Origin of the sequence: Streptomyces nidicola (genome assembly GCF_050106155.1) — a bacterium.
Taxonomy (GTDB): Bacteria; Actinomycetota; Actinomycetes; order Streptomycetales; family Streptomycetaceae; genus Streptomyces.
Genome location: NZ_JBNBPI010000001.1, coordinates 1,621,653 through 2,544,398, shown reverse-complemented (window position 1 = coordinate 2,544,398; position 922,746 = coordinate 1,621,653). Strand labels below are relative to the sequence as shown.

At 70.5% G+C, this 922,746-nt stretch carries 770 protein-coding genes, 4 tRNA genes, 11 pseudogenes and 1 riboswitch (1 of these 786 cut by a window edge); of the genes and pseudogenes, 440 read left to right on the top strand and 345 right to left on the bottom strand.

Going from position 1 to position 922,746, the window contains the following annotated elements; all coding sequences use genetic code 11:
- Positions 1–924, bottom strand: partial view of an alanine--tRNA ligase-related protein gene (locus tag ACOKM3_RS11620; RefSeq protein WP_426899599.1) — the 5' portion only. 246 nt of this gene lie to the left of the window's left edge; 924 of the gene's 1,170 nt are visible here — the first part of the coding sequence; it begins with the start codon at positions 922–924; its stop codon lies off the left edge, out of view.
- 254 nt (positions 925–1,178) lie between these two features.
- Positions 1,179–1,700, bottom strand: a complete 522-nt coding sequence (locus ACOKM3_RS11615) for a DUF6069 family protein (protein WP_426899597.1) — start codon at positions 1,698–1,700, stop codon at positions 1,179–1,181.
- A gap of 210 nt (positions 1,701–1,910) precedes the next feature.
- Between ACOKM3_RS11615 and ACOKM3_RS11610 the strand changes: the two genes are divergently transcribed.
- Entirely contained in the window at positions 1,911–3,254 is a 1,344-nt protein-coding gene (locus ACOKM3_RS11610; protein WP_426899595.1) for a hypothetical protein, read from the top strand.
- A gap of 72 nt (positions 3,255–3,326) precedes the next feature.
- Positions 3,327–4,340: a TIGR00341 family protein gene (locus ACOKM3_RS11605; protein WP_426899593.1), complete on the top strand. Its 1,014-nt coding sequence runs from the start codon at positions 3,327–3,329 to the stop codon at positions 4,338–4,340.
- A gap of 1,890 nt (positions 4,341–6,230) precedes the next feature.
- Here the strand turns inward: ACOKM3_RS11605 and ACOKM3_RS11600 are convergent.
- Together ACOKM3_RS11600 and ACOKM3_RS11595 are read right to left on the bottom strand one after the other, a co-directional pair.
- Positions 6,231–7,850 (bottom strand): acyl-CoA dehydrogenase family protein, encoded by a 1,620-nt coding sequence (locus tag ACOKM3_RS11600; RefSeq protein ID WP_426899591.1) that lies wholly within the window; start codon positions 7,848–7,850, stop codon positions 6,231–6,233.
- An 80-nt stretch (positions 7,851–7,930) separates the two neighbouring features.
- The gene (locus tag ACOKM3_RS11595; RefSeq protein WP_426899589.1) at positions 7,931–8,542 is read right to left on the bottom strand and encodes a TetR/AcrR family transcriptional regulator; all 612 of its coding nucleotides are present in this window, start codon (positions 8,540–8,542) and stop codon (positions 7,931–7,933) included.
- A gap of 99 nt (positions 8,543–8,641) precedes the next feature.
- Here ACOKM3_RS11595 and ACOKM3_RS11590 point away from each other — a divergent pair, with 99 nt between their 5' ends.
- The 5 genes from ACOKM3_RS11590 (at position 8,642) to ACOKM3_RS11570 (ending at position 15,028) form a co-directional block, all read left to right on the top strand.
- Positions 8,642–10,159, top strand: coding sequence for a class I adenylate-forming enzyme family protein (locus tag ACOKM3_RS11590; RefSeq protein WP_426899587.1), 1,518 nt, complete (start codon positions 8,642–8,644; stop codon positions 10,157–10,159).
- Positions 10,160–10,183: 24 nt separating this feature from the next.
- Positions 10,184–10,783, top strand: coding sequence for a TetR/AcrR family transcriptional regulator (locus tag ACOKM3_RS11585; protein ID WP_426899585.1), 600 nt, complete (start codon positions 10,184–10,186; stop codon positions 10,781–10,783).
- Between the two features lie 209 nt (positions 10,784–10,992).
- Entirely contained in the window at positions 10,993–11,928 is a 936-nt protein-coding gene (locus ACOKM3_RS11580) for a TauD/TfdA dioxygenase family protein (protein ID WP_426899583.1), read from the top strand.
- Positions 11,925–13,214, top strand: a complete 1,290-nt coding sequence (locus tag ACOKM3_RS11575; RefSeq protein WP_426899581.1) for an MFS transporter — start codon at positions 11,925–11,927, stop codon at positions 13,212–13,214. Before ACOKM3_RS11580 ends, ACOKM3_RS11575 begins: the two co-directional genes overlap by 4 nt.
- 98 nt (positions 13,215–13,312) lie before the next feature.
- Positions 13,313–15,028, top strand: coding sequence for an aldehyde dehydrogenase family protein (locus ACOKM3_RS11570; protein ID WP_426899579.1), 1,716 nt, complete (start codon positions 13,313–13,315; stop codon positions 15,026–15,028).
- A gap of 192 nt (positions 15,029–15,220) precedes the next feature.
- On the opposite strand, the gene ACOKM3_RS11565 is transcribed toward ACOKM3_RS11570, so the two are convergent.
- The 3 genes from ACOKM3_RS11565 to ACOKM3_RS11555 all read right to left on the bottom strand — a co-directional run bounded on the left by ACOKM3_RS11565 (position 15,221) and on the right by ACOKM3_RS11555 (position 18,122).
- A complete protein-coding gene (locus tag ACOKM3_RS11565; protein WP_426899577.1) occupies positions 15,221–15,547 on the bottom strand; it encodes an SHOCT domain-containing protein in 327 nt (108 codons plus the stop codon).
- A gap of 35 nt (positions 15,548–15,582) precedes the next feature.
- Positions 15,583–16,023 (bottom strand): DUF6325 family protein, encoded by a 441-nt coding sequence (locus ACOKM3_RS11560; RefSeq protein ID WP_426899575.1) that lies wholly within the window; start codon positions 16,021–16,023, stop codon positions 15,583–15,585.
- 182 nt (positions 16,024–16,205) lie between these two features.
- Positions 16,206–18,122 (bottom strand): potassium channel family protein, encoded by a 1,917-nt coding sequence (locus tag ACOKM3_RS11555; RefSeq protein ID WP_426906768.1) that lies wholly within the window; start codon positions 18,120–18,122, stop codon positions 16,206–16,208.
- 389 nt (positions 18,123–18,511) lie between these two features.
- Between ACOKM3_RS11555 and rsgA the strand changes: the two genes are divergently transcribed.
- The 3 genes from rsgA (at position 18,512) to ACOKM3_RS11540 (ending at position 21,761) form a co-directional block, all read left to right on the top strand.
- Positions 18,512–19,657 (top strand): ribosome small subunit-dependent GTPase A, encoded by a 1,146-nt coding sequence (gene rsgA, locus ACOKM3_RS11550; RefSeq protein ID WP_426899573.1) that lies wholly within the window; start codon positions 18,512–18,514, stop codon positions 19,655–19,657.
- A gap of 194 nt (positions 19,658–19,851) precedes the next feature.
- Entirely contained in the window at positions 19,852–21,240 is a 1,389-nt protein-coding gene (locus tag ACOKM3_RS11545; RefSeq protein WP_426906767.1) for a bifunctional transcriptional activator/DNA repair enzyme AdaA, read from the top strand.
- Positions 21,237–21,761 carry a methylated-DNA--[protein]-cysteine S-methyltransferase gene (locus tag ACOKM3_RS11540; RefSeq protein WP_426899571.1) on the top strand — a complete coding sequence of 175 codons (525 nt, stop codon included), beginning with the start codon at positions 21,237–21,239 and terminating at the stop codon, positions 21,759–21,761. Before ACOKM3_RS11545 ends, ACOKM3_RS11540 begins: the two co-directional genes overlap by 4 nt.
- 22 nt (positions 21,762–21,783) lie before the next feature.
- On the opposite strand, the gene ACOKM3_RS11535 is transcribed toward ACOKM3_RS11540, so the two are convergent.
- From ACOKM3_RS11535 to ACOKM3_RS11505, 7 genes are all read right to left on the bottom strand, one after another.
- The gene (locus ACOKM3_RS11535) at positions 21,784–22,161 is read right to left on the bottom strand and encodes a PPOX class F420-dependent oxidoreductase (protein WP_426899569.1); all 378 of its coding nucleotides are present in this window, start codon (positions 22,159–22,161) and stop codon (positions 21,784–21,786) included.
- 47 nt (positions 22,162–22,208) lie between these two features.
- On the bottom strand, positions 22,209–22,880 hold the full coding sequence (locus ACOKM3_RS11530) for a 4'-phosphopantetheinyl transferase family protein (RefSeq protein WP_426899567.1): 672 nt from the start codon (positions 22,878–22,880) through the stop codon (positions 22,209–22,211).
- 3 nt (positions 22,881–22,883) lie between these two features.
- Complete coding sequence (locus ACOKM3_RS11525; RefSeq protein WP_426899565.1) at positions 22,884–23,528, bottom strand: response regulator; 645 nt, start codon at positions 23,526–23,528, stop codon at positions 22,884–22,886.
- Positions 23,519–24,658 (bottom strand): sensor histidine kinase, encoded by a 1,140-nt coding sequence (locus ACOKM3_RS11520; protein WP_426899563.1) that lies wholly within the window; start codon positions 24,656–24,658, stop codon positions 23,519–23,521. The genes ACOKM3_RS11525 and ACOKM3_RS11520 overlap by 10 nt, the downstream gene beginning before the upstream one ends.
- 11 nt (positions 24,659–24,669) lie before the next feature.
- Positions 24,670–25,347: a DedA family protein gene (locus ACOKM3_RS11515; protein ID WP_426899561.1), complete on the bottom strand. Its 678-nt coding sequence runs from the start codon at positions 25,345–25,347 to the stop codon at positions 24,670–24,672.
- 189 nt (positions 25,348–25,536) lie between these two features.
- Complete coding sequence (locus ACOKM3_RS11510; RefSeq protein WP_426899559.1) at positions 25,537–26,019, bottom strand: DUF456 domain-containing protein; 483 nt, start codon at positions 26,017–26,019, stop codon at positions 25,537–25,539.
- A 76-nt stretch (positions 26,020–26,095) separates the two neighbouring features.
- Positions 26,096–27,076 (bottom strand): helix-turn-helix transcriptional regulator, encoded by a 981-nt coding sequence (locus ACOKM3_RS11505; protein ID WP_426899557.1) that lies wholly within the window; start codon positions 27,074–27,076, stop codon positions 26,096–26,098.
- 192 nt (positions 27,077–27,268) lie between these two features.
- Between ACOKM3_RS11505 and ACOKM3_RS11500 the strand changes: the two genes are divergently transcribed.
- The 3 genes from ACOKM3_RS11500 (at position 27,269) to ACOKM3_RS11490 (ending at position 34,702) form a co-directional block, all read left to right on the top strand.
- Positions 27,269–31,039, top strand: a complete 3,771-nt coding sequence (locus ACOKM3_RS11500; protein ID WP_426899555.1) for a S8 family peptidase — start codon at positions 27,269–27,271, stop codon at positions 31,037–31,039.
- A gap of 139 nt (positions 31,040–31,178) precedes the next feature.
- Complete coding sequence (locus ACOKM3_RS11495; protein ID WP_426899553.1) at positions 31,179–32,867, top strand: protein phosphatase 2C domain-containing protein; 1,689 nt, start codon at positions 31,179–31,181, stop codon at positions 32,865–32,867.
- 89 nt (positions 32,868–32,956) lie between these two features.
- The gene (locus ACOKM3_RS11490; RefSeq protein ID WP_426899551.1) at positions 32,957–34,702 is read left to right on the top strand and encodes a pyruvate dehydrogenase; all 1,746 of its coding nucleotides are present in this window, start codon (positions 32,957–32,959) and stop codon (positions 34,700–34,702) included.
- A gap of 15 nt (positions 34,703–34,717) precedes the next feature.
- Here the strand turns inward: ACOKM3_RS11490 and ACOKM3_RS11485 are convergent, their stop codons facing one another.
- Entirely contained in the window at positions 34,718–37,780 is a 3,063-nt protein-coding gene (locus tag ACOKM3_RS11485) for an alpha-mannosidase (protein ID WP_426899549.1), read from the bottom strand.
- Between the two features lie 293 nt (positions 37,781–38,073).
- Here ACOKM3_RS11485 and ACOKM3_RS11480 point away from each other — a divergent pair, with 293 nt between their 5' ends.
- Positions 38,074–38,529 (top strand): ATP-binding protein, encoded by a 456-nt coding sequence (locus ACOKM3_RS11480; protein ID WP_426899547.1) that lies wholly within the window; start codon positions 38,074–38,076, stop codon positions 38,527–38,529.
- A 30-nt stretch (positions 38,530–38,559) separates the two neighbouring features.
- Here ACOKM3_RS11480 and ACOKM3_RS11475 read toward each other — a convergent pair whose 3' ends face one another.
- On the bottom strand, positions 38,560–39,648 hold the full coding sequence (locus ACOKM3_RS11475) for a DUF2637 domain-containing protein (protein ID WP_426899545.1): 1,089 nt from the start codon (positions 39,646–39,648) through the stop codon (positions 38,560–38,562).
- A gap of 186 nt (positions 39,649–39,834) precedes the next feature.
- Positions 39,835–40,689, bottom strand: coding sequence for a (2Fe-2S)-binding protein (locus ACOKM3_RS11470; RefSeq protein WP_426899543.1), 855 nt, complete (start codon positions 40,687–40,689; stop codon positions 39,835–39,837).
- A 137-nt stretch (positions 40,690–40,826) separates the two neighbouring features.
- On the opposite strand from ACOKM3_RS11470, the gene ACOKM3_RS11465 reads away from it, so the two are divergent.
- A complete protein-coding gene (locus ACOKM3_RS11465; RefSeq protein ID WP_426899541.1) occupies positions 40,827–41,609 on the top strand; it encodes a GntR family transcriptional regulator in 783 nt (260 codons plus the stop codon).
- A gap of 6 nt (positions 41,610–41,615) precedes the next feature.
- On the opposite strand, the gene ACOKM3_RS11460 is transcribed toward ACOKM3_RS11465, so the two are convergent.
- Positions 41,616–42,440, bottom strand: a complete 825-nt coding sequence (locus ACOKM3_RS11460; protein ID WP_426899539.1) for a hypothetical protein — start codon at positions 42,438–42,440, stop codon at positions 41,616–41,618.
- Between the two features lie 115 nt (positions 42,441–42,555).
- On the bottom strand, positions 42,556–44,259 hold the full coding sequence (locus ACOKM3_RS11455; RefSeq protein WP_426899537.1) for a PucR family transcriptional regulator: 1,704 nt from the start codon (positions 44,257–44,259) through the stop codon (positions 42,556–42,558).
- A gap of 367 nt (positions 44,260–44,626) precedes the next feature.
- Here ACOKM3_RS11455 and ACOKM3_RS11450 point away from each other — a divergent pair, with 367 nt between their 5' ends.
- The 6 genes from ACOKM3_RS11450 (at position 44,627) to ACOKM3_RS11425 (ending at position 54,355) form a co-directional block, all read left to right on the top strand.
- Positions 44,627–45,529: an FAD binding domain-containing protein gene (locus tag ACOKM3_RS11450; RefSeq protein WP_426899535.1), complete on the top strand. Its 903-nt coding sequence runs from the start codon at positions 44,627–44,629 to the stop codon at positions 45,527–45,529.
- On the top strand, positions 45,529–46,107 hold the full coding sequence (locus ACOKM3_RS11445; protein WP_426899533.1) for a (2Fe-2S)-binding protein: 579 nt from the start codon (positions 45,529–45,531) through the stop codon (positions 46,105–46,107). The genes ACOKM3_RS11450 and ACOKM3_RS11445 overlap by 1 nt, the downstream gene beginning before the upstream one ends.
- Positions 46,108–46,112: 5 nt before the next feature.
- The gene (locus tag ACOKM3_RS11440) at positions 46,113–48,506 is read left to right on the top strand and encodes a xanthine dehydrogenase family protein molybdopterin-binding subunit (RefSeq protein ID WP_426899531.1); all 2,394 of its coding nucleotides are present in this window, start codon (positions 46,113–46,115) and stop codon (positions 48,504–48,506) included.
- Positions 48,507–48,669: 163 nt separating this feature from the next.
- Positions 48,670–50,121 carry an NCS2 family permease gene (locus ACOKM3_RS11435; RefSeq protein ID WP_426899529.1) on the top strand — a complete coding sequence of 484 codons (1,452 nt, stop codon included), beginning with the start codon at positions 48,670–48,672 and terminating at the stop codon, positions 50,119–50,121.
- Between the two features lie 34 nt (positions 50,122–50,155).
- Complete coding sequence (locus tag ACOKM3_RS11430; RefSeq protein WP_426899527.1) at positions 50,156–51,319, top strand: XdhC family protein; 1,164 nt, start codon at positions 50,156–50,158, stop codon at positions 51,317–51,319.
- Positions 51,320–53,104: 1,785 nt separating this feature from the next.
- Positions 53,105–54,355: a glycoside hydrolase family 6 protein gene (locus tag ACOKM3_RS11425; RefSeq protein ID WP_426899525.1), complete on the top strand. Its 1,251-nt coding sequence runs from the start codon at positions 53,105–53,107 to the stop codon at positions 54,353–54,355.
- Positions 54,356–54,372: 17 nt separating this feature from the next.
- Here the strand turns inward: ACOKM3_RS11425 and ACOKM3_RS11420 are convergent, their stop codons facing one another.
- Entirely contained in the window at positions 54,373–54,873 is a 501-nt protein-coding gene (locus ACOKM3_RS11420; RefSeq protein ID WP_426899523.1) for an SRPBCC family protein, read from the bottom strand.
- Between the two features lie 192 nt (positions 54,874–55,065).
- The gene (locus ACOKM3_RS11415) at positions 55,066–58,071 is read right to left on the bottom strand and encodes a glycoside hydrolase family 3 protein (RefSeq protein ID WP_426899521.1); all 3,006 of its coding nucleotides are present in this window, start codon (positions 58,069–58,071) and stop codon (positions 55,066–55,068) included.
- Positions 58,072–58,648: 577 nt separating this feature from the next.
- Between ACOKM3_RS11415 and ACOKM3_RS11410 the strand changes: the two genes are divergently transcribed.
- The 6 genes from ACOKM3_RS11410 to ACOKM3_RS11385 all read left to right on the top strand — a co-directional run bounded on the left by ACOKM3_RS11410 (position 58,649) and on the right by ACOKM3_RS11385 (position 71,081).
- Entirely contained in the window at positions 58,649–60,325 is a 1,677-nt protein-coding gene (locus ACOKM3_RS11410; RefSeq protein ID WP_426899519.1) for a hypothetical protein, read from the top strand.
- A 210-nt stretch (positions 60,326–60,535) separates the two neighbouring features.
- On the top strand, positions 60,536–61,087 hold the full coding sequence (locus ACOKM3_RS11405) for a MarR family winged helix-turn-helix transcriptional regulator (protein ID WP_426899517.1): 552 nt from the start codon (positions 60,536–60,538) through the stop codon (positions 61,085–61,087).
- An 80-nt stretch (positions 61,088–61,167) separates the two neighbouring features.
- Positions 61,168–63,639 (top strand): MFS transporter, encoded by a 2,472-nt coding sequence (locus ACOKM3_RS11400; RefSeq protein ID WP_426899515.1) that lies wholly within the window; start codon positions 61,168–61,170, stop codon positions 63,637–63,639.
- Positions 63,640–63,842: 203 nt separating this feature from the next.
- Positions 63,843–66,110 (top strand): bifunctional glycosyltransferase/CDP-glycerol:glycerophosphate glycerophosphotransferase, encoded by a 2,268-nt coding sequence (locus tag ACOKM3_RS11395; RefSeq protein WP_426899513.1) that lies wholly within the window; start codon positions 63,843–63,845, stop codon positions 66,108–66,110.
- Positions 66,107–69,670 carry a bifunctional glycosyltransferase/CDP-glycerol:glycerophosphate glycerophosphotransferase gene (locus tag ACOKM3_RS11390; RefSeq protein ID WP_426899511.1) on the top strand — a complete coding sequence of 1,188 codons (3,564 nt, stop codon included), beginning with the start codon at positions 66,107–66,109 and terminating at the stop codon, positions 69,668–69,670. Before ACOKM3_RS11395 ends, ACOKM3_RS11390 begins: the two co-directional genes overlap by 4 nt.
- Positions 69,671–69,965: 295 nt before the next feature.
- The gene (locus ACOKM3_RS11385) at positions 69,966–71,081 is read left to right on the top strand and encodes a capsule biosynthesis protein CapZ (protein ID WP_426899509.1); all 1,116 of its coding nucleotides are present in this window, start codon (positions 69,966–69,968) and stop codon (positions 71,079–71,081) included.
- A 107-nt stretch (positions 71,082–71,188) separates the two neighbouring features.
- Here the strand turns inward: ACOKM3_RS11385 and ACOKM3_RS11380 are convergent, their stop codons facing one another.
- The 4 genes from ACOKM3_RS11380 to ACOKM3_RS11365 all read right to left on the bottom strand — a co-directional run bounded on the left by ACOKM3_RS11380 (position 71,189) and on the right by ACOKM3_RS11365 (position 76,730).
- Entirely contained in the window at positions 71,189–71,998 is an 810-nt protein-coding gene (locus ACOKM3_RS11380; RefSeq protein WP_426899507.1) for a class I SAM-dependent methyltransferase, read from the bottom strand.
- Positions 71,999–72,089: 91 nt separating this feature from the next.
- Positions 72,090–74,363, bottom strand: a complete 2,274-nt coding sequence (locus ACOKM3_RS11375) for a bifunctional glycosyltransferase/CDP-glycerol:glycerophosphate glycerophosphotransferase (protein WP_426899505.1) — start codon at positions 74,361–74,363, stop codon at positions 72,090–72,092.
- Between the two features lie 173 nt (positions 74,364–74,536).
- Positions 74,537–75,661 (bottom strand): fatty acid desaturase family protein, encoded by a 1,125-nt coding sequence (locus ACOKM3_RS11370; RefSeq protein ID WP_426899503.1) that lies wholly within the window; start codon positions 75,659–75,661, stop codon positions 74,537–74,539.
- Between the two features lie 7 nt (positions 75,662–75,668).
- Positions 75,669–76,730 carry a ferredoxin reductase gene (locus ACOKM3_RS11365; protein WP_426899501.1) on the bottom strand — a complete coding sequence of 354 codons (1,062 nt, stop codon included), beginning with the start codon at positions 76,728–76,730 and terminating at the stop codon, positions 75,669–75,671.
- Positions 76,731–76,817: 87 nt separating this feature from the next.
- Here ACOKM3_RS11365 and ACOKM3_RS11360 point away from each other — a divergent pair, with 87 nt between their 5' ends.
- Positions 76,818–77,969, top strand: coding sequence for a PucR family transcriptional regulator (locus ACOKM3_RS11360; protein WP_426899499.1), 1,152 nt, complete (start codon positions 76,818–76,820; stop codon positions 77,967–77,969).
- Positions 77,970–78,007: 38 nt separating this feature from the next.
- Positions 78,008–78,346: a thioredoxin family protein gene (locus ACOKM3_RS11355; RefSeq protein WP_426899497.1), complete on the top strand. Its 339-nt coding sequence runs from the start codon at positions 78,008–78,010 to the stop codon at positions 78,344–78,346.
- A 16-nt stretch (positions 78,347–78,362) separates the two neighbouring features.
- On the opposite strand, the gene cutA is transcribed toward ACOKM3_RS11355, so the two are convergent.
- Complete coding sequence (gene cutA / locus ACOKM3_RS11350; protein WP_426899495.1) at positions 78,363–78,689, bottom strand: divalent-cation tolerance protein CutA; 327 nt, start codon at positions 78,687–78,689, stop codon at positions 78,363–78,365.
- 28 nt (positions 78,690–78,717) lie between these two features.
- Entirely contained in the window at positions 78,718–79,980 is a 1,263-nt protein-coding gene (locus ACOKM3_RS11345) for a PucR family transcriptional regulator (protein WP_426899493.1), read from the bottom strand.
- A 191-nt stretch (positions 79,981–80,171) separates the two neighbouring features.
- Between ACOKM3_RS11345 and ACOKM3_RS11340 the strand changes: the two genes are divergently transcribed.
- Entirely contained in the window at positions 80,172–81,038 is an 867-nt protein-coding gene (locus tag ACOKM3_RS11340) for an SGNH/GDSL hydrolase family protein (RefSeq protein WP_426899491.1), read from the top strand.
- Between the two features lie 11 nt (positions 81,039–81,049).
- On the opposite strand, the gene ACOKM3_RS11335 is transcribed toward ACOKM3_RS11340, so the two are convergent.
- A complete protein-coding gene (locus ACOKM3_RS11335; RefSeq protein ID WP_426899489.1) occupies positions 81,050–81,349 on the bottom strand; it encodes a helix-turn-helix domain-containing protein in 300 nt (99 codons plus the stop codon).
- 251 nt (positions 81,350–81,600) lie between these two features.
- Between ACOKM3_RS11335 and ACOKM3_RS11330 the strand changes: the two are divergent.
- Positions 81,601–82,305 (top strand): annotated as a pseudogene (locus ACOKM3_RS11330) (L,D-transpeptidase); the annotation flags it as partial.
- Positions 82,306–82,537: 232 nt separating this feature from the next.
- Here ACOKM3_RS11330 and ACOKM3_RS11325 read toward each other — a convergent pair.
- Together ACOKM3_RS11325 and ACOKM3_RS11320 are read right to left on the bottom strand one after the other, a co-directional pair.
- Positions 82,538–83,476 (bottom strand): choice-of-anchor P family protein, encoded by a 939-nt coding sequence (locus ACOKM3_RS11325; RefSeq protein ID WP_426899487.1) that lies wholly within the window; start codon positions 83,474–83,476, stop codon positions 82,538–82,540.
- 299 nt (positions 83,477–83,775) lie between these two features.
- Positions 83,776–84,936: a magnesium and cobalt transport protein CorA gene (locus ACOKM3_RS11320; protein WP_426899485.1), complete on the bottom strand. Its 1,161-nt coding sequence runs from the start codon at positions 84,934–84,936 to the stop codon at positions 83,776–83,778.
- Positions 84,937–85,055: 119 nt separating this feature from the next.
- On the opposite strand from ACOKM3_RS11320, the gene ACOKM3_RS11315 reads away from it, so the two are divergent.
- Complete coding sequence (locus ACOKM3_RS11315; protein ID WP_426899483.1) at positions 85,056–86,159, top strand: winged helix DNA-binding domain-containing protein; 1,104 nt, start codon at positions 85,056–85,058, stop codon at positions 86,157–86,159.
- A gap of 9 nt (positions 86,160–86,168) precedes the next feature.
- Here ACOKM3_RS11315 and ACOKM3_RS11310 read toward each other — a convergent pair whose 3' ends face one another.
- Both ACOKM3_RS11310 and ACOKM3_RS11305 read right to left on the bottom strand, forming a co-directional pair.
- A complete protein-coding gene (locus tag ACOKM3_RS11310; RefSeq protein WP_426906766.1) occupies positions 86,169–86,813 on the bottom strand; it encodes a LysE family translocator in 645 nt (214 codons plus the stop codon).
- Positions 86,814–86,969: 156 nt separating this feature from the next.
- Complete coding sequence (locus tag ACOKM3_RS11305; RefSeq protein ID WP_426906765.1) at positions 86,970–87,776, bottom strand: helix-turn-helix transcriptional regulator; 807 nt, start codon at positions 87,774–87,776, stop codon at positions 86,970–86,972.
- Between the two features lie 147 nt (positions 87,777–87,923).
- Between ACOKM3_RS11305 and ACOKM3_RS11300 the strand changes: the two genes are divergently transcribed.
- Positions 87,924–89,465, top strand: a complete 1,542-nt coding sequence (locus ACOKM3_RS11300) for an AMP-binding protein (RefSeq protein WP_426899481.1) — start codon at positions 87,924–87,926, stop codon at positions 89,463–89,465.
- 41 nt (positions 89,466–89,506) lie between these two features.
- Here the strand turns inward: ACOKM3_RS11300 and ACOKM3_RS11295 are convergent, their stop codons facing one another.
- A complete protein-coding gene (locus ACOKM3_RS11295) occupies positions 89,507–90,184 on the bottom strand; it encodes a ScbR family autoregulator-binding transcription factor (RefSeq protein WP_426899479.1) in 678 nt (225 codons plus the stop codon).
- 231 nt (positions 90,185–90,415) lie between these two features.
- Here ACOKM3_RS11295 and ACOKM3_RS11290 point away from each other — a divergent pair, with 231 nt between their 5' ends.
- Positions 90,416–91,246 carry an AfsR/SARP family transcriptional regulator gene (locus ACOKM3_RS11290; RefSeq protein ID WP_426899477.1) on the top strand — a complete coding sequence of 277 codons (831 nt, stop codon included), beginning with the start codon at positions 90,416–90,418 and terminating at the stop codon, positions 91,244–91,246.
- A gap of 54 nt (positions 91,247–91,300) precedes the next feature.
- Here ACOKM3_RS11290 and ACOKM3_RS11285 read toward each other — a convergent pair whose 3' ends face one another.
- Positions 91,301–91,744 (bottom strand): iron chaperone, encoded by a 444-nt coding sequence (locus ACOKM3_RS11285; RefSeq protein ID WP_426899475.1) that lies wholly within the window; start codon positions 91,742–91,744, stop codon positions 91,301–91,303.
- A gap of 55 nt (positions 91,745–91,799) precedes the next feature.
- Entirely contained in the window at positions 91,800–92,414 is a 615-nt protein-coding gene (locus ACOKM3_RS11280) for a VOC family protein (RefSeq protein WP_426899473.1), read from the bottom strand.
- Between the two features lie 251 nt (positions 92,415–92,665).
- Between ACOKM3_RS11280 and ACOKM3_RS11275 the strand changes: the two genes are divergently transcribed.
- Positions 92,666–94,276 carry an AMP-binding protein gene (locus ACOKM3_RS11275; protein ID WP_426899471.1) on the top strand — a complete coding sequence of 537 codons (1,611 nt, stop codon included), beginning with the start codon at positions 92,666–92,668 and terminating at the stop codon, positions 94,274–94,276.
- A 24-nt stretch (positions 94,277–94,300) separates the two neighbouring features.
- Here ACOKM3_RS11275 and ACOKM3_RS11270 read toward each other — a convergent pair whose 3' ends face one another.
- The gene (locus ACOKM3_RS11270; RefSeq protein ID WP_426899469.1) at positions 94,301–94,807 is read right to left on the bottom strand and encodes a GNAT family N-acetyltransferase; all 507 of its coding nucleotides are present in this window, start codon (positions 94,805–94,807) and stop codon (positions 94,301–94,303) included.
- 100 nt (positions 94,808–94,907) lie between these two features.
- Entirely contained in the window at positions 94,908–95,600 is a 693-nt protein-coding gene (locus tag ACOKM3_RS11265; RefSeq protein WP_426899467.1) for a hypothetical protein, read from the bottom strand.
- A gap of 289 nt (positions 95,601–95,889) precedes the next feature.
- Between ACOKM3_RS11265 and gcl the strand changes: the two genes are divergently transcribed.
- On the top strand, positions 95,890–97,677 hold the full coding sequence (gene gcl, locus ACOKM3_RS11260) for a glyoxylate carboligase (protein ID WP_426899465.1): 1,788 nt from the start codon (positions 95,890–95,892) through the stop codon (positions 97,675–97,677).
- A gap of 1,226 nt (positions 97,678–98,903) precedes the next feature.
- Positions 98,904–99,506: an erythromycin esterase family protein gene (locus ACOKM3_RS11255; RefSeq protein ID WP_426899463.1), complete on the top strand. Its 603-nt coding sequence runs from the start codon at positions 98,904–98,906 to the stop codon at positions 99,504–99,506.
- Between the two features lie 640 nt (positions 99,507–100,146).
- On the opposite strand, the gene ACOKM3_RS11250 is transcribed toward ACOKM3_RS11255, so the two are convergent.
- The 3 genes from ACOKM3_RS11250 to ACOKM3_RS11240 all read right to left on the bottom strand — a co-directional run bounded on the left by ACOKM3_RS11250 (position 100,147) and on the right by ACOKM3_RS11240 (position 103,619).
- Positions 100,147–101,604, bottom strand: coding sequence for a catalase (locus tag ACOKM3_RS11250; protein ID WP_426899461.1), 1,458 nt, complete (start codon positions 101,602–101,604; stop codon positions 100,147–100,149).
- A gap of 183 nt (positions 101,605–101,787) precedes the next feature.
- Complete coding sequence (locus ACOKM3_RS11245) at positions 101,788–102,684, bottom strand: 2-hydroxy-3-oxopropionate reductase (RefSeq protein WP_426899459.1); 897 nt, start codon at positions 102,682–102,684, stop codon at positions 101,788–101,790.
- 98 nt (positions 102,685–102,782) lie between these two features.
- Positions 102,783–103,619, bottom strand: a complete 837-nt coding sequence (locus ACOKM3_RS11240) for a TIM barrel protein (RefSeq protein ID WP_426899457.1) — start codon at positions 103,617–103,619, stop codon at positions 102,783–102,785.
- Between the two features lie 285 nt (positions 103,620–103,904).
- On the opposite strand from ACOKM3_RS11240, the gene ACOKM3_RS11235 reads away from it, so the two are divergent.
- The 11 genes from ACOKM3_RS11235 (at position 103,905) to ACOKM3_RS11185 (ending at position 115,955) form a co-directional block, all read left to right on the top strand.
- Positions 103,905–104,687: a hypothetical protein gene (locus ACOKM3_RS11235; RefSeq protein WP_426899455.1), complete on the top strand. Its 783-nt coding sequence runs from the start codon at positions 103,905–103,907 to the stop codon at positions 104,685–104,687.
- On the top strand, positions 104,684–106,936 hold the full coding sequence (locus tag ACOKM3_RS11230) for a hypothetical protein (protein WP_426899454.1): 2,253 nt from the start codon (positions 104,684–104,686) through the stop codon (positions 106,934–106,936). The genes ACOKM3_RS11235 and ACOKM3_RS11230 overlap by 4 nt, the downstream gene beginning before the upstream one ends.
- Entirely contained in the window at positions 106,933–108,558 is a 1,626-nt protein-coding gene (locus ACOKM3_RS11225) for an ABC transporter substrate-binding protein (RefSeq protein ID WP_426899452.1), read from the top strand. The genes ACOKM3_RS11230 and ACOKM3_RS11225 overlap by 4 nt, the downstream gene beginning before the upstream one ends.
- A gap of 82 nt (positions 108,559–108,640) precedes the next feature.
- Positions 108,641–108,907: a hypothetical protein gene (locus ACOKM3_RS11220; protein WP_327660871.1), complete on the top strand. Its 267-nt coding sequence runs from the start codon at positions 108,641–108,643 to the stop codon at positions 108,905–108,907.
- Between the two features lie 50 nt (positions 108,908–108,957).
- On the top strand, positions 108,958–109,269 hold the full coding sequence (locus ACOKM3_RS11215; protein WP_426906764.1) for a helix-turn-helix domain-containing protein: 312 nt from the start codon (positions 108,958–108,960) through the stop codon (positions 109,267–109,269).
- 160 nt (positions 109,270–109,429) lie between these two features.
- The gene (uraD, locus tag ACOKM3_RS11210) at positions 109,430–109,936 is read left to right on the top strand and encodes a 2-oxo-4-hydroxy-4-carboxy-5-ureidoimidazoline decarboxylase (protein WP_426899449.1); all 507 of its coding nucleotides are present in this window, start codon (positions 109,430–109,432) and stop codon (positions 109,934–109,936) included.
- 20 nt (positions 109,937–109,956) lie between these two features.
- Positions 109,957–110,367 (top strand): hydroxyisourate hydrolase, encoded by a 411-nt coding sequence (uraH, locus tag ACOKM3_RS11205; protein WP_426899447.1) that lies wholly within the window; start codon positions 109,957–109,959, stop codon positions 110,365–110,367.
- A gap of 5 nt (positions 110,368–110,372) precedes the next feature.
- Complete coding sequence (pucL, locus tag ACOKM3_RS11200; protein WP_426899445.1) at positions 110,373–111,308, top strand: factor-independent urate hydroxylase; 936 nt, start codon at positions 110,373–110,375, stop codon at positions 111,306–111,308.
- 86 nt (positions 111,309–111,394) lie between these two features.
- A complete protein-coding gene (locus ACOKM3_RS11195; protein WP_426899443.1) occupies positions 111,395–112,810 on the top strand; it encodes a nucleobase:cation symporter-2 family protein in 1,416 nt (471 codons plus the stop codon).
- 46 nt (positions 112,811–112,856) lie between these two features.
- Complete coding sequence (locus ACOKM3_RS11190; protein ID WP_426899441.1) at positions 112,857–114,242, top strand: 8-oxoguanine deaminase; 1,386 nt, start codon at positions 112,857–112,859, stop codon at positions 114,240–114,242.
- Positions 114,243–114,602: 360 nt separating this feature from the next.
- A complete protein-coding gene (locus ACOKM3_RS11185) occupies positions 114,603–115,955 on the top strand; it encodes a nucleobase:cation symporter-2 family protein (protein WP_426906763.1) in 1,353 nt (450 codons plus the stop codon).
- Positions 115,956–116,030: 75 nt separating this feature from the next.
- Here the strand turns inward: ACOKM3_RS11185 and ACOKM3_RS11180 are convergent, their stop codons facing one another.
- The 5 genes from ACOKM3_RS11180 to ACOKM3_RS11160 all read right to left on the bottom strand — a co-directional run bounded on the left by ACOKM3_RS11180 (position 116,031) and on the right by ACOKM3_RS11160 (position 119,541).
- Positions 116,031–116,987, bottom strand: a complete 957-nt coding sequence (locus tag ACOKM3_RS11180) for a hypothetical protein (protein ID WP_426899439.1) — start codon at positions 116,985–116,987, stop codon at positions 116,031–116,033.
- A gap of 146 nt (positions 116,988–117,133) precedes the next feature.
- Positions 117,134–117,619: a GNAT family N-acetyltransferase gene (locus tag ACOKM3_RS11175; RefSeq protein WP_426899437.1), complete on the bottom strand. Its 486-nt coding sequence runs from the start codon at positions 117,617–117,619 to the stop codon at positions 117,134–117,136.
- 25 nt (positions 117,620–117,644) lie between these two features.
- Positions 117,645–118,067 (bottom strand): acyl-CoA thioesterase, encoded by a 423-nt coding sequence (locus tag ACOKM3_RS11170; RefSeq protein WP_426899435.1) that lies wholly within the window; start codon positions 118,065–118,067, stop codon positions 117,645–117,647.
- A gap of 105 nt (positions 118,068–118,172) precedes the next feature.
- On the bottom strand, positions 118,173–118,805 hold the full coding sequence (locus tag ACOKM3_RS11165; protein ID WP_426899433.1) for a hypothetical protein: 633 nt from the start codon (positions 118,803–118,805) through the stop codon (positions 118,173–118,175).
- A gap of 142 nt (positions 118,806–118,947) precedes the next feature.
- Positions 118,948–119,541 carry a histidine phosphatase family protein gene (locus ACOKM3_RS11160; protein WP_426899431.1) on the bottom strand — a complete coding sequence of 198 codons (594 nt, stop codon included), beginning with the start codon at positions 119,539–119,541 and terminating at the stop codon, positions 118,948–118,950.
- Positions 119,542–119,764: 223 nt separating this feature from the next.
- On the opposite strand from ACOKM3_RS11160, the gene ACOKM3_RS11155 reads away from it, so the two are divergent.
- Both ACOKM3_RS11155 and ACOKM3_RS11150 read left to right on the top strand, forming a co-directional pair.
- Positions 119,765–122,698, top strand: a complete 2,934-nt coding sequence (locus ACOKM3_RS11155) for a DEAD/DEAH box helicase (RefSeq protein WP_426899429.1) — start codon at positions 119,765–119,767, stop codon at positions 122,696–122,698.
- On the top strand, positions 122,695–124,017 hold the full coding sequence (locus ACOKM3_RS11150; RefSeq protein ID WP_426899427.1) for an SWIM zinc finger family protein: 1,323 nt from the start codon (positions 122,695–122,697) through the stop codon (positions 124,015–124,017). Before ACOKM3_RS11155 ends, ACOKM3_RS11150 begins: the two co-directional genes overlap by 4 nt.
- Positions 124,018–124,126: 109 nt before the next feature.
- Here the strand turns inward: ACOKM3_RS11150 and ACOKM3_RS11145 are convergent, their stop codons facing one another.
- Complete coding sequence (locus ACOKM3_RS11145; RefSeq protein WP_426899425.1) at positions 124,127–124,768, bottom strand: peptidase; 642 nt, start codon at positions 124,766–124,768, stop codon at positions 124,127–124,129.
- Position 124,769: 1 nt separating this feature from the next.
- Positions 124,770–125,978 (bottom strand): pyridoxal phosphate-dependent aminotransferase, encoded by a 1,209-nt coding sequence (locus tag ACOKM3_RS11140; RefSeq protein ID WP_426899423.1) that lies wholly within the window; start codon positions 125,976–125,978, stop codon positions 124,770–124,772.
- Between the two features lie 106 nt (positions 125,979–126,084).
- On the opposite strand from ACOKM3_RS11140, the gene ACOKM3_RS11135 reads away from it, so the two are divergent.
- From ACOKM3_RS11135 to ACOKM3_RS11110, 6 genes are all read left to right on the top strand, one after another.
- On the top strand, positions 126,085–126,729 hold the full coding sequence (locus tag ACOKM3_RS11135) for a winged helix-turn-helix transcriptional regulator (RefSeq protein ID WP_426899421.1): 645 nt from the start codon (positions 126,085–126,087) through the stop codon (positions 126,727–126,729).
- 257 nt (positions 126,730–126,986) lie between these two features.
- On the top strand, positions 126,987–127,769 hold the full coding sequence (locus ACOKM3_RS11130) for an MHYT domain-containing protein (protein ID WP_426899419.1): 783 nt from the start codon (positions 126,987–126,989) through the stop codon (positions 127,767–127,769).
- Positions 127,770–127,877: 108 nt separating this feature from the next.
- Positions 127,878–130,274: a sensor histidine kinase gene (locus ACOKM3_RS11125; protein ID WP_426899417.1), complete on the top strand. Its 2,397-nt coding sequence runs from the start codon at positions 127,878–127,880 to the stop codon at positions 130,272–130,274.
- Entirely contained in the window at positions 130,271–130,708 is a 438-nt protein-coding gene (locus tag ACOKM3_RS11120) for a roadblock/LC7 domain-containing protein (RefSeq protein WP_426899415.1), read from the top strand. Before ACOKM3_RS11125 ends, ACOKM3_RS11120 begins: the two co-directional genes overlap by 4 nt.
- A 62-nt stretch (positions 130,709–130,770) precedes the next feature.
- Entirely contained in the window at positions 130,771–131,118 is a 348-nt protein-coding gene (locus ACOKM3_RS11115; protein WP_426906762.1) for a DUF742 domain-containing protein, read from the top strand.
- Positions 131,099–131,686, top strand: a complete 588-nt coding sequence (locus ACOKM3_RS11110) for a GTP-binding protein (RefSeq protein WP_426899413.1) — start codon at positions 131,099–131,101, stop codon at positions 131,684–131,686. The genes ACOKM3_RS11115 and ACOKM3_RS11110 overlap by 20 nt, the downstream gene beginning before the upstream one ends.
- A gap of 54 nt (positions 131,687–131,740) precedes the next feature.
- Here the strand turns inward: ACOKM3_RS11110 and ACOKM3_RS11105 are convergent, their stop codons facing one another.
- The gene (locus tag ACOKM3_RS11105; protein ID WP_426899411.1) at positions 131,741–132,346 is read right to left on the bottom strand and encodes a dihydrofolate reductase family protein; all 606 of its coding nucleotides are present in this window, start codon (positions 132,344–132,346) and stop codon (positions 131,741–131,743) included.
- A gap of 246 nt (positions 132,347–132,592) precedes the next feature.
- Between ACOKM3_RS11105 and ACOKM3_RS11100 the strand changes: the two genes are divergently transcribed.
- The 4 genes from ACOKM3_RS11100 to ACOKM3_RS11085 all read left to right on the top strand — a co-directional run bounded on the left by ACOKM3_RS11100 (position 132,593) and on the right by ACOKM3_RS11085 (position 135,199).
- Positions 132,593–133,498, top strand: coding sequence for a HipA family kinase (locus ACOKM3_RS11100; RefSeq protein ID WP_426899409.1), 906 nt, complete (start codon positions 132,593–132,595; stop codon positions 133,496–133,498).
- Between the two features lie 122 nt (positions 133,499–133,620).
- Positions 133,621–134,103, top strand: coding sequence for an SRPBCC family protein (locus ACOKM3_RS11095; RefSeq protein WP_426899407.1), 483 nt, complete (start codon positions 133,621–133,623; stop codon positions 134,101–134,103).
- A complete protein-coding gene (locus ACOKM3_RS11090) occupies positions 134,100–134,438 on the top strand; it encodes an ArsR/SmtB family transcription factor (RefSeq protein ID WP_426899405.1) in 339 nt (112 codons plus the stop codon). Before ACOKM3_RS11095 ends, ACOKM3_RS11090 begins: the two co-directional genes overlap by 4 nt.
- Positions 134,435–135,199, top strand: coding sequence for a DUF899 family protein (locus tag ACOKM3_RS11085; protein ID WP_426899403.1), 765 nt, complete (start codon positions 134,435–134,437; stop codon positions 135,197–135,199). The genes ACOKM3_RS11090 and ACOKM3_RS11085 overlap by 4 nt, the downstream gene beginning before the upstream one ends.
- Positions 135,200–135,259: 60 nt before the next feature.
- Here ACOKM3_RS11085 and aceB read toward each other — a convergent pair whose 3' ends face one another.
- Complete coding sequence (gene aceB / locus ACOKM3_RS11080; RefSeq protein WP_426899401.1) at positions 135,260–136,882, bottom strand: malate synthase A; 1,623 nt, start codon at positions 136,880–136,882, stop codon at positions 135,260–135,262.
- A gap of 201 nt (positions 136,883–137,083) precedes the next feature.
- A complete protein-coding gene (locus ACOKM3_RS11075) occupies positions 137,084–137,686 on the bottom strand; it encodes a nucleotidyltransferase family protein (protein ID WP_426899399.1) in 603 nt (200 codons plus the stop codon).
- 230 nt (positions 137,687–137,916) lie between these two features.
- On the opposite strand from ACOKM3_RS11075, the gene ACOKM3_RS11070 reads away from it, so the two are divergent.
- Positions 137,917–138,234, top strand: a complete 318-nt coding sequence (locus ACOKM3_RS11070; RefSeq protein ID WP_426899397.1) for a DUF5955 family protein — start codon at positions 137,917–137,919, stop codon at positions 138,232–138,234.
- 21 nt (positions 138,235–138,255) lie between these two features.
- Here ACOKM3_RS11070 and yczR read toward each other — a convergent pair whose 3' ends face one another.
- Positions 138,256–139,734 carry a MocR-like transcription factor YczR gene (yczR, locus tag ACOKM3_RS11065; RefSeq protein ID WP_426899395.1) on the bottom strand — a complete coding sequence of 493 codons (1,479 nt, stop codon included), beginning with the start codon at positions 139,732–139,734 and terminating at the stop codon, positions 138,256–138,258.
- A gap of 113 nt (positions 139,735–139,847) precedes the next feature.
- On the opposite strand from yczR, the gene ACOKM3_RS11060 reads away from it, so the two are divergent.
- Entirely contained in the window at positions 139,848–140,351 is a 504-nt protein-coding gene (locus ACOKM3_RS11060) for a universal stress protein (protein WP_426899393.1), read from the top strand.
- A 6-nt stretch (positions 140,352–140,357) separates the two neighbouring features.
- Here the strand turns inward: ACOKM3_RS11060 and ACOKM3_RS11055 are convergent, their stop codons facing one another.
- Together ACOKM3_RS11055 and ACOKM3_RS11050 are read right to left on the bottom strand one after the other, a co-directional pair.
- Positions 140,358–140,981 (bottom strand): response regulator, encoded by a 624-nt coding sequence (locus ACOKM3_RS11055; protein WP_266715307.1) that lies wholly within the window; start codon positions 140,979–140,981, stop codon positions 140,358–140,360.
- Positions 140,978–142,183, bottom strand: coding sequence for a sensor histidine kinase (locus tag ACOKM3_RS11050; RefSeq protein WP_426899390.1), 1,206 nt, complete (start codon positions 142,181–142,183; stop codon positions 140,978–140,980). The genes ACOKM3_RS11055 and ACOKM3_RS11050 overlap by 4 nt, the downstream gene beginning before the upstream one ends.
- Before the next feature lie 136 nt (positions 142,184–142,319).
- On the opposite strand from ACOKM3_RS11050, the gene ACOKM3_RS11045 reads away from it, so the two are divergent.
- Both ACOKM3_RS11045 and ACOKM3_RS11040 read left to right on the top strand, forming a co-directional pair.
- Positions 142,320–143,396: an ABC transporter permease gene (locus ACOKM3_RS11045; protein ID WP_426899388.1), complete on the top strand. Its 1,077-nt coding sequence runs from the start codon at positions 142,320–142,322 to the stop codon at positions 143,394–143,396.
- Positions 143,393–144,094 carry an ABC transporter ATP-binding protein gene (locus ACOKM3_RS11040; protein ID WP_426899386.1) on the top strand — a complete coding sequence of 234 codons (702 nt, stop codon included), beginning with the start codon at positions 143,393–143,395 and terminating at the stop codon, positions 144,092–144,094. Before ACOKM3_RS11045 ends, ACOKM3_RS11040 begins: the two co-directional genes overlap by 4 nt.
- A 31-nt stretch (positions 144,095–144,125) precedes the next feature.
- On the opposite strand, the gene ACOKM3_RS11035 is transcribed toward ACOKM3_RS11040, so the two are convergent.
- Positions 144,126–144,926: an IclR family transcriptional regulator gene (locus ACOKM3_RS11035; protein WP_426899384.1), complete on the bottom strand. Its 801-nt coding sequence runs from the start codon at positions 144,924–144,926 to the stop codon at positions 144,126–144,128.
- Between the two features lie 225 nt (positions 144,927–145,151).
- On the opposite strand from ACOKM3_RS11035, the gene allB reads away from it, so the two are divergent.
- Positions 145,152–146,504: an allantoinase AllB gene (gene allB, locus ACOKM3_RS11030; protein WP_426899382.1), complete on the top strand. Its 1,353-nt coding sequence runs from the start codon at positions 145,152–145,154 to the stop codon at positions 146,502–146,504.
- 4 nt (positions 146,505–146,508) lie between these two features.
- Positions 146,509–147,642 carry an allantoicase gene (gene alc, locus ACOKM3_RS11025; protein WP_426899380.1) on the top strand — a complete coding sequence of 378 codons (1,134 nt, stop codon included), beginning with the start codon at positions 146,509–146,511 and terminating at the stop codon, positions 147,640–147,642.
- Between the two features lie 73 nt (positions 147,643–147,715).
- Here alc and ACOKM3_RS11020 read toward each other — a convergent pair whose 3' ends face one another.
- Positions 147,716–148,447, bottom strand: coding sequence for a 3-oxoacyl-ACP reductase family protein (locus ACOKM3_RS11020; RefSeq protein WP_426899378.1), 732 nt, complete (start codon positions 148,445–148,447; stop codon positions 147,716–147,718).
- Positions 148,448–148,614: 167 nt separating this feature from the next.
- Here ACOKM3_RS11020 and ACOKM3_RS11015 point away from each other — a divergent pair, with 167 nt between their 5' ends.
- Complete coding sequence (locus ACOKM3_RS11015; protein ID WP_426899376.1) at positions 148,615–149,040, top strand: guanyl-specific ribonuclease; 426 nt, start codon at positions 148,615–148,617, stop codon at positions 149,038–149,040.
- Here ACOKM3_RS11015 and ACOKM3_RS11010 read toward each other — a convergent pair whose 3' ends face one another.
- Positions 149,041–149,259: a hypothetical protein gene (locus ACOKM3_RS11010; RefSeq protein WP_426899374.1), complete on the bottom strand. Its 219-nt coding sequence runs from the start codon at positions 149,257–149,259 to the stop codon at positions 149,041–149,043. It lies immediately after the preceding gene.
- Between the two features lie 179 nt (positions 149,260–149,438).
- Between ACOKM3_RS11010 and ACOKM3_RS11005 the strand changes: the two genes are divergently transcribed.
- The 5 genes from ACOKM3_RS11005 to ACOKM3_RS10985 all read left to right on the top strand — a co-directional run bounded on the left by ACOKM3_RS11005 (position 149,439) and on the right by ACOKM3_RS10985 (position 154,627).
- Positions 149,439–150,710, top strand: coding sequence for a sensor histidine kinase (locus ACOKM3_RS11005; RefSeq protein ID WP_426899372.1), 1,272 nt, complete (start codon positions 149,439–149,441; stop codon positions 150,708–150,710).
- Between the two features lie 61 nt (positions 150,711–150,771).
- Complete coding sequence (locus ACOKM3_RS11000; protein WP_426899370.1) at positions 150,772–151,440, top strand: response regulator; 669 nt, start codon at positions 150,772–150,774, stop codon at positions 151,438–151,440.
- A gap of 64 nt (positions 151,441–151,504) precedes the next feature.
- Positions 151,505–152,740 (top strand): ROK family protein, encoded by a 1,236-nt coding sequence (locus tag ACOKM3_RS10995; RefSeq protein ID WP_426899368.1) that lies wholly within the window; start codon positions 151,505–151,507, stop codon positions 152,738–152,740.
- 231 nt (positions 152,741–152,971) lie between these two features.
- Positions 152,972–154,162 carry a cytochrome P450 family protein gene (locus ACOKM3_RS10990; RefSeq protein ID WP_426899366.1) on the top strand — a complete coding sequence of 397 codons (1,191 nt, stop codon included), beginning with the start codon at positions 152,972–152,974 and terminating at the stop codon, positions 154,160–154,162.
- A gap of 36 nt (positions 154,163–154,198) precedes the next feature.
- Positions 154,199–154,627 (top strand): PaaI family thioesterase, encoded by a 429-nt coding sequence (locus ACOKM3_RS10985; RefSeq protein ID WP_426899364.1) that lies wholly within the window; start codon positions 154,199–154,201, stop codon positions 154,625–154,627.
- A 12-nt stretch (positions 154,628–154,639) separates the two neighbouring features.
- Here the strand turns inward: ACOKM3_RS10985 and ACOKM3_RS10980 are convergent, their stop codons facing one another.
- Positions 154,640–155,653, bottom strand: a complete 1,014-nt coding sequence (locus ACOKM3_RS10980; protein WP_426899362.1) for a Gfo/Idh/MocA family protein — start codon at positions 155,651–155,653, stop codon at positions 154,640–154,642.
- 148 nt (positions 155,654–155,801) lie between these two features.
- Between ACOKM3_RS10980 and ACOKM3_RS10975 the strand changes: the two genes are divergently transcribed.
- From ACOKM3_RS10975 to ACOKM3_RS10935, 9 genes are all read left to right on the top strand, one after another.
- Positions 155,802–156,566, top strand: coding sequence for a GntR family transcriptional regulator (locus ACOKM3_RS10975; protein ID WP_426899360.1), 765 nt, complete (start codon positions 155,802–155,804; stop codon positions 156,564–156,566).
- Between the two features lie 128 nt (positions 156,567–156,694).
- Positions 156,695–157,702, top strand: coding sequence for a sugar ABC transporter substrate-binding protein (locus ACOKM3_RS10970; RefSeq protein ID WP_426899358.1), 1,008 nt, complete (start codon positions 156,695–156,697; stop codon positions 157,700–157,702).
- A 137-nt stretch (positions 157,703–157,839) separates the two neighbouring features.
- Positions 157,840–158,844 (top strand): sugar ABC transporter substrate-binding protein, encoded by a 1,005-nt coding sequence (locus ACOKM3_RS10965; protein ID WP_426899356.1) that lies wholly within the window; start codon positions 157,840–157,842, stop codon positions 158,842–158,844.
- Positions 158,841–159,890, top strand: coding sequence for an ABC transporter permease (locus tag ACOKM3_RS10960; protein WP_426899354.1), 1,050 nt, complete (start codon positions 158,841–158,843; stop codon positions 159,888–159,890). Before ACOKM3_RS10965 ends, ACOKM3_RS10960 begins: the two co-directional genes overlap by 4 nt.
- Entirely contained in the window at positions 159,887–160,747 is an 861-nt protein-coding gene (locus tag ACOKM3_RS10955) for an ATP-binding cassette domain-containing protein (RefSeq protein WP_426899352.1), read from the top strand. The genes ACOKM3_RS10960 and ACOKM3_RS10955 overlap by 4 nt, the downstream gene beginning before the upstream one ends.
- Before the next feature lie 220 nt (positions 160,748–160,967).
- Entirely contained in the window at positions 160,968–162,131 is a 1,164-nt protein-coding gene (locus ACOKM3_RS10950) for an ROK family glucokinase (protein ID WP_327656907.1), read from the top strand.
- Between the two features lie 71 nt (positions 162,132–162,202).
- Entirely contained in the window at positions 162,203–162,784 is a 582-nt protein-coding gene (locus ACOKM3_RS10945; RefSeq protein WP_426899349.1) for a sugar kinase, read from the top strand.
- A 145-nt stretch (positions 162,785–162,929) separates the two neighbouring features.
- A complete protein-coding gene (gene pcaDC / locus ACOKM3_RS10940) occupies positions 162,930–164,225 on the top strand; it encodes a bifunctional 3-oxoadipate enol-lactonase/4-carboxymuconolactone decarboxylase PcaDC (protein WP_426899347.1) in 1,296 nt (431 codons plus the stop codon).
- Positions 164,226–164,281: 56 nt separating this feature from the next.
- Positions 164,282–164,917 carry an MBL fold metallo-hydrolase gene (locus tag ACOKM3_RS10935; RefSeq protein WP_426899345.1) on the top strand — a complete coding sequence of 212 codons (636 nt, stop codon included), beginning with the start codon at positions 164,282–164,284 and terminating at the stop codon, positions 164,915–164,917.
- A gap of 39 nt (positions 164,918–164,956) precedes the next feature.
- Here the strand turns inward: ACOKM3_RS10935 and ACOKM3_RS10930 are convergent, their stop codons facing one another.
- Positions 164,957–165,532, bottom strand: coding sequence for a hydrolase (locus tag ACOKM3_RS10930; protein WP_266715331.1), 576 nt, complete (start codon positions 165,530–165,532; stop codon positions 164,957–164,959).
- A 145-nt stretch (positions 165,533–165,677) separates the two neighbouring features.
- Between ACOKM3_RS10930 and ACOKM3_RS10925 the strand changes: the two genes are divergently transcribed.
- Both ACOKM3_RS10925 and ACOKM3_RS10920 read left to right on the top strand, forming a co-directional pair.
- The gene (locus ACOKM3_RS10925; RefSeq protein ID WP_426899343.1) at positions 165,678–166,457 is read left to right on the top strand and encodes an exodeoxyribonuclease III; all 780 of its coding nucleotides are present in this window, start codon (positions 165,678–165,680) and stop codon (positions 166,455–166,457) included.
- 52 nt (positions 166,458–166,509) lie between these two features.
- On the top strand, positions 166,510–167,178 hold the full coding sequence (locus ACOKM3_RS10920; RefSeq protein WP_426899341.1) for a class I SAM-dependent methyltransferase: 669 nt from the start codon (positions 166,510–166,512) through the stop codon (positions 167,176–167,178).
- Positions 167,179–167,181: 3 nt separating this feature from the next.
- Here the strand turns inward: ACOKM3_RS10920 and ACOKM3_RS10915 are convergent, their stop codons facing one another.
- Positions 167,182–169,005, bottom strand: coding sequence for an SGNH/GDSL hydrolase family protein (locus ACOKM3_RS10915; RefSeq protein WP_426899339.1), 1,824 nt, complete (start codon positions 169,003–169,005; stop codon positions 167,182–167,184).
- A gap of 144 nt (positions 169,006–169,149) precedes the next feature.
- On the opposite strand from ACOKM3_RS10915, the gene ACOKM3_RS10910 reads away from it, so the two are divergent.
- The 5 genes from ACOKM3_RS10910 (at position 169,150) to ACOKM3_RS10890 (ending at position 172,939) form a co-directional block, all read left to right on the top strand.
- Positions 169,150–169,599, top strand: a complete 450-nt coding sequence (locus ACOKM3_RS10910) for a DUF6278 family protein (RefSeq protein WP_426899337.1) — start codon at positions 169,150–169,152, stop codon at positions 169,597–169,599.
- A gap of 142 nt (positions 169,600–169,741) precedes the next feature.
- Positions 169,742–170,485 (top strand): amino acid ABC transporter ATP-binding protein, encoded by a 744-nt coding sequence (locus ACOKM3_RS10905; protein WP_426899335.1) that lies wholly within the window; start codon positions 169,742–169,744, stop codon positions 170,483–170,485.
- Positions 170,486–170,505: 20 nt separating this feature from the next.
- Positions 170,506–171,417 (top strand): glutamate ABC transporter substrate-binding protein, encoded by a 912-nt coding sequence (locus ACOKM3_RS10900; protein WP_426899333.1) that lies wholly within the window; start codon positions 170,506–170,508, stop codon positions 171,415–171,417.
- An 11-nt stretch (positions 171,418–171,428) separates the two neighbouring features.
- Entirely contained in the window at positions 171,429–172,073 is a 645-nt protein-coding gene (locus tag ACOKM3_RS10895; RefSeq protein WP_327660813.1) for an amino acid ABC transporter permease, read from the top strand.
- Positions 172,070–172,939 carry an amino acid ABC transporter permease gene (locus tag ACOKM3_RS10890; RefSeq protein ID WP_426899331.1) on the top strand — a complete coding sequence of 290 codons (870 nt, stop codon included), beginning with the start codon at positions 172,070–172,072 and terminating at the stop codon, positions 172,937–172,939. The genes ACOKM3_RS10895 and ACOKM3_RS10890 overlap by 4 nt, the downstream gene beginning before the upstream one ends.
- 191 nt (positions 172,940–173,130) lie before the next feature.
- Here ACOKM3_RS10890 and ACOKM3_RS10885 read toward each other — a convergent pair whose 3' ends face one another.
- Positions 173,131–173,898: a hypothetical protein gene (locus tag ACOKM3_RS10885; RefSeq protein WP_426899329.1), complete on the bottom strand. Its 768-nt coding sequence runs from the start codon at positions 173,896–173,898 to the stop codon at positions 173,131–173,133.
- Between the two features lie 103 nt (positions 173,899–174,001).
- Here ACOKM3_RS10885 and ggt point away from each other — a divergent pair, with 103 nt between their 5' ends.
- Positions 174,002–175,849 carry a gamma-glutamyltransferase gene (gene ggt, locus ACOKM3_RS10880; RefSeq protein ID WP_426899327.1) on the top strand — a complete coding sequence of 616 codons (1,848 nt, stop codon included), beginning with the start codon at positions 174,002–174,004 and terminating at the stop codon, positions 175,847–175,849.
- A 183-nt stretch (positions 175,850–176,032) separates the two neighbouring features.
- Here the strand turns inward: ggt and map are convergent, their stop codons facing one another.
- Positions 176,033–176,800, bottom strand: coding sequence for a type I methionyl aminopeptidase (gene map, locus ACOKM3_RS10875; protein ID WP_426899325.1), 768 nt, complete (start codon positions 176,798–176,800; stop codon positions 176,033–176,035).
- Positions 176,801–176,862: 62 nt separating this feature from the next.
- Between map and ACOKM3_RS10870 the strand changes: the two genes are divergently transcribed.
- The 6 genes from ACOKM3_RS10870 (at position 176,863) to hydA (ending at position 184,096) form a co-directional block, all read left to right on the top strand.
- On the top strand, positions 176,863–177,114 hold the full coding sequence (locus ACOKM3_RS10870; RefSeq protein WP_426899323.1) for a helix-turn-helix domain-containing protein: 252 nt from the start codon (positions 176,863–176,865) through the stop codon (positions 177,112–177,114).
- Positions 177,115–177,229: 115 nt separating this feature from the next.
- Positions 177,230–178,561, top strand: coding sequence for a hypothetical protein (locus ACOKM3_RS10865; RefSeq protein WP_426906761.1), 1,332 nt, complete (start codon positions 177,230–177,232; stop codon positions 178,559–178,561).
- 216 nt (positions 178,562–178,777) lie between these two features.
- On the top strand, positions 178,778–180,067 hold the full coding sequence (locus ACOKM3_RS10860; RefSeq protein WP_426899321.1) for an aspartate aminotransferase family protein: 1,290 nt from the start codon (positions 178,778–178,780) through the stop codon (positions 180,065–180,067).
- Positions 180,068–180,160: 93 nt separating this feature from the next.
- Positions 180,161–181,711: a PucR family transcriptional regulator gene (locus ACOKM3_RS10855; protein ID WP_426899319.1), complete on the top strand. Its 1,551-nt coding sequence runs from the start codon at positions 180,161–180,163 to the stop codon at positions 181,709–181,711.
- 110 nt (positions 181,712–181,821) lie between these two features.
- The gene (locus tag ACOKM3_RS10850) at positions 181,822–182,664 is read left to right on the top strand and encodes a nitrilase-related carbon-nitrogen hydrolase (protein WP_266715346.1); all 843 of its coding nucleotides are present in this window, start codon (positions 181,822–181,824) and stop codon (positions 182,662–182,664) included.
- Between the two features lie 25 nt (positions 182,665–182,689).
- Positions 182,690–184,096 carry a dihydropyrimidinase gene (hydA, locus tag ACOKM3_RS10845; protein ID WP_426899317.1) on the top strand — a complete coding sequence of 469 codons (1,407 nt, stop codon included), beginning with the start codon at positions 182,690–182,692 and terminating at the stop codon, positions 184,094–184,096.
- A 19-nt stretch (positions 184,097–184,115) separates the two neighbouring features.
- Here hydA and ACOKM3_RS10840 read toward each other — a convergent pair whose 3' ends face one another.
- On the bottom strand, positions 184,116–185,336 hold the full coding sequence (locus ACOKM3_RS10840) for an MFS transporter (RefSeq protein WP_426899315.1): 1,221 nt from the start codon (positions 185,334–185,336) through the stop codon (positions 184,116–184,118).
- Positions 185,337–185,626: 290 nt separating this feature from the next.
- Between ACOKM3_RS10840 and ACOKM3_RS10835 the strand changes: the two genes are divergently transcribed.
- The 5 genes from ACOKM3_RS10835 to ACOKM3_RS10815 all read left to right on the top strand — a co-directional run bounded on the left by ACOKM3_RS10835 (position 185,627) and on the right by ACOKM3_RS10815 (position 191,866).
- Positions 185,627–186,508, top strand: coding sequence for an oxygenase MpaB family protein (locus tag ACOKM3_RS10835; protein ID WP_426899313.1), 882 nt, complete (start codon positions 185,627–185,629; stop codon positions 186,506–186,508).
- Between the two features lie 153 nt (positions 186,509–186,661).
- Positions 186,662–187,684, top strand: a complete 1,023-nt coding sequence (locus ACOKM3_RS10830) for a TIGR03842 family LLM class F420-dependent oxidoreductase (RefSeq protein ID WP_426899311.1) — start codon at positions 186,662–186,664, stop codon at positions 187,682–187,684.
- A gap of 136 nt (positions 187,685–187,820) precedes the next feature.
- On the top strand, positions 187,821–189,332 hold the full coding sequence (locus ACOKM3_RS10825) for an NCS1 family nucleobase:cation symporter-1 (RefSeq protein ID WP_426899309.1): 1,512 nt from the start codon (positions 187,821–187,823) through the stop codon (positions 189,330–189,332).
- Positions 189,333–189,589: 257 nt separating this feature from the next.
- Positions 189,590–191,080, top strand: coding sequence for an NCS1 family nucleobase:cation symporter-1 (locus ACOKM3_RS10820; RefSeq protein ID WP_426899307.1), 1,491 nt, complete (start codon positions 189,590–189,592; stop codon positions 191,078–191,080).
- A gap of 60 nt (positions 191,081–191,140) precedes the next feature.
- Positions 191,141–191,866, top strand: a complete 726-nt coding sequence (locus ACOKM3_RS10815) for an aspartate/glutamate racemase family protein (protein WP_426899305.1) — start codon at positions 191,141–191,143, stop codon at positions 191,864–191,866.
- Between the two features lie 26 nt (positions 191,867–191,892).
- Here ACOKM3_RS10815 and ACOKM3_RS10810 read toward each other — a convergent pair whose 3' ends face one another.
- On the bottom strand, positions 191,893–192,558 hold the full coding sequence (locus tag ACOKM3_RS10810; protein WP_426899303.1) for a hypothetical protein: 666 nt from the start codon (positions 192,556–192,558) through the stop codon (positions 191,893–191,895).
- A 208-nt stretch (positions 192,559–192,766) separates the two neighbouring features.
- Between ACOKM3_RS10810 and ACOKM3_RS10805 the strand changes: the two genes are divergently transcribed.
- Positions 192,767–193,168, top strand: coding sequence for a cold-shock protein (locus ACOKM3_RS10805; RefSeq protein ID WP_426899301.1), 402 nt, complete (start codon positions 192,767–192,769; stop codon positions 193,166–193,168).
- An 18-nt stretch (positions 193,169–193,186) separates the two neighbouring features.
- On the opposite strand, the gene ACOKM3_RS10800 is transcribed toward ACOKM3_RS10805, so the two are convergent.
- The gene (locus ACOKM3_RS10800; protein ID WP_426899299.1) at positions 193,187–193,834 is read right to left on the bottom strand and encodes a TetR/AcrR family transcriptional regulator; all 648 of its coding nucleotides are present in this window, start codon (positions 193,832–193,834) and stop codon (positions 193,187–193,189) included.
- A gap of 55 nt (positions 193,835–193,889) precedes the next feature.
- Here ACOKM3_RS10800 and ACOKM3_RS10795 point away from each other — a divergent pair, with 55 nt between their 5' ends.
- The 13 genes from ACOKM3_RS10795 to ACOKM3_RS10735 all read left to right on the top strand — a co-directional run bounded on the left by ACOKM3_RS10795 (position 193,890) and on the right by ACOKM3_RS10735 (position 209,839).
- On the top strand, positions 193,890–195,377 hold the full coding sequence (locus ACOKM3_RS10795; protein ID WP_426899297.1) for an MFS transporter: 1,488 nt from the start codon (positions 193,890–193,892) through the stop codon (positions 195,375–195,377).
- A gap of 1 nt (position 195,378) precedes the next feature.
- The gene (locus ACOKM3_RS10790; protein WP_426899295.1) at positions 195,379–196,875 is read left to right on the top strand and encodes a sulfatase-like hydrolase/transferase; all 1,497 of its coding nucleotides are present in this window, start codon (positions 195,379–195,381) and stop codon (positions 196,873–196,875) included.
- Between the two features lie 216 nt (positions 196,876–197,091).
- Entirely contained in the window at positions 197,092–198,669 is a 1,578-nt protein-coding gene (locus ACOKM3_RS10785) for an ABC transporter substrate-binding protein (protein WP_426899293.1), read from the top strand.
- Positions 198,670–198,734: 65 nt separating this feature from the next.
- Positions 198,735–199,688: an ABC transporter permease gene (locus tag ACOKM3_RS10780; protein WP_327666065.1), complete on the top strand. Its 954-nt coding sequence runs from the start codon at positions 198,735–198,737 to the stop codon at positions 199,686–199,688.
- Positions 199,689–199,738: 50 nt separating this feature from the next.
- Positions 199,739–200,560 carry an ABC transporter permease gene (locus tag ACOKM3_RS10775; protein WP_426906760.1) on the top strand — a complete coding sequence of 274 codons (822 nt, stop codon included), beginning with the start codon at positions 199,739–199,741 and terminating at the stop codon, positions 200,558–200,560.
- On the top strand, positions 200,557–201,582 hold the full coding sequence (locus tag ACOKM3_RS10770) for an ABC transporter ATP-binding protein (protein WP_426899291.1): 1,026 nt from the start codon (positions 200,557–200,559) through the stop codon (positions 201,580–201,582). Before ACOKM3_RS10775 ends, ACOKM3_RS10770 begins: the two co-directional genes overlap by 4 nt.
- Positions 201,579–202,655, top strand: a complete 1,077-nt coding sequence (locus ACOKM3_RS10765; protein ID WP_426899289.1) for an ABC transporter ATP-binding protein — start codon at positions 201,579–201,581, stop codon at positions 202,653–202,655. Before ACOKM3_RS10770 ends, ACOKM3_RS10765 begins: the two co-directional genes overlap by 4 nt.
- Positions 202,656–202,663: 8 nt before the next feature.
- Positions 202,664–204,493: a gamma-glutamyltransferase family protein gene (locus ACOKM3_RS10760; protein WP_426899287.1), complete on the top strand. Its 1,830-nt coding sequence runs from the start codon at positions 202,664–202,666 to the stop codon at positions 204,491–204,493.
- A gap of 100 nt (positions 204,494–204,593) precedes the next feature.
- On the top strand, positions 204,594–205,469 hold the full coding sequence (locus ACOKM3_RS10755; protein ID WP_426899285.1) for an inositol monophosphatase family protein: 876 nt from the start codon (positions 204,594–204,596) through the stop codon (positions 205,467–205,469).
- Between the two features lie 299 nt (positions 205,470–205,768).
- On the top strand, positions 205,769–207,187 hold the full coding sequence (locus ACOKM3_RS10750; protein WP_426899283.1) for a phytoene desaturase family protein: 1,419 nt from the start codon (positions 205,769–205,771) through the stop codon (positions 207,185–207,187).
- Positions 207,184–207,714, top strand: a complete 531-nt coding sequence (locus tag ACOKM3_RS10745) for an O-acetyl-ADP-ribose deacetylase (protein WP_426899281.1) — start codon at positions 207,184–207,186, stop codon at positions 207,712–207,714. The genes ACOKM3_RS10750 and ACOKM3_RS10745 overlap by 4 nt, the downstream gene beginning before the upstream one ends.
- Positions 207,715–207,841: 127 nt before the next feature.
- Positions 207,842–209,323: an AlkA N-terminal domain-containing protein gene (locus ACOKM3_RS10740; protein ID WP_426899279.1), complete on the top strand. Its 1,482-nt coding sequence runs from the start codon at positions 207,842–207,844 to the stop codon at positions 209,321–209,323.
- 3 nt (positions 209,324–209,326) lie between these two features.
- Entirely contained in the window at positions 209,327–209,839 is a 513-nt protein-coding gene (locus tag ACOKM3_RS10735) for a methylated-DNA--[protein]-cysteine S-methyltransferase (protein ID WP_426899277.1), read from the top strand.
- A 34-nt stretch (positions 209,840–209,873) separates the two neighbouring features.
- Here the strand turns inward: ACOKM3_RS10735 and ACOKM3_RS10730 are convergent, their stop codons facing one another.
- From ACOKM3_RS10730 to ACOKM3_RS10695, 8 genes are all read right to left on the bottom strand, one after another.
- Positions 209,874–210,479 carry a dihydrofolate reductase family protein gene (locus ACOKM3_RS10730; protein ID WP_426899275.1) on the bottom strand — a complete coding sequence of 202 codons (606 nt, stop codon included), beginning with the start codon at positions 210,477–210,479 and terminating at the stop codon, positions 209,874–209,876.
- A 66-nt stretch (positions 210,480–210,545) separates the two neighbouring features.
- On the bottom strand, positions 210,546–211,271 hold the full coding sequence (locus ACOKM3_RS10725; RefSeq protein WP_426899273.1) for an SIR2 family NAD-dependent protein deacylase: 726 nt from the start codon (positions 211,269–211,271) through the stop codon (positions 210,546–210,548).
- A gap of 15 nt (positions 211,272–211,286) precedes the next feature.
- Positions 211,287–212,729 carry a uridine transporter UriT gene (uriT, locus tag ACOKM3_RS10720; RefSeq protein WP_426899271.1) on the bottom strand — a complete coding sequence of 481 codons (1,443 nt, stop codon included), beginning with the start codon at positions 212,727–212,729 and terminating at the stop codon, positions 211,287–211,289.
- Positions 212,726–213,730 carry a uridine-preferring nucleoside hydrolase UriH gene (uriH, locus tag ACOKM3_RS10715; RefSeq protein ID WP_426899269.1) on the bottom strand — a complete coding sequence of 335 codons (1,005 nt, stop codon included), beginning with the start codon at positions 213,728–213,730 and terminating at the stop codon, positions 212,726–212,728. Before uriH ends, uriT begins: the two co-directional genes overlap by 4 nt.
- Positions 213,731–213,878: 148 nt before the next feature.
- A complete protein-coding gene (locus ACOKM3_RS10710) occupies positions 213,879–214,373 on the bottom strand; it encodes an NUDIX domain-containing protein (RefSeq protein ID WP_426899267.1) in 495 nt (164 codons plus the stop codon).
- Positions 214,374–214,417: 44 nt separating this feature from the next.
- On the bottom strand, positions 214,418–215,308 hold the full coding sequence (locus tag ACOKM3_RS10705; RefSeq protein ID WP_426899265.1) for an AraC family transcriptional regulator: 891 nt from the start codon (positions 215,306–215,308) through the stop codon (positions 214,418–214,420).
- A 9-nt stretch (positions 215,309–215,317) separates the two neighbouring features.
- Entirely contained in the window at positions 215,318–216,139 is an 822-nt protein-coding gene (locus ACOKM3_RS10700; protein ID WP_426899263.1) for an alpha/beta fold hydrolase, read from the bottom strand.
- A 78-nt stretch (positions 216,140–216,217) separates the two neighbouring features.
- Positions 216,218–217,306 carry an ADP-ribosylglycohydrolase family protein gene (locus ACOKM3_RS10695; RefSeq protein ID WP_426899261.1) on the bottom strand — a complete coding sequence of 363 codons (1,089 nt, stop codon included), beginning with the start codon at positions 217,304–217,306 and terminating at the stop codon, positions 216,218–216,220.
- 188 nt (positions 217,307–217,494) lie between these two features.
- Here ACOKM3_RS10695 and ACOKM3_RS10690 point away from each other — a divergent pair, with 188 nt between their 5' ends.
- The 3 genes from ACOKM3_RS10690 (at position 217,495) to ACOKM3_RS10680 (ending at position 220,627) form a co-directional block, all read left to right on the top strand.
- A complete protein-coding gene (locus ACOKM3_RS10690; RefSeq protein WP_426899259.1) occupies positions 217,495–218,646 on the top strand; it encodes a glycerate kinase in 1,152 nt (383 codons plus the stop codon).
- Between the two features lie 583 nt (positions 218,647–219,229).
- Positions 219,230–219,667, top strand: coding sequence for a glutaredoxin domain-containing protein (locus tag ACOKM3_RS10685; RefSeq protein WP_426899257.1), 438 nt, complete (start codon positions 219,230–219,232; stop codon positions 219,665–219,667).
- A gap of 231 nt (positions 219,668–219,898) precedes the next feature.
- On the top strand, positions 219,899–220,627 hold the full coding sequence (locus ACOKM3_RS10680) for a class I SAM-dependent methyltransferase (RefSeq protein WP_426899255.1): 729 nt from the start codon (positions 219,899–219,901) through the stop codon (positions 220,625–220,627).
- On the opposite strand, the gene ACOKM3_RS10675 is transcribed toward ACOKM3_RS10680, so the two are convergent.
- Positions 220,616–221,812, bottom strand: a complete 1,197-nt coding sequence (locus tag ACOKM3_RS10675) for a helix-turn-helix domain-containing protein (protein WP_426899253.1) — start codon at positions 221,810–221,812, stop codon at positions 220,616–220,618. The genes ACOKM3_RS10680 and ACOKM3_RS10675 overlap by 12 nt on opposite strands.
- A 246-nt stretch (positions 221,813–222,058) precedes the next feature.
- On the opposite strand from ACOKM3_RS10675, the gene ACOKM3_RS10670 reads away from it, so the two are divergent.
- The 6 genes from ACOKM3_RS10670 to ACOKM3_RS10645 all read left to right on the top strand — a co-directional run bounded on the left by ACOKM3_RS10670 (position 222,059) and on the right by ACOKM3_RS10645 (position 229,020).
- Complete coding sequence (locus tag ACOKM3_RS10670) at positions 222,059–222,937, top strand: ABC transporter ATP-binding protein (protein WP_426899251.1); 879 nt, start codon at positions 222,059–222,061, stop codon at positions 222,935–222,937.
- On the top strand, positions 222,934–223,767 hold the full coding sequence (locus ACOKM3_RS10665) for an ABC transporter ATP-binding protein (protein WP_426899249.1): 834 nt from the start codon (positions 222,934–222,936) through the stop codon (positions 223,765–223,767). The genes ACOKM3_RS10670 and ACOKM3_RS10665 overlap by 4 nt, the downstream gene beginning before the upstream one ends.
- Positions 223,764–224,663, top strand: coding sequence for a branched-chain amino acid ABC transporter permease (locus ACOKM3_RS10660; RefSeq protein WP_426899247.1), 900 nt, complete (start codon positions 223,764–223,766; stop codon positions 224,661–224,663). The genes ACOKM3_RS10665 and ACOKM3_RS10660 overlap by 4 nt, the downstream gene beginning before the upstream one ends.
- Positions 224,656–225,780: a branched-chain amino acid ABC transporter permease gene (locus ACOKM3_RS10655; RefSeq protein ID WP_426899245.1), complete on the top strand. Its 1,125-nt coding sequence runs from the start codon at positions 224,656–224,658 to the stop codon at positions 225,778–225,780. The genes ACOKM3_RS10660 and ACOKM3_RS10655 overlap by 8 nt, the downstream gene beginning before the upstream one ends.
- Positions 225,777–227,054, top strand: coding sequence for an ABC transporter substrate-binding protein (locus ACOKM3_RS10650; protein ID WP_426899243.1), 1,278 nt, complete (start codon positions 225,777–225,779; stop codon positions 227,052–227,054). Before ACOKM3_RS10655 ends, ACOKM3_RS10650 begins: the two co-directional genes overlap by 4 nt.
- 166 nt (positions 227,055–227,220) lie before the next feature.
- Positions 227,221–229,020, top strand: coding sequence for an ABC transporter ATP-binding protein (locus ACOKM3_RS10645; protein WP_426906759.1), 1,800 nt, complete (start codon positions 227,221–227,223; stop codon positions 229,018–229,020).
- Positions 229,021–229,180: 160 nt separating this feature from the next.
- Here ACOKM3_RS10645 and pssA read toward each other — a convergent pair whose 3' ends face one another.
- From pssA to ACOKM3_RS10600, 9 genes are all read right to left on the bottom strand, one after another.
- Positions 229,181–229,984, bottom strand: a complete 804-nt coding sequence (gene pssA, locus ACOKM3_RS10640) for a CDP-diacylglycerol--serine O-phosphatidyltransferase (RefSeq protein ID WP_266715411.1) — start codon at positions 229,982–229,984, stop codon at positions 229,181–229,183.
- 31 nt (positions 229,985–230,015) lie between these two features.
- Complete coding sequence (locus ACOKM3_RS10635; RefSeq protein WP_426899241.1) at positions 230,016–230,672, bottom strand: phosphatidylserine decarboxylase; 657 nt, start codon at positions 230,670–230,672, stop codon at positions 230,016–230,018.
- Positions 230,673–230,866: 194 nt separating this feature from the next.
- Positions 230,867–232,072 (bottom strand): acyl-CoA dehydrogenase family protein, encoded by a 1,206-nt coding sequence (locus tag ACOKM3_RS10630; RefSeq protein ID WP_267068643.1) that lies wholly within the window; start codon positions 232,070–232,072, stop codon positions 230,867–230,869.
- A gap of 2 nt (positions 232,073–232,074) precedes the next feature.
- Positions 232,075–232,587 carry a MaoC family dehydratase gene (locus tag ACOKM3_RS10625; RefSeq protein WP_426899238.1) on the bottom strand — a complete coding sequence of 171 codons (513 nt, stop codon included), beginning with the start codon at positions 232,585–232,587 and terminating at the stop codon, positions 232,075–232,077.
- A gap of 5 nt (positions 232,588–232,592) precedes the next feature.
- Positions 232,593–233,555 (bottom strand): HpcH/HpaI aldolase/citrate lyase family protein, encoded by a 963-nt coding sequence (locus ACOKM3_RS10620; protein ID WP_327660763.1) that lies wholly within the window; start codon positions 233,553–233,555, stop codon positions 232,593–232,595.
- On the bottom strand, positions 233,552–235,600 hold the full coding sequence (locus tag ACOKM3_RS10615; RefSeq protein WP_426899236.1) for a protein meaA: 2,049 nt from the start codon (positions 235,598–235,600) through the stop codon (positions 233,552–233,554). Before ACOKM3_RS10615 ends, ACOKM3_RS10620 begins: the two co-directional genes overlap by 4 nt.
- A 32-nt stretch (positions 235,601–235,632) precedes the next feature.
- Positions 235,633–236,970: a crotonyl-CoA carboxylase/reductase gene (gene ccrA / locus ACOKM3_RS10610; protein WP_426899234.1), complete on the bottom strand. Its 1,338-nt coding sequence runs from the start codon at positions 236,968–236,970 to the stop codon at positions 235,633–235,635.
- Positions 236,971–237,449: 479 nt separating this feature from the next.
- Complete coding sequence (locus tag ACOKM3_RS10605) at positions 237,450–238,274, bottom strand: TetR family transcriptional regulator (protein WP_426906758.1); 825 nt, start codon at positions 238,272–238,274, stop codon at positions 237,450–237,452.
- A 278-nt stretch (positions 238,275–238,552) separates the two neighbouring features.
- Positions 238,553–240,337, bottom strand: a complete 1,785-nt coding sequence (locus ACOKM3_RS10600; RefSeq protein ID WP_426899232.1) for a 3-hydroxyacyl-CoA dehydrogenase family protein — start codon at positions 240,335–240,337, stop codon at positions 238,553–238,555.
- 366 nt (positions 240,338–240,703) lie between these two features.
- Here ACOKM3_RS10600 and ACOKM3_RS10595 point away from each other — a divergent pair, with 366 nt between their 5' ends.
- Positions 240,704–241,276, top strand: a complete 573-nt coding sequence (locus ACOKM3_RS10595; RefSeq protein ID WP_426899230.1) for a HEAT repeat domain-containing protein — start codon at positions 240,704–240,706, stop codon at positions 241,274–241,276.
- A gap of 35 nt (positions 241,277–241,311) precedes the next feature.
- On the opposite strand, the gene ACOKM3_RS10590 is transcribed toward ACOKM3_RS10595, so the two are convergent.
- Together ACOKM3_RS10590 and ACOKM3_RS10585 are read right to left on the bottom strand one after the other, a co-directional pair.
- Positions 241,312–241,710, bottom strand: coding sequence for a RidA family protein (locus tag ACOKM3_RS10590; protein ID WP_426899228.1), 399 nt, complete (start codon positions 241,708–241,710; stop codon positions 241,312–241,314).
- Between the two features lie 11 nt (positions 241,711–241,721).
- The gene (locus tag ACOKM3_RS10585) at positions 241,722–242,765 is read right to left on the bottom strand and encodes an Rv2578c family radical SAM protein (protein WP_426899227.1); all 1,044 of its coding nucleotides are present in this window, start codon (positions 242,763–242,765) and stop codon (positions 241,722–241,724) included.
- Positions 242,766–242,966: 201 nt separating this feature from the next.
- Between ACOKM3_RS10585 and ACOKM3_RS10580 the strand changes: the two genes are divergently transcribed.
- From ACOKM3_RS10580 to ACOKM3_RS10530, 11 genes are all read left to right on the top strand, one after another.
- Positions 242,967–243,410 (top strand): SRPBCC family protein, encoded by a 444-nt coding sequence (locus tag ACOKM3_RS10580; protein ID WP_426899225.1) that lies wholly within the window; start codon positions 242,967–242,969, stop codon positions 243,408–243,410.
- Between the two features lie 222 nt (positions 243,411–243,632).
- Entirely contained in the window at positions 243,633–246,038 is a 2,406-nt protein-coding gene (locus ACOKM3_RS10575; protein WP_426899223.1) for an MFS transporter, read from the top strand.
- 1,266 nt (positions 246,039–247,304) lie between these two features.
- Entirely contained in the window at positions 247,305–249,686 is a 2,382-nt protein-coding gene (locus ACOKM3_RS10570) for an ATP-binding SpoIIE family protein phosphatase (protein ID WP_426899221.1), read from the top strand.
- Positions 249,687–249,772: 86 nt separating this feature from the next.
- Entirely contained in the window at positions 249,773–250,498 is a 726-nt protein-coding gene (locus tag ACOKM3_RS10565) for a class I SAM-dependent methyltransferase (RefSeq protein WP_426899219.1), read from the top strand.
- 127 nt (positions 250,499–250,625) lie between these two features.
- Positions 250,626–251,459 carry a M55 family metallopeptidase gene (locus ACOKM3_RS10560; protein WP_426899217.1) on the top strand — a complete coding sequence of 278 codons (834 nt, stop codon included), beginning with the start codon at positions 250,626–250,628 and terminating at the stop codon, positions 251,457–251,459.
- Positions 251,452–252,798 carry a M20/M25/M40 family metallo-hydrolase gene (locus tag ACOKM3_RS10555; RefSeq protein ID WP_426899216.1) on the top strand — a complete coding sequence of 449 codons (1,347 nt, stop codon included), beginning with the start codon at positions 251,452–251,454 and terminating at the stop codon, positions 252,796–252,798. Before ACOKM3_RS10560 ends, ACOKM3_RS10555 begins: the two co-directional genes overlap by 8 nt.
- 108 nt (positions 252,799–252,906) lie before the next feature.
- Entirely contained in the window at positions 252,907–254,949 is a 2,043-nt protein-coding gene (locus tag ACOKM3_RS10550; protein ID WP_426899214.1) for a prolyl oligopeptidase family serine peptidase, read from the top strand.
- The gene (locus ACOKM3_RS10545) at positions 254,946–255,866 is read left to right on the top strand and encodes a S66 peptidase family protein (protein ID WP_426899213.1); all 921 of its coding nucleotides are present in this window, start codon (positions 254,946–254,948) and stop codon (positions 255,864–255,866) included. The genes ACOKM3_RS10550 and ACOKM3_RS10545 overlap by 4 nt, the downstream gene beginning before the upstream one ends.
- Before the next feature lie 337 nt (positions 255,867–256,203).
- Positions 256,204–257,994 carry a CocE/NonD family hydrolase gene (locus ACOKM3_RS10540; protein WP_426899211.1) on the top strand — a complete coding sequence of 597 codons (1,791 nt, stop codon included), beginning with the start codon at positions 256,204–256,206 and terminating at the stop codon, positions 257,992–257,994.
- A gap of 110 nt (positions 257,995–258,104) precedes the next feature.
- Positions 258,105–258,347, top strand: coding sequence for a LapA family protein (locus ACOKM3_RS10535; protein ID WP_426899209.1), 243 nt, complete (start codon positions 258,105–258,107; stop codon positions 258,345–258,347).
- Between the two features lie 90 nt (positions 258,348–258,437).
- Complete coding sequence (locus ACOKM3_RS10530; protein WP_426899207.1) at positions 258,438–258,992, top strand: GNAT family N-acetyltransferase; 555 nt, start codon at positions 258,438–258,440, stop codon at positions 258,990–258,992.
- Between the two features lie 9 nt (positions 258,993–259,001).
- Here the strand turns inward: ACOKM3_RS10530 and ACOKM3_RS10525 are convergent, their stop codons facing one another.
- Positions 259,002–259,343, bottom strand: coding sequence for a DUF6204 family protein (locus ACOKM3_RS10525; RefSeq protein WP_426899205.1), 342 nt, complete (start codon positions 259,341–259,343; stop codon positions 259,002–259,004).
- Positions 259,344–259,609: 266 nt separating this feature from the next.
- Here ACOKM3_RS10525 and ACOKM3_RS10520 point away from each other — a divergent pair, with 266 nt between their 5' ends.
- On the top strand, positions 259,610–261,589 hold the full coding sequence (locus tag ACOKM3_RS10520; RefSeq protein WP_426899203.1) for a DUF5107 domain-containing protein: 1,980 nt from the start codon (positions 259,610–259,612) through the stop codon (positions 261,587–261,589).
- A gap of 61 nt (positions 261,590–261,650) precedes the next feature.
- Here the strand turns inward: ACOKM3_RS10520 and ACOKM3_RS10515 are convergent, their stop codons facing one another.
- From ACOKM3_RS10515 to ACOKM3_RS10500, 4 genes are all read right to left on the bottom strand, one after another.
- Positions 261,651–262,958 carry an amidohydrolase gene (locus ACOKM3_RS10515; RefSeq protein ID WP_426899201.1) on the bottom strand — a complete coding sequence of 436 codons (1,308 nt, stop codon included), beginning with the start codon at positions 262,956–262,958 and terminating at the stop codon, positions 261,651–261,653.
- A gap of 79 nt (positions 262,959–263,037) precedes the next feature.
- Entirely contained in the window at positions 263,038–264,318 is a 1,281-nt protein-coding gene (locus ACOKM3_RS10510; protein ID WP_426899199.1) for an amidohydrolase family protein, read from the bottom strand.
- 140 nt (positions 264,319–264,458) lie between these two features.
- Positions 264,459–265,151 carry a GntR family transcriptional regulator gene (locus ACOKM3_RS10505; RefSeq protein WP_403720195.1) on the bottom strand — a complete coding sequence of 231 codons (693 nt, stop codon included), beginning with the start codon at positions 265,149–265,151 and terminating at the stop codon, positions 264,459–264,461.
- A 55-nt stretch (positions 265,152–265,206) separates the two neighbouring features.
- Positions 265,207–265,581 carry a VOC family protein gene (locus ACOKM3_RS10500; protein WP_426899197.1) on the bottom strand — a complete coding sequence of 125 codons (375 nt, stop codon included), beginning with the start codon at positions 265,579–265,581 and terminating at the stop codon, positions 265,207–265,209.
- Positions 265,582–265,683: 102 nt separating this feature from the next.
- Here ACOKM3_RS10500 and ACOKM3_RS10495 point away from each other — a divergent pair, with 102 nt between their 5' ends.
- The 14 genes from ACOKM3_RS10495 (at position 265,684) to ACOKM3_RS10430 (ending at position 275,836) form a co-directional block, all read left to right on the top strand.
- Entirely contained in the window at positions 265,684–266,040 is a 357-nt protein-coding gene (locus ACOKM3_RS10495) for a phage holin family protein (RefSeq protein ID WP_426899195.1), read from the top strand.
- A gap of 5 nt (positions 266,041–266,045) precedes the next feature.
- Positions 266,046–267,488 (top strand): NAD(P)/FAD-dependent oxidoreductase, encoded by a 1,443-nt coding sequence (locus ACOKM3_RS10490; protein ID WP_426899193.1) that lies wholly within the window; start codon positions 266,046–266,048, stop codon positions 267,486–267,488.
- Complete coding sequence (locus ACOKM3_RS10485; RefSeq protein ID WP_426899191.1) at positions 267,485–269,344, top strand: transketolase; 1,860 nt, start codon at positions 267,485–267,487, stop codon at positions 269,342–269,344. Before ACOKM3_RS10490 ends, ACOKM3_RS10485 begins: the two co-directional genes overlap by 4 nt.
- Positions 269,345–269,438: 94 nt before the next feature.
- Positions 269,439–270,332, top strand: coding sequence for a non-homologous end-joining DNA ligase (gene ligD / locus ACOKM3_RS10480; RefSeq protein ID WP_426899189.1), 894 nt, complete (start codon positions 269,439–269,441; stop codon positions 270,330–270,332).
- Positions 270,333–270,376: 44 nt separating this feature from the next.
- Positions 270,377–270,718, top strand: coding sequence for a gas vesicle protein GvpO (locus tag ACOKM3_RS10475; protein ID WP_426899187.1), 342 nt, complete (start codon positions 270,377–270,379; stop codon positions 270,716–270,718).
- Between the two features lie 83 nt (positions 270,719–270,801).
- Positions 270,802–271,236, top strand: coding sequence for a gas vesicle structural protein GvpA (locus ACOKM3_RS10470; RefSeq protein WP_426899185.1), 435 nt, complete (start codon positions 270,802–270,804; stop codon positions 271,234–271,236).
- The gene (locus tag ACOKM3_RS10465; RefSeq protein ID WP_426899183.1) at positions 271,233–271,982 is read left to right on the top strand and encodes a GvpL/GvpF family gas vesicle protein; all 750 of its coding nucleotides are present in this window, start codon (positions 271,233–271,235) and stop codon (positions 271,980–271,982) included. The genes ACOKM3_RS10470 and ACOKM3_RS10465 overlap by 4 nt, the downstream gene beginning before the upstream one ends.
- 4 nt (positions 271,983–271,986) lie before the next feature.
- Entirely contained in the window at positions 271,987–272,211 is a 225-nt protein-coding gene (locus ACOKM3_RS10460; protein ID WP_426899181.1) for a gas vesicle protein GvpG, read from the top strand.
- Positions 272,208–272,969 carry a DNA primase gene (locus ACOKM3_RS10455; protein ID WP_426899179.1) on the top strand — a complete coding sequence of 254 codons (762 nt, stop codon included), beginning with the start codon at positions 272,208–272,210 and terminating at the stop codon, positions 272,967–272,969. The genes ACOKM3_RS10460 and ACOKM3_RS10455 overlap by 4 nt, the downstream gene beginning before the upstream one ends.
- Complete coding sequence (locus ACOKM3_RS10450) at positions 272,962–274,110, top strand: SRPBCC family protein (RefSeq protein ID WP_426899177.1); 1,149 nt, start codon at positions 272,962–272,964, stop codon at positions 274,108–274,110. Before ACOKM3_RS10455 ends, ACOKM3_RS10450 begins: the two co-directional genes overlap by 8 nt.
- On the top strand, positions 274,107–274,589 hold the full coding sequence (locus ACOKM3_RS10445; RefSeq protein WP_426899175.1) for a gas vesicle protein: 483 nt from the start codon (positions 274,107–274,109) through the stop codon (positions 274,587–274,589). The genes ACOKM3_RS10450 and ACOKM3_RS10445 overlap by 4 nt, the downstream gene beginning before the upstream one ends.
- Positions 274,586–275,368, top strand: a complete 783-nt coding sequence (locus ACOKM3_RS10440) for a GvpL/GvpF family gas vesicle protein (RefSeq protein ID WP_426899173.1) — start codon at positions 274,586–274,588, stop codon at positions 275,366–275,368. Before ACOKM3_RS10445 ends, ACOKM3_RS10440 begins: the two co-directional genes overlap by 4 nt.
- Complete coding sequence (locus ACOKM3_RS10435; protein ID WP_327672422.1) at positions 275,365–275,562, top strand: gas vesicle protein; 198 nt, start codon at positions 275,365–275,367, stop codon at positions 275,560–275,562. The genes ACOKM3_RS10440 and ACOKM3_RS10435 overlap by 4 nt, the downstream gene beginning before the upstream one ends.
- Positions 275,555–275,836: a gas vesicle protein K gene (locus tag ACOKM3_RS10430; protein ID WP_266715453.1), complete on the top strand. Its 282-nt coding sequence runs from the start codon at positions 275,555–275,557 to the stop codon at positions 275,834–275,836. The genes ACOKM3_RS10435 and ACOKM3_RS10430 overlap by 8 nt, the downstream gene beginning before the upstream one ends.
- 30 nt (positions 275,837–275,866) lie before the next feature.
- Here the strand turns inward: ACOKM3_RS10430 and ACOKM3_RS10425 are convergent, their stop codons facing one another.
- Entirely contained in the window at positions 275,867–276,688 is an 822-nt protein-coding gene (locus tag ACOKM3_RS10425; RefSeq protein ID WP_426899171.1) for a class I SAM-dependent methyltransferase, read from the bottom strand.
- Between the two features lie 131 nt (positions 276,689–276,819).
- Positions 276,820–278,331: a bifunctional phosphatase PAP2/diacylglycerol kinase family protein gene (locus tag ACOKM3_RS10420; RefSeq protein ID WP_426899169.1), complete on the bottom strand. Its 1,512-nt coding sequence runs from the start codon at positions 278,329–278,331 to the stop codon at positions 276,820–276,822.
- A 153-nt stretch (positions 278,332–278,484) separates the two neighbouring features.
- Between ACOKM3_RS10420 and ACOKM3_RS10415 the strand changes: the two genes are divergently transcribed.
- Positions 278,485–280,107, top strand: coding sequence for an ABC-F family ATP-binding cassette domain-containing protein (locus tag ACOKM3_RS10415; protein ID WP_426899167.1), 1,623 nt, complete (start codon positions 278,485–278,487; stop codon positions 280,105–280,107).
- A gap of 43 nt (positions 280,108–280,150) precedes the next feature.
- Here ACOKM3_RS10415 and ACOKM3_RS10410 read toward each other — a convergent pair whose 3' ends face one another.
- From ACOKM3_RS10410 to ACOKM3_RS10395, 4 genes are all read right to left on the bottom strand, one after another.
- Positions 280,151–281,248, bottom strand: coding sequence for a baeRF2 domain-containing protein (locus ACOKM3_RS10410; RefSeq protein ID WP_426899165.1), 1,098 nt, complete (start codon positions 281,246–281,248; stop codon positions 280,151–280,153).
- Positions 281,249–281,289: 41 nt separating this feature from the next.
- Entirely contained in the window at positions 281,290–281,832 is a 543-nt protein-coding gene (locus ACOKM3_RS10405) for a type 1 glutamine amidotransferase domain-containing protein (protein WP_426899163.1), read from the bottom strand.
- Between the two features lie 52 nt (positions 281,833–281,884).
- On the bottom strand, positions 281,885–282,325 hold the full coding sequence (locus ACOKM3_RS10400; protein ID WP_426899161.1) for a CBS domain-containing protein: 441 nt from the start codon (positions 282,323–282,325) through the stop codon (positions 281,885–281,887).
- A 67-nt stretch (positions 282,326–282,392) separates the two neighbouring features.
- Positions 282,393–282,773 (bottom strand): DUF2795 domain-containing protein, encoded by a 381-nt coding sequence (locus ACOKM3_RS10395; RefSeq protein ID WP_426899159.1) that lies wholly within the window; start codon positions 282,771–282,773, stop codon positions 282,393–282,395.
- Positions 282,774–282,864: 91 nt separating this feature from the next.
- On the opposite strand from ACOKM3_RS10395, the gene ACOKM3_RS10390 reads away from it, so the two are divergent.
- Positions 282,865–283,041, top strand: coding sequence for a hypothetical protein (locus ACOKM3_RS10390; protein ID WP_426899157.1), 177 nt, complete (start codon positions 282,865–282,867; stop codon positions 283,039–283,041).
- Between the two features lie 212 nt (positions 283,042–283,253).
- The gene (locus tag ACOKM3_RS10385) at positions 283,254–284,072 is read left to right on the top strand and encodes an RNA polymerase sigma factor SigF (RefSeq protein ID WP_426899155.1); all 819 of its coding nucleotides are present in this window, start codon (positions 283,254–283,256) and stop codon (positions 284,070–284,072) included.
- A gap of 22 nt (positions 284,073–284,094) precedes the next feature.
- Here the strand turns inward: ACOKM3_RS10385 and ACOKM3_RS10380 are convergent, their stop codons facing one another.
- Entirely contained in the window at positions 284,095–285,213 is a 1,119-nt protein-coding gene (locus ACOKM3_RS10380) for a PAS domain-containing protein (RefSeq protein ID WP_426899153.1), read from the bottom strand.
- Positions 285,214–285,287: 74 nt separating this feature from the next.
- Between ACOKM3_RS10380 and ACOKM3_RS10375 the strand changes: the two genes are divergently transcribed.
- From ACOKM3_RS10375 to ACOKM3_RS10365, 3 genes are all read left to right on the top strand, one after another.
- Positions 285,288–286,052: an ANTAR domain-containing response regulator gene (locus ACOKM3_RS10375; protein ID WP_426899151.1), complete on the top strand. Its 765-nt coding sequence runs from the start codon at positions 285,288–285,290 to the stop codon at positions 286,050–286,052.
- Between the two features lie 271 nt (positions 286,053–286,323).
- On the top strand, positions 286,324–287,622 hold the full coding sequence (locus ACOKM3_RS10370; RefSeq protein ID WP_426899149.1) for an aminotransferase class I/II-fold pyridoxal phosphate-dependent enzyme: 1,299 nt from the start codon (positions 286,324–286,326) through the stop codon (positions 287,620–287,622).
- Positions 287,619–288,674 (top strand): MBL fold metallo-hydrolase, encoded by a 1,056-nt coding sequence (locus ACOKM3_RS10365; RefSeq protein WP_426899147.1) that lies wholly within the window; start codon positions 287,619–287,621, stop codon positions 288,672–288,674. Before ACOKM3_RS10370 ends, ACOKM3_RS10365 begins: the two co-directional genes overlap by 4 nt.
- On the opposite strand, the gene ACOKM3_RS10360 is transcribed toward ACOKM3_RS10365, so the two are convergent.
- Positions 288,654–289,283 carry a DedA family protein gene (locus tag ACOKM3_RS10360; RefSeq protein WP_426899145.1) on the bottom strand — a complete coding sequence of 210 codons (630 nt, stop codon included), beginning with the start codon at positions 289,281–289,283 and terminating at the stop codon, positions 288,654–288,656. The genes ACOKM3_RS10365 and ACOKM3_RS10360 overlap by 21 nt on opposite strands.
- 82 nt (positions 289,284–289,365) lie before the next feature.
- A complete protein-coding gene (locus tag ACOKM3_RS10355) occupies positions 289,366–290,139 on the bottom strand; it encodes an MBL fold metallo-hydrolase (RefSeq protein ID WP_426899144.1) in 774 nt (257 codons plus the stop codon).
- Positions 290,140–290,229: 90 nt separating this feature from the next.
- Here ACOKM3_RS10355 and ACOKM3_RS10350 point away from each other — a divergent pair, with 90 nt between their 5' ends.
- The 3 genes from ACOKM3_RS10350 to ACOKM3_RS10340 all read left to right on the top strand — a co-directional run bounded on the left by ACOKM3_RS10350 (position 290,230) and on the right by ACOKM3_RS10340 (position 294,433).
- Complete coding sequence (locus ACOKM3_RS10350; RefSeq protein ID WP_426899142.1) at positions 290,230–290,655, top strand: hypothetical protein; 426 nt, start codon at positions 290,230–290,232, stop codon at positions 290,653–290,655.
- Positions 290,656–290,860: 205 nt separating this feature from the next.
- Positions 290,861–292,948 carry an alkaline phosphatase family protein gene (locus ACOKM3_RS10345; protein WP_426906756.1) on the top strand — a complete coding sequence of 696 codons (2,088 nt, stop codon included), beginning with the start codon at positions 290,861–290,863 and terminating at the stop codon, positions 292,946–292,948.
- Between the two features lie 90 nt (positions 292,949–293,038).
- Entirely contained in the window at positions 293,039–294,433 is a 1,395-nt protein-coding gene (locus ACOKM3_RS10340; RefSeq protein ID WP_426899140.1) for an amino acid permease, read from the top strand.
- A gap of 80 nt (positions 294,434–294,513) precedes the next feature.
- Here ACOKM3_RS10340 and ACOKM3_RS10335 read toward each other — a convergent pair whose 3' ends face one another.
- The gene (locus ACOKM3_RS10335; protein WP_426899138.1) at positions 294,514–296,142 is read right to left on the bottom strand and encodes a DUF6345 domain-containing protein; all 1,629 of its coding nucleotides are present in this window, start codon (positions 296,140–296,142) and stop codon (positions 294,514–294,516) included.
- A gap of 169 nt (positions 296,143–296,311) precedes the next feature.
- Here ACOKM3_RS10335 and ACOKM3_RS10330 point away from each other — a divergent pair, with 169 nt between their 5' ends.
- Both ACOKM3_RS10330 and dnaK read left to right on the top strand, forming a co-directional pair.
- Positions 296,312–296,740, top strand: coding sequence for an OsmC family protein (locus ACOKM3_RS10330; protein ID WP_399239590.1), 429 nt, complete (start codon positions 296,312–296,314; stop codon positions 296,738–296,740).
- Between the two features lie 86 nt (positions 296,741–296,826).
- Entirely contained in the window at positions 296,827–298,710 is a 1,884-nt protein-coding gene (gene dnaK, locus ACOKM3_RS10325) for a molecular chaperone DnaK (protein ID WP_426899136.1), read from the top strand.
- Positions 298,711–298,748: 38 nt separating this feature from the next.
- Here the strand turns inward: dnaK and ACOKM3_RS10320 are convergent, their stop codons facing one another.
- Genes ACOKM3_RS10320 through ACOKM3_RS10300 form a run of 5 tightly spaced genes read right to left on the bottom strand, consistent with a single transcriptional unit; the run spans position 298,749 to position 306,252 of the window.
- On the bottom strand, positions 298,749–299,612 hold the full coding sequence (locus ACOKM3_RS10320; RefSeq protein ID WP_426899134.1) for a helix-turn-helix domain-containing protein: 864 nt from the start codon (positions 299,610–299,612) through the stop codon (positions 298,749–298,751).
- 21 nt (positions 299,613–299,633) lie between these two features.
- On the bottom strand, positions 299,634–300,356 hold the full coding sequence (narI, locus tag ACOKM3_RS10315) for a respiratory nitrate reductase subunit gamma (RefSeq protein ID WP_426899132.1): 723 nt from the start codon (positions 300,354–300,356) through the stop codon (positions 299,634–299,636).
- A complete protein-coding gene (gene narJ, locus ACOKM3_RS10310; RefSeq protein WP_327660716.1) occupies positions 300,353–300,940 on the bottom strand; it encodes a nitrate reductase molybdenum cofactor assembly chaperone in 588 nt (195 codons plus the stop codon). The genes narI and narJ overlap by 4 nt, the downstream gene beginning before the upstream one ends.
- Positions 300,937–302,562 (bottom strand): nitrate reductase subunit beta, encoded by a 1,626-nt coding sequence (gene narH / locus ACOKM3_RS10305; protein WP_426899130.1) that lies wholly within the window; start codon positions 302,560–302,562, stop codon positions 300,937–300,939. Before narH ends, narJ begins: the two co-directional genes overlap by 4 nt.
- Before the next feature lie 3 nt (positions 302,563–302,565).
- Positions 302,566–306,252: a nitrate reductase subunit alpha gene (locus ACOKM3_RS10300; protein WP_426899128.1), complete on the bottom strand. Its 3,687-nt coding sequence runs from the start codon at positions 306,250–306,252 to the stop codon at positions 302,566–302,568.
- A gap of 192 nt (positions 306,253–306,444) precedes the next feature.
- Between ACOKM3_RS10300 and ACOKM3_RS10295 the strand changes: the two genes are divergently transcribed.
- Entirely contained in the window at positions 306,445–306,864 is a 420-nt protein-coding gene (locus tag ACOKM3_RS10295; protein ID WP_426899127.1) for a hypothetical protein, read from the top strand.
- Here the strand turns inward: ACOKM3_RS10295 and ACOKM3_RS10290 are convergent.
- Positions 306,846–307,655, bottom strand: a complete 810-nt coding sequence (locus ACOKM3_RS10290; protein ID WP_426899125.1) for a helix-turn-helix domain-containing protein — start codon at positions 307,653–307,655, stop codon at positions 306,846–306,848. The genes ACOKM3_RS10295 and ACOKM3_RS10290 overlap by 19 nt on opposite strands.
- Before the next feature lie 39 nt (positions 307,656–307,694).
- On the opposite strand from ACOKM3_RS10290, the gene ACOKM3_RS10285 reads away from it, so the two are divergent.
- From ACOKM3_RS10285 to ACOKM3_RS10270, 4 genes are all read left to right on the top strand, one after another.
- Positions 307,695–307,994, top strand: a complete 300-nt coding sequence (locus ACOKM3_RS10285) for a 4a-hydroxytetrahydrobiopterin dehydratase (RefSeq protein ID WP_426899123.1) — start codon at positions 307,695–307,697, stop codon at positions 307,992–307,994.
- Between the two features lie 132 nt (positions 307,995–308,126).
- Positions 308,127–308,834: a class I SAM-dependent methyltransferase gene (locus ACOKM3_RS10280; RefSeq protein WP_426899121.1), complete on the top strand. Its 708-nt coding sequence runs from the start codon at positions 308,127–308,129 to the stop codon at positions 308,832–308,834.
- Between the two features lie 98 nt (positions 308,835–308,932).
- Complete coding sequence (locus ACOKM3_RS10275) at positions 308,933–309,472, top strand: hypothetical protein (protein WP_426899120.1); 540 nt, start codon at positions 308,933–308,935, stop codon at positions 309,470–309,472.
- Between the two features lie 78 nt (positions 309,473–309,550).
- Positions 309,551–311,428: a rhamnogalacturonan lyase gene (locus tag ACOKM3_RS10270; protein ID WP_426899118.1), complete on the top strand. Its 1,878-nt coding sequence runs from the start codon at positions 309,551–309,553 to the stop codon at positions 311,426–311,428.
- Between the two features lie 31 nt (positions 311,429–311,459).
- Here ACOKM3_RS10270 and ACOKM3_RS10265 read toward each other — a convergent pair whose 3' ends face one another.
- From ACOKM3_RS10265 to ACOKM3_RS10255, 3 genes are all read right to left on the bottom strand, one after another.
- Positions 311,460–311,840, bottom strand: a complete 381-nt coding sequence (locus ACOKM3_RS10265; protein WP_426899116.1) for a DUF2568 domain-containing protein — start codon at positions 311,838–311,840, stop codon at positions 311,460–311,462.
- Positions 311,841–311,952: 112 nt separating this feature from the next.
- Positions 311,953–314,598, bottom strand: coding sequence for a cellulose binding domain-containing protein (locus ACOKM3_RS10260; RefSeq protein ID WP_426899114.1), 2,646 nt, complete (start codon positions 314,596–314,598; stop codon positions 311,953–311,955).
- A 108-nt stretch (positions 314,599–314,706) separates the two neighbouring features.
- Complete coding sequence (locus tag ACOKM3_RS10255; protein WP_426899112.1) at positions 314,707–317,619, bottom strand: glycoside hydrolase family 48 protein; 2,913 nt, start codon at positions 317,617–317,619, stop codon at positions 314,707–314,709.
- A 274-nt stretch (positions 317,620–317,893) separates the two neighbouring features.
- Between ACOKM3_RS10255 and ACOKM3_RS10250 the strand changes: the two genes are divergently transcribed.
- The 3 genes from ACOKM3_RS10250 to ACOKM3_RS10240 all read left to right on the top strand — a co-directional run bounded on the left by ACOKM3_RS10250 (position 317,894) and on the right by ACOKM3_RS10240 (position 322,238).
- Positions 317,894–319,363, top strand: a complete 1,470-nt coding sequence (locus ACOKM3_RS10250) for a cellulose binding domain-containing protein (protein WP_426899110.1) — start codon at positions 317,894–317,896, stop codon at positions 319,361–319,363.
- An 80-nt stretch (positions 319,364–319,443) separates the two neighbouring features.
- Complete coding sequence (locus ACOKM3_RS10245) at positions 319,444–321,189, top strand: glycoside hydrolase family 6 protein (RefSeq protein ID WP_426899108.1); 1,746 nt, start codon at positions 319,444–319,446, stop codon at positions 321,187–321,189.
- A gap of 119 nt (positions 321,190–321,308) precedes the next feature.
- Positions 321,309–322,238, top strand: a complete 930-nt coding sequence (locus ACOKM3_RS10240; RefSeq protein WP_426899106.1) for a class I SAM-dependent methyltransferase — start codon at positions 321,309–321,311, stop codon at positions 322,236–322,238.
- Between the two features lie 55 nt (positions 322,239–322,293).
- Here the strand turns inward: ACOKM3_RS10240 and ACOKM3_RS10235 are convergent, their stop codons facing one another.
- The 6 genes from ACOKM3_RS10235 to ACOKM3_RS10210 form a co-directional block, all read right to left on the bottom strand.
- The gene (locus ACOKM3_RS10235) at positions 322,294–323,085 is read right to left on the bottom strand and encodes an aldo/keto reductase (protein WP_426906755.1); all 792 of its coding nucleotides are present in this window, start codon (positions 323,083–323,085) and stop codon (positions 322,294–322,296) included.
- Positions 323,086–323,239: 154 nt separating this feature from the next.
- Positions 323,240–323,974: an ABC transporter ATP-binding protein gene (locus ACOKM3_RS10230; RefSeq protein WP_426899105.1), complete on the bottom strand. Its 735-nt coding sequence runs from the start codon at positions 323,972–323,974 to the stop codon at positions 323,240–323,242.
- The gene (locus ACOKM3_RS10225) at positions 323,971–326,637 is read right to left on the bottom strand and encodes an ABC transporter permease subunit (RefSeq protein WP_426899103.1); all 2,667 of its coding nucleotides are present in this window, start codon (positions 326,635–326,637) and stop codon (positions 323,971–323,973) included. Before ACOKM3_RS10225 ends, ACOKM3_RS10230 begins: the two co-directional genes overlap by 4 nt.
- A 22-nt stretch (positions 326,638–326,659) precedes the next feature.
- On the bottom strand, positions 326,660–327,922 hold the full coding sequence (locus ACOKM3_RS10220; protein WP_426899101.1) for an ABC transporter substrate-binding protein: 1,263 nt from the start codon (positions 327,920–327,922) through the stop codon (positions 326,660–326,662).
- Positions 327,923–328,042: 120 nt separating this feature from the next.
- Positions 328,043–329,872 (bottom strand): AMP-dependent synthetase/ligase, encoded by a 1,830-nt coding sequence (locus ACOKM3_RS10215; protein ID WP_426899099.1) that lies wholly within the window; start codon positions 329,870–329,872, stop codon positions 328,043–328,045.
- A 293-nt stretch (positions 329,873–330,165) separates the two neighbouring features.
- Positions 330,166–331,029, bottom strand: coding sequence for a LysR substrate-binding domain-containing protein (locus ACOKM3_RS10210; protein ID WP_426899098.1), 864 nt, complete (start codon positions 331,027–331,029; stop codon positions 330,166–330,168).
- A gap of 125 nt (positions 331,030–331,154) precedes the next feature.
- Between ACOKM3_RS10210 and ACOKM3_RS10205 the strand changes: the two genes are divergently transcribed.
- The gene (locus tag ACOKM3_RS10205) at positions 331,155–332,216 is read left to right on the top strand and encodes a bile acid:sodium symporter family protein (protein WP_426899096.1); all 1,062 of its coding nucleotides are present in this window, start codon (positions 331,155–331,157) and stop codon (positions 332,214–332,216) included.
- Here the strand turns inward: ACOKM3_RS10205 and ACOKM3_RS10200 are convergent.
- From ACOKM3_RS10200 to ACOKM3_RS10190, 3 genes are all read right to left on the bottom strand, one after another.
- Entirely contained in the window at positions 332,149–333,399 is a 1,251-nt protein-coding gene (locus ACOKM3_RS10200; RefSeq protein WP_426899094.1) for a DUF4185 domain-containing protein, read from the bottom strand. The genes ACOKM3_RS10205 and ACOKM3_RS10200 overlap by 68 nt on opposite strands.
- Positions 333,400–333,510: 111 nt before the next feature.
- On the bottom strand, positions 333,511–334,998 hold the full coding sequence (locus ACOKM3_RS10195) for an APC family permease (protein ID WP_426899092.1): 1,488 nt from the start codon (positions 334,996–334,998) through the stop codon (positions 333,511–333,513).
- Positions 334,999–335,037: 39 nt separating this feature from the next.
- Positions 335,038–336,519, bottom strand: coding sequence for an aminotransferase class I/II-fold pyridoxal phosphate-dependent enzyme (locus ACOKM3_RS10190; RefSeq protein ID WP_426899090.1), 1,482 nt, complete (start codon positions 336,517–336,519; stop codon positions 335,038–335,040).
- Between the two features lie 84 nt (positions 336,520–336,603).
- On the opposite strand from ACOKM3_RS10190, the gene ACOKM3_RS10185 reads away from it, so the two are divergent.
- Complete coding sequence (locus tag ACOKM3_RS10185) at positions 336,604–337,524, top strand: LysR family transcriptional regulator (RefSeq protein ID WP_426899089.1); 921 nt, start codon at positions 336,604–336,606, stop codon at positions 337,522–337,524.
- Positions 337,525–337,526: 2 nt separating this feature from the next.
- Here the strand turns inward: ACOKM3_RS10185 and ACOKM3_RS10180 are convergent, their stop codons facing one another.
- Both ACOKM3_RS10180 and ACOKM3_RS10175 read right to left on the bottom strand, forming a co-directional pair.
- Positions 337,527–339,359, bottom strand: coding sequence for an exo-alpha-sialidase (locus ACOKM3_RS10180; protein ID WP_426899087.1), 1,833 nt, complete (start codon positions 339,357–339,359; stop codon positions 337,527–337,529).
- Positions 339,360–339,481: 122 nt separating this feature from the next.
- Positions 339,482–340,405 carry a quinone oxidoreductase family protein gene (locus tag ACOKM3_RS10175; protein WP_426899085.1) on the bottom strand — a complete coding sequence of 308 codons (924 nt, stop codon included), beginning with the start codon at positions 340,403–340,405 and terminating at the stop codon, positions 339,482–339,484.
- 117 nt (positions 340,406–340,522) lie between these two features.
- Between ACOKM3_RS10175 and ACOKM3_RS10170 the strand changes: the two genes are divergently transcribed.
- Entirely contained in the window at positions 340,523–340,999 is a 477-nt protein-coding gene (locus tag ACOKM3_RS10170) for a MarR family winged helix-turn-helix transcriptional regulator (RefSeq protein WP_426899083.1), read from the top strand.
- Between the two features lie 26 nt (positions 341,000–341,025).
- On the opposite strand, the gene fdhD is transcribed toward ACOKM3_RS10170, so the two are convergent.
- The gene (gene fdhD, locus ACOKM3_RS10165) at positions 341,026–341,874 is read right to left on the bottom strand and encodes a formate dehydrogenase accessory sulfurtransferase FdhD (protein ID WP_426899081.1); all 849 of its coding nucleotides are present in this window, start codon (positions 341,872–341,874) and stop codon (positions 341,026–341,028) included.
- Positions 341,875–342,045: 171 nt separating this feature from the next.
- On the opposite strand from fdhD, the gene ACOKM3_RS10160 reads away from it, so the two are divergent.
- The 20 genes from ACOKM3_RS10160 (at position 342,046) to ACOKM3_RS10065 (ending at position 365,799) form a co-directional block, all read left to right on the top strand.
- Positions 342,046–343,422 (top strand): L-lactate MFS transporter, encoded by a 1,377-nt coding sequence (locus tag ACOKM3_RS10160; RefSeq protein ID WP_426899079.1) that lies wholly within the window; start codon positions 342,046–342,048, stop codon positions 343,420–343,422.
- The gene (locus ACOKM3_RS10155; RefSeq protein ID WP_327660694.1) at positions 343,379–343,525 is read left to right on the top strand and encodes an MFS transporter small subunit; all 147 of its coding nucleotides are present in this window, start codon (positions 343,379–343,381) and stop codon (positions 343,523–343,525) included. Before ACOKM3_RS10160 ends, ACOKM3_RS10155 begins: the two co-directional genes overlap by 44 nt.
- Positions 343,526–343,678: 153 nt before the next feature.
- Positions 343,679–344,626 (top strand): beta-ketoacyl-ACP synthase III, encoded by a 948-nt coding sequence (locus ACOKM3_RS10150; protein ID WP_426899077.1) that lies wholly within the window; start codon positions 343,679–343,681, stop codon positions 344,624–344,626.
- A 149-nt stretch (positions 344,627–344,775) separates the two neighbouring features.
- Positions 344,776–345,453, top strand: a complete 678-nt coding sequence (locus ACOKM3_RS10145; RefSeq protein WP_426899075.1) for a GntR family transcriptional regulator — start codon at positions 344,776–344,778, stop codon at positions 345,451–345,453.
- A gap of 187 nt (positions 345,454–345,640) precedes the next feature.
- The gene (locus ACOKM3_RS10140; RefSeq protein WP_426899073.1) at positions 345,641–346,822 is read left to right on the top strand and encodes an ROK family transcriptional regulator; all 1,182 of its coding nucleotides are present in this window, start codon (positions 345,641–345,643) and stop codon (positions 346,820–346,822) included.
- 171 nt (positions 346,823–346,993) lie between these two features.
- Positions 346,994–348,505: a sugar ABC transporter ATP-binding protein gene (locus ACOKM3_RS10135; protein ID WP_426899071.1), complete on the top strand. Its 1,512-nt coding sequence runs from the start codon at positions 346,994–346,996 to the stop codon at positions 348,503–348,505.
- 65 nt (positions 348,506–348,570) lie between these two features.
- Entirely contained in the window at positions 348,571–349,581 is a 1,011-nt protein-coding gene (locus ACOKM3_RS10130) for an ABC transporter permease (RefSeq protein ID WP_426899069.1), read from the top strand.
- A 20-nt stretch (positions 349,582–349,601) separates the two neighbouring features.
- Positions 349,602–350,651 (top strand): substrate-binding domain-containing protein, encoded by a 1,050-nt coding sequence (locus ACOKM3_RS10125; protein WP_426899067.1) that lies wholly within the window; start codon positions 349,602–349,604, stop codon positions 350,649–350,651.
- Positions 350,652–350,705: 54 nt separating this feature from the next.
- On the top strand, positions 350,706–351,911 hold the full coding sequence (locus ACOKM3_RS10120; protein WP_426899065.1) for a Gfo/Idh/MocA family protein: 1,206 nt from the start codon (positions 350,706–350,708) through the stop codon (positions 351,909–351,911).
- A gap of 27 nt (positions 351,912–351,938) precedes the next feature.
- Entirely contained in the window at positions 351,939–352,937 is a 999-nt protein-coding gene (locus ACOKM3_RS10115) for a sugar phosphate isomerase/epimerase family protein (RefSeq protein WP_426899063.1), read from the top strand.
- A gap of 255 nt (positions 352,938–353,192) precedes the next feature.
- Positions 353,193–355,637 carry a PQQ-dependent sugar dehydrogenase gene (locus tag ACOKM3_RS10110; protein WP_426899061.1) on the top strand — a complete coding sequence of 815 codons (2,445 nt, stop codon included), beginning with the start codon at positions 353,193–353,195 and terminating at the stop codon, positions 355,635–355,637.
- A gap of 15 nt (positions 355,638–355,652) precedes the next feature.
- A complete protein-coding gene (locus ACOKM3_RS10105) occupies positions 355,653–357,038 on the top strand; it encodes a ThuA domain-containing protein (protein ID WP_426899060.1) in 1,386 nt (461 codons plus the stop codon).
- A gap of 181 nt (positions 357,039–357,219) precedes the next feature.
- Positions 357,220–358,401, top strand: coding sequence for an inositol-3-phosphate synthase (locus ACOKM3_RS10100; protein WP_426899058.1), 1,182 nt, complete (start codon positions 357,220–357,222; stop codon positions 358,399–358,401).
- Between the two features lie 95 nt (positions 358,402–358,496).
- Positions 358,497–359,375, top strand: coding sequence for an SCO3242 family prenyltransferase (locus tag ACOKM3_RS10095; RefSeq protein WP_426899056.1), 879 nt, complete (start codon positions 358,497–358,499; stop codon positions 359,373–359,375).
- A complete protein-coding gene (locus tag ACOKM3_RS10090; RefSeq protein ID WP_426899054.1) occupies positions 359,372–360,259 on the top strand; it encodes a sugar phosphate isomerase/epimerase family protein in 888 nt (295 codons plus the stop codon). Before ACOKM3_RS10095 ends, ACOKM3_RS10090 begins: the two co-directional genes overlap by 4 nt.
- The gene (locus tag ACOKM3_RS10085; RefSeq protein ID WP_426899053.1) at positions 360,256–360,957 is read left to right on the top strand and encodes an EboA domain-containing protein; all 702 of its coding nucleotides are present in this window, start codon (positions 360,256–360,258) and stop codon (positions 360,955–360,957) included. Before ACOKM3_RS10090 ends, ACOKM3_RS10085 begins: the two co-directional genes overlap by 4 nt.
- A complete protein-coding gene (locus ACOKM3_RS10080; RefSeq protein ID WP_426899051.1) occupies positions 360,957–361,808 on the top strand; it encodes a TatD family hydrolase in 852 nt (283 codons plus the stop codon). The genes ACOKM3_RS10085 and ACOKM3_RS10080 overlap by 1 nt, the downstream gene beginning before the upstream one ends.
- 3 nt (positions 361,809–361,811) lie before the next feature.
- Positions 361,812–362,990, top strand: a complete 1,179-nt coding sequence (gene eboE, locus ACOKM3_RS10075; RefSeq protein ID WP_426899050.1) for a metabolite traffic protein EboE — start codon at positions 361,812–361,814, stop codon at positions 362,988–362,990.
- 230 nt (positions 362,991–363,220) lie between these two features.
- On the top strand, positions 363,221–364,624 hold the full coding sequence (locus tag ACOKM3_RS10070; protein WP_426906754.1) for a nucleotide pyrophosphatase/phosphodiesterase family protein: 1,404 nt from the start codon (positions 363,221–363,223) through the stop codon (positions 364,622–364,624).
- A gap of 11 nt (positions 364,625–364,635) precedes the next feature.
- Complete coding sequence (locus tag ACOKM3_RS10065; RefSeq protein WP_426906753.1) at positions 364,636–365,799, top strand: sugar phosphate isomerase/epimerase family protein; 1,164 nt, start codon at positions 364,636–364,638, stop codon at positions 365,797–365,799.
- 117 nt (positions 365,800–365,916) lie between these two features.
- On the opposite strand, the gene ACOKM3_RS10060 is transcribed toward ACOKM3_RS10065, so the two are convergent.
- The 4 genes from ACOKM3_RS10060 to frc (ACOKM3_RS10045) all read right to left on the bottom strand — a co-directional run bounded on the left by ACOKM3_RS10060 (position 365,917) and on the right by frc (ACOKM3_RS10045) (position 372,193).
- Positions 365,917–367,296: an OFA family MFS transporter gene (locus ACOKM3_RS10060; RefSeq protein ID WP_426899049.1), complete on the bottom strand. Its 1,380-nt coding sequence runs from the start codon at positions 367,294–367,296 to the stop codon at positions 365,917–365,919.
- A gap of 1 nt (position 367,297) precedes the next feature.
- Complete coding sequence (locus ACOKM3_RS10055) at positions 367,298–368,683, bottom strand: OFA family MFS transporter (protein ID WP_426899047.1); 1,386 nt, start codon at positions 368,681–368,683, stop codon at positions 367,298–367,300.
- A gap of 123 nt (positions 368,684–368,806) precedes the next feature.
- Positions 368,807–370,960, bottom strand: a complete 2,154-nt coding sequence (locus tag ACOKM3_RS10050; RefSeq protein ID WP_426899045.1) for an acetate--CoA ligase family protein — start codon at positions 370,958–370,960, stop codon at positions 368,807–368,809.
- A gap of 3 nt (positions 370,961–370,963) precedes the next feature.
- A complete protein-coding gene (gene frc / locus ACOKM3_RS10045) occupies positions 370,964–372,193 on the bottom strand; it encodes a formyl-CoA transferase (protein ID WP_426899043.1) in 1,230 nt (409 codons plus the stop codon).
- 198 nt (positions 372,194–372,391) lie between these two features.
- On the opposite strand from frc (ACOKM3_RS10045), the gene sucC reads away from it, so the two are divergent.
- The 13 genes from sucC to ACOKM3_RS09980 all read left to right on the top strand — a co-directional run bounded on the left by sucC (position 372,392) and on the right by ACOKM3_RS09980 (position 387,108).
- Entirely contained in the window at positions 372,392–373,531 is a 1,140-nt protein-coding gene (gene sucC / locus ACOKM3_RS10040; RefSeq protein WP_426899041.1) for an ADP-forming succinate--CoA ligase subunit beta, read from the top strand.
- Between the two features lie 11 nt (positions 373,532–373,542).
- Positions 373,543–374,427 (top strand): succinate--CoA ligase subunit alpha, encoded by an 885-nt coding sequence (sucD, locus tag ACOKM3_RS10035; protein WP_426899039.1) that lies wholly within the window; start codon positions 373,543–373,545, stop codon positions 374,425–374,427.
- A gap of 138 nt (positions 374,428–374,565) precedes the next feature.
- Positions 374,566–376,107 carry an aldehyde dehydrogenase family protein gene (locus tag ACOKM3_RS10030; RefSeq protein ID WP_426899037.1) on the top strand — a complete coding sequence of 514 codons (1,542 nt, stop codon included), beginning with the start codon at positions 374,566–374,568 and terminating at the stop codon, positions 376,105–376,107.
- A gap of 221 nt (positions 376,108–376,328) precedes the next feature.
- A complete protein-coding gene (locus tag ACOKM3_RS10025; protein WP_426906752.1) occupies positions 376,329–377,003 on the top strand; it encodes a GntR family transcriptional regulator in 675 nt (224 codons plus the stop codon).
- A 144-nt stretch (positions 377,004–377,147) separates the two neighbouring features.
- Positions 377,148–378,377: a formyl-CoA transferase gene (gene frc / locus ACOKM3_RS10020; RefSeq protein WP_426899035.1), complete on the top strand. Its 1,230-nt coding sequence runs from the start codon at positions 377,148–377,150 to the stop codon at positions 378,375–378,377.
- 1 nt (position 378,378) lies between these two features.
- Entirely contained in the window at positions 378,379–378,876 is a 498-nt protein-coding gene (locus ACOKM3_RS10015) for a beta-class carbonic anhydrase (RefSeq protein WP_426899033.1), read from the top strand.
- 104 nt (positions 378,877–378,980) lie between these two features.
- On the top strand, positions 378,981–379,703 hold the full coding sequence (locus tag ACOKM3_RS10010) for an acyl-CoA dehydrogenase family protein (RefSeq protein ID WP_426899032.1): 723 nt from the start codon (positions 378,981–378,983) through the stop codon (positions 379,701–379,703).
- A gap of 134 nt (positions 379,704–379,837) precedes the next feature.
- Positions 379,838–380,332 (top strand): NAD(P)H-dependent oxidoreductase subunit E, encoded by a 495-nt coding sequence (locus ACOKM3_RS10005; RefSeq protein WP_426899030.1) that lies wholly within the window; start codon positions 379,838–379,840, stop codon positions 380,330–380,332.
- Between the two features lie 3 nt (positions 380,333–380,335).
- Entirely contained in the window at positions 380,336–381,961 is a 1,626-nt protein-coding gene (locus ACOKM3_RS10000) for a formate dehydrogenase beta subunit (RefSeq protein WP_426899028.1), read from the top strand.
- Positions 381,958–384,768: a formate dehydrogenase subunit alpha gene (gene fdhF, locus ACOKM3_RS09995; RefSeq protein WP_426899026.1), complete on the top strand. Its 2,811-nt coding sequence runs from the start codon at positions 381,958–381,960 to the stop codon at positions 384,766–384,768. Before ACOKM3_RS10000 ends, fdhF begins: the two co-directional genes overlap by 4 nt.
- Before the next feature lies 1 nt (position 384,769).
- On the top strand, positions 384,770–384,982 hold the full coding sequence (locus ACOKM3_RS09990) for a formate dehydrogenase subunit delta (protein WP_266715524.1): 213 nt from the start codon (positions 384,770–384,772) through the stop codon (positions 384,980–384,982).
- Between the two features lie 182 nt (positions 384,983–385,164).
- Complete coding sequence (locus ACOKM3_RS09985; protein ID WP_426899024.1) at positions 385,165–386,136, top strand: 2-dehydropantoate 2-reductase; 972 nt, start codon at positions 385,165–385,167, stop codon at positions 386,134–386,136.
- Positions 386,137–386,175: 39 nt separating this feature from the next.
- Positions 386,176–387,108, top strand: coding sequence for a LysR family transcriptional regulator (locus ACOKM3_RS09980; protein WP_426906751.1), 933 nt, complete (start codon positions 386,176–386,178; stop codon positions 387,106–387,108).
- Positions 387,109–387,178: 70 nt separating this feature from the next.
- Here the strand turns inward: ACOKM3_RS09980 and ACOKM3_RS09975 are convergent, their stop codons facing one another.
- Positions 387,179–388,579 carry an AMP-binding protein gene (locus tag ACOKM3_RS09975; RefSeq protein ID WP_426899022.1) on the bottom strand — a complete coding sequence of 467 codons (1,401 nt, stop codon included), beginning with the start codon at positions 388,577–388,579 and terminating at the stop codon, positions 387,179–387,181.
- Between the two features lie 280 nt (positions 388,580–388,859).
- On the opposite strand from ACOKM3_RS09975, the gene oxc reads away from it, so the two are divergent.
- The 5 genes from oxc (at position 388,860) to ACOKM3_RS09950 (ending at position 394,838) form a co-directional block, all read left to right on the top strand.
- Positions 388,860–390,599 carry an oxalyl-CoA decarboxylase gene (gene oxc, locus ACOKM3_RS09970; RefSeq protein ID WP_426899020.1) on the top strand — a complete coding sequence of 580 codons (1,740 nt, stop codon included), beginning with the start codon at positions 388,860–388,862 and terminating at the stop codon, positions 390,597–390,599.
- A gap of 109 nt (positions 390,600–390,708) precedes the next feature.
- A tRNA-Leu gene (locus ACOKM3_RS09965) sits at positions 390,709–390,793 on the top strand.
- Between the two features lie 91 nt (positions 390,794–390,884).
- Positions 390,885–392,039 (top strand): quaternary amine ABC transporter ATP-binding protein, encoded by a 1,155-nt coding sequence (locus ACOKM3_RS09960; RefSeq protein ID WP_426899018.1) that lies wholly within the window; start codon positions 390,885–390,887, stop codon positions 392,037–392,039.
- The gene (locus ACOKM3_RS09955) at positions 392,032–394,644 is read left to right on the top strand and encodes an ABC transporter permease/substrate binding protein (RefSeq protein ID WP_426899016.1); all 2,613 of its coding nucleotides are present in this window, start codon (positions 392,032–392,034) and stop codon (positions 394,642–394,644) included. Before ACOKM3_RS09960 ends, ACOKM3_RS09955 begins: the two co-directional genes overlap by 8 nt.
- A 109-nt stretch (positions 394,645–394,753) precedes the next feature.
- Positions 394,754–394,838: transfer RNA gene (locus ACOKM3_RS09950), tRNA-Leu, on the top strand.
- Positions 394,839–394,949: 111 nt separating this feature from the next.
- Here the strand turns inward: ACOKM3_RS09950 and ACOKM3_RS09945 are convergent.
- Positions 394,950–395,396 (bottom strand): anthrone oxygenase family protein, encoded by a 447-nt coding sequence (locus tag ACOKM3_RS09945; protein WP_426899014.1) that lies wholly within the window; start codon positions 395,394–395,396, stop codon positions 394,950–394,952.
- Between the two features lie 124 nt (positions 395,397–395,520).
- On the opposite strand from ACOKM3_RS09945, the pseudogene ACOKM3_RS09940 reads away from it, so the two are divergent.
- The 8 genes and pseudogenes from ACOKM3_RS09940 to ACOKM3_RS09905 form a co-directional block, all read left to right on the top strand.
- Positions 395,521–395,654, top strand: a pseudogene (locus tag ACOKM3_RS09940) (TetR family transcriptional regulator); the annotation flags it as partial.
- Between the two features lie 105 nt (positions 395,655–395,759).
- Positions 395,760–396,251, top strand: coding sequence for a hypothetical protein (locus ACOKM3_RS09935; protein ID WP_426899012.1), 492 nt, complete (start codon positions 395,760–395,762; stop codon positions 396,249–396,251).
- Entirely contained in the window at positions 396,248–396,829 is a 582-nt protein-coding gene (locus tag ACOKM3_RS09930; protein WP_426899010.1) for a hypothetical protein, read from the top strand. The genes ACOKM3_RS09935 and ACOKM3_RS09930 overlap by 4 nt, the downstream gene beginning before the upstream one ends.
- Positions 396,829–399,066 (top strand): putative T7SS-secreted protein, encoded by a 2,238-nt coding sequence (locus tag ACOKM3_RS09925; RefSeq protein ID WP_426899008.1) that lies wholly within the window; start codon positions 396,829–396,831, stop codon positions 399,064–399,066. The genes ACOKM3_RS09930 and ACOKM3_RS09925 overlap by 1 nt, the downstream gene beginning before the upstream one ends.
- The gene (locus tag ACOKM3_RS09920; protein WP_426899007.1) at positions 399,063–400,127 is read left to right on the top strand and encodes a hypothetical protein; all 1,065 of its coding nucleotides are present in this window, start codon (positions 399,063–399,065) and stop codon (positions 400,125–400,127) included. Before ACOKM3_RS09925 ends, ACOKM3_RS09920 begins: the two co-directional genes overlap by 4 nt.
- Positions 400,128–400,143: 16 nt before the next feature.
- Positions 400,144–400,557, top strand: a pseudogene (locus tag ACOKM3_RS09915) (DUF6508 domain-containing protein); the annotation flags it as partial.
- Between the two features lie 69 nt (positions 400,558–400,626).
- Positions 400,627–401,652, top strand: coding sequence for an ADP-ribosylglycohydrolase family protein (locus tag ACOKM3_RS09910; protein WP_426906750.1), 1,026 nt, complete (start codon positions 400,627–400,629; stop codon positions 401,650–401,652).
- On the top strand, positions 401,639–402,148 hold the full coding sequence (locus ACOKM3_RS09905) for a hypothetical protein (protein ID WP_426899005.1): 510 nt from the start codon (positions 401,639–401,641) through the stop codon (positions 402,146–402,148). Before ACOKM3_RS09910 ends, ACOKM3_RS09905 begins: the two co-directional genes overlap by 14 nt.
- A 9-nt stretch (positions 402,149–402,157) precedes the next feature.
- Here the strand turns inward: ACOKM3_RS09905 and ACOKM3_RS09900 are convergent, their stop codons facing one another.
- The 17 genes and pseudogenes from ACOKM3_RS09900 to ACOKM3_RS09820 all read right to left on the bottom strand — a co-directional run bounded on the left by ACOKM3_RS09900 (position 402,158) and on the right by ACOKM3_RS09820 (position 419,978).
- Positions 402,158–402,928, bottom strand: a complete 771-nt coding sequence (locus tag ACOKM3_RS09900; RefSeq protein ID WP_426899003.1) for a FadR/GntR family transcriptional regulator — start codon at positions 402,926–402,928, stop codon at positions 402,158–402,160.
- 4 nt (positions 402,929–402,932) lie between these two features.
- On the bottom strand, positions 402,933–403,967 hold the full coding sequence (denD, locus tag ACOKM3_RS09895) for a D-erythronate dehydrogenase (RefSeq protein WP_426899001.1): 1,035 nt from the start codon (positions 403,965–403,967) through the stop codon (positions 402,933–402,935).
- The gene (gene otnI, locus ACOKM3_RS09890) at positions 403,964–404,761 is read right to left on the bottom strand and encodes a 2-oxo-tetronate isomerase (RefSeq protein WP_426898999.1); all 798 of its coding nucleotides are present in this window, start codon (positions 404,759–404,761) and stop codon (positions 403,964–403,966) included. Before otnI ends, denD begins: the two co-directional genes overlap by 4 nt.
- Positions 404,762–404,790: 29 nt before the next feature.
- Positions 404,791–406,098, bottom strand: coding sequence for an MFS transporter (locus ACOKM3_RS09885; protein WP_426898997.1), 1,308 nt, complete (start codon positions 406,096–406,098; stop codon positions 404,791–404,793).
- Between the two features lie 51 nt (positions 406,099–406,149).
- Positions 406,150–406,812 (bottom strand): class II aldolase/adducin family protein, encoded by a 663-nt coding sequence (locus tag ACOKM3_RS09880; RefSeq protein ID WP_426898995.1) that lies wholly within the window; start codon positions 406,810–406,812, stop codon positions 406,150–406,152.
- Positions 406,809–408,092 (bottom strand): 3-oxo-tetronate kinase, encoded by a 1,284-nt coding sequence (gene otnK / locus ACOKM3_RS09875; RefSeq protein WP_426898994.1) that lies wholly within the window; start codon positions 408,090–408,092, stop codon positions 406,809–406,811. The genes ACOKM3_RS09880 and otnK overlap by 4 nt, the downstream gene beginning before the upstream one ends.
- Before the next feature lies 1 nt (position 408,093).
- Positions 408,094–409,053 (bottom strand): annotated as a pseudogene (ltnD, locus tag ACOKM3_RS09870) (L-threonate dehydrogenase); the annotation flags it as partial.
- 161 nt (positions 409,054–409,214) lie between these two features.
- Positions 409,215–410,387 (bottom strand): sialidase family protein, encoded by a 1,173-nt coding sequence (locus ACOKM3_RS09865; RefSeq protein WP_426898992.1) that lies wholly within the window; start codon positions 410,385–410,387, stop codon positions 409,215–409,217.
- A 34-nt stretch (positions 410,388–410,421) separates the two neighbouring features.
- On the bottom strand, positions 410,422–411,273 hold the full coding sequence (locus ACOKM3_RS09860; RefSeq protein ID WP_426898990.1) for an ABC transporter ATP-binding protein: 852 nt from the start codon (positions 411,271–411,273) through the stop codon (positions 410,422–410,424).
- Positions 411,274–411,328: 55 nt separating this feature from the next.
- A complete protein-coding gene (locus tag ACOKM3_RS09855) occupies positions 411,329–412,153 on the bottom strand; it encodes an ABC transporter ATP-binding protein (RefSeq protein WP_426898988.1) in 825 nt (274 codons plus the stop codon).
- On the bottom strand, positions 412,150–413,055 hold the full coding sequence (locus ACOKM3_RS09850) for an ABC transporter permease (protein WP_426898986.1): 906 nt from the start codon (positions 413,053–413,055) through the stop codon (positions 412,150–412,152). Before ACOKM3_RS09850 ends, ACOKM3_RS09855 begins: the two co-directional genes overlap by 4 nt.
- A gap of 3 nt (positions 413,056–413,058) precedes the next feature.
- Complete coding sequence (locus tag ACOKM3_RS09845; RefSeq protein ID WP_426898984.1) at positions 413,059–413,994, bottom strand: ABC transporter permease; 936 nt, start codon at positions 413,992–413,994, stop codon at positions 413,059–413,061.
- 3 nt (positions 413,995–413,997) lie between these two features.
- Complete coding sequence (locus ACOKM3_RS09840) at positions 413,998–415,569, bottom strand: ABC transporter substrate-binding protein (RefSeq protein ID WP_426898982.1); 1,572 nt, start codon at positions 415,567–415,569, stop codon at positions 413,998–414,000.
- 56 nt (positions 415,570–415,625) lie between these two features.
- Positions 415,626–417,050, bottom strand: coding sequence for an Nramp family divalent metal transporter (locus tag ACOKM3_RS09835; protein ID WP_426898980.1), 1,425 nt, complete (start codon positions 417,048–417,050; stop codon positions 415,626–415,628).
- 175 nt (positions 417,051–417,225) lie between these two features.
- Positions 417,226–418,179, bottom strand: a complete 954-nt coding sequence (locus ACOKM3_RS09830) for a phosphoglycerate dehydrogenase (RefSeq protein ID WP_426898978.1) — start codon at positions 418,177–418,179, stop codon at positions 417,226–417,228.
- Entirely contained in the window at positions 418,179–418,964 is a 786-nt protein-coding gene (locus ACOKM3_RS09825) for an HpcH/HpaI aldolase family protein (RefSeq protein WP_426898976.1), read from the bottom strand. Before ACOKM3_RS09825 ends, ACOKM3_RS09830 begins: the two co-directional genes overlap by 1 nt.
- A gap of 33 nt (positions 418,965–418,997) precedes the next feature.
- Positions 418,998–419,978, bottom strand: coding sequence for an aldo/keto reductase (locus tag ACOKM3_RS09820; RefSeq protein WP_426898974.1), 981 nt, complete (start codon positions 419,976–419,978; stop codon positions 418,998–419,000).
- Between the two features lie 318 nt (positions 419,979–420,296).
- On the opposite strand from ACOKM3_RS09820, the gene ACOKM3_RS09815 reads away from it, so the two are divergent.
- From ACOKM3_RS09815 to ACOKM3_RS09800, 4 genes are all read left to right on the top strand, one after another.
- Positions 420,297–421,529 carry a four-carbon acid sugar kinase family protein gene (locus tag ACOKM3_RS09815; RefSeq protein WP_426898972.1) on the top strand — a complete coding sequence of 411 codons (1,233 nt, stop codon included), beginning with the start codon at positions 420,297–420,299 and terminating at the stop codon, positions 421,527–421,529.
- 44 nt (positions 421,530–421,573) lie between these two features.
- Positions 421,574–422,581, top strand: coding sequence for a 4-hydroxythreonine-4-phosphate dehydrogenase PdxA (pdxA, locus tag ACOKM3_RS09810; RefSeq protein WP_426898970.1), 1,008 nt, complete (start codon positions 421,574–421,576; stop codon positions 422,579–422,581).
- Positions 422,582–422,735: 154 nt separating this feature from the next.
- On the top strand, positions 422,736–423,557 hold the full coding sequence (locus ACOKM3_RS09805) for a DeoR/GlpR family DNA-binding transcription regulator (RefSeq protein ID WP_426898968.1): 822 nt from the start codon (positions 422,736–422,738) through the stop codon (positions 423,555–423,557).
- A 282-nt stretch (positions 423,558–423,839) separates the two neighbouring features.
- Positions 423,840–425,393, top strand: a complete 1,554-nt coding sequence (locus ACOKM3_RS09800; protein WP_426898966.1) for a pectate lyase family protein — start codon at positions 423,840–423,842, stop codon at positions 425,391–425,393.
- A 75-nt stretch (positions 425,394–425,468) separates the two neighbouring features.
- On the opposite strand, the gene ACOKM3_RS09795 is transcribed toward ACOKM3_RS09800, so the two are convergent.
- The 3 genes from ACOKM3_RS09795 to ACOKM3_RS09785 form a co-directional block, all read right to left on the bottom strand.
- Positions 425,469–425,960 (bottom strand): lamin tail domain-containing protein, encoded by a 492-nt coding sequence (locus ACOKM3_RS09795; protein ID WP_426898964.1) that lies wholly within the window; start codon positions 425,958–425,960, stop codon positions 425,469–425,471.
- A gap of 114 nt (positions 425,961–426,074) precedes the next feature.
- Positions 426,075–427,649 carry an AbgT family transporter gene (locus tag ACOKM3_RS09790; protein WP_426898962.1) on the bottom strand — a complete coding sequence of 525 codons (1,575 nt, stop codon included), beginning with the start codon at positions 427,647–427,649 and terminating at the stop codon, positions 426,075–426,077.
- Entirely contained in the window at positions 427,646–428,899 is a 1,254-nt protein-coding gene (locus ACOKM3_RS09785; protein ID WP_426898961.1) for a metal-dependent hydrolase family protein, read from the bottom strand. The genes ACOKM3_RS09790 and ACOKM3_RS09785 overlap by 4 nt, the downstream gene beginning before the upstream one ends.
- Positions 428,900–428,989: 90 nt before the next feature.
- On the opposite strand from ACOKM3_RS09785, the gene ACOKM3_RS09780 reads away from it, so the two are divergent.
- Positions 428,990–430,054, top strand: a complete 1,065-nt coding sequence (locus tag ACOKM3_RS09780; protein ID WP_426898959.1) for an Lrp/AsnC family transcriptional regulator — start codon at positions 428,990–428,992, stop codon at positions 430,052–430,054.
- An 8-nt stretch (positions 430,055–430,062) separates the two neighbouring features.
- Here ACOKM3_RS09780 and ACOKM3_RS09775 read toward each other — a convergent pair whose 3' ends face one another.
- The 6 genes from ACOKM3_RS09775 to ACOKM3_RS09750 all read right to left on the bottom strand — a co-directional run bounded on the left by ACOKM3_RS09775 (position 430,063) and on the right by ACOKM3_RS09750 (position 438,121).
- Entirely contained in the window at positions 430,063–431,538 is a 1,476-nt protein-coding gene (locus tag ACOKM3_RS09775; protein WP_426898957.1) for an MFS transporter, read from the bottom strand.
- Between the two features lie 171 nt (positions 431,539–431,709).
- Positions 431,710–432,858 (bottom strand): galactonate dehydratase, encoded by a 1,149-nt coding sequence (dgoD, locus tag ACOKM3_RS09770; RefSeq protein ID WP_426898955.1) that lies wholly within the window; start codon positions 432,856–432,858, stop codon positions 431,710–431,712.
- 37 nt (positions 432,859–432,895) lie between these two features.
- Complete coding sequence (locus ACOKM3_RS09765) at positions 432,896–433,795, bottom strand: carbohydrate ABC transporter permease (RefSeq protein ID WP_426898953.1); 900 nt, start codon at positions 433,793–433,795, stop codon at positions 432,896–432,898.
- On the bottom strand, positions 433,792–434,778 hold the full coding sequence (locus ACOKM3_RS09760; RefSeq protein ID WP_426898951.1) for a carbohydrate ABC transporter permease: 987 nt from the start codon (positions 434,776–434,778) through the stop codon (positions 433,792–433,794). Before ACOKM3_RS09760 ends, ACOKM3_RS09765 begins: the two co-directional genes overlap by 4 nt.
- A gap of 10 nt (positions 434,779–434,788) precedes the next feature.
- A complete protein-coding gene (locus tag ACOKM3_RS09755; protein ID WP_426898949.1) occupies positions 434,789–436,120 on the bottom strand; it encodes an ABC transporter substrate-binding protein in 1,332 nt (443 codons plus the stop codon).
- Between the two features lie 12 nt (positions 436,121–436,132).
- Positions 436,133–438,121: a beta-galactosidase gene (locus ACOKM3_RS09750; RefSeq protein ID WP_426898947.1), complete on the bottom strand. Its 1,989-nt coding sequence runs from the start codon at positions 438,119–438,121 to the stop codon at positions 436,133–436,135.
- Between the two features lie 161 nt (positions 438,122–438,282).
- Between ACOKM3_RS09750 and ACOKM3_RS09745 the strand changes: the two genes are divergently transcribed.
- Together ACOKM3_RS09745 and ACOKM3_RS09740 are read left to right on the top strand one after the other, a co-directional pair.
- Positions 438,283–439,050, top strand: coding sequence for an SDR family NAD(P)-dependent oxidoreductase (locus tag ACOKM3_RS09745; protein ID WP_426898945.1), 768 nt, complete (start codon positions 438,283–438,285; stop codon positions 439,048–439,050).
- Positions 439,051–439,132: 82 nt separating this feature from the next.
- The gene (locus ACOKM3_RS09740) at positions 439,133–439,864 is read left to right on the top strand and encodes a FadR/GntR family transcriptional regulator (RefSeq protein ID WP_426898943.1); all 732 of its coding nucleotides are present in this window, start codon (positions 439,133–439,135) and stop codon (positions 439,862–439,864) included.
- 93 nt (positions 439,865–439,957) lie between these two features.
- Here ACOKM3_RS09740 and kdgD read toward each other — a convergent pair whose 3' ends face one another.
- Positions 439,958–440,875 carry a 5-dehydro-4-deoxyglucarate dehydratase gene (kdgD, locus tag ACOKM3_RS09735; RefSeq protein ID WP_426898941.1) on the bottom strand — a complete coding sequence of 306 codons (918 nt, stop codon included), beginning with the start codon at positions 440,873–440,875 and terminating at the stop codon, positions 439,958–439,960.
- Between the two features lie 207 nt (positions 440,876–441,082).
- Positions 441,083–442,261 carry an L-talarate/galactarate dehydratase gene (locus ACOKM3_RS09730; protein WP_426898939.1) on the bottom strand — a complete coding sequence of 393 codons (1,179 nt, stop codon included), beginning with the start codon at positions 442,259–442,261 and terminating at the stop codon, positions 441,083–441,085.
- 109 nt (positions 442,262–442,370) lie between these two features.
- Here ACOKM3_RS09730 and ACOKM3_RS09725 point away from each other — a divergent pair, with 109 nt between their 5' ends.
- Together ACOKM3_RS09725 and ACOKM3_RS09720 are read left to right on the top strand one after the other, a co-directional pair.
- Positions 442,371–443,246, top strand: a complete 876-nt coding sequence (locus ACOKM3_RS09725) for a LysR substrate-binding domain-containing protein (RefSeq protein ID WP_426898937.1) — start codon at positions 442,371–442,373, stop codon at positions 443,244–443,246.
- Positions 443,247–443,373: 127 nt separating this feature from the next.
- Complete coding sequence (locus ACOKM3_RS09720; RefSeq protein ID WP_426898935.1) at positions 443,374–443,796, top strand: PPOX class F420-dependent oxidoreductase; 423 nt, start codon at positions 443,374–443,376, stop codon at positions 443,794–443,796.
- A 29-nt stretch (positions 443,797–443,825) separates the two neighbouring features.
- Here the strand turns inward: ACOKM3_RS09720 and ACOKM3_RS09715 are convergent, their stop codons facing one another.
- Positions 443,826–444,881, bottom strand: coding sequence for a lipoate--protein ligase family protein (locus ACOKM3_RS09715; RefSeq protein ID WP_426898933.1), 1,056 nt, complete (start codon positions 444,879–444,881; stop codon positions 443,826–443,828).
- A gap of 187 nt (positions 444,882–445,068) precedes the next feature.
- Here ACOKM3_RS09715 and ACOKM3_RS09710 point away from each other — a divergent pair, with 187 nt between their 5' ends.
- The 8 genes from ACOKM3_RS09710 (at position 445,069) to ACOKM3_RS09675 (ending at position 457,209) form a co-directional block, all read left to right on the top strand.
- Entirely contained in the window at positions 445,069–445,869 is an 801-nt protein-coding gene (locus ACOKM3_RS09710) for an SDR family NAD(P)-dependent oxidoreductase (RefSeq protein WP_426898931.1), read from the top strand.
- Between the two features lie 170 nt (positions 445,870–446,039).
- Entirely contained in the window at positions 446,040–449,189 is a 3,150-nt protein-coding gene (locus tag ACOKM3_RS09705; RefSeq protein WP_426898929.1) for a sugar-binding domain-containing protein, read from the top strand.
- 301 nt (positions 449,190–449,490) lie between these two features.
- Positions 449,491–450,489, top strand: a complete 999-nt coding sequence (locus ACOKM3_RS09700) for a LacI family DNA-binding transcriptional regulator (RefSeq protein WP_426898927.1) — start codon at positions 449,491–449,493, stop codon at positions 450,487–450,489.
- 129 nt (positions 450,490–450,618) lie between these two features.
- Positions 450,619–451,917 carry an extracellular solute-binding protein gene (locus ACOKM3_RS09695; protein WP_426898925.1) on the top strand — a complete coding sequence of 433 codons (1,299 nt, stop codon included), beginning with the start codon at positions 450,619–450,621 and terminating at the stop codon, positions 451,915–451,917.
- A gap of 6 nt (positions 451,918–451,923) precedes the next feature.
- The gene (locus ACOKM3_RS09690) at positions 451,924–452,913 is read left to right on the top strand and encodes a carbohydrate ABC transporter permease (RefSeq protein WP_426898923.1); all 990 of its coding nucleotides are present in this window, start codon (positions 451,924–451,926) and stop codon (positions 452,911–452,913) included.
- A complete protein-coding gene (locus ACOKM3_RS09685) occupies positions 452,910–453,755 on the top strand; it encodes a carbohydrate ABC transporter permease (RefSeq protein ID WP_426898921.1) in 846 nt (281 codons plus the stop codon). Before ACOKM3_RS09690 ends, ACOKM3_RS09685 begins: the two co-directional genes overlap by 4 nt.
- A gap of 64 nt (positions 453,756–453,819) precedes the next feature.
- On the top strand, positions 453,820–456,060 hold the full coding sequence (locus ACOKM3_RS09680) for a glycoside hydrolase family 3 N-terminal domain-containing protein (protein WP_426898919.1): 2,241 nt from the start codon (positions 453,820–453,822) through the stop codon (positions 456,058–456,060).
- 78 nt (positions 456,061–456,138) lie between these two features.
- Complete coding sequence (locus ACOKM3_RS09675) at positions 456,139–457,209, top strand: endo-1,4-beta-xylanase (RefSeq protein WP_426898917.1); 1,071 nt, start codon at positions 456,139–456,141, stop codon at positions 457,207–457,209.
- Between the two features lie 4 nt (positions 457,210–457,213).
- Here the strand turns inward: ACOKM3_RS09675 and ACOKM3_RS09670 are convergent, their stop codons facing one another.
- Positions 457,214–459,376: a DEAD/DEAH box helicase gene (locus tag ACOKM3_RS09670; protein WP_426898915.1), complete on the bottom strand. Its 2,163-nt coding sequence runs from the start codon at positions 459,374–459,376 to the stop codon at positions 457,214–457,216.
- 343 nt (positions 459,377–459,719) lie between these two features.
- Here ACOKM3_RS09670 and ACOKM3_RS09665 point away from each other — a divergent pair, with 343 nt between their 5' ends.
- Positions 459,720–461,777 carry a pectinesterase family protein gene (locus ACOKM3_RS09665; protein WP_426898913.1) on the top strand — a complete coding sequence of 686 codons (2,058 nt, stop codon included), beginning with the start codon at positions 459,720–459,722 and terminating at the stop codon, positions 461,775–461,777.
- 26 nt (positions 461,778–461,803) lie between these two features.
- On the opposite strand, the gene ACOKM3_RS09660 is transcribed toward ACOKM3_RS09665, so the two are convergent.
- Positions 461,804–463,630, bottom strand: a complete 1,827-nt coding sequence (locus ACOKM3_RS09660; RefSeq protein WP_426898911.1) for an AMP-dependent synthetase/ligase — start codon at positions 463,628–463,630, stop codon at positions 461,804–461,806.
- Positions 463,631–463,818: 188 nt separating this feature from the next.
- Here ACOKM3_RS09660 and ACOKM3_RS09655 point away from each other — a divergent pair, with 188 nt between their 5' ends.
- Positions 463,819–464,334 carry a hypothetical protein gene (locus ACOKM3_RS09655; protein WP_426898909.1) on the top strand — a complete coding sequence of 172 codons (516 nt, stop codon included), beginning with the start codon at positions 463,819–463,821 and terminating at the stop codon, positions 464,332–464,334.
- Positions 464,335–464,428: 94 nt separating this feature from the next.
- Here ACOKM3_RS09655 and ACOKM3_RS09650 read toward each other — a convergent pair whose 3' ends face one another.
- Both ACOKM3_RS09650 and ACOKM3_RS09645 read right to left on the bottom strand, forming a co-directional pair.
- A complete protein-coding gene (locus ACOKM3_RS09650; protein ID WP_426898907.1) occupies positions 464,429–465,895 on the bottom strand; it encodes an MFS transporter in 1,467 nt (488 codons plus the stop codon).
- A 114-nt stretch (positions 465,896–466,009) separates the two neighbouring features.
- Positions 466,010–467,197 (bottom strand): epoxide hydrolase family protein, encoded by a 1,188-nt coding sequence (locus tag ACOKM3_RS09645; RefSeq protein WP_426898905.1) that lies wholly within the window; start codon positions 467,195–467,197, stop codon positions 466,010–466,012.
- Between the two features lie 84 nt (positions 467,198–467,281).
- On the opposite strand from ACOKM3_RS09645, the gene ACOKM3_RS09640 reads away from it, so the two are divergent.
- Positions 467,282–467,857, top strand: a complete 576-nt coding sequence (locus ACOKM3_RS09640) for a CGNR zinc finger domain-containing protein (RefSeq protein ID WP_426898903.1) — start codon at positions 467,282–467,284, stop codon at positions 467,855–467,857.
- 9 nt (positions 467,858–467,866) lie between these two features.
- Here the strand turns inward: ACOKM3_RS09640 and ACOKM3_RS09635 are convergent, their stop codons facing one another.
- Positions 467,867–469,096, bottom strand: coding sequence for a CynX/NimT family MFS transporter (locus ACOKM3_RS09635; RefSeq protein ID WP_426898901.1), 1,230 nt, complete (start codon positions 469,094–469,096; stop codon positions 467,867–467,869).
- Positions 469,097–469,245: 149 nt separating this feature from the next.
- Between ACOKM3_RS09635 and ACOKM3_RS09630 the strand changes: the two genes are divergently transcribed.
- Positions 469,246–469,965 carry a FadR/GntR family transcriptional regulator gene (locus ACOKM3_RS09630; protein ID WP_426898899.1) on the top strand — a complete coding sequence of 240 codons (720 nt, stop codon included), beginning with the start codon at positions 469,246–469,248 and terminating at the stop codon, positions 469,963–469,965.
- A gap of 106 nt (positions 469,966–470,071) precedes the next feature.
- A complete protein-coding gene (gene qcrB, locus ACOKM3_RS09625; RefSeq protein ID WP_426898897.1) occupies positions 470,072–471,730 on the top strand; it encodes a cytochrome bc1 complex cytochrome b subunit in 1,659 nt (552 codons plus the stop codon).
- Between the two features lie 43 nt (positions 471,731–471,773).
- Here the strand turns inward: qcrB and ACOKM3_RS09620 are convergent, their stop codons facing one another.
- Positions 471,774–474,434 (bottom strand): glycoside hydrolase family 31 protein, encoded by a 2,661-nt coding sequence (locus ACOKM3_RS09620; protein ID WP_426898895.1) that lies wholly within the window; start codon positions 474,432–474,434, stop codon positions 471,774–471,776.
- A gap of 137 nt (positions 474,435–474,571) precedes the next feature.
- On the opposite strand from ACOKM3_RS09620, the gene ACOKM3_RS09615 reads away from it, so the two are divergent.
- Positions 474,572–476,764, top strand: coding sequence for an MGH1-like glycoside hydrolase domain-containing protein (locus ACOKM3_RS09615; protein WP_426898893.1), 2,193 nt, complete (start codon positions 474,572–474,574; stop codon positions 476,762–476,764).
- Between the two features lie 4 nt (positions 476,765–476,768).
- On the opposite strand, the gene ACOKM3_RS09610 is transcribed toward ACOKM3_RS09615, so the two are convergent.
- From ACOKM3_RS09610 to ACOKM3_RS09600, 3 genes are all read right to left on the bottom strand, one after another.
- On the bottom strand, positions 476,769–477,905 hold the full coding sequence (locus ACOKM3_RS09610) for a serine hydrolase domain-containing protein (RefSeq protein ID WP_426898891.1): 1,137 nt from the start codon (positions 477,903–477,905) through the stop codon (positions 476,769–476,771).
- A gap of 75 nt (positions 477,906–477,980) precedes the next feature.
- Entirely contained in the window at positions 477,981–479,393 is a 1,413-nt protein-coding gene (locus tag ACOKM3_RS09605; protein ID WP_426898889.1) for a hypothetical protein, read from the bottom strand.
- The gene (locus ACOKM3_RS09600; protein WP_426898887.1) at positions 479,386–482,271 is read right to left on the bottom strand and encodes a peroxidase family protein; all 2,886 of its coding nucleotides are present in this window, start codon (positions 482,269–482,271) and stop codon (positions 479,386–479,388) included. The genes ACOKM3_RS09605 and ACOKM3_RS09600 overlap by 8 nt, the downstream gene beginning before the upstream one ends.
- 321 nt (positions 482,272–482,592) lie before the next feature.
- Between ACOKM3_RS09600 and ACOKM3_RS09595 the strand changes: the two genes are divergently transcribed.
- A complete protein-coding gene (locus tag ACOKM3_RS09595) occupies positions 482,593–483,849 on the top strand; it encodes a lipase family protein (protein ID WP_426898885.1) in 1,257 nt (418 codons plus the stop codon).
- Between the two features lie 9 nt (positions 483,850–483,858).
- Here ACOKM3_RS09595 and ACOKM3_RS09590 read toward each other — a convergent pair whose 3' ends face one another.
- The 5 genes from ACOKM3_RS09590 to ACOKM3_RS09570 all read right to left on the bottom strand — a co-directional run bounded on the left by ACOKM3_RS09590 (position 483,859) and on the right by ACOKM3_RS09570 (position 490,212).
- Positions 483,859–485,298 (bottom strand): amidase, encoded by a 1,440-nt coding sequence (locus tag ACOKM3_RS09590; protein WP_426898883.1) that lies wholly within the window; start codon positions 485,296–485,298, stop codon positions 483,859–483,861.
- Between the two features lie 24 nt (positions 485,299–485,322).
- Complete coding sequence (locus ACOKM3_RS09585) at positions 485,323–486,621, bottom strand: purine-cytosine permease family protein (protein WP_426898881.1); 1,299 nt, start codon at positions 486,619–486,621, stop codon at positions 485,323–485,325.
- A 130-nt stretch (positions 486,622–486,751) separates the two neighbouring features.
- Positions 486,752–487,657 carry a polysaccharide deacetylase family protein gene (locus ACOKM3_RS09580; RefSeq protein ID WP_426898879.1) on the bottom strand — a complete coding sequence of 302 codons (906 nt, stop codon included), beginning with the start codon at positions 487,655–487,657 and terminating at the stop codon, positions 486,752–486,754.
- 18 nt (positions 487,658–487,675) lie between these two features.
- Complete coding sequence (locus tag ACOKM3_RS09575; RefSeq protein ID WP_426898877.1) at positions 487,676–488,845, bottom strand: maleate cis-trans isomerase family protein; 1,170 nt, start codon at positions 488,843–488,845, stop codon at positions 487,676–487,678.
- Positions 488,846–488,877: 32 nt separating this feature from the next.
- Entirely contained in the window at positions 488,878–490,212 is a 1,335-nt protein-coding gene (locus tag ACOKM3_RS09570; protein ID WP_426898875.1) for an MFS transporter, read from the bottom strand.
- A 174-nt stretch (positions 490,213–490,386) separates the two neighbouring features.
- Between ACOKM3_RS09570 and ACOKM3_RS09565 the strand changes: the two genes are divergently transcribed.
- Positions 490,387–491,061, top strand: a complete 675-nt coding sequence (locus ACOKM3_RS09565) for a GntR family transcriptional regulator (protein ID WP_426898873.1) — start codon at positions 490,387–490,389, stop codon at positions 491,059–491,061.
- A gap of 19 nt (positions 491,062–491,080) precedes the next feature.
- On the opposite strand, the gene ACOKM3_RS09560 is transcribed toward ACOKM3_RS09565, so the two are convergent.
- From ACOKM3_RS09560 to ACOKM3_RS09535, 6 genes are all read right to left on the bottom strand, one after another.
- Positions 491,081–493,912 carry an NHLP bacteriocin export ABC transporter permease/ATPase subunit gene (locus ACOKM3_RS09560; RefSeq protein WP_426898871.1) on the bottom strand — a complete coding sequence of 944 codons (2,832 nt, stop codon included), beginning with the start codon at positions 493,910–493,912 and terminating at the stop codon, positions 491,081–491,083.
- A gap of 1 nt (position 493,913) precedes the next feature.
- Positions 493,914–496,145, bottom strand: a complete 2,232-nt coding sequence (locus ACOKM3_RS09555; protein WP_426898869.1) for an NHLP family bacteriocin export ABC transporter peptidase/permease/ATPase subunit — start codon at positions 496,143–496,145, stop codon at positions 493,914–493,916.
- Positions 496,142–496,939 carry a DUF2118 domain-containing protein gene (locus ACOKM3_RS09550; protein ID WP_426898867.1) on the bottom strand — a complete coding sequence of 266 codons (798 nt, stop codon included), beginning with the start codon at positions 496,937–496,939 and terminating at the stop codon, positions 496,142–496,144. The genes ACOKM3_RS09555 and ACOKM3_RS09550 overlap by 4 nt, the downstream gene beginning before the upstream one ends.
- Before the next feature lie 152 nt (positions 496,940–497,091).
- Complete coding sequence (locus ACOKM3_RS09545) at positions 497,092–497,313, bottom strand: type A2 lantipeptide (RefSeq protein WP_356373765.1); 222 nt, start codon at positions 497,311–497,313, stop codon at positions 497,092–497,094.
- 286 nt (positions 497,314–497,599) lie between these two features.
- Positions 497,600–498,325: a YoaK family protein gene (locus ACOKM3_RS09540; RefSeq protein ID WP_426898865.1), complete on the bottom strand. Its 726-nt coding sequence runs from the start codon at positions 498,323–498,325 to the stop codon at positions 497,600–497,602.
- Positions 498,326–498,362: 37 nt separating this feature from the next.
- On the bottom strand, positions 498,363–499,910 hold the full coding sequence (locus ACOKM3_RS09535; protein WP_426898863.1) for a carboxylesterase/lipase family protein: 1,548 nt from the start codon (positions 499,908–499,910) through the stop codon (positions 498,363–498,365).
- Between the two features lie 195 nt (positions 499,911–500,105).
- Here ACOKM3_RS09535 and ACOKM3_RS09530 point away from each other — a divergent pair, with 195 nt between their 5' ends.
- Both ACOKM3_RS09530 and ACOKM3_RS09525 read left to right on the top strand, forming a co-directional pair.
- Positions 500,106–501,122, top strand: a complete 1,017-nt coding sequence (locus tag ACOKM3_RS09530; RefSeq protein ID WP_426898861.1) for a LacI family DNA-binding transcriptional regulator — start codon at positions 500,106–500,108, stop codon at positions 501,120–501,122.
- 99 nt (positions 501,123–501,221) lie between these two features.
- On the top strand, positions 501,222–502,073 hold the full coding sequence (locus tag ACOKM3_RS09525) for an alpha/beta fold hydrolase (RefSeq protein ID WP_426906749.1): 852 nt from the start codon (positions 501,222–501,224) through the stop codon (positions 502,071–502,073).
- Between the two features lie 208 nt (positions 502,074–502,281).
- Here ACOKM3_RS09525 and ACOKM3_RS09520 read toward each other — a convergent pair whose 3' ends face one another.
- Genes ACOKM3_RS09520 through ACOKM3_RS09500 form a run of 5 tightly spaced genes read right to left on the bottom strand, consistent with a single transcriptional unit; the run spans position 502,282 to position 510,280 of the window.
- Positions 502,282–504,555, bottom strand: a complete 2,274-nt coding sequence (locus ACOKM3_RS09520; protein ID WP_426898859.1) for a glycosyl hydrolase family 95 catalytic domain-containing protein — start codon at positions 504,553–504,555, stop codon at positions 502,282–502,284.
- A complete protein-coding gene (locus ACOKM3_RS09515; RefSeq protein ID WP_426898857.1) occupies positions 504,552–506,570 on the bottom strand; it encodes a beta-galactosidase in 2,019 nt (672 codons plus the stop codon). The genes ACOKM3_RS09520 and ACOKM3_RS09515 overlap by 4 nt, the downstream gene beginning before the upstream one ends.
- Positions 506,567–507,532 (bottom strand): carbohydrate ABC transporter permease, encoded by a 966-nt coding sequence (locus ACOKM3_RS09510; protein ID WP_426898855.1) that lies wholly within the window; start codon positions 507,530–507,532, stop codon positions 506,567–506,569. The genes ACOKM3_RS09515 and ACOKM3_RS09510 overlap by 4 nt, the downstream gene beginning before the upstream one ends.
- Positions 507,533–507,545: 13 nt before the next feature.
- The gene (locus ACOKM3_RS09505) at positions 507,546–508,592 is read right to left on the bottom strand and encodes an ABC transporter permease (protein ID WP_426898853.1); all 1,047 of its coding nucleotides are present in this window, start codon (positions 508,590–508,592) and stop codon (positions 507,546–507,548) included.
- A complete protein-coding gene (locus ACOKM3_RS09500; RefSeq protein WP_426898851.1) occupies positions 508,592–510,280 on the bottom strand; it encodes an extracellular solute-binding protein in 1,689 nt (562 codons plus the stop codon). Before ACOKM3_RS09500 ends, ACOKM3_RS09505 begins: the two co-directional genes overlap by 1 nt.
- Positions 510,281–510,516: 236 nt before the next feature.
- Between ACOKM3_RS09500 and ACOKM3_RS09495 the strand changes: the two genes are divergently transcribed.
- From ACOKM3_RS09495 to ACOKM3_RS09480, 4 genes are all read left to right on the top strand, one after another.
- On the top strand, positions 510,517–513,438 hold the full coding sequence (locus tag ACOKM3_RS09495) for a glycoside hydrolase family 3 C-terminal domain-containing protein (RefSeq protein WP_426898849.1): 2,922 nt from the start codon (positions 510,517–510,519) through the stop codon (positions 513,436–513,438).
- Between the two features lie 72 nt (positions 513,439–513,510).
- A complete protein-coding gene (locus ACOKM3_RS09490; protein ID WP_426898847.1) occupies positions 513,511–514,227 on the top strand; it encodes a DUF2470 domain-containing protein in 717 nt (238 codons plus the stop codon).
- An 11-nt stretch (positions 514,228–514,238) separates the two neighbouring features.
- Positions 514,239–515,078, top strand: coding sequence for a siderophore-interacting protein (locus ACOKM3_RS09485; protein WP_426898845.1), 840 nt, complete (start codon positions 514,239–514,241; stop codon positions 515,076–515,078).
- Between the two features lie 95 nt (positions 515,079–515,173).
- On the top strand, positions 515,174–516,061 hold the full coding sequence (locus ACOKM3_RS09480) for an FkbM family methyltransferase (RefSeq protein ID WP_426898843.1): 888 nt from the start codon (positions 515,174–515,176) through the stop codon (positions 516,059–516,061).
- A 21-nt stretch (positions 516,062–516,082) separates the two neighbouring features.
- On the opposite strand, the gene ACOKM3_RS09475 is transcribed toward ACOKM3_RS09480, so the two are convergent.
- Positions 516,083–517,357, bottom strand: a complete 1,275-nt coding sequence (locus ACOKM3_RS09475) for an MFS transporter (RefSeq protein ID WP_426898841.1) — start codon at positions 517,355–517,357, stop codon at positions 516,083–516,085.
- A gap of 165 nt (positions 517,358–517,522) precedes the next feature.
- Here ACOKM3_RS09475 and ACOKM3_RS09470 point away from each other — a divergent pair, with 165 nt between their 5' ends.
- Together ACOKM3_RS09470 and ACOKM3_RS09465 are read left to right on the top strand one after the other, a co-directional pair.
- Positions 517,523–517,987, top strand: a complete 465-nt coding sequence (locus tag ACOKM3_RS09470; RefSeq protein WP_426906748.1) for a VOC family protein — start codon at positions 517,523–517,525, stop codon at positions 517,985–517,987.
- 157 nt (positions 517,988–518,144) lie between these two features.
- On the top strand, positions 518,145–518,483 hold the full coding sequence (locus ACOKM3_RS09465; RefSeq protein WP_426898839.1) for a YciI family protein: 339 nt from the start codon (positions 518,145–518,147) through the stop codon (positions 518,481–518,483).
- A gap of 30 nt (positions 518,484–518,513) precedes the next feature.
- On the opposite strand, the gene ACOKM3_RS09460 is transcribed toward ACOKM3_RS09465, so the two are convergent.
- From ACOKM3_RS09460 to ACOKM3_RS09450, 3 genes are all read right to left on the bottom strand, one after another.
- Positions 518,514–519,086 (bottom strand): DUF1648 domain-containing protein, encoded by a 573-nt coding sequence (locus ACOKM3_RS09460; RefSeq protein WP_426898837.1) that lies wholly within the window; start codon positions 519,084–519,086, stop codon positions 518,514–518,516.
- Between the two features lie 150 nt (positions 519,087–519,236).
- On the bottom strand, positions 519,237–520,619 hold the full coding sequence (locus ACOKM3_RS09455; RefSeq protein ID WP_426898835.1) for a COG1361 family protein: 1,383 nt from the start codon (positions 520,617–520,619) through the stop codon (positions 519,237–519,239).
- Between the two features lie 233 nt (positions 520,620–520,852).
- Positions 520,853–521,692, bottom strand: a complete 840-nt coding sequence (locus ACOKM3_RS09450) for a hypothetical protein (protein WP_426898833.1) — start codon at positions 521,690–521,692, stop codon at positions 520,853–520,855.
- A gap of 308 nt (positions 521,693–522,000) precedes the next feature.
- Here ACOKM3_RS09450 and tgmA point away from each other — a divergent pair, with 308 nt between their 5' ends.
- From tgmA to ACOKM3_RS09430, 4 genes are all read left to right on the top strand, one after another.
- Positions 522,001–522,192 carry a putative ATP-grasp-modified RiPP gene (gene tgmA, locus ACOKM3_RS09445; RefSeq protein ID WP_266715696.1) on the top strand — a complete coding sequence of 64 codons (192 nt, stop codon included), beginning with the start codon at positions 522,001–522,003 and terminating at the stop codon, positions 522,190–522,192.
- Positions 522,193–522,206: 14 nt separating this feature from the next.
- Complete coding sequence (tgmB, locus tag ACOKM3_RS09440; RefSeq protein WP_426898831.1) at positions 522,207–523,229, top strand: ATP-grasp ribosomal peptide maturase; 1,023 nt, start codon at positions 522,207–522,209, stop codon at positions 523,227–523,229.
- Between the two features lie 132 nt (positions 523,230–523,361).
- Complete coding sequence (locus tag ACOKM3_RS09435; protein WP_426898829.1) at positions 523,362–524,810, top strand: carboxylesterase/lipase family protein; 1,449 nt, start codon at positions 523,362–523,364, stop codon at positions 524,808–524,810.
- A 41-nt stretch (positions 524,811–524,851) separates the two neighbouring features.
- Positions 524,852–525,706: a phospholipid scramblase-related protein gene (locus tag ACOKM3_RS09430; RefSeq protein WP_426898827.1), complete on the top strand. Its 855-nt coding sequence runs from the start codon at positions 524,852–524,854 to the stop codon at positions 525,704–525,706.
- 18 nt (positions 525,707–525,724) lie between these two features.
- Here the strand turns inward: ACOKM3_RS09430 and ACOKM3_RS09425 are convergent, their stop codons facing one another.
- A complete protein-coding gene (locus ACOKM3_RS09425; RefSeq protein ID WP_426898825.1) occupies positions 525,725–526,600 on the bottom strand; it encodes a DMT family protein in 876 nt (291 codons plus the stop codon).
- Between the two features lie 272 nt (positions 526,601–526,872).
- Positions 526,873–527,586, bottom strand: a pseudogene (locus ACOKM3_RS09420) (phosphatase PAP2 family protein); the annotation flags it as partial.
- A gap of 105 nt (positions 527,587–527,691) precedes the next feature.
- Here ACOKM3_RS09420 and ACOKM3_RS09415 point away from each other — a divergent pair.
- A complete protein-coding gene (locus ACOKM3_RS09415) occupies positions 527,692–528,345 on the top strand; it encodes a TetR/AcrR family transcriptional regulator (protein ID WP_426898823.1) in 654 nt (217 codons plus the stop codon).
- A gap of 209 nt (positions 528,346–528,554) precedes the next feature.
- Here the strand turns inward: ACOKM3_RS09415 and ACOKM3_RS09410 are convergent, their stop codons facing one another.
- A complete protein-coding gene (locus ACOKM3_RS09410; RefSeq protein WP_426898821.1) occupies positions 528,555–529,598 on the bottom strand; it encodes a DUF2510 domain-containing protein in 1,044 nt (347 codons plus the stop codon).
- 274 nt (positions 529,599–529,872) lie between these two features.
- Here ACOKM3_RS09410 and ACOKM3_RS09405 point away from each other — a divergent pair, with 274 nt between their 5' ends.
- Positions 529,873–532,581: an ATP-binding protein gene (locus ACOKM3_RS09405; protein WP_426898819.1), complete on the top strand. Its 2,709-nt coding sequence runs from the start codon at positions 529,873–529,875 to the stop codon at positions 532,579–532,581.
- Here ACOKM3_RS09405 and ACOKM3_RS09400 read toward each other — a convergent pair.
- On the bottom strand, positions 532,578–532,997 hold the full coding sequence (locus ACOKM3_RS09400; RefSeq protein ID WP_426906747.1) for a VOC family protein: 420 nt from the start codon (positions 532,995–532,997) through the stop codon (positions 532,578–532,580). The two genes, ACOKM3_RS09405 and ACOKM3_RS09400, sit on opposite strands and share 4 nt — an antisense overlap.
- A 111-nt stretch (positions 532,998–533,108) precedes the next feature.
- On the opposite strand from ACOKM3_RS09400, the gene ACOKM3_RS09395 reads away from it, so the two are divergent.
- Positions 533,109–534,107, top strand: coding sequence for a helix-turn-helix transcriptional regulator (locus tag ACOKM3_RS09395; protein ID WP_426898817.1), 999 nt, complete (start codon positions 533,109–533,111; stop codon positions 534,105–534,107).
- 14 nt (positions 534,108–534,121) lie between these two features.
- Here ACOKM3_RS09395 and ACOKM3_RS09390 read toward each other — a convergent pair whose 3' ends face one another.
- The 8 genes from ACOKM3_RS09390 to ACOKM3_RS09355 form a co-directional block, all read right to left on the bottom strand.
- On the bottom strand, positions 534,122–534,934 hold the full coding sequence (locus ACOKM3_RS09390; RefSeq protein WP_426898815.1) for an SDR family NAD(P)-dependent oxidoreductase: 813 nt from the start codon (positions 534,932–534,934) through the stop codon (positions 534,122–534,124).
- 64 nt (positions 534,935–534,998) lie between these two features.
- Positions 534,999–536,120, bottom strand: coding sequence for a bifunctional 3-oxoadipate enol-lactonase/4-carboxymuconolactone decarboxylase PcaDC (pcaDC, locus tag ACOKM3_RS09385; protein WP_426898813.1), 1,122 nt, complete (start codon positions 536,118–536,120; stop codon positions 534,999–535,001).
- Positions 536,121–536,335: 215 nt separating this feature from the next.
- Complete coding sequence (pcaB, locus tag ACOKM3_RS09380) at positions 536,336–537,661, bottom strand: 3-carboxy-cis,cis-muconate cycloisomerase (protein ID WP_426898811.1); 1,326 nt, start codon at positions 537,659–537,661, stop codon at positions 536,336–536,338.
- Positions 537,658–538,260 (bottom strand): protocatechuate 3,4-dioxygenase subunit alpha, encoded by a 603-nt coding sequence (gene pcaG / locus ACOKM3_RS09375; RefSeq protein ID WP_426898809.1) that lies wholly within the window; start codon positions 538,258–538,260, stop codon positions 537,658–537,660. The genes pcaB and pcaG overlap by 4 nt, the downstream gene beginning before the upstream one ends.
- 6 nt (positions 538,261–538,266) lie before the next feature.
- Positions 538,267–539,040 carry a protocatechuate 3,4-dioxygenase subunit beta gene (gene pcaH, locus ACOKM3_RS09370; RefSeq protein WP_426898807.1) on the bottom strand — a complete coding sequence of 258 codons (774 nt, stop codon included), beginning with the start codon at positions 539,038–539,040 and terminating at the stop codon, positions 538,267–538,269.
- Positions 539,041–539,060: 20 nt separating this feature from the next.
- On the bottom strand, positions 539,061–540,275 hold the full coding sequence (locus ACOKM3_RS09365) for a thiolase family protein (protein ID WP_426898805.1): 1,215 nt from the start codon (positions 540,273–540,275) through the stop codon (positions 539,061–539,063).
- Positions 540,272–540,919 carry a CoA transferase subunit B gene (locus ACOKM3_RS09360; protein WP_426898803.1) on the bottom strand — a complete coding sequence of 216 codons (648 nt, stop codon included), beginning with the start codon at positions 540,917–540,919 and terminating at the stop codon, positions 540,272–540,274. The genes ACOKM3_RS09365 and ACOKM3_RS09360 overlap by 4 nt, the downstream gene beginning before the upstream one ends.
- A gap of 2 nt (positions 540,920–540,921) precedes the next feature.
- On the bottom strand, positions 540,922–541,677 hold the full coding sequence (locus ACOKM3_RS09355) for a CoA transferase subunit A (RefSeq protein ID WP_426898801.1): 756 nt from the start codon (positions 541,675–541,677) through the stop codon (positions 540,922–540,924).
- A gap of 224 nt (positions 541,678–541,901) precedes the next feature.
- Here ACOKM3_RS09355 and ACOKM3_RS09350 point away from each other — a divergent pair, with 224 nt between their 5' ends.
- Entirely contained in the window at positions 541,902–542,369 is a 468-nt protein-coding gene (locus tag ACOKM3_RS09350) for a MarR family winged helix-turn-helix transcriptional regulator (RefSeq protein ID WP_426898799.1), read from the top strand.
- Positions 542,370–542,478: 109 nt separating this feature from the next.
- On the opposite strand, the gene ACOKM3_RS09345 is transcribed toward ACOKM3_RS09350, so the two are convergent.
- Entirely contained in the window at positions 542,479–543,396 is a 918-nt protein-coding gene (locus ACOKM3_RS09345) for a DUF3048 domain-containing protein (protein WP_426906746.1), read from the bottom strand.
- Positions 543,397–543,460: 64 nt separating this feature from the next.
- Positions 543,461–544,522 carry an ATP-dependent DNA ligase gene (locus ACOKM3_RS09340; protein ID WP_426898797.1) on the bottom strand — a complete coding sequence of 354 codons (1,062 nt, stop codon included), beginning with the start codon at positions 544,520–544,522 and terminating at the stop codon, positions 543,461–543,463.
- Positions 544,523–544,595: 73 nt separating this feature from the next.
- Between ACOKM3_RS09340 and ligD (ACOKM3_RS09335) the strand changes: the two genes are divergently transcribed.
- Complete coding sequence (ligD, locus tag ACOKM3_RS09335; protein WP_426898796.1) at positions 544,596–545,639, top strand: non-homologous end-joining DNA ligase; 1,044 nt, start codon at positions 544,596–544,598, stop codon at positions 545,637–545,639.
- A gap of 6 nt (positions 545,640–545,645) precedes the next feature.
- Here the strand turns inward: ligD (ACOKM3_RS09335) and ACOKM3_RS09330 are convergent, their stop codons facing one another.
- Together ACOKM3_RS09330 and ACOKM3_RS09325 are read right to left on the bottom strand one after the other, a co-directional pair.
- Complete coding sequence (locus ACOKM3_RS09330; RefSeq protein WP_426898794.1) at positions 545,646–547,271, bottom strand: amidohydrolase; 1,626 nt, start codon at positions 547,269–547,271, stop codon at positions 545,646–545,648.
- A 226-nt stretch (positions 547,272–547,497) separates the two neighbouring features.
- Positions 547,498–547,968, bottom strand: a complete 471-nt coding sequence (locus ACOKM3_RS09325) for a TetR family transcriptional regulator C-terminal domain-containing protein (RefSeq protein ID WP_426898793.1) — start codon at positions 547,966–547,968, stop codon at positions 547,498–547,500.
- A 227-nt stretch (positions 547,969–548,195) separates the two neighbouring features.
- Between ACOKM3_RS09325 and ACOKM3_RS09320 the strand changes: the two genes are divergently transcribed.
- Together ACOKM3_RS09320 and ACOKM3_RS09315 are read left to right on the top strand one after the other, a co-directional pair.
- Complete coding sequence (locus tag ACOKM3_RS09320; RefSeq protein ID WP_426898791.1) at positions 548,196–549,668, top strand: purine-cytosine permease family protein; 1,473 nt, start codon at positions 548,196–548,198, stop codon at positions 549,666–549,668.
- Positions 549,669–549,744: 76 nt separating this feature from the next.
- Positions 549,745–551,358: a GMC family oxidoreductase gene (locus tag ACOKM3_RS09315; protein ID WP_426898789.1), complete on the top strand. Its 1,614-nt coding sequence runs from the start codon at positions 549,745–549,747 to the stop codon at positions 551,356–551,358.
- Positions 551,359–551,392: 34 nt separating this feature from the next.
- Here the strand turns inward: ACOKM3_RS09315 and ACOKM3_RS09310 are convergent, their stop codons facing one another.
- Positions 551,393–552,613 (bottom strand): glycoside hydrolase family 64 protein, encoded by a 1,221-nt coding sequence (locus ACOKM3_RS09310; protein ID WP_426898787.1) that lies wholly within the window; start codon positions 552,611–552,613, stop codon positions 551,393–551,395.
- A 247-nt stretch (positions 552,614–552,860) separates the two neighbouring features.
- Between ACOKM3_RS09310 and ACOKM3_RS09305 the strand changes: the two genes are divergently transcribed.
- Both ACOKM3_RS09305 and ACOKM3_RS09300 read left to right on the top strand, forming a co-directional pair.
- A complete protein-coding gene (locus ACOKM3_RS09305) occupies positions 552,861–553,652 on the top strand; it encodes a VOC family protein (protein ID WP_426898785.1) in 792 nt (263 codons plus the stop codon).
- A gap of 94 nt (positions 553,653–553,746) precedes the next feature.
- On the top strand, positions 553,747–553,989 hold the full coding sequence (locus ACOKM3_RS09300; RefSeq protein ID WP_426898783.1) for a WhiB family transcriptional regulator: 243 nt from the start codon (positions 553,747–553,749) through the stop codon (positions 553,987–553,989).
- A 27-nt stretch (positions 553,990–554,016) separates the two neighbouring features.
- On the opposite strand, the gene ACOKM3_RS09295 is transcribed toward ACOKM3_RS09300, so the two are convergent.
- The 6 genes from ACOKM3_RS09295 to ssgD all read right to left on the bottom strand — a co-directional run bounded on the left by ACOKM3_RS09295 (position 554,017) and on the right by ssgD (position 562,270).
- Positions 554,017–555,399: a S41 family peptidase gene (locus ACOKM3_RS09295; protein ID WP_426898781.1), complete on the bottom strand. Its 1,383-nt coding sequence runs from the start codon at positions 555,397–555,399 to the stop codon at positions 554,017–554,019.
- 301 nt (positions 555,400–555,700) lie between these two features.
- On the bottom strand, positions 555,701–556,678 hold the full coding sequence (locus ACOKM3_RS09290; RefSeq protein ID WP_426898780.1) for an acyl-ACP desaturase: 978 nt from the start codon (positions 556,676–556,678) through the stop codon (positions 555,701–555,703).
- A gap of 96 nt (positions 556,679–556,774) precedes the next feature.
- Complete coding sequence (gene ddaH / locus ACOKM3_RS09285; RefSeq protein ID WP_426898778.1) at positions 556,775–557,551, bottom strand: dimethylargininase; 777 nt, start codon at positions 557,549–557,551, stop codon at positions 556,775–556,777.
- Positions 557,552–557,634: 83 nt separating this feature from the next.
- Positions 557,635–559,935 (bottom strand): ATP-binding cassette domain-containing protein, encoded by a 2,301-nt coding sequence (locus ACOKM3_RS09280; protein ID WP_426898777.1) that lies wholly within the window; start codon positions 559,933–559,935, stop codon positions 557,635–557,637.
- Positions 559,936–559,994: 59 nt separating this feature from the next.
- The gene (locus tag ACOKM3_RS09275; RefSeq protein ID WP_426898775.1) at positions 559,995–561,644 is read right to left on the bottom strand and encodes an ABC-F family ATP-binding cassette domain-containing protein; all 1,650 of its coding nucleotides are present in this window, start codon (positions 561,642–561,644) and stop codon (positions 559,995–559,997) included.
- Between the two features lie 266 nt (positions 561,645–561,910).
- Entirely contained in the window at positions 561,911–562,270 is a 360-nt protein-coding gene (gene ssgD, locus ACOKM3_RS09270; protein WP_426906745.1) for a spore wall synthesis regulator SsgD, read from the bottom strand.
- Between the two features lie 296 nt (positions 562,271–562,566).
- Here ssgD and ACOKM3_RS09265 point away from each other — a divergent pair, with 296 nt between their 5' ends.
- The 8 genes from ACOKM3_RS09265 (at position 562,567) to mgtA (ending at position 570,874) form a co-directional block, all read left to right on the top strand.
- Positions 562,567–563,673 (top strand): ABC transporter ATP-binding protein, encoded by a 1,107-nt coding sequence (locus tag ACOKM3_RS09265; protein ID WP_426898773.1) that lies wholly within the window; start codon positions 562,567–562,569, stop codon positions 563,671–563,673.
- A gap of 28 nt (positions 563,674–563,701) precedes the next feature.
- Positions 563,702–564,916, top strand: coding sequence for an ABC transporter substrate-binding protein (locus tag ACOKM3_RS09260; protein ID WP_426898771.1), 1,215 nt, complete (start codon positions 563,702–563,704; stop codon positions 564,914–564,916).
- A 1-nt stretch (position 564,917) separates the two neighbouring features.
- Positions 564,918–565,784: an ABC transporter permease gene (locus ACOKM3_RS09255; protein WP_426898769.1), complete on the top strand. Its 867-nt coding sequence runs from the start codon at positions 564,918–564,920 to the stop codon at positions 565,782–565,784.
- 12 nt (positions 565,785–565,796) lie between these two features.
- A complete protein-coding gene (locus ACOKM3_RS09250) occupies positions 565,797–566,612 on the top strand; it encodes an ABC transporter permease (protein WP_426898767.1) in 816 nt (271 codons plus the stop codon).
- Positions 566,613–566,703: 91 nt separating this feature from the next.
- Positions 566,704–567,246: an MSMEG_1061 family FMN-dependent PPOX-type flavoprotein gene (locus ACOKM3_RS09245; protein ID WP_426898765.1), complete on the top strand. Its 543-nt coding sequence runs from the start codon at positions 566,704–566,706 to the stop codon at positions 567,244–567,246.
- Positions 567,247–567,296: 50 nt separating this feature from the next.
- On the top strand, positions 567,297–567,863 hold the full coding sequence (locus ACOKM3_RS09240) for a Uma2 family endonuclease (protein WP_426898763.1): 567 nt from the start codon (positions 567,297–567,299) through the stop codon (positions 567,861–567,863).
- A gap of 64 nt (positions 567,864–567,927) precedes the next feature.
- Positions 567,928–568,287 (top strand): ArsR/SmtB family transcription factor, encoded by a 360-nt coding sequence (locus ACOKM3_RS09235; RefSeq protein WP_403991729.1) that lies wholly within the window; start codon positions 567,928–567,930, stop codon positions 568,285–568,287.
- A gap of 10 nt (positions 568,288–568,297) precedes the next feature.
- A complete protein-coding gene (mgtA, locus tag ACOKM3_RS09230; protein ID WP_426898761.1) occupies positions 568,298–570,874 on the top strand; it encodes a magnesium-translocating P-type ATPase in 2,577 nt (858 codons plus the stop codon).
- 48 nt (positions 570,875–570,922) lie between these two features.
- Here mgtA and ACOKM3_RS09225 read toward each other — a convergent pair whose 3' ends face one another.
- On the bottom strand, positions 570,923–572,416 hold the full coding sequence (locus ACOKM3_RS09225; RefSeq protein WP_426898759.1) for an LCP family protein: 1,494 nt from the start codon (positions 572,414–572,416) through the stop codon (positions 570,923–570,925).
- A gap of 114 nt (positions 572,417–572,530) precedes the next feature.
- Between ACOKM3_RS09225 and tatA the strand changes: the two are divergent.
- The 5 genes and pseudogenes from tatA to ACOKM3_RS09200 form a co-directional block, all read left to right on the top strand.
- Positions 572,531–572,692: pseudogene (gene tatA, locus ACOKM3_RS09220) on the top strand (Sec-independent protein translocase subunit TatA); the annotation flags it as partial.
- Between the two features lie 69 nt (positions 572,693–572,761).
- Entirely contained in the window at positions 572,762–573,337 is a 576-nt protein-coding gene (locus ACOKM3_RS09215) for a TerD family protein (RefSeq protein ID WP_426898757.1), read from the top strand.
- 95 nt (positions 573,338–573,432) lie between these two features.
- Positions 573,433–574,014 (top strand): TerD family protein, encoded by a 582-nt coding sequence (locus tag ACOKM3_RS09210; protein WP_327657226.1) that lies wholly within the window; start codon positions 573,433–573,435, stop codon positions 574,012–574,014.
- A complete protein-coding gene (locus ACOKM3_RS09205) occupies positions 574,011–575,063 on the top strand; it encodes an acyltransferase family protein (RefSeq protein ID WP_426898755.1) in 1,053 nt (350 codons plus the stop codon). The genes ACOKM3_RS09210 and ACOKM3_RS09205 overlap by 4 nt, the downstream gene beginning before the upstream one ends.
- A 20-nt stretch (positions 575,064–575,083) precedes the next feature.
- Positions 575,084–575,794: an endonuclease V gene (locus ACOKM3_RS09200; protein WP_426898753.1), complete on the top strand. Its 711-nt coding sequence runs from the start codon at positions 575,084–575,086 to the stop codon at positions 575,792–575,794.
- Here the strand turns inward: ACOKM3_RS09200 and ACOKM3_RS09195 are convergent.
- Positions 575,766–576,956, bottom strand: a complete 1,191-nt coding sequence (locus tag ACOKM3_RS09195) for a saccharopine dehydrogenase family protein (protein WP_426898751.1) — start codon at positions 576,954–576,956, stop codon at positions 575,766–575,768. The two genes, ACOKM3_RS09200 and ACOKM3_RS09195, sit on opposite strands and share 29 nt — an antisense overlap.
- A 96-nt stretch (positions 576,957–577,052) precedes the next feature.
- Positions 577,053–577,805, bottom strand: a complete 753-nt coding sequence (locus tag ACOKM3_RS09190; RefSeq protein ID WP_426898749.1) for a hypothetical protein — start codon at positions 577,803–577,805, stop codon at positions 577,053–577,055.
- 246 nt (positions 577,806–578,051) lie between these two features.
- On the opposite strand from ACOKM3_RS09190, the gene ACOKM3_RS09185 reads away from it, so the two are divergent.
- From ACOKM3_RS09185 to ACOKM3_RS09170, 4 genes are all read left to right on the top strand, one after another.
- Positions 578,052–579,227 (top strand): CaiB/BaiF CoA transferase family protein, encoded by a 1,176-nt coding sequence (locus tag ACOKM3_RS09185; protein ID WP_426898747.1) that lies wholly within the window; start codon positions 578,052–578,054, stop codon positions 579,225–579,227.
- 8 nt (positions 579,228–579,235) lie between these two features.
- Complete coding sequence (locus ACOKM3_RS09180; RefSeq protein WP_426898745.1) at positions 579,236–580,378, top strand: acyl-CoA dehydrogenase family protein; 1,143 nt, start codon at positions 579,236–579,238, stop codon at positions 580,376–580,378.
- A 49-nt stretch (positions 580,379–580,427) separates the two neighbouring features.
- Positions 580,428–581,648, top strand: coding sequence for an acetyl-CoA C-acetyltransferase (locus tag ACOKM3_RS09175; protein WP_426898743.1), 1,221 nt, complete (start codon positions 580,428–580,430; stop codon positions 581,646–581,648).
- Between the two features lie 68 nt (positions 581,649–581,716).
- Positions 581,717–583,915 carry a 3-hydroxyacyl-CoA dehydrogenase NAD-binding domain-containing protein gene (locus ACOKM3_RS09170; protein ID WP_426898741.1) on the top strand — a complete coding sequence of 733 codons (2,199 nt, stop codon included), beginning with the start codon at positions 581,717–581,719 and terminating at the stop codon, positions 583,913–583,915.
- Between the two features lie 15 nt (positions 583,916–583,930).
- On the opposite strand, the gene ACOKM3_RS09165 is transcribed toward ACOKM3_RS09170, so the two are convergent.
- Entirely contained in the window at positions 583,931–584,641 is a 711-nt protein-coding gene (locus tag ACOKM3_RS09165; protein WP_426898740.1) for a MerR family transcriptional regulator, read from the bottom strand.
- A gap of 319 nt (positions 584,642–584,960) precedes the next feature.
- On the opposite strand from ACOKM3_RS09165, the gene ACOKM3_RS09160 reads away from it, so the two are divergent.
- The 3 genes from ACOKM3_RS09160 (at position 584,961) to ACOKM3_RS09150 (ending at position 587,729) form a co-directional block, all read left to right on the top strand.
- Entirely contained in the window at positions 584,961–586,433 is a 1,473-nt protein-coding gene (locus ACOKM3_RS09160) for an amino acid permease (protein ID WP_426898738.1), read from the top strand.
- 81 nt (positions 586,434–586,514) lie between these two features.
- Entirely contained in the window at positions 586,515–586,814 is a 300-nt protein-coding gene (locus ACOKM3_RS09155; RefSeq protein ID WP_426898736.1) for a hypothetical protein, read from the top strand.
- 51 nt (positions 586,815–586,865) lie between these two features.
- Entirely contained in the window at positions 586,866–587,729 is an 864-nt protein-coding gene (locus tag ACOKM3_RS09150; protein WP_426898734.1) for an oxygenase MpaB family protein, read from the top strand.
- A 79-nt stretch (positions 587,730–587,808) separates the two neighbouring features.
- Here ACOKM3_RS09150 and ACOKM3_RS09145 read toward each other — a convergent pair whose 3' ends face one another.
- Positions 587,809–589,284 (bottom strand): M1 family metallopeptidase, encoded by a 1,476-nt coding sequence (locus ACOKM3_RS09145; protein ID WP_426898733.1) that lies wholly within the window; start codon positions 589,282–589,284, stop codon positions 587,809–587,811.
- Between the two features lie 227 nt (positions 589,285–589,511).
- Here ACOKM3_RS09145 and ACOKM3_RS09140 point away from each other — a divergent pair, with 227 nt between their 5' ends.
- The 3 genes from ACOKM3_RS09140 to ACOKM3_RS09130 all read left to right on the top strand — a co-directional run bounded on the left by ACOKM3_RS09140 (position 589,512) and on the right by ACOKM3_RS09130 (position 594,538).
- Positions 589,512–591,497: a Xaa-Pro dipeptidyl-peptidase gene (locus ACOKM3_RS09140; RefSeq protein WP_426898731.1), complete on the top strand. Its 1,986-nt coding sequence runs from the start codon at positions 589,512–589,514 to the stop codon at positions 591,495–591,497.
- Positions 591,494–592,783 (top strand): M14 family metallopeptidase, encoded by a 1,290-nt coding sequence (locus ACOKM3_RS09135; protein WP_426898729.1) that lies wholly within the window; start codon positions 591,494–591,496, stop codon positions 592,781–592,783. Before ACOKM3_RS09140 ends, ACOKM3_RS09135 begins: the two co-directional genes overlap by 4 nt.
- A gap of 126 nt (positions 592,784–592,909) precedes the next feature.
- The gene (locus ACOKM3_RS09130; RefSeq protein WP_426906744.1) at positions 592,910–594,538 is read left to right on the top strand and encodes a BCCT family transporter; all 1,629 of its coding nucleotides are present in this window, start codon (positions 592,910–592,912) and stop codon (positions 594,536–594,538) included.
- Between the two features lie 95 nt (positions 594,539–594,633).
- Here ACOKM3_RS09130 and ACOKM3_RS09125 read toward each other — a convergent pair whose 3' ends face one another.
- Positions 594,634–595,578: an NAD(P)/FAD-dependent oxidoreductase gene (locus ACOKM3_RS09125; RefSeq protein WP_426898727.1), complete on the bottom strand. Its 945-nt coding sequence runs from the start codon at positions 595,576–595,578 to the stop codon at positions 594,634–594,636.
- Between the two features lie 82 nt (positions 595,579–595,660).
- On the opposite strand from ACOKM3_RS09125, the gene ACOKM3_RS09120 reads away from it, so the two are divergent.
- Both ACOKM3_RS09120 and abc-f read left to right on the top strand, forming a co-directional pair.
- Positions 595,661–596,731, top strand: a complete 1,071-nt coding sequence (locus ACOKM3_RS09120; RefSeq protein ID WP_426898725.1) for an oxidoreductase — start codon at positions 595,661–595,663, stop codon at positions 596,729–596,731.
- A gap of 549 nt (positions 596,732–597,280) precedes the next feature.
- On the top strand, positions 597,281–598,918 hold the full coding sequence (gene abc-f, locus ACOKM3_RS09115) for a ribosomal protection-like ABC-F family protein (RefSeq protein WP_426898724.1): 1,638 nt from the start codon (positions 597,281–597,283) through the stop codon (positions 598,916–598,918).
- A 99-nt stretch (positions 598,919–599,017) separates the two neighbouring features.
- Here abc-f and ACOKM3_RS09110 read toward each other — a convergent pair whose 3' ends face one another.
- The 3 genes from ACOKM3_RS09110 to ACOKM3_RS09100 all read right to left on the bottom strand — a co-directional run bounded on the left by ACOKM3_RS09110 (position 599,018) and on the right by ACOKM3_RS09100 (position 602,624).
- Positions 599,018–601,462 carry a Tex family protein gene (locus ACOKM3_RS09110; RefSeq protein ID WP_426898722.1) on the bottom strand — a complete coding sequence of 815 codons (2,445 nt, stop codon included), beginning with the start codon at positions 601,460–601,462 and terminating at the stop codon, positions 599,018–599,020.
- 77 nt (positions 601,463–601,539) lie between these two features.
- Entirely contained in the window at positions 601,540–601,671 is a 132-nt protein-coding gene (locus ACOKM3_RS09105) for an LPFR motif small protein (RefSeq protein ID WP_426898720.1), read from the bottom strand.
- A gap of 77 nt (positions 601,672–601,748) precedes the next feature.
- Positions 601,749–602,624, bottom strand: coding sequence for an SCO6745 family protein (locus ACOKM3_RS09100; protein ID WP_426898719.1), 876 nt, complete (start codon positions 602,622–602,624; stop codon positions 601,749–601,751).
- 115 nt (positions 602,625–602,739) lie between these two features.
- Between ACOKM3_RS09100 and ACOKM3_RS09095 the strand changes: the two genes are divergently transcribed.
- Positions 602,740–603,687, top strand: coding sequence for a GlxA family transcriptional regulator (locus tag ACOKM3_RS09095; protein ID WP_426898717.1), 948 nt, complete (start codon positions 602,740–602,742; stop codon positions 603,685–603,687).
- A gap of 34 nt (positions 603,688–603,721) precedes the next feature.
- On the top strand, positions 603,722–604,342 hold the full coding sequence (locus ACOKM3_RS09090) for a DJ-1/PfpI family protein (RefSeq protein ID WP_426898715.1): 621 nt from the start codon (positions 603,722–603,724) through the stop codon (positions 604,340–604,342).
- A gap of 4 nt (positions 604,343–604,346) precedes the next feature.
- Here the strand turns inward: ACOKM3_RS09090 and ACOKM3_RS09085 are convergent, their stop codons facing one another.
- Positions 604,347–605,102 carry an enoyl-CoA hydratase/isomerase family protein gene (locus ACOKM3_RS09085; RefSeq protein WP_426898713.1) on the bottom strand — a complete coding sequence of 252 codons (756 nt, stop codon included), beginning with the start codon at positions 605,100–605,102 and terminating at the stop codon, positions 604,347–604,349.
- Positions 605,103–605,344: 242 nt separating this feature from the next.
- On the opposite strand from ACOKM3_RS09085, the gene ACOKM3_RS09080 reads away from it, so the two are divergent.
- The gene (locus ACOKM3_RS09080; protein WP_426906743.1) at positions 605,345–605,881 is read left to right on the top strand and encodes an ATP-binding protein; all 537 of its coding nucleotides are present in this window, start codon (positions 605,345–605,347) and stop codon (positions 605,879–605,881) included.
- Here the strand turns inward: ACOKM3_RS09080 and idi are convergent.
- From idi to galE, 4 genes are all read right to left on the bottom strand, one after another.
- Positions 605,847–606,440: an isopentenyl-diphosphate Delta-isomerase gene (idi, locus tag ACOKM3_RS09075; RefSeq protein ID WP_426898711.1), complete on the bottom strand. Its 594-nt coding sequence runs from the start codon at positions 606,438–606,440 to the stop codon at positions 605,847–605,849. The two genes, ACOKM3_RS09080 and idi, sit on opposite strands and share 35 nt — an antisense overlap.
- A 122-nt stretch (positions 606,441–606,562) precedes the next feature.
- Entirely contained in the window at positions 606,563–607,096 is a 534-nt protein-coding gene (locus ACOKM3_RS09070) for a GNAT family N-acetyltransferase (RefSeq protein WP_426898710.1), read from the bottom strand.
- Positions 607,097–607,126: 30 nt separating this feature from the next.
- Positions 607,127–608,068 (bottom strand): cation diffusion facilitator family transporter, encoded by a 942-nt coding sequence (locus tag ACOKM3_RS09065; RefSeq protein ID WP_426898708.1) that lies wholly within the window; start codon positions 608,066–608,068, stop codon positions 607,127–607,129.
- A 168-nt stretch (positions 608,069–608,236) separates the two neighbouring features.
- Positions 608,237–609,220, bottom strand: a complete 984-nt coding sequence (gene galE / locus ACOKM3_RS09060) for a UDP-glucose 4-epimerase GalE (RefSeq protein ID WP_426898706.1) — start codon at positions 609,218–609,220, stop codon at positions 608,237–608,239.
- A gap of 306 nt (positions 609,221–609,526) precedes the next feature.
- Between galE and ACOKM3_RS09055 the strand changes: the two genes are divergently transcribed.
- The 21 genes from ACOKM3_RS09055 (at position 609,527) to ACOKM3_RS08955 (ending at position 634,400) form a co-directional block, all read left to right on the top strand.
- Positions 609,527–611,293, top strand: coding sequence for a DUF5941 domain-containing protein (locus ACOKM3_RS09055; RefSeq protein WP_426906742.1), 1,767 nt, complete (start codon positions 609,527–609,529; stop codon positions 611,291–611,293).
- Positions 611,290–612,042 (top strand): phosphocholine cytidylyltransferase family protein, encoded by a 753-nt coding sequence (locus tag ACOKM3_RS09050; protein WP_426898704.1) that lies wholly within the window; start codon positions 611,290–611,292, stop codon positions 612,040–612,042. Before ACOKM3_RS09055 ends, ACOKM3_RS09050 begins: the two co-directional genes overlap by 4 nt.
- Complete coding sequence (locus tag ACOKM3_RS09045; protein WP_426898702.1) at positions 612,030–613,097, top strand: iron-containing alcohol dehydrogenase family protein; 1,068 nt, start codon at positions 612,030–612,032, stop codon at positions 613,095–613,097. The genes ACOKM3_RS09050 and ACOKM3_RS09045 overlap by 13 nt, the downstream gene beginning before the upstream one ends.
- Positions 613,075–613,854, top strand: coding sequence for a CDP-alcohol phosphatidyltransferase family protein (locus ACOKM3_RS09040; RefSeq protein WP_426898700.1), 780 nt, complete (start codon positions 613,075–613,077; stop codon positions 613,852–613,854). Before ACOKM3_RS09045 ends, ACOKM3_RS09040 begins: the two co-directional genes overlap by 23 nt.
- Positions 613,855–613,880: 26 nt before the next feature.
- A complete protein-coding gene (locus ACOKM3_RS09035) occupies positions 613,881–614,762 on the top strand; it encodes a glycosyltransferase family 2 protein (protein ID WP_426906741.1) in 882 nt (293 codons plus the stop codon).
- Positions 614,763–614,813: 51 nt separating this feature from the next.
- Positions 614,814–615,755, top strand: coding sequence for an ABC transporter permease (locus tag ACOKM3_RS09030; protein WP_426898698.1), 942 nt, complete (start codon positions 614,814–614,816; stop codon positions 615,753–615,755).
- Positions 615,748–616,533 carry an ABC transporter ATP-binding protein gene (locus ACOKM3_RS09025; RefSeq protein WP_426898697.1) on the top strand — a complete coding sequence of 262 codons (786 nt, stop codon included), beginning with the start codon at positions 615,748–615,750 and terminating at the stop codon, positions 616,531–616,533. The genes ACOKM3_RS09030 and ACOKM3_RS09025 overlap by 8 nt, the downstream gene beginning before the upstream one ends.
- A 416-nt stretch (positions 616,534–616,949) precedes the next feature.
- Positions 616,950–617,870, top strand: coding sequence for a squalene synthase HpnC (gene hpnC, locus ACOKM3_RS09020; RefSeq protein WP_426898695.1), 921 nt, complete (start codon positions 616,950–616,952; stop codon positions 617,868–617,870).
- Positions 617,867–618,829 (top strand): presqualene diphosphate synthase HpnD, encoded by a 963-nt coding sequence (gene hpnD, locus ACOKM3_RS09015; RefSeq protein ID WP_426898693.1) that lies wholly within the window; start codon positions 617,867–617,869, stop codon positions 618,827–618,829. The genes hpnC and hpnD overlap by 4 nt, the downstream gene beginning before the upstream one ends.
- A gap of 169 nt (positions 618,830–618,998) precedes the next feature.
- Positions 618,999–620,444, top strand: coding sequence for a hydroxysqualene dehydroxylase HpnE (hpnE, locus tag ACOKM3_RS09010; RefSeq protein WP_426898692.1), 1,446 nt, complete (start codon positions 618,999–619,001; stop codon positions 620,442–620,444).
- A gap of 89 nt (positions 620,445–620,533) precedes the next feature.
- Entirely contained in the window at positions 620,534–621,601 is a 1,068-nt protein-coding gene (locus tag ACOKM3_RS09005) for a polyprenyl synthetase family protein (RefSeq protein WP_351334777.1), read from the top strand.
- Between the two features lie 103 nt (positions 621,602–621,704).
- Positions 621,705–623,711, top strand: a complete 2,007-nt coding sequence (shc, locus tag ACOKM3_RS09000) for a squalene--hopene cyclase (protein WP_426898690.1) — start codon at positions 621,705–621,707, stop codon at positions 623,709–623,711.
- Positions 623,711–624,367, top strand: a complete 657-nt coding sequence (locus tag ACOKM3_RS08995; protein WP_426898688.1) for a phosphorylase family protein — start codon at positions 623,711–623,713, stop codon at positions 624,365–624,367. The genes shc and ACOKM3_RS08995 overlap by 1 nt, the downstream gene beginning before the upstream one ends.
- Positions 624,368–624,373: 6 nt before the next feature.
- A complete protein-coding gene (hpnH, locus tag ACOKM3_RS08990) occupies positions 624,374–625,396 on the top strand; it encodes an adenosyl-hopene transferase HpnH (protein ID WP_426898686.1) in 1,023 nt (340 codons plus the stop codon).
- A 7-nt stretch (positions 625,397–625,403) separates the two neighbouring features.
- Entirely contained in the window at positions 625,404–626,570 is a 1,167-nt protein-coding gene (gene ispG, locus ACOKM3_RS08985) for a flavodoxin-dependent (E)-4-hydroxy-3-methylbut-2-enyl-diphosphate synthase (protein WP_426898684.1), read from the top strand.
- 48 nt (positions 626,571–626,618) lie between these two features.
- Positions 626,619–628,538 carry a 1-deoxy-D-xylulose-5-phosphate synthase gene (dxs, locus tag ACOKM3_RS08980; RefSeq protein WP_426898682.1) on the top strand — a complete coding sequence of 640 codons (1,920 nt, stop codon included), beginning with the start codon at positions 626,619–626,621 and terminating at the stop codon, positions 628,536–628,538.
- Positions 628,535–629,920 (top strand): aspartate aminotransferase family protein, encoded by a 1,386-nt coding sequence (locus tag ACOKM3_RS08975; RefSeq protein WP_426898680.1) that lies wholly within the window; start codon positions 628,535–628,537, stop codon positions 629,918–629,920. The genes dxs and ACOKM3_RS08975 overlap by 4 nt, the downstream gene beginning before the upstream one ends.
- A gap of 108 nt (positions 629,921–630,028) precedes the next feature.
- The gene (locus tag ACOKM3_RS08970) at positions 630,029–630,700 is read left to right on the top strand and encodes a helix-turn-helix domain-containing protein (RefSeq protein ID WP_426898678.1); all 672 of its coding nucleotides are present in this window, start codon (positions 630,029–630,031) and stop codon (positions 630,698–630,700) included.
- A complete protein-coding gene (locus tag ACOKM3_RS08965; RefSeq protein ID WP_426898676.1) occupies positions 630,693–630,878 on the top strand; it encodes a DUF6126 family protein in 186 nt (61 codons plus the stop codon). The genes ACOKM3_RS08970 and ACOKM3_RS08965 overlap by 8 nt, the downstream gene beginning before the upstream one ends.
- A gap of 169 nt (positions 630,879–631,047) precedes the next feature.
- Positions 631,048–631,878 (top strand): ABC transporter ATP-binding protein, encoded by an 831-nt coding sequence (locus ACOKM3_RS08960; protein WP_426898674.1) that lies wholly within the window; start codon positions 631,048–631,050, stop codon positions 631,876–631,878.
- Positions 631,875–634,400, top strand: coding sequence for an FtsX-like permease family protein (locus tag ACOKM3_RS08955; protein ID WP_426898672.1), 2,526 nt, complete (start codon positions 631,875–631,877; stop codon positions 634,398–634,400). The genes ACOKM3_RS08960 and ACOKM3_RS08955 overlap by 4 nt, the downstream gene beginning before the upstream one ends.
- A 123-nt stretch (positions 634,401–634,523) precedes the next feature.
- On the opposite strand, the gene ACOKM3_RS08950 is transcribed toward ACOKM3_RS08955, so the two are convergent.
- A complete protein-coding gene (locus tag ACOKM3_RS08950) occupies positions 634,524–635,321 on the bottom strand; it encodes a tyrosine-protein phosphatase (RefSeq protein WP_426898670.1) in 798 nt (265 codons plus the stop codon).
- Positions 635,322–635,704: 383 nt separating this feature from the next.
- Positions 635,705–635,876: riboswitch (cyclic di-AMP (ydaO/yuaA leader) on the top strand.
- A 3-nt stretch (positions 635,877–635,879) separates the two neighbouring features.
- Between ACOKM3_RS08950 and ACOKM3_RS08945 the strand changes: the two genes are divergently transcribed.
- Both ACOKM3_RS08945 and ACOKM3_RS08940 read left to right on the top strand, forming a co-directional pair.
- Entirely contained in the window at positions 635,880–636,662 is a 783-nt protein-coding gene (locus ACOKM3_RS08945) for a M23 family metallopeptidase (RefSeq protein ID WP_426898669.1), read from the top strand.
- A gap of 218 nt (positions 636,663–636,880) precedes the next feature.
- Entirely contained in the window at positions 636,881–637,663 is a 783-nt protein-coding gene (locus ACOKM3_RS08940) for an SGNH/GDSL hydrolase family protein (RefSeq protein ID WP_426906740.1), read from the top strand.
- Between the two features lie 42 nt (positions 637,664–637,705).
- Here the strand turns inward: ACOKM3_RS08940 and ACOKM3_RS08935 are convergent, their stop codons facing one another.
- Entirely contained in the window at positions 637,706–638,344 is a 639-nt protein-coding gene (locus ACOKM3_RS08935; RefSeq protein ID WP_426898667.1) for a TetR family transcriptional regulator C-terminal domain-containing protein, read from the bottom strand.
- Positions 638,345–638,588: 244 nt separating this feature from the next.
- On the opposite strand from ACOKM3_RS08935, the gene ACOKM3_RS08930 reads away from it, so the two are divergent.
- Complete coding sequence (locus tag ACOKM3_RS08930) at positions 638,589–640,163, top strand: APC family permease (protein ID WP_426898665.1); 1,575 nt, start codon at positions 638,589–638,591, stop codon at positions 640,161–640,163.
- Between the two features lie 96 nt (positions 640,164–640,259).
- Here ACOKM3_RS08930 and ACOKM3_RS08925 read toward each other — a convergent pair whose 3' ends face one another.
- The 4 genes from ACOKM3_RS08925 to ACOKM3_RS08910 are packed head-to-tail and all read right to left on the bottom strand — an operon-like array spanning position 640,260 to position 646,478.
- Positions 640,260–642,419, bottom strand: a complete 2,160-nt coding sequence (locus ACOKM3_RS08925; protein WP_426898663.1) for an acetate--CoA ligase family protein — start codon at positions 642,417–642,419, stop codon at positions 640,260–640,262.
- Positions 642,416–643,657 carry a glutamate dehydrogenase gene (locus tag ACOKM3_RS08920; protein ID WP_426898661.1) on the bottom strand — a complete coding sequence of 414 codons (1,242 nt, stop codon included), beginning with the start codon at positions 643,655–643,657 and terminating at the stop codon, positions 642,416–642,418. Before ACOKM3_RS08920 ends, ACOKM3_RS08925 begins: the two co-directional genes overlap by 4 nt.
- Positions 643,654–645,324 (bottom strand): 5-guanidino-2-oxopentanoate decarboxylase, encoded by a 1,671-nt coding sequence (locus ACOKM3_RS08915; RefSeq protein WP_426898660.1) that lies wholly within the window; start codon positions 645,322–645,324, stop codon positions 643,654–643,656. The genes ACOKM3_RS08920 and ACOKM3_RS08915 overlap by 4 nt, the downstream gene beginning before the upstream one ends.
- Positions 645,321–646,478 (bottom strand): acyl-CoA dehydrogenase family protein, encoded by a 1,158-nt coding sequence (locus ACOKM3_RS08910; RefSeq protein ID WP_426898658.1) that lies wholly within the window; start codon positions 646,476–646,478, stop codon positions 645,321–645,323. Before ACOKM3_RS08910 ends, ACOKM3_RS08915 begins: the two co-directional genes overlap by 4 nt.
- 280 nt (positions 646,479–646,758) lie before the next feature.
- Between ACOKM3_RS08910 and ACOKM3_RS08905 the strand changes: the two genes are divergently transcribed.
- Entirely contained in the window at positions 646,759–647,946 is a 1,188-nt protein-coding gene (locus ACOKM3_RS08905; RefSeq protein WP_426898656.1) for an MBL fold metallo-hydrolase, read from the top strand.
- An 85-nt stretch (positions 647,947–648,031) separates the two neighbouring features.
- Here ACOKM3_RS08905 and ACOKM3_RS08900 read toward each other — a convergent pair whose 3' ends face one another.
- Positions 648,032–648,832: a class I SAM-dependent methyltransferase gene (locus ACOKM3_RS08900; RefSeq protein WP_426898654.1), complete on the bottom strand. Its 801-nt coding sequence runs from the start codon at positions 648,830–648,832 to the stop codon at positions 648,032–648,034.
- A 119-nt stretch (positions 648,833–648,951) separates the two neighbouring features.
- On the opposite strand from ACOKM3_RS08900, the gene ACOKM3_RS08895 reads away from it, so the two are divergent.
- The 8 genes from ACOKM3_RS08895 to ACOKM3_RS08860 all read left to right on the top strand — a co-directional run bounded on the left by ACOKM3_RS08895 (position 648,952) and on the right by ACOKM3_RS08860 (position 655,344).
- Positions 648,952–649,545: a helix-turn-helix domain-containing protein gene (locus ACOKM3_RS08895; RefSeq protein ID WP_426898652.1), complete on the top strand. Its 594-nt coding sequence runs from the start codon at positions 648,952–648,954 to the stop codon at positions 649,543–649,545.
- Positions 649,546–649,684: 139 nt separating this feature from the next.
- Positions 649,685–649,954 carry a DUF1905 domain-containing protein gene (locus ACOKM3_RS08890; RefSeq protein ID WP_426898650.1) on the top strand — a complete coding sequence of 90 codons (270 nt, stop codon included), beginning with the start codon at positions 649,685–649,687 and terminating at the stop codon, positions 649,952–649,954.
- Positions 649,955–650,039: 85 nt separating this feature from the next.
- A protein-coding gene (locus ACOKM3_RS08885; protein WP_426906739.1) for an IS5 family transposase occupies positions 650,040–650,836 on the top strand; the annotation gives its coding sequence in 2 pieces (ribosomal slippage) (positions 650,040–650,372 and positions 650,375–650,836; 795 coding nt in all).
- A gap of 250 nt (positions 650,837–651,086) precedes the next feature.
- Positions 651,087–653,195, top strand: coding sequence for a sensor histidine kinase (locus ACOKM3_RS08880; protein WP_426898648.1), 2,109 nt, complete (start codon positions 651,087–651,089; stop codon positions 653,193–653,195).
- A 170-nt stretch (positions 653,196–653,365) separates the two neighbouring features.
- Positions 653,366–653,800: a roadblock/LC7 domain-containing protein gene (locus ACOKM3_RS08875; RefSeq protein WP_266722430.1), complete on the top strand. Its 435-nt coding sequence runs from the start codon at positions 653,366–653,368 to the stop codon at positions 653,798–653,800.
- 2 nt (positions 653,801–653,802) lie between these two features.
- Positions 653,803–654,174, top strand: a complete 372-nt coding sequence (locus tag ACOKM3_RS08870) for a DUF742 domain-containing protein (RefSeq protein ID WP_266722432.1) — start codon at positions 653,803–653,805, stop codon at positions 654,172–654,174.
- On the top strand, positions 654,152–654,751 hold the full coding sequence (locus ACOKM3_RS08865) for a GTP-binding protein (RefSeq protein WP_266722434.1): 600 nt from the start codon (positions 654,152–654,154) through the stop codon (positions 654,749–654,751). Before ACOKM3_RS08870 ends, ACOKM3_RS08865 begins: the two co-directional genes overlap by 23 nt.
- Positions 654,748–655,344 carry a GAF domain-containing protein gene (locus ACOKM3_RS08860; RefSeq protein WP_426898646.1) on the top strand — a complete coding sequence of 199 codons (597 nt, stop codon included), beginning with the start codon at positions 654,748–654,750 and terminating at the stop codon, positions 655,342–655,344. The genes ACOKM3_RS08865 and ACOKM3_RS08860 overlap by 4 nt, the downstream gene beginning before the upstream one ends.
- Before the next feature lie 83 nt (positions 655,345–655,427).
- On the opposite strand, the gene ACOKM3_RS08855 is transcribed toward ACOKM3_RS08860, so the two are convergent.
- Complete coding sequence (locus tag ACOKM3_RS08855; protein ID WP_426898644.1) at positions 655,428–656,870, bottom strand: amino acid permease; 1,443 nt, start codon at positions 656,868–656,870, stop codon at positions 655,428–655,430.
- A gap of 679 nt (positions 656,871–657,549) precedes the next feature.
- On the opposite strand from ACOKM3_RS08855, the gene tdh reads away from it, so the two are divergent.
- From tdh to ACOKM3_RS08815, 8 genes are all read left to right on the top strand, one after another.
- Complete coding sequence (gene tdh, locus ACOKM3_RS08850; protein ID WP_426898642.1) at positions 657,550–658,578, top strand: L-threonine 3-dehydrogenase; 1,029 nt, start codon at positions 657,550–657,552, stop codon at positions 658,576–658,578.
- A gap of 182 nt (positions 658,579–658,760) precedes the next feature.
- Positions 658,761–659,951, top strand: a complete 1,191-nt coding sequence (locus ACOKM3_RS08845) for a glycine C-acetyltransferase (protein ID WP_426906738.1) — start codon at positions 658,761–658,763, stop codon at positions 659,949–659,951.
- A 46-nt stretch (positions 659,952–659,997) separates the two neighbouring features.
- On the top strand, positions 659,998–660,900 hold the full coding sequence (locus ACOKM3_RS08840; RefSeq protein WP_426898640.1) for a LysR family transcriptional regulator: 903 nt from the start codon (positions 659,998–660,000) through the stop codon (positions 660,898–660,900).
- A 76-nt stretch (positions 660,901–660,976) separates the two neighbouring features.
- A complete protein-coding gene (locus tag ACOKM3_RS08835; protein ID WP_426898638.1) occupies positions 660,977–661,600 on the top strand; it encodes a helix-turn-helix domain-containing protein in 624 nt (207 codons plus the stop codon).
- Positions 661,597–662,145 carry a GNAT family N-acetyltransferase gene (locus ACOKM3_RS08830; RefSeq protein ID WP_426898637.1) on the top strand — a complete coding sequence of 183 codons (549 nt, stop codon included), beginning with the start codon at positions 661,597–661,599 and terminating at the stop codon, positions 662,143–662,145. Before ACOKM3_RS08835 ends, ACOKM3_RS08830 begins: the two co-directional genes overlap by 4 nt.
- Before the next feature lie 177 nt (positions 662,146–662,322).
- Complete coding sequence (locus ACOKM3_RS08825) at positions 662,323–663,279, top strand: alpha/beta fold hydrolase (RefSeq protein ID WP_426898635.1); 957 nt, start codon at positions 662,323–662,325, stop codon at positions 663,277–663,279.
- Between the two features lie 121 nt (positions 663,280–663,400).
- The gene (locus tag ACOKM3_RS08820; RefSeq protein WP_426898633.1) at positions 663,401–663,760 is read left to right on the top strand and encodes an MmcQ/YjbR family DNA-binding protein; all 360 of its coding nucleotides are present in this window, start codon (positions 663,401–663,403) and stop codon (positions 663,758–663,760) included.
- Positions 663,761–663,859: 99 nt separating this feature from the next.
- Positions 663,860–665,221, top strand: a complete 1,362-nt coding sequence (locus ACOKM3_RS08815) for an MFS transporter (RefSeq protein ID WP_426898632.1) — start codon at positions 663,860–663,862, stop codon at positions 665,219–665,221.
- Here the strand turns inward: ACOKM3_RS08815 and ACOKM3_RS08810 are convergent.
- Together ACOKM3_RS08810 and ACOKM3_RS08805 are read right to left on the bottom strand one after the other, a co-directional pair.
- Positions 665,166–666,227: a transketolase family protein gene (locus ACOKM3_RS08810; RefSeq protein WP_426898630.1), complete on the bottom strand. Its 1,062-nt coding sequence runs from the start codon at positions 666,225–666,227 to the stop codon at positions 665,166–665,168. The genes ACOKM3_RS08815 and ACOKM3_RS08810 overlap by 56 nt on opposite strands.
- 93 nt (positions 666,228–666,320) lie before the next feature.
- On the bottom strand, positions 666,321–666,971 hold the full coding sequence (locus ACOKM3_RS08805; protein WP_426906737.1) for a transketolase: 651 nt from the start codon (positions 666,969–666,971) through the stop codon (positions 666,321–666,323).
- 275 nt (positions 666,972–667,246) lie between these two features.
- Here ACOKM3_RS08805 and ACOKM3_RS08800 point away from each other — a divergent pair.
- Positions 667,247–667,320: transfer RNA gene (locus ACOKM3_RS08800), tRNA-Pro, on the top strand.
- 738 nt (positions 667,321–668,058) lie between these two features.
- Positions 668,059–668,981: pseudogene (locus tag ACOKM3_RS08795) on the top strand (transposase).
- 19 nt (positions 668,982–669,000) lie between these two features.
- Here ACOKM3_RS08795 and ACOKM3_RS08790 read toward each other — a convergent pair.
- Genes ACOKM3_RS08790 through ACOKM3_RS08780 form a run of 3 tightly spaced genes read right to left on the bottom strand, consistent with a single transcriptional unit; the run spans position 669,001 to position 671,810 of the window.
- Entirely contained in the window at positions 669,001–669,717 is a 717-nt protein-coding gene (locus tag ACOKM3_RS08790; protein WP_426898628.1) for a DUF4097 family beta strand repeat-containing protein, read from the bottom strand.
- A gap of 54 nt (positions 669,718–669,771) precedes the next feature.
- Complete coding sequence (locus ACOKM3_RS08785) at positions 669,772–671,112, bottom strand: FtsX-like permease family protein (RefSeq protein WP_426906736.1); 1,341 nt, start codon at positions 671,110–671,112, stop codon at positions 669,772–669,774.
- Between the two features lie 5 nt (positions 671,113–671,117).
- Entirely contained in the window at positions 671,118–671,810 is a 693-nt protein-coding gene (locus tag ACOKM3_RS08780; RefSeq protein ID WP_426898626.1) for an ABC transporter ATP-binding protein, read from the bottom strand.
- 195 nt (positions 671,811–672,005) lie between these two features.
- Between ACOKM3_RS08780 and ACOKM3_RS08775 the strand changes: the two genes are divergently transcribed.
- Both ACOKM3_RS08775 and ACOKM3_RS08770 read left to right on the top strand, forming a co-directional pair.
- Complete coding sequence (locus ACOKM3_RS08775; RefSeq protein WP_426898624.1) at positions 672,006–673,178, top strand: sensor histidine kinase; 1,173 nt, start codon at positions 672,006–672,008, stop codon at positions 673,176–673,178.
- A 33-nt stretch (positions 673,179–673,211) separates the two neighbouring features.
- Positions 673,212–673,880 carry a response regulator gene (locus ACOKM3_RS08770; protein ID WP_388261000.1) on the top strand — a complete coding sequence of 223 codons (669 nt, stop codon included), beginning with the start codon at positions 673,212–673,214 and terminating at the stop codon, positions 673,878–673,880.
- A 154-nt stretch (positions 673,881–674,034) separates the two neighbouring features.
- Here the strand turns inward: ACOKM3_RS08770 and ACOKM3_RS08765 are convergent, their stop codons facing one another.
- From ACOKM3_RS08765 to ACOKM3_RS08720, 10 genes are all read right to left on the bottom strand, one after another.
- Positions 674,035–674,622, bottom strand: a complete 588-nt coding sequence (locus tag ACOKM3_RS08765; RefSeq protein WP_426898622.1) for an HD domain-containing protein — start codon at positions 674,620–674,622, stop codon at positions 674,035–674,037.
- Between the two features lie 135 nt (positions 674,623–674,757).
- A complete protein-coding gene (locus ACOKM3_RS08760; protein ID WP_426898620.1) occupies positions 674,758–675,186 on the bottom strand; it encodes an NUDIX hydrolase in 429 nt (142 codons plus the stop codon).
- Between the two features lie 18 nt (positions 675,187–675,204).
- Positions 675,205–676,002, bottom strand: a complete 798-nt coding sequence (locus tag ACOKM3_RS08755) for an STM4013/SEN3800 family hydrolase (RefSeq protein WP_426898618.1) — start codon at positions 676,000–676,002, stop codon at positions 675,205–675,207.
- A gap of 5 nt (positions 676,003–676,007) precedes the next feature.
- Positions 676,008–676,622, bottom strand: a complete 615-nt coding sequence (locus ACOKM3_RS08750; RefSeq protein ID WP_426898616.1) for a hypothetical protein — start codon at positions 676,620–676,622, stop codon at positions 676,008–676,010.
- Positions 676,622–677,449: an alpha/beta fold hydrolase gene (locus ACOKM3_RS08745; protein WP_426898614.1), complete on the bottom strand. Its 828-nt coding sequence runs from the start codon at positions 677,447–677,449 to the stop codon at positions 676,622–676,624. Before ACOKM3_RS08745 ends, ACOKM3_RS08750 begins: the two co-directional genes overlap by 1 nt.
- Before the next feature lie 151 nt (positions 677,450–677,600).
- Positions 677,601–678,836: a PucR family transcriptional regulator gene (locus tag ACOKM3_RS08740; RefSeq protein WP_426898612.1), complete on the bottom strand. Its 1,236-nt coding sequence runs from the start codon at positions 678,834–678,836 to the stop codon at positions 677,601–677,603.
- 332 nt (positions 678,837–679,168) lie between these two features.
- Positions 679,169–680,842 carry a CocE/NonD family hydrolase gene (locus tag ACOKM3_RS08735; RefSeq protein WP_426898611.1) on the bottom strand — a complete coding sequence of 558 codons (1,674 nt, stop codon included), beginning with the start codon at positions 680,840–680,842 and terminating at the stop codon, positions 679,169–679,171.
- Between the two features lie 75 nt (positions 680,843–680,917).
- Positions 680,918–681,664: an SDR family oxidoreductase gene (locus tag ACOKM3_RS08730; RefSeq protein WP_426898609.1), complete on the bottom strand. Its 747-nt coding sequence runs from the start codon at positions 681,662–681,664 to the stop codon at positions 680,918–680,920.
- Positions 681,661–682,446 (bottom strand): enoyl-CoA hydratase/isomerase family protein, encoded by a 786-nt coding sequence (locus ACOKM3_RS08725; RefSeq protein ID WP_426898607.1) that lies wholly within the window; start codon positions 682,444–682,446, stop codon positions 681,661–681,663. The genes ACOKM3_RS08730 and ACOKM3_RS08725 overlap by 4 nt, the downstream gene beginning before the upstream one ends.
- Positions 682,443–684,122, bottom strand: coding sequence for an AMP-binding protein (locus tag ACOKM3_RS08720; RefSeq protein WP_426898605.1), 1,680 nt, complete (start codon positions 684,120–684,122; stop codon positions 682,443–682,445). Before ACOKM3_RS08720 ends, ACOKM3_RS08725 begins: the two co-directional genes overlap by 4 nt.
- Positions 684,123–684,270: 148 nt before the next feature.
- Here ACOKM3_RS08720 and ACOKM3_RS08715 point away from each other — a divergent pair, with 148 nt between their 5' ends.
- From ACOKM3_RS08715 to ACOKM3_RS08690, 6 genes are all read left to right on the top strand, one after another.
- Positions 684,271–684,894 (top strand): TetR/AcrR family transcriptional regulator, encoded by a 624-nt coding sequence (locus ACOKM3_RS08715; RefSeq protein ID WP_426898603.1) that lies wholly within the window; start codon positions 684,271–684,273, stop codon positions 684,892–684,894.
- 755 nt (positions 684,895–685,649) lie between these two features.
- Positions 685,650–686,006: a protocatechuate 3,4-dioxygenase gene (locus ACOKM3_RS08710; protein ID WP_426898601.1), complete on the top strand. Its 357-nt coding sequence runs from the start codon at positions 685,650–685,652 to the stop codon at positions 686,004–686,006.
- Positions 685,999–686,862: a class III extradiol dioxygenase subunit beta gene (locus tag ACOKM3_RS08705; RefSeq protein WP_426898599.1), complete on the top strand. Its 864-nt coding sequence runs from the start codon at positions 685,999–686,001 to the stop codon at positions 686,860–686,862. Before ACOKM3_RS08710 ends, ACOKM3_RS08705 begins: the two co-directional genes overlap by 8 nt.
- Positions 686,863–686,922: 60 nt before the next feature.
- Complete coding sequence (locus ACOKM3_RS08700) at positions 686,923–687,906, top strand: bifunctional 5,10-methylenetetrahydrofolate dehydrogenase/5,10-methenyltetrahydrofolate cyclohydrolase (RefSeq protein WP_426898597.1); 984 nt, start codon at positions 686,923–686,925, stop codon at positions 687,904–687,906.
- Positions 687,903–688,775, top strand: coding sequence for a formyltetrahydrofolate deformylase (gene purU, locus ACOKM3_RS08695; protein ID WP_426898595.1), 873 nt, complete (start codon positions 687,903–687,905; stop codon positions 688,773–688,775). Before ACOKM3_RS08700 ends, purU begins: the two co-directional genes overlap by 4 nt.
- Entirely contained in the window at positions 688,772–689,410 is a 639-nt protein-coding gene (locus ACOKM3_RS08690; protein ID WP_426898593.1) for a cyclodeaminase/cyclohydrolase family protein, read from the top strand. The genes purU and ACOKM3_RS08690 overlap by 4 nt, the downstream gene beginning before the upstream one ends.
- Positions 689,411–689,457: 47 nt before the next feature.
- Here the strand turns inward: ACOKM3_RS08690 and ACOKM3_RS08685 are convergent, their stop codons facing one another.
- From ACOKM3_RS08685 to ACOKM3_RS08670, 4 genes are all read right to left on the bottom strand, one after another.
- A complete protein-coding gene (locus tag ACOKM3_RS08685) occupies positions 689,458–690,456 on the bottom strand; it encodes a helix-turn-helix domain-containing protein (RefSeq protein WP_426898591.1) in 999 nt (332 codons plus the stop codon).
- A gap of 106 nt (positions 690,457–690,562) precedes the next feature.
- Entirely contained in the window at positions 690,563–691,138 is a 576-nt protein-coding gene (locus ACOKM3_RS08680) for a VOC family protein (RefSeq protein WP_426898589.1), read from the bottom strand.
- Positions 691,135–691,920, bottom strand: a complete 786-nt coding sequence (locus ACOKM3_RS08675) for an SDR family NAD(P)-dependent oxidoreductase (protein ID WP_426898587.1) — start codon at positions 691,918–691,920, stop codon at positions 691,135–691,137. The genes ACOKM3_RS08680 and ACOKM3_RS08675 overlap by 4 nt, the downstream gene beginning before the upstream one ends.
- 47 nt (positions 691,921–691,967) lie before the next feature.
- Positions 691,968–693,605: a flavin-containing monooxygenase gene (locus ACOKM3_RS08670; RefSeq protein ID WP_426898585.1), complete on the bottom strand. Its 1,638-nt coding sequence runs from the start codon at positions 693,603–693,605 to the stop codon at positions 691,968–691,970.
- A gap of 272 nt (positions 693,606–693,877) precedes the next feature.
- On the opposite strand from ACOKM3_RS08670, the gene ACOKM3_RS08665 reads away from it, so the two are divergent.
- Positions 693,878–695,341 (top strand): aldehyde dehydrogenase family protein, encoded by a 1,464-nt coding sequence (locus ACOKM3_RS08665; protein ID WP_426898583.1) that lies wholly within the window; start codon positions 693,878–693,880, stop codon positions 695,339–695,341.
- 134 nt (positions 695,342–695,475) lie between these two features.
- Here the strand turns inward: ACOKM3_RS08665 and ACOKM3_RS08660 are convergent, their stop codons facing one another.
- Genes ACOKM3_RS08660 through ACOKM3_RS08645 form a run of 4 tightly spaced genes read right to left on the bottom strand, consistent with a single transcriptional unit; the run spans position 695,476 to position 697,915 of the window.
- Complete coding sequence (locus ACOKM3_RS08660; RefSeq protein WP_426898581.1) at positions 695,476–695,751, bottom strand: muconolactone Delta-isomerase family protein; 276 nt, start codon at positions 695,749–695,751, stop codon at positions 695,476–695,478.
- A 30-nt stretch (positions 695,752–695,781) separates the two neighbouring features.
- Positions 695,782–696,489 carry an alpha/beta fold hydrolase gene (locus ACOKM3_RS08655; protein ID WP_426898579.1) on the bottom strand — a complete coding sequence of 236 codons (708 nt, stop codon included), beginning with the start codon at positions 696,487–696,489 and terminating at the stop codon, positions 695,782–695,784.
- Entirely contained in the window at positions 696,486–697,190 is a 705-nt protein-coding gene (locus ACOKM3_RS08650; protein WP_426898577.1) for a 4-carboxy-4-hydroxy-2-oxoadipate aldolase/oxaloacetate decarboxylase, read from the bottom strand. Before ACOKM3_RS08650 ends, ACOKM3_RS08655 begins: the two co-directional genes overlap by 4 nt.
- Positions 697,187–697,915: a PIG-L deacetylase family protein gene (locus tag ACOKM3_RS08645; protein ID WP_426898575.1), complete on the bottom strand. Its 729-nt coding sequence runs from the start codon at positions 697,913–697,915 to the stop codon at positions 697,187–697,189. Before ACOKM3_RS08645 ends, ACOKM3_RS08650 begins: the two co-directional genes overlap by 4 nt.
- 342 nt (positions 697,916–698,257) lie before the next feature.
- On the opposite strand from ACOKM3_RS08645, the gene ACOKM3_RS08640 reads away from it, so the two are divergent.
- Genes ACOKM3_RS08640 through ACOKM3_RS08630 form a run of 3 tightly spaced genes read left to right on the top strand, consistent with a single transcriptional unit; the run spans position 698,258 to position 701,755 of the window.
- Entirely contained in the window at positions 698,258–699,517 is a 1,260-nt protein-coding gene (locus ACOKM3_RS08640; RefSeq protein ID WP_426898573.1) for an aminomethyl transferase family protein, read from the top strand.
- Positions 699,518–699,566: 49 nt separating this feature from the next.
- Positions 699,567–701,087 carry a GAF domain-containing sensor histidine kinase gene (locus ACOKM3_RS08635; protein ID WP_426898571.1) on the top strand — a complete coding sequence of 507 codons (1,521 nt, stop codon included), beginning with the start codon at positions 699,567–699,569 and terminating at the stop codon, positions 701,085–701,087.
- The gene (locus ACOKM3_RS08630) at positions 701,084–701,755 is read left to right on the top strand and encodes a response regulator (protein WP_426898570.1); all 672 of its coding nucleotides are present in this window, start codon (positions 701,084–701,086) and stop codon (positions 701,753–701,755) included. The genes ACOKM3_RS08635 and ACOKM3_RS08630 overlap by 4 nt, the downstream gene beginning before the upstream one ends.
- A gap of 268 nt (positions 701,756–702,023) precedes the next feature.
- Here the strand turns inward: ACOKM3_RS08630 and ACOKM3_RS08625 are convergent, their stop codons facing one another.
- Both ACOKM3_RS08625 and ACOKM3_RS08620 read right to left on the bottom strand, forming a co-directional pair.
- Positions 702,024–703,367: an SLC13 family permease gene (locus ACOKM3_RS08625; RefSeq protein ID WP_426898568.1), complete on the bottom strand. Its 1,344-nt coding sequence runs from the start codon at positions 703,365–703,367 to the stop codon at positions 702,024–702,026.
- A 124-nt stretch (positions 703,368–703,491) separates the two neighbouring features.
- Positions 703,492–704,262, bottom strand: a complete 771-nt coding sequence (locus ACOKM3_RS08620; RefSeq protein ID WP_426898566.1) for a GntR family transcriptional regulator — start codon at positions 704,260–704,262, stop codon at positions 703,492–703,494.
- A 70-nt stretch (positions 704,263–704,332) separates the two neighbouring features.
- Here ACOKM3_RS08620 and ACOKM3_RS08615 point away from each other — a divergent pair, with 70 nt between their 5' ends.
- From ACOKM3_RS08615 to ACOKM3_RS08590, 6 genes are all read left to right on the top strand, one after another.
- Complete coding sequence (locus ACOKM3_RS08615) at positions 704,333–705,124, top strand: amidohydrolase family protein (RefSeq protein ID WP_426898565.1); 792 nt, start codon at positions 704,333–704,335, stop codon at positions 705,122–705,124.
- A gap of 236 nt (positions 705,125–705,360) precedes the next feature.
- Positions 705,361–705,939 (top strand): TetR/AcrR family transcriptional regulator, encoded by a 579-nt coding sequence (locus ACOKM3_RS08610; RefSeq protein WP_426898563.1) that lies wholly within the window; start codon positions 705,361–705,363, stop codon positions 705,937–705,939.
- 37 nt (positions 705,940–705,976) lie between these two features.
- Positions 705,977–707,647 carry a CocE/NonD family hydrolase gene (locus tag ACOKM3_RS08605; RefSeq protein WP_426898561.1) on the top strand — a complete coding sequence of 557 codons (1,671 nt, stop codon included), beginning with the start codon at positions 705,977–705,979 and terminating at the stop codon, positions 707,645–707,647.
- Positions 707,648–707,976: 329 nt separating this feature from the next.
- On the top strand, positions 707,977–708,903 hold the full coding sequence (locus ACOKM3_RS08600; RefSeq protein WP_426898560.1) for an alpha/beta hydrolase: 927 nt from the start codon (positions 707,977–707,979) through the stop codon (positions 708,901–708,903).
- 75 nt (positions 708,904–708,978) lie between these two features.
- Positions 708,979–709,992, top strand: a complete 1,014-nt coding sequence (locus ACOKM3_RS08595) for a helix-turn-helix domain-containing protein (protein WP_426898558.1) — start codon at positions 708,979–708,981, stop codon at positions 709,990–709,992.
- Positions 709,993–710,170: 178 nt separating this feature from the next.
- A protein-coding gene (locus ACOKM3_RS08590) for an IS5 family transposase (RefSeq protein WP_426906669.1) occupies positions 710,171–710,988 on the top strand; the annotation gives its coding sequence in 2 pieces (ribosomal slippage) (positions 710,171–710,516 and positions 710,516–710,988; 819 coding nt in all).
- 568 nt (positions 710,989–711,556) lie between these two features.
- Here ACOKM3_RS08590 and ACOKM3_RS08585 read toward each other — a convergent pair.
- The 3 genes from ACOKM3_RS08585 to ACOKM3_RS08575 form a co-directional block, all read right to left on the bottom strand.
- Positions 711,557–712,465: an SDR family NAD(P)-dependent oxidoreductase gene (locus ACOKM3_RS08585; RefSeq protein ID WP_426898556.1), complete on the bottom strand. Its 909-nt coding sequence runs from the start codon at positions 712,463–712,465 to the stop codon at positions 711,557–711,559.
- Positions 712,466–712,615: 150 nt separating this feature from the next.
- Complete coding sequence (locus ACOKM3_RS08580; protein WP_426898554.1) at positions 712,616–713,272, bottom strand: FMN-dependent NADH-azoreductase; 657 nt, start codon at positions 713,270–713,272, stop codon at positions 712,616–712,618.
- A gap of 68 nt (positions 713,273–713,340) precedes the next feature.
- Positions 713,341–714,642, bottom strand: coding sequence for an FAD-dependent monooxygenase (locus ACOKM3_RS08575; RefSeq protein WP_426898552.1), 1,302 nt, complete (start codon positions 714,640–714,642; stop codon positions 713,341–713,343).
- A 118-nt stretch (positions 714,643–714,760) separates the two neighbouring features.
- Here ACOKM3_RS08575 and ACOKM3_RS08570 point away from each other — a divergent pair, with 118 nt between their 5' ends.
- Positions 714,761–715,351: a TetR/AcrR family transcriptional regulator gene (locus tag ACOKM3_RS08570; protein WP_426898550.1), complete on the top strand. Its 591-nt coding sequence runs from the start codon at positions 714,761–714,763 to the stop codon at positions 715,349–715,351.
- A 414-nt stretch (positions 715,352–715,765) separates the two neighbouring features.
- Here ACOKM3_RS08570 and ACOKM3_RS08565 read toward each other — a convergent pair whose 3' ends face one another.
- Together ACOKM3_RS08565 and ACOKM3_RS08560 are read right to left on the bottom strand one after the other, a co-directional pair.
- A complete protein-coding gene (locus ACOKM3_RS08565) occupies positions 715,766–717,160 on the bottom strand; it encodes an NAD-dependent succinate-semialdehyde dehydrogenase (RefSeq protein WP_426898548.1) in 1,395 nt (464 codons plus the stop codon).
- Positions 717,161–717,450: 290 nt separating this feature from the next.
- Entirely contained in the window at positions 717,451–718,638 is a 1,188-nt protein-coding gene (locus ACOKM3_RS08560; RefSeq protein ID WP_426898547.1) for an oxygenase MpaB family protein, read from the bottom strand.
- A 416-nt stretch (positions 718,639–719,054) separates the two neighbouring features.
- On the opposite strand from ACOKM3_RS08560, the gene ACOKM3_RS08555 reads away from it, so the two are divergent.
- The 3 genes from ACOKM3_RS08555 to ACOKM3_RS08545 all read left to right on the top strand — a co-directional run bounded on the left by ACOKM3_RS08555 (position 719,055) and on the right by ACOKM3_RS08545 (position 721,156).
- Positions 719,055–719,723, top strand: a complete 669-nt coding sequence (locus tag ACOKM3_RS08555) for a TetR/AcrR family transcriptional regulator (protein ID WP_426898545.1) — start codon at positions 719,055–719,057, stop codon at positions 719,721–719,723.
- Positions 719,724–719,727: 4 nt separating this feature from the next.
- Entirely contained in the window at positions 719,728–720,096 is a 369-nt protein-coding gene (locus ACOKM3_RS08550) for a hypothetical protein (protein ID WP_426898543.1), read from the top strand.
- 244 nt (positions 720,097–720,340) lie between these two features.
- Positions 720,341–721,156 carry an IS5 family transposase gene (locus ACOKM3_RS08545; RefSeq protein ID WP_426906735.1) on the top strand — a complete coding sequence of 272 codons (816 nt, stop codon included), beginning with the start codon at positions 720,341–720,343 and terminating at the stop codon, positions 721,154–721,156.
- Here the strand turns inward: ACOKM3_RS08545 and ACOKM3_RS08540 are convergent.
- The 5 genes from ACOKM3_RS08540 to ACOKM3_RS08520 form a co-directional block, all read right to left on the bottom strand.
- Complete coding sequence (locus ACOKM3_RS08540) at positions 721,104–721,643, bottom strand: hypothetical protein (protein ID WP_426906733.1); 540 nt, start codon at positions 721,641–721,643, stop codon at positions 721,104–721,106. The two genes, ACOKM3_RS08545 and ACOKM3_RS08540, sit on opposite strands and share 53 nt — an antisense overlap.
- A gap of 176 nt (positions 721,644–721,819) precedes the next feature.
- A complete protein-coding gene (locus ACOKM3_RS08535; protein WP_426898541.1) occupies positions 721,820–723,457 on the bottom strand; it encodes a WD40 repeat domain-containing protein in 1,638 nt (545 codons plus the stop codon).
- A gap of 40 nt (positions 723,458–723,497) precedes the next feature.
- A complete protein-coding gene (locus ACOKM3_RS08530; RefSeq protein WP_426898540.1) occupies positions 723,498–724,310 on the bottom strand; it encodes a nucleic acid/nucleotide deaminase domain-containing protein in 813 nt (270 codons plus the stop codon).
- A 69-nt stretch (positions 724,311–724,379) separates the two neighbouring features.
- On the bottom strand, positions 724,380–724,964 hold the full coding sequence (locus tag ACOKM3_RS08525; RefSeq protein WP_426898538.1) for an SUKH-4 family immunity protein: 585 nt from the start codon (positions 724,962–724,964) through the stop codon (positions 724,380–724,382).
- Positions 724,965–724,996: 32 nt separating this feature from the next.
- Positions 724,997–726,718, bottom strand: a complete 1,722-nt coding sequence (locus tag ACOKM3_RS08520) for a nucleic acid/nucleotide deaminase domain-containing protein (protein WP_426898537.1) — start codon at positions 726,716–726,718, stop codon at positions 724,997–724,999.
- A 113-nt stretch (positions 726,719–726,831) separates the two neighbouring features.
- Between ACOKM3_RS08520 and ACOKM3_RS08515 the strand changes: the two genes are divergently transcribed.
- Positions 726,832–727,230, top strand: coding sequence for a hypothetical protein (locus ACOKM3_RS08515; RefSeq protein ID WP_426898535.1), 399 nt, complete (start codon positions 726,832–726,834; stop codon positions 727,228–727,230).
- A 339-nt stretch (positions 727,231–727,569) separates the two neighbouring features.
- On the top strand, positions 727,570–727,719 hold the full coding sequence (locus ACOKM3_RS08510; RefSeq protein ID WP_426898533.1) for a hypothetical protein: 150 nt from the start codon (positions 727,570–727,572) through the stop codon (positions 727,717–727,719).
- 146 nt (positions 727,720–727,865) lie between these two features.
- Here ACOKM3_RS08510 and ACOKM3_RS08505 read toward each other — a convergent pair whose 3' ends face one another.
- The 3 genes from ACOKM3_RS08505 to ACOKM3_RS08495 form a co-directional block, all read right to left on the bottom strand.
- Complete coding sequence (locus tag ACOKM3_RS08505) at positions 727,866–729,692, bottom strand: TerD family protein (protein ID WP_426898531.1); 1,827 nt, start codon at positions 729,690–729,692, stop codon at positions 727,866–727,868.
- Positions 729,693–729,724: 32 nt separating this feature from the next.
- Positions 729,725–730,072, bottom strand: coding sequence for a hypothetical protein (locus tag ACOKM3_RS08500; RefSeq protein ID WP_426898528.1), 348 nt, complete (start codon positions 730,070–730,072; stop codon positions 729,725–729,727).
- Positions 730,073–730,640: 568 nt separating this feature from the next.
- Positions 730,641–731,861, bottom strand: a complete 1,221-nt coding sequence (locus ACOKM3_RS08495) for a hypothetical protein (protein WP_426898526.1) — start codon at positions 731,859–731,861, stop codon at positions 730,641–730,643.
- 534 nt (positions 731,862–732,395) lie between these two features.
- On the opposite strand from ACOKM3_RS08495, the gene ACOKM3_RS08490 reads away from it, so the two are divergent.
- Positions 732,396–735,677, top strand: a complete 3,282-nt coding sequence (locus ACOKM3_RS08490; protein ID WP_426898524.1) for a hypothetical protein — start codon at positions 732,396–732,398, stop codon at positions 735,675–735,677.
- 27 nt (positions 735,678–735,704) lie between these two features.
- On the opposite strand, the pseudogene ACOKM3_RS08485 reads toward ACOKM3_RS08490, so the two are convergent.
- Positions 735,705–735,800, bottom strand: a pseudogene (locus ACOKM3_RS08485) (IS5/IS1182 family transposase); the annotation flags it as partial.
- A 328-nt stretch (positions 735,801–736,128) separates the two neighbouring features.
- On the opposite strand from ACOKM3_RS08485, the gene ACOKM3_RS08480 reads away from it, so the two are divergent.
- Positions 736,129–736,210 (top strand) — tRNA-Pro (locus ACOKM3_RS08480).
- A gap of 694 nt (positions 736,211–736,904) precedes the next feature.
- Entirely contained in the window at positions 736,905–737,333 is a 429-nt protein-coding gene (locus ACOKM3_RS08475) for a DUF6281 family protein (RefSeq protein ID WP_426898522.1), read from the top strand.
- Between the two features lie 392 nt (positions 737,334–737,725).
- On the opposite strand, the gene ACOKM3_RS08470 is transcribed toward ACOKM3_RS08475, so the two are convergent.
- Entirely contained in the window at positions 737,726–739,045 is a 1,320-nt protein-coding gene (locus ACOKM3_RS08470) for an MFS transporter (protein ID WP_426898520.1), read from the bottom strand.
- 87 nt (positions 739,046–739,132) lie between these two features.
- Complete coding sequence (locus ACOKM3_RS08465; RefSeq protein WP_426898519.1) at positions 739,133–740,617, bottom strand: argininosuccinate lyase; 1,485 nt, start codon at positions 740,615–740,617, stop codon at positions 739,133–739,135.
- Between the two features lie 179 nt (positions 740,618–740,796).
- Here ACOKM3_RS08465 and ACOKM3_RS08460 point away from each other — a divergent pair, with 179 nt between their 5' ends.
- Positions 740,797–741,849, top strand: a complete 1,053-nt coding sequence (locus ACOKM3_RS08460) for a LacI family DNA-binding transcriptional regulator (RefSeq protein WP_426898517.1) — start codon at positions 740,797–740,799, stop codon at positions 741,847–741,849.
- 60 nt (positions 741,850–741,909) lie between these two features.
- Here the strand turns inward: ACOKM3_RS08460 and ACOKM3_RS08455 are convergent, their stop codons facing one another.
- Genes ACOKM3_RS08455 through ACOKM3_RS08445 form a run of 3 tightly spaced genes read right to left on the bottom strand, consistent with a single transcriptional unit; the run spans position 741,910 to position 744,071 of the window.
- Positions 741,910–742,359 (bottom strand): NUDIX hydrolase, encoded by a 450-nt coding sequence (locus ACOKM3_RS08455; protein ID WP_426898515.1) that lies wholly within the window; start codon positions 742,357–742,359, stop codon positions 741,910–741,912.
- Entirely contained in the window at positions 742,356–742,943 is a 588-nt protein-coding gene (locus ACOKM3_RS08450) for an HD domain-containing protein (RefSeq protein ID WP_426898513.1), read from the bottom strand. Before ACOKM3_RS08450 ends, ACOKM3_RS08455 begins: the two co-directional genes overlap by 4 nt.
- 12 nt (positions 742,944–742,955) lie before the next feature.
- Entirely contained in the window at positions 742,956–744,071 is a 1,116-nt protein-coding gene (locus ACOKM3_RS08445; RefSeq protein WP_426898512.1) for a helix-turn-helix domain-containing protein, read from the bottom strand.
- A 487-nt stretch (positions 744,072–744,558) separates the two neighbouring features.
- Between ACOKM3_RS08445 and ACOKM3_RS08440 the strand changes: the two genes are divergently transcribed.
- The 4 genes from ACOKM3_RS08440 to ACOKM3_RS08425 all read left to right on the top strand — a co-directional run bounded on the left by ACOKM3_RS08440 (position 744,559) and on the right by ACOKM3_RS08425 (position 747,514).
- Positions 744,559–745,086, top strand: coding sequence for an ATP-binding protein (locus ACOKM3_RS08440; RefSeq protein WP_426898510.1), 528 nt, complete (start codon positions 744,559–744,561; stop codon positions 745,084–745,086).
- A gap of 132 nt (positions 745,087–745,218) precedes the next feature.
- Positions 745,219–746,346 carry a radical SAM protein gene (locus tag ACOKM3_RS08435; RefSeq protein WP_426898508.1) on the top strand — a complete coding sequence of 376 codons (1,128 nt, stop codon included), beginning with the start codon at positions 745,219–745,221 and terminating at the stop codon, positions 746,344–746,346.
- Complete coding sequence (locus tag ACOKM3_RS08430; RefSeq protein ID WP_426898506.1) at positions 746,343–746,546, top strand: hypothetical protein; 204 nt, start codon at positions 746,343–746,345, stop codon at positions 746,544–746,546. The genes ACOKM3_RS08435 and ACOKM3_RS08430 overlap by 4 nt, the downstream gene beginning before the upstream one ends.
- 95 nt (positions 746,547–746,641) lie before the next feature.
- Positions 746,642–747,514 carry a GNAT family N-acetyltransferase gene (locus tag ACOKM3_RS08425; protein ID WP_426898504.1) on the top strand — a complete coding sequence of 291 codons (873 nt, stop codon included), beginning with the start codon at positions 746,642–746,644 and terminating at the stop codon, positions 747,512–747,514.
- 376 nt (positions 747,515–747,890) lie between these two features.
- Here the strand turns inward: ACOKM3_RS08425 and ACOKM3_RS08420 are convergent, their stop codons facing one another.
- Genes ACOKM3_RS08420 through ACOKM3_RS08395 form a run of 6 tightly spaced genes read right to left on the bottom strand, consistent with a single transcriptional unit; the run spans position 747,891 to position 753,548 of the window.
- Entirely contained in the window at positions 747,891–748,862 is a 972-nt protein-coding gene (locus ACOKM3_RS08420; protein ID WP_426898502.1) for a PDR/VanB family oxidoreductase, read from the bottom strand.
- 27 nt (positions 748,863–748,889) lie between these two features.
- Positions 748,890–749,090 carry a hypothetical protein gene (locus ACOKM3_RS08415; RefSeq protein WP_426898500.1) on the bottom strand — a complete coding sequence of 67 codons (201 nt, stop codon included), beginning with the start codon at positions 749,088–749,090 and terminating at the stop codon, positions 748,890–748,892.
- Positions 749,091–749,125: 35 nt separating this feature from the next.
- Positions 749,126–750,211, bottom strand: coding sequence for a Rieske 2Fe-2S domain-containing protein (locus ACOKM3_RS08410; protein WP_426898499.1), 1,086 nt, complete (start codon positions 750,209–750,211; stop codon positions 749,126–749,128).
- A 3-nt stretch (positions 750,212–750,214) separates the two neighbouring features.
- The gene (locus tag ACOKM3_RS08405) at positions 750,215–751,501 is read right to left on the bottom strand and encodes a cytochrome P450 (protein WP_426898497.1); all 1,287 of its coding nucleotides are present in this window, start codon (positions 751,499–751,501) and stop codon (positions 750,215–750,217) included.
- A gap of 15 nt (positions 751,502–751,516) precedes the next feature.
- Positions 751,517–752,686 carry a serine hydrolase domain-containing protein gene (locus ACOKM3_RS08400; RefSeq protein ID WP_426898495.1) on the bottom strand — a complete coding sequence of 390 codons (1,170 nt, stop codon included), beginning with the start codon at positions 752,684–752,686 and terminating at the stop codon, positions 751,517–751,519.
- Positions 752,687–752,738: 52 nt separating this feature from the next.
- Positions 752,739–753,548, bottom strand: a complete 810-nt coding sequence (locus ACOKM3_RS08395; RefSeq protein WP_426898493.1) for an SDR family NAD(P)-dependent oxidoreductase — start codon at positions 753,546–753,548, stop codon at positions 752,739–752,741.
- 218 nt (positions 753,549–753,766) lie between these two features.
- On the opposite strand from ACOKM3_RS08395, the gene ACOKM3_RS08390 reads away from it, so the two are divergent.
- Positions 753,767–754,408 (top strand): TetR/AcrR family transcriptional regulator, encoded by a 642-nt coding sequence (locus tag ACOKM3_RS08390; protein WP_426898491.1) that lies wholly within the window; start codon positions 753,767–753,769, stop codon positions 754,406–754,408.
- 49 nt (positions 754,409–754,457) lie between these two features.
- On the opposite strand, the gene ACOKM3_RS08385 is transcribed toward ACOKM3_RS08390, so the two are convergent.
- The 14 genes from ACOKM3_RS08385 to ACOKM3_RS08320 form a co-directional block, all read right to left on the bottom strand.
- A complete protein-coding gene (locus ACOKM3_RS08385; protein ID WP_426898490.1) occupies positions 754,458–755,525 on the bottom strand; it encodes an isocitrate/isopropylmalate family dehydrogenase in 1,068 nt (355 codons plus the stop codon).
- Positions 755,522–759,034 carry an indolepyruvate ferredoxin oxidoreductase family protein gene (locus ACOKM3_RS08380; RefSeq protein WP_426898488.1) on the bottom strand — a complete coding sequence of 1,171 codons (3,513 nt, stop codon included), beginning with the start codon at positions 759,032–759,034 and terminating at the stop codon, positions 755,522–755,524. The genes ACOKM3_RS08385 and ACOKM3_RS08380 overlap by 4 nt, the downstream gene beginning before the upstream one ends.
- Before the next feature lie 45 nt (positions 759,035–759,079).
- Positions 759,080–760,180 (bottom strand): SMP-30/gluconolactonase/LRE family protein, encoded by a 1,101-nt coding sequence (locus ACOKM3_RS08375; RefSeq protein WP_426898486.1) that lies wholly within the window; start codon positions 760,178–760,180, stop codon positions 759,080–759,082.
- 50 nt (positions 760,181–760,230) lie between these two features.
- Positions 760,231–760,983: an SDR family oxidoreductase gene (locus ACOKM3_RS08370; protein WP_426898484.1), complete on the bottom strand. Its 753-nt coding sequence runs from the start codon at positions 760,981–760,983 to the stop codon at positions 760,231–760,233.
- A 32-nt stretch (positions 760,984–761,015) separates the two neighbouring features.
- Positions 761,016–762,413: an aldehyde dehydrogenase family protein gene (locus ACOKM3_RS08365; protein WP_426898483.1), complete on the bottom strand. Its 1,398-nt coding sequence runs from the start codon at positions 762,411–762,413 to the stop codon at positions 761,016–761,018.
- Positions 762,410–764,356 carry a hydantoinase B/oxoprolinase family protein gene (locus ACOKM3_RS08360; protein WP_426898481.1) on the bottom strand — a complete coding sequence of 649 codons (1,947 nt, stop codon included), beginning with the start codon at positions 764,354–764,356 and terminating at the stop codon, positions 762,410–762,412. The genes ACOKM3_RS08365 and ACOKM3_RS08360 overlap by 4 nt, the downstream gene beginning before the upstream one ends.
- Complete coding sequence (locus ACOKM3_RS08355) at positions 764,353–766,383, bottom strand: hydantoinase/oxoprolinase family protein (RefSeq protein WP_426898480.1); 2,031 nt, start codon at positions 766,381–766,383, stop codon at positions 764,353–764,355. The genes ACOKM3_RS08360 and ACOKM3_RS08355 overlap by 4 nt, the downstream gene beginning before the upstream one ends.
- Positions 766,384–766,407: 24 nt before the next feature.
- Complete coding sequence (locus ACOKM3_RS08350; RefSeq protein ID WP_426898478.1) at positions 766,408–766,641, bottom strand: hypothetical protein; 234 nt, start codon at positions 766,639–766,641, stop codon at positions 766,408–766,410.
- Between the two features lie 68 nt (positions 766,642–766,709).
- Positions 766,710–767,966 (bottom strand): acyl-CoA dehydrogenase family protein, encoded by a 1,257-nt coding sequence (locus ACOKM3_RS08345; RefSeq protein WP_426898477.1) that lies wholly within the window; start codon positions 767,964–767,966, stop codon positions 766,710–766,712.
- A complete protein-coding gene (locus ACOKM3_RS08340; RefSeq protein WP_426898475.1) occupies positions 767,963–769,315 on the bottom strand; it encodes an MFS transporter in 1,353 nt (450 codons plus the stop codon). Before ACOKM3_RS08340 ends, ACOKM3_RS08345 begins: the two co-directional genes overlap by 4 nt.
- A 126-nt stretch (positions 769,316–769,441) precedes the next feature.
- The gene (locus tag ACOKM3_RS08335) at positions 769,442–770,341 is read right to left on the bottom strand and encodes an HpcH/HpaI aldolase/citrate lyase family protein (protein ID WP_426898473.1); all 900 of its coding nucleotides are present in this window, start codon (positions 770,339–770,341) and stop codon (positions 769,442–769,444) included.
- Between the two features lie 35 nt (positions 770,342–770,376).
- Positions 770,377–771,591, bottom strand: coding sequence for a CaiB/BaiF CoA transferase family protein (locus ACOKM3_RS08330; RefSeq protein ID WP_426898471.1), 1,215 nt, complete (start codon positions 771,589–771,591; stop codon positions 770,377–770,379).
- Positions 771,588–772,535: a MaoC family dehydratase gene (locus tag ACOKM3_RS08325; RefSeq protein WP_426898470.1), complete on the bottom strand. Its 948-nt coding sequence runs from the start codon at positions 772,533–772,535 to the stop codon at positions 771,588–771,590. Before ACOKM3_RS08325 ends, ACOKM3_RS08330 begins: the two co-directional genes overlap by 4 nt.
- The gene (locus ACOKM3_RS08320) at positions 772,532–773,887 is read right to left on the bottom strand and encodes an MmgE/PrpD family protein (RefSeq protein WP_426898468.1); all 1,356 of its coding nucleotides are present in this window, start codon (positions 773,885–773,887) and stop codon (positions 772,532–772,534) included. Before ACOKM3_RS08320 ends, ACOKM3_RS08325 begins: the two co-directional genes overlap by 4 nt.
- 241 nt (positions 773,888–774,128) lie before the next feature.
- On the opposite strand from ACOKM3_RS08320, the gene ACOKM3_RS08315 reads away from it, so the two are divergent.
- Positions 774,129–775,277 (top strand): acyl-CoA dehydrogenase family protein, encoded by a 1,149-nt coding sequence (locus tag ACOKM3_RS08315; RefSeq protein WP_426898466.1) that lies wholly within the window; start codon positions 774,129–774,131, stop codon positions 775,275–775,277.
- A 32-nt stretch (positions 775,278–775,309) separates the two neighbouring features.
- Positions 775,310–776,521, top strand: coding sequence for a cytochrome P450 (locus ACOKM3_RS08310; protein ID WP_426898464.1), 1,212 nt, complete (start codon positions 775,310–775,312; stop codon positions 776,519–776,521).
- Positions 776,522–776,537: 16 nt separating this feature from the next.
- On the opposite strand, the gene ACOKM3_RS08305 is transcribed toward ACOKM3_RS08310, so the two are convergent.
- Positions 776,538–777,413, bottom strand: coding sequence for a PaaX family transcriptional regulator (locus ACOKM3_RS08305; protein WP_426898462.1), 876 nt, complete (start codon positions 777,411–777,413; stop codon positions 776,538–776,540).
- A 234-nt stretch (positions 777,414–777,647) separates the two neighbouring features.
- On the opposite strand from ACOKM3_RS08305, the gene ACOKM3_RS08300 reads away from it, so the two are divergent.
- Entirely contained in the window at positions 777,648–779,198 is a 1,551-nt protein-coding gene (locus ACOKM3_RS08300) for an AMP-binding protein (protein WP_426898460.1), read from the top strand.
- Positions 779,199–779,312: 114 nt separating this feature from the next.
- A complete protein-coding gene (locus tag ACOKM3_RS08295) occupies positions 779,313–780,104 on the top strand; it encodes an IclR family transcriptional regulator (protein WP_426898458.1) in 792 nt (263 codons plus the stop codon).
- A gap of 19 nt (positions 780,105–780,123) precedes the next feature.
- Here ACOKM3_RS08295 and ACOKM3_RS08290 read toward each other — a convergent pair whose 3' ends face one another.
- Positions 780,124–781,215 carry an Lrp/AsnC family transcriptional regulator gene (locus ACOKM3_RS08290; protein ID WP_426898457.1) on the bottom strand — a complete coding sequence of 364 codons (1,092 nt, stop codon included), beginning with the start codon at positions 781,213–781,215 and terminating at the stop codon, positions 780,124–780,126.
- Between the two features lie 181 nt (positions 781,216–781,396).
- Here ACOKM3_RS08290 and ACOKM3_RS08285 point away from each other — a divergent pair, with 181 nt between their 5' ends.
- Together ACOKM3_RS08285 and fdhA are read left to right on the top strand one after the other, a co-directional pair.
- Positions 781,397–782,482 carry an S-(hydroxymethyl)mycothiol dehydrogenase gene (locus tag ACOKM3_RS08285; protein ID WP_426898455.1) on the top strand — a complete coding sequence of 362 codons (1,086 nt, stop codon included), beginning with the start codon at positions 781,397–781,399 and terminating at the stop codon, positions 782,480–782,482.
- 72 nt (positions 782,483–782,554) lie between these two features.
- Complete coding sequence (gene fdhA, locus ACOKM3_RS08280) at positions 782,555–783,775, top strand: formaldehyde dehydrogenase, glutathione-independent (RefSeq protein WP_426898453.1); 1,221 nt, start codon at positions 782,555–782,557, stop codon at positions 783,773–783,775.
- 401 nt (positions 783,776–784,176) lie between these two features.
- Here the strand turns inward: fdhA and ACOKM3_RS08275 are convergent.
- The 6 genes from ACOKM3_RS08275 to ACOKM3_RS08250 form a co-directional block, all read right to left on the bottom strand.
- A protein-coding gene (locus tag ACOKM3_RS08275; RefSeq protein ID WP_426898452.1) for an IS5 family transposase occupies positions 784,177–784,985 on the bottom strand; the annotation gives its coding sequence in 2 pieces (ribosomal slippage) (positions 784,177–784,635 and positions 784,638–784,985; 807 coding nt in all).
- 41 nt (positions 784,986–785,026) lie between these two features.
- Positions 785,027–785,431, bottom strand: coding sequence for an FAD-dependent oxidoreductase (locus ACOKM3_RS08270; protein WP_426898450.1), 405 nt, complete (start codon positions 785,429–785,431; stop codon positions 785,027–785,029).
- Positions 785,432–785,571: 140 nt separating this feature from the next.
- A complete protein-coding gene (locus ACOKM3_RS08265; RefSeq protein WP_426898448.1) occupies positions 785,572–787,566 on the bottom strand; it encodes an oxidoreductase in 1,995 nt (664 codons plus the stop codon).
- Between the two features lie 46 nt (positions 787,567–787,612).
- Positions 787,613–788,527 carry a polysaccharide deacetylase family protein gene (locus ACOKM3_RS08260; RefSeq protein ID WP_426898447.1) on the bottom strand — a complete coding sequence of 305 codons (915 nt, stop codon included), beginning with the start codon at positions 788,525–788,527 and terminating at the stop codon, positions 787,613–787,615.
- 32 nt (positions 788,528–788,559) lie between these two features.
- Entirely contained in the window at positions 788,560–788,901 is a 342-nt protein-coding gene (locus tag ACOKM3_RS08255) for a non-heme iron oxygenase ferredoxin subunit (protein ID WP_426898445.1), read from the bottom strand.
- A gap of 59 nt (positions 788,902–788,960) precedes the next feature.
- Positions 788,961–790,202: an NAD(P)/FAD-dependent oxidoreductase gene (locus tag ACOKM3_RS08250; RefSeq protein WP_426898443.1), complete on the bottom strand. Its 1,242-nt coding sequence runs from the start codon at positions 790,200–790,202 to the stop codon at positions 788,961–788,963.
- Between the two features lie 312 nt (positions 790,203–790,514).
- On the opposite strand from ACOKM3_RS08250, the gene ACOKM3_RS08245 reads away from it, so the two are divergent.
- From ACOKM3_RS08245 to ACOKM3_RS08210, 8 genes are all read left to right on the top strand, one after another.
- Positions 790,515–791,663 carry a nitronate monooxygenase gene (locus ACOKM3_RS08245; protein WP_426898441.1) on the top strand — a complete coding sequence of 383 codons (1,149 nt, stop codon included), beginning with the start codon at positions 790,515–790,517 and terminating at the stop codon, positions 791,661–791,663.
- A gap of 58 nt (positions 791,664–791,721) precedes the next feature.
- A complete protein-coding gene (locus ACOKM3_RS08240; protein WP_426898440.1) occupies positions 791,722–792,921 on the top strand; it encodes an aromatic ring-hydroxylating oxygenase subunit alpha in 1,200 nt (399 codons plus the stop codon).
- Entirely contained in the window at positions 792,918–793,694 is a 777-nt protein-coding gene (locus ACOKM3_RS08235) for an SDR family NAD(P)-dependent oxidoreductase (protein WP_426898438.1), read from the top strand. Before ACOKM3_RS08240 ends, ACOKM3_RS08235 begins: the two co-directional genes overlap by 4 nt.
- A gap of 167 nt (positions 793,695–793,861) precedes the next feature.
- Entirely contained in the window at positions 793,862–794,842 is a 981-nt protein-coding gene (locus tag ACOKM3_RS08230) for a serine hydrolase domain-containing protein (protein WP_426898436.1), read from the top strand.
- 37 nt (positions 794,843–794,879) lie between these two features.
- On the top strand, positions 794,880–795,251 hold the full coding sequence (locus ACOKM3_RS08225; protein ID WP_426898434.1) for a cupin domain-containing protein: 372 nt from the start codon (positions 794,880–794,882) through the stop codon (positions 795,249–795,251).
- Between the two features lie 57 nt (positions 795,252–795,308).
- The gene (locus ACOKM3_RS08220) at positions 795,309–796,526 is read left to right on the top strand and encodes an MFS transporter (protein WP_426898432.1); all 1,218 of its coding nucleotides are present in this window, start codon (positions 795,309–795,311) and stop codon (positions 796,524–796,526) included.
- 49 nt (positions 796,527–796,575) lie between these two features.
- Positions 796,576–797,547, top strand: a complete 972-nt coding sequence (locus ACOKM3_RS08215) for an aldo/keto reductase (protein WP_426898430.1) — start codon at positions 796,576–796,578, stop codon at positions 797,545–797,547.
- A 22-nt stretch (positions 797,548–797,569) separates the two neighbouring features.
- On the top strand, positions 797,570–798,409 hold the full coding sequence (locus tag ACOKM3_RS08210) for an SDR family NAD(P)-dependent oxidoreductase (RefSeq protein WP_426898428.1): 840 nt from the start codon (positions 797,570–797,572) through the stop codon (positions 798,407–798,409).
- Positions 798,410–798,439: 30 nt separating this feature from the next.
- Here ACOKM3_RS08210 and ACOKM3_RS08205 read toward each other — a convergent pair whose 3' ends face one another.
- The 3 genes from ACOKM3_RS08205 to ACOKM3_RS08195 are packed head-to-tail and all read right to left on the bottom strand — an operon-like array spanning position 798,440 to position 801,262.
- Positions 798,440–799,018: a carboxymuconolactone decarboxylase family protein gene (locus tag ACOKM3_RS08205; protein WP_426898426.1), complete on the bottom strand. Its 579-nt coding sequence runs from the start codon at positions 799,016–799,018 to the stop codon at positions 798,440–798,442.
- 50 nt (positions 799,019–799,068) lie between these two features.
- Entirely contained in the window at positions 799,069–799,809 is a 741-nt protein-coding gene (locus ACOKM3_RS08200; protein ID WP_426898424.1) for an SDR family NAD(P)-dependent oxidoreductase, read from the bottom strand.
- 55 nt (positions 799,810–799,864) lie between these two features.
- Positions 799,865–801,262, bottom strand: coding sequence for an APC family permease (locus tag ACOKM3_RS08195; RefSeq protein WP_426898422.1), 1,398 nt, complete (start codon positions 801,260–801,262; stop codon positions 799,865–799,867).
- Positions 801,263–801,696: 434 nt separating this feature from the next.
- Between ACOKM3_RS08195 and ACOKM3_RS08190 the strand changes: the two genes are divergently transcribed.
- The 6 genes from ACOKM3_RS08190 (at position 801,697) to ACOKM3_RS08165 (ending at position 810,921) form a co-directional block, all read left to right on the top strand.
- A complete protein-coding gene (locus ACOKM3_RS08190) occupies positions 801,697–803,841 on the top strand; it encodes a (Fe-S)-binding protein (protein WP_426898420.1) in 2,145 nt (714 codons plus the stop codon).
- Entirely contained in the window at positions 803,838–804,833 is a 996-nt protein-coding gene (locus ACOKM3_RS08185; RefSeq protein WP_426898418.1) for an electron transfer flavoprotein subunit alpha/FixB family protein, read from the top strand. The genes ACOKM3_RS08190 and ACOKM3_RS08185 overlap by 4 nt, the downstream gene beginning before the upstream one ends.
- Positions 804,830–805,696, top strand: coding sequence for an electron transfer flavoprotein subunit beta/FixA family protein (locus tag ACOKM3_RS08180; RefSeq protein WP_426898417.1), 867 nt, complete (start codon positions 804,830–804,832; stop codon positions 805,694–805,696). Before ACOKM3_RS08185 ends, ACOKM3_RS08180 begins: the two co-directional genes overlap by 4 nt.
- Positions 805,697–805,835: 139 nt before the next feature.
- The gene (locus ACOKM3_RS08175) at positions 805,836–807,329 is read left to right on the top strand and encodes an APC family permease (protein ID WP_426898415.1); all 1,494 of its coding nucleotides are present in this window, start codon (positions 805,836–805,838) and stop codon (positions 807,327–807,329) included.
- 227 nt (positions 807,330–807,556) lie between these two features.
- Positions 807,557–809,050, top strand: coding sequence for an aldehyde dehydrogenase family protein (locus tag ACOKM3_RS08170; protein ID WP_426898413.1), 1,494 nt, complete (start codon positions 807,557–807,559; stop codon positions 809,048–809,050).
- A gap of 263 nt (positions 809,051–809,313) precedes the next feature.
- Positions 809,314–810,921 (top strand): PucR family transcriptional regulator, encoded by a 1,608-nt coding sequence (locus ACOKM3_RS08165; RefSeq protein ID WP_426898411.1) that lies wholly within the window; start codon positions 809,314–809,316, stop codon positions 810,919–810,921.
- 165 nt (positions 810,922–811,086) lie between these two features.
- Here the strand turns inward: ACOKM3_RS08165 and ACOKM3_RS08160 are convergent, their stop codons facing one another.
- The 4 genes from ACOKM3_RS08160 to ACOKM3_RS08145 form a co-directional block, all read right to left on the bottom strand.
- Positions 811,087–812,685 carry a class I adenylate-forming enzyme family protein gene (locus tag ACOKM3_RS08160; RefSeq protein ID WP_426898409.1) on the bottom strand — a complete coding sequence of 533 codons (1,599 nt, stop codon included), beginning with the start codon at positions 812,683–812,685 and terminating at the stop codon, positions 811,087–811,089.
- Between the two features lie 209 nt (positions 812,686–812,894).
- The gene (locus ACOKM3_RS08155; protein ID WP_426898408.1) at positions 812,895–813,833 is read right to left on the bottom strand and encodes an amidohydrolase family protein; all 939 of its coding nucleotides are present in this window, start codon (positions 813,831–813,833) and stop codon (positions 812,895–812,897) included.
- Entirely contained in the window at positions 813,830–814,258 is a 429-nt protein-coding gene (locus ACOKM3_RS08150) for a Zn-ribbon domain-containing OB-fold protein (protein ID WP_426898406.1), read from the bottom strand. The genes ACOKM3_RS08155 and ACOKM3_RS08150 overlap by 4 nt, the downstream gene beginning before the upstream one ends.
- A gap of 2 nt (positions 814,259–814,260) precedes the next feature.
- Complete coding sequence (locus ACOKM3_RS08145) at positions 814,261–815,463, bottom strand: thiolase C-terminal domain-containing protein (RefSeq protein ID WP_426898404.1); 1,203 nt, start codon at positions 815,461–815,463, stop codon at positions 814,261–814,263.
- Positions 815,464–815,769: 306 nt separating this feature from the next.
- Here ACOKM3_RS08145 and gabT point away from each other — a divergent pair, with 306 nt between their 5' ends.
- From gabT to ACOKM3_RS08115, 6 genes are all read left to right on the top strand, one after another.
- The gene (gabT, locus tag ACOKM3_RS08140; protein ID WP_426898402.1) at positions 815,770–817,104 is read left to right on the top strand and encodes a 4-aminobutyrate--2-oxoglutarate transaminase; all 1,335 of its coding nucleotides are present in this window, start codon (positions 815,770–815,772) and stop codon (positions 817,102–817,104) included.
- Positions 817,101–818,603, top strand: a complete 1,503-nt coding sequence (locus ACOKM3_RS08135; protein WP_426898401.1) for an aldehyde dehydrogenase family protein — start codon at positions 817,101–817,103, stop codon at positions 818,601–818,603. Before gabT ends, ACOKM3_RS08135 begins: the two co-directional genes overlap by 4 nt.
- Positions 818,604–818,765: 162 nt before the next feature.
- Positions 818,766–820,244 (top strand): APC family permease, encoded by a 1,479-nt coding sequence (locus tag ACOKM3_RS08130; RefSeq protein WP_426898399.1) that lies wholly within the window; start codon positions 818,766–818,768, stop codon positions 820,242–820,244.
- Positions 820,241–822,235, top strand: a complete 1,995-nt coding sequence (locus ACOKM3_RS08125) for a primary-amine oxidase (protein ID WP_426898397.1) — start codon at positions 820,241–820,243, stop codon at positions 822,233–822,235. The genes ACOKM3_RS08130 and ACOKM3_RS08125 overlap by 4 nt, the downstream gene beginning before the upstream one ends.
- Before the next feature lie 11 nt (positions 822,236–822,246).
- A complete protein-coding gene (locus tag ACOKM3_RS08120; RefSeq protein ID WP_426898395.1) occupies positions 822,247–822,777 on the top strand; it encodes a hypothetical protein in 531 nt (176 codons plus the stop codon).
- Between the two features lie 61 nt (positions 822,778–822,838).
- Positions 822,839–824,158 (top strand): MFS transporter, encoded by a 1,320-nt coding sequence (locus ACOKM3_RS08115; RefSeq protein WP_426898393.1) that lies wholly within the window; start codon positions 822,839–822,841, stop codon positions 824,156–824,158.
- A gap of 74 nt (positions 824,159–824,232) precedes the next feature.
- Here ACOKM3_RS08115 and ACOKM3_RS08110 read toward each other — a convergent pair whose 3' ends face one another.
- From ACOKM3_RS08110 to ACOKM3_RS08095, 4 genes are read right to left on the bottom strand one after another with little or no spacing between them, the layout of a single operon-like run.
- On the bottom strand, positions 824,233–825,201 hold the full coding sequence (locus tag ACOKM3_RS08110; protein ID WP_426898391.1) for an electron transfer flavoprotein subunit alpha/FixB family protein: 969 nt from the start codon (positions 825,199–825,201) through the stop codon (positions 824,233–824,235).
- Between the two features lie 54 nt (positions 825,202–825,255).
- Positions 825,256–826,041 carry an electron transfer flavoprotein subunit beta/FixA family protein gene (locus ACOKM3_RS08105; RefSeq protein ID WP_426898389.1) on the bottom strand — a complete coding sequence of 262 codons (786 nt, stop codon included), beginning with the start codon at positions 826,039–826,041 and terminating at the stop codon, positions 825,256–825,258.
- Positions 826,038–826,925: a 3-hydroxybutyryl-CoA dehydrogenase gene (locus tag ACOKM3_RS08100; RefSeq protein WP_426898387.1), complete on the bottom strand. Its 888-nt coding sequence runs from the start codon at positions 826,923–826,925 to the stop codon at positions 826,038–826,040. The genes ACOKM3_RS08105 and ACOKM3_RS08100 overlap by 4 nt, the downstream gene beginning before the upstream one ends.
- Before the next feature lie 20 nt (positions 826,926–826,945).
- The gene (locus ACOKM3_RS08095; RefSeq protein WP_426898385.1) at positions 826,946–828,121 is read right to left on the bottom strand and encodes an acyl-CoA dehydrogenase family protein; all 1,176 of its coding nucleotides are present in this window, start codon (positions 828,119–828,121) and stop codon (positions 826,946–826,948) included.
- 142 nt (positions 828,122–828,263) lie between these two features.
- On the opposite strand from ACOKM3_RS08095, the gene ACOKM3_RS08090 reads away from it, so the two are divergent.
- From ACOKM3_RS08090 to ACOKM3_RS08080, 3 genes and pseudogenes are all read left to right on the top strand, one after another.
- A complete protein-coding gene (locus ACOKM3_RS08090) occupies positions 828,264–829,454 on the top strand; it encodes a CaiB/BaiF CoA transferase family protein (protein ID WP_426898383.1) in 1,191 nt (396 codons plus the stop codon).
- Between the two features lie 53 nt (positions 829,455–829,507).
- Complete coding sequence (locus ACOKM3_RS08085) at positions 829,508–830,179, top strand: GntR family transcriptional regulator (RefSeq protein WP_426898381.1); 672 nt, start codon at positions 829,508–829,510, stop codon at positions 830,177–830,179.
- Between the two features lie 187 nt (positions 830,180–830,366).
- A pseudogene (locus ACOKM3_RS08080) lies at positions 830,367–832,520 on the top strand ((Fe-S)-binding protein); the annotation flags it as partial.
- 5 nt (positions 832,521–832,525) lie between these two features.
- Here ACOKM3_RS08080 and ACOKM3_RS08075 read toward each other — a convergent pair.
- From ACOKM3_RS08075 to ACOKM3_RS08060, 4 genes are all read right to left on the bottom strand, one after another.
- Positions 832,526–834,007 carry an APC family permease gene (locus ACOKM3_RS08075; protein ID WP_426898379.1) on the bottom strand — a complete coding sequence of 494 codons (1,482 nt, stop codon included), beginning with the start codon at positions 834,005–834,007 and terminating at the stop codon, positions 832,526–832,528.
- A gap of 260 nt (positions 834,008–834,267) precedes the next feature.
- The gene (locus ACOKM3_RS08070) at positions 834,268–835,782 is read right to left on the bottom strand and encodes a class I adenylate-forming enzyme family protein (RefSeq protein ID WP_426898377.1); all 1,515 of its coding nucleotides are present in this window, start codon (positions 835,780–835,782) and stop codon (positions 834,268–834,270) included.
- A complete protein-coding gene (locus ACOKM3_RS08065) occupies positions 835,779–836,918 on the bottom strand; it encodes a nitronate monooxygenase (protein ID WP_426898376.1) in 1,140 nt (379 codons plus the stop codon). The genes ACOKM3_RS08070 and ACOKM3_RS08065 overlap by 4 nt, the downstream gene beginning before the upstream one ends.
- A gap of 91 nt (positions 836,919–837,009) precedes the next feature.
- The gene (locus ACOKM3_RS08060; protein WP_426898374.1) at positions 837,010–837,351 is read right to left on the bottom strand and encodes a non-heme iron oxygenase ferredoxin subunit; all 342 of its coding nucleotides are present in this window, start codon (positions 837,349–837,351) and stop codon (positions 837,010–837,012) included.
- A 399-nt stretch (positions 837,352–837,750) separates the two neighbouring features.
- Between ACOKM3_RS08060 and ACOKM3_RS08055 the strand changes: the two genes are divergently transcribed.
- The 10 genes from ACOKM3_RS08055 (at position 837,751) to ACOKM3_RS08010 (ending at position 848,604) form a co-directional block, all read left to right on the top strand.
- Positions 837,751–839,028: a cytochrome P450 gene (locus tag ACOKM3_RS08055; RefSeq protein WP_426898372.1), complete on the top strand. Its 1,278-nt coding sequence runs from the start codon at positions 837,751–837,753 to the stop codon at positions 839,026–839,028.
- Positions 839,025–839,429 (top strand): cupin domain-containing protein, encoded by a 405-nt coding sequence (locus ACOKM3_RS08050; protein ID WP_426898370.1) that lies wholly within the window; start codon positions 839,025–839,027, stop codon positions 839,427–839,429. Before ACOKM3_RS08055 ends, ACOKM3_RS08050 begins: the two co-directional genes overlap by 4 nt.
- 1 nt (position 839,430) lies before the next feature.
- Positions 839,431–840,234 carry an SDR family NAD(P)-dependent oxidoreductase gene (locus ACOKM3_RS08045; RefSeq protein ID WP_426898368.1) on the top strand — a complete coding sequence of 268 codons (804 nt, stop codon included), beginning with the start codon at positions 839,431–839,433 and terminating at the stop codon, positions 840,232–840,234.
- Between the two features lie 82 nt (positions 840,235–840,316).
- Entirely contained in the window at positions 840,317–842,305 is a 1,989-nt protein-coding gene (locus ACOKM3_RS08040) for an oxidoreductase (RefSeq protein WP_426898367.1), read from the top strand.
- Positions 842,306–842,382: 77 nt separating this feature from the next.
- Complete coding sequence (locus tag ACOKM3_RS08035) at positions 842,383–842,808, top strand: ester cyclase (protein WP_426898365.1); 426 nt, start codon at positions 842,383–842,385, stop codon at positions 842,806–842,808.
- A gap of 53 nt (positions 842,809–842,861) precedes the next feature.
- The gene (locus ACOKM3_RS08030; protein ID WP_426898363.1) at positions 842,862–844,046 is read left to right on the top strand and encodes an aromatic ring-hydroxylating oxygenase subunit alpha; all 1,185 of its coding nucleotides are present in this window, start codon (positions 842,862–842,864) and stop codon (positions 844,044–844,046) included.
- A 23-nt stretch (positions 844,047–844,069) separates the two neighbouring features.
- Entirely contained in the window at positions 844,070–844,903 is an 834-nt protein-coding gene (locus ACOKM3_RS08025) for a polysaccharide deacetylase family protein (protein WP_426898361.1), read from the top strand.
- 23 nt (positions 844,904–844,926) lie between these two features.
- A complete protein-coding gene (locus ACOKM3_RS08020; protein ID WP_426898359.1) occupies positions 844,927–846,297 on the top strand; it encodes an amidase in 1,371 nt (456 codons plus the stop codon).
- A gap of 66 nt (positions 846,298–846,363) precedes the next feature.
- A complete protein-coding gene (locus ACOKM3_RS08015; protein WP_426898357.1) occupies positions 846,364–847,143 on the top strand; it encodes an SDR family NAD(P)-dependent oxidoreductase in 780 nt (259 codons plus the stop codon).
- 156 nt (positions 847,144–847,299) lie between these two features.
- A complete protein-coding gene (locus ACOKM3_RS08010; RefSeq protein WP_426898355.1) occupies positions 847,300–848,604 on the top strand; it encodes an MFS transporter in 1,305 nt (434 codons plus the stop codon).
- 464 nt (positions 848,605–849,068) lie between these two features.
- On the opposite strand, the gene ACOKM3_RS08005 is transcribed toward ACOKM3_RS08010, so the two are convergent.
- From ACOKM3_RS08005 to ACOKM3_RS07985, 5 genes are all read right to left on the bottom strand, one after another.
- On the bottom strand, positions 849,069–851,582 hold the full coding sequence (locus ACOKM3_RS08005) for a beta-glucosidase (protein WP_426898353.1): 2,514 nt from the start codon (positions 851,580–851,582) through the stop codon (positions 849,069–849,071).
- Between the two features lie 44 nt (positions 851,583–851,626).
- Positions 851,627–852,226 (bottom strand): NADPH-dependent FMN reductase, encoded by a 600-nt coding sequence (locus ACOKM3_RS08000; RefSeq protein ID WP_426898351.1) that lies wholly within the window; start codon positions 852,224–852,226, stop codon positions 851,627–851,629.
- The gene (locus tag ACOKM3_RS07995) at positions 852,223–853,335 is read right to left on the bottom strand and encodes an LLM class flavin-dependent oxidoreductase (protein ID WP_426898349.1); all 1,113 of its coding nucleotides are present in this window, start codon (positions 853,333–853,335) and stop codon (positions 852,223–852,225) included. The genes ACOKM3_RS08000 and ACOKM3_RS07995 overlap by 4 nt, the downstream gene beginning before the upstream one ends.
- Before the next feature lie 177 nt (positions 853,336–853,512).
- On the bottom strand, positions 853,513–854,937 hold the full coding sequence (locus ACOKM3_RS07990) for an MFS transporter (protein ID WP_426898347.1): 1,425 nt from the start codon (positions 854,935–854,937) through the stop codon (positions 853,513–853,515).
- A 156-nt stretch (positions 854,938–855,093) separates the two neighbouring features.
- The gene (locus ACOKM3_RS07985) at positions 855,094–856,545 is read right to left on the bottom strand and encodes an MFS transporter (RefSeq protein WP_426898345.1); all 1,452 of its coding nucleotides are present in this window, start codon (positions 856,543–856,545) and stop codon (positions 855,094–855,096) included.
- Between the two features lie 237 nt (positions 856,546–856,782).
- Between ACOKM3_RS07985 and ACOKM3_RS07980 the strand changes: the two genes are divergently transcribed.
- From ACOKM3_RS07980 to ACOKM3_RS07970, 3 genes are read left to right on the top strand one after another with little or no spacing between them, the layout of a single operon-like run.
- Complete coding sequence (locus tag ACOKM3_RS07980; protein ID WP_426898343.1) at positions 856,783–857,805, top strand: sugar phosphate isomerase/epimerase family protein; 1,023 nt, start codon at positions 856,783–856,785, stop codon at positions 857,803–857,805.
- Between the two features lie 44 nt (positions 857,806–857,849).
- A complete protein-coding gene (locus ACOKM3_RS07975) occupies positions 857,850–858,239 on the top strand; it encodes a C-glycoside deglycosidase beta subunit domain-containing protein (RefSeq protein ID WP_426898341.1) in 390 nt (129 codons plus the stop codon).
- Positions 858,240–858,255: 16 nt separating this feature from the next.
- Positions 858,256–859,722 (top strand): GMC oxidoreductase, encoded by a 1,467-nt coding sequence (locus ACOKM3_RS07970; RefSeq protein ID WP_426898339.1) that lies wholly within the window; start codon positions 858,256–858,258, stop codon positions 859,720–859,722.
- Between the two features lie 47 nt (positions 859,723–859,769).
- Here the strand turns inward: ACOKM3_RS07970 and ACOKM3_RS07965 are convergent, their stop codons facing one another.
- Positions 859,770–860,435, bottom strand: a complete 666-nt coding sequence (locus ACOKM3_RS07965) for a TetR/AcrR family transcriptional regulator (RefSeq protein ID WP_426898337.1) — start codon at positions 860,433–860,435, stop codon at positions 859,770–859,772.
- 119 nt (positions 860,436–860,554) lie between these two features.
- Positions 860,555–861,739: an FAD-dependent monooxygenase gene (locus tag ACOKM3_RS07960; protein WP_426898335.1), complete on the bottom strand. Its 1,185-nt coding sequence runs from the start codon at positions 861,737–861,739 to the stop codon at positions 860,555–860,557.
- A gap of 81 nt (positions 861,740–861,820) precedes the next feature.
- Between ACOKM3_RS07960 and ACOKM3_RS07955 the strand changes: the two genes are divergently transcribed.
- Positions 861,821–862,534 carry a TetR/AcrR family transcriptional regulator gene (locus ACOKM3_RS07955; RefSeq protein WP_426898333.1) on the top strand — a complete coding sequence of 238 codons (714 nt, stop codon included), beginning with the start codon at positions 861,821–861,823 and terminating at the stop codon, positions 862,532–862,534.
- 95 nt (positions 862,535–862,629) lie between these two features.
- On the opposite strand, the gene ACOKM3_RS07950 is transcribed toward ACOKM3_RS07955, so the two are convergent.
- Both ACOKM3_RS07950 and ACOKM3_RS07945 read right to left on the bottom strand, forming a co-directional pair.
- On the bottom strand, positions 862,630–864,696 hold the full coding sequence (locus ACOKM3_RS07950; RefSeq protein ID WP_426898332.1) for a beta-galactosidase: 2,067 nt from the start codon (positions 864,694–864,696) through the stop codon (positions 862,630–862,632).
- Positions 864,697–864,755: 59 nt separating this feature from the next.
- On the bottom strand, positions 864,756–865,763 hold the full coding sequence (locus tag ACOKM3_RS07945; RefSeq protein WP_426898330.1) for a LacI family DNA-binding transcriptional regulator: 1,008 nt from the start codon (positions 865,761–865,763) through the stop codon (positions 864,756–864,758).
- A gap of 296 nt (positions 865,764–866,059) precedes the next feature.
- Here ACOKM3_RS07945 and ACOKM3_RS07940 point away from each other — a divergent pair, with 296 nt between their 5' ends.
- Genes ACOKM3_RS07940 through ACOKM3_RS07920 form a run of 5 tightly spaced genes read left to right on the top strand, consistent with a single transcriptional unit; the run spans position 866,060 to position 873,919 of the window.
- Positions 866,060–867,400, top strand: a complete 1,341-nt coding sequence (locus tag ACOKM3_RS07940; RefSeq protein WP_426898328.1) for an ABC transporter substrate-binding protein — start codon at positions 866,060–866,062, stop codon at positions 867,398–867,400.
- Complete coding sequence (locus ACOKM3_RS07935) at positions 867,400–868,353, top strand: carbohydrate ABC transporter permease (RefSeq protein WP_426898326.1); 954 nt, start codon at positions 867,400–867,402, stop codon at positions 868,351–868,353. Before ACOKM3_RS07940 ends, ACOKM3_RS07935 begins: the two co-directional genes overlap by 1 nt.
- A gap of 2 nt (positions 868,354–868,355) precedes the next feature.
- Complete coding sequence (locus ACOKM3_RS07930; protein ID WP_426898324.1) at positions 868,356–869,255, top strand: carbohydrate ABC transporter permease; 900 nt, start codon at positions 868,356–868,358, stop codon at positions 869,253–869,255.
- A 36-nt stretch (positions 869,256–869,291) separates the two neighbouring features.
- Entirely contained in the window at positions 869,292–871,196 is a 1,905-nt protein-coding gene (locus tag ACOKM3_RS07925) for a TolB-like translocation protein (protein WP_426898323.1), read from the top strand.
- 47 nt (positions 871,197–871,243) lie between these two features.
- Positions 871,244–873,919, top strand: coding sequence for a family 78 glycoside hydrolase catalytic domain (locus tag ACOKM3_RS07920; protein ID WP_426898321.1), 2,676 nt, complete (start codon positions 871,244–871,246; stop codon positions 873,917–873,919).
- 166 nt (positions 873,920–874,085) lie between these two features.
- Here the strand turns inward: ACOKM3_RS07920 and ACOKM3_RS07915 are convergent, their stop codons facing one another.
- Genes ACOKM3_RS07915 through leuC form a run of 5 tightly spaced genes read right to left on the bottom strand, consistent with a single transcriptional unit; the run spans position 874,086 to position 881,817 of the window.
- Entirely contained in the window at positions 874,086–875,474 is a 1,389-nt protein-coding gene (locus ACOKM3_RS07915; RefSeq protein WP_426898319.1) for a 2-hydroxycarboxylate transporter family protein, read from the bottom strand.
- A gap of 46 nt (positions 875,475–875,520) precedes the next feature.
- Positions 875,521–879,003, bottom strand: coding sequence for an indolepyruvate ferredoxin oxidoreductase family protein (locus ACOKM3_RS07910; protein WP_426898317.1), 3,483 nt, complete (start codon positions 879,001–879,003; stop codon positions 875,521–875,523).
- Between the two features lie 14 nt (positions 879,004–879,017).
- Positions 879,018–879,800, bottom strand: a complete 783-nt coding sequence (locus ACOKM3_RS07905) for an RraA family protein (protein ID WP_426898315.1) — start codon at positions 879,798–879,800, stop codon at positions 879,018–879,020.
- Positions 879,797–880,405: a 3-isopropylmalate dehydratase small subunit gene (leuD, locus tag ACOKM3_RS07900; protein ID WP_426898313.1), complete on the bottom strand. Its 609-nt coding sequence runs from the start codon at positions 880,403–880,405 to the stop codon at positions 879,797–879,799. Before leuD ends, ACOKM3_RS07905 begins: the two co-directional genes overlap by 4 nt.
- Before the next feature lie 2 nt (positions 880,406–880,407).
- The gene (gene leuC / locus ACOKM3_RS07895) at positions 880,408–881,817 is read right to left on the bottom strand and encodes a 3-isopropylmalate dehydratase large subunit (protein WP_426898311.1); all 1,410 of its coding nucleotides are present in this window, start codon (positions 881,815–881,817) and stop codon (positions 880,408–880,410) included.
- A gap of 221 nt (positions 881,818–882,038) precedes the next feature.
- Between leuC and ACOKM3_RS07890 the strand changes: the two genes are divergently transcribed.
- Complete coding sequence (locus ACOKM3_RS07890) at positions 882,039–882,665, top strand: GntR family transcriptional regulator (RefSeq protein WP_426898309.1); 627 nt, start codon at positions 882,039–882,041, stop codon at positions 882,663–882,665.
- A gap of 51 nt (positions 882,666–882,716) precedes the next feature.
- Here ACOKM3_RS07890 and ACOKM3_RS07885 read toward each other — a convergent pair whose 3' ends face one another.
- The 5 genes from ACOKM3_RS07885 to ACOKM3_RS07865 all read right to left on the bottom strand — a co-directional run bounded on the left by ACOKM3_RS07885 (position 882,717) and on the right by ACOKM3_RS07865 (position 888,629).
- Positions 882,717–884,039: an SLC13 family permease gene (locus ACOKM3_RS07885; protein WP_426898307.1), complete on the bottom strand. Its 1,323-nt coding sequence runs from the start codon at positions 884,037–884,039 to the stop codon at positions 882,717–882,719.
- Positions 884,040–884,090: 51 nt separating this feature from the next.
- Positions 884,091–884,978, bottom strand: a complete 888-nt coding sequence (locus tag ACOKM3_RS07880; protein ID WP_426898305.1) for a hydroxymethylglutaryl-CoA lyase — start codon at positions 884,976–884,978, stop codon at positions 884,091–884,093.
- A gap of 1 nt (position 884,979) precedes the next feature.
- Entirely contained in the window at positions 884,980–886,236 is a 1,257-nt protein-coding gene (locus ACOKM3_RS07875; RefSeq protein WP_426898303.1) for a CaiB/BaiF CoA transferase family protein, read from the bottom strand.
- A gap of 160 nt (positions 886,237–886,396) precedes the next feature.
- Positions 886,397–887,050, bottom strand: coding sequence for an IclR family transcriptional regulator (locus ACOKM3_RS07870; protein WP_426898301.1), 654 nt, complete (start codon positions 887,048–887,050; stop codon positions 886,397–886,399).
- 586 nt (positions 887,051–887,636) lie between these two features.
- Positions 887,637–888,629, bottom strand: a complete 993-nt coding sequence (locus tag ACOKM3_RS07865; RefSeq protein ID WP_426906732.1) for a LacI family DNA-binding transcriptional regulator — start codon at positions 888,627–888,629, stop codon at positions 887,637–887,639.
- A 211-nt stretch (positions 888,630–888,840) separates the two neighbouring features.
- On the opposite strand from ACOKM3_RS07865, the gene iolC reads away from it, so the two are divergent.
- The 10 genes from iolC to ACOKM3_RS07815 all read left to right on the top strand — a co-directional run bounded on the left by iolC (position 888,841) and on the right by ACOKM3_RS07815 (position 900,368).
- Entirely contained in the window at positions 888,841–889,797 is a 957-nt protein-coding gene (iolC, locus tag ACOKM3_RS07860) for a 5-dehydro-2-deoxygluconokinase (protein ID WP_426898299.1), read from the top strand.
- Positions 889,784–890,671, top strand: a complete 888-nt coding sequence (locus tag ACOKM3_RS07855; RefSeq protein WP_426898297.1) for a Cgl0159 family (beta/alpha)8-fold protein — start codon at positions 889,784–889,786, stop codon at positions 890,669–890,671. The genes iolC and ACOKM3_RS07855 overlap by 14 nt, the downstream gene beginning before the upstream one ends.
- Positions 890,668–891,555: a 5-deoxy-glucuronate isomerase gene (iolB, locus tag ACOKM3_RS07850; protein ID WP_426898295.1), complete on the top strand. Its 888-nt coding sequence runs from the start codon at positions 890,668–890,670 to the stop codon at positions 891,553–891,555. Before ACOKM3_RS07855 ends, iolB begins: the two co-directional genes overlap by 4 nt.
- A complete protein-coding gene (gene iolD, locus ACOKM3_RS07845; protein WP_426898293.1) occupies positions 891,555–893,432 on the top strand; it encodes a 3D-(3,5/4)-trihydroxycyclohexane-1,2-dione acylhydrolase (decyclizing) in 1,878 nt (625 codons plus the stop codon). Before iolB ends, iolD begins: the two co-directional genes overlap by 1 nt.
- A 26-nt stretch (positions 893,433–893,458) precedes the next feature.
- On the top strand, positions 893,459–894,952 hold the full coding sequence (locus ACOKM3_RS07840; RefSeq protein ID WP_426898291.1) for a CoA-acylating methylmalonate-semialdehyde dehydrogenase: 1,494 nt from the start codon (positions 893,459–893,461) through the stop codon (positions 894,950–894,952).
- A 76-nt stretch (positions 894,953–895,028) separates the two neighbouring features.
- Positions 895,029–895,979 carry a TIM barrel protein gene (locus ACOKM3_RS07835; protein ID WP_426898290.1) on the top strand — a complete coding sequence of 317 codons (951 nt, stop codon included), beginning with the start codon at positions 895,029–895,031 and terminating at the stop codon, positions 895,977–895,979.
- 9 nt (positions 895,980–895,988) lie between these two features.
- On the top strand, positions 895,989–897,416 hold the full coding sequence (locus ACOKM3_RS07830) for a sugar porter family MFS transporter (RefSeq protein ID WP_426898288.1): 1,428 nt from the start codon (positions 895,989–895,991) through the stop codon (positions 897,414–897,416).
- 95 nt (positions 897,417–897,511) lie between these two features.
- Complete coding sequence (locus ACOKM3_RS07825; protein ID WP_426898286.1) at positions 897,512–898,528, top strand: Gfo/Idh/MocA family protein; 1,017 nt, start codon at positions 897,512–897,514, stop codon at positions 898,526–898,528.
- Positions 898,525–899,391 carry a sugar phosphate isomerase/epimerase family protein gene (locus ACOKM3_RS07820; RefSeq protein ID WP_426898284.1) on the top strand — a complete coding sequence of 289 codons (867 nt, stop codon included), beginning with the start codon at positions 898,525–898,527 and terminating at the stop codon, positions 899,389–899,391. Before ACOKM3_RS07825 ends, ACOKM3_RS07820 begins: the two co-directional genes overlap by 4 nt.
- Positions 899,388–900,368, top strand: coding sequence for a sugar phosphate isomerase/epimerase family protein (locus ACOKM3_RS07815; protein WP_426898282.1), 981 nt, complete (start codon positions 899,388–899,390; stop codon positions 900,366–900,368). Before ACOKM3_RS07820 ends, ACOKM3_RS07815 begins: the two co-directional genes overlap by 4 nt.
- A gap of 22 nt (positions 900,369–900,390) precedes the next feature.
- On the opposite strand, the gene ACOKM3_RS07810 is transcribed toward ACOKM3_RS07815, so the two are convergent.
- A complete protein-coding gene (locus tag ACOKM3_RS07810) occupies positions 900,391–900,642 on the bottom strand; it encodes a DUF3500 domain-containing protein (protein WP_426898280.1) in 252 nt (83 codons plus the stop codon).
- A gap of 121 nt (positions 900,643–900,763) precedes the next feature.
- On the opposite strand from ACOKM3_RS07810, the gene ACOKM3_RS07805 reads away from it, so the two are divergent.
- Both ACOKM3_RS07805 and ACOKM3_RS07800 read left to right on the top strand, forming a co-directional pair.
- Positions 900,764–901,666 (top strand): DUF3626 domain-containing protein, encoded by a 903-nt coding sequence (locus tag ACOKM3_RS07805; RefSeq protein WP_426898278.1) that lies wholly within the window; start codon positions 900,764–900,766, stop codon positions 901,664–901,666.
- A pseudogene (locus ACOKM3_RS07800) lies at positions 901,653–901,805 on the top strand (IS5/IS1182 family transposase); the annotation flags it as partial. The gene ACOKM3_RS07805 and the pseudogene ACOKM3_RS07800, both read left to right, overlap by 14 nt.
- On the opposite strand, the gene ACOKM3_RS07795 reads toward ACOKM3_RS07800, so the two are convergent.
- Entirely contained in the window at positions 901,783–902,190 is a 408-nt protein-coding gene (locus tag ACOKM3_RS07795) for a site-specific integrase (RefSeq protein ID WP_426907036.1), read from the bottom strand. The pseudogene ACOKM3_RS07800 and the gene ACOKM3_RS07795 sit on opposite strands and share 23 nt — an antisense overlap.
- Complete coding sequence (locus tag ACOKM3_RS07790; protein WP_426898276.1) at positions 902,183–902,614, bottom strand: hypothetical protein; 432 nt, start codon at positions 902,612–902,614, stop codon at positions 902,183–902,185. The genes ACOKM3_RS07795 and ACOKM3_RS07790 overlap by 8 nt, the downstream gene beginning before the upstream one ends.
- A 264-nt stretch (positions 902,615–902,878) precedes the next feature.
- Here ACOKM3_RS07790 and ACOKM3_RS07785 point away from each other — a divergent pair, with 264 nt between their 5' ends.
- From ACOKM3_RS07785 to ACOKM3_RS07770, 4 genes and pseudogenes are all read left to right on the top strand, one after another.
- Positions 902,879–903,403: an integrase core domain-containing protein gene (locus ACOKM3_RS07785; RefSeq protein ID WP_426898274.1), complete on the top strand. Its 525-nt coding sequence runs from the start codon at positions 902,879–902,881 to the stop codon at positions 903,401–903,403.
- Between the two features lie 86 nt (positions 903,404–903,489).
- Positions 903,490–903,915, top strand: coding sequence for a DUF5753 domain-containing protein (locus tag ACOKM3_RS07780; protein WP_426906731.1), 426 nt, complete (start codon positions 903,490–903,492; stop codon positions 903,913–903,915).
- A pseudogene (locus ACOKM3_RS07775) lies at positions 903,893–903,940 on the top strand (hypothetical protein); the annotation flags it as partial. The gene ACOKM3_RS07780 and the pseudogene ACOKM3_RS07775, both read left to right, overlap by 23 nt.
- A 5-nt stretch (positions 903,941–903,945) precedes the next feature.
- The gene (locus ACOKM3_RS07770; protein WP_426906730.1) at positions 903,946–904,080 is read left to right on the top strand and encodes a DUF397 domain-containing protein; all 135 of its coding nucleotides are present in this window, start codon (positions 903,946–903,948) and stop codon (positions 904,078–904,080) included.
- On the opposite strand, the gene ACOKM3_RS07765 is transcribed toward ACOKM3_RS07770, so the two are convergent.
- The gene (locus ACOKM3_RS07765) at positions 904,067–904,684 is read right to left on the bottom strand and encodes a TetR/AcrR family transcriptional regulator (RefSeq protein ID WP_426898272.1); all 618 of its coding nucleotides are present in this window, start codon (positions 904,682–904,684) and stop codon (positions 904,067–904,069) included. The genes ACOKM3_RS07770 and ACOKM3_RS07765 overlap by 14 nt on opposite strands.
- Positions 904,685–904,815: 131 nt before the next feature.
- Here ACOKM3_RS07765 and ACOKM3_RS07760 point away from each other — a divergent pair, with 131 nt between their 5' ends.
- Complete coding sequence (locus ACOKM3_RS07760; protein WP_426898270.1) at positions 904,816–906,030, top strand: cytochrome P450; 1,215 nt, start codon at positions 904,816–904,818, stop codon at positions 906,028–906,030.
- A gap of 65 nt (positions 906,031–906,095) precedes the next feature.
- Positions 906,096–907,697 (top strand): APC family permease, encoded by a 1,602-nt coding sequence (locus ACOKM3_RS07755; protein WP_426898268.1) that lies wholly within the window; start codon positions 906,096–906,098, stop codon positions 907,695–907,697.
- A 24-nt stretch (positions 907,698–907,721) separates the two neighbouring features.
- On the opposite strand, the gene ACOKM3_RS07750 is transcribed toward ACOKM3_RS07755, so the two are convergent.
- From ACOKM3_RS07750 to ACOKM3_RS07740, 3 genes are all read right to left on the bottom strand, one after another.
- Positions 907,722–909,440, bottom strand: coding sequence for an amidohydrolase (locus tag ACOKM3_RS07750; RefSeq protein ID WP_426898267.1), 1,719 nt, complete (start codon positions 909,438–909,440; stop codon positions 907,722–907,724).
- The gene (locus ACOKM3_RS07745; RefSeq protein WP_426898265.1) at positions 909,437–910,744 is read right to left on the bottom strand and encodes an MFS transporter; all 1,308 of its coding nucleotides are present in this window, start codon (positions 910,742–910,744) and stop codon (positions 909,437–909,439) included. Before ACOKM3_RS07745 ends, ACOKM3_RS07750 begins: the two co-directional genes overlap by 4 nt.
- Positions 910,745–910,869: 125 nt before the next feature.
- The gene (locus tag ACOKM3_RS07740; protein WP_426898264.1) at positions 910,870–913,467 is read right to left on the bottom strand and encodes a LuxR C-terminal-related transcriptional regulator; all 2,598 of its coding nucleotides are present in this window, start codon (positions 913,465–913,467) and stop codon (positions 910,870–910,872) included.
- An 83-nt stretch (positions 913,468–913,550) separates the two neighbouring features.
- Here ACOKM3_RS07740 and ACOKM3_RS07735 point away from each other — a divergent pair, with 83 nt between their 5' ends.
- The gene (locus tag ACOKM3_RS07735; protein WP_426898262.1) at positions 913,551–915,161 is read left to right on the top strand and encodes a sulfatase family protein; all 1,611 of its coding nucleotides are present in this window, start codon (positions 913,551–913,553) and stop codon (positions 915,159–915,161) included.
- Positions 915,162–915,200: 39 nt separating this feature from the next.
- Positions 915,201–916,499, top strand: a complete 1,299-nt coding sequence (locus ACOKM3_RS07730; protein WP_426898260.1) for an MFS transporter — start codon at positions 915,201–915,203, stop codon at positions 916,497–916,499.
- A gap of 59 nt (positions 916,500–916,558) precedes the next feature.
- Here the strand turns inward: ACOKM3_RS07730 and ACOKM3_RS07725 are convergent, their stop codons facing one another.
- The 3 genes from ACOKM3_RS07725 to ACOKM3_RS07715 are packed head-to-tail and all read right to left on the bottom strand — an operon-like array spanning position 916,559 to position 920,140.
- Positions 916,559–917,452 carry a TIGR03619 family F420-dependent LLM class oxidoreductase gene (locus ACOKM3_RS07725; protein WP_426906729.1) on the bottom strand — a complete coding sequence of 298 codons (894 nt, stop codon included), beginning with the start codon at positions 917,450–917,452 and terminating at the stop codon, positions 916,559–916,561.
- 55 nt (positions 917,453–917,507) lie between these two features.
- A complete protein-coding gene (locus ACOKM3_RS07720; protein ID WP_426898258.1) occupies positions 917,508–918,800 on the bottom strand; it encodes a cytochrome P450 in 1,293 nt (430 codons plus the stop codon).
- Positions 918,801–918,820: 20 nt separating this feature from the next.
- A complete protein-coding gene (locus ACOKM3_RS07715; protein ID WP_426906728.1) occupies positions 918,821–920,140 on the bottom strand; it encodes a glutamine synthetase family protein in 1,320 nt (439 codons plus the stop codon).
- 305 nt (positions 920,141–920,445) lie between these two features.
- Here ACOKM3_RS07715 and ACOKM3_RS07710 point away from each other — a divergent pair, with 305 nt between their 5' ends.
- From ACOKM3_RS07710 to ACOKM3_RS07700, 3 genes are read left to right on the top strand one after another with little or no spacing between them, the layout of a single operon-like run.
- On the top strand, positions 920,446–920,634 hold the full coding sequence (locus tag ACOKM3_RS07710) for a ferredoxin (protein ID WP_426898256.1): 189 nt from the start codon (positions 920,446–920,448) through the stop codon (positions 920,632–920,634).
- Between the two features lie 13 nt (positions 920,635–920,647).
- Positions 920,648–921,856, top strand: coding sequence for an NAD(P)/FAD-dependent oxidoreductase (locus tag ACOKM3_RS07705; RefSeq protein ID WP_426906727.1), 1,209 nt, complete (start codon positions 920,648–920,650; stop codon positions 921,854–921,856).
- An 11-nt stretch (positions 921,857–921,867) separates the two neighbouring features.
- Complete coding sequence (locus ACOKM3_RS07700; protein WP_426898254.1) at positions 921,868–922,674, top strand: acetoacetate decarboxylase family protein; 807 nt, start codon at positions 921,868–921,870, stop codon at positions 922,672–922,674.
- Positions 922,675–922,746 lie beyond the last annotated feature (72 nt).

Here is a 922,746-nt window from a genome sequence, read left to right as displayed (position 1 = left end):
CGTGGAGCTCGGATCCTCGCGGCGCAGCACGGTCAGCACCCTGCGGATCAGCCGGCGCAGCACGTACCCGCGCCCGGTGTTCGACGGCCGCACCCCGTCGCCCACGACCACGAACGACGAGCGCAGATGGTCGGAGACCAGCCGCAGCGACGGCTCGTCGAGCGACGGCCACAGGACCGGCAGCAGCCGCCGCCACGGATCGAAGACATCGCACTCGAAGACGGACGTCCTGCCCTGCAACAGCGTGGAAAGCCGCTCCACGCCGAGTCCGGTGTCGACGTTGCGCTGGGGGAGAGGCACCAACTCCCCGCTGTCCAGGCGCCGGTAACGCATCGTCACGTGGTTCCACACCTCCACCCAGCGCTCGTCCTTGGTCGGCGTCGACTCCGGAGGGGTGTCCCCGGTCCACAGGAAGATCTCCGAGTCGGGGCCGCACGGCCCGGTCGGCCCGTTGTCCCACCAGTTGTCCTCGACGGTCTCCTCGACCGGCACCCCGCGCCGCTCCCACACCTCCCGCGATTCGACATCGGGCCCTGTCTGCCCGTCGCCGCCGAACACGGTCACGTACAGCATCCGCGGATCGATGCCGAAGCCCTCGGTGAGCAGCTCGTACCCCCACTCCAGGCTCCGCGGCCCCTCGTAGTCGCCGAGCGACCACGTGCCGAGCATCTCGAAGACCGTCAGATGCGTGGGGTCGCCGACCTCCTCCAGGTCCGTGGTCCGCAGACACCGCTGTACGTTGACGAGCCGCCGGCCCAGCGGATGGGGGCGGCCCTCCAGGTACGGGGTGAGCGGGTGCATCCCGGAGGTGGTGAACAGGACCGGGTCGCCGGGCGGCGGCAGCAGCGTCGAGCCGGTGATCCGGCGGTGGCCGCGGTCCTCGTAGAACTCGGTGAACGTGCGGATGACGTCGTCGGTGCGCATGGGGTGACTCCTTCGCGTGATGCGTGATGCGGACGGGAGGCACCGGAAGCGGCCGGACGGAGCGCGCTGGGGCAAAGAAGAACCGGCGGCCGTTTCCGGTCGCCGGTGGATGAGGTGGGTACGTCAGGCGGCGGCAACCGGCGAGCTGGTCGCTCGCGCGGTCGCGGTGGTGAGGCTTCGGCCCATGACGTTCATGGGGCCGAGGATAACGCGGTCCGCCGATCCGGGCCCAGGCGTTTTTTGCGGGGCCCGGATCAGTAGCGCCGGACCGCGCCCCGCGCCACCGAGGACAGCAGGGAACCGATGGCGATACCGATGACGAGGTACACCCCGGCGGTGCCCAGCTTCGCCTGCCACGTCAGGCCCGTGGTGAACGGCAGGAGCACCATCACCGCGGTCGCGAGGCCGATGATCCAGGCGAAGAAGCGCTCGGGCCGCGGGGTCGCCACGATCAGCAGGTGGAGCAGGACGGTCGCGGCGAGCGCCGCCACCGCGGCGCCGCCCGCGAGCGCTCCCGTGGTCGCGTTGCCCATCAGGCCGTCGCCCTCCGGCGCGAACACCGGAACGTCCAGCACGCCCCGTACGAGGAGGAGCGCGACCACCGCCGTGAGGGCGGCGATCACGGCGGTCATCAGCCCGCCCGCCCACAGCTTTCCGGCGTCGAGGCGGGGCTGCGGCTGTGGCTCGGGTGCGTAGACGGGTTCGGCCTGGCCGTACGACTGGCCGTAGGACTGGCCATAGGACTGGTGCCCGTAGGGCGAGTTCTGTGGATCCACGATGAGGCTTTCCGGTCGAGTTCCGGGTGCGGCGGATGTCCGGTGCAGTATTACCCGCCGTATTCGCCCCCGCATTTCGGCCGAATCAACCGGGGTACCCCGGTGACCTCGCCGTTCACCCGCCTGGCGCCGTCCGCTCGCCCGTCGGCGGCGCAGCGGTTCCCCTGGCATTCACAAGCGTGCCGGGGGCGCGCCGACAAGGAGGCAACGGTGGCGGAGGATACGGCGCCCATGGGGCCTGCCGAGCAGGCCGAACTGGCGCGGCTGCGGGGCCGGGTGGCCGAGTTGGAGGCCGAGCGCGGGAGTGTGCGAGGCAGCGGTCGGCGTCACCGGGGGCGGTCGTTCCTCGCCGTCGTGCTCATCGTGATCGGCTGCGTCCTCGCGCCGCTCGGCATCGTCGCCTCGTGGGCGGCCGACCAGGTGGGCGACACCGACCGCTACGTCGACACCGTCGGCCCGCTGGCCTCGAATCCCGACATCCAGAAGGCCGTCGCGAACCGCGCCGCGAACGCGATCATGCAGCGGATCGATCTTCAGTCCCTGCTCTCCGAGGTACCCACCGACGACCGGCCGCTCGTGGACAAGTCCCTCGGCAAGCTGGGCGACTCCCTCGAAGGCGCGGTCCGCAGCTTCGTCCAGGACAAGGCGCAGGCGGTCGTCGCTTCCGACGCCTTCGAGAACATCTGGAAGCAGACCAACCGCAAGGCCCACAGCGCCCTCGACAAGGCGCTGACCGGCAGCGGCGGCGGCGCGGTCAAGCTGGAGGGCGGCGACACCGTCACCCTCGACCTCGGCCCGGTCGTCGAGCAGGTCAAGCAACGGCTCGTCGACTCCGGCCTCACCGTCGCGGGGAAGATCCCCGAGGTCCACACCGACTTCACGCTCGTCACCAACGACAACATCGGCAAGGTCAAGACGTACATGCGGCTGCTCCAGGTGATGGGCAACTGGCTGCCGGTCCTGGCCCTCGTCCTCGTCGCCGGTGGCGTGCTGCTCTCCGTACGTCGCCGCAGGGCGGTCGTCGCCACCGCGCTCGCGGTCGCGGTGAGTTGCGGTCTGCTCGGCATCGGGCTGCGCGTCTTCCGCGTGCTCTACCTCGACCGGCTGCCCGCAGCTGTGTCGCAGGACGCGGCGGCCGCGGTCTACGACACCATGACGCACTTCCTGTTCACCATGGTCCGGATGGTCGTCGCGCTCGGCGTCGTCGTCGCGCTCGCCGCGTGGCTCACCGGGCGCGGCGAACGGGCGCGCCTGGTGCGCGGGTTGTGGACCTCCGGCATCGACGGCGCGCGGCTCACCGCGGACCGGGCCGGGTTCCGTACGGGGCCGGTGGGCCCGTTCGTACGGGACCACCGGAAGTGGATCGTCTGGATCCTGATCGCGGGCGCGCTCCTCGTCTATCTGCTGTGGTCGTACCCGACCGGGTGGGTGGTCGTCGGGATCGCCCTGTGCCTGCTGTTCCTGCTGGCGGTTGTCGAGTTCCTGGCGGCGGAGGGGACCGGCGAAGGGCCGGATACGACGGTGGACACCCCGCCCACGCCGACCGCAGTCTGAGGCGGGGGACGAGGTCGGGGTCGGGTTCGGTTCGGGTTCGGTTCGGGGACGGGTTCGAGGACGGTGAGGGCGATGGGGAAGGTCGACGCGGACACGGTCCGGCGCATGACGGACACGCTGTTCATCGAGCGCGGGTGGAAGAGCCCCGGCTCGACCCGGTTCTGGGGCCTGCTCGTGCTGGCGTCGGTGATCGCGGCCGCGGGTGTGGTGGGCGACTCGACGGCCACGGTCATCGGCGCGATGATCGTCGCCCCGCTGATGACGCCGATCCTCGGCAGCGCGCTCGCCCTGGTCCTCGCGGACCGCTCCCAGGTCGTACGGTGCGTGCTGCTTGTGCTCGGCGGGGCGCTCGCGGTGGTGGCGATCGGGATGCTGCTGGGGTGGATCGCGGCGCCGCCCGACGACTTCGCGTCGAACTCGCAGGTGTCGTCGCGGATCAGCCCCCGCCTCATCGACCTGCTGGCCGCGCTCGCCACGGGCACGGTCGGCGCGTTCGCGCTGGTCCGCGCGGACATCTCCGACACGCTGCCGGGCGTCGCGATCGCCATCTCGCTGGTGCCGCCGCTGGCCGTGACGGGGCTGCTGATCACGGTGGGCCGGTTCCACGACGCGTTCGAGTCGGGGCTGCTGTTCGCCACGAACGTCGCCGCGATCGTGGCGACCGGGACCGTGGTGTTCCTCGTGTACGGGATCCGGGGCGCGGCCCTGGAGTCCGAGCGGTACGTGGGGGAATTTCACGGTCGTACGTTGGTGGCGGTGGTCGGGGTGCTGCTGCTGATCGCGGTGCCGCTCACCACGGGGACGGTGTCGGTGTGGCGGGACCGGAACCTCGCGGCGGACGCGCGGCCGGTCGCGGAGGAGTGGGCGGCCGGCCGGAACTGGGACATCTCCTCCGTGGAGGTGCGGCAGGGCGTGGTGGTGGTCGGCGTCCTCGGGCTCCCGCCCCAGCCGGCCCCCACGGCCCTGCGCGCCGCACTCGACCGCCACGGCATGTCCGACGCGGACCTGGAACTCCACCTCGTGGGCGGACGTACGCATTGGTGTGCGGCGGGTGGGGTGACGTGTGAGGTGAAGGGGGCGGGGTGAGGGGGCGGGGGTGTGGTTGAGGTTGTGGTGGTGGTGCGCGGGGCCGGGGGTTTGGGGCGGTGTCGTGGTTGGGGTTGTGGTGCTGGTGCGTGGCGCCGGGGTTTTCGGGGTCTGCCGGGGTGGCGCTGTGGTTTCGGTGCGGGGCATCGGTGCCTCTCCGGTTGAGCCGGTGCCCGGTCATCTCCCACCGCCCGCCCCCTCCGGGGGCTTTGGCCTCCGGGGGCTCGGTGGCTGCACCATGGGCGGCGTTGTGGTGGTGTGCGGGGCCGGGGCCGGGGCCGGGGTCGGGGTCTCGGGTCCTGCCGTGACCGGCGCTGTCGTATCGGTGCGGGGCACCGGTGGCCCTCCGGTTGTGCCGGTGCCCGGTCATCTCCCACCGCCCGCCCCCTCCGGGGCCTGGTTGCTGTGTTGGGGGTGGCGTCGCCGTGAGGGTGTGGGGTGTGTGGGGCGGTGCGTGTCCCGGGGGTTGGGGTGGTTGTGTGCTTGTGGCGTGGTGGGTTGGGGTTCGGTCGGGGTTGGCGTGCCACGTGATCGGTGCGCGGGACCGGTGTCCCTCCGGCTGTGCCGGTGCCCGGCCATGTCCCACCGCCCGCCCCCTCCGGGGGCTTTGGCCCGTCCGGGGCCCGGTTGCTGTGCCGGGGCGGGGCCTGGCGTGAGGGGTGCGCTGCACCGGGGCCTTGCCGTGGTCGGCCCTCTCGTCCGGGTTGCGCGGCCCCGTTCTGTTCAGGCTGCGCCGCCGGCCTGTCTCCCACCGCCCGCCCCCTCCGGGGGCTTTGGCCCGTCCGGGGCCCGGTTGCTGTGCCGAGGCTGGGCCCGTCGTGAGGGGTGCGCTGCACCGGGGTTCCGCCTTGCCCACCCTGCCGCCCAAGGCGGCAGATTGCCCAAGGCGGGTGCGGCTCTTGCCGTCTCGGGTGGGAAGCCGTAGTGGGCGTTACCCAAGGGGCGTGCGGCCGACCGTGACGGGTGGGGAGCCGCGGCCGGCGGAGTTGCCCAAGGTGGTGGCAACGTTGACCGCACGGGGTGGGGAGTCGTCTTGGTGGTGGATCGGCCGAGGCGGCCGTAGTGGGTGGGGAGCCGTGGTGGGCGTTGCCCGAGGCGGAGGTGGCGTCGACCGCACTGGGCGGGGAGCCGCTTTGGTGGCGGATTGGCCGAGGCGGTGGCGGCGTCGACCCCAAGGGGTCGGGGGCTGGCCTGGCGGCGGATTACCCAGAGTGGGATGGCGGCACCCCGTCGGGCCGACGCCCCCGGAGGGGGCGGGTGGGTGGGAGATAGGCGGGAGGGGAGTAGGGGGGGCGCCCCAGGGCGGAAGTAATGGCCTGGGCGGGCGGGCGTCGACCGATTCCCGGGCGGGCGTCGACCGATTCCGGTGGGCGACGAAGTCCGTAGTGCCGGGGTGCGGTGCGGTGTTGGTGGGGCCTTGGTGGTTGAGGGTCTTCGTAGGCCCGCGGGTGCGGTTCCGTGTCGACCGCTTCCCGGGTGGGTGAGGGACTTCGCAGGCCGGGGCCTCGGGGCGTTCGTCGGCCGTTCCCGGGTGGGTGGCGGGTGCCGCGGGGCGGGGGATGTGAGGGCCCCGGTGGGCGGCGGATACCGCAGGGCCGGGACGCCAGGGTCTCCGGTGGGTGACGAACTCCGTGGTGCCGGGGCGTGGTGCCGTGTAGGTCGTTCCCCGGTGGGCGGTGGGTGCCGCAAGGTCGGGGACGTGAGGACCCCCGGTGGGGGGGGGGCGGGCGCGGTGCCGTGTCGGTGGAGCCCGTCCTCCGCCGGGCCCCGCCACCCGCCGGGACCCAGGACCCGCCGCCACCCGCAACCCGCCGAGCCTCGGCACCCATCACCCGCCGAACCCCGGCACCCGCCACCCGGTACCCGCCGAGCCCCACCACGCCCCGCCCCCTACGCCGGCAACCGCCCCAGGATCCCCCCGAAGTCCGACGCAGGCGGCAGCGTGCCGAAGGCGAGGCCGTGGTCGCCGGCCAGGCGGGTCGCGCAGAAGGTGTCGGCGACCGCGGGCGGTGCGTGGCGGACCAGGAGGGAAGCCTGGAGGACGAGGGCCGCTCGTTCGATCACCCGGCGGGCGCGGAGTTGCGCGTCCTCGGGCGAGGCCAGTTCGGCCTGGAGTTCGCGCCACGCCGTGTCCAGGCGGACATCCGCTCCGGACGCCGCCTCGACCTCCGCCCGGAACGCCTCCAGGGACTCCGGCTCGCGGGTCAACGCCCGCAGCATGTCGAGTGCGTTGACGTTTCCGGAACCCTCCCAGATACCGTTGAGCGGGGCCTCGCGGTAGAGGCGCGGCATGCCTGACGCCTCGTCATACCCGTTGCCGCCCAGGCATTCCAGCGCCTCCGCCACAGCGGCCGGCTGCCGCTTGCACACCCAGTACTTGCCCACCGCCGTGGCCAGGCGGAGGAACGCCCGCTCACCCCGGTCCGCCGCGCCCGCGAGCCGCAGCCCGAGCGTCGTCGCCGCCTCCGACTCCAGGGCCAGGTCCGCGAGGACGTTCCGCATCAACGGCTGGTCGATCAGCTTCGCGCCGAACACCGAACGGTGACGGCTGTGGTGGGCCGCCTGTGCCAGGGACTCGCGGACGTGGGCCGCCGAACCCAGGACGCAGTCGAGCCGCGTCATCGTCACCATGTCGATGATGGTCCGCACCCCCTTGCCCTCGTCCCCGACGAGCCAGGCCACCGTGTCGTCGAACTCCGGCTCGCTGGACGCGTTCGACCGGTTGCCGAGCTTGTCCTTCAGGCGCTGGATGCGGAACGTGTTGCGGCTGCCGTCGGGCAGGACGCGGGGGACCAGGAAGCAGGACAGGCCACCGGGGGCTTGTGCAAGGACCAGGAAGACGTCGTTCATCGGGGCCGACGTGAACCACTTGTGGCCCCGCAGCCGCCACGTACCGTCCGGCTGCTCGACCGCCGACGTCGTGTTCGCGCGCACATCCGTGCCGCCCTGCTTCTCCGTCATGCCCATCCCGGCGAGCAGGCCGCGCTTTTCGGCGGGGGCCCGGAGGCCGGGCTCGTAGACGGTGCTCGTGAGCAACGGCTCGTAGACCTTGGCGAGTTCGGGCGCACGGCGCAGCGCGGGCACCACCGCGTACGTCATGGAGACCGGGCACATGTGGCCCTGCTCCAGCATCGTGGCGAGCATGAAGGTGCCCGCGCGGGCCACGTGCGCGCCCGGTCGCTCGTCCGCCCACGCGGAACCCGCCGCGCCCGCGGCCACCGTCGCGCGCATCAGGGAGTGGTACGAGGGGTGGAAGTCGACCTCGTCGACGCGGTTGCCGTAGCGGTCGTGCGTGCGCAGCTCGGGCTCGTGCCGGTTGGCCTGGTCGGCCCAGAGGCGGGCCTCCTCGCTGCCCACGTAGCGGCCGAAGCGGTGCAGCTCCTCGATGTGCCACTCGGCGCCCTCGCGACGTATGCCCTCCAGGAGGACCGCGTCGTCGGCGGCATCGTGTCCGGTCAACGGCGGGGCCTGGTTGGTCACTTCGTGCGTCTGCGACGGGTTCGACTGCATGAGGGGCTCCTTCGACGTGAGCGAAACAGGGGAGCGAAACAGGGGGGGGGCGGGTCAGGGGAGCGAAACAAGGGAGCGGGTCAGGGCGCGGGCGGTGCGCCCGCGCAGCGCAGCGCCATCGCGGTGAGTTCGGCGATCAACTCGCCGCCCGCGGCCTCGTCGTGGGCGGCGAGCGGGTCGGCGAGCACCTCGCCGATCGCGCCGGTGAGCGCGGCCGCCGTGATCTCGCCGTTCTGCTTCGGCAGCAGACCCGCCGCCATGCCCTCGTGCACGACCGCGGCGAACAGCGTGTGGTAGCGGCGCCGGTAGTCGATGCGCTCAGCCCCGACCTTGGGGTCGGCGGGGGCGACGAGCAGGGCGTGGGCGAGGCCGCGGTTCTCCAGCGCGCGCCGGGCGAACACCTCCACCCCGCGCCGCAGCCGCAGCACCGGGTCGCCGTCCCCCTGGAGCACCCCGCCGACCACGGTCACCTCCCGCGCCGCGGCCCGCCGGAACACCTCGACCGCGAGCGCCGCCTTCGACGGAAAGTGCTGGTAGACCGAGCCCGCCGCGATCCCGGCGGCGTCGGCGACCGCCGTCACGGACGCCTGCGCCCAGCCCACCTCGGCGACGACGGAGGTGGCGCAGGCGACGAGGTGCTCGCGCGCTGCTTCGAGCCGACGAATTTCGGCGGGGGTCTTGCGGTAGGCCATGCAAGCAGTGAACCATCATTCAGAGTTTCCCGCCATGGTCGGTCGGTTCCGCCGGTGGGGCAACACGACACAGGCCTCAAGGCCCGTCAGGAGAACGTGATGCACCTCAGTGCCCTGCTGGACAGCGCTGTTCGCTCGGGCAGTACGAAGGAAGCCGTCGTCTACCGCGAACAGCGGTGGAACTACCGGGAGTTCGGTGCCGCCGCGCGCCGTGCCGCCGCCGTGCTGCGCGACGCGGGCCTCGGTCCCGGCGACCGCCTCGCCGTGATGACGTACAACACCCCGGCCTTCCTTTTCGCCGCCTTCGGCGCCTGGTCGCTCGGCGCGACCCTCGTGCCCGTCAACCACAAGCTCCAGACGGCCGAGGTGGCGCGCCAGCTGAAGCACTGCGGGGCGCGCGTCGCTCTCGTCGACGCGGAGATCGGCGAGCGCGCGACCGCCGCGGACCCGGGCGTGCGCTGGCTGCTCAGCCATCCGGACACCCCGGCCGACCAGCTCCCCGCGGACGCCTTCGAGGCGCTCGTCGCCGCCGCCGAACCATGGACCGGTGAGGAGCGCCCGGACACCGACGTGGCGGAGATCCTCTACACCTCCGGCACCTCGGGCACGCCCAAGGGCTGCGTCCACTCGCACCGTACGGCCGCCCTGACCGCCGCGTACTCCGCGGCGACGATGTCGCTGCGCGGCGACGAACGCTTCCTGATCTGCATGCCGATCTGGCACGCGGCGCCGCTCAACAACATGACCCTCGGCACCCTGTTCGCGGGCGGCACCGTCGTGTTGCAACGCGAGTACGAGCCCCGCGGCATGCTGGAGGCCATCCAGCGCGAGCGGATCACCGCGCTGTTCGGCGCGCCCATCGCGCTCATCGCCCCGACCCAGACGGTCCCGGACCACGCCGACTACGACGTGTCGTCCGTCCGCGTCTGGCTCTACGGCGCGGGCCCCCTCGACGCGGACACCGTGCGCCGCCTGATGAAGGCGTACGGCACCGAGAACTTCCAGCAGGTGTACGGGATGAGCGAGACCGGGCCGGCGGGCGCCTCGCTCCTCCCGGCCGAGCACGCGGACAAGGCGGGCGCGATCGGGCGCGGCGGCATGCCGGGCGTGGACCTGCGCGTCGTACGCCCCGACGGGAGCGACGCGGAGGCCGGCGGGAGCGGCGAGATCTGGCTGCGCACCGACACCCGCATGCTCGGCTACCTGGACGACGACGCGGCCACCGCCGAGGCGTTCGCCGGTGACTGGTACCGCAGCGGTGACCTGGGACGGATCGACGAGGACGGCTATGTCACGCTCGTCGACCGGATGAAGGACGTGATCATCACCGGCGGCGAGAACGTCGCGTCGCAGGAGGTCGAGGGCGCGCTGCGGGGCCACCCGGACGTGCTCGACGTCGCCGTCGTCGGCCGGCCGCACCCGCAGTGGGGCGAGACCGTGGTGGCCTTCGTCGTGCCGCGCGAGGGCGCGGGCCTCGATCTGGCCGGGGTGCGCGGCTGGCTGGAGACGCGGATCGCCCGCTACAAGGTGCCGCGCGAACTGATCCTGCGCGACGCCCTTCCGCGTACGCCGTCGGGGAAGATCACCAAGCATGTGCTGCGGGCCGAACTGGCCTGAGCTGCGCGGCTGTAGGGTCTCGGCATGGCCGATGAGCAGGTACAGCAAGCGCGCAGGGGGCCGGGGCGGCCGCGTCAGGAGCACGTCACCAGGGCCGTGCTCGAGGCCGTCGTCGAGCTGGTGGCGGAGCAGGGCATGGGCGCGCTGACCATGGATGCCGTCGCGACCCGCGCGGGGGTGAGCAAGCCGGCCATGTACCGGCGCTGGCCCACCAAGCAGGACCTGATCATCGCCGCGGCCGAGTCCCGCGTCGGGACGCTGACGGTGCCCGACATGGGGGACTTCAGGGCCGAACTGCGCGCGGTCCTCATGGAACGTGTGCGTGCCTACCGGCAGCCCGGTGTCGACCGGCTGCTCGCCGGTGTGATCAGCGCGGCGGCGGAGGCGGGCGCGGGGCGCGAGGCGTTCCGGGCGTACGTGACGCGGGTGACGAGCGAGACGCGGCATCTGCTGGAGCGCGGCATCGCGCGCGGTGACGTACGGGCCGACGCCCCGATCACCGACGTGACGACCCTCATCGCCTCGTCCCTCGTCTTCCGGCTCGTCGCCGAGCAGCGGACGCCGGAGAAGGAGCTGGTGGATTCCGTGGTGGACCTGATCGGCAGGGCGGTCGAGGTCCGGTAGCGAGGGCGTAGCCGTCCGCTGATCCATCATCACATCCCTTACGTACCAGGTGAGTTGTCGCCGGGTGCGGCTTTTGTGCTGCCCGCGGGGCGTCGCGCGCGTACCCCGGGACATTCCTGAAATCCATCGGCCCGGACCCCTTGCCCTGCCGCGATCCAATATCGATACTGCCGGTTACGTAATAACGTTCGCTGTTGGGAGGACCCCCCATGCACGACGTCGCGACGGCCCCCGTCGAGAACCCCAGGCCCGTACTGGACAAGCCCCTGATGCGTTACGGGAGCCGTGTCCTGGACCGGCTCGCGCCGGGCGCGGAGCAGGTGACCTACAAGCTGTTCGAGGTCGAACCGCTCACCCCGCACTTCGGGGCCGTGCTCCGCGGTGTCGACCTGACGAAGCCGATCACCGAGGAGCTCGCCGACGAGCTGCGCGCGGCGCTCCTCGAATGGAAGGTGATCTTCTTCCGGGGGCAGACCGGCTTCGACTCCGAGAACCACATGGCGCTTTCGAGCCTCTGGGGCCCGCCGGAGCCCAACCCGTTCTTCGGGAAGACCGACACCGTCGGCATCTCCCGGCTCGCCAAGGACGCCAAGGCGGCCGGCAACAAGAACATCTGGCACAGCGACCACTCGTTCATGGTCAACCCCTCGCTCGGCGCCGTGCTGCGCGCCGTCGAGGTGCCCGCCGCGGGCGGCGACACCATGTGGTGCGACATGGGCGCCGCGTACGACAACCTCCCCGACGACCTGAAGGAGCGGATCGAGAACCTCGTCGCGGTCCACGACTGGGAGGCCAGCTGGGGCGCGCTCATGAACGACGAGCAGAAGGCGGAGTTCCGCAAGAGCTGGCCGCAGGTCGAGCACCCCGTCGTGGTGCGCCACCCGCGCAGCGGCCGCAGGACCCTGTACGTGAACGAGCCGTTCACCCGGTACATCAAGGGCCTGTCCGAGGAGGAGAACCGCGAGCTCCTCGACATCCTCGTGCTCCAGGCGCGCATCCCCGAGTTCCAGATCCGCTTCCACTGGGAGCCCGACTCGATCGCGATCTGGGACAACATCGCCGTCCAGCACTACGCGGTCAACGACTACTTCCCGGCCAAGCGTGTGATGGAGCGCATCGCGATCGCCGGAGTGCCGCTCTCGTGACCACCGCATCCGCCGTGCCGGGCGCGGCAGTTGAGACGGCTGTGCCCAGCGGGCGGCGGGCCTGGACCGTGACCGCGCTCCTCGTGGTCTTCATGATGGTCAACTTCGCGGACAAGTCCGTGCTCGGCCTCGCCGCCGACGAGATCCGCGCCGATCTGCACCTGAGCGCGACCCAGTTCGGGCTCGCCAACAGCGCGTTCTTCCTGCTCTTCTCCGTCGCCGCGATCGTGGTGGGGATGGCGGCGGACCGGGTGTCGCCGAAGCTGCTGCTCCTGGCGATGGCCGTGCTCTGGTCCGTGGCGCAGGTGCCCGCGGCTGTCGGCGGGGGTCTTGCCGTGCTGATCGGCTCGCGGGTGTTCCTGGGCGCCGCGGAGGGCCCGGCGTTCCCCGTCGCGCAGCAGGCCACGCTGTCCTGGTTCCCCAACGACAAGCGGAACCTGCCGAGTGCGCTGCTCACCATCGGCATCACGCTCGGCGTGATCATCTCCTCGCCGGGCCTGTCCTGGGTGATCCAGCACCACGGCTGGCGCTCGGCCCTGTGGGTGCTCGCCGGGATCGGCGTGGTGTGGGCCGCGCTGTGGGCGCTGTTCGGCGCGGACAGCCCGCGGGCCCGCGTGGTCAAGGCCACGCAGGTCCCGGACGAGCACGCGCCCACGGTCCCGTACCGGAGGATCTTCGCCAGCCGTACGTGGATCGGCAGCACCCTCGCGTACTTCATGAGCTACTGGTCCGTGGCGCTGATGCTGGTGTGGATGCCCTCGTATCTGCGCAACGCGCTGGACTACTCGGCGGCCACCGCGGGCAAGCTGGTCGTCCTGCCCTGGGCCGTCGGCGCCGTCGTCCTGCTCGGGCAGGCCGCGCTCACCGGCCGGCTCATGCGGCGCGGCGTCGTCAGCAGGAAGGCCCGCGGCTGGGTCGGCGGATGCATGCTCGCGATCGGCGCCGGCTGCTGCCTCCTGACGCCGTTCGTCGGCTCGGTGCCCGCGCAGACCGTGCTCGTCGCCCTCGGCTTCGGCTTCAGCGGCTCGTACGCCACCGTGGCCGCGACCACCGTCGCCGAACTCGCCCCGGCCGCCCGCAGCGGCGGCGCCCTCGGCCTGATGAACGCCCTCGTCACGGTCTCCGGGCTGCTCGCGCCCGCCGTCGTCGGCGCCCTCGTCGACGCGCAGGGCGACGCCGGGTACCAGCACGCCGTGTTCGTCACCGGAGTGCTCGTCGCGGTCGGCGCCGTGCTCGCCTTCGCCCTGATCGACCCGGAGCGCGACCGCGCACGGTTGACCGGCTGACCCTCCGTCACGCAGCCTGCCCTTACCGGGGGTTACCCCCGGATGACATGATCGACGGAACGACCCCCCATTTCCCCCGCGTTTCCAAGGAGTTGCCCGTGAGCGCCGCAGCAGCACTCGACACCTCACCGCTGGACCAGGCCGTCCGCGACCTGCGCGAGCACGCACCGTCCTGGACCGCGACGCCGCTGGACGAGCGCATCGCGCTCCTGGAGCGGACGCTCCCGCGGATCGCCGACGGGGCCGCCGCGATGGTCTCCGACGCGGCCGCCGCCAAGGGCTACGCCGAGACCTCGGAGTGGGCCGCCGAGGACTGGATCACCGCGCCCTGGGCCCTCGCCCAGACGATCACCGCCTACCTGCACGTCCTGCGCCGCCTCGCCGCAGGCAAGGAGCCGGTCGACCCCAAGTCCGTGCGCAGCCACGAGGGCCGCACCGTCGTCGACGTCTTCCCGACCCTCGCCTCCGACCGGCTGCTGCTCAACGGCTTCACCGCGCAGGTGTGGACGCTGCCCGGCACCACCCGCGAGCAGGTCCTGGCCCGCGCGGCGGGGGAGTACCGCGGACGTCCCGGCGAGTCGGCGGTCTCCCTCGTCCTCGGCGCGGGGAACGTCGCCTCGATCACGCCGCTCGACATCCTCCAGAAGCTGTACGCGGAGGGCGAGGTCGTCATCGCCAAGATGAACCCCGTCAACGCCTATCTGCGCCCGCACTTCGAGAAGGTCTTCGCCGAGTACGTGGACCGCGGCTGGGTCCGCTTCGTCGACGGCGGTGCCGCCGAGGGCGCGTACCTCACCGGGCACGAGGACATCGACACCATCCACGTCACCGGCAGCGAGCGCACCCACGACGCCATCGTGTGGGGCACCGACGAGCAGGCCGACCAGCGCCGCGCCGAGGACGCCCCGCTCACCACCAAGCCGTTCACCAGCGAGCTCGGCGGCGTCAGCCCCTGCATCGTGACGCCGGGCCCGTGGAGCGACGCGGACTTCCGCTTCCAGGCCGAGCACATCGTCACCAGCAAGCTCAACAACTCGGGCCACAACTGCATCGCCACGCAGGTCCTCGTCGTGCCCCGCGAGTGGGACGGCACGGAGAAGCTGCTCGCCGAGGTCCGCAAGGTCCTCGCCGAGCTGTCGCCGCGGCCCGACTACTACCCGGGCGCGGCCGACCGCGTCGCCAAGGTCACGGACGCCCACCCGGGCGCCGAGAAGCTCGGCATCGACGACTCGTGCCGCGTCCTCGTCCCGGAGATCGAGGGCATGGACGACGTCATGATCACGGACGAGGTGTTCGCCAGCGCCCTCGGCGTGGTCCGTCTCCCGGGCGCCGACGCGCCCCACTTCCTCGCGGCGGCAACGGAGTTCGCCAACGACAAGCTCCCCGGCACCCTCGGCGCCACGCTGCTCGTGCACCCGAAGACGGAGCGCGCCCACTCCGGCGCGGTCGCCGACGCGATCGCCGCGCTGCGCTACGGCACGCTGGGCGTCAACGTCTGGTCGGCCTTCGGCTTCCTGCTCGGCTACACGCCGTGGGGCGCCTTCCCCGGCAACACCCGGGGGGACATCGGCAGCGGCATCGGCTTCGTGCACAACGCGTTCATGCTGGAGGACATCGAGAAGACGGTGGTGCGCGCCCCGTTCGCCCCGTCGCCGCGCGGCCTGTTCACCGGCTCCCCGTCGCTGTCCCCGCGCCCCCCGTTCTACGTCACGAACCGCACGGGCCTGACGACCATGAAGCGCCTCACGGCGTACACGACGGCTCCTTCGGCGGCGAAGCTCCCGGGAATCTTCGCGTCGGCGCTGCGCGGCTGAGCACTTTGAGCCCCTGCGGCGGCTGGGCATTTCAAGTCTCTCCGGCGGCCCAAGGCGGTGGCCGGGCAAATCCAGCCCGGCCGGCGATTGAGGCGCGGGGTCCGGGGCAGAGCCCCGCGGCGTAAGCACGGACCGCCGCAACAAAAACTCCGGCCGGTCCACCGTGTGGGGCGGTGGGCCGGCCGGTGACACTCAACCGTTGAGAATCCGCGCCTTCTCCGCCGCGAACTCCTGCTCCGTGAGCAACCCCTGCGCCTTCAGCTCGGCAAGCGCCTGAAGCTGCGACACCCGGTCCGTACCACCGGGCGCGGCAGCCGGCGGCGCCATCTGCGCCTGCGCCTGATGCGCCGCCTGGTCGACCATGGCCTGTTGCTGCGCCTGCGCGTCCATCTGCTGGCGCATGTCACGGTCGGCCATCCTGCGGTTCACCCGGCCGGAGACCGCGGAGGCCGTGCCGGAGATGACCGCGGTGCGCGCGATCGTGCCAAGGAGCCCGGGCCGTCCGAATCGTTGCGGCATGCTGACCGTCCTTATACGTGTACGTAGGTGTGTCGTCAGGCCGTGGCGAGCGCTTCGATGGCCTCGTCGACGGACTCGCGCGGGATGCGCTCGAGCATCAGCACCTGCCCGTTCGAGTCCCGCACGGCCGTGCCGAGACGTGCGGCCCAGGTGTTCTCCCAGGCCAGGACGAGCGCGGAGGACGAGGCCGGAAGGTTGTCGGAGACCGTCTTCAGGTCCTCGTCGCTGAGCAGGTCGAACCGTACGTCGGCCACCTGCTGGAACAGCTCGGTGACCTCGGGGTCGCCGAGCTCGACGACATCGACGGACCCGTCGGCCGCCTTACGGATGAAGCACAGGTCCAGGATCCGTACGGTCCCGTCCTTCTGCAGGTCACGCAACGCGGGCGCGACGTCGCCGCTGAAGCGGTTGCCGTCGAAAGCGATCACGGCGACATCCACCGGACCGACGGTGTCGGCGTTGAGGCCACTGGCCACGGGCGAGCACCTTCCCTAGATTGCCGTATCGGGTAAACCGATCAAACCGATCAAATCGGATGAAACGGATACTAGGGCGAGGGTACAGCGGGAGCGAGCCCGGCGGGACCCGCAATACCGGCCATCCGGACGGGGCCGGCCCGGCCCGTCACCGTGACGGGCCGGGCCGGAACGGGGGCGGCTTACTGATGCGACGCGTGCGCCGGCTGCGACGACTGCGAGTCCAGGAGCTCGGCGAGGCCCCTGCGGGTGGCGGCGAGGACGACACGGTCGGTGGGCCGCAGCACATACTCAGGGTCCATCTCCCAGACCGGCCCGGGCCCCGGGGTCGACCCGTCCTCCTCGGGATCCGTCCCGACGTCGGTCCGCCGTTCGCCGGGCGCGGTGGAGTCGACGGCGAGCACGCGCCAGGCACCGGCCCGGAACGACGTGGCGACCGTACGCCCCTCCAGGTGCGGATGGCCCGCCACGTCCAGCGCGGCGAACAGCAGCACGCGGCGCTCGACCGGAATCGCGCCGAGGACCTGCCGGCCCATCATCGCCCCGGCGAAGGCGGGCGCCGCGAGGGTCGTGACGCTGCGGCTGCGGGTGAGGGCGCGCGGGTGTGCGGCGCGCAGCGTGCGGTAGACGGCGGTGGCGAAGGCGTCGTCGTACAGGCGCAGGCTCACCTGGAGGTTCGGCTTGACCGAGCGGGCGTAGAGCGCGGCCTCCAGGTTGGTGGTGTCGAGGCTGGTGAGGGCGAGGAAGGCGTGCGACCTCGACACCTTGGCGGCTTCCAGGACGCCCTCGTCGCGTACGTCGCCGATGACCGTCGGCACGCGCAGCCTGCGGGCGAGCGGGATGCCGCGGGCCTCCGGGTTCTCCTCCACGCACACGACGGGGACGCCGAGTTCGTGCAGCCGGGCCAGGACGCGGGTGCCGATCTTGCCGAGGCCGAGCAGGACGATGTGCCCGGAAAGGCCGCGCGGCGGGCGGCGCAGTGCGGAGGCGGTGCGGAAGGTGCCCATCGCCTCCAGGACCGCGGCCATGAGCACGGGCAGCAGCAGCAACCCGGCGAATCCGGTGAGGAGTTGGATGATCTGCCGGGCCGCGGGCTCGCCGATCGCCGGTTCGTCGATGGCGAACAGGTCGAGCATGGTGAGATAGCCGGCCCGCCACGGGTTCGACTCGGTCGTCGCCCAGGTGGCGAGCGCGAGACCGAGCACGCACACCACGAGCACGGCCAGGGACCAGCGCACCCGGCGCGAGAACAGCGAGCCGAGCGGCAGCGCCCGCGCGGCGAGGCGCCGCGGCGGCAGCGCGGGCTCCGACGGCGTGACCGTGTCGAGGACGACGCTGCCGCGCCCGACCGCCGCCGCGATCTCCTCGTCGCCCGGCAGCAGCAGCGGCTCCTCCTGGCCCGAGGTGTCCGAACCCTCCGTGTCCGACGGGTCGTTGTTCGACGAGGAGAGGATCGCGAGCGTGCACAGGCCGGGGGCGGCGGCCAGGCCCCGGCCGCGCGGTGCGCGCTCGACCGCACGCAGCAGCAGCCCGTCGGCCTGCACGACCTTGCCGGTGCCCGCCACGGCCGTCGCGGCGAGCGCGGGCGCCGCCGTGTCGGCGTCGGACAGGATGGTGGTGGAGGTGTCGAGGCCCTCCGCGGCGAGGTCCGGCTGCGCCAGCACGGCCGCCTGGTCGAGGAGTTGGGCCAGATGCTGGCCGAGCTTGCGGTCGAAGAGCCGGATGACGAGGCGCAGCCGGGGGTTGAGGCGGCGGGCCGCAAGGGCGGCGCGGATATTGGTCTCGTCGTCGTCGTGCACCAGGGCCAGCGCGTCCGCCCGCGCCACGCCCGCCTCCGTCAACGCGTCCTCGCTGAGCACCGCGGCCTCCATGACGCGCGGCGCCTGACCGGCGAGCGAGTCGTCGTCGGACGGCGCGAGCCGGCCCATCGCGGCCTGCACCCGGCTCAGCAGCGCGGCGGCCCGCATCCGGCCGGCGCCCTGCGCGGGTTCGCCCGCGGTGCGCGTCGACGGTACGACGATGGTGACCTGGGCGCGGTACAGCTCGCGCAGTTCGGTGCCGAGCCGTTCGGCCAACGCGTCGTCGCCGCACACGACCATGTGCCGGGGCAGGGGCGTCTGTTGGGACTGCTCGGGGTCTTCGGACGGGTGGGGCTGCTGGGGCTGGTGGGGAAGTGACACCGTGTCATGGTGCGTGTTCGATGTGTGTGACGTCCACCTGACCCGGGGTCGACCACGTGAAAAACCGGTGGCGGGTGGATGGGGGCCGTGGCTATCGTCGTCGGCGTCGGGGTGGCCGCTGCCACCGTGGAGTGCGTGCCGAGTGCGCGCCGAGTGCGTGATCGAGGAGGTGTCGACCGATGGCTGTCGTTGCGAAGGGCGCTGCCCGCATCCGGAAGCTCATCAAGTCCACCTCTGTGGCCACCGGCTGACCTCACCCTTTTTCTCTGCATGACCTGCGCCGGGGCCACCCTTTGAAGGGTCACCCCTTGTCTTCCACCGGTTCCACTTCTTCTGGATCCACTCCTTCTGGTTCCACTTCTTCGGATTCCACCGGCACCGCCGCTCTCGGCGCGTACGGCTGGGACGCCGACTGGGCGGACATGTTCGCCTCCTACGCCGAGCGCGGTCTCGTGCCCGGCCGGGTGCTGCGCGTCGACCGCGGGCGGTGCGATCTCGTCACGCCGGAAGGGATCGTGCACGCCGACACCGAGTACGTCGTGCCCCGCGACCCCATGAAGGTGATCTGCACCGGCGACTGGGCCGCCGTCGACCCGGCCGGCGCCGACCCCCGCTACGTACAGGCGTATCTGCCGCGCAGGACCGCCTTCGTGCGCTCCACGTCCTCCAAGCGGTCCGAGGGGCAGATCCTCGCCGCGAACGTCGACCACGCGATCATCGCGGTCTCCCTCGCGGCCGAGCTCGACCTCGGGCGGATCGAACGGTTCCTCGCCCTGGCCTGGGAATCGGGCGCGCAGCCCCTGGTCGTCCTCACCAAGGCCGACCTCGTGCCGGACCCGGTCGGCCTGTCGTACCTCGTGTCCGACGTCGAGACGGCCGCGCCCGGCGTGCAGGTGCTGCCCGTCAGCGCGCACGACGGGAACGGTACGGAGGTGCTGCGGGCGGTCGTCGCCGACGGTACGTCCGTGCTGCTCGGCCAGTCCGGGGCCGGGAAGTCGACGCTGGCCAACGCGCTGATGGGCGAGGATGTGATGGACGTCCGGGCCGTCCGCGACATGGACGGCAAGGGCCGCCACACCACGACCACCCGGAACCTGTTCGCCCTGCCGGGCGGCGGCGTGCTCATCGATACGCCGGGGCTGCGCGGGGTCGGTCTGTACGACGCGGAAGGCGGCGTCGGGCAGGTCTTCGCAGAGATCGCGGAGCTGGCGGAGGACTGCCGGTTCCACGACTGCGCGCACACGGTCGAGCCCGGGTGTGCGGTGCTGGCGGCGCTGGAGGACGGTTCGCTGCACCAGCGCCGCCTCGACAGCTATCGCAAGCTGCTGCGGGAGAACGAGCGGCTGGCGGCGCGGACGGATGCGAGGTTGCGGGCGGACATGCGGAAGGTGTGGAAGCAGCGGGGAGCGGAGGGCCGTGCGGCGCTGGAGGCGAAACGGGGGCGTGTCCGCTAACCATTCGGCCTGCACCGGGGGCGCGGTCTCGGGGCTCCGCCCCGGACCCCGCTGCTCAATCGCCGCAGGGGCTTGATTTGGGCACCCGCCGCCGGGTGCTTGATTTGCTCGCCGACCGCGGAGGCTTGATGGGCAGTGCCGCGTCCGAATTCCGCCAGCCGCGGGGTTCGGGGGCGCGGCACACTTGAAGCGTGATGACCGACGAAGACACGCGCTACGAAGCCGTCCGCAGCCGCGACGCGCGGTTCGACGGGGAGTTCTTCTTCGCCGTCGAGACCACCGGGATCTACTGCCGGCCGAGCTGCCCCGCGGTCACCCCGAAGCGGCACAACGTCCGGTACTACGCCACCGCCGCCGCGGCCCAGGGCTCGGGCTTCCGGGCCTGCCGCCGCTGCCGCCCCGACGCGGTGCCGGGCTCGGCCGACTGGAACGTGCGGGCCGACGTCGTGGGCCGCGCGATGCGGCTCATCGGCGACGGCATCGTCGACCGCGAGGGCGTCGGAGGGCTCGCCACCCGGCTCGGCTACAGCGCCCGCCAGGTGCAGCGCCAGCTCACCGCCGAGCTGGGCGCGGGCCCGGTCGCACTCGCCCGCGCCCAGCGCGCCCACACCGCGCGCGTCCTGCTGCAGACGACCCCGCTGCCGGTCACCGAGATCGCGTTCGCGGCCGGGTTCGCGAGCGTCAGGCAGTTCAACGACACGATCCGCGAGGTGTACGCCCGCACCCCCACGCAGCTGCGCGCCGAGGCGCCCGACAAGCGCCGCGCGTTGGCACCCGCCGCCGGAATCCCGCTGCGCCTCGCCCATCGCGGCGCCTATCAGGCCGGTCCCGTCTTCGACCTGCTGGGTTCCGAACTCCTCGACGGAGTCGAGGAGTTGACCGGCCGTCCCGGCGCGCGCACCTTCCGGCGGGCGCTTCGGCTCCCGTACGGCACCGGTGTCGTACGCGTCGACGAGACCACGCACGACCAGCCCGGCGCGCAGGCCGAGAACCGGGGCGGCTGGCTGGACGCACGCCTCCAGCTGACCGATCTGCGCGATCTGACCACCGCCGTCGGCCGCCTACGCCGCCTCTTCGACCTCGACGCCGACCCGTACGCGATCGACGAGCGGCTCGCCCTCGACCCGCGGCTCGCCCCGCTGGTCGCCGCCCGGCCGGGACTGCGCTCGCCGGGCGCCGCCGACCCCGACGAACTGGCGCTGCGCCTGGTCGCGGGGCCGGTGGAGGCCGCGCGGCTCGTCGAGCGGTACGGCAAGCGGCTCGACGCGCCCAGTGGCGGCGTCGAGCGGCTGTTCCCCGAGCCGGGCGAGCTGGCCGACGAGCCGGGCACGCTCGGCGCGCTCGCCCGCGCCCTGCACATCGGCGCGCTCCGCCTCGACCCGGGAGCCGACCGCGACGGCGCCGAAGCGACGCTGCGGGCGCTGCCCGGCATGTCCCCGCGCACGGCCGCCCTGATCCGCCTGCGAGCTCTGGGCGACCCGGACGTGGGTGTGCCCGAGGACGACGGCTCCATGACCGATGACGCGTGGCGCCCCTGGCGCTCGTACGCGCGCCAACACCTCATCGCAGAAGGACAGTTGTGAAATCCAGCACCAGCGTCAGCACCGAACTCCCCACGACCTACTACACGACCCTGGCCAGCCCGCTCGGCGAGCTGCTGCTCACCGCCGACTCCTCCGGTGCCCTCACCTCCCTCTCCGTACCCGGGCAGAAGGGCGGCCGTGTCGTCGGCGAGGGAGGTGAGGGATGGGTGCGCGACCCCGCGCGGTTCGCCGAGGCCGAGCGGCAGCTCGCCGCCTACTTCGCCGGTGAACTCAAGGAATTCGAGCTGGAGTTGAAGCCCGAGGGCACCGAGTTCCGGCGGCGGGTGTGGGACGCGCTCGACGCCGTGCCGTACGGGGCCACCACCACGTACGGCGAGGTGGCCGCCCGCATCGGCGCCTCGCGCGCCGCCGTCCGGGCCGTCGGGGGCGCGGTCGGCGCCAACCCGCTGCTGATCGTGCGGCCCTGCCACCGGGTGATCGGCGCGGACGGCTCGCTGACCGGGTACGCGGGCGGCCTGGAACGCAAGGTCGAACTCCTCACGCTGGAGGGCTCCCTCTGACCGGTGGACGCGCCGCGACGGCTCAGCCCACCTCCTCCTCCAACCCCCAACTGTGCACCTTCCGCGGGTGGATCCGGATGACCTCCTCGCTCATGTGGGGCCCCAACTGGTGGGGCCCCACGAGGAGTTCGGCCTCGCCGCGGATGTCCACGCCGCGCACCCGCCACGGCTTGACGCTCGCGATGTCGTCGACCACGAGCGAGACGTTCGGGTTGGCCTCCAGGTTGCGCCACTTCTTGGTCGTGCCCATCGAGTAACCGCCGATCAGGATCGTCCCGTCGTCCTGCGGGAAGAAACCGACGGGGTTGGCCTGCGGCCGCCCCTGCGGGTCGACGGTGGCCATCCGGCCCAGGCGCTGCGACTTCAGGTAGGCGCGTTCGGCATCGCTGAATTCGGTCATGCGGCCAGCCAAGCACTCCGACGGCCGTCACACATCGGGACCCCGTCCTAGGTCTGTGGACCGAGCGCGACCGCCGCCGTGTACCCCCCGGGCACTGGCACATCCCACAGCGACCAGCCGTCCGGGGCGCCGGGGGAGTCGGCCCGGGCGCCCACGTAATCAAGGTCGGTACCGCGTGAAAGCCCCGTGCCGAGCCCCTTCAGATAGGCCTCCTTGCGGACCCAGGCGAGGGCCACGGCGAGCCGGCGCTCCTCGGGTCCCGCGAGCGCCGCCAGCTCCGCGCGCTCACGCGGATGCAGCACCGCCGTGAGCTCCTCGGCCACCTCGGCGGAAGGCAGCTCCTCCACATCGGCGCCGACCGGCGCGGGAGCCAGCGCCACGAGGGCGAGGTCACCACTGTGCGAGAGGGAGAAGTGCACATCCGGCGCGTCCACGAGAGCCGGCCGCCCGTGCGGCCCGCCACAGCCGGGACAGGCCAGACGCGTGAACCGCACGTCACCGGGAGCACACCCCAGCCGCTCACCCAGAATGCCGCGGAGCGCGAGATGCGCGGCAACGTACCGCACCCGATGCCGGTCGAACCGAAATGCGGCAGCCCGCCGCGCCTCCTCGACGTCGAGAACACCGACGCCGTCCCCCGGCGGAGCGCTCCCCGGCCCCGCCGTGACAAGCCACAGCCGAACCGGCCCAGCAGCGGGCAACTCCCGTACGTCGTCCACGCGTCAGGCCTCCAGGTAGCGCAGAACCGCGAGGATCCGCCGGTTGTAGCCGGTGGCACGCGGCAGGTCCAGCTTGTCGAAGACCGCGTTCAGATGCTTCTCCACCGCACTCAGGGACAGATGCAGGCGCTCGGCGATGCCCGTGTTGCTGTGGCCCTGCGCAAGCACCTCCAGGACGTCGCGCTCACGCGGCGTGAGCCCTGACAGGGAGTCGCTGCGCGTGCTGCGCCCCACCAACTGCCGTACGACTTCAGGGTCGATGACCGCGCTGCCCGCCCGGATCCGGTCCAGCGCGTCCAGGAACTCCCCGACCCGCGCGACCCGGTCCTTGAGCAGATAACCGATGCCCTCGGCGCCGCCCGCGAGCAGCTGCGCCGCGTAGGTGCGTTCCACGTGCTGGGAGAGGACCAGCACGCCCGTCGACGGGCGTCGCTCGCGGATCTCCAGGGCTGCCCGCAGCCCCTCGTCGGTGTGCGTCGGGGGCATCCGGATGTCGACGACCACGACGTCGGGGGCGAGTTCGTCGACGGTGTCGGGCAGCGCGGTGGCGTCCCCGAGCGCGGCGACGACCTCGTGCCCCTCCTCCGCGAGCAGCCGCACCAGGCCCTCGCGGAGCAGGGTCGAGTCCTCGGCGATGATCAGGCGCACGGCAGCTCCGCGGTCACGGTGGTGGGTCCCCCCGAGGGGCTGTCGACGCGCAGCCGGCCGTCGAGCGCCTCGACGCGTCCGCGCAGGCCGCTGAGCCCGGCACCGGCCGGATCGGCGCCGCCCATTCCGTCGTCCCGCACCCTGACGGTCAACACGCCTGCCTTGAGGGCGAGTCGGGCCTCGACGTCCGTGGCACAGGCGTGCTTGGCCGCGTTCGTCACCGCCTCGGACACGACGAAGTAGGCGGCGGTCTCCACGAGTTGGGGGAGCGGCCCGGATACGTCGTAGTCGAGCCGCAGCGGCACCGGGCTGCGCTCCGCGACGCCGCCCAGCGCCTCGCGCAGGCCCGGCCCGTCGAGCGCCGACGGATACACCCGCCAGGCCACCTCGCGCAGCTCCGCCAGCACCGCCTCGGACTCCTCGTGGGCCTGGCGCAGCAGTGCCTCGGCTTGCTCCGGGGTGCGGCCCGGGCGGCGGGCCCGGCCGAGCAGCATCGCGAGCGCGACGAGCCGCTGCTGGAGGCCGTCGTGCAGATCGCGCTCGATGCGGCGGCGCTCCGCGTCGACGGCGTGCACGACGGCGGCGCGGCTGGTGGCGAGTTCGTCGATGCGGCGGCGCAGCAGCTCGCGCTCGGAGGGACCGAAGGTGTCGCGGGCCAGCCGGGCGTCCAGCGCGTACAGGGAACGCAGACCCTGTACGCCCAGGAAGAGCAGGACGCCGCCGAGCAGGACCTGCCAGAGCAGTTCGGCGGGCCCGACCCGGCCGCCCACCAGGGCGGTGGCGAACACGGCGGCGAGGACGACGCCGAACCCGACCAGGGCGAGCGTGACGGCGGTGACCGTTCCGGCGTAGGCGCGGGTGGCGACGTAGCGCAGGACCTCGCCGTCGCCGGGCTCGTAGTGCAGCGGGAAGCGGTCGCCGAAGCAGCCGGTGCGGCGGCGCCGGTCGAGGGCGGCGATCCGGCGGGCGCCCGCCGCCAGCGCGGCCCGTGCCCGGGGACGGCTGGGCGGCCGGAGAAGGAAGGGGCCGAGCGCGGCCCCGGCGACGGCGAGGTACAGCAGGCCGGTGATCGCGGTGCCGCACCCGAGGAGTACGCCCGTCCCCCTGCGCCCCGCCTGCGTCCACCCCACGGGAGCCGAGCCTACCGGGGGACCTTCGGCCGACGCTCCCGGTCCCGGTGGCGGCCCCGGCCGCGCAGCCGTACGACCAGGTACGCCACCAGCGCGACGAGTGCCGCACCGAGCACCACCTTGGAGATCACGCCCACGTACGTCTCCACCAGGTCCCACTGGTCGCCCAGCCAGTAGCCGGCGAGGATCAGCACCGAGTTCCAGACCAGCGAGCCGACCGCCGTCAGTGACAGGAACACCGGCAGCGGCATGCGTTCGACGCCGGCCGGGATCGAGATCAGGCTGCGGAAGATCGGGACCATCCGGCCCAGCAGCACCGCCTTCGTGCCGTGCCGCTGGAACCAGGCCTCCGTCTTCTCCAGGTCGGACACCTTCACCAGCGGAATCCGGCCCCACAGCGCGTACATCCGCTCACGGCCGATGACCCGGCCGATCCAGTAGAGGACCGCCGCCCCGACGACGGAGCCGAGCGTTGTCCAGAACAGGGCCGAGGCGAGGGATATCGCGCCCTGGCCCGCGGCGAAGCCGGTCAGCGGCAGGATGACCTCGCTCGGCAGCGGCGGGAAGAGGTTCTCCAGGGCGATCGCGAGCCCCGCTCCGGGGCCGCCGAGCACATCGACGAGATGGGCCGCCCAGCCCGCGATGCCGGTGGTCGGCTCCGCGGCGGCGGCCGAGGTCACGAGGTGCATACGAGGTCTCCTGGCAGGGCGTCCCGGCACCGACGTCGCGGCACCGGAGATCCGGTACGTCCGAGGCGGCTGCCTCGACTCCTGTCCAGGCTAGGAACCGCAGCTCATGGCCACTACGAGGGTAACCGTTTGGCAAAGTGCGGTGATCCGCACTCCATGGCCCCGCGGTTTTCCGCGGGGTGCCGGGGCTCACCCCCAGATGACCGCGCCCAGCCACGCCCCCACGATCAACAAGCACGCGAACAGCTCCGCCAGCACGCTGGAGCCGCCCGCGCGCATGGCTGTGCGTGTCGATGCGAGGGCGTCGCCGTGGCCGCCGAGTCGCAGCCGTTCCGATACGTAGATCCCGCCCATGAAACCCGGTACCGCTCCGACGACCGGGACCACGCAGAAGCCGATCACCGCGCCCGCGCCCGCCCAGAATTCCAGGCGGCGGGTCGCGCCCGCCTGGCGGAGGCGGCGTGGGGGCAGCTGCCAGCGCAGCACCTGGGAGGCCAGCAGGACGGCGGTGGCGCCGACGAGGACGCCCCAGGCCAGGCCGTTCGGGTCCCGCAGCGCCCATACGGCGACCGCGGCCCACACGAGCCACGATCCGGGTACGCCCGGCACCAGCACCCCGCACAGGCCCAGCACCATCACGGCGCCGACCAGGAGGAGTTCCCACGCTCCCATGTGCACAGGGTCCCCCACGTGCGGCGAAAGCGCAGGTCAACCGAGTCTGAGTGAGGACTCATCGGGCCCGACGGGCTCAACGTGACACCCAGCCCCGTTCGTACGCGTGCCATCCCAGTTGGAGCCGCGTCGTCACGCCCGCCAGCTCCATCAGCCGTTTCACCCGTCGCTGCACCGTCCTGAGGCCCAGGTCCAGCTGCTTGGCCACGCTCGCGTCGGTCAGGCCGGCGAGCAGCAGCGAGAGGATCTCCAGGTCGAGGCCGTCGGGGCCCTCCGCGGCGACCTCCGTCACCTCGCCCGCCGCCCCGAGCCGCAGCGGCAGCGCCTGCCGCCACACCGCCTCGAAGAGTCCGCTCAGCGTTTCGAGCAGGCCGCTCGCGTGCACCACGAGCGCGGCGGGCTCGGCGGCGTGCCGGGTCAGCGGCACCATGGCGAGCGCCCCGTCGGCGATCACCAGCTTCGTCGGCACCCGGTCCACCACCCGCACCTGCTCGTCCCTGCCGATCGCCGCCGACAGCTCGGTCAGGCCGGCCGGCATCGAGAGCACCTCGCGCTCGATGACGACGCGGTAGCCGACGCCGCGACTGACGGCCTGTTCCTCCGCGTCGTTGTCGGTGGCGGCGACCGCGATCGGGTTGCCGGTGACCAGTGCGCACACCTCCTCGGTCGCGCCGAGCTGGATCTGCAGGAACCGCTGGGCCGCGGCCGCCGCCCCGGTCACCACCTCGACCAGGTCGTGCGCGGCGGGCTCCGTGGCCTGCGCCCGGAACTCCGCGGCGAGCCGGGCGGCCGCCAGCTCCGCCTCGTCCAGCTCGTGCCGCCGCTGGGTGAGCAGCGCGCCGAGCGCGACCCCGGGCGGCGCCGCGACCCAGCGCCCGGGGCGCGCCGAGGACTGGGCGGCGAGCCCGTGCTGCTCCAGGCGGCGCAGCGCGTGCTCGGTCTCGTGCTCGGCGCGGGTGAGGCGCCGTGCCAGGTCGGGGACGTCGGCCGCGCCCACCGCGACGAGCGCCCGGTAGGCCGCCTCGTGCCCCTCGTCCAGACCTATCGCGTGCAGCATGCGGCGATCCCCTCCCCGGTGAACCGTTCCAACACCCCCCCGTGGCGGGAAACGGCCACGGCACATTCCCGCCGCACCCATCTTCCCTGTACCGGCCATCACTCTGCCAATGTGGCGCCACCGCAGCACCAACACCCGCCGGGAATACGGCCTTTGGCCCGTATTGACCCGCGCTTCTACTTGGGGAGAGCGATGCGCCCGATATCGCGTGCGGCCCTGGGCACGGCGACCGCCGTCGTCCTGGGCATCACCGTGGCCGTCCCGTCCGGGGCCCTGGAGGGGAGGGCCCCGGACGGCGGCCGGCCGCTCGTCGGCAGCCCCGCCGCCGCTGCCAAGAGCACCGCTGCCAAGAGCTCCGCGGTCACGGTCACGCTGGTCACAGGCGACCGCGTCGCCGTCACCACCGACGTCGAAGGACGCGCCACGGCGGCGGCCCTGCCCGCCGCCGACGGCAGCACCCCGCTGCTCCAGACCCGGCAGTCGGGCAAGGATCTGTACGTCTACCCGGACGGCGCCGCGAAGGCGCTCGCCGCGGGCCGTGTCGACGAGGAACTCTTCAACGTCACCGGCCTGATCCGGCAGGGCTACGACGACCAGCACAGCGCGACGCTGCCGCTCATCGCCACCTACGACAAGTCCGTCGACGTGGCCCGCGGCGCTCCCGCCGCACCGCGCGGCGCGCGGCGCGGCCTCGTCCTCGACCCGGTCGACGGCGTCGCGTTGAAGGCCGACAAGAAGAAGGCCGCCGACTTCTGGGACGACGTCTCAAGTCCCCGCTCCCGCGCGGCCGGTGACCTGAAGAAGCTCTGGCTCGACGCCAAGGTGAAGTCGCTGCTCGCCGACTCCACGAAGCAGGTGCGCGCCGACGAGGCGTGGGCCGCCGGCTACGACGGCAAGGGCACCAAGGTCGCCGTCCTTGACACCGGCGTCGACACCGAACACCCCGACCTCAAGGGCCGCGTCGCCGAGTCGAAGAACTTCACCGACTCCGCCGACGCCGACGACCACCAGGGCCACGGCACCCACACCACGTCCACGGTCGGCGGCTCCGGCGCGGCGAGCGGCGGCAAGGAAAAGGGCGTCGCCCCGGGCACCACCCTGCTCAACGGCAAGGTCCTCAACGACGGTGGTTCCGGCGCCACTTCGTGGATCATCGCCGGTATGCAGTGGGCCGTCGACCAGAAGGCCGACGTGGTGTCCATGTCGCTGGGCAACCCGGACGAACTCGACTGCTCCGACCCCATGTCGCAGGCCACGCAGGAACTCGCGCGGTCCTCGAAGGACACGCTCTTCGTCATCGCGGCGGGCAACTCCGGGCCGAGCCTCAACACGGTCTCCTCACCGGGCTGCGTGCCCGAGGTGCTCACCGTCGGCGCCGTCGACAGCGACGACGGGACCGCGAGCTTCTCCAGCCGCAGCCCTGTGCGGCGCACGCACACCCTCAAGCCCGAGATCGCCGCACCGGGCGTCGCCATCAAGGCGGCCGCGGCGGGCGGCCGGGGCGTGTACGCGTACCAGTCCATGAGCGGTACGTCGATGGCGACACCGCACGTCGCGGGCGCCGCCGCCCTCGTCAAGCAGCGCCACCCCGACTGGAGCGCGCAGCAGATCAAGCAGGCGCTCGTCGCGTCCGCCGACGCCGACATCCCCGGTGACGTCCGGGAGACCGGCGGCGGCCGGCTCGACGTGAAGGCCGCCGTCGACCAGAAGGTCCTCGGCGCGGGCGCCGTGCAGGGCGGCACCTTCAACTGGCCGCAGGACAGCAGCGATCGCACCACCGTCCAGGTGCCGTACACCAACACCACTGACAAGCCAGTGAAGTTCAGCCTCGACGTCGACGGTGTCACCGGAAACGACGGCTCCGCCGTGAAGTCGTCCGTGGCCGCTCTCGGCGCGCGGACGGTCACCGTGCCCGCGGGTGGCACCGCCCAGGTGCCGCTGACCGTCGACCCGACCGCACACCTCAAGAAGGCCCAGTACGGCGACGTCACCGGCCGGGTCCTCGCCACGGGCCCCGGCGGCGTACACCTCAGCACCCCGTTCTCCCTGTACGTCCAGCCGGAGACCGTCACCCTGCGCGTCAAGGTCGTCGACCGCCAGGGGAATCCGGCCACCGCCGGTTCCTCGCTCGACCTCGTCGGCACCGACGATGCGTCCGGCGAGCGGCGCGTCAACGACGGCGCCGCCGACCAGACGTACCAGGTCAGACCCGGTGCGTACGCCCTGACGGCGTTCGTCGCGACACCGGAGACCGAGGGCACGCTGATCGGCTCCGCCACGTTCCTGGGGCGTCCGCAGCTGAACCTCACCAAGGACACCACCGTCGTCCTCGACGCCCGCAAGGCGCACAGGCTGAGCGTCAAGACGGACCGGGAGAGCGAGGTGCGCGGCGCCACCCTCGGCTTCGCCCGCACCTTCGGCGAGGACAGCTGGCTGCACGCGGCGAGCATTCAGGGATCGCGGACAGTGCGCGGCTACTACGCCGACGTCCAGGGCGAAGTCCGCGACGGCGACTTCGAGTTCGACAGCTTCTGGCGCGCCGCCGCCCCGCAGATCAGCGAGTTCGGTGTGGTCGACGGGCCCGCGCTGCACCCGCTGACCGGCTCCACGAACTCCTCCAACCTCGACGGCACGGGGACGTCCGAGATCGTCTCGGCGGGGGCCGGGACGGCAGATGAACTGGCCGCCGCCAAGGGCAAGTTGGCGTTGGTGAAGCTGTCCGAGGGCGGCTCCGCGAGTACGGTCGCGCAGGCCGCGATCGCGGCGGGCGTCAAGGGGGTCGTCCTGTACCGGGAGGCCGTGGGCCGCTGGTACCCGGCCGTCGGCTTCGTCGGCGCGGCGATCCCGATGCTCGGCCTCGAGAAGGCGGAGGGCGTGGCGCTCGCGGAGCGGATCGCGGCCGGAACCACGTCGCTGCGCTGGAAGGCGACGGCCAAGAGCCCGTACGTCTACACGCTCGCGTTCCCCGAGACCAAGCAGATCCGTGACGACCGCGGCTACCGGGTGTCGGACCGGAACCTCGCCACGAACAAGGCCACGTACAAGGCGATGGGTGCGGCCACGGACTACGTCGACCTGCCGTCGGTCGCCCGGCCCGCCGGACTGACCGCCTCCTTCGGGGACTTCGCCCTGGTCGCGGCGCCGTCCACCCGCACCGAGCTGTACTCGCCCGGTACGACCGGCTACGGCCACCAGGTGTCCAGCAGCTTCCCGTGGGGCGAGTTCATGATCGACCCGGTGCGGACGTACGAGAAGGGCGAGAAGCGAGCCGAGGAGTGGTACGGCGGCGCGATGGCTCCCACCACGCCGCTCGACAACTCCGGCAAGCAGGCGCTCGCCGCGGAACGCCAGGGCAATCTGATCGGTGTCGCGCCCGGATTCTGGGGCGACGGTGAACACCTGGGCGTCCAGGGCTCGTTCGGCGACATCGGCAACGTCGAGCTGAAGCGGAACGGTGTGGAGGTCGGCTCCACCGGCTGGCCGTACGGCGTCTTCACGGTTCCTTCGGAGGACGCGGCGTACGAACTCACCCTGAACACGATGAAGTTGAACGGCGGCAAGGTCTGGCTCCGTTCCCCGCGGACCACGACGACGTGGTCGTTCCGCTCGCACGAGGAGGAGAACACGTACTCGCAGGGCATCCCGCTGCTCTTCCCGCGGACGACGTTCCCCGAGGACGGCATGAAGACGCTGGCGGCGCGGGACGGCCAGCAGGTCGCCCTCACCGCGACGGGGCACGCGGGCTACGAGCCGGGCGCCCTGACGAAGGCCGCGCTCTCGTACTCGTACGACGACGGGGAGACCTGGACCGAGGCGAAGACCTCGAAGCGGGACGGCAAGTGGACCGCGACGGTCGACCACGCGGGGGCCTCCGGCAAGCAGGTCACCCTCAAGGTCCAATTGACGGACGCGAAGGGCAATTCCGTCACGCAGACGGTGAACAGAGCGTACGACGTGCGTTAGTGCCTTGGTTCGAACGCTCACCCGATCCGGTTCGCCGGGTGGTCCTCCCGTGGGGGGTGGGGCCGCCCGGCGGGCCCATTTCGGTGGGCTTTTCCCGATGCCCCGTTTTCGTACGGCCCGTGCCGTGGACAATGAGGGCATGAGCCAGCAGGGGGAGAGGCCCACCGGTCACCCGGCCCAAGGGGACGACTGGTGGGGGAAGTTGTACGACAACGAGGCCGCCGCCGAGGACACCGGGTCGACCCCGACCCCGGACACCTTGGACGACCGCTTCACCTCGGCCGGAGCAGTCGCGTCCCCGCACTCCCCACCGTCCGCCGACGACCCACCCGTGCCGGGGCCCCGCCACGCCCCGTACCCGGAGACCCACCACGTCTGGACGACCCCACCCACGCCGCGCACCGACGAGCCCCAAGCGGAACCTCCGCCTCCGTCGGGGGAGAACGCGGCGCCCCCGTCGCACATCGCGGGTGTGCCGGAGGCGCCCCGGCCCGGCGGCGTGCCGCGCCCGCCGGGGGAGCCGCGAGCCGACGCCGATGCGCCCCAGCACGGGGCCGTGCCCCCTACGCCGGACGAGCCGCCGCCGCTGCCTGCGATGCCCGGCGAAGACGCCGCCCCACCGTGGTCGGCGGGGTCCCCGCCCGAAGCCGAGCCACCCCTGCCGGAGACGCCCCGGTCAGCAGCCGTCCCGCCCCTGCCCGAAGCGCCTCCCTCTCCGCCGGAAGCGCCTCGCGCAGAAGCCCCGCCGGCTCCGCCGGAAGCCCCCTTCGCAGCAGCCCCACCGGACCCGCCGGAGACGCCTCCGCCCCCGTCGGACGCGCCTCGCGTCGGAGAAGCCGTCCCGCCCCCGCCACAAGCGGACCCCGTCATCTACGTAGGTGACGGTCCGCCCACCTACGAACCCGAGCCCACCGCGCTTCCCCTCGCCGATCCGGAGGATCTGGACGATCTCGTCGCGGACACCGTGCTCGACGGGGCGCGGTGCGGGGTGTCGACCTTGCGGGCCGTGTCCGTGCGCGGGGATTCCGCGCGGTATCGGGGCGAGCCCCGGCGGGACAGCCTGCTCACCGCGCGGTTCGGGACGGGGCCGACCGCGCTGATCCTCGTCGCGATGGCCACCGGCGCCCGCGCCACGCCCGGCGCGCACCGCGCCGCCGCCGAGGTCTGCGAGTGGATCGGGCGGGCCGTCGGGCTCAGCCACACGCGGCTCGCGGAGGACGTGCGGGCGGGCCGCAGGGGCGACCTGAAGTCCGGCCTGCACCGGCTCACCGACCGCAGCCTCGGCAAACTCCGGGCCGGAGCCACCGAACAGGGCCTCGACCCGGAGGAGTACGCCGCGACGCTGCGCTGCCTGCTGCTGCCCGCAGACCCGGCGTGCCGCACCCGCGTGTTCTTCGGCGTCGGCGGCGGCGGACTCTTCCGGCTGCGGGACGGGGAGTGGCGGGACATAGAGCCGAGCGTCGCCGAACAGAGCGGCGAACCCGTCGTCGGCTTCGGTTCGACGCCGCCTGCCGAGACTCCGGACGGCGACCGGCTCACGATGGACCTCAACATCACGACACCCCCGAGCCCCTACGAACCCGCGCCCCCACCACCCCGCGACGCCTTCCGGTTCCGCGCCTCCGTCGCCCGACCGGGGGACACGCTGCTGCTCTGCTCGCCGGGCCTCGCCGAACCGCTCCGCGGCGAGCCGGACCTCGCCCGCCACCTGGCGAACAGGTGGGCGGACGCCGATCCTCCGGGCCTCGCCGCGTTCCTCGCGGACACCCAGGTCCGGGTGAAGGGATACGCCGACGACAGAACGGCCGCGGCCGTTTGGGAGGCGTGAGCACGCCCCGTATGAATTCATGGACCCCGGAAGCAATCGCCGAAAGCAGCCGCAACACAGGCACCGGGTTCCGAAAGGGCGCGTGAGTCATGGCCAAGCAGAACGTCGCCGAGCAGTTCGTCGACATCCTCGTCCGCGCGGGCGTCGAGCGCATGTACGGAGTCGTGGGCGACAGCCTCAACCCGGTCGTCGACGCGATCCGGCGCAACGACGCGATCGACTGGGTCCACGTACGGCACGAGGAGACCGCCGCCTTCGCCGCCGGCGCGGAAGCACAGGTCACGGGGAAGCTGACGGCGTGCGCCGGATCCTGCGGGCCCGGCAACCTGCACCTCATCAACGGCCTCTACGACGCCCACCGCTCGATGGCCCCGGTCCTCGCCCTCGCCTCGCACATCCCGTCCAGCGAGATCGGCCTCGGCTTCTTCCAGGAGACCCACCCCGACCGGCTGTTCTCCGAGTGCTCGCACTACAGCGAGATGATCTCCAGTCCGAAGCAGATGCCGCGCGTCCTGCAGACCGCCATCCAGAACGCCGTCGGCCAGTCCGGCGTCAGCGTCGTGACCCTCCCCGGCGACGTCGCCGACGAAGCCGCGCCCGAGAAGTCCATCGAGACCGCGATCGTCACCTCCCGGCCGAGCATCCGCCCCGGCGACGCCGAGATCGACAAGCTCGTCGAGCTGATCGACGAGGCCGGCAAGGTCACCCTGTTCTGCGGCAGCGGCACCGCGGGCGCGCACGCCGAGGTCATGGAGTTCGCCGAGAAGATCAAGTCTCCGGTCGGCCACGCGCTGCGCGGCAAGGAGTGGATCCAGTACGACAACCCTTACGACGTCGGCATGAGCGGGCTGCTCGGGTACGGCGCCGCGTACGAGGCCACCCACGAGTGCGATCTGCTGATCCTCCTCGGCACCGACTTCCCGTACAACGCCTTCCTGCCGCAGAAGGACGTCAAGATCGTCCAGGTCGACGTGCGGCCCGAGCACCTCGGCAGGCGCTCGAAGCTGGACCTCGCGGTCTGGGGCGACGTACGCGAGACGCTGCGCTGCCTCACGCCGCGCGTGAAGCCCAAGTCGAACCGCAAGTTCCTCGACCGGATGCTGAAGAAGCACGCCGACGCGCTCGAAGGCGTCGTGAAGGCGTACACCCGCAAGGTCGAGAAGCACACCCCCATCCACCCCGAGTACGTCGCCTCGGTCGTCGACGAACTCGCCGCCGAGGACGCCGTGTTCACGGTCGACACCGGCATGTGCAACGTCTGGGCCGCCCGCTACATCTCGCCGAACGGGCGCCGCCGCGTCATCGGTTCGTTCTCGCACGGCTCGATGGCGAACGCGCTGCCGATGGCGATCGGCGCCCAGTTCACCGACCGGAACCGGCAGGTCGTCTCGATGTCGGGCGACGGCGGGTTCTCGATGCTGATGGGCGACTTCCTCACCCTCGTCCAGTACGACCTGCCGGTGAAGGTCGTCCTCTTCAACAACTCCTCTCTGGGAATGGTCGAGTTGGAGATGCTGGTGGCCGGGCTCCCCTCGTACGGGACGACCAACAAGAACCCCGACTTCGCCGCGATCGCCCGCGCAGCCGGTGCCTACGGCGTCCGCGTCGAGAAGCCGAAGCAGCTCGCGGGCGCGCTCAAGGACGCGTTCAAGCACAAGGGGCCCGCGCTGGTCGATGTCGTCACCGATCCCAACGCGCTGTCCATCCCGCCGAAGATCAGCGCCGAGATGGTCACGGGCTTCGCCCTCTCCGCCTCGAAGATCGTCCTCGACGGCGGAGTGGGCCGGATGGTGCAGATGGCCCGCTCCAACCTCCGCAACATGCCGCGTCCGTAGGGGGCTTCAGACCAATCACACCGGGCGCAGCCGCAGCGTCAGGATCTGGAAGGGGCGCAGGGACAGGGCGAGACCGGCGTCCGAGGTGTCGGCCGCGCGCAGCGGCCTCTCCAGGAGGTCCGTCTCGTCCGCGCCCGCCACCGGGAACGCCGCCGTGAGCATCGCGTTCGCGCGCCCGCCCCGCGACTCGTAGAGCCGCACCACGACGTCCCCGCTGCGGTCCTCCGCGAGCTTCACGGACTCCACCGTGACCGCCGGGTTGTCGACCGCGACCAGCGGCGTCACGGCGGGCGCGGGCGCGATCCGCAGCGGCAGGTTCAGGGCGAGCCCCTCCGCCACCGCGTCGCCGGTGCTCGCGCCCGGCAGCAGCGCGTACGTGAAGCGGTGCGTGCCCAGGTCCGTCTCCGGGTCGGGGGAGTGCGGGGCGCGCAGGAGCGTGAGGCGGACCGTGGTGCCGAGGCCCTCGTCGTGCGCGGCGCGCGTCACGTCGTGGCCGTACGTGGAGTCGTTGAGCAGCGCGACCCCGTAGCCCTCCTCCGCGACACGCAGCCAGCGGTGCGCGCAGATCTCGTAACGGGCCGCGTCCCAACCGGTGTTGGCGTGCGTGGGCCGGTTGACGTGGCCGAACTGGATCTCGGCCGACGACCGCTCCGCGTGCACGTCCAGCGGGAACGCCGCCTTGAGGACCTTCTCCGACTCCTGCCAGTCGATGTCCGTGACGACGTCGAGGCGCCGGCTGTCCGCCGCGAGCCGGTACTCCTGCGTGATCCGGGACTTGCCGAAGTGGCGGGTGACGCGCACGGAGACCCGCAGCGGCCCCTCCTCGACCAGCTCCACCGACTCGGCGCGGGTGAGGTCGGTGCGGGTGTGCCGGTAGTGGGCGTCCAGGTCCCAGGCGTCGTACTGCGTGGGGTGGTCGGGGTGCAGTTGCAGCAGGTTGCCGCGGCTGCCGGGGGCGAGCGTTTCGCGGCCGCCGTCCCTCAAGTCCCGTACGGATGTGAGGAGTCCGTCGCTGTCGATCGTCACGGTGAGGTGTTCATTGGCGAGGACGATCGAGTCCGTCTCCCGCGTCGCCGCCGCGTGCGCGCCCGGTCCGCGCGTCTGTCCGGCGGCCTCGGTGAGGGAGCGGGCGCCGAGCCCGTCGACGTTCACATGCGTCAACTGTCCGTCGTGGTCGACGACTTCACTGCGCGGGTACGGCGAGGCGTTCAGTGCCGAAGGCGCGGACCCGCCGAGGCGGTGTACGGCTCCGGTCGTGATGTCGTCCAGTTCCGCGAGCACCTGGGCGTAGGTCTCCCGGGCCTCCCGGTGGACCCAGGCGATCGACGATCCCGGCAGGATGTCGTGGAACTGGTGCAGCAGCACCGTCTTCCAGATCCGGTCGAGTGCGTCGTACGGATAGGCGTAGTCCGCGTCGTGCAGGGCAGCGGCCGCGCACCACAACTCGGCCTCGCGCAGAGCGTGTTCGGAGCGGCGGTTGCCCTGCTTCGTCTTGGCCTGCGTGGTGTACGTGGCGCGGTGCATCTCCAGGTACAGCTCGCCTGACCAGACGGGTGCCCGCTCCCCGTACTCCTCGTGCGCGGCCTCGAAGAACGCGCCGGGCTTCTCGATGTCGACGCGCGGCGATCCCTCCAGTGAGCGCAGCCGGCGCGCCTTCTCCAGCATCTCGCGGGTCGGGCCGCCCCCGCCGTCGCCCCAGCCGAACGGGACGAGGGAACGGGACGCGCCGCCCTTCTCCGCGAAGTTCCGCTCCGCGCGCGCCAGTTCGTTCGCGTGGAACTGCGCGTTGTAGGTGTCCACCGGCGGGAAGTGGGTGAACACCCGCGTTCCGTCGATGCCCTCCCACCAGAACGTGTGGTGCGGCATCTTGTTCGTCTGGTTCCAGCTCAGCTTCTGCGTCAGGAACCACTTGGCGCCCGCGAGCTTCGCCAACTGCGGGAAGGCGGCCGTGTATCCGAAGGAGTCCGGCAGCCAGATCTCCTCCGTCTCCACGCCAAGCTCCTCCTGGAAGAACCGCTTGCCGTGCACCAGTTGACGCGCCAGGGCTTCCCCGCCGGGCATGTTGGCGTCCGACTCCACCCACATCGAGCCGACCGGGGACCAGTTCCCGTCCGCGACCGCCTTCTTGATGCGCTCCCAGATGTGCGGCTGGTGCTCCTTCACCCACGCGTACTGCTGCGCCTGTGAGCAGGCGAAGACCAGCTCCGGGTAGTCGCGGGCCAGCGCCGTGACGTTCGCGAACGTGCGCGAGGCCTTGCGGACCGTCTCGCGCAGCGGCCACAGCCACGCCGAGTCGATGTGCGCGTGCCCGGTCGCCGAGACCCGGTGCGCGCTCGCGTGCGCGGGACGGGACAGCACCTCGGCCAGCTCGGCGCGGGCCGCCGCCGCGGTGCCGGGGACGTCGTGCAGATCGAGGGCGTCCAGCATCCGCTCCAGGGCGCGCAGGATGTAGTGGCGCCTGGCCCGGTCCGCGTCCAGCTCGTGCATCAGCTCCGAGAGCACCTCGACGTCCAGGACGAGATGCCAGACCTCCTCGTCGAGTACGGCCAGATCGGCAGAGCGGAATCGGTAGTTGGGGCGATCCCCTGCGGTCAGTACGTCGCCGAGGAAGGTGGGTTCGAAGTCCCGCAGCACCGTCGGATTGGCGGCCGCCTCGAGGAGCAGATGCACCGGCTCCCCGCCGGCCGCGCGCGCCGCGATCGTCAGATGCCGGTTGCGCGGGTGGATGCCCTTGAGGGGTACACCCGACGCGTCGTACAGGAGTCCCTCCGCCTGGAAGCCGGGCCCCTGCCCGGAGAATCCGGGGTCGACGACGGCCTCGACGCGGCGCCCCTCCCACTCCTCCGGCACCCGCCCTTGAAGGCGGAACCAACTCGTCGACCACGGCTTTCCCCACGCGGTGCCGGTCTCGAAGGGCTCGTACGTTCCGTCCAGGGCCTCGGCCACCGGAACCGGTTCCCCCGGTGCGTGCCAGACGCTCATGCTCAGCGGTACCCGCGCCCCGTACTGCGCGGGCCGTACGAATTGGCGCATCGCGCGGTCGAGTCGGCCTTCCACGAGGTGTCGGTCGTCGTGCACGGCGTCTCCTTCGGTGCTCCTGCGGTGCTGTGCTGTTCGGTGCTCGCACTGTGCCGGTCCCGGCGGCGTCCCCACGCTTCCTTCCCCGGCGCGGCGCTGGACACCCGGCAGGTGGTGCACCAATCAACAAGCGTGCCGATCAGGCAGTGGGGCATTCATCCCCGTGTACGCGTTCGAGGGCAGGCCGAGCGGCAGGAGGCCGGAGCGAGGAAGGCATCGAGAGCCGCGCGTGGGCGGGGGCCATGGAACGGCAGATACGAGGAGGGGGCGCCCCAGTGGGTGACAGGGGCTCCATGACGTACGAGAAGGGGGCCGCCGTGAGTACGGCGGATCGGGGGGACGGGCCGCCGAGGCAGCTCAAGCGCAAGCTCGGCAAGGCGGACCTGCGGGCCGTCCCGGAGGTGAGGCGCGCACTGCGCGAACTCCTCCTGCACTGGGGAAGGCCCGGAAGATCGGAGGTGGCGGAGCTGTTGACCAGCGAACTCGTGACGAACGCGCTGGTGCACACGGACTGTGAGGCGGAACTCACGGCGACCGTGGGCTCGCGCTCCCTGCGGGTCGAGGTCCGCGACTTCGTCTCGCGGAGGCCCAAGCCACGCGTACCGCACGCCGACGACGGTACGCACGGCACCAATGGGCGAGGCCTCATCCTGGTGCAGTCGCTCGCGGACGCCTGGGGCGTCGCGGCGCTCGGTCCGGATGCCACGGGCAAGGTGGTCTGGTTCGAACTGGACGGCGGCGTCGCGTGATTCCACGACGCCGCCGTACCACGGACGGGCTCAACCGAGCTGCTGCTCAAGGTCCTTGAGCTTCTGCTCCAGAGAGTCGAGCCGGGGCAGCGCCTGCGTATCGTCCTCCGCCGTCAGATCGACGGTGACGGGCGCCTTCTGGTCACGGGACCTGCGGATCCCTTTGACGGCCTGAAGGGAGGGGCGGGCGCGCAGCGGAAGCTGTTCCGGTGCGGGCGCCGCCTGCGGTAGTTCCGACTGCGGGGACCCCGCCGATATGGCGGACTCCGGGCCGCTCTGCCCGGAGCCGCCGGCCTCCACCTGCCGGGGGTCACGAGTGCCGAAACCCCGGCTCAGCGCCTTCAGTTGGGCACGCTCCAGCTTCTGGTGCTCGCGCTGGCGCATCCGGTTCTGCGTCTTCTCCCGCTTGTCCTCGCGCACCTCGTCCACGGCCTCGTCGAGGGTGCGCACATTCTCCAGGAGCATCAACGACCAGGCGCTGTACGTCTCCAGGGGGGCGCGCAGCCAGCGCACGATCCGGATCTGCGGCAACGGCCTCGGCACCAGGCCCTGTTCGCGCAGCGCCGCGCGGCGCGTCTGCTTCAGGGCGCGGTCGAAGAGGACGGCGGCCGAGAGGGACATCCCCGCGAAGAAGTGCGGGGCGCCCGCGTGGCCGAGGCCCCTCGGCGCGTGCACCCAGTTGAACCAGGCGGCGGCGCCGGCGAACGTCCACACGAGTATCCGGGAGCCGAGCGCGGCGTCGCCGTGGCTGGCCTCGCGCACCGCGAGCACCGAGCAGAACATCGCGGCGCCGTCGAGCCCGAAGGGGACGAGGTACTCCCAGCCCCCGGACAGGTTCAGGTTCTGCTTGCCGAATCCGACCAGGCCGTGGAAGGAGAGGGCGGCGGCGACGGCCGCGCAGCAGAACAGCAGCACGTACGAGGCGGTGCCGTAGACGGCCTCCTTGCGCCTGCGACGCTCCTCGCTGCGTTCCCACGAATCGTCGGAGAACATCCCCGCGTCCTTCTTGGCGCCCCCGGCGCGCCTGCCGCGCGCGAGCACTGCGACCGCCGCCAGCATGCCCAGGAGCAGTACGGCGCCCGGAAGCAGCCAGTCCAGCGATATGTCGGTCAGTCTCATCAAGGGTCCCTTGCATCGCGATAGGGCGGAACGGCGCCATATTGGCCCAGCCGCCCGACCCCGCAGGGGGTTTCGGGGCAAGAGAACGCCATTGGTGTGCAAGGGGGCGCGTAAAGCGGTCGTACGCTCGAACTCCCGCCGGGAAAACGGAAGTTGAGTTCGAATTACGTCACTCGAACGGGTGGTTCAGGCGGCCGCGGCTGCGGTGAGCCTGCCGACCCGGTCCGCGTCACAGGTGCGCGGGCACGTCACACAGGTGTCCTGCGGGCGCAGTGTGTAGAACATGCAGCAGCTCGCCCGGTCGCGCGTGGGCAGCAACTCCCCGTCGGGGCCCGTCAGTTCACGGAACGCGGCCTTCCCGACGTACGGCTTCGTGGCGCCGGGCAGCAGCGCCTCCAGGTCGGCCATGGCGCGCCGCTCCTCGCCGAGGAGGTGGCCGAGGTACCAGAGGGACTCGACGATCTCGTCCGTCGCCATGCCCCACAGGGCGCGCGGGCCGCGCCGCATCCGCGGTCCGAAGCCGGCGAGCACGGGCTGCAGGTGCTCGGCGACGGCCGCGCGGACCTCGGCGCGCAGCGCCTCCTCGTCGGGGACGACGCGGGCGCCGGGCAGCGCCGCCGCCGGGTCGTCGGGGAGACAGGCGAACTCGGTCACATGGACGGCGAGCCGGCCGAGCGTGCGCTGGAAGGCGACCTCGGAGGCCGGAAAGCGGGGCACGCGCCGGTGCAGGAACCAGGGGATCGTGATGAGCAGGCAGGCGGGCCAGGCGTAACGGTGCAGGCCGAAGCTCGCGATCACGTCGGGGCGGGCGCTGGTGCCGTAGTCCTTGAGCACCTGTGCGTTGTCCCATGCGAGGAAGGCGTCGAGCGCGGCGCCGCCCTCGGCGAGCCGCTCGGTGTGCACCCAGCCCGCACCCTCGGGCAGCGCCTGACCGGCGGGTACCTCGGTGACGCCCAGGCCCGGGAACACCTCGGTGAGGCGGGCGTACGCGGCCGAGACCGCGCTGGGCGGCGTGCCGAGCGCCGACGTGGTGAGAGGCATGAGGGGGCCACCGATTCCTGATCGTTTACAGGTAAGCCTTACCTTACCCGACCGGGGTGGGGTTTGAACTGTCGGCAAGGCCCTCTATCGTTCGTCGTTGAGCTTCGGACAAACGGCAAGGAACGGCGGCGAAGGGGATGACCGGGGTGGAGCGGACGAGACCACGCGCGGCACGCGACTCCTCCATGGGAGTGCCGGAGCAGCGGTCGACGCCGGCCCGGGTGCCGCGGCCCTCCGCGCCCGTGCCCGCACCGGCCTCCGTCCCCGAGCAGAGCCGCGGTGAGCACACCCACAGCGAGCCGCCCGCGCCCGGACTCGCGGCGCGCGGGGCGGTCGAGCGGACCTCCGTGCGCGGCCAGGTGCTCGACGCGCTGCGGGCCGCGCTGGTCTCCGGCGACCTCGCGCCCGGAGAGGTCTACTCGGGCCCGGCCCTGGGGGAGCGCTTCGGGGTCTCGGCGACGCCGGTGCGCGAGGCGATGCAGCAGCTGGCCCGGGAGGGCGCGGTCGAGGTCGTGCCCAACCGGGGGTTCCGGGTGACCCGGCGCTCGGACCGCGAGCTGGCCGAGCTCGCGGAGGTGCGGGCGCTCGTCGAGGTGCCGGTGGTGACGCGGCTCGCGCGCACGGTGGCGCCCGCGCGGTGGGCCGAGCTGCGGCCGCTGGTCCGTGCGACGACGGCGGCCGCGGCCATGGGGGACCGGGCGGGGTACGCGGAGGCCGACCGCGCCTTCCACCGGGCGGTTCTCGCGTTCGCGGGCAACGATCAGGTGGTCCGGGTCGCGGACGATCTGCATCGGCAGGTGGGGTGGGCCGCGGCCGACCTCGCGGTGGATGCGAGGCAGCATGGCGCGCTGCTGGACGCGTTGGAGGCGCAGGACTGTGCGGCGGTGCGTGTGCTGGTGGAGCGACACGTCGGCGGTTGACGGTTCCTACGCCGCGGGGCTCTGCCCCGGACCCCGCTGCTCAATCGCCGCAGGGGCTTCATTGGCCGACAGCTCCGCCGCCAGCCACGTCGGCACACCGTCCAGCAGCCGGAACAGGCGGCCCGCCTCCGCGCGCAGTCGCGCCTTCGTCTCCGGTTCCGGTTCCGCTTCCGCCAGGGACGCCAGCGCGGGCGCCGTGCCCACCAGGAAGCCGAGCTCCTCGCGGATGCGCAGGGACTCCGCGAAACCCCGCCGCGCCTCCGCCAACTCGCCCTCCCGCAGGGCGAGTCCGGCGAGGTGGCGCCAGGTGAAGGAGAGCAGGAGCGCGTCGCCGTGGGCCGTCGCGCCCGCGTGGGCCCTGCGGTACGCCGCGCGGGCCGCCTGTGGCGAGTCCGCCAAATTCTCCGACATCAGGCCGCGCCGGAAGTCGAGCAGGGCGCGGCCCGGCGCACCGGGAGCGATCAGCGCCGCCGCCCTGCCGAAGGCCGAGCGCGCCTCGTCGGAGCGGTCCCGCGTCTTCAACAACGTGGCCTCGTAAGCGAGTTGGCCCCGCTCGCACGCCGCCGCGCCCCGCTCCTCGTCCGTGTGGGCCAGCGCCTCCGCCGCGCGCAGCGCGTCCTCCGCCTCGGCCCACCCCTGCTCCGTGTACAGGCACCGCTCCACAAGGAGCGCCGCCCGTTGCAGGGCCGCCCCCGCGTCCGCCGTCGCATGATGGTCGAGGAGTGCCGCGGCGTCGGCCCAGCAGCCGCGCGAACGCAACCGCCATACCGCGGTCTGGAGTGGATCGTCCGCTGTGTTCGTTCCGGTACCAGACATGGCGGTAGACGCCACATTGCCCTCCCCGAGCACGCCATCGAGCCGAGTTGCCGTGGGGCATCTCAGCACGGATCACGGCACCCGGCCAAGGGGGTGGGTGAAAGATTTCACAAACCCATGGGCTTGTGCGTCAGCTCATGCGCAGCGCGAGGAAGAAGTCCAACTTGTCCTCCAGGCGCGACAGATCACGACCCGTCAGCTGCTCGATGCGGCCCACCCGGTACCGCAGCGTGTTCACGTGCAGGTGCAGCCGGGACGCGCAGCGGGTCCACGAGCCGTCGCAGTCGAGGAACGCCTCCAGCGTCGCGATCAGCTCGGCGCGGTGCTTGTGGTCGTAGTCACGAAGCGGGTCGAGCAGCCGGGCCGTGAACGCGCGGCGTACGTCGTCCGGGACGAAGGGCAGCAGCAGGACGTGGGACGCCAGCTCCTGGTGGCCAGCCGCGCAGACCACGCCCGTGCGGGCGGCCGCCACGCGCCGTGCGTGCCGCGCCTCCTCCAGCGCGCCGCGCAGCCCCTCCGCGGAGTGCACCGCGGCGCTCACGCCGATCGACAGGCGCCCCTGGTCGGCGAGCCCGGCCGCGAGGGGTTCGCGCACGGCGGTCAGCAGCGTGTCCGCGAGCAGGCCCTGCTCCGAGCCGTCGTGCTCCGCGGCCACGGCGGGCAGCGGCACCAGGGCGATCGCCTCGTCCCCGCTGTGCGCCACGGCGATCCGGTCGGACGGCTCGGCGGCGTCGGGGCGCGCCCCGGCCTCCGGGGCGATGAGGATCTCCTCCAGGAGCGACTGGGCCACGGCCCCGCCCTCGGCCTTCTCGCCCTGCTGGTCCGCCCACTCCACGCGCGCCACGACGACCTGCCAGTGCGGGGCCGCGCCGAGCCCCGGCAGCAGCACGGGCGCCGCGACGCGCAGGCGCGCCGCGATCTCCGCGGGGGCCGCGCCCGCCTGCACCAGCTCCAGGACCTCCTGCGCGAGCCTGCGCCGCACCGTGCGCGCTGCGTCCCGCCGCTCGCGCTCCACCGAGATCAGCTGCGTGACGCCCTGGAGCAGGTCGAGCCGCTCCTCCGGCCAGTCGCCCGCGTCCGCCTCGACGGCGAGCAGCCAGTCCGCGAGGACGCTCGCCCGCGCGTCGGGGGAGGGCGCGGCGGCCGGCCCGTCCTTCTGTGCCGAGCCGATCGGGAACAGCGAGTACGTGACCCCCTCGACCGTCACCCGGTGCGGGCTGCGCCGCCCGGTGCGCAGGGCCGCCAGGTGCTCGGCCGCGAGCCGGGTGCGGATCTCCGCGGGCAGCGCGGGGCCGGCCGCCGACGAGCCCGCTATCGCGCGCCCCGTCGGGGAGAGCACCCAGGCCCGCAGGTCCAGGTCGCTGCCGAGCAGGTCGAGGACGACATCGGGGCCGCCGCCCGCGGGCCCCGAGGTCATCAGGCGCCGGTGCCGGTCGACGACCGCCGCGAGGTCCCCGGCGCGCTCGCCCGAGACCTGGCGTACGACGTGCTCGGTGATCGTCCCGAACGCCACGGACTGGGCCACCGAGAACAGCGGCACGCGGTGCCGGGCGCAGGCCTCGACGAAGTCCTCGGGTACGTAGCCGAACTCGGCGGTGCCCGCCGCGACGGCCGCGACGCCCGCCGCGGCCATCAGCCGGGCGAAGGGCTCGGAATCGGCCGGCTCCCGGTGCCAGGCCAGGCCCGTGAGGACCAGCTCGCCGCCGGACAGGTAGCGGCTGGGGTCCCGCAGGTCCGTGGTCATCACGCCGCGGACCGTGCGGTCGAGCTCGTCCTCGCCGCCGAGGAGGCTGAGGCCCAGCGCGTCCGTGTCCAGCAATGCGCGCAGCCGCATGTGTTCGTCGCCGCCGATCTGTCTTGAAGTCGTACCGGAGTGGAACCCACGGACCCGTGCCCAGGGTGTCCCCGGGAGCTGTGTTCGTAGTTTCCAGAAGAAAACGGTGAGGTTACTGATGCCACCCGTTCATACGAATCTACAAGACACCCCCGCGGGCCAGCCAACGCGTTCATGTTTTCCGTGACTGACACTGCCGGAGCGCAGGCGGTGTACTGGCCTCACTCCGCGTGAACAGCACCTGGAACCAAACTGAACGAGCCCCTGTGATCCGCACGTCCCGTGGCTCGATCGCATCGCCCCCACGACGCACGAACCACGCACGATCCCTGCCCGATCCACGAACCTCACGGAGAAGAGAGCCGTTATGGACTTCCTTCGCCCCGGCAGCTGGGAGGAGGCGCTCGCCGCGAAGGCCGAGCACCCCACAGCCGTGCCGATCGCAGGCGGCACCGATGTCATGGTCGAGATCAACTTCGACCACCGCCGCCCCGAGTACCTCCTCGACCTCAACCGCATCGGTGAGCTGAACGAGTGGGAGGTGGGCGGGGGGCCTCAGGGCGACACCGTCCGGCTCGGCGCCTCCGTCCCGTACACCAAGATCATGGAGCACCTGCGCAGCGAGCTGCCGGGTCTCGCCCTCGCCTCGCACACCGTCGCGTCCCCGCAGATCCGCAACCGCGGCGGCGTCGGCGGCAACCTCGGCACCGCGTCGCCGGCCGGTGACGCCCATCCGGCGCTGCTCGCCTCCGGCGCCGAGGTCGAGGTGGAGTCGGTGCGCGGTTCGCGGCGCATCCCGATCGACGAGTTCTACACGGGGGTCAAGCGCAACGCCCTCGCCGAGGACGAGCTGATCCGCGCGGTGCACATCAAGAAGGCCGAAGGGCCCCAGCAGTTCTCCAAGGTCGGCACGCGCAACGCGATGGTGATCGCGGTGTGCGCCTTCGGTCTCGCCCTGCACCCGGAGACCCGGACCGTGCGCACCGGCATCGGCTCGGCGGCGCCCACTCCGGTCCGCGCCAAGTCGGCCGAGGAATTCCTCAACTCCGCTTTGGAGGAAGGCGGGTTCTGGGAGAGCGGCAAGATCATCACCCCGTCGGTCGCCAAGCAGTTCGCCGCGCTGTGCTCCGGCGCCTGCAACCCGATCGACGACGTGCGGGGCACCGCCTCGTACCGCCGTCACGCGGTCGGCGTCATGGCACGCCGCACGCTGACCTGGGCCTGGGAGTCGTACCGCGGCTCGGGCGTTCGCACGGAGGGAGCCGCGTAATGCGCGTCAATTTCACGGTCAACGGCCGTAAGCAGGAAGCCGACGACGTCTGGGAGGGCGAGTCCCTTCTGTACGTGCTGCGCGAGCGGATGGGGCTTCCGGGCTCCAAGAACGCGTGCGAGCAGGGGGAGTGCGGATCCTGCACCGTCCGGCTCGACGGGGTGCCCGTGTGTTCGTGTCTGGTGGCCGCGGGACAGGTCGAGGGCCGCGAGGTCGTCACCGTCGAGGGGCTCGCCGAGCACGCCAAGTCCCGTACGTGCGCGTCCCATGAGGGCGGTACGACGCTTCAGGACGCGCAGAGCTGGTCCGCGAAGGGCACCGACTCGCAGACCGGCGAGGGCGCCGAACTCGCCCCGATCCAGCAGGCGTTCATCGACGCGGGCGCCGTCCAGTGCGGCTTCTGCACGCCCGGCCTGCTGGTCGCGGCCGACGAGATGCTGGAGCAGAACCCGAGCCCGTCCGACGCGGACATCCGCGAGGCGCTCTCCGGGAACCTCTGCCGCTGCACCGGCTACGAGAAGATCATGGACGCGGTCCGGCTCGCCGCCGCGCGCCAGACGCAGCCGGAAGGGGTCTGAGCAGCATGGGTACGACAGGAATCCCCGGCAAGGTCACCCAGGGGTCGCAGACCAAGGGCGGCATCGGCGAGTCCACGCTCCGCCCGGACGGCACCCTCAAGGTCACCGGCGAGTTCGCGTACTCGTCCGACATGTGGCACGAGGACATGCTGTGGGGCCACATTCTGCGCTCCACCACAGCGCACGCCGAGATCGTGTCGATCGACACGGGCGAGGCCCTCGCGACTCCCGGTGTCTACGCGGTACTTACGTACGACGACCTCCCCACCGCCGTGAAGAACTACGGCCTGGAGATCAAGGACACCCCGGTCCTCGCACACGGCAAGGTCCGCCACCACGGCGAGCCGGTCGCCTGCATCGCGGCCGACCACCCGGAGACCGCGCGGCGCGCCGCCGCCAAGATCAAGGTCGAGTACCGCGAGCTGCCCGTCATCACCGACGAGGCCTCCGCGACGGCGCCCGACGCGGTGCTCGTGCACGAGGGTCGCACCGACCACCACGCGGGCCACGTCCCGCACCCGAACATCGTGCACCGCCAGCCGATCGTCCGCGGCGACGCCGAAGAGGCCGCCAAGAAGGCCGACTTCGTCGTCAAGGGCGAGTACACCTTCGGCATGCAGGACCAGGCCTTCCTCGGCCCCGAGTCCGGCCTCGCCGTGCCGGCCGAGGACGGCGGCGTCGACCTCTACGTCGCCACGCAGTGGCTGCACTCGGACCTCGGCCAGATCGCCCCCGTCCTCGGCCTGCCCGAGGACAAGGTGCGGATGACGCTGTCCGGCGTCGGCGGCGCGTTCGGCGGCCGCGAGGACCTGTCGATGCAGATCCACGTGTGCCTGCTCGCGCTGCGCACCGGCAAGCCCGTCAAGATCGTCTACAACCGGTTCGAGTCCTTCTTCGGGCACGTCCACCGGCACCCCGCGAAGCTCTACTACGAGCACGGGGCCACGCGCGACGGCAAGTTGACGCACATGAAGTGCCGCATCGTGCTCGACGGCGGCGCCTACGCCTCCGCCTCCCCGGCCGTCGTCGGCAACGCCTCGTCCCTCGCGGTCGGCCCGTACGTGCTCGACGACGTCGACATCGAGGCCATCGCGCTCTACTCCAACAACCCGCCCTGCGGTGCCATGCGCGGCTTCGGCGCGGTCCAGGCGTGCTTCGCGTACGAGGCACAGATGGACAAGCTCGCCGACAAGCTGGGCATGGACCGGGTCGAGTTCCGCCAGCTCAACGCCATGGAGCAGGGCACCATCATGCCGACGGGGCAGCCCGTCGACTCGCCCGCACCGGTCGCCGAACTCCTGCGCCGCGTCAAGGCGATGCCGCTGCCGCCCGAGCGCCAGTGGGAGTCCAGCGAGGGCGCCGACGTGCGCCAGCTGCCCGGCGGCCTGTCCAACACCTCGCACGGCGAAGGCGTCGTACGCGGGATCGGCTACGCCGTCGGCATCAAGAACGTCGGCTTCTCCGAGGGCTTCGACGACTACTCAACCGCCCGTGTCCGTATGGAGGTTGTCGGCGGCGAGCCGGTGGCCACCGTGCACACCGCGATGGCCGAGGTCGGTCAGGGCGGCGTCACCGTGCACGCGCAGATCGCCCGCACCGAGCTGGGTGTCACGCAGGTGACCATCCACCCGGCCAACACCCAGGTGGGGTCCGCCGGTTCGACGTCCGCGTCGCGCCAGACGTACGTCACCGGGGGCGCCGTCAAGAACGCCTGCGAGCTGGTCCGCGAGAAGGTCCTGGACCTCGGCCGCCGCAAGCTCGGCACCTACCACCCGGCGTGGGCGACGGCCGAACTCCTCCTGGAGGGCGGCAAGGTCGTCACCGACGGCGGCGAGGTCCTCGCCGATCTCGTCGACGTACTGGAGGGCGAGTCCGTCGAGGTCGAGGAGGAGTGGCGGCACCGCCCCACCGAGGCCTTCGACCTGCGCACCGGCCAGGGCAACGGGCACGTGCAGTACTCCTTCGCCGCGCACCGCGCCGTCGTCGAGGTCGACACCGAACTCGGCCTCGTCAAGGTCGTCGAACTGGCCTGCGCCCAGGACGTCGGCAAGGCGCTCAATCCGCTGTCCGTGATCGGCCAGATCCAGGGCGGCACCACACAGGGCCTCGGCGTCGCGGTGATGGAGGAGATCGTCGTCGACCCGAAGACCGCCAAGGTCAGGAACCCGTCCTTCACGGACTACCTGATCCCCACGATTCTCGACACGCCGACCATCCCGGTCGACGTGCTCGAACTTGCCGACGACCACGCCCCGTACGGGCTGCGCGGTATCGGTGAGGCCCCGACCCTGTCGTCGACCCCGGCCGTCCTCGCGGCGATCCGGAACGCGACGGGTCTGGAGCTCGACCGCACTCCGGTGCGGCCCGAGCACCTGACGGGTACGGGCCCACAGGCCTAGTCCCGCCTCCCCGCGGGGTGACGGACCCACCCTTGTGATGCCGTCACCCCGCCGCACCTCCTCTGCGTCTCGGGCCGTCCCCCGGGTCGTGCAGCCATCCCAAAACCCGTGCGCCGCGAGGCAGTTCACGGGAGCCCCTTTGAACCTTGGGAAACGAGGCACCATGACCCAGCAGTCCGTGGAGCCGAAGACCACCGCCGACGACGCGGGCGCGGGCTCGCGTCAGCCGGCCGGCAGGTCTTGGCTCGACCGCTACTTCCACATATCCGACAGAGGATCGACGTTCGCGCGCGAAGTGCGCGGCGGCATCACCACCTTCATGGCGATGTGTTACATCCTCCTGCTCAACCCGCTGCTGCTCGGCGGCCCCGACGCGGCGGGCAACAGGCTCAGCCACGCGGGCCTCATCACGGCCACCGCGCTCGCCGCCGCCGTCTGCACCCTCCTCATGGGCTTCCTCGGCAAGGTGCCGCTGGCGCTCGCCGCGGGCCTGTCCGTCTCGGGCGTGCTCGCCACCCAGGTGGCACCCAACATGACGTGGCCGCAGGCCATGGGCATGTGCGTGATGTACGGCGTCGTGATCGTGCTGCTCGTCGTCACCGGCCTGCGCGAGATCATCATGAACGCGATCCCGCTCGCCCTGAAGCACGGCATCACCATCGGCATCGGCATGTTCATCGCGCTGATCGGCCTGGTCAACGCCGGGTTCGTCGGCAAGGGCAACCCGGTCACCCTGGGGACGGGCGGACAGCTCAAGGGCTGGCCCGTGCTGCTCTTCGCGGTCACCCTGCTGCTCATCTTCATGCTCCAGGCGCGCAACATCCCGGGCGCGATCCTGATCGGCATCGTCGCCGGCACCGTCCTCGCCGTCATCGTCAACGCGGTCTTCGACCTCAGCCCGAAGGTCTGGGGCGGCAGCCCGCCCGAGCTGACCGGCAGCGCCGTCTCCATGCCCGACTTCTCACTCTTCGGCCATGTCGAGTTCGGCGGCTGGGACTCCATCGGCGGCATGACCGTCGGCATGATCGTGTTCACGCTCGTGCTCGCCGGCTTCTTCGACGCGATGGCCACCATCATCGGCGTCGGCACCGAGGCAGGGCTCGCCGACGACAAGGGCCGCATGCCGGGCCTGTCCAAGGCGCTGTTCATCGACGGCGCGGGCGGCGCGATCGGCGGTGTGGCGGGGGCCTCCGGGCAGACCGTCTTCGTCGAGTCCGCCACGGGCGTCGGGGAAGGCGCCCGCACGGGTCTGTCCTCGGTGGTCACCGGCTTCCTCTTCGCGCTCGGCCTGTTCTTCACGCCGCTCGCGCAGATCGTGCCCGGCCAGGTCGCCGCGGCCGCGCTCGTCGTCATCGGCGCGATGATGATGCAGAACGCCCGGCACGTGGACTGGTCCGACAGGTCCGTGGCGGTGCCGGTGTTCCTCACCGTCGCGCTCATGCCCTTCACGTACTCCATCACGGCAGGCGTCGGCGCCGGCGTGATCGCGTACACGGCGATCAAGTCGGCGCAGGGGAAGTTCCGCGAGATCGGCGCCTTCATGTGGGTGCTGACGCTCGTCTTCCTCGTGTACTTCGGCCTGCACCCGATCGAGAGCTGGCTGGGCGTCAAGTAGCCGCTCTCTTCCCGCACTTGTAAGGAGACAAGACATGCTGGACATCGCCGATGAACTGCACCGGTGGGTCGAGCAGGGGCGTGACTTCGCCGTGGCCACCGTGGTGGCCGTCGGCGGCAGCGCGCCCCGGCAGCCGGGCGCGGCGCTCGCCGTCGACAGCGAGGGCGCCGCGATCGGCTCGGTCTCCGGCGGGTGCGTGGAAGGCGCGGTGTACGAGCTGTGCCGGCAGGCCCTGGAGGACGGGGAACCGGTCCTCGAACGGTTCGGTTACAGCGACGACGACGCCTTCGCCGTGGGACTGACCTGCGGGGGCGTCATCGACATCCTCGTCACGCCTGTACGTGCGTCCGATACGGCCGTACGTGGCGTGCTCGCGGGCGCGCTCGGCGCCGCCGCCACGGGGGAGGCGGCGGCGCTCGCGCGCGTCGTGTCGGGGCCGGGGGAGCTGATGGGGCGGGCGCTTCTCGTCCGTCCCGGGGGCTCGTACGAGGGCGGGTACGAGGGCGGGTTCGGGGGCCACCCGGAGCTCGACCGGACCGTGGCGGGGGAGGCGGCGGCCTTCCTCGACGCGGGGCGCACCGGCACGCTGGAGATCGGCGAACAGGGCTCGCGGTGCGGGTCCCCGCTCACGGTCCTGATCGAGTCGTCCGTTCCGGCGCCCCGGATGATCGTGTTCGGGGCGATCGACTTCGCGTCGGCGCTGGTGCGGATGGGGAAGTTCCTCGGCTACCGCGTCACCGTGTGCGACGCGCGCCCCGTGTTCGCGACGGCGGCGCGCTTCCCCGACGCGGACGAGATCGTCGTCGAGTGGCCGCACGAGTACCTGGGCCGGACGGAGGTCGACGGCCGCACGGTGCTGTGTGTGCTCACGCACGACGCCAAGTTCGATGTGCCGCTGCTGCGGCTCGCGCTGCGGTTGCCGGTGGCGTACGTGGGGGCGATGGGGTCGCGGCGCACGCACCTGGACCGCAATGAGCGGTTGCGTGAAGTGGGCGTCACCGAGCTGGAGTTGGCGCGGTTGCGGTCCCCGATCGGCCTCGACCTCGGCGCCCGTACGCCGGAGGAGGTGGCGGTGTCCATCGCCTCGCAGATCGTCGCGGACCGCCGTGGCGGCACCGGGGTGTCCCTGACCGGTGCGCACACCCCGATCCACCACGAGGCGGGGGCGGCGGCGCGCCGCATCGACTCGGTGGCGTGAGCGGGGGGTTCGGGGCGGTGCCGGGTTCGGTGCCGGTGGTGTTGGGCGTGCGGCGCCGGGGTGGTGCTTGCGGTGCGGGCGCGCGGCACCGGGGTTGCGGGTCGGCACCTGCGGTGCGGGTAGCGCGGCACTGGCCCCCACCCGGCTGCGCCAGTGCCCGGTCATCTCCCACCCGCCCGCCCCCTCCGGGGGCTTCGGCCCCCGTCGTCCGGGTGTGACAGGGACGCGGCATCGGGCGCTTGCCGTGGTGGGCCCTCCCCTTCCCGCTGTACGGCCCTGTCCCGTTCAGGCCGTGCCGCCGACCCATCGCCACCCCACCGGGCCCTTGCCGTGGTCAGCCCTCCCGTCCCCGCTGCGCGGCGCCGTCCGGTTCCGGCTGTGGGGCTGGCTCGTCTGCCACGGTCCGCCTCTTCCGGCGGCCTCGGCTCGTCCGGGGGCCGGGTTGCTGTGCCGGGGTGGGGCCTGCTGTGAGGGGCCTGCGGCACGGGGGTCTTGCCGTGGTCGGCTCTCTTGGCCCGGTTGCGCGGCGCCGTCCCGTTCAGGCGATGCGGCCGGCTCGTCTCCCACCGCCCGCCCCCTCCGGGGGCTTCGGCCCGTCCGGGGCCGGGGCGCTGCTCCGGGGGAGGGCCCCACGTCATGGGTGCGCTGCACCGGGGTGCCGCCTTGCCCACCCTGCCGCCCCAGGCGGCAGATTGCCCAAGGCGGTGGCGGGGTCGGCCGTCAGGGTGGGGGAGTTGTGGTGGGCGGCAGTCCGCCCAAGGCGAGGGGGCGACCGTCATGGGTGGGGGCCGGCGTGGGCGGCGCATTGCTGAAGGTGGTGGTGGTTGACCGTCGCGGGTGGGGAGTCGGGTGGGCGGTAGGTTGCCCAAGGCGGGGGCTATGTCGGTCGCCGGGGTGGGGGCCGGCGTGGGCGGCGCATTGCTGAAGGTGGTGGTGGTTGATCGTCGCGGGTGGGGAGTCGGGTGGGCGGCAGGTTGCCCAAGGCGGGGGCCACGTCGGCCGTCAGGGTGGGCAGCCGTGGTGGGCGGCAGACCGCCCAAGGCGCGTGTGGTTGGCCGTCACAGGTGGGGAGCCGTCCTTGCGGTCGCTCACTCGTGGCGGGGCGGCGGCCGCCCGCATCCCGTCGGGCCGACGCCTCCGGAGGGGGCGGGCGGTGGGAGATGGGCGGGCCAACGGCGTCATTTCAAGCGCCACGGCGGTGGTTGCCCCGCAAGCACCACGAAGTGGACGTCCTCAAGCCCCATGGCGGCGGCGCCGCAAGTACCGCGACGTGGACGTCCTCAAGCCCCAAGGCGGCGGCGCCGCACGTATCGCGACGTGGATGTCCTCAAGCCCCATGGCGGTGACGGCATCCTCAGTCCCGGTGACGGCATCCTCAGCCCCAAGGCGGTGGCGGCCTTCGAGCCCCAGGTGGGGCCGCACCTCAAGCCCCGCGCCGGGTGGGCCAATCGCCCCCTCTCGCGACGGTGGGGCAATCAAGCCCCCCTCTGGGACGAAACTTGCGGGTCCGGGGCAGAGCCCCGAACCTTTGACCCCGCGCCGGGGCAGGGCCCCGACCTTCCAAGCCCCGCAACGGGGGCAAGGCAGACCGTGAGCCACATGGAGCCGGCGCGGAGCCCGCGGCGTAGGCCGGATCGGGCTACATCAACGTGCCGCCCGCCCCGCGTACTTGACGTCCGGGGTACGGCGCCCGACTCTGTGGGAGCGCTCCCGCAGTGACGACCGGGAGCCTCCCGCAAGGCCGAACCGTCGCCCGAGCCCGCCCGACCGGCCCCAGGAGTCACCGTGCGAAGACCCTTCAGACGCGCCGCGATCACGACCCTCGCCCTCTCCGCCCTGCTGATCACCGCCCCGCAGGCAACCGGCGCCGAGCCGCAGTCGCAGTCGCAGTCGCAGACGCAGCCCCAGGCGCAGTCCCAGTCCCCGACCTCGACCGGCGGACGCGCTCCCAAGCTCTACACGCCCGACCCCAACCCCGACGCCACACGGCAGATCGCGGGGCTTTTCAAGGCGGGCCAGTACCGCGACGCCGCCCGCGTCACCGCGATGATCGCCACACCCCAGGCCGTCTGGTTCGGTGACCAGAGTCCGGCCGAGGTCGAGAAGCTCACGCGTGACGTCGTCAGGGACGCCGACCGGCGCGACGCCCTCCCGGTCTTCGCGCTCTACAACGTTCCGGGCCGCGACTGCTCCAACTACTCCGCCGGCGGCGCCGCCACCACCGCCGAGTACCAGGCCTGGATCGACGCCGTCGCCCGCGGCATCGGCTCCCGCGACGCCATGGTCGTCCTCGAACCCGACTCGCTCGCCCTGCTCCCCGCCGACTGCGGCCAGGACGACGCCCAGGGCACCAAGACCGCCGCCCGGTACGCCGAAGTGAACTACGCCGTCCACGAGTTGGAACCGCTGCGCGGCACCCGCGTCTACCTCGACACCGGCCACCCGGGCTGGCACAGCGTCAACTCCATCGTGCCCCGCCTGATCAAGGGCGGTGTGGAGAAGGCGGCCGGCTTCTACACCAACGCCTCGAACTACTTCACCGACGACGCCAACTCCTGGTACGGCAAGCTGATTTCGTCCTGCATCGCGTACGTCGAGAAGTCCTCAGGAAGCGCCGCAGGGAGCGCCGCCGACTGCCCGAATCAGTGGACCCCGCGCGCCGAGGCGCAGGCGTGGATCGACGAGCACGTGCACGTTCCGGCCTCCCGGATGCCGCACTTCGTGACCGACTCCAGCCGCAACGGCCAGGGCCCGTGGACCCCGCCCGCCGGCAAGTACACCGACGCACAGGACTGGTGCAACCCGCCGGACCGCGGCCTCGGCGCCCGCCCGACCCTGCGCACCGGCGACCCCTTGCAGGACGCCCGCCTGTGGATCAAGACGCCGGGGGAGTCGGACGGCCTGTGCCTGCGCGGCACCGAGGGCCCCGAGGACCCGGAGCGGGGGATGGTCGACCCGAAGGCGGGCGACTGGTTCCCGCAGCAGGCGCTCGAACTGGCGCGGTACGCCAAGCCGCCGCTGATTCCCGTGAAGTGACGCCCACCTGGTCCCGGTCACTGCCCGTGCGGTGACGTTTCTCCAGCGGCGCCAGTGACGTCTCCGGTGGTGCCCTCACCGGTACCGTCGAGCGCGTCGTCGAGCAACCCGTCCACCGCCCGCCCGAACACCCACCGCCCCGCCGCCGCGACCACCCGGTCCGCGGCGCGGGGCACTCCGCGTACCCGCAGCTCCTCACGCCACTCGACGCGCGAGCCCCCGTCGCCGAGCGCCCGCACCTCGAACTCGGCCCAGCCGGTGACGACCCGGCCGCGCTTCTCCATCCGGCAGCGGCGCGGTGGCTGCCAGGCGACGACCTCCATCGGGTCGTCGAAGCCCCACCGGCCGGCACCGGTGCGTGCCACGAACACCGTGCCCGCCGCGTCCGGCGGCGGGGTCGTCACCGTGACACGGGTGAGCGGCACGGAGTCCCCGTGCCGCTCCCAGTCGGTCAGCCGCCGCCACGCCTCGGAGGCGCGCAGTGACGTGTCACGGACGATGCGGATATGGGCCGTCATGTCGCGATGGTAGGCACACGTCCGGGTGTGGTGTCCGTGCCGAAGGTCGGGCGGCGTGTCGCGCGGGACCCGAATTCGAAGACCCAACTCGGAGCCCCGCGCACCCAGTTGCCTCGCCCCGGCCAGTCAGTTGTCCGGGCCCGGCCGGTCAGTTGTCCGGGCCCGGCCGGTCAGTTGTCCGGGCCCGGCCGGTCAGGCCGCCTTGTACGCGGCGGCCAGTTTCCTCAGCGCCCCCTTGTAGTCGCCGGTGAGGGTGAGGTGCTCGGCCTCGGCGAACGGCTTGGCCCACGCCTCCGTCACCTTGCCGCCCGCCTTCTCCTGGACCTTGAGCCGCGCCTTGTCCACCAGGCCCCGCTCACCGCCCCCGCCGCCGGTCGCCCGCGTCGTGAGGCCGTACCCGTACGGGAACTGCGGATCGTACGAGGCATCCCCTACGTTGATGGGGAGCTGGGCCTCCGACTTCGGCCAGGTGACCGGGAGTTGGCCGGTGAAGGACCGCTTGCCGTAGAGGACGTCGGCGACGCCGTCGCCCTCCGTGCCCGGCAGCCAGGACGCGACGAGCCCGTCGACGTCCCCGAGCCGGTCGCCGAGCAGTTGCGGCCGCCCCGACACCACGAGCACGACGCACTTCATGGCGCCGCAGACCTTGTCCACCGCCGCCTTGTCGGCCGCGGAGAGCTCCAGGTCGTGCCCGTTGCCGACGTCGCCGACGCCCTCCGCGTACGGGGTCTCGCCGACGACCACCACACCGACGTCGTGCCCTGCGGTGGGCGCCGAGGCGTCCTTCGAGTAGTCCACCGTCGCGCCGGGCGCGGCCTTCTTCATCGCCTTGAGGATCGTGGTGCCGTCCGTGATCTTCCCGGACGAGCCCTGCCAGGAGATGGTCCAGCCACCGGTCTGGTTGCCGATGTCATCGGCGTTGGACCCGGCGACGTAGACCTTCTGGGACTTCTTCAGCGGCAGCACGTTCCCGTCGTTCTTCAGGAGGACCTGCGACTTCGCCGCCGCCTCCCGTGCCACGGCGCGGTGCGCGGCGCCGCCGATCTGGTCGCTGTTGCTCGTGTCGGCGTACGGCTTCTCGAAGAGGCCGAGCTTGAACTTCTGCGTGAGGATGCGGGAGACCGCGTCGTTCACGCGCGCCTCGCTGATCCGGCCCGAGGTGGTCTCGGCGAGCAGGGTCTTCTCGAAGTCGGCGTAGGCGTTCGGCACCATGATCATGTCGAGGCCCGCGTTGATCGACGTACGGACGTCCGAGGCGTAGTCGCCGGGGATCTGGTCGATGCCCGCGTAGTCGCTGATCACGAAGCCATCGAAGCCGAGCTTCTTCTTCAACTCCCCATTGATCATTGCCGCGTTGGCGTGCATCTTCACGGGGCCCTGGTCGTCGCCGATGATGTCGAGCGAGGAGTACGAGGGCATGACCGTGCCGACTCCGCGCTTCACGGCGTCGCCGAAGGGGGCGAGGTGCACGGCCTCCAGCTCCTGCTTCGTCACCTTCGTGACGCCCTGGTCGATGGTGTACGAGCCGGTGGTCGAGGAGCCGTACTCGGTGCCGCCGTCGCCGACGAAGTGTTTCGCCGTGGCGAGCACCTTGTCGTCGCGGTCCAGGTCGGCGCCGTTCGCGCGGCCCTGGAAGCCCTTGATCACGGTCTCCATGGACTCGACGAGGGCCGGGTCCTCACCGAAGGACTCGTACGAGCGGCCCCAGCGTTCGTCGCGGCTCACGCACAGGCAGGGCGCGAAGTCCCACGGGACGCCGGTCGCGCGCACCTCGGAGGCGGTAACTGCCCCGGTTTTCTCGGCCAGTTGGGGATCGCGGCTCGCGCCGATGCCGATGTTGTGCGGCATGATCGTGGCGCCGACGACGTTGTTGTGCCCGTGCACCGCGTCCACGCCGTAGATCAGCGGGATCTGGAACCTCGTTGCCTGCGCCCGCAGTTGGTATCCGTCGATCATCTTGGCCCAGGCCTCGGGCGTGTTCGGCGTCGGCACGGAGCCGCCACCGGAGAGCAGCGAGCCGAGGTGGTGGCTCGCGATGTCGCCCGGCGACTTGAGGGCGGCGCGCTCGGCCTGCGTCATCTGGCCGACCTTCTCCTCCAGGGACATCCGGGAGACGAGGTCGGCGACCCGCTTCTTGATCGGTGCCTTCGCGTCGAGGTACGTCAGTCCGTGCGCGTCGATGACGACCTGCGGTGACTCGGCGGGCGGCTTGGCGCCCGTGACGGTCAGCTTCAGCGGGATCGTCTCGGCGGTCTCGGACCTGGCGGAGTCCTTGTCGGTGGCGACCGTGACCGTCTTCGCCGCGCCGGAGGCCGTGCCCGCCGGGAAGGTGACCTTGCCGGTGACCGGGGTGTAGTCCTTGCCCGCTTCGGCGGTGCCGCCCGCGGTGGCGTACTCGATGGTGACGGGGTCCTCGATCGGTACGTTCCCGGTGGTGGTGACCGACAGCTTGACCGCCGCCGAACCGCCCTCCTTCACCGGGTACACGGCCGCGTCCGTCGCCACCTGCGCGCGCAGCGACTGGTCGGCCTTGCCGTACAACTCCACGCCGTCCATGGCGAATTGGCTCTTCGCTCCGGTCGGCAGTGTGACCGCGTAGCCCCACATCTTGTCGAGCCCGAGGACGTGGTCGATGCCGCCGACGGGCTGGTAGTCGGTGCGGTACTCGAACTGTGTGAAGGGCAGCTCGACCTGCTTCCAGCCGGTGAAGTCGTCGGTGAACGACGTCGTCCACAGCTCGGACGCCTCGCCGTGCGCGCCGCCGTCCTTGAGCTCGAAGGTCAGCTTGCGGCCCGAGCCGTCGCCGTACCACCACAGGCGGATGCCCTTGTGCGCCGACCAGTCGTGGGCCGGCTTGTCGGCGGCGTAGTCGTGGCTGAAGCCGCCGTAGCCGCTGATGTCGTAGGCGCCTTCGAGAACCTTGGCGCCCTCGGGCGCGTCCGCGCGGTCCTTGAGTTCGAGCTTCGGATGGTCGTCGGTGTCGCCGCCCCAGGTGAAGATGCCCTCGGCGGGCTGCGCGGCGAAGGGAACCTCGCCCTCGAAGCGGTCGACGGGGGTGGGTGCGGGGTCGTCGGCGGCGGCCGACGCGGTGCCGGTGAGCGGCAGCAGGCCCGCCGCGAGCGCCGAGACGGCGAGTAAGGCGGCGCGTCTCCCGCGCCTTCTGCGGCCGGATCTGGTGGTGGTTTCGGTGTGACGCAAGGTGCCCTCCCGGTGGTCCCGTTGCGGGTGCTGGTGGTGCGTCGTGCCGTTTCTAAATTCAAGGCTTGAGTTAAAGGGGGCGTGCTGGGGGCGTCAAGGGTTCGGAACGTAAAGGGAGTTGGCGGCCCGATGGCGTCGGGTTGGCTACTTGTGGCCGATTGACAGCCGGGGCGCCGCCCCCGATCGTTTGCTTCGGGGTGTGACACCTGACGGTTGGGGGACCGCGATGAGGTGGCAGGGGGGCGCGTCGTCCGGCGACGCGGAGCGGCAGGGGAGCGGCGGGTTCGGCCCGCCCCCGCGAATGCCGGCGGGACCGCCGCCATCGGGACCACCGAAGCCATCGGGACCGCCGAAGTCACCGGGGCCACCGGAGTCGCCGAAGTCACCGAAGCAGCCGGTGCCGCCGGAGCCATCGGTTCCGCCGAAGTCACCGGCGCCACCGGTTCCGCCGAAGCCGCCGAAGTCACCGGGGCCACCGGTTCCGCCGAAGTCACCGGAGTCACCGGAGTCACCGGAGTCACCGGCGCCGCCGGAGCCACCGGAGCCGCCGAAGTCGCCGGAGTCGCCGGTTCCGCCGATGCCACCGGGGCCGCCCGCTGCCGGGCCGCCCGGCTTCGGCCCGCCCGCCGCCTACCCGCCCACAGGCGCCCCGTCCGCCGCCGGCGGCCCACCCGCCTTCGGTCCCGCGCAGGAAGTCGCGTTCGGGCCGCCCGACCGGCCTCCCGCCCAGCCGTCCGACCGTCCCCCTGCCCGGCCGCCCGCCGGGCCCGCCGACCCGGCGCGCGCCGTCGCGGCGGGACTGCTCAACCTCAGCGGGCTCGGCCTCGGATACGTCCTCGTACGCCGCCGCCTGCTCGCGCTGCTGTGCGTCGCCGCCACGGCCGCCCTGCTCACCCTCGCGCTGCCCGCCGACCCGGACGGGGTGCCCGGATGGGCGCTGATCGGGTACGGGGTGCTGCTGCTCGCCGCGGTGGCGGACGGCGCGCGGACCGGGCTGCGGGCGTCCGCAACTGCCGTACAGATCAGGCCTGTTGTGGCGATCGTGCTCGGTCTGGCGCTGCTCGCCGTGCCCGCCGGAGGCGCCGTCGCGTACGGCGGTCTGCGCGACGACGCCGTCGAGGAGCGGCTGCTCGACCGGCTCGACAGCGCCGACGCCCTCGTCGAGAAGGCCTCGGGCCGCGACTTCGCCGAGGCGCGCGCCGACTACCGCACCGCGCTCGGCCGGTACCGCGACCTCGCGGAGAACCACCCGGACTCCAGGGCGGCGCACCGCGTCCACGACAGCCTCGACGCCTACTACAAGGCGGTGGCCGCGCCGTACGCCGACGGCGAGCACTGCGCGGCCGTCGCACCCCTCGAACACCTGAGGTCGGTGCCGGGCACCGTCGACCGCGCCGTCCTCGGCTCCCTCGCGAGCTGGCCCGACAAGCCGCTCGCCGCCTCGCTCCTGAAGTGCGGTACGGGAAAGCTCGGCGCCGCGGAGTCCGACGGCAAGGGCGGCGAGCTCGGCCAACTCCTGCGTACGTTCCCCGAGTCGGCGCAGGCCGGCCAGGTGGAGCCCGCCGTGCGCGCGGCCGTCGAGCGGCGCGCGGGCGAGGTGAAGGGCGCGGACCCGTGCGCCGCCACCCGGGCGCTGCGCCGCATCGGCGACACCGCGAAGCACCTGCCCGCGCCCGCACCCGCGCACCTGCGCGGCGGAGTCGCGACGGCCGTGGAGGACGGGGTGTACGCCTGCGGCATCGACCAGTTCAAGGACAAGAAGTTCAGCGCGGCGCGCACGTCGCTGACCGACTTCGCGGGCACGTACAAGCACGACGAGCGGCGGGCCCGCGCCCAGCAGGTCGCCATCGCCGCCGAGATCGCGCGGCTGCGCCCCGCCGCGGGCGACCGGCTGCCGCCGAAGGGCGCGCCGGGCGGCTCCCGCATGGAGATGGTGATCAGCAACGACGGGCCCGACCCGGTCGAGGTCCTCTACACGGGACCGGTCACAGGCCGGATCACCATCGCCGCCTGCGGGTCCTGCAAGACGTATCCGACCGAGACGGCGGGCCGCGGCAAGGCGTGCAAGGCGAGCGGCAAGAGCTACCCGAAGAGGACGCTGCGGCTGCCCGCGGGCACGTACCACTTCCTGCACAAGCCGGGCGGCCCCGACGCGACGGCGAGCGGGCGCGCGGCGGGCGGCCGGGTCGAGTCCGGGTACTCGTACACACAGTGCAGTTATGTGGTGAGGAGCGAGCTGGGCGCGGATCTGTAGCGGCTCGTCGAGCCCTGTGACGCCGTCGGAGCACCCCCTGTAGCGTCCTGTAGCACCGTCGGCGCGACCCGCCGCGGGCCTCTTGACCCGGGCTTGACCCCCCTTTGACCTGCGCAAATACTCTCGTACCCCCTGGGTCGGGGAGCCGCGAATGGGGGCTACACTCACTTGCTCGATACAAGCAATTGAATGTGAACGGGAAGGCGGGACATGGACAAGGGGACGGTCCATGGCCGTGAAGCAGACGGCGACCCGGTGACGGGAAGCACGAGTGCCGAGGACGCCGCGGCGGGCCTCGGCACGCAACTGGTGCGGTTCTCGAGACTGCTGACTGCCTACCGGCAGAAGGCCAGGCTCGAGAGCCGGTCCGGCGAACGGGTACTGCTGGCAAAGCTGGTGCGCGACGGCGAACGCCGTGCCACCGACCTGGCCGCCGCGACCTTTCTCGACCTGTCGACGGTCAGTCGCCAGGTGCGGGCCATGGTCGACAAGGGACTCGTCGAACGGCGTCCCGACCCGGAGGACCGGCGGGGTGCGCTGCTGCGCGCCACCGCCGCCGGGAGGGACACGTTCGAGGAGTACCGGCGCCAGCGCGACGCGAGACTCGCGGAGCTGCTGGAGCCCTGGCCCGCCGAGGACCGGTACCAGCTGAACCGGCTGCTCTCCCGCCTCAATGACGATCTGGAAGAGTTTGAATACGCGCGTCCCGAGTCCGGGAAAGTCCCCGGGCCCGGTGGCGAGCAGGGAGCAACGCAAGAATGACTGAGGCCGTGTCCGCGTCCCGCGGAGGCACCGCTACCCAAGCCATATCCACCCCTCAACAGACCCCCACCTCAGGTGGCATGAGCCACCGTCAGATCCTGACCATCCTCAGCGGCCTGATGCTGGGGATGTTCCTGGCCGCGCTCGACCAGACCATCGTCTCCACCTCGATCCGCACCATCGCGGACGACCTCGACGGCCTGAGCCAGCAGGCCTGGGCGACGACGGCGTACCTGATCACGTCGACGATCTGTACGCCGCTCTACGGCAAGCTGTCCGACCTGCACGGCCGCAAGCCGTACTTCCTGGCGGCCATCAGCATCTTCATCGTCGGCTCGGCGCTGTGCACCTTCTCGACGTCGATGCCCGAACTCGCCGCGTTCCGCGCGGTGCAGGGCATCGGCGCCGGTGGTCTGATGTCGCTCGCGCTCGCGATCATCGGCGACATCGTGCCGCCGCGCGAACGAGCCCGGTATCAGGGCTACATGCTCGCCACGTTCGCCACGTCCAGTGTCGCGGGACCGCTCATCGGCGGCGCCCTCGCAGGCCAGGACAGCATCCTCGGTGTCACCGGCTGGCGCTGGGTGTTCCTGGTGAACGTGCCGATCGCGATCGTCGCGCTGTTCGTCGTCGCCAAGGTGCTCAACATCCCGCACGTCCGCCGCGACCGGAAGATCGACTGGTGGGGCGCGTTCACCATCGCGCTCGGCGTCGTCCCGCTGCTGCTCGTCGCCGAACAGGGCCGCGAGTGGGGCTGGGGCTCGACCGGCTCGATCGTCTGCTACGTCCTCGGCGGCATCGGCATCGTCGCGTGGATCTTCGTGGAGCGGGCGGTCGGCGACGACGCGCTCATCCCGATGCGGCTGTTCCGCAACGCCATCTTCAGCAAGACCAGCTTCCTGTCCGTGCTGATCGGCGCGGGCATGTTCGGCGGCATGCTGATGATCCCGCAGTACCTCCAGATCGTGAAGGGCGCGAGCCCCACCAAGTCCGGTCTCGAGATGCTGCCGCTGATGGCCGGCATGATGATCGCGTCCATCATCTCCGGCCAGATCACCGGGAAGACGGGCCGCTACAAGATCTTCCCGACCCTCGGCACCCTCTTCATGGTGGCGGCGCTGCTGCTCTTCCACTTCGAGGTCCAGTGGGACACGCCGCTGTGGGAGACCATGCTCTACATGGGCCTCTTCGGGCTCGGCCTGGGCTGCTGCATGCAGACACTGGTGCTCGCGGTGCAGAACGCGGTGCCGCCGCAGGACATGGGTGTGGCGACCGCGTCGTCCACGTTCTTCCGGCAGATGGGCGCCACCGCCGGTACGGCGATCTTCCTCTCCGTCCTCTTCTCGAACGTCGGCGACAAGATCTCCGAGGCCTTCAGGTCGGCCGCGAAGACGCATGACTTCCAGGCCGCGCTGCACGACCCGTCGGTCGTATCGGACCCGGCCAACAAGCCGGTCGTCGACATGCTCAAGGGCTCCGGCGGGGGAGGCGGCGACGTACTGTCCGACTCCTCGTTCATCCAGCACCTCGACCCGCGCCTCGCGGAGCCGTTCAAGCAGGGCTTCGCGGACGCCATGCACGTGGTGTTCCTGATCGCGGCGGGCGTCATCGTCCTCGCGTTCCTGATGGTCCTGTGGACCAAGGAGGTCCCGCTGCGCAAGATGTCGGGTCTCCAGGCGCGCGAAGCGGCGGAGAAGGGCGAGGCGACCTCGGACGCCGCGGAGTCCCCGTCCCCCGCTCCGGCGGCCGCGGCCGCGCAGACGGCGCCCGTCCCCGCGCAGGCCGAGCCGGCCGACGCGACCGCGGGCATCAAGGGCCACGCCCGCGAACGCGACGGCTCGCCGCTCGTGGGCGCGGTCGTCACGCTGATCGACCTCAGGGGCGGTCAACTGGGCCGTACGACCACGGATTCCGACGGCGCGTACCTGCTCCCGGCTCCCGCCGGTGGCACGTACGTCCTGATCGGTTCCGCGGGCTCCCGGCAGCCGCAGGCCACGACGCTGACGGTCGGCGAGGGCTTCCTCGACTTCGACCTGATGCTGGCCGGGGCCGCGGGCCTGACCGGCACCGTCGTCGCGGCGGCGGGCGAACTCCCGGTGCCCGGCGCGCTGGTGATCGCCACCGACGTACGCGGTGAGGTGATCGCCTCCGGCGCCGCCGACGCCGCGGGCAACTTCGCCTTCGGCGACCTGGCCCCCGGCAGCTACACCCTCGCCGTCAGCGCGGAGGGCCACCGGCCCACGGCCCTCCCGGTCGAGGTCGCTTCCGGCGGCCCGAACCGCTGCGAGGTCCGTCTGGTCCCCGGCGCCCGCGTCCACGGCGTGGTCCGCGGCGCCACCGGTGACCCGCTGAACGACGCCCGCGTCACCCTGCTGGACGCCGCGGGCAACACGGTCGGCACGGCCGTCACGGGAATCGACGGCGCCTACGCCTTCGACGACCTCGACGCCGGCCAGTACACGGTCGTGGCCAGCGGCTACGCCCCCCAGGCCGTCCCGCTGAGCATCAACGGGAACGGCAGGAACGACGCGGACGTGGAGCTGAGCCACTGACGCGCTGAGGCGGTTCGCGGCGGAGGCCGTGGTGCGACACCCGGGTGACCGGGGTCGGGCCACGGCCTCCGTCTTTGCCATGGACCTAATGGACGCATGAATGCGTGGAGAGAATTACGCACGAATATATGGGTTAATGTGTCTGTTTGTTACGGAAGGTGCTATTCAGTCGCCCGACAGCAGACAGGCAGGAGTCGTTGCCCATGCCGCGTTTCAGCATTGTGGTCCCGGTCCATCGCGTGCAGGGGTATCTGCGTGAGTGCCTGGACTCGGTGCTGGCGCAGGACCACGGCGACTTCGAGCTGATCGCCGTCGACGACTGCTCGCCCGACGGCTGTGGCGCATTGCTCGACGAATTCGCGGCAACCGATCGGCGCGTGCGTGCCGTACACCTCGAACAGAACGTGGGCCTGGGCCGGGCCCGCAATGCCGGTCTCGAACGCGCCGCCGGCGATTACGTCGTCTTTCTCGACGGCGACGACACCCTCGCGCCCGGCGCCCTTTCCGCGATGGCCGCCCGTCTCGACGCCACCGCCGACCCCGACCTCCTCGTCTTCGACTACACGCGCACCTACTGGGACGACAGCCGGCGGCCCAACGGCGTCGCCCACCTGCTGGCCGAGCAGGGCCCCGACGTCTTCGCGCTCGTGGACCGCCCCAGCCTGCTCGGTCTGTTGCAGGTCGTCTGGAACAAGGCCTACCGGCGCGCATTCCTCGCCCGGCACGGCTTCACCTTCCCCGCCGGGTACTACGAGGACGTCCCGTGGACGTTCACCGCGCTGATCACGGCCGAGCGGATCGCCGTGCTCGACCGGGTGTGCATCGAGTACCGCCAGCGCCGCCAAGGCGGCAACATCCTGCGCGTCACCAGCCGAAAGCACTTCGACGCCTTCGGCCAGTACGACTTGGTCTTCGCGCACCTCGACGCCCACCCGGAGCTCGAGCCCTGGCGGGAGCAGCTGTTCGAGAAGATGGTCGACCACTACCTCACCATCTACACGAAGCCCGGCCGGCTGCCCGAGCAGGACAAGGCCGAGTTCTTCCACGAGGCCGCCCGCCACTACCGGACGCGCCGGCCCGAGGGCTACCGGCGGCCCGGCGGCCGACGCGGCCACCGCTACGCGCTCCTCGAACGGGACGCCCACCTCGCCATGCGCGGACTGCACGGGACGGTGCGCGGCACCCGCGCCGCGCAGCGCCGGGCCGCGGACGCGGTCAGGGGTGCCAAGCGGGCCGCGATGGCCGCCCACTACCGGGCCGAACTGCGCCGGCCCATCGAGCACGACCTCGCCGTCTTCTCCTCGTACTGGAGCCGCGGCGTCACCGGGAACCCGGCCGCGATCGCCGACCGGCTCGCCGAACTCGCCCCGCACATCCGCCCCGTCTGGCTCATCCGGCCGGACCGTGTGGACCGGGTCCCGGACGGCACCGACCACGTACTGGTCGGCTCGCGCGCGTACTGGTCGGTGATGGCCCGTGCCAGGTACTTCGTCAACGACGTCAACTTCGCCGACTCCGTGGTCAAACGGCCCGGCCAGATCCACGTCCAGACGCACCACGGCACCCCGCTGAAGACGATGGGCACGGACCAGCGGCGGTACCCGGCCTCCACCGACATGGACTTCGACCGGATGCTCAGGCGCTGCGACCGCTGGGACTACGGCCTCTCCTCCAACACCCACTCCACGGCCGTCTGGGAGCGGGTCTACCCCTCGCCCCACACCACGCTGGAGACCGGCTACCCGCGCAACGACGTGCTGGCCCGCGCGGGCGCCACCGAAGTGGACTGGGCGCGGCGGGAGTTGGGCCTCGCCGAGGGCGTGACCGCGTTCCTCTACATGCCGACGCACCGCGAGTACGAGAGCGCCTTCGCGCCCCGCCTCGATCTCGCCCGGCTCGCCGAGACCCTCGGCCCCGACACCGTCCTGCTCGTGCGCGGCCACTACTTCTACAACTCCGCTCCGGACCAAGGCGAGTTGGGGCGCTGCGGCCGGATCAGGGACGTCAGCGGGCACCCCAGGGTCGAGACCCTCTACCTGGCCGCCGACGGCCTGATCACCGACTACTCCTCCGCGATGTTCGACTACGCGGTCCTCGACCGGCCGATCGTGATCTACGCGGACGACTGGGAGATCTACTCCGCCGTCCGCGGCACCTACTTCGACCTGCTGAACGAGCCGCCGGGCGTCGTCGCCCGCACCCAGGACGACCTGGAGGCGCTGCTCACCGAAGGGGTCTGGAACAGCCCCGAGGCCGCGGCCCTGCGGGCCCAGTTCCGGCGCCGCTTCTGCCAGTTCGACGACGGACGCGCCGCGGAACGCGTCGTGCGCCGGGTGTTCCTCGACGACCACACCCCGGTGCCGGTGACGCCGCTCGAACTGCGCCCCGTCGCCCCCGCTCCCACCCGGCCCGCAGGTGTGGGCACGGAGATCCCACGCACCCCGGCAGCGAAGGAAGAACGAGCCCGATGAGCACCCGCCTCAGTGTCATCGTCCCCATCTACGACGTGGAGCAGTACCTGCCCGCCTGCCTGGACTCGCTCGCGGGGCAGAGCATGAAGGACCTCGAGGTCGTCATGGTCGACGACGGTTCACCGGACGGCTCGGCCGCCATCGCCGCCGAATACGCGGCCCGCGACGGTCGGTTCCGGCTGGTGCGCAAGGAGAACGCGGGCCTTGGGGCGGCCCGCAACACCGGTCTCGCCAACGTCTCCCCGTCGAGCGAGTACGTCACCTTCGTCGACAGCGACGACGTCGTACCGCCCGACGCGTACCGGACGATGGTCGGGAGCCTCGACGAGTCCGGCTCCGACTTCGCGACCGGGAACGTGCATCATCTGCGCGGGGAGAAGACCTGGCAGGTGCCGCTCCTCGGGATGCTGTCCGGTGATCTCCGCCGCCGGGTGCACATCGCCGACGACTCGCGCCTCATCGCCGACCGGATCGCCTGCAACAAGGTCTTCCGCCGCAGCTTCTGGGACGGATGCGGCTTCTCCTTTCCGGAGGGCGTGCTGCACGAGGACATCTCCGTCGTCCTGACCGCCTACTACCGGGCAGAGGCCGTCGACATCGTCGGCGAACCCGTCTACTACTGGCGGCTGCGCGAGGGCGAGTCCGCGCCCTCGATCACCCAGCGCCGCACCGAACCGCAGGCCGTCCGCGACCGGGTCGACGCCGTCCTCACCGTCTCCTCCTTCCTCGGCGCGCTGCCCGACCCGCGCGCCGCGAGGTTCAAGCGGGAGTACGACGAGCGGGTGCTCCGCGACGACCTCCGGCTCTTCCTGCGCGTCCTGCCCGACGGCGACGCGGAGTTCCGCACGGCCTTCCTGCGCGAGGCCAACCGGTTCCTCGACCAGATCGACCCCAAGCTGGTCCTCGGCCTGCCCGCCGTGCTGCGGGTGCAGTGGATCCTGGTGCGCAAGCACGCCATGGCGGAACTCCTGGCGCTGCTCGCCTCCCGGCGCCGCAAGGACCCGGTGACCGTCACCGGACTGCGCCAGAAGTACGCCGAGTTCGCCCCGCTCACCGACCGCGGCCTCACGCTCCCCAAGGCGGCGCTGCGCATCGACAAGGAGCTGGAACTGCGCTCCCCGCTGCGCGCCGCCGAGTGGCAGGGCGGCAAGCTCGTCCTGGAGGGCGACGCCTGGATCAGCCGCATCGACGTGCCCACCCGCCGCCGCAGCGTCAAGGCGATCCAGCTCAAGCGGGACGGCAGCCGCCGCCGCACGCTGCTGCCCGCCACGAACGTCCATCATCCGCAGGCCACCACCGACTCCGGCCAGAAGTCCCACAATTACGACTGGGCCGGCTGGCGCGTGGAGATCGACCCCGAGAAGTTCCGCAGGCGCGGCCGCTGGCAGGAGGGGCTGTGGCACGTCGGCATCCACGTGTACGCGGCGGGCCTGTTCCGCGCCGGCGCGGTGTGGACGCGCGGCGCCGCCGCAGCCAACTACCCGCCCGTGCACTGGGTGGACGCCGACCACCGGATCGTGCCCCACGGCGTCCGGGGCGCCCTGAAGGTCCGCGTCGAGCGGGTCCGCGCACTGATCACGGACCGCCGGTTCGACGGCGACGTCCTGCGCGTGGAGGGCGAACTCCGCACCGGGCTGCGCCCGGACGAGCGGATGTCGCTGCGGCTGCGGAACCGCGCCACCGGGGACCGGATGGACTATCCGGTGGAGGTGACCGGCCGCGACCGGGGCGGGAAGCTCGCCGTCACCGTCCCGCTGGCCCAGGTCGCGCTGTTCATCGACCCGGACGGCGGCAACACCCGCCCCGGCAAGCGTCGTTGGAGCTCCGAGTGGGTCGCCACGGATGAGCAGGGTGCGGAGCGCCGCTTCTCCACCGTGGTCCGCGAAGGTCTCGCGGACCTGACCACCGACCTGTCCGAGGAGTTCGGCGCGGCCGGCGAGGGCGCCGAGATCGCCGTGACGGCCGGAGCCAACGGCTATCTGAAGATCTCCAGCAGGAACCGGCGCGCGATCATCGACCGGGTCGCCGAACTCGACGGAGAGATCGTCTTCTCCGGGCGGGCGGGCCGGCGGGACATCGGCAGGGAGCTGGTGCTGCGCGCCCGCAACCGCGCCGACGAACGCCCCGGCCGTATCGACTGGCGCCCCGACGGCACCTACACCGCCTCCTTCGACCCGTCCGTCATGGGCGGGACGGGCGGTGGCCTCCCGCTGAAGGCAGGACGCTGGAACCTCTTCCTCGTGGGCGAGCCCGGCGAGCCGCGGACGCCCTTCGTCATCGACCGCCTCGCCCTGCCGCAGTTCCCCCTGCACACCGAACTGAAGGGCCGCCGCTACTGGCTGGAGAACCGGTGGGAGGACTTCCCGCAGCTCAACTGCCGCTCCGAGCTGGGCGACGACGAGCGCGGCCCGTACCGCCAACTCCAGTTGCACCGCGAGGTCTACGTGCCGATGCGCACGAACGAGCCCCTGCGCGACCAGGTCTTCTACCTCAGCTACAACGGCAAGCAGTTCTCCGACAGCCCGCGCGCCATGTACGAGGAACTGGTCCGGCGCGATACGGGGTTGCGGCACCTGTGGGCGGTCCGGGACGGCCAGGTCGAACTGCCCGACGAGGCGGAGAAGGTCCGGATGTGGGGCCGCGAGTGGTTCGAGGCGCTGGCGACCAGCCGCTACATCGTGACCAACGGGCACCTGCCCGAATGGATCGAGCGCCGGGCCGGCCAGGTCATCGTCCAGACCTGGCACGGCACGATGCTGAAGAAGATCGGCCACGACATCGAGACCCTGCACTTCGACCGCGAGTACCAGAACCGGCTCGCGCTCGAGGCCGGCAACTGGAGCCTCCTGGTCTCCTCCAACCGCTTCTCCACCCCGATCCTGCGCCGCGCCTTCTCCTACGAGGGCGAGATCCTGGAGGCCGGATACCCCCGCAACGACCGCCTCTACGCCCCCGACCGGGAGGAGGCCGCCGCTCGGGTCCGCCGCGAACTCGGCCTGCCGGAGGGCAAGAAGGCCGTCCTCTACGCGCCGACGTGGCGTGACGACAAGGCGCACAGCGCCGGCCAGTTCAGGTTCGACCTCCGGATCGATCTGGCCGAGGCCCGCGAACGGCTCGGCGAGGACCACGTCCTGCTGATCCGCCGCCACTCCAACATCGTCGACGTCGTCCCGGGGTCCGGCGACGGCTTCGTGTGGGACGTCTCGGAGTACCCGGACATCGCCGACCTCTACCTGGCCGCCGATCTCCTGGTCACCGACTACTCCTCGGTGATGTTCGACTACGCGCACCTCGAGCGGCCGATGCTGTTCTTCACGTACGACCTGGACCACTACCGGGACACCCTGCGCGGCTTCTACTTCGACTTCGAGGCCGACTCCCCGGGCCCGCTGCTGCGGACCTCGCGGGAACTGATCGAGGCGATCCGTGACATCGAGAAGGTCCACATCGCACACCAGGACCGCTTCGCCCGCTTCCAACACCTGTTCTGCGACCTCGACGACGGCAGGGCCGCCGCCCGGGTCGTCGACCGGATGCTGGAACAGGCCGAGGAAGTCTGACCGGACCGGCAACTGCTATCCGACCTTCAGCTAAAGCGAGTGTCCGTTTCGTGAACGGGAGTGAGAAATGGTAAATGGGGCCGTCGAACATGCCGATGTATCTCGCGCAGCAGATCGTGTCGACACATTGCGATCGGAGATCGCGGGGCTGAAGCACCGGGTCGCCCAACTCGAGTCGGAGAGTGGCCGACCGTCCCGAGGGCCGGGGCCGTTCACTCTTGAGGAGTTCCTCCAGCCGATCCGCAGGGCCCGCCAGGAGTGGGACCTGCGGCGTACTACAGGACGGCCGGAGGGGATGACCGTCAAGGTCGTAACGCCGACCGGCATGACGTTGCCGGCCGACGGCGCGCTCCGCCGTGAGCCACCGCGCAAACCCGAGGACCGGCAACCCGACTACCTGGAGAAGTTCGACAGTCGGACCTTGTTCTACGACGCGTTCCGGCAGGGGGACGACGTATGGCTTTCGGGGCCACCGATGCACAATCTGCGGACCGAACTCGAGAACGCCGACTGGCACGTGGACGGCAGCGATGTCGCCGGAAAGCTCTCCCTGAGCGACTGGGGCCGCACCCAACGATCGCGGATCGTCGACGCCCCTCCTGGTCGGCATCTGACGCTCGACATGGGGGGAACGAAGTTCAGTACGGTGATTGCGCCCGACGAGTCCGACCTGTTCGCCGGCCAGCGGACGATCATTACGAAATCCAAGGACAACGATCTCGTCTGGATCAGGGATTTCCTGCAGTATTACCACATCGTGCATGGTGTGACCGGAGTTGTTTTCTACGACAACAACTCCACCAAGTATTCGCCCCGCGACGTGGCCGACGTGATCGCCTCAGTGGACGGGATCACTACCGCGGTCGTCGTCGACTGGAAGTACCCATGGGGCCCCGAGTGTGGTTCGAGCAAGATCTGGGATTCAGACTACTGCCAGTACGGCCTGATGGAGCACGGCAGGTTCCGCTACCTGTCCAGGGCGGCGGGCGTGATCAACGCAGACATCGATGAGTTGGTGCTCACGCGCGACGCCAGGTCTGTATTCGACCACGCGGCGGAGTCGGAGCTCGGTGTGGTGGCCTACAAGGGGTATTGGATCGCCAAAGCGACGTCGGAGGTCATGAATCCGATGCGGCAGCGGCGTTTCGTCGACTATCGGCATCGATCCGGGCGCATGACGACAGTGAAGTGGACTGCTCTGCCGAACATGCTGGATTGGCAGACCACGCAATGGCGGGTACACAGTGTCGTCGGTGCAGGAGTTGAGTGCAACGACCAGATCCACCATCGCCACTACCAGGGCGTGAACAATGGTTGGAGGTTTGACCGTGTCGAAGACGTAGTCAAGCCGGGGGTCCACACCCACGACGTCCGGATGGGGCACGTCCTGGACATTGTCTTCGAACCCTGACCGTTTCGGTGGCGCGCTTCTGACGCGCCATCGTTCATCACGCCGCGCATACGAAGCTGCGGTTCCTTCTGATCGAAACGTTCAGAACCGCCTTTCGCTCCGCTGAGTCAGTCGAGCCGGAGAATGGTGGAACGGGATACTTCCTTCACGAACGTGACACGTCGGTCGAAGACCTGCTCCGACGTCCACATCTTGGAGATGTTGTTCTCGGCCTCTTGGTCCGTGTCGTCGAGGACGACCAGGGCGCCCTTGGCCAGGCGCGGCAGCAGTTGCGGCATCGCGGGGTAGCGGGCGAGCGGTGCCGTCGGGCGCGGCGGTCCGTCGATGAAGAGCAGGTCGACGTCGGTGATGTCACCGAGTCCCGACAGGTCGTACCACGGCTGGGTGCCGAGGCCGGGGACCTCGGTGTCGACCAGGGGAGCGTCGACGACCGTCGCCCACGACTCCAGGCCGTGGTCGGCGAGCCGTTGCCGGGTCACCTCGGCGAACTCCCGGTCGTGCTCGATGGAGGTCACGTGCCCCTCGCCGCACTTGCGCAGCGCCGCCGCCGTCCACAGGGTCGACGCGCCGGAGCCGCACTCCAGCATGGTGCGCCGGGCGGGCCGGCCCATCACCTCGTCGACGATGAACAGGATCGTCGGGGCGATCGCGGCCCAGTTGGCGCCGAGCACCGGCATCGGCATGTCGCCGTCGATGAGGTGGTCGTAGCGGCGCATCAACTCGGCGACCACGTAGGGCTGGTGCTCGAGCTGCTTGCGGATGCCCGTGAGCGCGGCGGTCAGCGTCTTGGTCTGCTGCTGGAGCGCACGCAGGACCTGTTCGGTGTCGGCGGCGCTGATCGCGGGCTCCGCCGGCTTGGCGACGGCTGCCTGCGGCTTTGCGGCCTGCGGCTTTGCGAGGGCTTTGAAGAGCTTCACGTGTACTTCCCGAGTGGACGTCAGTGGCATCACTGAGCGGGTGACTGAGCGGGTGGAGGAGCGCTCGACGGCGTGGCTATGTGCGTGGGCATCAGGGCTCCAGGGACAGGGAGCGGTCGGAACGCACGTCGGCAGGGGTGTCGTGCTGCTGGTCGCGCCGTACGGGATCCGGCGCCGGCGGCTCGGGGGGCTCCCACGGCTCCGGCGGTCGCGTCGGCTCTCCCAGGAACACCCTGCGCACCACCCGCTCCGTGGCGTGCCCGTCGTCGTACGGGCAGAAGCGCGCGCGGAAGGCGGTGCGGAGCTGGGTGGAGCGGGAGCCGTTCCAGTGACCGGTGACGAGGATGTCGATCAGCTCGTCCTGGGTCCGGGCGAACGGGCCCGGCGGGAAGGCATGGATGTCGAAGTAGGTGCCGCGGGCCGCCTCGTAGGCCGTGTGGTCGTCGGTGAGCAGGACGATCGGACGGTCCAGGGCCGCGTAGTCGAACATCAGGGACGAGTAGTCGGTGACCAGCGCGTCGGAGGCCAGGCAGAGCTCTTCGACCGAGTGGTGGTCCGAGACGTCGAGCACGCGCGGGTGGGATTCCGTGGCGCTGTCGTCCGTGACCGCCAGATAGTGGGCGCGGGTCAGGACGACGTGCGAAGGTCCCAGGTTGCGCGCCAGGCGGGCGAGGTCCAGGCGGGGCGTCTGGGTGCGCTGGTAGTCGCGGTGGGTGGGGGCGTACAGGAAGACGGTCGCGTCCCGCGGGATGCCGAGGAGTTCGCGGGTGCGGTCACGGTCGGCCTCGCTCGCCCTCGCGAAGATGTCGTTGCGCGGGTTGCCGTACTCCAGCGTGGTGTAACCGGCCGGGTAGACGCGTTCCCAGGTGAGCGTGGAATGCCGGTTCGCCGAGAGGCTGTAGTCCCATTTGTCGGCGTTCTTCAGGAGGGTCGCGAAGTCCATTCCGCCGGCCGCCGCCGGGTGCTCCTGGAGGTCGAGGCCCATCTTCTTCAGCGGCGTGCCGTGGTGGGTCTGCAACAGGATCTGACCGGGGCGCTTGCGCAGCCTGCGGTCGAAGTTGACGTTGTTGACCAGGTACTTCGCGCGCGCGAGAGCCGTCCAGTACGAGAACGTGCCGGGGGTCAGACGGCGGGTTCCGGGCGGCACGGTGTGGAGGTGGTCGGGGCGTGCGATCCAGGCCGTACGCATCGAGGGGACCAGGTCGCGCACCATGGACTCGATCGCCGCGGGGCTGCAGGAGTAGCCGCGGTTCCAGTAGGCGGAGAAGACCGCGAGATCGTCCTTGACGGGCAGCAGGCACTGGATGCGGTAGTGGGTCTGCAGGGCCGCGCCGCGGGCCGCGTGGGCCGCGCGTCTGAGGTGGCGCAGCGCGTGGGCGCGTACGTTACGGGTCCCCATGACGGTGCGATAGGAGCGGTGCGCGCCGAGCCGGACCAGGCCGTGCCGCATCCGGGTGGGGGGCTTCACACGGGTGCCCGGCGTGCTCGGCGTGCGGTACAGCGCGTAGTGCCGTCGTGCGCGCCGCAGGAAGGCCGCACGGCTGCCGCGGGGCAGGCGGCCGCGGGTGGTGAAGATCGTGCAGAAGTGGTCGATCATCCGCCGGAAGATCAACGGCCGCCATTGCGCGGGGAGTTCGGGGTGCGCGTCGAGGAACGCGAAGACCCGGTCGTACTGGTCGAAGATGTCGAAGTGCTTCGGGCTGACCGTGGACAGGATGTTGCCCTGGCGGCGCTGGCGGTAGTGGACACAGACCCGGTCGAGCGTGGCCATCGACTCGGCGGCCATCAGCGCCGGATACGTCCAGGGGGTGTCCTCGTAGTACCCGGGCGGGAAGGTCAGCCCGGTGTCGGCGAGGAACTCGCGGCGGTACGCCTTGTTCCACACGACCATCAACAGGCGGAGCAGCGAAGGGCGTTCGGCCAGGGTGAAGGGGGCCGGGCCGGATTCCTCGACCAGGTGCGCGTACTGGTTGCGGGCGAGTGAGCCGTCCCAGTGGGCGCGCGCGTAGTCGTAGACCAGGATGTCCGGGTCGCCGGTCTCCTTGATCCGAGCGTCGATGGCGGCGAGCGAGCCGGGTGCGAGGGTGTCGTCGCTGTCGAGGAAGACGACGTACTCGCCGCTCGCCCGTTCCAGGCCGGCGTTGCGGGCGGGGCCGAGACCGGAGTTCTCCGGGAGATGCACGGCCCGCACGCGCGCGTCGCGCGCCGCGTAAGCGTCGATGATCTCGCCGCAGGCGTCCGGCGAGGCGTCGTCGACCGCGATCAGCTCGAAGTCCGTACAGGACTGGCTGAGCACGGAGTCGAGGCAGGCATGCAGATACGCCTGAACCAGATGTGCGGGGACGATCACACTGAAGCGTGGCAAGGGCGTGTCCATCGGTCGGTCGGCTGTGAACAGACAGGGGTCTGCTCACAGTCAACGCCGATTTGCACTATTTCGTTGTATTTTGAGCGGCAATCAGGGTGATTAGTGATGTAAGTACCCGTATGGAGGTAGAGGTACTTAGAGGTGTTGTTTGTCCGTATGTGTACCGGTAGTCAGGCCGCGACGAGCTCGCGCTCCCGCTCGCGGTCCGGCGTTTCGACCTCGGTCCTCTTGTTCGGCAGCGAGAGCCGGAAGACCTTGTGCCACGCGGAGAACACCTGCTTGGGCAGCGGTCCTGTGACGTACTCCAGCCCGTACTTCTCGAACAGTGCGCGCACCTTCACCGAGACCTCGGCGTACCGGTTGCTCGGCAGGTCGGGGAAGAGGTGGTGCTCGATCTGGTGCGACAGGTTGCCGGTCATGAAGTGCATGGCCCTGCTGCCGCTGATGTTCGCCGAGCCCATCATCTGGCGCAGGTACCACTGGCCGCGCGTCTCGCCCTTGATCGACCGGCGCTCGAAGGTCTGTACGCCCTCGGGGAAGTGCCCGCACATGATCACCGAGTGGGACCAGATGTTGCGGACCAGGTTCGCGGTGAACGTGGCGCCGAGCGTGGGCAGGAACGACGGGCCGGACAGGAGCGGGTGGATCACGTAGTCCTTGAGCACCTGCTTGCGGATCTTGCGGCCCACGGCCTTCGCCCGCTCGCGGAACTCCGGGTTCTTGCGGCGGCGCTTGTGCAGGTTCTTGCCGAGCTCCAGGTCGTACGCCGCGATTCCGTATTCAAAGAAGCAGGCGTTGAGGAAGTTCCACAGCGGCTGGCCGAGGTGGAACGGGTGCCACTTCTGGTCCTCGTCCACGCGCATGATGCCGTAGCCGAGGTCGTTGTCCTTGCCGATCACGTTGGTGTACGTGTGGTGCAGCTCGTTGTGCGAGTGCTTCCACTGGTCGGACGGCGAGACGTGGTCCCACTCCCAGGTGGTGGAGTGGATCTTCGGGTCCCGCATCCAGTCCCACTGGCCGTGCAGGATGTTGTGGCCGATCTCCATGTTGTCCATGATCTTCGCGACGGACAGACCGGCGGTGCCGAGCAGCCACGCGGGCGGGAAGATCGAGAACAACAGCACGCCCCTGCTGACCAGTTCGAGCGTGCGCTGTGCCGAGATGACCTTGCGGATGTACGCGGCGTCCTGCTCTCCGCGTCCCGCGATCACCTCGTCGCGGATCGCGTCCAGCTCGCGGCCGAGCTCCTCGATCTGCTCCGCGGTCAGGTGGGCGGTGGGGTCGATGGCGGTCACGGTGCTCCTACCGTTCGATGTCGCAGGGGCCCGCCGCGGCGGACACGCAGGTCTGGATGAGGACGCCGGTGTCGGCCTCGGTGATCTCGCCGGTGCGCAGGTCGCGGACGGCGCCCGCCTTGAGCGGAGTGACGCAGCCGAAGCAGATGCCCATGCGGCACCCGGAGGGCATGAGCACGCCGGCCTCCTCGCCGACGTCCAGCAACGGCGTGGCGCCGTCCGCGTCGACGGCCTTGCCGGTGGCGCTGAACGTGACCTCGCCGCCGTCGCCGGCGTGGACGACGGTGGGGCGGAAGCGTTCGGTGTGCAGGCGCTCGGGGACGCCGTGCTCGCTCCAGTGCTTCTCGGCGGCGTCGAGCAGGCCCGCGGGTCCGCAGGCCCAGGTCTCGCGCTCGGCCCAGTCGGGCACGAGTTCGTCGAGGCGGGCGATGTCGAGCATGCCGTCCGTTTCGGTGTGCACCTCGGTGAGCCGCAGCTTCTTCTCCGCGACCAGGTCGTGCAGTTCGTCGCGGAAGATCACGTCCTGCGGCCGTGGCGCGCAGTGGACCATGACGACGTCGTCGAACCCGGTGTCGCGCAGCATGCCCATCACGGGCGTGATGCCGCTGCCGGCCGTCAGGTAGAGAACCTTGGCGGGCTTGGCCGCCGGCAGCACGAAGTCACCGGTCGGCTGGTCGAGCTGGATCAGCGTGCCCGGTTTCGCCCTGCGGACCAGGTGGTTGCTGACCCTGCCGTCCGGGATCGCCTTCACGGTGATCGTGACGCGGCCGTCCCGGCGGTGGCGGTCGGTCGGCGAGGTGAGGGAGTAGGCACGCCACAGGCGCACCCCGTCGACGTCGACCCCTACCCGCACGTACTGGCCGGCTCTGTGGCCGCGCCAGCCCCGTCCCGGCCTGATCACGATCGTCGCGGCGTCATCCGTCTCGGGGCGCACGGCCTCGATGCGCCCACGCAGGTCGGCGCCCGCACGCAGCGGGCTGACCAGGTCCAGGTAGTCCGACGGCAGCAGCGGCGTCGTGACCATCTCCAGCAGCTTCCAAGCCCTGCTACGGAGGGCTGTACTCGTCATGGCTCCAGCCTGCTGTGCCTCAAGGCGTAAAGTCCTGACCGCAGGACGTAAATCTGGCCGACCGAATTGTTCGCAGGGAACAAAAGCGTGAACCATGCAACCAGGAGGGCCAGCGAACTGGCCCTGGACGAGACGACGGTCACCGCACTTCGGGCCGCGCTCAGGACCACCGCCGACGAGATCGTCCAGGCGATCATCGACGAGGTCCCCTCCTACGCCAACGCCCTCTCGGGCAGCATGGGCGGCACCATCCGCCGGGCCGTCCGCACCGCCCTGGGGCACTACCTGGACCTCGCGAGCGGGAACGTCACGGGCGGCGACGGAGGTGACGCGGCCTACGAGTTGGGCCGCGGCGAGGTGCGCGACGGCCGTTCGATGGACGCGCTGCTCAGCGCCTACCGCGTCGGCGCCCGCGTGGCCTGGCGATGCCTGGCGGCGGGTGCCGTCCCCGCGGGGCTGCCCGCCGCCGAGGTCGCCAAGTTCGCCGAGCTGACCTTCGCCTACATCGACGAGCTCTCCGCCGCGAGCGCCGCGGGTCACGCCGACGAACTGGCCGCCCGGGGCAGGGCCCACGAGCGCCACCTGGAACATCTGGCCCGCGACCTCCTCGCCGGCGCGAGCCCGGACGTGCTGCTCGCCTCCGTGCAACGGGCCGGGTGGCAGCCCCCGGATTCGCTGACCGCGGTCCTGCTGCCCGCCGCCCAGGCCAGGCCCGCCTACCGCACGCTCGACCCGAGCACCCTCGTCCTCGACGATCTGCCGGACTCCACCGGTGTGTTGCTCGTTCCCGATGCCGACCGGCCACATCTCCTGCGGCAGCTGACCGACCGCACCGCCGTGGTCGGCCCGGCCCGGCCATGGGCCCGAGCGTCCGCCTCGTACGAACGAGCCGTACGCGCGCGCTCCCTCTCCCCGGACATCCACGACACCGAGGACCACCTGCCGGAGCTGGTGCTGAGCGCCGACGCGGACGCGTTCGCCGACCTGCGTGCCCGGGCCCTCGCACCGCTCGCGACCCTGCCCGTGGCGACCGCGCGGCGCCTTGAGGAGACGCTGCGGGAGTGGCTGCTGCACCAGGGCAGGCGGGACGAGGTGGCGGCCGCGTTGTTCGTCCATCCACAGACGGTCCGGTACCGGATGTCGCAACTGCGGCAGCTGTTTCCGGATCTCGCGTCGCCGCAGCGGGTCCTCGAACTGACGCTGGCGGTCGGTCTGCGCGAGGGACGGCGCGGGGGATGATGGGGACGGAACGACGGGACGTGAGGCTAGGGGCTTCCATGACGAAGCGGGTGCACCGACCCCGTGAGGACGCGGAGTTCGATTTCATCCTCGGGATGAGCGGAGTTCCTGTCCTCGCGTACTTCACCGGGACGTGGCCCAAGGCGATCGAGCCCTGCCGCGTGATGGACCTCGTCGTGGGTGGCATCGCCGACGAATACGAGGACCGCCTGACGGTCGTCCGCGCCGACATCACGCGTTGTCCGGCCGCGACCGAGCGATACGGGATCACCGGGGCCCCGTCGTTCGTCCTCCTGAAGGAGGGGGAGGCGGTGGCGCACGGCACGGGGCCCATGAGCACCGCCGAGGTACGGAAGTTGCTGGACGGCCACCTCTGAGCGCCGCCGGCTCCCGCTACTGCGGGCGAGTCTCCTCGACCACCCAGGAGAGGTACGCGTCGGACCCTCCGGTGACGGGCAGGGTGATCCACTCGGGAACGTCGTACGTGTGCTCGTCCGCCACCCAGGCTTCCAGCTCCGGGAGCCGGTCACGGGTGGTCTTGTAGGAGATCCGCCACTCCTGGTCGGTCTCGATCGCATCCTTCCAGCGGTAGACCGCGCTGATGGGCGCGTCGATGTGGGCGCACGCCGCCAGCCGCCTCTCGACGGCACCTCGCGCCAGGCCCTTCGCCCGCTCCTCGTCGTCGATGGTGGTCTGCGCGATCACGAACTCGCCGGTCATACGGATACCTCTCGGGTGCGGGGCAGCCTCAGTGCTGCCCGGTGTCGGGGGCCTGCCGGAGCGTACGGCAGGTGAGTGCGGCGTGGAGGGTGGGTACGTCGGCGGGGCGGGTGGCGTCCAGGCCCGTCAGGTCGGTGATCCTGCGCAGCCGGTAGAGCACGGTGTTGGGGTGCACGTTGAGGTTCTGGGCCGTGCGGCGTCGGTCCGCGTCGTGCCGCAGGTAGGTGCTGAGGGTGAGCAGCAGGTCGGTGTGGCCGTGCAGGGGGTCGAGGAGCCGGGCCATGTGGTCGCGGGCCGGGCCCGGCCGGGAGAGCTGGTACTCGATGGCCAGGTCCTCCAGCCGGTAGAGGCCGGGCGGCCGGGCCGAGGCGGTGGCGATGTGGGTCAGTTCGGCGGCGACGGGGCACGCCTCGGGGATGTCGCGGGGGAGCGCGGGGACGACCGCGGCGTGGACGGGACTGCCCGCGGCCCGTTCGAGGTGGGCCGTCAGCTGTGCGGTGTGGTCCCAGTGGGCCGGGGTGAGGCCGTCGGGATCGGTCTCGCAGGGCAGCAGGGCGATTCCGCCGTCGGTGGTGAGTGAGGTGAGCGCGGCACCTCGGGTGTGCAGGTCGAGTTCGGTGCGTACGCGGCGGAGCTTGCGCTGAGCGGCGACGGCCGGGTCGACGTCGGGGGCCCGCTCGTCCGGGTGCGGGGCGAGGGCCAGGGAGAGGACCAGGTAGCCGGGCGGCAGGGTGAGGCCGGTCCCGCCCGCGGTCGCCGCGTCGGCCCGGCCCTCCAACAGGGCGTTGAACAACAGCTGTTGGGCGCTGTGCCGCTCACCGGCCGTGGACCGCATCTCCTGGAGATAGCCGGCCGTGACGGCGGTGGTGACGAGTTGCAGGTACTCCAGGATCAGCCGGTGCAGCGTGGTGAGAGCCGCCACGTCCTCGCCGCGCGCCCTGGCCGCGACCTCGTCCACGCACAGGCGGGCACCGAGGAAGTAGGCGGCCACCACCGCCTCGGCGGGCAGCCCTTCCTCGGCGCGCCGCGCGGCCGAACTGCTCAGCTCGGCGAGCTGCTCGGGGCCGGGCATCGTGCCGTCGGCCAGTACCCGGGCGAAGTCATTGATCCCGCGCCGGACCATGCGCGTGACATCGCCCGTGAGCTGTTCGGCGGGAAGTGTGCCGTAGACGGGGAGCCGCACCCGCAGCCGTTCCACGACCTCCCCTTGGAGCCGGTGCAGGGAGCTCAGGAGGTAGTGCTGGAGGTCTTCGCCGCCGACGGTGATGCCGTCGGGTTTGTACGCAGCCACAAAACACCTCGCGAAACGCTGTTCTCCCGACCGGAAGCGGGGAGCCGGGGCGCCGACATGATGTATCCCACCACAAACTTACCGGCCGGTAAACGGCAGGTCCGCCTGGCTGTCCGCCTGTCTGCCCGCCGGGCGAGAGCCGCGTCCACCGGTGCGTTCGCGCGCACCGCCGACCCCCTCGAAGGAGCCCCGTGTTCTCCCGTTCGCGCGCCGTGCTGACAGCCGTCATCGCCGCATCCGCCCTGGCGACTCCCGCCGCCGTCCCCACGGCCACGGCCGCGGACGCCGACCCCCTCGACTACGTGGCGATGGGGGACTCGTACGCCGCCGCCCCGCTGGTGCTCCCGACCGACACCTCCAACCTGCTGTGCCTGCGCTCGCTGGCCGACTACCCGCACATCGCGGCCAAGGCGCTCGGGGCGAAGCTGACCGACGTCAGCTGCTCGGGCGCCACCGCCGAGCACTTCAGCACGCCCCAACACCCGGGCACCGCACCCCAATTCGACGCCCTCGACGAGGACACGGACGTCGTCAGCATCACCGTCGGCGGCAACGACACCAACCTGGTCGCGGCGACCCTCCGCTGCGTCAACGTCGCGGCCAAGCCACTCGGCAGCAGCTGCGCCGCCGCGTACACCAAGGGCGGCGTCGACACACTGAAGGCCGACATCGACGCCTGGGCGCCGAAGTTCGCGGCAACTCTGGACCGCGTCGACGAACTGGCCCCCAACGCCGACGTGTTCGTCATCGGATACGGCAACTACATCCGCCCCGGCGGCTGTTTCCCCACGCAGCCGATCTGGGACGTCGACGCCACCTACATCCAGAACACGGTCAACCACCTCGGCGCCACGTTGAAGAAGACGGCTCAGGCACACGGAGCGACCTTCGTCGACACCTACCCCCTCGGCGTCGGCCACGACAGCTGCGCGGCACCCGCCGACCGGTACCTCGAAGGCCTGGTCCCGACACACGTCGCCGCTCCGCTGCACCCCAACGCCGCCGGCTCGAAGGCCATCGGTGGAGCCGTTGCCGCGGCGGTGCGCGCCTCCTCCTAGGTCCAGGCGCATCAGCGTTCCGTGCGAGTTCTCCGAAGCCTCGGCTGCTGCGGCATCGCGGACAACTTCGCCGGGGACGCCACACCGCTCTCGTACTCCACGGTGACGGTGATCCGGGCCCCCAGCGCGCTCGCGTACAGCTGCATCGTCTCGAGGTCGAGTATTTCGCCGGCTTCTATCTGCGCCGCCCACAGCCGGGAGATTCCCGCGGCGGCGGCCACCTGCCCCAGTGGTGCTCCTTGTTCCTGGCGGATCTGTCGCAGGCGTCGCCCCAGGATGTCGGACGAGGCGTAGCGGAGGGTGACGTACATGATCTGGCTCCGATGGGGGTGTCTGGAGGTACAGGGGCGTGTGGCCCTTGTGGCGTGAGACCACCTGAGTGGCGCTGCATTACGCCTATCCAGCCATTCATTTCATGTGATCTGAGTCACCCCACCCTGCGCCGTGCAGCTCGGCCATGTGGAGCAGTTGTCCGGCGCCTCTGTCCGGCCCCGATTACAACCGAGGAGGTATCTCGTTTCTCAACCCCCCTTCGCAGGGAGGAAGGTTGGTGTGCGTCGTGGTGTCGCGTCGTCTGTCCACCGCCGCCGGGCTGGTCGTCACTTCCGCGGTCCTGACCGGTCAGTTACTGGCCTCCACGGCCGCTCACGCTCAGCCGCTCCGGCCGGTGTCCGCGCCGGAGAAGTCCTGCACGGCGCCTTCCGGGGCGTATCAGTGGCAGTTGGAGAAGAAGCTGGGGCTGCCGCGGGACGGTGTGCAGTCGACCGCGGACTGTGTCGCCATCCGTAAGCTCCAGCAACGCTTGGGCATCAAGCCGGCCGACGGCCGGGCCAACCTCAAGACGTACCGGATGCTCCTCGTCCACGAGGTCAGGAAGAACCCCAACGCCCAGGGGAAGTGCCCGGTCCGCTCGTACCGGGTGACGTGTGTCGACCTCGACCGGCAGATCCTGTGGGTGCAGAAGGGGCGCAAGGTGGTGTTCGCGCCGGTGCCGATCCGCAGCGGCAAGCAGGGGTACGAGACCCGGCGTGGCTGGCACAAGATCTATCTGAAGCACGCCCGGCACTTCTCGACCCTCTACAACAACGCGCCCATGCCGCACTCGCAGTTCTTCGACGGCGGGCAGGCCCTCCACGGCACGTACTCCGACCTGTTCAAGTCGGGTTCGCACGGCTGCGTGAACATGTACGCGGCGGACGCCAAGCGGCTGTTCAACCTGCTGAAGATCGGTGACCGGGTGTACGTCTGGGGCACCAAGCCGGGCACCGGCAAGCGCGTCGGCGGCGTGCTCCCGGACGACGTCCTGATCGCGCAGGGCTTCGGCTCGGACCGGATCGCCGAGGACCCGACGGCGGACGAGCCGCCGACGGAGGCGCAACTCAGGGCGGCGCTCGGGTAGTTCGACCGTCGCCCTCCGGCCCACCGGGGCGACGCACATGGAAGCGGGCGGGTGGGGCGGCTTCGCGGCCGCCCCACCCGCCCGCTCTACGGGCCGGGTGTCAGGCCTTCTTGCCGGACTCCTCCGGGATCACGAAGCGCACGTAGCGGTGGTTGCCGTCGACCACGATGCCGGCCTTGCAGCGCTGGCCGGGCGTGCGGTATCCGTCGGGCACGTCCGTGACGCACACCTGGTAGGTGGCGGCCGGCAGGGACGGGAAGGTGCAGCTGCCCGTCGAGTTGCCCGTGCAGGACGGGGCGGCGGCGCGCGGCTTGCCCTTCTTCAGCTCGAAGGCGACACCGGGAACCTTGTCGCCGCTCTTGTCGACAGCGGTGCCGGTGATGGCGCCCCTCTTCTCGGCCTTGCCGGCCTTGCAGGTGGCCGAGGCGATGACCAGGTCACCGGCGAGCGGCGTCGACGACGCGACCTTGACGTGCACGGCGTTGACGGTCAGCGAGCCGTCGCTGTTCTTGATCTGCTCGTTGAGGACGACGGACCCGAGGCCGGCCGGCAGCGTCAGCGAGGTGTTCGGAGCCGGGTTGGCGGGGAACTCCACGTCGCCGATGCCCGCCGGGGTCTTCGCGGCGCCGTTGACGACGCTGACCTTGCCCATGGGGGCGGCGCCGGGCGCGGCCGCACAGGTGGTGGTGATCGCGTCGGCGCCGACAGAGGCGGCGGTGAGGTCCACGGCGGCCTCGGCCGTCCGGGCCGTGGACTTGGTGGTGCCGTCCGTGGCGTTGCCGGTCGAGGTGGTCTTGACGGCGTTGACGGAGCCGATCGACCCCAGAGCCACCTTGGCCAGGTTGCTCTCCGGCGGTCCGCCCGGGTAGGCGGACTTGACGGTCTCGGGGACGCTGACGACGGAGCCCAGCGTCGCCTTCACGCCGTAGGCGGAGCTCTCACCCGCCGCGGCGTGGGCCGTACCGGCGGTCGTCGCGACGAGCGTCGCGGCGAAGACGGCACCGAGTGCGGTACGACCTGCCATCTTGACTGAGGCCATGAGGTTCCCTTCGTGAGGAGCAAGGACGCGCTGCACCACTGGGCGACGGCCGCCCGGTACACGCGCGCACTGCCTGGCTGCCGGGCACATCACCCGACGTCGCCCACTGGTACCCGGTTGTTCCGGCAGTTCCTCCGATACGCCATCGAATGGTGTGTTTATTCACTCCGGCGGCGAAATCGGGCGCGACGCGGCCGGGTTTCGGGGTTAGGGAGCCGGCACGCGCATCGCCGAGGGGGCCGTTCGCCGTCGTGCGCGGCCCAGCAGCCATTTCGGGGCGCATAGTTGTTCAGAGTTGTTCAGAGCCAGTCGCGCCGCTTGAAGATGAAGTACAGACTGACGCAGACCGTGGCCATCAGGGCGATCGAGAGCGGGTAGCCGAGCACCCAGTGCAACTCCGGCATGTGGTCGAAGTTCATGCCGTAGACCGTGCCGACGAGGGTGGGGGCGAAGAGGATGGCGGCCCAGGAGGAGATCTTCTTGATCTCCTCGTTCTGTTCGAAGCCGGCCTCCGCGAGGGCCCGCATCTCCGCGTTCTGCTGCTGGGTGACCAGGGTCGCGTTCACCGTGAGGATGTCGGCGAGGGCCTGGCGGAAGGAGTCGACGCGTTCGCTGGTGTGCGTGACGTGGTCGGCCACGTCCCGGAGGTAGCGCTGCAGCTCCTCGTCCGTGCCGTACTTCGCGAAGCCCGCCATCAGGGCGTGCAGCATGCCGACCAGGGGGCGGGTCGCGCGCTGGAACTCGACCATTTCCCGGGACAGTTCGTAGATGCGGCGAGAGACGGCGGGGGCGCCGGAGAAGACCTCCGTCTCGATCTCGTCGACGTCGTTCTGGACGCCGGACACCACCGGCGCGTAGCCGTCGACGACCGCGTCCAGGATGGCGTAGAGGACCGCCTCCGGACCGAGCCGGAGCAACTCGGGGGTCGCCTCCATGCGGCGGCGGACCGCCGAGAGGTCGGGGGCCGCGCCGTGCCGGACGGTGATGACGAAGTCGGGGCCCACGAACACGTGCAGCTCGCCGAAGTCGACCTCCTCCTGCGCGTCCAGGTAGCGGGCCGCGCGCAGGACGACGAAGAGGGTCTCGCCGTAGCGCTCCAGCTTCGGGCGCTGATGTGCCTCCAGTGCGTCCTCGACCGCGAGGCCGTGCAGGTCGAACTCGGCTGCCAGCGACTTGAGTTCCGAGTCGGAGGGGCGGGCCAGGCCGATCCACGCCATCGTGCGCGGCTTCTCGCGCAGCTGCCGGTAGGTGTCCGTGAGGGTCTCCGGTGTCGCGACCCGCACCCCGTCCCGGTACAGCGCCGCGTTCACCACGCTGTCCTGGTCCTGCGGCGCCGGGGCGGTCGCGGGCGCGGTCGGCGGATCGGCGGGTGGGGGTGCCTGGTCGGTCGACCGGCGCCAGGAGTAGCGGCGCGCCCCACCGTGCCCGTTCCGGTCGGCTCGTCCCTGCCGTCGTGGCATCGCTGCCTCCCTCCATGGTTACGCTGCCGGGGTCCCCGGCAGCGTAACCAGCGAAGGTGACGCCACGGTGCAGCGCATCGCGGACCACATCTGACCTGGTTTCCCGTTACCTTCCCCGTATGACGACGAAGCCGATGACCGCCCGCGCCCTGGGACGCGCCACCCTGGAGCGCCAACTCCTGCTCACTCGATGCTCGTTGAGCGCAGAAGGTGCCATCGACCGGCTGGTCGGGCTGCAGGCGCAGGAGGTCAGGCCGCCGTATCTCGCGCTCGCCGCGCGCCTCGCCGGCTTCACCCCCGCCGCCCTCTCCACCGCCCTGGAAGAGCGCCGCGTGGCCCGGCTCGTCACCATGCGCTCCACCATCCATATGCACACCGCCGACGACTGCATGACGCTGCGCCCCCTCGTGCAGCCCGCCCGCGACCGGGAGCTGCGGATGTTCCGGGGCGGCCTCGTCGGCGTCGACCTGGACCGGCTCACCGACCTGACCCGGCGCTACGTCGAGGAGGAGCCGCGCACCCCGAAGGAGATCCGGGAACTGCTCCTCGGGCACTGGCCCGATGCCGACCCGCAGGCCCTCACCATCGCGGCCCGCGGCCGCCTCCCCCTCGTCCAGGTCACACCGCGCGGCCTGTGGCGGCGCAGCGGCGGGGTACGGCTGACCACCGCCGAGCACTGGTTCGGCAGGACCACCGAGCCGACGCCCGCCCCGGACGACACGATCCTGCGCTACCTCGGCGCCTTCGGTCCCGCCTCGGTGAAGGACTTCCAGCAGTGGGCCGGCATCACCCGGACCAAGGAGGCCTTCGAGCGGCTGCGGCCCCGGCTCGTGACCCTCCACGACGAGCACGGCGTCGAGCTGTTCGACCTGCCCGACGCGCCCCGCCCCGACGAGGACACACCCGCGCCGCCGCGGCTGCTCGCCGAGTTCGACAACCTCCTCCTGTCGCACGCCGACCGCACCCGCGTCATCCACGAGGCCGACCGGGGCCGCAACTGGCAGGTGAACACCGCCTACCTGACGTTCCTCGTCGACGGATTCCTGGCCGGTCTTTGGACCCTGAAGGAGAACGGGGACGCGGGCAGCGCGCTCACCCTCGAACCCTTCCGGACCCTCACGCGCATCCAGCGGGACGAACTCGTCGCCGAAGCGGAGCGCACCGCCGCCGTCCTGGAGGCCCCGGGACCGGCCACCGTGGACTTCGGCACCGTCCGAAGGTGAAGGTGAACGTCAGTCCGCGCGGCCCGTCGCCGCCACCGTCACGCCGAGGCCTATCAGCGCGAAGCCGCCCGTCCCGCCGATCATCGAGAGCCGCCGGTCCGAGCGCGCGAACCAGGTGCGCGCCGCCGACGCCGTGAGCCCCCACAGCGTGTCGGTGACCAGGCCTATGGAGATCGGGATCAGGCCCAACAGGAGCATCTGCGTGGTGACATGACCCACGTCGTGGTTCACGAACTGGGGGAGTACCGCCGCGAAGAACACGATGCCCTTCGGGTTCGTGACGCCCACGATCACTCCGTCGGCCACCGTGCGCAGATCGCCGCGCGGTGGTCCCGCCGGGCCGCGGATGTCCGAGGCCTTCAGGTCGCGCCGGTGCCGGAACGCCTGCACGCCCAGGTACACGAGGTATGCCGCGCCCGCCAGCTTCACCGCCAGGAACAGCGTCGCCGACCGCTCCACGAGCGCGCCGATCCCGAGTGCCACCGCCACCACCAGCAGGTACGAGCCGACGACATTGCCGAGCGCCGTCGCCACCGCCGTACGCCGCCCGTGCGCCAGCGCCCGCCCGATCACGAACAGCACGCTCGGCCCCGGAACCACGATCACCAGCAGCGACATCGCCGCGAACGCCAGGTACCGGTCCATCGACACCATGTCCGCCATGGTCCTCGCCCCCTCCCGCCTCGTCCCTCAATGCACACAGAACCCCACGCGGAACCGCACGCAGAGCCGCACGCCGAACCCCACGCAGACCATTGAAGCCCGCGCCACTGACAATCGCCGGACCCCACCATCCGCCCGCCGCCACCCCTACGGCAACAGCCCCGCCCGTCGAGCCGCCACCACGGCCTCTCCCCGCGTGTGCGCGCCCAACTTCCGCATGGCGGAGCGGAGATACCCCTTCACGGTCTCCGGGCGCAGGCCGAGCCGCTCGCCCGCCCCCGCGTTCGTCGCGCCCGCCGCCACGCACGCGAGCACGTCCACCTCGCGCGGCGTGAGCCGCACCGGCGCCTCCGCGGGCCGCACCGGATCCGACGCCAGGGCCAACTTGCCGCACACCGCGAGCAGCTCGCTCCGCAGCCCGGGGTCGACGAGCTTCGGCGCGAGCGCCCGCAGCGCGCCGTGCGCCTCCCGGACCTCCTCCCACGCCCCGGCGTCCTCGGCGGCCGGGGTCCGCGTGACGGCCAGCAGGGACTGGACCTCGTCGCGCACCACCAGCGCCTGCTCCACGTCCCGCGCCGCCGCCATCGCCGCGTCGAGCGCCCGGTCGCCGAGCGGCCGGGCCGCGCGCAGCGCCCCGTACAGGACACCCCGCACCCGGCGCCGTACGACGACGGGCACCGCGAGGACCGAGTGCAGGCCCTCCGCCGCGACCGGGGCGTCGTACTCGTGGCTGATGTGCCGCGAGCCCTGGTAGTCGGTGACGGCGCACGCCCTGGCGAGGCCGAGCGCCTTGCCGCCCAGACCGTTGCCCGCCACCACGCCGAGCCCGCGCAGCGAATCGGTCGCCGCCCCGCTGAGTTCGGCGATCCGCACCTGCGACGCGCCGGTGGTCAGCCCGCCGAACGCCACGGGAAGCCCCGTGCCCCGCCGCAGCCGCACCAGAGCAGCCCGCATCTCGACCGCCTCGGCCGTTCCTGCGCCCACCGTCCATCACCTCGCCGCGCACCGTTCACCCCCGTATGGGGGTGGTGAGACCTGCGTCACTCCCTACACGATGGCAGACACGGCCCGCGACGGTACGACTGTGGAGAGGCGACGACGATGCGTGTACCCATGACCATCACGGATTTCCTGGAGCGGGCGGAGCTCGGCTTCCGGGACAGCGTCGGCGTGGTGGACGAGCCGGACCAGCCCGCGCCCGCCGTCCCCACGGCGACGTACGGGACGTTCGCCGAACGGGTCCGGGCCTGGCAGGCCGGGTTCGACGCGCTGGGCGTGGGGGAGGGGGAGCGGGTGGCGGTGGCGAGCCACAACTCGGCCCGTCTCCTTGAGCTGTTGTTCGCGCTCCCGATGAGCGGGCGGATCTGCGTGCCGCTCAACTTCCGTCTGAAGCCGGACGAGGTCGAGTACATGACGCGGCAGAGCGGCGCGTCCGTCTTCCTGGTCGATCCGGAGCTGGACGGTGCGCTGTCGGGCGTCAAGGCGCGGCACCGTTTCGTACTCGGTGAGCAGACGGAGACGGAGCTGATGCGCTTCGGCGTCGAGCCCCGCCCGTGGTCCGCGCCGGACGAGGACGCGACGGCGACGATCAACTACACGTCCGGCACGACCGCCCGCCCGAAAGGCGTGCAGCTGACCCACCGCAACATCTGGGTCAACGGCCTGACGTTCGGCCTGCACACGCGGGTGTGGGAGCGGGACGTCTACATGCACACGCTGCCGATGTTCCACTGCAACGGCTGGGGCATGCCGTACGTGATGGCCGGCCTCGGCGTGAAGCAGGTGGTGCTGCGGAAGGTGGACGGCGCGGAGATCCTGCGCCGGGTGGACGAGCACGGGGTCACGCTGATGTGCGGGGCGCCGGCGGTGTGGAAGGCGGTCCTGGACGCGGCGGTGGACTGGCAGGGGCCGGTTCCCGGCCGGGACCGGGTGCGGGTCGTGTGCGCGGGCGCACCGCCGCCGAGCAGGCTCATCCAGCGCGTGGAGGAGGAGTTGGGCTGGGAGTTCACGCAGATCTACGGCCTGACGGAGACGTCCCCGCTGCTGACGTTCAACCGCACCCGCCCGGACGACGCGCACCTGCCCGGTGAGGAACGGGCGCGGAAGCTGGCGCGGGCGGGACTGCCCGCGCTCGGGGTGAAGCTCGATGTCTCCGGCACGGGCGAGGTGCTGGCCCGGTCGAACACGGTCCTGGACGGCTACTGGGACAAGCCCGAGGAGAGCGAAGTCGCCCTGGAGAACGGCTGGTTCCACACGGGCGACGGCGGGGCGGTCGACGAGGAGGACGGCCACCTGACGATCTCGGACCGCAAGAAGGACGTGATCATCACCGGTGGCGAGAACGTCTCGTCGATCGAGGTGGAGGACGTGGTCTTCCGGCACCCGGCGGTGGCCGAGGTGGCCGTGATCGGGGTGCCGAGCGAGAAGTGGGGCGAGACGATCAAGGCCCTGGTGGTCCTGGCGGAGGGCGAGTCGGTCTCGGAGGCGGAGATCATCGCGCACTGCAAGGAGCGGATGGCCGGATACAAGGCGCCGACCAGCGTGGAGTTCCGGGACTCGATCCCGCGGACGGCCACCGGGAAGATCCAGAAGTTCAAGCTGCGCGAGCCGTACTGGGACGGGTTGGAGCGGGGCGTGAACTAGCACGTGAACCAGCACTGCGGCGGCCGGCCCGGCGGGGACGCTCAGCCGGCCGCCGAGGGGGCGGACTCCCGCTGACTCCGCTCCCGCAGTTCCCCCAGCTCCGTGAAGACCTTCTCCCCGCGCCCGTCCGCGAGGTCGACGGAGGCGAGTACGGAGGACAGCGCCACGCTGGGCAGCAGATGGCGCAGCAGGACGGAGATGCGGTGCTGAAGATCCCGGTAGTCGCACAGTGCCTGGGACATCGCCTGGACGCCGGCGAACGAGCCCACCATCACACCGGCGGTCTCCTTCGGCTGCACGTGGGGGAGGAGCTCACCCTGCGCGTGGGCGGCGTCGAGGGTCTGCGTGATCGACTCGGCCCAGCGCTCGAAGGCGACGCCGCGGTCGAGGCCGAGCGCCTGCTGGTCGAGCGAGAGCCGCACCCCGGCCCGGACGATCGGATCGGTCTGCAGCCGGTATGCGTGCAGCATGCCGATGTCGACCAGTTGCTGCACCTTGCAGGCGCGGGGGACGGACATGTCACCGTCCTGCGCCGACAGCACGCCCTGGGCGAGATGCTCCTTCGACTGGAAGTGGAAGTAGAGGGCGCCCTTGGTCACGTCGGCCGCCGCGAGGATCTCGTTGATGGTGGCCGCCTGGTAGCCCCGTTCCTCGAACACGACGGCGGCCGCGGAGAGGATCGCCTGTCGGGTGCGGATCGCGCGGTCCTGCATCGCCATGTCCGCTCTCCTTACGTGCCCCTGAGGCACCACTAAAAAAACCGTCCAGTTTGTATTCTGAGAGCGTACGTCATCGATCGGTCGCCCACATCCCTGAGGTGTGACGGCGGCCCGGCCGGGATCGGGCCGCTCCAGCGCGCGCTGCGCCAATTGACAAACCGTCCGCGCTGTTTTTTTATCGAGGCAGGTTCAGCTGCGGGTTCGGATGTCACAGTCCACAGGGGAGACACGATGGACATTGAAGTGCTGGGTTCGCTGTCGGTGCGGGAGAACGGCATCCCGATCGTCCCCACCGCGCCGAAACCCCGGCAGGTGCTGGCGCTGCTCGCACTCAACGCCGACCGCGTCGTCCCCGTCTCGACGCTGATCGAGGAACTGTGGGACGACAACCCTCCCCGCAGTGCCCGCACGACCCTCCAGACCTACATCCTCCAGCTGCGCGAGCTCATCGCTGGCGCCCTGCTGCGCGGCGGTGACGCGGACACCGGCGCCAAGGGCATCCTGGCCACCCTCCCCGGCGGCTACCGCCTGCAGACGCGCGGCGGCACCATCGACCACCAGGAATTCGAGCGCCGCGCGGGCGCCGGGTACCGCGCCATGGACGCCGAGGACCACCCGGCGGCGGCCCGCAAGCTGAGCGACGCGCTCGCTCTGTGGACCGGCCCCGCACTCGCCGACGTACAGGCGGGCAGCCGGATCGCCCTGGAGGTCAGCCGGCTGGAGGAGAGCCGCCTGTGCGCCCTCGACCAGCGCATCGAGGCCGATCTGCGCCTGAGCCACCACCGCGGTCTGCTGTCCGAACTGACCGTGCTGGTCCAGCAGTTCCCCATGCACGAGAGCCTGCACGGGCAGTTCATGCTCGCCCTCTACCGCTCGGGCCGCCGCGGTGAGGCCCTCAACGTCTACCAGCGCCTGCGCACCACCCTCGTGCGCGAACTGGGTCTCGAACCCTCCGCGGCTCTCGGCAGGCTCCAGCGCGGCATCCTCATGGCGCACCCCGAAGCCGGCGCCCTGGCCGTCCCCGGGGCCGGTTCCGGCCGTCGCCCCGTGCGCACCGGCTGACCGCGGGCGGGCGACGGTCCCCGTCGGGTGGCCCGGCTCGTCGTACGGCCGTCGTCAGCTCACGGCCTGCTCGACCAGGGCCGCGATGCGCTTCTCGTCGGCCTCCGTCAGCTTCGTGAGGGCGAACGACGTCGCCCACACATTGCCGTCGTCGAGCGCCGCCTGGTCGCTGAAGCCGAGCGTGGCGTACTTCGACTTGAACTTGGCCGCGCTCTGGAAGTGGCACAGCACCTTGCCGTTCTTGGCGTAGGCGGGCATCCCGTACCAGAGCTTGGGGGTGAGTTCGGGGGCTGCGCTCGTGACGATGGCGTGGATGCGTTCGGCGAGCAGCCGGTCGTCCTCCGCCATGTCGGCGATCTTCGCGAGCACCTCGGACTCCGTGTCCGCCTTGGAGGCGCGCGAGCCGCGCTTCGTCTCCTTGGCGCGGTCCTTCATCGCCTCGCGTTCCTCGGCGGTGAAACCCTCGTGCTTCTCGGCTGCCTTCTTCGTGGTCGCCATGTCACATGTCCTTTCGTGGTGGGGGAACGGTGTCGCGAGCGGCTGGAGCCGGGGGTCAGGCGGCTTCCCAGACGAAGCCGTCGGGGTCGGTGAAGGCGGCGCCCGTACTGCCCAGGGCGATGCCGTGGGAGCCGGAGCCCTCGGGGTCGACGCCGAGGTCCTTGGCCAGGCCCCGGCGCTTGTAGAGGGCCAGCTTGACGGGGCTGGAGTCGGCGGCCTTGAACTCCGCGTACTTGCCGCCGAAGCTCTTGCCTGCGGTCAGGCCGTGCTCGACGTAGAACTGCTTGCTCGCCTTGACGTCCTCGACGCCGAGCAGCAGGACGGTCTCGTCGATGTTCCGGGTCGCCGGACCGCTGTTCTTCTTCGCGGAGGTCGCGACCTTCCAGATGGTTCCGTCCGGCGCCCGCAGCACCCCGCCGTAGCCCCACAGGGACTTCTCGGCGGGCTTCAGGGCCGTGGCACCGGCGGCGAGGGCGGATCCGATGAGGCTGTCCACATCGGCCGGCTGGGAGACGGTCAGCGCCAGCGTGAACCCGCGAAAGCCCTCCGACGGCGACTGGGCGGCCCGCAGCCGCAACGTCGAGGAGTCCAGGCCGAACGCTTCCTTGTAGAACTGGGCGGCGGCCGCGGGGTCGGCCGCCTCGAGGGTGACGGATGCGATGGAAGTCATGCCGTTCAAGCTAGGTCCGAGGTGCCCGCCACGGCTTCTTCATTCGTGCTCGATGCGAGGGGCCGTGGACGGGGGCTGTGGTCGTCCTCGAGCGATCCTCGAGCGGGCCACGACGCGATCACGGCGGTCCGGTGTGGCAGGCATGTGCGGAAGGGGCGACGGCCGAGCGGTGCTCGGTGCATGCTGGAGCCGATGCCGCGAGAGGCCACCGCCGAGGAGGCGGCCGCCACGTACCACGAGGAGGATTTCCGGTGACCGCACTCTCCTACGCGCACGGGACCAGCGAGGTGCCGCTCCTCGGCGACACGGTCGGCGCCAACCTGCGCAAGGTCGTCGAGGCCTGGCCCGGGCGCGAGGCACTCGTCGATGTGCCGAGCGGGCGCCGCTGGACCTACGCCGAATTCGGAGCCGACGTCGACGAGTTGGCGCGCGGGCTGATGGCCCGGGGGATCGCCAAGGGTGACCGCGTCGGCATCTGGGCGGTCAACTGTGCCGAGTGGGTGCTCGTGCAGTACGCGACCGCGCGGATCGGCGCCATCATGGTGAACATCAACCCCGCCTACCGGGCACACGAGTTGGCGTTCGTGCTCAAGCAGTCGGGTGTCTCGCTCCTCGTCTCGTCGACCGAGCACAAGGGCACGGACTACCGCGAGCTGGTACGGCAAGTGGCGCCCGAATGCCCGCGGTTGCGCGACCAGGTCTTCATCGGCACGGACAGCTGGGACGCCCTGGTGGCGGCAGCGGACGGTGTCACGGACGGTCAACTGGCGGCGCGGGAGGCCGAGTTGTCGTGCGACGACCCGGTCAACCTCCAGTACACCTCCGGCACGACCGGCTTCCCGAAGGGCGCCACGCTCTCCCACCACAACATCCTCAACAACGGGTACTGGGTGGGGGAGACGGTCGGCTACACCGAGCAGGACCGGGTGTGTCTGCCCGTGCCCTTCTACCACTGCTTCGGCATGGTGATGGGGAACCTCGGCGCCACCTCGCACGGCGCGTGCGTCGTCATCCCCGGCCCGTCCTTCGAACCGGCCGCCACCCTGCGCGCCGTGCAGCAGGAGCGGTGCACCTCGCTGTACGGCGTACCGACCATGTTCATCGCGGAGTTGAACCTGCCAGACTTCGCGACGTACGACCTGAGCAGTTTGCGTACGGGGATCATGGCGGGGTCCCCGTGCCCGGTCGAGGTGATGAAGCGGGTCGTCGCCGAGATGCACATGGCCGAGGTCTCCATCTGTTACGGCATGACCGAGACGTCCCCCGTCTCCTTGCAGACGCGCCGCGACGACGACCTGGAGCGCCGCACCGGAACCGTCGGCCGCGTCCTGCCGCACATCGAGGTCAAGGTGATCGACCCGGTCACCGGTGTCACGCTGCCGCGCGGCGAACCCGGTGAGCTGTGCACGCGCGGGTACAGCGTGATGCTCGGCTACTGGGACGAGCCGGAGAAGACCGCCGAGGTCATCGACGCCGGCCGGTGGATGCACACGGGCGACCTCGCGGTGATCCGCGAGGACGGCTACGGCCAGATCGTCGGGCGCATCAAGGACATGATCATCCGCGGCGGCGAGAACATCTCCCCGCGCGAGATCGAGGAGTTCCTCTACGGGCACCCGAAGATCGCCGACGTACAGGTCGTGGGCGTGCCGCACGAGAAGTACGGCGAAGAGGTGCTCGCCTGTGTGATCCTGCGCGACCCCGCGGACACGCTGACCCTCGACGAGGTGCGCGCCTTCTGTCGCGACCGGCTCGCGCACTACAAGATCCCGAGCCGGCTGCGCCTTCTCGAACGGTTCCCGATGACCGTCAGTGGGAAGGTCCGGAAGGTGGAACTCCGAGAGGGGTACGGGGAGTTGTAGAACCAGCAACCGCAGTGAGGGGGCTCACGGCTCCCTTCGCATGCACACCCTGGGCCACCGGTCCAGGCCGTGCTCGGCCTCGGCCGCGCGGATGGCGCGCAGCCCCGGTGTGAGCTCGGCCCCGGAGAGCCGGCGGAAACCGAGGCGCTCGTAGTACGGGGCGTTCCACGGGACGTCGGCGAACGTGGTGAGGGTGAGGCCGGTCAGGCCTTGGTCGCGCGCGCAGTCGGCGGCGCGCGCGATCAGGGTCTGGCCCACGCCGCGGCGGGCGGCGTCCGGGTGCACGGTGACCTGCTCGATGTGGAAGGCGTCGTCGACGGGCTCGGCGACCAGGTAGGCGACCACGGTCCCGATGTCCTCGGCCGCGACCCAGGCGTGTCCCGCCCGCCGGAACCGGTCCAGTTCGGCGACCGTGGGCGGCGCGTCGTCGGCGATCGCGGCCATGCCGACCGTACGGAAGATCTCGCCCGCGGCCGTCTCGATCGCCTGGAGGCGGGGGAGGTCGGCGGGTTCGGCGCTGCGAATGATCACCCGGGAAGTATGCCGAGGTGGGTGCGCCGGGTCACCGGAATTACGTGCCGGGTGCCTATGTGGCGCGCGTCCATGTGCCGTACGGCTATGTGTCGCGTGCCTACGTGCCGCCCGCGATCAGCTCGTCCGCCGGGCTGTTCACCGGCTGCGGCACCCCGGCGAGGTCGAGGACGAACAGCGGGACGCCGAGGGCGTCGGCGCGGGAGCCTGCCTCGTCCGCGTAACCGGCCAGCGAGAAATAGGCGCAGGCCGCGGACTCCGTCATCGACTGCAACCACAGGCACTCCACATCGCGCAGCGTCGCGGGCCGCACCGACGGCTCGACCTGGACGACGACCCCGCGCGCCGCCAGCCCGATGCCGGAGGGCGGTCGCTGATCGGCCCTGCGTACGTCGTCGTAGCCGAGCCAGCGCAGATACAGCGCCACGGCCGTCACGGCGTCGCGTGCGGTGCGGATGGCGACGGGCTGGAACGCGGGGCGCGGCGGAGCGGCCGTGCGCGGCAGCGGGATGTGGGCGGGCGCGGGCGCCTGGTCGTCGTGGACGGGGACGCGCAGCACCGAGCCGCAGGCGCAGCCGAGCTCCGGCCGGGGCCACCGGTCGTGCCGCCCGCACATGGGGCAGCGCAGCGTCACCCAGTCGTCGTCCCACGTGCGCTCGGAGACGGGGACGGGGGCGGCGCCGCGCACCATCGGCGGCGCGACGGGCGCGCCACAGGCGCAGGGCAGGGCCTGGGGTGCGTACAGATGCTCGCGCCGGCAGGTGGGGCAGCGCAGATGGGTGGGCTCGGCCATGGCAACTCCCCCTCGGTCCTGCCCCGGACACGGATCGACGTCCGTCTCATCATCCACCTTGACGGCCTCCGAAGCGCCCCTCTACATTGCTTCCATATAGCAGAACCTAGTTTCCGCATCGTGAAAGTGGTCGGGAGGTCGATCGGGAAGCGAGCGCGGGACTAGGCGACGGAATTCAGAGCTCGCCGCGGGGCGCGACGGGAGCGCGAATCCGACAGCCACAGCCGTAGCCGTAGTCGTGCAGCTGCACAGCAGCCGTACACAGTCACAGCAGGAGTCGGGAGCACTCATGGCTCGAATGACCGCCGCCCGCGCGGCCGTTGAGATCCTCAAGCGCGAGGGCGTCAGCAACGCGTTCGGCGTGCCCGGTGCCGCCATCAACCCCTTCTACAAGGAGCTCAAGGAGAGCGGTGGCATCGACCACACGCTCGCCCGCCACGTCGAGGGTGCCTCGCACATGGCCGAGGGCTACACCCGGGCCAACCCGGGCAACATCGGTGTCTGCATCGGCACTTCGGGTCCCGCCGGGACCGACATGATCACCGGCCTGTACTCCGCCACGGGCGACTCGATCCCGATCCTGTGCATCACGGGTCAGGCGCCGAGTCACCTGCTGCACAAGGAGGACTTCCAGGCCGTCGACATCGCCTCGATCGCCAAGCCGGTCGCGAAGATGGCGGTGACGGTCCTCGAGGCCGCGCAGGTCCCGGGCATCTTCCAGCAGGCCTTCCACCTGATGCGCTCGGGCCGTCCGGGCCCCGTCCTCATCGACCTGCCGATCGACGTCCAGCAGACGGAGATCGAGTTCGACCCGGAGACGTACGAGCCGCTGCCGGTCTACAAGCCGGCCGCGAGCCGCGCGCAGATCGAGAAGGCGGTCAAGCTCCTCGTCGAGTCCGAGCGGCCGCTGATCGTCGCGGGCGGCGGCATCATCAACGCGGACGCGTCCGACCTGCTCGTCGAGTTCGCCGAGGTCACCAACACGCCTGTCATTCCTACGCTGATGGGCTGGGGCACGATCCCCGACGACCACGAGCTGAACGCGGGCATGGTGGGGCAGCAGACCGGTCACCGGTACGGCAACGCCACGTTCCTGGAGTCGGACTTCGTCCTCGGTATCGGCAACCGGTGGGCCAACCGGCACACCGGGTACAAGCTCGATGTCTACCAGGGCGAGCGGAAGTTCGTGCACGTTGACATCGAGCCGACGCAGATCGGCAAGATCTTCGCGCCGGACTACGGGATCGCGTCCGACGCGAAGGTCGCGCTCGAGCTCTTCGTCGAGGTCGCGAAGGAGCTGAAGGCCGCCGGCGAGCTGCCGGACCGCTCCGCGTGGGTCGCCTCGCATCTGGAGCGCAAGGAGACGCTGCAGCGGCGTACGCACTTCGACGACATCCCCATGAAGCCGCAGCGCGTCTACGAGGAGATGAACAAGGCGTTCGGCAAGGACACGCGGTACGTGACGACCATCGGTCTGTCGCAGATCGCGGGTGCGCAGATGCTGCACGTCTACAAGCCGCGGCACTGGATCAACTGCGGCCAGGCGGGGCCGCTCGGCTGGACCATCCCGGCCGCGCTCGGCGTCTCCAAGGCCGACCCGGACACGCAGGTCGTGGCACTCTCCGGCGACTACGACTTCCAGTTCATGATCGAGGAACTGGCGGTCGGGGCGCAGCACCGCATCCCGTACGTCCATGTCCTCGTGAACAACGCCTACTTGGGCCTGATCCGCCAGGCCCAGATCGGCCTCGACATCAACTTCCAGGTCAACCTGGAGTTCGAGAACCAGAACAGCCCCGAGCTGGGTGTCTACGGTGTCGACCACGTCAAGGTCGCCGAGGGGCTCGGCTGCAAGGCGATCCGCGTGACGGATCCGAACGAGCTGGGTACGGCTTTCGAGCAGGCCAAGAAGATGGCCCAGGAGTTCCAGGTCCCGGTCGTCGTCGAGGCGATCCTGGAGCGGATCACGAACATCTCCATGAGCCCGACGGCCGACATCAGCGCGGTCAAGGAGTTCGAGGAGCTGGCCACGGAGCCGGGCCACGCGCCGACGGCCATCCGGCCGCTGAAGGTCTGACGCGGAGCCCTGCGGCTCACTGCGGGGCTTGCGGTGGGGCGGGCCCCCGGTTCCAGGTGAACCGGGGGCCCGCGCTTGGTTGTACGGGTGGTTCGTTGCGCGGCACCGCCCTTGCCCGGCCACACCGGCGCCCGCCCGCCGCCTCCGGGGGTTTCGGCACTCCGGGGCCCGGGATGGAGCCGGGGTCGGCGCCTGTGGCGTTGGGTGCGCGGCACCGGGGTTCTGGTCCTGTGCCGGGGTTGGCGTCTGCGTCGCCGGTGCGCTGCGCCGGCCCACGCTCCGGCTGCGCCGACACCCGCTCATCTCCCACCCGCCCGCCCCCCTCCCGGGGCTTCGGCATCCCGGGGCCCGGGGCGGCGGTCGGGGGTGGCGGCAGCGTGATGGCTGTGCGGCACCGGCCCCTCTCCGGGGGATCCGGCGCGGTCCTGCCTTCCGGCTGTGCCGGCCCCGTGCGTGGCGCCATGGCAGGGTCGGGGCCTCACGTGCGTCGTGCGCGGCACCGCTCTTGCCCGCCTGCACCGGCGCCCGCTCGTCTCCCACCCGCCCGCCCCCTCCGGGGGCTTCGGCCTCCCGGGCCCCCGGCGCGGTGTCGCGGGTGGCGGCAGCGCGATGGCTGTGCGGCACCGCCCCCTTTCCGGGGCCCAGTGCGGCCCCCATCCCTTCCGGCTGCGCCGGTCCCGTGCGTATCGCCATGGCAGGGCCGGGCCTCACTGGTGTCGTGCACGGCACCGTCCTTGTCCGGCTGCGTTGACCCCGTGCGTAGCGCCATGGCAGCGCCGGGTCTCACGTGTGTCGTGCGCGGCGCCGCCCCCTGGTCCGGCCCCACGGGCCCGCGCGAATCGTCATGGCAGGGCCGGGGGCTCACGGGTGTGGGGTGCAGGGCCGCCCGTTCCGCTGCGCTGACGCGTGCTCATCTCTACCCGCCCGCCCGCCCCTCCGGGGAGGCCCCTGCTCCGTGTCGAGGCCGGCGCGGTTCGGTTGTGGTGCCCGGCACCGTGTGCGGCCTTGCCTGCCACCCCCTGTCCGCTCAAGGCGAGACGCCAGCACGGCGCTTGACCTCAAGCGTTCTTGAGGTCGGACGATCTCCTCAAGTGGTCCGCAAGAGGCGGAGCTTGGAGGGGAAGGGCGGGCCCATGGAGACGGCTGCGGCTACGGCGATGGCGACGGCTGGCGAGTGGATCGAGAGGTACTCCCACTCACTCACGTCCAGGAAGCCCCACGAACCGTTGGACGAACTGCGACCGCTCGCCCCGCTGGTGCGTGACGCCAAGATCGTGGCGTTGGGGGCCGCCGCCCGGCAGACGCGTGAACTGTCCGACGTGGCACACCGCATCGTGCGGCTGCTGGTGGAAGAGGAGGGCTTTCGGAGTCTGGCCCTGGAGGGCGACGACCCGGGTCGGCTCGGCCTGGACGTCTACGTTGCCACCGGTGAGGGGGACCCGCGTGCTCTGCTGGCCGGGGCGCGGTCGTTCTGGCGGACCGCCGAGATCCTCGAACTCGTCCGCTGGATGCGGTCCTACAACCAGCGTCACGCGGGCGACCCGGTACGTTTCGCGCGGCCCCTCGCCGAACCGGTGCGCCACCCCACGCGGCTCGACGGCCTGGCCGGACTGGAACGCGAACTCGCCGACAACGCGGCCTGGTGGCAGCGGCACAGCGGCGACAAAGTCGTCTACTGGGGCGGCATCGCCCACACGGCCGTCGGTGACCCGCGCACCGTTTCTTCCTCCGAGCCCCCGCAGACGCACCGGAAGATGGGTGCGTACCTGCGTGAACTGCTGGGACAGGACTACCGGTCCGTCGGCCTGACCCTGGCGCACGGTTCCTAGGCGCAGGGGCCACTTCCGCACGGTTCCCTTGCGCACGGTTCCGTTGGGCGGCTCCCGGCCGCTCCGCCCCCGGACTTCGTCGACAGTCTGCTCGGCGTCGCCGCCGGGGACAGGGCTGGTACCTCCTGGACCTGGGTGTCCCGCGTCCCGCCCACGTCCGCCGCTTCCTGGACGATCCGGCCCGCACCCGGTTGATCGTGCCCGGCTCCTGCCGTAAGCCCCTGCCGTAGGCAGCCGAAGAGCCCCGGATACGGACCGTCGTATCCGGGGCTCTGGTTCGGGATGTGGTGGGAGGTGGGGGTGTTGCCGTCCGACGGCGCGCGACTGGCGGAACATGCATGCGCGCCACCGGACGGAGATCGGGGAAAACGGGACCCCAACAGGCAGGCTCCGTAAGGGAATTGGCTGGGACCGCGGCGGCCGGCGTACGACGGTTCGTCCGTTCCCCTCCCTCAGGTCGAGAGGAGAGCGGAGGAACCATTACCACCGCACTGGCTCGTACGCTGCACAAGCCGCCGCGGTCCTCGTCCGCCCGCGTCCGTCCGTCCACGACCACCCCTCATCCGGGTCGCGGCGGACGGCGCGGGTCAGTGCGTACGGGGGCAGACCTCCCGCCGCCCCACGTACGCAGTCAGGGGGCTCAGTCCTCGCGCAGGGCGCGGACCGCCTCCTCCACGCGCTTGCCGTAGTCGGCGTCGGCGGCGTGGAAGTGGGCCAGGTTCTTCTCGACGATGTCGTCGCGCGAGACCTGGGAGAGGCCGCCCGCGATGTTCGCGACCAGGCGTCCCTTCTCGTCCTCCGACATCAGGCGGTAGAGCTCGCCCGCCTGGAAGAAGTCGTCGTCCTTCGTGTGGGCCGGCGCCTCGTGCGTGCCGGTGTGGCCGTTGATCGCGAGCGGCGCGGCCAGCGGGCGGCCGGTCTCGACGGGGCCGTCGAAGGAGTTCGGCTCGTAGTTCTTGTGGGCGCGGGCGTAGGCGTTGGTGGCCATGGCGCCGTCGCGGCCGTAGTTGTTCGCCGCGGTCGCCTTGGGGGCGTTGACCGCGAGCTGGGTGTGGTTGACGCCCAGGCGGTAGCGGTGCGCGTCCGCGTAGGCGAACAGGCGGCCCTGCAGCATCTTGTCGGGGGAGGGGCCGATGCCCGGAACGAAGTTGTTCGGGGAGAAGGCGGCCTGCTCGACCTCGGCGAAGACGTTGTCGGGGTTGCGGTCCAGGACCAGGCGGCCCACGCGCTGCAGCGGGTAGTCCTTGTGTGGCCACACCTTGGTGAGGTCGAACGGGTTGAAGCGGTAGTCCGCCGCCTCGGCCGCCGGCATCAGCTGGACGTACAGGGTCCAGGACGGGTTGACGCCGCGCTCGATGGCCTGGAGGAGGTCCGTCTGGTGCGAGTTCGGGTCCTTGCCCGCGAGCTCGGCGCCCTGCTCGGCCGACAGGCTGCGGATGCCCTGGTTCGTCTTGAAGTGGTACTTCACGAAGAAGGCTTCGCCCTGCTCGTTCGTCCACTGGTACGTGTGCGAGCCGTAGCCGTTCATGTGGCGGTAGGACGCCGGGATGCCGCGGTCGCCCATCAGCCAGGTGATCTGGTGCGTGGCCTCGGGGGCGTGCGCCCAGAAGTCCCAGACGTTCTCCGGCTCCTGCTTGCCCGTGAACGGGTCGCGCTTCTGGGAGTGGATGAAGTCGGGGAACTTCAGCGGGTCCTTGATGAAGAAGACCGGGGTGTTGTTGCCGACGAGGTCGTAATTGCCCTCTTCGGTATAGAACTTGAGCGCGAAGCCGCGCGGGTCACGGACGGCGTCCGCGCCACCGAGGTTGTCCGCCACGGTCGAGAAGCGCAGGAAGACCTCGGTGCGCTTGCCGACCGACTTCAGGAAGTCGGCGTACGTGTAGTCGGTGACGTCGTCCGTCACCTCGAAGTAGCCATAGGCGCCGGAGCCACGGGCGTGCACCACGCGCTCCGGGATGCGCTCGCGGTTGAAGCGGGCGAGCTTCTCCAGGAGGTGCTGGTCCTGGAGCAGGAGCGGGCCACCGACGCCGGCGGTGGCGGAGTTCTGGTTGTCGGCGACGGGGGCGCCGGACTCGGTCGTAAGCACGCGCTTCGACATCGTGACCTTCCGTGCTGTGACTGCTGAGGTGTTCGGAGCGTAAGGACCTCTGAACAGCTACGTCAACAGTTTGTTGAAGTTATGGGTGGGCGAATGTGGTTCCGGGCCGCGGCGGCGCCTGGGCGCGACAGGACAGGTGTCAGCGCCGCCACGGCCCGGAAGTCTGGGGTGTTGCCCGGGTCGTTACTTGGGCTGGTCGCCGGAGAGACGCTCCACCGCGCGCAGCAGCGCCGAGTGGTCGAGGCCGCCGTCGCCCTGGGCGCGCAGCGAGGCGACCAGCTGGGCGACCGTGGCGCCGACGGGCAGCGCGGCACCGACATTGCGGGCGGCGTCGGTGACGATGCCCATGTCCTTGTGGTGCAGGTCGATGCGGAAGCCCGGCTTGAAGTCCCGGTTCAGGAAGTTGTCCTTCTTGCGGGTCAGCACGGTGGAGCCGGCGAGGCCGCCGTTCAGGACGTCCAGGGCGGCCTTGAGGTCGACGCCGGACTTCTCCAGGAAGACCACGGCCTCGGCGCACGCCTGGATGTTCACGGCGACGATCAGCTGGTTGGCGGCCTTCACGGTCTGGCCCGAGCCGTGCGGACCGCACAGGACGATGGTCTTGCCGAGCGCGTCGAGCAGCGGCTTGGCCTCGTCGAACTCGGCCTGCTCACCGCCGACCATGATGGAAAGGACGGCCTCGATCGCGCCGGCCTCGCCGCCGGAGACGGGGGCGTCCAGGACGCGAATTCCCTTGTCCTTGGCGGCCTTTGCCAGGTCGACCGAGGTCTGCGGGGTGATCGAGGACATGTCGATCAGCAGGGCGCCCGACTTCGCGTTCTCCAGGATGCCGTCGGGGCCGTACGCGATGGCCTCGACCTGCGGGGAGGCCGGAACCATCGTCACGACGACGTCGGCGTCCTTGACGGCCTCGGCGATCGACTTCGCGGCGGTGCCGCCGGCGGCCGTGAGGCGGTCGAGCTTGTCCTGCTCCAGGGTGAAGCCCGTGACGTCGTAGCCGGCCTTGATCAGGTTCTCCGACATGGGGGAGCCCATGATGCCGAGACCGATCCACGCGACCTTGGGGAGGTTGTTGCTCATGAGGGTTGCTCCTAAGGCTTTAACTGCAACGCTGTAGCCGTAACAGCGTTGATACGTCTATGAGTTGGCGTCCGCCGCGCGTCCGCCGGAGGCTCGGCTCAGGCCGCGCGGTGCTCGCGCGGCAGCCAGTCGAAGGCCTCGGCGCTCGGGGCGTCGCCCGGCTTGTACTCCAGGCCCACGTAGCCCTCGTAGCCGGCCTTCTTCAGCTGGTCGAGCAGGTCTTCCAGCGGCAGCGAACCGGTGCCCGGAGCGCCGCGGCCCGGGTTGTCGGCGATCTGCACGTGCGCCGTCTTGTCGGTGTAGGAGCTGATGACCGCCGTCAGGTCCTCGCCGTTCATGGACAGGTGGTACAGGTCCATCAGGAACTTGGCGTTGCCGAGGCCGGTCGCCGCGTTCACCTTGTCCACGATCTCGATCGCCTTCGGGGCGCTCACGATCGGGCACTTCGGCGACTCGGGCGCGTTCAGCGCCTCGATCAGCAGCACGGCGCCGACACGGTCGGCCGCGCGGGCCGCCAACACCAGGTTCTCCAGGGCGAGTTCGTCCTGCTCCTGCTCCGAGGCGCCGTCGACACGGTTGCCGTACAGCGCGTTGAGCGCCGTGCAGCCGAGGGAGTGCGCGAAGTCGGCCGCGACGTCGATGTTCGCGCGGAACTTCTCGCTCTCCTCGCCGGGGATCGACAGGGCGCCGCGGTCCGGGCCCGGCAGCTGCCCCGCGTAGAAGTTCAGGCCGGTGAGCCGGACGCCCGCGTCGTTGATCGCGGCGCGCAGCGCGTCGAGCTCGGACTGCTCGGGGGTGGGGGCATCGACCCAGGGCCACCAGAGCTCGACCGCGGTGAAGCCCGCCGCGGCGGCGGCCGCGGGGCGCTCCAGGAGCGGGAGCTCCGTGAAGAGGATCGACAGGTTGACGTTGAAGCGCTGGTCAGCGAAGCCCATCAGGGTCGGCGCTCCCTTCCGGTTCGTGTCCGGTACGGCCGCCGAGTGCGATCGCTGTGTGATCCACCCGGTGATTCCGTATTGCGGAAGTTCGTTTCTACTTGATGGAAGATTGCCTGCAAGGGCTCCAGGCTGTCAAGGGGGGTCGTCGAATTTCGCCCAGCCCGCGCATCCGTCCGGGCATCGAGAAACCGGTGCATGACACGTGTTTGGCCTTGAAGTTCTGGGAAGGTGAACGCCCGTTGCCGGTCACGGGAGTTGGGGGAGATGGGCGGATCCCGGTCAGTGCCGACGAACGGCCTTTCGCCGGTCTACGACGAGACGGGGGCCGCGTCCGCGCGGTTCTTGCGCTGGCTCGTCGAGCAGACCGGCACGGGCGGGGCGAGCCGCGTGGCCAGCGCCGATTTCGCGGCGCACGAGCGGTGCAACCTGGACCAGGTCGCCGACATCGTGGACCGCCTCGGCGCGCTCGGCTGGCTCACCGAGCACAACGACTCGGGCGCCGACCCGCCGCTCGTCACGCCCACCGCCGCCGGCCTCGCCGAGGTTGCCGTCTGGGACGAGGCGTACGCCGACCGGGAGGTCAGGCGCCGCTACGCGAAGGCGGCCCTGTTCGCGTACTGGGACCGGGCCGGACAGCACCGCAGCGGCGAGGAGTCCCACCCCGAGAACTTCCTGTGGGCCAGCGAGGCCTTCTACTGCGGCCGCCAACTCCCGGTGGAGGACCTGGAGTACGCCAGGAACCACCTGGAACTGCCCGCGCCCGTCCACGTCAGCCCGGCGGAAGCGGGCGAGGGCGTGGTGATCTCGTACGAGCAGCTGGCCCAGCTCGTCCAGGCCTCCCTGCCCGAAGCGACCGAGAGCGACAGTGAACTGCGGCAGGTGCGCGCGCTCGCCGACGAGCTGACCGACACCATCGACCGCGGCGACCGGCCCGACGAGGGCCTGGTGCGGCGCTTCATGGAGCGCGTCCCCGGCGTACTGCAGAGCGAGAGCGTGTCGGTCGGCAAGGAGGTGGTGGTCGGCTTCCTCGCCGACTTCGTCCGGCAGACGCTGAGGCTGCCATGACGGATCACGGGGGCCCCACAACCGAATCGGACGACCAGATACCCGAGGTGTACGCGCGCCAGCCGCTCCTGAGCCAGCTGGTGCCGCGCCTCATCGGCCTGGAGCGCGACCGCCATCGCAGGCGCGGGCACCGGGAGTTCGCCGACGACCTGCCCGTCGTGCTGCTCAGCGGGCGGCACGGCACCGGCAAGAGCGCCATGCTGAACGACCTCCAGCGTGCCTACGCCCCCGACACCGGCCCCTGGCCGGGACCGCGCGTCCCCTTCGCCCGGATCAACTGCACGGACCTGGAGGAGCGGGCCAGGGTCGGTCCCGAGATCGCCAACAACTCGTACGTGGTCGAGATGCTGGTCGAGCTCGTCCGCCAACTCTCGCTCCCCGTGGCCGGGTTCGGGCGTCTTCGCTTCCCCAGGACCACCGCGGGGCTGCTCGCCGTGATCTCCGCCCGGCGCCCCGGCATCGACGACGAGCTCGACGTCGCCGACCGGCACGCCGCCGCCCTGATGGGCCCCTGGCCGCCGGGCGAACCCCCGCCCACCTGGGACGCGCTGTTCCGCGCCGCGCTGCCGACACCCGCAGACGGCGGCTCGCCCGACCCGTCCGAGTTCCCCGAGGCGGCCGTGCGCACCTACCTCGGCAGGCCCCACCGCCGCCGCGCCCGCGGGCTCGGCCCCCGCGGACTGGTCAGCTGGTACGAGAACCACCGCAGCGAGAGCGACAACCGGCTGCGCGGGATGCCGCCCGACGCGGCCGTCGAGCCGCCCCGGGTGCCGGCCGCGCAGCGCCCGCGGGCCGTGGCCAGGCTCTGCCAGGAGTTCCACCAGGGCCGGGGCTTCCGGCGCGGCGTCGAGCGCATGCTGATGGCCGCGTTCCTCAGGGACGTGCGCTACGGCAGGCTGCGGCGCGGGAACCGGGCACCCAGGCCGCTGGTCCTGCTCGACAACGTGCACACCGACCCCGGCCGCGACTTCCTCGAACTCCTCCTGGAACAGCGCGCGTTGCAGGAGCGCGGCGCCCGCGACCCGCTCGTCGTCCTCGCCACGGAGCTGCGCGGCGACGCCGACGACGATGACGAAACCCCGGAGGCCGAGCAGGAGACCGCCCCGTACCACCAGGCCACCCGCCAGCCCCTTCAGGAGGTGGGCGCGCGGACCCGCTGGAGCCGCGACAGCGAGGAACCGTCCGAGGGCGTGCTGATGCTGCCGCTGCCGCCGCTCGACACGGAGCACCTGGAACGCATGCTCCGCAGCGACGAGCGGGTCACCTTCGACCCGTACATCGCGACGGCGCTGCACGATCTGACCCGCGGCCACCCCATGGGGGCCCGCCGGATGTGCGACGCCGTCGTGCACAAGGCGCGCGGCGAGGAGTGGGTGGCGGCCGAGGAACTGCTCGACCTCGACCATCCCGGCGGCGCCGGGGAGTCGGTCATCTGGCGGCTGCTCAACACCCTCGTCGGCAGCGAGAACCACGACGAGCTGTGCCTGCTCTCGCTGGCCTGGGACCGGGAGGCGGCCGAGCAGCTGGCCGAGCGATGGGTGCCGCGCCGGATCGACGACCTGGCCGCGGCCGACGGCGTCGCCGCCCAGCTGGAGCGGGAGCGCTGGTCGCGGGGGCCCGGCAGCCGGCCGTTCATCACGGACCGCTTCCTGCGGGCGCTGCTCGTGCACCAGATGCGCAGCGGGCGCGGCGCGGGCGGCGTGGGCTGGGGCGACGCGCACGGGCTGCTCGCGCAGCACCACAGGCGCAGGGCCGAGGGCCGTACTGGGCGGGCGGGGCGCGAGGAGTGGGCCCGCTTCCTGTGGCACCGGCTGGCCGGGGGAGAGACCCAGGAGGTCGTCGACCGGCTGCACGCGGAGTTCGTACGGTCCGACGGCGACGCCCTGGAGTGGCTGCGGGCGCTGCGGACGGTGGCGCACGCGCCGCGTCCGCCGGGCGACCTCTGGTTCGAGCAGTGCCAGGAGGTCGGCAAGGGGCGCATGGACCGGTTGCAGGTGCGGGCGGACCCGGAGGCGGGCCTGGAGAAGCAGGCGATCCACCGGCTCCTGCACGCGCTGTGGTACTCCGCCGACGAGCTCGCCGAGGCGGACCGGCCGCTGGCCACCAGGATCGGCCAGGAGCTGTCGTTCCTGTCCGCCCAGCACCTGACCGGGCGCGCGGTCCTCGCCCAGGCCGCGGTGCGCTGGCCGCGGGCGGTGCGGGACGGCGAGGACTGGCCGCTGGAGCGCAGCTGGGGAGGGGTGGCATGAGGGGCCGCTGGACGGACCGCAGGAACTGGCGCTGGCTGCCGCGGCGGGTCCGGTTCCGGGTGTTCGGCCTGATCGACGTGATCGCGCTGTGGGTGCTCGTCGGGGCGCTGGTCGGGGGCGGGGCGTGGTGGGGCGTCGACACGTATCTGGACCAGCGGAACTACTGCTCGGCGGACCATGACCTGCGGCGCGTGGGGGCGGGCGACGGCGAGTGCATCGGCGTCACCGCGCGGTCGTACGGGTTCGAGCCCGAGCTGAAGGGCGTCCTGGGCAGCATCGCGCGAGAGAACGGGCGGGCGCGGGCGAGCGCGCCGCAGAAGCAGGTGGTGAGCGTGGCCGTCGTCATGCCGTACACCGCGAAGGCGCCGGGCGCGGCCATGTCCAAGGAGCTGATCCTGCACGCGCTGCAGGGCGCGTACGTCGCGCAGTACGAGCACAACCACGGTTCGACGACCAAGAACAGCGCGGTCCAGCTCCTCTTCGCCAACGTGGGCGAGTACCTCAACCACTGGTCCGGCGTGACCAAGGAGCTGAGCGCCCGGAGGAACGACGAGGACGCGCCCGTCGTCGCCGCCATCGGCTTCCCCAACAGCGACACCCAAACCCTGAAGTCCGTGCAGAGCCTGGAGAAGAGCCGGATCCCGGCGGTCAGCGCCGCGCTGAGCGCCACCGACATGGAGAACCCGTACCTGTTCAAGGTGTCGCCCTCCAACGCCCAGCTGGTGGACGCGCTGAAGGAGTACGCGAAGCGGAACGACGTCAACCGCGGGAAAACGTTCATGATCGCGGACGACCGGGACGACAAGTACGTCTCGGACCTGCGCGAAGTCCTCCGGAAGAAGTTCGGAGCGGACTACGGCATCACCGATGACCCGGTGCGGCGGACGGTCGAGATGTACCAGGGCAGAAAGGGGCCTGCCCGGGGCGACACACAGGACTTCAAGAAGTCGGTGGAAGCGATGTGCGGGGCCGGCACCAGGACAGTGTTCCTCGCCGGCCGCGACGCGGACCTGCAGCCCTTCGTGGAAGCCATCGACGAGACGGGCTCCTGCCGGTACCGGTCCGACGACCCGCTGCGCATCCTGCGCGTCAGCACGGCCCGTGACCCGGACACCGAGTCCGCCACCATCGGCGAGGTGACCAGGCGGCTGCACATCCGGATCGTGACGGCGGCCGCCGTGGACGCGCCCCGCTGGGAGCGCGGCGAAGGGGAGACGCCCCGGCACTTCGGGCGGTTCGCGAGCGCCTACGAACGCTCCTTCACGGGCGAGGGGCGGCGGGCCCTCGACGACGGGTACGCCGTGATGTACCACGACGCCCTCGCCGCGGTGAGCAACGCGGTGAAGCAGGCCGGTTCGAGCGGCGACGGCGAGGTGACCAGCGACGACGTCCAGGACCAGCTGCGCAAGGGCAGCCCGCAGGACGACTGCGCACAGTGCGTGCAGGCGGCGAGCGGGGACTTCACGTTCGTCGACGCCGACGAGAACGACGCCAGGGCCGGAGCCGGGCAGTGGCCCGTGTGCAAACCGGTACCCATCGTGACGTTCCCGGAGCAGAACCGGAGCGCGACGCCGCTCTACCGGACGTACGAGAGCGCGAGCAGCAAGTGCCCCGCACCTTGATCCCCGGCCTGATCCCCGCCATCCCCGCCCTGATCCTCGCGGTGGCTCCCGGTGACCGCCCCACGCACGTTAGGTTGAACGCGTGCGATTGAGAGTGGAGTTCACGACGGAGCCCTTCGACCTGGAAGAGGCCCCCGAGCACGCGCTCGCGGCGCGCCGGGTCATCGAGGCGGCCGATCTCGACGAGGTCGACGTGGGGCCGTTCGGCAATACGGCGGAGGGGGGCGCGGACGAGGTCCTGACCGCGGTCGACGCCCTGCTGCGCAGCAGCCTCGAAAGCGGGGCGACGCGCATCTCGCTGCAGGTCAACGTGGTGGGGGACCCCCAGGGGAAGGGTGACGACGAGTGAACGACACCGGGGACGCCTTCATCACGGCGGTGAAGCCACTGGTCGACGCCATGGGCGGGGAGATGGTGCCGCCGGACGGCGCGGGCCCCGACGACGTCGTGCTGGCGTGGCAGGGAGCCGATGTCGTGGCCGTGCGCCTGCCCCAGCTGGCGGATTCGCTCGACCACATCCTGGCCGCCATGGAGCGCAGCAAGGGGATGCCGCTGTCCGCGCTCGACCGCAAGCAGAAGCAGGAGGCCGTACGGCTCCTGGAGGCGCGCGGAGCGTTCTCCGTACGGCACGGTGTGGAGACCGTGGCCGGCGCCCTCGGCGTTTCCCGCTTCACCGTCTACAACTATCTCAACCGGGACAAGACCCCCTGACCTGGGGCGATACCGAGCCAGTCGCGTGCCTCCACACCGCCGTCCGATATCCGGACGGCGGTTTTTTGTAACTCCGAGTTTTCAACAAAGTGTTGACGTGATGTTTCCGGGGGCGTTAGCTATCTGCAGCCCGTCCAGCACAAGGCCACGGAGGCACCCCGTGACTTCAGGTTCCACGCCGGGTCTGACCCGGTTCAACACCTCGGACGAGAGCACGGCCCAGGCCGAGCTCCACGAGGTGTGTGCTTCATCGGCGTGGGGGAGCAAGCTTCTCGCCCAGCGCCCCTTCGCTTCCGCAGAGACCCTCTTCACCGCCAGTGACGCCGCGATGGCCGAGCTGACCGCGGACGACCTCGCGGAGGCGATGGCGGGGCACCCGCCGATCGGCCGCCCGAAGCCCGGCGACCCGACGTCCTCGCGCGAGCAGCGCGGCATGGCGGGGGCCTCCGAGGAGCTCAAGAAGGAGATGCTCGAGCTCAACCTGGCGTACCAGGACAGGTTCGGTCATGTCTTCCTCATCTGCGCCACCGGCGCGACCGCGGAGCAGATGCTCGATGCGCTCAAGACGCGGATCGGTCACACGGCCGAGGAGGAGCGGGAGATCGTCCGCACCGAACTGGGAAAGATCAACCGCATCCGCCTGGCCCGCATCGTAGAAGCACCGTAAGAACAGGAAGCGAACGCCTGATGAGCACCGAGACCACGGCATCGGTGTCCACGCACATTCTGGACACCAGCATCGGACGCCCCGCCGAGGGCGTCGCCATCTCCCTTGCCGCGCGCGCCGGTTCGGGCGCCGAGTGGCAGGCGCTCGGCGGCAGTGCCACCGACGCGGACGGGCGCTGCAAGGACCTGCCGGCGCTGCCGGAGGGCACCACCCACGTACGCCTCGACTTCGAGACCGAGGCGTACTTCGACAAGAAGTCCGCCAACCAGCAAGCCGATGCGCAGCAGGACGCCCCCGCGAATCGGGACAGCGACACGACCGGAGCGTTCTTCCCGGAGGTGGCGATCACGTTCGCCGTCGAGCCGGGCGAGCACTACCACGTGCCGCTGCTGCTCAACCCGTTCGGCTACTCCGTTTACCGAGGGAGCTAGCAGACATGCCCACGATCCTGGGACACAACCAGTACGGCAAGGCCGAGAACCGAGTCGTAAAGATCACGCGGGACGGCGACACCCACCACATCAAGGACCTGAACGTCTCGGTCGCCCTCAGCGGTGACCTCGACGACGTGCACCTCACCGGGTCGAACGCCAACTGCCTGCCGACGGACACCACCAAGAACACCTGCTTCGCCTTCGCCAAGGAACACGGCATCGAGTCGGCGGAGCAGTACGGGATCGAGCTGGCCCGGCACTTCGTCGACAGCCAGCCGTCCATCCACCGCGCGCGCATCCGCATCGAGGAGTACTCGTGGGAGCGCATCGCAGGATCCGACGCGGGCTCCAAGTTCATCGGTGCCGACGAGGTCAAGCACTCCTTCGTCCGCAAGGGCCAGGAGACGCGCCTCGTACAGGTCACCTACGACGGTGAGAAGTTCGAAGTCCTGTCCGGGCTCAAGGACTTGACCGTGATGAACACCACGAACTCCGAGTTCTGGGGCTACATCAAGGACAAGTACACGACGCTCAAGGAGGACTACGACCGCATCCTCGCGACGTCGCTGTCGACCTGGTGGCGGCACAGCTGGACGGGTGTCGACGACGAGCGCACGCCCAACTGGAACAAGTCGTACGAGCAGTCGAAGAAGCACATCCTGCAGGCCTTCGTCGAGACGTACTCGCTGTCGCTGCAGCAGACCCTCTTCCAGATGGGTTCGCGCGTCATCAACAACCGCAGCGAGATCGACGAGATCCGTTTCTCCGCGCCGAACAAGCACCACTTCCGGCAGGACCTCTCGGCCTTCGGCCTGGAGAACGAGGCGAAGGACGGCGCCGTGTACTGGGCCGCCGACCGCCCCTACGGCCTGATCGAGGCCACCATCCTGAGGGACGGCGCGGACCAGCGCATCCCGGTCGACATGACCAACCTCTGACGCTCTGTGCGTAGTTGACGCGGCAGCGCGCCCCCGCCCACCCGCAGTAGGCGGGGGCGCGCAGCACCCGGAGGGAACATAAAGCAATGGCAGTGCCAGCAAAGGGGCCGGCTGAAGCCGAGGGCCCGTGTTCCACCCCATCGGAAAGCACCACGAGCACCGCATCGCAGGTGCATCCGGTGGACGAGAAGCTCCACCCGTCGCGGCTCGCGCCCGCCGCACTCCAGCACATCGCCGCCATGTACGCCGGCGTCGTCACCCCGCCGCTCATCATCGGCCAGGCCGTCGGTCTCGACACCGCGGGCCAGACCCGGCTGATCGCCGCGTCGCTGCTCATCGCGGGTGTGGCCACCCTGCTCCAGACGCTCGGCGTCAAGGGCTTCGTCGGCAACCGGCTGCCCTTCGTCAACGCCGCGTCCTCCGCGGGCATCGCACCGATGCTCGCCATCGCCGAGACCAACGCCAAAGGCGACCAACTCCCCGCGATCTACGGGGCAGTCATGGTCGCGGGCGTCTTCTGTCTCGCGGTCGGGCCGTTCTTCGGCCGGCTGCTGAGGTTCTTCCCGCCGCTCGTCACCGGCGTCGTCATCACCCTCATCGGTGTGACGCTGATGCCCGTGCCCGTCGGCTGGGCCCAGGGCGGCGACAAGACCGCCGCCGACTACGGCGACATGCGCTACCTCGCCCTCGCCGCCTTCACCCTCGTCGTCATCCTGCTGATCCAGCGCTTCGCCACCGGCTTCGTCAAGCAAGTCGCCCTGCTCTTCGGCATGTTGATCGGCACGCTCGCCGCGATCCCGTTCGGCATGGCGGACTTCTCCTCGCTGAAGTCGGCGCCCGTGGCCGCGCTCCCGACGCCGTTCGCCTTCGGTGCCCCCGAGTTCCAGCCCGCCGCGATCATCTCGCTCTGCCTCGTCATGCTCGTCCTGATGACCGAGTCGAGCGCCGGCATGCTGGCCATCGGCGAGATCTGCGAGCGCGAGTGCGACGGGAGGACCATCACCCGGGGCCTGCGCACCGACGGCATCGCCACCTTCCTCGGGCCGATCTTCGGCGGCCTGCCGACCTCGGCGTTCGCCCAGAACGTCGGAGTCGTCTCGCTGACCAAGGTGCGCAGCCGCTACGTCGTCGCCGTCGCGGGCGGCACCCTCCTGATCCTCGGCATCTTCCCGATGCTCGGCGCGGTCGTCTCCCTGGTCCCCATGCCGGTCCTGGGCGGCGCGGGCATCGTGCTGTTCGGCTCGATCGCCGTCAGCGGCATCCGTACGCTCTCCGAAGCGGGCCTCGACGACAGCTCCAACATCATCCTGGTGGCGGTCTCGCTCGGCGCGGGCATCATCCCGCTCGCCGCGCCCAGCTTCTACGCGGACTTCCCGGCCTGGGCGCAGACCGTGCTCGGCTCCGGAATCAGCGCAGGCGCGCTCGTCGCCGTCTCGCTGAACCTTTTCTTCCACCATCTCGGCACCCGTGGCGCACCTGCCGCGGCACTCAAATCTTCCTAGGGTCCTGCCGTGCCCACACGTCACACCGACTGAAGGAAGCAGCACCATGGCTCCTGCCACGGCAAACCGCATCGTCATCGAGAACGTCGCCATCGCGACGGTCGACGCGCACGACACCGAGCACGCCTCGGGCCACATCGTCGTGGCGGACAACAGGATCGAGTCCCTCGGCGCGGGCCCCGCGCCCGAGGGCCTCGAGAACGTCGTCCGCCGGATCGACGGCACCGGCCACCTGGCCACGCCCGGACTCGTCAACACGCACCACCACTTCTACCAGTGGATCACCCGTGGCCTGGCGACGGACCACAACCTGTTCAACTGGCTGGTGGCGCTGTACCCGACGTGGGCGCGCATCGACGAGCAGATGACATACGCGGCGGCGCAGGGCTCCCTCGCGATGATGGCCCGCGGCGGTGTCACCACCGCCATGGACCACCACTACGTGTTCCCGCAGGGCTCGGGCGACCTCTCCGGATCGATCATCCGGGCCGCCGCCGAGACCGGCGTGCGCTTCACCCTGGCGCGCGGCTCCATGGACCGCAGCGAGAAGGACGGCGGCCTGCCGCCCGACTTCGCCGTCGAGACCCTCGACGGCGCGCTCGCCGCGACCGAGGAGACCGTCAAGAAGCACCACGACGACTCCTTCGACGCGATGACGCAGGTGGCCGTGGCCCCCTGCTCACCGTTCTCCGTCTCCACCGAACTCCTCAAGCAAGGCGCCGAGTTGGCGCGCCGCCTCGGAGTGCGGCTGCACACCCACGGCAGCGAGACGGTCGAGGAGGAGAAGTTCTGCCACGAGCTGTTCGGCATGGGCCCGACCGACTACTTCGAGTCGACCGGCTGGCTCGGCGAGGACGTGTGGATGGCGCACAGCGTCCACATGAACGACTCCGACATCGCCGCGTTCGGGCGTACGAAGACGGGTGTGGCGCACTGCCCGTCCTCAAATGCCCGACTGGCGGCGGGAATCGCCCGCGTACCCGACATGCTGGCGGCCGGCGTCCCGGTCGGCCTCGGCGTCGACGGCACCGCCTCCAACGAGTCGGGCGAACTGCACACCGAACTGCGCAACGCCCTCCTCATCAACCGCCTCGGCGCGCACCGCGAGGCGGCCCTGAACGCCCGTCAGGCGCTGCGCCTCGGGACGTACGGAGGCGCCCAAGTCCTCGGCAGGGCAACCCAGATCGGGTCGCTCGAAGCCGGCAAGCTGGCCGACCTGGTGCTGTGGAGGATGGACACCCTCGCCCACGCATCGATCGCCGACCCGGTGACCGCGCTCGTCTTCGGCGCGGCCGCACCGGTCACCCTCTCCCTCGTGAACGGCAAGCCGGTGGTCGAGGACAGCCGCCTGCTCAACGTCGACGAGGACGCCATCGCACGCTCCACGCGTGCGGAGGCGCAGCGCCTCGCGCGGATCACTGCCGGGAGCTGATGCACGACCTGAGACTCCGGTCAGGGGGGACGGCCCCTGGCCGGGGACTCGAGCTGCCGAGCGGGCTGCTCGAGTGCCGCCCCGAGAACGTGGCCCAAAGCCTCACGTTCCGGGGCGGCCAGTAATACCTGGGCGCACAACAACCGAATACCGCAGCACCACCAGTACGACCTTGCACCTTGCACCACCTCCCAGAAGCGAAAAGCGCCGGCGGCCTGCCGGGGCTGGAAAACAACCGGAGGAGCCGCAGTGGCGACGAAGCCCAGGTTCACCAAGCAAGGCACCACCCCCGACGAGCCCGAAGAGGCCCGTGCGGGGCATACCAAACATCCGGTCGACGAGAAGTTGCCACCGCTGAAGATGGCGACGACCGGCCTCCAGCACGTGGCGGCGATGTACGCGGGCGTGGTCGCGCCCCCGCTCATCGTCGGCGCGGCGATCGGCCTCAGCCCGAAGGAACTGACGTTCCTGACCGGCGCCTGTCTGTTCACGGCGGGACTCGCGACCTTCCTCCAGACGCTCGGCATCTGGAAGATCGGCGCCCGGCTGCCGTTCGTGAACGGCGTGACCTTCGCGGGCGTCGCCCCGATGCTCGCCGTCGTCGGCTCGACGAAGGACAAGGACGACGCGCTGCCGATCATCTTCGGCGCGGTGATCGTCGCCGGTGTGCTCGGCTTCATAGCCGCACCCTTCTTCTCGAAGCTGGTGCGGTTCTTCCCACCGGTCGTCACCGGCACGGTCATCACGCTCATCGGTGTCTCGCTGATGCCGGTCGCGTTCGGCTGGGCTCAGGGGCCCGACGCCAAGGCGCCGGACTACGGCTCGATGAAGAACCTGGCGCTCGCCGGCATCACGCTCGTGATCGTGCTGATCATCCGCCGCTTCACGGCGGGCTTCGTCAAGCAGATCGCGGTCCTGCTCGGTCTCGTGATCGGCACGGTGATCGCGATCCCGTTCGGCGTCACGGACTTCTCACCGGTCGGCGAGGCGGACATCGTCGGCTTCCCGACCCCGTTCCACTTCGGCGCCCCGCAGTTCGCGGGCGCGGCCATCGTCTCGATGATCGTCGTCATGGTCGTCTCGATGACCGAGTCGACCGCCGACATGCTCGCGCTCGGTGAGATCGTCGAGCGCCCGGCCGACGAGAAGACGATCGCGGCGGGCCTGCGCGCCGACACCCTCGGCACCGCCATCAGCCCGCTGTTCAACGGCTTCATGTGCAGCGCGTTCGCGCAGAACATCGGCCTGGTCGCGATGACGAAGATCCGCAGCCGGTTCGTGGTCGCGGTCGGCGGTGGCTTCCTCGTCCTGATGGGGCTGTGCCCGATGGCGGCCTCGCTGATCGCCGTCGTGCCGCGCCCGGTGCTCGGCGGCGCCGGCGTCGTGCTGTTCGGCTCGGTCGCGGCCAGTGGCATCCAGACCCTGGTCAAGGCCAACCTGGACAAGGACAACAACGTCCTCATCGTCGCCGTCTCGCTCGCCGTGGGCCTGATCCCCATCGCGGTGCCGGAGTTCTACCACGCGTTCCCGGAGAACGCGAAGATCATCCTCGACTCGGGCATCTCGACCGGCTGTGTCGCAGCGGTCGTGCTCAACCTGCTGTTCAACCACATCGGCAAGGGGCGCGACGCCGACGACGTCACGCATCCGATGGAGTCGGGCAGCGACATCGCGGGCCAGCGCACCGAGCCGACAGCGGCGGGGGCGCACTGAGCGACGCGGCGGGGGTGGCTCGGTGAGCTACGCGGCGGGGGTGGCGCGGCCGACGGTGCCACCCCCGCTCGCGCCTCAACCGCCGCACACGGACGCCGACTTGACGAATCCGCCCAGATTCTCGTCGTCCGTGCCGAGCAGCGCCCGGCCGTCCGCGCCCGGCAGGCACTCCACCGCCTCGATCTTGCGGCCGTCGAACCTGTCCGGCGCGCTCCGCTGCGCGGCGATCCGCAGCGTCGCCGCGCTGCCCTTGGCGTTCAGCGACACCCGCCCCGCCTCGCTCACCGCAGAGGCGAACGGCCCGTCGTCCCCGGCGTCCGAGGCCGAACTCACCATGATCCGGCCGGACTTGGTAACGGAGATGTCGGAGACGTGCCGCATGTCGCCCTTCGGATAGGCCGCGCGGAACTCCGCCTTGCGTACGTTCCCGAACTCGGCCTCCCCGTACTCGTTGAAGGAGAACGGCGCCGCGAACACCGTCGCCGGGCGGCCCGTGCCCGCGCCCCGGTCCGCCCACACCGCGACCGTCTTCCCGTGGGCCGAGGTGCCGAGCGCGAAGCTCTCGAAGTCCGCGCCCTCGGGGATCGCGGGCAGCGGCGTCAGGTCGAGCACCCGAGCGGTGTCCCCGTCGACGTGCAGCCGGTACACCAGGCCCCTGCTCGCCAGCGCCATGAACTCGCCGTCCGTGCCCGGCACCGCCTCGATCGCCTCCAGGTCCTTGGGCTCCATGCCGTCCCACGCGAACGGGGTGACCTTCGTGTCCTTCGGCGCGGACGGGCGGAAGGTGACGCGGCTGATCCGCTGCTGGCCGGGCTTCTTGTTGTCGTGGACGACGAGGGCCTCAACGGCGCCGTCGCCCGCGGCCCTGCCGGAGAGCGCCAGCCCGCTGACCCCGGACGTGGCGTCGTCGCCGACCTGCTGCCAACCGCCGGTCCGCGGCGCGGATTCCGCCGGGGCGCCCGCGCGGGCGGGTGCGGCGAGGGCCAGGGTCACCAAGGCGGCGGAGAGCAGGGACTTGTGGCGCAACTGCATGGGCGGGGGCCTCTCGCGTAGGGGACGTTCGGCCGGTGCTGAGCACGAGGTTGACGCGCGTAGAAAACCGGGTCGACGGGGACCGTAGCGATCTTCGGAGTACGGGGCAAGGGGGTGGCGCCGTCCCACTGTCGGGGCAGGCCGCCTCAACGTCCGGGCAGCGCGAGCGACTTGGCGTAGAAGCGGCTGTCGTCGTACGCGCGGAACGGGCCGAACGGCGGCGTCGGGCGGTAGCCATCGGCCTCGTACAAGCCGATGGCCTCCGGCAGATGCACGCCCGTCTCCAGGACCATCCGCGTACGGCCCGCGTCCCGCGCGCTCTCCTCGAGCGCGGCCAGGATCCGGCGCGCCAGACCGCGGCCGCGCGCCCGCTCCACGACGAACATCCGCTTCAGCTCGGCGTCACCGTCCGCATAACCCTCGTCGTCGCGGTCCTGCGCGCGCCAGCCTCCGCAGGCGACCGGGTCCCCGGCGTCGTACGCGACGAGGAACAGGCCCTGCGGCGGGTCGAAGTGGGCGGGATGCAGAGCGGTGAAGTCGTCGTAGCCGAAGCGCTTTCGGTACTCGGCCTGCACCTGGTCGCTGAGCGAGACCGCGTCGGGGTGTCCGTAGGAACGGCTGCGGATGTCCATGGGCGGGGGAGCGGCGGTGCGCCGGTCAGAGGCCGAGGACGGCCGGGGCGGAAGCCAGCTCCTTGAAGATCTCCCCCGGATTCTTCACCAGCTTGCGCTCGGAGAGGTCCATGACGCCGCTCACCGCGGACACCTCGGCCGCCACCGTGCCGTCCGCCTTGCGGATCGACTGGTGGACGCGGAACACCTTGCCGTCGCCGAACTCGAAGGCGCAGCTCACGTCGACGACCTCGCCCGCGCGCAGTTCCCGCAGATAGCGGATGTTCGTCTCCAGGACGACCGGACCGACCCCGCGGCCGAGCAGCGCCCTGTCGTCGAGGCCGGCGCGCTGCAGGAACGACCAGCGCGCGTGCTCCGCGTACTGCAGATAGACGGCCTGGTTGAGGTGTCCGTTGACGTCGATCTCGTACCCGCGCACCTCGACCGGCACGGAAAACTGCTCTGCCACGACGTTCCTCTCGATGGGGGCGTTGTGCCGATCATGCCAACAGACGGGCGGGGGAGGGGATTCCGGCCGCCGTGAGGTGCGTTACGCACGTCTGGGCGACGCCGGTCACGCACGTCTGGGCGACGCCAGGAGATAGCGGGCCCCGGCGCGCGCCTGCGCGTGCTCGCTCACCTGCCAGCCCGCTTCCCGCAGCGCCGCCGCGCACGCCGCGAGCCCGTCCGGCTCCGGATGCTGTACGGCGACGGCCTCCGGCTGCGGGGTGTCCACCACGCGATAACCGGGCGAGGTCTCGGCGGCCGGCGGGCAGCCCGCCGCTTCCAGTGCGAGCGCGGCGGAGGGCGCGAGCCGGCCCCGCTCCCAGGCGCACGGCCGGTCCGTCGCGCCGTCCGGGTTGGTCATCCGGCGTATCTCCAGCAGGCCCTGCCACGCCGTCCGCACCTCGCGCGCCCGCGCGGGGCCCGTGTCGGCCTCCGGCTCCCCGCCGAGCCGGGCGGCGAACAGACCGCCTGTCTCGGCCGGTTCACCGGGTGGCTCGGTGGTCGGTGGCCCGTCCCCGGCCTCGCGCACCCGGTGCCCCGCCGGCGTCAGGAAGTGGTCGTGCGGGGGACGCGGGTGCCGGAACGCCAGCTTCAGCACGACGAGCCGGGCCAGCAGGGCCGGGCTGCCGGAGACCCGGCCGGTCTCCGGATCGGCGGCCTCGATGACGCGGCGCTGCGCGGCAGTCGGCGGTCTGGTCACGGCGTGCCTCCCGTCCGGTGCTCCCTCGACCTGGCCACCGGCCGGGCTCCCCGACCGGTGGTTCTCCCTCTCCAGTCGATGGTGCCCGACGGGTCTGACAACGGGCCGGGGCGAGCGGGGCGGATGAGCGGGGCGGCCGGGCTCAGGGCCGCAGGTTCCAGCCGGAGATCACCGGTCTGCCGTGCTCGAAGGTGAGGCGGCTGACCGTGCCCGTCGACAGCAGGAAGTGCGAGCCGCCCGACGGCGGCAGGCCGAGGCGCCGCGCGGTCAGGACGCGCAGGAAGTGGCTGTGCGACACGAGGACGACGCTGCCTTCGTAGTTGGAGAGCGCCGCGTCGACCTTGGAGAGCATCCGGTCGGCCCGCTCGCCCACCTGCTCCGGTGTCTCACCGGGATGCTCGGGCGGGCCCGGCGGCACCCCGTCGTCGAAGAGATACCAGTCGGGCCGGGTGCGCTGGATCTCCCGGGTGGTGACGCCCTCGTACGCGCCGTAGTCCCACTCGTGCAGGTCCGAGTCGACGGTGTAGCGCGTGAGTCCTGCGAGCTCGGCGGTCTCGCGGGTGCGCTGGAGGGGGCTCACGAAGACCGCCCCGATGTGGTAGCTGCCGACGAGGGGCGCGACGCGGCGCGCCTCCTCCCGGCCGTTGTCGGTGAGCGGGATGTCCGTGAGGCCGGTGTGCTGCCCGGTCAGGGCCCATTCGGTCTCGCCGTGGCGGACGAGAAGCAGATCACCCAAGGTTCGCGCCTGTTCGCTTGGAGGTGGGCAGAGGCACGGCCATTGTCCCCGGCCGGGGGCGTGCGGGCCCGGCGGGAGGGTCGGACCGGGCGGGTCCGGGTACCGGGGGCCGGGCGCCGGGGGCCGGGCCCGGGCATGGGATCAAGGATTGTCAGACCCGCCCCGTAAGGTCTTAGGGGTCATCGAGACGTGAGCGGAGAGTGGGAAGGGAGGTGGCGCGTCCGTGCTGGAGCTGTCGGGTGTCCCGCTGAGCGCCGCCGCCGTCTTCCTGCCCGATCCGCTGCCGCGCGCGGGGCGGATCGCCTTCTGGTCCCCGGACGCGCCGGACACTGCGGAGGGGCAGGACGGGCCGGGCGGGCAGGGCTGGGCGGGCTGGTCGGGCCTTCCGGGGGCCGACGGCGAGCTGACCCTCGTGCGCTCGCACGGCTCCACCGTGCGCAGCCACAAGGTTCCCGCCCTCGTAGTGCCGGTCCTCGACGCGCTGCCGCTGCTGCTGCGGGCCCGCCGCACCCGGGGCGCCCACCCGGCGGCCGCCGCCTGGGGCGCGGCCGCGGCGCACGCGCTGCACCTGGTGGCGCGGGGTCGCCTGCTGCCGGGCCTCACGGCCTCCGACCACGACGCGTGGCGCGCGGGCCCGCTCGACGAGGACGACGTGGCGCAGGTGCGGGGCATCGCCGCCGCCCTGCCGCCCGAGGGGTACGCGACGCCGGTGCCGGGGAGCAGGCCGCTGCGGGTCCCGCAGCCGGAGGCACTGGTGCGGGCGCTGCTCGACGCGGTGGCGGACGCGCTGCCGCGCACCCCGGCCGCGGCGCACGCGGCGGGCGCACCGTTCGCGGCGGTGGCGGCCCAGCACATTCCGCGGGCCCGCCCCTGGGCGGTCGAGGCGGCGGCCGGTCTCGACGCGGGCGTGAAGGTGTCGCTGCGGCTCGACCTGTCGCAGTACGCACTGTTCGACGGGGACGGATTCGACGGGGAGGAAGAGGCGGAGTCGGGGTCCGAAGAAGGCGCGGGCGCGCGCCGCGCGGGCGCCGCCATCGTCCAGGTGCACAGCCTCGCCGACCCCACGCGCGTGGTCGACGCCGCAGGACTGTGGGCCGGCGAGGCCGGTGAGCACTTCGGGCCGCGCGCCCGGATCGACGCCGTCCTCGCGGTGCGGCGGGCCGCGCTCGCCTGGCCGCCGCTCGGCCGCCTCCTGGAGCAGGACGTGCCGGACGTGCTGGCCCTGTCCGACAGCGAGCTGACGGACCTGCTCGGGCCCGGCGCCGCGCGCCTCGCCAAGGCCGGTGTCATCCTGCACTGGCCGCGCGACATCGCCCGTTCCCTCACCGCGACCGCCGTGGTCCGCGCGCAGGCCGCGCCCGGCTCGGCGACCGACGGGACACCGTTCTTCGACAGCGAGGAACTGCTGAAGTTCAACTGGCAGGTGGCGCTCGACGGGGACCCGCTGACCGAGCGCGAGATGGACCTGCTCGCCGAGTCGCACCGCGCGGTGGTTCGGCTGCGCGACCAGTGGGTGGTCGTCGACCCCGACCTCGTCCGCAAGGCCCGCAAGCGGGAGTTGGGCCTGCTGGAGCCCGTCGACGCGCTGGCCGTCGCGCTGACCGGCGAGACCGAGATCGACGGGGAGCGGGTCGCGGCCGTGCCCGCGGGCCGCCTCGCCGAGCTGCGCGACCGGCTCACCCGGGGCATCGAGACGGTCGAGCCGCCCGAGGGCCTGCACGCGACGCTGCGCGACTACCAACTGCGCGGCCTGGCCTGGCTCGACCTCATGACCTCGCTCGGCCTCGGCGGCTGCCTCGCCGACGACATGGGCCTCGGCAAGACCGTCACGCTCATCGCGCTGCACCTGCGCCGCGCCAGGCCCGCGCCCACGCTCGTCGTCTGCCCCGCGTCGCTGCTCGGCAACTGGCAGCGGGAGATCGAGCGGTTCGCCCCCGGCGTCCCGGTGCGCCGCTTCCACGGCGTGGACCGCGCGCTGACCGGCGTCGAGGGCGGCTTCGTCCTCACCACGTACGGCACCCTGCGCACCCGCGCCGCCGAACTCGCGGGACACACCTGGGGCATGGTCGTGGCCGACGAGGCGCAGCACGTGAAGAACCCCAACTCGGCGACGGCGAAGGCGCTGCGCACGATCGAGACCCCCGCGCGCGTGGCGCTCACCGGCACTCCGGTGGAGAACGACCTGTCCGAGCTGTGGGCCCTGCTCGACTGGACGACCCCCGGGCTGCTCGGTCCGCTCAAGGCGTTCCGCGCCCGGCACGCGCGCGTGGTCGAGGGCGAGGTCCCGTTGCAGGGCCAGGGCGGGACGAACCCGGAGGCGATCGAGCGCCTCGCCCGGCTGGTGCGCCCGTTCATCCTGCGCCGCAAGAAGTCCGACCCCGGCATCGTCCCCGAACTGCCCCCGAAGACCGAGTCCGACCATCCCGCGCCGCTCACCCGCGAGCAGGTGTCGCTCTACGAAGCCGTGGTGCGCGAGTCGATGGCGCAGATCGAGGAGGCGGAGGGCATCGGCAGGCGCGGCCTCATCATGAAGCTGCTCACGTCGCTGAAGCAGATCTGCAACCACCCGGCGCAGTACCTCAAGGAGGGCCAGGGCGACGGTTCCCGGCCGCGCCTGGCGGGCCGCTCCGGCAAACTCGCCCTCCTGGACGAGCTGTTGGACACGATCGTGGCCGAGGACGGAGCGGTACTCGTCTTCACCCAGTACGTGTCCATGGCCAAGCTGCTCGCCACGCACCTGACCACCCGCGGCATCCCCAGCCAGCTGCTGCACGGCGGGAGCACGATCGTCGAGCGGGAGCGCATGGTCGACCGTTTCCAGTCCGGCGAGGTGCCCGTCTTCCTGCTCTCCCTGAAGGCGGCCGGTACCGGACTCAACCTCACGCGCGCGGGGCACGTGATCCACTTCGACCGGTGGTGGAACCCGGCCGTGGAGGAGCAGGCCACCGACCGTGCTTACCGCATCGGGCAGACGCAGCCGGTGCAGGTCCACCGGCTCATCACCGAGGGCACGGTGGAGGACCGGATCGCCGAACTGCTCGCCACCAAGCGGGCGTTGGCGGACGCGGTGCTCGGCACCGGCGAGGCGGCGCTCACCGAGCTGACCGACCGGGAGCTCACGGACCTCGTGACGCTGCGCAGGGAGGCGACGCGATGAGCCCGACGCGCAGGCCCACCAGGACGCACCGGCCGCACGTGCCGGGTCGCGCGGGCGCGGACGAGCAGGCGCGGGCCCGGCACCTGGACGCGCGCCGCACGTTCCCGCCGCTGCCTCCGCGCGCCGAGCCGGGCGGCGGCTTCGCCCTGACGTGGTGGGGCAACGCGTGGGTGGACGCCCTGGAGGACTCGGCCCTCGACCAGGGCCGCCTGGCCCGTGGCCGCGCCTACGCGGACCGGGGGCATGTCGACGCGATCACGGTCACGCCGGGCCGCGTCGTCGCCTACGTGCACGGCTCGCGCCCCCGCCCCTACCGGGCCGAACTGCGCCTGCGCACCCTGCCGGACGAGGCGTGGGACCGCTTCCTGGGCACGGCCGCGGCCCGCCCCGAGCACCTGGCGTCGCTCCTGGACAAGGACGTGCCGCACGCGCTGGCGGCGGCCGCCGATCTGCTGCCCACGGTCGACGACCTCGTCCCCGAGTGCACCTGCCCGGACCGGGGCCACCCCTGCAAGCACGCGGCGGCGCTCTGCTACCAGACGGCCCGGATCCTCGACGAGGACCCGTTCGTGCTGTTCCTGTTGCGCGGCCGCGGCGAGCAGGAGCTGCTGCGGGCGCTGACCCGGCGCAGCTCGGTGCACGAGGCGGAGGAGCGGTCCAAGGCGCGGGCCCCCGAGCTCGACTCGCTCCCGGCGAAGGACGCGTACGCGGGCGTCCGGGACGGTCAACTGCCGCCGCTTCCACCGGAGTTCCCGGCGCCGCGGTACCCCGAGCGCCCGCCCTCCTACCCGCAGGCGCCGGACGCCCCCGACCCGCTCGCGCTCGACCTCCTCGCCACGGAGGCGGGTGTCCGCGCCCACGCGCTGCTCACCACCGGCACGGACCCGATCGCGCCGCTCTCCCCGTGGCAGGACGCGGTCCGCCTCGCCGCGGCCCACCCCGGTTCGGGGCTCACGGCGGCGACCCGCGCGCTGTACGCGTCGCTGTCCCGTGGCACCGGGCGTACGCCCACCGATCTGGCGCGTGCGGTCGCCGCCTGGCGCCAGGGCGGGCCGGAAGGCCTCTCGGTCCTGGAGGAGGAGTGGGACCCGCCGGCGGGCCCCTTCGACCGCGCCCGCCCCGCGCTCCTGGCCATGGGCCACCCGGACTTCCGGCCCCACCGCAACCATCTGTCGACGCCGTCCGTCCAGCTGCGGCTGGGCCGCGACGGCTGGTGGTACGGGTATGAGTCCGAGCCGGACCGCGACGACTGGTGGCCCCGAGGCGAGCCGGGCCGCGACCCGGTGTCGGCGCTGGAATCCCTACTGGGCGGCGGCTGACCCAGGGGCCCGGCCCCCGTTCCCCCGGCCACGGGACTCCGCCCCGGCCCCCGCGCCTCAAATGTCGGCGGGTCTGGAAAGGTCGGGGCTCCGCCCCAGCCCCCGCGCCTCATTCACCGGCGGGACTGGATTGGGCCAGTGACATGCCGCGCCCGGCGAAGAACTTCCCGAAGTGTTCCGCCGGGAGGTCCGCCGTGCGGGTCGAGGCGTCTGTGCCCGAGGGGTTGTGGAAGTGGTAGCCGGAGCCGTCCGGGGTGCGGGACGTGACGAGGACCAGGTGGCCGCCGCGGCCGGGAGCCGGCTCGTGCGGGCGGCGGATGGCGTAGTGCACGGAGGCGATGACCAGGCGGCCCGCGTCGAGCAGTTCGCCGATCTCGTCCGTGCGCAGCGCCCGGTGCACCGCCGCGTCGACGCCGTGCACCTCCCGTACGTACTCCACCGCGGGCGCGTAGATCATGCCGCGGATCTCACCCTCGGCGTCCACCCGGTACGCGCCGAACTTCAGCGCCCCGTCTCGCAGTTCGAAGAGCGAAGGGGCGCCGGGGCCGAGCGCCATGCGCAGGCACGTCGCCCCGCACAGGTGCCCGCACCAGCGCGCGTAGTCCTCGACCGTCGCCGCGCCCGACTGCCGCCACGCGGGATCCCGCGCCCGGTCGAAGCGTCCGGACACGATGGGCCCGACCAGGTCGGGGGAGGCGAACTGGGTGTGGCTGGAGTGCCCACAGGTGCTGCACGTTGTCGAAGTGATCACGTCACTGACGGTATCCGCTCAGGAAGCGCCCGATCCGGCTGATCGCGGCATCGAGATCGTCGGCGTACGGCAGGGTGAGGATGCGGAAGTGGTCCGGGGTCGGCCAGTTGAAGCCGGTGCCCTGGACCACCTGGATCTTCTCGCGGAGCAGCAGGTCGAGGACGAACTTCTCGTCGTCCACGATCTTGTGCACCGCCGGGTCGATGCGCGGGAAGGCGTACAGCGCGCCCTTGGGCTTCACGCAGCTGACGCCGGGGATCTCGTTCAGCTTCTCCCACGCCTTGTCGCGCTGCTCCAGCAGCCGCCCGCCGGGCGCGGTGAGTTCACGGATCGACTGGCGGCCGCCGAGCGCGGCCTGGATGGCGTACTGGGCGGGCGCGTTCGGGCACAGGCGCATGGAGGCGAGCATGTTCAGGCCCTCCAGGTAGTTGCGCGCGTGCTGCTGCGGGCCCGTGACCACCATCCAGCCGGAGCGGAACCCGGCGACCCGGTAGGTCTTCGACAAGCCGGAGAAGGTCAGGACGACGAGGTCGGGGGCGAGGGTCGCGGCGGTGTGGTGCACCGCGTCGTCGTAGAGGATCTGGTCGTAGATCTCGTCGGCGAAGACCATGAGGCCGTGGCGGCGGGCCAGGTCTAGGATGCCCTCGATGATTTCCTTCGGATACACCGCGCCCGTCGGGTTGTTCGGGTTGATGATGACGACCGCCTTCGTGCGGTCGGTGATCTTCGACTCCATGTCGGCGAGGTCCGGGTACCAGTCCGACTGCTCGTCGCAGAGATAGTGGACGGCCCTGCCGCCGGAGAGCGTGGTGACGGCGGTCCAGAGGGGGAAGTCCGGGGCGGGGATGAGGACTTCGTCGCCGTCCTCCAGGAGCGCCTGGATCGCCATCGAGACCAGTTCGGACACGCCGTTGCCGAGAAAGACGTCATCCACGCCGACGTCCAGGCCGAGCGCCTGGTAGCGCTGGGCGACGGCGCGGCGCGCGGAGAGGATGCCGCGCGAGTCCGTGTAGCCGTGCGCCTGCGGGAGCATCCGGATCATGTCCTGGACGATCTCCTCCGGCGCCTCGAAGCCGAACAGGGCCGGGTTGCCGGTGTTCAGGCGCAGCACGCTGTGGCCCGCCTCCTCAAGCGCGTTGGCGTGCTCGATCACCGGGCCGCGGATCTCGTAACAGACCTCGCTCAGCTTGCTCGACTGCCGGAACTCCATGCGCTTGCCCTCCAGGCGGACCAGGTGCCACTGTGCTGAACCGTTGTTGCTTGGTTTTACCAAGTGGGTGCTTGGAAAGTCCAACAAGTTGCATAGACTGCGCGTCATGCCACGCCGAAGTTACGACCAGTACTGCGCCGCAGCCCGTGCCCTCGACGTCGTCGGAGACCGCTGGACCCTGCTGATCGTGCGCGAACTCCTCGCCGGGGCGCGCCGCTACACGGACCTGCACGCCGATCTGCCGGGCGTGAGTACGGACATGCTGGCCACGCGTCTGAAGGGCATGGAGCGGGACGGGATCGCCGTGCGCCGCCGGCTGCCCGCGCCCGCTTCTGTGTATGTGTACGAACTCACGCCGCGCGGACGGCAGTTGCTGCCCGTGCTGCAGGCGCTGGGGGAGTGGGGTGCGCCGGCTCTCGCCGAGCGGCGGCCCACCGACGCGGTGCGGGCGCACTGGCTGGCGGTGCCCTTGTCCCGGCAGTTGGAGGGGCTGGGGGAGTCGGGCGCGGTGGAGGTCCGGGTCGACGAGGGCGTGTTCCATGTGCGGTTGGGCGGGGAGCCCGTATGTCCCGTATATGGGGACGGGGCGTACCCGGACGGGGAGCCGGACGCGCGGCTGACCCTGGAGGCCGAGGCGTGCGGCGAGGTCGCCCGCGGCGCGGTCGGCCTGGTCGAGGCGGTGCGCGACGGGCGCGTGGCCGTGACCGGTGAGGGCGCGCTGGCGAAGGCGCTGCGCGGCGGCACCTCCTGAAACCTCTCCACATAGGCGTCCCGCGAGGAACGGCGGCAATGTCCGGACCGTCCCGAGGCGCGGCGTGACAAGAGTCGCAACATCATCCGCGGTCACAGGAAGCGCCACTTTGTGAAGGCCCCATGAACTCGGGCTCTACTGCTTGGTAACCCCTCTCATCCAGGCCAATTACCGCTCTGATCAAGCCGTGACATGCGTGTTAGCGTCCCGGTCGACCGGGGGGCCGATGTGAAGACTGAGAGGGACCCGTAGCGAATATGGGGCACATGCACCACATGACGGGCGGCTGGATCACTCCGCTCCTGTCGTACGTGATGGCCGTCGTGGGATCCGCTCTGGGTCTGCGCTGCACCGCACGCGCCCAGGCGGCCGGACGGAGATCCAAGCGGAACTGGCTGCTCACCGCGTCCGTCGCGATCGGCGCCGGTATCTGGACGATGCACTTCATCGCGATGCTCGGCTACGCCGTCGACGGCACCGCGATCCGCTACGACATCCCCCTCACCCTGCTGAGCCTTCTCGTGGCGATCCTGGTGGTCGGCGCGGGCATGTTCGTCGCCGGGTACGGCAGGTCGCGCGCCCTCTCCGTCCTGCTCGGCGGACTCGGCACCGGTCTCGGCGTCGCCGCGATGCACTACATCGGCATGTCGGCGGTGCGGCTCAACGGGTCCCTCTCCTACGACCCGGTGCTCGTGGCCGTCTCCGTGGTGATCGCCGTCGTCGCCGCGTCCGCCGCGCTGTGGGCCGCGCTGTCCGTGCGCGGACCCGTGGTCGCCGCCGTCGCCGCCCTCGTGATGGGCCTCGCGGTGAGCAGCATGCACTACACCGGAATGGCCGCCGTGAAGGTCGGCGTGCACCCCGGAACCGCGCCGCTGCCCGGCGCCACCGCGACCGCGTTCATCCTGCCGCTGGCCGTCGTGCTCGGCTCGTTCCTCTTCCTCACCTGCGCCTTCGTCGCCCTGTCGCCGACGGCCGACGAGCGCGCGCGGAGCGAGGCCGCGGCCCGCCCGCTGCATGAGGTCGAACTGCCCGCCACGTAGGGCGTGCCCGCTACGTAGGGCGTGCCCGCTACGTAGGCGTGCCCGTCACGTAGGCGCGTTCCCCACCCCCACCACACCACTCAGGTCCGGCCGAGGAGCTGTCCCCCCATGCCCGCGCGCTTTCCGCTGCCCGAACGGCTGCGCTCCAAATCGATCAGAGCCAAGGTCGTCACCCTGCTCACGGTCCCCGTCGTCTCCGTGATGGCGCTGTGGGGCCACGCCGCGGTGACCACGGCGTCCCAGATATCCGACAAGGAACAGCTGAAAGAGGTGAACTCGGCGCTCGTCACGCCGATTTCACGGTTCACCGTCGCCGTGCAGGACGAGCGCGCGGCCGCGATGAAGTACCGCGCCGCACACGACGCCGCCACGCGGCGGCAGTTCACCGGCTCAACGGCCCGTACGGACAAGGCAGTTGCCGCCCTCAACGCGGGCCTGCGCTCCATCAGCACCGACCTCGCCGACCTCGACGCGTCGCTGCCCGACCGCATCCAGAAGCTGAAGTTCAGCGCCGACTCGCTGTCCGGACCGCGCCAGAAGGCCGGGGCGCGGGGCGGCACGGAGGCCATCGGCGGATACGACACCGCGGTCCAGCGGGCCCTGTCCGTACGGGCGGGACTCGCAGCGGCCGACAGCGACACCGCTCGTACGCTGCTCCAACTCGCCCGCGCACGCGATGCGTTGAGCCGCCAGGACGCACTGCTCGGCGCCGCGCACGCGGCCGACGGGGAGATGACGGCCGGCCAGTACCGCGACTTCGTGGGCGACGTGGCGGTGCAGCGCAGCCTCACCGAGGCCGCGCTGCCCGAGCTGTCGGGCCGGGACGCCGACGCGTTCCGTGCCGCGCTCGGCACCGCGGGCGCCGAGGACCTGAGCCACGTGCAGGACATGGTCCTCGCCGCGGGCGCGCGGAACGCCGCCGACGCGGTGCCCGCCGGGCGCTGGCAGTCGGACGTGCGGTCCACACTGACCGCCCTGGACAAGGCCGAGTCGCGCGCGATCGACGAGGCCGCGGGCGCCGAGCCGTACTCCCTTTCCTCCCTCGGCAGTTCGGGCATCGCCGTGCTCCTCGGTCTGCTCGGTGTGATCGTGTCGCTGCTGCTCTCCGTACGCATCGGGCGCGGCCTCGTCGCCGACCTCACGGGGCTGCGCGACGCGGCGCTCGACATGGCGGCGACGCGGCTGCCCGCCTCCATGCGGCGGATCCACAACGGCGAGGATGTCGACCTCGACAAGGAGGCGCCGCTCGACGAGACGCCGCACAGCGACGAGGTCGGGCAGGTCGGCGCGGCCCTCACCACCGTGCAGCGCGCGGCGCTGCGGGCGGTCGCGGACCGGGCGGCGGTCCTCACGGGTGTCTCCGGTGTGTACGTGTCGTTGGCCCGGCGCAGCCAGGTGCTGCTGCACCGTCAGCTCGACCTTCTCGACGCGATGGAGCGTCGTACGGAGGACCCCACGGACCTCGAAGACCTGTTCCGCATCGACCACTTGACCACGCGCATGCGGCGGCACGCCGAGTCGCTGCTGATCCTCTCCGGGTCGGCTCCGGGGCGTGCCTGGCGCAATCCGGTGCCGCTGATCGACGCGATCCGGGCGGGGCTCGCGGAGACGCCCGACTTCGACCGGGTCCAGCTCCAGGACATCCCCGACCTTCTCCTCGCGGGGTCGGCCGTGGCCGACGTGGTCCATCTCGTCGCCGAACTCGCCGAGAACGCCTCGGCGTTCTCGCCGCCGCACACGCCTGTGGTGGTGCGTGGCGAGCCGGTAGGCGCGGGTGCCTGTCTGGAGATCGAGGACCGGGGCCTCGGCATGAGCGACGAGGCGCTCGCCGACGCCAACGCGCGTATCAACGCCAGCGACATCGACCTGCTCGACTCCCGCAAGCTCGGGCTCTTCGTGGTCAACCGGCTCTCCGAGCGCCAGCACCTGGACGTCACGCTTCGGCGCTCCATCTACGGGGGCATCACCGCGGTCGTCTTCATCCCGCAGAACCTTCTGGAGTCGCCCCTCCGGCAGGTCAAGGCCGACCGCCCCCCGCCCCGGGGCTCCGCCCCGGACCCCGCGCCTCAAACGCCGGCGGGGCTGGAATTGCCCACCCGCCGCCGGCAAACGGACGGGCCTGAAGCGCAGCCGCAGCCTTCCCGCCTTGGGCAATCTGCCGCCTTGGGCGGCAGGGTGGGCAAGGCGGCACCCCGGCACGGCGCGCCCCCCACGGAAGGCGCCGACCCCGGCACGGCGGAGACCCCGGCGCAGCACGCGCACACCCCGGACCCCGGCCCGGACGGGCTTCCGCGGCGTGTGCGGCAGACCAATATCGCGCCGGAGCTGCGCGACAACGCCCCCGCGCCGGACGAGCGGCAGGACCCCAACGGGCCCGGAACCACCACCCGTTCGCCGGAGGCCGCCCGCGCCACCATGACGTCACTGAGCTCGGGCCGCAGGCGCGCCCGCGCCGCCCGCGAGGAAGGCGGCCCCGCCGCCCCGAACGACGGAGGACCCCGATGACCCCGACGTACAACGTCACCGGCCTCGGCGACACCGGCGGCGCCATGAGCATCGACTGGCTCCTCGACGAACTGGCCGCCCGCGTCTCCGAGGTCCACCACGTGGTCATGCTCTCCGGCGACGGCCTCTGCGTCGGCGCCTCCACCGGCCTCGGCCGCGACGAGTCGGAGCGCTTCTGCGCGATCGCCTCCGGCTTCCACTCGCTCGCCAAGGGCGCGGGCCGCCACTTCGACGCGGGCGGCGTCGTCCAGACGATGGTCGAACTCGAGGGCGGCTTCCTGTTCGTGGTCGCCGCGGGCGAGGGCTCCTGCCTCGCCGTGTTCACCGACGGACACGCCGACATCGGCCTCGTCGCGTACGAGATGGCGCTGCTCGTGGACCGCGTACGCGAACACCTCGGCGTACCGACCCGCTCGGACGGCGATGCCCCGTGAAGGACGACGCCTGGTCCGACCGCTACGACGAGGACGCGGGGCCCCTGGTCCGGCTCTACGCCATGACCTCGGGCCGCGCCCGCACCGGCAACGGAGCGGAACGCATGGACCTCATGGCCATCGTCCGCCCCACCCACACCAGGCAGGACGGCCCGCTGCCACCCGAACAGCGCGAACTGCTCGCCCTGTGCCTGCGCGGCCCGCGCCCCCTCGCCGACCTGGCCTCCGACTCCGGCCTCCCGCTGGGCGTCGTACGCGTCCTGCTCGGCGACCTGTCGGCGAAATCCCTCGTCACCGTCGCGCCGCCCGAGGCCCCGGCCGCCGACCCCGTCACGGGTGAACCCGCCGGCTACGCCCGCCCCGACGCCCATCTCCTCCGAGAAGTGATCAATGGCCTTCGCGCACTCTGACCCGATGACCACACCTGCCCGCACCGACTTCACGGCCCTGAAGGTGCTGATCGCGGGCGGCTTCGGCGTCGGCAAGACCACGATGGTGGAGTCGGTCAGCGAGATCCGCCCGCTGCGCACCGAGGAGGAGCTCACCGTCGCCTCGCGCGGCGTGGACCACCTCGACGGCGTCACCACCAAGTCGACGACGACCGTGGCCATGGACTTCGGCCGCATCACCCTGCGCGAGGACCTCGCGCTGTATCTGTTCGGCACGCCGGGCCAGGACCGGTTCTGGTTCCTGTGGGACGAGCTGGCGACGGGGTGCCTGGGCGCGGTCGTCCTCGCGGACACCCGCCGCCTCGCCGACTGCTTCCCGGCGGTCGACTACTTCGAGAGCCGCGGCATCCCGTTCATCGTCGCGGTGAACTGCTTCGACGGCGTACGTTCCCACTCCTCGGAAGCGGTCGCCCGCGCGCTCGACCTGGGCCCGGACACCACGGTGCTGCTGTGCGACGCCCGGGACCGGGAGTCCGGCAAGGAGACGCTGATCTCGCTGCTCGAACAGGTGCTGCGCCGGGACACGTGACCGCCCGTAGCAGCCTGGAACCCGCCGCCGTCCGGGCCGGCGGGCGGGGCGAGGTCACGCCGGGTCGTGGAGCGGGGGGTGTTCGAGGACGCGGGGCTTGTACTCGACCAGCTGGATGCGGCCGTCGAAGGTACGGTGCTCGGTCATGTCGAGGGCGACGTCCGGATAGCCGTCGTAGATGCGTTCTTGACCCGTGGCCCCGGTGATCACCGGGAACATCACGACCCGGAAGCGGTCGACGAGGCCGGCGCGCAGCAGGGACCGGCACAGGCTGAGGCTGCCGATCGTACTGAGGAGCCCCGAACCGCTCTCCTTCATGGCCCGGACCGTCTCGACGGCGTCGTCACGCACGAGCGTGGAGTTGGCCCACTCCAGCGGATCCTTGAGCGAGGAGGAGAACACCACCTTCGACGCCTGCGTGAGCTCGTCGACGGACTCCTCTTCCTCGGGCCTGAAATCGTCCTGGCCACTCGGAACCTCGCCTGCGGCGAAGCCCGACATCAGGCGGTAGGTGTTCGCTCCCATCAGGTAGGTGACCTCGGGCTGCTCGCCGAGCCAGGCGAGGTACTCCGGGCCCTCGAGGCCCCAGAATCCGGGCCAGCCCTCTCCCGATGCACAGCCGTCGAGGGAGGTGATGAAGTCGACGAGAAGCTCTGACATGACGGTTCCCTTCCTGAGGTGTCATGAGTGTGGACCGGCCGCGAGCCACAAACTCATCGTGTCGAGCCGGAAGAGGTTCGGGGTTCGGTTACGTCGATCAGTGTCGACCCCGCGCGGCTGGGGCACTCCTCGCCGGCGATCACCCGCGGTTACTATGTTCACTTCATGCCAGTCGAAATTCCCCGGATTCTCCCCAGGGTTGGTGACGGGTGATGTGCGCTGTCGGCCGGTGGGTGAGGTGAGGAAATGCTGAGAGAAATCACCGCGACCCGCTACGTGAACCCGCTGCGCACCGGGGGCTCCGTACCCGGTGTGGTCGAGGCGGACGACCTTGGCACGTACGTGCTGAAGTTCACCGGGTCCGCGCAGGGTGTGAAGGCGCTCGTCGCGGAGATCGTCGTGGGCGAGCTGGCGCGCGCGTTCGGGCTGCGCTTCCCCGAGTTGGTGCTCGCGCACTTCGACCCGGCGCTCGGCGCGGACGAGCCGCACCAGGAGGTCAAGGAACTTCTTGAGGCGAGCGCGGGGCTCAACCTCGGCATGGACTTCCTGCCGGGCGCGGTGGACTTCACACCAGAGATCGCGGAGTCCTTCCCCGTCGACCCGCTGGAGGCGGGCCGCATCGTCTGGCTCGACGCGCTCACCGTCAACGTGGACCGCACGGTGCACAGTTCGAACCTCATGGTCTGGCCCGCCCTCGGCATCGCCGAGCCGAAGCTGTGGCTCATCGACCACGGCGCGGCGCTCGTCTTCCACCACCGCTGGGACGGCGCGGACCCGGCGAAGGCGTACGACTTCCGGCACCACGCGCTGGGCGGGTACGGGCCGGACACGCGCGGCGCCGACGCGGAACTCGCGCCCAAGGTCACCGAGGAACTGCTGCGCGAGATCCTCTCCCTCGTCCCGGACGCCTGGCTCACGGACTTCGCCACACCGGACGAGGCCCGCGACGCCTACGTCACGTACCTCCTCGCCCGCGCCCGCTCCTCCGCCTCCTGGCTGCCCACGGACTTCCCGTCCCGCGACGAGCTGGCGGCGGCCGACGCGAAGCGCGCGGCGGCGACGGAGCGGGGCCGCCCCGCGTGGCTGAAGCGCGTCCCGGACCTCCACGGAAAGCCCCCGGCGGAACAGGACTGGTCCCGCCACGTGGGCTGACACCCTAAGCACGAAACTGCGAAGGGGCAGCCCCCGACGCGCCTCACTTGCAACCGAGGGGTTGCAGCACGACGAAGCAAGTGCAATCCTTGAGTTGCAGGCAACGTCGCTAGGAGGACCCCATGTCCGACGCACACGCCACCCACACCGCCGCCGACCTCGCGGAGCTCGACCGCATCGCCCGCCGGATCGACATCGACGCCCCCGCCGAGCGCGTCTGGGAACTCGTCGTACGACCCGGCTGGTACGTCAACGACGGCACCGTCGAGGCCGAGCCCGACATCCGGTACGAGGGGGACGTGGCGGTCGTGCGGCACGCCTCGCTGGGCGAGTTCCGGTTCCGTACCGTCGAGCTCGACAAGCCGCGCTACGCCGCGTTCCGCTGGATCGGCACCCCGCACCGCGGCGAGACGACGGGCTCGACCCTCGTCGAGTTCTGGATCGACGAACGCGCGGAGGGCGGGGTGACGCTGCGCGTCGTCGAAAGCGGATTCTCCGGTCTCGCCGACGACCCGGCCGTATGGCTCAAGGAGCGCGAGGGCAACGACAACGGCTGGTTCACCGAACTCGCCGCGGCGAAGGCGTTCGTCGAGGCCGGGGCGTGACCGCCGAGGCGCCCGCCGTGTGCGCCGCGCTCGGCGACGCGACCCGCTGGGAGATCCTCACCCGGCTCGGGCAGGGGCCGATGTCGGCGTCCGCGCTGGCCCGCGAGCTGCCGGTGAGCCGGCAGGCGATCGGCAAGCACCTGGACGTGCTGCGCGAGGTCGGGCTCGTCGAGTCCGAACAGCGCGGCCGCGAGGTGGTCCACATCGCCGTCGGCGCCCGGCTCGGCGCGCTCGCCCGGGAACTCGACCGGATAGGCCGCTCCTGGGAGAACCGTCTGCTGCGCATCAAGGAACTGGCCGAAGGGCCAAGCGCACGAGGGGAGAAGGAGTCATGACCGACCACGCCTCGGCACTGCCGCCGGCGACCGACCACGCCCCGGCGCTGCCGCCGGTGACCGACCGGGCCGCCTTCGAGGCCGAGATCGACAAGCTGCGCGTCCGCGAGAAGGCCCACACCCGCGAGGGCGACGCGATCGCCGCCGCCCGGCGACGCCTTCCCATGGTCGAGGTGGACGGCGGCCTCGAACTGACCGGACCCGACGGGCCGACCACGCTGCTCGACGCCTTCGAGGGCCGCCGACAGCTCCTCGCGTACTACTTCATGTGGCACCCCGGCCACCCGGCCGCCGAGCAGTGCGAGGGCTGCACCTGGTGCGCGAGCCAGGTCAGGGAGCTGTCGTATCTGCACTCGCGCGACATCACGTACGCGGTCCTGTGCCAGGGCCCGTACGAACAGAGCAGGCGCTACCGGGACTTCATGGGCTGGGACATGCCCTGGTACTCGGCGCTCCCGTCCCTGGAGCGGCTGCTGGTCGGGCGGCACGTCGGCATGATGCACCTGGTGAGCTATCTGCGGGACGGCGACCGCGTCTTCGAGACGTGGTGGACCACGCTGCGCGGCGTGGAGCAGATGGACAACAGCTACCGGCTGATGGACCTCACGGCCTACGGTCGCCAGGAGCTGTGGGAGGACTCCCCGGAGGGCTGGCCGCAGGGCCAGGGCGAACCGGCCGAGGACATCCGGCTGCGCACCGACGGCCGGCCGATCCCGCACTGGCCGCGCCTCGCGGCAGGCCACAGCGACGATCTCGGCTGACGACGTGAAGGGGCCCGGCGCCATCCCGGCGCCGGGCCCCTTCACACACACCGCGAAACGTCAGCCGAGCTGCTCGTACGCCGGCAGCGTCAGGAAGTCCGCGTAGTCCGCGTCCAGGGAGACCTGGAGCAGCAGGTCGTGGGCCTGCTGCCACTTGCCGGCCGCGAAGGCCTCCTCGCCGACCTCGGCCTTGATGTTCGCCAGTTCCTCGGCTGCGACCTTGCGGGCCAGCTCGGCGGTGACGGTCTCGCCGTTGTCGAGGACGACGCCCGCGTTGATCCACTGCCAGATCTGGGAGCGGGAGATCTCCGCCGTCGCCGCGTCCTCCATGAGGTTGAAGATCGCGACGGCGCCGAGGCCGCGCAGCCACGCCTCGATGTAACGGATGCCGACCTGGACGGCGTTGACCAGACCGTCGTACGTGGGCTTCGCGTCGAGCGAGTCGATGGCGATGAGGTCACCGGCGGCGACGCTCACGTCCTCGCGCAGGCGGTCCTTCTGGTTCGGCTTCTCGCCGAGGACCTTGTCGAAGGACTCCATGGCGATCGGGACGAGGTCCGGGTGCGCGACCCAGGAGCCGTCGAAGCCGTCGCCGGCCTCGCGGTCCTTGTCGTCGCGGACCTTCGCGAAGGCCACCTTGTTGACCTCGGCGTCCTTGCGGGACGGGATGAAGGCCGCCATGCCGCCGATCGCGTGCGCGCCGCGCTTGTGGCAGGTGCGGACGAGGAGTTCGGTGTAGGCGCGCATGAACGGGGCGGTCATCGTCACCGCGTTGCGGTCCGGCAGGACGAACTTCTGGCCGCCGTCACGGAAGTTCTTGACGATGGAGAAGAGGTAGTCCCAGCGCCCGGCGTTCAGGCCGGAGGCGTGGTCGCGGAGCTCGTAGAGGATCTCCTCCATCTCGTACGCGGCCGTGATCGTCTCGATCAGGACGGTGGCGCGCACGGTGCCCTGCGGGATGCCGACGTAGTCCTGCGCGAAGACGAAGATCTCGTTCCAGAGGCGGGCCTCCAGGTGCGACTCCGTCTTCGGGAGGTAGAAGTACGGGCCCTTGCCGAGCTCGATCAGCTTCTTCGCGTTGTGGAAGAAGTAGAGGCCGAAGTCGACGAGCGCGCCGGGGACGGCCTTGCCGCTCTCGTCCACGAGGTGGCGCTCGTTCAGGTGCCAGCCGCGCGGGCGCATGACGACGGTCGCGAGCTCGTCGGCGGACTTCAGCGCGTACGACTTGCCGGTGCGCTCGTCCGTGAAGTCGATGGCGCCGTTGTAGGCGTTGGTGAGGTTGAGCTGGCCGCCGATGACGTTCGCCCAGGTGGGGGCGGAGGCGTCCTCGAAGTCGGCGAGCCAGATCTTCGCGCCGGAGTTGAGCGCGTTGATGGTCATCTTGCGGTCGGTCGGCCCGGTGATCTCGACGCGGCGGTCGTTCAGGGCGGCCGGGGCCTCGGCGACCTTCCAGGTGTCGTCCGCGCGGACGGCGGCGGTCTCCGGGAGGAAGTCGAGCGTGCAGGTGCGGGCGATCTCGGCGCGGCGCTCGGTGCGACGGGCGAGGAGCTCGTCACGCCGGGGCGTGAAAAGGCGGTGCAGCTCGGCCACGAAGGCGAGGGCCGCTTCGGTGAGCACCTCGCCCTGTCCGGGCAGGGTCTCGGCGTCGACGATGGCCAGCGGGGACGGCGCTGGTGCGGACATGTGGCTGTCACTTCCTTCAGCGAGCGAACGGCCCCTGCGGCACTGGGTGCCGGGGCCGCCTGGGTATGGCTGCTGGCCCCGCTTCGGGGGACCGGCCCTTCTCAACAGTGGATATTAGTTTCCTCATTGTGGAAGTTCAATGGTTTGTTGACGTCGAGATTCTCAGAGTCGACAGAACGTGGCTCTGCGTGCCACGCCCCGTTACTCAAGGTGCTCGAGATCCGCTTCCGTGTCGATGTCGTACGCCTCGGCGATGTCCCCGCACTCCACGAGCTCCAGCACCCCCGCGCGCTCCTTGAGATACGCGCGCGCCCCGCGGTCACCGCTCGCGCTCGCCGCGATGCCGGCCCAGTGGTCCCGGCCGAACAGCACCGGATGCCCGCGCTCCCCGCCGTACGCGGCGGCCGCCAGCGAGGCGGGGGAGTCGTATGCCGCGCGCACGCGCGCCACCGCCGCCGCGCCGATCCCCGGCTGGTCCACCAGGAGGACGAGCGCGGCGTCCGCCTCCGTGGCCGCGAGCGCTTCGAGGCCCGCCCGCAGCGAGGACCCCATGCCGTCCTCCCAGTCCGGGTTCTCCGTCACCTGGCATCCCTCCAGCGCGGCCCACTCCCGTACGTCGCCGGCCGCCGCGCCGAGTACCACGTGCACGGGATCGCATCCCCCCGCGCGCAAGATGCGCACCGCGTGCTCCACGAGTGGCCGGCCGCGGTGCTGGAGGAGTGCCTTGGGCCGGCCGCCGAGCCGCCGGCCGCCACCCGCGGCGAGCAGAAGTCCGGCAACCGTGCCGGTGCTCTTTGTCGTCATGCCCCCTGCATATCGCACGCAAGACGCGATCGAAGTCGTTCGGATTTTCACAGTTGCCTTGCGCAACGGACTGGCGAAACGCTTGCGCGTGGCGTTAACTGGGCGGCCACAAACCCGAGTTGGACGCCCGACCGACGCTCCGGCCGGGTTACGCGGTAGTAGCGGAAGTAGCAGTCGAGAAGTACCTGAGCAGGACAACACACGCACAAGGACGTGCGAGGGGGAGAGCCGTGTTGCGGAGCGTGGAGCAGAGGCTTGTGACCGGGAGCGACGTGGACCCGCGGGTGGACGAGCTGCGTACCGCCGTGTCCAGGTTGCGTCGTGAACTCGCCGCGCATCCGGTCGAGTTTCCCGACCGGGGCATCGCCGAGGACGAGCTCGCGGCGCTGGACGCGATGGCCGGCGGGGGCCGGCCCGAAGTACCGAGGCTGCGGCGTTCGCTGCTGCTCGTGGCGGGGGCGATCGGCTCGGTGAGCGCGTTGTCCGGGGCGTTGTCCCAGGTGAGGGGCGCCGTGGAACTGTTCGGAGGGCCGCCTTCGCAGGGCTGACGCCCGCACCGGCGGGGCTACTCAGGCCACCCAGTGCGGCCGCCCCGGCTCCTCGCCCGCCCCGCCGAGCCCGCCGTCGAGCGCCGCCGCGATCCGGCGCACCGCCTCCTCGGCCACCTCGACCGGCTGGACGTACGGGACGCGCAGCCGGTGCTCGAACGTGCCGGGGTCCGCGCCGAACCGTGACCCGCCCTCGATCCGCACCCCGCGGCGCAGCGCGGCCCGCCCGAGCGCGGAGGCGATCGGCCGCCCCAGGTCCACCCAGAGGGAGAGCCCGCCGGGCGGCAGCTGCCAGCGCCAGTCCGGGAATTCGCGGCCGAGCGCCTCGGCGAGCCGGTCGCGGCGCTCGCGCAGCACCGGGATCCGGCCGCGCAGGATGGTCTCCTCGCGGTCGAGGAGCCGTCCCGCCACCAACTGGTCGAGGACCGAGCCCGACATGTCCGCGGTGACCCGCAGCGCCGTCAGCTCGGTGATCAGACGGGTGCCCGCGCGCACCCAGCCGACCCGCAGCCCGCTCCAGTGCCCCTTGCTCAACGAGCCGACGGTGACGATCTGTTCGCCCCCGCCGGACGGGGCGAGCGAGGCGAACGGCGGCTCGCTCCGCCCGTCGAGCGCGATGTCCGCGATCGTCTCGTCGATGACCAGCCAGGTGCCGGTCGCCCGCGCGGCGGCGATGATCTGCCGCCGTTGCTCGCTCGGCATGAGCCGGCCCGTCGGGTTCTGGAAGTCGGGGATCAGATAGGCGAGCCGGGGCGCCGACTGCCGCAGCGTCGCGCCGATCAGCTCCACGTCCCAGCCGTCCTCGGTGACCGGCACCGGAGCCGTCCGCATCCCCAACTGCCGGATCACCGACAGGGCGTTGGCGTACGAGGGGTTCTCCACCACGATCCGGTCGCCGGGCCTGCCGAGCAGCGTGAGCGTGAGCGCCACGGCCTGCTGGGCGCCCGTCGTGACCAGGATCTGCTCGGGCAGCGTGGGCAGACCGCGCCGCGTGTACCGCTCGGCGATCTGCGCGCGCAGCTCCGGCAGGCCGTACGGGTGGTAGCCGTTGGTCACCGCGTGCCGGGCGACGTCCGGGGCCGCGGCGGCGTACGCGGCCGACAGCTCGTCCTCCAGGAACCCGGGCGCGGCGACCGCCAGATCGATCACGTCGTCCCCCGCGGCGGGCGTCGCCACGACCGTCGGGCGCGCGCCCTCCGGCAGCTCGGTCCACGTCCCGGCGCCGCGCCTGCTGCGCGCGTACCCGCTCTCCCGGAGCAGGTCGTACGCGGCCGTGACGGTGGCCCTGCTGACGCCGAGCGAGGCCGCGAACTCGCGCTCCGCGGGCAGCCGCGTGTGCAGCGCGATCCGCCCGTCGAGCAGCAGCGTCCGCACGCCCTGCGCGAGTGCGCGGTAGCCGGGGCGCTCTCCGGCCACCCCGGTCACGAGCGCGCCGAGCCGCCTGCCGCCGAGCCCGCGCCCGCCGCCGTCCACGCTGCGGACCACCGCCGTGTCACCCATGCCACGTCTCCGTAATTGGCCATGCTGTCCAGGCCAATCAGCGTACAGAGTGGGACTCGATCGGTGAGGAGTGGCCTGGAGGCGGCCACGGTACGCGTACGAGGAGGGGTGTCATGGACGGCGAGCGGGTCGGTGGGCGTGTGGTGGTCGGGGTCAGCGGTTCCCCGGCGAGCCTGGCGGCGCTGCGCTCGGCGGTCGCCGAGGCCCGGCGGTCCGGCCGGCCACTGGTGGCGGTGCTCGCCTGGGAGCCGCCGGAGGGCGAGGCCATGTACCGCCGGTGGCCGGACGCGGCGTGGGCCCGGCACTGGTACAGGGAGGCCCGCGCCCGGCTGGCGGCGACGTTCGAGGAGGCGCTCGGCGGACCGCCGCCCGACCTCGACGTGACGCTCCGCGTGGTGCGTTCCCGCCCGGGCCCCGCCCTGGTCGAACTCGCGGCGCGCCCCGACGACCTGCTGGTCGTGGGCGTACGTCCACGGAGCCTGCGCCGCGCCGCCCACCGCCACGTACGACGGCACGCGGTGTGCCCGGTGCTCACGGTGCCGGTGCGACCGCTCCAGCGCGCGGAACTGCGGGCGCTGCGACGGGTGCGGGCGGCGGACTTCGAGGCGATCCGCTAGTAGCCCCTAACGGCGCCGCAGCAGCCCGTCCCGCGTCGCCCGTGCCACCGCCGACGTACGCGAGTCGACGCCCAACTTCGCGTAGATGTGCACCAGGTGGGACTTGACCGTGGCCTGGCTCAGGAACAGCTCGCGGGCGATCTCCGCGTTGGAGAGGCCGTCCCGCACGTGCCGCAGCACCTCCAGCTCGCGCCGGCTCAGCGCCTCCGCGGGGGCCCGCATCCGGTCCATCAGCCGGTCCGCGACGGCGGGCGCGAGCGCGGAGCGCCCGGACGCGGCCGTGCGGACGGCCGCCGCGAGCTCCTCCGGCGGGGCGTCCTTCAGCAGGTAGCCGGAGGCCCCCGCCTCCACGGCCGCGAGGATGTCCGCCTCGGTGTCGTACGTGGTGAGGACGAGGACGCGCGGCCCGCCGTCGAGGGCCGCGATCCGTGCGGTGGCCTCGGCGCCGTGCATCGTCCCCGCGCCGAACTGCAGGTCCATGAGGACGACGTCCACGTCACCTGCCAGCTCCACCGCCCGCTCGGCCGTCGCGGCCTCGGCGACGATCGCGAAGTCCGGCTCCGCGTCGAGCACGGCCCGCAGCCCGGCGCGTACGACGGGGTGGTCGTCGGCGAGCAGCAGCCGGATCACGCGGCACCTCCGGTCGGTACCGACATCGGCAACGGCGTCGGCAGCGGCAGCGTCACCGCGACCGCCGTGCCGCGGCCCGGTTCCGACTCGACCGTGAACGTGCCGCCCAGCTCGGCCACCCGCGAGCGCATCGCGACGAGCCCGAAACCGCCGTCGCCGCCGCCCGGCGCCCGCTCGGGGTCGAAGCCCGCGCCGTCGTCCACCACGTCCAGGGCCACCGAGGTCTCCATGAAGCTGAGGGTGATCTCCGCGCGGCCCGCCCGCGCGTGCCGCACCGTGTTGGCGAGCGCCGACTGGGCGATGCGCAACAGCGCCACCTCGTACGGCGTGGGGAGTTCGAGCGGGGTGCCGCTCACCGAGAAGCGGGCGGTGAGACCGGGCGCCGTGGCGCACAGCCGGTCCAGCGCCCCGGCCAGCGAGCCGACGTCCAGCTCGGGCGGGGCCAGGGCGCGCACGAAGCGGCGGGCCTCCGCGAGGTTGTCCTGCGCCGTGGCCCTGGCCTGCTCGACATGCCCGGCGGCGGGGGAGCCGGCGGGCAGTTCGCGCCCGGCCGCGACCAGCAGCAGCTGGATCGAGGACAGCCCCTGCGCGAGCGTGTCGTGGATCTCGCGGGCCAGCCGCTCACGCTCGGCGAGGGTGCCGCCCGCGCGCTCCGCCGCCGCGAGCTCGGCGCGGGTGGCGACCAGCTCCTCGATCAGCCGCTGCCTGCGCTCGCTCTCCCGGTACAGCGCCTGGTAGCCGAGCACGGTCGCCACGGCGACGGCCGCGCCGAGCAGCGGCCCTATGAACGCCCCCGGATTCACCGCCCCGTCATGACCGACGTACGAGCAGATGGCCGCGCCCGCGGCGATGCCCACCGCGGGGACGCCCCAGCGCACGGGCAGCAGATGCAGCAGCAGGAAGTACAGCGGGAACGCCAGCCACAGCGCGTCGGGCGAGAGTACGAGCAGCGCCGCCCACACGACACTCAGCACGGCCAGCCACCACGCGGCGCCCGCGCGCGTGGACCGTACGACGGGCAGCGCGGCGCCCGCCCCGTAGACGAGGCCCATCGCCCCGGCCACCGTCACCACCGCCGCGACCGGCTCGTCGGAGCGCCCGGTCAGGGCCCGTACGACGACGAGCGCGAGCAGGCCCGCCGTCAGCAGATGCAGACAGAGGCGCAGCGCGCGCAGGACGGGGTTGAGCGTGCGTGGATCCATACCGCTCACCAGCGTACGAAGCCGGGACACGGAACCGGTCAACCGAAAGTTTGAAAGGCGCGTCCCTCCTTCGATTCGGGTGAAGCGTGCTGTGGCGCGATGCCCGGGCGGGCCCCGGAGCCGCAGTCTTGACCGCATGTTCGTCGCATGGAGAGATCTACGGTTCGCCAGGGGCAGGTTCGCCCTGATGGGGACCGTGATCGTACTGATCACGCTGCTCGTGGGACTGCTGTCGGGACTGACGGCGGGGCTCGCGCGGGACAACACGTCGGCGCTCACCGGGCTGCCCGCCGACCACCTCGCCTTCGCCCGGCCCGCCGACGGCCAGTCGGTGTCGTTCACGGCGTCCACGGTCCGCCCCGAGCAGTGGCGCGACCTCGCGGCGCGACCGGGCGTCGAGAGCGCGGAGCCGATCGGCATCGGCACGGTGAACGCCGAGGCGGGCCGGCAGACCGCGGCGGTCTCCGCGTTCGGCGTGCGCCAGGACTCCGGCCTCGCACCCGACGCGACGGAGCCCGGCACGGCGGTCCTGTCCACCAAGGCGGCGAAGGAACTGGGGGCGGCGGCGGGCGACAAGGTCACCCTCGGCGGCACCCGCCTCACGGTCGCGGCGGTCTCCGGCGACGCCTCGTACAGCCACACACCGGTCGTCTGGACGCACCTCGACGACTGGCAGCACATCGCGCCCACGGGAGGCGGGGACGGCGAACGCGCGACGGTGATCGCCCTGCGCACCGGGTCGGGCGCCGACCTGCGGGCGGCCGACAAGATCGCCGGCACGGACACGACCACCATCGACGGGGCGCTCTCCGCCATAGGGTCCTACCAGGCCGAGAACGGTTCGCTCCAGCTGATGCGCGGCTTCCTCTTCGTCATCTCGGCGCTCGTCGTCGGCGCGTTCTTCACGGTGTGGACGATCCAGCGCAGCGCCGACATCGCGGTCCTGAAAGCCCTCGGCTCCTCGACCCGCTACCTGCTGCGGGACGCGCTCGGCCAGGCGGTCCTGATGCTGGTCGCGGGTACGGCGATCGGCACCGGCCTCGCCACCCTCATCGGCGCCTTCGTCCCGGACACCGTGCCCTTCGTCCTCGACCCGCTGACCGCGCTCGGCCCGGCCGCCGTCATGACGGTCCTCGGCCTCGCGGGCGCGGCCCTGTCCATCCGGCGGATCACCGCCGTCGACCCCCTCACCGCACTCGGGAGCGCCCGATGACCCTGCTGCTCGACGACATCACCCTGACCTACGCCGACGGGGACGGCCGCCTCACGGCCCTCGACCGGGTCGGCCTCCGGGTCCCGGCCGGCGGCCTCACCGCGGTTGTGGGCCCCTCCGGCTCCGGCAAGTCCAGCCTCCTGGCGGTGGCGGCGACGCTCGTCACCCCCGACAGCGGCCGCGTGAGCGTCGACGGGACCGAGGCGACGGGCCTGTCCCGCTCCGACGCCGCGGAGCTGCGCCGCCGCGCGATCGGCATCGTCTTCCAGCAGCCGAACCTGCTGCCGTCGCTGACCGCGCTCGAACAACTCCAGGTGATGGCCCACCTGGAGGGCCGCAAACCGCGCGAAGTTCGCGACAGGGCGGGTGAGTTGCTGTCGGCGGTCGGCCTGTCCGCCCAGTCCCACCGCCGCCCCCACCAACTCTCGGGCGGCCAGCGCCAGCGCGTGAACATCGCGCGGGCGCTGATCAACGAGCCCCGCGTCCTCCTGGTCGACGAACCGACCAGCGCCCTCGACCACGAACGCGGCGCGGCAGTCCTGGACTTGCTCCGCAACCTGACGCGAGAACGCGGGACGGCCACGGTCCTGGTCACACACGACCGCAACCACCTGACGGTGGCCGACGAGGTCCACGAAATGCGCGACGGCGCGCTTGTCACTTCAGGGGCGGGTAAATCCAGCCCCGCCGGCGTTTGAGGCGCGGGGTCCGGGGCGGAGCCCCGAGGCGTCAACCACTCTGGCCGGAACTGGCCAACGCCACCGACAACTCCCGCGCCACCTGCTGAAGGACCGGCACGATCTTCTCCGTGGCGGCCTCCGTCACCCGCCCCGCAGGCCCGGAAATCGAAATCGCCGCAGCCGTCGGAGACTCCGGCACGGACACCGCGAGGCACCGCACCCCGATCTCCTGCTCGTTGTCATCGACGGCGTACCCGGCCTGCCGCACGTCCTCGAGCGCGTCGAGGAAACCCTCGGGCGTGGTGAGCGTCTTCTCCGTCGCCGCCGGCATCCCGGTCCGCCCAAGGAGCGCCCGCACCTCGTCCGCGGGCGTGTACGCGAGCAGCGCCTTGCCCACGCCGGTGGAGTGCGGCAGCACCCGCCGCCCGACCTCGGTGAACATCCGCATGGAGTGCTTGGACGGCACCTGGGCGACGTACACGACCTCGTCGCCGTCGAGGAGCGCCATGTTCGCGGTCTCGCCGGTCTCCTCGACGAGGCGCGCGAGGTACGGGCGCGCCCACGTGCCGAGCAGCCGGGACGCGGACTCGCCGAGCCGGATGAGCCGCGGGCCGAGCGCGTAGCGTCGGTTGGGCTGCTGGCGTACGTAGCCGCAGGCGACCAGCGTGCGCATCAGCCGGTGGATCGTCGGCAGCGGAAGCCCGCTGCTGGCGGAGAGCTCGCTCAGGCCGACCTCACCACCGGCGTCGGCCATCCGCTCGAGCAGATCGAAGGCGCGCTCGAGGGACTGGACGCCGCCGGTGGGTGCGGACTTGGCGGCATCAGTGGTGCTGGCGTCGGACGTCGGCACAGCGCGTTCCTTTCGGGTGGCAGGCAGGTTTGCAGCCTACCGGCGGGTTCCCGGCCAGTGATCCCTTGACCTAGAAGTTCGTGGGTAGCTACGTTCTGCGTGACGGAATCTTAATTCCACTTTGTGGAAACGTCCAGAGGTCGGGTGGGTCCCGGTGGGTCTTGACGGTTCCCGAAGTCTGAGTGAAAGTCCTTCAACAGAACGTTGAAGCTTGAGGAGGCCCAGGTGTCGGACGCCGAAGTCCAGATCGAACTCGTGCTGCGCTCGACGCGCGTCGTCACTCCCGAAGGTACGCGCCCCGCCTCGGTCGCCGTCGCCCAGGGGAAGATCGTCGCGGTGCTCGCGCACGACGCCGAGGTCCCGGCCGGGGCCCGCCTCGAGGACTTCGGCGACGACGCGCTGCTGCCCGGCATCGTCGACACGCACGTGCACGTCAACGACCCGGGGCGCACCGAGTGGGAGGGCTTCTGGACCGCCACCCGCGCCGCCGCGGCCGGTGGCATCACGACCCTCGTCGACATGCCGCTCAACTCCCTGCCGCCGACCACGACCGTCGACAACCTTCGTACGAAGAAGGACGTCGCCGCCTCCAAGGCGCACATCGACGTCGGCTTCTGGGGCGGCGCGCTGCCCGACAACGTCAAGGACCTGCGCCCGCTGCACGACGCCGGGGTCTTCGGCTTCAAGTGCTTCCTGTCGCCCTCCGGTGTCGACGAGTTCCCGCACCTGGACACCGACCGGCTCACCGCCTCCATGGCCGAGATCGCCGGCTTCGGCGGCCTGCTCATCGTGCACGCCGAGGACCCGCACGAGCTGGACGTGGCGCCCCACAACTCCGGCCCCAAGTACGACGACTACCTCGCCACCCGCCCCCGGGTCTCCGAGGACGTCGCCATCAAGGGCCTCATCGACACCGCGAAGCGGATCGGCGCCCGCATCCACATCCTGCACCTCTCCTCCTCCGACGCGCTGCCGCTGATCGCCGCCGCGAAGGCCGAGGGTGTCGAGCTGACCGTCGAGACCTGCCCGCACTACCTCACGCTCACCGCCGAGGAAGTCCCGGACGGGGCGAGCGAGTTCAAGTGCTGCCCGCCGATCCGCGAGGCCGCCAACCAGGACCTGCTGTGGCAGGCGCTCGCCGACGGCACCATCGACTGCATCGTCACCGACCACTCGCCGTCCACGGCCGACCTCAAGACCGACGACTTCGCGACCGCCTGGGGCGGCATCTCCGGCCTCCAGCTGAGCCTCTCGGCCATCTGGACCGCCGCCCGCGACCGCGGCCACTCCCTTGAGGACGTGGTCCGTTGGATGTCCGAGCGCACGTCGAAGCTCGTGGGCCTCGACGACCGCAAGGGCGCCATCGCCGTCGGCCGCGACGCCGACTTCGCCGTCCTCGCTCCCGAGGCCACCTTCAACGTCGACCCGGCCGCCCTCCAGCACCGCAACCGCGTCACCGCGTACGCGGGCAAGACGCTGCACGGCGTCGTGAAGTCGACCTGGCTGCGCGGCGAACGCATCGTCGCCGACGGCGAGTTCACCGCCCCGCAGGGGCAGCTGCTCGAAAGGAACAAGTAACACCATGTCCGCGACTTCCGGGTCCTCCGCGATACCCCACTTCACCGGCGACGCCAGCCCCTACGGCGGCGGCGACCCGTACGCCGACTACCGCACCGCGGACTTCCCGTTCACGCAGGACGCGAACCTCGCCGCGCGCCAGCTCGGCGCCGGCGTGATCGCCGCGAACGACGAGTTCTTCGCGCAGCGGGAGAACCTGCTCGTGCCCGAGCGCGCCGAGTTCGACCCGGAGCACTTCGGCCACAAGGGCAAGATCATGGACGGCTGGGAGACCCGCCGTCGCCGCGGCGCCTCCGCCGACCATCCGTGGCCGACGCAGGAGGACCACGACTGGGCCCTCGTCCGGCTCGGCGCGCCCGGCGTGATCAGCGGCATCGTCGTCGACACCGCCCACTTCCGCGGCAACTACCCGCAGGCCGTCTCGGTCGAGGGCACGTTCGTCGAGGGCGCGCCCACGCCCGAGGAGCTGCTCGCCGACGACGTGAAGTGGACAACGCTCGTACCCCGCACGGCCGTCGGCGGCCACGCGGCGAACGGCTTCGTCGTCGACTCCCCGCAGCGCTTCACGCACCTGCGCGTCAACCAGCACCCCGACGGCGGCATCGCCCGCCTGCGCGTCCACGGCGAGGTCCTCCCGGACCCGAAGTGGCTCGCCACGCTCGGCACCTTCGACGTCGTCGCCCTGGAGAACGGCGGCCGCGCCGAGGACGCCTCGAACCTCTTCTACTCGCCGGCCTCGAACACCATCCAGCCGGGCCGCTCCCGCAAGATGGACGACGGCTGGGAGACCCGGCGCCGCCGCGACACCGGCAACGACTGGATCCGCTACCAGCTCGTCGCCCAGTCGCAGATCCGCGCCATCGAGATCGACACGGCGTACCTGAAGGGCAACAGCGCCGGCTGGGCGTCGGTGTCCGTGAAGGACGGAGACGAGGGTGACTGGGTCGAGATCCTGCCCCGCACCCGCCTCCAGCCCGACACGAACCACCGCTTCGTGCTCGACACCCCGGCGGTCGGCACGCACGCGCGCGTCGACATCTACCCGGACGGCGGCATCTCGCGCCTGCGCCTGTTCGGCTCCCTGACGGACCAGGGCACCGCTCAACTGGCGGCCCGCCACGCGGAGTTGGGTGCGTAACCGCTACTCTGCTCGACTTGCGGGGCACACCGGCCTGACAGCACCGGTGTGCCCCGCATTTGCATTGCCCCCGTTACGCCGCGTGCCCGCCGTCCACCGCGAACTCGGCGCCCGTCACGTACGAGGCCCCGTCGCCCGCCAGATACGCGACCGTCGACGCCACCTCGTCCGCGGTGCCGTAGCGGCCGAGCGCCGTCGCCGCGGCCTGGCCCTGCGCGTAAGGCCCGTCGGCCGGGTTCATGTCGGTGTCCGTCGGGCCCGGGTGCACGATGTTCGCCGTGATGCCGCGCCCGCCCAGCTCACGGGCGAGCGCCTTCGTCAGCCCGATCAGGGCCGCCTTGCTCGTGGCGTAGAGCGTGCCGCCGGGGCCCGGCACGTGCTGGGCCATGCAGGAGCCGACGGTGACGATCCGGCCGCCCTCCGGCAGCCGGGCCGCCGCGGCCTGCGAGGTGAGGAAGACGCCGCGCACGTTCACGTCGAGCGCCCGGTCGACGTCCGCGACGGTGAAGCCGTCCAGTGGTCCGAGCGCGCCCACGCCCACGTTGTTGACCAGCACGTCGATCCGGCCGAGCCCGGCCACGGTCCGCTCCACCGCCTCCGCCGCCTCACCCGCGTCCGCCGAGTCGGCCCGCACCGCGAGCCCCCGCCGCCCCAGCGCCTCGATCCGCCGCACCACTTCGTCCGCGGCCTCCTTGCCCTGTACGTAGGTGAGCGCCACGTCGAAGCCGTCGCGGGCGAGCCGCAGCGCCGTCGCCGCGCCGATTCCGCGCGAGCCGCCGGTCACCAGAGCCACCTTGCCGTTCATGTCGCCTCCTGTAGGGAGCGGATGTTGTGGCTTCAAGTACAGCGATCCGCGGAGGCGAGTACTGGCGGCAAACGGACGCCGATGTCGGGTGACGCATGTGAACTGATGGAAAACAGCCGTGAGTTGGTGTTGACATGCCCACCTCTACGCGCGTCACACTGTGGGGCATGAAGACTCCCCCACGCTTCATCAGTGCCATCGCCGTTGCCGCCGCCCTTCTCCTGGGCGGCGTGGGCGGCTCCACCGCGATCGCCGCACCGGCCGCGCAGGCCCCGGCCGTCGCCTCCCACACCGTCTCGGCCGCCGATGTCGGCGACATCTGCGCCTCCGCGCTGCCCGCCGAGGCGCACGACACCCTGGACCTCATCGAGCAGGGCGGACCGTACCCGTACGAGCAGGACGGCACGGTCTTCTCGAACCGGGAGGGCATCCTCCCCGACCAGTCGTCCGGCTACTACCACGAGTACACGGTGATCACCCCGGGCTCGGACGACCGCGGTGCCCGCCGCATCGTCACCGGGAACTCCGACAAGGAGGACTACTACACGGCGGACCACTACGCGTCCTTCGACCTGGTGGACTACACCTGCTAGTCAGTTCTTGCGCTGGGCCTCGACGGCCGCGAACACGGCGAACGCGAACACGATCAGCGCGACGCTGCCGTACACCTCGTGGCCGTCGAGGAACCCGATCCGTTCGATCAGCCCCCAGCCCAGCCAGCCGGTGAACTCGTGCAGGATGCCGACCGCGCCCTGGAGCAGGGCGAAACCGGCGACGACCTCGATGATCTGCAGCCACTCCTTCTTGTTCATGCACAGGACTCTCGCCCCGCGGACCCCCCACCCACATCGGCCGCGGGGCGAGCCCCGCAGGACTCCGGTAGCGGAGCGCGGGCGCCGGCCGCGACCAAAGTCGACGGGGGTACGACTTTGGTCGCGGAAGCGGCGCTCGGGGCGGTGCGGGGCGCCCGGGGTGCGTAGATTTGTCGTCCATGGAAGCAGTGCGGCAGACCGGAACCCCGCAGGCGGCGGACACGCCCGCCGAGCGATGGCGCCGACGGCTGCTGCCCTCGGCCGTCGCCGACGAGCTCGACCTGGACCCCGAGGGCCAGCCGGGCCGCAGGCGGCGCACCGCCCGTGACTGGATCGTCGACTTCAGCTGCTTCGGGATCGCCGTCTTCCTCGGCCTGATCTTCGCCGAGCAGGTCGGGGACGACCCGAACACCCCGCCCGCCGTCGCCCTGCTCGACCAGGTGCTCGGCGCCGCCGCCTGCGCCGGGATCTGGCTGCGCAGACGCTGGCCGCTGGGCCTCGCCCTGGCGATGATCCCGGTCGGCTTCCTGTCCAACACCGCGGGCGGCGCGTCCATGATCGCGGTGTTCACGCTCGCCGTGCACCGCCCGTTCCGCTTCGTCGGCTGGGTGGCGGGCATCTCCATCGCGCTCATCCCGCTGTTCTTCTGGCTGCGGCCCGACCCCGAGTCCTCGTACCTGCTGTCGGTGTCGTTCACCGTCATCATCACGATCACGGTCGTCGGCTGGGGCATGTTCGTCCGCTCCCGGCGCCAGCTCCTGATGTCCCTGCGGGACCGGGCGCGGCGCGCCGAGACCGAGGCCCAGCTCCGCGCCGAGCAGGCACAGCGGCTCGCCCGCGAGGACATCGCGCGCGAGATGCACGACGTGCTCGCCCACCGCCTCACCCTGCTGAGCGTGCACGCGGGCGCCCTGGAGTTCCGCCCCGACGCACCCCAGGGCGAGATCGCCCGGGCCGCGGGCGTGATCCGGGAGAGTGCGCACGAGGCGCTGCAGGACCTGCGCGAGATCATCGGCGTGCTGCGCGCGGCGGACCACGGCGACGAGTCGGGGAGGCCGCAGCCCACGCTCGCTGCGCTCGGCGCCCTGGTCGCCGAGTCCCGCGAGGCGGGCATGAAGGTCGACCTCGACAACCGGGTCCCCGAAGCGGAGTCCGTGCCCGCCTCCACAGGACGCACCGCCTACCGCATCGCCCAGGAGGGCCTGACCAACGCCCGTAAGCACGCCCCCGGCGCCGAGGTCGCGGTCACGGTCGAGGGCAGCGCGGGCGACGGCCTCACGGTCACCGTGCGCAACCCACCGCCGCCCGGCAAGGTGCCGCACGTCCCCGGCTCCGGGCAGGGCCTGATCGGCCTCACCGAACGCGCCACGCTCGCGGGCGGCCGGCTCGACCACGGGCCCGAGCCGGACGGCGGTTTCGCGGTGCGGGCGTGGCTTCCGTGGCCGGAGTGACGTCCGCCGTGAACCGCACGGTGGGGGACCGCGGTGATCGTCGCTCGCTACGGTGGCCCCTATGACCGCGATCCGCCTGCTCATCGTCGACGACGACCCCCTCGTGCGCGCCGGGCTCACCTTCATGTTCGGCGCCGCCGAGGACATCGAGATCGTCGGCGAGGCCGCCGACGGCAGTGAGGTGGACGCACAGGTGGCCCGGCTGCACCCGGACGTCGTCCTCATGGACCTGCGCATGCCGACCCTGGACGGCCTGTCCGCCACCGAGGCGCTGCGGGCCCGCGAGGGCGCACCCGAGGTGATCGTCCTGACCACGTTCCACGCGGACGAACAGGTGCTGCGGGCGCTGCGCGCGGGCGCCGCCGGCTTCGTCCTCAAGGACACCGCGCCGGGCGAGATCGTCGAGTCGGTGCGCCGGGTGGCGGCCGGCACCCCGGTCCTTTCGCCGACCGTGACCCGGCAGCTCATCTCCAAGGTCTCGGGCGACGACCCCGCCGAGGACCGGCGGGCACGCGCGCGTACACGCATGGCAGAACTGGCCGAGCGCGAGCGGGAGGTGGCCGTCGAGGTGGGCCGCGGCAGGTCCAACGCGGAGATCGCCGCGACGCTCTACATGAGCGTCCCCACGGTCAAGACCCACGTCTCCCGCATCATGGCCCGGCTCGACCTCAACAACCGCGTACAGATCGCGCTGCTCGCCCACGACGCGGGGCTGCTGGACGACGCCTGAGCGGTGTCGGTGCCTCGGGGTAGATTCACAGCGTTCAACGAGGCAAGTGCTCGAAGGGGTGGGGATGGCGGCACCACGTCGGCGGACGGTACGTGATCTGCGGCGCGGCAACCGCGCCGTCGTCCTGAGCAAGCTGTACTTCGACGGGCCGCTCAGCAGGCAGGAGTTGGGGCCGCTCACGGCGCTCAGTTCGGGCTCCATCAGCAACGTGGTGGCCGAGCTCGTCGCCGACGGACTCCTGGAGGAGGCGGGCTCGGTCGAGTCCGACGGCGGCCGTCCCCGCACCCTGCTGCGCGTCGCCCCGCGCAGCGGCCACCTCGTGGGCGTGGACGTCGGGGAGACCCGCGTGCGCGTGGAGCTGTTCGACCTCGCGCTCGGTGAACTCGCGCGCGTGGACGAGCCGTTGCCCACGGCGGCGCGCGACGGCCGCTGCGACGCCAAGGACGTCGTACGTCTCATCACCACGGGCCTGACACGGGTGCTGGCCGACGCGGAGGTGGCCCCCGAATCCCTCCTCGGCGTCGGCATCGGCGTGCCCGGCATCGTCGACGCCTCGGGCGGGGGCGGCGCGGTGGTGCACGGCCAGACCATCGGCTGGGACGGGGTCCCCCTGGAGGCCATGCTCCGCGCCCCCGACGGTCTGCCGCCCGAACTCCCGGCGCAGCTCCCCCTGTTCCTCGACAACGGCGCCAAGACCCTCGGCCGCGCCGAGATGTGGTTCGGCGCGGGCCGCGGCGCCCGCAACGCCGTGATCGCGCTCATCGGCTCCGGCGTCGGCGCCTGCGTCATCGCCGACGGCCTGCCCTACCAGGGCGCGTCCAGCAGCGCGGGGGAGTGGGGCCACACCGTCCTTCAGGTCGGCGGCAGGGTCTGCCGGTGCGGCGCCCGCGGCTGCCTGGAGGCGTACGTCGGCGCGGAGGCGCTGCTCGCGCGCTGGCGGGAGGCGGGCGGCAGCTGGGCCGCGGCGGACGAGGAGGGCGCGCTGGCCGAGCTCCTCGAAGACCCCTCCACGGGGGGCCTGTTGGACGAGACGGCGGAGTTCCTCGGCGCGGGCATCGCCGACCTGGTCAACCTGTTCAACCCGGAGCGGATCGTCGTGGGCGGCTGGGCGGGCCTCATGCTCGGCCCCCGCCTGCTCACCCCCGTACGCCGCGCGGCCGCGTCCTACGCCCTGCACCACCCCTTCACCCAAACCACGGTGGAACTGGGCCGCTTGGGCCCCGACGCGGTGACGGTGGGCGCGGCGACGCTGCCGTTGGCGAGATTCCTGGAGACGGGCGGCCGATCAAGTGACGGCTAGCTCGATCCCCTTGCGGCGACTGGGCATTTTCAGCCCCTGCGGCGATTGAGCAGCGGGGTCCGGGGCGGAGCCCCGATCTTTCCAGCCCCGCCGGCGATTGAGGCGCGGGGTCCGGGGCAGAGCCCCGCGACGTGGGCAACGCCCACGGTCACCCCCGGGACGGGAACGCACGGGGAACGCCAGGAGTTGACACGACGAAAGCCAGAACCGGGCAACGGGAGGCGGCACGACATGACCGACAACGGTGAGATCGTCGACCTGGGAGAACTGGCCGGGGGCGCGCCCCGATTCCACGCCGACCCCTACCCGGTCTACGCGCGGCTGCGCACCCGCGGCCCCGTCCACCACGTCCGCACACCCGGCCCCGGCCCCACCGAGGACCTCTACCTGATCGTCGGCCACGAGGCCGCCCGTGCCGCATTCACCGACCCCCGCCTGGTCAAGACCCCACCGTGGGGTCTGGAGGGCGACATGATGGGCCTGCACCTCCTCTTCGCCGACCCGCCGGAGCACGGCCGCCTGCGCTCCCTGGTCACGCGTGAGTTCACCCCGCGCCGGGTCGCGGCGCTCGCCCCGCGCATCCAGAAGCTCACGGACGAGCTGCTCGACGACATGGTGCCGCGCGGCAGCGCCGACCTGATCGGCGCCCTCGCCTTCCCCCTCCCGTTCGCGGTGATCTGCGAACTCCTCGGCGTCCCCGACATCGACCGCGAGCGGTTCCGCCGCATGTCGACGCAGGTCGTGGCGCCGACCAGCGAGGAGGAGGCCTACGCGGCTCACGTCGAACTGGTCGGTTTCCTGGACGAGTTGATCGCGGCCAAACGCGACGCGGCCCCCGCCGACGACCTGCTGAGCGCGCTGATCCGGACCACGGCGGAGGACGGCGACCGCCTCTCGCCCAGCGAACTGCGCGGCATGGCCTTCCTCCTGCTCATCGCCGGCCACGAAACGACGGTCAACCTGATCGGCAACGGCGTCCGCGCCCTGCTCCAGCACCCGGAGCAACTCGCGGCGCTGCGCGCCGACATGACGCTCCTGGACGGCGCGGTGGAGGAGATGCTGCGCTACGACGGCCCGGTCGAGACGGCCACGCACCGCTTCGCGGCGGAGCCGGTGGACATCGACGGCACGGTGATCCCGGCGGGCGCGCCGGTGCTCATCGGCATCGCCACGGCGAGCCACGACCCGCACCGCTTCGCGGACCCCGACCGCTTCGACATCCGCCGCGACGCCCGCGGCCATGTCGCCTTCGGCCACGGCATCCACTTCTGCCTGGGCGCTCCGCTCGCCCGCCTGGAGGGCCGCATCGCCGTCCGTAGCCTCCTGGAACGGTGTCCCGACCTGACCCTCGCCGAGGACCCGGACGGGTGGCTGCCCGGCATGCTCATCAGGGGCACGAGGAGCCTGCCCGTACGCTGGTGATCACTTCACCGGACCGTATATGCAGGAGAGCCGCCCATGACCGCGTCGACGCCACCCGCCTTCGACCTCGGCATGGCCCAAAAGGCCCTGGAATCCCAGCCGTTCAGCCGACTGCTGGGGACCAGGGTCACTGAATTCGGCCACGGAGTGGCCACGCTCGAGCTGGACATACGGCCCGAACTCCAGCAGCAGAACGGGTTCGTGCACGGCGGCGTGCTCTCCTACGCGGCCGACAACGCGCTGACGTTCGCGGCGGGCTCCGCCCTCGGGCCGTCCGTCCTCACGTCGGGCTTCTCCATCCAGTACGTGCGGCCGGCCCAGGGGGCCGTCTTGGTGGCCCGCGCCGAAGTGGTGAACGCGGGGCGCCGCCAAGCAGTGGTGCGCGTCGACCTGACGACGGCGGACGGCGAGGGCGGCGAGCCCACGCTGTGCGCGGTGGCGCAGGGCACGGTGCTCACCGTGTAGCAGGGGTCCGCCCTATTGCGGCTGGCCCCCGGCGATCTCCTCCATCCGTACCACCCGCCGCTCCGCCCGCGACACCTCGCACGCCTCCGCGACCCGCAGCGCGCGCAGGGCCTCGCGGCCGTCGCACGGGTTGGTGCGTTCGCCGCGGACGACGTCGACGAAGGCCTTCAGTTCGGCCTCGTACGCGGGGGCGAAGCGTTCCAGGAAGCCGGGCCACGGCTTCGTGGCGGCCGGTGGGCCCTCCGGTTCCGTGGAGGCGACCGGGGTCCGGTCGTCGAGGCCGACGACGAGGGTGTCCCGCTCCCCGGAGAGCTCCATGCGCACGTCGTAGCCGGCGCCGTTGCACCGCGTCGAGGTGGCGGTGGCCAGGGTGCCGTCGTCGAGGGTCAGGACGGCCGCGGCCGTGTCCACGTCGCCCGCCTCGCGGAACATCCCGGGCCCGGCGTCGGAACCGGTCGCGTACACCTCGACGACCTCGCGCCCGGTCACCCACCGCAGCATGTCGAAGTCGTGGATGAGGCAGTCCCGGTAGAGCCCGCCGGAGAGCGGGAGGTACGCGGCCGGTGGCGGCGCCGGGTCGGAGGTCAGCGCTCGCACCGTGTGCACCCGGCCGAGTTTTCCCTCCTGAACGGCGGCCCGCGCCGCCGTGTACCCGGCGTCGAAGCGGCGCTGGAAGCCGAGTTGGAGCACCGTGCCCGCCGCCTCGACCTCCGCGAGCGCGGCCAGCGTGCCCGGCAGGTCGAGCGCGATCGGCTTCTCGCAGAAGACCGGGAGCCCGGCCCGCGCCGCCCGCCCGATCAGCTCCGCGTGTGCCGAGGTCGCCGCGGTGATCACGAGCGCGTCCACGCCCCACGTGAAGATCTCGTCGACGCTCGGGGCGGCCGTCGCCCCGATGCGGTCGGCGAGCGCGACTGCTCGTGCGGGTTCGGCGTCCGTGACGACCAGGGAGCCGACCTCCCGGTACCGCTCCAGTACGCCCGCGTGAAAGGTGCCGATGCGGCCCGTTCCGATGAGTCCGATGCGCATGGCACCCAACGGTGACGCGCCCCCGGGTGGGTGTCAATCGTTTGTCCTGACAAACACCCGTCCGCGCCGGAGGGTCGCTGGAAGCGCTTGTCCTGACAACCGGACCTCCGGACTTCCCGTCAAGAACTCCCACCGATAGCCTCGCTCCGTGTCCAAACCCCCAGCCGACCCGACCGTCGACCTCGGTCTCAGCGTCGACCGCAGCAGCCCGGTGCCGCTGTACTTCCAGCTGTCCCAGCAGCTGGAGGCGGCGATCGAGCGCGGCGCCCTGACCCCCGGCAGCCTGCTCGGCAACGAGATCGAGCTGGCGGGCCGGCTCGGGCTGTCCCGGCCCACCGTCCGCCAGGCCATCCAGTCGCTCGTCGACAAGGGGCTGCTCGTGCGCCGCCGCGGCGTCGGCACCCAGGTCGTGCACAGCCAGGTCAAGCGCCCCCTCGAACTGTCCAGCCTGTACGACGATCTGGAGGCGGCGGGCCAGCGCCCCGAGACCCGGGTCATCGCCAACACCCTCGTGCCCGCCCCCGCGGAGGCGGCCGCGGCGCTCGGCGTCGCGGAGGGCGAGGAGGTGCACCGCGTCGAGCGGCTGCGGCTCGCGCACGGCGAACCGGTCGCGTACCTCTGCAACCACCTGCCCACAGGGCTGCTCGCGCTCGACGACGAGCGGCTCGTGGCGACCGGCCTGTACCGCCTGATGCGGGCCGCGGGCATCACCCTGCACAGCGCCCGCCAGTCCGTCGGCGCCCGCGCCGCAACCGCCGTCGAGGCCGAGCGGCTCGGCGAGCAGGAGGGCGCGCCGCTGCTCACCATGCAGCGCACGACGTACGACGACACGGGCCGCGCGGTCGAGTTCGGCTCGCACACGTACCGGGCCTCGCGCTACTCCTTCGAGTTCCAACTCCTCGTACGGTCCTGAGAGTTGTGCGCCCGGTCGACGGAGCGCAGGTCGTCAGAATGTTCTGACAAATTCATTGACGCTGCGGTGGGACCCGGCTACAAACACCTCCAGCCGCACCGGGCGGCCGGAGGAGAGGTGGCTCCACCATGCTCAGGACCCGCAAAGCCCGCACGGCCGCAGGCAGCGTCGTCGTCGTGGCCGTGCTCGCGCTCGCCGCAGGATGCAGCGGCTCGGGCGGCAAGGACTCGGAGGACGAGGCCGACGGCAAGGGCGGCGGCAAGGCCGTCAGCACGCCCCGCATGAAGATCGCGATGGTCACGCACTCCGGCGAGGGCGACACCTTCTGGGACATCGTCCGCAAGGGCGCCCAGCAGGCCGCCGACAAGGACAACGTCCAGTTCCTCTACTCCAACGACAAGGAGGCCAAGGGGCAGGCCGAGCTGGTGCAGGCCGCGATCGACAAGAAGGTCGACGGGATCGTCGTGACGCTGGCCAAGCCGGAGGCGATGGAGTCCGTGCTGGCGAAGGCGAAGACCGCGGGCATCCCGGTCGTCTCGATCAACTCCGGCTCGCAGTTCTCGGAGAAGTTCGGCGCGCTCAGCCACATCGGCCAGGAGGAGGGCGTGGCCGGCGAGGCGGTCGGCACCGAGCTGACGAAGCAGGGCAAGAAGAACGTCCTGTGCGTCATCCACGAGCAGGGCAACGTCTCCCTGGAGCAGCGCTGCGACGGCGTCCGCAAGACCTTCAAGGGCGACGTCGAGAACCTCAACGTGGAGGGTACGAACGCCCCCTCCGCCCAGTCGTCCATCGAGGCGAAGCTCCAGGCGGGCAAGGACATCGACGCGGTCGTCGCGCTCGGCGCCCCCATCGCGGCGCTCGCCGTGAAGGCCAAGGACGACGCGGGCAGCAAGGCGGAGATCTCCACGTTCGACCTGAACGCCGAGGTCGTGCGCCGCCTCAAGGCGAAGGAGGTCACCTTCGCCGTCGACCAGCAGCCCTATCTTCAGGGCTATCTGGCGGTGGACGAACTGTGGCTCTACAAGAGCAACGCGAACGTGCTCGGAGGCGGCGAGCCGGTCTTCACCGGCCCGGCGATCGTCACCGAGAAGGACGTGCCGCGCCTGGAGAAGTACACCGCGCGCGGTACCCGGTGAATGGATGCATGATCCCCGTGACCCATACTTGTGCGTTTGGGACCGGAATGGGGTCCTTATGGACCGGCGTACGGTCCGCCGGGGTCGGCCCGCCGATCCCGGTCGATGACGCAGCAGACCAAGAAGGGCACGGCCTCGTGGCACGGTTTCGGACCTGGGTGAGCATCGCGGTTGCGGGGGCTCTCGGCCTCTCGCTCGCAGGGTGCAGCAGCACCGGCGGCAAGCGGGCGGAGGACGCCAGGAAGTCCCAGGCCGCGCAGGGCAGGGCGGCGGTGGACACGCCCCGCTGGACCTTCGCGATGATCACCCATTCGGGCGATGGCGACACCTTCTGGGACATCGTCCAGAACGGTGCCAGGCAGGCGGCCACCAAGGACAACATCAACTTCCTCTACTCGCACAACGAGGAGGCCCAGCAGCAGGCGCAGCTCGTCGACGCCGCCGTCGACAAGAAGGTCGACGGCATCATCGTCACGCTCGCCAAGCCGGACGCGATGAAGTCCGCCCTGGCCCGCGCCGAGAAGGCCGGCATCCCCGTCATCACGGTGAACTCGGGCTCGGAGATCTACAAGAAGTACGGCGCCATCTCGCACATCGGCCAGGACGAGACCATCGCCGGCGAGGCCGTCGGCAAGGAGCTCAACAAGCGCGGCAAGAAGAAGGCGCTCTGCGTCCTGCACGAGCAGGGCAACGTCGGCCACGAGCAGCGCTGCGCGGGTGCCAAGAAGACCTTCGACGGCAAGATGACGAACCTGTACGTCGAGGGCACCAACATGCCCGACGTGCAGTCCTCCATCGAGGCCAAGCTGCAGTCCGACACGTCGATCGACTCGGTCGTCACGCTGGGCGCCCCGTTCGCCGCCACCGCGGTGAAGGCCAAGGAGGACGCGAGCAGCAAGGCCGAGATCGACACCTTCGACCTGAACGACAAGGTCGCCCAGGGCCTCAAGGACGGCGACCTCGGCTTCGCCGTCGACCAGCAGCCCTACCTCCAGGGCTACGAGGCCGTGGACCTGCTGTGGCTCTACCGGTACAACGCCAATGTGCTCGGCGGCGGCCTGCCGGTCCTGACCGGCCCCGAGATCGTCACCAAGGACCAGGCAGCCAAGCTTCAGGAGTACGCGAAGCGGGGGACGCGATGAGTACGACGACTCCACCAAGCACGGAAAAGGTCGACGAGCGGCTGGTCAAGGCCTCGCCGTGGAAGAAACTGCTCGGCCGGCCCGAACTGGGTTCGGTCATCGGCGCCGTCGCCGTCTTCATCTTCTTCATGATCTTCGCGGACAGCTTCCTGCGGCCGACCAGCCTCGCGACGGTCCTGTACGCGTCCTCGACCCTCGGCATCATGGCCGTGCCCGTGGCGCTGCTGATGATCGGCGGCGAGTTCGACCTGTCGGCGGGCGTCATGGTCACGTCCTCGGCGCTGATCTCGTCGATGTTCAGCTACCAGATGACGGCGAACACCTGGGTGGGCGTCGGCGTCTCGCTCCTCGTGACGCTCGCCATCGGCGTCTTCAACGGCGTCATGCTGACCCGCACCAAACTCCCCAGCTTCATCATCACGCTCGGCACGTTCCTGATGCTGACGGGCATGAACCTGGGCTTCACGAAGCTGATCAGCGGCACCGTCTCGACGAAGTCGATCGCGGACATGGAGGGCTTCGATTCGGCCAAGTCCGTCTTCGCCTCCACGTTCAGCATCGGCGGCGTCGACTTCAAGATCACGATCGTCTGGTGGCTCGCCCTCGTCCTGGTGGCCACCTGGATCCTGCTCCGTACCCGCATCGGCAACTGGATCTTCGCGGTCGGCGGTGACCTCGCCTCGGCCCGCGCGGTCGGCGTCCCGGTCAACAAGACGAAGATCGGCCTCTACATGGGCGTCGCGTTCGGCGCCTGGATCTCCGGCCAGCACCTGCTCTTCTCCTACGACGTCGTGCAGTCCGGCGAGGGCGTCGGCAACGAGCTGATCTACATCGTCGCGGCCGTCATCGGCGGCTGTCTGATCACCGGCGGCTACGGCTCGGCGGTCGGCGCGGCCATCGGCGCGCTGATCTTCGGCATGACCAGCAAGGGCATCGTGTTCGCCGAGTGGAACTCGGACTGGTTCAAGTTCTTCCTCGGGGCGATGCTGCTCCTCGCGACCCTGCTCAACGCGTGGGTCCGCAAGCGCGCGGAGGCGAGCAAATGACGACTGGCGAGCAGATGACGACCAAGGACACGGCGCCCGCGCCGCTCGTCGAGCTGGACGGCGTCAGCAAGTTCTACGGCAACATCCGCGCCCTCGACGACGTCTCGCTCGTCGTGCACGCGGGCGAGATCTCCTGCGTCCTCGGCGACAACGGTGCCGGCAAGTCGACCCTCATCAAGATCATCGCGGGTCTGCACCAGCACGACGGCGGCCGGTTCTCGATCGAGGGCGAGGAGACCCGCCTCAGCAACCCGCGCGACGCCCTGAACCGGGGCATCGCCACGGTCTACCAGGACCTCGCCGTGGTGCCGCTGATGCCGGTGTGGCGCAACTTCTTCCTGGGCTCCGAGCCCACGAAGGGGAAGGGCCCCTTCAAGCGCCTCGACGTCGAGCTGATGCGGCGGACGACGCACGAGGAACTGGCCCGCATGGGCATCGACCTGCGCGACGTCGACCAGCCGATCGGCACGCTGTCCGGCGGTGAGCGCCAGTGCGTCGCCATCGCCCGCGCCGTCTACTTCGGCGCGAAGGTCCTCGTCCTCGACGAGCCGACGGCGGCGCTCGGCGTCAAGCAGTCCGGCGTCGTGCTGAAGTACGTGGCGGCGGCACGTGACGCGGGCCTCGGCGTGGTGCTGATCACGCACAACCCGCACCACGCGTACCTCGTGGGGGATCGGTTCGTGCTGCTCAAGCGGGGCGGGATGTTCGGCAGCCACTCCCGCGACGAGATCACGCTGGACGAGCTGACGCGGCAGATGGCGGGCGGCAGCGAGCTGGACGACCTTCAGCATGAGCTGGAGCGGGCGCCGGTGCCGACGCATTTGGGCGGTCATACGGCTGACGGGGCCGGGAAGTAGGGGCCTCCGTTACGCGCGCCTGCGTGTGGGTTTCCGGGTTCCCCGGGCGGCTGCGCGTCGCGTCGTTGGTCACCTTTGCGCAGTTCCCCGCGCCCCTTTAGGGGCGCGGGGAACTGCGCACGCCAACGCCGTGTGGCTGGAGGCAGACGTTCCGGCCCGCCCCGACGCGGCGGAAAACCCGGTATGCGGCGGAGCCGCCCCGTGAGGCAGAATCGCCGCAATGAGCACCTACCGCGACCTCGCACACCGTGGCAGCGCACGGGCCACCGTCCTGCGGACGGTCGGCACCCGCGAGCGCCGCTCGCACACGACGGCCCCGCGCGTACCCACCGTCGGCATCGACATCGGCGGCACGAAGGTGATGGCCGGCGTCGTCGACGCGGACGGCACCATCCTGGAGACGCTCCGTACGGAGACCCCGGACAAGTCCAAGAGCCCCAAGGTCGTCGAGGACACGATCACGGAGCTGGTGCTCGACCTCTCCGACCGGCACGACGTGCACGCCGTCGGCATCGGCGCGGCCGGCTGGGTGGACGCGGACCGCAACCGCGTCCTGTTCGCGCCCCACCTGTCGTGGCGCAACGAACCCCTCCGCGACCGCCTCGCGGGCCGCCTCGCGGTCCCCGTGCTCGTCGACAACGACGCCAATACCGCCGCCTGGGCGGAGTGGCGCTTCGGCGCCGGACGCGGCGAGGACCACCTGGTCATGATCACGCTCGGCACGGGCATCGGCGGCGCGATCCTGGAGGACGGACAGGTCAAGCGCGGCAAGTTCGGCGTCGCCGGCGAGTTCGGCCATATGCAGGTCGTCCCCGGCGGGCACCGCTGCCCGTGCGGCAACCGCGGCTGCTGGGAGCAGTACAGCTCCGGCAACGCCCTGGTCCGCGAGGCCCGCGAGCTCGCCGCGGCCGACTCCCCGGTCGCGTACAACATCATCGAGCGGGTCCAGGGGCACATCCCCGACATCACCGGGCCGCTCATCACGCAGCTGGCCCGCGAGGGCGACGCCATGTGCGTCGAGCTGCTCCAGGACATCGGCCAGTGGCTGGGCGTCGGTATAGCGAACCTGGCGGCGGCGCTCGACCCGTCGTGCTTCGTCATCGGCGGCGGTGTGTCGGCGGCCGACGACCTGCTGATCGTCCCCGCGCGGGACGCCTTCAAGCGGCAGCTCACCGGCCGCGGCTACCGGCCCGAGGCCCGTATCGCCCGCGCCCAGCTCGGCCCCGAGGCCGGCATGGTCGGCGCCGCGGACCTGGCCCGGCTCGTCGCCCGCCGCTTCCGCCGCGCCAAGCGCCGCCGCGTCGAGCGCCACGAGCGGTACGAGAGGTACGCCCGCACGCGCAGCACGACCGGCTCGCCCGTGGACGGCGCGGAGCAGGGCTAGCCCGGGTGCCAGCGCCTCAGACGCCTCAGACGCCGCGGACGACGCCCGAGACAGTGACAGGAAAGCCAGCCATGACCGTGCCCCGCCAGCCCCCGTCCGCGGACGAAGCGCCGCGACCGGCCGAGGACCGCGGCCATGTGATCCGACGCCGCGTCCTCACGCTCCTGACCATCGTGCTGCTCATCGGCATCCCCGCCGGCTATCTGGTGATCTCCGCGGGCCAGAGCCGGGACAGCGGCAAGGACAAGGAGGCGAAGTACTCGATCACCGGGCTCACCGTCGGCTGGCCGTCCAAGGTGCAGCGTCGCCTCTACCAGATCCCGATCCCGGCGCACTCGCGCAACGTCGCCTACTACGAGACGAACAACTACAAGGTGAGCCGCCTGTACGCGCAGTTCCTCACCAGCAACAAGGGACTCGACGAGTTCCTGGAGAACGTCGACGCCGGCTACACGGTCGGTGACCTGGCGACCGACGACATCGCGATCAGCGAGCGCGACCGGAAGATCGCGGGCTGGGACTTCACGGGCCCTGGCCCCTGGTACGGCCTCACCCACGCCCAGAAGGACCCGTCGCCGACCCAGACCATCGTCGTGAACCGCTCCAACCCCGACCACCCCATGGTGTACGTGGTGTCGATGACGCACCCCTGAGCGCACCCATGACCCGTGCCCGGGTCCGGTCTTCTTCACGGCGTCCCCACTCCTGGTCCACACCCCGAACCCGGAGTGAACACGTCACGTCCATTGTGGGGACCCGCCACTAGATCGCTCAGGTGCACTGGCTAGCGTGGCGGGTGTGAGTGACACGAAGACCCCGCGCCTGCAGTACCGATTCGACGGCCGTGACGACGACTCCGCCCCGGTGCTCATCCTCGGCCCGTCGCTCGGCACGACGTGGCACATGTGGGACCGCCAGGTGCCCGAGCTGGCCCAGCACTGGCGGGTGTTCCGCTTCGACCTGCCAGGACACGGCGGTTCCCCCGCGCACCCGGCGGGTTCCGTCGAGGCGCTCGCGGAGCGGCTGCTCGCCACGCTCGACGACCTGGGCATCCAGCGCTTCGGCTACGCGGGCTGCTCGCTGGGCGGCGCGATCGGCGCGGAGCTCGCGCTGCGCCACCCGGAGCGCGTCGCGTCGCTCGCCCTGATCGCCGCCTCGCCGCGGTTCGGCACCGCCGACGAGTTCCGCCAGCGCGGCGTCATCGTGCGCAGCAACGGCCTGGACCCCATCGCCCGTACGGCGCCCGAGCGCTGGTTCACGCACGGCTTCGCCTCCGCGCAGCCCGCGATCACGGACTGGGCGGTGCAGATGGTCCGCACGACGGACCCGGGCTGCTACATCGCCTCCTGCGAGGCGCTCGCCGCCTTCGACGTCCGCGAGGACCTCGCCGACATCGGCGTGCCGACGCTCGTCCTCGTCGGCTCGGAGGACCAGGTCACGGGGCCCGCCGAGGCCCGCACGCTGGTCGCCGGCATACCGGACGCCCGCCTCGCGGTCGTGCCCGGCGCCTCCCACCTGGCCCCGGTCGAGCAGCCGGCCGCCGTCACCGACCTCCTCGTACGGCACTTCACCTCGGCCTGGACCGCCGTCCACGAGACCGGGCAGACCGCCATCCAGGCCGCCCCGGTCAAGCCGGTCCTCGCGCCGCCGCCCCCGTCGGCCCCGCCGCGCGCGGAGATCGCGGCCGCGCAGCAGCCGGAGGCCGCGACCCGGCCCGACCCGCACGACGCGGGCCTCAAGACGCGCCGCGAGGTCCTCGGCGACGCGCACGTCGACCGGGCGCTGTCCACGGCGGACGACTTCTCCGGTGACTTCCAGGAGTTCCTCACCCGCTACGCGTGGGGCGAGATCTGGTCCCGTCCGGGGCTCGACCGCCGCACGCGCTCCTCGGTGACCCTGGCGACCCTGGTCGCGGGCGGCCACCTCGACGAGCTGGTGTTCCACACGCGCGCGGCGCTGCGCAACGGCCTCACGGCCGCGGAGATCAAGGAAATCCTGCTGCAGACCGCCGTCTACTGCGGCGTCCCGGCCGCGAACGCGGCGTTCAAGGTGGCGCAGCAGGTGATCCGCGAGGAGACCACGCCCCAGGAGTGATCCCTGGAGCGACCCGGGGCGTGAAACGGGGCGCGGGCGGGCGCAGGATGGGACGTATGAAGCTGACGAAGAAGACCCACGCCTGCGTCCGGCTCCAGAAGGACGGGCAGACGCTCGTCATCGACCCGGGCGGATTCTCCGAGGAGGACGCGGCCGTCGGTGCCGACGCGATCCTCGTGACGCACGAGCACCCCGACCACTTCAACGAGGACCGGCTGCGCGCCGGGATGGAGGCCAACCCCGGCGCGCACATCTGGACCCTGAGGTCGGTCGCGGAGCAGATCTCCGCCGCGTTCCCCGGCCGCGTCCACACGGTGGGCCACGGCGACACGTTCACGGCCGCCGGGTTCGACGTCCAGGCGCACGGCGAGCTGCACGCCGTGATCCACCCGGACATCCCGCGCATCACGAACGTCGGCTATCTCGTCGACGGCGGCACGGTCTTTCACCCCGGCGACGCCCTCACCGTCCCCGACCATCCGGTCGAGACGCTGATGCTGCCCGTCATGGCGCCCTGGAACAAGATCGCCGAAGTGATCGACTACGTACGGGAGGTCAAGCCGCGCCGCGCGTACGACATCCACGACGCGCTGCTCACGGACCTCGCCCGGCCGATCTACGACAACCAGATCGGCGGACTGGGTGGCACGGAGCACCTGCGCCTCACCCCCGGGGGCTCGGCGCAGGTCTGAGGTGCCCGCGGGCTACCTCTTAAGAAGAGCGTGTGCGGGCTACTTCTTAAGAAGCTCGACGACCTCGTCCGTGGAGCCGATCTCCGCGATGCGCGGGAAGATCTTGCCGAAGCTGTGCTCGTGGGACTCGGCGTCCGTGTCGGTCGTCGCGTCGTCGACCAGCACCAGGTTGTAGCTCAGCTCCCACGCGGAGCGGGCGGAGGACTCGACGCCGATGGACGTCGAGATGCCGCAGAGCACGATCTGCGTGACGCCGCGGCGGCGCAGCTGGAGGTCCAGCTCGGTGCCGGTGAAGGCGCCCCAGTGCCGCTTGGTGATCACGATGTCGTCGCCGAGCGGGCCGAGCTCGTCGGGGAACTCGGAGAACGCGGGCGGCGGCGCCTGCGTCATGGCGCCCGCGGCGGCGCGGCCCGTCGGGAGGTCGCCGCCGTCCTGCGACCAGGCGACCTTCACGCGCACGACCGGCAGGCCCTTGGCGCGGAAGGCCTCGGCGAGCTTGGCGCCGTTCTTGAGGACGTCGGCGGAGGGGTGCACGGTCGGCAGGCCGAGGATGCCGTTCTGGAGGTCGATGAGGACGAGGGCGGGACGCTCGTCGAGGGGGGTGTTGATCGTCATGTTCGACAGGCTAACTGTCTAACAGAAAAACTTGCAAGATTACCTGTCGATCGAGGGTGTGATGCGAGAGTGTGATGGGCGGGTGCGATGTCACGCCACGGCACGGGATCGGCCGCTGTCAGACCCGCCGGGTAGGTTGTGGGACATGCGCATTGCTACCTGGAACGTGAACTCGATCACCGCGCGGCTGCCGCGCCTCCTTGCCTGGCTGGAGAGCAGTGGCACGGACGTGCTGTGCATCCAGGAGACCAAGTGCTCGGCGGAGCAGTTCCCCGTGGACGAGCTGCGGGAGCTGGGCTACGAGTCGGCGGTGAACGCGAACGGCAGGTGGAACGGGGTGGCGCTGCTCTCCCGCGTGGGCCTGGAGGACGTGGTCAAGGGCGTGCCCGGTGATCCCGGCTACGACGGCGTGGAGGAGCCCCGTGCGGTCTCCGCGACCTGCGGCCCGGTCCGCGTCTGGTCGGTGTACGTGCCGAACGGGCGGGAGGTGGACCACGCGCACTACGCGTACAAGCTCCAGTGGTTCGAGGCCCTGAAGGCGGCGGTCGCGGGCGACGCGGCGGGCTCGCGCCCCTTCGCGGTGATGGGCGACTACAACGTGGCGCCGACGGACGACGACGTCTGGGACATCTCCCTCTTCGACGGGGCGACGCATGTGACCCCGGCCGAGCGGGCGGCGCTCACGGCACTGCGCGAGACGGGCCTGAGCGACGTCGTGCCGCGCCCCCTCAAGTACGACCACCCCTTCACGTACTGGGACTACCGCGCGCTCGGCTTCCCGAAGAACAAGGGCATGCGCATCGACCTGGTCTACGGGAACGAGCCGTTCGCCAAGGCCGTCTCCGACGCCTACGTGGACCGCGAGGAGCGCAAGGGCAAGGGCGCCTCCGACCACGCGCCGGTCGTGGTGGACCTCGACGTCTGAGATCGTCCGGGTCCGGCCCCGTTGTCAGTGGCGGGCGCTAGCGTCTGCGCCCGTGACGGATCTGACGACGTACCTGAACTCGACCCAACTGGCCTACGACACCGCCGCCGGCGCCTACGCCGAGATCGTTCCCCCGCTCTTCCCGCAGGACCTGTACGCGCATGCGGTGTTCGGCGTCTTCGCCGAGCGCGTCAAGCGGGCGGGCGGCGGGCCCGTGGCCGACCTCGGCTGCGGGCCCGGACATGTGACGGCCCATCTGAACTCCCTCGGGCTCTCCGCGTTCGGCATCGACCTCTCGCCGAAGACGGTCGCGGAGGCCCGTCGTGCTCACCCCGGACTGCGGTTCGAGGAGGGCACGATGACCGCCCTCGATCTGGCCGACGGCTCGCTGGGCGGCGCCGTCGCCTGGTACTCGACGGTGCACACGCCGCCGGAGCTGCTGCCCACGGTGTTCGCCGAGTTCCACCGCGTCCTCGCCCCCGGCGGCTATCTGCTGCTCGGCTTCAAGGTGGGCGACCTGCTGCGGCACCTGGACCACGCCTACGGCCACGATCTCTCGCTGGATGTCTACTGGCTGGACCCGGAGCACGTCGTCGGGCTCGTGGAGCAGTCCGGCCTCCCGGTGGAGGCCAAGCTGATCCGCGAGCCCGAGGACTACGAGCGGGCGACCCAGGGCAGGCAGGGGATCCTGATCGCCCGGAAGCCGGCCGCCACGGCCTGACCGCTACGGCCTGAGCACGTTCAGGTCGATCGAGTCGGCCAGCGCCTTCAGACCCGGGTCACCGGGGTGCAGATGGTCCCCGCTGTCGTACGCGGGGAGCATCCGCGCCGGGTGGGCCGGGTCCCGCACGACGGCGTCGAAGTCGAGGAAGCCGTCGAAGCCCGAACCGGCGCTGCGGACAAAGGAGTTGATCGCCTCCCGCTGCTCGTCGGCGGCCGGCGTGCACAGGGCCTCGCCCTCGCACGGCGTGATGGTCGCCCCGATCACCTTCAGTCCGCGCGCGTGCGCCCGCTCGACGATCTCCCGCAGCCCCGCCTCGACCTGCTCGGCGCTCGCGCCCCAGCGCACGTCGTTCACACCCTGGAAGACGACGACCGTCCTCGCCGAGGTCTGCGCGAACACATCGCGGTCGAGCCGGTGCAGCGCGCTGACGCCGCCCGTGTCGGTGGAGAGCCCGTCGCCGGGGTAGCGGTCGGCGACGACCCGGTTCGCGGAGATGCCCTCGTTGAGGACGCCGTAGTGCGGCACCTTCGACTGGGCGAGGAGTCGCGTGGCGAGCACGTTGGGCCAGCGGTGGTTCGCGTCGAGTGTCGACTTCACGCCATCCGTGATGGAGTCGCCGAGCAGCACGACGGAGCCGGGGCCGCCGCCCACGTCGACCCCGGTGAGCAGCGGCCAGTACGAGATCGTCGAGCTGTACGAGGAGCCGTCCGCCTCCGCCGCGTGATCGCCCGTCGTGCTCACGTAGCTGCGCTGGATGGCCTGGCTGTGCACGGGCGCCGCGGTGACGGGATCCGGCAGATGGAAGCTCACGAGAAGGTTGGCGCTCTCGGGCACGTCGAAGTCCACCGGGTCGCTGAACGCCTGCCCGCCGGCCGGGAGTTGGGTGCCGGAGGAGCCCCGGAACGTCAGCGGCACCGGCTTCCCGAGCGCCGTGGCCCCCGCCCCCTGCACCGCCACCGACGCGCTCCCGATCCGCACCGGGGTCGCGGCGAAGGTGTTCTCAAGGCGGATGCGGACCTTCGGCCCGCCGGTGCTCGTGTGCACGACGAGCCGGATGGTGCGGTCCGCCCACGGCCCCACCGCGGTGTATCCGGCGGGCGAGGCCGACCAGCTGCCCGTCCACCCGGACGTCGCCGCGCGCACGGACAGGTCGAAGACGTGCAGCGCCCCGCCGCCCGCCTTCGGCGCCCTCGGCAGGTCGACGGAGGAGATCCGGTGGCCCTTGCGCACCGGCACGGTCACCGCGTACAGCCGTGTCTTCTCGGGGACTTGGGCGTAGGGCGTGTTCCGGTGCGGCAGCGCCACCGCCTTCGTGGCGAGCGGCCCGGAGCGCCAGTCCGGCGCGGTGAGCCGGTACGTCGAGCGGGAGCCGTCCGCGTACCGCACGGTGCCGGAACCGGTCGCGTCGCCGCCGGTCCCGGCGACCAGGAAGGCGAGCGCGTCCCCGCGCCCGTTCACCCGTACGGACTGCCCGTTCGCCCGTACGTTGTCGGGTCCCGACCCCGCGGCCCGCGGCCAGGTGAGCCGGGCCCGGTCGAGCTCCATGGTGCGGCCGGGCGTCCAGCCGGCCGCGGTGAGGTCCTGCGCGGACAGGGAGCTGCCCGCGCCGTCGAAGTCCGCTTCGCCGGGCCGCGTGTCGTCGCTGACGGCCCGGTTGTCGAAGAGCCGCTCCAGGGGGAGCGGCCCGGGTCTGGCGGGTGCCGCGTGGGCCGCGGTGACAGGGGTGACCCCCGCACAGACGGCCAGGATGAACGCGGCTCCCCAAATGCGTCGGCGCAAGACCGACTCCCTCCGCTTGTGTGTCCGCCGTGGTGGTTGCGCCATGAAGCTAAGGACGAGGTGATGGCCCGTCAATGTGCCGCGAGGTAAACGGGGGAGAAAGGCCGGTGTCCGGTTCCTGAACTCCGCGCGGCGCCACCTCCGCGCGCCTGTGGTGCGGGCCGGTGCCCGGATGCCAATCTGGGCGATATGAAGATCCCTTTCGCGGCTAATTGGCGCAAGAAGCAGGGTCCGGCCCACGGTGTCGCCGTGTTCCCGGCCGGCGACGAAGGTGACGAGGGTGAGAGCGGACTTGTCGAACTCCTCTCCGAGTGCGAGCTGTTGCGTTCCCAGGCCGACGACGCGGGGGTCGAACTGGACGAGTCGGTGCGGTCGTTGGAGGCCCTCGACCAACTCGTGCCGCGCTGGCGGGAGGACGAGGACACGCTGCACTGGCTGGGCAACGACGCGGGACTCTATCTCGGCTCCGTCATGGTGCGGCACGTCTCGGGCGCCACTTGGGTGATCTGGGACAACGGGCAGCCGGTGGTGCGGCTCGAGTCGGGCCGCGAGATCGACGTCGTGGAGGCCGGGCACGAGTGGGCGGCGAGCGGGGCGCCCGAGCTCTCCCAGTTCTACGCGGAGGCCGCCGAGTCGTAGACCGTGCCCGGAGCGCCGCGTAGTTGAGCCTCAAAGCCGCAAATACGGTTAATGCCCATAAGTGCGTGTCGTCTGTTAAGTCCCATGTAAGCGTGGATAGTTTGCGCGGACCGACACAGCTGAAAGTGGGCAGGGACTGCCGATGGCCGTCGATCCGTTGATCGAGCTGCGAGACGTGAACAAGTACTACGGGGAGCTGCATGTCCTCCAGGACATCGACCTCACCGTCGGCAAGGGGGAAGTGGTGGTGGTCATCGGCCCTTCGGGGTCGGGCAAATCGACGCTCTGCCGGACGATCAACCGTCTGGAGACCATCGAGTCCGGAGCGATCCGGCTCGACGGACAGCCGCTCCCCGAGGAGGGGAAGGCGCTCGCACAACTGCGCGCCGAAGTGGGCATGGTCTTCCAGTCGTTCAACCTCTTCGCGCACAAGACGGTCCTCCAGAACGTCTCGCTGGCCCAGCTGAAGGTCAGGAAGCGCAAGAAGGAGGAGGCCGACAAGCGCTCCCGCGAACTCCTGGATCGCGTCGGACTCGCGGCGCACGCCGAGAAGTTCCCCGCCCAGCTCTCCGGCGGACAGCAGCAGCGCGTGGCCATCGCCCGCGCCCTCGCCATGGACCCCAAGGCCCTCCTCTTCGACGAGCCCACCTCGGCACTCGACCCGGAGATGATCAACGAGGTGCTCGAGGTCATGCAGCAACTCGCGCACGAGGGCATGACGATGGTCGTCGTCACCCACGAGATGGGCTTCGCGCGCACCGCCGCCGACCGCGTCGTCTTCATGGCGGACGGGAAGATCGTGGAGGACCGCAGCCCCGAGGAGTTCTTCACCCACCCGGAGAGCGAGCGCGCCCGTGACTTCCTCTCCAAGATCCTGAAGCACTGACCGGGGGAGCGCACCACCACATGATCGCCAAGTCGCTACGGCTGCTCGCCGCCCTGGCGGTGACTGCCCTGGCCGCCACCGCCTGCGGCAAGGAGGGCGCCCCGCCGGTCAAGGGACCGTCGGCCGCGGAGCTCCCCAAGTACGAGATCGCGCAAGGCTTCTCGCTGCCCGACTCCCCGACGTGGAAGAAGGCGGAGAGGCGCGGCCACTTCATCGTCGGCGCCAAGGAGGACCAGCCCTACCTCGGCGAGAAGAACCCCGCGAACGGCACGTACACGGGCTTCGACATCGAGATCGCCAAGATGGTCTCGGCCTCCCTCGGCCTCGACCCGAAGAAGATCCGCTTCAAGACCATCGCGTCGGCGAACCGCGAGACGGCCCTGCAGAACGGGCAGATCGACTACTACGTCGGCACGTACACCATCAACGACCTCCGCAAGAAGATCGTCGGCTTCGCGGGCCCGTACTACATGGCGGGGCAGTCGCTGCTCGTGCGCACCGACGAGAAGGACATCAAGGGTCCTGACGACCTCGCGGGCAAGCGCGTCTGCTCGGCGGCCGGTTCCACGCCGTACCAGCGCATCAAGGCCGACTACCCGAAGGCCGAGCTCGTCGCGTACGACACGTACTCGATCTGCGTCGACAACCTGCTGACCTACCAGGTCGACGCGGTCACCACCGACGACGCGATCCTGCTCGGCTACGCGGCCAAGGTGCCGGAGGAGATGAAGCTCGTCGGCAAGCCGTTCTCCGAGGAGCCGTACGGCATCGGGGTCCCGAAGAAGGACAACGCGCTGCGGTTCGCCATCAACGACGCCCTCGAGGCCCGCCAGAGATACGGCGACTGGAAGAAGGCGTACGAGGCGACCCTCGGCCTGTCCGGTGAACCGGCCCCGAAACCGCCCGCCATCGACCGCTACCCGGCGAACTGAGGAGGCGTCCCATGAATGTCCTGACCGACAACCTGTCGCTGTACTGGAAAGGCTTCCTCGGCACCGTCGAACTCACCGTCTTCGCGTCGATCCTGGCCCTGGTGCTCGGGTTCCTCATGGCCTCGTTCCGGGTCGCGCCCGTCGGCTCCTTCCGGGCCTTCGGCACCGCGTGGGTCACCGTGCTGCGCAACACCCCGCTGACGCTGCTGTTCTTCGCGGTGCTGCTCGGCCTGCCGCGCTTCGGTCTGGTCCTGCCCTTCACCGTCTTCGCGATCCTCGCGCTCGGCTGCTACACCTCGGCGTTCATCTGCGAGGCCGTCCGCTCCGGCATCAACACGGTGCCCAAGGGCCAGGGCGAGGCGGCCCGCAGCCTCGGCATGACGTTCGGCCAGACCCTGACCCACGTCATCCTGCCGCAGGCCTTCCGGTCCGTGATCCCGCCGATCGGCTCCACGCTCATCGCGCTCGCCAAGAACTCCGCGATCGCGGGCGCCTTCAGCGTCGTCGAGCTGCTCGGCACGTACAAGACGCTCAGCGAGCTCGGCTACAACATCATCTGGACCTTCGTCTGGATCGCGATCGGATACCTGATCATCACGCTCGCCATCAGCGCCCTGTTCAACTTCCTCGAGAAGCGCTGGGGGTTCGCCCGATGAAGGCCCTGCGGCACGACGCCACCGCCCTCTACGACATCCCGGGCCCGAAGACCGAGCGCAGACACAAGCTGTACGGCGCCGTCTCGACGCTCATCGTGCTCGCGCTGGTCGGCTGGATCCTGTACCTGCTCTTCGACACCGACCAGTTCACGTACACGAAGTGGATGCCCTTCGAGTACACGGGCATCCAGGAGCTGCTCCTGCGCGGGCTCGGCAACACGCTCAAGGCCTTCGCCATGGCGGCCGTCCTGTCGCTCGTGCTCGGCACGCTCCTGGCCGTGGGGCGGCTCTCGGACCACAAGCCGGTGCGCTGGATCGCGACGCTGTTCGTCGAGTTCTTCCGCGCCATGCCGGTCCTGGTGATGATCTTCTTCATCTACGTGGCCCTGAAAATGGAGCCGCTGGCCGCGCTCGTCGCCGGCCTGACGCTCTACAACGGCTCCGTGCTCGCCGAGGTGTTCCGTTCGGGCATCAACGCGGTGGAGCGCGGACAGCGCGAGGCGGCGTACGCGCTGGGCATGCGCAAGACGCAGGTCATGACGCATGTGCTCGTCCCTCAGGCGGTGCGGGCCATGCTGCCCGCCATCATCAGCCAGTTGGTGGTGGCCCTGAAGGACACGTCGCTCGGGTATCTCATCACCTACGAGGAGTTCCTCCACGCCGGAAAACTGATCGCTTCCAACCTCGACTACGATTTGCCCTTCATCCCCGTGGTGATGGTGATCTCGCCTATCTACATCGGGATGTGCATGGTGCTGTCCTGGTTCGCCCAGTGGGTGGCCAAGCGCCAGCGGCGCAACCCCAAGACGGAGGCGGCCGATGTCGCCCCGGCGGAGCCAGGGACGCTGCTGCCCGGTACGCAGTAGCCGAAGCCAGGGAAAGCACGGCCCGTCCCGCCCAGCGGCAGCCGGAGATCACTGCCTCACGAAGTTCGTGTGTTCGTGTGGGAGAAGGTCAGCTGCCGCGTGCCGGTCGGGACGCGCCTGCTTGCCGAGGACGAGCGGGCCCTTGTCGCATTCGTACGCGACGAGGGTGCCGCTCCCCTTGGTTTCACGGCCTACTTGGCGCGGTGCGCGGCGCGGCCGCCATTGGCAGGCGCGGCGGGCAGCGGGGCCTCGGCCGCCTTGGTGACATCGGCGACCACCTCGACGACGTCGGGCCCGTACGCCCCGGAGTTCACGACCTTCAGGAGCAGGACGAAGGAGTTGTTGCCGTGCTTGCGGGCGAGCCGCTCGTGGTGGCGGGCGAGATAGCGCGTGGCGGCCTGATTGGTGATCGGCAGCTGCCCGCAGAACAGAAACACCGGCCTCGCCTCGGGTGTGGCGGGGCCGGCGGTCAGACGGGCCAGGAGCACGTACTCGGTTCTGCTGGGCTCCAGGCGGTAGCGCTCGGAGCCGATCTGGAAGGCGCCGCGGTCCGGGCCGGGCTCGGGGTCGGTGTTGATCCGGATGCCGGGCAGCAGGCTGACCATGTGCGCGGCCATGCGTCTGTTGGACGCCGGGCCCCCGACACAGAACTCGGTCCGCTCCCCGAAGCCCTGCTGCGCGGTGTCGTGGGCGACGACCTGCGCGTGCGCGTTGCAGTCCTTGATGAGCGCGGAGAGTTCGAGGAGGGCGAAGACGTCGTGGCGCTTCACCGTCAGCTCGGGGCCGCCCGCGTCGCGGTTCACGACGAGCAGCGACTCGGAGTTGTCGGGCAGCCCGAAGAAGGCCTGCTTCCGGCGGAGCTTGCGCTTCCACAGGTAGGTGCGGGCGAGCCAGCCCAGCGAGGCGCTGATGCCCGCCGCGATCAGGCCGAGGACGATGTTGCGCACGTCTTCAGTCATGGGGGCGCACTCTAGCGGGATGTTCGACCGGGGTTCGAGGGGGTCCTGACGGCGCGGTCCGATCAAGTTACGCTGCGCTGACGCCTGTTGACCGGAGGTACTGATGACACGTTCAGTTGTGCGGAATCTGTCGGTCTTCGCCGCACTTGGCAGCATGGTGGCGGTCGGTGCGGCGGCTCCGCCTTCGTCCGGTTCGAGTACGTCCGGTTCGAGTACGTCCGGTTCGCGTACGTCCGGTTCGCGTACGCCCGTGAAGGAGCCGGTCGCGGTCGGCTCCGGCGGCGCGGTGGCGAGCGTCGACAAGGACGCCTCCGCGGCCGGCATCGAGGTGCTCAAGCACGGGGGCAACGCGGTGGACGCCGCCGTCGCCACCGCGGCCGCCCTCGGGGTGACCGAGCCGTACTCGTCCGGGGTCGGTGGCGGCGGCTACTTCGTCTATTACGACGCCAAGTCCCGCAAGGTCCACACGATCGACGGCCGCGAGACGGCGCCGCTGACGGCCGGCTCCGACCTCTTCCTGGAGAACGGCAAACCACTCGCCTTCAACGACGCGGTCACCAGCGGGCTGAGCGTGGGGACGCCGGGGACGCCGGCCACGTGGCAGTCGGCGCTCGACGCGTGGGGGAGCCGGGGCCTCGGCTCGGTGCTGAAGCCGGCCACGAAGCTGGCGAGCGACGGGTTCACCGTCGACGACACGTTCCGCTCGCAGACCGCGTCCAACGAGGCCCGGTTCCGCAACTTCCCCGACACCGCGAAGCTGTTCCTGCCGGGCGGGAAGCTCCCGGCGGTCGGCTCGACGTTCAAGAACCCCGACCTGGCGCGCACGTACGAGCAGTTGGGCCGGGACGGGATCGGGGCGCTGTACCGCGGCGACATCGGCAAGGACGTCGTGAAGACGGTCAACAAGCCGCCGGTGGACCCGGATTCGGACTACGTGGCACGTCCGGGGAAGCTTTCGGCGAAGGACCTCACGGCCTACGGCGCCAAGTTCCAGGCGCCGACCAGGACCTCGTACCGCGGCCTCGGTGTCTACTCCATGGCGCCGTCCTCGTCCGGTGGCACGAGTGTCGGCGAGGCGCTCAACATCCTTGAGAACACCGACCTGTCGAAGGCGTCGGAGGTCCAGTACCTGCACCGCTTCATCGAGGCGAGCCGGGTGGCCTTCGCCGACCGGGGGCGCTGGGTGGGCGATCCGGCGTTCGAGGACGTGCCGACGAAGGGGTTGCTCTCGCAGAAGTTCGCCAACTCGCGCGCGTGCCTCATCAAGGACGACGCGGTGCTCAAGAGCCCGCTCGCGCCGGGTGACCCGAGGCACCCCGGAAAGTGCGGCGAGGCCGGGGACAAGGCGGCGCCGACGACGTACGAGGGTGAGAACACCACGCACCTCACCGCGGCGGACAAGTGGGGCAACGTCGTCTCCTACACCCTCACCATCGAGTCGACCGGCGGCAGCGGCATCACCGTGCCGGGGCGTGGCTTCCTGCTCAACAACGAGCTGACGGACTTCTCGTTCGCGCCCGCGAGCGCCGATGTCCACGACCCGAACCTGCCGGGTCCCGGCAAGCGGCCGCGCTCGTCGATCTCACCGACGATCGTGCTCGACAAGGCGGGCAAGCCGGTGGTCGCGGTCGGGTCGCCGGGTGGGGCCACCATCATCACCACGGTGCTGCAGACGCTGACGGGGTTCCTCGACCGGGATCTGCCGCTGGTCGACGCGATCGCGGCGCCGCGGGCGAGTCAGCGGAACGCGGCGCAGACGGAGCTCGAGCCGGGGCTGTACGGGAGTGGTGTGCGGGGTGAGCTCGAGGCCATCGGGCACTCCTTCAAGGAGAACCCGGAGATCGGTGCGGCCACCGGTGTGCAGCGGTTGCCCGGCGGCAAGTGGCTCGCGGCGGCGGAGAAGGTGCGCAGGGGTGGCGGCTCGGCGATGGTCGTGTCGCCCGGCAAGTAGCGCGGGGTAGTCCTCCTCCTGGGCCACGGGGCTCCGCCCCGGACCCCGCGCCTCAAACGCCGGCGGGGCTGAATTTGCCCACCCGCCGCCTTGGGCAGTCTGCCGCCTGGGGCGGCAGGGTGGGCAAGGCGGCGCCCCGGTGCCGGGTGCTCCTTGCGGTGGCTCCGGCCCCGGGGCCCCGGCTCAGCGGGCCGTGAGGATCCGGGGGCCCGCCTCCGTGATCGCCACGGAGTGTTCCGCGTGGGCCGCGCGGGAGCCGTCGTTCGTGCGCAGGGTCCAGCCGTCGGACGCCTCGTGGTAGCCGTCACCACCACCCCCGATGACCATGGGCTCGATGGCCAGCGCCATGCCGTGCCGCAGCACCATGCCGCGCCCGGCCCGCCCCTCGTTCGGCACCCCCGGATCCTCGTGCATCCGCCGCCCGATCCCGTGCCCGCCGAAGTCCTGCGGAATCCCGTACCCGGCCTCCCGGCACACCGTCCCGATCGCGTGCGCGATGTCCCCGATCCGGTTGCCGACGACCGCCGCCCCGATCCCCGCCGCGAGCGCCCGCTCGGCCGTCTCCACGAGTCGTACGTCCTCGGGCCGCGCCCTGCCCACCGTAAAGCTGATCGCGGAGTCGCCCGCCCACCCGTCCAGCTCCGCCCCGAAGTCGGCCGAGACCAGGTCCCCGTCCCGCAACCGGTACGTGGTCGGGATGCCGTGCACGATCGCGTCGTTCACGGACACGCAGAGCACCGCGGGGAACGGTGTCGGCGCGAAGCTCGGCCGATAGCCGAGGAAGGGCGAGCCCGCCCCGGCCTTGCGCAGCACCTCGTGCGCCACCTCGTCCAGCTCCAGCAGGCTCACGCCCACGGCCGCGTGCTCCCGTACCGCGGCGAGGGCGTCGGCCGCGACCCGGCCCGCCTCCCGCATCGCGTCGATCTGTGTATCCGTCTTGAGTTCCACCATGCCAATAACTATACCGGTATTTAAATCCGGTACAAAAATGGGGGCTCGGGTAGAGTGGAGGCATGGTCCGAACCCCCTTGACCCCCGAAGAGCACGAACGCGGCGAGCGCCTCGGCCGCCTGCTGCGCGAGGCGCGGCTCGGGCGCAGCATGACGGAGGTGGCCGCGGGCGCGGGTGTCTCCGTCGAGACGCTGCGCAAGATCGAGACCGGTCGGGCGCCGACCCCGGCCTTCTTCACCGTCGCCGCGCTCGCCCGTGAGCTGGGCCTTTCCATGGACGAGCTGATGGCGCACTGCGCCCTGGCGCCCGCCTGACCGGTCCCGGTGTCCGTGCCGAAAAGTGCGCGTAGCACCCCCGTAACACGGGAGGTGTTTGCTTCCGGAGCGTAAGGCTCCAGGAGTGCGACGATCGGCGGGGCGCGTGGCGGAAGTGGGACAACTCCCGGACCGGGTAAGGGACTTCGCGACATATCTGCAAGGCCTCAACGCCCGGCTCGACCAACGCGCCGGCTGGTGCGGAGTCTTCTGGCAGCGGGACCCCGAGGGCATGCGGGCCTGCCTCGACGGCAGCGAGGTGCCGCCGTGGGACGTGGTGGAGGCGCTCCTCAAGGACCTCGCGGCGGCGACGGGCACCGAGCACGCCGAGCGTGAGGCGGCCCGTGCCCGCGCCCTGCACCGCGCGTCCGCGCGCGCCCACGACGCGGGGCCCGGCGCACGCGCGCTGCTCGCCGACCGGATGGACGTGATGGTGCGCGAGCGGCGGTACGCGGAGCAGCGCCTGCGCGAGCTCGGCGCCCGCCTCGAATCCGCCGTCGACGAGGAGACGGCCGACGCCGCCCGTTTCGATCTGGCCTGGGTGCGCGACGACCACGAGCGGGCGACGGCACGGATCGCTGAACTCGGCGCGCGGCTCGCGGAGTTGGGGCCGAACCCTGCGGGTGCGGGTGCGGGTGCGGGTGCGGGTACGGGTGCGGCTGCGAGTGCGGGCCCGGGCGGACCGGTACCCGGTCCCCGCCCGTCCCCGTCGACGCCCCGCCCCGCGCCCGCCAAGGAGCGCAAACGCCGACCCCGGGGCAGCGCGCGCTTCGCCGGAATGCCGGTGGACGAACCGGAGACGGAGGCCGGCCCGACCGCCGCGGCCCCCGCCCCCGCCGCCACTCCCAGGGGCGCCCGGTTCGCCGGCGCCGCGGCCGAGCCGGAGGAGGCGGCCCCCGCCCCGCCCCCGGCCGACACCACCGCCCACGCCGACGTGTCCGCGACGGTCGCCCTCCTCGCCCGTCACCGCGCGGAGGGCCGCAGCGGCGAGGCGCACATGGTCCTCGTGGACGCCGCCGCCGGGCCCGCCGCCCATTTCCCGCTGTTCGCCCGCGAGTTGACGCGCGCCGGGCTCGGCGCCGACTGGGCCACCCTGCTGTGGGAGGCCGGGTCGCTGCCGCTGGACCGTCTCGTCGCCGCCGCCGACGCGCTGGTCGCTGCCGGCCGCACCGGCGACGGGCAGCAGCTGCTGCGCCAGGGCCTGGGCAGCCCGCCCGCCGAGTTCGGCGCCGCGGTGCACCGGCTCGACGAGGCGGGCAGGCACCACGAGGTCCGCACCCTCCTCGACGCGTACGTCCGCGGCCGCACCCCCGAAGAGGCCGCCCACACCGCGAGCGGCGCCCCCGACCGGCTCGTCCCGCTGCTCCTGGACGCGGCGGCGCGGGTCTCCGACGATCGGTACTGGGACGTGGTGCACGCGCTGCGCGTCGCCGGCCTCGCACACTGAACCGTCACCCGCACGGGTGCCGGGGCCGCCCCGATCCAGCGGGTTGCCGACGATGCCCTTGGCAAGCCCTCCGTTGAGGCTTACGTTCGTCCCTCTACGGCCGTTCTACGTGCGTAGAGGCGTACGTGAGGGCGTACGTAGAGGTGCGCGCGGAGGCGTATGCGAAGGCGTACCTGCGCAGAGAAGTAGAGACGTAAGGAAGAAGGAGTGCTGCCGATGACCACCCCCTCCCGAGCCTCTCTGCACGACCGCCACCGCGAAGTCCTGCCGGACTGGCTGGCGCTGTACTACGACGAGCCGATCGAGCTCACGCACGGCGAGGGCCGGCACGTCTGGGACGCCGACGGCAATAAGTACCTGGACTTCTTCGGCGGCATCCTCACGACGATGACGGCGCACGCCCTGCCCGAGGTCACGAAGGCGGTGAGCGAACAGGCCTCCCGGATCATTCACTCCTCGACGCTCTATCTGAACCGGCCGATGGTCGAACTCGCCGAGCGCGTCGCCCAGTTGTCCGGCATCCCGGACGCCCGCGTCTTCTTCACGACGTCCGGCACCGAGGCCAACGACACCGCGCTGATGCTCGCCACCGCGTACCGCCGCTCGAACCAGATCCTGGCGATGCGCAACAGCTATCACGGCCGTTCGTTCTCCACGGTCGGCATCACGGGCAACAAGGGCTGGTCGCCGACGAGCCTGTCCCCGCTCCAGACGCTGTACGTGCACGGAGGCGTGCGCGGCCGCGGCCCCTACGCGCACCTGTCCGACGCCGAGTTCATCGACGCCTGCGTCGCCGACCTGCGGGACATGCTCGGCCAGACCCGGGGCAACGTGGCGGCGCTCATCGCCGAACCCATCCAGGGCGTCGGCGGCTTCACCTCCCCGCCCGACGGCCTGTACGCCGCCTTCCGCGACGTCCTGCGCGAGCACGGCATCCTGTGGATCTCGGACGAGGTGCAGACCGGCTGGGGCCGCACCGGCGAGCACTTCTGGGGCTGGCAGGCGCACGCCCAGTCGGGGCCGCCGGACATCCTGACCTTCGCCAAGGGCATCGGCAACGGCATGTCGATCGGCGGCGTCGTCGCCCGTGGTGACGTCATGAACTGCCTTGACGCCAACTCCATTTCGACGTTCGGCGGCTCCCCGATCACGATGGCGGCGGGCCTCGCCAACCTCTCGTACCTCCTCGAACACGACCTCCAGGGCAACGCCCGACGGGTCGGCGGACTCCTCATCGAGCGGCTGCGCGCGATCGGCGCGAGCGCGCCCGGCGTTCGGGAGGTGCGGGGGCGTGGCCTGATGATCGGCATCGAGCTGGAGAGCCCCGGCCCCGGCCCCGACGCGGCGCAGGTCATCGAGTCCTGCCGGGCGCAGGGGCTGCTGATCGGCAAGGGCGGGGGCCACGATTCGAGCGTCCTGCGGATCGCTCCGCCGATGACCTTGACGGTGGCGGAGGCGGAGGAGGGGGCGGGGATTTTGGAGCGGGCGTTGCACGGCGCGGCGTAGACGTGGTTACGGCCTCGGGGCTCTGCCCCGGACCCCGCGCCTCAAGCGCCGGCGGGGCTTGATTTGGCTACCCGCCCTGGAGGGAGGCCCCCATTGCCCACGCCCGACCACACCTTGTCCATCCGCCAGATACTCGCCCTCGACCGCATCGCCGCCGGTCAACCGGAGGTGGTCGCCGGGGCCGGCCATCTCGACCGCCCCGTCCGCTGGGTGCACGTGGCCGAGGCCGCGGACGTGGGCGTGATGCTGAGCGGCGGCGAGATGATCCTCACCACGGGCGTCCTGCTCGCGGACGACGAGCGGCTGCAGGCCGAGTACATCGACTCCCTGCACCGCGCGGAGGCCGCCGCCCTCGTCCTGGGCCTCGGCCGCGCCTTCCCGTCCTCCCCGGAGGGCATGCGGCGCGCCGCCGAACGGCACGGGCTGCCCATGGTGGTGCTGCACCGCCCGTTCCCCTTCGCCGAGTTGACGGAGGAGGTGCAATCCCGGCTCGTACGAAGGAAGTTCGCCGCCGTCAGCCTCTCCGAGGGCATCCGTACCGCGCTCACCGGCCTCATCACGGCTGGCGCCCCGTTGCAAGCGCTGCTCGACGAGATCGCCGCGCACAGCGGCTGCCCGGTCGTCCTCACCAACCTCGCCCACCGCGTCCTCGCCACGGCCGGCGAACACCCCGCCGTCGACGACGTGTTGCGCGACTGGGACCGCATCGCACGGCAGCCCGGCGGCGTCGACGGGGAGGGCTGGATCCGCGCGGACCTCGGCGGCCGCGGCGAACGCTGGGGCTCCGTCGTGCTGTGCGGGCACCGCGGCGACGGCGCGTCCGGGCGGCTGCTCGCGGACCGTGCGGCGGAGGCCCTGGTCCTGCACCACCTGCTGGCGGGCTCCGGGCCGAGCTGGGAGGAGCAGTCGGCGCGCTGTCTGCTCGCCGATCTGCTCGCTGGCGCCGCGCCGGCCCGCGGCCTGCTCCCTCGCGCCCGCGCGGCGGGCCTCCCGGTGAACCGCCGCACCTTCCTCCCCCTCGTCGTACGCGACACTTCACCGGCCCAACTCGACCGCCTCCTGCGCCTGTTGGGGCTGTCCGGCCTCGTGGCGGAACTCGCCGAGCACTCCACCGCCATCCTCCTCAGCCTCGCCCGCGACCAGGCGCCGGAGGCCCTCGCCGCACACTTCGCCGAGCGCCTGCGCGCGGAGACCGGCGACGCGCGTGCCCTCGTGGCGGCGGGCCCCGCCAGTACCGCCTGGGAGGACGTGCCGGAGGCGCTGCGCGAGGCCCTGCACGTGGCCGACGCCGTCACCGGCGCGCCGCCCGGCCTCCCGCCGGTGGTCCGCATCGGCGACGTACGACTGCGCGGTCTCGTACGGCAGTTGCGCGACGACCCTCGCGTACAGGCCTTCTCGGAAAGGGAGTTGGACGCCATCCTGGCCTCCGAGGACGCCGCGGAACTCCTCCCGGTCCTGCGCGGCTACCTCACCACCGGCCGCAACAAGTCCCGCACCGCCCGGCTCACCCACATGAGCCGCCCCGCCCTCTACCGCCGCCTCCAGTCCATCCAGACACTGCTCGGCGTCGACCTCGACGACTTCGAGCAGGCCGCGTCCGTCCATCTGGCCCTGCTCGCGCACGACGCGCAGTCGGGTCCGTGACACCGTGCAACGCCCACGGCCCCGCGCGTGACACGCTGCGACTCGGCGGTGCCGCTCCCCGCTCCCTATCGTCGACACCACACAGTGCAACCCCCTCTCAGGGAGGTCCGATGAGCCCCGTGATCCGCGCCGCCATCTTCCAGACCGCATGGACCGGCGACAAAGAGTCCATGATCAAGGTGCACGAGCAGGCGGTCCGCGACGCCGCCGCCCAGGGCGCCCAGGTCCTGTGCTTCCAGGAGCTGTTCTACGGCCCGTACTTCTGCCAGGTGCAGGACGCGAAGTTCTACGAGTACGCGGAGTCGGTGCCGGACGGGCCGGTCGTCCAGCGCTTCCAGGCCCTGGCCCGCGAACACGGCATCGTCCTCGTCCTCCCCGTCTACGAGGAGGAGCAGCCGGGCGTCCTCTACAACACGGCCGCCGTGATCGACGCCGACGGCAGCTATCTCGGCAAGTACCGCAAGACGCACATCCCGCAGGTCAAGGGCTTCTGGGAGAAGTTCTACTTCCGCCCCGGCAACAGCGGCTGGCCGGTCTTCGACACGGCTGTGGGCAAGATCGGCGTGTACATCTGCTACGACCGGCACTTCCCGGAGGGCTGGCGCGCACTGGGGTTGGAGGGCGCCCAGATCGTCTTCAACCCCTCGGCCACCTCGCGCGGCCTGTCCCGCTACCTCTGGCAGCTGGAGCAGCCGGCGGCCGCCGTCGCCAACGAGTACTTCGTCGGCGCGATCAACCGGGTCGGCGTCGAGGAGTACGGCGACAACGACTTCTACGGCACGTCGTACTTCGTCGACCCCGAGGGCCGGTTCGTGGGCGAGGTCGCCGACGACAAGGCGCCCGAACTCGTCGTCCGCGAGCTCGACATGGCGAAGCTGCGCGAGGTCCGCGACCGCTGGCAGTTCTACCGCGACCGCAACCCGCAGGCGTACGAGCCCCTGACCCGCCCGTAATCGCAGCAGCCCTCAGGAGGAGCACATGAGCGCCGTCCGTACGGTCATCCGCGGCGGTCTCGTCGTCACCGCCGCCGACGAGATGCACGCCGACGTCCTCATCGAGGACGGCCGCGTCGCGGCCCTCGCGGCCACCGGCAGCGACATCGCCGCGTCCTGGACGGACGCGCGCACGATCGACGCGTCGCAGAAGTACGTCATCCCTGGCGGCGTCGACGGACACACCCACATGGAGATGCCGTTCGGCGGCACCTACGCAGCCGACACCTTCGAGACGGGCACGCGGGCCGCGGCGTGGGGCGGCACGACCACGATCGTCGACTTCGCGATCCAGTCGAAGGGCGGGTCGCTGCGCGAGGGCCTCGACGCCTGGTACGCCAAGGCGGACGGCCAGTGCGCCATCGACTACGGCTTCCACATGATCGTCTCCGACGTGAACGAGGACACGCTCAAGGAGATGGACCTGCTGGTGGGGGAGGGGGTGACCTCCTTCAAGCAGTTCATGGCGTACCCCGGCGTCTTCTACTCGGACGACGGGCAGATCCTGCGGGCGATGCAGCGGGCCGGTGAGAACGGCGGCCTGATCATGATGCACGCGGAGAACGGCATCGCGATCGACGTCCTCGTCGAGCAGGCCCTGGCCCGCGGCGAGACCGACCCGCGCTTCCACGGCGAGGTCCGCAGGTCGCTCCTGGAATCGGAGGCGACGCACCGCGCGATCAAGCTGGCGCAGGTGGCGGGCGCGCCGCTGTATGTGGTGCACGTGTCGGCGCAGGAGGCGCTCGCGGAGCTGGCGCGGGCCCGCGACGAGGGCCTTCCGGTCTTCGGCGAGACCTGCCCGCAGTACCTGTTCCTGTCGACGGACAACCTCGCTGAACCGGACTTCGAGGGCGCGAAGTACGTGTGCAGCACGCCCCTTCGTCCCAAGGAGCACCAGGCGGCGCTCTGGCGGGGCCTGCGCACGAACGACCTCCAGGTCGTCTCCACCGACCACTGCCCCTTCTGTTTCAGCGGGCAGAAGGAGCTGGGCCGCGGCGACTTCTCGAAGATCCCGAACGGCATGCCCGGCGTCGAGAACCGCATGGACCTCCTCCACCAGGCCGTCGTCGACGGACACATCTCGCGCCGCCGCTGGATCGAGATCGCCTGCGCCAGCCCGGCGAGGATGTTCGGCCTGTACCCGAAGAAGGGCACCATCGCGCCGGGCACGGACGCGGACATCGTCATCTACGACCCGACCGCCGAGCAGACCATCTCGGCCGAGACCCACCACATGAACGTCGACTACTCGGCGTACGAGGGCAAGCGCCTCACGGGCCGGGTCGAGACGGTGCTGTCGCGCGGTGAACTCGTCGTGACGGAGCGGCAGTTCACCGGTCGGGCCGGGCACGGGGTGTACATGCCGCGGGGGACGTGTCAGTACCTGGGGTAGCGGGGCACCCGGGCCCCGGTCACGGCTTCGTCAGTGTGACCTCATCGGTCTGCGTCGAGGAATCCGCCCCGGACGAAGCGACCACGTCGGACCGGCGCGTGCCGCGGTCCATGGCGCCGCCCGCGAAGGCCAACGCGAGGCCCGCGAGGGCGAGGGCCGCGCCCACGAGGGTGGGGGAGGTCCAGCCCCAGCCCGCCGAGATGGACAGGCCGCCGAGCCAGGCGCCGCCCGCGTTGGCGAGGTTGAAGGCGGAGTGGTTGGAGGCGGCCGCCATCGTCGGGGCCGCCTCCGCCTTGGCCATCAGGAGCATCTGTACGGGCGTCGTGATGAGGGAGCCCAGTGCTCCGACGAGGGTGATGACGATGAGCGCGGGCACCGTGCTGTGGACCGCGAAGTAGAACGCCACGAGCGCCGCGGCGAGCAGGGCGAGACCCGCGTACAGGGTCGGGCGCAGGGCGCGGTCCGTGAGCGGGCCCGCGACCAGCGTGCCGAGCGTCATGCCGACGCCGTAGAGCGCGAGGACCAGGGTGGTCGAGGAGTCCGAGATGCCCGTGACGTTCGTCAGCATGGGCACCAAGTAGCTGTAGACGGCGAAGAATCCGCCGAATCCGACCACCGCCGTGGCCAGGCCGATCAGCACCTGCCGGTTGCCCATCGCCCGCAGCTCGTGCCGGATCCCGGTCTGCCCGCCGCGCGGCTGGTGCGGGACGAAGAGGGCGAGCGCCGCGAGGGCGGCACCGCCGATGACGGCGACCGCCCAGTAGGCGGAGCGCCACCCCAGGTGCTGGCCGAGGGCCGTGCTCGCCGGGACGCCGACGATGTTCGCGACGGTGAGCCCGAGGAACATCTTCGAGACGGCGCGCGCGGCCCGGTCGGGCGTGACGAGCCGGGACGCGACGACCGCGCCCACGCCGAACAGCGCTCCGTGCGGCAGCCCCGCGAGGAAGCGCGCCGCGAAGAGCAGGCCGAAGTTCGGGGCGAGCGCGGACGCGACGTTGCCGATCACGAACAGGCCGGACAGGAGCAGCAGCAGCCGCTTGTGGGGGATGCGCGCGCCGATGCCCGTCAGGACGGGGGCGCCGACGACGACACCGAGCGCGTACGCGGAGACGAGATTGCCGGCGTGCGGCACCGACACTTCGATGCCGTCGGCGATCTGGGGCAGCAGCCCCATCGTGGCGAACTCGGTGGTGCCGATGCCGAACGCGACAACAGCCAGGGCCAGGAGGGCCAGCGGCATGGTGCAGGAAGCCTTTCGAAGAACGGGGAGGTTCGAAGAACGGGGAGGCCGGTCCCTGGGACAGGGATCGGCCGACAACCCGTGCAGCAGCGGGACGGACCCGCGCATTCCGTGATCGGCTCATGTGTCCCCGTGACCTCGGTCACCCCGCGTCCCGTGTCCGCCCCCTGTCCGCGTCCCGTGTCCGCGCGCCGTCGGTCTTGATCCTTGAAGGCGGCCGTACGAAGGTGGGGCGGCGGGCACGGCGGGGACACGGCCCCGGCGTGTGCCAAGGCCCAGGGAGGACCAGCGTGCGGCGCGACCACTGGATCCGACAGATCCGCCGGCTCGATCCCGACACCGACTACCACGAGATCTATGGCATCAGCTCGTCGTACGAGTTCCCTTGGGACACTATGCAGGCGCTCGGATTCGCCCTCTATCGGACGTATGCCGTCCCGAGTATTGGTCAACTCCTCGGGCGTACAGGGGAGTTCACCGAGCGGGCGCAGAAGCGGTACGACGACACCGTGCTCATCCTCGACGCCGTCGGCGAGCACGGCCCGGAGACGGGGGAGGGGCGCGAGGCCATCCGGCGGATGAACCGGATGCACGGCGCGTACGACATCTCCAACGACGACTACCGCTACGTTCTGTCCACCTTCGTCGTCGTGCCCAAGCGTTGGATGGATGCCTACGCGTGGCGGCCGTACTCGCAGCGCGAGGTGCGCGCGGCGACCAACTACTACCGGGACCTCGGCCGGCGGATGAACATCAAGGACATCCCCGAGACGTACGAGGAGTTCGAGCGCCTCATGGACGACTACGAGCGGCGCCACTTCGCGTACGACCCGGGCGGGCACGCGGTCTCCGAGGCGACGCTCGACCTGATGGCGTCCTGGTACCCGGGCCCGCTCGGCACCGCCGCGCGCCGGGCCTCCGTCTGTCTGATGGACCCTCCGCTGCGCGCCGCGTTCGGCTACAAGGACCCGAACCCGACCGTCGAGCGGGTGGTGCGCGGCGGGCTCAGGATGCGCGGCCGGTTCGTCCGCCTCCTTCCGGCGCGCGGCACACCGCAGCACGGCCGGGACAGCAGCACCGTGCGCGGCTATCCGAACGGGTACCGGATCGCCGACCTCGGCACGTTCCCCGGCCGCAAGCCCGCGGGGGAGGCCCGACACTCGCACGGGTGACGGATGCGGGTGACGGGTGCGGGGACAGATGCTGGACGCGCGTAGAGCTCATCCGGTGGGCCTCTTGCCAAGCCTCCGCGGGAAGTCCAGGATTGTGGCTTTCGATGGCGGCTCGGCACCCGGAACTCGGCACTCGAACACGAGGGGCTCCCCATGGACTTCGGACTCGTCCTGCAGACCGACCCGCCCGCTTCCGCGGTCGTGGACCTGATGAAACGCGCGGAGCGCTCCGGCTTCACGTACGGGTGGACGTTCGACTCGGCCGTGCTGTGGCAGGAGCCGTTCGTCATCTACAGCCGGATCCTCGCGGAGACCGAGCGGCTGACCGTGGGACCGATGGTCACCAACCCGGGCACGCGTACGTGGGAGGTCACCGCCTCGACGTTCGCGACGCTCAACGACATGTACGGCAACCGCACGGTGTGCGGCATCGGGCGCGGCGACTCCGCGATGCGGGTCGCCGGGCGCAAGCCGAACACCCTCGCCCGGATCAGCGACGCGATGAAGGTCATCCGGGCGCTCGGCCGGGGCGACGAGGCGGACCTCGGTGGCGGCTCTGTCGTCCGGTTCCCGTGGGTGCGCGAGGGCGCCGAACTCCCCGTCTGGATGGCCGCGTACGGGCCCAAGGCGCTCAAGATGGCAGGCGAGGAGGCCGACGGGTTCATCCTCCAGCTCGCCGACCCGTTCCTCACCGAGTGGATGGTCAAGGCGGTGCGGGACGCGGCGAAGGCGGCCGGCCGCGACCCCGCCGCGGTCAAGATCTGTGTCGCCGCGCCCGCGTACGTCACCGAGGTCGACACGCCGGCCGCGCTCGACCACGCGCGCGAGCAGTGCCGCTGGTTCGGCGGCATGGTCGGCAACCACGTGGCCGACCTGGTGGCCAGGTACGGCGCACACTCCGGCATGGTCCCGGACGCGCTGACGGAGTACATCAAGGCGCGCGAGGGGTACGACTACGCGCACCACGGCCGCTCCGGGAACCCGGACACGGCGTTCGTGCCCGACGAGATCGTGGACCGCTTCTGCCTGCTCGGCCCGCCCGCCGCTCACGTCGAACGGCTGGAAGCCCTACGGGAGTTGGGCGTCGACCAGTTCGCCGTGTACGCGATGCACGACGCGAAGGAGGCGGTGATCGAGACGTACGGCAGGGATGTGATCCCCGCGCTGAACGGATGACGCTGAACGGATAGCGCTGAACGGACAACACGGCCCACGATCGAGCGTGCGCAACCCCCGTACCAGGCAAGGCAGTTGACGGCATCCGTACCCGCACGGCCGCTGTTCCCGTCTCCCTGAGCAGAACGGACTGCCCATGACCGACACCGCCCCGAGAGCACCCCTGCCCGCGGTGGAGCTCGCCGCCGACGCCTATCCGGCCGACAGCCGCTACGCCAATGAGGACCTGCGCCCCGTCCCGCTCGCCGACCGCCGCTGGACCACGTACAACTTCGTGGCCCTGTGGATCGGGATGGCGCACTGCATCCCGTCGTGGACGCTCGCGTCCGGGCTCGTCGCGCTGGGCATGGACTGGAAGCAGGCGGTCCTCACCATCGCCCTGGCGAACGTCATCGTCCTGCTCCCCATGCTGCTGACCGGGCACGCCGGGCCCAAGTACGGCATCCCCTTCCCGGTCCTGGCGCGGGCCGGCTTCGGTGTGCGCGGAGCCAATCTGCCCGCGATGGTGCGGGCCGCGGTGGCCTGTTGCTGGTTCGGCATCCAGACGTGGATCGGCGGCCAGGGGATCTTCGTACTCCTCGGGAAGATCTTCGGAGGGTGGACGGGCGCGGCCGAGATCGGCGGCTATCCGTGGACCCTCTGGCTCTGCTTCTTCCTCTTCTGGGTCCTCGAACTCGCCATCATCTACCGGGGGATGGAGACGCTGCGCCGCTTCGAGAACTGGGCGGCGCCCTTCGTGCTCGTCGGCGCGGTGGTGCTGCTGGTGTGGATCGCCAACAAGGCGGGCGGCTTCGGCCCGTTGCTGCACGAGCCGTCGAAGGTCGGCTGGGGCCCGGACTTCTGGAAGGTCTTCTTCCCCGGCCTGATGGGCATGATCGGCTTCTGGTCCACGCTGTCGCTGAACATCCCGGACTTCACGCGCTTCGGCAAGGGGCAGCGGGCACAGGTCTGGGGCCAGACCCTGGGCCTGCCGACGACCATGACCCTGTTCGCGCTGATGTCGGTCCTGGTGACGGCGGGCTCGGAGAAGGTCTACGGGGTGCCCATCTGGGACCCGGTGGCGCTGGCGGGAAAGACGGACAACGTGTTCGGGCTGCTCTTCGCGCTGATCACGGTGTTCGTGGCGACGATCTCGGTGAACGTCGCGGCCAACGTGGTCTCACCCGCGTACGACCTGGCGAACCTGGCACCGAAGCTCATCAGCTTCCGCTCGGGCGCGATCATCACGGGCGTGGTGGGCGTCCTCGTCATGCCGTGGAAGCTCACGTCCACGCCCGAGTTGTACATCTTCACGTGGCTCGGTGTGGTCGGCGGGCTGCTCGGTACGGTCGCGGGCATCCTGATCGCCGACTACTGGATCGTGCGGCGGACGGTGCTGCACCTCGCCGATCTGTATGTGCGGGACGGGCGTTACTGGTACCGGGGCGGCTGGAACTGGCGTGCCGTGCTCGCCTTCGCGGTCGGCGGTGTGCTGGCCGTCGGCGGCTCGTACTCGACGGTGAACGCCAAGGGTGAGAAGGCGGGCCCGTTCCCGGTGGACGGCCTGATCCCCTTCCTCAAACCGCTGGCCGACTACGGCTGGGCCGTGGGCCTCACGGCATCGCTCGTGCTGTACACGGTGTTGATGGCGGGGCAGCGGCGGGACTGAGTCCCGATCCGGATTCTGTGACCTGGCTCATTGACGGACCCGCACTTCATCAGGTTTGGTATACCAAACTGGGAGTGCGGGTCCGAGGCATGCGCGGCTCGCCAAATGCCCGAATCGGGCAGTCAGTTCACTCGTGAGGAATCGGTGTTTTCTTCGCGTACACCTCTTGATTACCGCAAAACTGGCCCGTAGCGTCTTCCCGCCAAGAGGAAACGAAGTTCCTCATCGCGGAAAATGTGGACATCCAGGAGCGCGTCATGACTGCCGTGCACGAACAGACCCCCACCGCCGGAGTCGACGGGCCCGCCCGCACCAGTCCCGGTCTCTACAGTCCCGATCTGGCCCCCACCAAGAAGGAGGGGCGCCGCTGGGGCGCGTACAACGTCTTCACGCTGTGGGGCAACGACGTGCACAGCCTGGGCAACTACGCCTTCGCCGTGGGCCTGTTCGCGCTCGGGCTCAGCGTCTGGCAGATCCTGATCGCCTTCGCCGTCGCCTCCTTGCTGCTCTTCGGGCTGCTCACGCTCTCCGGCTACATGGGGCAGAAGACCGGCGTCCCCTTCCCCGTGATGAGCCGGATCGCCTTCGGCATCCGCGGCGCGCAGATCCCCGCCGCCGTGCGCGGGGCCGTCGCCATCGCCTGGTTCGGCATCCAGACGTACCTCGCCGCCGTCGTGCTCGGCGCCGTGATCAAGAAGCTGGCGCCCGGCGCCGCCTCGCTCGATCACAACTCGATCCTGGGCCTGTCCACCCTCGGCTGGATCACCTTCCTGACCCTCTGGGTGATCCAGGTCGTGATCGTCAGCTACGGCATGGAACTCATCCGCAAGTACATGGCGTTCGCCGCGCCCACCATCCTCATCACGATGTGCGCGCTCGCCGCCTGGATCTTCGTCAAGGCGGACATGTCCATCGCGGTCTCCACCGGCTCCGCGCCCACCGGGCTCGACGCCTGGCGGCAGATCCTGGAATCCGCCGCGCTCTGGGTCGTCATCTACGGCACCTTCGTCCTGAACTTCTGCGACTTCACCCGCTCCGCGAAGAGCCGCCGCGCCATCGTCGCGGGCAACCTGGTCGGCATCCCGCTCAACATGCTCTTCTTCGCCGGCATCGTCGTCGTGCTCTCCGGCGGCCAGTTCAAGATCAACGGTGCGGTCATCTCCGGCCCCGAGGACATCGTCGCGACCATCCCGAGCACCCCGCTGATGGTCCTCGCCTCCTTGGCCTTCATCGTCCTGACCGTCGCGGTGAATCTGCTCGCGAACTTCGTCGCGCCCGTCTACACGCTGGTCAACCTGTTCCCGCGCAAGCTGAACTTCCGCAAGGCCGGCATCGTCAGCGCCGTCATCGGGCTCGTCATCCTGCCCTGGAACCTCTACAACAGCCCGACCGTCGTGAACTACTTCCTCGGCGGACTCGGCGCCCTGCTCGGCCCCGCCTTCGGTGTCGTCATGGCCGACTACTGGCTCGTGCGCAAGACGCGGGTCAACGTGCCCGACCTCTACACCGATGCCGCCGACGGCGACTACCACTACCGTTCCGGGTTCCACCTGCGGGCCGTCGGCGCGTTCGCCCCGGCCGCCGCCGTCGCGGTCGTGATCGCCCTCGTACCCGCGTTCAAGTCGCTCTCCGGGTTCTCCTGGTTCATCGGCGCCGGACTCGCCGCGCTGCTCTACGTCGCCGTCGCGGACCGCAGCCGTACCGCGAACGACGTGGACGGCGAGGAGATCGCCGTACCCGCCGCCTGACCCTCGCTCCTACGAATCAGCACAACAAGAAGCACAACAAGAAGAAAGCCGAAGCCCGCCATGCGCATTCTCGTCTGCAACGTCAACACCACCGAGGACATGACCGAGAGCATCGGTGCGCAGGCCAGGGCTGTGGCCTCACCGGGCACCGAGATCGTGCCGCTCACCCCGGCGTTCGGCCCCGATTCCTGCGAGGGCAACTACGAGAGCTACCTGGCCGCGATCGCCGTCATGGAGACGGTCCGCGCCTACCCGGAGCCCTTCGACGCCGTCGTGCAGGCGGGCTACGGCGAGCACGGCCGCGAGGGGCTCCAGGAGCTCCTCGACGTCCCGGTCGTCGACATCACCGAGGCCGCGGCGAGTACGGCGATGTACCTCGGACACAAGTACTCCGTGGTCACCACGCTCGACCGGGCCGTGCCGCTCATCGAGGACCGCCTCAAGCTGGCCGGGCTCACCGACCGCCTCGCCTCCGTACGCGCCAGTGGCCTCGCCGTGCTCGACCTCGAACGCGATCCGGACGCCGCCGTCAAGGCCATCGTCGAGCAGTCCGCGCGGGCCGTGGAGGACGACCGGGCCGAGGTCGTCTGCCTGGGCTGCGGCGGCATGGCGGGCCTCGCGGACGAGGTCAAGGCGCGCACGGGCGTGCCCGTCGTCGACGGTGTCGCCGCGGCCGTGACCGTGGCCGAGTCACTCGTCCGGATGGGCCTGACCACGTCGAAGGTGCGTACGTACGCGCCGCCGCGCCCGAAGCGGTTCAAGAACTGGCCGCCGAGCCAGGGCTGATCCGACCGGCAGGACCTGGGGTCGAGTCAGGAGCCCTTGCCCGAGTCGAGCGAGGCCGCCGCGTCCCCGGCGGCCTTGCGGGCGCCTCTGATCACGGTGTCGTTCGACGGCGCGCCCTTCGACTCGAAGTCGCTGCCGTTGTAGGTGACGGTCAGCAGCATGTTCCCCGTGCGGACCGTCACGACGGACTCGCGGGTGTCCTGTTTGTTCTTCGTCGTGAGCGAGCTCGTCACACGCGCCTCGTCCCCGAGGCCCTTGAGCGGGCTGGTCCGCTTCTCGCCGTCCCCGGCAGCGAACGCCTTCTTCGCCAGGTCGTCGGAGTCCTTCACCTCGAAGGAGACATCGAGCCAGCGGTAGTCGTACCCCTTCAGGGCGCTCCACGAGCAGCCGCGGCGGACCGACTCGTCGGTGGCCGACAGCTCCTTGCCCGCCGTCTTGGCGTCCGGGACCAGGGACTTGACCGTCGAGGCGGGCAGCGCCTCACAGGGGGCCGGGGGCTGCTGATAAGTCTTCGCGGCCACGGACTCACCGGGCTCGTCGGGCGCCGAGGAGGACTGCGGCGCCGACTCGGCGGGGTCCTTGCCGGCGGACTGCTCCGCCATGGGGCCGGAATAGGCCCAGCCCGCGCAGGCGAGCACGGCGACGGGCAGCAGGCGGGCGGCCAGGGTGACCGGGAGCGGGAGAGAACGCACGGCGTACGTCCCTTACGTCAAGGGTGGACGGCGGACGGTCAGTCTCACATGAGTTGCTGTGTGCGGATACCGCCACTTCCGTCACTGTGACATCACGCTGGGGCGTCGCCGGGCAGGGTCCGCGGGAACACAGGGGCGGACGGGTAGGATCCGCAAACGTTGTTGGAGGCTGCGGGCACTGGGCCCGCCGAGGTGGTTGGGGGTCGGCGTGGCCGCTGGTCGTGTGGTGCGCTTCGACGGAGCGCGCGGTTATGGGTTCATCGCGCCGGACGACGGCGGCGAGGACGTCTTCCTGCATGTGAACGATCTCCTGATCCCTGAGTCGTACATCCGAACGGGGCTCAAGGTCTCCTTCGACATCGAGGAGGGCGACCGCGGGCCCAAGGCCTCGTCGGTGCAGCTCGCCGAGGGGGCCTCGGCCCCCGCGCCCGGCCGGCACGCGGCCGACGGCGACGACGTGCTCTGCGATGTGCTGCGCGTCGACGAGTTCACGAACGAGGTCACGGAGTTGCTGCTGCGCTCGGCGCCCTCGCTGACGGGTGAGCAGATCCTGGCGATCCGCCGGGAGTTGGTGCAGAGCGGCCGTAAGCACGGGTGGGTCGACAGCTGATCACCACTGGACGGCTGATCACCACGGGGTGTCCGACACCTCGGCGGTGAGCACCGCCACCCCCGCGTCGACGAGGTCGGCCGCGAGCAGGCGCTGCTCGCCGGGGTCGGCTCCGGCCTGCAGCACCCGCTCCCGCTGGGCGAGCGTGTGCAGCAGCAGGCCGATGAAGAACTCCCACCGGTTCTCCCGTACGCGGTCCGGGAGTTCGGGCATGCAGTGCGTGATCCGGGAGTGCAGCTTCAGCAGGCCGCGCGTCCACGGGTGGGCCCTGAGGTCGTTCGGCGCGATGCCCTCGACGTACATGGCGTTGACGACGAACCGCAGGAACCAGCTGGGCCGCTCGGGATCCTCCAGGCGCTCGACCATCGGGCGCACCAACACCCCTGTGAGCGCCCGCAGCTCCTTGCCCCGGCCCTGCGCGTCGATCGCCTCCAGCAGCTCCAGCTGACGCGCCGTGGTGGCGGTCAGCCGGTCCTCGTAGATCGCCTCGATCAGCTGGTGCTTCGTGCCGAAGTGATAGGCGACCGCGGACGTGTTGCGCTGGTCCGCCGCCGCGGCGATCTCCCGAAGTGACGTGGCGTGTATGCCCTGTTCGGCGAAGAGGCGCTCCGCCACGTCGATGAGGCGGCGCCTTGTTCCGTTCGCGGGGGTCATCGCGGGGTCCATGGCGAAGAGTGTCGGTTGTCTTGCTTGTTTAACGCAAGCGCGTTAAGACGTCACCGTGACCGACACGTCCAGGCTCGAAGGCCGCAGTACCGCCGCGTACGTCCTGCGGTTGGTCCCGTTGATCCTGCTCACCGAGGTCGTCGCGCTCGAACTCGCCCTCGTCTACCCGGCGTTGCAGCACATGGCGGGCGAGTTCCGCACGCCGTCGATCGGCTGGACGCTCACCGTCGTGAGCCTCGTCGGGGTGGTGGCGCAGCCGCTGCTCGGCAAGGTCGCCGACGGGCACGGCAAGAAGCGGGTGATCGTGTGCGCGGCGGGTGCCTTCGCGGTCGGCTCGCTGGTGTGCGCCCTCGCGCCGAACTTCCCCGTGCTGCTCGCGGGGCGGGCCGTGCAGGGCGTCGCGATGGTGATCGCCCCGGCCGCGTACGGGCTGATCCGCGATGTGTTCCCGGTGCGCCTCGTGCCGGTGGCGATGGGCGCGATCACCACCGGCATCGGGCTCAGCGTCATCGTGGGGCCCGTCGTGGGTGGGGTGCTCACGCAGGCCTTCGGCTTCCGGGCGATCTTCTGGTTCTGCCTGCTGTACGCGGTGGTGCTCACGCCGCTCGTCGTCGCCACGTTCCCGGAGTCCGGGGTGCGCCTTCGGCGGCGCGTGGACGTGGCCGGGGGACTGCTCTTCGGCTGCGGCGCCGCGGGAGTGCTGCTCGCGGTGGGGCAGGGGGGCCGCTGGGGGTGGGGCTCGGCCCGGCTGATCGCGGTGGCCGTCGGCGCGTGCGTGCTGCTCGTCCTGTTCGTGGTGTGCGAGCTGCGCGCCGCGTATCCGCTGATCGACCTGCGGCTCCTCGCGGGCTCCGGGCTGCGCTGGACGCTGCTCGCCGCGTTCGGCGGTTCCGTGGCGATCGGCGGGCAGGCGCTCACGCTGCCGCAGCTCGTGCAGACGCCGAAGGACACCGGGTTCGGGCTCGGCATGGCGCCGCTCGGGGTCGCCATCTTCCTTGTGCCACAAGGATTGTTGAGCGCGGTCAGCGGTCCGCTCGGCGGGCTGCTCGCGCGCCGGCACGCGCCGCGCACCGGCCTCGTGATCGCGCTCGGCTGCCTCGCCGCGGGCGCGGCGCTCCTGTCGGTGCTGCACACCGAGGTGTGGCACATCCTGCTCGCGGCCCTGTTCGCGGGCGTCGGGTTCGGCTTCTTCTTCGTGTCCGTGTCGAACCTCGTCGTCGAGGCCGTGCCCGCGACGCACACCGGCGTCGGCGCCGGAATGATGGGCGTCGCCAACAACCTCGGCAACGCCACGGGTGTCACGGTGCTCGGCGCCGTGCTCGCCCAGCACGTCCTCGACGGATCCGTGGCCGGCGACAAGATCCTCTACGCCGAGTCGGGCTACGTCTTTGCGTTCCTGGTGGCGGCGGGCGCCGCCGCCCTGGCCCTGCTCGTCGCCGCCCTCATGCGACACGGGCGGGCCCCGGCGACCGGCGGTGTCGGCGCGGCCCCGCCTGACGCGCCCGTTCGAGACCTCAACTCCCCACTGGAGAAGGACGGTTGACATGCAGCAGCCCGCAGGGAACAAGCGCCCCAACATCCTCCTCGTCGTCTCCGACCAGGAACGGCAGCGCGACTGGCTCCCCGCCACGGTCGAACTCCCGTGGCGCGAGCGGCTGCTCGCGGAAGGCATGGAGTTCACGAACTACTGGACGCACTCCTCGCCCTGCTCGCCCTCGCGGGCCACGATGATGACGGGCCAGTACGTCACCCAGCACCAGGTCGCGGAGAACGTCATCTTCCCCTGGCAGCCCGAGCTCGACCCGTCCGTCACCACGATCGGCGGCGCGCTGCGGCAGGCCGGGTACCGGTCCTCGTACATCGGCAAATGGCATCTGTCCCGCTCGGCGCGGCCCGACATGGAGGCGTACGGCTACGGGGACTGGGACGGCAACGACCACCACTTCATGGGTCTCGCCGGCACCGGAGTGCACTTCGACCCGGTCATCGCGAACAACGCGGCGCACTGGCTGCGCCGCAATGCCCGGGCGGACGAGCCCTGGTTCCTCACCGTCGCGCTCGTCAACCCGCACGACGTGATGTGGTACCCGATCGACCAGCCCGAGTATCAGCGCGCGCACCCCCGGACGATGGAGTTCATCCGCCAGTTCCTCGACGGCGACTGGGGCGGCGGGCAGGCGATCCCGCCGTACGAGCGGCCCTACGACGAGGTGTTCAGCGAGCTGCCCGCGAACTTCGACGACGATCTGCACACCAAGCCGGACACCCAGCGGCAGTGGCGCCACGACCAGCAGCACAGCCTCTACGGCCGCATCGACCCGGCCGACAAGGGCGCGTGGCTGCGCCAGCTCGACTACTACGCCCAGCTGCACCGCCTCGCCGACGAGTCCCTGGGGAAGGTCCTCGGCGCCCTGGAGGAGTCCGGCGGCTGGGACGACACGATCGTCGTCTTCACGTCCGACCACGGCGACATGTGCGGCGGCCACGGCCTGCGCTCCAAGGGGCCCTTCGTCTACGACGAGATCATGCGCGTGCCCTGCTACGTGAAGGTGCCGGGGACGACCCGTCCCGGCACGGTCAGCGACTCCCTCGCCTCGCACGTCGACCTCGCCTCGACGATCTGCGCGCTCGCGGGGGTGCCCGCGCCCGACTCGTTCCGCGGGGTGGACCTCACGCCCGTGCTCCGGGATCCGCGGGCGTCCGTGCGCGACTACGTGCTGTTCGCGCACGAGGCCACGCACACCCGCCGCATCCAGCAGACGCGGTACGCGGTGCGCGGCATGTTCGACGGCCGGTTCAAGTACGCCCGCTACTTCGGCGTCGGCGGCGGGCTCCCCGCCGACCTGGGCGAGAAGCCGGAGCCTTCGACGATGCTCTACGGCCCGGACGCCGACTTCGACGACAACGACCACGAGCTGTACGACCTCCAGGAGGATCCGGGCGAGTTGGTGAATCTCGCCATGGACCGGGCGCGCCGGGCGGAGCTCAGGGAGCGGTTCGGGAAGCTGCGCGAGGTGGAGGGGGTGGAGTTCACGCGCTGAGCGTTTTACGGGCGGGCGCCCCATTTGCCGTTCGTGTTTATCCAATCTTCACCAAGGGTTGTCCGGATCCCGGACAACCCTCTTGTGTGCGGACTGTATGCGAAATACGTTCTGCCGTATTCCTTGATCGCTCACCGATCGCCCACCCCTCATCCCTGGCGGAGGTAAGCCCTCGTGCGCCGAAAAGCGGTTGCCCTGACGGCAATTGTCCTGGCGATGTCTGCGGTGTCGACGTTGTCGGCCTGCGGTTCCCTGCAGTCCTCGGCCACGGAGGTGGGCGGGGAGCGGATGACCGACAACCGCCCGGTCCGTGACGGCGGAACGCTGACCGTGGCCCTCAACGCCGACCCCGACAAGCTCGACCCGACCCTCGCCCAGACCCTCGTGGGCCGCACCGTCTTCGCGGGCATGTGCGAGAAGCTCTACGACGTCGACGAGCAGGGCAAGGTCGTGCCGCAGCTCGCGACCAAGCTGCCCGAGGTCTCCAAGGACGGCCGCACCGTCACCTTCGACGTACGCAAGGACGCCAGGTTCAGCGACGGCACCAGGCTGAACGCCGACGCCGTCGTCACCTCCCTGCTGCGCCACCGCGACCTCGCAGGATCCGCCCGCGCTACCGAGCTCACCCCGCTCAAGTCGGCGAAGGCCACGGGCCCGTACGGCGTGAAGCTCACCCTGAAGCAGCCGTACGTGCCGCTGACCGCGGTGCTCGCCGACCGCTCCGGCATGGTGATGTCGCCGACCGCGCTCAAGAAGTACGGCAAGAACTTCACCAACCACCCCTCCTGCGTCGGGCCGTTCCGGTTCGTGGAGCGGGTCGGCGGTGACCGCATCGTGGTCGCCAAGGACCCGAACTACTACGACGCCAAGGACGTCCACCTGGACAAGGTGATCTACAAGCCGATCCCCGACGGCAGCGTCCGCCTCGCCAACCTGCGCTCCGGCGACGTCCAGATCGGCGACCAGATGGTCCCGGTCGACGTGAAGAGCGCGCTCACCGACAACAAGCTGCGGCTGTTCAACTCGCCCTCGCTCGGCTACCAGGGCATCGGCATCAACGTCGGCAACGTCAAGGGACTCGGCCAGGCGCCCGGCAAGGTCGACACCGCGATGGCGAAGGACGTCCGCGTCCGCGAGGCCTTCGAGCTGGCCATCGACCGCGACCTCATCAACAAGGTCGCGTTCCAGGGCATGTACGAGCCCGCCTGCGGCCCGATGTCCCCGGCGTCCGCGATCGCGCCCGGCGTCAAGGCCTCGCAGTGCCCGAAGCGCGATGTCCCCAAGGCCAAGCGGCTGCTGAAGGCGGCGGGCGTCAAGGGCGCCGTGCACGTCGAACTGAAGATCCCCACGACGCCCGAGTGGAGCCGCATCGGCCAGGTCATCCAGGCCATGGTCAAGGACGCCGGGTTCGCCCTCACGCTGCGTCCCACCGAGTACGCCACCATGCTCGAGGAGACCGACAACGGGCAGTACCAGGCCTTCCAGAGCGGCTGGTCCGGGCGCCTCGACCCGGACGGCAACATCGCGAGCTTCCTCCAGACCAAGGGCGCGATGAACGCCTACGGCCTCGGCAACCCCGAGATCGACGAACTGATCAAGCGCGGCCGCACCGAGTCCGACCCCGCCGAGCGCGACAAGATCTACGCCGAGCTGATCCGCAAGGTGAACGCCGAGCACACCCTGATCTACCTCTACCGCCAGAAGAACTACGTCGTCACCGGGAAGGACGTCGCGGGCCTGCACGTCTACGGAGACGGCCTCGTCCGAGTCAAGGATGCGGGGTACGTCAAGTGACGACCGCTCAAGTGGCCGTGAAGAAGGCCACGTTGAAGAAGTCGGGGCTGCTGGCCGGGCATCCGATGGCCAAGTACGTCCTCACCCGCATCCGGCAGTCCGTCATCACGATGTTCCTCGTGTCGATCGTCGTGTTCGCCGGCATCCGCGCACTGCCCGGCGACCCGGCGCTCGCGCTCGCCGGTGAGGAGCGCAGCCCGAAGGCGCTGGCCGCGATCCGCTCCGCGTACGGGCTCGACGACAACATCGTGGTCCAGTACGGCCGGTTCATCGGGCACGCGCTCCAGGGCGACCTGGGCAACTCCTCCCGCACCGGGCTCCCGGTCTCCGACGCCATCGCGCAGGCGCTGCCCGTCACCCTCGAACTCGCCGCGCTCTCCCTGCTGTTGGCGATCGTCCTGGGAGTCGGCGCCGGTGTCGTCGCCGCCGTGCGGCGCGGCAAGACCGCCGAGTGGATCGCCAACGCCCTCGCGCTGCTCGGCCTTTCGGTGCCGACGTTCTGGCTCGGCATCGTCCTGGTCCTCGCCTTCGCGATCGCCGTACCGGTCTTCGCGGCCTCCGGCTTCGTACCCTTCGGCACCGACCCGATCGACAACCTGCGCCGCATGGTGCTGCCCGCGATCGTCCTCGGCTCCGGGCTCGCCGCCGTCGTCATGCGCCAGACCCGCGCCGCGATGCTCGACTCGCTCTCCGCGGACTACGTGCGCACCGCCCGCGCCAAGGGCCTCTCGCGCCGCGAGGTGGTCGGCGGGCACGCGCTGCGCAACTCGCTCGTCACCGTCGTCACCGTGCTCGGCCTGCAACTCGGCCACCTGATCTCCGGCGCCGTCGTCACCGAGCAGATCTTCGTGCTCCCCGGCTTCGGCAAGCTCACCATCGACGCCGTCTTCACCCGCGACTACGCGACGCTGCAAGGCGTGGTGCTGTGCACGTCGTTCGCGTACATCTTCATCAACCTGCTGGTCGACGTGGCGTACTCGGTCATCGACCCGCGCATCCGGCTCGGAGGTGCCCGGTGACCACCCTCGCCCTGACGGGAATACGGGCCCGCGCCGCCAAGAGCGGCAAGCTGCGCGCCCTGCGCAAGAACAAGCTCGCCATGACCGGCGCCGTCATCGCCGCGATCTTCGTGCTCGCCGCGCTGTTCGCACCGCTCGTCGCGCCCTACGACCCCGCGCGCGCCGACTTCGAGGACGTGCTCGCCGCGCCGAGCTGGGCGCACTGGCTGGGCACCGACGACCTCGGGCGCGACCAGCTGTCCCGCGTCGTGTTCGGGGCCCGCGCCTCGATGCAGGTCGGCGTGCTCGCGGTCGTCCTCGCCTTCGTCGTCGGCGTCCCGCTCGGGCTGCTCGCCGGGTACTACGGCAAGGTCGCCGACAGCGTCGTGTCCCGCGTCACCGACACGATGCTCGCCTTCCCCTTCCTGGTCCTGGCCGTCGGCCTCGCCGCCGTCCTCGGCCCCTCGCTCACCAACGCGACCATCGCGATCGGCATCTCGCAGATCCCGGCCGTCATCCGGATCTCCCGCGCCGAGACGCTCCGCCTCAAGCACGTGGACTACGTGGCCGCGGCCGTCGCCAACGGGGGCGGCGACGGCACCATCCTGTTCCGGCACATCCTGCCCAACGCCACCTCGGCGCTGATCGTGCAGGCCACCGTGGGCATCCCCACCGCCATCATCGGCGAGGCCCTGCTCAGCTTCCTCGGCCTCGGCGTGCAGCCGCCCGAGCCGTCCCTCGGCGTGATGCTGTCCTCCGCCCAGTCCTTCCTCGCGCCCGCGCCCTGGATGGCGGTGTTCCCCGGCCTCGCGGTCGTCGCCGCGACGCTGGCGTTCAACCTGCTCGGCGACGGCCTGCGCGACGTCCTCGACCCCCGTGGAGCGACCCGATGACCTCCGAGACCTCCGAGACCTCCGAACCAGTCCTCAGCGTCCGGGACCTGTCCGTCTCGTTCCGCTCCGACACCCGCACCGTGCACGCCGTCGACCAGGTCTCCTTCGATCTGCGCGCCGGTGAAGTGCTCGCCGTGGTGGGGGAGTCGGGCTGCGGCAAGTCCGTCACCTCCATGGCCGTCATGGGCCTGCTGCCGCCCACCGCGCACATCACCGGCTCCGTCCGGATCGGGGACAAGGAGCTCGCGGGCGCGGACGACAGGGCGTACGGGAAGATCCGCGGCAACGACATCGCGATGATCTTCCAGGAGCCCATGACGTCCCTGAACCCGGTGCTCACCATCGGGCGGCAGATCGGCGAGGTGCTCCGCCGCCACCAGGGCCTGAACAAGAAGCAGGCACGCGCGCGTGCCGTCGAACTCCTCGACCTCGTGGGCATCCCCGCGCCGGCCGAGCGCGTCGACGAGTACCCGCACCAGCTGTCCGGCGGCATGCGCCAGCGCGTCATGATCGCCATCGCGGTGGCCTGCGACCCGGCCGTACTGATCGCCGACGAGCCGACGACCGCGCTCGACGTGACCGTGCAGGCGGGCATCCTGGAGGTGCTCCAGTCGCTGCGCGAGCGGCTCGGCACCGCCATCGTCCTCATCACGCACGACCTCGGCGTGGTGGCCGACACCGCCGACCGGGTCCTCGTCATGTACGCGGGCCGCCCGGTCGAACAGGCGCCGGTGCACGAGCTGTTCGCCGACCCCAAGCACCCGTACACGCGCGGGCTGCTCTCCGCCGTGCTGCGGCCCGGCGGCGAGGGCAAGCGGCGGCTCCCCGAGATCCCCGGACTCGTGCCGAGCCTCGACTCCCAGCCCGAGGCCTGCACGTTCGCGCCGCGCTGCGCCCGCGCCGACGACACCTGTACGTCGAGCCGTCCCGGCCTCAAGGCCGTCGCCGCGGACGCCGGGGCCGACGCCCCGCACCGCGCCGCCTGCTGGCACCCGCACACCCTCCAGGAGACTGCTTCATGAGCCCCGAGCAGAGCACCGGACCCGTGCTTGAACTCCTCGACCTGGAACGCCACTTCGCGGGATCCACCGGCACCGTGCGCGCTGCCGACGGCGTCACCCTGACCGTCGGACGCGGCGAGGTCGTCGGCCTCGTCGGGGAGTCGGGCAGCGGCAAGTCGACCGTCGGGCGCTGCGCCGTCCGCCTCGACGATCCGACCGGCGGCACCGTGCGCATCAACGGCACCGACGTCACGACCATGTCGCGGCGCGCCCTGCGGCCCCTGCGCAAGGACTTCCACCTGGTCTTCCAGGACCCGTCCTCCTCGCTCGACCCGCGGATGACCGTCGGCCAGATCGTCGCCGAGCCGCTCAAGCTGCACGGCATCGCGAAGGGCGAGGCGGCACGCGCGCGTGTGGCCGAACTCCTCGACCAGGTGGGGCTGCGCCCCGAGCACGCCGACCGGCACCCGCACGAACTCTCCGGCGGCCAGCGCCAGCGCATCTCCATCGCCCGCGCGCTGTCCGTCGAACCGGATCTGCTGATCGCCGACGAGCCGACCTCCGCGCTCGACGTGTCCGTGCAGGCCTCGGTCCTCAACCTCCTCGCCGATCTCCAGCGCGACCGGGGATTCGGCTGCCTGTTCATCACGCACGACCTCGCGGCCGTCGAGTACCTCGCCGACCGGATCGCCGTCATGTACCTGGGCCAGATCGTCGAACAGGCGCCCACGCGCGAGCTGTTCGCGGACCCGAAGCACCCCTACACGCAGGCACTGCTCTCGGCCGCGCCCGTCCCCGACCCGACCACGCAGCGCAGCCGCCAACGCATCGTCCTCAGCGGCGAGTTGCCCAGCCCCCTGGCCCCGCCCGCCGGCTGCCGCTTCCACACACGCTGCCCGCTCGCCGTCGACCGCTGCCGCACCGAGATCCCGGCGCTGCGCACGCTGGAGGGCGGCAGGGAAGTCTCCTGCCACCTCGTCGCCGACGACGGCACGGCCCCGGACGCGGCCGCACCGCCGGACGAACTGTCGACAGCGTCTCGTACGATCCCCAACACCCGCACCAGCACCAGCACCCGCACCGCCACCCGCTAGGAGCCTCCTTGTTCACCACCCGCCCGACCCTGCAAGGCACCTTCGGAATGGTGTCCTCCACGCACTACCTCGCCTCCCAGTCCGCGATGGCGGTCCTCGAGGACGGCGGCAACGCCTACGACGCCGCCGTCGCCGCGGGCTTCGTGCTGCACGTCGTGGAGCCGCACCTGAACGGGCCCGCGGGCGAGGTGCCGATCATCCTGGCGCCGACCGGGGGAGAGGTGCGGGTGCTGTGCGGGCAGGGCGGGGCCCCGGCGGGCGCCACCGTCGCGCACTACAAGTCCCTCGGCCTCGACCTCGTCCCCGGCACCGGACCGCTCGCGGCCGCCGTCCCCGGAGCGTTCGACGCCTGGATGCTCCTCCTGAAGGACCACGGCACCAAGACCCTCGCCGACGTCCTCAAGTACGCCATCGGGTACGCCGAGGACGGGCACGCGCCCGTGGAGCGCGTCGGCGAGACCGTCGAGACCGTGCGCGAGCTCTTCGAGACGGAGTGGCCCTCGTCCGCCGAGGTCTACCTCGTCGAGGGCAAGGCCCCCAGGCCCGGTGAGCTGCTGCGCAACCCGAAGCTCGCCGCCACCTGGAAGCGCGTCATAGCCGAGTCCGAGGAGGCCGGGGGCGAGGACCGTGTCGCGCAGATCGAGGCCGCCCGCACGGTGTGGCGCGAGGGCTTCATCGCCGAGGCGCTGGTCCGCCAGTCGCAGCGGCCCACCAAGGACACCAGCGGCGAGCGCCACGTCGGCACGCTGACCGCCGAGGACCTCGCCGGCTGGTCGGCGTCCTACGAGGCCCCGGCGACGTACGAGTGGAACGGCTGGACGCTCTGCAAGGCCGGTGGCTGGAGCCAGGGCCCCGCCTTCCTCCAGCAGCTCGCCCTGCTCCCGCCCGAGCTGCCCGCCTACGGGTCCGCCGACTACGTCCACCTGCTCGTCGAGGGCTGCAAGCTCGCGATGGCGGACCGCGAGGCCTGGTACGGCGACGCCGCCGACGTCCCCGTGGACGCGCTGCTCTCCGACGAGTACAACGCCGCGCGCCGCGCCCTGATCGACCCGGACAAGGCCTCCCACGAGCTGCGTCCCGGCAGCCCGCTGGGCGCCGAGCCGCGGCTGAGCGCGCACGCCCACGCGGTCGCCGCGGGCGAGGAGGGCTTCGACGCCATGGGCGTCGCGGGCGCGGGCGAGCCCACCGTGCAGAAGTCCACCGCGGACGAGGAGGTGTCCGCGAACGGCGCCACCCGCGGTGACACCTGCCACATCGACATCGTCGACCGCTGGGGCAACATGGTCGCCGCCACGCCCTCCGGCGGCTGGCTCCAGGCCAACCCGGTCGTCCCCGAGCTGGGCTTCCCGCTCGGCACCCGCCTCCAGATGGCCTGGCTGGACGAGGGCCTGCCGAACTCGCTCACGCCCGGCAAGCGCCCCCGCACCACGCTCACCCCGTCCCTCGCCCTGAAGGACGGCGTCCCGGTCATGGCCTTCGGCACGCCGGGCGGCGACCAGCAGGACCAGTGGCAGGTGCACTTCTTCCTGGCGGTGGCGCTGCGCGGCGCGGTCCGCGGCGGCCTCGACCTCCAGGGCGCCATCGACGCCCCGAACTGGCACAACGACTCGTTCCCCGGCTCCTTCTTCCCGCGCGGCATGCGGCCGGGCTCGGTCACCGTCGAGTCGCGGATCGGCGAGGAGATCATCGCCGAGCTGCGCCGCCGCGGCCACGACGTGACCGTCGGCGACGCCTGGTCCGAGGGCCGCCTGTGCGCCGTCGCCCGCGACCCGCGCACCGGCGTCCTGTCCGCGGCGGCGAACCCGCGCGGCATGCAGGGCTACGCGGTCGGTCGCTGACCCGTCACGGACGGTGGGCGGCACCCGGATGTCCTCGGGATGTCGCCCGCCGTTCATCTGCCGTGAGGGCGTTGTCAGTGGGCTGTGTTCTCATGGAGGCATGATCGAAACGAAGACGGAAAGCATCGAAGACTTTCCGAACACGGAAGAATTTCTGAACACGTACATCAACCACAAGCTCGTGACCGGCGTCGAGGACATCGTCCGCGCCGCCGCGGCAGCGGAGATCACCCCGCGCTTCCGGCAGCTCGCCGCCGACGAGATCGAGGAGAAGAGCGCGCCGCACGACCTCGTGACGGTCGCCGACAAGCGCGCCGAGGAGTACCTCACCCGCGAGCTCGCCGCCCTGCTGCCCGGCTCCGTCGTCGTCGGCGAGGAAGCGGTCGCCGCGGACCCGGGCTCCTACGAGGCGCTCCAGGGCAGCGCCCCGGTCTGGATCGTCGACCCGGTCGACGGCACCCGCCAGTTCGTGCACGGCGACCCCGGCTTCTGCACGCTCGTCGCCCTCGCGCTCGACGGCGTGGTGCTCGCCTCCTGGACGTACGCGCCCGCGCTCGGCGAGATGGCCGTGGCGGTCCGCGGCCGGGGCGCCCGGCTCAACGGGGAGGTGCTGCACGCCGGACCCCCGGCGCCCGGCGCCGACCTGGAGGTCGCGACCTCGCACCCCGACTTCACGACCGACGAGCAGAAGCGCTCGCTGCTGGGCCTGCGCACGGACGGCGTCGCACCGCGGCCCTGCGGATCGGCGGGCCTGGAGTACCTGGGCATCGCCCGCGGCACCGTCGACGCGATTGCCTTCGGCTGGGAGCTGGCCTGGGACCACGCGGCGGGGATCCTGCTGGTCGAGGAGGCCGGTGGGGCGCACCTCACGCGGGACGGGGTCCCGTTCTCGATCCGCGGCGGGAACGCGTTGCCGTTTGCGGCTGCGCGGGACACCTATGCGGTGCGGCGGGTGGCGGGGTTGTTGGCGGGCTGAGCCGGGGTCTCTTGGCCGGCGCCGTGGTTGCGGTCGCGGGGCTCTGCCCCGGGCCCCGCTGCTCAATCGCCGCAGGGGCTTAAAAGATCGGGGCTCTGCCCCGGACCCCGCGCCTCAAACGCCGGCGGGGCTTGATCAGCCTCAATCGGCGGCGGGGCCTGATCGGTCTCAGTCGACGGTGGGGCTTGATCAGCCTCAGCCGCCGGCGGAGCTTGATCGGAGCCCCGCGGAGCGGGGCTGTCGGTGGGGCGGCATATCCTGGGCGGGCAGTGGCCATCGGCTGACGAAGGAGTCCGAAGGTGCCGTCGATGCTCGATGCCGTCGTGGTGGGTGCGGGGCCGAACGGGCTGACCGCAGCCGTTGAACTGGCCAGGCGCGGCTTCTCCGTTGCCGTGTTCGAGGCCGAGGGGACGGTGGGCGGCGGCGCCCGCACGGAGGAGCTGACGCTCCCCGGCTTCCGTCACGACCCGTGCTCGGCCGCGCACCCCCTGGGCATCAACTCCCCGGCGTTCCGGGACCTGCCCCTGGACCGGTACGGCCTCGACTGGGTCCAGCACGAACTGCCGATGGCGCACCCGTTCCCCGACGGCAGCGCGGCCGTACTGTCCCGGTCCGTCGCCGAGACGGCCGCCTCGTTCGGCCCGCGCGACGCGGGCGCGTACCGGCGTCTGATCGAACCCCTGCTCCCGCACTGGGACACCCTGGTCCGGGACTTCATGTCCCTTCCGCTCAGCGCACTGCCCCGCGACCCGGTCACCCTCGCCCGGTTCGGACTCGTCGGCCTGCCGCCGTCGACGTGGCTGATGCGCCGCTTCCGCGACGAGAAGGCCCCCGCCCTGCTCTCGGGCCTCGTCGCCCACGTCATCGCCCCCCTGTCCGGCTTCGCGACGTCCGCGATCGGCCTGGTCTTCGCGCTCGCCGCGCACGCGCGCGGGTGGCCCGTCGCGCGCGGCGGCTCCCAGGCGATCTCCGACGCGCTCGCCGGGTACCTGAAGGACCTCGGCGGCGCCGTCCACACCGACTACGAGGTGAAGCGGCTCGACGACCTGCCGCCCGCCCGCGCCTACATCTTCGACACGTCACCGACGGCCGTCGCCCGGATCGCCGGGCTCGGCAACTACTACGAGCGCTTCCGGTACGGGGCGAGCGTCTTCAAGGTCGACTACGCGCTCGACGGGCCGGTGCCGTGGACCGCGAAGGAGGCCAGGGCCGCGGGGACGGTGCAGGTCGGCCCGTACCGCTCGGACATCGGCCGCGCGCTCAACGAGGCCTCCCGCGAGGGCCGCGGCCCCGAGGCGCCGTTCCTGATCACGGTGCAGCCGACCGTCGCCGACCCCACGCGCGCACCCGCGGGCAAGCACACCTTCTGGGCGTACGGGCACGTGCCGAACGGCTGGGACGGCGACCTCACGGACGCCATCGAGCGCCAACTGGAGCGCTTCGCACCGGGGTTCAGGGACCTGGTCCTCGCGCGCGCGACGGCGGGCCCGCCCGAGCTCGCGGTCCGCAACGCCAACTACGTGGGCGGAGACATCGCCTCCGGCGCGGCGAGCGGACTCCAGCTCCTCCTGCGCCCGAAGCTCTCCCTTTCCCCGTACACCACCCCGCACCCCGCCGTGTACATCTGCTCGTCGGCCTCCCCACCGGGGCCGGGAGTCCACGGGATGTCGGGGCACAATGCCGCGAAGGCGGTGTGGAGGAGGCTGCGCGCGTCATGACCCCTCGTAACGACCCTCAACTCGTGCTGATCCAGGGCGACATCACCGAGCAGGAAGTGGACGCGATCGTCAACGCGGCCAACTCCTCGCTGCTCGGCGGCGGGGGAGTGGACGGCGCCATCCACCGTCGCGGCGGCCCGGAGATCCTCGCCGAATGCCGAGCGCTCCGCGCCTCCCAGTACGGCAAGGGCCTCCCGACGGGGCAGGCGGTCGCCACAACGGCGGGCCGCCTCCCGGCGCGCTACGTCATCCACACGGTGGGCCCCCGCTGGTCGACGACGGAGGACCGCTCCGACCTCCTAGCGTCCTGCTACCGCGAATCGCTCCACGTGGCGGACGAGCTCCACGCACGCGTGGTCGCCTTCCCGGCGATCTCGACGGGCATCTACGGCTGGCCCCTGGAGGACGGCGCACGGATCGCGGTGGAGACGGTCCGCGCCAAGGCCACCTCGGTGGAGGAGGTCCGCTTCGTGGTGTTCGACGACCGAGCGCACACTGCATTCGAGCAGGCGCTCACAAGTGGCTAGGGCACGATAAGCCCCGCCGGCGATTGAGGCGCAGGGTCCGGGGCAGCGCCCCGAGACCGCAACCACGGCGGACGTACATGTCGAATTTCCGCCAGCCAACCCCTCCACCATGCCCGACGCTAGTCACATGTACACCGACACGGACCGCTGCGTACGCGCGGTACAGGCCAAGGACACCCGTTTCGACGGCGTCTTCTTCACCGCCGTCGTCACCACCCGCATCTACTGCCGCCCCGGCTGCCCGGTCGTCCCGCCCAAGCCCCGCAACATGCGGTTCTACCCCAGCGCCGCCGCCTGCCAGCAGGCCGGATTCCGGGCCTGCAAGCGGTGCCGCCCCGACAGCACTCCCGGCTCCCCGGAGTGGAACGTCCGCGCCGACCTCACCGCCCGCGCCATGCGCCTCATCGGCGACGGCGTGGTGGACCGCGAGGGTGTTCCCGGGCTCGCCCGCCGCCTCGGCTACAGCGCCCGCCAGATCGAGCGGCAGCTCCTCGCCGAGCTGGGCGCGGGCCCGCTCGCCCTGGCCCGCGCGCAGCGCGCCCAGACGGCACGCCTGCTGATCGAGACCACCCGACTGCCGCTCTCCGAGGTGGCGTTCGCGGCCGGCTTCGCCTCGATCCGTACCTTCAACGACACGGTCCGCGAGGTCTACGCCCTCTCTCCGAGCGAACTGCGCGCCCGCAGGCCGCAGCGGGAGGCGGACACCGTGCCCGGCGCGATCACGCTCCGCCTCCCGTTCCGCGCGCCCCTCAACCCCGACAACCTCTTCGGTCACCTCGCCGCGACGGCCGTACCCGGCGTCGAGGAGTGGCGCGACGGCTCCTACCGCCGCACCCTCCGCCTCCCGCACGGCCACGGCATCGCGACGCTCACCCCGCCGACCGCGTCCACGGCCACGTACGTCGCCTGCCGCCTGGTCCTCACCGATCAGCGCGACCTCACCGTGGCCATCAGCCGCTGCCGCCGCATGCTGGACCTGGACGCGGACCCGGTCGCCGTCGACGAGCAGCTGCGCACCGACCCGCTGCTCGCCCCGCTCGTCGACAAGGCGCCAGGGCGCCGCGTGCCGCGCACCGTCGACGAGGCCGAGTTCGCGGTACGCGCGGTCCTCGGTCAGCAGGTCTCGACGGCCGCCGCCCGCACCCACGCCGCCCGCCTGGTCCTCGCCCACGGCGAACCCGTCGATGACCCCGAGGGCGGCCTCACCCACCTCTTCCCGTCCCCGACCGCCCTCGCCTCCCTCGACCCGGAGTCGCTCGCGCTGCCCCGCAGCCGGCGTACGACCCTCACCACCCTCGTACGCCAACTGGCCGACGGAGAGCTGGGGTTGGGCCCAGAGTCCGACTGGGAGGAGGCCCGCGCCCGGCTCGCCGAGCTGCCCGGCTTCGGCCCCTGGACCATCGAGGCGATCGCCATGCGCGCGCTCGGGGACCCGGACGCGTTCCTGCCCACCGACCTCGGAATGCGCCGCGCCGCCCAGGAGCTGGGCCTGCCCCACACCCCGGCGGCGCTCACCGCCCGCGCGGCGGCCTGGCGCCCCTGGCGCGCGTACGCGACCCAGTACCTCTGGGCGACCGACAGCCACCCGATCAACTTCCTTCCCACGTAAGGGATGCACACCATGAACACGCACAAGCAGCACACGGTCATCGACAGCCCCTACGGCCCGCTCACCCTCGTCGCCACCGACGCGACACTCTCCGGCCTCTACATGACGGACCAGCGTCACCGTCCTCCGCAGGAGACCTTCGGCGCCCGCGACGAGCGCCCCTTCGGCCCGGTCATCGACCAGCTGAACGCCTATTTCCAGGGCGAGTTGACCGAGTTCGACCTGCCGCTGGCCTTGGACGGCACCCCGTTCCAGCGCTCCGTCTGGGCAGAGCTCCAGCGGATCCCGTACGGCGACACTCGTACGTACGGGGAGCTGGCCGAGGCGCTCGGAAAGCCGAACGCCTCGCGCGCCGTGGGCCTCGCCAACGGCAAGAACCCCATCGGCGTCATCGTCCCCTGCCACCGCGTCATCGGGGCGAACGGCGACCTCACCGGCTACGGCGGCGGCCTCGACCGCAAGCGCCGCCTGCTGGCCTTCGAGCGCTCCGCAGCCACCGCCGACGCGCTGTTCTAGGGCCCACGACTCAGGCAAGATCCGTCAGAAGGCTCTAGCCCCCGTACACCCCGTACGCCGGCATCCCCGCCGTCTCGAAGACGTGCACGGACAGGCCGCCCGCCGTGGAGCGCTGGCCGACCAGGCGAAGGCCCGCCGGGGTGCCGCCGTCCGGGAACAGGCGGCGGCCCCTGCCCACGACGACCGGGGCGATCGCGAGCCGCAGCTCGTCGACGAGGCCCGCCGCGAGCAGCGACTGGGCGAGCCGCGCGCTGCCGTGGATCTGCAGCTCACGGCCGGGCTGCCGCTTCAGGGCGTCGACCTCGGCGGCGATGTTGCCCGCCAGGATCGTGGTCGGGTTCCAGTCGGCCTCGGCCAGGCTCTGCGTGGCGACGTACTTCGGCAGGCCGTTCATGGTCGGTGCGAAGGGGTGGTCGGTCATCGTCGGCCAGTCCCGCGCGAAGTTCTCGTACGTCCGGCGCCCGAACAGCAGCCCGTCCGCCCGGCCGAGCCAGTCCTCGGCGATCCCCATGAACTCCTCGTCCACGTACGGCACGAACCAGCCGCCGCGCGTGAACCCGTCACTGGTGTCCTCGTCGGGGGAGCCCGGACCCTGCGAAACACCGTCCAGCGTCAGGAACTCCTGCACCACCAGCTTCATCGGGTACCGCCTCTCGTAGGTCGCTGCCCTCAGCCTGCCCGACGGCGGGGGCCCGCGCAGCGCGACCTACGCATCCGCGAGTTCGCCGAGCAGCCGCGGCACCGCCGTCCCGATCGGCTCCCGTACGACCTCGGCGGCCATGTCGTCGTACGGGGTCGGTTCGGCGTTGACCACCACCAGGCGGGCGCCGTGCTCGGCGGCGAGGCCCGCGAGTCCGGCGGCCGGATGGACCTGGAGCGAGGATCCGACCGCGAAGAAGACGTCGCACGCTTTGGTGACCTCGACGGCCTCGCCGAGCACCAGCGGGTCGAGGTTCTCGCCGAACATCACGGTCGTCGACTTGAGGATGCCGCCGCACACGAGGCAGAGCGGATCGTCCTCGCCCGCCTCCAGACGCGCGATCGCGTCCTCCATGGGGCCGCGCGCGTCGCACTGCGTGCACATGAACTGCCGTGCGGAGCCGTGCAGTTCGAGCACCTTGCGGGCGGGTGTGCCGGCGAGCTGGTGCAGCCCGTCGACGTTCTGCGTGATGACCCGGACCGAGGTGCCCGCCCGCTCGGAGAGGTCCGCGATCGCCCGGTGCGCGGGATTCGGCTCGGCGGTCAGCGTGACGGCCCGGCGCCGCACCTGCCAGGCGCGGCGCCGGATCTCCGGGTCGTTCATGTAGTACTCGTACGTGACGAGCTTCTCGGCGTCGGGATCCTTGCGCCACACGCCGTTCGGGCCGCGGTAGTCCGGGATGCCGGAGTCCGTGCTGATGCCCGCGCCGGTGAGAATCGCAACCAGGGTCATGACCTCAACGGTAGGTCAGTCCGTCGCCTCCGCGTGCACCGGCTTCGGGATCAGCAGCGACGCGAACAGGGCCGCCACGATGAGCACGAGACCCGCCACGACACCGGCGCTGTAGCCGCCGACCGAGGTGCCGCCCGAGGGGGCGACCGAGTCCATCGCCGCGTACAGGACCACGAAGCTGAGGCCCGCGCCGAGGTTGAAGCAGCCCGCGTTGAGGCCCGGCAGGAAGCCGGGGTTCTCGGGCGGGGAGAGCACGATGCCGAGGCCGTTCAGCATGATGTTGGCCATGCCCGCGTACGTGACACCCAGCAGGATCGAGACCGCCAGGAGGAGACCCGAGGAGTCCGTCTGGAGCGTCAGCAGCGCCAGGACCGTCGAGACCGCCGTGGCGATCAGGCCGGTGCGCAGGACGCGGCCGTAGCCGAACGTCGCCGCGAGGCGTCCCGAGATCGGGCCCATGGCGAGGCCCGCGAGCGCGTACGGGGTCAGCGTCCACCAGGTCGCGCCCTCGGCGCCGAGGCCGAGCCCCACCGAGGTGTCCTGCGCGAAGCCGGGCAGCAGACCGTTCATGATCGCGAAGACGCCGGTCATGGTCAGCATGGTGGACAGCAGGAGCGACCAGGTCGCGCGGCGCTTCAGCAGGTGCGTGGTGACCAGCGGGTGCGAGGAGCGGTTCTCCATGCGCCAGAACGCCCAGAAGGCGAGCACGGCGACGACCAGCAGGCCGATCGCCAGCGGCCAGTTCGCCGCGGCCAGCTTGCCCGCCTCGTTGAAGGCGATCAGGAGCGCGCCGACGGAGATCACCAGGAGCAGCACGCCCGGCCAGTCCATGGGCGGCCGCTCGGCGGCGCGGGACTCCGGGGCGAAGAGGCGTACGAGCACGGCCGAGAGGGCCGCGAAGGCGGTCATGACCCAGAAGATCGACGCGTAGCCGTAGTGCTCGGCGAGCGAGCCGCCCGCGAACGAGTCGACGCCCGCGATGCCGCCGTTGACGGCGGTGACGACGCCCATGAGCGTGCCGTACCGCTTCGGGTCCGGGACCTCGACGCGCAGCATGATCAGGGCGAGCGGGATCGTCGGGCCCGAGGCGCCCTGGATGACCCGCCCCACGGCGAGCATCCCGACGGAGGTCGCGAGCGCGGAGATCACGCACCCGACGGCCATCAGGACCATCATCCCGGTGAGCACCTTGCGGCGGCCGATCAGATCGCCGAGGCGCGGCAGGAAGAGCGAGAACAGTGCGGCGGCCGTGAAGAACGCGGTCTGCGTGACGCCGATCGCGGACGCGGTGGTGTCCAGCTCGTCCGCCATCGTCGCGAGCGCGGGGCTGAGCATCGAGGCGTTGAGCTGGAAGGCGAAGCTGGCCGCGAGCAGCGCGACCATGAGGGCGCCGATCCGGACCGGGCGCCTCGCGTCCGGGCCGCCGGCCGGGGAGTGGGGGGAGGCGGCGACGTTCATGCGGTGGGCTCTCCGGTGACGGTCTCCGCGGCGACGGCCTCGGTGTCGGGCGCGGCGCCCGTGGGCTCGCCGATCCGCTCCAGGGCGTCGACCACGAGGTTCCAGAACCGCTCGTGGTCCAGGTCGACGGCGACCTGGGTGTGGCAGTCCTCGGGCGCGGGCGCGCGCAGGTCGGTGACGGTCATGCCGAGCGTGAGGGAGCCGCGCAGCTCGATGTCGACGGGCGCCTTGCGGACGGTCATGACGCTCGGGTCGATGACGTACGCGACGGCGCACGGGTCGTGCACGGGCGGGTGCTCGAAGCCCTGGTTCTCGCGGTAGGCCTCGCGGAAGAACTCGAGCAGTTCGAGTACGAACTGCGCGGGCTTCGTGCCGACGGCCTTGATCTTCTGCTCCACGGCCGGGGTGGCGAGCGCCTGGTGGGTGAGGTCGAGGCCGACCATCGTGACCGGCCACTTCTCGTTGAAGACGATGTGGGCGGCCTCGGGGTCGATCACGATGTTGAACTCGGCGACCGGGCTCCAGTTGCCCTCGTGGTAGCCGCCGCCCATCAGGACGACCTCGCGGACGCGCTCGACGATGCGCGGCTCCTTGCGGGCGGCGAGCGCGATGTTCGTGAGGCCCGCGGTCGGCACGATGGTGATCTCACCGGGCTCGTGCGCCATCACCGTGTCGATGATCAGGTCCACCGCGTGCCGCTCGTCGAGCTCGAAGGCGGCGTCCGGGAGATCCGGCCCGTCGAGGCCCGTGTCGCCGTGGATCTCGGGCGCGGTCTCGATCGTACGGATCAGCGGCCGCGGGCAGCCCGCCGCGAACGGCACCCCGGTGATGCCGGCGATCGCGGCCACCGAGAGGGCGTTGCGCGTCACCTTCTCCAGGGTCTGGTTGCCGACGACGGTGGTCACGGCGACCAGGTCGATGTCGGGATTGCCGTGCGCGAGCAGCATCGCGACCGCGTCGTCGTGCCCCGGGTCGCAGTCGAGAATGATCTTCCTGGTCAACGGATCGAGCCCCTTTTGCTCCGGTGTGAGCCCGCGTCCTGCCCCCGGTCGGATCGGCGCGCGCTCTAAAAAACTGTCCACGGAAACATGACCCGGCGCCACACGAGTTGTCAACGCGCGTAGACGTCGGGTGGCCTGCGCGCCGGGCTCAGCCGACGACCGGCTCCCCGTTCTCCAGCTCGACCGTGCCCGAGCCGCTGTCCAGTGCGCCGAGGGCGGCGCCCACCCGCCGGCCCAGCGACCCCGGCAGATACGAGCCGAGCTCCGCGCGCTCCACGAACCGCCACGACAGCAGCTCCTCCTCCTGCAACCGGATGGCCTGCTGCTGCGCCCCGGTCAGGACCCCGCCGTCGTAGAGGTAGGCCACGATCGGCGGCCGCCCCGCCCCCGGCACCCAGTCCACGGCGAGCAGCCGTCCCACGGGCACGTCGAGCCCGATCTCCTCCAGCGTCTCGCGGCGCGCCCCCTGCCGCGGCGACTCCCCGTCGTCCGACTCCACGGTGCCGCCGGGCAGCGCCCAGCCCTCCCGGTAATTGGGCTCGACGAGCAGCACCCGCCCCTCCGCGTCCCGGAACAGTGCGGCGGCGCCGACCAGGACGCGGGGGAGGCCTGCGATGTATGCGGCGTAGTCAAGGGTGGTCATCGGACCAGCCTAATCACGCGATCGGGGCGGGTTTCGGCGCGGGCTCAGGCGCGGGTTCGGCTCGCGGCGGGCCAGGTGTCAGGCCATGCCACGTCGTCGATCGCGAGCCACGGGGCGCGGGCCACGGCCGTGGGGGTGAGGCCGGTGAACTCCCTTACGTCGCGGTGCAGATGGGGCTGGTCGACGTAGCCGCCGGCGATGGCGGCATCGGCGGCCGGGCGCCCCGCGGCCAGCAGATGCGCGGCGTGGTCGAAGCGTACGAGGCGGGCGGCGCGCTTGGGGGTGATGCCCAGTTGGGACCGGAAGCGGGCGCACAGCCTGCCCCGGCTCCAGCCGACCTCGTCCGCGAGGCCCTCGACCCGCACCCGTCCCCGGCGGGCCAGCGTCCGCCGCCAGGCGTGGGTGACCTCCGGATCGACGCGTGGGGAGGTGTCGAGGCGGCGGCCGATGGCCTCTGTCGCGATCGCGAACCGCTCGTGCCACGAACCGGCGGCGCGCAGCCTGCCCTCGAACCCGTCCGCAGGGCGCCCCCAGACATCGGCGAGCGGCACCATGGTCCCGCTGAGCTCCGCCGACGAGCCCAACACCGCTGTCGCCAGGGCCGGTTGGAGACGGATCTGCAGGCACGTGCCGAACCGGCCGGAGGCCCGGAGCTCGCCGGGGAGCAGTCCGATGACGGCACTGCCGCGACCGGTCCTGCCGTGATTGTCGTAGACGAAGCCGTCCCCGTCGCTCAGGTCGATGAGCAGCGTGACGGACGGGTGCGCGACCATGCTGATGCCCATGGGTGCGGGGACGCGCTGACTGAATCCGGCCATGCCGACCCCCGGCAGCCGGAGCGCCGGGGACGGAACCGAGATGTCCATCGCGTCCCAGTCGGGTGGCGCTCCGATGGCTGCCCCGATGGCTGTCCCGATTGTCTCGATCGGCGGCATGTGGCCAGTCTAGGACCGTGGTTGGCGGGCCGTCGCGGCGAAGTCCAGCAGGAGTTCGCCGGTCGCCTCCGGGGCTTCGAGGAGGGGGAGGTGTCCGACGCCGGGCAGCATCTCCACGCGCGCGTTCGGCACCGTGGCGTAGCTCTGCGCCGACGCCGGGTCCCAACGGGGCTCGGCGGCACCGAAGACGACCAGCACCGGGATGCCGAGCGGGGCGAGCCGCTCGGGCACCGTGCGCTCGATGATGTACGCGCCGTTCTCCCGCAGCACCGCCCGGAACGCGCCGTACGGGATGCGCTGCACCCCGGCGATCAGCTCCTCCGGGACGTCCACGGGGCGGGCGGCCGTCGACCTGATGCCCGCGCGGACCCAGGCGTCCGAGCGCAGCGCCCAGATGAGCCGGCCGAGCGGCGGGCCCGTCAGGAAGCGCAGGATGAACGGCTGCGGGAGGAGCGCGTCCATGCGCGGGCCCGAGCTGATCAGCGTGAGCGAGCGCACCAGGTCGGGGCGCCGCTCGGCGAGCGCGGTGGCGATGTAGCCCCCGCTGGAGTGCCCGGCCACGGCGACGTCCCGCAGTCCGAGGTCGTCGAGCAGTTCGGCCAACGCGGCGGCCTGCGCGGGCACTTCGTAGGACGGGGCGGGCGGGGAGTGGCCGCAGCCGGGCAGGTCGACCCGGATGACGTGATGGTGTTCCGCGAGTGCCGGGATCATCGGGATCCAGCAGCCGCCCGCGGCCCCCGACCCGTGGATGAGCAGGAGGGGCGGCGCCTGGGGCGGGCCGTCGTGGACCACGTGCATCCCGTGCGAGATTTCAACGTCGTACGTAGTCATACTGCGAGGGTGCACGGGTGACGGCCCCCCGGTCTTGTAAAAATGTCGCCCCCGGGGCGGGGCCGGGACGGGTGCGGCTTACGCCGGATCCTGGGACGCGGCCAACTCCACGGTGCGCGCGGCCAGTTCACTGATGCGTACGCCGTCGAAGCCGAACACGGCGCTGCGGACCCGGTCCTCCAGGGGCTCGGTCCACTGCGCGGGGATCGCGGCGGCGCCGCACAGCACGCCCGCGAACGAGCCGGCCGTCGCGCCGTTGGAGTCCGTGTCGAGGCCGCCGCGGACGGTCAGGGTCACGGTGCGGGTGAAGTCGCCGTCGCCGTACAGCAGCCCGGCGGTGATCACCGCGGCGTTCGGGACCGTGTGGATCCAGCCGAGGCCCGCCGTCTCCTTCTCGACGGTGGCGAGCGTCTCCTCCCAGCTGAGCCGCGAGTCGTGCAGGGAGGCCGTGCGGCGTACGACGCGGGCCAGGCGGCTGCTCGCGGGGATCACGCAGAGCGCGGCGTCGAGGGCGGCGCGCGGGGTCGGCGCGGTGAAGGCGGCGGAGATCAGGGCGGCGGCCCACATCGCGCCGTAGACGCCGTTGCCTGTGTGCGAGAGGACGGCGTCGCGGCGGGCCAGGGAGGCGGCGCGGCGCGGGGCGCCCGGGTTGGTCCAGCCGAAGACGTCCGCGCGGATCAGGGCGCCGATCCACTCCTGGTGGGGATTGTCGAACGTCGCCGTGAGCGGGGGCTTCAGCCCGTTCGCGAGATTCCGGTAGGCCGCGCGCTCCGCCGTGAACGTCTGGAGGTAGGGGAGCCGGAGCAGCCACAATTCGCCCACCTGCTCCGTGGTGAACGCGAAACCGTGCGTCTCCAGGAGATGCAGGCCGAGCACCGCGTAGTCCACGTCGTCGTCGCGGCAGCTGCCGTGGATGCGGCCGCGCACGCACTGGCGCCACTCGGGGCGCAGCGCCAGGGCCACCTCGTCCGACGGGGGCTCGGGCAGGTAGTCGGTCAGGGGCAGGGCCTCGGCCTGCCGCAGATAGCGGTCGATGCGCTCGCGCGTCCACACCTCGCCCTGCTCGACCGGCTTGCCGAGCATGTTGCCGGCGATCCGGCCGAGCCAGCCGCCGAGCACACGGTCGGCGAGGGTGGGGTCGGCGTGCGGGCTCACGGCGGGCGTCATGAGACCGGTGTACCCGTTTTTGAAGATCAACGGTCGCGCTGGTTTGCGGCTCTTTGTACGCGTATTCCGGCGGCGATCGCCGGTCCGCGGACCGGACGACCATGGGCAGCGGGCCCCTCCTGCGGTTAAGGTCGCAGCGGCGCGACTGCCTTGCCTCGTGCAAGGCGCAACAGCAAGGGGAGAGCAAGGTGGCGGACGCTGCAGGGGCCGCGCGGCACGTGTTGATCGCGGCGGACAAGTTCAAGGGCTCGCTCACCGCGGTGCAGGTCGCACAGCGTGTGACGGCGGGTCTGCACCGGGTCGCGCCCGAGGTCACGGTGGAGTCCGTGCCGGTCGCGGACGGTGGCGACGGGACGGTGGCGGCGGCGGTCGCGGCCGGGTTCGAGCGCCGCGAGGTCCGGGTGACCGGGCCGCTCGGTGAGCCGGTCGTCGCCGCGTACGCGCTGCGCGAGGGCACGGCCGTCGTGGAGATGGCGGAGGCGTCCGGGCTCCAGCTGCTGCCCGAGGGCGAGTTCGCGCCGCTCACCGCGACGACGTACGGGTCCGGTGAGGTGATCGCCGCGGCGCTCGACGCCGGGGCGCGCTCGATCGTGTTCGGTGTGGGCGGCAGTGCCACGACGGACGGCGGCGCGGGGATGCTGGTGGCGCTCGGCGCGCGGCTGCTGGACGCGGAGGGCGCGCCGGTCGGGCCGGGCGGTGGCGCGCTCGCGGGCCTGGCCTCGGCCGATCTGTCCGGGCTCGACGCGCGGCTCGCCGATGTCGAAATCGTCCTGGCGAGCGACGTCGACAATCCGCTGACCGGGCCGAAGGGGGCGCCCGCGATCTACGGTCCGCAGAAGGGCGCCACCGCGCAGGACGTCGCCGAGCTGGACGCGGCGCTGGCCCACTACGCGAAGGTGCTGTCCGAGTCGGTGGGGCCGAAGGCGCTCGAGTACGCGGAGTCGCCGGGGGCGGGAGCCGCGGGTGGCATCGGGTTCGGGGCGCTGGTCGGGCTCGGGGCGGGCTTCCGGCCCGGGATCGAGGTCATGCTCGACGTTCTCGGCTTCGCGCCCGCGTTGGAGCGGGCCGAGCTGGTGATCACCGGTGAGGGTTCGCTGGACGAGCAGACGCTGCACGGGAAGGCGCCGGCGGGTGTCGCGGCGGCGGCGCGGGCGGCGGGCGTCGAGGTCGTCGCCGTGTGCGGGCGGCTTGCGCTGGCGCCGGAGGTGTTGGGGCGGGCCGGGATCCGCCGGGCGTACGCGCTCACGGACGTGGAGCCGGATGTGTCCCGCTGCATCGCGGAGGCGGGCCCGATCCTGGAGGACGTCGCCGCGTCCATCGCGGAGGACTTCTTGCGCTGAGGCGGGGTGGGCGTGCGGTGCCGTGGCCTGGGCCTGACGTTTCCCTCGCGCGGCACCGCGACCCTCGCCCAACCCGAGGCCGGGGCCCTGCGTCTCCGTCGCGCGGCACCGTGAGGGTTGCCCAGCCGTGGCCGGGGCCCCTGCGCCATCATCGCGCGGCACCGGGGGCCGCCTTGCCCACCCTGCCGCCCCAGGCGGCAGATTGCCCAAGGCGGGGGCGGTTGACCGCAGCGGGTGGGGAGCCGTGGCTGGCGCCGGATTGCCCAAGGTGGGTGCGGTTGACCGCAGCGGGTGGGGAGCCGTGGCTGGCGCCGGATTGCCCAAGGCGGGTGCGGTTGACCGCAATGGGTGGGGAGCCGTGGCTGGCGCCGGATTGCCCAAGGTGGGGGCGGTTGACCGCGAGGGGTGGGAGATGGGTGGGCACATCAAGCCCCTGCGGCGTTTGAGCAGCGGGGTCCGGGGCGGAGCCCCGAGCTTTTCAGCCCCGCCGGCGATTGAGGCGCGGGGGCCGGGAGCTTCGGCCACCCCCGCCCCCCCCGGCGCCTGCTGTGACGGTTGAGCCGTGGCGATAACCTGCGTCACCATGATGCGCGCTTGGATTCTGCCGATGGTGCTCGTGCTCAGTGGCTCGGCCGTCGCGACCGGGCAGGTCCTCAACGGGAGCCCAGGTACGGCCATGGCACTCCTGTTGGCGTTCCTCGTGCTCGCCGCCCTCAACTCGCCCCTGATCTTCCCGAGGTCGATCGGCGCGCAGGAGGCGCGGCGTCGCAGCGCGGCCGACGGCCGGCCGGTCGTCTTCTGGCGTCCGGGCTGCAAGTTCTGCATACGACTGCGCCTCCGGCTCGGCCGCAACGCTCGCCGGCTGCACTGGGTCAACATCTGGCACGACCCGGCAGCAGCCGCCGCGGTGAGGGACGCCAACGACGGCAACGAGACCGTGCCGACCGTCGTCGTGGCGGGCCGGCCCCACACCAACCCGGATCCCGCGTGGGTGCGCGAACAGCTCTCCGCTTCCGGGTAACCGCAAGATTGCCCCCTCGCGCTCCCGCCGGAATCGCCCCGTCCCGACGCTCGGCGCCCCCGTGCGGGCCGGTTCCGGCAGGGCGTGGGTGGCAGGGCCACCGCCGGGACCGCACAAGGTCACGTGCGCGTTCCGGGCCGCGTGCGGCGTCGGCTCCCAAGCCGCTCACCTGCCAGGACGCCGTCCTCCGGATAGCCTGACGCAGGCCAACTCGCCTCCGGAGGAGACACGTTGAAGCGGTACATGCGCACCACGGACGACGTCCTGGAGATGCTCGACCGGGCGTTCCCCAGTACCGGCGGAGCCGACTGGTGGGACGGGTTCTACGCCGACCGCGAGCGGGACGTTCCGTTCTTCGTCGAGAAGGCCGACGAGAATCTTGTCGGCCACATCGACAAGGGTCCGATCCGCCCGGAGGGGCGTGCGCTGGACCTCGGCTGCGGCCCCGGCCGCAACGCCCTGCACCTCGCCGCCCGCGGCTTCGACGTGGACGCCGTCGACCTGTCCGCCACCGCCGTGGCCTGGGGCAAGGAGCGGGCCGCCGCCGCGAACTCGGACGTACGGTTCCACGAAGGGGACATCTTCGACGTCCGACTCCCGTACGCGACGTACGACGTGGTGTACGACTCCGGATGCCTGCACCACCTCCCACCGCACCGCCGCGTCAGCTATCTCGCCCTCCTCGACCGCGTGCTCGCACCCGGCGGCTACTTCGGGCTGGTCTGTTTCGCCGCGGGGGCCATGGGCTCGGAAGTGTCCGACGAGGAGCTGTACCGGAGCGGCGACCTCGAAGGTGGACTCGCCTTCGCACCCGATGAACTGCGCCACCTCTTCGGCGAGTTGGAGGAGGTCGAGATCCGTCCCATGGCCGCGCAGGGCGAGGGCTCGGCGACGTACGGCGTGCCCTTCCTCCTCACCGCACTCTTCCGTCGACCCACAGCAGATGCCTCACCCCGGTGACAACCGGTACGCGTCCAGCGCCAACGTCATCTCCATCAGATCCCGCGGCCGCGACAGCGAACGCGACGTCAACTGTTCCAGCCTGCGCAGCCGGTTGAAGACCGTGTTGCGGTGGCAGTACAGGCGGCCCGCCGCCCGCCCCGCCGACCCCTCGCACGCCAGCCACGCGTCCAGCGTCTCCAACAGCACTGCCCGGTCGGCCGGTTCGAGCGCCAGGAGCTCGCCGAAGACGCCCGACACCAGGCGCTGCGCCAGGTCCGGCTGGCTCACCACCAGCGCCGTCGGCATCCGCTCGTCCAGGCGGACCACCCCCGTCGTCTCCGGCGGACAGGTGCGCAACGCGAGTTCGGCGAGGCGGCGGGCGTGGCCGAGCTCGGCGAGCCCCTTGACGACGGGACTGACCCCGCCGGGACCCGGACAGCGCCCGTCGAGCAGCGCCGCCAGATCGTCCAGCGTGCGGCCCGCCCCGAGCGCCGCCACCCCCACCTCGCAGTCCGCCCGCATCCGCCACACGAACCGGAACCGCGGGTCCTGGATCCGCCGGTGGAACGCCTCGCGCCCGCCCTGCCGCTCCACCCGGAGCACGACGACCGCGTACGGGCCGTGCTCGGGCAGGTCGAGGCCCGCCGCCGCGCGCGCCGCGAGGCCCGGCGCAGGACGGCCGTCCAGGAGCGCGTCGAGCAGCGCCTGCGTCTGCTCGTCGGTACGGCGGCGCAGCTCCAACTCCGTTGCCCGGTACGCCTCGGAGGCCGCCTCGGCCTGCGCGTCCACCGCCGCCCACACCATCGTCGCCGAACGCATCAGCGCCTTCAGCCGCGCCGGTTCGCCGCCCGCGCTCTCCATCAGGGCGTCCCAGACGATGTAGCCCGCGTTGCGGTAGGCGTGGATCAGGAGGTCGAGCGGGAGGCCCTGGCCCGCCCGGCGACGGCCCGCGTCCTCGGCGTACTCCAGGTCCTTGCGCGGCGAGTCGCGGGGCGCCGAGATCGTCTCGATGCCGATGCGCATCGCCTGCTCGGCCTCCCGCCACTGGGCGTCGTACGGCAGCACGCGCGCGTAGACGTCCGAGTACGCGAAGAGCTGCCGCAGGTGCTCGTCGACGAGTTCCGGCACCTTCTCCAACAGCGCCGCGCACGCCTCCTTCAGCAGCTTCCAGTCCTGGCCCGTGCGGTGCTTGCGCGTTCCCATCGCCCCTCCCCAACGAGCCGTACGAGTCGTTAAAGCGACGGCAAAGGACTCACCCGCTTGTGCGGAGGATGCCACCCGCCGCCCGTCCCCGGCAGGCCCCTGACACGCGGTCTTGTGCGCGGGCACAACGGGGGCGGTCGGGGGCTGGGCCCGCGCAGCGATTCGCGGGTCGCCCGTGGACGGGCCGTCCGCGCGGTGCTGTCGTGAGCGCCACCGGTCCAGGGAGGGACGCACACAGTGACCGATGTGAGCGATGCAAGAGAACCAGGGCTCCTCGTCGACGACGTATCCGTCGGCTACGGGCCCGTCCGCGCCCTGCGCGGCGTGACGTTGGAGGTGCCTCCGGGCTCCGTCGTCGCCGTGCTCGGCGGCAACGGAGCGGGCAAGACGACGCTGCTGCGCGCCGTGTCGCGCACCCTCGGCTTCCACGGCGGGGCGGTGACGTCCGGCAGGGTGTACTTCGGCGGCAATGGGGCCTCCCCTGCTCGAACGGAGTTGAGAGCTCGGGGAAGGATCGACGGACTGTCCGCCGACCGCGTGGTGGCCGCCGGAATCTGCCAAGTCCCGGAGGGGCGACGGGTGTTCGCGCGGATGACCGTCGCGGACAATCTGCGGGCCGGCGCGCTCGGCTCCCACGGGTCGCGCGCCGCGAAGGCGGCGTCGCTGCGGCGCGTGCACGAACTGTTCCCGGTGCTCGCCGACCGGGCGCACCAACGGGCGGGGCTGCTGTCCGGCGGCGAGCAGCAGATGCTGGCCGTGGGCCGCGCCCTGATGGCCGCGCCGAAACTGCTGCTCCTGGACGAACCGTCACTGGGCCTCGCCCCGTTGATGGCGGCCCGGATCGCCGACACGATCCGCGAGATCAACGCCCAGGGCGACCGCCAGGTCTCCGTACTCCTCGTCGAACAGAACGCGGCGCTCGCGCTGCGGCTCGCCTCGCACGCGTACGTCCTGGAGGTCGGTGAGATCACCCTGCACGGCCGCGCCGACGAACTCGCGGGATCCGACGAGGTGCGCCGCCGCTATCTGGGCGTGGTCGACGAGACGGCCGCGTCGGACGCCGCGGCCGCCACCGGCGGGTCAGCGCACGCGCCGACGCTCAAGCGTTGGGGAGGTGCGCGATGACGGACGTGGCGACCTCGCACGTGGACGTACCGCCGCCGCACGCGGACGTACCACCTCTGTACGTACGGGACTTGACGGTGCGCTTCGCGGGCCTCACCGCCCTCGACGCCATCGGCATGACCGTCGAACCGGGCACGGTGCACGCCGTCATCGGCCCGAACGGCGCGGGCAAGTCCACCACCTTCAACGTCCTCTCCGGCGTCTACCGGGCCACCTCCGGCACCGTCCACCTCGGCGAGCGCGAACTCACGGGCCTGCCCCCGCACCGCATCGCCGAACTCGGCGTCGCCCGCACCTTCCAGAACCTCGCCCTGCCGCCGCACACCACCGTCGCCGACAGCCTGCTGCTCGGCCGGCACCGGCTGACCCGCGCGGGTTTCGTCGCGGCGGGCCTGCGGCTGCCGTCGGCGGTCCGGGAGGAGCGCCTCCACCGCGAACGGGTCGCGGAGATCGCAGAGTTCGTCGGCATCGCCGATCAACTCACCACACCCACCGGCTCGTTGCCGTACGGCGCGCAGAAGCTCGCCGAACTCGCCCGCGCCCTGTGCATGGAGCCCAAGATCCTCCTCCTGGACGAACCCGTCGCCGGTATGACCGCCGACGAACGCCGCCGCACCGCCGCCGTCATCGCGGGCGTCCGCGACAGCCTCGGCATCTCGATCGTCCTGGTCGAACACGACATGGGTGTCGTCATGCGGCTCGCCGACGAGGTGACGGTCCTCGACTTCGGCCGCCGCATCGCGGGCGGCCCCCCGGAGCGGGTGCAGAACGACCCGGCGGTGGTCCAGGCGTACCTGGGCACCCCCGAAGAGCCGGAGGCCTCCGCATGACCGATTTCACGACGTTCCTCGAACTCCTCATCAACGGCATCTCGATGGGCTCCGTCTACGCCCTCATCGCCCTCGGCTTCGTCGTCATCTTCCGGGCCACCGAGGTCGTCAACTTCGCCCACGCGTCGCTGCTGCTCGCCGGCGGGTACGTCATCGCGTCGCTCCACGACGACATCGGGTTCTGGCCCGCGGTCGGCGTCGGCATCGCGGCCGCGGCCGTCGTCGGCGGCGCCGTCGAGTTCTTCGTGATGCGGCGCTACCGGGGGCGCGACCACAGCGTCCTCGCCATCGTCACCATCGGCGTCGACATCCTCCTGACCACCGAACTCACCCGCCGCCTCGGCACGGACGTGCTCGCCATGGGCGACCCGTGGGGCGATGCCGTGCTCACCGTCGGCGGGGTCTCCATCGCGCACACCCGGATCGCCGCGCTCGCCGCGGCGGCCCTGCTCATCACCACCTTCCTGCTCACGTTCCGCTACACCTCGTGGGGCGTCGCGATGCGCGCCGCCGCCGAGAGCAGCGAGACCGCAGCGCTGATGGGCGTACGGCTCGGGCGGGTGTCGCTCGGCGCGTGGGCGGTGGCGGGCGGGCTCGCCGCCGTCGCCGCGCTGTTCCTGACCGTGTTCCCGACGCCGGGCCTCGAACGGGCCACGTCCCTCGCCGCGTTGAAGGCCTTCCCCGCCGCGATCCTCGGCGGACTCGACTCCACCACCGGCGCGCTCGTCGGCGGGCTCATCGTCGGCGTCACCGAGTCCCTCGCCGCCGGCTACCAGAGCGAACTCGCCTTCATGGGCCGCGGCCTCGGCGATCTCGCGCCCTATCTCGTGATGACCGTGATCCTGCTGCTGCGGCCCTCGGGGCTCTTCGGGACGAAGGAGCTGGCCCGTGTCTGACGTACTCGCATCGGATGCCCCACCGACCAAGTCCCATACTGTGAAAGGCACTTCACTGCGCAGGCGCCTCTCGCGCCGCCGTACGTACGTCATCGCGGCCTGCGCCCTGCTGCTGCTCGCCCTGCCGTTCTACCTGGAGCGCTTCTGGCTCCAGGCCGGCCTGTTCGCCATGGCCGCCGCCATCGGCGCCATCGGCCTCAACCTGCTCACCGGCGCGACCGGCCAACTCTCCATGGGGCACGCCTTCTTCCTCGCCATCGGCGCCTACGGGTACTGCGTGTTCGCGGGGGAGCGGGGCCAGACGCTGGACGGGCTCGGCCTGCCGCCGTGGCTCGCCGCCGTGCTCGCGGTGCTCGTCGCGGGCGTCGCGGGCGGCCTGTTCAGCCCCATCGCGGGCCGCCTCAAGGGCGCGTACCTCGGCATCGCGACCCTCGCGCTGATCTTCATCGGGCAGCACGTCCTGTTCAACGCCGAAGACCTGACGGGCGGCGCCAACGGGCGCGACGTACCCGCCATGAGCCTGTTCGGCCTCACCTTCGACGACAGTGAACTCGCCGTCGCGGGCGTGCCGTTCGGTGCGTCCGAGAAGCTCTGGTACCTCGGGCTGCTGCTCACGCTCGGCTGCGGACTCTTCGCGCGCGGCGTGCTGCGCGGACGGCCGGGACGGGCGCTGAACGCGATCCGCGACCACCGGATCGCGGCCGGGGTGCTCGGCGTGCCGGTCGCCCGCTACCGCGGCTTCGTCTTCGTGCTCTCGTCGATGTACGCGGGGCTCGCGGGCGTCCTGCTCGCCCTGGTCTTCCAGCGCACCGTGCCCGACTACTTCGGCATCACGCTCTCCCTCGAATACCTCGCCATGATCGTCATCGGCGGCCTCGGCTCTGTGGCGGGCGCCGTCGTCGGCGCGGCCTTCGTCTCGCTCCTGCCGCAGCTGCTCACCCGGTACAGCGACGCCCTGCCCCTGGTCTCCGCCCCCGGCACCGGCGGCGTGGCACCGGGCGAGGCATCCCGCTATCTGTACGGCGCCGCCGTCGTGGCGGTGGTCCTTTTCCTACCCGGCGGACTTGTGCGGCTGACCGCCCCGCGCGCCAGCAAACACCCTCAGGAGGACGCATGAACCCAAGGAACGGCCGCACCCGCATGCTCACGGTGACCGCCGTGGCCACCCTGCTCGCCCTGACCGCCGCGTGCAGCTCCAAGGCCAAGGACGACGGGGACGGCGACAAGCAGAGCGCCGGCGGCATCAAGACCGGCAAGGGCATCACCGGCAAGACGATCAACCTCGGCGTCCTCACCGACATGACCGGCGTCTACGCGACGCTCGGCAAGAGCGTCACCCAGGCGCAGCAGCTGTACGTGAAGCAGTTCAACGACGCGGGCGGCGCCTGCGGCTACAAGGCCAAGCTGACCGTGCGCGACCACGGCTACGACCCGCAGAAGGCCGTCGCCGGCTACACGGAGCTTGCGCCCGACGTGCTCGGCTTCCCGCAGTTCCTCGGCTCGCCGTTCGTGGCCGCCGTCAAGAAGCGCATCGACGGCCAGGACAAGGCGCTCGTGCTGCCGCAGGCCTGGTCGGCGCATCTGCTCGGCAGCCCGTACGTGCGCGTCATCGGATCGACGTACGACATCGAGACGATCAACGCGATCGACTTCCTGATGAAGGAGAAGGGCCTCAAGAAGGGCGACAAGCTCGGCCACGTCTACTTCGAGGGCGACTACGGCGAGAACGCGCTGCAGGGCTCCGAGTACATGGCGGAGAAGGAGGGTCTTACCCTCGTCAAGCAGAAGATCAAGCCGACCGACAACGATATGACTGCCCAGGTCACCGCCCTGAAGAAGGCAGGCGTGAAGGGCGTCGTGATCAGCGCGGGCCCGCGCCAGGCGGCCTCCCTCGTCGGTGTCGCGGCGGCGGCGAAGCTGAACGCGCCGATCATCGGCAACAACTCGGCGTACTCGCCGCAGCTGCTCGGCACGCAGGCGGCCCCGGCGCTGCTGAAGAACTACTGGGTCGCCTCGCCCTCGCTGCCCATCGGCGCGGACACCCCGGAGGCGAAGAAGCTCGTCGCCGACTACAAGAAGGCGTATCCGAAGGACTCGCTCGACAACGGCGTCGTCGCGGGCTGGACCGCCGCGGCCGTGTTCGGCGAGGCTCTGAAGAAGGCCTGCGAGAGCAAGGACCTCACGCGTGAGGGCGTCGACAAGGCGCTGCTGTCCCTCAGTGACTTCGACAACGGCTTCGGCGTAGCCCAGGACTTCAGCGACCCCAAGGCCCCGTCCTCCCACGAATCGGTGATCCTGCAGCCCGACAAGTCGGCGGTCGGCGGCATGAAGGTCGTGCGTCAGCCGACCGAGTCCGCGGAGGCCAAGGGCTTTACGCCCACGGTGAGTTGACGCCCCCGTGTGTCGGCCGCGCCGGGGCATCCGAACGCTCCCGGCCTGGCCGACACACCCCTCCTCGCCCCGAAAACACGTGGACCGCCCGCACCCCGTCACGGGACACTCCGATGCTCGGCCACATCACGGCCGGCAACCCACACCCCAACACCCAAGGGACGGGATCGGATTGACCTCATTGCGCGAAGTGCCACCGAGCCGCGGCTCGGTACTGCTCGCACTCCGCTACTACGGACGGGAGCTGTCCCGGGCACGCAGGTTCGCGGCTCCCGCGATGCTGCTGCCCGCGCTCGGCAACATCGGCCTCTTCTACCTCGCGCCGCTCGTCGTCGCCAAGCTCGTCGGCCACCTCGCCGACGGTGGTGAGCGCACCGCCGACGCGCTGCTGCCCTACGTCCTCTGCTTCGCCGGTGTACTGCTCGCCGCCGAAGTGCTGTGGCGCATCGGATTCCACTGCATCAACCGGCTCGAGGCGGGCGCCATCTCGCGCCTGTACGTCATCGGCATGGACGAGCTGTACGCGAAGGACGCCACGTTCTTCCACGACAACTTCGCCGGCTCGCTCACCAAGCGCGTCCTGAGCTTCGCCTCCCGCTTCGAGGAGTTCGCGGACGTACTGATCTTCAACGTGATGGCCAGCTTCGTACCGATCGTGTTCGGATCGGTCGTGCTGTGGCGGTACGAGCCGTGGCTCGTCGTCGTGCTCCTGGCCATGATCGCGATCACCGGGCTGTGCGTGCGGCCCCTGATCCGGCGCCGCCAGAAGCTGGTCAACGCGCGCGAGGCGGCGTTCACCCACATGTCGGGGCATGTCGCCGACAGCCTGATGAACATGGAGACGGTCCGCGCCTTCGCAGCCGAGGAGCGCGAGGCCGCCGAGCACCGGGAGCGGGTCGCGGACGCGCGCGGCCACATACTGCGGGCCTGGGACTACGGCAATCTGCGCGTGGACACCCTCGTCGCCCCGCTCTCCGTGCTGACCAACGCCCTCGGACTGCTGCTCGCCGTCGCCCTCGCGGGCAGCGGCCAGGGCGTCGAGGCGATCGTCGTCGCGTTCACGTACTTCACCAACGCGACCCGGATCATGTTCGAGTTCAACCAGATCTACCGGCGTCTGGAGCGCGCCATGACGGAGGCGGCCCAGTTCACCGAGCTGCTGATGGACAAGCCGAAGGTGCTCGACCCGGCGGAGCCCGAGGAGCCGCAGGAGACCTCGGCCGCCGCCGTCCGCTTCGAGCGGGTCGCGTACGCGCACGCCGGCGCGGAGCCGCTGTTCACCGGGCTCGACCTGACCGTGCCCGGTGGTACGCGGCTCGGCCTTGTCGGCCGCTCGGGCGGCGGCAAGACGACCCTGACCAGGCTGCTGCTGCGGATGATGGACATCGACGGCGGCCGGATCCTGATCGACGGCCAGGACATCTCCAAGCTGCGCCAGGCCGACCTGCGGTCCCGGATCGCGTACGTCCCCCAGGAGCCGGCCATGTTCCACCGCAGCCTGCGCGAGAACATCGCCTTCGCCCGGCCGGGGGCGAGCGCGGCGGAGGTCAGGCGGGCGGCGGAGGCGGCGCACGTCACCGAGTTCGCCGACGCGCTGCCCGAAGGGTTCGACACGATGGTGGGAGAGCGCGGCATCAAGCTCTCCGGAGGCCAGCGCCAGCGGGTGGCCCTGGCCCGCGCGATCCTGCGCGACGCCCCCATCCTCCTGCTGGACGAGGCGACCAGCGCCCTCGACTCGGAGAGCGAGATCCTCGTCCAGGAGGCCCTCTGGCGCCTCATGGAGGGCCGCACGGCCCTGGTCGTCGCCCACCGTCTGAGCACGGTGGCCGGCATGGACCACCTGGTCGTCCTGGACCACGGCCGCATCGTGGAGCAGGGCACCCACACCGACCTCCTGGCCGCCCACGGCACGTACGCCAAGCTGTGGCAACACCAGTCGGGCGGTTTCCTGGAGGAGGTGGCGTAAGCCTGGCGGCGCCGCGCAAATCAAGCCCCGCCTTTCGAACGAGAGCCCGCGGGGTCCGGGGCAGAGCCCCGAGTCCGCAACCACGGCACCGGTGACACGCAAAAAGGCGGTGGGCCCGAGCCAAAAAGGCTCGGGCCCACCGCCCACACGTTCCGCCGGGCTACGGCAACTGCGCCGCACGCGCCTCACGCCGATTGCCCCGGAAGTTGTTCACTCGCCGCGCCGTCGCGAACAGCGGGATCACCGCGCCGAGCACGACCTGCAACGTGCAGCCCGTCGCCAGCAGCAGCTGCCCACCGGGCGCGTCGAACGCCCACGCCGCCAGCAGCCCCATGCTCGCCACGATCCACCCCAGCATCGCGACGGCGAGTCGCCCCCGCGGCTTCGGGTACTCGACACGGCTGACCATGAGCCACGCCGTACCGATGATCGCGAGGAGCGTCGCCACGAAGGGCAGCTCGAGCAGCACGATCGAGACGACGGTCAGCGCGCCGAACGGCGACGGCATGCCCTGGAACGTGCCGTCCTTCACGGTCACGCACGAGAACCGCGCAAGCCGCAGCACCACCGCCAACAGCACGACGATCGCGCCCACCGCCGCGACTCTCTGGTGCGCGTCGTCGGCGACCATGCCGTAGACCAGCACGAAGTACGCAGGCGCCAGACCGAAGCTGATCAGGTCCGACAGGTTGTCCAGCTCCGCGCCCATCGGCGAGGACCGCAGCTTGCGCGCCACCAGACCGTCGAACAGGTCGAAGATCGCGGCGGCGAGCATCAGGATCACGGCGGTCGCGGCGGAGTGCCGCGCCATGCCGGAGTCCGAGCTGCCCTGGATGTGCGGGATCAGGATCCCGGTCGTCGTGAAGTAGACGGCCATGAAGCCGCACGTGGCGTTGCCCAGCGTCAGGGTGTCCGCTATCGACAGGCGGAGCGACAGCGGCATCTCTTCCGCGTCGTCCGCCATGTCGTCGTCCGCCCAGGCCGGAGTCTCGGGGTCAGTCACGGTCAATTCGGGTCACCCCAGCCACCGTCTTCTGGCCGACCTCGACGTCGGCCTCGACGCCCTCGGGAAGGTAGATGTCGACACGCGAACCGAAGCGGATCAGGCCGATCCGCTCGCCCTGCTCGACCTTCGTGCCCTGGGGGATGTAGGGCACGATGCGGCGGGCGACGGCGCCGGCGATCTGGATCATCTCGATGTCACCGAGCTCGGTGTCGAAGTGCCAGACGACGCGCTCGTTGTTCTCGCTCTCCTTGTTGAAGGCGGGAACGAAGCCACCGGGGATGTGCTCGACCGACGTGACCGTGCCCGCGAGGGGAGCGCGGTTCACATGCACGTTCAGCGGGCTCATGAAGATCGCGACGCGGGTGCGCCCGTCCTTCCACGGCATGATGCTCTGCACCACACCGTCGGCCGGGGAGATGACCCGGCCCTCGGTGATCTCGCGCTCGGGGTCGCGGAAGAACCACAGCATGCCGGCCGCCAGAGCGGTGGTCGGAACGGCGAGTGCGGCTGCCTTCTTGGAGCGACGCGAGCGCGCCAGGCTGAGAGCAGCCGTGGCGACGGTCGGGAGAAGCCACGGCGAGGCTCCGCGCGCAAGACGTCCCTTGAGGACGCCGTCGCGTGGTGCAGAGATTTGGCTGTGGGGCATGGATGACCTTCGTAGCGGATGAGGCCGCGCAGTTTACGGGGGGACGGCGGCTTTTCCGGGGATGCTATCGGTTGCGAGCCACAACTGGGCAAGCCAGGAAGCCACATCGGACGGTAGGCGTCCCCCGGAGCGCGCCTACGGGGTGTGATCTTCTTCGCGAAGAAACACCCCGTAAACGGACATCTGGCCCAGGATCAGCCTTGGGATCGATACTCCTCGAGGAGCCGACGACCAATGATCATTTTCTGGATCTCGGCGGTACCTTCGCCGATCAGCAACATCGGTGCCTCGCGGTAGAGACGCTCGATCTCGTACTCCTTGGAGAAGCCGTAGCCGCCGTGGATCCGGAAGGCGTCCTCGACGACTTCCTTGCAGTATTCGGAGGCCAGGTACTTGGCCATCCCTGCCTCGAGGTCGTTACGTTCCCCGGAGTCCTTTTTGCGTGCTGCATTGACCATCATCGCATGGGCGGCCTCGACCTTGGTGGCCATCTCGGCCAACTTGAACTGGATCGCCTGGTGCTGCGCGATGGGCTTTCCGAAAGTGTGCCGTTGCTGCGCGTAATCGACACCCAGTTCAAATGCACGCTGTGCGACGCCACAGCCACGCGCGGCGACATTCACCCGCCCGACTTCCACGCCGTCCATCATTTGGTAGAAGCCCCGGCCGGTCTCCCCGCCCAATACGCGATTGGCCGGAATGCGCAGGTCATCCATGATGAGTTCGGTCGTGTCGACGCCCTTGTAACCCATCTTGTCGATCTTTCCGGGGATGGTCAGGCCCGGACGGACCTCACCGAAGCCGGGTTCCTTCTCGACGAGGAACGTCGTCATCGACTTGTGCGGCGCGGAGCCCTCCGGGTGACCTTCATCACTTCGCGTGAGAACCGCCACAAGCGTTGACGAACCGCCGTTCGTCAGCCACATCTTCTGGCCGTTCAGAAGGTAACTGTCGCCGTCCTTAACCGCCTTTGACGTGATGGCCGACACGTCGGAGCCAAGTCCCGGTTCGGACATGGAGAATGCGCCGCGCACCTCCCCGAGTGCCATGCGCGGGAGGAAGTGGTCCTTCTGCTCCTGCGTGCCGTGCTGCTTGAGCATGTAGGCCACGATGAAGTGGGTGTTGATGATGCCGGAGACCGACATCCAGCCGCGCGCTATCTCTTCCACGCACAGCGCGTACGTGAGCAGCGACTCGCCAAGACCCCCGTACTCCTCGGGAATCATGAGTCCGAACAGGCCCAACTCCTTGAGCCCGTCGACGATCTGTTGCGGGTACTCGTCGCGGTGCTCGAGTTCGGTCGCGACCGGGAGGATCTCTTTGTCGACGAAGTCCCTGACGGTGGACAGAATTTCCTGCTGGACGTCGGTGAGACCGGCGGTCTGGGCGAGTCGTGCCATGGCTACTTCTCCTGCTCCTTGAGCTGGGGGCGGCCGGGCTGTTCGCCGCCGCGCTCCTTGATGTACGTCTCGGTGGGCACCATCACCTTGCGGCGGAAGACGCAGACGAGCGTGCCGTCCTGCTTGTAGCCCTTGGTTTCTACGTAGACGATGCCCCGGTCCGATTTCGACTTGGACGGAGTCTTGTCCAGGACCGTGGTCTCGCCGTAGATGGTGTCGCCGTGGAAGGTCGGCGCCACGTGCTTCAGCGACTCGATCTCCAGGTTGGCGATCGCCTTGCCCGACACGTCCGGCACGGACATCCCGAGGAGGAGCGAGTAGATGTAGTTCCCGACGACGACGTTCTTACCGAAGTCCGTCGTCTTCTCCGCATAGTTCGAGTCCATGTGGAGCGGGTGATGGTTCATCGTCAGGAGACAGAAGAGATGGTCGTCGTACTCGGTGACCGTCTTTCCGGGCCAGTGCTTGTAGACGTCCCCGACGGTGAACTCTTCGTAAGTGCGGCCGAACTGCATTGTCGCTACGCCTCCGGGATCTCGAACTTCGACGTGCGCTGCATGCCGGCCGCACGACCCTTCCCGGAGATGACGAGCGCCATCTTCCGGCTGGCCTCGTCGATCATCTCGTCGCCGAGCATCGCGGAGCCCTTCTTGCCGCCGGCCTCGGACGTGCAGTAGTCGTACGCGTCCAGGATCAGCTCGGCGTGGTCGTAGTCCTCCTGGGAGGGCGAGAAGACCTCGTTGGCGGCCTCGACCTGGCCGGGGTGCAGGACCCACTTGCCGTCGAAGCCGAGCGCGGCGGCGCGGCCCGCGACCTCGCGGAAGCCGTCGACGTTCTTGATCTGCAGGTAGGGGCCGTCGATCGCCTGGAGGTCGTTGGCGCGGGCCGCCATCAGGATCTTCATCAGGATGTAGTGGTACGCGTCGGCGCCGTAGCCGGGCGGCTGCTCGCCGACGACCAGGGACTTCATGTTGATGGAGGCCATGAAGTCGGCCGGGCCGAAGATGATGGTCTCGGTGCGCGGCGAGGCCTCGGCGATCGCGTTGACGTTGTTGAGGCCCTGCGCGTTCTCGATCTGCGCCTCGATGCCGATCTTCCCGACCTCGAAGCCCATCGTCTTCTCGATCTGGGTGAGGAGGAGATCGAGGGCGACGATCTGGTCGGCCGTCTGGACCTTCGGCAGCATGATGCAGTCGAGGTTCTGGCCCGCGCCCTCGACGACGGTCACGACGTCGCGGTACGTCCACTCGGTCGTCCAGTCGTTGACCCGCACGACGCGCGTCTTGCCCGTCCAGTCGCCCTCGTTGAGGAACTTGACGATGGTGTGCCGCGCCTCGGGCTTGGCGAGCGGGGCGCAGGCGTCCTCCAGGTCGAGGAAGACCTGGTCGGCGTCGAGGCCCTGGGCCTTCTCCAGGAAGCGCGGGTTCGAGCCGGGGACGGCAAGACACGAACGGCGCGGGCGAAGGCGGTTGACCTGGGTCATGCGGGGACCTCCAGTGGGTCGAGGTGGTTCGCTGTGCGGATCTCGTCGACGATACGGCCGATGATCTCCGTGATGCCGAAGTCCTTGGGGGTGAAGACGGCGGCCACACCCGCCCGCTTCAGGTCTTCGGCATCGGCATTCGGGATGATGCCCCCGACGATCACGGGGATGTCGGTGGCGCCCGCCTCACGCAGGCGGGCGAGCACGTCGGGCACCAGCTCGGCGTGCGAACCGGACAGGATCGACAGGCCGACGCAGTGCACGTCCTCGGCGAGCGCGGCGGACACGATCTGTTCGGGCGTGAGCCGGATGCCCTGGTAGACCACTTCGAACCCGGCGTCGCGGGCCCGTACGGCGATCTGCTCGGCGCCGTTGGAGTGTCCGTCCAGGCCCGGCTTGCCGACCAACAGGCGGAGCTTTCCGCCGAGTTCGTCGCCGGTGCGGCGGACCTTCTCGCGGACCTCGGCCATCGGCGTGCCCTCCTCGGCGGCGACCGCGACCGGAGCCGACGAGACGCCCGTAGGGGCGCGGAACTCGCCGAACACCTCGCGCAGGGCCGCCGCCCACTCGCCGGTCGTGACCCCGGCGCGGGCGCATTCGAGGGTGGCCTCCATGAGGTTCTCCGTGCCGGCCGCGGCCTCCTTGAGGCGGTCGAGGGCCTGCCCGGTGGTCGGGTAGTGGAACGGATCGCCCATGCCCTGCCGGTCGGAGGACTCCTCACGCGTCGTACGCCAGTCACCGATGGCCCGGACGACCCGCGCCTCGACGTCGTGGTCCACCGTCATGATCGCGGTGTCCAGGTCGGCGGTGAGCGGGTTCGGCTCGGTGCCCTCGTAGCAGTTGACGCCGACGATCTTCTCCTCGCCGGCCTCGATCCGCGCGCGGCGCTCCGCGTGCGAGGAGACGAGCTGCGACTTCAGGTAGCCGGACTCGACGGCGGCCATGGCGCCGCCCATCTCCTGGATCCGGTCGATCTCGGCGAAGGACTCGGCGACCAGCTCGTCGACCTTCTTCTCGATGACGTGCGAGCCCGCGAAGATGTCCTCGTACTCCAACAGGTCGCTCTCGTGGGCGAGGACCTGCTGGATGCGCAGGGACCACTGCTGGTCCCAGGGCCGGGGGAGACCCAACGCCTCGTTCCAGGCCGGGAGTTGGACGGCACGGGCGCGCGCGTCCTTGGAGAGCGTCACGGCCAGCATCTCGAGGACGATCCGCTGGACGTTGTTCTCCGGCTGCGCCTCGGTCAGGCCGAGGGAGTTGACCTGAACCCCGTACCGGAAGCGGCGCTGCTTCGCGTTCTCGACGCCGTACCGCTCGCGCGTGATCTGGTCCCAGATCCGCCCGAACGCCCGCATCTTGCACATCTCCTCGATGAACCGGACTCCCGCGTTCACGAAGAAGGAGATGCGGGCCACGACGTCCCCGAACTTCTCCTCGGGGACCTGCCCTGAGTCGCGTACGGCGTCGAGAACCGCGATGGCGGTGGACATCGCGTAGGCGATCTCCTGGACCGGAGTGGCCCCCGCCTCCTGGAGGTGGTAGCTGCAGATGTTGATCGGGTTCCACTTCGGCATGTTGGCGACCGTGTACGTGATCATGTCGGTCGTGAGCCGGAGCGAGGGGCCCGGGGGGAACACGTGCGTGCCCCGCGACAGGTACTCCTTGACGATGTCGTTCTGCGTCGTCCCCTGGAGCGCCGCGATGTCCGCGCCCTGTTCCTCCGCGACGACCTGGTAGAGCGCCAGGGTCCACATGGCGGTGGCGTTGATGGTCATCGAGGTGTTCATCTGCTCCAGCGGGATGTCCTGGAACAGCCGCCGCATGTCACCGAGATGGGACACCGGGACGCCGACCCGGCCGACCTCGCCGCGGGCGAGGATGTGGTCGGGGTCGTAGCCGGTCTGGGTCGGCAGGTCGAAGGCGACCGACAGGCCCGTCTGCCCCTTGGCGAGGTTGTTCCGGTACAGCTCGTTGGACGCCTCCGCCGTGGAGTGACCGGCGTACGTGCGCATGAGCCACGGTCGGTCCTTCTGACGCTCAGTCATCTGCACTGTCTCCTACGAGAGTTCAGAAGGTCTCAGACGTTCCGGAACCGGTTGATGGCGTCGATGTGCTGCGCCCGCTTCTCGTGGTCGCGGACGCCGAGGCCCTCCTCGGGGGCGAGCGCGAGGACGCCGACCTTGCCCTGGTGGAGGTTGCGGTGCACGTCGTAGGCGGCCTGGCCGGTGTCCTCCAGGGAGTAGACCTTCGACAGCGTCGGGTGGATCTTGCCCTTGGCGATCAGGCGGTTGGCCTCCCACGCCTCGCGGTAGTTGGCGAAGTGCGAGCCGATGATCCGCTTCAGCGACATCCACAGGTAGCGGTTGTCGTACTCGTGCATGTAGCCCGAGGTGGAGGCGCAGGTGGTGATGGTGCCGCCCTTGCGCGTGACGTAGACGCTGGCGCCGAAGGTCTCGCGGCCGGGGTGCTCGAAGACGATGTCGATGTCCTCGCCGCCGGTGAACTCGCGGATGCGCTTGCCGAAGCGCTTCCACTCCTTCGGGTCCTGGGTGCGCTCGTCCTTCCAGAACTTGTAGCCCTCGGCGTTGCGGTCGATGACCGCCTCGGCGCCCATGCCCTTGCAGATGGCGGCCTTCTCCGGGCTGGAGACGACGCAGATCGGGTTGGCGCCGCCGGCGAGGGCGAACTGCGTGGCGTACGAGCCGAGTCCGCCGCTCGCGCCCCAGATCAGGACGTTGTCGCCCTGCTTCATACCGGCGCCGTTGCGCGACACCAACTGGCGGTACGCGGTGGAGTTCACGAGGCCGGGAGCGGCGGCCTCCTCCCAGCTGAGGTGGTCCGGCTTCGGCATCAGCTGGTTGGACTTCACGAGCGCGATCTCGGCGAGGCCGCCGAAGTTGGTCTCGAAGCCCCAGATGCGCTGCTCGGGGTCGAGCATCGTGTCGTTGTGCCCGTCGCTCGACTCCAGCTCGACGCTGAGGCAGTGCGCGACGACCTCGTCGCCCGGGTTCCAGGCGTTCACGCCGGGACCGGTGCGCAGCACGACGCCCGCGAGGTCGGAGCCGATGATGTGGTACGGCAGGTCGTGACGCTTCGTCAGTTCGCTCAACCTGCCGTAGCGCTCCAGGAATCCGAAGGTCGCCATCGGCTCGAAGATCGAGGTCCAGACGGAGTTGTAGTTCACGGAGGAGGCCATGACGGCGACGAGGGCCTCGCCCGGGCCGAGCTCGGGAACGGGCACGTCGTCCAGGTGGATGGACTTGCGCGGGTCCTTCTCGCGGGTCTCGAGCCCGGCGAACATCTCCGTCTCGTCCTTGTGCACGGTGATCGCGCGGTACGAGTCGGGGAGCGGCAGGGCGGCGAAGTCGGCAGACGTGGCGGTCTGCGACTGAATCGCGTCCAGGATGTCCTTCACGGTGGTGCCTCCGGCGGTGAGCGTCTGAGGGGAACGCTGAGTCGGGTGTGGCTGATGGCTGCGGTGGTGCGATGAGGGTGTGTGCCGTCGGTTCGGCGGGGTGGTGCTGTGGCAGCGCTTGGTGTGGCGCGGAAGGTTGCCTGTGACGCAGGCGTCCGGGCGCGCGAATCACGGTCGTACGTGCCTCGCGGGGACAGCCCTCGCACGGAAGTTTTCCATGCGCCGGCCGCCCGGACACCTTCAACGTATGGCACGCCGTGACAACACACAAGGCACTGCGTGCCATTAATTTCGCTCAGGTGAATTTTTTGTTGTTCAAGTGAGCGATGATCGATCAGGCGAGGTCAGGGCCGGGTTTCCGGGCGTGGAAAAGATCGATGATCGATCGCCGCGGTCGGTGATGGCGGGGAAGGGGAACACAAAAGGCGCCTCACCTGGCACTGCGTGCCAGGTGAGGCGCCTTGGAAGTGGCGGCCCCGCTACCGGTTCTTGAGCGCCTCTTCGATCGTGCGCATGACCTCCGGAAGCGGCGCGTCCGTGCGTGCCACCGTCACCAGGACCTCGCCGTTCTGCGAGACCTGCGCGGGGGCCGAGGGCGCGGCCGGGGTGCGGCCCGCGCCGATGCCGGTGCCGAACGTGCGGCGCACGATGGCGAAGGCGTGGTCGAGCTGGGTCTCGACGTCGCCCTGGCCGCCGGCCCGCAGCCAGCGGCGCAGCACGTGGTTGTGGGCCGTGACGACGGCGGAGGCGGCCACCTCGGCGAGTAGCGGGTCGTCGTTGCCGTCGTGGTGGGCCTGCTCGTCGAAGTGGCCCAGGAGATAGCGGGTGAACAGGCGCTCGTAGCGGGCCACCGAGGCGATCTCGGCCTCCCGCAGCGTCGGCACCTCGCGGGTCAGCTGGTAGCGGGCCACCGCCACCGTCGGCGACGCCGCGTACATCTTCATGACTTCCTTGATGCCCCGGCAGACCGTGTCCAGCGGGTGCTCCGAGGGCGGCGCCGCGTTGAGCACGGCCTCCGCGCGCACCAGGGTGTCGTCGTGGTCCGGGAAGATCGCCTCTTCCTTGGAGCGGAAGTGGCGGAAGAACGTGCGCCGGGCGACCCCGGCGGTCGCGGCGATCTCGTCGACCGTCGTCGCCTCGTACCCCTTCGTGGCGAAGAGTTCCATCGCCGCGGCCGCCAGCTCGCGGCGCATCTTGAGCCGCTGGGCGGCGGCCCGGTTGCCCGCGGCGCTCTCCGGGGCGTCGGGCGTGGCGGAGGTACGAGTGGACTGGTCGGCCTTGGACATGACCCGAACGTACTGCATGTACGTGCCCGGTGGTGCCCCGGTCAGCGGGCCGCCCGACTCCCCGAGCAGCCCACCCCATCCGGATTCGGCCTCCCCGGACGAATCAGCGGCAGGGCCTGTCCGGCGGATCCGGCTGGAGTCGCGGGGGCTGGCACGCCCATCTGCGGCGTTGTCGTCAATCACCATCGCTCCGCGATGCCTCAATCCTCCGCCTTGCAGCTGGACGCGCCAGCCCCCGCTCGCCCGCACCGATCGTTCGAGGCCATCCGTAACCAGCCCGATCCGCCGGACAGGCCCTACGCATATTCGCGGAAACCACGGCCCGTCTTGCGGCCGAGGCAGCCCGCGGCCACCAGGTGCTCCAGGAGCGGTGCGGGGGCGAGGCCCGGGTCGCGGAACTCGCGGTGCAGCACCTGCTCGATGGCGAGGGAGACGTCCAGGCCGACCACGTCGAGGAGTTCGAACGGGCCCATCGGGTAGCCGCCGCCGAGCTTCATCGCGGCGTCGATGTCGTCGAGCGAGGCGTAGTGCTGCTCGACCATCTTGATCGCGTTGTTCAGGTACGGGAAGAGCAGCGCGTTCACGATGAACCCGGCACGGTCCCCGCAGTCCACGGGGTGCTTGCGGACCTTGCGGGTCAGCTCGCGGACGGTGGCGTGCACCTCGTCGGACGTGAGCACCGTGCGCACGACCTCGACGAGCTTCATGGCCGGCGCCGGGTTGAAGAAGTGCATGCCGATGACGTCCTGCGGGCGCGAGGTCGCGCGGGCGCAGGCGACGACGGGCAGCGAGGAGGTCGTGGTCGCGAGGATCGCACCGGGCTTGCAGACCTTGTCGAACGTCGCGAACAGCTCCCGCTTGACGTCCAGGTCCTCGGCGACGGCCTCCAGCGCCAGATCGACGTCGGCGAACGCGTCGTAGGAACCGGCGGGGGAGATGCGCGCGAGCGCCACCTCGGCGTTCTCCGCGGTCATCCGGCCCTTGTCGACGGAGCGACGAAGCGACTTGCCGATACGGGACTTGGCCGCCTCCGCCTTCTCCTCGCTGCGGGCCGCGAGCACCACGTCGTACCCGGCCTTCGCGAACACTTCGGCGATCCCGGACGCCATCGTCCCCGAGCCCGCGACGCCGACGGAGCGCACGGTGCGGGCGGGTCCTGTGAGCGCGTCGCTCAGCGGTGTCAGTGCGTCGCGCACCACGACGGAGCTGCCCGGCGCCTCGTACGTGTAGAAACCGCGGCCCGCCTTGCGCCCGGTCAGGCCTGCCTCGCTGAGCTGCTTGAGGATCGGGGCGGGGGCGTGCAGCCGGTCGTGCGACTCGGCGTACATGGCGTCGAGGACGGTACGCGCGGTGTCGACGCCGATCAGGTCGAGCAGGGCGAGCGGACCCATCGGCAGCCCGCAGCCCAGCTTCATCGCGGCGTCGATGTCCTCGCGCGAGGCGTACTTGGCCTCGTACATGGCGGCGGCCTGGTTGAGGTAGCCGAACAGCAGCCCGTCGGCGACGAAACCGGGCCGGTCGCCGACCGCCACCGGGTCCTTGCCCAGCTCGATGGCGAGATCGGTGACGGTGGCGACGGCGGCCGGTGCGGTGAGCACGCTGGAGACCACCTCGACGAGCTTCATCGCCGGCGCCGGGTTGAAGAAGTGCAGGCCGAGGACGCGCTCGGGCCGCGCCGAATCGGCGGCGAGCCGGGTCACCGACAGCGCGTTCGTGCCGGTCGCGAGGACCGTGTCGGGGCGCACGATGCCGTCGAGCTCGCGGAAGACCTGCTGCTTGAGCTCGTACGACTCCGGGACGACCTCGATCACCAGGTCGGCCTCTGCCGCGGCCTGGAGATCCGTGAACGTACGGAAGCGGGCGAGCAGGTCCGCCCGCTGCTGCTCGGTGAGGTGCTCGCGGCGCACCGCACGCGCCGTCGAGGCCTCCACGGACGCCACGGCCTGCGCGGTGGCGGACTCGCTGATGTCGATGCCGATGACCTCGCGCCCGGCACGGGCCAGGACCTCGGCGATGCCGGTGCCCATCGTGCCGAGGCCGACGACGGCCACAGTCGAGATACGGGACAGGGGAGCGTCCATCTGGGGACTCCAGAAGATGAGGGTGAGGACTGCTGCGACTGATCCGCCGCACGCGCGCGAACCGGGCAGGAATGAACCGCGCGAGGCTGTGTGAGCCGCGCGTGCTGCCAACAGGTGTGGGCGGTGCGGGAGTTGAATCGAACCGGCGGCCCTGTCCCGGGGCCGAGCCGTACTGCGGTACACACGGGTACCGAACCGACTGACACTCACGACGGCTGCGTCACCAGGCCGCCGCGAGCGGTGCTGCGGGAAGTATGCCCCGCTCACCTGAGCTTAACCAGCGAGTAACGAGCGCGCCAGTCCTCGGTGTTGAAAGGTCGCTGTGATCTACGTCGCCGCAGGCCGTGCGCGTCTACCCTCGACGTCATGGACGAAGAGTCGCGAACGGTAACGGAACGCATCCGGAAGGAATCCGGTGGAACGCCCGCGTTCGAGCAGCTGGCCGACACGCACGACAGGGATGAGCTGGCGGCGGTGCTGACCGCGCCGCAGCAGCCGCTGTGGGCGCGGGAACTGGCGGCGTACCGGCTCGGCATGGCCGGCGACGGCCGCGCCTTCGAATCCCTCGTCCTGCTGCTCAACCACCGTGATCCGCAGCGCTGCGCCGCGGCGGCGCAGGCGCTGGCCGCGCTCGGCGACCCGCGTACGGCGCGGGCGGCCGCGGCCCTCGCGACGAACGAGCTGCGCGTCGCCTACGCCCTGTATCCCATCCGCCTCCTCACCCAGCTCCGCGCCCCGGAGTCGGCCCCGGCCCTGATCGCCACGCTCCGTCGCCGCCTCGTCCCGCACGACCCGTACCGAAAGGTGGCCCTCGCCTGCGTGGAGGGCCTGGGCAGCCTCGCCGACCCACGGGCCCGCGAGGTCCTCAAGGAGGCAGCCACCCACCAGCGCCTCGCGATGGCGGCGGAGGCGGCACTGGCGAGGCTGCCGCGGGGGTAGGCGGGGCGGTTGGTGCCTGCCGTTCGGATCGGGCCCTACTCCGGCGCGACGGCCAGAGCCTCGATCTCCATCAGGAAGTCCGGTGACATCAGGGCGGCGACCTGTACCGCGGAGGCGGCGGGCAGCCGCGCGGGGTCCAGGAACTCGTCGCGGGCCTGCCGTGCAGCGGGCATATGGGCCACGTCCGTCACGAAGTACGTCACCTTCACCACGTCGTCGAAAGACGCACCCGCGGCCGCGAGGCACCGGCGCAGATTCTCGAACACCTGCCGCGCCTGCGCCAACGGGTCGCCCGCGCCGACCAGTTCGCCCTTCTCGTCGAGGGCGAGCTGACCGGACACGGCGATGAGGCGGCCGGCGCCCATGACCACGTGGCTGTAGGCGGCGGCCGGGGCGACGCCGTCGGGGGTGGGGATGTGGGTGAGGTGTGTCATGGGTCCCATCCTCACAGCAGCGTGAGCTGGGTCGGTGCCGCCTCCGGGGCCGGTGCCTCCGCCTGGGCGGGGATGCGACGGGTCGTGGTCGACCGGGACGGGCCGATGCCGTACTCCTCCGCCAGTTCGTGGACCTGGCGGGTCACGCGGCGCTGGTACCACTTCGGGGCGTAGGCGCCCTCCGCGTAGAGGCGTTCGTAGCGGCGTACGAGGTGCGGGTGGTGCTGGGCCAGCCAGCCCATGAACCACTCGCGGGCGCCGGGGCGCAGGTGCAGGACGAGCGGGGTCACGGACGTCGCGCCCGCCTGGGCGATGGCGCGGACCGTCGCCCGCAACTGATCGGGGTGGTCGCCGAGGAAGGGGATCACCGGGGCCATCAGGACCCCGCAGCCGATCCCCGCGTCGGAGAGGGCGCGTACGACATCGAGGCGGCGCTCGGGCGCGGGCGTGCCCGGCTCGACGGTGCGCCACAGCTCCCGGTCCACGAAGCCGACCGAGACCGAGATCCCGACGTCGGTCACCTCCGCCGCCTGGCGGAGCAGCGGCAGGTCGCGCAGGATCAGCGTGCCCTTCGTCAGGATCGAGAACGGGTTCGCGAAGTCGCGCAGCGCCTCGATGATGCCGGGCATCAACTGGTAGCGGCCCTCGGCCCGTTGGTAGCAGTCGACGTTCGTGCCCATCGCGATGTGCTCGCCGTGCCAGCGGCGCGAGGCGAGGTGGTGGCGCAGCAGCTGCGGCGCGTTCACCTTCACCACGATCTGGCTGTCGAAGCCGAGCCCGGTGTCGAGGTCCAGATAGCGGTGCGTGTTGCGGGCGAAACAGTAGACACACGCGTGAGTGCAGCCCCGATACGGGTTGACGGTCCACTCGAACGGCATCCGGGACGCCCCCGGCACCCGGTTCACGATCGACCGGGCCCGGATCTCGTGGAACGTCACACCAGCGAACTCAGGCGTGTCGAAGGTCCTGCTCACAACCGCGTCCGCGCCGAACAGCGCGGCATCCCGGGCTCGCCCATGGTCGGCGGGTTCGTCCGTGAGGTTCTCCCAGCGCATGACGCCTCCTCGGTAGCACTGACCACAGAATAGAACACATGTTCCCTTGATCGTGCGAACCCGGTGCGATCCCCGTGCGAACGCCCTACGTAGCAGGTGTGGCCGGGGTCCGGCCCCGATTTGGGCGGCCGGTACGGACAGTGGTTGTCTTGACACCGCCCATGGGCGGTCCCTGAAGAACCAATTGCTGGAGGAAGTGTCATGGCGCAGGTCGAGGCCACCACGGAACGTGTCGTCGCCGCGAAGCCGGACGACGTCTTCGACGCCCTCGCCGACTACAGCGGCACGCGCGCGAAGATGCTGCCCGAGCACTTCAGCGAGTACGAGGTGCGCGAGGGCGGCGACGGCGAGGGCACGCTCGTGCACTGGAAGCTCCAGGCCACCAGCAAGCGCGTGCGCGACTGCCTGCTCGACGTGACCGAGCCGACCGACGGCGAGCTCGTCGAGACGGACCGCAACTCCTCCATGGTCACGACGTGGCGCGTCACGCCGGCCGGCGAGGGTCAGTCCCGTGTCACCGTCACGACCGTGTGGAACGGCGCGGGCGGCATCGGCGGCTTCTTCGAGAAGACCTTCGCCCCCAAGGGCCTCGGCCGCATCTACGACGCCGTGCTCGCGGGTCTCGCGGCCCAGGTCGAGAAGTAGCCTGCGCGGGCGGGCAGTTGTGAGGCCCGCGTCGTGACCCTCGCGCACTGATCCGCCGCTCACCGTTTCGAGTGGTTTTCGTTTCGCCGCCGTTGTACGCCGTAGGGCTCCTACCGGCGGATACGTCGATCCGACCCACCTGAACAGCGAATCGTCGCGCTTGCCCCCAGTTGTCGCGTAATGCGAGAAATGGCCGGGCAAGGGCGACGAGGGGAGCTGCAGGTGGGCACGGTGACGCTGGTGACCGATCCGGTCGGGGATCCGGTGGCCCCGCCCGACCTCCCGCCGGAGCCGCAACGGCCCGCGGAGCCCGCCGAGTTGCCCGGCCACGGGCTCAGCCCGCGCCGCGTGCGCATGGTCTTCGTCGGCCTGATGCTGGCGCTGCTGCTTGCCGCCCTCGAGCAGATGATCGTCGCCACGGCGCTGCCCCGGATCGTCGGCGAACTGCACGGCCTGGACAAGATGTCCTGGGCGATCACCGCCTACCTGCTGACCTCCACCATCGGCCTGCCCATCTACGGAAAGCTCGGCGACCTCTTCGGCCGCAAGGGCGTCTTCCAGTTCGCGATCGTCGTCTTCATCGTCGGCTCCGCGCTCGCGGGCCGCGCGCAGACGATGGACCAACTCATCGCGTTCCGCGCCCTCCAGGGCGTCGGCGCGGGCGGACTCATGATCGGCGTACAGGCGATCATCGGCGACATCGTGCCGCCGCGCGAACGCGGCCGCTACATGGGTCTGATCGGCGCCGCGTTCGGCCTCGCCTCGGTCGCGGGCCCGTTGCTCGGCGGCTACTTCACCGACCATCTGTCCTGGCGCTGGTGCTTCTACATCAACGTCCCGTTCGGCCTGCTCACCCTCGCGGTCACGGCGGTCGTCCTCAAGCTCCCCAAGCCGACCAAGAAGCCCCGACTCGACGTCATGGGTGCGCTGTTGCTGGCCGCCGCCTCCACCTGCCTTGTGCTGCTGACCAGTTGGGGCGGGACCGAGTACGAGTGGGGCGACCGCGTCATCATCGGGCTCGGCGCGGGCGCCCTCGCCTCGACGCTCCTCTTCCTCCTCGCCGAGAAGTTCGCCGCCGAACCCCTCATCCCACTACGGCTGTTCCGCGACTCGGTGTTCAACGTCAGCGGGCTCGTCGGCATGGTCGTGGGTGTCGCGCTGTTCGGCGCGGCGAGCTATCTGCCGACGTTCCTCCAGATGGTCGACGGCGCGACGGCGACGGAGTCGGGCCTGCTGATGCTGCCGATGATGGGCGGCGTGGTCGTCGCCTCCATCGTCTCCGGCCAACTCATCAGCCACACGGGCCGATACAAGCTCTACCCGATCCTCGGCGGCGCGCTCTCGACGGCCGGCATGTACCTCCTCTCTCGCCTCGAAGTGGACACCCCGCGCCTCGAATACAGCGCCTACATGGCCGTGTTGGGCGCGGGCATCGGCCTGATCATGCCGGTGCTCGTGCTCGCCGTGCAGAACTCCGTACGCGCCTCGGACCTCGGCACCGCCACCAGCGCCAACAACTACTTCCGGCAGATCGGCGGCAGCGTGGGCGCCGCGATCTTCGGCACGCTCTTCGCGGACCGGCTCGCCGACTCCCTCGCCGACCGGGTCACCGGCGGCGGGCGGCTGCCCGACGCCGAGTCCATCACCCCGCAGCTCGTGCACGCGATGCCCGCGGCGCTGCGCACCCCGTACATCGAGGCATACGCCGACGCGATGCCCCGGATCTTCCTCTACCTGGTGCCGGTCCTCGTCCTGGGCCTGCTCCTCGCCTTCTTCCTCAAGGAGACACTCCTGTTGTCCAGTTCCGCCGGCTCCGTCGGCTCCGAGGCCCATGTCATTCCCGCGCAGGAGCGTGCCGCCGGCCACGCCGCCGGGGTCCCGGTCTGCGGGACCGTACGGCACTCCGACGGCACGCCGGTGCCGCGCGCCGCGCTCACCCTCATCGACGTGGGCGGCTCCCAGATCGGCCGTGGCGCGAGCGGCGACGACGGCCGCTACGCGCTCGCGACGCCGGGCACGGGGTCGTACGTCCTGATCGCGGCGGCCGGTGGCCACCAGCCGCAGGCCGTGACGGTCACGGTGGGGGAGCGCCCGGTGGACCTGGACGTGGTCCTCGGCGGCGCGGGCCGCCTGGCGGGTTCGGTGCTGACGGCGGACGGAACTCCCGTACGTGAAGCGATCGTTACGTTGACGAACGTGCACGGTGAAGTGGTGTCGACGACGCGCTCCGGCCGCGAAGGCGGGTACGTCATCACGGAGTTGGTGGCCGGCGAGTACACCCTGGCCGCCAGCGCCCCGGCGTTCCGGCCGGCCGCGCTGCCGGTGACGGTGATGGCCTCCCGTGAGACCCGCCAGGACGTGGAGCTCGCGGGTGGGGCGATGCTGAGGGGGACGGTACGGGCGGGGGGTGGCCGGCCGGTGGAGGACGCGAGGGTCACGCTCCTCGACGTGGCGGGCAACGTGGTGGACACGCTGACGACGGGCCCGGACGGCACGTTCCGCTTCGTGGACCTGGCGTCCGGTGAGTACACGGTGATCGCGGCGGGCTATCCGCCGGTGGCGACGGTCCTCCAGGTGGCGGGCGGCGGCCGCACGGAACGGGACCTTCAGCTGGGCCACGAGGACTGACGTTGGGCCGTGGCCGTGGCCGTGGCCGTGGCTGGGGCGGGGCTGCACGGTGCTCGCTGTACGGCACGGTCGGCCGCGGCCCGTCGCCCGCGCGGGGCGTCGGCCGCTGTGGTCCGGGCGTGGCGGGTGCGCGGTACCGGCCCCTCGCCGTGGTGGGCCCTCTCGGCCCCGTTGTCGTGGTGGGCCTTCCCGTCCCCGTTGTCATGGTGGGGCCTCCCATCTCCGCTGTACGTCCCCGCCCCCTCTTCGGCTGTGCCGGTGCCCGGTCATCTCCCGCCCGCCCGCCCCCTCCGGGGGCTTCGGCCCCCGTTGCCCGGGCGTGACAGGTGCGCGGCACCGGGCTGTTCCCGTGGTCGGCCCTCCCGTCCCCGCTGCGCGGCACGGACCCGTTCAGGCCGCGCCGCCGGCTCATCGCCACCCCACACGGGGCTTAGGCCCTGGTGGTCCGGGTGTGACGGGTGCGCGGCACGGGAGCCTTGCCGTGGTCGGCCCTCTCGGCCCGGTTGCGCGGCCCTGGACCCTCTCCGGCTGTACCGGTGCCCGGTCACCTCCCGCCCGCCCCCTCCGGGGGCCTCGCCCGTGGGGCCCGGTTGCTGCGCGGGGGCGGGGCCAGCCGTGCAGAGTGCGCGGCACCGAGGCTCTGCCGTGGTCGGCTCTCTCGGCTGTGTTGCGCGGCACCGTTTTGTTCAGGCTGCGCCGCCGGCCCATCTCCCACCGCCGGCCCATCTCCCACCGCCCGCCCCCTCCAAGGGCTCTGGCCCGTCCGGGGCCCAGTCGCTGCACCGGGGGTGGGGCCTGCTGTGCAGGGTGCGCGGCACCGGGCCTTGCCGTGGTCGGCCCTCCCGTCCCCGCTGCGCGGCCCGCCCTGGCCCCCACCCGGCTGCGCCCGCCCCGCTCACCTCCCACCGCCCGCCCCGTCCGGGGCCCAGCCGCTGCACCGGGGGTGGGGCCCGTCGTGAGGGTTGCGCGGCACCGGGGTGCCGCCTTGCCCACCCTGCCGCCCCAGGCGGCAGACTGCCCAAGGCGGCGGTGGCGTCGACCGCAACGGGTGGGGTGCCGTGGTTGCGGCGGGTTGCTCCCCGCCGGCGATTGAGGCGCGGGAGGCCGGGGCGGAGCCCAGAGGTGGTGGATCGGTGGGGCGGCAGGGCCCCCGGCGTCAAGGGCCGTGACGTAATTACCGGCAAGAAGCCACCCGCCAACCGGCGGAGCCGTACCGTGGGGAGAGGCGGCGCGCACCCCCGGCGCGCCGGAGGGAGGAGCGCGGCGATGGACGGCACCGGTCAGGCCCCGCAGGGCCGCGTCCCGCTCGCCGTCGTGGTGATCGACCACGCGGGCCGCGTCTCGCACTGGAGCAGCGGCGCCCGCCGCCTCTTCGGCCCGCCCAAGGAGGACGCGGTGGGCCGCCCCGCCGCCGACCTCCTGCCGGTCTCCGGCGCGCTCCCGCAAGAGGGCCCCGCGCCCCACGACTTGGAGGAATCGCTGGGCGGACAGCTGTCCTACCCGGCCGCGGGACGCGCCCGCCTGGACACCAGCGCGGGCCCCCGCGACCGTATCGACGTCCTGTGGTGGGCGTACCCCCTTGTGGGCCCGGGCCCCGAGCGACTGCTCGTACTGGCCGTCGACGCCCGGAAGTTGAGCGGCGACGAGGGGCCGGAGGTCGAGCGGATAGCCCCGGCGTTCGCGCTGCACACGGACTTCCCCGCGGCCGACGAACTCGCCCGCAAGCTGCCCGAGATCCTGCCGAGCATGAGCGTCTCCGAGAGCGCCCGGATCGTGTCGCAGGTGCTCGAACTCGGGTATCCCGTGCTGGAGTTCAGTCAGCATGACCGGGTTCCGGTGACTGCTGACTGGGGTGTCTCCCGGCGCACCGAGCGCAAGGCGCGCCGCGCGCAGGCCGCCCGCGCCACCGCGCTGGGCGTGCCCTCCCCGCGCGCACCGCTCGACGACGCCGACAGCGCGGAAGACCTCGAATACGCGGCCGTACGCGACCGCCTCGAATTCCTCAACGAGGTGAGCGGGCGCATCGGTTCGTCCCTCGACCTGTCCCGCACCATCGTCGAGGTCAGCCGCGCGGTCGTGCCCCGCTTCACCGATGTGGCAGGCACGTATCTGCGTGAGCAGGTCGTCGCGGGCGAGGGCTTCCCCGAGGGCGCGCCCGACGCCACCACGATGTGGCACCGCGTCGCCCTGGAGCACACCGACGAGCCGGGCCGTTGGGACGACGTCGTACCGGTCGGCGAGTCCATGCCGTTCCCGGTGCACACGCCGTTCTTCCAGTGCATGACCAGCGGCGACCCGGTCCTCGTGCCGTACATCTCGGAGGAGATGGGCAATGCGATCGCGTCGCAGTTCGCGAAGCGCGACATCCGACCGCTGATCAATCACCGGTCGATGCTGGTGGTGCCGCTGAAGGCCCGCAATGTGGTGCTCGGTTTCATGATTCTGCTGCGGCATCAGGAGCGGCCCGTCTTCAACGACATGGACCGGGTGACCGTAGCCGAACTCGCCGCGCGGGCGGGCCTCGTACTCGACAACGCGCGCATGTACACGTACCAGGAGGCCGTCGCCGAGACGCTCCAGGACAGCATGCTGCCGCAGATCGAGCCGCACATGCCGGGCTGCGACATCGCCACCCGCTATCTGCCGGGCACGCTGCTCGGGCGGGTGGGAGGCGACTGGTTCGACTCCATCAAGCTGCCGGGCGCGCGCACCGCGCTCGTCGTCGGTGACGTGATGGGGCACGGGCTCAACTCGGCGGCGATGATGGGCCAGTTACGGACCGCCGTGCAGACCATGGCGGCGCTCGACCTGCCGCCCGCTCAACTCCTGCGCAATCTCGACGACTTGGCGCAGCGACTCGGCGACAACTACCTGGCGACGTGCCTGTACGCCGTCTACGACCCCATCGTGGGCGAGCTGAACCTCGCCAACGCCGGGCACATCCCGCCCGTGCTCGTGCGAGCGGCCGACGGCGGTAGTGAGCTGCTCGAACTGCCCACGGGCGCCCCGATCGGCGTCGGAGGCGTGCCGTTCGAGTCCGTACGGGTACCGGTCGCGCCCGGCGACCGTCTGGTGATGTGCACGGACGGCCTGGTCGAGGTGCGCGGCGAGGACATCGGCGTGGGCCTCGCGACGCTCTGCGAGTCCGCCGCCCACCCGGCCGCCTCCATGGACGACGCCTGCGACACCATCATCCGTTCGCTGGCCACGAGGGGTGGCCGCAAGGACGACGTGGCACTGCTGCTCGCGCGGCTCAACGGGTTCGAGGCGGACGACGTCGCCCACTGGACCTTCGCCCCGGAGCCCGCCGAGGTGCCACGCGCGCGTGGTCTCGTACGCGAGCGGCTCGCGCGGTGGCGCCTGTCGGGGATCTCGGACTCCGCGGAACTGATCGTGAGCGAACTCGTCGGCAATGCCGTACGCCATGCGCGCGGCGGCCCCGTGCAGTTGCGCCTGGTGCGCTCGGGGACGCTGCTGTGCGAGGTCGAGGACACCGAGCACGTGCTGCCGACGCTGCTCAGCGCGGGGCCGGGCGACGAGTTCGGGAGGGGCCTGCGCGTGGTGGCGCGGCTCTCGCGCGCGTGGGGCACGAGTCGCACCGCGACGGGAAAGACCGTGTGGTTCGAACTTTCCGCGTCGTCTCGGTGAAGGTGCGCCCGGCGTTCTTGTGGGGGCGTGTCCCGGAGCGGTAGACCGATCTGACACTTCGGCTGCCGCACCCTGGGGAGGGCTCCATGAGCGTGAGCGAGCGCTACAAGGAAGCGTGGGAGAGCTTCTGGGAGGACGCCTCGCCCGAGCCGGGAGGCGTCTTCTGGGACTCCGAGCCCGCTCTCACGGCGGGTCTCCATCTGGCCCTGTTCGAACCGGAGTTGGCGGCGCCGGGCCTGCCGATGCTGGACCTCGGCTGCGGCAACGGTACGCAGACCCGCTTCCTCGCCGACCGCTACCCGAGAGTCGTCGGCGCCGATCTGTCGGCGGCCGCCCTCGGCCGGGCCCGCGAGGCCGATCCGGCGGGACAGGCCGACTACCGCGAGCTCGACGCCACCGACCACGATCAAATGGGCTCCTTGCACGCCGAGTTGGGTGACGTCAACGTCTATATGCGGGGCGTGCTGCATCAGAGCGAGCCCACCGATCGGCAGTTGCTCGTCGACGCGATCGCGGCGCTCGTCGGCGAGCGCGGGCGCGGCTTCGTGGTCGAGCTGTCGGAGCGGGCGCGGCCGATCCTGGAGGAGCTCGCGACGGGCCCTGCCGGGCCGCCGCCCAAGCTGGGCGAGGTGTTCTCGCACGGCATCGCGCCCGGCGAGGTCTCGGACGAGGTGGTGCCGGAGTACGTGGCGGCGGCGGGCCTCTCGGTGCTCGCCGCGGGGGAGCTGCCGCTCGTGACGACGGATTTCTCGGCCGACGGCGGCCGCATCGAGCTGCCGTCGACATGGCTGGTGGTGGGCCGGTCAGACTAATTCCGGGTGCCGCCACAACGCGCTGACGAGCGAGAACTCCTCTCAACGGGTGGGAAATTGGTATACACCACTGGGAGTTATCCACAGGTCTGGTGCGTCCTGGCCGGATCCGCGTACGGTTCTGGCCATGAAGATCCTCATCAGCGCCGACATGGAGGGTGCCACGGGCGTCACGTGGCCCGCGGACGTCCTCCCCGGCACACCGCAGTGGGAGCGCTGCCGTTCCATGTTCACGTCGGATGTGAACGCGGCGGCGCTCGGCTTCTTCGACGGCGGCGCCGACGAGGTGCTGATCAACGAGGCGCACTGGACGATGCGCAATCTGCTGCTCGAACAGCTCGACGAGCGGGTGGAGATGCTCACCGGGCGGCACAAGTCGCTGTCCATGGTGGAGGGCGTCCAGCACGGCGACGTCGACGCCATCGCGTTCATCGGCTACCACGCGGGCGCCGGCATGGAGGGTGTGCTCGCGCACACCTACCTGGCGAACCAGATCACGGGCGTCTGGGTCAACGACGCCCGGGCGAGCGAAGGCCTGCTGAACGCGCATGTGGTGGCCGAGTACGGGGTGCCCGTCGTCCTCGTCACCGGCGACGACCACGCGTGCGACGACGCGCTCGGGTACGCGCCCGAGGCCCGCAAGGTCGCCGTCAAGGACCACGTGTCCCGGTACGCGGCCGTGTGCCGCACCCCCGCGCGGACCGCCGCCGACATCCGGGCCGCCGCCAAGGACGCCGTGTCGATAGCGGTGCGCCACGAGCCGGTGCAGGCGGGCCCGTTCACGATCCAGGTGGAGTTCGACGCCGAGCACCTCGCCATGGCCTCGACCGTCGTGCCGGGCGTCCAGCAGATCGGCGAGCGCAGGATCGCGTACACCCACGAGACCATGTACGAGGGCATCCGCACCTTCAAGGCGGTCACCACGATCGCCTCGGCCGCGGTGGAGGAACAATATGGCTGAGCAGATGGTGGGGTCCCTGGGCGGCGTGGACCAGCAGGCGCTGGACGAGGTCGTCGCGTTCACCTCCGAGCTGATCCGCATCGACACCACGAACCGCGGCGGGGGCGACTGCCAGGAGCGGCCCGCCGCCGAGTACGCGGCCGAGAAGCTGTCCGAGGCGGGCCTGAAGCCGACGATCCTGGAGCGCACCGCCGGCCGCGGCAATGTCGTCGCCCGCATCGAGGGCACCGACCCCACGGCCGACGCCCTGCTCGTCCACGGCCACCTGGACGTCGTGCCCGCCGAGGCGGCCGACTGGAGCGTGGACCCGTTCTCCGGCGAGGTGCGCGACGGCGTCGTGTGGGGCCGCGGCGCGGTCGACATGAAGAACATGGACGCGATGATCCTGGCGACCGTACGCCAGTGGGCCCGCGTCGGGTTCCGGCCGCGGCGCGACATCGTCATCGCCTTCACCGCCGACGAGGAGGCCAGCGCCGAGGACGGTTCGGGCTTCCTCGCCGACCAGCACCCCGACCTCTTCGAGGGTTGCACGGAAGGCATCAGCGAGTCCGGCGCCTTCACCTTCCACGACGGCAGCGGCAGACAGCTGTACCCGATCGCGGCGGGGGAGCGCGGCACCGGCTGGCTGAAGCTCACCGCGCGCGGCAAGGCGGGCCACGGCTCCAAGGTCAACAAGGCCAACGCGGTGGGCCGGCTCGCCGCCGCGGTCGCCCGGATCGACGAGCACGAGTGGCCGGTGCGGCTCACGCCGACGGTGCGTGCCGCGCTCACCGAGATGGCCGCGCTGTACGGCATCCGGGCCGACGTGGACGCGCCGGACTTCGACGTGGACGCGCTGCTCGCGGCGCTCGGCCCGGCCGCCGCCCTGGTCGAGCCGACGGTGCGCAACAGCGCCAACCCGACGATGCTGTCCGCCGGTTACAAGATCAACGTGATTCCGGGGGAGGCCACGGCGCACGTCGACGGGCGCTATCTGCCGGGCGGCGAGGACGAGTTCAAGGCCACCCTCGACCGGCTCACCGGGCCCGACGTCGACTGGGAGTACCACCACCGCGAGGTCGCGCTGCAGGCGCCGGTCGACTCGCCGGCCTACGCCAAGATGCGGGCGGCCGTCGAGGAGTTCGCGCCGGAGGGCCACGTCGTCCCGTACTGCATGTCGGGCGGCACGGACGCCAAGCAGTTCTCCCGGCTCGGCATCACCGGCTACGGCTTCGCGCCGCTCAAGCTGCCCGAGGGCTTCGACTACCAGGCGCTGTTCCACGGCGTGGACGAGCGGGTTCCGGTGGAGGCGCTGCACTTCGGGGTACGCGTGCTCGACAGATTCCTGCGCACGGCCTGAGCCGCCCGCACACGTATCAGTAGAAACACCCGCAGGAACACGGACTAGGAAAAGATGGCGGACGCGAAGAACATGGGGGCCACCGGACAAATGCGGGGCGGGGACGACATGCTGCACACCCGAGAGTACGGATCCTGGCCGTCGCCGATCGACGCCGCACTGGCGGCGGCGCACGACGGGCAGCCCGAGTACGTCGGCTTCGTCGGCGCCGAGGCCTGGTGGACCGAACCCCGGCCCACCGAGGCGGGCCGCCGCGCCCTGGTGCGCCGCCTCGACGACGGCACGGAGCGGTCCGTGCTGCCCGCGCCGTGGAACGTGCGCAGCCGCGTCATCGAGTACGGCGGCCGCCCCTGGACCGGGGCCGAGCGCCCCGCGGGCGGCCCCCTCGTGGTCTTCGTGAACTTCGCCGACCAGCGCCTGTACGCGTACGAACCCGATGCCCCCGGCGCCGGGCCGCGCCCGCTCACCCCCGTCTCGGACATCGGCGGCGGCCTGCGCTGGGTCGACCCGCAGCTGCACGTCGAGCGCGGCGAAGTGTGGTGCGTTCTGGAGGAGTTCACCGGCGAGGGCCCCGGCGACCTGCGCCGCCTGGTCGCGGCCGTGCCGCTCGACGGTTCGGCGGCCGAGGACCGGGCCGCTGTGCGCGAACTCACCGACGACGCGCACCGGTTCGTCACGACCGCCCGGCTCTCGCCCGACGGGCGGCGCGCCGCGTGGATCGCCTGGGACCACCCGCGGATGCCGTGGGACGGCACGGAACTCTTGCTCGCGGAGGTGGCCGACGACGGCTCCTTCGGCCCGGCGCGGACCGTGGCGGGCGGCGCCGAGGAGTCCGTCTGCCAGGTCGAGTGGGCACTCGACGGCGGGCTGCTGTTCGCCGGCGACCGCAGCGGCTGGTGGAACCTGTACCGGCTCGACGTACAGTCGGCGCCCGCGCCGGGCGGGCCGCAGGACCCCGGAGCCCTGCCGGGTCTGCTCACCAGGGAACGGCCGCTGTGCGCCCGTGACGAGGAGTTCGGCGGGCCGATGTGGAAGCTCGGCCTGAGCTGGTTCAAGCCGCTCGAGGCCGGCCTGATCGCCGTCGTGCACGGCGTGGGCGCCACCGCGCTCGGCATCCTCGACCCGGAGACCGGCGAGGTCGTCGACACCGCCGGGCCCTGGACGGCCTGGTCGGCCACGCTCGCCGTGCACGGCAGCCGCGTCGTCGGCGTCGCCGCGAGCCCGCGCACCGCGCCCGAGGTCGTCGAGCTCGACACCGGCACCGGGCACACGCGCGTGATCGGCGCTGCGCACGACGACCCGGTCGACCCCGCGTACTACCCGGAACCGCAGATCCGCACCTTCAGCGGCCCCGACGGGCGGGACGTCCACGCCCACATCTACCCGCCGCACAGCCCCACCCACGTGGCCCCCGACGACGAGCTCCCGCCGTACGTCGTGTGGGCACACGGCGGCCCCACCAGCCACGCACCCCTCGTACTCGACCTGGAGATCGCCTACTTCACCTCGCGCGGCATCGGCGTCGCGGAGGTCAACTACGGCGGGTCCACCGGATACGGGCGGGAGTACCGCAACCGGCTGCGCGAGCAGTGGGGCGTCGTCGACGTCGAGGACTGCGCGGCCGTCGCGCTCGCCCTCGCCGAGGAGGGCACCGCCGACCGCGACCGGCTCGCCATCCGCGGCGGCAGCGCCGGAGGCTGGACCAGCGCGGCATCCCTGACCAGCACGGACGTCTACGCCTGCGGCACGATCATCTACCCCATCCTCGACCTCACCGGCTGGGCCGAGGGGGAGACCCACGACTTCGAGTCCCAGTACCTGGAGTCGCTCGTCGGCCCGCTCGCCGAGGTGCCCGCGCGGTACGCGGAGCGCTCACCGGCCGAGCACGCCGACCGCCTCTCGGCCCCGTTCCTGCTCCTCCAGGGCCTCGACGACGTGATCTGCCCGCCCGTCCAGTGCGAGCGGTTCCTGGAGCGGGTGGAGAGCGAGGGGCGGCGGGTGCCGCACGCGTACATCGCCTTCGAGGGCGAGGGACACGGGTTCCGCCGGGCGGACACGATGATCCGCGCCCTGGAGTCGGAACTCTCCCTGTACGCCCAGGCGTTCGGGCTCCACGCGATCGGCGTACCCACCCTTGAGCTGACCAAGTGAGGCCACTGCGCCGCCCAGGGCGGCTGGCTCCGGGCGCGCGGGTCGCCGTCGTCGCGCCCAGCGGGCCGGTCCCCGAGGAGGCGCTCCAGGCAGGCCTCGACATCCTGCGCGGCTGGGACCTGGAGCCGGTCGTGGCGCCTCATGTCCTGGACACCCACGAGGAGTTCGACTACCTCGCCGGCACGGACGCCGATCGTGCGGCCGACCTCCAGCGGGCCTGGTGCGACCCGGACGTGGACGCCGTCCTCTGCGCCCGCGGCGGCTACGGTGCGCAGCGGATGGTCGACCTCCTCGACTGGGAAGCGATGCGGGCGGCGCCGCCCAAGGTGTTCGTCGGCTACAGCGACATCACCGCGCTGCACGAGGCGTTCGCGGTGCGGCTCGGTGTGAGTACGTTGCACGGGCCGATGGTCGCCACGGCCGACTTCCTCAAGAACGCGCGGGCCCAGGAACATCTGCGGGCGACGCTGTTCGAGCCCGAGACGGTGCGGGTGGTCTCCGCCGGTGAGGGCCGCGGTGTCCTCGTGCCCGGTACGGCGAGGGGTGTCACCCTGGGCGGCTGTCTGTCGCTGCTCGCGGCGGATCTCGGTACGGCGGGTGCGAGGGCCTCGGCGCGGGGTGGGCTGCTGTGTCTGGAGGACGTGGGGGAGGAGGCGTACCGGATCGACCGCTACCTGACGCAACTCCTGCGCGGGGGGCTGCTGGACGGCGTGACCGGGATCCTGCTCGGGTCCTGGGCGGACTGCGACCCGCTGCGCGCGCTGCTCGCGGACCGGTTGGGCGGGCTCGGGGTGCCGGTGGCGGAGGAATTCGGCTTCGGCCACTGCGACGGGGCGTTGACGCTGCCGCTGGGGGTTTCGGGTGAACTGGACGCCGATGCCGGGACCTTGACGCTGGACGTGCCCGCGCTGACCTGACCCGCGGCTGGGGCCCTCGGACCTGTTGCGCGGCACCGGGGTGCCGCCTTGCCCACCCTGCCGCCCAAGGCGGCAGATTGCCCAAGGCGGTGGCGGCCACCCGATGTGCCCAGGCGGCGGGTGGGCAAATCAAGCCCCTGCGGCGTTTGAGCAGCGGGGTCCGGGGCGGAGCCCCGAGGCCGTAACCCACCTCACGGCGATCACCCAGTTCACGGAATCTCCGTCCAAACGCGGAGATTCACCCGGCACGGTCATTGCTCCTTGATGACACGTGCCACACGATGGCTCCGCGCTTACCGTTACCCGCCGGTAAGGCACCCGCACCGTGGAGGTCGCCGTGCTCAGATCCCGCATCACGCTCGCCGCCGCCCTGTCCGTCATCGCCGCAGTCACCCTGGCCACACCCGCCACCGCCGCCCCCGCGGCCCCCGCGGCCCCCGCTCCCGAGGTCACGGTCACACCCCTGAAGCTCACCGTCGACGCAGGCGGCCGCACCTGCACCGTCGACGCCGACCTCTACCGCCCCGCCGGCGTCGACGCCGCGCACCCCGCCCCCGCCGTGCTCACCACGAACGGCTTCGGCGGCAGCAAGGCGGACGGTTCCACCGACGCGAGCGCCAAGGCCTTCGCCCAGCGCGGCTACGTCTCGCTCGCCTACTCCGGCCTCGGCTTCGGCAAGTCCGGCTGCCTCGTCTCGCTCGACGACCCCCGCATCGACGGCAAGGCCGCCTCCGCCCTCATCGACCTCCTCGCCGGCACCCGCGCCGCCGACGACGGCACGAAGATCGACTACGTGACCGCCGACAAGAAGGGCGACCCGCGTGTCGGCATGATCGGCGGCTCGTACGGCGGCGCCATCCAAATGGCCACGGCAGCCGTCGACCACCGCGTCGACGCGCTCGTCCCACTGATCACCTGGAACGACCTCGCGTACTCCCTCGACCCGCAGAACGCGCAGGGCCCCGCGGCCGCCGACGTGCCCGGCGCCTTCAAATGGCAGTGGACGAACGGGTTCTACCTCATCGGCGAGGGCCAGCCGCTGCTCTCCCCGTCCCTCGACCCCTCCCGGATCAACAAGCTCAGCTGCCTGCACTTCGTCGACGACGCCTGCGCCACGATCCGCACCCTCAACTCCGGCCGCTACCCGTCCGCCGAGACCCAGCGGCTCCTCTCCTATGCCCGCAGCGTGTCCCCGGAGTCGTATCTGAAGCAGGTGAAGGCGCCGACGCTGCTCGTGCAGGGGCAGGCGGACACCCTGTTCAATCTGAACGAGGCGCACAAGACCTACGACGCACTCACCGCCCAGGGCACCCCCGCCAAGATGATCTGGCAGTCCTGGGGTCACAGCGGCGGCCTCACCGACCCGGCCGCCGGTGAACTCAACCTCTCCGAGGGGAACTTGGAGACCAGCTACGTAGGGCGGCGGGTGCTCTCCTGGTTCGACCGGTATCTGCACAAGAAGGACGGCACCGACACCGGCCCCGCGTTCGCCTACTACCGCGACTGGATCACCGACCCGAACGGGACGTACGCGACCGCGCCGAGCGTCCCCGCCCTGAACCGCACGCTGTACCTGTCCGGCGACGGAAAGCTCGTCGACAACCGGAAGAAGGTGGCCCGCGGCAGCCGCGAGTACCGCAACTGGCTCGTCCCGACCAGCCACTCCGAATCCTCGCTCGCCGGCCTCATCGGCCTGTCCGACCCCGCCCCGTACGACACGAAGGGCACCCACCTCGACTGGACCACCGAACCGCTGACCGCCGCCACCGATGTCGTCGGCGCCCCGAAGGCGACGCTCAAGGTGATCTCGCCGAAGACGGAGCGCGTGCAGAACTCCGGCGACGCCGCCGACAAGCTGGTGCTCTTCGCGAAGCTGTACGACGTGGCGCCCGACGGCTCGAAGACGCTGGTGCACCGGCTCGTCGCCCCGGTCCGCGTGCCCGACGTCACCCGTCCCTTCACGGTCTCCCTGCCCGGCATCGTGCACCGCTACGAGAAGGGCCACCGGATCCGGTTCGTGATCGCCGCGAGCGACGACGCGTACGGCGGCAACAAGGGGGTCAAGCCGGTCACCGTCACCAGTTCCCCGGACGACACGGGGACGGTGCAGCTGCCGGTCGTACCGTAGCGCCGTCACCCGTACGGGCCCCTGACCTGTGCGTTCGCGCCGCCTCCCCGGACATCCTTGGCAGGGGAGGCGGTCACCGGCCTCCGGGGGAACGACGGAAGGGTCCACCGATGAGCCCCAAGGGCGGTTCGAGCTCCTCGAAGAGCGGCGGTGCCGGCGCGTTCACCCCGGCCAGGATCGGCGTGCTCGTCCTGGCGGTCCTCGGCCTGGTCTTCATCTTCGAGAACACCCGGCACGTGAAGATCCGGCTGCTGATCCCCGAGGTCACCGTGCCGCTGTACCTGGCGCTGCTGATCACGGCGGCCATCGGCGCGATCTGCGGGGGCTACTTCGTGTCGCGCAGACGCAATTAAGCAGATTAAGCAGGTTGAGCAGGTTGTCCAGTGTGGTGTGATCGCCGACCCCGGCGTCGGGGCCGGTCGACCGCTTCTTAAGCTGGCCCGATGGCAGACCTCCGCGCTTCGGGCGCCCGCGTGGGCATCCGTCCCTACTCCCTCGACGCATCAGACGTCGCCGAGTTCACGGCCCGCGCGCGCGAGAGCGTCGACCTGCACCGGCCCTGGCTGTTCCCGCCGACCGGCGCCACGGCCTACGCGGAGTACGCGGGGCGCCTCATCGAGGACCCGACCCGGCACGGATTCCTGGTGTACGAGCGGGACGGCGACGAGAGCGGTGCCCTCGCCGGGTTCATCAACATCAACAACATGGTGCTCGGCGCCTTCCGCTGCGGCGCCCTCGGCTATGGCGCCTTCGCGCACGCGGCCGGGCGCGGCCTGATGTCCGAGGGGCTCGACCTCGTCGTCCGGCAGGCGTTCGGCCCGCTCGGGCTGCACCGTCTGGAGATCAATGTGCAGCCCGGCAACACGGCGTCGATCGCGCTGGCCCGCCGGGCCGGTTTCCGCCTCGAGGGGCTCTCGCCCGACTTCCTCTTCATCGACGGCGCCTGGCGCGACCACGAACGCTGGGCGCTCACGGCCGAGATGACGAAACGGGCCTAGATACGGGGGTCAGCGCCGCGACTTCCGGTTGACCTTCATGGTGTCCATGTCGGTCACGGTCGAGCGCAGCGCCCCGTGCCCGCAGCCGCGCTCCTTCAGGTACGCCTCCGCCTTCTCCTCGGCGAGCGCCGCCGCCATCTCCTCGCCGTCGTCCGGGTCGGACTCGACGACGTAGCGCATGGAGAAGTGCTTGAGCGTGCGGTCGTACGCGAGCGAGCCCTCGGGGCCGAACTTCATGCCGGCGATGCCCTCGTGCTCGGCGACCTCGGCGAGCAGCCGCTCCCGCGCCGCGTCGGTGAGGTCCTCGAAGGCGGCGCGGACGATGACTCGGTAGGTGTGGCTGTCGGCCATGGTGGTGCGTTCTCCTCGGGCGTACGTGCTGCCTGCCGGCCTGTTGGCCTGCCTGCCTGTCGCGGCGAAGGCAGGAAAGGGTCAGCGTACGTCGAGGGGGACGGGACGCCCACGGAATATCGCGGCGCCGCCCGACGTGGCCCCCTTGTCGATCCGGCTTCCCGGCTTTGCGCAATCCTGACCGGAGGACACCCTGGTCAGCTCCCGCGGGACCCTGTTCGATGGTCATCGGGGCGGGCCGCGTCCCCTGGCGACGGGAGGCACACGTGACCGAGATCCGCCGTGCGGTAGTGACCCTGCCGGGCGTGCACCTGGGCCCGGACAATCCGCTGCCGCCGTTGCGGCCACTCGACGAGATGCACGAGGTCGACGAGCGCGCCAAGGAGGACATGCCGCTCGACATGGCCCGGCAGGTCGGCTACCGGCCGCTGCGCAGCGTGCTGCCCGAGCGGATCCGCGACGGGTACGGCCGCGAACGGGAGCCGGTCGACCTCGACACGATCGTCATCGAGAACGACCGGCTGCGGGTGACGGTGCTGCCGGGCCTCGGCGGCCGCATCGCGTCCCTGTTCCACAAGCCGACCGAACGCGAACTCCTTTACCGCAACCCGGTGTTCCAGCCCGCCGACTTCGCGCTCAACGGCGCGTGGTTCTCCGGCGGCATCGAGTGGAACATCGGCGCGACCGGCCACACCGCCCTGTCCTGCGCCCCGCTGCACGCCGCGCGCGTGCCTGCCCCCGACGGCGGCGACATGCTGCGCCTGTGGGAGTGGGAACGGCTGCGCGACCTCCCGTTCCAGGTCGACCTGTGGCTGCCCGACGGCTCCGACTTCCTGTACGTAGGGGTACGCGTCCGCAATCCGCACGAGAAGCCCGCGCCCACCTACTGGTGGTCCAACATCGCGGTGCCCGAGGAGCACCGGGTGCTCGCGCCGGCCGACGAGGCCTGGTACTTCGCGTACGAGCGGACGCTGAGCCGGGTGTCTGTGCCGGAGCACGGGGGAGTGGACCGCACGTACCCGCTCAACAGCGAGTTCCCCGCCGACTACTTCTACGAGGTCGAGGACGGGCGGCGCCGCTGGATCGCCGCGCTCGACGACGCCGGGCGGGGCCTGGTGCAGACGTCGACCGATCTGCTGCGCGGCCGGAAGCTGTTCGTGTGGGGCGCGGGGGCGGGCGGACGGCGCTGGCAGGAGTGGCTGACCGAGCCCGGCACGGGTGGCTACTCGGAGATCCAGGCCGGGCTCCCGCGTACGCAGTTGGAACACGTACGTCTGGAGCCGGAGGGGGAGTTCAGCTGGCTGGAGGCGTACGGGCCGCTGTCGGCGGACGCTGATTCCGTGCACGCGAAGGGGAGTTGGGCTCGCGCGGTCGGCGAGGTGGAGCGGCGCCTCGAGGACGCGCTTCCGCGTGCCGACGTCGACGCCGCGTACGAGGCGTGGCGGGCCTGCGCGGACACGGAGCCGGGGGAGCGGCTCGCGGTCGGCTCCGGATGGGGTGCGCTCGAAGTGCTGCGTGCGGGCTGGAAGTTGACGGGGACGCCGTTCGACGAGTCGACGCTCGGTGAGGCGCAGGCGCCGTGGCGCGAGCTGCTGGAGTCGGGGGCCTTCCCCGAGCAGCGGCGGGTCGGGCCGCCCGGGCCCACCCTGGTCGCCCCGCACTGGCGGGACATGCTGGAGACGGCGCCGGCCCGGCCGCAGTCCGAGTACCACCTGGGGATCGCGCAGTGGCACGCGGGCGATCGGGCGCAGGCCGTACGCAGTTGGGAGCGTGGGCTCGAACTGGCGCCCTCGCAATGGCCGTTCCTGCGCTGCCTCGCCGTGGCCGACGCGGCGGACGGCAACGTGGAGCGCGCCGCGGATCGCTACGCCGAGGCCTTCGACGACCTGTGCGCGGAGCGGCGTGACGAAGGGGAGCCGTGGCTCGCGGCGTGCGGGGCCCTTGGGCGGGAGGCGATCGGGGCGTTGCTCGCGGTGGGGCGGGTCGGGGTGGCCCGGGGTGTGTGGGACCGGCTGCATCCGGCTACGCGGGAGCGGGGGCGCTTCCGCTTGATCGAGGCACAACTCCTGTGTGCGGAGGGTGAGTTGGCTGCGGCCCGTGCCGTCTTCGACGAAGGTTTCGAGGTGGCGGACCTCCGGGAGGGGGCGGAGACGCTCGGCGAGGTATGGGCGGCGGTGGCTCCGCCGGGGGAGCCGTTGCCGCGGCGCTACGAGTTCCGCATGCGGCCGGATTCGACGCCGTCGTAATCGGTGGGCGGCAGAGCCCCGTGGCGCGGTGGGTACGGTGCCCCACCGCGCCACGACGTGGCTACACCAACTCCCCGTTGCGCGCCACCACGTGGCCCCCGTGAACGACCACGTCCCGCTGCGGCATGTCCACCACCACCTGCGGCACGCACTCCCCGCGCACCAGCACAAAGTCCGCCGGATCCCCCGGCTTGAACTCGACCCGGGGCAGCCCCATGACGTCCGCACCGCCATGCGCCCCCGCCGTGAAGCACGCGGCCAGCTCGTCATCGAGGCGTACATCGGTGACCCAACCCAGGAGGTGCGCCCGGTGCAACATGTCCGCGTTGCCGAACGGGCTCCAAGAGTCACGCACCCCGTCGGACCCGAGCCCGACCCGCACCCCGTGCTCCTTCAGCTTGGCGATGGGCAGCACCAGCTCCGCACTCGGCGCGACCGTGGTCAGGGCGATGTCCAGGTCGGACAAGTCCCCGGCCATCGCGGCCAGTTCGGCATCCTTCAGGAGCGGCAGGCAGAAGACGTGGCTCACTGTCACCTTGCCCCGCAGCGACAGCGACCTCGTGCGCTCGATGATGCCGCGCAGCACCTTCGTGCCCTTCTCGTCGCGGTCGTGGAGATGGATGTCGACGCCGACTCCATAGCGGTCCGCGAGGTCGAAGACCAGGTCGAGCTGCTCGTCCATGGCGTTGTCGAAGCTGATCGGGTCGATGCCGCCGACCATGTCGACGAGCCCGTCCCGCGCCGCCGTCCGCAACAGCTCCGCGGTGCCCGGCGTGCGCACCACGCCGTGCTGCGGGAACGCCACGATCTGCACGTCGAGCGCGTCCGCGAGCCGGTCCCGTGCCTGCGCGATGCCCTCGACCCCGGCAAGGCCGTAGGCCGGCGCCACGTCCGCGTGCGCCCGCATCGCGCGGGTGCCGCGGGTCACGGCGTGTGACATCAGGCCGTACGCCCGCTCGCCGACCGGGCGTTTCTGCGTACGGAACACCTCGACGTCCTGCTCGCAGTAGTCGGCGATGCCGTCCGCCGGCCTGCGCGAGATCCAGTCGCTGCCCCAGGTTGTCTTGTCGGGGTGGATGTGCGCGTCCACCAGGGACGGCAGGGCGATCCGGCCGCCACCGTCGACGATCTTCGCGTGGGCGGGGGCGGGCCCGTCCGTGAACTTCCCGTCGACCACGGTCAGATCCACGGACTCCCGGGCGCCGAAGGGCCGGACGTCACGGAACACCATGGCCCGGGCGGGGCGGCGGGCGGCCTCCGAGGCCTCCGAGGCCTGCGCCTGCGCCTGAGACGCCGTAGCCCCAAGGGCCGCACCGCCGATCGATGCCGCACCCGCGAGGACACCGCGCCGGGACAGGGGAGGAGTCATGCCGTTCTCCTTCGTTCGAGGGGGAATGCGAGGGGAAGGTGACCAGGTACGTGACTGAGCAGGTGACCGCGTACGCCGATCAGACCGCGATGCCCGAACGCACCACGCCCACCGGCCTCTTGAGCACCGACACATCCGCCAGCGGGTCGCCGTCGACCAGCAGCACGTCACCCGCGCTGCCGCGCGCGAGGCGGCCCACCGTGCCCTCGAGGCCGAGCAGCTTCGCCGCGCCGGTGGTGGCCGTACGGATCGCGTCGAGCGCGCTCAGCCCCGCCGAGCGCATCAGCTCGACCTCGCCGCCGATCGGGTCGACGGTGCCGCCGGAGGAGTCCGTGCCCGCGGCCAGCGGCACACCCATCTCGTGCGCGGCCAGCGCCGCCTTCTTGAGCAGCGGCAGATAGGTGCGGCCGCGCTCGTCCAGGACCGGGTCGTCGGAGCCGATCATGCCCGCGATGGCGCCGAGGGTCGGGGTGAAGAACGTGCCGCGGCGGCGCATCTCGGCCAGCGTGCGCTCACTGACGAACGCGCCGTGCTCCAGGGAGTGGATGCCCGCGACCACCGCGTCGTGGCAGCCCTTCTCGCTGTAGCTGTGGCAGAGCACGCCCTTGCCGCCGCGCTTGGCCGCCGCGACGATCTCGGACAGCTGCTCGCGCGAGTAGACCTGCTCCAGCGGGTCCTGCTCGGCAAGGCCCGCACGCTCGTTGACCCGCGTCTTGATGACGTCGGCGCCGCGCTTGAGGTTCACCTCGACGACGCGGCGCAGCGCCTCGGCGGACCGCACGCCTTCCTTGAGGCGGGCCAGCGGGGTGAGGTCCGGGTCGCCGAGGACCGTGTCGCCGAGGTCGGGTGTGACGAAGATGCCTGCGGCCTTGAGGCGGGGCGCCAGTTCGGGGGCCTGGCGGGCCAACTCCCGTACGGCGATGTCCTGGTAGAAGTTCGTGGAGCCGCTGCGCGCGCTCGTGGCGCCCTTGCGGACCGCGTCGAGGGCCTCGGTCGCGGTGTTGAGGTGGATGTGCGCGTCGACGAGTCCGGGCAGCACCCAGCGGCCGTGCGCGGCGAGCCGCGGCACGTCCTTGGGCACGTCGACGCGGCCACGGGCGCCGGCCGCGCGCACCACGCCGTCGCGGATCACGACGACCGCGTCCTCGGTGACCTCGCCGGTGGCCGGGTCGAGCAGGGTGCCGCCGTCGACGACCAGGTCACCGGCGCGGGGCGCGGCGGCCGGGCGGCGTGCTGCGGCGGTTGCCGTGGCCGCGCCGGAGCCGAGGGCGGTCGCGGTGCCCGCGAGTACGGCGGACGCCGCGAGGACGCCGCGGCGGGTCAGTCGGCTGGACGGCGGCTCGGCGGGCTCGACGCACATGGGGGCTCCTGGCGGGGGTCTACGAGGATGAGCTGGCCCGCCTTTTTGTATACCAGCGTCGAGCACACGACAAGGCCGCCTCTATCTATGTGGCTTAATTCCCTGTTTGTGCAGCACGGAATCTGGAGCGCCCCGAGGGCTTACTCGCCCTCGGTATACAAAGTGGTGTCGCCGAACAACGACCTCAACGCGACCGCCCGGCTGTCCCGCACGTGCAGCAGCGAGCTCGCCGCCGCCAGCTCCTCGTCGCCCGCCGCGATGTGCCGGAAGATGTCCGCGTGCTGCGCCCGCATGTGCGCGGGCTCCTCGCGCAGCCCGAACAGCAGTTGCAGCTGCCAGCTCAGCTGCTCCATCGTGCGGGCGAGCAGCGGGTTTCCGCCGAGCGCCACGATCTCCTCGTGGAACTCGGTGTGCGCGGCCACCTCGCGCGTGCCCTCGTCGGCCGCGGCCGCCCGCTCGGCCCGGTCGAGGCAGGCGCGCAGCGGCTCCAGGGAAGGCGGGTCCTGTGCCGTGAGCGCCCGGGCCGCGAGCCGCGAGGCCTGTACGGCGAGCGGCTCCCACACCTCGTACAGATGACGCACGTCGGTCCGCTCCAGGCGGCGCACCCGCACGCCACTGCGCGGCAGCAGTTCCAGTAGGCCCTCGGCGACGAGCGCGCGCAGCGCCTCCCGCACCGGGACCCGCGACATCCGCAGCTCCTCGGCGACCTCCCGCTCCACGAGCCGCGCGCCCATCGGGTAGCGGCGGTCCACGATGCGCTGCCGCACCGCCTCCCGCGCCTGTGCGCTCAGGGACGTACGCCCCTCGTCCGATCCCGCCGTGCTGCCCGCCACGTGCACCGTCCTTCGCCCGTCGTGCCCCGGGCGAGGATACGTGCCGCGCCGCCGGTCAGCCCTGGGCGGCGGATCCTTCGGGCTGCACCTGACGGTCCACGTACTCGAAGACCGAGCCGTCGGGGTGCATCGCGATCAGATTGCGGCCCGCCGGGCTCGGCACCGGACCCGCGATGACCTTGGCGCCGGAGGCGGTGAGCAGGGTGCCTGCCTGCTCGACATCGGCGACCGCGATCGTCGCCGCGACCTTGCGCAGCACGTCGATCTCCGCCTTGGGGCCGCTCATCAGGAGGAAGCAGCCGACCGCGGCCACGGAGACCCCGCCGCGCTCGAACCGCAGTGCTTCGCTGCCGGTGAGGTTCTCGTAGAACGCGACCGAGGACTCCAGGTCCTCGACGCAGATGCGCAGCGTGGTTCCCAGGATTTCCATGGGGAGGAGCCTAGTCGGACGGGCCGGGCGCGCGTGATCGTTTCGCGGAAGCGGGCGCGACGGCCGTCGTTACTCGGCGCGGGGCACGGGTACCCGGCGCGCATGGAACGCATGGGCGAACACATCAACGAGCAGCTGGCCGACGAGCTGGCCGGACGGGTCACGCACGCCGTGCGCGAGACGCTGCGCGAGGAGTTCACCGCGAGCGTGCGGGCGCAGCGCCGCCGGGCCATCCTGTACGCGGGAGCAGGCGCCGCCGCGCTGTACGCGGGGGCGGCCGTGGCGCTCGCCCTCGGGCTCGTCCTTGCCCTCGGCATGCCGGACTGGGGTGCGGCCCTGGTGGTCGCCGTGGTGCTCGGCGTCGCGGCGTACGTGCTGCGCGGCGCGGCACGGCCCGGACGGCCCGCGGCGCCCACCGCGCCGCCGGTGCCGACCACACCGCCGACGCCGGGAGAGTGAGCACCGTGAGCCGATCCCGAGTCGTTGTCGTCGGTGCCGGATTCGCCGGATACCGGGCCGCCCGCATGCTGACGCGGGTGGCCCGCGACACGGCCGACGTCACCCTGCTCAACCCCACCGACTACTTTCTCTACCTCCCCCTGCTGCCGCAGGTGGCCGCGGGCGCGCTCGAGCCGCGACGCGTGACCGTGTCGCTGTCCGGGACGCTGCCGCACGCGCGGCTCGTGCTCGGTGAGGCCGACGGCGTGGACCTCGACGAGCACGTCGTCTCGTACACCGACCCGGAGGGCAAGCGCGGCACCCTGGAGTACGACCGCCTCGTCCTGGCCGTCGGCAGCGTGAACAAACTGTTGCCGGTGCCGGGCGTCGCCGAGCACGCGCACGGCTTCCGGGGCATGCCGGAGGCGCTGTACCTGCGGGACCACGTGACCCGGCAGATCGAGCTCGCCGCGGCCGCGGACAGCCCGGAGGAGTGCCGTGCCCGCTGCACCTTCGTCGTGGTCGGCGCCGGCTACACCGGAACCGAAGTCGCCGCGCAGGGACAGCTGTTGACCGACGCGCTGGTGAAGAAGCAGCCGCTGCGCCACGGGATCCGCCCGCGCTGGATGCTGCTCGACATCGCGCCGCGCGTCCTGCCGGAGCTCGATCAGTATCTCTCGCGGACCGCCGACAACGTGCTGCGCCGGCGCGGCGTCGAGATACGGACCAAGACGTCCGTGAAGGAGGCCACGAAGGACGGAGTCCTGCTGGACGACGGCGAGTTCGTCGACACCCGTACGCTCGCGTGGTGCGTCGGCGTCCGCCCCGATCCGCTCGTCGCCGAACTCGGGCGGCCCCTCGAACGCGGGCGGCTGCTCGTCGACCCGTATCTGAACGTGCCGGGCCACCCCGAGGTGTTCGCGTGCGGCGACGCGGCCGCGGTGCCCGACCTGGAGAAGCCGGGCGAGTACACGCCGATGACCGCGCAGCACGCGTGGCGGCAGGGGCGCGTCGCGGGTCTGAACGTCGCCGCGTCCCTCGGCAAGGGGGAGCGCCGCGAGTACCGGCACAAGGACCTCGGCTTCACCGTCGACCTCGGCGGTGTGCAGGCCGCGGCGAACCCGCTCGGCGTCCCGCTGTCCGGTCCGCTCGCGGGCGCCGTCACCCGCGGCTACCACCTGGCCGCGATGCCCGGGAACCGGGTGCGGGTCGCGGCGGACTGGCTGCTCGACTCCGTACTGCCGCGCCAGGCCGTCCAGTTGGGCCTCGTCCGCTCATGGTCCGTGCCGCTCGACACGGCCTCGCCGGAGCTGGCCCGCGTACCCGACGACAGCGGCGACGACGAAAGCAGCGGCGACGACAGCCGCGACGACAGCCGCGACGACAGCCGCGACAAGGAAAAGACCGGCCCGTCCGACCATGTCCGGACGGGCCAGGGAGACAAGCACGACCATGGAGGTGCCTCGTGACCACCACGTACAGCGACGCCGAACTTCGGGCCCTCGGGCAGCAGTTGAGGGTCGACTCGGTCCGCGCGGCCGACGCCGCGGGCTCCGGGCACCCCACTTCATCGATGTCCGCCGCCGACCTGATGGCCGTCCTCCTCGGCCGGCACTTCCGCTACGACTTCGACCGCCCCGCCCACCCCGGCAACGACCGCTTCGTCCTTTCCAAGGGGCATGCCTCGCCGCTCCTCTACTCGGCGTACAAGGCGGCCGGCGCCATCAACGACACCGAGCTGCTCACCTTCCGCAAGCAGGGCAGCCGGCTGGACGGGCATCCGACGCCGCGGAGCCTGCCGTGGGTCGAGACGGCCACCGGATCGCTCGGCCAGGGGCTCCCGGTCGCGGCCGGCATCGCCTGGTCGGGCAAGCGGCTCGACCGGGTCGGCTACCAGGTGTACGTCCTGTGCGGCGACAGCGAGATGGCGGAGGGCTCGGTGTGGGAGGCCGCCGAGTACGCCGGGTTCGAGCAGCTCGACAACCTCACCGCGATCGTCGACGTCAACCGGCTCGGCCAGCGCGGACCCACCCGGCACGGCCACGATCTCGACGCCTACGCCCGCCGCTTCAAGGCCTTCGACTGGCACACCATCGTCATCGACGGGCACGACGTGACGGAGATCGACCGCGCGTACGCGGAGGCCGCGTCGACCATCGGGCGGCCCACGGCGATCCTCGCCCGCACCCTCAAGGGCAAGGGCGTCGCGGCGGTGGAGGACCGCGAGGGCGCGCACGGCAAGCCGCTGCCGGACGCCGCGGAGGCCATCGAGGAGCTCGGCGGCGACCGCGGCGTACGCGTGTCGGTGCAGGCGCCGCCCGCCGCGCGCACCCTGCACGCGGTGCGCAGCGGGCGCCTCGACCTGCCGCGCTTCGACGTCGGCGACGAGGTCGCCACCCGTGACGCCTACGGTCAGGCGCTCACCGCCCTCGGTTCCGCGCGCGGCGACGTCGTCGCGCTCGACGGCGAGGTCGGCGACTCCACGCGGACGGAGATGTTCGCGAAGGAACACCCCGAGCGGTACGGCGAGTGCTACATCGCCGAGCAGCAACTCGTCGCCACGAGCGTGGGGGTGAGCGCCCGTGGGTGGCTGCCGTACGCGGGCACCTTCGCGGCGTTCCTCACCCGCGCGCACGACTTCATCCGCATGGCGTCCATCAGCGGGGCGGACATCAACCTCGTCGGCTCGCACGCGGGCGTCGCGATCGGGCAGGACGGCCCGTCCCAGATGGGTCTCGAGGACCTGGCGATGTTCCGCGCGATCCACGACACGACCGTCCTCTACCCCTGTGACGCCAACCAGACGGCCCAACTGGTCGCCAACATGGCCGACTTGACCGGGATCCGCTACCTGCGTACGTCGCGGGGCGCGGCGCCGGTGATCTATCCGCCGCACGAGGAGTTCCCGGTGGGCGGCAGCAAGGTGCTGCGCTCCGGGGACAGCGACCGGGTGACGGTCGTCGCGGCGGGTGTCACGGTCCATGAGGCGCTGAAGGCGGCGGACGAGCTGGCCGCGGCGGGCATTCCGGTCCGCGTGATCGACCTGTACTCGGTGAAGCCGGTCGACCGGCGCACGTTGCGGGAGGCGGCGCGGGCCACCGGGTGTCTGCTGACGGTGGAGGACCACCGGGAGCAGGGTGGCATCGGGGACGCGGTGGCGGAGGCGTTCTCCGACGGGGAGCCGGCTCCGCGGTTCGTGCGGTTGGGGGTCCGTTCGATGCCGGGGTCTGCGACGCCGGGGGAGGAGTTGGCGGCGGCGGGGATCGATGCGGCGGGGATTGTGGCGGCGGTCGGCTTGTTGGTTGAGCACGCCGTGACGTCATGAACCTCGGGGTTGCGGTCGCGGGGCTCTGCCCCGGACCCCGCGCCTCAAACGCCGGCGGGGCTTGAAGGCTGCGGTTCAGTAAGGAGGCATCCCGATGACGGACCACCGTGACGTGGAAGTTCAGCGGCCCGACAAGGTATTGCTGCCCGAGGGAATCACCAAGAAGGATCTCGCCGAGTACTACCGGGGCGTCGCCCCGTTCATGCTGCCGCACCTGCGCGACCGTCCACTCATGCTCGAACGTCACCCCGACGGCCTCGAGGGCCCCCGGTTCATGCAGAAGGACACCCCGGACCACTACCCGGACTGGATCCACCGCACGGAGGTGCCCAAGGAGGGCGGCACGGTCACGCACACCGTGTGCGACGACACGGCCACCCTGATCTTCCTCGTCGACCAGGCCGCCCTCACCCTGCACCGCTGGCTGTCGCGCGCCGACGACATCGACCACCCCGACCGGCTGGTCTTCGACCTCGACCCGTCCGGGGACGGGGACGACTTCGAGGCGGTGCGCGAGGCGGCCCGCCAACTGCACGCACTGCTTGACGACTTGGGCCTGCCCAGCGCCCCCATGACCACCGGCTCCCGCGGCGTCCACGTCGTCGTACCCCTCGACAGGAGCCAGGACTTCGACGAGGTCCGGGACTTCGCGCGGCAGGTCGCCGACGCACTCGCCGACGAACACCCCGACGCGCTCACCACGGCCCCGCGCAAGAAGGACCGCGGCGACCGCCTCTTCGTCGACGTGCTGCGCAACGGCTACGCGCAGACGGCTGTCGCGCCGTACTCGGTGCGCGCCAGGCCGGGCGCCCCCGTGGCGACACCCCTGACGTGGCGACAGCTCGGCGCGCCCGCGGTCGGGGCCCGGCACTGGACCATCGAGAACGCGGTCGAACAGGCCCGCACCGACCCGTGGAAGGGCCTGCTCGGCAGGGGCCGATCGCTCGGCCCGGCCTGGAGCAAACTCCGCTCACGGCAGGGCAGTTGAGGTTTGCTCCGGGAGGTTGTGGAGACCCGGTGACCGAGGCTGCCATGACAAACACAAAGAAGACGCAAGCGTCGTCGGAGCGTGAGCCCGACGACGACGTGACCACCGAGGCGGACGGCGCCCCGGGCCCCATGGAGGTGCTGCGCGAGGCGCGCGCCCAGCTGGCGGAGCTCACCGGGATGGCGGCCGAGACGGTGTCGTCCTTCGAACGCACCGAGGACGGCTGGGAGTTGGAGATCGAGGTGCTCGAAATGGCCCGGGTCCCCGACACCATGAGCCTGCTGGCGAGCTACCAGGTGAGCCTGGACCCGTACGGCGTCCTGACCGGCTACCGGCGCATCCGCCGCTACGAGCGGGGACGCTCCGAGTCGGCACACGGTCAGTAGGCCGCCGCGCCCCGCCTCGACCGACCGCGCAACTGCACGCTGCGCGCTACACAGACCTACACAGACAAGGAGGACCGGCCTTCATGACCGTTGTCCCCGCACAACAGTCAGGCGGCGGTGGTGGCACCAGCGGCCTGTACGACGTACTCGAACTCGTCCTGGACCGCGGGATCGTCATCGACGCGTTCGTCCGTGTCTCGCTGGTCGGCATCGAGATCCTGAAGATCGACGTCAGGGTCGTCATCGCCAGCGTCGACACCTATCTCCGCTTCGCCGAGGCCTGCAACAGGCTCGACCTGGAGGCCGGCCCGAAGAGCAGTCCCGGACTGCCCGACCTCGTCGGCGAGATCACCGAGTCCGGCGCGCGCGGCAAGTCCAAGGGCGCGCTCTCCGGCGCCGCGCAGACCCTCTCCGACGCCTTCAACCAGGCCCGTGACGAGGGGCAGGCGGAGCCGAGGCGATCCGGTTCCGGCGGTCGCAGGCCGTCGACGAGCCGCCGGAAGGAGGAGCAGGAGTGAGCAGCACATACATCTACGGCATCGCGAGCACCGAACACCCCTCGCTGCCCGCCGGCATGGGCGGCATCGGTGAGCCGGCCCGTGAAGTGCGCGTCGTGAAGGAGGGGCCGCTCGCCGCCCTCGTCAGCGAGTCCCCGGACAATCTGCGGCCCAAGCGCCGCGACCTGCTCGCCCACCAGAGCGTGCTCTCCGAGGCGGGCGCCGGGGGACCGGTGCTGCCGATGCGGTTCGGCTCCCTCGCACCCGACGAGGAGTCGGTGACGGCGGTGCTCGCCGAGCGCGCCGACCACTACCTGGAGCGGCTGCGGGCGCTCGAAGGCAAGGCCGAGTACAACGTCAAGGCACAGCACGACGAGGAAGCCGTGCTGCACCAGGTGATGGTCGACAACCCCGATCTGCGCTCCCTGACCGAGGCCAACAGGAAGGCGGGCGGCGGCAGTTACGAGGACCGGCTGCGGCTCGGCGAGATGGTCGTGTCCGCCGTGCAGGCGCGCGAGGCCGAGGACGCCGTCGAACTCCAGCGGCTGCTGGAACCCGCGGCCGCCGCGGTGTCGACGGGGCCCGAGAGCACGGGCTGGCTGGCCAACATCTCGTTCCTCGTCGACAAGAAGGCGGCCGAGCACTTCCTCGCCGCGGTCGAGGACGTCCGGCGCGGCCACTCCCACCTCGACATCACGGTCCACGGACCGCTGCCCCCGTACAGCTTCGTCGATCCGGGCCCTTCGGAGCCCGCCGCCACGGAGTGAGCCCATGGGCCTGATCTCGGAGGTGCTGCTGCTGCCGCTCGCTCCGGTGCGCGGGTCCCTGTGGGCCATGGAGCAGGTGCTCGCCGAAGCCGAGCGGCAGTACTACGACCCGGCGGCCGTACGGGCCGAACTCGCCCGCCTGGAAGAGCAGTTGGTGGCCGGCGAGATCGACCAGGAAACGTTCGACCGCGTCGAGGACGAGCTCCTCGACCGTCTGGAGGGACCGTGAACCGAACAGCGCTCGGCCTCGCGATAGGGGCCGGTTACGTCTTGGGACGTACGAAGAAGATGAAGCTGGCGATCGCCGTCGGCACGATGGTCGCGGGCAAGCGGATGAACCTGAGCCCGCGTGCGCTCGCCGAGATGGTGACCACGCAGCTGGAGAACAACCCGCAGTTCAAGGAGATCGGCGACCAGCTCCGCGAGGATCTGCGCGGAGTCGGCAAGGCGGCCTCGGGCGCGCTCGTCGAGCGCCAGATCGAGGGCCTCGCGGGACGGCTGCACAGCCGTACGCAGGGTGTCCGCGACCAGATCTCGGGCGTCGCCCCCGACGTGGACGACGTGCGGGACGCCGGCCGGAAGGCCACCGGGATCGTGCCGGGCGCCCGCCGCGGGGACGACGAGGCGGCCGACGACGAGTCGTACGACGACGCGTACCCGGAAGAGTCCTCGTACGACGAGGACAAGGACCGGGACGACGCCTCGTACGACGAGGCCGAGGACAGGGACGAGGCCGGTTCCGAGGACGAGAACCGGAACGACAGCGGTGACGGCCGCCGTCGACGGAGTTCCACCCGGGCCGGCGGTTCGGGCGGCTCCGGCGGTTCCGGCGGGCAGAAGCGGGCCGCCACGGAGCGGGGCTCCGGCAAGGCGCCCGCCAAGAAGAAGAGCGCCGCCGGGAAGGCGACGAGCGGCGCCCGCTCCACCGCCGCCAAGTCCGGGCGCGCCGCGTCCGGCGCCGCGAAGGGAGGCCGGAGCCGTGGCTGACAACAACAAAGCCGGCACGGGGGCGATCGGCGGGCTCGCCCAGAGCCCTGCCGCCGACCACCTCAAGTCCGAACTCCAGGAGTACCTCGCCGCGCAGGCCCAGCGGCTGCTGATGGGCGCGGGCCGCTCACTCGGCGCGACGACGGTCAAGCTCAATGACATCGCCGAGGGGAACAGCCCCGGCTTCGCCAAGCTGGCGCTCGACGGCGGCCGCAAGCTCGCCGAGGGCAAGGGCCCCGTGCGCAGCGCCGTGGAACTCGGCGCCGGACGCCTGAAGGACAACGTGAAGAACGCCTTCAAGGGGCTCGCGGGCGGCAAGGGGAAGAGCAAGGGTGGCGCGGGCAAGAAGCCCACCGTCATCATGGAGTTCATCGACGTGGGCGTCGATCTGCGCACCGCCTACGACCAGTGGACGCAGTACCAGGAGTTCAGCACGTTCGCGAAGGGCGTCAAGAACGCGAACCGGGCCGATGACACCACGTCGGACTGGCAGCTCAAGATCTTCTGGTCCAACCGGAGTTGGAAGGCCACCACCACCGAACAGGTGCCGGACGACCGGATCCAGTGGACGTCGGAGGGCGCCAAGGGCACGTCGAAGGGTGTCGTCACCTTCCACCCGCTGGCCGACCGGCTCACCCGGGTGCTGCTGATCATCGAGTACTACCCGAAGGGCCTGTTCGAGAAGACCGGGAACATCTGGCGCGCCCAGGGCCGCCGGGCCCGCCTCGACCTCAAGCACTTCGCGCGGTTCGTGACGCTGCGCGGCGAGGCGAGCGACGGATGGCGCGGCGAGATCCAGGACGGCGAGGTCGTCGTCACCCATGAGGACGCGCTCGCCCAGGAGGAGGAGCAGGAGGCCGGCAAACCCTCGGACGAGTACGACTCCGAGGACACCGACTCCGAAGGATCGGAACGGACCGAAGAGTACGGCTCCGACGAGTACCGCTCCGACGAGTACGACGACGAGGACTCCGAACCCGAGCCCGAGGACTCCGAGCCCGAGGACTCCGAGCCCGAGTACTCCGAACCCGAGGGGCGCGAGGTCGAGGAGGACGAGGCCGAGGAGTACGACGAGCCCGATGACGAGCCCGAGCCGCCGGCCCGGCAGCGTCAGCGGGCCGGATCCGGGGCCCGCCGATGACGACGGCGAGCCGACATCCGGAGCCGTTCGGGGGTGGCGGCGGGGCCAACCTCGCCGACATCCTCGAACGCGTCCTCGACAAGGGCATCGTGATCGCGGGCGACATCCGCATCAACCTGCTCGACATCGAACTGCTCACCATCAAACTGCGTCTCATCGTCGCCTCGATCGACAAGGCCAAGGAGATGGGCATCGACTGGTGGGAGGACGACCCCGCCCTCTCCTCGGGTGCCCGTCGCAAGGAACTCGCCAGGGAGAACGCCGAGTTGAAGCAACGGCTGGCCGAACTCGACGAGGGGAGCCCGCAGATCGAGGCGCGCGACGAGAGGCGTGACGGCGCGCGCGCCGAGACACGTGACGAAAGGCGTGAGGAGAGGCGCGGCGAGCGGCGCAGGGAGAGCCGCGCGGAGAGCCGCGGCGAGCGGCGTACCGAGAGCCGTACGCGTACCGAGAGGCGCAACGAGAGGGGGACCGCGTGACCACCGACGAACCGCGCGAACTGCGCTACGTGTACGCCGTGTGCGATCCGCTCGGCGCCCCGCTCCAGGCCGAACTCACCGGCGTCGCGGGCGCCCCGCCCCGGCAGCTGGAGCACCAGGGCCTCGTCGCGGTCGTCGGCTCCGTACCCGAGCGGGACTTCGCCGAGGAGCCGCTCCGCGCCCACCTGGAGGACCTGGACTGGCTCACCGAGACGGCCCGCGCCCACCAGAACGTGATCGCCGCGCTCACCACGGTCACCAGCCCGCTCCCGATGCGTCTCGCCACCGTCTTCCACGACGACAGCGGCGTACGCCTCATGCTGGAGCAGGAGGAGGAGCGCTTCCGCGCGGGCCTCGACCGCCTCGCGGGGCGCGTCGAGTGGGGCGTGAAGGTGTACGTCGAGGAGCCCGAGGCCCCCGCGCCCGCCGCTGGGCCGGCCACCTCCGGCCGTGACTACCTGCGCCGCCGCCGCGCCGAGCGCACCGCGCGCGACGACACCTGGCGGCGCGCCGAAGGCTTCGCGCAGGAGCTGCACGACGAGCTGTCCCGGTACGCCGCGCACACCCGTGTGCACCCGCCGCAGAACCCGGAACTCTCCCGCGCCAGCGGCAGGAACGTGCTCAACGCGGCATATCTCGTGGAGCGTTCGGACGCGGAGGAGTTCGTGGAGCGCGTCGACGCGACGAAGGACCGCGAGCCGGATCTGAGGGTCGAGCTGACCGGGCCCTGGGCGGGCTACTCGTTCACGGCCGACGACGAGGAGGAGGGGCGGACGTGACGGTCGTCGAACGGCGCGAGATCGCCCTGGTCGACCTCCTCGACCGGCTGCTCGCGGGCGGCGTCGTCCTCGCGGGCGACGTCACCCTGCGCATCGCCGATGTCGACCTGGTGCGCATCGACCTCAACGCCCTGATCAGCTCGGTGAACGAGCAAGTGCCCTCGCCCTGGCCGGAGGTGATGAACGGTGAGTGAACGCCGCCGCATCGAACTCGAACCCGACACGGTCGAGCGCGACCTGATGAAGCTCGTCCTCACCCTCGTCGAGCTGCTGCGCCAGCTCATGGAGCGGCAGGCGGTCCGCCGCTTCGACCTCGGCGATCTGACGGAGGACCAGGAGGAGCGGGTCGGACTCACCCTGATGCTCCTGGAGGACCGCATGGAGCAGCTGCGGGAGCGCTACGGGCTGCGGCCCGAGGACCTGAACATCGACCTCGGACCGCTGGGCCCGCTGCTGCCCCGCAGCTGAACTGCCTTACGGTCAGCGGGGCTTGCGGCATCAGCGGGGCTTACGGCAGAGGATCTCCCCGTGCAGCACGCCGAACCACGCGTCCTCGTGCGTGCCCCACTCGCGCCACGCCTGCGACACGGCCGTCAGCTGCTCCGGCGTCGCGTGCCCGCCGCCCGTCGCCCGATCGGCGTACGCGGAGGCCAGCGTGCGGTCCGCCCACAGCCCGCTCCACCAGGCGATCTCCTCGGGCGTCGAATAGCACCAGTTGCCGGCGGAACACGTCAGGTCCTCCTGGGCGAAACCGGCCTTCAGGGCCCATGACTTCAGGAACCGCCCGGCGTCCGGCTCGCCGCCGTTGGCGCGCGTGACCCGCTCGTACAGGTCCAGCCAGTCGTCCATGGCGGGCAGCCGCGGGAACCAGGAGAACGCCGCGTAGTCGGACTCCCGTACGGCGATGATCCCGCCCGGCTTCGTCACCCGGCGCATCTCGCGCAGCGCCTGCACCGGGTCGCCCACGTGCTGCAGCACCTGGTGCGCGTGCACGACGCAGAACGTGTCGTCCGGCCAGTCGAGCGCGTGCACGTCCGCCGTCGTGAAGTCGACGTTGGTCAGGCCCCGTTCGGCGGCCGTGGCGCGCGCCTGGTCCAGGATGCCCTCGGCGTGGTCGGCGCCGGTGACATGCCCGTCGGGGACCAGTTCGGCCAGGTCGGCGGTGATGGTGCCGGGGCCGCAGCCGATGTCCAGGATCTTCATGTGCGGCTTGAGCGAGTCGAGCAGGTAGGCCGCCGAGTTGGCGGCGGTGCGCCAGGTGTGCGAGCGGAGCACGGACTCGTGGTGTCCGTGGGTGTATACGGCGGTCTCCTGCGGCATGACTCGGTCCCTTCGCGTACGGCGGACTGCCGGGGACGCCTGCCCCCGACGGTTCGATCACCGTACGCCCGCGAGCCGCATTGTGAGATACCCGTCTTGAATAGTGGACGGTGGTGGATGGTGGGATCGGGTCAGAGCAGCGAGTGCGGGCGGTACACGCGCAGCCCCTCGTGCTCCTTGTCCACCCGCAACTCCCCGCCGCACTCGGTGACTTCACCGTCGAAGGCGAGCGGGGTGCCGGGTGTCACGCCGTCCACCCGCAGCCGCGTCAGGCGGGTCGCCGTGTGGAACGGCGAGCGGGACAGCGGCCCCGAGAGGGCCGCGGCGAGCAGCCGCACGCCGGGCAGCCGGCCGCCGTCCACCGTGCGCACGTCGAGCAGGCCGTCGGCCAGGTTCGCGCGCCGGCCCGCGGTCAGGCCCATCCGCCGGTACGTGCAGTTCCCGGCGAACAGCAGCCACAACGGCCGCTTCCTGCCGTGCAGTTCGACGCTCAGCGGATGGTCGCGGCGCAGCACGTACATGGCCGCCACGACATCCGCGAGCCGCCCGCCGACCCGCCCGGACCAGCGCTCCCGCTCCCGCACCAGCTCCGGATAGGCACCCAGGCTGAGGGTGTTGAGGAAGATCCCGGAGCCGTTCCCGGACTGGAAGCGGCCCACGTCCACGGCGACCGCGTGTCCGCCCTCGACGGCGCCCACCAGATCGCCGGTGTCCTCGATGCCGAGGTCGTACGCGAAGTGGTTGAGGGTGCCGCCGGGCAGCACCGCGAGCGGCAGATCGTGCCGGAGCGCCACGCGCGCGGCCGTGTTCACGGAGCCGTCGCCGCCCGAGATGCCGAGCGCGCGGGCGCGCGGCGCCGCCTTGTCCAGCTGTTGCTCGAGTTCGTCGCCCGCGCACTCGATGTACTCGGCGTGGGGCAGCGCGTCCCGCAGGGCCCGTACGCGCTCCGGGGTGCCCGCCCCGGTGTTCACGATCATCACCAGGCCCTCGCCGCCCGGCAGCGCCGGCACGTCGTCCACCAGGGGACGGCCCGGCGCGGGCATCTGGTCGCGCGTCGGCACCAGGCCGCGTACGGCGAACGCCGCACCCGCGCCGAGGGCCGCGCCCGCGAGGACGTCGGCGGGGAAGTGCGCGCCGGTGTAGATCCGGGAAGCCGCCACAGAGAAGGCCACGGGGGCGACGAGCGCGCCGAGGCCCCGGGACTCCAGGGCCACGCCCGTCGCGAAGGCCGCGGCGGAGGCCGAGTGCCCGGAAGGGAACGAGGTCGTGAACGGCTGCCGCTTCAGCCGGCGCACCAGCGGCACCGGGTCGAGATCCGGGCGCGCCCGGCGCACCGAACGCTTCCCGAGGGTGTTGATGGTGGCCGAGGCGAGCGCGAGAGAGGCCACTCCGCGCACGGCGGCCCGGCGGGCGCGCGGCGATCCGGTCGCGGCGAGGGCCCCGCCGACCGCGAACCACAGCACACCGTGGTTCGCGGACCTGCTCAGGCGCGGCAGGATCCGCTCGGCGCCCGGCCAGTGCGCTCCGGCGGCGAACTCGAAGACGCGCAGATCGAGTGCGGCGAGCCGGGCGCGCAGCGTCGGCGGCGCGGGCGGCGTCGAATCGAGGATCGGACCCGAGGTGAACGACTTCAGCGAATTCATCGACCGCACATTCAGTGACTTCAAGTTCAGCGGCTTCTTCAGTGGCTTCAGGGGCGACATGCGTGACAGGTACCCCGGCGAGGGGCCCGCATCCGGTGCGCTCCGGCCAATTCGTTTGCCCGTCACCCGCACGGGCGTCCAGAATGCGGGATCATGGGACATCTGGAAGCGGCACATCTTGAGTACTACCTCCCCGACGGGAGGGCGCTGCTCGGCGATGTCTCGTTCCGGGTCGGCGAGGGCGCGGTCGTCGCGCTCGTCGGGCCGAACGGAGCGGGCAAGACGACTCTTCTGCGACTGATCTCCGGCGAGCTGCGGCCGCACGGCGGCTCGGTCACCGTCGGCGGCGGCCTCGGCGTGATGCGCCAGTTCGTGGGCTCTGTCCGCGACGAGACGACCGTCCGCGACCTCCTCGTATCGGTGTCCTCGCCGCGCATCCGCGAGGCGGCGAAGGCGGTCGACGAGGCCGAGCACCTGATCATGACCGTCGACGACGAGGCCGCGCAGATGACCTACGCGCAGGCCCTCTCCGACTGGGCCGAGGCGCAGGGCTACGAGGCGGAGACCCTCTGGGACATGTGCACGACGGCGGCGCTGGGCGTGCCGTACGACAAGGCCCAGTTCCGCGAGGTGCGCACACTGTCCGGCGGTGAACAAAAACGCCTCGTACTCGAAGCCCTCCTCCGGGGCACGGACGAGGTCCTTCTCCTCGACGAGCCGGACAACTATCTGGACGTCCCCGGCAAGCGCTGGCTGGAGGAGAAGCTCCGCGAGACCCGCAAGACGGTCCTGTTCGTCTCGCACGACCGGGAGCTGCTCGCCCGCTCGGCGGAGAAGATCGTCAGCGTCGAGCCGAGCCCCGGCGGGGCCGACGCGTGGGTGCACGGCGGCGGTTTCTCGACGTACCACGAGGCGCGCCGCGAGCGGTTCGCGCGCTTCGAGGAGCTGCGCCGCCGCTGGGACGAGAAGCACGCGCAGCTGAAGAAGCTCGTGGTCAACCTGCGGCAGGCCGCTTCCGTCAGCCACGAAATGGCGTCCCGCTACGCGGCGGCGCAGACGCGGCTGCGCAAGTTCGAGGAGGCGGGCCCGCCGCCGGAGCCGCCGCGCGAGCAGGACATCACGATGCGCCTGAAGGGCGGCCGCACCGGAATCCGGGCGGTGACCTGCGAGAACCTTGAGCTGACCGGCCTCATGAAGCCCTTCTCGCTCGAGGTCTTCTACGGCGAGCGGGTCGCGGTCCTCGGTTCGAACGGCTCGGGGAAGTCGCACTTCCTGCGGCTGCTCGCGGGCGACGAGTCCGTGGGGCACGCGGGAGCATGGAAGCTCGGCGCGCGGGTGGTGCCGGGGCACTTCGCCCAGACCCACGCCCACCCCGAGCTCCAGGGGCGGCCGCTCCTCGACATCCTGTGGCGCGACCACGCGAAGGACAAGGGCGCGGCGATGTCCCTGCTGCGTCGCTACGAGCTGACGGCGCAGGCGGAGCAGAAGTTCGAGCGTCTTTCGGGTGGCCAGCAGGCCCGCTTCCAGATCCTGCTGCTCGAGCTGGAGGGCGCGACGGCGCTGCTGCTGGACGAGCCCACGGACAACCTCGACCTGGAGTCGGCGGAGGCGCTTCAGGAGGGCCTGGAGTCCTTCGACGGCACGGTCCTCGCGGTCACCCACGACCGCTGGTTCGCCCGCGCCTTCGACCGCTACCTGGTCTTCGGCTCGGACGGCCACGTGCGGGAGACGCAGGACCCGGTGTGGGACGAACGCCGAGTGGAGCGGACCCGGTAGCTGTTGCGCCCACCCGAGGCCGTGACGCCGGGGCGGCGCAACGTTATACGGACCAGCGCAGGAGCGCGCCGAGCCCACCCGCCGGTCCCGCAGAGGGATCCGCTCCGGCGACGGACAACGCACCCGCCCCACTCGCGGCAGCACACCGCATGAGGGCGTCGTCGGCCCGCGCCGACACCACGTCGCCCGCGCCGAGCGCCTCCGCGTCCGCGCGCCGCACGCCCAGCTGGTCCGGGCTCTCGCCCACCCACACCTCACGGTGCGCGTCGGGCCCGTCCGAGCGGATGAGCAGCTCCGCGATCCGGTGCTCGCGCGCCGCGTCCACCAACGCCGGCACGCCCTCCGCCGCCGCTTCGCCCTGACCGCGCGACTCGGCGAACAGCGCCAGGTCGTGCGCGGCGCGCTGTGCCACCTGCTCGGCCCTGGCCGATTCCAGCTCACTGTCGAGGAGCCGGCTCTCCGCCCCGTGCCGGGCGCGGACGACCGAGTCGCCCAGTTCGGCGGGGAGCCGGTCCCGTACGGCGACGCACTCCCGGTCGTCGCCGACCAGCACGACGAGCTCGGCCCGGGTCTCGGCCTGCCGGTGCGCCAACTCCCCGGCGATCTCAGCGGCGTTGTGCTCCCAGGTGTTCTCCACGCGCAGCTGGAAGTGCCGCTCCGACAGGTCCCCGGACGACGTGCGGTGCACCGGCCACTGCTGCCCGGTCACCTTGCCCGCCTGCGACTCCCCGCGCGCGGAGCGCAGTTCGAAGTCGGCTCCGGTCCTGTCGATGTACGCGACGAGGCACAGCGGGTCCTCACCGGCGAGGTCGAGCAGCGGCGTCGTGTGCGGGAGCGCCGCCCAGCGCGCCGAGGTCTGCCCCGGCGGCGTGCTCAGCGCCGGGTCGAGGACGACCTCGCCGTCGCGCCCGAAGAAGGCCCGGCCGACGGGTTCGCGCGAGTGCCGCAGGTCCTCGACCGCGGCCCGCATCGCGTGACACGTCGCCTCGTCCGCACCGGCCGCGGCGAGCGCGCGCTGCACCCCGAGCGCCTCCAACGACCGCTCGTCGGGGGTGGATTCGCTGTGCCGTGACGTGTCGACGTACACGGATGCCCAGGGGCCGGGACGATTGCACAGGGGATTGAGGAACGCCAGGTCCATGGCTGCCTCCCGGAAATCGTGGGTACGGTGTGCCGCGCGCCTCAGGTTCCGCTGACCTGCTTCAGCAGCGCCGCGTCGAAGGCCTTGAGGTCGTCCGGGCGGCGGCTGGTGACCAGCACGTTCGGTCCGCCCGTGCAGATCTTCACCTGCTCGTCGACCCAGGTGCCGCCCGCGTTGCGGATGTCGGTGGCGAGGCTCGGGTACGAGGTCAGCGTGCGGTCGCGCACCACGTCGGCCTCGATCAGTGTCCACGCCGCGTGGCAGATCGCCGCGACCGGCAGGCCCCGGTCGAAGAAGTCCCGTACGAACGCGACCGCTTCGGGGTCCGTGCGCAGCTGGTCCGGGTTGGCCACACCGCCGGGCAGTACCAGCGCGTCGAAGCCGTCCGCCGATGACCCCAGGGACGCGACCGTCTTGTCGACGGGGAACTTGTCCGCCTTGTCGAGGTGGTCGAAGGCCTGGATCTCACCCTGCTTGGTCGATACGAGCACGGGTTCGCCGCCCGCGTCCCGCACCGCCTGCCAGGGATCGGTCAGCTCAACCTGTTCGGCCCCTTCGGGCGCCACGAGGAACGCGATCCGCATCGTCGGTCAACTCCCTTGCCGCATAGGTCTTTTCAGTGCTCTCAACTCGGGCTCAGGTCGGTGTGTCGCGTGCCCAGCCGTCCGGGTCGGCGCCGCTTATGTCGGCGAGCGCGGACGCCGGGTCCTGGGTCAGCGCCAGATCGCCCAGGCTGACCATCCCGACGGCCTGTCCGTCCTGCACCACCGGCAGGCGGCGCACGGCGTACTCGCGCATCAGCGCCACCGCGGCGGAGACCTCGTCGTCCGGGCCGATCGCCACCGGATGCGGAGTGCACACCGCCTCGGCGCTCACCGTGAGCGGATCGGCCCCGTCGGCGACGGCCCGCAGCGCGATGTCGCGGTCCGTGAGCACGCCCACGACCTGCGCCTCGTCCGCCACCAGTACATCCCCGATGTCCTGCGCCCGCATCAGCTGGGCGGCCTCGACCAACGAGGCGTCGGGGCGTACCGCGACCACTCCGGGTGTCATGACTTCCCTGACTACATCGGCCATCGAATTCGGCCTTTCTGCATCTTCGGGTGCACCGTGATCCCGGCCCATGTACCCGACCGACCCGGAGCTAACCCCCGTCATTTGTAAGGGCTTTGGCCAGGTCCGAGGCCGTATGGAACACGGTCTTCGCGGGCAGTGCCGCCACCGGCTCGACGAGCCGGTCGGGGGCGGACCGCTCGCGCAGCGTTTCCGCGAGCGCCCCGGGCGTGGCCGGAAACGAGGTGCGGCCGAGGAGCCGCCCCAGTTCGAGCCGGACGGCGTCCAGGCGGCCGGGTCCGGGACCCGGTTCCACGGGCCCGCCCGCCACCTCCGGGTCGTCCTCCGCCGCGGGCTCCGGGTCGTTCCACTCCTCGACCCGCGTGGGGTGGCCGGAGCGGAGCAGGCCCTGCAGTTCGTGCTTCATTTCGTCGTCGCGGTGGGCGCTCAGCCGGTCGCTGCCGCGTTGCATTGTTCCCTCCAGTGACTCGGCGGTGCCCGACGCGTACCCGACCGCTTCGCGGTGACACCTGGTGGTTTGCCCGCGCGGGGCGGGGAGACCCGTGAACGGTCGTTCCCACTCGGGCGACCGGCTGGAAGGACAGGCCATGGAGCTGCTGACGGTCCTGATTCCCGCGGGCATGCTGGGGTTCGTACTCGTCCTCGGACGGTACGAGGAGTGGCTGCTGCCCCGGCCCGAGGAGGCGGACCCGCGCGAACATGCGGGCCCGGCCCGTTGAGGGCACCCTGGAGAGGTCGCGGTGTTTGCGGCGATGCGCCAGGGGCAGGCGAAAGACAGTGCTTCGGACAGGAGGCACGTCCGTGGGAGGGATACGACCGCGTCGTATCCAGAGGATCCGCAGGATCGCCCCGGGTGTGTCCGAAGGTCTTGCGGGCGCGACTCCCACGGTGACCACCGAACCCAAGGCACCTTTCAGGGAGTTGCGACCAGATGCGCACGCGTACCAGCTCACCCCAGAACCCGGTGAAGCCCGGTGGACGCCACCCGCACGACGACGCCCCCGACACCGCCGAGGCTTTCGCCAAGCTGTCCGACATGCCCGACGGTCCCGAGCGCGATGAACTGCGCCAGGAGGTCGTCGAGGCCTGGCTACCGATGGCCGACCGGCTCGCGGGACGTTTCCGTAATCGCGGCGAGGCCTATGAGGACCTGCGGCAGGTTGCCGCTCTCGGCCTGGTGAAGGCCGTGGACCGATACGACCCGGAGCGCGGCAACGCCTTCGAGAGCTATGCCGTGCCCACCGTTACCGGCGAGATCAAGCGGCATTTCCGCGACCACATGTGGACACTGCATGTGCCGCGCCGCGTCCAGGACCTGCGCAACAGGGTCCGGTTCGCACAGCACGAACTCTCCGCCACCATCTCGGGGCGAGCCCCGACTCTCGCGGAGATCGCCGAGCACGCCAACATGACCGAGGACGAGGCCCGTACCGGCCTGGAAGCGCTGGAGAGCTTCACCGCACTCTCCCTCGACGCGGAGCTGCCCGGCAGCGAGGACGGATACTCGCTGTCCGACGCGCTCGGCGACGCGGATCCGGCGCTCGACGTCGTCGTCGACCGCGAGGCCGTCAAGCCGCGGATAGCGGCGCTTCCGGAGCGCGAGCGGGAGATCCTCTACATGCGGTTCTTCGGCGACATGACACAGAGCCGGATCGCCGAACGGCTCGGCATCTCGCAGATGCACGTGTCCCGACTCATCAGCCGCTGCTGCGACCGCCTGCGGGACCAGGTCCTGGCGGACGCCGCATAACCCACTGCGTCGGCCGGTGGCCCTATTTCCGCATCGCCAGGGCGATGTGACGGGCCATCATGTCGAGCGTCTTCGCCTCCGCCATCGAGAAGGCGAGGCGGCCCGCGGACCGGAACAGGGTGAGCACACCCTGGACCGGTTCGCCGGGCGCGGGTATCAGCGGCACACACAGAAGCGAGGTGACATCGGCACGGACGAGCACCGGCGCCCCCGACGCGTCGTCGCCCAGGGCCCTCAGGTCCTCCGGGCGCACGAGCAGCGCCGGGGCGCCGCCACGCGCCGCCTCGACGACGAGCGGTCCCGCGGCCGGGTCCTGCGCGGCGATGTCCCGGACGGCCTCGTCGTCCGCGCCGAGCACCTCGATGCGCTCCAGGTGCGCGGCCCCCTTGTCGGCCACCACCCAGTCGGCGAACCGGCCGTGCAGCACGTGGGCGGCGCGCCGCAAAAGTTCGGCCGGGTCGCCCACCGGGCCGCCGAGCAGCTCCCGTGTCATCGCGTCGAGCAGGTCGGTGAGCGCGGCGTGCCGGGTCGTCTCCGCGAGGTCGGGGACCGGCGCGGCGGGCCGGGCCGACGTAGGCCCGAGGCCGGCGTCCGCGGGCTGCAGGACCGCGAGGACCGTGGTGCGCCGCTCGTTGCCCGGACGCAGGCCCGTGAGGACCGTGCGGACGGGGGCCTGCGGGTTCTGCTGCAGATGCACGGTCAGCCCGCGGTCCCCCTCGCCCCGGGCCACCGCCGCGACCTGCGAGCGGAACGCGGCCCGGTCGGCGTGCGCCAGGAACCCGGTCATCGGGCGGCCCGTCGCGTATCCGGCGCGTACGCCCGTGAAGGTCGTCGCCGCGAAGTTGAGGCGGCGCACCACCGCTTCGCGGTCCACGAGCGCCACCGGCAGCGGAAGGCGCTGGAAGACGGCGCGCAGCAGCTGCTGCTCGTGCCGCTCGGCTGCCGCGTTGCGGCTCGTGCCCGGGTCCCCGCCCTGCTGGAGGTACGGCCACAACTTCCCGGCTACGTGGTCGAGTTCGAAGAGTGCCGCGTCGAGGACGGCGGGCAGTTCCGCCGTCGACACCGCGCGTGCTGCTTTCAACTCCGCCACACGGCGCACGAAGTCCGCCCGCTCTTCATCGAATTCCTCCGTCTGCGCCATGCTGAGAACGTATCCCGTCCCGCGTTTTCGGGAGCCCGGTACGGGAAGCGAACCGACAAGGAGGCTTGAACCCGATGCGACAGTACGTGCAGGCCGATCAGAGCGACGACGCGGCCCACGTCGGAAGGTATCCGGTGGCGCTGGGCCAACGCGCCACGGGGGCAGTGGAATCGGGGCTTTCCGCCCGGCGGCTCTCCGAGCTCGCCGAGGGGGCGCTCCGGTGCACCGCCGAGTGCTGCGGCGCCGTCGCCACCGCGAGCGACGGCACCGACGAGCGGCCCACCGCGGTGACCCACCCCGATCTCGCCGCGCTCGTCTCCGTGCAGGACCGCTTCGGCGACGGGCCCATACCGGCGGCCGAGGAGGGCGGCGACCCGGTCGACGCCAGCGACCTGCTGAACGACCGGCGCTGGCCCGACTACCGTGCGCTCGCCCTGGATTCGGGCGTGCGCTCCAGCATCACCCTTCCCTTCCGCAGCGGTGACCTCACGGTCACGCTCAGCCTGTACAGCTTCCGGGCCGGCTCCCTGGAGGCCGCGTCGCACGGGCCGATCCGCGCCCTCGGCGATCTGGCCGCAGACTGCCTGCTGCGCGACCGCTCCTACGAGGCGGCGCTCACCGAGGTCGACCAGCTGGGCTCGGCGCTGCGCACACGGCCCGTCGTGGACCAGGCCTGCGGCATCGTCATGCATGTGCTGGGGTGCGGACCGGACGACGCGTTCACCGTGCTGCGCCGAATCTCGCAGACGACCAACCGGAAACTGGCGGACGTCGCCTCCGCCGTCGTCGAGCGGCGCGGACGCGGCCTGGAACGCGAGTTCAGCGCCGTGGCGGACTGACCGTCCACCCCGCTCCGGTCGGCCGCGGTCACCCGACCGGCCCAGCCGCCTCGTCCCGCCCCGTCTGCCCCGGTGCCCACACGGGTACGTACAGGGGCAGGAGGCCGGCACGCGGGCCACGCCGCGCGCGGACACCCGGTGAGGTGTGACGCTGGAGGCAGGACCCGGCTCCGGTCTCCCGGCTGCCCGGACCCGGTGGCCGCCCTGCCCACGGCGGCCGCCCCGTACAGCGACCCCCACCCGCACGGCGAGCGGACGGCACGGAGGCAGCATGCGGCCATCGGAACCCACGGCCAGGACTTCAGGACCCGGCGCCGCCCGGGCCCGGGCCCCCGAAGGCCGTGGACCCGTGCGGTACGGACCGCCGCTGCCCGAGCCAGGACTCCCGGTGCTGCCCGAACTGACCGCCGTCGCCGCGGGAGCCGCGGGGCGCCCGGCCTCGGAGCCGCCGGGCGGCCCGCCCGCCCTGCTGGAGGCGGCCTGCGGCTACTGGCAGCGCCGCGGCCTCGACACCGAACGCGAGCAGCTCGGCGCGGCGCCCGGCGCGGCCCCGCTGCTGCTCGCCCTCACCGCCGCGCTCGGCGGCGACATGCTGGTGCCGCGCCCCTGCTCGGCCTGGTGGGTGCCGCAGGCCAGGCTCCTGGGCCGCGCCGTCTACCACGTGCCGACGCCCGCCGAGTGCGGCGGCGTCCCCGACTCGACGGCCTTCCTGGAGACCGTCCGCCGGGTCAGAGCCGAGGGCGGCGACCCCCGGCTGCTCGTGCTGTCCGTGGCCGACGACCCGACGGCGACCGTGCCGCCGCCCGAGGTGCTGCACGAGGCCGTGGAGGCCGCCGCGGCCGAGGGACTGCACGTGGTCAGCGACGAGACATGGCGGGACACGCTGCATCCGGGCGCGGACTCCGTCCTGTTCAGCCCCGCCGAGATGTACCCGCTCGACGTCACCGTCCTCAGCGACCTCACCGGCGCGTTCCTGCCGCCGTCGCTGCCCGCGGCCTGCGCCCGGTTCCCGGCCACCGAGCGCGGCGCCAAGCTGCGCGCCCGCGTCCTCGACTTCCTCACCGCCACGGGGGCGCTGCTCGCGGCGCCGGTCGCCGCCGCGGCCACGTACGTCCTGAACGAGAGCGAGGAGATCACCGAGCGCCGCCGCGTCGGTGCCGCGCTGCACGCACAGGTCGCCGGTGCCCTGCACCGCGCCGTGCTCGGCGCGGGCGGCCTCGCGAGACCCCCGCGGGCCGGCCGGCACCTCTACATGGACCTGGAGGAGCTGCGGCCCCGGCTCGCCGCGCTCGACGTCAGCGACTCCCAGGACCTGGAGGACTTCCTCGGCGAGCGGCTCGGCATGCCGGTCCCCGGCGGCCACCGCTTCGGCGACGAACAGGGCGCGCTGCGGGCCCGCCTGTCGACGGGACCGCTGCTCGGGTCAACCCCCGAGGAACGCAGGGCGTCCCTCACCTCACCGGAGCCCTTGGAATTGCCGCACGTCGCAAGGCTGTTGACCATGGTGGAGTCGACGCTCCGCGCCATCGGCGGGGAACCGGCAGGCGAAGGATGGGAGACCGAGCGATGACGCAGGCGTCCGAAGCACCGTCGGCCATGCAGCGGGTCGATGCCGCCGCGGCCCCGCCGCCCCTCGTCGAGCCGCGGCCGCTCGGCGGGGGAGACACCGGAGTGCGGGACGTACCGCGCCGCTGGCCCAAATCGTTCGCCCACCGGCTGACCGCACCGCTGCCGGGCCTGCGGGCCTTCGCCAGATTCGCCCGCGAGGGCGCGCTCCGGCCGCCCGCCGAGAGCCTCGCCGACATCCCGGACCTGCCCTTCGCGCCCGGCCCGCTGCCGCAGGTCGACGCCCGTACGGCGGCCGTCACCTGGGTCGGGCACGCCAGCTGGATCGTCCGCATCGGCGGCCTCACGGTCCTCACCGACCCCGTCTGGTCCCGCAAGATCCTCGGCACCCCTGCCAGGGTCACCCCCGCGGGCGTGGCCTGGAGCGCGCTGCCCCGCGTCGACGCCGTCGTCATCAGCCACAACCACTACGACCACCTGGACTGGCCGACCGTAAAAAGACTCCCGCGCGACACCCCGGTCCTCGTCCCCGCGGGCCTCGCCCGCTGGTTCACGCGGCGCGGCTTCACGCGGGTCACGGAGCTGGACTGGTGGGAGGCGGTGGAGCTGAAGGGGGTCCGCTTCGACTTCGTGCCGGCCCACCACTGGTCCAAGCGCAGCCTCGTCGACACCTGCCGCACCCTGTGGGGCGGCTGGGTGCTCACCGACGCCGACGGGCAGCGGATCTACTTCGCGGGCGACACCGGCTACGGCCACTGGTTCTCGCAGATCGGCCGCCGCTACCCGGGCATCGACCTCGCGCTGCTGCCCATCGGCGCGTACGACCCGCGCTGGTGGCTGAAAGACGTGCACTGCGACCCGGAGGACGCGGTGCGGGCGGTGCAGGACGTGGGCGCGCGGCGGATGGCGCCGATGCACTGGGCGACGTTCCTGCTGTCGGCGGAACCGGTCCTCGAACCGCTGCACCGGCTGCGCGCCGCCTGGGACAAGGCGGGCCTGCCGCGCACGGCCCTGTGGGACGTGCCGGTGGGCGGCTCACGCGTGCTGACTGCCTGACTCCCGCCCCCGCACCTTGCGCCAGGCGCTCGGCACCGCGCTGATCAGCACGGTCAGCGCGATCGCCGCGACGACGCCCTGCCACGGCTTGGGGAACAGCGAGCCGCCGAGGATGCCGATGACCTGGTACGTCACCGCCCACGCGAGGCAGGCGGGGATGTCGCCGCGGGCGAACTGCCGCAGCGGCATCTTCGCCAGCAGACAGGCCAGCATCACGGGGATCCGCCCCGCGGGCACGAGCCGCGACAGCACGAGCACCATCACCCCGTGGTCCGCGAGCTTGTCCTGCGCCTGCGCGAGCCGCTCCTCGGGCGCCCGCGAACGGATCGCCTCCAGCCACTTCGACCCGTTCTTGGAGTGCATGCCGCGCCGCCCCAGCCAGTACAGGGCGATGTCGCCGAGGAACGCGGCGAGCGCCGCCGCCGCGAAGACGAACAGCAGCGAGAGCGGCGAGCTGTGGTGGAACGCGACGACCGCCGCGGAACTCACGAGCGCGCCGGTCGGGATGACCGGGACGAGCGCCCCGAGGAAGACGAGCAGGAACAACGTGGGGTAGCCGACGGCCTGTTGGGTCGTCTCGGGCGGCACCTGGGTCGCTGCGAAGAGCATCACCGGCGCGCTCCCGACCGGGGGGTTTTGGGGCGGAGGGATCTGGCTCGACGGGATCCGGGGCGAACGTTCGTGGGCCGTCTCATCCGGCCACCTCGGGACGTACGCTCTCGCCCTGGTCGAGCCGGTGCACCGCCACGCCGGGCGCGCGCAGCGCCGCCTGCCGGACGAACTCGTCGCCCGGCGCGTGGAACTCGTGCGGCCGCACCGCGTCCATGCCGATCGGCCAGTACGTCCCGTAGTGCACGGGCACCGCGCTGCGCGGCGCGATCCGGGCGAGCGCCTCGGCGGCCCGCCCCGCGTCGAGATGCCCGGAGCCGAGGTACGGGCCCCAGCCGCCCACCGGCAGCAGCGCCACATCGACCTCGCCCACGGCCTCCGCCATGCCGTCGAAGAGCCCGGTGTCGCCCGCGAAGTACGTACGGGCCTCGCCGTTCACGACATAGCCGAGCGCGGGCGCCGTGTGCGGCCCGACCGGGAGCCTGCGCCCGTCGTGCTCGGCGCGGACCGCTTCTATCGTCACGTGTCCGACCTCGACGCGCGCGCCCGCCTCCACCTCGATGATCTTCAGCGTGCGGAGCTTGCGCAGCGCGGGCACGGCGCGCGGGGCGCCCTTCGGCACGAGCACCCGGGTACCGGGCGCGAGCCGGGCGAGCGAGGGCACGTGCAGGTGGTCGGCGTGCAGGTGGGAGACCAGGACGACGTCCGCCTCCGCCGCGCGCGGTGGCGGGGGCGCGCCGCGCCTGCGACGCAGGTGTGCGAGGCGCCGGGCGAAGAGGGGATCCGTGAGGACGCGCGTGCCGGCGTCCTCGACGGTGCAGGTGGCATGACCCCACCAGGTGATCTCCACCGGCACGCGCTCCTCCTTGTGCTCCTCCGGGCGACTCCCTTGAGCCTACGTGCAGGAGTAGGGTCGGGGCCGAAAGGCTGTGGTGAGGGGGGACGCATGGGGGCATCCGACGGGAGCGGCGAAGCGGTGCGGGTCGCGGCGATCGCCAGCCTGATCCCGCTCGAGGAGCTGGACGCCGACCCCTTCCTGGTGGACTCGCGCAGCCAGCACGCCATGTGCGCGCGCTGGGCCGCCGAACGTGGGTACGTGATCACCCGCGAACTCCTGGTGCACGGGGTCCGCCCCGACCACGAGGTGCTGTGGGCGGATGTCGACGCGGGCCTGGTCGATGTGTTCGTCGCCCCCTGCGAGCGCGTGCTGCGCGCTGCGCTCCGCTCGGTCGACGCGTTCTCGGCGGAGTGCGAGCGGCGCGGCGTCCGCCTGGAGACGGCGGGCCTCGCGGAGCCGGCCTACGACGCGCAAATGAAGGCCCGCGTCCACCGCCGCCTCTCGATGCCGACGGCGGGTTACGACGGCTGCTAGCCAATTCAGCCCCGCCGGCGTTTGAGGCGCGGGGTCCGGGGCGGAGCCCCGAGGCCGTCACCACGGGGGACCCCAAAAGGTGTGAAACCCTGACCCCACGTGACCAAATGAGGGGAGCCGTAACGTGGCCGGAGGCCGTTGGTGGAGGCGGGCCGGAAGCACCGCCTGGCGTTCGGTCGCCGTCTGGGCGGCCTGCACGGTCACCATGATGGTCCTCGCCGGACTGCTCCCCGACTTCAAGCTGACGTCCGACGACGGCGACAGCATGACTCGCGTAGCCGTCACCGCCGCCCTCGGCGCCGCCGCCTTCGCCCTCCTCTCGGCCCTCGTCTGGCCGATCCTCGTACGCGCCCTGCTGCTCGTCCCCGCCCTCGTCCTCGGCCTCGTCGTGTTCTTCCTCAACGGGGCCCTGCTGCTCATCGCGCTGCACCTCATCCCCGACGGCAGGGGAGAGGCAGGCCCCGAGACCGCGGTCGTCGTGGCCGCGGTCATGTCGGCCGTGGCGTCGGCCGCCGGTGGTGCCCTGGCCGTCCGGGACGACGACGCGTACCGCAGGCGCCTGTACCGGCTCGCCGACCGCAGGCGCCGCAGGGGCTCCGACGCCGACACCGCCTGCCCGCCCACCCCCGGCACCGTCTTCATCCAGCTCGACGGCGTCGGCCACGAGGTGCTGCGCCGCGCCGCGCGTGACGACGTGATGCCGACGGTCAACGGATGGCTGCGCGACGGCGGCCACCGCCTCACCCCGTGGCGCACCGACTGGTCGAGCCAGACCGGCGCCAGCCAGCTCGGCATCCTGCACGGCTCCAATTACGACGTCCCGGCCTTCCGCTGGTACGAGAAGGACACCGGCGAGACCCAGGTGTCCAACCGGCCCACCAGCGCCGCCGAACTCCAGCGCCGCGCCGTCGCGCACACCGGCGACGGCGGCCTGCTCACCGTCGACGGCGCCAGCCGCGGCAACCTGTTCAGCGGCGGCGCGGAACAGGTCGCACTCGTCCTTTCCGTCGCCGCCCGGCGCGGCAAGGAGAACCGCTCGCGGGCCGGCTACTTCGCCTACTTCTCCGACCCGGCGAACGCCGTACGCACCGCGCTGTCCTTCTTCGCCGAGGTCGGCCGCGAGATCGGACAGTCCACGCGGGCCCGCATGTGCAAGGTGCGGCCGCGGATCGGGCGCGGTGGCCTGTACCCGTTCATCCGCGCCTTCGCGACCGTCGTCGAGCGGGACGTCGTCGTCGCCGCCGTCATCGGCGACATGCTCGCGGGCCGCAGCGCCGTCTACGCCGACCTCGTCGCGTACGACGAGGTGGCGCACCACTCGGGCCCGTTCGGCCGCGACGCGCAGCAGGTGCTCGAACGCCTCGACCGCTCGCTCGCGCTGCTCGTCAAGGTCGCCGAGCACGCGCCGCGCCCGTACCGCATCGTCGTCCTCTCCGACCACGGGCAGAGCCCCGGCGAGACCTTCCGCGGCCGCTACGGGCTCACCCTCCAGGACCTCGTGCGCGCCGGCTGCGGGCTGCCCGTGCCGCGCAAGGCGGGGCGCACCCGCAGCGGCGCCGAGGCCCGCGCCGCCGTCCGGGCCGCGCTGCACCGGCCCGTCGAGGAGGGCGCGGGCAAGGGAAAGCGCAGCGAGCCGATCGTGCTGGCCTCCGGCAACCTCGGCCTCGTCTCGTTCCCGGACGTCCCGCACCGCATGACCAAGGAGGAGATCGACGCCCGCAACCCCGCCCTGCTGCCGACCCTCGCCAACCATCCCGGCATCGGTTTCCTCCTCGTACGCAGCGAGGAGCACGGCGCGGTCGTGCTGGGGGCGCGGGGCGCGGAGGTGCCGCTGGCCGAGCTGGCCGACGGCGAGGGGCCGCTCGCCGACTTCGGTCCGGGCGCCGCAGACGCCGTGCGCCGCACCGACTCCTTCCCGCACACCGCCGACATCATGGTCAACTCCATGTACGACCCGTTGGACGGCGAGGTCCTCGCCTTCGAGGAGCAGATCGGTTCGCACGGCGGGCTCGGCGGCGCCCAGAGCCGGCCGTTCCTGCTCTCGCCCGCGGAGCTGTCCGAGCCGGTGCCGCAGGGCGAGGCCCTGGTCGGCGCCGAGCAGGTGCACCAGGTGCTGCGCCGCTGGCTGACCGAGGGACACGGACCGCAGATCCCGATGCGGGTCACGCCGCTGCCCCTGGACCCACCTGCGACGAAGCCCCTTCGGCGGCCCGTGGAGAATTCCCTCCAACGCGAGCCCGGCAGTGCATCATTTGCGGCCACGCCCCCCGAGCCGCAGGACAATTCCGCCTGATTTGGAGCGCGGCGGGAGCCCACCGGACCATGGGCCCCGCCATCCGGCGATCCCGCGGTGGCCCAGCACAATCGAGAGGCACTTCCCCCCATGCTCGACACCGGGACTGCCCCCGCTCCCGAGACGGCTCCGGCAGCGGACGAGGACCAGAACCAGAGCAGCAAGCACGCCCGCAGGTTCGGTCTTCCCATCGCGACGGCCCTCGTCATGGGCAACATCATCGGCGGCGGCATCTTCCTGCTGCCCGCCTCCGTGGCCCCGTACGGCACGATCTCGCTGGTCGCCTTCGGCGTCCTGACGGTCGGCGCCATCGCCCTCGCGCTCGTCTTCGGGCGGCTCGCGAAGCGGCATCCGCAGACCGGCGGCCCCTACGTGTACGCCCGTGAGGCCTTCGGTGACTTCGCCGGGTTCCTCGCCGCGTGGAGCTACTGGATCACCTCGTGGGTGTCGAACGCGGCGCTCGCCGTCGCGGCCGTCGGCTACCTCGACGTGCTCCTGCCGATCCACGGATCGACGTTCTGGACGATCGTCGCGGCGCTCGCCTGCCAGTGGCTGCCCGCGCTCGCCAACCTCGCCGGCACCCGCTACGTCGGCGCCGTCCAGCTCGTCTCCACCATCCTGAAGTTCGCGCCGCTGGTGCTCGTCGCGGTCGGCGGCCTGTTCTTCTTCGACGCCGACAACCTCGGCCCGTTCCAGGCGGGCGGGGACTCCCCGGTCGGCGCGATCTCGGCGTCCGCCGCGATCCTGCTCTTCAGCTACCTGGGCGTCGAGTCCGCCTCCATGAGCGCGGGCGAGGTCCGCGACCCGGAGCGCAACGTCGGCCGCGCCACCGTCCTCGGCACCGCGCTCGCCGCGCTGGTGTACCTGCTGTGCACGGTCTCCGTCTTCGGCACCGTCGCCCACGACAAGCTGGTGGACTCCACGGCCCCGATGACCGACTCCGTCAACGTCATGTTCGGCGGTACGTGGGGCGGCACGGCGGTCGCGATCGCCGCGGTCGTCTCGATCCTCGGTGCGCTCAACGGCTGGACGCTGCTCTCCGCGCAGGCGCCGTACGCCCCCGCGAAGGACGGCCTGTTCCCGGCCGCGTTCGCCCGCAAGAAGCGCGGCGTGCCGACGTTCGGCGTGCTCGTCGGCGTCGTCCTCGCCTCGCTCCTGACCATCTACAACTACACGGCGGGCTCCGAGGGCGTCTTCGAGAGCCTCGTGCTCATCACGACGTTCACGGCGACGGTCCCGTACCTCCTCGCCACCGCCGCGCAGATCTACTTCCTGCTGTCGGGCCAGGGCCACCGGGTGAGCAAGGGCCGCCTCGCGCGCGACATGACGCTCGCGCTCGCCGCGTTCGGCTTCTCGATGTGGCTGGTCGGCGGCGCCGGCTACGCGGCCGTCTACCAGGGCGTCATCTTCCTGTTCGTGGGCGTCCTCGTCTACGCGTGGATGGCGGCCCGCAAGAGGCGGCAATCAAGCCCCTGCGGCGATTGAGCAGCGGGGTCCGGGGCAGAGCCCCGAGACGTGGGCCCGGCCGACCCGCACAAAGCGAACCGGCCGGACCCTGACGGACGTCACCTGGCGATAGGCGCCACCACCCACCGCTGGGTCTTGAACATGCTGTCCCGTGAGCCGATCTCGATCAGTTTCCGCGCAGCGGGATACGCCTCGTTGCCCTCGATCTCGTAGCCGACCTCGACGGACCCGGGTACGTCCGTGATCTCCAGCTGCGCCTCGATGTCGGCCGCCGACCGTTCACCGTCGGCGGCCATCGCCGTCAGATGGGCGATGCGCCGCTGCTGCGCCTCCTCCAGCGCCTGCCGCGGGTCGCGCGACCCCGGCGAGGGGAGCGCCTGCTGGCCCTTGCCCGACGGGGGCGCGACCGCCGAGGCGGGCGTGCGGGTCTCGCCGGTGGGCGTGCGCGTCGACAGGGTGGCCTGGACGACCGTGCCGTCGTTGTCGAGCGCGACCCGGAACTCGCCGCGGCCCGGCGTGATCACCGGTACGCCGTCGAACGCCTGCCGGAACGTGACGTGCGTCTGCAGGGACACCGGCTCACCGATCTGCGAGCCGTCCTTCTTGCCGCTGTTCTGCATCAGGTCGTGCACGCTGTCCACGACCAGCTCGACGCCCTCCGCGTGCTCCTGCGCGAACCGTTGCGCGATCTCGACCGCGCGCTCGGTCGGCAGCTGCCGCGTGTTGCGGTGGTTGGCCTCGGCGAGCTTCACCCAGCGCACCGCCTGCGGCGCCGTCGACACGAACCGGTCGCCCGAGCTCGCGCTGAGCACGCCCTGCCGCTCGACCTGCACCTCTTGCAGCGCCGCCGCGGGGAAGTGCGCGAGGCGGCCCATCTTGGCGAGTTCCTCGCTCGGGTCGCGCGGCGCGAGCTGCACGATCTGCGGGGTCTGTGGCGCCTGCGTCAGCGGGTCGCGCAGGCCCTGGCGCGCGTAGTACCAGCGCCACACGTACCAGTTGTCCGGAACGTGCTCCCGGTAGAAGTTGCGCTCCGAGTTCAGCCGGTTCTGCGCCTCCGCCTGGGTCGCACCGGTGGCGCACACGGAGGGCGCCTGACCGTGGTAGATGTCCCAGCTGGCGTTGAGCCACGCGTCGCAGTAGGTCTGGCCGGCGCGCCACTTCTCCCAGAACTTCTTGCCGTAGTCGCCGCTGTCGATGCTCGTCGTCTCGAACCCGAAGATCATCCGGGAGCCGAGGTTGGGCCCGGCCCACGTGCGGATGGGGGAGTGCCCGTCGAGGACGCGCAGCGAGCTGCACGTCGACCAGAACACGTAGTTGGCCTTCTCGTTGCCGAACGCCATCCGGTTGGAGATCGCGTCCGAGCGGTTGTCCCACTTGGCGCCGAGCGGCGCGAAGAACACTCCGTTGCCGTCCATGCCGCCGTGCCCCGAGTGGTACACCGCGACGACGGCGTCCACGCCGTACCGGTCCTGCCAGTTGTCGTACGTCTCCTCGTACGCCCACACCTGGGCGCCCGCGTCGGCGAACCAGAAGTTGCGGTCGTAGAACTGCTGAAGGTACGCGAGCCAGCCGGTCGCGTCCTCGTGCGTGTGCGAGAGCGGGTTCTGGTTGACGAACTTCTGGATGCTGAACGCACCCCACCAGCCGAACGTCGAATCCCTGTCGGTCGCGCCCGGTTTCCCGGTCTCCAGTGGTGACGGACCTTGGTCCGCGTAGATCATGCGCATGGTCTGACCCCCTGCGAAGCCCCCTGAGACCCCCCTGAGCGGGAGGCCCCAAACTGTCACCGTCGTGCCGACTTGCCCAGTTCGCTTTCCGGCCATGGTGGCGTGCCACGGGCGCGTCGGATGTGGTCGGATAGGAGTCCGAAGCATCCGGAAACGGAAAGGAACCACCGTGGCAACCACGCGCTCCGCACACACCGTGTGGGAAGGCAACCTGTTCGAGGGCAACGGCACCGTCACCTTCGACTCGTCCGGCATCGGGCAGCAGCCGGTGTCCTGGCCGTCCCGCGCGGAGGAGGCGAACGGCAAGACCAGCCCGGAGGAGCTGATCGCGGCCGCGCACTCCTCCTGCTTCTCGATGGCACTGTCCAACGGCCTGACCGGCGCGGGCACCCCGCCCACCAAGCTCGTCACCTCCGCGGACGTGACGTTCCAGCCGGGCGAGGGCATCACCGGCATCCACCTCACCGTCGAGGGCACCGTGGCAGGCCTCGACGAGCAGGGCTTCCAGGCGGCCGCCGAGGACGCCAAGAAGAACTGCCCCGTGAGCCAGGCGCTCACCGGCACGACGATCACGCTGACCGCCAAGCTGGGCGGCTGAGTATCCCGCGCTCTTGACGTAGGCCCGCTCACGCCCTGTGCTGGATCCGGACGTGAGCGGGCCTTCGCATGGAATGGGGACGCGTCATGGGGCGTGCGGTAGGTATCGATCTCGGTACGACGAACTCGGTGGTTGCCGTGCTCGAGGGCGGTGAACCCACCGTCATCGCCAACGCGGAGGGCGCGCGCACCACGCCCTCGATCGTCGCCTTCGCCAGGTCGTCGAGCGCCGAGGTGCTCGTCGGCGAGGTCGCCAAGCGGCAGGCCGTGACGAACGTCGAGCGCACCGCGCGCTCCGTCAAACGGCATATGGGGGACGGTAGTTGGCGTTTCCCCGACTCCGGTGACATCGACGGTCACCGCTACAGCGCGCAGGAGCTCTCCGCCCGCGTCCTGCAGAAACTCAAGCGCGACGCCGAGTCGTACCTCGGCGAGGACGTCACCGACGCCGTCGTCACCGTGCCCGCCTACTTCGACGACGCGCAGCGCCAGGCCACGAAGGAGGCCGGCGAGATCGCGGGTCTGAAGGTGCTGCGCATCGTCAACGAGCCGACCGCCGCCGCGCTCGCGTACGGGCTCGACAAGGGCGACGAGCAGACGGTCCTCGTCTTCGACCTGGGCGGTGGCACCTTCGACGTCTCGCTCCTGGAGATGGGCGAGGGCGTCATCGAGGTCAAGGCCACCAACGGCGACACCCAACTCGGCGGCGACGACTGGGACCAGCGGATCGTCGACCACCTCGCGCGGCAGTTCAAGAACGCCCACGGCATCGACCTCGCCGACGACAAGATGGCCGTGCAGCGGCTGCGCGAGGGCGCGGAGAAGGCCAAGATCGAGCTGTCCTCGTCCAGCGAGACGACCATCAACCTGCCCTACGTCACCGCCTCCGCCGCCGGCCCCCTGCACCTCGACGAGAAGCTGACGCGCGCTCAACTCCAGGAGCTCACCGGGGACTTGCTCGACCGCTGCAAGAAGCCCTTCCACCAGGCCGTCAAGGACGCGGGCGTCGAGCTGAAGGACATCGACCACGTGATCCTGGTCGGCGGGTCCACGCGTATGCCCGCCGTCACCGGCCTCGTCAAGGAGCTCACGGGTAAGGACCCGCACAAGGGTGTCAACCCGGACGAGGTCGTCGCCGTCGGCGCCACGTACCAGGCCGGTGTGATCCGCGGCGACGTGAAGGACGTGCTGCTGCTCGACGTCACCCCGCTGTCGCTTGGCATCGAGACCAAGGGCGGGGTGATGACCAAGCTCATCGAGCGCAACACCACCATTCCCACCCGCCGTTCGGAGAGTTTCACGACCGCCGCCGACAACCAGCCCTCCGTCGGCATCCAGGTCTTCCAGGGCGAGCGGGAGATCGCCGCCTACAACAAGAAGCTGGGCGTCTTCGACCTCACGGGGCTCCCGCCCGCGCCGCGCGGTGTGCCGCAGATCGAGGTCACCTTCGACATCGACGCCAACGGGATCATGCACGTCGGCGCCAAGGACCTCGCCACGGGGCGCGAGCAGAAGATGACGGTGACCGGCGGCTCGGCGCTGCCCAAGGACGAGATCGACCGGATGATGCGGGAGGCCGAGGCGCACGCGGAGGAGGACCGCACGCGCCGCGAGGCGGCCGAGGTCCGCAACGAGGCGGAGCAGCTCGTCTACCAGACGGAGCGCTTCCTGCGCGAGAACGACGAGAGCTCGGCGCGCATCCCTACCGAGACGCGGACCGAAGTGGAGGATTCCGTACGGGAGTTGAAGACCGTGCTGGAGTCCAAGGAGCCGTCCACACAGGAGTTGCGCGAGGGGGTGCGGGGGCTCGCCGAGGTCAGCCAGCGGATGGGGCAGGCGATGTACCAGGCGGCCTCGTCGGCCCGGGAGGACGCGCCGCCGTCGGGCGAGCAGCCGCCCCAGGACAAGGACCAGGACGCACCCGAGGACGTGGTCGACGCCGAGATCGTGGACGACGACAAGCCCCAGTAGGGCACAGCAGGGGCCCTTAGTTGCTCACCGTCGGCAGGTCAGCCGAGGGCTTCCCGCGCCCGCTCCAGGATCTCCACCGTCCGCGCGGCCCCTGCCGCCTGTGCCACCAGGTGGTCGAGCACCTCCAGGTGCATGCCCACCTCGTCCCGGGCGTCCAGGTACAGGGCCCCGGTCACGTACTCGCTGTAGACCATGTCCGGCAGCTCCCTGACCGGGAACCGGAACAGCGTGAACGGGCCGAACGTGCCGGGGTGCGGACCCGACGCGAACTCGGCGATCTGGAGCGTCACGTTGGGGCGCCGCACCATTTCGAGGAGCCGGTCCAGCTGGCCGCGCAGCACCTCGGGGCCGCCGGGCGGGCGCCGCAGCACCGTCTCGTCCATGACGACCCACAGGTGCGGCGAATCCTCCCGGTCGAGGAGCGACTGGCGGGCCATCCGCAGGTCGATGTGCCGGTCGACCTCCTCGGGCCGGGAGCGGCCCACCGTGCCGGCGTCGAAGACGGCCCGCGCGTACGCCTCCGTCTGCAACAGGCCGGGCACGAAGTGCGGTTCGTAGGCGCGGATCATCGAGGCCGCGCCCTCCAGGCTGACGTACAGGCTGAACCAGTCGGGGAGCACATCGTGGAACCGCTGCCACCAGCCCGGCAGGTTCGCGTCCTCCGCGAGCGCGACGAAGGCCTCGATCTCGCGCTCGGGCACCTCGTACAGCTCCAACAGCATCTGCACGTAGGGGATCTTGAGCGCGACCTCGGCGGTCTCCATCCTGCGGATCGTCGCGCTCGCCACGTGCAGCGGCCGGGCCGCCTCCTCGCGCTTGAGTCCGCGGGCCTCGCGCAGATCGCGCAGGCGGCGACCGAGGACGACCTGGCCCACGGTGGGCGCGGGCCGACGTTCACTCACCTTTGTACGTCCCCCCAGGAGCTAGGAGCCGGTGCGCTCCCACCCCCGACGCTCCGGCCGGGCGCCGAGGCGCCGCGGATCGCGGCTGCGGTAAACGACGTACGGGCGGAACAGGTACTGCACCGGCGCGCTGAACATATGCACGAGCCGGGTGAACGGTACCAGCGCAATCAGTAGCATGCCCACTACTGCGTGGATCTGATACAGCGTAGGCACCCCGTCCATGAGCGCGACATCGGGGCTCAGCGTGAACAGGCTGCGCGACCACGGGGCGATGGTCTGCCGGTAGTCGTAGCCGTTGCCGCCGGAGTGCGTGAGCTTGGCGACCATGCCGAGGACGATCGCGGCGAGCAGGAACACGTACATGGTCTTGTCGTTGCGCGTCGTGGCCAGCAGCACCGGGGCCTTGGTGCGGCGCCGGTAGACCAGCATCGCGATCCCGAGCACCGTGATGACGCCCGCGAAGGTGCCGCCGATCAGCGAGAACATGTGGTACGTGTGCTCGCTGACGCCGACCTTCTCGGTCCACGACTCCGGGATGAACAGGCCGACGATGTGGCCCACGAGCACGAAGAGGATGCCGTAGTGGAACATCGGCGACGCGATGTTGAGCAGCTTCGACTCGTAGACCTGCGACGAGCGCGTCGTCCAGCCGAACTTGTCGTAGCGGTAGCGCCAGATGGTGCCGGCGATCAGCAGGACGAACGCCACGTAGGGCAGGACACCGAAGAGCGCTGTGTTCACCGCGCGTGCTCCTTCTCGAGGAGGGGAAGTGCGAAGGGTTCGAGGCCGACGTCCTCCTGGGGCGGCCCCGACCGGGCGAGCGCCTGCGCCTCGGCCCGGTCCTTGGGGGAGGGGCCGGGCAGGGCGGCACACACCGCGTTGAGGACGGTGGCGTACGGGGTGCCGTGGTCGGTGAGGGCGAACCGCAGCAGTTCGAGGCCCGCACGGTTCTCCTCAAGCAGGAACGTGCCCTCCTGCGCGGAGAATTCGAGGACGGCGGGCAGGAAGTCCGGGAGTTCCTCGCCGGTGAACTCCATGCCGTGCTCCCGGTAGACCTCCTTCATCCGCACCAGGGACATGCCGCGCCTGCGGGTGTCGCCGTCGCGCCACCACGTCAGATACAGGCTGTGCCGGTTCTTGAAGTCGAAGACCTGGACGTAGTGGGCCGCCAGATCCTGCATCGGCGTCGCCTCGGCGTGCTCGACGAAGGGGGCGAGCGGCGGAGCGGCCGCGCGGATCAGCGGAAGCCGCTGGTAGAACTCCTCGTCCGGGTACGTGAGACAGAGCGCGGACGCCTGGAGGAGCAGGGAGGTCCGGTCGGTCATGGCATCTCCACCTCGTCTGTGCTGTCTGCGGTTTGCCGTTCCTTGCTGAGCTGGAAGTTCTCGACGGAGACGACGGGCAGCAGCTTGCGGCCGTCGGCGACGGTCGACCCGGAGTCGCCGCCGAAGGGCCCCTCGCCGCCCATACCGGGCCCGCCCTCGTGGTCGAGCGAGCAGGTGTCCGCCGGCAGCGCGGACTCCTCCAGGCGCTGCGCGTCGCCGACCGCCGCGGTCGGGATCACGTACCGGTCCTCGTACTTGGCGATGGCGAGCAGCCGGTACATCTCCTCGATCTCGTGCGGTGACATGCCGATGGACTCGGCGATCGAACTGTCCGGCAGGTCACCGAGGTTGATGGCCCGCATGTGCGAGCGCATCGCGGCCAGCTTTTCCAGGGAGGCGCGTACGGGCTTGGTGTCGCCCGCCGTGAAGATCTCCGCCAGGTATTCGAGGGGGATGCGCAGCGTGTCGATCGCGCCGAACAGGTTCGCGTGGTCCTCGCCGTCGTGCCCGGTCTCGGTGAGCGCGTCGACGACGGGGGAGAGCGGCGGGATGTACCAGACCATCGGCATCGTCCGGTACTCCGGGTGCAGCGGCAGCGCCACCTTGTACTTGCTGATGAGCGCGTGCACGGGGGAGCGCCGCGCGGCCTCCATCCAGTCGTACGGGATGCCCGCCTCCTCGGCGGCCCGCTGCACCGCGGGGTCCTCGGGGTCGAGGAAGATGCCCAACTGCTCCTCGTACAGGTCGTGTTCGTTCTTCGAGGAGGCGGCCTCCGTCACCCTGTCGGCGTCGTAGAGCATCACGCCGAGATAGCGGAGCCGGCCCACGCAGGTCTCCGAGCACACCGTCGGCAGACCCACCTCAAGACGTGGATAGCAGAGCGTGCACTTCTCGGCCTTGCCGGTGCGGTGGTTGAAGTACACCTTCTTGTACGGGCAGCCGGTGACACACATCCGCCAGCCGCGGCAGGAGTCCTGGTCGACGAGGACGATGCCGTCCTCGACCCGCTTGTACATCGCGCCCGAGGGGCACGACGAGACGCACGACGGGTTGAGGCAGTGCTCGCAGATCCGCGGCAGATAGAACATGAAGGTCTGCTCGAACTGGAACTTGACCTTCTCCGCGGCCTGTTCGCGGGTCTTCTCCACCATCGGGTCGAGATCGCCGTACTGGGCGGAGCCGCCGAGGTTGTCGTCCCAGTTGGAGGACCACTCGATCTTCATCGGCTTGCCGCTGATCAGGGAGCGGGGCTCCGCGACCGGGTAGTCGTCGCCGAGCGGGGCGTTGGTCAGGTTCTTGTAGTCGTACGTCCAGGGCTCGTAGTAGTCCTTGATCTCCGGCAGCTTCGGGTTGGAGAAGATGCCGAGGAGCTTCTTGAACCGGCCGCCGCCCTTGAGCTTCAGGGCGCCCTTCTTGTTGAGCTCCCAGCCGCCGCGCCACTTCTCCTGGTCCTCGTAGCGGCGCGGATAGCCCTGCCCGGGGCGGGTCTCGACGTTGTTGAACCAGACGTACTCCATGCCGTTGCGGTTGGTCCACGCCTGCTTGCAGGTGACCGAGCAGGTGTGGCAGCCGATGCACTTGTCGAGGTTCATGACCATCGCGACCTGAGCCATGATGCGCATACGTCAGTACTCCACCTTCTGCGAGCGGCGGCGGATGACCGTCACCTCGTCGCGCTGGTTGCCCGTCGGGCCGAGGTAGTTGAACGCCCAGCTCAACTGGGCGTAGCCGCCGATGAGATGGGACGGCTTGAGGATCAGCCGGGTGAGCGAGTTGTGGATGCCGCCGCGCTTTCCGCTCGTCTTCGCCTTGGGCACGTTGACGGTGCGTTCCTGCGCGTGGTGCATGTAGACCGTGCCGGCCGGCATGCGGTGGGAGACGACCGCGCGGGCGACGACGACGCCGTTGCGGTTCACCGCCTCGATCCAGTCGTTGTCCTTGACGCCGATCGAGTCGGCGTCCTGCGGGGACATCCAGATGGACTGGCCGCCGCGGGACAACGCCAGCATGAACAGGTTGTCCTGGTACTCGGAGTGGATGGACCACTTGTTGTGCGGGGTGAGGTAACGGACCGTCACCTCCTTCTCCCCGTCGGGCCCGAGCCGTGGCTCGCCGAACAGCCGGTTCATGTCCAGCGGTGGCCGGTAGGTGGGCATGGCCTCGCCCAGCTCGTGCATCCAGTCGTGGTCGATGAAGAAGTGCTGGCGGCCCGTCAGGGTGTGCCAGGGCTTGAGGTGTTCGGTGTTGAGGGTGAACGCGGTGTAGCGGCGCCCGCCGGACTCGCTGCCCGACCACTCGGGGGAGGTGATCACCGGGACGGGCGCGGCCTGCGTGTCCGCGTACGTGATGCGCTTGCCCTCGTGCTCGGCGGAGAGGTGCGCCATCTCCTGGCCCGTACGAGCCTCAAGGGTGTGGAAGCCCTGCGTGGCGAGGCGGCCGTTGGTGGTGCCGGACAGGGCGAGGATGGTGTTCGCCGCCTTGACCGCCGTGTCGAGCGAGGGCCGGCCGTCGGCGGGGCCGCCGCGCACGGTGCCGTTGCGCTCACGCAGCTCCGTGACCTCCTGGTCGGGCTTGAGGGCGATTCCCTTGGCGGGCAGGCCGAGTTGCTCGACGAGCGGGCCGAGCGCGGTGAACTTGGCGCCGATCGCCGTGTAGTCCCGCTCGACGACCGTGAGGTTCGGCATGGTCTTGCCGGGCACCGGCTCGCACTCGCCCTTGCGCCAGTCCAGGACGACGCCGCCGGGCTGCGCGATCTCACCCGGGGTGTCGTGCTGGAGCGGCGTCGCCACCAAGTCCTTGCGTACGCCCAGGTGTTGGGCGGACAGCTCGCTGAGCTTGTGGGCCAGCGCCTTGAACGTGTCGAAGTCGCTGCGCGCCTGCCACGGCGGGTCCACGGCGGGCGTGAAGGAGTGCACGTAGGGGTGCATGTCCGTGGAGGCGATGTCGTGCTTCTCGTACCAGGTGGCGGCAGGAAGTACGACATCGGAGAGGAGTGTCGAGGACGTCTGCCGGAAGTCGAGGGAGGTCAGCAGGTCGATCTTGCCTTCGGGGGCTTCGTCGTGCCAGGTCACCGTCGAGGGGCGCTCGTCGGGGGAGGCCTCCTCTGCCCGCAGCGAGGAGTGCGTGCCCAGCAGGTGCTTGGTGAAGTACTCGGCGCCCTTCGCGGATGAGCCGAGCAGGTTCGCCCGCCACAGGGTCATCACGCGCGGCCAGTTCTCCGGCGCGTCCGGGTCCTCGCACGCGAACTTCAGCGAGCCCGCCTTGAGTTCGGAGACCGTGTCCTCCACGGACTGCTCCCCGAGCGCGAGCGAGCTCCGGTCGAACGTCGGATACGACGGCATCCAGCCCGAACGCGCCGACAGGGACAGCACATCGGCGCCCGTCATGCCCGCGAAGGTGCCCTTGCCGAGCGGGGACGCGAGCACGTCCGCGCTGAACCTGTCGTAGCGCCACTGGTCGGTGTTGAGGAAGAAGAACCCGGTGCCGATCATCTGCCGCGGCGGCCGCGACCAGTCGTTGGCGGAGGCGAGCGAGGCCCAGCCGGTGGCCGGGCGGCACTTCTCCTGGCCGACGTAGTGGGCCCAGCCGCCGCCGTTCCTGCCCTGGCAGCCGGTGAGCTGGAGCAGCGACAGGAAGCCCCGGTAGGTGGTCTCGGAGTGGAACCAGTGGTTGGTGCCCGCGCCCATCAGGATCATGCAGCGCCCGCGCGACTTCTCGGCGGTCTTCGCGAACTCCCGTGCGATCTTTACGCACTTGGCGGCCGGTACCGAGGTGTGCATCTCCTGCCAGGCCGGGGTGCCGGGCGTCTCCGCGTCGTCGTACGAGGCGGGCCACTGGCCCGGGAGGCCGTCGCGCCCGACGCCGTACTGCGCGAGCAGCAGGTCGAACACGGTCGTCACGAGCGGGCCGTCCTGCCCGCCGAGCCGGGTCGCCGGCACACCGCGCCGTACGACCTCGCCGCGGCCCTGACCGTGCGTGCCGCCGTCGGTGTCGAAGCGGGGGAGCAGCACCTCCACGCCGCCGGCGATGTCGGAACCGTGGAGGCTCAACTTCGGCTGGATATTGCCCAGTTCAAGGTTCCACTTGCCCTTGCCGGACTCGGTCCAGCGAAAGCCGAGGGAGCCGTTCGGGACGACCGGCTGGCCCGTCGCCTCGTCGAGCACGGCGGTCTTCCACTCGGCACCCTCGCCGCCCTGCCCGAGATCGGTGGCGCGCAGGAACTTCGACGGGACGAACGCCCCGTCCCGCTCCTCCAGCGTCACCAGGAACGGCAGGTCGGTGAACTTCTTGACGTAGTCCGTGAAGAACGGCGTCTGCTTGTCGACGAAGAACTCCTTGAGGATCACATGCCCCATGGAGAGCGCGAGCGCCCCGTCGGTGCCGGGGTGCGGGTGCAGCCACTCGTCGGCGAACTTGGCGTTGTCCGCGTAGTCGGGCGCGACGACCACGACCTTCTGGCCCCGGTACCTGGCCTCGGCCATCCAGTGCGCGTCCGGCGTCCTGGTCACCGGCACATTGGAGCCCCACATCATCAGGTACGCGGCGTCCCACCAGTCACCCGACTCCGGGACGTCGGTCTGGTCGCCGAACACCTGCGGCGAGGCCACCGGCAGGTCCGCGTACCAGTCGTAGAACGACAGCATCGGGGCGCCGATCAGCGAGTGGAACCGGGCCCCCGCCGCGTGCGACACCATCGACATCGCGGGGATGGGGGAGAAGCCGGCGATCCGGTCGGGCCCGTACGTCTTGATGGTGTGCACATGCGCCGCGGCGACGATCTCCACGGCCTCGTCCCAGGTGGCCCGCACCAGACCGCCCTTGCCGCGGGCCTGCTGGTACCTGCGGCGCCGCTCGGGATCGGCCTGGATGTCGGCCCACGCCAGCACAGGGTCGTGCAGCCGCGCCTTCGCCTCCCGGTACATCTCCACGAGCACGCCCCGGATGTACGGGTAGCGCACACGGGTCGGCGAGTACGTGTACCAGGAGAACGCGGCGCCGCGCGGGCAGCCGCGTGGCTCGTACTCCGGCCGGTCGGCGCCCACGCTCGGGTAGTCCGTCTGCTGGGTCTCCCAGGTGATGATGCCGTCCTTGACGTACACCTTCCACCGGCACGAGCCGGTGCAGTTCACGCCGTGCGTGGAGTTCACGACCTTGTCGTGGCTCCATCGGTCCCGATAGAAGACGTCCCCGTCCCGGCCGCCCTTGATCTGCACGCTGTGCAGGTCCTTGGAGGCCGTCCCCCTCCGGAAGAACCGTCCCGCGCGCAGCAGCGCCGCGTCCGGCTCGGTCGGGGTGCGTGTCGTATCCGTCACCGTTTGCTCCCTCGATGTCCCGTTCTGGGCACGCTAATGGCGGTGCATCGGGGGCACACGTCGGCCGGGGCCGTACGAGTCGGGCGCGGGGTGTCTCGCGTATGGCTTCGGCCATTACCCCGGACGTAATCGACCCGCCACCCGGGCGCGGGCAGGGTGGTGTCACCGAACCGATGACGGAGGGTGATCCCCATGTCCGCCACCACGCTCACCACGACCCCGGCCCAGGCCCGTCGCACCTGGCTGCGCCGCCTGCTCGGCGCCGACGCGCTGGGCACCGGCCTCAACGGTCTCGCCTACGTCGCCGCCTCCGGGCCGATCGGCCGCTTCCTCGGCATCGATCCTGGGCTGCTGCTCGGACTCGGCGCCGGCCTGATCGTCTACGCCGCCGCGGTCGCGGTGCTCGCCGCGCGCAGCAGCCCGCCCGCGCTCGGCGTGCGCACCGTGGTCGAGGTCAACCTCGCCTGGACGGTGCTTAGCTTCGTCGCGCTGTTCGCCTGGCTGGAGCCGAGCACGGCCGGGATGGCGTACGGGTCGCTGCAGGCCGTGGTGGTGGCCGCGTTCGCGGGGCTCCAGTACGCGGCGCTGCGGGGTCAGCCCAGTGCGTCCTGAAGGTATTTCGCCGTCGCCGGGTCGGCGGGGAGCAGGGTCTCCACGGCCAGCTCGGCGACCGTCACGTCCAGCGGCGTATTGAACGTCGAGATCGACGACACGAACGACAGCAGGTGCCCCTCGTGCTCGATCACCATCGGCAGCGCGAAGTAGGGCAGCAGGGGCGCGACAGGACCGTCCCCGTCCGCACCCGGCGGCAGCGGATACGCGGACACCTCCTCGTACAGCTCCCGCAGCGGCTGCGACCCGGTCAACGCGATCTGCTGCTCCATCTGTGCCAGCAGGTGCCCCCGCCACTCGGGCAGGTTCCTGATCCGCGGGGCGAGGCCCTCCGGGTGCAGGGTGAGGCGCATCGCGTTCAGCGGTTCGGTGAGCAGGTGCGCGGGCGCCGAGGTCATCAGCAGCGCGATGGCGCCGTTCGCGGCGATCACGTTGAACGTCGCGTCGACGACGAACGCGGGATACGGCTCGTAGCCGCGCAGCAGCGTTTCGAGCCCCTCGCGCAGCACGCCGAGCGAGGGATCGTCCAGCGGGGTCTCCTTGAACCGCGGCGCGTAACCCGCCGCAAGGAGAAGGGCGTTGCGCTCCCGCATCGGTACGTCGAGATGCTCGGCGAGCCGCAGGACGAGGTCCTGGCTCGGCCGCGAACGCCCCGTCTCCACGAAGCTGATGTGCCGCGCCGACGAATCCGCCCGCAGCGCGAGCTCCAGCTGGCTGACCCGCCGCCGCTCGCGCCAACCGCGCAGCAGGGCGCCCACTTCTGACGTGTTCTTGCGCGCTGCGGCTGTCATGGGAGGACGTTAGCGCGGATCCGGTGGCACGCTGGAGGCATGCCTACTGAACCGCTCTCCCAGAAGGACATCGAGGACCGCCTCACCGAACTGCCGGGCTGGTCCGTCGAGGACGACGCGCTCACGCGCACGTACCGCCTGGACTCGCACTTCGCGGCGGCGGCACTCGTCATGCACATCGCGCAGACCCAGGAGGCCCTGAACCACCACTCGAACCTGACGCTCGGCTACAACACGGTGACCCTCGCCGTGAACACGCACGACGCGGGCGGCGCCCTCACGTCGAAGGACTTCGCGCTGGCGGAGCGGGTGGAGAAACTGGCTGCGGCACACGTTTGAGCCCCGCCCCGGGACGAGAGCCGGCGGGGTCCGGGGCGGAGCCCCGGTTTCGGGAAGGGGTGGGGCGGGGTGGGGAGATCCGCCCACCGCAGGCGCTCCCACCCGCGCCCCGCTCCGGGTTAGAGTCCCCGCGTGCTGGACTACGACCAGGAAGCGCGGCGGTACGACGCGACCCGCGGCGGTGAGCCGCGCGCCGAGGCGGCCGCCGACGGCGTGCTCGAACTCGTACCGCCGGGCGCCCACACCCTCCTCGACCTGGCCTGCGGCACCGGCCTCGTCACCCGCCGCCTGACCCGCCCCGCCCTGCGCCCGATCGGCGTCGACCGCGCCGCCGGCATGTTGCGGGCCGCCGCACCCCGTCTGTCCGGCGCGGCGTTCCAGGCGGACGTCCGCCAACTGCCCTTCGCGACCGGCACGTTCGACGCTGTTACCGCCGTGTGGCTGCTGCACCTCCTGGACGACGCGGCTCCGGTCGTCGCCGAGGCGGCCCGCGTACTCCGCCCGGGCGGGGTGTTCGTGACCACGGTCGACAAGGCCGCGGCTCACCTCGTCGGCAGCGACGTCTGCGCCCTCGTCGAGCCGTACCGCCACCGCCCACCGACCGACGCCACCGCGCGCATCACGTCGATCGCCGCCGAGCACGGACTGCGCCCGCACGGCTCCGCCACCTTCGTCGGACACGGCCAGGGCCGCACTCCGGCGCGGCTCGCGAGCGACGTGCGGGCCGGGCGCATGTACGCGCGCGGGGGCGAGGACTTGGCGTCACGCCTGGAGGCGCTGCCGGACCCGGAGGCACCGCGCCCCGACCCGACGTACACGCTGCTGGCATTCGCGGCTTGACGGGGCGCCGCACTCAGCTTGCCTGCGCGCGGGGTGGGGGTGATCCGCCTACCGTAAGCACCCCACCGCCCGGAGCGCGCCCGCATAAGGTGGCGGTCATGTTCAAGTCAGGGGTGGGGTTTCTCGCGTTGTTCGGGCTCGGTTGGTGGTTACTGGCCACGAGCGCATTCGGGGGTGCGGCGCGGCCGGCCGCGATGGTGGTCGGCTGTGCCGCCGCGATCGCGCTGATGCTCACCGCGCGGCGCCGCCTCCCCGCGTCGGCAGGAGGCCCGTTCCCCGCCGACCGGCGTCGACGGTTCCTCCAGATCAACGGCCTCCAGTGGCTGTTGATCCTGGCCATCGCCCAGGTGTGCGCCCGCACCGGCACGGCCGTGCTCATCCCGCCGCTCGTCGCGGTGGTCGTGGGGCTGCACTTCCTGCCGCTCGCGGCGGTCTTCGAGCAGCCCCGACTGCGGGTGCCTGCCGCCCTGTTGACCGCGGCCGGAGTCGCGGGCCTGGCGGTATGGCTCGGGGACGGGCCGGACACGACCGTCCGTCTTGTCGTGGGCCTCGTCTCCGCGATCTCCCTGTGGGGCACGGCCGTCTGGACGGTCTCGGAGGCGGCGCCGCCCGTCGCCGTTCACATCGTGCGGGAGTGAGGGGCAACCTCGACCGGCCCGGCGGCGACAGATGTACGCACACATCTCACCCGCACGCCTTCACCGAGGAGACCCCCGATGCCCCGCCGCCCCCGCCCCCACCGCAGACGCCGTCGTCTGCTCCTCGCCGCCGCCACGGCCGCCGCCCTCGCCGGTACGGGCCTCACGCTCCTGCCCTCCGACGACGCCTCCGCCGCCACCGCCCGCCAGGCCGAGAAGCTGGACCGTGGCCTGGTCAGCGTGCACACCGACGCCGGCAACCTGGTCAGCTGGCGGTGGCTCGGCACCGACCCGGACGACGTGGCGTTCAACGTCTACCGCGCCGGTACGAAGGTCAACTCCGCCCCGATCACCGGCTCCACGAACTTCTTCCACGACGGCGCGCCCAGCTCCGCCGACTACACGGTCCGCGCCGTCGTGAACGGCACGGAACAGGCCGACTCGGCGCACGCGATCCAGCTCCGCAGCGGCTACACGGACGTACCGATCACGCCACCGGCAGGGGGCACGACCCCCGACGGCGTCGCCTACACCTACGAGGCCAACGACGCCTCCGTCGGTGACCTCGACGGCGACGGCGTCCTCGAGTTCATCCTCAAGTGGCAGCCCACCAACGCCAAGGACAACTCCCAGTCCGGCTACACGGGCAACACCGTCGTCGACGCGGTGAAGCTCGACGGCACGCGCATGTGGCGCGTCGACCTCGGCAAGAACATCCGCTCCGGCGCGCACTACACCCAGTTCCAGGTGTACGACTACGACGGCGACGGCAAGGCCGAGGTCGCCATGAAGACGTCGGACGGGACGAAGGACGGGAAGGGGACCGTCATCGGGAGCTCGTCCGCCGACCACCGGAATTCGAGCGGCTACGTGCTCTCCGGGCCCGAGTACCTGACCATGTTCAACGGGCAGACCGGCGCCGCCATGGGGTCCGTCGACTACGTTCCCGCGCGCGGCACCGTGTCGTCGTGGGGCGACTCGTACGGGAACAGGGTGGACCGCTTCCTCGCCGGTACCGCCTACCTCGACGGCGCCCGGCCGTCGCTCATCATGGCGCGCGGCTACTACACGCGGAGCGTCATCGCGGCGTGGGACTGGCGCGACGGAAAGTTCACGCGCCGCTGGACCTTCGACACCAGCTCCTCCACCAACTCCGGTAAGGGGTACGACGGTCAGGGCAACCACCAGCTGTCCGTCGCGGACGTCGACGGCGACGGCAAGGGCGAGATCGTCTACGGCGCGATGGCCGTCGACGACAACGGCTCCGGGCTGTGGACGACGAAGAACGGCCACGGCGACGCCATGCACGTCGGCGACCTCGACCCGTCGCGGGCCGGACTCGAAGAGTTCAAGGTCGACGAGGACAGCTCCAAGCCGTCGTCCTGGATGGCCGACGCGAAGACCGGCAGTGTCATCTGGAAGACGGGCACGAATGGTGACAACGGCCGTGGTGTGTCGGGTGACATCTGGTCCGGCAGCGCGGGCGCCGAGTCCTGGTCCTCGGCGGAGTCGGGCGTCCGCGATCCCAAGGGCGCGGTCGTGAACTCCCACAAGCCGTCGTCCACCAACTTCCTGTCCTGGTGGGACGGTGACACCACCCGCGAACTCCTCGACGGCACCCACATCGACAAGTACGGCACGTCCGCCGACACCCGCGTCCTGACGGGCTCCGGCGTCCACTCCAACAACGGCACGAAGTCCACCCCGGCGCTGTCCGGTGACATCCTCGGCGACTGGCGCGAGGAGGTCGTCTGGCCGACCACGAACAACACGGCGCTGCGCATCTACTCGACACCGGTCCAGACGTCGACCCGCATCACCACACTCCTCCACGACACCCAGTACCGCACGGCCCTGGCCTGGCAGAACACCGCGTACAACCAGCCGCCGCACCCGAGCTTCTTCATCGGCGACAAGATGCCGACGGCGCCGCGACCGACGATCACGACGCCGTGACACCCGCCGGGTGGCTGGTGCGCCGGGTGGCTCAGTGGCGCAGCAGCCAGACCACCCGGTCCCACGCCAGCAGGTGATAGACGACGAGCACGCCGGCGAGTGTGATCGCCGCCGCGCGTGATCCGGCCGCGTACAAGGCGGCCGCGCCGCCGAAGAAGACGGCCAGTTCCAGCAGGAGACGCAGCGGTCCGGGGGTCGCCACGACGGTGTCCCCGGACCGCGACGCGTCGTCCGGCGTGGCGAACACGCCCCACAGCACCGCCACGAGCGCCGGGACCGCCGCCACGAGGACGAACCTCAGTGCCCCGGACGTGAGCCCCCACGCCCAGATCCCGAAGCACACCAGCGCCAGCAGTTCCAGTACGAACCGCACCGCGAGTGTCGACGCGTGAAAGCCGTAGCCGTGTGTCATGCGCGGCCCCCCCTCCCCAGAAGTAGTCGAGCGCGTACGAGCGAGAGCGTACGGGGCCCGTGCCGGTGGTGGCACGGGCCCCGGTGGTGCGCTCGCGTTGCCGTGGCGCTGTTCAGTTCACCGCGCAGCTCTGCCCGCCCAGCTCGAACGCCGTGGGCCTGGTGTTCGCCGTTCCCTCGCGGGAGCCCGTGAAGCCGAAGGCGGCCGAACTGCCGGGCGCCGCCTTCCCGTTCCAGCCGACGTTCTTCGCCTTCACCGACGTGCCCGACTGGGAGACCTGCGCGTTCCAGGCCTGGGACACCTTCTGGCCGTCCGCGAAGGACCAGCCGAGCGACCAGCCGTTCCAGGCCGACGTGCCCGTGTTCGTCAGTGTCACGTCCGCCTGGAAGCCGCCCGACCACTCGTTGGTCACCTTGTACGTGACCGAGCAGGCGCCCGAGGGCTCAGGGTCCGGGTCGGGACCCGTGGCGCCCGCGGTGTCGCCGTAGATGACACCACGGCCGTTCGTCGACACGTACACGCGGCCGTACACCCGCGGGTCACCGGTGATGGCCGCGCCCGTCCAACCCCACTGGTGGGCGTCGTCGTTGACGCGGGTCCACGACACTCCCGCGTCCGTCGAGCGGAAGATGCCGCGTACGCCGCCGATCTTCGCGCTCGCGTACAGCGCCTGGTACGTCGCGCCGGGCGCCGCCTTGCCGAAGCCGATGGTGTCCGCCTGCTCGACGCCCGACACCTTGGTGAACGTGGCGCCGCCGTCCTTCGAGTGCCACAGGCCGTACGCGCCCTTCGTCGAACCGCCGGCCAGCCAGATGTCACCCTTCGTGCCGGGCACGGCCTTGAAGCGCACGGGGCCGTCGGTCGGGAGGCCGGTCGACGTCTTCGCCGTGAAGGTCGCCCCGCCGTCCGAACTGGCGTAGAAGGTACCGGACTTGAAGGCGTAGAAGACCGAGGGGTCCTTGCGGTCCGACTCGACCGTCGCGCCCGCCGGGACCCCGCTCGACGCCGTCCACGACGAACCCGTCCCCGTCTGCACGCCCGCGCCGTCCGGGCTCCACACATACCGGGACCCGTCCGCGGACACCGCCACCGTGCCGCCGCCCGTGACACCCGACGGATCGGCGCCCGCCGCATGCCAGTTGGCGCCGTTGTCGTTCGAGAGCGCGACGTGTGCGCCCGAGTCGACGTTGCCGGCGCGTACCACCACGTCCGGCTCGGACTCGGCGAAGTCCAGGCTCGTCGACGACGTGAAGTTGGGGGAGGTGAACATCATCGCCGGGACCTTCGTCAGGTCCGTGTGCCGGAAGCCGCCGATGTCACCGAGTGCGCTCAGCAGCGGGGCGCCGGACGGCGGGGACGCGATGTCGTTGACCGCCGTCTCCTCAAGTCCCTTGACCATGGGGGTTATGGAGAACTTGCCGCCCGTGTCCCATTTCCCGAGGTCCTCGGTTCCGTAGATCGTCGCGCCCGTCCCGTACATCATCCGGTCCGAGTCGAACGGGTCGATCTCCAGCGCCTCCGTCATCCAGCCCAGCTTCGGGGACTGCTCGGGAGGGGCGGGGTTCGCGCCCCAGCTCAGCCACGGCACGGACGACACGTCCATGGTGTAGCGGTTCTCGCGGGTGGGGTACGAGGAGTAGTCCCACGCCTTCGTCCAGGTGCCGCCGCTGTCCGTGGAGCGGAAGATCATGGTGTCGGGCCACCAGGAGCTGTAGCCGGACACCATGACCGTGCCGGGGTGCTGCCGGTCGAGCGTCAGGCCGCTGTAGCCGTAGAAGGTGTCCGCCTCCGCCGCCGGGCTGATGTTCTTCCAGTCGCCGGTCTTCGTCGCGTACCGCCACATCTGGCCCTTGCCGCCGTCGTACGGGCCGCCGGTGTCGCTGTACGCCACGTACAGGTAGCCGTTCTCGGCGTCGAGGACGCTCTTGTGCGGGAGGTATCCGGTGGGCTGGTCGGCCACCCGCTCCCAGGTCGCGCCCGCGTCCGTCGACCGGTAGACGGAGTTCTCCTTGTCGGCGACTCCGACGTAGAGCGTCTTCGTACGGCCGGTTCCGGTGCCCGTCGACTCGTCGAACGTCACCCATGCCACGCCCTGGTTGTCGGACGAGTAGCCGGACGTGTCGGACGGGTCCGCCGCGTAGTTGCCGGGGTTCGGGAAGGCCGTGACCTGCGACCATGTGGCGCCCGCGTCCGTGGAGCTCCACAGACCCTTGCCGCTGGGCGCGCCCAGGTAGAGCACCTTGTTGTCGTGCGGGTCGATCGCGAGGCGCTCGCCCATGCCGCGGCCCGGCATGTTGCCGCCGAGCTTGAAGGGGAGGTCGGCCTTCTTCCACGTCGCGCCCCGGTCGGCGGAGCGCAGGATCGCGCCGTTCCCGGGGTCCCAGTCGTTCGTGTACGTCCCGACGGCCGCGTACACCTTGTCCGGGTCGACGGCATCCGTGGCGATCGAGGCGACGCCGATGTGTCCCCAGTCGTCCCAGCCGACCGAATCGAGCAGCGGCGTCCAGGACTTGGTGCCCTGCTCCCAGCGGTAGGCGCCGCCGATGTCGGTGCGGGCGTAGGCGAGATTCTTCTCGCTGCGGTTGAAGACGATGCCGGGGACGAAGCCGCCGCCGTCGATCCGGGCGTTCTTCCAGGTGTACGTGTCGGTGGCGACGGCTGCCTTCGGCTCGGCCGCCTGGGCCGCCGGAGGGGTCAACAGGCCCGCCGTCAGGGCGAGTACGGCCGCCGTGAGCAGCCGGGTGCGTGGTCTTCGCATAGGGGTTCCAGGGGGTGGGTCGGGAAACAGGGGTGCGGGCCGGGCGGCCCTCGGGGAGGAGGAGACCGCCCGGCCCGGTGGTGACACGGAGCCGCTTTCAGCGGGGCGTTACTCCAGCAGCTCCGCATACGAACCCATGGCGAGCGCGATGTCCGCCTGGGCCCAGAACCGGTGGTACGTGAACGTGGGTGCCGCGCCGCCCGCCAAGTAGCCTTCGATCTTGGACCAGTTGGGGTCGTCCTCGTAGAAGGAGCGCAGCGACGCGAACGTCGACGACGAGTCGATCTTGTCGCCGTTCGGCATCGTGCCCGTCCAGCCGCTCGGCACGTACACCGAGTCGTTGAAGCGGCTGTAGTCGGCGCGCGTCTCGGGCACCGCGATGCCGAGCGCGTCCTGGTTGTGCTCCCACATGCCGTCGAGCAGCGCCTTCGCCGTCGACTTCGCCTCCGCGTCGCCGGACTTGTCGGCGTAGTACGTCAGCGTCTTCGCGTACGCCGCCGCCACGCCCACGTCGTTCGTGTAGTCGGCGACCGTGACATGAAGTCCCGTGTTGGCAGGGGGACTTGACGCGTTCCAGGTCTCCGGCTTGCCCGACCACTTGAGGGTGGAGGGGATGCGGAAGGAGCCGTCGGGGTTGACTGTCGTCTCGGACAGGGCCCAGTCGACCCACTTGCCCAGGACGGCCTTCGCGTCGGCGTCACCCGTCTGCTGGTAGTACTCGGCGACCCGCTCCATCGACCACGCCTGGAAGCCGAACCACTGGTTCGACGGCGGGTCGTGGTAGACCGGCGCCTCTTCGTACGCCATGCCGTAGAAGGTGGGTGTGCCGGACGGCGGTGTGCCGTAGCTGCCGCCCCAGCTGTTCGTGGCGCCACCCGCGATGGCTCCCTCGTCGGACTGCAGCCAGCGGTAGAACTCCAGCTGCCGGTCGAGCGATTTGGCCCAATCCGCCTGCCCAGTGGCCGACTTGGGCTTCAGGTCGGCGTAGGAGGAGAGGGCGTACGCCGCGAGCGGGTTCTGGTAGCCGCCGTGCGTGTGGCTGGAGCCGATCCGCCAGGCCCAGCCCGCCGAGGTGTCGACGGCGCCGCCCCACGCGTAGTACCAGGACATCAGGTAGTGCGAGGAGTCCTTGCCGGAGCCGGCCGGGCAGCCCGTCGAGGTGCAGTTGCCCACCTTCTTGAAGTACTTGTCGTACATCGAGTAGCGCAGGTAGTCGCCCATCTTGGCGGCCTTGCCGACCGTGCCGGACACCTCGGAGCCCTTGCCCTGCTCCTTGGCCCAGACGTCGGCCCAGTACGCGGCCTGCACGGCCCGCGCGTCGGCGTCCGGTGCGTTGGTGAACTTCCACTGCTTGGCGTAGGAGGAGTCGCCGGTGAACAGGTCCAAGTACCCGTTCTTTCCGCCGTACTTGAAGGCGTCGCATGTCGGTTGCGGCACCGTCTCCCACACCGACTCCTGGGCACCGCGCTGGAACGTGTTGATGTAGGACGGGCCGGTGGCCGTCGGGCCCGCCTCGCACTTTCCGGGCTCGTTGCCGTACCCGTAGACGTTGTCGACGTCCTGCAGCCAGTGCATGCCGTAGATGTCGTCCGTGCCGTACGCGCTCTTCAGTTCGGCCGCGATCGGGTCGGAGCCGACGGAGACCGACGGGTCCAGCTTGGCCGGGTACTGCGAGGGCAGATCGTGCTCGGGGGCGTACGTGGCCGGCTTCGACGCGTTGTACGCGGAGTTCGTCGGCTGGTCCGCGTGCGTCGGGATCATGTACTTCTCCATGATCTCCCACGCGCCGTTGAACTTGGACCAGTCGCCGCTGACCTTCCCGTACATGGCCTGGAGCCACAGGAGGTACGAGTACGCCTCCGACGTCGTCTCGTGGCCGTGGTCGGGCGCCTCGACGATCAGTGTCTCGACCGAGTGGTACGGGATGCCCTCCGGCGAGAAGTAGCCGTTCGCCGGGTTGGTGATCTTGCCGTAGAGGTCGAGGAAGCGGGCGTCGTACGCCTTGGACGCGGCCAGCTGGGTCACCGTGACCTCGGCCTTGGTGTGTCCCGCCGCGGTGGCCGTGAACGTGGCGGCGCCGGTGCCGGAGGAGTCGGCGGCCACCGTCACCTTCTGTGCCGTGTTCCAGTTCGACGGCGTGAAGGTGAGGCTCGCGCCGGAGGACACCGACAGGCCCGTGTTGCCGCTCGTGCGGGCCACGGAGACGGTGGTGTTCGCAGTCGGCTGCGTCGACAGCTTCACGTCGAACGTGCCCGACTTGCCTTGCTGTACGCCGAGTTGGGACGGGCTCGCGACCACGGCGGCGCCCGCCGCGACCGTGATGCCGACCGGCGTCGACTCGCCGGTGGCGCCCTTGCTGTCGGTCGCCTTCGCGTACAGGGAGTGCGATCCGGCCTTGAGGTCGTCGGTCTCCAGGGCGTACGGCGCGGTGGTGTCGGTGCCGATCAGCGTCGTGTCGTCGTAGAACTCGACCTTCTCGACGCCCGCCCCGTCTGCCGCGGCGGCGGTCGCCGCGAGCGGGACCGCGTCACCGGCCGTGTAGACCGCGCCCGCCTTGGGGCTGGTGAGCACCGTGATCGGCGGCTGATGGGCGCCCACACACGCGGTTCCGTTGATCGCGAAATTGGTGGGGGCTGAATTCGAGCCACTGTAAGAGAATTGCGCGCCGGTGGAAGTGGCGGCCCCTGCCGCAATTCTTCCGTTGTACCCGGCGTCCTTCACGGTGATGTTCTTGCCGGACTGCGACCAGGTGCCGTTCCAGCCGTTCGAGAGCTTCTGGTCACCGGTGTACGCGTACGTCAGGGTCCAGCCGTCGATCGCCGCGGAGCCGCGGTTGGTGATCGTCAGGTCGGCCGTGAAGCCGGCACCCCAGTCGTTCGTCCTGTAGTCGACGCTGCACTCAACTCCCGCTGCCTGAGCGGTCGTTGGGAGTGCGGCGAGGGTGGCCATCGGTAACGCGAGGGCCGCCATGGCGACGGTGCAGCGCCGCCGGGTCGGTCTCTTGCCCGGTCTCTTTCGCATGGGGGTTCCTCCTGGTGCGGCTCGACAAGCTGTGAACCAGTGGGAGCGCTCCCAAGGATGCGGATGGGGCAAATGGCGGTCAAGAGGGTTGAGGAGTCGAATAAATTCGACAGTGGAAATCCGGAACGCGTCTGTTGCTTGACGGCAGTTCCTTCTCTAAAGTCGCCCAGCAACCAGTGGGAGCGAATCCGTCAGTCGACGCGCCGGCCTCGGCCGTACGTGTCCGAGCTGCAAGGACTCGCTCATGCGACACCCCCCGCACAGAGCATTACTCATGGCGTGCGCCGTCTCGGCGGCCACGCTGATCCCCCTGACCGGCGCCGCACCCGCGGTCGCCGCCGCCCCCGCCTGTACGGTCGAGTACTCCGTCACCGGGCAGTGGGGCGACGGCTTCCAGGGAGCCGTCAAGGTCACCAACAACAGCGCGGCGAAGGACAGTTGGAGCCTGTCCTTCGACTTCGCCGACGGTCAGAAGGTCACCCAGGGCTGGAGCGCCAAGTGGGCCCAGTCCGGCAAGGCCGTGACCGCGAGCAATGAGTCATGGAACGGTGCGCTCGCCCCTGGCGCGTCCGTCTCCGCCGGCTTCGTCGGCTCGTGGTCGGGCGCCAACACGGTTCCCACGGCGTTCAAGCTGAACGGTGTCACCTGCAACGAGGACACCACCGGACCGACCGACCCGACCGATCCCACCGATCCGACCGACCCCACGGACCCGCCCGGGTCCGACACCGGCGCCCCCGCCCTGAAGGCCGAAGGCAACAAGCTCGTCGACGCCTCCGGTGCCACCCGCCGGATCCTCGGTGTGAACCGCTCCGGCGCCGAGTTCATGTGCGTACAGGGCTACGGAATCTTCGACGGCCCCGTCGACGACGCGGCGATCAAGGCGATCGCCGACTGGAAGTCCAACGCCGTCCGCATCCCGCTCAACGAGGAGTGCTGGCTCGGCCTCGACAACATCAAACCCGAGTACGGAGGAGCGAACTACCAGTCGGCCATCAAGCAGTTGGTCGAGCGCGTCAAGGCCAACGGCATGACGCCGATCCTGGAGATGCACTGGTCGTACGGCCAGTACACCGGCAACTCGGCGGGCTGCTCCGACGTCCACGCCGGCTGCCAGAAGCCGATGCCGGACGCCAAGTACGCGCCCAGCTTCTGGTCGTCGGTCGCGAGCACCTTCAAGGCGCAACCGGAGGTCGTCCTCGACCTGTTCAACGAGCCGTATCCGGACCGTGCCACCTCCACCCTGTCCGAGGCCTGGGCCTGCTGGAAGGACGGCGGCACCTGCCCCGGCATCGGCTACGAGGTGGCCGGCATGCAGGACCTGGTGGACGCCGTGCGCGCGGCGGGCGCCCCGAACCTGATCCTGGCGGGCGGCCTCGCGTACTCCAACGACCTGCGGCAGTGGCTCGCCCACAAGCCGTCGGACCCGGCCGGCAATCTCGCCGCGGCCTGGCACGTCTACAACTTCAACACCTGTTCCAGTGAGGCCTGTTGGGACGAGCAGCTCGCGCCCGTCGCCGCGCAGGTCCCGCTGGTGGCGGGGGAGATCGGCGAGAACACCTGCTCCCACGCCTTCATCGACCGGGTCATGAAGTGGTTCGACGACCGCAAGCAGTCGTACCTCGGCTGGACCTGGAACACCTGGGACTGCTCCTCCGGTCCCTCGCTGATCAGCGACTACGACGGCACGCCGACCGCGTTCGGGGTCGGCCTGCGCGACCACCTGAAAGCCGTCAACCCCTGACCGAGCCATCAACCCCTGACCGAGCCATCAACCCCCGACCGAGACATCAACAGCTCAAGCCGAAAGGGACACCTCACACCATGAGCCGCATCAGACCCGGATCCCGCTCCCGGGCCGGCACCGCCGCCCTCGCCGCCCTCGTCCTCACCGGCACCGCCTGTGTGGGCGCCGCCGTCACCCTGCCCGCGTCCGCCGCGGCCCCCGCGTGCAGCGTCGACTACAAGGTGCAGAACGACTGGGGCAGTGGCTTCACCACCGCCGTTTCCGTGACCAACAACGGTGCCGCGGTGAGCAGTTGGAACCTCACCTGGTCCTACGCCGGCAACCAGAAGGTCGGTTCCGGCTGGAACGCCGACATCTCCCAGTCCGGTTCCGCCGTCACCGCCAAGAACGTCTCGTACAACGGCGGCCTCGCCTCGGGGGCCTCCGCCTCCTTCGGCTTCAACGCCACGTACAGCGGCAGCAACGCCCTGCCGGCCACGTTCAAGCTGAACGGTGTCACCTGCAACGAGGACACCACGGGCCCGACGGACCCGACCGATCCCACGGACCCGACCGACCCGACCGAGCCCGGTGACCGCGTCGACAACCCGTACGACGGCGCCAAGGTGTACGTGAACCCGGAGTGGTCCGCGAAGGCCAAGGCGGAGCCCGGCGGCGACAAGATCGCCAACCAGCCGACCGGCGTCTGGCTCGACCGGATCGCCGCCATCGAGGGCGTGGGCGACGGCATGGGCCTGCGCGACCACCTCGACGCGGCGCTCGCCCAGAAGGGCAGCGGCGAAGAGGTCGTCCAGCTCGTCGTCTACGACCTGCCGGGCCGCGACTGCGCCGCGCTCGCCTCCAACGGAGAGCTCGGCCCGACGGAGATCGACAAGTACAAGTCGGACTTCATCGACCCGATCGCGAAGATCCTCGCCGACCCGAAGTACGCGGGCCTGCGCATCGCCACCACGATCGAGATCGACTCGCTGCCCAACCTCGTCACCAACGTCTCCGGCCGTCCGACGGCCACGCCCAACTGCGACGTGATGAAGGCGAACGGCAACTACCAGAAGGGCGTCGGCTACGCCCTCGACAAGCTCGGTGACATCGACAACGTCTACAACTACATCGACGCGGGCCACCACGGCTGGCTCGGCTGGGACGACAACTTCGGCGCCTCCGCCGAGCTGTTCAAGTCGACCGCCAGCAGCAACGGCGCGCAGCTCTCCGACGTCACGGGCTTCATCGTGAACACCGCCAACTACAGCGCCCTGAAGGAGGACAACTTCAAGATCGACGACTCGGTCAACGGGACGTCCGTGCGCCAGTCGAAGTGGGTGGACTGGAACCGGTACACCGACGAGCTGTCGTACGCGCAGGCCATGCGCGAGAAGCTGGTCTCGCTCGGCTTCGACCAGAAGCTCGGCATGCTGATCGACACCTCCCGCAACGGCTGGGGCGGCACGGCGCGGCCGACCGGGCCCGGCGCCAAGACCTCCGTGGACACGTACGTGGACGGCGGCCGCTACGACCGCCGCATCCATCTCGGCAACTGGTGCAACCAGAGCGGGGCGGGCCTCGGCGAGCGGCCGCAGGCCAACCCGGCGACCGGGATCGACGCCTACGTGTGGATGAAGCCGCCGGGCGAGTCGGACGGTTCGAGCACCGCCATCGACAACGACGAGGGCAAGGGCTTCGACCGCATGTGCGACCCGACGTACACCGGCAACCCGCGGAACAACAACAACCTGTCCGGGGCGCTGCCGAACGCTCCGGTGTCCGGGCACTGGTTCTCCGCCCAGTTCCAGGAGCTCATGAAGAACGCGTACCCGGCCCTGTAGGCCGACTGCCGTAGCCGGAAAATTGCCGACTCGGCAACGTGGCTTGCCCGCCCGTATGTCGTCCGCGCACCCTGAGGGCGACGGACGACATACGGGCACGAAGGGCGGCGACACCCGACATGGCACACGGCCACCACCAGCACGAAGAGCACGGTCAGCACCAGCACGGGCAGCACGGCGGGCACGGTCAGCACGACCACACGGACATCGACTGGGCCGACATGATCCCCATGCTGGAGCGCAACGCCTCCGTGTACGAGCCGCTCTACACGCAGGCCCTCGACTGGCTGCGTGCCTCCCGCCCCGCCGGCGCCGACACCGGCCTGATCGTCGACGCGGGCGCGGGCCCCGGGGCCGTCTCGCTGCACCTCGCCGAGGCCTTCCCCGAGGCCCGTGTCATCGCGGCCGACCCGGAGGAGAAGCTGCTCGCCCGCGCCACGGAGCGGTTCGCGCAGCACGGGATCGCCGGGCGCACGGGCACGCTGCGCGTCGAACTCCCGGACGCCATCGATGAGTTGCCGCACGCCGACCTCATCTGGGCCGCCCGCTCCCTGCATCACGTGGGCGACCAGCGGGCCGCGGTCGCCGCGCTCGCCGGGAGGCTCGCGCCCGGCGGCACCCTCGCGCTCGTCGAGGGCGGCCTGCCGCAGCGCTGCCTGCCGCGCGACTTCGGCCTCGGCAAGCCCGGCCTCCAGGCGCGGGCCGACGCCATCGAGGAGGAGTGGTTCGGCGACATGCGCGCGAAGCTCCCCGGCGCCAAGCAGGACACGGAGAACTGGACGGAGCTGCTGACCGACGCGGGCCTGACGAACGCCGTCAGCCGCACGTTCCTGCTCGATCTGCCCGCGCCCCTGTCGAGCGAGGCCCGTGAGACCGTCATCGACCTGTGGAAGCGCCGCCTGGAGGTCTTCGCCGAGGCGCTCCCGGCCGAGGACATCGCCACCATGGAGCGGCTGATGGACCCGAAGGACCCGCAGGGCCTGTACCGCCGCGACGACCTCTTCCTGCTCACCGCGCACACTGTGCACACGGCGGTCAAGGAGGCCTGACGCCCGTACGCGAAAGGGGGCCCGGAGCGTACTCCGGGCCCCCTTCAGGCATGTGTCACGCCACGTCGAACGTCGCCGGGTCCGGGCCGAGCCGGCGGTCCTCGTTGAGCGCGGAGATCGCGCCGAGGTCCTCGGTGTCGAGCTCGAAGCCGAACACGTCGATGTTCTCCTTGATCCGCGACGGCGTCACGGACTTCGGGATCACCACGTTGCCCAGCTGCACGTGCCAGCGGAGCACGACCTGCGCGGGCGTACGGCCGTGCTTCTGCGCGATCGCGACGATGGCCGGGACCTCCAGGAGGCCCTTGCCCTGGCCGAGCGGCGACCAGGCCTCGGTCGCGATGCCCAGCTCGGCGTGCTTCTCGCGGGAGGCGCGCTGCTGGAGGTGCGGGTGCAGCTCGATCTGGTTGACGGCCGGGATCACGGAGGTCTCGGCGGTCAGCTCGTCCAGGTGCTCCGGCAGGAAGTTCGAGACGCCGATGGACTTGGCGCGCCCGTCGGCGTGGATCTTCTCGAAGGCCTTGTACGTGTCCACGGCCAGGCCCTTGGACGGCAGCGGCCAGTGGATCAGGTACAGGTCGACGTAGTCGAGACCCAGCTTCTCCAGCGAGGTGTCGAAGGCGCGCAGCGTGGAGTCGTAGCCCTGGTCGGCGTTCCACAGCTTCGTCGTGACGAACAGCTCCTCGCGGGGGACGCCGGACGCGGCGATGGCCTTGCCGGTGCCCTCCTCGTTGCCGTAGATCGCGGCGGTGTCGATGCTGCGGTACCCGGCCTCCAGAGCCGTCGTGACGGCCGTCTCGGCCTCGTCGTCCGGCACCTGCCACACGCCGAAGCCGAGCTGCGGCATCTCGACGCCGTTGTTCAGGATGATCGGGGGAACCTTGCTCACGAGGTGTCGATCCTTTTTCGTCCGGTGAATGGTGGCACTGCACAATGCGGTACCCCCATGGTCAACGATCACGGGCGTACGCGCATTCCTGTGGGTGACACCAGCATGACAGTCAGGTATGAGAGCTTTGCGCCGGGGGCTGTGACCCCAGGTACGCCTCGCGTACCCGTGTGTCCGCCCGAATCACCTCAGGAGTCCCCTCGGCGAGCACGGAGCCCAGGTCGAGCACCACGACCCGTGAGCACAGCTCCATCACGAACGCCACGTTGTGCTCGACGAGAAGCACCGCGCAGCCGTCCCCGGCGAGCCGCCGCACCGTCGCCGCGAGCAGCTCGCGCTCCTGGGCCGTCATGCCGGACGCGGGCTCGTCGAGCAGCAGCACGCGCGGCCGGTCGGCGGCCGCCCGCGCCAGCTCCAGCATCCGGGCCCGGCCGACCGGCAGCGTCCCCGCGTACGTACCGGAGAGGCCGTCGAGGCCGCAGTCGCGCAGCAGGCCGCGGGAGCGGTCCGGATCGGCGCCGCCGCGCCGCCACTCCTGCGCGACCAGCAGGTTGTCGGCGACCGTGAGCTGCCCGAACAGCTGCTGGCGCTGGAACGTGCGGCGCATCCCGTGCCGCGCCCGCCAGACGGGGGAGCGGCGGGTGACGTCCGCGCCGTCGAGCAGCACCCGGCCGGCGTCGGGCCTGCGGATCCCGGAGACGACGTCGAAGAGCGTCGTCTTGCCCGCGCCGTTCGGCCCGATGAGCCCGCACACCTCACCGGGCGCGAGGCGCAGGTCCACCCCGTCGAGGGCCCGTACGCCGCCGAAGCGCACGCCGACGTTCTCGGCCTCCAGTACGTGCCTCATGAGTGCTCGGCCTCCTTGGTCGCCGCGATGCCGAGGTAGGCCTCCGTGAGCCGTTCGGCCTCCACCTTCTCGCGCGGCCCGCACCATGTGACGCGGCCCTGCGCGAGGTACGCCACGGTGTCCGCGACGCCGAGGATCTCCGATGCCTTCTCCTCGACGAGCAGCAACCCGGTTCCCGCGTCGCGGAGTTCGGCGAGCAGCCGGTACACCTCGTCGGCGACGCGCGGCGCGAGGCCGAGCGAGGGCTCGTCGGCGATGAGGACGCGGGGCGGGCGGTGCAGCAGCGCGGCCAGTGCCAGGAGCTGCTGTTCGCCGCCGGAGAGCGAGCCCGCGGTGACGTCGCGCCGCGCGGCGAGCCCGGTGAACCGCTCGTAGACCGCCAACCGGTCGTCGGTGTCGGGGAGTTGGAGCGCGAGGTTCTCGTCGACGGTCAGGGACGGGAAGATGCCGCGTCCCTCCGGCGCGAGCACCACCCCGGCCCGCGCCCGGCGGACCGTGCCCTGGCGGCCGGCCGCTGCCCCGGCGACGTACACCTCGCCCTGGAGCGGTGTCATGAGGCCGGCCGCGACCTTGCAGGTCGTCGACTTTCCGGCGCCGTTGGGCCCGAGGAGCGCGACGATCTCGCCGGGGCGGACGGTGAGGTCGACGCCCTGGAGGACGCGGGCGCCGTCGTATCCGGCCTGTACGCCCGCGAGTTGGAGCGCGGCATCAGGGTCGGGGGCCGACACCGGCGCCTCGTCTACGACCTGCGTCGTCGCGGTCCTCCTGCGGTGGCGGCGGGCCGGGATCGCCGCACAGTAGCCGTCCGGGTCATTGGCGAGCGCGAGGCCCGCGAGGCCGAAGAGGATCACCGGGAGCTGCACCGACTCCGTCAGATAGTCGCTGATCAGATGCGGTACGACGGCGAACGTCAGACCCGCGATCACCGCGAACTGCGGCCGCCGCACACCCGCCGCGACCACCACGGCGAGCCAGATCAGACCGGTCATCGCCGTGAAGTCGGTCGCGGTGATGCGGGTGTTGTACGACGCGTACATCACGCCGCCGAACCCGGCGAGGCCCGCCGAGATCGTGAAGAGCAGCAGCTTCGTGCGGATCACGGAGACGCCGGACGCCATCGCGGCGGCCGGTGCCGAGCGCACGGCGAGCATGGCGCGTCCGGCCCGCGAGTTCCGGAGCGCGCTCAGCCCTGCCACGGCCGCCGTGCACAGGACGACCATGGCCACGCCCATCGCCCGGTCGTCGCCGAGGTCGATGGGGCCCGCGACGGCGCGCGGGATCTCCCAGCCGGTGTCGCCGTTCCTCAACCAGCCGAGCTGGAACAGGACTTGGTCCGCGAGAAAGGCGAGCGCGAGCGTGGCGAGGGCGAGCGAGCGGCCGCCGAGCCGCAGCGCGGGCAGCGCCACGAGCGCGCCCAGCAGCGCGGCCGCGCACGTCCCGGCCAGCGCCGCCCAGATGAACGGCACACCGTGGCTCATCAGCAGTCCGGCGACGAGCGCCGCGCCCGTCACGAACGCGGCCTGCGCCAGCGACACCATCGCGCCGAGCCCGGTGACGACGGTGAACGACAGGAACACCAGGGAGATCGCGAGCCCCTGGGCGAGGATCCCGCTCCAGAACGGCGTCGTCACCGTGTAGAAGGCGACCGCCATCAGCACGGCGGCTGTTGCCCACGGCCCCCAGCGCCGCGCCCACGACCGCCCCGCCGACAAGTCCACCGGCGGCGCGTCGCTCGCCACCGTGCCCGCCGTGCGCTGCCGCCGCGTGAGCAGCAGGAGCCCGGCGAACAGGATCAGGAACGGCACCGCCGTACGGAACCCGGTGATCTTCTCCGCGAACGTGGCGTACCCCGCGACCAGGTTCTGCAGCACCCCGAGCCCGAGACCGCCCGCGAAGGCGAGCGGGATCGACATGAAGCGGCCGAGCACGGCGGCCGTCGCCGACACGAACAGGAACAGCGTGAAGTCGTGCGAGGACAGCCCGAGCAGGGGAGTGGCCAGCACACCGGCGAGCCCCGCGAGCACCGAGGACAGCATCCACGCCACCGACGAGAGCCGGTCCGCGCTGATGCCGCGCAGCTCGACGAGCGAGCGGTTGTCGACGGCCGCCCGCAGCTTGAGCCCAAGTGCCGTGTGCCGCAGCAGAATCCACAGCCCGAGCGCGACGACGGCGGTCGTCACCCACGTGATCAGCTGATCGGAGTCGATGCCGACGCCGTCCATCAACTGCCAGTTCTTCGCCGGACTCGGCCCGACTCCGGGAAGGCCGAACTGGTTCTCCGCCGGCTTGACCGGCGCGCCCGCGTCCTCGAGCAGCTCGACGATCCACAGGCCGAGTGCGGGCAGCGCGACGAGCAGCCCGATCGTCGCCACGATCTGCGCGGTCTCGCCGACCCGCGCCAGTTTTCTGAACATCATGCGGTCGAGTCCCCAGCCCAGCAGGGGAGCCGCGACGAGCACGAGCAGCAGCGCCGTCGGCACGGCGGGCCAGCCGAAGCCGGAGTGCAGCTCGTAGAAGGCGAGTGCGCAGAGGTAAGCGGTCGCGCCGTGCGCGAAGTTGAAGAGCCCGGAGGCCGAGTAGGAGAGCACGAGCCCCGTGGCGAGCAGCGCGTACAGCGCACCCGACACGAGCCCGCTCAGCACGAAGGCAAGAAGATCCGTCACGTGAACAGCCCTTCCCTTGCGGCTACTTGAAGGGGATCGGCGGATAGCACTTGAACGCGGACGACACCCGGTACGCCCCGTCCTTGAGCTGCGCGAGCGCCCCGCAGCCGAACGACTCGGTGCGCCCGCGCGGCAGCGCCCGGTCACCGACGAGCGTCCCGGTGTCGGAGAAGCCGTTCGCCGCCTTCTGGAACGACGCGACAGTCAGCGCCTTGCCCGCCTTCTTCGCGATGGAGAGGAACAGGTCGGCGCTCATGTAGCCCGTCATCATGTGCATGTTGAGGGGAATCTCCTTGCCCCCGGAAGCCTTCTTGATGTCGGCCTTGAACTGCTTCATCTCGGGCGTGGACGCCTCGAACGGCTCGAAGGACAGCAGCACGTGCACCCCGTCGAGCGCCTGCTTCGTCGCCTTCTTGGCGAGCAGACCGGGGTCGTAGTCCGTCGGGTCGGTGATCACACCCTTGTACCCGGTGCGCTTGACCGCCGTGAACAGGCCGATGTTGTACGGCGTCTGCATCACGGAGACGACCACGTCCGGCGCCTTCCCGCCGTCGCTGCGCAGCAGTTCCTTCGTGTACGCCGACCAGTCGCTCGGCACGGCCGTCGCGGGCACGGTCGCCTTCGCGTACGACACCTTGTAGCCGGCCGACTTGAAGGACTGCTTGTACGTGCGGATGGCGAAGGTGCCCGCGTCGTTGTCGTTGGCGAGGATCGCGACGGTCTTCCCCTTCGCCCCGCCCGTGACCTTCTTCAGGCCCTCCGGCCAGGTCTGCGAGATGGTGCCGCCCGGCATCGGCACCATGCAGCCGCCGTAGCCGTAGATGTACGTCGGTCCGCAGAACGACGGGAGCGTGCCCCAGCCGAAGGTCGGCACCTTCTGCTTCTGGAGGAAGTCCGCGCCGGAGAACGTCACCGAACTCATCGGCGAGATCGCGAACACCTTGTCCTGCTGCACGAGTTTGCGGGCCGCGGCGAGGTTCTTCGCGGGGTCCTGGCCGTCGTCCTCCGCGCCCAGGTAGTCGATCGTGCGGCCGTTGATGCCGCCCTCGGCGTTGGCCCGGTCGAAGCGGGCCTTCGCGCCGAGGTCGGTGTCCTTCTTGCTGTAGCCGCTCGACGTCGTCATGGAGACGATGCCGCCCACCTTGATGCTGTCGTCGGTCACACCTCGGACCGAACTCCCTTGGCCGCCGGCGGAGTTGTTCCCGCTGTCGGCGGTGGAGTTGCAGGCGGTGGCGAGCGCGAGAGCTGCCAGGGTGGCGGTGATGACGCGGATCGGTCGCGACACGGTCGGTCCCCCTCCGTCGGAGTGAGGGTGATTCTGTGTCCGACCTGATGAACCGTCAATAACTGACGCCTAATCAGCCCTCCGGCGATTGAGGAGCGGGGTCCGGGGCGGAGCCCCGGGTCACAGCGTCCCGTACAGCGCGTCGACCTCCGCCGCGTACGCCTGCTCGATCGCCTTGCGCTTCAGCTTCAGGGACGGCGTGAGCAGCCCGTGCTCCTCGGTGAACTGGTGCGCGAGGATCCGGAACGTACGGATCGACTCGGCCTGCGAGACCAGCGTGTTGGCCGCCACCACCGCGCGCCGCACCTCCGTCTCCAGGTCCGGATCGCGCACCAGGTCCGCCGGGGACATCGACTGCTTGCCGCGCATGCCGAGCCAGTGGTCGACGGCCTCGTTGTCGAGCGTCACGAGCGCCGCGATGTACGGGCGGTCGTTGCCGACGACCAGGCACTGCGCGATCAGCGGGTGGTCGCGCACCCGCTCCTCCAGCTGCTGCGGCGAGACGCTCTTGCCGCCGGAGGTCACGAGGATCTCCTTCTTGCGGCCCGTGATGGTGAGATAGCCGTCCTCGTCGAGGGAGCCCAGGTCACCCGTGGCGAGCCAGCCGTCGTACAGGGAGGCGTCGGTGGCCTTCGGGTCGTTGAGGTAACCCTGGAAGATGTTGCCGCCGTAGATCCACACCTCGCCGTCGTCGGCTATGTGCACGCTGGAGCCGGGTATCGCCTGGCCGACCGTGCCGTAGCGGGTCTGCTCGGGCGGGTTCGCGGTCGCGGCGGCCGTCGACTCGGTGAGGCCGTAGCCCTCGTAGATCGTGACGCCCGCGCCCGCGAAGAACAGGCCGAGTCGCCGGTCCATGCCGCTGCCACCGGACATCGCGTGCCGGACCCGGCCGCCCAGCGCGGCGCGCACCTTGGAGTAGACGAGCTTTTCGAAGACCGAGTGCTGCATGCGCAGCGAGGCGGAGGGGCCAGGGCCCGTGCCGAATGCTTTCGCCTCCTGTGCGTCCGCGTACTTCACGGCGCACTCGATGGCCTTCTCGAACGGTCCCGACTTGCCCTCGTTCTCGGCCTTCCTGCGGGCCGCGTTGAACACCTTCTCGAAGATGTACGGCACGGCGAGGATGAACGTCGGCTGGAACGACTGCAGGTCGGGCATGAGCGCGGACGCGCGCAGCTCCGGCTGGTGGGCCAGCTTCACGCCGCCGCGGATCGTCGCGATCTCCACCATGCGCCCGAAGACGTGGGCGAGCGGGAGGAAGAGCAGCGTCGACGGGGTGCGGTCGCGCTTGGAGGAGAACACCGGCTCCCAGCGCGTGATCATCGTGTCGGCCTCGTACATGAAGTTGCCGTGCGAGATCACGCAGCCCTTGGGCCGGCCCGTGGTGCCGGAGGTGTAGATGATCGTGGCCGTCGACTCGGGAGTGATCGCGCGGCGGTGCCTGTGCACCGTCTCGTCGTCGATGTGGGTGCCGGACGCGGTGATCTCTTCGGCGGCGCCGCCGTCGAGCTGCCACAGGCGGTGCAGATGGGGCAGCCGCCCGATGACCGTGGCGACGGTCATCGCGTGGTCCTCGTGCTCCACGATCGCCGCCGACACCTCGGCGTCGTACAGCATCCAGAAGACCTGCTCGGCCGAGGACGTCGGGTAGATGGGGACGACCTGGGCGCCGATGGTCCACAGCGCGAAGTCGAACAGCGTCCACTCGTAACGGGTGCGCGACATGATCGCGACGCGATCCCCGAACCGGATGCCCTGCGCGAGCAGCCCCTTGGCAAGGGCCATCACCTCGTCGCAGAACTGGGCGGACGTGACGTCCTGCCACTTGTCGTGCCGGTCCTTACGGGCCAGGGCTATATGCCCCGGTGTGTCCAGGGCATGGTCGAACACGGCGTCGGCCAGGCCGCCGACCAGCGGCGCCGACGCCACAGGGGGGTTGGTGAACTCACGCAAAGTTGCTCCTTGTGGCGCTCCGCACAGCGTCGGTGACGGTACCCGACCTGGGCCTCCGGCGGGAGTGCCTGCAACGAGCAGAAGGTGCGCGGAATTTGCACAGGTCAGACGTTTATAACGGGCCACATCGGGTGGAGCTGGGCAGAATACTTACGCGACAGTAAGTTTCGGGAGCGTAATCTCCCGGCCCTCTTCACGGGCCTCCATTGGATCTGTGCAAAGAGGTCACCGTCGACCGGCGTCCGCGTTTTTAGACGGAGTAGTCGGTTCCGGTGGACGCTACCACTGCCTCGTTAACGCGCACTCCGATGCAGCCGGTCCCCGCCCGCCAGGACCGCCTGCGCGAGCGCCCGCGCGGGCTCGCTCTCGCCCCGCGTCGCGCTGCGCACCACGAAGTCGACCTCGCCCAGCTCCGGAAGCCCCACCCGGTCCGGCACCCGCACCAGGCCCGGCGGGATGAGGCCGTGCGAGTGGGCCATCACGCCGAGCCCGGCCCGCGCCGCCGCGACGAGACCGTTGAGCGAGCCGCTCGTGCAGGCGATCCGCCACGCCCGCCCGTGCCGCTCCAGCGCCTCGAGGGCCAGGGCTCGCGAGATCCCCGGCGGCGGGTAGACGATCAGCGGGACGGGCCGGTCCTGGTCGATGCGCAGCCGCTCCGAGCCGATCCACACCAGCCGGTCGTGCCATACCGACTCGCCGCGCGGATCCTCGGGGCGCCGCTTCGCGAGCACCAGGTCCAGCTTCCCCGCGTCCAACTGCTCGTGCAGCGTCCCCGACAGCTCGACCGTCAACTCCAGGTCCACCTCGGGGTGCTCGGCCCGGAACGACTCCAGGATCTCGGGCAGCCGGGTCACCACGAAGTCCTCCGAGGCGCCGAACCTGAGCCGGCCGCGCAGCCGCGTCCCCGTGAAGAACGACGTCGCCTGCTCGTGCACCTCCAGGATCCGGCGGGCGAATCCGAGCATCGCCTCCCCGTCCTCCGTCAGCTCCACGGAGTGCGTGTCCCGCGTGAACAGCGTGCGCCCGGTCGCGTCCTCCAGGCGCCGCACATGCTGGCTCACCGTCGATTGCCGCAGGCCGAGGCGGCGCGCGGCCTGCGTGAAGCTCAGCGTCTGCGCGACGGCGAGCAGGGTCCTGAGCTGTCCGGGGTCGTACATGCCACGAACCCTAGCCCCGCTCATCACGCGACGCGATCACAGTAAGAGCGGTATGCAGGATTCCCGATCACGGCCCGGAGGTGGACGATGGAGAGGGCACGACCTGAACCGAGAGCAAGGAACCAATGAAACGCCTGACCTGGCCGAGCTGGATGCCGATCGACCCGTACATCCTGGCGTTGATCGCGACAGTGGGCCTCGCCGCACTGCTCCCGGCCCGAGGGGCCGCCGCCGATGTCGCGTCCGGCGCCTCCACAGCAGCCGTCGCCTTCCTCTTCTTCCTCTACGGGGCGCGCCTGTCGACCCGTGAGGCGATGGACGGACTGCGCCACTGGCGGCTGCATGTCACCGTCCTCGCCTGTACGTTCGTGCTGTTCCCGCTGCTCGGCCTCGCGGCCCGCGGCCTGGTCCCGGTGCTGCTGCCGCAGAACCTCTTCGAGGGCCTGCTCTTCCTCACCCTCGTGCCGTCGACGATCCAGTCGTCGATCGCGTTCACCTCGATCGCGCGCGGCAACGTCCCGGCGGCGATCTGCGCGGGCTCCTTCTCCTCGCTCGCCGGCATCGTGCTCACGCCGCTGCTCGCGGCGGCGCTGCTCGGCAACAGTGGCGGCGGCTTCTCCGCCGACTCGCTCGTCAAGATCGTGCTGCAACTGCTCGTGCCGTTCCTCGCGGGCCAGTTGCTGCGCCGCTGGGTCGGCGGATTCATCTCACGCCACAAGAAGATCCTCGGCTACGTCGACCGCGGCTCGATCCTGCTCGTCGTCTACACCGCGTTCAGCGAGGGCATGGTCCAGGGCATCTGGCACCAGGTCAGCGCGGTCCGCCTCGCCGGACTCCTGGTCGTGGAGGCGGTGCTGCTCGCGATCATGCTGGCGGTCACCTGGTACGGCGCGAAGGCACTCGGCTTCAACCGCGCCGACCGCGTCGCCATCCAGTTCGCGGGCTCGAAGAAGTCCCTCGCCTCCGGACTCCCCATGGCGAGCGTGCTGTTCGGCGCGCACGCCTCGCTCGCCGTGCTGCCGCTGATGCTCTTCCACCAGATGCAGCTGATGGTGTGCGCGGTCATCGCGAAGCGCCGCGCGAAGGACGCCGAGGAGACCACCGGGCACGAACAGCCGGTCAGTTCTTCAGAGGGCCGAGCCGAAGAGACACGAACCGCGGTCGGTACAGGGACACGTTCCGGCTGAGCTCGGCCTGCGCGGCGGCGGGCGCGGCGTCCAGCCAGTTGACGTCATAGCTCAGGACGAGCCTGCCGCCGCCGCTCAGCGCGGGGTGCGCCTGCGGGTTGTACGCAGCGGTGTGCGAGGGCGTCGCACCGTCGCGGGCGTCGCGGGGGAGCGGCGGCGTGAACGCCTTCGCGGGGCCGTGCCAGGGCCCGGTGGGCGAACAAGCCCAGTACGAGGTGACCTTCGTCAGCCCCTCCGCGCCCGCCGCCGTCGTGAACAGGACGTACGTGTCCGCGTCCCGCACCACCGTGAAGGCGGTGCCCACGCCGCGCCGCTCGCCGTCGCCGAGGACCGGCGCGGCGCGCGTGCCCCACCGCTCGCCGTCCCAGTACCGCCACGCCTTCGGGGAGCCGAACCGGCCGACCGGCACGCGTGCCACGTACGCGCGGTGCACGGCCTTCTCCCCGTCGTCGGCCCCGAACACGTAGGTCCAGCCTTGGTGATCCACGGCCGTCGTCCCGTACAGCACGCGCCGCGCCGGGTCCCCGATCTGCCGCTGGTCGAGGACCTGGGTGATGCCTTCGAGGCGCAGGTCGGGCAGCGACAGGGTGGCCACCTCGGTCGCGTTCGGCACCCCGTAGACGTAGGGTCCGGCGCCCTTCGCCCGCGTCCACAGCAGCACCCGTACGACCTTCTCGCCGCCGCTCTCCTCGACGCGCGCGGCGACCGGCCAGCGCCACTCGCCTGCGGCGGTGTCCGGGAACAGTGGCGCCGCGATCGTCCGGTCGAGACGTCCCGAACCGTCCGTCACCACCGCGGAGTTGCGGACGAACGGCGCGTCGGCGGTCCGCCAGGGATGCGACTGCCCTGCCGGGTTCGGGGGCCGGTTCACGGCGCCCAGATACGTGTCGGAGAACAGCCACAGCAGCCGTCCGTCCGGCAGCCGCACGGAGTGCGTGCCGTCGCCGCCGGTCCAGTCGTCGAGCCGCTCGGCGTCGTCGCCGTAGCGGGCGAACTCGCCGGTGAGCCGGGTGTCCGCGGACCACGAGGCGACGCCACGGGGCCCGCAACGAGCGTCGCCCTCCCGGTCGGGGAGGGCGACGAGCGTGATCAGTACGAGGACGAGGGCGGCGAGCAGGGCGATCAGCGGCACCCTCGGCCCTCGCCGGCCGCGTCGCGTCGACTCCCGCTCATGACCCCGCATGCGAGGCGACGTTAATGGGCGCGGTGCGGTTGGTCCACAATCCAGCCCCGCCGGCGTTTGAGGCGCGGGGTCCGGGGCGGAGCCCCGTGGCGTCAACCCCGCGGGGCCGATTCACGAGCCTGTCCGCGACGCCACGTCCACCGCTTCCGAGGCGGCCGGCCGCGGCGCCGCACCGAGCCGCGAATGATGCCGCCCATACCGGAGGTACAGCACGGCGGCCCCCGCCAACCACACCGCGAACAACGCGTACGTCGACAGATGCAGCCCGTACAGCAGATACGCACACGCGCCGAGGCTCAGCAGCGGCGTCACCGGATACCCCGGCACCCGGAAGCCACGCGGCAGCGCGGGCTGCGTGCGGCGCAGCACCATCACGCCCACCGACACGACGGCGAACGCCACGAGCGTGCCCATGCTGGTGAGATCGGCCAGCACGTCGAGCGGGACGAACGCGGCGAGCGCGGTGATGCCCGCGCACACCACGACCGTGTTGCGCACGGGCGTCCTGGTGCGCGGGGACACCTTCGCGAACAGCGGCGGGAGCAGCCCGTCGCGGCCCATCGAGTACAGGATGCGGGTCTGTCCGTAGATCGACACGAGCGTGACACTGAAGATCGAGACGACGGCGCCGCCGGCGAACACCAGCGCCGGCCAGTGCGCGCCCGTGACGTGCTCCAGGATCTGCGCGAGCCCGGCCTCCTGCCCGCTGAACGAACGCCACGGCTGGGCGCCCAGCGCGGTCAGCGCGACCGCCAGGTACAGCGCGGTGACCACGCCGAGCGAGAGCAGGAGGGCCAGCGGCACCGTGCGCCGCGGATCGCGCACCTCCTCGCCCGCCGTGGAGATCGCGTCGAGCCCGATGAACGAGAAGAAGATCCCGGACGCCGCCGTGCCGACCCCGGCGATCCCCAGCGGCAGGAAGGGGTGCAGCCGGTCCGCCTCGAACCCGGTCAGTGCCACCGCCACGAACAGCAGCAGGACGAGCACCTTCACGGCCACCATCACCGCGTTCACGGCCGCCGACTCGCGCGCCCCGCGCACCAGGAGCAGACAGCACAGGCCGACCAGGACCACGGCCGGCAGATTGACCAGACCGCCGCTGCCGGGCGCCGCCGACAGGGCGTGCGGAAGGCGGATCCCGAACAGCAGATCCGTGAACAGGTTCAGATACTCGCCCCAGCTGACGGCGGTCGCCGAGGCCGCGACCCCGTACTCCAGGAGCAGACACGCACCGACCGCGAAGGCGACGCCCTCGCCGAGCGTCGCGTACGCGTAGGAGTACGAGGATCCCGAGACCGGGATCGCGGACGCCAACTCGCAGTAGCAGAGCGCCGTGAGGCCCGCGGCGATCGCGACGACCACGAACGAGAGCAGCACGGCGGGCCCCGCCTGCGGCACCGAGGTGGTGAGCACGAAGAAGATGCCGGTGCCGACGGTGCAGCTGATGCCGAGCGCGGCCAGCTGCCACAGGCCGATTGAGCGGTTCAGGCGCGCGCCGTCCTCGGCGGCGCCGGCGCTCTCGCCGCTCTCGGCGAGCAGGTCCGCCACCGGCTTCTTGCGCAGGGCGACGGAGAGCAGGGGCGGTCGGTCTGGGGCCACGGGCACATCCTTGGGCTCGGTGGAACGGACAGGGGTGGGTCAGTCGGTGACGCGGAGGGTGGTGACGTCCGGGTCCGGCGCCCCGCGCACATGGCCGCCGGGGGCCCGCGCGGTCTCCTGGAAGAAGGCGACGTGCTCGGCGGTGAGCACCTCGCCGGGCAGCACGTTCGGGATGCCCGGTGGGTACGCGGCCAGGGTGTCCGCCGAGACACGTCCGATGGCCTCGGAGGCGGGCACGAGGCGGCTCGGCCCGAGGAACGCCTCGCGCACGGTGGCGCGGACGGGGCCGGGATCCGGGAGCCGTAGGGCAGTCAACTCGCTTGCAGCACCGTCCAGTTGGGGCAGGGCATGCAGCGCGTCCACGAACCGTTCCGCGTCCGGTGTGCTGCCCGCGCCGACGACCGCGACGATCGCGGAGGCCGTGGCGACCTCGACGAGGACGCGGTGCTCCCGGAGAAGGCGGCCCCGCGCCTCGTGCCCCGCGATGCCCCCGGCCGCCGTCCCGATGGCGACCCGCAACGGGTCCACACCGACGACATCGGGGAAGCTCCCGGTGAACTCGTCGCTCACGACGGGGAATCGGCCCTCCGCACGGACCCGGTCGCGGATCTTGTCGGCGCACTCCACGGACTCCCGGACCCGCCCCGGATCGGCCGCGAGGGACTGCCGGGCCAGGTCGAGCGAGGCGAGCAGCAGGGCCGATGCGCTGGTGGACTGCGTCAGGTGGAACACCCGCTGCACCAGCGGTTCGAGGACCGCGCGGAACGGTCCTTCGCCGAGGTGCAGCATCGCCGCCTGGGTCAGGCTGCCGGCCAGCTTGTGCGTGCTGGACACCACCAGGTCGGCGCCGAGCGACAGCGCGTTCGCCGGTACGGACGGGTGGAAGCCGAAGTGGCTGCCCCACGCCTCGTCGACGATCAGCGGCACCCCTGCCGTGTGCGCGACGTCGGCGAGCGCCCGCACATCGGCGACGGCGCCGAAGTAGCTGGGCGTCACCACGTACGCGGCGGCCGCGTCCGGCGCCCCGGCGAGCGCCCGCTCCAGGTCGGCCGCGGTCACCCCGTGCGCGATGCCCAGGCCGTGGTCGACCGACGGCTGCACGAAGTGCGCCCGCATCCCCGACAGGACGAGGGAGTCGACGACGCTGGAGTGGACGCTGCGCTGCACCACCAGCGTCTCGCCGAGGGTGCGCGCCACGAGTCCCGCGATCCGGTTGCCCTGGGAGGCGCCGCCCGTGAGGAACCAGGTCCGCGCGGCGCCCCAGGCGTCGGCGGCCAGGGCGAGCGCCTCGTCCATGGGGGTCGGCGCGGCGCCGAGGTCGAGCCCTTCGAGCAGCGGCGGGAAGTCCATCCGCAGCACGTCCGCACCGAAGGTGTCGGCGAGCTGCGGGAAGCGGTCGGGCTGCGCGGAGTGGCCCGGCACGTTCAGCCGCAGCCAGTCGTCGGCCGCGCTCTCGCGGACGGCGGTGGCGTAGGGAGCCCGGCCGTGGTCGTCAGGGTCGTAAGCCAGTTCTCGTGTCACGCCGCTGACCCTGGCAGCCGGGAACGATCAAGAGAACAGAAGAATTTCTTGTAAGGGGGCAGATTTCATCAATAACCTGTGGCGGTGTTGGATCTCCGTCACCTTTACGTCCTGCGTGCGATCGCCAGAGAAGGATCGCTCGCCGGGGCCGCGCGCTCGCTGCACTACAGCCAGCCCACCGTCACCCACCATCTGGCCACGCTGGAGGGTCACTTCGGGGCCCGGCTCGTCGAGCGCGGCCCGCGTGGTGCCACGCTCAGCGAGGTCGGCCGCGCCCTGCTGCCGCACGCCGAGGCGGTGGTGCGCAGGCTCGGGCGGGCCGAGGACGAGGTGCGGGCGCTGCTCGGCGGCGCGGAGACGGTGCTGCGGGTCGGCGCGTTCCCCACGGCGAGCGCGCTGCTGCTGCCGCGCGCGGTGCGCCAGATCGCCGAGCAGGGCGTCACCTTCGATCTGACGGAGGGGGAACTCCCGGCGCTGCTCGACCTGTTGCGCCGCGACGAACTGCACGTCGCGCTCGTCTTCACCCAGCCCGACGACCCGCTGACCCTGGACGACGGCATCACGCTGCAACCCGTCCTCGACGACCCGCTCGACCTCGTGCTGCCGCCGGAGCACCCCTGCGCGCGCCTCGACCGGGTCCCGCTGAAGGCGCTGCGCGAGGAGCCGTGGATCGTGGGCACCACCGCCTGGGACCCGTGCGACCGGCAGCTCGACCGGGCCTGCGGGGAGGCGGGCTACCGGCCGCTGACCGCGCTGCGCTCCGACGACTACGGCGTCATCCAGGGCCATGTCGCCGCGGGCGCGGGCGTCGCCCTCGTGCCCCGGCTCGCCCTGAACTCGCCGCGCGCCGACATCGTCGTACGCCCCGTCGACGGCGCGCGCCTGGCCCGCCGCATCTCCGCCGCGACCGTCGGCCCGCCCCGCAGGCGCGGCGCGCACGACCTGGTGGCGGCCGTGCGCACGCAGGCCGACCGGATCGCGGCGGACTGGCGGGAGGCGGCCTGAGGTCAGCCGCCCCGGACCCGGTCGAGCGGCAGCCACAGCACGTCGCCCCCGCCGGAGGTGACGCGGACGTCGTCGATGGATCCGGTGAAGTACGCCCGGCTGTCCATGCGTTGACCGATGTGGACCCCGAACGGCGAGTTCCGGCTCACCGATCCGGGGACGTCGGCGGCTTCGGCCACCTGCGCGTCGTCGACGGAGAGGGTCAACCGACCGTCACCGCGCCGGAGTTGGAGCCGGTGCCAGTTGCCGTCGTTGTACGCGGACGCGGACTGCACCGTCACAGTGCTGGGGGCCGCGGCCCCGTCCCGTACGGTGATCAGGCCGGTGATCCGGCCGGCGGCGGGCTCGGCGCGCAGGGTCACCTGGGGCTGCGAGGCCCCGGTGCCGCCCAGGGAGAGCAGCGGCTGCTCACCGCTCGTCGCGCTGTAGCGGAACCACATCGATGCGCTGAACTCCCGTGCGCCCAGGCGCAGTCGGTCGCTGTACGGAAGGCGTACGGCGTCGTCCGTGCCGTCGAAGGAGAGCGCCCGCCCGGTCGGGCCGCCGGTTTCGGTGGGCCCGCCGAGCACGGACGCGTCGCGTGCCCCCGGCACCCGGTCGTCCGTCGTCGGGTCGGGGCCGCGCCGCTCCTTCAGCCAGTCGAGCGTGAACCGGGCGAAGCGGATCTCGTCGCGGGCGTCCACGGCCCCGCCCTCGTACAGCAGCCCCACATGGTCGCGGTCGGCCCGCACGAGGTCCGAGTAGCCCGACCAGTCCGTGGTCACGACGGTGCCCCGGTCGAAGCTCTCCCAGGTGCGCCCGCCGTCGTACGAGGAGCGGATCATCATGGTCCGCCGCCGGTCGGGGTCGCCGGGGCACGCGAGCAGCAGCCGGCCGCCGTCCTTGCCCACGGGCAGGGTCGAGGCCTGGACCTGCGGCGCGTAGAGGTCCGGGAGCGCGGCGAACGGGCGGGCGAAGGAGTCGCCGCCGTCCCGGCTGAATGCCTGCGTGCGGTGGCCGAGGTCGGTGCCGTCCTGCTCGCGCCCGCTGACGTGGACCGTGCCGTCGGGCAGCTCGGCGAGCGCCATCTCGGAGGGCTTCTGCCGGAACGTGCCGTCGTCGGCGATGGGCCAGGAGTCCTTCGCCCCGACCCGCCAGTGCTCGCCGCCGTCGTCGCTGACCATGAGGGCGGCGTGGTTCGCGGAGACACGGCTGCCGTTCCACGTCTCGGCGTTGACGGCGAACACGAGGCGGCCGGGGTGGCGTCCCCGCGTCAGCTGGATGCCGTGCGAGGGGCCTGTCGCGTACCAGGAGTTGAAGTCGTCGGGCAGCAGCTCGTCGCTCAGATCGCGCGGCGCCGACCAGGTGCGGCCGTCGTCGTCGCTGTGCTGCATGTGCGGGGTGCGGTCGCACGGCACGTCGCAGTTCTTGCCGTCCGTGCGGCCCGTGTTGTACGTCTCCGCCAGCAGGATGCGGCCGGTCCTGCGGTCCACGATGGGCGAGGGGTTGCCGTGGGTGTCGCCCGCGCCCTCGTTGACGACCTGGAGCGGCGACCAGGTACGGCCGCCGTCCTCGGACCGTTTGACGACGATGTCTATGTCGCCGGCGTCGGTGCAGTCGTTCTTCCGTCCTTCGGCGAAGGCGAGAAGGGTGCCGCGCACCGTCTTCACGACGGACGGGATCCGGTAGCAGGCGTACCCGGGATCCTGCCCGGGCCTGAACAGCACCTGCTGCTCGAAGGGTGGCCGGCTGTTCGGCGCGGCCTGCGCGAAGGTCTGCGCCGGGAGCGCGGCGGCGACCGCGAGCGCGGCCACCAGCAACGATCTCGGACCGGTACGGACGGATCTTCTGTGCATGGCGCGGCCCACCCTTTCGGGGTCGTCCGGACAGCCGACATCCGACGTCCTACGTCCTGCGTGCGGGCCACAGACGCTACGGGGGTGTCCCGGCGCCCCACAAGAACCGCGGCGGCTGCGTGTCAGGGGACGAGCACGACCTTCCCGAGGTTGGCCCGCCCCTCGATCACGGCATGCGCCCGCGCCGCGTCCTCCAGCGCGAACTCCCCGTGGACCACGGGCTTCAGATCACCCGTCAGGAACAGCTCCCACAGCTCCGTACGCCACCGCTCGTACGTCCGCGGCCGTCCCCGCGCGATGAGCCCCATCTGGAAGCCGATCACCGACTTGGCCCCCACCAGCAGGTCGTACGCCTCCACGGTGCCGCCGCCCGAGCTGTACGCCACGAGCCGCCCGTGCGGCGCGAGCGCGGCCACCGCGGGCTTCAGCAGCGCCCCGCCGACCGCGTCGAGCACGTAGTCGACGGGCTCGCCCCAGGACCCGGCCTCGTACGTCACCACGTCGTCGGCCCCGAGCGCGCGCACGAAGTCCGCCTTGCCGGCGTCGGAGACCGCGGCCACGACCCGCCGCGCGCCCCTCGACCCGGCCAGTTGCAGGGCCAGATGACCCACCCCGCTCGCCGCCGCGGTCACCAGCGCGGACTCGCCCGGCTCGGGCCGCGCCGCGTGCAGCGCCCCGTACGCGACGAGCCCGCTGCGCACGAGCGCCACCGCGTCGACCGCGCTCGCGCCGTCCGGCACCGGCGAGGCCATCGCGGTGTGCAGCAGCGCGTAGTCGGCGTAACCGTGGCCGAAGACGAGGCCGGTGACCCGGTCCCCGGTCGCGTATCCCGTCACGCCCTCGCCGAGCGCGACCACCTCGCCCGCGATCTCGCCGCCGAGCGCGATCGGCTCGGACGCCTCGCGGACCTTGCGGACGACGGGCAGCGTGACCCCGACCGCCTCGGCGCGCACGAGGAGTTCGCCGGGGCCCGGTTCGGGAACGGGCGCCTCCTCCAGGAACAGGACCTCGGGCCCGCCACTGTGCTCGTACCGGACACGACGCATGGACGTGCCCCCTCCGCGTACCGTCGAATACCGTTGGGACTCCCAATGAATCCCGGTGGACCCGACAGTACGCGGATTTCATTGGGGAGACCAACGTTTTTTCGGTACGGTGACCGCATGAGCGCACCGAGCCCGCCACCCACCGCCCCCGGCACCATCCGCGATCTGCCCAGCTGGCTGCTCGGCCGGGCCGCCGCGCGCGGGCGTGCGCTCGTCGCCGACGCGCTCGCCGAACAGGGGCTGAGGATGTGGCACCACGTGGTGCTCAGCGCGGTGTCCGACCAGGGGCCGGTCGCCCAGGCCGACCTCGTGCGCGGCGTCGGGCTGGACCCCAAGGACATGGTCGGCGTGCTCAACGACCTGGAGGCCGCCGGCCTCGTCGAGCGCGCGCCCGACCCCAGGGACCGGCGCAAGAACGCGGTCACGATCACGGCCGAGGGCCGCCGCCTCGTCCGCACCTGCGCGGCGGCGGCCCGCGCCGCGAACGCCGAGCTCCTCGCGCCGCTTTCGGCACGGGAGCGGGAACGGTTCATGGACATGCTGCGGCGGGTGTCGGGCGTGCCCGCAGCGGAGGACCGAAAAGCGGAGGACTGAAAAGCGGAGGACCGAACAGGGCCGGGTCAGCCGCGCGCGGCCGCGGTCTCCAGGGCGATCCGCTCCTCACCCGCGTACACGTTCATGGAGCTGCCCCGCAGGAAGCCGACCAGGGTCAGGCCCGTCTCGGCGGCCAGGTCCACCGCCAGCGACGAGGGCGCCGACACCGCCGCGAGCATGGGGATGCCCGCCATCACGGCCTTCTGCGCCAGCTCGAACGAGGCGCGGCCCGAGACCATCAGGATCGAGCGGGACAGCGGCAGCTCGCCGTTCTGCAGGGCCCGGCCGACGAGCTTGTCGACCGCGTTGTGCCGCCCCACGTCCTCCCGGATGTCGACGAGCCGGCCCTCCTCGTCGAAGAGCGCCGCCGCGTGCAGCCCCCCGGTCCGGTCGAAGACGCGCTGGGCCTCGCGCAGCCGGTCGGGGAGCGAGGCGAGCAGCTCGGGCGTGATCCGGACCGGGGGAGTGTCGGCGATCGGGAACCGGGCCGTCGTGCGCACCGCGTCGAGGCTCGCCTTGCCGCACAGGCCGCACGACGAGGTCGTGTAGACGTTGCGCTCCAGGGTGATGTCGGGCAGCTCGACGCCCGGCGTGGTGCGTACATCGACCACGTTGTAGGTATTGCTGCCGTCCTCCGTGGCGCCCGCGCAGTACACGATGTTCTGCAGGTCGTCGGCGGTGCCGAGGACGCCCTCGCTGACCAGGAAGCCGGCCGCGAGCGGGAAGTCGTCGCCCGGGGTGCGCATGGTGATGGCGAGCGGCTTCCCGTTCAGCCGGATCTCCAGCGGTTCCTCGGCGACCAGGGTGTCGGGCCGCGTGGAGACGTGCCCGTCCCGTATCCGGATCACCTTGCGTCGTTCCGTGACTCGTCCCATGGCACCCATTCTCCTGCACCGGTGGCACGCGGTCGTCGCCGACCTCCGTGTCCGTGTCCGGCGCTTTCGCGACGGGATATTGCCTACAGTATGGAAGCGGCCGGGGTCGTCGACAAGGGGGAGGCAGAAAGGGCTTCCCAACTCCCGTGTCACTCCCTTACGTTCGGGATCATGAGGCCCCCCGTCGCGCCGGCCGGCTGGAGCCGCTGGCTCGTTCCCCCCGCCGCGCTCTCCGTCCATCTCTCCATCGGCCAGGCCTACGCCTGGAGCGTCTTCAAACCGCCTTTGGAGTCGGCGCTCGGGCTGAGCGGCACGCAGAGCGCGCTGCCGTTCCAGCTCGGCATCGTGATGCTCGGCCTGTCGGCCGCCTTCGGCGGCACGCTCGTCGAGCGCAACGGGCCGCGCTGGGCGATGACCGTCGCGCTCGTCTGCTTCTCCTCCGGCTTCCTGCTCTCCTCGCTGGGCGCCGCCACCGAGCAGTACTGGCTGATCGTGTTCGGCTACGGCTTCGTCGGCGGCATCGGCCTCGGCATCGGCTACATCTCGCCCGTCTCCACGCTGATCAAGTGGTTCCCCGACCGGCCCGGCATGGCCACCGGCATCGCGATCATGGGCTTCGGGGGCGGCGCGCTCATCGCGTCCCCGTGGAGCGCCCAGATGCTGGAGTCCTTCGGCGCGGACAACGACGGCATCGCGTTCGCGTTCCTGGTGCACGGGCTCGCGTACGCGGTGTTCATGACGCTCGGCGTGCTGCTCATCCGGGTGCCCAGGACGCAGGCCCAGCAGGGCGCTCGACCGCGGGCCCAGCAGGGTGAGCGCACCGAGGAGGCCGTCGTCAGCGGCCCGCAGGTCTCCGCGAAGCAGGCGATCCGTACGCCCCAGTTCTGGTGCCTGTGGGTCGTCCTGACCATGAACGTGACCGCGGGCATCGGCATCCTGGAGAAAGCCGCGCCGATGATCACGGACTTCTTCGCCGGCACCAGCACCCCGGTGTCCGTCTCCGCGGCCGCCGGCTTCGTGGCGCTGCTCTCCGCGGCGAACATGGCGGGCCGCATCGGCTGGTCCTCCACCTCCGACCTCATCGGCCGCAAGAACATCTACCGCGTCTACCTCGGCGTCGGCGCCCTGATGTACCTGCTCATCGTCCTGTGGGGCGACTCGTCCAAGCCCCTCTTCGTGCTGTGCGCCCTCGTGATCCTCTCCTTCTACGGAGGCGGCTTCGCGACGATCCCCGCGTACCTGAAGGACCTCTTCGGCACGTACCAGGTCGGCGCCATCCACGGCCGACTGCTCACCGCCTGGTCCACCGCGGGTGTCCTCGGCCCGCTCATCGTCAACCGGGTCGCCGACAGCCAGGAGAGCGCGGGCAAGGACGGCGCCAGTCTGTACGGCCTCTCGCTCATGATCATGATCGGGCTGCTGGTCGTCGGCTTCGTCGCCAATGAACTGGTACGTCCCGTGCACGCCCGCCACCACGTAGTCCCCGCCCCCAGGGAGTCCGCAGATGACATCGACACCGCCGCCGGAGACCGCAAGGAGCGCGCCTGAGCGGCGCGGCCTGATCGCCTTTGCCTGGCTGTGGGTCGGGCTGCCGCTCGCGTACGGAGTGTACGAACTGGTGCAAAAGGCCACACAACTGTTCACCGGGTGAATCTCCGTGACCGGCCCGGCGGCGCCGGCGGAACTCCCCGCGGCTCCAGCGGAACTCTCCAAGTGAAACGGCACTTTCCTGTCACTGGACGCCACCGGTTACTCGTGAGTCGCTGACCAGACTGGAGGATCCGCAGCTCACGAGGGGGCCTCCATGGTCGGTTCGCGCATTGTCGGCATCGGGCACCACCAGCCCGCCAGGATCCTCACCAACGAGGAGCTGGCGGGCATGGTCGACACCAATGACGAGTGGATCCGCAGTCGCGTCGGCATCCGCACCCGGCACATCGCGGGCCCCGACGAGCCGGTCGACGAGCTCGCCGCGCACGCCGCCGCCAAGGCGCTGGCCGCGGCGGGCCTGTCCGCGGACGACATCGACCTGGTCGTCGTCGCGACCTCCACGGCCGTGGACCGCTCCCCGAACATGGCGGCCCGCGTCGCCCACCGCCTGGGCGTCCCGTCCCCGGCCGCGCTCGACCTGAACGTGGTGTGCGCGGGCTTCACGCACGCCCTCGCCACCGCCGACCACACACTGCGCGCCGGGGCCGCGACGCGCGCCCTGGTCATCGGGGCCGACAAGATGTCCGCCGTCACCGACTGGACCGACCGCTCGACGTGCGTCCTGGTCGGGGACGGGGCGGGCGCCGTGGTCGTCGAGCCCTGCGCCGAGGGCGAGGAGCCGGGGATCGGCCCGGTCCTGTGGGGCTCGGTCCCCGAGATGGGCGACGCCGTGCGCATCGAGGGCGAGCCGGCCCGCTTCGCCCAGGAGGGCCAGTCCGTCTACCGCTGGGCCACCCGCTCGCTGCCGCCACTGGCCCGCGAGGCCTGCGCGAAGGCGGGCCTCGACCCGGCGGACCTCGCCGCGGTCGTCCTCCACCAGGCCAACCTGCGCATCATCGAGCCTCTCGCGGAGAAGATCGGCGCCGTGAACGCCGTGATCGCCCGTGACGTCGTCGACTCCGGCAACACCTCGGCCGCGAGCGTCCCGATCGCCCTGTCGAAGCTCGTCGAGCGCGGCGAACTGGTCAGCGGGGCGCCCGCGTTGCTCTTCGGCTTCGGCGGCAACCTCTCGTACGCGGGCCAGGTGGTCCGCTGCCCGTGACGCGGTCGCGTACATCCGGCACACAGAGTGTGACGAGCCCAACTCGCTCTAGCCGTGGCGATTGCGCTCGGTAAACTGTATTCCAAAGCCAATCCGGCAATCGTCGGAGCCGGCCTGCCGGATGTTCGAAGCCCAGGAGGGGGACCGCGATGTTGTCCACAGGACTGCCGCAGGGGGCGGTGCCCAAGCTGGAGCGCCCCGGACCGCTGCGCGAGCGGGTCTACGAGGCGCTGCTCGAACTGATCACGACGCGGGCCCTGCAACCCGGCCAGCACCTGGTCGAGAGCGAACTCGCCGGTCACCTCGGGGTCTCCCGTCAGCCGGTGCGCGAGGCGTTGCAGCGGCTGAACACCGAGGGCTGGGTGGACCTGCGCCCCGCGCAGGGCGCGTTCGTGCACGAGCCGACCGAGGAGGAGGCCGACCAACTCCTCAGCGTCCGTACGCTGTTGGAGGCCGAGGCCGCCCGGCTCGCGGCGGCCAACGCGGGCAAGACCGGCATCGGCGAGCTCGAGGCGCTCTGCGCCAAGGGCGAGCAGGCCGTCGCCGACGGGGACGTGGATCTGGTCGTCGCCACCAACGCGGAGTTCCACGCCAAGGTCATGGAACTCGCGGGCAATGTGGTCCTCGGCGAACTCGCGGGCCAGGTCGACCGCCGCGTGCGCTGGTACTACCAGCCCGTCGCCCGCCAGCGCGGAAAGCAGTCCTGGATCGAGCACCGCCAGTTGATCGCCGCGATCTCCGCGCGCGACGAGGCGAAGGCAACCGCGGTGATGCGGGCACATACCGAGCACACCCGCGAGACGTACCACCACCGCGACGAGGCCTGACACGGGCCGTTCCCCACCTCCGGCGGCAGGCTTTGTCCTGTGGCCGGAGAAAGTCGGGGGCAATTCCCGCGCAACTTCTTCCCGCGCCGGGTGGGCGCTGCTACGTTCCCCATCGAAAGACGAACGCGAGCGCACGGCACCACCACCCGAAGAGGCCCGAAGCGGCGGGGAGGGGCACGTGAGACGCATGACGGCTCGACCCGCCAACGCGCACCAGGCGCGACTGCTGCGGCTGCTGCGCGACGCAGGTCCCAACTCCCGCGCCCAGCTGGGCGATCAGGTGGAACTGTCCCGGTCGCGACTGGCCGTCGAGGTGGACCGGCTCCTGGAGACCGGACTCGTGGTCGCCGACGGACTCGCCGCCTCGCGCGGCGGCCGCCGCTCCCACAACGTCCGGCTCGCCCCCTCGCTCCGCTTCCTCGGCGTGGACATCGGCGCGACCTCGGTCGACGTCGCCGTCACCAACGCCGAGCTGGAGATCCTCGGCCACATCGCCCAGCCCATGGACGTACGCGAGGGACCGGTCGCGGTCTTCGAGCAAGTCCTCGCCATGGCGGCCAAGTTGAAGGCCTCCGGACTCGCCGAGGGCTTCGACGGCGCGGGCATCGGCGTGCCGGGCCCGGTGCGGTTCCCCGAGGGTGTCCCGGTCGCCCCGCCGATCATGCCCGGCTGGGACGGCTTCCCGGTCCGCGAGGCGCTCAGCCAGGACCTGGGCTGCCCCGTCATGGTCGACAACGACGTGAACCTGATGGCGATGGGGGAGCAGCACGCGGGCGTCGCCCGGCAGGCGCGCGACTTCCTCTGCGTCAAGATCGGCACCGGCATCGGCTGCGGCATCGTCGTCGGCGGCGAGGTCCACCGGGGCACCACCGGGTCGGCCGGCGACATCGGGCACATCCGCGTCGAGCAGGACGGCCGGCAGTGCGCCTGCGGCAACAAGGGCTGCCTGGAAGCACACTTCAGCGGCGCCGCCCTCGCGCGTGACGCGGAGGCCGCCGCCCGCGAAGGGCGCTCCCCGGAACTCGCCGCACGCCTGGAGAGCGCGGGCCGGCTCGACGCCGCCGATGTCGCGGCGGCGGCCGCGGCGGGCGACGCCACCTGCCTCGACCTGATCCGCGAGGGCGGCAACCGCACCGGGCAGGTCATCGCGTCCCTCGTCAGCTTCTTCAACCCGGGGCTCGTCGTCATCGGCGGCGGTGTCACCGGGCTCGGCCACACCCTGCTGGCCGCCCTGCGCACCCAGGTCTACCGTCAGTCGCTCCCCCTGGCGACCGGCAACCTCCCCATCGTTCTCGGGGAGTTGGGGCCCACCGCCGGAGTGACCGGCGGCGCCCGACTGATCAGCGATCACCTGTTCTCACCCGCGTAAGTCCAGCTCTTCCACGCTGCTCCACGCACACCCTGTTCCACCCACCTTGCTCCACGCACACCCTGTACGGCGCTCGGCTCCGCTCTGCCTGTTTTGCCCTGATACCGGTCCGCACCCGCCCCGAGGGGAACCGTCATGGGACCCGATATGGCACCCGATATGGCACCAGATATGGCCCCCGCACCACCGCTGCTCACCATGTCCGGCATCACCAAGTCGTTCCCCGGCGTGCGCGCCCTGGACGGCGTCGACCTGGAGGTCCAGGCCGGGGAGGTGCACTGTCTGCTCGGCCAGAACGGCGCCGGGAAATCGACGCTGATCAAGGTCCTCGCCGGGGCGCACCAGCCCGACGACGGCGTCATCACCTGGCGCGGCGACCAGGTCGCGCTGCGCTCGCCGATCGCCGCGATGCGCCTCGGTATCGCGACCATCTACCAGGAACTCGACCTGGTGGAGGCCCTGTCCGTGGCCGAGAACGTGTTCCTCGGGCACGAGCCGACCGCCGGCGGATTCGTCGTGCGCGGCCGCGCGGCCCGCACCGAGACGGCCGCGCTGCTCCGGCGGCTCGGCCACCCGGAGATCGACCCGGAACGCCTGGTCGGCGACCTGTCCGCCGCCCACCAGCAGATCGTCTCCATGGCCCGCGCGCTCTCCCACGACGTACGGCTCATGGTCATGGACGAGCCGTCCGCGGCGCTCGACCCCGACGAGGTCGAGAACCTCTTCCGGATCGTCGGCGACCTGACCGCCGAGGGCGTCGCCGTCGTCTACATCTCCCACCGCCTGGAGGAGATCCGCCGCATCGGCGACCGCGTCACCGTCCTCAAGGACGGCCGCGCCGTGGCCGTGGGGCTGCCCGCCGAGCGGACCCCGACCCGCGACATCATCTCCCTGATGACCGGCCGCAACGTCGAGTACGTCTTCCCGGACCGGCCCAACTCCGGGCCGCACACGGACCCCGTCCTGAAGGTCCAAGGCCTCACCCGTACAGGGGAGTTCGCGCCGTTCGACCTCGACATCCGCCCCGGCGAGATCGTCGGCCTCGCCGGACTCGTGGGCTCGGGACGCTCCGAGATCCTGGAGACGATCTACGGGGCCCGCAAGCCGACAGCCGGTCAGATCCACGTGGATGGAAGGCAGTTGCGCACCGGAAGCGTCCGCGCCGCGGTCCGGGCCGGGCTCGGGCTCGCCCCCGAGGAGCGCAAGGCGCAGGCCCTGCTGATGCTCGAATCGGTCACCCGCAACGTCTCCGTCTCCTCCATGTCCCGCTTCTCGTACGGGGGTTGGATGGACCGCGGCCGGGAGCGCGAGGCCGCCCGCAGTGCCACCCGCGAACTCTCCCTGAGCCCCGCGGACCCCTCCGTGCTGGTGCGCACGCTCTCCGGCGGCAACCAGCAGAAGGCCGTGCTCGCCCGCTGGCTGCTGCGCGGCTGCCGGGTGCTGCTGCTCGACGAACCGACCCGCGGCGTCGACGTCGGCGCCCGCGCCGAGCTGTACGCCGTGATCCGCCGCCTCGCCGACGAGGGGCTCGCCGTGCTCCTCGTCTCCAGCGAGGTCCCCGAGGTGCTCGGTCTCGCCGACCGCGTCCTGGTCCTCAGGGAGGGCCGGGTGATCCACGAGTCCCCGGCCACCGACCTGGACGAACACGCGGTCCTCGACCTGGTCATCGAGGGCGCGCGATGAGCCCCGCCGGGCCCACGCCGCCCACCCCGCCCGCACTGCCGGCACTGTCGAAGGGAGAGGGTGCCGTGTCCCAGCCCGCATCCACCACAAGTCCAGCGGCCCCCAAGTCGGGCCCCGCCGCGAAACACCCCCGCGTCCTGCGCCTGGACGTCCGTACGCTCTCGCTCCTCGGTGTGCTCGCCGCCCTGATCGTCGTCGGTGGCGTCACGCAGCCCGACTCCTTCCTGGACACGGACAACCTCCAACTCATCCTCACCCTGTCGTCCGTCATCGGCGTCGTCACCGTCGGCATGACGTTTGTGATCATCTCCGGCGGGATCGACCTCTCCGTGGGTGCGATCGTCGCTCTCGCCAGTGTCTGGGCGACCACCGTGGCCACCCAGGAGTACGGTTTCGCCGGCGTCCTGTTCACGGCGATCCTCGTCGGCGTCGGCTGCGGTCTCGTCAACGGGGTGCTGATCGCGTACGGCGGCATGGTGCCCTTCATCGCCACGCTCGCGATGCTCGCCTCGGGCCGCGGCCTCGCCCTCCAGATCACCGACGGCAAGACCCAAATGGTCACCGTGCCAGGGGTGTTGAAGCTCGGCGAGCGCGACTCGTACGTCCTCGGGATCCCGCCGCTCGTGCTGGTCTTCGTCGCGGTCACCGTGATCGGCTGGCTGATCCTCAACCGGACCACCTTCGGCCGCCGCACCGTCGCCGTCGGCGGCAACGCGGAGGCGGCCCGCCTCGCCGGCATCGACGTACGCCGCCAGCGTCTCTATCTGTATCTGCTCTCCGGCCTGTGCTGCGGCATCGCGGCCTTCCTGCTGATCGTGCTCTCCGGCTCCGGCCAGAACACCAACGGCAACCTCTACGAACTCGACGCCATCGCCGCCGCCATCATCGGCGGCACCCTGCTCACCGGCGGACGCGGCACCATCGTCGGCTCCGTCCTCGGCGTCCTGATCTTCACCACGATCCAGAACATCTTCGCGCTGAACAACCTGCAGAGCGACGTCCAGCAGATCGCCAAGGGCGCCATCATCGTCGTGGCGGTCCTGGTGCAGCGGCGCACGGCCAGCACTTCCCACTGAAACGCGGAAAGGGACACGCCATGCCAGAGACAACGAGCCGCCGAGGACTGATCTTCGGCGCGGCCGCGGCCGTCACCGCGGGCGGACTGCTCACCGCCTGCACCAGCAACGAGCCCAGCGACAAGAGCGACGACAAGCAGACCGACGACCAGCCGGTCGCCGACGACAAGAAGGGCAAGCAGGTCACCATCGGCTTCGCGGGCCCGCAGGCCGACCACGGCTGGCTCAACGCCATCAACGACAACGCCAAGGAACGCGCCAAGAAGTACGCGGACGTCACCCTGGAGACCACCGAGGGCTCCAACGACACGGCCGCGCAGATCGGCCAGGTCGAGACCCTCATCAACAAGAAGGTCGACGTCCTCGTCGTGCTGCCCGCCGACGGCAAGGCGCTGACCCAGGTGGGCCTGAAGGCGATGCGCGCCGGCATCCCCGTCGTGAACCTGGACCGCATCTTCAACACCCCGCAGGCGTACAGGTGTTGGATCGGCGGCGACAACTACGGCATGGGCCTGAGCGCCGGCCACTACATCGGCGAGCAGCTCAAGGACAAGAAGAACGCGAAGGTCGTGGAGCTCGCCGGGCTCGACAACCTCGAACTCACCAAACAGCGCACCGAGGGCTTCGACGCCGCCCTGAAGAACTACCCCAACATCAAGAAAGTCGCCCGGCAGGCCGCCGAGTTCACGGTCGAGTCGGGGCAGTCCAAGATGGCCCAGCTCCTCCAGGCGCAGAAGAACTTCGACGCCCTGTGGAACCACGACGACGACCAGGGTGTCGGCGCCCTGCGCGCCATCAAGCAGGCGGGACGCGACGACTTCCTGATGGTCGGCGGCGCCGGCGCGCTCTCCGCGTTCGAGGAGATCAAGCAGGACCGGGGCGTGCTGAAGGCCACCGTCCTGTATCCGCCGACCATGGCCGCCTCCGCGATCGACCTGGCCCGCGCGCTCGGGCAGGGCAAGGGCATCAGCGGCATGGCCGAGTTCGAGATCCCCGCCCACCTGACCCTGTACTCGGCCGTCGTCGACAAGAAGAACGTCGACCAGTACATGCCCACCGGCTTCAAGTGAGCCCCGCCCGTACGGCGTATCCCCCAATACCGCGCGGACGAGGAGGACTTCTGCATGGCAGGCAGTAACGGATACGACGGGACGAGGCCCGTCCTGGGTGTCGGCATGGTCGGGTACGCGTTCATGGGTGCCGCCCACTCGCAGGGCTGGCGCACCGTGGGCCACGTCTTCGACCTGCCGCTCACGCCCGGGCTCGCCGCGATCTGCGGCCGCGACGCCTCGGGAGTGCGCGCCGCGGCCGACCGGCTCGGCTGGGCCGCCGCCGAGACCGACTGGTGGGCGCTGATCGCCCGGGACGACGTCGACCTCGTCGACATCTGCACCCCGGGCGACAGTCACGCCGAGATCGCCGTCGCCGCCCTGGAGGCGGGCAAGCACGTGCTGTGCGAGAAGCCGCTCGCCAACTCGGTGGAGGAGGCGGAGGCGATGGCGGAAGCCGCCGAACGAGCCGCCGCCAACGGCCAGTTGGCGATGGTCGGCTTCAACTACCGGCGCGTGCCGGCCATCGCGCTCGCCCGCCGCATGGTCGCCGACGGGCGCATCGGCACCCTGCGCCACGTCCGCGCCCACTACCTCCAGGACTGGCTCGCCGATCCGGCGTTCCCGCTCACCTGGCGGCTCCAGAAAGCGCACGCGGGCTCCGGCGCGCTCGGTGACCTCGGTGCGCACGCCGTGGACCTCGCCCAGTACCTCGCGGGTGAGCCCGTGACCGGTGTCTCCGCGCTCACCGAGACCTTCGTCCGCGAACGCCCGCTCCTGGAGGGGGCGTCCTCCGGCCTCTCCGGTGCCGGGGGCGGCGACACCGGCACCGGGCCCGTCACCGTCGACGACGCGGCCCTGTTCACCGGCCGATTCGCCTCCGGCGCCCTCGCCTCCTTCGAGGCCACCCGGTTCGCGACCGGCCGCAAGAATGCGCTGACCATCGAACTCAACGGCTCCCACGGCTCGTTGGCCTTCGACCTGGAACGCCTCAACGAACTGTCCTTCCACGACCACACCGAACCCGCCGAGCACGCCGGATTCCGGCGGATCCTCGCCACCGAGCCGGGACACCCCTACCTGGAGGCCTGGTGGCCGCCGGGACACGGCCTCGGCTACGAGCACACGTTCACCCACCAGGCCCGCGACCTCGTCACCGCCATCGCCGAAGGGGCCCAGCCCCGGCCGTCGTTCACCGACGGGCTCCAGGTGCAGCGCGTCCTCGCGGCGGTCGAGGAGAGCGCGGCCAAGAACTCCGTCTACACCCCGATCCCGGCCTGAGAGCCCCGACCCGAGAGGAGCACATCCATGCCCCGCCCGTTCACCCTCTTCACCGGTCAGTGGGCCGACCTGCCGCTCGAAGACGTGTGCCGCATCGCCCGCGACGCCGGCTACGACGGCCTCGAACTCGCCTGCTGGGGCGACCACTTCGAGGTCGACAAGGCCCTCGACGACCCCGGCTACGTCAAGGGACGCCACGCCCTGCTCGACAAGTACGGCCTCAAGTGCTGGGCCATCTCCAACCACCTGGTCGGCCAGGCCGTCTGCGACGCCATCATCGACGAACGCCACGAGGCGATCCTGCCCGCCCGCATCTGGGGGCACGGCGAGGCCGAGGGCGTCCGCCAGCGGGCCGCCGCCGAGATCAAGGACACCGCCCGCGCGGCCGCCGCCTTCGGCGTCGACACCGTCATCGGCTTCACGGGATCGGCCATCTGGCACCTCGTCGCCATGTTCCCGCCCGCGCCCGAGTCGATGATCGAGCGCGGCTACGAGGACTTCGCCGAACGCTGGAACCCCATCCTCGACGTCTTCGACGCCGAGGGTGTCCGCTTCGCCCACGAGGTCCACCCGAGCGAGATCGCGTACGACTACTGGACAACGCACAAGGCTCTGGAGGCAGTCGACCACCGGCCGGCCTTCGGCCTGAACTTCGACCCCTCCCACTTCGTATGGCAGGACCTCGACCCGGTCGGCTTCCTCTACGACTTCCGCGACCGCATACTCCACGTCGACTGCAAGGAGGCCCGCAAGCGCCTCGACGGCCGCAACGGCCGCCTCGGCTCCCACCTCCCGTGGGGCGACCCGCGCCGCGGCTGGGACTTCGTGTCCGCCGGGCACGGGGACGTCCCCTGGGAGGACGTCTTCCGCATGCTCCGCTCCATCGACTACTCCGGGCCGATCTCGGTGGAGTGGGAGGACGCGGGCATGGACCGCCTCCAGGGCGCCCCGGAGGCGCTGACCCGCCTGAAGGCCTTCGACTACGAGCCGCCCACGGCGTCCTTCGACGCCGCGTTCAACAGCTGAGACGCAGGCCGCGGCCGCGCGACCCGACCCGATGGTCGCGCGGCCGGTCGGCCATGCCCGAAACCGGCTTTGTCCTGAAGTAGGAAAAAGCTCAACTCTTAGCCGTACAAGGTCTGTTCGAGCGGGACAAACGCGGCTAGCGTCCTCCCTCGAACGTACGCACGGCACACACATGGCACTCACGGCACAGACCCCTCCGGGGCGACGGCGCGCCCCGGCGTATCGCACGACCCGCCCCTCTGTCCGGAGGAACCCGTGCACAGGAAACGCCTGAGAACCCGCAACGCACTCGCCCTGCTCACCGGCACCCTGCTCGCCGCGGCCTCGCTCACCTTCTCGGCGGCCGCGGCCCCCGCGCCCGCCGACGAGAAGATCGCGGCCGAGGACTTCCAGCAGGTCACCCTCGCCAAGGGCGCGGAGGAGGTCGGCGAACCGATGTCGCTGGCCGTCCTGCCGGACCGCAAGGTCCTGCACACCTCGCGCGACGGCGTGCTGCGCCTGACCGACGAGAACGGCACCACCAAGGTCGCCGGCAAGCTCGACGTCTACAGCCACGACGAGGAAGGCCTCCAGGGCGTCGGCGTCGACCCGAACTTCAGCGACAACCGCGCGATCTACCTGTACTACGCGCCCCCGCTGAACACCCCGGCCGGCGACGCCCCCAACGAGGGCACCGCCGCCGACTTCGCCCCCTTCGACGGCGTGAACCGCCTCTCGCGCTTCACCCTCAACACGGACGGCACGCTCAACAAGGAGTCCGAGAAGAAGGTCCTCGACGTCCCGGCGACCCGCGGCATCTGCTGCCACGTCGGCGGCGACATCGACTTCGACAAGGACGGCAACCTGTACCTGTCGACCGGCGACGACTCCAACCCGTTCGCCTCCGACGGCTACACACCCATCGACGAGCGCAGCAACCGCAACCCGGCCTACGACGCCCGGCGTTCGGCCGGCAACTCCAACGACCTGCGCGGCAAGATCCTGCGCGTCAAGGTCGCCGCGGACGGCTCGTACACCGTCCCCGACGGCAACCTGTTCGCGCCGGGCACCGACAAGACGCGGCCCGAGATCTACGCGATGGGATTCCGCAACCCGTTCCGGATGAACATCGACAAGCCCACCGGCATCATCTACGTCGGTGACTACGGGCCCGACGCGGGCACCGCCGACCCGAACCGGGGACCCGCGGGACAGGTCGAGTTCGCCCGCGTGACGAAGCCCGGCAACTTCGGCTGGCCGTTCTGCACCGGCAACAACGACGCCTACGTCGACTACGACTTCGCCACCGGCACCTCCGGCGAGAAGTTCGACTGCGCGGCGCCGAAGAACACCTCGCCGCACAACACGGGCATCACCGACCTGCCGCCCGCGCAGGCCGCATGGATCCCCTACGACGGCGGCTCCGTCCCCGAGCTCGGCTCCGGCTCCGAGTCCCCGATGGGCGGCCCGATCTACCGGTACGACTCCGCCAACACGTCCCCGGTGAAGTTCCCCGAGGCGTACGACGGCGACTTCTTCGCCGGCGAGTTCGGCCGGCAGTGGATCAAGCGGATCGAGCAGGACGGCGACGGCAAGGTCACCTCGATCAACCCGTTCCCGTGGACCGGCACCCAGGTGATGGACATGGCGTTCGGCCCCGACGGGGCGCTGTACGTCCTCGACTACGGCCTCTCCTGGTTCGGCGGCGACGAGCACTCCGCCCTGTACCGCATCGAGAACGCCACCGAAGGACACTCGCCGACCATCGACGCCAAGGCCGACAAGACGTCCGGGCAGGCACCCCTGAAGGTGCGGTTCAGCTCCACGGCGTCCGACGCCGACGGCGGCACGCTCACGTACTCCTGGAACTTCGGCGACGGCACCACCGGCACCGGCGCCGCTCCCAGCCACACGTACAAGAAGAACGGCACCTACACCGCGACCGTGACCGCCAAGGACTCCACCGGCCGCACCGGCAGCGCCGACGTGCACCTCGTCGTCGGCAACACCGCGCCCAAGGTGACCCTGGAACTGCCCGCCGACGGACAGCTGTTCACCTTCGGCGACAAGGTCCCCTTCAAGGTGAAGGTCACCGACCCGGAGGACGGGGCCATCGACTGCTCCAAGGTCAAGGTCACGCACATCCTCGGCCACGACAGCCACGGCCACCCGATCACCTCGGCCACCGGCTGCTCCGGCACCATCCAGACCAGCGCCGACAGTGAGCACGACCCGAACGCCAACGTCTTCGGGGTCTTCGACGCCGAGTACACCGACAAGGGCGCCAACGGCCAGCCGGCGCTGACCACGCACGACCAGCACGTCACCCAGCAGAAGCACCGCCAGGCCGAGCACTACGGCGACTCCAAGGGCGTGACCGTCGTCAGTCACGAGACGGCCAACGGCGGCAAGGCCGTCGGCACCATCGACAACGGCGACTGGATCTCCTTCAAGCCGTACGCGATCGGGAACGCCAAGTCCCTGAAGGCGCGCGTCGCCTCGGCCGGGGCCGGCGGCACCCTCGAGATCCGCACCGGCTCGGCGACCGGCAAGGTCATCGGCAAGGCCAAGGTGACACCGACCGGCTCCGCGGAGACGTACACCGACGTCACCACGGCCATCAGCTATCCGCCGACCAAGAGCACCACGCTCTACCTGGTCTTCAAGGGCTCGGGCAGCTCCCTGTTCGAGATCGACGACTTCACCTTCACCACGAGCTGAGAGGAGCAGGACAGCATGCGCACCTCCGTACGCATCGGCCTCGCGACGGCCGCTGCCGCCCTGCTCATCGGCGGGCTCACGGCCCCGGCCACCTCGGCGCCCCAGGGCGCCGAGGTGGCCGGGGCCCGGGACCGGGTCCTGGTGTTCTCCAAGACCGCCGCGTTCCGGCACGACTCCATCCCCGAGGGCATCGCCGCCCTGAAGGAACTCGGCGCCGCCGACCGCCTCGCCGTCGACGCCACCGAGGACGCGACCGCCTTCACCCCGGCCAATCTCGCCCGGTACAAGGCCGTCGTCTTCCTCTCCACCACCGGCGACGTGCTCGACGCCACCCAGCAGAAGGCGTTCGAGGGCTACGTCGCCAAGGGCGGCGGCTACCTCGGTGTGCACGCCGCCGCCGACACCGAGTACGACTGGAGCTACTACGGCGGCCTCGTCGGTGCCTGGTTCCAGGGACATCCGGCGATCCAGCCGGCCACCGTCCGCGTCGAGGACCACCACCATCCGGCGACCCGCGGCCTGCCGGACGCCTGGCAGCGCACCGACGAGTGGTACAACTACCGCTCCAACCCGCGCGACAAGGTGCACGTCCTCGCCTCGCTCGACGAGACGACGTACAGCGGCGGCACCATGAACGGCGACCATCCGATCGCCTGGTGCCAGAACTACGGCGGCGGCCGCGCCTTCTACACCGGCGGCGGACACACCAAGGAGTCCTACGCCGACCCCGCGTTCCGCGGCCATCTGCGCGGCGGCCTGCAGTACGCCACCGGGAAGGTCGCGGCCAACTGCCGCCCGAACACCGGCTATCGGAACATCTTCAACGGCGAGACGCTCGCCGGCTGGAAACAGGCGGGGCCCGGCGGCTTCACCGTGAATCCCTCCGACGGGACCCTCAACTCCCAAGGCGGCATGGGCCTGCTCTGGTACCAGGCCAAGCAGCTGAAGTCGTACTCCCTGAAGCTCGACTGGAGGATGGCCGGCGCCGACGGTGACGACAACTCCGGTGTCTTCGTGGGCTTCCCGGCCTCCGACGACCCCTGGTCGGCCGTGAACAAGGGCTACGAGATCCAGATCGACGCCACGGACGCGGCCGACCGCACCACCGGCGCGGTCTACTCCTTCCAGTCCGCCGACCTCGCGGCCCGCGACAAGGCCCTGAAGCCGCCGGGGCAGTGGAACTCGTACGAGATCAAGGTGCGGGGCGAGCGCCTCCAGGTGTTCCTCAACGGAGTCGAGGTCAACGACTTCACCAACAAGGACCCCGAGCGGAGCCTGACCGACGGCTACATCGGTCTGCAGAACCACGGCGACTCCGACCAGGTGTCCTTCCGCAAGATCCGCCTGAAGGAGCTCAACCCCACGTCCGACGCGGGCGCACTGCCCGGCGCGGGCGACTAGGACGGCGGCGGGCGAGGGACGCCGGACCCCCGCCCGCCGCCTTGCCCTGCCGGGAGCGGCGGGGTGTGCGTCGGGGCCGTGCCCGGCGCGGGGCCCATCCGCTCGGCGCGCGAGGCCGCGATCGGCGCCGGGCACGGCTTCGGCATTGCGTGTGACGTCACGTTCGACCAGGAGGTTTCCCATGTCCGCCGGATCCTTCCCCGCTCCGTCCTCCCAGCCCTCACCGTCCTCCCCGTTCTCCCCTTCCTCCTCGGTCCGACGGTTCGGGGTGTGGCTGATCGGGGCCCGCGGCTCCGTCGCCACCACGGCGGTCGCGGGCTGCGCGGCCGTCGGCGCCGGGCTGCATCCGCCCTCCGGGATGGTCACGGAGACCGAGCCGTTCACCGCGGCGGGCCTGGCGCCCCTCACCTCGCTCGTCTTCGGCGGCCACGACACCCTCGACTGCCCGCTGCCCAAACGCGCCGAACAGCTCGCCGCCGGGGGAGTGCTGCCGCACGGCCTGCCGGGCGCGGTGCACAGCGAACTCGCCGCCGCCGATCGGGAGATCAGGCCCGGCGGGCCACTTGCCGGCGACGGCCGCGCCCAGGACGAGCTGATCGCCGCCTTCACCGCCGACATCCAGTCCTTCGTACGACGCCACGCCCTGGCAGGGGCCGTCGTCGTGAACGTCGCCTCCACCGAGGCGCCGCCCACCGGCGACGAGCTCCCGGCCAGCTCCCTGTACGCGGCGGCGGCCCTGCGCGCCGGCTGTCCGTACATCAACTTCACCCCCTCCACGGGACTCCACCACCCCTCTCTCCAGCACGCGGCCCACACCGCGGGCGTGCCCTTCGCGGGCCGCGACGGCAAGACCGGACAGACCCTGCTGCGGTCCGTGCTCGGCCCGATGTTCCGCAGGCGCGCGCTCGACGTGCGCGCCTGGTCCGGCACCAACCTCCTCGGCGGCGGTGACGGCGCGGCCCTCTCCGACCCGGCCGCGGCCGCCGCGAAGAACGCCGGCAAGGAGCGCGTCCTCGCCGACACTCTCGGCGCCGTCCCGCAGGGCGAGGTCCACATCGACGACGTCCCGGCGCTCGGCGACTGGAAGACGGCCTGGGACCACATCGCCTTCGACGGCTTCCTCGGCGCGCGGATGACGCTGCAGACCACGTGGCAGGGCTGCGACTCGGCCCTCGCCGCACCCCTCGTCCTCGACCTCGCACGCCTGCTGCTGCGCGCCGCTGAGTCCGGACTGACCGGCCCCCGGCCGGAGTTGGGCTTCTACTTCAAGGACCCCGACCCCGGCGCCTCCTCCGACCTGGACCACCAGTACGACTCCTTGCTCGCCTTCGCGGACCACCTGCGGCGCGGCGGTGCGGCGTGAACGGGGCGGCTGCCGGCGGGCGGGGGGCGTCGGGGAGTGGGGCGCCGGGGGCAGGGGTGTCGGCTGAGCGGGGGAGTGCGGAGCCGGGGGCACGGATGCCGGGGCGGCGGGGCCGGGCGTGGGCCGAACTCCTGCGCCTCCCGGCCCTGTTGACCGTCCCCGGCGACGCCTTGGCCGGGGCGGCCGCCACGGGGACCCGCCCGACCCGCGGCACGTTCCTGGCCGTCGGCGCCTCCGTCAGCCTGTACGCGGCGGGCATGGCCCTCAACGACTGGGCCGACCGGGACGAGGACGCCCGCGACCGCCCCCACCGCCCGCTCCCCTCCGGCCGCATCCGCCCGGCCCACGCCCTGGCGGCGGCGGGCGCGCTGACCGGCGCGGGCCTCGCCCTGGCCTGCCGGGCGGGCCGGACGACCGGCGCGGTGGCCACGGCACTCGCGGCGACGGTGTGGGCGTACGACCTGCGCCTGAAGGGCACGGTGGCGGGCCCCGCGGCGATGGGCACGGCCCGCGGCCTCGACCTCCTGATGGGAGCGGCGGCGACACGTCCGGCGGGAGCGGCCGGGAGCCTGCCCCAGGCACTCACGGCGGCCGCCACCCTGGCCGCCCACACGACCGCGGTCACCACCGTCTCCCGCCAGGAAACCCAGGGCGGCTCCGGCACCGCACCGCTGACGGCCCTGGCCACGGGAACGGTCGTCGCGGCGGCGCTCCTCACCGCGCGCGGCCGCGCCCTGACCTTCGCCGCCCTTCCGGCCACCGCATACGCCACCACCACCCTGCGCCCCCTCTTCCACGCCGCCCTCAACCCCTCGCCCCCGCTCACCCAACGCGCCGTCGGCGCCGGTATCCGCGCGCTCGTCCCCCTCCAGGCGGCGCTGGCCGCCCGGTCCGGCGCGCCCGCGACCGCCCTGGCCACGCTCGCCCTGGCACCGCTGGCCCGCCGTTTCGCGAAGCGGGTGAGCATCACGTGACCGCATCCGCCCCCGAACGCTCCGCCCCCCGCTGGGGATACGGAACCAACGGCCTCACCGACCTTCGCCTCGACGACGCCCTCGGGCTGCTCGCCGACCTCGGTTACGACGGTGTCGGGCTCACCCTCGACCACATGCACCTCGACCCCCTCGCCCCGGACTTCGCGGCCCGCACCCGCGAGGTGGCTCGTGCCCTGGACCGGCACCGGCTCACGGTCACCGTGGAGACCGGCGCCCGCTACGTTCTCGACCCACGCCGCAAACACGGCCCCTCCCTCCTCGACCCGGACCCCGACGCCCGGGACGCTCGTATCCGCCTGCTCATCCGTGCCGCCCAGGTCGCCGCCGACCTCGGTGCCCACGCCGTGCACTGCTTCAGCGGCGTCACCCCCGACGGCACCGACCCGGACGCCGCCTGGAAGCGACTCGCCGCGGCGCTCACCCCCGTACTGGAGGCCGCCGACGCCGCCGGTGTGCCGCTCGCCATCGAGCCCGAACCCGGTCATCTCCTCGCCACGCTCGCCGACTTCCACCGGCTGCGCCGCGACCTGGGCAGCCCCGAAGGCCTCGGCCTGACCCTCGACATCGGGCACTGCCAGTGCCTGGAACCACTGCCTCCCGCCGACTGCGTCCGCGCGGCGGCGCCCTGGCTGCGGCACGTGCAGATAGAGGACATGCGCCGAGGCGTCCACGAGCATCTGCCGTTCGGGGAAGGGGAGATCGACTTCCCGCCCGTGCTCGACGCCCTCGCCACCACCGGCTACCGGGGCCTGACCGTCGTCGAACTGCCCCGCCACTCCCACGCGGGCCCCGAACTGGCCGCCCGGTCCCTCGACTTCCTGCGAGCCGTGGCCCGGAAAGCGCCGCGAGGAGGCACGCCATGACGCACGGCACAGGCGCACGCTCAGGAACAACAGGCGCCGGAACCCTCCCCGCTCTCAGCACCGTCCGCGTCCGCCTCGACGCCGCGCTGGACGCCACCGCCCGCGCCTGGCTGCACGCAGCGCTCGCCGACGCCGCCGCGCGCCCCGCCCCCGCCGTATCCGAACAGGGCGTCAACGCATGGGAGTTGCGGTTCGCCGAAGCCGGCCGTCGTACCGGCGACGAGCACGCGGACGCCGTCCGGCTCCTCCTGCTGCACGCCGCCCGCGCCGACACCGCCACGCTCACCGCCCTGTACGGCCAGGGCACCGCCGCCGAACGCCGCGCGATCCTGCTCGCCCTGCCCCACCTGGTGGAAGGCCCGGACGCCCTCCCTCTGGTCGAGGACGCCCTGCGCGCCAACGACACCCGCCTGGTGGCGGCCGCCGTCGGGTCGTACGCCGCCGCCCACCTGCCCGTCCACGCCTGGCGGCACGCCGTCCTCAAGTGCCTGTTCACCGGGGTGCCGGTGGGCGCCGTGGCACACCTGGCCGACCGTGCCCGCGGCGACGGCGAACTCGCCCGCATGCTCGGCGACTTCGCCGAAGAGCGCACCGCCGCGGGCCGCCCCGTACCCGACGACCTGCACCGCGTCCTGGCCCTCACCGCGCCCGAGTCCCCGACGGACGGCCGGGCCGATCCCCACGGCAAGGAGTCCTGATGCGCCTCTTCGACCCCCACATCCACATGACCTCGCGCACCACCGACGACTACAAGGCGATGCACGCCGCCGGGGTGCGGGCCCTGGTGGAGCCCGCCTTCTGGCTCGGCCAGCCCCGCACATCGCCCGCTTCCTTCTACGACTACTTCGACTCCCTCCTGGGCTGGGAGCCCTTCCGCGCCGCCCAGTACGGGATCGCGCACCACTGCACGATCGCCCTCAACCCCAAAGAGGCGAACGACCCGCGCTGCACCCCCGTCCTCGACGCACTGCCCCGCTACCTCGTGAAGGACAACGTCGTCGCCGTCGGCGAGATCGGCTACGACTCCATGACCCCGGCCGAGGACACCGCGCTCGCCGCCCAGCTGCAACTGGCCGCCGACCACGGCCTGCCCGCCCTCGTGCACACCCCGCACCGCGACAAGCTCGCCGGGCTGCGCCGCACCCTCGACGTCGTCCGCGAGTCCGCGCTGCCCGTCGAGCGGGTCCTGGTCGACCACCTCAACGAGACCACCGTCAAGGAGGCCAAGGACTCCGGCGCCTGGCTCGGCTTCTCCGTCTACCCGGACACCAAGATGGACGAGGCCCGGATGGTGGAGATCCTGCGCGTCCACGGTCCGGAGAAGGTCCTCGTCAACTCCGCGGCCGACTGGGGCAACAGCGACCCGCTCAAGACCCGCAAGGTCGCCGACGCCATGCTCGCCGCCGGCTTCTCCGACGACGACGTCGACCATGTGCTGTGGCGCAACCCGGTCGCCTTCTACGGCCTCAGCGACCGCCTGCGACTCGACGTCCCCGCGACGGAACCCGCCACCCACGAAGGCAACTCGGTCCTGCGCGGCGGTGAGTGACCCATGCGCTTCCGGCACCCCGACGGCTCCACCGTCCACCTCGCGTACTGCACCAACGTGCACCCCGCCGAAACCCTCGACGGCGTCCTCGCCCAACTCCGTGACCACTGCGAACCCGTGCGCAAGCGCCTCGGCAGGGACCGCCTCGGCATCGGCCTGTGGCTCGCGAGGGACGCCGCCCGCGCCCTGATCACCGACCCCGTCGCACTGCGCGGACTGCGCACCGAACTCGAGCGGCGCGGCCTGGAGGTCGTCACCCTGAACGGTTTCCCCTACGAGGGGTTCGGCGCGGCCGAGGTCAAGTACCGCGTCTACAAGCCGGACTGGGCCGACGAGGAGCGCCTCACCCACACCGTCGACCTGGCCCGGCTGCTCGGCACCCTGCTGCCCGCCGACGCCGTCGAGGGCACCGTCTCCACCCTGCCGCTGGCCTGGCGCACCGCCCACGACCCGCAGCGCGCCGAACGGGCCCGCGCCGCCCTGCGCACCCTCGCCGAACGCCTCGACACCATCGAGGAACTGACCGGCCGCTCGATCCGCATCGGCCTGGAGCCCGAACCCGGCTGCATCGTCGAGACCACCGGCGACGCCATCGGCCCGCTCACCGACGTCGCCCGCACCGACCGCGTCGGCCTGTGTCTGGACACCTGCCACCTCGCCACCTCCTTCGAAACGCCCGACGCCGCGCTCGACGCCCTCGCCGCCGCCCGCGTCCCCGTCGTGAAGGCACAGCTCTCCGCCGCCCTCCATGCCGAACACCCCCATCTGCCCGAAGTCCGGGCCGCGCTCGCCGCGTTCGACGAACCCCGCTTCCTGCACCAGACCCGCGCCCGCGCCGACGGCGCCCTGCACGGCGTCGACGACCTCGGCGAAGCGTTGGCGGCCGAGGGGCAGGGGCTGCCGCAGGGCGTGCCCTGGCGTGCCCACTTCCACGTCCCGCTGCACGCGGCCCCCGCCGCGCCCCTCACCTCCACACTCGACGTCCTCAAGAACACGCTGACCCGGCTCGTCGGCGGCGCGCGTCCGCTCACCCGCCACCTGGAGGTCGAGACCTACACCTGGCAGGCCCTCCCTCCGGCCCTGCGGCCGCGCGGGCGCCAGCAGCTCGCCGACGGGATCGCCGCGGAACTGGCCCTGGCGCGCGACCTGTTGACCGACCTCGGCTTGAAGGAGCTGCCATGACCTCCGGTCGACCGGCGAGTGCCCGGCGCGGCGCCGCCCCCACGCCACGGGGCTCCGCCCCGGACCCCGCTGCTCAATCGCCGCAGGGGCTTGATATTGCTCACCCGGCGCAGACGCCTGAGAATGCTCACCCGCCGCAGACGCCTGAGAGTGCTCACCCGGCGCAGGGGCTTGAAAACGCTCACCCGCCGCAGGGGCAGGAGAAGCCCACCCCCCTCCTCGTCCTCGACATCGTCGGCCTCACCCCCCGCCTGCTCGAGCACATGCCGCATCTCAAGCGGCTCGGCCAGTCCGGGTCCCGTGCCCCGCTCGGCACCGTGCTGCCCGCCGTCACCTGCGCCGCCCAGTCCACCTTCCTGACCGGCACGATGCCCGCCGAGCACGGCATCGTCGGCAACGGCTGGTACTTCCGCGAACTCGGCGACGTACTGCTGTGGCGCCAGCACAACGGACTCGTCGCCGGCGACAAACTCTGGGATGCCGCCCGCCGCGCCCACCCCGGCTACACGGTCGCCAATATCTGCTGGTGGTACGCCATGGGCGCCGACACCGACATCACCGTCACTCCCCGTCCCGTCTACTACGCCGACGGCCGCAAGGAACCCGACTGCTACACCCGGCCCCCGGCCCTGCACGACGAACTCACCGAGAAACTCGGCACGTTCCCCCTGTTCCACTTCTGGGGCCCCGGCGCCGACCTCGTCTCCAGCCGGTGGATCATCGACGCCACCCGCCACGTCCTGGCCACCAGCCACCCCGACCTGATCCTGAGCTACCTCCCGCATCTCGACTACGACCTGCAGCGCTACGGCCCCGACGACCCGCGCTCCCACCAGGCGGCCGCCGACCTCGACGCCGCCCTCGCCCCGCTCCTTGACGACGCGCACGCCGAGGGCCGCACCGTCGTCGCCCTGTCCGAGTACGGCATCACCCGCGCCGACCGCCCCGTCCACATCAACCGGGCGCTGCGCCGCGCGGGACTGCTCGAGGTGCACACGCAGGACGGGATGGAGTACCTCGACCCGATGGCCTCCCGCGCCTTCGCCGTCGCCGACCACCAGATCGCGCACATCTACGTACGCCGACCCGAGGACCTCGACGCCACCCGCGCGGCACTCGCCGAGCTGCCCGGCATCGAGCAACTCCTCGACGACGAGGGCAAGAAGGCGCACCAGCTCGACCACCCGCGCTCCGGCGAACTCGTCGCCATCGCCGAGGCCGACGCCTGGTTCACGTACTACTACTGGCTCGACGACGCCCGCGCGCCCGACTTCGCGCAGCTCGTCGAGATCCACCGCAAACCCGGCTACGACCCGGTCGAACTCTTCATGGACCCCCTCGACCCCTACGTGAAGGTCAAGGCGGCCACCGCCCTCGCCCGCAAGAAGCTCGGCATGCGCTACCGCATGGCGGTCGTCCCGCTGGACGCCTCACCTATTCGCGGCAGCCACGGCCGGCTCCCGGCGAGCGAGGAAGAAGGTCCGCTCATCCTGTGCTCCACCCCCCACGTCCTCTCCGGCCGCGTCGCGGCCACCGAAGTGAAAGCCCTGCTCCTCAACCTGGCAGGAGGAGCAGTTACAGAGAGTGAAGCACGCGCCACTGACAACGCCCTGACCGAGAGAAGGCACCCGTGACCGACATCCGCATCACCGCAGGTCCCGACGAGGGATCGGGCCCCGACGAAGCCCTCAGATCCCGCCTCGGCATCAACCGCCGCCGCTTCCTCAGCACCTGCACCGCCGTAGCCGGCGCCGCCATCGCCGCGCCCGTGTTCGGCGCGGCACCCGCACTCGCCCAGCCGGCGACCGGCGCCGGCGCAGCGGGCGGCGGACACGGCACCCGCCTCATCCCCGCCGACAAGCGCGGCATCATCCTCTACACCGTGCGCGACGCCATCGGCCGCGACCCGCTGAGCAGCACCCTGCCCTCCGGTTTCCGCGAGGTGTTCAAGGAGCTGGCCCGATTCGGGTACAAGCAGGTCGAGTTCGCCGGCTACGGCCAGCACGCCAACGCGCCCGGAGGGGCGAACCTGGAGTCCGTCGCGGGTGCGAAACTGCTGCGTTCGTGGCTCGACGAGTACGGGCTGCGCGCCCAGGGCAACCACGGCTTCATCCCGTCGTCCTGGCCGCTCACCCAGGCCGACAAGGACCAGTTCAAGAAGCACCTGGAGATCGCGAACATCCTCGGCATGGACCACATGGGCACCGGCGGCGACCCCACCGGCAGCTCGTACAAGGCGGACTGGGACGTCGCCGCCGACAAGTGGAACGCGCTGGGGCGGCTCGCGGACCGCGCGGGTCTCAAGCTCTACACGCACAACCACGACGCGGCGTACGGGTTCCTCATCGACGGCGGGCCGCTCGACGACCAGGGGAGGCCCACCCGCAGCTCCGGCATCCGCAAGCTCGAGTACTTCCTGCGGGTCAGCGACCCGAAGACGGTGTGGCTGGAGATGGACATCTTCTGGGCGCACGTGGCCCAGTACAAGTTCCACACCTACACCGCGCACGACGGCTCCACCCGCGAGAAGGTCTTCGACCCGGCCGCCCTCGTCGTCGCGCACAACGCCCGCTACCCGCTCTTCCACGCGAAGGACGGCACCCGCAACGACACCAACGGCATGGGCTACGACATGGTGCCCTTCGGCGAAGGTGTCATCGACTACCGGACGTTCTTCAAGCGGGTCGGCGCCCGCAACTACCACAACCCCATGGTCGAGCAGGACAACGCGCCCAGCGCCACCGACCCCGCCCAGTCCCTGACCCACGCGCGCATCGGCTACGACAACCTCGCGGCCCTGCGGAAGTAACTCCGGCGCAGGCGCATGAGCGCACATGAGTGGGGCCCGGCCATCAATCAGGCCGGGCCCCACTCAACTCTTACCGATGCGCTTTACGTGATCAGCGCGGATCAGCGCTTTACGTGATCATGTCAAGGATACCGCCTTCTCGTTCCGCCCTGGCTGTCGCAGCAGCAGCGCCACGAGCGCCGACAGCATGGATATCCCGCCGGCCAGGGCGTACGCGCCGTTGTAGCCCCAGGCGCCGACCACCATCGAGCCGAGTCCGCCGCCGAACAGGCCGCTGATGAGCTTCCCGCTGTACACCAGGCCGTAGTTGGTGGCGTTGAAGTTCTCCCCGAAGTAGTCCGGGGTCAGCGCCGCGAACATCGGGTAGAACGCGCCGCCACCGAAGCCCGACAGGAAGGCGAAGACCAGGAAGAGCGCCTCGCTGTGGATGTCGCCCGCCCAGATGATGCCGAACTGGGCGAGACCGAGGACGACGATCACGAGGATCAGGCTCGCCTTGCGGCCCCACAGGTCCGACATCCAGCCGACCACCGCGCGGCCGACACCGTTGATGACCGCCATGACACCCATCGAGGACGCGGCGACCAGCGGACCGAAGCCGACCTCCTTGGCGAAGTCGACCTGGAAGGAGATGCCGAAGATCGACACACCTGCCGTCAGGACCAGGCTCAGCCACATCAGCGGCAGCTGGCCCGTCTTGATGGCCTCCATGGGGGTGTACTGCTTGACGGCCGGCGGGTTCTTCTCCAGCGCCGCCCGGCTCTTGCTGTTGCCCGACTTCGCCAGCGGGTCGATGTCCGAGGGCCACCAGTTCTTCGGCGGGTCCCGGAAGAAGAACGCACACACCAGCACCACGATCAGCACGTAGACGCCGATCATGTCGAGCACCCGGTGGTAGTTCGAGGTGTCGAAGGCGTAGTTGAAGATGAAGATGAACGGAAGCGAGCCGTAGGCGAAGCCTCCGTTGACGAAACCTGTCCTGCCGCCTTTGCGTTCGGGGTACCACTTGCCGACCATGTTGATGCAGGTCGCGTACACGAACCCGGAGCCGAGCCCGCCGATCACGCCGAATCCGATGATGGCCAGCCACACGTTGTGCAGATGCGACAGGGCCAGGAATCCGAACAGGCACATGAAGGCGCCGACGTACATGGCCCGACGGGCCGGCATGATGCCCTTCTCCCGCAGCCAGCCGGCCGGGAACGCCACACCTGCCTGGAAGAACACCCAGACACTCAGGATCCAGAAGGTGTTGGACTGCGTCCAGCCGTGCGCGGAGGACAAGGTGTCCTCCGCGGACCCGTACGCGTACTCGAAGACACTGATGGCCATCATCGCGGCCCACGGCAGGTACACCATGAACTTGCGGGAGTGGCCGAGGATGTCCCGGTCGGTCTCGCCGACGCGATAGATCCGGCCGTGCTCGTCGGTGATTTCTCGGTACCGGCTCCCCGTAGCCGGTGCCGTGTTACTAGCGGAGACAGGTTCCGCCGTCATATCAAGCCATCTCCTCACCAAGGGGTTGTGGGTTGGGGTGGACCCCACGCTTCTTGGGCCTACCGGGCGGGGACAGGAAGATGGCCACGAAGCCGGCGAAGAACGAGATGCAGCCGGCCAGGATGAAGGCCCCGGAGTGTCCCCAGGCACCGACGACGACGGACCCCATGCCCGCGCCGAGCCCTGAGACGAGCTTTGAGCTGTAGACCATGCCGTAGTTGGTGGCGTTGTTGTTCTCACCGAAGTAGTCCGCGGTCAGGGCCGCGAACATCGGGAAGATCGCGCCACCGCCGAATCCCGAGATCGCGGAGAAGATCAGGAACATCGCGAGCAGCTGCTCGGAGGCCGACCAGATGATGCCGAACTGGGCGAGGCCCAGGATGACGCAGACCGCCAGCAGACACTGCTTGCGGCCGTACCGGTCGGAGAGCCAGCCGATGACACCGCGACCGGTGCCGTTGACGACCGCCTTGAGTGACATCGCGGTCGCCACGATTCCGCCCGCGAAGCCCGCTTCCTTGCCGATGTCGACCTGGAAGGCGATGCCGAAGATGTTCACACCCGACGTACAGGCCAGGCAGAACCACATCAGCGCGACCCGGCCGGTCTTCCATGCCTCCATGGGGGTGTACTGCTTGACGGCCGGCGGGTTCTTCTCCAGCGACCGGCGGGCCCGCGGGTCCTCCGGAGGGTTGAGCGGGTCGATGTTCGCCGGCCACCAGTTCTTCGGCGGGTCCTTGAAGAAGGAGCCCGCGACGGCGACCATCGCGGCGAGCAGCACACCCACGGAGACCAGCACCCAGCGGAAGTTGGTCAGGTCCATGAACCCGGTGAACAGGAACACGAACGGGACCGAGCCGTAGGCGAAACCGCCGTTGACGAAGCCCGTCTTGCCGCCCCTGCGCTCCGGGTACCACTTGCCGACCATGTTGACGCAGGTCGCGTACACCATGCCGGCGCCCATACCGCTGAAGACACTGAAGCCGATGTAGGCGACGATGACGTGCGGTGCGAAGGCCAGCGACAGATAGCCGAGGAAGGTACCCACGGCGCCGAGCATCATGGCCCAGCGGGCCGGCAGTTTGCCGCTCTCCCGGAGCCTGCCCGCGGGCATGGCCACGGCCGCCTGGAAGAACACCCAGACGGTCATCATCCAGAAGATGTGTCCGCTGTTCCAATGGTGCGCGGTGTGCAGTGTGTCCTCTGCGGACGCGAACGCGTACTCCGCGGACGAGATGCCCATCATGCCCACCCAGGGCAGGATGACCATCCACTTGCGCCCGCGACCCATGATGTCGATGTCGCTCTCGCCAACGCGGTACATCCGGCCGTTGGCGTCCGTCACCTCCCTGTAGGGGACGGAACTCGGCAGATCGGTTGTTGTCATGTCGATCGTTTCCCTTGCGTCGAAAGATCTGGGCAGCGCCCCCTGTCCAAATTTCTTTCGTGTGCGCACGGGGCCTGGGTCCGGTCGGCGCACACCGCCGACCGGATCCGTCAGTCGCTCACCTCATCGACCGCCCCCCAACTTCCCCGCCGCGCGGGCCCACTTGTACTTGGCGCCGAGCACCGCGACGGGCTTCTCGGTCGTGTACGGGTACGCGACGACACCCCGGTCGAAGAGGTACTGGCAGGCCTCCTCGACCTCGACGTCGCCGGCCAGCGATGCCACCACGGGCTTCTCGATGCCGCGCTCCCGGAACTCCTGGACGACGCGCGCCGTCACCTCCGCGAACACCATGGGCGGGGTGACGATGGTGTGCCAGTAGCCGAGCACCAGCGAGTGGATCCGCGGATCCTCCAGGCCGAGCCGGATCGTCGCCTCGTACGTCGACGGGGGCTCGCCGCCCGTGATGTCGACGGGGTTGCCCGCGGCGCCGAACGGCGGGATGAACTTCCGGAACGCCGCGTCCAAGTCGGCCGGGATCTCCATCAGTTCGAGCCCGTTGTCCATCACGGCGTCCGACAGCAGCACACCCGAGCCGCCGGCCCCCGTGATGATCACGACGTTGTCGCCCTGGGGCGTCGGAAGCACCGGCAGCGCCCGCGCGTACTCCAGCATGTCGTTGAGGCCGGGCGCCCGGATGACACCGGCCTGCTTGAGGATGTCGTCGTACACGGCGTCGTCGCCCGCGAGCGCGCCCGTGTGCGAACCGGCCGCCTTGGCGCCCGCCGCCGTACGCCCCGCCTTCAGGACCACGACCGGCTTCTTCGGCACGGTCTCGCGCGCGGCCGCCACGAAGGCGCGCCCGTCCTTGAGGTCCTCCAAGTGCATCGCGATGCAGTCGGTGTGGGGGTCCTCGCCGAACCAGGTGAGCAGGTCGTCCTCGTCGAGGTCCGACTTGTTGCCGAGCCCGACGATCGCCGAGACACCCGTCTTCGTGGTGCGCGCGAAGCCCAGGATGGCCATGCCGATGCCACCGGACTGACTGGTGAGGGCGACGCCGCCCTTCACGTCGTACGGCGTGCAGAACGTGGCGCACAGGTCCTGCCACGTCGAGTAGTAGCCGTAGATGTTCGGGCCGAGGAGGCGGGTGCCGTAGCGCTCGGCGATGGCCACGATCTCCTCCTGGAGTTCGTGCTCGCCGGTCTCGGCGAACCCGGAGGGGATGAGGACCGCGTTGGGGATGCCCTTGCGGCCGACCTCCTCCAGGGCCGATGCCACGAACTTCGCGGGGATCGCGAAGATCGCCACGTCCACGTCGCCGGGCACGTCCGTGACACTCTTGTACGCCTTGCGGCCCAGGATGTCGTCGGACTTCGGGTTCACCGGGTGGATCTCGCCGGAGAAGCCGCCGTCGATGAGGTTGCGCATCACCGAATTGCCGATCTTGCCCTGCTCGTTCGAGGCGCCGATCACGGTGACGGAGCGCGGCTCCATCAACCGCCGCATCGAGGTCAGGATCTCCTCGCGCGTGTAGGTGCGCCGCTGCTTCGGCTCGCCCTCGGCGAGGATGACGCGGATGTCGGCTGCGAGCGCGCCCTTCGGGGTCGCGATCACCGGGTTGAGGTCGACCTCGGCTATCTCCGGGAACTCCGTGACCAGTTGGGACACGCGGCGGATCTGCTCGGCCAGTGCCTCCCGGTCGACGCCCTTGGCGCCGCGCACTCCGCGCAGCACCTCCGCCGCCTTGATGGAGTCGAGCATGTCGAGGGACTCGTCCTCCGTCACCGGCGCGAGCCGGAAGGTGACGTCCTTGAGCACCTCGACCAGGACGCCGCCGAGTCCGAAGGCGACGACCTTGCCGAAGGTCGGGTCGGTGACCGACCCGACGATGACTTCCTGCGTGTCGGGTCCGGTGGGCAGCAGTTCCTGCACCTGGATGCCGGTGATGCGGGCATCGGCCGCGTACGCGTGCGCGTTGTCGACGATCCGCTGGTACGCCTCCCGTACGGCGCTCTCGCCCTCCACGCCCACGATCACGCCGCCGGCGTCGGTCTTGTGCAGGATGTCGGGCGACACGATCTTCAGCACCACGGGCCCGCCGAAGCGGGCCGCGGCCGCCACCGCCTGGTCGGCATCGGTCGCGAGCTCCTCGCCGGGGACGGCGATCCCGTACGCGTCGGCGATCACCTTTCCCTCGGGCGCGGTGAGCGCTGTACGTCCCTCGGCCCGTACGGCATCGAGCAGCGCCCGTACCTTGAGCTCACGTTCCTCGGCCATCAATCAGATCACTCCGTTCGACTTGAGCAGACGCAACTCTTCGTCCCCGAGGCCGAGTTCACCGATGAAGACCTCCGCGTTGTGCTCGCCGAGCAGCGGGGAGGAGGTGACGTCGACGGGGGAGTCGGAGAGCTTGAGAGGGGAACCGACGGTCTTGAAGGAGCCGCGCTGCGCGTGCGGCACCTCGACGACCATCTCGTTGGAGACCAGCGACTCGTCCTCGATGATCTCCTTGGTGGAGAGGATCGGGCCGCAGGGGATGTTGTGGGCGTTGAGCCGATCCAGGACCTCCCACTTGGGGAGGGTGGAGGACCACTCCTCGATCAGCTGGAACATCTTGTTGAGCTTCGGCAGGCGTGCCTCGGGCGTGGCCCAGTCGACGTCCTCGGCGAGTTCGGGCCGTCCGATCAGCTCGGTGAGCGGCTTCCAGCCGACGGGCTGGACGATGACGTAGACGTAGTCGTTGGGTCCGCCGGGCGCGCACTTGACGGCCCAGCCGGGCTGTCCGCCGCCGGAGGCGTTGCCGGAGCGCGGCACCTCGTCGCCGAAGTCCTCGTTCGGGTACTCGGCCAACGGGCCGTGGGTCAGGCGCTGTTGGTCGCGCAGCTTCACGCGGCACAGGTTCAGGACCGCGTGCTGCATGGCGACGTTGACCCGCTGCCCGCGCCCGGTGTTCTCGCGCTGGAACAGGGCGGCGAGGATGCCGGCGACGGTGTGGATGCCGGTGCCGGAGTCGCCGATCTGCGCGCCCGTCGCGAGGGGTGGCCCGTCCTCGAAGCCGGTGGTCGACATGGAGCCGCCCATGGCCTGGGCGACGACCTCGTAGGCCTTGAAGTTGGTGTACGGGCCCTCGCCGAAGCCCTTGATGGAGGCGTAGATGATGCGGGGGTTGATCTCCTGGATGCGGTCCCAGGTGAAGCCCATCCGGTCGACGGCTCCGGGGCCGAAGTTCTCCACCAGCACGTCGGAGCGGCGGATCAGTTCGGTCAGCAGTTCCTTGCCGCGCTCCGTCTTGGTGTTCAGGGTGATGCTCCGCTTGTTGCAGTTGAGCATCGTGAAGTAGAGGGAGTCGACGTCCGGGATGTCACGCAGCTGCTTGCGCGTGATGTCACCGGTCGGCGCCTCCAGTTTGACGACGTCCGCACCCAGCCACGCCAGCATCTGCGTGGCGGATGGGCCTGACTGGACATGGGTCATGTCCAGGACGCGCACACCCTCGAGTGCCTTGGTCACGAACGACTCACCTCGCTACTGGTCCACGGTCGGTTCCACGGTCGGTCCACCGTCGGCTCGTACATTGCATACAGTCGCCGAATACTGTATGAAAACTGGTATCCCGCATTGCGTGGATGGTGTCCAGGGGGCGTGCAGCACTTTTCCTTTCCTTAGCCGAATCAGCGGCTGAAGCAGGAACCGAGACAGGAGCCGCAAATGGACCTGTACGAACACCAAGCGAGGGACCTGTTCGCGGAGCACGGCATCCCCGTCCCGCGGGCCGAAGTCACCGAATCCGCCAAGGAGGCGCGGGAGTTCGCGCGCCGACTCGGCGGCCGCGTCGTCGTCAAGGCGCAGGTCAAGGCGGGCGGGCGCGGCAAAGCGGGCGGCGTCAAGCTCGCCGCCGACCCGGCCGCAGCCGAACTGACGGCGCGCCAGATCCTCGGCATGGACATCAAGGGCCACACCGTGCGCAAGGTGATGCTGGCCCAACCCGTCGACATCGAGGCCGAGTTCTACGTGTCCTACGTCCTCGACCGCGCGGCCGGCACGTTCCTCGCCATCGCCTCCGCCGAGGGCGGCATGGAGATCGAGGAGGTCGCCGCCACCCGGCCCGAGGCCGTGGCCCGGATCCCGATCGACCCGGCCGTCGGCGTCACCTCGGCCGTCGCGGCGCGCATTGCCGGGGCGGCAGGGCTGCCGCCGCAGACCGTCGACGTCCTCGTCCGCCTGTGGGAGGTCCTCACCCGCGAGGACGCGGTGCTCGTCGAGGTGAACCCGCTCGTGCGCACCGCGCAGGGGCAGATCCTCGCGCTCGACGGCAAGGTGACACTCGACGACAACGCCCGCTTCCGAAACGCCCGTTGGGGCGAGCAGGAAGCGGCGCACGAGGAGCCCCTCGAGGCCCGGGCGGCGGCCAAGGGGCTCAACTACGTGAAGCTCGACGGCGAGGTCGGCATCATCGGCAACGGCGCCGGGCTCGTCATGTCCACCCTCGACGTGGTCGCGGGCTGCGGTGCGAAGCCCGCCAACTTCCTCGACATCGGAGGCGGCGCCTCCGCGCAGATCATGGCCGACGGGCTCGACGTCATCCTCTCCGACCCGGCCGTGAAGTCCGTCTTCGTCAACGTCTTCGGCGGCATCACCGCCTGCGACGCGGTCGCCGACGGCATCGTCCAGGCCCTGGAACACGTCGAGTTGACCAAACCACTGGTCGTCCGGCTCGACGGGAACAACGCGGCACGCGGCCGGACCATCCTCGAGGAGCGCGCCCACCCCCTGGTGGCGCAGGCCACCACCATGGACGGCGCCGCACGCCGGGCCGCCGAACTCGCCCTCACCTCCAACCCCCTTTAAGGAGCCGGGACATGGCCATCTACCTGACCCAGGAGAGCAAGGTCCTCGTCCAGGGCATGACCGGCGCCGAGGGCATGAAGCACACCCGCCGCATGCTCCAGGCGGGCACCAACGTCGTCGGGGGCGTCAATCCCCGCAAGGCAGGGCGCAGCGTCGACCTCGACGGCCGCGAGGTCCCCGTCTTCGGCGGCGTCGCCGAGGGCATGGCCGCCACCGGAGCCGATGTCACCGTCGTCTTCGTGCCGCCGGCCTTCGCCAAGGGAGCCGTCATCGAGGCGGCCGACGCGGGCATCCCGCTCGCCGTCGTCATCACGGAGGGCATCCCGGTGCACGACGCCGTCGCCTTCCAGGCGTACGCGAAGCAGAAGGGGACCCGCATCATCGGGCCCAACTGCCCGGGCCTCATCTCGCCCGGCGCCTCGAACGCGGGCATCATCCCGGCCGACATCACCAAGCCGGGCCGGATCGGCCTCGTATCCAAGTCCGGCACCCTCACCTACCAACTCATGTACGAGCTGCGCGACATCGGCTTCTCGACGTGCGTGGGCATCGGCGGCGACCCCGTCATCGGCACCACCCACATCGACTGCCTCGAAGCGTTCGAGGCCGACCCCGAGACCGAACTCATCGTGCTCATCGGGGAGATCGGCGGCGACGCCGAGGAACGGGCCGCGGCTCATATCCGCGAGCACGTCACCAAGCCCGTCGTCGGCTACATCGCCGGATTCACCGCGCCCGAGGGCAAGACGATGGGCCACGCCGGCGCCATCGTCTCCGGCTCCTCGGGTACGGCGGCGGCCAAGAAGGAGGCGCTCGAAGCGGTCGGCGTCCGCGTCGGCTCCACACCGACGGAGACGGCACGGCTCGTCCTGGACCGCATCGCCGACGGGCAGTGACGCTTCTCATAGGCCTCAACTGGCCATCGTAGTAAGGACTTTGGCATACGGGAGGTGTCCTTTGGGCACCTCCCGTCCACAGCACCACCAGCCATGGAACAACCGCCCCGACTGTGCACCGTGAGCGGAGACCGAACAATGGCAACCACCCTCAAGGCGAACACCTCCTGGTCCGACGCCTGGCAGCGCTGCCTCGCCGTCGCCCCCGAGGCCTTCCGGGACGATCGCGTCCTGAACCTGTGGAACGGCACCTGGCAGGCCGACGGCCGCGCCCTGCCCGCCACCAGCCCCGTCGACGGCAGCCCCATCGCGGGCCCGCCCCGCCTCGACGCCGACACCGCCCACCAGGCCGTACGCGCCTCCCTCGACCAGCACCGCGCCTGGCGGCACATCCCGCTTCCCGAGCGGCGCGCCCGCGTCGCCGCGACCCTCGACGCGCTCACCCAGCACCGCGAACTCCTCGCCCTGCTCCTGGTCTGGGAGATCGGCAAGCCGTGGCGCCTCGCGCAAGCCGACGTGGACCGCGCCATCGACGGCGTGCGCTGGTACGTCGACGGCATCGACGACATGCTCGGAGACGGCGAGCGCACCCCGCTGGCCGGACCCGTGTCGAACATCGCCAGCTGGAACTACCCGATGAGCGTGCTCGTGCACGCCATGCTGGTCCAGGCCCTGGCCGGCAACGCGGTCATCGCCAAGACGCCGACCGACGGCGGCGTCTCGTGTCTCACCCTGGCCTGCGCCCTCGCCGCCCGCGAGGGCATCCCGGTCACCCTGGTCAGCGGAAGCGGCGGGCAGCTCTCCGAGGCGCTCGTGCGGGCGCCGGAGATCGGCTGCGTGTCCTTCGTCGGCGGCCGGGACACGGGCGCGGCGGTCGCCACGGACGTCGCCGACCTCGGCAAGCGGCACATCCTGGAGCAGGAGGGCCTCAACACCTGGGGCATCTGGAACTTCACCGACTGGGACAAGCTGACGGCCGCCATCCCCAAGCTCTTCGACTACGGGAAGCAGCGCTGCACCGCCTACCCGCGGTTCGTCGTGCAGCGCGAGGCCTTCGACGCGTTCCTCGCCGCGTACCTGCCGGCCGTACGCACCCTGCGCGTCGGCCATCCGCTGGCCGTCGAGCACCCCGAAGACCCCTACCCGGCGCTCGACTTCGGGCCGCTCATCAACGCGGCGAAGGCCAAGGAGCTGACCGACCAGGTCGCCGAGGCGATCGACCGCGGCGCCGTCCCGCTGCACCGCGGCGCCCCCGACCCGGCGCTGTTCCTGCCGGGCCAGGACACCGGCGCGTACGTGCATCCGGTGACGCTGCTCGGCCCGCCGCCGTCCTCGCCGCTGCACCACGCCGAGCCGTTCGGTCCGGTCGACACCATTGTGCTCGTCGACACGGAGGCGGAACTCCTCGCGGCGATGAACGCCTCCAACGGGGCCCTGGTCGCCACCCTGTCCACCGACGACGAGGCGACGTACGAGCGGCTCGCGCCGCAGATCCGGGCGTTCAAGGTCGGCCACGGCAAGCCGCGTTCGCGCGGGGACCGGGACGAGCTGTTCGGCGGGTTCGGGGCGTCGTGGCGCGGCGCGTTCGTGGGCGGCGAACTCCTGGTCCGCGCGGTCACCGAAGGGCCGTCGGGGGAGCGGCTGCCGGGCAACTTCCCGGACTACCACCTGATGCCCTGACGCAGCTGCGGCGGGGTCCCTCGCGGCGCAGGGGGCGCTCCCCGCCGCTCGTGGACCCCGCCGCCGTGCCGCGGGGCGAGTTCTCGCCCGCCCCGCGCACACGATGTGTCGACGGGATATTGTGTACAGGCTGGGATAGCCCTCGGCAAGAACTACGACAATCCCCATGCGAGAAGCGTGGGTTGAGACACCGTGGACGCAGGACGGAAGGGGCCCCGATGTTGCCGACCGCAGGACTGCCTCAGGGGGCGGTGCCCAGGCTGGACCGGCCGGGACCGCTGCGCGAGCGGGTCTACGGCGCACTCCTCGAACTCATCATCAACCGCACCCTGCCGCCCGGCGCGCATCTCGTCGAGACGGAACTCGCGCTGCAGCTGGGGGTGTCGAGGCAGCCCGTACGTGAGGCGTTGCAGCGGCTCAGTACCGAGGGGTGGGTCGATCTGCGGCCCGCGCAGGGCGCGTTCGTGCACGAGCCGACGGAGGACGAGGCGGACCAGCTCCTGAAGGTCCGCCAGCTCCTGGAGACCGAGGCCGTCCGGCTCGCCGCGGGCAAGGCCGATGCCGTCGCCGTCGCCGCGCTGGAGGAGCTGTGCGAGGCGGGGGAGCGGGCGGTCGCGGCGGACGACGTGGAGGCGGCGGTCGCGCTCAACGCGCAACTGCACGGCGCAGTCATGGAGTTGGCGGCCAACGAGGTCCTCGCTGAGCTGGCCGCGCAGGTCGACCGCCGGGTGCGCTGGTACTACACACCGGTGGCGCGGCAGCGCGGCCATCAGTCCTGGGCCGAGCACCGGGAGCTGATCGCGGCGCTCGCGGACCGGGACGAGGGCCGGGCGGCGCAGGTCATGCGCGCGCACACCGAGCACACGCGCACGTCGTACCACCAGCGCGCGAGGTAGCGGGCAGCGCGGCCCACGGCGGAGGAGTAGGGGGTGGGGAATGCTGTCGCGAAGGATTGCATACAGTCGACGCATACTGTATGAACATTGATATGTGCCGGCCTTCTAACTCCTGACGCGCAAGCGAGAGGTGGGGTGTCGATCATGACCAAGGCTCTTGAGGGCGTGCGTGTCCTCGATATGACGCACGTTCAGTCGGGCCCGTCCGCGACGCAGTTGCTCGCGTGGCTGGGTGCGGACGTCGTCAAACTGGAGGCGCCGACCGGTGACATCACGCGCAAGCAGCTGCGTGACATCCCGGACGCCGACTCCCTCTACTTCACGATGCTCAACTCCAACAAGCGGAGCATCACCCTCAACACCAAGAGCGACCGCGGCAAGGAGATCCTCACGGAACTGATCCGCCGCTCGGACGTCATGGTGGAGAACTTCGGCCCGGGCGCGGTGGACCGGATGGGCTTCACCTGGGACCGCATCCAGGAGATCAACCCCCGCATCATCTACGCCTCCATCAAGGGCTTCGGCGAGGGCCCGTACACCAACTTCAAGGCCTACGAGGTCGTCGCCCAGGCCATGGGCGGTTCGATGGCCACCACGGGCTTCGAGGACGGGCCGCCGACGGCCACGGGTGCGCAGATCGGTGACTCCGGGACGGGGATCCACACGGTCGCCGGCATCCTGGCGGCACTGTTCCAGCGCGAGAGCACCGGGCGCGGGCAGCGCGTCAACGTCGCCATGCAGCACGCCGTGCTCAACCTGTGCCGCGTGAAGCTGCGCGACCAACAGCGCCTGACCCACGGCCCGTTGGCCGAGTACCCGAACGAGGACTTCGGCGACGAGGTGCCGCGCTCCGGCAACGCCTCCGGCGGCGGACAGCCCGGCTGGGCCGTCAAGTGCGCGCCCGGCGGTCCCAACGACTACGTGTACGTCATCGTCCAGCCGGTGGGCTGGAAGCCCATAGCCGAGCTGATAGGCAGGCCGGAGATGGCGGACGACCCGGAGTGGTCGACGCCGGAGGCGCGCCTGCCGAAGCTCAACAAGATGTTCCAGCTGATCGAGGAGTGGTCCTCGACGCTCCCCAAGTGGGAGGTCCTGGACCGGCTCAACGCCCACAACATCCCCTGCGGCCCGATCCTCTCCACCAAGGAGATCATCGAGGACGAGTCGCTGGTCTCCAACGAGATGGTCGTCGAGGTGCCGCACTCGCAGCGCGGCTCGTACACGACGGTCGGCAACCCGCTCAAGCTCTCCGACTCGCCGACCACCATCTCCGGCTCCCCGCTCCTGGGCGAGCACAACAGCGACATCTACGCCGACGAACTCGGCCTGGATCCGGCGGAGTTGGCGCAGCTCGCCGAACAGGGCGTCATCTGAGATGGACGGCACCGTGGTCGACCGCCTCGTCGAGGCGAACGAACGGTATGCCGCGGCGTTCACCGATCCCGGTATGGACGCCCGCCCGGTCCTTGAGGTGGCCGTCGTCGCCTGCATGGACGCCCGGATCGACCTGCACGCCGCGCTCGGCCTCGAGCTCGGCGACTGCCACACCGTCCGCAACGCGGGCGGTGTGGTCACCGACGACACCATCCGCTCGCTGGCCATCAGTCAGCGCGCGCTCGGCACCCGCAGTGTGGCGCTGATCCACCACACCGGCTGCGGACTCCAGTCCCTGACCGAGGAGTTCCGGCACGAGCTGGAACGCGAGGTCGGTCAGCGGCCGACGTGGGCGGTGGAGGGCTTCACCGACGTCGACCAGGATGTCCGGCAGTCCCTGCGGAAGGTGCGCACGTCGCCCTTCCTGCCGCACACCGACGACGTCCGGGGATTCGTCTTCGACGTGACGACGGGGCTGTTGCGGGAGATCACCGCGTAGCCCTGCCGGTCGAAACTCGGCCCTACGCGCCTCTGGTGGCGCGGAGGGTGAACGGAATACTGTATGCAATCGCTGAGTCATTCAGCTGACGAGGGGGTCGCCCCGTGTCGTACCGCACCGCACTCGCACGCGTCCTGACCGGTGCCGTCGCCCTTGGCGGCGAACCGGCCCGTATGCAAGGCAAGTTCCCCCGCTCCGGCGTCACCGCGCTCGGCCGCGCGGGGCTGCTCGGTCTCACCGTCGCACCCGAACTCGGCGGCGGCGGGCGGGGATTGCCGGAGGCCGCCGACGTCGTGGGGCGTGTCGCCCGCGTCTGCCCGGCCGCCGCGGCAGTGCTCCGCTCGCACTATGCCGCGGTCGCCGTCCTGGAGGTGCACGGCGGCACCTGGGTGCGTGCCGAGATCGCCGCAGGACGACACCTGTGCTCGCTCGCCCTCGACGAGGACGGGCCGGAGTCCGTGGCGCGACGGGCGGGCGAGGTCGTCACCCTGCGCGGCCGCAAGCGGCATGTCGTCGCCGCGGGCGAGGCCGACAGCTACCTCTGGTCGAGCCGGGCGCCCGGGGGTGGCCCGGACCGGCAGAGCCTGTGGCTGGTCCCGGCCCACGCCCCCGATCTGTACGTGCCGGCCCGGGCGGCAGGCCCGGGCCCGAGCGGCAGCGCGACCTCGACGGTCTGCGCCGACCCGGTGCGCGTACCGGCCTCGGCCCTGCTCGGGGCGGGCGGGGAGGGTGACCGGCTGGTGCGCGATGTCGTGCTGCCGTGGCTGACCGAACTGGCCGCCGTGACGGACCGATCGGGCCCGGAGCCCGTGCTCGTGGCCTCGTGAACACCGGCCCGGTGTACGGAAGTCGGTCGATCGACTCCGCTCGATCTCGTCCCGCTTCTTTACACCGGGCTTCTGTATACAGAAGTCTGTATGGGGTAGTGCTGGGGTCCCCTGCACCCGCGCCGGAGGCCCGCATGACGGAAGGCGGATCGATCATGACGACCAGCGGGACGGACGTGTCGGTCGAGGGTGTGGTCAGAAGGGCGGCAGCCGCGCACCGTGGTGAGCGCGGCGCGCTGCTGCCCGTACTCCACGCCGTACAGGCCGAGTTGGGGTGCGTACCGCAGGAGGCGATCCCCGTCCTCGCCGACGAGTTCAACCTCTCGCGGGCCGATGTCCATGGAGTGGTGACCTTCTACCACGACTTCCGTCGCGAGCCCGCGGGCCGCTCCACCGTCCGCATCTGCCGCGCCGAAGCCTGCCAGGCCCTGGGCGCCGACCGCCTGCTGGGCCACGTACGGGAGTCGGGCCTGACGCTCGGCGAGACCAGCGCCGACGGCGGTGTCACCGTCGAGCAGGTCTTCTGTCTCGGCAACTGCGCGCTCGGCCCCTCGGTGGAGGCGAACGGACGGCTGCACGGGCGCGTGACCCCGGCCCGGCTCGGCGCGATCCTCAACGGGACGGTGTGACAAGTGACTTCGGAGAACACCACGAGCAGCGCGGCCACCGTGTACGTTCCGCGCGACGCGGCGGCCCGCTCCGTCGGCGCCGACGAGGTGGCGCAGCGGATCCAACTCGCCGCGATCGAGGGCGGGTTCGGCGTCGACGTCGTCCGCAACGGCTCGCGCGGGCTGCTCTGGCTCGAACCCCTCGTCGAGGTCGTGACCCCCGAGGGCCGCATCGGATACGGCCCCGTCACCCCGGACGACGTCCCCGACCTCCTCGCCGCCGGAATGCTGGACGGCGCCGACCACGCGCTGCGGCTCGGCCCCGTCGACCAACTCCCGTGGCTGGCACGGCAGAACCGCGTCACCTTCGCCCGCGTCGGCATCACCGACCCGCTCTCGCCCGAGGACTACGAGGCCCACGGCGGACTGCAAGGACTGCGCGCGGCCCTGGAGATGGAGCCCGCCGACGTCGTCACCGAGGTCACCGATTCCGGGCTTCGCGGTCGCGGTGGTGCAGGCTTCCCGGCGGGCATCAAGTGGAAGACGGTGCTCGACTGCGCCGACGAGCTCAAGTTCATCTGCTGCAACGCCGACGAGGGCGACAGCGGCACCTTCGCCGACCGCATGGTCATGGAGGGTGACCCGTTCCTGCTCATCGAGGGCATGACGATCGCCGCCCACGCCGTCGGCGCCCGCGAGGGCTACATATACATCCGCTCCGAATACCCCGACGCCATCGCCACCATGAACGCCGCGATCGACATCGCGCGCGGGCGCGGCTGGCTCGGCGCGGGCATCCTCGGCTCCTCGCTCGACTTCGACCTGCACATCCGCGTCGGCGCCGGCGCGTACATCTGCGGCGAGGAGACCTCCATGCTGGAGAGCCTGGAGGGCAAGCGCGGCATGGTCCGCGCGAAACCCCCGATCCCCGCGATCGAGGGCCTGTTCGGCAGGCCGACCGTGGTGAACAACGTCCTCACCCTCACCACCGTCCCCGTCGTCCTCGCCGACGGCGCCAAGGCCTACCAGGACCTCGGCGTCGGCCGCTCCCGAGGCACCCAGGTCTTCCAGCTCGCCGGCAACATCAAGCGCGGCGGCATCGTCGAGACCGCCTTCGGCATCACCCTGCGCGAGCTGATCGAGGACTACGGCGGCGGCACACTCAGCGGCCGCCCCGCGCGCGCCGTGCAGGTGGGCGGGCCCCTCGGCGCGTATCTGCCGGAGGCGCGGTTCGACGTGCCGATGGACTACGAGGCACTCGCGGAGGCCGGGGCGATGCTCGGGCACGGCGGCGTGGTCGTCTTCGACGACACCGTCGACATGGCGGCGCAGGCCCGCTTCGCGATGGAGTTCTGCGCCGAGGAGTCCTGCGGCAAGTGCACGCCCTGCAGGGTCGGTTCGGTGCGCGGCGTCGAGGTCATCGACCGGATCGTGGCCGGTGAGCAGCAGGACGAGAATCTCGCGCTGCTCGAGGACCTGTGCGAGCTGATGACCGATGGTTCACTGTGTGCCATGGGCGGGCTTACGCCGATGCCCGTACGCAGCGCCCTCGCGCACTTCGCCGACGACTTCGTCGCCCGCGGCGACCGTCGGCTCCTGGAGATCCACCCCGTACAGCGGGGCAACGCTCGAACGGAGGGCCAGGCATGACGCTTCTGAAGGAACCCGACTTCGGCACTCCGGAACGCCCCGGAGCGGCCACGGTCTCGGTGGAGATCGACGGACAACAGGTGATGGTCCCCGAGGGCACGTCCGTGATGCGGGCGGCAGCCGAGGCCGGCATCGAAGTACCGAAACTGTGCGCCACCGACAGCCTGGAGGCGTTCGGCTCCTGCCGGCTGTGCGTGGTCGAGATCGACGGCCGGCGCGGCACCCCCGCGTCCTGTACGACACCGTGCACGGACGGCATGTCGGTGAAGACGCAGACCCCGAAGGTGGAGAAGCTCCGCCAGGGCGTCATGGAGCTGTACATTTCCGACCACCCCCTCGACTGCCTCACCTGCCCCGCCAACGGGGACTGCGAACTCCAGGACATGGCAGGCGTGGTGGGCCTGCGCCAGGTCCGCTACGGCTACGAGGGCGCCAACCACCTCGACGCCGAGAAGGACACCTCCAACCCGTACTTCGACTTCGACCCGTCCAAGTGCATTGCCTGCTCGCGGTGTGTGCGCGCCTGCGACGAGACGCAGGGCACCTTCGCGCTGACCATCGAGGGGCGCGGCTTCGAGTCCAAGGTGTCGGCGGGCGCGGGCGAGTTGTTCATGGACTCCGAGTGCGTGTCCTGCGGCTCCTGCGTCCAGGCCTGCCCGACGTCAACTCTCCAGGAGAAGTCGGTGGTTGACCTCGGCATGCCGACGCGGTCCGTCGTCACCACCTGCGCGTACTGCGGTGTCGGCTGCTCGTTCAAGGCCGAGCTGCGCGGCGACGAACTGGTCCGCATGGTCCCCCACAAGGACGGCGGCGCCAACGAGGGCCACTCCTGCGTCAAGGGCCGCTTCGCCTTCGGCTACGCCACTCACCCCGACCGCAAGCTCAAGCCCATGGTCCGCGAGCGCATCACCGACCCGTGGCGCGAGGTCGAGTGGGACGAGGCGATCGGCACGGTGGCCCGCCGCTTCCAGGAGATCCAGGGCAGGTACGGCGCCGGCTCCATCGGCGCGATCTCCTCTTCCCGCTGCACCAACGAAGAGGTGTACGTCGTCCAGAAGATGGTCCGCGCCGCCTTCGGCAACAACAACGTCGACACCTGCGCCCGTGTCTGCCACTCACCCACCGGCTACGGCCTCAAGCAGACCTTCGGCGAATCGGCCGGCACCCAGGACTTCCGGTCCGTCGCCGAGGCCGACGTCATCATGGTCATCGGCGCCAACCCCACCGACGGCCACCCGGTGTTCGCCTCCCGGATGAAGCGCCGCCTGCGCGAGGGCGCCAAGCTGATCGTCGTCGACCCGCGCCGCATCGACCTGGTGCGCTCCCCGCACATCGAGGCGCAGCACCACCTCCAACTGCGCCCCAGCACGAACGTCGCCGTCGTCAACGCGATGGCGCACGTCGTCGTCACCGAGGGCCTCGTCGACGAGAACTTCGTCGCGGAGCGCTGCGAGGGCTACGAGGAGTGGGCCGCGTTCGTGGCCCGCCCGGAGAACAGCCCCGAGGCGACCGAGGAGATCAGCGGCGTCCCGGCCGCCGACCTGCGCGCGGCAGCACGCCTCTACGCCTCCGCCGGCAACGGAGCCATCTACTACGGCCTCGGTGTCACCGAGCACAGCCAGGGCTCGACGATGGTCATGGGAATGGCCAACCTGGCGATGGCCTGCGGCAACATCGGCCGCGACGGCGTCGGCGTCAACCCGCTGCGCGGGCAGAACAACGTACAGGGATCCTGCGACATGGGCTCCTTCCCGCACGAGCTGCCCGGCTACCGGCACATCTCCGACGACGCGGTGCGCGGTGTCTTCGAGAACCTGTGGGGCCGGGACCTCCTGCCGGATCCGGGGCTGCGCATCCCCAACATGTTCGACGCGGCGATCGAGGGGGACTTCCGCGGACTGTTCGTGCACGGCGAGGACATCGCCCAGTCCGACCCGAACCTCCAGCACGTCACGGCGGCCCTCGAAGCCATGGAACTCGTCGTGGTCCAGGACCTGTTCCTCAACGAGACGGCGAAGTTCGCCCATGTCTTCCTGCCCGGCGCCTCCTTCCTGGAGAAGGACGGCACGTTCACCAACGCCGAACGGCGCGTCAACCGCGTGCGGTCGGTGATGCCGCCCAAGGCAGGCAAGCACGAGTGGCAGATCGTGTGCGAGATCGCCACCGCCATGGGCTACGCCATGGACTACGACCACCCGTCGCAGATCATGGACGAGATCGCCTCGGTCACCCCGACGTTCGCGGGTGTCTCCTTCGACCTCATCGACAAGCTCGGCAGCATCCAGTGGCCGTGCAACGCGGAGGCCCCCGAGGGCACACCGACCATGCACGTGGACGCCTTCACCCGAGGCAAGGGCAAGTTCGCGGTCACCTCCTACGTGCCGACCAACGAACGCAGCACGCGACGCTTCCCGCTGGTCCTCACCACGGGCCGCATCCTCAGCCAGTACAACGTCGGCGCGCAGACCCGCCGCACCGGCAACGTCGCCTGGCACCCCGAGGACATCCTGGAGGTCCACCCGCACGACGCGGAGGAGCGCGGCATCACCGACGGCGACCTCGTCACGATGTCCAGCCGCGTCGGTGCGACGACGCTGCACGCGCAGATCTCCGACCGCATGCCACCGGGTGTCGTCTACACCACGTTCCACCACCCGGTGACGGGCGCGAACGTGGTGACGACCGAGAACTCCGACTGGGCGACCAACTGCCCGGAGTACAAGGTCACGGCCGTGCAGGTCGGCCTCGCGCCGAAGGCCCGGGCCGCTCGCGAGGCGGCGGACGAACTCGTCACGGTGGTGGACTGACATGGCGGGCACCGTCCCGGCGGAGCGCCGGATGGCGAACGACATCGCCGCGAACCAGGGCCATCTGTCGGACGCGGCGGCGGCCGAGGCGATCGCAGGACACGTCACGAAGTTCTGGGACCCGAGGATGCGGCAGCGGCTCTACGCACTCGTGGACGACGGAGCGGACGGCTTCGACCCGCTCGTCGTCGCGGCCGTGAAGCTCATGCGCTGAGGCCCTCCCGGGCCACCTTCCCAGCGGCCGCCGCGCGACAGGGCACGCGCGGCGGCCGCGCCCATTTCCGCATCTTTGTACGTGATGTCATCGGGCACCCCCGTGCTGTGCGGCGCGCGGGTGCGACGGCCGACGGCACACGTGCGCGTACCTCCACACCCTCGAACCCAGGAGGCACCACGATGAAGATCGCAGTTGTCGGCGCCGGAGCCATCGGCGCGTACGTCGGCGCGGCCCTGCACCGCGGCGGCGCGGACGTGCACCTCGTCGCCCGCAGGGGCCATCTGCGCGCCATCCAGGCGGAAGGCGTCCGCGTGCTCAGCCCGCGCGGCGACTTCACCGCCCACCCGCACGCCACCGACGACCCGAACGAGATCGGCCCCGTGGACTATGTGTTCCTCGGCCTCAAGGCCCACTCGTACCCGTCGTGCGGCTCGCTCGTCGCCCCGCTGCTCGGCGAGCACACCGCGCTGGTGGCCGGGCAGAACGGCGTCCCGTGGTGGTACTTCCACAAGCTGAGCGGCCCCTACGAGGGCCGGCGCATCGAGGCGGTCGACCCGGGCGGCGCGACGAGCAAGGTGCTGCCGCCCGAGCGCGCGATCGGCTGCGTGGTCTACCCGGCCACGGTCATCGAATCCCCGGGCGTCATACGGCACTTGGAAGGAACCCGCTTCTCCATCGGGGAGCCGAGCGGTGATGTGTCGCGACGCTGCACGGAGCTGAGCGAGGCCATGGTCGCGGGCGGCCTCAAGTGCCCCGTCGAGCAGAACCTGCGCGACGACATCTGGATCAAGCTCATGGGCAACGCGGCCTTCAACCCGATCAGCGCGCTGACCCGGGCCACCATGACCGACATGTGCCGGCACCCGCTGACCCGCGCCATGGTCGCCCGCGTCATGGAGGAGATCCTCGACATCGCCGCCCGCGTCGGCTCGACGCCCGAGATCTCCATCGAGAAACGACTGCGCGGCGCCGAGGGTGTGGGCGCCCACAAGACATCGATGCTCCAGGACCTGGAAGCGGGCAAACAACTGGAGCTGGACGCCATCGTGACAGCGGTGGTGGAGATGGCCGACATCACCGGAGCCGAGGCACCCACGCTGCGTGCGATCCACGCGGCGACCGACCTATTGGCACGCACCGTGCTGCCGTAGCACGCTACGGATGAAGATCACGTGGCAGAGGAGACGTACATGCTGTTCCGGCAGTTGGAGTACTTCGTGGCGGTGGCACGCGAACGGCACTTCGCACGCGCCGCCGAATCCTGCTACGTCTCCCAGCCCGCGCTCTCCGCGGCGATAGCCAAGCTGGAGCGCGAGCTCAACGTCACACTCATCAACCGCGGCCACAACTACCAGGGCCTCACCCCGGAGGGCGAGCGCCTGGTGGTGTGGGCGAAACGCATCCTCGCGGAGCAGGACGCCTTCAAGGCCGAGGTCGCCGCGGTCCAGTCGGGCATCACGGGCACACTCCGCCTCGGTACCGACCCCACGGCATCGACGACACTGGCCCTCCCGGTGGGCGCCTTCTGCTCGGCACACCCCTTGGCGAAGGTCCAGGTCCGCTCGCGCCTCTCCACGAAGGAACTCCACCGCCAACTCCGCGACTTCGAACTCGACGTGGCCATCGCCCACTTCGACCCGGACGACCAGGAGGGCCTGCAAGTGGTCCCCCTCTACCAGGAGCGCTACATGCTCCTGGTCTCGGACGACCAGTTCAAATCCCGTACGAACAGCCTCACTTGGGCGGACGCGGCGCAACTCCCGCTGGCGCTGCTGACGCCCGACATGCGCATCCGCCAGATCATCGACAAGGTCTTCGCGAACAAGGGCCTTGAGGTCACCCCCCAGGTCGAGACCGACTCCATCGCCTCCCTGTACGCACATGTGGGCGGCGGCGAATGGGCCAGCGTCGTCCCCCACACCTGGCTGCGCGCGATGCCGGTGGACGGCCGCACGCGAGCGCTGCCGCTGATCGACCCGGAGGCCGGCGCCCAGGTCTCGGTCGCGATCCACGCGGGAACCCCGGGCTCGGTGGCGGCGAGGGCGTTCGTGAGCGCGGCGACGGCGCTGAACCTGGACGAGGTCTTCGACCAGAGGGTCCCGGCGCAGGGTGCGCACTCTTGAGCACATCAAGCCCCGCCTGGGGATGAGAGCCGGCGGAGTCCGGGGCAGAGCCCCGAGACGTCGACTCACCTCACCCGTACCGCTCCCGCACGGCCAACCGATCCAACCCACCCTGCGCCGTCCGCGGCAGGGCGGACACGAAAACGATCCGGTCCGGCACCGCCGCCGCGGCCAACCGCTCCCGCGAGTACCGCAACACGTCCTCCGCCTCCACACACTCCTCCCCGCGCACCACCACCGCGGCCCCGATCCGCCCCGCACCCACCGCGAACACCGCCGCCTCCGCCACCGACGGACACCCGGCCAGCACATCCTCCACGTACTCGGGCGAGATCTTCCGCCCGCCCCGCACGATGAGGCTCTCGATCCGCCCGGTCAACGACAGGTACCCGTCCTCGTCGAGCCACCCCAGGTCCCCGGTGCGCAACCACCCCTCACCCGTCACGGTCGGACCGGCCACCCACACCTCGCCCCGCACCCCGGCCGGACACACCCTCCCGGCCTGGTCGACGACCCGCAGCCGCACCCCGGTCGCCCGCCCCACCGTGCCGTGCTTGAGCGGCCCGCGCTCCGGCAGCGGCTCGCTGGCGATCTGGTGCGCGGCCTCGGTCATCCCGTACGCGGACAGCAGCGGCGCGCCGAACATCCGCTCAAGGGCCCGCTGGGAAGCGGCGTTGAGCGGCGCGCCACAACTGCGTACGAATCGCAGCGGCGGCGGCGCCCCCAGGTCGGCGGCCTCCGACGAGCGGTCGAGCAGCGCCTCGTGGATCGTCGGCACCGCCGTGAACCAACTCGCCCCCGCCGCCCGCAGATCCGCCCAGAACGTCTCGGCCGAGAACCGCCCGCCCGCCGGCAGCAGCACACACCCCCCGCCGGCCAGCGTGGACAGGAGCGAGGTGAAGAGCCCGTGTCCGTGGAAGAACGGCATGACCGCGACGGTCGCATCGTCGGGCCCCAACGCGTAGGTGGCACAGATGTTGTTGACGGACGCCGCCACATTGGTGTGCGTGAGCGGCACCATGCGGGCGCGGCCGGTGGCCCCGGCGGTGAACAGGACGAGCGTGTCCTCCTTCCCCGCACGGCGCCCGGCGCCGGCGCTGATGACCACCTCGTCGCCACGCAGCACGGCGCTCGCCCCCAAATCGCCGACCCGCAAACGCAGTTCGGCATCCGGCAGACCCGGATCCAAGGGCGCGGCGACCACCCCCGCGCGAGCCGCCCCGAGCAGCGCGGCCACGAAGTCCACGGTGTTCCCCGCGACGAGCCCGAGCACATCACCGGCCCCCAGGCCCGCGGCGGCGAACCGCCCCGCCTCCTGGTCCGCGAGCGCGTCCAACGCCTCGTACGACAGGGGAACCCGCTCGTCACCGTGTCGCCCGGTGGTGACGAGCGCGGGAGCGTGGGGCCGCGCACGTGCCTGCCGGTCGAGGAGATCGGCGAGCCCCGTGACGGTCAGGGCCGACGTGGCCATGCCTTCCACCTCCCATCCTCAGTGAGCGTGCGGCCAGCGGCCGCGCACGTCCAATACGCACTCACGAACACCCGATAGCAATCGCTTATGAAGGCCGAACGGCCGCCCCCAGCAGGCTATTTGACGCACGCTTGACTCTCGATAGACGCCATTTATCGCCTGGAAGCCGATGGGTCTTGGACGGGGCGCCGCGGCCTGTCGAAGGTGAGAACAGGAGCCGCACCGGCCGTACGCGCATGAGGCGCACCGGCAGGGACCCGTCCAAGGAGGAACCCGGATCATGACCGCTGACTCGACCGCTGAACAGACCGCCGAGGCCGCGGCAGGAGCCGACGCGCCGGCCGAGCTCACCGACGGCTACCACCTCGTCGTCGACGCCCTGAAGAAGAACGACGTCGACACCATCTACGGCCTCGTGGGCATCCCGGTGACGGACCTGGCCCGCCTCGCGCAGGCCGAGGGCATCCGCTACATCGGCTTCCGCCACGAGTCCAACGCAGGACACGCCGCCGCGATCGCCGGCTACCTCACCCAAAAGCCCGGCATCTGTCTGACGGTCTCGGCCCCCGGCTTCCTCAACGGCCTGGTCGCCCTCGCCAACGCCACCACCAACTGCTTCCCGATGGTGCAGATCTCCGGTTCGAGCGAGCGCCACCTCGTCGACCTCAAGCAGGGCGACTACGAGGAGATGGACCAGCTCGCGGCGGCCCAGCCCTTCGTGAAGGCCGCCTACCGCGTCAGCCGCGTCGAGGACATCGGCCGCGGCATCGCCCGCGCCCTGCGCACCGCGGTCTCCGGCCGCCCCGGCGGTGTCTACCTCGACATCCCGGCGGCGGTCCTCGGCGCGGTCATGGACAAGGGGGAGGGGGAGCGGACCCTGTCCCGCCTGGTCGACCCGGCACCGCGCCAGTTGCCCGCCCCCGAGGCCGTGGACCGCGCGATCGACCTCCTGGAGAACGCGGAGCGCCCCCTGATCGTCCTCGGCAAGGGCGCGGCCTACGCCCAGGCCGACGACAAGATCCGTCACCTCGTCGAGTCGACGGGCATCCCGTACGTACCGATGTCGATGGCGAAGGGCCTGCTGCGCGACGACCACCCGCAGTCCGCGGCGACGGCCCGCTCCCTCGCCCTGAAGAAGGCCGACGTCGTCATGCTGGTCGGCGCCCGCCTGAACTGGCTGCTCAATCACGGTGAGCGCGGCTGGAACCCGGACGCGAAGTTCATCCAGGTCGACATCGAGGCGAGGGAGATGGACTCCAACCAGCCCATCGCGGCGCCCCTCGTCGGCGACATCGAATCCGTCCTCGACCAGCTCGCCGACCGCACCAAGCCCGGCCAGATCAGCGCGCCCACCGCCTGGCGCGAGGAACTCGCGGCCCGCTCGGAGCAGAACGTCGCCAAGATGGCCAAGCGCCTGGAGGCCGACCCGCACCCCATGCAGTTCATGGGCGCGCTCAAGGCGGTCCGCGACGTCGTCCACCAGCACCCGGAGACGTACATCGTCAACGAGGGCGCCAACACCCTCGACATCGCCCGCAACGTCATCGACATGCACCACCCGCGCCGCCGCCTCGACTCCGGCACCTGGGGCGTCATGGGCATCGGCATGGGCTACGCGATCGCTGCCGCGGTCGAGAGCGGCGGGGCGCCCGTCGTCGCCATCGAGGGCGACAGCGCCTTCGGCTTCAGCGGCATGGAGCTGGAGACGATCTGCCGCTACAACCTGCCGGTCGTCACCGTGATCATGAACAACGGCGGCGTCTACCGGGGCGACGAGGTGATCGGCGACGCCCCCGCGCCCACGACCCTGATGAGCGCGGCCCGCCACGACCAGATGATCGAGTCCTTCGGCGGCAAGGGGTACCGGGCCACCGCACCCGCCGAGGTCACGGCCGCGCTCACGGAGGCGATCGCCTCCGGCGGTCCCGCGCTCATCGACTGCGTGATCGACCCGTCGGCCGGTACGGAGAGCGGTCACATCGCCCATCTGAACCCGAAGGGCATCGGCATCAAGAAGTAACCCTCCGTGTTCGGGAGTGCACCGATACGCAGGTGAAAGCCACTCCGAAACCTTGGTATTGTTGAGGTGTCGCCGCGGGGAACGCCCCGCGCCCAGCGATGTACACCTTGTCCGGGTGGCGGAATGGCAGACGCGCTAGCTTGAGGTGCTAGTGCCCTTTATCGGGCGTGGGGGTTCAAGTCCCCCCTCGGACACTTGCAGAGTGCCGGTCGAGATTCTTCTCGACCGGCACTTTTTGTGTTTGCGCTGGTCCGACGGGGGCAGGCGGCCTCTGGAGCCATGTGTATGGCTTTTCAACCTTTCACAGGTCAAAGAAGAATAGAGGTCCGTGTGCCCCCGAGACTGGTGGCCGAGCACCTGTACAAAGTGTTCGGCAGACGACCCGATGAGGCTGTGCAGAAGCTCAGCAGCGGTGCAGACCGTGAAGAGCTGCGCGCCGAAGGAACCACCGCCGCCGTGATCGACGCGTCGTTCACGGTCGAGTCCGGTGAGATCTTCGTGGTCATGGGCCTGTCCGGATCGGGCAAGTCGACACTGCTGCGGATGCTCAACGGTCTCCTGGAGCCGACGTCGGGGCACGTGCGGTTCGACGGGCAGGACCTGACGGCGCTGGCTCCCAAGGAGCTGCGCGAGGTGCGCTCCCACAAGATCAGCATGGTGTTCCAGCACTTCGCGCTGTTCCCGCACCGCTCCGTGATGGAGAACGCGGGCTACGGCCTGGAGGTGCAGGGCGTTCCGCGTGCGGAGCGTGAGGAGCGGGCGGTCGAGGCGCTGCGGCTGGCGGGTCTGGAGGGGTGGGAGAAGTCCTTCCCCGACGAGCTGTCCGGCGGTATGCAGCAGCGTGTGGGCCTGGCCCGCGCGCTCGCCACCGATGCCGATCTGCTGCTGATGGACGAGTCCTTCAGCGCGCTCGACCCGCTGATCCGGCGCGACATGCAGGATCAGCTGCTTGAGCTGCAGAAGACGCTTAAGAAGACGATCGTCTTCATCACGCACGACCTCAACGAGGCCATGCGTCTGGGCGACAACATCGCGGTCATGCGCGACGGCCGGATCGTCCAGATCGGTTCGGCCGAGGACATTCTCGTCACGCCGGCCAACGATTACGTGGCCTCCTTCACGCAGGACGTGGACCGCTCCCGTGTGCTGAGCGCGCGGGCGATCATGGCCGAGCCGGGGGAGGGCTATGCGATGGCCGATGCCCCGGCGAAGATCCACGAGGACACGCCGATCTTCGAGCTCTTCACGCCGTGCTCGACGAGCGAGATACCCGTCGCCGTCGTGAACGACGCGGATGAACTTGTCGGTGTGGTGCCGCGCGAGCGGCTGCTGGCCGTGCTCGGCGAGCCGACGAAGACCGTGGAAGCAGGCGGAGCGGCCTCCGACCTCATCGAGGACGAGCCGACGGAGAAGGCGAAGAAGGTGATCGCCGGTGCCTAGGATTCCCTTCGGTGACTGGGTCAACGACGTCGTCCAGTGGATGCTCGTCCACCTGGACTGGCTGTTCGGCTTCTTCGAGAGCATCTTCAACGGTGTCTACAACGGCCTGACCGAACTCCTCCAGGCGCCCGAACCGCTGCTGCTGGCGGGCATCTTCGCCGTGATCGCCTTCTGGCTGCGCGGCACGCTGGGGGCGGTTCTCACGTTCATCGGGTTCTGGTTCATCCAGAACCTGGAGCTGTGGGACAAGGCGATGGAGACCCTGTCGCTCGTCCTCGTGTCGACGCTGATCGCGCTCATCATCGGTGTGCCGCTGGGTATCTGGGCGGCGCGTTCGAGCCGGGTCAGCAATCTGTTCCGTCCGGTCCTGGACCTGATGCAGACGCTGCCGGCGATGGTCTACCTGATCCCGGCGATCCTGTTCTTCGGCTCGGGTGCTCCGGCCGGTATCGTCGCGACGCTGATCTTCGCGGTGCCGCCGGGCGTGCGCATGACCGAGCTGGGCATCCGGCAGGTCGACAAGGAACTGGTGGAGGCCGCCGACGCGTTCGGTACGACGCCGCGCAACACCTTGTTCCGTGTCCAGCTTCCACTGGCTCTCCCGACGATCATGGCGGGTGTCAACCAGGTCATCATGCTGGGCCTGTCGATGGCCGCCATCGCGGGCATGGTCGGCACCGGCGGTCTCGGTGGCGCGGTCAACGAGGCCATCGGCCAGCTGAACGTCGGCCTGGGCGCCGAGTCCGGCGTCTCGATCGTCATCCTGGCGATCTACCTGGACCGTATGACCAGCTCGCTCGGCCAGCAGGTCTCCCCGCTGGGCCGCCGCGCGCTCAACAAGCTGCGGGCGACGCAGGGCCTGAAGATCTGGTCGTACCGCCCCCGCCCGGCGGTCGCCGTGGTCGGTGTCGTCGTCCTCGCGCTGGTCGCGGGCGGCATGGGCATGTTCGGCCAGAACAACGCCTCGACGTCGTCGGCCGCCTCGTCCACGAACGTGGGCCAGGGCAAGAAGATCTCCATCGGCTACATCCCGTGGGACGAGGGCGTCGCCTCCACGTTCCTGTGGAAGGAGATCCTCGAGCAGCGCGGCTTCGACGTCGAGACCAAGCAGTTCGACGCAGGCCCCCTCTACACCTCGCTCGCGGGCGGCACGGTGGACTTCCAGACCGACTCCTGGCTTCCGGTCACGCACGCCGAGTACTGGAAGAAGTACGGCAAGGACCTGGAAGACCTCGGTTCCTGGTACGGCCCCACCTCCCTCGAACTGGCCGTGCCGTCCTACATGAAGGACATCAAGTCCATGGAGGACCTGAAGGGGCAGGCGTCGAAGTTCGACGGCAAGATCACCGGCATCGAGGCGAGCGCGGGCGAGACGGCGCTCCTCAAGAGCAAGGTACTCAAGGCCTACGGCCTCGACAAGGAGTACAAGATCGTCGACAGCTCGACGCCGGCGATGCTGGCCGAGCTGAAGCGCGCGTACGCCAAGAAGAAGCCGATCGTCGTGCCGCTGTGGTCGCCGCACTGGGCGTACAACGACTACAAGCTCACCAAGCTCAAGGACCCGAAGGGCGCCTGGGGCAAGGGTGATGGCATCCACTCGCTGGCCCGCAAGGGCTTCGGCAAGGACTTCCCCGAGGTCGACAAGTGGGTCAAGGACTTCAAGCTGAGCGAGAAGCAACTCACCAGCCTTGAAGCCGAGATCAACAAGTCGGGCAAGGGCAGGCAGCAGGACGCCGTCAAGGCGTGGCTGAAGAAGAACCCGGGCATCGTCGACAAGCTGGCCCCGGTCAAGAAGCAGTCGACTCCCGCCGAGGCCAAGCGCCCCGTCAACGTCGCCTGGTTCCCCTGGGACGAGGACATCGCGGTCACCTTCCTCTGGAAGCACGTTCTGGAGAACCGCGGCTACAAGCTCAACCTGAAGCAGATGGACGTCGGCCCGGTCTACACGGGTCTGTCCACCGGTGACCTCGACGTCAACTTCGACGCCTGGCTGCCGTATACGCAGAAGAGTTACTGGGACAAGTACAAGAACAAGGTCGCGACTCTGGGCTCCTGGTACGGGCCCACCTCGCTCGAGATCGCCGTTCCGTCGTACGTGAAGGGCATCAAGTCGGTCGAGGATCTCAAGGGCAGGGCCAAGGAGTTCAACGGCAAGATCGTCGGTATCGAGGGCGGCACCGGCACGATGGACATCCTCACGAAGGATGTCGTGCCGGGCTACGGCCTCGACAAGGAGTACAAGGTCGTCAACGGCTCGACGCCGGCGATGCTGGCCGAGCTGAAGCGCGCGTACGCCAAGAAGGAGCCGATCGCGGTGCTCCTGTGGACCCCGCACTGGGCCTACAGCAAGTACGACCTGACCAAGCTGAAGGACCCCAAGGGCCTCTTCGGCAAGGGCGACACCATCCGCACGGTCACCAGCAAGGCGTTCGTCAAGCAGTACCCGCAGCTCACGAAGTGGTTCAAGAACTTCAGGATGACCGAGGACGAGCTCGGCACCCTGGAGATCGAGATCAACAAGCACGGCCAGGGCCACCAGGCGGAGGCGGTCACGGCGTGGCTGAAGAAGCATCCGGAGGTGGAGGAGCGGATGACGGCGCCGTAGCGATCCGGATGCCGGGTGGCACCGCATAGGTGCTGGTGAAAGCCACTCCGCAACCTTGATAAGGTTCTCTTCGTCGCCACGGGGCCAGCCCCCGAGCGGCGTACACCTTGTCCGGGTGGCGGAATGGCAGACGCGCTAGCTTGAGGTGCTAGTGCCCTTTATCGGGCGTGGGGGTTCAAGTCCCCCCTCGGACACTCGAAGCAAGCTCAAGGTCCTGGTCGAGAATCTTCTCGGCCAGGACCTTTTGCTTTTCGGGGAGTTCGACTCGGGGAGTTCGACGACGGCCGGGGTGTCGGACCACGGGCTCAGGTGAGGGCGGTCGCCAGGCAGGCGAAGGCGGCCACGATGACGGCGACGCGGGCGTAGTGCCAGCGGTCCCAGCGTCGCAACTGCTCCTTCCAGTCGGCCGGCCGGTTGTCGGCCGTCCAGGTCTTGACCCGGTTGTTGATCGGGACGAGCAGCAGGACCGACATGAGCACGCTCAGGATCAGCAGCGCGCCGGAGGCGATGACGAGGGCGGTGCCCTGCTCGTCCCATCCGGCGACGGCCCGGACGCCGACGAGGGCGAGCGAGGTGATGTACCAGAACGGCATCACCGCGCCGCCCAGCCGGGCCCCGTGCGTGCGGGCGAGCAGATTGCTGTCGCCGGGGAGCGCGTTGAGGATCGGGTTGCTGAAGAAGGGGACGGAGAACTCCACCCCCACCATGACGCCGACGACCACGGTGGTGAAGGCCTCGAGTGCGTTGAGCATGATGACCCCTCCTGGGATCTAGCGCTGCTAGATGATGGTGCAACGCTAGCTCTACTGTCGCTCGTTTGTCTAGCGCCGCTAGCCTCCGGATTGTCGGCGCCGTCGCCCTGCAGGCCGCTTCCGACGTCATCCGTCGGTCTACGGCCCCTGTTCCGGCTCGACGGCGGCCCGGCGTACGGGCGGGAGGACACTCCCGAGCCGTTGAAGGGCGCCTTCGCCGCGCTGTTGGAGTGCCTCGACGAAGTCGCGGGGGACGGTGCCTGACCTGGCGTCATGACACTGCGAACCGGAACCTCTTGTGTGGCACGTACACGCGTTCGTGATTACATGATCACTGTGCCGCGCACGGGGAGTAAGCAACGCATGATGCACGTGAGACAGGGGGACGGCGAGTCCCAGATAGCCGCGGGTGACGCCGGGCGGGCCGAATTGGCGGCCGAGATACGGGACTTCTACGCGGAGCGCGGGGACCCGGACGCGTTGCTCGCCGCGTTCCGTGAGGCGGCGGTCATCGTGCCGATGGCCGGGCCGCGGTCGCTGTGGAACGGGTCGATGCGCGGGACGCGATGGCTGTACGCCTTCACCTCGCAGGGCGAGTTGGAGCGGTTCGTGCATGCCAAGGGCGCGCAGCGTGACGCGGATCTCGCCGCGCAGCACGGCCGGATCAGCTTCGTGACCGTGCTCGGCTTCCGCCTTCTGGACGACGTCCTGTCCGACCTCGTACGCGAGGTGAGGGAGCCGGCGGGCATTGCGGTGGATGTGGCCGGCGCGTATCCGATGCTGCTGCCGCCCACGTCCGGCATCGTCCCGGACGCGATCGCCGTCGACACCCTCGCGCAGGGGGCGACGGCATGAGCGGCGGCGGTTACGGGGTCGACCCCGACCTGCTCAAGCAGGCGGCCAAGGGCATCAATCAGGTCATCGACGAGCTGCAGTCGCTCGGCGGGCTGCACGCGGTCGGGGACGGCGCCGTGGGGCGCGGCTTCGAGAACGTCTCGCTCAGCAAGCTGCAGGTCGGGGACGCGGGCCTGGCCTCGGCGCTGACCGTGTTCGGCGAGCGGTGGGCCTGGGGTGTGCGTGAACTCGTACAGGAGGGCAACGAGGTCGCCGACAAGCTGGATCTGTCCGCCGGCACGTACCACGACATGGAGGAGTACGGGGAGGGCGTCGTCAAGGACGCCGTCATGGCGCAGTACGGGGCCCCGACGGTCACCGGCGACCAGGCGAGCAAGATGTCGTGGGGCGAGATCGGGGACGGCATCCAGGAGACGGTCCGGCCCGACGCGTCGTCGGACGCGCTCCATTCGGCCACCGACGACATGCGTCGGCAGTGGTCGAGCGCCATGAAGGACTCCGTCACCAGTGGCGTCAGGGGCGCGAGCATCGACCTGCTCGAATCCGCCTACGGTGCGGGCCGCGGCGGTGACAACTGATGGGCGTCACCGACTGGGTCTCCGGCAAGGTCGGGGCCGTGAAGGACACGGTCGTCGAGGGCACGAAGGACGGCCTCGAGTGGGCCGGCGACAAGCTGGGCATGGACGTGTCCGAGCGCGAGCTCGACGAGACGGTCGAGCCGGGCGAGCTCGTCCACGGTTCGCCCGGCGATCTGCGCGAGGCCGCCGACCATCTGGCCGAGTTCGCGAAGGCCTTCGAGTCGACCGGGCAGGCGCTGCGGAAGATCGCCACCGGGGAGTGGAGCGGTGCGGCGGGCGACGCGTTCCGCGAGAAGTTCGACGCACACCCCAAGCGGTGGCTGACCGCCGCCGACGCCTGCCACGACGCCGCGACCGCACTGCACGCGTACGCCGACACCGTCGAGTGGGCGCGGGGGCAGGCGGCCGTGGCCGTCCGGACCTGGCGCGCCGCCGAGCAGCGCTCCGAGCACGCGCGGGCCGCGTACGAGCGCGAGCAGCAGGCGGTGTGGGACTACAAGGTGGCCGGGTCGTTCGGCGCCGAACAGGGGCCCGCGCCCAAGGACCCCGGCGCCTTCGACGATCCCGGGGCGGCGGGCAGGCAGGAGGCCCAAGAGATCCTCAACGAGGCGCGGAGCCAGCGCACTTCGGCGGCCGCCGCCGCGAAGTCCAAGGTCGTCGAGGCGTCCAAGGGCGCCCCCGACGCACCGGGAGTGGGGACCCAACTCCTGTCCGCGGTCGGGGACTACACGAAGTCCGGCATCGTCAGCACCGAGCACCTGCTGGGCGGCTTCATCAAGGGCGGCTCGGACACCGTACGGCTGATCAACACGGTGCAGCCGATCACGCCGTACAACCTGACGCACCCGATGCAGTACCTCTCCAACGTGAGTGGGCTGACCGCGGGCCTGGTCAAGAGCACCAACCATCCCGTCGACCTGGTGAAGGGCCTGGCCGGCTCAGGCTGGTCCAAGGACCCGGTGGAGGCGACGGGTACGTTCCTCTTCGACGCCGCGACCGACGTCGCCACGGGCGGCGCGGCGACAGGGGCGTCGGCGGCGCGGCGTGGCTTGACCGCGGTGGCGCGAGACGGAGCCGAGGAGGCCACGGAGGCGGCGGTTCGGGGCGCGGGGCGGCATGCGGCGGAGGACTTCGCCGGAGGTGCGGGGCGGCACGCCTCGGAGGACCTTGCCGGAGGCGCGGGCGAGTCGGCGGCGAAGCACGGCGGGAACGCGTCGGGCGGGGCGTCGGAGCTGCCGGAGGGATGGACCGTCGACCGGGCGCCGGAGAATCCGGCGGTGGCGGATGGTGCGAACAGCCCCTTCGACGATGCCGGCAAGGCTGATGACGTCCTGCCTCACACTCCCGCCGACGACCACGCCGGCGGGTCTGCCGAGGTGCCCGAACACAGCCCGTCCGAGTCTCCTGCTCCTGATGCGCCCGACGACGCGCTGGGCGATCCCGACGGCCATGGCGGCGGACAGGACGGTCCTGCCCCGGACGCCCCGGACAGGGGTGACTGGGACAAGAGTGACAACGGCGCGGGGGAGGGGCAGGGACCCGGCGGCGACCTCGACCGCTCCCCGCAAGACACCCCGGACCAACCCTCGGACGGCTCCCCGGAGCAGTCCCCTGGCGCCCCTCCGGATGAGACCCCGGACGGTGACACCTCCGCGGCCCGGGGCGATGAGCACGAAGCCCTCACAGGCGCCCGGGACTTCGACGCGGACTCCGCGGTGCGGTACGGGAATTCCGAGTTGGGTGACACCGTGCGCTCGTTGCCCGCGGGAGAGCGTGACGCGCTGCACGCCTACACCAGCCACCGTTTCGGCGACATCAACGGACTGCTGCGAGGGGACGGGGGCCTGGCGAGCCCGCAGGTCGAAGGCTGGATCGACAACATCGACTCCGCCATGTCCAAGAGCACCCTCCCTGAGGACCTGGTGGTTCACAGGGCGACCGATCTGGACCACTGGCTCAAGGAATTCGATGTGAAGGACCCCCAGGCACTGACTGGCAAGACGCTCACGGACGACGGCTATCTGTCCACGTCCTTGGGTCCGACGCGGTTCACGCACACCGAATCCGTGCTGCACCTCCGCGCCCCCGAGGGAACGCATGGAATGTGGGTCGACGAGATCAGCCAGAACCGGGGTGAGCGAGAATTGCTCCTCGACCGGGGTCAGAAGTTCCAGGTGTCAGAGGTCGCGAACGTGGACGGTAAGTACCACATCTACGGAGAAATAGTAGCCAAGTGAGTGAGAACACCCCTGGGGGCCGTGAGGAAATCCCCTTGGCAGGGCCCCAGTCGGAGAACCTCAGCCCGCGGCTCGTGTACAGCCCGCCGGAATACCGGGGGCGGTGCGACGGCCCGGTCAAGTATGTGCTGCTGGCCAACCCCATCGGGGTTTTCGGCTGCCTGTGGGCATCCGATGAGGAGGGCGCCGTAGGCCTCCACATGAACAAGGAGCAAGGCGATGTAGCGAGCAACAAGTCCTATGCCTTCTGGCTCCGGCAACATCGAGCGGCCCACGAGCGGGGGCTGAGCCCCACCGAGTTCCTGGCCGAGGCCCAGGCCAAGCGCAACGGAGCCTGGCCGTACCCGGGCGCCGTACTGCCGGGCGAGTGGGGCGAGGCACAGAGCCTGGACGAGCTGCCGGAGAAGATCGTCACGCCAAGCATCGACGAACCGGACCAACGCTACTTGTTCTCACGGCACTTCCCCGAGTACGAACGAGGCAAGGGATTCGTCGCGCGCGTCACCCATCAGATGCGGCGAACCGCCGACCAAGCCAAGCCGGCAGAGGGAGAACGTCTCTGGTTCGCGGTGGACCAGCATTTTCCGCTCTACGACCGCAGGAAGATCCCGGTCAGCGGATACATCGGACTGTGGCGCATCCGTCCCGACGGGTCGATGTCGGAGTTCGAGGCGAATCCCAAGTGGAAGGTGACGGCCAAGGGAATGGGATTCGACCCGTCGGTCAACGACGTCGAGCTCGAATACCAGCGGCTGCGCGTGGCAAGAACGACGGCCGCGAAATTCCTGGAGGTCCTGCGCGGCGCCGAGGTGTGTTATCCCCTCACCGCGGAGGGCAGACCGCTGTGGCTGCAGAACGCCGGAGACGGTAAGTACCCTCACCTGCTGGAGATCGCCACGCGCGAGGACTACGCCCCCAAGGACTGGCCAGGGATCGGCAGGGCGACGGTCGAGGAGCTGACCCGGCATGCCGCCCCGTCGAGCTGGGTGCGCATGAACCGCGGCTACCGCCTCGGTGTCACGCTCCCGGTCCGGGACATCGGCGTGAACGCTTTCGGCTGATGAAGGGACGACGAGGATGAATCAGCCTGGCGACGTGCCGGCCCACGATGCCGCGCTGCTCGACCAGCTCGACCTGACCAAGGGCGCGCAGTGGGTGGAGCTGGAGCGCGGTGTCGGTCCGTTGCGTGAGATTCGGGATGTCCCGTGGACGTCTCCCGGCGCGAGGGACGACGGCGTACGGCACGTGCCCTTCCCCGAGTACCCGCCCCTCGTCCAGCGCGTGACCGAGCTGCTGTACGAGGTCGGTGCCGTCACGCCCGCCTACAAGTGGATGGACCAAGAACCACCACGGCCCGGTGGCGACGGCACCATCGGCGCGGCCGACGCCGTCCGCCTGCTCACCAGCGTCGTACGAGGTGAACGCTTCGGGGACGGCTGCATCGCCCGCGCCCTGGAGGACGGTTCGTTCGCCGTCGCCGTGCAGGCGCTGGTGACCTGGCACCGAAGCACGTCCAGCACACCCAGCACGTCCCACCGGAAGGAACACACCGTCGTGAGCATCCCCAACAAGCGTCCCGCCACCGGCGCCCTCATCGGTTCCGCGATCGGTGACGCCATGGGGCAGCCCACCGAGTTCCTCTCGTCCGTCACGCGGATCGAGGCCGAGTTCGGGCCCTGGCGGGAGATGCGGCTGCCGGTGCGGCACGACGGCGTCGCTCTCGTCACGGACGACACCGAGATGACGCTCGCGGTGGCGCGTGCCCTGCGCCAGGTGCAGGGGGACAGTGGGCTCACCCAGCCCCAGCGCGTGACCGGCGCGCTCATCGAGCGGTTCGGTGCCTGGCTCGACCACCCGGGCATCGCCCCCGGCAACACCTGCATGACCGCGTGCCGCGCCCTGCGCAAGGGCACGCCATGGGCTCAGGCCACGCTCCCGAACTCCAAGGGCTGCGGCGCCAACATGCGTGTCGCCCCCGTCGCACTGGTGCCCGGCCTCACGCCCCACCACCGCGCGCTGATCGCCCAGTTGCAGAGCGCCCTCACGCACGGCCACCCCACCGCCCTCGCCGCCAGCGACCTGACCGCGTACGCGATCCGGCTGCTCGCCCACGGCACGGCGCCCGCGCTCCTGCCCGAGCTGCTGCTCGCCTACGCGCGCGCCTCGGTGCTCTCGCCGCCGCCCGGCTGGGGCCAGTGGCTCGGTGACCTCGCACCCCAGGGGGCGGCCTACGTCGACGGGGGCTGGCAGGAGTGCATCAGCGTCCTCGAACGCCTTGCCGCCGCCACCGCGCCCGGCGGTGTCGACCCGGAGGCCGACCCGTGCCTGGCTACGGGCGCGGCCTGGATCGCCGAAGAGGCCCTGGCCACCGGCCTGTTGTGCTTCATGCTCTTCCCCGACGACCCGGTCGCGGCGGTGCGCCGCGCCGCGTGCACCTCCGGCGACTCCGACTCCATCGCCGCGCTCACCGGCGCCTTCGCGGGCGCCCACCACGGGATCGCGGCCTGGCCCCCGGAGTGGATCTCCCAGGTGGAACACAGCAAGGAGCTGCTCGCGCTGGGCGGAGCGTGGGATGAGGGGGCCTGACCAGCCCCGCTCGCGCGTCGGGCTGCTGGCGTGGTTCGCGGCGCAGTGGATCGTCATTCCCGTCGAATCCGTCCTGCGGCTGGCCTGGAACGCGGCTCTGTTCTGCGGTGACGGCGTGCCCGAGGACGCGGCGCGGGCCACGGATCCGCTCGCCCGCTTCCTCGGGCCGCGGCGATTGGCGCTCGAGTGGAGTCGGAAGCCCGCGCGGTGGGAGCGGCACCTGGAGCGCCTGCTGGCACGCTTGGCGGTCGAGCTGCGAGATGGGGACTTCTCCCTGGCCACACGCATCTGTCACCGCCCGCGCGTCGTGGCGGTCAAGGGTGAGCATGCCCCCGTCGCCCACGCCGTGCTGCTGAACGTGCGTGACTACCGCGGGGCGGCGCCTGGCACCGTGGCAAGGATCGCGGCCGGGGAAGGTCTGGTCGCCGTCGCGCGTAGGGGGAACGCACGGCGTCTCGGTATGGACGTGCGCCTACGCGACCCAGGGGGAGAGTGACGGGCGGGCTCAGGCCCCCGCGTCCAGGTCGAGGTCCACGTCGACGTCCAGGGCCTCCGCCTCGTCCCAGAATTCCGGGTCCGCCTTCTGGAGGCGGGTGGCGGCGTGTTTCATGTGGCGGCGGGCCGCCGTGCGGGCGGCCTTGGGGTCGGCGGATTCGATGGCCGTGAGGATCGCCTGGTGTTCGTGGCGGACCGCCTCGAAGAAGTCGTCGCGGCGGGCCTCGTTGGCGCGGGTGACGCGGATGCCGCCGCGGGAGACCTCGCCGAGGTAGTGGACCGTCGAGACCAGGACCGGGTTGCCCGTCGATTCGGCGATGGAGCGGTGGAAGGCGAGGTCCTCGTCCGTGCCGTCGCCGCCCGCCGCGACCGCCGTGTCGATCGCGGCCAGCGCCGCGCGCATCCGCACGATGTCGGCGGGGCGCGCGCGGGTCGCCGCGAGATGGGCGGCCTCGGCCTCCATCGCGCGGCGGACCTCGACGATCTGGAGGACCTTCGCCAGCGTGCCCGGCGACTCGGTGTCGCCTTCCAGGTCCAGGGGACGGGTGCGGCGGGGCAGCACGAAGACGCCCCTGCCCTGGCGGGGTTCCACCAGTCCCGCGTTGCGAAGGCGGGAGACCGCCTCGCGGATCACCGTGCGGCTGACGCCGAGCTGCTTGACGAGCTCGACCTCGGTCGGCAGCTTGTCGCCCGCGGTGAGCCGCCCCGATTCGATCTCCTCGGTGAGCATCGCGGCGACGCGATCGGCGAGCCGCACGGGCCCGTCCACCTTGTTGAACATGGCGTCAGTCTATCGACGTGGCCGCGGACACCTCGGCCGTGACCGCGTCCGGGTGGTCGGCGGCGTACTGGCGGATCACCGACGCGAAGTCCGGGTCGGGAGAGAGGCCGAGCGCTGCCGCGCGGGTGTTGTCGAAGGAGGCAGGCCAGGAGCCGACGATCGACTCCACGGACGGGTCCGGGGTCAGCGTCACCAGGTCGGCGACCGCGTCGCCTGCCACCTCGCGGAGTGTGTGGAGGATGTCGGCGACCGTGACCGTGAGGGCGGGGAGGTTCACCGGGATGTTGCCGGTCAACTGACCCTCCTGCACGCCGCGTTCGGCTTGCGCCACGCGCAGAATGCCCTCCACCGTGCGGCGCGGGGAGGCCAGGGCCACTTGGGTGTCCGGGCTCACCGGGCACGTCGCCGGGAGCCCCGCGAGGGGTTCGCGGACCACGCCGGACAGGAACCCGGAGGCCGCCGCGTTCGGCTTGCCGGGGCGCACCGACACCGTCATCAGGCGCGTCACGCGGCCGTCCACGTATCCGCGGCGCGTGTACTCGGCGACCAGCTGCTCGCAGATCCGCTTCTGCACGCCGTAGCTGGACTGCGGCGTGGGCAGCGTGGATTCGTCCACCACGGGCGGGAGCGGGAGCGCCGCGTCCGAGCCGTAGACCGCCACGCTGCTGGCCAGGACGAGGCGTACGGCCGGGCCGCCCGCCTCCGACTGGGCGCGGGCCGCCTGGAGGAGGGCGCGGGTCGTGTCCAGGTTGGCGGTCATGCCGAGGTCGAAGTCCGCCTCGCACTCCGCCGACACCGCCGCCGCTAGGTGGATGACCACGTCGACCGGCTGAGCGAACAACTCCGCGAGCCGGTCCGTGAGGTCGCCCCGCACCACATCTACCAGCGGGTCCGCCGTCAGCGGCGACTCGTCCGGGACGAACTTGTCCGCGAGGGTGAGGCGGTCGATGGGCAGGCCGTCGAACATGCGCCGCTCCAGCAGGGCCTCGGCGACCTGGCGGCCCAGGAAGCCGAAGCCGCCCGTGATGACGATCCTCATGCGTGCTGCTCTCCTTGGATGTTCTTCAGCCAGCCGAGACCCTCGCTCGTGCCGGCCTTGGGGATGTACTCGCAGCCGATCCAGCCGTCGAAGTCCAACTCGTCGACGCAGGACATCAAATGACGGAGGTTCAGCTCGCCCGCGTCCGGTTCGTGGCGGTCGGGGACGCCCGCGATCTGCAGGTGGCCCACGCGGCCGGTCGGCAGGTCGCGGCGGAGGGTGGCGGTGAGGTCGCCCTCGACGATCTGGCAGTGGTACAGGTCGAGTTGGACCTTCAGGTTGGCCGCGCCGATCTCCTGTACGACCGCGTGGGCGTCCGCCTGGTGGTTCAGGAAGTAGCCCGGCATGTCGCGGGTGTTGATCGGCTCGATCAGGATGTCCACCCCGGCAGGCGCCGCCTGTTCGGCCGCGTACGCCAGGTTGCTCAGGTACGTGTCCCGGCACTCGGCGCGCGAGACACCTTCGGGCACGAGGCCCGCCATCATGTGCACGCGCGGGCTGCCGAGCGCGGCCGCGTAGTGCAGGGCCTTGTCGATGCCCTCGCGGACCTCCGACTCGCGGCCCGGCAGCGCCGCGATGCCGCGCTCGCCGCCGTCCCAGTCGCCGGGCGGGGCGTTGAACAGGACCTGGCGCAGGCCGTGTTCGTCGAGGCGGGCGCGGAGCTCCCCGGTCCCGTACGCGTACGGGAAGAGGTACTCGACGGCCTCGAAGCCGTCCGCCGAGGCCGCGGCGAAGCGGTCCAGGAAGTCGTACTCGGGATACAGCATGGAAAGGTTCGCCGCGAACCTCGGCATGGTGACTCCTATGGAGAGAGGGGTGTGCGTCAGCGGTTGACGATGTTCTTCTTCGTCGTCAGGACGGCCGCCGCACCGATGACGAGCGACAGCGCCAGAACGTACATCGGGATCGCCGTGGAACCGGTCGCGTCCTTCAGTGCGCCGATCATGTACGGGCTGACGAATCCTGCGAGGTTGCCGACCGAGTTGATCGCCGCGAGGCCCGCCGCGGCCGCCGTGCCGCCGAGGAACGCGGTCGGCAGCGACCAGAACAGCGGGGCACAGGTCAGGACGCCGGCCGCCGCGATCGACAGGGCGATGAGGGCCAGCGGGGTCGAACCCGTGAAGCTCGCCGCCATCGAGAAGCCGACGGCGCCCATCAGGGACGGGATCACCAGGTGCCAGCGGCGCTCGCGGCGCTTGTCGGCGGAGAACCCGAAGAGATTCATGGCGATCAGCGCGGCCAGGTACGGCACCGCGCTCAGGGCGCCGATCGCGAGGCCGCCCTTGACCCCGGTGGACTCCACGAACGTCGGCATCCAGAACGTCAGCGCGTACTGGCCCATCACGAAGCAGAAGTAGATGAGGCACATCAGCCACACCTTGCCGTTGCGGAAGGCGTCGAGGGCGCGGCCGTGCACGGTCTGGTGGGTGGCGTCGGCGGCGAGGGCCCGCTCGATGACCGACTTCTCGTCGTCGCTCAGCCACTTGGCGTCGCGCACGCTGTTGTCGAGCCAGAAGAGGCAGATCAGGCCGATGACGAGGGCGGGGATCGCCTCCACGACGAACAGCCACTGCCAGCCGCTCCAGCCCGCCTTGTCGTCGAAGGCGTCCATGATCCAGCCGGAGAGCGGGTTGCCGAAGATGCCGGCGACGGGGATCGCCGACATGAACATCGCGATGACGCGGGCCCGGCGCTGGGACGGGAACCAGTACGTGCAGTAGAGGATCACGCCGGGGTAGAAGCCGGCCTCGGCGGCGCCGAGCAGGAAGCGGAGTACGTAGAACGTCGCCTCGCTGTTGACGAAGGCGAACGCCGCGGACACCAGACCCCAGCTGATCATGATGCGGGCGATCCAGGTGCGGGCGCCGACCTTCTGCATCAGCAGGTTCGAGGGGACCTCGAAGAAGAAGTAGCCGATGAAGAACAGACCGGCTCCGAGGCCGTAGGCCGCCTCGCTGAAGCCGAGGTCCGAGGACATCTGCAGCTTGGCGAAGCCCACGTTCACGCGGTCCAGGTAGGAGACCACGTAGCAGAGGATCAGGAAGGGGACGATGCGGCGGATCACCTTGCGGAACACCGCGTTCTCACGCGCCAGTTCAGGTGTGTCGGCCGTGGGGACGGTCGTGGACATGAGGGGCACTTCCTTGTGCGGCTCAGGTGGGGGAGCGAGCGGGGAGGGGGACTACCAGGCCGCGCCGAACGTGTCTCTCAGTTCGGCGATGGCGTCTTCGGGGAGCGGTGCGGGCTTGCGGTCGGTCGTCAGCCAGAGGCGGGCGGTCTCCTCGAGCTCTTCGAGGACGGCGAGCGCGGAGGCGGCGTCCGGGCCCCAGACGACGGGGCCGAGGCGGTCGAGCAGGACCGCGCGGATCGGAGTGCCTTGTGCGGCACGGGAGTTGATCCGCTCGGTCACCAGATCGGCGACACTCGGGTCGCCGGGCCGGTGGTACGGGATGTGCGGGACGTGACCCACCTTCATCACGTAGTACGGGGTGATGGGCGGCAGCACATCGTCCTGGTGCCACACACCGGCGAGGGTGAGCGCGACCAGGTGTGTCGAGTGGGTATGGATCACGAAGCGGGCCGTGGGGTCGGCCTCGTAGATCCGGCGGTGCAGGGTGAGGGTCTTGCTGGCGCGGTCGCCCGCCACCTGTACACCCTCGCCGTCGACGAGCGCGAGCCGCTCGGGGGAGAGGAAGCCGAGGGCGGCGTCGGTCGGGGTGATGACGTGGCCGAGGCCGTCGTCGAGCTTGGCGCTGATGTTGCCGGCGCTGGCGTGGACGTAGCCGCGGGAGAAGAGGCTGGTGCCGACGCGGACGATCTCGGCGCGTGCGGTGTCGGGGGTCATGCCGTGACCTCGTTCAGGCGGGAGAAGGATGCGGTGAAGAAGTCCGGGCCGCCGAAGTTGCCCGACTTGAGGGTGATGTGGAGGGTGTCAGAGTCGGCGAGGTGTGCTGCGCACCACGGCACACCGGGATCGATCTGCGGGCCGATGCGCAGGGCGGTCAGGCCGAGGGCCTGGACGACGGCGCCGGAGGTCTCGCCGCCCGCGACGACGAGCTGCCGGACACCGCGTTCGACGAGCCCCTGGGCGACGCGCGCGAGCGTCCGCTCCACCAACTCCCCGGCCTCTGCGGCCCCGAGCCGCCCCTGCACATCGCGTACGGCGTCGGGGGACTCGGTCGAGTAGATGAGAACCGGGCCTTCGGACGACAGGTGGGCGTCGGCGAAGGCGAGCGCCTCGGCGGCCACGTCCTCACCTGCCGCGATCCGCAGCGGATCCACGCTGAAGGCCGGCCGGCCGGTGTCGAGGAAGGCGCGCACCTGGCCGTTCGTGGCGGCGGACACCGACCCCGCGATGACGGCCGAGTAGCCCGAGGCGGCGGGGAGTTGGGCCGCCTGCGGGGACGGCTCGATGCCCCAGTTCGCGGGCAGCCCGATGGCGAGGCCCGAACCGGCGGTGACCAGCGGCAGACCGGCGACCGCGGCACCCAGACGTACGAGGTCGTCGTTGGACACGGCGTCGACGATCGCGGCGCCGATGCCGTCCTTGCGGAGTTCCTCGATGCGCGCCGTGATGGCTTCGGGGCCCGCCGCGACCGCCTTGTGGTCGATGAGTCCGACCGGGCGCTCGGTCTGCGCGGCAAGCACGGACACCAGGTTGGAGTCGGTCATCGGGGTGAGCGGGTGGTGGCGCATGCCGCTCTCGCCGAGCAGCACATCACCGACGAAGAGGTGTCCCTTGAAGACGGTGCGGCCGTTGTCGGGGAAGGCGGGCGTCGCGACGGTGAAGTCGGTGCCGAGCGCGTCCATCAGGGCCTCGGTGACCGGGCCGATGTTGCCGGCCGGCGTCGAGTCGAAGGTGGAGCAGTACTTGAAGTAGATCTGCTCGGCGCCCGCGGAGCGCAACCACTCCAGGGCGCGCAGCGAGGCGTCGACGGCCTCGGCCGCCGGGACGGTCCGTGACTTGAGCGCGATGACGACCGCGTCGGCGTCCCGCGGAGTCACCGCGTCCGGAGCCGGTACGTCGATCAGCTGGACGACGCGCATGCCCGCGCGCACGAGGTTGTTGGCGAGGTCGGTGGCGCCGGTGAAGTCGTCGGCGATGCAGCCGAGTCGGATGGGCACGTCAGGCCTCCTGGTCCTGGGTGTGGGGCAGTTCGATGCCCGGTTGCGGCAGTTCGATGCCCGGGAAGATCTTGATGACCGCACTGTCGTCCTCGCCGCCGAGGCCGGACGCGGAGGCCTGAAGGAACATCTGGTGGGCGGTCGCGGACAGCGGCAGCGGGAACTTCTGAGGCCGCGCGGAGTCGAGGACGAGGCCGAGGTCCTTGACGAAGATGTCGACGGCGGAGAGCGGTGTGTAGTCACCGGCCAGCACATGGGCCATGCGGTTCTCGAACATCCACGAGTTGCCCGCGCTGTGGGTGATCACCTCGTACAGCGACTCGGCCGGCACGCCCGCCTTGATGCCGAGGGCCATGGCCTCCGCGGCGGCGGCGATGTGCACGCCCGCGAGCAGCTGGTTCACGATCTTGACCTTGGAACCGAGGCCCGCGGTGTCACCGAGCCGGTAGACCGTGGCGCTCATCGCGTCCAGCACGGGATCGGCGAGCGCGTACGCCTCCGGGGAGCCGGAGGTCATCATCGTCAGCTCGCCGGTCGCGGCGCGCGCGGCGCCGCCGGAGATCGGGGCGTCGAGGAAGTGGACGCCCAACTCGCCGAGCCTGCCCTCCAGTTGGGCGGAGAAGGCCGGGTCGACGGTGGAGCACATGACGTAGACGGAGCCGGAGCGCAGCCGGTGGGCGGCTCCGCCGTCGCCGAAGAGGACCGACTCGACCTGCGCCGAGTTGACCACGACACCGACGAGCACGTCGACGTCGGCCGCCAGGTCACCGGCCGTGTCGTACGCGGCGCCGCCCTCGCGCGCGAAGTCGGCGGCCACGTCGGCGCGCAGGTCGTGGACCGCCACGTGGAACCCGGCGGCGCGCAGGCTGCGCGCCATGCCGAGCCCCATGGCCCCGAGGCCGACGACGCCGACACGGGTCGTGGGGGCGGTCGGGGCCGGGTGATCCTGGTCGTGCATGGGTGTCTGTCCCTGTCTCTCGCCGTGGGCCGAGGGCCGTGGGTCGAGGCCCGTGGGGCCGTCGAACGCAGGTCATATGATGACCTGACGTCAACGCGGAGTACAGGGTGATGCCGGTCACACCGGCGGGGTGCGGGGGCGGGCAGGGGTGCTGCTCCCGGCGGTCAGGCGTGCGGGGTGAGCTGGATGTGGCGGATCCCCTTGCGGTGGTGGGTGTACGCGATGTGCAGCGCGCCGTCGGCGGACTGGGCCACGGACGGGTAGGACAGCTCGCGGTTCAGGCCGTCACGGGAGTTGTTGGTCATGCAGTGGCCGTCGCCCGTGACCAGGTCCGCGGCGCGCTGCCAGGTGCGGCCGCCGTCGGAGGAGAGGGCGAGGCTCAGCGGGGCGCGCGGGGCGCCCCAGAAGGCGGTCCCGACAGTCTCGTCGCCGGCTGTCCCGGCCTGCGTCGCCAGGTCTCCCGACTCGTCGATCTCGTCGTACAGGGAAACACGGCGGTCGGTGGCGTCGGCCGCGCTGCTGTGGTTGTAGACGAGCGCGAGGCGGCCGTCCGCGAGCGGCACGTACTGGACGGAGGAGTTGTTGTTGGGGACGTCGAGGGGTTCGGGTTCCGTCCAGGTGGTGCCCTCGTCGTACGAGACCGAGCGGTGGACGTGGTCGGCGCGACGGCTGCGGTAGAGGGCGAGCAGGGAGCCGTCCGGCAGGGCGTGGACGTTCATGTGCACCAGGCCGGTCGACGCCGGGACGGTGTGCTCGTGCCACGTCGTGCCGTCGTCGTCGGACACCATCACGGCGCTGGTGTCGTGCTCGCCGGTCCACGCCACGCCCTCGGGTGTCGTGCAGCGGAACACCGGCAGCAGGATCCGGCCGGACGGCAGCACCACCGGGGGCTGTCGCACGAATACTCCGCCGGACTCGGCACTGAGCAGTGTGCGCGGGGCTTCCCAACTCCCGCCCCGGTCACGGCTGATGCGCAGTCGTACCTGTGCGGTGTCCTGGCGGCCACCCTGCTGGGCGGTGTGCAGCAGCCACCACTCGCCGTTCGGCAGGACGGTCAGGATCGGGTTCTGCTCGGAGCGGCCGGGGTCGTCGGAGAGGCGCTGCGGCTCGGACCACTCGGCGGCCCCGGCGGGGAGCCGGGAGAACCAGACGCAGATGTCGGCCATGCCTTCCTGCGTGCCGCCGAACCACACGCAGCCGAGTTCGCCGTCGGGCAGCACGGTCAGGTTGGCGGCGTGGCTCTGCACGGTGGGTGTGGGCAGGGCGCGGTCGGTGCGGGTGTGGCCGGGCAGGGTGGGTGTCCCGGTGGTCGGGGATGTGGGAGTGGTGGGTGTCATGGGCGGCATGGTGTGTCTCCAGTGGGGTGGTGTGTCACGCCGGGGTGTGCGCCCGGCCGCGCGCGTGCAGCAGTTCGCGGGGCTTGCGGCCGCGGATCGCCGCGGGGTCGAGGGCGGCGCGGCGCAGGTCGCGGGTGTACGGCTCCGTGGGCGAGGCCAACACGTCGGCGGTGGGGCCCTGTTCGACGACCCGGCCCGAGCGCAGCACCACGACGTCGGTGCTGATCTCGCGTACGAGGCCCAGGTTGTGGGCGATGACGAGGTACGTGATGCCGGTCTCGGCCTGGAGTTCGCGCAGCAGCTCCAGGACGCGGGCCTGGACGGAGACGTCGAGCGCGGACGTCGCCTCGTCGCACACCAGCAGGTCGGGTGAGGAGGCGAGGGCGCGGGCGATACCGATGCGTTGGCGCTGGCCGCCGGAGAACTCGGAGGGGCGGCGGTCGCGGGCCGAGGCGGGCAGGCCCACGCGGTCCAGGAGTTCGGCCGCGCGGCGCGTGCGGGCCGTTCTGTCGCGGGTGCCGGCGAGCGGGCCGGAGAGGCGGAGGGGTTCCGCCACGATCTCCTGGGCGGTGAGGTGGGGGTCCAGTGAGCCGTACGGGTCCTGGAAGATCATCTGGAAGCGGGGGCGCAAGGGGCGGAGGCGGCGTTCGGGGAGGGTGGCGAGGTCGGTGCCGTCGAAGACGATGCGGCCCGCGGTGGGTTTCAGGAGGCGGACCACCGCGTGGGCGATGGTGGATTTACCGCTGCCGGATTCGCCTACCAGGGCGAGGGCGCTGCCGCGCGGGATCGTGAAGGTGACCCGGTCGACCGCGGTTGTGGCTCCGCCGGGGGTGGGGTAGGTGACGACGAGGTCCTCTACGTGGAGGAGGGGAACGGGAGTGGTCATGGGCTGGCTCCTTGCCGGGGTTGCGGTCGCGGGGCTCTGCCCCGGACCCCGCTGCTCAATCGCCGCAGGGGCTTACAAATGCGCCCAGCCGTGGCACCGCCGCCAGCAGAGAGCGCGTGTAGTCCTCCGTCGGGGAGTCGACGATTTGTTCTGCCTCGCCGGATTCGACGAAGTGGCCATCGCGCATCACGTGGATGCGGTCCGAGACCAGGCGGGCCACGCCCAGGTCGTGGGTGATCATCAACAGGCCGACGCCGTCCGTCTCCTGGAGGGCCATGAGGAGGTCGAGTACCTCGGCCTGGACCGTGGCGTCCAGGGCTGAGGTGGGCTCGTCGGCCACCAGGAGGCGTGGTTCGGCCGCGAGGGCGATGGCGATCAGGACGCGTTGCAGCATGCCGCCGGAGAATTCCTGCGGGTAGGCCTTCCAGCGGCGTGCGGGATCGCTGATGCGGACCCGTTCCATCAGGGCCGTGCCCCGGTCGCGGATCTCCGCGCGGCCGATGCCGGGGTGGCGCAGGCGGAGGGCGTCGCCGAGTTGGCGGCCGATGGTGTGCACCGGGCTGAGCGCCGTCATCGGGTCCTGGGGGATCAGGGAGACGGTGCGGCCGCGGGCGCGGCGGGCAGCGTCGGGGTCGGCGATCACGTCCTCGCCGGCGATCCGTGCGCTGCCGGAGAGGACGGCGAGGCCCTCGGGGAGCAGGCGCAGCACGCCCATCGCCGTCGTCGACTTGCCGGAGCCGGACTCGCCGATGAGCGTGACCGTCTCGCCCTCGTGGACCGTGAAGCTCACGCCGTCCACCGCGCGTACGATGCCGCGGCCCGTGACCAGTTCGATCCGGAGGTCCGTCACGTCCAGGAGTGGTTTCTGATCGAGTGTCATGTCTGGGCTCCCTTCGTCGACTTGAGCGCCGGGACTCGGTCGCGCAGGCCGTCGCCGACGAGGTTGACGCCGACCACCAGCAGCGCGATGACCAGGCCGGGCAGTGTCACGAGCCACCACGACGTGGTGAGGTAGGCCTGGCCGTCGGAGATGATGCGGCCCCATGTCGCGAACGGGCGCTGGGGGCCGGCGCCGAGGAAGCTGAGCGAGCTCTCCAGGAGGACCGCCTGGGCCAGGAGCAGCAGGATCACCAGGGCCGCCGGGCGCACGATGTTCGGGATCACGTGGCGGCCGAGGACCGACCAGCCGCGCAGGCCCAAGAGGCGGGCGGCGGCCACGTACGGTTTCTCGCGCTCCACGAGGACGAGGGAACGGGTCAGGCGTGCCACCTCCGGCCACTGCGCCACCGCGATCACCGCCGTGATGACGGGGATCGACGGGCCGAACAGGGCGACGACCAGCAGGAGCATCATCAGGAGGGGCAGGGCGAGTTGGGCCTCCAGGAGGCGGGAGACGACCGTGTCGACCCAGCCGCCGAAGTAGCCGGCGGCCGAACCCGCCGCGATGCCGATCAGGCCGGACACGATCACGGCCAGCACGCCGACCGTCAGTGACACCTGGCCACCCAGCAGGATCCGGGCGAGCAGATCGCGGCCCAGCTGGTCCGTGCCGAACAGGTGGCCCTCGGTGAGGGGTGGGAGTCTGCGGGCCGCCAGGTTCTGCGCGTTGGCGTCCGGCAAGGGGAGTGCGCGGGCGAGCGCGACGGGCAGCACGACCAGGGCCGCGCACACCGCGCCCACCCAGAGCTTGAAGCGGGCGCTGCGCCGCTGGCGGGTCGCTGTGGCCCGCCTGAGGTCGCGGGCGGTGACGGCGCTGGGTGCGGGGGAGAGTGTGGCGGACATGGCTCAGGCCGCCTTTCCGAGTCGTACCCGCGGATCGAGCAACGGGTAGCAGAGGTCGACGAGGAGTTGGACCAGCAGCGCGAGTGCGGCCGTGACCAGGACCGTTGCCTGGATCAGGGGGTAGTCGCGGGTGTCGAGGGCGCGGACGACGAGCGAGCCGACGCCCGGCCAGCCGAAGACGACCTCGACGACCACGACACCGTTCAGTAGCGCCGCGAACCGGGTGCCGACGGCGGTGACCAGCGGCACCGCCGAGTTGGCGAGGGCGTAGCGCCAGGTCAGGGCCCGCTCGCTGACACCGCGCGAGCGGGCCACGGTCACGTACGAGGAGGCGAGCGCGGTGGACATCTCGCGGCGTACGAGCCGGGAGACCAGGGCGAGTTGGAGGACCGCGACCGTGATCGTGGGCAGGACGAGGCCGCCCCAGGAGGTGAAGCCCGAGGCCGGCAGGACGGGGAAGAGGACCGCGAAGACGGTGAGGAGCATGACGCCGGTCCAGAAGTCGGGCATGGACTGGCCGGCGATCGTGAAGATGTTGGCGCCCAACTCGCGGGCGCTGTCCGCGTGATGGGCCATCCACACGCCGAGCGGCACCGCCACGACGACGGTCACGGCGATCGCCGAGACCGCGAGCGTGAGGGTGTACGGCAGCCGGTCCATGACCACGTCGAAGGCCGGGGCGTGGAACGAGTAGCTGGTGCCGAAGTTCCCCGTCACCAGGTCGCGCAGGTAGATGCCGTACTGCGCGAAAAGTGGTCTGTCGAGGCCGAACTGGGCGCGGATGCGGGCCAGTTCGGAGGTCGATGCCGTCGGACCCGCGTATGCGGACGCCGGGTCGCCCGGTGCCATCCGGATCAGCAGGAACACGACGGTCAGGGTGAGGAAGACGGTCAGGACGCTCTGGCCGAGACGTCGTGCGAGGTACGTGGCCGTGGCCATGGGTCAGCCCTCCAGCCGTACGGTCGACAGGTCGTAGCAGTTGAGCGGGGCCAGTTCGAGGTCGGTGACGCGGTCACGGCGGGCCTGCACCGTCTTCGGCACGAAGGACCACAGGCACGGCCAGGTGTCCCAGACCGCCCGCTGCGCCGCGTTCAGCTTGCGGGCGCGCTTCTTGGCGTCCGTCTCCTCGGCGGCGTCCGACAGTTGACGTTCGATGTGCGGCTTCACGTAGCCCATGAAGGCGTCACCCGTCTTGTCGTCCTCGGCGGTGCCCGCGTACATGGCCTGGAGGCTGGTGAGGGCCTGGCCCGTGGTGCCGGGGAAGCCGTTGCCGATGACGTCCCAGTCCCCGCCGCGGCCCTGCCGCCAGGCGAGGATGTCGCCGCCCGGCTGGAACTGCTTGAGCTGCGCGCGCACGCCGGCGTCCCGCAACATCTCCACCAGCGCCTCCATCACGGAGGCGTCGCCCGCGAACTCACCGCTCTCCCAGATGATGGTGAGCCGCATCCCGTCGGCGCCCAACGCTCTCAACTGCTCGCGGGCGGCGGCCGGATCGTGGCGGTACGACCCGGTGCGCACGGCCCCTTCGAGGGCCAGCGGCAGCACACCCTGCGCCTCCACCGCGGACTTGGTGAGGACGTCCTTGATGAGTGCGTCCCCGTCGACGGCGTGGGTGAGGGCCTTGCGGACGCGGGCGTCGGACAGCGGATGCGACCTGGGCTTGCGGAAGTTGTAGAACAGCTGGCAGATCCGCACGCCGGGGACGCGGTCCAGGCGCACCCCGGGGAGCCCGTCGAGCTGGTCGGCGGAGTCCGGGGTGAGGGTGTCGACGACGTCGAGTTCACCGCTGCGGATGCCGACGACCCGGCTGGACTCCTCTGGTACGAAGCGGACTTGGACCCGGTCGACGTGCGGCGGTGTGCCCCAGTAGTGCGGGTTGCGGGTGAGCGTGTACTCGCCCGTGCCGCTGTTCGCGGCGACCACCCGGTACGGTCCCGTGCCCACGCCGGACCGCAGCTCCTCGGCGCGGTTGTCGGCGGCCGGGGTGATGAGGATGTTCGCCATCAGACGGTCGAGCACGGGCACGGGGCGGCGGGTGTGCAGGAGGAACGTACGGTCGTCGACCCTTTCCACGGTGGGGAGTTCGGGGAAGAGGCCGCGGATGAACGAGCCGTCGACCTTGCCGTACAGGCGCAGCGCGGTGGCCACGTCCTCGACGCGCACGGGGCGTTTGTCGGAGTAGTGGATGCCGTCGCGCAGCCGCACCGTCCAGGTCGTCGGCGACGTCATCTCGAAGCGGTCGGCGAGGACTTGGGCGACGGACAGGTCCGGGCGGATCGTGGTGAGCGCCTGCCGTACGCCGCGCTGCACGGTGACGGCGGCGTCGAACTGGTTGAGCTTGTTGTCCAGGCTGACCAGGGAGCGGTTCAGGCCGAGCGAGAGCGTCCGCGGTCCGGGCGCGCCCGTCGGGCCCGCGCAGGCGGTGAGCGGTCCGAGGGCCAGGCCGGTGCCACCGGCCGCGAGGGTGCGCAGCAGGGTGCGGCGGGAGGGGTGGAGGTGAGGTGGGGAGGGCATCGTCGACCTCTCGGGCGAGGGCTCGGGGGAGGGGCTCATCGGAAGCGGGGCGGGGCTCAGGCGCCGGGTGTCAGGCCCAGCGTGTCCAGGACGCCGTACACCCCGAGGCAGACGATCGCCGCGCTGCTGATCACGAGGGCGGCGGTCAGCCAGGGGTTGGCGCGGAAGCGGGGCGGGACACCGGTGTAGCGCAGGCGCCACACCGCGATCACGACGGCGAGCAGGAAGACGCCGCCGCCGATGCCACCGATCTGGACCATCAGGACGGGGGACTGCACCCACAGGAAGAAGCACATCCACACCGGGGGCAGACACCAGGTCAGGACCCGGATGGTGCGTGTGCGGGAGCGCAGGTCGCGCCAGTCGATGACACCGAGCAGACCGAGGGTGTTGGCCCATAGGCGCGGCACACTTGCCGAGGAGGCGACGGTCACAGAGAAGAGGACCGCGATCGCGCCGGCCAGGAAGAGGTACTGGGCCCACGGTCCGAGCACGTCGGTGTACATGTGCGACAGCGTCGTGATCATGTCGTTGCCCTCGGGCACCAGGCCCTGCGGGTGCAGTACCGAGGCGCCGATCGTGTAGAAGGACAACGTGCACAGGGTGCAGATGAGCCAGGAGACACCCACGTCGAGGCGCATGACCTTCAGCCATCCCTCGGCCCGCCGCGCGCGCTCCTCCGTGCCGTCGTCGGGGCCCGTCCAGCGGGCGTAGCCCTTCTCGAGACACCAGTACGTGTACGTCGTCATCTCGTCGGCGCCGACACCGGTGATGCCGAACATGGCGAGGGCGATGCCCACCGTGCCGGCCGGGATCTGGAAGCTCAGGCCCTCGGCGAGGTCGGCGGAGCCGTAGCCGAACGCGGTGAGGGGGAGGGCCAGGGCGAGGCCGACGGTGATGACCGTCTTGAGCGTGATGCCGATGACCTCGACCCGCTCGACGACGTGGTACTTGCCGGTCTGGAGGATGAGCACGGCGGCGGCCGTGACGATGACCGCCCAGATGGTCAGCGACGCGACGCTGAGCGAGCCGCCGTGGATCGGCAGCAGGATCGAGCAGGCGGCCGCAGTGCCGCCGATGATGCCGCCGCGCTGGAACATCTTGGCGAAGTCCATGCCGATCCAGAGCCAGTTGATCCAGCTCAGGCGGCCGATCCGGGGGCCGATGTCACGGAAACCGTCGAGCGCGGGACGGCCGGTGAGGATGGTCCAGCGGGCCAGCTCCATCTGCACCCACACCTTGACCGCGGTGGAGATGATCACGAGCCAGAGCAGCGCGAAGCCGGCCCTGGCGCCGAGCGAGGTGGTGGTGATCAGCTCGCCGGAGCCGACGACGGCCGCGGAGAGGATGAGCCCGGGACCGAGCCTGCGCAGCCTGCCGCGGAAGGTCTCGGGGGCCGGGCGGGCGTCTTCGGCGCGCAGGGCGTACGGGTCGGCCTGCGCGGGCGCCGGGGGGACGGAGCCGGTCGTGGTGGTGGACATGTGTCGGGTCCTCGGGGGTCTTCCGGCGTCTTCGCCGGAATCCGGACAGGGAGGTGTGGGGGTGTGGGAGGTGGCACGGTGTGTGGAGGCTTGGTGTCTCGCTGGGGGCGGTCGAGCAAATGCTTGAAGTGGCTCGGTGGTTCAGGTGGCTTGGTGGTTCAAATCGCCTGGTGGTTCAGGTGGCTTCGTGGTGTGCCGGCTCGCCCGCGAGGACGCGCACCACGTCCTGCGCGACCATCGCGCCCATCGTCTGGTTCGCCTCGGGGGTGCAGGCCGCCATGTGCGAGGTCAGCAGCGTGCGGGGCGCCTCGCGCAAGGGGTGGTCGGCGGGGAGCGGTTCCGTGGTGAACGCGTCGAGGGCGGCCGCGCCGATGTGGTCGGTGCCCAGCAGCTCGGCGAGCGCCGTCTCGTCGATCAGGCCGCCGCGCGCGGCGTTGACCAGGATGGCACCGCGCTTCATGGACTCCAGGCGGGCCCGGTCGAGGAGCGGGGCGCCGGACGGGTCCGGCGGGGTGTGCAGGCTGATGGCGTCGGCGCGCGCCAACAGGGCGTCCAGGCCGGCCGGTTCGGCGTCGAGCGTCCGGATGGTGTCGTCCGGTACGTACGGGTCGTGGGCCAGGACCGACATGCCGAAGGCCCGCGCGTATCCGGCGAGCAGCCGGCCGATCCGGCCGAAGCCGACGATGCCCAGCGTGCTGCCGTGCAGCTCGGGGCCGAACAGCTTCGGCCAGCCGCCTTGTGACACCGCGACATGGGAGGCGGTGAGCGAGCGGGCCGCGGACAGCAGCAGGCCGAAGGTGTACTCGGCGACGGCGCGGGAGTTGCTGCCGGGCGCGCACACCACCGGGATTCCGCGCTCGCGGGCGGCGTCCAGGTCGATGGTGTCGACGCCCACGCCGTGCTTGGCGATCACCTTCAACCGCGGTGCGGCGTCCATGGCTTCGGCGGTGATCGGGTCCATGCCGACGATCAGGGCGTCCGCCTCGGCGGCGTACTTCAGCAGCTCGGCGCCCGGCAGCGCCGCGTCCTCGCGCGGGCGCAGCGGACCCGCGCCCGCCGTCTCCAGGATGTCCCAGGGGCGGGGCGAGTGCCGGGCGAAGGTGGGTGTGGTGATGAGCGTCGTCGGCATCAGCGCGCGCCGCCGCGGGCCGCGTCCAGGTGGGACGTGGCGATCTGCTGGAGGTGCACGACGTCGGCGGCCACCGTGGCGAACGTGAAGCCCTCCGCGAGGCGGCGGGCCGCGCTCGCACCGTCGGCGTTGTGGATGCCGGCGGCGATGCCCGCGTCCTCCGCCGCCTTCCGTACGCGGATCAGGGCCTGCTCGAACTCGTCCTGCACGGACGGGTCGGACGACGTCGCGCCGCCGATGGCGAGGCGCAGGTCGGAGGGGCCGACGTAGATGCCGTCGAGGCCGGGCGTCGCGCAGATCTCCTCGACGTTGGCGAGCCCGTCGGCCGTCTCGATCATCGCGAGGACGGCGGTCGCGTCGTGGGTGTCGGCCGGGTTCGGGCCGACGCGGAGCTGGGCGCGCATCGGTCCGTAGCTGCGGCGGCCGAGCGGCGGATAGCGCACGGCGGAGACCGCGTCGGCGGCGTCCTGCGCGGTGTCGATCAGCGGCACGATGACGGCGGTCGCGCCCGCGTCGAGTGCCTTGCCGATGTACGTGAGGTCGTTGGCCTCGACGCGCACCATGCCGACGGCCGTGGAGCCCTTGGTGTCGGTGGCGAGGAGGTTGTTCAGCATGCCCTGGTAGCCGAAGAGGCCGTGCTGGGCGTCGAAGGCGAGGTAGTCGTAGCCGACGCGGGCGAGGCGCTCGGCGGCGACGGGGGAGTCGAGCAACGACCAGTAACCGATGAGCTGTTCGCGATTGCGCAGCGCGGCGGTGAACTCGGCGGAGGTGCGGCCGGTGGCCATGGGGGTGTCTCCCTTACGAAGGTGGGGCGGAGGTCAGCGGTTGTAGGCGGGCATCGGGCCGCGCAGCCGGGCGCCGACCTCGTCGCAGGCGGTCAACATGTCCTCGGGCAGCGGGCCTTGGGCCGCGGCCGCGATATTGGCCTTGAGGTGGTCGACCTTGGAGCCGCCGAGCAGCAGGGCGTCGGTGGAGGGGCGGGAGAGCAGCCAGCGCAGGGACAGATCGGTGAGCGGCAGTCCCGCGTCGGACGCGATCCGGGTCAGGTCGCCCACCGCGCGGAACAGGTCCTCGTTCCAGTACCGCTGGCGGTACATCGCCGCGACCTTCGAGTCGCCGAACCGGCCGCCCTCAGGGGCCTGCTCGAAGGTGTGCCGGCCGGTGAGGAGGCCGCCGCCGAGCGGGTTGTAGACCATGGTGTGCAGCCCGGTCTCCGCGGCGAACTCGACGTACTCCTCCTCGATGCGGCGCGCGAGCAGGTTGTGCAGCTGCTGCGCGACGACCGGGCGCGGGGCGCCCACCTCGTCGGCCACGCGGTTCAGCTCGGCGATCTGCCAGGCCGCGTAGTTGGAGACACCGAGCGCGCGGACCTTGCCGTCCTTCACGAACTCGGCGACGGTGGCGAGGGTTTCGGCGAGCGGCGTCGCGCGGTCGGGCTGGTGCAGGTAGAAGAGGTCCACGTGATCCGTGCCGAGGCGCTTGAGGCTGCCGTCGAGCGCGGCGCGCAGGCCCTCGGCGGACAGCGGCGCGTGCTCGCCCTGGTCGGGGTGCGGGATGCCGGCCTTCGTCGCGAGCACCACCTTGTCGCGGCGTCCCGGCAGCAGTTCGGCGAGGATGCGCTCGCTCTCGCCGCCCGCGTAGCCGTTGGCGGTGTCCACGCCCGTGATGCCCGCGTCGAGTGCGGCGTCCAGCATCGCGGCGGCCGTCGCGCGGTCCGCGGTGTCGCCGAAGGTCATGGAGCCGAGGACGAGGCGTGACAACGGGACGGGGGTGTGGGGGAGTTGGATGCCGGGGGTCACGGTGGGGGTCCTTCCGGGGGAGCGTGGGGCGCGGTGCGGTGTGGCGGTGCGGGTGGGTGGTGGCCGGCTGGGGTGGGTGTCGGGCGGGCGGCGTCGGGGTGGGGGCCGGAGTGAGGTGCTGCCCGCACCGGGGGCCGCCCCTGTGCCCACCCGTACCGCCCCTCTGGGGCGGCCCGATTGCCCACAGCGGCGGCGCGGCCATCGGAACGCTCGCATGGCTGCGCGTTGTGCGCAAGGGGTCTCGCGCAGATCGCGCAACCTGTGTCATGATCCGGGCGGGCCGCCCAACGCCGGGTGTTCCCAAGGAGGTTCGATCCTGTGGCTTCGTCGCCCCCGCTCCCCGCAGTGCTCGCGCTCGCGGACGACCTGTCCGGCGCCGCCGAGGCCGCCCGTGCGCTCGGCGGCCCCGTGCGCCTGTGCCTCACCGCGCCGACCGGCGGTGCCGCGGCCGGTGCGCACGACCTCGTCGTGGACCTGAACACACGGCATCTGCCGCCTGCCGATGCGGCAGATGCCGTGCGCTCGGTCCTGGGCTCCGGGGGCTCCGGCGCGTACGGGCTGCTCTACAAGAAGATCGACTCCCAGCTGCGCGGCAACGTCGCAGCCGAGGCCGTGGCGTACGCCGAGGGCGCCGAGCCCCTCGTCGTCGCGCCCGCGCTGCCCGCCGCACGGCGCACCGTGACGGGCGGCGTCGTGCACGTGGACGGGGTGCCGCTGCACGAAACGAACGGCTGGCGCGCGGAACGCGCAACGCCTCCGCGATCGGTGGCGGAGGCGTTCTCGGGGCTGGCGGTGCGGACGATCCCGTTGGAGGTCGTCCGCTCCGGACTCCCGTGCCTGGAAGCCGAGTTGAAGAGTGTGGTGGCCTCCGGTGCCCACCCCGCCCCGGACGCCGAGACCGACGCCGACCTCGACGCCATCGTGGCAGCCGCCCTGCGCCTGGGTCCCGGCCTCCGGCTCCTCGGCAGCGGAGGCCTGGCGGGTGCGCTCGGCCGGGCGCTCGCGCGGCCCACCGTGCCCGCCCCCGCACCGCCACCCGCGCGCGGCGCCGCCCCGCTGCTCGTGGTGGCGGGAACGGCGGAGCCGGGAGTGGTGCGGCAGATCGAGCACCTCACGGCACTCGGCATGCGTCATATACCCCTCCGACCGGCGGAGTTGTCGGCCGGAGCGGTTGAGGCGCGTGCGGGCGCGGTGGATGTGGAGGCGGACGCCGCGCCGGTGGACACCGTCCTGTCCATCGACGGCTCGGCGGGACTCCACCCTGGCGACGGACGCGCGCTCAGCGCCGCCCTCGCCGCACTCGCCACCGCCTGGCCCGGCAGACCCGACCTCGTCCTCACCGGCGGCGAGACCGCACGGGCCACGCTGGACGCCCTGGGCGTAAGGGAGTTGGAACCGGTCGACGAGATCCACCACGGCGCCGTCCACTCCCGCACCCCCGACGGCCGCAGTGTCGTGACCCGCCCCGGCAGCTACGGCGCCGAGGACTCGCTCCTCCGCATCGCGACGGCCCTGCGCCCGCACCTGGCAGCCACCCCGGCGGCGGGCTGAACCCGCCGCCGCGCCCCCACCCACCTTCTCCCCAGGAGTCACCCATGAGCCCCGACCTGCCCCAACTCCCGCTCATCGCCGTCACGATGGGTGACGGCGCCGGCGTCGGCCCCGAGGTCGTCGTCGCCGCGTTGCTCGACGAGGCGGTCCTCGGCCGCTGCCGCCCGGTCGTCATCGGCGACGCGGCGCGGCTGCGCGAGGCCGCCCGCATCCTGAACCTGGAGTGCGAGGTGGCCCCGGTCGAGCACCCCCGCGACGCGGTCTTCACACCCAGCCGCGTGAACGTCGTCGACCTCGACCTGCTCCCCGCCAACCTGCCCTGGGGCACGCTCTCCGAGATCGCGGGCAACGCGGCGTACGAGTTCGTGAAGCGCGCCGCCGAACTCGCGCTGGCGGGCGACGTCCAAGGCATCTGCACGGCCCCGCTCAACAAGGAGGCCCTGCACGCCGCCGGACACATCTACCCCGGACACACCGAACTCCTGGCACACCTCACCGGCACCGAAGAGGTGTCGATGATGCTGTCCACGGAGAAGGTCAAGGTCATCCACGTGACCACGCACATCGGCCTCATCGACGCGGTCAACCGCATCGAGCCGGGTCTCGTCGAGCGCACCGTGCGCCGCGGCCACGAGGCGATGGTCCGTGCCGGAACCCCGCACCCCGTCATCGGCGTCTGCGGCATCAACCCGCACGCGGGCGAGAACGGCCTGTTCGGCTACGGCGAGGAGGCAGAGAAGATCGAGCCGGCCCTGGAGAAGCTGAAGGCCGAGGGCGTGGACGCGCGCGGCCCGCTCCCCGCCGACACCGCCTTCTTCCTCGCCTCGCGCGGCGATTACGACCTCATCGTGGCGATGTACCACGACCAGGGTCACGGCCCCGTGAAGGTCCTCGGCATCGAGGCGGGCGTGAACCTGACCGTGGGCCTGCCCGTGATCCGCACGTCCGTCGACCACGGCACCGCGTTCGACATCGCGGGAACCGGAAAGGCCGAGGCCGGTAGCATGGTCGAGGCCCTTCGCCAGGCGGCCGAGATGGCCACAGCGTCGTAGAAGACGGGCCCTGACCCCCCGGCGGACCGAACCGCTCTCCGCCCCGGCGGTCCGAAGCGCCCTTCACTGCGGCCTGAGCCGGCCTTCACCCCGGCCCGAACCGCCTTCCCCCGCACCGCCGTTGACCGCCGCCGCACCGCAGAGGACCTCCCAGATGTCGTCACCGAGCTCCCCGCCGCCCAGCTCCCCGCCGCCCACCTCCCAGGCGCAGGGCTCCCGTGCCCGCCGGGACCGTATCGTCGACCTGGCCACCACCACAGGACTCGCCAACGTCGAGGAGCTATCCCAGCTCTTCGAGGTCACCCCGTCCACCATCCGCCGCGACCTCGCCCGGCTCACCGCGGAGGGCCGCCTCGCCCGCACCTACGGCGGCGCGATGGCGCTGTCCGCGCACCCCGAGGCCTCGCTGCGGCAGCGCACGGGGGAGGCGTACGACGAGAAGCGTGCCATCGCGCAGTGGGCGGCGCGCGCGGTCGAACCGGGCGAGACGCTGCTCCTCGACGCCGGTACGACGGTCGGCGCGCTCGCCCACGAGCTGCGCGCCATCAAGGAGTTGACCATCGCGACGACGGGCCTGACCGCGCTGCACGCGCTCGCCGACGCGGAGGGCGTGCACGTCGAATGCCTCGGCGGCACGCTGCGCCCGCTCAGCCAGGGATTCGTCGGCCCGCTCACCGAGGCCGCCCTGGAACGGATGTCGTTCGACCGCGTCTTCCTCGGCGCCGACGGCGTCACGGTCGACCGCGGCATCTGCGAGGCGGACCTGCGTCAGACCCGGCTCAAGGAGCTGATGGCCCGCCGGGCCGACCACGTCTACATCCTCGCGCACGGCAGCAAGCTGGGCCGCGCCCCGTTCCACGCGTGGGCGGCGCTGAAGGAGGGCTGGACCCTGGTGACCGACGCGTCGGCGCCGGCGGAGCAGGTCAGGGCGTTCGAGGCGCGCGGGGTGCGGGTGGAGGTCGCGGGCAGCGGGTGACCGTACCGGCCGGTCAAGTGGAGCCGGGCCGGGGGAAGTTGAGTCACAAGCGGTGCGCGGGGCCTTGCCACCGGATCCGGCGGCACTCTATTGTCCCGCGCAGAAAGCGCTTTCCCCCTCTAAGTGCCGGTCGCCACACCGGTTGCACCGGCATGCCCAGAGCACCTGAATCAGTGCACCGCACTGCGCTGTCCTGCATCGCAAGGCACTGCACCGCAACGCACTGCCCCGCGACGCATCACATCGCACCGCACCGCACTGCACCGGAAGGGAACCACGACGATGAAGTTACCCAGACCCGTCGCGCTCCGCCTCACCGCCGGGATCGGCGCGCTCGCCCTCGCGGGAGCCGCCGCGATGACGCTGTCGACGACCGAGGCCTCGGCCGCCGTGACCGGCTCCGCCACCGGCTACGCCACGCAGAACGGCGGGACCACCGGAGGCGCGGGCGGAGCGACCGTACGGGCCACCACCGGGACACAGATCCACGCGGCCCTGTGCAACCGCGCGAGCGCCGACACCCCGATCACCATCGAGGTCGAGGGCACGATCAATCACGGCAACACCACCAAGGTGTCCGGCGACAGCTGCAACACGGCGGCCGGTGTGATCGAACTCAAGCAGATCAGCAACGTCACGCTCGTGGGTGTCGGAAACGGCGCGGTCTTCGACCAACTCGGCATCCACATCCGCGAGTCCAGCAACATCATCATCCAGAACGTGACGGTCCGGAACGTCAAGAAGTCCGGCTCGCCCACCTCCAACGGCGGCGACGCCATCGGCATGGAGAGCGACGTCCGCAACGTCTGGGTGGACCACACGAACCTGCTCGCCTCGGGCGGCGAGTCGGAGGGCTACGACGGCCTCTTCGACATGAAGGACAACACCCAGTACGTCACGCTCTCGTACAGCACACTGCGCAACTCGGGCCGTGGCGGCCTCATCGGCTCCAGCGAGACCGAACTCTCCAACAGCTACATCACGTTCCACCACAACCTGTACGAGAACATCGACTCCCGCGCACCCCTGCTGCGCGGCGGCACGGCGCACATGTACAACAACTACTACGTGAGCCTCAACGAGTCGGGCATCAACTCCCGCGCGGGCGCCAAGGCCAAGGTCGACAACAACTACTTCAAGAACTCGAAGGACGTCCTCGGCACGTTCTACACGACCGCCGCCGGGTACTGGCAGGTCAGCGGCAACACCTTCGACAACGTGACCTGGTCGGGCGCCGCGAGCGACTACAAGCCGGCCGGGCCGAACCCGACGTCGAACACCACGGTCTCGATCCCGTACTCCTACAAGCTCGACGCCGCGTCCTGCGTGCCTGGCGTCGTGGGCGAGACGGCGGGCGCGGGCAAGGGCATGAAGGTGTCGGACGGCAGCTGCTCGACGCAGACACCCACGCCGACCCCGACCCCGACACCCACCGACCCCACACCGACACCCACGCCCACGCAGCCCTCGGGTACCAATCTGAGCCTGACCGCCGGCGCCGACGGCTCCAGCAAGGCGGACGGCACCAGCTACGGCAACGTACGCGACGGCAGCATGACCACCTACTGGTCGCCGAGCGGCACGACCGGCTCGGTCTCGGTCAAGTGGGGCACGGCCACCTCGGTCTCCAAGGCCAACATCCGGGAGACCGCCGGAGCCACGGGCCGGGTCAAGGCCTGGCGGCTCGTCAACGGTGACACGGGCGCGGTGCTGACCTCCGGCACCGGCGCGGGCGTCGCCTCCTTCCCCGCGACATCACTGAAGAAGCTCACGCTCGAGATCACCGGCGCGAGCGCGACACCGCAGCTGGCGGAACTGGAGACGTACGCGCAGTAGCCGCAAGACACCCCGCCCACCGGTTTCCCAACCGGTGGGCGGGTGACTTCCGATGCGCCGACCACCCGGGTCCGGTCAGCCGTGGAAGGCTATGTATCCGTTGCGGTCCCGGTCGTTCGCCGACTTGGTGTACGAGTGGACGTCGGAGCGGGGGCCGGAGGGCTTGTACAGGTAGATGGTGTCCTTGTCGTTGTTCCACATGAAGTTGCAGTTGTCGCGGTAGACGACGTTCTTCGCGTCGGAGTCGCTGCCGTTGCCGCCGCGCAGCTTGACGTAGTCGCCGGGCTGCAGGGAGTGGCTCGCGGTGAACTTGAAGCGGTTCCCCGCGGCGTCCTTCACGAGGTACCCCTTGAGGTTGACCGTCGCGGTGCGCGAGTAGTTCTTGATGGTCAGGTACTCGTCCTTGGTGTTGCCGCCCGAGCAGCGGTTGGAGTCCGGGCCGGGGGCGTCGTACTGGACGCCCCTGATCTTCAGGGCCGAGGAGTACTCGGCGGCCTGCGCGGGCGTCACGGCCGCGGCGAGCGCGGCGGCGGCGAAGACGGCGGGCAGGGCGTAGCGGTAGCGCATGAGGTTCCCCCCTCAGTTGTTCTGGTGAAGCACCGAGAGCATATGACACGTGAATGCCTCGTGACGCACATGTGTAGGAAATGTACGCACGCCGATGTGGAGGGTGGCTCGGCGTCACGGCGTGCTGATCGACGCCCCCGGTCCCAGCGGTATGTCGAAGCCGTAGAAGATGCCGAGCACGGCAAGCCACGCCACCAGGAACGGCACGACGAACACGCTCAACCGCGAGAGCAGGGAGCCCAGTTGGGCCTCCGGCTCGTAGCGTTTGAGGACCGTCAGGAGCAGGAAGACGTAGGGGTTCAGCGGCGTGATCATCTGGGTGGCCGAGTCACCGATGCGGAACGCGGCCTGGGTGACCGCCGGTTCCATGTGCAGCAACATGAAGGCCGGGACGAAGACGGGGGCCACCAGGGACCACAGTGCCGAGCCCGACGTGATGAACAGGTTCAGCACGCACACCAGCAGGACGAAGGCCACCAGGCCCAAGTAGCCCGTCAGGCCCACCGATTCGAGCAGCGCCGCGCCCTTCACCGCCAGCAGCGTGCCCAGGTTCGTCCAGTCGAAGACGCCGATGACCTGCGCGATGACCAGGATGAGCACGATGTACGCGGACATGCCCGTGATCGCGTCGGCCATCATGCGCGGCACGTCCTCGAAGCGAGTCACTGCCTTCACTGTGCGGCCGTAGACCGCGCCGGCCAGCAGGAACGCCACGAAGAGCAGCGGGACGATGCCGTCCAGGACCGGCGAGGGGACCAGCGCCCCGCCTTCGCCGCGCAGCGGGGAGCCGGGCAGCAGCCAGCAGGTGATGACCACGGCGGCGTAGGCGAGGACCGCGAGTCCCGCGCGGAGCATGCCGCGGCGTTGGAGGTCGGTGACTTCTGTGGTGACTTCGCCCGTGGTGACTTCACCATCCGTCTGGGAGCCGTCCGCGGTCGGCTGCGGCAGTCGCGGCTCCAGGACCCGCGAGATGAGGAAGCCGCCGATGAGGGCGAGGACGACGCTCGCCGACGCCGTGTAGAAGTAGTTGATCAGGATGTGCGTCGGGACGTCCCCGCCCTGCGGGAGGACCTGCGCGGCCTGATGGGTGATGCCCGTGTAGAGGGCGTCGAGGGCGCCGATCGTGAAGCCCGCCGCGTACCCCGCGCACACGCAGGCGAAGCCGCCGATCAGGCCCGCGACCGGGTTGCGGCCCGCGTTCTTGAACACCAGCGCGGCCAGCGGCGGGATCACCAGGATCGCCACGTCGCTCATGAGGTGTGCCTGCGCCGCCACGAAGGCGACCAGGTAGGGCAGGAGCCACCCGGGTGCGCGGGAGATCGAGGCACGGACCACCGTCTCCAGCAGGCCGGTGCGTTCGGCCACGCCCACCGCCGCCATCATCAGCAGCACCGTGCCGAGCGACGGGAAGCCCGTGAAGTTGGGGATGAAGTTCTCCAGGAGCCAGACCACGCCGTCCCCGGTGAACACCCCCCGCACCGCGACCGTCTTGTCCTCGCCGGGTATCCGCACCGTCGCGCCCGCCGCCGCGAGCGCCGTGGAGGCGACGCCCACGAGGACGAACAGACCGAGGAAGAGGAGGACCGGGTGGGGCAGTTTGTTGCCCACCCGCTCGATGCCGGACATGGCCTTGTCGATGAACCCCGCTCTGGTGGGATCCTGTTCGGGAGCCGGCGCCTGTGTCGTCATGTCCCGAGTCCGTTCTCGAGTCCGTTCTTGCGCAGCGTGCCGCCCTGCGCGACGAGGACGACGTTCGCCGGGTCGGCGAGCAGTGCGATGTCGGCGAGCGGGTCGCCCTCGCACAGCACCAGGTCGGCGCGCTTGCCCGCCTCCAGCGTGCCGATCTCGGCGTCCAGGCCGAGGAGTTCGGCGGCGGAGCGGGTGCCGGTCGTGATCGCCTGGAGAGGTGTCATGCCGAGGGCCACGAGGTGGGTGAGCTCGCGCAGGTTGCGGCCGTGCGGGACCATCGCGGCGTCCGTGCCCATGGCGATCTTCACGCCCTCGGAGATGGCCGCGGAGATGTTCTCCTTGGTGATCCCGGACCAGCGGACCTTCTTCTCGTAGTGGTACGGCTCCATCGTGGCCTTGTCGATGCCGTCGAAGACCGTGGAGAGCGTCGGAACGACGAACGTGCCCCGCTCGCCCGCGAGTTCACGGGCCCGCGCCGACATGCCGTAGCCGTGCTCGACGCTGGTGACACCGCCGCGGATCGCGTTGAGGATGCCCGCCGTGCCCTGCGCGTGCGCCGCGACCGGGCGGCCGCCGTGCCGGGCCAGCTCCTCGACGACCGTACGGATCTCGTCCTCCGTCAGGCCTTCGTCGTCGGGGTGGTCGTAGGGGCTCGACATGCCGCCCGTGGCACACACCTTGATGGCATCGGCGCCCGCGCGCAGCAGCTTGCGCACGGCGAGCCGCACCTCGTCCGGGGTGTCGGCGATCTCGCCCATCCCGGAGCTCGGGTCGAAGCCGCACTCGGTGGCGAAGTCGGCGTGGCCGCCGGTGTGGCTGAGGATGCGGACCGCCGTGTGGATGCGCGGTCCCGTGGTGAGGCCGTCCGCGACCGCCGTGCGGTAGCCGGCGGGCAGGCCGCCCAGGTCGCGGACCGTGGTGACACCGGCGTCGAGGGTGGCGCGCAGCCGCTGCGCGGTGCGGAACACCTCGACCGTGGTGTCCTGTTCGTAGCGCCGCACCATCTGGCGTGCGGACTCGACACCGAGGTGGACGTGGGTGTCGATGAAGCCGGGGAGGAGGGTGCGGCCTCCGGCGTCGATGGTGTGTACGCCGGGCAGGGCGTCCGGCGCCGTCGCGGCGGGCCCCGCGTAGGTGATGAGGCCCTCGGTGTCGACGACGAGCGTGGCGGTCTCGACGGGCGCGGCGCCGGTGCCGTCGATCAGGCGGGCGTTGGTGATGCGGAGCGAGGAAAGCTGTTGGGAACTCATGAGCGAACACTGTCGGATTCGGCGATGACGAACACGTAAAATCGCAGGAACCTGACCTGGTCCACCTATCTGTGCAGGATTTCGGCCACCGTGAGCACGCAGCATTCAGAACCTTCTGCGCCTTCCGCGGCGGAGCGCGCCCGGATCGACGAGCTCGATCTCGCGCTCGTGCACGCCCTCCAGGTCAACACCCGCGCCCCGTGGACGCTCATCGGCGAGGCCCTCGACATCGACCCGGTCACCGCCGCCCGGCGCTGGGAGCGGCTCGCGCGCAGCGGGGCCGCCTGGGTCGACGGGTATCTCGCGCTCGACCGCGACGAGGGGTCGGTGTACGCGCAGGTCGAGATCGACACGGGTGGGCATCTGCCGGAGGACGTGCTGACGTCGCTCGCCGCGGACTCCCGGATGCTCAGCCTCAAGCAGACGTCCGGCGGGCGCGACCTGCTGGCCATCGTGGGCGCCTCGTCGTTCGACGACCTCGCCCGCTACACCGGGGAGCGGATCTCCCGGCTGCCCGGTGTGCGCGGCACCCGCATCCATGTCATCACGGCGGTGCCCTTCGAGGGCGCGCAGTGGCGGCTGCGGAGCCTCACGCCGAGCCAGCGCGGGGTGCTGCGGCCCGAGTACGCGGACGCCGAGAGCCCGGTCCCCGACGAGCCGATACGCCCCATCGACCGGCGCATCGCGCACGCGCTCGGCACGGACGGGCGGATGCCGCTGTCAGGTCTGGCCCGGGCCACCGGGGCGAGCACCGCCACGGTCCGGCGCAGGCTGCGCGTACTGACCGCGGGCGGACGCCTCTCGCTGCGCTGCACGCTGGCCCGCCCGCTCACCGAATTCCCCGTGTCGGCCGTCTACTTCGGGTCCGTGCCCGCCGAGAACCTGGACCCCGCCGTGCAGGCCCTGCGCACCCTGCCGGGCCTGCGCATGTGCAGCATCACCGCGGGCACCCACAACCTCATCCTGGACATCTGGCTGCGCACACTGGCCGAGGTGCACACCACGGAGGCGCTCCTCAACCGGCGCCTCGCCGACCTCGGCCTGCGCATCACGGAGCGCGCGGTGGTGCTGCGCACGCTGAAGCACGCCGGCCGACTGCTCGACCGGCGCGGCCACAGCGTGGGCGCGGTGCCCCTCAGGTCGACAGGAGACTGAGCTCGCGCTCAGATGGACCGGAGGCTGAGCTGCCGCTCCTCCGCGTCGGCGTCGAAGCCCACCGGCTCCCACCGCTTCACGAGCAGCGCGACGAGACCGAGCACAGGGGCGCCGAGAATGACCCAGTACACACCGGTGCCGAGCCCGGCGCTGAGGATCGGGAAGAAGAACAGTGTGAGCGTCGAACCGAGGCGCAGCACCGCCTGGTTGAAGCCGATGCTGACGCCGCGCATGGAGGTCGGGAACCCCAGCGAGGCGTAGCTCATGATGTGTGCGCCGGGACCGAATCCCTGGGCGAACATGAACGCCCCGAGCATCAGAATGCCCGCCGTGACGACGGCGGTCCCCGATGGCTGCCCGATGAGCGCGAGCACAGTGATGGCCACCAACTGGATCGCGAAGCCCAGAGACATCATCGGCCAGGCACCCTTCGTCGACGCCCACCGGATGCCGAGCAGCCCGCCGGTCAGGGCGAACACGAGATTGAGCGTGAAGGACGACGCGATCGTGGTCAGCGGCCCCTGCGTCATGAGCGTGGCGATGATGATCGGCAACCCGAACGCGACCGCGTTGTAGCCGAAGGTCTCCGCGAGCCCGACCGCCACCGACTGGATGGTGCGGGTGCGGTACGGCCCCTTGAACAGTCGCGCGTAGGAGGCGAGCCCTGGCCGCTCCGGCCGCTCCGTCTTCCCTTCGACGTCATCCGGGACGTACGCGTCCACACCGTACGAGTCCCGCAGGATGCCTGCCGCGCCCTCCAGGTCGCCCTGGTCGGCGGCCCAGGTCGGGGACTCGTTCATGTAGCGCCGGCGCAGCAGCAGGACGACGAGCGCGGGGATCGCGCCGAAGCCGACGGTGAAGCGCCACAGCCAGCCCAGGTGGGCGTCGGGCAGCAGGAAGTACAGCGCCATGATGACCAGGTAGCAGCCGCTGGTCGCCGCGTACCAGGCAGGGGACCAGGCAGCGGTGCGCGAACCCTTGCTGCCCTTGCCACGAAGGCGCGAGAACTCGGCGAGGAACGCGATGGCGACCGGGATGTCCATGCCGACGCCGATGCCCATCACGAACCGGGCGCCGATCAGCGTCCACGCGTCCTGCGCGACCGCGCACACCAACGCGGTGACGACGAAGAACAGCATGTTGGCCATGAAGACCCGATAGCGGCCTATTCGGTCCACGAGCCAGCCGCCGACGAGCGCGCCGATCAGCGAGCCGACACTGATCGAGGCGGTGACCACACCGGCCATCGTGGAGCTGAGACCGAACTGCTTCGTGATGTCCGGCAGGCCGTACGCGAGCGAGCTGAGGTCGTACGCGTCGAGGAAGATGCCGCCGAGCGCGATGATCACGATCATCCGGGCGTGCTTGCCGCGCGCCGTGCCGGAATTGACCAGATCGGAGACGTCGGCCGCGGACCGGATCGGCACGGGTCCGGACGCCGCCTCCGCCGGCGTGGGTGAGGGCAGGGAGGAAGTGGAGCTCACGGGGGCCTTCCGGGGGTGCGGGTGTGCTGCGGGTGACGGGTGTGTCACGGATGCGGGTGACAGGTGTGCCGCAGAATCGTATGCAGCCACCGGAAGGTATTCGTCCACTTGTCCGCATGCTGGTCACGGGGGTGAGCGGGCCCTGTGGCGGACGTCACCGCCTCACGTACCTCACCACTCCGCGAACGACCCGTCCCCATGTCGCCACACCGGGTTGTGCCAGCTCGCCGCCGAGTCGTCCGCCGCGCGGACCGCCTTCTCGTCGATGCGGATGCCGAGGCCCGGCAGGGTGGGGCGGGTGAAGTGGCCCTCGTGGAAGTGGAAGACCTCGGGGTCCGCCACGTAGTCGAGGAGTTCGGAGCCGTTGTTGTAGTGGATGCCGATGGACTGTTCCTGGATGAGGAAGTTGGGGGTGCAGAAGGCGAGTTGGAGGCTGGCCGCGAGGGCGATCGGGCCCAGGGGGCAGTGTGGGGCGATCAGTGCGTCGAAGGTTTCGGCGAGCGAGGCGATGCGGCGGGACTCCGAGATGCCGCCCGCGTGGGAGAGGTCCGGCTGGACGACCGCCACCCCCGACTGGAGCGCCGGGAGCACCTCCGTACGGGAGTAGAGGCGCTCGCCCGTTGCGATCGGGGTCGTCGTCGCATCGACCACGCGGCCGATGCGGTGGGTGTACTCGGGGAGGACCGGTTCCTCGATGAACATCGGGCCGTACGGTTCGAGGGCCGCCGCCGCGCGGACCGCGCCCGCCGTCGTGAAGCGGCCGTGGAGGTCGACCGCGAAGTCGCCCTTGGGGCCCAGGACTTCGCGGGCCACCGAGGCGCGGGCCGCCATCGCGTCGAGGTCGGCGACGGTCGGGAGGCGGTCGGTGCGGCCCGAACCGTTCATCTTGACCGCCGTGAAGCCGGCCGCCGACTGCTCGGCGATCTGGTCGCGCAGCTCGGCCGGCTCGTCGCCGCCCACCCAGCAGTAGGCGCGCACCCGCTCACGTACGGGACCGCCGAGGAGCTGGTGCACGGGCGCGTCGTACGCCTGGCCCGCGATGTCCCACAGTGCCTGGTCGAGGCCCGCGACGGCGCTGGAGAGGACCGGGCCGCCCCGGTAGAAGGAGCCCTTGGTCATCAGCTGCCAGTGGTCCTCGACGCGGAGTGGGTCCGCGCCGACGAGGAACTGGTCGGCGAGTTCGTGGACGGCCGCACGGACGGTGTCGGCGCGGCCCTCCACCACGGGCTCGCCCCAGCCGACGAGACCGTCGTCCGTCTCGATCCGGCACATCAGCCAGCGCGGCGGGACGGCGAAGGTCTCGACTCGGGTGATTTTCAAGCCAGTTGCTCCCTTGCTGGGTGGCGGTGTCCGTGCCCTACTCCTTGACGCTGCCCTCGGTCAGACCCGTCCGCCAGAAGCGCTGGAGGACGAGCATCGCGAAGGCCAGCGGGATGACGGAGACGAACGCGCCGCCGATGGTGTACTGCGTCAGCTCCGGCACCCGGTCGGCGGCCTGCTGCCACGTGACCAGGCCGAGCGTGATCGGGTACTTCCGGTCGTCGGAGAGCATCACCAACGGCAGGAAGTAGTTGTTCCAGATGTGCACGAACTGGAAGAGGAAGACCGTGACCAGCGCAGGCGTCATGATGCGCAGCACCAGCGTCGCGAAGATCCGCTCCTCGCCCGCGCCGTCCACCCGCGCCGCCTCCAGGAGGGAGTCGGGGATGGACGCCTCCGCGTAGATCCGGCAGAGGTAGACGCCGAAGGGCGAGACGATGCTGGGGATCAGGACCGCCCAGTACGTGTCCGTCAGGTGCAGCTTGCTGAAGAGGAGGTACAGGGGGAGCGCCAGGGCGGTCGACGGGAGCAGCACGCCCGCCAGGACGAACTTGAACACCGCCTCGCGGCCCCGGAATTGGTACTTCGCCAGGGCGAACCCTGCCGCCGCCGAGAACAGCGTGGCGAGCACCGCGCCCACCCCCGCGTACAGCAGGGAGTTCAGGGCCCACTGGAGATAGATGTGGCGGTCGTACGCGAAGACGTTGCCCAGGTTGTGCAGCAGCTGCGGGTTGTCGAACCAGAAGCCGAAGGAGCCGTAGAGGCTGTCGTTGTTCTTCGTCGTGGCGACGATCAGCCAGTACACGGGGACGAGGAAGTAGATCGCGGCGATCGTGAGGACCGCGACCAGCACGATCCGGCCCGGCGTGAGGCGCCGTGGCCTGCTCGCCGGTGCCACGGGTGTGGCGGGGGGAGTCTTGACGTCGACGGCGCTCACCGCTCGCTCCTTTGCTTGCGGGTGACGAGGCTCAGGAAGCCGAAGGACAGGACCATCGCGACCACCGCGAGGATCACGGACTTGGCCGCCGCCACATAGATGTTGGCGTTGGAGAAGGCGTCGAAGTACGCGCTGAGGTTCGGCGTGTAGTCGGGGATGACGGCCGGCGCGATCTTCTTCAGGACCAGCGGCTCGGCGAACAGCTGCATCGTGCCGATGATGGAGAACACACAGGTGAGGATGAGGGCCGGGCGGACCAGCGGGATCTTCACGCGCAGCGCGATCTGCCAGGGACCCGCCCCGTCGATCCTCGCCGCCTCGTACAACTCCTGGGGAATCGACTTGAGTTGAGCGACGATGATCAGCATGTTGTAGCCGGCGAACTCCCAGATCACGATGTTCGCGATCGACCACAGCACGTTGTCCGGGCCGAGGAAGTCCACCTGGAAGCCCAGGTCGCCGAGCATCTCGGTGATCGGGCTGATGCCGGGGACGTACAGGAAGCCCCACAGGATCGTCGCGATGACACCGGGGATGCCGTACGGGAGGAAGTACGTCGCCCGCATCAGGCCGGCCCAGCGGTCGGAGATCTGGTCGAGCAGCAGCGCGAGGACCAGCGAGAGCAGCAGCATCACCGGAACCTGCACGATGCCGAAGAGCAGTACGCGGCCGAAGCCCTCCAGGAAGGCGTCCTGCTGGAGCGCGAGCGCGTAGTTGTCGAGGCCGCCGAATACGACCTTGGGGGCGCCGAGCCCGAGCGGTCCCGAACGCTCGACCTTCAGCAGGCTCTGGTAGATCGCGTAGAACACCGGGATGATCATCGCGAAGAGATAGACCGCGAGGAACGGGCCGAGGAACAGCCACGCCTTGCGGTCGGGCCTGGCGCGGCGGGAGCGCCGGCGGCCGGGGGCCTTCGGGGGCGCGGGCGGGCGCGCGGAGCCGCCGGCGCCAGGCTGCGCGGACTTCACGGATGATGTCGTCATCGTGCGCTCCTCATCGTGCGCTCCTCGCCTTGAGCCCCTTGGCCTTGAGGTCGTCGACGAACTTGGTCTGCGCGTCCTTCAGCGCGTCCACGAACGAACCCTTGCCCGCGAGGGCCAGCGCCAGGTTGTCCTGGATGTGCGTGAAGGACTGCGTGGTGGTCGGCGCGTACCGCCAGGAGGTGTCGACATTGCGGTCGGAGACCTGGAAGACCTCGTTGTAGCGCTGGCCGCCGAAGAACGGGTCCGGTTTGCCGAGCGGCGTCTTCGGCAGGTCGATCCTGGCGGCGGGCCAGCCGTACCCGGCCTCGATCAGCAGCTTCATACTGTCCGGGTTCGTGTTCAGCCAGTGCGCCACCTTCAGCGCCTCGACCGGGTGCTGGGAGCCCTGGAGGACCGCGGTGGAGGAGCCGCCCCAGTTGGAGGAGGCGTGTGCGCCGGCCTCCCACTGCGGCAGTTCGGACACCGCCCACTTGCCCTTGGTGCGCGGGGCGTTGCCGCGGATCAGCGCGTCGTACCACTGCGCGCCCGGCCAGGTGGCCAACTCGCCTGTCTGCAGCGCCTTGTAGAAGGCGCTCTGCGCGTCCTGCGTCTGGAGCACGAAGCGGTCGCGGACGAGTCCGTCCCAGTAGTCGGCGACCTCCAGGGACTCCGGGGACGTCAGGTCGACGATCCAGGTGTCACCTTCGGTGCGCACCCAGTGGGCGCCGCGCTGCCAGGGGAAGCTGGCGAACCACTGGGCGTTGGAGGGCGGGAAGGCCGTGATGTACGAGCCCTGCTTCTTGGCCTTCTTCGCGGCGGCGCGGTACTCGTCCCAGGTTTTGGGGGCCTCGATGTCCCACTTCTCCAGGAGGTCCTTGCGGTAGAAGAGGCCCATGGGGCCGGAGGCCTGCGGGATCGCGTACGTGCCGCCGGCGAAGACGCCCTGCTTCCACTGCCAGTCGACGTAGTGGTCCTTGAGCTTGTCCGCCCCGTACTCGCTCAGGTTCGTCAGGCCGCCCTCCAGCATGAACTCGGGCAGCGCGTAGTACTCGACCTGGGCGAGGTCCGGCGGGTTGCCGGCCTTCACGGCGGCGTGCATCTTCTGGTAGCCGCCGGAGGTGTTGGCGGGCACCATCTGCGCGACGACCTGGATGTCCGGGTTGCGCTTGTTCCACAGCGCGACGGCTTTCTGCAGCGGCACCCAGGTCCAGAGCCTGAGGGTGACCTTCTGGCCCGGCTTGCGGCCGTGGTCCTTCGTCATGCGGGCGGCGCCGGCGGACTCGCCGCAGGCCGCGAGAGCGGGGGCCGCGGTTGCGGCGGCGGCCCACGTGAGGACCTTTCGGCGGGTGGGTGGTTGGGGCATCTGACCTCCTTGTCAGAGCGACGTCTGGGCCTGGAGCACGGCGACGCCGTACGCCGGTAGAGACACACGGGTGGTGGGCTCCGGCTCGGCGGTGAGGCGGTCCCTCATGGGGGTCGGCAGGGAGACCTCGGCCTCCCTCTTGCCGTGGTTGAGCAGGAACAGGAAGCGGCCGGCCGCGCCTTCGCGGACGGTGGCTTGTACCTGTGCGGGCAGGTCCGGGAGTACGGGTGCCACCCCGGCCTCCGTCCGGACCCGGTCCAACAGGCCCCGCAGCGCTGCCGGTTCGAGGCGGGCGCCGAGGTACCAGGCGGTGCCGTCGCCGTACGTGTGGCGGGTGACGGCCGGGCGTCCCGCGAGCTCACCGTCCTCATAGACGGCGACGGCTCCGGCGCCCTCCAGGTCGATGGCCTCGGACCACAGGTCGGCGCGGCCGGTCAACTCCCCGCTCACCGTGAGGTGTTGGTCCTCGTCCAGCGGCCAGAACTCCTCCGTACGAATGCCGAGCAGTCGCCTCAAGTGGGCGGGATAGCCGCCGAGTTCGACCCGGTCGCAGTCGTCGACGATGCCGGAGAAGAAGGACACGACCAGGTGTCCGCCGCCTTCGACGTATGCCGCGAGCCGCTCCGCGTTCTCCTGGCTGAGCAGGTACAGGTTCGGCACGACGACGAGCTTGTACGAGGAGAGGTCGCGGTCCGGCGGGACGATGTCGCACGGCACACCCGCGTCGAACAGGGCGCGGTGGTGCGCGAGGTTGATCTCGGACTGGTTCAGCGCTGTGGAGGGGTGCGAGTCCAGCTCGAGGGCCCACCAGCTGTTCCAGTCGGTGAGGAGCGCGGCGTCGGCGGTCGAGCGGGTCCCCGCGATCTCGGGTACGGACGCCAACTCGCGTCCCAGGTCGGATACTTCGCGGAAGATCCGCGTGTCGGTCCCGGCGTGCGGCACCATCGCCGAGTGGTACTTCTCGGCGCCGCCGCGCGACTGGCGCCACTGGAAGTAGAGGACCGCGTCGGCTCCCTGCGCGACGGCCTGCCAGCTCCACAGGCGCATCCGGCCGGGCTGCTTCGGGCTGTTGCGCGGCCGCCAGTTGACCGCGCTGGGCGCCTGCTCAAGGAGCAGCCACGGCTGTCCGCTGCGCGCCGAGCGCATCAGGTCGAAGTTGTACGCGGCGGTGAGGTGCGGAGCGTCCTCGTACGGGTCCTGGTAGTGGTCGAGCGACATCACGTCCATGTGCTCGGACCAGGCGAAGGCGTCGACCGGCTTGTGGTTCGGCATCAGGTTCGTGGTGATCGGCACGCCCGGTGTGACACGGCGCAGCACGGCCCGCTCGGCGAGGTAGCACTGGCGCAGCGCGTCGTCGCTGAAGCGCCAATAGTCCAGCTGCTGGGCCGGGTTGGCGAACGTGGGGGCGAGGCGCGGAGGCAGGACCTCGTCGAAGTCGTCGTAGCGTTGCGACCAGAAGGCCGTGGACCAGGCCTCGTTGAGGGCGTCCACGGATCCGTAGCGCTCGTGCAGCCAGCGGCGGAAGTCGGCGGCGGACACGTCGCAGTAGCACTGGCGGGTGTGACAGCCGTACTCGTTGCCGATGTGCCAGGTGTCCAGGGCCGGGTGATCGGCGTAGCGGGTCGCGAGGCGCTCGACGAGGCGGGTGGCGTGCTCGCGGTAGACCGGGCTGGAGGGGCAGTAGTGCTGGCGGCCGCCGGGCCACTTGCGGCGGCCGTCCTCGGTCTCCGGGAGGATCTCCGGGTGCAGGCGGGAGAGCCACGGGGGCGGCGACGCGGTCATGGTGGCCAGACAGACCCGGATCCCCGCGTCAGCGAGGTTGTCCATGACGCGGTCGAACCAGCCGAAGTCGTAGGCACCGGGCCGGGGTTCGACCTTGGCCCAGGAGAAGATCCCGGCCGTGACCATGGTGACCCCGGCCTCCTTCATCAGCCGGGTGTCCTCGGCCCGGACGTCCTCGGGCCACTGCTCGGGGTTGTAGTCGGCGCCGAAGTGGAGCATCGCACCTCACTCGATCCGTCGGGCCGCACGGCCCTGTTCAATCCATTAATTAGGAATTAACGTGGCGGAATATATGAGCGAGGGTCAAGGGGGTCAACCCCCTTGACCAGCCGAACAGGTGACGATCGTGTTCTCAGGTCACCGGACCCAGGAGGCAGCCCATGACAGCCCCGCGCGCCACCGACCGCTTCGCCGGGCGCACCGCCATCGTGACCGGAGCCGCCGCGGGCATCGGCGCCGCGACCGCGCGGCGGCTCGCCGCGGAGGGCGCCGCCGTGGTACTCGCCGACATCGACGAGCGGCACGGGTCCGAGGCCGCCAAGGAGATCGAGCGGGACGGTGGCCGCGCCGTGTTCGTGCCCGCCGACGTCGCGCGCGAGGGCGCCTGGCGGGAGGCGCTGACCGCGGCGCACGACTTCGGGCCCGTCGGAGTCCTGGTGAGCAACGCGGTGAAGATCGAGGTCGCCCCGGCGCACGAGACCTCACCCGAGTCCTGGAACCGGCAGCTGACCATCGGGCTCACGGCGGCGTTCCTCGGCGTGCGGACCTGCCTCGACGACCTGCGCGAACAGGAGGGGTCGGTGGTCCTGGTCTCCTCCGTGCATGCCCGGCACGGCATCCCGGGCCACCCGGCGTACGCGGCGGCCAAGGGCGGCCTGCTGTCGCTCAGCAGCCAACTCGCCGTGGAATACGGCCCGTCGGTGCGGGTCAACACGGTGCTGCCGGGGCCGATCCTGACCGGAGTGTGGGACCGGGTGCCCGAGGAGGAGCGGGCGGCGAGTGTCGCGGAGACCGCGGCCCGCCGCTTCGGCAGCCCCGACGAGGTGGCGTCCGCGATCGCGTTCCTCGCCTCGCCCGAGGCCTCGTACGTGACCGGGACGAGCCTGGTGGTCGACGGCGGGTGGAGCGTGATGAAGTCCTCGGCGTGAACGGACGCCGAACATAGGGTGAACTCCCGCCGCCCCGGAGATACTTGGCGGGCCGAGACGTCGAGAGAACAGCAGGTAGGACATGGCGGGGTACGCGCGCCGCGGAGTGCACGGGCAGACCGTGGAGACCATCGCGCACCGGGTGCTGAGCGGCCGGATCGGGGAGGGGGCGACCCTCGACCTCGGCGCGCTCCAGGACGAACTCGGCGTCAGCCTCACCGCGTTGCGGGAGTCCCTGAAGGTGCTCGCCGCGAAGGGCATGGTCGACGCCCGGCAGAAGCGCGGCACCTTCGTGCGGCCCCGCGCGGACTGGCATCTGCTCGACGCGGACGTGCTGCGCTGGCAGTTCGAGTCACTGGACGGCGGCCTCGCGGCGGGCGCGGGCAATCCGCTGCTGGGCGACCTGGACGAGGTGCGCGGCATCGTCGAGCCGGCCGCGGTCCGGCTCGCGGCGAGCCGCCGCACGCCGGACGATCTGGCCGCGCTCGACGCGGCCCTCGCGGCGATGGGGGAGTCGGGTGGTGAGGGCGGCGCGACCCATGCGGTCGAGGCGGACCTCGCCTTCCACGGCGCCCTGCTCCGGGCCTCCCACAACGAACTGCTGGAACGCATGGACCTGGTGATCGCCGCGGGCCTCGCCCACCGCGACCGCCTCGTCCACGGCACGGGCCGCCACCCCAAGGACCCCGTCCCCAGCCACCGCGCCGTCCTCGACGCGGTCCGCGCGCAGGACGCGGACGCGGCGGAGTCGGCGATGCGGACGCTTTTGGACCAGGCGGCGCGTGACCTGGTCCGGATTCGCAGAGCCCCGTAACGCGGGTTCCGCCGCACCACCACGGGGCTCCGCCCCGGACCCCGCTGCTCAATCTCCCCCAGCTACCGCTGGGAGGTGCCCCCTGCAGGGGCTTTATATGCCCGTACCGATCAGCGCGCTCAGCTCGGCCAGTTCCGGCTCCGTCAGGTCCGTGAGCGGAGGTCGTACCGGGCCCGCCGGGTGGCCCGTCGCCGTCATGCCCGCCTTGACGATGCTGACCGCGTAGCCGGCCTTGCGGTTGCGGAGTTCCGTGTACGGGAGGACGAAGTCGCGCAGGTGCTTGAGGACGGTGGCGTGGTCCCGGCCGCGGACGGCGGCGTAGAAGTCGAGGGCGAACTCCGGCAGGAAGTTGAAGATCGCCGACGAGTAGGTGGTGACGCCGAGTTCGAGGTACGGGAGCGCGAACATCTCCGCCGTGGGCAGGCCGCCGACGTAGGTGAAGCGGTCGCCGAGGCGGGTGTAGATGCGGGTCATGGCGTCGATGTCGCCGACGCCGTCCTTGTAGCCGATGAGGTTCGGGCAGGACTCGGCGACGCGGGCCAGGGTGTCCGCGCTGTACTTGGCGTTGGCCCGGCCGTAGGCGATGACGCCGAGGTTCGTGGCCTTGCAGACCGCCTCGACGTGCTCGGCCAGTCCGTCCTGCGAGGCCTCCGTCAGGTACGGCGGGAAGAGCAACAGGCCGTCGGCGCCCGCGCGTTCGGCCGCCTGCGCGTACTCGATCGCGGTCCGCGTGCCGTACCCGGCCGGGGCGAGGATCGGGGTGCCCTCGGGCGCCGCCTGCACGGCCGCGGTCACCACCTGCTCCGTCTCGGCGGCGGTCAGCGAGAAGAACTCGCCCGTGCCGCCCGCGGCGAAGAGACCGCCGACCTCGTGCTCGGCCAGGCGCTCGATGTTGGCGCGGTAGGCCTGCTCGTCGAACGCGAGGTCCGCGGCCTTGAAGTGGGTGACCGGGAAGGAGAGCAGGCCCGAGCCGATGCGGGCGCCGAGCTCTGACGGGGTGAAGGACGACATGGGTGGTCTGCTCCTGCTGAACGCTGGGGGACGGTGAAGAGGTGGTGTGAGTACGACATTACGAGGCGTCACTCATGCTCGTCCAACACTGTTTTTGCATTCAGTGATACCCGGTAGGTATCCAAGGGGTGATGCGGACATGGCTCTGGCGCGGGTCCCGCGCTGTCCGTCAGCGGGGCCCGCGCCAGAGGGTGGGGGAGAGGTGGATTACGGGCGGGCGCCCACCTCGTGCGTCGCGACGGTCCAGGCGCGGGCCTGCTCGCTGAGGGTGATGCCGAGGCCCGGGCGGGACGACACGTGCATGCGGCCGTCGCTGATCGCCAGGCGCTCGTTGAACAGCGGCTCCAGCCAGTCGAAGTGCTCCACCCACGGCTCGATCGGGTAGGCCGCGGCGAGGTGGAGGTGGATCTCCATCGCGAAGTGCGGGGCCAACTGAAGGTTGTTGTGCTCGGCGAGGGTCGCCAGCTTGAGGAACTGGGTGATGCCGCCGATGCGCGGGGCGTCGGGCTGGATCACGTCGCAGGCGTTCGCCTTGATGAGCTCGACGTGCTCGGCGACCGACGCGAGCATCTCGCCGGTGGCGACGGACGTGTCGAGCGAGGCGGCCAGCGCGGCGTGGCCCTGCGCGTCGTAGGCGTCGAGCGGCTCCTCGATCCAGACGAGGTCGAACTCCTCCATGGCCCGGCCCATGCGCTGGGCGGTCGGCCGGTCCCACTGCTGGTTGGCGTCGACCATCAGCGGGACGTCGTCGCCGATGTGCTCGCGTACGGCGGTCAGCCGCGCGAGGTCGGCCTTGCGGTCCGGGTTGCCGACCTTGATCTTGATGCCGCCGATGCCGCTGGCCAGGGAGGCGGTGGCGTTGTCGAGGACCTGGTCGGTCGGCGTGTGCAGGAAGCCGCCGGAGGTGTTGTAGCACTGGACCGAGTCGCGGTGGGCGCCGAGCAGCTTGGCGAGCGGAAGGCCGGCCCGCTTGGCCTTGAGGTCCCACAGGGCGATGTCGAGCGCGGCGATCGCCTGCGTGGCGACGCCGCTGCGGCCGACGGAGGCGCCAGCCCACACCAGCTTCGTCCACAGGCGGCCGATGTCGCTCGGGTCCTCGCCGATCAGGTTGTCGGCGATCTCCTTGGCGTGTGCGAACTGGGCGGGGCCGCCGGCCCGCTTGGAGTAGCCGAAGCCGATGCCGGAGTGGCCCTCGGTGGTCTCGATCTCCGCGAACAGGAAGGCGACCTCGGTCATCGGCTTCTGCCGGCCGGTGAGCACCTTGGCATCGCTGATCGGCGTCGCGAGGGGCAGCGTGACGGAGGAGAGCTTGATCCAGGCGATGGTGTCGATGGTCGCCTCGCCCTGACGGGAGGCGGCTGAACTGGCTGTGGACGTGCTGGTCACCACTGCGAATCCCTGGGGGTGTGAGCCGTTGGTTCCTGTTGACGCTAAGGTCGGCGATTGATCCACGTCAAACATAGTTTTTGGATGATCCAATACCTGGAGGGCATCGTTGTTCACGCTTGCGCAGCTGTCGAGCTTCGTGGCCGTCGCGGAGGAACTGCACTTCACGCGGGCCGCCGAGCGGCTGCGGATGACACAGCCCCCGCTCAGCCGGCAGATCCAGCTCCTCGAGCACGAGTTGGACGTGCAGCTCCTCGACCGCACCAACCGCACCGTCCGGCTCACCCCGGCCGGCCGCGCCTTCCTCAACGAGGCGCGCACGATCCTGCGGCAGGCCGAGGCGGCGACGCTCGCCGCGCGGCAGGTGTCCACGGGTGAGGCGGGCGCCATCGCCGTCGGCTTCACCGCGGCGAGCGCCTACTCCGCGCTCGGCCCGCTGCTCGACGTCGCCCGGTCCTCCATGCCGGGCACGGAGATCGTGCTCCGCGAGAAGGTGACCCGCGACCAGCTGGAGGCCCTCACCGAGGGCTCCCTCGACCTCGGCATGATCCGCCCCTCCAGCACGGGCCCCGACCTGGAGACCCGGTCGACCACCCGCGAGGGGCTGCTCGCCGCGGTGCCGAGCGGGCATCCGCTCGCCGAGGGCGAAGGGCCGCTGCCGATGGGCGAGTTCGACGGGCAGGACGTGCTGATGTACTCGCCGATCGAGGCCCGGTACTTCCACGAACTGCTGGTCAGCATCTTCCGTGAGGCGCGGGTGCGGCCGCGGTTCACGCAGTACCTCAGCCAGGTGCACAGCCTGCTCGCCATGGTCCATGCCGGGTGGGGCATCGCCTTCGTGCCCGAGTCGGCGGCGCAGATGCGGTTTCCCGGGATCGCGTTCCGGCCGTTGGAGCTGTCCGATGCGAGGCCGGTCGAGTTGCATCTGGTGTGGCGGAAGGCGAATGACAATCCGGCGTTGCATGCGTTGCTGCGGTTGCTTTAGGCCGGGATTGTTGCGGTCGGCCGGTCCTACGTCGCGGGGCTCTGCCCCGGGCCCCGCTGCTCAATCGCCGCAGGGGCTTGAAGTGACTATGGTCGACCGGGTAAGCGTCGACGTATCAGGAGGAACCGTGTCCAAGCCCCCGCTGTCCGCTGAAGCCGTCGCCATGCTCGAGGAGGCGAACCCGGCCACCGTCGCCACGCTCCGCAAGGACGGGTCGCCCGTGTCCGCGGCGACCTGGTACCTCTGGGAGGACGGCCGGGTGCTGCTCAACATGGACGAGGGGCGGGTCCGCCTCGGGCACCTGCGCCGCGACCCGCGGCTCACCCTCACCGTCCTCGACAAGGACAGCTGGTACACCCACATCACCCTCATCGGCCGAGCCGTCGAGATCCGCGAGGACAAGGGCCTCGCCGACATCGACCGGATCTCGACCCACTACGCGGGCGGCCCCTACCCGGAGCGTGACCGGGCCCGGTTCACGGCGGTCGTGGAGATCGACCGCTGGCACGGCTGGGGCGAGTTCCGCGACAGCGACCAGGCGACGGTGTAGGTGTAGCCCCGGGGTCGTCCGGCTGAGGACTACGGGACCCGCGCCGTCCACTCGTCCGTGCCGAACTTGGTGCGTACGAGCTCCCGGGCGCGGGCCAGTTCCTCGTCGGTCACCTTGTCCTCGGTCAGCCCGTACCGGCTCCGGAACGAGTCGATCATGCGCGAGATGACCTCCTCGCGGGGCAGGCCGGTCTGGCGGCGCAGCGGGTCGACGCGCTTCTTGGCGCTCTTCGTGCCCTTGTCGGACAGCTTCTCCTTGCCGATGCGCAGCACGTCGACCATCTTGTCGGCGTCGATGTCGTACGACATCGTCACGTGGTGCAGCACCGCGCCCTGCCCGGCCGCGACCCGCTTCTGCGCGGCGCCCGCGACCTTGCCGACGTCCGTGGCGATGTCGTTGAGCGGCTGGTACCAGGCCTTGATGCCCATGTCGGCGAGGGCGCCGAGCACCCAGTCGTCCAGATAGGCGTAGGAGTCCTGGAAGGAGAGGCCGGAGACGAGGGACTCGGGGACGGCGAGCGAGTACGTGATCGTGGACTTGGGCTCGGCGAACATCGCGCCGCCGCCCGAGACCCGGCGCACCACCGTCACACCGTGGCGCTCCACGCCCTCCGGGTCGACCTCGTTGCGCAGCGACTGGAAGCTGCCGATGATCACCGCGGGCCGGTCCCACTCCCACACGCGCAGCGTCGGCGGGCGCTTGCCGAGCGCGACCTGTTCCACCATCACCTCGTCCAGCGCCATGTGCAGGACGGGGGACTGGGGCGCGTCGTGGATCAGCTGCCAGTCGTAATCCCGCCAGTCCGTGGCCTGGGCGAGCGCGCGGCGCACCGCCGTGGCGACGCCCTCCGTGGTGAGGCCGAGCATGACCGTGCCGGCGGGCAGGCCCGCGTCGATCCGGGCGGCGAGGGCGGCGGTGTCGGCGTCGGCCGGGGCGCCTTCGAGCGCGGCGTTGATCGAGAGGAGCGCGTCGTCCGGTTCCAGGAAGAAGTCGCCCGCCACCCGGACCTGGCGCAGCACGCCGTCCGCCACGTCCACGTCGACGACGACGAGCTTGCCGCCGGGGATCTTGTACTCGCCGTGCACGGTGTGCCGCCTTCCACCAGGTTGTCCGTCTTCGCGGACAACGCTAACCGGAGTCCGGACATTCCCGGGCACGGGCGGGCCCCGCGTCGGCCCCCGCGCCACTCCCGCCGGTATTGACACTTCGTCAGATCTCCCGCATCGTCGCCCCGCGCACGCCCACCGGACCGGCTACCGGAGGAGTTCGCCCATGGACCTCGACGACACCCCCGTCCCCGACTACGCCGCCCTGCACCGCGTCGACCGCCGCGCCTTCGTCCTGCTCGGCGCGGGCAACGGCATCGGGCGGCAGACCGCCCACGCGCTCACCTCGGCGGGCGCGCGCGTGCTGTGCGTGGACGTCGACAAGGAGCGGGCTGAGGCGGTCGCGGCACAGACGGGTGGCGTCCCGTACGTGGCGGACGTGACGCGGCGGCAGGACATGCGGGCGCTCTTCGCTTACGCGCAACGGGAGTTGGGCCCTGTCGGCGGCGTCGTCGACATCGTCGGCATGGCCCGCTACGAGGCCCTGGACGCGCTCGACGACGACGCGTGGGCGTGGCACTTCGACCTGGTCCTGCGGCACGCCTGGCTCACCGTTCAGTACGGGGGAGCGGCGGTGGCGGCGGCGGGCGGCGGGCCGCTGGTGTTCGTGGCGTCCGTGTCCGGGCTCACGGCGGCGCCGCTGCACGGGGCGTACGGGGCCGCCAAGGCGGGGCTGATGTCCCTGGTGCGGACGGCCGCCGTCGAGTACGGGGGGCGTGGGGTGCGGGTCAACGCGGTGGCGCCGGGTGTGGTGTGGACGCCGCGGGTCGCGGGGCTGCTCGGGGAGGAGGGGCGCGCGGCCAACGCGGCGAACGCCCCGCTCGGCCGCGTCGCCCAGCCCGCCGACATCGCCGCGGCCCTCCTCTTCCTGGCCTCGCCGCTCTCCTCGTACGTGACCGGCCAGACGCTCGTCGTGGACGGCGGTACCGGGGTCAAGTTCCCGTACCCGACGATCGGCGATACGTAAGGGATACGCGGATACGCGGATACGCGGCGTGGCCTGAAGTCTCAGGTGTCACGGGCTTCTCAAGCACCTTATTCGGTAAGGCTATTGACTAATCCCCGCATGAAGCCACAAGAATCTGTTGGCTCACGTTCGATTGTGGCGAGTCATGTTGGCTTCGAGGGGATTTCCGCATGTCTGCTGGTCGTAGATCCGTCAGTCGTAGCTCCGTCAGCCGTAGGTCCGTGCTGGCCGCGAGTGCCGTCGCCCCCGTCGTGGGGGCGCTCGCCGTGCCCCCGGCCGGTGCCGCCGAGGGCCGCGCGGGGAGCGTCGGGCGCCGCACCGTCGAGCTCGCCGACGGCTGGCGTTTCGCGCTGGTCAGCCCGGACGGCATCACCGATCCGACCGGCGCGTACGCCGACGCCGAGCGGCCCGACCACGACGACGCGAAGTGGCGGAAGGTCGCCGTCCCGCACGACTGGTCCATCGAGCAGACGCCCACCACCGAGCACAACACGACGAGCGGCACGGGCTTCCTGCCCGGCGGACTCGGCTGGTACCGCAAGACGTTCACGGTGCCGAAGGCGTACGCGGGCAAGCGGATCTCCGTCGAGTTCGACGGCGTGTACATGGACGCCAACGTCTACGTGAACGGTGAGCTCGTCACCCACCACCCCTACGGCTACACCGGGTTCGCCCACGACATCACCGACCTGCTGCACGTCGACGGCGCCACCCCCAACCTCCTCGCCGTCGAGGTCCGCAACCGGCTGCCCAGCAGCCGCTGGTACTCCGGCAGCGGCATCTACCGCAGGGCCCGCCTCGTCGTCACCGAACCGGTGCACGTCGAGCGCTGGGGCACGTTCGTCACGACGCCCGACCTCGCCCAGACCCTCAAGAAGGGGTACGCCACCGTCGACGTGCGCACGAGCGTCGCCAACGCCGCGGGCGCCGCGCGCGACGTGACGGTCCTCTCCACGGTCCGCGACGCGAAGGGCCGCCGCGTGGCGCGCGCCGAGTCGACCCTCGCGGGAGTGGGCAAGGACGGCAAGACGGATCACGTCCAACTCCGGATCACCAAGCCGGAGTTGTGGTCCATCGAGACTCCGGGGAACCGCTACACGCTCGTCACCGACCTGCGCGTCGACGGCCGCACCGTCGACACCTACCGCACCCGCTTCGGCCTCCGGCACGCCACCTTCGACCCCGACGAGGGCCTCTCGCTCAACGGCACCCACACGAAGATCAAGGGCGTCGACCTGCACCACGACCTCGGCGCGCTCGGCGCCGCCGTGCAACCCGACGCCGTCCGCCGCCAGTTGACCATCATGAGGTCCATGGGCGTCAACGCGCTGCGCACCTCGCACAACCCGCCCGCGCCCGAGGTCATCGAGGCTTGCGAGGACCTCGGCCTGATCATGCTCGTCGAGGCCTTCGACTGCTGGCGCACCGGCAAGAACACCTACGACTACGGGCGCTTCTTCGACGAGCACTCCGACGCCGACATCGCCGAGATGGTGCGCGCCGCCCGCAACTCCCCGGCCGTCCTCATGTGGTCCATCGGCAACGAGATCCCCGACTCCACCCAGACGCAGGGCATCGCCATGGCGGAGCGCCTCATCGCCGACGTCAAGGAACTCGACGGCACCCGCCCGATCGTCATCGGCTCCGACAAGTACCGCTCGCTGCCCGCCGTGGGCTCACCCGCCGACAAGATCGTCGCCGGGCTCGACGGCCTCGGCCTCAACTACAACACCGCCGCCTCCGTCGACGCACTGCACAAGCGCTACCCGCACCTGTTCCTCTTCGAGTCGGAGTCCTCGTCCGAGACGTCGAGCCGCGGCACGTACCAGGAGCCGCAGCACCTCAACACGGGCGAGAACCACACCCCCGGCAAGCGCGCCACCTCCTCCTACGACAACAACCTCGCCTCCTGGACCATGAGCGGCGAGTACGGCCTGAAGAAGGACCGCGACCGGCGCTTCTTCGCCGGTGAGTTCCTGTGGTCCGGCATCGACTACATCGGCGAGCCCACCCCGTACGACGTGTTCCCGGTGAAGGCCTCGTTCTTCGGCGCGGTCGACACGGCCGGCTTCCCGAAGGACATGTACCACCTCTTCCGCAGCCAGTGGGTCGACGAGCCGATGGTGCATCTGCTGCCCATGGACTGGACGACGCACGAGGACGGTCAGGAGGTGGAGGTGTGGGCGTACGCCAACGTCGCCGAGGTCGAGCTGTACCTCAACGGCCGTTCCCTGGGCGTGCGTTCCTTCGACGCGAAGAAGACCGTCGACGGCCGCCCGTACCTGGAGACCACGGAGGCCACTCACGACGACAAGACCGTCACGTCCGGCCCCTACCCCGGCAGCTACACCTCGCCGAACGGCAGCGCGGGCAAGCTGCACCTGACGTGGAAGGTGCCCTTCGCGGCCGGTGAGCTGAAGGCCGTCGCGCGGCGCGGCGGCAAGACGGTGGCGACGGATGTGCTGCGCACGGCGGGCGCCCCGCATGCGGTGCGTCTGACGGCGGACCGGAAGTCCGTCGCGGCGGACGGGCGGGCCCTCGCCTTCGTCACTGCGGAGGTCGTCGACGCGAAGGGAACCGTCGTCCCCGACGCCGCGCGGCTCCTCGAATTCACCGTGAAGGGCGGCCACTTGGCGGGCGTCGACAACGGGCAGCAGGAGTCCGCCGAGCGCTATCAGGCCAGTACCCGCACCACGTTCCACGGGCTCGCGCTCGCGATCGTGCGCGCCGGAACCGAGCCGGGCTCCCTCACCGTCACGGCGCGCGCGGACGGGCTGCGGCAGGGCAGGGCGACGCTGCGCGTCACCGGCCCGGCGGGAGAACCCGTCACCCCGGCCGATCCCTTCGTCCCCGACCCGGGCCCGGGAGCCATCAAGTACCCGCACGCCGAAGCCAGTTACTCGGGCGCCGCCAAGACGCTCCCCGCCGCGATGCTCGACGGCGACCCGGCCACCCAGTGGTCCAACGCGTTCAACAAGGCCGCCACCGCCCTGCTGCCCGCCTTCAAGGGGGCGCGGCCGGAGGACTGGGTGTCGGTGACCTGGGCGGAGGAACGGCAAGTGGGCCGCGTCGAGGCCTCCTTCACGGTCGACGCCACCCACTCCCTGCCCGCCGCGATCGAGGTGGCGGTAGGCGACGGCGACACCTATGAGGTCGTGGACGACGCCGACATCGCCTGGGCCAAGGCCTCCGGCGAGCCCACCGTCATCACCTTCGACGCGGTACGCGGACGATCGCTGCGCCTGAAGCTGACCAGCCGCAAGCCCGGGGACGTCACGGGCGCCGTGGGGGTCAGCGCGCTGGACGTGGCGCAGTCGTGACACCCCCGCACAGCGTCGACACGCCCCCGTACGGCGTCGATGCACCCAGGGCGACGTGCGCGCGTTCGTGCACGACCACCGCCAGGACTGGCGCGACCGGGGTACGGACCGGGCGGTACCGGGTGTTCGGCGGGCCGCACGGAAAGACGACTTGACCGACACCCGGTCGACGGCGTGTCCTACGGTTTCCGGAAGGCATCCGGAGATCTCTCGGAAGCGTGTGTCGACGGAGGTGGGGAACGTGGGCGGGGAAGCCGATCGGCGCAAGGCGGCCACGAAGAGTCCTGAGGGGCCGGCCAAGGTGACGATCACCGAGATCGCGCGGGAGGCGGGAGTGTCCGTGCCGACCGTCTCGCGGGTCGTCAACGGTCGCTCCGACGTCTCGCCCGGCACCCGGGCCCGCGTCGAGGACCTGCTGCACCGCCACGGGTACCAGCGGCGGGCGCCCGCGCCCGGGGCCCGGGCGGCCCTGCTCGACCTGGTCTTCAACGACCTGGACAGCCCGTGGGCCGTGGAGATCATCCGGGGCGTCGAGGAAGCCGCCCACGAGGCAGGGGTGGGGACGGTCGTCTCCGCCATCCACGACCGGGCGGGCGACGCGCGGGAGTGGATGACCAACCTGCGGGCCCGCGCGTCGGACGGCGTGATCCTCGTGACCTCGGTGCTCGACCCCGGCCTTCGGGACGAACTGCGGCGGCTGCGCGTGCCGTTGGTGGTGATCGACCCGGCGGGCTCTCCCGTGACGGACGCGCCGACCGTCGGCGCCACCAACTGGGCGGGCGGGATGGCGGCCACCGAGCATCTGCTGGAACTCGGGCACCGGCGCATCGGGTTCATCCAAGGGCCGCCGCGGCTGCTGTGCTCCCGGGCCCGCCTCGACGGCTACCGCGCCGCGCTCGACGTCGCGGGCGTGCCGGTCGAGGACGAGCTGATCGTGTCCGGCGACTTCTACCACGCGTCGGGGTTCGACGGCTGCCAGCGGCTGCTCGACCTCGACGAACCGCCCACGGCGATCTTCGCGTCCAGCGATCAGATGGCGCTCGGCGCGATCGAGGCGCTGCGGCGGCGCGGGCTGCGTGTGCCCGAGGATCTGAGCGTGGTCGGTTTCGACGACCTTCCGGAAGTCCGCTGGTCGGCGCCGCCGCTCACCACGGTGCGCCAACCGCTGTCCGACATGGGCAAGTTGGCGGCCCGTACCGCGCTCGACCTGGCCCGTTCCGTGGAACCGGCGGCTCCGCGCGTCGACCTCGCCACGGAGCTCGTGGTGCGGGCCAGTACGGCCGCGCTCCGGAGCGTGTAACTCCGCTACAGCACCTGTGAGGGGTGTCAACGGCCCTTTTTTGTTAAGGGCGTTGACACCCCTGATTTGTGTCCGTAACTTCCGTGGCCATCTACCGATAGTTTTCGGATCTCTTCCGGAAGGTGCGCCATGTCAGCCTCCGATCTCTCCCGCCGCCGATTCATGGGCGCCGCCACGGCGGCCGGTCTCGGCGCCGCCGCGCTCACCGCCTGCGGCGGCTCCGACACCGGAGGCGGGAAGGACGGTTCGGGCCGAACCGTCATCGAATGGTGGAACATCCAGACCACCGAGCCGTCGAAGACCATCTGGCCCCAGCGGGCGAAGGCTTTCGAGGCCGAGCACCCGAAGGTGCGGATCAAGCTCGTCACGCTGGAGAACGACGCCTACAAGTCGAAGATGACGGCGCTGACCAGCTCCGGAAAGCTTCCGGACATCTACCACACGTGGGGCGGCGGCGTTCTGCAGCAGCAGATCGACGCGGGGATGGTCGAGGACCTCACCGGGCCCATGAAGTCCTGGGCCGACACCCTGGTGCCCGCCTCCGTCAAGCCCTACCAGTTCGACGGCAAGACCTACGCGGTGCCCTTCGACATCGGCGCCGTCGGCTTCTGGTACAACAAGGCGCTCTTCAAGAAGGCCGGCATCAGCGAACCGCCCACCACCTGGGACGACTACCTCGACACGATCAAGAAGCTGAAGTCCGCGGGCATCACTCCGATCGCCCTCGCGGGCAAGGAGAAGTGGCCCGGCATGTACTTCTGGTCGTACCTGTCGATGCGGATCGCCGGGGTCGACGGCATGCAGAAGGCCGCCGACGCCAAGGACTTCACCGGCGACGACTTCGTCAAGGCGGGCGAACACCTCAAGGAACTCGTCGCCCTCAAGCCGTTCCAGAAGGGCCACCTCGGCGCCGCGTACTCCACTCCGAACGGCGAGGCCGCCACCATGGGCAACGGCAAGGCGGCCATGGAACTCATGGGCCAGTGGGCGCCCGTCGTGCAGGCCGACGCCGGCAAGGGCATCGGCAAGGACCTCGGCTTCTTCCCGTTCCCCTCGGTCGCGGGCGGCAAGGGAGCGGGCACCGACGTGTTCGGCGGAGGCGGCGGCTACGCGCTGCGCAAGGGCGCGCCGAAGGAGGCCATGGAGTTCATGAAGTTCTTCATGACCGCCCAGTCCGACCGCATCCTCGTCTCCAAGGCCAACCTGATACCCGTCGTCAAGGACGCCGAGAGCGCGCTCAAGGACCCCAACCTGACCGCCGTCTCCGACATGCTCCGCAAGTCGACCGGCTTCCAGCTCTACCTCGACCAGGCCTACCCGCCGGCCGTCGGCCAGGAGATCAACGACTCCGTCGCCGCGCTCATCGCGGGCTCCAAGTCCCCCGACCAGGTGGCCCGTTCGGTGACCCAGGTCGCCAAGAGCCAGTAAGAGACCATGACTTCGACCTACGTCAAGGACGCCGCCGAGCCCCTCGTCAAGGAGCCGGAGCCCGGCCCCGGCAACCGGCGTCCGCTCGCCCGGCGCGTCAAGGACTGGCTGACCGCCTTCTCCTTCACCCTGCCCGCACTGATCCTCTTCGGCGCGCTCGTCCTCGCGCCGATCATGTACGCGCTGTACGTCAGCCTCTTCAACTGGGGCGGATTCGGCTCGCCTTCCGACTACACGGGTCTGTCCAACTACAGCCGCCTCATCAAGGACCCGGTGTTCCTCGGCGACCTGTGGCGCGGACTGCTCCTGGTCGGCTTCTCCGTCCTCGTCCAGCTGCCGTTCGCGCTCGCCATGGCCGTGCTGCTCAACCAGAAGCTGCGCGGCCGGGCGATCTACCGGATGCTGTTCTTCGCCCCGTACGTACTGTCCGAGGTGATCACCGGCGTCCTGTTCTCCATGATCTTCGCGCCGGACGACGGGCTCGCCGACAACGTGCTCGGCGCGGTCGGTCTCGACGGGCTCGGCGGCCTGTGGTTCGCCGACCAGTCGACCGTCATGCCGACCCTGTTCCTCGTGATGACCTGGAAGTTCTTCGGCTTCCACATGATGCTGTACCTGGCGGGCCTCCAGGGCATCCCGGCCGAACTGCACGAGGCCGCCCGGATCGACGGTGCCGGCGCCTGGCAGCGCTTCCGGCACGTCACCCTGCCGCTGCTCGGACCCACCATCCGGATCAGCGTGTTCCTGTCGATCATCGGCGCCATCCAGCTGTTCGACCTGGTGTGGGTGACCTCCCAGGGCGGCCCGGACCACGCCTCCGAGACGATGGCCATCACCCTGTTCCAGTTCGGGTTCAAGCGCTACCAGATCGGCTACGCCAGCGCGATCAGCATCGCCCTCTTCCTCATCAGCCTCGTCTTCGCCCTCGCCTACCAGCGCCTCGTGCTGCGCCGCGACACCGAAGGAGCCCTCACCAACATGCGAGCCACCCGATGACCGCCCCCAGCGCGGTGGGCCGCCGCCGCTTCGGCAAAGTGCCCCTGTACGTGATCGTGTGGCTGGTCGGCATCGTCATGGTGACACCGCTGCTGTACGCGCTCGTGTCCGGCTTCAAGTCCACCGACCAGCTCTCCAGCAACCCCTTCGGCCTGCCCTCACCCTGGGTGACGTCCAACTACACTGACATCCTCGCCTCCGGATCGTTCTGGCGGATGCTCGGCTCGTCCACCCTCGTCGCCGTCGGGACGACCCTCCTGACCGTGGGGACGGCCGCCCTCGCCGCGTTCTCCCTCGCCCGGTTCGCCTACCGGGGACGGGAGTTGATGTTCACGCTCTTCACCATCGGGCTGATGTTCCCGTTCGCCGTGGCGATCCTGCCGCTGTTCGTCCTGCTGCGCACCTTCGGTCTCCTCGACAATCCGTGGGGCGTGATCCTGCCGCAGGCCGCGTTCGGGCTCCCCATCACCATCGTCATCCTGCGCGGCTTCTTCCGGCAGATCCCCGGCGAACTGGAGGAGGCGGCCACCCTCGACGGCTGCTCGCCCTTCGGCTTCTTCTGGCGCATCCTGCTGCCGATGGCGCGCCCCGCGCTCGGCACCGTCTCCGTCCTCGCCATCGTCAGCAGCTGGAACAACTTCCTGCTGCCCCTGCTGGTGTTCAGCAACGAGACCTGGTGGACGATCCCCGTCGGCGTCCAGCAGTTCCAGGGGCAGTACGCCGCCGACATCGCCCGCGTCTTCGCCTACCTGGTCCTCGCCATGGTCCCGGCGCTCGCCTTCTACGCGGTCGCCGAACGGCAGCTGATCGGCGGCATCACCATGGGCGCGACCAAGGGCTGACGTCCCGACCAAGGGCTGACGTCCCGAACCCCCTTCACCATCTGCACCGCACCTGAGGAGATCCATGGCTCAGCCCTGGCAGGACACCACCCTTCCCGCCCACGTCCGGGCGGCGGACCTGCTCGCCCGGATGACCGCCGAGGAGAAGACGGCGCAACTGTCCAGCGTGTGGCTGGGCGCCGCCATCGGCTCCGACGCCGAGGCCGCCGTGGCACCCGGACAGCACGAGTACGCCGCCGAGAGCGCGGACCTCGACGCCCTCCTCCCGTACGGCCTCGGCCACCTCACCCGCCCCTTCGGCACCGTCCCCGTCGACCCCACCGAAGGCGCCGCCCGCCTCGCCGCGCTGCAGCGCCGCATCCGCGCCGGCAACCGCTTCGGGCTGCTCGCGCTCGCCCACGAGGAGTGCCTGACCGGCTTCGTGGCCTGGCAGGCCACCGTGTTCCCGACCCCGCTCGCCTGGGGCGCCACCTTCGACCCCGCCCTGATCACGGAGATGGCACGGGCGATCGGCGGCTCCATGGGCACGGTCGGCATCCACCAGGGCCTCGCCCCGGTCCTCGACGTCGTACGCGACCCGCGCTGGGGCCGCACCGAGGAGTCGATCGGCGAGGACCCCTACCTCGTCGGCACCATCGGCACCGCCTACGTACGCGGCCTCGAAGCGGCGGGCATCGTCGCCACGCTCAAGCACTTCGCCGGCTACTCGGCCTCGCGCGCCGCCCGCAACCACGCGCCCGCCCCGCTCGGGCCGCGCGAGCTGGCCGACGTGATCCTGCCGCCGTTCGAGATGGCGCTGCGCGAGGGCGGCGCCCGCTCCGTGATGGCCGCGTACAACGACATCGACGGCCTGCCCGCCCACGCGCACACCGGGCTCCTCACCCAACTCCTGCGTGGTGAATGGCAGTTCGGTGGGACGGTCGTCTCCGACTACTTCGGCGTCGCGTTCCTGGAGTCCGCCCACCGGGTCGCCGCGTCCGGGGCGGCGGCGGGCGAACTCGCGCTCGCGGCGGGCGTGGACGTCGAACTCCCGGCCGCCCACTGCTTCGCGACCGACGAGGGCCTCTCGGAGGAACTGCTCGACCGGGCGGCGCTGCGCGTCCTCACGCAGAAGTGCGAACTGGGGCTGCTCGACCCGGAGGAGGGCGAGCCGGAGCCCCCGGCCGAACCGGTCGACCTGAACCCGCCCCACATGCGGGAGTTGGCGGCCAAGGTCGCGCAGGAGTCCGTGGTCCTCCTCGCCAACGACTCGGGCCTGCTGCCGCTCCCGGGGACCGGCGCCCTCCGCGTCGCCCTCGTCGGCCCGCTCGCCGACGAGCAGGCCGCGATGCTCGGCTGCTACACGTTTCCGCGCCACGTCGGCGTCAACCACCCCGAACTGCCCACCGGCGTCGACGTCCCGACCTTCGCGGAGGCGCTGCGCGCGGAGCTGCCGGGCGCGGAGTTCGTGACCGACCCCGCGCGCGCTGACATCTGCCTGGCCGTGGTGGGGGACCGCTCGGGCCTGTTCGGGCGCGGCTCGTCGGGCGAGGGCTGCGACGCGGAGGACCTGGAACTGCCGTACGGGCAGGGTGAGTTGCTCGACGAGGCGTTCGCCTCCGGGGTGCCGACCGTCATCGTCGTCCTCAGCGGACGCCCCTACGCGCTCGGCCGCTGGGCGGACCGCGCGGCCGCCGTCGTCCAGGCCTTCTTCCCCGGCCAGGAGGGCGGCGCGGCGGTCGCGGGCGTGCTGTCCGGCCGCGTCGAACCGTCCGGGCGCCTCCCCGTCGGCGTGCCGCGCACCCGCGGCGGCCAGCCCGCCGCGTACCTCGCGCCGCCGCTCGGCCGGCACGGCGGGCCCAGCAACATCGACCCCACCGCGCTCTACCCGTTCGGCCACGGCCTCTCGTACACCACGTTCGCCTGGGACGCCCCGCAGTGCGAGGACCCCGAGTTCGGCACCGACGGAGAGGTGTCGCTGAAGCTCACCGTGCGCAACACGGGCGAGCGGCCCGGCACCGAGGTCGTCCAGCTCTACCTCCACGACCCGGTCGGCTCCGTCGCCCGCCCCGAGGCCCGGCTCGTCGGCTACGCCCGCGTCCCCCTCGACCCCGGGGCCTCGGCCGAGGTCCACGCCACGTTCCCCGCCGACCTCGCCGCGTACACCGGCGCCGACGGCCGCCGCGTCGTCGAACCCGGCGCCCTCGAACTGCGCGTCGCCGCGTCCAGCGAACACGTCCACCACACGGTGCCGCTCACCCTCACGGGGCCGGTGCGAGAGGTGGGCCACGACCGCCGGATGCGCTGCGAGCTACGCGTGAAGTGACGTGCTCGACCAGCCGTGAACCCCGTGAAGTGACGCACTCAACCATCCGTGAAACACGTCCAGTTGAGGAGATCAGCCATGCGCACGACCCGCATCAGATCCGCCGCCCTCGCCGCCGCGACGGCCACCTTGCTCATCGGCGGCCTCGCCACCGTCCCGGCCGCAGCCGCCCCCGACAACGGCAAGAAGCCCGGCGCCTCCGCCACCCTCCACGACCTCGCCCGCGCCCAGGGCCGCTACTTCGGCGCCGCCGTCGACAACCCGGAGCTCGACGACGCCCCGTACGCCGACCTCCTCGGCCGCGAGTTCGGCCAGACCACACCCGGCAACGGCATGAAGTGGTACGCCACCGAACCCCGGCGCGGCGTCTTCGACTTCACCGCGGGCGACGAGATCGTCGACTACGCCCGCGCCAACGGGCTCAAGGTCCGCGGCCACACCCTCCTGTGGCACAGCCAGCTGCCCGACTGGCTGTCCTCCGGGACCTGGAGCGCCGACGAACTCCGCTCGATCCTCAGGAACCACATCACCAAGGTGGTCAAGCACTACCGCGGCAAGGTCTTCGCCTGGGACGTCGCCAACGAGATCATGAACGAGGACGGCACGTACCGGGAGAACATCTTCTACAAGACCCTCGGTCCCGGTTATATCGCCGACGCCCTGCGCTGGGCCCGCGCCGCCGACCCCAAGGTCAAGCTGTACCTCAACGACTACAACGTCGAGGGCACGGGCGCGAAGTCCGACGCGTACTACGCGCTGATCAAGCAGCTCAAGGCCGACCGCGTGCCCATCGACGGCTTCGGCATGCAGGCCCACCTCGCGCTCCAGTACGGCTTCCCGTCCCAGATGCGGCAGAACATCCAGCGCTTCGCGGACCTCGGCGTCGACGTCGCCATCACCGAGCTCGACATCCGCATGCTCCTCCCCGCCGACCGGGCCAAGATCGCCCAACAGGCCGACTGGTACGGGCAGGTGACCGACGCCTGCCTCGCCGTGAAGCGCTGCGTCGGCATCACGCTGTGGGGCTACTCGGACCGGCACTCGTGGATCCCCGCGGTCTTCGAAGGCGAGGGCGCCGCCCTGCCCTGGGACGAGAACCTCCAGCACAAGCCGGCGTACGACGCGATCCGCAAGGCCCTGAAGGACTGACGCGTCAGTCCTCCGCCGTGCCGAGGCGCGCCTGCTCCTCCTCGACGATCCGGCGCGCGATCTCCGCGTCGGACACGTCGACGGCGTCCGGCGTCGCCTCGGCCATGGAGCTGCGCCGGGCGTACGCGTCGAACAGCCGGGACTTGTTGGCGAGTATCCTCACCAGCCGCTCGTCGACGCCGCCGGTCGCCAGGAGGCGGTGCACCCGCACCGATCTGACCTGGCCCATGCGGTGCGCCCGCGCCACCGCCTGGTGCTCAAGAGTCGGCTTGATCTGCGGCTCGCACAGGATCACCACCGAGGCGGCCTGAATGTTGAGCCCGACGCCACCGGCCTGGATCTGGGACACGAGGACGGCCGGCCCGTCGGTGTCCGCGAACTCGTCGACGAGCAGTTGTCTGCGCGCGGGCGGCACGCTGCCGGTGAGCGGGCCGAACACCGGGCCGCCGACGGGCGGTTCGGTGTCGAGGGCGCCCTTGACCGCGCCGAGCACGTCGCGGAAGTTGGAGAACACGACGACCTTGAGCCCGGCCTCCGCGGCGTCCCGGACGAGCTCGCGCAGCCGCTCCAGCTTGGCGGACCCGGCCGGGTGCGCGTACGCCGCCCGGCGCATGGCCATGAAGTTGCCCGACGCGACGGCCTCCCGGTAGGCGGCCTCGTCCTGGGGGCTCAACTCCTCCCACTCGTCCGTGTGTTGGAGGCTGGGCAGCTCGGCCAGTACGTCGTCCTGGTTGCGCCGCAGATAGACGGGGGCGACCGCCGTGCGGAAGGCGACGGAACCGGCGAGGCCGTCCTCCTCGTCGAGCCGGTCCGCGAGCGAGGGATCCAGTACGCGCACGAGGTTGCGGAACTCGCCGACGCGGTTCTCCATCGGCGTGCCGGTCATGAACAGCACCCGCTCGCAGCGCCCCGCCCATTCGGCCACGGCCTGCGAGCGCAGCGTCTCCGGGTTCTTCACCGCGTGCGCCTCGTCGACGACGAGCATCCCCACCTCGCCGCCGCCGGGCGCCGGAAGTCCGCGCAGCGCGTCGTACGTCGTGACGGCGACACCGCCCCGGCCCTTCCAGTCCGCGAAGGCCTCGCCCCGGTCGGAGCCGTGCACCGGCAGGACCCGCAGCGCGCTGCGGGCCTCGATCTCCCGCGTCCAGTTCACGAGGACGCTCGCCGGGCAGACGACCATGAAGTGGCTCTGCCCCTCGGTCGCCAGGTGGGTCAGTGCGGCGATGGCCTGGACCGTCTTGCCGAGCCCCATCTCGTCGCCGAGCAGCGCGCGGCGCCGCGCGAGCGCGAAGCGGGCCCCGAACGCCTGGTAGCCGCGCAGCGAGACCCGCAGCCGCGACTCGTCGAGCTGCTGTGTCCGCACCTGCTCCGCGATGTCGGCGGGCAGGAAGCCCTCGGCGGCGTCCTTGTCCGGCGTCAGGCCGGAGATCTCACCGAGCACGCTGTAGTACTCGGCGGAGCGCACCTCGAAGTCGACCCACGCCGCCACGTCCGTCGCGGGACCGCGCAGCAGGTCGACCGAGGCCTGCGCGAACAGCGGCCCGGTGCCCGCCCGCTCGGCCTCCGCGACGACGGCCCGCACCTGCTCGGCGGCCTCGAGGGCGCGGGTGCGCCGGGCGCGCCCGGTGAACAGCAGCCGCAGCCGGCCCGCCGCGGGCCGCGCCTCGTCGAGCAGCGGTCCGAGCCGGCGGGCGATGCCGGCCGCGGTGTCGACGGCGTGCCGCGCGTCGGGGCCGGCCTCCACCAGCACGTGCAGCGCCGTGACCAGCGCGGTCGTCCGGGGTTCCGGCTCGTCCACGTCGAGCGGCACGGCCGCCGTCTGCCGTACGCGCTCGGCGAGCCGGCCCGCGGCGGCCAGCAGTTGCGTGGCGGTCTGCGGGCCCACGCCGTGGATCTGGTTGAGGCGGGCGGGGCCGGCGTCGAGGACCTGCCGGACCGTGCGGAGGCCGTCCCGTTCGACGAGCCCGACGCGGACGCGGCCGTCCGTGGCCTCCTGGAGCCGGGCCACGGGCATGGTGTCGAGGACGCGGGCGACGGACTCGTCGAGGAGCGGTGTGAGGGCGTCCCGGACCGCGCCCACGGCCCGTGCGTGGTCGTCGAGCAGGCCGCGTACGGCCGCGTAGAGGCGTGAACCGTCGGCGACGGCCTCCCGCTCCGTGCGTCCCATTGGGCCTGCCCTTCTCGTGCCGAGTCCGGCTCCGGCCGGTCCCTGCATCTTCGCATCGGGGTGTGACAGCGGGCCTGGTGTCCAGCAACGGGGTTGCGGCCACGGGGCTCTGCCCCGGACCCCGCGGGCTCTCGTCCCAAGAGCGGGGCTGAAAAGATCGGGGCTCTGCCCCGGACCCCGCTGCTCAATCGCCGCAGGGGCTTCAAATACCGCCGCCGCACCGGCGGTCGCACGGCCGCCGTGATGGAAACACCGGCAACCTTTCCCACCACCCGCGGCGACAGCATTCCGGCACGTGCCACCCGGCACGCGTTCCCCCACCACGTACGGAGTGCATCAGCTGATGAGTGACACCCGCAGCAAGCCCCGGCACCGCAGACGCCGGACCGTTCTCCTCGCAGGCGCCCCGCTCGCCGTCGCCGCCGCGGCCGCCCTCGCCTACGGCGGCGGGTTCCTCGGCGCGGACGGAGCGGATTCGGCGAGCGCCGCCACCGCCGCCGAGACCGCTGCCGCGTGGGCCGACGACACCGCCGACGGCTTCGCGTCCGTCGACGCGCACGGCCAGGACGGCACGTACGGCGGGCGCGGCGGCGAGACGGTCACCGTGAAGACCCTGGCCGACCTGGAGAAGTACGCGACCGCGAGCAAGCCCTACGTCATCGTGGTCGCGGGCGAGATCAAGATGGACCCCGTCGGCAAGGAGATCAAGGTCGCCTCTGACAAGACCATCGTGGGCGCCGGCACCGCCGGGCACATCGTCGGCGGCGGCTTCTTCCTCGGCACCGGCGTGCACAACGTGATCATCCGCAACCTGACGATCCGCGACTCCTACCAGGGGACGTGGAACGACAAGGACCACGACTTCGACGCCGTCCAGATGGACGGCGCGCACCACGTGTGGATCGACCACAACGACCTGCGCAGGATGGCCGACGGGCTGATCGACGTCCGTAAGGACTCGACGAACATCACCGTCTCCTGGAACAAGCTCAGCAACGACAACAAGGCCTTCGGCATCGGCTGGACCGAGAACGTCGTCACCGACATCACCATCCACCACAACTGGATCCGCGAGACCGAACAGCGCAACCCCTCCACCGACAACGCCGCGCACGCGCACCTCTACAACAACTACTTGCAGGACGACGCGGGCACCGACATCACGTCCTCGTACGGGAACTACTCGCGCGGCAAGACGAAGATGGTCCTGGAGAACAGCTACTTCCAGGGCGTCAACAACCCCGTCATCAAGGACGACACCGCCACCCTCGTGCAGCGCGGCAGCGTCTTCTCCGGCACCAGCGGGCGCAACGAGAGCGGCGGCACCGCCTTCTCCCCGTCGGACTTCTACGACTACAAGCTGGACAAGGCGGCGGACGTACCGGGCCTGCTCAAGTCCGGTGTGGGGCCCAGGAGTTCGATCGGAACCGCGAGCGCGACCGCTGTGAAGAAGGCCGCCGCGAGCACGCTCACCGTCGCCGCCGACGGCAGCGCCCAGTACAAGACGGTGCAGGCCGCCGTCGACGCCGTGCCCGCGAACAACACCGCGCGCGTGGACATCAAGGTCGCGCCGGGCACGTACCGCGGCACGGTGACCGTCCCGGCGAACAAGCCGCACGTGACGATCGTCGGCACCGGTTCGAGCCGCAAGTCGACCGTCCTCGTCGAGGGGCACGCCGCCGGTTCGAAGAAGCCGGACGGATCGACGTACGGCACCTCGGGCAGCGCCACCGTCACCGTCCTCGCCGCCGACACCCAACTGCGCAACCTGAGCGTGAGCAACGACTACGACGAGAGCAAGGACACCTCGATCGCCGCGCAGGCGGTCGCGCTGCGCACCAGCGCCGACAAGGTGTTTCTCGACTCGGTCGTCACCAGCGGCGACCAGGACACGCTGCTGCTGGACGGCGCGGGCAAGCGCGTCTACATGAAGAACTCGTACGTCGTCGGCAACGTCGACTTCATCTTCGGCGGCGCCACCGCCGTCATCGACCAGTCCGTGATCACCCTGAAGAAGCGGTGGGACGGCACGTCGGCCGGGTACGTCATGGCGCCGAGCACCGCGGCGGGCAAGAAGGGACTGCTCGTCAACCGGACCACGATCAGCGGCGACGTCTCCGCCGGCAGCTTCCACCTCGGCCGCAACTGGCACGCGGGCGGCGACACGTCCCTCGACCCGCAGGCCACCGTCCGCGACTCCACGCTGGGCGCCGCGATCAAGGCGAAGCCGTGGACGGACATGGGCGGCTTCTCGTGGAAGGACGACCGGTTCGCCGAGTACAAGAACACCGGGGACGGGGCCGGTTCGGCGAGCGCCGACCGGCCGCAGCTGAGCGACTCGCAGGCCGCGCAGCAGGAGGTCGCGGACTGGCTGGGGGACTGGACGCCGACGGCGTCCTGACCGGTGGGAGGTGTACGCGGCGGCGCTCACCGCGCCGCGTACAACTCCTCGATGTCCTTGGCGTACGCCTCCAGGACCGCCGCCCTGCGGACCTTCAGGGACGGAGTGAGCAGGCCCTGATGCGTGCTGAACTCGTGCGGCAGGATGCGGAAGGCGCGGATCGACTCGGCGCGCGAGACGCGGGAGTTGGCACGTGACACAGCGCGCTGGATGTGGCCGTGCAGTTCCTCGTCGAGAACCGCCTCCTCGGGGGCGGTGAGGCTGCGGCCCTTGAGCACCTGCCAGCTCGCCAGGGCCTCCGGGTCGAGCGTGATCAGGGCCGTCACGTAGGGGCGGTTGTCGCCGATCGCCAGACAGCCGGAGATCAGCGGATGGGCGCGCAGCTCCTCCTCGAGGGTCTGCGGGGAGACGCTCTTGCCGCCGCTGGTGATGATGATGTCCTTCTTGCGGCCTGTGATCACCAGATAGCCGTCGGCATCGAGGTGGCCGAGGTCGCCGGTGGCGAACCAACCGTCGCGCAGCGCGGCCTCGTTGGCCTTGCGGTTGTTGAGGTAGCCCGCGAACACGACGTCGCCCGCCACCCAGATCTCGCCGTCGTCCGCGATGTGGACGGCGTTGCCGGGCAGCGGCTTGCCGACCGTGCCGTGCCGCACCGCTCCCAGCGGCTGCACGGTGACCGCGGCCGCCGTCTCCGTCAGCCCGTAGCCGTTGTAGACGGTGATGCCGCAGCCCTGGAAGAACAGGCCGAGGTCACGGGAGAGCGGCGAGCCGCCCGACACCGCGTTGCGCACCCGGCCGCCGAGCACCGCCCGCACCTTCGCGTACACGAGTCGGTCGTACACCTTGTGCATGAGCCGCATGCGCGGTCCGGGGCCCGGCCCCTCGCCCGCCGCGTGCCGCTGCACCGACCCCGCGTACCGGATCGCGGTGCGCACCGCCCGCTCGAACAGGGAGGTGTGGCCGCCCTCCTGGGCGTTGATCCGGGCCTTGGCGAAGACCCGCTCGAAGATGTACGGGACCGCGTACATCAGCGTCGGCCGGAACGCGGCCAGCGCGGGCAGCAGCGCGCTGGGGGAGACGTCGGGCTGGTGGGCGAGGTTGATCCCGCCGCGCACCGAACTGATCACCACCATCAGGCCGTAGCAGTGGGCGAGCGGCAGGAAGGCGAGCAGGGACTGCTGTACGTCGGGCGGCGTGAGCACGGCGCCCCAGCCGGCCAGGAGGTTGTCCGACTCGGACGCCAGGTTGCCGTGCGTGATGACGCAGCCCTTGGGGCGGCCCGTCGTGCCCGACGTGTAGCAGATGACGGCGGTGTCCCGCGGGTCCACCGAGGCCCGCAGCTGGTGCACGTCCTCGTCGCGCACCGCGGCGCCCGTCTCGACGAGCCGGTCGAGACCGCCCGAATCCAGCTCCCACAGGCGGGTCAGATCGGTGCGCGCGCCGTAGGCGGCGGCCACGGTCATCGCGTTGTGCTCGTTCTCGACGACGACACCCACGGCGTCCGTGTCGTACAGGATCCACCGCACCTGCTCCGCCGACGACGTCGGATACACCGGCACCACCTCGGCGCCCACGGTCCACAGCGCGTACGCGATGAGCGTCCACTCGTAGCGGGTGCGCGACATCACGATCACCCGGTCGCCCATGCCGACCCCACTGGCGAGGAAGCCGCGGGCCACGGCCGTCACTTCGTCCCGGAAGCGCGAAGCGGTGATCTCCCGCGTCGGCCGGCCGCCTTCGAGCAGCGTGAACTGCGTGCGGTCCGGGGACTCCAGTGCGGAACCGAAGACCGAGTCGGCAAGACCCCCCGACACCAACGGTGGCGCCAGGCGGGGCACTGCGAGTTGCCGCATGTGACTGCTCATCGCTCCCTCTGGTAGGCAGACCGTGTTGACGATTCAACCTGAATGCGTCGGAACGGCAAGCTACATCCAAGGGGACCTTTTCGCCCCGGTGTTGGATAACGAATCGGCAGTCACCTGCGGCGCTTCGGATAGGCTGCTGGCTCCCAATGGCATGTACACCTAGAGGAGCGATCTCCGTGAAGCGGCGCCCGACCCTGGCCGGACTGACGATGGTGCTGGTGGTCGCGCTCGCGGCCTGCGGGGGTGGTCCGCGGCAGGGCACCTCGGGGCACGGCGGCGGCAAGGACACCGGAAGTCACACCGTGCGCCAGGACGACATCGAGAAGGTGACCGGAGTGCGTGACGGGGTGCGGCACGTGACCCGCCGCACGACCCGCGCCACCCGGCCGCACCTGGTGAAGAAGTGCGACACGGACACCCGCAGGGTCCGGCACACCAAGCGCAGCCACGGCCGCACCAAGACCTCCTACACGACGAAGAAGGTCCGCGACTGCCACAAGGTGCGCAGGGGCACCGAGAAGTACACGCGGGTCCTGCGGGCCGAGCACTGGTGCGTCCGCCTCGACGACGTGGGCGGCAAGCGCACGGCGGACGACCAGTGGTTCCGGGTCAACTCCACGGTCTACGGCCGGGTGCAGGGGGAGGCCGACCGCGCGAAGGTCACCATCCAGCCGCTCCGCAAGGGCTGCTGAGCCGGGCCGCTTCGCAAGAGGTGCTGATCCGGGCCGCTCCGCAAGGGGTGCTGCGCCCGGGCACAGCAGACCGGGCGCAGCAGCCCGGGCCGGCTCACGTGGCGGCGACCTCCGGGATGCGCTCCTTCACCAGCGCGTAGAGGACGACCGCCACGGCCATCACTCCGGCCGCGGTGAACACGCCCGCGGCCCAACTGCCCGTCGCATCACGCAGCACACCGCTGACGACGGGGCTGGCCACCGCGCCGATCTCCGCGACCAGGTTGAACAGGCCGAACAGCGAACCGCGGTCCTTCTCCGGGGCGAGGTCGCCGAGGATGCTGTGCACGATCGGCTGGAGCGCGTTGAAGAACAACCCCGAGCAGAACAGGATCAGGCCGAGCAGCAGCAGCGACGGGTCGCCGTTCGCGACGCTGATGCCGAACGCCACCGCGAGCACCGTGTGCACCGCCGCGCACGTCACGGCGAGCGGCTTGCGTCCCTTGCCCGCGCGCACCCGCCGGTCCGCGATCCAGCCGCCGACCGGGAAGCCGATGATGCCCGCGCCCGCGTTGAACGCCGCGGTGAGGGCCGCCGCGCCCAGGCTGCTGTGCGCCGCCTCCGCGACGATCTGCACCGACCAGAACGAGAAGAACCACAGATTCCACATCACGGCGATGAACCCGATGTAGATCAACCAGACGTTCCGGTTGAGGAGTTCGGAGCTGCGTCCGGTGCGGACGATGCCGCGGATCACGAGCGTCACCATGATCAGGAACAGCACGCCGGAGCCGACCGCGGTGAGCCAGTCGGGCCAGCTGAACTCGTCGGCCAGCAGGAAGAGTCCGGTGATCGCGACCGCCGCCGGGATCGAGTAGCCGATCAGCCGCAGCGCGGGCGGGCCGAGCCGCAGCGGCCTGTCGCCGCGCCCCCGGAAGAACGTCCACGTCGCCGCGGCCACCAGCAGTGACACCACACCGAACACGTACAGCGGCATGCTCCACGCCCGGCCGCCCATGCCCAGGGTGCCGCCCCAGTCGATCAGGTGCGGGGTGGCGACGATGCCGACGGTCAGGCCGATGGACAGGCCGGACAGGACGACGCCGAGGCCGATGGTGCGGCGGGCCGCGGGCGTGTGATTGATGACCAGGACACGGTCGTTGGAGTAGAAGACGCCCTCGCCGAGCCCGGTGAGCACGCGCGCCACGACGAAGCCGATGAGCCCGCCGGTCAGCCCGGAGACCAGGGTCAGCAGGCCCGCCCACAGCAGGGACACGACGAGCATCTCGCGGTGGCCGTAGCGGTCGCCGAGCCGGCCGCCCGCGTACTGCGTGAGCATGTAGCCGGTGAAGAACATCGAGCCGATGAGCCCGCCGAGCGTCGCCGGGTTCGAGGCGTCACCGATGAACCCCGCCTTGTTCTCGATCATCCAGGCGACGACGGGCCCGGTGACGGTGCGGTCGGCGTAGCTGATGAGCCAGCCCGCGAGCAGGAAGCCCCACAGGTGGGTGTAGTGCCCCGAGAAGAGCGCGCGGCCTCTGGCCTCGGTGGCGGTACGTGATGGAGCGCCGGTTTCCGGCATGGGTCCCCCTGGACACTGGGCGGCGGGAAAGCGCTTGCTAAGATCCCAGAGGCATGACGGCAGGTCAACGGGTCGACGGCACCCAGTTGAGTTCATCGGTGAGCGGCTCGGTGTTCACCGCTGGGCGGCCAGCACCGCCGCGAGCCCCGCTCGCAGGTCCTCGACGAAATACTCGGGAACCTCGAGGGCCGCGAAATGTCCGCCCTTTTCGGGCTCGTTCCACCGCACGATCTGCCGGTACCGCTCCTGCGCCCAGGGGCGCGGGCACTTCTCGACGTCGCGGGGATACGCGGTGATGGCCGCCGGGACGTCGACCCGGAGTTCGGGGTCCAGCGCGTTGTGGCTTTCGTAGTAGATGCGGGCCGCCGACGCTCCGGTCCGCGTCAGCCAGTACAGGGTGACGTCGTCAAGAATTCGGTCCATGGGGATCGTCTCGAACGGGCTGTCCTCGGTGTCCGTCCATTCGGCGAATTTGTCGAGGATCCAGGCGAGCAGCCCGACCGGTGAATCGACGAGGGCGTAGCCGATGGTCTGCGGCCGGGTCGCCTGCTGCTTCGCGTACGCCGCACGGTGGCGCGTCGTGGTGCCCAGCCAGAAGTCCCGGGTCTCCTCGGCCCATTGGCGCTCGACCGGCGTCAGCCCCTCCATGGCCGCCCCGGGCAGTCCTTCCGCGAACGTGGTGTGGATGCCGAGTACGTGCGCCGGGAACCTGGCGGCGAGCACCGTGGTGATGTTGCCGCCCCAGTCTCCACCGTGGGCCAGGAACCTGTCGTATCCGAGCCTTCCCATCAGCTCCACCCAGGCGGCCGCGATCTTCTCGGTTCCCCACCCGGTGGTGGCCGGCCTGTCGCTGTACCCGAAGCCGGGGAGCGAGGGCACCACGACGTGGAACGCGGGCGCGTCCGCGTCCTTCGGATCCGCCAGCTCGTCCACGAGGTCGGTGAAGCGGGCGACGCTGTCCGGCCAGCCGTGCGTCAGGAGCAGGGGAGTCGCGTCCGCGCGCGAGGAGCGGCGGTGCAGGAAGTGGATGCCCAGACCGTCGATGGCCGTGCGGAACTGGCCGATCGCGTTGAGGCGTGCCTCGAACGCCCGCCAGTCGTACCCGGTGCGCCAGTGGTTCACGACCTCGACGAGATCGGCGAGCGGGACGCCCTGTTCCCACCGGCGCGGGCCGGGCCCGGCGTCGCGAACCGTCTCGGCCTCCGGCAGCCGCGCCGCGGCCAGCCGCGCGCGCAGATCCTCGAGGTCGGCGTCGGTCGCGTGGGCTTCAAAAGCTTGTACGTCGCTGGTGGGGCGGGGCATGAGGGGCCTCCTGGCCATCGCGGAACCGGCTAAGACGGTTCTAGCAGGAGTCCGGACCGCGCGGCAACCGCCTAAGGTGGTTCCATGCGTGCTGGATTTCCTGACTTCCGCCTCGGCAACGTGCTCGCGACGAGCTTCACGGGGACCCTCTCGGAGCGGCACGGCAGCGCCGTGGAGCGGATTCCGGTGCCGCAGCGGCTCATCGACTGGCTGGCGGTGTACGGCCTCGCCGTCGACTCCTGCTCCCTCGCCGAGCTCGACCTCGCCCGGGAGCTGCGGGAGGCGATCCACGCCGCCGCGACGGCGGCCGCTGTCCAGGAGCCGCTGCCGGCATCCGCTGTCCAGGTCATCAACGACCGCAGCGCTCAGGGCCGGGCGGCGGCCGTCCTGACGCCCGACGGCGAGCGGCGCTGGCAGCTCGGACCCGAATCCCGCGTGGAGGACGCCCTCAGCGTGATCGCCGCCGACGCGATCGGCGTCATCTCGGGCGAACGGGACGGGAAGCTGGCCCTGTGCGCGTCGCCCACCTGCCGGGCCGCCTTCTTCGACACCAGCCAGAGCCGCACCCGCAGATGGTGCGACATGAACACGTGCGGGAACCGGCAGAAGAAGGCGCGCTTCCAGGCGAACCAGCGCAAGAACCTCGGCCCGGGGGGCTGAGCGGAGGGTTCACGCCTCCAGTTGGCGGGCCCGCCCCGCGCCGACGCCCGCGAGCCCCATCGGCACGCACAGCACCGCGAGCATCACCAGCGGCACCGTCCAGCCGCCCGTCGCGTCGTGCAGCGCGCCGAGCAGGAACGGGCCCGCGGCGGCGAGCAGATAGCCCACGCTCTGGGCCATGCCGGACATCTCCGCGGCACGCGCCGCGTCGGGGGAGCGCAGCACGATCACGGCGAGCGCCGTGCTGATCAGCAGGCCGCAGCCGAAGCCCTGCATCAGCATCCACGCGTACGCCCCGCCGACCGGTGCCACCAGCAGGCCGAGCACGGAGCCGAGGACGAGCAGCGTGCCGGTGAGGGCGAGGGCGACCTGGTTCGACGACCTGCCGACGAGCGCCGTGAAGGCGAGCGAACCCGCGATGCCCGCGAGGCTCATCACGGACAGCATCCACCCCGCCTGCGTACCGTCCATGCCTTGGCTGGTGAGCATCGCCGGGATCCATGCGGCGCACGCGTAGTACTGCAACGACTGGAGGCCCATGAGGAGCGTGATCTTCCAGGCGAGCGGTGAACGGCGCAGCGGGGTACGGGTGTTGGCCTCCTGCGTGCTCGTCGCGGGCGGCGCGTCCGAGCGGCGCAGCTGGGGCAGCCACAGGGCGAACGCGAGCGCGGAGAGCACGGCCCAGACGCCGATCGCGCCGCGCCAGCCGAGCCCGAGCGCGTCCCCGAGCGGCACGGTCACCCCGGCGGCGAGCGCGGCGCCGCAGAACAGGGCCACCGAGTACAGGCCCATCATCAGGCCGGTGCGGCGCTCGAAGTTGCGCTTGATGACGCTCGGCACGAGGACGTTCGAGAGGGATATCGCCGCGCCGATGAGGACGGTCCCCGCGAACAGCGCGGGCAGGCCGGGCGCGAGGCGCAGCGCGATGCCCGCCGTGAGCAGCGCCATCATCGCGCCGAGCGCCCGCGTCATGCCGATGCGCCGCGAGAGCTTCGCCGCGAACGGGGCGAGGAGGCCGAAACAGAGGATCGGCAGCGTGGTGAGCAGCCCCGCGAGCGAGCCGCTCAGCCCGGTGGAGTGCCGGATCGTGTCGAGCTCGGGCGAGACGGACACGACGCCGGGGCGCAGGTTCATGGCGATGAGGAGGATGCCGGCGGCGAGGAGGGGGCCTGCCGCCGTCGCGGTGGCGGCCGGCCTCGCGGCGGCGGTGGGGGCGGATGTGGGGGCGTTGTGCGGCATGCGAGCCAACGTAACATCCCATGTTTCGCGCTAGAGGGTTGATGAAAGGTGCAGATAGCTGCGCGAATGCGGGTAAATAGGTCTGGTCAGATCGCCGATACATGGGATATTTTTGCCCGCGTACCCCGAGCAGCGAGAAAGGTCACCCCGTGCCCGCACCAGCCAAGCCCGGCGCCACCCTGGTCCAGCGCACCATCGGCCGGATCGAGCAGCGCATCGAGCGCGGCGAGTGGGCCGTCGGCGACCGGATCCCGCCGGAGGGGCAGCTCGTGGAGGAGTTCGGCGTGGGCCGCAACACCGTGCGGGAGGCCGTCCGCGCGCTGTGCCACACCGGCCTGCTTGAGGCGCGGCGCGGCGACGGCACGTATGTGCGCGCCGCGAGCGACCTCAACGCCGCCCTCCAACGCCGCCTGCGCCGCGCCGAGTTGAAGCACATCCTCCAGGTCCGCCTCGCCATCGAACGGGAGGCGGCGCCCGCCGCCGCGGCCCACCGCGGCGAGGCCGACCTCGCCCGCATCCTGTCCGCCCTGCTCGCCCGGCACCGCGCCGAGGAGAGCGGGGACCCGGCCGCGTACGTCGAGAAGGACGTGGAGTTCCACCGGGCCGTCGTCGCCGCGAGCGGCAATCCGCTGATGACCGAGCTGTACGAGAGCATCGTCGAGTCGGTGCGCGACAGCATCGCCTCGCTGCGCCCGAGCTGGACGCCGGAGCTGCCCGGCGCGAGCGCCCACGACGACCTCGCCGACGCGATCGCGCGCAGCGACCCGGAGGCGGCGGCCAAGGCGGCCTGGGCGCACACGCTGACCGTGGAGGCGGCGATGGAGCGGATGGCGGCCGACGGGCGGCCGGAAGTGGCCGGTGGTCGCTGAACGACCCTGGAACGAGCGGGAATTGACCGCTCGTCGCCCCCTGTCCGTGCCGCCTCCGCGCGCTCTACCCTGACGAGAGCCTCAACGGCCTTGTAGGGGGAGTCGTATGAGCGATGACAGCGAACGCACACGAGGCGACGCGCGCCGCCCGGACCCCCCGGGTTCCGGTGAGCGCCTCGCCGACTGGGCGGACGGCCGGCTCGGGATCTATCAACTCGCCAAGTCCCAGATGCGCAAGGTCTTCCCGGACCACTGGTCCTTCATGCTCGGCGAGATCTGCCTCTACAGCTTCATCGTCCTCATCCTCACCGGCACCTATCTCACCTTCTTCTTCGACCCCAGCACCCAGGAAGTCGTCTACGACGGCGCGTACGTCCCGCTCAAGGGCATCCGGATGACCCAGGCGTACGAGTCCACGCTGCGCATCAGCTTCGAGGTGCGCGGCGGGCTGCTGATCCGTCAGATCCACCACTGGGCGGCGCTCGTCTTCGTCGCCGGCATGACGGTGCACATGATGCGCGTCTTCTTCACCGGCGCGTTCCGCAAGCCGCGCGAGCTCAACTGGGTGTTCGGCTGGACCCTGTTGTTCCTCGGCATCATCACCGGCCTGACCGGCTACTCGCTCCCCGACGACCTGCTGTCCGGCACCGGCCTGAAGTTCGCGCAGGGCGCCGTGCTCTCGGTGCCGATCGTGGGCACGTACCTGGCGATGTTCCTGTTCGGCGGCGAGTTCCCCGGCGACGACTTCATCTCCCGGCTCTATCCGATCCACATCCTGCTGCTGCCGGGCATCATGCTGGGCCTCGTGGCGCTCCATCTGATCCTGGTCTTCTACCACAAGCACACCCAGTTCGCGGGCCCGGGACGCAGCGAGAAGAAGGTCATCGGAGCACCCTTCTTCCCCATCTACGTGGCGAAGGCCGGCGGCTTCTTCTTCCTCGTCTTCGGGGTGCTCGCCGTCCTCGGCGCGGTGGCGACCATCAACCCGGTGTGGGCCTTCGGGCCGTACAGAACGGATCTCGTCACGACGGGCGCGCAGCCCGACTGGTACCTCGGCTTCTCCGAGGGGCTCATCCGCGTGATGCCCGCGTGGGAGATCAACGCCTGGGGCCACACGCTCCAATTGGGCGTCTTCCTCCCGTTCACGCTGTTCCCGCTGATCCTGTCCTTCATGGCGGTGTATCCGTTCCTGGAATCCTGGATCACGGGCGACAAGCGCGAGCACCACGTGGCGGACCGTCCGCGCGACAAGCCGGTCAGGACCGGCATCGGCGTGGCCTGGCTGGCGCTGTACGCGGTGCTGCTGATCGGCGGCGGCAACGACATCGTCGCGACGAAACTGCATCTGTCGATCAACGCGATCACCTGGTTCGTGCGCATCAGCTGCTTCGTGGCGCCCGTCCTCGCGTTCATCGTCACCAAACGGATCTGTCTGGGCCTGCAACACCGCGACCGTGACAAGGCGCTGCACGGCCGCGAGTCCGGGCAGATCAGGCGGTTGCCGCACGGCGAGTTCATCGAGGTCCACGAGCCGCTCACGCGTGCCGAGCTGTACACCCTCAACCAGCACGAGCAGCCCAGGGCCTACGAGTTGGGGCCACGGTTCGACGCGAACGGGGTGGAGCGGAAGTTCACCATCCGGCAGCGGATGCGGGCCCGGCTCGCCAAGGCGATGTTCGGCCCCGGCACGTACGTGCCGAAGGCGACGCCCGAGGAGTACCAGGCGCTGCACTCGGGGTGGCACGAGTCGGAGCGGGTGGACTGAGCGGGTAGGGGGTCGGCCCGCGCGCGGGCCGACCCCCTTGCCGTCAGGTGCTCAGGCGGACGGTGAACGCCTTGTCCGTCGGCAGCGCCGCCGTGCGGACCGTCGTCACCTGTGTCTTCTCGTCGTACGACCATGAACTCCCGGTCAGCGGGCGGCCGTTCACGGTCACCCGCTCGGGCGCCCCGCCGCCGTGCACCGTGAAGGTGTACGCGCGCTCGCTCACCTTGCCCGCGTAACTGCCCTTGCTCGCGCCGACGTTGATGACCGAGCCGCCCCGCTTGGCGGTGTCGACGCTCACGTGCTGCGTGGCCGACGCTCCTTCCTTGAACTTGCGGGTCACTCCGTCGTCCTCGTACAGCGTGTACGCGCTGTGGCCCGGCTCCGACGCGTAGACGTCATAGCCGAGTTGGCCCTTGTCGCGGCTCTTCCACGACGTCGTCCCCTTCGGCCACATCGGCACGATTGCCCCGGACTTCACGAAGAGCGGGAGCGTGTCGATCGGGGCGTGGTAGCCGTCGACGGTGGTCGGGCCCTTGTACTGCTTGCCCGTCCAGTAGTCCGTCCACGTGCCCTTCGGCAGATAGATGCCGTCGCGGGTGTCCGAGTCCTCGTAGACCGGAGCGACGAGGAAGTCGTCGCCCGCGAGGTACTCGTACTTGGCCTGCGCGCCAAGGGTGTTGGCGTCGCCCGGGTACTCCAGCCACAGCGGCCGTACGCCGCCGACGCCGGTGTCCGAGGCCTGCTTGGCGAGCGTGTAGAGGTACGGCATCAGGCGCTCGCGCAGTTGCAGATACTTGCGGTTGATGGAGGTGTACGGCTCGCCGTCCACCCACGGCTGCTGGTTGATCTTCTCGCCGGTGGTCATGTCGCGGGCCCAGCCGTCCATCGTCATGACGGCCGGCAGGAACGTCTTGGCCTGCAGATCACGCGCGTACATCTTGGCGTCGTGGGAGTAGATCGAGCCGATGTCACCGGTGTTGTAGGCGATGCCGGACATCGTCGCGCCCGCGTACGTCGGGATCTGCCAGCGCACGAAGTCCCACGACAGCTTCTGGTCACCCGACCACAGGACGCCGCACCGCTGGGCGCCCGCCCACGACACCGGCATCCAGACGAACCCGCGGGCGTCGCTGTTGTCCTCGATCCCGGCCTTCGCCTTGTCGCAGGCGTCGAGGGCCATCCCGTAGCCGTTGCCGACCCAGGCGACGTCCAGCTTGGCGACGCGCTGGCCCGCCTTCACCTGGTCGGCGAGCTTGTCGATGCCGTCCTGCGTCCACAGCCCGAGCTGGGCATTGTGGTCCTGGAGGCCCTTGGCGGTCTCGGCGAGGTTCTCGTACCCGCAGCCGTACCCGTCGTTGACCAGCATCCACCCCAGCGGCATCTGGTGGTTCACATAGCCGTCGGCGACCTTCAGGGAGTCGAGGGTGTGGCGCTCGCCCTGGTTGGCGTTGTGCAGATAACAGTCGGCGTCGCCGGGTTCGAGGCCGTAGACCGGCGGCATGAACGGCTTGCCGACCAGCGACGTGTACGTGCCGATGACCTTTTTGGCGTCACCGAGGAAGTAGTAGGCGTCCAGGCGGCGTTCCTGCTGACCGGTGTGGACCGAGGGGCCGAAGTCGTAGACGCCGGGAGCGAAGGTGTTCCGGTAGGCGCCGTAACCGGCCGAAGAGAGGTAGAACGGCTGGGAGTTGGGGTAGCCGCCCTCGTTCCAGTCGGTGTTGTTGGCGACGTGGACCGTCTTGTCGCGGTGGGCGAAGCTGCCGTTCTGCTCACCGCCGCCGAAGAACTGCTCGTCCTTCGCCCGCTCAAGACTCTGCCGCATCCCGCCGGTGGACCAGCGCAGCGGCTTGTCCTCCTGCCAGATCCGCGTCCTGTTGTCCGCCTTGTAGAGCCCGAAGCGGAGCGGCTTCTTGTAGACGCGCAGAACGGCGTCGGCGGACCGGATGCCGTAGTAGGCGCCCGCGTCGAAGGACGTCGTGTGCGGGTCGCGGGCGGGCTGCTCGCGCACGATCTGGTTGCCGGCCGGGTCGCTGAAGTCGCCCGACGGGTCGGCCTGCAACCGCAGTTGACCGCCCTTCAGGAAGTCGGCCTTCGCCTTCAGGTCCCCGGCGGCGATCGTGTAGCTGCCGTCGTCCCCCTTGAAGGAGGTGAGGTTCCCGGCGTCCGTCGTCTCGGGCAAGTAGGCCTTGCCGACGAAGGAGTTGTCGTGCACGTCGTACGGGACGACCACCACGTGGTACGTGCCGTCCGCCTTCGGGATGACCGTCGCCTCGGGGTCGGCGGTGCCCGCGCTCGACGCCACCTGCTTGCCGGCGTCGTCGTAGACGTACATGTCGAAGTCGTCCTTGGGCTGCTTCGCCCACCCGACGGAGACCGGCACGCCGCCCTCGGGGTTGTCGTCCCAATACCCGTCGGGGACCGCCACCTTGAGGTCGAAGCGGTCGCAGGTCTTCCCGTCCGGGTCCTCGGCCGCCGACGGGCACTTCTTGGGGTCGTCGACCGTGCCGGACGCGTAGGTGGGGCTCTGCCAGGTGACGTTCTTGTGCTCGGCGTCGAGCACACCACTGCCCGGCGTGGCCGCGCCCGCTTCGTGCGCGGGGGCGGCGAGGAGCGCCGCCGCGAGTGCCGCGGTGGTCCATGCGGCCAGGGCGCGGGCTCTTCGACGGGCTCTGGGATACGGCTGTTCTCGGTGCAGTCTTCGCATGAGGTGCGTCTCCGCTCAGAACGACCAGCTTCTGTTTACTTGTGCGTGAAACTCCTTGCGCGCGTGCATGATTGCGCACAGAGTCAGGGTTGAAGATCCCGCTCACACAGGTTCATGTCAACAGGAAGTGCCGCCTCGTGACCGCCCATCAGCCCGCCCGCCGCCCCGCCCGTGCCGCCCTCGCCGCCCTCCTGCTCGTCGGCGGAGCCGGCCTCGCCGCCCCGCCCGCGTCCGCCGCGCAGCGACCCGCGCCCGAGTACGCCGACGTCCTCGACCTGCACGGCACCCCGAAGGCCGCGCTGCCGGGGGACGCCGAGGACAACAACGCCATCAGCACCTTCTCGGACCGCGGGGCCTGGCACTCCTACGCTCTGCCGGAGGTCGGGGAGCGTGCCGCGTACGGCGGGTTCAGCGGGCCGCTCTACATCGCGCAGGAGTACCCGTGGTGGCTGAGCAAGAGCTTCAGCCGGATGCGGCTCACCGAAGGCGGCCGCACCCTCGACCTCGCCGCCGGCGGCACGCCCCGCTTCACCTCGCGGCCGGGGCGCCTGCTCCAGTCGTACGACCTCGGGCGCGGGCTCACCCTCACCCTCGAGCTGCGGTTCGCCACCAACCGGACGGCCCTGGTGCGTGCGGAGGTGCGAAACACCGGGTCCGCCGCCCGCACGCTCGGTGCCGACTGGAGCGGCGGCCTGCTGCGGCCGGAGAAGGCGCCCATGCGCGACGCGCCCGCCCTGAAGCCCACCGGGCACGGCGTCGGCGTCGACTTCGCCAAGGTGCGGGAGAAGTGGGACTACCTCACCGACGGCACCGAGCGCTTCGAGGTCACGCACAAGGAGCCCGTGCGCACGACCGTCGACGGTGACAGGTACCGGACTGAGGCCGCCTCGCCGGTCACCCTCGCCCCCGGCGCGGCGCACCGCTTCGACTGGACCGAGTCGTACACGTTCACCGATGCCGAGCGCACCCGCGAGGCCCGGCGGGCGCGCGCCGTGCTGGCCGCCCCGCAGGCGTACGCCTCCGCCGGTGATGCCCGCTGGCGTGGCTACGTCGCCGGGGTCACGCGCGGGGTGCCCGCCGAGCGGCGCCGTACCGCCGTGAAGTCCCTGGAGACCCTCGTCACCAACTGGCGTTCCGCGGCAGGGCAGATCAAGCACGACGGCGTGACGCCCTCCATCTCGTACAAGTGGTTCACCGGCGGTCTGTGGGCCTGGGACAGCTGGAAGCAGGCCGTGGGCACCGCCCGCTTCGACCCGCAGCTCGCCGAGTCGCAGATCCGGTCCATGTTCGACTGGCAGATCACCGAACGGTCGAAGACCCGGCCGCAGGACGCCGGGATGGTCCCCGACGCCGTCTTCTACAACGACCCCGCGCGCGGCGGCGGCAACTGGAACGAGCGCAACTCCAAGCCCCCGATGGCGAGTTGGTCCGTGTGGAAGGTGTTCGAGAAGAACGGTGACCGGGCCTTCCTGCGTGAGCTGTACCCGAAGCTCGCCGCCTACCAGGCCTGGTGGTACCGCAACCGGGACCACGACCACGACGGCCTCGCCGAGTACGGCGCCACCGTCGACCCCGCCAACGACTCGACCGAGGAGCGCCGCCTCGCCGCCGCCTGGGAGAGCGGCCTGGACAACGCACCGCGCTTCGACGCGAAGCTCGGCACCTCCGTCGTCGCCAACCACGCCGCCGACGGCACGCTGCTCGGCTACTCGCTGGACCAGGAGTCCGTCGACCTCAACGCCTATCTCGCCCAGGATCAGGCCTACTTGGCGCGCATCGCCGCCGCGATCGGCCGCCCCGGCGAGGCCGCGAAGTGGCGGAAGAAGTCCGGGGCCACGAACGCCGCCGTCCGTGCGAAGTTCTACGACCCGGCCGACGGCTGGTTCCACGACATCGCCCTGAAGGACGGCGCACCGCTCACCGACCGCGGCAGGGGCATCGAGGGCGCCGTCCCGCTGTGGACCGGCGCGGCCACGAAGGAACAGGCCGCGTACGTACGCCAACGCCTCACGGACCCGGGCGAGTTCGCCACCCACGTGCCGTTCCCGACCGTGTCGAAGGCGTCCCCGTACTTCGACTCGACGGCCTACTGGCGCGGCCCCGTCTGGTTCGACCACGCCTACATCGCACTGAGCGGACTGCGTCGCTACGGCTACACCAAGGACGCCGACGACCTCACCGGCAAACTCCTCGCCCACAGCAAGGGGCTCACCGGCGACCGCCCGATCCAGGAGAACTACGACCCGCTGACGGGCGCCCCGCTCAACTCCCCGAACTTCAGCTGGTCGGCATCGCTGCTGCTGCCGATCCTGTCCGGGGACAAGCCGTAGCGGCTCAGGACGCCGCGTACGTCCAGAAGTCGCGCATGATCTGCGGAGGTGTCGGGCCGGCCATGCTGAGCTGGGTCATCAGGATCGACACCGTCCCGGTCGACGGGGTGAGGTGGGCGGCGGTGCCGGTGCCGCCGACCCAGCCGTAGCGGCCCGGCACGTTGTACGGGTGGGTGCGGGTGACGTCGACGGAGCCGCCGAAGCCCCAGCCCTCGCCCTCCGTGAACAGTCCGCTCGCGGCGCGCTGTTCGGCGGTCAGGTGGTCCGTCGTCATCAGCCGTACCGAGTCCGCGGAGAGCACGGGCCCGCCGCCCGCGAGCAGCATCCGGGCGAACGCCAGCCAGTCGTCCGCCGTGGAGGCGAGCCCGCCCGCGCCGGAGGGGAACGCGGGCGGACTGCTCCACTGGCCGTCCGGGGCGTCGACGAGCTCGGCGCCGCCCTCGGCCGTGGGCACGTAGCAACTGGTGAAGCGGTCACGCTTGGCGGCCGGGACCTCGAAGCCGGTGTCGGCCATGCCGAGCGGCTCGAAGATCCGCTCGGCGAGGAAGTCGGGGAGCGAGCTGCCCGTCATGCGGGAGATCAGTACGCCCTGGATGTCCGAGCAGGCGTTGTAGAGCCAGACCTCGCCGGGCTGGTGCAGCAGCGGCACCCCGGCGAGCGAGGCCAGCCAGGTGTCCGGCTCGGGGACCTGCTGCGGGTGGTGCGGGTCCATCAGTGCGAACAGCGGCTGCACGGCGGGCAGCGAGAAGTCCGAAGGAAAGCCCCAGCCGGCCCGGAAGGTGAGCAGGTCCTCCACGGTGATCGGGCGGGCGGCCGGGATCACGTCCTCGATCGGGCCCGCCGGATCGCGCACCACGTTCGGCGCGGCCAGTTCGGGAAGCCAGTGCGAGATCGGTGAGTCGAGGGCGATGCGGCCCTCCTCGACGAGCGTCATGAGGGCCGCCGCCACGATCGGCTTGGTGATCGACGCGATCCGGAAGATCGAGTCGCGGGCCATCGGCGTCCCGCCCTCGGTGTCGGTGTGCCCGAGGGCCGCCACCTCGACCCGGTCGCCGCGGGCCACGAGCCCCACGGCCCCCGGTACGGGACCCTTCGACACGTGTGGCGCCAGGACTTCGGTCAGGCCAGTGCTGTCGGTCATCGGGCGATCCTCCCAAGCGTGCTGGTGCGGTGGCGTGTGCGCGTGAGCGTACTAAGGAGGACCGCCCGGACCGGCTCAACTCATCGGCTCCCCGTCCCAGAGCGTGTCGTGCGCGCGGTGCGCGTCGGTGAGCCCGTTCGTGAAGAAGCGCTCGTAGTACTCGCCCTCCACGTGGTGCGCCTGCAGCCAGACCCCCGGCACATGGATGGCGTCCGTGTGCGCGGGGAAGCGGCGGTGCGTGGCCAGGATGTACGTGCAGATGTCGCGGGCGCACTCGATGACGCGCTCGTCGTACTCGCTGGCCTCGGCGAGATAGCGCTGGCCGTAGTCCTCCTTGTAGATGCGGGCGAAGACGTCCTTGTCGCCGTACGTGCCGCCGGTGCCGAACTTGGCGTCGACGATCGCGTCGACCGCGTCCGACATGGAGGCGTGCGTGGGCGGGCAGGCGGCGGCGATCAGCGGTTCGCCGGTCGCCGGGTCGGCCAGGCCCACGGGGTGCGAGCGCAGGTTGGCGTACTTGGGCAGCGGGACGTGCCAGCGCCACAGGTCGGCGAGGCGCCAGCGCGGCGTGACGAAGGTGAAGCCGAGCATCCTCCCGTACGTCTTCGTGAACTTGGGGTCTCCCATGGCGATCGCCGGGTTGATGGAGGCGTGGATCCAGGCGCCGAGGCCCATCGCCTCCGCCGTCAGCATCACCGTCTGCAGGAGCAGATCCGCCTCGATCTGCGTGCGCATCGGGCCGAGCGCGCCGAGCGGCAGCTTCAGGTCCTTGTTGAGGAACCCGTTGTCGACCCATTTCTTGACGCCCGCCGCCCGGTACAGATTGCGGTCGTCGACGAGTGTCGGGCGCGCCCCGTCCGGCTGCGTGAGCAGGTACATCAGGGCGTTGATGTACTGGTGCGAGAGGTCGACGACCGGGAACAGGACGGTCGTCCCCGGCAGGTTGGACAGGAAGCGGTTGGAGTCCAGATAGGCCGGGAAGTCGCGCAGGCCCTCGGCGACGTCCAGGCGGTGGTCGAGGACCTTCACCTTCGACCGCGCGGCCCGCTCCACCAACGCCTCGGCGGTGAACGGCTCGTGCGGCGCCGCCGGCAGCTTGCGCAGGAAGTACGTACCGCTGTCGTTGATCAGGAAGAAGTACGTGCCCTGCGCGTTGTCGGGGCTGCCGGCCGTGCGGCCCGTCATCGTCAGGTTCGGCTTGGACATGATGGGCTTGCCGTCGCGCGGGTCCTCGAAGGGACGGTCCGGCATCGTCAGGCCCGTCGAGCCGGTGACGGCGATCAGCAGCGCCTCCTCCAGCTCGCTCAGCGGCTGCGGCTCGTGCTTCGAGCTGTAGCTCATCGATCCGGCCGGCACCGACGCGCCGCGGGAGACGCGGTGGGTGCGGCGGCGCCAGATCGTCTTCAGGAGCGGGCGCGCGAGCAGGTCGTCGAGACCCTGGTGGCCCGAGGACGCGCCAGAGGGGGTGCCGGAGGAGGTGTCAGCCATGCTCGCCACCGTTCTCCGCCGGCGCCACCGGCCGCCACGGCGCGAACGCGCTCGCGTCGCGCGGCAGCAGGCTCGCGAGGTCCGGGCAGTGCCGCAGGATCACGGACTTCATGCCGCCCTTCTCCACCCAGTCCATGCCGAGCGGCGTATAGATCTCCGGGCGGTAGTCGACGGTGAGGAAGCGGTCGCTCTGCAACCGACGCGTCGCCATCAGGATGAAGATGCGGAACGCGGTGTCGGAGAAGCCGAAGCCGGTGGGCGGGTTCTCCGCGAACAGCCCGACGACCGTGTCGATCTCGTCGACGTTCCGGTACACCTCCTTCAGGCGCGCCAGGGTCTCCGGCTCCCGCGTCAGGTCCTCGAAGCGGCGGATGCGCTCCTTGTGCAGGCCCGCGCGGAAGTCGTTGTAGCGGGGCACGCCGCGCCTGCGGGTGCGCACCAGGTCGACCACCGACAGGTCGATGATCTCGCCCTCGCGCTGGAACTGCGTCAGCGACTTCGGGTAGTTGTGCAGCGTGATCGCGCCCGGGTGGGCGATGCCGAACGAGTAGAGGGTGTCCGCCAGGCCCGTCTTTCGGATCTGGCTCTCGGCGGCCGCGCCCTGGATGTCGTTGAACCCGAGCGTCTCGAGGCGCTGCCCGAAGCGGTGCTCGCGCAGCTCGTAGTCGTCGGGGATCAGCGGGTGCATGCGGTAGACCGTGACGAAGTCCTCGGTCAGCGAGTACGGGGCGCCGTGGTGGTCCGGCATCGTCTTCGGGATGCCGGTCAGGGAGTGCGATTCGAGCAGCCACAGGCCCAGCTGGTTCAGCCAACTCTTCGGCGGGCCCTCCCAGTTGGTGCGCAGACCGATGTCGATGGCCTTCGTCGCGAGGATCGCCGGCGTCCACTCCACCGTATGGATCTTCGCGATGAGCGCGGAGACCACGAGTCGCGCCGTGTGGTAGATCCGGTCCTCGCTCATCGACGGGTACTCGGAGCGCAGTGCGTCGCACACCGCGTTGTGCTCACGCGCGAACAGGGTGTGCATCGCGCTGAGCCCCATCCACCAGTTGTCCTTGAACCCGGTGATCGGGATCCCGGTCCTGTCGATGGGGATGTGTCCGCCGTCCAGCAACAGGCGCGCCCCGCCCTCGGGTTCGCGCAGTTGCTTCGCGGTCCGCTCGTCGCCGCCGTACACCTCGGAGCCGTCCCACCAGTGCGAGGCGGTGTTCCCGAAGAGGATCGGCGGCTTGTCGCCGGGCAGCTCGATGCCCTCGTTCTCGGCGAACCGCATCATGCTTTCCTCGGGCCCGCCAGGCGTGTTGACCCACGTTCCGCCGCCCGGCGGCAGCGGCACCTCGACCGCCTTGCCGCCCTCCTTGTAGCGGCGGTGGTTGACCCAGTCGTGCACCTGGAACTGGATCCAGGCCGCCGCCAGGATGTTCAGCGAGGTCGCCGGGACGAAGCTGTCGCGCGCCAGCAGGCTGCGGCTGACCGTCACCGGGTTCGGGGTGTCGAAGAGGTCGGGCCGGTACACCGGCTTGAGGTTGCGGCCGAACGCGGCGCCCACCGCGCCCATCTTCGGCTCGGAGAGATCGTTGTACGTGCCGTCGTAGGACCGCTCCGTGCGCAGCCGCTCGTCGACGGGGGCCGGTACGGGCTCGGCCTTCGGCGGGGCCTCCTGCACATCGGTGTCGATCAGGTTCAGCTTGCGCAGCACCTTCCGCAGGAACACCAGGTTGAGCAGGCTCAGGTCCACCGGCAGCCGGTGCCACGGCACATACCGGTTCAGGACGCGGAAGGCGAAGCCGATGGGAGCGCCGAGGGCCCGGTTCCTGAGCGGCTCGTGCGGGGTGAAGCGGGCGCCGTGCCGCTGCGCGCTGCTCGCCCGGTACGCGGCCTTGCGGGCCCGGTTGAGATTGCCCAGCGGGCGGAATCCGTCCGTGGTGTACCAGGGGTTGAAGGAGAGCTCCTCGATCCGCCGGGCCGCCGAGTGGGCCTCGGCCGTCGTGATGTCCTGGCTCGGTATGGTCAGCCGGGCCACGGGGATCGGCGGGGTGATCGCCTCCTTCCACTCCACGGAGCCGTCCTCGACGGGGGTGCGCCGCTCGTCGACGTAGCGCTGCACGCACAGGTCGAAGGCGACGTCGCCGCGGGCGAGCCGGCGCGCGAGCTCCCGGTGCAGGAAGTTCGGGTCGCGGCGGTCGGGGCGCGGCTCCGGGCCGCCGCCGACGGCGGGCCGCAGCAGGAAGCGGACCGGTCCCGCCTCGCTCCACAGCATCGCGCCGCGGCTCCAATAGGTCTCCCGGGCAAGGCTGTTGACGGTCTGTCGGGTGGCGGCCTGGACGTTGCGGCGCATCCGGTTCGCGGTGCCGAGGCCGACGGCGATCGGCAGCTTGACGAACAGACCGAACGCCTTCTGCAGCGGATTACGGGCCCCGGCCATCGCCTTGGCGAAGGCCACGAACTCGCGGGCGTCGCGGGCGTGCGACACCGGGAAACCGGTCGCGAGCAGATCGTGGCTCTGCTCGGCCGACACCTTCACGCGCACGGCGATCCCGTGCAGATCGGGCGCCCCGTCGGGGCCGCGCATGCCGCTCGCGTTGGAGAGCCGTACGGTCGCCGGATACTCGGCGCCGGGCTGGGCGAAGCCGCCGCGCAGCGCGGCCGGCAGGTCGTCGTTGAACCGCAGGCGGGCGTTCTCCACGCCGAGCGCGGCCTTCGCGTGGAAGGCACGCTCGAAGCCGGGGGCGCCACTGGCCCGCCGGTTCGCGACCTGCACCTTCATGATCTCTCGCGCGAGGCGTTCGAACACGAGGCGCTCGGCCTCGGGACTGCCGCCCTCGTACCGCTCGTACTGCGCAGGCTTGTAAGAAGCCTGACGTTCGTTCTCGGCCATCGGTTGCCGTCCCTGTCGAAGGTACGTGGAGAAGGTTCCTGGAGCGGGGGCACAGCGGGGCACAGAGGGGAGGGCAGCGACCGTATCGGCGCCGTCGTACCTGCCACAGCGACCGTTCCCGCCATGTACGCGCGCGCGAACTCGACGGCGCGGAAGGGGGTTTGCGCCTGTCAGGGCCCGGCCCCCGTCGAACGGGCCCGCACCGCGCGTCGCCCGCCCCTCTCCCGCCTCACCCGAGGGGCCCGCGGGTGGCCGATCGACGACGCCTTGACGCTGCCGGGCGCCGATGGTGTGCTGCACAGCCCCGCTCCGGGAGGTGCCATGCGCCAGACGACCGTGCACGGACCCGCCTTCGCCGACCTGCGCCCCCTCAAGGAGGCCACGTTCGTCGAGCCGGGCAGGACCACCTTCCCCGTCCACCCCGAACTGCCCCGGCTGCTGAAAGAGGACAAGGAACATCCGGATCCGGCGGGCGTGCTCCCGCACACGATGGCGACCCTCGCCGCGTACGCGTACGCAGGTCACGCGCAGAGCGGCGACGCGGAGACCGTCGCGATGATGGCGACACGGCTCGGTCTGGAACGCAACCGGTGCCGCGTCTTCGAACAGCGCGTCGACGCGCTCTACATCGCCTCCGCGGCCTACCTGATCCAGGACGAGGACCGCCGGATCGCGATCCTCTGCTACCGGGGCACCCAGCCCGAGGACATCATCAGCATCCTCACGGACGCCGACGTCCGCCCGGAGACCCTCGCCGTCGACCTGGACGGCGCCGAGTACGCGGTGCACGCCGGCTTCTACCGCAACATGCGCGCCACCCGCTATCTGGTGCTCCAGGCCCTGGAGCGTGCCGTGCGCGGCGAGTCCATCGACCCCGAGGAGAAGGGCACCCGCGGCCCCGGCCTCGAAGCGCTCTACATCACCGGACACAGTCTCGGCGCGGCCATGGCGGCCCTGATGGCGGTCACCCTCGTCCACGAACCGCGCTACGCCCACATCGCCCGCTGCCTGCGCGCCGTCTACACGTTCGGGCAGCCCATGATCGGCGGCCCCGACCTGGCGCGCGCCTGCGCGGACACGGTCGACAGCAACGGCACCCACCTGCTGCGCGACCGCCTCCTGCGCTACATCTACGACCGCGACGTGGTGCCCGCGCTGCCGCCGCGCCCCGTCGGTCCCTACGCCCCGTTCGGCCGCGAGTTCCACTTCCGCAGGCCGCGCCGGGCCGTGGACGCGGTGTTCACGGCGGCGGCCGACGCGGCGGCCGAGGCGGTCGCGCTCCCCGGCGACCTCCTCACCGGGGCGAACCCGCTGCGACGGCTGCGCCGCATGACCGCGATCCCGGGCCGCGCCCGCGAGGACGGCTGGGTCGAACGGGTCGAACCCGCCCTGCCCTACTCCCAGATGGACAGCCTCGCGGGCCTGGCGGTCGTGGCCCCCCTCGCCTTCTTCGCGGCCCGCCTGGCTCTGACGCGGACGCTCCCGTTCAAGTACTCCTTCGACGATCACGGGCCTGCGCATTACGTCAACGCACTTGCTCCGGAAGGGGTGTTGAGCGAGTACGGGGATGTGCGGTGAGCCCGGTGGTCACACGGCCGTCGGCCACGCCTCCCGCCACGGAGCCGCCTCCTCGTAGGCCGCGCACACGTCCAGGAGCGCGCCGTCCGCGAGGTGCCGGCCGATCAGTTGCACGCCGACCGGGAGGCCGCCGCGTGTGTGGCCCGCCGGGAGTGAGGCGGCGGGTTGGCCGGTGAGGTTGGCGAGCGGGGTGAACGACGTCCAGTGGTCCGTCGGCACCATCCGCCCGTCGATCAGCTCCGGGCCCTGCACCCCGACGGGGAACGCCGCGACGGAGGTGGTCGGCGTGAGGATCAGGTCGTACGTCGACATGAGCCGGGCCACCTGGTTCACGACGGCCTTGCGTACCAGGTTGGCGTCGGTGAACTGCTCGGCCGTCCACGGGGTGCGCAGGAGAGCCGCGAGGTGCGGGGACATGGCGGGGCCGAGCCTGTCGGCCATCGCCCGCATGCCCGTCAGGTCGGTCTCGGCGGCGACGATCGCACCGAACGCCGCGCTGTAGTCCGGGAGTTGGAGGTCGACCTGCTCGACCTCGGCGCCCAGGTCCTTCTCGAAGACGGCCGCCGCCTCGTCCACGATCCGGCGCACCTCGGGGTCGACTGCGACCCGGCCGAGATCGGGGCTGTAGGCGATGCGCAGGCGGCCGGTGGGGCGGCGGGCCGTCCAGTCCACGTCCGCGCAGGGGATCGAGTGCCGGTCGCGCGGATCGGGGCCCGCGAGCACGGAGAGCATGAGCGCGGCGTCGGCGACCGTACGGGTCAGCGGGCCGATGTGCTCGACCGACTCCCAGCCGGAGACCCCGGGATAGCGCTCGTCGCGGCACCCCGGATACACCGGCACCCGCCCCATCGACGCCTTGAACCCGAAGATCCCGCACAGCGCGGCGGGCACCCGCACCGAGCCGCCGCCGTCGCTGCCGAGCGCCACGGGCCCGAGCCCCGCCGCGACGGCCGCGGCCGAGCCCGCGCTGGAGCCGCCCGGGGTGCGGTCGAGGTCCCACGGGTTGCGGGTCACCGGGAACAGCGGGTTGTGCCCGGTCGCGCTGTAGCCGAACTCGGTCGCGTTGGTCTTGCCGAGGACGACCGCGCCCGCCGCCACCGACCGCTCCACCACGATGTCGTCCTCGTCCGGCACGAAGTCCGCGTACGCGTGCGAGCCCGAGGTCGTACGGATGCCCTTGGTGGAGATGAGGTCCTTGACGCCGAGCGGGACACCGGCCAGCGGCCCCGTCTCACGGCCCGCGGCGATGTCGTCCGCGATCCGCCGGGCAGCGGCCCGGGCCAGGTCGGGCGTGGGCGTGCAGAACGCGCCGAGCTCGCCGTCCACGGCGTCGATCCGGTCGAGCACCGCGTCCGTGACCTCGACGGGGGACAGCTCCCGCGAGCGGATCAGCGCCGCGGTCTCGGTGGCGGACAGGCGGCAGATCGCCTCGGCGTCGGTGGGGTACACGTGGGGCCTTTCCGTTGTTCCGGTTCAGACGGTGGTGGTGCCGGCCACGTCGACGGCGGGCTCGGCAGGGGTGGGCCGGGGCGCCGTACGACGCTCGACCAGCACATGGACGACCGCCGCGACCACTATGCCGAACAGCGGATCGACGGATCCCGGCAGGAGGTAGTGCGCGAGCCCGGCGGCCAGGGCGCCGGCCGCCCACGCGCCGAGCGCGCCCCACCGGTAGTCCCGGACGACGGCCACCCGGCCCTTGCGGCGCAGGTACTGGTCGGTGATGAGCACCGCGCCGATCGGCGGCACGAACACGCCCAGCAGGTTCAGCCAGTCCACGAAGTGGCCCCACACGCCGCTCAGTGCGAACAGCAGGCCCAGGAGACCCAGGCCGAGCGCGAGCGGGCGCATCTTGGCGGGGGTGAGCGCGGCCCAGCCGACGGCGCCGTTGTAGAGGCAGTGCGAGGCGACGGAGCCCAGGTTGACGAAGACGAACAGCACCGCGAGCGCCGTGAGCAGCGGGCCGTGCCCGGTGAGCAGCGGCAGGAAGCCGCCGCCGTCGGCCGCGGGATCGGCCGAGCCGCCGATCGCGACGACGACGCCCCCGAGCGCGTAGGCGACGAAGTTGGCGAAGGGGAAGGCGAAGGCCGTCGCGGCGACCGCGCTGCGCCCGCTCCTGGACCAGCGGGTGAAGTCGGCCGTCATGGTGCCGGAGTCGGCGAACCCGGCGATGACGATGGCGACGGCGCCGCCGAACCCGAGGGTGCCGCCCACGCCCTGGTAGGTGAGGGCGTCGGAGGCGGAGGTGCGGCCCGCGCCGTAGCCGACGGCGATCGCGCCGAGCACGACGAACAGGGGCGTCGCGACGGCGCCGACGAGCGCGAGGGCGCGGATCCCGGCGACGGTGAGCAGCGTGTAGATCGCGCAGCCGAGCAGCGCGCCCCACAGCGGGGTCCAGCCGAGCGTGTCCTGGAGGGTCGTGCCGGTGAGGCCGACCTGGAAGCTGAACCAGCCGATCACGACGGTGGCGAGGAACCCGGCCGCGGCGAGCCTGCCCCGCCGCCCGAAGGTGTCGGCGGCCTGGAGCGCGAAGTTCTTGCCGGTGCGGCCCGCGTAGTGGCTGAGGGCGCCGACGTAGCCGAACAGAACGAGGTTGCCGACGAGGATCGCGAGCAGTCCTTCGACGAGGCCGAGGTTGTAGACGATCACGCCGCCGAAGACGGCGTTGCCGAGGTTCATCGGGAAGCCGAACCAGACGGCGGCCACCGACGACAGACGCTTGCGCGCGGCGGGTGGGACGGGGGTGTGCTCGTACTCTTCCGTGCCGGCCATCAAGCCCTCCACACAGGCCCCTCGGGGCCGTTGGTATACCGTAATGGCGGTGAATTTAAGAGCGTGGTGTTACGGCTGAGGGCGCCGCGTGTTTCCACTGGGACGCCCTCGATCGCGTCCGTGTTAAACGTCAGCGCATGTCCGCGGGGCGCTCCGTGCCCTCGAACGGGAAGCGCCGCCGGAAGGTGTCGGCCGCGTCCTCCAGCGTCACGAACGACACGCCCTCGTGGCCGGAGACGTACTCGATGAAGCGCTCCAGCATCAGCAGCACGTTGGGGCGGCCCGAGACGTCCGGGTGGAGCGTGATCGGCAGGACGGCGTAGTCCAACTCCCGGTGCACCCAGTCGAATTGGTCGCGCCAGTCCTGTTCCAGGGCGCGCGGCGAGACGTAGCCGTGGCTGTTGTGGGAGTGCTTGTTGAACATCATGGGCGGCAGGTCGTCGACGTACCAGTTGCCGCAGAACTCGACGAGGTCCACCTCGTGGCCGTGCACGAGCGGCTTCATCCAGTCCTTGGCGTCGGCCGTGTAGTCGATCTTCGTCCAGGAGTCGCCGACGCGGGCGTAGAAGGGCGTGAAGTCCCGGTAGTTCTGTGAATGGTCGTACGAGAAGCCGTACTTGTGGAGCAGGGCGGCCGTCGACTCCGACATCTCCCACCAGGGCGCGACATAGCCCTTGGGGCCGCGTCCGGTGAACTCCTCGATCAGCTCGACCGACTTGGCGAGGACGTCCTCCTCCTGCTGCGGGGACATGTCGATCGGGTTCTCGTGCGAGTAGCCGTGCGCGCCGATCTCGTGGCCCGCCTCCACGACCATCCGGGTCTGCTCGGGGAACGTCTCGATGGAGTGGCCGGGGATGAACCACGAGGTGCGGATGGAGTACCGCTCGAAGAGCTTGAGCAGGCGCGGGGTGCCGATCTCGCCGGCGAAGACACCGCGCTGGATGTCGTTGGGGGAGTCCTGGCCCCCGTAGGAGCCGAGCCAGCCGGCGACCGCGTCGACGTCGACACCGAGGGCTATCTGGATGTCCTTGGGCATGGTGAACTGCTCCTTGGGTCAGGGTAGTTGGGCGGTGATCTCGGTGGTGGCCGCCGCGAGGGCCTGTCGGTCGGCGTCCGTCCAGTCGCGCTCGCGGGTGCTGTGGACGGAGATCCAGCCGGTGAGTGTGTCCCCGCCGGTCTCGACCGGCGACAGCATCTGGGCACGTACGCCGTACACGTCGATCAGCGCCTCGGGCGGGTGCGGGGCCTCGCGGAAGTGCGGCTGCACCAGCGCCCGGCGCTCGGCCTCCAGCCACTCGACCGTGTTCAGTCGGCGCTGGTCGAGCGAGGCGTCACGGCGGATGGAGCGCACGCCGGGGGCCAGGGCCTCGCCCGCGGTGAGGTCGACGTGCAGCCCGTGCTCGGGCAGGTCGACGCGGAACGTCGTGCGGTCGGCGCCGGTCGCCGCCAACAGCGTTTCCAGGGTGCTCTGGACCTGGGCTCGGAGGCTGCCGTCGCGCAGCAGCTGCCCGTGCCCGGACCACGACGGGCGCGCCCCGGCCAGGTCGAGCGCCCGCCACAGCGTCGCGCTCACCGAGTCGAACACCGGGATGCCCAGGGCCCGTTCGAGACGGTCCGCCTCGAAGGCGCCGTACACGTTCGTGCAGACGACGGCGACGGCCTGCGCACCGTCGGTGGCCGCCGCCTCGATCTGGCGGGCCACGTCGGCGGGCGGGATCCGGGCGAAGGCCTCGTTGTCGTGCTCGCCGAAGGGCTCCGCGAGCGCGCACTCCAGGCCCTCCTTCGCGTACGTCGACACGATCGCGTCGGCCACGTCGCGGGTGTAGGGCAGGGCGAGGCCGAGCCTGCGCACCCCGTAGGCGGCGCAGGCGTCGAGCAGCGCGAGCGTCGAGGTCGTCGCCGGGATGCCGGTCTCCGCGGTGAGCGCGGCGGCCAGGGCGCGGTCCCGCTCGATGCCGAGCCAGGAGCCCGACGTCCCGTTCCACACCAGGACGTCGACCTTGGCGTCGGCCAGCTGCCGGGCCGCCGCGAGCATCGGCTCGGGGGCGAACTGGGCGTCGCTGCCCGTGTCGAGCGCGATCCGGGTGACCGGCACGCGTGCGAAGTGCGCGGTGGCCAGACCTGGTTCGGCGCCCTGCAACAGCCCGTACGTCACGGGTTCGAGGCAGGTGTTGGAGGACGGCGTGAGCATCCCCACGCGCAGCGGGCGACGGTTCTCGCTCAACGAATGATTCGACGAGTGATTCAACGGATGATTCATCGGACGACGAGCCTCCTCGAGTAGTCGATGACCAGGGACGCGGCGGTGAACAGCAGCGCCGCGCCGACGAAGTACAGCAGCGCCCACGTGTAGGAGCCGGTGCCGCCGACGATGAAGCCGACCGCGATGGGCGTGACGATCCCCGCGATGTTGCCCGACAGGTTCATGGCGGCGCCGACCACACCCGCGTTGGCGCGCCCGCCGAGCGTGGAGGGGAGCGCCCAGTACAGGCCCGCCCAGCGCAGGAAGAACAGCACGACGGAGAGCAGCGCGACCGCCGTCATCGCGTCCGGCACCAGGACGACGCCCAGCAGGCCCGCCGTGACGGCCGCGCCCGCGACCCCCATCAGCGTGCGCAGCACGGTGTTGGCCGCGGTGCCGCGCGAGCGCCAGTGGTCGGCGAGCCAGCCGCCGATCAGCTCGCCGACGAACCCGGCGCCGAAGATGACGAGCGTGGACCAGCCGATGGACTTGATGTCGAAGCCCTTGGTCTCCGACAGATACAGCGGGCCCCAGGTGAGCAGCCCGTAGAAGACGCCGTTGAATCCCATCCAGCCCAGGCACATGCCCCAGAACGAGCGGTACTTGACGTAGTCGCGCAGCTTCGCGGGCCGGTCCTCGCCGGGCGCGGCGGCGTCCTCGGCGGCGTGTGCCCGCTCGATGTACGCCGCCTCGGCCTCGTTGACGCCCGCGTGCTCGCGCGGGGTGTCGCGCAGATACCGCAGGGCCAGGACGCCGACCGCCACGGTGACCGCGCCCGCGACGACGAAGCTGATCCGCCAGCTGCCCGTCCAGGCGATGAGGCCGGAGATGGCGATGCCGCCGAGCGCGGAGCCGAGCGGGGCGCCGCCGTCCATGAGGACCGCGCCGCGCCCGCGTTCCTTCGCGGGCAGCCAGTGCGCGTTGAGCTTGCCGCCGGCCGGCATCACCGGGGCCTCGACCGCGCCGAGCGCGAGCCGGGCCGCGAGCAGCGAGCCGACTCCGGTGGCGGCCGCCGTGGCGCCGGTCGCGACGCCCCAGCCGACGCAGGCGCCGCCGGCCATCCGGCGCGGCCCGAACCGGTCGATGAGCCATCCGCCGGGGATCTGCATCAGCGCGTACGTCCAGAAGAACGCGCTCAGGACGAAGCCGGTGACCTCCTTCGACAGATGCAGATCCTTGGTGATCAGCGGCAGCGCCACGGACACGGAGCCGCGGTCGATGTAGTTGAGCGTGACGATGCCGAGGAGGAGCAGGAACACCTTCCAACGCGTGCGGCTGGGCGGGGACTTGGTGGTTCTCGTGTCCGGGGAGGTCGCGTCGGCGACCTGCGGCGGATTGGCTGACTGCATGGCAAACCCTCTGTTGACGGGACCCCGAAGGTCCACGGTCCGGACAGGTGGGCACGCTTGTGACGTGCAGTGCACGAGCTATGGCATACCAAAGAATGGGGATCGGGCCGTCGCCCGTCAAGGCGTTGGTATACCGTGAGGATCAATTCACGGGGAGGAAACGGGGGAGGGCGCATGGCACAGGCGGGACCCGGCGAGGCGGGCTGGCTGCGCGATCAGGTCTGCGAGGGCATCAGGGACCGGATCATCTCCGGCCAACTGCGCCCGGGGGACCGGCTGTTGGAGCGCGAGGTCGCCGAGGAGTTCGGGGTGTCCCGGATCCCGGTGCGCGAGGCGATCAGGGTGCTGCTCAGCGAGGGCTTCCTCGAGGCCGTCTCCGCCCGGAAGATCGTCGTCAAGCAGCTCTCGTTCCAGGACGTGCTCGACCTCTTCGACCTGCGCGAGGCCCTGGAGGTGCTCGCCGTGCGGCGCGCCACGGAGCGGGCCCAGAAGCCGCAACTGGCGGCGCTGGAGCGCCTGTTGACCAGCGCGGAGAAGGCCACCCGTACCGGGAAACCCGCCCGCATCTCCCGCGCGAACACGGACTTCCACCACCACATCGTCGAGATCGCGGGCAACACGCTGCTGGCCAGCACCCTGCAACCGCTGGAGGGCCGGATGCGCTGGCTGTTCCAACAGATCGACGATCCGCACGCGGTGTGGGAGGAGCACCAGGGGCTGTACGAGGCGATCAGGACGGGCGACGCGGACCTCGCGGCCGACCGCGCCCTGCACCACGTACGCCACTACCGGGAGGTGGCGATGCGGGTGCTGTTCGGCGTGGGTGTCTCAAGCCCCGCCGACGATTGAGGCGCGGAGCCCCGCGACGTCACGCCATCTGCCGCCGCACCAGTTCGTGCAACCGCCCACCCGTATCCGCCAACAACTCCGCGGGCGACCCCTGCTGAACGACCCGCCCCGCCGACATCACGATCACCCGGTCCGCGTCCATGACCGTCGACAACCGGTGCGCGATGACCACCCGCGACGCCCGGAGGGCCTTCGTACTGTCGATGACGATCCGCTGCGTCTCATTGTCGAGCGCACTCGTCGCCTCGTCGAAGAAGAGAATCCGCGGCCGCCGGATCAACGCCTGCGCGATCATCAGCCGCTGACGCTGACCGCCGGAGACCGCGCCGCCGCCCGAGATCATCGTGTGCAGGCCCATCGGCATCCGCTTGATGTCCTCGGCGAGGCCCGCCATCTCGGCCGCCGCCATCGCCTCCTCCTGTGTGAAGGACTCGGCGCCGCAGATGCAGTCGAGGATCGACCCGCTCAGCGGCTGGGCGTTCTGCAGGACGACGCCGCACTGGCGCCGCACCGCCGCCTGGTCGAGTGCCGACAGGTCCTGGCCGTCGTACAGGACGCTGCCGTACGCCGGCGCGTCGAAGCCGATCAGCAGGCGCAGCAGCGTGGACTTGCCGCAGCCGCTCTCGCCGACCACCGCCACGAACTCGCCCGGCTTGATGGACAGGTTGACGTCGTCGAGGACCAGCGGGCCGTCGTCGGTGTAGCGGAAGGAGACGCCCCGCGCCTCCAGCGCGCCGGTCAGCTCGCCCGGCTGCGTCGCCGCCTCGCGGACCTCGGGCTTCTCGTCGAGCACCGGCTTGATCTGCTCGAACATGGGCAGGACCGCGGCCGCCGAGATCAGCGCGCCGGTCAGTTGCGTCACCGACGTCAGGAGCATCGTCACCGACGTGTTGAAGGTGAGGAAGGACGCCGCCGACATGGAGCCGCGGGCCGGCCCCGCGAGCAGCATGAACATCACGAGCGAGCACAGCGGGAGATAGACCGAGTTGAGGACCGTCGTCGCGTTCTTGATGCGTCCTGCCCTGCGCTGCAGCTCCCGGGTGCGAGCGAACTCCTTCGCCCACGCCGCGTACGCGAAGCTCTCCGCGCCCGCGACCCGCAGCTTCGGCAGCCCGCGCAGCGTCTGGAACGCCTGGTTGTTGAGCTTGTTGCCGAGCTTCACCAGGCGGCGCTGCCAGCGCAGTTCGAGCAGTCCGAGGGTGAGGAAGACGGCCGCGACCAGGACCAGCATGCCGAGCGCCGCCATCGCCAGCGGGACGCTGTAGAGGAGGAGCATGACCAGGTTCATCGCGCCGACCGTCGTCGACTGGACGACGATCGGGCCCACGCCGGACAGCAGCCGTCTGATCGAGCTGATGCCCATCGCGGCACTCGCCAGCTCGCCCGTCGAGCGGGACGCGAAGAAGCGTGTCGGGAGCCTCAACAGTCGGTCCCAGACGGCCGGTTGGAGGACGCTCTCCACTCTGCCCTCGATGCGCAGCACCGTGAGGTTCTGGAGCAGCATGAACGCCGCCGTCACCACACTGGTGACCACCACCGCGAGGGAGACCTGCGTGATGAGGCTGGTCTGCGCGTTGGGGACGTACGTGCCGAGGACCTGGCCGGTCGCGACGGGCACGAGCGCGCCGAGGACCACCGTGACCAGGCCCGCCAGGAGCAGCCTGCGGATGTCCGTCGTCATCGACTGCATGCTGAAGCGCATCAGCCGCAGCGGCGTCAGATCGCCGTCGGGGAGCGGGCGGTAGAGCATGATCGCCCGCTCTTCGAAGTCCTCCGCGTTGTCCTCGTCGACGCGCGTGCGCCGGTCGCCCGCCGGGTTCACCGTCTCGTAGCCGCCGCGCCGCCACAGCAGCGCGACCGGGGCCCCGGACGAGGCCCGGTAGCCGACCAGCGGGCCCGCGTCGCGGCGCCACCAGTCCCCGGCGAGCCGTACGGGCCGGGTGCGGAGGCGGGAGGCCGTGGCGAGTTGTTCGACCGGGTCGAGGCGGTCGCTGACCGCGCCCACGTGGTCGGGGTCGACGAGCCGGATGCCCGCCGCGTCCGCGACGATCTTGCAGGCCGCGTACGTGGCGTCGGCGCCCGCGTCGGCGGAGCCGCGGCGCCCGCGCTTGGTGCCCATGGACGCGAGCAGGGTGCGGTCGGCCTGCTCGCGGACGGCCTCGCCCGCCTTGATGCCTGCGGCGGCGCGGTCCTCGTGGGCGCTCTCCAGGCGCTCGATCCAGCGGTCGAGCGTGGAGAGCAGCCGCCACTGCTGGTTGACCATGCGCTGCCACAGGCCGGTGTCGACCAGCAGATCGGCCGCCGCGTCCGCCGCGTAGGCGGACCCGTACTGCACGCTGCCGGGCGCCAGTTGCGGCCACAGCACGTCGTCGTCGCCGAGGAGAGAGTCGCCCTGTACGTCGTGCGCGCCGACGGTGCGTCCGTCGAGCGGCGCCTCGAACAGGACCTGCTGCCCGCGGCCGACCCCGAGAGCGAAGGCCTCCTCCAGCAGGCTCCAGCCGTACGAACCGGCCCCGTCATAGGAGGCCGGCGGCGCGTAGGGCAGTTCGCGCAGCGGGATGCGGCGCACCGCGCAGCCGCTGAGCGGCCGTCCCACGAGCGTGTGCTGGGTGCCCTCGACCGGGCCGAGCAGCAGCGTGCCCGGCTCCAGGCGGCCCAGGAAGTGCCAGTGCCCCTGGCTCTGCGCGTCCACCGCGAACAGGTCGAGCGCGCCGCCCGCGACGAGCCACAGCACGTGCGGGCCCTCCAGGGGAAGGCTGCGCAGGTCCGTGCAGTCGACGGGGGCGCCGAGGCCGCCGAAGGCCGCGACCACTTGGTCGGAGGAGGTGAACTCCTGGTGCAGATCGGTCATGTCAGTGCTCCTTGACCAGCTCGGCGTAGGGCCCGCCGGCCCGCACCAGATGCTCGTGGCGGCCGCGCTCGACGACCTGGCCGTGGTCGAGGACCACGATCTCGTCGCTGTCGCGGACCGTGCTGAGGCGGTGCGCGATGACGACGCAGGCGCAGCCGCGCCGCCGGATGTTGTCCATGACCGTCTGCTCGGTCTCCGCGTCGAGCGCGCTGGTCACCTCGTCGAGCACGAGGATGCTGGGGCGGCGCACAAGGGCCCGCGCGATCTCCAGGCGCTGGCGCTGCCCGCCGGAGAAGTTCCGGCCGTCCTGCTCGACCCGGCCGCGCACGCCGCCGGGGCGGCGCGCCACCACGTCGTACAGGCACGCGTCGCGCAGCGCCTCCTCGACGGCCTCGTCGGAGATCGAGGGGTCCCACAGTGCGACGTTGTCGCGGACCGTGCCCTCGAAGAGGAACACGTCCTGGTCGACGAAGGAGACGGAGGCCGCGAGCGCGCCGCGCGGGATGTCGTCCAGGCGCCGGTCGTCGATCCGGATGACGCCCTCCCACGGCGCGTACAGGCCGGAGATCAGGCGGGAGACCGTGGACTTTCCGCTGCCGGAGCCGCCGACGAGCGCCACCTGCTGCCCGGGTCCCACCGTCAGCGAGAAGCCGGACAGGAGCGGCTTGTCGAGCGGGCTGTAGCCGAACGTGATGTTGTCCAGCTCGATGTGGCCGCGCAGCCGGCGCGTGCTCTGCACCTGCTCCGGGCGCGCGTACAGCTGGTCGACGGGGAAGTTCTCCACGTCCTTCAGGCGGGCCACGTCGGCGGCGAAGTCCTGGATGCGGCCCGCGACGCCGTTCAGCCGGGTCAGCGGCGCCGTGAAGCGGGTCACGAGCGCCTGAAAGGCGACAAGGAGACCGACCGACAAATGGCCCTCGACGGCCCGCATGCCGCCGATCCACAGGATCAGCGCGCTGTTCAGCGTCGCGAGGGTCGGCGCGACGATGCCGAGCCACGCGCTCGGCACCCCGAGCTTCTGCTGCTCCTCGAGGGTCGTCGCGTGCTGGCCCGCCCACCGCCGGAAGTAGCCGTTCTCGCCGCCGGTCGCCTTCATCGTCTCGATGAGCTGGAGGCCCGTGTACGAGGTGTTGGTGAGCCGCGCCGTGTCCGCGCGCAGCTTCTGCGTGCCCGTCGCCCGCAGCCGCACGACCACCCGCATCGCCACCACGTTCAGCAGCGCGATGCCCACGCCGACGCCGGTGAGCTGCGGGTCGTACGAGTACAGCAGCGCCGCGTACAGCAGCACCACGATCCCGTCGACGCCCGCTGCCGTCAGGTCGCGGGCCAGGGTCTCGGCGACCGCGTCGTTGGACTGGAGGCGCTGCACCAGGTCGGCCGGGCTGCGCTGCGAGAAGAACGTGACGGGCAGCCGCAGCAGATGCCCGAAGAAGCGGGCGCTGCTCAGCGTCGAGGAGATGATGCGGCCGCGCAGCAGGTTCGTCTGTTGCAGCCAGGTGAGGACGGCGGTCAGCGCCACCATCGCGCCCATCGACGCGAACAGCGCGCCGAGCAGCGAGGTCTGGTCGCCGATGAGGAACAGGTCGATGTACGTCTTGCTGAGCGCGGGCACCGCCGCGCCCACGCCGACGAGCAGCAGGCTCGCGAGCAGCGCGACGAGCATCGTGCCGGTGGTGCCGCGCAGCCGTGCGGGCAGCGCCGTCATGATGCCCGGCTTGCGCCCGCCCGTACGGAAGTCGTCGCCCGGCTCCAGGACGAGGACGACCCCCGTGAAGCTGGTGTCGAAGTCCTCCATCGGCACGAAGCGGCGGCCCTTGTCGGGGTCGTTGATGTGCACGCCGCGCCGCCCGAAGCGGCGGCCCATGCCGTCGTAGACGACGTAGTGGTTGAACTCCCAGAACAGGATCGCCGGGCCCTGCACCTCGGCGAGCGCGGCCGGCTCCATCTGCATGCCCTTGGCGGTCATGCCGTAACTGCGGGCCGCTTTCAGGAGGTTGGAGGCGCGCGAGCCGTCCCGCGAGACGCCGCACGCGATGCGCAGCTCCTCCAGCGGGATGTGCCGGCCGTGGTGCGCGAGGATCATCGCGAGCGCCGCGGCGCCGCACTCGACGGCCTCCATCTGGAGCACCGTGGGCGTGCGCACCTTGCGGCGGCGCTTGGCCGGCGGGGGAGCGGGGCGGGAGCGGCGGCGGTCCGGGCGGTGGCCCGCGGGCGGCAGGGAGGTCGTGGTCACGGCTTCAGCCAATCCATCGGGCGCTGATCGGCGAGGTGTACGGAGCCGGAGGCGAGGGTCATGGAGGCGAGCGGATAGGGCGGCCCGCCGTCGGAGGACCAGGCGTACCCGGACTTGGTGTCCGCCTTGGTGAGCTCGACGAGGACCGGGACGCGGGCCCCGCCCTTCGTGAACTCGCCCGCCAGCGAGCTGTCCCCGATGAAGTCGGTGACCTGCCGCTTCGTCTCGGCGGCGCGGCCGACGGCCTTGACCTTCCCGCGCAGCACGCCGTACTGCTGCGCCTGCGGCACGTTGAGGTCGACGTCGGCGCCCGCGTCCACGTTCCCCGCGCTGGTGGCGGGCACGTACAGCATCGCGAGCAGCGGATCGCGCGTCGAGCCGGTCTTCTCCACCGTCGCCACGTCGGAGCCGGTCGTGACGACCGAGCCGATCCGCGCGACGAGCGCCGTGACCCGGCCCGCGTCGATGGCCCGCACGGCCCGGTTGCCCTGCGCGGTCTGCACCTTGAGGATCGGCGCTCCCGCCCGCACCCGCTGGCCCTCCTTCACGTACAGGCCGGTGACCTGCCCGGTGACGGGGGTCTGCAGGACGTAACTGCCCTGCGCGTACGTGAGGATGCCGTTCGCCTTGAGCGTCGAGGACACCGAGCCGGTGACGGCCCAGACGCAGGCGGCGACCATCACGACGACGGTGACGGCGAGTACGAGCAGTCCCTGCGGCCGCGCGAGGCGCACCGGCAGATCGAGCTCCTCCGGCGACTGCAGTTTGGACAGGGCCTGTTGGCGGAACTGCACGGAGTCTTTCCCTTACCTAGCTTCCATACCGGGCCGGACCGGAAAGGCCCGGTACCCGGACACCCCGAAAGCCCCGGGACACGGGGTCCCGAGGCTTGGGGTGCGCCACCCGTCAGGAGGTGGCGCGATGATCCCGAGGGATCGGATCCGACTCAGAGGCCGGCCGTCACGCCGCCGACGAGGCCCGTCACGGCGCCGGTGTTCAGGCCGGTGAGGCCCTCGACCGTGTTGGTGACGGAGGAGACGGTGCCCGAAACCGGGGCGATGCCGTCGACGGTGCCCTGAACCTGGCCGACGAGGCCGCCGACGAGGCCGCCGGAGACGTTGTCGAGGTCGGCGTCGGAGATCTCAACGGTCTCGATGTGGTTGCTCATGATGAGCCGCCCTTCTCATGGGGGGATGTCTGGTATTTCAAAATTCGCGGGGCGCGCTGGAAATCGGTGGCTGCGAATCCCTGCGGCCGTCATGCGATGCGGAGGATCAAAGCATGTTGACGCGTCGCGCAGCTAATCCGACCGGGTCCATTCATAGGGGATCCGGGAGGCCAATTGCCTTCATGTGCCTGGGTGTTCACAGCCGGGTGGCACGTCCTTCACATTCTTCACGGAGAGGAATGTGAACTCCCTGTGTCCCCGGCAAGCAAAGGGGGACAGGCGGGCATCAATGACGTGCGGTGCTTGTATCGGGCAATGGTTTTTTGCGAAGCTCCGTGACTGCCCTGCGCATTCGGTGTGCAGGTTTCTGGCACGCGACAGCGGCGGCGCTCAGGACGACCGGCGGCACGAATCCCCACGGCCCGGCGGCCTCCCGCACCGCTACGGCGCAGGCCGCGCCGCCGATCACGGCCAACAACCGGCCGGTCACCCACAGTTGCTCCCGGCCCCGCCCCGACGCGTCGACCACCCCGGTCACGAGTGTCGTCAGCGTCCCCGTGAAATACGTGGTGGGCGCGGCGCCCGCCCCCGCCGCGACCATCGCCGCGGACTGCCCGCCCATCGACACGGCGGCGACCACGAGCAGCACGGTCCGCCAGGCCCCGGACGGATCCCCGCCGAGCACGCCGCCCGCCACGGCGACGAAGCCGAGCAGCACGCACTGCGCGGCGAGGCAGGCGACGACGCGGCCCGGCCACTCCGTCGCCCGCGCTTCCCGAATGCCCCGGCATGCGAGGGCCGTTGTCGCCGCCCCCACCGCGTACCCGCCGAGCGCGTACAGCGGACCGGTGACGTCGTGGCCCGAGCCCTGGCCCGCCGAGATGCCGAGCAGCACGAGATTCCCGGTCATCACCCCGGCGAACACGGTGCCGAGGGCCGTGAACGCGAGGGCGTCCACGGCCCCGGAGGCTCCGGCGAGCAGCACAAGGGACATTTGCGCGCGTTTGTTCATGCCTGAGACGGTAGGCGTCGAGCCGCCTTCGGAACGCTCAGCCGTCGGCGCGTCGCTCCGGCGCGGTCACGCCGGGCTCCAGGTCCAGCGGCGCGAAGTCGAAGCCCTCCCACAGCAGGCGCGAGGACTCCTCCGGGTACGGGGCCGTGTGCGAGGGGGCGTCGAAGACGCGGGTGGAGCGTCCGTCGGCGGTGAACGGCGCCCACCCCGGGTTCCCGTCCTTCGCGAACGCGGCCCACGCGGCGCCCATCTCCTGCGACAACGCCACGGCCTCTGCCGGGAGTTCACCGCCCAGGAAGAGGCCGCCGAAGTCCGAGTCGAGCGCCCCGAAGACGAGCGGGACGTCCAGCGCGTGGGCGGCGCCCATCGTGCCGCCCGCGCCGGGCGCCGCCCAGCACAGCTCGTACGCGTACGCGGTCCCGCCGCCCGCCGCGTGGGCCTCGGCCAGGCGCAGCGACGGCATCCGGAACAGCCAGTCGGACATGACGAGTTCGTGCAGCAGCGTCGGGTCCGCGTCCGGATACGCGGCCCGATAGTCGACCTCGGCGGCGGGCCCGGGACCGAACCGGAGCAGGGCCTGCGCCGCCTCCTCCTCGGTCATCTTCCCGTACCGGCCCGCCATGATGGTGAACAGCCGGTACTCGTCCCGGTTGTGCCCGACGAGCAGCTCGACGTCGCGCGCGGCGCCGGCCGCGAGCGCCTCCCACGGGGTGGTGGGCAGCACCTCGCCGTCGACCACCGGGGAGAACGGGGTGGCCGTGTGGGCGACGCGGCCCCAGCGGTCCGCGTACGAGGGCAGTGCGCGGATCAGGTCGTCGGTGGCGTCGCGCAACGCCTTCGGCGCGACCGCGGAGAGCTCGGCGGCCCCCGCGCCCGGCACCCCGAGCCGCTCCGCGATCGCCGCGCCGATGTCCCGCGCGAGGTCGAGCGTGAAGAACGTGCCCGGCACGCTCTGTGCCACCGCGCGCCGCACCAGACCCTTCGCCGACGGCATCGTGAGCAGCGCCGCCACCGAGCCCGCGCCCGCGGACTCCCCGAACACGGTGACCTGCTCCGGGTCCCCGCCGAACGCCGCGATGTTCTCCCGCACCCAGCGCAGCGCCGCCACCTGGTCGAGCAGCCCCCGGTTGGCGGGCGCGCCGTCGAAGACACCGAAGCCCTCCGCGCCGACCCGGTAGTTGAGGGTCACGACGACCGCACCACGGGCGGCGAGCGCGGAACCGTCGTAGTGCGGCCCGTCCGAGGACCCGCTGACGTATGCGCCTCCGTATACATAGACCATCACCGGCAGCCCCGCGGCGCCGAGGTCCGGCGACCACACGTTGACCGTCAGCCAGTCCTCGCCCTCGGGGACCGGGCGGCCCGTGAGCCCGCCCACGAGGGACTGCGGGGGCGGCGGCCCGAAGTCGAACGCGTCCCGCACCCCGTCCCACGGCGACGCCGGCTCCGGCGCCGCCAAGTGCAGTGCCCCGACCGGGGGTTGGGCATAGGGGATGCCGCGGAAGACGCTCAGCGCCCCCTGCGTGAGCCCGCGGACCTGCCCCGCTGCGGTGCGTATGGGCGCGGTGGGGGTTGCGTCGGTCATACGTGTCCTCCCTGGTGGCTCGACTGGCGCCGCACAGGGCGTCGAAGCGCTTCGACGGACTTCTGGACAGGCACCCTGCGCAAATCATAGGGTCGGCATGCCGAACGACGGGCGGCACCCGCCGACGCCGGCGCCCTGGGCGGGTCGGGAACCCGCCCACCCACCCCCCCTCGCACTCGGCTTCAGGAGAACCACATGGTCACGCTCGCAGAGGTCGCCAAGGACGCCGGAGTCTCCGCGAGCACCGTGAGCTACGTCCTCAGCGGCAAGCGGTCCATCTCGGCGGCCACTCGCGAGCGCGTCGAGACGAGCGTGCGCCGGCTCGGCTACCACCCCAACGCCGGGGCCCGCGCCCTCGCCAGCAGCAAGTCCAACATCATCGCCCTGATGGTGCCGCTGCGCACCGACATGTACGTACCCGTGATCATGGAGATCGCGACGGCGGTCGCCACCGCCGCCCGCACCCATGGCTACGACATCCTGCTGCTCACCGGCGAGGAGGGCGCCCAGGCCGTGCGCCGCATAGAGGGCAGCTCGCTGGCCGACGCCGTGATCGTCATGGACGTCGAGCTGGACGACGAACGGCTGCCGCTGCTGCGCACCGCGAGCCGCCCCGCCGTCCTCATCGGCCTGCCGGCCGACACCCGCGGACTCAACTGCGTGGACCTGGACTTCGCCGCCGCGGGCGCCCTGTGCGCCGAGCACCTCGCGGGCCTCGGGCACCGCGAGATCGCCGTCATCGGCGAGGCCGCCGCCGTCTACGAGCGCCGCACCGGATTCGCCGAGCGCACGCTGACCGGCCTGCGTGCGCGCAGCGCCGAACTCGGCCTGCGGCTCCTGCACCGCCCCTGCGAGGGCAGTTACGCCTCGGTGTCGGCGACGCTGTCGCGGATCTACGACGAGCGCCCCGGCACCAGCGCGTTCGTCGTGCAGAACGAGGCGGCCACCGACCCGCTGCTCGCCCTGCTGCGCCAGTCCGGCCGGGCCGTCCCGGAGGACGTGTCGGTCGTCGCGGTCTGCCCCGAGCAGGTCGCGCGGCACGCGTCGGTGCCGCTCACCTCGGTCGCCGTGCCCGCGCAGGAGATGGGGCGGCGCGCGGTGGAGCAGGTCGTCGCGCAGATCGAGGGCCGCGGCTCGGCCGAGGAAGTCGTGCTGCTGACCCCCGAGTTGACCATCAGGGAGAGCGCGGCACAGGCGCCGCCCGCCCCATAAAAGAGCGCGGCACAGGCCCCGCCCGACGCATAGGATCGACGCAACCGGTCCATAGGATCGCCACATGCGGTCCTGAAGCGTCAGAAAGCGAGCGTGCCTGTGCACCCGACGTACGTCCTCGTCCATGGAGCGTTCGCCAACTCCTTCTCCTTCGCGCCGCTCCAGGCGGAACTCGGCCTGCTCGGACACCGCTCGGTCGCCCTCGACCTGCCGGGACACGGTTTCGGGGCGACCTACCCGGCCGCGTACCAGGCCCCGCAGGACCCGGCCGGCCTCGCCTCGACGCCGGGCGCCATCAAGGGAGTCACGCTCGCCGACAACGTCGAGCACCTGATCGGCGTCCTGGAACGCGCCAAGGAGAACGGCCCTGTTGTCCTCGTCTCGCACAGCCGCGGCGGCCTCACCGCCACGGCCGCCGCCAACCAGCGGCCCGACCTGATCGACCACATCGTCTACGTGGGGTCCTGGTGCCAGGTCGACCTCACCGCGGGCGGCTACCACGCCGAACCGGAGATGGCCTCGGTCGACATCGCCGCGCTCGGTCTCGCGATGGCGGGCGACCCGGCCGAACTCGGGCTGCTGCGCGTCAACTTCCGCACCGCGGACGAGAAGGCGCTCGACGCGTTCCGGGCAGCCTTCTTCGCCGACGGCACCGATGACGAGTTCCGTACCTTCCTCAACACCTTCCAGCCGGACGAGAACCTCGACGTCGGCACCGAGGACGACCGCGCGCAGGCCGCCACGTGGGGCCGCATCCCGAAGACGTACGTACGCCTCGCGCGCGACGCGAGCCTCCCGCCCGCCCTCCAGGACCGGCTGATCCGCGAGGGCGACGCGCTCACCCCGGACAACCCCTTCCGGGTCCGCACCCTCGACAGCTCGCACCTGAAGTGGCTCGTCGACCCGGAGCCGGCGGCGCGGGTGCTGGCGGAGGTGGCGGAACTGCTGTGACCATCGGCCGCGGATGCTGCAACTAGGGCCCTTCTGACGGATCTTGCTGGAGTCGCGGGCCCTGGCACGCACATCTGCTGCGTTGTCGTCGGTTGCCAACGCTCCGCGTTGACGCCCTCCTCCGCCTTGCAGCTGCACGCACCAGACCCCACTCGCCTGCACCGCACATGGACGCCGCCCGCATCCAGCCTGATCCGTCAGAAGGGCCCTAGCGGCTGCGGAAGCGGAGTTCGCGCTCCACCCCCGCGTCCAGACGCAGCCGCCCCGCGTCGCCCTCCGGTGTCTTGAGGTCCACGTCCGCGTCCCGGTCGGGGCGGACGAGGGCCGTGCATCTGCCGCCTCCCCACCGCAGATCCACCCGCGCCCCGAACCGCGTGCGCGGGCCCCGCACCGCTCCCCGCCGCCAGTCGGCGGGGAGCGCGGGCAGCAGGACGAGGCGCTCGGGCGTGGACTGGAGGAGCGCCTCGGTGACCAGCGCGGGCAGGGTGTGCGCGGCGTCCGCGTTGTAGACGTCGCGGCGCGGGTAGTGCGCGCTCATGAGTGAGGTGTGGAAGTAGTCGCCGGTCAGGACGTGCCGGAGGCAGTCGGCGACGCGGGGCGCGTCGCGCAGCCGGGCCGCGATCAGGGCGTGGTGCAGATGCCCGTGCGCGGAGTCGTTCTCGGCGCCGCGCAGTTCGAGCGCCCGCCCCGCCGCCTTCGCCAGGTCCGGGGTGTCGTACGGGGTGATGTCGTGGTGCGGCCACACCGGATACAGGTGGCTGAGGTGCCGGTGGTCGTAAGCGTCGTCGAGGCCCGGCCACGCCCACTCGGCCAGCGCCCCGTCGCCGTTGACCCGGTAGTCGGGCAGCCGGTCGGCCAGTGCCGTCCAGCGGTCGCCGTCGGGGCCCGGGTGCCAGGCGGCGGCGGTGCGCAGCGCGTGCCGGGCCGCCGCGATGTCCATGGTGGCGTTGACCGTGCCCCAGCTCGCGTTCGCGGGCCGGTTCTCCGGGGAGTAGGAGGGCACGATCGCGATCCGCCCGTCGGGCCCCGTCCGCGTGAGGAAGTCCTCGTAGAACAAGGCGAGTTGGGTGACGGCGGCCGCGAGCCATGCCGGTCGTTCACCGGTGGCCTCGGCCTGTTCGAGGAGCGGCGTGAGCAGCCAGTCGGCGCCCGCCGTCCACAGATGCATCGGGTAGGCGCGCTGGTAGTGGTACGCGTGTCCCGACTCGCCGTCGGTGTGCGCGGGCGCGACGATGCCACGGGCGCCGAAGACGAGCCGCGCGTTGTCCCGCCAGTGCGCCAACTGGCCCTGGATGAGCGCCCCTTGGGCGTCGACCGTCTCGGGCAGGTCGCAGGCGACCGCCGACGCCGTCTGGAGGTTCAGGTTCGCGTCCGTGGTGAACGCGCCCGACCATGCCGTGTCCCACTCGCCGGTCCACAGCCCGGTCAGCCGGGGCGGCAGGGCTCCCGAGGAACTGAGTAGGTGGTAGCGGCCTGCCGCGAACAGCCGCTCAAGGAGGGCCGGGCTCTGCGGACGCTCCAGCAACTCGCCGCCGGGCAGACCGCGTTGGTGACGCGGGGCGTCGAGGTCGAAGGTGACACGTTCGTAGGCGGGCCGGTGCAGGGCCTCGTGCCGGGCGAGGAGGGCGGCGTACGTCGCGTCGGTGGAGCCGCTCGGTTCGATCAGGTCCGCGAGCGCGCCCGCCTCGCTCTCCGCGTCCAGCTCCCCGACGTGTCTGCGCACCCGCGTCAGGAGAAGCAGCCCGCTCGCGCCCTCGACACGCAGCCCCGAGCCGCCCACCGACGTCCGGCCGCCCCGCACCAGTGCGAGTGTCACCCCGGTGAAGCCGAGGTCGCTGTCCGGGTAGCGGCAGCGCAGGGTGAGCCGGGCGCCGTACGAGGTCGGGCCGTACGGGGTCGGGCCGTACGGGGTCGGGCCGTACGGGGTCGGGCCGTAAGGTGTCAGGGCGACGCCGCGGCCGATGCGGAGTCCAGCGGGGACGCCGCTCAGGCGCGGGTCGAGCGCCACCTCGCCGTCGAGCCCCGCGCCGGTCACGTACTGCACGACCACGTCGTCCGCCCGCGACACGAACACCCGCGAACCCCATCCGCCGCACCGCGCCTCGGCCACCCCCGTCGCGAAGTCGACCGCGCGCCGGTAGCCGCGCCCCACGGCGTCGCCCCGCACGAAGCGCACCTGGAACGCCGGATGGAACGCGCGCACCCACCGCAGCGGCCGCCCGTCCGTGAACCGCTCGGCCGCCGTCACGTCACCGGAGAGCAACTGGTCCTGAATCAGCGGGAGTTCGTCGGCCAGCGCGGGTGGCCCCGGCTGCGGGCCGCCGTCCGGGCGGACCAGACTGTGATGGGTGACGATGACCCGGTCGTCGCCCGGATCGCCGAAGGCGAGAGCGCCGTGCCGGCCGTTGCCGCTGAGATAGGCGTCCTCCCAGCGGCCGGCGGGCGCGGTCTCCCACGTGCCGTGCGGGTGCTCGGGAATCACCGGGAACCCGCGCTCTCCGCTGCCGCTGCCGCGCCCGGTTCGGCCTCCAGTACGACGACGCCGAACCGCCCGAGTGTCACGGCCCCCTCGGCCCGCGCCCCGGTCAACAGGTCCCGCCCGCCCTCCGAGAGCGCGACCGTCGCCTCCTGTCGCCCGTGGTTCAGCAGAAACAGCAGCCCCCCGCGACGTACGGCCTCCACCCCTGCGGGGAGGCCGGTCAGTGGAGGCCGTACGCCCGCTTCGAGGGCGGCGTCCGCGAGCAGCGCGCGCAGGGCCTCCGGTCGCGGGAGCGTGGACAGATAGTGGGCGCGGCCCCGGCGCACCGCGGCCGGCAGGCCGTCGAGCTCGCCGCCGCGGTACGCGGCCGTGACCTCGGCGTCGGCCGCCGCCGTCAGCTCCTCCGACCACAGCGTGCCGGTGAAGTCGCCGCAGTCGACGGTCTCCGAGGGCTCCAGCGGCCACCACTCGTGCAGGGTGCGGATGCCGAACAGCTCGCGCAGCCGGGCGTCCATGCCGCCGGGCCGCACCCGGTCGTCCGCGTCGGCGATCCCCGTGAAGAACCCGCACACGAGCATCCCGCCCCCGCGCACGTACGCCACCAGGTTCTCGATCGCCGCGTCCGTCAGCAGATACAGCTGCGGGACGACCACCAACTTGTAGGCGGACAGCTCGTGTTCGGGATGCGCGAAGTCGGCCGTGAGGTGTGCCTCCCACAGCGCCCGGTGCCAGGCCCGCACCACCTCCTCGTACGCGATGTGCGCCGACGGTCTGCCGTCCTGGCCGCCGGCCCACCAGGAGTGCCAGTCGTGCAGCACGGCGACCTCGGCCGTGAGGCGCGTGCCGGCGACCACGGGGCCCAGCCGGTCGAGGTCCGCCCCGATCCGCTTGACCTCCGCGAACGACCGCCCCTCCGCGCCCGCGTGGCCGAGCATCGCCGAGTGGAACTTCTCCGCGCCCTGCCGGGACTGGCGCCACTGGAAGTAGCAGACGGCGTCGGCGCCGCGCGCCACGGACTGGAGCGACAGGAGGCGATTGAGGCCGCGCGGCTTGGGAGAGTTGACCGGGCGGAAGTTCACCGCGCCCGCCGCCTGCTCCATCACCATCCAGGGCCGGCCGCCCGCCTGACCGCGCGTCATGTCGGCGAGCATCGCGTTGTACTGCCCGGCCAGCGGATCGCGCGGATCCGGGTACACGTCGACGGACACGACGTCCTCGTGCCGCGCCCACTCCCACGCGTCCTGCCCGGTCCACAGCGGCATGAAGTTCGTCGTCACCGGGATATGGGCGGGCGTGTGGCGGCGGACGAGATCGCGCTCGGCGACGTAGCAGGCGAGCAGCGCGTCGGAGGTGAAGCGGCGGAAGTCGAGGAGCTGCGTCGGGCCCCGCAGGTACTGGGCGCGGCGCGGCGGGATCACATCGCCCCACGTCTCGACGTGCTGGCCCCAAAAGGCCGTTCCCCAGGCTGTGTTGAGCGCGTCGAGGGTCTCGTACTTCGCGCGCAGCCAGTCGCGGAAGGCGCGCGCGGACTCGTCGCCGTAGTCGAAGGTGCAGTACTCGTTGTTGATGTGCCACATGCGCAGGGCCGGGTGGTGGCCGTAGCGCCGTGCGAGGTCCTCGGTGATGGCGGCGGCGTGCCTGCGGTACGTGGTCGAGGAGTGCGCGAAGTGCTGGCGCGAGCCCCACCACACGGTCTGCCCGTGCTCGTCGCGCGGCAGCGTCCCCGGGTACAGGCGGCCCAGCCAGGGCGGCGGGGACGCGGTCGGGGTGGCGAGGACGACGCCGATCCCGTGCGCGTGCAGCAGGTCCATCAGCCGGTCGAGCCAGCCGAAGTCCCGTACACCCGGCCGGGGTTCGAGCCTCGCCCACGCGAAGACGCCCACCGTGACCGAGTTGACCCCGGCCTCCTTCATCAGCCGGACGTCCTCGGCCCACACCTCCTCGGGCCACTGCTCGGGGTTGTAGTCCCCGCCGAACAGCAGGCGCCCGCCCTCGGCGACGGAGTGCGCGTGCCTCACCCCTTCACCGCCCCGATCAGCATGCCCTTCTTGAAGTGCCGCTGGACGAACGGGGATGCGACCGCGACCGGCGCGAGAGCGAGCACCATCATCGCCATCTGCAGCCCCAGCGCGGAGAGTTCACCCGCGTTGACCGCCTGGCTCAGTCCCGTCGGCAGCGCCGAGTTCTTCTGCACGAGCTGCATCAGCACGTTCTGCAGCGGCAGCTTCGTCGGGTCGTCGATGTAGATCATCGCGTTGAACCAGGCGCTCCAGTACGCCACCGCGTAGAACAGCGAGATGACGGCGATCACCGCGCGGGACAGCGGCAGCACGATCGTCCACAGGATCCTGAGGTCGCCGGCCCCGTCGATGCGCGCGCTGTCCGTCAGCTCCTGCGAGATGTTCATGAAGAACCCGCGCAGCACCAGGATGTTGAACACGCTCACCGCGCTCGGCAGGATCAGCGCCAGATAGCTGTCGGTCAGGCCGAGCGTCTGCACCAGCAGATACGTCGGGATGAGCCCGGCGCTGAAGAACATCGTCGTCAGCAGCGCCATCAGCAGCGCCCGGTGCGCGAACGAGCCGGGCCGGGACAGGCCGTAAGCGGCGAGGACCGACACCCCCATCGAGAACACCGTGCCGACGCCCGTCACCCCGAGCGAGACCAGCATGGCCCGGCTGACCTGGCCGCCGCCGAGCAACTCCTGGTAGTTGACGAAGGTGATGGCCTCGGGCCACAGCACCAGACCGCCCGCCGAGTCGATGACGTGCCGGGGCGACAGGCTCGTGACGATCACGACCCACAGCGGTCCGAGCACGGCGACGCAGCACACGGCGAGGATCAGGCCCTTGGCGCCGAGGCCCGCCCTGGTCGGCGGCTCCTCCCACACCGGGCGCTCGGGCGGCTGCCACCGTGCGCGCGGACGTCGGCCCGGACGCGGGCTCGGGCTGGAGCGCGGACGTTCGACGGTGGCGCTCATGTCTCGTACACCTTCACTTCTTGTAGACCCCCTGCTCGCCGAGGAGATGGGCGAACTTGTTGGCCGCCAGGACCAGACAGATCCCGACCACGCCCTTCACCAGACCGACCGCCGCCGCATAGCTGAAGTCCCCGTGCTGGATGCCGGTGCTCCACACGTACGTGTCGAGCACTTCGGAGGCGCCCGCGCCCACCGCCCTGCGTTGCAGCAGGATCTGCTCGAAGCCCACGGTCAGCGCGTCGCCGACGCGCAGGACGAGCAGCAGCGCGATCACCGGGCGCAGCGCGGGCAGCGTGACGTGCCACATGCGGCGCCACCGGTTCGCGCCGTCCATCGCCGCCGCCTCGTACAGCTCGGGACTGACGGAGGCGAGCGCCGCGAGGAAGACGATGATGCCCCAGCCGGCGTCCTTCCAGACCATCTGCGCCGTGAGCAGGTACTTGAAGATCCCGGCGTCCGTCATCAGGTCGAAGCCGTCGACGCCGTGGTCCTGGAGCAGCTGCGCGATCAGTCCCGCGCCGCCGAACATCTGCTGGAAGACGGTGACGACGAGCACCCACGAGAAGAAGTGCGGCAGGTAGAGGATCGCCTGCGACAGGGCCCGCACCCGCGGCCTGATCACGCTGTTGATGAGCAGCGCGAGCGCGATCGGCACCGGGAAGAACAGCAGCAACTGGATGACGAAGAGGAGGAGCGTGTTCTGGAGCGCGTTCCAGAAATCGGAGTCGTCGACCATCTTCTGGAACTGTTCGAGGCCCACCATCGGCGAGTGCAGGATCGCCGTGACGCCGTTCGTGGAGACGTACGGGTTGTAGTCCTGGAACGCGACGACGTTGCCGAGCAGCGGCAGGTAGTTGAAGACGACCAGCAGGACGATGACGGGCACCGTCATGAGGATGAGCGCCCGGTCGCGGCGCAGCCGGATCCGCCAGGTGACCCCGTCGCCCCGGCCCGCCTTCTTCCCGGCACGGCGGCGCTCCCGGCCCCCGGCCGCCTTGCCTGACCCGGCGGTGTCGGCGGTGGCGGCGGACCGGGTCGGGCGCTGGGTCTGAAGCGCCATCAGGAGGCGCCGCCGTTCTGGCCGTTCTCGTCGAGGAGCTTCTTGTACCAGTCGCGCAGCCTGTCGCCGCCGCGCGACTTCCAGTCGCTGATCGCCTGCTGGACGTCGCCGAGCGACTTGTTGCCGCGGACGTAGTCGTCCTCCAGCTGCTCGAACTTGTCCTCCAGGGTGGCGTAGCGCGAGGGCTCGACGATCGTCATGCCGTAGAACGGCGACTTGGTGACGAACTCGCCCATCCGCTGCTGCCACTCGACCATCCCCCTGGTGACCTCGGGCAGGTCGGGATAGGCGAAGAAGGGGGCCGGGCCCGACAGCATCTGCCAGGTGTTGAGCGCCTGCGCGTTGCCCTTCTTGGTCTTGGTCGGGACGCCGTCCTTCAGCGTGAAGTGGGTGCCCTCCTCGCCGTAGTAGGCGAGCATGTGCTCCTTGGTGCCGACGGGCGCGGCGGCGTAGTTGGCGGCGGCCAGCGCGTTCTTCACGGTCTCCTTGGACGCGTTCTTGCGCACGAACGCCCACACGTTGGCCGGGGTGCCCGCGTACAGCTTCGGGTCGCCGCCGTCGTGCCCGAAGATGTCCATCGCGGCCATCTCGAAGTCGGGGAACGCCTTGCTGCCCTGCATCTCCGCGCTCTTGCCGTACCAGGCGGTGATGTCGGCGTTGTACATCATGACCTTGCCGCTGGAGAAGCGGAGCGCGCCGTCACCGGTCTGCGCCTTGGCCTCGGGGTGCACGACCCCGGCCGCGTACAGCTTGCGGGTCCACTCCAGGGCCTCGAGGTACTCGTCGGTCTCCAGGCGCTTGACGAGCTTCTTGCCCTCAAGCTTCCAGCCGAGCGCCTTCTCGCTGCCGCCGAGGGAACCGAAGAAGTTGAAGGCCGACCACTTCATGTCGTCGCAGCCGTAGACCCCCGCCTTCTTGCTGGTCATCTCCTTGGCGAGGTCGAAGAACTCCTGCGCCGACTTCGGCGGCTCCCAGCCCTTCTTGTCGAAGAGGTCCTTGCGGTAGAAGGGCGCGATGTTCGGGAGGTACGAGTACGGGTACGGGATGCCGCGCAGCTTGCCGCCGAAGATGCCGCGCCGCCAGGCGTCCGCCGGGATCGCCGCGAGGTTCGGGTAGTCGCGCACCTTGCTGCCGGCCACGTACGGGCCGAGGTCCATCATCTTCGCGACCAGCGCGGCGGGTATCTTCCCCGACAGCTCCCAGCCGGGCACGATCAGCACGTCGGGCAGCGAGCTGGAGGCGAGGACGGCGCCGATCTTCTCGCCGTAGGTGTTGCCGTCCTGGTTCTGCCAACTGACCTGCACGCCGGAGGCCTCGTTGAGCGCCGTGTAGTACTCGCAGTCGGCCTTCGGCGGCGGCCCCCAGAACGGGGCCATGATCTTCACCTTGGCCCCGGTGCCGAGCTTCTTCGGCACGGACGTCTCCAGCTTCGACAGCTCCACCTTGCTGGTGAAGCCGACGCACGAACCGTTCTTCGACGCGATGTCGGGCGTGACGATATTGCGCGCCGCGTACGTCGGCAGCAGCTTCTTCGCCGATTTCCCGGAGGTCGTCCCCTCGCCCGTCTCGGCGGCGCCCCCGCACGCGGTGAGCAGGGGCACGCCGCCGGCCACGGCCGCGGCGGCGACCGCCGTGGAGGCGAGGAAGCTTCTCCGACCGGGGCCGGTGGAGGGGGAGTTCGGCGTCATGGGAGCAACCCTTCGGGGATCACGCGGGGGACCACGCATCGCGCAGATGTCGAAGCGCTTCGATGTTGCCGTGACATTAAGGGAGCGCTCCCACGGTCACAAGACGCGTGCGTCAATTTCCCGAACGCGCTTTTCTTGCTTCGTACTTGACACCTGGTCACCGCAGTACAGAGCATCGAAGCGCTTCGAAGCGGCTCCGCTCTCTCCGACTTCCTCTCCGGCCAAGGGACGCGCACGTGACCGAAAGATCTGCAAACCACCCCGGCTCCACCGCCCCCGACAGCAAGCGCGTCGACGAGCTGCTCGCCCGGCTCTCGATCGAGGAACGCATCGCGCTCCTGCACCAGTTCGCGCCCGCGGTCCCGCGCCTCGACCTCGCCGCGTTCCGCACCGGGCAGGAGGCGCTGCACGGCGTCGCGTGGATGGGAGAGGCCACCGTCTTCCCGCAGGCGGTCGGCCTCGGCGCCACCTGGAACGACGGGCTGCTGCACCGGATCGGTACGGCCGTCTCCGCGGAGGCCCGCGCGATGCGGCAGCACGACGACCGGGTCGGCCTCAACGTCTGGGCGCCCGTCGTGAATCTGCTGCGCAACCCGCTGTGGGGCAGGAACGAGGAGGGCTACGCCGAGGACCCCCACCTCACCGCCGCGATCGCCACGGCGTACACGCGCGGCCTGCGCGGCGACCACCCCGAGTACTGGCGCACGGCCCCCGTCCTCAAGCACTGGCTCGCCCACAACAACGAGACGGACCGGGACACCTCCAACGCCTCCGTGCGCCCACGGGTGCTGCACGAGTACGACCTCCGCGCGTTCAGGCGGCCCGTCGAGGCCGGCGCGGTGGCCGGCGTCATGCCCGCCTACAACCTCGTCAACGGCCGCCCGAACCACGTATCGCCTTATCTGCGCGAGCAGTTGAGAACCTGGACCGACCAGGAACTCCTCGTCTGCTCCGACGCGGGCGCGCCCAGCAACCTCGTCGACTCCGAGCACTACTTCGCCACGCACGAGGAGGCCGTCGCCGCCGCCCTGCGCGCGGGCGTCGACAGCTTCACCGACCACGGCACCGACTCCTCGACGATCGTCGGGCGACTGCGGCGCGCCTACGACCAGGGACTGATCTCCGAGGCCGACATCGACGCGGCCGTGCGCAGGCAGCTCGAAGTGCGGGCCCGGTTGGGCGAGTTCGCGGATACCGACCCCTTCGACCAGGATCAGGATCAGGACCAGGACGGGGCCTTCGACACCGACGCCCATCGCGCGCTCGCCCAGGAGGCCGCCGAGCAGGCGATCGTGCTGCTCAAGAACGACGGCCTGCTGCCGCTCGCCGAGCACACCCGGATCGCGGTCGTCGGCCTGCTCGCCGACGAGTGCAAGACGGACTGGTACAGCGGCACCCTCATCCGCCGCTCGACACCCCTCGACGGGCTCCGGGAACGCTTCGGCGCTGAGCGCGTCACGTATGCGGAGGGCGTGGACCGGGTGCGGATGCGGTGCGCCGAGGGGTGGGTGTACGTCCCCGAGGTGCGGGACGAGCCGACGCCCGAGGCCTCCGGAGCGGGCCACGTACGGGACGGGGCCGCCTCCGATGCCCCCGGCGGCGCCCTCGACCCCGCGTTGATCGCCGGTCGGACCGACCTGCCGCCGCTGCACGTCTCGCCGTCCGCCGAGGGGGCCGCCGAACTCGCCCTGGTCGACTGGGGATCCGGCGTCCACACCCTCCGCGCGCCCGACGGCCGCTACCTCTCGGTCGCCGACGACGGCTACGTCCGGGCCTCCGCCGAGCGGCCGGGTGGCTGGGTCGTCCAGGAGACGTACACGCTCGAACCGCACGGGAACGGTCACCTCCTCAGGCACGCAGGGACGGGTCGGTACGTGTCGGTCGCCGCCGACGGCCTGAAGGTTGCCGACCAGGGCACGGTTTTCGAGGTCGACGTCGTGGAGCGCGGCGCCGACGCCGTGGCGAGGGCGGCCGCCGACGCGGACGTGGTGCTCGTCCTCGCGGGCAACGACCCGCACATCAACGGCCGCGAGACCGAGGACCGCACGACCCTCGAACTCCCGCCGCAGCAAGCTGAGTTGTGGCGCACGGCCCGCGCCGCCAACCCGCGCACGGCCCTCGCCCTCGTCTCCTCGTACCCGTACGCCGTCCCCGACGTGCACGCCGAACTGCCCGCCCTGCTGTGGACCGCGCACGGCGGCCAGGCCGCGGGCCGTGCGCTCGCCCGCGTCCTCGCCGGGGACGTGAGCCCGGCGGGCCGGCTCCCGCAGACCTGGTACGCGGCCGACACCGACCTGCCCGGCCTCCTCGACTACGACATCATCGGCTCGCGCCAGACGTACCTCTACTTCGAGGGCACCCCGCTCTACCCGTTCGGACACGGCCTGTCGTACGTACGCTTCGCCTACGACGCGCTGTTCGTGTCCTGCCCAGACGAGGTGACGGTGGAGGTCACCTTCACCGTCACGAACACGGGCCCGCGCACGGCCGACGAGGTGCCGCAGCTGTATCTGCGGGCGGTGGACGCAGCCGTGCCGCGCCCGCGCCGGCAACTCGTCGGGTACCGCCGCATCGCCCTCGGCGCAGGGGCTTCGGAGCGGGTCACCTTCCGCGTTCCGGTCGCCGAGTTCGGCCACTGGGACGTCGCGCGTGGTGGCTGGAGCGTCGCCGGGGGAACGTACGAACTGCTCGTCGGCGCCTCCAGCGCGGACATCCGCCTCGCCGAAACCCTGCGCATGGACGGCGACGCGCCCGCTGCTCGCCCCGTGCTCACCGAGGGCCTTGCCGCGGCGACGTACGACGAGCGGAGCGGCGGCATCGAGATCGTCGACCGCACGAAGACACACGGCGATGCCGTGACGGGTACGGGTGAACTCCTCTACAGGGACTGCGACTTCGGGGCGGAAGGTGTCTCGGGGGTGCGCCTCGACATCGCGGGCGAGGGGGCCGTGGACGTGCACCTCGATGGCGCGGGAGAAGGGGGCGTGGACGTGGCCGACGGCCCCCGCGTCGAGGTGCCCGCGACCGGCGGACCGTACGACTACGTCACCGTCGACGCCCCCTTCGCCGCGGCCGGAGTGCGGGATCTGCGGGTCCGGCTGGGCGGTGGGGTCCGCCTGGCCGGCATCACTTTCGTTCAGCGGGGGACCGGTGCATGAGGGTACGGGGGCAGGGGTGACACCACATCCCAGACGTGAGTAAGGTGAGCCTTACCTAAGTTTGGAGTGGAGATGGTCAACCCAGTGGCGCACCAGGAGCACCAGGAGCTCACCACCGCCGAGCGGGCGCGGACGATCCTCGCCGCGGCCGACACCTTGACCCTGACCCTGACCACCACGACCGAAGCCCGCCTTCGGCTGGACTGCGTGGGGCTCTACGCCGTGGACGCCGCGTCCCGGCTCATCCTGCTCGACCCCGCGGACCCCCGGCTGACCGCGGCGCTCGCCACGGCGCCGCACTCGGGCCTCGCCGCGTACGCGGAGTTCACGGACGTGGCCCCCGTCGTCGTGCGCGACCGGGTGCGGGCCCGCCTCGCCTTCAGCGGACGTCTCGGGGGTGCGGGTCCCGACACCCTGGTGTTCCGTCCGGCGCGGGCCGCCTTCGCCGAGGACGACTCCGTGCGCGTCCTGGATGTGACGGAACTCGCCGCCGCGGCGCCCGATCCGCTGGCCGGGGTCGAGGCGGAACTGCTCTCGCACCTGGACACGGGCCACGCGGACCTCCTCGTGCAACTCGCGGAAATGGTCGGCGAGTTGGATCTGTCGGACGTCGCGGACATCCGACCTGTGCGCCTCGACCGCAGGGGCCTCGTTCTGCGCCTCGAACGCGCCGCCGATGAGTACGAGGACGTCCGCATCACGTTCCACACCCACGCGATCGGCCCCCACGAGGTGGGCCACCGCATCCAGGAACTCCTCGACGTCGCGGCCGCCCGCGCACACCGCTGAACGGAGGCGCCATGCAGCGCGGCAACATCACCGCAACCCGCGTCAAGCCCGAGTCGGCGCGGCCCTTGCGCCTGCGCGTCCTGCGCAGCGAACGCCTCTCGCCGCACTTCGTCCGGGTCACCCTCGGCGGCGGCGACATCGCGCGCTTCCGGCCGATGGGCTACGACCAGTGGTTCCGCCTCTTCCTTCCGGCGGGGCCGGACGCGGAGGCCTCGCTCGGCCGGGTCCCGGAGCGGCTGAGCACGGTCAGCTACCTGAAACTCCTCGGCGGCCCCAAGGAATCCCGCCCCGTCCTGCGCAACTACACGGTCCGCGCGCACCGCGCCGAAGGCCCCCAAGGCCCGGAGCTGGACGTCGACTTCGTGCTCCACGGCCATGACGACGAGGCCGCCTCGGGCCCCGCCGCGACCTGGGCGAGCAACTGCGGCCCCGGCGACGCGGTCGTCCTCGTCGACGAGGGCACCGGCTTCAACATGCCCGAGGGCATCGGCCAAGTCGCCCTCGCCGCCGACGAGTCGGGCGTGCCGGCACTCGCCGGTGTGCTCGCCTCGCTGCCCGCCGACACCACGGGCTGGGCCGTCGCGGAAGTACCGACCGCCGAGGACCGCCAGAAACTCACGGCGCCGCCGGGTGTCGAGGTCGTGTGGGTCGACCGGGGCAACGACGTGACCCCGCCGCCGGTGCCCGGTGCGGCGGCTCTCGCCCGAGCGCGCCAACTGCCGCTGCCCGAGGGTCCGTTGTACGGCTGGGCGGTCGGGGAGTCGGGCCTCGCCACAGGACTGCGTAGACACTGGGTGGCCCAGGGGACGCCGAAGGACCGCATCATGTTCTGCGGTTACTGGAAACACTGAGCGCTTGGCTGCTCGGAATCGGAAGGGTCACTGATTCGTGTGACGCGGGCCGGGCCGTCCCAGGGTTCCCGGCCATGTCTGCGACGGTGGCGGTCATGGCTTCTCTGTACCGGACACTGCTGAACGGCCTCTCTCGGACCGGGGCCCAGATCATCGACCTCGCGCCCGGGGCAGCGGTCCTTGTGCACCGACGTCATGGAAAGTGGACCAGTACCGACTTCGGCGGCGGCCTCCATCTCGTCGTGGACCAGCGGAAGTCGGGCAAGCCGGAGCGGGACCTCCAGAAGGCGGCGTCCGACCATCTGTGCAGCCGCCATGTCGTCGAGATGCTCGACCACTACGGCGTGAACTGCGTCTTCGACGTGGGTGCCAACGTCGGACAGTACGGAAAGCGTCTCAGGCAGTTCGGATACAAGGGCCGCATCGTGTCCTTCGAACCCGTTCCGCGCTTCCTGGAGAAACTGGAGGAGCGCGCCGAGAGGGACCCGGACTGGCACATCTTCCCCTGCGGGCTCGGCCGTTCGGACGAACAGCGCCCCATGCACGTCGAGTGGAACACCATGAACTCGCTGCTCGCCCCGACCGACTACGGCAACGCGGCGTACAAGCGGTTCAGGAAGGGCGCCACCGAGGAGATCCAGGTCTGCCGCCTCGACGGCCTCATGGACCAGGCCCTCATCGGCATCACCGACCCCCGCCCCTATCTCAAGATGGACACGCAGGGCTACGACCTGGAGGTCTTCGCCGGGGCGGGGGAGCGCGTCGGAGACTTCGTGGGCCTGCAGTCGGAGGTCGCGCTCCTGCGGCTCTACGAAGGCAGCCCGCGCATGGAGGAGGCCGTCGCCGAGTACGAGGCCCGCGGCTTCGAGGTCACCGGCATGTACCCGGTGACCCGCGAGAAGAGCACCGGCCGGGTGCTCGAGTTCGACTGCGTGATGATGCGCGCGGACGCGGCAGCCGCCGGACGTGGCCCCGGCGGCTGACCCACTGTCATCGATCGAGTCTCAGCGATCGAGCTCCCGGTGCGCGCTCTCCGGGAGCCGCAGGTACACGACCGAGGACACGAGGCACAGCACGGCGACGTACCAGGGGAAGAGCCCGCTGTGCCCGAGGTCCTTGAACAGCGTGCCCATGTACGGCGCCGTGCCGCCGAACAGGGCCACCGTCAGCGAGTACGGGAAGCCGATGCCCGCCGCCCGTACCCGCGCCGGGAACACCTCCGCGTTGACCGCGGCCGAGATCGATGTGAAGCCGGTGAGCAGCACCATGCCGGCGCACTGCGCGAACAGCAGGGAGGCGAAGGACCCCGTCAGCGAGTGCAGCAACGGCACGCTCAGCAGGGCGAACCCGAGCCCGAAGAACAGCAGCAGCGGCTTGCGGCCGAAGCGGTCGGAGAGCATCCCGCCGACGGGTTGCAGCAGGGCGAAGAAGGCCAGCGAGATCGTGCCCACGGTCAGCGCCTGCGACTTGTCGATGTCCGTGTTCAGCTCGGCGTACGTCGGCAGGTACGAGGTCCACGTGTAGTACGCGAGCGTGCCGCCGGCCGTGATGCCGCAGATGAGCAGCGACTGGCGCGGGTACTGGCGCAGCGCGTCGAACAGCCCCGGCCGCTCGTGCGCCTCGCTCCGCGTCTCCTGCGCCCCCTGCCGGATCCAGAACCCGACCAGGCTGAGCACGGCCCCCGCCAGGAACGGCACCCGCCACCCCCAGCCGTCCATCTGCCCCTCGGCGAGCGTGGCCACGAGCACCGCGGCGACGCCGGACGCGATCAACTGCCCGATGGACGTGGACACATACTGGAACGACGAGAACAGCCCGCGCCGCCCGGGCCCCGCGGACTCCACGAGAAACGTCGTCGACGCCGCGAACTCCCCGCCCACGGACAGCCCTTGAAGCAACCGGGCGAGCACCAGCACGATCGGCGCGAGCACCCCCACCGACGCATACGTCGGCGTGATCCCGACCAGCAGACTGCTGCCACCCATCAGCAGAATGGTCACGGTCAACGCGGCCCGCCGCCCACGCCGGTCGGCGACGGCCCCCATCAACAGCCCGCCGACCGGCCGCATGAAGAACCCGACCGCGAACACGGCGAAGGTGGCGAGCAACGGAACGAGCGAGTTGTCGGCCCCCTTCGGAAACACCTGATCGGCGATGTACGTCGCCAGAAAGGTGTACGCATACCAGTCGTACCACTCGACGGCATTGCCGACGGAGGCGGCGAGGAGCTGTCGTAGAGGGTGAGTAGGCGGGGCCCCGGCCTTGATCGTCTCTGTCATGATCCTGACGGTATCCCCGGAAACTCGCAGCTCACACGCGGTTTGACGGAGTCGAGACATTCCCGGCAACCAGGTGCTCCATCGTCCGCCGATCCGCGCTTGACCTCAACTTTGGTTTAGCTTCTATCTTCGTGGTCATCGGCAACCGCGCCGAACAAGGAGGCAATTCCCGTGACCACGACTGCCGTCCCCGAGACCTACCGCAACGCTGTTGTCGCCCACATCATGATCGACGGCGCCGCTGCCGCGCTCGACTTCTACACCGAAGCGTTCGGAGCCAAGGAGCTGTTCCGCCTGGACGGCCCGGACGGACGCATCGTCCATGCCGAGGTCCGCATCCAGGACTCCACGATCATGCTGGGCGACGCCGAGGGGCCGGTCTTCGGGGCGCCGACCCTCCTCGGCGGCACCACCGTTGGCCTGCACGTGTTCGTCGATGATGTCGATGCGCTCGCGCAGCGGGCCGTGGCGGCCGGGGTGGAACTGCTGCAGCCGCCGGCCGACCAGTTCCATGGCGATCGCACGGCCGTGCTGAGGGACCCCTTCGGGCACGTCTGGGTGTTCCTCACGCACCTGGAGGACCTGACGCCGGACGAGGTGGCCCGGCGGGCCCGGGAACTCTTTCGCTGAACGGTGATGCGCCGGACAGGACCTGGGGCGCGGCGACGTCGTCGGTGACCAACTGGCCGATGGGCGTGGACACATACTGGGGCGACGAGAACGGCCCGCGCCGCCCCGGCGTCGTCGGCCGAGCGCATCGGGAAGTACCGAGGAGCGAGGAGACGCCATGAGTACGACCGTGACCGACGAACAGATTCAGGCTCTGGCCGCGACCGCGAAGCCCTACAGTCTGGCGATCCTTCAATGGGGCCCGGAGCGGACCATGGACGGTGCGGGCGCGATCGAGCTCGAACACCAGCGGCGCATGGTGTCGTTGCGTGCCGATGGCGTGATCGCGGTCCTGTGTCCAGTCGGCTCGGACACCGTGGCCGGTGTCGCGATCATGACTGTGTCGGCCGAGGAGGCCGCGGAGATCATGGCCGGCGATCCCTGTGTGCGGGCCGGGATGATGCGCTGTGAGGTTCACCCGTGTCATGGCTTCCCCGGAGACGCTCTCCCCGCGTGAACGGCCCCGTCCAGGGGTGGCGGTGGGCCTCTAGCGATCCCCGGGTGCGGAACCGGCGGCGGTGCGGAGTCTGTTGCCCTCCCGGCGGTCCTGGAGGCCCACGGCGAGCGTGAGGGCCGCGCCGAGGGCGATCGGCGTCAGCATCCCGGCGAAGAACCACCACGGGACCTCGGGCGTGGTGGTGGTGCGCCACATCACGAGGTTGCCGATGAGGAAGGACAGTCCGATTCCGATGTTGGTGACGAGCAGGGCCACGGCCATCCGGCGGGCTCCGGTGCGTGTCGCGGGACGCCGACTGCCGGCGATCGCGAACGGGGGCCCGCCGTCGGGCAGTTCGGCGGACGGCGTGGCCCGCAGCAGCAGCGCGGCGGTGACGGCCAGCAGCACGGTCACACCCGCGTAGACGAAGACGAGCATGAACGCGGCGCCCACGGACTTGTCCGTCCAGGCGTCCACACCGCTGCCACCGATGTGCTGCGGGATGCGGTCGGGCAGGTGCGGATACACGGCGACGCCCCAGGCCACCATCCCGGCCAGCACCACCACGCCGACCGCCAGCCAGGCCCAGGGGAAGCGCGGCGGGGTGTACGAGGCGGCGGGCATGACCCCATTGTGGGGGCTCGCGTGCCGCGTGATCCTTTCCCGGGCCCGGCAGCGATCCGCGGCCGTCGGCTGCCGGGAACGGTCGGCTGACGATCCCACGCGTGGCCGCCGCGAGGAGTGTGCCGACGGCGTAGCCCGCCACGGCCGTGCTCAGTTCGACCGGCGCCGTGCCAGGACGACCATCGCCGAGCCGAGCGCGACCAGTGACAGTGCCCCGAGGCCCAGCCAGCGGCCGTGCGTACTCGCCCCGGTCTCGGCGAGGGCAGGGCCGGTCGGGCCCGGCGGCGAGGCGGGGGCGCTCGGCCGTGCCGGCTCGCTGCTGGTGGGTGAGGGGGTCGGGGTGGTCGTGGAGGGGCTGGGGGAGGGACTGGGCTGCGCTTCGATGCGCAGGCCGGTCGCGGCCTCGACACCGACCGGCGTACGGTCGCCACCGCGTGCCCGGGCCGTCAGCTCGGCGCTGAGCGACAGCGGCCCCGTCGGCGCCCCTTCGGCGACGGCAAGGGTGAACGCGGTGGTCGAAGAGGCTCCCGGGGGCAGGGCCGTGCCCTTGGGCAGCGTTCCCACGAGGGAACCGTCGGGGCCCGCGGTCAGGGGGATCCGGCGGCCCTCCAGGAGCAGCGTCACCTGGTCGGGGCGCAGGCCGGCCGGCCCCTGAAGCGTCAGGGTCGTGCCGGTGTCCGGGTACTCCGGGCCATCGGCCGGGTTCGTGTACGTCACCGATACGTCGACCGCCGGGCCGCCCGCGACGAGGCGGTCGGGAGCCGTCACGGCGGCCGTGGCCCGCCCTTCGACGGCGAAGTCGTAGGTGGTGTCGGCCACGGTGATGGCATCCACGTAGGTGTCGAGCGTGGCGGTGTCCGAGCCGAGCCGTCCCACCCTGGCGATGACACCGAGGGCCCCGTCCCCGGGAGCGGCGCACGCGGCGGCGAACGTCGCCAGTGTCGCGTCGCCCTGTGCGGGGATGCCGGCCACGGCCCGCGACGTCCGCCACGAGGACGTGCCCGTGGGGGCGAAGGTCTGCCAGGTGTCCGGTACGACGCCGGTCCTGCCCTGGGTGTCGGAGTTGCGGCCCGGTTCGAAACTGAGGGTCGTGAACACTCCGCCGCACATCATCGGGAACTGCAGGTTCGCTCCGGCGTTCCCGGCCGTGGATTCCGCCGAGTTCTGGTACGTGGAATAGGAGATGCCCGAGGCCAGCAGGGACGTCAGGGAGATCGGGGCGGCGAACGGGTGCGCCGCTTGCGAGGTCTCGCCGCCCCCGACTCCCAGGTGCAGGCTCCCGTCGAGCCACCGGGGGTCGGCGAAGGCGGAGACTTCCTGGGTGCCGTAGGGGATCCCGGCGTTCCCGGGGTCGTCCTGGAGCCGAAACCAGGGGCCGGCCGCGCCGAGATCCCCGGGGTTGACGACCGTGGTGGCAGCGGCGGCTGCCGGGAGGGGACCGATGCCCCAGACGGAGAGCGTGGCAGCGAAGGTGAGACCGGCGAGCGCCGGGACCCGCGTCTTCCTGCCGTGCAGAACAGCATGTTCAGGCATGGGCGATGTGTTATCAGCAGATTTACCGCTGAGGGGCTTCCGTGCCGGGGCCACGCCCAGTCATTCACGAGGACGGCCGCACGCCCGCCCGGCCGGCCATGACAGTGACGCCGGACGAGCCGTTGACGGAGCACGGGGGACCGGCGGCGAAACGATCAGCGGCGAGAACCGGTTCGCCGCCGGTCCGGGCATCTCGCGGAACCAGAGCCGGGGCCGCGGGGCCGGCAGCGCCGCTACCCCCGCTTGTAGCTGATCACGGACGTCGTCACCAGGCACGGGGACGGTGGCACCATCTGGACGCGCAGGGTGCCGCGCGTCGCGTCGTAGTCGATGCCCTCGGACTCGAACGTGCCCTTGCAGACGCTGCGTTGGGGGATGGCGAAGGCGGACGTCACGTGGCCGGTGACCGGGCGGCCGTCGAGGGGGCGGTCGAGGGCGATGTCGAGAACCTCCTTGGTCGTGGCGTCGGACGAGCAGAGGAGGTGGGTGGCGTCGGTGAAGTCGCAGCCCTGGATGTTCGTGACCGGCTTGTCGAGGGAGATCTGGCCGGCCTGCGGGAGGTTGGTGCCCGGCCGGGGCGCGGAGGGGTTGAGGACGGGGGCCGGGAAGACCTGGAGGCGGTCGCGCGTGCCCCATTCGCCGGACACCAGCCACTGGTCATCGGGTGACACGGCCGCGAACGAGTTGTTGAGCATCTCGCCCGGGTCCAGGGCGTGTTCGTAGGTGGTGCGCTTCCCGTCCGCCGTGGTCACCGCGAACATCTTCTTCGTCGCGCTGTCGCCTCCCTGATACGCGTCGAAGGTGAGGCCGCGCGCCACGTCCGGGTCGCCCACGTGCGTCCAGCCCGCGACGCGCAGGGACAGCGGGACCGAGCCGAGGCCGCGGTACACGAGCGTCCCGTCGGCGCGGGAGGCCAGGCCCTGGCTGCCCGTCAGCGAGTTCACGTGCGCGGTGCCGGTCTCGGTCCAGGTGGGCGCGGCGGACGCCGTGGTCGCGCCGAGCGTCAGGGCGCCCAGGGCGGTGGCCAGGGTCAGTGCGGAGCGTCTTTTGTGCCGCTTCTTGTGCCGGGTCATGAAGGTCACCCTGCCCCATGATCGGTGCGCGCAGGGGACGTTCGCGCAGGGTGGCGGATTGTCGCCGTACGTCCACGCCGGGAGATGTAAAGGGTTGTAAAGGCGCCGTATAGGGGGAGTGACCGCAAAGCCCCCAGCTATGGCCTGGCATTGCCTGGCTGACGTTGTGTCATCACGCAGCGTGGCGGAATGAACTCCTCCCGGGTGTGACGCGTCTTACTCAAAACGAGACCGGGAAATTCGCTGGAGGTGTGACGTCGGAGAGTCACCATGCGCTTGACTTGGCGAACCCCCAACTAGGAGAGCTCATGCGACCGTTCGCACTGAACTATGCCCGCCCCACGCGAGAGGCAGAGGTCAGAGCGCCGTATATGTACGACGCGACACTGCAGTTGAACGTGCTCGCCGACGGCGCAGTGGCGGCGCGCGACTACGCAGTGTTGCGAGAGTTCGCGGCCACCACCTCCACCGCGGGTTCGAAAACCCATTTCGACGACTGAACGGCCCTGCGGAAATGACCGTGCTGATCCTGACGAGTGAACAGGATGTGACGGCCGACATGGCCGTCGTCGAAATGAATGCCAATGGAATCCCTGTCCTGCGGCTCGATCCCGCCGAACTACCGGGCGGTGTGGGCCTCTCGGGCGAGTTCGCGCACGGCGCGTTCCACGGCCATCTCTCGGTCGGGGGCCGGGTCGTCAGCATGAGCGGCCTGCGCTCCATCTGGGTGCGCCGCCCCGGTGTGCCCGCGGCCCACGCGGAAGCCGCGTCGTCCTGGCTCACCGAGGAGGCCTCGCAGTCCCTGTACGGGATGCTGCGGTGCACGGAGGCGCGCTGGATGAACCACCCCGACTCCGCCCGGCAGGCCCGCCACAAGCCGTGGCAGTTATGGCTGGCGCGCGCCTGCGGACTGCCCGTGCCCCCCACGCTGATCACCACATTCCCGCGCGCCGCCCGTGAGTTCGCCGCGCGCTACCCCGACCTGATCGTGAAGCCGGTCTCCGGGAAGCACCCGGACGACGCCGGGCTCGCCGTGCCGACCACGCGCGTGCGCCCGGGCGAGGACTACCAGGACGTCGCGAACGGGCCGACGTTGCTGCAGCGCCGGGTGCGCAGGGCGGCGGACATCCGCCTGACCTGTGTGGGCGACCGGCTGTTCGCGGCGCGCGCGGCGGGTTCGCCGGACGCCGAGGACGCGCGGCAGAGCGACGGGACGACCGTGGACGACGTGCGGTTCGACGCTGCCGCGGGCCCTTGGCGCCCGATACCCGTGCCCCGGCGCATCGCGGACGCGGTCCGGGCCTATCTGACCCGCGCCCAACTGGCGTACGGGGCATTCGACTTCGCCGAGGACGCCGACGGCATCTGGTGGTTCCTGGAGTGCAACCAGTCCGGCCAGTTCGGCTTCATCGAAATCGAGACGGGACAGCCCATCGGCCGCGCCGTCGCCCAGTGGCTGGCGGGCGAGCCCCTCGGGCCGATATCGGGGGCGGGCGAGGGCGACGAGCGCGCCCTCGGCGGCGCGGGGTGTGGCTGACGCGACTCGCCGGTGATCTTTACGGACGGTGGACGGCGGGGTACGAGAGTGGTGGTCGACCACCCGACCGCCCGACCACGCGCCTACTCGACCGCCCGACCGCCCGCCCCGTCGCCGAGGGAGCCCCACCGTATGACCGACGCCACCGCAGTCACCAGGCAGGGAACTCTGCGTGGCCGCACCGAGGACGGGATCGCCGCCTTCCTCGGAGTGCCCTACGCCGCCGCCCCGTTCGGCCCCCGCCGCTTCGCCGCGCCCGAGCCCGCCGAGCCGTGGACCGGGGAGCGCGACGCCACGGAGTACGGGCAGAGCGCGCCCAAGGCCCCGTACGCCCCGCCCTTCGACGCGCTGATCCCGGAGACCGGTCAGGACGGGCCCGACTGCCTCAACCTGAACGTCTGGACCCCGCGGCCGGGCCCCGGCGCCCGCCTCCCCGTCATGGTGTGGCTGCACGGCGGGTCCTTCTCCAACGGCTCCGCGAACTCCTCCGGCTACCGCGGCGACACCTTTGCCCGCGACGGCGTCGTCTTCGTCGGCGTCAACTACCGCCTCGGCGTGGACGGATTCCTGCACCTGCCGGGGGCGCCCGACAACCGGGGCCTGCTCGACATGATCGCCGCGCTCGAGTGGGTGCGCGACAACATCGAGGCGTTCGGCGGGGACCCGGACCGGGTGACCGTGTTCGGCGAGTCGGCGGGCGGGGTGGCCATTGGCCGGCTGCTCGTCGAACCGCGCGCCCGTGGCCTGTTCCGGCGCGCCATTTTGCAGAGCGGGGCCTGCCACCACTTCGTACGGCCCGACACCGCGCGCCGCATCGGGGAGCGGCTGGCCGAGCAACTCGGCGTGCCGCACACCGCGGAGGCGTTCGCGGCGGTGCCGCTGCCGGAACTGATCGCGGCGCAGGGCGCGTTGACGGACGAGTTCAAGCGGCGGCCCGACCCGGCGGTGTGGGGCGACGCGGCGCTGAACGGGATGGTCTTCGAGCCCGTCGCCGACGAGCGGGCGCTGCCGGGGCCGGACGCGGGGGTGGACATCTTCGTCGGCAGCAACCGCGAGGAGAACCGCCTCTACATGGTGCCGACCGGGCGCTTCGACACCATCAGCGAGGAGCGGGTGAAGCGCGGCGCCGAGGCCTTCGGCGCGGACCTCGCGGGGTACCGGGCGAGCCGGCCGCACGCGAGCCCCGGCGAACTCCTCGACGCCATCGTCACCGACTGGTTCTGGCGGATCCCCGCGGTGCGCCTCGCCGAGTCCGTGCCGGGCTCGCACGTCTACGAGTTCGCCTGGCGGTCCCCGCAGTTCGGCGGCGAGCTCGGCGCCTGCCACGCCCTTGAGCTGGGCTTCGTCTTCGACCGCGTCGACGACCCGGACTACGCGGCGCTCGCGGGCAAGGACGCCCCGGCGGACCTCGCGCGCGCGATGCACGGCGCGTGGGTCGCGTTCGCGGACTCCGGGGACCCGGGCTGGGCGGCGTACGACCCCGCGGGGGAGCGGGCGACCATGGTGTTCGACGCGGGCGCCTGCCGGGTCGAGGCGGACCCGCGGGCGGCCGAGCGGAAGCTGTGGGAAGGCGCCCGCTGAGGGCCGGAACCATGCCCGGTATGGCGCGATAGTGTGCCCCGGTGACGACGCATTCGAACACCCCCGCAGGTTGGTACCCGGACCCCCAGGGGGCGCCCCAGGCCCTGCGGTGGTGGGACGGAACCCAGTGGACCGGGCACACGCACGCCGGTCAGGCGCAGGCGCAGGCCCCGACGCAGGCCCCGGCCATGGGGCAGATGCCGCAACAGCAGGTGCCGCAGCAGCAGGCGCAGGCCGCCGGGGTGCAGCGTCAGGTGCAGCAGCAGGCGGGCGTCGCGGGGGCCGGGCAGGGCGGCGGCACGCTGTTCACCGAGCCGGTCCTCGTGGTGAACCAGAAGGCCAAGCTGATCGAGCTGACGAACGAGTACAGCGTCATGGATCAGCACGGCAACCAGCTGGGCTCCGTCGTCCAGGTCGGCCAGAGCGCCATGAAGAAGGCGCTGCGCTTCGTCGCCAGCGTCGACCAGTTCATGACGCACCGGCTGGAGATCCGGGACGCGTACGGGCAGCCGCACCTGGTGCTCACGCGGCCCGCGAAGTTCATCAAGTCGCGGGTCGTCGTCGAGCGCCCGGACGGGTCGCCGGTCGGCGAGATCGTGCAGCAGAACGCCATCGGGAAGATCAACTTCGCGATGACGGCGAACGGTCAGCAGGTCGGCGCGATCAAGGCGGAGAACTGGCGGGCCTGGAACTTCGCGATCGTCGACCATGCGGACACCGAGGTCGCGCGGATCACGAAGACGTGGGAGGGGCTCGCCAAGACGATGTTCACGACCGCGGACAACTATGTGTTGCAGGTGCACTTTCAGTTGCCGGAGCCGTTGTTGAGCCTGGTCGTGGCGACGGCGTTGACCGTGGACACGGCGCTTAAGCAGGATTCCCGTGGGTTCGGGTGACCTTTGCATGTAGCGGGTCTACGGGGTTGCGGCCACGGGGCTCTGCCCCGGACCCCGCTGGCTCTCGTCCAAGAGCGGGGCTTTATGGGCATGCGTCAGCAGAACCACGCCGCCCGTCGCGAGGATCGCTCCCGCCGCTGCGAGGGCCAGGCCCCCTGCGCCGCCCTGGAGGTGTTCGCCCAGGAGGGCCAGGCCGATGATCGAGGCGGCCAGCGGGTTCGCGAGGGTCACCATGGCGAGCGGGGCGCCGAGGCCGTCGCGGTAGGCCGTCTGGGAGAGCAGGAGGCCGCCCGCCGCGAAGGCGGCTACGAGGAGCGCGACCGCGATCACCCGTACGTCGAGCAGCGGGCCCGACCGGTCGGTGGCCGCCACCGTCACGGTCTGCGTGAGGGCGGAGGCCACGCCGGACGCGACGCCGGAGGCGGTGGCGTGGCGCAGGCCCGGCTTCGCGCCGCGGCGGGAGAGCGCGCCGATGAGCGCCGCCGTCACCGCGGCCACGCCGAGCGCCTCGGGCAGCGAGAGCGTGTCGTCGGGGGCGGGTCCTGACGCCGTCACGAGCAGCGCGCCGAGGCCCACGAGGGTGAGCGCCGTGCCCCGCCACTCGCCGGGCGTGACGTGCCGCCCCGCGACCCGCGCCCCCAGCGGCACCGCCGCGACGAGGGTGAGCGCGCCGAGCGGCTGGACGAGGGTGAGCGGTCCGTACTTGAGCGCGGCGACGTGCAGCAGCGCGGCCGAGGCGTTGAGCCCGACCGACCACCACCAGGCCCCCGTCCCGAGCAGCCGCAGCACACCGCCCCCGGACTTGGCGGCGAGCCGCTCCTGGGCCACGGCCGCGGCGGCGTAGGCGACGGCGGAGACCAGGGAGAGGGCGACGGCGAGCAGGGTGGCGGTCATCGTGCCGCTCCGGTCGCGAGGCCCGCGGTCGGCTGCTGCGCGTTCGCGGCGGAGGCGGAACCCGGCGCCGCGATCACCTCGACCGGTATATGCGTCGGGGTCGCCGCGGCGAGCACATCAGCGGGCGTGAGCGCGTCGGGCGGGGTGCGGAACGCGGCCGGAGCCGGCGTCCACGGCGTCGGTGTGCGACGGGTCGCCACGAGGTGCGGCGTGGCCGCGGTCGTGGGGGCCGGCACCGGGAACAGGTGGCGCCAGAATCCGGTCGCGTCGACCGCGCGCGGCAGCCGGATCACCGCGAGCGCGGCGCCGAGCAGCAGCGTCGCCACGATCGTGTCGAGCCAGTAGTGGTTGGCGGTGCCCACGATCACGAGCAGCGTGAACAGCGGGTGCGCCAGCCACAGCCAGCGCCACCGCGAGCGGGTCGCGGCGACGAGGCCGATCGCGACCATCAGGGCCCAGCCGAAGTGCAGCGAGGGCATCGCGGCGAACTGGTTGGCCATCGTGTCCGTGGCGGGCTTCGCGGCGTACACCGAGGGGCCGTAGACCTGCGCCGTGTCGACGAGGTGCGCGGCGCCCAGCATCCGCGGCGGGGCCAGCGGGAACGTCAGGTGCAGCACGAGCGCCGCCGCGGTGAGCACCGCGAGCACGCGCCGCGTCCACAGGTAGTGGCGCGGGCGGCGCAGATAGAGGAAGACGAGCAGCGCGATCGTGGCCGGGAAGTGCACGGACGCGTAATAGATGTTCGCGGCGTGCACGAGGGTGTCGCTGCTCAGCAGCGCGTCCTGCACCGCACCCTCGCTGGGCAGGTGCACGGCACGCTCGAAGCTCCACACGTGGTCGGCGTTGTGGAAGGCCTCGGCCGTGTGGCCGTTGGCCAGCTGCCGCCCGAGCTTGTAGACGAGGAAAAGTCCCACGACCAGCAAGAGCTCGCGTATCAGGGGTGGCCGGACGGCGTGCTGCTCCGGTTCCCTCAAGTTCCCGTTCATCGATACGCCAGTGTACCGATACGGTGGCGTACCGGTACACTGGCGTATCGATAGGCCGGTGTGATCTCATCGACACTGCCGCCGACCGAGGAGTGAGTGAGGGCCATGACGACGCGAGACCAGGCCACCGAAGCCGTGCCCGCCGCCTCGCGCCGCTCCAAGATCACCCCTGAGCGGGCGCAGGAGTTCTACGACGTGGTCCTCGATCAGCTGCGGGAGTCCGGGTACGGGGCGCTCACCATGGAGGGCGTCGCCGCGCAGGCCTGTTGCAGCAAGTCCACGCTGTACCGGCAGTGGAAGACGAAGCCGCAGCTCGTGGCGGCCGCGCTGCGGGCCGGACGCTGTGCCAAGTTCTTCACAGCCGACACCGGTACGCTCGCGGGGGACCTGTGCGCGGCCGCGCGCAACGCCGCGTCGCAGGCCAAGCCGGACACCGTACTCTTGCAGGCCCTCGGGCACGCCGCCCTCCAGGACGACGAGCTGAAGGGCGCGCTGCGCGAGGCGCTGATCGAGCCGGAACTCGCGTCGATCGACGCGATGGTGCAGCGGGCGGTGGCGCGCGGCGAGATCGCCGCGGACCATCCCGCACTGCCTTACGTGGCCGCGCAGCTCTTCGGAGTCATGCGCAGCCGACCGATCCTGGAAGGGCGCGACGCCGACGGGGACTATCTGGTCCGCTTCGTCGAGCGCGCGCTGATTCCGGGGCTGGGGCTTGAAAGCAAGCCCTCGGATCCGACCCTGGAGGGTCGGGCCACCTGAACGGGAGGCCGCCGGTCGCAGGGATGACCGACCGGTGGTCTGCCCGCGCCGCACCGTGGGGACGGGGGCGGCGCGCACCCCCGGCCGGGCGGGTTCCTCCTTGAGCGGAGGGGGACCCGCCCGGCCGCACGCGTGGCGGGGGCCGGGGCGGTGCCGGCGGCGCTCATGCCGCTTTCGCTGCGGTGCTCAGACGTTTCCGCCGCGGTACTTCAGACGTTTTCGCCGGCGTCGCCGTCGCCCGTGACCGTGGCCTTCTTGATGCCCTTGAGGATCTTGTCGATCGACTCGGCCTTCGGTCCTGTCGACTTGTCGGCCGCGGTGCGCGGCATGTCCACGCCGGCGCGCAGCACGACGAGCTTGTCGGGGTTGGCGGGCGAGGGGAAGGCGGCCGACTCGACCCATGCGTCGACGCCCGACTTCGTCTCGACGCTCCAGCGGACCCGGTAGCCCTTCTGCCCGGCGACGGTGACCGCCTTCGCGAACAGTTGCTTGTGGCCCGTGATCCCCTGGTAGGTCTTGCCGCCGTAGGACGACTTCGCGTTCTTGGCGATGTCCTCCTTCGCGGCCGCCTTCGCCGACTTCGCGTCGAGCTTGAGGCGCTTCGCCGACGAGGTGGACACGCCGCCCTTCACGCAGACGTCGTCCTTCGAGTTGGGGCAGGGGTACGGGCCGATCGTGACGCCGGCGACGCCCGCGCCGTCGGTGCCGGTCCAGTTCTTGATGACCGGGATCGCGACCCCGTTACCGACGTCGGTGGCGAAGCCCTTGTCGAGCGGCGCCTGCGGCGAGGCCCCCGGAGCGTTTGGCGCCGGGCTCTCGCCGCCTCCGCTTCCCCCGCTGTCGCCGGGAGCGCCGGGACCCTCGGGGTTCGCCTCCTTCGGGCTCTGCGAACGGGGGCCCGCCTTGTCGCCCTTGCCGTCGCCGGCACCGCCCGACGTGAGCGCGTAGACGCCGGTGCCGATCCCCGCGAGCACCACGACCGCGATGCCCGCGGCGATGGCTATTCGCCCCTTGCCGCGCGACTTCGGCGGCAACTGGCCCGGGTACGCCGGGTAGTTGGGGTATGCCGGATTCGCTCCGGGTGTGGCCGGCTGCTGCGCGAACGGCTCCGGGGCCTGCTGCGGCGGCGGGGTGGTGGTGGCGGGCCGGGTCTGGTCGGTCCAGCAGGCGCCGTCCCACCAGCGTTCGGTGCGCGGGCCGTTGGGGATCTGTCCCGGATCGGGGTACCAGCCTGCGGGAGTCTGCGACGTCATGGACGGAACAGTATGAGGCCCGCCTGAAAAGGGGATGAGAGGGTTCGCCGATGCGGTCGGATTCGTTACCGGGGGCGGCCGGTCCCCGCGGCCCGATCCCTGGTCGGAGGGTGGGTCGAGGTCCCATCTCCGGTCAAATGTCACCGGCTGCCGAGACGCCCCACGAAGTCGGGGCCTCGCGGACTAGTCTCGTGACCAGTACGCCGATCGCTCCATGTGATCGGCTGCGACCGGACACCGGACGACACCGGGATCGACAACGGGAGGCTGCGGGATGACCCAGGGACGGCACGCCGACGCCGCGCCCTCCGGCTCTCCTTCGCGGGAGAGCGCGCGCCTGTGGGAGCGGGAGTCCGAACTCGACGTCGCGGCGCGCGCCCTCGACGAGCTGTACGGCGACTCCGCGGCCTCGGGCAGCCTCGTCGTCTACAAGGGAGAGGCGGGCATCGGCAAGACCGCCCTGCTCTCCGGCGTGCGCGAGATGGCGGCGGGCCGGGCCACCGTGTGGTCGGCACGGGGCGGCGAGACGGTCACCTCCGTCCCCTTCAACGTCGTACGCCAACTCCTGCAGCCCGCCCTCGCGGTGCTCTCCGAGGAGGAGGCCCGCGAATACTTCGGTGACTGGTACGACATCGCGGGCCCCGCCCTCGGCATCGCGGAGCCCACCGGGCGGCAGGCCGACCCGCAGGGCGTGCGCGACGGACTCGTCGCCGCCGCGTCCCGACTGGCCCGCCTGCACTGGCCGTTGGTGCTGCTCATCGACGACGCGCACTGGGCCGACGTGGAGACCCTGGAGTGGCTCGCCGCGTTCGCCGAGCGCCTCGACGACCTGCCGGTGTTCGTCGTCGTGGCGCAGCGCGAGGCCGCGGACGGGCGCGCCGCCGCCTGCCTGGACGCCGTGGCCGCCGCCGCCCGACCCGGCGTCTCCCAGCTGAGCGCCCTCACCCCGGACGCCACCGCGGGCCTGACCCGCGCCACGGTCGGCGCCCACGCGGACGACCCGTTCTGCCGCGAGGTGTGGGCCGTCACGGGCGGAAACCCGTACGAGACCGTCGAGTTGCTCGCCAAGGTCCAGGACAGCGAGCTCCAGCCCGACGAGCGGGCCGCCGTCGAACTGCGGGCGCTCAACCGGTCCGCCCGCGGCCGCGGCCTGGTCACCCGCCTCGAAGGGCTCGGCACCGACGCGACCCGGTTCGCCTGGGCCGCCGCCATCCTCGGCACCCGCATCGAGCCGGGCCTCGCCGCGCTCCTCGCCGGCATGAACCCCGAGCAGGCCGGACGCTGCGCCGAGCAGCTGCGCACCGCCCGCATCCTGACCGACACCGGGTCCCCCGGATCGGGCTACGGCGCCACCGACACCCTGGAGTTCGTCCACCCGCTGATCGCGTCCGCCGTGTACGACGCGATCCCGCCGGCCACCCGCACCGCCATGCACGGGCAGGCCGCATGGGCGGTCACCGCCTCCGGACACGGCCCCGCCGCGGCCTCCCGGCACCTCCTCGAGGTGCACCCGGACGACGACCCCGAACTCGTCGAGCAGCTGCGCGCCGCCTCCCGCGAGCACCTCGCCGTCGGTGCGCCCACGGCGGCCCGGCGCTGCCTGGAGCGCGCCCTCCAGGAACCGCCGCTGCCCGAGGTCCGGCCGCACGTGCTGTACGAGTTGGGCTGCGCCACGCTGCTGACCTCGCCGTCCACCACCGTCGCGCATCTGCGGTCCGCCCTCGACTCCGCCCCCGGGCTCTTCGGCGAGGACCGCGTCGACGCGGTGTGCCGGCTGGCCCAGGCCCTCGTCCACACCAACCAGTTGGACGACGCGCTCAGCGCCCTCGACGCCGAGACCGCCCAGCAGGAGGAGGGCCACCAGCGGCTGCGCCTGCGGGCCACCCGCCTCTTCTGGGAGTGCATCTACGCCGGCGAGCACGATCCGCAGGACCGCTCCCGCAGCCTCGCCGAACTCGCCGGGCGGGTCACCGGGCGCGACAACCCCGAGCGCGTCCTGCTGATCCTGCGCGCCTTCGACATGATGAACCGCGGGGAGAACGCGGAGGAGGTCGCGGAGTACTGCGACCGCTCCCTGGTCAACGGACGCCTGGCCCCCGGCCTCGGCTGGACCGACCCCGAGTGGGGCTTCGAGATCCTGATCGCGCTCGGCCTCTCCTACCTCTTCTCCGACCGGCTCGACCGCGCCGAGAGCCTGTTCACGGAGAGCATGCGGGCCTACGAGACCGCGGGCTGGAGCGGTGGCCACCTCTCGCTCGCGCACGCCTTCGTCGGCTACGTCCACCGCAGGCGCGGCCGGCTCAACGATGCGGAAGCGTTCCTGCGCGAGGCGCTGCGCCTGGCCGACCGGGTGGGCCACGGCCTGCCCATGCACTGGGACGCGGCCGCCATGCTCATCGACACGCTGCTCGCCCGCGGCAAGCCCGACGAGGCGCTCCGGATCGCCGACCGGTACGGATTCGCCGCGCCCTACCCGTCGATGATCCTGCTGCCCGACGCCCACTCGGTGCGCGGCCGGCTGCTGCTCGCCGTCGGCCGCACCGAAGAGGGCATCAGCGAACTGGAGACCGGCGGCAAGGTCGCGCTGGCCCGCGGCGGCCACAACACCGTCGTCGCGTCGTGGGCCGGCGACCTGGCCCTCGCCCTCGCCGACACCGACCCGCGGCGCGCCGCCGAACTCGCCGCCCAGTCCCGCGTCCAGGCCGAGCGGTTCGGCACGGACACCGCGATCGGCGAGGCCTTGCGGGTCGCCGCCGCGCTGGCCACGGGGCGGGAACAGCTCACCCTGTACGCGAAGGCGGTCACGTACCTCGAAGCGTCCCCCTGTGCGTACGAACACGCTCGGGCGCGGGTCGAGTACGGGATCGCCGCACGCTCCCTGTCCGAGCTCAACCGCGGTCTGCAGCTGGCCCGTTCGTGCGGGGCGGACGCGTTGACCGCGCGGGCGCGGGAGGTCCTGGAGACGGGGCGGGGGCTGCGCTAGTCCGCTTGTGCGTGGTGTCGGCGGGCGAACTTTTCGATGGCCGCCTGGGTGACCGGGGTGAAGAAGTTGACGAGGTTGCCGTCGGGGTCGCGGAACAGCAGCGACCGGTTGCCCCAGGGCATCGTGGTGGGCCCGGCCACGAAGTCGGTGACGCAGCCGGTCAGGTTCTGGTGGACGCGGTCCACGTCGTCGACGAGGAACTCGGTGATCACGCTGTGGTTGTCCGCCGGGCGGGCGGAGCCCGGGGCGAACAGGGGGACGGTGCGGGTACTGGCGATCGCGAGGGTGGCGCCCGCGATGTCGAGTTCGGCGAAGTCCTCGGTGGCCCACGTCGCCCGCGCCCCTGTGGCCCGCTCGTAGAACTCGACGAGACGGGCGACGTCGCCGGTGATGATGCGGATCGAGACGAACTCCATGGGGATCTCCTTGGCTGTGCTGTGGGCGTGCACGTCGCTGTGGGCGTGCACGTCGCAGGCTAGGAGAAATAGAGGACAGAACCGGTCCTGTATTCGCGCTAGGTTGTGCACATGTCCCGACCCACTGCCCGCGTACTGACGCTCCTGGAACTGCTGCAGTCTGGCGGCACCCGGACGGTGGCCGAACTGGCCGAACGGCTCGGCGTCGAAGGGCGCACCGTGCGGCGGTACGTGGACCAGCTGATCGACCTGGACGTGCCCGTGGAGTCGGTGCGCGGCCGCTACGGCGGGTACCGGCTCGCCCCCGGATACCGCCTGCCTCCGCTCATGCTCAGCGAGGACGAGGCGCTGGCCGTGCTGCTCGGCCTGGTCGCAGGCCGCAGGGCGGGGCTGACGACGACGGAGCACACGGCGAGCGAGACGGCATCGGCGAAGATCCGCAGGGTGCTGCCCAAGCACGTCGCCCGCCGGCTCGACACCCTCCTGGAATCCCTCGCCTTCACGGACGGGACCGGAGAGTCCGACACCCCGGACGCCGGGGTCCTGCTCACCGTCGCCGACGCGGTGCGGCACCGCCGGCCGGTCTCGATCCGCTACACCGGCCGCGACGGACGGCGCAGCGAACGCACGCTGCACGCGTACGGGATCGTCGCCCACTCGGGCCGGTGGTACGTCACGGGCCAGGACGCCCGGATCGGCGAGGACCGGACCTTCCGGCTCGACCGCATCGCGGACGCGCGGGCCCTGCCGGGATCGTTCGAAGAGCCCGTGGGTCCCGGTCCGGCGCAGCGCCTGTTGTCGGCGTTCGCCACGGCCGAGTACCGGCACGAGGTGACTCTGCGGATCCACGCGACGGTCGAGCAGATCCGCGCCCGCCTGCCCGCCACCGTCGCGAGCCTGGAGGAGCACGAGCCCGGTGAAGGCCAGGGCCGGGCGGCCGAACGCTGGTGGCGCGTCGAGCTGCGGGCGGAGCGGCTCGACTGGCTGCCGCCGCTGCTCGCCGCACTCGGCCGGCCGTTCGTCATCGAGCGCCCCGATGAACTCCGCGACCTCGTCGCCGAGTTCGCCGACCGCTTCGCGTCCTACGCCCGGTCGAGCCCTGAGAGTTGAACGCCGGGAGGGCCCTAAAGCCCGAACGGCCCCAGGATCCGGTCGAGTTCGGTGCCGAGGCGGTCCTGGACCTCGCGGTCGTACGTCTCCGCGTGCGCGAGCGTCGGCTGCTCGCCGTCGAAGAACCCGGCCGTCGCCTCGCCGCCCAACTCGCCGACGGCCAGGGCCAGTACACCGGCCGCGCCGTCCTCGACGGTGTTCAGCGGGCCCACCCCGGCCTCGCGGACCATCGCCGTGTCCATGTACGTCGCCGGGTGGATGACGTTGACGTGAATGGCCGTGCCGGACAGTTCGCGGGCGAGGGCGAAGGTGTGCGCGGCGAGGGCGAACTTGGCACGGCAGTACGCCTCGGTGCCGTTGTAACCGTTGGCGAATTCCAGGTCGTCGAAGTCGAGCGGGGACTGCCCGAGCGAGCCGCAATTCACCACGCGGGACGGCGCGTTGGCCCGAAGCGTGGGGAGCAGGGCGCGGGTGAGGGCGACCGGGGCGAGCACGTTGACGGCGAACCGCAGCTCGTGCCCGTCGGCGCTCAGCTCGCGGCCGGAGCCGGGCGCGCCCGAGCCGACGCCCGCGTTGTTGACGAGGACGTCGAGCTCCGGGTGGGCGGCGGCGACGCGGGCGCCGAGGTCGCGGACCTGCTCCAGAGAGGCGAGGTCCGCGACGAAGCCCTCGGCGCGCCCGCCGGCGGCCCGCAGCTCCTCGACGAGGGCGTCCGTACGTTTCTCGTCCCGGCCGTGGGCGAGCACGACGTGCCCGCCGCGCACGAGCTCGAAGGCGAGGTACCGGCCGAGGCCGGAGGTGGCACCGGTGATCAGGAGTGTGGCCATACATCCAGGCTAGGGGCCACGCGGTGCTCCGGACGTGACCCCCCTGGACGTACGCCCGCCGGGGTTAGGCCAGTCCCTCCTCGGCGAGCACCCGCTGGGCGACGCCGAACGCGGAGTTGGCGGCGGGTACGCCCACGTACACGGCGCACTGCTGCACCACGGCACCGATCTCGTCCGGGGTGAGGCCGTTGCGCAGGGCGGCGCGGACGTGCATGCCGAACTCGTCGAGGTGGCCGTGGGCGACGAGCGCGGTCATCGTGATCATGCTGCGCTCGCGGCGCGAGAGCGTCGGGTCGGTCCAGATCTCGCCCCACGCGTAGCGCGAGATGAAGTCCTGGAACCGGGCCGTGAACGGCGTCTGCCGCGCCTGCGCCCGGTCGACGTGCGCGTCCCCGAGCACCTCGCGGCGCACCTCCATGCCGCGCTTCGCGGCCTGCCCGAGGTGGGTGCGCAGCAGCCCGACGACCGCCTCCGGCCGTTCGGCGGGGGCGAGGTGCGAGGCGCCGGCCAGCTCGACGAGTTCGCTGTCCGGTACGGCGTCGGCGATTTCGCGCAGGTGCGCGGGCGGTGTGGCGGGGTCCTCGCGGCCGGCGACGAGGAGGGTGGGCACGGAGATCTCGGGGAGCCGGTCCCTGATGTCGAACGCGGCGAGGGCGTCGCAGCAGGCCGCGTAGCCCGCGGGGTCGGCGTCCCGGTTGTCCTGTACGAGGCGTTCCACGCGGAAGCCGGGGGTGAACCAGCGCGACGGCGCGGTCTCGGCCACGCCTCCCGTGCCCTCCTTGCGGACGAGGGCGGCCCGCTCCTCCCAGTTCTTGGCGCCGCCGAAGTGGGAGGAGGAGCAGATGACGGTGAGGCTGGTGAGGCGCTGCGGGTGGTGCACGGCGAGGTGCAGGCCGACGGCGCCGCCGAGGGATACGCCGGCGTAGGCGAAGCGGTCGATGCCGAGGTCGTCGGCGAGGGCGAGGACGAGGTCGGCGAGGTCTCCGACGGTGGTGCCGGCCGTGACCAGGTCGGCCGGCGAGCCGCCGTGGCCCGGGAGGTCCCACCGTACGACGCGGTGGGCGCTGGAGAGTTCGGGCGCGACGTCGTCCCACAGGGCGAGGCTCGTCCCGAGGGAGGGGCCGAGGATCAGCGGGGGAGCGGTGGGCGAGCCCTCGGCGTGGTGGTGGAGACGGGGTGCGTTCATGGGTGGGCTCCCGGTGGTCGGGTGGGCGACTTGAGCTGGCGGTGTTCGGTCATCGTCGGATCGCGGTCGTACGTGGCTGGGCGCGCAGTTCCCCGCGCCCCTTTTAAGGGGCGCGGGGAACTGCGCACGCCAACCACGTTCCAGCGGAAACCGGCGACGCCCCCCCCGGCCAAGCGCCCGCAGGGATTTCGGGAAGGGGTGGGGTGGGGGACATGTCAGCGGCGCGCGAGCGCCCGGTCGACCAGCGCCCCCGCCGCCCCGGCGTACCGCGACGGATCGGTCAGGTCGGACACGTTCACGTCGGAGTCCTTGAGCACGGGCTCGTCCGCGAGGACGTCGGCGAGAGGCCGCCCCGACTCCCTGGCCCGCCGCGACGCGGACGCCAGAAGTTCCTTCGCCGGGCCGCGCCCGAGCACCACGGCCAACTCCGCCGACAGCCGCTCCGACACGATCGCCCCACCGGTAGTCGACAGGTGCGCGTGCATCACATCCGCCCGCACCACCAACCCGCCGACCAACTCCGAGGCATCCCGAGCCGCGCCGCCGACCACCCGCAACAGCTCCCGCAACGTGGTCCATTCGGCGTGCCACGCACCCGCAGGACGCTCGTCCTCCGCCGGCAGCGAGCCGTACAGTGTCGCGGCCAGCGCAGGCGTACGGCGCGCCGCCGCGGCGATGAGCGTGGAACGCACCGGGTTCGCCTTGTGCGGCATCGCGGAGGACCCGCCCCCCGCCCCTTCGGCCAGCTCACCGACCTCCGTACGCGACAGCACCAGCACATCCGCCGCGATCTTGCCGAGCGCACCGGCCGCAAAGGCCAGCGCCCCCGCCAGATCCGCCACCGGCGTCCGCAGCACATGCCACGGCAACTCCGGCTCACAAAGCCCGAGTTCACGCGCATACGCCGCCACGAGAGCGAGCGGGTCCTCGGCCCCGTACGCCCCGAACGCCGCCAACGTCCCCGCCGCACCGCCCAGTTGAACCGGCAGCGCCGCCCGCACACCCCGCAACCGGTCCCGCGCGTCGAGCACCAGCGCGCGCCACCCGGCCGCCTTGAGGCCGAACGTCGTCGGCACGGCGTGCTGCGTGAGCGTACGACCGGGCATCACGGTGTCCCGGTGCTCGCGCGCGAGACCCGCCAACGCGCCCTCCGTGCCGGACAGCTCGTCGAGCAGCACGTCCAGCGTGCGCGCCGCGACCAGCATCAGCGCCGAGTCGAGGATGTCCTGACTCGTCGCGCCGCGGTGCACGTACGGCGCGTACTCCGGAGAAGCCTCCGACACCGCCGCCGTGAGATCCGCGACCAGCGGGATCACCGGATTGCCGCCACCACGCGCGCGCCGCGCGAGGTCCCGCACGTCGAACCGCTCGGCGACGGCCACCGCGGTGACGGCCTCACCCGCCGCGGCGGGCGCCAGACCGAGCGAGGACTGCGCCCGCGTGAGGCCCGCCTCCGCGTCCAACAGGGCCTGAAGGAAGGCCTCTTCGGACGTGGTGCGCTCGGTGGGCGCACCCTCGCTGCCGGGGTCGAACAACGTCACGTGAACTCCAGGAAGACCGTCTCGCCCTCGCCCTGAAGGCGGATGTCGAAACGGTACGTGCCATCCGCCTGCCGCTGCGCGATCAGCGTGTCGCGCCGCTCGGCGTCGACCTGCCGGAGCACGGGGTCCGTGGCGAGCGACTCGTCATCGGCGAAGTAGATCCGCGTGTACAGGTGGTGGAGCAGACCGCGGGAGAAGATCACCACGGCGAGGTACGGCGCCGAATCGCCACGCGCCCCCGGGCGGAGGGTGCGGACGGCCCAGTGCCCGTTCGCGTCCGTCTCGATGCGGCCCCAGCCGGTGAACTCCACGCCGTTGCGGCCTAGGTAGCCGCCGGTGAAGGGCTGGCGGCGCATGGAGCCGTCGATGGTGGAGGCGTTGCCCTCGGGGTCCGCGCCCCAGATCTCGACGAAGGCGTCGGGGACGGGGTCGCCGTTGCCGTCGTAGACGTAGCCGTGCACGGCGACCGTCTCCGGGTGGCCGACCGGGGCGATGTCACCGCCGCCCTCGAAGGGCAGCGCGTAGCCGTACCAGGGCCCGACCGTGTGCGAGGGGGTGGGCCGCACGGTCTCGGGGTTGTTGATGTCGATCGTCGTCATGGCTGGTCAGCGCCCTTCTTCCATCCAGGTGGCGTGCGGGCCGTCGAGGACGATGTCCCACTGGTAGCCCATCGAGAACTCCGGAACCGACTTCTCGTGCACGTACGTCGCGATGAGGCGCTGACGCGCCGCGTCGTCGGTCACCGACTGGAGGATCGGGTCGTACGGGAACAGCGGGTCGTTCGGGAAGTACATCTGCGTCACCAGGCGCTGCGTGAACGCGGAGCCGAAGACGGAGAAGTGGATGTGCGCCGGGCGCCAGGCGTTGGTGTGCTGCGCCCACGGGTACGGGCCCGGCTGGATGGTCGTGAACTTGTACCAGCCGTCGTCGTCGGTCAGCGCCCGGCCGACGCCCGTGAAGTTCGGGTCGAGCGGCGCGTCGTGCACCTCGATCTTGTGCGCGTAGCGGCCCGCCGAGTTGGCCTGCCACAGCTCGATCAGCTGACCGCGCAGCGGCCGCCCGTCGCGGTCGACGAGGCGGCCCTCGACGGTGATGCGCTCGCCGATCGGCTTGCCGGCGTGCTGGATCGTCAGATCGTTGTCGATCTTCGTGATGTCGCGCTCGCCGAAGGCGGGAGCGGTGAGCTCGATCAGCTCCGGGTCCTTGGAGACGTCGATGTTGATCGGCGGCTGCTTGGGGTGCCGGAAGGTGGAGGAGCGGTACGGAGCGTAGTCGCGCCGCGGGTGGTGCTCGACGGGTGCGCCGTCGGCGAGGCCCTTGTAGTAGGCGTCGCGCTTGGCGGCGATCTCGCGGTCGATGTCGGCCTGGGTGAGAGACATGGGGGAGGGGACCTTCCTACCTAGCGTTCCAGGACGAGGGCGAGGCCCTGGCCCACGCCGATGCAGAGCGTGGCGACGCCGACGCCGGAGCCCTTGCGGGCGAGCTGGTGGGCGACGGTGCCGGCGAGCCGAGCGCCGGACGCGCCGAGCGGGTGGCCGAGCGCGATGGCGCCGCCCTGCGGGTTGAGGATCGCGGGGTCGAACTCGGGCCATTCGGCGACGCAGCCGAGCACCTGCGCGGCGAACGCCTCGTTCAGCTCCAGTGTCGACAGATCGCCAAATCCCTTGCCCGCCTTGGCGAGGGCCCGGTTCGTCGCCTCGACGGGCGCGAGCCCGAAGTAGTGCGGGTCGATCGCGGAGACACCGGTGGCGGAGATCCGGGCGAGCGGCTCGCGCCCGGTGGCCTTCAGGCCCTCCTCGTCGACGAGGAGCAGCGCGGCGGCGCCGTCGTTGAGTGGCGAGGCGTTGCCCGCCGTGACCGTGCCGCCGTCCTTGCGGAAGGACGGCTTGAGCTTCGCCATCGCCTCCAGGGAGCTGTTCGCGCGCACGGACTCGTCGCCTTCGACGACGACCGGCTCGCCCTTGCGCTGCGGGATGGTGACCGGCGCGAGCTCGGCGTCGAACAGGCCGTTCTTCTGCGCGGCGGCGGCCTTCTGGTGGCTGGCGAGCGCGAACTCGTCCTGCTGCTCGCGCGTGATGTGGTGCTTGTCGGCGATGAGTTCGGCCGACTCACCCAGCGGCACCGTCCACTGCGGCTCCATCTTCGGGTTGACCATGCGCCAGCCCAAAGTGGTGGAGTACATCGTGGTGTTGGTCGCCGGGAACGGCTTGTCGTTCTTCGGCAGCACATAGGGCGCGCGGGTCATCGACTCGACGCCACCGGCCACGGCGATGGACGCGTCACCGACGGCGATGGCGCGGGCCGCCTGGATCACGGCTTCGAGACCGGAGGCGCACAGCCGGTTCACGGTGACACCCGGCACGGAGGTCGGCAGCCCGGCGAGCAGCCCCGCCATGCGGGCCACGTTGCGGTTCTCCTCGCCCGCGCCGTTGGCGTTGCCGAAGTACACGTCCTCGATCCGGGACGGGTCCAACTCCGGTGTACGGGCGACCAGTTCACGGATCGCGTGCGCGGCCAGGTCGTCCGGGCGGACGGCCGCGAGGGCGCCGTTGTAGCGGCCGATGGGGCTGCGCACGGCGTCGACGATGTAGACGTCCTTGACGTTGCTGCTCACTTGGCTGCCTCCTCGGGGACGCGTACCTTCGCGGCGGTCTTCTCGACGACTTCCTCGGCGGTGACGCCGGGCGCCAACTCGACCAGTTCCAGGCCGTCTTCGGTGACGTCGAGCACGGCGAGGTCCGTGATGATCCGGTCGACGCAGCCCTTGCCGGTCAGCGGCAGCGAGCACTCCTCGACGATCTTCGGGGAGCCGTCCTTCGCGGTGTGCGTCATGGTGACCAGGACGGTACGGGCGCCGTGCACCAGGTCCATGGCGCCGCCGATGCCGGTGATCATCTTGCCGGGCACGGCCCAGTTGGCGAGGTCGCCGGTGGCCGACACCTGCATGGCGCCGAGCACGGCGACGTCGATGTGACCGCCGCGGATCATCCCGAAGGAGAGCGCGGAGTCGAAGAACGAGGCGCCGGGCAGGACGGTGACCGTCTCCTTGCCCGCGTTGATCAGGTCCGGGTCGACCGCGTCGTCGGTGGGGTACGGGCCGGTGCCCAGGATCCCGTTCTCGGACTCCAGGATCACCTCCACGTCGCCGCCGAGGTAGTTGGGGATCAGCGTCGGCAGGCCGATGCCGAGGTTCACGTACTGACCGTCGCGCAGCTCACGCGCGGCGCGCGCGGCCATCTCTTCTCGTGTCCAGGCCATGGCTAGTTGCTCACCGTCCGCTTCTCGATGCCCTTGTCGACGGCCTGCTCGGGCGTCAGGGCGATCACCCGCTGCACGAAGATGCCCGGCAGGTGCACGGCGTCGGGCTCGATCTCGCCCGGCTCCACCAGCTCCTCCACCTCGGCGATCGTGATCTTTCCGGCCTGCGCGGCGAGGGGGTTGAAGTTCTGCGTGGACTTGTTGAAGACCAGGTTGCCGTGCCGGTCGCCCTTGGCGGCGCGGACGAGCGCGAAGTCGGTGCGGATGCCGCGCTCAAGGACGTACTCGACGCCGTCGAACTCCCGTACCTCCTTGGGCGGCGAGGCCTTCGCGACCCCGCCGTTGCCGTCGTAGCGCCAGGGGAGTCCGCCGTCCGCGACCTGGGTGCCGACGCCGGCAGGAGTGTAGAAGGCGGGGATGCCCGCGCCGCCCGAGCGGAGCCGCTCGGCGAGCGTGCCCTGCGGGATCATCTCGACCTCGATCTCGCCGGCCAGGTACTGCCGGGCGAACTCCTTGTTCCCGCCGATGTACGAGCCCGTGACGCGGTCGATCCGCCCGGCGCTGAGCAGGACGGCGAGGCCGGAGTCCATGGCGCCGCAGTTGTTCGACACCACCGACAGGTTCCCCGTGCCCTGCTCGTACAGCGCCTTGATCAACACGTTCGGTACGCCGCTCAAGCCGAACCCGCCGACCGCGAGGGACGAACCGTCCCCCACATCGGCGACGGCCTGAGCGGCCGTGGCGACAACCTTGTCCATCCCTGCCAGCCCTCATCTCCGCGAAGTGCCATGAAGTGCTCCTGAAAGTACTCAGCACACTGAGCATTTTCTGGGTGCCGCTCACGTTGCCACTGGGTTCCTGAACCGTCAAGAGTTCCAAGGGAAACGCATGGATGGACTCGACAAGCGGGCGCCGGTTGCCGGATCCTTGCTCAGTGCACGGCCGTGTTCAGCGGCGCAATGACTGCAGACGGAGGACCGCCATGGCCGCGGTGGATCTGACCACCCATCCCGGGCACCTCGCCCGGCGGCTCCAGCAGGCGCACTATCTGCTGTGGAACACGATGGTCTCCGAGGAGATCACGTCGCCGCAGTTCGCGGTCCTCAACGCGCTGGTGGCCGAGCCGGGTCTTGACCAGCGCACGGTGGGGGAGCGGGTGGGTCTCGACCGGTCCACCATCGCCGAGGTGATCACCCGGCTCACGCGGCGCGAGCTGGTCGACAAGGTCCGTGACCCGCAGGACGGTCGCCGCTGGTTGCTCCGCCTGACGCCCGGGGGGTTGCGCACGCACAAGAAGCTGGCGGTGCGCACGGCCCGGATGAACCAGATCTTCCTGGCGCCGCTCGACGCCGATGAGCGCGGGGTGTTCTTCGACCTGATCCAGCGGGTGTGCGACGGGGCGGAGGGCCTTCGGCAGGCGGGTGAGGTGGAGGTGGCGGCGAGCTCCTGACCGGGGCTTGATTGCGTTCGGTTCGGCGGGGGTCGGTAATTTAAGCCCCTGCGGCGATTGAGCAGCGGGGTTCGGGGCAGAGCCCCGAGGCCGTAACCCCGGGTAGGCGTCATCGCTTGGCCAAGACCACCCACACCGCCCCCGGCGCGAACGGGAGCGCCGCGCCGCCATCCGCCGCCGAGAACGCCGTGCCGACCGTCGGAGACCCCCGGCGCCACCGCGCGTCGTACGCCCGCCCGTCCCGCAGCACCACCGCGTCACCGTCGCCGACCGTGCGCGACAGTGGCGACGTGTTGCCGGACCGGTCGTGGAAGCGGGAAGGCGCTACGTCGACGTACTGGACGACCACCGTCGGGGCGCCGAGCCGCTTCCCGGCCGCCGTCGTCGCGGGACGCCCGTCCATGCCAACCAGCCAACGACCTTGCTCCGCCGACCAGTTGAAGGCGAACCGCGCGGCAGGGAAACGCACCGTGTGCTCCGTCTCGGCCCGCCCACCCTTCGGCGCCCGCTCGGCGAACTCGAACCCGGCCGCCTCCCCCGCGTGCACCCCCGCCGCCGGATCACCCAGCTTCGCGGGCCGCAGGTACAAGTTGTGCGGCGCGGGCTTGTCGTCGCCGCGGAAGTACGCGCTCCCGGCCGCGCCCGGCGGCGCCGCCCGCAGCGGCGCCGACTCGATGGAGGGCCGCAGCGCGCTCTGCGCCCCCGAGTACGCGAGCGTCGGCCGGTCGAACTGTCGCAGCAGCTCAAGATCGGTCTCGCGGGCGCTGCGCACCGGCCCGACCACCTTGGGCAGCCGCGAGCCGAACACCGCCATCAGCCGGCTGAGACCCGCCTCGACCTGCTCGACGTACACGAGGTCGGCCTCGTCGAGCCCGGTCTGCGGCCGCGCGGGCCCGACGTTGTCGATCTTCACGGCGAGCAGCGGCGCACGCGCCGACGCCGAACTCCCGCCCCCGGGCAGCCGACTCGCTGTACACGCCGAGGCGAACACCCCGAGAGCCCCGACCACGACCGCACGCCTGCGCATCTCGTCCACGCCTCATGGATACCCACGGGCACACCCGGCTCACTCCGGGGGAACCGTCACACGCTCAGCGCAGTACATCCGCCAGGTCGAACTTCACCGGCTCCTCCAGCTGCGCGTACGTGCAGCTCTCCGGTGTCCGGTCCGGGCGCCAGCGGCGGAAGCGGGCCGTGTGGCGGAAGCGGGCGCCGTTCTCCATGTGTTCGTAGGCGACCTCGGCCACCAGGTCCGGGCGCAGCGGGATCCAGGAGAGGTCCTTCTTGCCGGTCCAGCGGCTGGTCGCGCCCGGCATCCGCCGGCCCTCGTGCGCCGCCTCGTCGGTCCACGCCGCCCACGGGTGGCCCGCGGCGTCCTCCATGCGCAGCGGCTCCAGCTCGGCGACCAGTTCGGTGCGGCGCTTCATCGTGAAGGCCGCGCAGACCCCGACGTGCTGGAGGGCGCCCTCGTCGTCGTACAGGCCGAGGAGCAGGGAGCCGACGACCGGCCCGCTCTTGTGGAAGCGGTAGCCGGCGACCACGCAGTCCGCGGTCCGCTCGTGCTTGATCTTGAGCATGACGCGTTCGTCCTGCCGGTAGCGCAGCGTGAGCGGTTTGGCGACGACGCCGTCCAGGCCCGCGCCCTCGTACTGCTCGAACCAGGTCTGCGCGAGCTCCGCGCTGGTGGTGGCGGGGGCCAGGTGCAGCGGGGCGGAGGCGTCCGTGAGGGCCTGTTCCAGGAGCGGTCTGCGGTCCGACAGCGGCAGCTCGACCGTGGACTCGGAGCCGAGCGCCAGGACGTCGAAGGCCACGAAGGAGGCGGGCGTGCGCTCGGCGAGGGTCTTCACCCGCGAGGCCGCCGGGTGGATCCGCTCGGTGAGTGCGTCGAAGTCCAGCCGGCCGTCCCGCGCGATCACGACCTCCCCGTCCAGTACGCAGCGCTCCGGGAGCCGCTCGGCCAGCGCCTCGACCAGCTCGGGAAAGTACCTGGTCAACGACTTGGTGGTCCGGCTCGTGAGCTCGATCTCCGGACCGTCGCGGAACACGATCGCCCGGAAGCCGTCCCACTTCGCCTCGTAGTGCATTCCCTCGGGGATCCTGGCGGCGGACTTGGCGAGCATCGGCTTGACCGGCGGCATCACGGGGAGGTCCATGCCCCGATTCTGTCCTCTACGGAGGCGTATCGCCCGGTATGCGCATTACGTCCTTTCGGCCTAGCGTGAGCGCATGGGCGGCAAGGGTGCGGCAGTGGAACTGGAAGCGGGCGGTCGGACGGTGCGTCTGTCCAGCCCCGACAAGGTGTTCTTCCCCGACGGAGGGAAGGTGACCTACACGAAGCTCGACCTCGCGAACTACTTCCTCGCGGTCGGCGACGGCATCCTGCGCGCCCTGCGCGACCGGCCCACCACCCTGGAGCGCTACCCCGAGGGCGTGACCGGCGAGTCCTTCTACCAGAAGCGAGCGCCGAAGAACCTGCCCGACTGGATCCCCACCGCCACGATCGCCTTCCCCTCGGGGCGGACGGCCGACGAGATGTGCCCGACGGAGATCGCCGCCGTGATCTGGGCCGCCCAGTACGGCACCCTCACCTTCCACCCCTGGCCGGTGCGCCGGGACGACACCGACCACCCGGACGAGCTGCGCATCGACCTCGACCCGCAGCCCGGCACGGACTACGCCGACGCCGTGCACGCGGCGAACGAACTCCGCTACGTACTCCACGAGTTCGGCGGTCTGCGCGGCTGGCCCAAGACCTCCGGCGGCCGCGGACTGCACGTCTTCGTGCCCATCGAACCGCGCTGGACGTTCACCGAGGTGCGCCGCGCCGCGATCGCCTGCGGCCGCGAACTGGAGCGCCGCATGCCGGAGTTCGTCACCACGGCGTGGTGGAAGGAGGAGCGGGGCGAGCGCATCTTCGTCGACTACAACCAGACGGCCCGCGACCGCACCATCGCCTCCGCCTACTCGGTGCGCGCCCGCCCGCACGCCCCTGTCTCCGCCCCGCTCACCTGGGACGAGCTGGGCGACGCGCTGCCCCGCGACTTCGACATCGTCACCATGCCGAAGCGGTACGCCGAACTCGGCGACGTACACGCCGACATGGACAAGGAGAGGTACTCCCTCGACGCCCTCCTGGAGCTGGCCGCGCGCGACGAGAAGGATCACGGCCTCGGCGACCTGCCGTACCCGCCCGAGTACCCGAAGATGCCGGGCGAGCCCAAGCGGGTGCAGCCGAGCCGCGCCAGGCACGAGGAGGGCGACGGCAGTTGAACGGCTCTACAGTGCGGCGGCCCGGTGCGTCACGCGACCGCCGAGTACCGTCAACCGCACGGGTACGTCGGGGAGTTCGGTCGCCGGTGCGGCGACCGGATCCACCGCGAACGCCGTGAGGTCGGCGCGGAAGCCGACCGCGATCCGCCCCGCGGTCCGCTCCTCGCCGGCGGCGTAGGCGGCGTTCACGGTCATCGCCCGCAGCGCCTCGATGCCGGTCAGCGCCTGCTCGGGGCCGTGCGGCGGCAGCGCGAGATCGCGGCTCGGCCGCCGGTGTCGCGCCCCGGCCAGCACTTCGAGCGGCGGGTACGGCGCGATCGGCCAGTCCGAACCGAGCACCACCGTCGCCCCCGCGTCCGTGAGGTCCCGGCAGCGCCAGGCCCGCCCCGCCCGCTCCTCGCCGAGCCGCCGCGACCAGTTGTCGGTGTGGTCGGCCCGCGTGAAGTCGCAGCAGTGCGTGGGCTGCATCGACGCGATGACCCCCAGCTCCGCGAACCGCCGCACCGTGTCGTCCGGCACCGTCTCGATGTGCTCCACGCGGTGCCGTACGTCGCCGGGGGCCCCGGCCCGCGCCTTCTCGACGGAGTCGAGCGCGTGCCGCACCGCCGCGTCACCGATGGCGTGCGTCGCGGTGGGCACACCGGCACGGTGCAGCGCGGCGATGACCTCGGTGTACGCGGCCGGGTCCGGCCAGAACGCGTGCGTCGACTCACCGTGGCAGTCGGGGCGCTCCAGCCACGCGGTGCCGTTGTCGATGGTGCCGTCCATGAACAGCTTCACGCCGTCGACGGACCACAACTCCCCGCCACGCGCCTGGAGTTCAATGAGTCGGCGCACGGCGTCGGCATCGGCGCCCGGCTGACACCAGGGCGCGACCCGCAACCGCACGGCCAGCTCCCCGCCCGCGTCCAACTCCTCGTACAGCTCAAGGGAGTCGCCGTTGGCGTCCATGGCGTGCCCGCCGGTGAGACCGCTCGCGGCCATCCCCCGCAGCGTCCGCGCGAGCCGCTCGCGGCGCTCGGCGCGGGTGGGCTGCGGCGCGGCCCGCTCGACCAGTTCGCAGGCGGCGTCCTCCAGGAGCAGCCCGGTGGGCCGGCCGGCGGCATCGCAGACGACTTCGGCCGCCTGGTCGAAGGTGCGCGGCCCGTCGACCCCCGCGAGTTCGAGGGCGCGGGGGCTCGCCAGCATCGAGTGCGCGTCGAAGAGCAGGATCAGGGCCGGAATTCCATCGAGCACGGGGGCGAGCGCCGCCGCCTCCACGGCCCGCTCCCCGAACACGTTCGGATCGAGCCCCCACGCGTGCAGCCACGCACCGTCCGCGAGCGCCTCCCTCGCCCGCCCGAGCTCGGCACGCACCTCATCGAGGCTCACACACCTCGACAGATCGACCCCGGCGGTCAGCTCGGCCCCGTGCGCCGGATGCACGTGCCCATCGACGAGTCCGGGCGTCACGACGGCGCCCTTGAGGTCGATGACGGTGGTTCCGCCCCCGGCGAGCGCGCGAACCTCCCGGTCGTCACCCAGCGCGGTGATGCCCCCGCCGGTGGCGGCGAGCGCGGTGTGCGCACTGGCTCCGCCATCGACCGGGTCCAGGAACCGGGCGTTGAGGAGGATCAGGTCGGGGTGCTGCATGGTGCGAATCTCCTAAGCGATATCTCAGACAGGTCCAGCGTGGGGCGCGAACGATCGGGCCGCTCCGTCGACGCCAGGTGTGATCAATCAGGCCGCTTTGTCGACGCCAGGCGCGATCAATCAAGCAGCGCTGTCGGCGCGAGGTCCGGAAAATCAAGCCCCGTCTTTCGGGCGAGGGCCCGCGGGGTCCGGGGCAGAGCCCCGAGGCCGTAACGCCGTCACGGGTCTACAAATCCAACTCCCCCTCGCGGAGCCCAAGTTCACGCTCGGCCACCCGGAACGCCATCCGCGCCACCGCGGCCGGCAGCCCCTCCACGTCCCCGACCGGATCCGCCCCGAGCCCGTCCAGTACCACCAGAATCTGCATCGCCACAGCCTCCGGGTCACCGGTCCGGAACTCTCCGCGCGCCACGCCGTCCGCGATGAGCCCCGTGAGCCGTCCCCGCCACGCGTCTCCCTGCTGCGCGACACGTACCCGCAGCGAGTCCCGGTACCGGCTCAGGTGCCGCGCGTTGAGCCACAGCCGGCTGATGTCGTCCCAGGCGGGACCGGACGTCCGGGCAAGGAACCCGGCCAGCCGCCCCACGGCAGACGTACCCGCATCACTCTCGGGGAGCAGCGCGTCGAGCTCACCCGTGGCCGCGCTCCCGAACGCCTCCGCCACCAGCTCCTCCGCCGAGGGGAAGTAGTGGCTCACGAGGCCCGGACGCACCTCCAGATCCTCTCCGATGCGCCGCAGCGTAATGCACTCCAGGCCTTCGGAAAGCGCAATCGAAGCGGCCTTCGCAACGATTTCCGCACGTCTGGCCGCCGGAGATTTTCGGATTCGCTTGCGCTCAACGCTTGACGACATGCCCGTCACGCTATTGAGTGTGCGACCAATAAGCAAGCAGGTGGGACGAGACCAGCACCCCGGAGGGCCCTATGGCGTCCACGCTCCCCGACCCGTGTTCCGACGCGGACGGCACGGCAGACGGCACCGCACACACGCCACCCGCCGAAGAACAGGCGGCAGCCACCCGCATCGAGGCCCACGGCATCGACCACATCCCTGAATCCGAACGCCGCGGCCGGGCCCGTGAGTTGTTCAACGTCTGGGCCGCGGGCGGCATCAACTATCTGGCCCTGGTGGTCGGCGGCGCCCTGATCCTGATGGGCCTGAACCTGTGGCAGGCCCTCGCCGTGCTGGTCGTCGGCAACCTGTTCTGGATACTCACCGGCTGGCTCTCCGTCTCGGGCCCGGCGGCCGGCGCGCCCAGCGAGGTCATCACCCGCGCCCTCTTCGGCGTCATCGGCAACCGCGTGAACAACGCGATCGTCGGCTGGGTGATCTCCGTCTGCTACTTCGCCCTGAACCTGTCGGCCGCGGCCGTCGCCGCGTTCTCGCTGGTCGCGAGGGTCGGGATCCCGGTGAACACGGGCGTGAAGGCCGCCGTCATCGTGGTCATCGCGGCGCTCACCCTGACCATCAGCGTCTACGGCCACGCCCTGATCATGAAGCTGTACCTGCCGATCACCCTCGTGCTCGCCGCGGCCTTCGTCGTCGTGGCCGTCGTGGTCGTCCGGCACGCCGACTTCGGCTACGTACCCGAACACCACCTCACCGGGATCGACCTGTGGGCCACGGTCCTCGCCGGTGTCACCCTCATCGCCTCGGGCCCCCTCTCGTACACCACCAGCGCGGACTTCTCCCGCTATCTGCCGCGGACGACGCCGAAGCGGGCGATCGTCGGCTGGACCGCGCTCGGCGGCTTCCTGCCGGGCGTGGGTGTCTCGGCCCTCGGCGTGCTCGCCGCCACGACCGTCGACATGACCGATCCGCAGGCCGCCCTGGAGAAGATCCTGCCCGCGTGGTTCACCCCCGCCTTCCTCCTCGCCCTCGTCCTCGGCACCATCGCCATCAACGCCCTGACCGCGTACAGCGCGGGCCTCGCCCTCCAGGCCGTCGGGCTGCGCATCCGCCGCTCCGTCAGCGTCCTGTTCGACGGCACCGCCGCCGTCGCGCTGACCCTGTACGGGCTCCTCGTCTCGAACTTCCTCGACACCGTCAACAACGTCCTGCAACTGACCGTCGTCCTGCTCGGCCCGAGCATGGCGGTCTACGCGACCGACATCGTGCTGCGCCGCAACCGCTACGACGGGCCCGCTCTCACCGACGAGTCGCCCGGCAGCCCGTTCTGGTACCGAGGAGGCGTCAACTGGGCAGGCGCGCTTTCCCTGTTGGCGGGCGCCGCACTGTCCGCGCTCTGCGTGAACACCCTCTACTTCACCGGGCCGATCGCCTCCGCCCTCGACGGCGTGGACCTCGCGCTGCCGGTCGGCATGGTGGTGGCGTGCGTCTGCTACACGCTGACGATGCGGCGCTCGGTGGCACCGCGGAACGTGACCGGCCCGTGACGCGATCCTCGCTCATCCCGCACAACCCGCTCTGGACAGCGTCTATCGGGAAGTAGAGCATCGGTGCCATCTGTACATGACACTGATCATCGAGGGAGCCGCGTTGAGCAAGGACCGTACGTACGACTACGTCATCGTCGGGGCCGGATCCGCCGGCTGCGTGCTGGCCGGGCGGCTCTCGGAGGACCCTTCCGTCAAGGTCGCCCTCGTCGAATCGGGCCCGCGTGACCGCAAGACGGAGATCAGGATCCCGGCCGCGTTCCCGAAGCTGTTCAAGACGCCGTACGACTGGGACTACTCGACGAGCAAGCAAGCGGCCCTGGACGACCGGGAGTTGTACTGGCCGCGCGGGCACACGCTCGGCGGCTCCTCCTCCATCAACGCCATGATGTGGGTGCGCGGCCACCGCGCCGACTACGACGCCTGGGGCGAGGCCGCCGGATCCCCCTGGTCGTACGACGAGTTCGTGCGCTACTTCCAGCGCGCCGAGCGCTGGCAGGGCGCTGCGGAAGCGGACTCCGTGTACGGCACGGCGGGACCGCTGCACATCTCGCCGCCGCGCCACCCGAACCCGACCACGGCCGCGTTCCTCGACGCCTGCCGGGCCCAAGGCCTGCGTGAACTCGACGAGTTGAACCAGGCCGACCACTCCGGCTTCGCCCTGACCCCGCTCAACCAGCACAAGGGCCGCCGCTGGAGCGCCGCCGACGGGTACCTCAAGCCCGCCGCACGCCGCCCCAACCTCGACATCTACACCGGCGCCCGCGTCACCCGCATCGACTTCGACGGCACCCGCGCCGCCGGTGTCGTCGCCTCCGGGGTCGCCGTCGGCACCCTGCGCGCCGCCCGCGAGGTCATCCTCTCCGCAGGCGCCATCAACTCGCCGCAGCTCCTCCAGCAGGCGGGCATCGGCGACCCGGAGACCCTCGCAGAGGCGGGCATCGACACCTTCGTCGCATCAACCGACGTCGGCCGCCACCTCCAGGACCACCTGATGTACGCGCTGAACGTCCGTGCCGCGAAGCCCATCTCGCTCACCGGCGCCGACTCGCCCGCCAACATCGCCCGGTTCCTGCTCGGCGGGCGCGGACCGCTCACCTCGAACGTCGGCGAGGCCGTCGCCTTCCTCGCCACCAAGCCCGAACTCACCGCGCCCGACATCGAGTTGATCTACGCCCCGGTGCCGTTCGTGAACCACGGCCTTGAGGAGCCGACCGAGCACGGCCTCACCCTCGGCGTGGTCCTGCTCCAGCCGAAGAGCGAGGGCCGGATCACCCCGACGGGCCGCGACGCGCAGCCCCGCATCGACCCGGACTACCTGGCCCACGAGGAGGACGTGCGCACGCTCGTCGCCGGTGTGCGCCGCGCCGAGGAGCTGCTCGCCGACAGCGCCCTCGCCGGGCACCACACCGAGCCGATGGCCGGCTACCCCGGCGTCGTCGACGACGAGGCGCTCACCCGCTCGGTTCGCGCCACCGCCGAGACCCTCTACCACCCGGTCGGCACCTGCCGGATGGGCTCCGACGAGGGTTCGGTCACCGACCCCCGCCTGCGCGTGCGCGGCATCCAGGGCCTGCGCGTCGTGGACGCCTCCGTCATGCCGCGCATCACCCGCGGCCACACGCACGCGCCCACGGTCGCCCTCGCGGAACGGGCCGCCGACCTGATCCGCGAGGACGCCACCAAGTAGCGCGGCTCTTCAGGGGAGTGGGAGACCCTGCGCGTTACGAGCCGACGCTCACCGTGAACCGGCGCGGATTGCCGTCGTGCGCCGCGCCGGACACGTCCGGCTGTCCCTCGGCCTGCACGTCGTCGTACGGGAAGGCGTACCCGATGGGCGAGTTGGCGTGCAGGATGCGCGACCAGTGGTTGGTCGTGGCGTCCTGGTAGTAGTCGGCGGACGTGAGGCCGTTGGGCTGCTCGGGGTGCGTGAGCATGACGCTGCGGTTGAACCCGGCGGCGAGGCGGGACAGGATGCCCTTCTTGTCGTCGGAGTCGTCCGGGTTGTTGGCGAACGGCCCGTGGTTGCAGGTGAAGATGTCCTTCGAGGCGGGCTTGGCGAAGGTGTGGCCGCCGTTGAAGGTGAGGGTGTCGCCGCTGACCCGGCCCGTGAAGACGCCGCGCCCGCCCTGGAGATCGATCTTCAGGTCGGTCGAGGCGTACTTCTCCCACACCTTGTCGACGTAGGCGCCCCACACGTCGCGGAACGGCATCTTGTCCGGCTTGTCGAAGTACGGCGCCATGAGGTTCTGCGGCGATATCACGCGCAGCACCTTGCCGTCCTCGCCCTTGATGGCGAGCTTGTCCCAGGGCTGCCCGTCCTTGGCGGCCTGCGCCGCGAGATCCGAGGCGATCTTGTCGATGGCGCCGTCGGGGAACGGGGCGACGGTGTGCGTGGCGTCGCCCTCCAGCTTGATCCCGATGGGCAGCGCCGTGATCAGGTCGACGTAGCTGATGTTGGAGTACAACTGCTCGGAGTTGAAGGTGAATTCGGCGAACGCCCAGGTCTTGCCGTAGTTCGGGTCCTCCTTCGTGGCGAAGGCGGGCTCGACGAGCGAGGGGCCGGGGTTGACGAAGAACTCGAGCTCGTCGTCGCGCACGAAGTAGACGCGGGCGCCGTACATCTGAGGCAGCGTCACGACCTTCGGGGCGGATCCGGCGGCGCCGAGCGGGATGGCGCAGTCGACGGGCAGCGGGGTCTGCGGGGCGCTCGGTTCCTCCGGGTGGTAGACGCTGCCGTCGGAGCGCAGCAGCACCCAGTTGCCGGTTCCGTTCTCGTGGCCGGTGACGTACGCGCGGACCGTGCCGCTCAACGACTTGTTCTCCAGGGCCAGTTCACAGGTGGCGGGTGCGGCGCCCGCGGTCCAGGAGGGGAGGGTGAGTGCTGCGGCCGTCGTGGCGAGACCCGCTCCTGCGGAGGCGAGAAAAATTCTGCGCGAGATCACGATGGACACTCCTCGAATGTGGGGGGTGTGTGGGGGAGCCCTACTGTGGCGAGAGGGGACGGAGGCGTCAAGAGTTCGCGCAGGGAGCGCTCCCACGTTTTGTTTGCGTTCAATCGTTGAAGGCGGAGCGTTCGGTTCCTCTGGTCTGAACCAGCCCAGGTCAGCGTGGTGCGAGGGCGGTTGTCAGTGCCCGGTGCAAGACTCGGCAGTCCGAAAAAAGAAACCCTCGACGAGGAGGGCAAGACCCATGATCACTACGGAATTCGTGGACGGCGCACCGAACTGGCTGGACCTCAGCACCCCCGACATGGACGGTGCGATCTCCTTCTACGGCGGCCTCTTCGGGTGGACGTTCCTGTCGGCGGGCCCCGAGGCCGGTGGGTACGGAATGTTCCAGCTCGAAGGCCGGACGGTGAGCGGCGCCATGACCGTCACCGCCGAGCAGGGCGAGCCCGGCTGGACCGTGTACTTCCAGAGCGCGGACGCGGATGCCACGGCGAAGGCGGTCGGGCAGGCCGGCGGCAGCGCGCTGCTGCAGCCGATGGACGTCTTCGACCTGGGCCGCATGGCCGTGTTCAACGATCCTGCGGGCGCCCCCTTCGGCATCTGGCAGCCGGGGAAGAACAAGGGTCTCGAGTACACCAGGGACGACGGCGGGCTGAACTGGGTGGAGCTGTACGCCCCCGATGTGGCCGCCGCGAAGCGGTTCTACGGCTCGGTGTTCAACTGGGGCGCGTTCGACGTCGAGTTCCCCGGCGGCAGCTACACGACGATCAACCCGCAGGGCACGGACGAGAACGCGATGTTCGGCGGCCTCGCCAAGCTGGACAGCGACCCCTCGGAGACCGCGGCGGGCCCGCACTGGACTACGTACATCCACGTCCCGGACGTGGACGCGACGGCGGACCGGGCGCAGGAGCTGGGTGGCACGGTGCGCTCCGAGCCGGTCAGCATCCCCGGCGTCGGACGGATCGCGAAGCTGGCGGATCCCTACGGTGCGGGCTTCGCGGTGATCAAGGGGGACCCCGAGCAGAAGTGACCGTGCGGGCACCGGAAGCACCCGCGGTGCCCGATTGCCGCCCGTTGAACGACCGTTGATCAAACGTTTTTCGGCGGGCGGCAGACTGGCCGCCATGTACGCGAACACGACCCTTACGCCTGCCGGCCCCACCTGGCAGGACCAGGCGCTGTGCGCCCAGACCGGTGCCGAATTCTTCTTCCCCGAGCCGGGCAGCTCCGTCCGCGAGGCCAAGACGATCTGCGGCCTGTGCCCGATCCGGCAGAGCTGCCTCGAGTACGCCCTCACCCACGACGAGCGGTTCGGGGTGTGGGGCGGCCTCTCGGAGAAGGAGCGACACCGGCTCAGGCGCGGCTGACGCTTCCGGCGGCGCTGCCGGCCTGCGTCAGTCCGTTGTGGCACCGCCGCCGTTCCGCAGGATGTTCAGAGCCCTGTCGAAGGCCGAGTCCCTCTTCTTGGCGAACTCCTCCTTCGTGAAGACCGGCTCCTTGAGATGCGGCGGAATGCCCGTGCCGTCGAAGGTGCTGCCCGACCGGGTCAGAAACTCCTCGTTGGGAAGCCAGGCCGACATGCCGTTGGGGAGCCGCCGCGTCATGACGTCCGAGAAGACGCCTTGGGTGGGCTGTCCGATCCGGACCGTCCTGCCGGGCCGGTCCATGAGGGCCTGAGTGAAGGTCTCTCCCGCGCTGACGGTCGAGCCGCCGGTCAGCACGGCGACCGGCCCGGTGTACCGGGGCCCCTGGGCGGGCGCCACGTATGCGGGCTGGGGGCGGGTGTGCCGGGTGGGGTCGGCTGGATCGTTGCGGGCCCGCTTGGAGTAGGCGAGGTAGGAGGCGTCGGTGAGGCGCTCGGCGATGTGGATTCCGAGGGCGTCGGAGCCGCCGCCATTGATCCGCAGGTCGATGATGAGGCCCTTCAGGCGCTGGGTGCGCTCCCGGCTGAGGGCCGTGTCCAGCGCCCTGTCGAGCTCGGCCAGTTGAGCGGCGTAGGGGGCGCCGTCGTCCGCGTATCCGCCGAAGCCGGAGATCCGCAGATAGCCCTGCCCGCCCGGGAGGTCGGCGTAGGTGATCCGCCCGTTGGCGAAGTCCTGGACGGTGCGGGCGTTCTTGAGGTCGCGCGCCACGATGAACTTCTTGACCTTGGCGTCCAGGTCCTCGGTGGGCACGACGGTGCCGGGGCGCGGCTGCGCGAAAACGCGATCACCGTCCTGGACGGCGACGTGGGCGTCGTGGAGCGGCCCGACCATCTCGCTGAAGACGGCGTAGAGCTCGTCCCTCGTCGTCCCGGCGTGTACACGCGGGCGGTATCGGTCGCGGACGGCGTGCCAGTCGATGCCCTTGGCGGCGAAGAAGGGGTAGTTCTCCTCGAAGGACTGCCAGAAGACGTCGAAGGCGGCGCGGGGGCCCTTGGGGGCCGGACGTGTGCAGGTGTCGGGCAGCTTCGGGATCCGGCGCAGGTTGCGGTCGCCGACGGAGCCGTCCGTCCGCAGGGACGCGTGGTCGCGGTCTCCGTGGGTGCGCACGGTGAGGACGGTGCCGTCGGGCAGGGTGTAGGCGGTGGGGCCGGTCCGTTGCGCGGAATCGCCCTTCAGGCAGCTGACGGCGGTGGTCTGGTACTCCTGGAATCTTCCGTCCCGGATGGACAGAACGGTGCCGTAGCCGTCCATCCGCCAGACTCCGTCGGTGGGCGGCCGGTGGGTTGTGGCGGTGGCGGTGGCGGTCGGGGCGGCGAGGGCGAGGGCGGTGGCGGTGGCCGTGACGAGGCGCACGATCCTGCCTTCTGGGTAGGCGGCTTGCTCAGGACGGCTCTACGGTCGCCGACCTGGTGGCTGCCTGGCCATCCGGCTGTCCGGTTGATCGAGGGTGGGGCCAGCCCCCGCTCCTCGGCAGTGCCGGTGTATCGCCTGCGCCCCCACGCCACGGGGCTCCGCCCCGGACCCCGCTCCTCAATCGCCGGAGGGGCTGGATTTGCCCCGGTGGTCCGCCCTTGGAGGGGGTGCTCCTCAAGGGCGAGGGGCTGGATTTGCCCGGGCCGTCCTGCCCTGGACGACCCCCGCACCTCTTGAGGTCCTACGACGCAGCCGCCCGCTGCGCCATCCGTGCCTTGCGGGCCGCCAGCTTTTCGTCGAACTTGGAGGCCTCGGTGTCCAGGCCGTTCATGAACAGGCCCAGTTCCTCCTGCGCCTTGATGCCCTCGGGGCCGAGGCCGTCGATCTCCATGACCTTGAGGAAGCGCAGCACGGGCTGGATCACGTCGTCGTGGTGGATGCGCAGGTTGTAGACCTCGCCGATCGCCATCTGCGCCGCCGCGCGCTCGAAGCCGGGGATGCCGTGGCCCGGCATCCGGAAGTTCACGACGACGTCGCGCACGGCCTGCATCGTGAGGTCGGGGGCGATCTCGAACGCGGCCTTGAGGAGGTTGCGGTAGAAGACCATGTGCAGGTTCTCGTCCGTGGCGATACGGGCGAGCATGCGGTCGCAGACCGGGTCGCCGGACTGGTGGCCGGTGTTGCGGTGCGAGATGCGGGTGGCCAGCTCCTGGAAGGAGACGTAGGCGACCGAGTGCAGCATCGAGTGCCGGTTGTCCGACTCGAAGCCCTCGCTCATGTGCGACATCCGGAAGGATTCCAGCTGGTTCGGGTCGACGGCGCGCGAGGCGAGCAGGTAGTCGCGCATCACGATGCCGTGCCGGCCCTCCTCGGCCGTCCAGCGGTGCACCCACGTGCCCCACGCGCCGTCGCGGCCGAACAGCGAGGCGATCTCGTGGTGGTAGCTGGGGAGGTTGTCCTCGGTGAGCAGATTGACGATGAGGGCGACGCGGCCGACCTCGGTGACCTTGGACTGCGACTTGTCCCAGGCCTCGCCGTCCTCGAAGAACTCGGGGAAGTTGCGGGCGTCGGACCACGGGACGTAGTCGTGCGGCATCCAGTCCTTGGCGACCTTGAGATGCCGGTTGAGCTCCTGCTCGACCACTTCTTCCAGCGCGTGAAGCAGGCGGGCGTCGGTCCATGTGGTCGACGAGCCGAGGCGGGGGGAGATGACGGTCACGACAGGCTCCTGGGGGACGGAGGTAAGACGAGCGGTTGTACCTACGGTGTCGTAGGTTACGTTGCCGTAGGTTAAGCGCCCCATAAAGACGGGTGGTTACGTGTGGAGCTCTCGAAGGCGAACTGAGAGGCAGGTCACACAGCCCTCCAGCTTCTCGAACTCGGAAATGTCCACCAGAACCGGCTCGTATCCGAGGTCGGCGAGCCGCTCCGCCGACTTCGGCGCGCTCTCCGCCATGAGCAGCCGGTCCTCGCCGAGCAGCACCACATGCGCCCCGGACTCCTCGGGCACCGGCAGGAAGCGCGGGAACAGCGAGGCGTGCTCGACCAGCGGCGGATGCCCGATGACGGTGCCGTCCGGCAGCGCGGTCACCGCCGTCTTCAGATGCAGCACCTTGGAGAGGGGAACGGCGACCACGCGCGCGCCGAGCGGCTCGAAGACGGCGCGCAACTGCTGCACGCCCGCCGCGTTGGTGCGCCCGCCGCGCCCTACGTAGATGGTGTCACCGACCTTCAGTACGTCGCCGCCGTCCAGGGTGCCCGGCTCCCACACCCAGTTCACGGAGCAGCCCAGCCGCGCCACGGCCTCCTCGACGCCCGGTGTCTCCGGGCGCCGCGACTCGGCGCCGGACCGGGTGATCAGTGCGACGTTGCGGAAGACCACCACCGCGTCCTCGACGAACACCGCGTCCGGGCACAGGTCGACCGGCTCCACCAGGAACGTCTCCCAGCCGTGCGCCTCAAGGGCGTCCACGTACCCCTTCCACTGCTCCTGCGCCTTCGCGGCGTCGACAGGGGTCCGCTCGATGTGGGTGACGAGCCCGTCCGCGATGCGCGGTCCCGGGCGGCGGACGAGGGCCTTCTTGCTGGGCACGGCGGACTCCAGGCTCCATGACGACGGACGATGTGACGGTGCGCACATCATGCACAGGGCGACACGTGTCGCGGAATCCCCTGTTACGCGGCCGTCACCTCCCTCTCACCGGGCCTGTCCGCGCCCGCGACGGCCCGCCGCAGGTGCTCCGCCGTGAACGAGCCCTCCGCGTCGAGCAGTTGGGCCGGCGTGCCCTCGAAAAGCAGCTCCCCGCCCTGCCGGCCGCCCTCCGGGCCCAGATCGATGATCCAGTCGGCCCGCCGGATCACATCGAGGTTGTGCTCGACGACGACCACGGTGTTGCCCGTGTCGACGAGCCGGTCGAGCAGCGCCACGAGCCCGTCGACGTCCGCCATGTGCAGCCCGGTGGTCGGCTCGTCCAGGACGTACGTCGCCGCGGTGCGGTGCAGCTGCGTGGCCAGCTTGATGCGCTGGCGCTCGCCGCCGGAGAGGGTGCTGAGCGGCTGGCCGAGCGTGAGATACGTGAGGCCGACGTCGTGCAGGGCTTGCAGGCGGCGGCGTACGCCCTTCTCGTCGAGGTCGGCGAAGTAGTCGAGGGCCTGCGCGGCCGTCATGTCGAGCACGTCCGCGACACTGCGGCCGCGCACGGTCAGGCCGAGCACCTCGTCCTTGAAGCGGCGCCCGCCGCACGCCTCGCACACCGTGGTCACCGGGTCCATGAACGCCAGATCGCTGTAGATCACGCCGCGCCCCTCGCAGCGCTCGCAGGCGCCGCCGGAGTTGAAGCTGAACAGGCCCGACTCCGTGCCCGTCTCGCGCGCGAACACCTTCCGTACGGTGTCCATGATCCCGAGATACGTCGCCGGGGTGGAGCGCCCGGAGATCCCGATCGAGGACTGGTCGACGACCACCGCCTCCGGGTGCGCGGCGCACAGCGCCCCCGACACCAGGGAACTCTTGCCGGACCCGGCGACCCCGGTGACGGCGGTGAGCACCCCGGTCGGCACCCGCACGGTGACGTCCTTGAGGTTGTGGACCCGGGCCCCCTCGACGGTCACGTGGCCGGTCGCCGCGCGCGGGTGGTCCTTCACCCCGCCCGTGCGGCGCAGGCACCGGCCGGTGAGCGTGTCCGCGCGCCGCAGCGCGCCCGGCGTGCCCTCGAAGACCACGCGCCCGCCGTCGGCGCCGCCCGCCGGCCCCATGTCGACGATGTGGTCGGCGACGGCGATGACATCGGGGTCGTGCTCGACGACGAGCACGGTGTTCCCCTTGTCGCGCAGCCGCAGCAGCAGATCATTCAGGCGTCCCACATCGCGCGGGTGCAGGCCGACGCTCGGCTCGTCAAAGATGTACGTCATCCCGGTCAGGCTGGAGCCCAGGTGCCGCACGGTCTTGAGGCGCTGGCCCTCGCCGCCGGACAGCGTCGACGTCTCCCGGTCCAGGCTGAGATAGCCGAGGCCGATCGCCTCGATGCGCTCCAGCGCGGTGACGGCGGCCGCGGCGATCGGCCCGGCCACCGCGCCCTTGATGCGGCGCAGTACGGGGATCAGCTCGCCGACCTCCATGCGCGTGCACTCGGCGATGCTCAGGCCCTCGACGCGGGTGGCGAGCGCGGCGGCGTTCAGGCGCGCCCCGTCGCAGACCGGGCAGGTGCCCTCGGTCAGGAACCGGCCGACCAGGTCGCGCGTGCGCTGGCTCAGCGTCGACAGGTCCCGGTTGAGATACAGCCGCTCGAAGCGGTCGGCGAGCCCCTCGAAGTCGATGTCGCGGCGGCCGCCGGTGTTGGCGACGTTCACGCTCCGCCCGTGCCCGCGCATCAGGAACTCCCGCTCGGCGGCGGTGAACTCGCGTACGGGCTTGCTGGTGTCGAGGTCGGTGGTGTTCGTGTACGTCTGCCCCTGCCAGGTCCCTACGGCGAACGGCGGGAACAGCACCGCGCCGCCGGCGAGGGACTTCGACGGGTCGAGGATGCGCTCGTAGTCGGGGCGCACGGTGCGGCCGAGCCCGTCGCACTCCGGGCACATCCCGCTCGGATCGTTGAACGAGTACGCGGTCGCGGGCCCCGCGCTCGGTGTCCCGTGCCGCGAGAACAGCACGCGGATCACCGAGTACACGTCGGTCATCGTGCCGACCGTGGACCGCGAGTGCCCGCCGATCGGCTTCTGGTCGACGACGATCGCGGGCGTCAGCTCCTCCAGGGCGTCCGCGTGCGGCTTCTCGTACTTCGGCAGCCGGTTGCGGACGAACCAGGTGTACGTCTCGTTCAGCTGCCGCTGCGACTCCACGGCGATGGTGTCGAAGACGACGGACGACTTGCCCGAGCCGGACACCCCGGTGAAGACGGTGAGCCGCTCCTTGGGGATGTCCAGGGTGACGTCCTGGAGGTTGTTCTCGCGGGCGCCGACGATGTGCAGGTAGTTCATGCCGACGACGCTAGGTGGGATACCCGACACCTTTTGTCGGGTATCCCACCGTTTCTGTGTTACGCGGCCCGCAGCTCCTCCAGCGTCGTGTCCCGCAGCGTCCCGTCCATCAGCAGCCACCGCGTCACGCCGATCGACTCCAGGAACGGCAGGTCGTGGCTGGCCACGACGAGCGCGCCCTCGTACGACTCAAGCGCCGAGGTCAGCTGGCGCACGGATCCGATGTCCAGGTTGTTCGTCGGCTCGTCCAGCATCAGCAGCTGCGGCGCGGGCTCGGCGAGCATCAGCGCGGCGAGCGCCGCCCGGAAGCGTTCGCCGCCCGACAGGGTCGCCGCCGGCTGGTCGGCCTTGGCCCCCTTGAACAGGAAGCGGGCGAGCCGCGCCCGCACCCGGTTGTTGGTGGCGTCCGGCGCGAACCGTGCCACGTTCTCGGCGACGCTCAGCTCCTCGTCGAGCACGTCGAGTCGCTGTGGCAGGAACCGCAGGGGCACGTGCGCGAGGGTCTCGCCCGCGACCGGGTCGAGCTCGCCCGCGATGGTGCGCAGCAGCGTCGTCTTGCCCGCGCCGTTGCGCCCGACGAGCGCGATGCGTTCGGGCCCGCGCAGCTCCCACTCGCCGTCCACCCGTGCCCCGTAAGGGAGTTGGAGCTCGCGCAGGGTGAGTACGGAGCGGCCCGGTGGCACGGCGGTGTACGGCAGGTCGACGCGGATCTCGTCGTCGTCGCGCACCGCCTCCACGGCCTCGTCGAGCCGTTCCTTCGCCTCGGCGAGCTTCTCCTCGTGCAGGATGCGGTGCTTGCCCGCGGAGACCTGGGCCGACCGTTTGCGCAGTTTCATCACCGCCCTCGGTTCACGTTTGGTGTCGTACATCTTCTGGCCGTACCGCTTGCGCCGGGCCAGCTTGACGTGGGCCTCGGTCAGTTCGTGCTTCTGCTTCTTCAGATCGGACTCGGCGACCCGCACCATCCGCTCCGCCGCCTCCTGTTCGGCGGCGAGCACCTCCTCGTACGCGGAGAAGTTACCGCCGTACCAGGCGACCTCGCCGTCGCGCAGGTCGGCGATCTGGTCGACGCGGTCGAGGAGTTCACGGTCGTGGCTGACCACGATCATGACTCCGGACCAGGCCTCCACGGCGGCGTAGAGGCGCTGCCTGGCGCGCAGGTCGAGGTTGTTGGTGGGTTCGTCGAGCAGCAGTACGTCCGGTCGGCGCAGGAGCAGCGCGGCGAGCCGCAGCAGCACGGACTCGCCGCCGGAGACCTCGCCGATCGTGCGGTCCAGGTCGATGTGGCCGAGACCGAGCTCGCCGAGCATGGCCTGTGCCCGCTCCTCGACGTCCCAGTCGTCGCCGACCGCGGTGAAGTGCTCCTCCCGTACGTCGCCGGCCTCGATGGCGTGCAGGGCGGCGCGGGCGTTGGCGATGCCGAGCGCCTGATCGACGCGGAGCGCCGTGTCGAGGGTGACGTTCTGCGGCAGGTAGCCGACCTCGCCGGACACCCGCACGGTGCCTTCGGCCGGGGACAGCTCACCGGCGATCAGCTTCAACAGGGTTGATTTCCCCGACCCGTTGAGGCCGATGAGCCCGGTGCGGCCGGGGCCGAAGGAGACCTGGAGGCCGTCGAAGACGCCGGTGCCGTCGGGCCAGGCGAAGTCGAGGGCGGTGCAGGCGACGGAGGCGGGAGCGGAGCCCGAGTAGTTCTGGGGATGTGACATGAGGTGGCCTCGCGGTTGCTCGGTGCGAACGGGTGGGATGCAACGCGTTCGAGACACCGCGGGGGCGAGGGCCACAAAAAAGGGCCTGTTCCGGCGGGGAGGACGGCTCGGGGTACCGAGGTCGCACACGCACGACGACATGACGCGACTGCGTCACTTGCGCGGTGTCTCAGGACCTCAGTCGAGCAACGTCCTTCTCCAATCGACGGCAACAGAACCGACGACCACGATAGGAGCCCCTCCAGGGGCCGTCAAAGGAATTAATTTCAGCAGGCGTCCCGCAGCAGCTCCTCCAGGTCGGCGTCCACGTCCACGTGCGACGCCTCCTCGCCGACCGGCACCAGCTCCGTCGTCTCCGCCAGGAAGTGGCGCAGCTCGCCGGTGCGGATGTGCACGATCGCCGTCCCCTCCGTCGCGTGGAACTCCAGGACCGTGCGGTCGTACCCGTACGGCTTCACCCGCACGTCGCCCGCGCCCGCCGGAGAGCTCACCCCGGTGGCGAGCAGCTCACGGGCGAAGGTCCAGCTCACGGCGACGCCTTCGAGGGTGGCCGGGGCCGGGAAGGACATGCGCACGGCGAACGGATCGCGCACGTCGTAACGCAGAGTCGCCGGAATGTGCGCCATGCGCGGCGCGGCGGCGACGAGACGGGCCTCGACGGCTTGCTCGATGACGGACAACGCCTGCTCCCTTGTGACGGCTGGACGGTGGGACCACTGCACGGCCTCATATGAATAGACGGCGGAATGAGGGAATCCGTGCGCCTGAAGCCGGTCGAAATTCGAGTGACCTCTGTCACCGGATTCAACCGTGGTGCTGGTGTGACCGTCGGCACTCTCTGGGGCGGGGGAGTGCTCGTCGAGCCGGGTGGCATGCGCCCGCACCCTTGTGGCCGTCATTGAAGTGTGCATGATCTACGACTATGGCCACCGCCAAGGAGAGCGCAGCGATCGGGCTGCGGGAGCTGCGCAAGTCGTTCGGCGAGGTGCGGGCCGTCGACGGGATCGAACTCGACGTCGCCGAGGGCGAGTTCTTCTCGCTGCTCGGGCCCTCCGGGTCCGGCAAGACGACCGTGCTGCGGCTCGTGGCCGGTTTCGAGACCCCCTCCGGCGGGGCGATCCACCTCGCGGGTGAGGACGTGACCCGGCGCGCCCCCTTCGAGCGCGACGTCACCACCGTCTTCCAGGACTACGCCCTGTTCCCGCACATGAACGTCGAGCAGAACGTCGCCTACGGCCTGAAGGTGCGCGGCGTCCCGCGCCGGGAGCAGGCCGAGCGGGTCCGCGCCGCCCTCGCGTCCGTGCGGCTCGAGGACTTCGGCGGGCGCAGGCCGGGGCAGCTCTCCGGCGGCCAGCGCCAACGCGTCGCCCTGGCAAGGGCGTTGGTGGTGCGTCCCCGCGTCCTGCTGCTCGACGAACCCCTCGGCGCCCTGGACCTCAAGCTGCGCGAGCAGATGCAGGTCGAGCTGAAGGAGCTCCAGCGCGAGGTCGGCATCACCTTCGTCCTCGTCACCCACGACCAGGCCGAGGCCCTCGCCCTCAGCGACCGCGTCGCCGTCATGAACGCGGGACGCGTCGAACAGGTCGGCACGCCAAGGGAGTTGTACGAGGCCCCGGCCTCCGCCTTCGTCGCGTCCTTCGTCGGCACCTCCAACACGCTCACCGGATCCGCCGCCGAACTGCTCGTGGGGAAACCCGGGACGTTCGGCGTCAGACCCGAGAAGATCCGGGTCCTCGACCCCGGGGCGGAGCACGATCGCGACGACCACAGCGAGGTGCGCGGCACCGTGGCCGACGCCGTGTACCTGGGGGACAGCACCCGCGTCGTCGTCGACACCGACGCGGGCGTGCGCTTCGTCGTCGTACGCCAGAACATCGGAGCCGGAGCCGGAGCCGGAACCGGAACCGGAGCCGGAGCCGGAGCCGAAGTCGACGCGGACGACACGGCGGACGCCCCCGCACCGCCCGGCGCCCGCGTCCTGCTGCGCTGGCACCGACGGCACAACATCCCTCTGCACCAGCCAAGTTGAGTCACCCCGACGACCTGGGAGTGTTCACGTGCGCGCAACCCGGACCCTGATGGCCGCCACCGCGCTCGGCGGGCTGCTGCTCGCCACCGCCTGCGGCTCCTCCGACGACGGCGGCGGTGGCGCCAAGAGCGCGCCCGGCGGCCAGGGCTTCACCCCGCCGAAGATGTCCGCCCCCAAGTCCCTCGGCAAGACCGAGGGCAAGGTCAACCTGATCGCCTGGGCCGGCTACGCCGAGGACGGCTCCAACGACCCCAAGGTCGACTGGGTGCACCCCTTCGAGAAGCAGACCGGCTGTCAGGTCTCCACGAAGGTCGCCGGAACCTCCGACGAGATGGTCAACCTGATGAAGACGGGCCAGTACGACGCCGTCTCCGCCTCCGGCGACGCCTCGCTGCGCCTGATCGCGTCCGGCGACGCGGCCCCGGTCAACACCAAACTCGTGCCCAACTACCGGGACGTTTTCCCGGGGTTGAAGATGCAGCCCTGGAACTCGGTCAAGAAGGTCGCGTACGGCATCCCGCACGGCCGTGGCGCCAACCTCCTCATGTACCGCACGGACAAGGTGAAGCCCGCGCCGGACTCGTGGAAGGCCGTCTTCGACGACGCCGGGGAGCACAAGGGGCGCGTCACCGCGTACGACTCGCCGATCTACATCGCCGACGCCGCCCTGTACCTGATGAAGACGGAGCCGGACCTCGGCATCAAGGACCCGTACGCCCTCGACCAGAAGCAGTTCGACGCGGCGGTGGCCCTGCTGAAGAAGCAGAACGCCAACGTCGGCGAGTACTGGAGCGACTACCTCAAGGAGGTCTCCGCGTTCAAGAGCGGCGACTCCGTCGTCGGCACCAGCTGGCAGGTCATCCTGAACACCGCGCAAGGCGAGAAGGCCCCCGTGAAGGCGGTCCTCCCCAAGGAGGGCTCCACCGGCTGGTCCGACACCTGGATGGTGTCCGCGAAGGCCGAGCACCCCAACTGCGCCTACAAATGGCTCGACTGGATCGTCTCACCGAAGGTGAACGCCCAGGTCGCCGAGTACTTCGGCGAGGCCCCCGCCAATGCGAAGGCCTGCGAGGAGACCAGCGACCCGAAGCACTGCGCGACGTATCACGCCGATGACGCCGCGTACTGGAAGAAGGTCCACTTCTGGACCACGCCCATCCCGCAGTGCCTCGACGGCCGCACCGACACCAAGTGCGTGCCGTACGCGAAGTGGGTGCAGGCGTGGACGGAGATCAAGGGGTGACGTGCCACTGACCTCGAAGCGGGCCGCCGGGGCGCTGCACCGCAGCCCCCGGCTCCGCCTGTCCCTGCTGCTGGCCGCGCCGCTCACCTGGCTGGTCGTGGCCTACCTCGGCTCGCTCGCGGTCCTGTTCCTCTCCGCCCTGTGGACCACGGACCCGTTCACGTCGGACATCGTACGGACGTGGACGTTGGACAACTTCAAGGCGCTGTTCACGACGGCCGTGTACCGCCAAGTGGCCCTGCGCAGCGTGGGAGTGGCGCTCGGCGTGACGGCGCTGTGCATCGTGATCGCGTTCCCCATCGCCTTCTACACGGTGCGCGTCGCGAAGCCGCGGTGGCGACCGCTGCTGGTGGTCGCGATCCTCACGCCCCTGTGGGCGAGCTATCTGGTCAAGGCGTACGCGTGGCGCGTCATGCTGGCCCAAGGAGGCCTGCTGGACTGGCTGTTGAAGCCGTTCGGCCTGGGCGCCCCCGGCTACGGACTCGTCGCGACGGTCCTCGTCCTGACCTACCTCTGGCTGCCGTACATGATCCTGCCGATCCACGCAGGGCTCGAACGCGTCCCCGACAGCATGCTCGACGCCTCCGCCGACCTCGGCGCCCGCGCCTGGCGCACCTTCCGCACGGTGCTGTTCCCGCTCGTCCTGCCGTCGGTGGCGGCGGGCTCCGTCTTCACGTTCTCGCTCAGCCTCGGCGACTACATCGCGGTCCAGATCGTGGGCGGGAAGACGCAGTTGATCGGCAATCTCGTCTACGCGAACATCACGCTCGACCTGCCGCTGGCGGCGGCGCTCGGCACCGTGCCGGTCGTGGTCATCGTCCTGTACCTGCTGGTGGTGCGCCGCACGGGCGCGCTCAGCAGCCTCTGAAGGGGGCCCGGCATGCATCTCTCCCGCCCCGCACGCATCGCGCTCCGCGCCGGGGCCGTCCTCGGCTTCGCCGTGATCTACGTACCGCTGCTCCTGGTCGTCATCAACTCGCTCAACCCCGACCGGAGTTCGGGCTGGCCCCCGCCCGGCCTCACCTTCGACTGGTGGCGCGCCGCCTGGCACAGCGCGGGCGCGCGGGACGCGCTGTGGACGTCGCTGAAGGCGGGCATCGGCGCGACCGCGATCGCCCTCGTCCTCGGCACGCTGGTCGCCTTCGCGGTGGCCCGCTACCGTTTCTTCGGCCGCGAGGCGATCTCCTTCGCGGTGGTCCTGCCGATCGCGCTGCCCGGCATCGTCACCGGCGTCGCCCTCAACACGGCCTTCCGCACGGTCCTCGAACCGATCGGCATCGGCCTCGGCCTGTTCACGGTGATCGTCGGCCACGCCACGTTCTGCGTCGTTGTCGTCTTCAACAACGTGGCGGCCCGGCTGCGCCGCCTGGCCGGTTCGTACGAGGAGGCGGCGATGGACCTCGGCGCGAACACCTTCCGTACGTTCCGCGACATCACGTTCCCGCTGATGCGCTCGGCGCTCGCGGCGGGCGGGCTGCTCGCGTTCGCGCTGTCCTTCGACGAGATCGTGGTGACGACGTTCACGGCGGGCGCGGGCGTCCAGACCCTCCCCATCTGGATCTTCTCCAACATGTCCAGACCCCAGCAGGCCCCCGTGGTCAACGTGGTGGCCGTCGTCCTCGTGCTGCTGTCCGTGATCCCCGTGTACGTGGCGCAGCGGCTGTCGTCGGACACGGCGGCGGGGAGCCGGGTGTGACCGGGGCTTGTGGCGTGAGGCTTGTAAGGCGACCCTTACTTAACGTCGTATAAGGTGCGGGGATCAACCACCCCCGGACCCAGGAGTCGGCTTGTCGCACGTCCCGCATGTCACGGACACCTACGAGGAGTTGCGCTCCCCGGAGCAGTTGCGCGAGATCCTCGGCGAGCCGTGGCCCATCGTGATCGAGAAGGTGCACGCGGAACTCACCGAGAAGGACCGGGGGCTGCTGGCCCGCTCGCCGTTCTGCCTGGTCGCCACGTCCGACGCGGACGGCAACTGCGACACGTCGCCGCGCGGCGACGGCCCCGGCTTCGTGCACGTCGTCGACGACCGCACGATCGCCCTGCCGGACCGGCCGGGCAATCGCAGGGGCGACAGCTTCCACAACATCCTGCAGAACCCGCACGCGGGCCTGCTGTTCCTGATACCCGGCGCCAAGGACGTCCTGCGCGTCAACGGCCGCGCCCGCATCCTCACCGACGCCCCCTTCTTCCCGGACATGGCGCTCAAGGGCGTCCCGCCGACCCTCGCCCTCCTCCTCCACATCGACGAGATCTACCTCCACTGCCCCCAGTCGTTGAACCGCGCGGGGCTTTGGCGCCCGGAGACGTGGGAGGGCGGGGGACAGTAGGCTGGCCGCGTGGGACGGCAAGCTCCGGACACGGGCGAGGGAGGTACGTCATGACCGCGGAGATGGTCGCACCGGACTGGATGCACACGCCGATCAGTGCGGAGCAGTACGACTCCTGGACCGAGGAGCAGTGTGCCGGTATCGAGGTAGTGGACGGGATGGTTGTCGTGAGCCCCAGCGCGTCCAAGCGTCACAACCGGCTGGCCCGCATCCTGGCCAACGCCCTGGACGCTGCCGCGGGTGGGGACTGGAACGCCGACACCGACTTCGACGTGCGCCTCCAGGACGTCCCCCTCACCAACCGGCGACCCGACGTCACCGTGTACCGGGCCGACACCATCGATGTCACCCCCACCCGCCCCGAACACGTACTCCTCGTCGTCGAAGTCGTCTCGCCCGGCTCGGAGACCACCGACAGGATCGTCAAGGTCGACCAGTACGCCAAGGCCGGGATCCCGTTCTACTGGCGCATCGAACAGGCCGTCACCGGCCTCCCGATCGTCTACACCTACGTGCTGGATCCCGCGAGCAAGGCCTACCGGGACGGCGACGTGTTCACCGGCACGGTCAAGGCCACCGCACCCTTCGAGCTGACGGTCGACCTCGGAGCCATCTGAACCCCGCCTAGACTTGCCCCGTACGAATACCGGGAGTGCGGCGCGGGACGGGAGAAGGTCAGTGGTGGCAGAGGCCGGGCGGTTCGAGGATCCGTCGGCTGACGTGCTCGCCGAGGCGGCCGAGGCGTTCGCGCTGCTCGCGTCGCCGGTGCGGCTGCACATGGTGTGGGCCCTCGCGCAGGGCGAGAGCGACGTGAGCGGGCTCGCCGAGCGGGTGGGCGGCGCGCTGCCCGCCGTCAGCCAGCACCTGACCAAGCTGAAGCTCGCGGGCCTCGTACGGTCCCGGCGCGAGGGCCGGCGGCAGGTGTACTACGTCGACGACCCCGAGGTCGTGAGCGTGGTCCACCTCATGATCGGCCAGCTCGCCGAGCGCGCCGAGCAGGCGAAGGCGCCGGTGCGCCGCCTGCGTGGCGCGGGGGCCTGAAGGCCGGCCCGTGGCCGTTCCCGAACCGGCCGAGCGGACCGACGCCCTCGGATCGCTCCCGCAGCCGCGTACCGCCCCCGAAGGACCGACCGCGCTCCAGACGCTGCGCGCCCTGGACACAGGACCGCGCGGGCTGACCACGGCCGAGGCCGAACAACGCCTGGCCCGGCACGGCGGCAACACCCTGCCCACCGCCCGCCGGCCCTCCTGGCCGCTGCGGATGTGGCGCAGCCTGCGCGACCCCTTCACCACCGTGCTGTTCTGCCTCGGACTCGTCTCCGCGCTCGTCGCCTCCTGGGGGACGGCCTGCGTCATCCTCGCCCTGGTGATCGTCAGCAGCGTGCTGCGCGCGCACGGCGAGTACCGGGCCGACCGGGCCGGTGCCGGACTGCGCGAACTGGTCGCGGGCACCGCGAGCGTGCAGCGCAGGGAGGGCCCCGGCGACGAGCCACGGGTGCGCGAGATACCGGTCGACGACCTCGTGCCCGGCGACGTGGTGCGCCTCGCGCCCGGCGCTCTCGTGCCCGCCGACGTACGCCTGTTGAAGGCGCGCGGCCTCACCGTGCACCAGGCCGCCCTGACCGGCGAGTCCGCGCCCGTGCCGAAGGAGCCGGCCGATCTGCCGGACGGGGACGGCGAGGGGCACCTGGTGTTCCAGGGCAGCAGCGTCGCCTCCGGCAGCGGTACCGCGGTCGTCGTCGCGACCGGCGCCGACACCCGGTTCGCCGCCGTGCACGGCGCGCGCCGCGACCGTCCCGCGAGCGCCTTCGACCGCAGCGTGCACGGCATCTCCTGGGTGCTGATCCGCTTCATGCTGCTGACCCCGCCGCTGGTCCTGATGGCGAACGCGGCGGTACGCGGCCGGGGACTCGAGACCCTCCCGTTCGCGGTGGCCGTCGCGGTCGGCCTCACCCCCGAGATGCTGCCGGTCATCGTCACCATCTGCCTGGCCCGCGGTGCCGCCCTCCTCGCCCGCTCGCACGGCGTCATCGTGCGCCGCCTCCCCGCCCTGCACGACCTCGGCGCCGTCGACGTGCTGTGCGTCGACAAGACCGGCACCCTCACCCGCGACCAGCCGGCCGTCGACCCCGAGCGCACCGACCCCGACGCCCTGCACTGGGCGGGCGCCTCCGCCTGGTGGACCCTGCAGACAGCCGAACTCACCGACCCCGACCCGCTCGACGAGGCGCTGCTCGCGGCCACCGGGCCCGAGGACTGGGACGCGTACGACGGGGTCGACGCGCTGCCCTTCGACCCGGTACGCCGACTGGCCACGGCCGTCGTCAAGGAACCCGGCACCCTGGGCGTGCACGTCCTCGCCGTGAAGGGCGCCGTGGCGGAGGTCCTGGAGCGCTGCGCCGTCGAGGAGGACGAGCGGGCCGCGCTGCGGAAGCGGGCCGGGGAGCTCGCGGCCGACGGCGTGCGCCTGCTGGCCGTGGCCACCGCACACCGCACCGCCCGCCCCCGCGGCTACACCCCGGCCGACGAACGCGGCCTGACCTTCCAGGGCTTCGTCGCCTTCCACGACGCCCCGGCCGACACCGCGCACGACGCCGTCCGCGCCCTCGGCGAGCGCGGCGTCACCGTCAAGGTGCTCACCGGCGACCACCCGGCCACCGCCACCCGCGTCTGCCGCGACGTCGGCATCGAGCCCGGCGAGGTCGTCGTCGGGGCCGACATCGAGCACCTCGACGACGAGCGGCTCGGGGAGCTGGCCGCCCGCACCACCGTGTTCGCTCGCTGCACGCCCGACCACAAGGCCCGCGTCATCGCCGCCCTGCGCGGCCGCGGCCACACCGCCGGATTCCTCGGCGACGGCGTCAACGACCTGCCCGCCCTGCGCGCCGCCGACGTCGGCGTCTGCCCCGCCGGAGGCGTCGACGTGGCCCGCGAGAGCGCGCACGTGGTGCTCGCCGACAAGGACCTCACCGCGCTCGAACACGCCGTGGTGGCGGGCCGGCACTCCAGCGCCAACATCGCCTCGTACCTGCGGATCACGCTCTCCTCCAACCTGGGCAACGTGATCGCGATGCTCGCGGCGGGCCTGCTGCTGCCGTTCCTGCCGATGCTTCCGCCGCAGGTCCTCGTCCAGAACCTGTGCTTCGACGCGGCCCAGCTCGCGCTCGCCTTCGACCGGCCCAGGACGGCCGCGCTGCGCCGCCCCACCGTGCTGCGGCCCCGGCCCTTCCTGCGCTTCATCACCGGATTCGGGGCGCTTGGCGCGCTCGCCGACCTCGCGACCTTCGGCGCCCTCGCGCTGTGCCTGCCCGGCTCCCTCGGGCCGGGCGACCAACAGGGCTTCCACGCGGGCTGGTTCACCGAGAACCTGCTGACCCAGGCCCTCGTGATGCTGTTGCTGCGCACGGGCCGCCGCACCGCCGAGGGCCGCACGCCGGGCCCCGTGCGCTGGGCGGCGACGGGCCTCGCGGCCGTCGGCATCCTGCTGCCGCTGACCCCGCTCGGCCCCTGGCTCGGCGTCTCGGGCCTGCCGCCGCTCTACTATCCGCTGCTCGCGGCGATCCTCGTGGCGTACGCGCTCGCGCTGGTCCTGCTGCGGCGGCGCGGCAGTTGGGCGGCCCTCCCGTAAGGCACCCGGGCGGCCGGCCCGGTCACCCGTAGGACACGGCCCGGCCCGTCACCCGTACGACAGGTGCGAGCAGATGTCCTGGTCCGCCGAGCGCGCGGTGTCGGCCACGCCGGACGGCACCGTCGTCGGGGTCGGCGTCGGCGAGGCCGCGCTGCCCGGCCGGTAGTCCGCGCCGAGGACCACGCCGATGCCGGGCGCCGTGCCCGCGGTCAGTTCGGCGTCGGGGAAGAGCCGGGCGACGGCGGAGGCGTGGGCCTTCTCGCCGGGGCCGTAGGTGATGGTCGTGGTGGACCGGGTCCGGTCGGCGGCGTTGCCCGTCGCCGGGACGGTGAAGCCGCGGTCGGTGAGCGCCGCGGCGGCGTCGGCGGCGAGGCCGGGGGTGGCGGTGCCGTTGTAGACGCTGACGGAGACGCCCTGGCCGGAGATCTCCCCGGGGGCGCCCTTGCCGGAGACCTCGTCGGTGGCGCTCGCGCTGGGGGAGGCGCCCGCCTTGGCGCCGCCCTTCTTCCCGCTCGCGTCCTTGCCGTCGAGCGTGCGGTCCTCCTTGAGCGCCGCCCACAGCGCGTCGGCGTCCGGGTGCACGACGGCGACGCGATCACCCTCGTACTTCCAGGGGATGGTGACGAACTTGGTGTTGTGCAGGTCGACGTTCTTCAGGGACATCGCGAACGCGAGGAGCTTGTCCGCGGACCCGAGGCCCGGGTCGACGGTCATCGACTTCGTGGCGGCGTCGGCGAGCGGCAGCAGCCTGGTCGGGGTGAAGCCGTCGGACTTGATCTTCTTGATGAGGCTGGAGACGAAGGACTGCTGGCGCTGGATGCGGCCGATGTCGGAGCCGTCGCCGATGCCGTGCCGGATGCGGACGTAGTCGAGCGCCCGCTGCCCGGAGACGGTCTGCTCGCCCTTCTTGAAGAGGCGCTTGCCCTGCGTGGGCCGGTTCGGGTTGAGGTCGTTCTGGTAGACCTCGTTGGGCAGGCACACCTTCACCCCGCCGACCACGTCGGTGAGCTGCGAGAAGCCCTTGAAGTCGACGACGACGGTGTGGTCCACGCGCAGCCCCGTGAGCTGTTCGACGGTGTTCTGGGTGCAGGCCGGGTTGCCCTCGGCGGTCTGGCCCGTCGTATAGGCGGCGTTGAACATCACGTCGGTGCGGGTGCCGCTCCACGTACCGTCGGGCAGCTTGCACGGCGGGATCGTGACCAGGGTGTCGCGGGGGATGGAGACGCCGACGGCGTGCCGGTGGTCGGCGTAGACGTGCAGCAGGAACGCGGTGTCCGAGCGGCCGATGTCGTGGCTGTCGCCGCCGCCGAGATCGCTGTTCCCGCCGGTGCGCGCGTCGGTGCCGATCACCAGGACGTTCTCGCCCTTGGACGTGTCGGCGGGCCGGTTCCTCGACAGGCCGTCCGAGCCGAACGTGTCGATGTTGCCGTTGAGCTTCAGGTACAGCCACCCGGCGCCGCCGGTGATCAGGACGAGCATCGCAAGGCCCGTCACGAGTGTGATCCGCAGTCGGCTGCGCTTACGCCGTCGCCCCATACCCATGCCCTTGCTGTCGGTCCACCCATTGGTTGTACAGTTGCGCAATGTAGCAAGCGCGGCTGTGGGGGTGGCTCGCCCACCCCGGTCGCGGTCCGACCACGACAAGAGGTGAACGCCATGTTCCGAAACGCACTGGAGCCCTGGCACCTGTTGGTCCTGGGCGTCGTGATCATCGTGCTCTTCGGGTCCAAGAAGCTGCCGGACACCGCACGCTCCCTGGGCAAGTCTTTGCGCATCCTCAAGAGCGAGACGAAGGCCATGAAGGAGAGCGACGAGACCGCGGCACCACTTTAAGCTGGCGACTTTAAGCATTGCGCAAGTGTTGGAAATGATGTGGAGGTAGCAGCTGTGGGAGTTTCCCTGGCCAAGGGCGGCAATGTCTCGCTCAGCAAGGAGGCGCCGGGCCTGACCGCGGTGACGGTCGGCCTGGGCTGGGACGTGCGCACGACGACGGGCACCGATTACGACCTCGACGCGAGCGCCCTGCTGTGCGACGCGTCCGGGAAGGTGCTCTCGGACCGGCACTTCGTCTTCTACAACAACCTCACCAGCCCGGACGGCTCGGTCGAGCACACCGGGGACAACCTCACCGGTGAGGGCGAGGGCGACGACGAGAGCATCAAGGTGAATCTCGCCGGGGTGCCCGCCGAGATCGACAAGGTCGTCTTTCCCGTGTCGATCCACGACGCCGAGTCGCGCGGCCAGAGCTTCGGCCAGGTCCGCAACGCGTTCATCCGCGTCGTGAACCAGGCGGGCGGCGCCGAGATCGCCCGTTACGACCTCTCCGAGGACGCCTCCACCGAGACCGCGATGGTCTTCGGCGAGCTGTACCGGCACGGGGCGGAGTGGAAGTTCCGCGCCGTGGGCCAGGGATACGCCTCGGGCCTCGCCGGCATCGCGCAGGACTTCGGCGTCAACGTCTGAGACAGGCGCCGCCTGTGGCGCCGCCCGCCCGCCCCGTGAGCCGGGCGGGCGGCGCCCGTACGCAACCATCCGACCGCCCGACCAGAAAGCACCGCATGTCCGTGAACCTGGCCAAGGGCCAGCAGATCAGCCTCAGCAAGGACTCCGGCGACGCCCTGACCGTCGTACGGATGGGACTCGGCTGGCAGGCCGCGCCCCGCAAGGGCTTCCTCGCCAAGCTGACCGGCACCCGCGAGATCGACCTCGACGCCTCGGCCGTGCTCTTCGCCGGGCAGAGCTACGTCGACGTCGTCTTCTTCCGCCACCTCGTCAGCGAGGACGGCTCGGTGCGGCACAGCGGCGACAACCTCGTGGGCGGCACCGGGCAGGCCGACGACGAGTCCATCACCGTCGAACTCCCGCGCGTGCCGCGCGAGGTGGACCAGATCGTCTTCACCGTGAACTCGTTCACCGGGCAGACCTTCGCCGAGGTGGGCAGCGCGCACTGCCGCCTCGTCGACGAGACCACCGGGCAGGAGCTCGCCCGCTACACCCTCGCGGGCGGCGGCGGCCACACCGCGCAGATCATGGCCAAGGTCCAGCGCGAGGGCGCCGGCTGGAAGCTGAGAGCGATCGGGGAGCCGGCGGCGGGCCGGACCTTCCAGGACCTGATGCCCGCGATCACCCGCCACCTGTGAGTCTGACGGCGGTCCCGGCCCGTACGGAGGTGAGGGCGGCCAAGGGCCGGGACGCGTTCCACGACAACGCCAAGTACCTGGCGATCGTGCTCGTCGCGATGGGGCACGCGTGGGAGCCGCTGCGCGACGACAGCCGGGCCGCGGCCGCGCTCTACACCACGGTCTACGCCTTCCACATGCCGGCGTTCATCGTGATCTCCGGGTACTTCTCGCGCTCCTTCGACGCGAGCCCCAAGCGGCTCAGGCGGCTGATCACGGGCGTGGCCGTGCCCTACGTCGTCTTCGAGGTCGCCTACACCTTCTTCAAGCGGACGGCGGGCGACGACCCGGGCTATCCGATCAGCCTGCTCGACCCCTGGTACCTGACCTGGTTCCTGATCGCGCTGTTCGTGTGGCGGCTGACCACGCCGCTGTGGAAGGTGATCCTGTGGCCGCTGCCGGTGGCGCTCTCCATCGCCGCGCTCGCCTCCGTCTCGCCCAGCATCGGCGACGACCTGGACCTGCAACGCGTCCTTCAGTTCCTGCCGTTCTTCGTGCTCGGCCTGTGCCTGAAGCCTGAGCACTTCCAGCTGGTGCGCCGCAAGGAGGCGCGGATCATCGCGGTGCCGGTCTTCGCGGCCGCGCTGCTGTTCGCGTACTGGGCGGTGCCGCGGATGAACGCGGCCTGGTTCTACCGCCGCGACAGCGCCCAGGAGTTGGGCGCTCCCGGCTGGACCGGTGTGGCCATGACGCTGGCCATGTTCGGCTGCTCGGCGATCCTCGTCGCGTGCTTCTTCGCGTGGGTGCCGGGGCGCAGGCTCTGGTTCACGGCGCTCGGCGCGGGCACCCTCTACGGCTATCTGCTGCACGGCTTCCTCGCCAAGGGCTCCCGCTTCTGGGACTGGTACGAGGTCGACTGGGTGCACACGCCGTGGGGCGAGATCGTGGTGACACTCATCGCGGCGACCGTGATCACGGTGCTGTGTACACCACCGGTGCAGCGGACGTTCCGGTTCGTGATGGAGCCGAGGATGGAGTGGGCGTTCAGGCGGGACGCGGCTCGTCAGTGAGCCTGTTCTAGGCTCGAGCCATGGTGACGATCACGGGGGTTCCCGACGGCTGGCCCGCGGACGCGGGCGCGGCGCGCGGCATGCAGGACGCGCTGCGCGACCGCGTCGTACGCGACGAGGTCGGGCCGCCGCCCGCCGCCGGGACGGTCACCGGGATCGACGTCGCCTACGACGACGAGCGGGGCGTCGTCGCCGCGGCCGCCGTCGTCCTCGACGGGGCGACGCTCGCCGTGGTCGAGGAGACGACGGCCGTCGGGGAGGTCGCCTTCCCTTACGTTCCCGGCCTGTTGGCGTTCCGCGAGATCCCGGCGGTGCTCGGCGCGCTGGAGGCGCTGAGCACCGACCCCGGGCTTGTCGTCTGTGACGGCTACGGGCTCGCCCACCCGCGCCGCTTCGGCCTCGCGAGCCACCTCGGGGTGCTCACCGGGCTGCCCACCATGGGCGTCGCGAAGAACCCGTTCGTCTTCTCCCACGGGGAGTTGGGCGAGGAGCGGGGGAGCGCGGCGGCGCTGCTCGACGGCGACGAGGAGGTGGGCCGCGCGCTGCGCACCCAGGACGGCGTGAAACCGGTGTACGTGTCCGTGGGCCACCGGGTCTCGCTCGACAACGCGTGCGCGCACGCGTTGTCGCTCACGCCGAAGTACCGCGTCCCGGAGACGACCCGCCGGGCGGACCGCCTGTGCCGGGACGCGCTCGCCGCGCTCAGCGTTCGGCCGCGACCCGGAACGTGATCCCGGCCTTCGTCAGCCGCTCGATGAGGGCGTCGCCCATCGCCTCCGCGGTGGTCACCTGCCCCGCGGTGTCCGGGAGTTCGTCGCGTACGAGGCAGATCGCGGACTCGGCGAGCATCTTCGCGGTCTCCGCGTAGCCGGGGTCGCCGCCGGACACCTCCGTGTAGACGCGGCGCCCGCCGCCCTCGCCCACGAACCGCACCGAGAACCAGCTCTTGGCCCGGCGCGCCTCATCGGGACCGTCGCCCGGCTTCAGTCGCCCGCTCAACCACCGCCGTACAGGCGGCACTTGGGACGCGGTGAACAGGGCGCCCATGCCCACGACGCCGCCCACCGCGAACGGCAGCGTCTTCACGGCCGCGTAGTGCCGGTAGCGGAAATCGGGGCCGTAGCGTGCGAGGGCCCGCGCCGAGCGCTGCACCACCTGCGGGTCGATCGTCGGCAGCGGCAGGGCCCAGGCGCCGATCTCCTTGGCGTAGTGCGGGGTGCCGGTCGGCGCGTACGCCGTGCGGTCGATCGGGCGGGGCTCGTTGCGGCGCCGCTCCGCTTGCGCGGCGAGCATCTGCCGGGCCCGCGAGAACTGGTTCAGGGCGGACGCGAACGTGCCGCCGGAGAGTGTGGCGTTCGACCGTACGAAGCCATCGACGCGCAGCGGGACGCCCTCCGGCAGCTGCTTGACGGTGTAGTACGCGCCCAGGTCGTGCGGGATGGAGTCGAACCCGCAGGCGTGCACGATGCGGGCGCCGGTGTCGCGCGCGAGGGCGTCGTGCCGCACGTACATGAGGTCCACGAACTCCGGCTCGCCCGTGAGGTCCACGTAGTCGGTGCCCGCGCTCGCGCACGCGGCGACGAGCCCCTCGCCGTACTCCAGGTACGGGCCGACGGTCGTCGCCACCACCCGTGTGTTGACGGCCAGTTCGCGCACCGACGCCCGCTCGGCGACGTCCACGCGCACCAGCGGGAGCACCGCGCACTCCGGGTTGATCTCGGTCAGCCGCTCGCGCAGCCGCTCCAGCTTCGTGGTGTCACGCCCGGCGATCGCCCACCGCAGTCCCTCGGGTGCCTTGGCCGCGAGGTACTCGGCGGTGAGCACCCCCACGAACCCCGTCGCCCCGAACAGCACCACGTCGTACGTCCTGCTTGACTCGTTCATGCCACCCATCACCTGCGTCGCGTGCCGTTGTCGGTGGCCGAGGCTAGCGTGGACGGTGCAGCGAGGTCGGTGGGGGCCCCATGTCGCCGGGGCGACGGAGCCGGGTCAGGCGCGCCGGGCGGCCGCGCCGGCGAGCTGCTTCAGGTCGACGGTCTCGTCGGACGAGGGCTCCTGCGGGCGCACCGCCTTGTCGTAGTCGCTGAAGGTGGCGCTGTTCGGGTTCGCGCCGCCGGTCGACGTGGTGCGCAGGATGTACGGCTTGCCCTCGGCGGCGACGTAGAGCGTCAGAGTCTCGCCCCCGGAGGTCTTCTTCGTGAGCCGGACCGCCTTCGTGCCGTCGACGCTCGTCGTCCCGCTCTTCTTCATCCCCTGGCGCTCGGACTTGTCCTCGTCCATCGACGCGACAAGACCCTGCTTGTCGCACAGGCCCTGGGTCATCGCGTCGTCGGCCGGGGTCTTCACCCACTTGTCCTTGAGCTTCGGCACCATCTTCGCGGCCCCGGGCTGCTCCTTCAGCGTCGTCTGCCAGTACTTCTCGTCGCCCCGTAAGTAGAGCGTGCCGTCGAGGTGGCGCACGTCGGCCGTCGTCCCGGACATCTTGACGGTGCCTTCGCAGTTCTTGCGCTGGTCCACGGTGAGGTCGACGGTGAGCTGCCCGCCGGCCTTCTGCTGCGTGGTGCCCTTGATGTGCATCGATTCGGCCTGCCGTGTGGCCTTCACCGCGTCGGCCGCTATCCGGTCCGCGCTCTTGCCGGCGAAGGGTTCGTCCGACGACTCCTTGTCCCCTCCGCAGCCCAGGAGCCCCAGGGCCGTGATTCCGGTGACCAGTGTCAGTGCCATCATTCGCCTGCTGTGCACTGTTTTGTCTCCCTCCACAGATCGGACAACTTCCGTCAGAAGTCACCGAATACCCCCTTCATTCGGGTGGTCACCGGAAGGGGCGTCGCCACTTGTGGCATCCGGGGCGGAACGGCCGGTACCGGGTGCCCGCGCGTGGCGGAAATTGGCTAAGCGCTTGCTTGCTGGGGGCTTGTGCTGAGCGGGACGGGTTCATAGCATCAATGGTGTTACATCAGTTGTGTCACAAGCTGGGGGCGTGGCGGGATGGCAGTGGCAGGAACGGAAAGCGGCGCCCGGCGGGGCGGTCCGCTGGCCGGGGTGCGCGTGGTGGAGCTGGCCGGGATCGGCCCCGGGCCCTTCGCAGCGATGCTCCTCGCCGACCTCGGGGCGGATGTCGTACGCGTCGACCGGCCCGGCGGGCAGGCGCTCGGGGTCCCTCCGGAGTACGACGTCACGAACCGCAACAAACGCTCCGTGGTCGTCGACCTGAAGGCCGGGGACGGTGCCGAGCGCGTGCTGCAACTCGCCGCGCGCGCCGACGTGTTGATCGAGGGGTACCGGCCGGGAGTCGCCGAGCGGCTCGGTGTCGGGCCCGACGACTGCCGCCGGAGGAACCCGAAGCTGGTCTACGGGCGGATGACCGGCTGGGGTCAGGAGGGTCCGCTCGCCCAGCGCGCGGGCCACGACATCGGCTACATCGCGCTGACCGGCGCCCTCGGCCTCACCGGCGACCCCGACCGGCCTCCCGTGGCCCCCGCGAACCTGCTCGGCGACTACGCGGGCGGCTCGCTCTACCTGGTCGTCGGCGTCCTCGCCGCCCTGCACCACGCGCGCGACACCGGCACCGGCCAGGTCGTCGACGCCGCGATCGTCGACGGCGCCGCGCACCTCAGCACGATGATCCACGGCATGCTCGCGGCCGGCGGCTGGCAGGACCGGCGCGCCGCCAACCTCCTCGACGGCGGCGCCCCGTTCTACGGCACGTACGAGACCGCCGACGGCAAGTACATGGCGGTCGGCGCCCTCGAGCAGCAGTTCTACGCCGAGTTCGCCGAGCTGCTCGGCCTCGGCGAGGTCGCCGCGGCCCGGGGCGACCTGGGACGCTGGGACGAGCTGCGCACGGCCGTCGCCGCCCGCTTCAAGGAACGTACGCGGGACGAATGGGCGGCCGTCTTCGAGGGCTCGGACGCCTGCGTGGCCCCCGTGCTCTCCCTCGGCGAGGCCCCGCACCACCCGCACCTCGCCGCCCGCGGCACCTTCGTCGACCACGGCGGCCTCACCCAGCCGGCGCCCGCGCCCCGCTTCTCCGACACCCCCACCAGCGTCCACTCGGGCCCCGCCCAGCCCGGCGCCGACACCACCGACGTCGCCCGCGACTGGGACGTACCCGCCCTGAACGAGCCCAACGAGCCCAACGGGTCCACTACGAAAGGCAGTTGATCGCGAGCATGGAACGACGCCTGTTCAGCGCCGAGCACGAGGCGTTCCGCGAGACCGTGCGCACCTTCCTCGCCAAGGAGGTGACGCCGCACTACGAGCAGTGGGAGAAGGACGGCATCGTCTCGCGCGAGGCCTGGCTCGCCGCCGGGCGCCAGGGCCTGCTCGGGCTCGCCGTGCCCGAGGAGTTCGGGGGCGGCGGCAACGCCGACTTCCGCTACCCCGCCGTGCTCGCCGAGGAGTTCACGCGCGCGGGCGCCTCCGGTCTCGCCGTCGGCCTGCACAACGACATCATCGGCCCGTACCTGACCTCGCTCGCCACCGAGGAGCAGAAGCGGCGCTGGCTGCCCGGCTTCTGCGAGGGCTCGCTCATCAGCGCCATCGCCATGACCGAGCCCGGCGCCGGATCCGACCTCCAGGGCATCAGGACCGCCGCCGAGGACAAGGGTGACCACTGGCTGCTGAACGGGTCGAAGACCTTCATCTCCAACGGGATACTCGCCGACCTGGTGATCGTCGTCGCCAAGACGACCCCCGAGGGCGGCGCGCACGGCCTGTCGCTGCTCGTCGTCGAGCGCGGCATGGAGGGCTTCGAGCGCGGCCGCAACCTCGACAAGATCGGCCAGAAGGCCCAGGACACCGCCGAACTCTTCTTCAACGACGTCCGCGTCCCGAAGGAGAACCTGCTCGGCGAGCTCAACGGCGCGTTCATCCACCTGATGACGAACCTCGCGCAGGAGCGCATGGGCATCGCCGTCGCCGCGATCGCCGCCGCCGAGCACCTCCTGGAGATCACCACCCAGTACGTGAAGGAGCGCGAGGCGTTCGGGCGCCCGCTCGCCACGAAGCAGCACATCCGCTTCGAGATCGCGGAGATGGCCACCGAGTGCGCCGTCACCCGAACGTTCCTGGACCGCTGCATCGAGGACCACTCGGACGGGCGGCTCGACGCCGTGCACGCCTCCATGGCGAAGTGGTGGGCGACCGAACTGCAGAAGCGGGTCGCCGACCGCTGCCTCCAACTGCACGGCGGATACGGCTACATGACCGAGTACCCCGTCGCGAAGGCGTTCACCGACGGGCGCATCCAGACCATCTACGGCGGCACGACCGAGATCATGAAGGAGATCATCGGGCGTTCACTGCTGTCCTGATCCCGCAACCGCACTCTGCTCCGATCCATCGCTTCGAAAGGCACCTCCCGTGACCACAGACGCGTACGTATACGACGCGATCCGCACCCCGCGCGGCCGCGGCAAGGCCAACGGCTCCCTGCACGGCACCAAGCCGATCGACCTGGTCGTCGGCCTGATCCACGAGCTGCGGACCCGCTTCCCCGGCCTCGACCCGGCCGCCATCGACGACATCGTGCTCGGCGTCGTGGGGCCGATCGGCGACCAGGGCTCCGACATCGCGCGCATCGCCGCCATCGCGGCCGGACTGCCCGACACGGTGGCCGGCGTGCAGGAGAACCGCTTCTGTGCCTCGGGCCTTGAGGCCGTCAACCTGGCGGCGATGAAGGTCCGTTCGGGTTGGGAGGACCTCGTCCTCGCGGGCGGCGTCGAGTCGATGTCGCGCGTGCCGATGGGCTCGGACGGCGGCGCCTGGGCGATGGACCCGATGACCGCCTACGAGACCGGGTTCGTGCCGCAGGGCATCGGCGCCGACCTCATCGCCACCATCGAGGGCTTCTCGCGGCGTGACGTCGACGAGTACGCCGCGATGTCGCAGGAGCGGGCGGCCGCCGCCGTGAAGGACGGCCGGTTCACACGCTCGATCGTGCCGGTCAAGGACCGCAGCGGGCTCACCGTGCTCGACCACGACGAGCACCTGCGTCCCGGCACGACGGCCGATTCGCTCGGCAAGCTGAAGCCCTCGTTCAAGGACATCGGCGACCTCGGCGGCTTCGACGCGGTGGCGCTGCAGAAGTACCACTGGGTCGAGAAGATCGACCACGTGCACCACGCGGGCAACTCCTCGGGCATCGTCGACGGCGCCTCGCTCGTCGCCATCGGCAGCAAGGAGGTCGGCGAGCGCTACGACCTCACCCCGCGCGCCCGCATCGTCTCCGTCGCGGTCTCCGGCTCCGAGCCGACCATCATGCTCACGGGCCCCGCGCCCGCCTCGCGCAAGGCGCTCGCCAGGGCGGGTCTGACCATCGACGACATCGACCTCGTCGAGATCAACGAGGCGTTCGCGGCGGTCGTGCTGCGCTTCGTGAAGGACATGGGCCTGTCCCTGGACAAGGTCAACGTCAACGGCGGCGCCATCGCGCTCGGCCACCCGCTGGGCGCGACCGGCGCGATGATCCTCGGCACCCTCGTCGACGAACTGGAGCGCCAGGACAAGCGGTACGGCCTGGCCACGCTGTGCGTGGGCGGCGGCATGGGCATCGCCACGATCGTGGAGCGCGTCTCCGGCTGAGCGGCCCGGAACCGACAACCCCCTTCGCCCGCACCAGACTTCACGGACTTCACGGAGACGGAAAGACCATGACGCAGAGCACGACCATTCGTTGGGAGCAGGACGACACCGGCATCGTCACGCTCGTCCTCGACGACCCCAACCAGTCCGCGAACACCATGAACCAGGCGTTCAAGGACTCCATCGCCGCGATCGCCGACCGCGCCGAGGCCGAGCTGGCCGCGAACCCCGACTCGATCCGCGGGTTCATCTACACCTCCGCCAAGAAGACCTTCTTCGCGGGCGGTGACCTCAAGGACATGATGAAGGCAGGGCCTGAGGACGCCCAGAGCGTCATCGAGTCCACCACCGGCATCAAGAACGCGCTGCGCCGCATCGAGACGTTCGGCAAGCCGGTCGTCGCCGCCATCAACGGCGCGGCCCTGGGCGGCGGTTACGAGATCGCGCTCGCCAGCCACCACCGCGTCGCCCTCGACGCGCCGGGCTCGAAGATCGGCCTGCCCGAGGTCACCCTCGGCCTGCTGCCCGGAGGCGGCGGCGTCGTCCGCACCGTCCGCCTCATGGGCATCGCCGACGCGCTCCTCAAGGTGCTGCTCCAGGGCACCCAGTACGCCCCGAAGCGCGCCCTGGAGAACGGCCTGATCCACGAAGTGGCCGCCACCCGCGAGGAGATGATCGAGAAGGCCCGCGCCTTTATCGACGCCAACCCGGAGTCTCAGCAGCCCTGGGACAAGCCCGGCTACCGCATCCCCGGCGGCACCCCGTCCAACCCCAAGTTCGCGGCGAACCTCCCCGCGTTCCCGGCCAACCTGAAGAAGCAGCTGAACGGCGCCCCGTACCCCGCGCCCCGCAACATCCTGGCGGCGGCCGTCGAGGGTTCCCAGGTCGACTTCGACAACGCCATCGCCATCGAGGGCCGCTACTTCACCGAGCTGGTCACCGGCCAGACGGCGAAGAACATGATCCAGGCGTTCTTCTTCGACCTCCAGGCCGTGAACTCGGGCGCCAACCGACCCAAGGGCATCGAGCCCCGCAAGGTCAACAAGGTCGCCGTCCTCGGCGCGGGCATGATGGGCGCCGGCATCGCCTACTCCTGTGCCCGCGCGGGCATCGAGGTCGTCCTCAAGGACGTATCGGACGACGCCGCCGCCAAGGGCAAGGCGTACTCCGAGAAGCTGTGCGCCAAGGCCGTCAAGCGTGGCCGCACCACCCAGGAGAAGGCGGACGCGCTGCTCGCCCGCATCACCCCGGCCTCGGACCCGCAGGCGGTGGCGGGCTGCGACGCCGTCATCGAGGCGGTCTTCGAGGACCCGTCGCTCAAGCACAAGGTCTTCCAAGAGATCCAGCACATCGTCGCCCCCGACGCCCTGCTCTGCTCCAACACCTCGACGCTGCCCATCACCGCCCTCGCCGAGGGCGTCGAGCGGCAGGCCGACTTCATCGGTCTGCACTTCTTCTCGCCCGTCGACAAGATGCCGCTCGTCGAGATCATCAAGGGCGGGGCCACCGGCGACGAGGCCCTGGCCCGCGCCTTCGACCTCGTACGGCAGATCAACAAGACGCCCATCGTGGTCAACGACTCGCGCGGCTTCTTCACCTCGCGCGTCATCGGCCACTTCATGAACGAGGGCATCGCGATGGTCGGCGAGGGCGTCGAGCCCGCCTCGGTCGAGCAGGCGGCGGGCCAGGCCGGCTACCCGGCCAAGGTGCTCTCTCTGATGGACGAACTGACCCTCACCCTGCCCCGCAAGATCCGCGAGGAGTCGAAGGCCGCGATCGTCGAGGCCGGCGGCACCTGGGACGAGCACCCGGCCGAGGCGGTCATCGACCGGATGGTCGACGAGTTCGGGCGGCCGGGCCGCAGCGGGGGAGCGGGCTTCTACGAGTACGACGAGGACGGCAAGCGCGCCGGCCTGTGGCCGGGGCTGCGCGAGCACTTCACCAAGCCGGGCACGGAGATCCCCTTCGAGACTGTGCCTTTTAAGGACATGAAGGAGCGCATGCTCTTCTCCGAGTCCTTGGACACGGTGCGGTTGCTGGAGGAGGGCGTCCTCACGTCCGTCGCCGATGCCAACATCGGCTCCATCTTCGGCATCGGCTTCCCCGGCTGGACCGGCGGCGTGCTCCAGTACATCAACGGCTACGAGGGCGGCCTGCCCGGATTCGTCGCCCGCTCGCGCGAGCTGGCCGAGCGCTACGGCGACCGGTTCCTGCCGCCCGCGCTGCTCGTGGAGAAGGCCGAGAAGGGCGAGACGTTCAAGGACTGACGTCGGGACCGGTGTCTACGGGAGGCGGTCCGTCGTGCGGAACGCCTCCCGCAGCTCTTCCTTGAGCGAGCGCTGGAACGCGGTCAACAGCGCCTGGATGACCAGCGGTTGCATATGGGCCGACAGTGACTTCACGTCCTGCTCGGCCCTCTGCGACACCTCGGAGCTGAAGAGGCGGGCCAGCTCCTGTGCCGCGCCCCGCGAGTGCTCCACCAGCACCTCGCGCGAGGCCAGGATCGCGTCCAACGACAGCGGTACGTCGAGGAGTTGGACGGCGAGCCGCAGCTGCCCGGTGTCGCAGCGGTACGTGTCCTCGCCCTCCCGCGTCAGTACGTCCATCGCCGCGAGCCGCGCCAGGTTCTCCTCGGTCAGCCCCCGGCCCGCGCGCCCGTCGAGCTCGCTCCGGGTCAGCGTCTCGACCGTGTCGGGAGCCCAACTCGCCACCACCGCACGGTGGATCGCCAGATCCTGCGCGCTCAGGTCGGCCGGCAGCTGCTCCAGATAGCGCTCGATCGCGGCCAGCGTCATGCCCTGGTGCTGAAGCTCCTCGATCAACGCGAGCCGCGCGACGTGGTCGGGCCCGTAGTGCCCCACCCGGCGCGGCCCGATCACCGGCGGCGGCAGCAGGCCCCGCGTGCTGTAGAAGCGGATCGTGCGGACCGTGACGCCGGCGTGGGCCGCGAGCTCGTCGACGGTCAGCGTGGGGGCCTCAGTGTCCGTCGTCATCTTCGCCTCTCGCCGCGATCCGGGTACAACAGTATTGCTGACACACCGACGTTGTGAAACCCAAGGAGAGGGGAAAGCGGGGCGGTCGGTGTCATAAAAGCGGGGCGGGCGATGTCATATACGCCTCCTCCGGTTCCACGTCCAGAGGCATCCCGGCATGTGAGAAGCGCCGCTATGTGATCTCCGCCACCGCGTGGGGGCGATCTTTGGGGGAAGGTGCCCCTCGGTCCGCACGCCGTCAGGGGTGATGCGGACCGAAGCACGTTCCGGACCCCGGCGGCCCCCACGCCGCCGGGCACCACAGAGTGGACACCCCCTCGTGAGCAAGGACGCCCTCAACACGGCCACGGACGCATCCCGCACAGATGCCTCCCAGGCGCCCGCCGACGCGGGCGACGCCGGCTACAGCAAGGCCCTCAAGAGCCGCCACATCAACATGATCGCCATCGGCGGCGCGATCGGCACCGGACTCTTCCTCGGCGCCGGAGGCAGGCTTCACGACGCGGGCCCCGCCCTCGTCTTCGCCTATCTGATCTGCGGGATCTTCGCGTACTTCGTGGTGCGCGCCCTCGGTGAGATGGTCGTCTACCGGCCCTCGTCCGGTTCCTTCGTGTCGTACGCGCGCGAGTTCCTCGGCGAGAAGGGCGCCTACGTCGCCGGCTGGATGTACTTCCTGAACTGGTCGATGACGGGCATCGCCGACATCACCGCCGTGGCCCTCTATACGCAGTACTGGAGCGCCTTCACGAGCATTCCGCAGTGGGTGCTCGCGCTGATCGCCCTCGCGGTCGTGCTCGCCGTGAACCTCGTCTCCGTGAAGTACTTCGGCGAGATGGAGTTCTGGTTCTCGATCATCAAGGTGGCCACGCTCGTGGCCTTCCTCTTCGTGGGCATCTTCCTGGTCGCCACGCAGCACCCGGTCGACGGCCACACACCGGGCCTGCACATGATCACGGACAACGGCGGCTGGATGCCCAGCGGCACCATGGCCGTGGTCCTCGTGATGCAAGGTGTCGTCTTCGCGTACGCGGCCCTCGAACTGGTCGGCGTCGCGGCGGGCGAGACCGCCGAGCCGCAGAAGGTCGTCCCGCGCGCGGTGAACTCGATCATGTGGCGTGTCGGCCTGTTCTACTGCGGATCGGTGCTGCTGCTCGCGCTGCTGCTGCCGTCCACGTCGTACACCTCGGGCGAGAGCCCGTTCGTGACGCTGTTCTCGAAGCTGGGCGTCGGCGGCGTCGGCGACATCATGAACCTGGTCGTGCTGACCGCGGCCATGTCCTCGCTGAACTCCGGCCTCTACTCCACGGGCCGCATCCTGCGCTCCATGGCCATGTCGGGCTCCGCCCCGAAGTTCACCGCGAAGATGAACAAGAGCCAGGTGCCCTTCGGCGGCATCCTGCTGACCGCGGGCGTTGGCGTGCTGGGTGTCGGCCTGAACTACCTGCTGCCCGCCGAGGCGTTCGAGATCGTCATCGAGGTCTCCTCGATCGGCATCATCGGCACCTGGGTCATGATCATGGTCGCCCACCTGGCCTTCGTCCGCCGGGCCAAGCAGGGCCTGGTCGAGCGCCCGAAGTTCCGGCTGCCGTTCTCCCCGGTCACGGAGATCGTCACGATCGTCTTCCTGCTCTCCGTGCTCGTCCTCATGTGGAACGACGAGGAGACCGGCCGCAAGACGCTCATGCTGATCCCGGTCGTCGGTGTGCTGCTCTTCATCGGCTGGTTCCGGGTGCGGCGCAACGTCGACCGCATGGCGTCGGACGAGCTGACGAAGGTGACCGACGGCAACTGAGTCCGTACGCCCGCCTTCCTTCACGGGGCCCCAATGCACTCGGTGCGTTGGGGCCCCGTGCCATGCGGGTAGGACACAGGCATGTCGCTGGTTCCGTGGGACGTACAAGTCAAGATCGGGCAGCTGGCCGCTTTCGTCGCGGCCCTGGCGACGGCGTTGATCACCTCCGCCCGCAGGCGCCGCCCGCCCACCGAACCGAACCCTCCGGAACCGCCCCCGTCCCCGGCCCCGCTCCCGGCCCACGTCGTGCCCTGCCGCCCGGCCCCGGCCACGGAGGCCGTCACGGACCTGTGCACCTGCGTCTCCGAGCTGGCCTCCGACCTGGCGAAGCGCTACGCGGACGACGGCCCCCGGCCACCGCGCCCGGACGCGCATACTTGATCGGAGACCGTCCCCGCAGGCTCCATGCGCACCACAAGGAGCAGCACCCCCATGAAGCAGCACGACCCGGACCCGCCGCCGCCCCCGCCCGGCGGCATCCTCTGGGAGACGGCAGGGGACATCCGCGCCCTGCTCGCACTGCCCGCCGCGTTCGTCCTCCAGGTCGCGCACCCCGCCGTCGGCGCGGGCGTCGACGAGCACTCGGTGTTCCGCACCGACCCCTGGGGCCGCGGCGAACGCTCACTGACCTCGGTGATGCTCTGGGTCTACGGGGGAGAGGCCGCCGCCGAAGAGGGCCGCCGCCTGCGCCGCCTCCACCGCACCATCCGGGGAACCGACCCGCACGGCCGCCGCTACCACGCCCTCACCCCGGCCTACTACGCCTGGGTGCACGCCACCGGCTTCCCCGTCTCCCGCTACGCGCGCCGCTACTTCGCCACGCCGTTCACGCCCGAGGAGGACGAGCGGTTCTACGCGGAGTGGCTGATGGTCGGCCGCATCCTCGGCATCCACGACCGGGACATGCCGCAGACCGTCGAGGAGTTCTGGCCGTACTACCGCAAGATGCTCGCGCAGGAGATCGAGCGGAACCCGGTGGTCGACGAACTGACGGCCCGCAGCCGCCCCCTCCCACCCCCACCGGGCCACCACCCGCTCCTCAGGTTCCTGTGGCCCCTGCTGCGCCCGGTCCTGACCCGCACAATGAGCTTCCTGTCGACGGGTCTACTCCCTCCGGAGGCAAGGCAGGCGATCGGCCTCCGGTGGACGCCCGGCCAGGAACGCCGCCTGCGCCACTTCGCGGCGTTGGTACGGCTGGTGGCCCCCCGCCTGCCCGAGCGCTTCCGCTACCTGCCGATGGCACGAAGGGCACGAGCATCGAGACGGGTGGGCAAATCCAGCCTCGCCGGCGATTGAGGCGCCATTCAAGCCCCTGCGGCGATTGAGCAGCGGGGTCCGGGGCAGAGCCCCGCGACCGCACCCCCGACGCGGCGCGTCAACGCTCCGAGTGCACCCCATTCGTGGCAGCAATCCGCTTCCACGACTTGGGCTGCGCCGCCCGGGACCCGTCCGAAACCGCGGACGCGGCCGGCTTCGACGGCTCGTACAGCCACGTGTCGAACAGCGACCCCAACCGCTCCCCGGACACCTTCTCCGCATACGCCTCAAAGTCGGAGACACTCGCGTTGCCGTACGCGTGCTGCTTCGGCCACCCCTTCAAAATCGCGAAGAAGTCCTTCTCGCCGACCTTGTTCCGCAACGCCTGAATCGCCAGCGCTCCCCGGTCATAAACGGCCGCGTCGAACTGGTTCTCCGCCCCCGGATCCCCCGGCTTCACCGTCCAGAACGCGTCGTCCGCCGGATGCTGCGCATACGTGTAGTCGGCGAGCTCCTGGGCCGTGCCCTCGCCCTCCTTCTCCGACCACAGCCACTGCGCGTACCGGGCGAACCCCTCGTTGATCCAGATGTCCTTCCAGCCGCGCACGGAGACACTGTCGCCGTACCACTGATGCGCCAACTCATGAACGACCACAGATACGTTGGCCCCATTGGCGAACTGCTTCGGCGAGTAGAACGGCCGCGTCTGCGTCTCGAGTGCGAAGCTCGACGGCACGTTGGGCACATACCCGCCCAGCGCCTCGAACGGATACTTCCCGTAGACCGACTCCAGCCACTGCGCGACCTCGGTCGTCCGCTCCACGCTCGCCTTCGCCGCGCCCTCGTTCGCGCCGAGGTCCTTGCTGTACGCGTTGACGACGGGCAGCCCGTCCTCGGTCTTGTCCGTCGTGATGTCGAACTTGCCGACCGCCAGGGTGGACAGATACGTGGCCTGCGGATGGGCCGACCGCCAGTTGAACCGCGTCCACCCGAGCTTCGAACTCTGCGACTGCAAGGTCCCGTTGGAGATCGCCTGGGTACCGTCCGGCACCGCGACCGACACGTCGTACGTGGCCTTGTCGAGCGGATGGTCGTTGGAGGGGAACCACCAGGCCGCCGCCTCCGGCTCGTTGGCCGCGACACCGCCGTCCGGGGTGCGCTGCCAGGAGGTGAAGCCCCAGAGCTTCACGTCGGACGGCTTGCCCGCGTACTTGACCACGACCGTGAAGGGCGTGCCCTTCGGCAGTCCGGCCGCCGGGGTGACCTCCAGCTCCTGCACGTCGGACTTCGCGAACTTCGCCTTCTTGCCGTTCACCAGGACCTCGCTCGCCGTGAGCCCGAAGTCGAGGTTGAAGCGCGACAGGTCCTGCGTGGAGGAGGCGAGGATCGTCGTCGTGCCCTCCAACTGGTCCGTCTTCGGCTGGTACTTGAGACGCAGGTCGTAATGGGAGACGTCGTAGCCGCCGTTCCCGTACGCCGGGTAGTAGGGATCACCGATGCCCGACGCCCCCGGCTGGAAGTCGGCCGCCGATGCCGGGATCGCCAGCAGCAGAGAGGCCGCGAGTGCGCCGGGGGCGATGAGTCTGCGGTACACGGAAACTCCAAGTCGTAGGGGGCGTCAGGCGGTTGCCGGCCGCGGACGGATCACGTCCGTGGCCGACGCGACGACCCTATTCAGCACCCGGCGCCCCGGTCATGTCCATGGCCGCACCAGCCACACGATCGTCATCTGGCCGACATGTGCCTTTGCGCCCCACGGACCTGTCTTCCACGCCTACGGCCCTCTGTCGCACGGCACTTGACCCGTGTAACTTCCGCGCCATGCCGATACCTGCCAGACGCAGCCATCGCCACCCGCACCGCTGGAGAACCCTCGCGGTCGCGGTCACCGTCGCCCTGCTGTCCGCCCTCCTGGGGGCAGGCGCCACCGCGTCGGCCGCCCCGGCCCGGCCGACCGAGTCCAAGCCCGTCTACTCCTACGCCGACGCCGTCCGCGAGTCCGTCTGGGTCGACACCCGGCTCGACGGGGACGACAACGGGAAGACCGACCGGGTCGCCGTCGACATCGTCCGGCCCCGCGAACCCGCCGCCCAGGGCCGCAAGATCCCCGTGATCATGGACGCCAGCCCGTACTACTCCTGCTGCGGGCGCGGCAACGAGAGCCAGAAGAAGACGTACGACGCGGACGGAAACGTCGTACAGATGCCGCTCTTCTACGACAACTACTTCGTGCCCCGCGGCTACGCGTTCGTCGGCGTCGACCTGCTCGGCACCAACCGCTCCGACGGCTGCGTCGACGTCGGCGGGGCCTACGACATCGGCAGCGCGAAGGCCGTCGTCGACTGGCTGAACGGCCGCGCCAAGGGCTACACCACCCGCACCGGCGGCGAACGCGCCAAGGCGGACTGGACCAACGGCCGCACCGGCATGATCGGCAAGAGCTACGACGGCACCGTCGCCAACGGCGTCGCCGCGACCGGCGTCGAGGGCCTGGAGACCATCGTGCCGATCGGCGGGATCTCCTCCTGGTACGACTACTACTTCCAACAGGGCGCCCCGCTCTACGACTCGGGCCCCGAGTGGCTGTCCGACTACGTCGAGAGCCCGGCCGCGAAGACGCGCTGCGCCGCCGTACAGAAACGGCTGGTCGACGATGCGCCCAGGACCGGCGACTGGACCGGCCTCTGGCAGGACCGCGACTACGTCAAGGACGCCGACAACGTACGCGCCAGCGTCTTCGTCGTGCACGGCATGCAGGACCTGAACGTCCGCGCCAAGCACTTCGGCCAGTGGTGGGACGCCCTCGCCAAGAACGGCGTCGACCGCAAGATCTGGCTGGCGCAGACCGGCCACGTCGACCCCTTCGACTTCCGCCGCGGCGCCTGGGTCGACACCCTGCACCGCTGGTTCGACCACGAACTCCTCGGCTACGCCAACGGGATCGACCGCGAGCCGATGGCCGACATCGAGCGCGCCCCCGACCGCTGGACCACCGACAAGGTGTGGCCGCCGCGCGCCACTGGGGCCGCCGCGCTGCGCCCCGCCAAGGGCGACAAGGCCGGCGTCGGGACGCTGGGACTGAAGACCGGCTCCGGCACCGAGTCCTTCACCGACAACCCGGCGCTCGGTGAACTCGACTGGGCCGGGAAGATCCAGCAACCGACCGCCGAGAAGGCCGGGTTCCTCAGCCGCCCGCTGGCCGAGGACCTGCGCCTGTCCGGCTCCTCGAAGGTGACGGTCACCGCGACCCCGTCGACGTCCAGCGCGCACCTGAGCGCCGTCCTCGTCGACGCCGGGCCCGCCACGATCCGTGACTACGCGGGCGCAGGCGAGGGCATCACGACCGGTACCGACCGCAGCTGCTGGGGACCGAGCACCAGCGGCGACAGCTCCTGCTTCCTGACCACCGCGACCGCGACCACCGACGTCAACTCGACGGTGTTCAGTCGGGGTTGGGCCGACCTCGGCACTTCCGCGAACCCGAAGCACGGCACGGCGCTCACGCCCGGCAAGCCCTATACCCTCACGATCGACCTCGCCGCGAGCGACCACGTCGTACCGAAGGGGCACCGGCTCGCCCTCGTCGTGGCCGGCACCGACAAGGACCTGATCGACCCTCCGTCCACCAAGCCGACCCTCTCCCTCGACCTCGCCCGCACCGCGGCCCGCGTCCCCGTCGTCGGCGGCGCCCGAGCCTTCGCGGCCGCCACCTCCGGCCCCACCACCGCCACCCCCCAAAAGTCCGCGGCCGACGGCGTCAGCCCGTACCGCCAAGGCCGTCCAGTACCGGGAGGCAGCACCCGATGAGAGCACGTCCCCGCACCCTCGCCCTGGCCACCGCCGTCGTCGCGCTCGCCGCACCCCTCGTGGTGGCGGCCCCGGCCGGCGCGAGCGGCACCACGGCGCCGCCCCGCACCGGCTTCGAGGAGACCGACGGCGCCCGCTGGACCACTCAGCCCGAGGAGAAGCAGCTCCTCGCCACCGTCGACAAGGCCTCCGACCGGGTCTCCGTCTCCCGGATCGGCGAGACGAAACAGGGCCGCCCGCTGAACCTGGTCAGGATCGGGCAGCACCGCACCGCCAACACCGTGCTGCTGATCTGTTCCCAGCACGGCGACGAGCCGTCGGGGCGCGAGGCCTGCCTGACGAAGATCCGCGACCTCGCCTACACCAAGGACAGGGCGACCCAGCGCTTCCTGTCCCGCACGACCCTGCTCGTCGTGCCCACCGCCAACCCCGACGGCAACGCCGCCGACACCCGCGGCAACTCCGACGGCATCGACATCAACCGCGACCACATCGCCCTCAAGACCGCGGAGGCGCGGGCGATGGCCGCCGTCATCCGCGACCGGCAGCCCGACGTCATCTACGACCTGCACGAGTACGGGGCCACGCCCAAGTACTACGACAAGGACCTGTTCGACCTCTGGCCGCGCAACCTCAACACCGATCCCGCCGTGCACGACCAGGCCGAGTCGCTGTCCCTCGACCATGTGCGGCCCGCCGCGGGCGACGCCGGGTACTCCACCGGCACGTACGGCATCTGGACCGACCCGGAGACCGGCGAGCCGATCAAGCAGACCGCGGGGGACGGGCAGGAGCGGATCCTGCGCAACGTCTCCGGCGTCAAGCACTCCGTCGGGCTGCTCATCGAGAGCCGCGTCGACCCCGGCACCCCCGCGGAGGAGAAGGACCCGGCGCTGGTCAACCAGCGGCGCCGTGACTCCCAACTCGCGGCGCTCGGCGGCCTGTTCACGTACACGTCCGAGAACCGGGGCGCGATCGAGGCCGCCACCACGGCCGCCCGCGCCAAGGGCTTCACCGACCGGGGTCCGATCTATCTCGGTGGCGCGGACAACGACCCCGCCGAAGCCGCGGAGGTCATCAAGGATCCGCCGTGCGGCTACCGGCTGAGCGCGACGCAATACGCCGAATTCAAAGACGAATTGGCGCTTCACGGCATCTCTGTCAAGAAGTCGGGCAGCGGCGCCTTCGTCCCCCTGCGTCAGTCCGAACGGGCCCTGGTCGCACTGCTCCTCGACGCGCGCGCGTCCTACCACCTGACGGAAGGGGAGCCCGACACACGCTGCTGATCGGGTTACGGGAGTGTCAGGTGTGGTAGGTCGTAGTGGGTGACAAGCCCTCAGAAACCCCCCAGCGATACGCCCGTCCCCGAGGAGGGAGCGACCGCCGCGCAGAGCCCCGCCACGGACCGGATCGTGTTCGGCGTCACCGCCGTGCTCACTCTGGCCTTCGTGGTCTGGGGCGCCGTGGCCACGGACAACCTCGAGAGCGTGTCCAGCACGCTGCTCGGCGGCCTGATGCACAACGGCGGCTGGGCGTTCGTCCTTGCCGCGACCGGCTTCGTGGTCTTCGCCCTGTGGCTCGCCATGAGCCGCTACGGCAAGATCCCCCTCGGCAAGGAGGGCGAGGAGCCGGAGTTCCGCACGGTCTCCTGGATCGCGATGATGTTCAGCGCCGGCATGGGCATCGGGCTCATGTTCTACGGAGTGAGCGAGCCGCTCGCGCACTTCACGACGCCGCCGCCGGGCACCGACCCGGCCGACGACGCCGAGGCCATGGAGACCGCCATGGCCACCACGCTGTTCCACTGGACGCTGCACCCGTGGGCGATCTACGCGGTCGTCGGACTCGCCATCGCCTACAGCACCTTCCGACGACGCAGGCGGCAGACCATCTCGTCCGTCTTCGTGCCCCTCATCGGCGAGAAGCACGCGCACGGCGCGTGGGGCCGGGTCATCGACATCCTCGCGATCTTCGCGACGCTGTTCGGCTCGGCCGCCTCCCTCGGACTCGGCGCCCTGCAGATCGGGGCCGGGTTCAAGGCGGCCGACTGGATGGACGACGTCAGCACCGGGCTGCTCGTCTCGATCATCGCGGTGCTGACCGTCGCGTTCGTCTTCTCCGCCATCTCCGGTGTGGAGAAGGGCGTCCAGTGGCTGTCGAACATCAACATGGTGCTCGCGCTGCTCCTGGTGGTCTTCGTGTTCATCGCGGGCCCGACGATCGTGAACCTGGACCTGCTGCCGACCTCGCTCGGCGCGTACCTCGACAACTTCCCGCAGCTCATCGGCCGCACCGAGGCGTCCAGCGGCAAGGGCGTCGCCGACTGGCTCAGCAGTTGGACGGTCTTCTACTGGGCCTGGTGGATCTCCTGGTCGCCGTTCGTCGGCATGTTCATCGCGCGCATCAGCAAGGGCCGGACGATCCGTCAGTTCGTCGGCGGCGTCATCCTCGTGCCCTCGACCGTCAGCCTGATCTGGTTCGCCGTCTTCGGCGGTTCCGCGATCAACCTCAAGGAAGGTGGCGCCCTCAAGGGCGCCGACACACCGGAGACCCAGCTCTTCGGCGTGCTTCAGGAGTACCCGATCGCCTCCGTGACGAGCCTGCTCGTGATGATCCTCGTCGGCATCTTCTTCGTGTCCGGCGCGGACGCCGCGTCGATCGTCATGGGCACCCTCTCGCAGAAGGGCGCGCTCGAACCCGGAAAGTTCGTCGTCGTCTTCTGGGGCGTCGTGACCGGTGCGGTCGGCGCGATCATGCTGATGATCGGCAACGGTTCCGGGGACGCGCTCACCGGCCTCCAGAACCTGACGATCCTCGTGGCGGCACCGTTCGTCCTCGTCATGATCGGCATGTGCTGGTCGCTCCTGAAGGACCTGCGCCAGGACCCGCTCATGGTCCGCGGCGAGATGGGCATCGAGGTCGTCGAGCAGGCGGTCGTCGCAGGACACGAGAAGTACGGCGGCGAGTTCGAGATCCGCATCGGTCCGGGCAGCAGCCTGGAGACCGAGGGCGACCCGATCGGCAAACATCACGACGACTGAGGCTGTAGGTACGGGTGGGGGCGTGGTCCGATTCGGGCCACGCCCCCACCCGTTCGCCGGTGTGCGAGTACGTGTGGGTGTTCGTCGGGCCTCGGCTATCCGGCCTCGACCAGCTCGGCCGCCTCCTCGGCGCAGCCCCACGCCACGGTCACCCCGGCGCCGCCGTGCCCGTAGTTGTGCACCAGCACCCGCCCGGCGCCCCGGTCCTCACGCTCGATGCGCACCGCAGGACGTGCCGGGCGCAGGCCCACGCGGTGGTCGAGGATCCGCGCACCCGCGATCTCGGGGCGCACCTCGGCGCAGCGCTTCACGATCGCCTCGGCGGTGGCCGGGTCCGGCTCCAGCGACCACGCGTCGTCCTCGGCGGTGCCGCCGAGCAGCAGGCGCCCCGGCTGCGGCAGGAAGTACGTCGTCCCGTCGGACGCGCGGTCTACGGTGGTGAACCACGTGTCGACGCCCGGGTTCTCCACGATCACCAGCTGCCCGCGGACCGGGCGCACGGACTCGTCCGGCACCAGTTCGCGGGCCGCGAGCCCCGTGCAGTTCACGACGGTCGGCGCGACGTCGAGCGCCTCGTCGAGAGACGCTACGGCGCGCGCCTCGACGGCGATACCGGCCCGGCCCAACTGGTCACGCAGCCACACCAGATGGACCGGCATGTCGATCAGCGGGAGGCGCGCCGCGAGCCCCCGCGGGGTGTCGTGCAGGCCCGCCACTTCCGCGGCCCACGCGCCGAGCCCGTCGAGCCGGGAGTCCCCGTGCACGCCGTCGACCAGGCGCACGCCGGTCTCCTCGGGGCGCGCAGCCCACTCCTCGTAGCGCCTGAGCGAGCGCAGCGACCACGCGCCCACCTTCGCTATCGGGTCGATCCGGTACGGCCACCACAGGCCGCCCGCGACCGCCGAGGTCGTCCGCTCGGCGACATCCCGCGACCACACGCGCACCGGGCGCCCGCGGTGCGCGAGTTCCAGGGCGGTGGCCATGCCGATGACGCCGCCGCCGACCACGATCACTTCACTGCCGCTGCTGTCACTGATCATCCATGGACGTTAGAGGCTGACGGACGCAGACGGAATGCGTCATGCCGCGCTCACGGTGGGTGCGGGCGGGAATACTCGCCTCATGGCTGCTGCTGCCGATGACTACGCGACCTTCGGCCTGGCGCCGGCGATGCGCGCCGGGGGAGTCCTCGCGGACGGGGACTATCAAGTGCACCGGGACTTCGTGGACTTCATCGTCGACGGCCGCCCGCTGCTCTTCCAGCTCTCCGACCTGGACGCCGTGTCCCCGCTCGCCGCCGACATCCCGCCGGCGATCTTCGCGCACCACGTGAAGCGCCTGCTCCTGGAGGCGGAGGCGCCGCTGCCCGGCGGGCGGTGTGTGATCTACGGGTGCCCGGAGTGCGAGGGGATCGAGTGCGGGGCGGTGACGGCGCTGATCGAGCGGGACGGGGAGGGGGTGGGGGAGGGCGGTTCGGATTACGTCTGGCGGGACTTCGCCTGGCAGACGGACGAGCGGGTCGACCTGGACCTGAACGGCTACCACGGCATCGGCCCGTTCCGCTTCCGCGCCACCGAGTACCGGGCCGTGCTCGGCCAACTGCTGCACGGAGACGGACTGTTCGTGCCACCGCGCCGCAAGGTGCTGCTGATCGGCGCCCGCGTCGCGGTCCTCGCCCGGCTCGCGGCGGCGCTGCGCACCATCGGCGTCGGCGCGGACATCACGCAGGACGCGTCCGGCGTCCCGCCCGAGGAGCTGCGTACGTACGGGGTGGTGGCCTTCGGCAGGGCAGTGGAAGATGCCCAACGGGCGTCGATACGCAGCGAGTTCGAACGAGCCGGAGCCGACGTCGCCTACGTCGACGGCTACGCGCCGATCATCCCGCTCCTCGTCGCCCAGATCGAGAGCGCCCTGGACCGCGTCCCGCCGGCGCAGCGCCGACTGACGCGGCTGGTCGCCGCCGACGGCGAGGCGGGCGTCGAGGTCACCTCCACGTGCCGCGTCCGCATCACGGCCTACCGCCTGGACCGCCTCTACCGCACCCACACCCACGACGTCTTCGACGCGACCCTGCCCCCTGGCCGCCACCGCATCTCCCTGGACCCCAGGGCAACCCGCCCCCAATCCTTCCTCGTGGCCCGCACAACGGGAAGCGTGCTGGTGGCGCGTATGGAGGGGGAGGGCGGGCGGTGACGCGGCCCGGCCCCGTTCCCCGCCTATCTCCCACCCGCCCGCCCCCTCCGGGGGCTTAGGCCCGACGGGGTGCCGCCTGCGGCGTGGGCAATCCGCCGCCGCGCGGTTCCCGACCGTTTGGGTCGACGCCGCCCCGCCTCGCGTAGTCTGCCGCCCCCACCGGCTCCCGCTCATGGCGGTCGAAGCCCACCGCCTTGAGCAATCTGCCGCCACCCCGACTCCCGGCCATGGCAGTCGGCCGCCACCGCCTTGGGCAATCTGCCGCCTGGGGCGGCAGGGTGGGCAAGGCGGCACCCCGGTGCGGCGCAACGGAAACAGCGGGCGCTGCCCCGGCACAGCTCGATGGCCCCGGTGCCGCGCAACGATGCCGTCGGGACGGACCCCGTCGCGGCTGGGTGCCCCGGTCCAGCGTCCCCGTGTCGACGGGCGTCGACCCCGTCACCGTCAAGCGCCCCGGCCCACCGCCCCGGTGACGACACACGCCAACCCCGCACGCCCAAAAAATCCCGCCGCCACCCACCCGCACCCCCGACTAGGATCACCCCCCTGATGACTGCAACGCTCGTAGCCAAGAATCTCGCCGCGGGGCACGGTGACCGCACCCTGTTCTCCGGTCTCGACCTCGTCGTCGCCCCCGGCGACGTAATCGGACTCGTCGGCGCCAACGGAGCCGGTAAGTCCACGCTCCTGCGCCTCCTCGCCGGCCTCACCACCCCCGAGGAGGGAGACGCGCGGCTCTCCCCGCCGACCGCCACCGTCGGCCACCTCCCGCAGGAGCCCGACCGCCGTCCCGGCGAGACGATCCGCGAGTTCCTGGCCCGCCGCACCGGCGTGACCGAGGCGCAGCGCACCATGGACGAGGCCACCCAGGGCCTCGTCGACGGCACGCCCGGCGCCGACGACGCGTACGCCACGAGCCTGGAGCGCTGGCTGAACCTGGGCGGCGCCGACCTGGACGAGCGCGCCGAGGAGGTCGCGGAACAACTCGGCCTGAACGTCGGCCTCGACCAGGCGATGACGTCCCTGTCCGGCGGCCAGGCGGCCCGCGCCGGACTCGCCTCCCTCCTCCTCTCCCGCTACGACGTCTTCCTCCTCGACGAGCCGACCAACGACCTCGACCTGGACGGCCTGGACCGCCTGGAGACCTTCGTACGCGGCCTGCGCGCCGGCACCGTCGTCGTCAGCCACGACCGCGAGTTCCTCAACCGCACCGTCACCAAGGTCCTCGAACTCGACCTCGCCCAGCAGGAGATCAACCTCTACGGAGGCGGTTACGCCGCCTACTTGGAGGAGCGCGAGGTCGCACGCCGCCACGCGCGCGAGGAGTACGAGGAGTACGCCGACAAGAAGTCGGCCCTGGAAGGCCGCGCCCAGATGCAGCGCACCTGGATGGACAAGGGCGTCAAGAACGCGCGGCGCAAGGCGACCGACAGCGACAAGCTGGGCCGCAAGTTCCGCAGTGAGGCGAGCGAGAAGCAGGCCGCGAAGGCCCGCCAGACGCAGAAGATGATCGAGCGCCTCGACGTCGTGGACGAGCCCCGCAAGGAGTGGGAGCTGCGCATGGAGATCGCGGCGGCGCCCCGCTCGGGCGCGGTCGTGGCCTCGCTTCGGGACGCCGAACTACGGCGCGGGGACTTCGACTTCGGCCCGGTGACGCTCCAGATCGACTGGGCGGACCGCGTCGCGATCACCGGCGCGAACGGCTCCGGCAAGTCCACGCTGCTCGCCGCGCTCCTCGGCCGCGTCCCCCTGAACTCCGGTCACGCGACGCTGGGTTCGGGCGTGGTCGTCGGTGAGGTGGACCAGGCCCGCGCCCTGTTCCACGGCCCCGAGAAGCTGCTCGAAGCCTTCGGTGCGGCCGTCCCCGACATGGAGCCGGCCGAAGTCCGCACGCTGCTCGCCAAGTTCGGCCTCAAGGCGGACCACGTGCTGCGCCCCGCGGCCACCCTCTCCCCGGGCGAACGCACCCGCGCGGCCCTCGCCCTCCTCCAGGGCAGAGGCGTCAACCTCCTGGTCCTGGACGAGCCGACGAACCACCTCGACCTCCCGGCGATCGAGCAACTGGAGTCCGCCCTCTCGACCTACGAGGGCACCCTCCTCCTGGTCACCCACGACCGCAGAATGCTGGAGTCGGTCCAGACGACCCGCCGCCTCGAGGTGGCGTCCGGCAAGGTGACCGAGGTCTGAGGGGCGCGCCCAGCCACCTACGACCGCTTGGGGGCGCGGGGAACTGCGCGCCCAGCCACGCGTGGGCGCACAGTTCCCGCAAACGTCAACCCCGGGTGCCTACGCCAGCCCCGCCTTGCGCAACGCGTCCGCCATCGCCGAGTTGGCCGGCGCGGCAACGGGCTTCCCCTTGCCGCCACTCTTGCCACCGCCGGAGGCACCCTGCCGGGACTGCCGCGGCGGCTTCCGGTCGCCACCCCGGTCGCCTCGGTCTCCCCGCGGACCGCGATCACGCTCGCCGCGATCCCCACGTCCCCCGCCCCCGCCGGAGGCCCCGTCGTCGAGACGCAGCGTCAGCGAGATCCGCTTGCGCGGCACGTCGACGTCGAGGACCTTCACCTTGACGATGTCGCCCGGCTTGACCACATCGCGCGGGTCCTTGACGAACGTACGGGACAACGCCGAGACGTGCGCGAGCCCGTCCTGGTGCACACCGATGTCGATGAACGCCCCGAAGGCGGCGACGTTCGTCACGACGCCCTCGAGCACCATCCCCGACTCCAGGTCGCCGATCTTCTCGACGCCCTCCTTGAAGGTGGCCGTCTTGAAGGCGGGCCGCGGGTCGCGCCCCGGCTTCTCCAGCTCCTTCAGGATGTCCGTGACGGTCGGCAGACCGAACGTGTCGTCCACGTAGTCGGCCGGCTTGAGCGAGCGCAGCGCCCCCGCGTCGCCGACGAGGGAGGCGACCTCGCCGCCCGTCGACTTCGCCATCCTGCGCACCACCGGGTACGCCTCCGGGTGCACGGAGGACGCGTCCAGCGGGTCGTCGCCGCCGCGGATCCGCAGGAAACCCGCGCACTGCTCGTACGCCTTCGGGCCGAGCCGTGCGACGTCCTTGAGGCCCTTGCGGTTGGTGAACGGCCCGTTGGAGTCGCGGTGCGCCACGATGTTCTCGGCGAGGCCGGAACCGATGCCGGACACGCGCGCGAGGAGCGGCGCGGAGGCGGTGTTCACGTCCACCCCGACACCGTTCACACAGTCCTCGACGACCGCGTCGAGCGAACGCGACAGCTTCACTTCGCTCAGGTCGTGCTGGTACTGGCCGACACCGATCGACTTCGGGTCGATCTTGACCAGTTCGGCCAGCGGGTCCTGGAGGCGACGCGCGATCGACACGGCGCCGCGCAGCGACACGTCCATGTCCGGAAGCTCCTGCGAGGCGAAGGCGGAGGCCGAGTAGACCGACGCGCCCGCCTCGCTCACCATCACCTTGGTGAGCTTCAACTCCGGGTGCTTGGTGATGAGTTCACCGGCGAGCTTGTCGGTCTCGCGGGACGCCGTGCCGTTGCCGATCGCGATCAGGTCGACCGCGTGCTCCTTGGAGAGCTTCGCCAGCTTGGCGATCGCCTCGTCCCAGCGGTTGGCCGGGACGTGCGGGTGGATGACGTCGGTGGCGACGACCTTGCCCGTGTCGTCGACGACCGCGACCTTCACGCCCGTACGGAAACCTGGGTCGAGCCCCAGCGTCGCACGCGTGCCAGCGGGAGCGGCGAGCAGCAGGTCGCGCAGGTTCGCCGCGAACACCTTGACCGCCTCGTCCTCCGCGGCCGTGCGCAGTCGGGTGCGCAGGTCGAGGCCGAGGTGCACCAGGATGCGCGTGCGCCAGGCCCAACGGACCGTGTCCTGAAGCCACTTGTCGCCCGGGCGGCCCTGGTTCCTGACCCCGAACCGGTCCGCGATGATCGGCTCGTACGAGGACGAGGGCGCCGAGGAGGCGGCCGAGGTGTCGGCGTCCGCGGCCGGCTCCTCCGGCTCCAGGACGAGCTCCAGCACGTCCTCCTTCTCGCCGCGCAGCATCGCGAGGACGCGGTGCGAGGGCAGCTCGGTGAAGGGCTCCGCGAAGTCGAAGTAGTCGGCGAACTTTGCGCCCGCCTCCTCCTTGCCGGACTTCACCTTCGCCGCGAGCCGGCCGCGCCCCCACATGCGCTCGCGCAGCTCACCGATCAGGTCGGCGTCCTCGGAGAAGCGCTCGGTGAGGATCGCGCGGGCCCCGTCGAGCGCGGCCTGCGCGTCGGCGACGCCCTTCTCGGCGTCCACGAACGCGGCAGCGGCGGCCTGGGGCTCCACCGACGGGTCGCCGAGCAGCCCCTCCGCCAGCGGCTCGAGCCCCGCCTCGCGCGCGATCTGCGCCTTCGTGCGGCGCTTGGGCTTGAAGGGCAGGTAGATGTCCTCCAGGCGCGCCTTGGTGTCGGCGGCGCGGATCTGCGCCTCCAGCTCCCCGGTCAGCTTGCCCTGCTCGCGCACCGAGTCGAGGACGGCGGTGCGCCGCTCCTCCAGCTCGCGCAGATACCGCAGCCGCTCTTCCAGGGTGCGCAGCTGGGCATCGTCGAGGGACTCCGTCGCCTCCTTGCGGTAGCGGGCGATGAAGGGCACGGTCGAGCCGCCGTCGAGCAGCTCGACCGCGGCCTTCACCTGCCGCTCCCGTACGCCTAGTTCCTCGGCAATCCTGCTCTCGATGGATCCGAGCCCGGATCCAGCAGTGGTGCCAACTGTGGGTGTCGCCACGATCCCGTACCGCCTATGTCGACTGAGGTTGCGCCGCAATTGTGGCAGGTGGCACCGACACTCGGGGATCAGGGAGGTCAGACGCGGTGTGCGCGGCCGGACCGGGAGGCGCCGCCGAACAGGCGCGCGAGCGCCCGGAAGGGCAAGGTCACGACGGTGGCGACGGCGCCCGCGATCTGGCGCAGAACGTCGGCGATGGCACGGAACATGCGGGTTCTCCTCTCGTGTGTCCCGGCCACGTCGGTGGCCGGGACACACGAGTACCTCGTCCGCGCCGGATGACTCCTCAGGCGGCCTTGCCGATCAGGTCCGCCGGGAACGCGCCGTTGCCGAGGGCCGCGCCGATGAAGGTCGTCGCCAGCTCGGTCAGCCGGGCGACGCCCGCCTCGCCGAGGTGCTCGTAGGGGGCGCGGTCGAGCGCGTCGGTGCGGTGCTCGATCTCGGCGCGCAGTGTCACGCCCTGCTCGGTGAGCGTCAACTCCTCGTCGGCGGTGAGCAGTCCACGCGCGCGAAGGCGGTCGGCGGCCGCGTCGTACTCGGCCCTGTCCCAGCCGCGGGTGGCGAGCAGCCACTTCGGGGCCATGCCCTTGCCGGTGGCGACGTGGCTCACGAGGGCCTCGACCGGGTCGAGTTCGGCGCCGAGCAGCGCCCCGATGTGCCCGTCGCCGCGGTGCTCGCGCAGCAGCGTCGTGGCGTGCCAGTACGCCATGTGCGGCTCCTCCGGCACGTCCAGGTCGGCGTGGGCGGCGTACAGCGGACGGGCGTGCCGGGTGCAGGCCTCCGCGGCGCGCAGGGCGAGCTCGGCGGCCTCGGCCATCTCCTTCGAGGCGAGCGCCTCCGCGCCGAGCAGGCGGCGCAGTGTCGAGTCGACGGCACGCGCGCGTGCGGCGAGCACCGCCTCGGGGGACGCGGTCTCCCACACGGCCGGCACGTGCCGGGCCACCAGGTCGTGCTTGAAGTTGTAGAACGTGGCGGTCACGGTGCCGGCTCCGACGGCCCCCATGGGCGCGGAGCGCGCCGCGAGATAGGCGGCACTGGAGTCGCTCACGCCGATGGCGGCCAGTTCCTTGCCGAGGTCGGGCGAGAAGTAGTGCGTCGAGTGGAACGGGTTGAGCACGTTGTGACAGTGGCGGGCGGCGCGCCGGCGGGGGTCCGAAGTCATGCGCCCACGTTACCGACCGGTCGGTACGGGTGGCAGTACCGGGCACCGGGCCATGGCAGGAAAGGTGGGGGATTCGTCATTGCGGCCATGCGGCGGCCGCCGAAGAATGAGCCGCATGCCGCCGCCGCGTACCGTCCTGGTCCTCCTCTTCGACCACGTGCAGAGCCTCGACGTCACGGGCCCCGTGGAGGTCTTCTCCGGCGCGGGCGACGCCTACCGCGTGCGCACCGCCTCGGCCGACGGCGCCCCGGTCCGCACGTCGAGCGGACTGACCCTGACGCCGGACCACGCCCTCACCGACGCGCCCGCCGCGGACACGCTGCTGGTCCCCGGCGGCGCGGCCACGCGCGACCCGGACCCGCGCCTGACCGACTGGCTGCGCGAGCGCGCCCCGCACACCCGCCGCACCGTCTCGGTGTGCACCGGCGCGTTCCTGCTGGCGCGGGCGGGGCTCCTGGACGGCCGCCGGGCCACGACGCACTGGGCGTTCTGCGACACCCTCGCCCGCCGGTACCCCGAGGTGGCCGTGGACCCCGACCCCGTCTACGTACGCGACGGCCCTGTGTCGACGTCGGCGGGCGTGACGGCGGGCATCGACCTCGCGCTCGCCCTGGTCGAGGAGGACCACGGCAGGGACGTGGCGCTGCGGATCGCCCGGGCCCTGGTCGTGTTCCTCCGACGCCCGGGAAACCAGGCCCAGTTCAGTACGCACCTCGCCGCCCAGACCGCCACCAGGGAACCGCTCGGCGAGGTGCAGCGGTGGATCGCCGAGCACCCCGGCGCCGACCTCTGCGTCGAGGCGCTCGCCGCCCGCGCCCGGCTCTCCCCGCGCCACTTCGCCCGCGCCTTCCGTACGGAGACGGGCCTGACGCCCGGCCGGTACGTCGAGCGCGTCCGGGTGGAGCACGCCCGCCGCCTCCTGGAGGACACCAAGGGCGGCGTAGAGGAGATCTCCCGGTCGAGCGGCTACGGCACCCCGGAGGCGATGCGCCGCGCCTTCCTCAAGACCCTCGGCACGTCACCGGCCGAGTACCGGCGCCGGTTCCACGCACCACTGGGCTGAACACCGCCCAGCCGACACGTCAGAAAGGCCTGACATGCAGATCGCCATCGCCCTCTACGAGCGGTTCACCGCCCTCGACGCCATCGGCCCGTACCAGACCCTCGGCGGCATTCCGGGCGCCGACGTCGTCTTCGTGGCCGAGCGGACCGGCCCCGTGCGGGACGACTCGGGACGGCTCGCGCTCGTCGCCGACAAGACCTTCGACGAGGTGGGCTCCCCGGACGTGGTCGTCGTGCCCGGCGGCCCCCGGCAGAGCGACCAGACGGAGAACGGGCCGCTCCTGGAGTGGCTGCGCGCCGCCGACGCCACCAGCACCTGGACGACGTCCGTGTGCACGGGCTCCCTCGCGCTCGCCGCCGCGGGCCTGCTCAAGGGGCGCGAGGCCACCTCGCACTGGCTCGCCCTGGAGGAGTTGGACCGGCTCGGCTGCCGCTCGACCGGACGGCGCGTGGTCTTCGACGGCAAGTACGTCACCGCGGCCGGCGTCTCGTCCGGCATCGACATGGGCCTCGCCCTCGCGGGCCGGATCGCGGGCGACGAGACCGCCCAGGCCATCCAGCTGATGACCGAGTACGACCCGCAGCCGCCCTACGACGCCGGCTCCCCGGACAAGGCCCCGGCCCACCTCGTGGCGAGGTTCCGCCCGGCCGGCTGAAGCCTCAGACCTCCACCGTCCACCCGAACCGCGGCGCGCGCCGCTCCAGGAACGCGGCGACGCCCTCCGCGCTCTCGCCGCCGTCGCGGGCCTGCTCGGCCCAGTGCGCGTCCCGGTCCGTGCGGCCCGTCACGAACTCCTTCGCCGCGGCCTGCGTCAGCTGCGAGCGGGCGGCGAGGGTGCGGGTGAACTCGGCGACCCGCTTGTCCAGGGCGTCCCCGGGCAGCACCTCGTCCACGAGCCCGGTGCGCAGCGCCCGCTCCGCCTCGATCAACTCGCCCGAGAACAGCAGGTACTTGGCGGTCGCCGGGCCCACGAGCGCGGCGAGGCGGCGCGTGGAGGAGGCCGGGTAGACGATCCCGAGCTTGGCCGGGGTCACCCCGAACCGCGCGCCGTCGGCGGCGAAACGCAGATCGCAGGCCGCCGCCAACTGGCTGCCGCCGCCCACGCAGTACCCGCGCACCACGGCGAGCGTCGGCTTCGGGAACGCGGCGAGTGCGTCCTCCGCCGCGACCGCGAGCCCCTGCGCCGCCCCCTCGCCGAGAGTCGATATGTCGGCCCCGGCGCAGAACGTGTCGCCGGCCCCGGTGAGCACGAGAACCCGTGCCTCCGGATCGGCCGCGAGCCGTTCGAGGAGCGGCGGCAGGGACGCCCACATGGCGTCGGTCATGGCGTTGCGCTTGGCCGGGTGGTCGATCACGACGGTGGCGACACCCTCGGCGACGCTGTGCGTGAGCTGCGGCGGGGACACGGAAGACATGCGGCGGATGCTAGCCGGACGGCCGGCGCGGTCGGCGTGTCGGGCAGCTCGTAGAACAAGCTTAAGAAGGTGCAAGTCGGGCGTAATGAGGGCGGGATCGGTCGACTTTCTGGCTCGGTCGACCATGAACGATCAAATGCCGTCGATAGGCGCTGACTTCTGGTCAGTACCGCGGCGCGGAGCAGGTGATTCTCAACACTCGAAGGGTGGTGACAATCGAGCGCAAGGGCGGCGACCTGACAATGAGCGACCACGGGTGGGGGTCCCGCCCAAGTCCTCAGGGCAGCGGGGGAGCACCCCCTGATCGTCCCGCGGACGGGCCGCTCCCGTACGAGGGAGTGTGGCGGTTCACGACGCAGGCGGTCGACGCCTCCGTGCCGCAGGCCCGGCGCGCGGTGCGGGAGTTGCTCACCCGGCAGGGCGTACCCGCCCCGGACGACCTGGTGCACGGGCTGCTCGTGATCGTTTCCGAACTCGTCACGAACGCGGTGAAGCACGCCGCCGTGGTCTCGCCGATGCTCGCCGTGGAGGTCGCCGTGGGGCCCGAGTGGGTGCGGGTGTCCGTGGAGGACGAACACCCCTACAAGCCCACGGCACTCGAGGCCACCAGCGGTCAGACCGGCGGCCGCGGCCTGCTGCTCGTCCGCGAGATCACCGCGGAGGCGGGCGGCGTCTGCGACGTCGCCAACACGGCGAGCGGGGGCAAGGTGATCTGGGCCGCCCTGCCCCTCAAGCCCGAGACGGCTACCAGCCCGCCGAGGGACCTGTCAGCTCCCTGACCGCCGGTCGCGCCGCGTCGAGGACCGTCATGAACCACGCGGAGAACGGGTCCTTGGCGTGCCGCTCGGCCAGCTCGTCCGCCGTCACGAAAGCCGTCGCCCCGACCTCCTCCGGGTCGGGGTCCAGCGATGCCTGCACGAGACCCACGAAGAGGTGGTTGAACTCCTGCTCCACCAGGCCCGACTCGGGGTCCGGGTGGTTGTAGCGCACCGTGCCGGCCTCGGCCATCAGGGACGGCGAGACGCCGAGCTCCTCGAAGGTGCGCCGCGCGGCCGCCGCGAACGGGGCCTCGCCGGGGTACGGATGGCCGCAGCACGTGTTCGACCAGACGCCGGGGGAGTGGTACTTGCCGAGCGCCCGCTGCTGCAGCAGCAGCCGCCCCTGCTCGTCGAAGAGGAACACGGAGAACGCTCTGTGCAGCTGCCCGGGCGGCTGGTGCGCCGCGAGCTTCTCCGCCGTGCCGATCGTCCTGCCGTCCTCGTCGACGAGTTCCAGCAAGATCGCTTCCGCGGTGCCGTTCGACGAGCTGTTCGTCGTGGGGGCAGGTGTGATCGGCATACCTATCCTTCGTTTCGTTCCTCGAACCAAGTCTGCCGTACGGGACGGACAGCCCCCGCGCTGTCGGCGTCCCGCAAGTCCCGTCCGGCCGCGAGGCCGGGCGGGACCACCGTAGGCGCCGGTCAGACGCCGAATGCGGCCGGGTAGGTGATCGTGCCCCGCGGGAGCTGCCCGGAATCGTCCCGTTCATCCAGAACGAGCGCCATCATCGCCTCGTCCGGCACGTCGAAACCGGGCCGGATGCCGTACCCGGAGGCGGGCGTGAAGCCGAACCTCGGGTAGTACTCCGGGTGCCCGAGGACCAGCACAAGTCGCTCGCCACGCGCGCGTGCCGCCTCCAGCACCGCGCGTACGACGGCCGAACCGGCCCCCGTGCGCTGGTACTCCGGAAGCACCGCGCAGGGCGCGAGCGCCGCAGCGGGCGCGCCGTCCACGGTGCAGCGGGTGATCAGCGCGTGCGCGACGACCGTGCCGTCCGAGGCCTCGGCCACGTACGAAAGACCCTCCAGCCACGCGTCCTTGTCGTCACGCAGGGCGTCGACCAGGTCGGCCTCGGCCTCGGTGGGGAAGGCGGCGGCGTTGACGGCGTGCACGGACGCCCGGTCGTCCCCGGTCTCGGGGCGCGGGCGCCACGCGTGCGTCGTGTTGTCGGTCAACCTATGAACCTTTGAGTGAAGGGGCGTCGTTCAGTGGCACAGCCGCGCCTCGTGCTCGGCGTGCCCGGTGGGCTCCAGCTGGAACGTGCAGTGCTCCACGTCGAAGTGGTCGCCGAGGCAGCCCTGCAGTTCGTGGAGCATCTTCTCGTGGCCGATCGAGCCGAGCATTTCCGTGCTGACCACGACGTGCGCCGAGAGCACCGGCATCCCCGAGGTGATCGTCCAGGCGTGCAGGTCGTGCACGTCCTCGACGCCGGGCAGCGCCAGTATGTGGGCCCTGACCTCCGCCATGTCGACGCCCTTGGGGGCCGATTCGAGCAGCACGTTCAGCGTCTCGCGCAGCAGCTTCACCGTACGCGGGACGATCATGAGGCCGATGACGAGCGAGGCGATCGGGTCGGCGGGCTGCCAGCCCGTGGTCAGGATGACCGCGGCGGAGATCAGTACCGCGAGGGAACCGAGCGCGTCGGCGGCCACCTCCAGGAAGGCGCCGCGCACGTTCAGGCTCTCCTGCTGGCCCTTCACCAGGAGGGACAGCGAGATCATGTTCGCGACCAGGCCGATCAGGCCGAAGACGATCGTCTGCCCGCCCGCCGTCTCGGCCGGCTCGATGAACCGCTGGATCGCCTCGTACAGGACGTAGCCGCCGACGCCGAGCAGCAGCAGGCAGTTGGCGAGCGCGGCGAGGATCTCGGCGCGCGCGTAGCCGAAGGTGCGCTGGTCGCTCGCGGGGCGGTTGGCGAAGTGGATCGCGATCAGGGCCATGGCGAGGCCGAGCGCGTCCGTCGCCATGTGGGCGGCGTCGGCGATCAGGGCGAGCGAGTCGGCGACGATGCCGCCGATGATCTCCACCACCATCACGGCCAGCGTGATCGAGAGGGCGACGCGCAGCCGTCCGCGGTGTGCGGCGGCGGCCGTGCCGGTCGTCGGTCCGTGGCTGTGCCCGTGGTCGTGATCGTGCCCGAGGCCCATCGAAAACCCCCTACGTATCGATCCGGCGCGTTGCCCTGGTCGGGGGCGACGATCACAGTGAACTACGGGTAGGGGGTATCCGCAAACATGGCGCTGAACACCGTTGTCATGTGCCCTGACCTGCGCAAACGATACGTCGCGTGTACGCAGGTCAGGGCGCCGGCGTGATCACTTCCCGGTCGCCTCCGGGTGCCGCAGGCACCAGCCGGCCCAGGCCGACTCGACCATCTCGCGCACCCCGCGCTGCGCCTTCCAGCCGAGCTCCTGCTCGGCGAGCGCCGAGGAGCCGACCGCGCGCGGGGCGTCGCCGGGACGGCGCGGCTCGACGATCGCGGGGGTGGGGTTCCCGGAGACGTCCGCGATCAGGTCGATCAGCTCGCGCACGGAGGCGCCCTGCCCGGTGCCGATGTTGAGCGTCAGATCGCCGCCCGCGTCGGGCCCGGACAGCCGGCGGGCCGCCGCCAGGTGCGCCTCGGCGAGGTCGGCGACGTGAATGTAGTCACGGATGCAGGTGCCGTCCGGGGTCGGGTAGTCGTCGCCGAAGATCCGCGGGGCCTCGCCGCGTGTCAGGCGGTCGAAGACCATCGGGATCACGTTGTAGACGCCGATGTCCGCGAGCTCCGGCGCCGCGGCGCCCGCCACGTTGAAGTAGCGCAGGCAGGCCGTCGCCATGCCGTGCGCGTGCCCGGCCGCCCGCACCAGCCACTCGCCCGCGAGCTTCGTCTCGCCGTACGGGTTCACGGGTGCGGTGGCCGTGGACTCGGTGATGAGGCCCACATCCGGGTTGCCGTAGACGGCCGCGGAGGAGGAGAACACGAAGCGGCGCACCCCGGCCGCCGCGACCGTCTCCAGGAGCACGGCGAGCCCGCCCACGTTGTCCCGGTAGTACAGCTCCGGCTTCTCCACCGACTCGCCGACCTGCTTGTGCGCGGCGAGGTGGACGACGCCGGTCACCTCGTGCTCCGCGCACACCCGGGCCACCAACTCGGTGTCCAGCGCCGAGCCGCGCACCAGCGTGATCGCCTCGGGCAGCCGGGAGGGCACCCCCGAGGTCACGTTGTCCAGGACGACGACCCGCTCGCCCGCTTCGGTCATAGCCCGCGCCACATGGGCCCCGATGTATCCGGCTCCGCCGGTGATCAGCCACGTCATGGCGCACCACCCTAAGACCGAACCGGCTCATCCCCGCTCGTCGCGCGCGGCTACCCGCGGTTACGGACCCGGGCCGCCCCTGGTTTGTGGCCCGAGTACTTGATCGTCAATGATGAGCGCGCGGTCGGCCCTGCGCGGACCGCATGAGACAGGGGCCAATCGGTCGGTAAACGGGCAGCGAACGCCCGGTTGCGCCATCCGATAGCCTCTGCCGACATGCCGCCCGGCCGCGTATCCGCCCCGGGTGCTCCACCATGCATGAGCCCGGCGCACAGGTGTGCGTCGGCATCCAAGGAGTGAGTTCGTCTGTCGACCGCCATCGTCACCGGATCGCCGGTTCCCGGATCGTCCCTGGAGGGAGATCTGCGGGAGCTGGGCTTCGACGTGCGGTTCGCCCCGGACCCCGCGGACGCCGAAGCGGCGCTCGCGGCCGTCCCCGGCGAGCAGCGGGTCGCGGTCGTCGACGCGGGCTTCGTGGGCCATGTCCACGCCCTGCGCCTCGGCCTGACCGACCCGCGCTTTCCCGCGTCGGCGATCCCCGGCGCGGTCGCCGCGCAGCCCGCCGCCCGCCAGGCGCTGACCCGCGCGGTCGCGCGGACCGGCGTCGACCCGGACGTCGTGGCCAAGAGCCTGGAGGCGGACGGCACCGATGTGCACCACCCCGAGCTCGGTGAGCTCGTCGCCGCGGTGCCCGCCGACCCGCAGGCCCGCAACGAGGCGCGGCAGGCGTTGGCGTCCGTCGACGACGAGGCGATCCGGCTGCGTACGGCGGTCAAGGCGCGCGACGGCTTCTTCACGACCTACTGCATCAGCCCGTACTCCCGCTACATCGCGCGCTGGTGCGCCCGCCGGGGCCTGACCCCGAACCAGGTCACCACCGCCTCGCTGCTCGTCGCGCTGATCGCGGCGGGTTGCGCGGCCACCGGGACGCGCGGCGGGTTCGTCGCGGCGGGCGTGCTGCTGCTCGCCTCCTTCGTCCTGGACTGCACCGACGGGCAGCTCGCCCGCTACTCGCTGCAGTACTCGACGATGGGCGCGTGGCTGGACGCGACGTTCGACCGGGCCAAGGAGTACGCCTACTACGCGGGCCTCGCGCTCGGCGCCGCCAACGCGAGCGGCGACGACGTGTGGGCGCTGGCGCTCGGCGCGATGGTGCTGCAGACCGGCCGGCACGTGATCGACTTCTCGTTCAACGAGGCGAACCACGACGCCGAGGCCAACACGAGCCCCACCGCTTCCCTCTCCGGCAAGCTCGACTCCGTCGGCTGGACCGTCTGGGCCCGCCGGATGATAGTGCTGCCGATCGGTGAACGCTGGGCGCTGATCGCGCTGTTCACCGCGCTGACCACGCCGCGCATCACCTTCTACATGCTGCTCATCGGCTGTGCGCTCGCCGCCTGCTACACGACCGCGGGCCGCGTCCTGCGCTCGCTGACCCGCAGGGCGCGCCGCACGGACCGGGCCGCCGCGGCGCTCGGCGACCTCGCCGACTCCGGACCGATCGCCGAGGTGCTCGCGAAGGCCCTCAAGACGAAGTCCGCCCCCGTGCTCGCCGCCGTCGGAGCCGTCGCGGTCGTCGCCGTGAGCGCGCTCACGGACTTCGGCAGCGTCTGGCCGATCGTGGCCGCGGCCGTGTACTGCGTCACGTCGGGCCTCGCCGTCTCCCGTCCCCTCAAGGGCGCCCTCGACTGGCTCGTGCCCCCGATATTCCGGGCCGGGGAGTACCTCACGATCCTCGTCCTCGCCGCCCGCGCGGACGTACAGGGCGCCCTGCCCGCGGCTTTCGGCCTCGTGGCGGCGGTCGCCTACCATCACTACGACACGGTGTACCGCATTCGCGGCAACGCCGGGTCGCCCCCGCACTGGCTGGTGCGGGCGATCGGCGGGCACGAAGGCCGGACACTGGTCGTCACGGTCCTCGCCGCGCTGCTCACCCCCACAGATTTCACCCTCGCGCTCACGGTGCTCGCCGTGGCCGTGGCACTCGTGGTGCTCGCAGAGAGCATCCGCTTCTGGGTCGCCTCCGCTCAGCGCGGAGAGCCCGCCGTACACGATGAAGGAGAACCCGCATGATCGGCCTCGTCCTGGCCGCCGGCGCCGGCAGCCGGCTCCGTCCCTACACCGAGACGCTTCCCAAGGCGCTCGTGCCCGTCGTGGGCGAGGGGACCGAGAACGAGCTCTCCGTACTCGACCTCACGCTGAAGAACTTCGCCGAGATCGGCCTCACCGAGGTCGGCATCATCGTCGGCTACCGCAAGGAGGTCGTCTACGAGCGCAAGGCCGCGCTCGAGGCGAAGTACGGCCTGAAGCTCACGCTGATCGAGAACGACGTGGCCGAGAAGTGGAACAACGCCTACTCCCTGTGGTGCGGCCGTGACGCCATGAAGCACTCGGTGATCCTCGCCAACGGCGACACCGTGCACCCGGTCTCCGTCGAGAAGACGCTGCTCGCCGCCCGCGGCGACGGCAAGAAGATCATCCTCGCGCTCGACACGGTCAAGGACCTGGGCGAAGAGGAGATGAAGGTCGTCGTGGACCCCGACAAGGGCGTCCAGAAGATCACGAAGCTGATGGACCCGTCCGAGGCCACCGGCGAGTACATCGGCGTCACCCTCATCGAGGGCGAGGCCGCCGACGAGCTGGCCGACGCCCTGAAGGCCACGTACGAGCGTGACCCGCAGCTGTACTACGAGGACGGCTACCAGGAGCTCGTGAACCGCGGCTTCAAGGTCGACGTCGCGCCCATCGGCGACGTCCCGTGGGTCGAGATCGACAACCACGACGACCTGGCCAAGGGGCGGGAGATCGCGTGCCAGTACTGACGAGACTCATCCCCTCGCCGGTCGTCGTCGACATTCGGTCGGGGGCGCTCGACGACCTCGCCAAGGTCCTCGCCGACGGGAGGATCTCGTCGTCCACGGGGCGCCTGGCCATCGCGATCAGCGGTGGTTCGGGCGCCGCCCTGCGGGCCCGCCTCGAGCCCTCGCTGCCCCGCGCCGAGTGGTTCGAGGTCGGCGGCGGCACCATCGACGACGCGATCAAGCTCGCCGACGACGTCAAGAAGGCCGGGCGCTACGACGCCCTGGTCGGCCTCGGCGGCGGCAAGATCATCGACTGCGCCAAGTTCGCGGCCGCGCGCGTCGGCGTGCCGCTGGTCGCCGTCGCGACGAACCTGTCGCACGACGGCCTGTGCTCGCCCGTCGCGACCCTCGACAACGACGCGGGCCGCGGCTCGTACGGGGTGCCGAACCCGATCGGTGTCGTGATCGACCTCGACATCATCCGCGAGGCCCCGGTGCGCTTCGTGCGCTCCGGCATCGGTGACGCCCTCTCCAACATCTCCGCGGTCGCGGACTGGGAGCTGGGCGCCCGCGAGTGCGGCGAGGACATCGACGGCCTGGCCGCCGCCATGGCCCGCCAGGCGGGCGAGGCGGTGCTGCGGCACCCCGGCGGCGTCGGCGACGACGACTTCCTCCAGGTGCTCGCGGAGGGCCTGGTCCTCACCGGTATCGCCATGTCGGTCTCCGGTGACTCGCGGCCCGCCTCCGGCGCCTGCCACGAGATCAACCACGCCTTCGACCTCCTCTACCCCAAGCGCGCCGCCAGCCACGGCGAGCAGTGCGGCCTGGGCGCGGCCTTCGCGATGCACCTGCGCGGTGCCCGCGACCAGTCCGCGTACATGGCCGAGGTGCTGCGCAGGCACGGCCTGCCGGTGCTGCCGGAGGAGATCGGCTTCAGCGTGGACGAGTTCGTGAAGGTCGTGGAGTTCGCTCCGCAGACCCGTCCGGGCCGCTACACGATCCTCGAGCACCTCGACCTCTCCACCGATCAGATCAGGGACGCCTACGCCGACTATGCAAAAGCCATCGGTAGCTGAACTCCGCCCGGTCGTTCACCCCGCCGGGGTGAAGGACCGCAGGAGCGGTGAGCACTGGATGGGCCGGCTCTACATGCGCGAGGTCTCGCTGCGTGTGGACCGCCACCTGGTGAACACCAAGGTCTCGCCCAACCAGCTGACCTACCTGATGACCGTCTGCGGTGTCCTCGCGGCCCCGGCGCTCCTGGTGCCGGGGATCTGGGGCGCGGTCCTCGGCGTCGTCGCGGTGCAGCTGTACCTGCTGCTCGACTGCGTCGACGGCGAGATCGCGCGCTGGCGCAAGCAGTACTCGCTGGCCGGCGTGTGGATGGACCGGGTCGGCGCGTACCTCACCGACGCCGCCGTCCTCGTCGGCTTCGGGCTGCGCGCCGCCGACCTGTTCGGCACGGGCCGCATCGACTGGCTGTGGGCCTTCCTCGGCACGCTCGCCGCGCTCGGCGCCATCCTGATCAAGGCCGAGACGGACCTGGTCGGGCTCGCCCGCGCGGCGACCGGCAAGGAGCAGGTCAAGGAGTCCGCGTCCGAGATGCGCTCCTCCGGCATGGCCCTGGCCCGCAGGGCCGCGGCCATGCTCAAGTTCCACCGGCTCATCCTGGGCATCGAGGCGACGCTCCTCATCCTGGTCCTCTCGGTCGTGGACCAGATCCGGGGCGACCTGTTCTTCTCGCGCCTGGGTGTGGCCGTCCTGGCGGGCATCGCGCTCCTCCAGACCCTGCTCCACCTCGTGTCCATCCTCGCTTCGAGCAGGCTCAAGTGAGCCCCATGAATACAGGCACACAGCAGTTGAAGGTCGGCGCGGTTGTCATCACCATGGGCAACCGGCCGGCCGAGCTGCGCGCCCTCCTCGACTCGGTCGCCAAGCAGGACGGCGACCCGGTCGAGGTGGTCGTGGTCGGCAACGGCTCCCCGGTCCCGGACGTCACTGAGTTCTCGTCGGTCGTGCGGACCATCGAGCTGCCCGAGAACCTCGGCATCCCCGGCGGCCGCAACGTCGGCATCGAGGCCTTCGGACCGTCCGGATCCGACGTCGACATCCTGATGTTCCTGGACGACGACGGCCTCCTTCCGCTGACGGACACGGCCGAGAAGTGCCGCGAGGCCTTCACCGGCGACCCGAAGCTCGGCATCGTCAGCTTCCGCATCGCGGACCCGGACACCGGCGAGACGCAGCGCCGGCACGTGCCGCGGCTGCGCGCCGCCGACCCGATGCGCTCCTCGCGCGTGACCACGTTCCTCGGCGGCGCCAACGCCGTGCGTACGCGGGTCATCGCCGAGGCCGGGCCGCTGCCCGCCGAGTTCTTCTACGCCCACGAGGAGACCGACCTCGCCTGGCGTGCCCTCGACGCGGGCTGGATGATCGACTACCGCGCCGACATGGTGCTGCACCACCCCACCACGGCCCCGTCCCGGCACGCGGTCTACCACCGGATGGTGGCCCGCAACCGCGTCTGGCTGGCCCGCCGCAATCTGCCCGCGCTCCTGGTGCCCGTGTACCTCGGCGTCTGGCTGCTCCTCACCCTGGCCCGCCGGCCCTCGGGCCCGGCACTGAAGGCCTGGCTGGGCGGCTTCAAGGAAGGCTGGACGACCCCCTGCGGGCCCAGGCGTCCCATGAAGTGGCGTACCGTGTGGCGGCTGACCCGACTGGGCCGACCCCCTGTCATCTGACAAGCTCGTGCCTGACGGCAGGCCGCGCTTTTGAAGACGAAAGTTCCTCTTGTGAGTGAGACAACGCATGACGCCGGAGTCGCGGTGACCGCGCCCCCGTCGCCCGACGACGGGCTCTCCCGGAGCGAGCTCGCCGCCAAGTACGGCTTGTCCGTCAGCGGAGCCCGCCCCGGCCTCTTCGAGTACGTACGGCAGCTGTGGGGCCGGCGCCACTTCATCATCGCCTTCTCGCAGGCGAAGCTGACCGCTCAGTACAGCCAGGCCAAGCTCGGCCAGCTGTGGCAGGTGGCGACGCCGCTGCTGAACGCGGCGGTCTACTTCTTCATCTTCGGCCTGCTCCTCGGCGCCCGGAAGGGCATCCCGCACGAGATCTACGTGCCGTTCCTGGTCACGGGTGTCTTCGTCTTCACGTTCACGCAGAGCTCGGTGATGGCGGGCGTGCGGGCCATCTCCGGCAACCTCGGCCTGGTCAGGGCGCTGCACTTCCCGCGGGCCTCGCTGCCGATCTCGTTCGCGCTCCAGCAGCTCCAGCAGCTGCTGTTCTCGATGATCGTGCTGGTCATCGTGATGCTCGGGTTCGGCGTCTTCCCGGCCTTCTCCTGGCTCCTGGTGATCCCCGCGCTGATCCTCCAGTTCGGCTTCAACATGGGCCTCGCGCTGATCTTCGCCAGGGCGGGCAGCAAGACCCCCGACCTCGCGCAGCTGATGCCGTTCGTCATGCGTACGTGGATGTACGCGTCCGGCGTCATGTTCAGCATCCCCGCGATGCTCGCCGACAAGAACGCCCCCGGCTGGCTCACCGACGTCCTGCAGTGGAACCCGGCCTCGATCTACATGGACCTGATCCGCTACGCCTTCATGGGCGGGCACGGATACGGCTCCGAGTACCTCCCGCCGCACGTGTGGGCCTTCGCGGCCGGCTGGGCCGTCCTGATCGGAGCCGCCGGCTTCGTCTACTTCTGGAAGGCAGAGGAGCGGTACGGCCGTGGCTGATCTCGACAACCCCACCGATGCGCGCGTCCCCACGGTCATCGCCGACGAGCTGCACATCGTGTACCGCGTCAACGGCGCGAAGACCGGCAAGGGCAGCGCCACCTCGGCGCTGAGCCGGATCCTCAAGCGCGGCGACGAGCGCGGCGTGCGCAAGGTGCACGCCGTCAAGGGCGTCTCCTTCACCTCCTACCGCGGCGAGGCCATCGGCCTCATCGGGTCGAACGGCTCCGGCAAGTCGACCCTGCTGCGCGCCATCGCGGGCCTGCTCCCCGCCGAGAAGGGCAAGGTCTACACGAACGGCCAGCCCTCGCTGCTCGGCGTGAACGCGGCCCTGATGAACGACCTCACGGGCGAGCGCAACGTCATCCTGGGCGGTCTCGCCATGGGCATGTCCCGCGAGGAGATCAAGGCGCGCTACCAGGACATCGTCGACTTCTCCGGCATCAACGAGAAGGGCGACTTCATCACGCTGCCGATGCGGACGTACTCGTCCGGCATGGCCGCGCGCCTGCGCTTCTCCATCGCGGCCGCCAAGGACCACGACGTGCTGATGATCGACGAGGCCCTGGCCACCGGTGACCGCAAGTTCCAGAAGCGCTCCGAGGCCCGCATCCGCGAGCTGCGCAAGGAGGCCGGAACGGTCTTCCTGGTGAGTCACAACAACAAGTCCATCCGCGACACCTGTGAACGCGTCCTGTGGCTCGAGCGCGGGGAACTGCGTATGGATGGTCCGACGGCCGAGGTACTCAAGGAGTACGAGAAGTTCACGGGCAAGTAACCGCCCGCCTCTGGACCACGTCATATGAGGCCCTACCGGCTTCCGTCCGGTGGGGCCTCTGATATGCCTGTAGGTACCAAGCAGTTGGCGATCACGGTCAAGGGCGGGTCAACTTCCTTGCCCTGAAGGAATCTTGGCGCCAATCGGTGTGTTGTTGTGATGTGCAGAACACCCCGACGCGAGGGCGGGCGTTGTACAACGTAAGCTGTACCGGCCTCAATCGCGGCATGTGGGGCGATAAGGCGCGACATCCCGACCCCTGCGGGGCTGGGCGGCCGCGCGGGCGGCCGGGCGGCGTGTCCGAAATGAGATGCATTGGGTCCGCAGTGTAGAACGGGAGTTGTGACGGCAATGGCTATGGAAACTCTCCAGCTCCACGGGGCTTTCGCCGTCCTCGGGGAAGTGGGCCGCACCCGGTGAGCGCGCACCCCCGAGTGCGCCCCGAGAGCCCTGTCGACACAGCGAGCCCGGAGAGCGCCACCCTCGACAAGGCCGCCGAGGAGAACTTCCCGGTGGCCCCGTTCTTCCTGCCGCGCGCCTGGCGCGACGATCTCATGGCCGTGTACGGCTTCGCGCGCCTCGTCGACGACATCGGTGACGGCGACCTCGCCCCCGGCGGCGCGGACGCCCGCCTCCTGGGCGTGTCACCCGATCAGGCGCACGACCGCCTCGCGATGCTGGACGCCTTCGAGACCGACCTGCGGCAGGTCTTCGACGGCACGCCGCGCCACCCGCTCCTCAAGGCCCTGCAGCCCACCGTTCGGCGCCGCTCGCTGACCCCCGAGCCGTTTCTCGGCCTCATCGCCGCGAACCGCCAGGACCAGCTGGTCACGCGCTACGAGACGTACGACGACCTGCTCGCCTACTGCGAGCTGTCCGCCAACCCCGTGGGCCGCCTCGTCCTCGCCATCACCGGCACCGCGACCCCCGAGCGCATCCGCCTCTCGGACGCGGTCTGCACCGGGCTCCAGATCGTCGAGCACCTCCAGGACGTGGCCGAGGACCTGGACCGCGACCGGATCTACCTGCCGGCCGAAGACCTGAAGAAGTTCCACGTCGACGAGACGGATCTCGCCGCCCCGAGCGCGGGCGCATCGGTGCGTGCGCTGGTCGCGTACGAGGCCGAACGCGCCCTGAAGCTGCTGAATGAAGGCACCCCCCTGGTGGGTAGCGTCCACGGCAGGCTGAAGCTGCTGCTGGCAGGGTTCGTCGCAGGGGGGAAAGCGGCGGTCCACGCGATCACCGCCGTTTCGTACGACGTGCTTCCTGGACCGCCCAAACCCACCAAGGCGCGATTGCTGCGCGAGGTGGGAGCGACTCTGCGAGGAGAGGGGTGAGCAACACCGTGGAGTCTGACCAGACCGTGTCGGCGCCGGTGCTCGCCGCATACAGCTACTGCGAGACCGTCACCGGGCAGCAGGCCCGCAACTTCGCCTACGGGATCCGGCTGCTGCCGACCGCGAAGCGGCGCGCCATGTCGGCGCTCTACGCGTTCTCGCGCCGCGTCGACGACATCGGCGACGGCGGCCTGGAGCCCGACATCAAGGCGCACCGGCTCGACGAGACCAGGGCGCTGCTCGGCCGCGTCCAGGACGGCAAGGTCGAGGAGGACGACACCGACCCGGTGGCCGTCGCCCTCGCCGATGCCGCGAGCCGCTTCCCGGTTCCGCTGGACGCGCTCGACGAGCTGATCGACGGTGTCCTGATGGACCTGCGCGGCGAGACCTACGAGACCTGGGACGACCTGAAGGTCTACTGCCGGTGCGTCGCGGGCGCCATCGGGCGGGTCTCGCTCGGCGTCTTCGGCACGGAGCCGGGGGCGCGCGGCGTCGAGCGCGCGCCGGAGCTCGCCGACACGCTCGGCCTCGCGCTCCAACTCACCAACATCCTCCGCGACGTGCGCGAGGACGCCGCCGACGGGCGCACCTATCTGCCCGCCGACGACCTCGCCAAGTTCGGCTGCTCGGCGGGGTTCCAGAGCTCCGTGCCCCCGGCCGGCTCGGACTTCGCCGGGCTCGTGCACTTCGAAGTGCGGCGCGCCCGCGCCCTGTTCGCCGAGGGCTACCGGCTGCTTCCCATGCTCGACCGGCGCTCCGGCGCCTGCGTCGCCGCCATGGCCGGCATCTACCGCAGACTGCTCGACCGCATCGAGCGCGACCCCGAGGCCGTGCTGCGCGGCCGGGTCTCGCTGCCCGGGCACGAGAAGGCGTACGTCGCCGTGCGCGGCCTGTCGGGCCTCGACACCCGCACCGTCGTGCGCGGCGCCACCCGCGGTACCACCAGGAGGCGCGCCTGATGGACAGCGCGGGCCAGGTCGACGTGGCGAGAACGAAGTGGCGGGCAACCCTCCGCAGCGGCGCGGCGTCCCTGCATGCAACGGTCGGTCGTGTGTTCGCCACACCCGTCGAACCCGGCCCCACGGGGGCCGTACGCACCACCGGAAGCACCACCCAGGGGGAGGGCGCATGAGCGAGGCGACCACGTCCGGCGACGTGCGCGAGGCGGACGCCGCGGGGGACCGCGGGCGCCCCACCGCGGTGGTCGTCGGCGGTGGGCTCGCGGGGATCACGTCCGCGCTCGCGCTCGCCGACGGAGGCATGGACGTCACCCTCCTCGAGGGGCGCCCCCGGCTGGGCGGCCTCGCGTTCTCCTTCAAGCGCGGCGACCTCACCGTCGACAACGGCCAGCACGTGTACCTGCGCTGCTGCACCGCCTACCGCTGGTTCCTCGACCGCGTCGACGCCGCCGCGCTCGCGCCCCTGCAGGAACGACTCGACGTGCCCGTACTTGACGCCGAGAGGAACCGGCTCGGCCGGCTGCGGCGCACCGCGCTGCCCGTGCCGCTGCACCTGGCCAAGAGCCTCGCCACGTACCCGCACCTGTCGCTCGCCGAGCGCGCCAACGTCGGCCGCGCCGCGCTCGCCCTCAAGGGCCTGGACCCCGCCGATCCGGCGCTCGACAAACGGGACTTCGGCTCCTGGCTGGCCGAACACGGGCAGACGCAGCGGGCCATCGAGGCGCTGTGGGACCTCGTCGGCGTCGCGACCCTGAACGCGGTGGCGGGGGACTCCTCGCTGGGCCTGGCCGCCATGGTCTTCAAGACCGGGCTGCTGTCCGAGCCCGGCGCCGCCGACATCGGGTGGGCCAAGGTGCCCCTCGGTGAACTCCACGACACTCTCGCCCGCAAGGCGCTCGACTCCGCGGGCGTACGCACCGAACTCCGTACACGCGTCACCTCCATCTCCCGTACGGACAACGGACGTTGGGCCGTGGAGGTTCCCGAAGGGCCGGACGGCTGCGGCGCCGTGCTCGCCGCCGACACCGTCGTGCTCGCCGTGCCGCAGCGCGAGGCGCACGACCTGCTGCCCGCGGGAGCGCTCGACGACGCCGGCCGGCTGCTCGACATCGGCACCGCGCCGATCCTCAACCTGCACGTCGTGTACGGCCGCAAGGTCCTCAAGCAGCCCTTCTTCACCGCGCTCGGCTCGCCGGTGCAGTGGGTCTTCGACCGCACCGACGCCTCGGGACTCGCCCGTACGCTGCCGGGCGCCCAGTACCTCGCCGTCTCCCAGTCGGCCGCGCAGGACGAGATCGACGCGCCGGTCGCCGAGCTGCGCGAGCGGTACCTGCCGGAGCTGGAGCGGCTGCTGCCCGCCGCGCGCGGCGCCGAGATCCACGACTTCTTCGTCACCCGGGAGCGGACGGCGACCTTCGCGCCGACCCCCGGGGTCGGCGCGCTGCGGCCCACGGCCCGCACCAATGCCCCCGGCCTGTACCTGGCCGGCGCGTGGACCGCCACCGGGTGGCCCGCGACCATGGAAGGCGCTGTCCGCAGCGGCACCAGTGCCGCCGACGCGGCGCTCGCCGCGCTCGGCCGCCCCCGCGGCCACCTGTACCGGGAGGCGGCGTGACCAGCGAACTCCCCACGGTGGACGTGACCAGCGATCTGCCCCAGGTCGACAAGCCGACAACGCTGTATCCGGTTACACAAGGAGAGACTGTGCCACCTGTGCCCTCGGCCCCAGAGGCTGCCGACGCGGTGGACGTGACCGCGCTTTTGGAGCGCGGCCGAACCCTGGCCACCCCCGTGCTGAAGGCGGCGGTGGACCGCCTGGCAGCACCGATGGACACCGTCGCCGCCTACCACTTCGGCTGGATCGACGCCGCGGGCAACCCGGCCGACGGTGACGGCGGCAAGGCCGTGCGCCCCGCCCTCGCCGTGCTGTCCGCGCAGGCCGCGGGCGCCGACCCGGAGGTCGGCGTGCCGGGCGCCGTCGCGGTCGAGCTCGTCCACAACTTCTCGCTGCTGCACGACGACCTGATGGACGGCGACGAGCAGCGCCGGCACCGCGACACCGTATGGAAGGTGCACGGCCCCGCGCAGGCGATCCTGGTCGGCGACGCCCTCTTCGCGCTGGCCAACGAGGTCATCCTGGAGCTGGAGACCGTCGACGCGGGCCGCGCCACGCGCCGCCTGACCACCGCGACCCGCGCCCTCATCGACGGCCAGGCGCAGGACATCGGGTTCGAGCACCGCGAGCGCGTCAGCGTCGTGGAGTGCCTGGAGATGGAGGGCAACAAGACGGGCGCGCTGCTCGCCTGCGCCTCCTCCATCGGCGCGGTTCTCGGCGGCGCCGATGACGCGACCGCGGATGCCCTGGAGAAGTACGGCTACCACCTGGGCCTCGCCTTCCAGGCCGTCGACGACCTGCTCGGCATCTGGGGCGACCCCGAGTCGACCGGCAAGCAGACCTGGAGCGACCTGCGCCAGCGCAAGAAGTCCCTGCCGGTCGTCGCCGCGCTCGGCGCCGGCGGACCGGCCTCCGAGCAGCTCGGCGAGCTCCTGGCCGCCGATGCCAAGGACGTCGACTTCGACACCTTCACCGAGGCGGACTTCGCCGCCCGCGCCGCCCTCATCGAGGAGGCCGGCGGGCGCGAGTGGACCGCCGAAGAAGCGCGGCGCCAGTACGCCGTCGCCCTCGAAGCCCTGGACTCCGTCCAGATGTCAGCCACGGTGCGCGCCCAGTTCGTGGCGCTCGCCGACTTCGTCGTCGTACGAAAGAGATGATCACTATCGGCCGCATATGACTCGCAGTCGCCGGCCGGTGTCCCGCCAGGGCTCCGGCCGACGGTTACCCAGCAGAGAAGAAGCACTGCATGAAGGGATAGCCATGACAGCGACGACCGACGGAAGCTCCGGCGCCACGGCGCCGCAGACGACCTCGGCCACCACTGCCCAACTGACCGACACGACCCCCGGGGCGGCCGGGCCCCGAAACGCCGCCGGCCGAGCCATACAGCGCGCCACGGACTTCCTGCTCGCGCGGCAGGACGACCGGGGCTGGTGGAAGGGCGACCTCGACACCAATGTGACGATGGACGCCGAAGACCTGCTGCTGCGCCAGTTCCTCGGTATCAGGGACAAGGCCACGACCGACGCCGCCGCGCTGTTCATCCGCGGCGAGCAGCGCGAGGACGGCACCTGGGCCACCTTCTACGGCGGCCCCGGCGAACTGTCCACCACCATCGAGGCGTACGTCGCGCTGCGCCTGGCCGGTGACTCCCCGGACGACGCGCACATGGCCAGGGCCTCCGCGTGGATCCGCGAGCGCGGCGGGATCGCCGCCAGCCGCGTGTTCACCCGGATCTGGCTGGCCCTGTTCGGCTGGTGGAAGTGGGACGACCTCCCCGAACTCCCCCCGGAGCTCATCTACTTCCCCAAGTGGATGCCGCTCAACATCTACGACTTCGGATGCTGGGCCCGGCAGACGATCGTGCCGCTCACCGTGGTCTCCGCGAAGCGCCCGGTGCGCCCCGCGCCGTTCCCGCTGGACGAGCTGCACACCGACGCCCGCGATCCGAACCCCGCCAAGCCCCTTGCCCCCGTGGTGAGTTGGGACGGCGCGTTCCAGCGGCTCGACAAGATCATGCACGGCTACCACAAGGTGGCCCCGAAGCGGCTGCGCAAGTCGGCGATGAACTCCGCGGCCCGCTGGATCGTCGAGCGCCAGGAGAACGACGGCTGCTGGGGCGGCATCCAGCCGCCCGCCGTCTACTCCGTCATCGCGCTCCACCTGCTCGGCTACGACCTCGAACACCCGGTCCTCAAGGCCGGGTTGGCGTCCCTCGACCGGTTCGCCGTGTGGCGCGAGGACGGGGCCCGGATGATCGAGGCCTGCCAGTCGCCGGTGTGGGACACGTGCCTGGCGACCATCGCGCTCGCCGACGCGGGCCTGCCCGCCGACCACCCGGCGCTCGTCAGGGCCGCCGAGTGGATGATCACCGAGCAGATCGACCGGCCGGGCGACTGGTCCGTGCGCAGGCCCGCGCTCGAACCCGGCGGCTGGGCCTTCGAGTTCGACAACGACAACTACCCCGACATCGACGACACCGCCGAGGTCGTGCTCGCGCTGCGCCGCGTCGACCACCCCGACAAGGCGCGCGTCGAGAAGGCCATCGAGCGCGGCGTGCGCTGGAACCTCGGGATGCAGTCGAAGAACGGCGCGTGGGGCGCCTTCGACGTCGACAACACCAGCCCGTTCCCCAACCGGCTGCCGTTCTGCGACTTCGGCGAGGTCATCGACCCGCCGTCCGCCGACGTCACCGGGCACGTCGTCGAGATGCTCGCCATCGAGGGGTACACGCGCGACCCGCGCACCCGGCGCGGCATCGAGTGGCTGCTCGCCGAACAGGAGGACAACGGCGCCTGGTTCGGCCGCTGGGGCGTCAACTACGTCTACGGCACGGGCTCCGTGGTGCCCGCCCTGATCGCCGCCGGCCTGCCCGCCTCGCACCCCGCGATCAGACGGGCCGTCAGCTGGCTGGAGTCCGTCCAGAACGAGGACGGCGGCTGGGGCGAGGACCTGCGCTCGTACCGCTACGAGGACTGGAAGGGGCACGGCGCCTCGACCGCCTCGCAGACCGGGTGGGCGCTGCTCGCGCTGCTCGCGGCGGGGGAGCGGGAGTCGAAGGCCGTCGAACGAGGTGTCACCTACCTCGCCGACACCCAGACCGAGGACGGCACCTGGGACGAGCCGTACTTCACCGGGACCGGCTTCCCCTGGGACTTCTCGATCAACTACCACCTGTACCGGCAGGTGTTCCCGCTGACCGCACTCGGTCGGTATGTCAACGGCGAGCCCTTCAGTGACAAGGGCGCCGCCACCAAGGGGAGCTGATGACCGCATCGCCGGTGGCCCGCCCACCGGAGACCGCGCCGCTGCTGGTCGCCTGTGCGCTCGGCATCGAGCACCTCGCGCTGCGCAGCGGCAGCCGGGCCGGGGCCACGAGCCCCGTGACCGTGCTGCGTACGGGCATGGGGCCGAAGGCCGCCGAGCAGGCGGTCAGCCGCGCCCTGGGTGACGCCGTGCTGCGCGACGCCGCCGTCGTGGCCACCGGGTTCTGCGCCGGGCTCGCGCCCGGTATGCACCCCGGCGACCTGGTGGTGGCCGACGAGACCCGTGACACGTACGGCGCCACGCCGTGCGCGGGCACGGATCTCCTGGTCAAGGAGCTGGTCAAGGCCGTGCCCGGCAGGACCGTGCACACCGGTCCGCTGACCGGCTCCGACCACGTGGTGCGCGGTCACGAGCGCGCCGACCTGCTCGCGACCGGCGCGATCGCCGTCGACATGGAGTCGGCCGCGACCCTGCGGGCGGCCGGTGGCGCCGGGAGGCGTCCGGTTGCCGCCGTCCGGGTGGTCGTGGACGCTCCAGAACATGAACTCGTCAGGATCGGCACGGTGCGCGGTGGACTATCGGCTTTCCGTGTCCTTCGTGCCGTCCTGCCCGTTTTTTTTGAATGGCACCGTTCTTTGCTGCTCCCTCGGAGGTGAGCCCAGATGGCCATGCCGCTTCGTCAATCCATCAAGGTCGCGACCTATCTCGCTGAACAGAAGATCCGCCGGCGGGACAAGTTTCCGCTCATCGTCGAATTGGAGCCGCTCTTCGCCTGCAACCTGAAGTGCGAGGGCTGCGGAAAGATCCAGCACCCGGCCGGGGTGCTCAAGCAGCGCATGCCGGTCGCCCAGGCCGTCGGTGCCGTCCTCGAATCGGGCGCGCCGATGGTGTCCATCGCCGGCGGCGAGCCGCTGATGCATCCTCAGATCGATGAGATCGTGCGGCAGTTGGTGGCCAAGAAGAAGTACGTCTTCCTGTGCACCAACGCGATGCTGCTGCGCAAGAAGATGGAGAAGTTCACGCCGTCGCCGTTCTTCGCCTTCACGGTGCACATCGACGGCATGCGCGAGCGGCACGACGAGTCCGTCGCCAAGGAAGGTGTCTTCGACGAGGCGGTCGAGGCGATCAAGGAGGCCAAGCGGCGCGGCTTCCGGGTCACCACGAACTCGACCTTCTTCAACACGGACACCCCGCAGAACATCATCGAGGTGCTCAACTACCTCAACGACGACCTCCAGGTCGACGAGATGATGATCTCGCCCGCCTACGCCTACGAGAAGGCGCCCGACCAGGACCACTTCCTGGGCGTCACGCAGACCCGTGAGCTGTTCAAGAAGGCGTTCACGGGCGGCAACAGGCGGCGCTGGCGGCTCAACCACTCGCCCCTGTTCCTCGACTTCCTCGAGGGCAAGGTCGACTTCCCGTGCACCGCGTGGGCCATCCCCAACTACTCGCTCTTCGGCTGGCAGAAGCCCTGCTATCTGATGGCGGACGGGTACGTGCCCACGTACAAGGAGCTCATCGAGAAGACCGACTGGGACGCCTACGGCCGCGGCAAGGACCCGCGCTGCGACAACTGCATGGCGCACTGCGGCTACGAGCCGACGGCCGTGCTCGCCACCATGGGGTCGCTGAAGGAGTCCATCCGCGCCATGTCCGAGACCGTCGCCGGGAACCGTGGGTGACGACGCCATGAATGCCGGAGAGCCTGTTTCACTGGGCCTCCCCGAGGTACCGGTCCGACCGATCGCTGAACGGCGGGTCAGCCGTCAGATCCAGGTCGGACCGGTGGCCGTGGGAGGCGGGGCACCCGTTTCCGTACAGTCGATGACCACGACGCGCACGTCCGACATCGGGGCGACGCTGCAGCAGATCGCCGAACTGACCGCCTCCGGCTGCCAGATCGTGCGCGTGGCGTGCCCCACGCAGGACGACGCGGACGCGCTCGCGACCATCGCCCGCAAGTCGCAGATCCCCGTGATCGCGGACATCCACTTCCAGCCGAAGTACGTGTTCGCCGCCATCGACGCGGGGTGCGCGGCGGTCCGGGTGAACCCGGGCAACATCAAGCAGTTCGACGACAAGGTGAAGCAGATCGCGCGGGCGGCATCCGACGCCGGCACACCGATCCGCATCGGGGTCAACGCCGGCTCGCTGGACAAGCGCCTGCTCCAGAAGTACGGGAAGGCGACCCCGGAGGCCCTCGCCGAGTCGGCGCTGTGGGAGGCCTCGCTCTTCGAGGAGCACGGCTTCCGTGACATCAAGATCTCGGTGAAGCACAACGACCCCGTGGTGATGGTCAACGCGTACCGGCAGCTCGCCGCCGCGTGCGACTATCCGCTGCACCTCGGGGTCACAGAGGCGGGACCCGCCTTCCAGGGCACCATCAAGTCCGCCGTGGCCTTCGGAGCGCTGCTCTCCGAGGGCATCGGGGACACCATCCGGGTCTCGCTGTCCGCGCCGCCCGCCGAGGAGTGCAAGGTCGGCATCCAGATCCTGGAGTCGCTCGGCCTGCGCCAGCGGCGCCTGGAGATCGTGTCGTGCCCGTCCTGCGGGCGCGCGCAGGTCGACGTCTACAAGCTCGCCGACGAGGTGACCGCCGGGCTCGAAGGCATGGAGGTGCCGCTGCGGGTGGCCGTCATGGGGTGCGTGGTCAACGGTCCCGGCGAGGCCCGCGAGGCGGACCTCGGTGTCGCGTCCGGCAACGGCAAGGGCCAGATCTTCGTCAAGGGCGAGGTCATCAAGACCGTCCCCGAGTCGAAGATCGTCGAGACGCTCATCGAAGAGGCCATGCAGATCGCCGAACAGATGGAGAAGGACGGCGTCGCGTCGGGGGCTCCCGACGTCACCGTGAGCTGAGTTCTGAAGTGCCGAGTTCTTAAGTACGGACGGGAAGGGGGCTCGAGCGTGACGATTCTGGAAAGCATCCGGGGGCCGCGCGACCTGAAGGCGCTGAGCGAGGAGGAGATCGGTGAACTGGCCCATGAGGTCAGAGAGTTCCTGATCCACGCGGTCGCGAGGACGGGGGGACACCTCGGGCCGAACCTGGGCGTGGTGGAACTGTCCATCGCGCTGCACCGGGTCTTCGAATCGCCGGTCGACCGCCTCGTGTGGGACACCGGCCACCAGAGCTATGTGCACAAGCTTCTGACGGGCCGCCAGGACTTCTCCAAGCTGCGCGGCAAGGGCGGCCTGTCCGGCTACCCCTCGCGCGAGGAGTCCGAGCACGACGTCGTGGAGAACTCGCACGCCTCCACGGCGCTCGGCTGGGCCGACGGCCTCGCCAAGGCGCGCCAGGTGCAGGGCGAGCGCGGGCACGTCGTCGCCGTCATCGGCGACGGCGCGCTGACCGGAGGCATGGCCTGGGAGGCCCTGAACAACATCGCGGCCGCCAAGGACCGGCCGCTGATCATCGTCGTCAACGACAACGAGCGCAGTTACGCGCCCACGATCGGCGGCCTCGCCAACCATCTGGCGACGCTGCGCACCACGGACTCGTACGAGAAGGTGCTGGCCTGGGGCAAGGACGTGCTCCTGAAGACCCCGGTGGTCGGGCACACGGTCTACGAGTCGCTGCACGGCGCGAAGAAGGGCTTCAAGGACGCGTTCGCGCCGCAGGGCATGTTCGAGGACCTGGGCCTGAAGTACGTGGGTCCCATCGACGGCCATGACACGGGCGCCGTCGAGTCCGCCCTGCGACGCGCAAAACGCTTCCACGGGCCGGTACTTGTGCACTGCCTGACCGAGAAGGGGCGCGGCTACGAGCCCGCGCTCGCCGACGAGGCCGACCGCTTCCACACCGTCGGCGTGATGGACCCGCTCACCTGCGAGCCGCTCGCGCCGTCCAACGGCCCTTCCTGGACGTCGGTGTTCGGCGACGAGATCGCGGCGATCGGGCGCGAGCGCGAGGACGTCGTCGCGATCACCGCGGCGATGCTGCACCCGGTGGGACTCACCAAGTTCGCGGCGGAGTTCCCCGAGCGGGTGTGGGACGTCGGGATCGCCGAACAGCACGCCGCCGTGTCGGCCGCGGGACTGGCAACGGGCGGACTGCACCCCGTCGTTGCCGTGTACGCGACCTTCCTCAACCGTGCCTTCGACCAGCTCCTGATGGACGTCGCGCTGCACAAGTGCGGGGTCACCTTCGTGCTCGACCGGGCCGGCGTCACCGGCGCCGACGGGGCCTCCCACAATGGCATGTGGGACATGTCCGTGCTCCAGGTCGTGCCGGGCCTGCGGATCGCCGCGCCGCGCGATGCCGACCAACTCCGCTCGCAGCTACGGGAAGCGGTCGCCGTCGACGACGCGCCGACCATGCTGCGGTTCCCCAAGGAGTCGGTGGGCGAGCCGATCGCGGCCGTCGACCGGGTCGGCGGCATCGACGTGCTGCACCGGGCAGAGGAGCCGCGGGTGCTGCTCGTCGCGGTCGGCGTGATGGCGCCGGTGTGCCTCCAGGTCGCGGATCTGCTGGAGGCGCGCGGCATCAACTGCACGGTGGTGGACCCGCGTTGGGTCAAGCCCGTCGACCCCGACCTCGCGCCGCTCGCCGCCGCGCACGAGCTGGTCGCCGTCGTCGAGGACAACAGCAAGGCGGCGGGCGTCGGCTCGGCCGTCGCGCTCGCGCTCGGCGAGGCCGAAGTCGACGTCCCCGTAAGGCGGTTCGGCATTCCGGAGCAGTTCCTGGCGCACGGCAAGCGGGGCGAGGTGCTGGCCGACATCGGTCTTACGCCCGTGGAGATCGCGGGGCGGATCGGCGCCAGCATGAGCCGCGCGGCGGGCAGTCGTGCATCGGGTAGTGGCACAGCGGGCAAGGAGATCAACGTATGAGCAAGGAGTTCGACCTCGGCAAGCTGCTCGCCGAGCGCGGCGCCGAACGGTACGAGCTGCACACCAAGTACCTCAACCACCAGCTGCCGAAGATGCTCCACACCATCGGCTTCGACAAGGTCTACGAGCGGGCCGAGGGCGCGCACTTCTGGGACGCGGACGGCAACGACTACCTGGACATGCTCGCCGGATTCGGTGTCATGGGCCTCGGCCGGCACCACCCCGTCGTACGCAAGGCGCTGCACGACGTCCTCGACGCCTCGCTCGCCGATCTGACCCGCTTCGACTGTCAGCCGCTGCCGGGCCTGCTCGCCGAGAAACTGGTGGCGCACAGCCCGCACCTGGACCGGGTGTTCTTCGGCAACAGCGGTACGGAGGCGGTGGAGACGGCGCTGAAGTTCGCGCGGTACGCGACCGGAAAGCCGAGGATCCTGTACTGCGCGCACGCCTTCCACGGCCTGACGACCGGCTCGTTGTCGGTGAACGGGGAGGACGGCTTCCGCGACGGCTTCGCGCCGCTGCTGCCCGACACCCCGATCCCGCTCGGTGATCTCGACGCGCTGGCAAGGGAGTTGAAGAAGGGCGACGTCGCCGGGCTCATCGTCGAACCGATCCAAGGTAAGGGCGTGTACGAGTCGCCCCCCGGCTATCTGCGGGCCGCGCAGGAGCTGCTGCGGGGGCACAAGGCGCTACTGATCGCGGACGAGGTGCAGACGGGTCTAGGCCGCACCGGCGACTTCTACGCCTACCAGCACGAGGAGGGCGTCGAACCGGACCTGGTGTGCGTCGCCAAGGCGCTGTCGGGCGGGTATGTGCCGGTCGGCGCGACGCTCGGCAAGGACTGGATCTTCAAGAAGGTCTACTCCTCCATGGACCGGGTCCTCGTCCACTCGGCGAGCTTCGGCTCCAACGCGCAGGCGATGGCGGCGGGCCTCGCGGTCCTGTCCGTCATGGAGGACGAGGAGACGGTCGCGAACGCGCGGGCGATGGGCGAGCTGCTGAGGTCCCGGCTCGCCGAACTCATCGACCGCTACGAGCTGTTGAGCGACGTGCGCGGGCGCGGGCTCATGATCGGCATCGAGTTCGGGCGGCCCAAGTCCCTGAAGCTCCGCAGCCGTTGGACGATGCTGCAGGCCGCGCGCAAGGGCCTGTTCGCGCAGATGGTCGTGGTGCCGCTGCTCCAGAAGCACCGGATCCTGACCCAGGTCTCCGGCGACCACCTCGAAGTCATCAAACTGATCCCGCCGCTCGTGGTGAACGAGGCCGACGTCGAGCGCTTCGTCGAGGCGTTCACGGCGGTCATGGACGACGCGCACAGTGGGGGCGGGCTGATGTGGGACTTCGGCAAGACGCTGGTCAAGCAGGCGGTGGCGAACCGCTGAGGGTGTCGGTGGCTCGGGGCGGTGGCTTTTGTCGTGGTTCTCGCCATGGCGTTTGCCTCTGAGGCAAGAAAGTTGCCGGAGGGGCACGGCTCTGGCTGAATCGAGAGCATGAGCCCTGCCCTCTCGCCGGACGAGCCGGACCAGCCGGACGAGGTCGACGGTGCGGAGGTCCCGGAACCCCCGGAACTTCCCGCCGTCGCGCCCCAGCTCCGCGAACTGCGCCGCCGCGCGGCCCTCACCCTGGAGGTCGCCGCCGGATCCGCCGGCCTGTCCCCGGCGCACCTCTCCCGCCTGGAGACCGGACAGCGTCAGCCCTCGCTCCCGATGCTGCTCTCACTCGCCCGTATCTACGGTACGACCGTATCCGAACTGCTCGGCGAGACCCCCGCCGACCGGGACGCGGTCGTGCGCGGCGGCACGATGGAAGCCACCGAGGCCGGGGGCTGGACGTACCGGCAGGCCGGGTCGCCCGGCCGCGGGATGCAGGCGTTGCAGGTGCACGCGCCGTACGGGTCCCAGGGCGACGTCGTGCGCGTGCATCCGGGGGAGGAGTGGCTGTACGTCCTGTCGGGGCGCCTGCGGCTGCGGCTCGGGGACACGTCCTACCGGCTCGACCCGGGCGACAGCTCCCACTTCGACTCGCTGACCCCGCACCGGATTGCCGCCGTCGACCCGGGCGGCGTCGACTTCCTGTTCGTCCACACCCTGCTGCAGAGCCCGACGGCCGCACTGTGCCTCGGGCCGTCGGCGGGACCGCTAAAGGAGACCCGCCATGGCTGACACGTCCGATGCGGCTCACACGCCTGACACGACCGGGCCGACCCCGGGCCCGGCCCGCCGCCAGATCGAGGACAAGCTGCCGCGCGGCATTCTGATCCGGGTCCTCGTGTACGTCTTCGCCGGGCACGCGCTGGCCGGATTCATCTACTTGCTGTTCACGCTGGGCGGGAATCAGTGAGGCGGTGCGCCGTGGGGCGGTCCGCGTGAGGCGGGGCCGCGTGAGGCGGGACCCCCTACTGCGGTAGCACCTCCATGTTGGCTCCTGGGTATGACGCCAGGCGCCCGGCCGTTCTCGCACACTCCTCCCCGTCAGAGCGAGGAAAAGTACGAGAGGGCGGGACAGGGCCATGAGGCTACGCAGGGGCAAGCAGCGGACGATCGAGGACGACCGGCCGGAGGCACGGGCCGGCACGCCGGGTCTCGCTGTCGAACTGCGCGGTGTGCGGCGGCAGTACGGGCGCGGGGCCGGTGCGGTGCACGCTCTCGCGGGCGTCAACCTCGCTCTGCCGCGCGGCACGTTCACGGCCGTGATGGGGCCGTCCGGGTCCGGCAAGTCCACCTTCCTGCAGTGCGCCGCCGGGCTCGACCGGCCGTCGGCGGGATCCGTGCACCTTGGTGGCACGGAGATCACCGGCATGAGCGAGAACCGGCTCACCGAGCTGCGCCGCAGCCGCCTCGGCTTCGTCTTCCAGGCGTTCAACCTGCTGCCGTCGCTGACCGTGGAGCAGAACGTGCTGCTGCCCATGCGGCTCGCCGGGCGCCGCCAGGACCGCCGCCGGGCGGCCGCGATGCTGGCGCAGGTCGGGCTCGCGGACAAGGCGCGGCGCCGGCCCGGCGAGCTCTCCGGTGGCCAGCAGCAGCGGGTGGCCGTCGCCCGCGCCCTGGTCACGAGCCCCGACGTGGTGTTCGCGGACGAGCCCACCGGCGCCCTCGACACCGGCACCGCGGCGGAGGTCCTGGGCCTGCTCCGCAACGCCGTCGACCACCTCGGCGCCACCGTCGTCATGGTCACCCACGATCCGACCGCGGCCGCCTGGGCCGACCGCGTGCTGTTCCTCGCCGACGGCGCTTTCGCCGACAGCCTGGAGCGCGGTTCGGCGGAGCAGATCGCCGCGCGGATGGCGACGCTCGCCGTCCGTTCCTCCCGCGCGGGCGCGATGGCGGGGGCGGCGGCATGAGGAGCCTTGCCCCCAACGGCCTCGCGCGTGCGGCTGTGCGCTTCAAGCCCGCCTCGTTCGCTGGCACGTTCGTCGCGCTGCTGATGTCGGCGCTGATCGTCGCGGCCTGCGGCACCCTGCTGGAGACCGGCGTACGTGCGTCGGTTCCGGCGCAGCGGTACGCGAAGGCGCCGGTCGTGGCGGCGGCGGACCAGTCCGCGCGGGTCGTCACCGACACCGTCGACGGTCCTGAAGAGACCACGTACCCGCTGCCGGACACCGCGCGCGTGGACGCGGGGCTCGCGGCGAAGGCGGCCCGGGCGCCCGGCGTCGAGGCTGCGGTGGCGGACTTCACCTTCCCGGTGCGGCAGAGCTCCACCTCGTCGAGCGCGCTCACCGGCCACGGCTGGGGCTCGCACGCTTTCACCGGGACCGCGCTGTCCGCGGGCGCCGCGCCGCGCACGGGAGAGGTGGCGCTCGACGCCGCCGCGGCCCGCACCGCGAAGGCCCACGTCGGCGACACCGTCGCGCTTGAAACGGCGGCGGGGCGCGCGGAGTTCAGGGTGTCCGGTCTTGCCAGGGCCGGGGCCGGGGACACCGCAGGGGCAGGCAAGGCGGCGGGCGGCGGGGCCACGGCCTGGTTCGCCGACGCGGAGGCCCCCGCGCTGTCCGGGCACCCCGGCAAGGCCGAGGCCATCGCCGTACTGGCCAAGGACGGCGCCGACACCGGCGCCCTCGCCACCGCTGTCGAGAAGGCACTGACCGGCTCCGGCGCGCAGGTGCTCACCGGTGACGACCGCGGCGAGGTCGAGGACCACGGCCTGGCCTACGCCAAGGAGAACCTCACCGCGCTCGGCGGCTCCTTCGGCGGGATCGCCACGCTGGTCGCCGTCTTCACCGCGGCCGGCACGGTCGCCCTCTCCGTCGGCCAGCGCACCCGCGAGTTCGCGCTGCTGCGTGCCGTTGGCGCCACGCCGCGGCAGATCCGCCGTGCGGTCGCCTCCGAGGCGCTGCTCGTTGCGCCGCTCGCCGGGGTGCTCGGGTGCCTGCCGGGCATCGGGCTCGCGCACTGGTGGTTCGGGCAGCTGAAGGACCGCGGGGCCGTCCCGCAGGCGGTCGAGCTGCACGTCTCGTGGATCCCGCTGGTCGCCGCCGTCGGGACCGGGCTGCTCACGGCGCTCGGCGCCGGGTGGATCGCCGGGCGCAGGCCCGCGAGGATCAAGCCGGGTCAGGCGCTCGCCGAGGCCTCGGTGGAGCGGCTGCGCCCGGGCGTCATCCGTACCGTGCTCGGAGTCGCGGCCCTCGGCGGCGGCTCGGCGCTCGCGGGCGTCGCGGCCTCCACCGCCGGAGCCGACGCGGCGAACGCCTCGCTCGGCGTCGTGATGCTCTTCATGCTCGCCGTCGCGCTGCTCGGCCCGCTGGTGGCACGGCTGTGCGCGGCGCTCTTCGGCCTGCTGCTGCGCGGGGGAGACGCCTCGGCCTCGCTGGCGGCCGCCAACTCCCGGACGAATTCCCGCCGGTTGGCCTCCGCGATCACGCCGATCGTGCTGGCGATGGCCTTCGCCTCGACGCTGGTGTTCATGCACACGAGCGAGAGCAAGGTCTCCGCGGACCAGTTGCGCGAGGGCATCACGGCGGACCACGTCGTCACCGACCCGGCGGGACTGCCCACGGGCGCCGCCGACCGGGCGGCCCGCGCTCCCGGCGTGGACGCGGCCGTGAGCCTGCTCGAGACGCAGGTGCTCGTGCCGGTCGACTCGGGCGGCGAGACGTCGTTGCAGGCAACGGCGACGCAGGGCATCTCGGGCTCCGGCGCCGAGCTGGCCAAGGTGCAGGACCTGGATGTGCGCGGCGGCAGCCTGGACCGCGTGGGCGCGGGCCGCATCGCCATCGACAAGACGCTTGCCACGGCGGCGAAGGTGCAGGTCGGCGACAGGCTGCCGCTCTACCTTCCCGACGGCACGAAGGCCCGCCCGGAGGTCGCCGCGGTCTACGGCCGGGGCCTCGGCCTTGCGGCGGTGACCATGGACCGCGCGTCCCTGGCCGGCCACGTCACCTCGGGCTTCGACGGCACGCTGCTGGTGCGCGGCGGCGACGTCGGGCCGCTCGCCGCACTGGGCAAGGTCACCGACGCCTCGGGCTATGCCGTCGCGCAGAGCGCGGACAGCGAACTCGGCGCCTGGTCCAACTACATGATGGCCGCGGTCCTGGGCGGCTTCGCCGCCGTCGCCGCGGTCAACACCCTGGTGATGACGGTCCTGGACCGCCGTCGCGAACTGACGGTGCTCCGCCTCGTCGGCTCCACGCGCCGCCAGGTGCTGCGGATGCTGCGTTGGGAGAGCCTGCTGGTGTCGGCGGCGGGGGTGGCGCTCGGCACCGCCATCGCGCTGATCACGCTGACGCCGATGATGCGCGGCATGACGGGGGAGTCCCCGTACATACCGCCGCTGCTGTACGGCACGTTCGCCGCGAGCGCGGTGTGCCTCGGGCTGCTCGCCGTAACCCTCCCTGCCCGCGCGGCACTTCGCGACAGGGAGGGGTGACGTCGGACACGGGGCCGAGGTTCGGGGCTGCGGCTCAGGCCCGGGCCCCGGCCTCGGTCGAGAAGGCGGTGCCGGGGCCTCAGGTGCCGGGCCTCAGGCGCCGGGGGCCTCAGGTGCCGGACCTCAGTCGAGAAGGCGCTCGCGCAGCCGCTCCCGCGTCGCCGAGGTGAGCTTCAGGCCCTCTTCGAGGTAGCGGTCGGTGCTGCCCCACAGTTCGTCGATCGTCTCGAGGCCCGCGTTGAGGTACTCGATGCGGGCGTCGAAGAGCGGGCTGAGCAGCTCCATGATCTCGGGGGAGTAGGCGTCCTTCGCGGTGGCGGTGCGGCGCACGTTGTAGCGGCGGTGCTTCTCGTTGGACTTGAGGTAGTCCGCCTCGATGGCGTCGCGCTCCACGCCCACCGCGAGCAGTGTCACCGCGATCGACAGGCCCGCGCGGTCCTTGCCCGCCGCGCAGTGCATCAGCGCGGGGAGGCTGTCGTCGGCGAGGGAGTGCAGCACGCGGCTGTGCTCGGCGGTGCGCTCCTTGATCATGGTGCGGTAGGACTCGACGAGCCGGTTCGCCGCGCGGCCCTCGGAGAGGATCTGGCGCAGCTGGTCGATGTTGCCGTCGCGGACCATGGTCCAGAATTCGGCGCCGTCGGCCGGGTCGTTGAGCGGCAGGTTCAGATTGCGCACGCCGGGCAGTTCGACGTCCGCGCCCTCCAGCTTCTGGTCCGCGGAGTTGCGGAAGTCGAAGACCGTGTGCAGGCCGAGGGAGGAGAGGAAGGCCGAGTCCTCGGCCGTGGCGTGGGCGAGGTGACCGCTGCGGAACAGTACGCCCTGGCGCACGCGCCGGCCGTCCACGGTGGGCAGGCCGCCCACATCTCGGAAGTTGCGCACTCCGGTCAGCTCGGGCTCGGTGGACGGTGCGTGCTGCGTCACAGGGGCTCCTCCCAATCGGTGCACCGGCGTTGGGTCGCCGGCGGGCGCGCTCCTGACGATACGACATCGGTTCCACAGGCAACCATCTATCCGATTCGCCCTGATCCGTGCCAACTGTGCATGGATCGAAGGGGCTTGTGGGCGTGTGCGTGACCGGCTTCATGTTCGTGACGCTGTGTGGCGGGCGGCCGGGATTGCCGCCCCAGTAATCCCCGAAGGTATGGCGTTGGTAAAGCGGCGAATGTCGACGGAGGGTTACACCGGGAAGCCTCAGGATCCCAAGGAATTGGCACCGCAGATGAATTCGGGGTTTGTCGTCGCCATTGCCGTTCGCCTACGGTCACCAATCAATCCGGTCGGAACGCCTAGTCCTGCCGCCGCCCGGATTCCTTTCGACTACCCGTCACGGCAGGAGCGGGGGACCCACACGCAAGACGCCGCGTAGGGGATTTCCCGAAGCGGCTTGGGGTGAAGCCGTGCCCGTACCCCGGGCGCGGCCGGGCATCTCCAGCCCGAACCCGACAGCTCACCTCGTAGGCGACGGAGAGGAAATTCAGCATGCCCGCAAAGGGAAAGCACCGCCTTTCGACCTCCCAGCGCATCGCCCGTGTCGCCGCCGTCGCCTCCGCCGGTGGAGCCGCGCTCGCGCTGCCGCTGATGGGCGCCACCGGTGCGCAGGCCGCGACGTCCGCCCCCGCCGCCGACGCCACGACGTACACCGTCAAGGCCGGTGACACGCTCTCGAAGATCGCCAAGGCGCAGGACGTCGACGGCGGCTGGAAGAAGCTCTACGAGGACAACAAGGACGCCGTCGGCTCCGACGCGGACCACCTCAAGATCGGCGTCAAGCTCACCATCGGTGGCGCGGCCGCCAGCGGCTCCGGCTCCGAGGGCGCGGCCACCGCCACGCAGGCGAGCGCCAAGACCACCGCCTCCGGCGACTACGTGGCGCCGGTCGACGGCGCCAAGGGCACGGGCTACGGCAACTCCGGCTCCATGTGGTCCAGCGGCAGCCACACCGGCGCCGACTTCTCGGTGCCGACCGGCACCTCCGTGAAGTCGATCGCCGACGGCACCGTCGTCTCGACCGGCTCGGGCGGCGCGTACGGCAACGAGGTCGTCATCGAGCACGCCGACGGCCACTTCTCCCAGTACGGCCACCTGTCCTCGATCGGCGTCGCCCAGGGCGACACCGTGACGGCCGGCCAGGAGATCGCCAAGTCCGGCGCGACGGGCAACGTGACCGGACCGCACCTGCACTTCGAGGTCCGCACGACCGCGGACTACGGCTCGGACATCGACCCGATCGCGTACCTGAGCGAGCACGGTGTGAACGCCTGAGACATCTCGTAGCGGTCGCGACCGCTCGCCCGATGCGGCGCCCGGAGAGCTCCCCGGGCGCCGCATTCGCGTTCCCGCGCTTATTCCCCAGGTGGCGAGTGGGTTATCTCACCACGCGTCAACCCCTGGCTACGGTCGCGTAGGTCACAGTCGAGGGTGAAAGATGTGTGGTCGTGGCAAACGAATCGAGAGCACTCACGGAGACACTCAACGGCACGATCCGGTCCTACGCGGCCGTGGGCGACAGCTTCACCGAAGGAGTCGGTGACCCCGGGCCCGACGGAAAGTTCGCGGGCTGGGCCGACCGGCTCGCAGTCCTCCTGGACGACCGTGTCCCCGAGGACACCTTCAAGTACGCGAACCTGGCCGTGCGCGGCAAGCTCCTCGACCAGATCGTCGCGGACCAGGTCCCGAAGGCGGTCGAGCTCGCCCCCGACCTGGTGACCCTGGTCGCCGGCGGCAACGACATCATCCGCCCCGGCACCGACCCGGACGACGTGGCCGAACGCTTCGAGAAGGCCGTGGTCCAGCTCACCGAGGCGGCCGGCACGGTCATGGTGGCCACCGGCTTCGACACCCGTGACGTGGCCGTGCTCAAGCACCTGCGCGGCAAGATCGCCACGTACAACATGCATGTGCGGGCGATCGCCGACCGGCACGGCTGCCTGATGCTCGACCTGTGGTCCCTGAAGTCCATCCAGGACCGCAGGGCCTGGGACGACGACCGCCTCCACCTGTCGCCCGAGGGGCACACGCGGGTGGCGCTGCGCGCCGGTCAGGCGCTGGGTATCGACGTGCCGGCCGACCCCGAGCAGGCGTGGCCGCTGCTGCCGCCGCGCGGCACGTTCGAGGTGCGGCGCGACGACATGCACTGGGCGCGCGAGTTCCTGGTGCCGTGGATCGGGCGCCGGCTTCGCGGCGAGTCCTCCGGCGACCGGGTGCAGGCGAAGGGCTTCGTGGACCCGCACGCGGTGAAGGCGCACCTGGAGGCGGCGTCCTGACGCGTTGAACCTCCGAGGCGCGGTGGCGCTGACGGCCTCCCGTCAGCGCCCCGCCCCGGTCAACTCCGCGCGCTCGAGCCCCAGTTCACGGGCGAGCGCCTCATCCACCCACTCCTGCATACGGGCCCGCGACACGACGGCCGACCTGGCGCGCCGGTCGTCGTACGCCGTCATCTGCACGGCGAGCCCGTCGAGCAGCGCCGTGAGCCGCAGCGCCGCCGCCATCGGGTCGGCGCAGGCGAACTCGCCCGCCGCCACACCCTCGGCGACCACCTCCGCGAGCGCCGCCTTCCACTGCCGGTCGAGGTCCCGCGTGACCTCCCGCAGCGCGGGCTCGCGCAGCGCCGCCGCCCAGCCCTCGATCCACAGCCGCCACCCCTTGGCCTGACCCGTCGGCGCGTACCAGCGCACCGCGGCGCGCAGCCGCTTCAGGGCCGTCGTGCGGCGGCCGAGCAGCTTGCGCAGATGGGCCAGGTCGCTCTCGGCGGCATGTGCGAACGCGGCCGCGACGAGCTTCTCCTTCGTCGAGAAGTGGTACAGCACCAGCGCGTTGCTCACGCCGAGCGCCGATGCCACGTCGGCGATGCGCACGGCGGCCACCCCGCGCGCCTCGATCTGCTCGATGGCGGCCCCCAGCAGCTCTTCGCGCCGCTCGGCCACGCTCAACCGGACTCTGGTCACGCCGCAAGCCTAGTTGTTCCCGTGTGCCGACTCGTTCACGTGCAGGACTCTTGACGGCTCGCCGCCGCACAGGTCACAGTCACGTCACGTTCCACTACTGACTGGCTGTTCAGTCAATAAGTCGGTCGGTCGGGGGTAAGCGCGGCCCGAGCAAGACCCGCAATGCCCGTCAGTGCAGTCCTCGTTCGTACTCGTCCGTCCCGTCCGTCCTTGTTCGTTCTCGCTGTTCTCGCCAGGAGCAATCGTGACCCAAGCGCCATCCCTCTCGCCGACCCCGCCCGCCGGGGACGAGCCCGACCTCTCCGAAGGCTGGGGCGAGCAGCGCTCACGGCTGCGCAAGGATCTGCGCCGGCTGGACGTGCTGTTCTTCCTCATCTGCACGCTCGTCGGCCTCGACACCATCGGCTCCGTCGCCGCCCAGGGCCCGCAGGGGCTGACCTGGATGGTCATCCTGGCGGTCCTCTTCTTCCTCCCCTACGGGCTGCTCGTCGCCGAACTCGGCTCGGCCTTCCCCGTGCAGGGCGGCCCTTACGTGTGGACGCGCCTGGCCTTCGGCCGGCTCGTCGCCGGCGTCAACCAGCTCCTGTACTGGATATCCAACCCGGTCTGGGTGGGCGGCAGCCTGTGCATCATCGCGCTGACCACCTGGGAGGAGTTCTTCACGCCGCTGCCGGGCTTCTGGAAGTACATCGCCGGGTTCGTGTTCATCTGGGGCGGCGCGCTCGCCGTGGTGCAGTCCGTACGCATCGGCAAGTGGGTGCCCATCGCCGGCGCCGTCGCGCGCGTCGTGCTGCTCGGCTTCTTCCTCGTGTCCGTCGTCGTCTACGCCGCCGAACATGGCGTGCACGCCCTACCCGCGGGCGAATTCACGCCTACGTATGCGGGCTTCGTGGCGCTCGTCCCGGTGCTCATCTTCAACTACGTAGGCTTCGAACTGCCCAGCTCGGCCGCCGAGGAGATGAAGAACCCGCGCCGCGACATCCCGCTGTCGATCCTGCGCTCCGGTCTCGCCGCCGTGCTCCTCTACGGAGGCCCCATCCTCGGCATCCTGTTCGTCCTGCCCAGCCAGGAGATCGGCAGCCTCGGCGGCTTCATCGACGCCTGCAAGGCCGTCTTCACCGTCTACGGCGGGTCCATCGCGGCCGACGGCACGGTGACGCTGACCGGGCTCGGCTCCGTGTTCGGCGGGATCGCCGCGGCGGGCCTCATCATCGGCCTGCTCACCTCCGGTGTCACCTGGGCGATGGGCGCCCACCGCGCGCAGGCCGTGGCGTGCGCGGACGGCGCGGGGCCGGCCTGGCTGGGCCGCATCTCCGAGAAGCACGGGACCCCGGTACGGGTCAACATCCTGTCCGCCGTGCTCGGTTCGATCCTGTTCGTCGTCGCCCTCAACCTCACCGGCGGCGACGGCGAGAAGTACTTCGCGGCGGGCCTCGGCCTGACCATCAGCACGACGTTCATCTCCTACGTCATCACGTTCCCGAGCCTCGCCGTGCTGCGCCGCAAGTACCCCGACCAGGAGCGGCCCTACGCCGTGCCCGGCGGCCGGGTGGGCGCCTGGATCGTGTCAGCCCTCGCCACCGGCTTCGTTGCGTTCACCGTCATCGTGCTCGTCTGGCCGGGCTTCGGGGTGGGCTGGTTCGGCACGGCGGGCAACCCGGCGGACTCGCTGCCCGAGTCGTTCGCGGGCCAGCGACTGCCGTACACGCTGAGCCAGGTGCTGCCGCTGCTGCTGTTCGTGGTGATCGGGTTGGTGTTCTACGCGGCGGGCGCGCCTGCGCGGAGGCGGGCGCGTGATGGTGCGGTTGAGGGTGGCTGAACGCGCGATGGGCTCCCGCCCAGATGAAGTGGGAGCCCGTCGAGCATTCCGGTCACAGTGGTTGGCGACCCGGGGCTCTGCCCCGGACCCCGCTGCTCAATCGCCGCAGGGGCTTGATTTGCCGCAGGTGGCGCTTGATGTGGCCACCACCGCATGTGCGTCCAGGGCGATGGCGCCGCCAGGGTGCACAAGCAGCGGGTTGACCTCCAGGTCGGTCAGTTCCGGGTGGTCCGCGGCGGCCCGGGCCACCGCGCACACCGCCGCCGCGGCCGCCTCCAGGTGGACGGCCGGTGCGCCGCGCCACCCGGTCAGCAGCGGCGCGTGCCGCAGCTCCAGCAGCAGGGCACGCGCGCGTGCCGGGGTGAGCGGGGCGAGCGCCAGCGCCGTGTCGGCGTGCAGTTCGGCGGTGACACCCCCGGCGCCGACCATGACGACCGGACCGAACGCCGCGTCCTTCCGTACGCCGACGATGAGTTCGCGCGCGTACGGAGGCGTGGCCATCGCCTCGACCGCGTACCGGGCCGCACCCGTGGCCTCCCGCATCCGCGCGAACGCGGTGCGCAGGGCGGCCTCGTCCGCGATGTGCAGCGCCACACCACCGGCCTCGGTCTTGTGGGCGAGCCCCATCGCCTTGAGCACCAAGGGGTAGCCCGTGCGGTAGGCGGCCTCGGCCGCCGCGTCCGCGTCCGTCACGAACTCGGCCGTGGGGAACGCGACTCCGTAGGACGCCAGCAGCTCACGCACCCGCTCGTAGCCACCGTCCTCGACCTCGTACGCCGCCGGGGGAGCGGTCCGCCCCTGTGGCAGGCGCGGCGTGGTGGCGGCCAGGCGCACGGCGCCCGCGAGCGCCGTCGCCGCCTGCTCGACCCGCTCGTGCACCGGCACACCGCGCTCTCTGAGGACGGCGAGGGCCGGGGTGTCGCGGGCCATCGTGTGCACCACCAGGGCCCGACCCGCGGCGCCGGCGGCGTCGGCGAGGGCGTGCGCGATCTCGCACTCGCGCTCCGCCTGGGCGGGGTTCGCGGTCGCGTAGTCCCCGAAGTAGCCGGTGAGCACGACCGTGTCCGCGTCGCCGCTGTGCAGCAGGGTGGCCGCCACGCGCGCGTAGGCGGCCAGATCCTGCTCGCCCGCCCCGGCCAGGTCGACCGGATTGGCCCGCCCCGCGCCCGGCGGCAGCTGCGCGCCCAGGGCGTCGACGGTGGCCGGGGAGAGTGCGGGCACGTCGAAGCCGCACGCGGCGAAGGAGTCGGCGGCCAGCGCGCCCTGCCCGCCGCTGTCCCCGATCACGGCGATCCGGTGCGGTGGGGGTGGGGTGGCGCTGGGTTGGTCGGGGGTGGGGGCGGGGGTGGTTTCGTGGCGTGGGGGGTGGGGGCGGGGACGTATGAGGGAAGGGGTGGGGGACATCAAGTGGATGGCGGTGTCGACGAGTTCGCCCGCGGAGTCCAGGAGGAGGGCGCCGGCGTCGCGGCAGACCGCCGCGACCGTGGCGTGCGGGCTGACGAGGGCGCCGGTGTGGGAGGCGGCCGCGCGGCCCGATGCCGTGCTGCGGCCCACCGTGAGGAGCAGGACCGGCTTTCCCGCGGCGTGGGCGGCCGCCAGGACGTCCGCGAGGCGGCGGCCGTCCCGGAAGTCCTCCACGTACGCCGCGATCGCTCTCGTGGGCTCGTGGGCGATCAGGGACTCCAGGGCGTCGGCGGCGTCGATGTCGCGCTGGTTGCCGAGCGAGACGAAGCGCGAGAAGCCCGCGCCCGCGCGCTGAAGGTGGCGGCCGATCTCCAGGGCCAGGTTGCCGCTCTGTGAGACGAGGCCGAGGCCGCCGGTCGGGAAGTCGCCCCAGCTGAGCCGGAGTTGGCTCGTCGTGTCGACGATGCCCATGCAGTTGGGGCCCAGCAGGCGGGCGCCGCGGGAGGTGACCAGGTCCGCGAGGGAGGCCTCCTCTGTGGTGCCCGACGTGATCACCGTGAAGCAGCGGGCGCCCGTGTCGAGGCCCTCCTGGACCACCGGGCGCACCTGGTGGGGCGGGACCGCGACCACCACGTGTTCGGGGGCCGCGTCCAGGGTGGACAAGGCGGGGCGGAACGGTTCGCCCTGAAGGTGGCCGCCCCTGTGGTTGACCAGGTGGACGGCCCGGCGGGCGCGGCCGGTCAGGGCGCCCGCCGCGAGCCAGTAGCCCCACTTCTCCGGGTTGTCGGACGCGCCGACGACCGCGACGGACGCCGGGTCGTACAGCGCGTCCAGGCCTGTTGTGGTCGTCACCTGTACCACCCGAACCTCTCCGCGAGGATCGGCAGGCGGTCGGCGACGATGGCGTGCGCCGCGGCCCGCGGGGTCGTTCCGTCGCCCTCCGCGCGCGCGAGCATCTGGTCGATCAGGGAGCGCATGGAGCGCCGCGTGTAGGCGAAGGCCTCGTCCGCGTCCGCGCCGATGTCGCCGAACAGGGTCCACCACCACCAGGCGTTCGTCCCGGAGTTGACGACGACGTCCGGCAGGACCGTGATGCCGCGCCCGGTCAGCAGCTCCTCGGCGTCCGCGAGGACCGGCATGTTCGCCGCCTCGACGACCCAGCGGGCCGTGATCCGCTCCTGGTTCGCCGCGTCGATCGCGTACGAGACCGCGGCGGGGATCAGCACGTCCGCGTCCGCCGACAGCCAGGCGTCGCCCGGCAGTTCACGGTCCTCGGGGCGCAGCCGCTCACGGTTCACCGTGCCGTAGGCGTCGCGCGCCGCGAGCAGCGCGTCCACGTCGAGGCCGTCGTTGTTGGTGATGGTGCCCTTCAGGTCGGCCACCGCGACGATCTTCAGCCCCGCGCGCGCGAGGAAGCGGGCCGTGGCGCCGCCCATCGTGCCCAGGCCCTGGAGGGACACACGGGTGCCCTCGTAGGAGCGTCCTGCGCGGTCGAGCGCCACCAGGACCGCCTCGGCGACGCCGCAGCCGCCCACCAGCTCGTCGAGACCGATGCCGTCGACGTCCACCGCGAACGCGTCCGCCAGCCGCTGACGGGCCGTCTCCTCGTCGTCCAGGAGCGGGTACACGGCCTGGATGGACGACACGAGACCCGCCTCGGCCGCCGCCTTGTCGACCAGGTCCTGCGTGAGGCCCAGGTCCTCGCCCGTCGTCCAGAAGGACTCGATGTACGGACGCATCGCCTTCAGGTAGCGCACCAGGATGCCGTACGCCTCCGGGTCCTGCGGGTCGCAGTCGATGCCGCCCTTGGCGCCGCCCAGCGGGATGTAGCGGCCCTCCGGGTTGTAGTGCAGCGCCTCCTTCATCGACATGCCGCGCGCGAGCCCCGCGACCTCCTCCAGGGTGCAGCCCTTGCGCATCCGCAGGCCGCCGCTGGAGACGCCGCGCACCAGGCGGTCGATCACCAAGTAGCCGTGGCGGCCGGTGACATGGTCGGTCCAGGTGAGCTGGGTGAGGGGAGCCGTCGGCGGCGTCGGGGGCGTGGCGGTGCCGGCGGGCGCGGGAGCGGCGGGCGTGGGGGCGGTGGTCATGCGGACTCCTCAGGAACGACGATCAGGGTGGGGGCGGGAGTGGTCGGAGTGTTCAGGGCGGTGCTCAGCAGCTTCGCGAGCTCCTCGGGGGAGTGGGCCGTCGCGCCGTGTCCTCCGTAGGCGCGGGCGAGGGCGGGCAGGTCCACGCGCGCGTGGTCGACCGCGAGCGGTGCGTCGCCGCGGGCGTTCATCTCGTCGCGGATCTCGCCGTAGCCGGAGTTGTCGAACACCACGACAACGAGCGGTTGTTGGAGCGCTGCGGCGGTGGCCAGCTCCTGGATCGAGAATTGCAGGCCCCCGTCACCGCTGAGCGCCACCACCTGGCGGTCCGGGCAGGCGGCCTTCGCGCCGACCGCCGCGGGCAGGGCGTAGCCGAGCGTGCCGAACCCGGTGGGGTGCAGATAGCGGGCGCGCGGCCCCAGGGTGAGGTGTGGCAGGGCGCCGTAGTAGCAGCACTGGGCGCTGTCCGAGGTGACGATGGCGTCCGGGTCGAGGACGCCGCGGATCGCCTCCAGGTAGGGCAGCCAGTGGGCGTCGCGGGGGCGGGACTCGTCGTCGCGGGCGGCTTTGAGGGTGGCGGTTTCGGTGTGGGCTTCGGCGGTGCGCGGCGTGGTTTCCGCGGTCGCCGTGACGAGCGCATCCAGCGTCGCGGCCGCGTCGCCCACCAGCGGGACATCCGCCGGGAGGCCCGCGTACATCTGCGCCGGATCGAGATCCACACGGATCAACTGCCCCTGGAGCGGCAGGGGTTCGGCGGTCCAGATGTCGGACTCGGCCAGCTCCGTGCCGACGGCCAGGACCACGTCACGGGTCGTGAGCCACTCCTGGACCGCCGTGCTGTGCAGGGACACGCCGAGGGAGAGCGGATGCTCCTCGTCGACGATCGCCTTGCCGTTCGCCGTGGTGGCCACCGGCGCCGCCAACCGCTCGGCCAGAGCGAGGCATTGGGCCGCCGCGCCGCGGGCTCCGCCGCCGAGGACGAGGGCCGGGCGCTCCGCGTGGGCGAGGAGCGCGGCGGCCTCCTCGATGCGTGCGGCGTCGGGGACGCGCGGCGCGGCCGGGGGAGCGGCGCGGGCCGGGCCCGCGGATTCCGTCGCCTCCAGGAGGTCGAGCGGGATCTCGATGTGTGCCGGGCGCGGCCGCTCCGAGCGGAACAGCGTGAACGCCCGCGCCACCGCCGCGCCGATCTCCGCCACCGACGAGACCCGGTGACTGAAGGCGGCCACGTTCCGCAACGCCTCGCTCTGGCTGCGCATTTCGTGCAGCAGACCCGTCGACTGGCGCGGGTGGCGCAGCGGCATGCCCGGCGAGATCACAAGGAGCGGCACGCTGTCCGAGTACGCCTGGCCGACGGCCGCCGCGATGTTCAGGAGCGCGGGCCCCGTCGTGGTGATCGCCACTCCGGGCGTGCCCGTCACGCGCGCGTACGCGTCCGCCGCGTATCCGGCGCCCTGTTCGTGGCGCGGCGCGACGTGCGCGACACCGTAGGCCGTCAAGTGGCGGTAGATCTCCAGGTTGTGGGTGCCCGGGATGCCGAAGGCCTGGGTGACACCGTGGGCGGCCAGGGCGCGGACGAGCGCTTCGCCGCCGGTGAGGTGGTGGGGGCCGTTCGGTGGTGGCTCGGGACTGTGACGCGTAATGACGGCGGATTCGTGGACAGACGTCACAGTGACCTCGCAATGATCAGGCGCATGATGTCGGAGGTGCCCTCTTCGATCTCCTCCAACTTGGCGTCGCGCATCCACTGTTCGACCGGGAACTCGCGCGAGTAACCCCAGCCGCCCAGCGTCTGCACGGCCGCCCAGGTGCAGTACGCGGCCGTCTCCGACGCGGTGAGCTTGGCCATGGCCGCCTCCGTGGTGGCGGTCAGGCCCGCGTCCAGGCGGCGGGCCGCGCGCCACGTCATCAGGCGCGACTGCTCGATGCGGGTGCGCATGTCGGCGAGGCGGAACGCGACCGCCTGGTGCTCGATGACGGGCTTGCCGAACTGTTCGCGCGTGCGCGCGTAGTCGCGTGCGTACTCGTAGGCGGCGCGGGCGACACCGGTGGCGGCGGCGCCCAGGACGGCGCGTGAGATGTCGAAGGTGCGCATCAGGCCGATGAAGCCCTGGCCCTCGTCGCCGAGCCGGTTCTCCTCGGGGACGAACGCGTCGGAGAGGAAGATCTCCCGGCAGACGATGGCGCGTTGACCCATCTTGCGCATGGGCTCGCCGAAGGTGACACCTTCGGTGTCCTTGTGCAGCAGGAAGGCGCTGACGCCGCGCGAGCGCTGCGTCGGGTCCGTCTTGGCGAACACCACGTAGCGGTCGGCCTCACCGGCGTTCGAGATCCAGGCCTTCTGGCCGTTCAGCAGGTAGCCGCCCTCGGTGCGGCGGGCTGTCGTGGTGATCGATGCGGCGTCCGAGCCCGCGCCCGGTTCGGTGGTCGCCAGCGACGTCATCGGGGTGTCCGGTCTTGCGAGCGGGGTGAGCCAGGTGCGTTGCTGCTCCGCGGTGCCGAGAGCGAGCACGGGGTCGGCGAAGAAGCCGTTGGAGCAGAGCAGGTTGCCGATGCCCAGGTCGCCGACGCACAGCTCCTCCTGCACCAGGACCTGCGTGAACACGTCGGTGAAGCCGCCTCCCCCGAACTCCTCGGGGAGCATGAACCCGGTGATGCCGACCTTGGCCGCCTTGCGCCACAGGTCCCAGGGCGTCTCGATGTCGGCCTCGTCGACGGCACGCGCGCGTGGCCGGATCTCCTCGGCCGCGAACGTCCGGGCGAGCTCGACGACGGCGTGCTGTTCGGGGGTGAGCGGGACCAGTTCGGTGGGGAGTTCCGACACGGTGCCTCCAGACGGTCCAGGTGGCGGGTGGCGTGGCATGGCATGGCAGGGCTTGGCATGGCATGTGTTTTTACTGAATCGTCGGTCAGTATCCGGAGTCGGCGAGAGTGCTGTCAATCGAACTGGTACTGAATGGTGGATCAGTTTGTGGCCGCGGTGATCGTTCGGCGGGGGAGGGGCGTCGGTCACATGTCCCGGGAGCGGGCACACAGGAGGCGCTCAGCGCGTTGTCAGTGGTGCCGCACATAATGGAAAACCTGATCGATCAATGGGAGGCGCCGTGTCGCGTTCGCTGACGTCACGTTCTCTGACTTCCGGGCTGCGCTCGCTCCAGCCCGATGCCTTTGGCGCCGAACCCACAGGGGCGCGTCTTGACCGGATCCGCCGGTCCCCGAACTTCGCGGACGGGTCCTTCCAGAACCCGGAGGGCGCTCGCGTCCGGCCCGACGGCTCGATGCTGGAGTTCGCGAAGAACTACTTCCGTAAGGAGGAGCGCGCCCGCCGCGCGCCCACGGGCACCGTCCCCGTGCACGCCACCACCCTCGCCGACCTGGCGAAGCCGCCGGTGAGCGGCCTGCGGATCACATGGATGGGGCACTCCAGCGTCCTCGCCGAGATCGACGGGGTGCGGGTGCTGTTCGACCCGGTGTGGGGCGAGCGCTGCTCACCGTTCGCCTTCGCGGGGCCCAAGCGGCTGCACCCGGCGCCGCTGCCGCTCGCCGCGCTGGGGCCGGTCGACGTGGTGGTGATCTCCCACGATCACTACGACCACCTGGACATGCCCACCATCAAGGCGCTCGCCCACACGGACACCGTGTTCGCGGTGCCGCTCGGCGTCGGCGCGCACCTGGAGCACTGGGGCGTGCCCGCGGACCGGCTGCGCGAGCTGGACTGGCACGAGTCGACGAAGGTCGCCGGGGTGACGCTGACCGCCACCCCCGCCCGCCACTTCTGCGGCCGCGGCCTGCGCAACACGCAGCACACCCTGTGGGCGTCGTGGGTGGTCGCCGGGTCCGAGCACAGCGTCTTCCACAGTGGCGACACCGGTTATTTCGCGGGGTTCAAGGACATCGGTGCCGAGCACGGACCGTTCGACGTGACGATGATCCAGATCGGCGCGTACTCGGAGTACTGGCCCGACATCCACATGACGCCGGAGGAGGGCATGCGCGCCCACCTCGATCTGCAGGGCGGACCCGCGGCCGGGCCGATGCTGCCGATCCACTGGGGGACGTTCAACCTCGCGCCGCACGCCTGGACCGAGCCCGGTGAGGGGACCGTCACCGCGGCCCGCCGGTCCGCCGCCCGCGTCGCGCTGCCGCGCCCCGGCGAGCCCTTCGAGCCGGGCGCCGAGGTGCTGCCCACGGAGCAGTGGTGGCGGCCGGTCGCGGCGGTCCCGCAGGGCGGGTGGCCGGTGGCCGGGCCCGTGGCGGGGGCGGACGACTCCGAGATCGTGGTCGCCGGGTAGGTCGGCCGTAGGCGATCGGTGGCTGGGTGTGGGCGGGCGCCCGGTGGGTCGGCTGCGGGTTCCGGTTCCGGCGAGCCGTCGTGGCTTACGCCGTGCGGCAGGCCCGCAGGACCGTGTCCCGGTGGTGGTGTGTGCCGGGCGGGGCCGGGGCGGTGCGCGGACGCGTCTCGTTGACCTCGATCTTCCAGGTGCGGTCGCCCTCGGCGTCGGCGTCGAGGAGTGCGGCGATGTCGTCGGCCCAGTAGTAGTCGGCGGGGTCGAATTCGGCGGTCGCCTCGGTGTGCTCCGTCAGGTCCGCCAGGGCGTGCGTGACGAAGAGCAGCGTGCCGCCGGGCGCGACGGCGTCGACGATCCCGCGCAGCGCCCGCAGTCCCGCGCTGCGCAGCAGCGGGAAGTACTGGAGGGTCACCAGGTCGAAGGCGCCCGCGGGCGGCGGCGTCACGGCCAGGTCGGCCCGCGCCCAGGAGACCCGGCCCGCCACGTCGGCGCCGGCCGCGGCCGCGCGGCGCAGGGCGACCTCGGAGACGTCGACCGCCGTGACCTGCCAGCCGCGCCGGGCCAGCCAGAGCGCGTCGCCGCCCTCGCCGCAGCCGACGTCGAGCGCCTGGCCGGGCGGCAGCTCGGCGGCCTCGGCGACGAGCACACCGTTCGGGTTACCGCTGAAGAGCTGGTCACGGCTGCGGTACCGCTCGTCCCACTCCTGGGCGGTGTCGGACTGGGCGGTGTCCGGTGGGGCGGTGTCCGGCTGGGCGGTGCCCTGCTGGGCGGTGCCTGATCGAGCGGCGTCGGACTGGGCGGCGTCCGACTGGAGGATGTCCCACGGAGAGGTGTCCGACTGAGGGATGCCCGACTGAGGAGTGTCGTACTGGGCGATGTCGTTGTCCATGGCGTCCGGTCCTGTCTCTCGTCCGTTCGACGGTGACCCCGTCGACGCCAAGGTCGCGCCACGCGTGCGTACGGGCAAACTTCTTTGCAGAAAACGCAAAACGCGGGCACGGTGGACGGATGAGCGACGACGTCGACGGGGTGCTGGCCGGTGTCGGGCCGAGGCTGCGCGAGCTGCGCAAGCGCCGCGGCGCCACCCTGACGGCCCTGTCGGAGGCCACCGGAATCCCTATCAGCACCCTGTCCCGCCTCGAATCCGGGCATCGCAAGCCGGGACTCGAACTCCTGCTGCCGCTGGCCAGGGCCCACCAGGTGTCGATCGACGAACTGGTCGGCGCCCCCGCCGACCTCGACCCGCGCGTGCACCCGCAGCCGATCACGCGCAATGGCGTGACGATCGTGCCGCTGACCCGCAAGCCCGGCGGCCTGCAGGCGTTCAAGCAGATCCTGCCCGCGGGCCTCACCGACGGGCGGGAGCCCGAGCCGCGCTCGCACGAGGGCTACCACTGGCTGTACGTCCTCAAGGGGCGGCTGCGCCTCCTGCTCGGCGACCAGGACGTCGTCCTCACGGAGGGCGAGGCCGCCGAGTTCGACACCCACCTCCCGCACTGGTTCGGCAACGCCGACGACCGCGCCGTGGAATTCCTCAGCATCCTGGGGCCGCAGGGCGAGCGCATGCACATCAAGGCCCGCTTCCGGCCGGACGAAAGCTAGCCGTGCCGCGCGGGCGATGAGTTTCCTCGCCTGCCTCCGTCCTACCTGGTGAACATCAAAAACGCGGTGGCATCGGTGGCACGGGCTGAACACGCTGAACACGACCACCGGACCTGCTCCTGAAGAGGCGGTACCCGTGATGGACAAGCAATTCACCGCGACCCTGCGGAAGAGCCCGAACAAGGGCGGCTGGATCTACGTCGTGTGGCCCGAGTCGGTGGAGTTCTTCGGCACCCGCGGTCTGGTGAAGGTCCGGGGCACGATCGACGGTCACCCGTTCCAGAGCTCGTTCATGGCCCTGGGGGACGGCACGCACAAGCTGCCGGTGAAGGCGGAGGTGCGCAAGGCGATCGGCAAGGACGAGGGGGACACCGTGACGGTCCGGCTGGAGGAGCGGCTCGGGCACTGAGCGGCCGGCGTGTGTCGCCGGGAACCGCCCGGCGACCCTTAGAGGTCATCTCATTTGGTGTGGACGATAGTCTGGTGTCGTGTTGCTGACTGAACGTCTGGTCCCTGATGGACTGTGGGAGTTGTTCCAGCGGGTGGTGCCAGAGGCCCCGACACGGCCGCAAGGCGGTGGCCGACGTCGCCACGGAGATCGTGAGGTGCTGGCGGCGATTGTCTTCGTGGCGACGACCGGATGTACGTGGTCGCAGGTCCCGCCGGTCTTCGGGCCGTCCGGAGCAACGGCCCATCGCCGGTTCATGGAGTGGAGCCGACAGCGGGTCTGGGCGAAGCTGCACCGGCTGGTCCTTGATGAGCTCGGTTCCCGCGGGGAGTTGGACTGGTCGCGGTGCGCGATCGACTCGGTGAACATGCGGGCCCTGAAAAAGGGGATCTGACAGGTCCGAATCCTGTGGATCGTGGCAAGTACGGATCGAAGATCCACTTGGTCACGGACCGGACAGGATTGCCGCTTTCCGTCGGCATCTCCGGCGCCAACCTGCACGACAGCCAGGCACTGGAACCTTTGGTGCGTGGCATCCCGCCGATCAGATCCCGGCGCGGACCCCAGCGCAGGCGTCCTGCCAAGCTCCATGCCGACAAGGCATACGACAACCGTCACCTGCGGCGATGGCTCCGGTTACGCCACATCACACCGCGGATCGCTCGCAAGGGAGTCGAGACGTCACAGAAGCTGGGCCGACACCGCTGGACCATCGAGCGCACCATGGCCTGGCTCGCCGGCTGCCGCCGACTCCACCGCCGCTACGAGCGGCAAGCCATCCACTTCCTGGCCTTCACCAGCATCACCTGCACCCTCATCTGCTACCGCAGACTAACCAAATGAGATGGCCTCTTAGGCGAACACGCATGCGGACGCGTCCCGGGCGCGTATTCGCTCGCAGGTACGAACGCTCATACCAGAGCGGGACCTCGGCCGTCGGAGTTTGTCAACTGCCCCGCGCGTATATGCCGTTGGCGACTACCGTGTGTGCTCGCCGTGCGACGCCCGGTCGCGCTGCCTGCTGTCTCTCCAGCTGCCGAGCCACCCCTGAATTCATAGAACGAACTCATAGATCCGAGGACGAGGTCGCCGTATGTCCCAGCCCCGCCAGCCGGCCGCCCGCGCAGACCGCCGCGAAGGCGGTCGGCACGGCAGGCCGGCCGGACGGGCCGCGCCGCAGCCGACCGAGACCCACATACGTTCCCAACTCCTGCGCATCGCCGTCCTTCCGCCGCTCGCGGTGGCCCTCGGCGCGAGCGCGGCCGTGCTGTTCGTCCTCCAGCACACCGGGGTGCGGCCCAGCCCGACGCTGTGGGCGGTGCTCGGCGGGGCCTGCCTGGTGACGGTCGCGGGCATCGTGATCGCCGTCGTCGCCGCGCGGCGCGCCGCGGCCGTCGTACGCGACCGGGTGCTCGCGCTGCGCCAGAACACCGCGCACCGGCAGTCCGAACTGCGCGCCCTGGTCGAGCAGTTGCGCAAGGGCGAGGCTCCGCCGCCGCGCCGCGCACCCGCCGTCGGCGCCCCCGGAGGCGACGACTTCGACCGGCTCGGCGTCGACCTCGCGCGCGGCCACGACATCGCGGTGACCGCCGTCGTCCAGGCCACCCAGCTGTCCAGCCAGGCGGGCAGCCGGCAGAAGGTCGAGGTGTTCGTGAACCTCGCCCGGCGCCTGCAGTCGCTCGTGCACCGGGAGATCAGCCTGCTCGACGAGCTGGAGAACCAGGTCGAGGACCCCGACCTGCTCAAGGGCCTCTTCCACGTCGACCACATGGCCACCCGCACCCGTCGGCACGCCGAGAACCTCGCCGTGCTCGGCGGCGCCGTCTCGCGCCGCCAGTGGAGCCACCCCGTGTCCATGACCGAGGTGATGCGCTCCGCGATCGCCGAGGTCGAGCAGTACTCGCGGGTCAAACTCGTGCCGCCGATCGACGGCACACTGCGCGGGCACGCCGTCGCCGACTGCATCCACCTGCTGGCCGAACTCGTCGAGAACGCCACGGTGTTCTCCGCCCCGCACACCCAGGTCCTGCTCCGCGCCAACCAGGTGACCTCCGGGCTCGCCATCGAGGTGGAGGACCGCGGCCTCGGCATGCCGGTCACCGAGCAGAACAAGATGAACACGCTGCTCACCGACCCCGACCAGGTCAACGTGGCCAGCCTCCTCGCGGACGGCCGCATCGGTCTCTTCGTGGTCTCGCAGCTCGCGCGGCGGCACGGCATCACGGTGCGGCTCCAGACCAATATCTACGGGGGAGTGCAGGCGGTCCTCGTGCTGCCCCAGGACCTGCTCGGCGGCGACGGCGACACGGACGGTGCGGGCGTGCGCATCCCGCATGTGCGCAAGGCCGCAGCGGCGGCGACCGCGAACAGCGTGCTCGGCGGCGAGCCCGCCCCGTCGGCGAACGGCCACCGGGAGGGGCCACCGCCGCAGCCCGGCCCGGACACCAACGGCACGCGGCCCGCACCGGCCAACACCCCTGCCCCGGCGCCCCCTTCACCCGCCCCGCTCCACGGAGCCGTCTCCGTGGTCCCCCGACAGCCGCACCCGGGAACGCCTCCTACAGGCACGCCCACGGGTACGCCCCCTGCGGGCACGCCTACGGGCACCCCTCCCGCCGGCCCGCCGACCGACACGCCCGCCACGGACACACCTCCCGCCGGCACCCCGACGGGCCTGCCGACCAGGGGCGCACCCCTCAACGGCACCGGCACACCCACAGGAACGCCCCCCACCGGCACCGGTGCACCCACGGATACGCCCCCCAACGGCACACCACCCGCAACACCACCCGCCCCCTCCCGCCCCGGAACCCACGCCGCCCCCCTCCCGCAACGCGTCGTCGGCGACCCCCGCCCCACCCCCGCCGACGCCGTCCCCGGCATCCGCCCCGAGGCCCGCGAGGCCGCGGCCCACGCCGAGCCCCTGGTCGCCCGTCCCGAGGGAGCCGTGCGAGGCACCATGGGCCGGCCCCAACTGCCGCGCCGCAGGGCCCAGGAGCACATCGCCCCGCAACTGCGCGGTGGCCCCGTGCCGCGCCAGGAGGAGGCGGCCCCGTCCGTGCACGACCCCGGCCTCATGGCTGCCTTCCAGCGCGGCATCACGCTCGCCGAGTCGGCCGAACCACGTGCCCCCGGCGACGAGGGGCCGGACGCCCAGCAGGGGGAGCCGGGTCCGGACGACCGAGGCGGCGCCTCTGCATGACGACCGTGACGCCGCACACGCGCCCGCCCCCGCCCCCGCCCTCGTACACGTACGACACGCCACCACGCGCGCGTACCCACCCGAAAGCCCGCACCGCACCCGCACCCGCCCCAGCCGATCCCCCACCTCTTCGCACCACACCCAGCAGTCCACCAAGGAGTCGATCCCCTATGGCGAGCGATGTGCCGACGGGTCATGTGTCCGATCTCGACTGGCTGATGAGCGGCCTCGTCCAGCGCGTTCCCCACACCAACAGCGCCGTGCTGCTGTCCTCCGACGGCCTCGTCAAGTCCGTGCACGGGCTCGACGCCGACAGCGCCGACCACATGGCGGCCCTCGCCTCGGGCCTCTACTCGCTCGGCCGCAGCGCGGGCATCCGGTTCGCCGACGGCGGCGACGTACGGCAGGTGGTGGTGGAGCTCGACTCGGCGCTGCTGTTCGTGTCGACCGCGGGCTCCGGCACCTGCCTCGCTGTCCTCGCCGGGCGCGACGCGGACGCGGCCGTGCTCGGCTATGAGATGGCCATGCTCGTCAAGAGCGTGCGCCCCTACCTGGTGACCGCACCCCGGCAGCCCTCCGCCGAGCCCACGGCGATGAGGAATTGACGGTGGCGGCCCCGCAGGACGGGCCATGGCTGGACGGCGCCGCTGGCCGGCTCGTGCGTCCGTACGCGATCAGCAACGGACGCACCCGGCCGAGCACGTCGATGGATCTGCTCACCCATGTGATGGCCACCGGGGCGACCCCCCTCGGCTACCTGGGTCCGGAACACAGCCAGGCGCTCGACCTGTGTGCGCAGCCCACATCGGTCGCGGAGATCGCCGGTCATCTGAAGCTCCCGGCGGGCGTGACCAAGGTGCTCCTCTCCGACCTCGTCGACTGCCAAGCCATCACGACCAAGCCCCCCACGTTCCACGACAACCCCACTGACCGGTCCCTACTGGAGGCAGTGCTCGATGGACTACGACGCCAGCTCTGACCCTTTCCCCACCGCACTGAAGATCTTGGTCGCGGGCGGGTTCGGGGTCGGCAAGACGACCTTCGTAGGGGCCGTCAGCGAGATCGCTCCGCTCAGCACGGAAGAACTGCTCACCACGGTCAGCGCGGACACCGACAACCTCGACGGCATCGAGAACAAGGTCGAGACGACCGTCGCGATGGACTTCGGGCGGATCACCCTGGACCCGGAGCATGTGCTCTATCTGTTCGGCACGCCGGGCCAGGAGCGCTTCTGGTTCATGTGGGACGAGCTGTCAGAGGGCGCCCTCGGAGCGGTCATCCTCGCGGACACGCGCCGCCTGGAGGACTGCTTCGCCGCCGTCGACTTCTTCGAGGAGCGCGGCATGGGCTTCATCGTGGCGGTCAACGAGTTCGACGGCGGTTACCGCTACGAGGCCGAGGAGGTACGCGCCGCCATCGACCTGGACCCGGCGGTGCCGGTCGTGCGCTGCGACGCGCGCATTTCCAGCTCCGGCATCCAGACGCTGCTCACCCTCGTACGACACCTGCTGGCGCACGCACCCGCGACCGCCACGGGGTTCGGAGCCCACACGTGACGTACGACGCGACCAGGAGGCTGCTGCTGACCCCGCAGGACCGGGAGGGCGTCGAGCGGGCCCGCCGGTTGCGAAGGCTCGACCTGGGGCAGCGCGCCGAGCCGGTGTTCGACCGCTTCGCGGACCGGCTCGCGGAGGTGACGGGTGCGCCGTACGCCATGGTCAACTTCATTGACGAGAACCGGCAGTTCTTCGCGGGCCTGCACACCCCCGACGGCGACCACCGGGGCGGTGAACTGGGCGCGGTGGCCGCCTCGGCCGCCAAGTCGACGTCTACGGAAGGTGAAGTGGCGCGCTACATGGCGCGCGATCACGGTTACTGCCCACATGTAGTGGTGCGGCGCAAAGCACTCGTCCTTGAAGACGTGTGCGACTACCCGCGCTTCGCGGGCAACCCCGTAGTCGACGAAATCGGCATTCGCTCCTACTTGGGCGCGCCTTTGATCGACGAGCGCACGGGGCTCGCGCTCGGCACCGTGTGCGCAGTCGCGACCGAGCCCCGCCCGTGGGGACAGGCGGGGCTCGCGACCATCAAGTCGATGGCGGGTGAACTGATGGAACTGGTGCGGGGGCGGGGCGACCTGCTCGGCTAGGACCTGTCCTGTCGTCGAGGACCAGCCCTGTTGTTAAGGACCTGTCCTGTCGTCAAGGGCCTGTCCTGTCGTTGGATGAGGCCCTACACCGCACGGGCGTCCCGGCGCTGCTTGACGTAACCGCCCGCGGCCAGCGCGACCACCAGGATCGCGGAGACGAACAGCTGGTTGCGGCCGTCGGCGGTGCTGGCCATGACCACGAAGACGCCCGCGATCGCCGCCAGGGCGAGCCACGTCAGATACGGGAAGCCCCACATCTTCACGGTGAGCAGCTCGGGCGACTCGCGCTCCAGGCGGCGGCGCATCTTCAGCTGCGCGAGGCAGATGAAGACCCAGCCGACGAGGATGGCGACACCGGTCGTGTTCATCAGCCAGGTGAACACGGTGTCGGGCCACCAGACGCCGGCGAACACCGCGAAGAAGCCGAACAGGCAGGACGCGAGCACCGCGGCCACCGGCACGCGGCGGTGCACCCGGCCCAGGAAGCGCGGGCCGAGGCCGCGCGAGACGAGCGAGTAGGCCATGCGGGACGAGCCGTAGATGTTGGCGTTCATCGCCGACAGCAGGGCGACGAGGATGACGACCTGCATGATGGTGCCGGCGGCCGGGATGCCGAACTCGTTGAGGACCGTGACGTACGGGCCGTCGGTGGCGACGTCCGGGTCGTTCCACGGCACCAGGGCGACGACGAGCGCCATGGACCCTACGTAGAAGAGCGCGATGCGCCACACGGCGGTGCGCACGGCGCGTGCCACGTTCTCGCGCGGCTTGTCGGACTCGGCGGCGGCGATGGACACCGTCTCCAGGCCGCCGTACGCGAAGACGGCGGTGAGCAGTCCGGCGATCAGGCCGGAGCTGCCGGTGGGGAAGAAGCCGCCCTGCCCGGTGAGGTTCGAGGCGCCGGGGGCGTCACCGAAGACGCCGAAGATGCCCAGGACGCCGAGGACCAGGAAGGCGCAGATCGCGGTGACCTTCAGGGCCGAGAAGAAGAACTCGAACTCGCCGAAGTTGCGCACGGCGGCCAGGTTGCTCAGGCAGAAGAACACCATGAAGACGGCGACCCACCCGTAGGCGGGCAGGAACGGCACCCAGCCGTGCATGATCTGCCCGGCCGCCGTCGCCTCCGCGGCCACGCCGCAGGTGAGCATGACCCAGTACATCCAGCCGGAGGTCGCCCCCGCCCAGGCGCCGAGCTCGCGCTCGGCGTGCACGGAGAACGAACCGGTGGCAGGACGCGCGGCGGACATCTCGCCGAGCATCCGCATCAGCAGCATGACCACGAACCCGGCGCCCGCGAAGAGCAGGACGACCGCGGGCCCCGCGGCGGCGATCCCGGCACCGGACCCTACGAAGAGGCCCGCGCCGATGACACCGCCGAGGGCGATCATCGAGAGGTGCCGCTGCTTGAGGCCGTGGCCGAGTTCCGTGCCGAGTTCGGTACCGGTGGAGGCGTCCTCGACGTCGCCCGGCGTGGCGCCGACGTCGGATCCGGCCTGCGGCCGGTCCGTGACGGAGGTCCGTGTCATGGTCGTGCCTGTTCGCTGTCTGAGACGGGTTGAAGTGCGGCGACAGTATGCGACCAAGTGGGAAGCGCTGCGTCATGCGTCCGTTATTCGGACACTCTGTTCGTTGGGCGGATCAACCGGCCGTTCGGGGCGTCTTCAACAGGCCCCCGAAGCGGCCTCAACACGTCAGCAGCATCATCAGGGCGATGGTCCCCGCGAGCGGCAGGATTCCGCCCGGGCTCTGACTCCTGTCCCTCGCGGCGAGGAACAACAGGATCTGCATGCTCGCCAGCACGGTCACGGTGACGCGCGCGCTCGACGGGCATCTGCAACATCGGCGGCACTCCGGGGCCCGGCCCGTATCCGTAGCCGTGCCCGTAGCGGGGCGCCTGTGCGTACCCGGGGCCTTGCCCGTAGCCGGGGCCGGGTGCCTGACCGTACGCCTGCGGCTGCCCCGGCGGGCCGAACTGCCCGTACGGCCCCGGGTTCTGGGGTGGCGGGCGGGCCTGTAGGAAACCTGGGGCGCCGCTTAAGAAAACCTCGATGGACCGAACGCGCCGCGTACGGAAGAGTCTGCGGTGTCGGCGGACCGCATACGGGACGTATCTGGATGTCTGCCGCGGCACACCCCACCACCCACTCTCCCTCGCACGGGGGCCGGTTCGCCCTGCCCGCGTGCGCGACGACAGGAGTCGAACCCTTGAAGGCACTGGTCAAGGAGAAGGCCGAACCGGGTCTGTGGCTGACGGACGTCCCCGAGCCCGGCGTCGGCCCGGGGGACGTACTGATCAAGGTCCTGCGCACCGGGATCTGCGGCACCGACCTGCACATCCGCAGCTGGGACGGCTGGGCGCAGTCGACCATCAGCGCGCCGCTGGTCGTGGGTCACGAGTTCGTCGGCGAGGTCGTCGGGACCGGCCGCGACGTGAGCGACATCGCCGTGGGCGACACGGTCAGCGGCGAGGGCCACCTGGTGTGCGGCAAGTGCCGCAACTGCCTTGCCGGGCGCCGCCACTTGTGCCGCGCGACGGTCGGCCTCGGCGTCGGCCGCGACGGCGCGTTCGCCGAGTACGTGGCGCTGCCCGCGTCGAACGTGTGGGTGCACCGCGTCCCCGTGGACCTCGATGTCGCCGCGATCTTCGACCCGTTCGGCAACGCCGTGCACACCGCCCTGTCCTTCCCGCTCGTCGGCGAGGACGTACTGATCACGGGAGCAGGGCCCATCGGCCTGATGGCGGCGGCCGTCGCCAAGCACGCCGGCGCCCGCAACGTCGTCGTGACCGACGTCAGCGAGGAGCGTCTGGCCCTTGCGCGGAAGGTGGGCGTGAGCCTCGCCCTGAACGTGGCGTCCTCGACCATCGCCGACGGCCAGCGCGAACTCGGCCTGCGCGAGGGCTTCGACGTGGGCCTGGAGATGTCCGGCAACCCCGTCGCGATGCGCGACATGCTGGCGAACATGACCCACGGCGGCAAGATCGCCATGCTCGGCCTGCCGTCCGAGGAGTTCGCCGTCGACTGGGCGCGGATCGTCACCTCGATGATCACCATCAAGGGCATCTACGGCCGCGAGATGTTCGAGACCTGGTACGCGATGTCGGTGCTCCTGGAGGGCGGCCTCGACCTGTCCCCGGTGATAACCGGCCGCTACGCCTACACCGACTTCGACGCGGCGTTCGAGGACGCGGCGAGCGGCAAGGGCGGCAAGGTCATCCTGGACTGGACCGCTTAATTTTCGGGCTCGCTCGCCTCCGGGGCGGCAAAGCCGGTGTCGAGACGCCGGCCGTGCTCGACCCTCCTTCGTCGGGCCTCCGCGCGCCCGGCATCTCGACACCGGCGCGCCCCTTCGGCTCGCTCGCCGTCGCCACACCGTGGAACGCCGCCAACGCCACCCGCATCCGTAAGGAAGACCCCATGTTCGACAACGTACGCGCCGACATCCAGGCCACCCTCGACGAGATCGCCGCCGCGGGCCTGCACAAGCCCGAGCGGGTCATCGGCACCCCGCAGTCCGCCACCGTCGCCGTCACGGCGGGGGGCCGACCCGGCGAGGTCCTCAATTTCTGCGCGAACAACTACCTGGGCCTCGCCGACCACCCCGACGTGATCGCGGCGGGCCACGCGGCCCTCGACCGCTGGGGCTACGGCATGGCGTCCGTCCGCTTCATCTGCGGCACGCAGGAGGTCCACAAGGAGCTGGAGGCCCGCCTCTCCGCCTTCCTCGGCCAGGAGGACACGATCCTGTACTCCTCCTGCTTCGACGCCAACGGCGGCGTCTTCGAGACCGTTCTCGGCCCGGAGGACACGGTCATCTCCGACGCCCTCAACCACGCGTCGATCATCGACGGCATCCGCCTGTCCAAGGCGAAGCGCTTCCGCTACGCCAACCGCGACATGGCCGACCTGGAAGCGCAGTTGAAGGCCGCGTCCGGCGCCCGCAGGAAGCTGATCGTCACCGACGGCGTCTTCTCCATGGACGGCTACGTGGCGCCGCTCGCCGACATCTGCGACCTCGCCGAGCGCTACGACGCCATGGTCATGGTCGACGACTCGCACGCGGTCGGCTTCGTCGGCCCCGGCGGCCGCGGCACCCCCGAGCTGCACGGCGTCATGGACCGCGTCGACATCATCACCGGCACCCTCGGCAAGGCCCTGGGCGGGGCGTCCGGCGGCTACGTCGCGGCGCGCGCGGAGATCGTCGCGCTGCTGCGCCAGCGCTCGCGCCCGTACCTGTTCTCGAACAGCCTCGCCCCGGTGATCGCCGCGGCCTCCCTGAAGGTCCTCGACCTCCTCGAATCGGCCGGTGACCTGCGCGAGCGCCTCGCGGCGAACACCAAGCTGTTCCGTACGCGGATGGCCGAGGAGGGCTTCGACATCCTCCCCGGCGACCACGCGATCGCCCCGGTGATGATCGGTGACGCCTCCGTCGCGGGCCGCATGGCCGAACTCCTCCTGGAGCGCGGCGTCTACGTGATCGGCTTCTCGTACCCGGTGGTGCCGCAGGGCCAGGCCCGCATCCGCGTCCAGCTGTCGGCGGCGCACTCCACGGAGGACGTGAACCGGGCGGTGGACGCGTTCGTGGCGGCGCGCGCCGAGCTGGGCTGACGCCGCCCGTGCGGGGAGTGCCAGTCGTGTTTGGGAGAATCACCGCATGATCGAAGCGCGGCGGCTGCACATCCTCCGTGCGGTGGCCGACCACCGCACCGTCACGGCTGCGGCCGCCGCGCTGTACCTGACCCCCTCGGCGGTCTCGCAGCAGCTCACGGCCCTTGAGCAGGAGACGGGCCACAAGCTGGTGGAGCGCGGCGCGCGCGGGGTCCGGCTGACGTCGGCCGGCGAGATCCTCCTCACCCACGCCAACGCGGTCCTCGCCCAGCTGGAGAGGGCCGAGGCCGAGCTGGCCGCGTACAGCACCGGTGAAGCGGGCACGGTGACGCTCGCCTCCTTCGCGACGGGCATCGGCCTCGTCGTGGGCCCCGCGCTCGCCCTCCTGGCGAAGGCCGTGCCCGGCATCCGCGTCCGCGTCCAGGACGCCGAGGGCGACGCCAGCCTGCCGATGCTGCTCGACCGGCGGATCGATGTGGCGGTCGCGGTCGACTACCGGGGCGCGCCGGGCGCCGACGACGACCGGATCACGCGCGTGCCGCTGTACGCGGAGCCGTTCGACGCGGTGCTGCCGGTCACGCACCGCCTCGCGGCCGCGGAGTGGGTGCCGGTCGCCGACCTCGCCAAGGACACGTGGATCGGCCCGTACCCCGGCAACCCCTGCCACGACGTGGTGGTCCTCGCCTGCGAACACGCCGGTTTCTCCCCGCAGTTCGAGCACTCGTCGGACGACTTCCGCGCCGTCGTCGCCCTCGCCTCCGCGGGCGCGGGCGTCGCGCTGGTCCCGCGCTCGGCCCTGCACGGCGTGGACCTGACCCAGGTGGTGGTCCGGCCGATCGACGGTGCGGCGCCGGCCCGGAAGGTGTTCGCGGCGGTACGGCACGGGGCGGAGGAGCATCCGCTGATCAGGCCGGTGCTTGAGGCGCTGGGGGAGGCGGCGGAGGGCTGAGATTGGGATCGGGGAGGGGGCCGAGGGGCCCGCTCGCGTAACACGGCTGTCTCATATCCGGGATATCGTGCCGAATATGAGACGCGAACGTGGTGCACCTCTGTCCTCGCCCCCGTCCCCGAGCGACGCCATCGACCCGACGCCGGACCCCGTGGACGCCCGACTCGGCGCCCGGCTCGCCGAGCTGAGGGCCGAACACGGCTGGTCCCTGGGCGAGTTGGCGGACCGCAGCGGCGTGAGCCGGTCCACCCTGTCGCGGGCCGAGCGCGCCGAGATCAGCCCGACCGCCGCCCTCCTCAACCGCCTCTGCGCGGTCTACGGACGGACCATGTCGCAGCTCCTGAGCGAGGTCGAATCGGCCCCCGCCCAGGTCGTGCGCGCCGCGGACCAGCCCGTCTGGCACGACGGCTCGACCGGCTTCACGCGTCGCTCCGTCTCCCCGCCACAGGCCGGACTGCGCGGCGAGGTGGTCGAGGGCACTCTCGAGCCGTACGCCGACATCGCCTACGACCGCCCGCCCGTCCCCGGCCTCGAACAGCACATCTGGGTGCTCGACGGCCTCCTCGACCTCACCGTCCAGGGCACGACACACCACCTGGAGGCGGGCGACTGCCTGCGCTTCCGCCTCTGGGGGCCGACCCACTTCCACTGCCCGGGCCCCGAACCCGTGCGCTACGCGCTGGTGGTGGTGCTCCCATGACACTCACCTGCATCCGCCTGAAGCCCTCGGAATTCCCCTCCTACGTAGATGAGTTGGGGTCCCTGCTTGCCGACGTCGTACAAGGGGGCAGCTCACTCGGCTTCCTCCACGGACTAACGCCCTACGAGGCGGCGACCTGGTGGCGCGACTACGTAGAACCCTCCGTGGAGCGCGGCAGCACGGCCGTGTGGGTGGCGATGGACACCGAAGGGACAGCGGCCCCGGCCCGCTGCGTCGGAACGATCTCGCTCGCCTTCACCGAGAAGCCCAACGGCCGCCACCGCGCCGAAGTGGTCAAGCTGATGGTGCACGAAAGCACCCGCGGCACCGGCCTCGGCCGCACCCTGCTGGCGACCGCGGAGCGCGCCGCGGCGGAGGCGGGCGTGACACTCCTGGTCCTCGACACGGAGACCGGCAGCCCGGCCGAGAACTTCTACCGCACGGCCGGCTGGGACGAGGTCGGCGTCATCCCGGACTACGCGGCCGACCCGGCAGGGGTGCTGCGCCCCACCACCCTGTTCTGCAAACGCCTCCCTGTTCTGTAAGCGACTGGAACGTTCTGTAAGCGACCGGAACCGCTCGTGCCGGTCGGTGATTGCCAGGAATGAGGGCCTACGGTGCGGGGGAGGTGCAGGCCAGCACGCATCCCCGTCCGCACTCGCACCCGCATCGCCCCGCCCCGTCCACAGGGCCGTACGGACTGTCCGAGAGGAAGCCGCCAGATGACCGCCACAGACCCGACGTACACGACGAGCGCGCTCAGCACCGGCGACGGCGCCGCCGTGGCCACGTACACCTGGCTGCCCGACGGCGGCAGGCCCCGCGCCTTCGTCCAGATCGCCCACGGCGCGGCCGAACACGGCCAGCGCTACGACCGCTTCGCCCGCCACCTGACCTCCCACGGCTACGCGGTCATCGCCTCCGACCACCGCGGCCACGGCGCCACCGCGCACTCCACGGGCGGCTACGGAGTCACCGACGACGCCGAGCCCGGGGCCGTCGACGCGTGGGTGTCGATCGTCGAGGACCTCAAGGCGATCGGTGACCAGGCGCGCGCCCTCCACCCGAACGTCCCGTTCGTACTCCTTGGCCACAGCCTCGGCTCGCTGCTCGCGCGCGACTACGCCCAGCGGTACGCGGACGACCTGGTGGCCCTGATCCTCTCCGGCACCTTCCGTTCGCTTCCCGGCGCGGACAACGAGGGCGACATCGCGGCCCTGGAGGCCGAGATCGAGGCCGGCGGCCGCGCCGCCACCTCGCCCTACGTGGGCAACCTCTTCTCCTCCTTCAACGACCCGTATGAGCACCGCACCGGCTTCGAATGGCTCTCGCGGGACGAGGCGGAGGTCGACAAGTACGTCGCCGACGAACGCTGCGGCTTCGACTTCTCGGCGGGCCTGTCCCTGGACTGGGTCCGCGCGGTGCGCCGCATCAACGACCCGGCGAACCTCGCCCGCATCCCAGCCGACCTGCCGATCCATGTCGTGGTCGGCACGGAGGACCCGTGCAACCAGCGCATGACACTGGTCCACGAACTCCTGGAGGACTTCCGCTACGTGGGCGTCACCGACCTCACCTGGAAGGGCTACGAGGGCGCCCGCCACGAGATCCTCAACGAGACGAACCGCGACGAGGTGCAGGACGACCTGGTGGCGTGGCTGGACAAGCGCGTGCCGTGACGGACTGCCGCGCACGGAATGCCTCCGTGACGGGTCGTCGCGACGGAACCGCCTGATTCGGGCGCCTGTTTCGGGCGGCTGTTTCGGGCGATTGTCAGTGGCGTTGGCTACGGTTCGTTGCATGCTGGACGCCGACGATGTACGCACCGTAGCCCTGTCCCTGCCGGACACGACCGAGAAGGTCGCCTGGAGCATGCCCACGTTCCGGGTCGCGGGGAAGATGTTCGCCACCGTGCCCGACGACGAGACATCGATAGCGGTGCGCTGCCCGAAGGAGGAGCGCGAAGAACTCGTCCTGGCCGAGCCGGACAAGTTCTGGGTCGCGGACCACGAGGCGTTCTCCGCATGGGTTCGGGTCCGCCTCGCGGCCCTGGAGGACACGGCCGAGCTGCGCGACATCCTCGCCGACTCCTGGCGCCAGGCGGCCCCGACCCGACTCCTGGACGCACACCCGGAGTTGGGCCTCCCGCGCGCGGGATAAAACCACGTGAGGTCCCGCACGTCCCCATGGCATGATCCGCTCGCGAGGGCGAGCCGCGCGCGTGCGGCGTGCCACGGGGCCGACGAACGGGGAACGTGGATGGCCGGCCGGGCGCTCGATGGCGAGGACGCCGAGGGCGCCGGGGGCGCGTCCCGACGCGGCATCTGGACCCGCGACTTCGGCCTCTTCTTCACCGCGAGAGGCGTTGCCAAGCTCGGCGACAGCATGCTGCCGGTGGCGCTCGCGGCGGGCCTCCTGCAATACGGCTACGGGGCGGGCGCGGTGGGCCTCGCCATGGCCTCCTCGGTGGCCTGCTTCGCCGGCCTGGTCATCTTCGGCGGGGTACTGGCGGACCGCTTCAACACCCGCCTGCTGATGACGGGCGCCGACCTCGCACGCCTGGTCACGCAGTCCCTGGCCGCCGTCATGTTCTTCACCGGCCATGTCGTGCTCTGGCAGATATGCGTCATCGGCGCGATCAACGGTCTGGCCGCGGCGATCTTCCAACCCGGCGTCGCCGGTACGGTGCCCCGCCTGGCATCCGACGTGCAGGCGGCGAACGGCGCGATACGCGTGGCGGAGTCCGGCGCCCAACTGGCGGGCCCGGCGGCCGCGGGCATGCTGGTCGCGCTGGCCTCCCCGGGCCTGGTCTTCGCGGCCCACGCGGGAACGTACGGGGTGAGCGCCCTGTGCCTGCTCCTGCTCCGCCTGCCACCGATGCCACGGGACACGGCGAAGCCGCACACCCAAGGCGCCCTCCACTCCCTCCACTCCCTCCACTCTTTCCGCTCCGAACTGGTGGAGGGCTGGCGGGAGTTCAGATCACGAAGATGGCTCTGGGGCGTGATCCTGGTCTGGTGCGTGCTGATGATCGGAGCGTCGGGCCCGGCCGTCCCCCTGGTCGCCGTACAGGTCACCCAGGAGCACGGCTCGACCGCGTACGGCCTGGTGAACTCGGCGCTCGGCGCGGGCACGGTCATCGGCGGCGTACTGGCCCTGCGCGTACGCCCGCGCCGGATGCTGCGCGCGGGCGGCCTGGCCCTGTTCGGCTTCGCCCTGTTCCCGGCGACGGTGGGCGCGGGTCTGGGGGTGCCGTGGATGATGGCGGGCTGCGCGGTGGCCGGGGCCGGCTCGTCGTTCTGGGGCGTGATGTGGGCGACGAGCGTCCAGACCCAGGTCCCGCGCGAGATCCTCAACCGCATCCACGCCTACGAGGTGGCCGGCTCCATCGCCATGCAGCCGGTGGGCCAGGCTCTGGCGGGCCCGGCGGCGGCCGCGTTCGGCACGCACCAGGTCCTGCTGGCGGGCGGAGTGGTCACGCTGATGGTGGCGACGACACTGATCTCGGTCCCGGCGATCAGCGGCCTGGTGCGAGCGGACGCACAGCCCGCTCATCTCCCCTTCCCTATGCCGGAGCAGCGGCAGAGGAGAGAGGCGCAGCGACGGAGGGGCCGGGAGTGACGGCAGAGGAGTCAGGTGCAACGGCGGAGGAGCCGGGAGTGACGGCAGAGGAGTCAGGTGTCGCAACAGAGGGGCCATGAGAGGAGTCACGGGGGCGAAGAAACCCACTGATCCGCTCCCGCAGCGCCCTCGCGTCGAGCCCATGCCCGGCGACATGCTCCTCGACGCTCCCGTACCGCCGCAGCTCCCGCCGCCCGACACCGAGCCCGAGCACCCGGTGCGGCACATCGGCGAGCGCGTCATTGGCGGCGCGGGTGGAGGTCCCGGCGAGATAGGGCTCGACGATCACGACATCAGCGCTGCCACTCGCATCCGCCGCCCGCCGCAGCCCAGCGTCATCAAAAGGCCGAACGGTGGTCGCGTAGAGAACACTGACATCAAGCCCTTCGGTGGCGGCAAGCACGTTGTCCAACATGGGCCCGACGGCAACGACGACTCCCCGCCGCCCTTCCCGCACGGACAAGAACCGCTCCCCGTCGACAGGCAGCGCCTCCCGATTGCTCTGCACCGAGAGCCGCACGTACTCCCGCGAGTCACTCACGCCGTCGCCACCGCCCCCGACGGCGTGCCGCAGCAGCGTCTCGGCCTCCTCGGGATGCCCCGGCACATGCACGCTCCACCCATCAAGGGTGTCGAGCAGCGCCACATCACCGGGAGCCATGTGCGTAAAGCCCCCGGAAGACACGTCGTACGACGCGCCGGCACTCACGAGCACGCCCCCGACCCCCTGATGCCCGAAGTCCAACTTCACCTGCTCAAAAGGCCGTTCCACGAGAAAACTCGCGAAGGTGTGCATCACAGGCCGCATCCCGGCGAGCGCAAGCCCCGCCCCGGCCCCGACGAGCAACTGCTCCCGGATCCCGACATTGATCACCCGCTCCGGATGCCGCCGAGCGGCCCCCGCAAAGGGCGCGGCCCCGATCTCGGCGAGCACGACGGCGACGCGGGAGTCTTCGTCGAGGATCTGGCTGAGGACGGGGGCGAAGCGATCACGCATGGTGTCCACGAGAGGGACTTCCTTCCGGAGGAGAGCAGTGGTGGGGAGGGGAGAGGTGGATAGGGAGAGAGGTGTAGCGGTGTCGATGGGGGATGGGGGGGATCACTCAAACTTCGGCTCGACGCGGGCGACGACGACGTGGGGACGCCCCGGATGCGGCGTGCTGAAGGCCTGGTACAGCGCCTCGTGATCGCGCCCGTCGACGGTCACGGTCGACCACCCGGCGGCCTCGAAGCGGGCGGCGATGCCGCCGGCCCTGCCGTAGGTGGCGGACAGGTTGTCGACGACGACGGTGTGCAGCCGCTCGAGTCCGACAGCCCCGGCGTAGGCGATGGCCTCGTGATTGCTGCCCTCGTCGAGCTCGGCGTCTCCGACCAGGGTCCAGACGGCCGGCTCGCTCAGCCCCTGGGCCCGCAGCCCGAGCGCGGTCCCGACGGCGATCGGCAGCCCGTGCCCCAAGGACCCGCTCCCGATCTCCACGCCGGGCACGAGCATCCGATCGGGGTGATGCCCGAGCCGCGACTCGTACGCCCCGAACCCGCTCAGCCACGCCTCGGGCAGGAACCCCTTGGCGACGAGCACGGCGTAGTACGCCATGGGCCCGTGCCCCTTGGACAACAGAAACCGATCCCGCCCGGCCTCCTCGACGCTCTCGGGCCGGACCCGCAGAACACGGTCGTAGAGCACCCACAACACGTCGAGGGTGGAGGTGGCGGCGGGCCCGTGCTTCTCGTCCCCGGTCATGCGACTCATGAGCCGGGACAGATCTTCGTAGCGATAGCCGTGGCGCCCGCCGGGGCCGGGGGTTCCGAGAGCTCCGTCGGCTCCGGGGGCGCTGCTGCCGATGTCATCCGCTGTGGTCGTCATGCAGGCAGCCTGCAACCTCAACTTTGCTTGAGGTCAACACCTCTGTTTGGCGCCGTGCCGGATCCCGCCCGCCCACCGGAAGGGATGCGCGACCACGGCTCCGAGTGCGGTATGGTTTCTCTGCGCGTTCGGCCAGGGGGAAACCCCAGGTCAACGAGCACCGGGACGTGGCGCAGCTTGGTAGCGCACTTGACTGGGGGTCAAGGGGTCGCAGGTTCAAATCCTGTCGTCCCGACAAGTTCGAACGATCGAACGTCGCAGGTGAAGGGCCGTTTTCGAACGGCCCTTTTTCTGTTGCTCCCACGCTCCTGCTGGGAGCGTGGCGAGTGGGAGCGGGCTCCCACTGTCCCCTTACCCGGTTACTCCCACTCGGGCCGATGCGCACATATTCGATTCCTTGCGCGCGTGTTCACATCCGAGCCCGGTTTGTTACCGGCGGCTCCCCGTCCTATGGGTGGCTTTCCGGGTATGTGCTTGCGCTCTTGCCGCTGGTGGGGCCGCTCCCAGTGGGAGTGGGGTCGGGAGCGGCGACACCATGGCTGGAATCCGGGTTATGGGGCCATGCGAAATTTTGACCCCAGTTCTGATTCCGGACGGGCGGTATGTGGCTTTTCGGCGGTGGCCGTTGGGGGCTGCATCGAGAGCTTGAACGTGGGTGGGAGCGGTTCGGTGAGGTTCGCCCGCGTTGAGTGCTCTTGGGGGTGTGCTGTTGCTGTGGTCTCCGCTCCCAGTGCGGGGTCTTCCGCGCCGGGGCCCGATGGTCGGCTTCACTGCTGTACGGGAGCGGCCTGGACACCTCGCCCGGCTCTGCGGGCACGATGCTCGGCGTGTCGCTCCGCACCGCAAGCGGAGGGTAATAACAAGCCCTTCGGAATGCCGTGTGGCAGTCGCCACGGGCTAGGGACTGTGTGAGGTCGTGATCGATATCGGGGTTCCGCTGCCGCCTCGGGACGGTTCACGGTAGAACGTCGGCGTGACGCGGCGACAGCTCAGCGATCACCAGTGGAAGCTCATCGAGCCGTACTTACCGGTGGGGCGAGTACGGCCCCTACCCGGTGCGACTGCGGGACCAGTTCGAGGGTGTGATCTGGCGTTTTCGGTCCGGTGCCCAATAGCGTGAGATGCCCGCGGAGTTCGGGCCCTGGCCCACCGTCTACGGCCGGTCCCGGGTCTGGCGGGGCGCCGGGGTCCTCACCGTCGCTGCTGGAGGGCCTGATAGCCGAGGCCGCCCGGTAGGGGAGAACGGACCCGTCGCTGGTCAGCGTGGACTCCACGACCGCCCACGCCCACCACGATGTCGCCGGAATGCATGTCGAACCCGAGATCCTGGGCCCTGGAGAAGGCCGTCAGGGCACTGGAACGGGCCCGGCAAAAGCGGGCACCGGGCGAGGGACAGAACGGGCAGAGCGCCGGAGGCGACCCCGCCCGACAAGAGCGGCGACACCTCCGGCGCAGACACAAAGCCCGCCTAAAGCAGGCCCTGCTCGGCCGGTCCAGAGGCGGACTGACCGGCAAGGTCCACCTCTCGCCTCCGACCGCAAGTGCCGTCCGCTGTCGATCATCCTGCCCGCCGGGCAGGCTGTCGACAGCCCGCAGTTCGTCCCTGTCCTGAGTAGGGTCCGCATCCGGCTGAACGTCGGCCGGCCCCGGACCATCAAGGCCGTCATCCCCGAGAAGAGGGACAAGGCCGCGAACAGCAGGAGGCGCGGCAGCCGACCCCTGATCTACGAGGCCGAGCTCTACAAGGACCGCAACACCGTCGAGCGTGATCAACAAACTCACAGCCTGGCGCAGCATCGACACCCGCTACGACAAGACCCCGAAAGCTACGACGCCGGCCTCCACCTCCGGGCCTCGATGATCTGGCTCAACGCCCTCACCTGGACAACAGAGTGATCACGACCTGACATAGTCCCTAGGACGACTCCCCCTCGCTGATGTCGATGTCGCCATTACGCGTCTGCACGTTCACGCTGTGGCTGCTCGTGTTGTCGTCCGCGACACCCACGGTGACGTCCCCCTTCTTCGCCGCCGTACGGACCGCGTATGCAGATGCAGGCAGGCCGAGTTGAACGTTGCCGTCCTGGCTCCGCACATCGACACGGTCGGGTACGGAGGTGAGGTCGAGGTCGGTGTCGCCGTTGCGCGAGACGACGCTCACAGAGTTCGCGGAGATCCCGTCGCCGTGCACGTCTCCGTCGCGTCCTTCCAGGTGGAGGGCGGCGCCGCCGAGGTTCGACAACTGCACGTCGCTGTTGCCGTACTCGGCCGTGACAGCGACATCGCGCGGCACCTTCACGGTGTACTTCGCATGGCAGTTGACGGAAACACCATCACAATCCACCGAGAGTGTGAGAATCCCGCCCTCGAACTGCCACCGGGCATCTATCTCACCGCCGACTTTCGTGCCGCTGACCCGGCGTTCCACTTCGATGTCGTCGACGTCGGAGGCGATGAGGTGGAGGTCGGCGGAGTCCGACTTCACGGACAGGCTGTCGCCGCTGAAGGCGAAGGACTTCGATTCAGGAGTGGTATTCGCCTGGTCGACATCCGGGTCGCAGGCGGTTGCTGCGAGAGCGAGGAAGGCGGCTGCGCCGAGGGCAAGGATCGTGCGTGTCCGGCTGTCGTTCATTGTTTCCGTTCCCAAGTGATTCAGTTGCATGTTCGGTCGTTGTCCCGGTTCAGTTCAGGAGCGCAGAGCCCGGGCCGGGACGGTGCGGGAGACGCGGGCGGCCTGGAGTGCCAGGGCGAGGCAGGTCGTCACGAGCGTCACGGCGGCAAGTGCGCCGAGCGTCGCCCACGGGAGGCCGTCGAGCACCTGGCCCACGCCGACCTTGGCTCCCACGGCGATGGTGGTACTCGCCACCGCGAGGAAGACCGCGCTGAAGACGATCGCCGTGACTGCGTAGATCACGCCCTCATAGACCGTGGACCGGGTGGTGACGCCCGGCCGCGCGCCGGCGACGGCAACGACCGCGGAATCGCGAGTGCGCTCCCGCCCGACCAGGGCAATCACCGCCAGGCCACCGGACCAGGACACGACGAAGACCCAGCCCAGAACGGTCATGACATCGTCCAGCCCTGCGGTACTTCCGGGCATGACGGTGCCCATTGTCATGAACAGCGCGATGAACGACAGGGAGAGCGCGAAGGGCAGCACCGTGGTGACGCTTCGGGCCGCGCGCGTTCGGCACGACTGCACGGCGAGGTGCCAGGCGACGCCACGCGACGGGACGAGGGCGGTCCAAAGTCTCATCAGAGGTGTGAGCACCCACGGCCCCATCAGCAGCAACAGGCAGACGAGGAACAGGTTTCCGGCGAAGGCGAAGGCGGTCCGCTGTTCGATGCCCCCTTCAAGTTCGAGGCCGAGGCCGGGAATCCACATCCCGAGCACACCGGCGAGAAGGCAGAGGGCGAGAATGCTCCGCGCGACACCGGGCCGCGCCGGCGGATCGGAGTGGTCCCGGAAGGCGCGCATCTCCGGCGTCCTGGCGGCTCGGCGTGTGACGCCCCAGCCGCCGAGCAGGCACGGGACCACTCCGGCCAGCAGACTCGCGCCGATGTGCCAGAGCTGGAGTCCGGCGGTGGCTCCGTGCAGGTCGAGTCCCGTCGCCGTCCACTGCGAGAGGGCGATGTTCGCGACGAAGGGGGCCAACGGTACGGCCAGCGCGCCGGCCACCGTGCCGAGGACCACCAGCTCGGCGCGGAGAACGGACCTGACGCGGCGGCGCGGGATCCCGAGGATCACCCACAGGGCGTGTTCGCGTCGCTGGGTCGTCAAGGTCAGACCGACGGTCGAGGCGACGACACCCACGGCGGCCAACACGGTGAAGAAGACGATGTTGCCGCCGAGCGCGATCGACGCGGAGACCATCCGTGCGTCGCCTGCCGTCCGCGCCGCCGAGACGGCGGTGAACATGGCGATGACCGAGCCCGCCGAGCAGGCCGCGCCGACGACCGCACACGCGAGCGTCCACACCCACATCGACGCCTGCATGCGGACGTCCGACATAACGAGCCGCAACATGCCGCTCACGCCGCCGCCTCGTTCGCGTCGTCCTTCGACTGCGCCGCGAGGACGGCATCGCTCACCGTGTGCGGGTCGCCGCCGGAGATGACGGCGTGCACCCGCCCGGACCCCATCACCACGACCTGGTCGGCACGCGCAGCCGCATGCGGGTCGTGCGTGACCATGACCACCGTTGATCCTTGTGCGGGCAGTGCCTGCAGCCAATCGAGTACGACGTGACCGGACTTGAGATCGAGCGCGCCGGTCGGCTCGTCGGCGAAGACGATCCGTGGCTGATTCGCGAGAACCCTGGCCACGGCCACGCGCTGGCGTTCGCCTCCGGAGAGTCGGTCGGGGCGCCGCCTGGCGTGCTGGGCGATACCGAGCCGCGACATGGCCTCGTGGACCCGTGACTTGGGCACCCGGTGGCCGGCGAGTCTCGACGGCAGACAGATGTTGTCCTCGACCGTGAGCGAGCTGACGAGGTTGTACTCCTGGAAGACGAAACCGATGTTCTCGCTGCGGAACGCGGCCTGCTTGCGTGGGCCGAGCGACAGGACATCCGTTCCGAGAATCTCGATGGAACCTGCGGTCACTCGCTCCAGGCCAGCTGTGCAGAGCAGGAGCGTCGACTTTCCCGATCCGGAGGGTCCGACGATCGCGGTCAGCCTGCCCTCAGGAATGTCCAGATCGATATCGTGCAGTGCATGGGTCATTTCTCTTTTACGGCCGGGAATGGGGAAGTCCATACGGAGGCCGCGCATACGGATACACGGTGCGGAAATGGGGTCTGCGATAGGCATATGGCAATGTTAGGCAGCGCTGAACACGCTCCGCATGGGTGTCAGCACTACTTCGAGGTAGACCTGGGTCTACCTTCTCGAGATCCGCCGTATGCCATAATTCTGGCCATGTCGCAGATTCGTGTCCCCCGAAGGGTGCTGACGGAAATCATCGCAGCACTGGCCTTCCCGATTCTGCTGCTCTCCCTTCTGGTTGCACCAGCCTCGGCGGCCGTGCTGACGGAGTTGGACCGCTCGAGAGCGCGGTGGTGCGGCGTCGGCACGATGCCGCTGCGGCCCGCGGGCCAGAGCTGGGCGCAGTGGGTGGCACGCCAGCTGCGATCGCGGTCGATGTGGCGTACCGACCTCCCGGTCTTCGTCGCCGCCATGTTCCTTTCCGCGCTGTCACTGGTGGTGGAATTCTTTGGGTTCATCGGTGCCGCCGCGCTGGTTTTCTCTCCCGTTTTCTGGTCGTTCGGGATCGCCGCACAGGTCGGCCCTTTCACTCCGGCGTCGCTTACGGAATCCTTTCTGGCGATGCCCGCCGGGGTACTTCTGGGTGCGGTCACCGCAGGTCTTCTGGCCGGAATTTCCCTTCTCCGGGACCTCGTCCTGCGCACTTTCTCGAGAAGCCGGGACCCGGATCTGCTCGCGAAGCTGGAGGAACTCCGCACCAGCCGGGCCTCGTTGACCACGGCCTTCGAATTCGAGCGCCGGCGCATCGAACGTGATCTGCACGACGGCGCTCAACAGGAGCTGGTCGCCGTCGTGATGCGCCTCGGGATGCTGGAGGCCGCAGCCTCGGCGAGCGGCGAGGAACGCGTCGTGGAACTGGCACGTCAGGCACAGGACCAGGCCGAGCATGCGCTGGAACGGCTCCGGGAAACAGTGCGCGAGATCCACCCTCGCGAATTGAGCGACCTCGGCCTCGTCGCCGCCGTCCGCGAGCTGGCCGCGCGATCACCGCTGCGGGTCGAGCTGAACAGCACCGGAGATGATGCCCAGTTGTCGTCGCCTACTGCGACAGCGGCCTATTTCACGGTCTCCGAGGCGCTCACGAATATTACGAAGCACGCGGGCGTGGGAAGCGCTCGGATCGACCTGCAGTGCGATTCAAGTGGCGTACGTGTCTGCGTGCGTGACGACGGTGCGGGCGGCGCGGAGATCGACGCGGGTTCAGGCCTTGCCGGACTGCGTGAGCGGATGCGAAGCATCGGTGGGGAGCTCGAGATCCGAAGCCCTGCGGATGGTCGCGGAACCGAAGTCGTAGCATCCGCTCCCGGCCAACCCACATGGGAATGAAGTGAATGAAGGCGAACAGGGGAGGCAGAGGCCATGAGAATTGTCCTGGCAGATGACAGCATGCTGATTCGTGCCGGAATCCGGGAAATCCTGACCTCCCACTCTCACGAGGTGATCCGTGAATGTGAGGACGCTACCGAACTGGTTGCCGCCGTCGACGAGTTCGCGAGTTCCGGGGCCGCGCCGGACCTGGTGATCACTGATGTCCGCATGCCCCCGGGAAACACCGACGACGGACTCCGCGCCGCCATCGACCTGCGATCGCGCCATCGGGATCTGCCGGTCCTCGTCCTTTCCGCCTACGTCACCGGACCGTACGTCCAGGAGCTGTTGAACGGTCCGGGCGCGGACGGGGCTGTCGGGTACCTACTCAAGGAAAAGGTCGGCAGAGTCGTCGACTTCCTACGCGTACTCGATACGGTTTCCGGTGGCGGCGTCGTTATCGACCCGGAAGTCGTCCGCTACGTCACACACGCGGACGCGCCCCAGGGCCCGCTCGCCCGGCTCACCGACCGAGAACGCGAGGTGCTCGCCCTTATGGCGGAAGGGCGCTCCAACGCGGAAATCGCATCAGCGCTGTTTCTTTCCGGAGCGTCCGTGAGTAAGCACGTGGCCAATGTGTTCGTGAAACTCGGAATGCCCCCGAACGAAGACAACCGCCGCGTCAAGGCCATTCTGACCTGGTTCGAGTACAACTACTGAGTTGATCGAGCTGCCGCTTCCTCTGCTCGTTCTTGATGGATTCCACGCGCTCAGTAAAATCCGCAAGGGCCCGCCCTGAGCAAGGTCCGCATCCGGCTGCAGGCTGAACCCGGGAGGCGTCTCCACAGCACCCGGCGTTGACGGTGACGACGTGTCAGGGCTTCTCGCCGAGTGCGGCCCGGAACCAGTCCAGTGAGCCTGTCTTGAGTACGGCGTCGGCGAGGTCTTGGCCGGACTGTGTGGTGATCCGGCTGCGGGAGTTGTCGATCCAGCGTTGCATGTTGGTGTAGCCCTGGTCGCGGTACTCGATGCCCTGGATCATGCACTCCAGCTTGTCGGCGTCTCGGGCGCAGAGGGCCTCGGGTGATGTCTTGTCCTCGTACTCGCCGATCAGGTCGCGCACGGCGTCGGCCAAGCCCGCTGGGAAGCCCTGGACTTGGTCGTTGGCGATGTCGCGTGGGTCGGCTTCGGTGCCGCCGGTGTATTTCTTGCCGAGGTGGTTGACGTCGCCGGTGCGGGTTTCGCTGGTGTCGTGCCAGACGGCGAGGTAGGCGGCTTGCGCGGGGTTGGCGCCTTCGAGTTTGGCGATGATCGAGGCGATTACGGCGACTCGCCAGGAGTGTTCGGCGACGGACTCCGGGTCCTTGACGCCGCCCATCCACCAGCCGGTGCGTTTGGTGTGCTTGAGCGTTCCTGCCTCGTACAGGAATCGCGCCACCGGAGTCAGGTCGTCGTCAGCCACCGTGGGCTCCTCTCACGCCTCGGCGAGGCGGATCGCGTACCGAATGCTTCTTGCTCACGATGGCCGCGTGCGGCGGATCCGATTGGGGCGCTGCTGCGGCTGATCCCTATCGTTCGCCATCCGAGGCTCGGCGCATCAGTGGACGCGCCTCGCCGTGAGGAGGAGTGTGAGAGGGCCTGCTGGGAGCAGGAAGTGTCCGTGCTCGGCTGCGTCGAGGGCGGAGTTGAGCGGCCACCAGTCGAGTTTGAAGTCCTGCTCGTTGTCGGTGAGTTCTTGTGGTCCGAGGGTCAGGTTCTGGGCGAGGAAGAGGTGGATGCGGGCGGTTGAGGCCAGTGTCATGGCGTAGTTGCCCAGGGCGGTCCAGGATGCTGCGGTGACGCCGGCCTCTTCTTTGAGTTCACGCTTTGCGCAGGTGAGTGCGTCTTCGCCGTCCTCGCGTCGCCCTCCGGGGAGGAACAGGAAGTCGCCGCCGTGGTCGGGGAAGGGCGCGTTGAGGATGGCGACTTTGCCGGTGTTGTCGAGGGCTGCGACGACGGAGGCGTCGCGGGCGGGTGCATCGCTCATGGGCGGTGAGCGTAGCGGTCATGCTGTGTGCCAGGCGGCGAACGGCACGGTGGTGACGGTGGGGTGGGCGATGCCGCGGCCGTGGAAGCCGTCCTCGCCGTAGGCGTCGCCGTGGTCGGCGCACAGGATGATCAGCCAGGGGCGGGTGGCGGTGAGTCGGTCGATGAGGCGTCCGAGGTGTGCGTCGGCGTAGGCCAGGGCGGCCTGTTGCGAGGCCGCTGTGTCGGCGTGTTCGTCGAGGTAGTGGCCGTGTGGGACGTGGGTGGCTGAGATGTTCACGAACAAGTAGAGGGGGCGCTCGGCGTATTGGGCGGCGAGGTGCAGGGCCGTGTCGACTTGGTGGCGGGTGGAGTCGGGCTCGGGCGCGCCGAACTCGGGGCGCCAGTGGTCTTCGTCGAACAGGTCGGGCAGTACGTTGCCGAGCGGGGTTTCGCGTGAGAAGTAGGTGACGCCGCCCACGCATACGGTGCGGTATCCGTGGGTGTTGAGGCCGCACAGGAGGTTGGGGGCGTCGAAGGCGAAGGTTCGTTTGTCGACTTCTTTGAAGGCGGGCGGTCGGCATTCCCACAGCCGGGGCGGCTGCTGCGGGGAGGGCAGCTTGGGCAGGAATCCGGAGAAGAAGGCGATGTGCGCGGGGAGGGTGAAGGTGCCGGGTGTCCAGCGCCGTTCCCAGGTCCCGTTCGGCAGGAGGCGGGCCAGGTGCGGTGTCTGGCCCTGCGTGAGTGCCGTGGTGGCGACGTCGTAGCGCAGTGAGTCGAGGGTGGCGAAGAGGATCGGAGTGCCGGTGCCGATGATTTCGGCGGCGTTGATGTGCACGCAGGTCAGGCCTTTCCCCGGTATTCGATCGTTCCGCGGGCGGCGTCGTTGACGGGGATCGGGACGCGGTCCTGTGCGATGAGGTCTCGGATGGCGGCGAGTCCGGATTCCTCGGTGAGTGGCTTGCCGTCGGCGTCGAACAGCGCGACGGTGACCTCGGCGGAGGGGGTGGTGCTGATGTGTGCGCTCGGAACGGAACCCAAGTCTGCGGTCACCAGGCCGAGTTCGTCGGGTTCGGTTGGGTCCTGCAGTGCGGTGACGAGGCACTTGTAGTGCAGTGCGTTGATGGCGCCGCGGGCGAAGCGCGTCGCGTACTGGGTACTGATGGCCTCTCCGTCGTGGGCGACGACGAGATGAGAGGCCTTCTGGGTGACTACGAGGCAGGCGCCGAGCCACCAGGCGACGCCGGCATGGATCTGGCTGGGGTGGTGGCCTGTGGCACCGCCGTCGCGGATGACGGGTTTGCTGCAAGCTCCGGTGACATCTGACGCTTGCGTTGTCCGTGCGCACGACGCAGCACGCCCATGCGGCCGGTGAACGGCTGGAAAGGCGATCCATGAGGTGTAGGCGATGAGGACGGCGCCGCCGAACGGTAGAGCGAGAGTGTATTCATGGGCCATCAGGGAGTGTTCCTCAAGAACTGGAGCAACTGCTCGTTGAACAGTTCCGCTTCGTTCATGTGGGGTTCGTGGCCGCTGTTCTCGAAGATGGAATAGCTGCCTCGCTGGACCTGCTGGGCGAACCACTCCATACCCTCGGGGTGGTAGAAGGGATTGTGGCGGCCGGTCACGACCCAGGTCGGGATGTCGATCCGAGGCAGCACGTCGCGCCAGTCCGCCACGAAGTGATCCATAAGTAGTCCGGTGACCTGCTCGTGCGGGAAGCTGTCTTGCGGGAAGCTGTGGTGATGGGGCGTCACCTTGGCCATTTCGAGAGCGACATGCTCCGGCACCACAGGTTCCCGACCGAGCTCGCCCCAAGGGTGTCGCATGTTCGCCTGCGCCCACGCCAGGGGCCACTCGACGCCGAACACACCCCACGTCCAGTCCTCGTCGTTGATGATCTTCGGCGACTGGTCGATGGCCACGAAGCGGCTCACATCGCGCGTGCCGTGGAGGCTGAAGAGGGCCAGCGATGCGGACACCCCCATCGAGTGCCCGATCAAGGTGACATCGGTCAGCCGCAGGCCGTCCATCAGATCGCGCAGATCCGTGCCGTGACGCGACATCCGTTGACCGAAGGAGACTTGCTCGGAATCGCCGTGGTTGCGCTGATCGATGGTGATCACGCGATAGCCGGCGTCGAGCAGCGCACGCCGCTGGAAGGGCCAAAACTTGCGGTTCGCGGAGTACCCGTGGACCAGCAGGGCCGGTGCGCCGGACCCCTCATCGTCGTAGCAAAGCTTGGCGCCGTCGGAAGCGGTGAACATCAGGCCAGTTCCGGTCATGACTTCGCCTCGCGTTCTGTCGGTTCAGGTACGAGTGGGTGGCCGACGAGGGGCACGATGTCGGCACAGGGCCCACTACTGGACCCGCGAAAGCATGCGAAACCGAGGAGGAGTCCGAAACCTCTGATTGTTGCGATCTCAGGCGAGGTTTTCATTCATCCGTCGAAAACCGCAGCTCCGATGCGGAGATGTCCCGAAGCCGCAACTGCAGGTGGAGAGCGAGGCGATCGGTTCCGGAATCGAGGTCCATGCCGGTGATCTCCTGGATCTGCTTGAGCCTGTAGTAGAGCGAAGTCCGGTGCAGATTAAGGGCTTTGGCCGCGCGGGTCACGTTGCCTGCCTCGTCGAGGTACACGGCGAGGGTCTCGCAGAGTTTGAAGCCCGTTTCGTGGGCCTCGATGGCCTGGAGTGCCCGTTCGGCCCGTGTGCCAGGCGGGAGTTCGTCCGAGATGCACAGCAGTGGAGCGTATTCGCCGAGCTCGTCCCAGACGCCGATGCCGTTCGTCCAGTCCAGACATCGTGCCGCCCGCAGCGCGATGTGCGCCTGTCGACGGGAGAGTAACGCTTCCGTCGTGCCGCCTACCGCTGAACCAATGCCGACGACGCACCGTGCGCTGGCGCCGAGGGCGCGCACGAGGGTGTCACGCAGTCGACCCCCCTGGTCCTGGAGTTGGCCGGGGTCCGGTGGTGACAGCCACTGCTGGACGAAGTCCGCGCGCTGGCCGCTCACGGCGCCCATGCCCCGGATCTTGCTTGCCGACTCGACCTGGCCTTGCGCGGTACGCAGCGCCAACTTGAGCTGGGCTTCATTGTGCAGCGGACTGGACACTTCGACGAGAGTCACCACCACATGCGGTCGGTTCCTGAACCCCCAGAGGCTCAGCTGTTCCGCGGCAGATTCCCGATCGGCGGCGGACGGCGACAGAAGCCGTCTGACCACGCTCGCCCGCTCGTCGAGGCGATGGTCGGTGGTCATGACGGAAAGCTGCGCGGCCAGCGCTGCTGCTGTGGTCTCGATGTCCCTGACTTCGGAGGCAGTCAGACTTTCGTCGGCGTCGATGACCATGAGCATGCCCAGGAACTCGCCTTGCGCACGCAGGGGCACACACAGGCGAAGAAACAGTTCCAGTCCGGGCTCGGCCGGGACGCGTCCCGACTGCTGCCAGCGGTCCACACCGAGCCCGAGAATGTACTCCGCCACACCAATGCCCGGTTCATGGTGCAGAACAGCGCGCACCCGGGCCGGGTCCTCGTCGTTGAAGTGCCGACTTGCGTACATCTGTCGCACGAGCGGGTCATTGACCACCACCGAGCGCCCCAGCCGCTCCGCCAACTCATCGACCATCGACTTGATCGCCGCCGACCCTTGGCTCCATAGCCCCGTCATAGCCGCTCCCACCTCCCACATTCCGCCGCTCACCGGGCCACACCATCGACGGCACCACATCACTGAGCTGCCCTGAGTTTCATTAACAGCATCAGGACGAAGGCGTTGGCGAGTCGGAGCAGCACGTCGATCGTCATGCCCTGATGGCCGTCGCTGATCGTGGGCTGGATGGCCTGCGCGGACAGGTTCTCGGCAGGCGCAAGACCCAGCAGACCCTGAACATCGAGGTCGACGAAGCATGGCGAGAATTGGTGGAGACGCTTCCAAGGGGGGCGGCCTCGAAGAGACCACCACCCTCGACGATCAGTTGCGGCCGCGCGCTTGCATGCTGGTCAGGACGGGACGACGGGGAGGATCAGGCGTGAAGGCCGGTCGGCGTCGTGGGCGATCTCCTGGCGTGCCGGGCGGAACTCCGTGCCCACGTCGACGGGTTCGCCGGTGTTGAGGTTGCGGTCCCAGCGCGGGAAGCTGCTGGAGGTGACGTGCACGCGCAGCCTGTGGCCGGCGCGGAAGACGTAACTGGTGGACCACAAGTCGACTGCGTGCTCGGCGAATTGGCCCGGGGTGGTCTGTGCTCGCACGATGCCGTCGGTCACGTTGATCGATACGCCGTCGGGGTCGACGTCGCACAGGCGCACCACCCAGTCGGTGCAGGGTGCGTCGGTCGCTGCGTGGATCATCGCCCGGATCCGTCCGGTCACCTCGAGGTCCTCGGCCAGTGGTTCGCTGGTGTGGACGAGGACGTCCGCGCGTTCCTCCACGGGTGCCTGGTCGAGCGGGCCGGGGCGGAATTCGGGGGTCATCACCAGGGGGCCGCCCATGGTGGGCACCGGGTCGGCGGGGTCGTAGACGTAGGTGTCGCTGCCCTCGCTGGGGGCCGGGGTGTCGAAGGACAGGGCGCTGTCGGCGCGCAGGAACAGGTCGGTGTCCACGGCGCGCGACAGCGGCCACTCCTGCTCCTCGCGCCATTCGTTCTTCCCCATCACGAACAGCAGCACCGGCGGAAGCTCCGGCGTCTCGGGCGTCTCGTCGGGGGTCAGCCATTGCTTGAACCAGGCGGCCTTGAGATCGGTGAACGACCCGCGCTGGCCCAGCAGGTCCTGGCTGCTGGCCAGCCCGAAGTTGACGTCGCCGATCTGTCCGGTGCGGTTTGAGTGCGTCCAGGGGCCCATGATCAGGTGGGCCGGCCGTCCCGCCGCCCGGCTCTCGACGAAGTTGTCCAGGGTGCCCTGGCCGAAGACGTCGTACCAGCCTCCGAGGTTGAGGCTGGGCAGCTCCACCTCCGCGTGGCGGCCCGCGACCCGGCAGTTTGCACTCCACGCCGGATCCCGCAGTGCGTGCTCGAAGCCCAGGTCATGGATTTGATGGCGTCGGAAGGCGGGGTGACGGCCGGCCGGAAGCTCCCAGTAGGTGGCGGGGACGGTCTGGTCCATGTCATGGATCAGAGCCCCGAGAGCCTGGCCGATAGTGGCCGGGTCCTCGGCGTGCCGACGAGTCAGGGTGTCCGCCCCCTGCATGAGTGACCAGAAGACTTGGAGTCCGAACTCGATGGCGCCGCCTCGGGCCCACAGCCCGTCGTGCGGATCGGACCACGTGACCTCGGGGGCTATCGCCATAAGCTCCGGAGGCTTGGTCAGCGCGGCCGTCCACTGCGTGTTGCCCAGATAGCTGCCCCCGATCATGCCGACCCGGCCGTTGGATCCCGGCAGTTGGGCGGCCCAGCGCACCGTGTCGTAGCCGTCGTCCGGCTCGTACGTCCACGGCTCCCACACCTCACCGTCCGAGGCGAACCGGCCCCGGGTGTCCTGGATCACGACGATGAAGCCGGATCGGGCCAGCGCGATCGGCTCCAGGATGCCGACCAACGCCGGGACGCTCTTCCCGTACGGGAGGCGGGACAGCAGTACGGGGTGGGGGCCACCGGCGGTGGGCCGGTAGACGTCCGCGCGCAGGACGGTGCCATCGCGCATCGTGGCGGGGACGTTCTCTTCGACTGTCACATCCATGTCGGCTCCTGAGTGGTGGGGTGAAGTGAGTGGTACGGGTGGGGTGTTGTGTGGCATGGGATGATGGTGCGCGGTTCAGCGGATGGAGGATCCGATGCTGATGCCGCCGTCGACGTCGAGGACGACGCCGGTGACGTAGCGGGCGCCGGGTGAGCACAGGAACGCTGCGGCTTCGGCTATGTCGGTGGGGTCGCCGGTGTGTCGCATGGGGATCTTGGCGGTGAGCTTGTCGCGCCCCTTGTCGTCCATGGAGGCGAGCATGGGGGTCTCGATCAGGCCCGGGGCGATGGCGTTGACGGTGATTCCCTGTCGGGCGGTCTCCAGTGCCAGGGCGCGGGTGAGGCCGACGACGCCGGCTTTGGCGGCGACGTAGTTGGCCTGGCCGAAGTTGCCGCGCCAGGACATGGAGGAGAAGGAGAGGATGCGTCCGTAGCCGCGGCGCCGCATGACCGGGAGTACGGCGCGCGCGCCGTTGAACGCGCCGGTCAGGTTGACGTCGAGGACGGCCTGCCAGTCGTCGTCGCTGATGTTCTCGGCGCGGTTGTCGCGGATGATGCCGGCGTTGTTGACCAGTACGTCGATGCGGCCGTGTGTGGTGTCGAGGTCGGTGATCCAGTCGTTCACCGCCGCGGAGGAGGCGACGTCCACCTCGGCGGAGTGTGCCGTGGGGCCGATCTCGGCCGCTGCCTTGGCAACGGATTGGCCGTCGCGGTCGGCGAGCACCATGGTGGCGCCCTCGGCCGCGAAGCGTTCGGCCATCGCGCGGCCCAGCCCTTGCGCGGCGCCGGTGACGGCGACGACCTGGTCCTGGTAGCGGTTCATGTGCGGGACACCTCCGGTCGGCGATTGAGGAATGTACGCAGGGCGTCCGCCACCGGGGCGGTGTCCCAGTGCGCGGCGAATGTGGCGAGCTCTGCGTCCAGGCCCTGCTGCGGGGGCAACGACAGGGTGGTGGCGAGGAGTTGCTTGACCCGACCCTGCGCGGGACCGGCCACCGCGGCCAGTTCGTCGGCGACTTCCTGCACTGCCCGCTCCAGGTGTGCTGCGGGCACGGTCGAGTGCAGCCAAGCGCAGGCCCCGTACAACTCCTGGGCGGGGACGAGCTTTCCGGTGAGCATCAGGTAGCGGGCGAGGTTCACACCGACGCGCTGCGGCAGCCGCACACTGGCGCCTCCGGCGGGCAGCAGCTGGTTGCGTACATGGCCGTCGCCAAGGAGGGCGTCCTCGGCGGCGATGACCACGTCACAGGCGAGTGCGAGTTCCATTCCGCCCGCGACGGCGTGTCCGTGGACGGCGGCGACGACCGGCAGGGACGAATTCTCGATCCGGGTGAACAGCTCGGAGACCCGGGAGAGGAACTCCACAGGCTTGTGGCCCTGCTCGGCCAGGCCGACCAGGTGGCCCAGGTCGGCTCCGGCACAGAAGCTGCGACCTTCACCGGCCACGACCAGCACCGTGGTGTCCGGGTCGGCCTCGGCCTCGGTCAGCGCGCGGTCCAGTGCCTCGATCAAGGTGTCGTCGAGAGCGTTGCGTTGCTGTGGCCGGTTCAGGCGCACCCACCGGACGGGGCCGCGCTGTTCGGTCAGCAAGGGGGATCTGTTCACGTTCCTGCTTTCATGTCGCGGTCCTGCGTGGCCTGTTCGGCCGCCGTACGCTGTCGGCGCAGGACATTTCGCTGGATCTTGCCGCTGGGTGTCTTGGGCAGCGCGTCGGTGAAGTGCACGGCGCGGGGGTAGGCGTGCGCGGCATAGCGCTGCTTGACCCACTGCTGCAGTTCCTCGGCGAAGCCAGTGGTGTTGGCGGTGGTGCCGGAGCGGGGCACCACGTACACCTCCAGGACCTCGCCGCGGGCCTCGTCGGGCACACCGATCGCGGCGCACTCGGCCACTTGCGGGTGCTGCAACAGCACCGACTCGATGTCGAAGGGGCCGATGCGATATCCGGCCATGAGGATCACGTCGTCGTCGCGGGAAGCGAAGAAGAAGTCGCCGTCGCCGTCCACGCGTCCCAGGTCACCGGTGAGGTAGTGCGCACGGTCCGGGGTGAATTTCTCGGCCGCGTCGCCCGCGCCCTGGTAGCCCGTAAAGGTCATCAACGGGCTGTGCGCGACGTCGACCGCGATACGGCCCTGCACACCTTCGCCGACCGGGGTGCCCTCGACCGGGTCGAGCACCGTCAGCCGCCATCCGGGCAGGGCGCGCCCCATGGAGCTCTGCTTGGCCGGGCCGGAAAGATCGGGGTGCCAGGCATCGGCGAGGGGCATGCCCAGCTCCGTCTGCCCGAAGTGGTCCCGCACCCGCACACCCAGGGCGCGCTGCGCCCACTCGGACACCTCCGGGGTGAGCGGTTCACCCGCACTGGAGGCACACCGCAGGCGTACGTCCGCGGGCGGGCCGCTGCTCGCGCGCAGGGCCCGGTACGCGGTGGGGGCGGCGGTGAAGTTGGTGACTCCCAGCCGCGTCAGCACCGTCCAGGCGGTGTCCGGCTGGAAGTTGCCAGTCACGAGCACACTGCGACGGCCCGCCGCGAGCGGGGCGATGATCCCGGCATAGAGGCCGTAGGCCCAGCCGGGGTCGGCCGCGCACCAGTACACATCGTCGGCCGTGACATGAAGGGCGTGCTCCAAGTAGCTCTGCCAGACGGCGACATGGGCCACCGGGTGGATCACACCCTTGGGCGCCCCCGTCGTCCCGGACGTGAACATGTGCACCAGCGGCCTGGTACCGCCCTGGGGGCGCGAGGGCAGACTCGCGGACGCCGCGGAGCGTTGCAGCGCGGCCAGATCGTGCTCACCCCCGACCGCTCCGCCTCCGGCGACCACGGTGGTCCACGAACGCTGCTCGGGCATGTCCGGCCCGGGCAGCAACTTGGCGCGCTGCCCGGCATCGGTGACAACGACCTTGGCCCCGCTGTTCGTCAGCCGGGCCGCGATGGCCTGCGGCCCAAAAGCGGTGAACAACGGCACGTAGACAGCGCCGAGCCGCCAGACGCCGACCAGGACGGCGACGAGGTCCACGCCCTTGCCCATCAGCGTGGCCACCCGGTCACCGGGGCCCACCCCCAGCTCCGCCAGCGCCCTGGCGCTCCGCTCGGACAGCTCCCGGAGTTCGTCGTACGTGATGTCGCGGACAGAAGGGCCGGACTGGCCTTCGCCTTCACCGATCACCGTGAAGGCCACCGCGCCACCGGGGTGGCGATCACACAGGAGCCAGGCCACATCTGCGCTGTCACCTGCGAAGTCGTCAATGAGTCCGGACACCGTCGTCTGAACGTCAGTCATGGGTACTCCAACGGGTGGGTACGTTTTTACGTACGCTAGTACCCAATAAAGAGCGAGACAAGAGATGAGACATGAGAGGGCTAGACATGAGGGCTGCCGCCTGTTCGCTCCGCCCAGTCGGCAATGGAGTGCGTGAGAGACTGGCGCGGTGACTGCCACCACCGATTCGCGCGACCGCCGCCCGCGCCGCACGACCCGTCGTCGTGTGGCCGACGCCGGGCGCAAGGAAGAGCTGCTCCGCCAGGCCGAGGACATCATCCTGAGCGAGGGCTTCACCGCGGTGACGATGGACGACCTGGCACAGCGCCTGGGCTGCTCCAAGGCCACGCTCTACAGCCTCGCGCCCACCAAGGAGCAGCTGGTGCTCGCGGTCACCCGCGCCTTCTTCCGCGAGTCGGCGGCCGAGATCGAGCGCGCCGTGGCAGCGGAGCCCGACCCCCGGCAGCGGATCCGCGTCTACCTCGCAGGCGTGGGCACCGCCATGCGCAGGCACTCCCACGCCTTCTACGACGACATGGTCGGCTACGAACCCACGGCACGGATCTACCGCAGGAACTCCGAGACCGCCGCGAGCCGAGTCCACGAACTCATCGACGACGGCGTGCGGGCCGGCGTCTTCCGCGCCGTCAACGGGCAGTTCGCCGCACAGGTCGTCGCCGTCGCCATCGACTCCGTACAGTCCGGAACCCTCCTGGACGCCACCGGCCTGACCGCCGGTGACGCGTTCTCCGAACTCGGAGATCTACTGATCGACGGGCTCAGCTCAGCCTGACGCCGCGGTGCAACTGCGCCTATTACACCTTCACAGTCCCCTGCAGGTTCCCTGCTTTTGGGCCTTCCAAGCTTCACGTGCGGAGCACGGTGAACACGGGAGTCGCTGTCGGTGATTCGGTTGGTGCTGCAACGGAGCTTGCGCAGTGACGCTAGCCCTTGAGGGTGGCCATGGCCTGCTCGGCGAGGCAGCGGATCTTGGCATGGGTGGCGTTGTCGCGGAGCTTCCATACTTTTGAGTCGGCGTCCCCGAAACGAAACCCTGACAGGTCGGCCGACCCCCTGGTACGCCTTGTCCGCCCAGCACTTGAGCCTTGCTTTGGTGAGGGTTTCGATGATCCCGTGCTGTCCGGGGGCGGTCAGACCATGGGCCGATTTGGGCAGGGCCGGAGAGGCCAGGATCACGAACGCCCTCGTGTGGATGGTTCTTATCGCCTCGGCCAGTAACTGGGCGAGGGCGGCCAAGCTCTCGACGGCTTCACGTATGTAGCGGTAGACGGTCGCGATCCCAACGGCGAATCCGGCAGCCCGATCTCCTGCCGTCTGACTGTGAGTGCAAGCTGCATTTGCCGGGTTCCATCCGGCGAGAGGAACCACGCGTTCCACAGATTGCTACGTCATTTGTCGCGCCCGTTGCTGTCAGACGGCTCTTCGGCGACGGGACAGCGGCGCGATGGCGGCGCGCGTTCGGGCCCCTAGCGTCGAAGGAGCACGCCAACGGCGCGACAGCGCGCAGGCAGACGCAAGGAGAACCACGTGTCAGGGACTGAGCCGGGTGCGCCGGCGACCTACGTCTTCGACGGTCCGACGAGTCTGCGCGGCCACCCCATGAACAAGCTGTTCATGTCGCTGCGGGACGGGACCACGAGGTCGGAGTTCCTGGCGGACGAGGCCGCCTATTGCGCGGCCTTCGAGCTGTCCGAGGACCAGACTTCCGCGGTCCTTGCGCGGGACTGGCAAGCGATGCTCGACCTGGGCGGCAGCATTTTCTACATCTACAAACTCGCCATGATCGACGGGTTGTCGATGCAGTATCTCGGCGGCGTGTTCACCGGCATGTCCGAGGCGGAATTCAGGGCCGCGATGCAGGCGGGAGGGCGTACCGATGTCTGAGGTGATCTGGGGTCTGGCGACGTCGCACGTGCCGTCGATCGGGGCAGCGATGGACAGGGGGCTGGAGGCCGACCCGGCGTGGGCGCCGCTGTTCGAGGGCTATCGACCGGCCCGGGAGTGGCTCGCGGAGCACACCCCCGACGTCGCGATCCTCGTCTACAACGACCACGCGAACGGCGTCGACCTCGACATCGTGCCGACGTTCGCCATCGGTGCGGCAGAGCGGTATCGGGTGGCGGACGAGGGCTTCGGCCGCCGCCCGGTCCCCGACGTGACCGGCGATCCCGAGTTCTCCTTCCATCTGGTGCAGAACCTCGTCGACGAGGGCTTCGACCTCACGGTGTTCTCCGAACTCGACGTCGACCACGGGTTCACGGTGCCGCTGTCGGTCTGGACGCCGAACCCCGGCGATGCCTGGCCGTGCCCGGTCATCCCGATCATGGTCAATGTCATCCGTTACCCGCAGCCCACCGCCGCCCGTTGCCTCGCGCTCGGCCAGGCTCTCGGGCGGGCGATCGCGAGCTATGGCGGGGCGGGGACCGTCGGGATTCTCGGCACCGGCGGGATGTCGCACCAACTGGCGGGCGCCCGGGCCGGTTTCATCAATCCGACGTTCGACCACCTGTTCCTCGAGGCGATCGAGAAGGATCCCGAGCGGCTCGCCGCGCTGAGCCGCGAGGACTACATCCGTGAGGCCGGGTCCGAGGGAATCGAGCTGATCATGTGGCTCGTCATGCGCGGCGCGATGAACGCCGAGATCCGCAGGATTCACTCGGCCTACCACGTACCTGCCTCCAATACCGCAGCCGGAATCGCGCTGTTCGAGAACCAGGCGCCCGGCAACCGCACGGCGTAGCAGGCCTGAACGACTCGCCCGGCGTAACACCGGGCCCGAGAACTGGAGTTGTGGAACGAGATGAGTGCACAGGTCATCGACGGCCGAGCTGCCGCGCATTCGTTGAAGGAGGGTGTGGCGTCCGATGTGGCGCGCCTGAAGGCGGAGGGCACCGGAATCGGTCTGGCCACCGTTGTTGTCGGTGAGGAGTACGGCTCCGCGGCCTACGAGCGGAGGTTGACGCGCCTCGCGGCCGAGCTGGGTGTGGTGCACCGGCGCTGCACCGTACCGGCGACCGCTTCACAGGACGAGGTGGTCGAGGTCGTCCGTGGGCTCAACACGGATCCGGAAGTATCGGGGATCCTGGTGCTGCGCCCGCTGCCGTCGCACATCGACGAGTCTGCGGTGTTCCGCGCGATCGACCCCCGCAAGGACATCGAGGCGGTGCACCCGGAGAACGCCGGCCTGCTGGCCCTGGGTGTGCCGCGGTTCGTGCCCTCGACAGCGGCCTCGGTGTTCCATCTGCTCGACACCTGGCTCGACTCGGTCGGGGAGAACCGTGCGGACTTCTACCACCGCTCCCTGATCGTCGTGGTCGGTCGCTCGAACAACGTCGGCAAGCCTGCGACGTCCTTGGGCTACCAGCGCCAGGCGACCGTCGAGTCCGTCGACGAATGGGCCGACAGGACCACCGGAGTCGGTAGGCGAACCCGCTGGGCAGACGTCCTGATCGTAGCTGCGGGCAAGGCCGGCCTGATTAAGGCCGAACATGTCAGCGAGAACGCCGTGGTGATCGATGTCGGCATCAACCCGCAGACGGGCGCCGACGGTCGGGTCCACATGGTTGGAGACGTCGATTTCGCGTCGGTCGCACCGCGGGTGCGGGCGATCACGCCGGTACCTGGGGGCGTCGGGCCCGTCACCGACGTGTGGCTGCTGCGCAACACCGTTCTGGCGGCCCGCATCCTGTCGGGCATGACCTCCGACGAGGCGGCCTGCTCTCTGACCGACCCGATCCCGGCCACCGTCGGGGTGTCTGCTCTGTCGCTCCAGGAGGCGTCATGACCCCGTCCACTGGCGCCCAGCACGGCGTCCTGCTCCTGTCCTGCCCCGACGGTCCGGGAATCGTGCACGCCGTCACCGAGCTGCTGGTGCAGGAGAAGTGCACCATCGTGCAGAGCCAGCAGTTCGGCGATGCCCTCAACGGCACGTTCTTCATGCGCGTCGAGTTCGCCCGCGTCGATGGCACGTCTCTCGATTTCGAGGGGATGCGCCAGGCGATGCAGGCGATCGGCCGGCGCTTCGAGATGACCTGGCAGCTCGAGGACGCCCGGCAACGGCTGCGAGTGGTGCTGATGGTCAGCAAGTTCGCCCATTGCCTCAATGATCTGCTGTTCCGCAACTCGGTCGGCGAACTGAATCTCGACGTGGTCGCGGTGGTGTCCAACCACCCCGATCTGGGCCGGATCGCCGACAGTTACGGCGTGCCGTTTCGGCACGTGCCGGTCACCAAGGACACCAAGCCGCAAGCCGAAGCCGCGCTGCTGGACCTGGTCCGGGAGCAGCAGGTCGACCTCGTGGTGCTGGCGCGCTATATGCAGATCCTCTCGGACAACCTGTGTCGGCAGCTCGCGGGCAAGGCCATCAACATCCATCACTCGATGCTGCCGAGCTTCAAGGGTGCCAAGCCCTACCACCAGGCCCACGCCCGCGGGGTGAAGGTCATCGGGGCGACCGCTCACTACGTCACGGCAGATCTGGACGAGGGGCCGATCATTGAGCAGGAACTGATCCGCGTCGATCACTCGCTCGGCCCCGAGCAGTTGGCCGCCCGTGGGCGCGAGGCGGAAAGCCGGGCACTGGCGCGCGCTGTGCGGTGGCACGCCGAGAACCGGATCGCCGTCACCGGGAACAGGACCGTGGTTTTCCCATGAGTAACAGCCACGTACCGCTGTCCGAACAGACGGTCGGCGGGTACCTGGCGGCGCTTGCCGCACGGGTTCCCGCCCCGGGCGGCGGCGCAGCAGCAGCCCTGCATGCGGCACAGGCCGCCGCGCTCGTCGCCATGGTGGCCCGGTACACGACCGGCCCGAGGTACGCCGAGCACGCCGACCTCGTCGCCCGCATTGCCGAGCGCTGCGACCGGGAGCGTGAGCGGGCTTTGCGGCTCGCCGACGACGACGCGGCAGCCTTCACCGCCGTGACCGAGGCGTATGCGCTGCCCAAGGACACACCGGCAGCCAAGCACCACCGAACGGCGGCCATCGCCGCGGCGCTGGCTGCCGCCGCGGCACCACCCGCCGAGGTGATCGGTGTGGCGGATGCCTTGATGGACCTGGCCGAGGCCGTGCTCCCGGTTGCGAACCGGAACGTGCTCTCGGACGTGGCGGCGGCGAGCGAGGCCGCGCGGGCCGCGGCGACCACCGCGCGCCTCAACGTCGAGATCAACCTCGGCGGTATCCGCGACGAGAAGGTCCGCACCGAACTCGGTGCCGTGCTCGAACGCGTCGATCCGGTGGCGGAGCGGGCCGCGGTCGTCGAGCGTGCGGTTCGGGACGTTCTGGTCTGACGACGGCCATGGGCCGGCAGCGGCTTTGGTGTCCGGGCATGCTGTCCCTACACGTTGACGAGGGCGGGGTCGTCGGTTCCGGACGGGTGCGTGGGGTGACGCGGCCCGCGGTACTCGCTGGGGCTGACCCCGTACTGCTCGCGGAACAGCCGACTGAAGTGGGACGCCCGCGGAAGTCCGACGGCGGCGCCCACCTCCTGGATGGGGCGCGCGTGCTCACCCTGGTGGGCTTCGAGCAGTCGGCGTGCGCGGTCGAGGCGGGCTTCCCGCAGCCATCGGGACGGCGTGCTGCCGCTCTCCTGGAACACGGCGAACAAGTAGCGCTCCGAAACGGGAATCGCCGCGGCCACGCGGGCGGGTCCGAGGTCCGGTTCGTGCAAGTGGTCGCGCATGAACCGTTGCGCCTGCTCAAGGAGCTCGCTCCGGGGGGATCGTGCCGGCTCCCCGGGGACCTGATCGAGGAGAGCGCTCACAGCGAGATCCACCGCACTGCGTGCCGCAGAGCGTGCAAGCGCGTCCTGCCGATCGGCATCCTGCTGCGCCAGGGCGAATAACGCCGACGAGGCGACGGCGGCGAGGCCTGCTTGTCCGCTGACCGTGACCGCGGTGACCTCGTCGAGCATCCCCAGGCCCGGGGTGAGAAGTGCTCGTGGAACCTGGACCATGACCTGGTCGCCGGGGGTGATGAACTCGCACACGTACGCCCGGCTCGTGTCGATGATCGCGAAGTCCCCGGGCTCCGAGAGAAGTGCGGTCCGCCCCTGCTGACTGAACGCGGCGCGACCACGGAGCAGGACGGAGATCTGGGTCGTCTCACTCGGTGACAGTCGGGCCAGCCGGGGGGAACGGCAGACCCGGGCAGGATCGGCGTGCACGGAGTCGACGGTCAGCCCGCCGAACCCGACCCGGGTCATTCTGCTGTCGTAGCCGGCCTGCGGTGGTGCCGGCATGGTGCTGTCGACCGCGAAGAAGCGCTCGACGAGCGTGGTCCGCCAGTAGTCCTGCTGTTCCCCGAGGGGGACATCGCAGGTGGAGATGGTGAGCACCGGTTGTACCTCCTTGTACAAGACCACCGGTGACATTAGGCATCTCCCGGCCCGCCGGGGAGCGTCGTCCTGCCACGTCCCGACGCGACGGATGACCCGGTCGCCGTCAGCCGACCGTCCGCATGGGATCGGACCCGTCCCAGTCGACGCTCGCCCGCCAGAACCCTGTGAAGAGCTCGTCCATCGTGGACGAGGCAGGGATCAGCTCGATGAAGCCGGGCACTTCCGGCCCGCCGTCGAGGTACACAGCCTGGCCGCCCGTTGGTACCTCTGCCCGGTAGGCGACCTCGAAGCCGCGCTCCATGTAGGACGCCGTGTCCGCCTCGACGTCCGTGCTCCCGATCCCGTGGTGATGGAAACCATGGCCCTTGCGCTCGATCGTCTCCCGGTAGACGGAGGGGGCGTTGTCGTTCGGCTGTATGAGCTCTATCTGCAGGTGGCCCGCGAAGGCCATCGCGATGGAGACATCGGCGCTCGACGGGCCGCCCCGGTAACTGGCGTCGCCGTCACCGGGGAAGTGCTCGAAGAGGAACCACGGACCCGTTCGCAGGTCCCTGACCCATCGCTCGATCGCGGCGTGGAGGTCGGGAACCACGAACGCGCCCTGGATGATGCCCCCTTGGGGGCCACCGAACCCGAACGTGGAGCCAGTGCCGGCACCGCTCGTCGCGTTGATGCTCATCGTCCGTTGGCCATGACGGCGAGCCCGCCGCCATCGACGGGGAAGCCCGCGCCGGTGACGTAGGACGACGCGTCGGAGGCCAGGAACGCGACCGTCTCGGCGACGTCCTCGGGGCGCCCGTTGCGGCCCAACGGGGCGGACCGGGCCACGACGTCGAGGCCGGTCTCAACGTCCCCGGACATGTGGGTCACGAGGTTGCGCAGCATCCGGGTGTCGATCATGCCGGGGAGCACGGCGTTGACCCGTACGCCGGCTGAGCCCAGTTCCGCGGCGGCTGCCCGGGTCATGCCCAGCACGGCGCTCTTCGCCGCGTTGTAGCTGATGGCGCCCGAGAGACCGCGAACACTGGCCACCGAGCCCGTATTGATCACGGAGCCGCTGCCCTGGGCGATCATGACGGGCAGGACGTGCTTGAGGCCGAGGAAGACCCCGCGCAGATTGACCGCGATGACCTTGTCGAAGTCCTCGGCCGGGTAGTCGACCAGATCTGCTACGGGACCTTCGATGCCGGCGTTGTTGAACAGAATGTCGATACGCCCGTCGAAGAGCTCCTTGGCGCGGCTGACGTAGTCCCGCACTGATTGCTCGTCGGAGACGTCGGCCTTGGCCGTGTGAACCGTCCCGCCCCCGGAGGCAATGGCCGCCGCTGCCTCTTCCAGAGCGGTCGCGTCGCGGTCGACGAGGAGGACGCCGGCGCCGCGGGAGGCGAGAAGGGCCGCGGTGGCACGGCCGATGCCGCCCGCGCCGCCGGTGACGATCGCGTACTTGTTGGTGAAGTCCATGGGGTCACTCCATTGTGAGTCGTGATGGGTCGGAGAGTTGGAACGGGTCAGGAGAGGATGAAGCCCTCGTAGCCGCGGTCGGCCACCTCTGCGCAGCGGCGTCGGTATTCGGGCACTCCGCCGGCGTAGGGCATGAACACGCGTGGCTTGCCGGGCACGTTGGCCCCGAGGTACCACGAGTCGGCCGACGTCAGGACGGTCATCTCGGCGGTCTCCGCGACATGTTCGGTCCAGGCCTGTGCGGCGTCGGCGGTCGCCTGCACCTCGGTCAGGGCGTCGGCGCGCAGGTGTTCGGCGAGCGTCCCGATCCACTCGACGTTTTCCTCCGTGCAGCGCACGACGTTGCTGAGTACGGAAGGACTGCCCGGGCCTGCAACGGTCAGCAGGTTGGGGAATCCCGCGACTGCTAGGCCGAGGTAGGTTGTCGGGCCGTCGGACCATGCCTCTGACAGCCGCCGGTTGTCGGCTCCTTGGATGTCGATGGACAGCAGCGGCCCGGTCAGGGCGTCGAACCCGGTGGCGAAGACCAGCGCGTCGAGGTCGAGTTGCCGGTCGCCGACCCGAACGCCGGTCGAATTGACCTGGGTGAGCGGCTCTTCACGCAGGTCGACGAGCTCGACATTCGGCCGGTTGAACGTCGGGTAGTAGTCGGTCTCGACCACGAGGCGTTTGGCCCCGACCGGGAAGCCCTGCGGGGTGAGCCGCTTGGCGACGTCGCCGTCGTGAACGATCTCGGCGATCTTCCCCCGCAGGAACTCCGCCAGGGACTCATTGGCGGCGGGGTCGACGAGCAGGTCGCGGTAGCAGGCCAGGATCGAGGCGCCGCCTTGCTGCCAGCGAGCCTCGTACGCGGCGGTGCGTTCGACCGGGTCGGCAGTTGCCGCCGACTCGCCGGCGAGGGGGAAGTGGATCCCGAGGAACGCGTCGAGGGCGCGGTCGCGGTAGGCGCGGTAGTCGGACTTCACCGCGTCCCGATCGGCCGCGGTGAGCGGCCGGTTGTGGGCCGGCACGACGAACCCGGCGGTCCGCTGGAGGACATGGAGCCGGTCTGCCTGGGCGGCGATCTTGGGGATCACTTGAACGCCCGAGGAGCCGGTGCCGACCACAGCGACCCTTTTGCCGCTGAAGTCGACACCGTCGGCCGGCCATGTCGAGGTCTGCAGTCGCAGGCCCTCGAAGGTGTCGATGCCCGGCACATCGGGCAGTCGCGGGGAGGACAGGGCGCCGGTGGCCATCACCACCAGCCGTGCGGTGACCTCGGCAGCCTCTCCTGCCCCGTCGACCGGAGAAGTGCGCACGGTCCACGCGTGGTTCTCGGAGTCGTAATGCGCCGATGTCACGCGGGTCGACAGGACGATGTCCTCGCGGAGCCCGAAGCGGTCGGCCACGTGATTGAGGTACTGCAGGATTTCCGGCTGCGACGGGTAGCGCTCGGACCAGTTCCACTCCTGCTGCAGGGCCTCGTCGAACCCGTAGCTGTAGTCGAAGCTCTCGAAGTCGCACCGCGCACCGGGGTAGCGGTTCCAGTACCAGGTTCCGCCCACCTCGCCGCCGGCCTCGAACAACCGGACTCGGAATCCGGCGCTGCGCAGCCGGCGCAGCATGTGCAGTCCACCGAAGCCGGCACCGACCACGACGGCGTCGTAGTCGGGGGCACGGCCCGGTGCAGGGGAGAGACGTGACATGGCGGCTCCTGTGATGCGTGGTTGAGTCCTCCAGACGCTAGGCATCCCGCGGACGGCGGTGTTGGCCGTCGCCGCACTGTGCTGTCACCTGGCCGCACGAACGTGGGGACGTCCCCGGTGGCGGGTCACGGAGGCGCTGAGGAACTACGTCATCCGTCGCGCCGCCACGGCCACGAGCGGCGGCTGTCCGGCGTCGATCGGCCGATGCGCCGCCCCTTCTCCCGGCTCCAGGATCTGTTCCCACGCATGGCTGGAGAACAAAGGGGTTACTCATGAAGGTCGATCTTTCCCAGGAGTCCGAGACCCGAGCGGGGCTCGTCATCAACGGGGTGACTGTCGAGACGGAGAACTGGACGGCTGTCCATGACCCGTCGGAGCCGGACACCGTGGTCGGCTTCGCCGCGGAGGCGACCGTTGACGACACGAGGGCCGCGATCGCGGCGGCCGACGCCGCGTTCACGTCCTGGGCAGCTACCCCTGTCGGTGAGCGGGTCGCGACCGTCCTTGGCGCACTCGACGGATTGGCGGGCCACGAGGCCCAGTTGTCGCGGCTTCTCGTCCGGGAGAACGGCAAGATCGCGCAGGAGGCCGCGATCGACCTCGCCGTCTTCGGCGCCCGCTTCCGCGCCGCCTGCGAGCTGGGAGCAGAGCTGACATCGCCGCTGCACCTGCCGGGACCACCGTTCCGCAGCGAGATCCACCGGCTCCCGGTCGGGGTCGTCAGCGTGATCGTGCCGTTCAACTGGCCCCTGGCGATCCTCGCGGCGAGCCTGCCCTACGTCCTCGTCGCGGGAAACACCACCATTGTGAAGCCACCGCCGACCGCTCCCCTCGCGGTGGTCCGCACGCTGGAGATCCTCGCCGCGCGGCTGCCCGCGGGAGTCCTCAACGTGGTCACCGGGACGAACGCGAACGTCGAACCGCTGATCACCGATCCGAGGGTCCAGCACGTGGTCTTCACCGGAAGCACCGCGGCGGGCAAGCACATCATGAAACTGGCCGCCGAGTCGCTGACCAAGGTCACGCTCGAACTCGGCGGCAACGACCCGGCGATCGTGCTGGACGACGCCGAGCTGGATGCGGCGACCCTCGCCGATCTCGTCGGTGCCTGCTTCCTCACCACCGGGCAGGTGTGCATGAGTGTCAAGCGCATCTACGTCGCGCGACAGCGACTGGATGAACTCGCCGATGGAATGGGGCGGGTGCTCGGATCCTCTCTCGTGGGGAACGGAAACGATCCGGCGGTCGGCATGGGCCCGTTGAACTCGGCCGCGCAGCGAGCCCGCGTCGGCCGGATGCTGGAGCAGGCCGCGCTGGCCGGCGCCGATGTCCGGGAGTTCGGCTCGTTCACCGAGCAGGCCGAGCAGAGTACCGGCCACTATCTGTTGCCGTCGCTCGTCCTGGACCCGGCCGAGGACCTCGACATCGTCACGCAGGAGCAGTTCGGCCCCACTGTTCCCGTGCTGCCGTTCGACGATCTCGACGGTCTCGTCACCAGGCTGAACGGCGAGTGGTCCGGCCTGTGTTCGTCGGTGTGGACGGCCGACGAGGAGCGAGGAGGCGACATCGCGCGTCGTCTGAGGACGGGCACCACCTGGGTCAACCAGGCGAACGCCGGCGCGTGCGACGACCGGGCGCCGTTCGGCGGTTTCCGGCAGAGCGGCATCGGCCGGGAGATGGGGACGGACGGCCTGCTGGACTTCACCGAGCCGCACACCGTCACGTTCCGGGCGTGACCGAGTCCTCGATGGCAAGCCTTGGATGACAGGCCTGACGGCTGCATTGCCGCACATGGGAGGAGCGGGAGCCCCGAGTCTGCGGGCTCCCGCTCCTCCCGTGTGCGGCACGGCGGGTGAGGCGTCCCTTCGCCTCACTTCTCCTGCGGGTGAGTGGCGAGCGCCTCGACGGTGATGTCCATCCACTTCCACATGGGCAGGGAGACGAGTGCGTCGTGCAAGGCGGCGGCGTCCTCGGCTTCGTAGAGGCCGATGGTGGCGTTGCGGCCGGGCACCCGCCACAGCCGTTTGAGGACTCCGGCCTCCCGCAGTTCCATGGCGCGCTCGCGTTCACCCCGCTTGAGCCGGCCTCGCAGCTCGTCGGACGTGTCGTGCGGGAGGAGGTTCTCGGTGCGGACCAGGAACTCCATGGTGTGTTCCTCTCGGATCGAATCGCCCGCTCAGGGGCGCGTGAAGTCGAGCAGCAGGGCGGCGAGTTCGTCGGGTGCGGTGACCATGGCTTCGTGGCCGGTGGCGATCTCATGGGTGGGCCAGCCACGGGCGGCGGCCCGCTCCGCCTGTGCCGTGAAGACCCGCATCCAGTCCACGCACTCGATGAACGCGGCGGGCACCCGGTCGCCCTTGCCCGTCAGACGCAGTGGCTCGGTGTAGGTGAGCCAGGGGTGCGGTGTGAGCCGTGGTGTGAGCCAGTCGATGTCTGCTTGCTCAGTGACACCGAGCTTCGTCAGCGAGCGGGGCGGGACCAGCCAGCCGAAGCCGGGGCCCTCGGCCGCCTCGCGCCAGTGCCCGGCTACGGCCTCGGGAAGCAGGTCCACCGCCGCCTCGCCGTCGTCACCCACGAAGGCGTCCAGGTGCACTCGCAGGGCCAGACGCTCCGGGACGCGGTCCGCGACCCCCGTGACGATCTGTCCGGCGTAGCTGTGCCCGACAAGCACGACGTCGTTCAGGTCGTATCCCTCCATGAGGCCGACGACATCCTGGATGTGGGTGGACAGTCCGACCTGTGGGGTGAGGGTGTGTGCGCGGTCGGAGAGTCCGGTGAGGGTGGGGGTGTACACCTCGTGTCCGGCGTTGCGCAGCGCGGGGACCACTCGCTGCCAGGCCCATCCGCCGTGCCAGGCGCCGTGGATCAGGACGAAGGTGCTCATCGGGTTTCCTCGGGTTCGTCGGCGTCGACGTAGCGCACGCCGAGCCGCTCCAGCTGTGGACGCATGTCGTAGAGGTCGAGGCCGAGTTCGCCCTCGCGGAAACGGAGCCGCTTGGCCTCCTCGCCCGCCTCCCTCTTGGCGGCGGCCTCGACGACCGCCTCGCCCTCGGTCAGCGGGACGCAGAGCACTCCGTCGTCGTCGGCGACGATGATGTCGCCGGGGTTGACGAGCTGCCCGGCCACCACGATCGGCACATTGACCGAGCCGGCCACGGCTTTCGCGGTGCCTTGGGCGTGCACGGCCCGGGACCAGACCGGGAAGCCCATCGCTTGGAGGTCGGCGATGTCACGTACGCCGGCATCGGTGACCAGTCCGCGGACCCCGCGATGCAGCAGTTGGGTGGCGAACAGGTCTCCGAACATACCGTCGGTGGAGCGTGAGGTGGTGGCCACGACCAGGATGTCGCCCTCGCGGCACTGCTCGATGGACGCGTGGATCATCAAGTTGTCGCCGGGGTGGGAAAGCACCGTGACCGCGCGTCCGGCGATCCGGGCGCCGGGATAGATCGGCCGGAGCTCCGGACCGAGCAGGCCCCGGCGGCCGTGGGCCTCGTGCGAGGTCGCGACGCCACTCTTCGCGAGCGCGGTGACGACCTTGCCCGAGGGGCCCCGGCGGGTGCGGACGACAACATGGTCGGTCACTGCAGCACCTCCCCGACGATCGGGAAGACGCGCTGGTAGGCCTCGGCCTGCACGATCGACTTCGCGCCGCTATTACGGACCGCCTGGACGCCGCGGCGCAGGCCGAGGTCGGTGTAGTACTGCACGAGGTGGGACTGCGCCCCCATGCACTCCATGGCCTTGCGCTTGCGGTCGAATACCGGGGTGATGTCCAGCAGCAGGTTCGGGGAGAAACCGCACTGCTCAGGCTGGTGCGGCTCGAACTGCAGGACCTGCGGGGCGCCGATGGGACTTGTCGACCGGTCGTGACCGGCGGCCTGGGCGACCTGGCGCGCGAGCAGCGTGGCCTCATGGGCGGCGTTGTGGTCGCGGTTGTACGGATCGTTGGCGACGTGCGTGAGCAGCACGTCCGGCTGCGCGGCGCGCATCGCGGCCACGATCTTCGCCAGCCCGGAGTCGTCGACCCGCAGCGGGTAGTCGCCGAGGTCGAGGAAGGAGATCGAGGCGCCGAGCGCCTCGGCAGCCGCCTCGGCCTCGAGACGGCGCCCCTCCTTCGCCTTGTCCAGGGGCATGCCCTCCTGCTTCCACAGTCCCTGCGATTCGCCGCGCTCGCCGTAGCTCAGGCACACGATCCGGACGTCGTACCCGCGCTCGGCGTAGAGGGCGAGTGCACCGCCCGCCCGCCACACGAAGTCGCCGGAGTGCGCACTGATCACCAGCACCGTGGGACGGCTGTTTGTCGCCATCGTTCGCAGCACCTCTCTCGTCGTCGTATGCTCGCCCGCCTGCCGATCGGCGGCCGCAGCACGGACGACGCTAGGCGGCACGGAACTCCGCGAGAACCTGCGAATGACCAGCGCTGGGAGGGCTGCAGTCGCGCCCTGGATACGTCATCCGTCGCATCCGCGGCGGGTCGCGCCGGGCCCTTCGAGCGCGGTACGTCATTTGTCGCGGCCGCACCTGCCCGCACAGGCGAGTCATCGAGGTCATCCGGTTGTCTCGGACCGGCGCGTGCCGTCCTAGCGTCCAGAGAGGCACCAACTGCCGAGACCACAGCGAGGAAGCCGATGAGTCATTCAGTCAGCAGCATGCGCAAGGCGCCCGAGGGATACGCCTGGAGCCGCTTCGGTGAGCCCGAGTACACCGATTGGCTGGACGAGAGCCTGTCGTGGAAGGAAGCCTGCTACATCGGGGACTGGTCGTTTCTCTGGCAGCACCGCTTCACGGGGCCCGACGTCCTGGCGATGCTGAGCGACATCACGGTCAACAGCTTCGCGAAGTTCGACATCGGCCAGTCGAAGCATGCGATCCACACCAACCGCGATGGAAAGGTCATTCACGAGGGAGTCCTGACCCGGCTCGGGCAGCAGGAGTACATGCTCCACGGCCGTGGCGGGTTCTGGGCGCGGCACTACCTGGCGACCACCGATTATGACGTCCAGGTGGAACAGGACGACTGGTTCATCCTCCAGGTGTCCGGACCGCGATCGGTCGATGTTCTGGAGAAGGTCGCCGGCAGCGGTCTGCGTGACACCGGCTTCATGCGGGTCAACACCATCCGTGTCGCCGGCCACGACATCCACGCCCTCCGGCAGGGCATGGCGGGGGAGATCGGCTTCGAGCTGCAGGGGCCGGTCGCGCACAAGCAGGATGTGTACGACGCGATCGTCGAGGCCGGCCAGGATTTCGGCATCCGTAAGCTCGGCGGCCGGACGGCACCGATCAACCATCTCGAGGCCTGTTTCCCGACCATCGCGACGGATTACATTCCTGCGATCTTCGAGCCGGACACCGCGAACTACCTCAAGGTCTTCACCGACTCCATGCCCGCATTCGCCCAGCCCGCCTACATCGCAGGCTCGTACGAGGGACGCGACATCTCCGAGTACTACCGCAGCCCCGTCGAACTCGGCTGGGGCCGCAACATCAACTTCGACCACGACTTCCTCGGCCGGGAGGCACTCGAGGCGGAGAAAGCCTGCCCGCGTCGGACGATACGCACCTTGGTGTGGAATGCCGACGACGTCCTCGACGTACAGGCATCGCTCTTCCGGCCCGGCGAGAACTACCCCTTCATGGACATGCCGCGCGACCAGCGCGGCTTCATGTGGGCGGACAAGGTCACTGTGGACGGCAAGTTCGTCGGAGTGGCGACGTCCCGCGGCTACAGCTACTACTTCCGGGAAATGCTCTCGCTCTGCACCATCGACCTCGCCCACGCCGAGATCGGCACGAGGGTGACGGTGCACTGGGGCACCCCCGACGGACCGCAAAAGGAGATCCGGGCGACGGTGGCTCCCGCGCCGTACAAGACCGACCGCAGGCGGGCGAACCTGCAGACCGCCTGAGGACACGGCGGGGATACGGTGGCCACAGGCCGACAGTGCGGGAGCTGCGATGACGATCAGCGAACCATGGGTCGCGGTGCTCGACACCCTCGCCCACGGGGTGGCACTCCTCGGATGCGACGACCGACGGATCCGGTGGATCAATCACAGTGCCGAGGCGATTCTGCGTGCGCCGCGCGACACACTTGCCGGCCGCACAACGCCCTTCGCCCCACTCGGTGGTGACAGCCGCACCGACACCGAGCGGCATGCCACCTGGTGGGTCCGGGACGGTGAACCGATCGAACTCGCGTACTCGGTCGGCGAGCCACTCGAGCTCGCCTCGGGCGCGGTCGTGCCGGTCGAGTTCCGAGACGTGACCGAGCAGCGGCACCAGCATCGCAGGGTGGCGGCGCTCGCGCGCACCGCGGCGAGCACAGCCTCCGACAGCTCACTCACGGTCGTGCTGAACGCCATGGCCGGTGAGGTGCAGCGCTCCCATGGTGTCGCCGGTACGCAGGTGGTGATCGTCCCACCTGACGGGGAGGAACTGCAGGTGATGGGGTCGGCCGGCTTCAGCGAGGTGTCGACCTTCTTCGACCTGCTGATGGCGTCTCGGGACCGTGGCGCCGACCTCATCACCTACCGCTGTCTCAGAGAGCGCCGCCAGTTCGTCCTGCCGGGCCGCAGGGCGCAAATGATCGCCAACCCGGCATGGCAGCCGCTGCACGACTACGTCGCCCAGCTCGACTGGGACGACTTCATCAGCACACCCCTGCTCTCGCGGGGAAAGGCCCTGGGGGCGCTCAACGTCTACGTCGCCACCGGACATCGTGCGACGGCGGGGATGCTCGCCTTCCTGGAGTCCATCGCCGAGCAGGCTGCCCTCGCGGTGGACTACGCGACCCTGATCTCCAAGGAGCGCCTCACCGCGCGGAGCGAGGAACGCGAACGACTTGCCCGCAACCTGCACGACTCGGTCGTCCAGCACGTCTTCTCGCTCGGCATGCAGGCACGGGGCCTGGCCGGGATCGGGCGCCGGCTTCCGGAGCCGTACGACGACCGAGTGCAGTCCATCAGCGACGAGATGACCGATCTGGTCGACAAGGTGCAGCGGGACCTTCGGGGCGTCGTGCTGGCCCTGCAACCGTCCGTTGCGGCCCAACTCGGCCTGGCCACCGCCCTCGAGCGGCTTGCCCGGGACGTGGAGCGACGGGACGGCGTCCGTGCGGAGCTGGTCCTCGACCCGAAGGCCGAGACGGAGCTCGACGGTACGGAGTTGGCCGAGGACGTCTACCAGATCGTCGCGGAAGCTGTGCACAACGCGGTGAAGCACGCCCGGCCGACGCGTGTCCGGGCGGCGCTGGCCATCGAGCGCGGTGTGCTCCGGGTCGAGGTCTGTGACGACGGTATCGGCTTGGCCTCCCACCGCTCCGGCACCGGTGGCTTCGGCCTGACCTCCATGCGCGACCGCGCGCGACGCTGGAGCGGATCGGTGGAGATCGATACAGAAGTGGGCTCGGGCACCAACGTCCGGGCAGAGCTGCGGCTGCCGGCGGACCGCCGCATCGAGCGAGGAGACGGGACATGACGGGCGAGCAGGAGATGATCTCGGTGTTCGTCGTCGACGACCACGAAGTGGTCCGTCGCGGAATCGCCAGCTTCCTGGAGTTCGCGGACGGCATCGCGTTCGTCGGAGAGGCCTCGGACGGCCGGGAGGCCCTCGACCGGCTCGCCGTGCTGAGCACCCAGGACCAACTGCCGGACGTCATGCTGCTGGATCTGCGGATGCCACGGCTCGACGGTGCGGAGACCGCGGCGATCGTGGCAGAGCGCTACCCCGATGTCCGCACAGTGATCCTGACGAGCTTCTCCGAGATCGAACGCGTTCAGACAGCACTCGCCAATGGCGCCTCGGGTTACGTTCTCAAGGACGCCGCGGCAAGCGAGGTCGAGGCGGCGATTCGCGCGACCCAGCGGGACGAGGTCTTCATCGACGCGGCAGTGGCAGGCCGACTGACCAAGCGACTGAGCGGCCCGGGGCACGGCGTCGGCTCCTTGAGCGCACGCGAGCGGGACGTCCTCGTCCTGGTCGGAAGGGGACTGTCCAACCGGGCGATCGCCGAGCGCCTCGCGATCAGCGAGCGGACAGCCCGTACCCACGTCAGCAAACTACTCACGAAACTGAACTTGAACACCCGGACCCAGGCCGCGCTGGTGGCTGTGCGGGAGGGACTCGTCGATGCGGACCCGGAGTAGAGCGGTGCGTCTTGAAGATGAGTCATGGAGGACACACCCCCACGACCCGCGCTACTTCGGACGTAGCGCGTCCCTGATCGAACTACTCGACGGCGCACACGCGTTGGGGCCCGGGCCGACTGCGGTGTCAGCGTCGGAACGGAGACGTCGGATACAACTCAGGCGACCCGCCAACATGCTCACACCGCCGAAGCCCTGGCACCCACAAGGCCAACAAAAGTGACTCAGTGGCGTTGTGCGGCAACTGGCTCACCTGATGCACGCCCAGCTACATCGAGGGCAGCAGGAAGGCGACGGCCGCGGCGACCGGAGCGACGCCGATCATCGACATGCCCCAGACGGTGAGTGAGCGGAACGTCTTGTCGCGCTGTTCCTCCGCGGCGTTGGCGACGACGAGGGCGCCGCCGGTGGAGAACGGGCTGGAGTCCACGGCGGAGGCGGCCACGCACAGGGCGGCGGTGATGCCGAAGGCGCCGAAGTGTCCCGCCGTCACCAGCGGGAGGGCGAGCGGGATCAGGACGCCGAACATGGCGTTGGTGGAGGCGAAGGCGGAGACCAGCGCGCCGACGAGGAGGATGAGGAAACCGGCGAGGAGGGGCTGGTCGATGCCGGCCACGCCGTCGCCGAGGCTGGCGATGACACCGACCTTCTCCAGCAGCGCGACGTAGGTGACGATGCCGCCGATGAGCAGGACGACGTTCCAGGCGATGCCGTTCGCGGCTTCCTTCGCGTGTCCGGGGAAGACCACGCACAGGAGAACCGCGGCCGTCAGGGCGAGGAAGCCGACGTCGAGGCCGAAGCCGACGGCGGCGACGATGAGCCCCGCCAACAGCGCCAGGGTGAGGGCGATTTGAGGGTTGGCGTGGGGGCGCCCGGTGGTCCGGGTGGGGGCTGGGGCGGGCGCGGTGAGGACGGCGGTACCTGTACCTGCGGCGGACGTGCCGGAGGCGCCGGATGTGTCGTCCGTGGCCGGGGCACCGCCCTCGGGTGTGGTGGTCTCCCGGCGGCCGAGCAGCTTCCATCCGCCGAACAAGGTGAAGGCGACGAGGTTGAGGGCCAGGCTGAACAGGAAGGTGGCAAGGAAGATGCCGCCCGCCCCGACGTCGATGCCGCCCTTGTCCAGGGCTCCGTCGACGATCGTGTAGTACACGGCGATGGGCGAGAAGCCGCCCGCGTTGGCGCCGTTGAGGATGGACAGGCCGACCAGCATGGGGTGGATGCGGTAGCGCTGGGCGAAGGCCATGCCGATGGGGATGAGGATGGCGTTCGTGGCTGCGGTGATGGCACCGATGCCGGTGATCAGGGCGGCGAGGGCGAACAGCACCCAGGGGACGAGGACCACCCGCCCGCGTACCGAGGCGACGGCGGCGCCGACGATCCAGTCGACGGTGCCGTTGGCACGGGCCAGGGCGAACAGCAGGGTGACGCCGACCAGAGTGACGAAGAGCGAGCCGGGGAAGCCGCTGATGATGGCGTCGCTGTCGAGGCCGAAGTAGGCGGTGCCGAGCAGGAAGGCGGCGACGAGGGCGACGGCGCCCATGTTGACGGGGCGCCAGACCCCGATGACGAATATCGCGACGAGAACGAGCGTCGCGAGCAGATCGGCGGACATGGATCACTTCCTGCGGTGGCGTGCGGGTGTGCGACATGCGGGCATGCCGCAGTACGGGTTAGCGGGCGGCGGCCCGCCGGTGGGGTGGCGTGGGCGGTGGGGCGCCCCTGAACTCCCGCCCCTGTCAGGTGAGTTCGATCCGGTAGCGGAAGGTGTCGGCGCGGCCCCGGCTCACTCGGAGCTCCAGCGGGCTGCCGTCGTGGGCGCGGGCGAGGCGCTCAATGACCACGACCGGGTCGCCGACGCCGCATTCCAGGAGCGCGGCGTCCGTCCGGTCGCAGGCTCCCACGGTCAGCTCCTCCGACGCCCCGCCGACGACCTGGCCGGCCAGCTTCTCGTAGGAGGGGTACAGCAGCGGGCCGAGTGCTTCGGGGCCCGCCTCGATGAGGGGGGCGAAGCGCGGTAGCGGCAGCCAGATGTCCTCGACGAGTACCGGTGCTCCGGCGCGGCTGCGCAGTCGGCGCAGCGTCAACACCTCGGCGTCCGCGCCGAGTTCGAGGCTTTCGGTGACCTTGGTGTCCGCCGGCTCGCTGTCCCATCGCAGGATGCGGCTGTCGGGAAGGATGTCGTTGGCACTGCCGTGGCGGAAGAACCGGTGCAGGGAGTGGTCGAGGCGGGCCCGGCGCACGTAGGTGCCGTCGCCCCTGCGGCGCTCGAGCAGACCCTGGTCCACGAGTTCGCCGAGCACGCGGCGCAGCGTCCCCTTGGAGACACCGTAGTGGTCGGCGAGCGCGATCTCGCCGGGCAGCGGCGTGGCAGGGGTCCACTCGCCGGTACGGATGCGGTCGAGCAGCAGCTCGCGCAGGCGTACGTGCAGGGGGAGCCGGTCGTCCGTCGCGTCGAGCGCGGCCCGGCCCGACGACGACGGCGACGGCGGCGGTGGCGTCGATGTCATGGCTCACATCGTGCAGAGCATCGCTCTAAATGTCTAGAGCTTTAGAGTTCTTTCTCGCTACGATGCCGCGGTGAACCGAGTCGATGCCCACGCCCACGTCTTCCACCGCGGCCTGCCCATGGCGCCCGGCCGTCGCTACACCCCGCGCCACGACGCCACGGTGGACACCTACCTCTCCGTGCTGGACGCGCACGGCATCGCCCGGGCCCTCTTGGTCCAGCCCAGCTTCCTGGGCACCGACAACAGTTACGTGCTGGACGCGGTGCGTGCCTACCCCGACCGGTTCCGTGCGGTCTTGGTGATCGACGCCGACGACCCCCGCACGGCCGCCGCACGGGTACCGGCATGGCATCGGGCGGGGGCGCGGGGCGTCCGGCTGAACCTCGCCGGAACCGGGATCCCGCCGCTGCACGCGACGGGCTGGCGTGCGCTGGGGGAGCGGATGGCGGAGTACGGCTGGCACCTGGAGGTGCAGGCCCGCGGGGAACAGTGGACGCAGCTGGCCGGCACCCTCGCCTCCTGGCCCTCGGCGGTCGTGCTCGACCACGTCGGCCTGCCCGCCTCGGTGCACGCGGCCGACAGGGCGGCGATCCTCGACCTCGTCGCCCGGCCACACATCTGGACGAAGCTCTCCGGCTTCTACCGCAGCCCCGAGGGAGCGGCAGGGGCCACCGCCCTCGCGATCCGCGAACAGGCCGGAACCGAGCGCCTGTTGTGGGGCAGCGACTGGCCGTGGACCCAACACGAGACAGGCCGCGCCTACGACAAACTCCTCGCGGGCCTGGCCGACCTGCTCCCCGGCCCGGTCGGCGTCCAGCGTGTCCTGAGCGTCAATCCGGCGCGGCTGCTGGACTGGAACTGAGCACGTTCACCGCCCCAAGGGGCACTGCAGGTTCTCGTCGCGGTCGGCGACGTCGTCTGCTTGGCAGGCTGCACGGTGACACAAGCGCTGCCGCGGCACCGTCCCACGCCTGTTCGACCACTACCTCACATTGTCTAACTGGACAGTTTTGGCACAACATGTAAAGTCGAGTTGTGAGTCTTGGTGAGGAGCGTGATGACGATGCAGTTCGGGCGGCGGGGAGCGCAGGTGTGCGCGTGACGGGCGAGAGTGAGCGGGCGCGGTCGCGCAGCGAGGAGATCGCGGACGCCGCGGTGCCGGTGTTCTTGCGCTTCGGTCTGCGTAAGACCTCCATGGACGACCTCGCCCAGGCGGCCGGGCTCTCCCGTCAGGGCCTGTACCTGCACTTCAAGAACAAGCAAGAGATCTTCCAGGCAGGCCTACAGCGCCTGGTGGCCCAGACCCGGGCCGCCGTCGCCCGGGAACTGGCGAGAGCGGACCTGTCGACGCACGAGCGGCTGCTTGCCGCCTTCGCTGCTGCGCACGGCCCCGCTGCCACGGCCACCAGCGCGGAGGTGGGTGAACTCCTCACCGCGACAAGTGAGTTGGGGGAATCGCTCTTGCGGGACCTGGAGTGCTTCGTCATCGACGCGGTGGCCGATGTTCTTCGCGCCGAAGGGGCATCGCAGCGCACACCGGGCCTCAGGGCAGAGGATCTCGCCTACCAGCTGCTATCCGTCGCGGCCGGCGTCAAGACCCTCCACACCATCCCGCCCGAGGACCGCACCCGACACATGCAGGCGGCCATCAGCCTCGTACTCGGCCCGGCCGAGTAGCCCCCGCCATCCCGAAACACACCACACAGGAGCCGACATGGACGTGACAGTCGAAGAGAACGTTCCCGCCACGATGCGCGACGGCACCATCCTGCGCGCTGATGTCTACCGGCCCGCCACCGAAGGTCCCCACCCCGTGCTGCTGGTCCGCCAGCCGTACGGGAAGGGCCATTCGATGATGGTCGGCGTGCTCGACCAGATCGCGCTGGCCCGGTCCGGCTTCATCGTCGTGATCCAGGACACCCGGGGCCGGCTCGCCTCGGACGGCGACGGACAGCCGCTCACCTACGAGGGGGACGACGGCTACGACACGGTGCGCTGGGCCGCCCAGCTGCCGGGATCCAACGGCCGGGTCGCCATGGTCGGGGGCAGCTACCACGGCAACACGCAGTGGATGGCCGCGCTGTCCAAGCCCCCGGAGCTGGTGGCGATCGTTCCCGAGGTCACCTGGTCCGACCCGGATGACGGGCTGTGGGCCCGGGGCGGCGCCATCGAGCTGGCGAACGGCATCTTCTGGTCGCTCGCGCAGGGTATGGACACTCTGGCACGTCGGTACGCCGACGACCCGGCCGCCCTCGGGCCGGCCCTCGGGGCCCTGATCCATGACATGGATCAGGCCGTCCCCGTCACCCACTGGGAGCTTCCGTCCGGCCGCCCCCCTGTCTACGAGCGCCACGGGATCTACGAACTGGGCTACGGGCGCGCGCAGCAGGATCCGAAGTGGGCCGCGAACACGCGGGTGGCAGGCCGCCACGCGGAGGTGGAGGTGCCCAGCCTCAACCTCGGAGGCTGGTACGACATCTTCGGCCAGGGCACCCTGGACAACTTCACCGCAAGCCGCGCGGCGGGACGGCAGGCCCACCTGGTCATGGGCCCCTGGTCGCACGGGAACCGGACCGGGGTGGTCGGCGATGTCAACTTCGGGATGGCCTCCGCCCAGGAACTGCTGGGCTTCCGCGGGTCGTTCACCGACGTGAAGGCCGCCTGGCTCAGGCAGTGGCTGACCCCCGACGAAGCACCCGCGGGGCCGGAACTTCCCCCGGTGCTGCTGTTCGTGATGGGGAAGAACGAGTGGCGTGAAGAGCAGGAGTGGCCGCTGTCCCGCGCCGTGGACACCGACCTGTTCCTGCGCGCAGAGGGCGCCCTCTCCTTCGACACTCCGGGCGCCGGCGAGGGCAGCGACACCTACGTCTACGACCCCGCCGACCCGGTGACCACGACCGGCGGCCCCTTGGTGATGGCCCCCGAGTTCCGGCCCGGTCCGCTCGACCAGGCGCCGGTGGAGAAGCGCTCGGACGTCCTCGTCCACACCAGCGAACCGCTGACCGAGGACCTGGAAGTGACCGGGCGGGTGCAGGCCGTGATCCACGCGGCGACCGACGCACCCTCCACTGACTGGGTCGTGCGCCTGTGCGACGTCACCCCCGAGGGCGTCTCCATCAACGTCGTCGACGGCATCGTGCGGGCACAGACCACGCCGGGCGAGTTCGCCGAGCACCTCGTGGACCTGTGGTCGACCAGTTACGTCTTCCGTGCCGGCCACCGGCTGCGCGTGCACGTCACCTCCAGCAGCTTCCCGCGCTGGGACCGCAACCTCAACACCGGCGAACCTGCCGAGACGGCAACGGAGTTCCGCCCGGCACGCCAGGAGATCGCCCACGACGCCGCCCGGCCCTCACGCCTGATCCTCCCCGTCGTCCGGCCCTGAACACCACGCGAGCGCGGCCGATCCGATCCGTACGTGGATCAGATCGGCCGCAACAGCTGATACCAGTGCTTCAGGCCCTCCCACGGGCCAGTCATGGTGGCCGACACCCCTCGCCCACCCAGCCAGGGCCGTCGCACACCAACCCGCCATGTGGCGGGGAGAATCCGCCGCACGGCGACTGATTGCACAGCTAGCTGAGAGCCGACCATAGCGGCATCCTGTACGCGTCGTTTGGAGTCGACATGTCACCCACTGCTCACACCGCTTCCCAGCCTCCCGTCGGCCCGCCTCCGCCCTTCGACTCGGAACTCGTACCGGCCCTGCGGATCATGAACGAGATGCTGCCGCCCGGCACGTTCTCCGACATGACCTCCCTCGAGAAGATGCGCCAGGGGCCCCCTCCCGGTACCGATCCGGTATCCGAGGAGACGTTGACCCGAGGAGGCGCCTATACGCTGGAAGAGCGGGTGACGCCGGGTCCTCAGGGCGCCCCGGACATCTCACTGCTGATCTGCCGCCCGACCGCGCCGACGGGGCCGGTTCCGGCGCTCTACCACACCCACGGCGGCGGCATGATCATCGGCGACAACCGAGTGGGCCTGCCTGAACTCCTGGAACTTGGCGAGGACCTGGGCGCTGCCGTGGTGTCGGTGGAGTACCGGCTGGCCCCCGAGACCCCGCACCCGGGCCCGGTCGAGGACTGTTACGCCGGCCTGGTCTGGACGGCCCGGCACGCCGAGGAACTCGGCATCGATCCCGAGCGGATCATCGTGGCCGGCGGCAGCGCGGGCGGCGGCTTGGCGGCGGCAGTGGCCCTGATGGCCCGTGACTGCAGCGGCCCAGCCCTGCTCGGGCAGATGCTGATGTGCCCTATGCTCGACGACCGCAACGACACCCCCTCCGCCCACCAGATGGCCGGGCTGGGTGTCTGGGACCGGGCCGCCAACCAGGCCGGGTGGACGGCTCTGCTTGGTGACGCCCGCGGTACCGACGACGTCTCCCCTCACGCCGCACCGGCGCGGGCCACGGATCTGTCCGGGCTACCGCCGGCGTTTATCGACGTGGGATCCGCCGAGACCTTCCGCGACGAGGACGTCGCCTACGCCAGTCGGATCTGGCAGGCTGGCGGGAGCGCCGAACTGCATGTGTGGCCCGGTGGCTTCCACGGGTTCGACATTGCGGCGCCACAGGCGGCGATCTCTCAAGACGCCCGCACAGCACGCGCCCTGTGGCTGCGACGCATCCTGTCGCCCTGAAGCAGGTGAGCAGGAACGGCGCCGGAGCCCGGACCGGGCCGCCGACTCCGGCGCCGTGGAGAGAGACATGAGCCGATGAGAGACCTGACGGTGCGCCTCGACGCGCTGGATCCGCAGGCTGGTGCCGCCCTGCGCGTCATCGCCTACTTCGACGACCTACGCGCCCACGGAGCCGGGCTCCAGGCCATCGTCAGAGGTGCAGCGGTACTGACCGCAGGCCCCGCCGCACTCGTCGACGGCACGCGCGGGGTACGTATCAGGGTCGACGCGGCCGGCCGCGTCGGCAGCCCCGTCGAGATGCCCGACCCGGCCTGGCCCACCACATGCGTGGACGCGACGGGTGCCGTGCTCTGGCTGGAACACTCCGGCCCGCCACGTCCGGTCGACGCCATGGTCCTGGAGCGGGCCGCCGACGCGGCCGCCGCCGTTCTGGACCGCACTCGCGGCCGCCAGGCCGCCCACACACAGGACGCCGCTTCGGTGGAGGTCCTTCTCGACTCGTCGGCCGCCTCCCAAGCCAGGATGATCGCGGCCCGCAGGCTCGGACTCGCGGACACCGCGTCGGCCAGGGCCGTCGCACTCCACGACGGTGGCGCCCGTATCTACGGTGAATCCGACGGCGACCGTCGGCAGCCCGCGCTGAACAAGCCGCGCGCCGGAGTCGGCCCGGCTGTCCCCCTCAGCGAGTTGCCAACCTCCTGGGCGGCGGCGCGGCTCGCCCTGCGCCTGACGGCTGAGGGAACCCAGGTTGACCCCGGCCCCCGCATCGTCCATGCCGATGGGATGGGCGGACTGACAGTGCTGGCGCGGACCATCGGCCCGGACACCCCCAAAATCGAGGACGTCGCAGCTGTCGAACGTACCGCTTTGACTGCTCCCTGGATGCTCGAGACCCTCGACGCGGTCGCCTCCGCGACCAGCCTGCGAGCGGCGGCCGCAGTCCTGCGTGTGCACCACTCGACGGTGCAGGAACGGGTCCCTCACGCCGAGCGCCTACTGGGCTGGTCCCTTGGTGACGTCCCCGGCCGCTTCCGCCTTCATCTGGCCCTGGTGCTACGCCGCTTGCACCGCACCCCCCTCAACCTGTAACCCTCCCCGGCTGCCAAGATCGCGCCACCGCACCGTTCTGGGGCACCCGCCCCCGACCCCCGGAAGTGAACTCCCTCTGCCGAGCAGAAGGTGCCCGCCGTCGAAACCCAGGGCTTAAAGGCTCTAACAAAAGCTGCTGATCATGAGTGTTTCGGTCTGTCTGTCCGTAGGTCTGGTCATGGGAGAGCGTCAGTTGCGGCCATGGATCGTGTCGGACGAACTGTGGTCGATGATCGAGCCGTTGCTGCCGGAGCCGGGCCCGAAGAAGGTCGAGGGCAGACCGCGGGTCCCGGACCGGCAGGCACTGTGCGGGATCCTCTTCGTGCTGCACACCGGCATCCAATGGGAGTACCTGCCCCAGGAGTTGGGCTTCGGCTCGGGCATGACCTGCTGGCGCCGGCTGGCCGCCTGGAACGAGGCGGGCGTGTGGGACGAACTGCACCTGGTGCTGCTGAAGAAGCTACGGTCGGCGGGCAAGCTGGACTGGTCCCGGGCGGTGATCGATTCCTCGCACGTGCGGGCCGCTCGGCGGGGCCCAAAAGCGGGCCGAGCCCGGTCGATCGCGCGCGGCCGGGCAGCAAGCACCACGTGCTCACCGACGGCCAGGGCATCCCGCTCGCGGTGTCGCTGACCGGCGGCAACCGCAACGACGTCACGCAGCTGCTTCCGCTGCTCGACAAGGTTCCACCGGTGGCCGGCACGGTCGGACGGCCGCGCAAGCGGCCGGACCTGCTGTTCGCCGACCGCGGCTACGACCACGACATCTACCGGCGCCAGGTACGACAGCGCGGGATCCGTCCGGTGATCGCCGAACGCGGTCAGCCACACGGCACGGGACTGGGCACCTTCCGGTACGTGGTCGAGCGCACCATCGCGTGGCTGCACGGCTTCCGCCGTCTCCGCATCCGCTGGGAGCGGCGTGACGACATCCATGAAGCCTTTCTCGGGCTGGCCGCCTGCCTGATCACTCATCGGCACGTCCAACGCCTTTGTTAGCACCTCTTAGAGCCAAAGGTCAAGGACGACATGCGGGACCGGCCCCTGTCCAAGATCGTGTGGGTCACCGACCGAGGCTTCCCCTCGACACGCAATCGGCGCTACCTCCGCCAGGGCGCCGGTGCCTACACCGCCGCGAACTCGACCGCCTCCACCTGGGCACCTTCACCGGCCCCACTGGGCAGTTCAAGCAGATCCTCGACCTGAAGCCTGCACCCTGCTGACCAGCCAGAACGCCAACGCCTAGAGAAGCGCCCTCCAGGCGCCATCACTCGTGTCCTCGCAGGTCACACCCCCCAGATTCATGTCTCCAGCCGACTGAATTGCGCGGAACGCAGGAGTTGAGGTCGCCGCCCGCCCCCTGGCCGATGCCCAGCCCCCGGACACGTCCGCAGCGATCTCACCCCCAAGATCTCTGTCTGCCGATCTGGGAACGCGGCATCATCGCCCGCGCCTGCGGTCGGCAGCAGCCCCGCGACGGCTACGAACGCCGACTCGAATACACCCTCACAGGGCTGCGCACACCCGTGCACCTCACGGAGTGAGCATGCACATGTGGCCTTGCCCTCTACGCTTTGGAGAGCTCCTCTGCCCAGCCCGTGTTGGTGTTGGTCATCCACTCCGCGAGTTCGGCGGTGGATCCGATCGCGGCGAAGCCGTCCTGGTCGAGCACCTTGTCGCCATTGGCAATGAGATCCTCGACCGTGAGGTCCTTGCTCCAATAGCCCTTCGTTGATCCGATGAAGTTGAGCGCGGCGCGACCGGCCGCCGTCTCGATGATCTGGCCGTTGAGCGTGTTCTCCTTGCGTACGAGCCAAGCCAGGACAGGTGCGACGAGGGAGGCGTGCATCATCGTCTCCATGACCTTCCTCTTGTCCTCGGGGTCGTCCAGCGACGCGGCCAACTGCGTGAAGGCGCCCGGGGCCAGCACGTTGACGGTGATGCCGAACTCCTCTCCCTCTGCGGACAAGGTCTTCGCCAGCCCGAGCACGGCCCCCTTCGACGCTGCGTAGTGGCCGATCTCAGGCTGCGACATCCACGCGCTTGACGAACTCACCATCACGACGCGACCGTACTGCTGGGCGACGAGGTGGGGCCACGCGGCGTTGAGGACGTTGAAAGCTCCGTATGCGTTGACCTTCATGACCTGGTCGAAGCCCGCGTAATCCATGTCGATGAAGCGGACGTTGCGGATGATGGCCGCGTTGCTGACCACGATGTGGAGTCCGCCGAACGTGTCGATCGCTGTCTGCACAAGCGCCTTCGCCTGCTCAGGATCGGAGACGTCGTGTTTGCTCAGCGTTGCCTTTCCGCCTGCGGCAACGATCTCATCCACGACGTCCTGAGCACTCGGGGCGAGATCGTTGACCACCACCGCGGCTCCACGGCTGGCGAGCAGCAATGCGTGCTCCTTGCCCATGCCTGCTCCGGAGCCGGTGATGATGGCGACCTCGCCTTGGAAGATCTGGTCCGACACAGCTATATCTCTCTTTCTGTTTCTGGGGCGCGTCGCGGCGCCACCGGGAACATCACTCATTACGGACTCGCGTCTATCAGATAGACGCGAGGAAGCATTCCGGGCCCTTGTGGGGCTGCGCTGGGTGGGGAGGGCGTCAGCTGTCGCCGATCAGGCGGTTGCCCGGATGGCCGCGTGGCGCGAGGCATCCTCGGCCTGCCGGCGCGCCTCGGTGTGCGCGTCCTCCAGCGAGGTGCGGTGTTGGGGCAGCAGATGCCGGAGTGCCTCCATGGTGGGGGCGTACGTCAGCTCGGGTGTGATGGTGCGGACATCCAGCGCCATCGTGTTGGGGTCGCCGAGAATCGTCTCCAGCGCGGGGACCAGAAAGTCCTTGCCGTGCTGAGGTGCGCCGGGGCCGTAGCCGCCACCGCGGGCGGAGACGACGACGGCCGGGCGGCCCGCACTGGGCGTTGCGTCGCCCAGGCCGATGGTCCTGCCGACCACCATGATGTGGTCCAGCCACGCTTTGAAGACCGATGGCATCGAGTAGTTGTAGAGCGGTACCGCGAAGAGGTAGGCCCCGGCGCCGAGAAATTCCTCGACCAGCTCGTCCTGGAACCGGGCTGCGGCCTTCTGTTCGAGGGTGTGTTCGTCAGTGATGGTGGTGCGGGCGGTGATGCCGGAGAGGTCGAGATGGTCGACGGGGTTGAGTGCGAGGTCACGGCGGACGACGTCTCCGCTCCAGGCCGCGGTGAAGGAGTCGGCGACTTGGCGGGATATGGAGGAGTCACCGGACGGGGAGGTGTCGATGCGCAGCAGATAAGACATGAGATGCGGTTCTTTCGTGAAGTGGTCGTGATCCGGGCACGTCCCTTTCAAAGCCTCGTAGGGTTCTTTCATCGAGGCGCTGCAGTGGCCGGGGCCGATGCGAGCGAGGTCGGCGTGGTACTCGTCGCCGGCTGTACCGTTCGGGTGATATCGGTGTTGCGCATCCGGAAATCCGGGCTGTTGACCAAGCGGCGGCTCAGCGCAGGTCCGATCACGGGGGTGCGCTGCAGGGTGGTCATGGTCCGCCGCAGGGCGATGTGCAGGTGGGTCGGCGGGGTCAACACCTGGCGCCCCTTGAGGCCCACCCGCTGGTAGGTGTCGGTGTAGGGTCGCAGCTTGCGTTCCCAGTCGGTCAGGGCGCCTTCGAGGTTGCCGGGGTGCTGGTCGAGGACGGCGCCCAGCAGGTCAGCTCCGGCCAGCGCGGTCGAGGCACCCATCCCGGAGTACAGGGTCGGACACCAGGCGGAGTCGCCGACCAGCACCACGCGTCCGCGGTGCCAGCCGTCGAGGTGTACTTGCTCTGCGGAGTCGAAGATGGCGGTATCGGCCTCCTCGAAGGCTTCGATCACCTCGCCGAGCATCCTGCCGAACGGCTCGGGCCCGAACACGGCCCGGATCCGCTCCGCCGAAGGCCGGGTGAATTCCGCGTCGACGTCGTCGCTGCGCCAGGAGAGCAGCGCGGTCGGCGGGTGATCAGCGAAGGGGAAGACGATCATCGACCTGCCCGGCTCGAACAGCATCGCCCCATCACCAGGGGCCAGCCCGCTAGGCGACCGGGGCAGCATGAACGCCCCGATCATGCTGTCGAGGCGATGCAAGTAACGCTCGTGCGGGCCGAACACCAGCGAGCGGACCGTAGAACGCAGCCCGTCGGCCCCGACGACCAGGTCGAACCGCTCGGTGCTGCGCGTGTCGGAGGCCGTGTCGTGCAGCGTGACCTCCACCCCGCCGGCGTCCTGCTCGATCTCGGTCGGCACGGTGCAGTACCGCACCTCGACGTCGTCGGGAAGCGCGGCATACAGGGCCTGCTCGACGTCACCGCGCAGCAACAGCCAGGGCTTCGGCGTGACCGGCAGGTCGAAGACACCTATGCCCCGGCGTGCCTTCCCGGACCGGTCGACGAAGTACTGCCCGTTGTGCCGGGAGGGCGTGCGGTCGTGCAGATGGTCAAGAACGCCCAGCCGCTCCGCCGCCGCCAGTCCCGTGCCGAACCCGGCGATGAAGTAGCCCCCGGTGCGCCGCGACGGCGCCTTCTCGACGATCAGCAGGTCCCAGCCGGACCGGTGCAACCGCAGCGCGGTGGCCATCCCCGCGATGCCCATCCCCACCACCAGCACCCGACGGCGCTCCGCACCGTTGTTCGCGCCCATGCCACGTCCTCCAAACCAGACTGCACATCCAGGTAAGAAAGAGATCCCTTTCTTAGGGACTCGACGATAGACTTGGCCAATAAGGTACGCAAGCCTTTCTTAAGGTGACGGAGGAGACGTGGCGGGACGACGTCGGGGCGCCGAGCTGGAACGGGCACTGCTGGACGCGGCGTGGGCGGAGCTGACCGAGAACGGCTATGCCGGGTTCACGATGGACTCGGTCGCCGCCCGCGCCGGCACCAGCCCACCGGTGCTGTACCGGCGTTGGTCAAACCGGCACGAACTCCTGCACGCGGCCATCCGCCACGCCGCGCACCGCACCCCGCTCGTAACCCCGGACACCGGCTCCCTGCGTGGGGACGTCTTGGCCCTGATGCGCCATGCCAACGAGACCCGCACCGAACTCGTCGCCGTGCTCAGCGCCCATCTCGGCGGCTACTACCACGAAACCGGCGCCAGCCCGGTTGAGCTGCGCGATGTGATGCTCGGCGGTCGGATCGAAGCCGTGGAGGCGATCTACCAACATGCGGCCGCACGCGGGGAAATCGATCCCGACCGCCTCACCGAGCGGATGAAGATGCTCCCGTTCGACCTGCTGAGGGCCGAATTCCTGATGGTGCTGCGCCCCCTGCCCGACTCGACCCTCGAAGAGATCGTTGACACCGTGTTTCTGCCCCTCGCCCAGCCTGGTGCTGGGCCGGAGGCGTGATCGGCGCCGTGTCCCGATCCTGATCGATCAGGCGTGACATCGCGGTCTGCGGGCCGGTGCCCTGCGCTAGAACATCGACATCCTCGCGGAGTTGCCGGTAGGTACACCTCCGGCCGGTCGGGACTTCCACCAGCGCCTCACGACCCAGATGCGCAACCGTAGTACGGTCGAAATTGTTGCCGACGGTGTCGCCGAGCAACGGCGATTCGGAAGAGCCAGAGGCGTAGGAAGAACCGGTGCCCTGCACCGGTGATCCACCGGATGTGGTCACGTCGACTCCTCATGCCAGGACATGCTGCCCGAGCCCCAGCTCGGGCAGCATTGAGCCGAAGGGAACTGTATTCGTGTAGGGAGGGAGGCGACGGCCTTGAGCGCTGTCGCTCACTCTCCGATGTCATAGGCAGTGGAGGGCTCTCACGGGATGTAGACGGTCTTTTTGTTGACGAACTCGTCGATCCCCAGCGCACCGAGCTCGCGCCCGATGCCCGACCTCTTCACCCCGCCGAAAGGAAGGTCGGGAGCGGATCCCTCGGGGCTGTTGATCCAGACCATCCCGGTGTCGAGACGGGCGGCGACCTCAACGGCCTTGTCCGTGTCCGCGCTGAACACCGATGCACCCAGACCGAAGGGCGAGTTGTTTGCCAGGTCGACGGCCTCGTCGACACTGGCGGCCGCGTAGACGACAGCCACCGGACCGAACAGCTCCTCATGGAAGGTCGGCATGTCCGGCGTGATGCCGCTGAGCACCGCAGGTTCGACGTACGCTCCTGCGCCGTCGACGCGGTTGCCGCCGACGTGCAGGGTGGCGCCCCGACTGACGGCCTCCTTGACCTGGGTGACCAGTCGGTCCGCCGCCGCCAAGGACGCCATCGGCCCGACGGTGGTCCCAGGATCGCTCGGATCGCCCCACTTCACTGCGCCGACGGCTGCGACGAGACGCTCGAGGAACTCGTCGTAGATGTCCTGCGCCACGATCATCCGCTTGGGCGAGTTGCAAGCCTGACCGGCGTTGAACATCCGGCTGGCAGCAGCCTGCGCGACGGTCTTGGCCAGATCTGGGCTGTCCAGCACGATCAGCGCGTCTGACCCTCCGAGCTCGAGGACCACCTTCTTGAGGTTTTTCGCCGCGACCTCGGCCACAGCCGTACCCGCCCGCTCGCTGCCGGTCACTGACACCCCCATGATGCGGGGGTCGGCGATCATGTCCGCCACCTGCTCATTGGTCGCGAAGACGTTGATGTATACGTCCTGCGGCAGGCCGGCGTCGCGGAAGATCTCTTCGATCGCCATGGCGGACTCGGGGCACTGGGGCGCGTGCTTGACGATGACAGCGTTGCCCGCGACCAGTGTCGGTGCTGCGAACCGCGCCACCTGGTAGTAAGGGAAGTTCCACGGCATGACGCCGAGGATCGAGCCCAGCGGCTCCTTGCGCAGGACCGCCTTGCCGCCACCCATCGGCTCGAACTCGGACTCGGCCAAGAAGGACGGGCCCTGGTCGGCGTAGTACTGGAAGATGTCGGCGACCAGAGCCACCTCCCCCAGCGCCTCGTGGTTCGGCTTACCCATCTCCCGCGTGATCAGCTGGGCCAGAGCGCCGCGCCGCTCACGAAAGAGGCCGGCGACCGCAGCCAACTGCTCGGCTCGCTGCGCGACAGACGCGCTCCGCCATTCGGCGAACGCCGCGACGGACCGCTTCAGGGCCGATTGCATCTCCTCAGCCGACATCGTCGGGACGGTGGTCTCCACCCTCCCAGTCGCGGGGTTCGTCACTGCGTACTCAACGCTCATTGGTTCCTCCAGATTGATCATGCGTATTTCCAGGAAATTTCGAGCCGAACCCGGGCGCCGGCTGTAGATCATCTGCTCGCTGACGTCGAGATTGTGCGCGACGCTTCTGCCCTCAGCGAGCAGGTCGAGGATCTTGCGCCGGAATTCGGCCGGATAGCCCGCTCGTCCCTGGTGTCAGGCATCAGAATCCAGAAACTCAGACGACTTAGAACCCTGGACACACCAGAGCCTCCACGAAAGCCGGGGCGATTCACTCCTCATGAATTCGGAGACGATTGTGACTCCGAAATTTGGTTGCTTTTTGTGTCTGCTCAGAGGTCAAGGCCTGGTTGGGTGGCCTGCTGATACGCCTTGACATCCTCGGTCGCTCCCGTGAGCTTGCGCGCGGCGTCGATGTTTTCCTGCTGAGCTTGCTGCCAGGCTTCCGGATCGCGGCGCAAGCGGTCCTGCCGCGCCCGGACGATTCGGAGCGCGGGTGGGAGCAGGACTTCGGCGGCGGAACTCCGAGGCAGTTCCACTTCGTCCAGCCTTGCGTTTCCGTGGAAGCGTCGGGTCAGTGCGAACAATGCTCGCTTGGCTACGCCTTTCGGGACTTTGGTGAACTCGTGCAGCGTGCCGGCGACCGTCTCGAGCGTTGTGGCGGCGAGCATGCGCGTCTCCGGGATGGCTGGTGCGGTCACGGCCTCCAGCAGGTCGTCGGCGCGCTGGGCTCCGCCGTGCCCGTTGATTCCTTCGACGAGCCCGGAATCCACCCCAAGAAGGTGTCCGACGTACCACCAGTACCGGTAGAGCGATGCGAGCTCTGCGGAGGTGCGCGAGAATCCCATGGCCTCTTCGGCGCTGTAGGCGATCAGCGTGAAATCCATCCAGGTGCGCGCAAGGTCGACCTGATTGATCGGAGCGCCGTAGCTCGCCTCGTCGTACCCGCGATTGCGTGCGAGTTTGCGCATGTGCGCGTGCATCATCCGAACTTGCAGCGTCGCGACGTAGCCGGGATTACCGGGCCGCAGCGAGCCTGGGAGCATAGCGGTGTTGACCCACCCTCCAGTCTCCTGCAATCGACGGGGAACTCCGTCCACGAGTCGCCCGGTCATCGCGAGGACGGCGGCGATCGATGGCGACAAATAAGTACGCACCAGACTGCCTGCGGCCAAGCCGATGATGCGTACTGGCGATGGGACATTGAAGAAGGGCAACGAGCCCTCGTCGAGCAACGCATCGTCGACGTAAGGGGGTGCGGTCTCTGTCTGCTCCAGCAGCGCCGCGACGGCGGGCGGTGGATCCTCGACGGCGGCGAGTCCATGCTCTATGCCATGTTGCAGCTTCGCGCGCACTTCGCGGCCGCCGGCGCGGATCTCCTCGACGACGGCGTCCGCGAGCGGATCTCCTGTGATGAGCGCCCGGCCGATGAGATCAGCGCGAGTGTCCCCGAACTGGGCGAGTACGGCAGACCGTGAACTGCGCGCGGTCGGCCAAATTTCTTGCGGTGTCGTGTTCATGATGGCTCGGTTCTGGTAGCTGTGGTCTGTAGAGGTCAGCGCAATGAATTGGCGTCGGGTGCGCTTATCGGGCAAGTGTCGGTAGAGCGTGGCGGAGTTCGAGACGAGAGGCCGAACTCGACCAGCTCGCACGGGCGGCTCCAGTGCGGCGAACGTCGTCGAGCCCGCATATCGGGCATTCCCGCCGCGACGTCCGTGGGTGCGGTCGAGAGGTCGACGTGGGCGCATGCTGCAGCGCCGGCCGTGTCCACGCCCGGTGATGACACGGCCGCGAAGCTCGTCGTGGCCGCGTCATCACCGGGGCCCTCCCGAGGTCCCGCGCCAATCTGACACCTGTCAGAGTGGGGTGCTATTCTGACAACTGTCAAGTCCTGTCGCCCGAGGCGACGGATGAGTCGCGAGCAGAACGGACAGCCATGGAGCCAGACGCGTTGGGCGTCGGACCGGCGCGAAGGCCAGGGCGGCGCGCAGCGGACGCACTGCCAGCGCCTGACGAGCGCGAGATCCTTCGCCAAGGCATGGAGGCCTTCGCCGAACTCGGTTATGACCGGGCCTCAGCACGGGAGCTCGCGAAGCGCCTTGGCGTCAGCCACAACTTCATCAACGATCGATACGGGTCCAAGGCCAACTTCTGGCGGGCTGTCGTGGATGCGCTCCTCGAGCAGAACCTGCGCGAGCGTCGTCATGTCGTCGAAGCCCACGTCGATGACGCCGACCTGGTTCGCGCTCTAATCACCCATTTCTATCTGGCTGCCGCTGAAACACCGTTGCTCGGCCGCTTGCTCGCCGACGAGTTCAGCCGCGAATCTGAGCGGGCGGACTACCTTTACGAGCACTACGTGTCTCCGACTCTGGAGCCAGTGGTGCTGGCCGTCGAGAGGCTCGTGGCGGCGGGGCGCATGCCCAGCGCGCCCCTGGACATCCTCTTCTTCACGGTGATCGGCCCCGTCGCTGGTCTCGTGCAGCTCCCGCTCGCACGCCGACTCGGCCGAGCTGACCCGGTCACTGAGGAGAGTCAAGCGCGAACTGCACGCCAGCTCGCCGATCTGATCGCCGACGGATTGCTCGGTCGACAACCGCACTGAATTTGTGCCGGACACCTTCCTGGAACTAGGCGTCGGGATGCCGGGTGTCGGCGTCCAGGTGGTCAGCCGTGATCGTTTTGTGGCCAAGCCTCACTTGATTCTGACGTTCCATAACTGTGAGGTGATGGATTACTTCGACCCGGACGACGCCGACTTCGAGGAGGCCGTCGAACCAGTGCTGCGGCCACACGATCCGTTCTCGCCGAGCTTCGACTACTCGACTATCCGACCCCTTCCGCGGGACTATCCCGTGACCTGGAGCACCCGCGGCGAGGACGCTGAAGTCGTACTCACGCCGGAATCGTTCCGCCCGAACGCACCCTGGGCGAGCGACCAAGACGACTATGTGGTCATAGCGAGGGATCCTCAGTAGCCGTATCTCAACCGATCATGGAATGTGCGGGTCGAACGGGGTTTCTGGCCGGGTGATCTTCCGGTGCTGCACGCATAAGGGCAGGGCCTCTTGGTAGCTCAGTGGTTGTCGAAGCCAAGAGCGGTCCCAGGAGGCCCTGTTGTCACATGTGTACGCGGTCACGCCCGTCGACTTCAACTCGTCCGTCGTGTCGTGCGATTGCCTCGCGCATGTGTACGGCAACGCGGCCGATCATCCGGATCGGATGCCGCGCTATCCGTCGGACATGTCGGATGAGGAATGGGCGGCGGTGCGGCCGCTGCTGCCCACTCCGGCCTGGCTGGAGAAGAAGGGTGGGCGGCCCGAGGGCTACTGCCACCGCCAGATGCTGGACGCGATCCGCTACCTGGTGGCGGGCGGGATTTCCTGGCGGGCGATGCCGGTGGACTTCCCCAACTGGGCCCGGGTTTACGCCTTCTTCCGCCGCTGGCGTCAAAGCGAGCTGGTCACGGAGTTCCATGACCGGCTGCGCGGGCAGGTCCGGGTCCGGGAGGGCCGGGATGCGGAGCCGAGCGCGGGCATCATCGACGCGCAGTCGGTGAAGGGCGCCGCGACGGTGCCGGCTGCCTCACGTGGCTTCGACGGCGGCAAGGTCATCAACGGCCGGAAGCGCCACGTGATCACCGATTGTCTGGGCCTGCTCCTGGTCGTCGCGGTGACCGCCGCGAACGTCCAAGACCGCGAAGCGGCCATGGGATTGCTGGCCCGGCTTCGGTCGCTGCACCGGGAGATCACCCTGGTCTGGGCCGACGGCGGCTACACCGGCGGCCTGATCGGATGGTGTCGTGACCGGCTCGCGCTCACCCTCGAGATCGTGAAGCGCGCCGACGACATGACAGGGTTCGTGGTGCTGCCGAGGCGTTGGGTGGTGGAGAGGACACTTGGCTGGCTGATGCATTCCAGGCGTCTGGCCCGGGACTACGAAACCCTCCCGGCCACCAGCGAGGCGATAATTCGGTGGTCGATGATCACGCGGATGAGCCGTCGGCTGGCACGGCCACGAGCCTCCGCCCGGCGCTGAACTTCCCCGACGCCTGGGTGGGCAACCAGCCGCGCTCACCCAGGCGTTTCGCCTTCGAGCGCACTCCCTCGACCTTCGCCGCCACGGACGTATCGAGCCCGAGGGCCACTGCGATCTCCTTGGCACGCATCGACTCGCCACCCGGCCGGTCCTGCAGCACGTTCAGGATCCGCTGGTTGTCCAGCGAGAGCACCGACGCCGGCAGTTCCTCCCGCCACGGTGGCACGATCACACCCGGAACCGGCGCGGACACCGGTCCGTGAAGAGCGGCGGGCGCCACTTCTTCTCCGCCCTCGGCTTCCGTCGCGGCCGTGCTCTCGGCAGCGGACGCGGCCAGGGCGTCGACGAGTTCCTCTCGTGTGATCACCCGCCGGTCCAGCTCGACCTCGCCGGCCTCCAGAGCCGCGGCCGCACGAGCAGCCTCCTCCCGCAGCACCTCCACCCGCTCACGAGCGGACGCCTCCCGCGCTTCCAGCAACCCCACCATCGACGCCACCGCGCACCCCTCGACAATCAGGCGGAAACAGGACGCGAGATCTCTCCCGCCTCCGACCAAAACCATGCCTGACCAGCAAGAACCCAACGATTATGTTCGGTTGAGATACGGCTACTCAGCTTGCCTTCCAGCGCTGGAAGGTGACATGGCATAGCGAAGGAGGACGGTCACCTTGATTCTTGTCCAGGGGAGATTCGCAGGCCATACGTGATGTTCGGGCCGCCGACCATGAGCAGTCCGTTGGGGGTGAAGGCGAGCGCTGAAGCCTCCTGGAGAAGGGGGAAGGCGCGAGTCCGGCCCGTCAGGACGTTGGTGAGGTGCAGTTCGGCGTCGTTCCAGGCGGTGGCCAGGACCGGACCGCTTGGGGTATTGGCGGCGGCGAGGGCGGTAACAACGGAGGGGCGCCGCTCTATGGGGTCAGACATTGGCTCGCTGCCCAGGCCCCACAGTCGTACGGTCCCGTCCATGCCGGCGGAGAAGACCAGAGTCACCTCGTCGTCGGCCAGGTGCAGGCAGGCGGTGGCAGTGACGGGTGCGGTGTGGAGCCGCGTGGTGCGCGGGAACGGCTGGTAGGTGGCCAGCGGCCAGACATGCACGGCTCCCTGGTCGTCTCCGATCACGGCGGTGGCCGCGGACGGATCGCTGCCGAGAGCAGTAGGGCGCACGGGCTCGGGGGCGAAGGCGGCCTGTCCGTGATATGCGGCGATGGCGTCTGCGACGGGGTCATCGCCTGTGGCGGGCAGGAGGGCGCCCTGTTCGTCCAACAGTAGCCGCGCGGCGGCCATTTGGTATGGCCTGGCGGTGGGCGGTGCGGGCAGCGTTCCGGTGTGATGACCGGTGCCAGGGTCCAGAGTGTGCAGGGAACCGAGCGGATCGGCGGCGGCTACGGCGCCCTCTGCGAGCGAGGCCAGGGCCGTGACAGGGAACCCGGAGTGCGCCCACACGGCATGCAGGGGGTGCTCCTGGGCCAGTGAGCGCAAGGAGTTGGCCAGGGCGGCGTCGTGGGCGAGGGCAGCGGTATGCAGGAGCGCGGCGCGCTGCGTGGTGCCGTGTTCGAGGGCGGAGAGCTGCGGGGCGACCAGAGGCCACACCGCGCGCAGACTGGGCGGGGCAGGGGTGTTCGGCTCGGCGAGGGCGGCGCTGATCGCGGTGGCCGGACCGTGCAGCAGGAACTCAGGGTCACTCAGCAGAACCCATATCGCTTCCTGGTCGGGAGCCTGGTCCAAGAGGCGCTCGCGGTCCTTGCGCGGAGTGTTGGCCCAGTCGGGACGTTGGTGAGCGGTGCGCGGGACGGTGGAGAGGAGCGAGGCGAAGTCGCCCTGCGGCAGGGGTGGTTCGTACGCACCGGGCCCCAGGACGACGACGCTTGCCGTCTCCTCGAAGAGCGCCTCGTCGTCGCTCTCGACGACCATGCGTACCCGTGGCACGCGCAGCAGCGGATTGAGCAGGCCCGCGACGGCTGCCGCCGGATCGCGGGTGAGGTGCAGGTCGGGTACGAGCATGAGCAGCGGGCGCGGATCGGCGGCCACTCGATCGACGAGACCGTGTACCGGCTGCGGCCCGTAGCCCAACTGGCGGCCCAATTCCCACGCCAGGCCATCGACATGCAGTCCCTTGGCCGGGACCGTGGCATGGACGACGGTGCCCGGGGTGCTGCCCCAGCTGACCAGGAAATGGGCGAGCAATTGGCTCTTGCCGCAGCCCCGCGCACCGGTGACCTGGCACAACCGGGATGTGTCGCCCGTGGCCCAGTCCAACAGTGCCTGCGCCGCCTGAGTATCGACGATCTGGCTGCCCGTTTGCACCGTGCGCTCCCCCTACCGCTGCTGTCCTGCTGCTGTTGTTCTACTGCTGCTGTGTGGCGGCTTCACGCAGCTGCCGAATCCCCTCGGCCCGCGAGTCGGCGCTCTCCCCGTAGGAGAAGTTGTGCGTCATCTGCGCATCGGGGAAGACCTGACCGAGCCAGATTGAGCAGTAGTGTCCGGGCGTGAAGCACGGCTGCAGCTCCGTGTGGATGCGCAGCACCTGCTCGGCCTCGAAGCCTGCCGCGTGCAGCTGCTCCCACAGCTTCTCTTCGGGGTGAACGCCGATCCCGCCCGAGGCGGTGACGATCTGCTTCTCGTCCTGACCATTGAGGACTTCGAAGGCGGTGAACCACTCGGCGCTTGCGGTGTCGCGGATGTCGTCCAGGACCAGCGGCCACCAGTTCTCACGCCCGGCGAAGGCCTGAGCATCGATACTCCGCAGCCGCTCCTCCAGTTGCGCAAAGGCCTGCCCGGCCTGCTGGGGCTCATCCGTGGCCAGGATGAATCGCAGCGCCTGATCCAGCACGGACAGCGATGCGGCGAATGCCTCGGGAGAGGAGCTTACGTAGCGCAACTCCTCCTCCCAATCCAGCAGTACGGCCCGCACTGCCCCCTGCGCGTCGACACACAACTCGAATCCCTGGTCAGTTCCGAGACGCGCCCAGGTGCGACACTCGTCCCGAACAACCTCCCGGCCCACGGATGCCGCATAGTCGCCGAGCAACACGGGCTCCTCGGCCTGCGTCGCGAAGTACGGCCCCACACGGAGCGGCAGCGCAAGCTGCCCGAGCCGCAGTACGCTGCTGGGAGTGTCGAAGGGGTCACCATTTGCCGCTGCGCCGAAATGCCGCATGCTAGCGCCTGACAATTGAAATTCCTATCTGGAGTGTCGCGCGTGCTCGAGGTGATCTGCCGTGCGGTATCAGTAATGCACTTCAGAATCGACGATGTAGTCCAGGACTTCATGCCAGCGGGAATCCGGATTCTCCAGCGCTGCAGGGTCGATTTCTTCCATGGCGTCCTTCACTCGGCGGCGCGTCACCTCCGGGTCGTCCTCGCCTTCCTGCTCATACCTTGGGTGTTCGGCGTCGAATTTCGGTCGTTCCGACTGTAGTACGTAAAGGAAGTGGATGAAGTTTCGGAGGCTGCTGTTGAGTGGATAGATTCCGGATTCATCGGAAAGGCAGTAGACGATCCCGGTGGCTGCGTCGAATGCGATGTCGTCGTACGGGATTGTCCCGAGCGAGATCCACTCTTCGGCGCCCTGCGGAATTCCATCAAACCGATCAGTGAGGTCGACGTCCCAGTCCGAAGTGCGCTGGAGTCGTTCGGAGACCTCGTCATCCATGTCGAACCATGGGTTCTCCCAGACCGGGAGTCCAAGCGTGCGTAGCACCTCCCTGGAGTCAACGTCTGGAATCTCTGCAAGGAGCTCCTCGCCCAGTAGCATCAACTCGTCTTCGGAGAAGACGGTCAACATTTCATTTCGAGTTAGCGGGCTGCTCATGTCGCTCCATTTTCATCCGTGACCGCATGATCTTATCTCTTTGAACGGAGCTGGTCAAGATAGTTCTCCATGGCGGCATTTCCTGCAGCCCGAGATTCCTTGGTGGCTCCGTATTCGACGCTGTGGGAGACGTTCGTGTTCGGGAATCTTTCGGCTATCCATGAACTGCAATTCGCGCCGGTTGCGCATGGGGCTCGTTCCGTGTACATCTCGCTTATTCGGTCCCCGTCTCCTTGCCGCAGGAAAGGGGTTCCTATCATTCGCTCCGAATGCCGGAAGCCATTGCTTCGTGCGACCAGCACGAAATCGCCGGCACCATCGCTTCCCGAAACGCGTGCCGCGGCGTAGTTGTTGCTCTGGAAGTCGCCGTTCTTCTTGTGGCCGCCGTAACTCTTTCCTGCGTGCCGTGCGAGTTGGGTGGCGCGTGAGAGGTCGGTGCTTCCGAGGGCGACCTGCTGGGAATCGGATCGTTGACGTGGATCCGTCTTTCCCTCGGCCTTGGTCTTGAGGCTGGCATTCCGTTCCCCCGGCTTCGGGCGTCCGATGGATGCGCTGTCGAGCCCCAGGCGTGCATGGTCGTCCTGCGTCAGTTCGGAGGTCTTTCCGCTGCTGTGCAGCCGCTGGATGGACCCGTTGTCCGACATGAGATACATGGGGGTCTTGTCGCCCCGTTTTCCGAGCTCGTCCAGTGACAGGGCGACATTCTTGTCGTTCTCTCGGTGATTGGTGGCCATCCTCTTCAAGCCGCGGGGCATGGTGTCGTCAAGGTGGCTGGCCAGGCGCTTGGCACCCTTCTGGATGCCGTCCATGACGGTGTCCAGGCCGGCGTTGGCGGCGTCTGCGAGAGCGTCCTTGCCGCGGGTGCGGCCGTGGGCATTTCGGGCGCGGCCGAGTTTGCGGTCATTGGAGGAGCCAAGGTCGGCGCCGATGTTCTTGAGCTTGGAGCCGGCCGAGTCGAAGGCGTCCAGGTCGATACTGAACTTGCCCGAACCGCCGCCTGATCCACCCGACGCGCCTCCGCCGGAGGAGCCTTCGGCGCTGAGGAGTTGCATAGAGCCGGACTGCTTGGCCGAGTCCACGCCCGCGTTGAAGCTGTCCTTCCCGGCATTGGCGGTCTGGGAGGCGCTGATGCCCTTTTGCGTGCCCATGGCGTTGCCGGCCGCCTGGATGGCGAGATCGCCGACCATTGAGCCAAGTGCCTCGTAGACCGGCCCCATGGCTGTGTTCACGATCTGCTCGGCGATTTGCTCGCACACCTCCTTGAAGATGCGTTTCACCGCAGTGCGTGTGGCCACCGTCCCGGCCAGACCACCCAGGGTGGACAGGCCGAGAGTGAAAGGCGCTGCCGCAGCGGCGGAGGCGATCTCTGCGGCGAGGATGCCGAGTTGGACGATCGCGGCGATCTTCGCGCCCTCGATCAGAACGGCCACCGCGTCCAGCGCCGTGCCGGTCAGCCGACCTGCCTCGCCGAGGTTCGCCAGGTGGGTTCCCATGACCTTGGACCAGTGGGCAGACAGGGCTTCGACGGCCGCGCCCTCGCTGTTGCCGATCAGGTCGTTCAGCAACTGGTGGGCATCCATGGCTCCGCTGTCGACCGCATCAGCGAACTCCCGCATGGCAGCGGCCATTTCGCGGTAGTCGTCCTCGTCAACGTTCGGCCACGAAACACCGATGATGTCCAAGGCCTCGTCTGCCCAGCCCGGCAGGGTGATGCCCATCAGCTTCCCCCGTTCGTACGTTTGTTGATCGAACATACGGTAGTAGAGGGTGGCGAGGGCAAAGACGGGCGGGAGTGAGACGCCTACGAGGTAGACGCATACAGTGATGCAGTCGCAGAGCAGGTAGACGGGCGAGAGGGGGACAGCTGGTGACGGCGAGTCAGGGGAAGCGCGAGGTCGACCCCGCGGACCTGGAGGACGTCGAGTCGCCGGAGCGCGCGCAGGAGGTTCTGCGTGCGATGCGCGCTCTGGCATCCAACCCGAAGGTCGATGACACCGTTCGGGAGATGGCGAGTGGTGTGCTCTCCGGAGACCTCGGCTTGCGCGAAGCTGTGCTCTCCGACGTCTACATGGACGCGGTCGGTGCACGGGTGAGCGAGGCGTTCCAGGCGGCCAAGGCGCTGGCGCCCGAGGAAGAGCAGAAGAACGCGGACCGCTTCAACGCCTGGGCGGCAGAGCAACGCCAGGCGGACGAGGCTGAGTCGCCACGCACTGCAGACTTCGGCCGAACCCCCAGAGGCGCGGTGCACGACCTGAGGCGTTCGTAGTCGGCAGCCACGCATAGGCTCGAGACCCAGGGGTGGTCCGACTGCCTGCCGCTCAATGCGCGTACACCACTTTTTGGCGACTACGACGACGCGCTGCGACAGAACGCCCCCCCTGCGGCCGTCCGCGAGGTCTACGTCAACTGGTCGATGGCCAGAGCCATGACGGATCAGCCGAGTGCGATCGTCAACCTGATGCTCGCCCACCCGAAGCCATGGCCTTGCCGAATATCTCGTCCGCCCTGGTGGGAGTGGGTGTGCTGGGGTATCGCGGATGACGGCCGCGGTCGCTGGAGTGGGCGCTCTCACGCGACTGCCGACCATGCGGCAGGATGATCGACTGTGCTGCAGCGGCTGATCTGCCGGGGTGTGACGAACGCGTTGGCCATGCTGCGCCTGCTGCCGATGAGTAACCGGGATGAGGTAGAGATCCTCGCCCCGCGTCATCAGATCACAGTGCTGCAGCGCCAACTCGGCAAGGAAAAGATGTAGTTCATCCCTGAGAGATCGGGCATTCCTGGCGGCGCTACCGCACAAGCCGCCACGGCAGCTGCTGGTGGGGTCGCTTGACGGCCGCAGCTCTGCCTTGCGTCGCGGGCCGATAGGCGTCGTAGGCGCTCTGGTCTGATGCGGCGGGGTCAGTCGGCGATGTCGACTCCGTAGCCGCGCGCGAGGGTGTCGAGTCCGTGGTCGTAGCCCTGTCCGACGGCGCGGAAACGCCAGAGTGGGCCGCGGCGGTAGAGCTCGGCCAGGACCAGTGTGCGCTCGCTGGTGGCGGCGTCCAGTGTCGCGCGTGTCAGGAGGGCGGCGCTGTCGCCGGGTGCCGCGGCGACTTGGACGGCGCCGACGTCGCCGAAGGACACGCCGCCGTCGATGGCCGCGGCGATCACCACCCGGTGTGAGGACGGGGGCAGGGAAGCGACGTCGACGGTGACGGTCTGTTCGGCCGGGCCGTTGGTGAGCAGGTGGACGGTGCCGCCGGGGTTCTCCGGGGCGCCGTAGAACACAAAGTCCTCGTCGAAGGTGACCTGTTCGTCCTCGTCGAGTACGAAGGCGACGACATCGACCTCACCGTGTTCCCAAGGTGCCCAGGACGCGGTGACATGCCACGGCGACGTGCGGGTGGGCAGGTCGATGACGCCGCCGCGGGGAAGGACATGGGGTGCCGCGGCGCCGACAGGCGTCTCCGCTGTCCTGTCTGCGGCCACCTCGACATCGGCGCCGGGGTGGGGGACGGTGGCGGTCACGGCCGGATCGACGAGCCAGCGCTCGTCGTGCACCGAAAGCCCCAGTTCCGCGATGCGGGGCATACGGCGGTCGTTCTCCCCGCCGGGGAGGACGACGACGTCCGTGACGCTGCGCGAGAGATTGACCGCGGCGGAGCCGCCGAGTTCGACGACGAGGTTGCGCGCGCAGGCTGCCTCGGTGTGTGTGCCGCCCAGGACGAGGACGCGGCGCCCTGACAGGGGCGTTGCACCCGACCCGATGGGGGCGGGCTCGGTCTGGCGCGGGGCAGGGATGGCCGGTGCCGGTGCTGGCGCCTGATGCCCCGCTCCGGCTTCTACGCCGCTGAGCAGCTGGAGGAAGGCGTCCTCGTCGATGACGGGCACCCCTTCGGCGGCGGCCCGCCGTGCCTTCGCCGATTCGGTCGTGGGCTCGTTGCTGACCAGGACGCTGGTGTGGTGGCTGACCGAGCCCATCATGTTGAGTCCGGCGGCAACGCCTCGGCCGATCAACTCGGCCCGCGCACAAACGGTTTCCCCGGTGATCGCGACTTTCATCCCCTGCCTCAGCGGTGAGCCCGGAGCCAGCCGGCCGGGGTTGCGGTAGGCGCAGGGCGTCTTGGGCGGCGTGGGTGTGAACTGGGACTCGGCACGGGGCGGGCAGTTCACGAGGGGCAACTGCAGTGCGAGCCGGGCCGCCTCTTGCAGCGACGCTCGCAGGATTCCGGCCAGGACTCGCGTGTCGTCCAGAGCGTCGTGCGCGTGCCGCTGCGGTACGCCGTAGTGGGCGGCCAGGGTGCCCAGCTTCATGTCGGCTGTCGGTGGGTCCACCTGCCGGTTCAGGGCGAGGGTGCACAGCCGCTGCGAGACCGGCAGCCACATGCGGGCCCGGGCGAACTCGTAGGCGAGGAAGTCGTAGTCGAACTGCGCGTTGTGGGCGACCAGAACACGGTTCTGCAGCATCGCGCCGATGCGCCCGGCCACCTGGTCGAAGGTGGGCGCGCCGCGCAGCCGCTCGGTGGTCAGCCCGTGCACATCGACCGGCCCCGGATCACACCCCGGATCGAGAAGTGTGGAGAACTCCCCGGTCTGTTCGCCGTCCCGGCCGATGGTGACCACGGCGACCGACAGCACCCGGTCGCGCCGGGGTATCAGTCCGGAGGTCTCCACGTCGACGAGGGCCCAGTCGTGGGCGTAGCCGTCCATGGGGGTGAGGTCGAAGGAGGGCGAGGCGAGACTCATGCGGCAAGGATGAACGGGCATACACGGCACCTTCAACCTTCATGCACTTTTGTCTTCATATTGCAATTGTGTTCGTGGCGCTGCCAGATCAGGTGGTGGTGCCGACGCAGTACGGTGTCGGATCGGACCAGTAACCAGAGGTGACGCAGGGCCTGGCGTGGCAGGGGGATCAGCAGAGCAGCGAGGAACGCCCGGTCCGCGGGTGTGAACTTGGTTCGGTCCGTGCCGAGTTGTCGTTCCGGGACGGTGGTCTGGCGGCGTAAGGCGAGGATCTCCGTGTCCTTGTCGCGATCGTTTATTGGTAGCAATCGCAGTGCGGAGAACAGGTTGGTGATGGTCAGGTAGGCGGGACGGAGCGACACGAAATCATCCTGCCGCACCGTCGATGACGTTCCTGATCTGCATGGATGACATTTTCGGCAGGCGCAGGCCCGGGCTGGTCGGTTCACCGGCGATTCTGCGGTACCCCCAGTGCGGGTTCTGCGCGGCCATGTGCAGAACCAGCTTCCGTAGGCTGGGCCGGTCCGGCGGAGGGCCTGGCCTTCGTTGTTTGTAGGTCCAGAGGCGCTTGACCAGGTCGGAGTGCCAACGCAGCAGCGTGTGCGGGGTGACGAACACGTGCTCTCGCAGGGCTTTGGGTAGCAGTCGTGCTAGCCCCGCGATCACCGCCCGGTCCGCCCACGAGAGCTTCGGCCGTGCGAGTTGGTGTCGCAGCACGAGAATCTCCGAGTTCTTTGAAGCCTCTGATTGTGTCGGCAGCGCTATCCGTCCCAGAGTCTTCAGGAAGGTCAGGTACAGCAGTCGCAGAGCTATGCGACAGAATCTCGCCCTGCCTAGCCTCGACCGCAAGGCCCAGGTCAGGAGCGGTAACCGAGTTTCCGGCACCCACACCGTCGCAGCAGTCGTCATCTGGCTCCGCGACACCGTCCAAGAGCCATCTGAAACGGCCTAGAAGCCCCGCTCGTGCTCCTGCACGTAGGTGAACCCGCGTGGCAGCTCGTGCGGACCGGCCAGACCGGCCCGCTGGTGATCGTCTCGATATGCAGCACGGGCCTCCGCACTGGCCTCCTTGCCGAGGTGGCCGATCCGCATCAGATGCCCGGCAACCCGGTGAGCGGCCAAACTGTAGGCCACCTCCGGTTCCGCATGGCGCAGATCCTCGCGGTCCGCCGCTCGCAGGGCTGGCGCGTAGCACAGCAGTGGAACTGTCCTCTCTCCTCGCCGCGCCGGGTAGTGCAGCATGCCGGCCCGGTTCACGCTGCCTTCGTGCCAGGAGAGCAAGCCGCGCGAGAGGAGGCGTTCTATCGCCCCGTCGATCTTCTTCCTCGGCGGTCGTTCCGGCTGCGCCCGCTCCACCGTGTTCCGGACCAGCGCTGGCCGTGGCAGCAGCGCCCGGCCCTTCTCGTCGAGGTAACCGAGTTCGCGCAGTGTGATCAGCACGAGTTCCTCGACCCTGTCCACCCGGGCGTCGAACGCCGCCAGCTCACGCGTCATGATCCTCGGGTCGTGGACGTAGCGGACCACCGTGCCACCGAATACGACGGGGGTGTCCAGAGGCGTGTACGACAGCCGCAGCTGCCTCCACATGTCCCAGCGCACCGACACCCGCGTCCCCGGAAGGACGAACGGCTGCCATTCGAGCCCGGTCAGCAGCGGGTCGGCGCCGCCGGTGTCGAGCCTGATGCCCTTCTGCCGGTCCAGCTCCTTGATGCGGTGGCGCCCGCGCAGAAAGGTCAGGTCGAGAGGTTCCTGAGGGGCGGCTCGGTCGGCCATAGCGGTCGGCACCGGGCAGGTGCCGTGCAGGAGGTGCTCGGCACGGACGTAGAACTTCCACTCGACCGTGAGGCCGGTGTTGACCACCGAGTAGGGCAGCCCGCTGTCGAGTTCCTCGACGACGACCTGGGCGAGTTCTTCCTCGTGGGGAGCCGGAGCCTGCTCATCCTGTCGTGACCGCTGCTCCTCCTGAGGGGAGGACGCCTCCAGTCGCCCGTAACAGCCATTGCACAGCAGACGCTTGTTGTGTACCGCGACGAGACGCGCCTTCTTCGTCTGCACACACCGCGAACAGGTGAAGGACGTGACTACCTCCAGCCGGACGAGCTGAGTGTTGCCACGGGGTGGGTAGGTCTTCACGACCTTCACGCCGAGAACACGCTCACCGACGTTCATGACAGCAGATCCCCCCTGGATTCCTGCCCTGTGAAAGAAGGGATCAGCGTAAACGCGCGCGACTCAGGTCTGTAGATGGTCCGGCACGATTCTCTGCACCAACCGCCACATCCTGCTCGGCGGGTTCACCTTGGCCCTGCTTCGCAAGCCTCCGGGCCTGCTTGGTGGCGGACTGACCACTCCTGGAAACCCATGCCGACCAACTCGCCCACCGCATCGATGCGGATGGCGGCCTTCCGGCGTAGGGCTCCTGAAAGCGGCGTACTCCTGCGAGGCTGTGCGCAGAGTGCGCGCAGCGTGCCGTTCGAACTCGTCCGCTCGCTGAACGTCGGCCCCGGAGCTGAAGCAAGTGTCGCTGTGCTGCGGGTCGCACCAGCGAGGATGAGGCCACGTTTCAACACGCCGGCTGGAACCAGCATCCACGTCCTATCTCTGAGCTATCAGCGCCTGATCGTGCGCTTCCGTATCGTCGTACGCTTTCGCGCGCCTGTCCGTGTCCCGGGCGTTGTCAGTGCCGGGTGGGATGATGCAGTCGTGACACAGCCGAACCTCTCCGAATCCGGCACGCTGCGAAATTCTGAAGGCACCAACGGTGATCGCGGACCGGCCACGGACGTCTGGGCGCCATGTGTGGGAGATCCGAACCTGCGCACTCCTCCTCCGGCCGGTTCCCCGGGGCGTACGCCGGCGGGGGAGGATCTGGATCTGCATCTTGGCTGGGACCGTTTCGAGAAGCTGATGCTGGCCTTGGCCCGCCGTGTTCTGGGCCTGCGAGACATCCGCTTTCGGCGTTACGGAGTCCAGGGGCAAGCGCAGCACGGCATCGACCTGGCTGGTCGGGAGCCGACCGGTGACTACACGGTCGTCCAGTGCAAGGACTACACGGCGTTCACCGCCGGGGACTTGCGCAAGGCGGTCGAGAAGTTCGCCGTCGGGCGGCGTCCCTTCGGTGCCGGCCGTCTGATCGTGGCGACTTCTGCCTCCACCGAGGCCACGCAGCTGGCCGACGAGCTGGCCGCTCTTCAGCTCCAATATCCTGATCTCGACTTGGACCTGTGGGGGGCCGAGCAGATCAACCAGAACCTGCGCTACTGCGGCGACATCGTCGCTCAGTTCTGGACGCGGGAGACGGCGGCCGACTTCTGCACGGGCGCGCCGTTGCCAGGGGTGCCGGCTCCACCGCCCGACCGGCAGGAGCAGGCCGAGAGAATCCTCATCGGGCCCCTCAACACCGACGATGTGGCGCCGATCCTGCGGGCCGCGGACAGCAAGAGGTCCGAGGCACCGGCGGAATCAGCCAGGCTCTACGGAGACTTGGCGCACCGGCTGCACGTCGCCGGGTACCGGGGACATGCCACCGTCTTGCGGAGAAAGCAGCTCGAGGCGCTCCAAGAGGGCGGTCTGTTCGACGAGGCAGCCGGCTTGGCGGCCGAACTTGCCGCAGCCGCACTGCACCACGGAGACAGCGGTCAGGCACGGATCCTGGCCCACCAGGTGGAGCAGTTCGCCCGTGATGCGGCCAGCTCCGGCACGCCTGAGGCTTCGGTCACGGCACGTCACGCCGCCCTCATCAACGCGGCCGCCCAGGACATCGCGCACCCTTTGACCATGAGCCGTCTGGCCCCCGCCCTGGAAGCCGACGACGAACGCGCTCCCGACTACCGGCCGCTTCTGGTTCTCATGCTTGCCGAGTACCGGCTCGCCACCGAGCCCCATACGCTCGAGCAACTCGACGGCCTAGTCAGCGCCGCCCTCGCACAGGCAAAAGACCAGCCGGTAACGGAACAGACGCAGGACATTGTTGTGCGCCTGCGTCTGCTGCGAGCCGAATACGACATCGTGCAACGCCAGGAGTTGCTCCGCGAGGCCAGACGGCACCGGATGAAGGGCCGGCATGCAGCACTCGTCAGCGCGCGCGAGGCGCGACGCTGCGCCCTCGAAGGCCGGGCAGAGGAAGCCGTGGAGAACTGGAGGGATGCCGTCCAAGACGGCATCCACGCGGAACTTGCCGAAGAGGCCGCCGACTGGCTTTACGCCATCCGCGCGGCCAACGCACGGTACGGACCATGGGCGACCGAGATCGACGACGAGCACCGCCTTGCCCAGGCGCTGCGCACGACGGGCACCGTTCGCCTGTTGGACCGCATCCGGGACCCCAGAGCACAGGCGATGTCGGCGCTGGTGAGGGGCAAGCCCACCGAGGCGGTCTTGGCGGCCCGCCGCTGGCTGGCCGACAGCGTGGTCACCGGAAGCTGGGCGGACGAGAGCGACGCCCTGACGGTCCTCGCGGACCTCTACCGCGACCACAGCGAACCCGCCCTGGCCGCGGCCTACTACCAGCGCGCCGGAAGCAGCAAGAAGCTCGAACAGCTCACCAAGGACATGGGAGATGAACTGCTTCCACTGGTGCCCGGTGCGAGCCAGCCATGGTGGGTCCTGCGTTCACGTGCAGCCCTCATTGCGGCACAAGCCGACCTGGGCGAGGACGCGGCAGCCCACGAGCTGTTCGAGGAGATGCTGGACCTGGCCGTACGCGGCAGGGCTGGCGAACTCGTCGATTCGCCTACACGATCCCTGACCGTTCAGGCCGCGAAGAGCGCCTGCGCACTCGCCTCGCGCAGCTCACCTGAACAGGCCGCAGCACTACTGGACCTGCTCAGCTCCGACGTCCCCCGCCGACCCCATCAGTACAGTTACACCGACGACGAGCATGCGACCGCATGCGTGGCCATCGCCATGGCACACCCCGAACTCGCCATGCGTGCCCTCACCAGGCTGTTCGATCTCGCCGACGTCCACACCGACAAAGCTCTGAACGTCCTTCTAGAGGATCAGACGCTGCGCCTGCTGGGCGCCTGGCCGCAGGGCGACAGCTCGACTGCCGGTACCGCCTCCTGCAGCCCGCTGAGCGATGACGAACAGAACACCCTGCGCAAGCGGGCCGACGAGCTCGTCAAGCGGGAACACTACCTGTCCAAGGTGATCCAGGCTGCCCTCAACCCCGGCCATTCCGACGTGCAGGAGCGCGCCAGGACGGCACGGGATCGCATCCTGAGCCGTCCTGAGCCGGAGCCCAACTCCACGTCTCTAGGCAGCACGATGGTTCCCGACTCGGCCATGGTCTGTCACCTCGCCTCCGATGATCAGCGAGCCTGCCTGGACAAGCTCCTTGCCGTGGCGAGTGATCGACGAGAGTCAGCGTCCAACCGACAGGACGCTTTGATCGGCGCCCGCAATCTCGTTGTCGACCAGGAACCGGAGGCCAAGGGCACCACCTTCCGTGCGAGTCAGCCCTTCGCCCTCGGCACGCGCGACGGAAGCCGACTCGACGAGTTCACGGGCCAGGCCCACCCCCTCAGTGCCCTGCAGATCAACCTGGGATCCGCGTCGCTGCGCGGCCCCGGACTGCGCCTGGCCGCTGCCTCAGCGACAACAGCGGACGAGCAGGAATGGGTCAAAGACCAAGCAGTTGGACTCCTACGCAGCGACGATGCCCATGATGTCCAGGAAGCAGCCCTGACACTCAACAGCCTCCCACGCGACGTCACAGGTGACATCGACGCCCGAGCTCTGGCCGACCACAGCCATGTCACGGCTCGGCAGCTCAGCGCAGTTCTGTGTACGCAGCAGCCCCAGTGCTTTGCCGACACCACGGCACGTCTTGCCGCAGACCCGAGCGTCCGAGTACGCCGTACTCTGGCCGAAGCGGCGACAGCTCATGCAGGCCCCAACGCTCCACCGGCAGTCGCGGAACTTCTCGACCGTCTCGGCAAGGACCCCCGGCACAGTGTCCGCGTCCTGGTGCGAGTCCGGTAGAACAAATCCCAGGTCGTGTCCGCAATGTCAGGGGAGCCAGAGTCGTAGGCAGGCGAGGGTGACCATGGCTTGGTAGTGGCGGGCGCGTTTGTCGTAGCGGGTGGCCAGGGCCTTGTGGTGCTTGGGGCTGCTGCAGCTTTGAGTGACAGCTGCGGGCGGGAAGCCTGCGTGGACGGTGTAGTCAGTGGAGGCCGGACGGGTGCTCCAGGGCGTCCTACAGCTCGCAGCGTCAGACAACAGCGCCTGGCGTGCGGCAGCGGTGTCTAGTGATTGCGATGCCGGTCGACAGTTCATGGCGCTTGCCGAACGAGACGGGAATTGACGGCTCGCTAAAGGCGCGTACCGTAGGAAGTAGCCAGTAACCTCTGTCAAAAGCGTCAAACTGTGAACGATGGGCGCGTAGTTCGGTGAACTTCCACTCAGGCGCCACGAGCATCTCGCAACGGCCCAATGGGGCGTTCAAGAACTCGCCTGGGAGCGGCTGCACTTGACTGGGGGTCAAGGGGTCGCAGGTTCAAATCCTGTCGTCCCGACAAGTTCGAACGATCGAACGTCGCAGGTGAAGGGCCGTTTTCGAACGGCCCTTTTTCTGTTGCTCCCGCGCTCCCAGTGGGAGCGCGGCGAGTGGGAGCGGGCTCCCACTGTCCCCTTACCTGTTTGCTCCCACTCGGGCCGATGCGCACATATTCGATTCCTTGCGCGCGTGTTCACATCCGAGCCCGGTTTGTGACCGGCGGCTCCCCGTCCTATGGGTGGCTTTCCGGGTAAGGGCTTGCGCTCTTCGCGCTGGTGGGGGTCGCTCCCAGTGGGAGTGGGGTCGGGAGCGGCGACACCATGGCTGGAATCCGGGTTATGGGGCCATGCGAAATTTTGACCCCAGTTCCGATTCCGGGCGGGCGGTATGCGGCTTTTCGGTGGTGGTCGTTGGGGGCTGCATCGAGAGGTTGAACGCGGGTGGGAGCGGTTGGGCGAGCTTTGCGCATGTTGTGCGCCCTGAGGAGGGCGGTGTCGCTACGGCGTCCGCTCCCACGGCGGGCTTGGGTTCCAGCTAAGGGATCTCGTTTGGATCATGCGAGAAGGGCTGGCCATCCAAAGCGGAGCGAACCAGTTCGCCTCGAGCTCCGTCATGGTCATGAATGGTCGGGAGCCGCGCCCGGAGTCCGAACTCCCCATGCGTCAGCGGTACCCGGTGGGACGGAGCGCGCACGTTCCAGAAGGAGCTCACTGATGCGTATCAGCTGCTCAAGCCGGCGCAACGCCGCCATGTCGACGCGGTCGCGGCGGCTGCCGTGGTACTCGGGCATGGTTATGGTCGTGGCCGCGCTGACGACCGGCTGTGCGGCGCAGGGTGGTGGCGGGGAGGCCGCAGGGCTATGTGCGATCGCTGCCAAGTACGAGGGCCGCACCTACACGCAGGTGGCCAATGTCGACTTCACCGTTGGCGAAGCACTCGGCCCCGCCGAGTTCCCGCCCTGCGATGACACACCAAACGACGGCGATGCCGCAGGGCCCGAACCGACCACGGCCTATTCCGTCGACGGCTTGAATCCGCGTATCGCCATTGCGATTCGGTACACCTCGGACAAGGTCATGCTCCTTGCCGTCCAGCCCGGTGGCAGCTTGCCTCCGGAGGTCAAGACCCTTACACGAGGCTAGGGTTGGAGCAGCGTGTGGACCAGAGCAAGACGCCTGTGACGTGGAGTCCGGCCAGGTAGATGGTGGCGGACTTCTCGTAACGGGTCGCGATGCCGCGCCACTGCTTGAGGCGGTTGATGGGGCTGCTGCTGATGTAGGTGACGGGTTGACCCGCCCCCACCATTTAGGCTCCAGGTTCGGTGACTAGCCGGCAGCCGGGATGGTGTCGTTCTCGGAGAGTAGTTCGTACTCGATGGGGGTGCGGCAGACCCAAGTGCTGCATCTGCACCGAACGCGACGATGGCACCGACAAGCTCATGCGTGGCCCGGTGTGGTGGAAGGTGCAGGTGCGCGATGAGCGCCATGCGGCCGACGTCTGGGTCGGCCGCATCGTGACATCATCCGTACGGCGTTCAGCGCGCGCCGCGGACGAACCGGACGGCGACGGCCCCGAGGAGGGCAAAGGCCGCTGCAGCCAGATACAGAGCCGTGTAGTTGTCCTCACCACCCGCTCCTCCGATGGCGAGGAAGACGGGGGCGACGGCCGGGGCGACGCTCTGCGGCAGGGCGTTGGCGATGTTGAACAAGCCCATCCCCTTGGCAGCTTCGCTCTTGCTGTCCGGGAGGACGGAGGCGACCAGTGCGTAGTCGATGCCGACGTAGATGCCTTGTCCGATCCCGGCGACGCCCACACCGACGAGGAAGCCGGTCACCGAGTTGCTGAAGGCGATCACGACCATGCCGGCGGCGAACAGCAGCGCCGCGACGCCGATGAAGATCTTGCGGCGCCCCAGCAGGTCGGACAGCCAGCCGGCGACATTGCTGCCCACCACGATGGCAATGCCGAGCAGGAGCATCGTCCAGCTGAGGATGCGCGCCGCGTCGTCGGCGGTGTATCCCAGGTGGTCCATCAGGAAGTACGTCTTGTACGTCAGGAAGAACGCCTTGCCGGTCCACACCAGGAAGCGGCTGACGAACGCCCAGGCGAAGTCGGTGTGCCGCAGAGGGTTGATCCACATGCTGCGCGGGATATCCGCCCAGGACAGTGGGCGGCGTTCCGCGCGGCTCTGCGGCACCTCGCGCAGATACCAGGCGAAGACGACGACCAGGACGACGCCGATGAGGGCCGGGACCAGGAACATTCCCAGGCCGTGCGTGCCGGTGAGCTGGATCAGGAACGTGCCGGCGACCGTGGCCACCTGGTTGGTCATGCCCATCAGCCCGGAAACGCGGCCGCGCCGGTGTTCGGGAATGCGGTCGGGCAGCACCGCGATCAGCGCGGCGAGCGCGGCGTTGACACCGATCTGCAGGACGCACCAACCCGCCAGCATGGTGGGGATGTTCGGCGCGGTGCCGACCACGACCAGGGCGAGGGTGGCGATCAGGATGCCGCCGACCATGAACGGCCGGCGCCGTCCGAAGCGCGAGGCCGAGGCGTCGCTGAGCCTTCCGCAGACGGGGTTGGCCACCAGGGCGAAGATCGCGCCCACGCCGGTGACCAGGGCCAGAGAGGAGCTCTTGTGCTCGGGGTCCAGTTCGGCGACGCGCAGCGACAGGGCGACGGCGGTGGGCGGGAGCACGGCCAGCCACAGGCCGATGATGGCGAGGACGTACAGGCTGATGAAGGTGGTGCCGACCGGCTGGCCGGTGAGCCGGAGGGACCGTTCCGGCATACCCTCGGCGGGCGGCCGGTGGGCGTCCGCTTCCGGAGTGGCGGCGTGTGGAGAAGTCATGGGGCGACTCCGTTGTCGTCAGGGTGGGCAGGGCGGGAAGGGCGGGACAGGGTTCGGGATCTCGCGAGTGGTGAGGGGAACCGGTGCTCAGGCGCGCTGCGTGGCCGCGAGCGCGACAGCGTCCCGCAGCAGCCGGGCGTCCGCCTGCGCCAGCCTGGCGTGCAGTTCGGCGCCAACGCGGCGGTGCTGGTCCAGGTCGAGTTCGGCTTCGTGGGCCAGTTCCTTGCGGCGTGCCGCCGATGTGCCGCCCTGGCTGGTGCGGGTCTCCACGAAGGCGGCCGCATCGAGAATCCGTGCCAGGTCCTCGGGGGCGTAATCGGCCAGCTCTCCGGGTGCCGACGCCGGATCCAGCGGGCCCGCCGAGGCGTTCGTCTCCTGAGCGGCGATGTACCGGGCGACCGTCTCGTGGGCCTGCCGGAAGCTCAGCCCGCGGGTGCGGACCAGGTCGTCGGCGAGTGCGCTGGCGGTGGACCAGTGGCGTCCCGCCGAGGCGCGCAGTGCCTCCTCGTCGATTTCGAGGGTCGTGACGGCCTCGGCGAGGAGGTCGAACGCACCGGCGCTCTCCCGGCAGTACCCGGGGATGCGGTTGTGGACATAAGCCTGGTCGGCGTCGGTGGACGTGGCGGAGTGCAGCGTGCCCAGCTGGCTCGCGGTCCAGCCCGCGGCCTCACCGGCCAGTCCCCGGATCCGCTCCAGGACGATGGGGTTGCGCTTCTGCGGCATCATGCTCGACGTCCCGCACAGTGCGGAAGAGAGCCTGACCAGGCCGACTTCGGAACTGGACCAGTAAAAGAGGTCAGACGCGCAGCGGGCCGCACCGGCCAGGGACAGGCCGAGCACGGCCGCGATCTCGGCGCCGCCGTCCTGTGCGGACAGCCCGGCGTCCCGGGCGTTGCGCACGGGCCGGGCGAAGCCGAGGTAGGAGGCCGTGGTCTCTCTGTTGATCGGCCACGACGTGCCGCTGTGCGCCGCCCCGCCCAGCGGGCACTCGTCGAGCCGGCGCAGGGCGTCGATCGTCCGGTCCAGCGCGCGCGACACCGGCCAGTACTGGGCGTTGAAGTAGTGGCCCAGTGTGGTCGGTTGGGCGTGCTGAAGGTGTGTGTAGCCGGGGGCGAGGACCGCGTCGTGGCGCTCGGCGGCGGCCAGCAGGGCCTCGCCCAGGCGCAGCATGGCGTCCATGGTGTGCAGCAGGGCCTCGCGGTCGGCCAGGCGGATGCCGGTGGACTTCTGGTCGATCCGGCTGCGCGCGCGTTGTATGTCGAGGCCGGACGGGCCGCACTGCTCTTCGAGGTAGCGCTCGATCTGCAGGCCGAGCGTGCCGATCGCGGGGTCCCCGGCCAGGACCGTCCTGGGGTCCGTGTCGAGCAGCCGAAGCAGGGCCGCAGCGATGGCCGCGCCCTGCTGCTCGCGGAAGATGCCCTCCTGAGTGAGCATCAGGGTGTGGGCCAGATCCATGCGGATGTAGTGCGCGACGGCCGCGGTCTCGTCGTCCAGCTCGACGGCGTTCACGTGGTCGACGAGACCTCGGGCGGGTCCGCTGCCGAGCCGGGCTTCAGTGAGGGTGGGACTCACGATTTCTGCTCCCTCCATGGCGCCATTGCCGATATGTAAACGTCAACATGGCCATGTAAACGTTGACACGCGGAGTATTGGATACCGGCACCTCCATGTCAACGTTTACATTGGGGGCACCCGCAGGTGACCGTGAGCAGGCCGGGCGGACGCACGACCGCCGCGCCAGGAGGAGAGACATGCCGGACGAGCGCGCAGCGCGGAGGGTCACCCTGCGAGAGGTCGCGCGAGCGGCGGGAGTGAGCACGGCCACCGTCACGCGCACGCTGCAGCACTCGCCGCGCGTCGAGGAAGCCACCCGGGATCGTGTCATGGCGGCGGTCAAAGAGCTCGGCTACACCCCCAACCCCATGGCCCAAGGGCTGCGCGACGGCCGGCGCGACGGCGCGGTCGGCCTGGTGACCAGCGGCTTCACCAACGTCTTTCAGGCTGGTGTCGCCGCCGGCGCCGAGCGTGAACTGCGCCGCGCCGGACTCCAAATGATCATCGCATCGACCGACGAGGACCCCGCCCGCGAGCCAGAGGTGGTCCGCGCCCTGATCGACCGCCGGGTCAGTGCACTGCTGGTCATGCCGGACAGCGACGCACGCGACCACCTGACCCCGGACCACACCTTCGGCACGCCGGTGGTCATGGTGGGCCGCCAGACCGGTGAACTCTCCGCCGACCTGGTGACCACGGACGACGACGCAGCCGTCCAGGAGGCCACGGAGCGGCTGATCGGCCTCGGGCACCGCCGCATCGCCGCGCTCGCCGGCCGCAGTGCCACCTTCCCCGCGCGCCGGCGGCTCGACGGGTTCCGCCGAGGCCTGACCGGCAGCGGGGCCGTCGAGGAGGACCCGAAGCTCGTGGTGAGCGAACTGGCGACCTCGGAGCAGGCCCGCACCGCGCTGCGAGCCATGTTGCGCCTGCCCCATCCGCCGACCGCGATCCTTGCCCTCAACCTGGGCATCAGCACCGGCGTCCTCCTCGAACGGCTGGCCGGCGCCGCTCCGTTCGCCTTCATCGGCTTCGACGAGACGGAAGTGTCCGCGGGGCTCGGCATCTCGGCGATCGTCCGTGACCCCCAGGACGTCGGCCGTCAGGCCGCGCGCCTGGCAGTGAGCCGCCTTGCCGAACCGGGCCTCGCGCCAAGGGTGTTGACCCTGCCCAGCCGCCTCGTCGCCCGCGGCTCCGGGGAGATCCCGGCGGACGAACTCGCGGCCGGGACGACGCCCCTGACCACGCGCTGACCACTGCGCGGCACGGTCGCCTCGGCGGCAGCAGCAATTGACGCCCAGGGCCGGGTGGAGTCACAAGGGCTGCGGTGGCGTCGCGCCCTCGCGCCTCGCCGTGAGGAGGAGCGCGAGCGGGCCTGCTGGGAGCAGAAAGCGTCCGCGCTCAGCTGCGTCGAGGGCGGAGTGGAGCGGCCACCAGTCGAGTTTGAAGTCCTGCTCGTTGTCGGTGAGTTCCTGTGGTCCGAGGGTCAGGTTCTGGGCGAGGAGGAGGTGGATGCGGGCGGTTGAGGCCAGCGTCATGGCGTAGTTGCCCAGAGAGGTCCAGGACGATGCGGTGACACCGGCCTCCTCCTTGAGTTCACGCTTGGCGCAGGTGAGGGCGTCCTCACCGTCCTCGCGTCGTCCTCCGGGAAGGAACAGAAAGTCGCCGCCGTGGTCAGGGAACGGGGCGCTGAGGATAGCGACCTTGCCGGTGTCGTCGAGGGCTGCGACGACGGAGGCGTCGCAGGCGGGTGCATCGTTCATGACTTCTCGCCGAGTGCGGCCCGGAACCAGTCCAGTGAGCCGGTCTTGAGTACGGCGTCGGCGAGGCCCTGGCCGGACTGGGTGGTGATCCGTCCGCGGGAGTTGTCGATCCAGCGCTGCATGTTGGTGTAGCCCTGGTCGCGGTACTCGATGCCCTGGATCATGCACTCCAGCTTGTCGGCGTCCCGGGCGCAGAGGGCCTCGGGTGATGTCTTGTCCTCGTACTCGCCGATCAGGTCGCGTACGGCGTCGGCCAAGCCTGCCGGGAAGCCTTGGACTTGGTCGTCGGCGATGTCGCGCGGGTTGGCTTCGGCGCCGCCGGTGTATTTCTTGCCGAGGTGGTTGACGTCCCCGGTGCGGGTTTCGCCGGTGTCGTGCCAGACGGCGAGGTAGGCGGCCTGTGCGGGGTCGGCGCCTTCGAGTTTGGCGATGATCGAGGCGATCACGGCGACCCGCCAGGAGTGTTCGGCGACGGACTCCGGGTCCTTGACGCCGCCCATCCACCAGCCGGTGCGTTTGGTGTTCTTGAGCGTTCCTGCCTCGTACAGGAATCGTGCCACCGGGGTCAGGTCGTCGTCGGCCACCGTGGGCTCCTCTCACGCCTCGGCGAGGCGGATCGCGTACCGGATGCTCTCCAGCTCGCGTTGACCGCGCGCGGAGAGCGCATGGCTATCCAACATCACTGGCAGCTTGTCGCGAAGGGCGCGGGAAGCGGCGCCGGATCGCAGGAGGTTGGGGCGGATCTGGATAAGGGACCACAGGGTGTGGATGTTCAGGGCCACGTACCCGTGTATGGGCGAGAGCCCGCCGACCAGATGTGTCAGGAGCTTGTCCCCTGGCCACGGCTGAGGGGATCCGTCGGCGATGAAGTCGTCGCTGAGCTGAGGTGTTGTCATTTCGCCGACCCAGTAGGCCCAGTAGGAGAGGTTGGCGGACTCGCCGGCATCGTCGTCCAGGAGTACGTGGTCGATGAAGTGGGCCAGGCGGTCGCGGTCGCCGTGCCGGGCCGCGACGGCGGCGACGGAACGTTCGTTGAGCCACGAGGTGAGCCAGTCGCCAGGCCGCTCGGTGCGCTGCTGATGCGCGAGCCAGTCCGCGCTGTCGGCTGCGTCGTCGTATCCGGAGAGGTAGAGCGCCTGACGACGCAGAAGGAACTCGCCCTCACCGCGGGCCTGCTCTGCGGTATCTCGCATCACGCCGAAGAAGCGGGTGCGCTCTGACGAGGTCAGTTCGGGCCCGGCTGGGGTCGGCCCGCGCCGTGAGCGGGGCGGGGGTGGCAGTGTGCGCACTGGGCCGGGTGGCACGCCGTTGAGTGGCCATGCGAGAACCTCGGCCAGGTCCCGCTGCATCACCATGACGCCGAGCGGGCTCTCGTCGCCGGGGTCCTGTTCTTCGAGGACACTCGCCAGGAGAACATCGGCTTCCAGGCCCCGCTCGAGTGCCTGCAGGAGCGCAGGCGGCGTGCCCATTTGCATGAGACGCGACCGGGTCGTGAGCATCTGCCCGACGGGCACGGAGGGGAGCGGACGCCGCCCGGTCTCCCAGCCGGCGATGGTGTCGACGCTGACCCGTAGATGTCCCGCGGCCTCCTCCTGTGTGTAGCCCAGCTGCTCTCGGATGACCCGTAAGACGTACCCGCTGATCAGGCCTGTTCGTGCTCGTGAAGCCGAACCCGTACCGCCGGTCGGGGTTCGGTGAAGGCTTGGCCGCATGGAGGCCCTTCCCGGTGCTTTGGACAGCAAGTCACCTGTACCCACAGTCACTTAAAGAGGCTGCGCCGACTCCATACCGTCGATGTCATCCCCAGAAACGAGATTAGAGGGAGGCCGTCGGCCGTGGGCTTTGTTCTGTATGGATCCATCCGAAGCGGGTCTGTCGATCGGCTGATGCTCTCCACCGGGGAGGCCGAGCGGTGACCCCACATGCTGTAACCAGACCCGGATCGGAACCTGGCGTTCAGGTGGTGGTGACCGGCGAGGAGCGCGCGGGTGCTGATGGACTGCGGCTCCTGCCTCCCGCCCCCGATACCGCGCACTCCCGATGGGATTGGACCCAGGACGGGGCGACATTCCCGCGTCGCGGGCAGCTGTCCACCGCGCTCCCCATCCGCCGGACCAAGCGTGACGTCGGGGCCTTCCCTGCACAGGTGCTGGACGGCGGGCCGGTCATCGCTGCCGGCAATCAGGGGGAGGGCCTGTGATGCGGGACGTCACCACATCCGAAGACTCTCAGTTGTTCACCGACGTCTTCCCTCGTGAAGCGCAGTCTGCCGGACCGGCCCGCGAAATCGTTCGGCGCGCCCTTGAGGCCTGGGGGCTGAACGAGGTCACCGACACGGCCACGTTGGTGGTGAGTGAACTGGTGACCAACGCGGTCCATCACGCCAAGGGCCACTCGATCCGCGTGACCGTCACCCGCGTTGCCGACACCCGAGTACGCGTAGCAGTCGTCGATCTCGCCTCGACGTCGGTGTTGGTCACCGTCGACGCAGACGAGTTCGAAGAACACGGACGAGGACTGTTCCTGGTGGAGGCGATGGCCGCGCAGTGGGGCGTCGACAGGTTCCGGTGGGGCAAGCGCGTCTGGGCCGAGGTAGAGCCCGAAGCAGCCCCAGAATCGCTGAATGGGGCCATCCCGATATGGCACACCGCCTCGGCTCAGGCCGTCTACCTCGCCGTTCTGTTGATCGCGATGGGCGCCCTTGGATACGGCGCGTTTGCGCGATGACTGGCGCCACGGACAACGTTCGTTCTCACTTCGTCGCCAAGGGCCTCAGGCCTGCTGCCTGACACCTGCCTCCGGCATGCAGCACCCTGCCGCATCGTCGCCGCGGGCACTTCTAGCGGAAGGACCCCACCGATGCACTCTCTGATCGTGAGCCCGTTCCTGGAACAGCACGTTCTCGTACGACCTGGCCACCGAGGCGGTGCCCTGCTGCCTGAGGAGAACTACGAGCAGCTCCGCTTACTCGAGTCCTCCAAGCCCGTTCCGGGCTGGCTCACGGAGGTCGTCCGTGGACAGTGGCCCGACCTCGACGTGTCCGACCACCCGGCCGGTGACGTCCTGCTCGTGCGGGAGCCGTCGCCGTGGGGCTATTCGAAGGCGAGTTGGGAGGTCAACCTCGGCTGCAACTACGCCTGCAAGCACTGCTATTTGGGCTTGAAGGTGCAGTCGGGCATGGACTGGCCCAGCAAGCGGCACTGCCTTGAGCTGATGGCGCAGGCCGGAGTGCTGTGGCTCCAGGTCACCGGCGGCGAGCCCACCCTGGACAAGGACTTCATGCGGTCCTGGCGCAAGGCCTACGAGCTGGGCATGATGCTCACTCTGTCGACCAACGGGTCCCTGCTGTGGCGGGCGAACCTCCTCAACCTGTTCAAGGAGTGCCCGCCCTACCGGGTCACCGTCTCCATGTACGGGGCGACGAAGGCCAGCTACGACGAGTTGACGCAGCGCGAGGGCGCCTGGGATCTGTTCGTGCAGGGCATGAACGCCGCCCGCTCGGCGCGGCTGCCGCTGCGCGTCAGCGTCATCGTCACGGACGACAACGCCCACGAGGAACAGGCGATGGTCGACCTGTGCACCTCCTGGGGCGTGGACTGCGAGGTCTACACGAACATGACGCCGACCATCTACGGCGGCGGTGAGGTGCTCGGCGCGCAGTCGAAAGAGCACCTGCGGCTGCGCAAGCAGTTCACCGGCTGCAACGCCGGACACACCTTCTTCCACATGGACCCGCACGGCCTGGTGTCCATCTGCAAGATCGGCCGCGACGACCAGATCAGCCTCCCCCACGAGGGGATCGAGGGCCTTGCCCGGCTGGGCGCGATCGCGGACCGCCTGATGCTTCGCACCGGAGGCTGCAGCGGCTGCAGTCTGTCCGGCTCTTGCACCGTCTGCAGGCCCCTGGCCAAGCACTACCAGGAGGCGAAGGCTCCGCTGGCGAGCTACTGCCAGCACGGACAGAAGAAAGCGAGGGTGAACGCATGACCGCAGTAGCAGTGGAGATCTCCCCGAGGCGCCCGCTCCCGGACGGCTCACCGACCCAGTCCGGCGAGCCGCCTTACTTCACACGCCCCGTCCTGGCCCCCACTCTCCAGGTCACCGCGGTCACGGCCGTCGCGGATCTGGACGAGCTGATGGACAGCGCCAAGTGCTCGTGCAACGCGGGAGACGACAACCCGCACTGACCTGATCAGCGCGTGAACCGGTCGTGAGTGAACAGGCCCTGACGGCAAGCCCGTCAGGGCCTGCGACACGTGTGCCCACTGAGTAACGTGCAGACATGCACTTCGACTGGGGCTGGATCGACCCCGTGATGCCTGTCCCGTACGTGCCGACACTGGGCCCCGTACGACCGCAGGACCCGATCCCCGACCTCTTCGAGGCCGTCGTCGAGGCCGCAGGAACCGGCCGGTTCCTCCCCTACGACAAGGACCGCCGCTGGTCCGAGACCAAGACCGAACGCCTCCTGGTCGACGACATCGTGCACAACGCGCACCACACCCTGATGCCCACGCTTCTGGAGCGCGGCACCGGCACGGTGAAGGTCCACGTCTACGGGACCGAGCCCAGCAGCCTGACCGCCGGCGCCGACCTCGCGGGCAAGCTCGCCCCCCTCCACGGTGCATCCAAGGCCCGGGTGGTCTGGTTCAACGGCCCCGACGAGCCCGAGAGCCGCACCCAGAGTGGGAGCACTCGCGTGCAGCTCAAGGACTTCACCGCCGGCCCCAGTGCGACACCCCAAGTGCCTGTGCGGGACTCCAAGGAGCTGACCGACGAGGCCGGATTCGATGTGTTCGCCGAGGAAATGGCGGCGGACGGCTTTGCGTTCCTCCACGAGCAGATGCGGGGTGGTGCGGTCGGTCCGGTCCTCACCGTGCTGCACGACAGTTGCGTGGCCGGGGCCATCGGGCCGATGGAGACCATGGCCGACGCGACGGGTGCGTTGCGTCTGCTGCCGCAGTACTTCGGTGTGCTGCCGCAGTACCGCGGCCATGGCTACGGCCGGGCCTTGTGGCGGGCCGCGATGCAGTGGGGGCATCAACAGGGCGCCGAGTATCAGCTGCTGCAGACTGAGGTGGGCGGCGCGTCTGACCGGCTGTGCATCACCGAGGGGCTGCAGTCCCTCGGCTTCGTCAATCAGATGTCGGTGTGAGCTGCGTTGGTCCGGCAACGGACCAGCGCAGCGGACCTGGTGAGCGACGGCTGACGCCGGTTACTCTTCGGGCCTGCACGCAGTGCGTCGACACGGCTACCCGGTACCACGACCTCGACCACCACGTTCAGACGCGCGAGCAGTGCGTCGGCGATCCCGCGCGGTGTGAAGAACACCGGGCGCTACGGCTCGCTTTGCCGGAGGCTCGCAGATGAGTGAGTACCGGCGCTTGTGCTGACACGATCAGGATCCCATCGACCAAGACCAACAGATCGACCGGCCGCACATGTTCAGTACCTTCGGCACTGGCGCGGCCCTCGAAGTGCAGCACCGATCCCAGGGGCCGGGACCCCTGTCCTGCCGCCACGTAGTGGGTTCATAGGTCAAGGACCAGCCGGCGGGAGTGACTGCGGGAGACGCAGATGAACATGACGTCCCCGGACGCGCGTTCCTTCTCGCTGAGCAGGGAGTCCCGGTGGTCGGGACGGCCCGCCAGAACCGCGGTCTCGCAGCTGCCGCACGTGCCTTCCTGACAGGAGGAGAGCACGGGGACCCCGGCCTCCTCGACGACCTCCAGGATGGATCGGTCGGCCGGCACGGTGAGTGTCTTGGCGGAGGCTGTCAGTTCGACCTCGAACGAGGTTGCCGGGGCGTCGTCGTCCCGGGCCTTCGGCACGAAGCGCTCGATGTGCAGAGCGCCCTCAGGCCACGAAGTGCACTGCTGTTCCACGGCGTTGAGCAGTGGCTCGGGGCCGCAGCAGTACACCGCGGTGTTCTGCTGCGGGGTCCCGATTGCCGCGTCCAGGTCGATGTGGCCGCGCTCGTCCTGCGGGCAGATCTCCACCCGGTCGGGATGTTCCTCGGCCAACTGTCGTGCGAAGGCCATGGATCCGCGGGTGCGGCCGCCGTACACGAGGCGCCAGTCCGCCTGCCGTCGCTCGGCTTCGGCGATCATCGGGAGGATCGGGGTGATGCCGATGCCGCCGGCGATGAAGACATAGCGATCCGCGTCGGCCAGCGCGAAATGGTTGCGTGGGCCCCGGACGCGCACCGTGTCACCCTCGGCCAGGGTGTCGTGCACGTGGACGGAGCCGCCTCGCCCGGCTGCTTCGCGCAGCACCGCGACCTGCAGGACGGACGTATCGTCCGGGTCACCGCACAGCGAGTACTGCCGCACGAGGTCGGGGCCGAGCACGAGGTCAATGTGCGCGCCCGGCTCCCAGGCGGGAAGTTGCAGACCCGAGGGATGTACGAAGGTCAGCCGAAGAACGCCCTCGGCGAGGGGCTCCTTGCGGGTCAGCGTCAGGTCGAGTTCGACCTCGGGACGCGGGGGTGTCGTGGTGGTCATGATCGTTCTCTTTCTGGACCGGCGCCGTCAGGCGAGGGAGCTGTCGAGATACCGGGGATCGGAGGCAGGTGCGGGCAGGGCGGCCGGGTCCGGCCCTTGCCGATGTCCTACGGGGTGTCCGAGCAGCCAGTTCCACAGGAGTACGGGGTCTTCGAATTCCTGCTCGGCGCCGCAGTGACAGACAGCGAGCAGGCGGTCGGTGCCGAGCACCCAGTGAATGCGGTACACGCTGTCACCGGTGAGTATCGGGGGGTGGAGGGGCTTCATCGGGTCGCGGCCACGGACTGTCCGGCACCCTGCTGCTCCGCCTCCCCGGCACCCTGCTCCGCAAGGCGGGCCAGGATCCGGCGGGCGGCGAGGCCGCCGGTGTCGATGTTGATGCTGAGTTCCTGGTAGCCGTCGGGCTCGGTGTCCAGGGTCTTCTGGAGCAGGTTGAGCGCGTCGACGTCCTGCATCACCACGGTGTGGTTGAAGTCCCGCATGAAGGTGGTGACTTCGTCGTCGTTCAGGGCGAAGTCACGTGAGACGGCCCAGAAGTCGTGGACCTTGCCCTCCGAGGAGGGGGTGATCGCATACGTGATCTCGGTGTGGAAGGCGTGGCCGTCCTCGCCGTTCGGGCCAGGGCCGGGGGCGCCCACCGGGGCGATCCGGCTGTGCAGCAGATACAGGCAGGGGGCGTGGTACTCGATGTCCTGCCAGCGGCTGATCCGTCCCTCGATACCGGTGGAACGGGCATAGAACGGCGGGCACTCGGCGTCGTCCATGTGACGGTTGACGCGGACGATGCCGGCCTCGTCGTCGACCTCGGTGGTGATGGGTGTCTCCGCGACCTCGGGGGTGCCGATGTAGCCGCCGTGCAGATACGTCTCGTGCGAGAGGTCCATCAGGTTGTCGACCAGCAGGCCGTAGTCACCGTCGATGGGCTCCATGCCGCTGACGGTGGTCCATGCGGGGTCGACCAGGTGGCGGGCGCGGGGGATCGCGGTCGGGTCGGCGAGGTCCGGATCGCCGATCCAGATCCACACGAAGGAGTCCTGCTCGACCACCTTGTACGAGCTGACCCGCGCGGTGCGGGGAACACGCTTCTGGCCGGGGACGTAGACGCAGCCGCCCGTGGTGTCATACGTGAAGCCGTGGTAGCCGCACACCACCCGGTCGCCGTCGAGGTGGCTCTTCGACAGCGGGAAGCGCCGGTGCACGCAGCGGTCGGCGAGGGCGACGACCTCGCTCGATTCCTCGGTGCGGTAGAAGACGATGGGCTCGCCGAGAATCGTGCGGCCGAGGAGTTCGCGACCCACCTCACTGCCGTAGGCGGCGACGTACCACTGGTTGCGTACGAAAGCGGTCATGACTCAGCTCTCCCTGGACTCATCGGTAGGTGTGGTGGTGGGGCCGTCCCAAGCGACCTGGAGGCTGCGGCGGATGGGCAGCATCGCCAGCGGAAGGAAGTCCTGGGGCTGGTCCGGGACGGCGTGCAGGCCGGCGAGGCGTTCGTAGGCCACGCGTAGCCCGATGGCGCCCTGCGTGCGGCCGAGCGGTGCGCCCAGGCAGGTGTGCCGGCCCTTGGTGAACGCGTAGTGCTCGCCGGGGTCCTCGCGGTGGATGTCGAAGCGCAGCGGATCGGTGACACCCGCGGGGTCGGTGTTGGCGCTCACCAGTGCCAGCCAGACCATCTCGCCTTCGCGGATGGTGACTCCGGCGATCTGTGTGTCGGTGGTAGCGACCCGGGAGGCGAACGGGGCCGAGGGGCGGCGGCGGACGGTCTCCTCGAAGACACGCGGCCACAGCGCGGAATCGGCCTGGGCGTCGGCGAGTTGGTCCTGCTCCGAGGACAGGAACAGGATCGCGTTGGCCATGGCCTGGGCGGTGGTGTCGGTGCCGGCCGCCGCGAACTCGGTGAGGTGCATGGCGATCCGCTCCACCGACAGGGCCGGGTCGCCCTCCCGGTCCTTGGCGGTGGCCATCAACGTGATGATGTCCTTGCCGGTGCCCTCGCGGCGTTCCTGCGCGAGCTGCCGCAGGCGCAATTGCGCCGTGGTGTAGCGCTCCCAGACCTCACTGTGCTCGGGCTCCCGCATCGGCTCGCGGCCGCTGGCCAGCACCCGGAAGTGATCGTCCCGCAGCTGCCGCATCAGGGACTCGTCCTCGGCCGGGAGGCCGAGCAGCGCCATCAGGGTCTGGGTGGTCAGCTCCAGGCAGTACGTCTCCATCAGTTCCGCCGCGCCGAGGTGGGCGAAGCCGTCGATGATGCGGTGGGCCCTGGCCTCGATCTCGGGCGCGAGTGCCTCGATGACCGGCTTGAGGAAGCCGCGCTGCGCCACCTTGCGGGCCGCCGTGTGCTTCGGCGGATCCATGCTGATCATGATCTCGGCGATCAGCTCGGGCGGCACCACGTCGGCGTACTTCTCGGGAACGGGCAGGCGCCCACCGTTGGCCTGGCAGGACCAGGTCTCCCAGTCCATGAGGACGGCGTCGACGTCGGCGCGGCGGGTGACGATCCAGGTGCCAAGCGGCTCGTACCAGAACACCGGAGTTTCCTCGCGTGCCCGCTGGAAGACGGCTGCGGGGTCGCGCAGGTAGGTGGCGCTGTACGGGTCGAACTCCGGGGGCGGAGCGGGACGGTTCACGGTCTGCGTCATGTGTGGTCTCCCGGTTCAGATCGCGGCTGCGGCGGCGAGGGTGGAGAGGCGCTGGAAGCGGAGCAGGTTCTCGCTCTCCTCCATGACTCCCGACGTGAGGCAGGCGAAGGTCATGTCACGCTCCGGGTCGACCCAGAACAGGGTGGTGCCGGCCCCGTAGTTGCCGTGTGTGCGCGGGCTCGTGGTCGATCCGAAGAAGGAGGCGTGGGTGCCCGAGCCGGACAGCGCGAACCCGAGGCCGAAGTTGCCCGGAGGTACATCCCAGCCACGGGCCTCGGCGAGGCCTCGGTAAAGGTCGTTGGGCAGATCGCCGGTCTGGTTGGTGGTGGCCAGGTCGAGGATGGCGGGGGACAGCAGACGGCTGTCGTCGATCTCGCCGCGTCGGCGGAGCATCTCCGCGAAGGTGTGGATGTCCTCGACGGTGGAGACGGCGCCCACCCACGGCATCTCGGCGTCCTCGGTGATGATGTCCTCCATCACCTCGATGTCCGAGGTAGACAGCCAGCCGCCGTCGGGGAAGCTCGCCCGGATCGGCACGTAGTGCTCGCTCCACGCCTTGGGGGCGCCCAGTGCGGTACGGGCCATCCCCAGCGGTTCGAAGATCTCGCGCTGCATCAACTCCCGTACTGAATCGGCTCCGGTGCTCCGGCGCACCATCTCCGCCATGAGCGCGTGGTTGAGCGCGGGGGAGTAGTTGAGGGTGGTGCCCGGCTCGCCGACGACGTCGAGCTGGCAGATCGCGTCGATGACCTTGTCCAGGTCGCCCAGTTCCTCGTACGGCAGCGGGGTGGGGGTGGTCACGAGGCCCGCCCGGTGCGTGAAGAGGTGGGCGAGGTTGACCCGGTCCTTGCGTGCGGTACGGAAGCGGTCGCGGCCGAAGAACTCGGGTATGACGTCCACGACCCTTGTGGTCAGGGCGAGTTGGCCGCGGTCGATGGCCTGCAGGGCGAGCACGTTGGTGAACGCCTTCGTCATCGAGAAGATGCGGTAGACGTCCGTGGCGGCGGAGGGACGGTCGGCCCGGCGGTCGGCGTAGCCGATGGCGGCGTTCAGCCCGATCTCGCCGTGGCGGGAGACGATGATGTTCGCGCCGTCGTAACGCCCGGCCTCGACGTCGGCCTCGATGGCCTGCTGCAGCCGGCGCAGGGCGGCGGAGTCCAGGGCGGTGTGGTCTTCGTTGATCACAGTGATGCCTCTTTGCGGGGTGGTCTGCTGGGGTCGGTGTGCGGGCGCCTGATCACATGTGCAGGCCGCCGGAGGGCGACAGGGTCTGGCCGGTGTAGTACGCGCTGTCGTCGCAGGCCAGGAACAGGAGCGTGCGGGCGAGCTCGTCCGGTGTGGCGGCGCGGGCGATGGGCTGCATGGAGACGAGCTGGGCGACGATCTCCGGCGGCTGGGCGTTGAGCAGGGGAGTGTCGACCGAGCCGGGGGCGATGGCGTTGACCCGGATGTTGTGCGGCGCCAGTTCGCCAGCTGCGGCCCGGGTCATGCCGAGCACACCGGCCTTGGAGGCCGGGTAGTACAGCGGCATCGCGGCGCCGATGAGCGCGGCCACGCTGGAGATGTTGACGATCGAGCCGCCACCTGACCTGCGCATCAGAGGAGCGGCCGCGCGCAGACAGTAGAACGGCCCGGTCAGATTGACGGCGATGACCCGGGCGAAGTCCTCGTCGGTGGTGTCGGCGAGGAAGGCGGGGTGGAACGCCTCGCCCCGCTTCCCGGCCTCGAACGCCTTGATGTTGGCTTCGACCAACTGGTCGTTGGCTTCCTTGGTGGGCGCGTTGATGCCCGCGGCGTTGATCAGGACGTCGAGCCGTCCGTGCTCGCGCTCGACCTCGTCGAAGGCGGCGTTGACCGCCGCACTGTCGCTGACGTCGAGAGCGATCCCCTTCGCCCTGGCGACGCCGGACAGGGACTCCTCGACCTTGTCGGCGGAGAGGTCCGCCCCGACGACCGTCGCGCCCTCCGCGGCGAAGAGCCGCGCCGTGGCGGCGCCGATCCCCGATGCGGCACCGGTGATGAAGGCGACTTTTCCGTCCAGCTTCATGGGATTCCTCCTGTGCTCGGCTCTGCCGACCGGTGGCTGAGCCGGTGTGGTGGGCGCCACCATGCCACTTCGCTGGACACGTGTCTAGTAAAAAGATGGATGTCCAGTGGTAAGTTCGATGACATGATCCGAACACCAGAAGTCGGCCCAATTGCCCTGTCGGGCGCGGTTGCCCGGCCCGGTGTCACGGGGTTCCGGCCTGATGGCAGGCGCGGCCGATGAGTGAGTCCGTGGGTGCGGGCGCGCGTGCGGCGCAGCGCTCGGCGACAGGGGAGACGCTCCGGGAGGCGCAGAAGCGCCTGACGCGGGAGCGTCTCGTCGAGGCCGCCTTCGACGCGTTCCGTGAGCGCGGCTACCAGTTGACCAGTGCCGCCAATATCGCGGCGGCCGCCGGAGCGAGCCGGGCCACCTTCTACCTGCACTTCCCGAGCAAGGCTGAAGTCGTCATCGAGCTCCTGGAACGCATAGAGCCCGATGTGCTGGAGGCCTATCGCCGCCTGGACGCTCCCGACAACACCTCGCTGGCCACCACGCGCGACTGGGCCCGGGATGTCGCGGACTGGTGGCAGCGGGACCGCCTGCGTTTCGAGGCGATGGAGCAGGCGCTGGCCGTTGAGCCCAGGGTCGCCGAGCGCTGGTACGAGAGCCTGCGCCGGGCCGCGGACTCCATGACGAACCACCTGGACCGGTTCGCCGAAGGAGCGGAACGTGACAAGGAGCGGCTCCGGCTCCTGACGCTCATGGCCCAGCTCGACAGGACCATGTACTTCACGGCCGTGTGCGGTGTTCCGCACGACCGTGAGCAGCTGGTCGATGTGCTGGCGGAGCAGTGGTGGGCGGTGTTGGGCGCGGCGCGCTGACGGTGGGTGCCGGCCGGGCTGCCCCTTCCTTCGGACGAACCGGCACGCGTCAGTTCAAGCCCGCGCGTACCGCCGCTGCGAACTCCTCCGTCGAGGCGGAGCCGCCCTGGTCGGCGGTGAGTGACGTCGCGTCCCGGTAGACCCGGACGACCGCCGCGTCCAAGCGGGCGGCGGCGTCCGTGAGTCCCAGGTGTTCCAGCATCATGACGGCGGACAAGATCTGCGCCGTCGGATTGATCAGCCCCTTGCCGGTGAGGTCGGGCGCCGTGCCGTGGGAGGGCTCGAAGTAGGCGAAGTGCCGGCCGTAGCAGCCACTGCCTGCGACACCGAGGCCGCCGACGAGGCCCGCCGCCAGGTCGGACAGGATGTCCCCGTACAGGTTGGGGAGCAGGACGACGTCGAGGTCCTGTGGCGCGACGACCATCCGGCGGGCGAGGTCGTCCGCCAGATAGCTGGTCACCTTCACGTCCGGGAAGTCGTCCGCCACCCGCAAGGTGACGTCACGGAACAACCCGTCGGTCACCGGGAGGACATTGTGCTTCGTGCCCACTACGAGGTGGGCCGTGTCCCCGCGTTGCCGTGCCCGCCGTCGTGCGATGCCGAAGGCCGTCCTGGCGACGTTCTCGACGCCTTCCGGGGTGACGGCCTTCAGGGCGAACCGGCCCTCGGTGTCCGCCTGTCGGGGGAGCTCGGGGCGGTCGCCGAGACCGAGCGGTGCCAGGTCGGACCAGGGCCCTTCGAGGCCGATGTAGAGGTCCTCCAGGTTCTCCCGGACGATGACGAAGTCGATGCCCTCGGCCTCCCGGAGAGGAGTGGCCGTCGAGGGGAGCCGGCGGATGGGGCGTACGTTCGCGTACGTTCCCTTGCCCCAGCGCAGGTAGCGCAGCAGCGGTACGCAGCGGCCGCTCGCGGCGCCGAACAGAGTGGCTGCGCTCGCGTCGATGGCGTCCCTGGCCGCGGCGAGGCCATCGGGGTCGACCTCGACCCACTCGATCCGCGGGGCGACGGCGCTCACCAGGTCCATGGTGGGACGGACGACCTCCGGCGAGGAGTCGTCGCCGAGAACCACCGTGACCCGCAGGGGAGTCGAGTCGCGGCCTTCGGTGCCTGAAGTCATGCCGGAGCGTCCTTTCGGGAGTACGTGGAGCGGAATTCGTCGAGCGCGCCCTCCAGCCGCTGCCGGTACTCCGCGACGTTGGCGAGCTTCACCTCGTCGTATCCGCGGACCAGGTCCGGCAGTTCGGCGATGGCGACGGCGGCGTCGAGGGACTCGGGGGCCAGGCGGTCGAGGAGCACGGGCACAACGGCCCGGTATTCGGCGATCAGTTGGCGTTCCGCGCGTCGGATGCGGTCGAGGCCGAAGGGGTCCAGAGGTGTGCCGCGCAGTCGTCGTGCGGCGCGAAGCGTCGTGAAGGCGGCCGACGCCGTCCGCTCGCCGAGCCGGATCTTCCGGGTACGGCCCAGGGCCTTGAAGACGGGCGGCATCAAGTGGAACTGCAGAGTGCCACCGCCTCCGGACCGGCGGAACGTGTCACGGAAGTCCAGGTGCAGCCGGGCCACTTCGTACTCGTCCTTGTAGGCGAGCAGCTTGTAGAGGTGTGTGCCCACCGCGGCGGTGAGCCGGGTGCTGCCCGGCGCGGCGGAGCGCTCGGCCCGCCAGACCGTGTCGAGGTCCACGAGGAACTCTCGGGCCAGGCTCACATTTTGATACCGAGTCAGCTCGTCCGCCCATCGACGCGTCCGGTCCGCGAGGTCGTCCGGGAGGCTCAGGTCCCGCACCAGGCGCGCCACCTCAGGGCTCACGGACCTGTTCTGTCCGCTTCGTGTGCCGAGGGCCCGTCGCACGGCGTCCGGCTCGGCCACCCACGCCCGTCCCCAGGCGAACGCCTCGTGGTTGGCCCGCACCGCCACGCCGTTCAGCTCGAACGCCGCCCGGATCCGCTCGGCCGGGATCGGTAGCCAGCCGGCCTGGTAAGCGGCCCCGAGTACGACCACGTTGCTCAGCACGGAGTTGTTCAGCAGGTCCTCGGCGATGGCGCCGGCCGGCACGGTGACGAGCAGGTCGGGGGCGTACGCCGCATCGATGGCCGCGTGGATCCGGCGCACCGAATCCGGGGCCTCGCGCGGCTCGTTGACCATCGCCCCGGTGGGCGAGACGTCGGTGTTCATCACGACGCGGGTGCGGTCGTTCGCGACGGCGGCACGGGTCGGTTCGGCCAGGGCGACCACGGGATCGAAGCCGAGCAGCAGATCGCAGCCCGAGGAGTCCGCCCGGTTGCCCGCGGGGACATCCGTGCCGAGCAGCAGGTCGGAGACGACCGGGCCGCCCTTCTGCGCCGTGCCGGTCTGGTCGAGCGCCGCGGACTTCAGCCCGTCGGCGAGGGCGGCCGCGGCCAGCACCTGATTGACGGTGACCACGCCCGTCCCGCCGATGCCGGCCATGCGCACGGTGAACACCTCGCCGGCCGCGATCCGGTCGGGAGCGGGTTCGGCAGGCAGGGCGGGCGGTTCGGGCGGTGTGGCAGGCGCCGGGCGGCTTCCGCCACCGGTCACCGACACGAACGACGGGCAGTTGCCGTCCACGCAGGAATAGTCCTGATTGCAGGACGACTGGTGGATGCGTGTCTTCGGGCCGAACTCGGTCTCCACCGGTTGCAGGGACACGCAGTTCGACTGCCGCGCGCAGTCACCACAGCCCTCGCACACCCGCTCGTTGATGTGGACCAGTGCTTCGGGCTGCTTCGCCTTGTCCCGCTTGCGCAGCCGACGCTTCTGCGCGGTGCAGATCTGGTCGTGGATCAGCACGGTCACCCCGGGCACGGTGGTGAGTTCCTCTTGGGCCTCGAGTAGCTTCTCCCGCCCGTACACAGTGGCGTTGCGGGCGAGGCGGACGCGCTTGTAGCGGCCCGGCGCGTCAGTCGTGACGATCGTGCGGACGACACCCTCGGCCTCCAGGAGCCGGGTGAGGTTGGCGACGTCCGCGCTGCCGCTCGGGGTCTGGCCGCCGGTCATGGCGACCGCCGTGTTGTAAAGGATCTTGTACGTGAGGGTGGCGCCGGAGGTGATGGCCTGCCGCAGGGCCAGGTGACCGGAGTGGAAGAAGGTGCCGTCGCCGATGTTCTGCACGAACGGGGCGGCCGGCTGAAGGAAGGGTGCCATGCCGGTCCACTGGGCGCCCTCGCCGCCCATCTGCGTACTGCTGGTGATCTCGCCGAACCGCTCGTCCATCCCCGCGACCATGAGATGGCAGCCGATGCCCGCGCCGACCAGGGTGCCGTCCGGCACCTGCGCCGAGCGGTTGTGCGGGCAGCCCGAGCAGAAGTACGGGGTCCGCGCCGGGAGGGCCGTCAGTTGCAGTGGCCGGCCGACAAGGGAGCCGTCCTTCGACGGCTCCGGGGCAGGCTTGAGGTCGGACTTGCGGCCGGCGCGCCGGAGCAGCAGCGAGGCCACGGTGGGCGCCGTGAGAGTGCCGTGGGAGGGGGCCAGGACCCGGCCCTCCTCGTCCGTCTTGCCGACCAGTCGTGGCGGCGCGGGCAGTGCGGTCAGTTCGCGCGCGATCAGCAGTTCAAGGAAGGCCCGCTTCTCCTCCAGGACCAGCACCTCGTCCAGGCCCTGCGCGAACTCCCTGATCTGGGCGCCGTCCAGCGGCCACGGCATGCCCACCTTGAGCAGTCGGACACCCGCCCGGGACAGGTCGGCCTCACTCACCCCGAGCCGGGCCAGGCCGTGCAGCAAGGTGAAGTAGGTCTTCCCCGGGGCCACGACGCCGAGCCAGTCGTGTTCCGCGCGCAGGGTGATCCGGTTGAGCTGGTTCAGGCGGCCGTACTGCCGGGCGATCTCCAGCCGTTCCGTCTGGATGTTCTGCTCGGCCGTCAGGGTCATGGGCGGCATCAAGGGGCCGCCCGACCGGTGTGTGTAGGTCTTGGCCGGCAGCCGCGGCGGGCCGCCGGGCTCCACGACCACGGTCTCCGAGCCGTCGGCCACGTCCGTGACGATCTTCATCGCGGTCCAGAGCCCGCAGGCACGGGACAACTCCACGGCGTGGTGGGCGAAGGGGAGGACCTCGCCCACAGTGCCAGGGAAGAGGATGGGCAGCATCAGGTCGTGCAGGGCCCACTCGGAGGCGCTGGGGAGGGTGGACGACTTCGACGAGGGGTCGTCGCCGACGAGCATCACCGCACCACTGTGCGGCCCGGTGCCCGCGTGGTTGCCGTGGCGGATCGCGTCGGCGGCGCGGTCCAGGCCCGGCGCCTTTCCGTACCACCAGCCGGTCACCCCGGTGACGGTGGCCTGCTCGCGGCCCTCGACGTACTGGGAGCCGAGGACGGCGGTGGCGGCCAACTCCTCGTTGACACCGGGCTGGTGCACGATGCCGAGCGGGCCCAGTGTCCCGGCCTGCTTCTCGATCTCCATGTCGATGCCGCCGAGCGGGCTGCCGGGGTAGCCCGAGACGAAGCCCGCCGTGTCGAGGCCGGCCCGCTGGTCGCTGCGGCGGCGCTCGACGACGGCTCGGACGAGGGCCTGGATGCCGGTGAGATGGACCTCCTCTCCGTATCCCTCATAGCGGCTCGCGAACCGGGCGGCCGAGTCGGTGCCCGGGCCGGCGGCCGGGTGGGTGGCTGCCATGGAAGGCCTCCGTCTGTCTCTCTACGGTCGGAAAGGGGGGAGTGGTCAGCTGCTGTGCAGCCGGGCGATGCGGGTGCCGCGTACGCTGCCGAGCCAGATCTCGTCGCCGACGGGGTTGGCCACCGTCGCCATGCCGAAGTCGCGTGTGCCGGTCCCGTAGGTGAGGCGGGATCGCATCGAGTGCGGTGCGAGCGAGTAGATGTCGAAGCCCGCGTCGGGGCACCGTGGCAGGTCGCCGGCCTGGCAGGACTGGAACTCGGTGTAGGTGAGGTCCTGTCCCGTCACGAGGAGCCGTCCGTCGCGCCCCCAGCGGAGGTTGTCCGGCATGAAGGGGAACTGGACGGCGGATCGGCGGGCTGTGGGCCTGGGGTGATCCTGAAGCGGGATGCGGTGGACCTCGCGGTTTCCCCAGGCGGCGACGAACGCCCATCGTCCGTCACGGGACACTTCGACGCCGTTGGGGCCCGCGAGCCGACTGCCGGGCAGCGTGCGCCAACCCTGGCGCGGCGACCACCGCAGGACGTCACCGGTCGGCTCACCCTTGAACATCGCCTCGAACGGATCCGGCGCCGCCGGGTCGAAGAAGTTGGTGACCACCAGGTCGTGGGTGCCGGGGACCGGTGCCACGCCGTTGGGGTAGGTCCCCGGCGGTGTCACGACACAGCCCTTCCAGGTCAGTTTCAAGTCTGTTGCGTCGTTGCCGGGCCGGACGTCGAAGACCTCCACGGACTCGCGGCCGCCGTGGTTCACCACGTACAGCGTGGCTCCGCCGCCGGGCCCGGCCGCGATGTTGATCCCGTGCGGGGACGCTCGTGTCTCGTCCGGCGGGCCGGGGCAGTCCGGATAGGTGCGTTGATCCCAGGCGGTGTCGTGGGCGCCCTCGGGCCACACTTCCACTGGGTGGCGCGCCGCTGCGTCGATCGCGTAGAGATGCCCGCTGGACGCGGAGTCGGACTGCGGGTCGGCAGACATGCCGCTGGCGATGACGGTGTCGGTGCCGGGGACGGACACGAGGTCCTCCGGATTCCCCACACCCTGGACGTAGTCCAGCGTCATCCGGTGCGCGGGCGGGGCGGCCGTCGCGGGCGCGCCTCCTACCGTGGCAAGGGTCAGGGCTGCCAGGGCGAGCGGGACGAATCGTCGCACCGTTCCCAGAAGACTCCGCCTCATCGAGGGGCCACCTCTCGTGTTGTCGGTCACTGGATGCTTCGCCCGCCGTCCACGTCGAGGCAGACGCCAGTGAGGAAGCCCGCCTCGGGGGAGGCCAGGTAGCGGATGGAGTCGGCGACGTCCTGCACGGTGGCGGTCCGGCCCATCGGGATGCCGGCGACCATGGCGGCGCGTACGTCGTCGGGGATCCGGTCCACCCCCTGCGCGCCCTGGACGAAGCCGGTCTCGGCGACCACCGGGTTGACGGCGTTGACCCGTACGTTCGGGGCCAGTTCGGCGGCGAGGCCCCGGGTGAGAGTGAGGACCGCGCCCTTGCTGGCGTTGTAGACCGTCATGCCGGGACGCGGGCGCAGTGCACCGATCGAGGCCACGTTCACCACCGAGGAATCCGGCCGCTCCCGCATCACCGGCACCGCGTACTTGCAGCACAGGAACACCGAGCGGACGTTGACCGCCCACATCCGGTCGGCGTCCTCGACCGGCAGGTCCAGCATGGGCATGGACCGGTGCGGCACACCGGCGTTGTTGACCAGGACGTCGATGCCCCCGAACTCGCGCACCGCGGTGTCCACCATGGCGCGTACGGACTGCTCGTCCGAGACGTCGGTACGCACCGCGACGGCCCGCTCCAGTTCCTTCGCCACGCGGGCCGCGCCGTCCGCGTCGATGTCGGCGACGACCACGCGCGCTCCGGCCTCCGCGAAGGTGTGTGCTGTGGTCTGCCCGAAGCCGCTGGCGGCGCCGGTCACGATGACGGTCTTGTCCTTGAAAGTCGGCATGTCCACTCCTCTTCTCGTCGCTCGGGGAGCGCTCAGTAGGTGACGATGACGCTCTTGAGCTGGGTGTATTCGTGCAGGGCCTGAAGCCCCTTCTCCCGGCCGTGGCCGCTTTGCTTGTAGCCGCCGAACGGTGTCTCGATCAGTGAGCTGCGCCAGGCGTTGACGTAGACCTGTCCGGCCTCCAACCGCTCGGCGACCCGCAGGGCTCGGGAGATGTCCCGGGTCCACACACCTGCGGACAGCCCGTAGTCGGTGGCGTTGGCGAGCCGGATCGCCTCGTCCTCGCTGCGGAACGACAGGACGGACAGGACGGGGCCGAAGATCTCCTCACGGGCGATCCGCATGTCGCCGCGCACCTGCGTGTAGACGGTCGGCTCGACCCGATTGTCACCGAGGCCCGTGCCACCGGTGGCCAGGGTCGCCCCGTCCTCCTTCGCGATGTCGAAGTACCGGCACACCTTCTCGTACTGGTCCGCGGTGGTCAGCGGGCCAAGCCTGACACCGAACTCCCTTACTCTGGGCACCAGTTGCTCCACGAGTCGGTCGTGCACGCTCTCGTGGACCAGCAGCCGGGTGCCCGCAGAGCACACCTGACCGGTGTTGTACGCGAAAGCCAGCACCGAGCCCTCGACGGCACGGTCCAGGTCGGCGTCGGCGAAGACGATGTTCGCGGCCTTCCCGCCCAGTTCCAGGGTGACCGGCATGATCTTGTCGGCGGCGATGTGGCCGACCAGGCGGCCCGCGCGCACCGATCCGGTGAACGACACCCGGCGCACGTCCGGGTGTCCGGCCAGCGGGGCACCCGCGTCCTCGCCGGTTCCGGTCACCACATTGAATGCACCCTCGGGGAAGCCGATTTCACCGACGAGGCGGGCCAGGGTGAGCGAGCCGGCCGAGGTGAACTCCGAGGGCTTGACCACGACGGTGTTGCCCATGGCCAGCGCGGGAGCGGCGGAACGCACGCACTGGTTCAGCGGGGAGTTCCACGGTGTGATGACTCCGATGACGCCGTACGGTTCGCGGCGGGTGAAGGCATGCGTGCCGGGGCCGGCGTCGAGGGTGTGGCCCTGCTCGATGTTGACCAGGCCGCCGTAGAACTCGCAGTACGCCGCCGCGCCCTCGACCTCCAACCGGGCCTGCCAGTCCGGCTTTCCGGTCTCCGCCGACTCCAACGCGATGAACTCCTCCGCGCGTTCACGCAGGGCGGCGCCCAGCGCGATCAGCAGCCGGCCGCGCTCCATCGGCGGCCGGGCCCGCCAGCCGGGGCCCGCCTGCGCGGCCGCCGCGACGGCCGTGGCCACGTCGGACGCGTCGCCGGCGGGGATCTTCGCCACCTCCTGGCCGTCTACCGGTCTTGTGGACGTCAGGTAGCGCCCGCGCGCCGGGGGAACGGGCTTGCCGCCGATCCAGTGTTCGTACCGCTGCGTCATCGCTGCTTCCTCGCCATCTCGGCACGCAGGCGCGCCGTTTCGTCGGTGTCGACCGTGAGGTTCTCCGGGTCGTTGTCCGGGTCGCCGGTGATGGCGACGCCGTAGTCCCTGGCGGCGCCCGCGAGGCCTACGTAGCCGTCCCGGACGTCCGTCTTCACCTTCTCGACGTCGCGTTCCAGGGGATCGCCCCAGCCGCCCCCGCCGTTGTTGCGCACGCGCAGGACTGTGCCGGCGGCGGTCTCCCAGTACGGGACGCGGAACGGGAACACGTACTCGCCGTCCGGGTCGGGGGCGTTGGTGTGCGGGTCGAGGACCCCGGCCAGTGCGGTGGCGTCGCGGAAGGCATCCGGGCCCGTCGGCGGGAAACCGGTGAACTCCTCGGGCGAGCCGCCCCAGGTCCACACCCCACCGGTGCGGCCGTCACCGCCGCCGACGACACCGAAACCGGGCGCCTGCTTGTAGCGCAGCGACATGAAGTTGTGCCGTGCCGGCAGCCGCCACAGGGTGTCCCGGTCGAGAGCCGCACCGCCCCGGTGGAGTCCCGGGCCACCGCTGTCCGGCACGATCTCGTGGCGCAGGACCACCACGGGCGCCGAGTGCTCGACCGTCTCCGCCGCGACGGCGATGCCGTTGGCCTGGTAGGAGAGCATCTGGCTGTCCGCGTCGCCGTGGATGTTCGCGCCGAAGGGACCGACCTCGCCGCCGCATTCGGCGACCGACAGCCACGGTGTGCCGTCCGGACGCACCCCCGAGGCGTTGTGGATGTCCGTGCACCCGCTGTCGCCCGCCATCGCCGCCGGGCCCACCGCGTGTTGCAGGGCCCGCAGCATGGCGGACATGACGACCTGGTTCTGCTCGTAGAAGGCGAACACCGCGCCGTCGGGCGGCAGCGCGCTGACCACCGTGCCGTCCGGGATCACCAGGTCGATGTCCTCGAACAGGCCCGAGGTGAAAGGGCCTTCGGGATCCAGCAGGTACTTCAGGGCGACACCGACGCTCGTCTTGGCGTCCAGCGGGGTCGCGTTGACACACGTCCTCGCCTGCCGGGAGCTGCCGCTGAAGTCCACCTCCACCCGGCCGCCGTGCTTGTGCACCCGCACCTGGACGCGATACGACTCCGAGTCGTCGACGCCGTCGCAGTCCATCAGGTCACTGCCCTCGTAGACACCGTCCGGGAGGCCCAGCAGGCCCCCTCGCATGCGTTCGGCGGAGGCGTCGCAGACATAGGTCATCGCACCGTGCAGCGCCTGCGTGCCGTAGCGTTCGGCGCTCTCCTTCAACAGTCGCTCGCCCAGCTCCAGTTCGGCGCAGATGGTGCGCATGTCCGGGAGGAGGATCTCGCCGAACCGTACGTTGTCGAAGATCAGGTTCCAGGTCTCCCGGACCGGTTCGCCGCCCAGCTGGAGGGCGCGGGGCGAGAGCACCAGACCGTTCTCGTAGACGTTGTGCTTCATCACGCTGAAGCCGCCGGGCACGGTGCCGCCCATGTCGAGCTGGTGCGCCTTGAGACTCACGTACGCCAGCAGTCGGCCCTCGTGGAAGACCGGGCGGATGAACAGCATGTCGTTGACGTGTGTGCCGGTCCGGTACGGGTCGTTGGCGACGATGACATCGCCCGGGCCGAGGCGGTCCTCGCCGTACTCCTGGACCGACACCCGTACCGAGTCCGTCATGGTGCCCGTGAACAGCACCAGGCTGTTGCTCATCGCCGCCGTCGGGTAGCCGATCTCCTCCGGTCCCGTGATCACGGCCGCGAAGTCGTAGAAGTCGCGCAGGATCGGGGAGAACGCGGCGGTCAGCAGCCGGCGGCACATGTGCTCGACGACGTACTCCAGGCGGTTGCTGAGCACAGTGGCGGTGAACCGGTCGCAGCGGTAGCGGGACTCGAAGGCGGCGCCGTCCAGGTCGCGGATGAGCTGCTCGCCGGGCAGTGTGCTGGTCACTTCTCCTCCAGTTCGATGGAGATCTCGCCGAAGCGGCCGATCTCGGCCACCTGACCGGGGCAGACGAGGACGGTGGAGAGGACCTCGCGGATGATGGCGGGGCCGTGTACCCGCGCGCCCACCGGGAGACGGTCACGGGTGTACTCGGCGGCGGACAGCGGTGTGTCGTCGAAGTACCGGAGCTCGATCGTGCGGTCCGCGACGACCTCGGCGTCCGGCGCGGCGGGCAGTTCGGTGTGCTCGAACTTCTCGCTCTCCACGGTGAGTTGGACGCGGAAGGTGACACCCTCCACCGGCATGTCGGGGAACCGGTTGCCGTAGCGCTTCTCGTACGCGTCGTGGAACGCGTCGACCATGGCCGTCACGGTCTCCGCGGTGACGGGGCCGTCCGGGACGTCGACGAAGGGCGTCTCCCAGTGCTGGCCCATCAGGCGGCCGTCGAAGGTGCGCTTCACGGTGATGCGCCGGCCGTCGTCGCCGACACGCTCGCGCAGCCGCTGCTCGGTCTCCTGGAAGACGGCTCCGACGGAATCGGCGGCCTCCGGTGTCAGGGCGGTGTAGGCGCTGCGGCTGTCGTAGTGCACGAGGTCCGTGGACAGCAGCCCGATCGCGGAGAACAGGCCGGGGTTGGGCGGGATGACGACCCGCTTCGCGCGCAGCAGTCCCAGCGTCGCCGGGAGGAGCATGCCGCCCGCGGCCCCGTAGGCGACCAGGGTGAAGTCCCGCGGGTCGACTCCGTGCCGGACGGCGACGTTCGTCATCTCCTCGGCGATGTTCGCCACCGCGATGCGGTACGCGTAGCGGACCCGCTCCTCCAGCTGCAGCGGCGTGTCGAGGGACTCGAAGGCGCGTCGGGCGAGCTTCTCGTCGAGCCGCAGTTCGCCGCCCGCGAGGCCGGAGGGGGAGAGGACACCCATGAGCAGACAGGCGTCGGTCACGGTGGGCAGTTCGCCGCCCCTGCCGTAGCACGCGGGGCCCGGGGCCGCGCCGGCGCTGCCGGGGCCGACCTGCACGTCGCCCGAGGAGGAGATCGACACGAGACTGCCGCCGCCCGCGCCGACCGAGGAGATCTCCGTGGACAACGCGTTGATGACGAGGTCGTGTTCGAGCTCGAAGGTGGTCTCGACGAACGGCTCGCCGTCGACGACGAGCGAGATGTCTGTGGAGGTGCCGCCCACGTCGGCGCAGAGCAGGTCGTGCTCACCGATGGCCGCGCCGAGACGCACGCTGGAGAAGGTGCCGGCGGCGGGCCCGGCGAAGACGACACGGTGCGGCTTGTCCAGAGCCTCCCGCCACGGCAGCAGGGTGGCCGCGCAGTCGGCGAAATTCAGCTCGCCCTGGAAGCCGGCCGCGCGGAGCTCGGCGTCGAGCTCGTGCGCGTACTGGGTGAAGATGAGCTTCATGAACACGTCGATGACGGTGGTCGAGCCGCGGGCGTACTCCTTGGCCAGCGGTGAGGTCTGGGAGGAGAGGGAGACCGGGATGTCACCGAGCACCTCATGGATCAGCTCACGCACGCGCTGCTCGTGGGCGGGCGCGGCGTAGGAGTTGAGCAGGCACACCGCCACACCTTCGACGTGACACCGTGCCAGCACGGCCAGTTGGGCGCGGACCTGCTCCTCGTCCAGCGGCAGCAGCACCGTGCCGTCGGAGAGGGTGCGCTCGGCCAGGCCGCGCCGCAGGTAGCGGGGGACGAGGGGCCTCGAGACGTCGCCGAACGAGCGGCGCCAGCGGGGGTCGGTCTGGCCCTTGGTGGGACGCCACACCCGGCCGCGGTCCAGGATGTCCCGGTGGCCCTCGGTGGTGAGGAAGGCGATCTTCGGCAGTCGGCGGGTGATCACGGCGTTGAGGCCCATGGTGCTGGCGTGGTTGAACACCCCGCTGCCCTCGACGCCCAGCCGCTCGGCGCCGGCCACCACCGGTGCGGCCGGGTTGCCGGGATCGCTCGGCACCTTGGTGACCTGTATCCGCCCGTCCCGGACGGCGACTACGTCGGTGAACGTGCCGCCGACATCTACTCCTAGCATGGTGGTTTCCTCGGGTCGGGCAGGTCAGGAGCGTGCGGTGACGGACAGGCCGAGCGGGGTGTAGGCGCCGAACAGCGGGCCGGGCAGCCGCTCGGCGGAGGCGAGGCACCGTTGGCATTTGCGGACCTCCCACCAGCCGCCGTTGCCGAGAACCCGGTACGTGGCGAGGGCCTGGGCCCCGCATTCGGGGCAGGAGCCCTCGACCGGGCTCCGTTCGGCGTCCAGATGTTCGGGCAGGGGGCGGGGGAACGAGTGCATGGCTGTACTCCCTGGTTCGTGTGCGGCTCGGTGCGGGGTCAGCGGTTCGTCTGCGGCTCGGTGAGGGGTCAGCCGAGAGGGCTCTTGGGTAGCAGCCGGTCGGCGATGATCTTCCGCTGGATCTCGCTGGTGCCCTCGAAGATCGTGGTGAGGCGGGCATCGCGCCAGTAGCGCTCGACGCGGCGCTCGGTGGTGTAGCCGTTGCCGCCGTGCAGCTGGATCGCCTGGGCGGTGACCTCGGCGGCCATCTCGGTCGCGGTCAGCTTGACCATGGCGGCCTCGCGCCGGCACGGCAGACCGGAGTCGATCATGTGGGCGACCTGCTGGTAGAAGGCCCGCGCCTGGTCCACCCGCGCGGCCATCTCGGCAACGGTGAACCTCAGGTATTGGAAGTCGCCGATGGGGCGGCCGAACTGCTCCCGCTCCTGCAGATACGCGAGGGTGTCCTCGACTGCCCCGCGGGCCAGGCCGACGGCCCGCGCCGCGGTCTGTACCCGGGCCGTGTTGAGTTCGGCCTCCACGGCCTTGAATCCCGCGGTGGAGGTGGCCTCGGTCTCGGTCAGGGGAGTGAGGTCCCCGGCCGGCTTCGGGAAGACGCGGTTGGCCGTGGGGACGCGCAGCCCGTTGAAGGTGAGGTTCCAGGTGCGGAAGCCGTGATAGCCGATCTTGTCGATGGGGACACCGGTCAACCCGGCCGGGAAGGAGCCGCGTTCCTTCTCCACCAGGATCGAGCCCAAGCCTGCGGCCCGGGACTGGCCCGGCTCCGGATCGGCCAGTCGGCAGAAGACCTGGATGAAGTCCGCGGCCAGCGCGTTGCCGCACCAGCGCTTCTCGCCGGAGATGACGAATTCGTTGCCGTCCCGCTCCGCCCGGGTCCGTACGGCGGCGAGGTCGGAGCCGACCTCCGGCTCGGACAGCGCCGCGGCGCCGATCCAGTCGCCCCGTGCGCTGCGTTCGATGAGCGTCCGGCGCCGCTGCGGATCGGCGACGTTGACGCCCATTGCACCCTGGGCGCGCACGATGACGCTCGCGGTGCTCAGCCAGGCGCGGGCCAACTCCTCCGAAATCATGCAGTATTCGAGAACGCCGAGTCCCATGCCGCCGAGTTCGGTGGGCACGGTGATACCGAAGTAGCCCTGCTTGGCCAAACCCTCCACCAGCGATGCGGGGAACTCCGCCTTGTGCGGGTCGAGTTCGTCGGCCACCGGCAGGATCTCCTCGGCCGCGAAGCGGCGGGCTTCGGCCTGGACGGCTGCCCGTTCCTCGCTCCAGTACGGGGCGGCGATGACGGGCGGCTGGGGCTCGCGGAAGGTACGGGTGCTCATGCGCGCTCCTTCGTGGGTGCCGGGGTGGCGCCGGCGGGGGCTTCGGTGAGGTCTTCCAAGCTTCGGTTGGTGGTGCGTTCGCCGAAGAGGCCGACGGTGAGCCCCATGGCGACCATGGCCCCGGCGGTCACGACGAAGACGGCCGTGAAGCCGAGGCCGGTGAAGACCGCGGCGATCAGGAAGCTGGAGCCGAACCCGGCGAGACGTCCGATGCCGTTGACGAAGCCCGTGCCGGTGCCCCGCAGCCGGGTCGGAAAATTCTCCGGCAGGTAGGTGTAGACGAATGAACTCCCGGTCTGCAGCAGCAGCGTCACCAGGAGGCCGCTGGCCAGGAGCATGGCCTGGGAATCGGTGAAGGCGAAGACCAGGATGCCGACGGCGACCAGGGTCTCGACGGCCCACAAGGTGTACTTGCGTTCCCAGCGGTCGATGAACGGCCAGGCGAGCAGGGCGCCGGGTACCGCGGCCAGGGACAGGACGGACGTGTAGGTCAGGCTCTCCTGAGTGCTGAGACCGTGCTCCACCAGGAGGGTCGGCACCCAGGAGTTGAATCCGTAGAAGCCGACGGCGAGGAACGACAGCATCAGCGCGGTGACGACCGTGCGCCGCCGCAGGGCCGGCCCGAAGAGTTCGGCGGTCCGCGGCCGGGCCATGGCAGGTTCCTCGTGAGGCTCGGGAAGGTCCCGGCCGGTCGCTCGGTGGGCCTCGGCCTCCAACTGTTCGATCAGCGTCCGGGCCTCGTCGGCGCGCCCTTGCGCTTCCAGCCACCGCACGGACTCCGGCAGTCGTTTCACGGCCAGCACGCCGACCAGGACACCGACGGCGCCGAGCACGAAGATCCAGCGCCAGGCCGATGGATGGGTGGGAATCACAAAGCGGGCGAACCAGGCCATCAGTGGGATGCCGGCCAGGCCGACGGCGAGACCGATCGACTGGATGCGGCCGCGGCTGTGCTGGGGATACATCTCGGACACGTAGGTCATCAGCACGGCCACCATGGCCTGCAGGCCCACGCCGGTGAGGACCCGGTACGCGGTCAGATCGGCCATGCCGACGGCGCCCGCCGAGGCCAGGGAGAACGCCGAGTAGAAGAAGACGGCACCGATGATGGTCCGCTTGCGGCCGTATCTGTCGGCGAGCCAGCCGCCCGCCGCGGAACCCACGAACATGCCGAGGAAGGCCGCGGAGGTGACGACACCCACGTCCCCGACGGACAGGCCCCATTGCTCGCGGATCGCGGGCGCGGCATAGGCGAACGTATTCAGGTCACCCATGTCGAACATGAGGAGCAACCCGAGCAGGATCAGCCAGCCGCGCTGGGTGCGGGTGACCACCGGCAGCCGGTTCATGCGGGCCACCAAAGTGGGGTTGGTCCCTTCCTGTGATCCGGGGACTCCTGTGCTGACGGCCATGTTGACCCTTTCCGGACTCGTCCTTGAGCGGAGGGAATGGGGAGGGAGGAACGGGGGAGGGGGTCACAGGCCGATGAGTTCGGCCTTGTCCAGGACGTTGCGCAGGAGGCGCACCGACGCGGCGTCGACCATGTCGCCGTCGAGCGTGATGGCGCCGAGTCCCTGCTGTTCCGCGTCCGTGTAGGCCTTGGCGAGCTTCCGGGCGCGGTCGACCTCCTCGGTCGAGGGCGAGAACACCTCGTTGGCCGGGGTGATCTGGCTCGGGTGGATCGCCCACTTGCCCTGGTAGCCGAGGGAGGCCGCCCACCGGGCCTCGCGCAGGTACTCGTCGGCGTTGGAGATCGCCGCGTAGGGGCCGTCGATCGCGTCGAGTCCGGCCGCGCGCGCCGCAACAATGATCTTGTTGCGGGCGTAGTGCCAGATGTCCCCCGGGTAGTGCGGGCTCTCGCCGATGGCCTGGGCCGGCACGCCCTGGGAGCCGGCGAAGTCGCCGGGCCCGAAGATCAGGGCCTCCAGGCGCGGGCTGGCGGTGGCGATCTCCTCCACGTGCATCAGACCCTCGACCTCTTCGATGAGGACCTCAAGGCCGATCCGCTTCGACAGGTCCAGGCTCTGCTCGAGCTGGCCGAGCAGCACGTCGACCCACCACACGTCACGTGCCTGCTTGACTTTGGGGATGACGATGACATCGAGCGCGTCGCGGGCGCCCTCGACGAGGTCGATGATGTCGCGGTGGGCGTGCGGTGTCTCAAGGGAGTTGATCCGGACGGCCCGGGTGCGGGGCCGCCAGTCCAGGTGTGTCAGGGCGTGTACGGCCTTGGCGCGGGACGGTGCCTTCTCCTTGGGAGCGACCGAGTCCTCCAGGTCGAGAAAGACGTAGTCGGCTTCGCCGGCGGCCGCCTTGGCCATCATCTTTTCGCTGCTGGCCGGGGTGGACAGCTCACTGCGGCGCAGTCGTCGCATGGTGGCTCCATGTCATAGGGGGAGTTAAGGGGCGCTCAGTGCGCGGTGCGGTCGGCGCGCAGCCGTGCGATCTCCTCGGCCCGGCAGCCGAGTTCGGTGAGGATCTCGTCGGTGTGCTCGCCGAGCAGCGGCGCCCGCCGGTACTCCTCGGGCGGCGCGCCGGTCACCTTCACCGGCTGCCCGGCCAGGGTGACGGGGGTGGCCGAGCCGGGCTGTTCGACCTGGGCCAGCATGTTGCGGACCGTCAGGTGCGGGTCGGTGAAGAGGGCCTCGGCGGTGTTGACCGGGCCGGTCGGCACGGTGTCGGCCAGCCGCGCGGTGATCTCGGCGCGGTCGCGGACGCCGGTCCACTCCTCGATCGCCGCACGCATCTCGTCGCGGTGCACGACGCGCGCCGCATTGGTGGCGAACCGTGGATCGGCGGCGAGTTCCGGCCTGTCCATGACCTCGCACAGCCGGGCCCACTGCTTGTCCAGCGGGGCCGCGATCGCCACCCAGCCGTCGCTCGCGGGAAACACCCCGAACGGCGCGAGGAGCGGATGGTCGTTGCCCTCCCGTCCGGGGACGGTGCCCGCGAACGAGTGCTGGTGGATCACGCGCTCGCACAGCGAGACGATCGCGTCGTACATCGCGACGTCCACGAACCGCCCCTGTCCGGTCCGCCCCGCGTCGCAGACGGCGGCCATCACACCGAAGGCGGTCAGTACGGCGGGGAAGATGTCACCGATGCCGGAGCCGACCTTGGTGGGCCCGCTGTCCGGGTGGCCGTTGATGGCCATGACGCCGCCCATGGCCTGGGCGACGACGTCGAACGCCGGCCGGTCGAGGTAGGGGCTCTTGCCGGTGCGCGGATCGCCGAAGCCGCGGATCGCACCGTAGACCAGCCGTGGATTGACCTCCCGCAGGGTCTCGTAGGAGAGCCCGAGGCCTTCCATGACACCGGGACGGAAGTTCTCGATCAGCGCGTCCGCGTCCTGCACCAGGCGGCGCAGCAGTGCCTTGCCGTCCTCGGTGGTCAGGTCGATCGCGATACTGCGCTTGTTGCGGTTGATGGAGGCGAAGTAGCCGCCGAAGGCGCGCAGTTCGTCGTCCTCGCGGTGCGGGCCCTGGGTGCGTGACATGTCGCCCTGGGGCGGTTCGACCTTGATGACGTCCGCGCCGAGATCGGCGAAGAGCATGGTGCAGTACGGGCCGGCGAGGGCCCGGGTGAGGTCGATGACGCGGATGCCGTCGAGTGGCCTGGAGGTCATGCGGGCCTCCGGTTCAGCAACACCGTGCGTTCGGCCTCCAGGACGATCTCGTCCCGCTGGTTCACACCCCAGTGCCGGAAACATACGACACCTGCCGCATCATCGTCGGCCTTCGTGGACAGCACCTCGGTGTACGCGTAGAGGGTGTCTCCGTGGAAGACGGGTGAGGGGAACCGCAGCCCGTCCAGGGTGAGTTCGCGCACCGCGTGTTCCGCGGTGTCCTGCATGGTCAGCCCGATGACCAGGGAGGCGGTGACCCCGCCGAACACGATGCGCTGCCCGAACGGCGTGTCCTTCATGGACTCTTCGTCGAAGTGTCCTGAGGCGGTGTTCATCGCCAGGTTGCACAGCAGCACGCCGTCCAGGTCGGTGACGGTCTTGCCCCGCGCGTGCTCGTACACCTCACCCGTGACGAAGTCGTCGAAGTACAACTCTCCGTCGGGCGGGGCGCTGTTCCCCTCGCCGTCGGCCGCCTTGATCAGGTTGGTGCGCCGGAAGTCGATGACGGGCTCCCCGTCCACGTACCCTTCGGTGTGCCAGGTGACGATGCCCATCCCGGGCCTGCTGTCCGAGCGCCGTGTCGCGAGTACCGTGCTGACGGCTGTCAGGGTCTCGCCCACCAACACGGGTCTGTGGAAGGTGAGTTCGTCGATACCGAGGAAGGCGCCGCCCGACTCGCTGAGGTCCTCGACCGAGAGCCCGACCGTGGTCATCAGCAGGAACATGGGATTGACGACGCTGCCGGCGTGCCCGGTCGCCAGTGCGGTCTCCCGGTTGAAGTAGACCGGGTTGAAGGCGAGGGTGAGCGTGGACATCACGGTGTTGTCGGCCTCGGTCAGAGTGCGGCCCCAGTGGTGCTCGAACCGTTGGCCCACGGTGAAGTCCTCGAAGCGGTGGACGCGCTCGCGCCTGCGGGCCCGTTTCCGCAGTTCGGTGACGTTCATGTCAGCTCCTTCGTGAGGGCGCGGATGTCGTCCAGGTCTTCCAGGTGGCCGACGAGTTCGACGAGCGTGCCGGCGGCGCCCGCCCCCAGTACCGGTTCGACCAGAGCACGGAACTTGGTGTGCAGCCGGTCCTCCTGCTCGGCGGGTTCCTGACTCCAGGCGGGCACCCCGCGGTCCACCTCGGCGGCGAGCGTGCGGCCGTCCCTGAGGCGGACGACCACATGGGAACCGAGGGCCGGCAAGCGGTCGTCGGCGGTGACGCGCATGCGTTCGGTGATCGCGGTGACGCGCTGGTCGCGCACTGCCTCGTCGGTGAACAGGCCCTGGTCCAGGGAGGCGCCGTGCAGCAGGGACAGCGCGGTGGTGTACGTCAGGGAGAACTTGCCCTCGAGGCCGGTGGCCGGGCGGGGGATCGCGCAGACCGCCAACTGCTGTGACGGGACGAATATCTCGATCGTGTCGACCTGCTCGGCGGTGAGCTTGTCGTTGCTCCGCAGCAGGCCGATGGCGTCGATCGAGGCATGTGTGCCGTAGCAGGAGGCGTGCCCCTTGAACAGCACCTGCAGGATGTGCCAGGGGCTGCCGAACGGTGCCCGGACCGCGTCGGGGTCGGCCCGGTCCGTCTGTGTGGCCGCGAACCCCTGCGGGCAGAACAGGGCATCGGCGGCGACGGTGACACCAGCGGCGGCGAGGCGGGCGGCCAGGAGTCCGGAGGACGCGGCCCGCCCGGTCTGAAGCGGCTTGCCCATGGTGCCGAACATGGCCTTCAGGCCCGACGCCGAGAGGGCCGCGATCCCGAGTGCCTGTTCCGTGTGTTCCGCGTCGAGGCCGAGCAGGCGCGCGGTGCCCGCCGCCGCACCGAAGGTCCCCACGGTCGCGGTGGTGTGGAACCCACGTGCGTAGTGCCCCGGTGAGACTGCCAGGCCGACCCGGCACTCGGCCTCGAACCCCGCGACGAACGCGGTGAGCAGCTCCCTGCCGTGCGCGCCGGCTTCTTCCGCGGCGGCGAGGACCGCGGGCAGGAGCGGTGCGGAGGGATGGCCTCCCATCCCGGTCATCTGCATGTCGTCGTAGTCGAGCGCGTGCGCCGCGGCGCCGTTGATCAACGCGGCCGTCGCCCCGCCCGCGTTCCGCCCGGCCCCGAGCACGGTGCACGCCCCCTCGGCGGCCTCGCCGCTGACGGAGTGCCATGTCCGGCGCACCACAGGTTCCGAGGCTCCGGCGATCGCCGCGCCGAGGGTGTCCAGCACGCAATGTTTGGCGAGGGTCAGCACATCGCGGGGAAGGTCGTCGTGGTCCAACGAAGCGATGGAGCCGGCCAGAGCGCCGGTCGGTGATGTCTCAGTGCCCACACGACCTCCTTGTCGTGGAGGTGTTCCAGGGAGCGGAACACGCTGGCGTCGAACGGTGCGAGGAATATCCGGGGCGCCGTCCGGGCCTGTCCACGGCTGCTTTCACTGAGCGAAAGAAGCTGTCCGGGATGGGCGGGTCCGGGCCGGCCGATTGCCGCTGAGCGGAAACGGCCGTTGACGCCTGCTCCATGCCCCTCGTTGGTTGGAGCGGACAGCCGATCCCGCATGCCTGGAGCGTCCGATGCGAACCGACCTGTTCACCGACGAGCACGAACTGTTCCGCGAGAGCGTGCGGGGCTTCGTGGAGCGCGAAGTCGCCCCGCACGTGGAGGAGTGGGAGAAGGTGGGCCGGATCGATCCGAAGCTGTGGCGCACGGCGGGCGAGCAGGGACTGCTGGGGCTCGGGGTGCCGGAGGAGTACGGCGGAGGAGGCACGGCCGACTACCGCTTCCGGTGCGTGATCATGGAGGAACTCGCCCGCGTGGGCGCCGCCTCGGTCAACGTGGCGCTCGGCGGATTCGACGACCTGATCGGCCCCTACCTCGTCGACCTCGGCACCGAGGAGCAGAAGCGGCGCTGGCTCCCCGGTCTGTGCTCCGGCGTGAAGGGCGCCGCCATCGCCATGACCGAACCCGGGGCCGGCAGCGACCTGCGGGGCATCCGGACCACCGCGGTGCGCGACGGCGACGACTGGATCCTGAACGGCAGCAAGACCTTCATCACCGGAGGCAGCCGCGCGGACGTGATCATCGTGGTGGCCCGTACGGACCCGGATGCGGGCGCCCGCGGGTTCACCCTCCTCGTGGTGGAGGGTGACATGCCCGGTTTCACACGTGGCCGGGCGCTCGACAAGCTGGGGCAGCGCGCCGAGGACGTGTCGGAGCTGTTCTTCGACGACGTACGTGTACCCGCGACGCATGTGCTGGGCACCGAGGGCGGCGGCTTCGGCCACCTGATGGAGCGGCTGCCGAAGGAACGGCTGTCCATCGCCTACTACGGGCTCGCTGCGGGGGAGGCCGCGCTGCGCTGGACCATCGACTACACCAAGGAGCGGCACGCCTTCGGCAAGCCGGTCGCGGAGTTCCAGAACAGCAAGTTCGTCCTGGCGGAGATGGCCACCGAACTCGACGTCACACGCGCCTACTTGGATCGCTCCGTCCTGGCCCTCAACGCGGGCGAGCTGTCCGCCGTGGACGCCGCGCAGGCCAAGTGGTGGGCGACCGAACTCCAGCAGCGAGTCATCAACCGCTGCCTGCAACTGCACGGCGGTTACGGCTACATGCGCGAATACCCCATCGCGCGTGCCTTCGTCGACGCCCGAGTACAGACGATCTACGGCGGAACCACCGAGATCATGAAGGAGATCGTCGGCCGCGACCTCGTGAAGTGACCTGTCATCCACCCACAGACGGGAGCCGCCCCATGTCCACCCACGGCCTCACAGGCACAGACGTACCAACCCTTGACGACGACCCCTTCGGACACCGCATCCTGACCGATCCGTACGACTTCCACGCCCGGCTGCGCGACGCCGGGCCGGTGGTCCGGCTGCCGCGCTACGGGGTGTACGCCATGGGGCGCTACGAACACGTCCACGCCTCGCTGCAGGACTGGAAGACCTTCGTGTCCAGCCGCGGCGCGGGACTCACGGACTTCAAGAGGGAGAAGCCCTGGCGGCCCCCCAGCCTGCTCCTGGAGGCCGACCCGCCGGACCACACCGTCGTGCGCCAGGCCATGGGAAGCGTCATCTCCCCGCGCACCGTACGGGAGTTGAAGCCGGTCTTCCGGCCCAAGGCGGAGGCCCTCGCGGACCGGCTGGTGGAACGCGGTGCCTTCGACGCCGTCACGGACCTCGCCGAGGTGTACCCGCTGCAGGTCTTCCCGGACGCCGTGGGCCTGCCCCAGGAGGGGAGGGACGCCCTGCTGCGCTACGGGGCGTTGGCGTTCAACGCCTTCGGACCGCACAACGACCTCCTGGACGCGGCGCTGGCGACCGCCGGACCGGTACAGCAGTGGATCGCCGACAGCTGCCGCCGGGAATCCCTGGCGCCGGGCGGGTTCGGCGCCCGGCTGTGGGAGGCCGCCGACCGCGGCGAGATCAGCCATGAGCAGGCGCCGCTGCTGGTGCGGTCACTGCTGAGCGCCGGCGTCGACACCACGGTGTACGGCATCACCAACATGATGTACGCGTTCGCCTCGCATCCCGAGCAGTGGGAGCGGCTGCACCGTGCCCCTTCGCGGGCGAAGTTCGCCTTCGACGAGGCGCTGCGCTTTGAATCACCAGTGCAGACGTTCTTCCGAACCACCGCGTACGACACGGAAGTTGCGGGGGTGCCGATCCCGGAAGGGAGCAAGGTCCTGCTGTTCCTGGGGTCCGCCAACCGGGACCCGCGGCACTGGGGCGAGGCGGGCGACCGTTTCGACATCGCCCACCGGGCGGCCGGGCATGTGGCCTTCGGGATGGGCGTGCACCAGTGTGTGGGCCAGCCCATCGCCAGACTGGAGGCCGAACTGGTTCTCAGCGCACTCGCCGAGCGCATCCGCGGCATCGAACTCGACGGGGTCCCGCGACCGAAGCTGAACAACACCATCAAGGGCTGGGCGAGCATCCCCGTGCGCGTCACTCCGGCATAGGGGGGGGCAGGGCCCCTCAGCGGCCGCGCAACGCGCGCTCGAAGTCCGCGTGCGCGCGCTCTTCGAGTTGATCCCACAGGGCCCAGTACGCGTCCGTGGACCGCTTCGCGGGCCAGTCGTCCGCGAGGTAGTCCGCCGGCAGCCCCGGATCGGTGTGCAGGACCCGCAGCCAGTCCGTCACCAGCGCGGTGAGCTGCGCGACGGTGCTGGGCGGCGGCGCGGAGGTGGCACTGGATGGTGACACGGAGGCGTCGCTCCACCGGCGCAGGAACGCTTCGTGCTCCTCACGCAGCGCGGGCAGGTCCCAGGCGCGCCGGACGATGCTGTCCATCGGCGTACTGGGCAGTGGACGGGCCAGGAACCCGCCCAACTCCGCCACCGCCTCGGCCATGACAGGGGAGAGCACCGAGTCCAGATCCACTGTCCCCGGGGCGATCCACAGGCCGTCGCGCACACAGCCGAACCCGGCCCACACCAGGCGGGACCTCAGCTGGTCGCGTACCTCCCGCCGGCTCTCGGGCAGGGAGTAGCTGAGGAGTGTCCACTCGTCGTCGGTGTGGGTGAACGGGGTGCGCGAGCGTACGCGCGTACCGATCGCGCGCATCGTCTTCTCCGCGTGGCGCGTCAGCCGGAAGTTCGCGACGCGCCCCTCCTTCCCCCGCGCCAGCAGACCTCGGTGAACCATGCGGCTCAGCGTGGCACGCGTCGCCATCTCGGTGACGCCCAGGTCACGCAGGAGGTCGATGAACACACGCGACGGAATGGGCTCGGCGGCGCGATCGAGGGCGAAGGTGCCGAGGAAGGCGAGGAGCAACTGCTGCGGCGGTCGGCCCGCATGCGTTTCGTGCCCGGGCGTATCTCGGGTCCCACCGGCCTGCGCGGCGTCGCTCATCCTGCGCTCCCCTTGTCCTCGACGCTCCGGGTGAGCCCCCGATCCTGCCTCATGCGTATCCCGGCGATGTGTGGGGGGCATCCGTCGACCTCGGCAAAGTTTAACAATGTATTGACGCGCGTGACATAGCTGTCTAACTTCGCGTTGTCGGGCGCCGTCGGCGCCGGCCCGATCATGCGCAACGGGACCGTACTTGCGGGAAGTTCTCCGCAGTCCTACTTCCGAGGAGCTCAAGTGATCCACCGAAGCGGGACCGCCGCCATCCACATCCCCGACACCTCCCTGTCGGCACACGTACTCGCGAAGGCGCCCGCGCTGGGAGACAGGCCCGCGCTCGTCGATGCCGAGACCGGAGAGGTCGTCACCTACGCCGGTCTGGTGCGCTCCGTGGAGCGCGGTGCGTCGGGCCTCGCCGGTATCGGAGTCGGGCAGGGAGATGTGGTCGCGGTCATGAGCCACAATCAGCCGCGGTTCGCCGTCGTGGTGCACGCCGCGCTCGGCGCCGGCGCCGCGGTCTCGCCGCTCAATCCCGCGCTCACGGTCGACGAGATCGCCAAACAGCTGGCCGACTCGGGCGCATGCGTCCTGGTCGTGGCCGAGGCGTGTGCCGCCAAGGGGTACGCCGCCGCGCAACGCACCGGCGGTTGCCGGGTGTTGACGATCGGAGAGCCCTCGAGGCCCGGCTCCTGGGACGTGCTCGTCACCGAAGCGGCTGGGGTGCACCCCGTCCCCGAGATCGACCCGGCCTCGACGCCGGCCGCGCTTCCCTATTCCAGTGGGACGACAGGACTGCCCAAAGGGGTGGTGCTGACCCACCGCAATCTGGTGGCCAACCTGGAGCAGATCCGGCACAGTTGGCGGATCACCGAGACGGACACCGTGTGCGCCGTGCTCCCCTTTTTCCACATCTACGGCTTCACGATCATCCTCAACTCGGCACTGCTCGCGGGCGCCACCATCGTCACGATGCCGCGTTTCGAGCTGCGCCGATACCTGGAGACGGTCGAGCGCCACCGCGTCACCCGCGGCCATCTGGCCCCGCCGATGGTGCTGGCGCTGGCCCGGTCGGAGGAGGCCGGAGCGTACGACCTGTCGACGATGCGTACCGCGGTGTGCGGCGCCGCGCCATTGGACGAGGAACTCGCCGCACTCGCGGAACAGTGCATCGGATGCGTCATCCGGCAGGGGTACGGCATGACCGAGGCGGGGCCCGGCACACACGCCACGCCCGATGAGGACTTCGCGGCAGTGCCGGCCGGTTCGGTCGGCCGACTGCTGCCGGGAACGGAGGCTCGTCTGGTGGACGTCACCACCGGACGGGACGCCGACGGCGCGGCAGCCGGTGAACTGTGGGTACGGGGACCTCAGGTCATGGCCGGATACCTGGGCAATCGGGCGGCCACGGAAGAGACCCTCGTCGACGGCTGGCTGCGCACCGGAGACATCGCCCGCGTGGACGCCAAGGGCAACTTCTACGTCGTGGACCGGCTCAAAGAGCTGATCAAGTACAAGGGGTACCAGATAGCTCCCGCCGAGCTGGAAGCCCTCCTGATCAGCCACCCGGACATCGCCGACGCCGCCGTCGTCGCGATGCCGCACCCGACCGGTGGCGAGGCGCCCAAAGCGTTCGTCGTCCCGTGCCGCCCCCTGGACCCCCGGACGCTCCTGGAATGGGTCGGCGACCGTGTCGCGCCGTACAAGCGCATCCGCACCGTGGAGTTCGTCGACACCATTCCCAAGTCACCGGCGGGAAAAATCCTGCGCCGCGAACTCAAGAACGCCTGACGGCCTGTGCCGGACGCCCGTGACCACCGGACCCGGGCGCACCCGCGTGACAGCCGTCGGACATGCACACACGCACATCAGCCATCGCGAGTCGTCCGACACAGGGAGAGCCGCATGCAGCAGGACGGACAGCGGGCGACCGGCACGGTGACCGGAAGGGCCCTGCGGGTCCTGGAGGCGTTCTCGAGCGATCGCCCGGTCCTCCGCCTCACCGACGTCGCGCGGCGCAGCGGCCTGCCGCTGACCACCGCCTATCGCCTCGTCAAGGAACTCACCTGCTGGGGCGCGCTCGAACGCGAGGACGGCGGGGGTTACCGGATAGGCCTGAGGCTGTGGGAGATCGCGGCGCTCGCGCCGCGGGGCCTGGGGCTGCGCGAGCTGGCCCTGCCGTACCTCGCGGACCTGTGCCAGTTCACGCGTGAGAACGTGCAGTTGGCGGTGCGAGAGGACCTGTCGGTCGTCTATGTGGAGCGGCTCGCCGGACGGGGCGCCGTGCCGGTACTGACCCGCGTCGGCGGCCGCTTCGCGCTCGCGCCCACAGGCGTCGGCCTCGTTCTTCTCGCCCATGCCCCCGAGGGGGTGCAACAGCGCGTCCTGGCACGCCCGTTGACGCGCTATACGGAGAAGACACTCTGTCAGGCCGAACAGCTGCGGCGCGCGCTCGCGGAAGTGCGGCACACCGGTGTCGCCGTCAGCGACCGGCAGATCACGATGGACAGCATGTCCGTCGCCGCACCGGTGTACGGACCGGGCCGGACGGTGGTGGCCGCGGTCTCGGTCGTCGCGCACGCCGAAACCGTCCATCCGCACGCCCTCATCCCCCTCGTTCAGGTGGCCGCGCGGGGCATCTCCCGCGCACTGGGCGCGTCCCTCACCCCCGAGGGGGTGCCCGCCGCGAGTGCGTAAGGATTCCAGGACCTGCCGGTCAGGCGCTGTGCCGGTTCCCCGGGGCCCGCGGCGCCAGTCGCTTGACCTCGCGGATGAACGGTGTGGTCTCCACGGCCTGGATGTCCGGAAGGGCGCCAATGTGCTGGTTGAGGTAGAGGTACAGCTCGGTGGGGTTGTGGCAGATGACGGTGGCGACGAGGTTGGACGGGCCGGAGGTGGCGGCGACGAGATCAGTCTGAGGATGAGTACTGAGAACCTCGCCCACCGTCTGCAGCGCGCCGGGCGCGACCTGCAGCCACAGCATGGCGCGCTTGCGGTAACCGAGCCTGGCGGGCGGGAAGTCGACGTTGATGCGCACAGCACCGGTCTCGCGGAGTCGTTCGAGGCGGCGCCTTGCGCTGGAGGAGGACAGGCCGGTCTCGGCGGCCAGTTCCGGCAGGCCGGCCCTGCCGTCCTTGGCCAGCGCTCCGATCAACGTGCGGTCCGTGTCGTCGAGTTCGAGGGGGTGCCAGTCGGGGGCCAGACAGATCGGGGGTGGGGAAGTGGGAGCCGGCGCGGGAGGCGGCGCGGTTCGGTTCCTGGATTCCGGTGTGTCCTCGGTCGCGCTCTTGGTGGCGGACTCGGGGAGCAGTTCGGTGTGTTGGGCGGGGGTGAGGGCGCCCAGTTTGGTGTACCAGCGCGGTGGGTTGCCGCAGAAGGTGCGCAGGAAGCAGTGTGCGTCGAAGGAGGTGATGCGTGGGGTGCGGGGGAGTGCGCCCAGCAGGACCTCCTCGTCCTCCTCGGCGCTGCCGGTGTGGATGATGCAGTGCAGTTCGGTGCCGCCGGAGGCGAGGCTGACGTAGCTGGTGTCGGGGCGCAGGGCGAGGGCTTCGGCGATGCGCGGCGCGGCGTCCGGGGCGCAGCGCAGGCGCAGCAGCCATCGTGTGCGGCCGAGACGCTCGGCGTCCGGTTCGCCGACGATGTGCAGTCCGGCGGCGCGCAGCCGGCGGTAGCGGCGGGCGACGGTGTGCTCGGAGACACCGAGGACCGGGGCGAGGTGTCGGAACTGGGCGCGGCCGTCGAGTTGGAGCGCGTGCAGCAGCTGCCGGTCCAGTTGGTCCAGTGGCACCTGTGCGCTGGAATCGGTCACGGGCCCCTCGCTCTCTGCCGGTATCTGCCGCTCTTCCGGCCCGGACTGGGGTCGGTCGACGGTGTGGCGTGATCGTAGACCGTGCGCCCGGCGGGCGCGGCAGCCGGGGTCGGGACGGCCCGTGGAGGCCGCGCCGCCGAGCCGGTGACGAAGATCGATGAAATGAAGCGAGGACAGTCTCATGCCCCAGGAAGTACGCGGTGTCGTGGCCCGCGCGAAGGACGAGCCGGTCGTGGTCGAGACGATCGTGATCCCGGACCCGGGGCGTGGCGAGGCCGTGGTCAGGATCCAGGCCTGCGGGGTGTGCCACACCGACCTGCACTACAAGCAGGGTGGCATCGGCGACGAGTTCCCCTACCTCCTCGGCCATGAGGCGGCCGGTGTCGTGGAGTCGGTCGGCGAGGGTGTCACCGAGGTCGCGCCCGGGGACTTCGTCGTCCTCAACTGGCGTGCCGTGTGCGGGAGTTGTCGGGCGTGCCGCCGCGGCCGCCCCCAGTACTGCTTCGACACCCACAACGCCCGGCAGAGGATGACGCTGAAGGACGGCACCGAGCTGTCCCCGGCCCTCGGCATCGGTGCGTTCGCGGAGAAGACCCTGGTGGCCGCCGGTCAGTGCACCAAGGTCGATCCCGAGGCTGCTCCCGCCGTCGCGGGCCTGCTGGGCTGTGGTGTCATGGCCGGCATCGGGGCAGCCATCAACACCGGGCAGGTGGGTCGTGGTGACTCGGTCGCGGTCATCGGTTGCGGGGGTGTCGGCGACGCGGCGATCGCCGGTGCGAACCTGGCAGGCGCCGCGAGGATCATCGCCGTCGACATCGACGACCGGAAGCTGGAGACGGCGCGTTCGCTGGGCGCCACCCACACGGTCAACTCCCGTGACCTGGACGCCGTCGAGGCGATCCGTGAGCTGACCGGCGGCAACGGCGCCGACGTCGTCATCGAGGCCGTCGGCCGCCCGGAGACGTACAAGCAGGCCTTCTATGCCCGCGACCTCGCCGGCACCGTCGTCCTGGTCGGCGTCCCGACCCCGGACATGACCGTCGAGCTGCCGTTGCTCGACGTGTTCGGCCGCGGCGGGGCCCTCAAGTCGTCCTGGTACGGGGACTGCCTGCCGTCCCGTGACTTCCCGATGCTCATCGACCTGTACCGCCAGGGCCGCCTCGACCTGGACGCGTTCGTGACCGAGACGGTGGGTCTGGGCGATGTCGAGAAGGCCTTCGCGCGGATGCACGACGGCGACGTCCTGCGCTCGGTGGTGGTCCTGTGACGGCCGCGGGGGTCGAGTGCCCCACACCCCGGTCACATCCCGCTGCATTTCGAAACGAATAGGAGATACCTCATGTCCGGAAATCGCGTCGTGGTCTATCAGGAGCCCGGCAAGGTGAGTGTCGAGACCACCGACTACCCCAAGCTGGAACTCCCCGCCGACGTGGCGAACGGCCTCGGCCTGAAGAAGTCGGCACCGCATGCCGTCGTCCTCAAGCTGGTGACCACCAACATCTGCGGCAGCGACCAGCACATGGTCCGCGGCCGCACCACCGCCGAGCTCGGCCAGACGCTCGGCCATGAGATCACCGGTGAGGTCGTCGAGGTCGGCGACGACGTGCTGTTCGTGAAGCCCGGTGACATCTGCTCCGTGCCGTTCAACATCGCGTGCGGCCGCTGTCGGATGTGCGACGAGGGCAAGACCGGCATCTGCCTCAACGTGAACCCGGCCCGCCCGGGCGCCGCCTACGGCTACGTCGACATGGGCGGTTGGATCGGTGGTCAGGCCGAGTACGTGATGGTGCCGTTCGCCGACTTCAACCTCCTCAAGTTCCCCGACCGCGACCAGGCGCTGGAGAAGGTCCTGGACCTGACGATGCTGTCGGACATCTTCCCGACCGGCTACCACGGCGCGTACACGGCGGGTGTCACGACCGGCTCCACGGTGTACGTCGCCGGGGCAGGTCCTGTCGGACTGGCCGCGGCCCATGCCGCCCAGCTGCTCGGCGCCTCGGCGGTCATCGTCGGTGACATGAACCCGGCCCGCCTGGAACAGGCCCGCAGCTTCGGCTGCGAGACCGTCGACGTGGGCCAGGGCGCCCAACTGCCCGACATGATCGAGCAGATACTCGGCGAGCCCGAGGTCGACGCGGCGATCGACGCGGTCGGTTTCGAGGCCCGCGGCCACGGCCCCGACGCGGGCGAGGCACCCGCCACGGTGCTCAACGACATGATGACGATCGCCCGCGCCGGCGCCTCCCTCGGCATCCCCGGCCTGTACGTCACGGGGGACCCCGGCGGTGTCGACGAGCACGCGAAGATCGGCCAGGTCGGGGTTCGTCTCGGCCTCGGCTGGGCGAAGTCGCACTCCTTCGCCACCGGACAGTGCCCGGTCAAGCAGTACAACCGCCGCCTGATGAACCTGATCCTCGCCGACAAGGCGCAGATCGCGAAGGCGGTCAACGCCACCACCATCACCCTGGACCAGGCCCCCGACGCCTACCAGGACTTCGACCGGGGCGCCGCGAAGAAGTACGTCATCGACCCGCACGGGGTGGTCGCCACGCGGCGTTGATCCCCGTCAGGGCGGTCGGTTCGGTCCGCGGCCTCAATCTTTCAGACACGGCCCGTCTGCCCGCACGGCAGGGGGGCCGGTCACGGTGCTCGAGGGATGCAGCCGCCGGTGGCTGCCAAAGATTGATGGAATCCGTGACGTTCCCCGCTCCGACAGCCCGCTCGATGGTTCTGCCGGCCCATGTAGCTCCTGGCCTTTGGATGGCCGCTATGAGAGAGACCATCCGGCAGTCAGTCAGGTGAAGGAGCGGAGGTGGCGCTCCAAGCTGAACGAAGCTGGCGGCCCGCTCGGTTGACAGTGTCCGTTGCCGGTTGACGAAGCAGAGGTTCTGGGGTATTCCGTTACCATCGCCCGCCGCCAGTTCGGCGCCGCGGTCAGGTCGTCCGTCATTAGACGCCATTTCAGTTGGTCAGTCTGCGGTGACAAATGAGGGTCGCGGCGATGGAGGTGAAGGCGAGGAAGTGTTCTGGCTTTCGCTCGTAGCGGCGGTGGAGGCGTCGGCAGCCGGATAGCCAGGACACGGTCCGCTCCACGACCCAGCGGTGCCGGCCCAGGTGTCGGGATGACTCGATGCCCCTGCGGGCGAGGCGGTGTTGGATGCCGCGGGATGCCAGCCACCGTCGCAGGTGGCGGTAGTCGTAGCCCTTGTCACCGTGCAGCTTGCCGGGCCGCCGGCGTCGCGGGCCGCGACGTGAGCGGATCGGAGGGATGCCCCGGACCAGCGGGATGAGTGCCTGACTGTCGTGGAGATTCGCGGCAGAGATGCCGATCGACAGGGGCAACCCGCGACGGTCGACGATCAGATGGATTTTCGACCCGTTCTTGCCACGGTCGGTCGGATTCGGTCCCGTCAGCAGCCCCCTTTGAGGGCCCGGACGCTGACGGAGTCGATCGCACACCGCGACCAGTCCAGCCCGCCCTGGGAACCGAGTTCGTCCAGGACCAGGCGGTGGAGCTTGGCCCACACCCGGGCTTCGGTCCACTCGGTGAACCGGCGGAAGGCGGTCACCCCCGACAGCCCGAAGCCGGGCGGCAGTTGGTTCCACGTGCAGCCCGAGGTGGCCACAAAAATGATTGCGGCCAGCACCTCTCGGTCACCTCGTCGACGATGGCCTCCACCCTGCGGGCGAACCGGTGCCGGCGGCACCACCCGCTGGAACAACTCCCACAGGTCTTCCGGCGCCATCCGTTCGACAAGCGCAGCAGTCATCACCCCAGACTGCCGCAAGATCACGCCAACTGAAATGGCTTCTAAGGGATCAGGTCCTCGTACGAGAGCGGCCAGTCGTCCCCGACGCCTTCGAGGGAACGTGTACAGAAATCCGACGGCATGCTTCGGTGCCACTGCCCTCCGTAGGCCACCGAGCTTCCGCCCACGGCGTTGAGCATGATGGCCGCGATGTCGGAATCCGCGTCGTCGATCGGCTGATCGGCGCGGGAGTTGCGACGGTTGGGGTTGACCACCCAGTTGTTCCCGCTGCCTGCTTCGAAGTCGGGCTGCTCCGCACGCGACGAGGAATAGTCCGGCCATTCGCCCCGTTCGATCACGGTGACCGAATACCCGGCCTCCGCGAAGCGCCCGGCGGTGAGGGCGCCCGTGAACCCGGAACCGACGATGACGACATCGGTTCCTGCGCGATTCCCCTGGTCTGTCATTCGCGCACCCCTTCGCCTCGATTGGATGTTCTTGGGTTTGAATTCCGCACCGGGCGACGTGCCGTGAGGGCCCCGGACAACTCTCTCGGGTTTCGTGATCCCGCCCGGCCCGGAGGTCGGCGGGACAGGGCATGCCGGCGTCAGATCGCCAGGGCGACCTTGTTGCCCTCGAAGATCGCCTGGGTGATGGTGCGCGGAGCGACCGCGTCGCCCACCGAGTACACCTCGGGGAGCTCGCCGTGGAGCTCCTTGTAGAGGTCGTCATTGGCCGCCTTGTCCATCGCGAGCACGACGGTGTCCGCCCGCTTCTCGAACGGGTCCCCGTTGACGAACTCGGTGCCGCGGACGGTGTGACCGTCGATCTCCTCAACGGACGTGTTCACTTCATTGCGCAGCAGGCCGAGTTCGCGCATGCGGGACTGGTATTCGGCGCGGCTTGTGCCGTCCAGCTTGGCCCCGGGGGCCGCGTGCGGAGTGACCATCGTGACCGTCCGGCCCAGGTTGCACAGGTACTCGGCGGTGAGCTGTGCCTCGTACGAACCGAGTTCGTCGATCAGGACGACCTCCTGCCCGATGGCGTCGGGGGCGGAGAACACGTCGGGGACCGTGAGCACATGGTCTTGGTCGACACCGGGCAGCTGCTGTACGTGGGGGCGCAAGGAGGTGAAACCTGTCTTCACCGGCTTGGAGCCGGTGGCCAGGATGACGACGTCCGGATGGAGCGCCTTGATCGACTCCGCGCTCATCTCCTGCCCCAGGTTCAGCTTCACGCCCCGGCGGTCCACCTCGCCTATGAGGTAGCGAATCACCGACTCGTACCCGGCGCGGCTGGGCACCTTGAGCATGTGCAGTACCTCTCCGCCCAGGCGTGTGCCCTTCTCGAAGAGCTGCACGTGGTGACCGCGCTCGGCGGCGATCTTCGCCGCCCGCATTCCGCCCGGGCCGCCGCCCACGACCACGACGTTCTTCGGGGCCTCTGTCCGCTGCCGCGCGGTGGGGCTCAACGCGGCCTCCTGACCCACGGCCGGGTTCTGGATGCACCGCAGAGGCACCTTGGTGGTCTCCTCGGCGCGGCGACCGCACTCCTGGTTGGAGCTGGTGCACTGGCGGATCTCGTCGAGCCTGCCCTCCCTCGCCTTGTTCGGCAGGTCGGGGTCGGCGATCAACGCACGCGCCATGGCGATGATGTCCGCCTGCCCGTCGGCAATGATCTGCCCGGCGAGGATCGGGTCGTCGATCCGCTTGACCGCGACGACCGGCACCTTGACGACCTCACGCACTCCGGCGGCCAGATAGGCCGCGAACCCGGCCGGGTAGACCATGTCCGGCAACATCAGCTCGAAGTTGGCGCGCGTCCCGAAGCAGACATGGAAGTAGTCGACGAGGTTCTCCTCGTCGATCCTCCGGCAGATCTCCTTGATGTCCTCCTGGTCGAGACCACCCTCGATCATCTCGTCGCCGATGATCTTCAGTCCGAAGAATCCGCGGCCGCCGATGGCCTCACGGGCCGCGCGCAGGATCCGGAGCGGGAAGCGCATCCGGTTCTCCAGACTGCCGCCGTAGTCGTCGGTCCGGTCGTTGAAGCGCGGTGTGAGGAAGTTCTGAATGATCGAGGTGTCGAAGGACGCCATGATCTCGACACCGTCGAAACCGACCTCCATGGCCACCTGACAGCCGGCGGCCGTGGCGTCGACGACCATCTGCATGTCGTCCTCGTCCATCCGCTTCGGGATCTCGCCATCGATCGCGGCGACCCGGCCGGACGGGGAGTAAGTGGGCCCGTCGAACCAGCGGTTGGGCGGCACACCGATGCCGAAGAAGTCCATCTGCGTACTCACCTTGGCGCCGTGGCTGTGCACGGCATCGGTGAGCTTCCGGTAACCCTCCTTGGCCCGTGGGTCGTTGATCAGGTTGAATCCCTGTTCCCACAGCTGGGACTCGTGCACCACCGTGGAGCCGACGACGACCCAGCCGGCGCCGCCGCGCGCTCGCTCCGCGTAGTAGGCGATCTGCGTGTCCGAGGGCAGCGCGTCCTTGGCGAAGTGCGTGGAGTGGCCCGACCAGCAGATGCGATTGGGGAGTTCCACGGGGCCGACCATGATCGGCTCGAAGAGTTGCTGAACTCGGGGATCCATGCCGAAAGCTCCTTGGGTTGATTGACGTCTGGTTATCACTTCGCGGTCAGGGTCGAGTGCTTCCGGCTGTGCGCAGCTTGGGCTCGACGTGCTGGGCCAGTTCGGTCATGGTCGGGATCCACGCGTCGTCCGTGGCGACGATGTCCCCGAGCAGCCGTTCCAGGTGCTTGAAGCGGTAGCCCCGGCCGATGATCTCGGGGTGGCACACGTAATTGACGTTGCGCCGCTCGTCTAGGCCCTGCTGGAACTCGTCCCACTGGTTCTGCCGCCAGGTGCCTGCGGCATGGACATTGCCGCCGAAGTCGCCGTCGTAACCGAAGTACGGCCAGTCGTCGAGTCCCCAGTGCCAAGGGAGCTCCAGGACGTCGACGTCGCCGAACTTCTCGATGTAGGGGCGGTCGTCGCTCATGAAGCTGGAGTCGTAGTGAAACCCGTACTCCCGTATCAGGCCGAGGGTTTCGTGGGTCATCTCGCCCATCGGGTTGCGGTAGCCGGTGGGGCGGGGGGCGCCGACGGACTCGAGCGCCGCGAACCCGCGCTCGATCTCTTCGCGCTGGGCGTCTTTGGAGGCCTTGTCGACGCGGGTGTGCACGTAACCGTGGTGTCCGATCTCGTGCCCACCCTCGAGGATGGCCTCGACGACGTGCGGGTAGTTCTCGGCCGTCCAACCGGGCACGAAAAAGGTGGTCTTGAGGCCGTGGCGCTTGAAGAGTTCCAGGATCCGGGGCACACCGCGGACCACACTGAACCGGGCATGCGAGATCCAGGAGAGCCGGTCCACATACTCGTCCCCGAGGGCGTACGGCGCGGTCTCGGCATCCACGTCGAAGGTCAGTGTCACGGCGACCTTCTTGCCCGACGGCCACTGCCAATCGGGCCCGCCACGGGCCCAGTCCGCCCAGTGGTCCGTCTCGGCCGGCCTCGGTTCGGCACTCAGGTGACTCGGTCCGCTTCCGGTCATGTCAGGTGTCTCCGTTCGTTCGTCGACGCGGCTCAGGAAGTGGGTGTCTCGTTCGGGAAGAGCCAGATGTCGCCACCGCGTACCTCGACGCGGTGGCAGACGGCGTCCTTGGTGGCCGGAAAGCCGGTGACCTTGCCCGTCTTCAGGTCGAACTTGCTGGAGTGGATGGGGCACTCGACACAGCCGTTCTCGACCCATCCTTCCGCCAGGGAGGCATCGGCGTGCGTGCATGTGTCGTTGAGGGCCCAGAACGTGCCGTCGGTGTCGTGCAGGACGGCGATGTCGTCGTCGGTCCCGGTGAGTTGCTTCGGGATCGTGCGTCCCTCGCCCTCGGGGATGTCGCCGGTCGTGCCGACCTTGATGCCGTCGTCCACGCTGGTTCCTTTCGCTCCTTCTCGGTCCCGCCTCACGTGGGTGCGCAGGTCGTGAGGCATCAGTTCTTGGGGAGGACACTGTCAATGGGGGCTGCGGCAGCCACCTTCGAGTGCATCTTCCTGACGTCACGCGGCATGCCGGCGCCGACCACGGCGGTGAGGGCGCCCTCGGCCTCGTAGTAGGCGAGGAACTTGCGCCCGTCGTCCTCGACGATGTGTACGGTGTCCTTCCCCGAGGGGTGACCAACGGCCTGGATCTTGAGGCCGTACTGATCGCTCCAGAAGGTGGGTACCGGCAGTGGAGCCGGGGCTTGAGTGCCCGTCAAGGCCTGTGCGAGAACGCATGCTTGGTCGATGGCGCTGCTCCAGTGCTCTACGCGACGATGACTTCCGGTCCCGTCCGGCCAGGCCGCGGCGTCGCCCACCGCCCAGACATGCGGCACATTGGTGCGTCCGACGGCGTCGGCGACGACACCGCCCCCGGCAGACGGAGCAGCGAGCTGTATGCCCGAGTCGGCCAGCCAGCCGGTGGCGGGGACCGAGCCGACCCCCGTGACGACGACATCGACGTCAAGACTGGTGCCGTCGCTGAGGATCGCTCCCGTCACCCGGTCCTCGCCCTTGAGCGCGTGGAGCCCCAGCCCGCAGCGGACATCGACATCCTCGGCGACGTGCAGACGCTGAAGAAGGCCGCCGACACGCTCTCCCAACACGCGTGCCAGCGGGGCGGGTTCGACGTCGACCAGGACGGTCTCGATCCCGAGGGTACGGATCGCGGCGGCGGCCTCGCAGCCGATGAATCCGGCACCGACCACGAGCGCGCGCCGGCTTCGAATGAGGTCCGTGCGCAGTGCCAGGGCGTCGTCCAGGCTGCGGAGGGCGTGCAGGCCGTGCACGTCGCGCAGTCCGCTCAGACGGCGCGGGCGGAGTCCGGTGGCGATGACCAGGTCGTCGTATGCCAGTGCCGTGCCGTCGGCGAGGCGGAGACTCCGGTCGTCCGTGTCGACACGGTCGGCCGCGACTCCGAGCCGCAGTTCGATGCCCTGCTCGGCGAAGTGCTCGCGGGAGTGAAAGGTGGTGTCGTCGAGGTCCCCGCGGAGCACGTCCTTGGACAGCGGCGGCCTGTCGTACGGCAGTCGCTTCTCGTCGCCCACGAGCAGGAGCCGACCGTCGTACCCGGCCAGTCGCAGTTCCTCGGCCACCCGCATGGCGGCCAGCCCCGCTCCGGCGACGACGACACGGTGTGCGGTCCGCTGCTGTGGGTGGTCAGGAACCCGCTCGTCATGGACTCGTGTCTGCATACGTGATCTCCGTGTGTCGGGGCTGCGTACCGGGATCGGCCGGGGTGCCTCTACGGGCGGACGCGGAACCGGCCTTTCGGCCTCCCTGTCGGTCTCGGTGGCGTGGGGTGACCTTTTCAGCGGGAACCGGGCAAGGCCATCGTGTCCGCTCCAACAATCGAAGGCGCCGGTTTGTCGCACACCAATCCCGCACCGGGCGGTGAGCGTGTGCTGTGGCCGGTCGCGGCCACTGGTGAGGCTCCATATCCGGGGCACGCGCACTCGTAATCATCACAATGGTGTCGGGTGGTGCGGGCTGCCAGCGTCAGGGCCATGCGCACCGACCTTTGTGATCGCCTAGGGACCGAATTCCCGATATTCGCCTTCAGTCACTGCCGCGACGTCGTGGCGGCAGTGAGCCGGGCCGGTGGTTTCGGAGTACTCGGAGCGGTCACCCTGACGCCCGAGCAACTCGCCACCGACCTCGCCTGGATCGATGAGCAGGTGGGTGACAAGCCCTACGGTGTCGACGTCGTCATTCCGCAGAACGATGCTGGTGCCCAGGACGACGACCCCGAAGCGCTTCGCCAGAAGCTGCTCAAGGAGATTCCCGAGGAGCACTTCCGGTTCGCCGACCAGATCCTTCGCGAGCACGGTGTTCCGGAGCTCCCCGAAGGCGATTTCCACGCTGGCCTGTTCACCCGGTCCACGTCGACGACGGCACGGCTCCACGTCGCCGAGGCGCTCAAGCATCCGAACGTCAAGTTGATCGCCAACGCCCTCGGCGCCCCGCCGAAGGACCTGTTGGACGAGATCCACGCCGCCGGGCGCCTTGTCGTCGGACTGTGCGGAAGCGTCCAGCACGCTGTCCGGCACGCCGCGGCCGGAGTGGACGTCATCGTGGCTCAGGGCGCCGAGGGAGGCGGACACACGGGATACGTCGGCTCGGTGGTCCTGTGGCCCCAGGTTGTGCAGGCGGTGGCGCCGATCCCTGTCTTGGCGGCCGGCGGCATAGGCCACGGCTCGCAGATCGCCGCGGCGCTGTCCGTCGGCGCGGAGGGCGTGTGGACGGGAACGCTGTGGCTGGCGACCGAAGAGTCGGAGATGACCTCGGCGCAGCGACGCGCGCTGGTGGCGGCGGACAGCCGCGATGCCGTCATCACCCGCTCGACCACCGGCAAGCGGAACCGGCTGCTCAAGAGCGCCTGGACCGAGGCGTGGGAAGACCCTGAGGCACCTGATCCCCTGGGACTCCCGTATCAGGACCTGGTCTCTGGCGAGGCCGTTACGCGCCTTCAGCGGTACCCGGAGGCGGCGCCCGAGGTCCACATCACACCGGCGGGTCAGGTCACCGGCCAGATCAAGCAGATCCGTCGCGCCGCAGATGTCGTCGTGGAGCTGGCGGAGCAGTACGTGGGCGCCGGAGAACGTCTGGCCAAGCTCAACGAGCGGCTGGGCCCGGATTCGGACGCTTCACGGTGACACCCCCGCCCCGGGGTGCTCACCGACACGCCTTTAGCCCGTAAGGAGGGGAATTGAGATGAAGACCGCCGAGGAGATCGCGAAGTCGATCCCTTTCAGCGGAGAGGACGACTCCCTGCCGCAGACACCACTCACGCAGGCCCAGTACACCTCACCCGAGTGGCACGAGTACGACCTCAAGCACGTCTTCGGCCGCCGCTGGTTGTTCGCCGGCCACGGCACACAGATCAAGAAGCCGGGGGAGTTCTTCACCTTCGCCCTGGGCCACGAGAGTGTCATCGTCTCCCGGACCAAGTCGGGTGAGATCAGGGCCTTCCACAACTCCTGCCGCCACCGCGGCACGCGTGTCTGCCAGGAGACCTCGGGTCGCAAGAAGTACTTCACCTGCCCGTTCCACGGTTGGTCCTACGACCTCGAGGGACAGCTCAAGGTCGCGCCGATCATGCCCGACAGCTTCGACAAGTCCCGGTTCCCGCTCAAGCCGGTCTGGTCGGAGGAGTGGGCGGGGATGATCTTCCTGAATCTCTCCCCGGAGAAGCCCGCAGGGAGCGTGGCGGACCACATGAGGGGGATCGACCTGTCGCCGTACCAGCTAGACAGGACCAAGGTCATCGCCGATGTCACCTACGAGATCGATTCAAACTGGAAGATCACGGCGGAGACCTACCAGGAGTGTTATCACTGCGCCCTGAACCACCCCGAGTTGGTCCGAGTCATCAAAACAGAGGAGGACTTGGAGGAGTGGGCGGCAGCGGAAGGAGTGCAGGACACCACCGACAAGGACTTCCTGATCTGGACCTCCGACGCGGGGCCGGGCATGCAGGAGGGGGCGGTCACCTTCAGCATGGACGGCCAGTACGTCTCCAAGAAGATGCTCGGTGACGGCAGCGCCACCCTCCCCTGCGCCGCGCTGAGTTGGTTCCCCAACCTGGGCTTCTTCGTCCAGCCCGACTACGCGGTCACCACATCCTGGCTGCCGACCTCACCCACCACATCGGTGATGCGGTCGACCTGGCTGGTCCACGAGGACGCGGTCGAAGGAGAGGACTACACCATCGAAGGTGTCAAGGAGATCATGGACGTCACCAACGAGCAGGACAAGCGGCTGTGCCGTCTCGCCCAACTCGGCGTGAACTCGTCGGGTTACGACAACTCGGCTCCCTACCAGCCACAACTCGAGGCGCCGGTGCGCGGCTTCCTCGATACCTACCTCGACATCGTTGAACGCGGCGAGCAGCCCGTGGGGGTGTACCGATGAGCGCCCGGACCGTGGTCGTCACCGGTGCCGGCTCCGGCATCGGACGGGCGATCGTCAAGGCATTCGCCGAGAACGGCGACCGCGTCCACGCCGTCGACATCTCCGAGGACGGCATCAAGGAGACCGCGAACCTCTTCGCCGAGCACGACGTCACGCCGCACACGGCGGACGTGTCATCCTACGAGGACGTGGAGCGGGTCGTCGACATCGCGGCGGCCGGCAACCCCGACGGCCTGATCGATGTGATGGTGCCGGCCGCCGGTGTCTACGACGCCTACGCCGGCATCGAGGACACGAGCCCCGAGCTGTTCGCGCGGATCCTCGCGGTCAACCTCACCGGCGCCTTTAACTGCCACCGCGCCGCTTCCCGAGTCATCCGGCACGACACCGGCCGCCTGATCACCATCGGTTCGATCGGGGCCGTCCGAGGGGCGGCGGACGGCCTCGCCTACGCGGCCTCCAAGGCGGGCCTCGAGGGGATGAACCGCCGACTCGCCTGCGACGTCGCCGAGAACGGCGTCACGGCCAACATCGTGGCTCCCGGCGCGGTCGACACCGCGATCCGGGAGACCTCGGCAGCCACCGTGGGGCACCTGCACCCGCCGGTGCGGCGCAGGACCCTCCCGAAGGAGATCTTCGACTGGGCGATCCCCCTGAAACGCACCGCGCAGCCCTCCGAGATCGCTTCGGTGGTGTTCTTTCTGGCCGGCGAAGGCGCGTCGTACATCACCGGCCAGACGATCACTGTTGACGGCGGCTGGACGGCTCAATGAGCCTGGATCCGAATGCCGGGGCGGCAGGCGTCGCCGAGCTTCGGTTCGGCGGCGGAGCCCGCCCCACTCTCGGCAACTGGCTTCAGGCCCCCGGGAACACGTGGGCCTTCCGCCACGCACGCGAGCTCTTCCGGTCCGAGCGTGTGCGTGCGGGCCGGGGGGCGCCATTGCCCGGGGCCACTGTCACTCACCCCGTCGGCCCCGAGCTGGCGGACTACCTCCAGAGCAGTCGCACCGACGCCTTCCTGGTGCTGTCGGACGGCGAGTTGAGCACGGAGTGGTACGCCCCGGGTGTGCGGTCGGACGACCGGCACATGATCTTCAGCTGTACCAAGTCAGTGGTCGGGCTGGTGGCAGAGGCCCTGATCGCCGAAGGCTCTCTGGACGAGAAGGCACAGGTCGACACCTACCTCCCTGAAGTGGCCCAGGGCGGGTACGCCGGGGTGACGGTGCGCGACGTACTCGACATGACCGCCAACGTGGCTTTCACGGAGGACTACGACGGCCCGGACGTGCGTGCTTTCAGGATCGCCTGCGGACAGGTCGAGTCGCCGGACAGCGAGGGCATCCACGCATACACCGCCGCCCGGCCCGCCGCCGGCGAACACGGGCGGGCCACGCGGTACGTCTCGCCGACGGCCGACCTGGCAGGCTGGCTGTGCGAGCGAGTGGCCGGCCAGTCACTCGCGGGCCTCGTCTCGGCCTACGTGTGGGAGCCGATGGGCGCCGAACTCGAAGGCGACCTCCTCCTCGACGGATTCGGTGGGGCCCGCGCCAGCGGCGGACTGTGTGCCGGACTGCGCGACATGGCCCGGATCGGCCAACTGCTGCTCCGCGAGGACCTGACCGGGCCAGCGGCCGCGGCCGTGGCAGCGGTGAAGCAGCCCGGCGACGGCCGGGCCTGGGCCGCCGGCAGCCTGGCCGACTTCATCCCGGGAGCGGCATACCGCAGCTTCTGGTACCAGCTCCCGCACGATCCCGAGGTCTACCTGGCCGCCGGCATCTACGGACAGCGGATCTACGTCGACGTACCCCGGCGCGTCGTCATCGCCCAACAGGCCTCGCTGCCCGAATCGTTCGACCCGCGGACCTGGGGCGAGACCCTGCCGCTGTTCCAACAGATCGCCCACCGTGTCACCCGCCGCTGACGCGTTCACACGCAGCCATCAGAGAAGAGTGCACCGCATGCCTGAAGTCAAGAAGATCCCGTTCGATGCCACGCAGATCACCCGCTACGCCCGCACCCATACCGACGACCGCTATAAGAGCTCCTCGCTCAAGGTGATGGGCCCCTCCTTCATGACGTGGGACGAGGACGGCTCGGCAGGCCGCTTCACGATCAACTACGAGGAAGTCATCTACGTCGTCGAAGGCGAGATCACGCTCACGTTCCATCCGGAGGACGCCGAGCCCGAGGTGATCACTGCTGTGCCGGGCGACGTGGTCACCATCACCGCCGGCAGCAACCTCGACTACACGGGCACCAAGGGCAGCAAGATGTTCGTCGTCTTCTCGCCGCTCAACTGGGAAGAACTGCTCGACTCCGGCAACGGCTGAGCGCGTCGGGAGGACTTCGCTGCCCTGACCCGCATCGTCATCGTCGGAAGGAACCGCATGCCCTCGCCCCCGGAGAAGTCTCGGGCTCTCCTCGCGATCCTGGGCTTCGCGTTCGCCGCGGAGGGCGCGCTGTACTCGGCAGTGACTCCGGTCCTGCCCCTGCTGTCGCGGACGCTGCACATGTCGGGTTCCCAGGCAGGTCTGATGTTGTCCAGCTACAGCGCGGGCATCGTCGCGGGGTCCTTGCTGTGTGTTCTGGTGCTGCGTCGGGTCAACGCGCGCACCGGCGCCGTCGGGTCACTCGCACTCCTGTCCTTCTCGACGTTGGTCTTCGCATGGGCGCAGCACTACGAGATCGCCCTGGTGTTCCGTCTCTTGCAGGGGATCGCCGGAGGTGCGACCTGGACCGCCTGCGTCACCTGGCTCCTGCGCGGGTGGCCGCTCGAGAAGCGCGGCGAGGCGCTGAGTCTCTCGATGGGTCCCGCCGTGGTCGGCACGATCGCGGGGCCCGCCATCGGGACCGTCGCCGTCGATATCGGTGTCCAAGGTTCCTACACCGTTGTCGCCCTGCTCTGTATGGGCGCCGCCGCCTGGTTGTTCCGGATGCCACGGCCGCCGATGCGCGGGGACGTGGAGAAGCGTCGACCGGAGCTGCGGGGGCGCCGTCGAACCCTCGCCCTGCTGGGCGCGGTGGTGCTGACGATCACCGGGGTGCTGCTCGGGTCGATGAACCTCGTGGCCCCGCTCGTGCTTGTCGAACGTGGCGCGGCCGAGCGGACCGCAGGCGTGGTCTTCGTGATCGCTGCCGTTCTGACGGTCGTCGCGGCCCGGCCGTTCGGCATCCTCGTGGACAACCGAGGGGCGATCCGGACCGTGGCAGGCGGGATGCTGCTGACGGCCCTGGCGTTTCCCTTCTTCGGGGCGAGCCCGGGCACGTATCCGACCGCCGCGCTGCAGGTCGTCCTGCTGCTCGCCAACAATCTCTGCTACCTCTCCGCAGGCACCCTGCTGAGCCGAGAGGGGGAACGCGCGGGGTGGTCGCTGAACTTCGTCACGGCCATGACGGCGACGGTGTGGGGGATAGGCGAGACGGCCGGTGCGCTGCTGGCCGGCGTGAGTCTCGATCAAGTCGGCGCGCTGTGGACGTCGGTGACCGGTGGTGCGCTCGCCGCCCTGATGCTGGCCGGCGTCGTGGTCGTGGGGACACGCGGACGTGCGGCAAGGCCGAGCGAGCGGCAAGCGCGCCCCGTCTCTCTGGACACCGAACAGTCATGACTCCCTGTACGAAGGCGAGTTCGCGGGGCCACGAAAGGAGCCATGGACAGTGCAGTACACGAACCTGGGACGTTCCGGCCTCAAGGTCAGTCGCGTCGCCCTCGGATGCATGAGTTTCGGTGACACCAGCCGAGGCTTCAACGAGTGGGCGCTGGGGGACGAGGCCGCCGGACCGATCTTTCGTACCGCGGTCGACCTGGGCGTGACCCTGTGGGACACCGCGAACTTCTATCACGACGGCACGTCGGAGGAGATCGTCGGCCGCGCGATCCGAAGGTACAGCCGACGTGAAGACATCGTCCTGGCCACCAAGGTCTTCTACAAGATGCATGACGGGCCCGGCGGCTCGGGCCTGTCCCGCAAGGCGATCCTGGAGCAGGTCGATGCCTCGCTGCGGCGGCTCGACACCGACTACGTCGACCTTTATCAGATTCACCGCTTCGACCCCGACACTCCGGTCGAGGAGACGATGGAGGCGCTGCACGACGTCGTGAAGGTGGGGAAGGTCCGCTACCTCGGAGCTTCCTCGATGTGGGCCTGGCAGTTCGCCAAACTCCAGCACACCGCGGAGTTGCACAGGTGGACGAAATTCGTCTCCATGCAGGACCAGTACAGCCTGCTCCAGCGGGAAGAGGAGCGAGAGATGTTCGGCCTCCTCGCCGACCAAGGGGTCTCCTCGCTGCCCTGGAGCCCGTTGGCCAAGGGCAGGGTCGCGCGCCCGTGGGGCGAACAGACCGCACGCAGCGCGATCGACTCGGCCGCGAGCTGGATCCTGCCGCAGCACGACGACAGGGCGATCGTGGCCGAGGTACAGCGGATTGCCCAGGAGCGGGGTCTGCCGATGGCCCAGGTTGCGATGGCCTGGGTGCTGCGCAACCCAGTGGTTGCCGCGCCGATCCTCGGTGTCACCAAGCCCAGGCATCTGGTCGACGCAGTGGCAGCGCTCGACGTCGAGCTCTCCGACACCGAGGTGGCGGCGCTCGAGAAGCACTACACGCCCCGAACCCCTACCGGATTCTGATGCGCACCTGAAAGGCACGCCCATGCCCTCGTTCGTCGCTCGTGACGTCTCCACCGCCCCCGTGCGTGATCTGCTCGACCTGCGGGGTCGCACCGCCGTTGTCACCGGAGGAGCCCGGGGTGTCGGCCGGGCGATCGTCGAGCGATTCGCCGAGGCCGGTGCGCGGGTAGTGGTGGCTGACGTCGATGCCCACGAGGTGGCCCGGACGGCGGGCGAGATCAGCCGACACCGCGGTGCCGACGTCCACCCCATGGCCACTGACGTCACCGACCCGGCGGCCGTCGACGCACTCGCCGACTTCGCCGACACGGTGGGGGAGGGGCTTGCGATCTGGGTGAACAACGCCGGTGTCTACCCCAGCACCCCACTCGTCGACATCGACGAGACCGAGTGGCAGCGGACGATGGCGATCACTCTCGACGGCACGTTCTACGGGTGCCGCGCGGCCGCCCGGCGTATGTCGGTGCGCCAGGAGCTACCGGGCCGCGTCATCATCAACATGTCGTCACTCTCCGGCCTACGAGGACGGCGCAACCTGGCCAGTTATGTTGCCTCCAAGCACGGAGTGACCGGCCTGATCAAGGCACTCGCCGTCGAGCTCGGCCCCGTGGGCGTGCGGGTGGTCGGGGTCGCCCCCAGTGTGGTGGACACCCCCGGCATGCGGGCGCGCCGCGAGAACGCTTCTCCCGAGGAGGCCGAGAAGCTGCGCCGACTGGAGGAGAGTGTGGCCGCCGGTGTGCCGCTGGGGCGCGTGGGCGTGGCCGACGACATCGCCCGGGCCACCCTCTACCTCGCCAGCGACTTGGCGGAGTTCGTGTCCGGGGTGGTCATCCCGGTGGACGGTGGAGTCAGCGCCGGCTAGAGGTGCTGTGCGGGAACGGCGGCCACATCCTCAGGCGCCCTCGCCTGCGAAGACACGCAGTTGGAGGGCGAGCATGCCGTAGTAGCCCACGAGCGTGGTGAGTTCGAACAAGGCTCGTTCCCCCAGGGTGTCCATCGCCTGCTGGTACTCGGCGTCGGAGAGCGTCCCGGACGCCAGGAGGGTGCGGGTCGTGCGCAACGCCGTCGCCTCCAGTGGATCGGTCAGCGCGGGGAGAGTCCCGGCCGCGAGTGCGGCCAGGTCTCCTTCCGTGAGACCGCACGTCCGGCCGACGGCCTCATGAGCCTCGCGTTCGAAGGTGCTGCCCCAGTGTTCGGCGACGGCGAGAATGGCCATCTCGCGTACGCGGTCGGAGAGAACGCTGTCGTAACGAACAGCACTGCCCACGCCCTGTACCGCATGGCCCACGGGAGGGCTGAGCAGCATGGCGTTGAAGGGACCGCGCAGCCGCCCGCGGTCGTCCACCAGCGGGAAGGCCTGACGGCCGGAGGCTCGGCGTCCGCCGGCGATGCTCTGGTAGACGGCCTGTTGGTCTTCGCTCAGCTCCTTGGGCAGAAATCCGGAAAGGCGTGCTGGGCCCGTGTGAGTCACAGCGGTAGCTCCGTTCTCGTGCGGAAAAGGGCGGTCGGCCCGGGGCCGGGTCAGACCAGGGTGCGGCCGCCGTCCACGTAGAGCACCTGACCGGTGACGAAGGAAGCCTGCGGGGACGCCAGAAACAGCACGGGGCCCACGACGTCCTCCGGAGAACCCAGGCGCCCCGCCGGCACGAGGGCGGTCATCTCGTCACGCATCCCGGGCTTGTCCAGGTACTCCCGCGTCAGCTCGGTCTCCGTGTAGCCGGGCGCAACGGCGTTGACGTTCACACCCTCCGCCGCCCATTCGCGTGCCATCACCTTGACCAGCTGGTCGAGTCCGCCCTTGCTTGCGGCATACGGGGCGTGGTGGCGGTGCGCCAACCTGGAGGACACAGAGGAGAAGAACACCATCCGCCCGCCGCCGGCCTCCCGCATGATTCGGCCGGCCGCCCGCCCCAGCCAGAAGGCGCTGGACAGGTTCAACGTCACGATCCGTTCCCACACCTCGTCCGGGGTGTCCACCACGGGGCGGCGATCGTTCGTGCCCACCGCGTGCACCAATACGTCGAGTCCGCCGAGCAGGTCCGCTGCGTTGGACACCGCCTGGTCGCATCCCTTGGACGTGGTCAAGTCCGCTGCCAGCGTGCGCACTTCGGCTCCCGCCTCCCGCAGGTCCTCCTGTGCGCTTTTGAGGGTGTCCTCGTCCACGTCCACCAGCACGAGCCGCGATCCGGCCGCCGCCAGACCCGCGGCACACTCCTTGCCGAGCCCGCCTGCCCCCAATACCAGGGCGCGGGTACCTTCCATGCAGAGCCAGCCCATTGTCCGTCCGCCTTTCCTTGGTTGAAGTCCGGTGTGCCGATCAGAACCCGCTGTCCCGCCCGATCCGCCGATAGTTCTCAGGACGTCGGACCGCCTGCCAGCTGGCGTATCCCAGGCCGGCCACGAACAGAACTCCGACCAGACAGAAGAGAATGGGGGCGAGCGCAGGGGGCGGCCCCGCGCCCAGGAGCAGGTCGGGCCGACTGGCGGTGAAGTACAGGAGCCATCCGAAACAGGCGGCACTGACCAGGGGAGCGACAACGACCTTCCACACGGACTCTCCCGTATCCGCGTTGCGACGGAAGTAGACGAACACGGCCAGCGAGACCAGCAACATAAGCCCCTCCAGCGCGAAGACGTCAACGGCGCTGAGGATGGTGTAGATCGCCTGTGGGTCGGTGGTGGCGAGAAGAATCAAGAGCACCGCCCCCACTGAGATCGCGGCGTTCAGAAGGGCGGCCCGGTGGGGGGATCCGTGGCGTGCGTGGATCGCGGCGATGGAGCGCGGCAGTACCCGGTCGACGCCGAAGGAGTACAGGTATCGGGTCGACGCGTTCGCGATGGTGATCTGGCTGGCGAGCACGCTGGTGACCAGCAGGGCGCTGATCAGTTGCCCGACTCCCTGGCTCAGGGAGTGGCTGAGCGCCGTGGTGAACGCCGCGGCCGTGTCGGCCGATGTTGCCGCCACGGCCTTGTCAGTGCCCAGCGCCGTGATCAGGCACCACGCGGTGACGCCGTGGAACAGTGACACGGCGACGACCAGGATGTAGGTGGCTCGGGGGATGGTGCGGGCCGGGTCGCGGACCTCTTCGCGGTAGATCGCGGTGGACTCGAACCCGATGAACAGGTTGATCGCGTACAGCGCGGCCACCGCGATGGGGCCGCTGGTGAACGCGTCCCAGGTGAGAGGTTCCGTCGGGTGGCCGGTGGGTCCACCACGGAAGAGCGTCACCACGTTGAAGGCGGCGACGATGAGGATCTCGACGCACACGACGGTTCCCACCACGCGGACGTTGAAGTCCACACCGCGGTAGGAACAGAAAGTGACGATGGCCATGAACGCCAGGAGGTAGATCCACCAGGGCAGATCGATGCCCAGCTCGTTCTTCATGAGGTTCTGCGTCGCCACGGCCCCGAAGAAGTACCCGCCTATCCCTCCCAGGACGTAGTAGGCCGATGTCACGGCGCCCGAAGCGAGGCCGAGGCGTTTGCCGAGCCCCGCGGAGATGTAGGCGTAGAACGCTCCGGGGCGAGGTACCCAGCGCACCATCGCGGTGTAGCCGACAGCGAAGATGAGCAGGACCAAGCCGGCCGCGGGAAACATCAGCGGAGCCCCGAGGCCGTTGCCGTACGCGATGACGAGCGTGACGAACCCGGCTGCACCCGCGAGTGGGGCGAGGTAGGCAAGGACGGTCAGGACCAGGCCGGTTGTTCCCATGCGGGGCGACAGTTGGCCGGTACGGGCTTCCATCTGCGGTTCAGTGTGGGCCTCGACGCTCGGTTGACTGTCCGGGGTGGTGGCTTCAGACACGATCACCCTCCATTGCATTGATGGGGTCCGATAAACACCGGGCCCATTTCTGGACGGACAGCGGTGCTTTCGTCGGGGAACGCTAGAGCGCCACCCACCGGGGGGAATTTGGAGAATCAACGGAATGTGATGCCTGCCTCTGGTGCAGGCCCAGGACGTCCACACCCGGGGACCGCGAGGCGGGTTCGGAGATTGCTCAGTGATCAGGCAGCAACTTTGTGCTCTCTCCACTGATGCCACGGCGCAACCTTCGATTGACTCCGCAACACGTCGGGCGTGGCGACAGGTCCGGTCACGGACGGCGCCGCCCGCACGCAATGTCAATCAGGGAGGTCTCCGGCGTGATCGTCGACGCAGCCACCAAGTCACGAACTGTCATGTGGGGCATGTCCACCGGGCTGACTGTCCTGTTCTTTGTCCTGTCCGCCATCTCGATCGTGGTGTTCATCTACGGCGTCGTCGCCCCGATCCTGCGCTATCGGCGAGGCAACAGCGTCGGATTGCCGCCCTGGCGTGAACTGCCCGGCCGCGTCGTCCGTGCGGCCAAACTCATGGTCACGCACGAGACCATCGCCCGCCGCAACCGTGTCGTCGGCTGGGCCCACCGCGCCATCGTGTACGGCTGGGCCACCCTGTTCGCCGGAACGGTCATCGTCGCCCTCGACCACGACATCCTCCAACCGCTGTTCGGCGTCCGTATCTTCCAGGGCAACTTCTACCTCGCGTGCAAGACGGCGCTGAACATCCTGGGAACCGGCCTGATCGCCGGCATGGTCGTCATGATGTGGCGCCGGGCAGTCACCAAGCCTCCGGCGCTGGACTACACGCGCCCCGACCGCGCCGCCGACGAACCGGGTGCGGACCGGACCAAGTACCTCGTCGGCGACTGGGTGTTCGTCGTCTCGCTGCTGGTCATCGCGGTCACAGGGTTCGTCCTTCAGGGTGTGCGCATGGCGATGGAGGACCCCGGCTACTCGCTTGTCCAGTTCGGTGGCTGGGTGTTCGCCGAGCCGCTCGGAGCCCTGCTCAACCACGACCAGCTCGGGGTCCTGCGCCATGGCATCTGGTGGTTCCACGGTGTCCTGTCGCTCGCCTTCGTGGCGGCGATTCCCTACACCAAGGCCTCGCACATGCTGGTGAGCTTCGTGAGCCTGGTCCTGCGCGACCCCGAGGCCAAACGCCAACTCCGGGCGGTCCCCGAGGACGCGAACGACAAGCCCGTCGGCTACGCGACGCTCGAGGACTTCAGCGCACTGCACCTCCTGCAACTGGACTCCTGCACCAAGTGCGGCCGCTGCCACGAGGTCTGCCCCGCCACGTCGACGGGCCGCCCCCTCTCCCCCCGTGACGTGGTCCTCGAACTCCGGGACGAACTGCACGAGGCCCTTCCCCCCATCGGCGGTGTTCTCGGCGGGCTCATGCGGGGCGAGGGAAACGTCGTCGACCTAGGGCTTCCGGTCGTCGGCCACGACAACGTCCGAGAGGAGTCCGTCTGGGCCTGCATGCAGTGCAACGCCTGTGTCGACATCTGCCCGGTCGGCGTCGAGCAGGCCCCCATCATCAACGGAATGCGACGTGCGCTGGTCGACCAGGGAGACATCGCACCGACGCTCCAGACGGCCTTCGAAGCCATCGAGAAGACCGGGAACTCCTTCGGGCGGGAAGCCCGGACACGGGCCTCGTGGACCAAGGACCTCGGCTTCACCGTCAAGGACGCGCGCACGGAACCGGTCGACGTGCTGTGGTTCGTCGGGGACTACGCGTCCTTCGACGAACGCTCCCAGGAGATCACCAAGGCAACCGCCCGGCTCTTCCACGCAGCCGGCCTCGACTTCGGCATCCTCTACGACGGCGAGTACAACTCCGGCAACGACGTACGCAGGGCCGGCGAGGAAGGACTGTTCGAGTCCTTGGCGGAGCGCAACATCGCCGCGCTCCGCGCCGCCTCGTTCCAGCGGATCGTCACCACCGATCCGCACTCGCTCAACGCCCTCCGCAACGACTACCCCACCGTCGGCGGGGACGACTGGGAGGTCGTCCACCACGCACAGCAGCTCGTCGAGCTGATCGAGGACGGACGGCTGGCGGTCGGCACCCTCGACTACCGCGTCACGTACCACGATCCGTGCAACCTGGGTCGTATGAACGGGGACTTCGAGGCTCCGCGGCGCATTCTGGAACTCCTCGGCTGCACGCTGGTCGAGATGCCCCGCAACCGTAGCAACTCCTTCTGCTGCGGCGCCGGCGGCGGGAGGATCTGGATGCCGGACCCGGCCGGCACCGAGAAGCCCTCCGAGAACCGTATCCACGAGGCCGTCGCGCTCGAGGACGTGGACTACTTCATCGTGACCTGCCCCAAGGACGTCACCATGTACGAGGACGCCATCCGCACGACCGGCAGCACGGAACGACTGACACTGCGCGAGCTCACCGAACTGATCGAGGAGTCCCACGCACGGACCGGGCGAGCGGTGGTGACGGCGTGAGCGCCACGTCGGCCGAGGTCTGGGTGGTGGTGGTCCCGTCGGCCCGCCAGACGGAAGCGGTCAGCGCCGAACTGCTCGGCGAGGCCAAGCGGCTCGCCGGCAGCGGGACGGTGCGTGCCCTGGTCATCGGCCACGACCTCGACGCAGAGGTGTCGATGCCGGCACGCTGGGCCGCCGCTTCGGTGCTGACAGTCGATGATCCGCAGCTGGCGACGTATCACCCGGAGCGTTTCGCACGGGTGGTCGCGGAGGCGATCCGGACCGCGGACGTGACGGCTGTGCTGTTCGCGGGAACCGTTCTCGGAAGCGACCTCGGTGCGCGCGTCGGCCATGAGTTGGGGCGTCGATTCCACGGGGGATGCGTCAACTTCGACCTGGCGGGCGACAAGCTCAGGGTCGTTCGCGCCGTCGACGCAGGGCGGAGCCATCAGGTCGAACTGGCCGACACCGGGCCCTACTTGATTTCACTGATCCCCGACACGGTGGGTGGGGGAGCCCCCGCGCCCGTCCGCGCCACGGTCGAGAAACTGCCGATCGAGGTCAAGGAGGAGCCGACGGCCCTGGAGGACCTCGGCTTTGTCGCCGCGGACCCGCGCACGATGGACATCCGGGACGCCGACATCATCGTCGCGGGCGGCCGCGGGGTCGGCGGAGCGGAAGGGTTCGCGGTGCTCGAAGAGGTCGCGGAGCGGCTCGGCGGAAGCCTCGGCGCGAGCCGCCCGGCCGTGGAGGCCGGATGGGCCGAGTACGAGCGGCAGGTCGGTCAGACCGGCCGGGTGGTGCGGCCGAAGCTGTATGTCGCTTGTGGCATCTCCGGTGCCACCCAGCACCTGGCCGGCATGCGGGAAGCCGAGACGATCATCGCCGTCAACACCGACGCCGCCGCGCCGATTCACGGGGCCGCGACGCTGTCCGTCGAATGCGATCTGCACGAGGTCCTGACAGCACTTGCCGCGCAGTTGCGCGCGCGTCAGAAGGGAGCGGCAGCATGAGCAACTCGCTGAGCATCGTCGTCTGCGTGCGCCCGCCGGATGGAGATGATCCGGATCCGGCGCTCGGCGAACTCGATCTGCGTGCCGTCGAGTACGGGGTGCAGCTGAGCCGCGAGCACGGGCAGTCCTCGAACGTGACGGCCGTCGCGGTGGGCGGCGGAGCATGCCTGGAACTCCTGAGGGAATGCAGTGCACGCGGTGTCGACAGGGTCATTCACGTCGAGGAACAGGCCCACCAGGACGACGGTCTCGACATCTCCCGCCGACTGGCAGGGGTGGTCGGCGAGCTTGCGCCGGATCTCGTCCTGTGTGGCAACCGCTCCGATACGGGTATGCACGGGACCGTCCCCCGCGAGCTCGCACACCTGCTTGACCTGCCCTTCGTCGGTTCGGTCACCGAGTTGTCGATCGAGGGAGAACAAGGGGCTCAAACAGCCCGCGCTGTACAGCGGTTGGAGCGCGGCGACCGGTGGGCATGGGGCTGCGCACTGCCCCTGGTCTGCGGGGTCGAGCGGGACATCTGCGCACCTCGCTACCTCGCCGTCCGGCGGCGCCGCCGCGCCGGCTCCGTGATTCCGGTGACGCCGACGGGCGCACCACATGCCGCCGACGGGGGCGGGTCGCAAGGCGCCCTGATGGTGGAGGGTCGAGAGCCGCCACGCATCCGGCCGAAGAAGTCCAAGGTGACCACGGCCAAGATGTCGGCCGCCGACCGCATGAAGCTTCTGCGCGGGGGTGGGAAGGCACCTGCCGCCGGAGCGGAGAACGACGACGACAAGCCCAGGCGCGTTGTCGGCGATCCCGAGGCCGCGGCCGCGGAGATCATCAAGCTGCTGGAGAAGAAGGACCTCCTGAAGAGCTGACGGCGGTGGTCGACCGACGGAATCTCGACACCTCACGTGCCTCGCACACGCCGTGCCGCAACTGCCCGGGCATCGCCCGCCCCGTCGACATGCCGCTTCATTGAAATACCCCATGTGACAACCTATTTGGAGGGCGATCGTGTCCGATGCCACCACCCGGGGCGCCGCAAGACCGAGCGCGGAGGCGGGCTCCCCATCCGAGGCAGCCGACGTCGGCGGAGGTGTGTCCCCGCGGACGGGAACGGCCGGCCTGGTCCTCACCGTCCTGGCATACGTGGCTCCCCTGACGGGTGCGGCCGGATACGTGACGCTCGTGATCGCGTACGGCAACGGGCTCGGGGCTCCGCTGATGTTTCCCGCTGCCGGCCTGGTCCTGCTCGTCTTCGCCGTCGGCTACACCGCGATGGTGCGCCGATTGCCGCGCCCAGGAGCGTTCTACGCGTACATCTCCGCGGGACTCGGCAAACGCCTCGGTCTCGGTGCAGGAGCCGTAACAGCCGCCTACTACCTTCTCGGAGGAATCAGCGGGTACTTCTTCGGTTCCGTGGCGACGCAGAACCTCATGAAGAACGAGCTGGGCATCGACCTGCCCTGGTGGACGTACCTCGCCGCATTCGTGGCGGTCGTCACCTTCTGCTCCTACCGTGGCGTGGACTTCAACGTCCGCGTGGTGGGAACCATCGTGTGCGTCGAGATCCTCATCATCGCCGCCTTCAACGTGGTGACCCTCTTCCGCGGTGGACCCACCGGCCACCCGTCAGAACCCCTCACCTGGGACGCGTTCACCAGCGGCCCCATCGCGGTGGCCGCGCTCTATACGATCAACCTGTTCGCCGGGTTCGAGTCCACCGCGATCTACCGCGAAGAGGTCCGCGACCCGGCCCGCACCATCCCCCGAGCCACCTACATCCTGGTCATCCTCCTCTCGCTCTTCTATGCCGTCACCGCGTGGTGCCTGATCGCAGCGCTGGGTACCGACAAGGCCGTCGACGCAACCGCGGCCAACCCTGCCGCGGCGTTCACCACGGCACTCAGCCATTCCCTGAGCCAGGGAGTCGGGCAGCTGATCAGCGCTCTGTTGGTCACCAGCCTGCTGGCCAGCCAGATCACCATCGCGAACGCGTCGACCCGATACCTGTACTCCTTCGGCGTCGACCGGGTACTTCCGCGCTCCATCGCCGCGATCCACCCACGCCACGGATCCCCCCACCGGGCCGCCCTGGCCAACGCGGCAGTCACGGTTGCCGTCGTCGTGGTGATCGCGGTTCTCGGCACCGCCCCGAAGGTGGTCTACGTCGTCTTCGGAGGCGTGCTCATCTTCGCGTTGGAAGCGCTCATGCTTCTGGTCTCCCTGGCCGTGTTCGTCTACTTCCGGCGCAACGCCGACCTGGGCGAGTCCGTCTGGAAGGTTGTCGTCGCGCCTCTGGTCAGCGCCGCGTGCCTCGCATGGCTCTTGTACTCCACCGCCACCCATGCCGACCTGCTCCTGGGCACGGGACCGATCCCCGTGCTCACCCCCATCCTCTTCGGCGTGGTCGCCCTCACGTTTGTCGCCGGCTTCGGATACGCCTGCTGGCAGGCGGTGCGGTGCCCGGAGAAGTACGGGCGCATCGGGCGGGAAACGACGAACTGATCAGTGCGCCTCCGATCCCGGCGGCGACCCTGAAGACTGCCGCATGCGGCAGTTGGCGATCGTGGAGAGCCCGAATATCGGCATCTGGTTCGTGCTGACTCCTAATGGCTCAGGCGCAACATGCGGCTGTACGACTGGTGACACCGCCCCGGGCGCCGACGACGAGTCCGTCGCGCACGGTGTGCGGAATACAAGCACTGATGTCGAATCGAAGGCGGGGCGCACGCATGGCCGTAAACGTGGCAGAGCACGCGGGACGGGTCGCGGACATCCTCGGTCACCCCGGGAAGATGCCGATCGGGGACGAGTGGGTCGCTGCGAGCAGCGGCGCGACGCTGACCACCTCGGATCCGGGAACGGGCAGGGCGCTGGCCGAGGTCCCGCTCGCCGGGGCCGAGGATGTCGACCGGGCTGTCAGTGAGGCGCGGCAGGCGTTCACTACTTGGCGGCGCACGGCTCCCTTGGAGCGCGCCGCGATCCTGTGGCGGATCGCCGACACGCTGGAGGCACACGCCGACGAACTGGCGCTCCTGGAGACGCTCGACACGGGTAAACCGCTGGAGCACTCGCGGGGGTACGACCTCAACTCGGCCATCAACGAGTTCCGTTACATGTCGGGCCTGGCGGCCAGGGTCAACGGCCGGCTGTCCCCGCTGTCGACGATGCCCTCGGGAGTGTTCCACTCCTACACCCGGCTGGAACCGCTGGGAGTGATCGGCGCCATCACACCCTGGAACTTCCCGCTGGCGAACGCGTCCTGGAAGATCGCCCCCGCACTCGCCTGCGGGAACACGGTGGTGCTCAAGCCCTCCGAGGAGACGCCGCTCACCACGATCCGCGCGGCCGAGTTGATGCTTCAGGCGGGCCTTCCGGCCGGCGTGGTGAATGTCGTCACGGGTGACGGCTCGACGGGACAGGCTCTCGTGCGTCACCCTGGCGTCAACAAGATCACGTTCACTGGCTCGACGTCGACGGGCCAGGAGATCGCACGGGTCGCGGCTGAGAACATGACCCGAGTCTCCCTCGAGTTGGGTGGCAAGTCCCCGAACGTCATCTTCGCGGACGCGGACATCGAGGCGGCGATCCTCGGTGCCGTGGGCGGCGGCTTCTGGGACAGCGGTGAGGTGTGCAGTTCCGGCTCCCGCCTCTACGTGGAGCGTCCCGCACTGGACCGCGTTCTCGAGGGTCTGCGAAAGGCCACCGAGGCGATGCCGATCGGCCACGGCCTGGAGCCGGACACGGCCATCGGCCCCCTCATCTCCGCGCGCCATCTGGACCGTGTCTCCGGGTATGTGGAGGAGGCACGAGGTGAGGGCGTCGAGGTGGCATTCGGAGGCGAACGGCTCGACCGGGAGGGACACTTCTACCGGCCGACGGCACTCCTCGGCGCGTCCCCCGACTCGAAGGTCATCAACGAAGAGATCTTCGGGCCGGTGCTGACCGTCGTGCCCTTCGACGACGCCACCGAGGTCATCGACGCCGCGAACGCCACCTCCTATGGACTCGCGGCCGGCGTATGGACGAGCGACATCGCGAAGGCTCACCACTTCAGCGAGAACGTCGAAGCAGGCGTCGTGTGGGTCAACTCCTACGGTGTCGTCGACCCGACGATGCCGTGGGGTGGCCTCAAGAAATCCGGATGGGGACGAGAGAACGGGGAGCAGGCTCTCCACGAGTTCACCGAGGCAAAGGCCGTGTGCATGCAGGTCGGTTCCCTGTAGCAGCGATGGCCGCATCCGGGGCGAACTGACCGGAGACATCCACGGGGGCACGCGGGTAGCCTGCAGCCGTCAGGTGGGCAACCTCGTGGAGGTCGTGCGGGTAACAGGAATGAAATGCCCACCTGATAGGTCTGGACAACAACTACCTGGACATCTCCCTGGGGTTCTGGGGTCCAGGCGTGGACCTGCTGAATACCGAGGACTCCCCTGAGGAAGATTGGGTGTGATGCTCCATGGGTCGAGGGGAATACACGCTGGGCGATTTGCTCGGCGAGTCGGAGTTGGGACTCGAGCTGCTGACAGGGGGACGGGAAGCGCTGCTCACCCCGCTCATAGGCGCTCACGCCATCGAACTCGAGCACCCGGCGAAGTGGCTGGACGGTGGGTGGATGATGCTCACCCTGGGAGTCCGCCTCCGCAACAAGCCGCAAGTCCAGCGTGAACTCATTGCGGAACTGCAGGAGTTGGGGGCCAGCTGTCTCGGCTTCGGGGTCGGCCTCTCTTTCAAGAGCGTTCCGCAGGCCCTCCTCGACGAGGCCAGGAAGCGCAACTTCCCTGTCGTGCTGGTGCCGGAGGAGACGCAGTTCCGCGACATCACGCGGGCCGTGTTCCATTCGACGGTGGGTATCGAATCGGCGACCTTCCAGAGGCTGTCCTCGATCCAGCAGAATCTGATCCGAGCGTTCGCTGACGCCAACCCGCTGGAGTCGATCGTTCAGCGGCTGGGCCGCCTCGTCCACTCGACGGTCGCGGTCATGTCCTTGGACGCGGAGGTCGACGCCGCGACGGGGACGATCCCGGTCGCGGAGATCGCCGCCGGACTGAGCAAGCAGTCCGAATTCCCCATAGCCCAGCTTGAGATAGCCGACTGGCAGATCCTGGCGGCGCCGGTGAGCACCGGCAACGGCCCCTCCGGGAGATGGCTCGTGGTGGCCTCACGCCGGACGACCGTGGCCCAGGAGCTGGCACGGGCCGCGATTCAGGTCACCGCGCCCCTCGTCGACGCCCTCCTGCGATTGAGCGTCACCAATCAGGGCCAGGACCAGGCGATTCGTCAGTCGGTCCTCGACTCGGTGCTCGACGACAGCCCCGAATCCCTGGATCTGCGCACCCTTGAGGCCCGCATTTCCGCGCTCGGGGTCGAATGCGACAAGGACTTCCGTGCCGTGGTGCTGATGGAGCGCCCCGAGGCAGTGGAGCACTGGCGTCAGCGCGCGGTGCCCGAGGAGCTCGCCTCCTGGCTGCGGTCGAGGCTGGAGTCACTCGGCGCCCGATATCTGCTGTCTCGCCGAACGGCCGAGATCGTCATGGTGGTCAACTCCGGTGCCGTTCTTCAGGAGGTCACCGAGGAACTGGCGAGGGCTTGGCCCGGGATCATTCTGGGTGTCGGCCGGCCGATCGGATCGGTGCCGGGAATCCGCACGTCGCACCGGGACGGGCAAATCGCCGTACGAGCCCAGTCGGGCGAGGCCGTCACGTGGTTCGACGACCTCGACGTCGTGACCCAGTTGCTTGCTGAGGTACCGAAGGAACGGTTCGAGGCGACGGCGGCCCCCATTGCGGCTCTGTTGGTCGAGAATCCGATTCAACTCGAGGCGCTGCGGGCCTATTTCGCGATGAACCGCGACGTCAAGGCTGCTGCGGACTCGATCTTCCTGCACCCCAACACTCTGCGATATCGGTTGGAGCGTCTGGAACAGGCCCTCGGACGGTCGCTGCGGGAACCAGCGGTGACGGCGTCCCTCTACTGTGTCCTCACCCTCATGCCGGACCTGGTCTCCGCGCCCGATGGGGCCGATTGGGCAGCATCGGGAGCGCACTCGGCCGCCGCCTCGCAGCCGCAAACCGAAGGGACACTCCGGGCTTCGTGAGGCTCTCGACTCCCTGGGGCGGGTCCGGTGGACCGCGGAGCTCGTGCCGGGTGCGCAACTCCAGCTGATCCGACATGGGCCACGACCGCCCCGGAGATCTCTGGCCGCAGCTCATCGATGCCGTGCTTCAGCCGGATCCACTGCGCGCGGGTCGGAACAGCGCACCTAGTCGACCACGCGCAGGTGCCCGCGATGGCCCGGCGTGATGCGGCGGCCCTCTGGTACTGGTGCGGGAGCCGCTTCCAGCTCGAGGCCCGCCAGAGCACGCTCGCGGATCCACGCACGGTCACGCTTCTCGTTGCGCCGGACGGGCAGCTCGTCGACGAAGTGGATGTCGCTGGGCAGCTTGAAACGCGCGATGCGGTCGGACAGCAAGTCGTAGACGTCGTCGGCGCTCATGATGCACCCGGGGTCGAGGAGGAGGAACGCCACGATGTTCTCCCCGAAGTCCTCGTCCGGAACGCCCACGGCCACCGCATCGCGGACGCCGGGCAGCCCGGCGAGAGCCGACTCCACCTCGGCCGGAGCGATCTTGGCGCCGTTCCTGATGATGACGTCGGCAGAGCGGCCGACGACGAAGTAGTACCCATCGGCGCCCTCGACGAGCAGGTCGCCGCTGCGGAACCAGCCGTCCGGTGTGAGGTGTTCGGCCGTGAGGCCCGGCTCGTTCCAGTAGCCGAGCATGATTCCGGGACCGCCGAGCCACGCCTCACCGACCTCGCCGACAGGTACGTCGTCCCCCTGCTCGTCGACGATGCGGACGCGTGCTCCCGGCACCAGCCGGCCCGCGGTGCCCACGGGGGCGTCCACGTCGCGCACCGGGTCGACCGCGATGACCGGTGCTGCCTCGGTCGTCGCGTAGCCATCGGTGAGGCGCATGCCGAGGCGGGACTCAAGGGCCTTGACGACCTCGTTGTTGATGGGCTCGCCGCCGCGATACAGGTGGCGCAGGGAGCTGAGGTCGTAATCCTGCTTGGAGAGCTCGCTCAGGATGGCTGTGTACATCGACATGGTGCCGGTGAACAGGGTGATGCGAGAGGTCTCGATCTCCGCCAGCGCGGCGCCCGGTTCGAAGTCCTTGTGGAGGACGATCGTGCTGCCGGCGAAGAGCAGCGCCTGCGCCAGCGTCGACAGGCCCCACACCCAGGAGAGCGGCAGCGTCACGAGCGCACGGTCACCGGGTTGGTAGTCCCAGACCTGCGCGTAGGCCTTGGCGTTCCAGATCTCGTGCGCATGTGAGCGAGACACTGGGTGGGGGCGCTGCGTGGTGCCGGAGGTGTAGCAGATCAGTACGGGCGTCTCGTCCTCGACGGGTTCGACGCCGACGGGTTCCGACCGCCGCCCGAGCTCGTGGAAGGCGAGCAGATCCTCGCGTGGAGGATCCATGACGATACGGATCGACGGCAGGTGCCGGCCACCACATCGCTCAAGGCGGTCCCACAGTGCGGCCTGGGCGATGATCGCGCTGGGCTTCGCGTTGGCGAGAACGTATTCCAGCTCGCCGACCTGGAAAGAGGCGTGAATGGGCGTGAAGATCGCGCCGAGCCGAGCGGTGGCCAGATAAGTCACGAGGTGTTCGATGGAGTTCTCGGAAAACATCATCACGCGGTCGCCGCGGCGGATGCCGAGTTCCCTCAAGCCGGCGGCGACGCGCTCGCTCTCGCGAACGAACTCCGCGTAGGTGAGACTTTCCTGGCCCATTTGGACAGCTATGACGTCGCCGGCCTCCCGGGCTCGATCAAGCGTCACTTCTGCGAGGTTCATTCCGCCACATCCTGTCCCGGACACTGGTGTCTTCCCCCCAACGGGGCACCGCTGCAACTGCAGGCTCCAAGGAGGCCGAGCGCCCTCCCGTCAGGGGTCCGTCGGTCGGTCCGGACCCGGGCCCTCGGCCTCAGATTCTACTTGCCGCGAGCGTTGCCGGTAGGTGGTTGGTGCACCGACAACGCGTCCTGGCAGTCCTTGCGCTCGGCTCAGATTGCGATGCCGAGATCGTGTGCGGCGACGCCTCCCATGATCATCGACAGCTGTTCGGCGCTGATCGTGCGCCCCAGTCGTTCCGCGTGTTCCGGGATACGTCGATACATGGCGACGATCGTGTCCAGGAAGTCGGGTTGGCGAACCTTCGATCCGGATACGTGGTCTGTGCCGAACAAGAGCCGATCGAACCCGATCGATTCGCCGGCCTCGAGAATCTTCCGCGTGAATTCGAGCTCGGCGTCCGCATCGGAATCGTCCCAGAGCCAGACCGACATTTCGAGTCGGACATTCGGCCCGGACTGCGCGACCTTGAGAGCCTCCGACCACCAGACGGGGGCTCCCGCGTGTCCCAGCCACACCGGCAGGTCCGGGAATGCGAGGACCGCGTTCTGTAGATGCATCGGGTTGGAGCGTTCCGCGTCCAGCAGCGGCAGAGGGTGCCCGGTGTGGAACAGGACCGGTGCCTTGCGCACCTCGCAGACCTGATAGATCTCCATGGCCGCGTCCGAGGTGGGATCCCAGCCGCAGGAGGGGTACAACTTCAGTCCCCTTATCCCGCGTTCGAACCACTCGGTGACCATCTCGACCGCACCGTCGCGGCGGGGATCGATGCCACCGAAGGGGATCAGCCGGCCGCCGCTGCGGTCCGCCAGGTCCAGCATCTTGTCGACGACCGCCCCGATGGGCCGGGTGCCCGTGAAATCCGGCCCCCAGTCGATGGGGAGGAGGACGCTCTTGTCCACGCCGGCCCCGTCCATGCGGGAGATCATCCGTGCGCCGGTGGGGTCGATGAGGCCTTGCTCGATGCGTCCCCGCACGCTGGAGGGGGTCCTGCCCGGCTTGGCTCTGGCCCAGTCCGCGGCAACCCAGTCCCACCATTCGTCGGGCCAGTGCCCGACGTCCAGGAGATGGGTGTGCGTGTCGATGATCAATTTGCGGCCACCTCGAAGAGCGGGATCATCTGACCGTTGTCCGCCTTGGCGAAGGTGATCTCGACAGCGGTCCCGATGTCCACGGCCTCCGGGGCATCGCCGAGAATGTTCCCGAACACCTTCACACCGCCCTCGAGTTCGACGAGCCCGACAACGTACGGGAGTTTGTCCACGTAGCCGGGGGTGTTGTTCTTGTAGACGACCGAGCACGTCCAGACGGTGCCCTTGCCGGACGAGGCGAAGTCGTCGACCTGGTCGGACCAGCAGTGGCAGCACAGGGCTCGGTAGTGGTACTGGGTCTTTCCGCAGTCCCGGCAGCGCTGGAGCAGGAACGTGCCTTCGTTGCACGCGTCCCAGAAGGGCGCGGTCTCCGGGGTGGGCACCGGCAGGAAACCGGACCAAGCGGGGGCAACTTCCGTGTTCATTCTCAGACTCCCAGGAGGTGGGCGGCAGAGCCGCGGCGTGCGAGGAACGCGGCACCGGTCGCGGTGCACAGCGCGGTGCGGGCTCCTTGGACCTGACGCCCGGCGGCTTCCTCGCGTAGTTGCCTGACCGCCTCGACGAACAGAAAGATGCCGCGGCGTCCGGGATGGTTGGACGAGAGCCCGCCGCCGTCCGGGTTGGTGGGCAGCGAGCCACCGTTCAGGCGCAGATTGCCGTCGGCGGCGAAGGCACCCCCCTCACCGACCTTGCAGAAGCCGGCCCCCTCCAGGTCGATCGGCACGTTGAGGGTGAACGCGTCGTAGATCATGGCGGTGTCCACGTCCTGCGGGCCGAGCCCGGACATGTCGTACGCCTGGTCGCAGGCGCGCTTGACCATCTCGCGGCTTTCAGCGGCCCAGTCGGTCAGGCCGCCGCCATGCCCCATGTAGCTCTCGCCGAATCCGAGAATGCGGACGGGCTTCTTCCTCGTGTCCGGAATGAGATCCGGGTGTACGAGGACAAGGGCGGCGCCGCCATCGGAGATGACGCAGCAGTCATTCCGGTGCAGCGGCGAGGCGATCACGGGTGAATTCAACACGTCGTCGACCGTCATCGGATCCCGGTAAAGTGCCTGCGGGTTCAGTGCGGCATGCTCGCGCATCGTCACGGCAACCGAAGCCAACTGCTCGGACGTGAGTCCGTAGTCGTGCATATAGCGCTTGGCTACCATTCCCATGAACGAAACGACAGTGGTGCCATAGATCTGCTCGAAAGAGTCGGGAGTGGGCAGAACTTCCTGGATGCTCAATTGGTTGTAACCGATCGTCCCCACCTTGATCTTGCGGGAACGCGTGTTGGCGCCGTACGTGATGAGTGCACATTTGGCCATTCCCGACTGGATGGCCAACACGGCGCGGTTGACGTAGTAGCCGAACGATGCGCCGCCGACATCGGTCTCGTCGATGAAGTTCGGCTTGATACCGAGGTAGTCGGCGGCCATGACGGCCGCGCATCCTCCCAGGTAGCCGCCCTCGGAAGCGGTCGACGACGTGAAGAAGGCATCGACATCCGCGGGGGTCAGACCCGCGTCTTCGAGCGCGCCCTTCGCGGATTCCGCATTTATTTGCCACTCGCTCTTGTCGGGCGCAAACCGAGTCGGGTGCTCGTATGCGCCGGCGATCGCCACACCGCCGGGAACTGACATCATGGTGATATCTCCTGTGTCGGCCACATGTTCACCGCCGAATGACGGTGGTTTCCGGCGCATGCAATGTGAGCTGTCCGTTCTCACGCGGCCATGCCGTGCGGGCTTGGGCCGGGTACCTCCGCGTACGCCGATGTTCTGATCCTGTGGGCACCGGCATGGCGATGCCATCGTGCATCGCACAAGGTTGTCGCCATCGGATCGGGAATCGTACGCATCAGTTGCCGGTTCGCTCCGCCCTACGCTCTGACCGGACCCGCGCCGCATCAGCGTGCGTCAATCCCCGGACGGACTCCAGGAGCGTGATCGATGAGCCAGCCCGTGCAGCAGCGAATCCTCAAGACGGCCATTCCCGGCCCCGAATCCGCGAAGCTGCATCAGCGACGTACGAAGGCATTCTCCGAGAGTTTCGGTGTCACGCTCCCCGTGTTCATCGAATCGGCGGGCGGCGGCATTCTGGTCGATGTCGACGGCAACCACTTGATCGACCTGGCCTCCGGGATCGCCGTCACCAGCGTCGGCGCGTCCCACCCGAAGGTGACCGAAGCGGTGCGCAAGCAGGTGGAACGCTTTACGCACACGGGCTTCCTGGTGACTCAGTACGAGTCGGCGGTGCAGGTCGCCGAGCGGCTCAACGCCCTGACGCCCGGAGACTTCGAGAAGCAGACCGGCCTGTTCAGCACCGGCGCCGAGGCGATCGAGAACGTGGTCAAGATCAGCCGGACCTACACGGGCCGTGACGCGATCGTCGTGCTCAGCCACGCCTACCACGGCCGCACGCTGCTCACCATGACCATGACGGCGAAGAACGCCCCGTACAAGGAAGGCTTCGGACCGTTCGCCCCGGAGGTCTATCGCGCGCCGTCACCGTATCCGTACCGGTGGAGCGGGCACCCGGATGACATCGCGCAGCAGGCGTTCGACCAGCTCGCCGACCAGATCACCACCCAGATCGGGGCGCACAACGTCGCCGCGATCATCATGGAGCCGATCCAGGGCGAAGGCGGTGTCATCGTGCCGCCCGCAGGCTACCTGGCGAAGGTGGCCGAGTTCGCCCGGGAGAACGGCATCGTCTTCGTCGCGGATGAGATCCAGGCGGGGCTTGGCCGCACCGGCGACATGTTCGCCGTCAACCATGAGGGCGTCGTTCCCGATCTCATCACCACGGCGAAGGCGCTCGCGGGCGGCCTGCCCTTGTCGGCCGTCACGGGACGCGCGGACATCATGAGCGCTGTCCCGGCCGGCGGCCTCGGTGGCACGTACTCCGGCAACCCGGTCGCCTGCGCGGCCGCGGTCGCAGCCCTCGACGCCCTCGTCGAGGAGGACCTGCCCGGCCGTGCCCGGCGCATCGAGGCGATCGCCAAGCCGCGCCTGCAGGCTCTTGCCGGGGAGGGCTCACACATCGGTGAAGTGCGGGGCAGGGGTGCGATGTTGGCGATGGAGTTCGTGGAGCCGGGGACGAAGATCCCGGACGCGGCCGCCGCGAAGCAGGTGGCGAACCACGCCAACAGCAACGGTGTGCTCACGCTGACAGCGGGCACCTACGGGAACGTGATCCGGCTGCTTCCGCCGCTTGTGATCGGCGAGGACCTCCTCACCGACGCGCTCGACGTCATCGAGGCCGGGGTGGGAACGCTCGCATGACCATCCTGAGTTACTCCCCTCGAGACGGCCGGGTCCTCGGCGAGGTACGCGAGAGCGCCCGGGTGGACCTGGCGCTCGCCGTGGTCCGGGCGGCCGAGGCCGCCCAGCCGGTCGCGGACGTCGCGCCGGCGGAACGCCAGCGGTGGCTCGCGGCGATCGCCGACGCGTTGGATGCCAATCAGGAGGCACTCGCCGAGCTCGCGGACGGTGAAACCGCCCTCGGGATGCCGCGTTTGCTGGGGGAGGTCGGACGCGCGGCCGAGCAACTCCGCTTCTACGGCCGGGTCGCCGCCGACGGAGGCTTCCTGGGGGCGGCCGTCGACGAGGCGAGCGCCACCACACCACGGCTGGTGCGGATCAACCGTCCACTCGGGCCGGTCGCCGTCTTCGGCGCGAGCAACTTCCCCTTCGCGTTCGGGGTGCTCGGCAACGACACCGGCTCGGCGATCGCCGCCGGATGCCCGGTGGTCGCCAAGGCCCATCCGGCGCATCCCCTCACCTGCCGCCGCCTCGCCCAGATCGCCGCGGAGGCGCTGGCGGGGGCGGGCGCGCCCATCGGTGTGTTCTCGATGGTCGCCGGACTGGAGGCGGGCGTCGAACTGGTGAAGGCGGAAGAGATCCGCGCCGTCGGGTTCACGGGCTCGCAGAGCGGAGGGCTCGCGCTGTGGCGCCTCGCCAACGAGCGGGAGGTGGTCATACCGGTCTTCGCCGAGATGGGGACGGTCAATCCTGTCGTCCTCACACCTCGCGGAGTCCGGCACATCGATGAGGTGGCGAAGGGGTTCGTCGGTTCCTTCACCCTGGGCGCCGGCCAGTTCTGCTCGAAGCCGGGCCTGCTCTTCGCGCCGGCGGGCCACGGCGCAGCCGAGTCCGTCGCGACCGCGCTGCACCGGGCGGCACCTGAGCCGACGATGCTCACGCAGGCCATCGCTTCCCATCTCGGGACGGGAGTGCATGACTTGGTCAGGGCCGGGGCGAAGGTGGTGGGTGCCGTCACCGGACCGGGCCGGGGGTGGTCCGCCGATGCCGCGGTGCTGTCCGCGCCGATCCAAGCGCTGCGACGCGGGTCGCGCCTGCTGGAGGAGTGCTTCGGACCGGTGGCGATCGTGGTGGAGTACGCCCACGAGAAGGAACTCCACGATGCGCTGGGCGAGTTGCAGGGGAGCCTTGCCGGATCGGTCTTCGGCGACGGCGCGGGCGATCCGGAGGCGGCCCGGGCCGTAACGGTGTTGGCTGGACAGGTCGGCCGCGTCACGCTCGGGGACTGGCCCACAGGAGTCGCCTTCGCCTGGGCCCAGCAGCACGGCGGGCCCTGGCCCGCGACCTCGCGGCCGTCGTCAACGTCCGTCGGTGCGGCGGCACTTGACCGATTCGTCAGGCCGGTGACGTTCCAGTCGATGCCGGACAACGTGCTCCCGGCCGTGGCGCGCGAGGCTGTCGCCGCGCAGAACCCCTGGGGCGTTCCGCGACGCGTCAACGGCGTGCTCACCGGACCGTGACACCGGCTGCCCGGTGCGGCGCCGAGCGGAAGAGCGGGCCAGCTGGAACTTCCTTCGGGAGAGCACCAACTCCGGTCCGGTCACCTTTGGATTCCGCATGAACCGCTGGTCGCCATGGCCCCCGTATCGTCACCGCAACCGACCCTCTGACCAGGAGCTCAGGTGTCCACAGGAGATCCGCTGTCCCGCACGGGCCCCGACGCGGTGGGCGGCCGTCTCTCCGGCGGCCTCGGCGCGGGGGCCATCGTCTTCATGGTGGTGGCCGCCGCCGCACCCCTTGCCGTCGTCGGTGGTGTCGTCCCGCTCGCCGCGCTGCTGGGAAACGGCGCCGGGGTTCCCGGCATGTTCCTCATCAGTGGCGGCATCCTGCTGTTCTTCGCCCTCGGCCTGTCCACCATGAGCCGGCACGTCACCAAACCGGGCGCCTTCTTCACCTACGTCGGTTACGGATTGGGCCGTCCCGCCGGAATGGCCGCGGCCTGGCTGGCCCTGCTGACCTACACCGCGGCACAGATCGCCGTGTTCGCCTACTCGGGCCTGATGCTGGGACGTTGGGTCGACGGCCACGGCGGCCCCGGCCTCCCGTGGTGGCTCTGGTCCCTGGCCCTGGCCGTCTTCGTGGGCATTCTCGGCCATCGGCGTGTGGAGTTGTCCTCCAAGGTCCTGGGGCTGCTCCTCATCGCTGAGATCGGCGTCGTGCTGATCCTCTCCGTCGTCATTCTGATGGGTGGCGGTGCGAACGGGATCACCGCAGATTCCTTCCACCCCTCCGTCGTCCTGTCCGGGAGCCCTGCCCTGGCCTTGATGCTGGTCATGGGTGGGTTCAGCGGCTTCGAGTCGACCGTGATCTACCGGGACGAGGCGCGCGAGCCTGAGCGGACGATCCCCCGGGCGACGTACGCGGCCGTCGTGCTGATCACGGTGTTCTACACCTTCACCGCGTGGGCGCTGGTCCAGGGCTGGGGGAGCGGGTTCACCGCGGCGATCGCGCACGACAGTTCGGGCTTTCTCGTCACCACGACCAGCCGCTTCCTGGGCTCGGCGGGGGCTGAGGTCGTCAACCTGTTGCTGCTGACCAGTTTCTTCGCGTGTGCCCTGTCCTTCCACAACGTCATCGTCCGCTACCAGCACGCGATGGCGAACGCCGGGCTGCTGCCGGGGGCGGTCGCCCGTGTGCACACTCGCCACCGGTCTCCGTACGTCTCGTCGGCGGTGCAGACCACAACGGTGCTGGCCCTGTTGGGCGTGTTCGCGGTGTGCCGATTGGACCCCTATCTGAAGGTCTACACGTGGCTCGGCGAAGTCGGGACGGTCGCCATCATCGTGCTGATGGCCCTCACCTCCCTCGCGGTGATCACCTACCTCAACCGCGAGCGAATACCCGCCGGCCCCTGGCGGACCTGGGTCGCCCCGGCCATCGGCTTGGCCGGTCTGCTGGCTGTCGCGGCAGTCCTCCTGTGGAACTTCCCCCTCCTCCTCGGTGACGCCGATGCGGCCGGCAGCCCTCGGGTGGGCCGGCTGACCATCGGCTTCTACGCACTGCTGGCGGCCTTTCCCGCCATCGGACTCGCGCAGGCCGCCTGGCTCAGACGTGCGCGACCGGCCGCCTACCTGAAGGTCATCGACATCATCTCCACGTGACACACGTCGCAAAGCTCCAGAAAGGCCATCTCGTGACCACGCAGATCACTCACTCGCCGACCCGTACGCCGGTCTCGAGCCTGACCGCACAGGAGATCACGCGCGTCAGCGGACTCCTGCACGAGGCCGGACATGTCACCCCGGCGGTCCGCTTCGCCTACGTCGGACTGCTGGAGCCCGCGAAGGCCGACGTGCTCGCGGCACTCGCCGGCGGCCCCACCCCGGACCGCGAGGTCAGGGTCCTGCTCCTGGACACCTCCAGCGGCGCCGCGTGCGACGCCACCGTCAACCTCACCCGCGGCACCATCAGTGACGTGGAGATCGACGGCAAGAACGGTCAACTGCCGATCCTCGACGACGAGTTCGGTGCAGTCGACCCGATTCTGCTCGCCGATCAGGAGTGGGCCGACGCACTGGCCAAGCGCGGACTGACCGTGGAGGAGGTGGTCACCGCTCCGCTCTCCCCGGGCTACTTCGAGAACCCCGGTGAGGAGGGACGGCGGATCCTCCGGGTGATCGCCTTCCAGTTCTCCGACCCGACGGACCACCCGTGGGCGCACCCGATCGACGGCCTCTCGGTGTACGTCGATGTCGTCGCCAAGGAGGTCGTCCGGGTCCTCGACGAGGAACTGCTGCCCATACCTGCCGAACCCAGCAAGTTCCACCTCCCGGAAGGGCGGCCGGCACCGTTGGAGGGGCTCAAGCCGATCGAGATCACTCAGCCCGATGGCCCCTCCTTCACCGTCGACGGGGAGCGTGTCAGCTGGGCCAACTGGACCCTGGACGTCGGGTTCGATGCCCGGGAAGGGCTGGTCCTGCACAATCTGTCCTTCGCCGACCCCGACCGCGACGGCGAGGTGCGCCCCGTCGTCTACCGGGCCTCCATCGCCGAGATGCTGGTCGCCTACGCGGACCCGGCTCCCACCCGCTACTGGCAGAACTACTTCGACACCGGCGAGTACCTCTTCGGCCGCTACACGAACTCCCTCAAGCTGGGCTGCGACTGCCTGGGCGAGATCCACTACTTCGACGCCACCCTGGCCGACGAGTTCGGCAACCCGCGGACCATCAGTAACGCCATCTGCATGCACGAGGAGGACTACGGCACCCTGTGGAAGCACACCGACGTCTACGTCGAGGGTGTTTCCGAAGTCCGCCGCCAACGCCGTCTGGTCATCTCGTTCTTCACCACTGTCGGCAACTACGACTACGGCTTCTACTGGTACCTCTACCTCGACGGCAAGATCGAGCTCGAGGCCAAGCTCACGGGTATCGCGTTGCCCTCCTCGTACAAGGGTGTCGAGGAGTGGCCGTTCGCGACGGAGGTCGCGCCCGGCGTCGGCGCCCCGTTCCACCAGCACCTCTTCAGCGCCCGTCTGGACATGATGGTCGACGGCGTGGCAAACGCCGTCGACGAGGTCGAGGCGGCTCGGCTGCCCATCTCGGAACAGAACCCGCACGGCAACGCCTTCACCTTCGCCCGGCGGCGTCTCGCCTCCGAGGCCGAGGGAGGTCGCAGCGCCGATGCCTCGCTCGGCCGCACCTGGCACATCGTCAACACCGAGCGCACCAACAGGTACGGACAGCCCACGGGCTACGTACTGGAGGCCCAGCAGGGACCCACCCTGCTCGCGGACCCCGGCTCCTCGGTGCACGCCCGCGGAACGTTCGCGACCAAGGACGTCTGGGTGACCGCCTACGACCCGGCCGAGCGCTATCCCGCCGGCGACCTGGTCAACCAGAACCCCGGCGGTGACGGGCTGCCCGCCTACATGGCGGCCGACCGCAACCTGGACGGCTCGGACCTGGTCGTCTGGCACACCTTCGGGCTCACTCACTTCCCGCGCCCCGAGGACTGGCCGGTCATGCCCGTCGACTACGCCGGCTTCCGGCTGCTGCCGTACGGCTTCTTCGACCGCAACCCGGCCCTCAACGTGCCTGCGAGCGAGGGGACCCACGACAGCGGGTGCTGCTCGTCGCACGAGGACTGAGGACACCCTTCGTGCACCAGGCCCTCGCTCTTGCCTCGGTGCTCCTGGCGGCCCTCGGCGCAGTCTGCTGCGCCGGGGGCCGCCCGCGGGTCACCGCACCCATGATGGCAATGGCGCTGATGGTGCTGGCGATGCTCGACACCATGACACTCGGCTCAGTGCTGCTCGACCCGTTCGTATGGGCGGCCGTGCTGGCCTGTGGCGCCCTCGCGGCCGTGGTGATGCGCAGGTACCGCTCGCTTCGGCTGGAGCACGCGGCGCACCTGGCTGTGATGGCACTGCTCATCGGGGCTGCGGGCCTCAGCGGTGGCCGGGGGAGCCATGTAAGCCATCCCGTCGCGATGGTGGGTGCGGCCCAGACGCAGGTCATGTCCACCGGTGTGCCCAGCGGACTGCTCGTGCTGTGCGAGGTGCTTGCCGCGTGCGGCTGGGGCGGTGTGTTGCTGGGCCGGAGTCTGGTGTGCTCGGGGACGGCGTGCGCGGAACGCCTCGCGGGCGCCGGAAGTCTCCTGCTGATGGCGGGCATGTGTGTGCTGGGGTAGCCACTTCTGGACCGTACCGAGGGCAGCCGACCCACTCATTTCTCTTCACCAGGAGACGACGATGACGGAACTACAAGCTGCGGTGGGCACGTCGGCGCCCCCCGCTGTGAGCAGGGCAGCCGACCGCCGCCGGATGATCGGTATCTGCGTCGGCAACTTCATGGAGTGGTTCGACTTCTCGGTCTACGGCTACTTCGCCGTCGCCATCGGCGCCCAGTTCTTCCCGAGCGGCGACAGCACCGCGGAGGTGCTGTCGTCGTTCGCCGTGTTCGCCGTGGGCTTCGCCGCGCGCCCGGTGGGCGCCCTCGTGCTCGGGCCGATCGGCGACCGGAAGGGGCGCAAGGCGCTGTTGCAGATCACCGTGATCGGCATGGGTATCTCCACCACGCTGATGGGTCTGACACCGTCCTACGCCTCCATTGGGATAGCCGCCCCGATCCTGATCGTGCTGCTGCGCTGTCTTCAGGGAATGATGGCCGGCAGCGAGTGGTCGAGCGCCGCCGCCTATCTGGTGGAGAGCGCTCCTGAGGGGAGACGGGCGCGCCGCGCGAGCCTTCTGACGTTCTCCTCAGGGGTCGCGTTCATGCTCGGCACCCTGACCGCACTTCTGATCACCTCGACGATGTCCGAGGAGTCCGCCAACACCTGGGGCTGGCGCATCCCGTTCGTGGCCTCCGCCGTCACGGCCCTGATCGCCGTGTACATCCGCAAGAAGCTCGAGGACACCGCCGTCTTTCACGAGGTCGCGCGGCGGCGCGCGGCCGGCACCATCGAACCGGTCCCGTGGCGGGTCCAGGCCCGTGCTGTGTTGTTGACCGTGGCGTTCTCCGCACTGGGTTCGATCGGCCTGTACAACCTCATCACCTACGCCAACACCCACCTCGCGGTGACCGTCGGCATGCCACGCAGCAGCGCGCTGGTGGTGTGCATGGTCTCCCTCGTTCTGTACTCGTGCATGCACCAGTTCGCCGGTCTGCTCTGTGACCGATGGGGGCGCCGGCCGGTCGCGCTGATGGCCGGCGTGGGGCTGACCGTCGTAGGGGTGCCGGTCTACTTGCTGTGGGACACCGGCAACGTAGTCCTGGTCCTGCTCGGCCTGGTCATACTGGCGTTCTTCGCCTGCTGCGCCGCCGTGATCAACGTTGTGGTCCAGGTGGAAGTGTTCCCGGCGTCCATCCGGACCCGAGGCTCGGCGCTCGGTCACAACCTGTGCCAGTCGCTCATCGGCGGCACCGCGCCCCTGGTCTCCGCGGCCCTGGTCGCCGCAACCGGTATCGCCTTCTCGCCGGGTGTCTACCTCGCGGGCATCGCCCTGCTCGGCACCGTACTGGTGTGGTTCATGCTGCCCGAGACGAAGCACGTGGACCTGGTCCAGGGCTGAGCGGCGACGGCTGGACGGGCCGTTCCCCGTAGGGGCGGAGCCATGACCGGCTCCGCCCCTACGGTGTCCCGGGATCAGCCCTTGCGTGCCTCTGCCTCGGCGGTGAGCTGGGGCAGGACGTCGAAGAGGTCCCCTACGACGCCGAAGTCGGCCAGGTCGAAGATCGGAGCCTCGGCGTCCTTGTTGACGGCGACGATGGTCTTCGAGGTCTGCATGCCGGCCCGGTGCTGGATGGCACCGGAGATGCCGTTCGCGAGGTAGAGCTGTGGGGAGACGGTCTTGCCGGTCTGTCCCACTTGGCTCGAGTGCGGGTACCACCCCGCGTCGACGGCCGCGCGGGAGGCGCCCACCGCGGCGCCGAGGGAGTCCGCGAGCGCCTCGATCACGGCGAACGACTCGGCCGAACCGACGCCTCGGCCACCGGAGACCACGACGGCCGCCTCGGTCAGATCGGGGCGGTTCGACACCTGCCTGGGGGCCCGCGACACCACGCTCGTCCCCGTCGCGGCCGGCGAGAAGGCGATGGCGACCTCCTCCAACGTCCCGGCGGCCGCGGTCGGTTCGGGGGTGGCCGCGTTGGGCTTCACCGTGATGACCGGCGTGCCGCGCGTCACGGTGGAGCGCACCGAGTAGGTCGCCGCGAACGCCGACTGCGTCGTGAGCGGCCCGCTCTCGCCTGCCTCGACGTCGACCGCGTCCGTGATGAGCCCCGAGTCGAGACGCAACGCGAGGCGGGCCGCGATCTCCTTGCCCTCGGCGGACGAGGTGACAAGGACGGCGGCTGGGGAGGCCCGCTGGGCGATCTGCTCCAGCGCGTCGACCTTGGGGACCACGAGGTAGTCGGCGAACTCGCTCGCGTCAGCGCAGTACACCTTCTCCGCGCCGTGCTCGACGAGCGTCGCGGCGATGGAGGGGGCGGTGTCGCCGGCTCCGAGCAGGACGGCGGACGGTGTGCCCAGGCGCCGGGCCAGCGTGAGCAGTTCCAGCGCGGGCTTGCGTGCCGCGCCGTCCGCGTGGTCGACAAGGACCAGGATTTCACTCATCGTCACATCTCCAAACAATGGTGAGTAGGTAAGTGGCCGGCTGCGAATGGGGCCTCAGATGAACTTCTGCGAGGCCAGGAACTCGGCCACCTGCTTGCCGCCGTCGCCCTCGTCCTTCACGATCGTTCCCGCGACGCGCGCCGGACGCGCGGTGATCTCGTCCACGGCGGATCCCGACCCGGCCAGGCCGACCTGTTCGGACTCGATGTCCAGGTCGTCCAGATCGATCTCGGAGACGGGCTTCTTCTTCGCCGCCATGATGCCCTTGAACGAGGGGTAGCGGGCCTCGCCGGACTGGTCGGTCACGCTGATGACAGCCGGGAGCCGGGTCTCCAACTGCTCGCTCGCCGCGTCGCTTTCGCGTCGGCCGTGCACGGTGTCACCGTCGACGGTCACCTCGGACAGCAGTGTCATCTGAGGGACTCCGAGTCGTTCCGCGAGCAGGGCGGGGACGACGCCCATCCCACCGTCCGTCGAAGCCATGCCGGAGATCACCAGGTCGAAGCCGTTGTGCTCGATGGCCTTCGCGAGGACGAGCGAGGTGCCGATCGCGTCCGTGCCGTGGATGTCGTCGTCGTTGACGTGCACGGCCTTGTCCGCGCCCATGGACAGGGCCTTGCGCAGCGCGTCCTTGGCGTCGTCGGGGCCGACGGTCAGCGCCGTGACCTCGGCGTCCCCGTGCGCTTCGGAAATCTGTAGGGCCTGCTCGACGGCGTATTCGTCGAGTTCCGAAAGGAGGCCGTCCACCTCCTCGCGGTCGGTGGTGGTGTCCTCGGCGAAGCGCCGGTCGCCCGTGGCGTCGGGCACGTGCTTCACGGTCACGATGATCCTCAGGCTCACTGCCTGTCTCCTTCGTTGTCGTACGGGTAGAAACCGTGCCCGGACTTCCTGCCGAGCAGGCCTGCCTCGACCATCCGCAGAAGGAGCGGAGGCGCTGCGTAGAGCGGCTCCTTGTACTCCTCGTACATGGAGGCGGCGATGGCGGCGACGGTGTCGAGGCCGATCAGGTCAGCCAGTTGCAGGGGGCCCATCGGGTGCGCGCAACCAAGCACCATTCCGGAGTCGATGTCCTTGGCCGTCGCCGTTCCGGCCTCTGCCATGCGGATGGCGGAGAGAAGGTACGGAACGAGGAGGGCGTTGACGACGAAGCCGGCGCGGTCCTGGGCGAGCACACTCTGCTTGTGCAGGGTTGTCTGGACGAACCCCCTCGCCCGTTCGATGGTGAGCTTGCTTGTCAGCAGGGAAGGGACGATCTCGACCAGGTCGAGCACGGGAACGGGATTGAAGAAGTGGATGCCGATGATCTGACGCGCGCGGCTCGTGGCCATCCCGAGCTTCATGATGGGGATGGAGGATGTGTTGGACGCCAGGATCGCGTCCTCGCGTCGCACGGTCTTGTCGAGGGCCGCGAACACCTCGGTCTTGAGTCCTTCGTCCTCTGCGATCGCCTCGATGACCAGGTCGCGGTCGGCCAGTGCGTCCAGGTCCGTGGTGACCAGCAGGCCGGCGAGAGTGGCATCCCGTTCGGATTCCGTGAGCTTGTCCTTGCGCAGCGCTCGGTCGAGAGAGCTCGTGATACGACGTCGGCCGGCGGCCGCGGCTTCGTCGGTCACCTCCCGGATCACAACGTCGAGGCCGGCGCGCGCGCAGACTTCTGCGATCCCTGCGCCCATCTGTCCCGCACCGACCACACCGATCCTGCGGATGTCCGGGGGAGCGTTCATCGGTCTCATCAACTCCTGAATCAGCGGAAGGCGGGGATGCCGGTCAGGGCGCTGCCGATGACCAGGGAGTGGACCTCGCTCGTACCTTCGTAAGTGAGCACGGACTCGAGGTTGTTGGCGTGGCGGATCACCGGATATTCGAGGGTGATGCCGTTGGCGCCGAGGATGGTGCGGCACTCGCGGGCGATGGCGATGGCCGCGCGCACGTTGTTGAGCTTGCCCGTGCTGATCCGCTCCGGGGTGATCTCGCCGGCGTCCTTGAGGCGTCCCAGGTGAAGGGCGAGAAGCATGCCCTTGCCGAGTTCCAGGGACATGTCGGCGAGCTTTTGCTGGGTGAGCTGATAGCCGGCCAGCGGTCGGTTGAAGACCGTGCGGTCGGTGGCGTAGGAGATGGCGGTCTCCAGGCAGTCGCGGGCGGCGCCGAGCGCGCCGAAGACGATGCCGAAGCGGGCTTCGTTGAGGCAGCCGAGAGGACCGGACAGGCCCCTGGCGCCAGGCAGCATGGCGTCAGCGGGCAGGCGTACGTCCTCAAGCACCAGCTCGCTGGTCACCGAAGCGCGCAGGGACAGCTTCTGCTTGATGTCGTTCCTGGTGAATCCCGGGGTGTCGGCCGGTACCAGGAAGCCGCGCACGCCGTCGTCGGTGCGGGCCCAGACCACGGCGATGTCGGACACCGAGCCGTTCGTGATCCACATCTTGGTGCCATTGAGGACCCAGTCGGAGCCGTCGCGCTTGGCCTGCGTGCGCATGGAACCCGGATCGGAGCCGGCATCCGGCTCGGTGAGTCCGAAGCAGCCGATGAACCGGCCGGCCGCCATGCCGGGCAGCCACTGCTGCTTCTGCTCCTCGGAGCCGTACTTCCAGATGGCGTACATCGCCAGCGAGCCCTGGACGGAGACGAGACTTCGCAGACCCGAGTCCACGGCCTCGAGTTCGAGGCAGGCCAGACCGTACGAGACGGCGCTGGTCCCGGCGCAGCCGTAACCCTGTAGGTGCATCCCAAGCACGCCCAACTCGCCGAGGGAGCGGGCCAGTTCACGGGCGGGGATGGCGCCTTGCTCGAACCACTCGGCAACGTGCGGGCGCAGTTCGCGTTCGCCCATGGCGCGGACGGTGTCGCGGATGTCGCGTTCCTCGTCTCCGAGGAGTGTGTCGATCCCGAACAGATCGAAGGGGTGAGTGGGCTGGTTGGGCATCGGTCGCTCCAGACGTGCTGACAACGGTGGGCGGTGGGGCTAGCATTCGGATCTCGGATCACGGATTTTGGATCCAATTTGGATGGCAGCTGGATCGTAGCGGCACGCCCAGTGCTTGCCAAGACACGGAGGAAGAATCTGTATGTCGTCCCAACTCGCCGACACCAAGGGCGCCTTGGCCGGGATCGTCGTAGCGGACTTCGGCCGAGTGCTAGCCGCCCCCTACCTGACCATGCTGCTTGCCGACCTGGGCGCCGAAGTCATCAAGATCGAGCGACCTGACATCGGTGACGAGACCCGCGCCTGGGGTCCGCCGTACGCCGATGGAGAGGCGACGTACTTCCTGGGCGTGAACCGCAACAAGCGGTCCGTCGTGCTCGACCTCAGAGACGACCGCGACCGTGAGACGGCGCAGGAGATCATCGAGCGAGCCGATGTCCTGGTGGAGAACTTCCGCCCCGGCACCATGGAGCGGCTGGGCCTGGGCTACGAGGCAGTGCGTGGCCGCAATCCCGGACTGGTGTACTGCTCGGTCACCGGCTTCGGCACCGATGGCGGCGCCGCGCTGCCCGGTTACGACCTTCTGGTGCAGGCCATGGGAGGGCTGATGAGCGTGACCGGTGAGCCTGGCGGCTCAGGCACGAAAGCGGGCGTCGCCCTGGTCGATGTCATCACCGGTCTGCACGCCGGAATGGGAATCCTGGCGGCGCTGCGCCATCGCGAACACACGGGTACGGGGCAGCGGGTGGAGGTCTCACTGATGACTTCTCTTCTCTCTGCACTCAGCAATCAGGCATCGGCTTACGTGGCTGCCGGTGTCGTCCCCCAGGCCATGGGGAACCGACACCCCTCCATCGCCCCCTACGAAGTGGTCGAAGCAGCGGACCGACCGCTGGCCCTCGCCGTGGGCAACGACCGTCAGTTCGCGGCGCTCTGCGGCCAGTTGGGACACCCTGGACTGGCCGACGATCCGAGGTTCGCGACCAACCCGGCCCGTGTGGCACACCGTGAGGAACTGCTCGCCACACTCGCCGGCCCGCTGCGAGCCCGGCCCGCGGATGCATGGTTCGAGTCACTCACGGCCGTCGGTGTGCCCTGTGGGCCCATCAACGATCTGGCCGCGGCCTTCGACCTGGCCGAGCGCCTGGGGCTGAACATCCGTACCCGCATCGACGACCCGCACCGTGATGCCCCGGCTGAGCAGGTAGCCAACCCCATTCGGCTCAGCGCCACCCCTGCCACCTACCGGAGCGCACCGCCGCGCCTCGGGGAGCACACCGAGGAAGTCCTTGCGGACCTGGGGGATGACTTGGAGCCGGCGGCGGCCTCGTAGGATGACCGCGCCCGGCTGCAGCAGCCCCTCGGCCTCGATGGAGACAGTCACCCATGACCAGCCCCACCCAGCGGCGGCGCCCGCAGACGACCCAGCAGTTCGTCCTGGGGGAGCTGCGGCAGGCCATTACCGGCGGACAGCTCAAGCCCGGTGCCCCCGTCCGACAGGACGCTCTGGCCGAGCAGTTGGGTGTCAGCCGCCTCCCGCTGCGTGAAGCGCTCAAGACCCTGGAAGCAGAGGGCCTGGTCCACCATGAGGCGCATCGCGGTTATTACGTCGTCGAGTTGTCCCTGAGCGACCTCAGGGAGGTCTATCGCCTTCGGGAGCTCCTGGAGGCAGAGGCCGTGCGGCAGGCTTTGGCCCGGATGCGCGTGAACGCGGACGCCCTCGACGGGTTGGAGGCGGCCCAGCGCGAGGTCGAGGCGGCCGCGGAAACAGGCGACGTCTCGGCCATGACCGTGGCCAATCGCCGCTTCCACTTCACCTTGTACGAAGCCGCTGCCATGCCGCGTCTCGTTCGTCTCATCGCCACCCTGTGGGACACGACTGACGCTTACCGTGCGCTGTACTACGCCGATGTCGCCCACCGGGACGCCGTACTGCACGAGCACCGCGCTGTTCTCGAGGCGCTGGGAGCAGGACAGGGCGATGAGGTCGTCCGCCTCCTCGACCAGCACCGAGAGCACGCGGTGTCCGCACTTGACCGCATCCTCGCGGAACGGTGACAGCCGGCCGCGGGGATCGATCGAGCACTTGTTGTGGAATTTGGGATTTACACCCAGTAGTTGGTGATTTTTCAGTCCTTTTTACAGCGTGATTCGTGGTGGAGTCGGCCGACCATTGAGGCGGGTGTGCGGAGCGATGCACCTGACCCAAGGGTCCCGCGACCCGGGAAGGCCGAGCGGAGAGCTTATGCAGGTCACAGCCATCACTGTTTCTTTCGTCCTGACCGTGGCCGGGATCGTGCTGATCAGCCGGGCGATAGCAGGGCTCGTACGTGTCATCAGGCTGGGACAGGGAGTGGTGCCCGGCTCTCGTACGAATGATTGGCCGGCGCGAACGCGCACTCTGGTACGGGAGTTCATCGGCCACACGCGGATGAACCGATGGCTGCTCAGCGGCGTCGCGCACTGGTTCGTGGCTGTCGGCTTCCTCACCCTGGGGCTGACGATCGTCACGGCCTACGGCCAACTGTTCAAGGCCGACTGGGTGTTGCCGGTCCTCGGGGGGTGGCTGCCGTACGAGATGTACACGGAGTTCATCGCTCTGGCGACCACCGTCGGCATCCTGGTTCTGATGGTCGTGCGGCAGCTGAACAAGGCGAACAGGCCCGGCCGCAAGTCGCGCTTCGCCGGCTCGAACATGGGGCAGGCGTACTTCGTCGAGGCCGTCATCCTTGTCATCGGGCTCGCCATCCTTACGTTGCGCGGACTCGAAGGCGCCCTCCACGGCCTGGACGGTTACGGGCCGGCGTACTTCATCTCGTATCCGCTGGTGGCCGTCTTCAGTGGCGTGAAGTCCGCGACACTGCAGAATCTTGTCTACCTCGTCGCCATGATCAAACTTGGTGTGACGATGACCTGGGCCATCACTGTCGGGCTCAAGACGAACATGGGTGTGGCCTGGCACCGCTTCCTGGCCTTCCCCAACATCTGGTTCAAGCGCGAGGCGGACGGCGACGTCGCGCTCGGCGGGCTTCAGCCGATGACCTCCAAGGGCGAGCCGATCGACTTCGAGGACCCGGGCGAGGACGACGTCTACGGCGTCTCCCAGGTCGAGCACTTCTCCTGGAAGGGCCTGCTCGACTTCTCCACCTGCACCGAGTGCGGCCGCTGCCAGTCGCAGTGCCCCGCGTGGAACACCGGTAAGCCGCTCTCCCCGAAGCTGCTGATCATGTCGCTGCGCGACCACGCGCACGCCAAGGCCCCCTACCTGCTCGCCGGCACCGAAGGCCCGGAAACCGAACGGCCGTTGGTGGGCACGGCCGAGGAGAACGGCGTCATCGACCCGGACGTCCTGTGGTCCTGCACCACCTGCGGCGCCTGTGTCGAGCAGTGCCCGGTCGACATCGAGCACGTCGACCACATCGTCGACATGCGCCGCTACCAGGTGATGATCGAGAGCGCGTTCCCGTCCGAGGCGGGCACGATGCTCAAGAACCTGGAGAAGAAGGGCAACCCCTGGGGCCTGGCGAAGAAGCAGCGCCTGGAGTGGCTCAAGGAGCTCGACTTCGAGGTGCCGGTCGTCGGCAAGGACATCGAGGACCTCACCGAGGTCGAGTACCTCTACTGGGTCGGCTGCGCCGGCGCCCTGGAGGACCGGGCCAAGAAGACCACCAAGGCCTTCGCCGAGCTCCTCAACATCGCGGGCGTCAAGTTCGCGATCATGGGCGGCGACGAGAAGTGCACCGGTGACTCCGCCCGCCGCCTCGGCAACGAGCCGCTGTTCCAGCAGCTCGGCCAGGAGAACGTCATGTCCCTCAACATGGCGTTCGGCGAGGAGTACGACGAGGACGGCAAGGTCACCGAGGAGTCCAAGAAGCCTCGTACGGCGAAGAAGATCGTCGCGACCTGTCCGCACTGCCTGAACACGATCGGCAAGGAGTACCCGCAGATCGGCGGTGACTACGAGGTCATCCACCACACGCAGCTGCTCCAGCACCTGGTCGACGAGGGCAAGCTGACGCCGGTCACGCCGGTCGAGGGCATCATCACGTACCACGACCCGTGCTACCTGGGCCGTCACAACAAGATCTACTCCCCGCCGCGCGAGATCATCGCCAGCGTCCCGGGCATCCGCAACGAGGAGATGCACCGCCACAAGGAGCGCGGCTTCTGCTGCGGCGCCGGTGGTGCCCGCATGTGGATGGAGGAGCGGATCGGCAAGCGCATCAACAACGAGCGCGTTGACGAAGCGCTTTCCCTCAACCCGGACATCGTGTCCACGGCCTGCCCGTTCTGCCTCGTCATGCTGACCGACTCGGTCAACGGCAAGAAGAACGATGGCAAGGCCAAGGAGTCCGTCACGGTCGTCGACGTGGCCCAGCTCCTGCTCGACTCCGTCAAGGGGAGTCAGGACACGGAGCGGCCGATACGGGCGTAGGCATCCGGCTTTCGAATCGCCAGCCAGCTCGCGAAGCAAACGCCGACTGTAAACGCAGTACCGAGCAGGATGAACAACACAGGCGTGAGCGGTGTTGAAGTGCCCAGCAACAGATCGGAGCGAGCGGCGCTGAAGTACAGCAGCCATCCGAAAATGACGGCAGTGAAGAGGGGAGCGACGAGAGTGCTCCAAAGGGAGTGCCCAGTTTCGGAGTTCCGGCGAAAATAGATGATCACGGCCAGTGACACGAGCAGGACGATGGCTTCGAACGCAAAGACGCCGACACCACCGAAGACGCCGTACGCGACCTGCGGATTGATGCCCGTGAGGATGACCGTGACGACTCCCGCAATCGCGACGACATTGGCCGCGAGGGCTGCGCGGTGGGGAGAGCCGTGGCGCTTGTGGACGGCGCCGAGCGCGCGTGGCAGAACTCGGTCCTTGCTGAAGGAGTAGGCGTAGCGCGCGGTCACGTTGGCAATGGCCAGCTGCGAGGCGAGCACGCTGGTCACGATCAAGGCGGAGATGGCCTGCCCGAGAGTGTGGCCGAGAGTCGCGCCGAATGCCGCGTCGAACGACCCCGCCGGATTTGCGGCCGCGGCCGAGGGGGCTTTGTCGGTTCCCAGCGCAGTGATGAGACAGTACGCGGTGATGAAATAGAAGATTGAGATCACTGCGATGACGGTGTAGGTCGAACGCGGTATTGTGCGATTGGGATTGCGAACTTCCTCGCGAAAGATCGCGGTGCTCTCGAATCCGGAGAAGAGCGAGATCGAGAACAGGATCGCGATGACCACGGGGCCGTGCGTCAAGGCGCTCCACGTGAAGGGCTCGGTCGGGAGGCCCGACGGTCCACCCTTGAAGAGTGTCACGGCATCAAACAGGAGGATGATGGCGAATTCGATGGCCACGATGAATGCGATGACTCGGGCGTTGAAGTCGATTCCACGGTAGGAGCAGGCGGTGACGATCAGCACAAATACCGGAAAGCTGGACCACCATGGGACATTCACCCCAAACGTGCTGAGTAGGAATGTCTTCATCGCGATGCCGCTGAAGATGTAATAGGTCGCCGCGCCGAATAGGTAGAAGACCAGGGTGAGGGCGCCGGCGCCGAGTCCGATCCGTTTTCCCAGACCTTCGGATATGTACGTGTAGAAGGCTCCAGGGCGTGGAACTCGTCGTACCATCGCCAGGTAACCGAAGGAGAACAGGGCGAGGATGGCGCCACAGAGCAAGAATGTGAGCGGTGCGCCCAGGCCGTTGCCGTAACCGATCACCAGTGGAACATAGCCGGCGGCTCCGCCCAATGGGGCGATCAACCCCATGACGGATATGACGACAGAGAATGTCCCGAGTCGTCCTCGCAGACCCTTCCCGTTTTCGTGGGGGGTCGCTGCCTTGTTTGCTTCCCGCTCAGATTTCCCGCTGCTGCTGACGAGGTCGGACATTTGTCCTCCAGTGATCGGGGTAGCGGTGCGGTGTGGAACCTTGCCTTCTGTGGGTTCCTGCGGCTCACAATCTTTCGTGGCCTCAGGGGCGAAATCTTTGAGGGGGATATTTGCATACGCCTGGATCGGGGGCGTTTGTGAATATTACAAATGAGTGGCGATCTCTGTGGTTCCAGACAGGAGTGCAGGCCGCTCGCGCGACCTGCACTTTGTTCACAAGTACGTTGGGGCTGCCCGAGGTTGCCGAGAAACCGTTGTGGTCAGGCCCGCTCGAGGGTGCGCAGTGCGAGTCTGTCGACCTTGCCGCGATCGGTGCGCGGGAGTTCGTCGACGAAGATGAACTCGGCCGGCACCTTGTACGCCGCCAGTTGTGCGGCGACGAATTGCCGGATTTCGTCCCCATCGATTTCGGTACCGCTATCGGTCACCACGACTGCCCGGACCGATTCACCTGAGCGGGGATCCGGTACGCCCACGACGGCGGCATCGACGACCCGCGGGTGGGCGGCAAGAGCGGACTCCACCTCGGCGGGCGCGATGTTCGCGCCGCTGCGAATGATCATTTCGCTCTGTCGGCCGACCACGAAGAAATAGCCCTCGGAGTCCGCCTGAAGAAGATCCCCCGTTTTCAACCAGCCATCGGACGTGAGTCGCTCGGCGGTCAGCTCTGGTTCTCCGTAGTACGCCGTCATGAGCCCCGGGCAGCGCAGGAGCGCGTGGCCCGGCTGCCCGAGGAGGACCTCCGCCCCGTCGGGGGCCTCTATGCGGATCTCGGCCTCGGGGACCAACTGTCCGACGGTCCCTGTCGGCGCCTCCGTGTCGCCGGGCCTGACCACCATGATCGGTCGGGCCTCGGACGTCGCATAGGAGCCGAGCAACTGGAGCCCTGTGTGCTTCTCGAACTCAGCGACCAGCGGCGGCGGGCACGGCTCGCCGCCGTTGTTGACGACCCGTAGGCAACTGAGGTCGACGGAGTCGCGCTCCTTGACGACCTCCAGCATCTTTGTGTACATGCTCATCGTGCCCCACATCGCGGTGGCTCGGTGCGTCTCGATCGTGTCGAGGACGTCGACCGGATGGAACCGGTCGAGCAGGAGGACGGTGCCTCCCGAGACAAGGAGCGCAGCGGTGGTCGTGCTGAGTCCGTACACCCAGGCGAGCGGGAGGCACACGACGCCTCGGTCTCCCGGCCCGAGGTCCCAAACCTTGGCGTAGGTGGTGGCGTTGTAGATCTCGCTGCGCTGTGAGTGCAGAACCGGTTTGGGCCTGGACGTGGTCCCGGAGGTGTAGCAGAGCAGGAGGCCGGCTTCCTCGGGCACGTGGACGGCAGGAAGTTCCGAGTCGTCCTTGCCGAAATCTTCGGCGTGCAGGAGTTCCGGGGCGTGTTCCTTCGCGCCGAAGACGACGGTCTCGAGGGCACTCTCCCGGGTCCAGGAGAGGATGTCGTCGAGCCGGCCGGCGTCGACGAAGGCCAACTTCGGCGCCGAGTTCTCGAGTACGAAGCGGACTTCGCGTTCCCGGAAGGACGTGCTCACCGGGACATACACCGCGCCGATCCGGCTGACGGCCAGGTAGAGGGCGACGACGTCGGGGATGTTGCCAGCGAGCGACAGGACCCGGTCGCCCTGATCGATCCCGCGGGTATGCAGTCCCCTGGCGAGTCGGTCGACGTCGGCGAGGAGGCGACCGTAGGTGATGTGCTGTTCGCCGTGGACGATCGCCACATCGTCCGGCGCGAGCTCGGCGCGGGCGCGAAAATGATCGAAGAGCGTCACGAGGCACCGCCCGAGAGACGCTCATTGAGAGCCACGAGCCGGTCACTCGCGTCGAGGTACTGCTCGGCCAGTTCTATCACGACGTCGGCGGCCTTGCGTACCTGCTTGATCTGCCCGGCCACCTGACCGGCCGGAGTGATGTGCACCTCGGGAGCGGCATCGGGGTAGGTCTGGAGGCGGGTCACCGACTCACCGGCGACCAGGTCCTGGAGGGGCAGCGGCAGCGGGTCCGGCGCCTCCGGCTTCTCCCAGGCCTCCGTCCACGCGCTCTTCAGCAGGCGGTTCCGCTTGCCGGTCAGCGAGCGGGAGATGATCGCGTCGCGACTGTCCGCCGCGATCAGGGCCTCGCGCTGGACGTTGGTCATCTCGGACTCTTCGGTGCCGAGCCACAGCGTCCCCGACCACACCCCCTGAGCTCCCATCGCCAGCGCCGAGGCGATCTGGGCACCGTGCCCGACGCCGCCTGCCGCGAGCACCGGGGTCGGGGCAACCGCCTCGACGACCTGCGGCCACAGCACCATCGAGCCGATGTAGCCGGTGTGACCGCCGCCCTCCCCGCCCTGCGCCACGATGACATCCACTCCGGCCTCGACATGCCGCCGGGCCTGGGACGCGCTCCCGCACAGCCCGATGACCAGACGCCCGGTGGCGTGGATTTCTTCGGTCAGGTCTTGCGGTGGGGCGCCCAGCGCGTTGGCGATGAGCCGGACATTCGGGTGGCGGAGCGCCTCGGCCGCGTGCAGCCGTGCCGTAGTAGAGGTGGAGCGCGTGATCATGCCGTTGTGGAACTCGCCCTCGGGCAGCTCGGGAACACCATGCTCCCGGAGGATCTTCCGGGCGTAGTCGAAGTGCTCCTGCGGCACCTCTTTCAGGAGATCGGCGCGGAGCTGTTCGGGGTCCTGCTGCTCGGCGCCGGCATCATTTTGCGGGATGACGATGTCGACGCCGTACGGCTTGTCGCCCACCTCGCCGTCGATCCAGTCGAGGTCCACGGCCAACTGCTCGGGCGTTACCCCGACCGCTCCGAGTACGCCGATACCGCCTGCGCGGCTGACTGCGGCGACGACGTCGCGGCAGTGGCTGAAGGCAAAGATGGGGAACTCAATCCCGAGACGATCGCAAAGGTCAGTGTGCATGTTGCGACACTGACAGTGGATGGCGCCCCCAACCATTGTGCTGATTACGAGGGTTGGCGGCGGACCTCTACCGGCGCACGATGCCGATTTCTCACGCCGGTGGTGTCTCGTTCGGGAAGAGCCAAATCTCATCGCCTCGTACCTCGAGGCGATGACAGACGGTGTCCTCGGTGGCCGGGAAGCCGGAGACCGCCCCCGTCTTGAGGTTGAACTTGCTCGAATGTATGGGGCACTCCACGCAGCCGTCCTCGACCCATCCTTCGGCCAGGGATGCGTCGGCATGTGTGCATGTGTCGTTGAGGGCCCAGAAGGTTCCGTCGGTGTCGTGCAGGATCGCGATGTCATCGACGGTCCCGGTCACCTCCTTGGGGACGGTGACTCCCTCACCTTCGGGGATGTCGCTGGTCGTGCTCACCTTGATGCCATCGGCCATCATGGTTCCTCTCTTGATGTGTCGGTGTCCGTTCCCGAACTGCGGCTGACTGAACGGCTCTTGGGGCGGTCCCCGACGTGCGTCGGTTCGTGCGCTGCGGGTGCACGCGGGATGATCCTGGCCCGCTACACGGTCCGGCAAGCATCCGGGCCGGGGTATTGGTCAACAGCCAAGGGCACCACGGGTGTTTTCGTGCCGGGTCCAATGTCGCGCCCTTCCGGACGATGGAACGTTGAGGGGCGAACGGCCGACGAAGAGGAGTCCACGGATGGACTGTCACACAGCGAAGCCGATCGAACCGACTTCGTCCGATTCAGAGCTGCAGGAATTCAGCCTGGTGCACCCGTGCACCCTTGACGACGTCGTGACCGCACCGGTGCTCTCCGAGGAGGTTGCCTCGTGACCACGCAGACACCGGAGGATGCCCAGCAGGTGTCCCTGTCCTCCCCCGAGTTCTGGGAACTGCCGCTGGCGGACCGTGATCGCGCCTTCGACCTGCTCCGTCGGGAGCTGCCGGTCTCGTGGCAGGAGCCGCCGGTCGCCTTCGCGCCACGGAACACCGAACCACCGCGTGGATACTGGGCTGTTACCCGGTACGAGGACATTCGGCAGGTACACACCGACTGGGAGACGTTCAGCGCCGCCAAGGGGACGTTCCTGTTCGACAACCTGTCGCGTGAGGACGAGTACGCCGCTGCCGGGCTGATGGGCATGGACCCGCCTCAGCACACACTCCTGCGGGACCTCGTGCAGAAGACGTTCACGCGCAGGACACTCGCGCGGAGCGAAAAGCGGATTCAGCAGCGAGCACGCGAGCTGGTGGCGGCGGTGGCCCCACTCGGCACGTGTGACTACCGGGAGATCGTGGACCCGCTGCCGCACCTGACCGTGTGCGACCTCCTCGGGTTCCCCGACGAACTCCGGGACGAAGTGGCGAGGTTGGTGCACGTCGTCACCGCTGCTTCCGGACCCAACGGTTTCCAGGACTCACTCGCGGGATCCCGGGAGTTGGCGCGGCTCGCGGTCGAGGTGGCGCGCGAGCGGGAGATCCGACCGCAGGACGACCTGATCAGCGCGCTGGTCCAGTCCGAGGTGGACGGCAAGCGTTTCACCGACGAGGACCTCGGCGCGATGGTCCACCTCTTGATCGTGGCAGGTGCGGACACCACGGCGGGCTCCCTGCACGCGGCCATCCTCGCGCTCGACGACTTCCCGGAGCAGAAGCAACTGCTGGTCGAAGACTTCGACTCCCACCGGGACACAGCTGTGGAAGAGGTCCTGCGCTGGGCCACACCGGGGGGTTACATCCGCCGGGTGGCCAACGTGGACACCGAGGTCGGCGGCCGGCCGATCGCCGCCGGTGACAACCTGGTCCTCTGGTTCCGCTCGGGCAATCGTGACGAGGCGGCTTTCGATGACCCGTACCGGTTCGATGTGACTCGGAACCCGAACCAGCACCTCTCCTTCGGCGGTGGCGGTATCCATTTCTGTCTCGGCAACGCCCTTGCCCGGATGGAACTGCGCGCGATGCTCCGCACATTGGTGACGGAGCTCCCCGACCTGCATGTGACCAGCAAGATCGGCTGGCTTCCGACGCCGCAGTATGCCCTGGTCGCGGGTCCGATGATGTGCGAGTTCACTCCCCGACAGATCGATCTGACCGGAGGTAAGGAATGAGTTCCAACGACTTCACCTACACGGCGGAACCGGTTGCCGTCGCAACCGTCACGCGGCCGGCCGAGCAGGCGCTGGTGCCGCAGATCCCCTCACCCGAGGAGATCCTCGAAGGCGATCCCGTCTGGGAGGCCACAGAGGTCTGGGTGAGTCCGGACGGCTCGAAGATGTCGGGTGCCTTCCGGTCCACGCCCGGTCGCTTCAAGTGGTACCAGGCCTTTCACGAAACCACGTACATGATGGCCGGACACATGATCGTCACCTTCGAGGACGGCACCTCGATCAGCCTCAAGGCGGGCGACATGGTCCATCTCCTTCCCCACACACGCTGCGAGATCGAGGTCGTGGAGACAGTGCACGACTTCTTCGTCGTCACCTCGACCGACGGCCCTGTGGCGGTGTGATGTGGAGACCGCCGCCGAGGACGTCATGAAGAACAAGGGAACTGCCCTGACGGACGCCGGCGTACTCGTGGCCGGGGCGGCGTCGGGCCTCGGTGCGGCCACCGCTCGGACCCTGCACGCGCAGGGCGGTCATGTGGTCGTCGCCGATGTCGACACCGACGGTGCGGCAACGGTGGCCCGCGAGCTCGGCAGCCGTGCGGAACCTCTCCTGTGCGACATCGCCGACGCCGCTCAAGTGCGGGCGGCCGTCAAGGCGGCCACTCGGGCCCCGAACGGACTTCGTGCTGCGGTGGTGTGCGCCGGCATCGGAGTTGTCCAGGGACTGATCGACGAACAGGGCGAGGCACACGACCTGGAGTTGTTCGAGAAGGTGCTCCGCGTCAACCTCACCGGGACCTTCAACATTCTGCGCCTGGCCGCGAGCGCGATGCGCCGTAATGACCCCGACGCCGACGGGGGCCGGGGCGTCATCGTGCTGACCGGCTCGCTCAGCGGCCTTGAGGGTGCCGCGGGGGAGACCGCGTACGCGGCGGCCAAGGGGGGAGTCCACGCCCTCACCCTCCCGGCGGCCAGGGACCTGGCCGGGATCGGTGTCCGTGTTGTCACGGTCGCGCCCGGCTCGTTCGACACCGCGATGATGGCGGGGATGTCGGAGGAGTTGGTGGCTTCCTACGCGGAGAGCATCCCGTTCCCCAAACGCTTCGGCCATGCCCGGGAGTTCGCCTCGCTGGTCGAGCAGATCGTGATCAATCCCATGCTGAACGGCTCGGTCGTCCGTATCGATGGGGCCGTCCGCCACCACTGAAGCGCCTGGTCGGTTCAGTGTTCCCGGACGTCATGTCGTGCGCGGGAAGAGGCCGACGGCTCTCTAGACGAGAAGAGGCACGATGGACGCACGTATAGAGAAGTTGTTCGAACCGATCACCATCGGGGGCGTCGAGTTCCCGAATCGAATCTGCTGGTCGGCCCACTCCACTCACCTCGGGGTGGACGGTCTGCCATCGGACCGTCAGGTGGCCTACTACGAGGAGCGGGCTCGCGGTGGCGCGGGCTGGATCGTCGTCGGCGGCGTGGTCGCACGTGCCGGCGATCTGTGGGAGCAGGGCTTCAACGTGCTCTCCGACAAGCGGGCGATCCCGGGCTTCCAGCGTCTCACCGAGGCGGTCCACCGGCACGGCTCGAAGGCCAGTGTCCAGATCTCTCACTTCGGACTCGGCGTCCCGCCGAACCGGCCCGTCCCTGGCCCCGTGTATTCCCCGTCGAACCTGCCGACGGCGCTCGAGGGCGAGATCCCCAAGCGCGTCGACGAAGGCGACATGGAGATGTTCCTGGACGCACAGGTCAAGAGCGTCGAAGTCGCGGTGGAGGGCGGCTTCGACGGCATCGAGCTGCTCTGGTCGTTCGACACCTCCATTGAACAGGCCTTTCTGTCCCCGCGGTTCAACGATCGGGAGGACGAGTACGGCGGCAGCCTGGACAATCGCCTGAAGTTTCCGCTGCGGATGATCAAGGCGGCGCGTGAGGCTCTCGGCGGGCGTGCGGTCCTGGGGCTGAAGATCGTCGGTGACGAGATGGTCGACGGCGGACTCGGCCAGGAGGACATCAAGCAAATCTGCCGCCGCATCGATGAGCTCAAGCTCGTCGACTACTTCCACATCTGCCTCGGCACGAGAAGCAACTACCAGCTCATGATCCCCGAGATGAGCTACCCCGCGGGGTTCGCCGCCTATCTGGCGGCCGGTGTCCGCGAAGTGGTCAGCGTGCCGGTCGTCGCGGTCAAGCGATTCGACGATCCACTGCTCGCCGGACAGGTGATCCTCGATGGCGAGGCGGACGTCATCGCGATGGCGCGTGCCCTCATCGCGGACCCCGAGCTGCCCAACAAGGCGCGCGTCGCCGAACTGGACACCATCCGCCAGTGCACCAGCTCCAACCAGGAGTGCTCGCGCCGGGCCGAGGAGCACATCAAGCTCCCTATGCGCTGCATCCAGAACCCCGCGGTCGGATTCGAGTCCACCCTCGGTACGCAGACGCTTCAGCCGGCAGAGCAGCGCAAGCGCATCATTGTCATCGGCGGCGGCCCGGGCGGTATGCGTGCGGCAAAAGTGGCCGCGCAGCGCGGCCACGACGTCGAGCTCTACGAGGCGGGCGACCGGCTCGGAGGCCAGGTCCAGTCGATTCTCCAGGTGAACGGCCGCGGCGGCTACGAGTCGGTCATCCGCTACCTGGAGGGCGAAGTACAGCGTCGTGGCGTCAAGGTCCGCCTGGGGGAGAAGGCCACGGCAGAGCAGATCATCGCGGCCAAGCCGGATGCGGTCGTGGTCGCGACGGGGGCACTTCCGCTCAAGACCGGGTACAGCGCCTCGACTCCGGCCATCAAGACGATGCCAGGTGTTGACCAGGACCATGTCATGACGGTGGATGAGGTCTTCGCCCACCCGGAGCGGCTGGGCCAAGAGGTCGTCCTGATCGACGAGTTCGGCCAGTACGAAGGCCAGCTCACAGCGGAGTTCATCGGACAGCAGGGCAAGCACGTCACGTTCGTGACCCGTCAGGCGGTGGCAGGGGCCAAGGTCGACGGGCTGAGCCTGGCCGACTACGCCACTCGGCTCGCGGAGCAGGGCATGACCACGCACCCGAACACCGGGGCATCGGCCATCGACGGTCACGTGGTACGCGCCACCGATCTCAACGGCCAGGATGTCGAGTTCCCTGCCGACACCGTGGTTCTTTCGATGGGCAAGCTGCCGAATGAGTCACTCTTCCTCGAGTTGAGCAAGGCCCTTCCCGAGGTCCACCGCGTCGGCGACTGTGTCGCGCCTCGCATGATCACGGACGCCATCTACGAAGGCAACGAAGCGGCCCGAGCCATCTGACGAGCCGGCCGACAGCCACCCCGGGGGCGACCGGGCCCCGGGTGTCCGAGCACACCATCCTGAAGGGGAGCACTCTCATGGCAACCGAGCAGGAGAACAACAAGCGGCGTCTGCTCGAAATGGCGGAGCGCTGCATCGTCGGCGGCGACCTTGACGCCGTCGACGAGTACTTCACGCCCGACTTCTGGTCCATCGCCGTTCAGCATCCGGAGCCCGGTGCGGAAGGCGAGAAGCGCCAAGTACGAGAGATACTCGCGTCGTTCAGCGAGGTCGAGTACATCTACACCGACCTGGTGGCGGTCGACGACCGGGTGGCCGGACGTGCGACCTTCCGGGCCGTCCACACCGGCGAATACGCCGGGATCAAGCCGACCGGGGCCCGGGTCGAGACCATCGGCATCGATGTCAACCGCTTCGTCGACGGCAAGATCGCCGAACACTGGGGCTGCTACGACGACACGCCGATCATCCAGCAGATCAAGGCGGCAGCCGAGCAGAGCTGAGGCGAACGACCGGCCCGGCGAGACGACCTGCGTCATCGAGCGAGGAGTCTTACGTGACTACGCCCAACACCACATCCATTCCCCACAGCGGCGCCGATGGTGGACTCCCGACCAGTCCGCTGGCCCGCGACTACTACACGTCCGAGGAGTGGCACCGGCGCGACCTGCAGCGAGTTTTTCGTGAGCGTTGGCTCTTCGCCGGCCACTCCTCACAGATCGCTCAGCCGGGCCGGTTCTTCACCTTCGAGTTGGACGCCGACAGCGTCATTGTCACCCGGACGAAGTCCGGTGGCATCAAGGCGTTCCACAACGTCTGCCGGCACCGGGGCGCCCAGTTCTGCCAGCAGCGATCCGGACGCACGAAATACTTCACCTGTCCCTTCCACGGCTGGTCCTACGACCTCGAAGGGGACCTGAAGGTCGCCCCGGAAATGCCCGAGGAGTTCGACAAGTCGCAGTTCCCCCTGAGGAATGTGTGGGTCGAGGAGTGGAACGGGCTCATTTTCGTCAGCTTCGCCGAGCAGCCCCCACGCAGTGTGACGGCAGCGCTGGCGAAGGCGGACTTCTCCGTGTTCCAACTCGAGCGAACGAAGGTCATCGCGGACCGCGTCTACGACGTCTCGGCGAACTGGAAGGTCAACGCGGAGACCTTCGCGGAGTGTTATCACTGCGCGATCGGCCATCCGGAGTTCTCCAGGATCGCCGACCCGCTCGCCGACCTCGAGGCCTGGGACGACGCCGAGGCGGCCGAGGAGGACGACGACCTGGGCGACTACCTGATCTTCACGCCCGACCTGGCCCCCTCCATGGCCGAGGGAGCCGTGACGCTCAGCCCGGACGGGCAGTTCCTGTGCCGGCGGTTGCTCGGGGCCGATGACAACCCGCCCAAGGAGAACGCAGCCGTCTCGTGGTTCCCGAACTGGGGCATGTTCGTCCAGCCGGACTACGCGACCACCTTCTCCTGGATTCCCACGTCACCGACCACGACGCGGTTCCGATCCACCTGGCTGGTACACGAGGACGCCGTGCCCGGACAGGACTACGACCCCGATGCCCTGCCCGAGTTCATGGACACCATCAACCTCCAGGACAAGGAGCTCTGCCGGATCGCACAGGCCGGCATCAGCTCCTCGGCCTACGACAACTCGGCGCCGTATCACCCCTTTTTCGAAGCCCCGGCGATGGGCTTCCTGGGTACCTACCTCAACCACGTCCGTGACGTGCCGGCGGACTCGTGACACGGACGGCGAAGGAGCCAAGTATGAAATGGCCGGTCGGAAAGAATGTGGCGGTCGCGCTCACTTTTGACGTCGATGCGGAGGTGGGATGGAACGGCTACATCGATGCCGAGGCGTATTCCCGGCGACTCAGCCTGCCCTCGGAGGGCCAATTCGGACCGCGGCGTGGCCTGTCCCGGATCCTGAGCCTGCTGGACCGACTCGAGCTGCCGGCTACGTTCTTCATCCCGGGGCACACGGCTGAACGCCACCCCGACGCCGTCGAGGCAATCCTCGAGAGGGGACACGAGGTCGGGCACCACGGCTACGATCACCTCCCCGTCAAGGACCTCGAGCCTGACCAGCAGGTCGCCGAGATCGAGCGTGGGATCGCCGCACTGGAGTCGGTCGGGGCCCCGCACCCCAAGGGGTATCGAGGCCCTTCCGCGGAGATCACGCCCGAGACACTGGCGTTGCTCACGAAGCACGGCTTCGCGTACGACTCCACCTGCATGGGCGACGACCGGCCCTACTACGAGTCGTGCGGCGACGCCTCGATCCTCGAACTGCCGATATCCAACTCCCTGATCGACTTTGTGCGCTTCGGGTACTCCGCCGACTTCGGAGGGGAGATGCAGTCCGCCGAAGCCCTGTACACCGACTGGACCGCTGAGTACCAGTTCCTCCGTGCCGAGCAGGGTGGGGCGATGATTCCGGTGCTGCATCCGGAGATCATCGGCCGGGCGTACAGGTTCAGCGCTTTCGAGCGATGGGTCGAGCAAACCGTCGCCGACGGCAATGCCTGGTTCACCTCCATGTCCGGCCTGGCGTCGCACGCCGGGCAGCAACTGGGGCCGCTGCCCGGTGGTCAGGCATGACTCAACTCCTCGATCTCGACGCGGTGTCCCTCGCCGAGGCCGTCCGCGCACGCCAGGCTGGGCCGGCAGAGATCGTCGACCAAGTGCTGACAACGATCAGAACACAAGACCGCGATCTCAACTCCGTCGTGGTCGTCCTCGAGAGCGAGGCACGCAAGGCCGCGGAAGCGGCTCAGCGGGCGATCGACGCCGGTGAGCGACTGGGGCCGTTGCACGGCGTTCCGGTCACGATCAAGGAGCCGATCTGGGTCGAGGGCGCACCGTCGACCAATGGGAGCAAGGCGCTGGCCGATTTCCGGGCGCCGACCGACTCGACGGCTGTGGCCCGGCTGCGGCGTGCCGGGGCAATCGTGGTCGGCAAGACCAACATCCCGGAGATGCAGTTCCGCGGAATCTGCGACAACCCGATCTACGGACTCACCGTCAACCCTTGGGACCCCGCCCGCACTTCGGGAGGCTCGAGCGGAGGCGCCGCGGCGTCGCTCGCGGCGGGATTCACGCCGCTGGCCCTCGGCTCGGACGGCGGTGGCTCGATACGCATCCCTGCCTCCTGGTGTGGTGTCGCGGGGCTCAAGCCCTCGCGGGGCCTCATCCCGACCGGCCCTGCCCGCGCCGGAGCTCCTTCGGTGAGTGTGCTGGGGCCTCTCGCCCGATCCGCCAGGGACCTCGGTCTCATGCTGGACACCCTGGCCGGCGACGGCGAGACGGCCGTGCCCCGGACATCAAGCGCTGCGGACGCGTCCTGGGTGCGAGGCCTCCGGATTGCCTATAGCGCGGATCTCGGCTTCGCGCCCTGCGCAGACGAGGTGCGAGCGGCGTTCGAGGAACAGATCGACATGCTGCGGGAAGACGGGTGGAACCTCACACCGGCCCATCCCGAGGCCGACGATCCGACCCCGGTCTGGTACCGGATCTTCGAGACGGAGCTCTACGCGGCCAACCGCGACCTGGTGGCGAGCTCCCCGGAGCTGATCGATGGCCTCGTCCTGGAGGCCCTGCAACGCGCCGCGAAGGTGACGGCTCCCGAATACTTGGACGCGCAGTTCGCGAGCAGCGTCTACCGCGAGAAGTGGACGCGGTTCTTCGACGACTACGACATCCTGCTCACTCCCGGCTCAGCCATCCCCGCCTTCGAGGCCGGTCGGATGGAGCCGGGCGAAGTGTCCGGCAGGAAGTCGGCGCAACCGAACAAGGTCGCCTTCGCCTCGGCGATGCTGCCGGCCAATGTCACCGGATTCCCGGCGCTGAATGTGCCGTCCTTCTTGACCGGCGGGATGCCGGTCGGCCTTCAGATGATGGGCAGGCATGGCGCGGACCGTGTGCTCGTGCGCGCGGGCTCGGCCTACGAGGCCGTTCGAGGGGCCTGGTCCTTCCCGTTTCGCCGACCGGTGTGACGGCGTGAGTTCGCCGGTACCGCGCCCTCGGAGCAGACAACAACCATGCATCTACTAGGAGTTCGCATGACAGAGACGATTCGTTCGGCGGTCGTGACCGGGGCGGGCTCGGGCATCGGACGGGCGATCACCGTGGCGCTGAGCGGGAACGGGTACCGCGTCCATGCACTGGATGTCGACGAGACCGCGGTGAAGACGACGCAGGAGTCGGCGGCCCAGGATGCGGTCGTGGCGCATGTGGCGGACGTGTCGCGCTACGAGCAGGTCGAAGCGGTCGTGCGTGCGGCGGCCGAGGAGACGGGACGACTCGACCTCCTGGTCAACGCGGCCGGCGTCTACGACGGATACGCCGGGATCGACGACACCTCGCCCGAGCTCTGGCGGCGCGTGGTCGACATCAATCTGACCGGTGCCTTCAACGGCTGTTCCGCCGCAGTGGCGGCGATGCCCGAGCCGGGCGGCGGACGGATCGTGACGATCGGTTCCATCGGCGCGGTCCGGGGTGCGGCCGACGGGCTCGCCTACTGCGCCTCCAAGGCCGGTCTGGAAGGCATGAACAGGCGACTCGCCGTCGATGTGGCCGCGCGAGGCATCACATCGAATGTGATCGCCCCCGGCTCCACCCAGACACCTATCGCACAGACCTCGCAGCGGCTCGTCGGCGATCTCTACCCGGCCGAGAAGAAGGGCGGACTGCCGCCTGCGGTGGGCAAGTGGCTCGTACCGGCAGGTCGGCCCGCTGCCCCCGAGGAGATCGCCGAGCTGGCGGTCTTCCTCGCGAGCGACCAGGCGGCATACATCACGGGTCAGGTGATCACGATCGACGGCGGGTGGACGGCACAGTAGACGGGCGCCGACGTGGGTGCTCCGAGAAGCGGCCGACGGACCTCTGGAACGCCAGGCCTGGTTGAAAGACGCCGGTTTCGGTCGGGTATTTGAAAGCGAGTCACCACAGTGAGCACCGCTGATCGCGCAGCACGTAAACCCCTGAGTCCTCGTGGCGTGGCCATCGCTTCGCTCGTCGGAACCACCATTGAGATCTATGACTTCAATGTCTACGCCACGAGTGTCATCGTCGTCCTGGGCTCCTTGTTCTTCCCCGCACACGATCCGCTGGTCAGTTCTCTGCTGGCGGTATCGACCGTCGGTGTGGGCTTCTTCGCTCGTCCTCTGGGCGGGATTGTGTTCTCCCACTTCGGTGACCGTCTCGGTCGCAAGAACACCCTCCTCGTGTCGCTGGTACTCATGGGAGCCACCACCGTCCTCGTCGGCGCGTTGCCCACGTACGAACAGATAGGCATCGCCGCGCCGATCCTGCTCATCGCCCTTCGCTTCGTCCAGGGCCTTGCCATCGGCGGCGAATGGGGCGGCGCCGTGCTGGTCGCAGTCGAGCACGCGCCACGGGAGAAGCGTGGCCTTTACGGTGCCTTCCCGATGTTCGGTACCCCTCTGGGTATCCTGGGAGCGGCCGCGGTCATCGCGCTGTTCCGGCTCCTCCCCGACGAGTCGTTCCGAAGCTGGGGATGGCGGATGCCGTTTCTGGCATCGATCGTGCTGCTCGCGATCGGCATCTACATCCGGCTGCGCATGGAGGAGTCCTCGCAGTTCATCAGGGCCAAGGACGCGCACACCATCGTGCGCACGCCGCTGATCCAGGTGATGCGACAGTCCTGGCGGTCCGTTCTCATCGGCGCTGGTGTCTGTTTCATCACCCACGCCGGGATCATCGTGTCCAGCCTCCTGCCCAGCCTCGTCGTGTCGGCCCGCGGGCTGCCGGACACGGCTGCGACCGTTGCCCTCATCACCGCCTCGCTGGGCATGTTCATCACACTGTTCTTCACCGCACGGCAACTCAAAGGCCGCGAGCAGCTCAGCTTCACCTTCTTCGGCGCGACGGCACTGGCGGTGTGGGCGTTCCCGGCGTTCCTCTTCGCCTACAACTGGGGCACCTTCGGCCTGGTCCTGGCCATTACGGTGAACGGCAGCCTGACCGGAATCCACGCGGCTGCCTTGCCGGCGGTCATCTCACGGCTCTTCCCCGCCAACGTCCGCTACACCGGCATCTCCGTGACCTACCAACTGTCGGCGATCCTCGGAGGCGGCCTTCTGCCCATCCTCTCAAGCTATTTGGTCGGCGCGAGCAACGGCGCGTTCTGGCCCGCCGCGGCACTCATGTGTGGCTCCGCAGCATTGACCGCGCTGTGTTCCCTGCTCTGCAGGCGTCTTCCCCAACCGCCTGCGGAATCCCCCGTGTTTGAGGAACAGCAAGTCGCCAAGAGCAAGGCATCACCGGCGGCGCCGCAGTGACCGTCCCACGATCTCGTTCATGACGTCGACGTGCTGACCGCCGCGCCGATACGCGGCCGCCCCGCTGTGGTCTCGACATGCTTCGCGGGATTCGCCCCGTCGCTTCGGCGGACGACTGAGTGGGCCGGTGCGGACGCCGGCGACCGGCCGGGCTCGTCCGGGCGCATGGCGTCGTCCCGGGCCTCGATCTCGCGGCCTCCGGCGGCGATCTGCCGTTCGTCGCCGGCGGCCGTCCGCCCCGATCAGGAGCGCGGCGGGGGAAGCGCCGTAACGCGCCACGAGGTAGCGGCAGTAACGGGCGTACGAGGCGGTTGGCGCGACGGGTCCTGCGGGCCCGCAGTCCCTTCCATCCGAAGCCGTGGGAGACGGGCTGGAGTACCGGGACGATGCCGTGCGAGGGCATACGGGCCCCTTCTGGGCGTCCTGCGTCGGCCGCCGGCAACTCGTGACACGGGCTCTGCCGCCTACGGCCCCGACCGCACCCGCCCCTCCCCGTCGATCCAGACCGTGAACCGGTCGAAGACCTCGCGGCTGGAGCGGGCGACGCGGATGTCCCAGCGGCCCGGGCGTACCCGCCAGGCCGACGTGTCCTCGTCCCACCAGGAGAACGCCCGCCGGTCCAGGGCGATGGTGACCTCGCGTTCCTCGTCCGGTGCGAGCCGTACCGTCGAGAAGCCCGCGAGCTGTTGTTCCGGCCGGTCCTCGACGGGTGCGCCTGTCGTGTCGCGCGGAGACAGATACACCTGTACCACCTCCTTGCCGCCCCGCCGAGGCCCGCAGCGGAGCCGTGCGCCGACCAATGCCGTGAACTCCTGCTCCGTGGTGTGCAGTTGGGCCGAGCACCACATGATGTCGGCGTAGCCGAGGCCGTGGCCGAAGGCGTAGCGCGGGCCGATGCCGTGGGTGTCGAAGTGGCGGTGGCCGGTCAGGAGGCCCTCGGCGTAGGGCAGGGTGCCGTCGGGGGCGGGACGGGTGTCGAGGGCGCCGTGGTCGGTGTCGCGGTGGGCGATGGTCAGGGGCAGGCGACCGCCCGGCTCGCTCGCGCCCGTGAGGACGTTCGCGAGCGCGGGGCCGTACTCCTGGCCGGGGAACCAGGTCATCAGCACGGCGGCGGCGCGTTCGGCCCACGGCATGTCGACGGGGTGCGGGGCGTTGACGACCACGATGGTGCGATCGTTGACCGCGCAGACCCGCTCGATCAGATCGACCTGCGCGGCGGGCAGGGCCAGGGATTCGCGGTCGGCGGACTCCAGTGCGCTGTCCTGTGTGACACCTACGCACACCAGCGCTGCATCCGCGTTCCGGGCTGTTTCCACGGCATGCTCGACCGCGTCGGCCGGGCTGGGTGCCGTCGCGCCGAAGGAGAGCCCCTGGGCTTTGCCGCCACCGCCGAAGCGCATCTCGATGTCGATCCGGATTTCGCGCCCGGACGTCAACTCGACCGGTGCGTGCGTGACTTCGCCGTGCAGCAGTGCGCCCATCACGTCGGCCGGTTCCGCGCGTGAGCCACCGCGGCCGTCCTCGTGGCCGTCGACGTAGAGCCAGATGTCACCGGTGCCCGCCAGGTGGATGTCGTATGTGCCGGTCGTTTCCGGGGTGAGCAGGCAGGAGGCGCGGACCAGGGCCGAGGGGGTGTGCGGCAGGTCGGAGAGGGCGCCGATGCCGGGGAGTGAGGTGAACCAGACGAGGAGGTTGGTGTCTCGTACGTCGCGGGCGAGTGCCTCGCCGATTCCGCCGTCGGTGTCGAGGCGGTGGTGGGTGACGGTGAACCCGTGCTCGTCCGGGGCGTCGACCGGGCGCGGGCCGAGCGGGGTGAAGGCGGGTACCCGGTGCTCGGGAAGGACGCCGGTGACATGGCGGACCGTGTCCTGGCCGTACGCCTCGCGCAGGGCGTCCAGCGGGGTGCGCACGCCGGGGCGGAGCGGGATGCGGGCGAAGCTGCCGCCCTGGTAGGCGGGGTGGGCCGCGTTCGGACCGACGACCGCGAGCGAGCGCAGGGAGTCGGGGGACAGGGGGAGCAGTTCGTCGTCGTTCTTGAGGAGGACGAAGGAGTCGGCCGCCGCGGCGCGCAGCACCTTGCGGGCCCGCTCCGGATCGGGGGCGGGCGCGGCAGTGCGTTCCGTACGCCGTGACAGCAGTGCCATTCGGGCGGCCGCGTCGTCGAGCCGCCGGGCCAGTTCGGGGTCGGTGCGGGCGGCGTCGGCCGCGGCGGGGCCGAGGTGGCGGGGCGGGCCCGGCATCTCCAGGTCGAGTCCGGCGGTGAGGGCGCCGCGGGTGGTGTGTGTGCCGAACCAGTCGGAGACGGTGACACCGTCCCAGCCCCAGCGCTGGCGGAGTTCCCGGGTGAGGAGTTCGGGGTTCTCCGCGCAGTAACGGCCCCCGACCCGGTTGTACGCGGCCATGATCGCCCACGCGCCGGCGCGTGCGGCTGCCTCGAACGGGGCGAGGTAGACCTCGTGCAGCGTCCGGTCGTCGACGTGCACGTCGTACGAATGGCGGTCGGTCTCCGAGTCGTTGCACACCAGGTGCTTCGCGCAGGCGCCCACGCCGCGGCTCTGCAGCCCGGTGATCCATGCTGCGCCGAGTGCGGCGGCCAGTGCCGGGTCCTCGCCGAAGTGCTCGAAGGAGCGGCCGCTGAGTGGGGATCGGGTCAGGTTCAGGTTGGGGCCGAGGACGACGTCGACGCCGGCGTGTGCGAACTCCGTGCCCAGGATCTCGCCGACGGCGCGTGCGGTGGCGGTGTCCCAGGTGGCGGCCAGGGCCGTCCCGCTCGGGGCGAGCAGGGCGGTGTCGCGCTCGTCGAGGCGGGTGCTCGCCACCCCCATCGGGCCGTCGACCAGGCGCAGTTCACGGATGCCGAGTTCGGGCGCGGCCTGAGTGCGGTGCATGTCGAGTCCGGCGGTGACCCGGGCGAGTGTGTCGAGGTCGGCGGGCGGGGTGCAGGGCGCGGCTGGCTCGGTGGAGGGTTCGGCTGTCATGGTCGTGGTGCACCTCGGTGGGCGAAGGGGTGGGGGTGCGAACTTCAGGCGGCGCGTACGGCGCCGGCCGGCGCGGGGCGCCCCTGCCGGACGGCGAAGCCGTGTACCTGCTCGCCGAGCAGGCCGAGTTGGGCGGCGGCGGTGGCATCGAGGCAGGTGCCGTCCGTGTCGAACAGGCGTGTCTGCGCCGAGTTGAGGGTGACACCGAGCGGGGTCGGCCAGCCGCGCATGGCGTGGACGGTGTTGCGCAGTGCGGTCAGCGTGGTGCCGCAGGCCTGCCAGCCGGCTGCGGTGACCAGCAGGCCCACCGCGCGCCCGTCGAAGTACACACGCTCGTCGTCGCGCAGGTCCTCAAGGAGGTCGAGGGCGTTCTTGACGAGGCCGGAGACGCCTCCGTGGTAGCCGGGGGAGCCGATGACGATGCCGTCGGCCGCGCGGACCGCCTCGACCAGAGTGCGCTGGGCGGACGTGCGGTCCGGGTTCTCGGGTGCGTAGTGGGGAAGCGAGGCCAGGAAGGTGCCGCCGAAGTGCTCGGTGTCGGCGCCGCGCCGCTCGGCCGCCGACAGTGTGGTGCGGACGGCGAGTTCACTGCTGGAGCCGGGGCGGGTGGTGCCGCCGATGCCGACGATCAGAGGGGTGCTCATCGGTTCTCCTCCGTACGGAAGCGCGGCATGACCTGCTCGGCGAAGAGCCGCATCGACGACTGGGTGAGGGCGTAACGCTCGGGCGTGAGCGGGCCGTTGGTGAAGCCCATCAGCACGTTGCCGACGCCGAGTCCGTCGTAGTGGGCGAGCTGCTTCGCGACTGTGTCCGGGCTGCCGTACAGGCACCAGGTGCGGATCCACTCTTCGCTGAGCGCGTTCGGTGCCTGCGCGTTGCTGAGGTCGACGCCGCTGATGCCCTCGGCGCGCTTGTTGTACGCGTACTCGCGGTCGATGGCCTCCTGGTAGCCGCGGAGGATGAACTCCAGCTCCTTGCGGGCCTGTTCGTCGGTCTCGGCGACGTGGACGCATTGGTAGGAGTGGGTGGTCCAGGACAGGCAGTCGTCGATCACGTCCTGGGGGTGGCCGGAGGTGGTGATGGCGTCGCGGTAGGCGTCGAGGTACTTCTGGAAGGCGGTCGACGGCTCGCCGCTGGCCGGGATCGGCGGCACGAAGGCCGGGATGAACGCGGGCCAGCCGTACTTCGCGGCACGTTCGGTGGAGGCGGGGCGCATCGCGACGGACATCAGGCGGCGCCGCTCGCTGTAGGGGGCGGGCACGATGCGCTGGACGACGGCGCCCTTGTAGGGGCCGTACGCGAACTGGATCGGGTCGTCGTCGATGGACTTGGCCCACAGCTTCTGGACGGTCTCGACCTGCTGTTCCATCAGGTCCTTGGAGTCCTGGAAGTCGACGCCGAAGCCGATGGTCTCCTCGGGGGTGGTGCCCGAGCCGATGCCGACCAGGAGCTTGCCCTTGGTGAGGTGGTCGAGGAGGTTGACGCGCTCGGCGAAGCGCACCGGGTGGTGCAACGGGAGCGTCGTCACGGAGAAGCCGTAGTGGACGTTCTTCGTCTGCGCGGCCAGGTGGGCGGCGAACAGGAACGGGTCCGAGGACATCGGCGCGTAGCCGGTGAAGTGGTGGTCGGGCAGGAACACCGCGTCGAAGCCCAACCGGTCGGCCTCCAGGGCGTGTTCGGTGAGGGTGTCGAGGACGTAGGCGTCGTCGTCCGGGCCCATGGAGCGGCCGACGAGGAAGACGGAGAAGCGCACGGGAGATCTCCCTGAGGATCAAAGCTGAACAGCTTGAATCAGGATTACGATTCTGAAGTTAGCCCGGGGCGGGTCATGCGTCAAGGTGTGGCGGGTGGTCGGGGGTTGGTCCACGGGTACGGCAGAGGCGGCCGCCCCCGTGGGGGAACGACCGCCTCTCGCGCACCGGCGCGCGTGTCAGTGCGACTGCTCGCGCTCGGCCAACTCCCGCACGATGCGAGGGTGTTCGGCGTCCAGGCGCCAGAACGCGATGACGCCGATCTGGGCGAGCATCAGTACCGGCGGAGCGCCGTAGAAGATCACCTTGATCATGGTGACGGCCGACTCCGGGGCGTGGTGTCCGTCCGCGTAGCCGGCCCGGGCCAGGGCGAAGGCGACGAGGGCGCCGCCGATGGCCGTGCCCACCTTGGTGGCCAGGCTGAAACCGGAGTTGAGCAGGCCTTCGCTGCGCACGCCGAAGCGCCACTCGTTGTAGTCCACGGTGTCCGCGATGGCCGTGAACAGCGATGTCATGCTCAGCCCGCTGCACAGACAGGCCAGGCAGTACACCACCAGGAACGCGGGCAGTGTGTCCTCGAAGAGCGGCAGGCAGGCGAAGAGAGCGCCGGATGCGGCGAGGGCGACGATGTTGCCGCTGCGGCGTCCGAACCGTGTGTAGTACGGCTTGGTCAGCAGGCCGCCGACGATGAGCGAACCGGAGACGAGCGGGAGTAGCACGGAAATCGTCCAGGGGCGGTGCAGGACTTGGATGCAGTAGTAGATCGTCACCGTCGTCATGACGCTGAGCCGGACGAAGTTGACGACTGCGAAGGTGTTCGCGACCATCCACGGCCCGTTGCGGACGGCGGCCTTGAGTTCCCTGCCCAGGGTGATGGTGCGGGCGCCGATGTCGGTGTGCCGCTCCTGGCAGTATCGGAAGGTGACCAGGAAGAGGCCGGTACTCACGACGGACATGATGACCGTCGTCCAGAAGTATCCCGCCTGTGAGGTCTGGGACCCGCCGATGGCGACGACCAGGGGCACGGTGAGGCTGGTGACGATGAGTGTCCCGACCGAGCTGCCCATCGCGCGCAGGCCGCCGAGGGTGGCCCGTTCGCCCTGGTCGCGCGTCATCATCGGCATCAGGGAGCCGTACGGGATGTTCAGGGCGGAGAAGAGCAGTCCCAGGAGCAGGAACGTGACGCAGGCGTAGATCACCTTGACGGTCTGCGAGGCGTCCGGCACCGAGAACGCCAGGACGCTCACAATCCCGAACGGGACAGCACACCACAGCAGATACGGGCGGGCCTTGCCGTGCCGGGAGTGTGTGCGGTCGACGAGGACGCCTATCGCGACGTCGGCTCCCGCGTCCAGGAATCGGGCGACGAGGATCAGCGTTCCGGCCGCGGCGGCGGTGATGCCCGCGACGTCGGTGTAGTAGAAGAGCAAGAAGCTGCTCACCATGTTCCAGGAGAGATTGGACGCTACGTCGCCGAGGCCGAACGCGAGCCGTTCTCGTTTGCGTAGCGGTGGTTCGCCCGTGGGAGAGGGGTGCCGGGCGCCGGGGAGAGCGGAGTCCTTGGGAGCGGAGCCTTGCGGAGAGGCGGAAGTTGAGGATGCCATGCGCTGACCAGCTTCAGTCGGGCGCGCGACGGTGCGCGCCGTGGACAGGAAGGGGCGCGCCGGCTGGACACTGCGGGTCGCCGGCGGCTCGTGAGGCGAATGCTCAGGATCGTGGCAGCACGAAGGCGGGAACGTCAATCAGAATTCTGTTTCTGTTTAATCTCGTTGGCCGCCGCTCGAAGTCTCAACTCCCACCGATGCGCCCGGCGGTTCGGCATCGAGGCGATGTGCCGGCAGCGCAAGGGCGAGCAGCAGTCCCACCAGGAAACACCCGGCCGCCGCCAGGAACACCGGCCGGAACGTGTCGGCGTAGGCCGTCGCGGTCGTGGTGTCCGTGGCGGTCAGGCCGTGCGCGGCGAGCGCACCGAAACCCGCCGCACCCACTGTCACGCCGATCTCCCTGACGAAGGCCAGCGCCGAGGTCACGGCCCCGACGGAGTGTGCCGGCCCGGCATCCTGGGCGACCACCACCACGACCTGCATGAACAGGCCCGCGCCCAGGCCCAGCAGTGTCAGGAGCAGGGCCGCGAGGGGCAGCGGGAGCCCGGTGTCGAGCGCGAGACCGGCCGCCGCGAGCGCGGCCAGCGCACTGCCTATGCGGGGGAAGACCCGCCATTTCCCGTGTCTGGCGACCAGTCGCCCCGAGAGGTTCATGCCGAGCGTGATGCCTGCCGTCGTGGGCAGCAGCATCAGTCCCGCGCCCGTCGCCGACGTACCGTAGGCGCCCTGCGTCCACATCGGCACGTACGCGATCATGCCGAACAGGCCGAGCCCCGCCACCAGTGCGAGCAGGCAGCACAGCAGGGGCAGTCGGTCCGCCAGGACGCGTACGGGTAGCACCGGTTGGGCCGGACGTCGTTCCCACAGCAGTGCCACGACGACCGCCACGGCCGAGGCGGCGGCACCGGCCGTGACCGCTCCGGACGGGGCGCCCTCCCCGGCCGCCGTCGTGACCAGGACCAGCGCGGAAGCCGCCAGGGCGATAAGCGCTGCCCCCGCCGTGTCGAACCGGTGCGGCCGGTCGGTGTCCGCGGAACGGTGATCCGCGGGGACGGCGCGCAGCGCGAGCAGGGCCACCGCGGCGCCGAGCGGCAGATTGACGGCGAAGATCAGCCGCCAGCCCACCAGGTCCGTGAGCCAGCCGCCCAGTAGTGGCCCCGCGACCGTCGCCAGTGCGAACACCGCCCCCAATGGCCCCAGGTACGCGGCGCGTTCACGCGCCGGGACCGCGTCGGCGACCACCGCCTGCGGCAGTACGAGGAGCCCGGCGCCACCGACGCCCTGCGCGAAACGGGCCGCGGCCAGCACCTCCGTACTGCTCGACGCGGCGCAGCCGAGGGAGGCGAGCACGAAGAGTGCGATGCAGGCGAGCAGCGTCCGGCGGCGGCCGAAGCGGTCGCCGAGCGCGCCGGCCGTGGTCAGGGTGGCCGTCATGGCGAGGGCGTAGGCGGTGACGATCCACGACGCCCGCCAGGGGGCGCCCAGTTCGGCGGTGATGGCGGGCAGCGCGGTCGCGACGATGGTCTGGTCGAGGGCGCTGAGCGCGGTGACGAGGACGAGGCAGGTGAACAGGGTGCGGTGGGGCCGCGCGGAGGCGGTCGCGGACATGGGGTCAACTCCTGCGGGAGGGGCCGGATGCGGCGGCGACGGCGGCGACCGGGCGCGGGAAGCGGTCGACTCCCCGACGGGCGGACCGGGAGTCGTCCCGGCCGCCCCGCTGTCGCGGGCCAGTATGCAACAAAAGCAGAATCTACATATTGAAATTGCGTCCGGGGTGGCCATAAGGTGACGGCGCAGGTCGCGTAGGTGACTGAAGCAGCACGTCCGAAGGAGCCCTTGCCGCCCATGACGTCTCTCCACGACAGCGGCAGCACCCGCCCGTCCCACGCCATCCGCCGCGGTGTCAGCCTGTACTCCTTCCAGGAGGAGTACTTCCTGCGCACCCTCACCCTCGAGCAGTGCGTCGCGGCCGCCGCGGACATGGGTGCGTACGGCATCGAGATCATCCCCGAGCAGTCCATCCACGGCTACCCGGCCCTGAGTGACGGCTTCCTCGCCGACTGGCACGGCTGGATGAAGCAGTACGGCACCACACCCACGGCCACCGACGCCTTCCTCGACACCAAGCTGCACCCCGGACGCATGCTCACCCTCGAGGAGCAGACCGCCCGCGTGCACCGCGAGATCGACATCGCCGTCGCCCTGGGCGCGCCCGTCGTGCGGGCCACCATCAACTTCTCGCCCGAGGTCATGGCCGCCGCCGCGCCGTACGCCGAGGACCACGGCGTCCGCCTCCTGCTGGAGGTGCACGCCCCATTCCACTACGAACACCCCTGGGTCCAGGAGCACTTGGAGGTCATGCACCGCGCCGGCCCCGGCGGTCTCGGCCTGATGCCCGACATGGGTGTCTACGTGCGCCGCTTCCCGCGCGTCGTCAGCGAACGCGCCCTGCGCGAGGGCGCCGACCCGCGTCTGGTCGACTACATCGTCAAGACCTACGACGACCACGGTGACACCCACGCCCTGATGGACATCGTCAACTACCGCGGCGGCGGCCCCGTCGAGATGGGTCTCGCCCGCCAGGCCACCCACTACATCTGGTCCGACCCGCGGGACATGCTCGACCACATGGCCTTCATCCATCACGTCCAGGCCAAGTTCTACGAGATGCCCGACGAGCAGGCCGAGTACAGCATCCCCTACGAGGAGATCGTGCCCGTCCTGGTGAAGGGCGGCTACGACGGCTACCTCTCCAGCGAGTACGAGGGCAACCGGCACATCCAGGACGCCTTCCCCGTCGACAGCGTCGAACAGGTACGGCGCCAACAGCGCATGCTGGCCCGCCTGTTGGGCGAACCGACCGCCTGAAGAGCCCGTCGGTCCGTCCCTCTCAACCTCCCTGGAGTCTCCTCGTGTTCGACCAGTACATCGTCTGCGACGACCACGGCATCCGGCCGCGCCCCGACGGGCGCCCCGGCGGCGTCGTCGAAGTCCGCATGCCCTACTACCGCGGCCTGTTCCTCTCCATGGTCGAGGCCGTCGACCTCACCCTCGACGGCACGCCCGTCCCGGCCGCCCGGACCACCTTCACCGTCCACGGCAACACCTACACCTTCGACCGGATGCCCCAAGTCACCGACGACCGCTGGGAGATGGGGGAACGGGCACAACTCGCCTTCGAGACCGACCAGCCCCTCGACGACGGCGAGCACACCGTCACCGTCGCTGTCCGGCTGCGCATCTCGTACATGCCTGTGCCCGGCGGCGGCCGCTGCACCAAGACCCTCGCCCTCGTCCGCTGACCGAAGGACGCCCGCCATGACCCGCACCTTCCCGGGCCGCGTCGACGTCGCCGTCGTCGGCAGCGGCCCGTGCGGCGCAGCCGTCACCCGCACGCTCGGCGAACGCGCACCGCACCTGACCGTCGCCGTCTTCGAGGCCGGCCCCCAGCTCACCCCGACACCCGGCCAACACATCAAGACCATCCGGGACCCCACCGAACGCGCCGAGGCCCAGCGCCGCTCCCAAGGCACCGGCCCGGCGCCCGACGGACGTTCCGCACGCCCCGGCACCTACCTGCTGCCCGACGGCTACCGGACACCCGGCGAGGACGGACTGCCGGCCGCCGCCATGTCCCGCAACGTCGGCGGCATGGGCGCCCACTGGACCGGCGCCTGCCCCCGCCCCGGCGAGAGCGAACGCATCGACTTCCTGCCGGGCCTCGACGCCCTCCTCGACGAGGCCGAGCGGCTCCTGAACGTCCGTCACGATGCGTTCGACGACGCGCCGTTCACGAGCGTCGTCCGCGAACGGCTCGCGGTGGCCTTCGACTCCGGCCGCGGCACGGACCGCACGGTGCGGGCCATGCCGCTCGCCGTACGCCGGGAGCCCGACGGCCGTGTCGTCTGGTCGGGCGCGGACGTGGTGTTCGGTGAAGCCACACTCGCCGGCCCTCGCGTCAGCCTCTACGCGGACGCCCACGTACGCCGCGTGCGCATGGAGAGCGGCCGGGCCACCGGCATCACCGTCCGCGACCTCGTGCACGGAGGGGAGCACGAGGTCGCGGCGCGGGCCGTCGTCGTCGCGGCCGACGCCCTGCGCACCCCGCAATTGCTGTGGGCCTCCGGCCTCCGGCCCCCGGCGCTCGGCCGCCACCTCAACGACCAGCACCAGGTCATGCACGCCGCCCGCCTCCGGGACGTGACCGGGCCCGACACCGTCGCGGGCGGTGCCAGCAGCGGCGTGAACTGGGTGCCATACACAGACGCCGAACCTTTCCACGGCCAGGTCATGCAACTCGACGCCTCACCCGTGCCGTTGGCCGACGGCGACGTGCCCGTGCCCGGCTCCATCGTCGGCCTCGGCTGGTTCTGCGCCAAGGACGTCCGGGCCGAGGACCGTGTCACCTTCGACCACACACGTACGGACGCGGACGGCATGCCGGCGCCGCGCATCCACTACACCCTCACCGACAAGGACCGTACGAGCCTGGAGGCCGCCCACAAGGCGATCCGGCGCGCCGTCGAAGCCCTCGGCGACCCCCTCGACCCCGAGCCGATCACCCTCCCGCCCGGCTCGTCCCTGCACTACCAGGGCACGGTACGGATGGGGGAGAGCGACGACGGCACCTCCGTGTGCGATCCAGACGGTCAGGTGTGGGGCACGGGAGGTGTGTACGTCGCAGGAAACGGCGTCATTCCGACCGCCACCGCCTGCAATCCCACGCTCACCTCGGTCGCCCTGGCCGTGGGCGCGGCCCGGCACATCGCGGCCACGCTCGACTGACGTCCGCGCCTTCGCCGTGGCACCCTCACCGGGCTCGCGGAAGGCGGTCAGCCGTCGCTGCGCAGGAACGCGAGTGCCATCGCCCCGAGGTCCTCCACGAGTTCGGCGAGGTCACTGCCGCTGTCCTCGGCCGCCTCCGCCGAGACATCGAGAGCCATGGCGCGGGCGAGGGCGCCGTAGATGGAGGTGAAGCAGGAGCCGACCGCGCGCTCCGGATCGGGGTGTCGGATCTCGTCGCGCCGGCTGAGCACGAGCGTGGTGAAGCTCTCGCGCGCGACGTGATAGCCCGCCTTGCCGACCTTTGCCACCGACTCGTCGACCGCCCCCCGCTGCATGAAAGCGCTGAGCACCGCGCCGCGGCGGCGCAGCAACTCCGCGAACTCCGTGACCAGTTCGGGCACGAGGACGGCGAGCGGCTTGCCCTCCCACCGCTCGGCCCGGGTCATCTCCAGGTGCTCCTCGACCAGCCGCTCCTGGAAGCGTGCCTGCGCCGCCCGGAGCAGATCGTCCTTGCCGTCGACCCGGGTGTAGATCGAGCCCACGGACACCCCGGTGCGGCGACTCACCTCGGTGAGGGCGAAACCCTGGTAACCCTTCTCCGCGAGCAGGTCCAACGTGGCGTCCAGGACCGTGTCGAACGAGCGCTGGCTGCGCTGTTGCTTGGGGGCGCGAATCCCGGAGGACTCCGTGGCGCGGTTCGAAGCAGAGGGCATGACCCGATTCTACGGATCGCCAGCGGCGGGCATGCCCCGTCCCGGCCTGGCGGAGGGGGCTGAGGCGCACGTGGGCGTCGGCGGCGCGGAGCGATCCGGGTCGGTACCGCGCTGGGTGCTCAGCGCATGATGGCCTTGGCGAGCTTGCCGCCGACCGGGCTGGACATGGTGCGGATGAGGCCGCGGCGGGCGTGGTAGCCGAAGCGGTTGACGGGCATGAAGAAGTGCTGCATGCGCAGGGCCTGCTTCTGGGACTTGGTGATGTGCGGGCGGACCTGCTTCTCCCAGGCGCCGAGTGCGGCGGGGATGCCGTCGTGTTCGGTGAGCGCGTCGGCCAGCATTTCGGCGCCGGCGACGCCCATGCCGGAGCCCTGGCCCGAGTACAGGGTCATGCACCATGCGGAGTCGCCGAGCAGTACGACCCGGCCCTGGCTCCAGCGGTTGATCCGGATCTGGCTGACCTGGTCGAAGACGAGGGATTCGGACTTCGCCATCGCGTCGAGCACGGCCGGGACGAGTGCGCCGCCGAAGTCACCGAACACCTCGCGCAGCGTCTCGACCGGCTCGCGACGCGTCTCGGCGGCGGGCCACGGGGTGCGGTAGAGGAGAAAAGCGACCGGCGGGTGGCCGTCGGTGTAGGTGTTGAGCCAGGCCGAGCGGCCCGGGGCGGAGGCGACCGCCACGTCCCCGTCGGCCAGGCCGGGCAGTTCGCCGTCCAACTCGCAGGCGGCCACGACGTGGTCGAAGTCCTTGCGGTACAGGTCCTCGGGGCCGAAGACCAGGGAGCGGACGGTGGAGTGGATGCCGTCGGCTCCGATGACCAGGTCGGCCTTCTCGACCGTGCCGTCGGTGAGGGTGACGGTCGCCTCGTGGCGGTTCTGGGTGATGGCAGTCGGCCCGACCCCGTAACGGATCTCGACCTTGCCGTCGACGGCCTCGTACAGAACGCGCTCGATGTCGCTGCGGAGCAGCATCCGCAGCGGGGTGCCCTCGGCCTGGTCGGGGAAGGTGAGGCCGGGCCTGAGACGGCCGTCGGGGCCGACTTCGTAGCCGCGGGCGCCGGGGGACTGGCGGTTGGGCAGGTCGTCCAGGAGGCCGAGGCGTTCGAGGGAGGAGTGGCCGGGGCCGAAGAGGCGGACGAAGTAGCCGCCCGTGCGGCGTCCCGGGGCGCGCTCGACGATCACGGGCTCCCAGCCGGCCCGATGGAGCGTCAGGGCCGCGGCGAGTCCGGATATGCCGGAGCCGACGATCAGCGCGCGGCGGCCGGAAGGGGTGGGCTGTGGGGGCGTTGTCTGTGCGGTCACGCCTCGACCATACGTCGATCAATACCGGATGACTAGATTCAAAAATTGGTCACGACGGTGTGGGAGTGCGATCCTGATGGCATGAGCACTGCACCCGCCACCTCGTCTCCGGCCTCCCCGGCCGCCGATGCCGACCACGCCGAACGCGCCGAGCGCATCCTGGCCACCGCCCGGGAACTCCTGCTCGCCTGGGGCTACAAGCGCGTCACCGTCGGAGAGATCGCCCGCCACGCCCGGATCGGCAAGGGCACGGTGTACCTGCACTGGAAGACCAAGGAAGTTCTGTTCGCCGAGCTGCTGCGGCGCGAGTTCCTCACCATTACGGCGCGCATCGCCGAGCGGATCGAGCAGGACCCTGCCATCGCCCTGCCGGACCGGCTGGTACGCGAGCTGTTCCTACAGCAGGGCCGCAGCCCGCTGGCGCGGGCCATCCGCACCGGTGACGGTGATCTCCTCGGCGCGCTGGCGATGACCCCGGCAGGCGATCCGGTGGCCCGGGAACTGGGACACCTCACCCTGCTCACCGATCTCGTGGAAGCGTGGCGGGGCAGCGGTGTGCTGGACACCGGCATGCCGGCCGCCGACCAGATCTACCTGATCGACGCGGTGCTGTCGGGGTTCATCGCCGGGGGCATCGTCCCCGCTGACGCAACCCCCTCCGACGAGCGCTGCGCCGATCTCCTCGCCCTGGCGCTCAGGGGAGCTGTCATGCCGCCGAACGCACTGGCGCGGGGCGCCGTGGACAGCACCGCGGAGGCGGTTCTCGCGGTGCTGGCGAACGCCGCGAACGGGTAGTCAGGAGCGGTCGGTCGATACTGCCGCAGGTTGTTACGACGCGTCGATGGCAGCAGGGCGTGTGAGTCGAGGTCGACGGCGTGTGCGGGAGCCGGTCAGTCGCGCTCCGTGAATACCTTCACGTCCCACGGGCCGAGTTCGACCGACTCGTCGGCCTCGTACGTGAGGGAGGCGAGCGCGTCCTCCGCGGCTGTGGGCAGTGAGATGGACACAGGCTTCCACGACCAGTTGTGGAGGAAGCGGACGCGGCGGCCGTCGCGGGCTGTCGCGGAGGTCGCCGTGACGCTCGGGTGGAGGCGCGGCCACGCTCCTGCGGGGGCCGCCCAGTTGAACAGGGCCTGACCGAAGGCCGGGTCGGGCACCGTGCCGACGCAGGTGATCCGGCCGGCGCCGTACGGGCGGGTCGTGACGGCGGGCCAGCGTCCGAGGTGCGGATCGTCGTAGGTGGCCAGCACATCCGCTCCGTCCGGGATGAGCGCGTCCGCCCAGTGCAGGGCCCGGGTGGCGGCCGGTAGGGCGAGCTCGGTGCTGCCGTGCACCTCAACTCCCGTGTTCAGGTTGGTGAATTCGTCGTAGGAGACTCCGGCGGGCCCGGACAGTCGCGCGGGCTGGACGTCGGTGCGGGCCCGGGCCTCGTGGTCCGCGTAGCCGGTGCGCGGGCCGATCGCCAGGTGGCCGCCGGACTCGGCGTGGGCGAGCAGTCGGTCCAGTGTCGCGTCGTCCGCGGCGTAGAACGCGGGGGCGACGAGGAGCGGTGGCAGGTCCACGGCGTCCAGCTGGCCGGGGTGGACCAGGCGTGCCTGCAGGCCTGCGTCGAAGGCGCCACGATAGAAGGCGTCGAAGACGGTGGCGTGAGAGCGGACGTCCGCCGAGCCGTCCGGCTTCGCCAGCGGGGGCTGGTGATCCAGTGCCCACTTGCTGGGCAGCGAGTAGAGGAAGGCGACGTCCGCGTCCGGGGTGAGGCCGGCGACCAGGTTGCCCGCCGTCTCCAACTCTGCGCCCAGGGCAGCGAGTTCGTGGTAGATCCGGCCCGGGAGGCCGCTGTGGGGGAGGATTCCGCCCACGTAGGTCTCGGTGCCGAAGTTCAGGGTGTGCCAGTGCCAGTACTCGATCATTGAGGCGCCCCGCGAGATCAGCGCCCAGGCGGCCTGACGCCACTGCCCGTCGTACGCGGGTTGGTTGCGCCAAGAGCCTCCGATGGTCTGGGCGTTGGTCTCGGTGACCAGGAACGGCTCCTGGCGGGAGGCGTACATGCGGTCGGCGATGCGGTAGAGCGCCCAGGTCCCCTCGTTGGCGGCCGCCGTCTGGCGCGCGGGGTGCGGGTTCGGCAGGGCGAGGGCGTCCTGCATGGGGTAGTAAGGGTTGCCGGCGGTGACGTCGAGGTTGCGGGTGAGGGCGTCGTCCTCCACTGCGGGGCGGTCGTAGGCGATGCACGTGGTGACGAACTGCTCGGGGCTCGCGTACGCGCGGACGATGTCGGCCTGCCACTCGATGAACTCGGTGGTGAGGGCGGCCTGGAAGCGCCGCCAGGCGAGGTCGTACTGGGGCTGGGTGTTGCCGTCCGGTGTCCACAGGTCGGCCCACGTCGACAGTCGGTGCGACCAATAGGTCAGGCCCCACTCGCGGTTGAGGGTGTCCACGTCCCCGTAGGTGCGGCGCAGGTGGTCGACGAAGCGCTGGAAGACGCCGCGGTTGTGGAACAACTCCAGGCCAGGCTCGTTGTCGACCTGGAAGCCGATGACGGCGGGGTGGTCGGCGTACCGGGCGACGACCTTGCGGATCACGCGCTCGGCGTGGAAGCGGAACGCCGCATGGGTGTAGTCCACCTCCTGCCGGGAGCCCCAGCCGATGCGCTGCCCCGTGCCGCGTTCGCCGGCGATCTCGGGATACTGGCGGCCGAGCCACGGGGGTATCGCGTAGGTCGGGGTGCCGAGGACGACGGACATGCCGCGCTCGTGCGCGCCGTCAAGTACCGGCTCGAGCCAGTCGAGTTCGAAGCGTCCGCTTTCGGGCTCCCAGGTCGACCACACCGACTCGCCGACGCGGATGACGTTGAAGTGCGCCTCGGCCATGAGGTCGAGGTCGTCCTTGAGTCGTTCACTGGGCTGGTACTCGTAGTAGTAGGCGGCTCCGAACAGGACCCGCGGCGGCAGCTGGAACATGGCTCTCCCTATGGTGTTGAGAGGTCCGGGAGGAGACCCGGGTGCGGCGGCCGTCCGGGTCAGTCCCGCAAGGGCCGGGTGGACTCCCGTACGACCAACTGCGTGGCCAGTTCGACGTGGTGGGAGTCGATCCTCTCCGCGGCGGCCAGCTGAAGGGCGGTGCGCAGGGCCACGGCGCCCATCTCCTGCACAGGCCCGTGGATGGTGGTCAGTGGTGGGGAGGTCACCGGGGCCAGCGGTGTGTTGTCGAAGCCGACGATGCTGAGGTCTTCCGGGACCCGCAGTCCGCGTCGGCGGGCGGCCTCGATGACCCCGGCGGCCAGTTCGTCGGAAGCGGCGAAGATGGCGGTGGGTGCGGGATCGACGGCAAGGAGGCGCTCGCCGTGTTCGATGCCCTCAGCGGCGTGGAACGTGCCTGCGTGGCAGACCAGTTCGGACGCCACCTTCACGCCGGCCGCCTCCATCGCGCTGCGGAAGCCGTGCAGCCGGGCTTGGTTGGACCAGGCCGACTCCGTGCCGCCGAGGTAGGCGATGCGACGGTGCCCCAGGGAGAGCAGGTGCGCGGCTGCCGCGTGGCCGCCGGAGAAGTTGGTCGCACCGACGCTGACGATCGAGTCATCGGGCAGCGACTCCGGGTCGAGCAGCACCAAGGGCATCCGGTACCGGCTCAGTGCCTCGCGGGCCGGGGGTGACAGGGTGTTCGCCGTGACAGCGATGACGGCGCGGCGTCCCGCGGCGGCCAGATCGCGCGCCCAGGCGACGGGGTCCGTCGTCGGATCGTGCTCGCCGCGCCGGCCCACCACCACGGCGACGCCCTCACGCGCCCCGGCGTCCACCACGCTCTGAATGATCTCGGTGTGGTAGATGCTCAGCCGCTCGGACCCGAAGAACAGTTCCACGGTGGGGTGCGAGCGCAGATCGTCGCGGTTTCCCCCGTAGTTGTAGCGGCGAAGGAGCTCCAGCACCTTGTCGCGCGTCGGCTGGGCGACGTCGGGGCGACCGTTGATGACCTTGGAGACGGTGGCCACCGAAACGCCGGCCGAATCGGCGACCTTCGCAAGGGTCACGCGTTGTGGATCGGATGCCATGGCTCTCCCGGGGAGTGGTGACAGGGCAGCGGCCCGCCCTGCTCAGCACCGTAGCAGCGAAATAGTTTTCGAGGCAGTGATGGGTCAAGACCTGTGTTGTGCAGGGAAATTGACCGTGCGAGAGGCATTGACGGACGTGTGGGGTGCTCATAACGTTCACGGCCAGCGCGCATGGCAGATAGAAATTTCGAATGCCGAGAGCTCGTTTTCGGTCCGTCGCGACCGACGGCTCCTCGTGCGATGTCTTCGCCACCGACCCATAGAGGCAGGCCGGAATGAAACGATTCACCCCCATCGGTTCGACAGGTCGGACACCGAACGCCACAGGGCCTTCCCGGCGCGGCCTCCTCCTGGGGGCGCTCGGCGCCGGCCTCGCCACCACCTCGCTGGCGGGCTGCGGTTCCGGCAGCTCGGGCGGTTCCGCCGGTGGCTTGGAGCTCGTGTTCATGAACCAGTCCCGGGGCCAGGCCGCGACGCTGAAGAAGCTGGCCAAGCAGTACACGCAGCAGACCGGCGTGAAGATCAGGATCGATGACGTCGGCCCGACCGACTTCGTGACCAAGCTCCAGTCCAGCTCGCAGTCGCGCAACATGCCGGACATGTACTCGGTCGTCGACGGCCACACCATGGCGCCCTACTACAAGGCCGGTTGGGCCATGGAGCTGTCCGACCGGATGAAGGGCAGCTGGGGAGACACCTTCCGGCCCGCCACGATCAAGACGACGACGTTCGGCGCGGACAACCCGCAGCACGTGAAGCCGGGCATCTACAGCGCCCACTGGGAGACCCCGGCCCTCGGGATCTTCGTCAACGCGGGGCTGTACAAGGCCGCCGGTCTCGACCCCGACAAGGCGCCCGCCTCCATGGGCGAGTTCATCGACCAGATGCGAAAGATCAAGAAGTCCGGGAAGGACCCCTTCTGGTTCGCGACCAGCCTGTCCAATCAGGTGATCCAGTCGTACGCGTCGAACTACATGAGCGACGAGGAACTGAACGCCACCTTCGTGGGCAAGCACAGCTGGAAGAGCGCGGGCTGGCGCAAGACCCTGCAGCTCGTCGTCGATCTGCGGGACGCCGGCGTGATCGCCACTGGCTCGCTGCCCAGCGGCAACACCGACAACCCCACCGTGGAGAAGGCCTTCTTCAACACCCAGGGCGTCGCGGCCATCTTCGACGGCACCTCGGCCGTCGGCGTCGCCCGAGCGACTGCCCCGGACTTCACGGACTTCCGCTCCTTCCCGCTGCCCAAGGCCGACGACGGTACGCAGACGCCGCGCATGGTCGGCGGCGCCGCCAAGGGCGCGGCGGTCAACCCCCGCAGCAAGCATGCGGCCGAGGCGCTGAAGTTCCTCAAGTGGCTGACCGGCACGGACCAGCAGGAGACATGGGCCAACGGGGTGCCGCTGATCCCGTCCGCGCGCGCCGTGCCCGACAAGAACATCCCCAAGCAACTGACCGGCATCGCCGCGGACATCTCGCACATGCAGCTGGTCCAGAACCAGATTCTGGAGCAGGTCAACACCGCCCTGCAGAAGGGGACCCAGGCCCTCGTCCTCAAGGAGCGCACGGTCGACCAGGTCCTCGGTGACCTCGACGCGGCGCAGAAGAGCGCGTGATGCAGCGCGTCATGAGCCCCGTGGCGAGGCGCGCGACGAGGCGTGCGACGCGGCGCCGCAGTCGTGTGCCGGCGGCCTGGCTCTTCCTCGCGCCGGCGCTGGCCGTCATCGGCCTGTTCACCGTGGTCCCGTTCGTCCAGGGCATCCTGCTGAGCTTCCAGACCTGGGACGGCGTGAGCCTGGACTCCCCGTACATCGGACTCGCCAACTACCGCTACGTACTTCACGACACCCAGTTCTGGGGCTCGATGAAGAACGCCGTCCTCTACGGAGCGGCCGGCCTGATCGTCGCCAACGCGGTGTCGATGGTGATGGCACTCGCCGTGCACCGCGCCCGCCGCGGCTCCGCGTTCTTCCGCACCGTCTTCTACCTGCCCGGCGTGTTCTCCACGGTGGTAGTGGGCGTGATGTTCTCGTGGTTCCTCGACCCGAACATCGGAATCGTCAACCAGATGCTGAAGACGGTCGGCCTCGACGGTCTGACGCACAACTGGCTGGGAGACCCCAAGACAGCCGTCATCGCGGTCGCCGCCGTGTTCGTCTGGTACCACTGGGGCTTCGGCTTCATCCTCTTCCTCGCCGGCCGACAGGACGTGCCCCAGGAGCTGTACGAGGCCTCGTCGCTCGACGGAGCCCGTGGCTGGGGCCAGTTCCGCCATGTCACCTGGCCCGGCATGTCACATGTGACCGGCATCGTCAGTGTGCTGACCCTGCTGGCCGGTCTGCAGATCTTCGGCACGGTCCAGATGCTGACCAACGGTGGCCCGGCCGGGCACACCGAAGTACCCACCCTGCACATCTACCAACAGGCCTTCCAGTACAGCGAGTACGGGCGCGCGGCCGCGATGTCCGTCATCTTCGGCCTGTGCCTCGTGGCCCTCGCCTGCGTCCAGCTGTGGGTCTCGCGCAGACTCGGCGGAAGCACCGACTCCCGGACAGAGAAGGAGCGTTGAGCATGAACACACTTCTCGAACCGGCGCGGAAATCCGCCCCGAAGCCACCGTCGGACCAGCCGCCTACGAAGAGGAAGCGCCGCCGCGACCGGCTGCCGCGCATTGCCTTGTACGCGCTGCTGATCGCCGGAGCCCTGGAAGCCCTGGTGCCCGTGCTGTGGGTGCTCAGTGGCTCCCTCCAGAGCGCGAAGCAGCTCTACAAAGGCACCGACCCCATCCCGCACCCCTTCGAGTGGGGCAATTTCGTCACGGCATGGAACGAGGGCGGGTTCAGCCACTACCTCCCCAACAGTCTCCTGTACACATCGGCCGCGGTCCTCGGCATCCTGGTCATCGCGAGCCTGGCAGGTTACGCGCTGGCCCGCATCGAGTTCCCCGGCCGAGGCGCCGTCGTGGGCGCCATCCTCGTCATCATGATCATCCCGCTGCCGGCGTCCTTCATCGCCCAGTACAAGCTGCTGATCGAACTCGGCCTCGCCAACACCCGTATCGGCTACATACTCGTCCTCATCGCGGGAGGACTGCCGATCTCCATCCTCATCATGCGCGGGTTCTTCGCCAGCCAGCCCAAGGAGCTGGAAGAGGCCGCCGCCATCGACGGTGCCTCGCTGCTCGGGACCTTCTGGCGGATCATCCTGCCGCTCGCAAAGCCCGGCCTGATCGCGGTGGCCGTCATCCAGGCCATGTCGGTCTGGAACGAGTACCTGATGGGCCTGGTGCTGTTCAACGACAGCTCGCTGATGCCCGTCCAGCGGGGACTCACCAACTTCGTCTCCGCGGATTCTCCGCAGCAACAGATCCTGCTCGCCGCCTCGCTCATCGCGGTGCTCCCGATCGTCGTCTTCTACGCGATCGCGCAGCGCCACATCATCAGCGGGCTCTCGGCGGGCGCACTCAAGTGACACCAGGCAACGACCAGTGAGGAAGCTGCAATGATCATGAGAGTCAGACGTACACGTTCCCGCCTGGCGAGAGGCGCCGCGGCCGCCACCCTGACGCTCGCCGCGGTTCTTGTCTGCGCCCAACTCCCGGCCACCGCCCGGACATCCACCGCCGCGTCCGCTTCCACGGATGCCTCGCAGGTGACCCGCCCGCGGGTCGACATCAAGGAACTGCCGGTGCCACCGACCGTCCCGCAGAACGGTGTGTGCACCCACCCCACCGGCTGTGTCTCGGCCGACTGGAGCGGCATCGGCACCCCAGGGCCGGCCAGGGACCCGAAGTACGTGTTCCTCGGCATCACCTACGCCGGGGCACCGGACTCCGGACCGGCGAGCGTCTTCCGTGGCAATCAGGTCCTGGTGGTCCGCACCGACGGCAGTACCTTCCCGAACGGTGAGGCATGGAAGTGCGTCACCTGCGGGGTGTCCTACGGAACGGACATCGACACCAGCCAGCTCGTCTACCCACCGGCGAACGAACTGCCCGACCGCAAGCGCGTCCTGGTCAGCAACGGCATCCTGGAGTGTGGAGCCGACGGAGTGAAGTACGCCGTCACCGACCCACGCTGCACCCCGGCCCGCACCAAAATCACCCCCATCTACTGGAACGACAAGCCGCTCTTCCAGCGGGACGAGCAGGGTGTCAACAACGGCAGGGAGTGGCGGCTGAGCCCCGACGGGCAGCACCTGTTGTTCAACGTCGTCGACTTCAGGGTCCTCAGCATCGTCCCGTACGTCGGCCGCATCGCCTACGACCAGGGCAAGGGGCGCTATCACCTCACCAACGTCTCGACGCTCCAGAACCCCGCACGGGCCTTCCAGCCCATGGTCGTCGAGGACGGGAACCGGCTGCGCTTCAACCATGCCGGAATGGTCGGTGAGCCGCGCGGCTGGACCGCCGACGGACGGGCGACCCTTGGCATCCAGAGCCTGAACTCCGACAGCATGGACGCCTGGGCCACCGACCTGGCCACCGGCACCTCCCGGCCGATCACCCGGGGCGCCCACTACACGGACCCGATGGCGATGTCTCCCAACGGCAAGTGGCTGCTCGCGGAGGAGGTCAACGGCTCCGGACGCCTCGACTTCATCTCCGGCCTGCCGGGCGTGCCACCGCTCACCGCCCAGGCGGGCACCGCCCCGTACGTCTCCGGGATCCGCAACAGTGGCAACCGCCGCTTCTTCTCGCCCTGGCTCGTCGACCCCGCGACCGGCCGCGGCTTCCAGGTCAACGCCGGATCCGACAAGAACTGGAACGCCGCCGCCGACCCGGCGTGGCTCGCCGACAGCACGGCTGTCGTCTACACCGAGAACCTGGCCTGCGGCGCGAACCCGACACCCCACCGCTGCGCCGACTCGACGGAACCCGGAGGCCGCAACAGCCGGCTGATGATCGCCCGCTTCCCGGACTTCAAGCCCAGCGCACCCGTCGCCGCCCCGCCGGTCTCCGACAAGACCTGGGGGCTGCCGTACGACCCGGACAAGGCCCCGGAGCAGCCGAAGCCGGTACCCACCGGCACGTACACCCTGCGCGGAAAGGCCCAGGGAGCGGCCACCGTACGCATCACCAACAACAGCGCGGACACACAGACCCTCGCCCTCACCGTCGACTACCGCGACTACAGCGACGACGGCACGAACATCATCAACGGCACCGAAAAGGTGGAGCGCGTCTCCAACACGACGCTCGGCTGCACGCCCGGCACCGCCACGGCCCTCGCGTGCCTCACCTGGACCGAGGACCTGAAGCTGACCGGCAAGCACACCGGCACCAAGCGCACAGGGCCGGACGGATTCACGCTCGGACCGTCCGCGATGCTCAGAAACGAGTTCCAGGCGGTCGGCATACTCACCACCACCATCGACGGAACCACCTACACGCAGCCGGCCAACGGAAGCTGACGAAGCCCGACTCGGAACCGATCCGGACACCGGAGGACACAGACCGGATGACCCTCAACACCCCCGACACACCACACGAGTTGACGATCGACCACGGAGGCGACCGGTTTCCGGTGTCCGGCAGCCGCCCCCGACTGTCCTGGAAACCTCCTCGAACCGCCGTGACGCCGCACGAGGAGTACGACCTGCAGATTCACATCGACGGTGAACCGCAACACGACACCTTGGCCGCCGGCCACCTCCTCGTCGACTGGCCGCTGCGCCCGCTGCGCAGCGGCGAGCGAGTGCGCTGGCGTACGCGACTCCACTCGGCCACGGAGGACTCCGCGTGGAGTGGGTGGCACGCCTTCGAGGCCGGACTCCTCGATCCCGACTGGACCGCCTCCTGGATCACCCCGCCCGACGACCCGCAGACCACCCACCGACCGCCGGGCACCCGCCCCGCGCGTACCCTGCGGACCACGTTCAGCACACCGGGCCGCCCCGTACGCGCCCGCCTGTACGCCACCGCTCTTGGCGTGTACGAGGCCTTCGTGAACGGCGAGCGCGCCGGAACCACCGAGCTCGCGCCCGGCTCGACCTCCTACGACCGCACCCTGTACGCACAGGCCGCCGACGTCACCTCGGCCGTCCGCCCGGGCCGCAACGACCTCGAGGTCGTCCTGTCCGACGGCTGGTACCGAGGCCAGGTGGGTGCCTTCCGCAAACCGGCCGGTTGGGGAGAACTCCTTGCCGCCCGGCTGGAGTTGTACCTCGAACTCGCCGACGGGACATACCAGGTCGTGCGCACCGACGAGACCTGGACCTCCGCCGCAGGACCTGTCATCCGTGCCGACCTGATGGACGGCCAGATCACCGACCACCTCGCGCCCCAAGGGCCAGACCAGCCGGTTCTCGTCGACGCGGTGACCGCGCCCCCGATCGACTGGTCCCCGGCCCCGCCGATCCGCCGCATCGAAGACCTGCCCTGCGCCTCGCTCGCCCGCCTTCCGGACGGTTCCTGGATCGCCGACTTCGGCCAGAACGCCTCCGGTTGGCTCAGGCTGACCGACCTCGGGCCGGTCGGCACCCGCACCGTGATCGACCACGGTGAACACCTCGACCCGGTCACCGGTGACCTGACCACCACCCACCTCGACATCCAGCGTCCCGGCGACCCGGTGACGGTCTTCGTCCAGCACGACGAAGTCGTCTCCTCCGGCGCTCCCGGCGAAGCCTTTGAGCCCCGCCATACGCTGCACGGTTTCCGCTACGCACGCCTGGAGCGCGGCGACGCCCCACTGGACGCGTCGAGCCTCACGATGCGGATCGTCCACACCGACCTGCACCCCACCGGCACCTTCTCCTGCAGCAACGCAGACCTCAACCGCCTGTATGACGTGGCGCGTTGGAGCTTTCGCGGCAACGCCGTCGACGTCCCCACCGACTGCCCGACCCGTGAACGCATCGGCTGGACCGGGGACTTCCAGGTCTTCGCGCCCACCGCCGCACGCCTCTACGACATCCACGGCTTCGCCCGCAAGTGGCTGCGCTCCGTCCGCGACGACCAGCTCGACGACGGACGCATCGCCAACTTCTCCCCGGACGGCCGCCGCATCAAGCTCCACACCGACGAGCGCCTGGACTCGATGACGGGCTCGGCGGGCTGGGGCGACGCCATCGTCCTCGTCCCGTGGCTGCTGTACGAGACGTACGGCGACCGCCAGGCACTCGCCGAGAGCTGGGACGCCATGGTCCGCTGGGTCGAGTGGGCCCTGACCACCGCCCGCACGGCACGGCACCCTTCACGTGTAGCCCGGTCGCCTCAGCCCCTGCCGCACGAGGAGTTCATCTGGGACGGCTCCTTCCACTGGGGGGAGTGGTGCGAGCCGAAGCCCCGCGCCGCGGACGGCTCGCTCCTCGAACCGGAGCAGGACTGGATGGCAACCGACAAGGGCGAGGTGGGCACCGCCTTCCTGTACCGCTCGACCGCCACCCTCGCATCGATCGCCGCTGTCCTCGGCCGCCAGAACGAAGGCGCCCGGTACACGTACCTCGCGGAGCGAATCAAGAATGCGTGGCGTACAGAATTCATCGATGACGCCGGCCGCACCACCGTCGACACCCAGGCGAGCTACGTCCGCGCCTTCGCCTACGGCCTCGCCCCCGAGAAGCTCCGCGTCCCGGTGGCCGCCCGCCTGGCGACCCTGATCCGCGCGGCCGGAACACACCTCACGACCGGCTTCCTGTCCACCGCCGACCTGCTCCCCACCCTCACCGACACCGGCCACGCCGACCTCGCGTACGAGGTCCTGCTGCAGCGCACCTCGCCGTCCTGGCTCGGCATGCTCGATCGCGGTGCCACCACGGTCTGGGAGGACTGGGACGGCATCGACGACAACGGCGACGCGCACGAGTCCCTCAACCACTACAGCAAGGGCGCCGTGATCCACTTCCTGCACACCCACACGCTCGGCCTGCGCCAGGCCGAAGGCTCCGTGGCCTGGGAGCGGTTCGTCGTCGCACCGGTCCCTCACGTGTCGATCGGCTGGGCGCGCGGCTCCTTCGACAGTCCGCGCGGCCCCATCACGGTCGAATGGCGCACCAGCGTCGACCAGTTGGACCTCACCGTCGATGTCCCACCCACGTCCACCGCCACCGTCGTCCTCCCCGACGGCACGGAACGGACGGTGGGGCCGGGACGGCACACAGTATCGGTCGGTACGCCCACCCTCGGGCCGTGAGCGCGTCCGGCTTCAGGGTCTCGATGTCGACTCAGTCGGTACTCGGCGCTCGGCGCCGCGATGCCTCGCGAGGTGAGCGGGCCATAGCGCTCCGGCATCTTCGTACGGTCGCCGCGGATGAACACGCCTCCGTGGACTCATACGACAACCGGGCACGGACCTGCCGTCACTTGAGCAGCGGGGTCAGTAGGGAGGTGACCAGGAGGACCAGAGTCCCCCCGACGCGGTTGGCCACCGTGGCGAACGGCATGAGGTGCATGCGTTCGCTGGCGGAGAGTACGGCGACGTCGCCTGATCCGCCGGTGTCGGCCATGACCAGGCCGGGAGCGATGGCGGCCTCGATGAAGTAGAACTTCACCAGCCATCCCAGGGCACCCGCCGTCAGGCCGGCCAACAGCACCGTGACCACGGTGAGGACGACGAATCGAGGGTCGCTCAGGGAGTTGAGGATCTCGGAGATGTCGATGGTCGCGATCGAGATCCCGACCAGCAGGGGCGGAACGAGCACAGTGGTGACCAGACTTCCCCAGGCGGCCGTCGCGTCCTCCAGGTCGGTCGGGAGCAGGCGGAAGAGCTTGACGGCGACGGCGAGGAGAGTCGTCCAGGCGTAGGCGTGCAGGCCAGGGACGAGGCGTTCGAGCATGGTGCCGGCGACGAGCAGGGTTCCCGCGATGAGCAGCCCCTGGCCCAGGGAGAGGAGGTTCGCCCGGGTGACGGACTTCGACGGCGCGAACTTCTCGGCGTTGTTCTCGATACGGAGGAGCCTGCCATCACCGTTGAAGCCGACGAAGGGGCGGACCTTGCGCTTGCCCAGGCCGTTGAGGAGGGAGGCACAGAGGATGCAGACGATGTTGGCCAGGAGGACGGTGGAGACCAGGCCGCCGAGCACGCTGCTCGCCTCGACGCCGAGCCGTTCGCCGTACATCTCGCTCATGGGGAGGGCGCCGAGGGGGAGTCCGCCGGCCATGATGGGCGCCGCTATCATCAGCATCGCGTGGGCGAAGCCATAGCCCATGACCGCACCCAGCACGCCGATCAGCAGGAACACGACAGCGATGGTGCCGACGACCGGGACGGCGAACCGCACGCCCGCATTGATCAGCAATGCGCGCGGCATGCCCAGGATGGCGCCGGCGATGACCGCGATGAGGACGAAGTCCGAGAACCCCTCCTTGTCCACGAACGTGGTCACCAGGTTGATGACCCCGGTCGGCAGTAGACCCGCGTACACCAGGAGAGCGGGACCGAACACGCAGAGCAGGATGGGCAGTCCGAAGTCCCGTAGCACCGGCACGCGACCGCCGATCCAGGTCAGCAGCCAGCCCATCGTCATGGTCACCACGAACCCGGAGAACATCCCCGGCGGCAGAGTGTCCGTGAACATCGCGGTGGTCACCGCGGCCAAGATCGCCGCGAACACCCACATCGGCATTCCGCCTATGCGGAGGCGGTTCGTGCGTGAAGTCCCCTGGCGGGCGTCGCTGTCGCTGTTGGCGGCCGTGGCCGTGCCTTCGGCCTCTGGTTGATCGACAAGGGCCCGTTTACGGATGAGCATGATGGTTCTCCTGGGGGGAGTCAGGCTGTACGGGGCGGGGTGTGGATCAACGAGGCTCGGCGGGGGCCGAGGAGAGGTCTGTGAGGCGGTCGAGTTCGGTCTCGGCCTGAGTCAGTTCTGTGCGGTATGTGGCGACGTTGGCGACCTTGATCTGCTCGTAGCCACGTACCTGGTCGGGGAGTTCGGCCAGCTTGAGGACCGTGGGCAGGGTGTCGGGGCGCAGGTGGGGGAGGGCGCGCTCGACCGCCGTGCGGTACTCGGCGATGAGGTCTCGTTCCATGCGGCGTACCGGATGCCATCCGAAGACGTCGAGTTTCGTACCGCGCAGCCGGCGGGCCGCACGAAGTGCGGTGAAGACGGGGCGGGACGCGGCGCCGAAACTGATCTTCTTCTTCATGCCCAGGGCGCGCAGGATCGGCGGGTGGAGTTGCACGTGGTAACGGGCGTCCGCGCCGAACTCCTGCGAGACCGTCTCGTCGAGACCGGCCTGGAGTACGAGGCGCGCGACCTCGTACTCGTCCTTGTAGGCCATCAGCTTGTAGAGGTGGCGTGCCACGGCCTCGCTGACGGTCGTCGATCCCGGGACGGCAGCGCTCTCGCGGACCCGGACCCGCTCGACGAACTCGGCGTACCGGCGGGCGTATTCGGCGTCGGCGTAGTCGATGAGGTCCGGTACTCGGATGTCGAGCAGGCGGGCGAGTTCGGTGCCGGGGGCGACTTCGACCAGTTTGCGTACACCGGTTGCGTCCGGGAGGGAGGGCGTGGTGGGTGCCTGGGGGCGCTCGGGGCGTACGAGGCTCTCAAGTGCCGCCGGATCGCTGACCAGTTGGCGGCCGCGTCGGAAGGCCTGGATGTTGGTCTTCGCCGCGGCGCCGTTGAGTGAGATGGCGTGCTCCAGTGCCGGTGCGCCTACCGGGAGCGCGCCGAGCTGCCAGGCGACTCCGACGAGCAGCATGTTGGCGTACTGCTCGTGGCCGAAGAGCCGCTCGGCCAGCTGCGCCGCGTCCACGCCGAGGTGCCTGCGCGCGACGGAGGCGAGGGAGTCGCGGACGTGGCCGGCGGAAGGGAAGCGGATGCCGGTGTCGACGACCATCTTTCCGGTGGGCACTTCGGCGGTGGAAGCGACCACAGTGGTACGTGCCGGATCCGCGACCTTGAGGTGTGTCGGGTCGGTGCCGACGAGTCCGTCGCAGACCAGGTAGAGGTCGCAGCCGGACGCCGGGATCTTGGAGGAGACCTCGCGGTCGGTGATCCGGATGTCGGATACGACCGCGCCACCCTTCTGCGCCAGGCCGGTCTGGTCCAGGCTGCGTACGGAGCGTCCGTCGATGACCGCGGCGGTGGCGATGATCTGCGCGACGGTGACGACGCCGGTGCCGCCGATCCCTGTGATCCGCAGACTGAAGTCACCGTCCCTGTTCTGCGCTTCGGGTACGGGGATGTCCTCGGTCGTGATGTCGGCGGCCCTGGACCGCTCGGGCTTCTGCTCGCCCACGGTGACGGTGACGAACGAGGGACAGTCGCCCTTCACACACGAGTAGTCGAGGTTGCACGAGGACTGGTGGATACGTGTCTTGCGGCCGAACTCGGTCTCCACCGGGTGCACCGACATGCAGTTGGACTTCTCGCCGCAGTCGCCGCAGCCCTCACAGACCCGTTCATTGATCAGTACGCGGGTGCGGGGCGTGTCCGCCTTTCCGCGCTTGCGTTTACGGCGCTTCTCCGCCGCGCACTCCTGGTCGTGAATGAGTACGGTCACCCCGGGAACGGTCGACAACTCCCGCTGGACGTCCACCAGTTCGTCGCGGTCGCGGATCTGAACCTGCGAGGGCAGGCCCTGCCTGCGCGTACGCCTTGCGTCCTCGGAGGTGACCACGACCTTGCTGACGCCCTCGGCGAGCAGCAGCTGGGCCAGGCGACGGAGCGAGAGTTCGCCGACGGGGTCCTGGCCGCCGGTCATCGCGACGGTGGAGTTGTACAGGAGTTTGTAGGTGATGTTGGCGCCCGAGGCGACCGCCGCACGCAGGGCGAGGCTGCCGGAGTGGGTGAACGTGCCGTCGCCGATGTTCTGGATGAAGTGGTTCTCCGCGACGAACGGGGCGATGCCCAGCCACTGGCCGCCCTCGCCGCCCATCTGGGTCAGGCCGAGGACCTTGCCTGTCTGTTTGTCGTCGGTGAAGAGCACCATGGCGTGGCAGCCGATCCCGCCGCCGATGACGGTGTCCTCGGGGACCTTGGTGGAGCTGTTGTGCGGGCAGCCGGAGCAGAAGTACGGCGTCCGCGTGAGCAGCGGAAGTGCCGTGCGGGTGCGGGGGAGTTGTTCCTTCCAGGCCTGTACGGACTCGATGCCGTGGACGTCCCCGAGTCGCCGGGCGAGCCCCTTGGCCGCCTGGTCGGCGTCCAACTCACCGACCGGGCTGAAGAGTTCATGGCCCGAGGCGTCCGTTTTGCCCAGGACCACTGGGGCATCGGGGAGGCCATAGAGGATGTTCCGCAGGGCGTCCTCCAGGAAAGGGCGCTTCTCCTCCACCACGATGATCTCTTGCAGCCCCTGCGCGAAGTGGCGGATCTCGGCGGGATCGAGCGGCCAGATCATGCCGAGACGGAACAGTCGGATTCCTCGGCGTTGCAGCTCGTCCTGGTCGAGGCCGAGGGCGCCCAGCGCGTCGCGGACGTCGAGGTAGGTCTTGCCCGCGCAGACCAGGCCGATGCGGTCATCGGTCGTGCGGGTCACGACCCGGTTGAGCCGGTGGGCGGAGGCGTACGCGAGTGCGCGCGGCAGCCGCTGCGAGACCTGGCTGCGCTCGAGGTTGATCAGGTTGGGGCCTGCGAGCATCGCGTCGGGGCGGTGGTCACCGGGCGTGAGGAGAGCGGGAGTTGGTGTGGGCCCCGGGTGGACGGTGGCGGTGCAGGCGCCGTCCGCGACCGCCGTGGTGATCTTCATGGCCGACCACAGGCCGGTGTGGCGGGACATCTCCACGGCGTGCCGCCCCAGTTCCAGCACGTCCTGTGCGTCGGCCGGATACAGGGTCGGCATCTGCAGGTCGGCGAGGGTGTACTCGGAGGCGCACGGCAGCGAGGAGGACTTGCCGGCCGGATCGTCCCCGGTCAGGGCGACGGCGCCGCCCTGCGGATGGGTGCCGACGAGGTTGGCGTGGCGCAGCGCGTCGGAGGCCCGGTCCAGGCCGGGGGACTTGCCGTACCAGTAGCCCGTGACACCGTCGACCTTCAGGCTGCCGGCCTGGTCCGCCAGCTGGGAGCCCATGACCGAGGTGGCTGCCAGCTCTTCGTTGACTGCGGGGAGGTGGACGTGGTCGAGGCCCTCGAACAGGGGCTTGCGGCGGGCGAGTTCCATGTCGTAGCCGGCCAGCGGGGAGCCTTCGTAACCGGAGACGAGCGAGCCCGTGCGCAGGCCGCGTTCGCGGTCGGTCAGGGTGTTGTCGCGCACCATGCGTACCAGGGCCTGGATGCCGGTGAGGTACGCGGTGCCCTCGCGGGTTGTGTAACGGTCGTCGAGTGAGAAGTCCATGGTTGCTCCCCGGATCAGTCCGCGACGCGGGTCGAGCGCAGGGCCCGGACCAGCTCGTCGAGATCGGTGGCGGCGGCGATGGCCGCGGTCAGTCGTTCCTCGGCGTCGTGGCCCGCCAGACACCGCTGGGCCACGGCGGGCACGAGCGCGTGGGGCACGACGCAGATGCCGTCGGCGTCGCCCACGATGTAGTCGCCCGGCCTGACCGGCCGGCCCGCGATGTTCACGACGTCGTTGAGGGCGACCGCCTCCACCCGGTGGCGCGCCGCCAGGGGCGTACGGTGCCGGCTCCACACCGGGAGGCCGGAGTCGACGATCGCCGTGGTGTCCCGGACCGCGCCGTCGACCAGGCACCCGGCGACACCGGCGGTCAGCGCCCACTGCGCGGAGAGGCCGCCCATGACGGCGGAGGTCACGCCCCCACAGTCCATGACGGCGACATCGCCGGGACGCGCGACGGCGTACAGGTCGCGGTCGGCGGCGAGAACGGCGGCCCCCGCCGCCCGGTGGGTGCCGGGCTCGCCGTGCACGCCGACGTAGCGCAAGGTCACGGCCGGGCCGCACACTCGCATTCCGGGCGCCAACGGTGCCACGGCGTCCGTGCCGAGCACCGTGCCTGCCCCCATCTCGTCCAGCGCGTCCGCCACCAGTGAGCTCAGCCCGGGCAGCGCCGCCCAGGCCTCCAACCGGCCCGGGTCGTGGCGTGGCACGTCCGTCGTACGGATGCGCTCGGGATCGACCTGCCCGATGAGCCGGCGCCGGATGCGTTCGGATTCGGAGGTGGTCGTGACGCTCATCGGGAGGCCCCGTCCGTCACGCGCGGCATCGTGGCCCGCCGTCGCGCCTCGAAGTCCTCGATCTCGGCGGCGTGTTCGAGGGTGAGGGCGATCTCGTCGAGACCGCGCATGACCCGCTGCCGGAAGTGTTCGGGATAGCCGAAGTCGTAACGGGACGTGCCGCACCGGACCGTCCGCTGCTCCAGGTTCACCTCGACGCGCGTCCCCGGCGCGTCTTCGAGCCGGACCCACAGCTCCTCGATGTCGGCCTCGCTCATCTCCCCGGCGACGAGACCGTTCTCGGCGGTGTTGCCCCGGAAGATGTCGCCGAACCGTGGCGCGAGCACGACGCGGAAGCCGTAGTCGGCCAGCGCCCACACCGCCCACTCGCGCGAGGACCCGGTGCCGAAGTCACGGCCTGCGACGAGTACCGAAGCGCCATCGTAGGAAGGGTTGTTGAGGACGAAGGCGGGGTCCTCGCGCCAGTCGCCCATCAGTGCTTCGGCGTGACCGGTCCGGGACTGCGGGGCGGTGAGGATGCGCTGGGCGGGATAGAGCTGGTCGGTGTCGACGTTGTCGCGCCGCAGGGGTACGGCGATGCCGGTGTGGGTGATCAGCGGTGTCATGGTCATCCTTGAAGCTGCAGGTCGCGGGGGGCGGCGAGGTGGCCCGCGACAGCGGTGGCGGCCGCGACGGCGGGTGAGACGACGTGCGTACGGACGCCCGGTCCCTGCCGGCCCTCGAAATTGCGGTTGTTGGTGGAGGCGGTACGCATGCCGGGGGCCAGGACCTCGCCGTTGATCGCGACACACATCGAGCACCCGGGCGCGCGCAGGGGGACTCCGGCCGCTGCGAAGACCTTGTCGAGACCCTCGTCGACCGCCTGCCGGCGTACGGCTTCCGAGCCCGGTGAGAGGTACACTTGGAGGCCGTCGGCCACAATGCGGCCGCGCCAGATCTCCGCGACCTGGCGCAGGTCCTCGATCCGTCCGTTGGTGCAGGAGCCGATGAAGACCGCGTCGATGGGGATCGAGCCCATGGCGGTGCCGGGCTCGAGATCCATGTAGGCCAAGGCCCGTTCGGCCGCCGCCCGTTCGACGGGGTCCGCGAAGGAGTCGGGGGCGGGGACGACGCTGTGCAGCGGGACGGTCTGGCCGGGGTTGGTGCCCCAGGTGACGTGTGGGTTCAGCGCGGAGGCGTCGAGACGGACCTCGCGGTCGAAGACGGCGTCCGGGTCGGAGACGAACCGCGCCCAGTGCGCCTTCTCCGCCTCGAAGGCCTCGCCCGTGGGGACGTGCCGGCGTCCGGCGAGGTAGGCGAACGTGACCTCGTCGGGGGCGACGAGGCCGGCCCGCGCGCCCGCCTCGATGCTCATGTTGCACAGCGTCATCCGCTGTTCCATCGACATGGCCCGGATCGCGGGGCCCTGGTACTCGATGACGTGTCCCTGGCCCCCGGCCGTGCCGATCTTCGCGATCAGGGCCAGGGCGACATCCTTGGCCGAGGCACCGGTGGGCAGTTCGCCCTCGACGGTGACCCGCATGTTCTTCATCCGGGTCATCGGCAGCGTCTGGGTCGCCAGGACGTGCTCGACCTGGCTGGTGCCGATCCCGAAGGCGAGTGCCCCCATGGCGCCGTGCGTCGTGGTGTGCGAGTCGCAGCACACGATGGTCGACCCCGGCTGGGAGAGCCCGAGTTCGGGGCCGATGACATGCACGATGCCCCGCGAGGCGTGGCCGAGCTCGTACAGCTCGATCCCGAACTCCTCGCAGTTGCGGCGCATGCTCGCGACGAAGGGGCCTGCCACCGTGCCCGTGAGGTCCTGCGCGGTGTCGATGGTGGGGGTGACGTGGTCCTCGGTCCCCAGGGTGAGGTCGGGGCGGCGGACGGTGCGCGCCTTGGCGCGGAGGTTGTCGAAGGCGACCGGGGTGTTCGCCTCGTGGAGCAGGTGCAGGTCGATGTAGAGCAGGTCGCGGCCGGCGTCGTCGGTTCTGACGACGTGGGCGTCCCAGATCTTGTCGGCTGCGGTCTTCGGCACGTCGCCACTCCTCATGAAAGGCGGTACCTCGGAGCACGGCTCGGCTCAGAGATATATCTGTAATACTCCGGAGATGTGCGTGAACTATGCCGAGCGTCACACCGAGCGTCAAGACCGTTAACCTGGCTTTCCCGAAACCGAGTTGAACGCGAGCGAGAGGCAGATCAGTGGCGCAGAGCGAGCCCGCCCGCACGCCGCAGGCAGGTGGCGTACGTCAATCCATGACGGAACGCGTCTACGAGGCCCTCAAGCACGACATCCTCACCGCGCGCCGCCACCCCGAGAGCCTGCTGCTCGAGCATGAACTGGCCACGGAGTACGGGGTGTCCAAGACGCCCGTCCGGGAGGCGCTGCGCCTTCTCGTGCACGAGCAGTGGGTCCTGGTCCTGCCTCGCAAGGGCTACATGGTCCAGCCGCTGCGCTTCGAAGATGTACGGGAGATCTTCGCGATGCGTCAACTCATCGAGCCCTACCTGGTGGTGGAGGCGGCCAAACGGGCGACACCCGAGCAACTCGACCACCTGGAGAGCCTCGTGGACGCACAGGAGGCGGCCACCGACTCGGACGCCGCCCTGGACGCGGCCGCCGCCTTCCACCTGGGCATCGCCGAACTCGCGGGCAACCGGCGGGCGGCGCGGACGCTCAAGGGACTCGTCGAGGAGTCCCGGCGGATGTACCGGCTCGCCCCGCACCTGGACCGACGCCTGCACGAACAGGCCGAGTTCGCCGACCACCGTGCGCTGGTCGCCGCGATGCGGAACCAGGACACGGCGCAGGCGCATGCCGTGATGGAGCGGCACTCGCACGAATCGCTACGCCAGAAGCTCGAGGGGCTGACCAACTTCTGACGGAGGCTTGAGGGGCTCACCAGCTTCTGGCAGAGGTCTGAGGGGCCGATGTCACAGTGAGGAGGGCGCGAGGACCGTCGCCCAGGCGAGCAGTGGCGCTCCGGTGATTACGAGGGCGGTGTAGCCGAACATCTTCCGCTGGAAGCGCTGCTTGTCGTCGACCTGTGCCTGGGCGAGGACGATGACGCCGTTGGTGGAGTACGGGCTGACGTCGACGACCGTCGAGCAGAACGCGAGCGCGAGGACGAAGCCGACGGCGCTCAGTCCGCCGCCTGCCTCCAGGAGTGGGAAGGCGACCGGGAGCGCGATGCCCAGCGTGCCGATCGACGAGCCGAAGGCGGAGACCACGGCGACGACGAAGCAGAGCAGCAGAGCCGCGAGGAGTGGATTGCCGAGGGCGGCGGCGCCGTCCCCGAGCAGGTCGAGGGTCTTGTTCTGCTCCAGGACCGCCATGTACGTCAGCATCCCGGACACCAGGAGTACGGCCGACCAGCCGATGTCGTCGGACGCCTCCTTGTGGCCGGTCGGCCGTGCGAGCATCAGGGCGGCGGCGATGACGAGCGCACAGACGCCGACGTCCAGGCCGAAGACGGCCGACCCGACGATCAGGCCGAGCATTCCGGTGAGGGTGAGGACCCGGATCGGGGTGGCGCGTACGGCGGTCGACGTAACGGTCCCGGTCGGGGCGAGGGTCTGTGGTGTCGCCGTCATCGTCCCGCCACCGCCTGGCGCCGTCGACGGCTCCGGCAGCTGTACGCGGTCCTCGTCCGGGCTGTCCGCGTGCCGCAGCAGATCGCGTCCCAGCACGAAGAAGAGGACCGAAGCCAGTGCCACATTCAAGGCGAACGGCACGGCGAACAGGAGCAGCGGACCGAGTTCGATCCCCGCCTTGGAGGCCATGTCCCGCGTGAACGCCCCGTAGACCGTGATCGGGGAGAACGCGCAGCTCAGAGCGCCATGGCTGAGCATCATGCCCATGAGGAGCGGGCTGATGCGGTAGCGGGCGGCGATGGGCATCGCGATCGGCGCGAGCATGGCGACGGCGAGCACGGAACCGAGCGACATCAGCAGCCCGGCGAGCAGGAACATCAGCCACACGATCGCCCAGCGGCGACCGCGCACGGCCCGCAGCGAGATGGCGACGACCAGGTCGATGGTGCCGTTCACGCGGGCCACGCCGAACAGCAAAGTGATGCCGACCAGCAGGACGAACGTGTCGCCGGGGAACGCGCCGAAGATGTCCTCGATGTCGATACCCGAGGCCGCCCCGACCAGGAAGGCGGCGACAAACGCGAGGATGCCCATGTTGATGGGGGTGAGCGTGGCGACCGCGAAGAGGGCCACGAGGGCGAGCAGGGAGAGCGCCTGGACCATGGGGACGGCCTTTCCAGGGGCGGGAGTTGGGGTGTTCGAGGGGTGAGGGAATCAGGCGGCGACCGGCTCGGCCCGGGCCAGGCAGGCGCGCACCAGGCCGACCGCATCCGCGAGAGCGGCTTCGTCGATGCCGGTGTGTACGCCGCGGGAGTGGAGGTGGGCGACGAGTTCCTCCGTCGCCAGGTTGCCGTGGGCGCCGGGGGCGAAGGGGCAGCCGCCGTAGCCGCCGGCGGCGGAGTCGAAGCGGGTCACGCCGGCGTCGAGGGCGGCGTCGACCGTGTGCAGGGCCTGGCCTCGGGCGTTGTGCAGGTGCAGCCCGAAGTCGATGCCGGGGAAGGCGGAACGGACCGCACGCAGGGAGCGCATGACCTGTTCGGGGGTGGCGGTGCCGAGGGTGTCGGCGAGGCCGACACGCGTGATGCCCATGTCGGCGAACCCGCGTACGACGTCGGCCAGTTGGGATGCCGGAACCTCGCCGTCGAAGGGGCAGACGAACGCCGTGGCGACACCGGCGGTGAAGACGGCGTCCGGATACTCGGACGCGGCCCGCGCGACCGCGTCACCGATCCCCGCCAGCGCCTCTTGCGTACTGCGTCCCGCATTGGCGCGGCTGTGCCCCTGCCCCGCCGAGGCCACCACGGTGATCTCCCGCGCCCCCGCCGCGACCGCGCGCTCGACCCCGCGCGCGTTGAGGGCGAGCACGCTGTACCGCACTGGGTCGTCCTTCGGCAGGCCCGCGATCATCTCCTCGGCCCCCGCCATCTGCGGCACACGGGCCGGGTTGACCACCGAGGCGGCCTCGATGGAGCGCAATCCTGCGGCTGAGAGCGCTTCCGCGATGGCGATCCGGTCGCGTACGGGTACGAAGACGGGTTCGTCCTGCAGGCCGTCGCGGAGGACCACGTCCGTGAGGAGGACTGCGTCGGAGGTGCCGGGCATCTCAGATCACCTTCCGCTCGCGCAGCGCGGCGATCCGCACGGCGTCGTACCCGAGCAGCGAGCCCAGGATGTGGTCGGTGTGCGCGCCCAGTTCGGGCCCTGCCCAGCGCACTTCCCCCGGCGCTCCGGGGAGCTTCGGTACGACACCGGGCAGGCGGATCTCCTCTTCCTCCTCCTCGACGGCGATCTTCATCGGACGCAGCATGCCGCGTGCCTCGTAGTGCGGGTCGCGGGTGATGTCCTCGGCGTCGTACACAGGACCAGCCGGTACACCCGCCTCGCTCAGCTCGGCGACGGCCTCGCCGGCGGTGCGCTGTACGGTCCACTCCCGGATGGCGCCGTTGAGTTCGGGCTCGCGGGCGTCGCGGGCGGTGCCGTCTGCGAGTTCGGGATCGCTGCCCAGGTCGGAGCGGCCGACGAGGGCCATCAGGCGGGCGAAGACGCTGCTGGCGTTGCCCGAGATCATCACGGTGCCGCCGTCGCGGGTCGGATAGCTTCCGCTGGGTACGACGCCGGGCAGATTGCCGGCGGTGCGCTCGCGCACCACGCCGTACGCGTCGTAGTCGGGGATCAGCGACTCCATCGCCATGAACACCGACTCGTACAGGGCGACATCCGCCACCCGCGGGCCGCCGTGCTCCTGGCCGCGGGCGCGTCCGAGCAGCAGCATCAGCGCGCCGATCGCACCGTAGAGTCCCGCGAGGCTGTCGCCGACGGGGGCCGCGGGCCGCACCGGCTCGCGGTCCGGGTAGCCGGTGACGTGCCGCAGCCCGCCGAACGCCTCGGCCACGCCGCCGAATCCGGCCCGGTCGCGGTACGGGCCCGTCTGCCCGTAACCCGATATGCGGACCAGGACGAGATCGGGGTTGGCGGCGGTGAGTTCGTCCGGGCCGAGGCCCCAGCGCTCCAGCGTCCCGGGGCGGAAGTTCTCGATGACGACGTCGCAGTGCGCGGCGAGTTCGAGTGCGGTGTCCCGGCCCTCGTCGCTGCGCAGGTCGAGGGTGAGCGAGTGCTTGTTGCGGGCCATCGTGCGGAACATCATCGACGTGTCGCCGCGCGTGCGCCGCCAGCCCCTCAACTCGTCCCCGCTTCCCGGCCGTTCGATCTTGATCACCTGTGCGCCGAAGTCGGCGAAGATGCGGGCGGCGAACGGGGCGGCGATGAAATTGCCGAGTTCGAGGACGCGGATGCCGGAGAGGGGAAGTCGGCCTGCGGGGGTGGGGGAGCCGGGATGTGGGCTGTCGGTGTCGACCGTCACTCGTGAGTCCCTTCACGGAGCAGCTCTCAAATATTGAGAATCTCTACTCAATTTGCGAGAGGTTGGCGACGTGACCGTAAGCGCGCATGCGTGCGCGGGCAAGGGAGTGCGCAGAAGGTTTTTGGGATGCGAGGGCGGTGGGGTGCCCGGTTCGCGGATGTCAGTGGGTGGCGATGGCGCGCGCGACGCGCGCCGCGGCGGCCGCCACGAGATGGCCGTACAGCGCCCCCGGCCCGCCGTCGCCGGCGCGCGCCACAGGGGCGGCGACGCACACGGCGGCGACCGCCTCGCCGTGCAGGACGACGGGCGCGCTCACTGAACACAGCCCGGGCGTACGACGCGAGACACTCTCGCACCAGCCCCCGGTCACACCGCCGAGGAGAACTTGCGCTGCCGAACCGCCGTCGGCCAGCGGCAACCGAGTCCCGGCGGGCAGCGTCGCCCGCAGCTCCTGCCGCGAGTCGATGGTGATCAGACAGAGCCGGTCCGTGCCCCTGCGCACCCACACCTGAGCCGTCTCACCGGTCTCCTCCCGCAGTTCGTCGAGCATGGGCTCGGCTGCGCCGGCCAACGCGGACACCGCGAACCGCTCCCCGGTGTGGTGCCGCCCCTCGGTGTCGCGCCGCAGGAGCCCGTGCCGCACCATCGCCCCCGCGAGCCGGTGCGCCGTCGGCACCGACAGGCCCAGATGCCGGGCCAACTCGCTCGACCCCATGGGCGCTCGCTCGACCGCGTCGAGTATCGCGATCACCCGGTCGAGCACTCCGATCCCGGTGACCAGACTCGAAGGCGCATTCACCTGGCGTTCCGTCACGGACCGGACCATAACCGGGCGACAGTGCGGGAGGCCAGCACTTCACTGCAGGGAGGGCGGTCGCCCCCGTTGTAGGACGCTCCCGCAGTCGCGGAGCCTGTTGTGTGGTCAGACGGTCGTGGCTGCCGCTGGGGCGAAGGCGACCTTCTCGGCGGCCTTGTTGATGATGCCGGTGGCGTCGTCGCCCTGGTGGAGGTGTGCGGGGTGCAGTACAGGAAGGGATGATGTCCCACGAAGTGGCGGAGACGGCCCGGCTCATGGGGTTGCGTGTGTGTGGGAAGCCGTGGCGGCGGGGGCCGCTGGTCGTTGTTCGCCACGGATTGAGGAGCCCGAGCCTCTGGCGCCTGGCGGGTGCGCACGGCGGCTGCCGTGTTCGAGCATGACTAGGTGTGTTGTTCTGACGCGTTGGTGACGCGGCTGGCGCGTGTGTGGCCGCATCCGTCCACGCACTGGGCGCGGTCGGCGTGTACGTGGATGGCCACAGGTCGTCGTCCTTGCCCCCGCTCCACCATGCCCACGCGGGGGATTGCTGACTCCCGTACGCGTAGGGCGTGACTACCGGCCCTCATTCGGTGTGGTGGCCGGTTCAGGCCGTCGGCTTGCCGCTCGTGTCCCGTACGACGAGCTTCGGGTCGATGACGGCCTCCCGGACGTCCAGCGTCTCGTCCTCCAGTCGTTCCACCGCGAAACGCACCGCTTGTTCGGCCATGAGGACGGCGTCCTGGCGGACCGTGGTCAGCGCGACGGGCATGAGGTGGGACAGGTGGCTGTCGTCGTAGCCGACGACGGAGACCTCGTCCGGGACGTCAACGCCCGCCCGCGCGAACGCCATCAACAGGCCCATCGCGCTACGGTCGTTGGAGGCGAAGATCGCCGACGGCAGCGGTGTTCCTTGCTCGCGCTCGGTCAGCAGCATCCGTCCCGCCTCGATGCCCGCGTCCTCGGTGTGGCTGCCGGGAATGACCCGTGCCGCGTCCTGCAGATCGTGCCGTCGCATCGCCGCTCGGTAGGCGCGGCGCCGCTCGGCCGAGCCCGGATCGCGGCCCCCGTCGACGTGCGTGATGCGCCGGTGGCCGAGCGCGACGAGATGGTCCATGGCCTCCCGTACGCCCTTGTTCTCGGCCGTGAAGACGCTGTCGAGCCGGGCGTCGCGCACCCGCCGGCCGACGGTGACCGCCACGGTGCGCGCGCCCAGCGCTTCAAGCTGCGCCTGCTCCGCCCGCGGGCCGAGCAGGATGACGGCCTCGCAGCGGTGGGCCAACAGTGCCTCGACGGCCTGCGCCTCGTCACGCCCCGGAGCCGTCGCCGACAGCAGCACCTCGTAGCCGCGCCGCTCGGCCTCGGGGTAGATCCCCTCCACGAGGTCGGCCTGGAACGGCTGGTGCACGGTGAACAGGACGCCCAGGGTGCGGCTGCGTCCCCGGGCGAGGAGCCGCGCCGCGTTGTCGGGCCGGTAGCCGATCTCCTCGGCCACGCGCAGCACCCGGTCACGCGTCTCCTGACCCGCCCCCGGCTGGTTGCGGAACACGATCGACACCAGCGCCCGCGACACCCCCGCCCTCTCGGCGACGTCCGCCATCGTGGGGCGATGCTTGCCCGTCTCGCTCACCTGTGACTCCACACCTCTCGCCGTGCGTCCACGAAATCTCGCGGCAACAACCTATTGACATGACATTTGAACAGGGGTCATCGTACTCGAACTAGAGCGCGCTAGTAGAGCGCGACAGTGAGTTCGTTGTCCGGTCTCGCACCGGTACTTGCCTCGTCCTGAGCGAAGGGACCCCCGCGTGATGTCGTTCGAAGTGCTGACCATGGGCCGTGTCGGAGTGGATGTGTATCCGCTCCAGACGGGAGTGGGTCTTGCCGAGGTCGCCTCGTTCGGCAAATATCTGGGCGGCAGCCCGACCAATGTCGCTGTGGCGGCCGCACGGCACGGGCACCGCACCGCGGTGATCACCAAGACCGGCCGCGACCCCTTCGGCGACTTCGTCAGGACCGCGCTCGACGGCTACGGCGTCGACACCCGCTACGTCGGCACCTCGGACATCGCGCCGACGCCGGTCACGTTCTGCGAGATCTTCCCGCCGGACGACTTCCCGCTGTACTTCTACCGGCAGCCCAAGGCGCCTGATCTGGACATCGAGCCGGGCGAGTTGGACCTCGACGCCGTGCGCACCGCTGACATCCTCTGGGTCACCGGCACCGGGCTGAGCGAGGAGCCGAGCCGCTCGGCCACCCTCGCGGCCCTCGCCCACCGGGCGAAGGCGGGCACCACGGTCTTCGACCTGGACTGGCGCCCCGTGTTCTGGAAGGACCCCGCCGAGGCCCGTACGTACTACGCCGAGGCGCTTCGGCACACCACGGTCGCGGTCGGCAACCGCGAGGAGTGCGAGGTGGCCACGGGGGAGCGCGAGCCCCTGGCCGCAGCGAAGGCGCTGCTCGCGGCCGGAGTCGAGCTGGCGGTGGTGAAGCAGGGGCCGAGGGGTGTCCTGGCGATGGACCGGGACGGCTCGGTCTCCGAGATCCCGCCGGTCCCCGTGGACGTCGTGAACGGACTCGGCGCGGGCGACGCCTTCGGCGGCGCGCTCTGCCACGGCCTCCTTTCCGGCTGGGACACCCGGCGCACCGTCTCCTTCGCCAATGCGGCGGGAGCCGTCGTCGCGGGCCGGCTCTCGTGTGCCGACGCCATGCCCGCCGAGTCCGAGGTCGAGTCCAAGCTGAAGGAGGTGGCGGATGCTGTCCGCTGACAAGTCGTGGATGGCCGACCGGATCGTCCGCACCCGCGTGAACGACCCGGCAGCCGTCGCCGCGGCGGCAGCCCGCCGGGTGCGGGCGACATCGCCCTTCGGCGAGCACGGCAAGGTGATGATCATCGCCGCGGACCACCCGGCGCGCGGTGCGAACGCCGTCGGCGGGGACCCGTCGGCGATGGCCGACCGCTTCGAGCTTCTTGAGCGCATGTGCACCGCGCTGGAACGGCCGGGCGTGACCGGGGTGTTGGCGACCGCCGACATCCTGGAGGACCTGCTGCTGCTCGGCGTCCTCGACGGCAAGAGCGTGTTCGGGTCGATGAACCGCGCGGGCCTGGCGGGTTCGACGTTCGAGATCGACGACCGGTTCACCGGGTACGACGCGCAGGCCGTCGCGGAGATGGGCTTCGACGGCGGCAAGATGCTCACCCGCATAGCGTTGGACGACCCCGCGACGCCCTCCGCCCTGGAGAACACGGCGCGGGCCGTCGATCAGCTCAACGACCGCCGACTGATCGCCATGGTCGAACCGTTCATGTCCGCATGGCAGCGGGACGGCCGGATCCGCAACGACCTGACCACGGATGCCGTCATCAAGTCGGTGACCATCGCTTCGGGCCTGGGGCGGCGCTCCGCGTACACGTGGCTGAAGCTGCCGGTCGTCGACGACATGGAGCGCGTGCTCGCCTCCTCGACGCTGCCCGCCGTGCTGCTCGGCGGCGAGGTCAAGGACGCCGAGGCCGCCTTCGCCTCCTGGGGCAAGGCCCTCAAGCTTCCCACCGCGCAGGGCCTGACCGTCGGCCGCTCCCTGCTCTACCCCTCCGACGGCGATGTCGCCGGCGCGGTGGACCGGGCGGTGGGGCTGCTGTGAGCCGCTGCACCGACACCAGCAAGTACCACCTCTCGAAGGGCACGTCGGCCGCCGGGGCGTACGACCTGGAGGTCACGCCCGAGTCCGCGGGCTGGGGCTACTCGGGGCTGCGCATCGTGACACTGGCGCCCGGCGAGTCCCACACCTTCACTACCGGGGACGCCGAATTCCTGGTGCTCCCGTTGCAGGGTTCCGCGACCGTCTCCGTGGCCGGCGAGACCTTTGAACTGGCGGGACGGAACGGGGTGTTCGCCTCCGCGACGGACTTCGCGTACGTGCCCCGGGCCACGGAAGCCGTTGTGGCGAGCGTGTCCGGGGGCCGGTTCGCGCTGCCCTCCGCACGCACCGAGCGTGACCTGCCCGCCCGCTACGGGCCGGTCGAGAACGTGCCGGTCGAGCTGCGCGGGGCCGGGGCCTGCTCGCGGCAGGTGAACAACTACTGCCTGCCGCACACCTTCGACGCCGACCAGCTGTTGGTGTGCGAGGTCCTGACACCCGGCGGGAACTGGTCGTCGTACCCGCCGCACAAGCACGACGAGGCGGTCCCGGGCGAGCAGTCGGAGCTGGAGGAGATCTACTACTTCGAGCTCGACGGGGGCGAGAACGCCTTCGGCTACCAGCGCGTGTACGGGACCGAGGATCGGCCGCTCGAGGTCCTGGCCGAGGTCCGGGACGGCGACACGGTGCTCATCCCGCACGGCTGGCACGGCCCGTCGATCGCGGCGCCCGGTTACGACCTGTACTACCTCAACGTGATGGCCGGCCCCGGCCAGGACCGCGCCTGGCTGATCTGCGACGACCCGGCCCACGGCTGGGTCCGCTCCACCTGGACGACGCAGGACGTCGATTCCCGGCTGCCCTTCGGGCCCAAGGAGAACCACTGATGGAAACGATCAGGCTGACCACGGCCCAGGCCCTGGTGCGCTTCCTGGCCAACCAGTACAGCGAGCGTGACGGCCAGGAGCAGCGGCTGATCCCCGGCGCCTGGGGCATCTTCGGGCACGGCAACGTGGCCGGGATCGGCCAGGCCCTCCTCCAGGCGGCGGCCACGGGCGAGGCCGATCTGCCGTACTACCTGGCGCGCAACGAGCAGGGCATGGTGCACGCCGCGGTGGCCTACGCGAAGATGCGCGACCGGCTCGCGGCCTTCGCCTGCTCCGCGTCCACCGGACCCGGCTCGACGAACATGATCACCGGTGCGGCGCTGGCGACGACCAACCGGATCCCGGTCCTGCTGCTGCCGTCCGACATGTTCGCGACGCGTGCGGCCGACCCCGTGCTCCAGCAGTTGGAGGACACCCGCGCCGGGGACACCACGGTGAACGATGCCTTCCGGGCGGTGTCGAAGTACTTCGACCGGATCACGCGGCCCGAGCAGCTGATCCCTGCTGCTCTCGCGGCGATGCGGGTGCTGACCGACCCGGCCGAGACCGGCGCCGTCACGCTGGCGCTGCCGCAGGACGTGCAGGCCGAGGCGTACGACTGGCCGACGGAGTTCTTCCGCAGGCGGGTGTGGCACATCGGCCGCCCGGTCCCCGAGGCCGCCGCGGTCGAGAGGGCTGCCGCGCTGCTCAAGAACGCGAAGAAGCCGCTAATCGTCGCGGGCGGCGGCGCCGTCTACTCCGGCGCCGAGATCCAGCTGCGGGCCTTCGCGGAGACCACCGGCATCCCGGTCGCCGACACCCACGCGGGCAAGGGCGCGGTGCCGTGGGACCACCCGTGCGCCGTCGGCGGCCTCGGCTCCACCGGCGCCTACGCGGCCAACGAGCTGGCCCGAGAGGCCGATGTGGTGCTCGGCATCGGCACCCGTTACTCCGACTTCACCACCGCCAGCCACACCGTCTTCGGCAACCCCGATGTCACCTTCGTCAACCTCAACGTCGCCCGCCTCGACGCGGTCAAGCACTCCGCCGAACCGCTCGTGGCCGACGCCCGCCTCGGCATCGACGCCCTCGCGTCCGCCCTCGCCGACTGGCAGGTCTCGCCGGAGTACCGGGTGCACACCCGCCAACTCATCACCCGCACACGGGAGATCGAGGAGAAGTGCTTCGCGGTGGGGCACACGCCGCTGCCCGCCCAGACGGAGATCCTCGGAGCGCTGAACGACAGCCTCGACGACCGCGCCGTGGTGATCAACGCGGCCGGGTCGATGCCCGGCGACCTGCAACAGCTTTGGCGGGCCCGCGACCCGAAGGCGTACCACGTCGAGTACGCGTACTCCTGCATGGGCTACGAGGTCGCCGCCGGCGTCGGCGCCAAGATGGCCGACCCGTCCCGTGAGGTCGTCGTCCTCGTCGGCGACGGCTCGTACCTGATGATGGCCCAGGAGATCGTCACCATGATCTCCGAAGGACTGAAGGTCATCATCGTCCTCGTCCAGAACCACGGTTTCGCCTCCATCGGTGCCCTGTCCGAGTCCCTCGGCTCCCAGCGGTTCGGCACCAAGTACCGCTACCGGCAGCAGAGTTCCGGGCAGCTCGACGGTGACGTGCTCCCCGTCGACCTGGCTGCCAACGCCGCCTCGCTCGGCGCCGACGTCCTGCACGCCGCCACCGTGGACGAGTTCCGCACCGCGATGGACAAGGCCAAGGCCGCCGACCGCACCACCGTCGTGCACGTCGAGACCGACCTCTACGGCCCCAACCCGCCCGGCCACGGCTGGTGGGACGTGCCGGTCAGCGAGGTCTCCGCCCTCGAATCCACCCGCAGCGCATACGAGACGTACGCGGCCCAGAAGCAGGCCCAGCGCCACTACCTGTAGCGCCACTACTTGTAAGGAACCTCAGCGTGAAGACCATTCAGCACTGGATCGACGGCGCGGCCGCACCCGTACAGGGCGACACCGTCCCCGTGTTCAACCCGGCCACCGGCGCCGAGCAGGCACGCGTCGCCCTCGGCGGCGGCGCGGAGGTCGACGCCGCCGTGCAGGCCGCGGCCCGCGCCTTCGAGGGCTGGTCCGAGTCCTCGGTGAGCCGGCGTACGCAGGTGATGTTCGCCTTCCGACAGCTGCTCGTCGAGCACGAGGAGGAGCTGGGCCGGATCATCTCGGCCGAGCACGGCAAGACCGTCGACGACGCGCGCGGGGAGATCGTGCGCGGCCGGGAGGTCGTCGAGTACGCCTGCGGCCTCGGCGACGTCCTCAAGGGCTCCTTCTCCGACCAGGTCTCCCGCGGCGTCGACGTGCACAACTTCCGTCAGCCGCTCGGAGTGGTCGCGGGCATCACCCCGTTCAACTTCCCGGCGATGGTGCCGCTGTGGATGCATCCCATTGCCATCGCGACCGGCAACACCTTCATCCTCAAGCCGAGCGAGCGTAACCCGTCCGCCGCCCAGTTCGTCGCGGAGCTCTACAAGAAGGCCGGTCTGCCGGACGGTGTCTTCAACGTCGTGCACGGCGGCAAGGACGCGGTCGACGCCATCCTCGGCCACCCCGGGATCGAGGCCGTCTCGTTCGTCGGCTCGACGCCGATCGCGCGGTACGTGCACGAGCGGGCCACGTCGGCGGGCAAGCGGGTTCAGGCGCTCGGCGGTGCCAAGAACCACGCCGTCGTCCTGCCCGACGCCGACCTGGAGTTCGCCGCCAATCACATCACCGCAGGCGCCTACGGATCGGCGGGGGAGCGGTGCATGGCCGTCTCCGTCGCGGTCGCCGTCGGCGACGTGGCCGACTCTCTTGTCGAGGTCCTGCAGCACAAGGCCCGCGAAGTGCAGGTCGGCCCTGGTGAAGCCGAAGGCACCGAGATGGGCCCGCTGATCACGGAGGCCGCCGTCGCGCGCGTCGAGAACGGTGTCGCGACCGCCGCCGCCCAGGGCGCCACCGTCCTCGTCGACGGCCGCGGCCTCAAGGTCGAGAACCACGAGAACGGCTTCTTCACCGGCCCCTCCCTCCTGGACCACGTGACGGCCGAGATGGACGCGTACAAGGACGAGCTGTTCGGCCCGGTCCTCGCCGTGGTCCGCGTCGACACCCTCGACGAGGCCGTCGCCCTCATCAACGCGAACCCCTACGGCAACGGCACCGCCCTGTTCACCGACTCCGGCGAGGCCGCCCGTCGCTTCCAGCGCGGCGTCAAGGTCGGCATGATCGGTGTCAACGTGCCGGTGCCCGTCCCGATGTCGTACTACTCCTTCGGCGGCTGGAACGACTCCCTCATCGGCGACTCGCCCGTGCACGGCGAGGAAGGCGTCCGCTTCTACACCCGCCCCAAGGTCGTCACCACCCGCTGGCCGCAGCCGCGCCAGCACACGGCCGCCGGGTTCAGCTTCCCCACGTCGCACTGAGACTCCACACCACCCATCCACCCATCCACCCATCCACCCATCCACCTGCTCCACCGACACGACCGAAGGGCACACCATGGCAACGGCGCCAACCCCGCTGCGCACCACCGTCGGCAACCTCTGTCTCGGCTCGGCCCCGGACTCCTGGGGCATCTGGTTCCCCGAGGACGAGCACCAGGTCCCGTACACCCGCTTCCTCGACGAACTCGCCGAGGCCGGGTACGAGTGGCTGGAGCTGGGCCCGTACGGTTACCTGCCCACCGAACCGGCCTCACTGGCGGGGGAGTTGGGCGAGCGGGGCCTCAAGGTCTCCGGCGGCACCGCCTTCGGCGCGCTGCACCGCCCCGAGGCATGGGACGACATGCTCGCCCACGTCCGCCAGGTCGCCACGCTGACCGCCGCGGCCGGCGCGCACCACCTGGTCCTCATCCCGCCCATGTACCGCGACGAGAAGACCGGCGCCTTCACGGAGTCCCCGGAGCTGACCGCCGAGCAGTGGGCCGGGTTCGGGAAGGCGGCCGACCGGCTCGGCAAGCTGCTGCTCGACGAATACGACGTACGCCTCGTCCTGCACCCGCACGCCGACAGCCACATCCAGACGCAGCCCGAGATCGAGCGCCTGCTCAACGAGTCCGACGCGCGGTACACGAACCTGTGCCTGGACACCGGTCACGTCGCCTACGGGGGTGGCGACAACCTGGACCTCATCCGCCGCTTCGGCGAGCGCGTCGGCTACGTCCACATCAAGCAGATGGACCCGCAGGTGCTCGCCCAGGTCGCCGCCGAGGACCTGTCGTTCGGCGAGGCCGTCAAGCGCGGTGTGTGCGTGACGCCGCCCGCGGGCGTACCGGACCCGGCCTCCGTCGTCGACGAACTGGCCAAGCTGGATGCCGAGTTGTTCGTCGTGGTCGAGCAGGACCTGTACCCGTGCGCCCCCGACACACCGTTGCCCATCGCCGTACGCACCCGCGAGCACCTCGCCGGATGCGGACTGACCGGAACCCGTCGCCCCAACCTCACCCGGTAGGAGGCCGCCATGGACGTGAAGGACGACACGCCCACGGCCCCGCCCGCCGGGACCGACACCACGTCGGACCGCGCGGCGAGCCGCCGACTGCGGGTCATCACCGTCATCGCCACCTTCGGTGGCCTGCTGTTCGGCTACGACACCGGTGTCATCAACGGTGCGCTGCCGTACATGAGCGACGACCTCGGGCTCAGCCCGCTCACCGAGGGCATGGTGACCAGTTCACTGCTGCTCGGCGCCGCTCTCGGTTCCGTCGTCGGCGGGCGGCTCTCCGACGCCCGCGGCCGGCGCCGCAACATCCTGCTGCTCGCCGTCCTGTTCTTCGTCGGCGCGCTGGCCTGCACGCTCGCACCGACCACCGCGTTCATGGTGGTGGCTCGGTTCGTGCTCGGCCTCGCAGTCGGTGGCGCCTCCGTGACGGTCCCCGTGTACCTCGCCGAGGTGTCACCTGCGGAGCGCCGTGGCGCGCTCGTCACCCGCAACGAACTCATGATCGTGACAGGCCAGTTGCTGGCGTTCACCTTCAACGCGATCATCGCGCGGGTGGGTGGCGAGTCCGGCGGTGTGTGGCGCTGGATGCTCGTGATCTCCACGCTGCCGGCCGTTGTTCTCTGGTTCGGCATGCTGGTGATGCCCGAGAGCCCTCGATGGCTGGCCTCGCAGGGCCGCTTCGGGGACGCGCTGAAGGTGCTGCGGCAGGTCCGCTCGCAGCAGCGCGCCGAAGCCGAACTCGCCGAGGTCACCGCTCTGTCCGTGAAGGACGACGAGCAGGGGCTCGGCGGCTGGCAGGACCTCAAGGCCACCCCCTGGATCCGCAAACTGATGCTCGTGGGCTTCGGTATCGCGATCGTGCAGCAGGTCACGGGCGTGAACACGATCATGTACTACGGCACGGAGATCCTCACCGACGCCGGATTCGCCTCCGACAGCGCGCTGACCGCCAACATCGCCAACGGCGTCATCTCGGTCACCGCCACCTTCGTCGGCATCTGGCTGCTGGGCCGGGTCAACCGCCGCCCGATGCTGATGGTCGGTCAGCTCGGAACGATCACTGCACTGTTGCTGATCGGGGTGTTCTCCCTGGTCCTGCCGGAGGGCGAGGGGCGTGCGTACGCCGTGCTCGCCATGACGGTCACGTTCCTCGCCTTCCAGCAGGGCGCGATCTCGCCGGTGACCTGGCTGACGCTGTCGGAGATCTTCCCCATGCGGATGCGTGCCTTCGGGATGGGCGTCGCCGCGGTGGTCCTGTGGCTGACCAACTTTACGATCGGCCTGGTCTTTCCCTCGCTGGTCTCCGGCATGGGCATCTCCGCCACGTTCTTCCTCTTCGTGGCCCTCGGCCTGGTCGCCCTCGCCTTCGTAAAGAAGTACATGCCCGAGACCAGGGGCCGCAGCCTCGAGAACCTGGAGGCGGACCTCAAGGCCCGCTTCTCCTGAGCACCCCCGCTTGGTCCCTCCACTTCAGACATCTCCTTACCCACCCATGCCCCGGGCCGACCGCGCCCGGGGCCCGCAGAAAGGCAGGACACCCCATGACAGTGCGCGTAGGGGTCATCGGCGCCGGATGGATCGGTCAGGAACACATCCGACGCCTCACCGACGTCGTCACCGGAGCCCGTGTCACCGCCGTCACCGACATCGACGCCGAGCGTGCCGCGCAGGCCGCCGCAGGACCCGGTGCTCGTGTGTACGCGGACGGGGCCGCGCTCGTCGCGGCCGACGACGTCGACGCCGTGCTGGTCACCTCCTGGGGCCCCACGCACGCCGAGCACGTCCTGAACGCGATCGCCGCGGGCAAGCCGGTCTTCTGCGAGAAGCCCCTCGCGACGACGGCAGAGGACTGCCTGAGGATCACCGAGGCCGAGATCGCCCACGGGCGGCGCCTCGTCCAGGTCGGCTTCATGCGCCGCTTCGACCACGGTTACCGCCAGCTGAAGGACGTCATCGACTCCGGCCGCGTAGGAGAGCCGCTGGTGGTGCACTGCGCCCACCGCAACCCGACCGTTCCCGAGTCGTACACCTCCGACATGGCCGCCCTCGACACCGCCGTCCACGAGATCGACGTACTGCGCTGGCTCCTGGACGACGAAATCGTCTCCACCCAGGTCGTCACCCCGCGCTCCACGAGCAAGCGGTTCGCACACCTCAAGGACCCGCAGATCATGCTCTTCGAGACCGCGAAGGGCACCCGCATCGACCTCGAGGTCTTCGTCAACTGCCAGTACGGCTACGACATCCAGTGCGAGGTCGTCGCCGAGGACGGCCTCGTCCGGCTGCCCGACCCGGCGGCCGTCGGCGTGCGGACGGCCGGGCAGCACAGCACCGAGGTCCTCACCGACTGGGTGGGGCGCTTCGAGGCCGCGTTCGACACCGAGTTCCGCGAGTGGATCGCCGGCGTCGCGGCGGGCGCCGAGCCCACCGGTCCCTCCGCCTGGGACGGCTACGCCGCCACCGTCATCACCAGCGGCACCGCCGAGGCCCTCACCTCCGGTGACGTTATCAGCACCGACATGAAGCCCCGTCCCGTCTTCTACGGAGGCACCGCGTGAAGATCGCCCTCGACCCGTACATGTTCCGTGCGCTGCCCATCGACGAGATGGTGCGCACCGTCGCCGAACTCGGCTACGAGTACATCGAGTTGTCGCCCCGCGACGACTTCATGCCCTTCTTCCTGCACCCGCGCGCGGACGACGCCCGCGTCGCCGAACTCAAGAACGCCCTGCGGACGCACGGGGTGCGGCTGTCGTCGGTGCTGCCGCTGTACAAGTGGTCCTCGCCGGACGAAACGGAACGCCGGGCGGCGGTCCGCTACTGGAAGCGCATGATCGAGATCGCTGCGGACCTCGAAGTCCCGCTGATGAACTCGGAGTTCAACGGTCGGCCGGAACGCGCCGCGGACAGCGAGGCCGCGTTCTGGCGCTCCATGGAGGAACTGCTCCCGGTCTTCGAGCGGGAGGGCATCGCCCTCAACCTCGAGGCCCACCCGGACGACTTCTGCGAGGAGAACGCCCCCGCGGTCGACCTGGTCCGCGCCATCAACAAGCCGTGGGTGAACTACCTCTACTGCGCCCCGCACACCTTCCACCTGTCGGGGGCGGACCCGAAGGCGGACATCGCGGCGATGATGCGCTACGCGGGCGACAAGCTCCAGCACGTACACATCGCGGACTCCTTCAACCACAAGGGCTCCTCCGGCCTGCGCTACATCATGAACCCGCCCGGCACCCCCGCCCGCATCCACCAGCATCTGGACATCGGCCAGGGCGAGGTGGACTGGGACACCTTCTTCGGCACCCTGCGCGAGCTGAACTTCGACGGCGTCGCCACCGCCTGCGTCTTCGCCTGGGAGGAACGCGCCCGCGACTCCTCGGCGTTCATGCTCGACCGGATCCGCAAGGAACTCGTCGGATGAGGCTCGGCGTCTACACCGCGATCCTGCACGACCGCCCGCTCCGCGAAGCCCTGGAGACCATCGCCTCCCTCGGCCTGACCGGCGCCGAGATCAACGCGGGCGGCTTCCTGCCCACACCTCATCTCCCGGTGGAGGACCTCCTGTCGGGCGCGCTGGCCCCGGCGGAGTACCTGAAGGTCTTCACCGACACCGGAGTGGAGCTCACGGGCCTCAACATCAACGGCAACCCGCTGGACCCAGACCCGGTCGCCGGCCCCCGGCACGCCGACGACCTGCGGCGCGCCATCCGGGTCGCGGGGCTGCTCGGCGTGGACAGGGTGGTCACCATGTCCGGACTGCCCGCCGCCGAGCCGGGCGGCACGACACCCGCCTGGAACGTCAATCCGTGGCACAGCGCCTACCTGGACTCCCTGGAGTACCAGTGGGAGCAGGTCGCTGTCCCGTTCTGGCGTGACATCGAGGCTCTGGCCGCCGAACACGGAGTCAAGGTGTGCATCGAGATGCACCCACAGAACCTCGTGTTCAACCCGGCGACCCTCAAGCGCCTGGTCCAGCGGACCGCCGCACACCACATCGGCGCCGAGTTGGACCCCAGCCACCTCTTCTGGCAGGGCATCGACCCCATCGCGGCGATCGAGGACCTCGGCCCGCTGGTCTTCCACGCGGCAGCCAAGGACACCCGGATCAACGACCGGTGCCGGGTCAACGGCGTACTCGACGACCGCTTCACCCGGGTGACGGAGAACCCCATAGGGCTCGGCGGAGGCTGGACACTGAACCGCTGGCCCACGGAGTCGAGCTGGGACTTCGTAGCCATCGGCCGAGGCCACGACGAGTCCTTCTGGCGCGATTTCCTGGACGCGCTGCGCCGGGTCGACCCGGGGATGGCCGTGAACATCGAGCACGAGGACGTGGAACTGGGCCCGCTGGAAGGACTCGAGGTGGCTGCCCGGACCTTGCTGGCGGCCAGCACCTGACAGGACGCGTCGTCCGTGGCCGTCACTGGTGGTGCGGAGACGTCAAGTAGTGCTGCCGCAGCAGTTCGCGGCTGTAGTCATTGCCGTTGGGGGTGCGGATGGCGGAGTGGACGTGCTTCTGGTGCGTTCCGTCGGCCCGGTTCTTGCGGTACGCGCCGCCCAGCGGCCCCGCCACGTGGCAGTCGACCTCGATCCACACGACCGGACTGCGGACGCGCAGGTAGAAGGCGGCGTCGTCGACTGTGGCGCCGATCCACGCGTGTACCGTACGCACGGTAGGCGGCTAGCAGTTAAGAGACCGTCTTGATTGGCGATCAATGGTCTGTGCCGCCCGGGCTGGCCGCCGGTAGACAATCCGAGTGCACGGGTTGATCAGCTTGAGGAACACTGTCCGGATGAGTTCTGGAACCTCCCCAACGGCGCAGGAACGTGCCCTTCGACATGTCGCGGAGTTGGCGTCGGGCCCTCCGATCGACGCGTCGCTGCGGGTGACCCTCAACTTCCACCCGGACCGTCTGTTGCACGGCAAGCTGCTCTTGGACTCCCTGGCCGAGGACGGCGTCTATCGCTCGCAGTTCGTCACCGGGACGAGTAACGGCGGACTGACCGCGTATCCCGGTGGAGACCGTTGGCGTTGGGAAAGCCGGATCTTCAGCGGAGCATACGACGATGCGCCTGTTCATGAGCGGCCTGTTTACGGGGCGTTGAACTTCCGACGCAAGCTGGTCGGCGGAGCGCCACGGTTCGGCTCCGCGCACTTCCGGCTGAGTGCCGAAACCCTGACGCGGACCACGTTCTGCTACCCGGACAGTTTCCTTGAGCCCTCGGATTTTGGCGTGGCGTCCCGGATGGGGCTCATCGAGCTAGCTCTCGCCGACCGCCAGGACGATCTCGATGACTACATCGAGGCCCAGGTACACGGCCCGGTGCGGCCGAACTGCCATGTGGAGGCGCTGGTCCTGGACCCCTGCTACCAAGGCACGGCCGTCGAGACCGCGGCCCTGCGCCTTGGCTGCCCCGTGGAGTGGCACCGCGGGTTCCGTCTGACAGTTCAGGAACTTCGCCGTCACCCCGACTTCCGCGGCCAGGAGTACGTCGAGTTGGGCATGCAGATCGCGGTCGACGGTGTACTCGATCCTCGAATCATCGGAGATGCCGCGCGCGCCGGCCTCCATGACTCTCAGGCAGTCAAGAAGGTGTGGCACTACCTGGCGCGTTTCGGAGCGCCTCGGAAGGTCGCTGATCGGCTGGCAAGTGAGGCACCAACGGATGGGGCTGCCCTCGATGGCCTTCGTTGAGGAGCTGGTGCCGGAAGGACTGTGGGAGCTATTCCGGGCGGTGAGACCGCCGATCCCCACGAGGCCGCAAGGCGGCGGCCGTCGGCGAGCTGATGACCGCGCGGTACTGGCCGCGATCATCTTCGTCGCCACATCGGGGTCTCGGGTGGGCCGAGGTGGAGGTGGTTGTTGCCGATGGCGGTCAGGGACCAGCGCACGTAGAGGCGGTGTTCGGCGAGGTGGACGTCGTGCCAGTGCAGGCCGAGTGCCTCGCGGCGGCGCAGTCCGGTGCCGATCATCAGCTCGAACAGGTCGGTGACCTGGTCGGTGTAGGCGGTGGCGTTGTACCGCAGGAACGCGGCTGCCTGTTCCGGCGTCCGGCAGCTGCGTTCGGGTGCGGCGGTCCGGGCTGGTACGGCGTAGGCGGCGGGGTTGTAGGCCAGGCGCCGGGTGCGTACGGCGGCGTTGAGGCGGTGCGCAGTGTGCCGGCGGTGGGGTAGAGGGTGACGGGGCCGCGTCCGGCGGCGCGTTGGTGGGTCAGCCATTCCTGGACGTGCCGGGCGCGAGCAGGTCGAGCAGGCGTAGTGGGCCGAAGCCGGGCAGTAGGTCGTAGTGGGCGGCCCGGGCGTAGCCGGCGGGCGTGGAGGGGCTGAGGTGTTCTTCGCGTCCGGTGAGCCATTCTTCGAGGTAGGTGCCGACGGTCAGGCGTGGTTCCTCGTAGACGCCGGTGGCCTCTCCGGTGGTGAACGAGGTCAGGGCGCGCTCGGCTTCGGTGCGGCTGGCGAATCCGGTGCGGCGTCGGGTGGTGCGTCGTCCTGGTGTGTCGGGCAGGTCGACGGCGTACGCCCAACTGCCGTGCTGGGTATCGGTCTTGAGGTGTGGGCAGCGTGGCCCGTACTGCTTGCGCTGGGCATCGCGGCAGCCGCAGGAGCGGTAGAGGCGTCCGCGGGCGAGGCGGGATGCGGTCATGAACATCCTCCTGGAATTCGACGAGAAGAGTTCTCGGTGGATGTCACGGTCCCGTGGCCCGGGGCGGGTGTAGGAGTGCGCGCAGGGTGGGGCGTGGAGGTACTGGGCTGTCATGAGTGTGCTGCGTCTTCGCCCGGGTGGCGGAATACCTCTCCCGCTCAGGTGTGTTCGAGGTTCTCCCGTCCGTGCCGTCAGCGGCGTGTGGGTTCGGAATGCGCTCGAGACGGTGGGCATACCATGAGGCTCGGGTAGGAGCGTGACTAGGTGGCAGAGTCACTAAGGTGCTCCCACAAGTTCCTGAAGGCCCAGGCCCACGGCACCCTCGCCGCTGACTTCCTAACCCTCGACACCATCTCGCTCCAGCGCCTGTACGCCTTGGTCTTCATCGAGCACGGCACCCGCCGCGTCCACCTTGTCGGCGTCACCGCCCACCTCACCGCTCAGCAGGCCAGGAACCTCACCATGACGCTGGGGTGCCGCATGGACTCGCTGTGCTTCCTGCTTCGGGGTCGGGATACGAAGTACACCCGCACCTTCGACGCCGTCTTCAAGGCCGACGACGTGGAGATCCTGCTCAGCCCGCCCCGGGCACCGAGGGCCAGCGCGATCTGCGAGAGAGTCGTGGGTACCCTCCGCCGCGAGGTACTCGACCGGATCCTGATCTACAACGAGGCCCACGCCGTGGCAGTAATGACCCAGTACATCCGGCACTACAACCGGCACCGCCCCACCAATCCCGGCAGCAACTGCCCCCGGACAGGCCCGAATCACCCGCCCCGGCCACCGTGACCGGCCTCCAGACCCACGGGATCCGGCGACGGTCCGTCCTGGGGGACTTGATCAACGAGTACCACCACGCCGCCTGATGGAACGGCATCGCCGCAGCACGCACCACTGAATCGCATTTTCGAGCGGCACAGGTGTTGAGTGAGGCGGTGTTGCACCAGGAGATCGGCGGACGGGACGTCATGCGGGCTCAACTTCAGCACCCGTTGGACCTGGAGGGCCGGGAGTGGGTGAAGGTCCAGGTGTTGCCGTTCGAGGCGGGGGCGCATGCGAGGCTGATGGGTGCGTTCGACCTGCTGCGTTTCGACGACGACCCGGACCTCGTCTACACCGAGGATTTCGTGCATGGTCACATGGCCGCCAACCCGCAGGCGCTCAGGGAGGGTTCACTCCGTTCCGATCACTTGCAGGCCGCCGCCCTCCCGGTGGCGGAGTCGGCTGCACTGATCGCCCGCGTGATGGAGGAACGGTGTGGGCCTGAGCACGAGCAACCTGGCCGACGCACAGTGGCGTAAGTCGACCTACAGCAGTGACACCGGCGGCGACTGCGTAGAAGTCGCCGAAGCCTCCGCCCCCACACCATCGCCATTCGCGACTCCAAGGACCCGACCCGCGGCTACCTCCAGGTCGGCGCGGACGCGTTCGGCGCGTTCGTGGCGTTCGCGGTCACCTCGGCGTAGCCGACGACGCGGGGGCCTCCCGTAGCAGGCCCACCGCACGTACGAGGGTGGTCACGAGCTCGTCGGCGCGATCCCGGTCGCAGCCGGCGACATACTGCAGCGTGATGCCCTCCATGCCCGCGACGACGAGCCGCGCCAGGGTCTCCGCCTCCGGGAGCGGACCCTCGCCTGCGCGCTCGGCCGCGGCCGTGAGGATCTCCGTCATCGCCGCCGCGTACGCCTCGTACGCGGCGCCGCTCCTGCCCGCCTCGCCCGGCAACCGCAGCCAGTGGAGGACGAGCTCCCACGTGGCGACCTGCTCCTCGGGGTCCTCGCCCATGCGGGCCCAGGCCGCACCGCAGGCCGCGGCCACGGCGTCCGCGACGCCGACGCTGTCCGCCGTCGCGGCCCTGACGGCGCCGATGAAGTCGCCGACCACGTAGTCGTAGACGGCTTCCATGAGCTCGTCCTTGTTCTTGAAGCAGTAGTGCAGGCTGGCCAGCGGGGCCCCCGCCTCCTCGGCGATGCGCCGGGTCGTCGCGCCGGTCACGCCGTGCTTCGTCACGACCTTCGTCGTCGCCCGGACGAACTGGCGGCGGCGCTCGGCCACCGGTGTGTGCGCCATGGGAATCCCGTCACCCCTCTTGATTCAACCTCTTGACGGTCGAGTTGGTCGCTCGACATAGTCAAGCGACCAACTCAACGTGTCAGCGCAACATACCAATGCAACGCACCTCGTGAGAACGGAAGTTCGGCATGACCGTCATTCAGGATTTCGCGAACGCCGTGACCGTCACTGACCTGGAGACCGATCCCTATCCGATCTACCGGCGGCTGCGCGCGGAGGCGCCGGTCTGCTACGTGCCCGCGGTGGACCTGTGGCTGGTGACCCGCAGGGCCGACGTCGCCGCGGTCGGCAACGACCCGGACACCTTCACCGCCGCCCTGCCCGACGCCCCGGTCAACCGCGCCTTCGGCGAGCCCAACATCCTCACCGCCACCGGGGACACCCACCGCGAGCTGCGGGGCAGCCTGGAGGGGAAGTACAAGCCGCGCGAAGTCGCCGGCTACATCGACCAGTTGGTGGAGCCGATAGTCGCCGAGCGATTGAAGGTGCTCGACGGGCTGACGGAAGTCGACCTGCTGGCCGAGTACTTCGAGCCGATATCGGTGCGAAGCCTCGCCGAGGTGCTGGGCATGGGGGAGTTCGACTCCGACACGCTGCGCCGCTGGTTCCGGGGGCTCGCCGAAGGGGCCATCAACTTCGAGCGAGACCCGGCCCGGCAGGCCGTATCCGATGCCACCGTGCAGGAGATGCTGACCGCGATGGACCCGCTGCTCACCCGGATGGAGCGCGAGCCCGACGACAGTACCCTCGCGCACATGCTGTGGTCGGGGCGGGATGCCGAGACGGGGGAGCGGGGTCCGCGCGACCGGGCGGCGGTGCTGCCGTCCCTGCGGGTGATTATCCTCGGCGGCATGCAGGAGCCGGGGCACGGCGCCGCTTCCACGCTCTACGGCCTGCTCTCCGAACCGGAGCAACTGGCCACCGTGTTGGCCGATCCGGAGGGGCAGTGCGGGACGGCCGTGGAGGAGGGCATCCGGTGGGTGTCCCCGATCGGGACCCAGGCCCGTCTGGTGACCCGGCCGACCGAACTCGGCGGCGTACAACTGCCCATGGGTGCCAAGGTCAGCGCCGTTCTCGCGTCCGCCAACCGGGACGAGGCGGTGTTCGACGAGCCCGAACTCTTCCGCCTGGACCGGCGCTCGCGCCGAAGCATGCCCTTCGGGTTCGGCCTGCACTTCTGCGTCGGCCACGCCTTCGCGCGCTCGCAGATGCGGATCGCGCTGGCCCGGCTCCTCCAGCGCTTCCCCGAGCTGCGGCTGCGGCCGGAGCAGCCGGTGGACTTCCGTGGCTGGGAGTTCAGGGCGCCGACCAGTCTGTGGGTGTCGCTCGACGGCCGCGAGTAGAACCGGCTCCGGGGTGGCGAGAGTTTTCGGTGGCGGACCCTTGCCGGAAAGTCGTTTGGGCCCGCATGATCTCCTTGCTGGTCCCGGCGGAGTTGCTCGTCCCCCTGGTGCCGCCGCACTGCGGCATGCCCGGCTTCGCCCCGAACTCCCTCCGGCACCCTCGGCTTTCCGTACGTGAGGAGCGCGACATGGCCGTCGGCCGAATCGCCGAACCAACCGACACCGCACCGCCCGGCACCACCCCCGCGGAAGGGGGTCGCCTGGGCACCGCGTCGATCGTGTTCTTCGTCGTGGCCGCGTCTGCGCCCCTCACCGTCGCGGCCGGCGGACTCCCGCAGTCTCTCGCCGTGACCGGCGTACTCGGCCAGCCACTCATCTACCTGGGCCTGGCGGCCGTCCTGATGGTGTTCGGCTCCGGGTACGCCGCGATGAGCCGACGCATCAGCGGAGCGGGCGCGTTTTACGCCTACATCGCCGCGGGTCTCGGCCGTGCCACCGGCACCGGTGCGGCCTTCGTCGCCCTGCTCGCCTACAACGCCATGCAGGTCGGCATCGCGGGCCTCTTCGGCTTCACCACCGCCGACTTCATCCGTGCCAAGACCGGTGTCGACGTCCCGTGGTGGGCGATCCTGCTGGTCACCGTGGTCGTCGTCGGCGTACTCGGCTTCCTGCGCATCGACCTCAACGCGCGTGTCCTGGTCATCCTGCTCAGCATCGAGACCCTGACCGTCCTGGTGTTCAACATCGCCGAGATCGCCACCACCCACCACCCGCTCAGCACCGAGCCGTTCACCTGGGACGCCGCCACCACCGGCGGCGTGGGCTCGGCCGCGTGCTTCGCCATCGCCGGCTTCATGGGCTTCGAATCCGGAGCCATCTACGGCCAGGAGTGCCGCGAGCCGCGGCGCACCGTCCCCCGGGCCACGTACCTCGCGGTCGCGCTGATCGGTGTCTTCTACGCGTTCACCAGCTGGGCGATGGTGGTGGGAACCGGCACCGGCAACGCGGTGCCGATGTCCGCCAAGTACGGCCCCGACCTGCTGTTCGTCCTGTCCCGCGACAGCCTCGGCGGTCTCTTCGCCGACTTCGCCCACCTGTTCCTGATCACCAGCATGCTGGCCGCGCTGATCTCCTTCCACAACGCCGTCGCCCGCTACTTCCAGGTGCTCGGCCAGGACCGCGCCCTGCCCGCCCGCCTCGGCCGCACCCACCCGCGCTTCGGCTCCCCGTACATGGGCTCCCTCGCCCAGAGCGCGCTCGCCGCCGTCGTCGTGATCGTCTTCGCGGCGCTCGGCCTCGACCCGGTGGCCACCCTCTTCACCTGGCTGACCAACGTCGGCGCGATGGGCGTCATCCTGCTGCTCGCCGCCACCTCCTTCTCCGTGATCGTCTACTTCCGCCGCCACGACGCGAGCGGCACCACCCTCTGGTCGCGGGCACTGGCCCCGCTGGTCTCCGGTGCGGTGCTCGCCGCCGTGTTCGTGGTGATCTGGGACAACTTCCCGGTGCTGCTGGGCACGGAGGGCGGCTCCCCGCTGGCGTGGATCCTGCCGGGACTCGTCATCCTGTGCCTGGTGGTGGGCGTCGCGTACGGGCTCGTGCTCAAGGTGCGGCGGCCCGAGGTGTATGCGGTGCTGGCGCGTGGCGGGGCCGACGGGGCGGCCTGAGTGCCGCCGGGCCCCGTCTCGCCGTCATCCGGCGTGCACCACCTCGCCCTCCAGTACTGTCAAGTCGACCGGCAGGGCGGGAAGTTGGTCGGGGTCCGTGCGGAGCAGGGAGCCGCCGAGCAGGCACAGGTCGGCGACCTTGCCGGGTTCGAGGGTTCCCTTCCAGTCCTCCGCGTGGTCCTGCCAGGCCGCGGTGGCGGTGCAACTGCGGACCGCCTGGGCCAGGGTGACGCGTTCGGCGGGGCCCACCGGGGTCGGGCCGCTGCGGGTGTCGCGCAGCATGGCAGAGGAAAGGCCGCGCAGCCAGTCCGGTGCGACGCACGGCGCGTCCGAACCGGTCGTCGTCCGCACACCGGCCGCGAGCGCCGAGCGCAGCGGGAAGGCCCGTTCGGCATGGTCCGCGTCGAGGATCTTGGTGATCATGTCGGAGGCGAGCCAGCGCAGTCCGGGGTTCATGCTGGCGCCGATGCCGAGGTCGGCCATGGTGCGCAGCGCGGACGCCGACGGGAAGTTGCAGTGGATCAGGTAGTGGCGTGCGTCCTCGCGCGGCAGCTCACGCAGTGCCGCGGCGAGTGCGTCGACGGCGGCGTCGATCGCCCGGTCGCCTGTGACGTGGATGCCGGCCTGGAGTCCCGCCGCGTGCACCGTGCGCACCATCGCGGCGAGCTCCGCCGCCTGTTCGGCCGTGCTGTCGCCGTGCAGGCACAGGCCGCCGTGCCCGCTGCCGTCGGCGTAGCCCTGGTTCATCCACGCGGTGCCGTGCGCCGGCACCCCGTCGGCGAAGATCTTGACGCCGAGTACGCGCAGCCGGCGCTGGTCGGCCGACTCGGGAACCCGGAACCGGGCCAGACCGTCCGTGATGCGGGCCGTCGCACCGGTGCCGATCGGTGAGAACAGCAGCAACGCGCTGACCCGCGCGGTGAGTTCGCCGCGCGCGGCCAGATCGGCGTACGCGCCGAGCACGGAAGGGCCGAGGAAGCCGCCGAAGTCGTGGGCGCCGCCGGGGCCGAGACCCGGCTCGGTGAAGCTGGTGATGCCGCGCGCGTTGAGGTCGGCGACGGCCGCCCGCACCGCCTGCCGCGCTTCGGCGGGTGTCGGCTCGGGGATGCGCTCCTGGATCAGTCCCTGCGCGCCCTCGTGGAGCATGCCGTCCGGGTACGCGGCCGGGGCGAGCCCCGCGGCGCGCAGTGCGGCCGAGTTGGCGCACAGCCGGTGGCCGGAGAAGTCCTGCAGGGCGACCGGATGGTCGGGGGCCACGGTGTCGAGCACGGACCGGTCCGGGGTCCGCCCGCCCAGGCTCACCGGGTCCCAGCCCGCGCCCCGTATCCACCGCCCACGCGGTGTCTCGGCGGCGGCGCGCACCGTGTCGAGCAGCGCGGCCAGATCGGTGGTGGTGGCCGGGCCGAGGTCCAGGCAGAACGGGGGCCGGGAGCCGCCGTGGGCGGCGGCGTGGCAGTGGGCGTCGTTGATGCCCGGCAGCAGGGTGCGCCCGGCCAGGTCGACCACTTCGGTGCGCGGTCCGATCAGGTCGCGCAGGCGGTCGGCGCTGCCCACGGCGGCGATGTGTCCGTCGCGCACCGCGAGTGCCTCGGCGACGGTGAACTGCTCGTCGGCTGTGACCACTTCACCTCCGGTGAAGAGCAGGTCCGCGTATCCGGAGGCCGTGTGTCCGGGGGCCGTGTGTCCGGAGGTCGCGTGATCGGGGGCCGCGTGTCCGGACGCCGCGTACTCGGGGGCTGTCATGCCACCACTCCTTGCGTCGAGTTGTTGTTCGGGGAGTTGTCCGCGGCCGGCGGGGTGTGTGCCCGCCACCGCTCGCGCTCCGGGTGACCGAGGGCGAGCACGCCCACCGCCCCGGCGACGAGCAGTGCGGCGGACAGCCACAGGGCGTGCCGGTATCCCGTGGTCGCGTCCGGTGCGGCGTCCAGCAGGACGCCCACCACGTAGGGCCCGGCGAGCGCGGAGAGCTGGCCGAGGCCGGTGCCGATGAGCAGGGCCCGGGTGCGCTGGGCGTCCGGCGCGATGTCGGCGATGGCCGCCTGGGCGAGCGGCATGAACAGGCCGTACCAGGGGAGCAGCACAAGGATCACGAGCAGCGCGGGCGGGCCGCCGCCCATCACCGGCAGCACCGCCATCGCCACCGCGCTGAGCAACAGCACGATCGCCCCCGGCACCAGGCGGGCCTGCCGCGGCCCGGCCCCGCGCCGCAGCAGCCGGTCGGCGAGCACGCCGACACCCAGGCAGCCGACCGTGAACACTGCCCAGAACGCGCTGTTGGCCAGCCCCATCTGCGTGGAGGAGTAGCCGAGCGCCCGGATCATGAACAAGGGCAGCCAGCTCGTCATCACGGCGGTGCCCCACGCCATCGCGAACATGCCCACCACACACGCCCACCAGGTGCGGCTGCGCAGCATCGCACGCAGGTCCGCGCGCGTGGCACCGGGACCGGTGCGCGGCGCGGGCGCCGTCGCGTACGGGCCCACCCCGCCGAACGCCATCCACAGAGCCAGCCACACCGCACCGGCCGCGGCGAGCACCGTGAACACACTGCGCCAGCCGTAGTGCCCGGCGACCCAGGTCAGCGCGGGGCTCGCGACCATCACACCGAGCCCGGTGCCGGTCAGCAGCAGCCCGCTCGGCAACGTCCGCCGCGTCGCGGGGAACCAGGAGAACGCCGTCGCCATCGCCAGCGGCACACCAGGACCCTCGGCCGCGCCCAGGACCACCCGCGCAAGGAGCAGCACGGCGAGGCCGGCGGAGAAGACGAACGGCAGCTGCGCCAGGGACCACAGCACGGCGCAGCCGGCAAGCAGCCAACCCGCTCTCAGCCGGGTCCCGAAGAGGCCCACGGCGATCGACGAGGCACTGAACAGGAAGTAGAACGCGCTGGACAGCAGGCCGAACTCGCTGTTGCTCAAACCCAGTTCACGGGTGAGCGGCTCCGCCACGAGCCCGAGGGCGGCCTTGTCGGCGAAGTTGACGAAGACGAAGAGCAGCAGGACCCCGGTGACGGTCCAGGCGCGGACCGAACGCGAGTGAGGGAACACGGAGTGCCTCCACGGGAGCCACGCGCTCGACAGCGCGCGGCAGGTCGGGCAGGTCGGGACGAGTGCTCCGCACCCTCGCAGCGGCCGCGCCGGCGGACGTCATCCGGCGAGGGTGACGTCTGGGCTCACCCCAGGTGGGCGAGGCGTTCGACGGCCTCGGCGCGGCAGGTCACGCCGAGCTTCCGGTAGATGTGCCGCAGATGCGTCTTCACGGTGTTCACCGACACGAACAGGCCCGCGGCGATGCGTTCGTTCGACGCCCCCTGTGTGAGGAGTGCCCCCACGGCGCGCTCCTGCGTGGTCAACAGGCGCAGTGACGCAGGCGCGTTCCCGCATGCCTGCCTCTCCCGCTCGGCGAGCGCCGACCGCAGCAGGCGGTGCAGGTACTCGCCTTCCGGGGTGCGGGCATAGCGCTCGGCCGCCTCGGACAGCTGCGGGTGCAGATCCCGTACGTCGTCCAGGACCGACCGGAGCAGGCCGTGCCGCGCGGCGAGGGCTGCGGCCCGGCGTAGTGCGGGCGCGGCGTCGGCGGCCCGCGCGGCGGCGGTGCGGGCCTGCGCGAGGAGGGCCTGGACAGCGGGGCGGGGGGAGCGGTGCGGGTCGGGATCTGCGCCGGCGTGCAGCGGTTGCCGGTCGTCTGCCGCCGCGTACCCGGCGAGGACGGTCTCCTCGCCCCAGGCCGAAGGCTCGGCGGGGGAGGTGTCGGCCTCCGTGTACCAGGGGTGCGCCGCCGAGGGGTCGCCGGTACGCAGGAGCGCGAGGGTGCGGGCGGCGTCCACCGCGCGGGCGAGCGCCGGGTCGTGGGAGCGGTGCGGGTTGGCGCGGGCCGCGGTCTCGAAGTGCCGCTCCGCCTCCTGGATTCGGCCCTGTCCGTGTAGCAGAAGCGCGAGGTCGAGGGAGATCCGGGCCAGCGTCTGCGGCCAGGCCGCGCCGTGGCACAGCCGCAGCGCGCCGCGCAGGGCGGCCTCCGCCTGGTCCGCCTCGTCCCGCTCGTGGTGCACGAGGCCGCGCGCGAGGAGGAGTTCGGCGCGGCCCGCGAAGTCCGTGAGGCCGTGCCGGTCCGCGAGCCGCTCCCCGGTCTCGTAGTCCGCCTCGGCCTCTCGCAACCGGCCCGCGCGGGCGGCAAGTTGGGCCCGCAGTCCGTGCAGCCGGATCGCGCCCGCCGGGTGGTCCGCCTCCGGCAGCAGGCCCAGCGCCTCACGGGCCGCGTCCTCGGCGTCCTCGGCGCGCCCCAGCAATGTCAGCGCGACGGTGCGCTGCACCCCCAGCGAGATGCGCTCGCCCACGGCGTCCTCGGCGTGCCCCGCGTCGGCCGCGAGCACCGCCAACCGCTGGGCCTCGTCGGCGAGTTCGAGGGAGCGCTCCAGATCGCCGACGGTGCGCGCGGCGAACGCCAGGATGGCCGTCGCCCGCATCCGCACCAGGAGCGGCGCGTCGGTGGCGAGGGACGCTGCCCACGCCTCCGCTTCGTCGGGGGCGCCTCGCAGCGCGATGTTCCAGGCCAGTTCGCTGGCCAGGAAGGGGCTGAGCTCGTGCCGCCCGGTGGGGCCGCCGTGCCGGGCGCCGAGCGCGAGCAGCCAGCGGTGCGCCTGCTCGGCGCGGCCGGTGCGGAGCAGCCAGTCGCTGTGCCGTTCCAGGAGCCGGGCCGCGTCCGCGGTGGCGCCCGCCGCGACGGCGCAGTCGACCGCCGCGGCGATCTCGCCCTCCGCCTCCAGCAGGGCGCACAGTCGTGGCACGAGACCGCGCGGGTCGGACGTGGCCCGCAGCGCGTGGCCCGCCGCGCGCAGCGCTTCCCGCAGCAGCGGGTGGACGGTGTTGTCGGCGCCGAGGAACGCCCCCGCGTCGGCGAGCCGCCGTGCCGAGCCCGCCGCCTCCGGCCCGATCAGCTCCTCGGCGGCCACCGGGTCGAGGTGGGGCGCGGCCGCGCACAGGGCGAGGACGTCCAGGTCGGGGCGGGGGAGGCGGTCGACGACCTCCTCACGCAGATAGTGCCGCAGCGCGGGTGAGGCACCCCGGATGTCCTCGATCGGCGTCCCGTCCGCCCACGCGTCCAGGGCGAGCCGCAGCCCGCTCACCCAGCCGGCGGCCCGCGCGGCCAGCGCACGGACCACGCCCGGCGGGCACGTGGGATGCGCGGCGGCGGCAACCACGTGCGCCTCGTCCTCGGTCAGCCGCAACACCCCCGCGTCCACCCGCGCCCGGGCCCCCGCGGTCAGCACACCGCCAGGCAGTTCGGGAAACTCGCCGCGCACGGTGACAACGAGCCGCACACCGGGCGGCAGCCACCGCGCGAGCGTGGCGAGCGCGCAGCGCAGTCCCTGCGGGTGCGTCGGCAACAGCCCGTCGACGACGAGCAGTGTGTCGCCGGCCTCGGCACCCTCGCAGCCCCCGGGCCCCATCGCCGCCAGCACGTCGACCGCCTCGGCCAACTCCCGTACGGCGCAGGCAGCTTCCGCAGCGGAACCGGAAGGTGTTACCGCCGCACCCACCCGAGCCCACAGCTCCTCCGGCTCCCGGTCCGCCGGATCCAGTGCGCACCACGCCACCCGCCGGCCCCGGGCAGACTCCGCGCGCGCCCACTCGGATACCGCCACCGTCTTGCCGTACCCGGCCGGCGCCGTGACGAGGAGTACCGGGCCGTGCGCCGCCTCGAGGCGGGTCCGGACGCGGGGGCGCGGCACGCACAGCGCCGGCGGGGGCGGAGGTGTCACCTGCGTCGTCACGAACCTGCTCACTCGCATCTCACCCCACACATCACCCGTCGCGGAGGACGCCGTGCACCCCGCGCCCCACGACCATGCACAGCATGCCGCACCACACCGACACCCCCGCACGCCGTCCCAACCTGGTCGTCTTCGTCGCCGACCAACTCCGTGCCGACCATCTCGGCTTCGGCGGGAACCCCGTCGTCCACACCCCGCACCTCGACGCGCTCGCCGCCCGCTCGGCCCGCTTCGACCGCGCGTACGTCACCTGCCCGGTCTGCATGCCGAACCGCGCCTCGATCGTGACCGGGCGGATGCCCTCCGCCCACGGCACCCGGCACAACGGCATCCCGCTGCACCGTGACGTACAGACCTTCCCACGGCTGTTGACGGACGCAGGATGGCGCACGGCCGCCGTCGGCAAGCTGCACTTCCAGAACATGGGCTGGGGCTGGGAGGACCACCAGCTCGCCGACTTCGAGGCGGCCGGGTTCCGCGGCGCCGGATGGCTGGAGCGGACCGGAGACCGCGACTGGTACGCGTACGAGGACCTCCACCGCCATCTCGCCGAACGGGTCACGCTGCCCGAGGGCTATTACGGCTTCGACTCCGTCGACCTGGTCGTGGGCCACTCCGACTTCGCGAGCGGCCACTACGCGCACTGGCTCGCCGACCGCGGTGTCGACCCGCGCAGTGCACGGGGACGCGCCAACTCCCCGTCCACGTACGAGGGGTGGGAGCAGGTGTACGCCTCCGCGCTGCCCGAGGAGCTCTACCCGACCCGCTTCGTGACCGAGCACGCCACGACCCGGCTCAAGGAGTTCGCTGCGGCCCGCGCGCAGGGCGACGACGCGCCGTTCCTGCTGTTCGTGTCGTATCCGGACCCGCACCACCCGTTCACCCCGCCGCGCCGCTGGTTCGAGCGGTACGCGGCGGCCGACATGCCGCTGCCGCGCACCTTCGACCACGCCGCCGGGGGTGCCATGCCGCACTTCGCCGCCATGGCGGAGCGCCGCGGCGCCCCCGACCGCGACTCGACGGTGACCTGGGCGATCGCCGAGGACCAGCTGCGGCACGCGATGGCCGCCGAGTTCGGCATGATCTCGCTGCTCGACGAGAGCGTCGGTGACGTGCTGGCCACCCTCGACGGGCTCGGTCTCGCCGATGAAACCGCCGTCGCCTTCACCAGCGATCACGGTGACATGTTCGGTGACCACGGTCTGATGCTGAAGCAGTTCACTCACTACGAGGGGTGTGTCCGCGTTCCGCTGACGCTGGCGCTGCCCGGATCCGACGCCCTGCGCGGCGAGCGGCCCGGGCTCGTCTCCTCGCTCGACCTCGCCGCGACCGCGCTCGACCTTGCGGGTCTGCCGCGCCACCACGGCATGCAGGGGCAGAGCCTGCTGCCGGTCGTCCACGACCCCGGACTCCGGCTGCGCGAGCAGCTGTTGATCGAGGAGGACGAACCCTTCGGCCTGGAGGGGCTGCCGGGTCCGCTGCGGATGCGCAGCCTGCTCACCGAGTCGGCCCGGCTCACCGTGTACGACACCGTCGCCGGCGGCGAGCTGTACGACCTGTCCTGTGACCCCGACGAGACCGTCAACCTGCATGACGGCAAGGCGCCCGCGCTGCGCGCCGAGCTGACCGAACGGCTCGCCCACGCACTCGTCGCCGCGAACGACAGTGGGCGCGTGCCGAGTGCCACCGGATGACCCGAACCGCCCCTCCCGCCCCTCCCCGTGGAGTCCGTCGTGACCGTCCTCACCCCGAAATCCGCATCCCAACCCGGCCCCGGCCGCACGGCCTCGCCGTCCCGCGCCCGCGCCTGGGCGATGACCCTGCTCGTCACGCTGTTCCTGTTCCTCAACTTCGCGAACAAGGCCTCCCTCGGCCTGGTCGCACAGCCCTTCACTCGTGAACTTGGCCTGTCCAACGCCGAGTTCGGCCTCATCGTCGGCAGCACGTACTTCCTGTTCGGCGCCGGCACGCTCGCCGCGGGTGTCCTGGGCTCCCGGGTCCGTACCAGGTGGCTGCTGCTCGCCTGCGTCATCGGCTGGGTCGTCACGCAGGCGCCGATGACGCTGCCGCTCGGACTCGGCGGGCTCATGGCCTGCCGGGTGCTGCTCGGTGCGGCGCTCGGCCCGGGGCCCGCGCTCGCCAGCGACGTCGCCTACAGCTGGTTCCCGCTGGAGCGGCGCGCCTTCCCCGGCGGAATCGTGATGGCGGGCACCAGCCTGGGCGTCGCGGTGTCCAGCCCGGTCCTCGCCTGGGTGATGGTCGCGCACGGCTGGCGCACCGTGTTCGCCGTCCTGGCTGTCGCCTCCGCCGGCTGGGCCGTGGTGTGGCTCGCGGTCGGCCGGGAGGGCCCCTTCTCGGTGGCCGAGGACGGGGCGGCACCGGGGGAGCGGCGGGAGAAGCCGGACTACCGGGCCATGTTCCGCTCGCGCACCTGGATCGCCTGTGTGATCGGCCTGTTCGGGGCGTCGTGGACGGCGGCCGTCGTCACCAACTGGCTGCCGACGCTGATCAGCCGGGTGCTGCACGTGGAAGGCACCACGATGGGCTTCGTCAACGGCGCGGCCTGGACCACCGACCTGTGCTGCACGCTGACCTTCTGCTTCCTCGCCGACCGCGCGTACCGCAAGAAGCGTTCGGCGCGTAAAGCCCGCTCGCTGCCCGGCGGGCTGCTGCTGCTCGGCAGCGCCGTGTGCATGCTGGCGCTGCCCCTGCTCGGCGACGGGGCCCTCGCGCTCGGCGTGGTCGTCCTCGGGTTCCCGCTCTATGGCGTCTTCATCCCCTTCGGCCTCGCCTCCATCGCGGAGGTGGCGCCGGTGCGGCAGCGATCGGCGGCGCTGCTCACGGGCTTCGGGCTCGGCCAGCTGTCCGCGCTCATCGGGCCGTGGCTGGTCGGCGTCCTCGTCGACGCGGCCCCCGACGGCAACACCGGCCTGTACGCGGCGTTCGCCCTCACCGGGGCACTGCTCCTGGTCGGCGCCGCGGCGATGCTGTTCTTGGCACGGCCCGACCGGGACACCTGGCCGACGGCGTGAACGACGGTGGTGGCCCCGGAGCTCCGGGGCAACCACCGTCGTCACCCGGCTCGTCCGGCTCATCCGACGAGCCGGTCCACCTTGCGTACCACGTCCCGGCAGAACGCCCCCACGGCCTTCGGGTCGTCCGTGAACTGGGACGGCTTGACGCAGAAGTTGGTGAAGCCCTCCGCCCACTGTTCCGGGACGGCGGCCAGTGCCCGGTCCAGGTCGGCGGTCGCGGTCGGGGACGGGAACACGGCCCGCGTGCCGCCGATCAGCTCCAACTCCCTTACGTCGCGGCCCGCTTCGGCCATCGCCGCCGCCAGCTTCTCCATCTCGCCGGGGGCCGGCCGGCCCAGCGGGTTGAAGCCGTGGCCGTAGCGGACGAGGCGGCGCACCAGCGCTCCGTGCAACTTCGAGCCGCCGAACCACAGTTGGGGGCCGCCCTCCCGGTACGGGCCCGGCTCCAGGTACGCGTCCTCGAAGCGGTAGAAGTCGCCGTGGAAGGTGGTCGGGCCCGGCTTCCACAGTTCCGCCCAGGCCGCGAGGTGCTCGTCCAGGAGCTTGCCGCGGTGCTCGAACGGGACCTGGAGCGCCGCGTACTCGTCGCGGCTCCAGCTCACCGTCGGCAGCACGACCAGGCGGCCGTGCGAGAGCAGGTCGAGGGTCGCCATCTCCTTGGCAAGCAGGAGCGGGTGGCGCAGCGGGGCGAGGATGGCGGCCGCCGCCAGGCGGATGCGTTCCGTGACCGCCGCGATCGCCGAGAGCAGGACCAGCGAGTTGGGCCAGGGGGTGTCCGGCGGCTGGTTGCCGGGCAGCGCGTACTCGCGCGGGTTCGGCATCACACCGTTCGCCCCCGCGTCCGGGCCCAGCACGATGTGCTCGCTGAGCATCACCGCGTCGAACCCGGCGTCCTCCGCCTCCCGCGCCCAGCGCACCAGCGCGTCCAGGTCGCAGCGCCCGCCGGTCATCGTCCAGTTCTCGGAGAGGACAAGGGTCAGGCGTGGGCGTGTCCGCGTAACAAGGTCAGACAAGGGAGACCTCCACCGGCAGCTTCTTGATGCCGTTGACGAAGTTGGAGCGCACCCGCGGCACGTCGCCGGCCAGCCGGATCGAGGACAGGCGCGGGATCAGCTCCTCGAACATGATCCGGACCTCGGTGCGGGCCAGCAGATTGCCCAGGCACAGGTGCGGGCTGCCCTTGCCGAAGGTGACGTGGTCGTTGTCGGCGCGCGTGACATCGAAGTCGTACGGGTTGGTGAACACGTCCTCGTCGCGGTTGCCGGACGCGTACCACATCACCACCTTGTCGCCCTCCTTGACCTGCTTCCCGCCGAGCTCGACGTCGCGGGTCGCGGTGCGGCGGAAGTGGTAGACGGGCGAGGCCCAGCGCAGGAACTCCTCCACCGCGGTGGGGATGAGGGAGGGGTCCTCCTGGAGGCGGGCCAGCTGCTCGGGGTGCTGGATCAGGGCCAGCATCGAGTGGGTGATGGTGTGCCGGGTCGTCTCGTTGCCGGCCACGACCAGGAGCAGGAAGTAGTTGTCGAAGTCCTGGGCGGAGAGCGGGACGCCGTCGCGCGGGGTCTGGTTGACGAGCCGGGAGACCAGGTCCGTGCCCTCGCCGCCGCGCCGCTGGTGTGCCAGCTCCCGTCCGTACTCGAAGACTTCGAGGGAGGCGGGGGAGCGGAAGGGTAGGTCGCGGTACTTCTCGCTCTCCTCGCTCTCCAGGAGGACGTCGGCGTAGTCGGGGTCGGTGTTGCCGATGATCCGGTTGCCCCAGTCGATGAGCTGCTGGTTGTCCTCCGGCGGCACGTCGAGGAGGCGGGCGAGGACGTTGATGGGGAAGTCGGCGGAGACCTCCTTGACGAAGTCGAAGCTGCCCTTGGTGAGCGCCGCGTCGAGGGTCTTCGCGGTCAGTCCGCGCAGGAAGTCGGTGTAGCTGTTGATGACCTTCGCGCCGAACTGGCGCTGCAGCAGGCTGCGCATCGCCCGGTGGCGCACCCCGTCGAGCTCCAGGATCGAGGCGCGCTTCTTGATCTGGTCCTCGTCGACCTCTTCGAGGTTGGTGAACTTGGTGGAGGTGAACGTCTCGGCGTCGCGGTCCACGCGGGCGATGTCGGCGTGCCGGGTGACGGCCCAGAAGCCGGAGTTGGGGGCCTCCTCCTCCTGCCAGTGGACGGGGTCCTCGTGGCGCAGGGTGTGGAACATGCGGTACGGGGTGATGCCGTCGGTGAAGTTGTCCAGGTCGGCGAGGTTCACGTCGGCGAGCGGCAGCGGCTCGGTGGCGGCGCTGGCGATCCGGTCGGGGGTGATGGTCATGATGTGCGGCCTCCGTGGCATCACAGGTGATAGGCGTACTCGGTGAACTCCCAGTCGGTGATGTGCCGTTGGAAGCGCGCGATCTCGTCGCGCTTGTACGAGAGGTAGGAAGCGGTGAAGTCCTTGCCGAGGAGCTCGGCGAGCGCGGAGTCGGCCTCCAGCGCGTCGAGGGCCTCGGGCAGCGTCGACGGCAGCAGGGCGGACTTGGCGGTGTCGTAGCCGTAGCCCTCCAGCGGCGCGGGCGGCTCCTCGGCGGCCAGCACGCCGAGCAGGGCCGCCGCGAGGGTGCCGGCGATCAGCAGGTACGGGTTGGCGCTCGCGTCGCCGAGCCGCAGCTCCAGGCGCGAGCCGCTGCCACGCTCAGGCGGGATGCGGACCATGGCGCTGCGGTTGTCCATGCCCCAGTCGATCAGCCACGGCGCGAGGGTGTCGGGCCCGAACCGCTTGTAGGAGTTGATCGTCGGGTTGGCGAGAGCGGTGAGCGCCGGGGCGTGCGCGAGGATGCCCGCGACCGCGTGCCGCGCCGTGGCGGACAGGCCGTGCGGGGCGGCCGGGTCGTCGAAGGTGTTGCCGCCCTCGGCGTCCGTGCAGGACATGTGCAGGTGGAAGCCGGAGCCGCCGACGCCGTTGAACGGCTTGGCCATGAAGGTCGCCAGCCGGCCTTCCCTGCGCGCCAGTTCCTTGATGGCCGACTTGAACCGGAAGGAGCGGTCGGCGGCGTCCATGGCGTCGGAGTGGGTCAGATTGATCTCGAACTGGCCGCCGTCGAATTCGTGGTTGCCGTTGCTGACGCCGATCTTCAGGTCGCGCAGCAGGCGCAGGGTGTGCAGCAGGTGGTTGTCGCCGTCCGCGCGCAGGCCCGCGGTGTAGACGACGCCGTCCGCCTCGCTGTAGCGCCGCCAGCCCTGCGGGCTGTCGGGGGCCGCTTCGCACAGGAAGTATTCGAGTTCGGGGCCGACGACCGGGTGCAGGCCGTGCTGCGCGCACCGGTCCACGACGGCGCGCAGCAGGTCGCGCGGCGACTCGGGCGCGGGCCGGCCGGTCGCCGGGTCGGTGACGTCGCCGAGGCAGGCCGCGACGCCCGGCTCCCACGGCAGGGCGGTCAGGGTGTCGAGGTCGGGACGGACGCTGATGTCGGGCAGGCCCGCGTCCAGGCCGCCGGACACGTCGACGACATCGCCCTGCGGGCTGGTGTGGTAGACGGCGCGGCAGAACGCGAGGCCGTGCTCGCAGGCCGCCGGCAGGTGGTCGAGGAGGACGTCCCGGGCCCGGTCGGTGCCGATGAGGTCGGGATAGGTCACGCGGACCACGTCGATGCCCTCGGAGGCGAGCCGGGTCATGTGGTCGCGGACGGGAGGGGTGTCGGATTGTGCTGCGCTCACCGGTTTCTCCTCTGCGGGAGTGGGAGGGAGGGGGGGAGTGGCGGCCTCGAACTGCGCTGCTGCGGCGGGCCGTTCGCTCGTTTGGTTGCAAACGGTATGGAGGCCGGGTCGTTTCCCGCAAGGGTTGCCTCGAAGAAATTTATCCAGGCGGATAGGTATTGACCAGGCCCCGGTCGCTTCTTATGTTGTTTGAAGCCAAACGAGCTCGGGTGACGTCTCTCGGCACCCGGGGTGACGCCCCCTCAGCATCAGGAGGACCGGCCATGAAGGTCGTCGTCGACATGAACAAGTGCCAGGACCACGGCCAGTGCGTCTTCGCTGCCCCGGACGTCTTCAGCTTCGACGACGCCGGGCGCCTCGCATACGTCCCCGACCCCGACGACGCACTGCGCGACGACGTCGAGGAAGCGGCCGACGTGTGCCCGCTCCAGGCCATCCGGATCGAGGCCTGAGCCCGTGAGTACGGTGAACGCGCCCGTCGTCGTGGCCGGCGCCTCCATGGCCGGCCTGCGCGCCGCGGAACAGCTGCGCGCCGCGGGGTGGCAGGGCCCCGTCACCCTCGTCGGCGACGAGCCCCACATGCCGTACAACCGGCCGCCCCTGTCCAAGGAAGTCCTCGCCGGCAAGGCCCCGTTCGAGTCCCTGGCGTTCCGGCCGCGGGCCGCCGTGGCCGACGTCGACTGGCGCCTGGGCACCAAGGTCGTACGCGCCGACCTGGGCCGCCGCACCGTCGCCCTCGACGACGGCACCGCGCTGACGTACAGCGGCCTCGTCGTCGCCACCGGCATGCGACCGCGCCGCCTGCGCTGCCCGGGCCCGCAGGCCGGTCGGCACACCGTGCGCACCCTCGACGACGCGCAGGCGCTGCGAAGCGACCTGACCCGCCCGGGTGTTCGCGTGGTCGTCGTCGGCGCCGGGTTCATCGGCTGCGAGGTCGCGGCGACGGCGCTCCAGCTCGGCGCCGCCGAGGTCACCGTCGTCGACCCGCTGTCGCTGCCCATGGTCGGGCCGCTCGGCGAACTCCTCGCGCGGGCGCTGTTGAAGCGGCACGAGGAACGCGGGGTGCGCTTCGCGCTCGGCACCGGAGTCACCGGCTTCGCGGGCGAGGACCGGGTGAGCGGGGTGGTGCTCGGCGACGGCACCGTCCTGCCCGCCGACGTCGTCGTGGAGTCGGTCGGCTCCGCCGCCAACACCGAGTGGCTCGAAGGCAACGGCCTCGACCTCACCGACGGCGTCCTGACCGACGAGCACCTGCGCGCCGGCGGCCGCCCCGACGTCATCGCCGTCGGCGACGTCGCCCGCTTCCCCAACGCCCGCTACGACGCCGTGCCCCGCCGCGTCGAGCACTGGTCCATCCCCACGGACACCGCCAAGCACGCCGCCAAGGTGCTCACCGCGCACCTCACCGGCGCCGACGCCCCGGCGGACCCCTTCGCTCCGCTGCCCACCTTCTGGAGCGACCAGCACGACTTCCGGCTCCAGTCCTTCGGCGCCCCGGTCCTCGGCAAGGACGACGTGCGCGTCCTGGACGGCGACCCCGACGGCGACGTACTCGCCGGATACCACCAGGGCGGGCGGCTCGTCGGCGTCGTCGCCCTCGGCGGCAAGGCGGCCGCGGCGGCCGCCGCCCGGTACCGCGCAGAACTCCTCAAGCAGCCCGCCCTCATCGCGTAAGGAACCCTGGCATGACCACCGTCCGCGGATACCTCCACCCCAAGACGGCGACCGGCGCCTCGTCGCTGATCCCCTCCCCGCCCTGGCGCTACTCCGGCGACCTGCTCACCATCGAGTACCGCACCGACCCGTCCCGTGTGCGCGAACTGCTGCCCGAACCGCTTGAGCTGGCGGACGAGGATCCCGGCGCCGTCGCCCTCATCTGGGCCGACTGGCAGTCCTGCTCGGCCGACGGACACGAGCTGCTCGACCCGGTGCTCGCCCAGTACAAGGAGGCCTTCGCGGTCGTCCGCTGCAAGTACAAGGGGCAGACCTACACCCGCTGCGTCTACATCTGGGTCGACAAGGACTTCGCCATCGCCCGCGGCCTGCACCAGGGCTACCCGAAGAAGCTCGGCTCGATCCACCAGACACGGCCGCACCCGTACGGGCCCGCGCCGCGCATCGAGGCCGGGTCCCGCTTCGGCGCCACGATCGCCGCGGCGGACCGGCGCCTCGCGCAGGCCGTCGTGACGCTGCGCGAACCGTCCGAGACCAACGGGTTCGTCAACGGCCACCCGATGGCGCACCACCGGTGGCTGCCCTCCATCGAGAAGGGCAAGGGGCTCGCGCTGGACGAGCTGATCGAGTCCGGGGCGGCCTCCTTCGAGGGCGGTCAACCGTGGGTCGCTGACGCCGAGTTGGAGCTCTTCGAGGCGCCCACGGAGGAGTTGGCCCGCCTGGAGATCCGTGAGCCGATCGCGGCGTACTACCGGCAGGTGGGGGTCGTGTGGGACGGAGGGCGGCTCCTGGAGTCGGGGGCGTCGGCGGCGGAGTAGTCCCCGGTCGGCCGGTCGTACCCACGTCGCGGGGCTCCGCCCCGGACCCCGCTGCTCAAACGCCGCAGGGGC

Coding starts and splice junctions, on each gene's coding strand:
- ACOKM3_RS11605 (WP_426899593.1), top strand. CDS start 3,327: ATGGGGAAGGTCGACGCGGACACGGTCCGGCGCATGACGGACACGCTG.
- ACOKM3_RS11600 (WP_426899591.1), bottom strand. CDS start 7,850: ATGCAGTCGAACCCGTCGCAGACGCACGAAGTGACCAACCAGGCCCCG.
- ACOKM3_RS11595 (WP_426899589.1), bottom strand. CDS start 8,542: ATGGCCTACCGCAAGACCCCCGCCGAAATTCGTCGGCTCGAAGCAGCG.
- ACOKM3_RS11590 (WP_426899587.1), top strand. CDS start 8,642: ATGCACCTCAGTGCCCTGCTGGACAGCGCTGTTCGCTCGGGCAGTACG.
- ACOKM3_RS11585 (WP_426899585.1), top strand. CDS start 10,184: ATGGCCGATGAGCAGGTACAGCAAGCGCGCAGGGGGCCGGGGCGGCCG.
- ACOKM3_RS11580 (WP_426899583.1), top strand. CDS start 10,993: ATGCACGACGTCGCGACGGCCCCCGTCGAGAACCCCAGGCCCGTACTG.
- ACOKM3_RS11565 (WP_426899577.1), bottom strand. CDS start 15,547: ATGCCGCAACGATTCGGACGGCCCGGGCTCCTTGGCACGATCGCGCGC.
- ACOKM3_RS11555 (WP_426906768.1), bottom strand. CDS start 18,122: ATGGTCGTGTGCGGCGACGACGCGTTGGCCGAACGGCTCGGCACCGAA.
- ACOKM3_RS11545 (WP_426906767.1), top strand. CDS start 19,852: ATGACCGACGAAGACACGCGCTACGAAGCCGTCCGCAGCCGCGACGCG.
- ACOKM3_RS11535 (WP_426899569.1), bottom strand. CDS start 22,161: ATGACCGAATTCAGCGATGCCGAACGCGCCTACCTGAAGTCGCAGCGC.
- ACOKM3_RS11515 (WP_426899561.1), bottom strand. CDS start 25,347: ATGCACCTCGTGACCTCGGCCGCCGCCGCGGAGCCGACCACCGGCATC.
- ACOKM3_RS11510 (WP_426899559.1), bottom strand. CDS start 26,019: ATGGGAGCGTGGGAACTCCTCCTGGTCGGCGCCGTGATGGTGCTGGGC.
- ACOKM3_RS11505 (WP_426899557.1), bottom strand. CDS start 27,076: ATGCTGCACGCGATAGGTCTGGACGAGGGGCACGAGGCGGCCTACCGG.
- ACOKM3_RS11500 (WP_426899555.1), top strand. CDS start 27,269: ATGCGCCCGATATCGCGTGCGGCCCTGGGCACGGCGACCGCCGTCGTC.
- ACOKM3_RS11495 (WP_426899553.1), top strand. CDS start 31,179: ATGAGCCAGCAGGGGGAGAGGCCCACCGGTCACCCGGCCCAAGGGGAC.
- ACOKM3_RS11490 (WP_426899551.1), top strand. CDS start 32,957: ATGGCCAAGCAGAACGTCGCCGAGCAGTTCGTCGACATCCTCGTCCGC.
- ACOKM3_RS11480 (WP_426899547.1), top strand. CDS start 38,074: ATGACGTACGAGAAGGGGGCCGCCGTGAGTACGGCGGATCGGGGGGAC.
- ACOKM3_RS11475 (WP_426899545.1), bottom strand. CDS start 39,648: ATGAGACTGACCGACATATCGCTGGACTGGCTGCTTCCGGGCGCCGTA.
- ACOKM3_RS11470 (WP_426899543.1), bottom strand. CDS start 40,689: ATGCCTCTCACCACGTCGGCGCTCGGCACGCCGCCCAGCGCGGTCTCG.
- ACOKM3_RS11465 (WP_426899541.1), top strand. CDS start 40,827: ATGACCGGGGTGGAGCGGACGAGACCACGCGCGGCACGCGACTCCTCC.
- ACOKM3_RS11455 (WP_426899537.1), bottom strand. CDS start 44,259: ATGCGGCTGCGCGCATTGCTGGACACGGACGCGCTGGGCCTCAGCCTC.
- ACOKM3_RS11450 (WP_426899535.1), top strand. CDS start 44,627: ATGGACTTCCTTCGCCCCGGCAGCTGGGAGGAGGCGCTCGCCGCGAAG.
- ACOKM3_RS11445 (WP_426899533.1), top strand. CDS start 45,529: ATGCGCGTCAATTTCACGGTCAACGGCCGTAAGCAGGAAGCCGACGAC.
- ACOKM3_RS11440 (WP_426899531.1), top strand. CDS start 46,113: ATGGGTACGACAGGAATCCCCGGCAAGGTCACCCAGGGGTCGCAGACC.
- ACOKM3_RS11435 (WP_426899529.1), top strand. CDS start 48,670: ATGACCCAGCAGTCCGTGGAGCCGAAGACCACCGCCGACGACGCGGGC.
- ACOKM3_RS11430 (WP_426899527.1), top strand. CDS start 50,156: ATGCTGGACATCGCCGATGAACTGCACCGGTGGGTCGAGCAGGGGCGT.
- ACOKM3_RS11420 (WP_426899523.1), bottom strand. CDS start 54,873: ATGACGGCCCATATCCGCATCGTCCGTGACACGTCACTGCGCGCCTCC.
- ACOKM3_RS11410 (WP_426899519.1), top strand. CDS start 58,649: ATGCCACCGGGGCCGCCCGCTGCCGGGCCGCCCGGCTTCGGCCCGCCC.
- ACOKM3_RS11405 (WP_426899517.1), top strand. CDS start 60,536: ATGGACAAGGGGACGGTCCATGGCCGTGAAGCAGACGGCGACCCGGTG.
- ACOKM3_RS11400 (WP_426899515.1), top strand. CDS start 61,168: ATGAGCCACCGTCAGATCCTGACCATCCTCAGCGGCCTGATGCTGGGG.
- ACOKM3_RS11395 (WP_426899513.1), top strand. CDS start 63,843: ATGCCGCGTTTCAGCATTGTGGTCCCGGTCCATCGCGTGCAGGGGTAT.
- ACOKM3_RS11390 (WP_426899511.1), top strand. CDS start 66,107: ATGAGCACCCGCCTCAGTGTCATCGTCCCCATCTACGACGTGGAGCAG.
- ACOKM3_RS11385 (WP_426899509.1), top strand. CDS start 69,966: ATGACCGTCAAGGTCGTAACGCCGACCGGCATGACGTTGCCGGCCGAC.
- ACOKM3_RS11365 (WP_426899501.1), bottom strand. CDS start 76,730: ATGACGAGTACAGCCCTCCGTAGCAGGGCTTGGAAGCTGCTGGAGATG.
- ACOKM3_RS11355 (WP_426899497.1), top strand. CDS start 78,008: ATGACGAAGCGGGTGCACCGACCCCGTGAGGACGCGGAGTTCGATTTC.
- cutA (WP_426899495.1), bottom strand. CDS start 78,689: ATGACCGGCGAGTTCGTGATCGCGCAGACCACCATCGACGACGAGGAG.
- ACOKM3_RS11335 (WP_426899489.1), bottom strand. CDS start 81,349: ATGTACGTCACCCTCCGCTACGCCTCGTCCGACATCCTGGGGCGACGC.
- ACOKM3_RS11325 (WP_426899487.1), bottom strand. CDS start 83,476: ATGGCCTCAGTCAAGATGGCAGGTCGTACCGCACTCGGTGCCGTCTTC.
- ACOKM3_RS11320 (WP_426899485.1), bottom strand. CDS start 84,936: ATGCCACGACGGCAGGGACGAGCCGACCGGAACGGGCACGGTGGGGCG.
- ACOKM3_RS11315 (WP_426899483.1), top strand. CDS start 85,056: ATGACGACGAAGCCGATGACCGCCCGCGCCCTGGGACGCGCCACCCTG.
- ACOKM3_RS11310 (WP_426906766.1), bottom strand. CDS start 86,813: ATGGTGTCGATGGACCGGTACCTGGCGTTCGCGGCGATGTCGCTGCTG.
- ACOKM3_RS11305 (WP_426906765.1), bottom strand. CDS start 87,776: ATGCGGGCTGCTCTGGTGCGGCTGCGGCGGGGCACGGGGCTTCCCGTG.
- ACOKM3_RS11300 (WP_426899481.1), top strand. CDS start 87,924: ATGCGTGTACCCATGACCATCACGGATTTCCTGGAGCGGGCGGAGCTC.
- ACOKM3_RS11295 (WP_426899479.1), bottom strand. CDS start 90,184: ATGGCGATGCAGGACCGCGCGATCCGCACCCGACAGGCGATCCTCTCC.
- ACOKM3_RS11290 (WP_426899477.1), top strand. CDS start 90,416: ATGGACATTGAAGTGCTGGGTTCGCTGTCGGTGCGGGAGAACGGCATC.
- ACOKM3_RS11285 (WP_426899475.1), bottom strand. CDS start 91,744: ATGGCGACCACGAAGAAGGCAGCCGAGAAGCACGAGGGTTTCACCGCC.
- ACOKM3_RS11280 (WP_426899473.1), bottom strand. CDS start 92,414: ATGACTTCCATCGCATCCGTCACCCTCGAGGCGGCCGACCCCGCGGCC.
- ACOKM3_RS11265 (WP_426899467.1), bottom strand. CDS start 95,600: ATGGCCGAGCCCACCCATCTGCGCTGCCCCACCTGCCGGCGCGAGCAT.
- gcl (WP_426899465.1), top strand. CDS start 95,890: ATGGCTCGAATGACCGCCGCCCGCGCGGCCGTTGAGATCCTCAAGCGC.
- ACOKM3_RS11250 (WP_426899461.1), bottom strand. CDS start 101,604: ATGTCGAAGCGCGTGCTTACGACCGAGTCCGGCGCCCCCGTCGCCGAC.
- ACOKM3_RS11245 (WP_426899459.1), bottom strand. CDS start 102,684: ATGAGCAACAACCTCCCCAAGGTCGCGTGGATCGGTCTCGGCATCATG.
- ACOKM3_RS11240 (WP_426899457.1), bottom strand. CDS start 103,619: ATGGGCTTCGCTGACCAGCGCTTCAACGTCAACCTGTCGATCCTCTTC.
- ACOKM3_RS11230 (WP_426899454.1), top strand. CDS start 104,684: ATGACGGATCACGGGGGCCCCACAACCGAATCGGACGACCAGATACCC.
- ACOKM3_RS11225 (WP_426899452.1), top strand. CDS start 106,933: ATGAGGGGCCGCTGGACGGACCGCAGGAACTGGCGCTGGCTGCCGCGG.
- ACOKM3_RS11215 (WP_426906764.1), top strand. CDS start 108,958: ATGGGCGGGGAGATGGTGCCGCCGGACGGCGCGGGCCCCGACGACGTC.
- uraH (WP_426899447.1), top strand. CDS start 109,957: ATGAGCACCGAGACCACGGCATCGGTGTCCACGCACATTCTGGACACC.
- pucL (WP_426899445.1), top strand. CDS start 110,373: ATGCCCACGATCCTGGGACACAACCAGTACGGCAAGGCCGAGAACCGA.
- ACOKM3_RS11195 (WP_426899443.1), top strand. CDS start 111,395: ATGGCAGTGCCAGCAAAGGGGCCGGCTGAAGCCGAGGGCCCGTGTTCC.
- ACOKM3_RS11190 (WP_426899441.1), top strand. CDS start 112,857: ATGGCTCCTGCCACGGCAAACCGCATCGTCATCGAGAACGTCGCCATC.
- ACOKM3_RS11185 (WP_426906763.1), top strand. CDS start 114,603: ATGGCGACGACCGGCCTCCAGCACGTGGCGGCGATGTACGCGGGCGTG.
- ACOKM3_RS11180 (WP_426899439.1), bottom strand. CDS start 116,987: ATGCAGTTGCGCCACAAGTCCCTGCTCTCCGCCGCCTTGGTGACCCTG.
- ACOKM3_RS11175 (WP_426899437.1), bottom strand. CDS start 117,619: ATGGACATCCGCAGCCGTTCCTACGGACACCCCGACGCGGTCTCGCTC.
- ACOKM3_RS11150 (WP_426899427.1), top strand. CDS start 122,695: ATGAGCCCGACGCGCAGGCCCACCAGGACGCACCGGCCGCACGTGCCG.
- ACOKM3_RS11140 (WP_426899423.1), bottom strand. CDS start 125,978: ATGGAGTTCCGGCAGTCGAGCAAGCTGAGCGAGGTCTGTTACGAGATC.
- ACOKM3_RS11135 (WP_426899421.1), top strand. CDS start 126,085: ATGCCACGCCGAAGTTACGACCAGTACTGCGCCGCAGCCCGTGCCCTC.
- ACOKM3_RS11130 (WP_426899419.1), top strand. CDS start 126,987: ATGGGGCACATGCACCACATGACGGGCGGCTGGATCACTCCGCTCCTG.
- ACOKM3_RS11125 (WP_426899417.1), top strand. CDS start 127,878: ATGCCCGCGCGCTTTCCGCTGCCCGAACGGCTGCGCTCCAAATCGATC.
- ACOKM3_RS11120 (WP_426899415.1), top strand. CDS start 130,271: ATGACCCCGACGTACAACGTCACCGGCCTCGGCGACACCGGCGGCGCC.
- ACOKM3_RS11115 (WP_426906762.1), top strand. CDS start 130,771: ATGACCTCGGGCCGCGCCCGCACCGGCAACGGAGCGGAACGCATGGAC.
- ACOKM3_RS11110 (WP_426899413.1), top strand. CDS start 131,099: ATGGCCTTCGCGCACTCTGACCCGATGACCACACCTGCCCGCACCGAC.
- ACOKM3_RS11105 (WP_426899411.1), bottom strand. CDS start 132,346: ATGTCAGAGCTTCTCGTCGACTTCATCACCTCCCTCGACGGCTGTGCA.
- ACOKM3_RS11100 (WP_426899409.1), top strand. CDS start 132,593: ATGCTGAGAGAAATCACCGCGACCCGCTACGTGAACCCGCTGCGCACC.
- ACOKM3_RS11095 (WP_426899407.1), top strand. CDS start 133,621: ATGTCCGACGCACACGCCACCCACACCGCCGCCGACCTCGCGGAGCTC.
- ACOKM3_RS11085 (WP_426899403.1), top strand. CDS start 134,435: ATGACCGACCACGCCTCGGCACTGCCGCCGGCGACCGACCACGCCCCG.
- aceB (WP_426899401.1), bottom strand. CDS start 136,882: ATGTCCGCACCAGCGCCGTCCCCGCTGGCCATCGTCGACGCCGAGACC.
- ACOKM3_RS11075 (WP_426899399.1), bottom strand. CDS start 137,686: ATGACGACAAAGAGCACCGGCACGGTTGCCGGACTTCTGCTCGCCGCG.
- yczR (WP_426899395.1), bottom strand. CDS start 139,734: ATGGGTGACACGGCGGTGGTCCGCAGCGTGGACGGCGGCGGGCGCGGG.
- ACOKM3_RS11060 (WP_426899393.1), top strand. CDS start 139,848: ATGGACGGCGAGCGGGTCGGTGGGCGTGTGGTGGTCGGGGTCAGCGGT.
- ACOKM3_RS11050 (WP_426899390.1), bottom strand. CDS start 142,183: ATGGATCCACGCACGCTCAACCCCGTCCTGCGCGCGCTGCGCCTCTGT.
- ACOKM3_RS11045 (WP_426899388.1), top strand. CDS start 142,320: ATGTTCGTCGCATGGAGAGATCTACGGTTCGCCAGGGGCAGGTTCGCC.
- ACOKM3_RS11040 (WP_426899386.1), top strand. CDS start 143,393: ATGACCCTGCTGCTCGACGACATCACCCTGACCTACGCCGACGGGGAC.
- alc (WP_426899380.1), top strand. CDS start 146,509: ATGTCCGCGACTTCCGGGTCCTCCGCGATACCCCACTTCACCGGCGAC.
- ACOKM3_RS11020 (WP_426899378.1), bottom strand. CDS start 148,447: ATGAACGGCAAGGTGGCTCTGGTGACCGGCGGCTCGCGCGGAATCGGC.
- ACOKM3_RS11015 (WP_426899376.1), top strand. CDS start 148,615: ATGAAGACTCCCCCACGCTTCATCAGTGCCATCGCCGTTGCCGCCGCC.
- ACOKM3_RS11010 (WP_426899374.1), bottom strand. CDS start 149,259: ATGAACAAGAAGGAGTGGCTGCAGATCATCGAGGTCGTCGCCGGTTTC.
- ACOKM3_RS11005 (WP_426899372.1), top strand. CDS start 149,439: ATGGAAGCAGTGCGGCAGACCGGAACCCCGCAGGCGGCGGACACGCCC.
- ACOKM3_RS11000 (WP_426899370.1), top strand. CDS start 150,772: ATGACCGCGATCCGCCTGCTCATCGTCGACGACGACCCCCTCGTGCGC.
- ACOKM3_RS10995 (WP_426899368.1), top strand. CDS start 151,505: ATGGCGGCACCACGTCGGCGGACGGTACGTGATCTGCGGCGCGGCAAC.
- ACOKM3_RS10990 (WP_426899366.1), top strand. CDS start 152,972: ATGACCGACAACGGTGAGATCGTCGACCTGGGAGAACTGGCCGGGGGC.
- ACOKM3_RS10985 (WP_426899364.1), top strand. CDS start 154,199: ATGACCGCGTCGACGCCACCCGCCTTCGACCTCGGCATGGCCCAAAAG.
- ACOKM3_RS10980 (WP_426899362.1), bottom strand. CDS start 155,653: ATGCGCATCGGACTCATCGGAACGGGCCGCATCGGCACCTTTCACGCG.
- ACOKM3_RS10970 (WP_426899358.1), top strand. CDS start 156,695: ATGCTCAGGACCCGCAAAGCCCGCACGGCCGCAGGCAGCGTCGTCGTC.
- ACOKM3_RS10960 (WP_426899354.1), top strand. CDS start 158,841: ATGAGTACGACGACTCCACCAAGCACGGAAAAGGTCGACGAGCGGCTG.
- ACOKM3_RS10955 (WP_426899352.1), top strand. CDS start 159,887: ATGACGACTGGCGAGCAGATGACGACCAAGGACACGGCGCCCGCGCCG.
- ACOKM3_RS10950 (WP_327656907.1), top strand. CDS start 160,968: ATGAGCACCTACCGCGACCTCGCACACCGTGGCAGCGCACGGGCCACC.
- ACOKM3_RS10945 (WP_426899349.1), top strand. CDS start 162,203: ATGACCGTGCCCCGCCAGCCCCCGTCCGCGGACGAAGCGCCGCGACCG.
- ACOKM3_RS10935 (WP_426899345.1), top strand. CDS start 164,282: ATGAAGCTGACGAAGAAGACCCACGCCTGCGTCCGGCTCCAGAAGGAC.
- ACOKM3_RS10930 (WP_266715331.1), bottom strand. CDS start 165,532: ATGACGATCAACACCCCCCTCGACGAGCGTCCCGCCCTCGTCCTCATC.
- ACOKM3_RS10925 (WP_426899343.1), top strand. CDS start 165,678: ATGCGCATTGCTACCTGGAACGTGAACTCGATCACCGCGCGGCTGCCG.
- ACOKM3_RS10915 (WP_426899339.1), bottom strand. CDS start 169,005: ATGGCGCAACCACCACGGCGGACACACAAGCGGAGGGAGTCGGTCTTG.
- ACOKM3_RS10910 (WP_426899337.1), top strand. CDS start 169,150: ATGAAGATCCCTTTCGCGGCTAATTGGCGCAAGAAGCAGGGTCCGGCC.
- ACOKM3_RS10905 (WP_426899335.1), top strand. CDS start 169,742: ATGGCCGTCGATCCGTTGATCGAGCTGCGAGACGTGAACAAGTACTAC.
- ACOKM3_RS10900 (WP_426899333.1), top strand. CDS start 170,506: ATGATCGCCAAGTCGCTACGGCTGCTCGCCGCCCTGGCGGTGACTGCC.
- ACOKM3_RS10895 (WP_327660813.1), top strand. CDS start 171,429: ATGAATGTCCTGACCGACAACCTGTCGCTGTACTGGAAAGGCTTCCTC.
- ACOKM3_RS10890 (WP_426899331.1), top strand. CDS start 172,070: ATGAAGGCCCTGCGGCACGACGCCACCGCCCTCTACGACATCCCGGGC.
- ACOKM3_RS10885 (WP_426899329.1), bottom strand. CDS start 173,898: ATGACTGAAGACGTGCGCAACATCGTCCTCGGCCTGATCGCGGCGGGC.
- ggt (WP_426899327.1), top strand. CDS start 174,002: ATGACACGTTCAGTTGTGCGGAATCTGTCGGTCTTCGCCGCACTTGGC.
- map (WP_426899325.1), bottom strand. CDS start 176,800: ATGGTGGAACTCAAGACGGATACACAGATCGACGCGATGCGGGAGGCG.
- ACOKM3_RS10870 (WP_426899323.1), top strand. CDS start 176,863: ATGGTCCGAACCCCCTTGACCCCCGAAGAGCACGAACGCGGCGAGCGC.
- ACOKM3_RS10860 (WP_426899321.1), top strand. CDS start 178,778: ATGACCACCCCCTCCCGAGCCTCTCTGCACGACCGCCACCGCGAAGTC.
- ACOKM3_RS10850 (WP_266715346.1), top strand. CDS start 181,822: ATGAGCCCCGTGATCCGCGCCGCCATCTTCCAGACCGCATGGACCGGC.
- hydA (WP_426899317.1), top strand. CDS start 182,690: ATGAGCGCCGTCCGTACGGTCATCCGCGGCGGTCTCGTCGTCACCGCC.
- ACOKM3_RS10840 (WP_426899315.1), bottom strand. CDS start 185,336: ATGCCGCTGGCCCTCCTGGCCCTGGCTGTTGTCGCGTTCGGCATCGGC.
- ACOKM3_RS10830 (WP_426899311.1), top strand. CDS start 186,662: ATGGACTTCGGACTCGTCCTGCAGACCGACCCGCCCGCTTCCGCGGTC.
- ACOKM3_RS10825 (WP_426899309.1), top strand. CDS start 187,821: ATGACCGACACCGCCCCGAGAGCACCCCTGCCCGCGGTGGAGCTCGCC.
- ACOKM3_RS10820 (WP_426899307.1), top strand. CDS start 189,590: ATGACTGCCGTGCACGAACAGACCCCCACCGCCGGAGTCGACGGGCCC.
- ACOKM3_RS10815 (WP_426899305.1), top strand. CDS start 191,141: ATGCGCATTCTCGTCTGCAACGTCAACACCACCGAGGACATGACCGAG.
- ACOKM3_RS10800 (WP_426899299.1), bottom strand. CDS start 193,834: ATGGACCCCGCGATGACCCCCGCGAACGGAACAAGGCGCCGCCTCATC.
- ACOKM3_RS10790 (WP_426899295.1), top strand. CDS start 195,379: ATGCAGCAGCCCGCAGGGAACAAGCGCCCCAACATCCTCCTCGTCGTC.
- ACOKM3_RS10785 (WP_426899293.1), top strand. CDS start 197,092: ATGTCTGCGGTGTCGACGTTGTCGGCCTGCGGTTCCCTGCAGTCCTCG.
- ACOKM3_RS10780 (WP_327666065.1), top strand. CDS start 198,735: ATGGCCAAGTACGTCCTCACCCGCATCCGGCAGTCCGTCATCACGATG.
- ACOKM3_RS10770 (WP_426899291.1), top strand. CDS start 200,557: ATGACCTCCGAGACCTCCGAGACCTCCGAACCAGTCCTCAGCGTCCGG.
- ACOKM3_RS10765 (WP_426899289.1), top strand. CDS start 201,579: ATGAGCCCCGAGCAGAGCACCGGACCCGTGCTTGAACTCCTCGACCTG.
- ACOKM3_RS10755 (WP_426899285.1), top strand. CDS start 204,594: ATGATCGAAACGAAGACGGAAAGCATCGAAGACTTTCCGAACACGGAA.
- ACOKM3_RS10745 (WP_426899281.1), top strand. CDS start 207,184: ATGACCCCTCGTAACGACCCTCAACTCGTGCTGATCCAGGGCGACATC.
- ACOKM3_RS10740 (WP_426899279.1), top strand. CDS start 207,842: ATGTACACCGACACGGACCGCTGCGTACGCGCGGTACAGGCCAAGGAC.
- ACOKM3_RS10735 (WP_426899277.1), top strand. CDS start 209,327: ATGCACACCATGAACACGCACAAGCAGCACACGGTCATCGACAGCCCC.
- ACOKM3_RS10730 (WP_426899275.1), bottom strand. CDS start 210,479: ATGAAGCTGGTGGTGCAGGAGTTCCTGACGCTGGACGGTGTTTCGCAG.
- ACOKM3_RS10725 (WP_426899273.1), bottom strand. CDS start 211,271: ATGACCCTGGTTGCGATTCTCACCGGCGCGGGCATCAGCACGGACTCC.
- uriT (WP_426899271.1), bottom strand. CDS start 212,729: ATGAACGTCGCCGCCTCCCCCCACTCCCCGGCCGGCGGCCCGGACGCG.
- ACOKM3_RS10710 (WP_426899267.1), bottom strand. CDS start 214,373: ATGACCACCCTTGACTACGCCGCATACATCGCAGGCCTCCCCCGCGTC.
- ACOKM3_RS10705 (WP_426899265.1), bottom strand. CDS start 215,308: ATGCCGCCGATCGAGACAATCGGGACAGCCATCGGGGCAGCCATCGGA.
- ACOKM3_RS10700 (WP_426899263.1), bottom strand. CDS start 216,139: ATGACTACGTACGACGTTGAAATCTCGCACGGGATGCACGTGGTCCAC.
- ACOKM3_RS10695 (WP_426899261.1), bottom strand. CDS start 217,306: ATGACGCCCGCCGTGAGCCCGCACGCCGACCCCACCCTCGCCGACCGT.
- ACOKM3_RS10685 (WP_426899257.1), top strand. CDS start 219,230: ATGATGCGCGCTTGGATTCTGCCGATGGTGCTCGTGCTCAGTGGCTCG.
- ACOKM3_RS10675 (WP_426899253.1), bottom strand. CDS start 221,812: ATGGGAACGCGCAAGCACCGCACGGGCCAGGACTGGAAGCTGCTGAAG.
- ACOKM3_RS10665 (WP_426899249.1), top strand. CDS start 222,934: ATGACGGACGTGGCGACCTCGCACGTGGACGTACCGCCGCCGCACGCG.
- ACOKM3_RS10660 (WP_426899247.1), top strand. CDS start 223,764: ATGACCGATTTCACGACGTTCCTCGAACTCCTCATCAACGGCATCTCG.
- ACOKM3_RS10650 (WP_426899243.1), top strand. CDS start 225,777: ATGAACCCAAGGAACGGCCGCACCCGCATGCTCACGGTGACCGCCGTG.
- pssA (WP_266715411.1), bottom strand. CDS start 229,984: ATGGCGGACGACGCGGAAGAGATGCCGCTGTCGCTCCGCCTGTCGATA.
- ACOKM3_RS10635 (WP_426899241.1), bottom strand. CDS start 230,672: ATGCCCCACAGCCAAATCTCTGCACCACGCGACGGCGTCCTCAAGGGA.
- ACOKM3_RS10630 (WP_267068643.1), bottom strand. CDS start 232,072: ATGGCACGACTCGCCCAGACCGCCGGTCTCACCGACGTCCAGCAGGAA.
- ACOKM3_RS10625 (WP_426899238.1), bottom strand. CDS start 232,587: ATGCAGTTCGGCCGCACTTACGAAGAGTTCACCGTCGGGGACGTCTAC.
- ACOKM3_RS10620 (WP_327660763.1), bottom strand. CDS start 233,555: ATGACCCAGGTCAACCGCCTTCGCCCGCGCCGTTCGTGTCTTGCCGTC.
- ACOKM3_RS10615 (WP_426899236.1), bottom strand. CDS start 235,600: ATGACTGAGCGTCAGAAGGACCGACCGTGGCTCATGCGCACGTACGCC.
- ACOKM3_RS10605 (WP_426906758.1), bottom strand. CDS start 238,274: ATGCAGTACGTTCGGGTCATGTCCAAGGCCGACCAGTCCACTCGTACC.
- ACOKM3_RS10600 (WP_426899232.1), bottom strand. CDS start 240,337: ATGGACGCTCCCCTGTCCCGTATCTCGACTGTGGCCGTCGTCGGCCTC.
- ACOKM3_RS10595 (WP_426899230.1), top strand. CDS start 240,704: ATGGACGAAGAGTCGCGAACGGTAACGGAACGCATCCGGAAGGAATCC.
- ACOKM3_RS10590 (WP_426899228.1), bottom strand. CDS start 241,710: ATGACACACCTCACCCACATCCCCACCCCCGACGGCGTCGCCCCGGCC.
- ACOKM3_RS10585 (WP_426899227.1), bottom strand. CDS start 242,765: ATGCGCTGGGAGAACCTCACGGACGAACCCGCCGACCATGGGCGAGCC.
- ACOKM3_RS10580 (WP_426899225.1), top strand. CDS start 242,967: ATGGCGCAGGTCGAGGCCACCACGGAACGTGTCGTCGCCGCGAAGCCG.
- ACOKM3_RS10570 (WP_426899221.1), top strand. CDS start 247,305: ATGGACGGCACCGGTCAGGCCCCGCAGGGCCGCGTCCCGCTCGCCGTC.
- ACOKM3_RS10565 (WP_426899219.1), top strand. CDS start 249,773: ATGAGCGTGAGCGAGCGCTACAAGGAAGCGTGGGAGAGCTTCTGGGAG.
- ACOKM3_RS10560 (WP_426899217.1), top strand. CDS start 250,626: ATGAAGATCCTCATCAGCGCCGACATGGAGGGTGCCACGGGCGTCACG.
- ACOKM3_RS10555 (WP_426899216.1), top strand. CDS start 251,452: ATGGCTGAGCAGATGGTGGGGTCCCTGGGCGGCGTGGACCAGCAGGCG.
- ACOKM3_RS10550 (WP_426899214.1), top strand. CDS start 252,907: ATGCTGCACACCCGAGAGTACGGATCCTGGCCGTCGCCGATCGACGCC.
- ACOKM3_RS10535 (WP_426899209.1), top strand. CDS start 258,105: ATGAGCCCCAAGGGCGGTTCGAGCTCCTCGAAGAGCGGCGGTGCCGGC.
- ACOKM3_RS10530 (WP_426899207.1), top strand. CDS start 258,438: ATGGCAGACCTCCGCGCTTCGGGCGCCCGCGTGGGCATCCGTCCCTAC.
- ACOKM3_RS10525 (WP_426899205.1), bottom strand. CDS start 259,343: ATGGCCGACAGCCACACCTACCGAGTCATCGTCCGCGCCGCCTTCGAG.
- ACOKM3_RS10515 (WP_426899201.1), bottom strand. CDS start 262,958: ATGACTCCTCCCCTGTCCCGGCGCGGTGTCCTCGCGGGTGCGGCATCG.
- ACOKM3_RS10510 (WP_426899199.1), bottom strand. CDS start 264,318: ATGTGCGTCGAGCCCGCCGAGCCGCCGTCCAGCCGACTGACCCGCCGC.
- ACOKM3_RS10500 (WP_426899197.1), bottom strand. CDS start 265,581: ATGGAAATCCTGGGAACCACGCTGCGCATCTGCGTCGAGGACCTGGAG.
- ACOKM3_RS10495 (WP_426899195.1), top strand. CDS start 265,684: ATGGAACGCATGGGCGAACACATCAACGAGCAGCTGGCCGACGAGCTG.
- ligD (WP_426899189.1), top strand. CDS start 269,439: ATGACGGACCACCGTGACGTGGAAGTTCAGCGGCCCGACAAGGTATTG.
- ACOKM3_RS10475 (WP_426899187.1), top strand. CDS start 270,377: ATGACAAACACAAAGAAGACGCAAGCGTCGTCGGAGCGTGAGCCCGAC.
- ACOKM3_RS10470 (WP_426899185.1), top strand. CDS start 270,802: ATGACCGTTGTCCCCGCACAACAGTCAGGCGGCGGTGGTGGCACCAGC.
- ACOKM3_RS10460 (WP_426899181.1), top strand. CDS start 271,987: ATGGGCCTGATCTCGGAGGTGCTGCTGCTGCCGCTCGCTCCGGTGCGC.
- ACOKM3_RS10445 (WP_426899175.1), top strand. CDS start 274,107: ATGACGACGGCGAGCCGACATCCGGAGCCGTTCGGGGGTGGCGGCGGG.
- ACOKM3_RS10425 (WP_426899171.1), bottom strand. CDS start 276,688: ATGCCGCAGGAGACCGCCGTATACACCCACGGACACCACGAGTCCGTG.
- ACOKM3_RS10420 (WP_426899169.1), bottom strand. CDS start 278,331: ATGAATTCGCTGAAGTCGTTCACCTCGGGTCCGATCCTCGATTCGACG.
- ACOKM3_RS10415 (WP_426899167.1), top strand. CDS start 278,485: ATGGGACATCTGGAAGCGGCACATCTTGAGTACTACCTCCCCGACGGG.
- ACOKM3_RS10410 (WP_426899165.1), bottom strand. CDS start 281,248: ATGGACCTGGCGTTCCTCAATCCCCTGTGCAATCGTCCCGGCCCCTGG.
- ACOKM3_RS10405 (WP_426899163.1), bottom strand. CDS start 281,832: ATGCGGATCGCGTTCCTCGTGGCGCCCGAAGGGGCCGAACAGGTTGAG.
- ACOKM3_RS10400 (WP_426899161.1), bottom strand. CDS start 282,325: ATGGCCGATGTAGTCAGGGAAGTCATGACACCCGGAGTGGTCGCGGTA.
- ACOKM3_RS10395 (WP_426899159.1), bottom strand. CDS start 282,773: ATGCAACGCGGCAGCGACCGGCTGAGCGCCCACCGCGACGACGAAATG.
- ACOKM3_RS10385 (WP_426899155.1), top strand. CDS start 283,254: ATGCGCACGCGTACCAGCTCACCCCAGAACCCGGTGAAGCCCGGTGGA.
- ACOKM3_RS10380 (WP_426899153.1), bottom strand. CDS start 285,213: ATGGCGCAGACGGAGGAATTCGATGAAGAGCGGGCGGACTTCGTGCGC.
- ACOKM3_RS10375 (WP_426899151.1), top strand. CDS start 285,288: ATGCGACAGTACGTGCAGGCCGATCAGAGCGACGACGCGGCCCACGTC.
- ACOKM3_RS10370 (WP_426899149.1), top strand. CDS start 286,324: ATGCGGCCATCGGAACCCACGGCCAGGACTTCAGGACCCGGCGCCGCC.
- ACOKM3_RS10365 (WP_426899147.1), top strand. CDS start 287,619: ATGACGCAGGCGTCCGAAGCACCGTCGGCCATGCAGCGGGTCGATGCC.
- ACOKM3_RS10360 (WP_426899145.1), bottom strand. CDS start 289,283: ATGCTCTTCGCAGCGACCCAGGTGCCGCCCGAGACGACCCAACAGGCC.
- ACOKM3_RS10350 (WP_426899142.1), top strand. CDS start 290,230: ATGGGGGCATCCGACGGGAGCGGCGAAGCGGTGCGGGTCGCGGCGATC.
- ACOKM3_RS10345 (WP_426906756.1), top strand. CDS start 290,861: ATGATGGTCCTCGCCGGACTGCTCCCCGACTTCAAGCTGACGTCCGAC.
- ACOKM3_RS10340 (WP_426899140.1), top strand. CDS start 293,039: ATGCTCGACACCGGGACTGCCCCCGCTCCCGAGACGGCTCCGGCAGCG.
- ACOKM3_RS10335 (WP_426899138.1), bottom strand. CDS start 296,142: ATGCGCATGATCTACGCGGACCAAGGTCCGTCACCACTGGAGACCGGG.
- dnaK (WP_426899136.1), top strand. CDS start 296,827: ATGGGGCGTGCGGTAGGTATCGATCTCGGTACGACGAACTCGGTGGTT.
- narJ (WP_327660716.1), bottom strand. CDS start 300,940: ATGACCGACCGGACCTCCCTGCTCCTCCAGGCGTCCGCGCTCTGTCTC.
- narH (WP_426899130.1), bottom strand. CDS start 302,562: ATGCGCATCATGGCTCAGGTCGCGATGGTCATGAACCTCGACAAGTGC.
- ACOKM3_RS10295 (WP_426899127.1), top strand. CDS start 306,445: ATGTCCGCCACCACGCTCACCACGACCCCGGCCCAGGCCCGTCGCACC.
- ACOKM3_RS10290 (WP_426899125.1), bottom strand. CDS start 307,655: ATGACAGCCGCAGCGCGCAAGAACACGTCAGAAGTGGGCGCCCTGCTG.
- ACOKM3_RS10285 (WP_426899123.1), top strand. CDS start 307,695: ATGCCTACTGAACCGCTCTCCCAGAAGGACATCGAGGACCGCCTCACC.
- ACOKM3_RS10275 (WP_426899120.1), top strand. CDS start 308,933: ATGTTCAAGTCAGGGGTGGGGTTTCTCGCGTTGTTCGGGCTCGGTTGG.
- ACOKM3_RS10270 (WP_426899118.1), top strand. CDS start 309,551: ATGCCCCGCCGCCCCCGCCCCCACCGCAGACGCCGTCGTCTGCTCCTC.
- ACOKM3_RS10265 (WP_426899116.1), bottom strand. CDS start 311,840: ATGACACACGGCTACGGCTTTCACGCGTCGACACTCGCGGTGCGGTTC.
- ACOKM3_RS10260 (WP_426899114.1), bottom strand. CDS start 314,598: ATGCGAAGACCACGCACCCGGCTGCTCACGGCGGCCGTACTCGCCCTG.
- ACOKM3_RS10255 (WP_426899112.1), bottom strand. CDS start 317,619: ATGCGAAAGAGACCGGGCAAGAGACCGACCCGGCGGCGCTGCACCGTC.
- ACOKM3_RS10250 (WP_426899110.1), top strand. CDS start 317,894: ATGGCGTGCGCCGTCTCGGCGGCCACGCTGATCCCCCTGACCGGCGCC.
- ACOKM3_RS10245 (WP_426899108.1), top strand. CDS start 319,444: ATGAGCCGCATCAGACCCGGATCCCGCTCCCGGGCCGGCACCGCCGCC.
- ACOKM3_RS10240 (WP_426899106.1), top strand. CDS start 321,309: ATGGCACACGGCCACCACCAGCACGAAGAGCACGGTCAGCACCAGCAC.
- ACOKM3_RS10235 (WP_426906755.1), bottom strand. CDS start 323,085: ATGCCGCAGCTCGGCTTCGGCGTGTGGCAGGTGCCGGACGACGAGGCC.
- ACOKM3_RS10230 (WP_426899105.1), bottom strand. CDS start 323,974: ATGAGGCACGTACTGGAGGCCGAGAACGTCGGCGTGCGCTTCGGCGGC.
- ACOKM3_RS10210 (WP_426899098.1), bottom strand. CDS start 331,029: ATGTACGACCCCGGACAGCTCAGGACCCTGCTCGCCGTCGCGCAGACG.
- ACOKM3_RS10205 (WP_426899096.1), top strand. CDS start 331,155: ATGAAACGCCTGACCTGGCCGAGCTGGATGCCGATCGACCCGTACATC.
- ACOKM3_RS10200 (WP_426899094.1), bottom strand. CDS start 333,399: ATGCGGGGTCATGAGCGGGAGTCGACGCGACGCGGCCGGCGAGGGCCG.
- ACOKM3_RS10180 (WP_426899087.1), bottom strand. CDS start 339,359: ATGCACAGAAGATCCGTCCGTACCGGTCCGAGATCGTTGCTGGTGGCC.
- ACOKM3_RS10175 (WP_426899085.1), bottom strand. CDS start 340,405: ATGCGTCGTGTCCGGTACGAGCACAGTGGCGGGCCCGAGGTCCTGTTC.
- ACOKM3_RS10170 (WP_426899083.1), top strand. CDS start 340,523: ATGAGCGCACCGAGCCCGCCACCCACCGCCCCCGGCACCATCCGCGAT.
- fdhD (WP_426899081.1), bottom strand. CDS start 341,874: ATGGGACGAGTCACGGAACGACGCAAGGTGATCCGGATACGGGACGGG.
- ACOKM3_RS10160 (WP_426899079.1), top strand. CDS start 342,046: ATGAGGCCCCCCGTCGCGCCGGCCGGCTGGAGCCGCTGGCTCGTTCCC.
- ACOKM3_RS10155 (WP_327660694.1), top strand. CDS start 343,379: ATGACATCGACACCGCCGCCGGAGACCGCAAGGAGCGCGCCTGAGCGG.
- ACOKM3_RS10150 (WP_426899077.1), top strand. CDS start 343,679: ATGGTCGGTTCGCGCATTGTCGGCATCGGGCACCACCAGCCCGCCAGG.
- ACOKM3_RS10145 (WP_426899075.1), top strand. CDS start 344,776: ATGTTGTCCACAGGACTGCCGCAGGGGGCGGTGCCCAAGCTGGAGCGC.
- ACOKM3_RS10140 (WP_426899073.1), top strand. CDS start 345,641: ATGACGGCTCGACCCGCCAACGCGCACCAGGCGCGACTGCTGCGGCTG.
- ACOKM3_RS10135 (WP_426899071.1), top strand. CDS start 346,994: ATGGCCCCCGCACCACCGCTGCTCACCATGTCCGGCATCACCAAGTCG.
- ACOKM3_RS10125 (WP_426899067.1), top strand. CDS start 349,602: ATGCCAGAGACAACGAGCCGCCGAGGACTGATCTTCGGCGCGGCCGCG.
- ACOKM3_RS10120 (WP_426899065.1), top strand. CDS start 350,706: ATGGCAGGCAGTAACGGATACGACGGGACGAGGCCCGTCCTGGGTGTC.
- ACOKM3_RS10115 (WP_426899063.1), top strand. CDS start 351,939: ATGCCCCGCCCGTTCACCCTCTTCACCGGTCAGTGGGCCGACCTGCCG.
- ACOKM3_RS10105 (WP_426899060.1), top strand. CDS start 355,653: ATGCGCACCTCCGTACGCATCGGCCTCGCGACGGCCGCTGCCGCCCTG.
- ACOKM3_RS10100 (WP_426899058.1), top strand. CDS start 357,220: ATGTCCGCCGGATCCTTCCCCGCTCCGTCCTCCCAGCCCTCACCGTCC.
- ACOKM3_RS10095 (WP_426899056.1), top strand. CDS start 358,497: ATGCCGGGGCGGCGGGGCCGGGCGTGGGCCGAACTCCTGCGCCTCCCG.
- ACOKM3_RS10085 (WP_426899053.1), top strand. CDS start 360,256: ATGACGCACGGCACAGGCGCACGCTCAGGAACAACAGGCGCCGGAACC.
- ACOKM3_RS10080 (WP_426899051.1), top strand. CDS start 360,957: ATGCGCCTCTTCGACCCCCACATCCACATGACCTCGCGCACCACCGAC.
- eboE (WP_426899050.1), top strand. CDS start 361,812: ATGCGCTTCCGGCACCCCGACGGCTCCACCGTCCACCTCGCGTACTGC.
- ACOKM3_RS10060 (WP_426899049.1), bottom strand. CDS start 367,296: ATGACGGCGGAACCTGTCTCCGCTAGTAACACGGCACCGGCTACGGGG.
- ACOKM3_RS10055 (WP_426899047.1), bottom strand. CDS start 368,683: ATGACAACAACCGATCTGCCGAGTTCCGTCCCCTACAGGGAGGTGACG.
- ACOKM3_RS10050 (WP_426899045.1), bottom strand. CDS start 370,960: ATGGCCGAGGAACGTGAGCTCAAGGTACGGGCGCTGCTCGATGCCGTA.
- sucC (WP_426899041.1), top strand. CDS start 372,392: ATGGACCTGTACGAACACCAAGCGAGGGACCTGTTCGCGGAGCACGGC.
- sucD (WP_426899039.1), top strand. CDS start 373,543: ATGGCCATCTACCTGACCCAGGAGAGCAAGGTCCTCGTCCAGGGCATG.
- ACOKM3_RS10030 (WP_426899037.1), top strand. CDS start 374,566: ATGGCAACCACCCTCAAGGCGAACACCTCCTGGTCCGACGCCTGGCAG.
- frc (WP_426899035.1), top strand. CDS start 377,148: ATGACCAAGGCTCTTGAGGGCGTGCGTGTCCTCGATATGACGCACGTT.
- ACOKM3_RS10015 (WP_426899033.1), top strand. CDS start 378,379: ATGGACGGCACCGTGGTCGACCGCCTCGTCGAGGCGAACGAACGGTAT.
- ACOKM3_RS10005 (WP_426899030.1), top strand. CDS start 379,838: ATGACGGAAGGCGGATCGATCATGACGACCAGCGGGACGGACGTGTCG.
- fdhF (WP_426899026.1), top strand. CDS start 381,958: ATGACGCTTCTGAAGGAACCCGACTTCGGCACTCCGGAACGCCCCGGA.
- ACOKM3_RS09990 (WP_266715524.1), top strand. CDS start 384,770: ATGGCGGGCACCGTCCCGGCGGAGCGCCGGATGGCGAACGACATCGCC.
- ACOKM3_RS09985 (WP_426899024.1), top strand. CDS start 385,165: ATGAAGATCGCAGTTGTCGGCGCCGGAGCCATCGGCGCGTACGTCGGC.
- ACOKM3_RS09980 (WP_426906751.1), top strand. CDS start 386,176: ATGCTGTTCCGGCAGTTGGAGTACTTCGTGGCGGTGGCACGCGAACGG.
- ACOKM3_RS09975 (WP_426899022.1), bottom strand. CDS start 388,579: ATGGCCACGTCGGCCCTGACCGTCACGGGGCTCGCCGATCTCCTCGAC.
- oxc (WP_426899020.1), top strand. CDS start 388,860: ATGACCGCTGACTCGACCGCTGAACAGACCGCCGAGGCCGCGGCAGGA.
- ACOKM3_RS09960 (WP_426899018.1), top strand. CDS start 390,885: ATGGCTTTTCAACCTTTCACAGGTCAAAGAAGAATAGAGGTCCGTGTG.
- ACOKM3_RS09945 (WP_426899014.1), bottom strand. CDS start 395,396: ATGCTCAACGCACTCGAGGCCTTCACCACCGTGGTCGTCGGCGTCATG.
- ACOKM3_RS09935 (WP_426899012.1), top strand. CDS start 395,760: ATGATGCACGTGAGACAGGGGGACGGCGAGTCCCAGATAGCCGCGGGT.
- ACOKM3_RS09930 (WP_426899010.1), top strand. CDS start 396,248: ATGAGCGGCGGCGGTTACGGGGTCGACCCCGACCTGCTCAAGCAGGCG.
- ACOKM3_RS09925 (WP_426899008.1), top strand. CDS start 396,829: ATGGGCGTCACCGACTGGGTCTCCGGCAAGGTCGGGGCCGTGAAGGAC.
- ACOKM3_RS09905 (WP_426899005.1), top strand. CDS start 401,639: ATGAGGGGGCCTGACCAGCCCCGCTCGCGCGTCGGGCTGCTGGCGTGG.
- ACOKM3_RS09900 (WP_426899003.1), bottom strand. CDS start 402,928: ATGTTCAACAAGGTGGACGGGCCCGTGCGGCTCGCCGATCGCGTCGCC.
- denD (WP_426899001.1), bottom strand. CDS start 403,967: ATGAGGATCGTCATCACGGGCGGCTTCGGCTTCCTGGGCCGCCAGGTC.
- otnI (WP_426898999.1), bottom strand. CDS start 404,761: ATGCCGAGGTTCGCGGCGAACCTTTCCATGCTGTATCCCGAGTACGAC.
- ACOKM3_RS09885 (WP_426898997.1), bottom strand. CDS start 406,098: ATGTCCACGACCGTCCCCACGGCCGACACACCTGAACTGGCGCGTGAG.
- ACOKM3_RS09880 (WP_426898995.1), bottom strand. CDS start 406,812: ATGACCCCCGACACCGCACGCGCCGAGATCGTCCGCGTCGGCACCAGC.
- ACOKM3_RS09865 (WP_426898992.1), bottom strand. CDS start 410,387: ATGACACCCACCACTCCCACATCCCCGACCACCGGGACACCCACCCTG.
- ACOKM3_RS09860 (WP_426898990.1), bottom strand. CDS start 411,273: ATGACCACTCCCGTTCCCCTCCTCCACGTAGAGGACCTCGTCGTCACC.
- ACOKM3_RS09855 (WP_426898988.1), bottom strand. CDS start 412,153: ATGACACTCGATCAGAAACCACTCCTGGACGTGACGGACCTCCGGATC.
- ACOKM3_RS09850 (WP_426898986.1), bottom strand. CDS start 413,055: ATGTCCGCCACACTCTCCCCCGCACCCAGCGCCGTCACCGCCCGCGAC.
- ACOKM3_RS09845 (WP_426898984.1), bottom strand. CDS start 413,994: ATGGCCACGGCCACGTACCTCGCACGACGTCTCGGCCAGAGCGTCCTG.
- ACOKM3_RS09840 (WP_426898982.1), bottom strand. CDS start 415,569: ATGCCCTCCCCACCTCACCTCCACCCCTCCCGCCGCACCCTGCTGCGC.
- ACOKM3_RS09835 (WP_426898980.1), bottom strand. CDS start 417,050: ATGTCCACCACCACGACCGGCTCCGTCCCCCCGGCGCCCGCGCAGGCC.
- ACOKM3_RS09830 (WP_426898978.1), bottom strand. CDS start 418,179: ATGCCGACGACGCTCATCACCACACCCACCTTCGCCCGGCACTCGCCC.
- ACOKM3_RS09825 (WP_426898976.1), bottom strand. CDS start 418,964: ATGGCCACCGGCCGCACCTCCGCCGAGTTCACCGCCGCGCTGCGCAAT.
- pdxA (WP_426898970.1), top strand. CDS start 421,574: ATGAGCCCCGACCTGCCCCAACTCCCGCTCATCGCCGTCACGATGGGT.
- ACOKM3_RS09805 (WP_426898968.1), top strand. CDS start 422,736: ATGTCGTCACCGAGCTCCCCGCCGCCCAGCTCCCCGCCGCCCACCTCC.
- ACOKM3_RS09800 (WP_426898966.1), top strand. CDS start 423,840: ATGAAGTTACCCAGACCCGTCGCGCTCCGCCTCACCGCCGGGATCGGC.
- ACOKM3_RS09795 (WP_426898964.1), bottom strand. CDS start 425,960: ATGCGCTACCGCTACGCCCTGCCCGCCGTCTTCGCCGCCGCCGCGCTC.
- ACOKM3_RS09790 (WP_426898962.1), bottom strand. CDS start 427,649: ATGACGACACAGGCGCCGGCTCCCGAACAGGATCCCACCAGAGCGGGG.
- ACOKM3_RS09785 (WP_426898961.1), bottom strand. CDS start 428,899: ATGAGTTCCCAACAGCTTTCCTCGCTCCGCATCACCAACGCCCGCCTG.
- ACOKM3_RS09760 (WP_426898951.1), bottom strand. CDS start 434,778: ATGACGACATCATCCGTGAAGTCCGCGCAGCCTGGCGCCGGCGGCTCC.
- ACOKM3_RS09755 (WP_426898949.1), bottom strand. CDS start 436,120: ATGCCCCAACCACCCACCCGCCGAAAGGTCCTCACGTGGGCCGCCGCC.
- ACOKM3_RS09750 (WP_426898947.1), bottom strand. CDS start 438,121: ATGCTCCACTTCGGCGCCGACTACAACCCCGAGCAGTGGCCCGAGGAC.
- ACOKM3_RS09745 (WP_426898945.1), top strand. CDS start 438,283: ATGACAGCCCCGCGCGCCACCGACCGCTTCGCCGGGCGCACCGCCATC.
- ACOKM3_RS09740 (WP_426898943.1), top strand. CDS start 439,133: ATGGCGGGGTACGCGCGCCGCGGAGTGCACGGGCAGACCGTGGAGACC.
- kdgD (WP_426898941.1), bottom strand. CDS start 440,875: ATGTCGTCCTTCACCCCGTCAGAGCTCGGCGCCCGCATCGGCTCGGGC.
- ACOKM3_RS09710 (WP_426898931.1), top strand. CDS start 445,069: ATGGACCTCGACGACACCCCCGTCCCCGACTACGCCGCCCTGCACCGC.
- ACOKM3_RS09705 (WP_426898929.1), top strand. CDS start 446,040: ATGTCTGCTGGTCGTAGATCCGTCAGTCGTAGCTCCGTCAGCCGTAGG.
- ACOKM3_RS09695 (WP_426898925.1), top strand. CDS start 450,619: ATGTCAGCCTCCGATCTCTCCCGCCGCCGATTCATGGGCGCCGCCACG.
- ACOKM3_RS09690 (WP_426898923.1), top strand. CDS start 451,924: ATGACTTCGACCTACGTCAAGGACGCCGCCGAGCCCCTCGTCAAGGAG.
- ACOKM3_RS09685 (WP_426898921.1), top strand. CDS start 452,910: ATGACCGCCCCCAGCGCGGTGGGCCGCCGCCGCTTCGGCAAAGTGCCC.
- ACOKM3_RS09680 (WP_426898919.1), top strand. CDS start 453,820: ATGGCTCAGCCCTGGCAGGACACCACCCTTCCCGCCCACGTCCGGGCG.
- ACOKM3_RS09675 (WP_426898917.1), top strand. CDS start 456,139: ATGCGCACGACCCGCATCAGATCCGCCGCCCTCGCCGCCGCGACGGCC.
- ACOKM3_RS09670 (WP_426898915.1), bottom strand. CDS start 459,376: ATGGGACGCACGGAGCGGGAGGCCGTCGCCGACGGTTCACGCCTCTAC.
- ACOKM3_RS09665 (WP_426898913.1), top strand. CDS start 459,720: ATGAGTGACACCCGCAGCAAGCCCCGGCACCGCAGACGCCGGACCGTT.
- ACOKM3_RS09660 (WP_426898911.1), bottom strand. CDS start 463,630: ATGCGGCAACTCGCAGTGCCCCGCCTGGCGCCACCGTTGGTGTCGGGG.
- ACOKM3_RS09650 (WP_426898907.1), bottom strand. CDS start 465,895: ATGCCGGAAACCGGCGCTCCATCACGTACCGCCACCGAGGCCAGAGGC.
- ACOKM3_RS09645 (WP_426898905.1), bottom strand. CDS start 467,197: ATGCCCCGCCCCACCAGCGACGTACAAGCTTTTGAAGCCCACGCGACC.
- ACOKM3_RS09640 (WP_426898903.1), top strand. CDS start 467,282: ATGCGTGCTGGATTTCCTGACTTCCGCCTCGGCAACGTGCTCGCGACG.
- ACOKM3_RS09635 (WP_426898901.1), bottom strand. CDS start 469,096: ATGCCGCACAACGCCCCCACATCCGCCCCCACCGCCGCCGCGAGGCCG.
- qcrB (WP_426898897.1), top strand. CDS start 470,072: ATGAGCGATGACAGCGAACGCACACGAGGCGACGCGCGCCGCCCGGAC.
- ACOKM3_RS09620 (WP_426898895.1), bottom strand. CDS start 474,434: ATGCGAAGACTGCACCGAGAACAGCCGTATCCCAGAGCCCGTCGAAGA.
- ACOKM3_RS09610 (WP_426898891.1), bottom strand. CDS start 477,905: ATGACCGACAGCACTGGCCTGACCGAAGTCCTGGCGCCACACGTGTCG.
- ACOKM3_RS09605 (WP_426898889.1), bottom strand. CDS start 479,393: ATGGCTGACACCTCCTCCGGCACCCCCTCTGGCGCGTCCTCGGGCCAC.
- ACOKM3_RS09600 (WP_426898887.1), bottom strand. CDS start 482,271: ATGGCCGAGAACGAACGTCAGGCTTCTTACAAGCCTGCGCAGTACGAG.
- ACOKM3_RS09595 (WP_426898885.1), top strand. CDS start 482,593: ATGCGCCAGACGACCGTGCACGGACCCGCCTTCGCCGACCTGCGCCCC.
- ACOKM3_RS09585 (WP_426898881.1), bottom strand. CDS start 486,621: ATGGCCGGCACGGAAGAGTACGAGCACACCCCCGTCCCACCCGCCGCG.
- ACOKM3_RS09580 (WP_426898879.1), bottom strand. CDS start 487,657: ATGCCCAAGGACATCCAGATAGCCCTCGGTGTCGACGTCGACGCGGTC.
- ACOKM3_RS09570 (WP_426898875.1), bottom strand. CDS start 490,212: ATGCAGTCAGCCAATCCGCCGCAGGTCGCCGACGCGACCTCCCCGGAC.
- ACOKM3_RS09565 (WP_426898873.1), top strand. CDS start 490,387: ATGGCACAGGCGGGACCCGGCGAGGCGGGCTGGCTGCGCGATCAGGTC.
- ACOKM3_RS09560 (WP_426898871.1), bottom strand. CDS start 493,912: ATGACCGATCTGCACCAGGAGTTCACCTCCTCCGACCAAGTGGTCGCG.
- ACOKM3_RS09545 (WP_356373765.1), bottom strand. CDS start 497,313: ATGAGCAACCACATCGAGACCGTTGAGATCTCCGACGCCGACCTCGAC.
- ACOKM3_RS09540 (WP_426898865.1), bottom strand. CDS start 498,325: ATGAACAAACGCGCGCAAATGTCCCTTGTGCTGCTCGCCGGAGCCTCC.
- ACOKM3_RS09535 (WP_426898863.1), bottom strand. CDS start 499,910: ATGACCGACGCAACCCCCACCGCGCCCATACGCACCGCAGCGGGGCAG.
- ACOKM3_RS09530 (WP_426898861.1), top strand. CDS start 500,106: ATGGTCACGCTCGCAGAGGTCGCCAAGGACGCCGGAGTCTCCGCGAGC.
- ACOKM3_RS09510 (WP_426898855.1), bottom strand. CDS start 507,532: ATGAGCGCCACCGTCGAACGTCCGCGCTCCAGCCCGAGCCCGCGTCCG.
- ACOKM3_RS09505 (WP_426898853.1), bottom strand. CDS start 508,592: ATGGCGCTTCAGACCCAGCGCCCGACCCGGTCCGCCGCCACCGCCGAC.
- ACOKM3_RS09500 (WP_426898851.1), bottom strand. CDS start 510,280: ATGACGCCGAACTCCCCCTCCACCGGCCCCGGTCGGAGAAGCTTCCTC.
- ACOKM3_RS09490 (WP_426898847.1), top strand. CDS start 513,511: ATGGTCAACCCAGTGGCGCACCAGGAGCACCAGGAGCTCACCACCGCC.
- ACOKM3_RS09485 (WP_426898845.1), top strand. CDS start 514,239: ATGCAGCGCGGCAACATCACCGCAACCCGCGTCAAGCCCGAGTCGGCG.
- ACOKM3_RS09480 (WP_426898843.1), top strand. CDS start 515,174: ATGGCTTCTCTGTACCGGACACTGCTGAACGGCCTCTCTCGGACCGGG.
- ACOKM3_RS09475 (WP_426898841.1), bottom strand. CDS start 517,357: ATGACAGAGACGATCAAGGCCGGGGCCCCGCCTACTCACCCTCTACGA.
- ACOKM3_RS09465 (WP_426898839.1), top strand. CDS start 518,145: ATGAGTACGACCGTGACCGACGAACAGATTCAGGCTCTGGCCGCGACC.
- ACOKM3_RS09460 (WP_426898837.1), bottom strand. CDS start 519,086: ATGCCCGCCGCCTCGTACACCCCGCCGCGCTTCCCCTGGGCCTGGCTG.
- ACOKM3_RS09455 (WP_426898835.1), bottom strand. CDS start 520,619: ATGCCTGAACATGCTGTTCTGCACGGCAGGAAGACGCGGGTCCCGGCG.
- ACOKM3_RS09450 (WP_426898833.1), bottom strand. CDS start 521,692: ATGACCCGGCACAAGAAGCGGCACAAAAGACGCTCCGCACTGACCCTG.
- tgmA (WP_266715696.1), top strand. CDS start 522,001: ATGCGACCGTTCGCACTGAACTATGCCCGCCCCACGCGAGAGGCAGAG.
- tgmB (WP_426898831.1), top strand. CDS start 522,207: ATGACCGTGCTGATCCTGACGAGTGAACAGGATGTGACGGCCGACATG.
- ACOKM3_RS09435 (WP_426898829.1), top strand. CDS start 523,362: ATGACCGACGCCACCGCAGTCACCAGGCAGGGAACTCTGCGTGGCCGC.
- ACOKM3_RS09425 (WP_426898825.1), bottom strand. CDS start 526,600: ATGACCGCCACCCTGCTCGCCGTCGCCCTCTCCCTGGTCTCCGCCGTC.
- ACOKM3_RS09415 (WP_426898823.1), top strand. CDS start 527,692: ATGACGACGCGAGACCAGGCCACCGAAGCCGTGCCCGCCGCCTCGCGC.
- ACOKM3_RS09410 (WP_426898821.1), bottom strand. CDS start 529,598: ATGACGTCGCAGACTCCCGCAGGCTGGTACCCCGATCCGGGACAGATC.
- ACOKM3_RS09405 (WP_426898819.1), top strand. CDS start 529,873: ATGACCCAGGGACGGCACGCCGACGCCGCGCCCTCCGGCTCTCCTTCG.
- ACOKM3_RS09400 (WP_426906747.1), bottom strand. CDS start 532,997: ATGGAGTTCGTCTCGATCCGCATCATCACCGGCGACGTCGCCCGTCTC.
- ACOKM3_RS09395 (WP_426898817.1), top strand. CDS start 533,109: ATGTCCCGACCCACTGCCCGCGTACTGACGCTCCTGGAACTGCTGCAG.
- ACOKM3_RS09390 (WP_426898815.1), bottom strand. CDS start 534,934: ATGGCCACACTCCTGATCACCGGTGCCACCTCCGGCCTCGGCCGGTAC.
- pcaDC (WP_426898813.1), bottom strand. CDS start 536,120: ATGAACGCACCCCGTCTCCACCACCACGCCGAGGGCTCGCCCACCGCT.
- pcaG (WP_426898809.1), bottom strand. CDS start 538,260: ATGACGACGATCGACATCAACAACCCCGAGACCGTGCGGCCCACCCCC.
- pcaH (WP_426898807.1), bottom strand. CDS start 539,040: ATGTCTCTCACCCAGGCCGACATCGACCGCGAGATCGCCGCCAAGCGC.
- ACOKM3_RS09360 (WP_426898803.1), bottom strand. CDS start 540,919: ATGGCCTGGACACGAGAAGAGATGGCCGCGCGCGCCGCGCGTGAGCTG.
- ACOKM3_RS09355 (WP_426898801.1), bottom strand. CDS start 541,677: ATGGACAAGGTTGTCGCCACGGCCGCTCAGGCCGTCGCCGATGTGGGG.
- ACOKM3_RS09350 (WP_426898799.1), top strand. CDS start 541,902: ATGGCCGCGGTGGATCTGACCACCCATCCCGGGCACCTCGCCCGGCGG.
- ACOKM3_RS09345 (WP_426906746.1), bottom strand. CDS start 543,396: ATGCGCAGGCGTGCGGTCGTGGTCGGGGCTCTCGGGGTGTTCGCCTCG.
- ACOKM3_RS09340 (WP_426898797.1), bottom strand. CDS start 544,522: ATGGACCTCCCCGTGATGCCGCCGGTCAAGCCGATGCTCGCCAAGTCC.
- ligD (WP_426898796.1), top strand. CDS start 544,596: ATGGGCGGCAAGGGTGCGGCAGTGGAACTGGAAGCGGGCGGTCGGACG.
- ACOKM3_RS09330 (WP_426898794.1), bottom strand. CDS start 547,271: ATGCAGCACCCCGACCTGATCCTCCTCAACGCCCGGTTCCTGGACCCG.
- ACOKM3_RS09320 (WP_426898791.1), top strand. CDS start 548,196: ATGGCGTCCACGCTCCCCGACCCGTGTTCCGACGCGGACGGCACGGCA.
- ACOKM3_RS09315 (WP_426898789.1), top strand. CDS start 549,745: ATGACACTGATCATCGAGGGAGCCGCGTTGAGCAAGGACCGTACGTAC.
- ACOKM3_RS09305 (WP_426898785.1), top strand. CDS start 552,861: ATGATCACTACGGAATTCGTGGACGGCGCACCGAACTGGCTGGACCTC.
- ACOKM3_RS09300 (WP_426898783.1), top strand. CDS start 553,747: ATGTACGCGAACACGACCCTTACGCCTGCCGGCCCCACCTGGCAGGAC.
- ACOKM3_RS09280 (WP_426898777.1), bottom strand. CDS start 559,935: ATGAACTACCTGCACATCGTCGGCGCCCGCGAGAACAACCTCCAGGAC.
- ACOKM3_RS09275 (WP_426898775.1), bottom strand. CDS start 561,644: ATGTCACATCCCCAGAACTACTCGGGCTCCGCTCCCGCCTCCGTCGCC.
- ssgD (WP_426906745.1), bottom strand. CDS start 562,270: ATGGCGCACATTCCGGCGACTCTGCGTTACGACGTGCGCGATCCGTTC.
- ACOKM3_RS09265 (WP_426898773.1), top strand. CDS start 562,567: ATGGCCACCGCCAAGGAGAGCGCAGCGATCGGGCTGCGGGAGCTGCGC.
- ACOKM3_RS09250 (WP_426898767.1), top strand. CDS start 565,797: ATGCATCTCTCCCGCCCCGCACGCATCGCGCTCCGCGCCGGGGCCGTC.
- ACOKM3_RS09240 (WP_426898763.1), top strand. CDS start 567,297: ATGACCGCGGAGATGGTCGCACCGGACTGGATGCACACGCCGATCAGT.
- ACOKM3_RS09225 (WP_426898759.1), bottom strand. CDS start 572,416: ATGGGTATGGGGCGACGGCGTAAGCGCAGCCGACTGCGGATCACACTC.
- ACOKM3_RS09210 (WP_327657226.1), top strand. CDS start 573,433: ATGTCCGTGAACCTGGCCAAGGGCCAGCAGATCAGCCTCAGCAAGGAC.
- ACOKM3_RS09200 (WP_426898753.1), top strand. CDS start 575,084: ATGGTGACGATCACGGGGGTTCCCGACGGCTGGCCCGCGGACGCGGGC.
- ACOKM3_RS09195 (WP_426898751.1), bottom strand. CDS start 576,956: ATGGGTGGCATGAACGAGTCAAGCAGGACGTACGACGTGGTGCTGTTC.
- ACOKM3_RS09185 (WP_426898747.1), top strand. CDS start 578,052: ATGGCAGTGGCAGGAACGGAAAGCGGCGCCCGGCGGGGCGGTCCGCTG.
- ACOKM3_RS09180 (WP_426898745.1), top strand. CDS start 579,236: ATGGAACGACGCCTGTTCAGCGCCGAGCACGAGGCGTTCCGCGAGACC.
- ACOKM3_RS09170 (WP_426898741.1), top strand. CDS start 581,717: ATGACGCAGAGCACGACCATTCGTTGGGAGCAGGACGACACCGGCATC.
- ACOKM3_RS09165 (WP_426898740.1), bottom strand. CDS start 584,641: ATGACGACGGACACTGAGGCCCCCACGCTGACCGTCGACGAGCTCGCG.
- ACOKM3_RS09155 (WP_426898736.1), top strand. CDS start 586,515: ATGTCGCTGGTTCCGTGGGACGTACAAGTCAAGATCGGGCAGCTGGCC.
- ACOKM3_RS09150 (WP_426898734.1), top strand. CDS start 586,866: ATGAAGCAGCACGACCCGGACCCGCCGCCGCCCCCGCCCGGCGGCATC.
- ACOKM3_RS09140 (WP_426898731.1), top strand. CDS start 589,512: ATGCCGATACCTGCCAGACGCAGCCATCGCCACCCGCACCGCTGGAGA.
- ACOKM3_RS09135 (WP_426898729.1), top strand. CDS start 591,494: ATGAGAGCACGTCCCCGCACCCTCGCCCTGGCCACCGCCGTCGTCGCG.
- ACOKM3_RS09125 (WP_426898727.1), bottom strand. CDS start 595,578: ATGATCAGTGACAGCAGCGGCAGTGAAGTGATCGTGGTCGGCGGCGGC.
- ACOKM3_RS09120 (WP_426898725.1), top strand. CDS start 595,661: ATGGCTGCTGCTGCCGATGACTACGCGACCTTCGGCCTGGCGCCGGCG.
- abc-f (WP_426898724.1), top strand. CDS start 597,281: ATGACTGCAACGCTCGTAGCCAAGAATCTCGCCGCGGGGCACGGTGAC.
- ACOKM3_RS09105 (WP_426898720.1), bottom strand. CDS start 601,671: ATGTTCCGTGCCATCGCCGACGTTCTGCGCCAGATCGCGGGCGCCGTC.
- ACOKM3_RS09100 (WP_426898719.1), bottom strand. CDS start 602,624: ATGACTTCGGACCCCCGCCGGCGCGCCGCCCGCCACTGTCACAACGTG.
- ACOKM3_RS09095 (WP_426898717.1), top strand. CDS start 602,740: ATGCCGCCGCCGCGTACCGTCCTGGTCCTCCTCTTCGACCACGTGCAG.
- ACOKM3_RS09090 (WP_426898715.1), top strand. CDS start 603,722: ATGCAGATCGCCATCGCCCTCTACGAGCGGTTCACCGCCCTCGACGCC.
- ACOKM3_RS09085 (WP_426898713.1), bottom strand. CDS start 605,102: ATGTCTTCCGTGTCCCCGCCGCAGCTCACGCACAGCGTCGCCGAGGGT.
- ACOKM3_RS09080 (WP_426906743.1), top strand. CDS start 605,345: ATGAGCGACCACGGGTGGGGGTCCCGCCCAAGTCCTCAGGGCAGCGGG.
- idi (WP_426898711.1), bottom strand. CDS start 606,440: ATGCCGATCACACCTGCCCCCACGACGAACAGCTCGTCGAACGGCACC.
- ACOKM3_RS09065 (WP_426898708.1), bottom strand. CDS start 608,068: ATGGGCCTCGGGCACGATCACGACCACGGGCACAGCCACGGACCGACG.
- galE (WP_426898706.1), bottom strand. CDS start 609,220: ATGACGTGGCTGATCACCGGCGGAGCCGGATACATCGGGGCCCATGTG.
- ACOKM3_RS09050 (WP_426898704.1), top strand. CDS start 611,290: ATGATCGGCCTCGTCCTGGCCGCCGGCGCCGGCAGCCGGCTCCGTCCC.
- ACOKM3_RS09040 (WP_426898700.1), top strand. CDS start 613,075: ATGCAAAAGCCATCGGTAGCTGAACTCCGCCCGGTCGTTCACCCCGCC.
- hpnE (WP_426898692.1), top strand. CDS start 618,999: ATGAGCGAGGCGACCACGTCCGGCGACGTGCGCGAGGCGGACGCCGCG.
- shc (WP_426898690.1), top strand. CDS start 621,705: ATGACAGCGACGACCGACGGAAGCTCCGGCGCCACGGCGCCGCAGACG.
- ACOKM3_RS08995 (WP_426898688.1), top strand. CDS start 623,711: ATGACCGCATCGCCGGTGGCCCGCCCACCGGAGACCGCGCCGCTGCTG.
- hpnH (WP_426898686.1), top strand. CDS start 624,374: ATGGCCATGCCGCTTCGTCAATCCATCAAGGTCGCGACCTATCTCGCT.
- ispG (WP_426898684.1), top strand. CDS start 625,404: ATGAATGCCGGAGAGCCTGTTTCACTGGGCCTCCCCGAGGTACCGGTC.
- ACOKM3_RS08975 (WP_426898680.1), top strand. CDS start 628,535: ATGAGCAAGGAGTTCGACCTCGGCAAGCTGCTCGCCGAGCGCGGCGCC.
- ACOKM3_RS08970 (WP_426898678.1), top strand. CDS start 630,029: ATGAGCCCTGCCCTCTCGCCGGACGAGCCGGACCAGCCGGACGAGGTC.
- ACOKM3_RS08965 (WP_426898676.1), top strand. CDS start 630,693: ATGGCTGACACGTCCGATGCGGCTCACACGCCTGACACGACCGGGCCG.
- ACOKM3_RS08960 (WP_426898674.1), top strand. CDS start 631,048: ATGAGGCTACGCAGGGGCAAGCAGCGGACGATCGAGGACGACCGGCCG.
- ACOKM3_RS08955 (WP_426898672.1), top strand. CDS start 631,875: ATGAGGAGCCTTGCCCCCAACGGCCTCGCGCGTGCGGCTGTGCGCTTC.
- ACOKM3_RS08945 (WP_426898669.1), top strand. CDS start 635,880: ATGCCCGCAAAGGGAAAGCACCGCCTTTCGACCTCCCAGCGCATCGCC.
- ACOKM3_RS08920 (WP_426898661.1), bottom strand. CDS start 643,657: ATGACCACCGCCCCCACGCCCGCCGCTCCCGCGCCCGCCGGCACCGCC.
- ACOKM3_RS08900 (WP_426898654.1), bottom strand. CDS start 648,832: ATGGACAACGACATCGCCCAGTACGACACTCCTCAGTCGGGCATCCCT.
- ACOKM3_RS08895 (WP_426898652.1), top strand. CDS start 648,952: ATGAGCGACGACGTCGACGGGGTGCTGGCCGGTGTCGGGCCGAGGCTG.
- ACOKM3_RS08890 (WP_426898650.1), top strand. CDS start 649,685: ATGGACAAGCAATTCACCGCGACCCTGCGGAAGAGCCCGAACAAGGGC.
- ACOKM3_RS08880 (WP_426898648.1), top strand. CDS start 651,087: ATGTCCCAGCCCCGCCAGCCGGCCGCCCGCGCAGACCGCCGCGAAGGC.
- ACOKM3_RS08875 (WP_266722430.1), top strand. CDS start 653,366: ATGGCGAGCGATGTGCCGACGGGTCATGTGTCCGATCTCGACTGGCTG.
- ACOKM3_RS08865 (WP_266722434.1), top strand. CDS start 654,152: ATGGACTACGACGCCAGCTCTGACCCTTTCCCCACCGCACTGAAGATC.
- ACOKM3_RS08855 (WP_426898644.1), bottom strand. CDS start 656,870: ATGACACGGACCTCCGTCACGGACCGGCCGCAGGCCGGATCCGACGTC.
- ACOKM3_RS08845 (WP_426906738.1), top strand. CDS start 658,761: ATGTTCGACAACGTACGCGCCGACATCCAGGCCACCCTCGACGAGATC.
- ACOKM3_RS08840 (WP_426898640.1), top strand. CDS start 659,998: ATGATCGAAGCGCGGCGGCTGCACATCCTCCGTGCGGTGGCCGACCAC.
- ACOKM3_RS08835 (WP_426898638.1), top strand. CDS start 660,977: ATGAGACGCGAACGTGGTGCACCTCTGTCCTCGCCCCCGTCCCCGAGC.
- ACOKM3_RS08830 (WP_426898637.1), top strand. CDS start 661,597: ATGACACTCACCTGCATCCGCCTGAAGCCCTCGGAATTCCCCTCCTAC.
- ACOKM3_RS08825 (WP_426898635.1), top strand. CDS start 662,323: ATGACCGCCACAGACCCGACGTACACGACGAGCGCGCTCAGCACCGGC.
- ACOKM3_RS08820 (WP_426898633.1), top strand. CDS start 663,401: ATGCTGGACGCCGACGATGTACGCACCGTAGCCCTGTCCCTGCCGGAC.
- ACOKM3_RS08815 (WP_426898632.1), top strand. CDS start 663,860: ATGGCCGGCCGGGCGCTCGATGGCGAGGACGCCGAGGGCGCCGGGGGC.
- ACOKM3_RS08805 (WP_426906737.1), bottom strand. CDS start 666,971: ATGAGTCGCATGACCGGGGACGAGAAGCACGGGCCCGCCGCCACCTCC.
- ACOKM3_RS08790 (WP_426898628.1), bottom strand. CDS start 669,717: ATGAACGACAGCCGGACACGCACGATCCTTGCCCTCGGCGCAGCCGCC.
- ACOKM3_RS08785 (WP_426906736.1), bottom strand. CDS start 671,112: ATGTTGCGGCTCGTTATGTCGGACGTCCGCATGCAGGCGTCGATGTGG.
- ACOKM3_RS08780 (WP_426898626.1), bottom strand. CDS start 671,810: ATGACCCATGCACTGCACGATATCGATCTGGACATTCCTGAGGGCAGG.
- ACOKM3_RS08775 (WP_426898624.1), top strand. CDS start 672,006: ATGTCGCAGATTCGTGTCCCCCGAAGGGTGCTGACGGAAATCATCGCA.
- ACOKM3_RS08770 (WP_388261000.1), top strand. CDS start 673,212: ATGAGAATTGTCCTGGCAGATGACAGCATGCTGATTCGTGCCGGAATC.
- ACOKM3_RS08760 (WP_426898620.1), bottom strand. CDS start 675,186: ATGAGCGATGCACCCGCCCGCGACGCCTCCGTCGTCGCAGCCCTCGAC.
- ACOKM3_RS08750 (WP_426898616.1), bottom strand. CDS start 676,622: ATGGCCCATGAATACACTCTCGCTCTACCGTTCGGCGGCGCCGTCCTC.
- ACOKM3_RS08745 (WP_426898614.1), bottom strand. CDS start 677,449: ATGACCGGAACTGGCCTGATGTTCACCGCTTCCGACGGCGCCAAGCTT.
- ACOKM3_RS08740 (WP_426898612.1), bottom strand. CDS start 678,836: ATGACGGGGCTATGGAGCCAAGGGTCGGCGGCGATCAAGTCGATGGTC.
- ACOKM3_RS08735 (WP_426898611.1), bottom strand. CDS start 680,842: ATGGATGTGACAGTCGAAGAGAACGTCCCCGCCACGATGCGCGATGGC.
- ACOKM3_RS08730 (WP_426898609.1), bottom strand. CDS start 681,664: ATGAACCGCTACCAGGACCAGGTCGTCGCCGTCACCGGCGCCGCGCAA.
- ACOKM3_RS08720 (WP_426898605.1), bottom strand. CDS start 684,122: ATGACTGACGTTCAGACGACGGTGTCCGGACTCATTGACGACTTCGCA.
- ACOKM3_RS08705 (WP_426898599.1), top strand. CDS start 685,999: ATGTCTGAGGTGATCTGGGGTCTGGCGACGTCGCACGTGCCGTCGATC.
- ACOKM3_RS08700 (WP_426898597.1), top strand. CDS start 686,923: ATGAGTGCACAGGTCATCGACGGCCGAGCTGCCGCGCATTCGTTGAAG.
- purU (WP_426898595.1), top strand. CDS start 687,903: ATGACCCCGTCCACTGGCGCCCAGCACGGCGTCCTGCTCCTGTCCTGC.
- ACOKM3_RS08690 (WP_426898593.1), top strand. CDS start 688,772: ATGAGTAACAGCCACGTACCGCTGTCCGAACAGACGGTCGGCGGGTAC.
- ACOKM3_RS08680 (WP_426898589.1), bottom strand. CDS start 691,138: ATGAGCATCAACGCGACGAGCGGTGCCGGCACTGGCTCCACGTTCGGG.
- ACOKM3_RS08675 (WP_426898587.1), bottom strand. CDS start 691,920: ATGGACTTCACCAACAAGTACGCGATCGTCACCGGCGGCGCGGGCGGC.
- ACOKM3_RS08670 (WP_426898585.1), bottom strand. CDS start 693,605: ATGTCACGTCTCTCCCCTGCACCGGGCCGTGCCCCCGACTACGACGCC.
- ACOKM3_RS08665 (WP_426898583.1), top strand. CDS start 693,878: ATGAAGGTCGATCTTTCCCAGGAGTCCGAGACCCGAGCGGGGCTCGTC.
- ACOKM3_RS08660 (WP_426898581.1), bottom strand. CDS start 695,751: ATGGAGTTCCTGGTCCGCACCGAGAACCTCCTCCCGCACGACACGTCC.
- ACOKM3_RS08655 (WP_426898579.1), bottom strand. CDS start 696,489: ATGAGCACCTTCGTCCTGATCCACGGCGCCTGGCACGGCGGATGGGCC.
- ACOKM3_RS08645 (WP_426898575.1), bottom strand. CDS start 697,915: ATGGCGACAAACAGCCGTCCCACGGTGCTGGTGATCAGTGCGCACTCC.
- ACOKM3_RS08640 (WP_426898573.1), top strand. CDS start 698,258: ATGCGCAAGGCGCCCGAGGGATACGCCTGGAGCCGCTTCGGTGAGCCC.
- ACOKM3_RS08635 (WP_426898571.1), top strand. CDS start 699,567: ATGACGATCAGCGAACCATGGGTCGCGGTGCTCGACACCCTCGCCCAC.
- ACOKM3_RS08630 (WP_426898570.1), top strand. CDS start 701,084: ATGACGGGCGAGCAGGAGATGATCTCGGTGTTCGTCGTCGACGACCAC.
- ACOKM3_RS08625 (WP_426898568.1), bottom strand. CDS start 703,367: ATGTCCGCCGATCTGCTCGCGACGCTCGTTCTCGTCGCGATATTCGTC.
- ACOKM3_RS08620 (WP_426898566.1), bottom strand. CDS start 704,262: ATGACATCGACGCCACCGCCGCCGTCGCCGTCGTCGTCGGGCCGGGCC.
- ACOKM3_RS08605 (WP_426898561.1), top strand. CDS start 705,977: ATGGACGTGACAGTCGAAGAGAACGTTCCCGCCACGATGCGCGACGGC.
- ACOKM3_RS08600 (WP_426898560.1), top strand. CDS start 707,977: ATGAACGAGATGCTGCCGCCCGGCACGTTCTCCGACATGACCTCCCTC.
- ACOKM3_RS08595 (WP_426898558.1), top strand. CDS start 708,979: ATGAGAGACCTGACGGTGCGCCTCGACGCGCTGGATCCGCAGGCTGGT.
- ACOKM3_RS08580 (WP_426898554.1), bottom strand. CDS start 713,272: ATGTCTTATCTGCTGCGCATCGACACCTCCCCGTCCGGTGACTCCTCC.
- ACOKM3_RS08575 (WP_426898552.1), bottom strand. CDS start 714,642: ATGGGCGCGAACAACGGTGCGGAGCGCCGTCGGGTGCTGGTGGTGGGG.
- ACOKM3_RS08565 (WP_426898548.1), bottom strand. CDS start 717,160: ATGATCAATCTGGAGGAACCAATGAGCGTTGAGTACGCAGTGACGAAC.
- ACOKM3_RS08560 (WP_426898547.1), bottom strand. CDS start 718,638: ATGAACACGACACCGCAAGAAATTTGGCCGACCGCGCGCAGTTCACGG.
- ACOKM3_RS08555 (WP_426898545.1), top strand. CDS start 719,055: ATGGAGCCAGACGCGTTGGGCGTCGGACCGGCGCGAAGGCCAGGGCGG.
- ACOKM3_RS08545 (WP_426906735.1), top strand. CDS start 720,341: ATGCCGCGCTATCCGTCGGACATGTCGGATGAGGAATGGGCGGCGGTG.
- ACOKM3_RS08540 (WP_426906733.1), bottom strand. CDS start 721,643: ATGGTGGGGTTGCTGGAAGCGCGGGAGGCGTCCGCTCGTGAGCGGGTG.
- ACOKM3_RS08530 (WP_426898540.1), bottom strand. CDS start 724,310: ATGCGGCATTTCGGCGCAGCGGCAAATGGTGACCCCTTCGACACTCCC.
- ACOKM3_RS08525 (WP_426898538.1), bottom strand. CDS start 724,964: ATGAGCAGCCCGCTAACTCGAAATGAAATGTTGACCGTCTTCTCCGAA.
- ACOKM3_RS08520 (WP_426898537.1), bottom strand. CDS start 726,718: ATGTTCGATCAACAAACGTACGAACGGGGGAAGCTGATGGGCATCACC.
- ACOKM3_RS08505 (WP_426898531.1), bottom strand. CDS start 729,692: ATGAGTCTCGCCTCGCCCTCCTTCGACCTCACCCCCATGGACGGCTAC.
- ACOKM3_RS08495 (WP_426898526.1), bottom strand. CDS start 731,861: ATGAACGTCGGTGAGCGTGTTCTCGGCGTGAAGGTCGTGAAGACCTAC.
- ACOKM3_RS08475 (WP_426898522.1), top strand. CDS start 736,905: ATGCGTATCAGCTGCTCAAGCCGGCGCAACGCCGCCATGTCGACGCGG.
- ACOKM3_RS08470 (WP_426898520.1), bottom strand. CDS start 739,045: ATGACTTCTCCACACGCCGCCACTCCGGAAGCGGACGCCCACCGGCCG.
- ACOKM3_RS08460 (WP_426898517.1), top strand. CDS start 740,797: ATGCCGGACGAGCGCGCAGCGCGGAGGGTCACCCTGCGAGAGGTCGCG.
- ACOKM3_RS08455 (WP_426898515.1), bottom strand. CDS start 742,359: ATGAACGATGCACCCGCCTGCGACGCCTCCGTCGTCGCAGCCCTCGAC.
- ACOKM3_RS08445 (WP_426898512.1), bottom strand. CDS start 744,071: ATGCGGCCAAGCCTTCACCGAACCCCGACCGGCGGTACGGGTTCGGCT.
- ACOKM3_RS08440 (WP_426898510.1), top strand. CDS start 744,559: ATGCGGGACGTCACCACATCCGAAGACTCTCAGTTGTTCACCGACGTC.
- ACOKM3_RS08435 (WP_426898508.1), top strand. CDS start 745,219: ATGCACTCTCTGATCGTGAGCCCGTTCCTGGAACAGCACGTTCTCGTA.
- ACOKM3_RS08430 (WP_426898506.1), top strand. CDS start 746,343: ATGACCGCAGTAGCAGTGGAGATCTCCCCGAGGCGCCCGCTCCCGGAC.
- ACOKM3_RS08425 (WP_426898504.1), top strand. CDS start 746,642: ATGCACTTCGACTGGGGCTGGATCGACCCCGTGATGCCTGTCCCGTAC.
- ACOKM3_RS08420 (WP_426898502.1), bottom strand. CDS start 748,862: ATGACCACCACGACACCCCCGCGTCCCGAGGTCGAACTCGACCTGACG.
- ACOKM3_RS08410 (WP_426898499.1), bottom strand. CDS start 750,211: ATGACCGCTTTCGTACGCAACCAGTGGTACGTCGCCGCCTACGGCAGT.
- ACOKM3_RS08405 (WP_426898497.1), bottom strand. CDS start 751,501: ATGACGCAGACCGTGAACCGTCCCGCTCCGCCCCCGGAGTTCGACCCG.
- ACOKM3_RS08395 (WP_426898493.1), bottom strand. CDS start 753,548: ATGAAGCTGGACGGAAAAGTCGCCTTCATCACCGGTGCCGCATCGGGG.
- ACOKM3_RS08390 (WP_426898491.1), top strand. CDS start 753,767: ATGAGTGAGTCCGTGGGTGCGGGCGCGCGTGCGGCGCAGCGCTCGGCG.
- ACOKM3_RS08385 (WP_426898490.1), bottom strand. CDS start 755,525: ATGACTTCAGGCACCGAAGGCCGCGACTCGACTCCCCTGCGGGTCACG.
- ACOKM3_RS08380 (WP_426898488.1), bottom strand. CDS start 759,034: ATGGCAGCCACCCACCCGGCCGCCGGCCCGGGCACCGACTCGGCCGCC.
- ACOKM3_RS08370 (WP_426898484.1), bottom strand. CDS start 760,983: ATGCCGACTTTCAAGGACAAGACCGTCATCGTGACCGGCGCCGCCAGC.
- ACOKM3_RS08365 (WP_426898483.1), bottom strand. CDS start 762,413: ATGACGCAGCGGTACGAACACTGGATCGGCGGCAAGCCCGTTCCCCCG.
- ACOKM3_RS08355 (WP_426898480.1), bottom strand. CDS start 766,383: ATGCTAGGAGTAGATGTCGGCGGCACGTTCACCGACGTAGTCGCCGTC.
- ACOKM3_RS08350 (WP_426898478.1), bottom strand. CDS start 766,641: ATGCACTCGTTCCCCCGCCCCCTGCCCGAACATCTGGACGCCGAACGG.
- ACOKM3_RS08345 (WP_426898477.1), bottom strand. CDS start 767,966: ATGAGCACCCGTACCTTCCGCGAGCCCCAGCCGCCCGTCATCGCCGCC.
- ACOKM3_RS08340 (WP_426898475.1), bottom strand. CDS start 769,315: ATGAACCGGCTGCCGGTGGTCACCCGCACCCAGCGCGGCTGGCTGATC.
- ACOKM3_RS08335 (WP_426898473.1), bottom strand. CDS start 770,341: ATGCGACGACTGCGCCGCAGTGAGCTGTCCACCCCGGCCAGCAGCGAA.
- ACOKM3_RS08330 (WP_426898471.1), bottom strand. CDS start 771,591: ATGACCTCCAGGCCACTCGACGGCATCCGCGTCATCGACCTCACCCGG.
- ACOKM3_RS08325 (WP_426898470.1), bottom strand. CDS start 772,535: ATGAACGTCACCGAACTGCGGAAACGGGCCCGCAGGCGCGAGCGCGTC.
- ACOKM3_RS08315 (WP_426898466.1), top strand. CDS start 774,129: ATGCGAACCGACCTGTTCACCGACGAGCACGAACTGTTCCGCGAGAGC.
- ACOKM3_RS08310 (WP_426898464.1), top strand. CDS start 775,310: ATGTCCACCCACGGCCTCACAGGCACAGACGTACCAACCCTTGACGAC.
- ACOKM3_RS08305 (WP_426898462.1), bottom strand. CDS start 777,413: ATGAGCGACGCCGCGCAGGCCGGTGGGACCCGAGATACGCCCGGGCAC.
- ACOKM3_RS08295 (WP_426898458.1), top strand. CDS start 779,313: ATGCAGCAGGACGGACAGCGGGCGACCGGCACGGTGACCGGAAGGGCC.
- ACOKM3_RS08285 (WP_426898455.1), top strand. CDS start 781,397: ATGCCCCAGGAAGTACGCGGTGTCGTGGCCCGCGCGAAGGACGAGCCG.
- fdhA (WP_426898453.1), top strand. CDS start 782,555: ATGTCCGGAAATCGCGTCGTGGTCTATCAGGAGCCCGGCAAGGTGAGT.
- ACOKM3_RS08270 (WP_426898450.1), bottom strand. CDS start 785,431: ATGACAGACCAGGGGAATCGCGCAGGAACCGATGTCGTCATCGTCGGT.
- ACOKM3_RS08265 (WP_426898448.1), bottom strand. CDS start 787,566: ATGGATCCCCGAGTTCAGCAACTCTTCGAGCCGATCATGGTCGGCCCC.
- ACOKM3_RS08260 (WP_426898447.1), bottom strand. CDS start 788,527: ATGACCGGAAGCGGACCGAGTCACCTGAGTGCCGAACCGAGGCCGGCC.
- ACOKM3_RS08250 (WP_426898443.1), bottom strand. CDS start 790,202: ATGCAGACACGAGTCCATGACGAGCGGGTTCCTGACCACCCACAGCAG.
- ACOKM3_RS08245 (WP_426898441.1), top strand. CDS start 790,515: ATGCGCACCGACCTTTGTGATCGCCTAGGGACCGAATTCCCGATATTC.
- ACOKM3_RS08240 (WP_426898440.1), top strand. CDS start 791,722: ATGAAGACCGCCGAGGAGATCGCGAAGTCGATCCCTTTCAGCGGAGAG.
- ACOKM3_RS08235 (WP_426898438.1), top strand. CDS start 792,918: ATGAGCGCCCGGACCGTGGTCGTCACCGGTGCCGGCTCCGGCATCGGA.
- ACOKM3_RS08225 (WP_426898434.1), top strand. CDS start 794,880: ATGCCTGAAGTCAAGAAGATCCCGTTCGATGCCACGCAGATCACCCGC.
- ACOKM3_RS08220 (WP_426898432.1), top strand. CDS start 795,309: ATGCCCTCGCCCCCGGAGAAGTCTCGGGCTCTCCTCGCGATCCTGGGC.
- ACOKM3_RS08210 (WP_426898428.1), top strand. CDS start 797,570: ATGCCCTCGTTCGTCGCTCGTGACGTCTCCACCGCCCCCGTGCGTGAT.
- ACOKM3_RS08200 (WP_426898424.1), bottom strand. CDS start 799,809: ATGGAAGGTACCCGCGCCCTGGTATTGGGGGCAGGCGGGCTCGGCAAG.
- ACOKM3_RS08195 (WP_426898422.1), bottom strand. CDS start 801,262: ATGGGAACAACCGGCCTGGTCCTGACCGTCCTTGCCTACCTCGCCCCA.
- ACOKM3_RS08180 (WP_426898417.1), top strand. CDS start 804,830: ATGAGCAACTCGCTGAGCATCGTCGTCTGCGTGCGCCCGCCGGATGGA.
- ACOKM3_RS08170 (WP_426898413.1), top strand. CDS start 807,557: ATGGCCGTAAACGTGGCAGAGCACGCGGGACGGGTCGCGGACATCCTC.
- ACOKM3_RS08160 (WP_426898409.1), bottom strand. CDS start 812,685: ATGAACCTCGCAGAAGTGACGCTTGATCGAGCCCGGGAGGCCGGCGAC.
- ACOKM3_RS08150 (WP_426898406.1), bottom strand. CDS start 814,258: ATGAACACGGAAGTTGCCCCCGCTTGGTCCGGTTTCCTGCCGGTGCCC.
- ACOKM3_RS08145 (WP_426898404.1), bottom strand. CDS start 815,463: ATGATGTCAGTTCCCGGCGGTGTGGCGATCGCCGGCGCATACGAGCAC.
- gabT (WP_426898402.1), top strand. CDS start 815,770: ATGAGCCAGCCCGTGCAGCAGCGAATCCTCAAGACGGCCATTCCCGGC.
- ACOKM3_RS08135 (WP_426898401.1), top strand. CDS start 817,101: ATGACCATCCTGAGTTACTCCCCTCGAGACGGCCGGGTCCTCGGCGAG.
- ACOKM3_RS08115 (WP_426898393.1), top strand. CDS start 822,839: ATGACGGAACTACAAGCTGCGGTGGGCACGTCGGCGCCCCCCGCTGTG.
- ACOKM3_RS08110 (WP_426898391.1), bottom strand. CDS start 825,201: ATGAGTGAAATCCTGGTCCTTGTCGACCACGCGGACGGCGCGGCACGC.
- ACOKM3_RS08100 (WP_426898387.1), bottom strand. CDS start 826,925: ATGAACGCTCCCCCGGACATCCGCAGGATCGGTGTGGTCGGTGCGGGA.
- ACOKM3_RS08095 (WP_426898385.1), bottom strand. CDS start 828,121: ATGCCCAACCAGCCCACTCACCCCTTCGATCTGTTCGGGATCGACACA.
- ACOKM3_RS08090 (WP_426898383.1), top strand. CDS start 828,264: ATGTCGTCCCAACTCGCCGACACCAAGGGCGCCTTGGCCGGGATCGTC.
- ACOKM3_RS08085 (WP_426898381.1), top strand. CDS start 829,508: ATGACCAGCCCCACCCAGCGGCGGCGCCCGCAGACGACCCAGCAGTTC.
- ACOKM3_RS08075 (WP_426898379.1), bottom strand. CDS start 834,007: ATGTCCGACCTCGTCAGCAGCAGCGGGAAATCTGAGCGGGAAGCAAAC.
- ACOKM3_RS08065 (WP_426898376.1), bottom strand. CDS start 836,918: ATGCACACTGACCTTTGCGATCGTCTCGGGATTGAGTTCCCCATCTTT.
- ACOKM3_RS08060 (WP_426898374.1), bottom strand. CDS start 837,351: ATGGCCGATGGCATCAAGGTGAGCACGACCAGCGACATCCCCGAAGGT.
- ACOKM3_RS08050 (WP_426898370.1), top strand. CDS start 839,025: ATGAGTTCCAACGACTTCACCTACACGGCGGAACCGGTTGCCGTCGCA.
- ACOKM3_RS08040 (WP_426898367.1), top strand. CDS start 840,317: ATGGACGCACGTATAGAGAAGTTGTTCGAACCGATCACCATCGGGGGC.
- ACOKM3_RS08035 (WP_426898365.1), top strand. CDS start 842,383: ATGGCAACCGAGCAGGAGAACAACAAGCGGCGTCTGCTCGAAATGGCG.
- ACOKM3_RS08025 (WP_426898361.1), top strand. CDS start 844,070: ATGAAATGGCCGGTCGGAAAGAATGTGGCGGTCGCGCTCACTTTTGAC.
- ACOKM3_RS08015 (WP_426898357.1), top strand. CDS start 846,364: ATGACAGAGACGATTCGTTCGGCGGTCGTGACCGGGGCGGGCTCGGGC.
- ACOKM3_RS08005 (WP_426898353.1), bottom strand. CDS start 851,582: ATGACAGCCGAACCCTCCACCGAGCCAGCCGCGCCCTGCACCCCGCCC.
- ACOKM3_RS08000 (WP_426898351.1), bottom strand. CDS start 852,226: ATGAGCACCCCTCTGATCGTCGGCATCGGCGGCACCACCCGCCCCGGC.
- ACOKM3_RS07990 (WP_426898347.1), bottom strand. CDS start 854,937: ATGGCATCCTCAACTTCCGCCTCTCCGCAAGGCTCCGCTCCCAAGGAC.
- ACOKM3_RS07985 (WP_426898345.1), bottom strand. CDS start 856,545: ATGTCCGCGACCGCCTCCGCGCGGCCCCACCGCACCCTGTTCACCTGC.
- ACOKM3_RS07980 (WP_426898343.1), top strand. CDS start 856,783: ATGACGTCTCTCCACGACAGCGGCAGCACCCGCCCGTCCCACGCCATC.
- ACOKM3_RS07970 (WP_426898339.1), top strand. CDS start 858,256: ATGACCCGCACCTTCCCGGGCCGCGTCGACGTCGCCGTCGTCGGCAGC.
- ACOKM3_RS07965 (WP_426898337.1), bottom strand. CDS start 860,435: ATGCCCTCTGCTTCGAACCGCGCCACGGAGTCCTCCGGGATTCGCGCC.
- ACOKM3_RS07955 (WP_426898333.1), top strand. CDS start 861,821: ATGAGCACTGCACCCGCCACCTCGTCTCCGGCCTCCCCGGCCGCCGAT.
- ACOKM3_RS07950 (WP_426898332.1), bottom strand. CDS start 864,696: ATGTTCCAGCTGCCGCCGCGGGTCCTGTTCGGAGCCGCCTACTACTAC.
- ACOKM3_RS07940 (WP_426898328.1), top strand. CDS start 866,060: ATGAAACGATTCACCCCCATCGGTTCGACAGGTCGGACACCGAACGCC.
- ACOKM3_RS07935 (WP_426898326.1), top strand. CDS start 867,400: ATGCAGCGCGTCATGAGCCCCGTGGCGAGGCGCGCGACGAGGCGTGCG.
- ACOKM3_RS07930 (WP_426898324.1), top strand. CDS start 868,356: ATGAACACACTTCTCGAACCGGCGCGGAAATCCGCCCCGAAGCCACCG.
- ACOKM3_RS07925 (WP_426898323.1), top strand. CDS start 869,292: ATGAGAGTCAGACGTACACGTTCCCGCCTGGCGAGAGGCGCCGCGGCC.
- ACOKM3_RS07920 (WP_426898321.1), top strand. CDS start 871,244: ATGACCCTCAACACCCCCGACACACCACACGAGTTGACGATCGACCAC.
- ACOKM3_RS07915 (WP_426898319.1), bottom strand. CDS start 875,474: ATGCTCATCCGTAAACGGGCCCTTGTCGATCAACCAGAGGCCGAAGGC.
- ACOKM3_RS07910 (WP_426898317.1), bottom strand. CDS start 879,003: ATGGACTTCTCACTCGACGACCGTTACACAACCCGCGAGGGCACCGCG.
- ACOKM3_RS07905 (WP_426898315.1), bottom strand. CDS start 879,800: ATGAGCGTCACGACCACCTCCGAATCCGAACGCATCCGGCGCCGGCTC.
- leuD (WP_426898313.1), bottom strand. CDS start 880,405: ATGACACCGCTGATCACCCACACCGGCATCGCCGTACCCCTGCGGCGC.
- ACOKM3_RS07890 (WP_426898309.1), top strand. CDS start 882,039: ATGACGGAACGCGTCTACGAGGCCCTCAAGCACGACATCCTCACCGCG.
- ACOKM3_RS07885 (WP_426898307.1), bottom strand. CDS start 884,039: ATGGTCCAGGCGCTCTCCCTGCTCGCCCTCGTGGCCCTCTTCGCGGTC.
- ACOKM3_RS07880 (WP_426898305.1), bottom strand. CDS start 884,978: ATGCCCGGCACCTCCGACGCAGTCCTCCTCACGGACGTGGTCCTCCGC.
- ACOKM3_RS07865 (WP_426906732.1), bottom strand. CDS start 888,629: ATGGCGGACGTCGCCGAGAGGGCGGGGGTGTCGCGGGCGCTGGTGTCG.
- iolC (WP_426898299.1), top strand. CDS start 888,841: ATGTCGTTCGAAGTGCTGACCATGGGCCGTGTCGGAGTGGATGTGTAT.
- ACOKM3_RS07855 (WP_426898297.1), top strand. CDS start 889,784: ATGCTGTCCGCTGACAAGTCGTGGATGGCCGACCGGATCGTCCGCACC.
- iolD (WP_426898293.1), top strand. CDS start 891,555: ATGGAAACGATCAGGCTGACCACGGCCCAGGCCCTGGTGCGCTTCCTG.
- ACOKM3_RS07835 (WP_426898290.1), top strand. CDS start 895,029: ATGGCAACGGCGCCAACCCCGCTGCGCACCACCGTCGGCAACCTCTGT.
- ACOKM3_RS07830 (WP_426898288.1), top strand. CDS start 895,989: ATGGACGTGAAGGACGACACGCCCACGGCCCCGCCCGCCGGGACCGAC.
- ACOKM3_RS07825 (WP_426898286.1), top strand. CDS start 897,512: ATGACAGTGCGCGTAGGGGTCATCGGCGCCGGATGGATCGGTCAGGAA.
- ACOKM3_RS07815 (WP_426898282.1), top strand. CDS start 899,388: ATGAGGCTCGGCGTCTACACCGCGATCCTGCACGACCGCCCGCTCCGC.
- ACOKM3_RS07805 (WP_426898278.1), top strand. CDS start 900,764: ATGAGTTCTGGAACCTCCCCAACGGCGCAGGAACGTGCCCTTCGACAT.
- ACOKM3_RS07795 (WP_426907036.1), bottom strand. CDS start 902,190: ATGGCTGACCCACCAACGCGCCGCCGGACGCGGCCCCGTCACCCTCTA.
- ACOKM3_RS07790 (WP_426898276.1), bottom strand. CDS start 902,614: ATGACCGCATCCCGCCTCGCCCGCGGACGCCTCTACCGCTCCTGCGGC.
- ACOKM3_RS07765 (WP_426898272.1), bottom strand. CDS start 904,684: ATGGCGCACACACCGGTGGCCGAGCGCCGCCGCCAGTTCGTCCGGGCG.
- ACOKM3_RS07760 (WP_426898270.1), top strand. CDS start 904,816: ATGACCGTCATTCAGGATTTCGCGAACGCCGTGACCGTCACTGACCTG.
- ACOKM3_RS07755 (WP_426898268.1), top strand. CDS start 906,096: ATGATCTCCTTGCTGGTCCCGGCGGAGTTGCTCGTCCCCCTGGTGCCG.
- ACOKM3_RS07750 (WP_426898267.1), bottom strand. CDS start 909,440: ATGACAGCCCCCGAGTACGCGGCGTCCGGACACGCGGCCCCCGATCAC.
- ACOKM3_RS07735 (WP_426898262.1), top strand. CDS start 913,551: ATGCCGCACCACACCGACACCCCCGCACGCCGTCCCAACCTGGTCGTC.
- ACOKM3_RS07725 (WP_426906729.1), bottom strand. CDS start 917,452: ATGACCGGCGGGCGCTGCGACCTGGACGCGCTGGTGCGCTGGGCGCGG.
- ACOKM3_RS07720 (WP_426898258.1), bottom strand. CDS start 918,800: ATGACCATCACCCCCGACCGGATCGCCAGCGCCGCCACCGAGCCGCTG.
- ACOKM3_RS07715 (WP_426906728.1), bottom strand. CDS start 920,140: ATGACCCGGCTCGCCTCCGAGGGCATCGACGTGGTCCGCGTGACCTAT.
- ACOKM3_RS07710 (WP_426898256.1), top strand. CDS start 920,446: ATGAAGGTCGTCGTCGACATGAACAAGTGCCAGGACCACGGCCAGTGC.
- ACOKM3_RS07700 (WP_426898254.1), top strand. CDS start 921,868: ATGACCACCGTCCGCGGATACCTCCACCCCAAGACGGCGACCGGCGCC.